Origin of the sequence: Mangrovicella endophytica, assembly GCF_002893625.1 — a bacterium.
In the GTDB taxonomy this organism is placed as follows: Bacteria; Pseudomonadota; Alphaproteobacteria; order Rhizobiales; family Rhizobiaceae; genus Mangrovicella; species Mangrovicella endophytica.
In genome coordinates, this window is record NZ_PKMZ01000001.1 from 56879 (window position 1) to 979624 (window position 922746).

A 922746-nucleotide genomic window follows, 5' to 3' on the forward strand; every position below is an offset into this window, starting at 1 on the left:
GACCCGGCAGGCCCAGTGGCTGAACCAGTATCCCAACTACTCGATCACCGTCGAGGGTCATGCTGACGAGCGCGGCACGCGCGAATACAACATCGCGCTCGGCGCTCGCCGCGCGGCGGCAACCCGCGACTACCTCGCGCAGCAGGGCGTTCCGAGCAACCGCATGCGCACGATCTCCTACGGCAAGGAGCGTCCGGTCGCCGTCTGCGACGACATCTCCTGCTGGTCGCAGAACCGTCGTGCCGTCACCGTGCTGAACGGCGCCGGCAGCTGATCCAGCCGAGATCTCCGGGTTTCGAAAAAGGGCGGTCCATCGGGCCGCCCTTTTGCTTTGCAGCTTCCGCCAAAAGCCGCATTTTGGCCGAACTCCCGCTTCCATGGTAAGAGGCGGTCCGCACGGCACGAGGCAGGGAGTCTCTCGCGCCGCGCCTTGCATCTCCGGCCGGCATGAGAGGGAACTGCGGCGAATGAAAAACAGATCGATGGCGCTTCTTGTCGCCGCGGCGGCGCTGATGGCTGCGCCGCAAAGCGCCGGGGCCCTGAATCTCGGCTTCGGCCTCGGGGAGCGCCACCCGGCCGCGCAGGCGGAGCGTCGCGAGGCGGAGCCGCCCGTTCTTCTGGCGCAGGGGGCTGACGCAACGGTTCGCATCAGCCAGCTCGAGGAAGAAATCCGTCGACTGACCGGCAAGGTCGAGGAGCTGTCGTTCCAGCTGCTGCAGATGCAGGAGCAGATCCGCAAGCAGCAGGAGGATTTCGAGTTCCGTTTCCAGGAACTTGAAGGATCCGGCAGCGGCGGCGCCGGCAGCGGCAAGCGGACCGACGCCGGCACCCCGTCGGCGCCCGCAACGGGTGGAGCTGCGTCTCCGGCCGGCGGTACCTCGGTCGCAAGCGCCCAGCCCCCGGCATCGGCGACGCCGCCGGCAGCGCCCGGCGGAGCCCCGGCAGAGGACGAGATCGGCGCGATCCTGGGTTCGGGCCTTGACACCAGCGGGCTCGGCAACGGCAATGCGCCGGCTGCACCGCCGGCCGCTGCAACGCCACCCGCCGCCTCCGGCACCGTCGCGTCGATCACGCCGGAAGGGCAGGGCGGCATGTACGACCTCGCCTATAACTATCTCCTCGCCGGCGACTACAAGCTGGCCGAGGATGCCTTCCGCCAGTATGCCCAGACCTATCCCGACGCGACCGACGTCCCTGACGCCAAATACTGGCTCGGCGAGAGCCTGTTCGCGCAGCAGAAATATACGGACGCGGCCGAGGTCTTCCTCAACGCCCAGAAGCAGCATCCGCAGAGCGCCAAGGCCCCGGAAATGATGCTGAAGCTCGGCATGTCGCTGGCCAAGCTCGACAACCGCGAGACGGCCTGTGTGACCTATGCGGAAGTCGCCAAGCGCTACCCCAAGATGTCCGCCAATGTGAAGAAGAAGCTGCAACAGGAGCGCACGTCCGCCAATTGCTGATGGCTGGCTCTGCCTGCCCTGGCCCCGGCCATCCGGCTGAGCTTTGCGCTCCAACAGACGATCTCGCGCGACGCCTGCGCGATGCGCTGAACCCCTTCATCGGCAGCCATGGCGCGACGGCCATCCTCGCCGTCTCCGGCGGTCCTGACTCCCTCGCGCTGATGATTGCCGCATCCCTCGCTGCATCCGCTGTGGGCGCTTCCGGTTTCCGCGTTCAGGTCGTCACCGTGGATCATCGGCTGCGGCCGGAATCGGCGGCCGAAGCGGCCCTCGTCGCCCGCTATGCCGCCGCCCTCGGCTTCTCCCATCGTACAGTGGCGTGGACAGGCGCCAAGCCGGCTTCCGGTATCCCTGCCGCCGCCCGCGCCGCCCGCTACCGCCTTTTGACCCAGGCGGCCGAAGAGACCGGCGCCGCGGTGGTCATTACCGCGCATCACCAGGACGACCAAGTTGAAACGCATCTTCTGGCCGCCGCGCGCGGCGCCGGCAGCATCGGGCTCGCCGGCATGCGGGAGAGGCGGGCGCTGACGCCCGGCGTGACCCTTCTGCGCCCGTTCCTCGACGTGCCGAAGGCGAGGTTGCGCGAAGCCGTCGCAGCCGCCAACCTGACGGCGATCGAGGACCCGTCGAACGCCGATCGCCGCTATGCCCGCGCCCGGCTGCGCCGCGATCTTGCCGAAGGGCGGCATGATCGGGCGGTGATCCTGCGGCAGATCGCCACTCATCAGGATCGCCGCCGGCAGCTGGAGGTCGGCCTCGCCGAGGCGATCGGCGCGCTACGCGGGCGTGGAAAGTTGAGCGTCGGCACTGACGGCGTCGTGCGGATCGATCGGGAGGCTTTCTCTGCGCTCGAGACCGACCTGCAGTTCTTGTTTCTGCGTCGCGCGGTGCAGGCGAGCGCCGGAGCCGATTACCCGCCGGACGCATCGTCGCTCGTGCGTCTAGCGGCGCGCCTGGCCGGACGTGCCGCCGTATCGGGGGCAAGCCTCGGCGGAGCCGTGATACGGGCAGGGAGTACGATTTGCTTCGCCCGCGAATATGGCCGCAGCGGCCTCGCAGCCATCGAGCTGCCGGCGGGCGCTCGCCGCGTCGTCTTCGACGGCCGCTTCGACATAGACTTGGCCGGCGGCGAGCCAGGACGCCTCATCGCCTTTGGTTTGCTCGGTCGCGGAAACCATCTGCAGCGCACCCTGCCGGTTGTCCTGAAGGGCGACGGCCACCTGTTGGCCGCTCATCCCAACCTGTTGGAAAAGTTGGGCGACCGCACCGCCGCGCTTCGTCTCCGCGAGCGGGTCAGCTGGCGACTCCAGGCCGATCTTCCGCCTGCCTGAATCGGCTAGAAATGCCCTAGCCGCAGCAGCGCCTTAGTCTGGGACCATCCTGCGCGTCGAAGCATTAACTCCCCGGCGTCGTAGTGAGCGGGAAAACGCCGGAAGCGGTTGGCAACCACCAGCCCGCACCCTATCTTCGGCAAAAGCGCCCGGTCGGTTCCCCGCGCGAATCCCAGGACTGATGATGAACCAGAACTTCCGCAATTTTGCACTTTGGGCGATCATCGCGCTGTTGCTCATCGCGCTGTTCCAGCTCTTCTCCAATGGTTCGCAGACCGCCGGCGCCCGCGAGATCCCCTATTCGCAGTTTCTGGCCGACGTCGATTCCGGTCGTGTTCGGTCGGTGACGATCCAGGGCCCGCGCATCAGCGGCAGCTACACGGATGCCGCGAGCCCCTTCCAGACCTACGCGCCGAACGATCCGGACCTCGTGAAGCGTCTGGAGGGCAAGAGCATCCAGATCAACGCCAGCGCGCCCAGCGACAACTCGAACCCGATCTGGTCGATGCTGCTGTCATTCGGTCCGATCCTCCTCATCCTGGGCGTCTGGATCTTCCTGATGCGCCAGATGCAGGGCGGGGCCGGCGGCAAGGCGATGGGATTCGGCAAGTCCAAGGCCAAGCTCCTGACCGAGGCGCACGGACGCGTCACCTTCCAGGACGTCGCCGGCGTCGACGAGGCCAAGCAGGACCTCGAAGAAATCGTCGAGTTTCTGCGCGAGCCGCAGAAGTTCCAGCGTCTCGGCGGCAAGATCCCCCGCGGCGTGCTTCTCGTTGGCCCTCCGGGCACCGGTAAGACGCTGCTCGCCCGCTCCGTCGCGGGTGAGGCCAACGTGCCGTTCTTCACCATTTCGGGCTCAGACTTCGTCGAGATGTTCGTCGGCGTCGGCGCGTCCCGCGTGCGCGACATGTTCGAGCAGGCCAAGAAGAACAGCCCCTGCATCATCTTCATCGACGAGATCGACGCGGTCGGCCGCCATCGCGGCGCCGGGCTTGGCGGCGGCAACGACGAGCGCGAGCAGACGCTGAACCAGCTTCTGGTCGAGATGGACGGCTTCGAGGCCAATGAGGGCATCATCCTCATCGCCGCGACCAACCGCCCCGACGTGCTCGATCCCGCGCTGCTGCGTCCGGGCCGCTTCGACCGCCAGGTGATGGTGCCGAACCCGGATGTCGGCGGCCGCGAGAAGATCCTGAAGGTGCATGTGCGCAATGTGCCGCTCGCGCCGAACGTCGATCTGAAGACGATCGCCCGCGGAACGCCCGGCTTCTCTGGCGCCGATCTCGCCAACCTCGTCAACGAGGCGGCGCTGATGGCGGCGCGCCGCGCTAAGCGGCTCGTCACCATGCTCGAATTCGAAGACGCCAAGGACAAGGTGATGATGGGTGCCGAGCGGCGCTCCATGGCCATGACCGAGGAAGAGAAGCGGCTGACCGCCTATCACGAGGCGGGACACGCTCTCGTCGGCATCCACGAGCCGTTCAACGACCCGCTGCACAAGGTGACGATCATTCCGCGCGGGCGTGCGCTCGGCGTGACCATGAACCTGCCGGAGCGTGACCGCTACGGCATGCGCAAGAACGAGATGGAGGCGCGGCTCGCCATGATCTTCGGTGGCCGCGCGGCCGAGGAGATCATCTACGGCCTTGACAACGTCACCACCGGCGCCTCCAACGATATCCAGCAGGCCACCAACATGGCCCGTGCGATGGTCATGGAATACGGCATGAGCGACAAGCTCGGCCGCCTGCGCTACCGGCAGAACCAGGAGGAGATCTTCCTCGGCCATTCCGTCGCGCAGCAGCAGAACATGTCGGAGGAGACGGCGCGGCTGATCGACTCCGAGGTGCGCGGCATCATCGAGACGGCCGAGAACAAGGCGCGGCGGATCCTCAACGAGCACATCGAGGAACTCCATGTCGTCGCCAAGGGTCTGCTCGAATACGAGACGCTGTCGGGCGATGAAGTCCGTGATCTGATCGCCGGCCGTCCGCTGTCGCGCGATATGGGCGACGACACGCCGCCGAGCCGTGGTTCGGCCGTGCCGAAGGCAGGACCCGCCAAGCCTCGCGACGACAAGTCGGAAGGCGGGCTGGAGCCCCAGCCCTCGGTTTGATCCGTCAGCGACGTCGTAAACTACAAAAGGCGGCCACACCGGGCCGCCTTTTTCATGCAGAGACTATGCCCGCGCTGTCTTTGATCACGTCGATGCCGATTCCCCGCAGCATCGTCGGCATCTAATCGCCTGCTGTGGCAAGGTGACACACTTTTTTACTTTCTTCAGTAACGTCCCGGCCGTACGCGTCCGCAGCCCCGACGAGGATCATCGATGAGCAGACAGTACTTCGGCACCGACGGCATCCGCGGTACGGCCAACCGGCATCCGATGACGGCGGAGGTGGCGATGAAGGTCGGCATGGCCGCCGGCATCGCGTTTCGGCGGGGCAACTACCGGCATCGTGTCGTCATCGGCAAGGATACGCGGCTATCGGGCTACATGATCGAGAACGCCATGGTGGCGGGCTTCACCGCGGCCGGCATGGATGTGTTCCTGCTCGGGCCGATGCCGACACCCGCCGTCGCGATGCTGACGCGCTCGCTGCGCGCCGATATCGGCGTGATGATCTCGGCCTCGCACAATCCCTTCGATGACAACGGCATCAAGCTCTTCGGCCCTGACGGCTACAAGCTGTCGGACGAATGGGAGCTGAAGATCGAGCAACTTCTCGATGAGGATCTGTCGGCCCGGCTCGCCAGCGGCGAGACGATCGGACGAGCCAAGCGCATCGACGGCGTCAACGAGCGCTATGTCGAGTTCGCCAAGCGCACGCTGCCGAAGGAGCTGTCGCTTGAGGGCGTCCGGGTGGCGATCGATTGCGCCAATGGCGCGGCCTACAAGGCGGCGCCGGCTGTCCTGTGGGAACTCGGTGCGGAGATCGTCAAGCTCGGTGTCGAGCCGGACGGCACCAACATCAATCGCGGCTGCGGCTCGACGCAGCCCGCAGCGCTGGTCGCGAAGGTGAGGGAGGTGCGCGCCGACATCGGCATCGCACTCGATGGTGACGCCGACCGGGTGCTGATCGTCGACGAGCACGGCGATATCGTCGATGGCGACCAGATCATGGCCGTGATCGCCGATGCCTGGGCCGATGACGGCCGCCTCGCCGCCGGCGGCGTCGTCGCGACCATCATGTCGAACCTCGGGCTGGAGCGTTATCTCGGCGCCCGCAACATCCAGCTGGCGCGCACCAAGGTCGGCGACCGCTACGTCGTCGAGCACATGCGCGAGCACGGCTACAATGTCGGCGGCGAGCAGTCCGGTCACATCGTTCTGTCGGACTTCGGCACCACCGGCGATGGGCTCGTATCAGCCCTCCAGGTGCTGTCGGTCGTCAAGAAGCAGGGCGGCACGGTTTCGGAGGTCTGCCGCCGCTTCGAACCGGTGCCGCAGGTTCTGAAGAACATCCGCTTCTCCGGCGGTGCGCCGCTCGAGAAGGAAAAGGTGCAGGATGCGATCAGCCACGGCCGACAGCGCCTCGGCAACAGCGGCCGCCTCGTGATCCGGCCCTCGGGGACGGAGCCGCTGATCCGCGTCATGGCCGAGGGAGACGACGCCGACCTGGTCACGACGGTTGTCGACGACATCATCGGAGCGCTGCGTCAGGTCGCGGCTTAGAACCTCATGGTCAATGGATATGGCAAATAAGTCGTTAGCGTAAACCATGCGTTAATCATTAATGTTCAGTATCTCCATCGTGGCGGGTCTAAAGCCGCGACTGCTTCCAACCCTGCTCTGGAGATATGGAAATGAACCGGCTTTTGATCCTGGCCGTACTTGGCACCACCGTTCTGACGCCGGCGGCCGGCTGGGCCGCTGACATCATCGAAGAGCCCATCGACATCGTCGAGCCGCTTCCGGAGAAGCCGGACTATTCCGGCTGGTACATCCGCGGCGACGTCGGCTACGTCTTCAAGTCCAAGACCTCGGGCGACTACAATTTCTGGAATCCGGGTCCGCTCGGCGGCAATCCGACTTACACGCAGGGCATCGACAACCGCGAGTTCTACGACTCCTTCGAACTGAAGAACACGGCGAGCTTCGGCGTGGGCGCCGGCTACCGCTTCAACGACTTCGTGCGCGCCGACCTGACGGTCGACTACTTCCGCACCGACGTGAAGGGCTCCAGCCAGTGCGGCTACCTGGTCGAAACCGGCTATCTGCTGGATCCGGTGGACAACGACTGCCGCTATGACGACAGCTCCAAGGCCACGGTCTGGACGACGATGGCAAACGCCTATGTCGACATCGGCCACTACGGCATCATCACGCCCTATGTCGGCGCCGGCGCCGGCTTTGCCTATGTGAAGTACGACGACCTGCACAACGTCATCTCGTGCAACGGCGAGCCCTGCGGCAACCAGACCGACATCTATATCGGCGAGCACGGCGGCGAGACGTCCTGGCGCTTCGCATCCTCGCTGATGGCGGGTGCGACCTTCGACCTGACGGACCAGCTGAAGCTCGATGCCGGCTACAAGTATACCCGCATCAACGAGGGCGATGCCTTCGGCTATGACGGACCGGACCGCGAGACCGGCGCCAGCGGCGTCCAGACGCGCGACCACGGCTTCGACATCCATGCGATCCGCGCCGGCCTGCGTTACGAGTTCTTCTGATAAAGCCTGCGGCGGGCCGTTCTCGCCGCACTGCCTTCTGCATTCAAAAGCCGTCGTGCCCTGCACGGCGGCTTTTCTGCGTCAGGGCATCCTCGGACCCGGCAGGCTGCAGCTTGCATGGAGCTGACCGCTGGAGCCGCGAGCTGAGGACGAGGTCGTGGTTAACGCTCGCTTAAGCCTTATCGTTAACAATGGCTGAAATCCGCCGCTGTTCATGCAAGCCGGCGCAACAGGATTTGAGGCCATGAAAGCGATTGCAGCGTCCCTCCTGATCTTGACGGCCTTCGGTACAGTTGCCGCACGAGCCGCCGACATCCTCGACGCACCGATGATCTATCAGGATGCGCCGGAGCTGCAGCCCGTCGAGATCGGCAATGGCTGGTACATCCGCGGCGACGTCTCCTACGACATGAAGTCCGATCTCGACACCAGCTACAGCGTCTTCGCTGACGACGGAACGACAGGTCCCATCGTGATCGGTGAAGGCGAGGATGGACTCGACCTAAAGGACGGCTTCGCATTCGGGGTCGGCTTCGGTTACCGTTTCACCGACTTCCTCCGCGGCGATCTCACGGCGAGCCGCTGGGAGAAGGACGTCGATGGCCTTGAGGGTGACGCGATCGGCCTGTCCTCCGAAGTGGAGGCCTGGGAACTCATGACGAACGTCTATGCCGACCTCGGCACCTTCGCGGGCTTCACGCCATATGTCGGCGCCGGCGCCGGCGCCGTGCACACCAAGTTCTCGGCCGAATGCGCATCCGGCACGATCGACTGCAACCTCCTGGACAATCAGGAGACGTCCTCCAACAGCGACTGGCGCTTTGCCTATGCCCTGATGGCGGGTGTCTCTTATGACCTGACCGCCGATCTCAAGCTCGACGCCGGCTATCGCTTCGTCAGCACTGAAGGTGGCAAGACGTTTTCCTATCAGGCGGATGTCGGCCCGGGTTCAGTCGGCGCCACGGTCGAGGACGATGGGTTCGACCGGCACACGGTTCAGGTCGGGCTGCGCTACTCCCTCTGGTAGGATCAGACGATCTCCTTTGGGGGCGGACAGATGAAGGCGGGGCAGGGCTCCGCCTTTTTTGTCAGGAAGGAGCGGGAGCCCAGCAAAGCCGCCGCCATGCGCAAGCTGGAGGACTGACATGGCGCGTGCGAGAACCATGATCCAGATCAAAGGCGGCCGGCAAGACATCTCTTAAGAGCAGGAGGCTGCATTTAGCGACCGGAGCTCGAATGAAGACGAACACCGCCATTTCCCATGTCCTTTACGGCCTGGTCAACGCCGTGCTCTTCGGCATCGGAGCGATCGCGATCCTCAGCTTCCCGAGCCTGCAGGAATCCTGGAAGATCGCGCTCCCTATCGTCGTGGTCCTCTCCTTCGTTCTGGCCTGGCCGATCGCGAAGTTCATCGCGCCTCGTCTGCGCTCGCGGCGCTGGCGCCGCGAGCACGACGCGGACTGACCCCGCCCGAGAGCCATCCGGCTGCAGCACCCTGGGCATCTGTGTCGGCATCAAGGATGCAAGCCTTCAGCATGCTGTGGGTCGAGATCTTCCCTTAGGTGACAAATGGTCATCTCCCCGATATGGCGGTTGAGCACTGCAGGCAAGGTCGCCTTCAGCGTGTGCGACTTCAGGGGGAGATGAAATGGATCACGATACGATGCGCCGGACGGTTGCCGAGTTCTTCGGAACCTTCTGGCTGACCTTTGGCGGCTGCGGTGCGGCCGTCCTGTCTGCGGCGTTCCCGGAGCTCGGGATCGGCTTCCTCGGCGTCTCGCTCGCCTTCGGCCTGACGGTACTGACGATGGCCTATGCCGTCGGCCATATCTCCGGCGGCCACTTCAATCCGGCCGTCACGCTGGGGCTCTGGTCGGCCGGCCGCTGCGCCGACAAGCATGTCCTTCCTTACATCGTTGCGCAGGTCGTCGGCGCCATCGTTGCCGCCGCTGCGCTCTACGCCATCGCGTCAGGTAAGGCGGATTGGGTCGCCGGCGGTTTTGCCTCGAACGGCTATGGCGAACTCAGCCCGAACAAGTTCGGCCTTGCGGCCTGCCTCGTCACCGAGTTCCTGACGACCTTCTTCTTCCTCTTCATCATCATCGGCACGACCTCCAAGGGCGCTGCCACCGGTTTTGCCGGCATCCCGATCGGCTTCGCCCTCGTCCTTATCCATCTGATCTCGATCCCGGTGACCAACACCTCGGTCAATCCAGCACGCAGCACCGGACCGGCGCTGTTCGCCGGTGGCGAGTATATCGGCCAGCTCTGGCTGTTCTGGCTGGCGCCGATCGCCGGTGCGATGGTCGCAGGCTTCTTTGCCCGCTGGCTCTACGAGCCCGTTGGCATCATCGACACGATCGTGGTGGAAGAGCGCGGCAGCCGCGCCTGAACGCCAATCACTCCCGGTGTCGCGACGCAGATTGCGGCACCACTGGCGAAGGCGAGGGGAGGTGGCCGCCGGCCGCCTCACGTCATCTGCATGTAGATCACGACGCCGACCATCAGGATGACGGCGACGAAGAACACGAAGCAGACGCCGGTCGAAGTGCGCTTGCGCTCCTTCGTGTAGAGATCGTTATCCGGCATCCGTCGTTCTCCGCTCGACCACTGGCCTCCAGCGAAGTCGGATGAGACGCCTTTTTGATGTCTGGATGCCTATGCCGGCTCGGTCTTCCCCGCGCCTGCGGACGGAACCGAAGTGGACGCCGAAGCTTCCTCGGTGACAGGCATGGAGGAAGACACGATGTCCGATATCGGCAAGACGACCAAGGACGGCACCGAGTACCGCAAGGACGGGTCGAAGGTCGCCACCGAGCACGACCCGTCCGGCGAGACCGAGACCGAAAAGACGCAGCGCGAGCAGAGCAAGCTTCCGGACGGTGGACTGTCGCCCGACTATCGCGAAGGCGAGGATGAAAGCGGCGGCATCGCAGCGCCATCACCCCGCACAGGAGCTTAGCATCCGGTTCAAGCGCGCTTAACTGCGATCGCAGTTGGATCTTAGATCTCGGCACGCCGGTGGTGGCGAGGCGGTCAGTCCGTTTCGACCGCTCCGGCTGCCACGTGCAGCGCGATCTCGATGATCGAAGGCTTGATGAACATCGCAGCGCTTGCGCCTATGCGCGCATTCCCGTATATGCCGCAGCGGGACACCTCTCCCCAACGAGAGGCTTACTATCTGTAAGGATAGCCAGCGATGATAATTCTCGCCAAGCCGGACGTGCGTCCGGCAAACCCCCAATTCTCGTCCGGCCCTTGTGCGAAGCGACCCGGCTGGTCGCTCGAGGCGCTGAAGGATGCGGCGCTCGGACGCTCGCACCGCGCCAAGCTCGGCAAGAGCAAGCTCGCCAAGGCGATCGACGACACCCGCGACATCCTCGGCGTTCCCGCCGACTACCGCATCGGCATCGTTCCCGCCTCCGACACGGGCGCGGTCGAGATGGCCATGTGGTCGCTGCTCGGGGAGCGCGGCGTCGACTGCCTCGCTTGGGAGTCCTTCGGCTCCGGCTGGGTGACGGACGCCGTCAAGCAGCTGAAGCTTCCCGACGTGCGCGCCCTTGAGGCACCTTATGGCGAGATCGTCGACTTTTCGGATGTCGATTTCGACCGCGACGTCGTCTTCACCTGGAACGGCACGACCTCCGGCGTGCGTGTGCCGAATGGCGATGCGATCCCGGCCGACCGCAAGGGTCTGACGATCTGCGACGCGACCTCGGCCGCCTTCGCGCAGGATCTGCCCTACGACAAGCTCGATGTCGTGACCTTCTCCTGGCAGAAGGTGCTTGGCGGTGAAGCCGCGCACGGCATGCTGATCCTCAGCCCTCGCGCCGTCGAACGGCTCCTGACCTACAAGCCCGCCTGGCCGCTGCCGAAGATCTTCCGCCTGACGAGCGGCGGCAAGCTGATCGAAGGCATCTTCAAGGGCGAGACGATCAACACGCCCTCGATGCTCTGCGTCGAGGATTATCTCGATGCGCTGAACTGGGCGAAAGAGATCGGTGGCCTCGTCGCGCTGAAGGCCCGTGCCGACCGCAACCTCGCCGTCATCGAGCGCTTCGTCGCCGAAAACAGCTGGATCGACTTCCTGGCCACGCGAGCCGAGACCCGCTCCAACACCTCCGTCTGCCTTGCCTTCACCGATCCCGCCATTGTCGCCCTCTCGGCCGATGCGCAGGCGGCGTTCGCCAAGGATGTAGCGGGTCTGCTTGAGAAGGAGGGCGTCGCCCTCGACTCGGGCGCCTATCGCGATGCCCCTCCGGGCCTGCGCATCTGGTGCGGCGCGACGGTGGAGACGAGCGATGTCGAGGCGCTGATGCCCTGGCTCGCCTACGCCTACGAGGCCGCCAAGACGACCCTGGCCAAGGCGGCCTGACGAGCGGGTCACCAGTGGCGGGGCGGGGGACGTGATGGGCCTGTCAGACAGGGTCCGCAGCTTCCTCGCCGACACGATCGCTCTCATCCTGTTCTTCACGGTGACCAGCGGCCTGAACGAGCGTTTCGTCGCAGGCATGGCCTGGAACGAGGTCCTGGTGTCGCGTTCCCTCGGCGCGCTGCTGATGGTCCTGACAGCCAGACCTTACGGCCTCTGGCGGAGCTGGTTCCTGGAGCGGCTGCATCCCTCGACTGGGTGGGGGACTCTCCTCTCGGACGGGCTGGCGCTGCTGCTGTTCCAGGTGCCGATCTACCTCGCGATCATCCTGGCCGGCGGCGCGGATCTGTCCGCCGCGCTGCGAGGTGCCGCAAGCTTCGCGGTTCTGATGCTGGTTCTCGGCCGTCCTTACGGCCTCTGGCTCCAATTCGTCCGTCGGCGCTTCGGCCTCGAAGGGCAGGGACAGAAGCCCATGTCGCTCGGCGGCTGATCGCCGGGGACCTCCATCCTTTCGTTCTCATCCCGGAGCCGAGCGCTCCGCCCGTTACAAGGAGGCCGTCATGGCACCCCGCGTTCTCGTATCCGACAAGCTGTCTCCGACCGCCGTGCAGATCTTCAAGGATCGCGGCGTCGAGGTCGACTACCTTCCCGATCTCGGCAAGGACAAGGACAAGCTCCTCGAGATCATCGGCCAGTATGACGGCCTCGCCATCCGCTCGGCGACCAAGGTTACGGAGAAGCTGATCGAGGCTGCGCCGCGGCTGAAGGTGATCGGCCGCGCCGGCATCGGCGTCGACAATGTCGACATCCCCGCCGCCTCGCGGCGCGGCGTGATCGTCATGAACACGCCCTTCGGCAATTCGATCACCACGGCCGAGCATGCGGTTGCGATGATGTTCGCCCTGGCGCGCCAGCTGCCGGCGGCCGACGAGTCCACGCGCGCCGGCAAATGGGAGAAGAACCGCTTCATGGGCGTCGAGATCACCGGCAAGGTGCTCGGCGTCATCGGCTGCGGCAATATCGGCTCGATCGTCGCCTCGCGCGGCGTCGGCCTGAAGATGAAGGTCATCGCCTTCGATCCGTTCCTGTCGGCGGAGCGCGCCGCGCAGCTGGGCGTCGAGAAGGTCGAGCTCGACGAACTCTTCAAGCGCTCTGACTTCATTACGCTGCACACGCCGCTGACCGACAAGACGCGCAACATCATCGATGCAGCGGCAATCGCCACGATGAAAGACGGCGTGCGCATCATCAACTGCGCGCGCGGCGGCCTGATCGTCGAGAAGGACCTTGTCGAGGCCCTGAAGTCGGGCAAGGTCGCCGGTGCCGGCATCGACGTCTTCGAGACCGAGCCGGCGACCGAGTCGCCGCTCTTCCATCTGGAGAACGTCGTCTGCACACCGCATCTCGGCGCCTCGACCACTGAGGCGCAGGAGAACGTGGCGCTGCAGGTCGCCGAGCAGATGGCGGACTACCTCGTCAACGGCGCCGTCTCGAACGCCATCAACATGCCCTCGATCACGGCCGAAGAAGCGCCGATCCTGACGCCTTACATCAAGCTCGCCGAGATCCTCGGCAGCTTCGCGGGCCAGGCGACGGAGGAGGCGATCTCCGAGGTCGAAATCCTCTTCGACGGCGCACCGGCGGGCATGAACACGCGGGCGCTGACCAGCGCGGCGCTGGCGGGCTTGCTGACGCCGCTGGTCTCCTCGGTCAACATGGTCTCGGCGCCGGTCATGGCCAAAGAGCGCGGCATGGTCGTTTCCGAGGTTCGGCGCGACAAGACCGGCGTCTTCGACGGCTATATTCGCCTGACGGTAAAGACCGCCAAGCAGACGCGTTCGGTCGCCGGTACCTGCTTTTCCGACGGCAAGCCGCGCTTCATCCAGATCAAGGGCATCAACATGGAGGCCGAGGTCGGCCGCCACATGCTCTACACCGCCAACAAGGACGTTCCGGGCGTCATCGGCCAGCTCGGCACCGCCTTCGGCAAGGCTGGCATCAACATCGCCAACTTCCATCTTGGCCGTGACGTCGAAGGCGGCAACGCCATCGCGTTGCTCTACCTCGACCAGCCGCTGTCCGAGGCGTTCCTGGACGAGATCCGCGGTCTCAATGCCATCGGCCAGGCCAAGCAGATGACGTTCGACGTCTGAGCTGATCGGCGAACCCTCGAGCCGGCGTCACCCGGCTCGCTTCTCCTGCGACGGCGCCTCGTTCACGCGAGGCGCCGTTTCTATTTTCACCTGCCGGCGCTCCGCCAACCAGATACCGACGAGGACGAGGCCGAGCGCCAGCACGTGGTAGAGGTAGAGCACCTCGCCGGCCGAAACCGCGAGGACGGCGCCGAACACCGGGATAAGATTGACGAAGATGTTGGCGCGGTTGGCGCCGATCGCCTCCACGCCGTAGATGTAGAAGCTCTGTGCGATGATGGAGGCGAAGACGGCGGTATAGACGACAACGGCAATGCCGAACCCGTCTGGCCAGCGCGACAGGCCCATCGCATGTTCCGCGAGTGCCATCGGAATGGCAGCGGCGAAGGCGCCGTAGCTGAGAGCGGCCGCCGCCGACAGCCAGTGGATCTTCGGCTTGTAGCGCAGACCGAGCGTATAGGCGGCATAAAGCACGACTGCGATCATCATGATCGCATCGCCGCGATTGAGGTCGAGCGCCACGAGCGAGGCAAGGTTGCCGTGCGAGGCGGTGATAGCGACGCCCAGCGCGGTGATGAGGAAGCCGGCGATCTGGAAGCCGCTCGCCCGCGCGCCGAAGAGCAGGAAGCTGCCGAGGAAGACGAAGAGCGGCATGCTGGCCTGTTCCAGCATCGAGTTGATCGCCGAGGTGTAGTGCAGGGCGACGTACATCACCCCGTTAAAGCCGCTGAAGCCGATCGCACCGAGAAGAAGCAGGACGGGAAGGCGGGGCCGGATCGCCGGCCAGTCGCGCTTGAGGTGCGGCCAGGCGAAGGGCGTCAGAAGCGCTGCGGCAAGCCCCCAGCGCAAGAGCGTCAGGATCATCGGCGAGATGTGCGGCACCGACAGCTTGCCCGCCACGGAGTTGCCGCCCCAGAACAGCGCGGTCAGGGCGAGGGCGACATAAGGGTGGGAAAAGGTGCGGCGCATCGGCTCTCCTGAGCGGGGCGAGAGCATGATGCTCATGGGAGATATGAGCCGCTGCTAGCAGAGCTTGGTCCGGCACGGGAAGGGCGAAGTGCCGCAGATGTCGATCACGATCGCTGGGCACCAACATTGCCGGGCTTGCATTCGATGCGGCTGTTGCCGAAAAGGCTGCGTTCCGCGACAAGCGCGCAGGAACGATCGCGGCCGGCGAATCGCGCGCAACAGCGCCGTCTTCTATAATCCGGTCGACTTGCGTCGAGATCAGGGCGGACGCCCGCAAGGAGACTGCATGGGCAACGTCGTCGTCATTGGCTCGCAGTGGGGAGACGAGGGTAAAGGCAAGATCGTCGACTGGCTGTCGGAACGCGCCGATGTCGTCGTGCGCTTTCAGGGCGGCCACAATGCCGGCCATACGCTGGTCGTCGACGGTGTCTCCTACAAGCTCTCGCTGATGCCCTCCGGCGTCGTGCGCCAGGGCAAGCTCTCTGTGATCGGCAACGGTGTCGTCTTCGATCCGCATGCCTTCGTCGCCGAGAAGGGCCGCCTTGCTGCGCAAGGTGTCGAGATCAGCCCGCAGTCGCTGCGAATCGCCGACAATGCCGCGCTGATCCTGTCGGTCCACCGCGAACTCGACGCGATCCGCGAGACGTCGAGCACCGGCACGAAGATCGGCACGACCGGCCGCGGCATCGGCCCGGCCTATGAGGACAAGGTCGGCCGCCGCGCCATCCGGGTCATGGACCTTGCCAATGTCGACGTGCTGCCGGAGCGCATCGAGCGCCTGCTGGCGCATCACAACCCGCTTCGCCGCGGCCTTGGCCAGGCGGAGATCGATCCTGCGGCCATTCTGGAGGAGCTGACTTCGGTCGCCGCCGAGATCACGCCATATATCGACCGTGTCTGGCGTCTGCTCGACGAGCGCCGCAAGGCCGGCGAGCGCATCCTCTTCGAGGGCGCGCAGGGCACGCTTCTCGATATCGACCATGGCACCTATCCCTTCGTCACCTCGTCCAACACGGTGGCGGGACAGGCGGCGGCCGGGTCCGGACTCGGTCCGTCCTCCATCGGCTTCGTGCTCGGCATTACCAAGGCCTACACGACCCGCGTCGGGGAGGGGCCGTTCCCGACCGAGCAGGACAACGAGGTTGGGCAGTTCCTCGGCGAAGCCGGCCACGAGTTCGGCACCGTCACGGGCCGCAAGCGCCGCTGCGGCTGGTTCGACGCCGTGCTGGTGCGCCAGGCGGTTGCGGTGAACGGCATCCACGGGCTTGCACTGACCAAGCTCGACGTTCTCGACGGTCTCGACGAGATCAAGGTCGGCGTCGGCTATCGGCTCGACGGCAAGGTCATCGACTATCTGCCGGCGAGCCTTGCCGATCAACGCCGCGCCGAGCCGGTTTACGAGACCTTTGAAGGCTGGCGCGAAACGACGCGCGGTGCCCGCCGTTGGAGCGACCTGCCGGCGCAGGCGATCAAATATGTCAGACACATAGAGGAGCTGGTCGGCGCCCCCGTCACGCTTCTGTCAACCTCGCCGGAGCGCGAAGACACGATACTTGTTCGCGATCCGTTTCAAGATTAGGTTCGTGCGCCAGCACTGAACGGCGCACTTCAATACAGGTGAATGGCTGCGATCCATGGCGGATTTGAGCGCCGTACTGCGTAAGACAATCGACGGGCTGCCGCGCGCGACACCACAGTTGCGCGCCAAGGTCTATGAGAAGGCGCGCGCCGCGATAACCCGCCAGATCGAGGCTGCCAATCCGCCGCTCTCGGATGCGGTTGTGGCGGCGCGCCGATCGGCGCTGGAGGATGCGATCGAGCGCACGGAGGATCACTACCTCTCGCTCGAAGAGGCCGCGCGTCAGGCCTCCATGCTGGAGGACGAGCCGGCAGCGCCTCCTCCGCCTCCGGCCCCTCCCGCGCCGGCACCGCGGCAGGCGGCAGAGCCGCCGAAGGTCTCTGCTCCATCCTGGCCCCCTGCGACACGGCCCGTCGAGACCCCGCGGGACCGACAGGCCGAGCCGCCCGTGCAGCCGGAGCCGATCGTTCCGCAGCGGCCTGCAGCGCCATCCGCGCCGCAGATGCGCACGCGCCCGCCCGAGCCCCAGCCTGCCGTGGACGAGCCACCCGCCCGTCCGTTCGAGCCGTCCGAAACACCGGAGTTCCCGGCACGCGCGGCTGAACCCGACGATGCGGCACGCCCGCAGATCGAGGCTCCGTTCGTGGTGCCGCGCGAGCATGACCATGCCGCGATTGAGGATCACGAGCGCGACGGGGGCCAAGATCAGGCGCCGGACGAAGGCTACTATGCCCCGGCCGGTGAGCGGCGGGACGAAGCCTCCAATCTCGGGCTGGACGGCATTCCGGAGGCCGATCTCGAAGGGCCGCGCTATGCGCCGCCGCGTCGTGCTGCCAAGAAGCGGCGCCTGGCGCCGATCCTCACGGGCATTGGGGCTGCGCTCCTGCTCGGTGGTGCGGCTGCGCTCGGCTGGACCTATCGCGACGTAATCCAGTCAACGCTGGTCGATCCAAGCAGCATCAATTCGCGCCAGACCGCGACCAACCAGCAGCCGGCAACGACGCCGACTTCGCAGGGCACCGGTGCAACGCAGGGAACGCCTGCGGCACAGCCGGATGACGAAGACGGCGAAAGCGAGGTTGCCGCTCTGCCGTCGCAGCCGTCGACCGGCACCGGCAATACGCCGGGCGCTGCCGCGCCCGACGGTGGCACGTCCACGCCGGGCGGGCAGACGCCGTCGACACGCCGCTTCACGCAGCGGCTGCTGCCGGACGGCACCGAGGTCGACGAGGGTCCGGGCGCGGGCAACGCCAATGCCTTCGAGGAAGGTACCAACATCGCCGCCGCCTCGCCGCCGGCCGAGCCACAGCCGGGCGCGAGCCCGGAAACCACGGTCGAGAGCCAGATCGGCCAGAACCCGACGACGGTCGGCGGCGAGACGCCGCCTGCTGACGCCGGGACACCGCCGCAGACGCCGACCGAGACGGCAACACCGCCTGCGTCCGGAACGGCACCGGCAACGTCGGCGACCGAGAATGCCGGCAATCTCGCCGTTGGCCAGAAGGCCGTCTTCTACGAGGAGCGATCCGACACCGAACCCGGTACGCAGCAGAGCGGCAACGTCGTGTGGAGCGTCGTCAACGAGCCGCCCGCCGACGGACAGCCGGCGGAGCCGGCAATCCGTGCCGTCGCGGACGTCCCGGAGGACAATCTGAAGATGACGATGACCATCCGGCGCAACGCGGATCCGACGCTGCCGGCGAGCCACGTCATCGAGCTGCAGTTCGAAGTGCCGCCCGGCTTCAGCGGCGGGCAGGTTGCGAATGTTCAGCGTCTGGCGCTGAAACCGACGGAGCAGGCAAGGGGTGAGCCGCTGATCGGCGTGGCCGGCAAGATCTCGGACGGCTTCTTCATCATCGCGCTCAACAATCTGGAGCAGGCGACGCAGAGCAATCTGGCGCTCCTGAGCAACGAGAAGTGGATCGATATCCCGGTCGCCTACGCGACGGGCCGCAGGGCCTTGATGTCCATCGAAAAGGGCATTCCGGGCGAGCGCGCCTTCAAGCAGGCCATGGACGCCTGGGCCGCGAAGACCTGATCATGGCACGCAGAGACCGGGCCGAGGACGATCCGGTAGCCGTGATGAACTGAAACGAAGAAGGCCCGGCTTGGTGAAGCCGGGCCTTCTTTGATTTCAGCGGTAGAGTTGCGCCGGATCTCAGGCCGGAAGGGCGTCGACCTTGCGCAGCTGCTGGCGGGCCGCCTCGGCCGTATCACGCACGGCCTTCTGCACCTTCTCGAAGGCGCGCACCTCGATCTGGCGCACGCGCTCGCGGCTGATGTCGAATTCGCCGGACAGAGCCTCGAGAGTGAGCGGATCCTCGGCGAGGCGACGCGCCTCGAAGATGCGGCGCTCGCGATCGTTGAGGACGCCCATGGCGTCGTTCAGCATGCCGCGGCGCTGCTCCAGCTCATCCTGCTCGACAAGCGTTTCTTCCTGGCTGCTGGACTGATCGACCAGCCAGTCCTGCCATTCGCCCGATTCGCCCTCGGTTGCGCGAATCGGCGCATTCAGCGAAGCGTCGCCGGAAAGGCGGCGGTTCATCGAGACGACATCTTCCTCGGTCACGCCGAGTTGGGTCGCGATATGCGTCACCTGATCCGGACGAAGATCGCCTTCGTCGAGAGCCTGGATGCGGCTCTTCATCTTGCGCAGATTGAAGAACAGCCGCTTCTGGTTCGCGGTCGTACCCATCTTCACGAGGCTCCAAGAGCGCAGGATGTACTCCTGGATCGAAGCCTTGATCCACCACATGGCATAGGTTGCCAGGCGGAAGCCCCGCTCGGCGTCGAAGCGCTTGACGGCCTGCATCAGGCCGACATTGCCTTCCGACACGACCTCGCCGATCGGCAGGCCGTAACCGCGGTAGCCCATCGCGATCTTGGCGACGAGGCGCAGATGGCTGGTGACGAGCTTATGCGCAGCGTCGCGGTCGTCATGTTCCGCGTAGCGCTTTGCCAGCATGTATTCTTCCTGCGGTTCCAGCATCGGGAACCGCCTGATTTCTTCGAGGTAGCGGTTGAGACCGCCTTCTCCGGATGTGATGCTCGGCAGATTGGCCTGAGCCATGATAAACCCTCCATGCCGGGGTCGCGCGAAGCGCCGACCCACTCACCCGCCGCTTGCAGCCGGCGGAGAGGTCTTCCTCATATGGGAATTGCATAGCCCTGTTTCACGACCAAAACGGGGCAAAGGGGCGAACAGTTCGTTCGCTATCCGTTCACGATCATCCGATCGCAGGCTCCGGCAGATCGAGATCCAGAGCATTGGCCAAACGCGCGAAATCCTCTGGTGGTTCCGTCTCGAAGGCCATGGTTTCGCCGCTGACCGGGTGCTCGAAGACGAGCCGGAAGGCATGGAGAGCTTGCCGCCGAAAGCCTTCGACGACGCTCCGCCGGTCGTCGGTCAGGGTCCGCGCCTTGGTGCAGAAGCCGCCGCCATAGACATCGTCGCCGAGAAGCGGATGGCCGAGATGGGCAAGATGCACCCTGATCTGGTGGGTGCGGCCGGTCTCCAGCTCGCATTCCACGAGCGCCGTGCTGCCATCGCTCGCCTGTGACTGCACCGCGTAATGCGTCACGGCATGCCGCGCATCCGTGCGCGTCGCCGGGGCGACGGCGCGCTTCAGCCGGTCGGCGGTGGAGCGGGCGAGATAAGTGTCGATGATGCCGGTGCGGCGGGCCGGCACGCCCCAGACGATGGCGAGATAGGCCCGTTCCATCCGCCCGTCGCGGCCATGCGCGGCGAACTGCTCGGAGAGGGCGCGATGCGCCGTGTCTGTCTTGGCGACGACCATCACGCCGCTCGTATCCTTGTCGAGCCGGTGGACGATGCCCGGCCGCCGTACACCGCCGATGCCGGACAGGCTGTCGCCGCAGTGGTGGAGCAGCGCGTTGACGAGCGTGCCGGTGCCGTTGCCGGCGCCGGGATGGACGACCAGCCCCGCCGGCTTATCCAGAACGATCAGCGCATCGTCCTCGTAGAGGATGTCGAGCGGGATCGCCTCCGGCTGCGGCTGGGCATCCTCAGGCTCAGGGATCACCATCTCGATGGTGTCGCCCGCCGCCAGCTTGGTGCGGCTTATGAGGACCGGGCGGCCGTTGACGGTGACTTCGCCGCTCTCGATCAGGGCCTGGACGCGGCTGCGCGACATCGCCTCGCCCAGTGCTTCGCTGAGGAACTGATCGAGACGGCGCTTGGCATCGGCGTCCTCGACCACGAAACGCCTTGCGTCGTCCTCGTCTTCGCCTGCGAGACGACCGCGGCTCCCCGTTTGGGCGAGGAGCCTTGCGTCGTCGTCGTCTTCGCCTGCGAGACGACCGCGGCTCCCCGTTTGGGCGAGGAGCCTTGCGTCGTCGTCGTCTTCGCTTGTAGGACCGGCTCCGATGACCCTGGCTCCGCTGGACTTGTGATGAACGAGCGCGACGATCGCGATGAGGAACGCCCGCTGGACCCAGCGACCGAGCGCCTGCGCCGCAAGATGGTGCGTCTTCTGGCGGTCTCGATCGGGGTGATGCTGGCCGGCGTTATGGCGGTCCTCGCTGCCGTTGTCTACAAGGCGACCGAGCGCTCGGACGATACGGTGCTGCCGCTCGTTGCAGGCGCGACCGCAACGATCCAGCTGCCAGCGGGCACGCGCGTGCTCGACAGCGATCTCGACGGCTCGCGAATCCTCCTGCGCGTCGCTGCCGGCAGTGGAGCGGAGCGCCTGATCGTTGCCGATGTGACGAGCGGATCGATCTTGTCCGAGGTCACGCTGCAGACGCAGTAGAGGCCATGTTCCGACGGATCGCACCGTCGTCCACAGGCGATCGGGGCAAGCGACAAAACGCCTTGCCTTCGCCGGCGCCTCCGATTATATCCACGCCACGAACTGAACGCGCCCATCGTCTAGCGGTTAGGACGGCGCCCTCTCACGGCGCAAACAGGGGTTCGATTCCCCTTGGGCGTACCAGTTCTTTCAGCCTTATCGGCAGTTTTTCTCAAAATCTTTGTATGTTTGCCGCGCCGTTTGGAGCGTCCTTTGGCGAGTGCATCATGCGCGCCGACACCCGCCGCATGGCAGAGCCTGCAGGGCGAAGATCCAGCATGACCCCGACCACGATCGATGATCCTGCCGATCCGCGGATCGAAACCTTTCGGGACATCCGGGAGCGCGACATCGTCGGCCGCGGCGGCTTCATCGCCGAGGGCGCGGTGGTTCTCGACCAGCTCCTCGACTCGCAGCGCTTTCGCCCGACGGCCTTGATGGTGCTGGAGAACCGACTGGCGGGGCTGCTGCCGCGGCTGGCGCGTTTGCCGGATGATATTCCGGTCTATGTCGCCTCGCGTTCGGTGTTCGACGCCATTGCCGGCTTTCCCGTCCATCGCGGCATTCTCGCCCATGCGGAAGCGGTCATTCCGACCGGCGGAGCAGGCGATGAGGCGGTGAACCTGGCTCGACTTGCGGCCCAGAAGGCGACCGTGGTCGTTGCCGCCGGCATCGCCAACCACGACAACATGGGTGCGATCTTCCGCAACGCGGCGGCCTTCGGCGCAGGGGCGGTACTGGTCGACGACGCGAGCTGCGACCCGCTCTATCGCAAGGCGATCCGCGTCTCCGTGGGCTCGGTCCTGACGGTGCCGTTCGCGCGGGCGGGACGTGCCGAGGCGATTCACGCTGATCTGCAATCGGCAGGCTTTCGCTGCCTGGCACTGTCGCCGAAGGGGCAGGTGGCGCTGCACGAGCTTCAGTGCGAAGGACCGGCGGCCCTCTTTCTCGGGGCGGAGGGGCCGGGGCTCCCGCAGTCCATCATGGATGAGATGGAAACCCTGCGGATCGCGATGGCGCCCGGCCTCGACAGCCTGAACGTCGCGACCTCAGCCGCGCTCGTTCTGCATCACCTTTACTCGGCCGCGTCCTCGGGCCGCTGATCGCGCCGCCCGGAATCATTGTCGGCGGCACTATCGCTCGCCATCAGCAGCCGCACGCGGTCGGCGAGGGTCGGCTGTGCAGCCGATTCCCCCTGACCTGCCGCCGGAGCATCGCCAAGCAGCTTGAGGATGGGCGAATCGGGCCCTTCCGCAATCGCTGACATGCGGATCACCCGCGCCGCAATGTCGCCGATGCGATCCCGAAGCTCGGCATCGTCGAGCGTTGCAAGATCGTCCGTCGCCGCCAGCGTCTCGGCGGCCGCGTGGCCGTTGACGCCGGCTGCCGGAGGCGCCGCCACTGCCGTTACGGCCGGCGCGACGGCCACGGCATCGAGCGGCTTTTCGGCAGCCACCGCTGCAGAGGTGCCACCGCCGAGACGGGTGAGCTCTTCCTCGCGATCGGCAAGATTGGCCGTCAGCCGCGTCACCTTCTCGTCGAGCGCTGCGGTGCGCGCCTTTTCGCGCTTCAAGGCGGCTTCGAGCGCGGTGATCTCGCTGCGCATGCGCTCGGCCTGCTCGTGCTGCTCGCGCTGGCGACGCTCGCCATGTCGCAGATCATCGGAGCTGCGATCGAGCTTCGCCTCCAGGGAGACGATCTGCACTTTGCGCTCCTCCGCAATGTCGGAGAGTTCGCGGAAGCGGAGCGCAAGCGCTTCGAGTTCTTCGCTTCTGAGGTCGAGGTCGTGCTGCGTGTCGTGCAGCGACGTCTCCAGCCGCGCGATCTCCGCCTCGCGGGCGGCGAGATCGGCCCGCAATTCGGCGATCTCGGCCGTCAGCCGCGCGGCCTTGTCCGTGGCGGCGCGCTCGCGCTGGCGAAGATCAGCATTGTGAACGGCGATGCGGCCTGCCTCGGCGCGCTCGGCCGCCGCCTTGTCGCGCATCTGCCGCGCCGCCAGGTCCTGGCGCCGCACCATCATGGCAGCCTCGGCCCGTGCCATGTCCTGGGCAGCGCGGATTTCGTTGGCAGTGGTCGGGATCGTCGCTTCGAAGTCGCGGCGTGCGAGCCGCTGTGCCTGACGCCAGACGAGAGGCATGACAAGAAGGGCGATGAAGATCGCCACGAGCATGCCGAGAAGGAAGATCAGACCGGTCGCGATCATGCTTGACCTATGGCAGACAAAGCGGGCGTCCGCCATTCACAACGCACAAGCGGCGAAAATATGCGGCAGCCCCGCGACATAGGCGACGGGGCTGCGAAATCATGGCTGTAGAAGCTAGTCTAGCGGACCTCTCGGCGGTCAGAACGGGTTCCAGGTCGGCATCGGGGTCAGCTTGAGATAGCCGAGATTGATGCCGAGCCGCGCGCCGACGCCCGTCTTCACCGGGACGAGCAGCACGTTGTCGCGCCGCAGCAGCGTCATGCCGACGCCGCCGACGAGATAGGCGCTGCCGCTGACGCCGCCGAAGCGGCCGTAGACACCTTCCACCGAAGGAAGATTGTAGACGAGCATCATCATGCGTGCGCCGTCACCGCCGACGTCGAAGCCGAGCGACGGGCCCTGCCAGAAGATGCGGTGCTCGCCGGCATTCTTGGTGAAGAGCGTTCCCTCGCCGAAACGCAGGCCGCCGAAGAAGGCGCCGGCGGCTTCCTCGCCGAGAATATAGCCGTTGGGCTGGCCATAGCTCTGGAACGCCCGCTCGAGCGCCTGGGCGAGGCTGCCCGATGTCGTTCCGAAGAAGCGATGGCCTTCCGAGACCACCTCTTCCGCCGAGTAGCTGCCATTCTGCTGCGCGGCCGCGGGCTCGGCGAGAAGAACGGCCGTGATCGCCATGGCGGCAAGGAAGAGGGAGCGGAGCGGGCGGATGAAATCTGTCATGATCGGAATCCTTCCGTCGATCTTGGACATCCAGCGAGCCACCTGTGCGGTGGCGACGGACGTCCTCCGACGGCATTCGATCAAAATATGCTTTTCATTTGCCTAACGACGGATACGAAGAATGCACCACGCTGACTAGCCCCGGTCAGACGGTCGTTTCGGTTGACGGATTCCGCCCTCCGACTCATTGTCGGCGCCAGGACGGCTGCCGATTCGAGACGCGGTCGACATTCCCCGCAAGGACGGTCAGACCCATGAATCTTCCCGAGATTTCGGCTCCGGACCTCGCCGCTCTGCTGGCGAGCCGCCTCTGCCATGACATTATCTCCCCCGTCGGGGCGGTGCAGAGCGGGCTTGAGCTTCTCGACGAGATGCCGGGCGACGAGGAGTCCATGGCGCTGGTGCGCAACTCGACCAAGAGCGCTGTGGCCAAGCTGCAATTCGCACGGCTCGCCTATGGCGCCTCGGGTTCGACGGCAGCGCAGATCGACCTCGGCGACGCGCGCACGGTAGCCGAGGGGCTGATGAGCTTCGAACGCGCCGAGCTCACCTGGAATGGCGCCCGCGCCTATGTACCCAAGAACATCGCCAAGCTGATCCTCAACCTCATCGTCATCGCTAACGCCTCCGTGCCGCGCGGCAAGACCGTGGCGGTGGATGTCGAAAGCCTGGAGCCGGCGGTGAGGGTGGTCATCACCGCAACCGGAACGCCGCTGCGGGTACCGGCCAAGTTCCGCGCGCTCTTGGCGGGCGAGGAACTGGCCGAGCCGATCGATGCCCACGGCGTGCAGCCCTATTATACGCTGCTCCTGGCAAAGGAGGCTGGCCTTTCGGTCGCGCTCGACATGGTGGACGACCGCGCCGTCTTCACGGTCGCCTCGATTTAACGGCTCGTCTTCATCGTTCCTTTGCCGTCTTCGGCAACGATGCATCAAGCGTGGGGCGCTAATCTTCCCCGACCGTCGCGATGCTCAAGAGCCGCGGCGGACGGGGGAACGACGATGCAGACCTGTCTCATCCTTGATGAATCGAGCGTCATCCGGAAGGTTGCTGGGCGGATCCTGTTCCAGCTCGGCTTCACCGTCTCCAACGCCGCCTCGTCCCAGGAAGCCATCGAGCTGATCGCCGCATCCGGCATGCCGGACGTCCTGATCGTCGCCGGCTGCATCGGCGATGGCTCCTGCGTCGACTTCATCCGCGAGGTGAGGGGGCTGGAGAATGGCTCCACGCCGGTGATCCTCGCCCTGCTCGTCGAGGCCAATCTCGGACAGATGACGCGGCTGAAGCGCGCCGGTGCGACCGGCTTCATCTACAAGCCCTTCGACCGGCAGGCACTGTCGGACTGGCTGCAACCCTATGTGAAGAACGCAGCCTGAGCGCCGGCTTTCAGCAAGCTCACTGAAACGAAAAGGCCCGCACGACCGATCGTGCGGGCCTTCCCTTTGAAGATCGAAATCTGTCGGGCGCGCGGCGCAGGCCTCAGGCCGCGCGCGCTTCCTCCGGCTCGCGCAGCACGTAGCCGCGGCCCCAGACCGTTTCGATGTAATTCTTGCCGTCGGTGGCGTTGGCCAGCTTCTTGCGGAGCTTGCAGATGAAGACGTCGATGATCTTCAGCTCCGGCTCGTCCATGCCACCATAGAGATGGTTGAGGAACATCTCCTTGGTCAGCGTCGTGCCTTTGCGGAGCGAGAGGAGCTCCAGCATGGCGTATTCCTTGCCGGTCAGATGCACGCGCTGGCCGTTCACCTCGACGGTCTTGGCGTCGAGATTGACGGTGAGGTCGCCGGTGTTGATGACCGACTGGGCGTGGCCCTTGGAACGGCGGACGATGGCGTGAATGCGGGCGACAAGCTCGTCCTTGTGGAAGGGCTTCGTCATGTAGTCGTCGGCGCCGAAGCCGAGGCCGCGAACCTTGTCCTCGATGCCGGCCATGCCGGACAGGATGAGGATCGGCGTCTTGACCTTGGACAGGCGCAGGGTGCGGAGCACCTCATAGCCTGACATGTCGGGAAGGTTGAGGTCGAGAAGAATGATGTCGTAGTCGTAGAGCTTGCCGAGATCGACGCCTTCCTCACCGAGATCGGTGGTGTAGACGTTGAAGCTCTCCGACTTCAGCATGAGTTCGATGCTCTGCGCGACGGCACTGTCATCCTCGATCAATAGAACGCGCATCACAAGTTCCTCTCGCCGATCTTGCCGCTGCCAGCGAGGGGCGCGGCTAGACTGAAGTTTGTCCTAAGTCCGGCCAAATCGTGGCACGGAGTGGTTAACAAAGTCTCTTCGGCCCTTCATAGACCATTGACCCAACTGAAGCTGGATCGATCCTCAGCTCGGTCTTCCGCGACCTCTTCGTGCTTGACGGCGGTTTCGCCGGCAATGCCGCGCATTCGGTGCGTTCGGTTTACCCTGCCTTAAATCCTCATCCCTATGATTAACGTTGCGCGTAAACAGAGGGTTAAGATCACTAGCCCGCCAGGCTTGCCCGAAGCCTTTACGCCGATCGGAAATGAAGTGCCGGCGACGGCACCTCGACGAAAGGGGACTGGGATGAAGCGGGACAATCTCGTGCGCCTGACGCGCTTCAAGGTGATGGAGAAGCGCCGCCAGCTCGAACAGCTCGAGCTCATGATGGGTGAATTCGAGCGGATGGCCGCGGATCTCGACGCGCAGATCGCCAGCGAGGAAAAGAAGGCAGGCATCACTGATGTCACGCATTTCGCCTACCCGACCTTCGCCAAGGCGGCGCGTGCACGTCGCGACAATCTGATGAATTCCGTCAAGGATCTTCGCGTGCAGATGAATGCGGCGCGGATCGCGGCGGAGGAGGCGGAAGCCGAACTCGTCAACGCCGAGAAGCTGGAGCAGCGCGACGGCGCCCGCGAGGAAATGGACGAGCGCCGCTCCGCCAGCGCGTGATCGACCGGCGGCGGCGCACTTCGCCGCCGCCTCACCGATAGGGTGGGCGGCCTCGCTCGCCCCCGCATAATTTGCATCCGCCTGGACTGCCGTTCACCGGCATTGCCGGATAAAGCCGTGCCGCCGATCGAGGCGGCGATCAGCCGCGGTCGTTCGACCCGCCGCAAGAAGGCAGATCCGTCGCGCCTGCGGCTCCAATTTGCGTCATTTACCGCAAGCCGCCGCGCTCGAGAGCGCCAAGCCTCAGCACGTTTCCTAGCCACTTCGTCACCTGCCTGCGGGATGCGGTCACCGCAAGATCATCGCGTCGCTCCTGCGCTTCGCCGGATGCGATCGGCGAGCTGTCCAGACCTGCCTGCTGGCGCGCTCTACAACGACGGCGACTGCATCGACCGGGTGATCAGACGACTCACAAATGCGGATGCCCGAAAACGAAAGAAGCCGGCTTGCGGCCGGCTTCGATCGACGTCGTGGTTGCTGATCTCAGTGGTGGAAGTCGTACTTCTTCCGGTACTCCTGGAGCTGCGTGGTGCGCAGCCCCGCGAGACCATGCTGGTCGATGGAAGCCTGCCACGACAGGAACTCCTCCACCGTCAGCGTGTAACGCGAACAGGCCTCGTCGAGGCTCAGCAGCCCGCCGCGAACGGCAGCAACAACCTCCGCCTTGCGGCGGATGACCCAACGACGCGTGTTCGACGGAGGAAGATCGGCAATCGTCAGCGGACTCCCGTCAGGTCCGATGACGTATTTCACTCTTGGTCTAACCTGATCGGTCATTGTACTCTCTACTACACTCAAAGACCTAATCGTCGACGACCTTAGCGCTGCGCTTTTAAAAATCCGTCAAGCGCCTTGTAACAATTCGTCAATAACGCGAACGATCAGGCGCCAAGCGCCTGTGCAAGCAGCCGGATTGGCTGAATTGGCGGCGAAGAAAACACCGCCGCGACGCACAGAATTTGGCAGGCGCGGCGGACGGGTCTAGAAGAACGGGCGGCCTGGCCGGCCGCAGAAGGATCGCCGTCATGCAGAACAGCCTCGACCTGCCGAAGCCGCCGGCAGAAACCCGAATCGTCGTGGCGATGTCGGGCGGGGTCGATTCGTCGGTCGTCGCGGCCCTCCTGAAGGAGGAGGGCTACGACGTCGTCGGCATCACGCTCCAGCTCTACGATGCCGGGGAGGGCGCCCGCCGCGTCGGCTCCTGCTGCGCTGGGCAGGACATTCACGACGCCCGCCGCGTCGCCGCCGCCCTTGGCATTCCCCATTACGTCCTCGACTATGAAGAGGTGTTCCGGCGCTCGGTGATCGAGCCCTTCGCCGACAGCTATCTCGCCGGCGAGACTCCCATCCCGTGCGTCGCCTGCAACCAGACGGTTAAGTTCCGTGATCTTCTGACGGTGGCCAAGGATCTCGGCGCCGACGCGCTGGCGACCGGCCACTATATCGACAGCCGCGCCGATGGCGCGCATCGCCGGTTGTTCCGGCCCGTCGATCTCGATCGCGACCAGAGCTATTTCCTGTATGCCACGACGCAGGAGCAGGTGGATTTCCTGCGTTTTCCGCTGGCTCGCATGACCAAGCCCGAGACGCGCGCTGTGGCGGAGCGCTTCGGTCTGACGGTCGCGGCCAAGCCCGACAGCCAGGACATCTGCTTCGTGTCGCGCGGGCGCTATAGCGACGTGATCGAGAAGCTGAGGCCGGGCGCTGGCCAGCCCGGCGAGATCGTTCATCTCGACGGACGGCGGCTCGGGCGCCACGACGGCATCCTGCACTATACGGTCGGCCAGCGACGGGGCATCGGCATTGCGCTCGGCGAGCCGCTTTATGTCGTGGCGCTGGATGCGCAGAACGCCCGGGTGATCGTCGGGCCGCGCGAGGCTCTGGCGACGCGGCGGCTGCGCCTGCGGGCGGTGAACTGGCTCGGACGCGAAAGCCTCGCGGAAGCCGCCGCCGCCGACGCGCCGCTGTTCGTGAAGGTCCGCTCCGCGCGGCCTCCCATGCCGGCCCGGCTGCATGTCGATGCGGACGGCGTCGTCGCGGTGGAGCTTCTCGCCGGTGAGGACGGCGTTTCCGCCGGGCAGGCCTGCGTCTTCTATGACGGGGAGGGTGCCGGGGCGGCCGTGTTGGGCGGCGGCATCATCGCGCGCACCGAATCGAGCCTGCCGCATCTCGACAGCCTGCCGCTCGCCGCGGCGGAATAGGAAGCAGACGGTCGGGCGCGGCCGCTAAGCCGGTGAGGCTGCGGCGGCAGCGTGCTTGCGCGGGCGTAAGAAACGCGCCGCCTAGGCCAGCGGCGAGGCGATCGACAGGATGCGCACCGTCTCGGCGGCCTCGTCCGGTCCGGTTTCCGGCTGCTGCCGTGTCTCGACACAATGGATGAAGTGGCGCAGCTCGTGATCGAGCGGCAGGCCGGGTTCGGTCTCGATGAACTCGGCCGGCGCGTTGTTGAAGCCGAACACGCGTCCTTCAGGCCAGACGCGGTGGCGGTAAAGCGCCAGCTTCTGGCCCTCGGGCGCGAGATCGTCGAAGCACAGCATGCCGCCCGTGCCGATCGCCGAGAACCGGCGGTCGCGATAGGGCGAGACGCGCGAGACGTGGATCTCGGCGCCGATCCCGTTGGGAAAGCCGAGAACGATATCGGCGATATCGGTCTCGTTGCTGAGAACGGTGCGGCGGGTCGCCTCGACGCGGCTGGGCGCGGTGCCGGCAAGATGCAGAACGAGCGAGAGGTCGTGCGGCGCGAGATCCCAGACAACGTCCATGCCGAGGAACCGCCCGAGCCCCATGCGGGTGGAGACCAGATGCTTCAGATCCCCGATGACTCCGGCGCCAACGAGGCTCGCGAGCCGGCGGAAGACCGGATGGAAGCGCAGCACGTGACCGACCATCATCAGCCGGCCGGTTTCGGCCGCCGTCCTGGCGGTCTCGGCCGCGTCCGCCGGATCAAGCGCGATCGGCTTTTCGATCAGGACGTCCTTGCCGGCGCGCATCGCCGCCCGCGCCGTCGACCCGTGCAGGGTGGCGGGGAGGGCGAGCACCAGCGCGTCGAGATTGGGTGAAGCAACCGCGTCCTGCGGGCGATAGGCGGTAACACCATAGCGCTCCGCGAAGGCGGTGGCCTTTCCGGTATCGGCGTCGGCCACCCCGGCGAGGACGCCGAGCGCGCTCAGCGTGCGCACATGGTTCTGGCCCCACTGGCCACAGCCGATCACGGCGATCCTTGGCTTCATTGCTGCCATCCCTTCATTCGCTCGCGGGTTAGCCGAGCGGCGGGCAAAGGGCAAATCGCAATGCGACTCTCGGCCTCTGATGATGAGATGATGAGCCGACATCAACAGTGGCTTTGGGGCTCTGGCTGCGGGCGCAAAGCGCATCCGCCGCCGGTCGATTGAGGCGCCGCCCGTCGCGCCGTGTTGAGGGCGCTGCATGGCAGGCTATCGGTCCGGTCGCCAATCCGCTGCAGCGCCCTGAAGGTGCGTGCGTGTGCGCACCGGCGATCATCCGCCAGTCGCACCTCCAGGAACCCAGCACCGAGGTCCCGGCGCGGAGGCGAGCACCCAGGAGTCTAGCTATTGCCGGGGCAGGCAGATTGGCCGAGGACATTCCCGCCTGTATCAGCGTCGATCCCCGCCGATTGGCGAAGGGGCACCAGTGCAGACAGCGTCGGCACTCGTATCTGCTGGTATGATGAGGCGATCTGCAGAAACGCTGGCAGTCACCGCTGCGGCGCGCGATGCCGCGACAATGGCGTGTTCGGGAGAGCCGATCTTCGGCCTTGCGGCATTGACAGCCCCATGCGCCGACTTCTATATCCCGCGCGGCTTCGGCGGGGAACGATCCCTGCTCGGTTGGGATATATCCCGGCCTCGGGGCGGAGTAGCTCAGTTGGTTAGAGCAGCGGAATCATAATCCGCGTGTCGGGGGTTCAAGTCCCTCCTCCGCTACCATCAATTTCTTAGTTGGTATCAGTGTTTTAGCTTGGTACGGGCCGAGGCTTTCGGCCCTGCGGATTTCGCATCATGTTGCGCTCCATTTCCTTCGCTTCACAGGGGTTTACCGATAGCCTCGGCAGCTCCGTGCAACATGCCGTGAAACATGGACAGCGAGAAATACATCGCCGACCACATCGAGATTACGGAACTGACGGTCTTCTCGATGGAGCGGATCGATGAGGACGGCACCGCGTCGCTCAACATCCTCTTGGCGCGCCGACAGGTGACGGTACCGTCATGACGCTGACGGTCGCGATCGGCGAGCCCCCTACCGACAGAGGATGACCTGCTTCCTGTGGCACGGCATTTTGCCGCCGGAGATCTCGCCAACGCGGCAAGCAATGCGGCGAAGCATGTTCTGAGCGACAATGAATTGTCGCGTTTGAGGGACGGCAAAGGCCAGCTGGCACCTTCGTTCTGCCCCCGGTGGAAAGCTACCGCCTCTCTCCACTCGGTCCTGATCCGAGCGCCAGCACGTCGCATGACGAAGTCGAAGACGGGCGATGATAGGGTACGCGGCACACACTTGCCGCGCCGCACTTCGCGCTCCAAGCCCGACACCGAGGGCTACAGAAGCGGGCTTTGGCCGACTTCGCCATGAAGTGCACGCTGCACCACCCGCAGTTGCCTTCGTGCACGGCAGCGGCCTTGCTGCTGCGATAGACATAGCCACAAGGATTGCGGCAGAACTTGCCCTGCGAAGATCTGCGCATCGGCTGGAACGCCTTACCGCATGGCAGGCACTCGCGAACGGTCGCCTTCGTCCGGCTGATCACGCGGAACGCGGCTGTCCGCACCACATCATTGCGAGCATAGCCTTCAGAGTCACGCTCGTGGATGAAGAAGTGCGCGCACGCGGCGGAGCAAAAGCGCCCCTTGGCTCGATCCTCGTCGAGTGGGCGCCTGCACCATCGGCAGCAATCGCTTGGCCCGGTGTATTCCGGCTGTCCTGTTCCCAACCCGGCCGCTTGGCGCCGAGACGCCAAACGCTCTCGGCGACGATCGTGCTCGCTTCATTCTGGCTGCGCCTTAGGCCATGGCGCCGTCGGCGCAGAACGCTTGCCGCAGTCCATGCGTGCATGGACGCTCATTCTCGAAGCTCGAAACGCTCCAGCGGCGCAGCACCTCGACTGCCTCGTCGACGATGCGCTCCCGCGCCTGAAATGGCCCTGGCGAGAACGGCACCGGTGGCGAGAACTGAGGATCGGACTGGGCCGAAAGCGGATGGGCGGGTCGGGGAGCCCACTTCAGTAACCTCCCGTCTCTTCACTGAGCTTCGGGCCTCCAAGCGGGTGGAGACAGACCAAGGCAACCACAGCATCGACACAACCATGTCAGTCGAAGACGATGCCGCCGTCAACGTTCAGCGTCTGGCCAGTGACAAAGCCGCTTTCGTCGGAGGCGAAGAAGGCGACGGGGCCGACCACGTCCTCCGGCATGCCGATGCGGCGCATGGCGGTGTTGGCAGTCCACTTCGCCTTGACGGCGGGGTCTTCGAGGTTCGTGCGTCCCATGTCGGTGAGGATGATGCCGGGGCAGACGCAGTTGGCGGTGATGCCAAGCGATCCGACCTCCTGGGCGAGAACGCGGGTGAAGCCCATGACCGCAGCTTTGGAGGCGGAATAATGGGCCTGTTCGGGCGCGCCCTGCTTGCCGCCGATGGAGGCAATGTTGACGATGCGCCCGTAGCCGCGCGCGCGCATATGCGGCAGAAGCGCCTGGATCACAAGGAAGGTGCCCTTGGCGTTGACGTCCATCACGGCGTCCCAGACGCCGTCATCCAGCGTCTCGACCGGGCTGGTGATGAGAATGCCGGCATTATTCACCACCGCGTCGATCACACCCGCGCGTTCGATGGCGCTGGCGGCCATCGCGGCCACCTGCGCCTTGTCGCTGACGTCGGCATGGAGGGCGAAGGCCCGGCGGCCCATCGCCTCGACATCAAAGACGAGGCTGTCGAGACGGTCAGCCTGCCGCTCGATGTCGTTCGCGACGATGTCAAAGCCGCGCTTGGCGAGGCCGAGCGCGATGGCGCGGCCGATGCCGCGGCTGGCGCCGGTGACGAGAGCGGTGCGGGTTTCGGTCATGTGGATCATGGATCGGGTCCTCAAAGGGCGGTGTAGCCACCGTCCACCGTCAGCACCGTACCGGTGATGAAGCTCGCGGCGTCGGAGGCGAGAAAGAGCACGGCGTTGGCGATCTCACGCGGCTCACCGAGGCGGCCCATGGGCGTCATCCGCATCCAGGTGCCGAACCACTCCGGGTTCGAGCGGCCGGCGAGCGTCAGCGCGGTCGCGGTGTAGCCGGGTGCGACGGCGTTCACCCGCAGGCCGTGTGGCGCCCATTCGACGGCAAGCGAGCGGGTCAGGAGGTTCACGCCGGCCTTGGCCGCGTTGTAGGCGACCTGCGGCTGCGGATGCACGATCACCTCGCCGCACATCGACGAGATGTTCACGATCGCGCCGCGGCTGGCCTCCAGCATCAGTCGGCCAAATCCTTGCGCGCAGTGGAAGACGCCGTTGAGGTTGACGTCGATCACGGCGCTCCAGTCCTCCGGCGCCATCTCGGCGGCGGGCGCGTTGCGCACGATGCCGGCATTGTTGACGAGGATGTCCGGCACGCCGAAGCGGCGCGCTACCTCCGCGACTGCCGTGGACACGCTCGCGCGGTCCGTCACATCAAGGAAGAGCGGCTGGGCCGAAAAGCCGGCCTCGACGATGGCGGCTGCGGTGCGGGCTGCCTCGGCCTCGTCGCGGTCGGCAACGACGGCGAGCGCGCCGGCCTCAGCCAGGCGGTGGGCGATGGCGGCGCCGATGCCGCGGGCGCCGCCGGTGACGACGGCCGTGCGGCCGGTGAGGTCGAAGTCGCCGCTCATGCGGGCACTGCGTTCGATGTCGCCGCGGCGGCAGCGGGCGTACCGGCCTGCGCTACGTCCTTCAGCGCGGGGTAGAGGGCACGGTAGCCGCGGTAAATCTCGTCGTAGCGGGCGCTCTCGCGGACCCGCGGCTCGATGCGGCGGCCGGGCCGGACCATGGCGGCGATACCCTCGTCGATACTGGCGAAGTGCCCGGCGCCATGAGCGGCGAGCACCGCCGCGCCGACGGAGGGTGCCGCGCTAGAGGCGGGCACGCAGACCGGTATCCCCGCCGTGTCGGCATGGATCTGCAGCCAGAGCTCGGAGGCCGTGGCGCCGCCGCCGACGGTCAGCTCGGCAGCGCGGAAGCCCGCCGCCGCCATCTCGTCGAGGATCGCCCGCGTGCCGAAGGAGATACCCTCGATCACGGCGCGGAAGACGTGCTCGGGCCCGTGTGCCAGCGTCAGGCCGACGATGGCGCCGCGCGACAACGGATCGACGTAAGGAGTGCGGTTTCCCTGGAAGTGGTCCTGCACGATGAGGCCATCGCAGCCCGGCTCCAGCCGCGCCGCGGCGATGTTCAGCGCATCGAGGTCCATCGTGCCGTTCATCAGTCGCTTCAGCCACTGCAGGATGGAGCCGGTCGACGTCTGGCCACCCTCGATGACGTGCCGGCCGGGATAGACCGCATCGGGGTAGGAGCCCCAGAGGCCGGGGTGGTGGACCGCCCGCTCCGAGACGCCGAACTGCAGGTGCGAGGAGCCGGTGATCAGCGCAAGCTGGCCCGGCTGGGCGACGCCGAGACCGATCATGCCGATCAGCGCATCCGCCCCGCCCTGGACAAGCGTCACGCCCGTATGGAGGCCGAGATGGTCGGCGGCGCGGCCGGTGAGGGTGCCGATGCACCCGCCGGGCGCCACCACCTCGGCCGGCCACTTGTCGAGCAGCGCCTCCATGTCGAGCGCACGCACCAACGAGGCGGCAAAGCCGCCGCGAGCGGTGGAATAGTGCCAGCGGATGGATGCGTTGTTCAGCGAGGCGACCCGCCGGCCGGTGAGGCGCAGCGTCATGAAGTCCTGGTACTCGCCGATCGTCGCGGCGCGATCGAAGACATGCGGCTCGTGGCGCTTCAGCCAGAGCGATTTCGGTATCATCCACTCGGCCGAGACCGGGCCACGGCCGGCGCCGTTGGCGGCCAGCGCGGGATCGCCCGTCGCCAGAACGTCGCGGGCTTCCTCGCCGGCGCGCACGTCCATCCAGATGATGGCGGGGCGCAGGGCGTTGCCCTCCTCGTCGAGCGCCACCACCGTGCAGGAGGTGGTGGTCAGGCAGATCGCCTCCACCGCGGCCGGATCGATGCCGGCTTTGGCAAGGGCGCCGCGGGTGGCGATCCCGAGAGCGCGCCACCAGTCCTCGGGGTTCTGCTCGGCCCGCGCGCCGGCCGAAAAGACCGTCTCGTAGGGATGCGTCGCCTGGCCGAGGCAGGCACCGGAGGGATCATAGATTCCGGCGCGCAGGCTTTCCGTTCCGCCGTCAACGGCGACCACATAGGCCATCGGTGTCTCCTCCCTGCCGGTAGCGCGCCTCCCGCGCGCCGGCTCATGCCAGTCGATGTCGTGTCAGCTTGTCGCGTCGAAGGTCTTCAGCGCCTTTGCCGCATAGACCATGGCCGGACCGCCGCCCATCTCGACGGCAATGCCGAGGAGTTCGACGAGATCCTCCCGTTCGGCGCCCTGCTTCTTCGCCGCGTCGAGGTGGTAGACGATGCAGTCCTCGCATCCCCGCACCACGCCGAAGGCGGCGGCGAGGAGCTCCTTCTGTGCGCCCGAAAAGCGCGAGCCCGCATGCGCACCCTTGGCGAGCTGGCGAAAGCCGCCGGCGACCTCCGGCAGCGCCTTGGCCAGCGCGCCGAGGCGCGCGTTGATGTCCTGGATCTCGCTCATCGTGCAGTTCCCACCCTGGTCGTTTCGAAGAGGGCCGCGACCTCGGCCGGCCTGTCCCAGTGCGGCATGTGCCCGGCCCCGGCGACGAGGTGGATCGCGACCGAAGAGGGCAGCGCCGCGACCTGGCGCCAGGGGATGATGCGGTCCTCCAGCCCGAACACCACCCGCACCTCGACGCTCTGGGCGAGACGCGTGAGCGGCGCGACGATGTCGACGCGCTGGCCGCCCGGTCCGAAGGCGTCAGCGGCAAGCGCCTCCAGCCGGCCCTCGCCGAGCGAGGCCGCAAGCGCCGCCACGGCGGCGTCGGAAAGAGCGGTCGGCTGCGCCGTCAGGCGGCGCAGGAGGTGGCGCAGCGCGCCCGGCGACGGCCGGGCCGCCATGCCGGAAACGAAGGCCTCGTCGATCTCCAGTCCGAGACCGGCGGGCGCCAGCAGCGTCAGCCGCTGGAGGCCGTGCAGGCGCTCGGCGAGCGCCACGGCGGCGAGGCTGCCGAGCGAATGCGCGACGATCTCGGTCGGCGCGAAACCTGCCGCCGAGAGGAGTGCGTCGAGCGGCGCGGCGAGGCCGGCGACGCTGTCCGCATCGGCGCGTGTATCGCCATGGCCCGGCAGGTCGGGCACGAGCACCTCGAAGCCGGTGCGGGCGAGCGCGGCCGACAGGCCGGCGAAGGTGGTACGGTCGCCGCCGAACCCGTGCAGGAGCAGCGCGCGGCCGTGCGCCTCGCCGCGTGCGGGAAGACGATCGAAGGCGATGGTGCTGACGCCGGAAGAGCGGGATAGCGTTGCGGTCGCCGCGCCTTCGACGTCGCGCATCTCGATGCGGCCGCGCCGGCCCGTTCCGGTGATCCCGGCGAGATCGAGGCCGCGCCGGGCCGCCAGGCGCCGGGCAATCGGCGTTGCGCGCACCGGTCCGGCGCCACGGCTGGCCGCGGCCGCAACCGTGGGTGCCGGCGCAAAGGCTGCGGGCTCAGGCGCTGGCACGACTTCTTCGGCGGCGTCCAGCCCGTCCGGCGCGTCGTCGACGAAACCCTCGAGCTTGGCACTGGCGGCGGCGACCTCGACGCGGGCGAGCGGCGCGCCGACGGCGAGCGTGGTGCCGGGCTCGACCAGCACCTCCACGAGGCGCCCGTCGAACAGCGCGGGGAATTCGGCGATGGTCTTGTCGGTCTCGATCTCCAGCAGTGCCTCGCCACGCCGGAAGCTGGCGCCTGTCTCGACCAGCCAGCCGACGATCTTGCCTTCGTCCATGGTCTCGCCGAGGCGGGGCATGGCGAGCGTGCGCACGACCGGCCCGCTGGTTTCCGTCTGGCCGGTCTTGACGGTTCCGGGGTGTTCAGGAGCTGCCTCGGCTGCGCCACCGGCGAGACGCGCAATGGGCGCGCCGACGGTCACCATGTCTCCGGGCGCGACCAACGTCTCTGCCAGGACGCCGTCGGCGAGCGCCGGCAGCTCGGCCACGGTCTTGTCGGTCTCGACCTCGAGGATGGGCTCGCCGCGTTTGAAGGACTGACCGGGCTTGATCAGCCAGCCGACGATGCGGCCTTCCTCCATGGTTTCGCCGAGCCGCGGCATGGTGAGGAGGGCGCTCATGCGACGAGCCGCCTCGCAAACTCGCCGATCAGGGCGGGCGAGGGCACGCTGCCGGATTCCAACGCCTGGCTCACGGAGATGGGGACGTCCTCGCCGGCGATGCGGATCACCGGTTCGTGGAGGAAGTCGAAGCATTCCTCGGTGATGCGCGCCGAGAGCTCCGCCGCGACGCCTGCCGTCAGCGGGCCCTCGGAGACGACGACGCAGCGCCCGACCTTCTCGACGTGCTCGCGCACCGTATCCATGTCGAGCGGGTTAAGGGTGCGCAGGTCGATGACGGTCGCCTCGACGCCGTCCTTCGCCATGGCCTCGGCGGCCTCCAGCGCGTAGTGGACTTGCCGCGAATAGGTGACGATCACGAGATCCTTGCCCTGGCGCCGTACCGCTGCCTTGCCCCAAGGCAGCTTCGGGGTGGAGAGGTCGGCCTCTTCCTTCCGTGTGTAGAGCGACTTGTGCTCGATGAAGACCACGGGGTCCGGCATGGTGAGGGCGTGGCGCAGAAGGTGATAGGCGTCCTCGGCCGTCGCCGGCATGGCGAGCCTGAGGCCTGGCATGTGCATGATCCAGGCTTCGAGGCTCTGCGAGTGCTGCGCGCCGGCCGAGCGGCCGGTACCGCCCTGTGTGCGCAGCACCATCGGCACGCCGATCTGGCCGCCGAACATGTAGCGGATTTTGGCGGCCTGGTTGGTCAGCTGGTCCATCGTCATGCCGAGGAAGTCGACATACATCAGCTCGGCGACCGGCCGCAGGCCCGTCATCGCCGCGCCGACCGCCGTGCCGACGATGGCGGGCTCGGAGATCGGCGTGTCGATCATCCGCTCCGGGCCAAAGGTCTTGATGAGGTCCTTGGTCACGCCGTAGGCGCCGCCGTAGCGGCCGACCTCCTCGCCGATAACGACGACGGTCTCGTCGGCCTGCATGGCGTCGATCAGCGCCTGGCGCAGCGCGTCGCGATAGGTGATCTGGACCATGGCTCAGGCGGCTCCCTTGGACAGGATGCGGTCGAGGCGGACGCGCAGGGGTTCGGGCTCCGGCTCGCCCACGGCATAGACGTCGCGGAACATGGAGGAGAGCGGCGGGGCGCTCGATGCGGCGGCGAAGTCGATCGTCGCGTCCATCTCGCCTGCGATCTCGGCGTCCATCGCGTCGAGTTCGGCCTCGGCCGCGCCGCCGCGCTCGATCAGCCGCAGGCGCGCCTTGAGTACAGGGTCGCGAAGGCGGCCGGCGGCCTCCTCCTCCTCGGCGCGGTAGGGGCTCTTGTCCATGCGGGCATGGCCGTAGAAGCGATAGCAGGAGACCGCGAGGAACCCGGGCCGTCCGGCCCGCGCCTCGTCCATCAGCTCCTGCGCGGTGGCCGCCACCTCTTCCACGTCGTCACCGTCGACCATCGCGCCGTTGAGGCCGAAGGCACGGGCGCGCTCGTCGAAGCGCGCGTTGCGCGTCGCCTGGTCGATCCGCGTCCCCATGCCGTACTGGTTGTTGATGCAGACGAAGAGCACCGGCAGGTCCCAGAGAGCCGCCATGTTCATGCTCTCGTAGAGGATGCCCTGGCCGGTCGCGCCGTCTCCGAAGAAGGCGACGGAGACGGAATCCTTCTTCAGGCGCTTCGCCGAAAGGCCGGCGCCGACGACGGCCGGGATGCCGCCGCCCACGATGGCGTTGGCGCCGAGATGCCCGAGTGCCATGTCGGCAATGTGCATCGAGCCGCCCTTGCCCGAGCAGTAGCCGCTGTCCTTGCCGGCGATCTCGGCCATCATGCGCGCCGGGTCGGCGCCGCGGGCGAGGAAGATGCCGTGGCCGCGATGATGGGTGGTGAAGGTGTCCTGCGGCGCCATGGCCTTCACGACGCCTGCCGCGGCCGACTCCTCGCCGATAGAGAGGTGCAGCATGGAGCCGGCCGACAGGCCGCGCACGAAGAGTTCGCCAACACGCTCCTCGAAGGAGCGGATGCGCCGCATGGTCCGGTAGAGCGGCAGAAGGCCGGAGTTGCCGCCGGGTATGCCAGCGGCGCTGCCGGGGGCGCCGGCCGCTCGGATGTCGGGTCGAAGTTCGGTCATGGGATCGTCCTGGTGTCGGGGCGAACGGGTGGAAAGCTAAGCGCCGTCAGATCAGCTTCAGCTTCGTAGTGCGGGACACGACCGCGACGGCGACGATGATGATGACGCCCTTCACGATGCTCTGGATGTAGGTGTCGAGGCCGACGAGGTTCAGGCCGTTGTTGATGACGCCGATGAACAGGGCGCCGAAGAAGGTGCCGGCGATCGTCGCCGTGCCGGGGCGGAACATCGTCATGCCGATGAACACGGTGGCGAGTCCGTCGAGGAGGTAGTCCTGCCCCGCATTCGGCTGACCGGAGCCGAGCCGCGCCGACAGAAGAAGTCCGGCAACGGCGGCAAACAGGCTGGAGATGACGAGCGCCGCCTGCCGGTAGCGCCGCCCCCGGATGCCGGACAGCTCGGCCGCCTTCAGGTTGCCGCCGACAGCGTAGACGTAGCGGCCGAAGATGGTCCGCTCCATCACGAACCAGGCGAGCGCGACCGCGCCCAGCATGATGAAGGCAACGACGGGAATGCCGAGGATGCGGCCCTGGCCGAGCACGAGGTAGCTGTCGGGCAGTCCGCCATAGATGGCGCGTCCGCCGGACAGGAGGAAGTTCACGCCGAACAAGATCGAGCCCATGGCGAGCGTGGCGATCAGAGACGGCACGCCGACGAGGGTGACGAGAAGGGCGTTGACGAGACCGACGGCGAGGCCGGCGCCGAGCCCGGCGAGGAGGGCGACCGGCATCGGCCAGCCCGCAACGAGGAGCAGCGGCGCGATGAGGCCCGCGAGCCCCGCCATGAAGCCGACCGACAGGTCCATCTCCCGTGCGGCGAAGCCGAAGGTCAGCCCGATCGCGACGATCGTCAGCATCGAGATCTGCTGCAGGATGTTGAGAAGGTTGGAGGTCGTCAGGAAGCGGTCAACGCCGATCGAGAAGCCGATGAACAGGAGCGCCAGGACGATCAGGGTGGAATAGCGCAGCAGGCCCTGCTTCAGGCGCCTGCGGCCAGCCGCGTCGTCGCGCGGGGCGGCGAGGGCCGCGCTCATGATCGCGCTCCCGCCATGGCCGCGATGAAGCTCTGTTCCGAGAAGTTGGGCCAATGGAGTTCTCCGATAGCGTGTCCACCCGCGAACGACACGACGCGGGTGGCGAGGTCGGCGATTTCGATGAGGTCGGACGAGGCGACGACGACGGCGCAGCCGGCGCGGGCGAGGTCCTTCATCAGCTGGTGGATTTCGCGCTTGGCCCCGATGTCGACGCCTTCCGTCGGCTCCACGAAGATCATCAGGCGGTACCGATCTTCGGCGCCGTAGAGCCACTTGCCGATGGAAATCTTCTGCTTGTTGCCGCCGGACAACTCGGTGACGATCTGCTCGGGCGACGACGCCTTGACGGCGAGGCGGCCCATGACGCGGCGTGCCTCGCGTCCTTCGCGGGCCGGGCGCAGGATGCCGAGGGCGGACAACGCCCCGGCCTCGGGGTGCACCATGGCGAGGTTCTCGCGCACGCTCCAGTCGGCGACGAGGGAGTGGATCATCCGATGGTCGGGCACGAATGCGACGCCGCGCCGGCGCATGGCCGCGGCGGACACGTCCGCTACCTCTTCTCCGGCAAAGCGCATCGCCCCGCCAATGCGGTCGGGAGCGTCGTAGAGAGAGCGGGCGAAGGCGAAGTGGCCGGAGCCGGTCAGGCCGATCAGCCCGACGATCTCGCCGGGCCGCACCGCGAAATGCCCGGCGGTCGCGTCCGCCGTCTGCCAATCCGAGACCTCGATCACCGGCGGCACGGCGGTGTCTACGGCGCCGCGCGGCGCGTCCACGGCGCCGCCAGTCTGGCCGCGCTGCAGCATCAGCCGCACCAGCCGCGCCTCGTCGGCGCCGGCGGCCGAGAAGGTCTCGACCAGACGCCCGTCGCGCAACACCGTGATGCGGTCGGATAGGGCGAGGATCTCCGACAGGAAATGGCTGATCAACACCACGCCGACGCCCTGCGTTGGCAGGCGGCGCACGATCGCCCACAGGCGTTCCTTCTCGCGGGCCGGAAGCGTGGCGGTCGGCTCGTCGAGGATCAGGATGCGCACGCTGCCGCGCAGGGCGCGCACGATCTCGACGATCTTCTGGTCGGCATAAGGCAAGCTCTCCACCGGCGCGTCGAGGTCGATCTCGACATCGGGAAACCAGCGGGTGAGAAGCTCGCGGGCCTGCCGCGACAGGGCCCGCCGGTCGACAATCGCGCCGAGGCGCCTTGGCTCCGCGCCGAGCAGGATGTTCTCGGCGGCGGTCAGGCCCGGAACGAGGCTGCCTTCCTGCGAGACATGGGCGATGCCGCGGGCAAGCGCGTCGCCGGCGTCCGTCAGGCGCACTTCCTCGCCGTCCAGCGTCATGCGCCCGGCCGTCGCGAGCCGGCTGCCGCCGAGGATCGACACGAGCGTCGTCTTGCCCGCGCCGTTCTCCCCGATGAGGCCGTGGACCTCGTCGTCGCGGAACTCGACGCCGACGCGGTCGAGCGCCCGCGTGCCCGGATAGTCCATGACGATGTCGCTGAGGATAATGGCCAATTGCCGCTGTCTCCGTGCTTGATCAGAGGGGAGGGTGTCCGGCCGGCGCCGCGCTGATGCGCGGTGCCGGCCGTGGCGGTCACTTCATGAAGTCCTTGCAGTTGGCCTTGGTGACGAGCGGTGCGTCGAGGTAGACGACCTTGGAGGGGATCACGGAGGCCGCGTCCTTCTTCTCCACGACGATCTCCTCGATCCACTCGCCGGTCTGCGCACCCATCTTCTCGAAAGGCTGGCTTACCGTCGCGATCATCTGGCTGCCATCCTTGCAGACCTCGGCGATCGCCTGCGGGTGGCCGTCGATGCCGATCACCTTGGCGTGGGTGTTGCCGGCTGCCTTGAGGGCGTTCAGCGCGGCTTGCGCCGGCTCGTCCCACGGCGCCCAGACGCCGTCGATCTCGTCGCCGAAGCGCGTCGCATAGTCCTGCATGGTGCGCGTCGTGTCTTCGAAGAAGGCGGTGTAGTCGATGTTGTGCTCGGCCAGCACCTCGATGTCTGGATACTCCTTCAGGATCGTCGCCATGACATCGCCGCGCTTGCGGGTGCCGTGGTGCTCCGCCATGCGCAGGAAGATGATCTTCGAGCCGGGCCCGACCTCGTTAAGGAAGTAGGGCGAGACGGTCGCGCCCATGGTCCAGTTGTTGGTGGTGACGTCGACCATCGTTCCCTTCACGTCGCCGCTGTCGGCGGTGAAGATCGGGATCTTGGCGTCGACGGCGGCCTGGATGGCGGCTGCCGAGGCGCGTAGATCCGCCATGGTGACGATGATGGCGTCGACGCCGCGCGAAGTCGCGTCCTGGATGTTGGCGGCGGTCTTCTCGCCGGATCCGCCGCTGTCGAGATAGCTGACGTTCCAGTCGGACTTGCCGGTTTCTTTCAGCCAGGCGTCGAAGCCGGCCTTGACGCGCTGCTCGGACTGCGCCGCCGCATTGGCATGAACCCAGGCGATGTCGATGGCGAGCGCCGGCGCGCTGACGGACACGCCGAGGACGGCCAGCGCCGCGAGGACACCATTCCTCATTGCACGAGTCTGCATTTTGAAGTTCCTCCCAAGCCGCGTTCCCTCGCGGCGTCCAAGCGCCTCTCCCAAGACGCGAAGTGGATGCTAGGGTCCGTCGGTGACAAACGTCAAGATGAAATACAAATGTAAGGAACAGAGATGATCGAGGATGACGAGACGCTCATGGTGAAGGCCGCCTGGCTCTATCATGTCGGCGGCCTCAACCAGGCTGAGACGGCCGAGCGGCTCGGCCTGACGCGGGCGCGCGTCAACCGGCTCCTCGCCGACGCGCTGGAGGAGGGCGTCGTCAGCATCACGGTGGATCGCCAGCTCGCCGGCATGCTGCCTGTGGAGGACGAGCTGCGCCGGCGCTACGGCCTGCGCTTCTGCCAGGCGACGCCGGCCCTCGACCTGGCGGCGGGCGGGGCCGAAGACGCCGACCGCGCGGGTCTTTCGGCGTCACAAAAGGTGGCGTTCCGCGCCGTCGGTCTTCTTGCCGCCAAGCACCTGCGCGCGCATTTGGCCCGCGATGAGCCGGCGACGGTCGGCCTCGGCTGGGGGCGAACGATCGAGCAGATGACGCTGCACCTCGCGGGTGTCAGCGCGCCGGGCGCCCGCTTTATCTCGCTGATGGGTTCCCTGACGGCGAACTCGGCCTTCAACCCCTTCGAGCTCGTGTACACGCTCGCCAAGCGCACCGGGGGCGAGGGTTACTTCCTGCCCGTCCCCTTCATCGCCGACACGGTGGAGGACCGGCAAGTCCTGCTCTCGCAGCGCACCGTGACGAAGGCGCTGGCGATCGCGGAGGAGGCGACGCTCTGCATGATTAGCGTCGGCGAGCTTGAGGAGGACTCGCTCCTCCGCCGCCAAGGCATGCTGTCGAAGGCGGATGTGGCGAGCCTGCGGGCTGCGGGCGCCGTGGGCGACACCAACGGCATCTTCTTCGACGCAGCCGGCCGTCCGGTCGACCACGAGCTGAACGGCCGCACCATCGCCGTGACCCTCGACACGCTAAGGCACCTGGACGTCGTACTCATGGTCGCTAGCCCTCGCAAGGCGCGAGCCGCCGCAGCGCTGATGTCGAGCGGCATCGTGAAGGGGCTCATCATCGACGGCGATGCCGCCCTTGAACTGTTGGCGAACGAAGAGGCCATCACGACGCGCCCGATGATGTAAGGGCCGATGGTACCTGTCTGCTCATGGGAAGGTAGAGGCAATAAGCTGCCGTTCCGGCTTCGGTCGATCGGCACCGCCCGTAGCGAACCGCGTCCGTCAGACACGCTCGCGATGGGTTCCGCCCGTCCCCGGCTTCGACCGGCCCGCCTTTGTCGCGGAATGAAAGTCGGCGGGCTTGTTGGCGACCCATTTCACGAAGCGTGCGATGCTTTCGGTGTCGGTCAGCGCTGTTCCGGCTTCCGCGTGACGGACAAGTTCGCTTGCCGAGAGATTGGCGTCGATGGTCTCTCGGCAAATAGGATGGACGGGTACGGTGTCGCGGCCTCCTCGGCTTTTAGGGATTGGGTGAAAGCGGTCCACGGTCTGTCCCAGCAGCCGTCCGCAGAGCCAGCACGGCTCCGCCGGCTTACCTTCCACAGCATCTCTCGTGAGCCAGTCCGCGTCTCGAACTTTGCGCGCCATCCTACAACTCCTGACCTACGGAACGAGGCGACGCATATGGTGGAGGCGCCATCATCCTTGCAGCGACTGATGGGGCGGACCGGGGCGCTCGGTCAAGCCGACGGTGGAGCAGAGTTGCTGCCTCGGCAAGCGTAACCGTTGAACGTTATGGCCGTTCAAAGACTACCCTTCGCGCCAATGAGCGGCCGAGAGCGGACCGGCGGCCGTCGGTCATCCGTGGCAAGCCGCTGTTCGGGTCTCGGCCCAACCGCGCCGTTCACACGCTGCGTATGATCTCCTTGAAGCAGAGCGTGTTGCACGATCGTAGAATTCAGCCCTTCGACGTTAGGCAAACTCCCGCAATGGTGACGGCGAGCCCCACGAACATCGCTGGGGTAAGCGGCTCGGAGAACAGCATCCAGGCCCAGAGCATGGTGATGGGCGGGCTGAGATAGATGGCGGCGCTGACCTTCGCGACGGGAAACAGTCGCAGCATGGTGTAGTAGACCGAGTAAGCGCCGAACGTGGCGATGAGCACGATCCATGCCATGCCGATCGCGAACTCCCGGGTGATCGGCGGTTCCAGCCCGCCTGCGGCCAATCCCCAGATGCCGAACAGCGCGGCGCCCGTCAGAGAGTGAATGCACAGACTTCGATGCACGGGCATGTTCAGGGACCCGCGTCTACTGCGGAGGACCGAGGCGAGGGCGAACACGATCATGGAGCCGATGGTCACCCCATACGCCCACAAGGGAGCGGTGCCGAAGCTGAGGCTGTCGAAAGACACGATCAGCACACCCGCAACTGCGACGGCGGTTCCCACCCATTGCTGACCCGTCAGGCGGTCGCCAAGGAGGGGTTGGGACATGGCTGCGATGACCAGCGGGACGAGATCGGACATCAGGGCGACCAGCCCGGTTGGGACGCGCTGCTCGATCGCCAGCGCGAACCCCCCGAGGTAGATGAACACGGCCATAACGCCAAACCCCATCTGAGAAATGGCGGCGCGCAGGTGCATCTTCGGTCCAAACGCAAGCGCGAACGGAAGGAGGATGATCCCCGACAGCAGGGTTCTCCAGAACAGCAGGACTGCAACGCTGGCTTCTTCGCTGGCGTAGCGGATCCCGACGAAGCCAGAGCTCCAACAGATGATTAGGAGGGCCGCCATTGCGGGGAACAGGAAGCGGTGCCGCGCCGTGTTCAATGGGTTGGGAAAAGATGTGGTCACGGGAAGCCCGGTTGCGGATATCCCTGTCTCGTAGCCAAGGCGCCGCCGCTGAGCACATGACAAGCATCGATGATCTCATGACAAATCTGCAAATTTGTCATCGAAGCTGGGCTTTAGTGCTGGATTAAGTCACAGTGCCTGCATCGGAGGGCTTGGAGCAGCGAGATGGAGATCACCAGCAGGCGGTTGGACATCGATGCCTTGCGTGCACTCCGAGCCATCAAGCTGCACGGAGGGGTGACGCGCGCGGCAGTCGCCCTCGGGCTCACTCAGTCAGCAGTGAGCCACAAGTTGAAGAGGCTGGAAGCCAGCCTGGGGTGCGAGCTACTGGACCGGAGGCCGGGCGGTGCAACGTTCACCGCCGACGGATGCTCCCTGCTGGACTACGCTGAGAAAATCCTGGGACTGCACGACGAGGCTCTCGCCAGCTTGGCGAAGTCCGAGCTGGAGGGCCGCATCATGCTGGGCCTGACGGAGGACACGACCTGCTCGGACCTGGCCCGCATCCTCGGACGCTTTCGCCGTCTTTACCCCAACGTGGCCGTGCGCACGAAGGTTCGGATGAGCTTGGTACTTCGATCCATGTTGGAACACGGCGAGTTGGACGTCGCCATCGTTCAGGTGTTCGCCCACGAGATCCGGCCGACTGACGTGGTGCTGTTTCGTGAGACCCTGCACTGGGTTAAGTCGCGTGGCCTGACGCTCGGTCCTACTGGACCGATCCCGTTCCTGTCATTCGGTTGCGACTGCTTCTATCGACACTGGGCGCTCGACGTCGGACAGGACGGCGATACGGATCTCGAGACCGTCTTTGAATGCACGAGCGCTGCCGGCATCGTCGCCGCGGTTGAAGCGGGCTTGGGGATTGCTCTCCTGAACGAACGCCATCTACGTCCGGATATGGAGATCGTTGACGTTCGCCTGCCCGAGCCGCCCCCGCTCGCCTATGTCGTGCGGCGCGCGAAGAAGGCCCGAAACCCGGCGTTGGACAGCCTGATCTTCAGCATGCAGGAAGAGATCAACCGGTACGGAAAGCTTGCATTGGCGGGCTAGGTTCGGATTGAAGACCTGGGCGGGCTCTGCGGTCAGCATTCTCGAACATAGGACTTTCAAGCCGCCGTTCTGCTTTCCACCCTAGGCAGCCATTAAAACAGCGCCAGCTGCCCGACGCTGCTCGACGTCGTTGCTTCCGCCGCCTGCGAGTTCAGCCAGACCGACTCCGTCCGCCTGTTCCGCCCACCGTTGTTCCCGTCCTATCCATCCGTGTCCAGCCGACCGGCGCGTCATCGTGGAGCGGGCACGCGTACCCCGACAGCACGACGTAGCCCCTCAGCGACCTCGGGACCTTCAGCAGATCGATGTGATCGGAATTGTCCAGCCGGATTGCCGCAAGCTCGACGATCGCGCCGCGCGGCGCCCTCGAGACTTATTCGAGTACGATCTGGGTGGTCTGTGACTTCCATCGCGACAGATCACGCGCTGCGGTGTGCAGGATCGCCTCCGACGCTTCGCGGGCGGCGGCTCCGTCGCGCATGCGCACGGCTTCGACCAGCCGGCCATGGACTTCTACCGTTTCCTGATGGGTTCGAACCGATCTGTTGGCGCGGTCGAGCGCGCGTGTCAGGGCGGCATCGATGACATCCGACAGCTGCGTGAAGACGGCGTTTCCACTGGCGCGCAAAAGGATGCGGTGGAATTCGGCGTCAGCCTGCGTGAAGGCAACGTCATCATCAGGCGCGGCGTCGCGCATCGCCTCCCAGGCAGCATGAAGCGCGGCCGCGTCGGCAAGGCTGGCGCGTTCGGCGGCAAGCTCGGCCGCAAAGGGCTCGACCGCGCGACGCGCTTCCAGGACGGCCGCGAGAAACTGCGCATCGATCACCACCTCGCCCATCCAGTCGAGGAGATCCGCATCCAGGATGTTCCACTCGCCGCGCGGGCGCACGAAGGTCCCGGCCCGCGATCGCGAGCGCACGACGCCCTTTGACTCCAGCCGCTTGAGCGCCTCGCGTACGACAGGCCGGCTCACCCCGAATTCGGTGCAGAGATCCTGTTCGCGCGGCAGCGTCGAACCCTCGCCGAAGCGGCCGTCAGCGATGCTGCGTGCAAGCATGGCCACGAAGACCCGTCCGACACGGGGCTTCGGTCTTGCCTGTTTCGATCGCTCGGTTGCCGGGACCACCATCGCACGCACCATTACCGCATTTCCCCCTCCGTTGTGCTGCATCGCGGCATGTCGGACAAGAGCGAGAATAAGTCAGACACTAATCTTGACGCTACCGCTCGAGCCGGCCTACCAATGATGAGCGACCGGGAGGCACGGGATCGCGTTCGGGAGGAAGATCATGGGACATTGGAAAAGAGCCATCCTCGCAGGTGCCGCGATGCTTCTGGCGGTCGGCGCGGCCGAGGCGGCGGATGTGAAGATCGGCTTCATCGTCAAGCAGCCGGAAGAGCCGTGGTTCCAGGATGAATGGAAGTTCGCTCAGGCCGCGGCCAAGGAGAAGGGCTTCACCCTGATCGAGATCGGTGCGGAAGATGGTGAGAAGGTCCAGTCTGCGATCGACAACCTCGGTGCGCAGGGCGCTCAGGGCTTCATCATCTGCACCCCGGACGTCAAGCTCGGACCCGGCATCGTTGCCAAGGCGGCAGCGAACGACCTCAAGCTGATGACGGTGGACGACCGGCTGGTGGATAATTCCGGCCAGCCGCTGGAAGACGTGCCGCATATGGGCATCTCCGCCACCAAGATCGGCGAGGCCGTGGGCCAGGCGATCGTCGACGAGATGAAGGTCCGCGGCTGGGAGATGAGCGAGGTCGGCGCGATCAAGGTCTCGTATGACCAGTTGCCGACGGCGGTCGACCGGGTGACCGGTGCGACCTCGGTGCTGGAGAAGGCAGGCTTCCCCGCCGCCAACATCTTCAACGCACCGCAGGCAAAGACCGACACGGAAGCCGCTTTAAACGCGGCAACGACGGTCATCAACGCGCACCCCGAGATCAAGCACTGGATTGCGGTCGGTCTCAACGACGAGGCGGTGCTCGGCGCGGTCCGTGCCACCGAAGGCGTCGGCATCCCCGCGTCCAACGTGATCGGCGTGGGGATCGGCGGCGCCGAGTCGGCGATCAACGAGTTCAAGAAGCCGGCCGAGACCGGGTTCTTCGGCACCGTGATCATCTCGCCGAAGCGCCACGGCTATGAGACCGCAGCCAATATGTATGACTGGATCGCGGACGGGAAAGAGCCGGAGAAGCTGATCCTGACCAGCGGCCAGCTTGCCAAGCGCAGCGACTACGAGGCGGTGCGCAAGGATCTCGGCATCAACTGACGGCGGGCGGCCGGCGGCGACAATCAGCCGCCGGGCCCTTCGTCCACCTGCCGACGACAAGAAGAGTCTCGATGTCGTTCCTTGAACTGTCTGGCCTGTCGAAGACTTATCCCGGCGTCACGGCACTTGCCGATATCGGCTTCTCCGTCGGCCGCGGCCGTGTTCACGGCCTGATGGGCGAGAACGGTGCCGGCAAGTCGACGCTGATCCGCATCCTGTCCGGTGATACCGTTGCCGATGCCGGCGAGATCCGCATCGACGGCGCGGTGCAACGCTACGGCTCAGCCCGCGACGCCTTCGGTGCGGGAGTCGTCGTCGTGCATCAGGAATTGCAGCTCGTCCCCGACCTCTCCGTCGCCGAAAATCTCCGCCTCGGCCGCTTCCCAGCGCGCGGCGGCATCGTCGACTTCAAGGCCCTGTTCGCCGAGGTCGGCAAGGCGCTGGACGAGATCGGCATCGCCGTCGATCCGCGGGCGAAGGTGGCGACCCTGTCGATCGGCGAGCGCCAGATGGTCGAGATCGCCAAGGCGGTGATGATCGACGCACGTGTCATCGCGCTGGACGAACCAACATCGTCCCTCTCGTCACGCGAAAGCGAGATCCTGTTCAGGCTGATCGGCCGGCTGCGGGATGCCGGCAAGGTCATCCTCTACGTATCGCATCGTCTGGAAGAGATTTTCCGCCTTTGCGATGGCTGTACCGTGCTGCGAGACGGCAAGCTTGCGGCCCATCACGAGACGATGGAGGGCGTGACGCGCGAGCGTATCGTCGCCGAGATGGTGGGGCGCGAGATCGCCGACATCTGGACTTGGCGGCCGCGGACGGCCGGCGCGACGCGGCTCTCGGTCGACGGACTGCAAGGCTCGCGCGTGCCGCAGCCGCAGAGCTTTACGGCACAAGCAGGCGAAATCCTCGGCTTCTTCGGCCTCGTCGGCGCGGGGCGAAGCGAGCTGATGCGGCTCGTTTTCGGCGCGGACCCTGCCAGCGGCGGCGCTGTGCGCATCGACGGGCAACCGCTCGAAGAGCTCAGCCCGCGGCAGGCGATCCGGGACGGCCTCGTCCTCTGCCCCGAAGATCGTAAGGCGGACGGGATCATCCAGGGCCGCTCCGTCGGCGACAACATCGCGATTGCCGCGCGGCGCCATCATTCCCCCTTCGGCATCCTTCAGCCACGGCGGGAGGCCACGACGGCGGACCGGTTCATCGAGACGCTGCGAATCCGCACGCCGTCACGCCGCCAGGACATCGTCAACCTGTCCGGTGGGAACCAGCAAAAGGTCATCCTGGCCCGCTGGCTGGCCGAGCCGGACGTGAAGGTGCTGATCGTCGACGAGCCGACGCGCGGCATCGACGTCGGCGCCAAGGCCGAGATCTACGAAATCCTCTACGCTCTCGCGGAGAAAGGTCTCGCGATTGTCGTCGTATCCAGCGAGCTGCCGGAGATCATGGGCATCTGCGACCGCATTCTGGTGATGTGCGAGCGTCGCATCGTCGCCGAGTTCGACCGCCCGTCCTTCTCCGAGGCTGCGCTGCTCGCCGCCGCCCTGCCTGATAGCGAGGCGCCGCTGACATCAATGGTATCCTGATCGATGACTGCAACCGTGAAACGCCTGCTTCTCGGCGAGCAGGGCCTCCTGATCCTCTTCGTGCTCGCCTTTGCCGTCGTGTCGGCCACGGTGCCGAACTTCCTGACCGAGCGGAACATGCTCGGCCTTCTGCAGTCGGTGGTCACGATCGGCATCGTTTCCTGCACGATGATGCTGTGTCTGGCATCGCGTGACTTCGACCTTTCCGTCGGCTCCATCGTCGCCTTCGCGGGCATGGTGGCGGTGATGGTGTCGAATAGCTCGGGCTCGATCCCGCTCGGCATCGGCGCGGCGCTGGCGGCCGGAGCTGCCGTCGGATTTGTCAACGGCGTCGTCATTGCGCGGCTTCACATCAATGCGCTGATCACCACGCTCGCCACGATGCAGATCGTCCGCGGCCTGGCCCTCATCGCCTCCGATGGGCGTGCCGTCGGCATCAATGATCCCGGCTTCTATGCGCTTTCACTGAGCCGCTTCCTCGGGATTCCTGCCCCGGTCTGGATCATGGCATTGCTATTCGCCCTTTTCGCCTTCGTGCTGAACCGGACGGTGTTCGGGCGCAACACGCTGGCGATCGGCGGCAATCCGGAGGCGTCACGCCTGTCCGGCGTCGACGTCGACTGGGGCCGAATCTGGATCTTCGCGCTTCAGGGCCTTGTCTGCGCCATCGCCGGCATCCTGCTCGCCTCGCGCATCACTTCCGGTCAGCCCAATGCAGCCACCGGGCTGGAACTCTCGGTCATTTCGGCCTGCGTTCTCGGCGGCGTTTCCCTGGCCGGCGGCCGAGCTACGATGAGCGGCGTGATCGTCGGCGTCCTGATCCTCGGCATCGCCGAAAACGTCATGAATCTCCTGAACATCCAGGCCTTCTACCAGTACGTCGTGCGGGGCCTCATCCTGCTGGCGGCAGTCCTGCTCGACACCGTGCGCTCGCGTGCAAGCGGCCGGCGCTAGCGATGACGCACCGCTCGTTCGCCAATGCCTGCTCTCGCCGTCCCAATTTCGGAACGATCGGCCAACCCCTGTCACTCACCTTGGAGGAGAAGATGAAGACACTCGGAACATCGCTGCTGGCACTCTGCAGCACATTTCTTGTCGGCAGTGCCCTGCCGGCAGCCGCCCAGCAGACCGACCTCAAGGTCGGCGCCATCTATATGGACGCCCAAGGCTTCTATGCCGGCGTGCGCAAGGGCATTCAGACGGGCGCCACCGAGGCCGGCCGCAAGCTCGAGATCATCGAGACCAACGCGCAGGGCGACGTCTCCAAGGAATCCTCCTTCATCGATTCGCTGATCTCGTCCGGCGTGCAGGCGATTATCGTCTCGCCTGTTTCCGCCGACGGCTCTTATCGCGCCATCCGCCGTGCGCACGACGCCGGGATCCCGGTGGTCTGCTACAACACCTGCCTCAACGACGAGGACATGAAGGCGTATGTCTCCGCTTATGCGGTGGGCGACCCTTACCAGTTCGGCCATAAGCTCGGCGAAGCCGCCGCGGATTACTTCACCAAGGCCGGTATTGCCGAGCCCAAGATCGCCGTCCTCAACTGCGAGTTCGTCGAGGTCTGCGTGACGCGTCGCAAGGGCTTCGAGGAAGCGTTGAAGGCCAAGGTGCCAGGCGCGAGCATCGTCGCCAACCAGGAGGGCGCGGTCCTCGACAAGGCGGTTTCCGTCGCCAACACCATCCTGTCCTCCAATCCTGACATCGACGCGTTCTTCGGCGAGGCAGGCGGAGCGACGCTCGGTGCCGCACGCGCCGTGCGCAGCCAGAACCGTGTCGGCAAGACCGTCGTATTCGGCGGCGACATGACTACCGAGATCGCGCAGGAGCTGGAAAAGGGCGACGTCATCAAGGCCGTCGTCGACATCTCCGGCCAGGGCCTCGGCAAGCTGGCTCTCGACCAGGCCGTGAAGTCGATCAACGGCAATGCGCCCGCAGAGATCAAGGTCGCCTACGATATCGACCTCTATGCGTCCAGCGAAGACGGCAAGGGCTGGCTCGAGGCTCATTCCGACGGCATCCCGTGAGCTCTCACGCCATGCCGATTGCCTCGCTGCGTAACTGTACCAAGCGCTATCCCGGCGTCGTGGCCCTTTCGGGGGCGAGCTTCGCCGTGGAGGCCGGCGAGGTCCGTGCGCTGCTCGGCAAGAACGGCGCGGGCAAGTCGACGCTGATCCGCATGCTCACCGGCGCCGAGGCGCCGGACGAGGGCGAGGTCCTGATCAATGGCGAGCCGCTCATGCAGAGCGGCTCCCTGCGGGCGGCGGAGAGCTTCGGCAGAGGCGTGCGCGTCGTCTACCAGGAGCTCAGCCTCGTGCCCGGCATGTCGATCGCCGAGAACCTCTTTCTCGGCCGCTGGCCCACCGGCGGCGGCGTGATCCGCTCCAAGGAGATGGAGGCGCAGACGCGGCGCGCTCTGGGGCTGCTGGGCCTCGACCTGGCTCCCTCGCGGCTGGTGGAGACACTCAGTTCCGCCGAGCGCCAGCTCGTCGAGATCGCCCGCGTCCTGCTGGGCGAGCCCAAGCTGGTGATCCTCGACGAACCGACGAGTTCGCTGGCCGCCGCGGAAGCGGACAAGGTGATCGAGGCTGTTCAGCGCATCGCCGAACGCGGCATCGGCGTGGTCTATGTCAGCCACCGTATGGACGAGATCCGCCGCATCGCGCGCTCGGCGACGATCGTGCGCGACGGGCGGATCATCGACACCGTGGATGTCGGCAGCGCCGACACGCGCGAAATCGTGCGGCTGATGCTCGGCACCGAGGCGGAAAATGCTGCCTCGCCAGTTTCAGTGGCTCGCGAGCGGACCGTCCTCGGCGTCGAGGGCCTGGCGCTCTCGCCCAAGCTGGAGAACGTGTCCTTCGATCTCCGCGAGGGCGAGGTGCTCGGCATCGCTGGCCTGCTCGGCTCGGGGCGCACCGAACTTCTGCAGGCGATCATGGGCATCCGGCACCCGGAGGCCGGCGTCATCCGCGTCGACGGCGTCGAGGTGGGACGGCCCGACTTCCGCGCGATGGTGCACAGGGGTTTCGGCTACACGCCGGAAAACCGCAAGGACGATGGCATTATCCCGCTGCTCGGGGTGGATGAGAACGCCGTCGCCAGCGATTTCGGCAAGGTCGAGAGTGCAGGCATCCTTTCTGCGCCGAAGATTCGCGCGGCGGCCGAGGCCGTGATCCAGCGCCTCCACGTCAAGACGCCCCGCTCCGACACGCCAATCGGCACCCTGTCCGGCGGCAATCAGCAGAAGGTGGTGATCGGCCGCTGGGTTCATGCCGACAGCCGGATCCTCCTTCTCGACGAGCCGACCCGCGGCGTCGACGTCGAGGCCAAGGCCCAGATCTACGCCATCATCCGCCAACTCGCGGCCGAAGGGCGAAGCATCATCTTCGTGTCGAGCGAAGTCGAGGAGCTGCCGCTGGTCTGCGACCGTGTGGCCGTTCTCCGCGACGGCCGACTCCGTGAGGAATTCCATACACCGAACATCGATCAGGACGCGCTGATGGCCGCCTGCATCGACGCCCATTGAGAGTACACACCATGCCCGTTGAAACTGGCGGAGTCGCCGCACCGGCAGCGAGCCGCAGCCGCCGCTTCTCCCAGCACATGAACGAGCTGAGCCTCTTTGCCGCGATCGTCGTGCTCTATGTCGTGTTCGGCTCGATGGCGGACGGCTTCCTGTCGTTCAACAACCAGATCAACATCCTGCGCGACGCGGCCACCATCGGCATTGCCGCCTGGGCGGCGACGCTGATCATCATCGCCGGGGAGATCGACGTCAGCGTCGGGCCAATGGTCGCCTTCATCTCGGTCGCCCTCGCCTACATGCTGCAGGGCGGCATTCCGACGCCGCTCGCCTTCGTCGCCGCGATCCTCGTCGGGGCGGCGCTCGGCTCCATCGCTGGCGTCCTGCGCGCCTATTTCGACGTGCCGTCCTTCGTCGCGACGCTCGGTCTGTGGAGCGCCCTGCGCGGCACGGCGCTGTTCGTCACCGACGCGCTGCCGGTGTCGATCGGCCGCAACGATATCGTCGACGCGCTGGACCGCTCCGTGTTTGGCATTCCACCGGCTGCAATCGTGATGCTGGTGCTCTTTGCGATCTTCGCCTTCGTGAGCCGCAAGACAGCGTTTGGCCGCTCGGTGTTCGCCATCGGCGGCAATGCCCAGGCCGCCTATCTCAGCGGCATTCCAGTGGCGCGGATCCGCGTCGCCCTGTTCGCAATTGGGGGCGCCATGGCGGCGGTGAGCGGCATTCTGCTTCTGTCCCGGCTCGGATCGGGCAATGCGACGGCAGCTTCCGGCCTGGAGTTCGATGTCATTGCCGCCGTTGTGGTCGGCGGCACAGCCCTGTCCGGCGGTCGCGGCTCGATGCTCGGCACGCTGCTCGGTGTCCTCGTCATCACCCTCATCGGTAACGGTCTGGTGCTGCTCGGAATCAACCCGTTCTTCCAGCAGGTGGTGCGCGGCGTCATCATCGTGGTGGCGGTGCTGGCAAATATCCAGGCGATCAAGCGGAGCCGGGCCTGACATGACGTTGATCAGCCTTGCCGGCGACGGCTTCGAAGCGCGCGTTTCCACAGAAGGGGGCATTCTGACACGCCTGCGCTGGAGCGGCGTGCCGCTCCTGCGCGACACGCCGGACGATGCCGATGCGCTGCACGCCGCCTGCTATCCTCTCGTTCCTTTCGGCAATCGGGTGCGCGGCAACCGCTTCAGCTTCAAGGGCGCCGAGTACCGCTTCGAGGCCAACACCGCCTGGGATCCGCACTATCTGCATGGCGAGGGTTGGCTCGGCGCCTGGACGGTCGAAAACGCCGATGCGAAGTCGGCCGAGCTTGTCTTTCGCCATGCCGGCTCGAACGGTACCCCCTACCGCTACGAGGCTCGCCAGACCTTTGCCGTCAGTGATGACGGCTTCGAGATGCAGCTTGCCGTCACCAACCGTGGAGAGCAGCCGCTGCCTTTCGGGATCGGCTTTCATCCTCACTTCCCGCTCACGCAGGAAACGACCCTTTTGGCAGAGGCCGAGAGGTTCTGGACCGAGGCCGAGGGCTGGCTGCCGGGCGAACGGGCGCAGACGCCGGAGGACCTGGATTTCAGGACGAAGCGGCGCCTGCCGGAACGCTGGGTGAACAACGGCTTCGAAAACTGGAGCGGCCACGCCGAGATCGAATGGCCGGAACGCGGGACAGGACTGGTCATCGAAGCCGGACCGCGTCTGCGCCATGCCTTCCTGTTCGTGTCCGACACCGATTTCGATCCGTCCTATCGGCGCGACTACTTCTGTTTCGAGCCGATGAGCCACCTGGCCGACGGCCACAACATGGACGATCTCGGCGGCCTCACCGTTCTCGCCCCAGGAGAAACAATCGCCGACTTCATGCGGCTTCGGCCGTCGCATCTCTGACGACAGATCTTCAAGCGGCGCAGCGCTGTGGAGCAAGCATGCCGAACGATACCACATTGGACTACATCATCGTCGGCGGGGGCAGCTCCGCCTGCGTCGTCGCAGCCAAGCTGGTGCGCGAGGGTCGCGCCCGCGTGCTGCTTCTGGAGCGGGGGCCGCGGCAGGCCAACCCGATCATGAGCATTCCCGCCGGCTACATGAAGTTCCTGGCGAAGGACACCTACCTCGCCATGCATAAGACCGAGCCGCAGCCGCAGCTCGACGGACGCGGGCCTGTGGTGCCGCAAGGCAAGGTGCTCGGCGGCGGCGGCACCGTCAACGCGATGGTCTATATGCGCGGCCAGGCGGCCGACTTCGACCGCTGGAACACAGCCGTGACGCCTCCCGGGGCTCAAGGTGACCGGTCCTGGTCCTATGAGGACATGCTGTCCTACTTCAAGGCGCAGGAGGACAACGACCATCTTGCCGGCGAGTATCACGGGGTCGGCGGACCACTGAAGGTCTCGCATCTCGGCCATACGAGCCCGATGACCAGGGCCTATGTGAAGACGATGCAGGGTCTCGGGATGCCCTACAACCCGGACTTCAACGGTGCCTCGCAGTTCGGCGTCGGCTTCATGCAGCATACGATCGACTGGGCGACGCGCCGCCGCTCCGCAGCGGTCGACGCCTTTCTGAAGCCGGTCATGGACGACCCGCTCCTGACGGTCGAAACGGAAGCGACCGTCACCGGCCTGCGCATGGAAGGTGTGCGCGTCGTCGGCGTCGATTACCTCGCAGGCGGTAGCCGCAAGTCAGCGACCGCTGGTGTGGAAGTGCTGCTTGCAGCCGGTGCCTATCAGACGCCGAAGCTCCTGATGCTCGCCGGCATCGGCCCGGAGACCGAGCTCGGCCGGCATGGCATAGACCTGCGCGTCTCGCTGCCGGGCGTCGGCGCCAACCTCCAGGACCATTACGAGGTGCCGGTCGTCGCCACTACGAAGGGCGCCTTCGGCTATTACGGCCAGGATCGCGGCCTGCCGATGCTGCTGGCAGGCCTGCAATATCTTCTGTTCCGGAGCGGCCCCGCCTCGACGACGGGGGTCGAAACCTGCGCCTTCCTCGACCCGGAGAACGGTGATCGCAATGCGCCGACCATCCAGATGTTCTGCGTGCCGACCGTCTATCTCGACCGCGACGTTCTGGGCACGGACCCTGGCCACGGCGTGACCATCAACTCGTTGCTGCTGCGGCCGAAGGCGCGCGGCCGCGTCACGCTGCGCTCCGCCGATCCTCTGGCCGATCCCGTCGTCGACACGGGCATCTTCGGCCATCCCGACGATCTGAAGACCACGATGGCGGGCTTCCGCTTTGCGCGCGGCGTCCTGGCTGCCTCGCCGATGAAGGAGCTGATCGACCGTGAGATCTTCCCCGGTCCGGACGTCGTGAGCGACGAGGATCTGGCGCGCCACTGCCGGCGAACCGTGAAGACCGGCTACCACCCCGTCGGTACGTGCCGCATGGGCCACGATGCGGACGAGGATGCCGTTCTGACGGCGGATCTGCGCGTGCGCGGCACGTCGGGCCTTCGGGTCATCGATGCTTCGCTGATGCCCAACATCGTCAGCGGCAACACCAATGCCGCCGTCATGGCCGCCGCCGCCAAAGCCGCCGACCTCATCCTTACGCAGTCAGTCTCATGAAGATCACCAAGCTCTCCACCTACATCGTTCCACCGCGCTGGATGTTCCTGAAGATCGAGACCGACGAAGGCGTCGTCGGCTGGGGCGAGCCGGTCGTCGAGGGGCGAGCGCACACCGTGGAAGCGCTCGTGCACGAGCTTGCCGACTATCTGATCGGGCGTGACCCCTTTCTGATCGAGGATCACTGGAACGTCCTCTACCGCGGCGGCTTCTATCGAGGCGGCGCGATCCACATGAGCGCGCTGGCCGGGATCGATCAGGCGCTGTGGGACATCAAGGGCAAGGCCTTGGGCGTGCCGGTCCACCAGCTGCTCGGCGGCCGCTGCCGCGACCGGATCAAGATCTATTCCTGGATTGGCGGCGACCGTCCGGACGATCTCGCCCGGCAGGCTAAGGACGCGGTGGCCCGCGGCTTCACCGCGCTGAAGATGAACGGCTGCGAGGAGATGCAGATCGTCGACACGCATGACAAGGTGGAGAAGGCCGTCGCCGCCATCGCGGCCGTGCGCGAGGCGGTCGGTCCCCATGTCGGCATCGGCGCAGACTTCCATGGCCGCGTGCACAAGCCCATGGCGAAGGTGCTTGCGCGGGAACTCGAACCTTACAAGTTGATGTTCATCGAGGAGCCGGTGCTGTCGGAGAATCGTGAGGCGCTGGCGGAGATCACCAAGCACTGCTCGGCGCCCATCGCACTCGGCGAGCGCCTGTATTCCCGCTGGGACTTCAAGGGCGTGCTGGCCGACGGTCTTGTCGACATCATCCAGCCGGATCTGTCGCATGCGGGCGGCATCACCGAGTGCCGCAAGATCGCGGCGATGGCCGAAGCCTACGATGTGGCCCTCGCGCCGCACTGCCCCCTCGGGCCGATCGCACTTGCGGCCTGCCTGCAGGTCGATGCCGTCAGCTACAATGCCTTCGTGCAGGAGCAGAGCCTTGGCATCCACTACAATGCCGGCAACGACCTCCTGGACTATCTGGTCGATCCCGGCGTGTTCACCTACGAGGGCGGCTTCGTCGCGATACCCGACGGTCCAGGCCTCGGCATCGAGATCGACGAGGCCGTGGTGATCGAGCGGGCGCGCCAGGGGCATCGCTGGCGCAACCCGGTCTGGCGTCACGCCGACGGCAGCGTGGCGGAGTGGTGAGCCGAATGGGTCGTCTTTCGGGCAAGCGCATCATGGTGACGGGCGCTGCGCAGGGCATCGGCGCAGCCATCGCCGAGGCTTTTCACCGTGAGGATGCGCATCTCCTGCTGCTCGACCGCGATGGCGAGCAGTTGAGCAACACGGCGGAACGTCTGCGCCAAACCGGCGCAAGGCTGGCCACCGCCACTGCCGACATCACCGACGCTGCGGCGATCGCCGCGGCGGTCGCGGACGGAGAGCGCGTGCTCGGGCCGATCAATGCCCTCGTCAACAATGCCGGCATCAACGTCTTCGCCGAGCCGCTCCAATCGAATGATGCCGAATGGGATCGCTGCTTCGACGTCAATCTCAAGGGCGCGTGGAACTGCTGCCGCTCGGTTCTGCCGGGCATGATCGAGGCGGGCGGCGGCGTGATCCTCAACATCGCCTCAACCCACGCCTTCACCATCATCCCGCACACCTTCCCCTATCCGCTGGCAAAGCACGCGCTGCTGGGTCTGACGAAGTCGCTCGGGCTCGAATATGCCTCAAAGGGTGTGCGTGTGAATGCGCTGGCGCCGGGCTACGTAGCGACGGCCAAAGTCCTCGACTGGTGGAACTCGTTCCCTGACGCGGAGGCTGCCAAGGCTGAGACGATGCGGCTGCATCCGGGGGGCCGCATCGCGACGCCGGAGGAGATCGCTCTCGCCGCCGTGTTCATGATTTCTGACGAATGCCCGTTCATGAACGCGACGTGCCTGACGGTCGACGGCGGCCTTAGCGTGCAGCAGCATCCCGCTTAAACGAGGCAACAAGTGATCACAGGCACCAGCCATCCTGCCGTGGCCTGCTGCGTTGGCTCGACCCGCTTCACTGGCACGTCGGCCTCCGCGTAGCCAGCAAGCCCACCATACATCGCTCGGATTGGCGGTACTCACGAAAGGGCATGCCAAGACGCCGCTCGCCCGCTTGTGACACCCGATACTCTCGCAGATGCCCGGATGCCTGAAGCTGCCGTATCTCAACGTTCGGCAAGCACTCCGTGGGGCTCCATTGCCATTCGAGGCGCAGAGTAGATCAGCAAGCAGGCTTTACCGACTTCCATAAGTCCGTTTATAAGGACTTTATGACCAATGCTGCGCTGTACGATCGAAGCCGTTCGCCGCTGTACATGCAGGCGGCAAGCCAGTTTCGTCTGAAAGTTCAGCGCGGCATCTGGGCACCCGGCTCGCAGATCCCAGTGCTCGAAGATCTCCAAGCCGAATTCGCACTGTCCAGGGCCACGATCCGTGAAGCACTCGACATGCTTGAGCGTGAGGGACTGATCGAACGATTCCGCGGCCGCGGCACCTTTGTACGAAGCAAGCTGCCGGAGCGTCAGTCTCACCGGCTTCCGACCTCATGGGATGGGCTCCTCGCCAGTTTGCGCAACGTCGAGCCGAAGCTCGTCCAGCCGATGCGCCGCGAAGGGGCGGGCGCCCTGCAGGGCATTCTCGCTGGCAAGGCCGATGGTGCCTATGTCTGGTTCCAGCGCGTTCATTCCCGCGCCGACGATCCCTATTGCCTGATCGACATTCGGCTCCGGGCAGACGTCTTCGACGCCGATGCCGAGCGGTTCGCCCGAACCCCTGTCATCCTCGTCCTGGCCGACCGCTATTGTGAGCAGATCGGATCGGCTTTCCAGCGCGTCACCTTTTCCAACGCGGATGAGGCTTCGGCAAGCGCTCTCGGGATCGCGCTCGGGGCGCCAGTCGTCGAGATCCTGAGAACGCTGGTGGATCCCGAAGGGAGGGTCCTAGTCCATACCTATGCGCGGTACCCAGGAGAGTACGTGCAGATCGATTTCGAATTCGCATTGGACGGCCATGCGCGGACGGCCGCCGGGAGGAATGTTTGCAACGCTTGATCGAATTTGGATGGCGGCTCCTGCCGTTTATGGCGGTCATCCTTCTCTGGTACGTCGTTCGCTGGAGCGGCGTCGTGGATCAGGGACTTCTGCCGCCGCCGCATCTCGTCTTTCTTGATATCTGGCAGCGCAGCGTCGAGGGTACTTTCCTTGCCGACGCGTGGATGTCGATCCGCCGAGTGCTTCTCGGTCTGTTCTTCGGCATGCTCCTGGCGGTGCCGGTGGGCTTCCTGATCGGCTGGAACCGCAGCATTCGCCGCTTCGTCGACCCGCTCGTCAACTTCTTTCGCGCACTGCCGCCGATCGCGCTGATCCCGCTGGCAATCGTTTATCTAGGGATCGGCGAGGTGGCGAAGGTCGCCATCCTCTTCTACGCGGCATTCTTTGCCGGCGTGATCGTGATGTACGAAGGTATGTCGCAGATCAATCCGCTGTATGTGCGGGTATCCCGGACGCTCGGCGCCACCGACTGGGAGGTCTTCTACAAGGTCATCGTGCCGCTCACGGTGCCGCATGTCCTGACGGCTGCGCGCGTTGCGCTCGGCGTGGCCTGGGCGACGCTTGTCGCCTCGGAACTTGTTGCGGCCCAGAACGGGCTCGGCGCCGTGATCCAGAACGCCAGCGCCTTTTTCCAGCTGACGACGATCTATGCTGGCATCGTTGCCATCGGGTTCTTCGCCCTCATCATGGATGCGCTTCTGCGGGCGGCCTCACGGCATTTTCTCGACTGGCAGGAGCGCGCGACGCAATGAGCGTTTCACAACGAAGCTCGGGCGTGGCTGAGGACGTCAAGCGGGTAGCCGCTGCCGAGACAAAGGTCCGCTTCCAGAACGTGTCCAAGTCCTATGGATCGATCGAGGTTGTCCGCGACGTCTCTTTCGACATCAACGAAGGCGACTTCATCGCTCTTGTCGGGCCGTCGGGCTGTGGCAAGACGACGATGATGAACATGCTGGCCGGGTTCACCAAGCCAGACAGTGGGGCGGTGCTCCTGGAGGGGCGACCGGTCGAAGGACCGGGGCCGGACCGCGGAGTCATGTTCCAGGACTATGGCGTCTTCCCGTGGCTCACCGTCGAGAAGAACATCCGTTTCGGCCTCGATCTCGCTGTCAAACGCGGCATGTCGAAGCCGGAAAAAACGGAGATCGTGGAGCGGTACATGGCGCAGATGCGCCTGACCGAGTTTCGAAAGGCGTGGCCGAAGAACCTCTCCGGCGGCATGAAGCAGCGCCTCGCTCTGGCGCGTGCCTATGCGGCCAATCCGCATTTCCTGCTGATGGACGAGCCGTTCGGGGCGCTGGACGCCCAGACCCGCAGCGACATGCACGACCTCCTGCTCGAAATGATGCAGGCAGAGCGCAAGACCGCTCTCCTGATCACCCATTCCGCCGAGGAGGCGATCTATCTCGCCAACCGGATCTTCGTCATCTCGGCCAGGCCTTCGCGCGTCGTCGAAGAGCTAACCATTCCCTTCGGTGAAAAGCGGGATCGCGATCTGCTCGACACACCCGAGTTCATCGAGCGGCGACGGCACCTGCGCGACATCGTCATGAAGCAATACGCCGATCAGCAGGCCCTTCGCTGACGGAACAACAAAGGGGAGGAAAGAATGAGCATCAACAGACGCAATCTCTTGAGGACCGCGGCGCTGGGCGGCATCGCGACCCTAGCCGCACCGTCCATCGTCCGGGCCGTTGGTTCGGCGGAATCGATCCGGGTCGGATATCTGCACACGCTGGCCGTGGACGGGCACATCTTCACCGCCGAGGCGAACGGCTTGTGGGAGGAGCAGGGTCTGAAGCCGGAACTGACCCGCTTCTATACAGGCCTCGAGCTGTTCCAAGCCATGGTCGGCAGTGCGCTGGACATGCTGGCCACGGGTGCTGTGCTCTCGAACTTCCCGGCGCGCGGGCAGGGGAAGGTTTTTCTCATCAACAATGTCGAGTTTGCCACCGCGCAGCTCTGGGTCAATCCGGAGATGGGCGTGTCCTCTTTTCAGGATCTGAAAGGCAAGCAGATCGCGACCTCGATCGGCACGACGGCGCATGTCTTCCTTGCTACCGCGCTGAAGGCTAACGGCATCGACCCGAAGTCAGACGTTTCGATCATCAATCAGCGCATGCCGGATGCGGTGACTGCCTTCATCTCGGGCGCGGTCCCGGCCGTCGCGCTGTGGGTTCCGTTCAATGTCCAACTGAAAGCGCGGGTGCCTGGCGCGCAGATGCTCGTCGATGCTTCGAAATATTATCCCGAGGCGGCGATCCTCGGCGGCTGGGCGGCTCGCAACGACTATTATGAAACCAAGAAAGATGTTCTGGAGCGTGTCATCAAGGCCTGGCTGCCGGCCAACAAGCGTCTCGTCGAGCAGCCGGACGAGACGCTGGCGGTGCTCCAGAAGACCCAGTATTCCGACGTCCCGCTGGACGAGTTGAAGGCGCAGTACGAGGCACAGAAGCTCTTCCCCGCAGCCGAATGGGCGAAGATGTACAAGGACGGCACCGTCACGTCCTGGCTCGACAGGGTCACCGATTTCTATGCCGAGGTTGGCGGCATGACCAATCCGGTGTCCGCCAAGGACTACTTCGATCCGAGCCTCTACCTGAAGGTCGCCGGGCAGGGCTGAGCGTCTCGCTCAACACATGACGGAGAGCCGCAGCCGGCCTTTGGCGGCCGGCCGCCAAGAGCGACATGGTCCAGGCGTTAGTCTCGTTGCCACCTCGTCATCGCCGTCGCGGCGTCTGCGTTCCCGACGCAGGCTGCGGGAACAGCATCGAAGGCGTTGTCGGATCGACGGTTCCGGGTGCCGCCGAAGAGGGAAGATCAGGTGCGCCGAACCGCCTGAACGTCCTCGATAAGATGACCGCCGGACGATGGTTGCTGTCTCCGGCGTCCCAACAGAAACAAAAGGCCCGCCATTCCTTCGTCCTTGTGAGGCGAAACGCGTGGTCCGCGGCCAGCAGGGTTGAACGGGCAGAACAGTATGCGTGCAACGATCCTCGTTCATCGTATCCCAGTCGAAACACCGGTTCAGACATCCTTCGGCGTCATGACCGATCGCCCCTCGGTGATCCTGCGTGTCGAAGACGAAGATGGCGCAATTGGCTTTGGCGAAGTCTGGTGCAACTGGCCGAGCGTCGGCGCGGAGTATCGTGCGCGGCTTCTCGAGGCGGTGATCCTGCCACTGGTCGCGGACCTCCGCCTTATCGACGATCCGGCGGCGCTGTGGGATAGACTTACCCTCCGGCTGCGGATTCTCGCGATCCAGTCCGGCGAGCCGGGGCCGATCGCCCATTGCCTGGCGGGCCTCGAATGCGCTTTGCAGGATCTGATGGCGCGTCGCGCGGGACTTCCGCTCGCCCGCTACCTTTCTGACAACGCGTCGCAGAGCATCGCCGTTTATGCCAGCGGCATCAATCCGACAGGTGCTCCGCAGACGGCTGAACGCGCCATCGCATCCGGTTACCGCGCCTGCAAGGTGAAGATCGGCTTCGACCCGGGCCGAGACCGCGAGAATCTTCTCGGCGCGCGCTCCCTCATCGGGGGCGGCAATCGCCTGATGGCCGATGCCAACCAGGCCTGGTCACTGCCTGTAGCGCTGCAGTTCGCGGAAACGGCTGAAGAGGCTGGCCTGTTCTGGCTCGAGGAACCGCTGGCGCACGATGCGCCGGACGAGGACTGGAGAGCGCTGGGTAAAGCATTGAGCACGCCGCTCGCCGCCGGCGAGAACTTCCTGGGCAAGCAGGATTTCGAATCCCTGCCAGCGGCACGAAGTTTGGGAGTGCTCCAGCCCGATCTCGGTCGCTGGGGCGGTATCGGGCAGATGATGGCGATCGGCCATGAAGCTCGGCGGAAGGGGTTGTTGTTCTGTCCGCATTGGCTCGGGGGCGGCGTCGGCCTGCTCACCTCTTGCCATGTCAAGGCGGCCCTCGACGACGCCGACGGCTTCGTGGAAGTCGACTTCAACGACAATCCGATGCGCAGCGAAATCGCCGCCGAGGTGTTCGGGACCCTCGATGAGGGCCGCGTCGTCCTGTCCAATAAGGCCGGGATCGGGATCGACGATGCCGCAGTCGATGCATTCGACGCGCATCTGGTGGTCTCCCGCGATGTCCGGCTCTAAGGGGAGGCTGCCATCGTGCGCCAGGAATACGATTTCATCGTCGTGGGATCCGGTTCGGCTGGCTCTGTTCTCGCCAACCGCCTTTCGGCGGATCCGTCAGTGCGCGTCCTCGTCATCGAGGCGGGCGGGCCGGACAGGAACTTCTGGCTCAAACTTCCCGTGGGCTATTTCCGGACGATCTACGATGCGCGCTTCTCCCGCATTTTCGAGACCGAGCCCGGCGAGGGCTCCGGCGGCCGCGCCATTCCCTGGCCGCGCGGACGCATCGTCGGCGGGTCGAGCTCCATCAACGGCTTGATCTTCATCCGCGGGCAGCACGAAGACTTCGACGACTGGGCGCAGCTCGGCGCCGTCGGCTGGTCCTACGAGGACGTTCTGCCGCACTTCAAACGGCTGGAGCGGTTCCAGGGCGGCGAGGACGCCTACCATGGGCGGGACGGCGATCTCCCGGTTTCGGCCCTTCGCAACCAGAACGAAGCCTGCCAAGCCTGGGTGCGAGCGGCGATGGAGTACGGGCTTCCGTTCAACCCGGACTTCAACGGCGAGACGACGAAGGGCGTCGGCACCTACCAGCTGTCGATCGGCCGCCGTTATCGCGCAAGCGCGGCTGCGGCCTTCCTGCGACCTGCCTTGAAACGCGACAATATCGACCTTCTGACTAAGGCTCATGTGACGCGGGTGGTGATCGAGAAGGGCCGGGCGGTTGGCGTGGCGGTCAGCGTCGGCGGCAGCGTCCGAACGATCCGTGCGGCGCGCGAGGTCATTCTTTCGGCCGGCGCCGTTCAATCACCGCAGATCCTCGAGCTCTCGGGGATCGGCGCGGCGGGGCGTCTGCGCGAGCTCGGTATCTCCTGCATCGTCGATGCGCCGGAGGTCGGCGAGAACCTGCAGGACCATTATCAGATGCGCCTGATCGTGCGGCTGAAGCGCAGGCTTTCGCTGAACGACGACGTGCGCAACCCGCTGAAGCTCGCACGCATGGGCCTCGACTGGCTGCTCGCCGGAAAGGGGCCTCTGACGGTTGGTGCGGGGCAGGTCGGCGGCGCGGCCGCGACATCGTACGCTTTCGGCAATCGGCCGGACGTGCAGTTCAATGTCATGCCCTTGTCCGTCGACAAGCCGGGAACGCCGCTCCATCGCTATTCCGGCTTCACCGCTTCGGTGTGGCAGTGCCACCCGGAGAGCCGTGGCTGCGTTCACGCGGTCAGCACCGACGCGTTCGCGTCGCCGCGCGTTGCCCCGCGCTACTTCGAGCGCGATATCGACAGAAAAACCATCGTCGAGGGCGTTCGCATCCTGCGCGAGATCAACAGGCAGCCGGCCTTTCGCGATCTTTGGGAGGAGGAGGTCGTGCCGGGCCCGTCTCGGTCGTCCGAGGCGGAGATATGGGACGCTGTCCGCTCGCTCGGCGGCACGGTGTTCCATGCCGTCGGCACCTGCCGGATGGGCGCCGATAGCGCATCGGTTGTCGATCCTGAACTGCGGGTGAGGGGTGTTGAGGCGCTTCGCGTGATTGATGCGTCTGTCATGCCGAAGATCACCTCCGCCAACACCAACGCCGCGACCCTCATGATCGCGGAAAAGGGTGCGACGATGATCACGAAAAGCACTGGGCCGAGCAGCGTGTCCGTCGATACAGACCGTCTCGAGCGGGCATAATTCGGCATCCCGGCACGGACCGCCGCCCGAGATGCTATCCTCTCGAACGGCACCACGTCTGTGAGGAACATTCAGATGAGCTGCTGATAATCTTGATATCGGCGTGTCGTGAAGACGGCGGCGTTGCGACTGCTGTCGGGTGGCGCTCGTCGCGGACGGATGGACTCACCACAACCTGAGGTAGCTTATTCTCTTCAATAGACGGTAGTACAACTTCCGAGATATAGTTGCCATGCCCGAAAGGTACGTTCTACTCTTAACCAACTGTGGTGATTTTAACTCAATCTACATCTCTTCGCGCTGCCCGGCTTGCGCAAATCCCGATGCGATGTGCTAACTCCACGCCAAGATGTTCACAGAGCGTCTGTCGCTGGGGGTTAGAGTCTTGAAAAAGCTGCAATTCGTACTGGCCGCCTGGGGCGCGGTGATGAGCTGGACTGCTCCAGCTGGGGCAGGCGACCTCGTTTATACCCCGGTGAACCCCTCCTTCGGCGGCAACCCGCTGAACTCCTCGCACCTGCTGGCGATCGCCAACGCCCAGCGGGATGCCACCGCGAGTGACGCAGATGACGGCGACGGTCTTTCATCCGGAGGCGGTTCGGGGGGTGGCGGTTCAAGCAACAGCCAGGCCGACCTCTTCGTAAGCCAGCTGCAGGGGCGTCTTCTTTCCGCGCTCGCCTCCCAGGTCACGGAGGCAATCTTCGGCGAGAATCCTCAGGATCAGGGTACGGTCAGGTTCGGTGACACGACAGTCACCTTCGATCGCACGCTCGACTCCATCCGGCTGACCATTGCGAATGGTCTCGACGGGACGGTCACCGAGATCGTCGTACCGCAGCTCGTCACTTCTTCCAGCCTGAACTGATCCGCATCGCGCTTCCGGAAAAGGGGATCCGGCAAGCGTAAGCGTTCCGAGGGGAAACATGCCGATGTCGATCTGGCCGCGACTGAGCTCGCGACTTGCCGTTATAACTGTGTCCGCCGCCCTCTTACCGATGGCCGGCTGCGTGACCAAGGAGGCCGCGATCGATGCCGCGCCCGTGGTCGCGCCCGTTTCCCAGCCCAATGACGATCTCCGGCGCATTCCGCCGCCGAGCGAGAAGACGGTTGTCGCCGTCTATGACTACGAAGATCTCACCGGGCAGTTCAAAGAGCGTGAGAACGTCCAGTCGCTGTCGCGTGCCGTGACCCAGGGCGGCGCGGCCATGCTGATCCAGGCCTTGCAGGATGCCGGCGAGCGCCGCTGGTTCACGGTGCTGGAGCGCAAGGAGCTCGACGATCTCCTGAAGGAGCGCCAGATCGTCACCGAGATGCGGCGTCTCTACCGCAACGAGACGCAGATCGACGCCTCGGTGATCCCGCCGCTGCTGCATGCCAACATCATTATCGAAGGCGGCATCATCGGCTACGACACCAACATCATGACGGGCGGCGCGGGTGCCGGCTTCCTCGGCATCACCGGCGACACCAAGTACATCCAGGATGTCGTCACCGTGACGCTGCGGGCCGTGTCCACCAAGACGGGCGAGGTCTTGAGCACGATCACGGTCCGCAAGGCGGTCGCCTCCTATTCGCTGCAGGGCGGCGCCTTCCGTTACGTGAAACTCAATCACCTGCTGCAGGCAGAGGTCGGCGTGACCTACAACGAGCCCAAGCAGATCGCCGTGCAGTCGGCGATCGAGAAGGCCGTGGAAGCCCTGATCGTCGAAGGGTCAGAGCTGGGGATCTGGAGCTTCCAGGATAAGCAGGCGGGCCAGGCCTATATCGATGCCTACCGCACCGAGGAATATGGCGACAGGCTCACCGCCGCGGCACAGAACGTACCGCCGCCGGCGACGCGGGATGCTGCCAGTACCGTGCAGACAGTGCCGGCCGCAGCACCGCAGGTGACGCAGCGCGTCATCCGCGGACCGGTCCGCCAGCCGGCGACGACGGGTGTGACGACGCAGCCGTCCAGACAGCAGAATCTGCGACAGTTGCCTGGCGTTCCGGGCAACGCGCCAATCCAGCGCCAGATCCAGGAGCAGGCACCGCGGCAGCTGCCGCCGGCGCCCGCGCCGAACGAAGGTGCCGTCGGCTCCAACGAGCCGCGCGAGAAGACGACCCGGGTGGCCGCCAGCGTCACCTGACCGGATCAAGCGCAATGAGGGGGAAGGGGTAGAGCGAAGGTCATGACCTTCGCTTAGGTGCGCGGCGTTCGCCCGCACGGCAGGGAGGATGGTCTCGCATGCCTGATCGCAAGGTGCCGATGCCGGTCAAGCTATTGGTCGCCGAGGGACATGCGCTGTTTCGGGCCGGCTTGCGTTTCCTGCTGCAGGAATTGGCAGTGGAAGTCGAGCTGCACGAGGCGGCCGACGCCGGCGAGCTGCGCAAGGCGCTCAGCGCCGCCCGCTTCGATCTCGTGCTTGTGGATCAGCTGATCGCAGGGCCTGACGCCATGCTGTCGATCCGCGACATCTGCGAGCGCGCCGAAGGCGCGCCCGTCGCGGTGCTCTCCGGCATCGATGATCCAAACTTGATCCGTGCCGCCCTGGACGACGGAGCGGCCGGATTTATTCCGAAGAACTCGTCGCCCCGCGTCATGATACAGGCCCTGCGCCTGATCCTCGCGGGCGGCATCTATTTGCCGCCGGTGATCCTGTCGCTGCTGCCGCGCACGATACGTGAGGAAAAGCTGGACGGGCGTCGCACCGCTCTAACCGCGCGCCAGCAGGAGGTCTGGAGCCACCTTGCACGCGGCGCTTCGAACAAGCAGATCGCGCGCGTCCTTGCCCTTTCGGAGGGTGCGGTGAAGGCTCATGTGGCGGGGCTTCTGCGTCTGCTCGGCGCCCGCAACCGGACGGAAGCGCTGGTGCGGGCCCAGGAGGCCGGCTGGAGCGATGCCGAGGCTGCTCAGCGCATTGAGGTTTCGGGCAACGGCCAGGCCGGCTTCACCCCTGCATCGAATCCGGTGTCGCTCCGGGAAGCCGAACCGAAAATGTCGAGCCCACGCCCGGAAACGAGCGGACGCTGATCGACAGGCCCGCGTGCCGCGCGACGGCGTTGGCGACGGCAAGACCGATGCCGAGGCCCTGAATTCCTAAGTCGATCGTCTCGTCGTCCCTGCTCAGCGGACGGAAACTCGTCGGCGCCCGCGCGGCCGGAAAGCCGGGCCCGCTATCGATAACCCTGAGGTCGAGATCGGCGCCGCAGCGGCGGCAGCCGACGAGAACACGCCTGCCTGGCGAAAAGCAGATCGCGTTGATGATCAAGTTGCGCAAGATGATCTCCAGCGCCAATGCATCCCCGACATAGGCCGCATCGGATGCGACCATCCGCAGGTCGACCTCCTGGTCGGCGGCAAGCGCCGCGACCTCGAGCGAGAGTCGCTGGAAGATGTCCCTGATGAGCGAGCGCCCCTGCAGATGTCTTGCCAGCACATGGTGAGCCCTGACGAGGTCGAGCAGGGACGCGACGCGGCGGCGCAGCTGCATCAACCCGGCGCGCGCCTCCGCCGCAATGGCCGCGGCGCTGTCCGGCGCACGTCCCGCAACGCCGACAAGCAAAGCAACGGCGTCGACGGGCTCATAGATTTGCCTGGCGATCGCATCGAGATTTTGCTGCGTCACCAATATGCCGTCAGACATTCTCTTGCTCGTGTCCGCCACGATTCTTTAGAACGGAGTTCGTGGGCTTCGTTAATCTAAACGCTATCATCGATCCTGCGGCGGACCAGCGAAACAAGGTCTGAAGCCAGAGCTTCATGGCGTGACCGACAGACCCTTCGATCTGACTTCCGGTCCAACGGCTAGGCCATTCGGCTGGAGCGTCGTCATAGTCCGCCTTTCGGACCTTCCTAGGACCGCCTCTCAACCCTGGCTGTAATCCGGCAAGAAGCTGATAAAGATAGGAAAAATCGTTATCTCTGAGCATCGGGAACGTCTTATCGCCTCTCCCTTGCTCCGAGCCTCCTCCGAGGCCGCACGGGGCTGGCTTAACGTTACCGAGCGGTCACTGAGCTGCGTCCGTGGCGGCCAATTGACCGTGCGATGGCCGATCTCCTATAGCTTAATAAGCCGTTAACGCCGCCGGGCTGGGAGGCCCGCTGCAAGTAACGGTGGGGGAGTAGGCAAGAACAAGGACAGTCCGGATTCGCGGTGTGGGCCGATGGGTCTGCGCACGATGGCGGCTTGTCTGGCGCTCGCCGAGGGGCGCTCCCGTCCTGTTTCGACCGCATTCTTCACGGGCGAAGGTGCGTCGTCTTCGAACGGAGCCGAGTGGTCGTCGGACGACCGGCCCGATTTCAGATCAACGAAACCGCGGCGCGAAGCTTTGCGGGGGCAAGGATTTTACGGATGATCAGCTTCAAGAAGATGCTTCTCGCGGCCACGGCTGTCGGCCTGGTTTCGGCATCAGGCGCCGCCTACGCCGGCAGCAACGACACCGATGTTCGCCAGAACGGCAACGAGAACCGCGCTCGCGTCGTGCAGAATGGCCAAAACAACCGCGCCGGCAGCAACAGCGTCGGACCGACCTACAACCACCGCGTCCAGCAGAACGGCGACCACAACGAGTTTACCGCGACACAGACGGGTGCCGCGAACAAGATCGCGACCGGTTCGCCGTTCAGTGGCCAGAGCGGTGTCGTTCAGCAGGGCGCCTACAACAAGATCACCATCGACCAGTCCTCGTCCGCCAACACCGCCGAGACGGTCAACGGCAACTACGTCTATACGGTGAAGCAGACCAGCGCCGCCACTGCGACGGCCGCCACGAACGAGCTGACCGTCAACCAGAGCGCCGGCACCTCGTCGCCGGCGAACTTCGTCCGGCACCGGATCGAGCGCGTCACGCAGACCCACACCGGCGGCACCAAAAACGCCATCACCGTGACGCAGCGCGGCGCGGACTCGGCTAACAATCAGTCCGGCAACAACATCAACGTATTGTCCCAGAATGGCGCCGGCAACACCGCCACGGTGACGCAGGATGGCAAACGCAACTTCGTCAGCGAATTGTCGCAGACCGGTTCGGACAACACGTCCAGCCTGTCCTTTACCGGCAACTCGAATGGCTCGGGCTCCCTCGCGGGCGTCGCCGCGGCGGCGGGCGCGGCGGCGAGCAAAGTTCTGCAGAACGGCTCCGGCAACATCGCCAACATCTCGGCGACGGGCGACAGCAACCAGTTCGGTGTGAACCAGAGCGGCACGACCAACACGGTCGGCACGCTCGTCATCACCGGCAGCCGCAACGAACTCGGTGTCAAGCAGAACGGGTCGACCAACGTCGCGACCCTCGGCGTCATCGCCGGCAGCGACAACCAGGTCGGCATCAACCAGAATGGCACTAATACTCTGTCGCTCGACCTCTACGCCTCGAGCGGCCTCAACGACGTGTCGGTTACGCAGGACGGCACCAACGATGCCGACATCGATGTCACCGGCAACTCGAATGCGGTAACGCTCGGACAGGGCCTGAACGGCGGCAGCGGCGGCTTCAACACGGCCGACCTCGATGTCGTCGGTGACAGCAACATCCTCAACGTCCAGCAGGCCGGCGGTCTGGTGGGCAGCAAGAACAGCGCGACCGTCTCGATCACCGGCAGCAACAACAACACGTCGGCCTTCAACACGGCCTTCTTCGGTACGACCTCGCTGACGCCCGGCAGCATCACGCAGACCGGCAACGGCAACAGCGTGAACCTGACGGTCGGCGGTGCGGCCAACGCGGACAACAACACGTTCGCGTTCAGCCAGACCGGCGGCAACAGCAACAGCATCACCGGCGCGGTGAACGGCAGCGGCAATCAGGCACTGGTGGTCCAGGTCGGTTCGTCGAACATCACCAACTTCTCGCAGACGGGCAGCCAGAACTTCGTCAGCGTCAACCAGTAACCGCCGAGCGAAGCTCCGACCGACCATTGAGGCCAGCGGTGGGTTTTCACCCGCCGCTGGCCTTTTTCGTTTTGCGCGCTACGGAGGCAACTTGTTGGAGAACATCCGCATGTAAAGCGGGTGGCTTGCGGCAAATCGTCTTGTCATGCGGAGCAGATATATTGGGTGGAAGCTCGTCGTAGCGGATTTTCAACCCGGAACCGATTCGCGGTATTCTTGTGGCCGAGCGATCCGGATTCCGAGTGCCATGCTTCATGGCATAACCGACTGGCCACCGTCAGATTGGTTTAGCCAGACGGCCTAGTCGTTCGGCCCGCCCCGCATCCATCAGCGTCTTTTGGACATAGCGGGCGCTGCAGCGGTTGCTCGGTAGATGTAAGGTAAGTAGCTGATCTATTAGGCACAAAATCCATATCGCGGACGCTCGAGGGCGGTGGTCTTGCGGGTTGATCCGAGGCCCGGGCCAGCCGAGGCAGACTGGACACTTAACGTTACCGGTGGGTCATCAAGCTCTGTGCGCCGCTGGCAATTGACCCTCCATCGGCCGGTCTTCTATAGCTTAATCAGCCGTTAACGCCGCTGGCCAGAAAAGCCGGCAGCAAGTAACGGTGAGGGTGAGGCAAGAACTGACAACGAGCCGACGTCGCAACGCAGAGCGTCCAGCCTGCGGCCGAAGGCGGCTTGCTCGATGTATCGCCGAGGGGCGCTCTCGTTCGCATCGATCCGTCCTTCGCGGGCGAAGGTGGATCACACGGAGCCGAGTGGTGACGGGACTACCGGTTCAACACGGACTTTAACGAGACCGCGGCGCGACGCCGGGCAGTTTTTAGAGGGTGCAACCAATGGCGCATTTCAAGACGATCCTCCTTGCGGCGACGGCCCTGACCGTGATCGCAGGTGCGGCTCACGCGGCCGATAACGATTCTGCCGGCAACAAGTCCTACATCTACCAGGGCACGTTCGACGGCTCGGTCTCGCGTGACAACACGGCGGCGATCGACCAGAGCGCCGGAACAGACAATGAGGCCGGCAACGCCGCGCAGAATCTCCTGCAGCACGGCCAGGAGAACAAGATCTCCGTCACGCAGTCCGGCAGCAGCAACGATGTGGGCCTGACCGGCGACGGCGTCGAGCAGTACGGCTACCGCAACACGCTGACGATCTCGCAAACCTCGAACTCCAATGTCGTCGGCGAGGTGATCCAGCGCGCCGGAAACCGTTCTGGCATCACGCCGAGGGCGCTGGCGATCGCGAACACCGACTCCAACGCCGTGCAGGTCACGCAGGGCGGCACGGGCGGCAACACCGTGGAGTCGGTGAAGCAGACCAAGGACCGTCCGGGCGACGCGAATGCGACGACGATCAACCAGACCGGCGGTAACAACCGCGTTGCCAAGGTCGAGCAGACAGGCGCGGGGAACAACGCCAACCTGACCTTTTCGGGTTCCAGCAACGGCCGCGGCCTGCTGACCGGCGTTGCCAGCGTCGGCGCCGCCAGCAGCTCGGTTTCCCAGTCCGGCACCGGCAACGCGGCCAGCCTGAACGTCACGGGGTCGCAGAACCAGTTCGGCATCTCGCAGACGGGCACCAGCAACACGGTCGGCCAGCTGACGATCACCGGCACCGCCAACGAACTCGGCATCCTGCAGAACGGTGACACCAACGTGGTTGCGCTTGGCACCGTGGATGGCAACGACAACCAGATCGGGCTCCAGCAGTACGGCACAAACACCGCGACGGTGAACGTGCGCGGCGCCCAGAGCAACAAGAACGACGTGTCGGTCTACCAGAACGGCACTAACACGGCTTCGCTCACGATCGGCTCCGTCGGCGGCGCTTCCGACAACGCCTTCACGCTATCGCAGACCGACTTCAACAGCGCGACGCTCGTCGTGAAGGCCGGCAACTCCAACCAGCTCAACGTCACCCAGTCGGGCAGCTCCGTCGGCAGTGAAAACTCGGCGACCGTCAACATCTGGGGCAGCTTCAACAACGCCGGCAGCTTCGGCGCCAATGATGCCGGCTCCATCGGCCTCACCGCCGGCAATCTGATCCAGTCGGGCTCGGGCAACAGCATCGCCATGACCGTCGGCCTCACGGACGCCTCGAACGGCAATCTGTTCGCTTTCAAGCAGAACGGCTCGAACAACTCGATCACCGGCTCGATCGACGGCAACAACGGCGCCGGCACCGGCCTCAGCACCGGCAACCAGGTTGCCGTGCTGCAGACCGGCAACGGCAACAGCACGACTTTCGCGCAGGTCGGCTCGGGCAACGTCATCGGCGTCCAGCAGTAAGGTCAGCCGAGAGCATCCAGACGAGCGGTCGGGCCAGTCGGCCCGACCGCACCGGCTTTTCGGCCCACGCAGCGGGCCCGAACTCATGAGGCACGGCGGATCATGAAGGTTGAGGCGTCGACGATCGCAGTCGGACTGGTGCTTCTGATCGGCGGCTCCGCTTCCGCCCAGACGGCCGGCGACAACTTCGTCTATATCGGCCAGACCGGTGATACGAATACGATCGCCATCTCCCAGGACGGCAACGCAAACACCATCGGTGGTCCTGCCGACGGTCTTCCGCTGTCGCAGGACGGGCGCTACAACACCATCACCATCGAGCAGACGGGCTCAGGCAACGCCGTCGCCACCAACAGGCGGCAGGGCGTGCGACCAAGCCTCGGCCTGGTCGCGACGGGCACCGGCCAGGTGGGTGACCGCAACATCATCGACATCGTCCAGGAAACGCCAATCGGCGGCCTTGCGACCAATGCGATCGAGGCGATCCAGCAGCAGACGGTTGCCGCCTTCGGCGCGGCAGCGCAGGCTGCAAACTCGCTGGTGCTGCGCCAGGTGTCGCTCGGCATCGCGCAGACGGTGGGCCAAGTCATCCAGAAGAACACTGCGACCGGCGTAGGTGAGGGCGTCACCAACCTCGTGACGATCAGCCAGTCCGGCGACAGCGCCGGCGCCGGCAATACGCTCGTCACCGCCTATCAGGAAGGTCAGGGTAACCGGGCCGATGTCACCCAGTCGCGCTCCGGCCAGCGGATCGAGACGGTAAACCAGAACGGCATCGGTAATGGTGCGGTTCTGGAGCAGTCGCGCGGCCTCGACAACAGCGTCCTCGCAGTGGAGCAGATCGGCCTCTTGAACGAGTTGCGGCTGCTGGAAAGCGGCTCGCGCAACATCGTCGCCAAGATCCTGCAGAACAACAGCGGCGTCGGCATCTCCGGCAACAAGGTCACGCTGACGCTTGCCGGCGACGACAATGGCGGCGACGGCTCCGGAGGGCTCGGTGCCTTTGCGCTGCTGCCGGCGAGCTGGAACATGTTCCAGGCGCTCGTCTCCCAGATCGGCGACGACAACAGCATCAGCTACGTGACCTCGGACGAGAGCGCCAAGAACCTCTACGGCTTTCTGCAGGAAGGCGATGGCAACGGCGCCACGGGCACAGTCAGCGGTGACGACAACGAGCTCGCCATTCGTCAGGTCGGCGACGACAACGGCATGACCTTCCGCCAAGCTGGCAATCGCAATGCCGCCGCAAGCGAATTGTGGGGCGAGCGCAACAGGCTGACGCTGACGCAGACGGGAGACGGCAACATGGCGCTGGCAACCGTCGGCTCGAAGTCTGCGGCGGGCAGCGACAACGTCCTCTCGCTGGTCCAGTCCGGCGGTGCCAATGTGGCGCAAGCCGCCGTCACCGGCGACCTCAACCGGATTCAGGTGAACCAGACTGGTTCCGGCAATCGTGTGACGACCTCTCTTGTCGGGATCAGCAACAACGCGCCTGAGGCGGCTGTGTTTTCGGGCGATCAACTCACGGCAAGCCTCGCCGCCGGTATGAAGTCGGGCGATATCCTGCAGACCGGAAACCTCAACAGTGTCGATCTCGCTTTGACCGGAGACCTCAACGTGTTCGCCTTCTCGCAGAAGGATCAGGACAACCGGATCTATGCCATCATCTCCGGGTCCGGGAACCAGGCGGTGGTGACGCAGGCGGGGATCGGCAACGTCGCGTCCTTTTCGCAGCGCGGAAAAGGCAACGGACTTTCCATCCAGCAGTAGGGTGGCGGGATCAACAACGGCAGGAAGCAGAAAAAGCAAGTTGCTTAAAATGCGAGAGATCGGCGGAAAATGACCTTAAGTCGCATGCGCCATAGTCCGGGCAAGACAAACCCGGAGCCGTTCGATGAACCGAGTGCGCGCATGTCTCGCCATTGGCGCGATGCTGATGTCCTTTCCGGCCGCGGCCGAGAACTCGCTGGTGATCCTCTCCGCGCCGAACCTTCTGAATGTCGCGGATCTGACGATCACCGGCAATGGCAACCAGTTGAGCCTTCTGCAGGAGACGAGCCTCGACGCGGCGGCGGCGAACACGATCCGCGTCAGCATCTCCGGCAATGGCAATGGCGGGCCGGCGGGCTCGGTCTTCAGCGGCGCGGCACTCAGCTCGGGCCTGATGCCCGGCAGCCTGACGCAGACCGGGCAGGGCAACCTTGCCAGCCTGGACGTGATCGGATCGCGCAATCTCTTTGCCATGCTGCAGCAGGGCAGCCACAACATGATCACCGGCTCGATCTCGGGTACGGGAAACCAGGCGGCGGTCCAGCAGTTCGGCGGCAACAACTTCGCCTCGTTTTCGCAGAGCGGAACGGGCAACAATATCAGCATCACGCAAAGGTCCCGCTAAGCCAGGGACCGTCCACTCGCAGAGGTTCCGGCATGCGTCTCGCCCTTTTCGGATTGGCCATCGCCGGTGCGGTTACCGGTGTCGGCGGTTCGGCGCATGCTGACGACAACAAGCTGACGATCCTGCAGAGCGGGATCGGCAACGAGCTTGCCCTCGATCAGACGCAGGCCACCGGCAGCGAGGTGCGCGGCCTCGAACTCGGCGACTTGAACGGAGCGGGACTGCAGATCACCCCGGCCGAAGCCGCGCAGCAGCTCGGGGGCAACAACGCCGCGGATGTGACCGTCACCGGCACTGGCGACGTCTATCTCTACCAGAACAACACGGCGGGCGGTTACCCGTCCGAAGCCTCCCGCAACACCGTTACGATCCGCGCCGAGAATGGCGGCACCGGTCTTGTGGCGCAGAACGGCTCCGGCAACACGGCCACCTTGACGGTCGGCGCCTTGAGCAGTGCCGCGGCGCTGACGGTCGGGGGACAGGCAATCGACGGCGCAATCATCCAGAACGGCAACGGGAACCGCGGCACCGTCGTGACCGGTCTGAACACGAGCGGCCTTCTCGTCCAGAACGGCAACGGCAACCAAACCGTACTTGACGTGTCAGGATCGGCGGCCGGAACGTCGGTGGTCTACACGCAGAACGGCAACAATCTGAACTCGGCCACGGCAGCGCAAGTATACACGAATGCGCTGAACGGCACGGTCTCGGTGACGCAGACCTCCTTCGGCAGCGTTTCCACGCAGGGCACCGTCACCGTCACGCAGACAGCTCGCTGAGGTGTGGCCGAGATGAAGTCCTTGTGGAGCAGAGCTCTTGCGCTCGCAGCCCTCTTCGGTGTGGTCATGACCGGCGCAGCCGCCCGTGCTGATGAAAGCGAGGCGGCGGTGGCGACGATCGCCGTGGAACCGTCGGAGTCTGGTATCCGCCTCACTGGCCGCGCTGTTGGGCTGGCCGCCGTCGAGGTCGACGCGCGCTTGACGATCGAGCGCGTTGGCGCAGGTGGGCGGACATCCACCACGCAGGGCGGAGTGTTCAAGCTGGTGAAGGGCCAGAGCGTCGATGTCGCGACAGTTGGTCTGTCGATGGCAGCGGGCGACCACCTGTCGGCGAGGCTCGTCCTCGCCGCCAACGGCCGTCCGGTCGCGTCGAGCACCGTCGAGACGGGCCTCCAGCAGGCACAGTGAACAGCGTGGCGTGAGCGGTCCGGCTCATCCCAAGCCAGTATCGACCAAAAGTCCGCTTCGCCGTGGGGATGGTGAAGCAAGAGGGATGGGAAAAGAATGCCTCGGCGAATGAAGATGATCGGGCTCACCTTCGCAGCCGTCATGGGTGCCATGACGGGCGCGAGCGCGCAGAGTGAAGGCGACTTCGTGGCGGCGTTTTCCGGCCACTGGCAGAGCCTTGATCCGGCTTTCTCCAATGGCGGCGCCTGCCGCATCTCGCTCGAGGGCAAGAAGACGGGCGCCACCTATGCGCTGTCGTCTGAGCATTGCGGCGGCGAGCTGTCGGGTGTGAGGGCTTGGGGAATCGTCAACAACCAGTTGGCGCTGCTCGGCGCCGGAGACACGGTGCTGGCGCGCATGGGCGGTAACCAGGTCCGCATGAGCGGTGATACGGCCGGCGGTAAGGCGCTCGTTTTCGAGCGCGTCCAGTCGAACGCTGCGGCGGCTGCGCCGGTCGAGGCGGCACCGGATGCGAAAGGTTGTGTGTATTACGGCTACACCGCCACCTGCGCCAAGCCGGCCGACTTCGCGGCACCCGCGCCGGCGGCCAACGGAGAGCTCGCGCGCGCTTCCGTGCTGATCCAGGTGAACGCTCGTGCGGAGGCTCGACCCGATGCACCCGTGGTCTCCACCATTCCCGCCGACACGTGCGTGGTGATCGACCAGTGCACTACCGCATCGGACGGGCTCTGGTGCCGGGCGAAGGTTGCGGACTATTCCGGTTGGATCCGCCAGAAGGCGCTTCGTCAGGGCCGTTGGCCGGTGCTGACCTTCACGAAGAGCTGCCCCAGCGCGAACTGAGCAAGCCGTATAGTGCGTCGGCGGCCCGCAGCCGCGTGCCGTCGGCACAGCATACTTTTTTGCATCAATGCCCACAGGCGGATGTTGCCGACGGCCTTGCCGCCACTTGCGCCGTCGCATGCGGGGATCTTGGATGCGGCCGGCCGTCAGACTTGGCTGCCGGCGACGTCTTCGATCCAGATGGAGCCGGTCTTCGCCGGCTGCGTCGGCAGGACGTGGTATTTACCGGCCAGGCGAGCTGCTGTGCGGATCCTGCTGGAGCGGCGTCGGCGTCAGAGGAGCAGCCTCGAGCGGGGCTGTGGATGAGGTCCTCGACGCGCCGGATGTCGGGTCGATTGGCGTCGGCGCCTCCGCCTGTTCGCCCTCATCAAGCGGCTCTGCTTCCGGCGGTGCCACGATCGTGCCGCAGGACGCTATCTGCTGACTGGGCTCGTCGGCCGCAGTCGTAGCCTCATCATCGGCCGCGGGCGGTGTGCAGGTCTCGACCCCATCTTGAAGTTGCTGCGCAGCAGCAGGCTGCAGATGCGCTCCTGGCGTCCAGATTGGAGCCGCAGCGATAATGGCAGCGCCCGCGAAAAGCAGGCCTATGTGTCTGAGCGTGGACATCATCTGACTTCCGTTCGCAGCGACGTCAGTGTCGACTTGCCGCTGACTGTCCATAACTGTCAGAGCACCTCAAGGTTCATCCTGAAGACGGAATGATGCCGTTCGACGCCGCCCGGGGTCAGGTCGTCTGATCCGATGTTGACGTCCCGACTGTGGCGAGATCCAAGAGATGCACGTCCAGCCGCTTCTGTCGGAGAACCGCGCCCGTGCCTCCGTGTTTCGCGCCCGGCGAAAGATGGGCTCGGGGCCGCCCGGTAATCCGTCCGGCCGATGGAAGAACCGGCCAGTCGCGTCAGCCGTCTACACATGTGTTAACGCGCCAACTTTTTTGTGAGCTATCCTTATGGCTGCGCCGACTGTCTCGGCGAACCGCGAAGGGCGCCAAGATGACACCTCCTCCCGCGAGTGCGCAGTCGCTCTTCCTCCGGCGACTGCAGCGCAACTCGATCCTCACGACTGACGAGCAGCAGGCGGTTCTCAAGCTCGATGGGGTCGTTCTCCAGGTCGGTGCCAACGAGGAGATCGTCGCGCCCGAAATAATGGCGGACCATGCGATCTTGGTCTCGGCCGGCTGCCTCGGCCGCACGGACTATACGAAGAACGGTCTGCGCCAGATCACGGCACTCTACATTCCCGGCGACATGGCCGACCTTCAAACGGTAATTTCGCCGCTGACCCAGTCGGGGATCGCGGCGATCAGCGCTTCGACCGTGATCTGCATTCCTCACAGGTCGCTGCGGAGCCTCGGCGCAGATCTGCCGAATGTCGGCTTGGCATTCTGGCGAGACACGACGGTCGACACCGCGATCCTTGCCAAATGGGTCGCCAATATAGGCCGCAAGCCAGCGCTTTCGCGCGTCGCGCATCTCCTGTGCGAGATGGGTCTGAGAATGGAGCGAGTCGGCCTCGGCGATCGGCAGAACTATCTTCTGCAGATCACGCAGGAGCAGCTTGGTGACGCGATGGGACTAACGTCGGTTCACGTCAACCGCATGTTGCAGCAGCTGCGCGCCAATGCGTTAATCACGACGCACGGGCACATGATCCTCATCCCGGATGGGACCGTCTCACCTCTCTTGCCGAGTTCACGCCGAGCTTCCTGTCGAGCAGCAAGCCAGAGGCTGAGGCTTACCCGCACTGATTTCGTAACCAGACCTCCAGCGCCTCATCCCGTCGTGCTGCCCCTCAGGAGAGCGGCGCGGCGCGACGGCTCCGAAGGGCTGCATGATCGGCTCGGCCGCCGCCTGTTTGGCATCCTTGCCTGATGCTGAGCTCCTCAAGCGCCGCCCGCAGACGTGACGGAGTTTCAGATGCGCAGCTAGGCCTCTGTCCACCGGCGGGCATGGAGGTCCTTTGCCACGACGAGGCGTGGCGAAGGCGCGGTGAAGGCTCGGTGCGGAGTGCCAGGGGGAGCCGCAGGGCAGCCCGAGCGGCTGCCAGACGTTATTGTCGGTGGCAGGATCATCGGTGCGGATGGTCAGCTCCAGCCGAGCTTGTCGGGCCGGCTGGGCTCCCATCGGATGCGAAGATGCCGAGGTCGGCACCTCCCGTGCCGGAGCGCCTGGAGGCGGCCCGCCACGGAAGAGTTCATGTCTCGCTCAGTCAGGCCGCCGCAGCGACGATCTTGGTGTCGTTCTGCCGGTAGCGGAACTTGACGTCGGTCAGGCCCGCCGCATCCGACAGGGTGGCCGCCAGGAGCTGCGGCGCGAAGATGTCGGCAAGGCCCTGCATGACCCGGTTCTCGAAGGCGGGCACCCGGATCACCGTCAACGTGTCTCCATCGGTGATCGCCGCATCCGAGGTCACCAGCAGAGACGGACAGCCGATCGCCTCCAGGTTGCGGGCGAGCTCGACCTCGCGTCCGCGGCCGAAGAGAACGACGCCGGTGGTCTCGTCCATCGATTCCATCGGCCCGTGGAGATAGTGCCGCGTTTCATAGGCCGAAGCGGGAATGCGCGCGGCCTCCCGGATGAGGAGCGAGGCGCCGTCGGCGGTGCCGAGCGCCGAGCCGGTACCGACGCAGTCGATGGCGCGGCGCTTGGCGAACAGCTTGTCGAGGCGGCCCATCTTCTCGCCCGCGGCGGCCAGCACCGAGCTGGCGAGGCCAGGCACGCCGGACCAGTCCTCCGACACGCCCGTGATCGCGTCGCAAACGAGGCCGGCAGCAAGGAGCGTCGCCGTGTATCCGGTGCTGGACGGCGTTGCGTCCGACCCGTTGGCGAGGCGAACGTGATGCGTCGCCGCTTCTGCCAGCGGGCTTGCCGGATCGTTGGTGATGGCGATGCTGCGCGCCTTCGGCAGGCGGCGAAGGGCCTCCACGGTCTCGACGCTGCGGCCACGGTGCGACAGGGCGACCACCGTGTCGGCGAGGTCGAGCCCGTCCATCATCTCGCCGGAGCGGATCGCGAAAGCCCGCTTGCCGCGCCGCTGAAGCTCGCCGGCCACGACAACGGCTGCCGCGAAGCTCGCCCCGATGCCGGTCACTGCGATCAGTCCATTGCCGAGAGCGGAAAGGTTCTGGCCGGCGATCTCATCCTGGGCGGCCTTCAGGCTGTCGGCCAGGGATTCAGTCTGACGGGCGATGGTGGATCTGTAGCTCATCCGTTTGCCTTTGCTGCCATGTCGATGAAGGCCGCAGGCGCCTTATGCCCCGCGAGCCCGAGAGCGGCCCGCCTGCGGGCCAGGAAGCAGGCGCCCTCGACGGGGGCGCCCGCGAAAAGTCGCGCGGCGACGCGGCCTTGGCAGGCTGCCTCCAGACCGCGAGAAAAGGCTTTCCAGAGGCTCGGTTGCGCGACGATCACGCTGCCGCCGGCGACCACCGTATCGGCGCGGACACCGCGTGCCTCTAAACTCGCCACGAGGTCGGCGAGCGCTCGTCCCCCGTCCTCGACGACCTTTGCCGCGAGCGCCGAGCCTTCGCGCTCGGCCTCGAAGACGAGCCGGGCATGGGCGCCGAGCGCTGCGGCCGAGCCGATCTGCGCGAGCCGGCTGCCGATACGGGCGGGAGAGGGAATCTCCAGCGCCGCAAAGAGGCGGCGGGCAAGCGGATCATCCTCCGAGCCGCCCCGGTCGAGGTGGTGTGCGACGGCTCGTGCTGCCTCGCGCACCAGGCTCGCGGCGCTTCCCTCGTCGCCGATGATCCAGCCCCATCCGCCCGCGACATGCATCTGCCCGGCGCTGTCCCGGCAGACGGCAATGGAGCCGGTGCCCGCCACGAGGCCTATGGCATGTTCCAGGCCGAGCGCTGCCGGCATGAGCTCGGCGTCGTTGACCACCTGAACCGGACAGGCGCTGACCGGCAGGAATGCCGCTTCGAAGGCCTCGCATTCGGCGCCGTCGTCGCAGCCATGCGCGCCCACCGCGATCGCGGCGACAGGGTCGCCGGCGGCAAGCTCGGTGACGAGGCCGATCAAAGCCGTCGCGTCGAACGCCCAGTCGCGCTTGCGCCAGTCCTGGCTCGGCAGGACGCGGTCACGCCGGCCCTCCGGCCCTTCCAACCGCAGATGCGTCTTGGTCCCGCCGATGTCGATGCCGACGATACGGGCCGGAAACACCGGTCCGGAAGCGGTCATGGCGTCCTCAATGCGCATGGGCCGACCGGATGCGGTGTCCCGAGGGATCGAAGAGGAGGAAACGACCGGGATCAAGCCGGGCACGGCAGGTCTTGCCGCCGCTGTAGCGCATGCCGTCGCTGCGCACGATCAGGCGCTCGCCACCGGGCATGTCGGCATGGATGTAGGTGACGTCGCCGAGCTCCTCCACGAAGGCGACGTCGGCGGAGATGTCGTTCGGCCCGGCCTCGTCCGTGGGGGCGAGGCGCACATGCTCCGGGCGGATGCCGATCTCCACTGAAGACACCGCGGGGTCGAAGCCGCGGAATGGAAGCTCGAGCGCGGTCGAAGTGCCGGCGATGTCGGAGAGGGTTACGCGCTCCGGGCGAACGTCACCGACGCGGGCCTTCAGGAAGTTCATCTTGGGGCTGCCGATGAAGCCGGCGACGAACCGGTTGTCGGGATCGTCGTAGAGATCGAGCGGACGTCCGAACTGCTGGACGATGCCGCCGTTCATCACGACCATCTTGTCGGCGAGCGTCATGGCCTCGACCTGGTCGTGGGTGACGTAGATCATCGTCGCGCCGAGCCGGCGATGGAGGTCGATCAGCTCGGCGCGCATCCGGACGCGCAACTCCGCATCGAGGTTGGACAGAGGCTCGTCGAAGAGGAAGACCTTCGGCTGGCGCACGATCGCGCGGCCGATGGCCACGCGCTGCTTCTGGCCGCCCGAAAGCTGTGAGGGACGACGTTCGAGGAGCGCATCCAGGCGCAGGATCGAGGCGGCCTTGGCCACCTTCTCGCGGATCGTCGGCTTGGTCTGCCGGGCCATCTTCAGGCTGAAGCCCATGTTCTCGGCAGCCGTCATATGCGGGTAGAGCGCATAGGACTGGAACACCATGGCGGTGCCGCGCTGGGCGGGATCCACATCGTTCATGATGGCGCCGTCGATCCGCAGCTGGCCGGACGTCATCGTCTCCAGACCGGAGATGATGCGCAGCAGCGTGGACTTGCCGCAGCCGGAGGGGCCGACGAAGACGACGAACTCACCGCTGTCGATGTGGAGATTGACGTCGCTGAGGACGCTCATGGGGCCGAAGGATTTGGCCAGGTTGGTGATGTCGAGTCGAGCCATCCGATGATCCTCGATTGTTCCGATCAGCCCTTGGTGCCGGACATGGCGATGCCTTCGACGATCTTGCGCTGGAAGATCAGGAAGAAGATCAGCGGGGGTACGGCAGCCAGGAGGTTCGCCGTCATCACGACGTCGACCGTATGGTGGGAGTAGGGTGCGTTGAACAAGCCGACGACCTGGCCGACCGTGTACATCTGCGCGTTCGGCGCGACGATCAGCGGCCACATGAAGTTGCCCCAGGTGCGCATGAAGGTGAGGATGGCCAGCGTCACGAGGGCGTTCTTCGCCAGCGGCATCACCACGTGCCAGTAGATCTGGAAGTGGCCGGCGCCATCGAGCCGCGCCGCCTCGATCATTTCGTGCGGGATCCCCTTCATGAACTGGACGAGGAGGAAGAGGCCGAAGGCCGAGGCCATGCCCGGCACGACGAGACCCTGCATGGTGTTGAGCCAGCCCATGTCGGCGACGAGGAGGTAGGTCGGCACGATCGTCACTGCTGTCGGCACCATCAGCGACAGCATCACGAGGCCGAAGAGCGGGCGCTTGCCGGGGAAGTCGAAGAGGGCAAATTCGAATGCCGCCATCGAGCCGACCGCCAGGACGCCGATGATGGTCAGCAGCGCATAGGCCACCGAGATGTAGTAGGCGCGCAGGTACTCAGTCTCGCGCAGGATCATCAGGATCTTCGACCAGCCGGCCTCCAGGGAGGTCGGCAGCAGCCGCGGATTGATCGAGACGGGCGTGCCCGGCTCGGCGAAGACGACGTTGATCATCCACCAGATCGGGAAGAGGATGACGACCGTCACCGAAAGGGCGATTACCCATTTCAGCACGTCCCAGTAGGTCACGGAGGCCATGCGCCGCCGGCGCGGTGTCGCGGCATCGAGGGCGAGGGTCATCGTTGCGCCTCCTTGCCGCGCAGCGCGAACATGACCGCCGTGAAGGCAACGATGATCGCTGTCAGGATGAAGCCGTAGGCGGCGGCCTGGCCGAAGCGCACGGCTCCGAAGGCGCGCCCCATCATGTCCATGACGGGGAAGAGGAGGGCGTTCTGGCGCCCGCCATACTGCGTGAAGGACGAGCCGGTCAGGAGCCAGGGGACATCGAAGACCTGCAGCGCCGAGATGAAGCCGTAGGTAGTCACGAAGAACAGCACCGGCGCCAGCATCGGGATGGTGACGTAGCGGATCTGCTGGAAGCGGCTCGCCCCATCGAGGCGCGCGGCCTCGTACAGATCGGTCGGGATGTTCTTCAGGCCGGCCAGCAGGATCACCATGTTGAAGCCCGCCGACACCCAGATATCGACCGCGATCAACGCGTAGAGCATCGTGCCGGTGTCGTTGAGGAAGTTGACGGAGGGGATGCCGAACCAGCCGAGCACCATGTTGATCAGGCCGAAGCTCGGCGCATACATCCAGCGCCAGATCGTGGCGGCGAGAAACGCCGGCAGCACGACAGGCAGAAAGAAGACGCTGCGGAAGACGTTCGACCAGAAGCCTGTGAAGCTGTCGACGAGGAGCGCAAGGCCGAGCGCGGTGAGGATGCCGAGCGGGACCGTGATCACGATATAGGTGGCCAGGTTCCACATGGCCCGCTCGAAATCGCGCGAGCCGAGGATGCGGGTGTAGTTGGCGAGGCCGACGAAGCGCGGGTCGCTCGCCGCGTTCCAGTCATGGAAGCTGTAGAAGAAGCCGCTCGCGATCGGGTACAGGAAGAAGACCGCAAAGAGCAGCATGAAGGGCAGCACCATCAGGTAGTGCGGCAGGTGTCTCGTAGGCATATGCCAGGACTCCGCAGGGAACGTCCGGCGACGAGGCCGCCGCCGGGTTCGCCTTTCGGTTGATCAGTTCGCGAGGCAGTCGTTCAGTTCTTCGACGAGGGCCTTGGCGCCTTCGTCCGGCGTCATGTCGCCGTCGGCAACGGCGGAGGCGTTGTCGGTGACGATCGAGCGATAGCAGTTCGGATAAGCGCCGACGAAGTAGGGCGGCATGACGTCGACGGCGTACTTCACCGCCTCGACCGAGGTCGCGACCAGCGGCAGCTTGGCGACGGCCGGCTCGGCCATGGCAGCGGCATTGGCATTATAACGCGACAGAAGTTCGGCCCAGCGCGCCATCTGGTTCTTCTCTGTGATGAAGGCGGCGAATTCGAAGGCGATGTCCTGGTTCGTGCCGGGCGCGACGCCGACGATCTCGTAGCTCTTGATGCCGCCATGGCGGCTCGCATCCATGGCCGGAACGAGCGTGAAGTCGTATTCGAGGCCGGAATCCGCCGCCGCCTGCTTGTAGGTCGGGTCCACCCAGGGACCGACGACGTGGAAGGCGAGCTGGTTGGTGATGAAGAGGTCCTTGGTGGCCTGGTCATTGCGGCTGGTGCCGCTGTTGAGCGGGGCCATGTCGACGAAGAGCTGGAGCACCTTGGCGTAAGTGGCGGGATCGATCCGCGTCTTCTTCGTCTCGAAGTCGACTCCCCAGCCCTTCACGTCGCCGACCACGGCATAGGTGCTGGCAACGGAATTGAAGACCTGGGTCTGGTCCGGCATGGCGTATTTCCCGGACTCCTTCACTTTCTGCATCTGCGCGTACCACTCCGCCCAGTCCTTCGGCGGCTGGGCCGTATCGATGCCGGCCTCGCGCAGGACCTTCAGGTTGCGGAACATGATCTCGCCGAAGCCGGTATAGGGCAGGCAGTAGAGCGTGTCCGGCTTCGGCATACAGCTTGCCAGCGCATCCTTGTCGAACTGGTCGCGGTACTCCTGCGGCATCTTCATCCACTGCGGATAGATGTTGGACAGGGCGCCGACCTCCACGAGCTGCGCGCCGACGGCAAGACCGTTCATGAAGACGTCCGGCAGGGTGCCGCTTGCCGCGCCTGCGACCTGGCCCGCGGTCAGATCGTCATCGCCGCGACCCGAAATGTTGATCGTGACATTGGGGTGCTTCTCGCGGAACTCGGAGATGAACTTCTGCTGGAGGGCGAGGGCCTCGCCCTGCGCGAAGTCGGAATAGACCCAGTATTCGAGCGTGACCGGCGCTTGCGCGGCGGCCGGCGTGGCGGCCCCGAGCGGGCCCGCGAGACACAGGAAAGCAAAGGCTGAAGTCAGGCTGGCTGCAGGACGCATAAAGGGCTCCATTGCTCGTCAACACGATCACCAAGCTTGTCCTCTCCCGGACCCGCTTATGTTAGGCATGTTAACAAACAAAATCAGGAGCGCAATATGTCAGTGCGAGGAATTCTCCGTTCTCGCGCCATCTGACATCAATCCCTCCATCGCCTGCTCCGCCGCTAGGCGCTCGATCCCGAGCACGGTCGCATCGGATCCGAGCGTGCTGCTACGGACGGTGACGGGATAGCTGAGCCGCGCGGCGAGTTCCGGAACCGTCGGCAGGAGGAGCGGGCTCGTGCCGACACCGCCGCCGAGAACGACGAGGCCCGGATCAACGACAGCCACGCAGGTGGCGACCAGGGCCCCGATATCCTCGGCGTGGCGGCGCACAGCGTCGAGTGCCTGCACATGGCCGGCCGCGGCGAGAGCGAAGAGCTCGCTCGCATCGGCCGGGGCAGCTCCGGCATCCTCGCTCCAGGCGCCGAGCACCCGCTCCATCAGCGCCTCGGTGCCGAGATAGGTCTCGATCTCTCCGGCGGCCGGTGAGAGGCCCGGCGCGAGCGGAAAGGCGATATGCCCGATCTCGCCAGCCGCCCCGTTGCGCCCGCGAACGAGACGCCCGCCCAGCATCAGGCCCATGCCAAGCTTCAGGCCGATCTGGATATAGGCGAAGTCCTCCTCGCCGCGCGCCACCCCGTAGAAGCGCTCGGCTACGGCGGCGCAGTTGACGTTGTTCTCCAGGATCAGCGGCAGGTCGGGTGGTGGCGTGAAATGGGTGAAGAGGCGATCCTGGCGGGTTGATGCCGTGTCGCCGCTGCCAGGCCGCACGACGCGGGCCGGCAGCGCGATGCCGATGGCCCTCAGCGGACCCCAGGCCGGCTCGCGCTCGGCATTCGCCGCCTCGAACTCTTCGGCGACGGCAAGGCTGATCTCCTCGTCCATGACCTTGTGGTTCGAGGGCAGCCGATAGGTGCGGCTGTGCAGCAGCCGCCGGTCGAGCGTGGACACGCGCAGCCGCACATGCGTCGAACCGGCGTCGACGGCAACGACATGGCCCGCTTCGTGACCGGCGCGATAGAGTGCCGCCTTGCGCCCGAGGCTCCCTTGCGACTCGCCGACCTTTTCGACGAAGCCGAGGCGCTCCAACTCGCCCATGGCGGCGGACATGGTGGGACGGGACAGGTCCAGCAGCGCGCCGATCTGCGGACGCGTCGCCGGGCCATCGGCAACAAGGGTTCGGAAGACCGCCTGCGCGCTTGCCGTCAGGCTCGGCCTGAGAGCCGGTGAGGGATGGTTCGACAACGCGGCTTTCATTTGTTCAGGTGTTTAACCAATATGGCGTTCGGCAGATTCGTTATCTACCACATAGGCCTTGCAGGACCGAAAGGACAGAAATGGACGCTCTCTCCTCTCTCGAGGTCGGCTACGACGTTCCCGCTGCGACAGGTGCCCGCCTCGAAGAGATCCAGACGCCGGCGCTTCTGATCGATCTCGACGCTTTCGAGCGCAACCTCGAGCGGATGCGTCGTGCCGCCGAGGCGATGGGAGTTCGGCTGCGTCCGCACGCCAAGACCCACAAGTCGGCCGACATCGCCCGCCTCCAGATCGAACGGGGAGGGGCCTGCGGCATCTCGTGCCAGAAGGTCTCCGAGGCAGAGGCACTGGTCCGCGGCGGTATCCGCGACGTCCTGGTGGCGAACGAGGTGCGTGATCCCGTGAAGCTCGACCGGCTGGCGCGGTTGGCGCTCCAGGCTCGCATCATCGTCTGCGTCGACGATGCCGGAGCTCTTCCCGACCTGTCCCGTGCCGCTTTGCAGCATGGCTCGACCATCGAGGTCCTGGTGGAGATCGACTGCGGCGCCGGGAGATGTGGGACTCAACCCGGTGAGCCGGCCCGCGATCTTGCCCTTCGCGTTGCCGCAACGCCCGGTCTCGTCTTCGCCGGCCTGCAAGCCTATCACGGTCCGGCCCAGCACATCGTCGATCCAGCCGAGCGGGCTGCTGCCATCGCGGGGGCCGTTACGCTGACGGAGCGCACGGTGGCGCTACTCGGCGAAGCGGGCCTTTCCTGTGGCATCGTCGGAGGTGCCGGCACGGGCAGTTTTCCGCTGGAAGGCCGTTCAGGCGTCTACAACGAACTGCAATGCGGCTCCTACGTCTTCATGGACGCCGATTACGAGCGCATCCGTGCCGCTGACGGCGGACGTCCCGGCGGGTTCGAGAATGCTCTTTTCGTCCTGACTTCGGTGATGAGCCGGCCGGCACCGGGCCGCGCCGTCTGCGACGCCGGCCTCAAATCGCTCTCGACCGACAGCGGTCTGCCCCGTGTCTTCGATCGCGAGGGCGTCGCCTATGTCGGGGTCTCGGACGAGCACGGAAACCTCTCGGATCCGGGCGACACCTTGCGCGTCAACGAGCGCGTCCGGCTGGTCCCCGGCCACTGCGACCCGACCTGCAACCTGCACGACTGGTACGTCTGCATCCGCGACGGCCGCGTGGAAACACTGTGGCCGGTCACCGCCAGAGGCAAGTCCTGGTAGGAGAGCGAAAGGCGGTCGAACGAGGCAGCGGTTGGCCGAAAGCGTTTGGGCGCTGCGACCTCAGCCGGAAGGCTCTAGGCGTCGGCCGTTGCTTCCTGGAAGCCGAGCAGTTTGTAGATGCGGTTGGTGTAGCCCGCGAAGGTCGTCGAAGACTTGATGCCGATGCTTCGGGGGCCGTCCAGCGCGATCGGGAAGCTGTCTGCCATGCGGGCCGGGCCGGCGGTCAGGACGGCGCAGCGCGTGCCTAGGAAAACGGCCTCCTGGATCGAGTGCGTCACGAAGACGATGGTCTTGCCGCTCTCGCCCCATATGCGCAGCATCTCGAGATTCATCTGCTCGCGCGTCAGGGCGTCCAGGGCGCCGAAGGGCTCGTCCATCAGGATCAGCTTCGGATCGTGAACGAGCGCCCTGGCGATCGCGGCGCGCTGCTGCATGCCGCCAGACAGCTGGTGCGGATACCTGTCGCCAAAACGCCCGATGCCGACCATCTCCAGAAGGTCGCGGGCGCGTTCACGCGCCGCCTTCATCGGGAGACCGATGATCTCCGCCGGCAGAAGCACGTTGTCGAGGATAGTCCGCCACTTCAGGAGCAGCGCCTGCTGGAACACCATGCCAACGTCGCGGCCAGGCTCGAAGGGGCTCACCGCCGAGCCGATCGTCACCGTGCCACCGTCGGCGGGGTGAAGGCCGGCCAGCATCTTGAGCACGGTCGTCTTGCCGCAGCCGGACGGGCCGACGAGGGAAACCATTTCGCCCTCGGCGATATCGAGCGTGACATCCGAGACGGCGAGGAACTCGCGGCCGCCCGTCCGGTAGACCTTGCGAACCCCCTGAAGGCGGATGAACGGATCCACGTTCATGCCAGCCACCGCGAGAGGTTCTGTGCGACGAAAGCGTCGTCGGACAGATCGGCGTGCTCGGCGAGGACCCGGTCGATCTCGGCCGCCTGGCCGGGGCCGAGCGTCTCGGCGGGATCAAGGCACCAGATACCGTTCAGAAGCCCCTGACGGCGCAGCACCTCGTGGCAGCCTGCGATGCAGCCTGCGAAGTCGTTGGCGACGTCGAAAAAGGCGGCGTTGCAGTCCGTCACTCGCGCGTCGAGAGCCAGGAGGTCCTCGTCGAGTGTACCTGCCCGAACGGCCGCCTGCACGCGCTCGAAGAGCGAGACGGCGCCCTTCGTCCAGACGGACCAGTGGCCAAGGAGCCCGCCCTTGAAGCGGATGCGGTGGGTGCGGCCTTCGTGGCGGATGTCGAAGGGCAGGGCGAGGTCGAGCAGGATGTGGTCGTCATTGCCCGTATAGAGTGCGATGCGCTCGGCCGCGCCGGCAGCCACGACGCCGCGCAACACGTCGAGCGTGCGGTAGCGGTTGAACGGCGCTGTCTTGATCGCCACGACGTTGTCGATCTCGGCAAAACGCTTCCAGAAGGAGGCGCCGAGCACCCGGCCGCCGACGGACGGCTGGAGATAGAAGCCGATCAGCGGAATTTCGGCCGCGAGCGCCCGGCAATGCTCGACGAGCTGGTCTTCGCTCGCATCGCGCAGCGCGGCGAGGCTGAGGAGACCGGCATGGTAGCCTAAGCGGACGGCGGCGCGCGCCTCCGCGACCGCTTGCTCTGTCGGCCCCGCGAGTCCGGCCACCATCACGAGCGGGCGTGTGGTCCACTCGGAGGCCGTCTCTGCGGCGAGCGACAGCACCGGTTCGTAGAGGCCGACGTCGCGGATCGCGAACTGGGTGGTGTGGACACCGACCGCAAGGCCGCCGGCTCCGGCGTCGAGGTAATATCGCGTCAGCGCGCGCTGTCGGCGTTCGTCGAGCTTGTATGTCGAGTCGAGAGCCAGCGGGTGTGCCGGGATCACGGTGCCTTCGGCAAGCATTCTGGCGACGGCGGGCGGCAACTCGGAACGATGCAGCGTCACTTGAGGTCTCCGACGTTGATCTCAACCATATTCCGGTCCGGCAGCGGCGAACGCGGTCTGCGCCCGGCCGGGGAGGAGGGCTCCGCCGAGCGTCATGCGGATGAAGGGCCGCTCTGCGACAAAGCCTGCGGCTTCGAACGCTCCGGTCAGGCCTGAATGGCGATCGAAAAGATCAACCAGAAGCGGCCCGTGTTCCTGCTTCAGGATCGTCGCGAGCAGCGCGCCAGCAGCGTTCTCGTCGTGCGCGCAGAACGGCCCCAGGTGGCGGGCGGTCCGGCCCGGCCGGACCAGCGCGGCCGCATCGTCCGAGTGGTAGAGGCGTGTGCCCTGACGTGCGATGAAGTCGGAGAGCAGTGCGAAGCGTTCGGCGCCGAACGCCTCCGCGTCGAGACGGCAAAGTCGTTCGAAAGCCTGGTCACCCGGTTCCGCATCGGCATGAAGCCCCGCCGGCGGGGCCTTGCGACGGAAGCGCGTCAGCCTGTCGACCGCGCGAAAGCCGAGCTGTTCATAGACTTTGGCGCCGTCCGGCGTCGCGTCGAGGCCGGCGAGCGCGCCGTGTAGCCTCGCGCGGTCCATGCAGCGTCGCATCAGGCGCGTCGCAAGACCGCGGCGGCGCATCGCCGGCGTGACGAGGACGAGACCGATCCAGGCGACCGAGCCATAGGTCATCAAGCCGCCGGTCGCGACAGCGCGGCCGTCGGCATCGCGTTCGCAGGCGACATAGCCGTTGGCCGTGAAATGACGCCAGTCCTCCGGCGTCTGGTTCCAGTGCGCCTCGCTCGAAAGCTCGACGCCCCGGCTGACCTCATCGGGCCCAAGCTCGTCAGCCTCCGTCTCAGTAGCGCCCATCGCGGACCTCGAACTTCGTCGGCTTGCCGAGGCTCGGCATGTCACGCGCCATCCAGTCGGCGGTCCACTGGATCATCCGCTCGATGTCGACGACGGGCTGCCCGAAGAGTGTCTGCGCGGCGCTCGTATCGACCAGCCAGGCGTTCGGCGCCTCGGTGCCTTCGATGATCGCTTCGCGGCCGAGCTTCTGGGCGAGCCTCATCGCAAGATCGCGCACGGCGAGAGTCTGGGGCCCGCTGACATTGATCGGCGTCGTCGGCGTCGTCGCATGCCGGAGAAGGCGGATCGCCTGCGATGCGGCGTCGCCCTGCCAGATGACGTTGACATGGCCCATGGTGACGTCGACCGGCTTGCCCGCAACGATCTTGGCGGCGATGTCGTGCAGCACGCCGTAGCGCATGTCGATCGCGTAGTTCAGGCGGAACAGCCGGCCAGGCGTCTTCAGGCGCCGCGAGAAATACTCGAACATGCGCTCGCGCCCGACGCAGGACTGCGCATATTCGCCCGGCGGGTTGATCGGGGTTTCCTCTGTCGCGCCGCCGCTCGTGACATCGACAAACGGATAGACGCAGCCGGTCGAGAAGGCGACGATGCGCGAAGCGGAAAAGGCCTGTGCGACCAGCGCCGGAACATGGGTGTTCATCGCCCATGTCAGGCTCTGGTCGCCCGAAGCGCCGAACTTCCGTCCGGCCATGAAAATGACGTTGGGCGATTTCGGAAGCGCCGCGATTGCCGCCTCGTCGAGAAGGTCGCAGGCGATCGTTTCGACGCCGATCGCCTCCAGCGCCTCTCGGCTGCCGGCTTCGGAGAAGCGAGCGACGCCGATGACGCGCCGTCCGGGAGCGGCGGCCTTTGCAAGGCCGGCCACCGTCGGGCCCATCTTCCCCGCGACGCCGAGAACCATGATGTCGCCTTCGACGGCGTCCAGATCATCCACGAGGGCTTGCGACGGCGTGCAGAGAAGGCGATCGAGATGCGCGACGTCATCGATACGATCGGGAAGCGCGGCGGGGTCCAGCGTTTGGGTGATGCTCATGAGATGCGTTCGTCCTGGACAACGACGAGGCGCTCCAGAAGCAAGACGAGCCCGTAGAGCACGACGCCGATCATGGTGAGAAGGATGACGGCCATCAGCATGGCCGCCGTGTCGAGTGAAGACTGCACCTGGATCATCAGGTAGCCGAGGCCTCGCTCGGAGGCGATGAACTCGCCCACCGTTGCTCCCGCGACAGCGAGGATCGCGCCGACCTTCATGCCGGAGAAGACGTAAGGCAGCGAGCCCGGGAGCTGGATCTTGCGGAAGAGCTGCCAGCGCGAGCCCCGCAACGACTTGACGAGGTTGAGGAGATCCGGCTCGACCTCGCGGAGGCCGCGCACCGTCGTCAGCAGGATCGGGAAGAAGCAGATCGAGAAGGCGATGACGATGTTGGGGATGATGCCGTAGCTGAACCAGACGATGAAGAGTGGCCCGAGGGCGACCTTCGGGATCATGTTCAGCGTTACGAACAACGGCATCAGGAGAACGGTGAGCAGCGGCGACCACGAGAACAGCACGGCCAGCGACACGCCGACGACGACGCCGAGCGCGTAGCCGCCGAAGATTTCGGCGGCCGTAACGAGCGAGTTCGACACCCACCCGTACTGCGCCGAGCCGAGCGTGGCGAAGGTCTCGACCGGCGAGGGAAGGATGTAGGTGGGAATGTCCAGAAACTGGCAGGCCAGCTGCCAGACGACGAGGAACCCCACGTGTATGGCGACCACGATGATCGCCTGCCGAATGCCACGCCGCCGCCGCTCGGCGGCTGCCTCGTCACGCGTTTCTTGGAAATCGATGGCCGTCATCCGGAGCCTCCGACACCCGCTGCCTCTCCTGGCAAGCGGGCCAGCAGGAGGAAGCTTGCGTCATAAGACCGGATCAGTCAACCGTTTGGTTGATAGATGCCGCGCCTAGGATGATTAGGGGCGGAGTGCATTCATGACGAGATCGACGACATGCGCCCGGCGATCCTTGATCGCCTTCGCCTGCGACAGGTCGGTATCGAAGATCGCCGACAGGGTCGGCGTATTGGAGAAGAAGAAGAAGGCCAGCCCCGCGATCGAGATGTAGAGTTGAAGCGGATCGATCCCTGCGCGAAACACGCCGGCCTCCTCGCCCTTGCGCAGCGTCTCGCGGATCAGTTCGACGAAGGGCGAGTGCATCGCCGTCAACCGGGTCGACCCCTTGATGTGCACGGCGCCGTGGCGGTTCTCGTCGGTGAGCAGGGCGACGAAATCCGGATGGTCGGCGAGGTGGTCGAACGAGGCTTCAGTGAGCTTGCGGATGGCTGCCTCGGGTGCCAGCCCCTCGAGCTCCAGCGCGTGTTCCCGAGTTCGTATCTCCTGATAGAGCCCTTCCAGAACGGTCAGGTAGAGGCCGGCCTTGTCGCCGAAATGGTGATAGACGAGCTGCTTGTTGACGCCCGCACGCGCGGCGATCTCATCCACCCGCCCGCCGGCGAGTCCCTTGGCCGCGAACTCCTGGCGCGCAGCCTCGAGAAGGGCGCGCCGCGTCGCCGAAGGATTGCGCTTCGGCCTCGACGATCCGGCCGGTCGCTCTCCTGCTTTCAAGCTCATGTACCAACCAACCAGTTGAATGGTTCTTGACGAGTTTTTCGCCTCGTTGTTAGTCTTTCATCGCCGGGTGGACAACTGAACGATACGGCCGGCCTCAGCGAGGAGGGTCGCATGCCTGCCAGGAAACATCTTCTAGCCATCGCAGCCGTCGCCGGTCTTGCTCTGCCGAGCGCAGCGGCCCATGCGCAGGAAGCGGTGACCCTCGTCCTGAACTGGACGCCGACCGCCGATCACGCCGCCTACTACTACGCGCTTCAACAAGGCTGGTACGAGAAGGCAGGTCTCAGCCTCTCGATCGAGGTCGGTCGCGGATCGGCGGTGTCCGCGCAGCAGGTCGGCGTCGGCGCCGCCCAATTCGGCGTCTCGGATCTGGCCACCGCCATGGTCGCGCGGGGCAAGGGCGCCGAGGTGACCGCCGTGATGAGTGTCTATGCCAACACGCCGCAAGGCTTCTACTGGCTGAAGAGCTCGGGCATAAACGGGCCGAAAGACTTTCCCGAGCATCGGATCGGCAATCCGCCGGGCGACGCCTCCCGCGTCATGTGGCCGGCCTTCGCTCAGGCCGCCGGCATCGAGCCGGATTCGGTCAGCTTCGTGAACGTTGCACCGCCGGCCAAGATGCCTTCGCTCAAGAGCGGCGCGGTCGAGATCATCAGCGACTTCTACAACGAACACGATCTGAAGCTGCGGGAGTTCGGCGACAACCTCGGCTATGTCGGCTGGGCCGAACTCGGGCTGAATCCCTACGGGAACTCCATCATCGTCAACAGCGACTTCCTTCAGGAGAACGAGAAGGCGGTCGCCGCATTCGTCCAAGTGAGCCAGCGCGCCTTCGCCGCCTGCGTCGAGGACGTCGAACCCTGCCTCGCAGCGCTGACGGCGGGCGCCTCCGGCCTCGACCTTCAGACGCAGCGCAATCAGTGGGAGCGCATCAAGTCCCTTATGACGGACGACTTCACGACAAAGGAGGCGCTCGGCTGGATCGATCGCCAGCGGCTCCAAGACGATTACAAGCTCGTCTCCACCTATATCGGCTTCGACAAGCCGTTCGAGATCGACACGATGTTCACCACGCGCTTCCTCGACAAGAAGGTGAAGATGGACGCCTCGAAGGTCAAGAAATAGCGCTGCCACTAGCGGCGCGCCCGAAGCAGCCGGCAAGCAGGATCCTTGCCGTAAAGCGGCATCTCCATTCGACCGCCGCGGTCCAGCGAACCCTTTGCTTTGCCAGGGCCTAGCCTGACGGTTCGCGTGAGGCGTGGCCTCTGCGCGATCGGTCTGGCCGCTGCGACTGGCGCTGCGAGGCGGCGCTAAGTCCGCAGGATCTTGTCCATCGCCCGACCTTTGGCGAGCTCGTCGATCAGCTTGTCGAGGATGCGGATCTCACGCATCGTCGGCTCCTCGATGGTCTCCACGCGCACGCCGCAGATCAGGCCGGTGACCAGCAGACGCGCCGGATTCATCGCGGGCGCATCTCGGAAGAACGCCTCGAACGTCGTCCCTCTATCCAACTGCTGGTCCAGGGTCTGCTGGCTGTGACCGGTGTGCCAGCAGATGATTTCATCAACCTCTTCCTTCGTGCGCCCCTTCTTCTGAGCCTTGGCGACGTAGTGCGGGTAGACGCTGGCGACGCTGACCGAACAGATACGATGCTTCGGCATGGCACCCTCAAGCGGAGCCAGGAATGGCTCGTTCCAGGCGAAACGGTATCACGGCCGCTGCGGAACTGAACGAGGCGTTGCGGTTCCTATATAGAAGGCAGAGCTGCGTGCCGGGATCGAGGCGCGAAAGGAGCACAGCATGAGCGTCGCGTTCGTGAAGGAGCCGAATGAAGATCAGGTGGAGGCCCTGCCGGAGCGCGACCTCGGCACTGATCCCAATTTCGTCACGGTGCGCGGTCTTGCCCTGCTGGACGCCGCGATCGAGACCTGCACGGTCCAACTGGAGGAGGCCCAGGCCGCCGGCAACAAGATCGCCGTGGCGATGATCCGACGCGACCTGCGCTACTGGCGCGCCCGACGCTCCACGGCGGAGGTGGTGGTGCCACGAGCCGACAGCGATGTCGTTCAGTTCGGCCATTCCGTCTCGATCCAGCGGCCGGATGGCCGCACCCAGGTCTACCGGATCGTCGGCATCGACGAGGCCGATCCGGCACAGGGCCAGATCTCGTATCTCTCTCCGCTGGCGCGCCAGCTTGTCGGCAGGGAAGAAGGCGACGTGATTCGTATGGGTGCAGGCGAGGCGGAGATCGTCTCGATTCTGGCGGACGGACGCGACTGAGACGCTGGCGATCGCCAGCTGATGTCGTGGCTTACACAATCGACCATCCGTCCACGATGGCAGGCGAGGGCCGCAGGGCCGATCCGCCCCGCGGCGTTCAGTTGATCGTGCAAGCTGCAGATCCGCGCGGGCGATGCTCTCGTCCGGCTGGCGCAACGGCCGTCGCCGGAACGTGGCGCAGTCCCGGTCGCAACATCTCTTAACAAGTCCAAATCTTCGGACGCTTCGGCGTCGCTAGAAATCACTCCGGCATCAACGAACCACGGCGGGATCACACCGCTTGGTCGACCCGGCCGGAGTTTTCATGTCCCTATCCCTTTCCAAGATCACCTGTCGCTACATCGTCGGGTTCGGATCTCTTCTCGGTGCGGCGGTACCGGCCGCAAAGCAGGTTCACGCAGCCGACGCCGCCATCGCCGAGACAGTCCCTGAGACGGTCTATGCAGCGCCCGAACCCTCCCGTTTCGGGCGGATCAGCCAGCGCCTTCACGAATGGGAGGTGATCGTCGGCGCCGGGGCGAAGATCGATCCGAAATACGAGGGCAGCGACGAATTCGAGGTGACGCCCGTACCCTACATCTCGGCGACCTTCGGCGATTGGCTGAGCATCGACCCCCGCGGCGTGACGGCGGAGGTTTACGAGACCGGTCCTTTCAGCTTCTCGGCGCAGCTCGGCTACGAAACCGGCCGTAGCGAAGATGATGCGGACGAGCTGGACGGCCTCGGCGACGTGGACTTCGGTGTCACGGTTGGCGGCAAGGCCGCCGCAAAGTTCGGCCCGGCGGAGGTCTTCGGGTCGGTGGAGAAGACGGTCGGCGGCAGTGACGGCCTGCTCGCCGTCGCCGGCGTCGAACTTACCCACGCCGTCACCCCTTCTCTCCTTCTCGGCGCCAAAGCCTCGGCGACCTTTGCCGACGACAAGCACATGCAAGCCTATTTCGGCATCGACGAGGGCCAGTCGGAACGCTCCGGCTATCAGAGGTTCGAGGCCGAAGCCGGCATCAAGCGTGTCGACTTCGCCGCAACGGCAACGGTGGGCGTGACCGAGAACTGGTTTGCGCGCGGGGAGGCCGGCGTCGGTCTGCTGCTCGGCGACGCCGCCGACAGTCCGGTCGTCAAGGAAGAGGTGCAGCCGTTCGGCATGGCCGTCGTCGGATACCGCTTCTGACACGGCCGCTCGTGTCGGGCGCGGCGCGTCCCCCTGCTGCGCCCGACATCGAACCCTCCAGCTCGAGGAAGTGCTCCGATGGTTTGCAGAGGACACAGGCGACGTTCACGGGCCGTCTGGCTGGCGGGCGCGGCAATTGTCTCGCTCGTTCTGTTCGCGCCGCTGCCGCCGGGCGCTGCGGCTGATGCGCCGGACGCTATCGTTCCGACGGTCAGCGTCATCCGGGCGCAGCAGGCGAGATCGCGCGAAGAATCCGCCTGACCGGCTCGCTGGTCGCCCGCCACGAGAGCCTCGTCACCGTAGACCTCGACCGAGCCGCTCGTATCAAGGAAGTGCTCGGCGAGGTCGGCGACGATGTCGCCGCGGGCGAGATACTGGCTCGCCTCGACGACGAGTCCATTCGCATCGAGCTCGATGTGAATGCGGCCAAGCTCGACCGGGCGCAGGCCGCCATCCTGCAGGCCAGAGCTCAGATTGCTGACGCCACGGTCGCACAAGAGGAGGCGATGTCCTCGCTCGCGCGAGGCCGCAAGCTGAGGGAAAAGGGCGTCGCCGCCGCCGATTCGCTGGAAAGGCTCACCTATGCCGCAAGCCGCGCGGCAACGACGCTCGACATCCAGCGGCAGAACCTCAGCCTGGCCGAAGCCGACCAGACGATCCTCTCGACCGAGCGGCGCGAGATCGAGAACCGGCGCATGCAGACCCTCGTTCGCGCCCCCGTAGCCGGCCGGATCCTGAGCCGGAGCGCAAAGGTCGGAGCTCTCGTCGAATCCGGCAGCACCGAACTGTTCTCCATCGCCGAGGCGGGCGAGATCGAGGTGGCGGCTGAGGTTCCCCAGATGGACTTCCTCAAGATTCCGGCGGGCGCCGCCGCCACCCTCGCGGTGCCGGGCCTTGAAACCCCGCTGCACGGGGTCGTTCGGCTGCTGGAGCCGGCCATGCAGGCGACCGGGCGGAACGGACGTTTGCGCCTTGCCATAACGACCGACGCCGGGAAACCCCTGCCGACCGGCGCCTTTGCCCGCGGCGAGGTCGAGGTGGAGCGCCATGGTGCCGTTCTGCTGCCGACATCGGCCGTCGAGACGAATGACGGACAGGCGGTGATCCAGATCGTGGAGAATGGCGTCGTCGCCTCCCGCGCCGCCACGATCGGCATGCGCTCGGGCGATCTCGTCGAGATCGTCTCCGGCGTTCGCGACGGGGAGACCATCGTCCTCAAGGCCGGAAACTTCCTTGCTGATGGCGACCGGATCCGCCCTGTGATGACAGCCAATGACAGCCGGACCTTGTCGGAGCCACCTCTGAAACTGGCGCTGGACGGACGGCCATGAACGCCAACATCTCAGCCTGGGCGATCCGCAATCCGGTCCCTTGCATCCTCCTCTTCGCCGTCCTGACCGGCCTCGGCCTCTTCAGCTTTCGGTCGCTGCCGATCACCTACTTCCCGACGATCAACGTGCCCGAGGTTACGATCTCGGTCGGCGACGCCGGTGTCGCGCCGTCGCAGATGGAAACCGAGGTCACTAAGCCCGTCGAGGACGCCGTCGCGGCCCTCGTCGGCGTCGAGGAGATCACCTCGTCCGTCAGCGAAGGTAAGTCCGAGACGAGCATCGAATTCGAGCTCGGAGTTCCTGTCGACCGGGCAGCGGCAGACGTCGAAAACGCCATTGCCGCCATCCGCTCCGATCTCCCCGCGACGATCGACGAGCCCGTCGTCGGACGCAAGACCGTGGAAGGCGAAGCCGTTGTCACCTACGCGGTCGCCGACCCGTCGATGACGATCGAAGAGCTGTCCTGGTTCATCGACGACGTCGTTGTCCGGCGGCTGAGCGGTCTCCGCGGCATGGGGCGGATCGATCGGGTCGGCGGCGTCGACCGGGAAATCCTCGTCAAGCTCGATCCCGACCGCCTCCAGGCCTTCGGCGCCACCGCCGCTGACGTGACCGAGGCGTTGAAGTCCAGCAACCTCGATGTGTCCGGTGGCACCAGCCGGGCCGATGGACGCGAGCGGGCGATCACCACGCTCGGGACGACCGGCTCGGTGCGCGATCTCGCCGAAATGCCGATTGCACTGGCGAATTCCTCCAGGCTGGTCCTCTCTGACCTTGGCGCGGTCACGGACGCCACGGCCGAGCCGACATCCTTCGCCACCTTGAACGGCGTCCCGGCCGTCAGCATCGCCATCTACAGCGCTCGCGGCGCCAGCGATGTGACCGTGGCGGACGAGGTAAAAGACGCTCTCCACGAGCTTGCTGCGGCAAACGGCAATCTCGCCTTCACGCTGGTCCATACCAGTGTCGACCACACGCTGGGCAATTACGACGCTGCCATGCACACGCTGGTCGAGGGCGCGGTCCTGACGATGATCGTGGTCTTCTTGTTCCTGAGGGACTGGCGGGCGACGCTGATTGCGGCGATCGCCCTGCCGCTGGCCGCGATACCGACCTTCTTCGTGATCGGCTATCTCGGCTTCTCGCTGAACATCCTCAGTCTTCTCGCCATCACGCTCGTCACCGGCATTCTCGTCGATGACGCCATTGTCGAGATCGAGAACATCGTCCGTCATGGCCAAATGGGAAAGCCGCCGTTCCGGGCAGCGCTGGACGCCTCCGACGAAATCGGCCTTGCCGTCATCGCCATCTCCGCCACGATCATCGCGGTCTTCCTGCCGGTCGGCTTCATGCCCGGCGTGGTCGGCCAGTACTTCCGGCAGTTTGGCCTCACCGTCGCGATTGCGGTGTTCTTCTCGCTGCTCGTCGCGCGGCTGATCACCCCGGTCCTTGCGGCCTACCTGATGCGCGAACCGGCCGGCACCCACGACGGCGGCGGGTGGCTCCAGCGGCCCTATATCTGGCTCCTCACGCAGACGCTGCGGGCACGCTGGCTGGTGGTCCTTGCCGCCTTCGCCCTCTTCGGTGTGTCGATCGCCGCCATGACGTCGCTGCCCAGCGGGTTCCTGCCCGACGAGGATGCCGGCAAGATTGTCGTCTCGATCGAACTGCCGGAAGGCTCGACGCTCGATGAGACGCGGCGCGCCGCTGCGCGCGTGTCCGAGCGTCTCGCAGTGGTGCCGGAGGTCAAAGCGACCTTCGTCCAGGGCGGCACGGATGCGTCTGGCCGGCGCGAGCTTCGCCGCATGGCGGTATCGCTCGACCTCGGGCGCGCGTCCGAGCGCCCCCGCAGCCTTTTCGAGATCAAGCCGCTGGTGACGGCAGCCCTCGCGGAGATTCCCGACATCCGCTTCGAGATCCTCAACAATCGCGGCGGTCGCGACGTATCGTTCTCGGTGCTCGGCCGTGATGGCGCGGCAGCCGGCAAAGCCGCCGAGCGGATCATCCGGGAGCTCGCCAGCAGCGGGCTGGCGAAAGACACCACGTCGAGCGGCAACACCAAGCGGCCCATCCTTGCCATGCGGGTGGATTCGGACCGCGCCGCCGATGCCGGCGTCTCCGCCAGGATCATCGCCGAGACCATCCGTGTCTCGACGGTCGGCGCCTCGACTAAGAACCTGCCGACCTTCATCGATGGCGTCCGCCGCATCCCGATCCGGCTGCAGCTGGCGGACGGGGCGCGCGATGATCTGACGACGCTGCGGGCGCTGTCGATCCCGACCCAGTCCGGCGGCATGGTGGCCTTGTCCCAGATCGCCGACCTCGGCTTCGCGACCGACGTTTCGATGATCGAGCGGCTTAACCGCGAGAGGCGCATCGACATCGGCTTCGACGTGCCGGCCGGCCTGTCGCCCGGCGAAGCCTTGGCCGGGGTGCAGTCGCTCGATGCGCTGACGTCGCTTCCGCCCGAGGTGCGTATTCTGGCGACCGGCGATTCCGACGATCAGGGCGAGGTGTTCGCCGCCTTCGGCATCGCCATGACCGCCGGCATCGCGCTGGTCCTCGTCGTGCTGATCCTTCTCTTCGGCAGCGCCCTGACGCCACTGACCATCCTCGTGACCCTGCCGCTCTCGATCTGCGGCGTCGTCGCGGCACTGCTCCTCACCGGCGACGCGCTGTCGCTGCCCGTGGTCATCGGCATTCTCATGCTGATGGGCATGGTGACAAAGAACGCGATCATGGTCGTCGACTTCGCGATCGAGCGCGAGGCAGACGGGTTGCCGAGGAAGGAGGCGATCATCGAGGCGGCCGGCCAGCGACTGCGGCCGATCCTGATGACGACGCTGGCGATGATCGCCGGAATGATCCCCGCTGCGATCGGAACCGGCGACGGTGGTGAGTTCCGCGAGCCGATGGCGGCGGTGGTGATTGGCGGTCTTGCCGTCTCGACCCTGCTCTCGCTGTTCGTCGTTCCCTCGCTCCATTGGCTGCTGGCCGATCTCGGGAGCGCCTGCAATCGCGTGCTGCGGCGCTTCTTCAATACGGCGGAAGCATCTCCCGTCGCTTTGCCGACGCAGGAGCACCAGACAAGCTAGTGTCACGACCGGAGAGATCGCAGCGTGGTATCGCAGATCCCGGGCAACAGCGCGCAAGGCAGGTGGGGACCGTGTTCAGGATTTTGATGCCGCGCAGCGTCTCCGGCCAGATCGCCATGATCGTCGTCGTGTCGGTGATCATCGTTGTGGTGGTCGGACGTGTCGGCGACATGATCCGCCACAGCCCGCTGCTGGGCCTCAACAGCTTCGACACCTTCTATGAACAGGCGGCGGCCATAGCGCCGCTGATGCGGCAAGTCGCGCAGGATCGGCAGGACGATCTCGCATCCGCCTTTGCGGGCACCGGTCTCGACCTCAGGGTGGTCGACCCTGTCGAGGCGGAGCGGCTGGCTGGTACGGCGACTGCTCCGAGCGCGCTGAGGCGGATCATCAACTGGATCTTTCCTCCGGACGACGAGCCGGACGGTAGCCGGGTGTTCGACACGCGCGAGGGGGCGATGCTCCTGATCCCCTTGAATGAGGCATCGACGCTCGTCGCATACGGTCCGCCGCAGCCGCTCGTCAGCAACGACGTCCTCGGCCCGCTGAGCTATTACGTGCTGGCATTCGCAACGCTGCTCATTCTCTTTGGCCTTTATTCGCGATGGGCGTTCCTGGCGCCGCTGGCCCGGATCTCCGATGAGGTGAAGCGGTCGAATGGGACGGAAGACGAGCGTCTGGTCAGCGAGCATGGCCCGCCGGAAGTCGTGGCGCTGACGGATGCGCTCAACCAGATGCGTGGCCGCGTGCGCGACCTCCTGGAAACGCGAGCTCGGATGCTGCGCGGCGTCAGCCATGATCTTCGCACCCCGCTGACACGGCTGCGCCAGCGGATTGAACGGCTCGACGACGAGCCCGTCCAGCAGAAGATGCTGTCGGATGTCGATCAGATCGACAGGCTGATCGAGGAAACGCTGGACTATCTGCGCATGGATGCCACCGGTGAGGAGCTCGAGCGTGTCGATGTCGCAAGCCTCCTGCAGACCATCGCCGCCGACTTCGCCGATCTCGGCTCGGCGATCCGCTATGAGGGTCCCGATCATCTGGCAGCGATGCTCAAACCCAACTCGATGCTCCGCGCCGTCACCAATCTCTGCGGCAACGGTCTGAAATTCGGAACCGAGGTCAGCATCATCTTGTCCCGGAACGAGAGCAGCGTCCGTATTGACGTGGTCGACGATGGCCCGGGTATTCCGGCGAACTTGCGCGACCGCGTTCTGGAGCCGTTCTTCAAGGCCGATCTGTCGCGCAGCGACGGTGACCGCAACCAAGGGTTCGGGCTCGGACTGTCGATCGTCGCCGAGATCGTTGCGGCCCATCGCGGCCGGTTGACCCTGCTCGACAACGAGCCCTCGGGGCTGGTTGCGCGGGTGGAGTTTCCACGGTGACCAACACCGCCCTCTCGCTCTGCAGCATGATGGTGAAGGCGGGTCCGTGCGGTCGACGCTGCCGGCTGAGAGGTCCTCAAGAGCGATGCACACGAAGGAAGTAGCTCATTGTCGTCTGACTTACCGGCGTCGCCGCGCATCCTGATCGTCGAGGACGATCCCGAGATCGGGCCGATGCTGCGCGATGCGCTTGCTGCGGGCGGGATGACGGCCGAGCTCGCGACCGACGGCCGCGACATGGACGAGCGTCTGCGTGGAAGCGCCTTCGACCTCGTCGTGCTCGACGTGATGCTTCCCGGCGAGGATGGCCTCAGCCTCTGCCGGCGTTTGCGTGCCGGGTCCAACGTCCCGATCCTCATGCTGACGGCGCTCGCAGAGGAGATCGACCGGATCATCGGCATCGAGATCGGCGCGGACGACTACATCACCAAGCCGTTCAGCACGCGCGAAGTTCTGGCACGCATCCGCGGCCTGCTCCGGCGCGCGTCCTACTCCAAGGTCGGAACGGAGCGCGTCCGGCCTCTGCGGTTCGATGGCTGGCGCATCGACCCTTTACGCCGGCAGCTTCACGATCCGCAGCACACAAGAATATCGCTGACGGCGGCGGAGTTCGACCTGCTGCTCGCCTTTTGCCGAAATCCGGGAAAGATCCTGACGCGCGAGGAGTTGCTGACGCTCACCCATGCCGGGCTGGCGGGGCCGGTCGAGCGGAGCATTGACGTGCATGTCAGCCGTCTGCGGCAGAAGATCGAGGCGGACCCGCGCGAGCCGACGCTCCTGAAGACGGTGCGGCTTGGGGGCTACATGTTCGCCGCGAATGTCGAGCCGGCTTGAGACGCTGCGTCAGGGCAGATGGATGAAGACCGGCAGGTGGCCGGTCTGGTGGGTGAGGACGACGAGCTGGATCACCGGCACCAGGGCCAGCCATGCCAGGCTGTCCAGCACCGTCCGGCGGTAGAGCTTCGGGTTGATCTCCAGCCGATCGACATCCGCCCATTGCCGAAGGCTGGGGACGAGCCGCGGAACCGCCAGATGATAGGTCCCGTATTCTTCGGGGAAAAGGCTCGCGAGCGCTTGCTCTTCGCGGTCGATAACGGGGCGGAAGATCAGCCAGCCGCCGACGAGGCACAGCAGCATCATCATGACGCTGCCGGTCTGGGCGCCGATCCCCGCCGTTGCGATGAAGGAAAAGAGATACAGCGGATTTCGGCTCAGGGAATACGGTCCGGAGCGCACCAGCCGCCGCGCCTTGTGTCCGCCGATATAGAGAGAGCACCAGGCGCGGCCCATCAATCCGAACACGATGAGCAGGAGACCGAAGGTCTCGACGAACTCGCGCAGGTAGTGGCCGTGATCCAGCCGCGCATCCGCAAAGAGGATCAGCGGCAGGACGATACCGGCCGCGATGCGGATGACGATCTTGCGGGTGCGCTGGGTTCGGCTGAGGGAGTAGCGGAGCGGATCGTTGAGCAATGGTGAGGTCCAGGGGCTTGCGACGCCGCTGGTGGCGCCGTTTGCCCGGACTTCTAGCGGTGCCGCCGCAGCCACGAGATTTGCTTTTGTTGCGAATGATGTCGGCGGCAAACGCCATGGGATAGCGCGTGCAGGATCTAGAGCATGACCGGCGAACACGGGACCGCTCTGCCGGAGGGGCATTCGGTTCGAGATCAAGGCGCCCGGGGGCGTAGCGGGCTGCGGCCGCAGGCCGGGCGGACGGGATCGGGCCTGATGCAGCCGGCCATCGCCGGAACTGCTCCAGGTCAGAGCGACGCATCGTCCTGTCCCTGAGGAGCGCCCCGCTTAGATAAGCGGCCAGGTCGTAGTCGGCATGCATGGAAGTTTCTGTCAGTGACGCGGTATTTCTTCAATCTCACCGATGGAACTCGCGATACCGACGACGTCGGCACTGATCTGGATGATGATCAATCCGCGCGCCTGATGGCCATTCAGTTCGCGGGTGAACTGATGCAAAACGAACCGCGGCTTCTCGATCACGGCCGGCTGTCGGTAGATGTGAGCGACCAGTCCGGCGCGACCGTCTTCATCGTGGAGATCAGCCTGACGGCGAAGTAGGAGCCGCGACGGCTCGTGACGGCGCCCGTCAGAAGGCGCCGGCGGTGGCAGTAAGATCGTCGGCATTTTGGCAGCTCGACCGCGATGGCTGCGGGTGGCGTCGTCGCAGCCCGTCCGCATGGAGAGGCGGTCACGTGAGCTTGCGCAGCAGGAACTCGTAGAAGCGCATGTCGTCGGCGCGCGAGATGTTGATCCGCATGCCGCGGGCGAGATCGCCATCCTTGTCGATGCAGAACACGCTGCCCGGCGCGATGAAGATGCCTTCGGCCGCCGCCGCCTTGGCCAGCTCGATGTCGTCGACGCCGCCGGGAAGGCGCAGATAGACATAGTAGCCGTCTGTGCGGCCCGAGACGACCTCGAGGCCCGCTTTGGCGAGGTTGGCGCGCACGCGCTCGGCGGCAGCTTCCGTGCGACGGGCAAGGCGCTTCAGATGCCGGTCGTAGTGGCCGTCGCCGATCAAACGGTCGATCAGCCGCTCGATATGGCCCGAGCTGTTGACGGTCGTCAGCATCTTCAACTCGGTCAGCTCGGCAATACGGTCCTCGCGCGCGGCTATGAAGCCCGAGCGCAGGCTCGCCGACAGCGTCTTCGAGAACGTGCCGATATGGACGACATTGTCCAGCTGGCCGAGCCGGGCAAGGCGGTTGTCGTCGACGATCGGCAGGTCCGCGAAGGGATCATCCTCGATGATCAGCACGCGCTGCCGGCTTGCGGCATTGAGGATCGCATGCGCCACCGGCAGCGTGACCGATCCGCCCGTCGGGTTGTGGCCAAGCGACTGCGTGAAGAACAGCCGGCCACGCTCGCTCTCGGTCTTGGCGATGAAGTCCTCGACGCTTGGCCCGTCCGGCGTCCTGCGAATACCGACCACGTTGGCGCGCGCGAGCCGCAGCTTGGCGAAGAGCGGGTAGTAGCCGGGATCGTCGACGAAGACCGTATCGCCCGGCGAGACCATCGCCCGGATCACGAGGTCAAGCGCATGGTTGGCGCCGAAGGTCAGGAGGATGTTGTCCTCGCCGGCGGCGATCTGCCGGCCCGTCAGCCGCTGGGCGATCTGCCGGCGCAGCGGCAGGAACCCGGCCGCCGAGCCATAGGCCTCGAGGTCCGCCGGCATGACCCGGCCATAGGAGCCGAGATGGCGCCGAAGCTCCGAGCCTTCCATCCAGGAGGAAGGCGGGCGCCCGTCGCCAACCCGGATGGCGAAGCTTTGATGCAGCTGGGCACCGAGCAGCGAGGCGATGTCGATCGCCTCCGCGACATGCTTCGGACGCCGCGGCTCGGCATGATCCTCCCCCGTTACCACAAAGCCGGAGCCCGCCCGCGAGACGGCGTGGCCGGACAGGACAAGCCTGTCATAGGCGTCGACTATCGTGTTCTTGGACACGCCGAATTCCACTGCTGCGCTGCGGATCGACGGCAGGCGGGCGCCGGAGGGCAGGGCGCCAGCCTCGATGCTGTCCCGGATGCGGCGGGCGACGGCGGCGGCGAGGCTTTCCCCGCGCCCTTCGGCTCTTGCGCCGCTCATCGAGACAGACGATGGGTACACTTCATGACGAATCGTTCCAACTGTACCTTTCTCTCAGGCTACATAACCGCTTTGCTTGTTCGCAAGTGAAGGCATGGCTTTGGGAGGAGCAGCCGATGGCTGGCTTGGATTCAGGCGTGGCGGGACCCGTCGTGAGCTCGCGGCTGGAGAGCCTGCGCAACCTGTCGCCGGCGGACCGGCTGCAGCGGATTGCCGACGCGGCCTTCCTCGAAGCGCCTGAGCGTGCCGCGCTCGGCGGCGGCGCCCTGCCGTTGACGCTCGCGAACGGCATGATCGAGAATGTCGTCGGCACCTTTGAGCTGCCGATGGGCGTTGCCACCAACTTCACCATCAACGGGCGTGACTTCCTGGTGCCGATGGCCGTGGAAGAGCCCTCGGTCGTCGCCGCGGCCTCCTACATGGCGCGCATCGCCCGCGGCTGCGGCGGTTTCCAGACCTCCAGCACCGGGCCGATCATGCGGGCGCAGGTGCAGGTCCTGGAGGTCGCCGATCCCCACGGGGCGCGGGCGAGGGTTCTGCGCGAGCGCGACGCGATCATTGCGGCCGCCAACGTCAAGGACAAGGTGCTGGTCTCCCTCGGCGGCGGCTGCCGCGATATCGAGGTGCACATCTTCGAGGAGACGCCGGTCGGCGCCATGCTGGCGGTGCATCTGCTCGTCGACGTGCGTGACGCGATGGGCGCCAACACCGTCAACACCATGGCCGAGACGGTGGCGCCGATGATCGAGCGCATCACCGGCGGCGTCGTGCGGCTGCGCATCCTGTCGAACTACGCCGATCTGCGGCTTGCCCGCGCGACGGTGTCGGTGACCCCGGAGGCGTTGGCGACCAGCGACTATTCCGGCGAGCGCATCGCCCGCGGCATCGTGGAGGCCTGCGCCTTTGCGATCGTCGATCCTTATCGGGCCGCGACGCACAACAAGGGCATCATGAACGGCATCGACCCGATCGTGGTGGCCACCGGCAACGACTGGCGGGCCATCGAGGCCGGCGCGCATGTCTGGGCGGCCCGCACCGGGCGCTACACCTCGCTCAGCCATTGGGAGATCGACGGGCGCGGCAATCTCGTCGGCACGCTGGAGATGCCGATGGCGCTCGGCCTCGTCGGCGGCGCGACCAAGACCCATCCGGCGGCCCGCGCCGCCCTGAAACTCCTCGGCGTGCGCTCCGCGCAGGAGCTGGCGGAAGTCACCGTCGCCGTCGGCCTTGCCCAGAACATGGCCGCACTAAGGGCGCTCGCGACCGAAGGTATCCAGAAGGGTCATATGGCGCTGCATGCGCGCAACATCGCCATCGTCGCCGGTGCTAGCGGCGACGAGATCGAGCGGGTGGCGGCGGAGCTTGCGGCAGCGCACGACGTGCGCGTCGATCGTGCCAAGGAGCTGCTCGAAGCGATGCGGGGCGGCGGGGCCTGATCCATGAGCACGTCCGCCGAGACCGATAGCGGCCGCCAGCGCATCCGGGCGGTCCTGCGCAGCCAGGAGGGCATCGTACTCCTGCTGGCCGCGGCGGCTTTCGTGCTGTTCTCGGTATTGCTGCCGAGCTTCCTCAGCCCCGGCAACCTTTTGGCGCTGGTGCGCAGCGTCTCCATTCTCGGCATCCTGGCGCTCGGCATGGCGCTGGTGGTGATCGCCCGCGGCATCGACGTTTCGATGATCGCCGTGATGGTGGTCTCGGTCTCCTGGGCCTTCGTCATCACGCGGGCCGGCTATCCGTTCGAGCTCGCTCTCCTGATCGGCGCCGGCTTCGCCCTGCTGGCGGGGATCGCCATCGGCGCGCTGATCGCATTTGGCGAAGTGCCGCCGATCTTTGCGACGCTTGCGGCTGGCTCGGTCATCTACGGCACGGGGCGGACCTTCTTCTTCACACTCGAGATGCAGAACGTGCCGCCGGACACCGACTGGTTCCGGCTGATCGGGCAGGGCAGCCTCTTCGGCATTCCGGTGACCATCGTCGCCTTCGCAATCCTCTGCGTGGTTGTGCAACTCGTGCTCAGCCGGACCCGCTTCGGCTGGACGATCTATGCCATGGGCAACAATCCGAATGCGGCGCGCATCACCGGTCTTCCCGTCCGGCCGATGATCGTCGCGCAATATGCGATCAGCGCCCTGATCGCCTATGGCGCCGGCCTGATCCTGGCGTCCTCGGCCTCGGCGATCAACGCGCGGCTGTTCAACTCCACCATGATCTACGACATCCTGCTGGTGGTGGTGCTCGGCGGCATCGGCCTCAATGGCGGCCATGGCAGCGTGCGCAACGTGGTGCTCGGCACCGTGTTCGTCGGCATTCTGCTCAACGGGATGACCATCCTCAACATCGACTACACGATCCAGAACCTCGTCAAAGGCGTCGTGCTGCTGCTGGCGATCGTGATCGATTCCATCGTGAACCCGCGCGACGAGCAGACGTCGCAGCAGGGGGATCTGTAACGTCCACCGCTTGATGAATCTGGGAGGAAACCATGAAAGGCGGACTATTCGGCAGGATCGCTCTGACAGCCGCTGCACTGGCAGCCGGCCTGTCTTTCGCCAGCGCGCAGAACAAGGGTCTGGAGAACCCGCGCAGCACGGCGTTCCAGGAGTCGCTCAAGGGCAAGAAGGTGGTCTTCGTTCCGCTATCCATGGGCTTCGACCTGACCGAGGGCTGGGCTGCGCAGATGCGCAAGCAGGCTGACCGCCTCGGCTACTCCTTCGAAATCCGCGATCCCGCCTGGAGCACGGATGCCGGCACCAAGGCGATCCAGTCACTGATCTCGGAGAAGCCGGACCTGATGGTGGTCCACAATCCGGACATCCAGTCCTATGCGCGGCTCCTGAAGCAGGCGCAGGCCGCCGGCATCAAGATCGTCCAGATCAACCTTGAGTCCAACACCACCACCGACTCCTATGTCGGCGCCGACTGGAGCGAGATCGGCCGCAAGGCCGCCGAGGCCGTTGCCGAGAAGTGCGACGCCGGCAAGGGCGTCTCCACCAAGGTCGCGATCGACACGGGCGTTCCGACGGCCGCCTCGGACGTCTTCCAGCTCGACGGCATCTACAAGGTGCTCGACCAGCATCCGGACATCCAGGTCGTCTCACAGCAGGCGACCGAGTACAATCCGGAAAAGGCGCGCTCGATCATGTCGACGGTGCTGCAGCAGCATCCGGACCTGTGCGGCGCCATCGGCATCTGGGACAACCAGGACACCGGCACCGCCTCCGCCATCAAGGAAGCCGGCAAGAGCGACCAGGTCTTCCTGGTGACGTCGGGCGGCGGCAACCAGGTTGGCTGCGAGAACGTCAAGAACGGGCTCTTCAACCTCTATATCAGCTACAACGTGCCTCTGCAGGGCGACTTGCTGAACCAGGAGATCGCACGCCTGCTGATGTCGGACGGCACGGCCGGCGAGGTGCAGACACTGTACTTCAACCCGCTGACGCTGATCACCAAGGACAACGTCAACCAGCGCAACTGCTGGACCCTCGACGACCTGAAGTAAGGCGTCTTCGACCATGGCTAGCAGCGATACGCTGACCCGCCTTCGCTACAGGTATCTCTCCGGCCGTTTGGTCGGAGAGATCCTGTCGAAGAGCTGGATCGACAGCGCGATCCCCGTCGCCGCACTTCTTGCGGTGCTGGTGGCTCTCGCGGCCCTCATTCCCGGCGTCTTCAATGCTGGCTATATCGCCGATCTCAGCCGCCAGCTGGCTGAGTTTGGGCTGGTGGCGCTCGCGCTCACCATCGTGATCCTCTCCGGCGGCATCGATCTGTCCGTCGGATCCACCTTCGCCCTCTGCGTCCTCGGGGCGCTCGTCGGCATGAACGTGCTCGACATCGGGATTGCCGCCTCGCTCGCCGTAACGCTTGGCGTCGGCATCGTCTGCGGCCTCGTGAACGGTGTCCTGATCGGCTATCTGCGCCTGCGCGCCTTCATCACCACGCTGGTCACGCTGGTGATCTACCGCGCGATCTACGACATCGTCTTTCCGCGGCTTGCCAGCGTCATCGTCGCCAGCACGCCGGATTCGCCGACCTGGGACTATCTCGGCTTCGGCGACTTCTACGGCGTGCCTGTCTCCTTCATCGTCTTCGCCGCCGTGGCGCTCGCGCTGCACATTACCCTGTCGCGCCTGCGGCCCGGCTGGCGGCTGCGCGCGGTCGGCGGCGCCCGCAAGTCCGCCTTCAATGCCGGCATCGACGTCAAGCGCACCGTGTGCCTGGCCTATGTCGCCTCCGGCCTGCTGACGGCCATGGCCGCCTTCCTGTTCTCCGCGCGCCTCGGCAGCACCGGCGCCGATACCGGCATCGGCATGGAGATCTCGGTGCTGACTGCCGTGGTGCTCGGCGGCGTTTCTCTCGGTGGTGGCCGCGGCTCCGTCGGCAATGCGATCGTCGGCGCCATCCTGGTCCTGGTTCTCACCAACGGTCTGATCCGGATGTCGACGCCGGGATCGGTGAACCAGCTGGTCCTCGGCGCCATCCTGATCCTCGCCGTCTTGTTCGACGCCAAGTGGGTCAAGAACCGCAGCAAGATCCTGAGCCGCGTCTATGTCTCGCCGACCTATCTCGCCCTGCCGGAGCGGTCGAAGGCGGCGGAGGCGGCCTTTGCGCTGAACGACCGCCTGGGCGCGGCGGAGCCGATCGGCCTCGGCATCGTCGAAGGGCCGGAGGACGTCGTGCTCGATGCCGATGACAATCTCTATACCGGCACGCGCCACGGTACGATCGTCCGCTTCCTGGCGCCCGACTACCAGCGCAGCGAGATCTTCGCGCGGATCGGCGGCCATCCGCTCGGGCTCGCCTTTGCCGAGAACGGGGATCTCCTCACCTGCGTCGGCGGCATGGGCGTCTACCGCGTCGATCGGGAGGGAGTCGTGAGCCGCGTCGCCGACGAGACCAACCGGAGCTGGCTGTCGGTCATCGACGATTCGCGGCTGCGCCTGCCGGACGATCTCGATGTCGCGCCGGACGGCCGCATCTTCTTCAGCGAGGCGACGATCCGCTACGAGATGGCGGACTGGGTGACCGATGCCCTGGAAGGGCGCGGCAACGGCCGGCTGATCTGCCACGATCCCAGGTCGGGCAAGACGCAGACGGTGCTGCGCGGGCTGGTCTTCCCGAATGGCATCACCATGTGCCGCGATGGCCAGTCGCTGCTCTTTGCCGAGACCTGGACCTGCCGCATCTCCCGCTACTGGTTCGATGGCCCGAACAAGGGCAAGCGCGAGGTCTTCACGGCCAACCTGCCGGGCTACCCAGACAACATCAACCGCGGCTCCAACGGCACCTTCTGGGTGGCGCTGCTTGGCCTGCGCACGCCGACCTTCGACCTCGCGATGCGCAAGCCCGCCTTCCGCCGTCGCATGGCCCGGCGGATCGCGACGGACGAATGGCTGTTCCCGAACGTCAACCGGGGATGCGTGGTGCACCTGTCCGAAACCGGCGAGATCCTGGATGTGCTGTGGGATCAGGCGGGCGAGAACCACCCGTCCGTGACCTCGACCTGCGAGCACAAGGGCTATCTTTATCTCGGCGGCGTCTCCAACAACCGGATCGGCCGCGTGCGTCTGCCGGATGCTGATCCCGAGTGGACGGCGCGCCGCGACACCTGGGGGCGCGGCTGATGGGCCTTCTTTCACGCATCGCCGACCTGTTCGGCCGTGGCGACGACGATGCCCTCAGCATCCCGCCGATGGACGGCGTCCTGAAGCCGAACGACCGGCTCGACCAAGCCGAGCGGATCGCTGACTTCGCGGAAGCTGACAATCTGGCGGTGCTGGACGGCCAGCTCGTCTGCAGCAGCGGCGACACGCTTTACCGCATCGACCCGGAGAGCCGGCAGGCCGAGCCGATCCGCCGCTTCGGGGGAGCGGTGACGATGACGGCGGCGTCCGCCGGCGGCCTGCTCGCCGTCGGCGTCGAGGGCGCTGGCATCGAGTTGCAGACAAGCGAGGGCTGGCGGCCGATCGATCTCGGCGACGCCAACCGCTGCATCACCGCCGCGGTCTTCCGCAGCGAGCACGAGATGATCGTCGCAGTTGGCTCCAGCCGGTTCGCATGCGCGGACTGGAAGCGTGACCTGATGAGCAAGGGCTCCAGCGGGCGCGTTCTCGCTGTCGATCTCGGGACAGGCGCGACCCGCGTCCTTGGCGAGGGCCTGGCCTTTCCGTACGGCGTTGCCATCGGCCAGAACGGCGCGGTGATCGTCGCCGAGAGCTGGCGGCACCGGCTCGTGGTGCTGGCGTCCCAACCAAGCGCGCGGCCTCAGGTGCTCCTCGACCGCCTGCCGGCCTATCCGGCACGGCTTCTCGCTGCGTCCGGCGGCGGGTTCTGGCTGGCCCTGTTCGCGCCGCGCCGGCAGCTGACCGAGCTGGTGCTTCTGGAGGACGGCTACCGCGCCGAAATGATGGCGACCATTCCGCCGGAAAGCTGGATCGGTCCGGACTTTTCGGACGCTGCCAATGGCGACCAGCCGCTGCAGGCAGGTTCGGTGCGCCAGATGGGCATCATGAAGCCCTGGGCGCCATCGCGCTCCTACGGGCTTGTCGTCCGGCTCGATGCGAGTTTCCAGCCTGTGGCGAGCTTCCATTCGCGCGCGCATGGCCAGATGCACGGCGTCGCCTCCGTTGCCGAGCTGGATGGCCGGCTCTACGCCGCGGCGCGTGGTGCCGGAGCCTTGTTGCGGCTGCAGCCGGAGGCGGTGTCATGAGCGAGACGATCGTCGAATTCAGAAACGCCACCAAGGCGTTCCGCGACGTTCCCGCCTTCCAGAACGTCAACTTCACGCTCCGTCGTGGCGAGGTGCATGCGCTGCTCGGCGAGAACGGCGCCGGCAAGTCGACGCTGACCAAGGTTCTGGCCGGGCTTTACCCTCTCACCTCCGGCGAGATGCTGGTGGAGGGCACGCCGCGCAGCTTTGGCTCGCCCGCCGAGGCGCTGTCGCACGGCGTCGCCATGGTGTTCCAGGAGACCAACCTCATCCCCTCCATGACGGTCGCGCAGAACCTGTTCCTGGGCGAGGAGAAGTTCTTCAACCGGCTGCGCGGGATCAACATCAAGGCGCAGCAGCAGCTGCAGCGGCTGAGCTTCCATGTCGAGCCGACAGCGCTGGTCTCCTCGCTGGGCGCGGCCAAGAAGCAGATGGTGGAGATCGCCCGCGCCGTGCAGCGCCAGGCGCGCATCTTCGTCTTCGACGAACCGACCGCGACGCTGACGCCGGAGGAGAAGCAGCACTTCTTTGCCCTCGTCGAGCGCCTGAAGCGCGAGGGCCATTCGATCATCTTCATCAGCCACGCGCTGGAGGAAGCCCTGGCGCTGGCCGACCGCATCAGCATCCTGCGGGACGGCGCGCTGGTGGTGACGGACGATGCCGCCAACTTCAGCCGTGACCGCATCATCCAGGCCATGGTCGGCCGCCAGCTGAAGGACGAGCTCTACGGCACGGCGGGCGCACGCAAGGGCCGGCCGGCCGGCGCCAAGGTGCTGGCGCTCGAGAACGTCTCGATGGGCAAGGCGGTGCGCAGCGCCACATTGTCGGTCTTCGCCGGACAGGTGACCGGCATGTTCGGCCTCGTCGGCGCCGGGCGCACGGAGATGATGAAGATCGCCGCCGGAGTCCTGAAGCGCAACATCTTCCATGGCGGGCGCATCCGGCTGCATGGCCGCAGCGTGCGATTCAGCGTGCCACGCGCGGCGGTGGGCCGCGGCATCGCCTACATCACCGAGGACCGCAAGCTCGACGGCATCTTCGACACCATGGGCATCGCCGAGAACATCTTCTTCGGCCGGCTCGCCAAGGGGGCCAATCCGGTTTCCGTCGTCACCATGGCGCAGGCCCGCCGCGACGCTGCGGACTGGATCGAGAAGCTCGCCATCCGCACGATCCGCCGCAACGCCAAGGTGGTGGAGCTGTCCGGCGGCAACCAGCAGAAGGTGGTGATCGCCAAGAGCCTCATCCAGGCGCCCGAGATCATCATCTTCGACGAGCCGACCCGCGGCGTCGACGTCGGCGCCATCGCCGAGATCCACGCGACGATCCAGCGCCTCGCCGATGCCGGTGCAGCGGTGGTGGTGATCTCGTCATACCTGCCAGAGATCCTCGCTATATCCGACCGTGTGCTGGTCGCCCGCCAGGGGCGCATCGTCGAGGAAATGGCGATCGAGGAAGCCAGCGAAGAGAAGATCATGTACGCGGCGGTGCACTGATGGAGGGAGACCGGACGGCGATCATCGTCGAGGTCGGGCCGCGCGACGGGCTGCAGAACGAGAAGGCGATCATCTCCACCGAGGACAAGCTGCAGCTGATCGCGATGCTGGCTGAGGCCGGCCTGTCCCGCATCGAGGCTACGGCCTTCGTCTCGCCGAAATGGGTGCCGCAGATGGCCGACCATGACGCGGTGATGCGGGGCGCGGCTCGAGGCCCGGGACTGCGCCTGTCCGCTCTGGTGCCGAACGAGAAGGGTGCCGTTTCGGCCATTGCCGCGGGTGCGCAGGAACTGGCCGTCTTCGCCAGCGCCTCCGAAAGCTTTGCACGCCACAACACCAACTGCACCATTGCCGAGAGTATCGCCCGCTTCGAGCCGGTGTTGAGGCTCGCCGAGGCGCACACCCTGCCGGTGCGCGGCTACATCTCCTGCGCCACCGACTGCCCCTATGAAGGCGAGATCGAGCCCTCGGCGGTGCGTGCCGTCGCCGAGCGGCTGCTCGATCTCGGCTGCGGCGAGATCGCCGTTGCCGACACGCTCGGCCGTGCGCGGCCGGAGCGGGTCGAGCGCATGCTGGATGCAGTGACGGCGGCCGTGCCGGCCGACCGGCTTGCCTGCCACTTCCACGACACGTCCGGCATGGCGCTCGCCAATATCGACGTCGCGCTCGGTTTCGGCATCCGCATCTTCGACGGCGCGGTCGGCGGGCTCGGCGGCTGCCCTTATGCGCCGGGCGCTGCGGGCAATCTCGACACGGCGCGGCTTGCGGCTCACCTCGCGAGCCGAGATTACGGAACCGGTGTCGACATCGATCGGCTCGCATCTGCCGAGCGCTTTATCCGGCGCATCGTGCCTCGCCAGCCGCTGGCCCGCGATTCCGCCGAAGCGAGAGCCTGATCCTGCCCGCCGGAGTGGCGTTGGACGTCAGTGCGATATGCAACTCGTGGCCGGCGCAATCACCGTATCTCGGTGGACAACAACCGCCGCCATGATGCCGCGGCCAGGCTGCGTTTGCAACGGCGCGCTGCTGACATCGTCGGCAGCGTGGACAGCCGGAGCCGAGGTGCAGTCTCCGCAATACGATTTCATCGCGCCAAATCGGAGGAATTTTTTACATCTGGACACAGCGTGAAAATTATCGACATTAGCCGGCATGATCGAGCGAGCACGACCTTCTGACGCCGACCAGATCGGCTGGCTAATGCGCCTGGCCTTCGGCATGACGGAGGAGCGAACCAGCGAATACGTCGCCAATCTCGGGACCGACGCCTTCTTCGTGATGCGCTGCGGCGGCGCGCTGTCCGCCTGCGCGGCGCTTCTCGACACCCGGCACCGCTTCGGTGGCGGATGGGTGCCCGCCGCCAATATCGCGCATATCGCCATCGCGCCGGAAGCGCGGGGCAGCGGCCTCGCCCGGCCGCTGGTGAACGGCCTCGCCGGCGCTGCGGCCGAACGCGGCGCCGCGATGGTGTCGCTCTTCGCCTCGGCTCGGCCCGTCTACCGCAAGTGCGGCTTCGAGCTCGCCGGAAGCGAGATCGTCTACGAGGCCGAGACGGCGGCCCTGCCGGCCAAGACGGAGCACTCATTCCGCTCCGTCGCTCTGGACGATCCGGCTCTGCGCGCCGCCTATGACGCAAAGACGCAGGCGGAAGCGGGGCTTCTCGACCGGGCGGAGGCGCATTGGCACGAGCTCCTGCGCGCCCCACGCCAGGGCCTTGCTGCCTTCGGGGCAGGCGAGGCTGAACTCTCGGCCTATGCGATCATCGACGCCTCGGACCCGAACGTCCTGATCGTGCGCGACTGGTTTGCGGCGACAGGTGCCGAGGCGACCAGCCTTCTCGCCTTCTTCGGCCGCTTCCGGTCCGTTTATCCGCTGGTGCGCTGGCATGGCGGCCCACATGACGACCTCGTCGCGGCCATGCCGGACAAGGGCTGGCGCCTCCTGCATCAGGAGGAATGGCTGGCGCGCATCCTCGACCCGAAGGCGGCGCTGGAGGCGAGAGGTTATGTCGTTCGCGACGCTACGCTCAACCTGTCCATCCGGGAAGACGGGGGAGGGCAGTCCGACCTCATCCTCGACATCGCCGGCGGTAGGGCGAGCGTCCGTGAGGGGGTTGAACCCGGCGCCCCCGGCGTCGCGGTGCGCTCGGCCTTCCTGTCCTCGCTCTTCACCGGCTTTAGGTCCGCCTCCCACCTCCAGCGGCAGGGACATCTCGCGGCGGATGCAGACGGCACGCGTCTGGCCGACCTCGTCTTCGCCGGTCCTCCTCCCTGGCTCGCCGAGCACGTGTAGAGTCTGGCAGGAACCGACGGGAGGAGCATGAGATGTCGCAGGCGCTGATCGCCAGACTGAGGTCGCTTGCAAGCGACATGACGCCCGCCCTGGCGCGCGTCGCGGACGCCGTGCTCGCCCAGCCCGACACGACGCTCTACCAGAGCATTACGGAACTGGCTGAATCCTCGAACTCCTCGGAAGCCAGTGTCATGCGCTTCTGCCGCGACCTTGGATTCTCCGGCTTCCAGGATTTCAAGTTGGCGCTCGCCAAGGAACTGGCGACCGACGGGCGGTCTGCGGGTGCGGGGTCGCCGGCGGACGATATCCAGCGACTCGTGGAAACGGCCGTCGTCGCCCTGCGCGAGACGGAGCAACTGATCGTGCGGGCCGACATCGAAACCGCGGCCGAGAAGCTCTTGTCGGCGACCTTCGTCGAGTGCTTCGGCGTCGCGGCATCGGCCATCACGGCCCAGTACCTCGCCTACAAGATGTCGCGGATCGGGCGCGTCTGCCGAGCCGCGAGCGACGCGCCGCTCGCCGTCATGGCGGCCCGGACCGCCACAAGCGGAGCCGTTCAGGTTGTGGTGTCCAGCTCGGGCTCGACGATCGACGCGGTTCGTGTGGCGGAGGTCGCGAAGGCAAACGGGACCTTCGTCATCGGCATCACCAACCGGGCCAAGAGCCCCCTGGTCGCGTCCTGCAATCTGTCGCTGGTCGCCTCCTGGCCGGAGACGCCTCTGACCGGCGGCGCCTTCCCCTCCAAGATCAGTCAATTGCTCATCGTCGACGCTTTGATCGGGGAGATGGGCCGCCAGGACCCGAACTGCCTCGTCACGGCCGAGAAGACAGCGGAAGTCGTCAGTGACCGAAGTTTCTAACAGTGCCGTGCGGTCCGTCGACATCGGCGGCACCAAGGTCGCTCTCGCAATGGTGGAGGGTACCCGCGTCACGGAACGACGCCAGTTCCCAACGCCGCGCACCGACCGCGGAAGCGACCTCGTCGCCGCCATTGCGAGCGCTCTCGGCGCCATGCCCGGAGACGGTCCGGTGGCGATCGCGACCACCGGCCTGGTGGACGAAGGTCGGCTGACGGCGCTCAACCCCGATACCCTGCCGATCGAGAACGGCTTCCCGCTCGTCGACGCGTTGCGCCAAGTGATCGGCTCTCCGCCGCTCCTCGTCAACGACGCTCAGGCAGCCGCCTGGGGCGAGTACCGCCACGGCGCCGGACGCGGATGCGCCAGTTTCGCCTTCATGACCGTGTCGACCGGCATTGGCGCCGGCATCGTCGTAGACGGACGATTGATCGTTGGGCGTCGCGGCCTTGCCGGCCATCTCGGTCATGTCGTGGCGGAGCCTGAGGGGACACGCTGCGGCTGCGGACGGCGCGGCTGCCTGGAGACGGTCGCTTCGGGCACCGCACTCGCGCGTCTCGCCACCGCCGCCTTCGGGCGGGCCGTCGCCGCTCCCGACTTGTTCGCCCTCGCGGCCGAAGGGGACACGATGGCCGAAGGCATGATCCGCAGTGCAGCCCGATCCATCGCCATCGCCCTCGGCAACCTTGCGGCGAGTTGCGACGTGGAGCGGATCGCGCTCGGCGGCGGGGTCGGTCTGGCGCCGGGCTTCCTGGAGCGGGTCGTCGAGGCGGCGGCGGAACTCCCCCCGACGTTTCACCGCGAGATCGTCAGGGCCGAGGCCGGACCGGATGCCGGGCTCATCGGCGTCGCGGCGCTGCTTGCAGAACGGTGATGAAGGAATTTTTCATCACCAAAGTAGAGTTGACGGATTAATTCATTTCGGATTAGCTCGCTTCAACATCCGTGGACCCGGTCCACTCAAGCGAAGCACTGAAGTCCGTGACCCTCTCACGCCTCACCGATCTCTCAGGCACCCTTGTCGTGTCGTGCCAGGCCGAACCGGGCCTGCCGCTCGATGCGCCGGAGCACATCGTCGCGCTTGCACGCTCTGCCGTGATAGGGGGCGCCGCAGGTCTGCGCATCCAGGGCGTCGACAACATCAGGGCAGTGCGCGCTGCCAGCGGCTTGCCTCTGATCGGCCTTTTGAAGGTCGTGCGCCTGGGCACTGACATCTACATCACGCCGTCAATCGCAGACATCGATGCAGTGGTGGATGCGGGGGCCGATATCATCGCCTTTGACGCAACGGACCGCCCGCGTCCCGACACGGTCCAGACGCTCTGCGAGAGGGTGCGGCGGGCCGGCCGCCTGTCCATGGCGGATATCAGCACGGTGGAAGAGGGGCAGCACGCCATCGACGCGGGGGCCGACATCGTCAGCACCACGATGTCGGGCTACACGCCCTATTCCCGTCAGCTTGCCGGACCGGACTTCGCGCTGATGTCCGAACTCGCTGCCGCCGGCGTTCCGTTCGCCGCCGAAGGCCGGATCTGGTCCGGCGAGGAGGCGCGCCGTGCCCTCGATCTCGGCGCCCGCTTCGTCGTCGTCGGAAGCGCCATCACCCGGCCCGACATGATCACGCGGCGCTTCGTCGACGAAGCCCTGCACAATCGTACCCAGAAGCTCAAAGGACATGCCGCGGAATGAGCGACACGAAACGCATTGCCGTCATCGGCGCCGGATTCATGGGCTCCATGCATGCGTCGATCTTCGCGCGCCTCAAGGGCTGCGAGCTCGTCGCCATCGTTGATCCGAATACGACCCTGGCGACGTCCGTTGCGGAAACGCTCGGCGGCTGCAAGGTCTACGCCTCGCATGAGGAACTCCTCGCGAGCGAGCAGCTCGACCTGATCAGCATCTGCACGCCCGACAATCTCCATCTGGCGCCCGCGCTGGCCGCTGCCGAGAAGGGCGTCCACCTCTTCATCGAGAAGCCCATCGCCTCTTCGCTCGACGAGGCGAAGCAGATCGTCGAGGCGTGCCGCAAGGCCGGGACCAAGCTCGGGATCGGCTATCTCCTGCGGTTCGATCCCCGCTACGCGCACGCCAAGGAGCTGATCGCGACCGGCCGCACCGGCGCGCCGATCCATCTCTATGCCCGGCGCAACAGCGCCCGGACAGAAGGGCCGAAGCGCTATGCCGGCAAGCTGCCGCTCGCCCTCCACGTGACGGTCCACGACGTCGACCTCGCCCTGTGGATGCTGGAGGGGCAGAAGCCGGTTTCGGTCTATGCGCAGGAGACCGACCGGCTCCTCGGGCCGATCGGAACGCAGGACACGATCGCAGCCATCGTGCGCTTCTCGGACGGCACGATCGTCAACTTCGAGAGCGCGTGGTCGCTGCCGTCGGGCGCGCGTCACATGATCGATGCACGCCTCGAATTCATCGGGACGGACGCCTCCTTCGAGATCCAGTGCGGCGACAGCGGCCTCTACTTCGCCGACAACGAGCGCTCGCAGGAGATCGACACCCAGCATTGGCCGACCGTCGGCGGCAAGGTCGAGGGCGACCTGAAGCGTGAGCTGGAGGGCGTGATCGACTGGCTCGACGGCGGCAACGCGCCCGTCGCGAGCGGAGAGGAGGCGATCGCCTCCCTTGAACTGACGCTCGCCATGATCCGGTCGGCGGAGACCGGCGACGTAATTCGCCTTTCGTAACAGCAGTCCAGCCAGCGGTGGCATTGCCGCGTTCAAGGGGAGATGAAGCATGATCAGCAGGCGTAACCTTCTGGCGGCCACTGCGGCGGTCGGTATTCTGGCGGCCTTCCCGGGCTCGTCTGTGGCACAGGACAAGCCGTTCGACGGTGTCCAGCTCTCCGTCCTGATGGAAGGGCATCCGACCACGGACGCCATCAGCAAGATGCTGCCCGCCTTCACCGAGGCGACCGGTATCGACGTTCAGCTCGAAGTCGTGCCCGAGCAGGATATCACCGCCAAGACGCTTCTGGAGTTCTCCTCGAAGTCCGGCCGGTACGACGTTGTCCAGAACAACATCATCTATGTGCCGGGCTTCGTCGCCTCCAACTACATCGTCCCGCTCGACGATACGCTCGCCAAATACGCGCAGTACTTCGACAAGGCCGATTTCGTCCCCGGCTACTTCAACACCAACGTCGTCGACGGCAAGACCTACGGCCTTCCGGTTTACGGCGAGAGCACCTTCCTGATGTACCGGAAGGACCTTTTCCAGGAATACGGCCTCTCCGAGCCGAAGAGCTTCGAAGACATCGAAGCGGCGGCCAAGACCGTGTCGGAGAAGACCAACAAGGAGATCGCCGGCATCACGATGCGCGGCCAGCAGGGCATCCAGGGCGTCTATGTCTGGGCGGCCTATCTCTGGGGTTTCGGGGGTTCGTTCCTCGATGAATCCGGCAAGTCGGCCCTCGCGACGCCCGAGGGCATCGCAGCCCTCGAAGCCTTCACCAAGGTGCTGCGCGAGTATGGTCCGGTCGGCGTTGCCAACTTCGGCTGGGAAGAGAACCGTCTCCTGTTCCAGCAGGGCAAGGCGGCGATGACGCTCGACGCCACGGTCAACGGCGCCTTCAACGAGGATCCCGCCGTCTCCACGGTTGCGGGCAAGGTTGGCTATGTCCCGGTTCCGATGAAGTCGGCCTCGCCGAAGGGAGGGTCGTCCTCCCTGGCGGTGCACAGCCTCTATGTCTCGGCGGACTCGCAGAACCAGGAGGCGGCGGCTGTCTTCGCGGCCTGGGCGACGGCCAAGGAGCAGCAGGTGAAGTCGCTCGAGACCGATCCGAACTCCGGCGTCACCTCGCTCACCGCGCTCAACGGCGAGGCTTTTGGCAAGCGTTACGGCGCTTTCAAAGACGCGATGCTGGCCGCGATCAACCAGGGCAACCCGCAGTATCTGCCGACGATCGACAAGGCCAACGAGGTCATCAACAACACGGGTATCGCCGTCTCGAAGGCTCTCGCCGGCGCGAGCAGCGCGGCCGACGCCCTGAAGGAGGCCGACACGGCCAACAACGCCGCGCTCGCCCGCTGATCCCGAGCCTGACGGCTGAACCGACGAAGGACCGGGGCTTCTGCCCCGGCTCCTCCCTGATCAACGGAGGCCTTCGCCCGTGACGACTCTCGCCGACCCGACCCGCTACTTCCATCGGCCGATCGTCGCGGCGCTCGGTGTCGTCTCGGTCATCCTGACGGCCTATGTCGTCTGGCTGACTCTGCGTGACGTCTCGCTGCTGCGCGCCGGCCAGGACGCCTTCGTGGGAGCGGACAACTACCTCCGCCTCTGGAACGACCCGCGTGCCATCTCGGCGCTCGTCCGCACGGCCCTCTTCACCGTGTTGGCCACGGGTATCGAGGTTGCGCTCGGCCTTGCGATCGTCCTGTTCCTCGATCGCGATTTTGCGCTGCGGCGCCTCGTGCGCGCCCTTCTTCTCGTCCCGATCATCATGACGCCCGTGGTCGTCGGCCTCACCTGGCGCTTCATCTTCGACCCCGCGACAGGCATGGCGAACTACGCCCTGTCGGTGCTCGGCATCGGCCCGGTCGACTGGCTCGGCAGCACCGAGGTCGCGATCTTCTCGGTGCTGATCGCCGATGTCTGGCAGTGGACGCCCTTCGTCGTCCTTCTGGTCATGGCGGGGCTGGAATCCGCCCCGACCGACCCGCTCGACGCCGCCCGCGTCGACGGCGCCCGCGAGTGGCAGGTGACCTGGTACATCCTCCTGCCGATGCTGCGGCGGGTGCTCGCCGTCGTCGCGCTGATCCGGGCGATCGACTCCATCAAGGCCTTCGACCTCTTCTACATCATGACTCGGGGCGGGCCGGCGCTGTCGACGGAGACGCTGAACTACTACGGTTACGTCGCCGCCTTCACCAACTTCGACATCTCCTACGCCCTGACCATCGCGCTGGTGCTGACGGTGTTCACGAACGTCGCGCTCCTGACGATGTACGGCGTCCTCTTCCCCAAGTCCGGAGAGCGCTGATGCTGAGGCGCATCCTCTTCTACCTGGCGCTGGCTCTTCTGATGGCGGCGGTGCTGTTCCCGCTCTATTGGGTCGTCGTGACGTCGTTCAAGACGACGCGAGACGCTTTCGCCATCCCGCCCGTCTGGTTCTTCGAGCCGACGATGGACAACTATCGCCGCATCCTGGCGAACCGGGGCTTCCTGGCGGCCTTCGCCAACAGCTTCGTGGTCTCGATCGTCTCCAGCGCGATCGCGGTGGCGATCGGCGCCGTCGCCGCCTACGGGCTCGCCTCGCAGGACGCTCCCTACCGGCGCAGCCAGGAGAAGTTCATCCTGACGCTGCGCATTGCGCCGGCGCTCCTGTTCGTCATCCCGGTCTATTTCCTGGCGACCCGGATCGGCGCCCTGAACACCCACTGGCTGCTGATCGCGGTCTACGCCTTCATCAACATCCCCTTTGCGATCTCGCTTCTTCTCACCTTCTTCAACGATGTTCCAAGGGAGCTGAGGGACGCGGCGCGCGTCGACGGTGCGCGCGAGTTCACGGTGTTCTCAAGGGTGTTCCTGCCGGCGGCCAAGGGCGGCATCGTCGCCACGATGATCCTCTGCGTCCTCTTCACCTGGAACGAGTTCTTCATCGCCCTGGTGCTGTCGGGCCGGAGCACCCAGACCCTTCCGGTCAGCATCACCTCCTTCCTCACATTCCAGGGCATTCAATGGGGTGCGCTGACCGCTGCCGGCAGCCTCATCATGCTTCCGATGATCATCCTGGGGCTTCTCGTCCAGGGACAGATCGTCCGCGGCCTGACCCTCGGCAGCGTCAAAGGTTGACGGATCCATCCATGGCCAAGCTCTCGATCCAGTCCGCCACGAAATCCTATGGCGCGCTCGCCGTGCTCGACAGGGTGTCGATCGATGTCGAGGAGGGCGCCTTCGTCGTCCTGCTCGGCCCCTCCGGCTGCGGAAAGTCGACGCTGCTCCACGCCATTGCGGGTCTCCACCCCATCGACTCCGGGCAGATCCTGATCGGGGACAGGGACGTCACGCAGCTCCCGGCGCGTGAGCGGGACGTGGCAATGGTGTTCCAGTCCTACGCCCTTTACCCAACGATGACCGTGGCGGAAAACATCGCCTTTCCCCTGAAGATGCGCGGGACCGACAAGGCCCGCACGCGTGCGCAGGTCGATGAGGTCGCCAAGCTCCTCCAGATCGAGCCGCTGCTGGCCCGCTATCCCCGCGAACTCTCGGGCGGCCAGCGACAGCGCGTCGCCATCGGCCGGGCTCTCGTGCGCGACCCCAAGCTGTTCCTGTTCGACGAGCCGCTGTCGAACCTCGACGCGGCGCTGCGCACGGACCTGCGCGCCGAGATCAAGCGCCTGCACCAGACGATCCGGCGCACCATGGTCTACGTCACCCACGACCAGATCGAGGCGATGACCCTCGCCACCAAGATCGTGATCATGAGCAAGGGCGTCGTCCAGCAGGCCGGCACGCCGAGCGAAATCTACCACGAGCCGGTGAACCTCTTCGTCGCCCGCTTCATCGGTTCGCCGGCGATCACGCTCCTCAAGGGGCGCGTCGAGCCGCTTGGCAGCGGCTACGGCTTCAGGGTCGGGAACGAGGGAGCCGGGACTGCTTCCGACGCGATCGAGCTGCCGAACGCCGCTGCGCTGGCGGAGCTTCGGGGACGTGACCTGCTCATCGGCGTGCGTCCCGAGAACGTCGATGTCGGCGCTGCCTCGGCCGGCGCGCTGCCGGCGGTGGTAGACCTCGTCGAGCCGACCGGTCCGGAAGACATCGTCACCTTGAGGGTCGGCGATCAGCCTTCGATCGTGCGGCGACCCGCCGGTACGCTCACCCAAGGCGAGACCGTCGGCATCAGATTCCCGCCGGCGAAGGTCATGCTGTTCGACCCTGCTTCGGGCGAGCGCCTGCTCTAGCCGAGCTGGCCATACCCATTCGGCAGAGGGCCGGCCCCGCGCGCGCCGCCACCGCCGGATCCAAGAACCGAGGAAGCTCCCATGCAGACGCCCACCCTGATGCAGCGCGAGATCGAGGAAACGCCGCAGGCCGTCGCGAGGCTGCTCGACCAGTCCGGCGACCAGTTGCGCGAGGCGGGGCGCCGCCTGCGTGAACTCGATCCAAGGGTCGTCGCCACGATCGCCCGCGGCTCGTCCGACCACGCGGCGACCTATTTCAAATACGCCACCGAGATCACCTCCGGCGTGCCCGTCGCCTCACTCGGCCCCTCGCTCGCCTCCGTCTACGGGACGGCGCTGCGCCTGGCGGGGAGCGCCGCGGTTGCGATCTCGCAATCCGGCCGCAGCCCCGATATCGTGGCGCTGCTTCAGGCCGCCGCAACGGGCGGTGCGCAGACGATTGCGCTCGTGAACGCGCCGGAGTCACCACTCGCACAAGCCGCGGACATCGAGATTCCTTTGCGCGCGGGCCCGGAACTCAGCGTCGCGGCGACCAAGAGCTTCGTCGCCTCCGCCGTCGCAGCGCTCGCGCTGCTGGCTCAATGGCGCGAGGATCGAGGTCTCCTCTCAGCAATCGCCTTGCTGCCCGACCAGCTGGCCGCCGCTCTCGAAACGGATTGGTCACCGGCCCTGGAGCCGTGCCGCACCGCCACATCGCTCTACACGAGCGGACGGGGCCCGGGCTTTGCGGTCGCGTCCGAGGCGGCGCTGAAGCTGAAGGAAACCTCGATCCTGCATGCGGAGTGCTTCTCCGGCGCTGAGATTGTGCACGGCCCGGTGTCGCTCGTGGAGGCCGGCTTTCCGGCCTTCGCCTTCCTGGTGGACGACGCCGCACGGCCCGGGATGCAGGAGCTCTGCCGCCGGCTCGACGGCGCCGGAGCAAGGCTCTTCGCGATCGGGGAAAGCCCGGTCGGCACCGTGCTGCCGCACGCGGCGACGGGCCACCCGCTCACCGAGCCGCTGTCGATGATCCTGTCCTTCTACCGCTTTGCCGAGGCGCTTTCGCGGGCCCGCGGCCACGATCCGGACAATCCGCGCGGACTGAAGAAGGTGACGGAAACAGTCTGATGGCAGCCTTTGCGCTTACCGGGGCCGCGGTATTCGACGGCGACACGACGCGCGAGGGCACGGCCGTCATCGTGTCGGACGGCCTCGTCGAGGCCGTTCGCCCCCAAGCTGAGTTGCCCGCGGGCATGCGCTGTACAGAGCTGGACGGCGGTCTGATTGCCCCCGGCTTCATCGATCTTCAGGTGAATGGCGGGGGCGGCGTTCTTCTCAACGAGAACCCGACCGTGGATGGGGTGCGGGCCATCTGCGCCGCACATCGGCGCTTCGGGTCCACCGCGCTCCTGCCGACCGTGATCACCGATCGGCCGGAGATCACCTTCGCTGCCATCGACGCGGTCGAGGCCGCGATGGCTGCCGGCGTGCCCGGGTGCCTCGGCATCCATGTCGAGGGCCCCTTCATCTCGCAGGCGCGCAAGGGTGCGCATGATCCGTCTCTCATCCGCGCGATGACCGACGCCGATGTCGAGCGTTTTCTGGCGACGCAGGTCAGACCTCTTCTCCTCACCGTCGCGCCTGAAAGCGTGTCGAACGCACGGATCGAACGCTTGGCGGCGGCCGGCATCCTGGTCTCGCTGGGCCACACCGACACAGACTTCGAGACCGCGATGTCGGCCTTCGCAGCGGGAGCCCGGTGCGGCACCCATCTGTTCAACGCGATGAGCCAGCTCGGCCATCGCGAGCCGGGCGTCGTCGGAGCGGCACTCGAGCGAGACGACGCCTGGTGCGGGATCATCGCGGACGGCCACCACGTGCACACCGCCGCGATCAGGATCGCGCTACGCGCCAAGCGAGGAGCTGGTCGCGTCTTCGCCGTCACCGACGCGATGGCGACAGTCGGCGTCGCGGACAACGTGTTCTGGCTGAACGGTCGCCGGGTCACGCGCCGCGACGGTCGGCTGACCCTGGACGATGGAACACTTGCGGGATCCGACCTGACGATGATCGGCGCGGTCCGCTATCTGCGCGACGTCGTGGGCGTGCCGTTCGAAGAGGCGCTCCGGATGGCTTCGCTCTACCCGGCCGAGTGCCTATGCGATCGCACCCGGGGACGACTGGCGCCGGGCCGGCGCGCCGATCTCGTTTGGTTGGATGGCGAGTCTCGCGTCGGCGCGACCTGGATCGACGGGCAGGTGGAGTGGGTCGCGGCCGCGTGATCCCGGGTATCTCGGGTGGATGGCGTCTGAACGTCGGCGCCGGGCGCCAGGCCGCCGGTTTACCTTCGGCACCTTTGCCGGCAGCTTACTCGACCAGTCCGAGCATGGGGCCATACCCGCCATGCCATGACATGTCGTTGCGCTGCTGCGCCGGCGCGTAGATCCCGGCGCCGTTCCCGCCATCCAGGAACAGCGCGTTGGGGCACGCCAGATGGTCGCGGAAGAGCCGTGCGAAATCGTGGAAGTTGACGTTGCCCTCGCTGATCGCGAAGCGGACGCGACCCTGTTCGCAGACACCGACGCCGCTGCGGCGGGTGCGGTCGGTGGAGCCGGGGATCAGCGCCGGATGCAACGCGCCGCCTATCACGAGCATCGGTCCGGACTGCGTGGCGAAACGGACGCTCGGCCGATCCCGCGTGAACGCGTCCGTCGTCAGGATGCCCGCGCCGGCCGCGCCAAGAAAGAAGACGCCGTTGGGCTTCTTGTAGAAGTTCGGCACGCCGCCGGCCGGCTTGTCGATCGTCGTCGTGTCGGCTGGCCGCAGTTCCTTGCCGTTCTGGACGAAAAGGCCAAGGGGCGAGAAGTCCGTCCGATACATGCCGCCGTTGATCGCGAAGCTCAGCGTCCGACCTTCCGTCTCGACAGCGTCGGCCAGCTTGGCAAAGTTGCGATAGGGCGCGCCCGCGCTGTCCTGCCAGAACAGGCGGAGGTCCGACGCGGCGGGGTCGATCGTGCAGACGATGTAATCCGCGCCTTCAAACCGGTCCTTGGTGCAGGGATCGGACAGCGCCGCCGGGGCGGCGAGAAGCGTCATCGCGAGGGCCAGCCACCCAGCTCGCCAGCTTCGTCGCATCGCCATTGTCTCTCACCGCCCTCGCAACGACCCATCTGCTTCCGCTCTTATAGGGCGGAAAGGGCCGACTGGCTTGCGCCTTGCCCTTTCCCGTTGCCCGAGCTTGCTAGCGAGCCTTGGTCTCGACGTGCTCGCTCACCCAAGTCACGAGGATGTCGGCGATCTTCAGGTTGTTCTTGTCCTGCATGAACATGTGGCTGTTGCCCTTCACGCCGATCGCCGGGAGCGAAATGAAGGTCATGTCGCCGCCTGCGGCCTTGATCTGCTCCATCTCCTTGACGCAAGGCGCCTCGGGATGCTCGCCGAGATAGTCACCGACCATCACCAGGATCGGAACGGTGGCGAGGATCTTCACCTGATCCTCGGTCAGATTGGCGAAGCAGCCCGTTTCGAGCTGGATGATGCCCCTGATGCCGCCCTTCTTCTTCAGAACCGCTTGCGTCGGGAACCCGGCTGACTGTGAATGGCCGACGAGAATGGCACCGCCGAGCTCCTGGGCGAGGCTGGCGACGTTCTCGACGCTCGCATTATTCGTCTCCGGGGAGGTCAACTCGTCGAGCAGGCTCGGCACCTGCGTCTCGAACATGTCCGGGATGATCTGCTTGTAGACCTCGTCGACATGGTCGGTCGGGAACTGCAGGCCGGGCCAGGTCTGACCTAGCTCCGGACCGAAGCGGAAGAGTTTCCAGGCCATGTTCGACGTTCCGAGGAAGACGGGCGGCTGTCGGCTGGGCGGCAGGCTCCCGTTGCGGACCTGGTTGAAGACCGTCCCGTTGAAGCCCGAGCGGGCCCGGCCGGACTGATCGGCCAAGTAGGTCGGGAAGCCCTGGCGGGTGAAGTATTCGTACCAGCCCATGCGCCCATCCGGCGTCGTCTCCCAGGCCTTCGAGGAGAGCAGGCCACCATGCACGAAGACGATCGGCGTATGCGACGGCTCAGGTGGCGTCTGGAACTGGACATACATCTGATCCACCAAGACCTTGCCGGCCTCGAATGACTCGCCGAACAGGTCCTTCATCCCGCTCCAACCGGCTGTCTTCGTCTCCACGGTTCTGCCGCCGACGAAGAAGCTTCCCTGGCTCTGAAGAACGAGAGGTTCCAGAGACGGCTTGAGATCGGAGAGCGCCTGCCCGCTCGCGCCTGCCGACGCGGTCATGAGCGTGGTGAGGACGGCGCTTCGCAGCAACGACAGCATATTCATGGTGACCTCTTTCAGTGACCTGCCAATCCGTTTCGGTGGAAGGCGCGGCGCCAGCGGTGCGCCATTGCACCTCCTCGGCTGATCGGCAACCTTTGAATCTGCGTGAAGCGGCAGTAAACTGGCGAGAGGCGCACAAGGATCGTGACGAAACGCACCATGGATCATTGGGATGAGATCCGCATGTTTCTGGCTGTCGCAGAAGGCGGCACTGTGCGTGCGGCCGCAGACATGCTCGCCGTCAATCACGCGACGATTATCCGCGGCATTGGACGCCTGGAAGAGAAGCTCAGCACCAAGCTCTTCGACAAGCTGCCATCCGGCTACAAGCTGACGGACGCCGGGGCCGACATCGTTGAACTGGCCGGGCAGATGTCGTCGGCGTCCGCTCAGATCGAGGCGAAAATCTTCGGGCGTGACCAGAGCATCTCAGGACCGTTGCGGCTCACGCTGCCGGTCTCCTTTGCGACCGATCTGTTGATGCCGACCCTGGCCGATTTCAGCGCCGCCTATCCCAATATCGCGCTGGAGATCATCGGTTCGGGATCGGTGGTCAATCTGAGCAACCGGGAAGCGGATGTCGCCCTGCGGGTCGTCATCGGCAATGGTGCGCCGCCCGACAATCTCTATGGTACGCGGCTCGGCGGATTTCATACCGGCTATTACGTGCGGCGTGATCTGCTGGAAGTCCGCTCGAAGCCTGTGGCCTGGCTGCTGGGCGCCAATGAGGCGGTGCCGTCGGATTGGCAGCCGGCAGGCGGGATCACGACCACGGCGACACCGATCCGATTTGCGGAGATGCGGTCCCAGTACGAGGCCGCCCGTGCGGGGATGGGGATCAGCATCCTGCCGTGCTTCCTGGGCGATGCCGATCCACTTCTGGCCCGCGTCCCCGGCGGCCCTGTCGCACGCGCCGGCGACATCTGGCTGCTGACCCATGCTGACACGCGGCGAACGAAGCGCGTGCGGCTCCTCTGCGATCAGATCCACGCCGCGATGCGCGGTTTTGCACCGCGGCTAGCCGGGCAAGTCGACGGTGGCGGTGCCGAGCTTGCGTGATGGCAGCGGTTCAGACGCCGCCATCGCCGGAGCGGCCCTAGTCGCCGGGCAGGCGCTCGAGAAGCTCGGCCGTCGTCAGCGTGCGGCAATAGCCGGAGAAGGCCTTGAGCGCCGCCTCGTGCCGCTCGGCCGTGTGGGTGGCGCAGGCGTCCGAGACGCAGACGGGATAGAAGCCCCGGTCGGCCGCGTCGCGCACCGTATGATCGACGCACTGGTCGGTGAGGAAGCCGGTGATGACCAGCGTATCGATCCCGATATTGCGCAGCACGTATTCGATATTGGTGGAGTTGAAGACGCCGGATGACGTCTTCGGGATGACGATCTCGTCCTCGCCGGGGGCCAGCGCGTCGAAGACCTTGGCGTCCCAGGAGCCTTTGGCGATGAAGAAGTTGGAGAGCTTGTAGTCGAGGCTGCGGTCGCGCCCGTCGCGGGTGAGGTTCTCCATCACCGTGTACATCACCTCGGCGCCGGCGTGGCGGAAGCCGGCGACCAGCGCCTGAAGGTTCGGCAGGACCGTGCTGCGCACCGTCTCGTCGAACCAGGGCAGGCGGGCCGCCACATCCGGGTTCCAGACGACGTTCTGCGTGTCGATGAGGAGGAGGCAGGTGCGCTTGGGCTCGAACGGGCGCTCGCGCGTCAGGCCCGCATCTTCAGGACGTTGCATGGATGTCTCCTCATCACACCATGATGTCGCCGCCGTTCGGATGGAACGTCGCGCCGACATAGAAGGCAGCGTCCTCACAGGCGAGGAGGAGCGCGGTCGGCGCCACTTCCTCGACCCGTCCCTGGCGGCCGATCACCAGCTGCGATTCCTTGTTGCTCACCCATTCCGGCGGCAGCTTCATGTCGGTGTCGAGGGGGCCGGGGCAGATCGCGTTGACGGCGATGTTGTGCCGCGTCACCTCATAGGCGAGCGAACGGGTGAAGCCGACGACGCCGGCCTTGGCGGCGGCATAGTGGGTCATGCCTTCGCCGCCCTTGTAGGCGAGCTGGCTGGCAATGTTGACGATGCGCCCGTAGCCGCGCGCCTTCAGGCCCGGCAGCACCGCACGCGTGCACAGGAAGACGCTTTTCAGGTCGATGCGGATCATCTCGTCGAACGTCTCGGTCGGCATTGTCTCCAGGAGCGAGACGGTGACGATGCCGGCGTTGTTGACGAGGATGTCGAGGGGCCCGAGTTCGGCCTCGACGCGCGCGAAGGCGGCGACGACTTGAGCTTCGTCGCCGACGTCGACGGTGACGGCGAGGCTGCGCCGCCCGAGTTCACGGATCCGCGCCGCGACGATCTCGGCGCCTTCGCCATTGCGGTCGAGGACGGCGACGTCGGCACACTCGGCGGCGTAGAGCAGGGCAATGGCGCGTCCGAGGCCCGTCGCGGCACCCGTGACGGCGGCGATCCGCCCGTTCAGCTTACCCATGGGTCTTTCCTCAATAAACGGCGGCATAGCGGTTGCAGAGCTCTTCCGGGCTCCACTCGCGGGTGAGGTCCAGCTCGGCCCGCTTGTTGGCGAGATACGCCTCCGTCAGCGCCGGCGTCAGGAAGCTGCCGGCGGCGGTATCTGCTTCCAGCGCCGCGAGTGCCTCGTCGGCGCTCGATGGCAGCCGACGGATGCCCCGGGCATTGCGCTCGGCCTCGTCCAGGGTCTCCGGATCGACGCCGCTCGTCGGCTGCGGCGTCGCAAGTCCATCGCGCAGGCCGCTCAGCCCGGCCTGGATGATCGTCGCGAGCTGCAGATACGGGTTGGCGGTAGCGTCGGCGGCGCGGTACTCGAAGTTGAACTGGCGGGCCGTCTTCTTGTGCGGGCCGAAGACCGGGCAGATGCGGATGCCGGCCTCGCGGTCGTGGTAGCCGAGATTGGACCAGACACCGGTCCAGGTCTTCGGCTTGAGGCGCAGATAGGAGATCGCCGTCGGTGCGGTGAAGGCGCAGAGGGCCGGCATGTGCCGGATGACGCCGGCAAGGAAGCTGCCCGCCTTGTCGCTGACGCCGAACGGGCGCTCCGGGTCGAAGCTGATCGGCTCGCCATCCTCGGTCCAGAGGCTGAAATGGATGTGGACACCGCTGCCGAGCCCGTCCGGCGTGACGCGCGGTGCGAAGGTGACGCGATGGCCGAGCCGGTGTGCCGTGGCGCGGGCGATCTCCTTCAGGATCACGGCCTGGTCGCAGGCGGCCAGGGCTTCGACGGGCGGCAGGGTGACCTCGAACTGGCCGGAGCCGAATTCCGGCAAGTAGGAATCGACTTCCAGTCCCGCTGCGTGCAGCGCGGCCAGGAACGTCTCGCCGAAGGCGCCGTGTCGGCGGATCGCGCCGAGCCCATACATGTCGCCCGGCCGCGTCTCTGCGCCGGAGTAGACGAATTCGTGCTCGAAGGTGGTGCGCAGCACGATGCCGGTCTCCCGGCGCAGATCCTCCACGGCCGTCTTCAGCGCGGTGCGCGGGCAGCAGTCCCAGGGGCTGCCGTCGGTCTGCGTGACGTCGCACAGGAAGAAGCGTTCGGCCGGCGCGCCGTCCTCGAAGTCGACCTCCACCTTGGTCGCGGGATCGGGCATCAGCGTCAGGTCGCCATGGGGTCCCCAGGGCGAGGGCGCGATGGTGCCGAGCGCGGTGAACATCAGATTGGTCGGCGTCCAGCCGATGCCGCTCTTCAGCCGCTTGTCGAGAAGGCGGGTCGGGAAGCCCTTGCCGCGGACCTGTCCGGACAGGTCCGCGTAGCAGAAGAGGGTCAGCGGCTCATGGATCATGGCGGTCAGCTTCCGAGATTGGTGGACTTGCGTACGTCTTCCAGCGCAGCGATCCGGTCGCGGGCCGCCGGTCCAAGCCGCTCGACGACGCCAGCTACCAGGAGCTCGACGATGGCGAGCCCCCCGACACCGCTGTCGAAGGCGGTCGGCAGCACGACGGAGCAGGGGATCACGGTGTCGGCATAGGCCGCGATGGGTGAGTGCCAGAGGTCGGTGATCAGGACGACCTCGGCGCCGAGTGCGCGCGCGCCGCGGGTGAAATCGAGGACATCGCGCTGGTAGCGGCGAAAGTCGAAGACGACGAGGACGTCGCCCGCCCGCATGTCGACGAGATCGTCGGCCCAGGCGGCCGTCATGTCGCGCACGACGCGCACGCCGGGCCGCAGCTCCCGCAGATACTGGAAGAGATAGGTGGCGATCAGCCACGAAAAGCGTCCGCCGAGGCAGAGGACGGAGCGGGCGGGATCGGCCAGCCGGTTGCAGACGGCGCCGAAATCCTGACGCTGCGTTCCGGCCGCGAGCTGCTCCATGTTGAGGCGGAGGGCGTGGGCAACGTCGCGGATGACGTCGCGTCCATCGGAGGTGGGCGGCGGCGCCGGGTAGCGGGCCAGCGGGCTTTGCAGCTGGATCTGCACCTCGGCGCGTAACGCGTCCTGGAATTCGGCGTAGCTGGAAAAGCCGATGCGCCCGATGAAGCGCAGAATCGTCGGTCCGCTGGTCGCCGCGCGCGCCGCAAATCGCGCCACCGTCTCCAGACCCGCCAAGGGGTACTCGGCAAGCAGCGCATGGGCAACGCGGTTCTCCGCCCGCGAGAGGTCCGGCAGGCTCGCGAGCGTGCGCTCCTTGACTGAACCGCCCGCGGCTGCGGAAGGCGTTTTGCCGTCGGCCACGGGCGCTTCGGCGTCCATCACCGAGGCAGCACGCCGGCGCGCTCAGCCGCCATGGGGAACAGGCGCGCGAGGAGCGCGGCCCATTCCCGCTGTCCGGCCGGCTCGCCGATCAGATCCTGGCGGATCTCGATCTCGGCATAGGCAAGGCCGCGACCCTCCGCATGGACCGGCACCGTATAGTCGGTCTGCGAGCTGACCGAGTAGGGCTGGTTGCGGCCGACCGTGAAGGAGGTCTCCTCCTCGAGCACCGCAATCAGCGCGTCGCCGAGACGCCAGTCCCTGTCTGCGAGGACGCCGATCTCCCACGGGCGCGCGAAGCCGTCCGAGCGCAGCATGTCCGTGCAGCTGTGCATGGCGAAGAAGATGGTCGGCCGGCCAGCCGCCGCGCGCCGGTCGAGAAGGCCCTTCAGCGTGGCATGATAGGGTTCGAGGATCTCGTTTTCGCGCGATCGCCGGTCGGCGCCGGAAAGATCGGCATTGGCCGGCACCGGCGTGGTGTCGCTGACGGGCGCGATCGACTGGAGATGGCCGGGCTGCCGGTTGCAGTCGATCACCAGCCGCGAATAGGGCTGGTAGACATAAGGCGCATCGAGGGCCTGCGCGAGCGCCTGCGTCACGCCATGGATGCCGATGTCCCAGCCGATATGGCGCGACAGCTCCGCCTCGGGCAGGCCGAGGTCGCCAAGCCGGCGCGGCACGGCGAGCCCGGCATGGTCGCATGCGAAGACGAAGGGCGACGATCCGCCCTCGTTCTCAAGGCCGAATGGGATCGGATCGCCCGGCTGCAGCAGTGTGGTCATGGCTCTTGTCGCAGTTTGTCCGTGGCAGCGGCCGGCGGGTCAGGCCACGCCGGCCGTCGCTCGGAGGTCAGCCTTTCGGCGTCACGGTGGTTTCGAAGTTCATCTTGCCGCCGCCGACCTTGATGATGGCGACCGGCTTGTTCGGAACGCGCTTGCCCTCCGGGAAGGCGACCGTTCCGGTCACGCCCTCGTAAGCCTTGGTTTCTGCCAGAGCCTTGGAGACGGCGGCCGGCTCGGTCGATCCGGCGCGGGTGATGGCGTCGGCGACGAGACCCATGGCATCGTAGCCGAGCGCGGCAAAGGCGTTCTCCGGCGCCGTGTTGTACTCCGCCTGATAGGCGGCGCGGAATTCCTGCGCCGGTCCGGTCTCGATGCCGGCATAGGCATGCGTGGTGAAGTAGACGTCCTTGGCAAGCGCCTCGCCGGGCACCGACAGGACGAGGTCGGTGTCGAAGCCGTCACCGGCTAGGATCGGCAGCGTGATGCCGGCCTCGCGGATCTGCTTGACGATGATGCCGGCCGTGTCCGGGCCGGAGGAGGCGAAGACGGCGTCGACGCCGGTGGTCGACTGCAGGCGCGAAACCAGTGCGGAGAAGTCCTGATCGGTCGTCATGTAGACGTCCTCCAGCGCCACCTTGCCGCCGAGCTGTGTGAAGCGCTCGGTGAAGTAGCGCGTCAGGCCCGTCGTGTAGTCCATGGCATTGTCGGTCCAGATGGCGACGTTGCGCAGGCCGAGCGTGTTGTAGGCGTATTCGGCCATGGCATGCGCCTGGACGTCGTCACCAAAAGGCACGAGGAACATCTGGTCGCCGACCATGTCCGGCAAGTCGGGCGAGGTCGCGCCGGAGGTGACGAACGGAATGCCCGCCGACTGGAACAGCGGCGCTGCGGCGAGGGCAAAGGTCGAGTCGCTCTGGCCGATGCCGGCGACGAGGCCCTTGATCGCGACGGCGCGCTGCGCCGCCGTCGCGGTCTCGCGCGTGTCGTTCTTGGTGTCGATCGCCGTGATCTCGATCTTGCGGCCGCCGAGGATGCCGCCGGCATCGTTGATCATCTTGGCCTTCAGCTTCATGCCGTTGAAGGACGGCGCATCCAGCGAGGAGAGGCCGCCGCTCGTCAGATTGTAGAGGGCAGCCACATTGATCGGCTCCTTGTCCTGCGCGGCGCCCGGCAGGATGAAGGCGGTCGAGAGAAGGCCTGCGGCGGCGACTGCCGCAAGGCCGGAGATCCAATTGCGCATGCTGCTTCTCCTCTTGGGTTCAGGGGGTGGATTGGGCATGGCGGCGCCGCCTGGCGAAGGCGCCGAAGACATTCGGCTCGGCCGTGCCGAACAGGCCGGACGGGCGGAAGATCAGGACGAGGATGACGCCGACGGCGACGATGATCTGGCTGGCGCCGAAGAGGCCCGCGGCCTCCTCGATCGGCCGCAGCCATTCGGTCGACAGCGTCAGCACGACGGCGGCGATCGCCGCGCCGGCGATGGAGCCGGTGCCGCCGAGCACCACCATGACAATGAGCTGGAAGCCGAGAAGAATGGAGAAGGAACCCGGCGCAATCAGCGTGACGAGATGCGCCCAGAGACCGCCCGCAACGCCGGCGAAGAAGGCGCCGAGGGCGAAGGAGAGGACACGGGTGCGCGCCACCTTCACTCCGAGGCTTGCGGCGGCGAGCTCGTTCTCGCGGATCGCCAGCATGGTGCGGCCAAGCGAGGAGTGCTTTACGCGCCAGCAGGTCAGAAGCGTCAGCACCAGGACGAGATAGACCCACCAGACATTGGTGACCGGCGGCAGGCCGGCGAGACCGAGGGCGCCGCGGGTGATGCCCGGCAGGTTCACGGCGAAGCTCTGGACGATGAAGATGAGGCCGAGGGTGGCCACCGCCAGATAATGTCCGCGCAGGCGGAGCACGGGAATGCCGACGATGACGGCAGCCAGCGCCGCCACGAGACCGCCGGCTGTCAGGGAGGCGGCAAACGGCCATTCATGGGCCGCGAGGATCGAGGGCAGATCGCGCAGCATCGCTGTCTTGCGCGTGGCCGGCATGGTCAGGATGGCCGTGACATAGCCGCCGATCGTCATGAAGGCGGGATGGCCGAGCGAAAACAGACCGGTGAAGCCGTTGGTGATGTTCAGGCTGACGGCGAGGATGACGTTGATGCCGACGAACTGGAGGATCGTCAGGCTGTAGGGATCGAGCGACAGGGTCGCGGCGTAGAGCAGCGCCGCACCGATGCCGACGGGGAGCGCGAAACGCAGGAGGAACGCGGCTGGGGCGCTCATGCGCGCGTCTCCGTCGACTTGCCGATGAGCCCGTTCGGCATGACCAGCAGCACCAGGATCAGCGCCGCGAAGACGAAGGCGTTACGGAAGGCGGAGAATTCCGACGGCAGCAGGCCGACGAAGAGCACCTCCGCAAGGCCGAGCACGAAGCCGCCGAGGACGGCGCCGGAGATCGAGCCGACACCCCCGATCACTGCTGCGACAAAGGCTTTAAGGCCCGGTACCGTACCCATCAGCGGGCTGATCTGCCCGTATTTGGCGCCCCACATGAGGCCGGCGACCGCCGCGAGCGCGCTGCCGATGGCAAAGGCAAGCGCGATCATCCGGTCGATGTTGATGCCCATCAGGCGGGCCACGCCGTAATTCTCGGCGGTGGCCCGCATCGCCATTCCGGTGCGGGTGAAGCGCACGAAGCCGACAAGCGCTGCCGTCAGGACGAGCGCCAGCACGATAATGGCGATGTCGACGACGCGCACCGAAATCGATCCGAGCGGCACGAGCGCGCCGAGCCATGCCGGGATGGCGAAGGTGCGCGGCTGTGCCGTGATGGTCATGACGGCCAGGTTTTCGAGGATGATCGCCACCGCCAGCGAGGCGATGAAGCCCGTGACCTGCGGTGCGCCGCGCATCGGGCGGAAGGCGGCTCGTTCGACGAGGAGCCCGACAAGCGCGCCGGCCAGGAGCACGACCAGCACGGCGAGGGGAAAGGGCAGGGCAGCGATCGCGATGCTGCCCAGCGCCGCAAAGGCGCCGACGGCAAAGATGTCGCCATGGGCGAAGTTGATGAGACGCACGATGCCGTAGATCATCGAGAAGCCGATGGCGATCAGCGCATACATGGCGCCGAGCACGAGGCCGTTGACGATCTGCGACAGGAGATAGGCGCCGGTCATCGAGCAGCTCCGGTCATTCAGGCGGCTCCGAGATAGGCGCGGCGCACGCTCGGATCTTCGGCGAGATCGCGGCCTGTGCCCTGGAGGACGATGGAGCCGGCTTCGAGCACGTAGGCGCGGTCGGCGATGTCGAGCGCCATGGCGGCGTTCTGCTCGACCAGGAGCACGGTCACCCCCTCGTCGCGGATGCGCTCGAGAATATCGAAAATCTGCTCCACGAGGCGCGGCGCAAGCCCGAGCGAGGGCTCGTCGAGGAGGAGGAGTTTCGGGCGGCTCATCAGCGCGCGGCCGATCGCGAGCATCATCTGCTCGCCACCCGACAGCCGATCGCCGGGAACGCCGGCGCGCTCCTTCAGGATGGGGAAGAGCCGGTGGATATCGGCGACGTCGCTGGCAATGCCCTCGCGGTCGCGCCGCAGGAATGCGCCAATGGCCAGATTCTCGGCCACCGACAGGTTCGCGAAGATCTGCCGTCCCTCGGGGCAGTGCGAAACGCCGGCGGCGACGATCGCCTCGGCCTTCATCGCCGACAGCTCGACGGGCGCCGCATCCGGTTCAGCGGCGAAGCGAACCGTGCCAGAGCGCGGACGCAGAAGCCCGGAGATGGTCGCGAGCGTCGTCGTCTTGCCGGCGCCGTTGGCTCCGATCAGTGCGACGATCTCGCCGCGCCGCACTTCGAGGCTCGCGCCGCGCAGGGCGTGCGTGCCGCCGCGCCGGACGTGGATGTCGTCAACCCACAGCATGGACATCCTCCGGCCCCCGCTGCCGACCGCCCTTGCGGCCATGGCCGAGATAAGCCTCGACGACCCGCTGATCGGCGCGAATCTCGGCCGGCGTACCCTGTGCCAGCATATTGCCCTGGTTGATCACGACGAGCCGCTGACAGATGCCCATCACCATCTTCATGTCGTGCTCGACGAGAAGGATGGTGATGCCAAGCTCGCGGTGGAGCCGCGCGATCGTGGCGCCGAGATCGGCGGTCTCATAGGGGTTCATGCCGGCGGTTGGCTCATCCAGCAGCAGGAGGCGCGGATCGCTGGCGAGCGCACGGGCAAACTCGACCTTGCGCTGGTCGCCGTAAGGCAGGCCACCGACGCGCTCTGCCGCCCGCCCGCTCAGGCCCAGAATGTCGAGAACCGCCATGGCGCGCTGCCGGATTTCGGCCTCGGCGCGCGCGGCGGCCCGTAGCCCCAGCACAGTCGCGAGGAAGCCCGGCCCCCGCTTGCGGTGCAGGCCGACCATGACGTTGTCGACCACAGGAAGGTCGTTGAAAAGGCGGATGTTCTGGAAGGTGCGCGCCATGCCGAGCGCGGCATTCGTCTCCGGGGCGTTGCCGGTGACGTCGGCGCCGCCGAAGGTAATGCGCCCTTCGCTCGGTTTCAGGATGCCGGTGACGATGTTGAAGGCGGTGGTCTTGCCTGAACCATTCGGGCCGATCAGGCCAACCAGATCGCCCTCGTTCAACGCGAAGTCGATACCGTTCAGCGCCCGCACGCCGCCGAAATTCTTGGCGAGCCGTTCAACCTTCAGGAGCGGAGCGGGCGAAATCTGCATCGACCTCGTAGCCGAAAGCCGCGCTCGGGCGGCATTGATTTTTCATCTGTTAGATCGCTACCATGCAGATACCATTTGTTACAAGGGCGCAAATGCCTTAAAAACGCACCTGCTCACGGATTGAGCGTTTGCAGGTCGAGGGGGGTCGTGCAATGACGCAGTCATGGAGCCGTGAGGTTCCGCTGGAGCCGCACCAGTCTGCGTTGCTCTTCATCGACGTCCAGAACTACGCAGTTCATCGCGATGGCGCCGAGTTCAAGGAAGGCGGCGGCTCGTCGTCGGAGCGCTTTCGCTACTATCTCGAACGGTTGGAAAGCCTCGCCCTGCCGAACATGACGCGGCTTCAGGCGGGTTTCCGGAGAGCCGGGATCGAGGTGCTCTACACCGTCATCGAGAACCTGACAGCCGATGGGCGCGACCGGAGCCTCGACTACAAGATCTCCGGCATCGACGTGCCGAAAGGCTCCTGGGACGGCCAAGTGCATGCGGCGATCGAGCCAGGCCCCGACGAGATCGTCATTCGCAAGACCTCGTCCTCCGTCTTCATCTCAACGAATATCGACTATGTCCTGCGCAATCTGGGCGTGCGGCAGCTGGTGATGTGCGGCGTCGTGTCGGACCAGTGCGTCGAATCGGCCGTGCGCGATGCCTGCGATCTCGGCTACCTCGTGACGCTCGTGCCCGATGCCTGCGCGACCTACTCGCCCGAGCGGCAGGAGGCGAGCGTGAAGGCGATCGCCGGCTATTGCCGCCAGCGCGACACCGACGCGCTGCTGGCGGAACTGGCTGATATCGGCCGATGAGCGACCAGCCGTCCCGTCCGCTCGGCCGCGTGCTTCTGACCGGCGCGCGCGGCTTCCTCGGCACCGCGGTGCGCGAACGCTTGCAGAGCGAGGGCGTCGATTTCGTCGCCGCTGACATCGGCGGAGGCGCGGCGGGAGACGCCGTCGTGCCGTGCGACCTGATGCGGCCCGAAGAGATCGCAGCTCTCTTTGTCGGCGCGCCCTTCGACACGGTGCTGCATTGCGGCGCTGTGTCGGGTCCGATGGTTCTCGCCGACCGCCCCGCGGACATCTGGCGCATCAATGCGCAAGCCACGGCAGAACTCCTCGAGGCCGCGCGGCAAAGCGGCGCCGGCCGTGTCGTGGTCTGCTCCTCCGTGGAGATCTATGGCGCGCGCCGCCGCGGCGTCCTGAACGAGGATTCGCCACCTGACCCGCCGGGCGTCTATGGGGCGAGCAAGCTGGGGGCTGAGGCGGCCGTGCTCGGCTATGCCCACGGGCAAGGCCTCGACACGCTGGCGATCCGCCTTGGCTGGATCTACGGCCCCGGACGAACGACGCCGACGATGCTCGATGCGCTGCTGCGGGCGGCAGTGGAGGGGCAGGCCTTCGAGATCACCGGCCATCCGGCCGATTCGACGCATTATCTTTACCTGGACGATGCGGTGTCCGGCCTTCTGGCCGCCGCATGTGCAGCCGCGCCGACGTCCCGCATCTTCAACATCGTCGGGCCGGAAGGCCAGACCCTCGGTGACGTGGTCGACGCCGTTCGGCGGCTGCGTCCGGAGAGCCGGATCGCCTTTGCCAATGCGGAGCGCTCGGCGGAGGGGCCGGACGGATACGCGTCGCGCCGCGCCGCCGAGGAGCTTCGTTTCCGGGCCAGTGTCAGCCTGGATGACGGGCTAGCTCGTACGATGCGAGCCCTTGCACCGCCTGCGACAACCTCTGATGGCTGATCTGCGTCGCCCGTCGACGCTGATCAGCGGGAGGCGCCGAAGTGCGCTCGGCTCATGCCGAGTCCCGCATCACCAGGCGGGCCGGGAGACGCAACTCCTCGCCTGAATGAGTTGTCGGATCCTGCAGGAGAGCCAGTAGAAGCTCGGTGCTGCGCTCGGCGATTGCCACCGTGTCCTGCGCCGCCGTGGTCAGCGGAGGGCATGCGTAGCGGCTCAGCGGATGATCGTCATGGCCGGCGATCCTGAGATCGCTGTCGCTGCCCCGGCCTACCCTCAGGCGATGTTGATAGGCAGCGGCCATGGCGCCGAAGGCCATCCGGTCATTGGCGCAGAGAAGGCAGCGGGTCTGCAGGCCGGGACCCTGGAGGAGGCGCTGTACCGTCCGGAAGCCGAGCTCTTCGAAGTTCCAGGTGGTCTCGTCGGCGCCGATAAGGATCGGCGCCAGCCCGAAGCGCTCCAGCGCCTCGACATAGGCGGCCTTCCGCTCCGCGGCATTGCCATTGACTGCCGGCATTTCGAGGAAGGCGGGGTGTTCTCCCGTTCGGCAGAGATATTCGGCGACGAGCGTCATGCTCTGCCTGTTGTCGGTGCCGACGAAGGGGGCACTGCCGTCGAGCCGCGAGTCGAAGAAGACCATCGGAATATCGCCGCGAAGGCTTTCCAGCGCTTCCGCGTCCGTCTGCGAGCCGAGCGGCGCCACCAGTGCCCCCGCAACCTTCAGCGACATGAGGGTCTCGACCGCGCGCGCCTCCAGATCCGCTGCGCCGTGCGAGGAGATGACGATCGGCCAGAAACCGGCCGCTACGCAGCGCAATTCCATCTGCCGCACGAGCTCGGCATAGAAGGGATCGGTGATGTGCGGCACGATGATGCCGATGGCGCGCGTCTGCTTCCGGTTGAGGTTGCGAGCAAAGAGGTTCGGACGATAGTCGAACCTCTTCAGCGCCGCCTCGATGCGGTGACGCGTCGTCTCCCGCACGCTGGCCGGATCGTCGAAATATTTGGAGAGGGTCGGACGGGAGATGCCGCTCGCTTGCGCGAACTCCTCCATGCTTCGGAACCGCTCGCGGCTCATCGATCGATCCGCCGCTGTGTCATCAACCGCATCGTACCTTGTTCGCCACTCCGCCTCGCGAAGCCGTAGCTGCTCACGCGAGCGTAAACCTGCCGAGCACCAGCCACAATGTTTACGCGCGTAAATTTCAGAATTGACGCGCTTTGGGTTCAGGGCCTACGTCTAAGGCTGAATAGGGTACGAGGCCCAGCAGGAACGCCGCCGTCGCTCTCAGCGCGGCTGCTTCAACGGAGAAGCAGCCGATGCGATTGAAAGCAGGCGATGAAGAATTGCGTCAGCATCCCGGCCGATGAAGGCATCCATGCGCAAGATTGTCACTGCCGGCGAGATCCTCGTGGAGATCATGGCGGCCGAGATCGACCAGAGCTTCATGACGCCCGGACCGCTGATCGGGCCGTTCCCCTCCGGCGCACCGGCGATCTTCATCGATCAGGCGGGCCGCCTCGGACAGCCGGCCGCTATCATCTCCAGCGTCGGCGCCGATGACTTCGGCCGGCTGAATATCCTGCGGCTGCAGGAGAGCGGTGTCGACACGTCCGCTATCGCCATCCACGAGGGTGCCGCCACGGGCAGCGCCTTCGTGCGCTACGGCCGCGACGGCGACCGGAACTTCGTCTTCAACATCCAGAACAGCGCCTGCGGTCTGATCAGGCTCGATCCGGCCGCCCGTGCGCTGATCGCCACGGCCGACCACTTCCACGTGACTGGCTCCTCGCTCTTTTCCGAACGGGTGATCGATATCGTCAAGTCCGGCATCGATGCCGTCAAGGCGAGGGGCGGCACGGTGTCCTTCGATCCCAATATCCGCAAGGAGATCCTGGACACGCCCGGCATGCGCGAAGCGCTCGACTTCGTGCTGGCCCGCGCCGACATCTTTCTGCCGAGTGGCGACGAGCTCTTCCTCTTTGCGCAGGCGCTGGACGAAGCGGGCGCCGCGGCGGAGATCCTTGCACGCGGCGTGGCCGCCGTGGTGGTGAAGAAGGGTGCCGCGGGCGCCGTCTGCTATGAGGCGCGGGGCGCGGTCGATGCACCGGCCTTCCCTGTCGAGGAAGTCGACCCGACCGGCGCCGGCGACTGCTTCAGCGCCGGCTTCGTCAGCTTCTGGCTGCGCGGCGAAGGCATCGAGCGCGCCCTCCGGCTGGCCAATGCCTGCGGCGCGCTGGCGGTGACGAAAAAGGGGCCGATGGCTGGCACGCCGACGCTCGTCGAAGTCGAGACCTTCATGGAGAGCCGAGCATGACCACTGCCACCGACCGCCTTCGCCAACTGCCGTCGCTCCACGCGAATGGGCAGCGCGCCGGCATCACCTCCGTCTGTTCGGCCCATCCGCTGGTCATCGAGGCCGCACTCCTGCACGGCATCGCTCGCGATGCCGATGTCCTCGTCGAGGCGACCTGCAACCAGGTGAACCAGGATGGCGGCTATACCGGCATGACGCCGATCGACTTCCGCCGCTTCGTGGAAGCCATTGCCGGCCGGGTGGCCTTCCCGCTGGAGCGGCTGATTCTTGGCGGCGACCATCTTGGACCCAATCCCTGGAAGGACCGACCCGCCGACGAGGCGATGGCGAAGGCCGAGGTGATGATCGCTGCCTATGCCGCGGCAGGCTTCACCAAGATCCATCTCGACACGAGCATGGGGTGCGCCGGCGAACCGGTCGCTCTGGATGACCGCACCACCGCGGAGCGAGCCGCGCGGCTGGCAGCGGTCTGCGAGGCTCATGTGGAGGGAACGAAGCCCGTCTATGTGATCGGCACGGAGGTGCCGGTTCCCGGCGGCGCGCTGGAGGAGCTCGATCATCTTGAGCTGACGACGCCCGAGGCGGCGCTGGCCACAATTGACGTGCATCGGTCGGCCTTTTCCGCTCGGGGGCTCGATGATGCCTTCTCCCGCGCCATCGCCGCGGTGGTGCAGCCGGGCGTCGAATTCGGCAATGCCGACGTCGTGGTCTATCGACCGGTGGCGGCGCAGGCGCTGTGGGCGGCATTGGCTGAGATGCCCGGCTTCGTATTCGAAGCCCATTCCACGGACTATCAGCCGCGCGAGGCTTTGAAGGCGCTGGTGGATGACGGCTTCTCGATCCTGAAGGTCGGGCCGGGTCTGACCTTCGCGCTGCGTGAGGCGCTTTACGGGCTCGACGCCATTGCGGCGATTCTCGTGCCCGACGGCCGTCGCCGACGTCTTCCCGATGCGATGGAAGCGGTGATGCTCGCTTCGCCGGGCAGCTGGCAGAAGTACTATCCCGGCGCGCCCGAGCAGCAGGCGATCGAGCGGCATTATTCGTTCAGCGATCGCATCCGCTACTACTGGCCCGAGCCGGGGGCTGCGCGGGCGGTGGACGAGCTCATGGCGGCGCTGGGAAGCCGCGCCATTCCGCAGACTCTGGTGAGCCAGTATCTCGGGCGCCTCTATGACAAGGTGGCCTCCGGACGGGTGGAGCCCACTGCGCGATCGCTGCTGATCGCCAGTGTCGCCAACGTCCTCGACGACTACGCCTACGCCACTGACCAGGGCTGATCCCGGCCTCGAACCGGTCCGCCATCAAAGAGCCAGTGTGCGGCAGGCGTCGCCACTGGCTTTTTGCTGTCCGGCTCCTGCCGAGGTGCCCCGACACCTGAGGCCCAAGCTCAGAAGGATCAAATCCGATCAGATTATTGATTGACTCTGATCGAGATGCACGGAATCCTGATCGCAGTTGAGGGAGCGCTTGAGCGGGAATGAAGGACGACCGGTTCTCGGCCATACGTCAGCTGCTTTATTCCGCGGGAAGCAGCTCGATCCAGGAGATCGCCGACGCGGTCGGTGCGTCTCCGGCCACGATCCGGCGCGACCTGCAGATCCTGGAAACCCGTGGTGCGATCACGCGGACCCGCGGCGGCGCCCGTATCGCCGACGATGCCGGCATCGAGGTCGCATTCCAGACCCGCGAGCAGCAGAATCTCTCCGCCAAGCGGGCGATCGCCGAAGCGGCCTTCGGCACGCTGGCACCGCATAGCGCGATCTTCCTCGACGCGGGAACGACGGTCCTGCAACTCGCCCGCTGCATTCGCCTCAATCCGATGCCGCTGTCGGTCTTCACCAACTGCATCGTTTCGGCTCAAGTCCTGATGGACGTGCCGGATGTGAAGGTGACGCTGCTCGGCGGGCTGCTGCGCAGCGAGAACGCCTCCATGGTGGGCGCGCTCGCCGAGACGATGCTCGAGCGCCTGTGGTTCGACCGGCTGTTCCTCGGTGCCGGCGCGCTCGCCGACGACTGCTGCATCTACAGCCTCGATGAATCCGAAGCCCGTCTCAACGAGAAGATGATCGCGCACGCCACCGGCACGATGCTGCTGATCGACTCCTCCAAGTTCGGCCGCCGGCTGACCTACCGCGTCGCCGCCGTCACCCCGAAGATCGAGATCGTCACGGATGACGGGCTCGCGTCCGACTGGCTTCGCCGGCTGGCCGAAGCCGATCTCACACCGCTGATCGTGGCGCCGTCGGTCGAACGGGAGGCGAGCCGTTGACGCTCCTGCTCGGCGTGGACAGCGGCGGAACCAAGACTCTCGCCGCCCTGGCGAGCCGCGACGGCGAGGTCGTCCAGCTGATCGAGGCGCCGAGCCTCGATCCCTCCGGCGGCGCCGACTGGCAGCTCGCCCTGCGCGACCTTCTCGGCGGACTGGCGGAGCTGCCCCAGGTTTCGGCCGCTGCGTTCGGTTTGCCCTTTCATGGCGAGATCGACGCCTATTCGGCCGAGCAGCTTCGCGTGGCGCGATCGCTGATGCCGATCGAGCCGGTGGTCGACAACGACGTTCGCATCGCCTTCGACGGTGCCTTTGCCGGGGGCGCGGGCGCGCTGATCCTGGCGGGTACGGGATCGATGGCCTGGGCGAGTCTTGCCGGCCCCTCCGATCCGCACATTCGCGTCGGCGGCTGGGGCGACGTCTTCGGCGACGAGGGCAGCGCCTTCTGGGTCGGGCGCGAAACCCTCTCTGCGATCTCGCGCGAGCTGGACGGGCGTTCGCAACAGACTGCTTTTTCCGATGCCGTCCTGCAGCGTCTGGGGCTCCGCGCGAACGAGCTGATCGCCTGGTGTTACGGACGCGAACAGCGCCGGCGCGACATCGCCTGGCTCGCCATCATCGTTTCACAGCTGGCGGATGACGGCCTGGAAGCGGCCCGACGCCTCCTGCAGCGGGCCGGCGACGAACTGGCCGACACGCTGCTGACCGCATGGCGGCGCGCCGCAGGGGACGCGCCGCTGCGCTGGAGCTTCGCAGGCGGCCTCACGGACAGCGCCATCGTCATGCAGCGCATCGAAGAACGTGCGGGTTGCGAGCCGCTGCCACGGCGGCTTCCTCCCGTCGGCGGCGCCTTATGCAGGGCCGCTATCCAAGCCGGATGGGACGTATCCCCGCAGTGGGTGGAGCGCGTGAACGCCTCCCTCCGGAGGTTCCCGGCACTCACCCCGATGACACAACAGGAGGCAAGAGCATGAAAAGGCGTACCTTTCTCTCGATTCTAGCGGCCGCACAGGCCGCATTCATGCTCCCGTCGCTGTCGGGAGCAAGTGCAGCCGAGACGCTGACCGTCCTGCTGCCGCCCTGGGGCACCATCCCCAAGGAGATGACGGACCGGTTCACCACGGACACCGGCATCACGCTCAACATCCAGACCATGGGCTGGGACGAGATCCGCACCAAGATCGTCACGTCCATGGTCGCACAGACGCCGCCGGCGCAGGCGACCGAGGTCGACTGGTCCTGGGTCGGCCAGTTTGGCGCCGCCGGCTGGTACGAGCCGCTGGATGGCAAGATCGCCGCCGAGACTGTTGCCGACATCCCGACGGCCGAGATCTTCAAATACGAGGGCAAGCTGCTGGCGCTGCCCTACAACAACGATTTCCGCATCCTGATCTACAACAAGGCGCATCTCGAGAAGGCGGGCATCAAGGAGCCGCCGAAGACGCCGCAGGATCTGATGGACGCCGCCAAGGCGATCAAGGCGGCCGGTGTCGCCCAGTATCCCATCGGCCTGCCGCTGTCGGCGACTGAAGGTACGGCGACGGCCTTCTACCTCCTGACCATGGCATTTGGCGGAGACCTGTTCGACAAGGACTTCAATCCGCTGTTCACCGACAAGGACTCCGGCGGCTACAAGGCGCTGCAGTTCGAGGCCGAAGCGCTGAAGGCCGGACTGATCGACCCCGCTGCGACGGGCCTCAAGGACGTCGAGGTGCAGCAGCTGTTCAAGAGCGGCAGCATCTCCTTCGACGTCGCCGGCTGGGCCGGCAACCTCGCGGTCTACAGCGATGCCGGGAAGTCGCAGGTCGCCAAGGACGTGGCGGCCGCCCTCATGCCCTCGACCACCGGCAAGTCGCGCACCTTCGGCCTGCCCGAGGCAGTCGGCATTCCGGCGCCGGCCGAGAACCACGAGGCGGCGGCCAAGTTCATCGAGTGGATCGCCAAGCCGGAGAATGAGATCGCGATCTACAATTCGCTCGGCGATCTGCCGCCGCGCGTCAGCGTCCTCGAACAGCTGAACAAGGAGGGCAAGCTGTTTGCGGGCGATGCTCTGCTGGCGCAGGCGAAGACTGTCGAGCCGCTGTTCAAGCAGGGCACGCCCGCCTGGTATCCGGAGTTCTCGAGCGCCGTGGCGAGCACCATCAACCAGGTGGCCAAGGGGCAGCTCTCGGTAGACGACGCGGTCGCGCAGCTCGCCGAGCGCGCCAAAGAAGCGCAGAGCCGCTAAGGGAGACGGCCGCATCATGGCGCAGACACGTTCCGTCGTGCGGCCGGCTTTCATCCGGGGCGAGGCCCTGCTGGGCTTGGCCTTCGTACTCCCGATCGTCGTGATCATGGGAAGCCTAGTCTTCCTGCCTCTGGTCACGACGGTCCTCGACAGCTTTTACCGCATTGATCCCATGCGGGCCGGCCAGCCCTTCATCGGGGTCAAGAACTATGTGGATCTGGCGGGCGATCAAAATGTCCGCATCTCCTGGGGCAATACGCTCGCCTATGTCGTCATGGCGGTGGTGCTGGAGACGCTTGGCGGCCTCGGCGCAGCGCTTCTTCTCAATAAGGTCCAGCGCGGCCGCCAATGGCTGCTTGCCGCAATGGTGGTGCCCTGGTGCCTGCCGCCAGTGGTCAACGCCATCGTCTGGCTGTGGATCTACAATCCGAGCTACGGCCTTCTGAACAACGTGCTGATGTCGCTCGGCCTCCTCGATGCGCCGAAGGTCTGGTTCAACGATCGCGGCACCGGGCTCTTCCTGATCACGCTGGTGCATGTCTGGCGCATGATGCCGCTCACCGGGATCATCCTGCTGGCGGCGCTGCAGAGCGTGCCGCGGGAGCTCTACGAAGCGGCCAAGCTCGACGGTGCAGGATCGGTGAAGGCGTTCCGGCTGGTCACGCTGCCGCTGATCTCCGGCGGCCTTGCCATCGCCATGAGCCAGTCGACCGTCTTCGCCTTCAATCTCTTCGACGAAGCCTGGATCATGGGCGGCTCCAGCCTCGATAGCCGTTCGATCATTGTGCAGGTCTATCTCTCGGCCTTTCAGAACCTGCGCTTCTCCTACGGCATGGCGCTGTCGCTGCTGGCCATGCTCGCCTCGCTGATCGTCTCGATGATCTACGTCCTGCGCGTCTATCGCGAGACGAGGATGGACTGATGGGAACTCGTGCTCGCAACAGCCTGCTGCCGACCTTCGGCAAGGCGCTCGCCGTCGTCCTTCTGCTCGTCTGGTCGCTCGGCCCGATCTACTGGGCGCTCGCCACCAGCTTCACGACGCCCGCCGACCTCGTGTCCAAGGTGCCGCATTTCTTTCCGCCTGAGGTCACCACGGAGCACTATGCGCGTCTTTTCGGGGGCTCCAGCGTCTCGCAGGGCAACACCGTCCAGTCGGTGTGGCCGGAATTCTCGGCGGCTCTCCTCAACAGCCTGCTCACGTCGCTGGCGGCCACCATCCTGACCGTCGCCGTCGCGGCATTTGGCGCCTATGCCTTCGTGCGCCTGCGCTTTCCCGGCCGCGACATCCTGTTCATCCTGGTCGTCGCGACCATGGCGATCCCCGCCTATACCGTGATGATCCCGCTATACCGGCTGATGATCTCCCTCGGCATGATCGACACCTATGTCGGCATCACGCTGATCTATGTCTCGGCCTTCCTGCCGCTGGCGCTCTGGCTGATGCGCACGGTCTACCAGACGCTGCCGATCTCGCTGGAGGAGGCGGCCTGGCTCGACGGCGCAGGGCGGATCTACACGCTTGTGCGCATCGTCCTGCCGCTGGCCGCCCCCGGCCTGATCGCCGCGGCGATCCTGACCTTCCTCAACGCATGGGGCCAGTTCATCGTGCCCCTGGTGTTCTCGCCCACGCTGGCGACCAAGCCGCTCACCGTCCTCATCCCGGAATTCGTCACCCGCAACTACGTCGATTACGGGCTGATGAACGCCGCCGGCATACTGGCGATCATCCCGCCGGTTCTCCTGGTGATCTTCCTCAACCGCTACCTCGTCAGCGGGCTGATGGCCGGCGCCCAGAAGTAAAATCCCTATCCAAGCAGGAGTCAGGTGATGAACATCACCCAGCGCGTCATCTACGAGCAGTTCCCGTTCTGGCGTGCCGCCATGGGGCTGGAGCTGCCCGCACTGTCGGACAAGACGATCGTCTTCGTCGGCTGCGGCACATCCTACTATCTCGCCCAGACGCTGGCGGCGGCGTTCAACCTCGCTGGCCGGACAGCCCTTGCCGTCGCCGGATCCGAATGGGGACAGCACCGGCGCGCCTATGTCGGCGATCGGGGCGATCTCTGCGTCGTCGGCCTGTCCCGCAGCGGCGAATCCACCGAGACGGTGGAGGCCGTGCGGATCAGCGCGGCGGCCGGCATGGAGACGCTGGCGATCACCTGCGCCGCCGGCACGGCCATCACCCGCGTCGCCGCCCGCAGCATCGTCGCCGAAACCCATGTGGACGAGGGGATCGTGATGACCTGCTCGGCGAGCCTGATGCTGCTCGTCGGGCTGCGGATGGCGGGCGTCCACATCGCCGACGCCACCGTCGATGCGGCCGAGGCGGCCCTCTTCACGATGGAAGAGAAGGGGCGGGACATCATCGCGGGCCGGACGCACTTCGTCTATCTTGGGGCCGGCCCCTTCTTCGGCCTTGCTGCCGAGGGCGCGCTGAAGCTGCAGGAGATGAGCCTCAGCTACTCGCAGTTCTTTCATCCGCTGGAATACCGCCACGGGCCGATCAGCCTCATCGACCGATCGAGCCTCGTCACCCTGCTCTACGACCCGGAAACGCAGGATGGCGAGGAGCGGGTCGCCCATGACGTTCAGGCAAAGGGCGCCGCGGTGATCGGCTTCGGCGGTGCCGGCGACCTCTCCATTGCGGTGGAGGAGAAGAGCCTGGCCCGCATGCTCGTGATGCTGCCGGCGCTGCAGATCCTCGGCGAGCAGGTCGCCCAGTCCAAGCAGCTCGACACCACCCGGCCGCGGCATCTGACCAAGGTCGTCACGCTCGGCTGAGGCGCCGGCGTCAAGAAGAAGGGAAGGTGCGGCTATGGCGACTCTGACGCTCGATCGCTTGCGCAAGAGCTACGGACCGATCGAGGTCATCCACGGTCTCGACCTAACGATCAACGACGGTGAGTTCATCTCGCTGATCGGCGCTTCCGGATGTGGGAAGTCGACGCTTCTCAGGATCATCGCCGGGCTTGAGGACATCACGGACGGTGAGATTTCGCTGAATGGCCGCGTCATCAACGATGTGGCGCCCAAGGACCGGGACATCGCCATGGTGTTCCAGAACTACGCCCTCTATCCGCATCTGACAGTGCGCGACAACATGGGCTTCAGCCTGCGGCTGCGCGACGTGCCGAAGGCCGAGATCGAGCCGGCGATCCGCCAGGTGGCGGCGCTGCTCGGCCTCGAGAACCATCTCGACCGCTATCCCCGGCAGCTGTCCGGCGGCCAACGCCAGCGGGTCGCGATGGGGCGGGCCATTGTCCGCAAGCCGCAGGTCTTCCTGTTCGACGAGCCGCTGTCCAACCTCGATGCCAAGCTGCGCGTGCAGATGCGCAGCGAGATCCGCTCGCTGCAGAAGCGGCTTGGCACCACATCGATCTACGTCACGCACGACCAGATCGAGGCAATGACGATGTCGGATCGCATCGTTGTCTTGAACGGCGGACGGATCGAGCAGGTCGGTGCACCGCTGGACCTCTATGATCGGCCGGCGAACCTCTTCGTCGCGACCTTCATCGGCTCGCCCGCGATGAACCTCTTCGACGCCAAGCTCGACCGGAGCGGATCGGCCCCGCAGCTGCGCCTCGGCGAACTGGCACTGGCCGTGGATGCCCCGGCTGCTCTGCCGAATGGCGCCGACATCGTGCTCGGCATCCGCCCCGAACATATCGCGATCACGCAGGCCGGCGCGCCGGGTGCGCTGCCCGTCCGCGTCGAAGCGATCGAGCCGACCGGCGCCGAGCTGCAGATCTATGGACGCTTCGGTGCAACGCCGGTGACCGCCACCCTGCGCGACCGCCCGATGCTGCGGGAGGGTGACACGATCGGACTGACTTTCGCGCCGGCAGCAGCGCATCTGTTCGACAAGTCTACGGGCCGACGGATCTAGAGCATTCGTCGCCTCCGGCCGCCGTCGACGCCGCCGGATGCCAGGACTACGTCAGGGCCTTCCCGCTGTCCGCGTCGAACCAGCGGAGCGACGCGGGGTCCATAGCGAAGGGAAGGGTCGCTCCCGGCTCGACCGCTGCATCCGGATCGAGGTTCGCGATGAAGGGCTGCGAGCCCACCTGGCCGACGGCGAGGATCTCGGCGCCTGTCAGCTCGACCACGTCGACCGTCATCGTGAGTTGCGCGGCTCCGGCCGTGGACGACAGCCCGACGCGCTCGGGCCTGATGCCCACGGTCAATGCCGTTCCCGGCCGGAGGCTATCCCGAAGCGCCGGCGGCAGCGGCAGGCGGCCCGATCCGTCCAGCGGCGCCCAGCTCAGGCTGTCGTCGGTGATCGAACCCTTCAGGACGTTCATCGGCGGCGAGCCCATGAAGCCCGCCACATAGAGATTGGCTGGGCGGTCGTAGATCTCGCGCGGCGTTCCGATCTGCTCGATCCGCCCGTCGCGCATCACCGCGATTCGGGTGGCGAGGGTCATCGCCTCCACCTGATCGTGGGTGACGTAGACGACCGTCGCCTTCAGCGCATGATGCAGGCGCTTCAGCTCCGTGCGCGTTTCAAGCCGAAGCTTGGCGTCGAGATTCGACAGCGGCTCGTCGAACAGGAAGACTTTCGGATCACGCACCAGAGCGCGACCGATGGCGACTCGCTGGCGCTGGCCGCCCGAGAGCTCCGAGGGACGCCGCTCGAGCAGCGGCTCGATCTGCAGGATTTCCGCCGCGCGCCGGACCGCTGCCGCGCGCTCGGCCGCCGGGACCTTTCGCATCTCCAGGCCGAAGCCGATGTTCCGCGCAACCGTCAGGTTCGGATAGAGCGCGTAAGACTGGAAGACCATGGCGATGTCGCGGTTCTTCGGGTGGACGCCGCGCATGGAACGCCCGGCGATCCGCACGTCGCCATCGGTCGGCTCGATCAGCCCGGCGATAATGTTGAGGAGGGTCGATTTTCCGCAGCCTGAGGCGCCGAGAAGCACGAGGAACTCTCCCGCCTCCAGCGAGAGATCGATCCCCTTCAGTGTCTCCATCGCACCATAACGCTTGGTGATGCCGGACAGCTCGAGCGTGTTCAACGGTCGTCTCCCAGGTCGTAGACACGCGGCAGCGTCGACACCGCACGCGAGGCGAGGCGTGTGCCGAGAACAAGCGCTTCCGTCAGACCGCGCCTTTCGGCAATGGCGAGAAGGAAACCGGCATTGAAAACGTCGCCGGCGCCGATCGTGTCGACGACCTCGACCGCCGGAGCGGGTGCTTGGTGTACCTCGCCGCCGGCCCCGAGCGCCCGCGCGCCGTCAGGCCCGAGCTTGGTGACGACGATGCCACCCTCGGCCATACGGGCGCGCAGGGCGACGCCTGCTTCGTCGCGATCCGAAATGCCGCTGAGACTGGCGGCCTCGATCTCGTTGAGCAGGAGAAAGCGGCAGCGTGGCAGCCAGGACAGCGCTTGCGCGCGTACGGCATCCGTCCAGCCCATAAGAGGCCAGCCGGTATCGAGCGCGACGTCGACGCCCTTGGCATCGGCCCAGTCGAAGAGCCGGGGATAGTCCTCGGTCAGGTGCCCCGTCAGGAAGGACCCGCAGATGAGCAGGATGCCGCCGGAGAGATCGACCGCCTCCAGCATCCGCTTGGCACTGGCGAAAGAAAAATCCGGCAGATGGCCGCGGCTGGTAAAGAAGGTGCGCTCGCCGCTGGGATGGGTGATGCCGACCGAAACGGTGGTCGCGGCGTCCTCGACGATCCAGCGTCGGGAACGATCGCCGAAGCCCTCGATCAGCCAGCGGCCGAAAGCGTCGGACCCGACCGTTGCGAAGATCTCGTGCGGCACGCCGAGCGCTGCCCAGGCGAGCGCCGTATTACCCGCAGCTCCGCCGATGCGCAGCTCATCGTGCTCCACGACGATCTCGGTCCCCGGCGCCGGCCAAGGTTCGGCAGGCCCCATGATCAGGTCGACATTGACATTGCCGATGACGGCGAGGCGGCGCATGGCGTCTATTCGATCCGGGTGATCTTGGTCGAGCGACGCGGCGTGCCGACGTCAGGCACGCGCGCTGCCGCATGGGCAACCATGAAGCGCTGCGCGAGCGGAAGAAGATGGAACAGAGCTCCAAGCCCCTCCGAGCGGGGCGCCGGGATGGTGATGGCACCGGTGACAGCCGTGCGTCCCGAGGCGTCGAAGACTACCGTCGGCGAGCCGGCCTCCACACAAGCCGCGGCAAGGCTCGAGACGAGGTCGCCGGCCGGCTCGTCCGCCCGGAAATGGATCGTGCCGACGGTGGGACCCAGCATCTCCATCGGGCCGTGCCGCAACTGCCCGCCTTCGAGCGCCATGGCGGGCTCGCGCGACAGCTCGGCAAGGCCCAGCGCGATCGCCTCGGCAAGGCCACGCAGCAGCCGGCCGGACGCGACCATCGTCGTGGCGCCGGCAAGCGCCTCGACGGCCTGTGTAACGTCTGCATCGGCAGGTGCGGCAAGCGCGGCCAGCGCCGGCTCCGGGTCGAGGCCCAGCGCTGCAAGGATCGCCAGATGCTGGGCAAAGGTGATCGTCAGGCTGCGCGTCGCGGCAAAGGCCAGCTCCGTTCCGCCGGCGCCGACAAGCGACGGCACGGCGCGGGCGAGCGACGAGCCGTCTTCAAGCGTCAGGCCGAAGACCGACGATGCCCCGCCGGCTTCGGCGAACCAGCGCAGCACCTCCGCGCTTTCGCCGGACTGCGAGGTGACGAGCACGGTGCGGCCATCCGTCGGCAGCGGCGAGACGAGCTGTTCGGAGAGGGGGGTGGCAAGGGCGTCGATCCCGAGCGCCCGGTAGAACGGCTCGACGGCCCGGCCGACGGCGTGCGAGCCGCCCATGCCAAGAAGCAGGAGGCGCCCCGATGCACGGATCGCGGCGGCGATATCGGCTGCCAGCGGGTGCGCGGCGTCGAAGGAGGCGCGGGCATCATCCGCCTGGCGCTCCATCTCCCGTTCGATTGCGACAAGGCCGGCCGGCCGCTCCTGCACTGCCTGCGTCATGCTCATCCCTTCACGCCGCCGCTGGTCAGGCCGGAAATCACGGCCCGCTGCATCAGGAGGCCGATCGCGACAGGCGGCAGCGCGGCGAGGATGCCGGCCGTGGCGATCAGCCCGTAATCGGAGACGCGCCCGCCTGCGAGGTCGGCGATCGCGACCGTCAGCGTCTTCGCCCGCTGGTCGGCGGTGAAGAGCAGGGCGTAGAAGAACTCGTCCCAGGCGAGCAGGAAGGCGAAGAGGGCGGCTGTCGCGACCATCGGTGCTGCAAGCGGCAGCGTGATGATGCGAAGTGTCTGGTCGAGGCGCGCGCCATCGATCATCGCCGCACTCTCGATCTCGCGGGGAATGGCGTCGAAGCCGCTTTTCAGCAGCCAAGTGGCGAAGGGCGCGAGGATGCTGAGATAAACCAGCGCCAGGCCGAAGACGGAATTGAGGAGGCCGAGGGCGGCGAGGCCCATGTACAGCGGCACGGCCAGACAGACCGGCGGCAGCATGTAGGTCGCAATCACCAGGAACAGCGGCCAGCGCACGCCCGGCGTGCGCGAGACGGCCCAGGCCGCCGGCACCGCCACGAGGAGCGCGCCGGCCGTTGCCATTCCCGCGACGAACAGGCTGTTGCGGAGGCTGGCGAGAAACGCCGCGCCGGCACTGTTGGCAACCGTGGAGAGCAGCATCCCGTAGCGCGACAGGTCCACGCTCTCCGGCCACCAGTGCAGCGGCCGCGCGCTGAGATCGGCAGCGGAGGAGATGCTCATCAGGAACAGCCAGATGAATGGCGCCAGGATCACCGCGGCGAGTGTGAGCGCCGCAAGGTGGATGAGGATCGAGACGAGGAGCGGGCGGCGTTCCATGGTGTCAGCTCCCCGCAGCGCTGCGCCGAAGGATGGCGATGTAGGACACGGCAAAGAGGGTGACGATCAGCGTGACGAGCAGCGCCATGGAGGCGCCCGACCCGGCCCGCTGGAAGGAGAAGGCTTCCTGGTAGACGAGGATGGAGAGCGTGCGCGTCGCATTGGCGGGGCCGCCGCGCGTCATCACCCAGATGATGTCGAAGACCTTGAAGGCCTCGATCGTGCGCAGCACCACAGCGATCGTCAGCGGACCGACCAGATAGGGCCAGGTAACGATCCGGAAGCGCGCGAAGGCACCCGCGCCATCGACGATTGCCGCCGCCTTGACGTCGCGCGGAACGGCCTGAAGCGCCGCGAGAGCAATCAGCGCGACCAGCGGGAAGTTCTTCCAGACGTCGGCCGCGACAATCGCCCAGAGGGCGGAGGTCGGCTCGCCCAGCCAGGAGCGATAGCCGGAAATCAGGCCCGTCTGGAGGAGCAGGCTGTTCAGCGCGCCATATTCGGGATTGTAGATCAGCCGCCAGAGCATGGCGTTGACGACGGTCGGCAGCGCCCAGGGCAGGATCATCAGCGCCCGGACGAGCGTGCGGCCGCGAAACTCCTGATCGAGAAGCAGGGCCGCCAGCACACCCGCAAGCACTTCCAACGCCACCGACAGGACAGCGAACAGCGTCGTGGTCTTCAGCGCTAATAAGAAGGGGCGGCCCGTCAGCAGCTTGGCGTAATTGTCAAAGCCGACATAGGCGCCGCCCGTGCCGACGAGCTTGGCGTCGGTGAAGGACAGGCGCACCGTCTCGGCCATCGGCCAGCTCACCACCGCCACCATCACGACGAGAAGCGGCAGCATGAGCAGCCAGGCGCGTGTGGTGATCCAGGCACTCGGCACGAAACGGGGCTCCGGCTTTCAGATGAGGAAGGCGGCGCTCGGCGGGCGCCGCCTGGATGCGTCAGAGGCCGCTATTCTCGGCGGCAGCCGCCAGCGCGTCCTCGGGAGTCGACTGGCCGAGGATGGACTCCTGCACCGCCTGCTGGAGCGCGACCGAAAGCTCCTGGTACTTCGGCGTCGTCGGTCGCGGGAACATCGCGGCAAGACCGGTCTTGGCCGCGGCGACGAGCTCCTCCTGGCCCTTCGTCACGGCCGGGTCCTCGTAGGAGGAGGCCCAGATCGGCAGGCTCAGCTTGGCATAGGCGTTCTGCACCGGCTGCGAGGTCATGTAGACGATGTAGTCCCAGGCCGCGTCCGGCGACTTCGACGTGCTGGTGATGCCAAGCCCCATCGAACCGTTGACGGCCGAAACCTCGCTGGTGCCCGCATGTCCGGGAGCCGGCACGACGCCGACCTTGCCGGCGACCTTCGAATCCTTCGGGTCGTTGGCGAGGTTGTACATGTAGGTCCAGTTGAGGGCGAAGGCCGCTTCACCGTTCTGGAAGACGCGGCGAACGTCCTCCTCGACATATTCCTTCGAGTTCGGGTTGGTGATGCCGCTCTCCATGGTCGAGGCCATGTATTTCAGCGCCTCGACACCGCCGCCGGTCTGGAAGGCCGGCTTGCCGTCCTTGTCGAGGAACTGCCCGCCGAAGGCGGACAGCAACGTCGTATAGTCGCAGATCGCGGCCTCGGCCTGCGTCCAGCTCCAGACGATCGGCGTCGCCAGCAGGCCCTTGTCCTTGATCGCCTTGGCCTGTTCGGCCAGCTCCTCCCAGGTCTTCGGCGGCGCGGCGATACCCGCCTTCTGGAGGATCTCCTTGTTGTAGAAGAGGTACTTGGTGTCGAGGATCCAGGGCATGCCGTAGCGCTTGCCGGCATATTCGACCGTCGACCACGCGCCGGGCAGAACGCCCTGGTTCATCTCCGGCGTGATCTTCGACGTCACGTCGAGAAGCACATTGTTGGTGGCGTATTCCGCCGGCCAGATGACGTCGAAGAGCACGACGTCGTAGCCGCCGCCCGAGCCTTGGGCGAGGACCGTCTTGTCGTGGAGTCCCTCATAGGGCGCGAATTCCAGCTCCACCTTTACGTCCGGATGGGCCTTCGTGAAGCCCTCCGTCATGGCCCGGACATCGGCCTCGCTATAGGCCGCCTGCGCCATGAAGAGCGCACGCAGCGTCGTCTCCGCGGCCGCAGGCGCGACGGAGCCGGCGAGAAGTGCCGCGCCGACAAGAGGCAGTGATAGAGAAAGGGAGAAGCGATGCGGCATTACGGGATCCTCCGTTGCTGAACCACCCCGGAGCGCCTCGGAGAGCCGCTGCCGCGGCCTCACTGTAGGGCTCCGGTTGAATTAACCCAATTCATTTGATTAATTCGTTGCGCAAGGCCGAGGCAATGTCAACACGTGACGGCGAAGTGACCACCGCGCACACGATCCGAGCCAAAAGGGGCGCCAACCTCACCGGCGCGAACGCCCATAACCGGCGCATCGTCATCGATGCCCTGCGCGTCAACGGCGCTCTTTCAAGGGCTGATCTCGCCCGGGCGACGGGTCTCTCGGGGCAGACGGTGTCGAACCTCGTCGGCGACCTCGAACGCCAGGGCCTGCTAGTGGCAGACCTCCCGCTGCGCGGAAAGGGGCGCGGACAGCCGGCGACGCCCTATCGGCTTCTGGCCGAGGGCGCCTATGCGATCGGTGTGCAGATCGACCGTCACGCCACGCGGGCGGTCGCCATCGACCTCATGGGAGTCGACCTCGTCCGGCTGGAGGCGTCGCTGCCGAAGGGCGGCCCCGAGGTCGGACTGCCCGTCGTGATCAAGCTCATCGAGGAGGTGCGGACCCGCCTCAAAGCCATTGCCCCGGCCGCCGATGGCCGCCTGGTCGGGCTGGGCGTCGCGATGCCAGGCCCGGTCGGGGTGATCTCGGCGGCCGACGATCCCTGGATGATGTCGGCGTGGCAGACGTTGCCGCTGGCGGACTATCTGAACGAGGCGACGGGATTGGATGTCGCCTTCCGTAACGACGCCTCGGCTGCAGCCATCGCGGAGAAGCTGTCGGGCGCAGCCCGCGGACTCGACGACTTCGTCTACCTCTATCTCGGCTACGGTCTCGGGGCCGGGCTGATGGTGCGGGGCGAAATCCACGCCGGGGCGGCCGGGAACGCCGGTGAGATCGGCATGGTGCTCTCCTCGCCCTTCGCGAGCGGCCGCCCGGTCGAACATGTCGCTTCGATCGCGGTGCTGTGCCGCGAGCTCGACATCGATCCGGCCGATCCCGCCTTGTTCAAGCGCCTGGATGATGCGGTGGGCGCAGGCCACGCTCGAGCTTGGATCAGCGAGGCCGCTCCCATGCTGCGCTGGGCCATCCATACGCTGGAGACGCTGCTCGACCCCGCTACCATCGTATTCGGCGGCTCGGTTCCGCCGAGCCTGCTCGCATCCCTTCACGACGCGATGCAGCCGTTGCTTCCCTCGCTCGCCGACAATACGCGCCGCATCTGGCCGCGCCTCGTGCTCGGCCGCGGCGATCCCTGGATGGTGGCAGTCGGTGCGGCGGCCGAACCGATCGCGCGCACCTTCGAGCCGCGCTTTTCCGCGGTTCAATCCGCAGATCCGGGCCTTGTTGCTGCCGTGGGGGCAGTCGGATGAGCCTTAATCTGCCGGTCCGGCGGTTCATCGCCGGCGGGATGTTCCGTGCGTAATAGGCCACTCGCCTAGGCCTGCCTCCAGCGGCCTGCGGTGAGGCTCAGCGCGCGGGACCTCAGCGCTCGCGTTGCGTTGGGCGACGCAGGAGCGCTTTCGCCAGTTCGCGGAGAGGCGGACGCGTCGGCGCCTCTCCGTGGCCGAAGAGCGATCGGTCAACCCCGGCGAGCGCTTTCTCCGCGGCTGAGGTTCTGAGCTCCGGACGTCGGCGCAGGAGCGAATAGGCGGCGCGGCGAGCGGCATGCGGATCACCCCTCAGCGCGGCCCAGCGGAGTGACAGGGCATCCCGGTCGGGCAGCATACGAGCGATGATGGCTTCGATCTCGTGGCGGCGGCGAAGACGCAGCCCCGGCAACAGCGCCGCCAGCGTCAGCATGAAGCCGCCCGCACCGGCGAAGAGGATCGCGTGCCGCTGCAGGAAGCCGGGTGCAGCCGCCTTCGCAGCAACGGGGAAGCCGGCATGGGCGATCGGCTGCGACTTCAGGACGATCTCCCGGAACTCGTGCGCCTTGGTGTCGTACCAAGGGATGGTAAAGGCTGGCAGCCGCCCGGGCTCGCCCGTCGTCGGCCGCATGCGCCAGCGCCAGACGACGGTGGACAGCGGCCCGTCGGGTGTCAGCTCCACCGAGCGTTCTTCAGGGGCCATAAAGGTGATCAGCCAGGCGGCCCGCATCTTTGGCGGCGGCGGCAGCAGATGGGGCGGCACGCCGAGCGCGTGGATCGTGACGGTGCGGGTCGCCAGTTCGCCGTTCGGCAGCGTCGCCGGATCCTTGTCCCAGACGTCGGAGTAGTCGACCGAGCGGGCGGGGAGCCACCAGTCACCGGCCGTCTTCGGATGCGGCAGGACTTCGACCGCGACGGGCTTGGACGCAACTTCGTGGATGAACCGCTCACCCTTCGGCGTCGTCAGCGTCAGGCGGTGCAGGAACGGCTCGATCGTCAGCCGGCCGGCCCGCTTCGGGAACAGCGCCAGCCGCCGCTCGAAGATGGTGATCTCGCGTCCCGCTACCATCTGGCGGGTCCAGCTGTCGCGCCCGAGCTGCATCCATCCGAAGCTCTGCATCTCCGGCTGCACCAGAGACTCAAGCGCGATGATGACGTTGTAGCGCCCCCGAATGGTGACGAGCACCATCTCGTCCACGAAGGGGCTGGCGCCCGTCGACTCGACCTCGACCTCCAGCTGCGCATCGCGCTCGGCAACCGGCGCGGCGGCGTCGGCATGTGCAGCGTGAAGGAGGCTGCCGGCCAGCAGCATGAGCAGGACGAGGAACCGCTTCACCATGCCGTATCCTCCGGCGGATGGAGCAGGCCAAGGGCTTTTCGCCGTTCGTGCTCCGCTGCGATGCGCTTCTTCAGATACAGCGCCGGCTCGTCGGTGAGCGTCGCGAGCCAGGCGGGGCTGGCGACCACCTGGCGCCCGACGCGGGGCGGCAGGACGCTGCGCTGCTCCGCCAATGTCTTGGACGTGTCGAGCTCGGCCCGTTCCGACGCCTTTGCATCGGGATTCGGCCCCGCGGCGACGGCGGGGATGCCGTCGATCGTGTTGGCTTCTCCGATCACCGGCTCGACCAGCCGTGCGACGAGATCGCGGTTGAAGCGTGCATCGGCGTCCCGCGGATCGGCAAACAGGACGGCATCGAAATAGTCGACCGCGAGCGGGTAATCGCCGAGGGCGGCCAGCGTCAGGGCGCGGTTGTAGGTGGCGCTGCGCCCAGTCGTGGCGAAGGCGGCATCCGCCTCGGTATAGCGGCCGGTGCGGTAGAGAGCGACGCCGCGTGCGGCAGGATCGTCGATCAGGCGCGCGGCCATGTCGGGCAGGCCGGCGAAGAGGGCGAGCTTCCCGAAGGCCGCAGGCCCGGCGAGGAGGGCGGCCACCACTGCAGCGACGCCGAGCAGAAGAGGGATCAGTCGGCGCATCTCAGGTCCCCCGCCGGAACAGGAGAACAGCCGGGATGAGACTGAAGGCGAGGAGAATGCGGCCGTAATCCTGAAAGAGCAGGGAAGCGAGAGGGCCTTCCGTCAACGCTGCTGCGTTGCCGCTCCCGATGATGACTCCGACGCCTGACGGATCGTCCGCTGTCGCGAAGGTCCCGCCGCCGGCGTCCGACAGCCGGCGCAAGGCGGCTTCGTCGCCGACAGGATGATCGCCTCCGGTGATGCGCGGCGCGACGAAGAGGGTCGAGAGCCGCGTTCCGGTCGCGGCGATCGCCTTGGCTTCAACCAGCGTGGCCGCCGCCGCAGCGCCGCCGCCGTCGCTGACGAGCACGATGTCGCCGGCAATCACCTTGGCCTCCGCCAGCGTTTCGCGGGCAAGCTCCAGTGCCCGGTCCGGACGGCTGCCGCTATCCGGGACGGTCGTGCCGTCGAGGGTGGCGATGGTGCGCTCGAGCGGGCCGGGATCGCGGCTGAGCGCGCTCGCGCTGTAGGCCTCGCCGGCATAGACGATAAGGCCGCTCGGGCGACTGCCGGCGCTCCGAAGCACGTGCTCCGCGGCGGCCTGGGCATTGTCGAAGCCACCACCCTCGGTCAGCGAGCGCGACAGATCCATCACGATGACGACGCCTTCAAGATTCTGGAACGACGGCAGGTCGCCGCTCCTCGTCGCCGGACCGGTCAGCGCCAGAGCGAGAAGGCCGGCTACGGCCGCAGGGGCGATCGCCGGACGGGTCACCCCGGGTACGACGCGCCCGAGGCGCTGCAGGGCGGCCAGAAGATGCGCATCGATCGCATTGCTCCAGCCGCCGAGCTGCGAGGCGTGGCGCGCTTTCAGCACCGTGATGGCGATCACCGGCAGAAGCGCCACGAACCACAGCGGGCGCAGGAGCGCAAAGGTGTCGAAGGTCACCATGCGAATCTGCGATCCATGACCATGATGGCGAGGGCGGTGAGGAAACCAAGGCCTGCAGGCCAGGGCCAGAACGATCGATAAACCTCCACGGGCGGACGCGCCGCCGGGCTGGTCTCGAGCTGGTCGATGGTTTCCGCGACTGCCTGGAGGTCGGCCATGCTGCGCACCCGGAAGGCGGTTCCGCCGCTTTCGCCCGAAATGCCGCGCAGCGTTGCCGAGTCCACCGCGTCGCGCGCCTTCGGATCGGTCTCAAGGTCCTGCGGCCCGAGTGCGATCGTATGGACGCGAATGCCGAGCGTCGAAGCCAGATGCGCAGCGTCGAGCGGCTGGACGCTGCCGGACGTATTCGCCCCGTCGGAGAGGAGAATGATGACGCGGCCCGGCGACTGGATCTCGCTGAGGCGTTTCAGCGCCAGGCCCATGCCTTCGCTGATCGCCGTGGAGCGGCCGGCAAGCCCGATGGTGGCGCTCTCGATCGCCTGGGCGACCGCTTCCACGTCGAAGGTCAGCGGTGCAGCGAAGAAGGCCGTCTCGGCGAAGATCACGACCCCGACGCGGTCTCCCACGCGGCCGCGCACGAAGGCCGCGCCGACCTTCTTCACCGCGTCGAGCCGCGAGATCGGTGCGCCATCGAGCGAGAAATCCTCCCGCTCCATGCTGCCGGAGAGATCAAGGGCGAGGACGATGTCGCGGCCAAGCTCGGGAATCGCATCCACCGTCTGGAGGCGCCGCGGATCGGCGAGAGCGACGATCAGGCAGAGCCACAGAAGCGAGGGCAGGAGCCGGCGTGCTCGGGCGCGCAAGGCCGACGGCTCGCCGGCTGCGAGCAGACGTCCGATGCTGCCGGGCACGATCAGCGCGCCGGCATCACCTTCTGCGGGCTTCAGGAACCGCATGGCGATGAGCGGGAGCGGCAGCAGCAACAAGGCATAGGGAAAACCGAGGCTCCACATGTCAGGCGCTTTCCCGGGCGCGCCGCAGGATCTCGGCATCGAAGGCGTCCAGATCGAAGGTGACGTCCTCACGGCGATAGAGCGCCGCCGACAGCCGACGGTCCCAATCGAGCTCGGGCGATGCACCATTGCCCGGCGCTGCCTGATCCCCGGCCTCCAAGCGAATGGTTGGGCTGTCCGACCTAAGGGCGCGGTAGATGCGCGCCTGACCGACGAGGCGCTCACTGGCCGGCAGCTGCTCGAGCGCCGTCAACTCGCGAGCGATCCGCGCCTGTGGCGCCTCTGGCCGCCCGGCGACCAGCTGGAGCAGCAGCCGCAGCAGCAGCGCCACGACGATGCCGAGCGCGAAGGCGGCCAGGAGATCATGCCAGTTGAATGCCTCGTAGCCCGCCGGCAGCCGGGCCGGACGAAGCTGCTCCAGCAGTTCATCCCGTGACATGGAGCCCTCCGACGGCCTCCGCCAGCCTCTCCGGCTCGGCGTCGGCATCGACGAATCGTGCCGCGATGCCGAGTCCCTGCAGGCGTTCGAGGCGAGGGTCCGGCACCGAGCCGCGCGCTGACGGCTGCAGGCGCGCCCATCGCGCCGGTCCGGACAGAAGCGCGAACGGATAGGAGCCGGTGGGCCGGTCGCGCTCGAAGGCGTCCCGGATGAGGAGCACGAGCAGGGTGAAGCGCTGCCTGATCGCAGCCAAGATGTCGTCGAAGTCGCTGCCCGGCGAATCGAGGCCGGTCGCCAGCACCAGCGTCGAGCCGGTTGGCGCAAGATCGAGTGCCTGTTCGAGGGCGCCCGTCAGCGGCGCATCAGCGAGAGCGCCAGCGGCGGCGGCGGCGAGCGCCTGGCGATGGGCCCTTGCCAGCCCGCCCGCGACGTCGGCCATGCCGCGATCCCGCGCCCGCGGCGCGACAAATACCGGCTCATCTGCTGAGATGGTGAGCAGTCCAGTGCGTCCGCCGGCCTCGCTGGCCTGCCAGCCTGCGAGCGCCAGCGCCTCGGCAGCCGCGACCGACCGCAAGCGCCGCCGCGTCCCCCACAGCATGGATGGGCGGAGGTCGGCCAGGAGGAGGGTCGTGCGCTCGCGCTCGTCGCGATAGGTCCGCACATGGGTCTTGCCGGTCCGCGCCGTCGTTGCCGCGTCGACGTGACGGATGTCGTCGCCTTCCGAGAACAGCCGCACGTCGACGATCTCGATGCCGTTGCCGCGGCGCCGGCCGGCAAAGCTGCCGGGCCGGGCACCGGTCGGCAGAGGTCCGGCATCGCGGCGGTGGAGGTAGTGCCGCAGCCGGAACAGGGCATCCGCATCGACGTCGATGCCTGCCGCGCTGGTGGATTGGGACATCGGCGTTACAGCGGCTGGACGACCGAGAGGAGCCGGCCGATCAGGCCGCGCGCCGTCTCGCCATCCGCTGCGGCCCGCCATGTCGGCACGAGACGGTGCGCCAGGACGTCCGGCGCCAGCTCGGCGACATCCTCCGGCGTCGCATAATCGCGCCCGTTGAGGTAGGCGCGGGCACGCGCCGCGGCAGCAAGGGAAAGCGTGCCGCGCGGCGAGACCGGATGCTCGATGGCGCGGCGGATGTCCGGTGCGGGCTGCTCCTCGCGCGTCGCCATGACGAGGCGCACGATGAAGTCTTTGAGGGCCGGCGCCAGATGGACGCGAGCGACCTCAGCACGCGCGGCAAGGATCGCGTCGGCCGACAGAGGATGCGGCATGTCGGTGGTTTCAGTCGCCTCGCGCTCAACGAGGTCGAGGATCGCCCGTTCGGAGGAGGCATCCGGAAAGTCGACGAGCACATGCATCAGGAAGCGGTCGAGCTGGGCTTCCGGCAGCGGAAAGGTACCCTCGTGCTCGATGGAATTCTGCGTGGCCGCCACCATGAAGGGCTCAGGCAGCCGGTAAGTAACGCCGCCCGCGGTAACCTGACCCTCCGCCATCGCCTCGAGCAGGGCGGACTGGACCTTGGGCGGTGCGCGGTTGATCTCGTCCACCAGCACCAGAGAGTTGAAGACCGGTCCTTCCACGAACTCGAAACGGCCCTGCTCGGGGCGGAAGACCTGTGTGCCCGTCAGATCCGCCGGCATGAGGTCCGGCGTGCACTGGATGCGCGAGAAGGTGCAGGACAGGCCGCTCGCAAGACGCTTGACCGCCCTCGTCTTGGCCAGGCCGGGGGCGCCTTCGATCAGGAGATGGCCGCCGACCAGCAGCGCGATCATCAGGCGTTCGACCATCGGCGTGCGGCCGATCAGGCCGGCCTGAACGCCTCGGGAGAGTTCGGCGATCGGGTGAGCGAGCGCGGCAGGGGCGGTACGGGTGGCGGCATCCAGCATGACGAATCAGTCCGTCCATCAACTCAGGTCCGAGCCGAGGGGCGGTGCCAGCTCCCCTCTGGTGCGGACACTATGTCGAGGCCGATGCAGGACGGGAAGGGCCAATCTGACAAAATCCAACTGTCACCTCATCCATGGCCACCCGCGGAACTTCGATGGTCCGCCAAGCGGTTGGCAGGCGCTTCGCGCGCCGCGGGCGACCGCGAGAGGCAGCGTTGCTGTGGCTGGCACCCGAGATTCTCGCGCGATGCTTCGAACGATCGCGGACTGCAGCGTTCTGGCTGCGGAACCAGCACAAGGCTGGCGAATTGCTAGGCTGACGAAGCAGACGCCGCGGTACAGGAGAGAATCATGGCCAAGAAGCAGGATGACGTGAAACCCGATACTGGCGCCAAGCCCGATGCCGTCCATAAACTGGTGCAGCCGTCCGAGCAGCTTGCTGCTGTCGTCGGTTCCAAGCCGCTGGCGCGCGGCGAAGTGATCAGCCGGATGTGGGACTACATCAAGAAGAACAAGCTGCAGGATCCGCAGGATGGCCGTGAGATCAATGCGGACGATAAGCTTCAGGCCATTTTCGGAAAGAAGAAGGCGACCATGTTCGAGATGAACAAGTACATCTCGAACCACCTGAGCTGAGCCGATAGAGACGGCTGCCACACCAGCCGTTTCGCCGTTGCTCAGCAATGGCGGAACGGTTCATCGGCGATGTAGAGGTTTGCATTCACCCGCTTGACCCCGGTGAGCGGATCAAGCTTCGGCACTTTGTGGCTCTGGCACCCGACGTGACGTAGAGGATCAAGCCGCCTTTAACGAACCTGTGCGACGATCGCGAGATCAAGTCTCATACCGATCGCCGTCGTGACCTCCCATCATCCTCATAACCTTCCGGCCTGGGCCGTTTCGCTCAGTCGTCATCTTCGTCGGCTCTGGCGTGACCGGAGCGGTGCGTCTGCGATCGAGTTCGCCATGCTCAGCATGGTGTTCTTCATGATGCTGCTGATGATGGTGCAGACGTCGCTCGTCTCGCTGCAGCAGCATCTCCTCGATAACGCGACGACGACGGCCATCCGCTCGATCGTGCTCGGCACCGTTCAATCGTCGAACACGCTGACCGCAAGCGATTTCAAGACCAAGTTCGTCTGCCCGAACCTGATGGGTCTGTTTGACTGCTCACGCGTCATCGTCGAGGCGCGCGTCACCGACGACGGTGCGAACTTCGATCCCGCAGCCTGGGCAAGTTCCACGCCGAGCGATGCCGGAACGATCCCCTACTGCGTCGGGGCCGCAGGCGAATACGCCTTTCTGCGCATCGCCTACCCGGCACCGCTGGTTGCCGCGGGCGTCATGCCGTCGTCGGTCTTCGACACCTACAAGGGCGATACGGTGGTGATGCTGCAGTCGTTCGGCGCGCTGCGCGTCGAGCCCGTTGGCGTCAAGCGAGTCGGAGCCTGCTGACATGATCCGGTACATGCGAGCGCGGCTGAGGCGCGCCACTGCGGCTGCCTGGCGATTTCGGAAGGACAGACGCGGCATCGCGGCGGTCGAATTTGCCGTGGTTGCCCCGGTGATGCTGTTCCTGTCGGTCGCGACCATCGAAGTCAGCAAATACTACCAGGCTGACAATCAGGTCGTGCAGGTCGCCAACATGATCGGGCAGATGGTCTCGCAGCTGCCGGATGAAGTGGATGCATCCGAAGTCCAGAAGATCTGGAAGGCCTCGCCGCTGATCGCGCCGGAGGCCTTCCGCACCGCCAAGCAGCTTTCACTGGCGGACTGGAACAGCGCGCTCGCCGTAACGATCACCAACGTGGCCTTCACCCAGAAGGTGCCGTCCTGCACCTCCGCATGCGAGTACGTCGCCAATGTCGCGTGGAGCATCGGAGACGACCCGATGGCTTGTGGGCAACTGATCAAGACATCAAATGCGACGCCGCCGACGCAGGGGCTGGTACCCGAGGTTCTCTTCATGCCCGGGAGCGCCATCTTCGTGACGGCGAAGCTCCGCTACAAGCCGCATCTCGGCACTGATTTCTTCACCAGCGACGCAATCAGCGAAGCGGCCTGGTTCCGCCCTCGCAACACCACGCTGATCAGGGTGACGCCTTCCATCATCGCAGCACCGACGGTGGTGCGCTGCACGGATTTCAACTGATGTCGCGCTTCCTCACCCGTATGGGTCTACTGGGTCGTTTCAAAAGCGATCGCGGGGCCAACTTCGCCACGCTCTTCGCCTTGACGCTGATGCCGCTTCTCGGCTTTGCCGGCATCGCCACGGATTTCGCGAAAGCGACACTCGTCAAGCGTCGGGTGGAACTCGCCGTCGACTCCGCCAATCTGGCTGCCATCAACAAGGCCGTCTCGCTGATCAACGACGGAACCGCATCCGCCCAGGCGAGAAGCACCGGCGAGGCAGAGGGTCAGCGCTATCTGCAGGCTCAGACGGGCTTTCTGCTCGACGCATCAATCGTCCTGCCGACCATCACGATCAAGCAGGACGGCTCGACCTTGACGAGCACCACGAGCTACACGGCTGACGTTCCGACCGTCTTCGCACGTCTGTTCGGCAAGGAAACCTATGAGATCAGCGGGACGTCGAGTGCAACGGCTTCGCTCGCGCCCTTCTACGACGTCTATATTCTCGTCGATGTCTCGTCCTCCATGGGCATCGGGGCCACTGCGGCGGATCAGGATCTTCTCTATGCCAAGACCGGATGTTCGCTCACCTGCCACGTCCTGCAGGGGAGCGAGACGGTGACGAGCTACACCAAAGGCAAGGCTGCGGGCGCGGTGATGCGGATCGACGTCGTGCGCACCGCCCTGCAGAAGGTGGCGGCCGCGCTGCTCAACACGTCGGACGATCACTATCGCATTCAGGTCGTGCCCTTCCACACCATGGCACAGCCACTCGGTAGCCTGAGCTCGAACCTGGCTACTCTGACCAGCACTATCAATGGCGTGCAACTGGCCGACGACTACGGCGGCACCAACATGCGCGTCGCGCTGGACACGATGGACAAGAAGATCCCGACGCCGGGAACGGGTTCGACGCAGGCAACTGCGAAAGCGATCCTCATCCTGATGACCGACGGGGTGGAGGACGATGAGATCCGCCGGAAGAAGGGCTCCGGAAACCCGCGTGATACGAACTACGTCCTCTACTCGCCCTATTCGGCCACAAGCGACTGCTGCGGGATCGTGCAGTCGCTGAACCCGGCCTATTGCACTGCGATGAAGGACCGCGGCATCCGGTTGATGGCCGTGAATACGAAGTATCTCGTCCCGAAGAAGGACGGCAGCAATTCCAAGTTCGTGTTCGTCAAGAACACGCTGAGCAAGTACATCGAAGCCAACATGAAGAAGTGCGTCACGGACCCGGCCGACTATTACGACGCATCGAGCCCCGCCGACATCGAGAAGGCGATGGCCGATATCGCCAGTGCGATCAAGAAGCCGATCGCTCTGACCCAGTAGAGACTGCGGCGATCGCCATCGCCGCAGCGGCGTCGTCTCGATCGCGGATGTGGGTCAAGCGATCAGCTCCGTGCCCTGGCGGTCCATCACCGATGCCTGACCGGATCGGAGGCTGGGGAGGCCTCAGCCGCCAAGTCAAGGACGGTGCCCCACGGCGAGGCCGGCGCGGTGATCTGACGATTGTTGCTCAGCTACTTAAAGCTCCGGGCCATGCCGGGACGGCCGGCTAAAATGGTCTACACGACGAGCGCCAATACTCTCCTAAGAGTGGCAGAAGCGGGTATAGTCTCCACTTCTAATCGTCGAATGCCTGGCTGGACCTGCAGCAGACTCCTTCGTTCCATAGCTTCGCGATAGGAACCTTTGGCCTGTTAACGCTACCATTAGGAACATGACGCAGGAGAAGCTATAGTATTTTTTCAGCAACGCGAGCGCGCCTTGACTCTTTATATCATCTAACGTTTAATTGATCAGACCGGGAGGTGGAGGGCCCGGAGAGTCAGGTTGCGTCGTGTGGAGAGGGATATGAAGGTTTGGCAAGCCGATATGGCTGTAGGCAGAGGACAACTCGCTGAAGCAGATGCTTACTTTCCGCCCTTCGAGCGGATCTGCGACGCGATCAGTGGAACAAAGAACATCGACGAGCAAGATGAAGTCGTCGTAAGTGGTCGCTTCCTGAAGTTCCTGCTGACCACGCTCGTCGCTGACATGCCGTTCGACGAAGCGTTCTATAAGGCGACATACCCTGACGTCGTCGCAGGGATCGCGAATGGCAGCGTTCGGTCGGCAAGGGAGCACTTCATCTCGCGCGGGTATTTCGAGGGGCGCAGAGCCTGCCGGTATGCCGTCGATCGTGCGTGGTATCTTGGCAATTATCCGGATCTTGCAGCAGCCTATGCTCGCGGCAAGCTGTCTGATCTCGATCGTCATTTCGACGAGACCGGGCAATACGAGGGACGAAGCCGGAGTGCCGATCAGCATGCCGCCCAAGTCCGCTGGGACGAGGAGCTTTCAGCATGCGCGGAGAAACGGGCCAGTGGGGTCAGGAAGAACAAGGCTGCATAGACGGTGCAGCCGCTAACGACCGCTGCCCATGCCGCATGCACGGCCATGTGGCATCCCGGGAAGGCCCGGGCCGCGGCAGGCGCTGCGACCTTTCGCTACGGCTGCCAGGCGCATCCATAAGGTGTGCAGCCCCGCTTTTCCGTTCCGCGCAAGATATCGCTGACTGGCAAACGGCTACCCGGTTACCCCTGCACCCGCAGCGGGTGTGCCGACTTGCGGTCGCGATGGAGACGTGATCGAAGCTTGCGCATAGAAGATCGGCCAGTCCCGGGAGCGCATGCCGATGGCATCCACCATCTATGTTCTGAACGGGCCGAACCTGAACCTTCTCGGCAAACGGCAGCCGGAGATCTACGGTCGCGTGACCCTGGCGGATGTGGAAGCGGATTGCCGCCGTCTAGGCGGCGAACTCGGCTTCGACGTGGTCTTCCACCAGAGCAATGCCGAGTTCCAGATCATCGACTGGATCCACGAAGCGCGAGACGGTGCCGCTGGTCTGATCATCAACCCAGCAGCCTTCACGCATACGTCGATCGCGATCCATGACGCGCTTCACACGCTGGAATGCCCGATCATCGAGGTCCACATCTCGAACATCCACAAGCGCGAGGCCTTCCGGCATCATTCGCATGTGTCTTCCGTCGCAACCGGCACGATCGTCGGCTGCGGCACGCATGGTTACCTGCTGGCATTGAGGCAGATCGCGCATCTGGTTGCCAGCGGCACCATCGGTCATTGACGCCCGCGGCACTGCAAGCGATGCGGCGGACTGGTCCTGGCCGTCGGCCGTCAGCCGCCGTTCCGCGCCCCTGAAGCGAGGCGATCAGCTGTCGGCTGAAGGCCGCCCTGCTGCGGCTCGGCGCCCGACGCCAGCGACACCGTCTTCACCTGGGCGAAGACCCCCATGCCCGGCTTCAGATCGAGGCGTCTGGCCGAACGACGGGTGATCCGCGCGACGAGGCGCAGATCGGCCCGTTCCCGCAGCGACAGGAAGCAAAGAGCTTCCGTTTCGCCCAGCGGCTCCACCGCGTCGATCCGCACGGCGAGGCTGTTGAGGATCGTCGAATTCTCCGGCTTGCCGGTGGAAAGGCTGACGTCGCCGGCGGCAATCCTGACGCGGCGCAGCGACCCAGCCGGATCGCCGATCGAGCCCGCCACCAGAAGCGGCTGACCACCGAGGTCGAGCTCGACGAGGCCGTCCTCCATGTGACAGCCCGAGATTATAGCCGTCAGGACCGAGGCAAATCCGGGCTGGCGTGCCAGCGGCAGGCGAGGGTCCGTTAGCGCCTCGTTCAGGGGCGCGCTGGCCAGGACCATTCCGCTCTCGATCAGAACGATGCGGTCGGCGAGCCGCTCGACCTCGGCCATGTCGTGGCTGACATAGAGGATCGGGATGGCGAGTGTCGCATGCAGTGTCTCGAGATAGGGCAGGATCTCGCCCTTGGCGGTGCGGTCGAGCGAGGACAGCGGCTCGTCCATCAGGAGGAGGCGCGGCAGCGAGAGCAGGGCGCGACCGAGCGAAACCCGCTGGCGCTCGCCGCCGGAGAGATGCGAGGGCATCCTGTCGAGCAGCGGTCCGAGCTTCAGGAAATCCGCGCACTCGTCGAACAGTCGGGCGGCGGCCGCATCTGTCGCTCGTCCGGATCGGGATGCGCCGTAGAGAAGGTTCTGGCGCACGCTCAAGTGCGGAAACAGGCTAGGCTCCTGGAAGACATAGCCGATGCGGCGGCGATGCACCGGCAGGAACGTGCCTGCGTCCTGCCAGACCTCGGCGCCGATCCTGACCAGCCCCTCCATCCGATGAAGCCCGGCGATGGCCCTGAGGAGGCTGGTCTTGCCCGATCCGGAGGGGCCAAAGATGGCGGTGACGCCGGACAGCGGCACCGTGAAGCTCATCGCCAGCCGGAACCGCCCCAGCGATCCCGTCAGATCGACGGCGATGCTGTTGTCATCACCTGCTGCCCCCGCCCGCGGAGGCATCAGCTCACGCGCCAGCGGCGGGAGCGTCGCTCGACCATTGTGGTGGCAAAGATGATCAGGAATGCGAAGACCAGCATGCCGCCGGCCAGGAGGTGCGCCTCCCGCCACTGCAGCGTCTCGACATAGTCGTAGATCGCCACCGACAGCACCTTGGTCTCGCCCTGAATATTGCCGCCGATCATCAGGACGACTCCGAACTCCCCGACCGTATGGGCAAAGCCGAGCACGGCGCCGCTGACGAAGCCGGGACGCGCGAGCGGCAGCGCGACGGTGAGAAAGCGATCGAAGGGCGATGCGCGGAGCGTCGCGGCGACTTCCAACGGACGGTCTCCCATCGCCTCGAAGGCGTTGCGGATCGGCTGGATGACGAAGGGCATGGAGTAGACCATCGACCCCACCACCAGCCCCTCGAAGGTGAAGGCGAAGGTGCGCAGGCCAAAGAGCGGCCCGAACAGGCCGCCGAGGCCGCTCGGTCCGAGCGCGATCAGCAGATAGAAGCCGAGAACCGTTGGCGGCAGCACCAGCGGCAGCGCGACGATTGTCCCGACCACTTCCTTCCAGCGGGCGCGCGAGCGCGCCAGCCACCAGGCGAGCGGTGTTCCCAAGAGGAGCAGGAGCAGCGTCGTGGTGGCTGCCAGCTCGAGCGTCAGGATGATCGGGGCGATGATCTCGCCGGACTGCAGCATGGGGGGAGGTTAGTCGATTATTCGGTCGCGGCGTAGCCATACCTGTCGATGATCGCCCTGGCCTCAGGTCCCTTCAGGAACTCCAGAAAGGCCCTCGCGGGTTTGCTGACCCTGGCGGCGGTGATCAGCACGGCATCCTGCCTGATCGGCTCGTAGAGATTCTGCGGCACGATCCAGCGTGACCCGCTGTCGGACTTGATGACCTGAGACAGCGCCACGAAGCCCAGCTGGGCATTGCCAGTTTCCACGAATTGGTAGGCCTGCGCGATGCTGCTGCCCTGCACGATCTTGGAGGCGAGGGTCTCGAAGACGCCGAGCGCCTTCATGGTCTCGATGGCAGCGGCGCCATAGGGAGCGGCCTTCGGATCGGCGATGGAGATCTTGTCGAAGTCGCCGCTCTTCAGCGTATCTTCGCCTTTCACTCCGGTGGCTTCCGAGCTGTAGAGAACGAGCTTGCCCACCGCATAGGTGAAGACGCTGCCGTCGACGCCGAACCCATCCTTCACCGCCCTGGCCGGCCGCTCGTCATCGGCGGCCAGCAGGACTTCGAACGGGGCGCCTTCGCTGATCTGGGTATAGAGCGTGCCCGTCGAGCCGAAGCTGAGATCGGCCGTGTCGCCGGTCTTGGCCTTGAATGCCTCGGCAATCTCCTTGGCGGCGTCGGTGAAGTTGGCCGCGACAGCGACGCGGGTCGTGTCCGCGAGAGCAGCCGCAGGCGACAGCAGCATAATGGCGACAGAGGCGCAGGCGGTGCAGCGGAGGAGATGCAACGTCATGGACGGCTCCGATATTCCCTATGGGCTATATCGAAGCTAGATGGCGTCGACATCTCCGGCAACCGTTATTTCCCGCTGGACATATCATCCTGGAGGTGAGAGCCGAGGGCCCGCAGATGATCGGCCGCGGCCTTGCGGGACGCGTCCTCGATCGCGCGATAGCGATGGAGGACGTCCTGTCCGACCTCGGTCAGGACCGCGCCACCCTTGTTGCGGCCGCCCCGCGAGGGCTCCACCAGGGGCGAGGGGAAAGACCGGTTGAGGGCTTCGACCAGCAGCCAAGCGCGCTTGTAGCTCATCTTCATGGATCGTCCGGCCGCAGCGATCGACCCGGTCGCGGCGATCGTCTCGAGCAGCTTGGCCTTGCCGGGGCCGATGGCGGCGCCGTTGGCGAGCGTGATCCTGAAATGGGTGAGTGCCGCGCCCGTCTCGTCTGTCATGGCGTTTCATTCCCTTGCGGCAAAGGGACAAGGCAGCCGCAGGTCCATGCGTCCCCATGCCGATGCCTGCTGCTCCCGCATAAGCGTTGGACCACGGACGCTGCTTCGGCAATGCTGTTCCGCACAACCCCTCACGTCGTTTTAATCGCGCGCAGATTCAACCTTCTGACCCGAAAGGCGTTGAGCCGTTGAGCAGCTGTGGGCACAGCCGGCATGGTCCCGCACGACCCGTCTCCTGATCCGACGCGAGGCATCGATCCTCGCATGTTACTTCACAGCGCGAATGGAGCCGGCCATTTTCGAGTTGAACAGCTACCACCTGCTGCTGACGATCGCGGGTTTTGGAACCATCCTCGCCTTCTGGCTGCCGCGCTTCATCTCGGGATGGGAGCCGGCCGCCTCGGCCCTCCTGGTGCTGACGGGCTTCGTAGCCTTCAGTTTCATTTCAGGCATGCCGGACGCGTTCGATCCCCTCGCTGCGCCAAGGCTCTGGGAGACCATTAGCGAAATCGCCGTGACGGTCGCCCTCTTCGGGACGGGCCTGAAGATCGACCGCGTCTACACCTTGCGCCACTGGCAGCCGACGATCGGACTTCTGATCGTCACCATGCCGCTGACGATCGGCGCGATCGCCTATCTTGGTGTAACGCTCGGCGGGATGACGCTCGCCGGTGCGGTTCTGCTCGGAGCCGCGTTGGCGCCGACGGACCCGGTGCTGGCAGGCAATGTCCAGGTGGGGCCGCCTCTGGAGGGCGGGGAGCATCCCGTCCGCTTCTCGCTGACCACAGAGGCTGGCTTGAACGACGGGCTCGCCTTTCCATTCGTTTACCTCGGCCTGATCCTGGCGGTGAAGACCTTCGTACCGTCCGATCTTCTCTTCGTCTGGCTTGTCGATGATGTGTTCTACAGGATCGGCGTCGGTGTGGCGCTTGGTGCCGGCATCGGCTGGATGCTCGGCAAGGTGCTGTTCACCTTTCCGCGTGACAACCCCATCGCCGCCACCGGCGCCGGGCTCATATCGCTTGCCGGCGTCCTCTTCTGCTACGGGGCAACGGAGCTCGCCGAGGGCTACGGCTTCATCTCGGTCTTCATTGCCGGCATGGTGCTCCGGCGCGCGGAGGTGAAGCATCCCTATCACCGGCAATTGCACGACTTCAGCGAGGCGGTCGAATACGCGATCAGCGCCGTCATCCTCGTGCTTCTCGGCGGGGCGCTTCCGGTGTTGCTGCCGTATCTCACATGGACCTACGCCTCGATCGGCCTTGCCCTGATCTTCGTGATCCGGCCGATCACCGCCTGGCTTGGCCTCATCGGAAGCGAACTCGTCGGCCGCGATCGCCTCGTCGTCGCCTTCTACGGCGTCCGCGGTGTCGGCTCGATCTACTATCTCGGCTTTGGCGCCAGCCATGTCGACTTCCTCGACAAGAACCAGCTCTGGGCAACCGTCGCCTTCACCATCGTCGTCTCGACTGTCGTGCACGGCCTGACGGCTGGCATGGTAATGCGGCGTTTTCCGCTGGAGCGGGAGGACGAGGAGCAGGAGGAGAGCGAAGAAACCGCGGAGAGATCCGGTAGGAGCGAGGCGACGGTGTCAGAGCGGAGCGTCAGCGACGCCGCGACCTGATCGCGCGACGGCCGTCCCAGCGCCCTGATGAGGGGGCTGCGCTCGTTCACCCGGCGTAGACAGTAGGTCACAGGCGCGACTGCTTCCGCCTAGAGGCCGATCTCACGACCTTCCAGACCATCAGCGTGCCGCCTCGTGGACGGCGGCAACAACGACGGAGACGGCCATGTCTGGACTGACGGGTATCCATCACCTGACGGCGGTGACGGCAAATGCGAAGGGCAACATCCGCTTCTATACCGAGGTGCTCGGGATGCGGCTGGTGAAGAAGACCGTCAATCAGGACGATACCAGCGCCTACCACCTGTTCTACGCCGACGGTGAGGCTCGGCCGGGCACCGATCTGACCTTCTTCGACTGGCCGGCTGCGCCGGCCAGTCGCGGCACCAACAGCATCACGCGCACCGGCCTGCGAGTCGCCGGACGCGAAAGCCTCCAGTACTGGCAGGAGAGGCTGAGCGCGCAGAAGGTCGTTGTCGGCAAGGTCGCCGCGATCGACGGGCGCTTGTCGCTGGACGTTGAGGATCCGGAGGGACAGCGCCTGCGCCTCGTCGATGACGGCGGCGCAGGCGACGCTGTGCCCTGGGATCGCAGCCCTGTTCCGCCCGAGCATCAGATCCGCGGCCTCGGCCCGATCACGATCAGCGTGTCGCGCCTGAGCCGGACAGAGCCGGTGCTGACCGAGCTAATGGGAATGCGCAAGGTGCGCGCCTATGAGGACGCCGGCGCCGTCGTGCACGTGTTCGAGATGGGCGAGGGCGGCCCCGCGGCGGAGCTGCACGTCGCCGAGGAGCCGGAGCTGCCGATGGCAAAGCTCGGCCGGGGCGGGGCACATCACGTCGCCTTCAGGGTCGCGGACGCAGCTGCGCTGGGGGAATGGGCCGAGCGCGTTTCGGAGCACCGCGTCGCCTCGAGCGGCGAAGTGGAGCGCTATTACTTCCGCTCGCTCTACTTTCGCGAGCCGAGCGGCATCCTGTTCGAGATCGCCACCGACGGCCCCGGCTTTGCCGTCGACGAGCCGCTGGGGGCCTTGGGCGAGCGGCTGTCGCTGCCGCCGTTCCTGGAGCCGCGGCGCGCGGCCATCGAGGCGGGGCTGAAGCCGCTCGACTGACCCTGTGACGATGGCGACCGGCTGCGGGACACCACGATCGCCCCTCAGCCTGTCACCGCGCTCCGTTCCGCCGGCGCCTTGTATCCGGCGGGCCTCCGTCAGAGAAGCGATCCCAGCGTGTCGAGGAAGTCGGCGGCGAGCTCCAGCCGCTCCTCGGCACTTTCCGTCGAGACGGCATAGACGAGCCGGTTGTCCTTCCAGCGCATCGCTTTGTCCGGCAGCGTCTCGTCCCGTTGCTGCAGGAGCGCGGCGCCGGCGCGAAAGCTCGCCGCCAGTCCCTGCGGCCCACCGTCGAGCTTGGAGATGCCGAGCCGGGCGCAGGCCAAGCGCAGGCGGGCGAGCGACAGCAGCGCCCTCACCGCGGCCGGCGGTTCGGCGAAGCGATCCGTCAACTCGGTTTCGAAGGCGCTGATCTCGGAGGGATCCTGAAGCCGATCGAGCCGGGCATAGAGGCCGATCCGAACGTCGGCGTCGGATACGTAGTCCGGCGGAATGCGTCCGACGCTGCCGAGCGAGACGACCGGCCGGGCTTCGTCTGTTTTCGCGTCGCCCTTCGCGACCGCGAGCGCCCGCGTCAGATACTGCCGGTAGAGCGAGGCGCCGAGTAGCTGCAGATGGCCGGCCTGATCCTCTCCGAGCAGATCGCCGGCGCCCCTGAGATCGAGATCGCGGGCGCTGATATCGAAGCCGCTGCCGATGCCGCTGAGCTCGCGCAACGTCGCCAGCCGACGCTCGGCCGAGGCGCCGATGGATTCGTCGGGGTCGGTGAGAAAGAAGGCAACACCGCGCCGCGACGAGCGTCCGACTCGGCCGCGCAGCTGATGGAGCTGCGACAGGCCAAAGCGATCCGGGCGCCAGACGATCAGCGTGTTCGCTCGCGGCAGATCGAGGCCGCTTTCGACGATGTTGGTCGAGACGAGGACGTCGCCCTTGCCGGCGGTGAAGTCGAGCATCGCCTGATCGATGTCCTCGGCGGGCATGCCGCCATGCGCGACCATCAGCCTGAGTTCCGGGACCAGAGCTGACAGCCGGGCGACCATCGGCTCGATGTCCTCGATACGCGGACAGACGACGAAGCTCTGGCCGCGGCGGCTGTGCTCGCGCCGAAGTGCGGCGGCGACGAGACCGTCGTCGAAGGCGCCGACCTCGGTTCGGACCGGAATGCGGATGGCCGGCGCGGTCGCGATGACGCTGAGGTCCTGCAGACCGACGAAGCTGGCCTCCAGCGTGCGGGGGATGGGCGTCGCCGTCAGCGTCAGCACGTGGCCTTCGGTGAGCTTGGCCCGGAGCTTGGCCTTTTCCTTCGCGCCGAACTTCTGCTCCTCGTCGATCACGAGGAGGCCGAGATCGGCGAAGTCGACGCCTTTGCCGGCGATTGCGCTGGTGCCGACGACGATGCGTATCGTGCCGTCGGCAAGGCCTGCTTTCACCTGCTTGGCCTCGGCCGTCGAGGTCATCCGCGACAATTCGGCAACCTCGATGCCGTAGGCTGCAAAACGGCGCCTCAGCGTGCGCAGGTGCTGGCGCACGAGCGGCACCGTCGGCGCAACGAGAGCGACCTGGCTGCCGGAGAGGGCAGCCGCCGCGATGGCACGGATCGCCACTTCGGTCTTGCCGAAGCCAACGTCGCCGCAGACCAGCCGATCCATCGGGCGTCCGGCTGCCAAGTCGGCGAGGACCGCTTCGACGGCATCGTCCTGTCCCGGCGTCAGCTCGTAGGCGAAAGCCTGACAGAAGCGCTCGTACTCAGCCGCGGGCGCACGAATCGTGCGGGCCTTTGCGGCCGAGCGCTGCCGCGCCAGTTCGATCAGACGCCCTGCGGTGTTCTGGATGTCCATGATCGTAGCGTTGCGGCGTTTCAGCCAGCTTTCGCCGTCGAGACGATCGAGCGTGACCGCTTCCTCCTCGCCGCCATAGCGCCAGATCAAGCCGATTTCCTCCACCGGCACCATGAGGCGTGCGCCATCGCGAAAGCGGAGCGACAGGACCTCGGAGTGGGCGCTATCGCCGAGATCGACCTCTTCGAGGCCGTCCAGAACGGCGGCGCCTCGCTCCAGATGTACGACGACGTCGCCGATCGAAAGCGTCTCGTCGGCAAAGATATCGAGATCGGCGGAGAAGGCGCGCCTTGGACGCGCCCGTGAGCCGAGAAGGTCGGCCGCCGCGATGACGGCAACGCCGTAGGACCGGCTGATGAAGCCTTCGCCGAGGGGCAGGACGACGGCCTGCGGCGTGCCGGGCTTGGCCTGCATGGCCGCCGCCCAGCTTCCGGCGTCTTCGATCTCCGTGCCGAGAGCGCGAGCGGCTCTCCTGCGAAGGTCGCGCAGAAGCGGCCGTGACGGCGCCGCCAGAATGAGGCGGAGCCGGTCTCTCTCGACGTCCTTGGCAAAGCGCGCGAAAGCCCGGTTCGGCTGCGGCTCGATGGCGAAGCGAGGGACGGGCAGGGCTGCATCTGCATCGCCTGCAACCACCTTCGCCACGATCTGCGGCTCGAGCGTCTCCTTCAGTTCGCGAGCCGACAGGAACAGGCGCTCCGGCGGCGGCGGGCGGTGCTCCGCGCCGACGGCCGTCTCGCTCAGCATCTCGAACGAATCCTTGATCTGCCGGTCGAAGACCGTGCCCTGCTTGACGGCATCCGCCTCGATGATGACGTCAGCATCGGGGAGATAGTCGAAGAGCGTTTCGAGTTCGCCATAGAAGGCACTGGCGGACATCTCGCCGGCCTCCGCCGCCGCCTCACCGCTGGCATTCTCGTCCTCGGGGTCTGCGCTGTCCTTGCCCTCGTCCATGGGCTGGACGATCTCGGACGCCGGGTCGACGATCAGCCGCCCGGTGCGCGACAGCGAGCGCTGCGTGCCGGCATCATAGACGGTGATGCCGGTGATCGCCGTTCCGTCGTGCTCGATGCGGCAGGGATGCGGCGCGGCGGCCGGGAAGATATCGATGACTTGGCCGTGGATCGCTGCCTCGCCAGGTTCGTCCACCCGCTGGTCGAAGACGTAACCGGTCCGCCGCAGCATCGTTTCGACGGCTTCGATGTCGAGCTCGTCGCCGACGCGCAGATCCAGATGACAGCCCTGCCAGATCGAGCGCGGCGGCACGCGCCGCATCAGGGCGGCCGGGACGCTGACGACGAGGCGCGGACGCTCGACCGGATCGGTCAGCCAGCGCAGGGTGCTCATCCGCTGGCCCATGACGCGGCGGGACGGGCGTATCGGCTCCAGCGGCGGCGCGTCCCAGGCGGGAAAGGCGGCGACGGTGCTGTCGCCTGCCATGGCGGCGACGAGTTCGGCAAGGAGAGCGGCTCGCCGCTGGTTCTCGGCGACATAGAGGATCGTCCGCTCACCGTCGGCGATCCTGGCCGCAAGCACTGCAGCGATGGCGCCCGGCGACTGGAGGCCCTCGATCGTCGCGGAGGCTGTGGCCAGGCTCGCGGCTGGCTTCGGCTTGGTGGCGGTTTTGGGCATAGCTCTCCCAGACGCAGGCACAGGCGGAGGCGGCGCGTGACATTCGGCGCATCGTTGCAACGACCTCGACGACAGCCGGTTGCCGAGGCCCTATGCCGCAGATGACGATCTGCGTCGTCGACGCCGCGCGCGCGGACCGCAGCCACTTGCCTGGGGACGCCTGTGGTTCCCCGCTAGCTCCGCTTTCCGTTCCGGCATATCCTCCGCGCCAAGGTGGGGAGTGCATCATGACGCGGCTGACCGGCAAGTTCCTGGCGATGGCAGTGCTCGTGGCGGCGATGCTGCCGGGCGGTGCAGCGACGATGTTCGGCGGCGAGGCCACCGCTGCGGAGCGCCGCATCATCCAGTCCAAGGATGCCGACATGTTCGGCAAGGACTACGATGTCCTGAAGGATGTCGACCTTAACCTGTGCGAGACCGCCTGCCTTTCCGACAACCGCTGTCAGGCCTACACGCTCAACACCAAGAGCAACTGGTGCTTCCTCAAAGAGGATGTCGGGGAGTTACGTGCGGCGAAGAACGCCATTTCCGGCAAGGTCGTGATCGCCGAAGAGATCGACGAGGCGGCCGCAGACACGCGTGCCGCGGAGCTTGGCTTCGTCGAAAGTTCCGCGGTGGAGGAAGCCAAGCGCCTGCGCCTGGCGATCGCCGACGAGGAAAAGGATTCAAGCTTCGACGCCTCCTCGCCGGAGGTGATCGCCGCGACGGCCACGGCGGCGCTGAGCTATCCCGACGCGCTGCGGATCTGGCGTGAGGCGCTGAAGCGCAATCCTCTTGACGCCAATGCCTGGCGCGGCACGGCCGAGGCAGCGCTGAACAACAATCCGGACGACTACGAGGAGAAGAGCCAGAACGATACGCTGCGCCTCAGCGCCTCGATCAACGCCTATGTGACGGCGGAGACCGAAGAAGACCGGGCGGCGGCGAGCCGGCTGATCGGCCGTGCCTTCGAGGCGGGCGAGAACTGGAAGCCCGCGATCAAGGCCTATCGCCAGAGCCTTGCCCTCGCCGATACCGGCGACACGCGCGCGCTGCTCGATGCGGCCGTTGCAGCACATGGCTTCCGCATCACCGAGAACACGGTCGACAACAACGCCGCCAATCCCCGCATCTGCCTGACCTTCTCCGATGCGCTGGCGCCCTCGCTGATCAACTCCGAGACAGCCGGCGACTTCATCGCGGTGGATGGCGGCGAGACGCTGCCCGTATCGGCTGCCGGCTCGCAGATCTGCGTCGACGGCGTCAAGCATGGCGAGCGCTACCGCATCGTGGCGCGCGCCGGCATCGCTTCGGCCGACGGGGAGAAGCTGACCAAGCCCGCCGACATCAGTGTCTATGTGCGCGACCGCGATCCCTCGGTGCGCTTCTCCACCAACGCCTATGTTCTGCCGGCCGGCGGCGAGGCGACGATCCCGGTGACGACGATCAACACCGCCAAGGTTGAAGCGCGCCTGCAGCGGATCGGCGATCGCGAACTCGCCCGCACGATCGGCGAAAGCCGCTTCCTGCGGCAGCTCTCCTCCTGGGAGGTCGACGCCGTCGCGGAATCGCAGGGGACCGACGTCTGGAGAGGCTCGGTCGAGGTCGCCGAGGAGACCAATGCCGAGGTGACGACCGCCGTGCCGGTCTCGGCCATGGTCAAGGACCTGCAGCCCGGCGTCTACCTTCTGTCAGCCAAGGCGGAGAACGCCAAGGCCGACAGCGAGAGCGTCGCGACGCAGTGGTTCATCGTCACCGATATTGGCCTGACGACCTTCGGCGCCGAGGACGGCTTCCATGTCTTCGCGCGTTCGCTCGGCGAGGCGCAGGAACTCGAAGGCGTCGAGCTGCAGCTGGTGGCGACCAACAACCAGATCCTGGCAACGGAGCGGACGGATGCCAGCGGCCATGCGCGCTTCCCGGCCGGCCTCTTGCGCGGCACCGGCGGCAACCGGCCGGCCGTGCTGACCGCCTCGGCCGCCGGGACAGGGAGCGACTTCGTCTTCCTCGACCTCACGGCGTCCGCCTTCGACCTGACCGACCGCGGCGTCGAGGGCCGCCCGCCCGCCGGTGCGCTGGACGTCTTCCTGACCAGCGAGCGCGGTATCTACCGCACCGGCGACACGGCCTATCTGACCGGCACCGTCCGCAATGCCCAAGGGCAGGCGGTGGAGGGGCTGACGCTGACCGGCATCGTCAAGCGGCCGGACGGCGTCGAATTCCAGCGTCGCCAGATCGCCGACGCCGGTGCCGGCGGCTTCGACTGGCCGGTGGACCTGCCGGCCAATGCCATGCGCGGGACGTGGACGGTGGCGCTGTTTACCGACCCCAAGCGCCCCGCGCTGGCGCAGACGACGATCCGGGTCGAGGACTTCGAGCCGGAAAAGATCGACTTCGACGTCGCGACGGACGCCACGAGCCTTGATCCGGCGGCGCCGCCGGCCGTGTCCGTCGATGCCCGCTACCTCTTCGGTGCACCGGCGACCGGTCTCGAAGCGAGCGGCGAGGTGGTGCTGACCTCCAGCGACGTAATCGAAGGATTCCCCGGCGTGCAGTTCGGCCTCGCGACGGACGAGGCGACGGCGACGCGGCTGCCCTTCACCGCCACGACGACGGACGAAGAGGGCAAGGCCAGCGTGACGCTCGATCCCTTCGAGCCGCCCGCAACGACGAAGCCGCTCCAGGCCGCGCTGCAGGTGCGGGTGGTGGATGCCGGCGGCCGGCCGGTCGAGCGCAGTCTCGACCTGCCGCTGAGCGGCGGCAGCGCCCGCCTCGGTATCAAGCCGCTCTTCGAGGGCGCGGTTGGCGAGCGCAGCAATGCCGGCTTCGACGTCGTCGCGATCGGCGCCGATCGCCAGCGCGTCGCGGTCAGCGGCGCGAGCTGGGTGCTGAACAAGATCGACACCCGTTTCCAGTGGTACTCGACCAGCGGCAGCTGGAACTACGAGCCGATCCGGACCAGCGCGCGCGTCGCCAGCGGCACGCTCGACATCGCCGCCGACAAGGCCGCGCCGCTGTCCTTGCCGGTGGACTGGGGCGAGTACGAGTTGGTGCTGAAGGATCCCGCGGGCGTTGCACTGCCGGCGAGCGTCTCCTTCGAGGCCGGCTGGTATGTCGCGACCAAGGCGCTGGACACGCCCGATGTCGCCAGGGTGTCGCTGGACAAGCCGCGCTACAAGATCGGCGAGACAGCGACCGTGCATATCGAGCCGCGTTTCGCCGGCCGCGCCGAGGTGCTGGTGATGGACGAGCGCGTCATTGCCACCAAGACGGCTGACATCCCCGCCGAGGGCGGCGACGTGACGCTGGAGGTAACGCGCGACTGGGGGCCGGGCGCCTATATTGCGGCGGTCGTCTACCGGCCGATGAGCATCGCCGACAAGCGCATGCCGGGTCGGGCCATCGGCCTGACGCATGCGAGCGTCGATCCCGGCGAGCGGGCACTGACCGTCTCGCTGACGGCGCCGGATAAGATCGAGCCGCGGCGCAAGGTCGACATCGGCATCGATATCGCCGGCATCACGGCCGGAGAGACCGCCTATGTGACGCTGGCCGCCGTCGATGTCGGCATCCTCAACATCACCAGCTTTGAGCCGCCGTCGCTCTCCGGCTTCTACTTCGGCAAGCGCAAGCTCGGCGTCGAGATTCGCGACCTCTATGGCCGGCTGATCGATCGCATGCAGGGGGCGGCGGGGACGGTGCGCTCGGGCGGCGATGCGGGCGCCAGCTATGACACGCCGCCGCCGATGGACGAGCTGGTGGCGCTGTATTCCGGCGTACTGACGGCCGATGCCGACGGCCATGTGACAGCGAGCTTCGACATCCCGGACTTCAACGGCACGCTGAAGCTGATGGCGCTCGCCTGGTCGAAGACCGGCGTTGGCGAGGCCAATGCGGAGATGACGGTACGCGACCCCGTGGTGATCGCCGTCAGCCGTCCGCGCTTCCTGGCGCCCGGCGACCGCTCGCGCATCGCCGTCGACATGACCCATGTCGATGGGCCGAGCGGGGCGGCGACGCTGTCGCTGAAGACCGAGGACGGATTTGCACGGATTGATGCCAACGCCGACGCCCCCGTCGAGCTGGCGGACAAGGGCCATAGCCGTGTGCTGATCCCGGTGACGGCGGAGGCCGTCGGCGACGCCCGCTTCGACCTTTCCTTCGAGATGGCCGGTGGCGAGACGCTGACGAAGTCCTTCACTGTGCCGGTGCGCTCGATCGCGCCGGAAACGGTGACGAAAAGCCGTCTGGAGATGGCCGCCAATGGCGGCACCCTGTCGCTCGGGCCGGACGTCTTCGCCGACTTCATGCCCGGCACCGGCTCGGCGACCCTCAGCGTCACCGGCGCGGCCGAGTTCGACATTGCCGGCGTCGTGCGCTCGCTCGACCGCTACCCCTATGGCTGTACGGAGCAGCTGACGAGCCGGGCCCTGCCGCTGGTCTATCTCGACCGCACGGTGGTGCAGGCCGGCCTTGGCCGCGACCAGGACGTGCGGGAGCGGGTCGACAAGGCGATCGCGGGCGTGCTCGCCAACCAGGCGTCCAACGGCAGCTTCGGCCTCTGGCAGCCGGAGAGCGGCGACCTCTGGCTGGACGCCTATGTCACAGACTTCCTGACCCGAGCGCGCGAGGCCGGCTACAAGGTGCCGGACGAGGGGCTTCAACTCGCCGTCGACAACCTGCGCAACACGCTGAGCTACCTGCCGGAGCAGCCGGACTGGGGGCCGGTCGCCTATGCCTATTACGTGCTGGCCCGCAACGGCCGGGCCGCGATCGGCGACCTGCGCTACTACGCCGACAACGAGCTGCCGAACTTCAAGACGCCGATCGCCAAGGCGCAGCTCGGCGCAGCGCTTGCCCTCTATGGCGACCGCATGCGGGCCGAGCAGGTGTTCCGCTCGGCCGTATCGGACGTGGAGAATGCCGGCCGCGTGCGGGAGGACCGCTCCGACTATGGCACGCAGCTGCGCGACAGCGCGGCGATCCTGACTCTCGGTCTTGAGACCAAGATCGACGGCGTGGGGCTGGATGGGCTGGTGCAGCAGGTGAACTTCGCCCGTGCCGCGCAGCCGCGCACCTCGACGCAGGAAGACGCCTGGTCGCTGCTGGCGGCCCACGCGCTGCTCGGCCGCAACCCGCCGAAGCTGACGGTGGACGGCCAGGACATCGACGGACCGTATTCGGCCGAATTTGACGAGGCGGCACTCGCGCAGACGGCCGCGATCGCCAATCGCGACAGCGTTCCGGTCACGGCTGCGGTGACGCTGCGGGGCGTGCCGAAGGTGGCGCCGCCGGCGAGTGCCAACGGCTACGAGATCACCCGCCGCTACTACACGCTGGAGGGCGAGGAGGCGGATGCCGCCAACATCGCGCAAGGCGACCGGCTGGTGACGGTGCTTGAGGTGACGCCGGTGGACGAGGGGGCAGCGCGCCTCATCCTCAACGATCCGCTCCCGGCGGGCCTGGAGATCGACAACCCGGCAATCCTACGCGGCGGCGATGTCGCGGCGCTGGACTGGCTGGAGCTGACTGGCGATGCGGCACACACCGAGTTCCGCGCCGAGCGCTTCATCGCGGCGATCGACAAGGCGCGCGGCGACACGGCTGTGCGCCGCTACGCCTATATCGTGCGCGCGGTTTCGCCCGGCAGCTTCGTGCATCCGGCGGCGGTGGTCGAGGACATGTACAATCCGGACCGCCGCGGCCAGACCGATGAGGGGCAGGTCAGCGTCGTCGGGCCGCTGCAGTGACACCGGAGAGGCAGCCGGTATCTGCGGCAGGCGATCGGGGCTGAGGCGATGTCGCGGCTGCGGATCCTCGGGCAGGCGGCCGCCATAACGCTGCCTCTTGCGCTGGCCAGCGGGTTGTGGGCGCACGCCGCCTTCGAGCGCGCCGTCTCTGCGCGTGTTGCCGCCTTTGCCGAGCCGCCGGTTGCAACCGAGGTGCTCGACCGCAACGGCTGGCTGCTGCGGGCCTTTGCCGGAGAGGACGGCCGCTGGCGGCTGGCCGCGAGCGCGAGCGACGTCGACCCGCGCTTCCTCAAGATGCTGGTCGCCTGGGAGGACCGGCGCTTCGCCAGCCACGGCGGCATCGACTTGGCTGCCTTCGCCCGGGCGGCGTGGCAGGGTGTCTCCAGCGGACGCATCGTCTCCGGCGGCTCGACGCTGACCATGCAGGTCGCGCGCATGCTGAAGGCGCTGCCGACGGGTAGCCTTGCCGCCAAGGGCGAGCAGATCCTCTCCGCCGTCGCGCTGGAGCGCTCGCATTCCAAGGCGGAGATCCTGTCGCTCTATCTGCGGCTGGCGCCCTACGGCGGCAATGTCGAGGGCATCCGCGCCGCAAGCCTCACCTGGCTCGGCAAGGAGCCGCGCCGGCTGACGGCGGCGGAGGCGGCGCTGCTGGTGGCCATTCCGCAGTCGCCGGAGCGCTATCGTCCCGACCGTTTTCCGCAGCGGGCCAAGGCAGCACGCGACCGCGTGCTGAAGCGCATGCAGAACCTTGGCATCATCGATGCCCGCGAGGCGGAGCGGGCGCTGCGCGAGGCGATGCCGGAGGGCCGGCGCGAGCTGCCGATGCTGGCGGCCCACACGGCCGCCCGGCTGCATCTTGCCGAGCCCGAACGCGCAACGGTGCGGCTGACGGTCGATGGCGGCCTGCAGGAGCAGCTGGAAAGCTATGCGCGCCAGCGCGCGGCGTCGCTGCCCAAGCCGGTGAGCCTCGCCATCCTCGTTGCCGATCATCACACCGGCGAAATCCTCGCCAGCGTCGGCTCGCCGGACCTTTTCGACACCTCGCGCCAAGGTCATGTCGATCTGACGCGGGCGCTGCGCTCGCCTGGCTCGACACTGAAGCCGCTGATCTATGGCCTCGCCTTCGAGCGCGGCGTGGCGCATCCCGAAAGCCTCGTCGACGACAGCCCCGCGGCCTTCGCGGGCTACACGCCGCAGAACTTCGACCACACCTTCGAGGGCATCATCACGGCGCGCCGCGCGCTGCAGCTGTCGCGCAACTTGCCGGCGGTGGAGCTCCTGAGCGCCGTCGGCCCGGCGCGCCTCGTTGGCCGGATGAAGCGGGCCGGCGCGCGGCCGGAACTGGGCGACCGTTCCATCCCGGGCCTCGCCATCGGCCTCGGGGGGCTTGGGCTGACGCTGGAGGACCTTGTCGCAATCTATGCCGGCATCGCCGATGGCGGCCTGGCGCGGCCATTGCGCATCGAGGCTGAACAGCCGCAGGAGATCGGCGGGCGGGTCTTGTCGGAGCAGGCCGCCTGGTACGTGACCTCCGTTCTGGCTGGAGCGACGGCGACCACCAAGGGTTCGCCCGGCACCATCGCCCACAAGACCGGCACCTCCTATGGCTACCGCGACGCCTGGTCGATCGGCTACGACGGCCACCATGTCGTCGGCATCTGGCTCGGCCGTCCCGACGCGGCGCCGGTGCCGGGCCTAGTCGGCCAGGATGCGGCCGTGCCGATCATGCACGACGTGTTCGCTCGCATCGGGCCGGTGGAACGCCTGCCCGGGCCGCCTCCCGGCATCCTCGCCGCGGCCGGCAACGGCCTGCCGCCGCCGATGCGCCGCGTCGGCCGCGCTGCCGCCAAGGCGCGGGACGGGCTGGGGCCGGAGATCGTCTTCCCGCCGAACGGCGCCAATGTGGAGGCCGGCTTTGCCGAGGTCGGCGCCGGCGCCGGCATGGCGGTGACCGACCTGCCGCTGAAGGTGCGCAATGGGCGGCCGCCCTTCACCTGGTATGTCGACGGTGCGCCGGTGGCGCAGTCGGTGCTGCAGCGGCAGGCGAGCTGGCAGCCCCATGAGGCGGGTTTCGTCGACATCTCCGTCGTGGATGCAGCGGGCGCCGCGGCGCGCGCGAGGGTGCTGGTGAAATAGAACGAGTCGCTCGCTCTTGCGGTGATGTCCCACAGCGGGTGAGCCTCTCTGCAAGGGCATGGCAGAGCGACGGCTTGGCCAAAGGAGGCTGACTTGGGAGCGGATGAACCCCATCGTGGTCGCCTGATCGACCACATCCACCTCGTCGTCGCCGATATCGAGGTCAGCCGCCGGTTCTATGCCGCCATTCTCGACGCATTGGAGGTGCCGATCGCCGGACACGGGCCGGATCATTTCTGGGCTGACGAGCTTTTCGTCAGCTCACCGCTGTCAGAGCATGCGCAGGGGCAGCTGACCGGGCGTCACCACATTGGTTTTCAGGCCAAGCACCGCGAGGCGGTCATCCGCTTCCATGAGCGTGGTCTGCGCAGCGGCGGCCGGGACAACGGAGCGCCCAGCTATCGGCCATACCATCCCGGATACTTCGCAGCCTTCCTGCTCGATCCCGATGGCAACAACATAGAAGCCGTCTACCACGACAAGGCCGGCTCAGCGCCGACGGAGTGACGATCCACCTCCCATTCGGGCACGGAGCGGACCAGCGTCTTCGAACAGGATTGGTGCAATGAGATCCCGCTCAGGCGACCTCGGCTTGCCGCTTGCGCAGCAATGACAGCGCAAGCCGGTCTGAGCGCTCGCGGTGCTGGCGGTGCCAGTGTTCCGCCGCCGCCTCGTCGCGGGCGCGGAAGGCCGCGACGATCGCGCGGTGCTCGCGATTGGACTCGAGCGGCAGCGGCCGCAGGTCCTGGATGGCGACGCGGGCGCGATACTGCTGGTCCCAATAGTCGCGTAGCGTGACGCGCAGGCGTGGATTGCCGCAGGCCTCGACGATGGCGGAGTGGAAGATGTCGTCGAGCCGCGACCAGGCTGCGATGTCACCCGTCTCGGTCGCAGCGTCCATGTCGTCCATGGCGCGGTCGAGTACGCTCAAGACAGGGGACGGAACGCCGTTGCGGGCGCAGAGCCGCCCCGCCACCACCTCCAGCGCCGAGAAGACGTCGTAGATGTCGCGCAGGTCCTCTGCGGCGGGGGCGGTCACCGTCATGCCATGCCGCGGCCGCACCTCAACCAAGCCGTCCTTGGCAAGCTGGATCAGCGCCTCGCGGATCGGCGTCCGACTCATCGACAGTAGGTCGGCGACCTCCGCCTCCAGCATTTTCGTGCCCGGGGGCAGGATGTTCTGCAGGATCCTGAACTTCAGCTCGGCATAGGCGCGCTCGCGCGCCGGCAGCGTCTCGGCATATCGGTTGGACGGACGCGCCCGCACGAAGGGCTCATAGCCTTCGAAGCTGGCTAGCTCATCAAGCTGTGGCCGTGGCTCGGCGGCATCGGCGACGTCACGCCTGCCGGAGAGACTGTCACCGGCGGCACGGCCGATCGGATCAAGGGCTGCGGCCGCGCCGGCATGAGCCGACGCGGCATGATCGTCGCTGCGCTCGGTCCGGGGCAGGGAGCGCGGCACGACCTTTCCGGCCTAGTGGTTGTCGCGGGGGATGCGCGGCATCGTGCCGTCGATGCCGCCCTGCGCCAGGCGCTGATAGGCGACCGCCGGCTCCAGGACGGCACCCGTCGCCATCTGACCGACAACGGAGCGCTGCAGCTCCTGCCACGGCGTCTGGTTGGCCGGGTATTTGTAGCCGCCGGCCGCCTCCAGCGCGCTGCGGCGCTCGGCGAGCTCCTCGTCGCTGATCAGGATGTCGGCTGTCCCCCGGCCGAGATCGACCCGCACGCGATCGCCAGTCTTCAGGAGGGCAAGACCGCCGCCGGCTGCCGCCTCAGGCGAGGCGTTCAGGATCGACGGGGAGCCGGACGTGCCGGACTGGCGGCCATCGCCGATGCAGGCGAGCGACGTGATGCCCTTCTCCAGCAGATAGCTCGGCGCCCGCATGTTCACGACCTCCGCCGCGCCGGGATAGCCGATCGGGCCGGCACCGCGCATGAAGAGCACGCAGTGCTCGTCAATGCCAAGCGACGGGTCGTCGATACGATGGTGGTAGTCTTCCGGGCCATCGAAGACGATGGCGCGACCCTCGAAGGCGTTCGGGTCGGAGTTGTTGGAGAGGTACCGCTCGCGGAACTCCGGCGAGATGACGCTGAGCTTCATGATGGCGGAATCGAACAGGTTGCCGCGCAGCACGCGGAAGCCGGCATGCGTCTTCAGCGGCCGATCGAAGGTGCGGATGACGTTCTCGTCCTCGATCCGGGCGCCGCGGCAGTTCTCGCCGATCGACTTGCCGTTGACGGTCAGCGCATCCTCATGGATGAGGCCCTGGCTCATCAGCTGGTTGACCACCGCGGGCACGCCACCGGCATGATAGTAGTCCTCGCCGAGATACTCGCCGGCCGGCTGCAGGTTGACCAGGAGCGGGATCTCCTCGCCATAGGTCTGCCAGTCGTCGATCGACAGCTCGACGCCGACATGCCGGGCAAGGCCGTTGAGGTGGATCGGCGCGTTGGTGGACCCGCCGATCGCTGAGTTGACGCGGATGGCGTTGATGAAGGCCTCGCGCGTCAGGATGTCCGTCGGCTTCAGGTCCTCGGCAACCATCTCCACGATGCGCTTGCCGGTGAGATAGGAGATCTCCTGACGATCGCGGTAGGGCGCCGGGATCGCCGCCGAACCCGGCAGCTGCATGCCAAGCGCCTCGGCGAGCGAGTTCATCGTCGTGGCGGTGCCCATCGTGTTGCAGTAGCCGGTGGACGGGGCGGAGGATGCGACGAGCTTGATGAAGCCCTGATAGTCTATCTCGCCCTTGGCCATCATCTCGCGGGCCTTCCAGACGATGGTGCCGGAGCCGGTGCGCTCGCCGCGGAACCAGCCGTTCAGCATCGGTCCGACCGAGAGGGCGATCGCCGGGATGTTCACCGTTGCCGCGGCCATCAGGCAGGCGGGCGTCGTCTTATCGCAGCCGATCGTCAGCACGACGCCATCGAGCGGATAGCCGTAGAGGACCTCGACAAGACCGAGATAGGCGAGGTTGCGGTCGAGGCCGGCCGTCGGGCGCTTGCCGGTCTCCTGGATCGGGTGGACGGGAAACTCGATGGCGATGCCGCCCGCCTCGCGGATGCCCTCACGGACACGCTTGGCGAGTTCGAGGTGATGGCGGTTGCAGGGTGACAGATCCGAGCCGGTCTGCGCGATGCCGATGATCGGCTTGCCCGACTGCAGCTCCTCCTGGCTGATGCCGAAGTTGAGGTAGCGCTCAAGATAGAGCGCGGTCATGTCAGGATTGTCGGGATTGTCGAACCACGCGCGGCTACGAAGCGTCCTGCCCTGTTCCACTGCCATTTCAGCGCCTTCCATGTCCAACGCCAGCAGGCGCCGCGACTCAATTTCGCAATAACGTATACATTACGGGCGCTGAGGTGCTGACGCAATCGCCGACTTCGGCTTGCCGTCGCGATGGGTTCGGCTCTGATTGAATCGATGCCAAGAGCGGCTGCGGAAGCGCTGGTTGAGAGCGTGGCCTGAGAGCCGCTGCTTCGTCTCGCGCGGCGCGGCTTCACCGTCGATCCAGCGCAGCGTGCGGGTGAGGGCGATATGCCTGTTGAGGTCATAGGCGGGATGGCCGGCACGGCCGAGCCGCGAAAGCCGGCGCACCTCCCGGAGCAGACGATCGCGGATATCCGGGACGGCCTGACGGAAGGCCGTCGGCGACTGTAGCGCTGCAGAATCGCCGACGGTGGAGGAGACGAACCGACGCAGGAGCGCAGCAAGTTCTGCTCGTCCGCCGGCTTCGGCGGCGCTAGCGCGGTGGGCCGCGAGGTAGCGGCCGACGGCCTCCTTCAGTGTCGCATCCAGCGGTGAGGCCGTGCTTTTCTCAGTCATTGCAGCATCCGGTTGAGTGATGCCGCGACTTTGCCAAGGTGCCTCCGGGTAGAGGAAAAGATTCTGTCTTGCCGATGTGAATCCGCGCACCGTCTCCGGCTTTGCAGTGCGTTCAGCTGGCACGGAGCGCCAGTATAATAAGAAAGATTTCCTATTAACGGTCTAGGCGGCTATGGATAGAGCACAGCCAGCAAGGGCATATTGGCAGAGGGAGTAAGCGTCGATGTCCGCCTGTGAAGCCGCAACAGCCTTTCCACCAATCCTGACCAATCTGCCGGGGACCAGCAGCGCTCCGGTCTCGCGCACCATCCAGAATCGTGTTCGCTGCCGTCTGACGCGAGAGATCGCCAGCGCGGTCTTTGACATCGCCGTGAGCGACATCGATCGGCAGAACCGCGCGCAGGCCCCGATCTGCCACGCACGACACGTCGCGATGTATCTGGCGCATGTCGTGCTGCAGATGCCGCTGACGGTGATCGCCGCCGAATTCGGCCGCGACCGGACCAGCGTCGCCCATGCGGTGCGTCGCATCGAGGATCAGCGCGACGATCCCGACTTCGATGCCTTGCTGACACGGCTGGAGAGGCTGGCCGGCGCGATCGACGAAGCGCTGGGTCAGCCCGAAGGCGCCGATGGTCGGGCGTAATGGCAGGTCCGTCGTTCAACGACGCCGAGTCGCCGCTGACACGACTGGCGACGCGCCGCACCAAGCAAGGTGTCCCCTTCCTGTCCGAGGCTGAAGTGATGGCCGGCGAGCGTCTGCGGGCGGACTTCACCCGCGCGGCGCTAACCCCGTCAATCACACAGCGCTGGGAGCGTGAGCCGCGCCGGAGCGGTGTCGCCAAGGGAGCGGCCGACCTCTCCGATACGGCGATCGATGCGCGTCAGCGTGTCGACCAGGCCGTGCGCGTCATCGGCCCGGAGCTCTCCGGCGTCTGCCTCGACGTCTGCTGCTTCCTGAAGGGGGTCGAACTGGTCGAACGGGAACGCCAGTGGCCGCCGCGCTCGGCCAAACTGCTGCTGAAGGCGGGGCTCGGCATTCTGGCGAGGCACTACGGCTTCGAACGGGAGGTGTCAGGCGGCCGGCGACGATCGCATCACTGGGGTGCCGACGACTACCGGCCGACCGTCGGTGGAAAGCCTAAGTGAGGTGTTCAGGCGGCCGCGGCGAGCGCCGCCTCGGCATCGGCCTTGATACGATTGACCATGGAGCGCAGGCCATTGGAGCGCTGCGGCGTCAGATGCTCTTGGAGGCCGAGGCGCGCAAATGCGGCTTCGGCGTCCGTGGCCATGATCTCCGGTGCGCTGCGGCCGGAGAAGAGCGCCAGCGCGATGGCGACGAGGCCGCGCACGATGTGGGCATCGGACTCGCCGCGGAACTGCAGGTGCGGCGGCCGGGCGTCGTCAGCCTCGCTCACCAGCCAAACCTGGCTGACGCAGCCGGGTACCTTGTTCGCATCGTTGACGGTGCCTTCGGGCATCGGCGCGAGGGCACGGCCGAGCTCGATGAGATAGCGGTAGCGGTCTTCCCAATCGTCAAGAAGCTCAAAGTCCGCGGTGATGTCGTCGATCGTCTGCATGGGGCATCCGGCAGGCGCAGTGTCGGGGCGGCTGCGCGCTGCGTCGGCATATAGGCAAACGGGCGGCGCTTGTCAGGCCCTCGGAGCGGGCGACGGGATCGGCAGGTGACGCACCATCGAGGTTTCGGCGACAGGCGTCTCATCGATCGCGGCCGTGTCAGCCGTGTCGCTAGCGGCGGAGCGGACCGGGGCGAGGTAAGGCTGCGGAGCGCGGATGAGAGTCTCGATCGTGCCGGTCTCGACCGGATCGGTCAGCGTCGGCTCGGCCGCGGCGAAAGCCGAGCCTGCTTCGGCGGCTGCGTCGGCGGAAGCATCGCCGAGCGCCGGGCGGCCCTCAGCCTGCTCACCGACGAGGCGGTAGGCGATGATCATGCCGTCGCCAATGCGCTCACCGGCAAAGGCGGCAAGTTCCCGGCCGGTCTCGCAGGCCTGGGGCGCCCGGCTGCAGAAGCCGGTGACATCCTGAAGCGCTTCTTCGGCTCCGGCGAGCGCCTGGAACATGGAGATGTTCGGACCTTCCTTGCCGCTGCCCGGAAGCATGAAGGCGAGGAGGCCGAGCCAGAAAGCCGATTTCAGGATGAAGCGCATGTCATTGCCCCGGTCGATCGCGGCGTCCGGTCTGCCCGGCTCGTCCGCTCGAAAGCCACAATGCGCCGGCCGCTCGAATGCTGCGTTGAAACGTCGAGGCAAGTTCGATTCAAATTGTATCTATTCTCGGCGGATCGGACCCGATGCTCGAGCAAGCCGCTGGAATCGCTGCAGCATTGACGGGCTTCGCGGCTCGTTAACCAAGCCTGCAGCAACCCGACGCTCAGGCGCCCGATCGGCGACAAAACAGGCCCATCGGAAGGTCGGCGATGCCCCCGCTTATGCCTTCCTTAAATGGTTAAGCCGATGATCCATCTCAGCCAATGCGATGGTTCCGTCTTCGGGTGGAACTGCGAGTAAAGCGTAAGACAGGCGGCAGATGACAGCAGAGTCCAGGATGCATGGCAGGAGCTCGGCGACACACGCCGATGAACTCCTGGCCAGCCTCGGCGGATGGCTTGCCGCTTTGGTCGCCTCGCAGGTCCGCGCGCCGAGCGAGCGTGCACGCCATGTGACCGCATTCGCCTGGCTGATCGGATCCGGACTCGCGGCCGCCGTCGCCTCGCCGCTGCTGATCGCGACAGGGGCGAGCGTACTTGTCAGCGCGGTGCCAACCATCGCGGCCGGGCTGCTGCTGGCGGCCGCGGGCCTCCTGGCGGCGACGGGACGGCTCGACCTCATCACGGCTGCTCTGAGCCTTGTCGCGGGACTCTGTGTGACAGCCGTCGCCGGTCTTACCGGAGGTGTGCAGTCGCCGCTTCTCCTCGTGCTGATGATCGCGCCCCTGGAATGCTGGCTGGGCGGCAGCCGCCGCCTGGCTGCGGCCTCGCTCGCGGGCATCGTCGCGGCGGCCGCGGCCGCCGCAGCGCTTCATGGCCTGACCCCAGAGCCGGCGATGAGCTTGTCCGTCACCGCGGCGATCACCTGTCTCACCCTCCTCGGCTATGCCGGCTCGCTGGTCGCGCGCCTTCGGCGGAGTGGCGGCAGCGCCGCGCTGCACGAGGATCAGGATGCGTGCGAAGCCGCAGCCGTCGAAGACGTGGCTGGTCTTGCGGTTCTCCGCTTCGACAGTGCCGGCAATCTGCGTGCGGCTTCACATCCCGCCAGAGCGATGCTCGGTCTTCGAACCGAGGTGAGCCTGCCGCGGTTCGTCGAGTTGGTCCACGTGACCGACCGCATCGCCTATCTCACCGCCATGAGCGAGCTCCGCTCCGATAAGGATGCGGCGACGCTGACACTGCGGGTGCGCGACGGCCTGGAAGCCGATGGTCGGATGCGCAACGTTGAGGCGCGCCTGCGCGCGGTGCGTGACGGCGAGGGGCGGCTGGCGGCGATCGTGCTGGTGCTGAATGACATCGGCGACCGGCTGCGCGAGGATACTGTGCTGGAAACGGCGCTGGAGGCGGCCAGCCGCGCATCCTTCGCCAAGAGCCAGTTCCTCGCGGCGGTAAGCCATGAGCTGCGCACCCCGCTGAACGCCATCATCGGCTTCTCCGACATCCTCGATCAGGAATTCTTCGGAGGATTCGAGAGTCCCAAGCAGAAGGAATATGTCGGGCTGATCCGGCAGTCCGGCGAGCACCTCCTGTCGGTCGTCAACGGCATTCTCGACATCTCCAAGATCGAGGCCGGCCGCTACGAGCTGCAGCCGGAAAGCTTCGACATGGCCGACGTCATGGAGGCGACAGCCGAGATGATGCGGGCGCAGGCGGAGACGAAGGGCCTGCGCCTGGACGTCCGGCCGTACCGCGGCAGCCAGCCGATCGTCGCGGATCGACGCGCCTGCCATCAGATGCTGCTCAATCTCCTCTCGAACGCGGTGAAGTTCACCGACCGTGGGATCGTGACGCTGGAAAGCCGTGTCGAAGGCTCCACCATGATCCTCTCCGTCAGCGATACCGGGATCGGCATTGCGGCCGAGGAGATCGGCAAGCTGGGGCAGCCCTTCACGCAGGTCTCCTCCGGCCTGGCGCGCCGCTACAACGGCACGGGTCTCGGTCTTTCGCTGGTCAAGGCCTTTGCCGAACTCCACCGCGGCTCCATGGCGATCGCCAGCGAGCCGAGGGTCGGGACCATGGTCACGGTGCGCCTGCCACTCGACTGCATGCAGGTCGCCGAGGACTCACCCAATCTCAAGGAAAACGTCGTAGCACTGACCGATGCCCGCACGAAAAAAAGCCCCGATTCGCCGCAGCTCGCAACGCGCCGCTCGGCCTAGCCTGCTGCGGCGCGCCGCTAGCGGCTGCGGACGCTTGGCGGCTGCCGGCGGCCGGGCAGCGATGCGCCGTCCACTGCTGTCGGGCGGCGTCGCCGCCTTCACTGCGCTGTTCGGCTGCCTGACCGTGAACGCGCTCTACGCGCAGCCGGGACGGCATCCAAGCCCGCTGCTCGCGACACGCCTGGATGCGAGCGGCTCCTTCGCCAGCCGGTGGCTCGCCTCCGGCGAGGACGCTGCGACGATGCCGGTGCCGCTGGTGCGCGAAGTCCAGGCCGCGCTGGCTGAGACCGGCCACTACGCCGCAGTCGTGGACGGGCGCCCCGGGCCCGCGACGACGGCAGCCATCAAGGCCTATCAATCCGAGATTGGCGTCCGGGCCGATGGACAGGTTTCGCCCGTCCTCCTGAGCCAGATCCGCGCGCGAGCTGGCGGGCAGGCCGGCGGAAAGCGCAGCTCGGAGACACAGCGCGTCGCGAGCCTCGATGAGCGGATGGGCAGCGACGAGACCGGCACGATCGCGCCCGCCCGGCGTGCGGCGGCTGTGCCGGCGCAGGCGAAAGGCTCGGCCGCCCTCAGCCAGCTGCCGAAGGAGGAACTGGTGCGCCGCATCCAGAGCGGCCTCACCTCGGCTCAGGTCGCGACGCTACAGGCCGACGGCATCGTCGGCGAGCAGACGCGCGCGGCGATCCGCACCTTCGAGGCGCTCGAAGGGCTCGATGTCACCGGCACGCCGCAGCCCCGCATCCTGCAGCGGCTGATCGACATCGGCGCGGTGAACTGAGCGAGCGCTTCAAAGCCGACGCTGGCCGAGCACCAGCGGCGGCGGCTCGCCATATGCGGAACTTGCCAGCAGCCTGACCGCTCACCCGGTAGACGGCCGCTCCTGCCACCCCAGATTCGGGCTCAGAGCTGCTGCCGGAGAGCGGTGGTCGGAACCCGCAACCGGGAGCAACTGCAGGTCCATGCGCATCACCAGCGAGATCTTTGTCGCGCAGCTCGTGCGCCGCGTCTTTTCCGCGGGCGGGTTCGCCGCCGTGGGACGGCGCGGGGCGGAGGCAGCCGGTGCGATCTTCGTCCTGGTGCGGCACCGTGGGGGCGCGATCGAACTCTATGGACCCGCCGTGCAGACGGAATCGGCCGAGGACGGCAGCCGCCGCTTCATGCGTGAGGACGTTGCCGACGAGGAAGCGCTGGAGCGGCGTTTCGAGCGCGAAGCCCGCTTCGATCCCGACTTCTGGGTCGTCGAAATTGAGGTCGACAAGGCCGAAACCTTCATCGACATCGTTCCGAGCTGAGGCCGCGGGGCAGGGCCTTCCATCTGAATGGAAAGCGAGCGCGAAGGCGGCTTGGTGTCAGCCGCGGCCCGATACCTTCGAACTCTCCGCCGGAGCGGTCTTGCGGCGGCCGAACTGCGGGCGAGCGGCCGGTCGCTGCAGGCCCTCGATGTCGACCGACAGCGGCTGCAGGCTCGGCGCGCGCTTCACGGGCTGCTTGACCGAAAGGCCCAGGGCGCGACGGCAGTCTGCCACCTCCAGCGCGTCGTAGACGTCCTTCATGGTGGCGAAAGCGCGCACGTCCAGACCGATCGACGGCACCATCATCATCAGAATCGTCATCGTGTCGGCCGAGCTGGCATTCAACGCCTTGAGCGCGGTCGCGAGACGTTCGCCGGTCGCATCGCTGCGGATGGTGGTGAGCTGCTCCGGCGCAAGCGTCAGGCTGGCGGCGAGCGCCTCGTAAAAGGCATCCTGCAGGCCATCGGTCGCAAGACCGATGAGCTCCCGGATCGACAGGACTTCACCAAAACTGGCGGCCGATGCCGATGCCGATGCCGGCGCAGGCCGGCGACCCGGACGGGCAAGGCGCAGCAGCGCCTCGCGGGCGGCTGCTGCGGTCTTCTCCATGATGCCTGCGCCGTTCGATGTAAGGCGCTCCTCGGCGATGGGCGGCGCGGCGATGACCGGCTTGGGGGCGGACCGCATCTGATGCGCGGGCTGCGGGGGCACCGGCACCGGTGCAGGCGAGGCACTCACCGTCTGCTTGCGCGACGGCAGCATGGTCTCGGTCCGCGCCGCGGCCGCATTGTCGCGGGCCGTCTTGTCCCGGAACGCCTGGAGCGAGGCGTCGGCGGAGTTGCGGCCGGACAGGATGCGGCGGATGCGCTCGTCGCCGGACGCGGCAAGCGAGGCAAGATCCGTGTCCGTGAGGACGGGGCTGGCGACGAGGAACGGTGCAGAGATTTCCACCGGTGCGGTGATCAGCTTCTCGACGACGGCGCGCGGGACCCGCGGGGAATGGGATAGGGCGGCAGCCAGCGTGCGCCGCGTGTCGGCGCTGATCTTGTCCCAGGCCGGGACCACCAGCTTGCCGAAGTCACGCGCCTGCGTCTCGCTCGGAGCGCGTAACGACCCGTAAGCTGCGACAGCCGCGGAGACGATCGTATCGAACGCTTCCGCGCCGGTCTGCGTCTCCAGTGAGCGGAAAATCCGCGGCGCGGCATTCTTCATCGACGGCACCAGGCAAGCTTCGCAAAGGGTTGCTCCGGCAAAGAGAATTACGCTGAAACTCTTAGCAAGCTGTTAACCTTGCTGCTGTTTGTTAACCAGTGCGAAGCGGGCGAAGACCCACTCCTGACGTGCGATCGACCTGGTGGACGGGGGAAGACATGGCAGTGGTATTGAGCATGGCCGAGCGAAGCTCGGCGCCTCGCGGCCTCCGCGACAAGACCGTGACGTCGCTGCCGACGTCGGCGGAGATCATCATTCTGCCGTGCATCAGGCGCGAGCGCCTCGAGACGCCGAGCCACGACGACGATCCCGTTCCGGCGGCTTGTCATGGCTGAGCGGCGGCCGACCTTTGCGCGGATCGGCGGGCGCCGTGACGCCCGGCTGACCGTCAGCCAGCCCGATCGGGTACGGTCGCAGCCGTCGCGGGCTCGACCGTCCGGCAGGTGATGCCGCGCATGAACGCGTCGACGAACGGGCGTTCGCTTTCTTCCGCTACCAGAGCCCGCAGCGTCAGATAGCCCTCGTCCATCTCGATCGAGACGGGAATGGCTGTCTCCTGAGGATCCGCCTCATTTGCCTTCGCGTCGATCAACTGCTCGGCCGTGCCGACGAGAAGATCGAATTGCCCGCCAACGGCCGAGCGGTCATTGATGCTGTAGAGGTTGTCACCCTCGCGATCATAGATCGATGCCGACCAGAAGGCCGTCTTGCCCGCGGCAACGAGGCGAACCGGCCCGTCCGCCAGGGAAAAGCGGCAGCTGCCGGTCAGGAATGCCGGGTCGACGAAGGCGAAGTCCTGCCGCTCCGATCCCGACGGCTGCGCCGCCGGACCGGCGCTTTCGCTGCGCAGGCTCTCCACCCGCACGAAGACACTCGGCTCGCCAAGGCGCGACAGCCGCCCCCAGGCGTTGTTCTCGGCCAGCATCGGGATCGCCAGGATCACCGCGATGTGGACGATCGCCGCGCCGACCAATCCGACGAGTGCGAAGAAGACGATCCTAGCCATTGGCGCAGCCGTTCCGCACGATCGTCGGCATGGTCAAGTCCGCAACGCCGCTCGATGAACTTGCCGGCGTGTCGTAGAGCGTCAGCGCGAGGACGAAGGGGCCGCTGCCGGTGGTCGCCAGCCAATTGCCGGCCGCGGCCAAAGGCCCCGTCACGACGTTGAAGCTGTTGTCGTCATGCCGCAGGAGATCGCCCGAGACGGCCCAGCCGGGACGCCCTTCTCCAGGCTGGATCAGCCGGCCGTCCAGCGTGAAGGCGGCAAGCGTCCAGACCCTGGCGGGCGGCGTCTGCCCGGCAACAGCATAGCTGCATTCGCGCCGCAGCGGCGCGCCGGCCTGGTCAGTCACGGCTCGGAACACGATGCCTTCTCCGCTGCCGAGCGTCAGGTTGCCGAGATGGGCAAGCTGGGCGCGCGTATAGGGATCGGCATCAGGCGAGCCAGCCTGTGGATCCGCCAGCCATGGCCCGACGGCCTCCGTGCCGAGCTCGGAGGTCTTGTCCAGCGCCCACTGGGCGGACCAGCCGCCAAGCCCGAGGGCAAGCGCCAGCGCGAGGAAGAGCAGGATGAGAGAACGCATTCGCCGGGAGGTTCGTCCGGAGCAGGGCCGATAGGGCTCTTCTATTGGCGACGTGCCGGCTTGTCATCAAGCGGCTGCGCCGATGCGACCTTTTCCGGATCGAGCGGCGGAGCGCCGGCCAGGATGTCGGCGATCGAGCCCAGCACCTTCTGCGTCGCCGAAGTGAGCGTCGCCGGGCGGACCGGCGTCGGCGGAGCGCCCTCTGCCGACGCAACCACAGGCTTCCGCTCTTCGGGGCGCGGATTGTCCATATAGGGAATGGGCTTCAGCTCGATGCCCTGATGGGCGGCTTCCATGAAGCGCTGCCAGGCCATGGCCGGCAGCGAGCCGCCGGTCATCTTGTTGGTCGGCTTGAAGCTGTCATTGCCGAACCAGACGGCGGCCGTGAAGTTGCCGGTGAAGCCGGCGAACCAGCCGTCGCGATAGCCCTGCGTGGTGCCGGTCTTGCCGGCGACGCGCGTCATCGAGAGGAGCGCCTTGCGCGCCGTGCCGTTCTCGGCGACGCCGACGAGCATCTCGTTCATCGAGCGGGCCGCCTGCTCCGACAGGATGCGGCGGCGCGGCGGCATGTCGCGGGTCGCATCCCATAGGATGTTGCCGCTGGTATCGGAGAGCTGCAGCACAGCGTGCCGGTGCGAATCCAGGCCGCCCGCCGCGAAGACGCCATAGCCTGTCGCCTGATCGAGGACCGTCACCTCAGAGGTGCCGAGCGGCATGGTCTTGTCGCCGCGCAACGGTGACTCGACGCCCATCTCCTTGGCGAGGGCCGCGACGTTCTGGTTGCCGACCTTCTGGCCGAGCTTGACCGCGGGCACATTGAGAGAGCGCGCCAAGGCCGAGGCAAGCGTGACCTTGCCCGAGAAGGAGCGGCCGTAATTCTGCGGCGACCACCGGCCGATGGTGATCGGGCCGTCGACAATCGTATCGCCGGGTTTCATGCCCGCCTGCATGGCGGCTGCGTAGACATAGGCCTTGAAAGAGGAGCCCGGCTGGCGCAGCGCCTTGGTCGCGCGGTTGAACTGCGACACGCCGTAGTCGCGACCGCCGACCATGGCACGCACACCGCCTTCATCGTCGAGCACCACCATCGCGCCTTCGCCGACATTGTAGGACTTGCCGAACTGGCGCAGGTGATACTCCATCGACTCGTCGGCGAGCTGCTGCAGGCCGGTGTCGATCGTGGTGCGCGCGATGAAGTTGCGATGCGTGATGCCGCTCGTCTCGGCGACGCGCTGCACCTCCGCGAAGGCGAAGTCGAGGAAGTAGTCCGGCGACGCGACGGCGGAACGATCGACGGCGGTCGCGGGCTGCCGGCGTGCGGCGACCACCTGGCCCTCCGTCATGAAGTTCGCCTGCACCATGTTGGTGAGGACTTCGTTGGCGCGGGCGCGCGCCGCCGGCAGGTTGATGTGGGGGGCGTATTTCGCCGGCGCCTTGAACAGACCCGCGAGCATCGCCGCCTCGGCCAGCGAGACCTCGCGGATGTTCTTGTCGAAATAGAACTCCGCCGCGCCCGCCGCGCCAAAGGTGCCGCCGCCCATATAGGCGCGGTCGAGATACATCGCGAGGATCTCGCGCTTGCTCAAGTGCGACTCGAGCCAGAGTGAGATGAAGGCTTCCTTGATCTTGCGATCGAGTGTGCGCTCGTTCGACAGGAAGAGGTTCTTGGCGAGCTGCTGGGTGAGCGTCGAGCCGCCCTGGACGACGCCGCCCGCCCGGGCATTCTCGTTGAGAGCGCGCGCCAGGCCGAAGAAGTCGATGCCCCAGTGCTCGAAGAAGCGCCGGTCCTCGGTGGCGAGCACCGCCTTGACGAACTGGTCCGGCATCTCGTCGATCGGGATGGCGTCGGAGCGCAGAATGCCGCGCCGGCCGATCTCGTTGCCGTGCCGGTCGAGGAACAGGACGGAGTAGTCCGTCTGCTGCGGCAGGCCGTTCGCCGTCACCTTCATCGCGGGCTGGGCAAGCGCGAGCAGCACCACGAAGCCGGCAAGGCCGAGCGTCAGCCCTTCGCAGGCGAGCTCGACCACGACCTTGTTGAAGCCGCGTGCCCGGAACCGTCGCGAAGCGATGGTGATGCTTTCCCAGACCTGCGAAAAACCGTGAAAGAAGCGCCACAGGCTGCTATCGATCCAGGCATCAACCTCGATCAGGCGCGAGGGCATCCGGCGCTTCGGCTTCTGGGTCAACGGATCACGCACGCTCAACAGCCATCCCCGCTGGCCGGCATCGCTGCCGACCACATCCATGCCCCTTCGGCCAGATAGTTGAGCCATCTCTAAGGCGACAACAAGAAAAAGTCCCTAAGCCATGCCAATTTTCCCCCATGCGTGACACGAGCAACACGGACTTCTGGCGGCACAAGCGGCTGGAGCAGATGACGCCGACCGAATGGGAGCAGGTCTGCGACGGCTGCGGGCGCTGCTGCCTCAACAAGCTGGAGGACTGGGACACCGGCGAGATCGCCTGGACGCGCGTGCGTTGCCGGCTGCTCAACGACCAGACCTGCCGCTGCTCCAACTATCCCGAGCGCCAGACCATCGTGCCGGAGTGCCTGCCGCTGGATGCGACTGCAGTGCATGAGCTGACCTGGCTGCCGCCGACCTGCGGTTACCGGCTGCTGGCGGAAGGGCGCGAGCTCTACTGGTGGCACCACCTTGTTTCCGGCGATCCCGACACGGTGCACCAGGCGGGCATCTCCGTGCGCGGCCGCACGGTCAGCGAGGAGGGGATGCCGCTGGAGGAGCTGGAGGATCACCTCGCGGACTGGCCGGGCGAGGACCCGCATAGGGACTGAAGGCGCGGTCCGCCGGCGGTCACGTCCGGCATTCGCCGAGCCGAATAGGAAAATAGTCCCAATATTATACTTCGCACACCAACCCGCTGAAGGTGTAGCGTCACGTCCACCCGCAACTGCGACTCAGTGTGGAGGTTATGGCGTGTCGGAAGCAGGGCCTATTGTTTTTCGAATTGATAGCGAGGACTCGGCATGGGAGGCATTAGATTGGCTGATCCGAAACCGTGCAGAAGCACGGCACGCACGCCTTGACCTATCTGATCTCAGTTGGACGCGAGTTCATCTTAATTTTAAGGGGAAGCCGTTCGAACAGACAGTAACATCTTCCATTATGAAGGGTGTTGTTGAATTTCAGAACGATTTATACCGATCGCTATCGCTCATCCTAAAGGATGACGAGCGAATTACGAGACTAACTGACGCTGAAAAGTCAAAATCGGAACTTATCTTTAAGGTTGATAAAGGGAGTTCCGACCTAGATGCGCAAGCTGGGGATCAACTCGGACTTCTACAAATTGCGGTTGAAAAAATGAGTGGAAGACAGGTCCTTATCGCTGTCCTAACACTATTGGTGTTGTATTTCGGCTATCACGGAGTGGACTCATATTTTGAGCATAAGGTCGAGGAAAAACGGGTAGAGGCTGAGGAGAAAGGGCGACAGTTCGATATACAGGAAAGAAAAGACCTATACGACTTTGTTCAGAAGATTATCAAATCGAACCCTGATCGCAACCGTATCATCAACAATGCGTTCCGCGCCTCGCCCACAGCCGCAACTATCGGCGAGCATAACCGCCACGGCTTCGATGAAGTGATACGCAATTCCGCAGCTGCCGAGCAACTGACTATTCAGGGTACTTCCCTGAGTTCAGGCGTTATCAGCGAGATAAGACGATCCAATAGAGCCACCTCCGAGGAGGTCGTTATAAAAGATCTCTTCAGGGTCGTTGGCGTCGATTCAGACAACCCAGAATCCTACACCGTCCACCTAGAGAATGAAGATGCGTCTCAAACCATCGTTGCACAGCTAGACGATCCGCTCATCCAGTCGCGGTATCAGAAAGCCATTCAACGATCAGAGTGGTCGGACAGTCTCGTGATGGTTCACCTAACAGCCAGACGGGTTGGCGGCATGATTAAGGATGCAAAGATCACCCGAGCCTACGCGCCTCGCAAGCCACGATCTAAGAGAGCTGTCCGCTAAGGGCCCTTCTTGTCCGCCTTCTCCTCTTTCGGTGGCGGAGCCTTAGCGATACGCTCTAAGGCTGCATCAAACCGCTCTTCGCTCTCGTCAGCTTCTAGCTGGCGAGCGGCTTCGCGGAACTTGTCGACTTGAGGCGTACGGTTTTCTGGCATGGCCAAATTCTACCTGTTTTCCGATGAAGCTGGGGACTTCGAATTTGCCGCCAAGCCGAACGTCAGCAAGTATTTGATAATCTGCACAGTTTGCACACCGTCGCTCGACGTTGGCGGCGCTCTTGTCGACTTACGACATGATTTGATCCGCAAACAACATGACTTAGGCGATTGCTTCCACGCAACGTCCGACAAGCAAGAAGTCCGCGATGCAGTCTATGACACTCTGACCGCACATGAATTCACCGTTCAGGCTCAGATTTGCGACAAGTCGAAAGCATATGATCGGGTAAAGGAAAGCCGCGAGCGCTTCTACAAGTACCCGTGGTACTATCTTCTCAAGCACGGCGTATCAAAGCATGTTCCCCAAGGCTCGCACCTATACGCGACAGCCGCCTCTATCGGAACTAAGAAGGAACGCCAGACCTACATAAACAACATCAAGGATGTTCTCTGGCAGAACGTCAGAGGCGCTACTTTCTCCGTTGATTTCCGGCCAGCCATGGCAGACCCTTGCCTTCAAGTAGCCGACTACTGTGCTTGGGCTATTCAACGGAAATGGGAACGTGGAGATCGGCGGTCTTACGACCTGATACGCAGCCGCATAACTTACGAATACAGTCTGTGGCGCTAGGGTGTGGCCCGCCATATCGGCAATCTTGGCTATCTTTGCGAAGCGCCCAGGGGCTCTTTTCACCAAGCAAGGACCACAGAGGTCAATATGCACTCGGTTTGCGCCATTTCAATGATTCTTTGGCGCACCCTTACGCGCAGCAGAGATCAGGCCCCTTATAGGTGAGACGCTTGCCCTTCACGCCCTCAAGCGCCCGCTGCGCCCTCTCACCGTCAGCGCAGCCAAGCCGCATCCGGTTGTTGTAACGGAAGTCAAACTCCGCGAGGTAGCGGTGCATGTGCTTCTCGCTGCAGTGCTGGTAGATGCCCTTCATGCCGCGCTTGAAGATCGAGAACACGTTCTCGACGGTGTTCGAATGGATTGCGACGCCTTCGGCATAACGGACGTACTCACCAGCCGAGTGCTTCGTCGTTTCGTGGCCTGCGAAGATCGCGCTAGCGTCGCCATAGAGGCGGCTTTCGTCAGTATGCAGCACAGCCTCACGGGCAATGTTCTGCGTCAAGATCGCGTTCACCGTCAGCTTGTCAGCGCGATCGACATGGAACGAACGGACGTTGCCGCCACGCTCGACTAGGGCGATGACCGCGCGCTTGTTCGCCGGGCCAGACTTACCGCCCTTCGTCGGCTGCGTGTACTTCTTACGGGTCGGCTGGTACGGCGCCTTGCGGTTGCCGAAGTAGGTTTCGTCCGCTTCCACAATGCCACCAGCGCCACCCATCGGGGCAAGATCGCCCGAGCGCATGGCCTCGCGGATGCGGTGCGACAGGAACCAAGCCGACTTAAGCGTGATCTCCAGAACGCGGTGCAGCTGGTTAGAGCTGATGCCCTTCTTGCTCGCCGTCATCAGGTGGATGGCCTGCAGCCACTTGTGCAGCGGGATATGCGAGGACTCAAAGATCGTGCCGACGCGGACGGTGAACTGCTTGCGGCAGGCACCGCACTTCTTGAGGCCGTGACGAACCTTGCCCGTCTTGCCGACGACGTTCTCCAGCCGATAGACGCGCTCGCTGTTCTGGCAGTGCGGGCATACCGGGCCATGCGGCCACAGCACCTTTTCGACGTGGTCGAAGGCGGCGGCTTCATCATGGAAGTAGGCACGGGACAGAACGGACATCGGCATAAACTCCTTGATCAGGAACCTAGTCCGTCAGATTGGGTGTGTCAACTATAATATTGGGAAAATAGTCCTTGACAGCGGTGCGGTGAGGGCGTAGGGTTCAGCTACAGTCGAGAAATTGCGGACGGCGGGTGCTTCGGAAGCATCCGCCGTTTGCGTTTGGCGGGGGTGCGGATGGTCAAGGCATCGCACGGTGCGCGTCGGCTCCTCGCGGATCGGCTGCTGGCCATGCTGAGGCATGAGATCGCGACGCTGGAACGGGCCGGCCGAACCGGACGCGCCGGCATCTCATCAGCTGGCGAGGTCGTCCGGAACCGCGCGGACGCTGCCGATGACCAGGTGAATGGCGCGAGCGGGACGGACACCGGCGCCAGCGGTGCGGGAGCAAAGCCCGGCCTCCGCGGCAGCCGGACATCCAAGGGCGGGAGCGGCGGAACTGCCATGTCCCGCAAGGTCGGCGACAAGGATCCGCATTCAGGTGCCAAGGAGCGGATCGAGGCGATCGGACAGCTGACACGCACGCTGGAGAAGCTCCTGGAGCTTCGGCGGCTGGAGGCGCTGGCGCAAGCCGGTGCGAACGAGGCGTCCGACGCCGAGACGGTGGCGCTGCGGCAGGAGATGCTGAAGCGGCTAAAGGCACTCGATGCGCGCCGCCGCGCTGGGCCAAGCTTGTTCGACCCCGATGGGACTGAATTCGCAGGCGGCCGCCCGGATCGGGACGCGCCGCTTGCGACTGACGTCCGCCCGGGGACGGGGCCGGCCACCAAGGTCGCAGCGAGCGAGGTGCCTTGACCGGAGCGATAGAGACGACCGCCACAGCCGAGACGAAGGCGTCGGAGGTCGGCGACGATCTGACGCCGGCGTCGGCGGATGACACTCCCCTGACGGAGCCGCAGTTCTGGGGCGGGATGGCCACCGCTATCGAGCGAGAGTCGGCGCCGGTCCTCCGGTCCGGCATGCCCGAATGGCATAAGATCGCGCGTCTGGCGCAGCTGCCGCCGCCCGGCGCCTGGCGGCAATGGCTGATGATGGGCGGGCGCGGGTCAGGCAAGACCTTTGCCGGTGCGCAATGGCTGCGCGCTATGGCGCTCGGCGAGCCGCCCATCGCGACGGGGCCGCACGGCCGGCTGGCGCTGGTCGCGGAGACGCTCGGCGATGCACGCGAGGTGATGATCGACGGCGAGAGCGGCATCCATGCGACCTGTGTCGGCGCGCGGCCGGTGTTCGAGGCAAGCCGTAGGCGGCTCGTCTTCGCCAATGGCGCCGTGGCACAGATCTTCTCCTCCGAGGACCCGGAGGCGCTGCGTGGCTATCAGTTCGATGCCGCATGGGGCGACGAGCTTGCCAAGTGGCGCTATCCCGAGGCCTGCTTCGACAATCTGCAGCTGGGTTTGAGGCTCGGCCTGCGGCCGCGCGTGCTGTTCACCACGACGCCGCGACCGATCCCTTTGCTGAAGCGGCTGCTCGACGAGGCCGGCACGGCCGTGACGCGCATGCGCACGGCCGAAAAAACCGAGAACCTCGCTGCCGGCTTTCTGGCCGCCATGCGCGATCGCTATGGCGGTTCGCGCATCGGCCGGCAGGAGTTGGACGGCGAGTTGCTGGAGGCCCGTGACGATGCGCTGTTCGACCGCGCGGCGATCGACCGGCTGCGGGTGCGGGCGGCGCCAACCCTGCGGCGCATCGTCGTGGCCGTCGACCCGCCTGCATCGAGCAGTGCCGGTGCGGATGCCTGCGGCATCGTGGCGGCAGGCTCGGCCGACGACGGGACGATCTATGTCATTGCCGATGCCAGCCGCCAGGGCGCGAGCCCGACCGAGTGGGCGCGGGCGGCGGTGGCGCTCTACGAGCGGCTGGAGGCGGACCGCATCGTCGCCGAGGTCAACCAGGGCGGCGAGATGGTGGAGGCGGTGATCCGCACCGTCGCGCCGGACGTGCCGGTGAAGACGGTTCGCGCCAGCCGCGGCAAGTGGATCAGGGCGGAGCCGGTGGCGGCGCTCTACGAGCAGGGGCGGGTACGCCATGTCGGCAGCCTGCCGGCACTTGAGGACGAGATGGCCGACTTCGGGCCTGACGGCCTGTCGAGCGGGCGCTCGCCGGACCGGCTGGATGCCCTGGTCTGGGCCGTGACGGCTCTGGCCGCACCGACACGCGAGCCGCGCATCCGCGGCCTCTAGAGCGTTTCCGGCCGATATTGAGCCGCTCTGTTTGGCGGCTCGCCGAGGCGGTCCACGCGAAGGCTCGCGAAGGTCGTAGCGGGGCTAAGGCCGAGACGAGCCGGCGAAGTGGGCGCCCGGCGACCGCAAACCCGAAGGGCTGGGTGTATTCGGCCCGATCTCGTCGGCCCCGGTCTGCGGCCGTAGCCCCGCTACGACCTTGCCCGGCGTCTTGATCTCGAACCGAATGCCCTCCGGCAGAGCGGTTCAATACCGGCCGGAAATGCTCTGGCGCGGCCTCCAGGCGCATTACGCAAGCAAGGAGATGATGATGGGTTTGCGATCGACGCTCGCCGCGTGGCTGGGCGCGGGCGAGCTTCTGCGCGCGCCGGAGATGGCGGCGCCGGCCGAGCGGGATGCGAAATCCATCGGGCTGGCCGGCGGCAGCCTCGTCTTCACCGGTGCGGGCGAGGGCGCGGAGTGGAGCGAGCGCTCCTTTGGGGCGCTGGCGCGCGCAGGGTTTCTGCAGAATCCGATCGTTTATTGTTGCGTGCGGCTGATCGCCGAGAATGCCGCGGCCGTGCCGCTGCTCCTCTATGACGGCAGCCGGGAGGTCGAGGATCATCCGCTGCTGGATCTCCTGCGCCGGCCGAATGCGACCGAGGACGGCGCCGCGCTGCGGGAGGTGCTGTTCGGCCATCTGCTCCTGTCCGGCAACGCCTATCTGGAAGCGACGCTGCTCGGCGGCGAGGTGCGGGCGCTGCACACGCTGCGGCCGGATCGCGTCCGCATCGTCACCGGCAGCGATGGCTGGCCAGAAGCCTACGAATATCGCGTCGGATCGCGGGTGCGGCGGATCGCGGCGGAAAGCCGCGACGGGCGCGGCACGTTGCTGCACATCCGCCTGTTCCACCCGCTCGACGATGCCGAAGGGTTTTCGCCGCTCGCTGCGGCGCAGACGGCGCTCGACCTGCACAATGCGGCGGCACGCTGGAACAAGGCGCTGCTCGACAACTCGGCGCGGCCTTCCGGCGCGCTCGTCTATCAGCCGGGCGACGGCGGCGCGCTGACGCCGGACCAGTTCGACCGGCTGAAGGCGGAGCTCGAAACCGGCTATGCGGGCGCAGCGCGAGCCGGACGGCCGATGCTGCTGGAGGGCGGGCTCGACTGGAAGGCAATGGCGCTCTCGCCCAAGGACATGGACTTCATCGAGGCGCGCAATGGGGCGGCGCGCGATATCGCGCTCGCCTTCGGCGTGCCGCCGATGCTGCTCGGCATACCTGGCGACAACACCTATGCGAACTACCAGGAGGCCAACCGCGCCTTCATCCGCCTGACGGTCTTACCGCTGCTCGGGCGGCTGACCGCCTCCGTCGGCGACTGGCTCGCGGCTCAATGGCGTGAACCGCGGCTGCGGCTCGCCTTCGACCCGGACCGCATCGAGGGTCTCAGCGCCGAGCGCGAAGCCCTGTGGGCGCGGATCGGCGACGCCGACTTCCTGACCGATGCGGAGAAGCGCGAGGCGGTGGGCTACGGCCCGCGCGCCGGCGCCTGAAAGCCGATGGCTTCCGACAGGGGCGGCGGCGGCATGAGCATGTCCATCCAGACGAGGACGAATGAGTGACCAGCGAACCGATTTCCACGGCAGCGCTGTGGGCCGCCCGCATCCTGGGCGCTACAGCGGGGGCAGCGATCTCCGTCGCATACCTTCTTCCCAAGGGACGACGCGAGGCAGCCGTCCGCTTCCTCACCGGGCTCGTCACCGGCATCACCTTCGGACCGCCGGCAGGGCTGATGCTGGCGAGCCGGCTGCAGCTGGAGACGACGCTCTCGTCCGTGGAAGTGGCGGTGATGGGATCGGCTGCGGCGAGCCTTTGCGCCTGGTGGGCGCTCGGCGTGCTTTCGCGGTTCGCCGAAAGCCTGTTCCGCAAGGCCGACGGCGCGCCGAAGCAGGATGGTGAGGCGTGAGTGTGCGATCGGGACCGCTGCCGCGGCTGGGGGCCGATGGATCGGACGAGCGCGCGGTGATCCGCGGCTATGCCGCGATCTTCAATGAGCCCGACCTTTCGGGCGACCGGATCGAGCGCGGTGCCTTTTTTAGCTCGGTCGCTGCGCGCGGCGCGGCGGGAATCCGCATGCTCTGGCAGCACGATTCAGCGCGGCCGATCGGGACCTGGGTGATCGTCCGGGAAGATCGCACCGGCCTCTTTGCCGAGGGACGCATCGCCCTCGACAGCCAGCACGGGCGCGAAGCCGTCGCGCTGATCCGGGCCGGCGCGGTGGATGGCCTGTCGATCGGCTTCAAGGCCAAGCGCGCGCGCCGCGATGCCGACCGGAACCGCCGGCTGGTGGAGATCGACCTTTGGGAGATCTCCGTCGTCACCTTCCCGATGCAGGAGCAGGCCCGGATCACCGGCATCGGCGGTGAGCCGCTGCCGCCGCTGGCACTGCGGCTGGGCGATTGCGCCCGGCGCCTTGCCGCGATCGGAGGCTGATTTCGCCACCACCCACCTCAACCACGACGGAGACGACATGAGCGACACCATTCATGGAGCGCCGGAGACGAAGGCGCAGACGGGCGAGATCAGCCTGGCCTTCGATCAGTTCATGGAGGCCTTCGAAGGCTTCCGCCAGGCCAATGACGAGCGCCTGGCCGACATCGAGAAGCGAATGAGCGCCGACGTCCTGACCGAGGAAAAGGTCGATCGCATCGGCCGTGCCCTCGACGAACAGGAGAAGCGCGTCGAGCGGCTGCTCCTGAAGGAGATGCGTCCGGCTCTCGATGGCGGCGGCCAGGCCCGGGCGGCGGCGCCGAGCGAACATAAGCAGGCCTTCGAGCGCTATGTCCGCGGGGGTGACGAGCAGTCACTGCGCCGGCTGGAGGAAAAGGCGATGTCAGGCCTCGTTGGCGCCGATGGCGGCTTCCTCGTGCCGGCGGAGACGGAAACGGAGATCGGCCGGCGCCTGGCAGCCATCTCACCGATCCGCTTGATCGCCAGCGTGCGCACGGTCTCCTCGCCCGTGCTGAAGAAGCCGTTCGCGGTCAGCGGTGCGCAGACCGGCTGGGTCGGCGAGACCGACGCACGGCCGGAGACGGCGGCGCCGCAGCTTGCGGAGCTGAGCTTCCCGACCATGGAGCTTTACGCCATGCCGGCGGCGACCAACGCGCTCCTCGACGATGCGGCGGTGGACATCGACCAGTGGATCGGCGACGAGGTGGAGCAGGCCTTTGCCGCCCAGGAGAGCGCCGCCTTCGTCAACGGCAACGGCGTCTCCAAGCCAAAGGGCTTCATGACCTATCCGACCGTCGCTGAATCCGCCTGGGTCTGGGGCTCGGTCGGTTCGGTCTCGACCGGCGTCAACGGCGCGTTTGCAGCGGAGGATGCGAGCGACGCGCTGATCGACCTCGTCTATGCACTGAAGGCCGGCTACCGGCAGAACGCGACCTTCGTGATGAACCGGCGCACCCAGGCAGCGGTGCGCAAGCTGAAGGACGCCGACGGCAACTACCTCTGGCAGGCGCCGGCGAGCGCGGGTGCCAAGGCGACGCTGATGGGCTTTCCGATGGTGGAGGCCGAGGACATGCCGGACATCGCGGCGGGATCGAAGGCCATCGCCTTCGGCGACTTCGCCCGCTTCTACCTCATCGTCGACCGGCAGGGCGTCAGGGTGCTGCGCGACCCGTATTCGGCCAAGCCATACGTTCTCTTCTACACGACCAAGCGGGTCGGCGGCGGCGTCCAGGATTTCGACGCCGCGAAGTTCCTGCGCTTCGCCGCCTGAACTGCGGCAGCCGTCATGAGCACGCGCCGGGCGACGTGCCCGGCGTTCCACCTGATCTGCCGATTCGCCGGAGAGACCATGACGCTGATCGACCTCGGAGGCGATGGCGGCGAGCCGCTTGACCTCGCCGATCTCAAGAGCTGGTGCCGGATCGAGCGCAGTGACGAGGACACGCTGCTGACGGAGCTGATCCGTAGCGCGCGCGAGACGGTGGAGGCGGAGACGGGGCTCGTCCTGATGCCGCGCAGCTTCCGCGTCTCGCTCGATGCTGCGCCATTCGACGGCTGGTGCAGGTTGCCGCGCCGTCCGCTCCGCAGCGTCACCTCGGTCATCGCCTATGATGCCGGCGGGAACGCCCGGCTCTTCGGCACGGCGGACTATAGGCTGACGCGCAACGGCGATGCCGCGGCGATCCGAATGGGGCGGAGCGTCCTGGCCGCCGCTTCCAACGGGCTCGAGATCGAGTTCGAGGCGGGTTTTGCGGAGGGCGCGGCTCCGGCATCGCTGATCCTGGCGATGAAGCGGATCGCAGCAACTGCCTACGAACTGCGCTCGGCGGTGGCGCCCGAGCAGCAGCCTGCGGTGATCCCGGCGGCGGCACGCGAGCTGCTGGCGCCCTTCCGGCCGGTGCGGCTCTGATGGGACGGCTCTTCCTCGATCCCGGGCTCCTGCGTTGGCAGGCCTCGCTGCAGACGGCCGATCTCCTGCCTGATGCGAGCGGCGGTGCGGTGATCAGCTGGCGGGAGGTGGCCCTCATCTCCGTTCATCTGGAGCCCGTGTCCGCCAAGGCGCAGGAGCGGTTCGGCCAACGGGAGGCAACGGTCACGCACCGCGTCATCTGCCGGCACAGGTCTGGCCTGGATCGGGGCATGGCCTTCGTCATCAACGGCAGGCGGCTGATCATCCGGACCGTCCACGATCCCGACGAGGGTGGGCGGTTCCTGCTCTGCCGCTGCGAGGAGGAGGGATGAGCGACCTGATGCCGGGGCTCCGCCGCCTGCGCGCGGCGATCGTCGCGCGGACGCTGGCCGAGGCATCGAGACGGGAGAGCCGCACGACCGACGCTGCGGAGGCGCCGGAGGCGATCCGACCGCGCGACCTGCCGAAAAGCTCGACGCTGCGACGTCTGCTGACCAGCGGCAGTCAAGCAAGATTACGCTTTGTTAACGCCCGGGAACATGAAGAGCCTTCGGACATTTCCCGGACTTAAGTGTCGCTTCATTCCGCTCGGTCAGGATGGCGCAGGCCACTGACTGACCTGCGGCTTCAGGATGAGGGAACTCGGACATGGCGCATCCGAGCGTCGAACTGCAAACAACGATCTTCCAGGCCCTCAGCAGCGATCCGGGCGTGACCAGTCTGCTCGGCGGACCGAAGATCTTCGACCATGTGCCGGAGCGCGCGGCCTTTCCGTATCTGACGCTGGGGCGGACCGCCGTGGTCGATTGGTCGACCGGTACCGAAGACGGCGCCGAGCACATATTGACGCTGCATGTCTGGGCGCGGGGCGGCGGCAAGCGCGAGACCTACGAGATCATGGACAAGGTCACGAGCAAGCTGCACGACGCGCATCTGCCGCTGCAGGGCCACGCGCTGGTGAACCTGCAGCTGCAGTTCGCCGAGGCGCGTCAGGAACCGGACTCGCCGACCTATCACGGCATCCTGCGCTTCCGCGCGGTGACGGAGCCGCTGGCCTGATGCGAGGCGTGCATGCCGCCGAAACCGGCAGGCTGAACGGCTGAGACGGCCTCAGGCGGCGAAACCTCAGAGATGACGAACATGAGGCGGTCTTCGGGCCGCCTTTTTCTTTGCCGGTCTTGGCATGAGCGAAAGGGCAAATGATGGTCGCGCAGCGGGGCAAGGATCTGCTTCTCAAGGTCGACCCGGCCGGGGGATCGGACTTCCAGACGATTGCGGAGCTGAGGGCCCGCCGTATCGCCTTCAACGCCGAGCCGGTGGATGTGACCGATGCCGAGAGCACCGGACGCTGGCGCGAACTGCTCGGCGGCGCCGGCATCCAGCGTGCGGCGCTGTCCGGCTCCGGTATCTTCAAGGATGCGGCGTCGGATGCGGTGGTGCGTCAACTCTTCTTCAACAGCACCATCGGGCGCTTTCAGGCGGTGATCCCGGACTTCGGCACGGTGACTGGTCCTTTCCAGGTGACGGCGCTGGAATATGGCGGCGAGCACAATGGCGAGGTGACCTTCGAGCTGACGCTGGAATCGGCCGGCGCGCTCCAGTTCGCGGCGCTCTGACGATGGCGGCCAATCGGCGCCGCGGCGAGGTGGAGGCGGTGATCGATGGCCGTTCCATGACGCTCTGCCTGACGCTCGGCGCCCTGGCGGAACTGGAGGATGCCTTCGCCGCCGAAGATGTCGGCGCGCTGGCAGCACGGTTCGGCTCGGGCCGGCTGTCGGCGCGCGACCTGACGCGCATCATCGCGGCGGGCCTGCGCGGCGGCGGGACGAGCGTTCGCGACGATGATGTCGCCGCCATGCGCATCGATGGCGGGCTCGCCGGTGCGGCAGCGATTGCGGCCGAGCTTCTGGCCGCCGCCTTTGGCGAAGCGGAGCCGGCGCCGGGAGCCGCCAGCGCAAACCCTTGAGAGCCGCAGCAGGACAGAGCGGTGCTGCCGCTGCGGCTTTTCCCTGGGACGACGTGTTGGCCTTCGCCTTCAGCGTTCTCCACCTCGCGAGCCGCGAGGTGTGGGCGCTGACTCCCCGCGAGATCGCAGCCGCCACGAGGGCCTTTGCCGGTGAGCCGGCACGCCCGCCGAACCGCCAGGTGCTGGACGGCCTGATGCAGCAGTTTCCTGATGGACTCCCGAGGTGATCGATGGATGCCGACGAAACCTTCAACGTCGCGATCGCGGCCGATACGACGGCGCTTGACCGTTCGCTGACGTCGCTTGCCCAGAAGGCGAACGCCTTCGGCTCGGCGATGTCGGGTGCGCTGAAGGGCGCCGTCAGCGGCGGTCGCTCGCTGGACGCGGTGCTGAGCCAGCTGGCGCAGCGCATCGCCGCGATCGCGCTGGACGCCGCACTGAAGCCGCTGGGGCAACTCGCCGGCGGCTTGGCTGGCCAGCTGCTCTCCGGCCTCGGCTCAGCATTTGGCGCGCCGACCAGCGGCGGCATCGTGCCCTTCGCCAAGGGCGGCATCGTCGCCGCGCCGAGCTTCTTTCCCGCCGGCAACCGGACGGGGCTCATGGGCGAGGCGGGTGCCGAGGCGATCCTGCCGCTGCGCCGCGGCAGCGACGGCTCGCTCGGCATCGCGGCCGAAGGCGGCGGTGGCCGCGCGCCGACGATCGTCTTCAACGTGACGACGGCGGATGCGCAGAGCTTCAAGCGCTCCGAGGCGCAGATCCAGGCGATGCTGGCGCGGGCCGCGCAGCGCGGCCGCCGCGGGCTCTGAGGCGGCCATGGCGATCGCCTCCTTCAGCGAAGAGCGCTTCCCACTCCGCGTCGCCTTCGGATCAAGCGGCGGACCGGAGCGGCGGACGGATGTCGTGCGGCTGTCGACCGGCTTCGAGTCGCGCAACCAGCGGCACAGGCATTCGGTGCGCCGCTACGATGCAGGGTCCGGCGTGCGCAGCGTCGACGATCTTCTCGAGGTGCTCGACTTCTTCGAGGCGCGGCGCGGCAAGTTGGTCGGCTTCCGCTTCCGGGACCATCTCGACTGGCAGTCCTGCCGCCGGGGCGGTGCGATCACCGCTCTCGACCAGACACTCGGAACCGGCGACGGCGAGACGCGGCGCTTCGCGCTCATGAAGACGTATGGCTCCGGCGAGGCCTCCTATCAGCGGCCCATCGCCAAGCCGGTGGCCGGCTCGGTTCATGTCGCCGTCGGCGGCGTGGCGCTGGCTGGAGCTAGCTACTCGGTCGACGCCATCGCGGGGATCGTTGAGCTTGCCGCCGCACCTGCGGCCGGCATGGCGATCACCGCCGGCTTTGCCTTCGACGTGCCGGTGCGCTTCGACATCGACCAGCTCTCGGTCAACCTCGCGGCCTTCGAGGCAGGCGATATCCCGACCATCCCCCTGGTGGAAATCCGGCCATGAGAGCGATCCCGGCAGCGCTCCAGGCGCATCTGCGCGTCCAGGCGACAACGCTTAGCCATTGCTGGCGGCTGACGCGAAAGGATGGCGCCGTCCTCGGCTTCACCGATCACGACGAGCCGCTCACCTTCGCGGGGACGCGCTTCGAGGCCGCGACCGGCTTCGAGGCCGGTGAGGCAGAGGCGATGATCGGCCTCGCCGCCGGCACGCAGGAGGTGGAGGGCGCGCTGTCCTCCGCCGCGATCGATGAGGCCGATGTCAGCGCCGGACGCTACGACGGCGCCACCGTCGAGATCTTCATCGCGGACTGGCAGAATCCGCAGGATGCGCATCTCCTGCTCGACGTCGCCGATCTCGGCGAGGTGAAGCGCAGCGGCCCCGCTTTTGCCGCGGAGCTGCGCGGCATCGCCAGCCGCCTCGACCGGGTGCGCGGCCGCATCTACCGGCGGCGCTGTGATGCCGCGCTCGGCGACGAGCGCTGCCGCGCCGACCTCAGCATCCTCGGGCGGACGGTGCTTACCACTGTCTCCGGGGGAGACAGCGAAACGCTGCAGATCGCGACCCAGCCGCTCGGCCGCCCGCTCTCCCACTTCATTGGCGGAAGCATCACCGTGACGGCCGGTGCGGCCTCCGGACTGAGTGGCGAAATCGCCAGCATCGCGCCGTCGAGCGACGGAACGGCGATCGTGATCGTGCCGGTGGAGGCGCTGCGGGCGCTGATCGCGGCCGGCGACGGCGTCCGGCTGACGGTCGGCTGCGACAAGAGCTTCGCCACCTGCCGCGGCCGCTTCGACAACGGCCTCAACTTCCGCGGCTTCCCACATCTGCCGGGGTCAGACGCGGCGCTCGGCTTCGCCAAGGCGGACGGGCTGCACGACGGCGGACCGGTGGTGCCATGAGCGCCGGAGTCCGAGCATCGGTGCTTGCGATCGCCCGCAGCTTCATCGGCACGCCCTATCGCCATCAGGGCAGCCGGCGCGGCGTCGGCTGCGACTGCCTCGGCCTGATCCGCGGCGTCTGGCGCGAGCTCTATGGGAGCGAGCCGGAGGACCCCGGCCCGTACACGCCGGACTGGGCCGAAAGCTCCGGCGAGGACCGGCTGATGGCGGCTGCCCTGCGGCATCTTCGGCCGGTCGCGGTGACCGAGGTGCAGCCTGGCGACGTCCTCCTGTTCCGCTGGTCGGCTGCCGCGGTCAGCAAGCACTGCGGGATCGTCGACGAAGGACAGCGGCTGATCCACGCCTATGAGGGCTCGGCCGTCGTTTCCTCAACGCTCGCTTCCGCCTGGATGCGGCGCATCTCCAGCGCCTTTGCCTTTCCGGAGTAGCCGATGGCAACGATTATTCTCCAGGCAGCAGGCGGCCTGCTGGGGGGCCTGATCGGCGGCCCGTTCGGAGCGGTTCTCGGACGGGCGCTCGGCGGCCTCGGCGGCTATGCGATCGACAGCGCTCTGTTCGGCCAGAGCCGGAGCGTGGAGGGTGCGCGGCTGGGAGCCTCGCGCATTCTGGAAGCCGACGAAGGCGGCGGTATTGCGCGCGTTTACGGGACCGCCCGCGTCGCCGGCCAGATCATCTGGACGACGCGATTCGAGGAGAGCCGCGAGACCGAGCGGCAGGGCGGCAAGGGCAGTGCCGGCGAGACCGAGGTCACCACCTACAGCTACTTCGGCAATGTCGCGATCGGCCTCTGCGAGGGTGTCATTGCCGGCGTGCGGCGCATCTGGGCCGATGGCGAGGAACTGGACCTTGAGGAGATCGAGTTCCGCGTGCATGCCGGCGGTGAGGACCAGCAGCCCGATCCACTGATCGAGCTGAAGCAGGGCGAGGGGAATGCACCCGCCTATCGCGGCCTTGCCTATGTCGTATTCGAGCGGCTGCCGCTGGAGCGCTGGGGCAATCGCATCCCGCAGATCTCCTGCGAGGTGATCCGGCCGATCGGCCAGCTGGAACGGCAGATCCGCGCCGTCACCATCATCCCCGGCGCAACGGAGCACGGGCTCGATCCCAAGCCGGTGCGCGAGCGCGTGGATGACGGGGAGGACCGGACGCTCAACCGCAACGTCCTTTATGGCCGGAGCGACTTCACAGCCTCGCTGGACGAGCTACAGAGGCTCTGCCCAAAGCTGGAGCGCGCGGCGCTGGTGGTCTCCTGGTTCGGCGACGATCTGCGGGCCGGACATTGCACCATCCGCCCTGGTGTCGAGGTCGCAGCACGGGACGAGACGACGGAGTGGCGGGTCGGCGGCATCGGACGAGCAGGCGCACGTCTGATCAGCCGCTATGCCGGTGGACCGGCCTTCGGCGGCACGCCGAGCGACGGAGGCGTTGCCCGGGCGATCGCTGATCTGACCGCGCGCGGACTGAAGGTCACCTTCTACCCCTTCGTGATGATCGACATCGCGCAGGGCAACGCACTGCCGGACCCCTATGGCGGCGTCGAGCAGGCGCCGTTCCCCTGGCGGGGTCGCATCACGCTCGACGTTGCAACCGGCCGCGCCGGATCGCCGGACGGCACGGCGGCGGCAGGGGCGGCGGTGACCGCGTTCCTCGGGGCGGCAGCGGCCGATGACTTCGACGTCGAGGGTCCGGGCGAGGTCGCGTATCGCGGCCCTGTCGAATGGAGCTATCGACGCATGGTGCTGCACCAGGCGCATCTCTGCGCCAGCGCCGGCGGTGTCGCTGCCTTCGTCATCGGCTCGGAGCTGCGGGGCCTGACGCGCATCCGCGACGCGGCAGGCCGCTTCCCCTTCGTCGAAGGCCTCATGGCGCTCGCTGGCGACGTGAAGGCGATCCTGCCGGACGCGACGATCACCTATGCTGCCGACTGGAGCGAGTATTTCGGCTACCATCCGGACGATGGCTCGGGCGACGTCTTCTTCAACCTCGATCCGCTGTGGGCGAACCCCGCGATCGGCGCCGTCGGCATCGACAACTATCTGCCGCTGACTGACTGGCGGACGGAGGATTGGGACGGCGGCGGTGATGCCTCCAGCCCCTACGATTCCGCCGCGCTTGCCGCCGGCATCGCCGGCGGCGAATACTTCGACTGGTACTATGCCGACGAGGGCGAACGTGCGCAGCGGCTGCGCCGACCGATCAGCGATGGCGCGGCCGGCAAGCCCTGGGTGTTCCGCCCGAAGGATCTCGTCGGCTGGTGGAGCAGCCGGCATTTCGACCGCCGCGGCGGGATCGAGGTCGCGCAGCCATCGGCCTGGGACCCGAAGTCGAAGCCGATCTGGTTCACCGAGCTCGGTTGCCCTGCCATCGACAAGGGCGCCAACCAGCCGAACGTCTTCGTCGATCCGAAGTCATCAGAGGATGCGCTGCCGCATCGCTCCGCGGGTGCGCGCGACGACCTGATGCAGCGCAGCTTCCTGGAAGCGCATCTGCGGCGGTGGGATGAGGGTGATCCAAGCTTCGAAGAGGCCAGAAATCCTGTGTCGCCGCTGTACGGCGGGCGCATGGTGGATGCTGCAGCGATCCACCTGTGGACGTGGGATGCCAGGCCCTATCCCGCCTTTCCGGTGCGGTCAGACGTCTGGAGCGACGGCGCCAACTGGAAACGAGGACACTGGCTGACGGGCCGGCTCGGCAATGCGCCTGTCGATGCGTTGATCGCCACGCTGCTGGCCGACCACGGCCTTACTGTCGTCGATGCCTCAGATGTGGCGGCCTGCGTCGGCGGTTATGTCATCGGCGAGCCCGGCACGGCGCGCGAACAGCTGGAGGGGCTGCTTCGGCTGACGGGGACGAGCGTCTTCGCCTCGGCCGGTGGTCTCGTCTTCCGCTCGCAACGGCACGGCCGTGTGCCGCAGCTTCTGGACAGCCTCGTCGACGAAGACGATGTGCCGCTGCTCGAGCTTCGGCGAAGCCAGGCCGAGGAAACGCCGGAGGAGGTCCTCATTGGCTATCAGGATCCGGCACGATCCTACCAGCCGGCCGCCGCGGAAGCCGGTATCGGAGCCACAACGGTGCGGCGGCAGGACCGCATCGTCCTGCCGGTTACGCTGAGCGAGGAGGAGGCCCGGCGGTTCGCGCGAGGGGCGCTGGCCGATGGCCTCGCGTCACGCGACACGGCGCGTTTGCAGCTCTCGCCGGCGCTGGTCGGGATCGAGCCGGGCGAGGTGGTCTGGCTGGAGCAGACGCCCGGCCGATGGCAGGTCACCCGGATTGAATCAGGGTTGGCACGCCGCCTGGAACTGCGGCGCCTGCCGGGGCAGCAAGCGGAAACGGTGGATGAAGAGCCAACCGGTGGACTGACGCTGCTGCGCCCGACGATCCCCTCGCGCCCGCTGGTACATTATCTCGACCTGCCGATGCCGGAGGGCGGCGCGCCGACCGATGGTGCGCGCATCGCGGTTCACTCCCGACCGTGGTCGCCCTGGAGCGTCTCGGCATCGGTGGAGGAGATGGGCTTCAGTCGACGCGGGACCGTCAGCGATCCGGCCACGGTCGGTCGCTCGACGACGGCGTTACCGCCCGGCCCGGAAGCGGCTCTTGACCGCATGAATGTCATCGAGGTCGAGCTCTCCCGCGGCGCGCTGTTCAGCATCTCGCGAGATCGCCTGGACGCCGGCGGCAATCTCTGCGCCGTCGCCTGCGGGAACGGCGGTTGGGAGGTGCTGCAGTTCGAGACGGCCGATGAGGTCGCGCCGCGTCGCTTCCGCCTGGCAGGACTGGTTCGGGCGCTAGGTGGCACCGAGGATGCGATGAACGCCGGCGCCGCGGTCGGTGCGGCCTTCGTGCTGCTCGATGGTGCGACGCCCGCGATCGGCATCACCGCTGCCGAGATCGGCCGTCGCCTGTTCTGGCAGGTGTCGCCGGCCGGATATCGGCTGGGCAACATCGCTGCGGAGACGCGCGCCGTTGCGCTCGGCCGCCGTGCCGTCCTGCCGCTGTCGCCGGTGCATCTTCGCGGTGTCTTCCGCCCCTCCGGTGCGCTTGAGCTCAGCTGGATCCGCCGCACGCGCACCGGTGGAAACGGCTGGGACGGCATCGACGTGCCGCTCGGCGAGGAGATCGAGCGCTACCGCGTCACGGTGTCGGCCGAAGCCGGTCAGGTTGTGCGAGACACCGAAACCGCAGCCCTGAACCTGACGGCGGCCGAACAGGTCGATGGCTTCGGCGGTCTGCCGGCTGGCCTCACGGTCACGGTCGCGCAACTCAGCCTCACCCATGGACCGGGCACAGGCCGAACGCAGCGCTTCGAGCGCCCACTCTGAACTCGCAACTCACGAAAGGAGAGCCGCGATGGAAGACACGAAATCCTGGTACCAGTCGAAGACGATCTGGGGGAGCCTCGTCTCGCTCGGTGTCGCTCTGGCAAGCTTCTTCGGCGTCGACATCGAGGGATCGACGAGCGATGCGCTGATCCTCGCGCTCGGCAATGCCGCGACTGCAGTGGGCGCTGTGGTCGCGATCATCGGCCGCATCAGGGCCGAAAAGAGCATTCGCTGATCGCGAACTTGCCGGATGCTCGAAGCGTACGCGGAAGGACTTGCATCCCGACGCTATTCATTCGGCATTCAGCGACTATGATCTAGGAGGAGAGACGATCCGATCAGGCAGGTCATGACCCGATTTCTCCCCTTCTTCTACCGTCTCGCCGTCGCTTCGGCCGCCTGTCTCATCGCAGCGGCATCGGCTTCGTCGGCGCCGCGGATGCATGACATGCTGACTGACCCCATGGGCTCGTTCAACAGAGCACTGGAGGAACCGGAAGGCGGCCGGAAGACCTTCCGCGTCGCCGCCGCGGATTGCTCGAGTGCGGCTGCGGAAGCGGCTGCCCAGACCGGCGGCCAGGTGCTTTCGGTTTCCAGTCGCACCCAAAATGGACGGACCGTCTGCGTCGTGACTGTGCTGGTGCCCGGCGCGGATGGGGAGCGGCCCCGCAAGACCACCGTCACGATCCGGCAGTAGTCGCGGCGACCAGCAAGGACCGGAAGGGGCAGCATGCGCATTCTCGTCGTGGAGGACGACCGCAATCTCAATCGCCAGCTCCAGGAGGTGCTGACCGGCGCCGGCTATGTCTGCGACAAGGCCTACGATGGAGAGGAGGGGCACTTCCTCGGCGACACCGAGACCTATGACGCCGTCATCCTCGACATCGGCCTTCCCGCCATGGACGGCATCAGCGTGCTCGAACGCTGGCGCCGCGACGGCCGCGCCATGCCCGTCCTGATCCTCACCGCGCGTGATCGCTGGAGCGACAAGGTCGCGGGCATCGACGCCGGGGCCGACGATTACGTGACGAAGCCCTTCCATGTGGAGGAAGTGCTGGCGCGGGTTCGGGCGCTGATCCGCCGGGCAGCCGGCCATGCCTCGTCGGAGATCCATTGCGGGCCGCTGCGCCTCGATACGAAGGCATCGCGCGTGACGCTGAACGGCAGCCCATTGAAGCTCACCTCCCACGAGTACCGGCTGCTCGACTACCTGATGCATCACAAGGGCCAGATCGTCTCGCGCAGCGAGCTGATCGAGCACCTTTACGACCAGGACTTCGACCGTGATTCGAACACGGTGGAGGTCTTCGTCGGACGCCTGCGCAAGAAGATCGGCAACGACCTGATCGAGACGGTGCGCGGGCTCGGCTACAGGATGCAGGATGCTGAAGCGAGCCATTGATTCGCTCGCTGTCCGCGTCATCGTTCTGTCCAGCCTCTGGGCGGTGGCGGCGCTGGTCGCGGCCGGCGGCCTGATCTCCACCCTCTACCAGCAGACGGCCTCGCGCGGCTTCGAGGACCTCCTCATCGCGCAGCTCTACAACATCGTGAACAGCGTCTCGGCCAACGCGCTCGGGCGACTCGAGGGCTCCCCCGACCTCGGCGACCTGCGCTATTCGCAGCCGCTGTCCGGCTGGTACTGGGAGGTCGTGCCGGCCAATGCCGAGACGTCCGGCCGGCTGTCGTCGGTGTCGCTCGGCGCCTCCGAAATCCAGGCGCCGCCCATCCAGCTGGTCCCTTTCGACTTCAACTACCGCCGCGACTATCTCGCCGAAGGCCTCGATGGCGAGCAGGTGCAGGTCGTGGAGACCGAGGTCGTGCTGGACGGCGCCAACCACACCGCGCGGTTCCGCGTCATGGGCAATGCCAGCGTCGTGACCGCGGACGTCCGTCAGTTCAACAACATGATCGCGCTTTATCTCGGCTTCGTGGGCATCGGCTCGGTGCTCGTGAATGCCGTGGCGATCCTTCTCGGCCTGCGGCCGCTGGCGCGCGTGCGCAAGTCGCTCGGCGATGTTCGCAATGGCCGGGCCGATCGCCTGCGCGGCACCTTTCCGGCGGAGATCCGGCCGCTGACGGTGGAGATGAACGCCCTCATCGACAACAACCGCCGGCTGGTGGAGCGCGCCCGCACGCAGGTGGGCAATCTCGCCCACTCACTGAAGACCCCGATCGCCGTCATGATGAACGAGGCGAAAGCGATCGGCGGCGAGCGCGGCCAGATCGTTGCCGACCAGAGCGAGGTGATGCGCGTACAGGTGCAGCACTATCTCGACCGTGCGCGGGTTGCGGCGCAATCGGAAGGCGCGGTGTTTCGTACGCCGGTCAAGCCGGCGCTGGAGCGGTTGGTGCGCGTGATTGCCAAGCTGAACCCGCAGTTGACGATCGAGCTGGCGCCGATGGGCGAGGATCTCGTCTTTGCGGGCGAGCGCCAGGACTACGAGGAAATCGTCGGAAACCTCCTCGAAAATGCTTCCAAATGGACGAGGTCGAAGGTACGGGTGACAGCGCGGCCGGCGGTAAGCGGCAGCGTGTCGACGCTCGTCGAGGACGACGGGCCGGGCTTGAGCCAAGCCGAGATCGCCGAAGCGCTGAAGCGCGGCCGGCGGCTGGATGAAGCGCGACCCGGCAGCGGGCTTGGCCTCTCGATCGTCGCCGACACGGTGCGCGAATATCGTGGATCGCTGGAACTGTCGCGGTCCGAGCTCGGCGGCCTGAAGGCCGAGATCGTGCTGCCGCGTGCCCTCGGCGATGAGATTGCTTCATAGATGACGTCCGCCCGCACCCCGGCCCGAACTCTCCGGCACCGGTTTCCGGCCAAGCCTCGATCGCTGGGGCGGCTTGCCATTGTGGCGGTGCTGCTGCCTCTCGCGGGCTGCGTCACCGGTGGGCGCGAGGCGCTGGTGCCCACGTCCGAAGGAGTCACGGCGCTTGGCGACGGCCTGCTCGGCAGCGCCGGCGTGAAGCTGACGGGCGAAGCGCGCGCCAAGTCGCTGGAAGCCGAGTATCAGGCACTGCAGTTTGGTCCGGTCGGCCAGCCCGTGCCGTGGGATGAAGGCGGCTACCATGGCGAAGTGGTGCCGACGCAGCTCTACCGTGTCGGTACGCAAGACTGCCGCGGCTATTCGCACACGCTGACGCGGAGCGGCAAGACGGTGAAGAACAGCGGCACCGCCTGCAAGACGGGCGACGGCGTCTGGATGCCGATCACCTGAACGGCGCCGATTGGCGAGGCAGTTCACCAGTTCCCGCGAGCGGCGAATGCATGTGTCCTATGCGGCAGTCCGGAGTCATTCCAGACTTCCCGAGGCGGTCCGCAATGCCGTATAGGGTGGCCCATGTTCTTCTGGGTCATTGCGGCCGCGCTGACCGCGCTCGCCACCATCGCTGCGCTGTTGCCGCTGCTGCGTTCGGCAGCGCCTGCTCGACCCGCCGCTGCCGCTCATGACGCGGAGGTGTATCGCGCCCAGCTCGGCGAGCTGAATGATGACATCGCCCGCGGCACCATCGCAGCGTTCGAGGCTGAAACAGCCCGTGCCGAGATCGGACGTCGGCTTCTCCGCGCATCGGGCAAAGCTGCAGCCGAGGGGGCCTCACACGGCGCCAGCCGCTCGACGCTGATCGGGGCGACTCTGGCCGTGGTTGTGCTACTGCCGCTGTCCTCGATCGGTCTCTATGCCTATCTCGGCTCGGCGGGCTTGCCGGATCTGCCGCTGGCTGAACGCGCCGCCCCGAGCGGAGGCCGCGATGTTGCATCGCTGGTGGCACAGGCCGAGGAGCGGCTGCGGACCAATCCGAACGATGGTCAGGGCTGGGCCGTGCTCGCGCCGATCTATCTGCGCATGGAACGGCCGATGGATGCCGAGCGCGCCTTCCGAAACGCAACACGGCTCCTCGGCGCGACCGCCGATCGCGAGGCCGGCTTGGGCGAAGCGCTCACGCAGATCGCCGGCGGCGAGGTGACCGACGATGCGCGCGCCGCCTTTGAGCGGGCGCTGGCGCTGAACGCCTCCTATCTGCCCGCCCGGTTCTTCCTTGCGCTGGACCTGTCGCAGGAGAACCGTCTCGACGCAGCGCTGGTGGCCTGGCAGGACCTGATCGACAAGAGCCCGGCCGAGGCGCCCTGGCTGCCGATCGCCAATGCGGCGATCGCCGATGCACGCCAGAAGCGTGCCGCGGCAGGCAACGGCGCGCCGGCCCAGCCGCCGGCCTCCATCGCTCAGGAAGCGCCAGCCCCGGGCTCGACAGCGGCGGCGCGCGGGCCGACGGGCGAGGACATCGCCGCGGCCGCCGACCTGTCGGCGGGCGACCGCCGCGCGATGATCGAAGGCATGGTCGCGCAGCTCGCCAGCCGCCTGAAAACCGCCCCGAACGATGTCGAAGGATGGAAGCGGCTGATCCGCTCCTACACGGTTCTCGGTGAGGGCGAGAAGGCAGCGACAGCCTTTGGCGAGGCAAAAGCCTCGTTCCCGGCATCGTCTGCCGAGGCGCAGGCACTGGCCGAATTCGGGCGCGAGCTCGGTCTTTCATCACCGACGGGAACAGCTACACAATGACCCGGAAGCAGAAGCGGCTCGCCTCGATTGGCGGTGTGATGCTGGTGATCGCCGTTGCGGCGGGACTGGTCCTGACCGCGCTGTCGGACAGCGTCGCCTATTTCCGCTCCCCGAGCGACATCGCCGCCGAGGCGCCCGGCCCGTCACAGCGTGTCCGGCTCGGCGGGCTGGTGCAGGAGGGCACGGTTCAGCGCGGCGGTTCCGATACGGTGCGCTTCAGCGTCACCGATACGGTGGAGAGCGTGCCGGTCGTCTATCGCGGCCTGCTTCCCGATCTCTTCCGCGAGGGGCAGGGCGTGGTGGCGGAAGGGACGCTCGGCCCGGATCATGTCTTCGTCGCCGACACCGTGCTCGCCAAGCATGACGAGAACTACATGCCCAAGGAAGTCGTCGACGACCTGAAGGCCCGCGGCCTCTGGGAAGAGGGCAAAGGGATGGTCAAGGCATCGGGCGGCGAGGATGCCGCGCCGGCGCCCGTCGCCGCCGGCAGTGTGGAGGCGTCCGGCTCATGATCGTCGAAACTGGTCATTATGCGCTGATCCTAGCCCTGTCGCTGGCGCTGATCCAGTCCGTCCTGCCGCTCGTCGGCGCCCGCATCGGCGACGCCCGCATGATGGAAACCGGACGAAGCACCGCCGTCGGCGGCTTCCTGCTGCTGGCCCTGTCCTTCACGGCGCTTGTCGTCGCCTATGGCACGTCCGACTTCTCGGTCCTCAATGTCTTCGCGAACTCGCATTCGCAGCAGCCGCTCATCTACAAGCTGACAGCGACTTGGGGAAACCACGAGGGCTCGATGCTCCTCTGGGTGCTGATCCTCGGCTTCTTCGGCGCGCTGGTCGCAGCCTTCGGCCGCGACCTGCCGGAGAGCCTGCGGGCCAACGTCCTGTCGGTGCAGGCGTGGATCACCTCCGCCTTCCTTCTTTTCATCCTGACGACGTCGAACCCCTTCACCCGGCTGGTGCCGACTCCGCCCGAGGGGCAGGATCTCAACCCGATCCTGCAGGATATCGGCCTCGCCATTCACCCGCCGCTTCTCTATCTCGGCTATGTCGGCTTCTCGATCGCCTTCTCCTTCGCCGTCGCGGCTCTGATCGACGGCCGCGTCGATGCGGCTTGGGCGCGGTGGGTGCGGCCGTGGACGCTGGCGGCCTGGATTTTCCTGACCTGCGGCATCGCCGTCGGCTCCTACTGGGCCTATTACGAGCTCGGATGGGGCGGCTGGTGGTTCTGGGACCCTGTCGAGAATGCCTCCTTCATGCCATGGCTGTCGGGCACGGCGCTGCTCCACTCGGCGCTGGTCATGGAGAAGCGCTCGGCGCTGAAGATCTGGACGATCCTGCTCGCGATCCTGACCTTTTCGCTGTCGCTGCTCGGCACCTTCCTGGTCCGCTCGGGCGTGCTGACCTCCGTACACGCCTTCGCGACCGATCCCGCGCGCGGCGTCTTCATCCTCGCCATCCTCTGCCTCTTCATCGGCGGTTCGCTGGCACTGTTTGCTCTGCGTGCCTCGTCGCTGGAGACCGGCGGGCTGTTCGCGCCGATCAGCCGCGAGGGTTCGCTCGTCCTGAACAACCTCTTCCTGACGACCGCTGCCGCGACCGTGCTGATCGGCACGCTCTACCCGCTGTTTCTCGACGTCCTCGGCGGCGCGAAGATCTCGGTCGGCGCTCCGTTCTTCAACCTGACCTTCGGTCCGCTGATGGTGCCGCTGCTCTTCGCGGTGCCCTTCGGCCCATTGCTGGCGTGGAAGCGGGGCGATCTGCTTGGCGCCGCGCAGCGCCTCTATGCCGCCGCGGGCGCAGCGCTGCTCGCCGTCATTCTCGTGATCGCCTTCACGCGCGGCGTGGCGGTGCTGGCGGCGCTGGGCATCGGCCTCTCGGCCTGGCTCATGGTGGGCAGCTTCGTCGATCTTTGGGAGCGCGCCAACTTCAGGCGTGCCGGGTTCAGGATCGGGCTATCGCGGCTGGCCGGTCTGCCGCGCTCGGCCTTCGGCACGGCGATCGCGCATTTCGGGCTCGGCGCCACGCTGCTCGGCATCGTCGGCGCCAGTGCTTTCGGCACCGAGGTCATCACGACGATGAAGCCGGGCGACACCGTTGCCGCCGGCGGCTACGAGATCCGCTTCGAAGGCCTGTCCCAGCGCACCGGTCCGAACTTCACCGCCGAGGTCGGCACGTTCCGGCTGATGCGCGGTAACGCGGAGTCGGGCACGCTCGAAAGCAGCCGGCGCCTCTACACCGCCCGGCAGATGCCGACCACCGAAGCCGGGATCCGGACGCGGCTGTTCTCGCAGCTCTACCTGTCGCTTGGCGATGCTGATGCGAATGGCGGCGCAACGGTGGTGCGCATCTGGCACAAGCCGCTGGTGACGCTGATCTGGCTCGGCGCGCTGGTGATGGCCGGCGGCGGTATCGTCTCGCTCGCCGACCGGCGCCTGCGAATCGGCGCACCGGCCCGCCGCCGTCACGGCAAGGCGAAACCGGCTGGAGCGACGGCTTGATGCTGCCGAGCTCCGGAAGGCTCAGACGATCGCCGAATGGGCGCGCGTCCCGCGTTCGTCGCTGCCTCGCCATGATCGGCGTGGGGCTGCTGCTCGCCTCCGGCGCTGCGGCCCCGGTCGGGATGCTGGCGCCGCAGGCCGCCTTCGCGGTGAATCCGGATGAGGTGCTTGCCGATCCCGCGCTGGAAGCGCGTGCCCGCGCCCTGTCGGCGGGGCTGCGTTGCCTCGTCTGTCAGAATCAATCGATCGACGACAGCAATGCCGATCTCGCCCGCGACCTGCGCCTGCTGGTGCGCCAGCGCCTGGCCGCGGGGGATACGGACGAGCAGGTCATCGCCTATCTCGTTGACCGATACGGCGATTTCGTTCTGCTTCGTCCGCCGCTGCAGTGGGATACGATGCTGCTCTGGGCGGCGCCCGCTGCGATCCTCCTCGCCGGTGTGGCCGCTGCATGGCTTGCAACGCGGCGGAGCGGCCGGCGTGAGGTCGAGCGGCTCGATGCGGCCGAGGAGGCTGCCCTGGCGAAGGCGGTCGACGGGGAGCTTCGTTAGGCAGCGAAGCCCGTTCGCGAGCCGACTGGCCTCATCGGCGTTGCGCCTCGTCCAGCCTCGGTCGTTGGACTCGGCCGAGCCGCAAGCGTGATTGGCTCGGCTCGGTCGCTGCGGCAGGCGCTTAGCCAACCTTACGAAGATTTCACTTCGCCGCAAAGGTCCCGTAATCCCGTGCTCCCTATCTAACGACCCAGATGGTGGCCAGTCGCCCACGGCAACTGCTCCACCCGCGGCTTCGATGGATGCAAGAGGATCACAGATGCGCAACGCTTCCAGCACCAAGACCAACCGTAACCGCCTTCTCGCTGGCGTCCTCGCCGCAGGCGTCGCGGGCCTCGCCTTTTCAGGCGGCGTGATGACCAATGTCGTCCCGAGTTTCGCCGAGGCGGTGAAGGTCGACGCGCCGGCGCAGAACTTCGGCTTCGCCGATGTTGTGCAGAAGGTATCGCCGGCCGTCGTCTCCGTCCGCGTCAAGGAAAAGGCAGCGGATGTCTCCGACACGTCCGACATGGGTTCGCCCTTCGACAGCCTTCCGGACGGCCACCCGCTCAAGCGCTTCTTCGAGTTTGGGAACCCGAACGGACAGAACGGTCCGCGTGGTCAGGCGCCGCGCCGGCAGCAGCCGCGTGCCGCCATGGCGCAGGGCTCGGGCTTCTTTGTCTCCGAGGACGGTTACCTCGTCACCAACAATCACGTCGTCGAGGACGGTACTGAGTTCACAGTCGTGCTCGATGACACGACGGAGCTCTCCGCCAAGCTCGTCGGCACCGACAAGCGCACCGACCTCGCGCTGCTGAAGGTCGATGGCAAAGATCGTAAATTCACCTATGTCGACTTCGCCGACGACTCCAAGATTCGGGTCGGCGACTGGGTCGTGGCCGTCGGCAATCCGTTCGGCCTCGGCGGATCGGTGACGGCCGGCATCATTTCGGCGCGCGGCCGTGACATCGGCGCCGGCCCGTATGACGACTTCATCCAGATCGACGCGGCGGTGAACCGCGGCAACTCGGGCGGTCCGGCCTTCGACCTTGAGGGCCATGTGATCGGCGTCAACACCGCGATCTTCTCGCCGTCGGGCGGCAATGTCGGCATCGCCTTCGCGATCCCCGCCTCGACTGCCAAGAGCGTGGTGCAGTCGCTGCGCGACAAGGGCAACGTCCAGCGCGGCTGGCTCGGCGTCCAGATTGGACCTGTCAGCGAGGATATCGCAGAGGCCGTCGGCCTGAACGGCGAGGACGGTGCGATCGTCACGCTGCCGGACAACGAGACGCCGGCTTCCAAGGCGGGCATCCAGACCGGCGACGTCATCACGGCCGTGAACGGCAAGGCAGTGAAGGGCCCGCGTGAGCTGTCCCGCACCATCGCCGGCTTCAGCCCGAACACCAAGGTCGACATCACCGTCTGGCGCGACAACGCCTCCAAGACGGTATCGGTGACGCTCGGCAACCTGTCGGCGCTCGACGACACGGCCGTTGCCGACAATTCGGGCAGCGGCGCGCCCGTCGATCCGTCGGCGCTCTCCGGTTACGGCCTGACGCTGACCCCGTCCGAGGACGGTGAGGGCGTGGTCGTGACGGACGTCGATCCGGACTCTTCGGCTTCCGAGCGCGGTGTGCAGGCCGGCGATGTCATCGTCTCCATCAACGGCAAGGAGGTGAAGTCGCAGCGTGAGGTCGAGACCGCTCTCAGCGATGCCTCGAAGTCCGGGCGCAAGGCGGCTCTCTTCCAGCTGAAGAACGGCGACCAGAACCGCTTCGTCGCGCTGCCGCTCGCCAAGAGCTGACCCGCCGCGCCCCATTCGGTCGCTCCGAATGGAATGACGATCGAAGTTGCGGCGGCGGATCGGTGAGGTCCGCCGCCGCAGTCGTTTCAACGCTGGAGACGAAGATTGATGGCAGCTCCCGCAGCTTCCGCTACATCGGAGCCGATGCGAATCCTGATCATCGAAGACGACCGCGAGGCCGCCGCCTATCTCGTCCGCGCCCTGCGGGAGGCGGGCCACGTGGTGGAGCACGCCGCCGACGGCGCGGAGGGCTTTCATCTGGCCGATACGCGTGACTTCGATGTCCTGGTGGTCGATCGCATGCTGCCGGAGCGTGACGGCCTCTCCGTCATCTCCGGCCTGCGGCAGAAGGGTGATCCGACGCCGGCGCTGATCCTGTCGGCGCTGGGACAGGTGGACGACCGCGTCACCGGGCTTCGCGCCGGCGGCGACGACTACCTGACGAAGCCCTATGCCATTTCGGAGCTTCTGGCGCGGGTGGAGGTGCTTGGGCGCCGTCGCCTCGGTGCCAAGGAGGTCGAGACGGTGTACCGGGTCGGCGATCTGGAGCTCGACAGGCTGTCCCACGAGGTCAAGCGAGCCGGCAAGACCATCGTGCTGCAGCCGCGCGAGTTCCGCCTGCTCGAATATCTCATGAAGAACGCCGGGCAGGTGGTCACCCGGACCATGCTTCTCGAGAACGTCTGGGACTACCATTTCGACCCGCAGACCAACGTCATCGACGTTCACATCTCGCGGCTGCGCTCGAAGATCGAGCGCGAGGCCGGCCCGCCCTTGCTGCATACGGTGCGCGGCTCCGGCTACATCATGCGCGCGGGCGCCTGATCCGTGCAGCGTCTGCGGGCGTTGATGCGCATGACGGCCGTCCGGCTGTCTGCGATCTATCTCGGCCTTTTTGCTGTCTTTGCCGCGGTGCTGGTCTTCTATGTCACCGCGACGACTGCCGATATCCTGCACACGCAGAGCCGTCAGGCCATTGCCGACGAGATCGAGGATCTCGCCAGCGTCTATCGCAGCACGGGGCTCGTCGGCCTCGTGCGCACCATCGACCTGCGCTCGCGTCAGCCGGGTGCCTCGCTCTACCTCGTCACGGATGCGACGGGCAGGATCCTGGCCGGCAACGTCCAGAGCCTCGATGCCGGCGTTCTCGACGATGCCGGCTTCAGCGAGGGTGCCTTCGGCTACGAGCGCTTCGCCGACGGCAGCGACGGGGAGGGCGCCGATGCCGCGCGGGGCGATCGCTATCACCTTGCAATCGCGGAGGTGGTCGCCTTGCCGAACGGGATGCGCGTCCTTGTCGGGCGCGACCAGACCGAGCAGGAGCGCTTCCGGGTCATCGTCCGCGGCGCTCTGATCCTGGCACTGGCGCTGATGGGCGTCGGCGCTCTGTTCGCCTGGTTCCTGGTCGGCCGCCAGGCGCTGCAGCGGCTGAACCGGATGTCGGCTTCGACGGCCCGGATCCTTGGCGGCGATCTCGACGAGCGTCTTCCCGTCACGGGAACGGAGGACGAGTTCGATCGCCTCTCGGCCAATCTCAACCTTCTTCTCGGCCGTATCGCTCAGTTGCAGAAGGGGCTCCGGCAGGTCTCCGACAACATCGCGCACGACCTGAAGACGCCGCTGACGCGTCTTCGCAACCGCGCCGAGACGGCACTGGCTGATGCCTCGGAACCGCAGGATGCGCGGAGTGCGTTGGAGGGCGTGATCGGCGAAGCCGATCAGATGATCCGGACCTTCGATGCTCTGTTGATGATCTCGCGCGTCGAGGCAGGGTCGCATCCGGTGGAGAAGGCGGAGACTGATCTTGCCGGTATCGTCGCCGATGTCGCCGAACTCTACGAGCCGGTGGCGGAAGCGGCGGGCGGCACGCTGAGCGTGCGGGCGGAGGGGCCGGTCATCGCCTCCGTCAGCCGCGAGCTGATCGCCCAGGCGCTTGCGAACCTCGTGGACAACGCCTTGAAGTATGGCGGAACGGAAGAGCGCCCGCCGGTCGTCACCGTCGAGCTGGCCGCGGAGGGCGATCGCTGCCGCCTCTCCGTTACTGATAACGGGCCGGGCATACCGGAAGACCGGAGGGAGAGGGTGCTGGAGCGTTTCTACCGCCTCGACGAAAGCCGGAACAAGCCGGGCTCGGGTCTTGGCCTGTCGCTGGTAAAGGCCATCGCCTCCATCCATGGCGGCACGCTGCGGCTGGACGATGCCGCTCCGGGGCTGAAGGTCACGATCGACCTGCCGCTCGGCACCGCGGTGGTGCCCGCAGATGGCTGAGGCGGCGCGTTTGCGCATCGGCGGCGAGCGAGTGCTCCGGCCCCTGGATGCGAATGCAGCCGCCGGCTGGCTGGCCGACCTCCGTCGTGTCGCGACCGACGCCGGTTGCCAGCGTCTTGCCGCATTAGCCGATGGGTCGACGGACGCAGCTCGCCTCGCTGCCGTGCTCGACCTGTCGCCCTATCTGCGCAGCGTCTGCCTCGCTCATCCCGATTGGCTCGAGCGACTCTTCGACGAGGAGGCTGCCGAGCGGATCGGCGCTATCGTCGCGGCTCTCGGTGCGCTTCCCGGAGACGGCGCGACGGAGGCGCTGCTGATGACGGCCTTGCGCCGGGCCAAGCTCGAGGCGTCGCTGCTGATCGCCTTGCGCGACCTGTTCGGCGCGGCCGATCCCGCGCGGACAACCGCCGATCTCTCCCGCCTGGCAGAGGCAGCCGTCCGTGCCGCCCTGCGCTTCTGCCTGCGCGATGCTCATGCCCGCGGCAAGCTGCGACTGCGCGACGAGGGCGATCCCGAAGCCGGATGCGGCCTCTTCGTGCTCGGCATGGGTAAGCTTGGCGCCGGTGAGCTGAACTACTCCAGCGACATCGACCTCATCGTCCTGTTCGATCCGGACGCGGGTATCGCGGTCGATGCCGACGAGGGCGTGGAGCTCTTCTCGCGCATCGTGAGGCGCCTGATCAAGATGATCGGCGACCGCACCGCGGACGGCTACGTCTTCCGCACCGACCTGAGGCTGCGCCCGGACCCGGGCGCGACACCCCTCGCGATCCCCGTCGACGCGGCGCTCGCCTATTACGAGAGCAGCGGCCGCAATTGGGAGCGCGCCGCAATGATCAAGGCGCGCCCGATCGCCGGCGACCGGCCGGCCGGCGAGGCCTTCCTGCGCGAGCTGACGCCGTTCGTCTGGCGCAAGTACCTGGATTTCGCCGCCATCGCCGACATCCAGGCGATGAAGGACCGCATCGACCGCCATCGCGGCTTCAGCGAGGTAGGGGTCGCCGGGCACAATGTGAAGCTCGGGCACGGCGGCATCCGCGAGATCGAGTTCTTCGCGCAGACGCAGCAGCTCATCGCCGGGGGACGTGCGCCGGAGCTGCGCCTGCGGCGCACCGACGAAGCGTTGGCAGCTCTCGCCTCAGGCGGCTGGATCGCTGCGGAAACGGCCACCGAGCTGACCGACTGCTACTGGCTCCTGCGCCGAGTCGAGCATGCCGTGCAGATGGTGGCCGACGAGCAGTCGCACACCCTGCCCGATACCGAGGAGGGACTGAGCCGTCTGGCTGCGCTTCTCGGCTTTGCCACGCTCGCCGACTTCTCCGACACGCTGCTGGCGACACTGGGACAGGTCGAGCGGCGCTTCTCCGCGCTCTTCGCCGGCAGTCCCGGGCGCGGGGCCGCGTCGCGAGGGTTGAGCTCGCTGCCGGGCCTCCTTGTTCGAGAAAGCGATGCCGGTGCCGCTGCAGCCGTGCTGGCCGAGATGGGCTATCGTCGCCCAGAGGACGTGGCGCGGATCGCCCGTGGCTGGAGCGAGGGGCGCTATCGCGCCACCCGGGCCGCGGCGGCTCGCGAGCACCTTGCCCGCGTCTTGCCGTCGCTGCTCGAAGCCTTGGCAGCGGCACCCGATCCTGATGGGGCGGTTGCCGCGTTCGACCGGTTCCTCTCCGGCCTGCCGGCAGGCCTGCAGTTCTTCTCGCTGATCGCCTCGAACCCGAAGATACTCGACCTTCTTGCGCTGATCATCACGGCGGCGCCTCACCTCGCCGAGACGATCGCACAGCGCCCGCACGTCTTCGATGCGCTGCTCGACCCAGCCTTCTACGGTGACATACCGGCGCGTTCGCTGATGAAGCGGCAGCTCGACACCTTCCTGCAGGACGCAACGCATGTCGAAGACCGGCTCGCCCGCCTTCGCATCGTCTCCTCCGAGCAGCGCTTCCTGCTCGGCGCACGCCTTCTGGGTGGGGCGATGGACGGCGAGGAGGCCGGCCGCGCCTTTTCCGACGTGGCCGATCTCGTCATCGCCGCGAGCTTCGAGGCGGTGGAGGCCGCGTTCGTAGAGCGCCATGGCAAGGTTGCGGGCGGCCGCGTCGCCGTACTCGGCATGGGGCGCCTCGGCAGCCGCGAGCTGACTGCAGGCTCCGACGTCGACCTGATCCTTCTCTATGACCACGACGAGGACGCCGAGGCATCGGACGGCGCACAGCCGCTGCCGGCCTCGACCTACTTCGCCCGGCTGACGCAGCGGCTGATAGCGGCGCTCACCGCGCCAATGCGCGAAGGCATCCTCTACGAGGTCGATTTCCGGCTGCGCCCATCCGGCAACAAGGGGCCGCTCGCCACCCACATCGATGCCTTCCGCCGTTATCAGGCGACCGAGGCCTGGACGTGGGAGCGCATGGCGCTGACGCGCTCACGGCCGATCGCGGGCGAGGCGAGCCTGATGGCTGAGGCGGAAGCGGCCATCACCTCCATCGTTGGCGAACGGCGTGACGCGGCGACGCTGGCACATGACGTCGCGTCCATGCGGCTGCGGCTCGATCGGGAGAAGCCACCGAGTGGTCCGCTCGATTTGAAGCAGGCCCCGGGGGGAACCGTCGATCTCGAGTTCATCGCGCAGTGGGCGATCCTCGCCGGTGTCGTGCCGCTGGACAGCATCGGGTTACCCACGGAGGAGGTGCTCCGGCGCTTTGACGAGCTTCGAACGGAGCATGGCTCGCCGGAGAGCGAGCTGCTTGCGCCGACGATGCAGGCTTTCACGCGGGTGCTGCAGCTGCTGCGGCTCGGACCAAGCGGCGCGACGCGGGTGGAGGCGCTGCCGCAGCGGCTGGCGGCGCGGATTGCCGCTAGCCTCGGCGCCGGGAGCATTGCGGAGATCGATCCGACGCTGCAGGCCATGACCGAGGCGGTTCGGCGGCAGTTTCGCCACCTGCTGCCGCTCGATACGGTCGAGGCGGAGGAGCGGGAGGTCTAGAGCCTCGCCGACCGGCCGGGTTGATCAATCGGTCAGCCCGCGCGTCGGCTCTGCTGTTCTCTCAAGCGGCCTGCCGAATGAGGCCTGCGGCTGCCGCGTCGGTGAGCGCGTGAAGCGGCAGACGAAGCGTCACGACCGTGCCGACACCGACGCTTGATGCGATCCGCATCCGCCCGCCATGCAGCTCGACCAGCGAGCGGGCAATGGCGAGGCCGAGGCCGGTGCCCTTATTGGTGCGCGTCAGCTCGTTCTCGACCTGCTCGAAGGGTCGGCCGAGGCTTTTGAGAGCCTGGCGCGGGATGCCGATGCCGGAATCGGCGATGCTGATCACGGCATGACCGTCGACCGTGCGGGCCCGCAGTCGCACGGCGCCACCGGGGTCGGTGAACTTCACCGCATTGGCGAGCAGGTTGAGAAGGATCTGCTTGGTGGCGCGGCGGTCGCCGTCCATCGCCAGAGGCCCGGACACGTCGGCCGAGAGCGACAGCGACTTCTGGCCGGCCTGCAGTTCCACGAACTTGAACGCTTCGCCGATGGTCTCCGCCAGATCGATCGGCTCCGGCGACAGCACGAGGCGGCCGGCTTCGATCTTCGACATGTCGAGGATGTCGTTGATCAGCCGCAGCAGGTAATGGCCGGAGTGGTGGATGTCGCTGGCATATTCGACATATTTCTGACAGCCCATCGGGCCGAAGCTGCCCTCCAGCATGATCTCGGAGAAGCCGATGATGGCATTCAGCGGCGTGCGCAGCTCATGGCTCATATTGGCAAGGAAGGTGGTCTTCGCCTGGTTCGCGCTTTCCGCGCGTTCCTTCTCGGCGGCGTAGCTGGCGTTAAGCTCGGTCAGCTGGCGCGCCTTCGCCTCTATGTCGCGTCGCGAGATGGAGAGGTCGTTGATGACGGCCATCAGCCGGCGCTCGGAGTCGGCGAGGCGCTCCTGATGCACCTTCAGCTGCGTGACGTCGGTGCCGATGGAGACGAAGCCGCCGTCGCTCGTGCGGCGCTCGGAGATCAGCAGCCAGCGCCCGTCGGCGATCAGCGCCTCGGCGGCGCGCTCGCCGGCAACGAATGCCGGGCTCGTGATCGCGCGTCCCTCGATCGGCTTGCGGGCCCGGCTCATCACGTCGGCGAAAGGCGTGCCCGGCGCGATGTCGGCATCGGAAAGGCCGAAGACCTCCTGATATTTCGAATTGCAGAGGACGAGCCGGTTGTTGGCATCCCACAGCACGAAGCTCTCGGAGATGTTCTCCACGGCGTTCTGCAGCCGCGTGTTCGCTTCCTCCGAGCGGCGGGCGAGGGCCTGCTGCTCGCTGATGTCGATGGCGACGCCGATCAGATGAATCTCGTTGCCGGCGCTGCGGACCACCTCGGCCCGCCCGCGCAACCAGACATAGCTGCCGTCGCTGCGCCGCATGCGGAAGCTGCGATCGAGATTGCGGATCTTGCCGGAGGCGATACAGCGGGCAACCTCGAACAGGCTGCCATCGTCCGGGTGCATCAGCGGCGCGACGTCGCCGAAGGAGATGACGCTGTCCTTCGGCTCCATGCCGAGGATCTCATACATGGATCGCGACCAGTAGATGCGGCCGCGGGCGAGATCCCAGTCCCAGAGGCCGCAATGGCCGCGCGATAGCGCCGTGTCGACGCGCTGGTGCGTCTCGAGATAAAGCGCGTCGGCGTCGCGGGCGCGCATAGACTGACGGAAGTAGGCATAGAGGATCACCAGCATGATGCCGCTGGTCAGCGCGAAGAAGGAGACATTGAGCGACACCTGCTGCCGCCAAGTCGTCAGGAGGTCGACCTCCGTCTGGACGAAGACCACCGAGCCGATCTCGCCCGCCAGGGCAGCGGCGGCCACAAAGGCGGGTTCATCGGCGAAATCGGTGGACTGGATGCCGGCCCGCTCGCCGAAGGTGATCAGCGGCTGCGCGCCCGACAGCATGTCGTTGAGGTCGCGCCCGACATAGTTCTCGTAGCCGGCCATGGCCGCAGTGATGATGCCGTTGCCGTCGGCGATGATGGCGAAGCGCCCATCCTTGACGAGGTCGGCTGGAACGCCACTGGTCAACAATGCGCCGGCATCCACGCTGCCGTCCGAACCGGCCATCGCGGCGCTTTCGGCGCGCAGCAATGCGGCGGCGATCTTCAGCTCGCGTGCCGCCTGCTCCTCGATCGCCTGGCGGCTTTCCACCAGCGAGATGCAGCGTGCCAGCGCCAGCATGGACAGGAAGATGACGATCAGGATGGGGATGGCGCGACGCAGCGCCGGCTCGGCCTGCAGCAGCTTCTGATAGGCTGGAGCGGCAACGATCTTGGCGTAGCCAGAGATCTCCGATCGTGCTTTCAGCAGGGCCTCGATTCGGGACAAACGTCCCCCCGCCGGCACGCTCGACGCGTCCGCCCTCATCCGACCACCCCTCGTATAGTGCCGCAGATTCGGTACGCCGCCTTGTCCGAATCAACGCCAATCAAGCAGAGGCGAATCACCTTGTCCAGAGATGGTTAAGCTTTTCTTTAAAGTTGAATCGAATGAGTCAATCAGCGTAGCGAACGGTCCACAATATCCCGGAGGTCAACCGACAAGGCTTTGTCTTCAGACAGCTTCGCCAGCGTCTCGCGTGCCGACTCGCGGCGGGCCGGCTCCAGGCTGCGCCAGGAACGGAAGCTGGTGGCGATGCGGGCGGCGATCTGCGGATTGATCGCGTCGAGCTCCAGGAGTCGATCGGCCACGAAGCGGTGGCCGGCCCCATCGGCGCGGTGGAACGCCACCTGGTTCGCCGCGGCGAAGGCTCCGATCAGCGTGCGAGCCCGGTTCGGGTTCTTCAGCGTGAATGCCGGGTGCGACATGAGCACGTTGACCGTCTCGACGGTCTCGCCGTGCGGCGCGGTCGCCTGGATGGTGAACCACTTGTCGAGGACGAGCTCGTCCGTGCTGTAGCGCTCGAAGAAGTCGCTGACGGCGACACGCGCTTCCGGTTCATGACCGAAGCGGTGGACCAGGATGCTGAAGGCGGCCATCCGGTCCGTCATGTTGCGGGCGCCGGCATATTGCCGTGACGCTGCCGCCGGCCCGTCCACGGTGGACAGGAAGTCGAGCGCGACGTTCGAGATCGCGCGACGTCCGGCACTCTCCGCATCCGGCGAGAAAGCGCCGCCCGTCGCAAACTCCTGCCGCAGCCGCTCGAAGACCGTCCGGCCCTTCTCGCCGATCGTCCGGTCGAGCAACGTGCGCGCGGTATGGACCGCGTCCGGATCGACATTCTCGCCGAGCATGCGCGCGATCTCGCTCTCGCCTGGCAGCGACAGGATCTGCGCGCGGAACGAAGGATCGAACCCGTCGTCCGCCGCTGCCGCAATGACCGCATCCGTGATCAGAGGGTCGAAGCGGATCTGGCCGCCGGACTGGGCGTTGCGGCTCGCCTCCTGCAGAGCGCCGCCGATGAGGTCCGTCAGGACGCGCCACCGGTTGAAGGCGTTCGGATCGAGACGGGCGAGGGCGAGGCGGTCGGCTTCGCTCTGATCCATCTTCAGCGTCACCGGCGCGGAGAAGTCGCGCAGCATCGAGACGAGAGGCCGCTCGGCCAAGCCCCCGAAGACCACCGTCTCCTCGGGCTCGCGCAGATGGATGACGTCGCCTTCGACCTCCGCGCCAGCCTCGGCCGTGGCGTCCATGTCCTCGCCATTGGAGCCGACGAGGCCGAAGCGCAGCGGTATGTGCATCGGTGCCGTGCCGGTGCCGGCGGCCCCGGCAGCAAGCTCCTGGCGCAGGCTGAGCGTCAGGCGGCGGGTGTCCGGATCATAGCTTTCGGATACGCTCACCGTCGGCGTGCCGGCCTGATGGTACCACAGCGCGAACTGCGTGAGGTCAACGCCGCCCGCCTCCTCGAAGCAGAGGATGAAGTCCTCGATCGTGGCGGCCTCGCCGTCGTGCCGATCGAAATAGAGGTCCATGCCCCGCCGGAACGCGTCGCGTCCGAGTACGGTGGCGATCATCCGCACGACCTCGGCGCCCTTGTCGTAGACGGTCGCCGTGTAGAAATTGTTGATCTCCCGGTACTGCGACGGGCGCACGGGATGCTGCAGCGGCCCCTGGTCCTCCGGGAACTGCAGGGCCTTCAGCGTGCGTACCGAGCTGATGCGCTTGACCGTGGGCGAGCGCTCGTCGGCGCTGAACTCCTGGTCGCGATAAACCGTGAGACCTTCCTTCAGGCACAGCTGGAACCAGTTGCGGCAGGTGATGCGGTTGCCGGTCCAGTTGTGGAAGTATTCGTGCGCGATCACCGTTTCGACCCCGGCATAGTCGCCGTCGGTCGCCACGTCCGGGTCGAGCAGCACGTATTTGTGGTTGAAGATGTTGAGGCCCTTGTTCTCCATGGCCCCCATGTTGAAGTCGGAGATCGCCACGATGGAGAAGACGTCGAGGTCGTATTCGCGGCCGAAGCGGCGCTCGTCCCAGCGCATGGAGCGCTTCAGCGCGTCCATGGCGTAGGTGGCGCGGCTTGCCATGCCGCGCTCGGTATAGACGGCCAGCTCGACCTCTCGCCCGCTCATCGTCTCGAAGGGCTCCTTCAGGACGTCGAGAGCGCCGGCGACGAGCGCGAACAGGTAGGACGGCTTCGGGAAGGGGTCGTTCCACACGGCGAAGTGCCGGCCGTTGCCGAGGTCTCCGGTCTCGCCCGGATTGCCGTTGGACAGGAGGATCGGCGCGGCGCGGCGGTCGGCCTCCAGCCGCACACGGTAGGTCGCGAGGACGTCCGGCCGGTCGAGGAAATAGGTGATGCGGCGAAAGCCTTCGGCCTCGCACTGCGTGCACCAGATGCCGTTGGAGCGGTACAGCCCCATCAGCTTGGTGTTGTTTTCGGGAACGATCGCGGTGCCGATCGAGAGCGTGAAGTGACCGCTCTCCGGCAGGCCGCTGACGGTGAGGTGATCCGGCGAGGCTTCATAGCAGTCGGCTGCCACCGGGGTGCCGTCCAGCTCCAGCCGCTCCAGCGTCAGCTCGTCGCCGTCGAGCACGAGCGGCGCGTCCGGCGCCGTTCCGGTGCGGCGCTCGAGCGTTAGCCGCGTCTCGATTTCGGCCCGTCCCTCGAAGAGGCGGACCGTCATGTCGACGAGGTGAATGAGGAAATCGGTCGGCCGGTAATCGTCCAGCCTGACGGTCTGACCTTGATCCGTGTCGAGCATGCCGTGTTCCCTCTGCCGTCAAGGTCAACTATTCGCAGCGATCGCGTTTGCCAATGCCGCCGCGACCTTTCGCGCCCGACCTTCAAGCTTTTCCTCGACGTGGTGCACCTTGCGCCATAGAAACCCTCAGGCCGGAGGGAGAGCCGGCCGAGCGTCGCATGTCCGCATGGGAGGCCGAAAGCAGAACCGATCGGACGTGCATCATGGCAGAGCCAGCAGCGGCATATGGGGCGCCGAACCCGATGCTGGGCATTTCCCTGAAGATCGTCTCGGTCGTGGTGTTCGTCGGCATGCACACCTCCCTGAAGGCCTCAGGGCCGGATATCCCGGCCGGCCAGCTGGTGTTCTGCCGCTCCTTCTTCGCGCTGATCCCGGTCGTGGCATATCTCGCCTGGCTCGGTGATCTCCGTACCGCGCTGAAGACCGACGACTTTGCGGGGCACGTCCTGCGCGGCGTCATCGGCGTCTCGTCGATGAGCCTCGGCTTCTTCGCGCTGTCGCGGCTCCCCTATCCCGAATGGATCTCGATCTCCTATGCCGCGCCGCTGCTGACGGTGGTTTTCGCCGCCGTCTTCCTGCGCGAGACCGTACGCGCCTATCGCTGGAGCGCGGTGGTCATCGGGCTGCTCGGCGTGCTCGTGGTGACGACGCCGAACATGGGGATCATGGGGAGCGTTCCGGATGCGAGAACAACCATCGGCATCACGGCATCGCTCGTCAGCGCCGCCTTCTCGGCGGTAGCGATGATCCAGATCCGGCGTCTGGTGCGGCATGAAAAGACCGCGACGATCGTCGTCTACTTCTCGCTGACCTCGACCGGCTTGTCGCTGCTGACGATCGTCTTCGGGTGGGTCTGGCCGACGCCCGAGCAGGCCGCGCTTCTAGTGGCTGCTGGCCTCTGCGGCGGTGTCGGGCAACTGCTGCTCACGGCCTGCTACCGCTATGCTGATGCCTCGACCATCGCGCCGTTCGAATACACCTCACTGATCCTCGCCATCGGCATTGGCTACGCCCTGTTCGGCGAAGCCATCGGCGCCTCGACGCTGATTGGCTCCACCATCGTCGTCGCGGCCGGGATCTTCATCATCTGGCGCGAGAGCCGGCTCGGCCTGCCACGACGCGAAAGTCGCCGTGTGACGCCGCCGCAGGGCTAGGCGGCGCCAGCGCTCGTCAATCGTAGCGGCGGAGACCTGCTGGCGCGCTGTCCTGTCGAACAAGTGATGTGATCCTGCTCATCTTGTCTGCAAGGATGAAGCTGAAGTGTATTTCGAGGTTGGTGCGTGGAACTGTACGTACATGTGGGGCCTCACAAGACGGCCACGACAACCCTGCAGCACTTCTTTTTCCGACAGAGGCAGTCCCTCGCCGCCAAAGGCCTTTCCTATCCCGTCATACGCCCTGGCCACCCCAATCAGATCGCGCACAACGATCTTGCCTTGGCGATGAAGAACGGAGACGACGATCTTCTCGGGATGTATCTTCGTTCTATCCTGCGACAGGCGATAGGAGCAGAACGCGTTCTCATTTCCGCTGAGGAATTCAGCGACTATCTGAGCAACGGCATGGCAAGAGGTCTCGGTCGGATGACGGCGATGCTGGGTCAGCCCCGATATATCTTTGTCGACAGGAGTGACCCAGGCCGCTTCACGTCTGCGATACTGCACAACCTCGCCATCGGCTTCGAAGACGTCACGTCGCGAGAATCGCTCCAACACTATGTCGACGAACTTGCCGCCTTCTCGAGAGAGCAGCGGGCATTCTTTGCAGAGCGGGGAGCGACGTTCATCGATTTCGACACGATCGCATCATCCAACATCGGATATCCGTTTCTTCAGGAGGCGATCGGGATAGATCACGACATCACCGCCGAATCGAAGAACTCGCGTGAGAATTACACATCGCGCATCACCGCGATGTCGCATGAAGCGGGCGTTCGGCTGGCAAGCTTCCTTGGTCGGGATGATGTGGCGGAGCTTGTCGGCTTCACTCAGGATCCGCTGAAAGGTCAGATGCTCTCCTCGATCGTCAGGCAAGAGGTCGAGCGGAGTTTGTGCCGCGCAATCCGTTGATCGTCGACTTCGTTACTCCGCCGCAGCACCGCGCTCCGCGAGCTCGGCGCGCGGATCGAGCGCAATTGCGCCTTGCGTCTGTGTCTTTGCCAGCGGCACCGAATAGAACTCCGGCCGCTCGTTGACCGCCGGTGCGTTGCGCCGGAAGCGGCGATAAAGCGCGTAGGAGCCAAAGGCGGCATGGGCAAGCCCGGTGGCCGCAAACAGGCCGTCCGCCCCGAAGCGTGCCATCAGCCAGGCGGCGAAGAGGGGCCCGGCCATCGTTCCGAAGCCGTAGAGGATGAGGAGCCCGCTCGAGACCTTCACGAAGTCCGCCGCTGCGGCGAAATCATTGGCATGGGCGACGGTCAGTGAATAGGCGGGATAGATCACCCCGCCGAGCACGAAGGCGATGGCAAATAGCGTCCATGGCTCGCGGCTGCCGAGCATGAGCGCCACCGCTGCGGCGCCGACCCCGATCAGCCCGGCGACGGCCATCACGTAGCGGCGGTCGATCCGGTCCGATGCGCGTCCCAACGGGTATTGGAACACGATGCCGCCCGCCATGGTCGCGACGAGCAGAGTGGCGATGTCCGTGGTCGAGAAGCCGATCCGGTTGCCAAAGACCGGCGCCATGTTCACCCAGGCGGAGGACATGATGCCGGACAGAAAGACGCCGACTGCGGCCGCCGGCGAGTTGCGGTAGATCATCGCGAGGTCGAGCTTCACCTCGGTGAGCGGCGCCGGCGACTTCGCGGTTGAAAGCGTCGTCGGGATCACAGCCATCGCGAACAAGATGGCGCAGATCATGAAGGGCGTATCGAGCTCGGGCCGCGTCAGCGGCATGATGTACTGGCCGCCCATCATCGCAGCCATGGTGACGATCATGTAAAGCGAGAAGATCGTGCCGCGCGTCTCGTTGGTCACCCGCTCGTTCAGCCAGCTTTCGACGATCATGTAGGCGCCGGCCAGCGCGAAGCCGGAAACGCCGCGGATCAGCACCCAGGCAGTCGGATGCGGGACGAGGCCATTCAGGAGAACGGCGATGGCGAGCAGGGCGGCGAGACTGGCGAAGACCCGGACGTGGCCGACCCGCTTGACGATACGCGGGATCACGAGACAGCCGGCGGTGAAGGCAATGGCATAGCCTGTGCCGATCCAGCCGATCTCGTAGGTCGACCAGCCCTCGATGGAGCCTCGCACCGGCAGAAGAATGCCCTGCAGTCCCGCGCCGACCATCAGGAAGAAGGTGGAGGAGAGCAGCGCGGCGATGGGAATGATCTGCAGGGACATGCTGGCTCATGCCTAAGGGGGCGCCATGCCGCCGGCATGCTCTCGCCGGCCGCACTGCGTGGATGAAGGACCCAGGCTCTGGCGCCTCTGTCCGGTCTAGAGCGGCGTCTATGGCCGCTCGAATGGCCACTATTATGGCTTGCGCCAATGACAGCCGTTCGTCGCCAGGCGGCGCCTCGTCAGCCGGATCGACAACAGGATCGTCGATCCGGATCCTGACGTGGCCAGCTGATCTGAACTATGCCGTAGATCCCGCCCCAGGGCAGGTGGGACTGCGACTGCCGCCGTCGCTTTCGCGTGATGCCCTCTCAGGCACGAGGCGGCAGGCCGTCCAGCCGTTGCTTCAGGCTCTGCAGGTCGCGCCAGGCCAGCCGCTTCTGGCTCGGCTGGCGCAACAGATAGGCCGGATGCAGCATCGCCAGCGTCGGGATCGCCTGGCCCTCGTCAAGCCCCATGACATAGGAGCGCCACTGGCCGCGCAGGCGCATGATCCCTTCCTGGGCGCCGAGGATGGCCTTGGCCGCCGGTGAGCCAAGGCAGACCAGGATATCCGGCTTCACCAGCTCGATCTGCCGCTCGATGAAGGGCCGGCAGATTTCCGTTTCCATCGGCGTCGGCGGGCGATTGCCCGGCGGGCGCCAGGGCACGGTATTGGTGACGCGCACGCTGTCGCGCTCGATGCCGATCGCGCCGAGCATGCGGTTGAGCAGCTGGCCGGAACGGCCGACAAAGGGATGCCCGGCAATGTCCTCCTCGCGGCCGGGGGCCTCGCCGATGAGCATCAGCCGGGCCCGCGGATCGCCATCGCCGAAGACGAGAGACCGGGCGGTGAGGCGCAGATTGCAGCCTTCGAAGCGCGCCAGCGCCGCCTCCAGCTCTTCGAGGCTTTGCGCAGAGCGAGCCCGCTCGCGCGCATCGGCCACGGCAACCTCATCCGGGACGGTGACACGGGGGCTGCCGAGACCGCTTCCGGGCGAGTCGTCGCGCGTCGTCGCCGCCGATGGCATTGACGATAGGGATGGCGCGCTGCTGCGCTGCGCCGGCGGCATGGCGCTGTCGGCCGTGGCGTTGGCAGGCCCGGCACTACCGTCGCGGCGTGCGGCCATGGGCGACGACGCCGGAGCGCCGCGTCGCGTCGCCTCAGTGGCGGTTTCGGCGAAGCGGTCGCGTGGGATGTCGGACACGACGACATCGATCCCCGCCTCCCGATACCATTCGAGAAGCGCCGCTGCCGTCTCGTTGAAGCCGCCATCCATGCTCATGCTGCCACTATAGTGGGGCAGGGCCCGCGAGGCGACACCGCTTCGGCGCCTTGCTGATCGGCGGGGGCGATGAAGGAGGCAGCGCAGCTGCGACTTTCGCCGTCGCTGCAATGGCTTGTGCCTTGCAAAGCCGAACCTAGAGTGCTTCTGGTTTGCGACTGCCGGGCGATCCTTTACTCGTGCGGTTCCGCACCGCGCGCCGGCCTTTTCGACCGGTTCGCCCAATGACGACGGTCATGCCGCCGCCTCTTCCCATGGCGGTCGGCGACCGTCACGAGGAGTGACGATGAGCCAGGCCGAGATGCTTCCCGAGCGCGAAAGTATGGAGTTCGACGTAGTGATCGTCGGTGCGGGGCCCGCGGGCCTTGCCGCCGCGATCCGCGTGAAGCAGCTCGACCCTGAGCTCTCCGTCGTCGTGGTCGAGAAGGGGCCGGAGGTCGGCGCCCATGTCCTCTCCGGCAACGTCCTCGACCCTGCCGCACTTGACGCCCTGCTGCCGGAATGGCGCAGCGAAGAAACGCCGATCAAGACGCGGGTGACGGAGGACAAGTTCTTCTTCTACGGGCCTCAGGCGGCGGTCCGGCTGCCCAATGCGCTGATGCCCAAGCTGATGAGCAATCACGGCAATTTCGTCGTTTCGCTCGGGCTCGTCGCCAAGTGGATGGCCGAAAAGGCAGAAGCGCTCGGCGTCGAGATCTATCCGGGCTTTGCCGCAACGGAGGTGCTCTACGACGAGGCCAATGCGGTGATCGGCGTCGCCACGGGCGACATGGGGATCACGCGGACCGGCGAGCCGGGCCCGATGCACCAGCGTGGCATGGCGCTGCTCGGCAAGTACGTGCTGATCGGGGAGGGCGCGCGCGGCTCACTGGCCAAGCAGCTCATCCGCACCTATGGGCTCGACGAGGGACGCGAACCGCCGAAGTTCGGCATCGGCATCAAGGAACTCTGGGAGATCGCGCCGGAGAAGTCGAAGCCGGGTCTGATCCAGCATTCCTTCGGCTGGCCGCTCGACTTCAAGACAGGTGGTGGCTCGTTTCTGTATCACCTCGAAAACAACCAGGTCTTCGTCGGCTTCGTCGTCCATCTGAACTACAAGAACCCGTATCTGTCGCCCTTCGGCGAGTTCCAGCGCTTCAAGACGCATCCGGATGTCGCGGCGCTGCTCGAAGGCGGCAAGCGGATTTCCTATGGTGCGCGGGCGATCACCGAGGGCGGCTGGCAGTCGGTCCCGAAGCTGGTCTTCCCCGGCGGGGCGCTGATCGGCTGCTCGGCCGGCTTCGTCAACGTGCCGCGCATCAAGGGCGCCCACAACGCCATGTGGTCGGGCATGCTGGCGGCGGAGAAGGCGGTCGCGGCGATCCGCGAGGGCCGCGCCCATGACCGTCTGCGTGACTATGAGGACGAGTGGCGGGATTCGCCCATCGGCCGCGACCTGAAGCTGGTGCGCAACGTCAAGCCGCTCTGGTCGAAGTTCGGCACGATCCTCGGCATCGGGCTCGGCGGGCTCGACATGTGGACGAACTCGGTCTTCGGCTTCTCCTTCTTCGGCACGATGAAGCACGGCAAGCCGGATCATCTGTCCCTGGAGCCGGCGGCGCAGCATACGCCGATCGACTACCCCAAGCCCGACGGCGTCCTCACCTTCGACAAGGTCTCTTCGGTCTATCTCTCCAACACCAATCACGAGGAGGACCAGCCGGTCCATCTTCAGGTGAAGGATCCGCAGTTGCAGCACACGTCGGAATACGGCGTCTATGCGGGCCCCTCGCAGCGCTACTGCCCGGCCGGCGTCTATGAGTGGGTCGTCCAGGACGGCCGTGAGACCTACGTCATCAACGGCCAGAACTGTGTCCACTGCAAGACCTGCGACATTAAGGACCCGAACCAGAACATCAACTGGGTCCCGCCGCAGGGTGGCGAAGGGCCGGTCTACCAGACGATGTGAGGCTGGGGGCGCCGTGAAACGCACCGACCTTCAGATCATTGCGCAAGCCAAGCTCGATGATGCCATGCTCCTCATCGAGCATGGACGCTTTTCAAGCGCCTACTATCTCTGCGGATACGCTGTGGAGATTGGTCTAAAGGCCTGCATTGCCGGCCGCTTTCGAGCCGAGGAGATACCCGACAGGAGGTTCGTCAATAGCATCTTCGAGCACGATCTGGAGAAGCTGGTTGTGGTCGCCGGCCTCGGTCCTAGTCTCAGCACCCGGCTGGTGAAACCTGCGTTCAGCGCCGCTTGGTCGATCGTGATAGAGTGGCATCCGGAGGTCCGGTACAGAAGCGTCGACGCCGAAACGGCGCGCCTCATGGTAGCGGCGACCGCAGACAAGCCGGATGGGGTGATGGAATGGATCAGAGCCATTGGTGAAAAATGGGCAGCGTCTTCTGGATCTGCTCGATCGCACACCTCTGAAGCCCCGAGCGGCTCTCTGGTACCACGATCTGGACATGGACCGGTGGCGCCTCTGGGTCGTTCCAGGAGGCCAGCTCGGCTTGCGCTCGTTGTACGAAGCACTGGCCAACGTCTTCGCGACGCCCGAAGCGCGCGATCTGCAGATATCGTCTTCTGCCGTTCAGTTCATCGAGGCAAATCACCCGGTGATCGAGGCTCTTGCCACCGACTCGCGCGTCCGGAACGGGGTGCCGCTGTTCCTCGACAGCAACTTGATGAATGGCTTCTTCGTGCCTGAGGCCTTCGTGCTGCGTGCCGAAGCTCAGCCTCAAGAAGCAGCAGCCTGAGGCTCAGCGAACGCCGCTCAATTTCACTTCGGCTCCGCTGGCGGAAGAGCCGGCACGGTAAACGTCACCAGCACCGGCAGGTGGTCCGAACCGGTGGCCGGCAGGCGCTCCACCGCCACGACCCGCACCTCCTGCGAGGCGAGCACGTTGTCGATGGGGAGGCCAATCCAGCCACGCAGCGCCGAGGGCAGCATCGCCGTCAGCCAGGTCGGGCCGATGCCGCCGATGATCTGCGTGCCGCTTCTAGCGGCATAGCTCCGCATCGCGGCGCTCCAGGGCGTCGCATTGAAGTCGCCGGCGATCAGCCTCGCTCCGGCCAGCGCGCCAAGCGTCTCCGTCAGCTCGTCCAGCTGGCGCCACTGGCGGCCGGGCCAGGGCCAGCGCAGGTGCTGCGCGCCGATCGTCACGGGACGGCCATCGAAGTCGACCACCCTCCCGGCAAAGTTGCCGGAGAGATTGCAGGCGCCGCTATCGCCCGCCATGAACGGCCGGCGCGACAGGATCAGCGCGTCGCGCCATGGGCTCTCCTCGCAGGCGAATTGGTGGGGATAGCGATCCTTCAATGCCTCGATCGTCGCGTCCCACTCGACTGAGGCCTCCTGCAGCGTGATGACATCCGGCGCCGTTTCCTCGATCAGCCGCACCGCGGCGGCCTGGTCCGGCGAGTCGAAGCGCAGGTTCATCTGCAGCAGCCGGTAGTGCGCTTCGCCCGTTCCGGCCGCTGACGCCTGCGGTGGCACTGCGAAGGGCCAGATGCTGCTGATGCTGACGGCTGCGACAAAGGCCGTGACGAGCGCCAGACGGTTGAGCCGCCAGACGGCGAGAAGCGCCACGGCAGCCAGGCACAGGAGCGTCAGATGGGCACGAAAATGCGCCAGCGTGTCGAACAGGGGCACGACGTCGCCGAAGAAGGTGCAGGCGACGGCAAGATTCAGCGCCCGGATGCCGGTGACGACAAACCGCTTCGCCCGTCCCAGCGGTGCCGGATGCCGCGTCTGCGGCGCTGCGTCCTGCCTCGCCACGTCTACTGGAAGGCCGTCTCGAAGAAGGAGCGCAGCTTGCGAGAATGCAGCCGCTCGTTCGGCATCTCCGACAACATCTCCATCGCGCGGATGCCGATCCGCAGGTGCTGCGAGACCTGGCGCTTGTAGAAGTCGGTCGCCATGCCCGGCAGCTTCAATTCCCCATGCAGCGGCTTGTCGGACACGCAGAGGAGTGTGCCATAGGGCACGCGGAAGCGGAAGCCGTTGGCGGCGATCGTCGCCGATTCCATGTCGAGCGCGATGGCCCGCGACTGCGACAGCCGCTGCACCGGCTCGCGCTGGTCGCGCAGCTCCCAGTTCCGGTTGTCGATCGTCGCGACGGTGCCGGTGCGCATGATGCGCTTCAGGTCATAGCCGGAAAGGCCGGTGATCTCCGCGACGGCCGTTTCCAGCGCCACCTGCACCTCGGCGAGCGGGGGGATCGGCACCCAGACGGGCAGATCGGCATCGAGCACGTGGTCTTCGCGTACATAGGCGTGGGCGAGGACGTAGTCTCCGAGCTCCTGCGTGTTGCGCAGGCCCGCACAGTGGCCGAGCATCAGCCAGGCATGCGGCCGCAGGACCGCCACATGGTCGGTGATCGTCTTGGCGTTGGACGGTCCAACGCCGATGTTGATCATGGTTATGCCGTGCCCGTCCGCCCGCTTCAGGTGATAGGTGGGCATCTGCGGCATGCGCAGCGGCGCCATGCCGTGCTCCGGCTCGCGCTGCCCGGCATGCGTGACGAGGTTGCCCGGTTCGACAAAGGCGGAGTAGCCCCCGCCGCCGCCAGCCATGAACTCGCGCGCCATCATGCAGAACTCGTCGACATAGAACTGGTAGTTCGTGAAGAGGACGAAGTTCTGGAAGTGGCTCGGGCTCGTCGCGGTGTAATGCGACAGCCGGTGCAGCGAGTAGTCCACGCGCTGCGCGGTGAAGGGCGCCAGCGGCATCGGCTCGCCGGCCGGCGGCTCGAAGGTGCCGTTGGCGATGCGGTCGTCGGTTGCGGCGAGATCCGGCACGTCGAAGATGTCGCGTAAGGGCTTGTCCAGCCGCTCCGCCATCGTGCCGTCGATATAGGAGCCTTCCGGAAAGGCGAAATGCAGCGGGACCGGCGTCGCGGAATCGCCGACGGCGACGGGCTGGCCGTGATTGCGGATCAAGAGGCCGATCTGCTCGCGCAGATACCGGTCGAACAGGTCCGGGCGCGTGATCGTGGTCGCATAGCGTCCAGGGCCGGCTACATGGCCGAAGGCAAGGCGCGAGTCGATGCGGGCGTGGCTGCCGGTGACAAGCGAGACTTCCGGGTAGAAGGCCCGGTACCGCCGGCTGGTGTCGCCGCTGGCGAGCATGGCCTCGAACCGGTCGAGCAGGAAGGCGACGGAGCGCTCGTAGAGCCGGGTGATCTCGGCGACCGCCGCGTCGGCATCATCGAACAGCCGGGCGGGCCTCGCCGGCTCGGGCATCTCGAAGACCGGTTCGGCCGAAGTCGAAAGACGTGTGGTCATTCTCTCGTTCTAGAGCCGTCGACCTCGGGGAGGAAGCTCCGCCGCCTGAAAGGTTCAGAACAAGTTGGAGCTCGTCTTGACGGGGCAGACGAGGTTCTGGTCGGTCCGGCAGCCGCCGGTGTCGATCGCCCAGGCCTGCCGGTTACCCTGTGTCGCCAGGAAGGCGAAGGAAAGGGCGAAGACGAAGAAGAGCATGGCCACCATGGTCATCCTGATCAGCATGCCGCATCCTTTCGACTCGAACGTTCAACGACATCCACGATGCCGATCTAGCAGGCCGAAGCTGAACCGGAGCTGAGCGGGATCGAATGCTCGCGCACGCTACAGGCCAAGGCCGCCGCCGATTGCATCGCCGCGGTGCCGCGCTAGCTTGCCGTGCGGCCGCGCCAGAAGAAGCGGCAGAATGGGAGCATTTCATGGCGGACCAGGTAAAGCCGATCGAACTGCACTACTGGCCGACGCCGAACGGCTGGAAGATCTCGATCATGCTGGAGGAGCTCGGCGTCCCCTACGAGGTTCACTACGTCAATATCGGTGCCGGTGAGCAGTTCAGGCCGGAGTTCCTGGCGATCGCGCCGAACAATCGCATGCCGGCGATCGTCGATCCTGAGGGTCCCGGCGGAGCGCCGATCTCCGTCTTCGAATCGGGCGCGATCCTGCAATATCTCGGCCGCAAGTTCGGCCGCTTCTATCCGGCCGACGAGCGGCAGCGTGTGGCGGTGGACGAATGGCTGTTCTGGCAGGTCGGTGGTCTCGGGCCGATGGCGGGGCAGGCTCACCACTTCCGCAACTACGCGCCGGAGAAGATCCCCTACGGTATCGACCGCTACACCAACGAGGTGCACCGCCTCTACGGCGTCATGAACAAACGCCTGGCCGAGAACGCCTTCCTCGGCGGTGCCGATTACTCGATCGCCGATATGGCCTGTGTCGGCTGGGTGAAGCCGTACAAGAACCAGGGGCAGGAGATTACGGACTTTCCGCATCTGCAGCGCTGGTTCGAGATGCTCAACGAGCGGCCGGCGGTTCAGCGCGGGCTTGCCGTCGGCGCCGAACGCCGCTCCGATCTCAGCCAGGACAAGGCGGCGCAGGCGGTGCTGTTCGGCCAGCGCGCTCGGGACTGAGCGGCGCGATCGCGGCACGACGGCCGCGAGACAGTCGCGGCCGTTTTTTTTGAACCTGTTTTAGCCACGAGGCATAGGCACGAGCCGCTCAGCCTTCGCCGGCATGACCGGCTTCGGGGTTAACGCTCAGCGTGTCGCCATTCTAGGGGCGGATGCTCAGACTCGGACCCAAGTCTGCGTCTTGCAGAAGATCTTCAGCGCGCAGCCCTTCAGGCTCATCCGGTCGCCATCGATGCTGGCGCTGCCGCTATAGGTCTTGTCGTCGCGCGGATCGATGACCGTGCCGCTGTATTCGCCGTTTGCGCCCTGCATCTCGCCGGCAGCCTTGCCCTTGTGCTTGCCGCTGATGACGGTGGCGCAGTAGCCGCCGCCGCAGGTCTCGACCTGAACAATCCCGCCGCCGGGGGCCCGCCACTTGCCGAGGATCGGATCGGCCGCCGCTGCGCTGCCGATCGTTCCGAGGAGAAGAGTACCGGCAATCGCCAGCGTCGTCATTGTTGTTCTTGGCATTACGCTGTCCTTTGATGAGCCGCGTCCTCGATGCGGCGGCGCCAGACCTTCAGCCGCTACCACTCGGCTGGCCGTCCGAGATCGTCGGGCCGGTCCGGCTTTTGCTCTGCAACGCACGAGGACGCGATCGGTCGCGCATCGCGCGGTCACGATTGCCGTGAAGCCTGCAACAAGGTCCTGCGTCAGAGCCGGGTCAGCGACTGCGAGCGGCAGATCAGCCCACCGAGGACGCAGCCCGAGACGGACAGCGTGCCGCCGTCGATCTTGCCCTTGCCCGAATATTCCTTGCCGCCCTTGGTGTAGTCGGTGACGGTGCCCTTATAGGCATTGTCGCCGGTCCTCTGCATCTTGCCGAACTGCTTGCCGGCAAATGGCCCGCTCGTATAGGTGAGGCAGTAGCCGCCACTGCAGGGCGCGATCTTCGCCGCGTAGCCGGACGGCATCTTCCAGTTGCCCTCGATCGGGTCGGCCAGCGCGGCACCGAGCGGCATCAGCATCAGGGCGATGGCCGCCGCCGCGCCTCGAACAGTATTCGTCATGTCTAGTCCTCCCAGCGCCGACCGGCCGGTTGGCTCGATACTGCGCGAGGACAAGGGTTAGAGCGCAGGCTCACCCCGCACCAGTGGAATCTTCTTGTGGGCTGCAGTGCCGGCGCATCGCCCTGGGTGGCCTGCTCCGCGATGATGAGCGGCTGCGACGGGGGTGGCTGCAGTCCTTCCTGATCTTCAAGCTTCCTTAGTCGTATCCGCCTCGAACGCAGTCGAACCAGGCAGACGACGCTCCGTTAATTCGAATTAGCTTCGAATTTTAGCGATCTCTTCAAACCGCAGCGGCATCCTCGCACCACAAACGCAGCAAGCCGAACATCGTCCTTGAGGAACTACTGCAATGTCGCTCTTCGAACGCATCGATACCGCAGCCGCCGCCACCGCTCCCGCCGGCCTGATTGCCGCCGACGTCCTGTTCGAGATGGGCATGCGCCTGGCCGCCGGCCGCGATGGCGCCGTCGATCTCGTCGCCGCCCACATGTACTTCAATCTCGCCGACCAGAAGGGCGCCGAGCGCGCGGCCTTCTACCGGCAGGAAATGGCGGACCAGATGAGCAAGAGCGAGATCGCCAAGGCGCTGCGCGCCGCCCGCGAGTGGCTGACGCTGCACTGACATCCGCTGACCACCGCGGTTGCCATCGTCAGCCGCGCGGCGGGCCGACCTCCGTCAGAGCATCCGTCAGCACCGTCTCGAACAGGTCGAGATCTGCGTCGCGCCCGACCGTGACTCGGATCAACCGGTCGAGCGGCGCAACGCCCGGCATGCGGATGAAGACGCCGCGCCGGATCACCGCGTCGAGCAGGCCCCTGGCGTAAGCGCCGTCGCCGCCACAGCCGATCGCGACGAAATTCGTGGCGGAGGGGAGCGGCCTCAGGCCCGCTGCCGCTGCGATCGCCGCCAGCCGCTCACGGCCACGGGTGACGCGCGCCACCGTCTCCTGCAGGTAGGATTGGTCAGCGAGCGCCGCCAGCGCTCCGGCCTGTGCCATGCGCGATAGGCCGAAATGATTGCGCACCTTGTCGAACTGCACGATCGCGTCGGGCTCGCCGATGGCGTAGCCGACGCGCACGCCCGCCATGCCATAGGCCTTGGAGAACGTCCGGAAGCGCAGGAGATTGGGGCGCAGCAGCGTCACTGACGGCAGCGCCGAAGCGGGAGCGAAGTCGCTATAGGCTTCGTCGAGGACGAGGATCGTCTCCGGCGGCGTCGCCTCGATCAGCCGCTCGACCTCGCTAGCCTCGTGCCACGACCCCGTCGGATTATCGGGATTGGCGAAGTAGAGGAGCTTCGGCCGCACGTCTCGAGCCCGTTCGATCAGCGCGTCGATGTCCTCGCGGTCGTCGCGGTAGGGCACCGTGTCGAGAAGACCCCCATGGCCGGCGACGTGGAACGCAAAGGTCGGATACGCGCCCTTCGACGTAACCACCGTGTCGCCCGGCTCCACCGTCAGGCGGACGAGCAGCCCGAGCAGCCCGTCGATCCCTTCGCCGACCATGATGTTCGAGGGATCGAGGCCGTGGAAGGCGGCGATCGCCGCCCGCAACTCATGCACTTCCGGATCGCCATAGGCCCAGCTCTGCGCCGCCGCCTCGGCCATGGCCGCTATGACACGCGGCGAGGGGCCGAAGACGCTTTCATTGGCGCCGAGCCGGGCTTTAAAGGTGACGCCCGTTCGACGTTCGATCGCCTCCGGCCCGACGAAGGGCACAGTGGCGGGCAACGAGCGGGCGAGGGCGGTGAAGAGGGGCTGCATGATCGTCCCGGGCAAGCGTGGGCGACCGTTCTACGAATTTCGCCGGCGACCCGCCAGTTCCTGCGATAAAGGATGCGGGGATGATCAACCCCAACGAGGATCCTGCCGTCCCGCATAAAGAATGCGGAGGATGACCACCTCATTCTGTTCGACCACAAAGGCGATGCTGACGCGGCGCTCGAAGCCGACGATGCGGAGGCCCGGGCTGATGTCATCACGCGCCGTACCCCGCGCTGGAAATGTCTCGAAGCGCGCCAGGAACTCCTCGATTCGCGCTAAATAGTCCTTCGCCATTACCGGTGAACGCGATCCGTGCCGCACCAGCCGATAGATGCTGAGCAGATCAGCTTCAGCTTCAGCTTCGGCGGTCAGGCGGACGGTGTAGCGCGTCACTCAAACTCGTTCCGCTCAATGTCGTCGATCGCAGTGTTGAGGCGCTGACGTGCTGCCGCAAGTGTTTCGGCCCGCTGCGGGTCTGATCGATGAGCGTCGAGCGTCGGCAGGACGTCATGGCGCAGCCACTGCTCGATCTCTTCGTCGCGCTCCTGCAGGGCGAGCAGGCCCTCGCGGATCGCCTCGGTCTCCGACATCGATTGGCCGCTCTCGACACGCTCGCGCAGCATGTCGGCGACGTCTGCCGGTACGGTAACGGTGAGTGGCTGCTGGGATCGCATTCTGATGTCCTCTGCGCCCTACCATACTATGATCGGAGCAGGCCGTCCGGTTCAAGCGTCGATATCAGCCCCCACCGCCTTCAGTGCGGCCTTGGTCAACCCCTGCGAGATCGAGCCGTAATCAGCCCATGGATCAGGCTCATCCAACCGCGCCAGCACCGTATCCAGCGTGAAGCCGTTGGCGCGGTCGAGCCCCTCCAGCTCCTCCCAGCTCACCGGAGTCGCCACCGGCGCCCCGGTGCGCGAGCGTGTGGAATAGGGTGCGATGGCCGTCGAGCCGCGTTCGTTGCGCAGCCAGTCGACAAAGATCAGGCCCTTGCGCTTGGCCTTCGACATCGTCGCGATGAAGCGCTTTGGCTCGGCCTCTGCCAGCCGATAGGCGAAGCCGCGGGCAAACGCCTTCACCGCCGGCCATGCCTGCCGCCGGTTCAGCGGCACCACGACATGAACGCCCTTGCCGCCGGTTACCATCGGCAGGCTGTCGAGCTTCAGTTCCTTCAGGAGCCCCCGCAGATCGCGCGCCGCAGCCTTGACGTCCTCGAAGTTCAGGCCCTCGTCCGGATCGAGATCGAAGATCAGCCGGTCCGGGTTCTCGATCCGGTCGTTGCGCGAGCCCCAGATGTGGAACTCCATCGTGTTCATCTGCACGGCGGCAACGAGGCCGGCCGCATCCTCGACATAGAGGTAGTCCTCCGTCGAGCCGTCCTTCTCGGTGATCGGGATCTTCCGGATGGCGGCGGGAAAGCCGCCGGAGTCGTGCTTCTGGAAGAAGCAGTGGCGTGCGCCACCCTGCGGACACCGCACCAGCGACAGCGGCCGTCGCCCGGCATGCGCCAGCATGCGTTCGGAGACTGCCTCGTAATAACGCGCGAGGTCGAGCTTGGTGACGCCCTGGCTCTCGAAAACGACCCGCTCGGGATGGGTCAGCTTGATCCCGGCCACGGTGTCGCCTCCGGCAGCCGCCTTGTCTTTCGGCTGGGTGGCAGGCGCAGCCTTCTTGGTGGCGGCCTTCGTGCCCGAAGGTGCGGAGGCACGCCGCTTGGGCTGTTGGGCCTTTGCTGCTGCCGGCTCGTTGCTCTCGGCCTCGCCGACCGTTCCAACATCGGCAGCGGTCTCGTCGACGACGTCTTCCGCCGGCTTGTCCTCGCGCAGACCCATGAATACGCCGTGCCTGATGCTGCCATCGGCTGTCATCTCGGCATATTCGATCTCGGCGACCAGCACCGGCTCCACGAAGCGGGACGTGCGCGCGATCGGGCGCGGCAACTCGGCAAAGGGCGACGTCTTGCGGGCGATCTCAGTGAAGCGCCGCTTCAGCTCCAGCATGATGTCCTGGCCGAAGCCCGATCCCACCTTGCCCCGATAGCGGAACTGGCCGCCTTCGTGGACGCCGAGCAGGATCGAGGAAAAGGGCCGCGACGTCTTGTCGGACGGCGCATAGCCACCGATGACGAATTCCTGCCGGCGCTTGCACTTCACCTTCAGCCAGGACTTGGTCCGTCCTGGGGAGTAGGGCGCGTCGGCGCGTTTGGCGACGATGCCCTCATGATTGGCCGAGCAGATCGACTTGAAGACCGCCGCCCCGCTGCCGGTGATATGCTCGCTGTAGAGGAGAGCCGGTTGCTCCGCCGCGGCGATGAGCGCTTCGAGTTTGCGCTTGCGCTCACGCAAGGGGAGCGTCGTCAGGTCCTCGCCGTCGAGTTCGAGGAGGTCGAAGCAGAAGCAGGCGAGGTCGCCGCCTTCCGACAGGCGCATCTGCAGCGTCGAGAAGTCGGTGCGGCCGTCGGGGTCGAAGGCCACCACCTCGCCGTCGATCAAGGCACTGCGGCAGGGCAGCGCCAGGACCGCCGGCAGCAGCGGCGCGAAGCGGTCGGTCCAGTCGTTCTCGTTGCGGGTATAGAGGACCGCCTTCTCGCCGGCGACTGCGATCAGCACGCGATAGCCGTCATACTTCATCTCGTGCAGCCAGCCATCGCCCTCTGGCGGTGCGTCGACGAGGGTCGCGAGCTGCACCGGCCGGAAGGCCGGCAAGGGCAGCGCCTTGCCTTTCGGCTTGGCGGTGCTTCGGCCGGCTGGCGCGGCGCCGCTCGTCCCGGATTTTACGCTCGTCTCGGCGTCCGCCGTATCGCGGCCACCCTTGCTCGAAGCCGTGGCGCCCCTGGCGGCACGATCGGAGCTCTTGCCCTTCTTCGCCGAAGGCGAAGCCGTAGCCTCATGCGCGCCGCGCGACGATTGCCATACCGCGTCGTGCCCCGCAGCGATGGCATCCAGATCCCGCCCCGTTTTCACGCTGTCCGGCTTTTCCGTAACGATGTCGCGGGTCGGGTCGGCAGCCTCGTCCTTCTCCTTGATGAGCAGCCAGTTCTCGCGTTTCTCGCCGGGTCGCGGCTTCATCCGCACCAGCGCCCAGTGGCCGGAGAGCTTCTCGCCCTTCAGCAGCATCTTCACAGAGCCGTCGCGCAAACCCTCCTCGGGGTCGTTCTGCGGTTCCCAGGTGCCTGTGTCCCAGAGCATCACGGTGCCGCCGCCATACTGGCCCTTCGGGATGATTCCCTCGAAGTCGCCATACTCGAGTGGGTGATCCTCGGTGCGCACCGCGAGGCGCTTGTCCTTCGGGTCGTAACTCGGCCCCTTCGTCACGGCCCAGCTCTTCAGGACGCCGTGCCATTCGATGCGGAAGTCGTAGTGGAGCCGCGTCGCATCGTGCTTCTGCACGCAGAAGGTCAGGCCCTCTGCGCCGGCGCGCTCGGCTGCGCCGGACGGCTCGGCCGTCTTGCTGAAGTCGCGCTTGTCCCGGTAGGCCTTGAGAAGCGTGTCCGCCTTTGTCGCCATGTCGCGTGGCTCTGAGCCGTTCAGGCCGTCTTGCGCCGGCGCGCAGCTGGTGCTGCTGCGGCCTTGGCGCCGGCAGGCTTGGCGGCGCCCTTGTCAGCGGCGGCCTTGGCCGGCGCACGGCGCTTGGCTGGCTCGGGCTTTGCCGGCTCTGCCTTCTCGGGCGCCTTGGCCTCCGCCGCGGCGGCCTTCTTTTTGGCTCCGCCGCTCTTTGCAGCGGGTTCAGCCGTCCCCTTCGCCTCCTCCTTCTTTCCAGCTGCGCCGGAATTGGCCTCCAGGCTCTTCTTCAGGCTCGCCATGAGGTCGATGACGTTGCTCTTGGTGCGGACCGGCGCCTCGTCCGCGTCCTCCTCGATGGTGATCTGCGAACTGCCGCCCTTCTTGCGCTTCTCCGCGATCAGAGCTTTCAGCGAGGTGATGTAGTGGTCGGTGAAGGCCTTCGCGTTGAAGGGTCCCGTCTTGCGCTTGATCAGCTCCGTCGCGACAGCCAGCAGCTCCTCGTCGGCGGTCTCGCTGGAAATCTCGGAGAAGACCGAGTCGGACTTCCGCACCTCGTCCTCGTAATGCAGCGTCTCCAGCAGCAACCCGGTGCCGCAGGGGCGGACCGCCACCAGATACTCCTTGCCGCGCAGGGCCAGCTGACCGATGCCGGTCTTCTGCGACTGGCGCAGCGCGTCGCGCACCACCCGGAAGGCGTCCTCCGCCAGTTCGTCCTGCGGCACGATGTAATAAGGCTTGTCATAATAGAGGGGCGGGATGTCGCAGCTGTCGACGAACTGCACCAGCTCCAGCGTCTTCTTGGTCTCGAGCTTGACCTCGTCGATCTCCTCGTCGGTGATCAGGACGTACTCGTCCTTGGCGTATTCGTAGCCTTTCACGATATCCTTGGCGTCGATCGGGCCGACGCCCGGCACCACCTTCTCATAGTGGATGCGCTTGCCGCTGTTGCGGTCGATCTGCCGAAAGCTGATGGCAGAGCCCGACGTCGTCGCCGAGTACATCTCGACCGGGATCGACACGAGCGAAAGGCGGATCTGACCCTTCCAGATGGGGCGCGGCGCCATCGAACACTCCAACGCAAGACTTCGAACTGAAGGCTGTGACTCAACGTGACTCCGCTCGCAGACGTTCCGCGCCCGAATCGATTGATTCGGGTACGAAACGTCGCAGATGAGGAAAGTGGTTGATGATCATCATCTTGCGCGCGACAGAGCTTGCGCCGGACGTCCGGCGACACCAGCCTTTGGGGCTGATCCGTCCCGACGATCGATGATCCACCGCTTCAAGACGACTGACCGCCCGTGATCCGCATCCTCCACACTGCCGACTGGCAGATCGGCAAGCCCTTCGGCGGCTACGACCTCGATCGCCGCGGCGAACTACGCGCGGCCCGCTTCGGCGCGGTCGAACGAATCGCGGCACTGGCGAAGCAGCGCGGCTGCGACGCGGTGCTGGTCGCAGGCGACGCCTTTGACGACAACACGGTGTCGGATCGCGAGTTGCGCCGGACCCTTGATGCGATGCGGGGATTTGCGGGTCCCTGGGTGCTGCTGCCGGGCAATCACGATGCGGCCTTGAGCGTTTCGGTCTGGACGCGCCTGCGTTCGATGATCGAAGCGGCGAACGTCGTCATCGCCGACGCGCCGGAGCCAATCACGCTCTGCGACGGTCGGCTCGCCATCCTGCCGGCGCCGCTGACGCGGCGGCACGAAGGCGCCGACCTCACCGCCTGGTTCGACACAGCCGAGACGCCGCGCGGTGCGGTTCGGGTCGGCCTGGCGCATGGCTCGGTCGCCAACCGCCTGCCGGAGGCAGCCGAGAGTGGCAACCCCATCGCCGACGACCGGGCAGAGCGGGCGCGGCTCGCTTATCTCGCCCTTGGCGACTGGCATGGCTTCATCGAGATCGCCCCGCGCACTTACTATAGCGGCACGCCGGAACCGGATCGCTATCCCGCCAACCAGCCGGGCCACGTTGCGCTTGTCGAGATCGACGCGCCTGGTGCGCCGCCTCGCGTGGAGCGCGTTGAGGTTGCGCGTTTCCGCTGGGCGGAGGTGAGCGTGCATCTGCTCGGTGATGCCGGCGAGCTTGATGCGGCGCTTGCAGCTTTCGACCGTCCCGGCGAGACGCTGGTCCAGCTGCGGCTCGAGGGCCGCCTGCCGCTCCGCGAACGCGTCAGCCTGGAGAAACGCCTGGCCGACTGGAGCGCGCGCTTCTTCGACCTGCGTGTCGATGATGGTGGCCTCGTCGACGAGCCGGACGGCGATGACCTCGACGCGATCGATGTTGCCGGCTTCGTGCGCGTGGCGATCGAGCGCCTGCGCGCCAAGGCGGCCGATCCTGCCGACCCGGAGCGGGAGGCGGCAGCTCTGGCCCTGCGCATTGCCTATGTCGAGCATGCGCGGCTCGGCGTGGCGGGAGAGCGCCGATGATCCTGAGCGGCCTGACGATCCGTGACTTCGCCGGGGTTCAGACTGTCGAACTCACCGGTCTCCACCCCGGGCTGAATGTCATCGTCGGCGACAACGAGGCCGGCAAGTCCACGCTCCTGATGGCGCTGCGTGCGGCCCTGTTCCAGAAGCATCGCGCAGGCGGCGAGGCGGCCCGCAACCTTTCACCCTACAATCGCCAGGTCCGTCCCGAGATCGCGCTGGACTTCTCGATCGGCGACACGGCTTATGCGCTGCGCAAGGCGTTTATCCAGCGGCCGGATGCCCAGCTCGAATGGAGTGGCGGGAAATTGTCGGGCGATGCGGTCGAGGAGAAGCTCGCCGAACTTTTCCGCTTCTCGCATCCGGGCCGCGGCGAATCGAAGCTCGACGCCAATCAGGGAGCCTTCGGGCTCCTTTGGGTGGAGCAGGGGCGCTCGGTGGGCGGCATCGATCTCGGTGCCGGCAAGGACGCAGTCACGGCGTCACTCGAAGGCGAGATCGGCCAGATCCTCGGCGGCGAGCGCGGCCGTCTTCTCCTGACGGCTGCGAAGGTGCGGCAGGACCAGTTCTTCACGGAAACCGGCCGGCCGAAGACCGGCAGCGCCTTGAAGATCATCGAGGAGGAACTCGCGGCGTTGGCGGGCGAGCTGCAGCGGCGCGAGGCCGAACAGCGAGACTACGAGGACAAGCTCGACCGGTTGCGCAATCTGCGCCACACGCTCTCGGGCTATCAGGCTGATGCCGCTCTCCAGCGGGCGGAGGATGAGGATGACGCAGCCCGCCGCAGCGCGGCCGACATCGAGGCCTTGCTGCGGGACAGGGACGGCGCGGCCCGTGATCTCGCTCATGCCGAGGCGCGCCGCCAGCATGCCGGCGAGCGGCTGCGGGACCGGGAGCTGTCGCAGGCGAGCCGGGCCGAAGCCGAGGACAAGGCGGCAAAGGCGGCGGACAAGCTTGCGACCTGCCGTGACGACTTCGCGGCGGCCGACACGCGGTATGAGACGGCGCGTCAGGCAGCCGATGTGGCGCGCCAGACCCTGGACAATGCGGAGCGCCGCCTAGCCAGCGTCGAGCGGCGCGAAGAGGCGGAGGAGCTCGTCCGCCGACGGAGCCTTGCCGGGGAGCGGCTGACGGCGGTCGAGGCGATCGAGGCCAAGTTGGCGGAGCTGCGCGGTCAGCCGGCCGTGGTCGACGACTCCGTGGTGGCCGCGATCGAAGCCGCCGAGCGCGAGTCGCAGGAAGCGGCCATCCGCCGTTCGGCCGCCGCCGCACTGGTCCGGTTCGAGCCGGCATCGGGCCAGGCGGTCGGGACAAGAACGGGGCAGGTGGGCTCCGACATCCCGGTCAAGGTGGAGAGTGAAACCATCTTCGACCTGCAGGGCTTTGGGCGGATCGTCGTCACGCCTGGCGGACAGGCCGGTGACCTGGCGCGTATCGCGGAGGATGCCGAGCGTCGGCTGGCAACGCTGCTCGCCCGCCATGGCCTCGCCTCAGTGGATCACGCCCGGCGCGAGCGGCGCGCCGCCGAGGAGCGGCGGCTGGCGGAGCGCGCCCTGCAGGCGGAGCTGAAGGCGCTGGCACCCCAGGGGTCCGCATCGCTCCGCGAGGAGGCTGCCGTGCTTGACCGGCGACTCGCTGAGGCGAACGCGGCGGACGATCGGTCGCTGGCGGGAACGCTTCCGACGCGGGCGGAGGCGCGACAGGCGCTCGCCGATGCCCGCGATGCCGCGAAGGCGGCCGAGGCGACGCTGGCCGTCTCCCGCGCCGAGCGGGACGCTCGCAGTGCTTCGCTGGTTCGCGCCGAAGCCGACGCCGAGCACGCCGCGGCCCATCTCAAGCGCTTGGCAGCCGACATCGCGAATGCCGAGGCAGCGCTCCCCTTGGAGACGCTGCGGAACGAACTCGCCGCGGCCGAGCTCGATCGCAGTGCCAAGGCGGCCGTGTCCGAGCAGAAGCGCGCGGCCTTCGAGGCCGCCGATCCGGAGGCGATCCGGCTGGAGCTGAAGCGGGCATCCGGAGCGCTGGAGGTGCTGCGCCGGACGCTGGCGGATCTCGAACGGCAAAGCGTCTCGCTCGAAGCGGAGATCCGCACCCTCGGCCTCAATGGTCTGGGCGAGGATATCGCTCGGCTGGAGGGCGAGATCGACGTAGCCCGGCGCCGGCGCGACAAGCTGGCCTTGGAGGCTGATGCGTCGCGGCTCCTCTATGGCACCCTCATCGAGGCGCAGCGGGATGCACGCGACAGCTGGCTCGGGCCGATCAAGACGCAGGTCGGACCCTACCTGCGGCTCATCCATCCTGGCAGCGAGGTCGAACTCGACGAAGAGACGCTGGAGATCAAGAGCCTGCACCGGCGCGGCGTCCAGGAGCGCTTCGAGCGTCTCTCCGCCGGCGCGCGCGAGCAGGTCGCCGTGGTGACACGGTTGGCGCTGGCGCAGGTCCTCAAGAAGGGCGGCCATCCCGCGGCGGTGATTCTGGACGATGCGCTCGTCAATACGGACGAGAAGCGGCTCTCTCAGATGCACCTCGTGCTGCAGAAGGCGGCGGAGGATCTGCAGATTATCGTCTTGACCTGCCGGGAGCGCGACTTCCATCGGCTGGGTGCGCCGATCTTCCGTCTATAGCCTCCGATCAGCCGAATCCTGCCGCAGAACAGGCTCCGCGCGAAGCTGTGTCGAAGCTTGCGGACTGTGAAGAAACGCCGTGAAACGGCTTGCGTGTTACCATTTCGTTAATCTTCGTTGACCGGTCGTTTACGAAAAAGTGGCTTCCGCGCAACAGGGGTGTGTCCAAAGGGCCCCAGGACACGGTTGCAGTCATTTCACAGATTGCATCCGGCGGGCGTCTGAATAATGTCGCCTCAGGAAGAGCGAGGGGGACATCGCTTCGGTCTTTCGCAAGGGGATGGGGCGGGTTAGGCCGTCCTTTCGAATACGGCCCAATCTGAACCATAATAATTGACTGGAGGTCAGGACATGAACATCAAGAGCCTTCTTCTCGGCTCCGCTGCGGCCCTCGTCGCAGTTTCCGGCGCTCGCGCAGCTGACGCGGTCGTCATGGCTGAGCCTGAGCCCGTTGACTACGTTCGCGTTTGCGACGTCTACGGCGCCGGCTTCTACTACATCCCGGGCACCGAGACCTGCTTGCAGATCTCCGGCTACGTCCGCTTCAAGATCGCTGCCGCCAGCGACGTCGACAACGAAGAGGGCGACGACTACCAGGCCGGCTCGAACGTCCGCGTCCGTCTGAACTTCGACGCTCGCGAAGAGACCGAGCTCGGCACCCTGCGCGCCTTCGCTCGCGTCCAGTCCACGAACTCCTTCCAGCAGGGCGGCACGGACACCGACGACACCTACGAGATGGATATGGGTTATATCCAGCTCGGCGGCCTGACCATGGGTTACCTCGACACGCTGTGGACCGAGGGTGACGGCTTCCAGACCGACACGGACCTCCCGGTCGGCGACTTCGAGACCAACCGCGTCTCCTACACCTTCGCTGTCGCCGGCTTCACCGCCGCGATCTCGGCGGAAGAGGACGGCACGGGCGACGCGATCCCGGACGTCGTGGCTCGCCTCGGCTACGAGGGTGGCTGGGGTGGCTTCTACATCGCCGGTTCGTATGACGAGACCGTCGTGCTCGGCGATGACGAAGATGGCTTCCCGGTTTTCGCAACCGGTACCAACTTCGGCCTCTTCCCGTATGATCTCGTCGACGACAGCGAGGACGATGGTGCCTTCGCTATCAAGGGCGCCGTGTCCCTCAAGGACCTGCTCGTCGCCAACTCCGAGCTGAAGTTCGAGGGTAGCTACGCCTTCGATCCGTCGCGTTACTCCACGCTGCAGATCTTCGACAACGTCAACACGGTCGGCGACGACGTCAACAACTTCGGCGGCACGATCCCGGTCGAGTGGCAGGTCGGTGCTGGCTACTCCCAGTCCTTCGGCAAGCTCGGCGTTGCCGTGGCTGGCGTCTACGGCCAGACCTTCGATCTGGGCGCCTTCGGCACCCTGGACGATGGCACGGTCGGAATCGTCAACGTCGGTGACGCGGAGTACTACCGCCTGGTCGCCAACGTCGGCTACGAGATCACCAAGAACTTCTCGGTTCTCGGCGAGCTCTCCTACGCCAACCTCGACCTCAGCGACAGCGATGCCGCCTTCGCCGGTGGCGACGACGAGATCGACCAGACGACCGGCTTCGTCCAGTTCGTCCGCTCCTTCTAATCGATCACTCGATTGGAATTCGGAAAGGCCCGGCGCTAGCGCCGGGCCTTTTCGTTTTGCCCGTCATTTTGCGTTGGCGATAAGTCCGTGGTCGTTCGCATCCGCCGGCAGTCTCGTTAGGCACTAACGGTCGATGTTATCGGCGTGAAACAATTCTCCTGCACGGTCCCGAAGCATCGCCGGCTGACGCGCTGGCGAAGGACGGTGGCAAGGAGAACGGCCATGAAACTGTCAGTCGCCGGGTGCGTGGCAGCACTCGCGCTCGTGGCATCGGTCGCGCCGGCTGCGGCGCTCGACCCCTCCGTCGGCGACCGCGTGACAACGCTGACGCGCGGAACCAAGTGGAAGCCCGTCCGCCAGACGGCGATCGATTTCCCAACCTTCCACCCGCAGGGCATGGTGAAGATTGGTGACGATCTCTTCGTCTCGTCCGTCGAGATCACCAAGCCGACGACGCGCTACGATACGCCCCGTGATGGTCTTGATCGCGATGCCGGAGAAGGGCAGGGGCACCTGTTCCAGATCGGTCCGGACGGCCAGCTGAAGAACGACCTCAGGCTCGGCGAAGGTTCGATCTATCATCCCGGCGGCATCGATTATGACGGCCGCTATCTCTGGGTGCCGGTGGCCGAGTACCGGCCGAACAGCCGCTCGATCATCTACCGTGTCGATCCAAAGACGATGCAGGCGGAGGAAATGTTCCGTTTTGCCGATCATGTCGGCGGCCTCGTCCATGACACGGACGCGAAGACGCTGCATGGCGTCTCATGGGGATCGCGGCGCTTCTACGCCTGGCCGCTCGACGAAAATGAGCGTCCGGCCAATCCCGATGCCGATCCGTCAAAGCTGCGGGTGATGAACCCGTCGCAATATATCGATTATCAGGACTGCAAATATGCCGGTTCGAGCCGCATGCTCTGCGCCGGGCTGAACGCCTACAAGACTGCGCCCGACGCGGCGCCGTTCCGGCTTGGCGGAATGGAACTGGTGGATCTGAAGGAGAGCCGCCCCGTCTGGCAGGTGCCGGTCGAGCTCTGGGCGCCATCGGGATTGCCGATGACGCAGAACCCCTTCTTTGTCGAGGCGACGGAGAAGGGGCTGCGCGCCTACTTTATGCCCGATGACGATCGCTCGACGCTGTTCGTCTTTGAGACCGAGGCTCCCTGAGCGGAGCGTTCCCGAACGGCGACCTGAGGCGGTCGCCGCCTTATTGGGTGCCGTGCCTCAGCCCTGCCGGCCGTAGCGCAGATCCTGCTCCACATCCACGGGAGCGCCGAGCCGCATCTTGTAGACCTGATAGTTCTCCATCACCCGCTGCACGTAGTTGCGCGTCTCGGTGAAGGGGATACGCTCGATCCAGTCGACCACCTGATCGATCGACTGGCCGCGCGGATCGCCGAAGCGGCCGATCCACTCGCGGGCCCGGCGCGGACCGGCATTGTAGGCCGCGAAGGTCAGGACGTAGGATCCGTCGAAATTGTCGATCTGCTCGCCGAGGAAGCGGCTGCCGAGCGTGGCATTGTAGCCGGGGTCGCTGATCAGCCGGTCGGCGGAGTAGGACATGCCGGCCTTCTTCGCCACGGTCTTCGCGGTACCTGGCATCAGCTGCAGCAGGCCGAGGGCGCCGGCGCCCGACTTGGCGCTGGGATTGAAGGCGCTTTCCTGGCGCGCGATGGCATAGGCGAGGGCCTTGCCGGAGGCCGAGATGTTGGCGCTGGCCGGGATGACGCCGATCGGGAAGGCGAGGGCTGGTGCATCGACGCCACGCCAGTAGGCCTGCTTGCCGACCTGCAGCACGAGGTGATGGTCGCCCCGACGCTCCGCCATGACCGAGAGGAGCGCCAACTCGCCCGGGCTGTCGAGCTCGTCGGCAAGGTTGTTGTAGAGGATGTTGGCGCGCCGCTCGAAGCCGATCTGCTCCAGGCGGCGGATGGCGCGCACGGCCTCGCGCGATTCGAAGCGCCGCCGCTCGGCATCGGATGCCTTCGGGAAGACGACTGGCTGCGGGCGATGGCCCAGGCGCGCCGCGGCGAGCTGGCCGTAGAAGGTGGCGCCGTAATGGGCCGCCTTGCTGTAGTAGCCGCCGGCGCTGCCCGAGCCGCCAGCCTCGGCGGCGCGGCCGAGCCAGTAATAGCTGCGCGAGCGCGACAGCGGCTTGGCCGAGAGCTCGGCGATGCGGGCGAAGTGCTTGGAGGCGGTCGAGGGATCGTTGAGGAAGCGCAGCGCGATCCAGCCGGCATGGAACTCGGCTTCCACCGCCTCGGTGGAGTTCTCCGCCGAATGGGCGGCTGCGATCCGGTAGGCGTCCCGCGTACGTCCGAGATCGAGGAGATCGCGAGCGATGATCCGGCGCTCGTTCCACCAGGCATCGGGATCGACGAGCGTGTCGCGGTCGCGCGGCGCCTTGAGGAGCACCCGCGCGGCGTCCTCGACCTTGTCGGCCTTGCGGAGCAGTTCGACCTGCGCCAGCAGATAGCCGGGATCGCCGCGCTGCGAGGAGGGCACGGCCTTCATCAGGGCCGCAGCCTTGCTATCGCCTCGAATCACGGCCGCGCGGGCGGCATATAGCTCGCGCGCACCCGCCATGCCGGCGACGCGACCGGCGTCGGTCACCCGCTCCGAATAGAGCAGCTTGTCCATACGGTACTTGTGGTCGCCGCGGGTCAGGAGGCTGCCGAACTGGTCGAGGATCTTCTTCTCGGTCCCGGCATCCAGCTTCTCGTTGCGCCAGACGCCGGCGATCAGCGCCTTCGCCTTGCCGGCCTGACCGAACTCCAGATAAGCGCGGGCGAGTGCCATCGCGCCTTCCGGGGTCTCGGGCCGCGTGGAGGAGAAGGCAGCAACGACATCGCGTGCCGGCGGCTGCTCGCGATACAGCGCCTTCTCGCTGTTGGCGCGCAGCGTCTTCATGCCCGGCCAGCCGTCGAGCTCAGACGCGGCGCGGGCAATCTCCACAGCCGGCACGTCCTTGCCACCCTGCAGAGCGATGGCCCAGGCGAGGATGTGGCGGTCGAGTGAGCCCGGCATCATGCCTTCGCGGATCGACCGCGCCTTGCGCACGTCGTAGCTGGCCAGCGCCTGCAGACCGTCGCGCAGTTCGCCGGCGACCGGCCGCAGATCGCTCGGCCGTGCGGACATCGAGCTGATGGATGCCGTGAAGGCGCTCGAGGCGCCAGGCATCGGCGCCGGGGCGGGAGCGCGCATGGCCGGGATCGGGTTTGCCGCACGCACGGCCGGCGCCGAACCGAAACGCGACGGATCGAAGGCGATGCCGGAATCCGTTGCCATCGGCTTGGCGGACGGGACCGGACCGAGCAGCGGCAGGCCCCATTCCTGCGCCGGCGCTGCACTGACCATCATCGTTGCGGCGACCGCCGACAGCACGATCCGCTTTGGTGCGCTCTTGGCAGTCATGACAACCTCTCGACGCGGGTGCAGTGCCGGGCGCACGATGAGGCCGCCGGCGGGATGGTTTGCAAACCTCTCACAATCGGGGTGAAGACATCGTAAAGCACGGATTTCCTGCGGCCAGTCGCCTCTCTGCCATGCTTGTCTCAGCCATTGGGCTTAACTATGGTGCCGCGGCCAAAGGCGTAAAGCCGTTGTCCTCATGACCATCGTCCGGGATGCTGTTCACGACGCTGCCGGAAGGTCTCGAAACAAGCGCGATCTTTGCCGGGCGAAACGCCGTATGCCGGCCGCAAGGCCGCAGGGAGTGATGTGAAATGTTCAAGGGCTCGATGACCGCGCTGGTCACCCCGTTCACGGAAGGCGGCGCCGTCGACGAGGCCGCGTTTCGCCGCTTCGTCGAGTGGCAGATCAGCGAAGGGACGCACGGCCTCGTCCCGGTCGGTACGACCGGCGAGACCCCGACACTCACGCATGACGAACACAAGCGCGTGGTCGAACTCTGCATCGAGGTCGCCGGTGGCCGCGTTCCGGTGATTGCCGGTGCCGGCTCCAACAACACCGCTGAGGCAATCGATCTTGCGCGCTTCGCGGAGAAGGCCGGCGCCGACGGCGTCCTGGTGGTCACGCCCTATTACAACAAGCCGAGCCAGCGCGGCCTCTATGCTCACTATGCCGCGATCGCCAAGGCCGTCTCGCTGCCGATCATCATCTATAACATCCCGCCGCGCTCGATCATCGACATGCTGCCGGAGACGATGGGGCGGCTTGCCGCCGACTTCTCCAACATTGTCGGCGTGAAGGATGCGACGGCCAAGCTCGACCGGGTCTCGGAACAGCGCATCACCTGCGGCAAGGACTTCATCCAGCTGTCTGGCGAGGATGCCACGGCACTTGGTTTCGCCGCCCAGGGCGGCCATGGCTGCATTTCCGTGACATCCAACGTCGCGCCGCGGCTGTGCTCTGAGTTTCAGACGGCGCTGATGGCCGGCGACTACAAGGCAGCGCTCGACATTCAGGACCGGCTGATGCCGCTGCACAAGGCGCTCTTCGCCGAGCCCAACCCGTCTGGCCCGAAATATGCGCTCTCGCGCCTCGGCCAGATCGGCAACAATCTGCGCTCGCCCATGGTGCCGGTGGAGGCTGCGACGGGAGCGCTGATCGACGATGCGCTGCGTCACGCCGGGCTGCTCAATTGACCTTGCCGTCGCTGATACGCATCTGACGGGATCACGACGACGACGGACGCCCGCACCGGGCGTCCGCAACAGGTGCACGCGCCATGGCCAAGAAGAAACAGCCCACCTCCAACATCGCGGCGGAAAACCGCAAGGCGCGCTTTCACTACGAGATCATCGACACGCTGGAGGCGGGGCTTGCTTTGACCGGCACCGAGATCAAGTCGCTACGCCAAGGCAAGGCGTCGATCGCCGAGTCCTATGCGACGGAAGAGGGGGGCGAGCTCTGGCTGATCAATTCCAACTTGCCGGAATACTTACAGGCCAACCGCTTCAATCATGAGCCGAAGCGTCGCCGCAAGCTGCTGGTCCACAAGACGCAGCTGAACAAGCTGGCCGGCGCCGTACAGCGCGACGGCATGACGCTGGTGCCGCTGAAGATCTACTTCAACGATCGCGGCCGGGCAAAGCTGGAGCTGGCGCTCGCCCGCGGCAAGAACGCCCCGGACAAGCGCGAGGCGCAGAAGGAGCGCGACTGGAACCGCCAGAAGCAGCGCCTGCTGAAGGACCGCGGCTGAGGCTGGCAAGCTCCAAAGGCTGGACAGAGGGGCCGCCAATCCTGCCTGCAGAGCCGCTGGCTGACGCCGCGCTCGGAGACCACGCGGCGCGAACCTCTGGACAGCTTTGACCGCTGACGGCCAGCATTCCTTCTGCAGCACCGACGGGATCGAAGCTGCCGAGATCGACGAGCGGTGTTGCCGCCGCAATACACATGTCACTTTTCTGCATGTTCAGTCGACCGTTCGGTCGACTACGCTTTTCTTTGCTTGAGATCAAGATCAGGATGCCGTGGTTTCGAGTCACGTGCAGGATATCCAATCAGATCACTTAACGGCATGGGGAAAAAGGTATGTGCAGATTTGCATCGTTTACAGCAGCGTTGGCAGGCAGTGTCCTTTGTTCCATCGGGGCGATGGCAGCGGATATGCCAGAGGAAACCGTCGATGCTATGCCATTGGCTCCGGTAACGTCGACATGGGCTGGAGGATATGTTGGCCTGTTTGCCGGCTATGGCTGGAGCGAAGTGGATGTGTCAGAGCCATATTCGGATGATGCTGGCTTCTTCTTCAACGATCCCTACACTGACGACTTTTCACTAGATGCAGATGGGTTCTTTGGCGGCGTCACGGCCGGCTACAACTGGCAGGCCGGCAACATCGTCTTCGGCGTCGAGGGCGAGATCGGCTATCTCGACCTCGATGAGTCCGATGTCGATCCCAACTCGACGGAGATCTACGGCGGGGACACGGTCGCCAGCTTCGACAGCGATCTCTATGGCGCGGTGACGGCGCGCCTCGGCTTTGGAACCGACCGGATCCTCATCTATGGCAAGGGCGGCGTAGCGTTCCTCAACGCCGAGGGATCCATCGTCGACGATTGCGACACCGGAGCGTGCGGTCTCGGGCTGATTGATATGCACGAGGATGAGACACTGACCGGCTGGACCATCGGTGGCGGCCTCGAGGTCCTAGTCTCGGATGCCTGGAGCATCAAGGGCGAGTACATGTACATGGACTTCGGCAACCTCGATCTCGATGGCACCGACAGCTTCGGCAATACCTACGACTCGTCCATGGATGTCGATGTTCATACGGTGAAGCTGGGTCTGAACTACCGGTTCTGATCCTACAGCGCACTGCGGAAGATGTGAGGTTAGCGGGCTCGGACGCGTTCCGGTCCCGCTTTGAGGCCGTAGAGAATCATGGGGAAGGGCTTTCGGATAGATATCCGGCAACGCTCGAGAAGACGTCGACGAACATCGCTTCCGTCAGGCGTCCGGTGTTCGTGTTGTAGCGCGAGCAGTGATAGCTCGAGAACACGCGGAGATCGCCGACGTCGCTGGCGCCGCCATGGCTGAACGGCGCCGCGGACAGCCTGCCGCCCAACGCACGCACCGTGGTCTCATGCGCGATGCGGCCGAGCGTCACGATCGCAGCCAGTTTCGGGAACTGCGCGATCGTCGGCGTGAGGAACTGGCGGCAGGTGTTGATCTCCGCGCCGGTCGGCTTGTTCTCCGGCGGCACGCAGCGAACGCCGTTGGTGACGGCCGTCTCGATCAGTTCCAGCCCGTCATCGGGGCGCGCCGCGAACCGGCCATTGGCAAAGCCGAAGCGGGTGAGCGTGGAATAAAGGAGGTCTCCGGCAAAGTCGCCGGTGAAGGGACGCCCCGTCCGGTTGGCGCCGCGCACGCCGGGGGCGAGGCCGACGACGAGCAGACGCACGGCGTCCGCGCCCTCGGGCGGCAGGAAGCTCGGAACCGGCGCGTTGTGCCAGTCGGGCTCCCGCAGCCGCCATTCCTCACGGAAGGCAACGAGGCGCGGGCACAGCGGACAGTCACCGGAGGGCTCCGCCGCATGGACGGCGGTTACAAGATCGGGCTGCATCGTCGTGGCGGTCGGGACGATCAGTCCTCGTCCTCGTCAGCCGTCTCCTCCACCTCGACGCGTCGCTGCAGGCGTGCCTCGCGCTCGGCGGGATTGCGGCCGATCTCGGCGCGCAGGCTGGCGAGATCGATGAAGTTGTCGGCCTGTCGCCGCAGGTCGTCGGAGATCATCGGCGGCTGGGTCTGCAGCGTCGACACGACCGAGACCTTGCGGCCCTTGCGCTGCAGCGCCTCCACCAGCGAGCGGAAATCGCCGTCGCCGGAAAACAGCACGAAATGGTCGACCGTGTCGGACAGCTCCATGGCATCGATGGCGAGTTCGATGTCCATGTTGCCCTTCACCTTGCGACGGCCGGTCTGGTCGGTGAACTCCTTGGCCGGCTTGGTGACGACCCGGTAGCCGTTGTAGTCGAGCCAATCGATCAGCGGCCGGATGGAGGAATATTCCTGATCCTCGATTAGCGCCGTGTAGTAGTGGGCGCGCAAGAGATAGCCGCGCTTCTGGAAGGCCAGGAGCATCTTCTTGTAGTCGATGTCGAAGCCAAGGCCCCGCGACGTGGCGTAGAGATTGGCTCCATCGATGAAGAGGGCGATCTTTTCGCGCGAATCGAACATCAAAGTCTTTCGTGTCAGGCAAAGTGGATAAGGACGGAGCGCTGAAGCCCCGGAACGATCGTGGCCCTGTGCATGATGCGCTGCACCGCTTAATGGCGGTGGCCTGAATTTAGTCTGTGAGCTGCGCCTTGCCAACTGCCGATGCGCTGCGATGACGCGGGCGAGCATCGGCCGGTCCGCCTTTGCCGGCGGGACGTAAGAGGCCTCGCTGTCTGATCGTGCGAATGCGTCGAAAAGGCTTGACAGAACCCAAGCCCGCCCTTGTGCTGCCGTCGCGGAACCGCTAAGGGAGCGGCTTATCTCTTCGAATTCATGTGTTTGGGAGACAGGCCATGGCCCGCGTCACCGTGGAAGATTGCGTCGATAAGGTCGAGAACCGCTTCGAGCTGGTTCTGCTCGCCAGCCATCGCGCCCGCCAGATCTCGCAGGGACAGCCCATCACCGTTGATCGCGACAACGACAAGAATCCGGTCGTCGCCCTGCGCGAGATCGCCGATGAGACGCTGTCGCCGGGCGATCTGAAGGAAGATCTGATCCACTCGCTGCAGAAGCATGTCGAAGTTGACGAGCCGGAGCCGCAGGCACCCTCCGTTCCCGCGGTGGCTGCAGGCGAGGCGGGGGCGATCGCGTCCGATGCGGACGAGGCCGACGACAACATCGCCTTCGACCGTATGTCGGAAGACGATCTCCTCGCCGGCATCGAAGGACTTATCCCACCGGAAAAGAACGACGATTTTTGATTGTATGGCCCGTCTGCCCTATCGGCGGACGGCGCGGACGACCTATATCGGGAGGGTGCTTCGCGTCAGCGAGGCACCCTTTTTCATTGCGGGTGATCGTATCGATCCATGATGCGGCAGTATGAACTCGTCGAGCGGGTAGCGGCCTACAAGCCCGATCTCGACGAAGGCCTCCTGAATCGCGCCTATGTCTACGCCATGCAGAAGCATGGCTCGCAGATGCGCGCCTCCGGCGATCCGTACTTCTCGCACCCGCTCGAGGTCGCGGCGATCCTCACCGAAATGCATCTCGACGAGGCGACGATTGCCGTCGCGCTGCTGCACGACACGATCGAGGACACCGACGCGACGCGCAAGGAGATCGACCAGATCTTCGGCAGCAAGATCGGCCAGCTCGTCGAAGGCCTGACCAAGCTGAAGCGGCTCGACCTCGTCTCGAAGAAGGCCGAGCAGGCGGAGAACCTGCGCAAGCTCCTCTTGGCGGTCGCCGACGACATCCGCGTTCTCCTCGTCAAGCTCGCCGACCGGCTGCACAACATGCGCACGCTCGGCCACATGCGCGAGGACAAGCGCGCCCGGATCGCGCACGAGACGATGGACATCTATGCGCCGCTCGCCGGGCGCATGGGCATGCAGGGCATGCGTGAGGAGCTGGAGAACCTCGCCTTCCGCCACATCAACCGCGAAGCCTACGACACCATCACCGAGCGTCTCGCCGAGCTGCGCGAGCGCCATGCCGAGACGATCGAGACGATCGAGCGCGATCTCACCGAACGTCTCCACGCCAACGGCATCGAAGCCAAGGTCACCGGCCGGCAGAAGAAACCCTATTCGGTCTTCTCCAAGATGCAGCGCAAGGCGCTGTCGCTGGAGCAGCTTTCCGACATTTTCGGCTTCCGCGTCATCGTCGGCGACGAGGATGCCTGCTACCGGACCCTCGGCATCATCCACCGCACCTGGCCGACGGTGCCAGGGCGCTTCAAGGACTACATCTCGACCCCGAAGCAGAACGATTACCGCTCGATCCACACCACCATCGTCGGCCCGTCGCGCCAGCGTGTCGAGCTGCAGATCCGCACGCAGCAGATGCATGAGATCGCCGACTACGGCATCGCCGCGCACGCCGTCTACAAGGATGGCGGGTTCGATCAGAACAAGCCCGTGGTCCTCTCCAAGGACTCCAACGCCTATGGGTGGCTGCGGCGCACGATCGAACTGCTCGCCGAAGCCGATAACCCGCAGGAGTTCCTGGAGCACACCAAGCTCGAGCTCTTCCAAGATCAGGTCTTCTGCTTCACGCCGAAGGGACGCCTGATCGCGTTGCCGCGCGGCGCGACGCCGATCGACTTCGCCTATGCCGTCCACACCGACATCGGCGATACCTGCGTCGGCTGCAAGGTGAACGGCCGGACCATGCCGCTCGTCACCGAACTGCGCAACGGCGACGAGGTGGAGATCATCCGCGCCAAGGGCGCGACGCCGCCGCAGGCCTGGGAGAGCGTCGCCATCACCGGCAAGGCCCGTTCGGCGATCCGACGCGCCGCGCGTATTTCCATCCGCCGGCAATATTCCGGTCTCGGCCAGCAGATTCTGGAGCGCACCTTCGCGCGGTCCGGCAAGAGCTTCTCGCGCGACGCGCTGAAGCCTCTGATCGGCAAGGTCGGCCACCGCGACATCGAGGACGCTCTGGCGGCGGTCGGGCGCGGCGAACTCTCCTCGCAGGACGTGCTGCGCGCCGTTCATCCGGACTATCAGGATTCTCGGGCGAAACGGGTGCCTGGCCCTGGCGGCGAGAAGGGCTGGTTCAACATCGACACGGCCGCCGGCATGATCTTCCGCGTGCCCGGGCTGGCCACCAACGGCTCGGGCGAGCCGGGCACCGACGCGATCCCGATCCGCGGCGTCGGTGACGATCTGCCGGTGAGGTTCGGGCCGGACGGCGCCGTGCCGGGCGATCGCATCGTCGGCATCCTGGAGCCGGGGAAGGGTATCACCATCTATCCCATCCAGTCGCCCGCGCTGATCGCCTTCGACGACGAGCCGGAGAACTGGGTCGACGTGCGCTGGGATATCGATGCCGGGATGAACACGCGCTTCCCCGCCCGCATCGCGCTTGCCGTGATCAACGAACCGGGAACCCTGGCGGAGGTCGCCGAGACCATCGCGGCCAACGACGTCAACATCCACAACCTGTCGATGACGGCGATGGCGGAAGACTTCACCCGCATGATCGTCGACCTCGAAGTGTGGGATCTCCAGCATCTCAACCGCACGCTCAGCCAGCTGCGCGCCAAGCCCTGCGTATCGGAAGTTTCGCGCATGAACGGCTGAGGGGAGCGAGAGCGGCCGCTGTCGCCAAGCTGAGCCTTCCACCTCTTGAGGAAAGGTTCTAAGGCTCGCCCACCGCATCCGCAGCAGGGCTTTCCATGACCAGCGACGACGTCCTCGCCATCTTCCGCAAGGCCGGAGCCTATCTGGAAGGTCACTTCATCCTCACCTCGGGCCTGCGCAGCCCTGTCTTCCTGCAGAAGGCGCGCGTCTTCATGCATGCGGACCTGACGGAGGAGCTGTGCCGGGCGCTGGCGAAGCGGATCGAGGACGCGCTCGGCACGCGGCCGGATTATGTCGTCGGCCCGGCCGTCGGCGGCCTCATTCCGGCTTACGAGACCTCGCGCCACCTGAAGGTGCCGGCGATCTGGGTCGAGCGCGAAGCGGGCGTCTTCCGCCTCCGCCGCTTCGAGATCGAGCCCGGCGCCAAGATCGTCATCGTCGAGGATATCGTCACCACGGGCCTCTCCATCCGCGAGACGATCGAATGCATGCGCGGTCTCGGCGCCGAAGTGCTGGCGGCCGCCTGCATCATCGACCGTTCGGCCGGAAAAGCCGATGTCGGCGTGCCGCTGATCGCGCTTGCCGAATACGAGGTGCCGGCCTATCCCGCCGACGCTCTGCCGCCGGAGCTCGCCGCCATCCCGCCGGTCAAGCCGGGCAGCCGCTCACTCTGAGGACAGCTGGTTGAAGCCGACCGCGGCGGCGGCGACAAGGATGGCTCGCCAACTAATCCATTGATCGCTCTAGGAGCGCGGGGGCCTGCGGCCCATATCTCGTGCTCCATTGCTTCGCGCCTTCGCGGCGGAGCCAAGCTCAGGGAGACGTGTCGCCGATGTTGTTCAGGCGGCGGGAAAAGCAGGGCTTCGGCGCCCGGATGCGGACGTGGCTCTGGCCGCGCCGCTCCTTTGGCCGGTCCGCGCTGTATCTGAAGAAGCGGGTGCTGCGGCTGCATGCGACGCCGCATGCGATCGCGGCCGGCATGGCTGCGGGCATTTTTTCGTCCTTCACGCCCTTTGTCGGCTTCCACTTCGTCATCGCCTTCGCGATCGCCTTCTGCATCTCGGGCAACATGGCTGCCGCCGCGCTCGGGACGATGATCGGCAACCCCGCGACGTTTCCGCTGATCTGGGCCGCGACCTACGAGGTCGGGCATCTCATCCTGAATGCGCGCCCGGTCGCGGGCGAGACGTCGATCAACCTCGCGGCCGCACTGGCGTCGATGGATTTCTGGGCGGTCTGGACGCCGCTCCTGAAACCGATGCTGGTCGGTGCCCTGCCGATCGGCGGCGCGGCGGCGCTCCTCGTCTACGGCCTCGTCTTCTGGGCTGCGCGGAGCTTCCAGCGCCATCGCTCGCAGCGACTGCTCGCTGACATGCAGCAGCGCCCCCGGACGATCAGAGGCGGATCCATCCCAGAGGAGCACCTGTCATGATCATCGGGCTCGGCAGCGATCTCATCGACATCCGCCGCATCGCCAGGACGCTGGAGCGGCACGGCGACCGCTTCACGAACCGCGTCTTCACGGAAGTGGAGCAGGCAAAATCCGACCGCCGCGCCAATCGCGCCGCGTCCTATGCCAAGCGTTTCGCAGCCAAGGAGGCCTGCTCCAAGGCGCTCGGCACCGGTCTGTCCCAAGGCGTGTTCTGGCGCGACATGGGCGTCGTCAACCTGCCGAGCGGCGCGCCGACCATGCGTCTGACAGGCGGCGCGCTGCGTCGCCTGGAGCAGATCATGCCGGCAGGAATGCAGCCGCGCATCCATGTCACATTGACGGATGATGATCCCTTGGCGCAGGCCTTTGTTATCATCGAGGCGCTGCCGGCCTGAGTTCGGCAGGCGCCACTCTGGCCGCTCGCATTGATCGAGCCCCTCCGAACCGTTAACAAGGCGCCAGCGTCTGCGGCGATCAACGCGCCGAACGCCATTTTACGAGGACATGGCATGGTCGATCAGGCCGAACGCAAGGAAGCCGGCGGCGTCGGCGAGACGATCAAGGTCATCGTCCAGGCGCTTCTGCTGGCGCTGGTGATCCGCACCTTCCTGTTCCAGCCCTTCTCGATTCCGTCGGGATCGATGATGCCGACGCTGCTTGTCGGCGACTACCTCTTCGTCTCCAAGTGGAGCTACGGCTTCAGCAAGTATTCGCTGCCGTTGTCGCCGGACCTCTTCGATGGCCGCATCCTCGGCTCCGAGCCGACGCGCGGAGACGTCGTGGTGTTCCGCAAGCCTGGGCAGGAGGATACCGACTATATCAAGCGGCTGATCGGCCTGCCGGGCGACCGGGTGCAGGTGCAGGACGGCGTCCTCTTCATCAACGGCAAGGCGGTTCCGCGCGAGGCGGCCGGTGAGTTCACCGCCGAGGACGGCACCAAGGTGCCGCAGTTCCGCGAGACGCTGCCGAACGGCGTCAGCTACATCACGCTCGACCTCAACCCCAATTCCACCGGCGACAACACCCGCGAGTTCGTGGTGCCGGACGGGCACTATTTCATGATGGGCGACAACCGCGACAACTCGCTCGATAGCCGCTTCGACGTCGGCTATGTCCCGGCCGAGAACCTCGTCGGCAAGGCGCGGGTGATCTTCTTCTCCATCGAGAACGACACCTCACCGCTGGAAATCTGGCAGTGGCCGAGCGAGATGCGGCCGAGTCGTATCCTGACATGGCTCGGTTGAAGGCCGAGAAGCCGCTCGACGAACTGGCCGAGCGGATCGGCATCGCCATCGCGGAACGCGACCGCGCCCGTTTCGAGCGGGCGCTGACGCATGCGAGCCTAAAGCCCGCGAACGGCGCGTCGACGAGCTATGAGCGCCTGGAGTTTCTCGGCGATCGCGTGCTCGGCCTCGTTGTTGCTGAGAAGCTCTTCGAGATGTTCCCGAAGGCCGACGAGGGTGAATTGTCGCTACGGCTGAATTCACTCGTCAGCGCCGAGACCTGCTCGGAGGTCGCCGACGAGATTGGTCTCCACGCCTATATCCGTCATGGCGGCGACCTGAAGAAGCTGCGCGGCGAGCACACCCGCAACATCCGCGCCGACGTCGTGGAATCGCTGATCGCGGCGATCTATCTCGCCGAGGGGCTGGAGGCGGCGCGTCGATTCGTGCTTCGCTTCTGGAGCGATCGGCTGACGGCGGCCGTGAAGGCGCGGCGCGATCCGAAGACTGCGTTGCAGGAATGGGCGCATTCCCAGTCCAAGACGACGCCGCATTACGAAGTGCTCGACCGCAGCGGCCCGGATCACGATCCGGTCTTCACCGTTCAGGCGGTGGTGGCGGATGTCGAGCCGGCCGAGGGGCGAGGCCGCTCCAAGCGGCTCGCCGAGCAGGAGGCGGCCATGGTGATCCTCGCCCGCGAGGGCGTGTGGAAGGACGAGAGTTGAGCGACGAGACCAATGAAGCGCCGGTGACGGCATCTGTGGCGAAGACCGATGCAGTGGCGCCGGAGAGCGGCGGAACGCGCTCGGGATTCGTCGCCATGCTCGGCGCGCCAAATGCCGGTAAGTCGACGCTCGTCAATCAGCTCGTCGGCACCAAGGTGTCGATCGTCACCCACAAGGTGCAGACGACGCGCGCGCTGGTGCGCGGCATCGCCATCCGCGACAGGACGCAGATCGTCTTCGTCGATACGCCAGGCGTTTTCCAGCCGAAGCGCCGGCTCGATCGCGCCATGGTGCGCACCGCCTGGAGCGGCGCCAAGGACGCCGATCTGGTGCTGGCGATCATCGATGCCGACCGCGGTATTTCCGAGGAGGTCGAGACGATCCTGGAGCGGCTGAAGGAGGTGCGCCAGCCGAAAGTGCTGCTCCTCAACAAGGTCGACCGGATGAAGCGCGAGCGCCTGCTCGGCTTGGCGCAGGAGATCTCCGGGCGCGCCGAGTTCGAGCGGGTGTTCATGATCTCGGCGCTGACCGGCTCCGGCTGCGACGACCTCATGGACTTTCTCGCCGGGCGCCTGCCGGAGGGACCCTGGTACTATCCCGAGGATCAGATCTCCGACCTGCCGCTGCGCCAGCTTTCCGCTGAGATCACCCGCGAGAAGCTGTATCTGCGCCTGCATCAGGAGCTCCCTTACGCCTCCACGGTCGAGACCGAGTTGTGGGAAGCGCGCAAGGACGGCTCGGTGCGCATCGAGCAGACCATCTATGTCGAGCGCGAGAGCCAGAAGCGTATCGTGCTGGGCCACAAGGGCGAGACGATCAAGGCTATCGGGCAGGCGGCGCGCAAGGAGATCGCCGAGGCCGCCGAGCAGCCTGTTCACCTGTTCCTGTTCGTGAAGGTCCGCGAGAACTGGGGCGATGATCCCGAGCGCTATCGCGAGATGGGCCTCGACTTCTCCAAGTAGAGCGCATGGCGTCCGGAGTGTCCGGCGCCGCGCAGTCGCTCTGATCGTAGGCGGGTGCCATCATGGAATGGCGTGAGGAGGCGATTGTCCTCGGTGTGCGCCGGCATGGCGAGACCAGCGTCATCGCCGAGCTGATGACGCGCGATCGCGGCCGTCATCTCGGCCTCGTTCGGGGTGGCCGCTCCCGCAAGCAGCAGCCCGTCCTGCAGCCCGGCAACCAAGTCGACGCGCTCTGGCGCGCCCGTCTCGACGAGCACATGGGAACGCTGGTGCTGGAGCCGGTGGAGCTGCGCGCCGCCCGCCTGATGGAAAGCGGCGTCGGCCTGCACGGCGTCCAGCTTCTCGCCGCGCATCTGCGTCTGCTGCCCGAGCGCGACCCGCATCCGCGGCTCTACGACGGCCTGCGGCTGATCCTCGACCATCTGGAAGACGCGAGCGATGCCGGCGAGCTGATCCTGCGCTTCGAGGTGCTGCTGCTGGAGGAGCTCGGCTTCGGGCTCGATCTCGACCGCTGCGCGGCGACGGGCACGCGCGAGGACCTCGTCTATGTCTCGCCGAAAAGCGGGCGGGCGGTCAGCCGGGACGCTGGCGCGCCGTGGCATGACAAGCTGCTGGCGCTGCCGGCCTTCCTGAGAGCCTCCGACCAGCGGGCGGCGGGATCCGAGCTGGAGGAGGGGTTCGCTCTCACCGGCTTCTTTCTGCGCCGCCATGTCTATGAGCCGCGCGGCCTGGAGGAATCCTCATCCCGCAATGCGATCCTGACGGCGATCCGCAGGCTTGCCGCGCTGCCAGCCGTCGAGGAGCCCTGAGGCTTCCCGCCAATGGCGGCAACGGCCGGCGACTTCAGGCCGGCTGCGGTACGCGCGCGACCGGACGCTCGGCGATCGGCAGGTGCAGCAGCGCCGCCGCGATGCCGAGGACGACGCCGAGCCACCAGACGGGATCGTAGGAGCCCATCGTTTCGTAGAGATATCCGCCGAGCCAGACGCCGAGGAACGAGCCGATCTGGTGCGACAGGAAGACGAGGCCGCCGAGAAGGCCGAGATGGCGCGTTCCGAACATGACCGCGACCAGCGCGTTGGTCGGCGGCACGGTGGATAGCCAGAGGAGCCCCATCACGGCGGAAAAGATCACGATCGTCGCGGGCGAAGCCGGAACGAGCATGAAGATCGTCACCACGATCGAGCGGCCGAGATAGATCAGGGCGAGGAAGTAGGGCTTGGAATAGCGCTGGCCGATCGCGCCGGCACCGAGCGAGCCGATGATGTTGAAGAAGCCGATCAGCGCCAGCGCCGCCACGGCCCAGACCGGCGCGATGCCGAGATCGGCGATATAGGCGGGGAAGTGCGCGGTGATGAAGGCGACCTGGAAACCGCAGACGAAGAAGCCCGAGGTCAGGAGCACGTAGCCGCGGGTCGCAAGAGCCTCGCGGATGGCATCCCCGACGCTCTGCCGGATCTCCGCCCGCATGGCGGCCTCGGCATTCCTCTGGCCGCGCAGAAACAGCGCCAGCAGCGGGATCGCGAGCATCATCAGCGACAGGATCATGAGCGAGTCGGACCAGCCGAAGCGGGCGATCAACCCTTGGCTCAGCGGCGCGAACAGGAACATGCCGGCCGAGCCCGCCGCAGTGCCGAGCCCGAAGACGAAGGAGCGCTGCTCCGCCGGAACGTGCCGCGCGAAGGCCGCGAGCACGATGCCGAAGGAGCCGGCGGCAACGGCAAGGCCAACAAGGACGCCGGCGCCGATGGTGAGCCAGAGAGGCGAGGGTGCGACCGCCGTCAGGGCGAGGCCGACGGCATAGAGAAGGCCGCTGATGACAAGGACGCGCGCCGTGCCGAAGCGATCGGCAATGGCACCGAAGACCGGCTGCCCGACGCCCCAGAAGAGGTTCTGGACGGCGATGGCGAGCGCGAACTCCTCGCGGCTCCAGCCGCGGTCGGCCAGCATCGGCAGCTGGAAGAAGCCGATCGCGGAGCGCGGCCCGAAGGTCATCATCGCGATGACGCAGCCGGACAGGATCATGGTCCAGGGTATCGAATGCCGTGCAGTCGCAGTCATGTGGGGGATCCCTGCGTGTCAGCTTCGTCTATACGCCGTGCTCGGCGGGGGAGGAACCGCGCCGCGCTGATGGGTTGATGACAAGTTTGAATGGATGCGGCGCGCAGACATCCAGCACACACGCCAGCCGCAGCATGAGCGACGATGGGCTGTCGACGGTGCACCGCGGACGGTCTGCTTGGGCGGCGCGGCAGCCCGGCCGCGATGACGTCGCTGAATCTCGGTTGAACGAGAGTGGTTGCGCTGCATGCGAGTCGCACGACCCTGCAGGTTTGTCCCCGCATGGCGAAGATCGCTCCACTGCGCACGACCTGGAGGAGGCATCGCTGTGGCTGACGAACCGCTCAAGGGGCCGGCGTCCTATTTCCCCTCGATCGAGAAGACGTACGGCAAGCCTATCGCCGAGTGGCAGGCGCTGGTACGCCGGCATCTCCCAGCCAAGCACATGGAACTGGTGGCCATGCTGAAGAACGAGCATGGCATGGGGCACGGCCACGCGAACGCGGTGGTGGCGCACACGCTGGCGGCCGACAAAGGCTAGCCGGATTCGTTAGACCAGCGTACGCGCCCAGGCGGAGCCGCCTCTCATATGACAATGTGATGACGGCTACCGACTTGCGCCAGGCAACGCATCGGCATATCTGTGCGGACGAGCGGACGGATGGTCCGCATTTCTTCGGCCCCTGTTTTGCTCATTTTGAGCATAAGTATGGGGAGGGAGGGTGAAGATGAGTGAAGTGTCCGCCACAGCCGCCGCGCTGCCGATCTCCAATCCGGCCGGCACCCGGGCCGTCACGGGCGATGTCGCCCCCCGCCCGGTACCGACCGCTTGCGAGCGCTACGGCATCCTGCCGTCGCCAACGCTTGTCTATGACGAAGCCGTGGCGCGAGAGACCGATCATCTCTACGAGCGCGTCTCGCGCCACATCCCGCGCATCGAGTGGCCGGTCTACGCGCCCTATATCGCGGCCATCAACCGGCTGAAGCGCGAGCGCAACGCCGTGATCCTGGCGCACAACTACCAGACGCCGGAGATCTTCCACTGCGTTGCCGACATCGTCGGCGACTCGCTGCAGCTCGCCCGCGAGGCGACGAAGGTCGATGCCGAGGTCATCGTCCAGTGCGGCGTGCACTTCATGGCGGAGACGTCCAAGCTCCTGAACCCCGACAAGACCGTGCTGATCCCAGACGCCAAGGCCGGCTGCTCGCTCGCCGAATCGATTACCGGCGCGGATGTGCGCCTGCTGCGCCAGCGCTATCCGGGCGTGCCGATCGTCACTTATGTCAACACCTCGGCCGAGGTGAAGGCGGAGTCGGACATCTGCTGCACCTCGTCCAACGCGGTGCAGATCGTCGAGAGCCTCGGCGTCGACACCGTGCTGATGATCCCGGACGAGTATCTCGCCCAGAACGTCGCCAAGCAGACCAAGGTCAAGGTGCTGACCTGGAAGGGCCATTGCGAGGTGCATGAGCGCTTCACGGCGGCCGAGCTTCAGGCCTATCGCGACGCCGACCCCGAGATCCAGATCATCGCCCATCCGGAATGCCCGCCGGAGGTGGTCGCCATCGCCGACTACACCGGCTCGACCAAAGGCATGATCGACTACGCCGTGGGCCGCAAGCCCGGCGCCAAGGTGCTCCTCGTCACGGAATGCTCGATGGCATCCAACATCGAGGCCGAAGCGCCGGGCGTGCAGTTCATCAAGCCCTGCAATCTCTGCCCGCACATGAAGCGCATCACGCTGCCGAAGATCCTCGACAGCCTGCTGACCATGCGTGAGGAGGTCACCGTCGACCCCGCGCTCGCCGCAAGAGCGCGCGAGGCGGTCGAGCGGATGATCAACCTGCGCAACTGACCGGCAGCGGAGAGGGCAGCCATGGCCAAGGAGCCTCGCGGAGGCGCCGCTGCGGCGGCGTCGAGCGATGACATCGTCATCATCGGCGGGGGTCTCGCCGGCCTCTTCTGCGCGCTGAAGCTCAGCCCGCGGCCGGTGACCGTGCTCGCCGCAGCGCCGATCGGCCACGGGGCCTCCTCGGCCTGGGCGCAGGGCGGCATCGCCGCCGCCATGGCCGAGGGCGACACCTTCGAGAAGCATCTCGCCGATACGCTCGCCGCCGGGGCCGGTATCGTCGACGAGGAGATCACGCGCGGCGTCGTCTCCGAGGCGCCGGCCCGCATCCACGACCTCTTGTCCTTCGGCGTGCCGTTCGACCGGGACCTCGAAGGCCATCTGCAGCTCTCCCGTGAGGCCGCGCATTCGGAGCGGCGCATCGTGCGCGTGCGCGGCGACATGGCCGGCAAGGCGATCATGGAGGCGCTGATCGCCGTCGTCCGCCGCACCCCGTCGATCCATGTCGTCGAGAATGCCGTCGCCGAGGAGATCGTCACCGCCGACGGCGCAGTCTCGGGCGTGCGCATCCGCGCCGAGGCTGGGCGGGCGGCACGCCAGCTCTTCGTGCCGGCCAAGGCCGTCGTGCTGGCCTCCGGCGGCATCGGCCATCTCTATGCCGTCACCACCAACCCGGCAGAGGCGCGGGGCGGCGGGCTCGGCATGGCTGCCCGCGCCGGCGCGGTGATCGCAGATCCGGAATTCGTCCAGTTCCACCCGACGGCGATCGATGTTGGCCGCGATCCGGCGCCACTCGCCACTGAGGCGCTGCGCGGCGACGGCTCGATCCTCGTCAATCGCGCCGGTCACCGCTTCATGCTGGACATCCATCCCGACGGCGAGCTGGCGCCGCGCGACATCGTCGCCCGCGGCATCTTCGCGGAGGTGGTGGCCGGCCGTGGCGCCTTCCTCGATACGCGGATCGCGATCGGCGCTGCGTTCCCGGAGCGCTTTCCGACCGTTTACGGCTATTGCGTCGAGGCCGGCATCGATCCCGTGACCCACCCGATCCCGGTCGTGCCGGCGGTGCACTATCACATGGGCGGCGTCCTCACCGACGCGAAGGGCCGCACCTCGCTGGCGGGGCTCTGGGCCTGTGGCGAGGTTGCCTCGACCGGCGTCCACGGCGCCAATCGCCTCGCATCGAACTCGCTGCTGGAAGCTGTGGTCTTCGCCGCCCGCATTGCCGAAGATCTCGCCGGCCGCTTCCCCGATAAGGCCGGGGGCGCGGCCGTGCCGGTCGAGGAGGCGGGCGCCGTCGAGGATGCGGCGCCGGATAGCGCCGCCATGCGCAAGCTGCGGGCGCTGATGAGCCACGATGTCGGCGTCGTGCGTAATGCGGATGGGCTCGCCCATGCCGTGCGCGAGATCGAGACGATGACGCGGCGCAACAGGTCGCTCGCCTTCCGCAACCAGCTCGCCGCCGCGCAGCTGATCGCGGTCGCCGCCCTGAAGCGCGAGGAGAGCCGCGGCGGCCACTACCGGTCCGACTTCCCCGATCCCGTCGACGCCTGGCAGCATCGCACCACCATCACGCTGACCGAAGCGGAGGCTGCGGCCGGCGCCGTCGCGGGGCAGGAGGCGGCATGAGCACGCTTCAGCCCTTTCTGCCGCAGCTGCCGCGCCCGCTGGTCGAGGAGGCGGTGCGCGCTGCTCTCATCGAAGATCTCGGCCGCGCCGGCGACGTCACGACCTATGCGACCATTCCGGCCGGTGCGACGGCGCGCGCCGTCCTCGCCGCACGGGACCCCGGCATTCTCTGCGGCCTGCCGCTGGCGCTGTCGGCCTTCCGCCAGATGGATGACCGCGTCCTGGTGCGTCCGCTCATCGAGGATGGAGCGCAGCTCACCGCCGGCGCCGTCATCGCCGAGATCGAGGGCCCCGCGGCGGCGATCCTGTCGGCCGAGCGCGTCGCGCTGAACTACCTGATGCATCTGTCCGGCATCGCCACGGAGACCGCCCGCTACGCCGAGCGCATCGTCCATACCAGGGCGCGGGTCACCTGCACGCGTAAGACGGTGCCGGGCCTCCGGGCTCTGGCGAAATACGCCGTACGCTGCGGCGGCGGCGCCAATCACCGCTTCGGGCTCGACGATGCCATCCTGATCAAGGACAATCACATTGCCGTCGCCGGCGGTGTCGCCAAGGCGGTCCGCGCCGCCCGCGCCTATGCCGGCCACCTCGTCGCGGTGGAGGTCGAGGTCGATACGCTGGAGCAGCTGGACGAGGCGCTGGCGGAGCGGCCGGATGCCGTGCTGCTCGACAATATGAATCTCGAGCAGCTCGAGCGCGGCGTCGCAGCCGTCGCGGGCCGGGCGAAGGTCGAGGCCTCCGGCAACGTCCGCCTCGATACGATTGCCTGGATCGCGGAGACCGGCGTCGACTACATCTCGACGTCGAAGATCACCATGGCGGCCCCGACGCTCGACCTCGGCCTCGACATCCGCATCGGCTGACGCTCGGCGACAGCAGCGGCCCGCAGCTCAGGCGCGGCCAATCCGGATGCCCGGCGACGGGCGCTCGCTCAACACCTCCTTGCGGAAGCGGAACAGCGCCGCCGGACGCCCGCCGGTTCGGGCGCTGCTGCCGCCGGTCGCCTCCACAAGGGCGGTGTTCTCGACGAAGCGGCGGAAGTTCTGGGTGTGGAGATGCCGCCCGGCGATCGCCTCCACCACGCGCTGCAGCTCGCTCAAGGTGAAGGTCGCCGGCATCAGCTCGAAGATCACCGGGCGATATTTCAGCTTCGAACGCAGCCGGGCGATCGCCGTCGCGAGGATGCGGCGGTGGTCGAACTGCATCGAGCGGCCGAGCGGCAGCTCCGAACGGACGGCGGGCAGCCGGCCGTCGCGCACCGCCTCCTCGATCAGCCCGGCCTCGTAGAGCAGCTCGTAGCGCTCCAGCACCCGCTCCTCGTCCCAGGGCAGGCCGCTGGCACCGAAGGCAAGCCGCAGTCGTTCGGTCCGTGCTGCCGACGATCCGGTGCCGGCGGCCCAATCGCCGAGCTTCGGAAGGATGGTTGCGTCGATCATCTCCGGCTTGCCCGCGCGCCAGTCTTCCCAGGGGAAGTAGCGGTAGAAGGACTGCCAGGCGGCGTCTGTGGTTTCGCGCGGCTCGCCGTCGCTGTCTTCGATGCGTGTCAGCGCCAGATATCCGACCGAGACGATATGCGCCTCTTCATCGCCCGGCGCTGCGAGCCGGCCGCGGTCGCCGAAGGTGTAGAGCTGCTCGACATACCCAAGGGCGTGGCTGGTCTGCTCGCCCACAAGCGAGCGCAGGCCGCTTTCGAAGGTGCGGTGGAGCAGCGGATCGAAGGCGCCGAAGGGCAGGCCCTCGGCGCCGTCGGCAACGCCATCCTCCGCCGGCGTCACGAGAACGAGCGGCGTACCATCTGCGACGGCAACGATGGCCGCGTTCAGCCCGACCTCGACGGTGCGTGGCGCCAAGGAACCTGAAGGCGCGGGCCCCTTGATGCTCACAGCTCGAGCGGCAGCACGAAGGGCGTGCCGGCAAAGGCGTCTGCGCCGCGACCAATCGAACGGATCGCCTGCACCATGCGGCCGCCCCGCTCCAGCCGCGCATCGGCGAGCGCGACAAGCCGCGGATTGGGTGTCGCCGACGGCGCGCGGCGGCGCAACTCGTCCGCCAGCTCCATCTCGTCGAGCGCGGGGTTGATCGCGATGGCCAGGATATAGGCGGCCGCCGTCGAGCGGCTGATGCCGGCCCAGCAGTGGATCGCCAGCGGCTTCCGCCGGTCCCAGCGCCGGCCAAAGTCGAGCAACTGGTCGAGATGATCCTCGCCGGGCGGCGTGAGGCCTTCCACCGGCTCGGCAATGTCGTTGAAGCCGAGGAAGAGATGCCGCGTCGCCTCGATCGTCTCCGGCCGCGCCACCGGCGTCTCGGCATTGATCAGCGTCACGAGGTCGAGGGCGCCATGCTCGGCGACGGTGGCGGGGAGGGCGGAGAGGGGGCAGACGACGAGGTAGGACATCGGTGTTCTCAGGATACGGCGCGCTGCGGGCGCGGCTGGCTGCCATGCAGCAGCTGGTCGAGCTCGGCGAAGCGTGCGAGGTAGTCGGGTCCGACCACCGTCGGCGGCACCGGAACGAAGGCGCCGAGGTCGACCGCGGCATCCGTCGGCGCGCCGAAATAGGTCACCGCCTCCGCCTTGGAGAAGCCGGCCAGCAGCGTCGCCTCGTGGAAGGCCGAGAGACGGTCGGCGCTCTTGATCAGCTTCTCCACCGCCGCGGGCAGTTCGGCCGGAAGGCCGAAGCGCAGATGGATCGCCGTCTGCAAGCGCTTCTCCACCGCCTTGTAGTCGCCGCCCATCACGCCCTTGAACGGCGAGATCATGTCGCCGATCACGTATTCCGGGCCGTCATGCAGCAGAGCCGCCAGCCGCCAGCGCGGATCGGGCTCCACGTTTGCGACGATCGCCTCCACCACCAGGCTGTGCTGGGCGACGCTGAAGGCGTGGTCGCCGCGCGTCTGGCCGTTCCACCGGGCAACCCGCGCCAGGCCATGCGCGATGTCCTCGATCTCGATATCGAGCGGCGAAGGATCGAGCAGGTCGAGCCGACGGCCGGACAGCATGCGCTGCCAGGCCCGCACCGGGCGCTGGCGCAGCCGGCTCATGCGCCCTCCGCCGGAGCGGCCTCGGCATCGCCGGGCATGGGCAGCGTATAGCCCGCCCAGGGCGGCACCGTGACGGTGAGCGGCACGCCGTCGGCACTCAGCGTCGCGTCTCCGGCAAGCGCATCCGCGACTCGGTCGATCCGGACGAGTCCGATGCCCTCCGTGCCGGACGCCGTCAGCACCGTGCCGATCACCTTCGATCCAGCCTCGATATTGGCGCCGGGCGTCAGATGCCGCTCCGCCTCGATCAGCATCAGGCGACGTCGCGCCGTACCGCGATGCTGCATGCGCGACACCACCTCCTGGCCGACATAGCAGCCCTTGGCGAAGGAGACGCCGCCATTCTGGTCGAGCAGCACGTCGTGCGGGAAGACGTCTGAGGCCGGAAAGTCGCGTTCTGCCTCGGCGACACCGGTCTGGACGCGCAGCCGCACGAAGGCGGTTGGCTCAGCCTCGGTCATCCCCGCCGGCGGCATACCGTAGAGGCGGTAGACGGGCTGGTCGGCGAAGCGCATGTCGCGCAAAGCGCCTTGCGGCGCGGTCTCCTCGTCGAAGATGGCGACGACGCCGACGTCCTCGGGCTCGATCGCGATCTTGGTGCGCAGCCGGTACAGCGTCAGACGCTTGATGAGATCGCCGCGCGCGCCGGCGGCGCAGTCGACCCGGACGCCGTCGTCGATGCGGCTGAGCAGGAAGTCGAACAGAATCTTGCCCTGCGGTGTCAGCAGCGCCGAAGGGCGTGCTTCGCCTGTTTGGAGGCGCGAAACGTCACTGGTGACGAGGTTCTGCAGAAAGCCTTCCGCTGCCTCGCCGCGGAGGGCGATCGTGGCGCGGTCGGTCAGGGGGGCAAAGGGCATGGCAATCTCGCTTCGCGCGAGATCCTTTGTTAGACCCGCGCGTAAACCAGTACCTAAGCTGCCACCCCCGCAGCGACAAGCAAGGACATCCCATGCCGACGACCTACGACCGCGTTCTCAAGAACGGCATCGTCGTCAATCAGGACGGCATTGGTGCCCGCGACGTCGGCATCCGCGACGGCGTCATCGCTGGCATCGGCACGATCGATGCGGCGAGCGCCGGCGAGGTCGTCGACTGCAGCGGCCTCCACATCCTGCCGGGCGTCATCGACAGCCAGGTGCATTTCCGCGAACCGGGTGCCGAGCACAAGGAGGATCTGGAGACCGGATCGCGCGCCGCCGTCCTCGGCGGCGTCACCTGCGTCTTCGAGATGCCGAATACCAGCCCGCTGACGACGAGCGAGGCGGCGCTCGCCGACAAGGTCGCGCGCGGCCGGCACCGGATGCACTGCGACTTCGCCTTCTGGGTCGGCGGCACGCGTGAGAATGCCGCCGATGTCGCGGAACTGGAGCGGCTGCCGGGCGCGGCCGGCATCAAGGTCTTCATGGGCTCCTCCACCGGTTCGCTGCTGGTCGAGGACGACGAGGGCGTACGGGAGATCCTGAAGCGCACCCGGCGGCGCGCGGCCTTCCATTCCGAGGACGAGTTCCGGCTGCGCGAGCGCCTCGGCTTCAGGGCCGAGAACGATCCGTCCTCGCACCCGGTCTGGCGCGACGAGGTCGCCGCGCTGCAATGCACGGAGCGCCTGGTCGCCATTGCCGAGGCGACGGGCGCGCAGATCCACGTCCTCCACATCTCGACGGCCGAGGAGATCGCCTTCCTTGCCGCTCACAAGCGCAACGCCACCTGCGAGGCGACACCACACCATCTGACGATGAGCGCGGATGATTATGCCCGCCTCGGGACGCTCCTGCAGATGAACCCGCCGGTGCGCGACGCGCGTCACCGCGAGGGCATCTGGCAGGGCATCGGCCAGGGCATCGTCGACGTCCTCGGCTCCGACCATGCGCCGCATACGCTGGAGGAGAAGGCCAAGCCCTATCCGCAGTCACCGTCGGGCATGACCGGCGTGCAGACCCTGGTGCCCATCATGCTCGACCATGTCGCCAAGGGGCGGCTGTCGCTGCAGCGCTTCGTCGACCTCACCTCGGCCGGCCCGCAGCGCATCTTCGGCCTCGCCGGCAAGGGCCGCATCGCGGTCGGCTACGATGCCGACCTCACGGTCGTCGACCTGAAGCGCAGCCGCACCATCGAGAATGGCTGGATCGGCTCGCGTTCGCAGTGGACGCCCTATGACGGTGTCACCGTCATCGGCTGGCCGGCGGGGACCATCGTGCGCGGCCGCAAGGTCATGTGGGAAGGCGAGATCGTCGAGGCGTCCGTCGGCGAGCCCGCGAAATTCGTCGCAGCCTTGCCGACGGTCTGATCGGACCAATCTCCTTGCAGCCGCAGCGAAGGGTTCCGCGGCTGCAAAGGAGGACGCCATGCCTGACATCAACCCCGTCGTCGATCCGGCATCCCTCGATCTCGATCACTGGCGGCAGGGCACGCTCTACGAGGCGCGCGACAGCTCCTTCGCCAAGCGGCTGGGGCTGACGGACCTCGGGATCCGCTACGTGGAGGTGCCGCCCGGCAAGTCTGCCTGTCCGTTCCACAACCACCATGTCGAGGACGAGCTGTTCATCATCCTGGAGGGCGAGGGGACGTATCGCTACGGCAACGAACGCCATGCCGTGAAGGCTGGCGACATCCTGGGTGCACCGGCCGGAGGACCGGAAACCGCGCACAACCTCATCAACACGGGAACTGCGCCACTGCGCTATCTCGCCGTGTCCTCCGTCGGCGTCGCCGACATTTGCCAATATCCGGATTCCGGCAAGATCCTGGTGTCGTCGAGTCCGCGGCGGACGATGCCCGACGGGTTCGAGCTCATGCATCGCCATACGCCCGGCGTCCCATACTGGACCGACGAGCCGGGGGCCGGCGAGGAGAAGAGTGACGGCAGCGAGGGCTGAGCCAGGCCGGGAAGCCCTAGCGAGCGATCAGTCGCCGGCGACGAAGAACTGCAGCTTGCCGTCGGGCGAGATGCCGACCCGATAGAAGTTGTAGGCGCCGAAGGTCTTCATCTCTTCGTAGTCGCCGGCGGTCACCAGCTCGAACAGCTCGACCATCTGCGGCTTGGTCAGCTTGGTCATCGCCACGCGCGTGAAATACGGCCAGACGAAGATCTCCTCGTCACTGCCGGGATCGTTCTGGACGTGCCCGGCCTGCAGGATTTCGAGCAGGATCGCGAGGATCTCGACGCCTTCGCCGTCCCCGGACGCCGATTTCAGGAAGGTGATGGGATCCTCGACCGAGTCGCCGAATGAGAGGACGGTGCCGTCCTGACCGGGCTCGATGAACGGGCGCAGCTTCTCGATGTCGCCGGACTTGGCGATCTCGATCAGCTTGGCGCGCAGCGTCTTGACCGCCTCGGGCAGACCGTCGTCCGCATAACGGATGTCGACGGGCGCTGCCGCAGCCGCCGCGTCCTCCTCGTTCGGCGAGCCGTCCTCGCCCTCGTCGGTGGTCGAGTCGTCGGGGACGTCCGGCGTCTCCGCGCCGGTTGGCGGTGTGGCGCTCTCCTCGGCGCCTGCCGGTGCGCCAGCAGCCGGTACGGCCGGGGTGCCAGCGCCGTTCGAGCCTGATGGGGCGGGCGCAAGAGGCTGTGCTGTGGACGGAGTTGCGTCTGTCGCGGGTGCAGCCTGGCCGGTCGGCGTCGTGCCAGTGGCCGGCGAGCCCGGTGCCGGCGCTGCGGGAGCGCCTTGGCCGGTCGTCGCCGGTGCATTGCCGGACTGGCTGCGCTCGTCCGGCGACTTGGCACCACCGGCATCCGGCGCCTCGTCGACGCTGTCGCTTTCCTGCCCCGGCAGTGGAGGCAGCGGCACCGACAGGATGCCGTCGCGGGCCGGCGGAGCCGCGCCATTGCTGTTCTCGAAGCGCGAGAACCCGGCGGCCGGCTGTGCTACGGCGGCCGTGAGGCTGATCAGTGCAACGAGCGCCGTCGCGTGCGGCCACCGGCGCGAGACCATGGCTAATCCTTTTATGTCGGGTGCGGCGTCTCCCCCCGAAGGCGGCCGCAGAAAGCTACTGCAGGTTCCGGTCGAGGCGGAACTCGCCGAATTCGATGCGCTGACGCAGCGCGTCCAGCATGGTCAGGACCTCATCCTCGCCGTGCAGGCGCACGAGCTCGGTCAAGGCCGTGGAGATGGCGGTCTCGGCAAGGATCTCGGCTTCGATGCCGTCGGAGATGCCGTCCGCCCAAGCCTCGTTGTGATACTCGAAAGCGACCTGCTTCTTTTCGGCAGCGATCATCTCTTCGAGGTCGGCGTTCTGCATATCGATCATCCCGATTTCCTCAAATCGAGCCTTGCGGCTTCACGTCCTGTTAAGGTCCCTAGCACGATCCGCTTCGGCGCTGTCCGGCGCTTTGTGCGGAGCGTTAAGACGAGGTTAATTCCCGTATCTTGCGCTGATCTCGCGTGACAGCGTCGCGCCTTCCGAAAGGTAACGGTCGACGGCAACGCGGGCGGCCGGCGTGCAGCGCCGGTAGGTCGATTCGAAGGCACGGTAACCATCGTTGAAGCTGGCGATGAGGCGACGCTTGTCGACCTCGTTGAAGGGCTGTGCCGCCAGGAGCTCGCCCATCTTTGTCCGGTAGGTCTCGGCATTCGTGTCGCCGCAGAGGCGCCGCAGGAAATGCACGGATCCGAGGATCGACGACAGCCGGCCGAGCGGCTTCATGAACGGCGCGTTCGATGGCTGCACGGGCGCCTGCACCGCTGCCGGTGCGGGCTCAGTCGGCTCCTGCGCCCGCGCGCTCGCCGACGCAAGGCTGGTGTAGACCGCGGCGACAAGCAGCGGCGGCAACACGGCAGCACGGATCAGGCGAGAGGACATGTTCAAGCTTTCGCGTTCCGTTAACGGATTTGCAAGCTGTGCCGGCACTGGCGATCGCATTGCATCAAGGGGTGCGTCTGTACCGCAACAATCCGGCGCTGCTCGGCGTCCTGATCAGCGCTGGTATGCCGCAAGGCCGGCGGCCGCGATATCAGCCAAGCCGTCGGTGAGACGTCCCTCTGCCTCCAGTGCCGGCAGGTCGGTCAACGGCACGAAGAGGACCCGGGCCGCGTCGTCACCTGCGGCCGGAATTGCAGCATCACCGATGCTGCTGCGCAAAACATGCACGGCGATGACGGCGTGGACGCCGGCCCCCGCGTCGATCGCCTCATGCATCTGGAGGAAGCTGAGGTCGCCGACCGTCAGCCCGGTCTCCTCGCGCACTTCCCGTGCCGCCGCCTCGGACAGCCTTTCGCCGAATTCGACGCGACCGCCCGGCAGGCTGAGGAGACCGGCGAAAGGGGGCTTTGCCCGCTCCACCAGGAGAATCGCCCCGCCACGGAAGAGGCACGTCGAGACGCCGAGGATGATGGAGGGCTTCGTCATGCTGCGGTCCTCGTTGCCGCGCCGGCGCCGGCGCTTGACAGTCTTGCCAAGCGCCGCTCCAACGGGCGCATGTGCGGTCGTTTCACTCTGATAAGCCCGGCGTCGAAGATCGGCGAGCTTCTATCGCTTGCCGAGATCGGCGCCTTTCCGCCGCGCTACAACATCGCTCCGACGCAGCCGATCCTCGTCGCGATGGCCGATGGCGAGCGGCACGGCGGCAACGAATCGGGTCGCCGTGCCCTGCTGGCGCGCTGGGGCCTCATCCCGGCCTGGGCAAAGGATCCGCGCGAGCTGCCGCTCCTGTTCAATGCCCGTTCGGAGACCGCTGCCGAAAAGGCGGCCTTCCGCGGTGCCATGCGCTATCGCCGCTGCCTCGTTCCCGCAGACGGCTTTTATGAATGGCAGGTGCAGGGCAAGCGTCGCCAGCCCTTCCTGCTGCGGCCGAGATCGCGGGAGCCGTTCTGCTTTGCCGGCCTGATGGAGACCTATCTCGCCGCCGACGGCAGCGAGATCGACACCGCGGCAATCCTCACCACGGCCGCCAACGAGACGCTCCTGCCGATCCATCAGCGCATGCCGGTGGTGGTGCCGCAGGGCGCCTATCAGCGCTGGCTCGACTGCCGGGGATACGCACCCGCTGAGGTGGCCGACCTGATGGCGAGCGCACCAGAGGACTTCTTCGAGGCGATCCCGATCTCCGACAAGGTCAACAGCGTCGCCAATGTCAGCCCGGATCTGCAGGATCCGGTGCCGCTGGCGCCGCAGGCGGCCAATACCGCCCCGGCACCGTCGCAGCTCGACCTGTTCTGATGCCGCGGACACGTTGAACGATGCCGCCTCGTGATCCTCCGCAGCTAGGGGCATAAACGTGAGCGATGCGTATTTGCGCGGCTTTGCGCTCGGGCTCAGCCTGATCGTTGCCATCGGCGCCCAGAATGCCTTCGTGCTGGAGAAGGGGCTGGCCCGCACGCATGTGCTGCCGCTGGTGCTGATCTGCGCCGTGTCGGACGCGCTGCTGATCGCTGCCGGCGTCGGCGGCCTTGGCCGGATGATCTCCGCCCATCCGGGCCTCATCCGCTGGGTCACGATCGCCGGGGCGTTCTTCCTGTTCGCCTATGCGATCATGGCAGCGCGACGGGCATTTGCGCCAAGCGCCATGGCAACGCGGGAAAGCCGGCAGACGCCGCTGACGGCGACGGTCGCGACAGCGCTGGCGCTGACCTTCCTCAACCCGCACGTCTACCTGGACACGGTGGTTCTGCTCGGCAGCCTGTCGGCCCGATACACGGATCAGGCGGAGCGGGGCGCTTACGCCGTCGGCGCGGCCACCGCATCCTTCATGTGGTTCTTCGGCCTTGGCTACGGCGCCCGCTGGCTGGCGCCGCTCTTTGCCAGTCCGCTGGCATGGCGCATCCTCGATGCGCTTATCGCGGTCACCATGACGGTGCTCGCTGCCAGCCTCTTGCTGAGTCTAGACTAGCCGTTCAGTCGGCGTGAACCAGCCGCGCGTCGTCATTGGCCTGACGCGCCTTGAGCTTTTCCGTGCGGCAGGCTGAGCTTGCCGCCGCGATCGCGGCGATACCGATCTCGCCATAGTTGCGCTCGAGCTTGACCTCGGTCTCACGCTCGTTCTTCGATCGGAATTGCATGCTGTTGGTGTTCATGGCCTCTGCTCGCCGCTTGACTACGAGATCCGTTACGCCGCTCGATTGAGTCACTTTAGGGGCGGCTCCTAAGTCTTTGCCCGACACGAAGTTTGTAATCCTGTCATGTTCCGTCAGAGTGGCGATATGACAACAGCATGGCGGTCGAAGATGAGAAGGCCATTCCCGCGGATGCTGCGGCTGCGAGGCAAAGCCGGCAGTCCGTCGCTGCTCTTCGGCGCTGCAAATGAAAGACGGGCGGTTTTGCCGCCGGTCATGATGCGGTAAGCCGCTGCTGCGCCGCGCCGTCGCGGCCGCGATGGGACGCAGGAGAACGGATATGGACGACGGCTTCCGCGGTGTGACGCTCACCAATACGATGACGCGGCGCAAGGAGCGCTTCCTGCCGCTCGACTGGCGCGGTGGCGCGGCCGAGGCGGACCGGCAGGTGCGCATGTATGTCTGCGGCCCGACCGTCTACGACTTCGCCCATATCGGCAATGCGCGGCCGGTGATCGTCTTCGACGTTCTGTTCCGGCTGCTGCGCCACCTCTATGGCGCCGACCGCGTCACCTATGTCCGCAACATCACGGACGTCGACGACAAGATCAACGCACGCGCGGCGCGCGATCATCCGGGCCTGCCGCTGAACGAGGCGATCGCCCGCGTCACCGAAGGAACGGCGGCGCAATTTCACCGGGACGTTGCGGCGCTCGGCGCTCTCGAGCCGACGGTTGAGCCGCGGGCCACGGCCTTCGTGACCTCACGCGGCGACGGCAAGCCGGATATGGTTGCGATGATCGGAACGCTGATCCAGCGCGGCCATGCCTATGTTGCGGCTGGCGAGGTGCTGTTCGACGTCACCTCCATGCCGGACTACGGCGCGCTGTCGCACCGCCGCCTCGACGAGCAGCAGGCTGGCGCGCGCGTCGCGGTCGAGGCGCACAAGCGCAACGCCGCCGACTTCGTGCTCTGGAAGCTGTCCGATGCGGACGAGCCGGGCTGGGACTCGCCCTGGGGCCGTGGCCGTCCCGGCTGGCACATCGAATGCTCGGTGATGAGCGCGGCCTATCTCGGCAACACCTTCGACATCCATGGCGGCGGGCTCGACCTGATCTTCCCCCACCACGAGAACGAGATCGCCCAGTCGCGCTGCGCCCATGGCACGGCATCGATGGCGGAGGTCTGGATGCATAACGGCTTCGTCCAGGTCGAAGGCCGCAAGATGTCGAAGTCGGAGGGCAACTTCGTCACCATCCACGACCTTCTGGAGACGGAAGCCTTCGGGGGCCGGCGCTGGCCGGGGGAGGTGCTGCGCCTCGCCATGCTGATGACGCACTATCGCGAGCCGATCGACTTCTCGATCCGCCGGCTGGAGGAGGCGGAGCGCACGCTGACCCGGTGGGCGGGCGAGCTGACCGGCGAGGTCGCGCCCGCATCCATCCCCGAACCGGTGCTGAAGGCGGTGTCGGACGATCTGGCGACGCCGCTCGCCATCGCGGCGATCCATGCGGCGGACGGTGCGGCGGAGCGGGTTGCGGCGCTCAGCCTGCTCGGCATCGACCTCGTTGCCTATGCGGGGCGGATGACGGCTGCGGCAGAGGCGAAGGCGGACAGCGTCGACGTGGAGGCGCGCATCGCCGAGCGGCTGGAGCGCCTGCAGGCGCGCGACTTCGCCGCCGCCGACCGGATCCGGGCCGAGCTTCTGGAAGCGGGCATCCAGCTGAAGGACGGCAAGGACCCGGCGACGGGCGAGCGCGTGACCACCTGGGAGCTGAAGGCGTGAGCGAAGGGCTGCGCAAGCCCTATCCGCCGATCGAACCCTACCGCACCGGCCGCCTCGACGTCGGGGATGGCCACGAACTCGCCTACGAGCTCTGCGGCAATCCGGAGGGCCGCACCGTCGTGTTCCTGCATGGCGGGCCGGGGAGCGGTTACAGCACCCACCACCGCCGCCTGTTCGATCCCGCGCGATACCGCATCTGCCTGTTCGACCAGCGCGGCTGCGGGCGCTCGACGCCGCTCGGGCTCCTGGAGGCGAACACCACCTGGCATCTCATCGCCGATCTGGAGCGTCTCCGCCAAGAGATCGGCGCCGAGACCTGGCTCCTTTTCGGCGGCTCCTGGGGTGCGACGCTGGCGCTCGCTTACGCTGAGACGCATCCGGAGCGCGTGTTAGCCATGGTGCTGCGCGGCGTCTTCTCCGGCCGCCGTTCGGAGCTGCGCTGGTTCTACGAGGAGGGCGCCGATCGCCTGTTCCCGGACGAGTGGGAGCGCTTTGCCGGCGCCATCCCGCACGCTGAGCGCGGTGATCTGATCGCTGCCTATCATCGCCGTCTCACCGATCCCGACCGCGCCGTGCGGGCGGCGGCGGCCTGGTCCTGGGCCGCCTGGGAGGCCGCGACGGTGATGATGCGCAGCGTCGCTCCATCGGCGCTCGCGACGGCGTCTGCGCCCTCGCATGTCGCCGACGGCACGATCGCCTTCGCCCGGATCGAGAACCACTATTTCATCCACGACCTCTGGCTGGAGGAGGGGCAGCTCATCCGCGACGCCGGCCGGCTCGCCGGCATTCCCGGCGTCATCGTGCAGGGCCGCTACGACGTCGTCACACCTGCGATCACCAGCTGGCAGCTGCATAAGGCATGGCCGGGATCGGAATACCGGATGGTGGAAGGCGCCGGCCATGCCTTCGCCGAACCCGGCATTCTCCATGCCCTCCTGGAGGCGACGGACCGCTTCGCCGACTGACGGACTGCTTGCGCGGCAAGCCGTTGCAGTCGTCGCGGCATCAGCGCGCCTGATCGCCGCTATAACCGATCTCGATTTCCCTCTTTCTGCGGCCTCCATTAGACACGAGGCTCGCCGGGCGAGGCAGGCGCGATCCGGCAGGAGAAGCAATGATGAAGCCTCGCGATATCGGTCTTGCCCTCTTTGTCGCGGCGATCTGGGGCGTCAATTTCGTCGTCATCCGCGTCGGCCTCGGCAGCTTTCCGCCGCTGCTTCTGGCGGCACTCCGCTTCGTTGTGGCAGCGCTGCCCGCCGTCCTTCTGCCGCGCCCGAAGGTGCCGCTGGGCCGCTTCCTCCTGATCGGCGGAACGTTGTTCATCGCCCAGTTCGCCTTTCTCTTCATCGGCATGGCCAAGGGCATGCCGCCGGGCCTCGCCTCCGTGGTGCTGCAGTCGCAGGCCTTCATGACCATGCTGGTCGCCGCTGCTGTTCTGCGTGAGCGGCCGACCCCGCGGCAGATGCTCGGCACGCTGACGGCCTTTGCGGGCCTTGCCGTGATCGCTTCGACGGCCGGCAGCGTCGACGTCACCATGATCGGTCTCGTGCTGTGCCTCGCGGCGGCCCTCTGCTGGGCCGTCGGCAATGTCGCGCTGCGCAGCGCCGGGCCGGTGGACATGCTGGCGATGATGGTCTGGCTGAGCCTCGTTCCACCGCTGCCGCTCTTTGCGCTGGCGCTCGTCGTCGACGGCCCGGATGCCGTCGGCCGGGCCCTGATCGCCATGGATCTGCCCGGCATCGGTGCGGTGCTCTACATCGCGCTGCTCTCGACGCTGGTCGGCTTCGCGATCTGGGGCGACCTTCTGAAGCGCTACACGACCGCCACGGTCGCGCCCTTCTCCTTGCTGGTGCCGATATTCGGCGCCGGCTCGGCCTCGCTGCTGCTGGGCGAGCGCTTCGGCGAAGCACGCCTTATCGGTATGGCGCTGGTGCTGGCCGGCCTCGCCATCGTCGTGCTGCCGGTGCAGCGCTGGATCGGCGGTCTCGTTCCGAGGCGCAGCTGATGCCAAGCGACGGCTCCGCAAAAGCTCCGCATCCCGCCTCGTCAGAGATCATCGGCCTCTATGAACGGCATTCGGCACGCTTCGATAGCCTGCGGGGCCGCAGCCTGTTCGAGCGCGGCTGGCTCGACCGTTTCCGCCAGGTGGCAGGCGAGGGCGCTGCGATCCTCGATCTCGGCTGCGGCAGCGGCGAACCGATCGGCCGCTACTTGATCGAGGCCGGGCATCCTCTCACCGGCATCGACAGTGCACCGTCCATGATCGCGCTCTGCCGGCAGCGCTTCCCGGCTGAACGCTGGCTCGTCGCCGACATGCGCCGCGTGCGACTGAATGAGCGCTTCGGCGGTCTCATAGCGTGGGACAGCTTCTTCCATCTGACGCCGGATGATCAGCGCGCCATGTTCGGCGTCTTTGCCGCGCATGCCGCAAGGGGCGCGGCGCTGATGTTCACTAGCGGACCGGGCGCCGTCGAGGCGATCGGCAGCTTCGAGGGCGAGACGCTCTACCATGCCAGCCTCGACTCGGCCGAGTACCGGGCGCTTCTCTCGATGCATGGCTTCGACGTCATCGCCCATCGCGCCGAGGAGCCGGATTGCGGCGGCCGCACCGTCTGGTTGGCGTGCCGAACTGGGGAGACGCGTGTCCGCGCGCAGACGGATGCCCTAGATACCGGCTGCGCCTTGCAGCCCAATGGAGTGCGATCATGACGCTCGACAACAAGCCCGTTCACACCGGTGGCTGTCAGTGCGGCGCCGTCCGCTTCCGCATCGAGGGCGCGCTGGGTCAAGCCTCGATCTGCCATTGCCGCATGTGCCAGAAGGCCTTCGGCAACTTCTATGCCCCGCTGGTTTCGGTGAACGACGAGCTGACCTGGACGCGGGCCGAGCCCAAGCGTTTCCAGTCGTCAAACCATGTCCGCCGCGGCTTCTGCCCGGACTGCGGCACGCCGCTGACCTACGAGGCGCCCGACGGGCTGGCGCTGGCGATCGGCGCCTTTGACGATCCCTCCGCCATCGCGCCGGAGATCCAGTTCGGCGTTGAGGCGAAGATTGCCTATGTCGACCGCCTTCACGAGCTGCCGGTGCGACGCTCGGAGGAAGATCCCGCATCCGCCGAGTTCGTGCGCACGATGGTGTCCTACCAGCATCCGGATTATGAGACGGAGCGGCCCGGCAGGGCCTGACGCGCCACCCCGCACCCCATCACCTCATTCTCATTCTGCGGCAGCGCAGTTTTCGCTGCCCCCTGCGGCCACTTCGAGGGGCGCCGCCATCGACCGAAAGCACCACTCCATGCAGACGCAGGGCAACGACACGCTGCGCGGCACCGGCCTTGCCGTCGCCGCCTACGGCATCTGGGGCATCTTCCCGCTCTACATGAAGCTGCTCTCGCACGTGCCGGCCGTCGAGATCGTTGCGCACCGCATCGTCTGGGCCTTGCCCTTCGCAGCCCTTCTCCTCTGGTGGCAGGGCGCGACGGACCGGCTCTGGCCGGTGCTCCGATCGCCGCGGGCGCTCGGCATGGCGGCGGTCACCGCAACGCTGATCTCGGTCAACTGGGGCGTCTATGTCTACGCCATCGTCTCCAACCAGGCCTTGGACGCGGCGCTCGGCTATTACATCAACCCGCTGGTGAACGTGATGCTTGGCGCCATCTTCCTGAAGGAGCGGCCAACGCGCCTGCAGGGCTTTGCCATTGCACTGGCCGCGCTCGCCGTCCTGGTCCTCGCGACCAATGCCGGCGGCTTGCCGTGGATCTCGCTCGTTCTGGCGCTGTCCTTCGCCACCTATGGTCTCCTGCGCAAGACCGTTCCCGTCGGCGCGACGGAGGGTTTCATGCTGGAGGTGCTGCTGCTGGTCGGGCCGAGCCTCGCCTGGCTCGTCTGGCTCGCAGCGCACGGGGAGAGCCACTTCCTCGCCGACGGGGAGACGGCGCTCTTGCTGATCGTCTCTGGACCGATCACTGCCGTGCCGCTGATCCTGTTTGCCGCGGCGGCGCGGCTGCTCAGCTTCTCGACCATCGGCCTGCTGCAGTACATGGTGCCGACGCTGCTGTTCCTGTTCGCCGTCTTCCTGTTCGGCGAGCCTTTCTCAGCCTGGCAACTCGTCGCCTTCGCGCTGATCTGGACGGCGCTGGCGATCTACAGCGTCTCGCTCTTTCGGACGGCCGGGGAGCGAAAGCGTGCCGCGACGGCGGTCGCAGCCGAAAGCGAGGGAACCGTCATCGAAGACGTCGACGCGAACGGACGGCGAGCCTGAGGGGGACCGTCGTCACTGCCGCTCAGGACACGCTGATCGACTGGAGGCACTCTCAGTCGATGTCGGCAGCTATCAGTCAGACGCTGCCGATCGGCCTCAGAGGCGCTCGATGATCTCGACGCGTCCGTCCGCAGCGGTCGAGGCGGGCTTGCCGGTCAGGCGCGGGATGACCTCCTCGATCCGGTCGATCACCAGCGGCCGTACCTGATGCGCCGTGTGGATGAAGCCCTCCGCCGCCATATGGTCGAGAAGGCTTGAGAGCGGCTTCCAGAAGCCGCCGACATTGGCGATGGCGATCGGCTTCTCGTGCCGGCCAAGCTGGCGCCAGGTCAGGATTTCGACCAGCTCCTCCAGCGTCCCGATGCCGCCGGGCAGGGCGATAAAGGCGTCGGAGCGCTCGAACATGATGTGCTTGCGCTCATGCATGTTCTCCGTGACGATCAGCTCGTCGAGTTCGCGCAGCTCGCTCTCCGTCGCCTCCATGTCGATCAGGAAGCGCGGGATGATGCCGGTGACGCTGCCGCCGGCATCGCGCACGGCTTCCGCCACCGCGCCCATGATGCCGCGCCGGCCGCCGCCGTAGACGAGCCGGATGCCGGCGCGTCCGATCATCTCGCCGAGGACCTTGGCCGCATCGATGTAAAGGGGATCGCGCCCGACGGACGAGCCGCAATAGACGCAGACGGATCGAATCGAATTCATGAGGTGCAAAGTCGGTCGCGACGGCTCAATAATCAAGCCGCAGCGGCCATCTGGCGCGACGAAGGCTTCGGCAGTAGGCTGATCCTGTCCGCATCCGGGGTCTATCCGATGGCGCTTACTCTGCCGCAAGGCCGACTGCTGCCGCATCGGCTGGCTGATGTGAGTTTCGGTCACGTCGTCGCCGCGACGCTGCTGCTTCTTGGGCTGCTTCTCGGCATCGGCCTCGCCACGCGCCAGCCACCGGCGGAGACGCCCTATCTGAAGATCGCCGGCGCCGGCTTCATGTTCAACTACCGCATCGCCGACGCCTATTACGGCTTTACCGTCTATGTGATGAAGCCGGTGAAGACGGCCTCCGTCATCGAGGCGACCTTCGAGGACCCGGGCGGCGGCGCCCCGATCGTGGTGCGGGAGGAGCTGTCGCCGCGCGCGCGGCAATATGGCCTGCGCACACCGCCGCTGCACGGCATCCGCAAGGACCGGCCCTACCAGGTGCGCGTGCGGCTGCTGCAATGGGGCGACGGCGCTGTGCTGCACGACGAGCGCTTCACCGTCGCCTCGCAGATCGACGATGCCGTGATGCCGAAGGCGCCGCTGACGATCGGCCCCGGCTATATGCGCAATCCGGCGGTGCTGCCGGACGGCAGCCTTCGCGAAGCGCCCGCCCGCCCGGCCGAGCCTCAGAGCACGCCGGGATAGGCGGCATCGAGCGCTTCGATCCTCGCCTGCCGCCAGACGAGATCGCGCTCTGCCTGGGGCCGGTCAAGATCGACGATGCCGCGCACCCGGCCGGGCCGCGGCGTCAGGAAAACGATCCGGTCCGACAGCTCCACCGCCTCGCGCAGATTGTGGGTGACCATCAGCGCCGTCGTCGGCCGCGCCGACCAGACCGCCAGCAGCAGGCGCCGCAGCCGGCCGGCCGTGTCCTCGTCGAGCGAGACGAAGGGCTCGTCGAGAAGCAGCAGCGACGGCTCGATGGCGAAGGCGCGCGCCAGCGCGACGCGGCGTGCGAGCCCGAGCGACAGCTCCGCCGGATAGCGCTGGCGCATCTCGCCAAGGCCGAGCGTCTGGAGGAGCGGCTCGAGGTCAGTGCCGGCGAGCTCGGCCGGCAGCGCCAGCCGGATGTTGTCCTCGACACTGCGCCAGGGCAGGAGGCGGGGCTCCTGGAAGACCGCGGCGGTGCGCCCGCTGCCGCCGGGCAACTGCACATGCCCTTCGAAATCCCGGTCGAGGCCGAGCACGATGCGCAGCGTTGTCGTCTTGCCGCAGCCGGACGGGCCAATCAGCGTCGTGAAGCTGCCCGCCTCGGCCGAAAAGGCGATCTCCGAAATGGCGTTCAGCGTGTTCCCGTCCGCGCCGCGAAAGCTCTTGTCGCGGATGAGGACGTCAAGCCGGTCGGCTGCGCCAGCGGGTGGAGTGGGCTTCGAAGGGTTGGACAAGCAGGAACTCGATCAGCAGCATCACGGCGACGAAGGCGAGTGTGTAGGCCAGGATCGCTGCGACGTCGAAGAGCTGGAAGTAGAGGTTGATCTGGAAGCCGACGCCGTTGGACCGGCCGAGCAGTTCGACCACGAGGGCGATCTTCCAGATCAGCGAGATGCCGGAGCGCGACGCCGCAGCGAAATAGGGCTGCAGCTGCGGCAGGATGACGTGCCGCAGCGTCCGCCAGCGGCCGAAGCGGTAGACGGCCGCCATCTCCGACAGCTGCCGGTCGATCGAGCGCGCGCCTTCGCGGATTGTCACGATGACGTTGGGGATCTTGTTCAGGGCGATTGCGCCGATCGCCGCCGCCTCGTTCAGCCCGAACCAGATATAGGCAAGCACGATGATCACCAGTGCCGGTATGTTCAGGAAGAGGATCACCCACGGATCGAACAGCCGGTTGGCGCGCGGCTTCAGCCCCAGCGCGATGCCGATCGCCGAGCCGATGGCCATGGCGAGGACGAAGGCGGCAAAGACCCGCATCAGCGTCATGGCGAGGTGGAAGGGCATCTCGCCGGTTTCGAGGTCCCGCCAGCCGGCGGCGAGGACGGCAGCTGGCGTCGGCAGCACGCGCGATGCCGCAAGGTCGGCGGCGATCCACCAGACGGCGAGCAGGATCGCCAGCGACAGCGCCGTCAGCCCGGCCGGCTGATCGGTCCAGCGGGACCGGGCAGCTGGTCTCCGTCCGCTCCGTTCAGGAGCCATCCCGCGTGCCGCTCCAGAAGGTGCCGGGCGCCAGCGTCTCGCCCTTGCCGACGAGCTTCTCGCCGCCGATGTCGCGCAAGAGCCCGTACAGCGTGCGCGCATCCGCCTCTTCCTCGGCGAGCGGACGTGCGGGGATGCCCTCGCGGTAGCGGTCGCGCATGACGAGAAGCGTCTTCTCGTCCTCCGGCCGCACCAGCGGCGACAGCGCCGCCCACTCCTCGTCCGACGTCTTCAGCAGCTGCTTGGTCTCGCGCGAGGCCTTCAGGAAACCGTCGACCGCCTGCGGATGCGTCTCGGCGAAGGCCTCGTCGAAGACGTAGCCGATCGAGGCCACCGGCCCCGTCGCGCCGAACGCCTTGGCCGCCTGCTCGCCGGAAACCAGCGTGCGGAAACCCGCCGCCTCGAGGCGTGCCGCGTAGTTCCAGAAGCAGAGCACGGCATCGAGCTCGCCCGACTTCGCCTTCTCCGCGAGAAGCGGCGGCGCGCCGTAGACGATGTCGTTGGACGCGGCGAGATCGACCTTGGCGTCGCGGCGGGCCAGCGCCTGGATCAGCAGCCAGTTCTTGTCGAGCGGTCCGCCGGCAACGCCGATCCGCTTGTTCTTCAGATCGCCCAGGGATTTCAGGGGGCTATCGGCAGGCACCATCATGGAGCCGACCGAACTCGAATAGGGCGCAAAGGTGAGCCGCTTGCCGTCGGTCCTGAGGCGCGACACCCACAGCCAGTCGGACACGATCATGTCGACACTGCCGGCCTGCAAGGCCACGTCCGTTGCATCCTCGCCGGCAAAGGGGATGATCTCGACCTCGACACCGTGCTTGGTGTCGAGCCCGTGCCGCTTCATGGCGTCCAGTTCCCAGTTCACCGTGCCGAACTTCAGGACGCCGACCCGCACGACCTCGGCAGCCTCCGCGCCGGCCATGCCGACGAGAGCCGCCACTGCCGCAGCCAGCGCCGCAAGCAGAATCCGCCTCATCACGATCCTCCCAGATACGCAGTCGGCGCCACCCGAGAACAGCATAGCATGGCTTGCGCACCCGTCACGCGCGCATCGGGTGCTCCAGACGAGTATCCTCAGCTTCGTGCGTCGATCGCCTCGGCCACCTCGTCGGCGGTCTTCAAAAGCCGCACCAGCACCGGCACGGCGAGGGCAACGATGCTGCGGTCGCGCCCGCGCGCCGCCTGCGCCTCGCGCACTTCCTCGACCACCTGGCCGAGCACCGGGATGAAACGCAGCGTGAGCGCGATGGCGAGGCTGAGGCGCTCGGGGCTCAGCCCCGTCCAGGCCAGGCGGCGGAATAAAGCTTCAAGCGCCTCGATCAGCGCGGTTGCGCGCGTCGTCATCGTCAGCAGCGTCGCGGCGAGGATGAGCGCAAGGAAGCGCAGTGCCGCGCCGGCCGCCGCGGCGACATCCGTGAACCAGAGCTGCACCAGGAACAGCACCGCGATCACGGCGATGGCCGGCCGGAGCTGCTTTGCGGCTCGCCTCGGCGGGACACCGGAAACGGGGAGCAGCGCCAGCACGATGGCGAGCCCCACTGCTGCCACCGGCCAGCCGGGCAGGGCGAAGAGGAGGGCGGCGAGAACCGGGATCGCCGCCAGCTTCAAGCCGGCGGGCAAGCGGTGCAGCGGACTGTCCGCGGCAATGTAGAGCGCGTCGATCATCGGCAGAGCGCCCGGTAGGCATGGACGGCCGGGCCGGAGCGATCATCCACGACGACATGGCCGGCCTCGAAGACGATCACCCGGTCGAAGCTCTCGACGAGATCGAGGTCATGGGTGACGAGGATCACCTGGCCGGGGAAATCGGCAACCGCCGCGGCGATGCGGCGGCGATTGCGCAGATCGAGCAGCGTCGTCGGCTCATCGAGCACCAGATGCGCCGGCTCCATGACCAGCACACCGGCGAGCGCGACGAGCTGCCGCTCGCCGCCCGACAGTTCATGGATCAGACGCTCCTCCGACCCCGCTAGGCCGACCCGCGCCAGGATGGCCGACACGGCGGCAGCGACCGCCGGCTTTGGCAGGCGCCGCGGCTTCAGTCCGAAGGCGATGTCCTCCGCGACCGTCGGGTGGACGATCTGGTTGTCGGGGTTCTGGAACAGAAAGCCTACCCGGCGGCGCGCCGCCTTGACGTCGTCTCGCGTGTCGATCCCGTCGACGGTGACATGCCCGCTGGTCGGCAGCAGCAGGCCGTTCAGCAGACGAGCGAAGCTGCTCTTGCCGGAGCCATTGGCGCCGAGGATGCCGATCCGCGGCTCAGCAAGGCTCAGCGACAGGCCATCGAGAACACGCCGCTCTCCCCGATGGAGAGTGACGTTGCGGAGTTCGATCAATCTCCTGCCTCAGGAGCGGCGGGAGGCAAGGCCCGCCGGTACCGCGGGATAGGATTTCCGCAGCGCCACGACGACGGCGGCGCCAACCCCGGCCTTGATCAGGTCTCCCGGGATGAAGGCAGCGGCCGAGCCGATAAAGGCGGCGCCGAGATCCATGCCGGACATCGCGGAGTACCAGGGCACGCCCACGGCATAGACGACGCCGATGCCGCCCGCGACCATGGTGAGGAAGGCAGTGACGAAGTTCAGGCGCGGCCACAGCCGCTCGGCCGCAAAGCCCACGACGAGCGTCGCCGCCACCCAGCCATAGATGAAGCCGGACCACGGCCCGACGAAGACGCCGAGGCCCCCGCGCCCGCCGGAGAGGAGCGGCAGGCCGACCGCGACGAGAAGGAGGAACAAGAGCATCGACAGAAGGCCTCGTCTGGCGCCGAGGATGCCGCCGATCAGCATCGGCCCCATCGATTGTGCGGTGATCGGGATGCCGAGCGCCGGGATCATCAGCGGCGGAAAGGCGCCGAGCACGGCCATCAATGCGGCAAAGAGTGCGATATAGACGATGTCGCGCGTGGCCATGGAAGATCCGCCTCATTCTCTGCCGCTGCGGAAAAGCCCGGCTGCCGGCGGCCGCAGAAAAGTCGGTCTGGCCGGCCGCGTCAACCGGCGACCGCCGCAAGCTGGCTGCCCGCCTCAGCCGGCCTGCGCCCGCACCGCCGTCTTCGCGACGGTCTCCAGCAATGGCTCGGCGGGTGGTTCATCCCCGGCGCCGCCGACCGCGCCGCCAGGCTGAGGCACATTGCCATGCGTCGCCGGCGTCACCATGGCCGCCACGATCTGCCGCAGGCTGATGCGCCCGATCCGCCGCCCGTCGGCATCGACGACGTCGATCGCGTCGGCATCGCCCCGGTTGATCGCTTCGGCCGCCGCCTCCAGCGTCGTGTCCGCCGGGATGGCATCGCTCGCAAGCGGGCCTTCCGCCAAGGGCGTCATCACGCTCCGCACCTCGATCACGCGGCCGCGGTTCACCTCCTTCACGAAATTGGCGATATAGGCGTCGGCCGGGCGCAGCAGGATGTCCTGCGGCGTTCCCTGCTGGATCACCTCGCCGTCGCGCAGGATGGCGATGCGGTCGCCGAGCCGCAGCGCCTCGTCCAGATCGTGGGTGATGAAGACGATGGTCTTGCGGATCTCCTTCTGGATGTCGAGCAGCACCGTCTGCATATCGGTGCGGATCAACGGATCGAGCGCCGAATAGGCCTCGTCCATCAGGAGAATGGGCGCATCATTGGCAAGCGCCCGGGCGAGGCCGACGCGCTGCTGCATGCCGCCGGAGAGCTGGTTCGGGTAACGAGCTTCGAACCCCTTCAGCCCCACACGCTCGATCCAGCGCATCGCCGCGTCGACTTGTTTTGCGCGCGGCAGGCCCTGCACCTCAAGGCCGTAGACGGTGTTGTCGAGGACGGTGCGGTGCGGCAGCAGGGCGAACTTCTGGAACACCATCGCGGTCTGGTGGCGGCGAAATTCGCGCAAGGCCCGATCGGACATCCTCACGACGTCGGTCCCGCCGACGATGACCTCGCCGGCCGTCGGTTCGATCAGGCGGTTGATGTGCCGGATCAGCGTCGACTTGCCCGAGCCCGAGAGGCCCATGATCACCTGAATCCCGGCGGCCGGCATGGAGATATTGATGTCGCGCAGGCCGAGCACGTGACCGGTGCGGGCCAGGAGCTCGGCCTTGGTCATGCCAGCCCTGACATCCTCGACATGCGCCTTGGCGCGCCCGCCGAAGATCTTGAAGAGGTGCCGGATCTCGATGCCGAGTCCGGCGGTGTGGCCCATGTCAGCCATGAGCGGCCTCGCGGTACTTCTGCAGGCGGCGGCCATAGGCCTGGCTCACCCGGTCGAAGATGATGGCGATGCCGACGATGGCGAGGCCGTTGAAAACGCCGAGCGTGAAATACTGGTTTGCGATCGCCTTCAGCACCGGTTGGCCGAGCCCCTGCACGCCAATCATCGAGGCGATCACCACCATGGCCAGCGCCATCATGATCGTCTGGTTGATGCCGGCCATGATCGTCGGCAGCGCCAGTGGCAGCTGCACCTTCCACAGCTTCTGCCAGTTCGAGGAGCCGAAGGCATCGGCAGCCTCCAGCGTGTCGCGGTCGACGAGGCGGATGCCGAGGTCGGTGAGGCGGATCATCGGCGGAATGGCGTAGATGACGACCGCGATGACGCCGGGCACACGGCCGATGCCGAGCAGCATGACGACGGGGATGAGATAGACGAAGCTCGGCATCGTCTGCATGACGTCGAGGATCGGGTTCACGGAGGCGCGCAGCCGGTCCGAGCGTGCCATCAGGATGCCGAGCGGGATGCCGACGACGATGGCTATCACGGTGCAGACGAAGATCATCGAGACCGTCCGCATCGTGTCGGTCCACATGTCGAAATAGCCGATCAGCAGGAGCGTCAGCACGGTGCCGGCGGTGATCTTCCAGCTGCGGCTGGCGAGCCAGGCGATCGCGGCGAAGGCGATGAGGACGACCGGCCAGGGCGTCTGGGTGAGCAGCCGCTCCGCCCAGATGAGAAAGCTCTGCAGCGGCGAGAAGAGAGCCTCGATGCTGTCGCCATAGGCGCGGGTGAAGCTGCGGAAGCCGTCGTCGATCGACTTCTTCACGACCCGCAGCGTGTCGTCAGGCATGTGGGGAAAGGAAAACAGCCAGTCCAAGGATTTCCTTTCTCCAATGTTCAGCCGTCCACGCTACGCGCCGTTCCGGCTTGGCGCGAGGCTTGGCGGATCGCCAGCCCGCCGGCCGCCGATAGCAAGACGGCGGGCGTCTTTTGCCCGCCGCTTGCGTGTCTCGCCTAGAGCGAGGCCTTGACCTTCTCCGCCACCTCCGGCGTGACCCACTGCGTCCAGACGTCCTCGTTGTTCTTCAGGAAGTACTTGGCGCCATCCTCGCCGGACGCCTGGTTGTCGGTCATGTAGGCGAGCAGCTTGTTGACCGTGGCGTTCCCCCAGGACCGCTTCTTCAGATAATCGAGGGCGGGACCGGCGCGGTCGGCGAAGGCCTTGGTGACGAGCGTCTGTACCTTGTCCTTCGGCCAGACGTTCTTCTTCGGATCAGGGCAGTCTGCATTGGTGTTGCAGCTCTTCCAGGCCGCCGCATCGGCTTCGGCGCCGAAGTCAAGCTTCACCATTTCATACTTGCCGAGGAGGGCGGTCGGCGCCCAGTAGTAGCCCATCCAGCCCTCTTTCCGCTCATAGGCCTTGGCGACGGAGCCATCGAGGCCGGCGGCGGAGCCGGTGTCCACCAGCGTGAACTTCTTGTCGGCCGCGCCATAGGCCTTGAACAGCTGGCCGGTGACGACGGTGCCGCCCCAGCCCTGCGGGCCGTTGTAGACGGCGCCCATGGACGAGTCCTCAGGGGCGGGGAACAGCTCGGGATGGCCGAGCGCATCGTCGATCGTCTTGATGTCGGGATGGGCGTCCGCGACGTATTTAGGAATCCACCAGCCCTGCTCGCCGCCGTCGGCGAGGGCGTCGCCGGCAACCACGATCTTGTTCTCGGCGATGCCGTTGCTGATGACCTCAGGCACGTTGTCGACCCAGCCCTCAGGCGCGAGATCGGGCTGGCCCTTCTCGACCATCGAGGTGATCGTCGGAACGGTGTCGCCGACCACCAGCTCGGCATTGCAGCCATAGCCTTCGGTCAGGATGATCTTGTCGATATTGGCGAGCACTTCGGCCGACTGCCAGTTCATGTTGGCGATGGTGACATCGCCGCACTCGGCGGCCGAGGCAGAGGCGCCGGTGCCGAGGAGGCACAGAGCGACAGCAGTGGATGCGAGCAGCGTCTTCATGATGCGTCCTTCCAGCCTTCTTCCAAAACGGCAGACCTTGGTCGTGCCAGCGTTGTCCCGAAGCAAAGGTCCGTTGTCGCCTTCCTTTTTATTGTTCTAATTGCGGTGTACCCGTGCCGCAATCGGGTGATTTGCACAAACGGGCCGCGCCGCATCGCAGCGCAAGCTTTTTGTGCAGTTGCAGCATGGCCAGAGTCGCGGCCGCCGTTCCAGAAAACTCAGAGCGTCCCGCCGCGCGGATCATAGTCCACGCGCCGACACACGGGCTTGCGGCGGCAGCACGGGATGCGCCGCAAGGATCAACCGTCGCGCGGGGGAAAGCGTCCAGCCTGACGCAGCCCTCGTCAGATCGCGGTCTTCTCGCTTTCCGCGATGTAGATCTGCCGCAGCCGCTTAGCGATCGGGCCTGGCTTCCCGTCGCCGATCGGATGGAGATCGATCTCCACCACCGGCAGCACGAAGGAAGAGGCTGAGGTGATGAAGGCTTCCGCGGCCGATTTGGCCTCGTCCAGCGTGAAGTTGCGCTCCTCCACCGGGATATTCTCTTCCGCAGCCAAGCGCAGCACCGCCGCGCGGGTGATGCCGTGCAGGATCGAGTGGGACAGGTCGCGCGTCACGAGGACGCCGTCGGCCGTGACGATATGCGCGTTGTTGGACGACCCCTCGGTGACGACACCGTCCTCCACCAGCCAGGCATCGTCCGCTCCGCGCCGCTTGGCGTCCATCTTCGCCATGGAGGGATAGAGCAGCTGCACCGTCTTGATGTCGCGGCGACCCCAGCGCAGATCGGGCACGGAGGCAATGCGCAGGCCCGTCTCGGCTGAAGGCTTGTCGCGCAGCGCGACAGCTTGCGTGAACAGCACCAGCGACGGACGGGTGCCCTTGGGCGGGAACAGGAAGTCGCGATCGGCGGCGCCGCGCGTCACCTGCATGTAGATGAGGCCTTCATCGAGGCCGTTCTCGGAAACGAGGCGGCGGTGGATGGCCAGCAGCTCGTCGTCCTCGGCCGGCGAGGGCAGCTCCAGCTCTGCCAGCGAACGCCGCAGCCGCTTCATGTGCCCGGCAAAATCGAGAAGCTTGCCGCCGAGCACCGAGACGACCTCGTAGACGCCGTCGGCAAACAGGAAGCCTCGGTCGAAGATCGAGATCTTCGCGTCAGTCTCGGACAGATATTCGCCGTTCACATAGACGGTGCGGGTCATTGCGGCATGTCTCGTTGCTGCTTCGCTGAGGCGTCCTGATAGAGCCTGATACGCGGCTTGAACAGCGACTCCGCGCCAGCCTATGCCCGAAGGACGGGCGGCGGCAGCCGAGGGTCGAGCGCGAAGCGGCTCTGCTGGCGCACCGCGTAATCTCCGCGAGCCCGCTCCGCTACGAAGATGAGGTTCCAGCTCCCCGGCGACACCGACGAGGGAATAACAACGAAGCGATGCTGCTCCAGTAGCGCATCGCCGTAGGCCTGCTGGTTCGGGCTGGGAAAGCTCGGGCGGATCCAGTTCGGATTGGGGATGGCATCAGGATCGACGACATGGACGCCGGACGGCTCAATGCCGATCTCCGTCATGACGTGGGGAACGGTGTCGAGGATCTTGAAAGTCGCGTGCACGGCGACTTCGACAATCGTCGTCGCGGGGTCAAGCGCCGCATAGACGGCTCTGACACCTGGCGAGTTCCAGCGTCCGCCGTGGCGATAGGCGCCTTCGCCGGAATCCCAGCTGCCGCCGAACCGCTCGCGGTCGAGGCGCCATGCCACCAGTTCTGAGCCGCCGAGCGCGCCGGGCAGGGGCGCCATGCGCATGTCAGAGCAGTTCCGGCGAGCAGAGTGATCCGATGATCACCCGATATGCTCTACGTGTAGACGCCGTGCTCGATACGCGACAGTACCGTCCTGACCATGTCGAGGCCGGTTGGCGTATCCAGGAGGTCGATCGGCTTCGCCCCGTCGAAGGCGACGGCCGGACTTTCCAGCCACCGTTCGGCCTCCTCTTGCGTTCCAAACACCTCGGTCGCCTGCGCGAGCACCTGGGCGAATGACCAGGTGCGGCCGCTGACTTCGGTCGAAACGGTCTTGGCCGGGGCCGACTTCAGGCGCTGGACGGTGCGCACCGACATTCCGAGCGCCCGTGCGACCTTGTCCGGCGCATGGGCGACTTTCAGCGAACCGATCAGATGCTCGACGGAGCGGCCGGGAAGGCCCTCCTTCAGGAGCCGGTGCGTGTCCATCGAGGATCGCAGTTCGGCCTTGATCACACGATCGCCGCCGAGGAGCTGGACGATCCGGCTGATCGTCTCGGACTTCGCATCCGTTGGTGCAAAGGCTCTAACAGCTTCGCTCATCATCGCTTCCGCCATCTGTCGCATTGAATATGACAACTGGCGGCGTTGCTGACAAGGCCGGTATGGTTGCGGATGCGCTGTGCAGGGCAAGGTGCTCATCGCGCCTCGCTCACCAGCGCAACCCGGGACGGACCCACAGCTGCGCCCGCGCACCAACAAAAAAGCCCCGGCGCGTGGCACCGGGGCTTCGATAGTCATGAACGGAGGGCGGCCGCTCTGTGGCAGCTGCCTCGTGGTATCAGCCGCCGTTCTGGACGTAGTCGTACTTGCCGGCCTTCCACTCGTAGACGACATAGCCCGGCAGGGTGACGTCGCCCTTGTCGTCGAACTTCAGGTCGCCGATGACAGTGGAGAAGTTGCCCTCGTTCAGCGCCTTGATCACCGGCTCGGCATCGGTCGAGCCGGCCTTGGTGACGGCATCTGCCCAAGCCTGGATCGCGGCATAGGTGTAGAGCACGTAGCCCTCGGCGGTCTGACCCTTGTCGGTCAGCGCCTTCACGACGGGCGCGGCGGCCTCGTTCTTGCGCGGATCCGGCGAGAAGGTCATCAGCGTGCCTTCGCCGGCGTCGCCCGTGATCGCCCAGTACTCGTCGGTGACGATGGCGTCGCCCGACATGATCAGGGTCTTCATGCCCTGCTCTTTCATCTGGCGAGCCATCAGGCCGGCTTCCGTGTGGTAGCCGCCGACATAGAGCAGGCTGATATCGGCCTGCTTCAGCTTGGTGACGAGAGCGGTGTAGTCCTTCTCGCCGGCCGTGTAGGACTCGACGAGATCGGGCTTCTTGCCGGTCGCTTCGAGAGCCTTCTGGGTTTCGTCGGCGAGACCTTTGCCATAGGCGGTCTTGTCGTTGATGATCGCGACCTTGGCATCCTTGAAGTTCTTGGCAATGTAGTCCGCGGCGACCTGGCCCTGCTGGTCGTCACGGCCGCAGACGCGGTAGATGCCGTCGCCCGGGCGCTCGTCGGTGTATTTCGGGTTGGTCGAAGCCGGCGAAATCTCGACGATGCCCTCGTCGGCATAGACCTGGCTGGCCGGGATCGAGGAGCCCGAGCAGAAGTGGCCGGCCACGAACTTGATGCCCTGCGAGGCGAACTGGTTGGCGACGGCCACGGCCTGCTTCGGATCGCAGGCGTCGTCACCGACCGACAGGACCAGCTTCTCGCCGTTGACGCCACCCTTGGCGTTGATGTCGGCGACGGCCTGCTCGGCACCGATCTTGAGCTGCTCGCCGAAGGTCGCGTACTGGCCGGTCATCGGGCCGGCAACGCCAATGGTGATGTCCGCGAACGCGGCGCCCGCGAAGATCAGGTTGAGCGCTGCGCCGGCCAGAAGAGCTTTTTTCATGACGACTTCCCCTGTTGAGAGCTGTTGTGCGGTCATTGCCGCGAGCAGGATTTGAACGACCCCTACCTGCTGGGATTAAAGACCAGGTTCGGCTTGGGTGGAATAGCGCCGGACCTCGAATTTAACTGTGATCTCGGAGATTTCTAAGGCTCAGCGGCTGCGGCCGACGAAGCCATACTGCCGCGCCATCTGGCTCGACCGGACCTTCATGCGTCCAGCGGCGGCGATGGCCGCAAGCACGATGAAGTCGACGATGGCGTAGTGCAGCGCCGTGAGGAACGTCGCCGGCGGCAGCAGAAAGGAACCGTTGAAGAGGCTGAAGTGGATGAAGCGGACGGCGATCGTCAGCAGCGCCACATAGAACAGCATCACCGCCCAGCCGCTCCAGGTCAGCGCCGTGGAGCGGCCGATCATCCAGGCGGCGCCGCCGCCCAGGATCACGGTGACGAACAGGAACTCGGTGATCGAGACTTCCCAGAGCAACGACATTTCCGGCTGCATCAGTGCGCCCCGCCTTCCAGATAGGCGCTGCGCACCTCCTCGCGTGCCAAGAGCTCGCGGCCGGTTCCGGACATGGTGATGGCTCCATTGACCATGACATAGCCCCTGTGGGCGAGGCGCAGCGCATGGAAGGCGTTCTGCTCGACGAGGAACACGGTCAGCCCCTCGTTGCGGTTGAGTTCGCGGATCACGTCGAAGATCTGCTTCACGATCAACGGCGCCAGGCCGAGTGAAGGCTCGTCGAGAAGCAGGAGCTTCGGGCGGCTCATCAGCGCGCGGCCGATCGCCAGCATCTGCTGCTCGCCGCCCGATAGCGTGCCGCCGCGCTGCGTCGCCCGCTCCTTCAGGCGCGGGAACAGGGTGAAGACCCGGCGAAGGTCGTCGTCGAAGTGCCTCTCGTCCTGCAGGGTCGCGCCCATCTGCAGGTTCTCGAGCACCGTCATGCGGCCGAAGATCCGCCGCCCCTCCGGCGACTGCGCGATGGATTTGGCCATGATCGTATGCGTCGGCAGGTCGGTGATGTCCTCGCCGGCATAGATGACGCGGCCTTCGCGGGCGCGCGGATTGCCGCAGATCGTCATCATCAGCGTCGACTTGCCGGCGCCGTTGGCGCCGATCAGCGTGACGATCTCGCCGGCATGGACGTCGACATCGACGCCGCGCAGGGCCTGGATCTTGCCGTAGAACGTGTGGACACCGCGCACCTGGAGCAGAGGCTCGGCAGTGGAAGGGGCGAGGGCGGCGTTGCTCACGAGCGGCTCTCCTGCGCCTGCGTGGTCGTCGAAGGCGAGGTCGCGTGCGGCAGGCCGGCCGCCAGGTCTTCCTCCACGGCGTCGACTTCCTCGTCATCGACGCCGAGATAGGCGGCGATCACCTTCGGATCGTTGCGCACCTCGGCTGCCGTCCCGTCCGAGATCTTCTTGCCGTAGTCGAGCACGATGATGTGGTCGGAGATCTCCATCACCACGCCCATGTCGTGCTCGATCAGCAGCACGGAAACGTCATGCTCGTCGCGGATGTAGCGTAGCAGGGTGTTGAGCTCGGCCGACTCACGCGGATTAAGGCCGGCGGCCGGCTCGTCGAGGCAGAGCAGCGCGGGGCCGGTGCACATGGCGCGGGCGATCTCCAGTCGCCGCTGCGCGCCATAGGGCAGGTCCGCCGCCGGATCGTCGGCGCGGTCGAGAAGGTTAGTGTGCTTCAGCCAGGTGATGGCGTTGTCCTTGGCGGCCTCGGCGGCGCGGCGATAGCCGGGCAGGCCGAGCAGGCCGGCAAAGGTGAAGCCGGACGCCCTCATCAGCCGGTTGTGCTGCGCGACCAGAAGATTCTCCAGCACCGTCATGCCGCCGAACAGGCGGATGTTCTGGAACGTGCGCGCAACGCCGGCGACCTCGGTGATCTTGAAGTCGGGCATGCGCTCCAGAAGGTAGACCGAGCCATTGGCGACGTTGCCGAACTGCTGGCCGCTCTTCGTCAGCTCTTCCACCGCGGCATCGTCGATACCCCGGCCGCGGCGCAGCGAGATGCGCCCCTCGGTCGGCTTGTAGAAGCCGGTGACGCAGTTGAACACGGTGGTCTTGCCGGCACCGTTCGGTCCGATCAGCGCCGTGATGTGGCCGCGCCCGACCTCGAAGGAGAGGTTGTCGATGGCGGTGAGGCCGCCGAAGCGCATCGTCAGGTGCTCGACCTTCAGAACCGGGTCGAGCATCCAGGCAGACGTGGTGGCGGACATCAGTGACCCTCGCCCTGGGCGACGAGATCGGCGCCGATCTTCTTCTTTTCCTTGTAGATCGCCGAAGGCGAGCGCGACGACACGAGGCCGCGTGGCTTCCAGACCATGATGGCGATCATGGCGAGGCCGAAGATCAGCATGCGGTATTCCGTTGGATCGAAGCCGAGCGCGTGTAGGAAGCCGAGATTGCGCAGGAGCTCGATGCCGCCGATCATCACCACCGAGGCGATGACGACGCCGACCTGCGACCCGAGGCCGCCCAGCACGACGATGGCGAGGATGATGGCCGATTCGATGAAGGTGAAGCTTTCCGGCGAGATGAAGCCCTGCCGGGTCGCGAAGAACGAGCCCGCAAAACCGCCGAACATCGCACCCGTCGCAAAGGCCGAGAGCTTGACGTTGGTGGTGTTGATGCCAAGCGAGCGGCAGGCGATCTCGTCCTCCCGGAGCGCTTCCCACGCCCGGCCGATCGGCAGCTTGCGCAGGCGCAGCGTGATGAAGTTGGTCAGGAGCGCAAGCGCCAGGATGATGTAATAGAGGAAGATGAAGCGCTGGATCGGCGAGTAGGGAATACCGGTGGCTTCGGCGAAGGAGCCGGCGCCGCTCTTGAATTCCAGGCCGAACAGCGTCGGCTTGGGGATGCCGAGAAGGCCGTTTGGGCCGCCCGTGAAGTCGGTCCAGTTCAGCAGCACGACGCGAATGATCTCGCCGAAGGCAAGCGTCACGATGGCGAGATAGTCGCCGCGCAGGCGCAACACCGGGAAGCCCAGCACGATGCCCCACATCGCCGCGAAGAAGCCGGCCATCGGCAGGCAGACCCAGAAGCCGAGCTCGAAATTCTGTGCCAGGAGCGCGAAGGAATAGGCGCCGACGGCATAGAAGGCGACGTAGCCGAGATCGAGGAGGCCGGCGAGGCCGACCACGATGTTGAGGCCCCAGCCGAGCATGACATAGGTCAGGATCAGGATGGCGAGGTCGAGCAGGTAGCGGTTATGGCTCGGCAGCAGCGTGTTCAAGATGAACGGCAGAGCCAGTGCCGCGAGCAGCATCACGATGCCGAAGATCTTACCCGCCGAGAACCGCTTCGCCGGACGCACCGAGGTGCTTTTGCTCACCCCAGCGACCGCACGTTCGGGCGCACGGAACAGGAAGTAGGAGATCAGGAAGCGGCCGGCGAAGGCGATCGCCACCCAGCTCAGCCACAGCGGCCAGCGGAAGGTGAGATTGAGGCCGCCGACGGCGATATCGGTCCGGAAGGCGAAGAAGAAGACGGTCAGCACGGCGACGACCGCCGCAGTCATGGCCGCGTCCTTCAGCGAAGCCGCCAGGCGGCTGTCGGCGCTTGGAGCCGGCGTATAGGGCGGCTCGCCACGTGCGGCGTCGCGCTGGTTCTCGAGCTCGCGCTCGGCGCCTTCGGGCGTCTGGGAAATGCCGGAGGTGATGGCGGACATCGGCTCAGACCTTCTCGACTTCCGGACGGCCGAGCAGGCCGGAGGGCATGAAGATCAGCACGATCACCAGGATGGAGAAGGCCGCGACGTCCTTGTATTCCACCGAGAAATAGCCGGACCAGAAGGTCTCGATCAGGCCGATGGCAAGGCCGCCCAGCATGGCGCCCGGCAGCGATCCGATGCCGCCGAGAACGGCTGCGGTGAAGGCTTTCACGCCGGCCAGGAAGCCGATGTAGAAGTCGATGACGCCGTAATAGAGAAGGTACATCAGCCCCGCGACCGCCGCGAGGCAGGCGCCCATGACGAAGGTCAGCGAGATCGTCCGGTCGACATTGACCCCGAGCAGCGAGGCCATCTTCTGGTCCTGCTCGCAGGCGCGCTGCTGGCGGCCGAGCGAGGTCCGCGAGATGAGGAAGGAGAAGCCGATCATCAGCACGGTGGTCGTCGCGATGATGATGAGCTGCATGTAGGAGATCTGCACGACCGTCCCGCCCTGGTCGATCAGCGTTATGCCGCCGGTGACCTGCGGCGGCAGCGGCTTGACGCGGGCGCCCTGCGTGACCTGCACGAAGTTCTGCAGGAAGATCGACATGCCGATGGCGGTGATCAGCGGCGCCAGGCGGAAGGAGCCCCGCAGCGGCCGGTAGGCGACGCGCTCGATCGACCAGCCCCACAGCGCGGTGAACACCATCGCGACGATGAGGATGATCAGAAGCACCAGTGGCAGGAAGGTGATGCCGAGTGCGGCGAGCGCCAGGAAGGCGGTCAACGCGATGAAGGAACCGATCATGAAGATTTCGCCATGGGCGAAGTTGATCATGCCGATGATGCCGTAAACCATCGTATATCCGATGGCGATGAGGCCGTAGATCGAGCCGAGCGTGATGCCGTTGATCAACTGCTGCAGGAAATATTCCATGAACCGTCCGTGCTGGTGCCCTGCCGAGCGGCTCTAGCGCCGGAGGGCGCGAGCCATTCAAACAGGCATGATGCTTTCCATAGCAGCCGCGCTTATGCAAGCCATCACTATGTCTTATACCAGGGGAGAAACGCGCGCGGCGATGTCATTCGCTGCGCCGCGACGACCCGAGCTGCGTGGGCATCATCTTATGGTCACCACCGGGCGAGGCATCGTGCCGCAGCAGGCGACGCATCAAGGCCGGCTTGTATCGCTCCTCGGAGCTTTCGCCTTGGAATCAGGCGGTCGGCAGAATCAGGCGGGCTGCTTGGGCGCCGCCTTCGAGCCCGCCTCCTGCCGCGGCAGCAGCTTGGACAGCCAGCGGCCGAGGACGCGTTCCAGGTCGTCGACGACGGTGTAGACGGCCGGCACGTAGACGAGGCTGAGGACGGTCGAGGAGACGAGCCCGCCGATCACCGCGAGCGCCATCGGCGCCCGCGTCTCCGCATCGGCGCCGATGCCGAGCGCGATCGGCGCCATACCGGCCGCCATGGCGATCGAGGTCATCACGATCGGCCGGGCGCGCTTGCGGGCCGCGTCGAGGAGGGCGGTGGTCCGCTCAGTGCCATTCCGTCGTGCCACGATGGCATATTCGACGAGGAGGATCGAGTTCTTCGCCGCGATGCCCATCAGCAAGAGCACGCCGATCAGCACCGAAATCGCCACGGAAGCACCCGTGACATACAGGAAGCCGAAGGCGCCGCCGATCGACAGCGGCAGGGCGGTCAGGATGGTGACCGGCTGCAGGAAGCTGTTGAAGAGCAGCGCCAGCGTCGCGAACATCAGGAGGACGCCGGTCGCCATCGCCACGGCAAAGCCGTTGAACATCTCGTTCATGCGCTTGGCGTCGCCCTGCGCCCGCTCGCCGATGCCGGCCGGCAGCGACTTCATCACCGGCAGGGCAGCGACAGCGGCACGGGCCTCGCCAAGCGTGATGCCGGACAGCTCCGCCTCGACGCTGACGGTGCGCTCGTTGTCGTAGTGCGTGATGCTGGTGGGGCCGGCGCCGAATTCGAAGCTCGCGATCGCGTCGAGCGGCACCATCGCGACCGTGCCCTTTACCTTCAGCGTCCGGATGCGGTCGAGGTCGCCGCGCGCCTCGTCGGTGAGCGTCGGGATCACATAGACCTGCCGGTCGCCGAGGCTGTATTTGGCAAGCGCGCTGTCGGCGTCGCCGAGCGTCGAGACGCTGAGCAGTTGCGCGACCTGCGCCGAGGTGACGCCGATGCTCGCCATCCGCTCCTTATCCGGCTTGACGATGAGTTCGGGCTTGGCGGCGGCGGCGTCCGACAGCGGGTTGAGCAGTCCCGGCACGCCGCGCATCTCGCTCACCAGCCGGTTCGCCGTGTCGGCCAGCTTCTCGCTGTCGGCCCCGGCGAGCGTCACAGTGATCTTCGAGCCCGACTGCCCGTCGGCGCCGAACTGGATGCGGGCGCCCGGGATGTCGTCGAAGAGCGTCGAGACGCGCTTCTCGAATTCCTGTTGGCTGGCCTCTCGCTCGCCGCGCGGCTTGAGGTTGGCCGTGACGGTCGCGGAGGTGACCGCGACGGTGCGCGAGCGCTGCGGGCCGTTGCCGCCGCCCTCGGTGCTGTCGCCGATGGATGCGAAGACGCTGGCGACCTCGGTCTCAGCCTGCAGGCGCTGGCTGACGGCCTTCACCACGGCGTCGGTCTCGGCCAGCGTCGAGCCCGGCTGCAGCTCGACCGTGGCGATGGCGCGCCCGCGATCCGACGCGGTCATGAACTCGGTCGGCAGCTGCAAAGCGAGGTAGATGGAGGCGACGAAGAAGACGATGCCGGCGATCACCGTGATCCAGCGGAAGCGCAGGGCCTGGCGCAACAGCGCGAGATAGGGCCCGACCCAGCGCGGCGTATCCTCTGCGTGGTCGGTGCCGCCGGCCTTGACGAAGAAAGCCCCCATCAGCGGCGTCAGCGTGCGCGCGACCAGCAGCGAGAACAGCACGGAAACGCAGACCGCGACGGCGAAGCTGACGAAGAACTTCCCCGGTATGCCCGGCATGAAGGCGACCGGCACGAAGACGGCGACGATCGTGGCGGTAGTCGCGACAACGGCAAGGCCGATTTCATCAGCGGCTTCCATCGCGGCATCGTAGGCGCTCTTGCCGCTCACCCGCATGTGCCGGACGATGTTCTCGATCTCGACAATGGCGTCATCGACGAGGATGCCGACGACGAGCGACAGCGCCAGCAGGGTGATGTTGTTCAGCGACATGTCCAGCCACGCCATGACGGCGAAGGTCGGGATCAGCGACATCGGCAGCGCGGTGGCCGCCACGAGCGTCGCCCTGATGTCGCGCAGGAACAGAAACACCACGACCACGGCGAGCAGGGCGCCGAGCCAGAGCGCCTCGATCGCCGCGTCATAGCTCTCCTGCACGAAGGTGGAGGAGGAATCGACCTCGGTGAAGGAGGCTTGCGGCGCGGCCTTGTCCAGCGATGCGACGGTGTCCCGGACGGCATCCGTCACGGCGATCTGGCTCGAACCCTTGGCGCTGAAGACGGAGAAAGCGACCACCTCTTCGCCGTTCAGCCTGGCGCGATTGCGCGGCTCCTCCCAGCCGTCGACAATCGTGCCGAAATCGTCGAGGCGCATCATCCGGCCGGAGCCGACGGGTATCGGCGTCGCGCTGAGTTCGGCGATGCTGTTGACGCGCCCAAGGGTGCGTACGGACTGCTCGCTGGAGCCGAGCACCGTGCGCCCGCCCGACTGGTTGACGTTCTGCGCGGCGAGTGCCCTGCTGATGTCGGCGACGGTGACCCCAAGGGCGTTCAGCCGGTCCGGATCGAGCTTGACGAGGATGGCGCGGCTGACGCCGCCGGAGCGGGTGATCTTCGAAACGCCGTCGACGGCGAGCAGCCGCTTGGAGACGTCGTTGTCGATGTACCAGGAAAGCTCATCCGGGCTCATCGACGGGGCATCCACGACATAGGTCAGGATGGAGAAGTCGCCGGAATTGACGCGGGCGATGATCGGCGTGTCCGCCGCTTCCGGCAGCTCGCTCTCGACGCCGGAGACAGCGTTGCGCACGTCGTCGGTTGCTTCCATCAGGTCGGTGTCGAGCTGGAACTCGATCGAGGTGACCGAGGAGCCTTCGCTTATCGTCGAGCGGACGCTTTCGACCCCGGACAGCGTGGAGACCGCATTCTCGATGATGTCGGTGACTTGCGTCTCGATCTCGGTCGGCGCCGCGCCGGTCTGCGGCACGATGACCGTCACCATCGGGAAGTCGATGTCCGGCATGTTGTTGACGCGCAGCTGGTTGAAGCCCCAGGCACCGGCAAAGGCGAGCGTCAGGAAGAGAACGATCGTCGGCAGCGGGTGGCGGATCGACCAGGCCGAGATGTTGTTCATCGGTCGCTCGCGGCGGACACCGCGTCCCGCGTGACGACCCGCACCGTATTGCCGTCGCTCAAGAAGCCGGCGCCGCTGGTGACGACGCGCTCACCCTCGGCAACATCGCCGGCGATGGCCACCCGGCCCTCCTGCCGCAACCCCGCTTCGACGGGCTTCAGCGCGACGCGGTCGCCGGTCGATACGGTGAAGACCGCTGTGCGGCCATCGCGCCAGGTCAACGCCTCCTGCGCCACGGTCAGCTGCTCGGTGCCGCCGGCCGCGATCGCGGCTCGCACGAACATCCCGGCCTTCAGCGCGGTGCCGGCAGGGATGGCAAGGTCGACCGTCCCGAGGTGGGTCGTGCTGTCGACCGTCTCGGGCAGGCCGCTGACCTCGGCTGTGAAGGTTTGCCCGCCCGGGCCGGTGATCGTCGCCTGATCCCCGATGCCGATCTTCGACAGGTGCTGCTCGGCGATCTCGACCTGCGCTTCCAGCGCGCCGTTCTCCTGAAGGCGCAGGATCTCGCCGCCGGTCTGAACGATCGTGCCGGGCACGGCCGGACGCGACGAGACGATGCCGGCAAAAGGCGCCTTGATGATGGTCCGGTCGAGCTGGACGCGCAGCGTCTCGCGGCCGGCCTGCGCCTGGGCCAGGGCGGCGCGCGCCGTCTTGACGGCGGTCTCGCGCTCTTCAGCGGTTTCCTTGGACAGCGAGCCGCTGCCGGCGAGGCGCTGGCCGCGCTGATTGGCGGAGATGGCTGAGGCGAGCGTCGCCTCGGCGCTGGCGATCGTCGCATCCTGCTGGGCGATCTGCGCCTCGAGCAGCGAACCGTCGAGGCGCGCGATGACCTGACCGGCGGACACGCGCTCACCTTCCCGCACCGACACCTCGGTGAGGAGAAGCCCGCCGGACTGCGAACTCACGGTAACCTCCCGCTGCGCCTGGACAAGGCCGGTTCCACCGACGCTCGTCGTCACCGTCTCGCGGCGAACCGGGTCCGTCGTCACGGTGAGGCTGGGCCTGGACGGCGCGGCGGCAGCTGCGGGCGTGGCTTGCGCCCATGCGTGGTCGGCCCCGGCCGCCAGGCAGAGGGGCAGGGCGGCGGCGGCGAAGAGGAGGAAAGATCGGAGTGGGTGTGTCATCGACGTTGAATATAGTGAGTGCCGGGGCGCCAGTCGGGGGACAGCACGGGCGCCCCGGCCATCATTCACTGCGCGGAGGCGGGTGCCGGGTCGCGCGGTGAATTGACGTTCGAACCACCATCGCGGCGGAAATCGGGCCGAGGCTCCCAGCGCTTGTCGTCGCCGCGCCAGTTGCCGCGGTCGCGTCCATGGTGCCAACCATGCCAGCCGCCGCGCGGGCCGCCGTGCCGCCAGCCGCGATGCGGCCGCAGCTCCTTCAGAAGCCGATCGGCGATCGCCACCTGCTCAGGCGTCAGGACGCCGGACAGAGTGTTGACGGCCGTGCGCAGCCGCGTCGCCGCTTCGGCCTGGTCGAGCTTGCGGTCGATCATCCGGTTGAGCATGCGGACGCCGCGCAGGTCCTCGAGGGTGCGGGCATCGTCGGAGCGGGCGGCATCCCGCTCGTCGTCCCGCAGATCATCGGCATCGTCCGCCGCACGATCGTCCTGCCCATCGGAAGCGGAGGCCTCGTCGTCGGCCGGATCGGCAGCCGCCGCCTCGTCGTCCGCCCGCGCCGCATCGTCTCCGGCCGGAGCCGGCGGTGTCAGGGTGCCGTCGAAGCCGGGTCGGCCCGCTTCGGCAAAGGCGATGAAGGCCGAGGTGAAGCCGCGCCAGGCATCCTTCTGCTGGTCGGTGATGCCGAGCGCCACTTCCGCTGCCGCCAGCTTGCCGGCCATGTCCCAGAGACGGCCCGGACCGCGGTCGCGGCCATGCTTGCCGACCCAGCGGTGATCGCCCCAGCGCGGGCCGCCATGGCCTCCGGGACCGCGTTCGGCGTCGGCCGGCCCATTGTCGCGTGCCGCCGGCGGCGGGGGAGGCGGCGTGTCGCGGCCGGGTGTTCCCTGTGCGATGGCGATGGCGGGCAGGCTGATGCCGATCGCGAGAGCCGTTGCTAGAGCTTTGCTGACAAGACGCATGATGTTCTCCTTCGCATTGCGATGGGGCGAACATACGCATCGGATGTGCGGGAACTATGGGCCCGCAATGTCGATATGTTTCGAAACGTAACTGGCCCGCGGCAAGCGGCTGTCGGCCCAGCCATTTGCAGATGCGGGGCGCAACGCTTCGCAACAAAATTGCCGTCTGCCGCGGCCTCGCGGCGGTCTACAACGGTTCGGACAGCGTAACAGGTGACGGTGATGGAACGACGGACCAGAGTTCTCGTGGTGGACGACGATCTCGAGATCCGGCGCCTTCTCGGCAAGTATCTCGAGGGCCAGGGCTTCCAGACGGTGCTGGCCGGCAGCCGCCGCGAATGCGAGCAGCGCGTTGGGGACGCCGAGGTGGATCTCGTGGTGCTCGACGTGATGCTGCCGGACGGGTCCGGACTCGATCTTTGCCGCGATCTGAAGGACCGGCGGCCGGATCTCGCGATCATCCTCCTCACCGCCCTGAAGGAGGACGTCGATCGCATCATTGGGCTGGAGCTCGGCGCCGACGACTACCTCGGCAAGCCCTTCAATCCTCGCGAGTTGGCGGCGCGCATCCGCGCGGTGCTGCGGCGCGGCGGCGGCGATCGCCCGGCCGAGGCCGGACCGGTCCCGGCAGCGAGCTACCGCTTCGACGGCTTCTCCGCCGATGCCGTGGCCCGGCGCGTGACGAAGCCGGATGGCGGCGAGCTGGACCTCACCGGAGCCGAGTTCGATCTCCTGCAGATCTTTCTCGACCGGCCGGGGCGGGTTTTGTCGCGCGACGTGCTGCTCGACCTCCTGCACGGCCGCACCGCCGACCCGTTCGACCGCACCATCGACGTCACCATGAGCCGGCTGCGCCGCAAGTTTGGCGACAGTGGCGTGTTCCGCCTGTTCAAGACGGTGCGCAACGGCGGCTACCAGTTCGCCGCCCGCGTCGAGCGGATTGCGCCATGACCTCGTTGCGCAACCGCTTCGCGCTGCTGCTGGTCAGCGCCATCGTCGGCGTGGTGGTGATTGCCTCCTTCATCACCTTCCAGCTCTCCGACCGGCGGCGCGACGGCAGCTTCGAGCGCTCCTTCGCCCAGCAGGTCTCCGTGATCTCGCGCCTGCTTGGCGGCTCGGTTGAGGCGGCGCGTGCAGCAGGGCTCACCGTCGGCGAAAAGCCGCAGGACAGCCAAGTGCTCGAGGGACCTTCGCGCCGCCTCAACCGCGAGCTCGCCGGCCTCGGCTCGCCGACGGCCGGCCTCGTTGTCTCCGACACCGGCGGCCGGACGCGGCAGCTCGCCTTCCAGCTGGCCGATGGGCGCTGGGCCTATCTGTCCTTCCCGAGCGAGCCGCCATCGCCGCTGCCGGCGCTGCTGCGCTACCTCTTCTTCGTCATCCTGGGCGCCGTCGCGGTATCGCTGTTTGCGGCAGCCAAGATCGCCCGTCCGCTGCGGATGCTGGAGGATGCGGTGGGCGCGGTCCGCCCGGATGGCACTCTGGAGCCGCTGAGCGAAACGGGTCCGGCCGAAGTGCGTGTGACGGCCCGCGCCCTGAACGCGTTGTCGGTGCGCCTGAAGAGCGCGACGGAGAGCCGTATGCGCCTGGTCGCCGCGGCCGGTCACGACCTGCGCACGCCGATGACCCGCATGCGGCTGCGCGCCGAATTCCTGCCCGACGACGAGCGGGAAATCTGGCTGAACGACCTCCAGGAGCTCGACGAGATCGCCGACAGCGCCATTCGGCTGGTGCGCGAGGAGGTGGATGCGGCCCAGCGCGAGCCCGTGCGCCTGAAGGAGATCGTCACGGCCGTGGCGCGGGAGCTGCGCGAAACCGATCAGGCGATCGAGCTCGGCGCAGTCGATGACGTCGAGGTCTTCGTGCAGCCGCTGGCGATCAAGCGCGCTTTGCGTAACCTGGCGGAAAACGCCGCGCGGCACGGCGGCGGCGGCAGGATCACCGTGAAGCGGGACGGGGAGGAGGCGCTGCTGGCGCTCGATGATGACGGTCCCGGCATCCCGGCGGAGCTGATCGGCCGCGTGTTCGAGCCGTTCTTCCGGGTCGATCCCGCCCGCCGCAAGTCGATGCCGGGCGCCGGGCTCGGCCTTGCCATCGCCCGCGAGATCATCGAGCGCAACGGCGGCAGCATCCACATCGCGAACCGGCCAACCGGCGGCCTGAGGCAGGAGGTGCGCCTGCCGCTGCACTGAGACCGCCGCCGCCGGACGAATCATCGGCGCGCCGATGGTCCGATGCCGTCGAGCTGCGTCGAGCTGCCGCAGCTACGGCTCGATGGCAGGAGAACGTTTCGAGATCAGCGGCTTACGGCGTTCAAGACCCCGGAGGTCAAAATATACCGTTTTGCGGGATCGCCAGCCTGGGTTAGTGCGCGCTGCCGGACGCATCGGACAAATGCTCGAGGCGTCTTCAGGCAAGCATGATCTAGGACTTTCAGCATGACCCATCCCATCCGCCAAATGGTGCGCACCGCCGTTGAAGAGGCTCGGAGCCGCCGTGCCGTTGTCGCCGTCAACCAGCTCGCCCGCCAGATCGCCGGCGCGCACCAGGACCGCGCCGGCAGTGTCGAGCCGATGATCGAGCGGCTGATCGTAGCGGCCTGTTCCGAGCTCGGGGTGATGATGGAGTTTGCGGAAAGCGAAACCGATACGCCGCTGCAGCCCGCCGACGAGGACCTTCAGGCGCAGGTGGCGCCTGCTTCCACAATCCCCTGACGGCAGGCCACGCGGCTTCCGGCCGTCACCTCGTCATACCAGTTGACGAGCAGATGACTCCATGCAATTCGTTCGCATCCGCCGGGAGGGCGGAGGTGGGACGTCGACGAGCGCCAGGAGTGCTTCTCGAGCCGGCGCGGCGGTAAGGCCGCGCCGATGGTCTCGCGATCAAATTGCTCGGGAGGCAATCCGAATGCTGAAGAAACTGATGCTGACGACGGTTGCGGCCGCCGTCTTCTCGCTTGGATCCATGGCAGCGGCCACTGCGGCCGACCTGATCGCCATCATCACGCCGAGCCACGACAACCCGTTCTTCAAGGCCGAAGCCGAAGGCGCAGCAGCCAAGGCGAAGGAGCTCGGCTTCGAGACCCTCGTGCTCGTCCATGACGACGACGCCAACAAGCAGAGCCAGCTCTTCGATACCGCGATCGCTCGCGGCGCCAAGGCGATCATCCTCGACAATGCCGGTGCTGCTGCCACGACGGCCGCCGTGCAGAAGGCCAAGGACGCCAAGATCCCGTCCTTCCTGATCGACCGCGAGATCAATGAGACCGGCGTCGCTGTCTCGCAGATCGTGTCGAACAATTATCAGGGCGCTCAGCTGGGTGCCGAGGAGTTCGTCAAGCTGATGGGCGAGAAGGGGCCGTATGCCGAGCTCGTCGGCCGCGAGGCGGACACCAATGCCGGCATCCGCTCCGGCGGCTACCATGACGTGATCGACCAGTATCCGGACCTGAAGCTGGTGGCCAAGCAGTCGGCCAACTGGAGCCAGACCGAAGCCTTCGAGAAGATGCAGACGATCCTGCAGGCCAATCCCGAGATCAAGGGCGTCATCTCCGGCAACGACACCATGGCGATGGGCGCCTGGGCGGCGCTCGAGGCGGCCGGCCGCACCGACGTCATCGTCGTCGGCTTCGACGGCTCGAACGACGTGCGCGACTCCATCAAGAAGGGCGGCATCAAGGCCACCGTCCTGCAGCCGGCCTATCGTCAGGCGCAGCTCGCGGTCGAGCAGGCCAAGCAGTATCTCGACACTGGCAAGACCGGCGTCGAGGAGAAGCAGCTGATGGACTGCGTCCTCATCAATGCGGACAATGCCGACAAGCTCGAGACCTTCGCACTGAAGGACTGAGGCGTCCGGGCGGCGCCTCGCGCCGCTCGCCACTCTCGCGGCGCCCACAGAGGCGGGCGCCGCATCTCTCTCGATCGTAGCGGAGGGCCGGCATGACGCGGGTCGCGCTTATCCCATGCCTTTTCGCCGCCCTTCTGGCGGGCGTCGCGGGCTGCAAGATCATCAAGACGCAAGAGCTGGCGGCGCGCGCCGAGGCTGACGCCAAGCCCACGGCGGCCGCCAATGCGGCGGGCCTCTGGGACGGCAAGGTCGTCCCTTATGTCGAGGAAAAGGCAGCGCCCTTCGCGGATGTCGCTGCCGCCGCCAAGGCGAACCTCAACGAGGCCGGCGCGAAATACGGCTACCGCGAGGCCGGCGAGGGCGCGCCCTGGAACTTCGTCACCCGCCTGTCCGGTACGGTGACGGCCGCCAACACCCAGTCGCGCGCCGCGACCGCCGATGTCGACATCGATGGCGACGGCAAGCCCGATGTCACGGTCCAGCTCGGCCCCGTCATCAAGGGCACCTCCATCCGGGACGCGCTGCCCTTCGTGTCCTTCACGCAGGTGAAGAACCAGATCGAATTCGCCGATGTCGCCAAGAGCTTCAACACGGCCACCTACGAGAAGGTGCTGAAGAACCTGCCGCGCGACGCTCTCGTCGGCCGCAGGATCGAGGCGGCCGGCGTCTTCACGCTCCGCTCGGCCAGCGAAAAGCTCCTGTTCACGCCGGTCACGCTGCGCGTCGAGGCGCCGCAGTCGTGAGCGGGCACGAGATCGTCCTCTCCGTCCGCGGCGCGACCAAGGTCTATCCGGGCACGCAGGCTTTGAAGGGCGTCGACTTCGACGTGCGAGCCGGCGCCGTCAACGTCCTCGTCGGCGAGAATGGCGCCGGCAAGTCGACGCTGATGAAGATCATCGCCGGCGTCGAGCAGCCGACCGAGGGGCAGGTCCTCCTGCGCGGCGAGCCGGTGACGCTGTCCGGCACCGCCGAGGCGGCGCGGCACGGCATCGGCATCGTCTTCCAGGAACTCAACCTGTTCCCGAACATGACGATCGCCGAGAATATCTTCATCGGCCGCGAGAAGACCCGCCTCGGCGTCGACATCGATGCGGGTGCCCAGAACGAGGCCGCCCGCCGCCTGATGGAGCGGCTGGAGCACGACAATCCGCCGGATGCCAAGGTCGGCGACCTCAGGATCGGCGAGCAGCAGATCGTCGAGATCGCCAAGGTCCTGTCGCAGGATGCCCGCATTCTGATCATGGACGAGCCGACCTCCGCATTGTCCGCTGCCGAGGTCGATATCCTCTTTCGCGTCATCGGCGAATTGAAGAGCCAGGGCGTCGCGATCGTCTACATCTCGCACCGGCTCGAGGAGCTGGTGCGCATCGGCGACTACATCACCGTCCTGCGCGATGGCCGCATCACCGGCTCGCAGGAGATGGCGCAGGTCGACGTGCCGTGGATCGTGCGCGCGATGATCGGCTCGGCCTCCAAGGATTTCGCCAAGACCATCCATCACGAGTTCGGCCGCGAGATCCTGTCGGTCGCCGACATGACGCTGCCGCGCAAGGGCGGCGGCTTTGCCGTCGACCACGTCTCGCTGTCGCTCAGGGCCGGCGAGATCGTCGGCATCTACGGACTGATGGGAGCAGGGCGCTCGGAGCTCTTCGACTGCATCATGGGGCGCCAGCCGGGTGCCAAGGGTCGCGTGACGCTTGACGGCGCGGAGCTGGCCGAGCGCTCCATCCACGGCCGCATCAAGCGCGGCATCGCGCTGATCCCGGAGGACCGCAAGGCGGAAGGCCTCGTCCAGATCCTCTCGGTCACCGAGAACATGGCGATGTCGAGCCTTACCGCCTTCACCCGCGCCAAGGTGCATCTCGACGTCAACCGCGAGCGCGAGACGGTAGCGTCCTACGTCAAGCGCCTGGCGGTCAAGGTCGCCGGCCTCGACAACCCCGTCTCTTCGCTCTCCGGCGGCAACCAGCAGAAGATCGTCATCGGCAAGGCGCTGATGACCGGCCCGAAGGTACTCCTGATGGACGAGCCGAGCCGTGGTATCGACATCGGCGCCAAGGCCGAGGTCTTCCGCGTCATGCGCCAGCTCGCCGCCGAGGGGCTCGGCATCCTCTTCGTCACCTCCGACCTCGACGAGGTCATGGAGCTGTCGGATCGCATCATCGTCATGGCCAATGGCCGCATCACCGGCGAGATGGAGCGCAAGGACGCCACCGAAGAGCGGGTGGTCGCGCTCTCCGCCCCGGACGGCAGCGGCCGCCACCGCGCCGCCACCGAACAGAACAAGGAGCTCGTCCTATGACGGCGAACGCCATCAGCGACCGCGCTCCGGCGCGCGACCTGTCCATCCCGCTTCTCATCCTAAAGGCCCGCACCTTCATCGCGCTGATCGCGGTGGTGCTGTTCTTCTCGGCCGCAGCTCCGAACTTCCTGTCGACGGCCAACCTGATCATCATGTCGGAGCACGTCGCGCTGAACGCCTTCCTGGCGATCGGCATGACCTTCGTCATCATCACCGGCGGCATCGATCTGTCCGTCGGCTCGATCGTCGGCCTCTGCGGCATGGTCGCCGGCTATCTCGTGCTGAACGGCGTCGCGATCGACCTTGTCGGCTACACTGTCTTCTTCAACACGGCCGAGATCGTCCTCATCACGCTTCTCGTCGGCATCGCGGTCGGCTTCGTCAACGGCATCCTGATCACCCGTCTCAACGTCGCGCCCTTCATCGCGACGCTCGGCACGCTCTACGTCGCCCGCGGCATGGCGCTGCTCTCGTCAGACGGCGCGACCTTCCCGAACCTGCGCGGCAGCGCCGAATGGGGAACCGCGAGCTTCCCGCTGATCGGCGCGGGCTCGTTCCTCGGCGTGCCCGTCTCGATCTGGACGCTGATCGTCGTCGGCCTCGGCGCCGCCTATCTGGCCAGCCGCACCCCGCTCGGCCGCTACATCTATGCGGTCGGTGGCAACGAGCGCGCCGCGGCGCTGTCCGGCATCAAGGTCAACCGGACCAAGATGTTCGTCTACATGTTCTCCGGCTTCTGCGCGGCGATCGTCGGGCTGATCATCGCCTCGCAGCTCGTCGCCTCCCATCCCGCCACCGGCGAGACCTTCGAGCTGAACGCCATCGCCGCGGCGGTGCTCGGCGGCACCTCCATGTCCGGCGGGCGCGGCAAGATCGGCGGCACCATCGTCGGCGCCTTCGTCATCGGCATCCTGTCCGACGGCCTCGTGATGATGGGCGTTTCCTCCTTCTGGCAGACGGTGATCAAGGGGCTCGTGATCATCGCGGCCGTCGTCGTCGACCAGTTCCAACAGCGTCTGCAGCAGAAGATCGCGCTGCAGCGCCAGGCTGCCCTCGGCCGCTGAGCCGGGGTGCCTGTCCACTCAGCATGAAAGGAAGGCTGCCATGACGGCTGTCGCATTGTTCGGTGCCGGCGGAAAGATGGGCTACCGTCTCGCCAGCAACTTCAGGGGCTCGCGCTTCGACGTGCGCCATGTCGAGCTGAGCCAGACCGGCCGCGACCGGCTGAAAGAGGGGCTCGGCTTCGACTGCGTGTCCGAGGACGAGGCGCTGGATGGTGCCGAAGTTGTGGTTCTCGCCGTGCCCGATACCGCCATCCGCAAGGTCGCGGCCAGCATCGAGCCGAAGCTGAAGGCGGGCACCATCGTCGTGATCCTCGACGCGGCGGCGCCCTTTGCCGGTCACCTGCCGGATCGTCCAGACCTGACCTACTTCGTCACCCATCCCTGCCATCCGCCGATCTTCAACGACGAGACCGACCCGAAGGCCAAGCGCGACTTCTTCGGCGGCATCGCCGCCAAGCAGCACATCACCTCGGCCCTGATGCAGGGCCCGGACGAGCACTACGCGCTGGGCGAAGAGGTCGCCAAGGTGATCTGGGCGCCGGTGATGCGTTCGCACCGCGTCACCGTCGAGCAGATGGCGCTCTTGGAGCCCGGCCTGTCCGAAACCGTCTGCGCCAGCCTCCTCGTCGTCATGCGCGAGGCGATGGACGAGGTGGTGCGCCGCGGCGTTCCCAAGGAGGCCGCGCGCGACTTCCTGCTCGGCCACATGAACGTCCTCGGCTCGGTCATTTTCGAGGAGACGCCGGGCGTCTTCTCCGACGCCTGCAACAAGGCGATCGAGTTCGGCAAGCCGATGCTGATGCGCGACGACTGGAAGCGCGTCTTCGAGCCGGACGAACTCGCCGCCTCGATCCAGCGCATCACCTGAGACAAGATCTGCGCGGCCGGGCAGGGCGGTTCACGTCCTGTCCCGCGCACTGGCATGGAGGGGATGGGGCATGGCTGAACTCCGGGGCGCGCTGATCGGCTGCGGCTTCTTCGCGGTCAACCAGATGCATGGCTGGCGGGATGCGGAGGGCGTGACGATCGCCGCGATCTGCGATCTCGACCCGGCGCGGCTGGACGCCGTCGGCGACTCGTTCGGGATCGAGGCGCGCTACGGCGACGCCGAACGCATGCTGGCCGAGATCAAGCCGGACTTCGTCGATATCGCGACGACGGTTCGCAGCCATCGTCCGCTGGTCGAGCTGGCGCTGCGCCACCGCATTCCGGTGATCTGCCAGAAGCCGTTTGCGGAAAACCTCGCAGACGCCCGCGCGATGGTCGACGGCGCGAAGACCGCCGGCGTGCCGCTGATGGTGCATGAGAACTTCCGCTGGCAGACGCCGATCCAGGCGGTGAAGGCGGTGCTCGACAGCGGCGAGATCGGCACGCCCTTCTTCGGCCGTGTGTCGTTTCGCTCGGCTTACGACGTCTATGCCGGCCAGCCTTACCTCGCCGAGGGCGAACGCTTCATCATCGAGGATCTCGGCATCCACGCGCTGGACATCGCCCGCTTCCTCTTCGGCGACGCCTCGGCGATCACCGCGCGCACGACCCGCGTCAATCCGCGCATTCGCGGCGAGGACGTCGCGACCATGCTGCTCGACCATGCGGACGGCCTCGCCAGCATCGTCGACTGCTCCTATGCGACGCGCCTGGAGGAGGAGCTGTTCCCCCAGACGCTGGTCGAGATCGATGGCAGCGAGGGGTCCCTGCGCCTCGGCGCCGGCTACCGCCTGGTGGTGACGACAGGCGAGGGCACGCGCCACGAGGACGTTTCGCCCACGCTGCTGCCCTGGGCCGAGCGGCCCTGGCACAACATCCAGGAAAGCGTCGCGGCGATCCAGAAGCACTGGGCGGCATGCCTGCGCGAAGGCTGCGAGCCGCAGACCTCCGGCGCCGACAACCTGAAGACGCTAGCGCTGGTGGAGGGTGCCTATCAGAGCGCCGCGACGGGGCAGACCGTGCCGCTGGAGAGCCTCTGACATGGACGACCGCGTCCGCCTTTACGGGACCGATGAGCCTCCCGCGGCCGGGCGGCGCCTGAAAGCGGGCGCGCTGACCTGCAATCTGATCGCCGGCAATCTTCGCTCCATCCGCTATGCCGGCACGGAGGTAATCCGCGCGGTCGGCTACATCGTGCGCGACCGCGACTGGGGCACCTACGATCCCGATATTGCCGATCTCTCTGTCGACGAGAGCGATGACGGCTTCACCGTGCGCTATCGCGCATCCTGCGTGTCGCCGGGCGGCGTGCGGCTGGGCTATGCGGCGACCATCAAGGGCGAAGCATCAGGCCGGCTCGTCTTCGATGTCGCGGCGATGCCCGAAGGCGGCGACTTCGAGACCAACCGCTGCGGCTTCTGCATCCTGCACCCGATCGAGGGCGTCGCCGGCCGGCCGGTCTCGGTGGAGCACGGCGACGGTACGGTGGAGCAGACCGTCTTCCCCGATCTGATCGAACCCTGGCAGCCCTTCAAGGACATCGCCGCGCTCGGCCACGAGGCAGCGCCGGGCATCGTCGCGCTCTGCCGCATGGATGGCGACGTCTTCGAGATGGAGGACCAGCGCGCCTGGTCGGACGCCTCCTACAAGACTTATGTGCGCCCGCTCGCGCGCCCTTGGCCTTACAGCCTGCCGGGCGGCGAGACGAACCGGCAGACGGTGACGCTGGAACTTCAGGGCAGCGGCACGGCCGCACCGGTCTCTGCACCGGCCGCCACATCAGGTCGAAGCGACGCAGCGGTCGAGATCGGCCTCGGCGCGGCGGCGGGCACGATGCCCGACTTCGGCGTTCTGGTCGCGCCGGAGGATGCGGCCGCGATCCTTAAGCATCCGCAGCCGCTGCAGCGTTTGGCGCCGCGGCATCTGCTCTTCCACTACGATCCGCTTGCCGGCCACGGTGCGGCGGAGCTGAAGGCTTTCGCTGCCATTCAGGCGCTCTTGCCGGGCGTGCGGACGATGCTGGAATGTGTCGTCCCGGGCCTCGGTGATCCCGACGAGGAGCTGGCGGCAGCTGCGGCCGCAGTGCGCTCGGCCGGCCTGCGTCTCGATGCGGTGACGGTCGGACCCTCCGTCGATCGCCAGTCGACGCCACCCGGCAGCCAATGGCCGGCCTGTCCGCCGCTGGAGACGGTCTATGCGGCCGCCCGCGCGGCCTTTCCGGGTGTCGAGCTTGGCGGCGGCATGTTCAGCTACTTCACCGAGCTGAACCGCAAGCGTCCGCCGCTGGAGCCGCTCGGCTACGTCACCCACGCGACCTGCCCGATCGTCCATGCGGCGGATGATCAAAGCGTCATGCAGACGCTGGAAGCGATTCCCTTCATCACCCGCTCGGCGCGGGCGATCATCGGCGACAAGCCCTATCATCTCGGCCCGACCACGGTCGGCATGCGGCAGAACCCCTATGGTTCGCGCACCATGCCGAACCCGGACGGGCGTCGCATCGCCATGGCCGACGACGATCCGCGCCAACGCGGCCTTTTCGCCGCCGCCTGGCTCGTCGGTTACGCGGCGCGGCTCGAGCCGGACGGCCCGCAGTCGTGGACGGGCGCGGCGATGGCGGGACCGCGGGGGCTCTACGCGGGGGAGGCAGCCGTCGTTCCGGCCTATCATGTCGCCCGCGCCCTCGCGGCGGCGTCCGGAGCGAACCGGACGAGCGTCACGTCGAGCGACCGACGCCGCATCGACGGCTTCGCCTTTGCACGGGCGAATGGAGCGACGGAGCTCTGGCTCGCCAACCTGACGGCGGCGCCGGTTGGACTGCGGCTGCCGGACGGCGCCTGGGCGATGAGCCGCCTCGATGTCTCGACCTTCGACGCGGCGTCAGCCGGTGACATGCCGGCTGCCGATCCAATTGGCTCGAGGCTGGAGCTGCCGGCTTACGCCGTCGCGCGGATGGAGCAGGCGGGCTGATGTCTGCCGGCGGCTTTGATGCTCTAGCCGGCCTGGTGCACGTAGAGCGCGGCGGAGCGGGCGAGATGCCGTTCCATCGCCTGCTCGGCCGCCACCGGATCGCCGCTCTCGATTGCCCCGACGATCTCGCCATGCTCGGCAAGGGTCAGCTTCTCCTTGCCGCTCCAGATCAGGAGGTCGGTATGGTACTGCTTCAGCCAGCCGAGCATCGCTTCGGACACGGCCTCGAAGATCGGGTTGCCGGAAATCGCGGCGATGCGGGTGTGGAAGCGCATGTCGGCAGCGATGAAGGCCTCGGCATTGCCGAGCGCCTCGCGCTGCAGGGCGACGAGATCCCACAGAGCTTGGAGGTCGGCGGCCGTCGCGCGTTCGGCGGCCTGGCGGATGATGCCGCGTTCGAAGAAGGCGCGGGCGTCCTTGAGGTGGCTGAGCGCGTCGGGGGAGGTCGAGAGCATGATCTCGGCGACCGTATCGACCTGGCCGATCAGCGAGCGCGGCGACAGCTGCAACACCTTGGCACGCTCGCCATGGGTGATGGTCAAGAGCCCGATGTTGCTGAGCGCCTGCATCGCCTCTCGGATAGCCGGGCGGCCGACGCCAAACTGCTCCATCAGCTCGCGCTCGGACGGCATCTGGTCGCCCGGCTTCAGCTCGCCGAGGGTGATCATCGCCTTCAGCCGGTCGAAGACTTCGGTGGACAATTTGCGTCGGATGATGGGCTGGGACGGCAGCGGCACGGGCGATCTCACAAGCAAGCAGGCGGCACGATAGAGCCGGCTGCCGCCGTTGTCATCACAGTTCACCACGTATACTGATTATACCAGTTGGGAGGCGGGACTGCTTCCAGAGCGGACGTCACCATGGCCGAAAGCATCATCGTTACATATCGGCTTGAGACAGCCGGCGATCCCGAAAAGGTTGCCGTGAAGATCGCCAGCGACCAGTCCACAGGGACCTTCGTCGCGCTCCCCGGCGAGACGCCCGAGCTGAAGGCGCGCGTGGCCGCGCAGGTCCTGGCGGTGCGTCCGCTCCCCTCCGTCGACGAGCCCGGCTTCGGCCGCTCGCATCCCGGATTAGCAGAGATCTCCACCTTCCGCCGCGCCGAAGCGGATATCGCCTTTCCCGTCGAGGCGGTCGGCACCGATCTCGCCGCACTGATGACGATCGCCATCGGCGGCGTCTACTCGATCAAGGAGTTCAGCGGTATCCGCGTCACCCGCTTGAAGCTCCCGGCCTCCTTCGCCGGCGCCCATCCGGGCCCGCAGTTCGGCATCGAGGGCTCGCGCCGCCTTTCTGGCGTTTACGACCGACCGATCATCGGCACCATCGTCAAGCCGGCGCTCGGCCTGCGCCCGCATGAGACCGCCGCCATGGTCAAGGAACTGGTGGAGGCCGGCGTCGACTTCATCAAGGACGACGAAAAGCTGATGAGCCCGGCCTATTCGAGCCTGGAGGACCGGGTGAGGGCGATCATGCCGATCATCCTCGATGCCGAGCAGCGGACGGGTCGCAAGGTGATGTACGCCTTCGGCATCTCCGCGGCCGATCCGGACACGATGCTGCGCAACCACGACATCGTGGCCGATGCCGGCGGCAATGCCGCTGTCATCAACATCAATTCCGTCGGCATGGGCGGACTCGCCTTTCTGCGCAAGCGCTCGCGCCTGGCGCTCCATGCCCATCGCAACGGCTGGGACATCCTCACCCGCAACGCCGCGCTTGGGATGGACTTTTCCGTCTACGAGATGTTCTGGCGCCTGCTCGGCATCGACCAGTTCCAGATCAACGGCATCCGCGCCAAATACTGGGAGCCGGACGAGTCCTTCGTCCGCTCCTTCCATGCGCTGCAAAGGCCGATCTTTTCGGACAGCGACCGGCCGCTGCCGGTGGTCTGCTCCGGCCAATGGGGCGGGCAGGCGCCCGACACCTATGCAGCGACCGGCGGCTCGATCGACCACCTCTATCTCTGCGGCGGCGGCGTCGTCAGCCATCCGGATGGCCCGGCCGCCGGGGTGAGGGCGGTGCGCCAGGCTTGGGACGCGGCGGTCGCCGGTATCGCGCTCGACGACTATGCCCGCGACCACCCCGAGCTTGCCCGCTCCATCGAGACGTTCGGCGGCGGCGAAGGCGCATGAACGCCGAACGTCGCCCGGGCACTGGATCAGACAGAGACCTTAGATGAGCGACACCCTTCTCCTCGCCTACTACGGCGACGATCTCACCGGCTCGACCGACGTCATGGAAGCGCTGTCGCTGCGCGGCGTGCCGACCGTCCTGTTCACGCAGGTGCCGACGCTTCAGCAGCGCGACCGCTTCCGCGGCATGCGCGCGATCGGCATCGCGGGCACCAGCCGCAGCGAGACGCCAGCTTGGATGGAGACGGAACTGGCGCCGGTCTTCGCCTGGCTGGCGGCCCAGGAGGCCGCGTTCTGCCACTACAAGGTCTGCTCGACCTTCGATTCCAGTGCAACCGTCGGTTCCATTGGCAAGGCCATGGAGCTCGGCCGCGCCGCCTTCGGTGATGCGCCGGTGCCGATCGTCGTCGGCGCCCCGCAGCTGAAGCGCTATACGCTGTGCGGTAACCTCTTCGCCGCCTTCCGCGGCGAGACCTTCCGCATCGATCGTCATCCCGTGATGAGCCGCCACCCGGTGACGCCGATGCACGAAGCGGACCTGCGCCTGCATCTGGCCGAGCAGACCGATCTTCCGATCGCGCTGGTCGACCTGCCGTCCCTGCAGGGGCAGGATCCGGACGCTGCGGTGGATGTGGCTCTCGCCACGGGCGCCGGCGGTATCCTGATCGACGTCGCCGACCTCGCCAGCCAGGCTGAGGCCGGGCGCCAGCTGCAGCGGCTGCGGGCGAAAGGAAGCCGCTTCGTCGTCGGCTCCTCCGGCGTCGAATACGCGCTGGCCGAGACCCGGGGGCTGGAGCCCGCGACGTTCCAGCCGGTGCAGGCGGAGGATCGCATTGCCGTCGTTTCCGGCAGCTGCTCGCCGACCACCGAGCGGCAGATCCGCTTCGCCACCGCGAACGGCTTCACCGCCATTCCGCTCGATCCACGCATTCTCGTCGACGGCGACGAGGCGGCGGTCGAGACCGTGCTGCGGCGCGCGGAAAGCGAACTCGCCGATGGACGCAGCGTCATCCTCCACACCGCCATGGGACCGGAGACCGATCTCGGGGCCGAGCTCGACGACAAGCCCGGCGCGCGCCACGCCATCGGGCGCGGTCTCGGCCGCCTGCAGGCGCGGATGGTGCGGCAGGCGAGTCTGAAGCGTGCGGTGGTCGCCGGGGGCGATACGTCCAGCCACGCTCTGCGCGAGCTCGGCATCTATGCGCTGACGATCCGCCAGCCCTTCAGCCAGACGCCGGGCTCGCCGCTGGCGCTTGCCCATAGCGACGATCCGGCTTTCGACGGGCTGGAGATCGCCTTCAAGGGCGGGCAGGTCGGCAACGAGGACTATTTCCTGCGCATTCGCGACCCGCAGGGCTGAGCCCGTCCGGATCGGGCGGTCAGGCGCGCCGGCGCCTCACCACTCGGCGCCGAAATGCTGGCGCAAATCCTCGATCTGCGGCTCGTCCAGCGTGCGGCAGGCATGGCCTTTAAGGTCGAGGAACAGCCGCGCCGTCGCCTCCAGCTCCTCCACGGCGTAAACGGCGGCTTCCAGCGAGTCGCCGGAGACGACAGGCCCGTGATTGGCGAGCAGCACCGCCGCATGCGTCGTGGCAAGGTCGCTGATCGCGGCAGCAACGCGCGGATCGCCCGGCCGGAAATAGGGCACCAGAGGCAGCCGCCCGACGCGCATCACCGAATAGGGGGTGATCGGCGGGAGCACGCTGGCCGGATCGACATCGCGCAGCACCGATACCGCTACCGAATAGTGCGAATGAAGGTGGACGATCGCCCGCGCCTGCCCGCGCACCTCGTAGATCGCCCGGTGCAGCGGGATTTCCTTGGTCGGCTTGTCGCCGGAGACGAGCGTCCCGTCCGCAGCCAGCCGCGAGATCCGCGCCGGATCGAGCCGGCCGAGCGAGGCGTTGGTCGGCGTCATCAGCCAGCCGCCGTCGGATAGCGCCACGCTGATATTGCCGCTGGAGCCGGCCGTCAGCCCGCGGTCGAACAGCGAGCGCCCGAGCGCCGTGATCTCCTCGCGCAGGCGCGATTCCTCGCTCAGCGCCATCTCAGGCGACCCCGGCGATGCGCAGTGCCTTGTCGAAGAAGTCCGGCGCGCCGAAGTTGCCGGACTTCAGTGCCAGCGCGACGGTGCTGCCGTCGGCCGCCGGCGCGGTCGTCCAGGGCACACCCGGATCGATCGGTGCGCCGATCCTGAGGCTGGAGACGCCGAGCGCCGAGACGACCGCGCCGGACGTCTCGCCGCCCGCGACAACGAAGTTGCGCACGCCCTTGTCGAGGAGCCGCTGGGCGATCGTGGCGAGCGCCTTTTCAACCAGCGCGCCGCTTTGCTCCTGTCCGAGCTGTGCCTGGGCGTTCGCTACGCCCTCCGGCGTGTCGGTGGCGTAGATGAGAACGGGCTGCGAGGCGCCGTCGAAGCAGGCAAGCGCCTCCTCCACGACCGGGGCGCCGGAGGCCAGCGCCTGCGGCTCCAGACGGTAGGCCGGGCGGCCGGCACCGAGCCAGCGCGCCACCTGGCCGTTTGTCGCCTGCGAGCAGCTTCCGGAGAGAACGACACCGATGCCGCCGGGGAAGGCGAGCGCCGCCGCATCGTCGCGGTTGGCGAGAAGGCCGGCGTCGCGATAGGCGGCGGGCAGGCCGAGCGCCAGGCCGGAGCCGCCGGTGAGGAGAGGGCGATCGCTCAAGGCAGTGCCGAGCGTGCGCAGGTCCGCATCATCGGTCGCGTCGGCGATGGCGAAGGCCGTGCCGGCGGCTTCCAGCGCCGCAGCGCGGCTGCGGACGGCGTCCGCGCCGGCGCGCACGCTGCGATAGTCGATGAGGCCGACGCCGCGGCTGGTCTGGCGGGACAGGACGCGGACGAGATCGGGATCGTGCATCGGCGTCACCGGATGGTGGCGCATGCCGGATTCGCTGAGCAGCCGGTCGCCGACGAAGAGGTGACCGAAGAAGACGGTGCGGCCGTTCTCCGGAAAGGCCGGGCAGGCGATGGTGAAGCGTGTTCCAAGCGCGTCCATCAGCGCTTCGGCCACGGGTCCGATATTGCCCTTGTCGGTGGAATCGAAGGTCGAGCAGTATTTGAAGAAGAAGCGCTGGCAGCCCGCGGCGCGCAGCGCCTCCAGCGCGGCGAGCGACTGCGCGACGGCGTCATCGACCGGATTGCTGCGGCTCTTCAGCGCTACCACCACCGCATCGGCATCGGGCGCGATCGTGCCGTTCGGCACGCCGATCACCTGCTGTGTGCGCATGCCCCCGGCAACGAGAGTGGAGGCGAGGTCGGTCGCTCCGGTGAAATCGTCGGCGATGCATCCGAGAAGTGGCACTGCGCTTGTCCTTTTGTCACGGCCGGCCGGTCATGCCGGTGCGTCCGTTTAGCATCGAAAGGACGTCTGTCAGAGATTTTTGCGACGCGGCGCCTGATGAGCTCCACGGCGCCGTCGGCCCCGACATTCGGGGCCGTATGGTCGGCAGCCGGACTACGCCGGCGATCGGGCATGCCATTCGAATGGCCTTACCCTGCCACCGCATCGGCAGAAAAGGATCAGGGCTTGCGCCTCGCAGTTCAGGGGATAGCGGACAGGCCGGAGCCGCAGCCGGGCGTGAGCCTATGGAACGGAGGTCGAGGACGCGCCCGCACCCTGGCCGCGGCGCTGGATCTCCGTCAGCGTCGCCGGGTCGGGATCGCCGTCATAATAGCGGTCGAGCGCGGTGCGGAACACCGTGCCGTCCGCGCCGGCGGCTTCGGAAAACAGCGTCATGCTGGAGCGGAATTTGAGATCGTCCGGCGAGCCGAAGATGTCGAGCGCCGAGCGGCCGCCGACAGCATTGACGAGCTCGGTGGCCTCGCGAAGCCTCGGGCCGAGGACTGGATGGGCGAGATAAGCCCGCGCCTCCGCCAGCGATTCGATCGCGAAGTGGCGCGATGTCGGGCTGCGGCCGAGCCCGACGAATTGCGGGAAGACGAACCACATCCAGTGGCTGGCCTTGCGGCCGCGCCGCAGCTCGGCGAGCACCGATGCGAAGACTGGCTCCTGCGCCTCCACGAAACGGCGGAGGTTGAAGGGATCGTCCATGATGTCGGCTCCGTGGCTGAGGGGCGGCTCGAACGCGAAGTGGAAGTCATCGCACGCCTCCTTCCAACGCGGCGGTCGCGGCGAAGTTCGCTGCTGCAGAGCTATCGAGTTGATGATGATGAGCGACTTCGCAGCGCCGAACGCTGCTCGAGTCGCCATTCTTGGCGCCTCAGCCTCGTCACGGAGGCTGCCGGAGGCGGATCGTCGCTGATCCTGCTGCGGTAGGAATGCCCGCCTGCTGATGCCTGTGACGCGTCTCTCACCCATGCCGTAGTTACGGCTGCGGATCGGGGCGACGGTCTGATGTCTCGATTATGTCGGGAGATCAAAGATTCGGTGGCGGAGAGGATGGGATTCGAACCCACGATACGCTTTTGACGTATACTCCCTTAGCAGGGGAGCGCCTTCGACCACTCGGCCACCTCTCCGGTGCGCCTCTCGTACCAGATGATCCCCATATTTCAAGGCCATTTGCACGGGCGCAGTGCCGTAGGCACGCTTCGTACAAGCTGATGTGAGAAGCCGCGTCGAGGCACGGCCGGCGAGATGTATCCGATTGCGCGGCCGATAGGAGTCGTGCTCGACCGGCCGCCTTCGGCGGACTTGGGCCGCCGTCAGCGGGCCAGCTGAGCACGCAGTTCACGCCGGAACGTAGGTCAGCCGGATGACGTCCGTGCCGAAGCGTTCGCTGGCGGTAAGGCGGAGCGGCGGCCGCGCGCCGGCAAAGAACGGCGTGCCGCCGCCGAGCACGACGGGATGAAGATAGAGGCGATACTCGTCGATGAGGCCAAGTTTGGTCAGGCCGTGGGCAAGGTCCGGTCCCGCCACGGACATCCCACCCGTTTGCTCGTCCTTCAGCCTGCGCACGGCTGCATCGACATCACCGGCAATGAGCGTCGCATTCGGCCCGACCGCCTGTAGCGAGCGTGACACGACCCATTTCGGCAGGCGGCGCCACGCTGCGGCGAAGGCGCGCCGATCGCCGTCCCAGGCAGGATCGTCGTCGTCCCAGTAGCGCATGATCTCGTACATGCGGCGGCCATAGAGGCTGCCGGCGAGGCCCTCGACATGCGCGATCCAGTGGCGGAAGAGCACGGCATCCGGCGCGAAGGCGTCGTGGTCGACATAGCCGTCGAGCGACACGTTCATTCCGAAGATGAGCTTCGCCATGCCTGCATCCTCTGCCGCCGTGCCGAGGATAAAGGGAGATGACGGGTCGCGTAAGGTGGTCGGCGCGCGTGCACATCCAAGCGGTGCCGACGGCCCTGGACCGGTCTATCGCTTCACCGCCTGCGGCAGCCGTGACATTGCTGCCGGCTCTGCGCCAAGTTGGGTTCGGCTTCTCGAACCCTTGATCTTCATGAGCGTGTTCAAGGACTTGGTCCGGGCGGGGATCGGTGCGCCCTCAGCGTTAACCATTCGTTAACCATACGCGCCCAGCCTGTCTCCTATCCGAAACGGCGACAGGAGACGGCATGTCGGAGCAACGCGTGGAGAAGACGATCTCGCCTGTGTTGATGCTGCCGCGGCTCGGCAGCGTGGCAATGGACTTGGTCGCTCCGGTGGCTGTCTGCGTGGTCTTCACCTTTCTCGGCGGCTGCGTTCTTCTGCTGTAGAAGAGTGAACTTGGCCTGAGCAAATGTCTGCGGGAGCCCCCCGTGCTGGAGCGGGGTCGCCGCGTTCGTAAGCCTCAACGGCACTGCCTCCGCGATCGGAGGGGAACGCAGCACCTGACGCTCCGGCCGGTGACCCTCGGCCCGCGCGCCTCCCGAGGATCCACCGCTCGGCGCCGGGCCCCAGTCTGTCTGCCGGCACCGGGCAACTTATTCCGGCTCGAGCGCCATCATGAGAAACTCCTTCCGCCGTGCCGTGCTGCGGCGCGGTAGCTTGCCTCGTGACGGCGTCCGGCGGCGGCTAGTGTGCGGCCACCATCGACAAGGACGCATCTCATGAAGACCCTCCTGGCGCTCGGCCTCGCCCTTACGGCCGCCATCGCTGTGCCCGCGGCGCCGGCTGCGGCCGCCGAGCCGACGACCATCCTGAACGCGTCCTACGACATCTCGCGCGAGCTCTTCGCCACGATCGACAAGGCCTTCGTCGCCAAGGTGAAGGCCGACAAGGGAACCGACGTTACCGTCGACCAGTCGCATGCCGGCTCGTCCAAGCAGGCGCGCGCGATCCTCGAAGGCCTGGAAGCCGACGTCGTCACCTTCAACCAGGTCACCGACGTCGAGGCGCTGGTGAAGGGCGGCTTCGTCGCGGCCGACTGGCAGGGGAAGTTCCCGGACAACGCCTCGCCCTACTACTCGCTGCCCGCCTTTCTTGTTCGCGCCGGCAACCCGAAGAACATCCGCAACTGGGACGATCTCGTCCGCGACGACGTGAAGGTCGTCTTCCCCAATCCGAAGACGTCCGGCAACGCCCGCTACACCTATCTCGCCGCCACGGCCTTCGCCCGCGAGGCCTATGGCAATGACGAGGCGAAGGTGAAGGAGTTCGTCAAGAAGCTGTTCGACAACGTGCCGGTGTTCGACACGGGCGGCCGCGGCGCCACCACGACCTTCGTCGAGCGTGAGATCGGTGACGTCCTCATCACCTTCGAGGCGGAGACGCGCGGGATCGCCAAGGAGTTCGGCGAGGACAAGTTCCAGACGGTGGTGCCGCCGGTCAGCCTGCTGGCCGAATTCCCGGTCGCCATCGTCGACCGCGTCGCTGACAAGCGCGGCTCGCGACCGCTGGCACAGTCCTATCTCGACTTCCTGTATTCGCCGGAAGGCCAGACGCTGATCGCCGGGAACGGCAACCGCGTCCGGGACAAGGATGTCGTGGCGAAGTTCGCATCGAGCTTCCCGAAGGTCCGCCTGCTGAAGGTTGAGGACGTCTTCGGCGGCTGGCAGAAGATCCAGGCCGAGCACTTTGCCTCCGGCGGCACTCTCGACGAACTCTACGGCGATCGCTAAGGCCGAACCCAACTGCATCTAGGTGAGGGCCGGCGCGAGCCGGCCTTTCCTTATTTAAGAAAGATCGCTCGTCACGTGTCCCGCCGCGTCCTTCCCGGCCTGCCGCTCACGCTGGGGCTCACGCTCCTCTACGTCGCCGTGATCATCGCGCTGCCGCTGGCGGCCCTCGTCTTCAAGGCGGCGAGCCTCGGCCCTGCCGACTACTGGCGCATCGTCTCCTCGACGCGCGCGGTGGCAAGCTATCGCGTCACCGTCCTGTCGGCGCTCGGCGCCACCGCCTTCAACCTCGTCTTCGGCCTGATGCTGGCTTTCGTGCTGACGCGCTACCGCTTTCCCGGCCGGCGCATCCTCGATGCCGTGGTGGATCTGCCCTTCGCCCTGCCGACGGCGGTCGCGGGCATCGCGCTGACGACCCTCTTCGCCTCCAACGGCTGGTTCGGCGCGCCCCTGGCGGCGCTCGGCGTCAAGGTGGCCTACACCCCGCTCGGCATTACCGTCGCGATGATCTTCACCAGCCTTCCTTTCGTGGTGCGCACGGTGCAGCCGGTGCTGGAGGATCTCGATCCCGCGCTGGAAGAGGCGGCGCTGTCGCTCGGCGTTGGCGAATGGCGCATCTTCACCCGCGTGCTCCTGCCACTTCTGACGCCGGCGCTGCTCGCCGGCGTGTCGCTCGCCTTCGCCCGCAGCCTCGGCGAGTTTGGCGCCATCATCTTCATCGCCGGCAATCAGCCGCTGTCGACGGAGATCACCGCACTCCTCGCCTTCATCCGGCTGGAGGAATATGATTATCCCGCCACGGCTGCGATCGCCTCGGTGATGCTGTTCGCCGCCTTCGTGATGCTGGCCGTCACCGGCATCCTGCAGGGCAGGGCGCTGCGCTACATGGAGCGCAGCTGACCATGGCCACGCGATCCGGCCCCCGCATCGGCGAGCGCCCGGCGGTTCGCCGCAGCCTTCTCGCCATCGTCCTCGTGCTCGCAGCGCTGATCCTCGTCGCGCCGCTGGTGGTCATTTTCGTGCAGGCCTTCTCGGCCGGCTTTGGCGCCTTCGCACGCACGATTGGCGAGCCGGACACGCTGCACGCAGCCGGCTTGACGGTACTGACGGCGCTGATCGCCGTGCCCGTCAACACCGCTTTCGGCATTGCGGCGGCCTGGGCGGTGACGAAGTTCGACTTTCCGCTGAAGCGCCTCCTGATCATCGTGATCGAGATCCCGTTCTCGGTCTCGCCGATCGTCGCCGGCGTCGCCTATCTGTTCGTCTACGGGCTGCAGGGCCTGTTCGGCGACGCGTTGCAGAGCGCTGACCTGAAGATCCTCTTCGCGCTGCCCGGCATCGTGCTCGCCTCCATGTTCGTCACCGCGCCCTTTGTCGCCCGCGAGCTGATCCCGCTGATGCAGGCGCAGGGGCGCGATCTGGAGGAGGCCGCGGCCTCGCTCGGCGCCGGTGGCCTGCGGACGTTCCTGCGCGTGACGCTGCCGAACATCCGCTGGGCGCTGCTCTACGGCGTCGTTCTCTGCAACGCCCGCGTGATGGGCGAGTTCGGCGCCGTGTCGGTCGTCTCCGGCAATGTGCGCGGCCAGACCAACACGCTGCCGCTCCATATCGAGCTGCTCTACCACGACTACGATACGGCGGGCGCCTTCGCAGCCGCAACGATCCTGACCGTGCTCGCCCTGGTGACACTGGTCCTGAAGGTCTGGCTGGAACGGCGCGGTGCCGGGCGCCGGACCAGACGCCCCGCCGCGCCTGCGGCCGGTGAAGTCGCCGTCCCGTCTCTACCCGCATCAGGACTTGCGCGATGAAGATCAGCCTCGACGCCGTCTCCAAGGCCTTCGACGGATTTCGCGCCGTCAACGACGTCTCCCTCGAGGTCGGCAGCGGCCGCCTCGTCGCTCTGCTCGGTCCCTCTGGCTCCGGCAAGACGACGATCCTCCGGATGGTCGCTGGCCTGGAGTTTCCGACCACCGGCATCATCCGCTTTGGCGAGGAGGATGCGACGAATATCCCGATCGCCAAGCGCGGCGTCGGCTTCGTCTTCCAGCACTACGCACTGTTCCCGCATATGAGCGTTGCCGACAACATCGCCTTCGGCATGGAGGCGCGCAAGCCGAAGCGCTCGCGCGATGCGATCGGCGCACGCGTCGCCGAGCTGCTGCGCCTCGTCCAGCTTGACGGGCTGGCCGACCGCTACCCCTCGCAGATCTCCGGCGGCCAGCGCCAGCGTGTCGCGCTCGCGCGGGCCCTTGCCGTCGAGCCGCGGGTTCTCCTACTCGACGAGCCCTTCGGCGCGCTGGATGCAGCGGTGCGACGTGATCTCCGCCGCTGGCTGCGCGAGATCCATGACGAACTCGGCATCACAACGCTGTTCGTCACCCACGATCAGGAGGAGGCGCTCGATCTCGCCGACGAGGTGGTGATTCTGAAGGACGGCCGCATCGTCCAGTCCGGCACGCCGGAACAGGTGACGCGCCAGCCGGCCTCGGCCTTCGTCATGGACTTCCTCGGCGATACCAACCGCTTTGCCGCAACCGTCTCCGGCGGGCGCGCGAGCCTTGGCGCGCTGCAGCTCGACGCCGCCGGGGTGCCGGACGGTGCCGGCACCGTCTACGCGCGGCCGCGCGACCTCGCCTGGTCCGGGTTGTCCAGCAGGACGGGTGTGCCTGCCACTGTCCTGCGCGTGCTGGACCGGCCGGACAGCCGCCGGATCGTGGCGCAGACGGCGGCCGGCGAGCCGGTCGAACTCGATGCCGCGGCCGATGCGCCCGTTGCGGCCGGGGACGTCGGCATCATCGAACTGAGACGCTGGCGGGTCTTCGCAGACAACCCGGCCTGAGCTGCAGAAGCGCTCCAAGCCCTGGCCCTGCCATCTGCTTCGTTGCCGGCCATCCCATCTTCCGTTTGCGGGTGCTCCTGCATCGGGTAAGCCGGTGGGTGGGATGATTCTGCAGCGGAGGCCAAGATGCTGGGGTGGTTCAGGGCCTTGATGCCCCGCGAGGATCGATTTTTCGACCTCTTCGCCGCGCATTCGCAGGTTGTCGTCGGCGGCGCCGAGGCGCTGCACAAGCTGCTCGCCGGGGGCGAGGCGGTGGAGCGCCACTGCCGCGAGATCGTCGAGCTCGAGCATCAGGCCGACGCCATCACCCGCGACGTCCTGCTCGCCGTGCGCAAGAGCTTCATCACGCCGTTCGATCGGGGCGACATCAAGGACCTCATCCAGTCCATGGATGACGCCATCGACATGATGCAGAAGACGGTGAAGACGATCACCCTCTTCGAGCAGAAAAGCTTCGATCCGCTGATGCAGGAGATGGGCGGCGTGATCGTCCAGGCCGCCCATCTCGTCGCCGAGGCGATCCCGCTGCTCGACAAGGTCGGCACCCATGCAACGAGGCTCGGCGCGCTGGCGGAGGAGGTGATGCGGGTCGAGGGCAGGGCGGACGAGCTGCATGATGAGGGGCTGAAGGACCTCTTCCGCCGCCACGGCCAGACCAATCCGATGGCCTATCTCATCGGCAGCGAGATCTATGGCCAGCTGGAGAAGGTCGTCGACCGGTTCGAGGATGTCGCCAACGAGATCAGCGGCATCGTCATCGAGAATGTCTGACGCTGTGTTCGACCAGGGCGCTGTCAGACAGCGGCTGGCGGAATTCGGCCAGGAACGCCGCTGATGGACGCCGCGCTCGCCCTTCCAGTGCTGTTCGGCCTCATCGGCGTCGCACTGTTCTTCGACTTCCTGAACGGGCTGCACGATGCCGCCAATTCCATCGCCACCATCGTCTCGACGCGGGTGCTGCGGCCGCAATTTGCCGTACTCTGGGCCGCCTTCTTCAACTTCATCGCCTTTCTGTTCTTCGGCCTGCATGTGGCCGAGACGCTCGGCACGGGCATCATCGATGCCGAGATCGTCGATGCGGCCGTGATCTTCGCGGCGCTTGGCGGCGCCATCGTCTGGAACATCGTGACCTGGCTGCTCGGCATCCCGTCGTCGAGCTCGCATGCGCTGGTTGGCGGCCTCGTCGGCGCCGGCCTGTCGAAGGTCGGCACCGGCGCCATCGTCTGGTCGGGTCTCCTGAAGACCGCCAGTGCGATCGTCCTGTCGCCGCTTGTCGGTTTCCTTCTGGCGCTAGTCCTGATCCTGGTCGTCTCGTGGCTGTTCGTGCGACAGACGCCTTTTGCCGTGGACCGGACGTTCCGGGTGATGCAGTTCGTCTCCGCCTCGCTCTATTCGCTGGGCCACGGCGGCAACGATGCCCAGAAGACGATGGGCATCATTGCGGTGCTGCTCTATTCACAGGGCATGCTCGGCGAGAGCTTCTACGTGCCGCTCTGGGTGGTGATCTCGTGCCAGGCGGCGATGGCGCTCGGCACGCTGTTCGGCGGCTGGCGCATCGTCCATACGATGGGTTCGAAGATCACCCGCCTCAACCCGATGCAGGGCTTCTGCGCCGAAACCGGCGGCGCGCTGACGCTCTTTGCGGCAACGTGGCTCGGCATTCCCGTCTCTACGACCCACACCATCACCGGTGCCATCGTCGGCGTCGGCGCGGCACGCCGCGTCTCGGCCGTGCGCTGGGGGATCGCCAGCAACATCGTGGTCGCCTGGGTCGTGACAATGCCGGTGTCGGCGGGGATCGCCGCCCTGTTCTATGGCGCTGTCCGCTTGGTGGCGGGATGAGCGATGGGATCGAAGCTCGCAGCCGCCTATCGCAGGATCTGGAGCGTCCGCCGCAGCGTTCAGGCCGCGTTTTCAATGCCGAAGGGTAAGGCTGTCCGGACCCGCAAGCAGGTCGCCGCCCTGCCGCTGCGCCTCGACGCCGATGGCCGGCTGGAGGTGCTCCTCGTCACCTCTCGCGAGACCAAGCGCTGGATTGTCCCGAAGGGCTGGCCGATGAAGGGCCGCAAGGACCATCGTGCGGCGGCCGTCGAGGCCTGGGAAGAGGCCGGCATGCTGGGCCGTATGCTGCGCCGCTCGGTGGGCAGCTATTCCTATTGGAAGCGCGGCGACACCCATTTCGAGCTGTGCCGCGTCGCCGTCTACGCCATGGCCGCCGAGAAACAGGCCGCCAGCTGGAAGGAAAAGGGTCAGCGCGAGGTCTGCTGGTTCGGTGCCTTCGAGGCGGCTGACCGGGTGCTGGAGCCCGAGCTCAGCACCATCATCGTCAACCTGCCCTCCGATGAAGAGGTGATGACCTTCCTGCGCAAGTCAAAGCGCTGGACTGCCCATAGCGGCTGATACCGTGCGCAGGCGAGACTGATGGCGCGCCGTCCATAGCGTGGCGGGACGATTAGCCGTCAAGCGACTCCCGCGCGCGATATCGGAACAAGGCGGAATCGATCCCGTTGGCCTTCCTCATGCAACTGAGGATCAGGCAATGACGAGCAAGGCTCCCCCGATTCCGAGCGAGAACCAAAGCCCCAAGGGCACCGGCGGCGCGAATACGGCGCCTGTCGACCAGACGCAGCACGGTCAGACCGCCAAGCCCTATTCCGAAGAGCAAGGGCGTCACGGCAACATCAAAGAGAACACGACCCATCAGGGCTATCAGCAGGACCGCTGAGGGAGGACTGATCATGTCGACATCCACCAAGACGCCGAACAGCATCCGCCAAGGTGGGCCGGGCGCCTCGCACGAGAACGCCAAGGCGCCGCTCGAGATCGACAAGCCGCCGGCCGATGACGATCGCCGCCCCCGCAGCGCCGTATCGAGCGGCGGCGGAGAGCCGGACAGCCACCACACGCATGACGCCAAGAGCAAGGGCGGCAAGACGGACAAGGAGGCCTGACCCGATGTCCAAGCATCCCAAGACATCGACGCCAAACGACAAGGATCTGATCCAGAATCCGGGTATCGGCGCGAGCAAGGGCGCCACTATGGCCGGCGCGACGCCTGAAGATATCGCCGACGTGCAGGGCGAGAACACGATCGAGGGCGATCTTGCGAACGACACCAATCCGCAAGGCGGGATCGACAAGGCGGAGGCACTGAACGCGGAAGGCCAACTGCGGCGCTGAAGCCGGGGGCCGGCCTCTGCAACATGGGAGATGAGTGATGCAGGCGAAGAAGACGCATGAGCAGATGCTCCGCACGCTGGAGCGCAAGGACGATCTTCCCGACGAACGCCGCCTCGACGCCGAGGCTCATGCTATCGGGCAAGACGACGCGGTGCATCATCCAAAGCCCGGCGTGCGCGAGAGCGAATTTCCGGTCAGCCGCGGCGGCATGAACCAGGAAAGCCGGCACAACAAGCACAACGACGGCGGTAGCGGCGGCAAGGCCTGACTAGAGGCGCCGCGACCACGACAATCAAAGCCAGTGCGCCGGGCGCTTGAGGGCGTCCGACGACGGGAGCTCGGACCGCGTTTACCGACTTTCCGCGATGCCGGACCCATCTGCTTGTGACGCCGTTGACGGTTCGTTAATGGTCGAGAGGAAGGCACGTCTTTTGCAAGACGTGCTGCAAGCTTCGATTGGTTCTGGTTATGAAGCGCAAGGCCCTCGGCATCCTGATCATCTGCGGTCTGCTTCTGGTGGCAATCGTCGCCGGCTACTGGGACATGCTGAGTTCGGAGCGCATGCGCATCAGCCGCGATGAGCCGGGCGCCGAAACCAAGCCCGTGACGCAGGGGCAGCCGCCTGCCGCAACAACGCCCGCACCCGGCTCGCCCGCCGCGGGGACGCCCGGAACGCCGGCTTCTGCGCCGAGCGCTGCTCCCGCCGACCCTGCGTCACCAAACCAGGCGGCCCCCCAGACGGGTGAGAATGCCGGTGCGGGCGGTACCGCGACGGCGGCCGGCACTACGGACGGCGCTACAGCTGGTGCCGCTTTGCCTGGAACCGCTTCGTCTAGCATCCCGACCACGAGCGACAGCGCCGCCGCACCAGCCGCACCAGCCGCACCAGCCGCACCAGTCGCACCAGTCGCACCAGTCGCACCAGCCGATGTCGCTGCAACAGAACCGGGTGATGGCGCTACGGCAAATGCGGGCAGTGCGGAGTCGACTGCGCAGCCCGCCTCCGAACAGTCGGCTGCAGGACAGACGACGGCCCTGCCGGACAGCGCTGCGCAAACGGCGCCCTCAGCCACGGCCGCGGATGAACCGGCGACGGCCCCGAGCGATGGGCAGGCCGCCGCGCCTGCTGCCTCGGCCGCCGCGTCCGCCGCTCCGGGCGAGGTTCCGAGCTTCGACGTCCTGCGCGTCGAGCCGAATGGTTCGACGGTTCTGGCCGGGCAGGCGCCGGCGCATGCGGATGTCGCGCTGGTTGACGGCGCCAAGACGCTGGGCAGTGCCAAGGCAGGTCCCGACGGTGCCTTTGCCATCGTGCTGGACGAGCCGCTCGCCAAGGGCGACCACCAGATGCGCCTCGTCGCCAAGGCGGCCGACGGCAAGGCGGTCACCTCGAAGGAGACTGCCGTCGTCAGCGTGCCCGAAAGCGGCCGCGAGAGCGAGCTGCTGGCGATGGTGGATGCGCCGGATGCACCGGCCCGGCTGATCAACCGGCCGGCTGCGGAAATGCCTGGCGAGGGAGATCCGGCAGCCGCGACCGCAACGGCAACTTCGGACAAGGCGGCTGATGCCGAGGCACCTGCGGAGGGCGCCTCCGACGCTGCAATGGCGCCGAACGGCGCAACGGCGGCCGCTTCGAACGCAGCGGACGTGGCAACGGTAAACGGCACCCCGGCCACCACAGCGGCAGACACGGCGTCACCGGAAGGACCGGCGGGGTCATCGCAGCCCGTGGAAACGGCGGCCGCTGCCGACACCACTGCCGCTGCTGCAGGCGAGGGCGCCGCTGGCGCTGCCGGCGAAAGCACGGCGCCGGCTGCTACCGCTTCCAATCCCGGCGGCATCGTCGCCGTCGAGGCCGTGGAGGTCGAGAACGGCCGCGTCTATGTCGCCGGTGCAGGCGGGACGGCCGCGTCGGTGCGGATCTATCTCGACAACAAGCTGCTCGGCGAAGCCCCGGTCAAGGACGGCCGCTTCCTGATCACCGCGACGAGCGATGTCGCGAAAGGCGAGCATCTCGTGCGCGCCGACGCGGTCGGTGCCGACGGCGCGGTGCGCTCGCGCGCCGAAGTGCCCTTCTTCCGGCCCGAAGGCGAAGCCGTGGCGGCCGTTGCGCCGCCGCAGGGCGCAGATGCTGCCGTGGCTGCAGCGCCGGTCGAGACCGCTACGGAGGCGGGTGGCGGCTCGGCGGCCGATGCCCCCAACAAGGCCGACACTCAGCCGGCGGCCGCTGCTTCGGCGGACAGCCAGTCCGGCAAGGACGCCTCGCAGGGTGCGTCCGAGAGCGTAGCGGCATCAGCCGCGCCGACCGCGCCGCAGGCGTCGAGCACAAACAGTGCTGCTGAAACCGCGACGCCTGACGCCACGCCTTCACAGGGCGCGATCACGGCAGACACGTCCTTGCCGCCGGCGGTCGCAGCACCGCAGGACCATCAAACCGCAAGGGGCACATCCACGCCAACCGGCACTTCGGCGACCGGCGCTGCAGGGTCCAACGCGGCCGCGGGAGACAGCACGGCGCCGGCCGAGGTGGCGGCTGCGGACAAACCGGCCGACGCCGGCTCATCCGCCGCGACTGTCTCGCAGACACCCACCGCAGCGGCCGAGACAGCGGCGGGATCGTCCAGCACGGAAGCAACGGCCGCTCCCGACGCAGCCGCAAAGGATGCCATTCCGGTCAACCGGCAGGCGGCGCTGCAGGACGTCGATGCCCGCGTCATCATCCGCAAGGGGGATTCACTGTGGCGCATCTCGCGGCAAAGTTACGGCCGTGGTATCCGCTACACCGTGATTTATCTCGCCAATGGCGACCAAATCCGCGATCCGAACCTTATCTATCCGGGACAGGTATTCCGCGTGCCGCAGGACAAGGAGGGTTCGTCCCCGTCGCCCTCGGCCGCCAAGCCCGGATAATCGTCGGCACAGGGCCGGCCCAACCAGATCAGCATGAATGAAGACGCGGCGGAGCCTTCCGCCGCGTCTTCGCGTCATTGGATAGACCCGTTGTCCCAAATCAGAACCGTCTCGGGTGACCGGGGCTCCACCCTTTCCACGCTGCGCAACCTCTGGCCCTATATGTGGCCGAGCGAGCGTCCGGACCTGCGCGCGCGGGTCCTGTGGGCATCGTTCTACCTCGTGCTCGCCAAGATCCTGACGGTGCTCATCCCCTACTTCTTCAAGTGGGCGACGGATGCGCTGGATGGGGCGAACAGCGCGCGCGAATGGCTGCCGCTGGTTCTCACCGGCGCGATCACGCTGGTGGTCGCCTATAACGTCGCCCGCATCGTCTCGGTGGCCCTCAATCAGTTGCGGGACGCGCTTTTCGCCAGCGTCGGCCAATATGCGGTGCGCCAGCTCGCCTATCGCACCTTCGTGCATCTGCACGCGCTGTCGCTGCGCTTCCACCTGGAGCGGCGAACCGGCGGCCTGTCGCGCATCATTGAGCGCGGCACCAAGGGGATCGAAGCGATCGTCCGCTTCACCATCCTCAACAGCATCCCGACGGTGCTGGAATTCGCGCTGACGGCCGGCATCTTCGCCTTTGCCTACGGCGTCTCGTACCTGCTCGTCGTGGTGCTGACGGTGATCGCCTATTGCTGGTTCACCGTCGTTGCCAGCGACTGGCGGATCAACATCCGCCGCGACATGAACGAGTCCGACACTGACGCCAACAGCAAGGCGATCGACAGCCTCCTCAACTTCGAGACGGTAAAGTACTTCGGCAACGAGGCGATGGAGGCGGAGCGCTTCGACCGCTCGATGGCGCGCTACGAGGTCGCCGCCACCAAGATCTGGACCTCGCTCGGCTGGCTGAACTTCGGCCAGGGCGTGATCTTCGCCATCGGTATGGCGGCCGCCATGGTGATGTCGGCGCTGGAGGTGAGGGCGGGCACCCAGACGCTCGGCGACTTCGTCTTCATCAACGCGCTCCTGATGCAGCTCTCGATCCCGCTGAACTTCATCGGCTTCGTGTATCGCGAGATCCGTCAGGGTCTGACCGACATCGAGGCGATGTTCGAGCTCCTCGACGTCGCGCCGGAGGTGCAGGATGCGCCGAATGCCACGCCGCTCGTCGTCAGCGAAGGCCGCATCCGTTTCGAGAATGTGCGGTTCGGCTACGATCCGGCGCGCGAAATCCTCAAGGGCATCAGCTTCGAGGTGCCGCCGGGCAAGTCCGTCGCCATCGTCGGCCCGTCCGGTGCCGGCAAGTCGACGATCTCGCGGCTGCTCTTCCGCTTCTACGACGTCTCGTCCGGCCGCATCACCATCGATGGTCAGGACCTCGCCTCCGTCTCGCAGGAGAGCGTGCGCGCCGCCATCGGCATCGTCCCGCAGGACACGGTGCTGTTCAACGACACGATCCTCTACAACATCCGCTACGGACGCCCCTCGGCGAGCGAGGCGGAGGTGCACCGCGCCGCCGAGCTGGCGCAGATCGAGGGCTTCATCCGGCAGCTGCCGGAGGGGTTCTCCTCCATGGTCGGCGAACGCGGTTTGAAGCTGTCCGGCGGCGAGAAGCAGCGCGTCGCCATTGCCCGCACGATCCTGAAGGCGCCGCCGATCCTCGTTCTCGACGAGGCGACCTCGGCGCTCGACACGCATACGGAGCAGGAGATCCAGTCGGCGCTGGACCTCGTCTCCCGGGAGCGCACGACGCTGACCATCGCGCACCGCCTGTCGACCATTGTCGACGCCGACGAGATCATCGTCCTGAAGGCGGGTGAGATCGTCGAGCGCGGTTCGCATCGCAGCCTCCTTGCAGCCGGCGGCCTCTATGCCGAAATGTGGACGATGCAGCGCGAGGCGACGGAGGCCGAGGAAGTCCTGCGGCGGGCGAAGGAAGCTGATGCGCTGGGCGTTCTGGATCGCCGGCGCCCGGCCGAGATCGTTTGACGGCCCGGTCTGCCGCAATGGCGGCAGGGGTGGCATGACCCGGCAAGACTTGCCTCGCCGTCCCCGGATCGCCTATGCCCTTGCACCAGTCGTCGCCGGCTGCAGGGCCGCACCCGTGCCTGAAAGGCGCGTCTCAAGACGCGCCGCCATCGGAGAAGCTGACGCTTGAACATCATCGACTCGATCCGCAACGCCCTCGTGCCGATCCATCGCGCCGGCTATCCATTCATCGCAGGCTTCTTCATCGCGTCGGTCGTGCTCGGCTTCCTGTGGCAGCCGCTGTTCTGGATCGGGCTGATGCTGACGCTGTGGTGCGCCTACTTCTTCCGCGACCCGGAGCGCGTCACGCCCATCGCCGATCATCTCGCCGTCAGCCCGGCGGATGGGCGCGTCTCGCTCGTCGGCCACGCCGCGCCGCCGGCTGAGCTCGGGCTCGGCACCGAGCCGATGCTGCGCATCTCGGTGTTCATGAACGTCTTCGATTGCCACGTGAACCGCGCGCCGATGCGCGGCAAGATCGCCCGCATCGCTTATCGCGAGGGCGAGTTCCGCAATGCCGAGCTCGACAAGGCGAGCGACGTCAACGAGCGCAATTCGCTGGTGATCGACACGCCACAGGGCGAGATCGGCGTTGTCCAGATCGCTGGCCTGGTGGCGCGGCGGATCATCTGCTTCTCCGCATCCGGCGACCGTCTGGAGGCGGGCGAGCGCTTCGGCCTCATCCGCTTCGGCTCGCGTCTCGACATCTATTTCCCCGACGGCGCGCAGCCGCGCGTCGCGGAAGGCCAGCGCGCTTATGCCGGTGAGACGGTGATCGCCGAGTTCGGCGATGGTCTTCGCCGCTGGGCGTCGCGGCGGGACTGACGGCGATGGAGTCGCCGTTCCCGCCCTTTGGTCCGGACGACGAAGACGTCGAGGCACCGCCGCCACGCCGGCGCATCCCGATCCGCCACATCGTGCCGAACGTCATCACCCTGCTCGCCATCTGCGCGGGGATGACCGGCATCCGCCTCGCCTTCGAGGGACGCTTCACGCTGGCCGTCGGCATGGTGCTCGGCGCCGCCTTCCTGGATGGCATCGACGGTCGCATCGCGCGGATGCTGAAGGGCCAGAGCCGCTTCGGCGCCGAGATGGATTCGCTCGCCGACATCGTCAATTTCGGCGTCGCGCCGGCGCTCGTCCTCTACGCCTACACGATGCACGATGCCGGCTCGTTCGGCTGGATCGCCGGGCTACTCTACACCACAGCCTGTGCGCTGCGCCTCGCCCGCTTCAACACCATGCTGGACGAGCCGCAGCGGCCGAAATGGCAGACTGCCTTCTTCGTCGGCGTGCCGGCGCCGGCCGGTGCGGGACTGGCGCTCTTCCCCGTCTATATCAGCCTCAGCGGCTTCGATCTCGGCTATGACGAACTCGCGGCATCGGCATCGGCCGTCTACCTGCTTCTCATCGGCTTCCTGATGGCGAGCCGGCTGCCGACCTGGTCCGGCAAGACGATCGGCATGCGCGTGCGCCGCGATCTGGTGATGCCGGTTATCCTGGCCTTCGTGCTCTATGTCGCGCTGCTGCTGAGCTTCTTCTGGGAAACGCTGACGCTGACGGCGGTCGCCTATTTCGTCTCGATCATCTTCTCGGTGAGGGCCTACAACCGGCGTGCCGCGCGGGGGCCGGAGACGATCGACGACTGACCGCCGGCTGCCGCACTGTGGCGCTGCATCATCGACTGTCGGACGTTCGTCGATGATCCGGAAAAAGCTGCCTCAGGCCGGATCGCGATAGTCGAGAAAGCGGTTCTGGCGGACATCGAAGAGCTTGCCCGTCTCCGTGACGTCAGGAAAGGCGAGGGGCACGATTCTGGCAGCCACCTCGCGGGCCGTCGGCAGCGTCTTCGGATCCTCGCCCGGCATCGCTTGCGCGCGCATGGCGGTGCGGGTCGCACCGGGATTGACCGAGTTGACGCGCAGAGCTGAGTTCATCGTCTCGTTGGCCCAGGAGCGCACCAGTGCCTCGTCCGCCGCCTTGGTGGCGGCATAGAGCGCCCAGAAGGCCTTGGCGGAATGTGCCGCGCCCGAAGACATGACGATGGCGCGGCCGGCATCGGACTTGCGCAGCAGCGGGTCGAGCGAGCGGATCAGCCGCCATGTCGCGGTGATGTTCACCGTGACCGTCTTCTCGAAGGTCTTCGCCTCGATATGGCCGATTGGGGCAAGCACGCCGAGCAGGCCGGCATTGGCGACGAAGACGTCGAGCTTGCCCCACCGATCGGCGATGGCGCCGCCGAGCCGGTCGATGCCACCCATGTCGGTCAGATCCAGCGGCACCAGCGTCGTGCTCCCGCCGGCCGACTTGATCTCGTCGTCGAGTTCCTCGAGCCCGCCGACGGTGCGCGCGACGGCGATCACATGCGCGCCCTCGGCGGCAAGGCCCTTGGCGATCTGGTAGCCGATCCCGCGCGAGGCGCCGGTCACGACGGCGAGCCGCCCCGAAAGACGCCCCGCCATCAGCCGGCTCCGCCCAGCAGCGACAGCTGCCGCACATTGTCGGCGCCTTCGAGGTCGGTCAGCGAGGTCGGATAGTCGCCGGTGAAGCAAGCGTCGCAGAACTGCGGCGCATGCGCGTTGCGCGACGGCTCATTGACGGCGCGGTAAAGGCCGTCGATCGACAGGAAGGCCAGCGAATCGACCTTGATGAAGTCTGCCATCTCCTCGACGGTCATGCGCGAGGCCAGCAGCTTGCCGGTCTCCGGCGTGTCGACGCCGTAGAAGCAGCTCGCCCGCGTCGGCGGGCTGGCGATGCGCATATGCACCTCGGCAGCGCCGGCGTCGCGCACCATCTGCACGATCTTCTGCGAGGTGGTACCGCGGACGATCGAATCGTCAACGAGGACGATGCGTTTGCCCTCGATCATGCTGCGGTTGGCGTTGTGCTTCAGCTTCACGCCCATGTGCCGGATCGAATCGGTCGGCTGGATGAATGTGCGGCCGACATAGTGGTTGCGGATGATGCCAAGCTCGAAGGGCAGGCCCGCTTCCTGCGCGTAGCCGATCGCCGCGGGTACGCCGGAGTCAGGCACAGGCACGACAATATCGGCTGCGTCCTTGCTCTCGCGTGCGAGCTCCGCGCCGATCCGCTTGCGGATATCGTAGACGTTGCGGCCCTCGATGTTCGAATCGGGCCGCGCGAAATAGACATATTCGAAGATGCAGAAGCGCGGACGGCGCGCCTGGAAGGGGAACAGGCTCTCAATGCCGTTCTCCGTCACGATCACCATCTCGCCGGGCGAGACGTCGCGCACGAAGTCGGCGCCGATGATGTCGAGCGCGCAGGTCTCGGAGGCCAGGACCGGCGAGCCCTCGAAGTCGCCGAGCACCAGCGGACGGATGCCGAGCGGATCACGCACGCCGACCATCTTGCCCGGCACCAGGCCGACCAGCGAGAAGGCACCCTCCAGCCGCGACAGCGCGTCGATCAGCTTGTCGACGAAGAGGCGGGCGCCGCTGGTGGCGACGAGGTGGAGGATCGTCTCGGTATCGGAGGTCGAGGAGAAGATCGAGCCGCGCCGCTGCAACTCGCGCTGCACCGTCATGGCGTTGGTGATGTTGCCGTTGTGGGCGACCGCGAAGCCGCCGGCCGACAGCTCGGCAAAGAAGGGCTGCACGTTGCGCAGGCCGCCACCGCCGGTCGTGGAATAGCGCGTATGGCCGATGGCGCTTTCGCCGGGCAGGCGCTCCAGCACCGACTGGCGGGTGAAGGTGTCGCCGATCAGGCCGGAATGGCGTTCGACATGGAACTGTGTGCCGTCGAAGGTGACGATGCCGGCCGCTTCCTGCCCGCGATGCTGCAGGGCGTGCAGACCCAGAGTCACCAGCGCAGCCGCATCCGGCCGCTGGAAAATGCCGAAGACCCCGCATTCCTCATGCAGGGTATCATCATCGAACGGCGTCTCGCCCATGGAAACGTTCCATTGCTGCAGCCAGGCGGTGCCCGGCAGCTTCGCATTCAGCCCGCGATCTCTCGCAGCCGCGAAGGAAGGTCGAAGGACTTCAAATGGTCGAAGCGCAAGCGAAAGTCCAGTCGCTTGAAAGGATTCCAGTTTTCACAGGGTGAACGGACCGGCGCCGTGAGCGGACTCAGCGGATGAGCCGGGCACGTTTGCCCGCCCCGACCGTGGCCGTTTCGCCGGTGGAGAAGCGTACGGCTCCGCCGGTCGAGACACGATCATCGTCGAGGGGTGCGCTGAAGGAAACGGCCCGGCCGTCGGAGCAGAAGACCTCCGGCGCATGCACCACATAGCGCTCGTCGGTCGTGTACTTGCCCGAGCAGTTTACGCCCCGGTCCGATGTGAGCGTGACACGGCCGGCATAGGGCACGCCCCGCGCCATACCCGTGAAAAGCTCGCCGCGGCTGGTCTTCACCGCGACCGGAATGCGCATGCGTCCCGGATCCGCCAGGCGGCCTGTCGGCACGCAGCCCGACAGGGCTAACGAAGCAGCGGCAGCGAGAACGAGAGCGCCGGCGCTGCTACCCGCGGGAAGGCGCACTGCCGGGATCTGCAGCGCCATCGGGACGGGTCAGTTGGCGGGAGCGTCGTCGGCGGGGCCTTCATCGGCCGGAGCCGCGCCGATGGCGCCTTCGATCGTCGTCGGCTCGGAGGAGTCCTGCGCCGGCTCGCCCTGGTCCGGTGCCGGATCGGTTCCGGCAGCGCCGGGCTCGGCCGGAGTCTCGCCGCCCTGCTGGTTGCGGAACTTGTCGAGGATCGTCTCTTCCGGGTTCTCGGGGAGCGCGGCGACGAGGCGCTGCCCGAGATCGTCGAGGAAGGGCTTGGACTTTGCCTCGGCCACCCAGGCCGGCTGGTTCTGCGGCGCCAGCCAGTTGAAGAAGAGCATGGCGACGACGACGAGGAGCAGGCCGCGCACAGCACCGAATGCAAAGCCCAGCGCCCGGTCGAGCGCGCCGATGCGGCTGTCGATGATGAAGTCGGCGATCCTCAGCGTGATGAAGGAGACGATGATCAGCGTGATGATGAAGATGCCGGCGGCGGACGCCGCCATCGCCACCTTGTCGCTGTTGATATACTCGCGCGCATAGGGCGTCAGCGGCTCGTAGAACATGTAGGCGGCGATGGCTGCCACCACCCAGGAGACGATCGACAGCACCTCGCGCGAGAAGCCGCGCACCATGGCCAGCAGCGCCGAGACGAGCATGATGCCGATCAGGATCGCGTCGAGAAGTGTCACGGTCATCGTTGCTCAGCCCTATCGCTGGTTCATCACGTCGGGGAAGATCGATAGTCCGATGCGCACCGCCGCCGCAAGAGCGGCAGACGTCCCCTCGGTTCGTGCTAGTGGGATGTCACGGCAGAAGCGGGGCGGGGGTCCGTCTTGTCGGCTTCACTCGTCGTGGCTCGCCCGCCCGCCGGCGACGATGGCGACGAGGTCCGGCAGTGCCTCCACCTCGCGGGTGCGCATCTCGCGGCTGCGCGGAACGTCGGGCGAGATGCCCGGCAATACCGCCTGATGGAAGCCGAGCTTCTCAGCCTCCTTCAGCCGCTGCGCGGCGTGTGCCACCGGTCGCACCGCGCCGGAAAGGCTGATCTCGCCGAAATAGACGCTGTCGCCGGGCAGCGCGGAGCCCGAGAGGGACGAGACCAGCGCTGCCGCAACCGCCAGGTCCGCCGCCGGCTCGCCGATGCGGAAACCGCCGGCGACGTTGAGATAGACGTCGTGCTGTCCGAGCCTGACGCCGCAATGGGCCTCCAGCACAGCCAGCACCATGGCGAGACGCGGCTGGTCCCAGCCGACCACGGCGCGGCGGGGCGTGCCGAGGGCGGACGGCGCCACCAGAGCCTGAATCTCCACCAGCACCGGGCGCGTGCCCTCCATGCCGGCAAAGACCGCGGCGCCGGGCGCCGAGGCGTTGCGTTCGCCGAGAAACAGCTCGGAAGGGTTTGACACTTCGCGCAGGCCGATGTCGCTCATCTCGAAGACGCCGATCTCGTCGGTCGGCCCGAAGCGGTTCTTCACCGTTCGCAGGATGCGGAAATGATGGCCGCCTTCGCCCTCGAAGTAGAGGACGCCGTCAACCATGTGCTCGACGACGCGGGGGCCGGCGATCTGCCCTTCCTTGGTGACGTGGCCGACGAGGATCACCGCCGCGCCGCTCGCCTTGGCGTAGCGGATCATCGCCTGCGCCCCGGCGCGCACCTGCGTCACCGTGCCTGGCGAGGAGTCGGCGAGATCGCTCCACAGCGTCTGGATCGAATCAACAATAACGAGGTCCGGCCGCCGCTCCTCGGCGAGCGTCGCCAGGATGTCTTCGACGTTTGTTTCGGCGAGCAGCTGAACGTCGGTGTCGGCAGCGAGCAGCCGCTGCGCCCGCAGCCGGATCTGCGCCACCGCCTCCTCGCCGGAGACATAGACGACACGGTGCCCCCGCCGCGCCAGCGCGGCGGCTGCCTGCATCAGCAGCGTCGACTTGCCGATGCCGGGATCGCCGCCAACAAGAAGCGCCGAGCCGCGCACGATGCCGCCGCCCGTCGCCCGATCGAGCTCGCCTATGCCGGAGACGATGCGCGGCGCTTCCTCAATCTCACCGGACAGCGGGAGAAGGGCGGCCGGCCGGCCCTTGCGGGCGGCGCCGCGCTGCGGCCCACCGCCGATGCCGCCGGAGGTGTTCTCCTCGACGATGGTATTCCACTCGCCGCAGGCATCGCACTTGCCCTGCCAGCGCGAATAAACCGACCCGCAGTTCTGGCAGATGAAGGTTGTCTTGGTCTTGGCCATTTCAGTTTTCAGTACCGCCTGCGCAGCACGCGCGGCCCGAGCCCGGTGAGCAGCTCGTAGGAGATCGTCCCGGCGGCTGCGGCCACCTCGTCGATGGGCACGTTGCGGCCGAACAGCTCGACCGTATCGCCGGGCTTCACGGCGCCTTCGCGAAGATCGGTGACGTCGACCAGCGTCATGTCCATCGAGACGCGGCCGAGCACCGGCGCCCTCTGGCCGGCCACGAAGACGGACGGTCCCGGCACTTGCCTGCGCACCGGCACGCCGGCGCCCGAGGCCGAGCGCAGGTAGCCGTCGGCATAGCCGATCCCGACCGTGGCGATGCGCGTCGGCCGCGTCAGAAGCGCGTCGGCTCCGTAGCCGGCGGTCTCGCCGGCGCGTGCGGTGCGCAGCTGCAGGACGGTGGCGGTCAGCGTCGCGACCGGCTGGATCAGCCCGGCCGACAAGGGGCCGGCCGACCCGCCATAGAGCGCGATGCCCGGACGTGTGAGGTCGAGATGGTAGGCGGTATCGAGGAAGATGCCGGCGGAGTTGGCGAGCGATAGCGGCACGCCGGGAAACAGCTTCGCTGCCTCCAGCAGCCGCTGGCGCTGCAGCGCGCTCAAGGGCGAGGCCGGATCGTCGGCCGTGGCGAGATGGCTCATCACCAGCGTCACCGTGAGTCGGTTGTCGCGCACATGATCGGCGGCGTTCGCGAGGGCCGGACCTTCGAGACCGAGGCGGTTCATGCCGGTCTCGATCTGGATCGCCGCCGGCTGCCCGCCGCCGCCCGAAATCCAGGCCGATACCTCCTCCGGCGCCGATAGGACCGGTATCAAAGCATATTCGCGGCAGAGGCGCGCTGCTGCCGCGTCGATCCCCTGCAGCACGAAGATCCGGGCGTCCAATACTCCCAGAGCCTCGCGCAGGCCTGCCCCTTCGTCCGCCCAGGCAACGAAGAAGTCGCGGCACCCGGCTTCGAAAAGCGTCCGCGCGACGTCGGCCGCGCCGAGGCCATAGGCATCCGCCTTCACGGCAGCCCCGGTGCGGGCGGTTCCGGTGCGGGCGTCCAGCATCCGCCAGTTGGCGGCAAGCGCCGCGTGGTCGATCCGGACCTCAGGCATGGGCGCGCTGCGGACAGTGGCGGGCATTGGGGTCATGGCAGTCACGGCTGGATCAATCGAACCGTTCCGGCAGATAGGCATCGTCGGCAAGGTCGGTGAAGCGGGTGTATTCCGCCTGGAAGGCGAGGCGGATGGTCCCGGTCGGTCCGTGACGCTGCTTGGCGACGATGACCTCCGCCTTGCCGCGGGCCTCGTTCATCTCCGCTTCCCACTTCAGGTGATCGTCGGTGCCGGGCTTGGGCTCCTTGCCCTTGAGGTAATACTCGTCGCGGTAGACGAACATCACAACGTCGGCGTCCTGCTCGATCGAGCCGGACTCTCTAAGGTCGGCGAGCTGCGGGCGCTTGTCGTCGCGCGCCTCTACCTGGCGCGACAGCTGCGATAGCGCGATGATCGGAACGTTCAGCTCCTTGGCGAGGGCCTTTAGGCCGGTGGTGATCTCGGTGATCTCCTGCACGCGGTTCTGCGCCGAGGCCTTGGACGAGCCCTGCATCAGCTGGACGTAATCGATCACCATCACGTCGAGGCCGCGCTGGCGCTTCAGGCGGCGGGCGCGGGCGGCGAGCTGGGCGATCGAGATGCCGCCGGTCTGGTCGATATAGAGCGGCACCCGCTGCATCATCTCGGTGCAGGCGACGAGCTTGGCGAATTCCGTGTCGTTGATGTTGCCGCGGCGGATCTTCGAGGAGGAGACCTCGCTCTGCTCGGAGATGATGCGGGTGGCGAGCTGCTCGGCCGACATTTCCAGGCTGAAGAAGGCGACGACGCCGCCGTTCTTGGCCTTGAAGGTGCCGTCCGACTGGTCCGCCGGCTCGTAGGCGGCGGCGATGTTGAAGGCGATGTTGGTGGCGAGCGACGTCTTGCCCATGGCGGGGCGGCCGGCCAGGATGATCAGGTCGGAGGGCTGCAGGCCGCCCATCTGCCGGTCGATGCCCATGATGCCGCTGGAGACGCCGGACAGGCCGCCGTCACGATCCTTGGCGGCGCCCGCCATCTCGATCGCCAGCGACAGCGCGTCCTGGAAGGACTGGAACCCGCCGTCGTAGCGGCCGGTCTCCGCAAGCTCGAACAGACGCCGTTCGGCATCCTCGATCTGGCTCTTCGGCTCCATGTCGAGCGGAGCGTCGAAGGCGATGTTGACCATGTCCTCGCCGATGCGGATCAGCGAGCGGCGCAGCGCCAGATCGTAGATGGCGCGGCCGTAGTCGGCCGTGTTGATGATGGTCGTCGCGGCCGCGGCGAGGCGGCCGAGATACTGCGCGACGGTGATGTCGCCGACCCGGTCCGTGGCGTTGAGGAAGGTCTTGATCGTGACGGGCGTCGCGACCTTGCCCATGCGGATCATCTCGGAGGTCTTGGAGAAGATCTCGCGATGCAGCGGCTCGAAGAAGTGGTCGCCCTTCAGGAAGTCGTGGACGAGGTAGTAGGCATCGTTGTTGACGAGGATCGCGCCGAGCAGCGCCTGCTCGGCCTCGATGTTGTTCGGCGCCTCACGATAAAGGGCAGCCTCTTCCTCGTATTTGCGCGCTGCATCCGCCATGCCGCGTGCTCCTCCGTGTCGAATGGGTCTGGACCCCACTCTCTACAGGACCGTGACGAGAACAGACAGCGAAACCTTAACGCATCGACGTGATCGGGCCCGCTCGCCGTGGCTGCCCACAGGCCGACCGCCGCTCCTGTGCGTGACGGTGCCGAAGCTGTTGAAAGCAGCCGAAGGTTGCTTGCTATTCCGCCGCCTCGCGCGGTCGCCAGGCTGGCGTCGGCGCGCCGCTCGCCTCCTGCTCCCGCAGCGCTGCCTCGGTCCTGCCGATATAGTCGCGCGTCAGCGGCAGCACGGTGCGGTCCTTCACCAGCTGGATCTGGAAGACCACGAGGTCCTGCCAGCGGAAGGCGCATTCGGAGGAGGCGAGATAGAACTCCCACATTCGGCAGAAGCGCTCGTCATAGATCGCCTTCGCCTCCTCCCGCCGGGCCATGAAGCGCTCCCGCCAGTGCCGCAGCGTCTCGGCATAATGCAGGCGCAGCACCTCGACATCGGAGATGATGAGGCCGGAGCGCTCGACCACTTCGGTAATCTGCGACAGCGCCGGCAGGTAGCCGCCCGGAAAGATGTAGCGCGAGATGAAGGCGTTGGTGTTCGCCGGCGCCTCGAAGCGGCCGATCGTGTGCAGCAGCATCACGCCGTCCTGTCTCATCAGTCGGGCGCACTGCCGGAAGTAGTCGGCGTAGAAATCGACGCCCACATGCTCGAACATGCCGACGGAGACGATGCGGTCGAACGGGCCTTCGGCCTTGCGGTAATCCGTCAGCTTGAATTTGGCGCGATCGGCGAGGCCGGCCTCGGCGGCGCGCGCATTGGCGACCTTGAACTGCTCGTCGGAGAGCGTGACGCCAGTGACGTCGGCCTGGCAATGGCGGGCGAGGTAAAGCCCGAGGCCACCCCAGCCGCAACCGATGTCGAGCGTCGTCAGGCCCGGCCGATCCATGAAGAGCTTGGCCGCGATATGCCGCTTCTTGGCGAGCTGCGCCTCCTCCAGCGAGGCCTCCGGCGTCTCGAAATATGCGCAGGAATATTGCCGGTCCGAGTCCAGGAACAGCGAATAGAGCGCGTCCGAGAGATCGTAGTGATGCTGGACATTGGCCCGCGCCCGCCGCGGCGTGTTGTTCTGGATGTAGCGGCGATAGACGAGGCGGATCCGCTCGATCGCCTTCATCCACGGCTCCATCGTGGCATCGGAGCCGCCATTCTCGAAGATCAGCTTCAGGACGTCGAACATGGTGCCTTCGACGACGTCGATCTCGCCATCCATGTAGCATTCGCCGAACTTCAGCGCCGGGTTCAACGCGACCATGCGCTCGGCCGACGCCGTGTTGAAGCGCACATGCAGCCGGGGCCCGCTGCCGTCGCCGTGCAGCGACGTCTGCCCGGCGGAGTCGGTGATGGCGAGATTGCCGAACTTGAAGAGGTGGCGGAGATAGAACGACAGGACTGGGTTCATGACAGGCCTTCAACCGACACGAAACAGCAGGCTTACTTATGAATAGGCTATAGGACAGTCTCAAAACGAAAAGGGGCCCGGCGACCGCCGAGCCCCTTTCTGACATATTTTTATCTTGCGCCGCAAAACCACCCACGGCGAACAGTGCGTTGCGAAGATCAGGCCTCCGCCTGCTCCTCGGCGACGTCGCCGTCCTCGTCCGTGGTCTCGTCGCCCTCGTCGAAGCCCTCGTCCTCGTCCTCGTCGGTGCCGTAGATCGCCGCAGCGGAGGTCAGGTCCTCGCCGCGCGCCTGGCGTTCGGCCTCATCCGGCGAGCGGGCGATGTTGACCTTGATCTCGACCTCGACCTCGGCATGCAGCGCGATGGTGATGGTGTGCAGGCCGATCGTCTTGATCGGCTGGTTGAGCTCGACCTCGTTGCGGGCGACCTTGTAGCCCTCGGCCTTCAGGAGGTCGGAGATGTCGCGGGTGGACACCGAGCCGTAGAGCTGGCCGGTCTCGCCGGCGGAGCGCACCACGACGAAGGTCTTGCCGTTCAGCGTCTCGGCGACCGACTGCGCCTCGTTGCGGCGCTCTTCGTTGCGCGCGATGAGCTGCGACTTCTGCGACTCGAAGCGGGCGCGGTTGGCCTCGTTGGCGCGCAGCGCACGCCCGGTGGGCAGGAGGTAGTTGCGGGCAAAGCCGTCGCGCACGCGCACGGTGTCGCCCATCTGGCCGAGCTTGCCGATGCGCTCGAGAAGAATGACGTCCATGGGTCTTGGTCCTTTTGGTCTTGGTGTGTTGCTAGCGGCGCGAGGCCGGTGCGGACCGGCTCGCGGTTTCGAACATTCCGAGCGCGGCGATCGCCACGAGCGGAAAGGAGAGAAGCAGAATGGCGGCGTAGTTGGTGAACAGCAGCAGGCCGCGGGCGCTGCGCCCGCGCGTGCGGCGGTGGATGGCGGCCAGGCCGACCAGCGCGAAGGCCGCGGCAAACGCGCCCGTCAGCACCGATGCGGCCGAGCCGATCAGGCCGTCGAGGAAGCAGCCGGCAATGCCGAGCGCAAACAGGCCGAGGGAGAGGCGCGGCAGGCCGGCGGCGGTCGGGATGTCGTCCTTCGGCCGCGGCAGCCGGCCCGAGATGCGGGCGATCGCGGCGGCGAGATAGAGGCAGATGACCAGCGTCGTCACCAGCATGGCCGGCTGCACGAAGGGCACCAGCCGGACGACGAAGCGCGACAGCTCGGCGATCTGCTCAGGGCTGCCAGCGGCCTGGGCCGAGAGCGCCGCGGCGACGGCCGGCGCGATCTGTTCGGGGTCGAAGCCGACCAGCCAGCCGACGAACAGGCAGGCTGCGACCACCATGAGGGTGAGGATGAGAAGGACGCGGTCGAGCGGATACCATTCGAGCGCCGGCGCACGGCCGTAAGGCACCGCCGCGTCCTCGTCGGCCGGGCGGGCGAGACCGGCGAAATGGCCGACGACGGCCGCAGGCAGCGCCATGGTCGCGAACAGGATCACGCCGCTGGCGGGTGAGCCGGTGAAGAGGGAGAGGAGGATCGCGCCGGACACGGCTGCGATGGCGCCGGCGGCACTGCCCCAGCCGAAACTTGCGATGAAGATCGGCAGCGAGGCGGCGAGCGACAGGCCGATGGCCGTTGCCGACTGCAGCACCAGGCCGGCAAAGAGCAGGGCGCTCGCAAGGCCGCTCGCAATGCCGATGAGGAGGGTGGATGGCTTCATCGTCTCGTTCGCTGTCCTGCGGGATCGCAGTTAGGGGCGGTTGCCCCAGCTAGGCGGATGGTCCGGTCCCTGCCGGTCGCCTCCGGCGGCAGGGCGGCGGCGGGCTGGCCCGCCGCCGGATGTCGTTTTACGCGGGAGCCCGCGTCTTACTTGATGACGTAGGGCAGGAGGCCCAGGAAGCGCGCGCGCTTGATGGCGCGGGCGAGCTCACGCTGGTTCTTCTGCGACACGGCGGTGATGCGCGACGGCACGATCTTGCCACGCTCGGAGATGTAGCGCTGCAGGAGGCGGACGTCCTTGTAGTCGATCTTCGGCGAATCGGTGCCGGCGAACGGATCGGACTTGCGACGACGGTGGAACGGCCGGCGGGTCGGAAGCTGGGCGATGTCGACCATGGTGGCTTACTCCGAATCGATGTTGCGGCTGCGGCGCGGACGATCGTCGTCGTCGCGGCGCGGACGGTCGTCGTCGCGGTCGCGGCGCGGGCCACGCGGACGGTCGTCGTCGCGGCCACCGCGGCGCGGGCGGTCGTCGCGCTTCTGCATCATCACCGACTGGGCATCCTCGTGCTCGTCGACGCGGATGGTGAGGGTGCGCAGGATGTCCTCGTTGAAGCGCATCTGGCGCTCCATCTCCTCGACGGCAGCCGAGGGGGCATCGATGTTCATGAGGGTGTAGTAGGCCTTCCGGTTCTTCTTGATCCGGTAGGAGAGGGTCTTCAGACCCCAGTTCTCGACTTTGCCGACCTTGCCGCCATTGGCCTCGATCACGCCGCGGAACTGCTCGACGAGCTGATCCACCTGCTGACCGCTGATGTCCTGGCGTGCGAGGAATACGTGCTCATAGAGAGCCATATGTTCGCCTTTCCAATGTTTCGCGTTGATGCCCGGACCAGCGGCTAAGCCTCTGCGACTTCCCTCGAAGGAACCGGCAAGCGGACCCAAAAGATTGGAAAGACGCGTCTGGAACGGTCGAGAGCGGAGACACGGGAAGCCGATGCTTTGATGCACCCTGGTGCCGGCGAGCCGGCAGCCTTCCGTTCAGCCCCCAGCTGGCGGCCGGGCATTGACGAGGCGCTGCTTAACGGGTGCGAGGGGGAAAGGCAAGGGTGGGTGGACGATCGTAGGTCCGCTCCCGACCCCTCGCGGTCGTAGATGCGCGACCCAGCGAATGTCCGCTTCGAATCCAAAGTTCATTATGCTGCACTAAGCGCAAAAGGTAGCGATGCGTAGAAGATGACCCGGGGAACATCATCGCAACACATCGATTTCCTTTCTCGCTGCAAGTATTCTTTTGAATTCTATTTCTGCCTCTCGTCCAATCTTGATGCTTTCCAGCAGCCATTCGACTCGTTCACTTGCAAGACTAGTGAACGCCGCGTCCTTTAAGTCCTCCCACAGGAGGTAAAGGTAAGAGTTGCCAAAACCGGCCATCGCGGGTGCAACGGAGGGAGGTGCAGGCCTTTTCAAATCGGCATCACTTCTCAAGTATGGGAAGTTCCACGAATAAATCACGTCCTCTAAGTTTTCTCCGATCACGCCCAATGGACCTTTCGGTGTGTTCATAGATCGAATTTGATGCTCTGGGCGTTGCGCGATGACATTGCGGTAGGGCTGCCCGTAGAATTCTGTCAAGCTGTCATCTGGGAAGTCCTCGCCGACGATCCAGTCTAAGCCGATCGTCCTTCGACGGAGTTCAAAAGCAATCTGATCAAATTTGAATAGATCGTCTTTGCTGTTGCTGTAGGAAAGAAGCCCGTAGCGACCATCGGGATGTCCCATTTGGTTGACTCTAGCAATAAATCCCGCGAGAGGGCGATCAGTCCAAAGCTGTTCGGCAAGTTTTTCTGGCCTCGTTAGGTTGGTAACTGCCAAGTCTCCAAAAACCTCTTTGTGTTTAATCCATAGTTTTTCGATATCGTGGTTGTATCCGTTCTTTACGGACACCCCGTTGAGGATAAGTCCAGCCTTAAGAAGCTTTTCGATTGTTTGAAGCGCTTGCCACCAAAATTCTTCATTTATTCCGTAGGTTTTCGCAAACCTCGCAAGAAAGTAATTCCGGTCAGACGGAGCGACAAAAAACCTGTGTGCGAAGACTGACTTGAAGTGATTTAGAGGGACATCGAACATCGGTGCTCCTTATCAGTGATTTTCCAAATAAGTAATCGGAAACATTTTTGAGGGTAGCTTTAATGTTGATCGTTGTGATGTGGCTATCGTAGCTGTGAACGCGAATCTCGGCTTCACTCCGAACGGTCAGTAAATGCGGTTTTGCGGTTATTGAGGCAAATCGGGTGCACGGCAGCTAAGTCCCGCATAGCTGCCATTTGTCGGTAGACTCGCGATGGCCCGCTTTCCACCCATTGCGGACACTTGTCGAACAAGAGCCGACCTCGCGCGGAGCTAGAGTCAACTAGCAGCAAGCTTTCGTCTCTAGCTGCCGAGTATCACCGTCCGGCATACGGCTGGCGCCCCTTCGCCTTGACACGCCGCACCCTTCCTCACATCTGCTGCGGCCAAACGGCACGAGGAGCGTTGTATGGCCATCGCGTTGGTCTTTCCGGGACAGGGCAGCCAGACCGTCGGCATGGGCAAGGCGCTCGCCGACACCTTTCCTGAGGCCCGCGCGGTCTTTGAGGAAGTGGACGCAGCGCTCGGCGAAAAGCTTTCGACGCTGATCTTCGAAGGCCCCGAGGACCAGCTGACGCTCACCGCCAATGCCCAGCCGGCGCTGATGGCGGTCTCCGTCGCTGCCTGGCGTGCGCTCCAGTCCCGCGGCTTCGACTTCGGCTCGGTGGATTTCGTCGCCGGCCACTCGCTCGGCGAATATTCGGCGCTGGCAGCTGCGGGCAGCCTCACCGTCACCGAGACGGCCAAGCTCCTGCGCATCCGCGGCAACGCCATGCAGTCGGCCGTGCCGGCGGGCGAGGGCGGCATGGCCGCGATCATCGGCCTCGACCAGCAGGCCGTCGAGGCGCTCTGCCGCGACGTGGCGGAGGGCGAGGTCTGCGAGCCCGCCAACGACAATGGCGGCGGCCAGATCGTCATCTCCGGCAGCGCCAGCGCGATCGCGCGGGCCGTAGCGTTGGCGGGCGAGCGGGGCGCCAAGCGCGCCATTCCGCTGACGGTCTCCGCGCCCTTCCATTGCAGCCTGATGCAGCCCGCCGCCGAAGCGATGCGCGCGGCACTTGCCGAGGCGACGATCGTCGCCCCCGCCGTGCCGCTCGTCGCAAATGTCCTGGCGAGCGCCATCAGCGATCCCGACGAGATCCGCGAGCGGCTGGTGGAGCAGGTGACCGGCCAGGTGCGCTGGCGCGAAAGCGTCGAGTACCTCGCCGCCGGCGGCGTCGACACGCTGATCGAGATCGGCAGCGGCAAGGTGCTGTCGGGCCTTGCCAAGCGCATCGACCGCAACCTGAAGACGCTGGCGGTCGGCGCGCCGGACGACATTGACGCGGCGCTGGCCGCAGCGCGAGGCGGCGCCGAGGCTTGAGGGCAGGCGCTCCCGGAGGCTAGACAGGCGGCCACAACGGGGGCGTTGGGGCTCGTCGGCCTCCCGCCGGACGACCATGGAGAAGACTGCAATGTTCGATCTGACCGGGCGCAAGGCCCTCGTGACCGGCGCCAGCGGCGGTATCGGCGAAGCCATCGCCCGTGCGCTGCACGGCGCCGGCGCGACTGTCGGCTTGCACGGCACGCGGCAGGAGAAGCTGGAGGAGCTGGCGGCAACGCTCGGCGAGCGGACCGCGGTGCTGCCGGCGGACCTCGGCAAGCGCGAGGAACAGAAGAGCCTTGCCGAAGCCGCCGACAAGGCGCTGGATGGCGTCGACATCCTCGTCAACAATGCCGGCATCACCAAGGACGGCCTGTTCGTGCGCATGTCCGACGAGGACTGGGACCGCGTCATCGAGGTCGACCTCACCGCCACCTTCCGGCTGACGCGGGGCCTGACGCACCAGATGATGCGCCGACGCTATGGCCGCATCATCAACATCACCTCGATCGTCGGCGTCACCGGCAATCCGGGCCAGGCGAACTACTGCGCCGCCAAGGCGGGCATGATCGGCTTCTCCAAGTCGCTGGCGCAGGAGATCGCCTCGCGCAACGTGACGGTGAACTGCATCGCGCCCGGCTTCATCCAGAGCGCCATGACCGACAAGCTGAACGACAAGCAGCGCGACGGCATCATGGGCGCCATCCCGATGAAACGCATGGGCGAGTCGGCCGAGATCGCCTCGGCGGCGGTGTTCCTCGCCTCGGACGAGGCCGGCTACATCACGGGACAGACCATCCACGTCAACGGCGGCATGGCGATGATCTGACGCCCGAGCGTATTGGAAAGACGCCGCTTTCGCGGCTGGGGATGATCGCCGGGCTCGTTCTTTGGCGGCAATGCAATAGCTTGATTAACAGCCGCCCCGCGTCTAACGAAAGCGGCGAAGCAATCGCAATAGAGGACTGAATATGAGCGATACCGCTGAACGGGTGAAGAAGATCGTCGTCGAGCATCTTGGCGTCGAGCAGGAGAAGGTCACCGACAATGCGAGCTTCATCGACGACCTCGGCGCCGACAGCCTCGACACCGTCGAGCTCGTGATGGCCTTCGAGGAAGAGTTCGGCGTCGAGATCCCGGACGATGCGGCCGAGACGATCCTGACGGTCGGCGACGCCGTCAAGTTCATCGAGAAGAATCAGTCCTGACGCGAAGGCGCTAGTCCGCCGACGCAAAAGAGCACCGTATGAGACGAGTTGTCATCACCGGCATCGGCATGGTCAGCCCGCTTGGCGCCACTGCCGACGCCACCTGGAAACGCTTGCTCAACGGCGACAGTGGCGTTCGGGTCGTCGAATCCTTTCAGGTCGACGACCTGCCGTGCAAGATCGCCGGCCAGATTCCGCGTGGTGACGGCTCCGACGGCACCTTCAATCCCGATCTGTGCATGGAGCCGAAGGAGCAGCGCAAGGTCGACGACTTCATCGTCTACGCCGTCGCCGCTGCGACGGAGGCGCTGAACGACGCCGACTGGCATCCAGAATCCTACGAGGATCGGATCGCGAGCGGCGTTCTCATCGGCTCGGGCATCGGTGGACTGCAGGGCATCGAGCGCACCTCGCTCATCATGGCCGAGAAGGGGCCGCGCCGCGTCAGCCCCTTCTTCATTCCGGGCAGCCTGATCAACCTGGCGTCCGGTCATGTGTCGATCCGCAACGGGCTGATGGGGCCGAACCACTCGGTGGTGACCGCCTGCTCGACCGGCTCCCACGCCATCGGCGATGCCTCGCGCCTCATCGCGCTCGGCGATGCCGACGTGATGGTGGCGGGCGGCGCGGAATCGCCTGTCTGCCGGCTTTCGCTCGCCGGCTTTGCCGCCTGCAAGGCGCTGTCGACGCACTACAACGACGATCCGGCCCGGGCCTCGCGGCCCTATGACCGCGACCGCGACGGCTTCGTCATGGGCGAGGGCGCCGGCATCGTGGTGCTGGAGGAGCTCGAGCACGCCAGGGCGCGCGGCGCCAAGATCTATGCCGAGGTGATCGGCTACGGCCTTTCGGGCGACGCCTATCACATCACCGCGCCGCGCGAGGATGGCGATGGTGCGTATCGCTGCATGGCTGCCGCGCTAAAGCGCGCCGGCATCACGCCGGGCGAGATCGACTACATCAACGCGCACGGGACCTCGACGCCGCTCGGCGACGAGATCGAGCTGCGGGCCATCGAGCGCATCCTTGGCGACGCGGCGGAGGGCACGCTGATGTCGTCCACCAAGTCGGCGATCGGGCACCTGCTCGGCGCGGCCGGTGCGGTGGAGGCGATCTTCTCGGCACTGGCGATCCGCGACAATGTCGCGCCGCCGACCCTCAATCTCGACAATCCGAGCGTCGAGACCAAGATCGACCTCGTGCCGCATGCCAAGCGCGAGAAGCAGATCGATGTCGCGCTGTCGAACTCCTTCGGCTTCGGCGGCACCAACGCCTCGCTGGTGCTGCGCCGGCTCGACGCCTGACAACGTGCCGGCGGTCTGAACGCCGGCACCCATCCTGACAGACCATCTCCGACCGTCGGCCTCCCGGCTTTCGCCACATTAGAATGCTGCTTCGGCGCGGGGTCGATCAACGCTGAGGGATGATTTCGTGACCGACGACGAAACCGGCCATGGCGGCCGCATCGTGCCGAGATCGGCTTCGGAAGCTCTGCGTCCGTCCCCGGGTCCCGTTCCGCCCCGCCGTTCGCGCCATGCCCGCAACCGGCTGGTCGTCTTCCTAAACTTCATGCTGAGCATCGCCGTGCTCGCCGTCATCGGCGGCGCGGCCGTCGCCTATTGGGGCAAGCTGGAATTCGAGGGGCCGGGTCCGCTGAAGCAGGAGGCGACCTACCTCGTTCAGCCGAAGTCCGGCGTCGGCGGCATCGCGGCGGGCCTCGAGCGCGAAGGCATCATCAGCGATGCCACGATCTTCGAATATGGCGTGCGCCTGTCTGGCGTCGGCGGCGAGCTGAAGGCGGGCGAATACGGGTTTCAGCCCGGAGCGTCGATGCGCGACGTGATGGACCGGATCCGCAGCGGCCAGTCGATCCTCCACGCGGTGACGATCCCCGAGGGCTGGACGGTCAAGCAGATCTACGCCCGAGTCGCCAACGAGCCGGCGCTGGCCGGCGACATGCCGCCGGAGGCGCCGGAAGGCACGCTCCGTCCGGATACCTACAAGTTCACCCGCGGCCGCACCCGCACGCAGATGATCGACGAGATGCGACAGGCGCAGGACAAGCTCGTCAAGCAGCTGTGGGCGGATCGCGACCCCTCCGTGCCGGTCAAGGACATCGGCCAGTTCGTTACTCTCGCCTCGATCGTGGAGAAGGAGACCGGCATTGCGGCGGAGCGCCCGCGCGTTGCCTCCGTCTTCATCAACCGGTTGAACAAGGGCATGCGCCTCCAGTCCGACCCGACCATCATCTATGGCGTCTGGGGCGGGGCCGGCAAACCTTCGGACGAACCGATCCGCCAGTCGCACATCAAGGATGACAATCCCTACAACACCTATGTCATCAAGGGGCTGCCGCCGGGCCCGATCGCCAATCCGGGGAAGGCTGCGCTGGAGGCCGTGGCGCGTCCGCTGAAGACCGACGACATCTACTTCGTGGCCGACGGCACCGGGGGCCATGTTTTTGCCGATACGCTTGACAAGCACAATGAGAATGTCAGGCGCTACCGCGAACTGGAGCGCCAGCAGAAGGCCGACGCCGCGGCGACCGTGGCGCAATGAGGGTGGCCGCTGAGGCACGGCTGTCGCAGGAGATGGATTAGGCATGCCCGTCCAGAGCATGACGGGCTTTGCCCGGGCCGAAGGTGCCGGCGGGCTGGCGTTCGAGCTGCGATCCGTCAACGGCAAAGGGCTGGATCTGCGCCTGCGCCTGCCGCAGGGTTTCGAGATCATCGAGCCGGAGCTGCGCAAGCTCGCCAGCGCGCGTCTGTCACGCGGCAACCTGCAGATCGCCCTGCAGCAACGCACGGGCGAGGACGCCACCGCCTTCGTCATCAACCAGGCGTTTCTTCGCGAGGTGCTGGCCGTCACCGCCAGCCTCGTCGCCGACGGACATGCGACGCTGCCGAGCGCGGACGGCATCCTCTCGATCCGCGGAGTCGTCGAGACGGGTGAGGCGACGCGGCCGACGCCAGAAGAGGACGCCGCGCGGCGCGCGGAAGCCTTGCGGCTCTTCGGCCAGGCTCTGGACGCGCTGACGGCTGATCGCCGCCGGGAGGGCGAGGCGCTGGAGCGGGTGCTGCGCCAGCGGCTGGACGAAATCGAGAGTCTCGTCGGCCGCGCAGAGGCAGATCCGGCACGCTCGCCGGAGACGATCCGCGAGCGCCTGGCAGGGCAGGTGCGTGAGTTGCGCGCGGCGGACGAGCGGCTCGACGAGGCACGGCTGCACCAGGAGGTCAGTCTTCTCGCCACCCGCGCCGATATCCGCGAGGAGCTCGACCGCCTGCGCGCGCATGTGGAGGCGGCGCGGGCGCTTCTATCCGAGGGCGGACCGATCGGACGGCGCCTCGACTTTTTATCACAGGAATTAAACCGCGAATCGAATACGATCTGTTCCAAGTCGAATGCGACCTCACTGACCGCCATCGGTCTCGATCTGAAGGTCGTCGTCGACCAGTTCAGGGAACAGGTACAGAATCTGGAATGACGTCGATCTTCGATACCGAGTCCTCGGTCCCGATCGCCCGGCGCGGGCTGATGCTGGTGATCTCCTCGCCCTCCGGCGCGGGCAAGTCGACGATTGCGCGCAGCCTGCTCGAATCGGATCAGCGCTTCTCGCTGTCGGTGAGCGTCACCACGCGCCGGAAGCGGCCGAGCGAGATCGACGGCGTTCACTACCGCTTTATCGACCGCGAGGAGTTCGAGCGGCTGCGCAGCGGGGACGCTCTGCTCGAATGGGCAGAGGTGCACGGCAACTTCTACGGCACGCCGCGTGCGGCGGCCGCGAAGGCGATGCTCGAAGGCCGTGACATGCTGTTCGACATCGACTGGCAAGGCGCTCGGCAGCTGCAGGAGCAGGCGAAGTCTGACATCGTCTCGATCTTCATCCTGCCGCCCTCCATGCGGGAGCTGAAGACACGGCTGCTGCGGCGAGCCGAGGACTCCGGCGAGACGATTGCCATGCGACTGAAGAACGCCCGCGTCGAGATCGAGCGCTGGCGCGACTACGACTATGTCGTCGTCAATGACGACCTCGACCGGGCCTTCTCGGCCGTGCGCTCCATCATCAATGCCGAGCGGCTGCGGCGCGACCGCCGACCCGGCCTCTTCGACTTCACCGCCGCCCTACTGGCGGAGGATGTCAGCTAGACGGGTGATCGTTTAGCAGGGCCGCCGCTGCCAGGCTCTCAGATCAGCGAGGCCAGGCGGCAGAATTCCTCAACGCTGAGGGTCTCGGCACGGCGCTGCGGATCGATCTCGGCCCGCGCCAGCAGCGCCTCGCCGCCAAGCGATTTGAGGCTCTGGCGCAGCATCTTGCGCCGCTGGCCGAAGGCGGCAGCCGTCACCTTTTCCAGCGCCTCGAGCGGCACCTGGATAGGGGCGGGCCGCGGCCGCAGCTGCACGATCGCCGAGGTAACCTTCGGCGGTGGCGTAAAAGCCTGCGGCGACACCTCGAAGAGGATATGCGCCTCGGTGCGCCATCCCGCGAGCACACCGAGACGGCCGTAATGATCGCTATCGGGCGCAGCGACGATACGCTGTGCAACCTCCTTCTGGAACATCAGCGTCAGCGCCGACCACACGGGCGGCCAGAGGGGCGTTGTGATCCAGTCGAGAAGAAGCTGCGTCCCTACATTGTAGGGGAGGTTGGCGACGACCTGCAGCTGTTGCCCATTCGCCAGGGAGGCGAGGTCGATCGTCAGCGCGTCGCCCTCGATGACGCTCAGACGCCCCGGATAGTGCTGTGCGATCGCCTCGAGCGCCGGCAGGCAGCGCCGGTCCTTCTCGATGGCAACGACGTGCTGCGCGCCTTCCGACAGGAGCGCACGCGTCAGCCCGCCCGGACCAGGGCCGACTTCCACCACCACACCCGGGTCCAGCGGCGCTGCCTGCCGGGCAATGCGGCCGGTCAGGTTGAGGTCGAGGAGGAAATTCTGGCCGAGCGCCTTCTTCGGGTCGAGGCCATGCGCCGCCAGCACCTCGCGCAGCGGCGGCAGGCCGTCCGCGGCGGTCAAGCGCGCGCCGTCGGTGCGTGAGCGGCGGTGATCGTCTGCGCGCCCGCCATGCGCGCCGCCATCCGCAGCGCTGCGATGAAGCTGTCCGGCCGGGCCCGACCGGTACCGGCGATGTCGGCTGCGGTGCCGTGGTCGGGTGAGGTGCGCACGATCGGCAGGCCGAGCGTGACGTTCACAGTCTCGTCGAAAGCAAGCGTCTTAGCCGGGATCAGGGCCTGATCGTGATACATGCAGATGGCGACGTCGTAGCGCGCCCGGGCTTCCGGGTGGAACATCGTATCCGCCGGCAGGGGGCCGACAACGGCCATCCCCTCCAAAGCCAGCTTGGCGACCGCAGGCGCGATAATGTCCTCGTCCTCGCTTCCGATCGCGCCGCGCTCGCCCGCATGCGGGTTGAGGCCGGAGACCGCCAGGCGCGGCCTGGCATAGCCGAGGCGCGAGACGAGGTCCTCATGGACGATGCGGCAGGTGGTCTCGATCAACACCTGCGTCAGCCGCTCCGGCACTCTGGCGATGGGAATGTGGATAGTGACGGGAACGCAGGACAGCTCCGGCCCCGCCAGCAGCATCACCGGCGTATAGGGCTGGCCGAACAGGCTTGCGCATCGGTCGGCCAGATATTCGGTATGGCCGGGATGCTGAAAGCCGGCGTCGTAAAGCGCCTTCTTGTCGATAGGGTTGGTGACGACGGCCCCGGCGTCTCCGGCAACCGCAAAGGCGATGGCACGGTCGATCGCCTCGATCGTCGCCGCCGCGTTGGCGGGATCGAGCCGGCCCGGTGTCTCGATCTGCCGATTGATCAGGGGCATAATCGGAAGAGCGCCGTTCTGCCAGACGCCTGCTGTCTGCTCCGGCCGCTCGATCGCTTCGGACGCAAGTGGAACGCCGAGCCGCTCCGCACGCGCGGCGACCATGTCGGGATCGCCCAGGAGGAAGAAAGGCGGCAGCGCCAGCTTCTGCCGCCGGGTGAAGGCGGCTAGCGTCACGTCAATGCCGATGCCTGACGGCTCGCCGGCGGTAACGGCGAGCGGTGCGCTCTGCGGGCTCACTTGCGGGTGATCTGAGCCTTGTCTTTCAGCTTCTTCAGAAGCGCGACATCCGGCTCTTCCTTGCCGAGCTTCTCCAGATCCTGCTCCTGGAACACCATGGCCGCTGCAACGTCGTCGGACACGGTCTTGGCATCGCAGATGCCGATGAACTCGACCCCGCGCTCGGTTTCCTGCGGCGGCGTCGCGCGACCCGCGCTACCGGCCTCGATGTCCTTCTTCCAGCGCGGCGGCAGCTCAGGCTGCGTCACGCGGCCGAGCTCGCGCACCGTCACGTCGCGCAGGCCCTTGGCGATGTCGTAGGTGCTCTCGCAGGAGCGGAAGCGGGAGCGCAGAGCGTTCGCCTCCTTCATCCGCTGGCTCTTCAGCGCCTCGCGCTTGGCGGCCGGGATGACGAAGACGACCTGCTGCAGGGTATATTCCGTGGTCTTCGGCTTGTTGCCGCCTTCGGCGAGCATGCGCTGAACGACATCCTGCTCGCTCAGCTTCTTCTCGCGTCGCATATTGGCCTGAACGGCCTGACCCCAGCCCATCTGGACCCGTATGTAGTCCTTGAAGGATTTGGTCGAGAAGCCGGCGCGCGACAGGACCTCGCCGAGCTGCGCTTCGGTCAGCTTGTTCTGCTTGGCGAAATTGCCGTAGGCCTGATCCACCATCGCATCGGAGATGTTGATGTTGCGACGGCGGATCTCCTGCTTCTTCAGGGTCTCGTCGATCAGTTCGTCGGTCGCCTTGGCCTGGATGTCGCCAGTCGTGCGCCGCAGCTTCAGGAAGGCGGCGCGCTGCTGGATCGCGTAGCTCGTCACCGGCTCCTTGTTCACGACGACGCGGACCTCGGACGCGGCCTGAGCAGGTCCGGTTGCGGCGGTCGGCAGTGCGACAACTGCCAGCATCAGCGCCAGGATCGGTCCAGCGGTGCGGTCCATCATGTCTTTCGTTCACTCCCGGTCGTTCTTGCCAGATCGCCGATGGGGCGGGCGATCCGGGAAAGGGCCTGTCGTCCCCGTTTGTCACGCTCAAGGCGCGTGGGCCTGATCATGTCCGTAGGACGGCCCCTTGGCCAAATCATGATCGACTGGAACTCAACCGTCGTCGTCGTCGCCACCGAGATCATAGGAGAAGTCGGTGTCCGCGATGGTCCTGAGGCCGACCCTGAACAGCAGCGTCGTCTCCGACGGATCCTCCTGATAGCGGTCGGTCGTGCTCTTGTAGGCGGCGATCAGGCTGAAGCACTCGTCGGCATAGCCGATGCCGAAGCTCCGCTCGATGACGGCGCTGTTCTCGACATCGTAACCAAGCGCGCCGAAAGCCGTCCACTCTTTGCTCAGCTTGTAGGAGGCTGTCGTGCGCACCTGACTGCGATCGTCCGGGAAGCCGCTGATCGGCTGCGCCGCGATCTCGGAATAGGTCAGGCCGGCGGTGAGGGCGCCGGTGGTCAGCGTCGCAAAGACGTCCGAGCGCTTCAGCTCGAAATCTTCCTCGTCGAAGCGGTTCTGCAGTCCAAGGCCGAGGCCGAATGGCGTCGCGAGCGACAGGGAACTCACATAGTCCGAGCGATCGGTTTCGAGGCCCGACTCGTAGCCAATCAACGCGAGGTCGTCCTGCGCAAACGGGTTCTCGCCGCCGAGGTGGTAGGACTGGCCGACCATCGCATCGATCGAGTAGCCCGTCTCCAGCGTGCCGACATAGCGCAGGCCGACATTGGCGCGCGTGCCGCCCTCGATGCGGTCATAGCCGGAGAACTTGTCCTCCTGGAAGAGGTTGCCGGTGTTGAAGACCAGTTCCTGCGCGTCCTCGTTCGGCAGGATGCCAGACTTCGCCTCGTCCGGCCGGATGATGATCTGGCCGATCGGCTCGATCACATGCGACATCGTTCCGGTCTGGATCAGGTAGGGGTAGCGCGCCATCAGCGACGCCGTGGTCATGCCGCGGGCGCCGGATTCGTCGACGTCGATACCTGTCTCGTAGACGCCGATGTCTTCGAGCGACATATCTGCGGTGTAGAGATCACCTCGCGCCGAAAGCCTCGGCGTTAGCACCAAGCCTCCCGAGGTTATGATCTCGTTGCGCCAAGACAGCTGTGTCGTGGCACGGCTGTAGTCGCCCTCCAAGGCGGTGCGACGGAAGAAATCCCTCGAGTAGAGATCCGGGAAAGCCACCGTTCTGTCGCAGACGCCGTCCTCGTTCAGTGCAGTGCACACCAAAGCAGACGAAGGATCTCCGTTGTCGCGGTTCAGGCTGGTCACGTTGACGTCGAGCTGGACCTCGCCGCCGATACCCGGAGTCTCCTCAATGCGCTGATAGTCGAAGGTCGGCAGCACATCCGGCTGGATTTCGTTCTGCAGCGGGTTCTCGGACTGGACGTCGAAGCGCTGCGTCCGCAGGTCGAAGAAGCTGCGATCGCCGAGGCCCGTCAGGTAGATCTCGGAGATGTGCCGGGTGCTGGAGAAGTTCTGGATGTCGTAGGTCGCGGAGAAGTCGTCGTCGCTCTGCAGCAGCCAGTCCCAGCCGAAGGTCCAGCGGTCGCTGAGCGCGAAGCGGCCGGTCGTGCCGATCATGCCGCGATCAGTGGTGTAGTCCGGCGACTGCTCTACGATGAAGGGGTTCGGATTGTAGAACTCGTCGGGATCGCGCTGCGAGATGCCGGCGGCCTGCAGGGTGAAATAGCCATTGCCGAAGGCCTGGCGGTACTCCGCCTCAGCGAGGAAGCCCTGCTTGCTGTAATAGGTGCCGGCGACCGTCAGGTCCTTGTCGTCCGAGATTGCCCAGAAGTAGGGGATCTTCACGCCGTAGCCGAGCTCTTCCTTCTGCTCGAAGGACGGCGTCAGGAAGCCGGACTTGCGCTTCACCGTCGGGTCCGGCGACTGGAAGTAGGGGAGATAGGCGATCGGCGCGCCGAACAGCTCGAACTTGGCGCCGTAGTAGCGCACCACTTTCTCGCGCTGGTTCCAGACGATTTTCTTCGCCTTCACCTGCCAGAGCGGCGCGCGCTCGGGATGCTCGCGACACGGCTCGCACGCCGTGTAGACGCCCTGCTGGAAGGTCGTGACCTCGCCATTCTGGCGGATCGCCTCCGCCGCAGCGAAGCGCGTATTGTCCGGCGTCTCGATACGCAGGGCCTTGATGAAGCCCTGGCCAAAATCATCGGTAATGTCGGCGCTGTCGGCAAAGACACGATTGCCGTCCGGCTGTTGCAGTTCGACATCGCCAGAGGCGATCAAACGACGGGTTTTCTGGTTGTAGACGACCTTGCGGGCGACGAGCTTGTAGCCGCCGTAGTCGATCCGCACGCTGCCGTCCGCCGTCACGACGGCGGTGTCGCTGTCATAGGTAACGGTGTCCGATTCCAGGAAGAGCTGCGAGCCCTCCGGCACGCTCACGGCGGCGCCCAGCCCGGCAGGACCGGACTGTGCGAGCGCCTCGGCGGAGAACGTCACAAGCGCGGCAAAAGCCGTGCCGGCAAGGAGTGCGGCCCGAATTTGACGCTGCAGCGCGCCCGCGCGCCCGCGTCCGATCCCCCTCACATCCATTCTAACCATCCTCTTGATGGAGCAGGATCGTTACCCCAAACAATCCTGCCGCCACGACCGGGAACCAAGCTGCGACGACCGGAGGAACAACGGCGTTGCTCCCGAGGGCCTGCGCAAGAAAGGTGACCACATAGAGCACGAAGCCGGCCGCGATGCCACCTGCCAAGCTCCTAGCAGACTGACCGGTTCTGGCAAACCTCACCGCGACGGTCGCGGCAAGAAGGGTCATCGCGATGAAGAGCGCCGGTCGTGCGACGAGCGTGTTGTAGCGCATAGCAAACGCGCCCACATTGCCGCCGACGCTGCGGGCCATCTCGATCTTCGAGCGGAGATCCCAGATCGGCAGCGACTCCGGATCCGCGAGCTGCTGCTGGACATATTCCGGCTTCAGCGACGTCGGCAGCCGCAGCGTGTGGCGCTGCTCGGGCTTGTCGCCGATCCGCACCACCAGCGGGTTCTCCAGCAGCCAGGCATTATCTTCGAGGCGGGCGCTCGGCGCATCGATGCGCTGCGCGACGGCGCCGTCATCGCCGAACACGAAAGCCGTGACGCCGCCGAGCGTCAGCCCACCATTGGTCACCACCTTCGCGCCGATGATCGATTCGACGCCCTCGCCACTCTGCCGCAGCCAGGGAACCTGCTCGGTCTTGCTGGTCTTGGCACCCTTGCCTGAGGCGATCATCTCGATCTCGGCGGACCTGGCCTTCGCGGCGGCAGAGATCGGATTGTACAGGAAGACCGCGGCGGCCCCGAGCAGCAGCGACCCGAAGATGAACGGCGCCAGAATTTGCCAAACCGAGATGCCGGCAGCCCGTGCGACCACCAGCTCGAGTTTCCGGTTGAGCGACAGAAGGGTGAAGATCGAGGAGAACAGGATGATGAACGGGAAGGCCTGTTCGATGAAGGAGGGCACCCGCAGCGCCGATATGGCGGCGATCAATTCGAAGCCGAGATCGGCGTACTGGCTGCGCCGGCCGACCTCGATCAGGTCGATCAGATAGACCAGTGCAAAGACCGAAACGAAGGTCGACAGGAAGCTGACGACGTAGAGCCGGAAGAAGTAGCGGTTGAGCGTCCAGCTTCTCATCGGCGTGACCCGCCGCCTGCGACAGTCGCTCGCGGGACGAGCCGGGTCAGTGCCGCACCGATCCGGCCGAAGACGTCCGGCACGGCCTGGACAAGCCGCGAATCGACGACGTTGGCGTTCATCAGCAGAAGGAGGATGTTCAGGGCGATCGCCGAGAGCGGCAGTGCATAGGAAACGAAGCGGTACTCGATGCCGATGTCGATCAGCGAGACGCCGACGAAACCGAGCGCCTTCAGGACCAGCGCGCCGGTAAGCCCGAGCGTCATAGCCGCTCCGGAGCCCTGCCGGTTCGTCCGGGGCTGGCTGGCGACGACCAATGCCCAAAAGGCGAAGGCGATCGGATAGAGCCAGTCCGTCATGCGCTGGGTGAACTCCTCGGCGAACTTGCCGGGTCGGGTCTGGTAGAGCTTGTCGTTCGGGTCCGGCGAGAGGAGGCTCAGGGTCGAACGCTCCGAGGCGCGGACCCAGTCCGAGCTGGCGGAGGGCCGGAGGTCCGCGAGATCGAAAGCATAGGTCTGGAACTGCACGATCGAGACCGCGCCGTCGGTGGTGGAACGGCGATGCAGCTGGCCATCATAGAGGATGAGATAGGAGAGACCGTCCTGGTCGACGATCTGACCCTCCTTGGCGAAGTAGGTGAGATCGGTGCCGCTTTCGCGCGAATCGGCGATGAACAGGCCCCTGATCGATGAACCATTCACGCTGCTGATGCCGACGACCAGCCCGTCCTGAACCTCGTCGAAGCGGCCCGGCTGCAGGAAGAGGGTGATGGCGTCGGCGTTGATCGAGCGCAAGCCTTGATAGAAGTTGCTCTGCGCGACCGGCCCGAGAATATGGGAGTTGAACAGCACCAGTGCGGCGCCGACGATGCCGAGGAACAGAATCGGCTTGATCACCACCGAGCGCGGCGCGCCCGATGCGGCGATCACCGCACGCTCTGAATCGGCGTTCAGCCCGTTCAGTGCCTGGATCGCACCGATCAGCACCGCGAAGGGCAGGACGCCCGCCGCGAGATTGGGCATGAGCATCAGCGCGATCCACAAGAGGTTGCCTGCGGTCGAGACGCTGGTCCGCACGATATCCACACGCTGCAGCGCCTGGACGATCCAGACGATGAGCACGAGCGAGGCCATCGCCGTCAGCGACAGGAGGAAGGCGCGCCTGAAGATGTAGCGTTCGAGAAGGATCATCAGACTGTCGTGGTCAACCTTCTCTCGTGTTCGACACGCATTGTCGCACTGGTGCCGGCACCGTCGCGCCGATCCGCGTGGTTTCCATACAGTGGAGCAGCTTGGCTAAAGAAGGGCGAATAAGCATGGTTAACGCTTTGCCCCGGCCGGCACCGCTTGCCAAGGTCCAACGGGACGCTTCATATCCGCCTTCATTCCTGCCGGCTCCACACTGCCGGCACGGCCTCATCATCGATCAGCCGAAAAAGCCGAGGACAGACCATGGCGAGCCGAAACACGATCTCCTTTACCTCCGTGGATGCGCAGCCGAGCGGCGTTCTCGTCCTGATTGCCGGGGAGGGTGGTGCCGTCACGAACGGTCTTCCGCAGGATCTGAAGTCGCTGGTCGAGCGCGCGGCAAGCGTCGCTAAGTTCAAGGGCAAGGCGCTGTCATCCTTCGAGCTTCTGGCGCCGGCCGGCTCCGCTCTGGATCGTGTGCTGGTCGTCGGCGGCAAGGCTGATACGGGCAGCGGCGAGGAGCATTGGCTCAAACTCGGCGGCTCGATCGCCGCCAAGACAAAGGGCGCCGACGTCGTCACCATCGCCGCCGGCACGCTGGCGCCCGCTGAGGCCGCGTCAATCGCCGCTGGAATTCTGCTGCGTGGCTACGAATTCGACCGCTACAAGACGAAGAAGAAGGCCAATGGCGACGATGAGGAGGCGCGCGACGCCGCGCGCGAGTTCCGCCTGAGCGTTGCCGATGCCGATGCGGCGAAAGACGCCTTCGCAGGGATTCAGCCCGTGGTGGACGGCGTCGTGCTGGCGCGCGACCTCGTCAACGAGCCAGCCAACGTCCTTGGACCCGTCGAATATGTCGCCGAGATCGAGAAGCTCTCGCAGGTCGGCGTCGAGGTCGAGATCCTCGACGAAGCCGCGATGCGCGACCTTGGCATGCATGCGCTGCTCGGCGTCGCGCAGGGGTCGCCGCGCCCGCCGCGCCTCGCCATCATGCGCTGGAACGGCGGTGGCGACGAGGCGCCGGTGGCCTTCGTCGGCAAGGGCGTCGTCTTCGACACCGGCGGCATCTCGATCAAGCCGGCCGCCGGCATGGAGGACATGAAGGGCGACATGGGCGGCTCAGCCGCCGTGGTCGGCCTGATGCGCGCCCTGGCTGGCCGCAAGGCGAAAGCGAATGTCGTCGGCATCGTCGGGCTCGTCGAGAACGCGGTCGACGGGATGGCGCAGCGCCCGGGCGACATCGTCAAGGCGATGTCCGGCACGACAATCGAGGTCCTGAACACCGATGCGGAAGGCCGCCTCGTCCTCGCCGACGCGCTCTGGTACTGCCAGGACCGCTTCAAGCCCAAGTTCATGGTGAACCTCGCGACACTGACCGGCGCCATCATCGTTGCTCTCGGCAATCACCATGCCGGCCTTTTCTCCAACAATGACGAACTGTCGGAACGGCTGACGCAGGCCGGCAAGGCGACGGGCGAAAAGGTCTGGCGCATGCCGCTCGGCCCCGAATACGACAAGCAGATCGAGGGCAAGTTCGCGGACATCAAGAACATCGGCAACGGCCGCGCCGCCGGCTCGATCACGGCCGCGCAGTTCCTGCAGCGCTTCGTCAACGACGTGCCCTGGGCGCATCTCGACATCGCCGGCACCGCGATGGGCTCGCCGGCCAACGAGTACAACCAGTCCTGGGCGTCGGGCTATGGCGTGCGCCTGCTCAATCGCCTCGTCGAGGATCACTACGAGACGAAGTGAGGGGGATGGCGGAGGTTCTCTTCTACCATCTGACCGAAAGCCGGCTCGAGGAGGCCCTGCCGGACCTTCTCGAGCGCAGTCTCGCCCGCGGCTGGCGTGTGGTCGTGCAAACTGTGACGGAGGAGCGCCGCGACGCGCTGGACCAGCATCTGTGGACCTATCGCGACGAGTCCTTCCTGCCGCACGGCACCGATGCCGACAGCAGCGGCGCCTTGCAGCCCATCCTCCTGACGACATCCGCAGAGCAGAACGCGAACGATCCGCAGGTCCGCTTCCTCGTCGAGGGCGCCGTGCCGGCATCGCTCGACCGCTATGTGCGCGCCGTCTACCTCTTCGACGGGCATGACGAGGCGCAGCTCGGCACCGCGCGCCAGCGCTGGACGGTGGAGAAGTCAGCCGGCCACGACGTGACCTACTGGCAGCAGACCGAGGAGCGCCGCTGGATCAAGAAGGCCTAATGGCACGGCGCCGTAGCGAGCTGGGCTGCGAGAGGCGTCTCAGGCCCTCTCCCCGCGCTGCGGATCAAACAAGCCGGGCCACAGGTTGAGGGCAAATGAGAAGAGCAAGAGGTTGATGTAAGCGGCGAGCTCCAGCATCTCCTCGGTCGTCAGGAAGTGGAGCTGCTCCGCGGTCTCTCCCGTCACGAGGAACAGGAACGAGGCGAGCGCCGGCCATACCCAGAACAGCCGCAGCTCCTCCACCCGGTCCGGCCAGTCGATGCGCTTGACGATCAGGAGCGCGATCAGCCCAAGCGTCCACAGCACCGCAGTGATCACCTTCCAGGGTTCGTTGAGGCAGACGCCGCCGTCATAGAAGCGGCTGGTACATTGCGGCGTTTCACGGATCAGCAGGAAGAGCGTGAAAAAGCCCGCGGTGACGGCGACGGCGTAAAGCTCCGATCGGAAGCGGGCGGCCGCAACGCCAAGAACGACGATGGCTACGAGAAGAACAACCGACTGCAAGCCCTCCAGCCAGCCGCTTTCGGGATAGGCGCCATTCACGGTTTCGAACTGTGTCAGCTGCGCGATGACATAGGCCAAGACGAGGCTCGCGGCGGCAATGCCCAGAAACAGGACTGCCTGCCGCACTGTCACCCTGCGCAGGGCCGTGAGAGCGGCGCGAAAGGGAAGTGTCGCAAGCGATGCCAGACTGATCTGAGACATGGAACAAACTTTCATCGCGCAAGAGTCTGCGGTCGCGCTGTGCGTCATCGTGTAGAGAGGCGAGGGATGACACGCTCGTCAGCGTCCCGCGCGAGGACGCAACAGTGCATCCGCGCTGCGTTCACTCCGCCGCCATCGCCGAGTCATGCTCCTCCGTCAGCGCCAGCCAGTCTTCCTCGCATCCGGCCAACGTTTTGGCCGCATCCGAGCGCTGCTTGGCGAGCGCGGCCGCCCTGGCCGGATCCTTGGTATAGAGCTTCGGGTCCGACAGGCTCGCGTCGAAGTCGGCAATGGTCTTCTGCAGCCGCGAGATCTGGATCTCCAGCTGGCTGATCTTCTTCTTCAGTGGTTTCAGCTGCTCGCGCTTTTCCGCGGCGACCCGGCGCTGATCGAGCTTGGATGCGGCAGGCGGAGCATCGACCACAGCCACGGCCTCGCCCTGGTTGCCGCCGCCGGCGCGTGCGCCTGAAAGGATCAGCTTCTTATAGTCCTCGAGATCCCCGTCATAGCGCGACACTGTGCCGTCGCCGACGATCCACAGCCGGTCCATGGTGGCCTCGACCATGTGCCGATCGTGGCTGATCAGGATGACCGCGCCAGGGAAATCGTTCAGCGCCCGCACCAGGCTCTCGCGCGCTTCGATGTCGAGATGGTTGGTCGGCTCGTCGAGGATCAGCAGGTTCGGTGCGTCGATGGTCGCCAGGCCCATCAGGAGGCGCGCCTTCTCGCCGCCCGACAGACTGTCGGCGACGGTGTCCATCTTCTGCGTCGGCAGGCCCATCTGCGCGACGCGCGCCCGCACCTTGGCCTCTGGTGCGTCCGGCATGAAGCGGCGCACATGCTGCACGGCCGTCTCGTTCGGCCTCAGATCATCGATCTGGTGCTGCGCGAACATCGAGATCTTCAAGCCAGGCGCGCGCGTGACGGTGCCGGCCTGCTCCTTCAGCCGCTCGGCCAGCAGCTTGGCGAAGGTCGACTTGCCGTTGCCGTTGGCGCCGAGCAGCGCGATGCGGTCATCCGCATCGATGCGAAGGTTCAGCCCGCGAAGGATCGAGCGCTCCGGCGTGTAGCCGACGGAGACGTTCTCCATGCGGATGATCGGCGAGGCCAGCACCTTCTCCGGCTTCGGAAAGACGAAGGGCGTGACATGCTCCTCGACGATCGCCGTCAGCGGTTGCATGCGTTCGAGCGCCTTCAGGCGCGACTGTGCCTGCCGGGCCTTCGAGGCTTTGGCGCGGAAGCGCTCGACGAAGGCCTCCATATGTTTGCGCTCGGCGGTCTGCTTGGCGACCGCTTTCTGCAGGAGCTCCATCTTCTCGGCGCGCTGGCGCTCGAAGCTGTCGTAGTCGCCGCGATAGAAGACGAGCTTCTTTTGGTCGAGATGGATGATGGCATTGACGGCGTTGTTGAGGACGTCGCGGTCGTGGCTGATGATCAGCACGGTGTAGGGGTAGCGCGCGACGAAGTTCTCGAGCCAGAGCGTGCCTTCCAGATCGAGATAGTTGGTCGGCTCGTCGAGAAGCAGGAGATCCGGACGGGAGAACAGGACGGCGGCGAGCGCGACGCGCATCCGCCAGCCGCCGGAGAAGGACGAGACAGGCCGGGCCTGCGCGGCCGCATCGAAGCCGAGGCCGTCGAGGATCGCCGCCGCGCGCGCTTCGGCCGAATGGCTCTCGATATCGGCAAGCCGAATGTGGATGTCGGAGATGCGGTTCGGGTCGGTCGCCGTCTCGGCTTCCGCCAAGAGTGCGACGCGCTCCTCGTCGGCCGCGAGCACGATCTCCAGCAGCGAGTCCTCCGTGCCCGGCGCTTCCTGCGCCACCTGACCAATCCGCGTGTTGCGCGGCACGGAGACGCCGCCGGATTCCGGCGAGAGATCGCCGGTGATCACCCGGAACAGCGTCGACTTGCCGGCGCCGTTGCGGCCGACGAGGCCGGCCTTGGTGCCGGTCGGCAGCGTCAGGCTGGCGTGATCGATGAGCAGGCGCCCCGCGACGCGCGCGGACAGGTCTGAGATCTGGAGCATGGCGCGCTTTTGCCACGCTTCGCTGCGGCGCGGAAGAGTGGAGTGGCCGCACACCTGCCGGATCGGACTTGGCCGGCATAAACCTGGCGGCGGTGATGGGTGTGGTTATTGAAGAGGTGCGCCAAGCCACCCCTAACAGCTGCTTCAACCCGCGTGAGATCGACGAGATGCCGCAGCGTAGGATAGAAGACATACAGTGAATACGGTGCTCGCGGCGTCTGTTCTAACGTAGGAGCAAGCAGCCTATGGATGGATGTTGCGGATGATCTTGTTCGACTGCAATATGTCGTCGGACAGGGAGGGCAGTGGCACATGGGCAAGGAATTTGATCTGCGGAAGCTGACTAACGAATTCTACGAGCGCCGCAACAGGAACGACGTCCGGGGCATGATCGACTGCTTCGCGCCGGATGGATGCTTCAGGATGATGGGCACGGACCGGCTCGGTGCCGTGACGCAGATGCACCAGGGCACAGATGCCCTCTTGGCGGTGGGAGCAGCGCTCACCGAGAACTGGGACCTCTCGGGGCTGCGCAACGTTGCCACATTCGTCGAGGGCGACACGACCCTGACCCATCGAAGCGGGAGCGTGCGCTATGTTCCGACGGGCGGCGAATACCACACGGAGCTGATCGACAAGATGACCTTTCGCGATGGTCTCATCGTCGAATACCTGCAGTTTGTCGACACGCTTTTCATCGCGGAAATCACGGGCGTCGCAAGTCTTCAGTAGCCTGCCTGCGCCGGAGCGGACCAGCCGCAGCTGCTGACCTCAGGCGAGGCCGATGCCGCTCTCGCGCTGGAAGCCGATGAGGTCGAAGGAGGGCGCCGCACGGCCGAAACCGGTGAGAACGGCGTGCGCCTGGCCGCGATGATGCGTCTGGTGGTTGAAGAGGTGTGCCAGTGCCGGCCACAGCGGCTGCGTGACGCTGCGCGGGTTCGTGACCGTCATATAGGTGAAGGTCGATCCAAGCCGTTCCGCCGTCAGCCCGTCCACCCAGCGGATGATGCGCGCATCCTCGGCGCGGCGCGCCTCCGCCAGCTCCGGCAGCTGCTCGAACAGCACCGCGTCGAGCCGGACCGGCGCCGTACCTTCGCCGGTGAAGCGCTGCATCCAGATGCGGTCGGTGACGAGGAGATGGTTGAGCGTTCCCATCAGCGAGCGGAAGAAGACGCCGCGGTCCCCCCAGGCCTCCTCAGGTGTCAGCTCGGCTGCCGCTGCGTAGAGCCGTTCGTTGCACCACGCGTTGTAGGCGGCGAACATGCGGGCGGACTGGGCAAGGGGCATAAGCACTCCGGTATGGCTTGACAGTCGGGCGTGGCAGATGCCCTGCCGAGCGACATCGCCACACCGCACGACCGCGATCAACCGGAACCCTGATCCTGATGAGCATTGTCCTCTACGAACTCGCCGGTGCCGATTCGCACCGCCCCTTCTCCCCGCATTGCTGGAAGGCGCGCATGGCGCTGAAGCACAAGGGGCTCGTCTTCGATACCGTGTCGGTCGCGTTCACCGAAGTCCCGACAATCGAGAACGGTGCTACACGCGCCGTGCCACTGATCCGTGATGGCGGCACGCTCGTCTCGGACTCGTTCCGGATCGCCGAATATCTGGAGGAGGCTTATCCGGACCTCCCGTCGCTGTTCGGCGGGCAGGGCGGCCGGGACCTGACCCGCTTCGTCGAAAGCTGGACGCAGCTGACGCTCCATCCCGCCATCACCGGGCTAGCGATCACCGACATCCACGCCATGCTGGCGGAGCCTGATCAGGTCTATTTCCGTGCCGATCGCGAGCGCAAGCTCGGCCGCAGCCTCGAAGCGGTGGCGAGCGGGCGCGAGGATCGCATCGAGCCGTTGCTGAAGTCGATGGAGCCGCTGCGATCGTTGTTGCGCGGCCGCCCCTTCATCGGCGGCAACGCGCCGCTCTTTGCCGACTACATCGTCTTCGGCGCGCTCCAGTGGCTGCGCATAACCTGCCCGCTCGCCGTCGTTCCGACGGAAGATCCGGTCGCACTCTGGTTCGGCCGCTGCCTCGACCTCTTCGATGGCCACGGCCGAACGGTGAGCGCGGCCTCGGCATAGGCTTCAGCGAGCGCGCGCCTTGCCGCCCTGCAGGTCGGACGGTATAGAGCGCGCCATCTCTTCTCCCTGACACGAGGACACACAATGGCGGTCGAACGCACATTCTCCATGATCAAGCCGGACGCGACGCGCCGCAACCTGACGGGCGCGATCACCAAGATGATCGAGGAGTCCGGGCTGACCGTCGTCGCCTCCAAGCGCGTGTGGATGAGCCGCCGTCAGGCTGAGGGCTTCTATGCCGTCCACAAGGAGCGGCCGTTCTTCGGCGAGCTCGTCGAGTCGATGTCGGCCGGCCCGACGATCGTCCAGGTGCTGCAGGGCGAGAACGCCATCTCGAAGAACCGCGAGATCATGGGCGCCACCAACCCGAAGGACGCCGCCGAGGGCACGATCCGCAAGGCCTTCGCCCTGTCGATCGGCGAGAACTCCGTGCACGGCTCCGACGCCCCCGAGACGGCCGCTCAGGAGATCGCCTACTGGTTCTCCGAGACCGAGATCGTCGGCTGAAGCCTCAGCCTTCATCGTGATGACGAACGCCGGCCTTAGCGCCGGCGTTTTTGTTTGCGCGCCTCATGCATCTGAGGCTGCAGCGCTCTGCCACTGAGCTTCGACGATTGCGGAGCCGTCGCCGGTTTCCCGTCGGTCATGCGAACGGTGGTCATTCCTCAGCGTAAGTTGGATGTTGGTTGTCCAAATATACTGAACAAGAGAGCCGCGTATTGCAAATTTGCAACAGAAAGAGGGTGTCGAATCAGTATATAATTGTACATCGGAGTAAGGGGACTCCTGAGGGGATCATGATGCTGCGCCATATTGCAATGAGCATTGCTCTGGCTGCGGTTGCCTCTGCGGCAAGCGCGGCCGATATGATCGAGACGGCCCCGGCGCCGTCCTACGACTGGTCCGGCTTCTATGTGGGCGTGAACGGCGGCTATGCCTGGGGCGATGCCGACTTCGCGTTTGCCTCGGCGGGTTCGGAATCGAACACCGACCTCACCGGCGGCTTTATCGGCGGCACGATCGGCTACAACTACCAGATCCAGTCGTTCCTGATCGGCATCGAGGGCGACTTCGACTGGTACGGCTTGGACGGCTCCGATTCCTGCCCCAACGACTTCTTCGACTGCGATGTCGACGTCGACTGGCTCGGCACCGTGCGGGCCCGCGCCGGCTACGCCTTCGACAATCTCCTCGTCTTCGCAACGGGCGGTCTGGCGGTCGCCAATGTCGATGCCGACACGCCGCCCTTTGCCGAGGGCGAAGACTTCGACGACACCTATGTCGGCTACACCGTCGGCGGAGGCCTCGAGATCGGCATCACGCAGGATTGGTCGATCAAGGCGGAATATGCCTATGTCGATCTCGGCAGCGAGACCGCCGATGCCGGCGAACTCGATCCGGGCGAAACCGATGTCGACATCGATTTCCACACGGTCAAGTTCGGCGTGAACTACCGCTTCTGACCGGTTCGACTACGTCGGACGGCGCTTGGCAGGACCCTGCCAGGCCGGCGGCGGGGCGCAGGCTCCCGCGCCATTCGGCTAAGCTGCTGCATCCTGCAGCGGCCAGCCAGTGGCAGGGGCCTCGCGTGGTCGTGTCCGTCTAGAGCCTGTGCCACTTGTCGGCGGCGAGGTCGTCGGTGTCCTTGTGCTCGACCCAGCCGCCGGTCGAGCCATCCTTCAGATGCTCGCGCTTCCAGAACGGCGCGCGCGTCTTCAGGAAGTCCATCAGGAAGGATGCCGCCTCGAAGGCGGCGTGGCGATGCTCGGCTGCGCAACCGACGAAGACGATCTCCTCGCCGGGCAGGATGCGCCCCGTGCGGTGCACCGCGCGGCAGGCGAGCAGCGGCCAGCGCTCCAGCGCCTGCCAGGCGATGCCAGCGATCTCGCGCTCCGCCATCCCGGGATAGTGCTCGAGCTCCAGCGCCGACAGCCGGCCGCCTTCGTCCCGGCAATAGCCGGAAAAGGTGACGAGGCCGCCGATCGCGCCGCCGCCGCCCATGGAGGCGATCTCGGCCGCGATGTCGATCCGGCCAGTTTCGATCCTCACCTCCGGCTCGATCTGGAGCCCCGGCTGGCGACCGGTATTCGCGTCCGCGGTCACGGATCAGCCTCCCGTCATCGGCGGAAAGATCGCGATCTCGCTGGCGCCGGCAATGGGGTCGGAGTGATCCGCATGCTCCTTGTCCAGCGCGACGCGGATGATCTCTGGCGCCTGCAGCGCCGCCTCATAGTTCGCGCCGCGGCCCTTCAGCCAGTGCAGAAGGTCGAAGACGGTGATGATGCCGGCGGGGAGCTCCACCTGTTCCTCAGCCACACCGATGCGCTCCTTCACCCAGGCGAAATAAACGAGCTTCATCGTCAGATCTCTTGTTCTTGCGCGGCGCGTCTTGGCGCTGCCGCGCTTTTCCTGCCCAACCAGAGGAGATGGTTCAGGCGGGCTGCCTGTCCAGCGGACGCGCCGAGACAAGCCGGCGAAGGCGCGGCTCAGTCCTCGATGTGGCGCAGGCCCGCGCGGAAATAGTCGTAGCCGGTATAAAGCGTGACGATACCTGACAGCCACAGCAGCGCGATGCCGGTGGAGGTGGTGTGGTCGACGATCCTGTCCGCCGCAGGACCAGCCAGCAGGAAGCCGATCGCCACCATCTGGATCGCCGTCTTCCACTTGGCGAGCCGCGTCACGGGAACGCTGACCTTCAGCTCCGCCAGATATTCGCGCAGGCCGGAAACCAGAATCTCGCGGCAGAGGATCACGATGGCCGCCCAGAGGCTCCAGCCGGCGATCGTGCCGTCGGCGGCGAGCAGCAGCAGCGAGGCGGCAACGAGCAGCTTGTCGGCGATCGGGTCGAGCATGCGGCCGATGGTGGAGGTCTGCTGCCAGGCGCGCGCGAGATAGCCGTCGAAGAAATCGGTGACGCTGGCCGCGATGAAGATGAACAGCGCCGTCCAGCGGGCGAAGTCGGTGCCGCGGAACTGCCCCTCGATGAAGAAGCACAGCACGACCAGCGGCACCGCGATGATGCGCGCATAGGTCAGGATGTTGGGGAGGCTGTAGGCCCTGGACGACGACATCAGTGATTCCGGTTGGCTGCTGCACGCGGCGCAGTGTCTTCAACCGCGCCGTGGTGGCTCCGTCAACCGTCCCTCTGTTGCAGAGCGTATCCGATGCAAGTCGGACACGGCTCATCCCTCAGCTGCGCTCGTGAAAGTGGTCGTAGATGATCTTGGCGGTCGCTTCCGAGATGCCCTCCACCCGGGTGAGGTCGGACAATGCCGCGCGCGAGACGGCCTTGGCGGTTCCGAAATGGTGGAGGAGGGCGCGCTTTCGCGTCGGTCCAATACCGGCAATCTCGTCGAGCGGGTTCTTCACCAGCTCCTTCTTGCGGCGCGCGCGGTGCGAGCCGATGGCAAAGCGGTGCGCTTCGTCCCGCAGCCGCTGCACGAAGTAGAGCACCGGATCGCGCGGCGGCAGCGAGAAGGGCTCGCGCCCATCGGTGACGAAGCGCTCGCGGCCAGCATCGCGGTCGACGCCCTTGGCAACGCCGATTGTGGTGACCCTGTCGGCGATCCCGAGCTCGTTGAGGATCGCACGCACGGCCGAGATCTGGCCCTTGCCGCCGTCGATGAGGACGAGGTCCGGCCAGTCCGGCATCGTGTCGTCGATCTCAGCTTCCGTGTCGTCGGCCGGGACGGCCGCAGCGGGTGAGGGCGCGGCGTCACCATGCTCCTTCAGGAGGCGCGAGAAGCGCCGCGTCATCACCTCGCGCATCATGCCGAAGTCGTCGCCCGGCGTGATGTCGGCGCCGCGTATGTTGAACTTGCGGTACTGGTTCTTGGCAAACCCCGTCGTGCCCGCGACGATCATCGCGCCGACGGCGTTGGTGCCCATGATGTGCGAGTTGTCGTAGACCTCGATGCGGCGCGGCGGCCGGGGGAGGCTGAAGGTCTCGGCCAGGCCCTTCAGGAGCCGCGCCTGCGAGGAGGTCTCGGCAAGCCGCCGGCCGAGCGCCTCGCGCGCATTGGCGACCGCGTGGTCGACGAGGTCCTTCTTCTGGCCGCGCGCGGGCACGCTGATCTGTACCCTGCGGCCGCTGCGCACGCTCAAGGCCTCGGCGAGGAGATCGCAGTCCTCGATGTCGGCCGAGAGCAGCACCAGCGATGGCACCGGCTTGTCGTCGTAGAACTGTGCCAGGAAGGCGCCGAGCACCTCCTGCGGCTCGATCGAGGGATCGGCCTTGGGGAAATAGGCGCGGTTGCCCCAGTTCTGCCCGGTGCGGAAGAAGAACACCTGGATGCAGGTGAGGCCGCCTTCGTAATGGATGGCGAAGACGTCGGCCTCCTCGATCCCAGCCGGGTTGATGCCCTGGTGGCTCTGCACGTGCGAGAGCGCGGACAGACGGTCGCGGTAGATCGCGGCGCGCTCGAAGTCGAGATCGTCCGATGCCGCCTGCATCGCCGCGGACATCGACTGCTTCACCTGGCTGGACCGGCCGGAGAGGAAGCCCTCCGCCTCGCGCACGAGGCCGCGATAGTCCTCGATCGAGATCTCCCGCGTGCAGGGGCCGGAGCATCGCTTGATCTGGTAGAGAAGGCAGGGCCGCGTGCGCGTCTCGTAGACGCTGTCGGTGCAGGTGCGCAGCAGAAAGGCGCGCTGCAGCGCCGAGACGGTGCGTCCCACCGCGCCCGCCGAGGCGAAGGGGCCGAAGTAGCTGCCCTTTCGCGAGCGTGCCCCGCGGTGCTTCATGATCGCGGGCGCCTCGTGGTCGTCGCTGACGAGGATGTAGGGAAACGACTTGTCGTCCCGCATCAGCACGTTGAAGCGGGGCCGCAGCCGCTTGATGAGATTTGCCTCGAGCAGCAGCGCCTCGGTCTCCGTGCGCGTCGTCACGAATTCCATGTGCACCGTCTCGCGGATCATCCGCGCGATCCGGTTGGTGTGGCCGCCGAGGCGCGTATAGCTCGTCACCCGCTTCTTCAGCGAGCGCGCCTTGCCGACATAGAGGACGTCCTCGTCCTTGCCGAACATGCGGTAGACGCCGGGCGCGTTCGGCAGTCGCTTGACGAACGCGGCGATCAGCTCGGCGCCCTTCAGTTCGTGGCTGGCACCCGCATCGTTCCAGTCGATCGTGGCAACGGCAGACGTCGCGTCGGCCGGCACATCCTCGATGATGTCGTCCTCGTCGTCCGCTTCGTCGTCGATGGCGTGGTCGATGTCGCTGGTCATGCTCATGTCGTCTGGAAGCCGCGGCATCAACGCGCGGCCGGAGTGTCGAGAGAAGCGCTGCGGCCTGATCGGCCCATTCGGATGTCCGCTGCCTTGCCCTGCGCAAGCAGCGGCCTGTTCCCCTTATATGATTCTCGACTTGGACGATTGCAGGGTCGGGCGAGGCGGAACGGACCGCAGGTGCGACACTGCGCCCATTTCTGCCGCAAGTGAGGTGGAGGATCACCCCTACGGCCGCTGTGGCGCATTCGTCACAAGCGGCAGCGAAGTGAGCGGGGCCGTGAACCCTTACCAAGCTTTCACTGTTTCGGTGGCACCTCAGCCCCCATGTGAAGGCGTGGCAGGACGTCAGGCTCGCGGAAGGGCGATGTCTCTGCCGAACAGTGAAAGGAACGGGCATGAACACGATCAGGATGAGCCTTCTGGCATCAGCTTTTCTCGTTTTCGCTGCTCCTGCCTTCGCCGCGGACGTGGTGATGGAGGAGCCGCCGGTTCCGCAGGCCGTCGTCGCGAGCCCGGTCTATGTCTGGTCCGGCCCATATGCCGGCGCCTTCGTCGGCTACAACGTCTCGAACTTCGATCAGACCGGCGGCGCGGACTATGACGGCGAAGGCATCGTTGGCGGCGTCTATGGCGGATACAACTTCCAGTCCGGCCAGTTCGTCTACGGTATCGAAGGCGATGTCGGCTATTCCGGTCTCGATGCCGGCGGCGCCAATTTCGACGTGGGTGCGCCGGTCGAGGCTGACTCGAACGCCTTCGGCTCGCTGCGCGGCCGCGTCGGCGTTGCGCTCGATCCGTTCATGGTCTTCGCGACCGGCGGTGTCGCGGTCGACAGCAAGCAGTTGTCGGCCAGTGGCGAGAAGGACACGCAGACCAATGTCGGCTACACCGTCGGCGGCGGCATCGAGGCGAAGGTGACGGACAACATCACGTCGCGTCTCGAGTACCGCTATTCGGATTTCGGCAGCGAGACCTATGATCTCGGCGAGACCAGCGTCTCGACCGGCTATGACGAGCACTCGATCCGCGCCGGCGTTGCGCTGAAGTTCTGAAGGGGCGGCAGGCGACACGTCTGTCAATGGGCGCCGGCAGCAATGCCGGCGCAGTCGTATCTGATGATCGAAGAAGGGCTGCGCGTCGGCCGCGCAGCCGGATGATCAGACCTTCGGCATAAGGTCGGCGAAGCGGGGGTAGCGCTCCGGAAACGCCTTGATCCAGGCCGCGAGCTTCGGGTGCTCGACTTCCCACTGTCCGGCAAAGCGCAAGCTCAGCCAGCCGAGGAAGCCGGCCACCGCGAAGTGGCCGATGTCCAGCGTCTCCGGGAAGCGACCGACCTCACTCTCAAGAGCGTCGAGCGCGCGAATCGCCTTGCCCCATTGGCGATCCGTCCACGGCTTATGGTGGATCTCCTCGGGCCGGAACCGCTTCTCGTAGACGACGAGGATGGCGCCATCGACGCCACCGTCCGACGTTGCCTCGACCTTGCGGGCGCGCAGCCACTCGGCGTCACCCTGCGGGATCAACAGATTGCCGCTGATGCGATCGAAATATTCGCAGATCACCCGGCTGTCGTAGACGGGGGTGCCGTCATTCAAAAGCAGCGTCGGCACCTTGCCGAGCGGATTGGCGGTCAGAAGTTCGGCCGGTTCGGATACGGTGTCGACGCTGACGCAATCGAGATCGATGTCGCAATGGCGAGCGGCCATCCGCACCTTCGCGGCGAAGGGCGAGGTCGGCGAGTAGAAAAGACGCATCAGAAAATCAGCAACCTGTGTGGATCAGAAGCGGCGAAGCGACTGGCAGTTCGCGCCGTAGACCTGCCACTCGTCAAGGCCGAGCACGCAGCCCTCGGCACGCCAGCCGATCGAGGCGAAGCCCATCGGATATTCCACGACGTAGTAGAGCGTGTGCCGCTCGCCAGTGGAAATCTGCACTTCGCCCTGGCAGTAGCGGCGCTCGATCGGGCGCTCCTCGTTGGCGGCGAAATAGGCTTTTTCGAAGAGATCGCTGAACTCGGTGATCGCGAGATCGCTTTTCAGCATCTGCGGCGCGCCATATTCGAACTGGTCCTCGACCTGCGCCAGCACCTTCGGGTTCTCGCAGAAGGGGAGCGTCGCGGACGGCACCGGCTGATGCGTCGTGCGCATCATCATGAGATCGGCAGCCGAGGCCGGCACCGCGAAGGGGGCGACGAGAGCTGCCGTGAGAACGGCGGCGGAGATGATGCGCATGATGAACCTTCCGCGGAATCGGAGGCAGGGAAATCCACAGGGAAGATAACGCAGTTCTCCCTTACGGTTAATCCTCGCGCCGCGTTGCTAGAGCGAAACCACCCGCGACGTTGCAGCCGGGCCATAGTCGAGCGCCACCGCGAGCACCTTCATCGCAGCCGCAGCCTCCTCGGCGAAGGTGTAGGGCGCATTGACCACGGCAAGGCCCGTACCGACCAGTCGCTCGTCGCTCGTGAACGGCTCGCGGAAGAACTCGGCGAGGATGATGTCCTCGATACCGGTGTCGCGCAGTGTCGCCACTAATGCCTCGCGCGCCGCCGGGCGCTTCAGCGGGTACCAGATGGCATAGATGCCGCCTGGCCAGCGGCGGTATGCCTTCGCCAGGCCTTCACCGATGCGGCGGATCTCGTCCGCCTGTTCGAAGGGTGGGTCGATCAGCACGAGGCCGCGCTTCTCCTTTGGCGGCAGATGCGCGCCGAGCGCCAGCCAGCCGTCGAGCTGGATCGCCTTGACCTGGTGATCGCCGGCAAAGAGCCGTCCGAGCGCGGCTGCATCGGTTGGATGCAGCTCATAGGCCGACAGCCGGTCCTGCGGCCGCAACAGCCGCCGCACGATCAGGGGCGAGCCGGGATAGGCGGTGATGCGGGTGCCGTCGCGCTCCGGCGCAAGGGTCTGGAGGTAGGACGCCAGCAGCGGCTCGCCGTCCGGAGAAGGCGTGGCGCGCAGCAGCCGCGCAATGCCGTCGAGATACTCGCCGGTCCGTAGCGCCTCCTCGCTGCCGAGCTCGTAGCGTCCGCGCCCCGCATGGGTGTCGATCACCCGGAACGGCTTCTCCTTGCGCTGGAGATAGGCGACGATCAGCGTCAGCAGCACGTGCTTGACGACGTCGGCGAAGTTGCCGGCATGGAAGGCGTGGCGATAATTCACGAGCTGCCCAATTTTTCCTGCCGCAGAAACACACCGTTCAGGGGAGCGGATGCGTCGGCTGTGCCTATATTGCGGCGCAGCGACTCCACAGACATCGCCGCTGCAATGACGAAAGGAAGTTCCTTGAGCAAGTCCAAGCTGTTTGAAGAGGTCGATTTCGGCCCGATCCGCCTCTCCAACCGTATCGTCATGGCGCCGCTGACGCGCAGCCGCGCGACCTCCGACGGCGTGCCGAAAGCGATGCATGTCGAGTACTACCGCCAGCGCGCCAGCGCCGGGCTCATCATCTCCGAGGCGACCAACATCAGCGTCGAAGGGCGCGGCTATGCCTGGACGCCCGGCATCTACTCGGACGAGCAGGTGGCCGCCTGGAAGAAGGTGACGGATGCCGTTCATGCCGAAGGCGGGCGGATCTTCCTGCAGCTCTGGCATGTCGGCCGCATCTCGCACCCCGACCTGCAGCCGAACGGCGCCGCGCCCGTGTCCGCCTCTGCGGTCAAGCCGTCCGGCAAAGCCTTCACCGAGGAAGGCTTCAAGGATCACGAGACGCCGCGCGCCCTTGAGGAAGCCGAGCTGCCCCGCGTCACCGAAGACTATGTCAAGGCGACGAAGAACGCCCGCGCCGCCGGCTTCGACGGCGTCGAGGTCCATTCGGCGAATGGCTACCTGCTCGACCAGTTCCTGCGCGATGGCACCAATCTGCGCACCGACCGCTACGGCGGCTCGATCGAGAACCGCATGCGCTTCCCGCTGGAGGTGCTGGATGCCGTGATCGCCACCTGGGACAAGGAGCATGTCGGCATCCGCATCTCGCCGGTGACGGTGATGGGCGGATCGAGCGAGAGCGATCAGCAGCGCCTCTTCAACGCCTATGTCGAGGAGATCGCCAAGCGCCAGCCGATTTACCTCCATGTCATCGAAGGCCAGACCGGCGGCGACCGCGGCAAGGACGGCTTCGACTACGACGCGCTCCGCCAGCGCTTCGACGGGCTCTACATGGGCAACAACAACTACGATCTCGATCTGGCGGTGAAGCAGCTCGATGCCGGCGAGGTCGACCTCGTCTGCTTCGGCAAGCCGTTCATCTCCAATCCGGATCTGGTCGCGCGCCTGCAGCTCGGCGCCCCGCTGAACGCCTGGGACCAGGCGACCTTCTATGGCGGCGACGAGAAGGGCTTGACCGACTACCCCGCGCTGACGCCGGAGGAGCGGGCCCGTTACGCCGCATGACCTCACGCAGGGGTCCTCTGGACCAGGCGTTCTTCCACGCAGCGGGCCGGACATCACGTCCGGCCCGTTTTCGTTTGATGACGGTGATCGCCAGAATGAATGGGCTGCCGGCGTCTGGAATGGCTATAAAGGGCCATGAACAAGCCCTTCGCCCTCGCGGTCGGTCATACGGCCTGCCCGCATGACTGCCCGTCCACCTGCGCGCTCGATGTCGATCTCATCGACACCCGCACGATCGGTCGCGTGCGGGGCGCAGAAGGCAACAGCTACACGGCCGGCGTCATCTGCGCGAAGGTCGCGCGCTATGCCGAACGCACCCATCACCCCGACCGGCTGAAGCACCCGCTGCAGCGCGTCGGGGGCAAGGGCGAGGGGCGCTGGCGCGAGATCGGCTGGGACGATGCGCTCGACCTCGTCGCCGACGCCTTCGTGAAGGCCGAGCAGCGGTATGGCTCGGAAAGCGTCTGGCCCTATCACTATGCCGGCACGATGGGACTGGTGCAGCGCGACGGCATCTACCGGCTGCGGCACGCCAAGCGCTACTCCAACCAGTTCGATTCGATCTGTACCAACATGGCCTGGACCGGCTGGTTCGCCGGCGCCGGGCGGATGACCGGCGCGGATCCCCGCGAGATGGCCGTGTCCGACTGCGTGGTGATCTGGGGCACCAATGCGGTGGCGACGCAGGTCAACGTGATGACGCACGCGATCCGCGCCCGCAAGGAGCGTGGAGCGACGATCGTCGCCATCGACATCTACGACAATGCTACGATGAAGCAGGCCGATCTCGCCCTGTGCCTGAAACCCGGCACCGATGCGGCGCTCGCCTGCGCGCTGATGCATGTCGCCTTCCGGGACGGTACGGCCGACCGCGACTATCTCGCCCGCTACACCGACGATCCGGCCGGGCTGGAGCAGCACCTTGCCCCGCGTGACCCGGAATGGGCGGCCGCCATCACCGGCCTGTCGGTCGAGGCGATCGAGGCCTTCGCAGCGATCATCGGCCGTACGCCGCGCACCTTCTTCCGCCTCGGCTACGGCTTTACGCGCCAGCGCAACGGTGCGGTCGCGATGCATGCCGCGATGTCCGTGCCCGCCGTCTACGGCCACTGGCAGCACGAAGGCGGCGGGGCCTTCCACACCAACTCGGACATATTCGGCCTCGACAAAAGCGAGATCATGGGCGTCGCGGCGCGCGACGCTTCAGTGCGCTCGCTTGACCAGAGCCGGATCGGCGCGGTGCTCTGCAATGACGCCGGGGCGCTGAACGGCGGCCCGCCCGTCACGGCGATGCTGATCCAGAACACCAACCCGGCCAATGTCTGCCCGGAGCAGCGGCTGGTGCGCCGCGGCTTCCTGCGCGAGGACCTCTTCACCTGCGTCCACGAACAGTTCATGACGGACACGGCCAAGCTCGCCGATCTCGTCCTGCCGGCGACGACCTTCCTCGAACATGACGACATCTATCGCGGCGGCGGCCAGAACCACATCGTCCTCGGACCCAAGCTGGTGGAGCCGCCGGTGGGGGTGCGCTCGAACCACTTCGTCATCGAAGAGCTCGGCAAGCGGCTCGGCCTGTCCGGTCAGCCCGGTTTCGGCCGCACCGAGCGGGAACTGATCGATGCGATGCTGCAGCGAAGCCGGCGCGGCACGCTGGCCGAGCTGGAGGCCGGCCGCTGGATTGACTGTCAGCCGCCCTTCAGCCGCGCGCATTTCCTCGACGGCTTCGCCTGGCCGGACAAGCGCTTCCGCTTCCGCCCCGATTGGGCCGGGAGCCGCGCGCCGAACCGCCCGCCCGAGGCGATGGGGCTGCAGGGACCGCATCACCGCCTGCCGGAGTGGCCCGACCACGTCGAGCTGACGGAGAGTGCGGACGCGGCCCACCCGTTCCGCCTGGCGACCTCGCCGGCGCGGCAGTTCCTGAACTCGACCTTCGCCGAGACCAAAGGCTCGCGTGGCCGCGAAGGGCAGCCGAACCTTGCCATCCATCCGGACGATGCCGCCGCTGCGGGCATTGCCGAGGGAAGCGTCGTGCGGATCGGCAATCGCCGCGGCTCGCTGCGTCTGGTCGCCCGCCTGTCCGATGCCGCGCGACCCGGCGTGCTGATCCATGAAGGCCTCTGGCCAAACGGCGATTTCCTCGACGGCGAGGGGATCAACATCCTCGTCGGAGCCGATCCCGTCGCGCCCTTCGGCGGTGCGGCCTTCCACGATATCCATGTCTGGCTCGAGCCGGACGGGCCAGGCGAGGCCACGAGCACAGCAGCAGCGTAACCTGCCTGTGTTTTGACACGGGTCTGTGTTAAGAGCCCGTTAACGATTGTGGATCCGCGTGCGAGCCGTTACTGGCTGGGGTTCGATCTCGTCTTCAGGAATGGGCGGTTCATGGCGGCACGACGGCGGTGGCAGGAGCGGAGCATGAGGCTGAACGCCTCGGTGCGCTTCATGCTGTTTGCGCTGCTGCTCGCGCCGATGCTGCTGCTTCCCGGTGCTGCATCGACACGGCTGGCTGCGGCGTTTCTGCCGGGTGGCGCGGTCGATGCCGGCGGGCGCAGCGGCGATGCCGGCTCGTCCCGTCGCGGCACCCAGGTGGGCGCACGGTCATCGGAATCCAACCAGGCGTCCGGCATGCTGCTGGAGCGTCCGGACCAGAAGGGACGGCCGCTTCTGGCCGGTGGCGACCCGGCGCTGCTTCCGCAATCCGGCGGTCTCGTGCTGCCGGCGCGCGCCTCAGCCGCAGCGGTATCCAGCGATACCAGCAGCGACACGAGCCATGGTCCGGCGGGCTTTCGTTCGCGCGCGCCTCCGATCGCGTCCTGACGCCACGCCACCCGACGCTTGAACCTCAAGGCCGCGGCTCCTCGAAGGACGCCGGCGCCGCCGATCCTGGATCACCTCACCATGCGCACCTCCAAATGGGTGCTTGCGACCTATGCCGTCATCATCATTCTCGGCATCTTCGCAGCGCTCCCGAACGTCTTCACCCAGCAGCAGCTGGCGTCCTTCCCGTCCTGGCTGCCCAAGCATCAGGTCAATCTCGGCCTCGACCTCAGCGGCGGCTCGCATCTCGTGCTCGAGATCGACGCTTCGGCGCTGCGCAAGGAGCGGCTGCAGTCGATCCTGCAGGGCTCGCGCGACACGCTGCGTCAGGCCAATGTCCGCTACCAATCGATCCGCGCCGACGACAATGCGGTGACGGTCGCGATCAACGATCCGGCGATGCGCGAGAAGGCGCTGCCGCTGCTGCGGGCCCTGGCGGAGCCGACCGCAACTGCGGTCTTCGGAACTGCATCGAGTGATATCGAGGTCGCGTCCACCGACACCGGCATCCGCATGGCCCTGACGGAGGCGGGGATCGCCGACCGTACCAATGCAGCGATCCAGCAGAGCCTGGAGATCGTCCGCCAGCGCATCGATCAGGTCGGCGTCTCCGAGCCGACGATCCAGCGCGTCGGCTCGGACCGCATCCTCGTCCAGCTGCCGGGCGTGCAGGACCCCCGCCGCATCCGCGAGCTTCTCGGCTCGACGGCGCAGATGAGCTTTCACATGCTCGCGCCCGACGGCGACACGACGACGCGCCGCCCGGGCGTAACGATCATGCCGGATTCGAAGACTGATCAGAAATACGCGATCGAGGATCGCGTCGCCATCAGCGGCGAGCGCCTCAGCGACGCCAGAGCCGGCTTCGACCCGCAGACGAGCGAGCCGATCGTCTCCTTCCGCTTTGATTCGCTCGGCGCACGGCAGTTCGGCGACATCACCCGGCAGAATGTCGGGCGGCCCTTCGCCATCGTCCTCGACGGCAAGGTCCTGAGTGCACCGGTGATCCGCGAGCCCATCACCGGCGGTTCCGGCCAGATCAGCGGCAACTTCACCGTCGAGGATTCGACCGTGCTCTCGGCGCTCCTGCGCGCCGGCGCGCTGCCGGCGCCGCTGACGGTGATCGAGGAACGCACCGTCGGTGCCGATCTGGGCGCCGACGCCATCGAGCGTGGCATCCTGTCCGGCCTCGTCGGGTTCGGCCTCGTCTTCATCTTCATGTTCGTGCTTTATGGCCGCTGGGGCCTGCTCGCGAATTTCGCGCTGCTGCTGAACGTCATCCTGACCTTCGGTGCCCTGAGCCTGCTAGGTGCGACGCTGACGCTGCCCGGCATCGCCGGCATCGTGCTTGGCATCGGCCTTGCCGTCGACGCCAACGTTCTCATCAACGAGCGCATCCGCGAGGAGACGCGCAAGGGGCTCGGCGCCTTCCCGGCGCTCGACGCCGGCTTCAACCGCGCCTATTCCACCATCATCGACTCCAACGTCACCGCGCTGATCGCGACCGCGCTGCTCTTCTACTTCGGCTCCGGTCCGGTGCGCGGCTTTGCCATCACCATGTTCCTCGGCATCGCCATCTCCATGTTCACGGCCGTTTCGATCGTGCGCGTGGTGATGACCTTCATCGTCCGTCGCTGGCGCATGAAGACGCTGCGGATCGAGCCGCTGTTCGGATTCAAGCTGATCCCGGACGGCACCAACATCCGCTTCATGAAGGGGCGCTTCGTCGGCATCGGCGTCTCGGCCGTGCTCTCGCTCGCCTCGATTGCCCTCTTCATCTATCCCGGCCTCAACTACGGCGTGGATTTCCGCGGCGGCATCCAGATGGAAGTTCGCACCTCTGGCCCCGCCGATCTCGCGGCGATGCGCAGCGGTCTCGAAGGATTGGGTCTCGGCGAGATCAATCTGCAGGAGTTCGGCGGCGAGCAGAATGTGCTCGTGCGCGCCGAGCGCCAGCCGGGCGGCGAGGAGGCACAGAATCAGGCGGTCGCCAAGATCCGCGACGAGGTCACCCGTCTCGATCCGGGTTCCTCGATAGAGCGGACGGAGGTGGTCGGTCCGAAGGTTTCGGGCGAGCTCGCCTATGCCGGCGTGATCTCCGTCGTCCTCGCGAGCTTGGCCATGATGTTCTACATCTGGTTCCGCTTCGAGTGGCCCTTCGCCGTCGGCGCCATCGCGACGCTGATCCTCGACGTCACGAAGACGGTGGGCTTCTTCGCGCTGACCGGCATCGACTTCAACCTCACCGCCATCGCGGCGCTGCTGACGCTGATCGGCTACTCCGTGAACGACAAGGTCGTCGTCTATGACCGCATGCGCGAGAACATGCGGCTCTACAAGTCGATGTCGATGCGCGACATGATCGACAAGTCGATCAACGAGACGCTGGCGCGAAGCCTGTACACCTCGATCACCGCCTTCCTCGCCATGCTGCCCATGGCGATCTGGGGCGGCAGCGCGGTGGAAAGCTTCGCCGTGCCGATGGTGTTCGGCATCGTTGTTGCCGCCAGCTCCTCGGTGTTCATCGCGGCGCCGATCCTGCTCTTCCTCGGCGACTGGCGCACGCGTCGGCGAAAGGCAGCGGCGGCGACCCCGGTGGTGGCGCAGGCCTCCTGATCGACTTCGGCGGCGGGGCTCGTCCCCGCTGATCCCGCTGCAAACGAGAAAGGCGGTGGCTCGACGAGCCGCCGCCTTTTTCTATCTGCGGCTTCCAAGCGGAAGGACCGGAACGATGGATAAAGATGCAAAGACCTGGCTCGAAGGCTGGGTTGCCGAGAACCTTCGAGGGTCGCAGAAGGACGCGACCGGCCACATCTCGAGCCAGCTGATCAAGCTGACGGCGGACGCTGAAGCGGCGGGCTTCTCGGAAGATGAGGTGCGCCGCGTTACCGGCGGCGATCTGGAGAGCTACCTGCGCGGTCGCCAGCCGGAGCGATGAGTCGGACCGACCTTAGGCGCTAGTTGCCGGAGCGATCAGCATCTCGCACGACGCTGGAGCGGCTGTCTGCGTCGACGCCTCGGTGGGCACAAGGCCGCCGTCGATCGTCACCCGCCCGTCGAGCACCAGCCGCAGCGCATGCGGGTAGAGCCGGTGCTCGGCGCCGAGCACCCGGCGCGACAGCGTCTCGGCCGTATCGCCGGCTTCGATGCGCACGGCCGCCTGCGCGATGATCGGACCCTCGTCCATGACTTCGGTCACGAAGTGGACGGTGCACCCGTGCAGGCGCATGCCGGCGCCGAGAGCGCGCGCATGCGTGTCGAGGCCGGGGAAGAGCGGCAGCAGCGAGGGGTGGATGTTGATCATGCGGCCGCGATAGCGCTGGGTGAAGTCGGCCGAAAGGATGCGCATGTAGCCGGCGAGGCAGACGACGTCCGGCTGGACGCGATCCAGCGCCTCCATCACGGCAGCCTCGTGCGCGGCGCGGCTGGCAAAGGCCTTGTGATCGACGGCAACTGCCGCGATGCCGTGCATGGCCGCGGTTTCCAGCCCGCGCGCGTCCGGCCGGTTCGACAGGACGGCGACGATCTCGCCCGGAAAATCGGGCGCGGCCGCAGCTGCGATCAGCGCCTCCATGTTGGAGCCGCGGCCCGAGATCAGCACCGCGATGCGTTTGCGCGGCTTGGCGGCCGCGCTCATGCGAGGGCGAGCGAACCGTTGAAGGTGACGGCGTCCGCGTCGCGGCGCAGCACGCGGCCGAGCGGCACGACGCTCTCGCCGGCGCTCTGTAGTAGTGCGCTAACGACGGCCGCCTCCGCCTCGGACACGACGACGATCATGCCGATACCGCAGTTGAAAGTGCGCAGCATCTCCGGCTCGGCGACACCGCCGACCTTGGCGAGCCAACCGAAGACCGGCGGCACGGGAACGGCCGGCAGGTCGATGTCGGCGCGCAGCGTCTCCGGCAAGACGCGCGGGATGTTCTCGGTGAACCCGCCGCCGGTGATGTGGGCGAGCGCCTTGATGCCGCGCGACTGGGCGAAGACTTCCAGCAGCGGCTTCACATAGATGCGCGTCGGCTCGATCAGCGCCTGGCCGAGCGTCCGGGTGGCGTCGAAGGGCGCAGGGGCATCGTAGGACAGGCCCGATAGCTGGACGATGCGCCGGATCAGCGAATAGCCGTTGGAGTGCGGGCCGGAGGAGGCGAGGCCGAGGATGACGTCGCCGGTCTCGATGTCCGCCGCGGGCAGCAGACGGTCGCGCTCGGCTGCGCCGACGGCAAAGCCCGCGAGATCGTAGTCCTTCTCGGCATACAGCCCCGGCATCTCGGCTGTCTCGCCGCCGATCAGCGCGCAGCCGGCCTGGCGGCAACCATCGGCAATGCCCTTGACGATCGCCTCGCCCTCGGCGGGATCGAGCTTGCCGGTCGCGAAATAGTCGAGGAAGAACAGCGGCTCGGCGCCCTGCACCACGAGATCGTTGACGCACATGGCGACGAGATCGATGCCGATCGTGTCGTGGATGCCGGTCTCGATGGCGATCCTGAGCTTGGTGCCGACGCCGTCATTGGCGGCGACCAGCACCGGATCGGTGAAGCCGGCGGCCTTCAGGTCGAACAGGCCGCCGAAGCCGCCGATCTCGCCATCGGCGCCGCGGCGCGCGGTCGAGCGCACATGCGGCTTGATGCGCCGGACCATCTCGTTGCCGGCATCGATATCGACGCCCGCGTCGCGGTAGGTGAGGGTGTTCGTGGTCGTGTCGGTCATCGCTCAGCCTTCTTCGGCGCCGAGTTGACACGATCGGCGAGGCTGAGCAAGACCTGCCATGACGCCTCAGCTGTGCTGAGCAGGGGCATCTGCGTGAGGGGGCAAGAGAGGAGGGGCGCAGCACAGCGCATCGGGTGGCGTGACGGTACCGAACTTCATCTCCATCGCCCGCCTTCTCGGCGTGCCCGCTCTGGTCTGGGCATTGATCACCGGGGAATGGCAGATCGCCTTCGCGGTCTTCGTGCTCTGCGGCGTCTCCGACGCGCTGGACGGCGCCATCGCCCGCCACTTCAACCAGCAATCGATGCTCGGCCGCTACCTCGATCCGATGGCGGACAAGGCGTTGCTCGTCGCCGTCTATCTCTGCCTCTGCATCCTTGGGCATCTTCCGGTCTGGCTCGCGACGCTGGTCGTCTCGCGCGACGTCCTGATCGTGGCGGCGGTGCTTCTGTCCTTCGTCATGGATCATCCCGTCACTGTTCGGCCGCTGCTCGTCTCGAAATTGACGACGGCGGCGCAGATCCTGCTGGCGGGAACGACCCTCGCCGAGCCCGCGCTTCACCTCGACATTCCCGTGCTGATCTCGACCTTGATCGGGGCGGTGACGATCTTGACCGTGCTGTCGGCGGGCGCCTATCTCATCGACTGGCTCCGCCACATGGCGGCCGATGAAGGCAGGGAAGGCCATCGATGACACGCGACCCGGCCCTTCTGTTCCGCCGTCAGCTCCTGTTCTGGAGCCTCACCGGCGTCGTCCTGGTTCTCCTGCTCTGGCTGTTCAGCGACATCCTGCTGCCCTTCCTGCTCGGCATGGCGATCGCCTACTTCCTCGATCCGGTCGCCGACTGGCTAGAGCGCCGCGGCCTATCGCGCGTCGCCGCCACGCTGGTGATCCTGATCCTCTTCATCATCGGCTTCGCCGCGGTGATCCTGATCGTCGTGCCGCTGGTGGCCGATCAGGTCAGCAGCGTCGTCTCCAGCTTGCCGAGCTATATCGAGCGGGTGAAGGCACTGGTCGCCTCGGCCAAGAGCAGCCGCTTCGGCTGGCTGTTCTCGGCCAATGAGGCCGATATCCAGAAGAACCTCAGCGACATCGTCAGCCAGGGCACGAGCGTCGTGACGACGCTGCTCTCGTCGCTGTGGACGTCCTCGCTCGCCGTCGTCAACTTCCTGTCGCTGTTCGTGGTGACGCCCGTCGTCGCCTTCTACCTGCTCGTCGACTGGGACCGCATGGTGGAGAAGGTCGACAGCTGGATTCCGCGCCAGCACCTGTCCACCGTGCGGCGGCTGGCGCGCGAGATCGACCTCGCCGTCGCCGGCTTCGTGCGCGGGCAGGGGAGCCTCTGCCTCATCCTCGGCACCTACTATGCCGCCGGCCTGACGCTGATCGGCCTGAACTTCGGGCTGTTGATCGGCCTCTTCGCCGGCCTGATCTCCTTCATCCCCTATATCGGCTCGACGCTCGGCCTCGTTCTCGCTGTTGGCGTCGCCCTGGTGCAGTTCTCGCCCGATTGGATCTGGGTGGTCGCCACCGCGGCGATCTTCTTCAGCGGCCAGTTCTTCGAGGGCAACATCCTGCAGCCGAAGCTCGTCGGCAGCTCGGTCGGCCTGCATCCGGTCTGGCTGATGTTCGCGCTCTTTGCCTTCGGCGCGCTGTTCGGCTTCGTCGGCCTCCTCATCGCCGTGCCGGCCGCGGCCGCCGTCGGCGTGCTGGTGCGCTTTGCCATCACCAAGTATCTGCAGAGCGAAATGTATTTCGGCCGCGCGGTGACGCGTCCGGAACTCTCGGCGGAGAGCCTCGATCAGCAGCCGCTGAAAGCTGCGATCGACGCCGATTTCGCGCCTGCGGGGAGCTTGCCGCAATTGGGACCGGAACGCCCGCCCGCCGGCTGAAGCCTGGCGGCACGATCGTCCTGAAGGTGGCGGGAGACTGAGCGGGCGGCATTAATCCCCGCTCTTTCGTGCCTGTGGGCTCATCTTGGCACAGCGGTACAGGCCCGCGCCGAAATCGGTTACAAGGGTGGCGATGCCCGCCCAGCTTCCCCTCGATCTGCCGCACCGCCCATCGCTCGCCCGGGACGACCTGATCGTCACCGCCTCGAACGCGCTGGCCATGCGCGCGGTGGACGACTGGCCGCAATGGCCGCACCCCGTGCTTCTCGTGATCGGGCCGCCGGGTTCCGGCAAGACGCATCTCGCCAGCGCCTGGGCTGAGATAGCTGACGCCGAGCCGCTGCGGCCGGGCATGGCTGCGGCGATCCTGGCCCGTCCGGACTTCACTTGCGTCATCGACGACGTCGACCGCTGCGGCATCGCCGAGGGCGAGCTCTTCGCCATCGTCAATGCCGCGCGGCTCGGAGCCGGCCAGGTGCTGGCGACCGGGTCCGTCCGCCCGGCGCTGATGCGCTTCGAGACGAACGATCTGCGCTCGCGCCTGGCGGCTGCGACGACGGTGGACATCGATGCGCCGGACGACGCGCTACTGGCCGGTGTCCTCGCCAAGCTGTTCGCCGACCGGCAGCTGGAGGTGGACGGACGGGTCATCGACTATATCGTTGCACGCATGGAGCGCTCGCTGGACGCTGCCCGCCGCCTGGTCGCCGCGATCGACCGCGAAGCGCTGGCCGGCAAGGAGAAGATCGGGCGCTCTCTGGCGCGGCGGGTGATCGGCGAGATGGCCGGCGCGACGCCGTCCGACTGTCATCCAACCGTCGCACACGGCGACTATCCGGGCATGGTCGAGGAGTAGACCCTTGCAGAAGACGAAGTCCCGCGCCCGCCGTCCCAGCCGCTCCCGCCGTGCTGAACGCGCCGAGGCGCCGACCCCGGTGCCAGTTCAGCCCATGACCACACAGCCTGTGAACACGCCCGCACTGACCGAAGCGGATATCGATCTGCCGGCGCCCTCGGCCGACGTCGAGTCCATCGTGCATGCGCTGAAGGCCGAGATCATCGAGCCGGTGGCCGAGCCGGAGCCTCAGCCGGTCGTCTCCGATGAGCTGCCGGCGGACCGGTTCGTCAATCGCGAGATCTCCTGGCTGCAATTCAACCGGCGTGTGCTCGAAGAGGCGCAGAACCCGAACCACCCGTTGCTGGAGCGCGTCCGCTTCCTGTCGATCTCGGCGGGCAATCTCGACGAGTTCTTCATGGTTCGCGTCGCCGGGCTGGCCGGTCAGGTGCGTGAGAGCATCTCGGTGCGCAGCGATGACGGTCTCACGCCGCAGGAGCAGCTCGACCGCATCCTCGAAGAGGTCGGGCGGCTTCAGGAAGAGCAGCAGGCCTCGCTGGCCGAGCTCGTGAAGGAGCTGCGCACCGCCGGCATCCTGATCGTCGGCGCCGGCGACCTGAAGAGCGACAAGGCCTGGCTCGAGAAGCATTTCGACGAGACGATCTTCCCGGTGCTGACGCCGCTGTCGATCGACCCGGCGCATCCGTTCCCGTTCATTCCCAATCTCGGCTTCTCCATGGCGCTGTCGCTGATGCGCGAGCGCGATTCGCAGAAGATGAACGCGCTGCTGCGCCTGCCGGTCGCACTGCCGCGCTTCATCGAGATGCCGCTCAACGACGCCGGGCAGACCCGCTTCGTGCCGCTGGAGAGCGTCGTCGCACTCTTCATCTCGCGCCTGTTCCCCGGCTACCGCGTGCGCGGCTCCGGCACCTTCCGGATCATCCGCGACTCCGACATCGAGGTGGAGGAGGAGGCCGAGGATCTCGTTCGGCTGTTCGAATCGGCACTGAAGCGGCGCCGCCGCGGCAAGGTGATCCGCATCGAGTTCGATTCGGTGATGCCGGAGTCGCTGCGCAACTTCGTCGCCGCCGAGCTCGGCGTGCCGGAGAACCGCATCTCGGTGATGGACGGCATGCTGGCGCTGGAATCGGTGTCGCAGCTCTGCCGCCTGCCGCGCGAGGAGCTGAAGTTCGCGCCCTACATCCCGCGCTTCCCCGAACGCATCCGCGAGCACAATGGCGACTGCTTCGCAGCGATCCGGGAGAAGGACATCGTCGTCCATCACCCCTACGAATCCTTCGACGTGGTGGTGCAGTTCCTGCGCCAGGCGGCGCTCGACCCGAACGTCATCGCCATCAAGCAGACGCTCTACCGCACCTCGAACGACTCCCCGATCGTGCGCGCGCTGGTCGACGCGGCCGAGGCCGGCAAGTCGGTGACGGCTCTCGTCGAGCTGAAGGCGCGCTTCGACGAGGAGGCCAACATCCGTTGGGCGCGCGACCTGGAGCGCGCCGGCGTGCAGGTCGTCTTCGGGTTCATCGAGAAGAAGACACACGCCAAGCTGTCGCTGGTGGTGCGGCGCGAGGAGGGGCGGCTCGTCAACTTCTGCCACATCGGCACCGGCAACTATCACCCGATCACCGCCCGGATCTATACCGACCTCTCCTACTTCACGGCCGATCCGGACATCGCCCACGACGTCTCGCTCGTCTTCAACTACATCACCGGCTACGCCGAGCCGGTGGAGATGCGAAAGCTCGCCGTCTCGCCCTTCAGCCTGCGCCGCCGCATCATCCGGCACATCATGGATGAGATCGAGCATGTGAAGGAGGGCAAGCCCGGCCAGATCTGGATGAAGATGAACTCGCTGGTCGATGCGGAGATCATCGATGCGCTCTATCGCGCCAGCCGCGCTGGCGTCGAGATCGACCTCGTGGTGCGCGGCATCTGCTGCCTGCGGCCGCGCGTGCCGGGTCTCTCCGACAACATCCGGGTAAAATCGATCGTCGGCCGCTTCCTGGAGCACAGCCGCATCTTCTGCTTCGGCAACGGCGCGGGACTCCCATCCGAGCAGGCGCTCGTCTATATCGGCTCCGCCGACATGATGCCCCGCAATCTCGATCGGCGTGTTGAGACGATGGTCCGGCTGACCAATCCGACCGTCCACAGCCAGGTCCTGTCGCAGATCATGCTCGGCAACATCTTGGACAACCAGCAGAGCTGGTCGGTGGCCTCCGACGGCACGTCGCGCCGGATGCTGCCGTCCGAAGGAGAGCAACCATTCAACGCCCAACGCTATTTCATGACCAATCCCAGCCTTTCGGGGCGCGGCAAGGCGTTGAAGACGGATGCTCCACGACTTATCGCACGACAGCGCGCGGAGCATTCGCGCCTTGATTGAAGCGAATGCGCAGGGGCGGCTGCGGGGCCATGTGCCCGTAGCCGTCGTCGATATCGGCTCGAACTCGGTTCGCCTCGTCGTCTACGAGGGAAACGGCCGCGCGCTGACGGTGCTGTTCAACGAGAAGGTGCTGAGCGGGCTCGGCAACGGCCTCGCCAAGACCAACCGGCTCAATGACGAGGCGGTGGAAAGCGCACTGGCTGCCCTTCGCCGCTTCCGCATCCTTGCCGAGCAGAGCGGCGTCGAGGCGGTGCATCCGATCGCCACCGCCGCTGCCCGAGAGGCGGAGAACGGCCCGGACTTCATCGCCCGGGCGGAAGAAGCGATCGGCCAGCCGATCCGCATCCTGTCCGGCGAGGACGAGGCGCATTTCGCCGCAGAAGGGGTCGCGGCCGGCTTCTACAAGCCGGACGGCATTGCCGGCGATCTCGGCGGCGGCAGTCTCGAGTTGATCGACGTGGCCGATGGCCGTTTCGATGGCGGCGTGACCATGCCGCTCGGCGGCCTGCGTCTGCGCGACATGTCGGGCAACAGCCTGGCCAAGGCACGGGCCATCGCGGACGAGCATCTGTCCGCCTCGCCCTTCGCCAATCGAGGCGTCGGGCGCGCCTTCTATGCGGTCGGCGGCACCTGGCGCAACCTTGCCAAGTTGCACATGGAGCAGGCGAACTACCCGCTGCATGTGATGCATGGCTACGAGATGCCGGCCGAAGGACTGACGGACTTCCTGGCGGCTGTCGCCAAGAGCGATCCGGACAAACTTCCCGGCATCACCGCCGTATCCAAATCCCGCCGCGCGCTGCTCGCCTATGGCGCGGTCACCCTGCAGAGCGTCATCCGCTATGTGAAGCCGGCGCGCATTGTCGTCTCGGCGCTCGGTCTGCGCGAGGGCTACCTTCATTCGCTCCTCAGCGAGGAGGAGAAGGCCAAGGATGCGCTGATCGAGTCGGCGCGTGAGATGGCGATGCTGCGCTCGCGCTCGCCGGCCCATGCCGACGAACTCGTCGACTGGAGCAGCCGGACCTTCGCGGCGCTCGGTATCGACGAGACTCCAGAGGAGGCACGTCTGCGCCAAGCCGCCTGTCTCCTCGCCGACATCGGCTGGCGCGCCCATCCGGACTATCGTGGCAAGCAGGCGCTGTCGATCATCGCCCATGCGGCGTTTCCGGCGGTCGACCATGCCGGCCGCGCCTATCTCGGCCTGACGAACTACTATCGGCACGAAGGCAGCACCAATCAGGCGCTCCTGCCGGAGATCGAGCGGCTGGTGGATGCGCGGCTTCTGGAGCGGGCGCGAACCCTGGCCGGGCTGTTCCGCGTCTCCTATCTCCTGACCGCGGCGATGCCCGGCGTTCTCGGACGCCTCGGCTGGGACCGCGACGCTTCGGGGCTGGCGCTGCTGGTGCCGCGCGAGCTCGGCGGCCTCGTCGGCGAGCGCCCGGAGGGGCGCCTGCAGGCCTTTGCCAAGATCGTCGGCCGGCCGATGCGCTACGAGCTGCGGTAGAGCCTTGCGGGCGGGCGCTGAATGCCCGCCCATGCTGCCCCAGTTCAGCTCAGCTCGACGATCTCGACCTTGCGGCTGCGATAGACGAGGGCGGCCTTGCCCTCCAGTAGCTCCAGGGCGCGATCGCCGAAGATGGCGCGGCGCCAGCCGCTCATCGCGGGGATGTCGGCCTCGGCACCTTTCCAGGCGAGCTTTTCGAGATCGTCGCCGGAGGCGATCATCTTGGCCGCCACGCCCTTTTCGTCGACGACGATCTTCAGCAGCACCTTGAGGAACTCGACGGCGGCCGAGGTGCCTTCCGGCATCTGCGGCGCGCGCGGGATCGGCGGCAGTTCGGCCTTCGGGATCGCCAGGGCGCGGGCGACGGCGGCGAGAATCTGAGCCCCGATCTGGGAGCGCTCGAAGCCCTTCGGAATGGTGCGCAGGCGCCCGAGCGCCTCCTCGGTCTTCGGCTGCTGCTGGGCAATTTCGTAAAGGGCGTCGTCCTTGAGGATGCGGCCGCGCGGCTGGTCGCGCTGACGCGCTTCGCGCTCGCGCCAGGCGGCGAGCTCCTTCAGGATGGCGAGCTCGATCGGCTTCTTCACCCTCAGCTTCAGCCGCTTCCAGGCGTCGTCCGGATGGAGATCGTAGGTCTCAGGCGCCGCGAGCACGGCCATCTCGTCGTCCAGCCAGTGGGCGCGGTCGTCCCTGTCGATGCGTGCCTTCAGGAAGCGGTAGGCGTCGCGCAGATAGGTCACGTCCGCCAGCGCATATTCCAGCTGCTCGTCGGTCAACGGCCGACGCCGCCAGTCTGTGAAGCGCGAGGTCTTGTCGATGTGGCCTTTGGTGGTCTTCGCGACCAGCTGGTCATAGGCGATCGATTCGCCGAAGCCGCAGACCATCGCCGCGACCTGCGTGTCGAAGAGCGGTGAGGGCACGAAGCCGCCGAGCTTGTAGACGATCTCGACGTCCTGCCGGGCGGCGTGGAAAACCTTCAGGACGCCGGGGTCGCGCATCAGCGCGAAGAAGGGCGCAAGATCGATGCCAGGAGCAAGCGGATCGACCAAGACGGCCAGATCGTCCGAGGCCATCTGGATCAGGCACAGCTCCGGCCAGAAGGTGGTCTCGCGGATGAACTCCGTATCGACGGTGACGAATTCGGCGCGGGCAAGCGTCTGGCAAGCGTCGGCGAGGGCATCGGTAGTGGTGATCGGCTCCATGAACCCTCTTTAGACGAACTCGAGCGCGAGGCGAAACCGGGCCGTGCGCTTCGGTCGCAAATCTTGACATGCCAAGGGTGTCGTGCGCTTGTCCGCGGCGATTCTGAAGACACTCCCGAGCTTTGCGTCGCTGTCGCACGAGACTGGCACGGCGCGGCCCGATCGAACGCCGAGAGTAGACGCCATGCATCGCTATCGCAGCCACACCTGCGCCGCCCTGCGCAAGGACGATGTCGGCGAGACGGTCCGCCTGTCGGGCTGGGCGCATCGCATCCGCGACCATGGCGGCTTGCTGTTCATCGACCTGCGCGACCACTATGGCCTGACCCAGATCGTTGTCGATCCGGACTCGCCCGCCTTCAAGGTGGCCGAGACGGTGCGCGGCGAGTGGGTGATCCGTGTCGACGGCGAGGTGAAGGCCCGATCCGCCGAGACGGTAAACGGCAAGCTCGCCACCGGCGAGATCGAGGTGTTCGCGCGCGAGATCGAGATCCTCTCGGCGGCGAGCGAGCTGCCGCTGCCCGTTTTCGGCGAGCCGGACTATCCGGAAGACGTGCGGCTGCGTTACCGCTTCCTCGATCTGCGGCGCGAAACGCTGCACCGGAACATCATGCGGCGCACCGAGATCATCACTGCCATGCGCCGCCGCATGGGCGAGGCAGGCTTCACCGAGTTCCAGACGCCGATCCTGACGGCGTCTTCCCCTGAGGGCGCGCGCGACTTCCTGGTGCCCTCGCGCCTCCACCAGGGCAAGTTCTATGCGCTGCCCCAGGCGCCGCAGCAGTACAAGCAGCTGATCATGATGTCCGGCTTCGACCGGTATTTCCAGATCGCGCCCTGCTTCCGCGACGAGGATCCGCGCGCCGACCGCTTCTACGGCGAGTTCTATCAGCTCGACGTCGAAATGAGCTTCGTCACGCAGGAGGACGTCTTCCAGACGATGGAGCCGGTGATCCGGGGCATCTTCGAGGAGTTCGCCGACGGCAAGCCGGTGTCGCAGACCTTCCGCCGCATTCCGTATGCCGATTCGATCCGCACCTACGGCTCCGACAAGCCGGACCTGCGCAACCCGATCGAGATGCAGGCGGTGACCGAGCACTTCGCCGGCTCCGGCTTCAAGGTCTTCGCCAACATGATCGCGGCCGACCCGAAGGTCGAGGTCTGGGCCATTCCGGCCAAGACCGGCGGCTCGCGCGCCTTCTGCGACCGCATGAATTCGTGGGCGCAAGGGGAGGGGCAGCCGGGCCTCGGCTATATCTTCTGGCGCGATGAGAACGGCGCGCTGTCGGGTGCCGGACCGCTCGCCAAGAACATTGGCGAGGAGCGCACCGAAGCCATCCGAACGCAGCTCGGTCTGGAAGCAGGCGACGCCTGCTTCTTCGTCGCCGGCCGGCCGGAGAAGTTCTACCCGTTTGCCGGGCTTGCGCGCACCCGCGTCGGCGAGGATCTGAACCTCGTCGATCGCGACCGCTACGAGCTCGCCTGGATCATCGACTTCCCCTTCTACGAGTGGCACGAGGAGGAGAAGAAGATCGACTTCGCGCACAACCCCTTCTCCATGCCGCAGGGCGGCATCGAGGCGCTGACGAACGAAGAGCCCTTGTCGATCAAGGCCTTCCAGTACGACATCGTGTGCAACGGCTTCGAGATCGCCTCCGGCGGCATCCGCAACCAGCTGCCGGACACGATGGTGAAGGCCTTTGAGATCGCCGGCTATACGCGGGCCGATGTCGAGGAGCGCTTCGGCGGCCTCTACCGCGCCTTCCACTACGGCGCGCCCCCGCATGGCGGCATGGCGGCCGGCGTCGACCGCATCGTCATGCTGCTCTGCGGCGCCAAGAACCTGCGCGAGATCGCCATGTTCCCGATGAACCAGCAGGCCTTCGACCTCCTGATGGGCGCACCGAACGAGGCATCCACGGCGCAGCTGCGCGACCTCGGCATCCGCGTGGCCCCGACGCCGAAGGGCTGAGCCGAGAGGCGCCGCTTCACGCGCGGAGCAGCCGGCATGTAGACAAGACAAAGCCGCCGCGGCCAGGCCGCGGCGGCTTCTTCATGTCAGCGATATGACCTAGTTGGCGTCGCCGCCATCGTCCTCGTCCGCCTCGGCATCATTCGACGTCACGGAGAGCGACAGCACCGCAGGAAGCGTCTGCGGGGCGCCCATCGCGGCGCCGATCAGCTGCGCCGCCGGCACCGGGTTCTGCGGCGCGATGGAAATCGTCAGCGACTGCGGATCGGCGAGATAGGCGGTGACGGCGTCGGTCACTTCCTTCTGGAACTCCGGATTCTGCAGGTAACCGAGCACCGCCGGCAGCATGGCGGTGAGGTTCTGGGTCAGCTGCTCCCGCGACTGGCCGTTCTTCTTGGCATAGTAGTCGAGTAGCTTACCCGTCAGCGAATCGTCCGCGAAGCTGAGCTCGGCCGACTTCAGGTAGAGCTGCGAGATCAGCCCCATCACCGCCATGCCGGAGGCCTGGCTGTTCTGCGGGTTGGCCGTCATCTGCTGCTGCAGCTGCTTCAGCGACTGGATGAAGCTCGGCGTGTAGCCGGTGATGGAATAGGAGAAGTTCAGCTCGCCCGCGTCTTCGGCCGCGATCGTGAAGGGCTCCAGCTTCAGCTCGCCGCTGGTCGGATCCCAGGCCGCCATGCCGCTGGCCGAGCCCGACAGCTTCTCGTAGCCGATCTCGCGCATGACAGCCTGCGTCTCGTTCGGCTTGCCGACGGAAAAGTCGGCATTGAAGTCACCGAGGTTGAACTCGCTGGAGATCGCGCCGTTCTCGCCGACCGTGTTGGTCACCTCGCTGCCGTCCACCGTCAGGCCCGGCTTGCCGTCCTCGGTGACGGTGACATTGCCGACAGCGGCGTGCTTGAAGAAGATCTCCGACGCCGCCTTGGATGCTGCATCGCCGGCCGTGCCGACGATCTCGATCTCCTCGACGGCGATGTTGGTGACGCTGACCTTGGTCGCGCCTTCCGTCTTCTCGATGTCCTTGATCGGGATGCTGGCGATCTTCCAGCCCTCCTCGGTCGAGCCGGTCACGCCGGCGAAGGTGACATCGCCGATGTCGGTGCCGGCCTCGCCGGGAGCGCCGACCTTCATGGCGCGCAGGACGACATCGCTGCCGGCCTCGTCGGCAGATGCGTAAGTGAGCGACAGCCCTTGCGCGCTCAACACCGACTTCAGCCGCTCGCCGAAGGCACCGGCATCGACCGCAAAGGCCGAGCTGGATCCAAGAAGCGTGAAGGCCAGCGTGGCGACGGCCCAGCGCGGTGTGTTGTGAAGCATCGGTTCCCTCTTGCGGAAAGAGCCGGCCCGCGTTCCGCGAGGCCGGCAAGAATTTGCCCTTCGGTGTGGCGCCCAATGTAGAGCGCAGTATGGCTGCGACAAAGAGGTGGAACGTTTTGGCGTAAAAGCTTTGGAAAAGTCCGTTCCCGTCTTGTTCTGTCGCGTCCCGTGCTCTAACCCCGGTTCATGGGCAAGCCACTCGATCCGCCGGGCGATGGCGGCGACATCGAACCGATCGACCTGAAGGCGGCGCTCGAGGAGCGCTACCTCGCCTATGCCTTATCCACCATCATGGGCCGGGCGCTGCCCGACGTGCGCGACGGCCTGAAGCCGGTGCATCGCCGCATCGTCCATGCCATGCGCGTGCTGCGGCTGGATCCGGGGCAGGGCTACAAGAAGTGCGCCCGCATCGTCGGCGACGTCATGGGCAAGTTCCACCCGCATGGCGATGCGTCGATCTACGACGCGCTGGTGCGGCTCAGCCAGGATTTCTCCGTCCGCTATCCCCTCGTCGACGGGCAGGGCAACTTCGGCAATATCGACGGCGATAGCGCGGCGGCGATGCGCTACACCGAAGCGCGGATGACCGACGTCGCCGTCCTGATGCTGCGCGGGATCGACGAGGACGCGGTCGATTTCCGCCCGACCTACAATGAAGAGGATCAGGAGCCGGTTGTCCTGCCGGGCGCCTTCCCGAACCTCCTCGCCAACGGCTCGTCCGGCATTGCAGTCGGCATGGCGACCAACATCCCGCCGCACAACGCCGCCGAGCTTTGCGATGCGGCGCTGAAGCTGATCGAGAGCCCCGAGGCCGACACCGACACGCTGCTGCGCTTCGTGCAGGGTCCCGATTTCCCGACCGGCGGCGTCGTGGTCGACAGCCGGGCGCAGATTCGTGAGGCCTACGACACCGGCCGCGGCTCGTTCCGTGTTCGCGCCCGCTGGGAAAAGGAAGAGCAAGGGCGCGGCGGCTATGTCGTCGTCGTCACGGAGATCCCGTATCAGGTCCAGAAGTCGAAGCTGATCGAGAAGATCGCCGACCTGCTGCAGGCCCGCAAGCTGCCGCTGCTGGCCGACATCCGGGACGAGTCGGCCGAGGACGTCCGTGTCGTTCTGGAGCCGAAGAGCCGGACGGTGGATGCCGAGCTCCTGATGGAGTCGCTGTTCCGGCTAACCGATCTGGAAACGCGCTTCCCGCTCAACATGAACGTCCTCTCCGGCGGCAAGGTGCCGAAGGTCCTCTCGCTGAAGGAGGCGCTGACGGAGTGGCTGGCGCATCTTCGCGACGTCCTCGTCCGCCGCACCAATCACCGCCTCGGGCAGATCGAGCGGCGGCTTGAGGTGCTGTCCGGCTACATCATCGCCTTCCTCAACCTCGACGAGGTGATCCGCATCATCCGTGAGGAGGATGAGCCGAAGCAGGAGCTGATGCGGACCTTCGAACTGACGGATGTTCAGGCCGAGGCGATCCTCAACATGCGGCTGCGCTCGCTGCGCAAGCTCGAGGAGTTCGAGCTCAAGCGCGAGCACGACGCGCTGAGCGCGGAGAAAGCGGAGAAGGAGGCGCTGCTCGGATCGACCGAGCGCCAGTGGGCCGCCATCGCCGGCGAAATCCGCGAGGTGCGCGAGACCTTTTCCAAGAAGACCAAGCTCGGCAAGCGCCGGACGCTCTTTGCCGATGCACCAAGCCGCGCGCTCGACGACATCGCGGTTGCGATGATCGAGAAGGAGCCGGTGACGGTCGTCCTGTCGCAGAAGGGCTTCCTACGCGCCATGCGCGGCCATGTCGCCGATCCCGCGACGCTGACCTTCCGCGAGGGCGATTCGCTGAAATTCGCAATCCCGGCGATGACGACGGACAAGCTGGTCTTCCTGTCGACCGGCGGTCGCGCCTTCACGCTCGGCGCCGACAAGCTGCCGAGCGGCCGCGGACTGGGCGAGCCGCTGCGTCTGGCCATCGACATGGACGATGATCAGGACATTGTCCTCGGCTTCGTCGTCGATCCCGCCGGCAAGCGGCTGGTTGCCTCCAGCGACGGCAGCGGCTTCGTGGTGTCCGAGAACGAGATGCTGTCCGGCACGCGCAAGGGCAAGCAGATCATGAACGTCGCCGGCCAGGTACGCCTGATGCTGGCCGTTCCCATCACCGGCGACAGCGTCGCCGTGGTGGGGGAGAACCGGAAGATGCTGGTCTTCCCGCTGATCCAGGTGCCGGAGATGACGCGCGGCAAGGGCGTTCGCCTGCAGCGCTTCAAGGATGGCGGCCTGTCGGACGTGCGCATCTTCCGCATGGCGGAGGGGCTGTCCTGGCACGACACCGCGGGACGGCTGTTCACGCGCTCGGAGGCCGAGCTCCTGGAGTGGCGCGGCGACCGCGCACAGGCCGGCCGCATGGTGCCAAAGGGCTTCCCGAAAAGCGGCCGCTTCGGCTGAGTCGCCGGAAACTCTGACGCCTGACAGGCCAGTGACGTGGGATCGCGGCGGCAATGTCTGCCCGCGATGTCGTGCCTATATAAATCGATCTCTGCCTACTGCGGCACGCGTCGTGACGACGAGGCGCTGGAGGAGTGCGGCGCAACCGCACCTGCCGGCCTCGGTCAACACGCGGTCAGAGAGCCCTTCGCTATCGTCATCCCCTAAAAACGAAAATCGCGGGACGCCATGGGCATCCCGCGATTGCAAGCTCGTCAATGGTGCTTAGCCGACGTCTCAGAAGGGTGTATCGGCGTAGGCGTAGGGGTTCTTCTGGCCGGCGGAATAGGCGGTGGCCTGCAGGTCGTTCATGGCGAGCTGCTCCTCGCCGTCGCGATGGTAGATGTCGTCGCGGAACTGCACCACGCTCGGATCGGTCGCCCAGGCGCTGATATAGGTGAAGTAGACCGGCACGGGCTGAACCAGGTTGATGTCCTGGCGCTTGCGCGTGGCGATCACCTTCTCGATCGACTGGCGATCCCAGCCCGGCTCGTCACGGGCGAGCCAGACGATCAGGTCGCGCACGTTCTGCACGCGCACGCAGCCGGAGGACTCAAAGCGCATCAGCTTGGAGAACAGGCTCTGCTGCGGCGTGTCGTGCATGTAGACGGCATAGGGGTTCGGGAAGTTGATCTTCACCGAGGACATCGCGTTGTTCTTGCCCGGCTCCTGGCGGAACAGGTACTTCACCGCGTCGTTCGAATGCCAGTTGATCGACTCCGGCGGGATCTCGCTGCCGTCGGGCGCGAAGATGTGGATGTCGTTCTTGGCGAGGTAATCCGGGCTCTTCTGCATCAGCGGGATGATGTCCTTCTGGACGATCGACGCCGGCGCATGCCAGTACGGATTGAGGTTGAGGTTGGTGATCTTCGAGTTGAGCAGCGGGGTCTGCCGGTCGATCTTGCCGACGACGGCGGTGTGACGCTGCGCGATGCGGCCGTTCTCGACGGCCTCGATCGCCGCTGCCGGCACGTTGACCATGACGAAGCGCTGGCCGGGATCGGTCTGCAGCTGCGTCTGCAGGCGCGCGAGGTTCGTCTGCAGCTGGCGCAGCCGCATGTCGGCCGGCACGTTCAGCGCCTTGTAGGTATAGGTCGAGACGACACCGTCAGCCGGCAGGCCGTGGCGCGACTGGAAGCGCTTCACCGCACCGTCGACATAGGTGTCGAAGGCGGAGGAGTTTCCGGCCGACGAGGGAAGGTCGCCGGAAACCATCAGGCGCTGGCGCAGCGCCTGAACAGCGCCGGACTGCACGCCGAGCTGCAGCTTGCCTTCTTCCGGCACCATCGGCCAGCCGCCCGCCGAGACGATCTGGCTGTAATTGTTGATTGCCATGCCGAGCGACTGCACGGTGTTCGCCGAGAAGACCGGCGCGTTGGTCGAGACGCTGCGGACGCTGGCGCCGCGCGTGTCGAACTGGTCGTCCCAGTTGCCGCGGCTCGGGGCGGCCAGGAGGTCGCTGAGTGCGTTCTGCGCGAATGCCGAACCGGAAGCCATGGCGGCGCCGGCCGTCGCCGCGCCGAGAACGAACGCCCGACGCGACAGCATCGACGTTCCGAACCGCTTCGTGCTCTGCATGTTTGCCCCTCGCTTGCTCATCCGTAACGGCGCGCACTATGGCGCTGACGTGGTAAACGGAATGGAAACGCGGCGCTTGCCAAAGGCTGCAATTTGGATGCCGCGTGAAGCGTCTGCTTAGTCATGACAATATGGCCAAAGCATGAAGTACGGCAGGCGCCGGGGAGCGTCTGGTCAGCCTGGCGTCGTTCAACGCCATCGGCGCCGCGACCGATGATCGGCCCGGCGCGCGAGGCAGGTGTCTCTAGAAGCCGGCCGGTTCGCCGGCCCTTCCTCAGAGGCGGTAGAGGATCTGGTCGTTCCAGAAGCGGTCGAGGCGCTGCAGCGACCGGTTCATCTTCTGGAACTCCTGTTCGTCCAGACCGCCGACCTTGTCGATCGAGCCGATGTGGCGGTCATAGAGCTCGGCAACCTTGCTGGCGACTTCCAGGCCCGACTTCGTCAGCGAGACGCGGACGGCGCGGCGGTCGACACGCGACTTCTGGTGGTTGATGAAGCCGAGGTCGACCAGCTTCTTCAGATTGTAGGAGACGTTCGAGCCGAGGTAGAAGCCGCGCGAGCGCAGCTCGCCGGCCGTCAGCGTGGCGTCGCCGATGTTGAAGAGGAGCAGCGCCTGCACGGCGTTGATGTCCGTCCGCCCGCTGCGGTCGAACTCGTCCTTGATCACGTCGAGCAGGCGGCGGTGAAGCCGTTCGACGAGCTGCAGGGTTTCGAGATAGAGGCCCTTGAGCTCGGTCTTCTCTTCGGTCTGGCTGGCGGCTTCGCGCTTGGTCTGGGTGTTCATAGTATCGGCTCCGCTGTTGCTTGTGATGGATGTTCTTGGATGACCCCATCTTGTCTTCAACAGTACGGCCCGCCTCTAAAATTCGAATTAAACCCCAGGCTTAACAGCGCCTTACATCATCGCGTCCAATTGTGTGCTTAACATCCGGTACATTCGGCCGCCGGCGTTTGCATCTCATCCACCATGACGCCGGCGATGTTTGCGGCGTCGCTCTAACCATCGGACGAGGCGCAACATCACCAGGAGCGAGATGCCGAAGCCGTGCAGGCTGAGCGCGATCGTCCCCGGTCCGTAGAGATGCGGGAAGCCGAGATGCATCACCGCCTCGATCGCCGCGGTGATCACCCAGACCGCGGCGCCCCAGCCGACCAGCATCCAGAGCCCGACGCCGGCGACAGGGTAGAGCACGGCAAGGGCAGGCGCCGCGATCTGCCACCAGTAGGGCATCAGGTCAAAGCGGCGCAGCGGCCCTTCCTCAACGCCGACGAGCCGCGTCCAGTAGAAGATGCCTACCGCGAAGAAGGCGAGGGAGGCGATCCGGAAGAGCCAGACCGTCAAGAGGCGGTTGAGGGTTTCACCGGCGTCCTGCTGCGGTAGTCCGATCGTCATAAGCCTCGGTGTCCTGTCATGCGGTCCCTCGTTATGTCGGCCGTCACATGCCAAAGGCGACAGCCGTGCCGTGACCTTATCCGAGATCGGCGACCATGCCCGTTCCCATCCGCGGCGAAGGGCGATCGGCCGCGACCTTCGGCTTGCGGGCATGGCTTTAAGAGCTTACCGAGGCGCAAAGCCAATCGAAAGCGCCGGCGTTCCGCCGTTCCGACGGATCATGCCGACCCGGGCGAACCGAGACGAACTGAAGAGATACGCATGCAGCAGCGAGTGGAAGCCGCGGCTCCGGCAGTCACGGAACGCATCGACAATGCCACCGGCCGTCTCCGGATGCGGCGGCTGCGCCAGAATGACTGGACGCGCAGGCTGGTCCGCGAGACCTGCATTGGCGCCGACGACCTGATCTGGCCGATCTTCGTGCGGGAAGGCGGCGGCGAGCCGCAGCCGGTGTCATCGATGCCCGGCGTGATGCGCTATTCGGTGGAGGGCTGCGCGGACGCCGCGCGCCGGGCGGCGGATCTCGGCATCCCCGTGATCGCCCTGTTCCCCTATACCGACGCGACCAAGCGCGACGCCTTCGGAACCGAGGGGCTCAATCCTGACAACCTCGTCTGCCGCGCGACACGCGCGATCAAGGCGGCCGTGCCGGAGATCGGCATCCTCTGCGATGTTGCCCTCGATCCCTATACGAGCCATGGCCATGACGGCGTCATGATCGGCGAGCGGATCGACAATGATGCGACGATCGAGCGGCTCTGCCAGCAGGCTCTGGTGCAGGCCGAAGCCGGCTGCGACATCGTCGGCCCCTCCGACATGATGGACGGCCGGGTGGCCGCGATCCGCTATGCGCTGGACGAAGCGGGTCTGCGGGACACCATGATCATGTCCTATGCCGCGAAATACGCGTCGGCCTTCTACGGCCCGTTCCGCGATGCCGTCGGCTCGACCCTGAAGGGCGACAAGCGCACCTATCAGATGGACTACGGCAACAGCGACGAGGCGATCCGCGAGGCGGCGCAGGACATCGCCGAAGGCGCCGACATGATCATGGTCAAGCCGGGCATGCCCTATCTCGACATCGTCTCGCGGCTGTCCCGGGAGTTCGGCGTGCCGACCTTCGCCTACCAGACCTCCGGCGAATACGCGATGATCATGGCCGCCGCCCAGAACGGCTGGATCGACGGCGACCGCGCGATGATGGAGAGCCTGGCAGCGTTCAAGCGCGCCGGGGCGGCGGGGGTCCTCAGCTATTTCTCGCCGCGCGTGGCGGAGTCGCTGCGCCGCGGCTGAGCCGCGGCACGGCATTGCGTATTGCAGCCGTCGGGCGCACCCACCATGTCTTTCGTGGCAGGACATGCTGCCGAGCCTCGGAGGCCATGATGACGGACCACGCGACGACGACGCTCTACGGACGCAACGCCAGCGATCTCGATTCGCCGCGCGCCTATGAGGGCGTGCGCAGCCGGCGGATGCTGTCCTTCGTCGTCGACTATTCGCTGGTGATCCTGCTGGCGATCCCTGTGGCGATCGTGATCTTCCTCCTCGGCATCCTTTCCTTGGGTCTTGCCTGGGGGCTCTACGCAATCCTGCTGCCGCTGGTGGCCATCCCCTACGTCGCCTTCACGATGGGCGGCCGGCACCAGGCGACGCCCGGGATGCGCATGGCGGGTATCCGCGTCGAGCGGCTCGATGGCGGACGCGTCGATCCGGTGCTCGCGGTTCTGCACGGCGTGATCTTCTGGGCATCGAATGCCGTGCTGACGCCGTTCATCCTGCTGGTCGGCCTGTTCACCCGTCGCAAGCAGCTGCTGCACGATCTTCTGCTCGGCACGGTTGTGATTCGCGACCGCTGAGCTGCGCCGCGGCGGGGCGATTGGCCGCAGCGGACCGCAGAGCCATCAGCGTCTATCTCAGGTGGATAAGACGAGGCGACACCGCTGCGTGCGGCGATCGCCTCTTTGCAGTCAGCCGCCGCTAGGCCTACTCTCGGCCAGGCTGGCGGCCGGCTGTCAGTGATCGAGGAGTGACGCCGACAATGACGGTGCATCCGCAGACGCCTCAGTTTTTCCTGACCTCGCCGTCGGTCTGCCCGTATCTGCCGAGCCAGTTCGAGCGCAAGGTGTTTACCCATCTGATCGGGGATCGTGCGCCTGAGCTTCTCGATCTCCTGTCGCAGGGCGGCTTTCGCCGCAGCCAGAACATTGCCTACCGCCCGGCTTGCGAGCGCTGCCGCGCCTGCATCTCAGTCCGCATCCTCGTCGACGAATTCGAGCCGACCCGCTCGATGCGGCGAGTTCTCGCCCGCAATCGCGATCTGATTGGCCGCATGGCGCCGGCCGAGCCGTCGACCGAGCAATATGCGTTGTTCCGCAGGTATCTCGATCATCGTCATCGCAATGGCGGCATGTCGGAAATGTCGGTGCTCGACTATTCCATGATGGTGGAGGACAGCCAGGTCGACACGCGCGTCGTCCAGTATCGCCGCAAGGGACCGGACTCCGGTTTCACCCAGCGTTCCGACAAGGAGCTCCATGCCGTCGCACTGACCGATGTGATGAGCGACGGCATGTCGATGGTCTACTCCTTCTTCGATCCCGACGAGCCGGACCGCAGCCTCGGCACCTATATGATTCTCGATCATATCCGGCGCACGCGGGAGCTCGGACTGCCCTATCTCTATCTCGGCTACTGGGTCGAGGGCTCGCCGAAGATGGACTACAAGATCCGCTTCCAGCCGCAGGAGCATCTGCGACCGAAGGGCTGGGAGCGCTTCCGGCCGGAGTGACCACCCGCGCCACCCGGCTCCGCGCGGTGCCGTGACCGCAAGCTCGTCATCCTCAGAGCCCAGCGGATATGTGGTTGAAGGTGGCAGGACCGCGTGTGGCCCAGGGCGCCTGAGCGGCGCCGGTCTTGGCGCAGTTCATGTCGAGCTGTCGGCGCTTTCGATAGAGCGACCTTCGAGGTCGCGCCCTTCGTGGCATCGCCGAAAGGCCTGTGCTATGCCCCGCCGAATTCAGAGCGGCAGGGGCCGGACTGGCGCCGCCGATCGTCCATGAGGGGAAGAGTGCCATGAGCGAGGCGCAGCGCATCCAGCCGTCCAACGATTTCTCGGACTTCTTCTCGGGTACGATCGCCGGATCCGATCCGGAGCTGTTCGCCGCGATGAAGAACGAGCTGCATCGCCAGCAGCATGAGATCGAGCTGATCGCTTCGGAGAACATCGTCTCGCGCGCCGTCCTCGAGGCGCAGGGCTCCGTCCTCACCAACAAATACGCCGAGGGCTATCCGGGCCGCCGTTACTATGGCGGCTGCGAGTTCGTCGACGTCGCCGAGACGCTGGCGATCGAGCGCGCCAAGCAGCTCTTCGGCTGTGGCTACGCCAATGTGCAGCCGAATTCCGGCAGCCAGGCGAACCAGGCGGTTCTCTTCGCGCTGTCGGCGCCGGGCGACACCATTCTCGGCATGAGCCTCGACGCGGGTGGTCACCTGACGCACGGTGCCAAGCCGAACCTCTCCGGCCGCTGGTTCAATGCCATCCAGTACGGCCTCGACATCGAGACCGGTCTGATCGACCACGACCAGGTGGAGCGCCTCGCCAAGGAGCACCGGCCGAAGATCATCGTCGCCGGGGGCTCGGCCTATTCGCGGCGGATCGATTTCGCGCGGTTCCGCGCCATCGCCGACGAGGTCGGTGCGATCCTCTGGGTCGACATGGCGCACTTTGCCGGCCTCGTCGCCGGTGGCCAGCATCCGAGCCCGTTCCCGCACGCCCATGTCGTGACCTCGACGACGCACAAGACGCTGCGCGGGCCGCGCGGGGGCCTCGTCCTCACCAATGACGAGGACATCGCCAAGAAGATCAACTCGGCCGTCTTCCCGGGCCTGCAGGGCGGCCCGCTGATGCACGTCATCGCCGGCAAGGCCGTGGCCTTCGGCGAGGCGCTGAAGCCCGCCTACAAGTCCTACGTCAAGGCGGTGGTCGACAACGCCAAGGCGCTGGCCGAGACGCTGCGTGAGGGCGGGCTCGACATCGTTTCCGGCGGCACTGACACGCATCTGATGCTGGTCGATCTCCGCCCGAAGAACCTGACCGGCAAGGATTCGGAGAAGGCGCTCGGCCGCGCGGCGATCACCTGCAACAAGAACGGCGTGCCCAACGATCCGCAGAAGCCGACGATCACCTCCGGCGTGCGTCTCGGCACGCCCGCGGCAACGACGCGCGGCTTCGGCACAGCTGAGTTCCGCGAGGTCGGCCGCCTGATCGTCGAAGTGCTGGACGGCCTTCGCATGGCGAACTCCGACGAAGGCAACGCCAGCGTCGAGGCGCGGGTGAAGGAGAAGGTGACCGCGCTGACGGACCATTTCCCGATCTATCCCGCCCTTGGCTGAGGCGTGATGCGCTGCCCTTACTGCGGTTCGCAGGACAGTCAGGTGAAGGATTCGCGCCCCGCCGAGGACGGTGGGGCGATCCGGCGCCGGCGCGTCTGCCCCGACTGCGGCGGCCGCTTCACGACCTTCGAGCGCGTGCAACTGCGCGAGCTCACCGTCACCAAGAAGTCCGGTAAGCGGGTCCCCTTCGATCGTGACAAGCTGGCTCGCTCGGTCGAGACGGCACTGCGCAAGCGGCCCGTCGAGGCAGAGCGGGTGGAGCGGCTGATCAACGGCATCGTCCGCCGGCTGGAGCAATCCGGCGAGGCGGAAATTCCGTCCGAGGAGATCGGCTCGATGGTCATGGAGGCTCTGAAGGGTCTCGACGACGTCGCCTATGTGCGCTTCGCCTCGGTCTATCGCGACTTTCGCGAGGCCCGCGACTTCGAAACCGTCATCGGCGAGCTATCGCGTCCGGCGCGATCCGCGCCGGATGACGGCGCCTGACGGCATCGGCGGCAGCGTGTCCGAACCGTCAGCACAGTCGAAGGGAGGCGCGGTCGTGTCGGATCTCGACCGCCGCTTCATGGCCGCGGCGATCCGCCTGTCGGAGCGGCATGTCGGACTGACCGCGACCAACCCGTCAGTCGCCACGCTGATCGTGCGCCACGATGGCAATGGACCCGTGATCGTTGGCCGCGGCATCACCGCTCTCGGCGGCCGGCCGCATGCCGAGACGATCGCACTTGCCGAGGCCGGGAAGCTTGCCCGTGGCGCCACCGCCTATGTCACGCTGGAGCCCTGCGCCCATCACGGCCGAACGCCGCCCTGTGCCGAGGCGCTGGTGGCCGCCGGCGTGGCGCGCGTCGTCTCCGCCGCGTCCGATCCCGACGCGCGCGTCGACGGTAAGGGGCACGCGATCCTGACGGCGGCGGGTATCGAGGTCCTGCCGAAGGTGATGGCCGCGGAGGCCGGCAAGCCGATGTCCGGCTACCTGCTGCGCCACGCCCGCCACCGCCCGGAGGTGGTGCTGAAGCTTGCCCTCTCGTCCGACGGCCGGATCGGCCATCGCGGCCGCGGCCAGGTCGCCATCACCGGGGCCGTTGCGAACCGGCAGACGCATCTCCTGCGCGCGCGGGCCGATGCGGTGATCGTCGGCACAGGCACTGTCATCGAGGATGATCCGCTGCTGACCTGCCGCCTGCCGGGACTGCAAGACCGCTCGCCGCGTCGCATCGTCCTGGATCCGCGCCTGTCGATCTCCCCCACCGCGCGCATCGTCCGGACTGCCCGCGACGTGCCAACGGCCCTGGCCGTGCTGCCGCAGGTGACCGCGGCGATGCGCCAGCCCTTCATCGATGCCGGCTGCGAATTCCTGGCCGCCGAAGCCGATCCTGCCACCGGCATGATCGCGCTGCCCGAGCTTCTCGACGATCTGGTCTCCTCCGGTGTCTCCAGCGTCCTGGTCGAGGCCGGCGCGCGGGGCGCTGCAGCCTTTCTCGACCAGGATCTCGTCGATCGTCTGATCCTCATCGAGAGTCCCCGGGAGATCGGCAGGGATGGCATTCAGTCCCCGATCGACCGCTCAGACGCGTTGAGGCGTTACCGGCCGACGCGGCGTGAGCGCTTGGGCGAGGATGAGTGGCTCGAATTCGAAAGGAAGACCGCCTGATGTTCACCGGGATCGTCACCGACATCGGTCGGATCGACAGCGTCGAGGCGCTCGCGGGCGGCAGCCGCTTTCGCATCGCCACCGCCTATGACCCGGCCTCGATCGAGATCGGTGCCTCCATCGCCTGCTCCGGCATCTGCCTGACCGTGACGAGCCTTCCAACCGAAGGGTCGAACGAGCGCTGGTTCACCGTCGAGGCCTGGGAGGAGGCGATGCGCCTCACCACGGCCGGAACATGGCGCGAGGGCACCGCGATAAACCTCGAACGATCGCTTCGGATCGGCGACGAGATCGGCGGCCACCTCGTCTCCGGCCATGTCGATGGGCAGGCGGAGATCGTCGCCCGCGAGGAGGAGGGCGAGGCCGTGCGCTTCCGCATCCGCGCGGCACCGGAGGACAAGCGCTTCATCGCGAAGAAGGGCTCGGTCTGCCTCGACGGCACCTCGTTGACCGTGAATTCGGTGGATGACGATGTGTTCGACGTCCTGCTGATCCGTCACTCGCTGGAGGTCACGACCTGGGGCGAGCGCGCCGTTGGGGACCACGTCAACCTTGAGGTCGACCAGATTGCGCGCTATGCGGAGCGCCTGTTCGCACCGGGTGCCGCACGTTCCTGACACGTCCTCTCCTCTGGAGTGGGACGGCGGCGGCCGTCGCGCGTTGGATTCAGATGGCGGCGTGACACGCTCCGGCAGCTCTTGAGGAATACATTCGATGGCCGAAACGCCGCACATCCTGATCGTCGAAGCGCGCTTCTACGACCACATCGCCGACCATCTTCTCGCCGGCGCCAAGGCGCGGCTGGAGAAGGCGGGCGCGACCTACGACGTCGTCACCGTGCCGGGCGCACTGGAGATCCCTGCCGCGATCGGCTTTGCCGTGGCAGGTGCCGATCTCGGCGGCACCGACTATGACGGGTTCGTCGCGCTCGGCTGCGTCATCCGCGGCGAGACCTACCACTTCGACATCGTGGCGAACGAGTCCTGCCGCGCCATCATGGACATGACGGTGGCCGAGGGCCTTGCCATCGGCAATGGCATCCTCACCGTCGAGAACGAGGAGCAGGCTCTGGTGCGCGCCGAGCCGACCCGTAAGGACAAGGGCGGCGATGCCGCCTCGGCCGCGCTGACGATGATCGCCCTCCGCGATCGCTTCGGGAGCTGACGCCATGGCCGAGCCGGCACCCCGTCCGATCAAGCCCGCGAACAAACGTGGCGCCGCGCGCCTGGCGGCGGTTCAGGCCCTCTATCAGATGGATGTCGGCGGCACCGGCCTTCTTGAGACCGTCGCTGAATACGAGGCCTACCGCCTCGGCCGCGAGATCGACGGCGACACCTATCGCGATGCCGATGCGGCCTGGTTCCGCGACATCGTTTCCGGCGTCGTGCGCGGCCAGACGGCACTTGACCCGCTGATCCATTCCTCGCTGCCGCAGGACTGGCCGCTGTCGCGGCTCGACACGACGCTGCGCGCGATCTTGCGGGCCGGCGCCTATGAGGTGATGAGCCGCAAGGACGTGCCCGTCGCTGTGATCATCAACGAATATCTCGACGTCACACGCGCCTTCTACGAGGAGGACGAGCCGCGCCTCGTCAACGGCGTCCTCGATCGCATCTCGCGGCGCATCCGCGGGGAGGGTAGGGGCGGCAGTGGCGGTGGGGGCTCCGGCGAGGCGCGGGGCGCCTCCTGATGGTGGCATCCGCCGCTGAGGCGGGGCTGCACAACGCACCGGCGCGGCGCAACGCCTATGTTCTTGCGGTTGCGCAGGCGATCGTCGGCTCCGCATCGCCGATCTCGATCGCGACAGGCGGTCTTGCCGGCTTCTGGCTGCTCGGCGGCGCCAAGAGCCTGGCGACACTGCCCGTGACCAGCTTCAATATCGGCGTCGCGCTCGGTGCTTTGCCGGCCGCCGCGCTGATGCGCCATCTCGGGCGCCGCCTGGGCTTGAGCTGCGGCACCGTCATCACCGGCCTCGGTGGCCTCGCCGCTGCGGCTGCGCTGTTTGCCTCCAGCTTTGCCGCCTTCGCACTTGCCTTGCTGCTGGTCGGCATGGGTGCGGCCTTCGTGCAGCAGTATCGCTTTGCCGCGCTCGACGGCGTGGCACCGGCCTTGCGTGCCCGCGCCGTGTCGATCGTCCTCACCGGCGGGCTGTTCTCCGCGGTCATCGGGCCGCAGCTGGTACGCTTCACCCGCGACGCCTTTCCGACGACGCCCTTCGCCGGACCCTTCATCGGCATCGTCGTCCTGGCCGTGCTGGGGACGCTCGTGCTCTCGCTCCTGCGTTTGCCACCGAGGGTCGACACCGACCATGAGGCGGACAACGGTCCGGCGCGCCCGCTGCCGGAGATCCTGCGCCAGCCGAAGTTCCTCACCGGGCTTCTGTGCGGCGTCGTCAGCTACGCCATCATGAGCTTCGTCATGACGGGCGCACCGCTTGCCATCGTCGGCTGCGGCCTGCCGGAGGATGTCGGCTTCCTCGGCATCCAGTGGCATGTGCTCGCCATGTTCGCGCCGAGCTTCGTCACGGGACGGCTGATCCAGCGCTTCGGCAAGCACGCCATCATCGGCGCCGGCCTCGCGCTCCTGCTCGCCAGCGCGACGGTCTCGCTGCTCGGCATCGAGATCTGGAACTTCTGGGTGGGCCTTATCCTGCTCGGGCTCGGCTGGAACTTCGGCTTCATCGGCTCCACCGCGCTCGTGGCGGAGACCTACCGCCCCTCCGAGAGAAGCAAGACGCAGGGACTGCATGACTTCATCCTCTTCGGCTCGGTCGCGCTGTCGTCCTTCCTCTCGGGCCGGGTCCTCGATGCTGCGGGCTGGTATTGGATGAACGTCGCCGTCTTTCCGATCGTCGGTCTCTGCCTCCTCGTGCTCCTGGGCCAGAGCGTGTTCGCTTCAAGACGCAGGCGCTTGGCCACATAGCTCGGCTTGACGAGCCTAAGCCCTGAGATAACCTCCTGCCCGGCTGGACCGCCGCATCCGACAAAGGGCGGCGCGGACCGGCGAATTGGCCGGCAGAGAACCGGCGAGGAGGAAGGGGCCGTCATGACAACAGTGTTGTCCGCAGTCATCGTCTGCGGAGTGCTCTCGATCGTCTATGCCGTCTGGGCGACGCGATCGGTCCTGGCGAGCGACCAGGGATCGCCACGCATGCAGGAGATCGCCGGCGCCATCCGCGAGGGCGCGCGCGCCTACCTGATGCGCCAGTACACGACGATCGCGATCGTCGGCGTCGTCGTCTTCATCCTGACCGCACTGCTCCTGTCGCTCTATGCCGGCATCGGCTTCCTGATCGGCGCGATCCTCTCGGGCGCCGCCGGCTTCATCGGCATGAACGTCTCCGTGCGCGCCAATGTGCGAACCGCGCAGGCCGCCTCCCGTTCGCTCAGCGCCGGTCTCGACATCGCCTTCAAGTCCGGTGCGATCACCGGTCTCCTCGTCGCCGGCCTCGCGCTGCTCGGCGTCACCGTCTATTTCTTCGTCCTCACCGGCTCGCTCGGGCTGGCGCCGTCTGACCGCACCGTCATCGACGCGCTCGTCTCGCTCGGCTTCGGCGCCTCGCTCATTTCCATCTTCGCGCGTCTGGGCGGCGGCATCTTCACCAAGGGTGCGGATGTCGGCGGCGATCTCGTCGGCAAGGTGGAAGCCGGTATACCGGAGGATGATCCGCGCAATCCGGCCACGATCGCCGACAATGTCGGTGACAATGTCGGCGACTGCGCCGGCATGGCCGCGGACCTGTTCGAGACCTATGCGGTGACCGTAGTCGCCACCATGGTGCTGGGTGCGATCTTCTTTGCCGGCAACGCGGCGATCGGCACGGTGATGATCTACCCGCTTGCCATCTGCGGCGCCTGCATCCTCACCTCGATCGTCGGCACCTTCTTCGTCCGGCTCGGCCGCAACGGCTCGATCATGGGCGCGCTCTACAAGGGTCTGTGGGCGACGACGCTGCTGTCGATCCTCGGCATTGCCGCAGCGACAGCTGCCACGATCGGCTTCGGCGACCTCGGCGAATCGACGGCCGGCTTCCCGATCAGCGGTCTCAATCTCTTCATCTGCGGCATCGTCGGCCTGGCGGTCACCGGGCTCATCGTCTGGATCACCGAATACTACACCGGCATCGGCTTCCGCCCGGTGCGCTCGATCAGCCAGGCCTCCGTCACCGGGCATGGTACCAATGTCATCCAGGGTCTCGCCGTCTCGCTGGAAGCGACGGCACTGCCGACGCTGGTGATCGTCGCCGGCATCGTTGCGACCTATCAGCTGGCCGGCCTCTACGGCACCGGCATCGCGGTGACCTCGATGCTGGGTGTCGCCGGCATGATCGTCGCGCTCGACGCCTTCGGTCCCGTCACCGACAATGCTGGCGGCATTGCCGAGATGGCTGGGCTGCCGAGCGACGTGCGCCGCTCGACCGACGCGCTGGATGCCGTCGGCAACACCACCAAGGCCGTCACCAAGGGCTATGCGATCGGCTCTGCGGGCCTGGGCGCGCTGGTGCTCTTCGCGGCCTACAACTATGACCTGCGCTACTTCGTGGCGCAGGCCGAGGCGGGGCAGGGCTTTGCCTATTTCCAGGGCGTCGCGCCGGACTTCTCGCTGACCAACCCGTTCGTCGTGGTCGGCCTGCTGCTCGGCGGCCTCATCCCGTACCTCTTCGGCGGCATGGCGATGACGGCGGTCGGACGCGCCGGCAGCGCCGTGGTGGAAGAGGTGCGCCGCCAGTTCCGCGAGAAGCCGGGCATCATGGCGGGCACGGAGCGGCCGGACTATGCGCGGGCCGTCGACCTCCTGACGAGGGCGGCGATCAAGGAGATGATCCTGCCCTCGCTCCTGCCGGTCCTGGCGCCGATCGTCGTCTATTTCGGCGTTCTTCTGATCGCCGGCAAGAGCCAGGCCTTCTCGGCGGTCGGCGCGATGCTGCTCGGCGTCATCGTCACCGGCCTCTTTGTGGCGATCTCCATGACGTCCGGCGGCGGCGCCTGGGACAACGCCAAGAAGTCCTTCGAGGACGGCTTCGTCGATACCGCCGGCACGCGTCACCTGAAGGGTTCCGAAGCGCACAAGGCGTCGGTGACGGGTGACACGGTCGGCGATCCCTATAAGGACACTGCAGGCCCTGCCGTGAACCCGGCGATCAAGATCACCAACATCGTGGCGCTTCTGCTCCTCGCGGTGCTGTCGCACAGCTGAGCGGCTTGGCGACCGCTTCGCCGTCGCGCCTGAAACAAGAAAAAGCCCCGCGGTTCGCGCCGCGGGGCTTTTCTTGTGAGGTCTGAGTGCCGGCTTTGCACGGCACGGCTGCCAGCTTAGGGCATCCAGGCCGGCATTGCCGGCCCGGGCACGATCGGGTGAGTTACCGTCCCGGGACCTTGCTGCCGCCGATGGCCGGCGGGGCATTGGACGAGAAGATCTGGCCGATGAAGTTGGCGTCCTGACCGCCGGTCGGCGTGGTACGCGAGATGAAGTCGAAGACGACGCCGTTCTGCAGGCCGTAGTTGGCGAGCCGCTCGACCGTCCCTTCCTTGTTGAAATAGACGGCCAGAACCTTCTGATCGACCAGCGTCGGGTTCATGAAGGCGACCCGGCGCACGCGCTTCTGCGAGATGTAGTAGAACACCTCGTTGTCGAAGGTCGCCTTGGTGGATGGTGACCCGAGCGCCAGCAGCACCTGCTCGCGGCTCGATCCGACGGGCACCAGCTCCAGCGTCTGCTCGTCGATGACATAGCCCTGGTTGAGCACCTCGCTTGTGTTGCAGCCGGTGAGGGCCGCCATGCCTGCGAGGCTGGCGATGAGCAGAGCGGGGCGGAGAGCCCGGACATTGCGGATCACTGTCGATGTCTCCCATAGGCCGCGTACGGCCCGGTTAGTTGCGATCTGCAGCTGAATTGCGGCGACGAGGAGGCTGGAGAGCCCCAGCCCCAAGCCATATGGACGGAAGCGCTTCGTAAAGCACCTTCGGGATCGTTGCAATCAAGCCGATCCTGTGCAAGTCCGGCCCGGCAGCGAGACTGCGGTCTGCGAAGGTTCATCCATGTTCGAAGGCTTTCGGGCGCGCCGGCGCAACCGTGCCGTCGTCGACGGGCTTTACGAGGCGGTGCTGGAACGCGCCCGCGCGCCGAAGCTCTTCATCGACCTCGCCGTGCCCGATACGGTGATGGGGCGGTTCGAAGCACTGGCACTGCACGTCTTCCTGGTGCTGGAGCGGTGCCGCCGTGAGCCGGCGCTGGCGCCGCTCGCCCAGGATCTCGTCGACCGCTTCATGGTGGATCTCGACGCGTCGATTCGCGAGCTCGGCATCGGCGACCAGTCAGTCCCCAAGCGCATGCGTAAGCTCGCTGGGCACTTCTACGAGCGTGTCGCCGCCTATGATGCCGCGCTCGCCGCCGGCGGAATCGAGTCGCTCGCCTCGGCACTTGATGGCCGGATCGTCGAGGGCGGGGATGCAGCGGAGCGTCTGGCAAACTACATGGAGGCGCAGAGAGCCGATCTCGCCCATCTGTCCACGCAGGATCTGCTCGCCGGGCGCCTGCGGCACGAGGCCTGACATGACACCGAACCCGCAATCTGCTGCCGCCATCAACCTGATGATATCAGCCATCAAGTTGCCGCGCGACGGAATGCCGATCGCCTTCAAGGCGGATGAGCGGGAGCGCAAGGCTCTGGCGGAGCAGCTCAACATTCCGGCCGTTGAAAGGCTGAAGGCCACCTTGCGCGTCGCGCCGTGGCGCGGCGATGGCGTGAAGGTCACCGGCAGCCTGACGGCCGATGTGGTGCAGAGCTGCGTCGTCACGCTGGAGCCGGTCCGCCAGCGGGTGGAGGAGCCGGTCGAGCTCGTCTTCGTGCCGGAGCGCTCGAAGCTCGCCCGAATCGTTCCGCCGCAGGAGAACGAGCTCTTCATCGATCCAGAAGGCGCCGACATTCCGGATGTCTTCAGCGGCGACCGCATCGATCTGGGCTCGGCGCTTGCCGAGATCGTAGCGCTCGGCCTCGATCCCTATCCTCGCGCGGCGGGGGTGGGCTACGCCGAGGTCGACACCGACCCCGCCCCGGAGGCGACGGTCTCACCTTTCGCTGCCTTAGGCGCACTGCGGAAGGAAAAGCCGGACGACCACTCGTGATGGAGCTCCCGCAGTTGTCAGCGGCCGGCAAATGGCTATGGTCGCGCCGCTTCCGGCGCTCTGCCGGTCAACAGTGAGCCGCGCTTTGGAACGACCGACCGGCATTACGATATCGCTCGACGCCATGGGCGGCGATCATGGTCCGGCCGTGATTCTGCCGGGCGCCGATCTGTCGCTCGAACGTCATCCGGACATGCGCTTCGTCCTCTATGGGGAGGAGCGCGAGGTGATGCCGGTGCTGGATGGGCTGCCGCGCCTGAAGGCTGCATCCACCTTCTACCATTGCGACGTCTCCGTGCGGATGGACGACAAGCCGTCGCAGGCGCTGCGCCAGGGGCGTTACCGCTCCTCGATGTGGCGCACGATCGAGGCCGTGAAGACCGGCGAGGCGGACGTCGCCGTGTCGGCCGGCAACACCGGCGCGCTGATGGCGATGGCGAAGTTCTGCCTGCGCACCATGGCCAATATCGAACGTCCCGCGATCGCCGCGATCTGGCCTACCCTCAAGGGCGAAAGCGTCGTTCTGGATGTCGGCGCGACGATCGGCGCCGACGCCCAGCAGCTGATCGATTTTTCCATGATGGGCGGCGCGATGGCGCGGGCCCTCTTCGGTCTCGACCGCCCGACCGTCGGGCTCCTCAACATCGGCGTCGAGGAGGTGAAGGGACAGGACGAGATTCGCGAGGCGGGCCGGCTCCTGAAGGAGTCCGACATTCCCGGCATCGACTATCGTGGCTTCGTCGAGGGCGACGACCTTGGCAAAGGCACCGTGGACGTCGTGGTGACCGAAGGCTTCACCGGCAACATCGCGCTCAAGACCGCCGAGGGGACCGCAAAGCAGATCGCCGCCTATCTTCGCGCCGCCATGTCGCGCACCTGGCTGGCGCGCCTCGGCTACATCCTTGCGAAGGGCGCCTTCGACCGGCTGCGCGACAAGATGGATCCCCGCAAGGTCAATGGCGGGGTCTTCCTCGGCCTCAACGGCATCGTCATCAAGAGCCATGGCGGCACCGATGCGGAAGGGACCGCCGCCGCGATCGACCTCGCTTATTCGATGGCGGCCAACCGCCTCTTCACCAAGGTCGAGAAGGACCTGCAGACTTTTCACCTGCGCATGTCCGGCGATGCCGCCGGGGCACTGCCCGAAAGCAGCTCGTAATGTCTCAGACACTCCGTTCCGTCGTTCGCGGCACCGGCTCGGCCCTGCCGGCGCGCGTGATGTCCAATCAGGACTTCGAAGGCGTCGTCGAAACGTCTGACGAGTGGATCCGCCAGCGGACTGGCATCGCGCGCCGCCACATCGCGGCGCCCGAGGAAACCACGGTATCGCTGGCCGAAGTGGCGGCTCGCCGGGCGCTGGAGATGGCCGGCTTCGAGCCGGCCGATATCGACCTCGTCATCCTGGCGACGGCAACGCCCAACAACACCTTTCCGGCTTCCTCGGTTCAGGTGCAGGACCGGCTCGGCATCCGGCGCGGCTTCGCCTTTGATCTTCAGGCCGTCTGCTCGGGCTTCGTCTATGCACTGTCGACGGCCGACCTCTACCTGAAGGCCGGCATGGCGACGCGGGCGCTGGTGATCGGCGCCGAGACCTTCTCGCGCATTGTCGACTGGACCGACCGCGGCACCTGCGTCCTCTTCGGCGACGGCGCCGGTGCGGTGGTGCTGGAGGCGATGCCGGGCGAGGGGAGCAATGCCGACCGCGGTGTCCTGACGTCACAGCTGCGCGCCGACGGCATCCATGGCGACAAGCTGTATGTCGACGGCGGCCCGTCGACCACGGGAACGGTCGGCAAGCTGCGCATGGAGGGCCGGGAGGTCTTCAAACATGCCGTCGGCATGATCACCGACGTGATCGAGGCCTCCTTCACGGCGCTGGATATCGGACCGGACGACATCGACTGGTTCGTGCCGCATCAAGCCAATCGCCGCATCATCGATGCCTCGGCCAAGAAGCTCGGCATTCCTCCCGAGAAAGTTGTGATCACTGTCGAGGATCACGGCAATACGTCGGCGGCCTCTATACCGCTGGCGATCGACCGGGCCGTGCGCGACGGGCGCATCCAGCAAGAGCAGCTCGTGCTCCTCGAAGCGATGGGCGGCGGCTTCACCTGGGGCGCGGTGGTACTGCGCTGGTAAGCAGCTGCGGTCTTGATTTCGCTGGCGGTTTCGGTAACCTTTACGCGACTAGCGGCCTGCGTGACTTGTGGGGACTGCGCGCGCGCCTGCACGAAGGGGACGATCAATGGGAGAGAAGACCCTCACGCGAGCGGATCTCGCCGAGGCCGTGTTCCGGCGCATCGGTCTGTCCCGCACGGAATCTGCTGGGCTGGTTGAAATGGTTCTGGAGGAGATCTGCTCCACCATCGCGCGCGGCGAGTCGGTGAAGATTTCGTCCTTCGGCTCCTTCCTCGTCCGCAGCAAGAACGAGCGTGTTGGCCGCAATCCGAAGACGGGGCAGGAAGTGCCGATCCTGCCGCGCCGCGTTGCCGTGTTCAAGCCGTCGAACGTGATGAAGGACCGCATCCTCGAAGCCCACCTTCAGCGGGAAGGCGGCCATGGGGCGGGCACCACCCAACAGCTGAGCGCGGCAGAATAGGCGCGCCTGGCGCGCCTTTGCCGGATCATCGATGAGCGAGAAGAGTATCGACGCATTTCGCACGATCAGCGAGGTAGCCGAGGATCTCGACCTGCCGCAGCACGTGCTGCGGTTCTGGGAGACCCGGTTCCCGCAGATCAAGCCGATGAAACGCGGCGGCGGCCGTCGCTTCTACCGGCCGGACGACGTCGAGCTTCTGAAGGGCGTCCGCTACCTCCTCTACGTCAAGGGCTACACGATCAAGGGTGTCCAGCGCATCCTGAAGGAAAGCGGCAACCGCTTTGTCATGGCGATCGGATCCGGCGACCTGTCGGTACTGGATTCCATGCCGGCGGCGCGCCGGGCGGCAGCTGACGACGAGCTTCAATCCGAGACCGAGGCCGACGTCGAGATCGCGCCTCAGGAGCCGCATGTGGACGACATCGACCTGATCGCCATCGAGGCGGCCGCGACGCAGAAGTCGAAGGGCTTTGCCTCGGTGTTCCGGCGCGAGCCGCGGGCCGCCGGCAATGCGGCCGGAGCGTCGACTCTGCCGGGCGAGAGCGTCGAGAAGCTGCAGTCGGTGATCCTCGACCTTCTCGAGTGCAAGCGTCTGCTCGATCAGGTGCGCTGAGGAACAACCTTTCCATCCTGATTGGACCCTGACATTTGCGCGACGATGGGACCGTCGCGCAGATGATGTATTGTCGGTGCCGGAAGTGCTCCAGGAGGCTGGCGACCGGCGATGGCAGATGTCTTGCTTCATGTTGGCGTCGGCAAGACGGGTTCGTCTGCAATCCAGCACTACCTCTCGTGGAACGCAGAAGGCCCCGTTGCTGGAACGAACTACGTCTACGCGGCTCTCATGAGTGACGGCTCGATCGTGACGGGATCCGCATTGAGGCAGCGCGCTGCCCGCTCGATGAATGGCTATGTGTCGTCGACCATGACACAGCCATACGACTTGGCAGGCCTTTCTCGAGCTATTGAGATGCATCGAGCGGCAGGTCAGCGGTTGATTTTCTCACAGGAGGACTGGGGCCGGAAGAACAGCTGGGTTCCCGATGCATTGGTGCGTCTCGGCGAGAAGGTCGACGTCGTCGCCTATATTCGTCCGCAGATCGACTACCTGAATGCCGGCTGGTGGCAATGGTGGGCGTGGGACGACAGATTCGCGACCCTTCAGCAGTTTTACGACTGGTTCGACCGCAGCGCCGGCAACTGGTGCAGACATCTGTCGGCTTGGACAGGATCAGCGGCGGTCAACGAGTTCCGTATCCGCCTTCACTCCTCCGACGTCGTACAGGACTTCATCGCGCAAATTGGGGGCTCGCCCGACGCGCCGGCGGATCATCAGAAAAATACCAGCTTGGATCCCCTCATTATCAAGCTCTACACCTCCTTACCGGGCATCCGCACGCCGAGGAATTCGGCATTGGACGACGTTCTCCGTCCTTTGCTTGGAGGAACTGGACGCGCGCCCTGGGTGATCGATCGCAACTTCGCGGATCTCATCATCGCTTCGGCTCGAGACGATAACCGTCTCATGCTGGGCCTGCTGGATGACGAGCAACGAAGCCGAATGGAGGACGACCCGCGCTGGTGGACCAGCGACGCCTACACCGCCCGGTTCGAGCAGCTCTCAACGGGCCAATATCAACTCAGCAGGGAAGAGGCCTTGCAGGTCATCGAGAAGCTCGTGGCTGCAGCCCACCGGGCTGGGATGGAGAAAGCAGCCGGCAACTGACGAGGGCGCTGTTCGGCCGGCAGATCGTCGGCCCTTGTCGAAGCTGAGAACACCACGCAGAGACCCGAGGGGATGTTCCATGGCACTTTGGTTCCGCCCATTGCCACGGGGCGCCGTTTGTTCCAGTTCGCTTGCTTCCGCCCGCACAACGCTCTTGCGCCAAAAGCCCGTCTTCTCTAGGAGTTTCGCTCGTCGGAGCGTAGCGCAGCCTGGTAGCGCACCTGAATGGGGTTCAGGGGGTCGGAGGTTCGAATCCTCTCGCTCCGACCATCTTCAAGCTGTCTGATGTAGAGACATGGGTAGCGGAACGTACCTGTGTCTCAGGTACGATCGCTTGACGCAGAGGTTGTTGCTGATCCCGCCGTACCATTGTCTTCGAACGTCTTGAGGAGAGGCCGGCGTTCGATCCGGTTCGCTCGTGCCCGGCGACGCTGGCGAGCCTGCCGCAACTCCTAAGCCGCGCCCTGAGGGCAAAAACCTTCCTGAAGTCGAGGCGTCCGAGGCGCTGTCCACGCTCGCAGAAGCCCTGGTGCGCGAGCCCGATACCGAAGACTTCGCATCGAAGGAGGTCGACCTCTTCAATGCGCGTCCAGCCGATCAGCGCGGCAGATGGCGATCGTCGCAGGTGATCTCGGCCGTCTGCGAGGGCTACGGTATGCAGGCAAGGGAGGCAGACTCTCGCACCCTGCGCATGCAGTGGCTCGACGATCCGAATTATCGGCAGCAACTGTTGGCCCCGGAGGTCAGCGACCTCGGCTTCGCGTTGCAGGCGAACGGGCGTGGTTGCAAGGTCGCAGTTGCGGTGCTGGGAACCCGACGCTGAAAAAGGGCCTTTCCCTTCTGGCTCGTCCAGAATGAGGAGGATTGTTGCCATGAGATCGCTCGCACTCGCACTTGTACTCTGCGCCGTCTCCTCGGGGAGCCTTCGCGCACAGGAGGCGACATCGTCGTGCGGTGAGGCGGTACCGGTGAAGCGAGGCGACACGCTGAGCACGATCGCCGCGCGCTGCAACCTGTCCGAGGCTGCGATCCTGCGGGCGAACCCGGCGATCGAAGGCTCCGCCGACCTGCAGGCAGGTCAGCAACTTCGATTGCGCGCTGATGGCGAGACTCTCGACAGGCTTGGCGAGAGTGTCGCCGGCGCCGCGGAGAAGACCGGCAACGTCCTCAGTGGCATCGCTCAGGGCATCAACACCCAGGTTCAGGAAGCGCTCAACGACAACCCCGACGTTAAGCGTCATCTCGAGAGTTTCGGCAATCGCATCGGTCTCAGCGACCGTGAACCGCCCAAGACCGTGTCCGTAGTGCCGCTGAGCGATGCATCCCAGTCGGCGGTGACGGTATCCGCCAGTGGCTTGCCGTCGAGCCGCGCCGTTGCGATCGGCGCCGGCACGCCTGGCTCAGCCTTCGAGATCATCAAACGGGTCGAGACGACGGGGGACGGCGAAGTGCGGGCGGATGTCGAGCTTCCGGACTGGCTACGGACGCAGGACAAGGCAGTCTTCGTCATTACAGACACCGACGGCAGCGTCATTGGACGCTCTCAACCGGTCAGCGTCGCCCCATAGTGGCGCGGCTGCGTTCGCGCTGCTGATCGTAATGACGTCAGCGATGCGGCGCTGAACGCAGGCCGCTCATTCTGAGCGGCGCGCTGTCAAAGATTCGGGCAGCCGAGCGGCTTGCGACACCCGGAAGAGACCGGCTGGCCCCGCGTCCGCTCTCCATGCGAGCTTTGTCGGAAGCAACGGAAACGCAGCGGCAATCAGGTATCAGCGTGACCGCGACGCAAGCTGCTTCGTGATAATCCCCTCATCCGGCATGCGTTGAGAAAAGGATTGCAGCATCACCGTCGTCATCGGCATGTCGGCCGAGCGGGCGAAGTGGTAGCCTTGGCCAAGCACGCAGTCGAGTTCGCGCAGCCGGTCGGCCTGTTCGAGCGTCTCGATGCCCTCCGCGACGATGCGCATGTCGAGCTTGCGGGCAATGTCGATCAGCGCCTCGACGATGGCGTTGCTGTAGCGGTCCGTCAGGAGACGGTCGACGAAGGACTTGTCGATCTTGATGATGTCGACGGGGTAGCTGAGAAGGTGCGTCAGCGACGCATACCCCGTGCCGAAGTCGTCGAGCGCCACCTTCACGCCCTTCGCGCGCAGGCGCCGCAGCACGTCGGCAATGCCGGCATCGACCCCGTCCATCATCACCGTTTCCGTGACTTCGAGCACGATGTGGTGCAGTGGCACGCCGGCCGCTCCGAAGGTCTCTTCCAGACGTTGTTCCAGGTCCCTCTGCGCGAAGTCCGCGAATGAGAGGTTGATCCCGACATGCTGGAAAGGAATGCCCATGCCGAGCCACATCTTCAGATCGGCCGCAACCTGCCTCAACATGCTGCAGGTCAGTCGATAGGCGATATTGGGATCTGAGATGGCGGCCTGAAAGGCGCCGGCCGACACAATCGTCCCGTCCGGACGCCGCATGCGCGCCAGCGCCTCGAGCCCGATGATCTCGGCCGTGTCGAGCCTCACCAGCGGCTGGTAGTGCGCGATGATGCGGTTATCCGACAGTGCCTGGCTGACCTCGCGAATCGAACTGATGCGCTGCGTGATCGTCGTCCGCAGGCTCTGGTCGAAGGGTACATACGAGCCGCGATTGATCTCCTTGCCGTGATAGAGGGCGAAGTCGGCATTCTGTTGGAGGCTGTCGGCGTCGATGCCGTCGATACCGCAGACCGCACCGCCGATCGTCACCTGAGGCACCGCCACCATGTCGCCGTGCTGGAACGGAAAGGCGATGAGATCGACCAGCCGTCCGGCGAGCGCCCTCAGCTCATCGTGGTCACAGTTGCAATCGGTGATCAACGCGAACTCGTCGCCCCCGATCCGGAAGGCCATGGCGGCGAAGCCCGAGTGGCGCAGCCGAGCGGCGACCTCCTGGATCAGCCGGTCTCCGACGGCGTGCCCCATCGTGTCGTTGACCGCCTTCAGGTAGTCGATATCGACCAGAAGCAGACCAAAGCGCGGGTCAGGCTCGGCGAGGCGCTCCGCCATGGTCTCATCGAAGCGGCGGCGATTCGGCAGTTGCGTCAGCTGGTCGAACTGGGCCAGTTCATCGTTGCGCCGGCGCGTCTGCTCGGCGACCATCGCGATGGCGCAGAGGTTGGTGCAGGTCTTGACGATGGCCCGCTCGATAGCGCCGGGGCCACGCGGCTCCTTGTAGTAGAAGGCGAAGGTCCCGATGACCTTCCCGTCCCCATCCTTCACCGGCGTCGACCAGCAGGCCGCAAGGCCGAGAGTCACAGCGAGGCCGGCAAACGGCGCCCAGCGTGGATCATTAGCAATATCGGTGACCTCGACCGATTGGCCGAAATAGGCAGCGCTGCCGCATGAGCCGACGCCCGGTCCGATGAGAAGGCCATCCAGAGCCGTGGAATAGTGCTCCGGCAGGCTGGGCGCCGCGACCGGACGCAGCCGGTCACAGCGGTCGACAGACAGGATGGAGCAGGTGACACCCGGCGCAAGCTGTTCGGCGCGGCGGCAGAGAAGCTCGGCCGTATCGGCCAGGGACATGCCGGTTGCGATCGCCTCGAGTACGTCGCTCTGCAGGCGCTGTAGCTTGGTCGGGTTCCGGTTCGGCATGATGGCAACTCACGATTCCAGTCAACCGAGAGTAGGGGAAGCGGTGTTACTAGACCTTTGAAGGGTAACGTGGATTAGCCGCAGAGAACGTCGGTGGCAGTGCAAACCGCCACTTCGGTTTCCAAAACCTTTTAGATCAGGACTCTATCGCAGCGCAGAAGGGATCTGGCGGATCTCAAACGGCGACGAGCGCGCCGTGGTGGCGGATCACCTGTCCAGCGAGCCTGTTGCCACGGCGGACAGCATCGTCCGGATGGCAGCCTTCAAGCAGCCCTGCAAGGAAGCCCGCGTTGAACGAGTCGCCGGCCCCTGTCGTGTCGACGGCATCGCTGACGAGCTCGGGCTGGATGACACGTGATGAGCCGTCATCGAGGATCAAGGTTCCGGCCGCCCCGTTCTTCATGACCACCATGCCGCCGCTCCACCGCCTGTATCGCTCGGCAGCGGCCTCCGGCGAGACATCGCCGAAGGCGGCCGTCTCGTCGTCGAAGCTCGGCAGGCAGATCGTCGCTGCGCCTGCGGCCGCTTCGATCGTCGTCCTCATCACGGCCGCGTCCGGCCACAGCCGAAGGCGGATATTGGGATCGAACGCCACTATGGCGCCCCTGTTCTTCGCGTCGGCGAGCGCGCTTACGAGGCGCGCACGATGGGCAGCCGGCAGGATCGCCAAGCTGATGCCTGAGACATAAAGAACGTCCGCTGCGGCGATCGCCGTACCGAGCGCTTCCTCGTCGTCGGCAAGCGAGCGGGCGGCGCTGCTGTCGCGCCAGTAGGTGAAGCTGCGCTCGGCCCCTTTCAGGGTGATCAGGTAAAGCCCGGGCGTGCGGCCGGGGAGACGCCTGATATAGCGCGTGTCGATCCCGGACGCCTGGAAGAAGTCCAGCATCTCCCCCGACAGTGCGTCGTCTCCGGTCGCCGTGAAGTAGGCGACGGTCCAATCTTCGCCGAGGATACGCCGCGCATGCCAGGCGGTGTTGAACGTGTCGCCGGCAAAGCCCTTGCGCAGCAGTCCGCCCGGCGCGGCCGAGAGTTCGACCATGCATTCGCCGATGCTGAGGAAGAGCTTGCCGGGCATGCCAGATCCTTTGCCGATGTCGGAGCGCAGCAGCTATAGCTTCCGCCCGCACCCTCGCCAACGGGGAGGCACCGGTGGCTCAGGCGAGAACACCGATTACCGAGACGAGGGTGGTTCCCAGAGCGCCGGCGGGGCCGCCCTCCCGCACAAAGATCAGGTTGGAGTCCGAGACGGGCGAGGCGTTCGTGCAGGGCATCGTCACTATACCATTGTTCAACGCGCCACTTTCAAGGCTGTTGGTGAGGGCGAAGGAGCCTGCCTCGGCGGTCGGCGACAGCGAAAGGCTGACAAGAGCCGTCCCGGCGGAGCCGATCTTCACGACCAGACCGGCCTGACGGAATGCCGTGCCGAGTCGCGCCGTCAGCATAGGCGAGATGTCGAGAGCGAACCCGCCCGCGGGCGCATAGGCGACCGGATCCCCGATCTGGATGGTCTCGCCGGCCGCCCACCCGGCGACGTCCGCCGCGTTGTGCACCTGAAGCTGGTTGGTGGCCGGGTTGGACTTGATCCAGGCGGGTTGCTCGGGCGATTTCGAGACGTTCCAGACGCGCACCATCGAGACGTTGCGCATTATGGTGCTGAAGAACAGCGGTGCGGCATTCGTCGTCATCGTCAGGAGATCGCCGGCGCGGCTCGCGAGCACCGCCTGGCGGGGCGATGGCGAACGCGCGACATCGTTGCGGTAGATCGAGATCTGGCCGTCGCCACCGGGTGTAAAGATCAGCCCCGCCACCGGCTTGGCCGTCGCCGCATGTTGCAGTCCAGCTGGCAGGCGGACGGCGCCGCTGAGCCGGTCGACGACCAGCGCATCCTTCCACGCCGCACCGTCCGGACTGACCTTGACGCGCAGGTCGTCGCTTGCCGCTGTGCCGATCTCCGCGCGCCCGCCATAGCCGGTCTGGAAGAGGAGGCTTGCGGTGTCGGCTGCGGCAGCCTTGTTCAGCTTCAGGCGGTGGCTGCCGCCCTGATGATCGAAAAGGACGGCTTCGCTCTTTACAGCGAGGCGATTGTGCTCATCGGCGAGCGTGTTGACGCCGACGAGCGGCGCCGGGTTCAGCGACGTCTCGGCCACCCATTCGGCGCCATCGAAGCGCAGGAAAGCGCCTTCATCCGCGACAAAGCTGCGCCAGCCGAGCGCCGGGCGTAAAAAGGTCCAGGCGCCTTCCTGCCAGGCCGCTATGTGCTGCGCCTGGCCGGCCCAATCATCGGTTGCGCCCGCGGCAACGATGTAGCGCCCTCCGTCCGGCGGCTCGGCAGGGGGCGAAGCGAGCGACCGCGTGACGACGGACAGCTGCACGGCCGCGTCCAGCCGCTGCAGCGCTTCGTTGACGGTCAGGTGCTTCTGCGCCTGCGCCGGGAACAGGTAGGGAAGGGCGAGATGCGGGGTCGTATCCATGGCGGGCCTCGTTGCTCGCCGTGACGATAGCGTTGCCTCAGATGCCGGGGATAACCCGCCGGCGATCTGTCACCGGCCGAGAAGTGCGGCGACGCAGCGCCGCGTCCCGTCCTGCCAGTCCGGCAGCGAATGACCGAAGGTCGAGCGGAAGCGGGCGTTTGACAAACGCGAATTCGCCGGCCGCCGCGCCGGCGTCGGATATTCTGCCGTAGTGATCGGCTGGACGACCGCAGAAGGCCCGCCAAGCCCCCGCGACGCCGCGAAGATCGCTTCAGCAAAGCCGGCCCAGCTCGTCTCGCCGCTCCCGGTCATGTGGAACACGCCGCGCCAGGACGAGCCCTGCGGATCGGCTGCGATCTGCTGCAGCACGATTGCGATCGCCGCGGCGATATCGCCCGCATGGGTCGGCGTACCCTGCTGGTCGGCGACGACACGCACGGTGTCGCGATCGGCGGCAAGCCTCAGCATCGTCTTCACGAAGTTCGCGCCATACGGGCTGTAAACCCAGGCGGTGCGCAGGATCACATGTGCAGGGTTGGCGGCGGCAACGGCTTGTTCGCCCGCAAGCTTCGAGCGTCCGTAGACGCTCGTCGGCCCGACGATGTCGGCCTCCTGATAAGGCTCGGTCTTGTCACCGGGGAAGACGTAGTCGGTCGACAGATGCACGATGGGAATACCGCCCGCCGCCGCTGCGGCGGCAACGGCGCCAGCACCGTCGCGGTTGACTGCGAAGGCTGCGGTCTCGTCGCTCTCGGCCTTGTCGACGGCTGTGTAAGCCGCTGCATTGACCACGGCGTGCGGCTGCACGTCCTCGATCGCAGCGGCCACGGAGGCAGGATCTGCAAGGTCGAGCCTCGGCCGTCCGACGGCGACGATCTCGATCTCGGGAGATGACAGGGCCTGCAGGGACTGTGAGACCTGCCCGGCCGTGCCGGTGACGAGAACGCGCATCGCCTCAGCGCGCCGTCGAGCCGAGTCGCTCGCCGGAATAGCGCGACTGCCGGATCGGTCCCCACCAGCTCTCGTTCTCGATGAACCAGCGGACGGTCTTTTCGAGGCCGGTTTCGAAGGTCTCCTCGGCTCGCCAGCCGAGCTCCTGCTCGATGCGCGTGGCGTCGATAGCGTAGCGCATGTCATGACCCGGGCGATCGGTCACGAAGCGGATCAGCTCCCGGCGCGAGCCGCCGCCGGCTTGCGGCGCCAGACGATCGAGCGTGTCGCAGATCGCTTCCACGACGCTCAGATTGCTGCGCTCGTTGCGGCCGCCGATATTGTAGGACCGGCCGGGCTGCCCGCTGGTTGCGACGAGCGCCAGCGCCCGCGCGTGATCGTCGACATAGAGCCAGTCGCGCACGTTTTCGCCGCGGCCGTAGACGGGCAGGGGCTTGCCCTCCAGCCCGTTCAGGATCGTCAGCGGGATCAGCTTTTCCGGAAAGTGGTACGGCCCGTAATTGTTGGAGCAGTTCGAGAGCACGACCGGCAGATGATAGGTGTGGTGCCAGGCCATCGCGAGATGATCGGACGCCGCCTTCGACGCCGAATAGGGTGAGGAGGGCGCATAGGGCGTCTCCTCGGTAAAGAGCCCGCCATCCAGCGGCAGCTGGCCATAAACCTCGTCGGTCGAGATGTGATGGAAGCGGAACCGGCTCTGCCGGTCTGCCGGCAGCGACATCCAATATTCCCGCGCGGCCTCGAGGAGCTGGAACGTGCCGACGATGTTGGTCTGGATGAAGGCGGCCGGCCCGTCGATCGAGCGGTCGACATGGCTCTCGGCCGCCAGATGCATGACGATGTCGATCGCCTCGCTCCGCAGCAGCTCCGCTACCGTCGCACGGTCCGCGATATCGGCCTGGACGAAGCGGTAGCGCGGACTGTCCGCGACCGGATCGAGGGAGGAGAGGCTGGCGGCGTAGGTCAGCTTGTCGAGATTGACGACGCGGTGCTCGGTGTTGCGAACGAGATGCCGACACACCGCCGATCCGATGAAGCCGGCGCCGCCGGTGACAAGGATGTTCACGCGCGTTTCTCTTGATCGAAGGTGAAGACCAGGGTCGTCTCTGCCAGCGGCTTGGCCGCGGCGTCCTTGGCCGACAGGGTGGGTTCACGTCCCGCGAGCCGCCAGTCGATGCCGATGGCCGGATCGCTCCACAGGATGGAGCGGTCATGCGCTGCCGAATAGGGCGCCGATACCTTGTAGAAGACCTCCGTATCCGGCTCCAGTGTGACGAAGCCGTGGGCAAAGCCGGCGGGAACGAGGATCTGGTTGAAGGCTGCGGCCGAGACCTCCAGTGACACCCAGCGACCGAAGGTCGGTGAACCCTCGCGGATGTCCACGGCGACGTCGAGGATGCTGCCCTTGAGCACGCGCACCAGCTTGGCCTGCGCGAAGGGCGGTTCCTGATAGTGCAGCCCGCGCAGCGTGCCGACAGCGGCCGAAAACGACTGGTTGTCCTGAACCCAGTCCGCCGCGATGCCCGCCTCGTCGAAGCGCTGGCGGCTGAAGGTCTCGGAGAAGAAGCCGCGGTCGTCGCCGAATTTCATCGGCACGATCTCGACGACCTCGGGCAAGGCGAGCGGATTGATCTGCAACATGAGCCTTCCTGGCGAGGGTCCGGTCTGTCGCAATCGCTTGTGCGTGATCTTGTTCAGGCACGCAATGGGCCGGCTGAAGTCGATGCTGGCGCAAGGACGCGGTTGGCGCGCGCGGTACTGGAATATCGGTGGCGAAGGCGTTACCAACCGGCTGACGGAAGCGGTCGTTGTCCAAGGAGCTGCACGTGAAGGGCATCATTCTGGCAGGCGGAAGCGGCACGCGGCTGCATCCCATGACGCTGACGACCTCGAAGCAGCTTCTGCCCGTCTACGACAAGCCGATGATCTATTATCCACTGTCGACTTTGATGCTGGCGGGCATCCGCGACATCCTTGTCATCTCGACGCCGCATGATCTGCCGCGCTTCCGTGCGCTGCTTGGCTCCGGCGACCGCTGGGGCATGCGCTTCACCTATGAGGAACAGCCCAGCCCGGACGGTCTGGCGCAGGCCTACATGATCGGCGAGGAGTTCGTCGGCGGTGAGCCTTCGGCGCTGGTGCTGGGCGACAACCTCTTTTACGGCCACGGCCTGCCGGATCTGCTCGGTCGCGCCGCCACCCGAAGTGAAGGCGCCAGCGTCTTCGCCTATCATGTCGCCGATCCCGAACGCTACGGCGTCGTCTGCTTCGACGACGAGCGTCGCGCTATCTCCATCGAGGAGAAGCCACAGAACCCGGCCTCGAACTGGGCCGTGACCGGCCTCTATTTCTATGATGGCCGAGCGTCGGAGATCGCCCGCGGGCTGAAGCCATCGGCGCGCGGCGAATACGAGATTACCGACCTCAACAAGGTCTATCTGGAAGAAGGCAAGCTGTCGGTCGAGACGATGGGCCGAGGGTTCGCTTGGCTCGACACGGGCACGCCGGATTCGCTGCTGGAGGCGGCGGAGTTCGTGCGCACGTTGGAGCATCGGCAGGGCTTCAAGATCGCCTGTCCGGAGGAGGTGGCGTTCCACCAGGGCTTCATCGACGCCGATGCGCTGCGGGCGCTTGGCCGCGAACTCGGCAAGAGCGCTTATGGACGTTATCTCACCCGCCTGGCCGATGACGGCCTCTAATCGCGTCCCGGCATCGACGGCCTAGAGCCGGCGGCCGTAAAAGGGACGCAAGCTGCTGCGATCTGCGGGGCGAATCGAGAGCGGTTTCCATCCCTTGAACGTCCAACATCTGCCGCAGCGGAACGACGCGGACCTGCCCATCGCCGTCTTCGTCCATGTTCATTATCCCGACGTCTGGGCGCAGATGGCGGAGTTGCTCTCTGCGCGGCTCGACACGCCATTTCGGCTCGTATTGACCTCGCCGCATGAGCCGCAGAGCCTGACGGCGCCTCGCACGCCGCATCTCCGTGACCTGACGATGCTGCCGACGGACAATCACGGACGCGACATGCGCCCGTTCCTGCAGGCCTTCCGTGTCACGCAGGGCTACGAGATCGGGCTCAAGCTCCACACCAAGCGCTCGCCGCATCGGTCCGACGGCAGTGCCTGGCGGGACGCGATGCTGGAGACGCTGCTGCCGCCTGAGGGCGCCGACATCATTGTCGCCGCCATGGGCCGCCGGCCGCCCGTTGGCCTCGTCGCACCGACGGGGCTGCTGCTGCCGTTGTCTGGCTGGATGGGACGCAACGGGAGAGGCGTGGCGTGTGCCGCCACGGCACTGGGTGTGCCGCTCCGCGACGCAGCTATCAAGGACGCCGTCTTTCCCGCCGGCTCGATGTTCTGGTTCCGCCGCGAGGCCATTGCGCCATTCGCGGCGCCGCAACTGGCCGATATGTTCGAGCCGGAGCGGCGCCAGTATGACGGCACCTTCGCCCACGCGCTGGAGCGTCTCTTTGCGATCGTCGCCGAGCAGCGTGGCTACGCCGCCGTAACCGCCGGGGCGCTTCTCGCCGCGGGCGATGCCGCCGACGTCGAAGATGTGGTCAGGCGCTCCCGGAGTGAGAGGGCCGATGCGTTGCTGCGGTCCCGCTCGCCGCTGGTGCGACTGGTCGAGGAGAGGATGCCATCGCTTCTGCGCGCCTACTGGCATCTGCCGGACGGCGTGAAGCTGATGATCCGGCGCCGGCTGCTCGGCGGCTGACCGTCGCTGGAGCCTTGGCGGTGGCACGGCGCGCCCGAGCCGTGGCAATCGCGAGCCGGCGGCTTGTCTCAGTAGGCGTTCTCCGTCGCCATCAGCTTCAGCGGCGTCATGACGAGGATGTAGAGGTCGAGGAGCAGCGACCAGTTCTCGATGTAGTAGAGGTCGTGCTCGAAGCGCTTCTTCAGCTTTTCCGGCTGGTCGATCTCGCCGCGCCAGCCCTTGATCTGCGCCCATCCGGTGATGCCGGGCTTCACTTTGTGACGCCCGAAATAGCCGTCGACGATCTCCACGAAGGTCTCGTTCATACTAGACTTGGCATGCACTGCATGCGGTCGCGGGCCGACCAGCGAGAGCTCGCCGCGCAGGACGTTGATGAGCTGCGGCAACTCGTCGATCGACGTCTTGCGGATGAAGCGGCCGACGCGCGTCACGCGCTTGTCGCCCTTCGTGACGATCGTGCGGGCCAGAGGGTCCGACATCGCATGATCGAGCGAGCGGAACTTGAAGACGTCGATGATCTGGTTGTTGAAGCCGTGCCGCTTCTGCCGGAAGAACACCGGTCCCTTGCTGTCGAGCTTGATGGCGATGGCGGTCGCCAGGAACACCGGCGACAGCAGCACGAGCGCGACCGAGGCGATGACGAGGTCGAAGATGCGCTTGGCGATCCAGTCCCAGTCGGCCAACGGCCGGTCGAAGACGTCGAGCAGCGGGATGTCGCCGACATAGGAGTAGGAGCGCGGCCGGAATTTCAGCGCCGCCGAGTGCGCCGACAGGCGGATGTCGAGGGGCAGCACCCACAAGTCTTTCAGAAGAGAGAGGACGCGCTGCTCGGCTGAGAGCGGCAGCGTCACGATCAGCATCTCGATGCGGGCGAGGCGGGCGAACTCGACGAGCTCGCGGATGGTGCCGAGCTTCGGATAGCCGGCGACGATTGGCGGTGAGCGGCGGTCGTCGCGGTCGTCGAAGATGCCGCAGATGCGGATATCGCTGTCCGGCTGCATTTCGAGGCCGCGGATCAGCGTCTCCGCCGCCTTGCCGCCGCCGACGATCACCGCGCGGCGTTCCATGATGCCGTTGCGCGCCCAGCGCCGGATTTTCAATCCCAGCACCAGCCGCGCGATCGACAACACGGCGAGGCCGCTGACGAACCAGCCGCCGAGCCAGACGCGCGAGAAATCATCCTGCGATTTCAGGAAGAAGAGGGTGAGGGCGGTCAGGGCCAACGCGGCGCCCCAGCCGAGCGCGAGCCGCCAAAGCTGCACGAAGCCTGCGCGCAGCACAGGGATCTGATAGCCCTCGGCGATCTCGATCGATACGACGCCGGCTGCCGCGCTGATGACGGATACGATGATGTAGCGCGTGCTCTGCGGGCCCCAGCCGACATAGCGGCTGAAGATCAGGATGCCGATCAGGGCGAGAAGCGTGAACTCCACGATCCGCCAGATGCCGCTCAGCATCCGCGGGGTGATGAAGCTGTCGGTGAACTGCCGCGCGACCCGTGCCGCATGCGGATTGAGCTCGACCGGAGCGGTAGCATCCCCCTCCTTGCGGAAGTTGCGCACCGCTTCCGGAGAGAAGGGAAGGCCGCCGCCGATCTCTGCCATGCCGCCTCGCGCTCCGGCCGCCACGTTCGCAACGGCTCATCGCCCCTTGCTGGTGCCTGATCGAGCCGCAAGCGGCTTACGCATCCTGCGCAGGCTCGCCCGGAAAAACCTTACGGAAGATCTCCTAAGTTTCCCTTGAACCTGCGGAGGAAATCGTCCGCAGCAGCGGCGCGCGGAACAGCCGGCAGGATGCTCTGGGGCAGGGCGCTCTAGAAGAGCCTCTCGCGAACATAGACCGTGTCGCCCGGGAGGATCGGATCGGATGCAAGCACCCGGCCAGTCAGCACCTTGCCGCCGACCTGACGCGTAACGTCCACGGACTTCTGCTCGGCGCGCGGCGAGAAGCCGCCGGCGACCGCGATGGCGTTCTGCACGGTCATGCCGGGTACATAGGTGTACTGCCCGCCGGTGGTGACTTCGCCCATGATGAAGAAGGGGCGGTACTGATCGATCTCCACCGCGAGATCGGGATCGCGCAGATAGCCGTTGCGCAGCTTGTCGCCGATCTCCGCCTGAAGCTGCTCCGTCGTGCGGCCACGCGCCGGGACCGAGCCGACTAGCGGCATGGCGATGTAACCGGCCTTGTTCACCGCATACGTATTGGTTAGCCCATCCTGCTCGAAGACGGTCACCCTGACACGGTCTCCGGCGTCGAGATGATAGGGCTCGTTCAATGCCTTGTTGAAGGCGGGCGCGACCGGCTTGTAGCTCGCGCAGCCGGGGAGCAGCGCCGCCGAAGCCAGCATGATCGCCAGAACTCTCCCGCCCATCTTCGCCCGCTCCGTCCTCGGCGCAGCACCGGTCGTGGCGGTCCGCGCAGGCCGTTTGTAGCTTTGTTAAGGTTAATCCTTGGTAAAGCTTGAAGAAGAGCGCCCGCCGTCATGATCTCTGCCAGAAGTGCTGGGAGGAGATGAATGGGAATGGCGCCTGCCGCCGACGGGGAGGATCCGCGGTGACTGTGATGGGGATGGGAAGGCAGAAGCCCGCTGGAAGGCTGACCCACGCGCTGCGTGACGAGCACTTTGCCGTCGGCTTCGCGGCCTTTACGGCAGCCGCAGCGGCGGGACTGGCCGGTGCCATCGTCGACCCCGAGGCAGGGCTGCTGTCGGCCGGCCGGATGGCGAGTATCGGCGGCCTGTGCGGCCTGGTGATCGCGGTGCTGTGCCGGTTATTCGCGGCGCTCATCATCCGACTCGTGTCACCGGGCGCCAAACGCGACTCGACCGCTGCCGCGCCCGTGTCCGGCCGCCTGTCACAGGCTACCGGTGTCGAAGCTGCTCGTCCGTCGACAGCGGGTGCTCCGGATCTGGAGGCGCTGACGCCGGCGGCTCTGGTGCGTGCCCTGCCGGCCAGCGCCGTGCGGCGGCTGATCGTCCTGACCGATGGTTCGTCGGCTGGCGGCGAGGGCGCCGTGACGCTGGCGCGCGGTCTCGCGGCGATACAGAGCTCGACGATCCTCATCGACCTGACGGAGAGTGCGGGCGCTTCCCGTTCGATGGGCGTCGGATCCACCACGCCGACGCTGATCGATCTCGTGGAACGCCGGTCGAACGCCACTGCCGTTATCCGCCGCGATCGTTGTGGCGATGGTGATGTCGTGCGTGGCCCGTCCGGCGGTGCGTCTGAGGGCACGCAGAGCCCCGGCATGGCGGCCGTGCTCGACCTCTTCGGCGACGCCTATGCCTGCACCCTGATCACCATCGATGCCGCCTCCGTCAGGCGCGGCCGCGCCGGCCGCGATCTCGTGGCGAGCGATCCTGAAACGGCGATTCTCGTCGAATATGGGCCGGGCGGCGAGCGCGCCGCCGTCGCGACGGCCGCACGGCTGCGCCGCCTCGGGATGGGCGAAACGCTGTTCCTCAGACGCGACTAGGCGTTGGTCTCTCGGGCAGGCGTCTGCTGAGACGCGTCCCTCAGACCTCGTGCGACTTTCTGTTGTAGACGTCGTCGCTGCGTACGATGTCGTCCTCGCCGAGATAGCTGCCGATCTGCACCTCGATCAGCTCCAGCGGCACCTTGCCGGGATTTTCGAGACGGTGCCACTCGGTCGCGGAGATGTAGAGGCTCTCGTTCTCGCGCACGAGGCGGGTGTCCGAGCCGACAGTGACCTTTGCCGTTCCCTGCACGACGATCCAGTGTTCGGAGCGATGATGATGCATCTGCATCGAGAGCTGTCGGCCGGGCGAGACGTGCAGGAGCTTCACCTGGAAGCGGCTCGCCAGCGACAGCGTTTCGAAGAAGCCCCAGGGCCGGTAGTTGCGCAGGTGCTGCTCGCTCTCGCTGCGCTTCTCGCGGCGTAGCCGCTCGACCAGCGGACCGACGTCCTGCGCGGCAGTCTTGTCGGCGACCAGCAGCGCGTCCGGCGTTTCGACGATGACGAGGTTGTCGACGCCGATCGTGGCGACGAGGGCTTTTTCGCTGTGGATGTAGCTATTGGTGGTGCGCTCGGTGACGGCACGCCCATGGACGACATTGGCTCCGCCGTCCTTGGCCGAGCTGTCCCAGAGCGAGGTCCAAGATCCCATGTCGTTCCAGTCGACGGGGAGGGGGATCACTACAGCCTTGTCGGTGCGCTCCATCACGGCATGGTCGACGGAGATCGACGGCGCCTTCTTCAGGCTTTCGCCATCCAGCCGGTCGAATTCGAGGTCGTGCTGGCTGCTGGCGAGCGCAGCCTTGGCCGCAGCCAGGACCGCCGGCTCGAAGCGCTCCAGCTCGCGCAGGAACGTGTCGGCCCGGAACACGAAGATGCCGCTGTTCCAGAGGAAGTCGCCGGCGTCGAGATAGCTCTGCGCGGTGGCAGCGTCCGGCTTCTCCTTGAAGCTGTCGACGGCGAAGGCCTCGCTTCCGCCGACCGACTGCCCGAGCTTGATGTAGCCGTATCCCGTGTGCGGCGAGGTCGGGCGGATGCCGAACAGGACGATCTTCCCGTCGCGGGCAAACACCGCAGCGGTCTTCACGGTGGCGGCGAAGGCGGTGGGGTCGCTGATCGTGTGATCGGACGGCATGACGCAGAGGATGGCATCGGGATCGCCGGCAAGGTCGAGCGCCGCGCAGGCGATCGCCGGCGCCGTGTTGCGGGCGACCGTCTCCAGCAGGATCTTGCGCGCCGGCGTCTCAGTCTGCTCGCATTCGGCCCGGACCAGGAAGCGGTGATCGTCGTTGCAGATGATCGTCGGCGGCGCAAAGCCCTCCGCTGCGGGCAGGCGCGTCAGTGTGGCGCCGAGCAGCGTGTCCTTCTCCTCACCGAAGAAGCGGATGAACTGCTTGGGGTACTTGCCGCGCGACAGCGGCCAGAGGCGGGTCCCGCGGCCGCCGGAAAGGATCACCGGATAGATGGTCATCTGCGCCTCCGCGTCGATGGCAGCGGCGTCTCGATGGCGCGCTGCCGACCTGATGATGGCCCGTTCTCAGGCTGCGGACGCTAGGGCAGCAAAGCTTTACAAATGAGGTGGGAGATCAACCACAGGCTGTGTTATGGTAAATGAAAGGTTGAAATTTCTTGCCGGGGGCGGCGTCGGCGGAGCGGGGAGGTCATGGGCATCCTTGTCACGGGCGGCGCCGGCTACGTCGGCAGCCACACGGTGCTGGCTCTCTGCGGCGCGGGCGAGCCGGTGGTGGTTCTCGACGATCTCTCCACTGGCTGTGCTTCGGCCGTCCCTGCGCATGTGCCCCTCTGCGTCGAGGACGTCGGCAATCCGCGGGCTGTCGCGACGATCCTGCGTCAGTACCGAATCGACACGGTCCTGCACTTCGCCGGGTCGGCCGTGGTCGCGGACTCGGTGGCGGATCCGATCCGCTACTACCACAACAACACGGTCGCCTCGCTGAAGCTGATCGAGACGGCGATCGGCTGCGGCGTCCGCTTCTTCCTCTTCTCCTCAAGCGCCGCCGTCTACGCCGGCGGCTCGGCCTCACCGCTGCCGGAGACGGCCCCAACGGGGCCAGACACGCCCTACGGTGCCTCCAAGCTGATGACCGAGACGATGCTGCGCGACGCCTGCCGCCGCGCGCCGATGCGCTATGCGATCCTGCGCTACTTCAACGTCGCGGGCGCAGATCCGGCGGGCCGCTGCGGCCAGTCCTCCAGAGCCGCGACGCATCTCGTCAAAGTCGCCTGCGAAGTGGCTGTGGGGCGGCGGAACGGCGTCTCCATCTTCGGTACCGACTATCCGACGCCCGACGGCACCTGCATCCGCGACTACATCCATGTCAGCGATCTCGCCGAGGCGCACTGGCTCGCGCTGCGGCGGCTGCGTGCCGGCGACGACAGCCTGACGATCAATTGCGGCTATGGGCGGGGTGTCTCGGTGCGTCAGGTGCTGCGCACCGTGGAGCGTGTCAGCGGCCGGCAAATAGCGGTCCGCGAGGCGCCGCGCCGAGCCGGCGATATGGCCATCAGCATTGCCGATCCGACGCTCGCGCGGACGCTGCTCGGCTGGCATCCCCGGCACGAGGACCTCGATCGCATCGTTGCCGATGCACTGGCCTGGGAGCGAAAGTCGCTGGAGCGTGTGTTGGGTGTTCAGTCCGCAGCCGTCGCCGGGATCAACGCCGAGACGAGCGGGGCGGCGTCAGCATCCACTTGATCACGAACATGGCCGGCACCACCCAGAGCATGCCGGTGAAGAAGAAATAGGCGAGGTGCACCCACCCGCTCGACTGGCCGAGATACAGCGTGGCAAAGGCCGTGGCGAAGATCGCATAGATGCTCACCAGCAGGATCAGGATCACCGTCCCGATCAGCTTCTTCACCCTGACATTCATCGTGCCGCCTCATAGTGCTGGCAAGCTGCCCGCCGATCCAAGTGGCCTCTATGACGCCTGCGGGCGGCAAATGCCAGCACCGCTGCGGCACCAAACCGCTTGAACTGGCGGCGGTTCGGGGCCAGAGCTTGCCACCATGCTTCAGATGACGCGCCGAAGGTCTCAGCCATGACGACCGCTTCCTATCCGCTCGACGAGCGCAGCCCCGTCGTCCTGACGCCGGACACCTCCGCGCGCCGCGCGATCCGCATCTGGCTCTACGCCGTTGCCCTCCTGATCGTCGCGCTCGTCCTCGTGGGCGGGGCGACGCGCCTCACCGATTCCGGGCTGTCCATCACCGAGTGGAAGCCGGTTCACGGCATTATCCCGCCGCTCTCCGCTGCCGAGTGGCAGGAGGAGTTCGACCTCTACAAGCGCATTCCGGAATACCAAGAAATCAACCAGGGCATGAGCCTCGATGCCTTCAAGTCGATCTACTGGTGGGAGTGGACGCATCGCTTCCTGGCGCGCGCCGTCGGCTTCGTCTTTGCCCTGCCGCTCGCCTTCTTCTGGCTCACACGGCGGATCGAGCCGGCGCTGAAGCCGCGCCTCGTCGGGATACTCGCACTCGGCGGCCTGCAGGGTGCGATCGGCTGGTGGATGGTGGCCTCCGGTCTCAGCGTGCGGACCGACGTCAGCCAGTACCGGCTCGCTATTCACCTGACCACCGCCTGCCTGATCTTCGCTTCGACGATCTGGGTCGCGCGCGGCCTGGCGCCGCAGCGCCTGGAGGCGCCGCCGTCGCGTGGCTCGTCGGCGGTAGGCGTCTTCATCGTGCTTCTCGCCTTCGCGCAGATCTATCTCGGCGGACTGGTGGCAGGCCTCGATGCAGGCTTCACCTTCAACACCTGGCCGCTGATGGACGGACAGCTCATCCCAGACGGTCTCTTCGTCATGAGCCCGGCCTGGCGCAATCTCTTCGAGAACGTCATGACGGTGCAGTTCGTCCACCGCTGCGGCGCCTATCTACTGCTGGCCGTGACGCTGATCCATGCCATCGCCGCAGCCGCGCAGGCACCTGGCACCGGTCATGCGCGCCGCGCACAGATCCTGTTTCTCCTGGTGCTGGCCCAGGCCGCGATCGGCATCGCCACGCTCCTGATGGCGGTGCCGATCGAGCTCGGGCTCCTCCATCAGGCCGGTGCGGTGATCGTCCTCGGCTTTGCCGTCGCCCATGCGCGCGGCCTCGCTGGGCCTTATCCCATTCCTGCCGGCGAGCGCCGCTGAACGAGAGCAGGCCGCGGAAGCCCTCGCTGCGCTTACGAATTTGACTCAGCAGCGGGCACTGAGGTGGCCGCTGCATTTGCGAGTGTGGATGCTCAGGGGAACAGCGGCAGCTGCTCGATGCCGGTCGTTTCCTCGATGTCATAGGCGACGTTGAAGTTCTGGATCGCCTGGCCCGCCGAGCCCTTCACCAGATTGTCGAGCGTCGAGATGACGATGGCTCGGCCCGGAATGCGGTCCGGCACGACGTTGACGACGACGTAGTTCGAGCCGCGCACCATCTGCGTCTGCGGCAGCACACCTTGGTCGGCAATGGTGACGAAGGGCTCATCCTTGTAAGTTTCCACCAGCGCGTGCCGCAGGTCCTGTGCCGTGTGGCCCGGGGCCAGCCGCACATAGCTGGTGCACAGCTCGCCGCGGCTCATCGGGATGAGATGCGGCGTGAAGTTCACCCGAAGGCCCGACTGGCCGACCGAGAGGCCGATCTCCTGCTCGATCTCCGCCATGTGGCGATGGCTGCCGACGGAGTAAGGCGACAGGCCTTCGCCCGCCTCGCAGAAAAGGGTGTTCTCCTTCAGGCCACGCCCGGCGCCCGAAACGCCGGACTTGGCGTCGATGACGATATCGTTCGGGTCGATCAGCGCGTGCGTCGTCAGCGGCAGCAGCGACAGGAGCACGGCCGTGGGGTAGCAGCCGGGGCAGGCAATCAGCCGCGACGCCGCGATCTGGTGCCGATAGCGCTCGGTAAGGCCATAGACGGCCTCCGGCTGGATCTCCGTGGCGGCATGATCCAGGCCGTACCACTCCTTGTAAGCGGCAGGATCGCGCAGACGGAAGTCGGCCGACATGTCGATGATCTTGATCGCCGGATAGCTCTCGAAGATCTCCTTGGTGATCGCCTGCGTGGTGCCGTGCGGCAGGCCGCAGAACACCGCGTCGACCGATCCCCAGTTGGCATCCTCGACCTTCACGAGGTCGGGCAGCTCGACATGCGAGAAGTGCCGGAAGACGGCCTTCATCGGCTTGCCGGCATGGCTGTTTGCCGTCAGCACCGCGATCTCGATGTTGGGGTGGCGAAGCGCAAGACGCACGAGATCCGCGCCCGTATAACCGCTGGCGCCGAGAACGCCGATCCTGATCCTGTCCGCCATCCCTGAAGCTCCTGCGATGTCAGTTATTTGCACCGCACCTCGGAATCAGATCCGCAGCGAGGTGATCCAGTTTGTGAAGTCGGCGCGCCGCCGGGCAGCTGCCGTGGCCCTCCCTTACAACGCGTCGTGTCGCACCGCCATGACACCGCGTCATTTCGCGGGATGGCGGTGTCGGTGCCGCTCGATCGACCTTCTCACCCCCTGGCTGACTCAAGATGGCAGCGCATTGAATCAGTTTCTGAGGATGATGAATCAGGCCGCGAGGAGCCGGCCGCAAGTGTCAGAAACGACTCCGGTCTTTCTGCTGCTCGGCTAGGATGCCGATGACATACATCGCCACCGTCGCGCCGGCGACGGCTGTCATATCGGCATGATCGTAAGGCGGCGAGACCTCAACGAGGTCGGCGCCAATGATGGACAGCGCCTTGAGCTGATGGAGGACGGCAAGCATCTTGGCGCTCGACGGCCCTCCCGCGACGGGCGTTCCGGTGCCCGGCGCGAATGCCACGTCGAGGCAATCGATGTCGAAGGTGAGGTAGACCGGCTTGCCCGCTGTGCGCTGGATGATCCGCTCGGCGATGCCACGGCTCGTCAGGTCCTCGACCTCGTTGCAATGGATGATCTCGAGCCCAAGATCGCGCGGCGCATGCGTCCGGATACCGATCTGGATCGACGATGCGGCATCGATCAGGCCAGCCTCGATCGCTGCGGTGACGAAGGACCCGTGATCGACGCGGGGCGTCTCGCCGGGCGCGCTGGCAAGGTCCCATGTGTCCTGATGCGCATCGAAGTGGACGAGCGACAGTGTACCGTGGCGGGCGGTATGGGCCTGCAGGAGCGGCCAGGTGATCGAGTGGTCGCCGCCGAGCGTCAGCAGAAAGCCGGTCTGCGTCAGCAGTGCCTCAGCCTCTGCCAGCATGGCGGCGTGGGCCTCTTCCGGCCGGCGGTAGTCGAGCAGGCAGTCGCCGTAATCGACGACCGACAGCGTCTCGAAAAGATCGGCGTGGAAGGGATATTGCGGGTCGTTGTCGAAGATCATCGACGCCCGCCGCAACGCCGCGGGGCCGAAACGGGCGCCCGGCCGGTTCGAGACGGACGCGTCGAACGGGATGCCCCAGACCGTGACGTCCGACCCGCTTGGCTGCTTGCTGAAGCGTCGGCGCATGAAGGAGGGCGTGCCGGCGTAGGTCGGATCGGTCGCCGACCCGAGGAAGGACGAGGCCGTGAAGGCGTGGTCGATCGATTTCGGCGGCATTGGCACTCCGGTCGGCTGCTGCGGCGGGTTTGATCCTTGCGCTGCCGCCTAGGTAGCGCGGCACCGCGGCCGTTGCACCCCCGAGCGTGAGCCCGACGGCTTTCGCTGAGACCTCAGGCCATCGACGCTGCCACGGCAACGCCGGTCCTTTGAATGATGTCCTTCCCGTTCAGCTTCTGGCTACCGGATGCTGCTAGGCTTTTCCCTTGCGCCACTTTGTCGGGCGGCTGGGCAGATGCGGGGAGCAGCCATGGACACGACGATGCGCGCCGACCCGGGCCATGCCGGCGCCGAGCCGCCGACGCCGTTCGGCGGCGGGCGCTTCGAGGTGCTGGACGGCTGGCGCGGCGTCTGCGCGGCCATGGTCGTCCTGTTCCACATCCCGGCACTGGGCGGGCTGCCGGAGCTGCCGCTGATCCGCGGCGGCTATCTCTTCGTCGACTTCTTCTTTGTGCTCTCCGGCTTCGTCATCACGCACGCCTATTACGCGCGACTAAGGGGTGCGGCCGATGCACGGCGTTTCGTCGTCTCGAGGCTGAAACGGACCTATCCGCTGCATCTGGCGATGCTGCTCGCCTTTTTAGCCTTCGAACTGCTCGTCCTGAAGACCAAGGGCAGCGCCGAGGCGTTCCAGGGCGGCAATTCTGTCTATGCCTTGGTGATGAACCTCCTGCAGCTCCACGCCTTCGGCACGGTCGACCAGCTCGGCTGGAACTATCCGAGTTGGAGCATCTCGGCGGAGTTCGGCGCCTACGTGCTGTTTGCCGCCGGCATGCTCCTCCTCGGCCGCCGTGTCCCATGGCTCTTCGCCGGGGTTGTTCTCTTCGCTACGCCCTTCCTGCTCTGGCGTGTCGGCGAGCTGGATACGACCGTCGACTTCGGATGGCTGCGCTGTCTTCTCGGCTTTTCCTGCGGCGCGCTGCTGCGCATCTTCGCCTGGCCACCGCGCGAGGCTAGTGCCCCTCGCTGCCGCGTCAGCTGGACGGCGGCCGAAGTCGCAATGCTCGCGGCCGTCGGCACCTTCGTCGTTGCGGCCGGTCACACGCCGCTTTCGATCGCCGCGCCCTTCGTCTTCACCTTCGCGGTCTACGTCTTCGCCCACGAGGCCGGCTCGGTCAGCGCCATCCTGCGCTGGCGGCTCTTCGCCTTTCTCGGCCTGATCTCCTATTCCATCTATCTCACCCACGCCTTCGTCATCTCGCGGGTGATCAATGTCGCGACGGTCGTGGAAGGCCGGCTCGGCCTGGCGTTGATGATGGAGCGGGCCGACGGCTCGAAGGCTTTCGGCCCGTCGCCGCTGGTGGAGAATGGCGCCGCCGTGGTGATCCTCGTCGCGACCATCATCGTCAGCGCAGTGACATGGCGCTTGGTCGAGCGGCCGTTCCAGAAGCTGTCGCTGTCGAAGCTGGGTCGGCGAAACCGGCCCGACGCATCACAGCCGTCAGCCACTCCCTCCGCCGCCTGAGTGGCGTCACGGCCTCAGGGCGTGAACCAGTAGCGGGTGATGTGAAAGAGCAGCGGCGCTGCGAAAGTGATGGAATCGATGCGGTCCAGCACGCCGCCATGGCCCTCGATCAGCGTGCCCCAGTCCTTCGCCGCGAGATCGCGCTTCACCGCCGAGAGCACGAAGCCGCCGAAGAAGCCCGCGATCACGATCGCCGTCGCAACGCCGGCCGCCTGCAGCGGCGAGAACGGCGTCAGCGGGTGGAGCAGGGTGCCGATCGCGATGGCCGAGAGGCCGCCGCCGGCGAGCCCCTCGATCGTTTTGGACGGGCTGATATTGGGCGAGAAACGGTGCCGGCCGAATAGCTTGCCGAAGACATATTGCAGCACATCGCTGAGTTGCACTACGATGATGAGGTAGAGGAACAGCAGCGTCGGATCGGTGTCGATGTCGAGGATCAGCAGCGCCGGAGCGTGGCTGACGGCGTAGACGCACAGCATCAGCCCCCACTGTACCTTGGCGCTGCGGCCGAGGAAGTCGGACGTCTCGCCCGCGAGCGTCGCGATCGCCGCAAGACCCAGGAAGGCATAGACCGGGATCAGGATCGAGAAGAGGCCGTACCAGGCTGTGCCGAGCAGCAGATACTGCAGCGGCAACAGCACGAAGAAGGACAGGAAGAGCGGCCGGTGATCCCCGGGCCGCGACGGCGTCAGCGTCCAGAACTCACGCAAGGCGACGAAGGACAGGAAGGCGAACAGGATCACCGTTGCCGTCGGGCCGATGATGACGGCGGCGCCGACCACGAAGGCCATGATCCACCAGGATCGCGTCCGGGCGTTGAGGTTGGCGATCGTCGCCCGTGACTCGGGTGTCGCCGCGCGGCGGGCGAGGATCGTGCCGGCGATGGAAGCGATGGTCAGGACGGCGAGGATGCCGGCGATGACGACGAGAAGCGTCCCGTTCATCGTGCCACCCTCCGGGTGTCGAGATCGACGACCGCCTGGCGGGCACGGGCGAGGAACGCCTCCTTCGGCTCGTCCGCGATCCGCTCCAGTGGCGCGCCGAAGCGGGCGGTGCAGGTGATCGGCACGACGAGGAAGCTGCCTTTCGGCATGATACGCGCGAGATTGTCGAGGTGCACGGGCACCAACTCGGCCTTGGGCACCTGACGTGCCAGATGGAACAGCCCACTCTTGAAGCTGCCGATCGCGTCACCCTGACCCCGTGTCCCTTCGGGGAAGATCAGGACGGAATCGCCGCTGGCCAGCGCCGCCAGCACCGGGCCGAGCGGATCCTCTGCGCTTTCGCGGCGGCGGTCGATCAAGACGGAGCGCAGGCAATCCTCGGCGATGAAGCGGTGGAAGCGAGTCCTGGCCCAGTAATCGCGCGCTGCGACGGGATGGGTACGCCGCCGCAGCGCCGGCGGCAGGCAGGCGAGCACCGCCAGCGTGTCGAAGTGGCTGGCGTGATTGGCAAAATAGATGCGCTGCCGCTCCACGGGCCGGGCGCCTGCCCATTCCGCGCGGGCGCCGATGAGGAGGCGGATGCCGGCGATCAGGAGGTAGCGGACGAGGTCGATCATGCCGCGCGCTCCAGTTGGCGCGCGATTGTGACTGTGCGGGTGATGCAGGTGACGAGGCTTCCGGCGGTGATGATCGCCAGCGCTGCCGTCAGGGCATAGCGGCTGCCCAGCGTCCACGCCTCAATGGCGGCAGCCACGAGGCCGAGCGTCAGCAGGGCCATGCGGCGCTGCTTGGCCATGATGCCGCTGAAATCCTGAAGGAGGCCGAGCGAGCCGCCGAGGACGCGGACGTAGGCCGTCAGCGCCGCGAGGAGCGCGGCGGCCCAGCCGAGCCACGGCAGGCCGACGGCATAGCCCGGCGCGACCAGGAGAAGGCTGTCGGCGACCCGGTCGGGGAACTCGTTGTAGATCGCGCCGACGGCCGACTTCTTGCCGCCCTCGATTGCCACCATGCCATCGAGGAGGTTGCAGAGGAGCCGGAGCTGCACACAGAGGGCCGCAGCGAGCCACCATAAAGGAGTGCCGGGCAGGATCGTCGCGGCCGCACCGAGCGCAGCGAAGACGACGGAAAGCACCGAGATCTGGTTCGGCGTGACGGCGCCTCGCGCCAACGTCGCGGCGAGGCGGATCATCAGGGGTGACGAGCGGCTCGCCAGCGGCCTGCGGGCCGGCTCGGTGGTGCCCGGGCCGTGTGGATGGGAGACGTCGCCTGTCATGCCTGCTGCCGTGTTCTCATGCGGCATGATCCAAGCATCTTTAGCCGGCGCGCGACAGGCGCCGAGGCTGCCGCTGCGGCAGCACCGTGCCGCTGTCCACAGGCGATGGCGACGCGCCAAGGCTACGCGCCAAAAAAGAAGGCCGCGGACAATGCCGCGGCCTGCAGTAGCTTGAAGATCGACGCCCGAAGGCGCGGCGATCAGCGCTTGGAGAACTGGAAGGACCGACGGGCCTTCGCCTTGCCGTACTTCTTGCGCTCGACGACGCGCGGATCGCGGGTCAGGAAGCCGCCCTTCTTCAGAACCGCGCGAAGCGCCGGCTCGTAATAGGTGAGGGCGCGCGAAATGCCGTGGCGCACCGCGCCGGCCTGGCCGGAGAGGCCGCCGCCGGTGACGGTCGCGACGATGTCGTACTGGCCGTCACGGGCCGCTGCAACGATCGGCTGGCGCAGCACCATCTGGAGAACCGGCCGCGCGAAGTAGGCGGAGAAGTCCTTCTCGTTGACGATGATCTTGCCGGTGCCGGGCTTCACCCAAACACGGGCGACGGCGTCCTTGCGCTTGCCGGTGGCATAGGCGCGGCCGCTGGCGTCGAGCTTCTGCACATGGACCGGAGCCTCGGCCTCGCCGGAGGCAGCGCCGGTGTTGAGAGCCTGGAGCGACGAAAGCTGAGACATTATGCGGCCCTCGCATTCTTGGAGTTCATCGCGCGGACGTCGAGCGTCTCGGGGGTCTGCGCCTGGTGCGGATGCTCGGCGCCGGCATAGACGCGCAGGTTCTTGAGCTGGCGACGGCCGAGCGGGCCGCGCGGCAGCATGCGCTCCACGGCCTTCTCGACGACGCGCTCGGGGAAGCGGCCCTCGAGGATCTCGCGCGCCTTGCGCTCCTTGACGCCGCCGGGATGGCCGGTGTGCCAGTAGTAGGTCTTGTCGGTGTACTTCTTGCCCGTCAGCACGACCTTGTCGGCGTTGACGATGATGACGTTGTCGCCGTCGTCGATATGCGGGGTGAAGGTCGGCTTATGCTTGCCGCGGAGACGCAGCGCGACGAGGGAGGCGAGGCGGCCGACGACAAGCCCTTCGGCGTCGATCAGAATCCACTTCTTCTCCACCGTCTCGTTCTTTTGCGAGAAGGTCTTCATGGTCGAACCCTTGGGTAATGGCTGCGGCTCAGCACCGCTATACGAAAAGGGCGGCCCGGAGGCCGCTCTCAAGGTGGTGCTGTTAAAGCTTGGATGACGTGCCGTCAAGCGCATTGTGACGGTTGCTTCAGGCCATAGGCCATAGAAAACAATACCTTAGCTATAGAGGTATTGTGATACCACAGAAATCGTACGCTCACCCCCGTTGCGGCTGGAGTGTCATGATGCGCCTCAGCCCATTCTGGAGCTTCTGTCGCGAAGCACCGAACCGCGCCTCGATGGCCTCCTTGTGCGCGATAAACTCGGCCGCGGGGACCGGACGGCTGAAGTAGTAGCCCTGGATCAGCCGGCATCCCGCCTTCCGGAGAAAGGCGAGCTCGCGCCGCGTCTCGACGCCTTCGGCCTGCACTTCGAGGCCGAGCCGCTCGCCCAGTTGGATGAGCGAAGAGCAGATGGCCTGCAACTTGCCCTGCCGATCGACGCCGGCGACGAAGTCGCAGTCGAGCTTCAGCTTGTCGAAGGGCAGCTCCTTCAGGCAGGACATGCTGGCAAAGCCCTGGCCGAAATCGTCGAGGGCGAGGCGGACGCCGCTCTCCTTCAGGGACGAGAGGAGGGCGGCAATGGCCGGAAGATCCTCGATCTCGGCGGTTTCCGTCAGCTCGATTTCGATGCGAGAGGGATCGACGGCGTGGCGAGCAAGATGCTCTCTTGTCGTCGCGCAGAAATCCGGCTGCACCAACTGCTTGGCCGACACATTGATCGACAGCGACAGGTCATCGAGCCCCGCTTTGGACCAGCGTGTCAGCTGTTCCAGGGCCGTCGCGATCACCCAGTCGCCGAGCGGCTGGATCAGCCCCACCCGCTCCGCCAGCGGCACGAACCGGCAGGGCGGAACCATGCCGAGACGTGGATGCCGCCAGCGCACCAGGGCCTCGGCGCCTGTGACCTTGCCGCGCGAGAGATCGATTACCGGCTGATAGTGAAGGGTGAGGCTGCCATTCGCGATGGCCTCCGCCAGGTCTTCGGCGAGTTCGATGTCCTCATCCGTCGTGGATCGCTCCCCGGAGCGGTGAAGAACAACAGGCTTGCGGGTCCGCGAACCGGCTTCGGCTTTCCGCAGTATCAGCGTCGAGCCCACCAGGCTGACCATACCGACAAGAACGGAAAGGACGATCGCCGATTGCCCGTTCGCCGCCTGGTTAGTCGCGACGATCGTCGAAAGACCGATCAAGACGAAGACAGGACGCAGTGGTTTTGAGGTGAACCACAGCGGCCGCCGCCGCTGCAATGCTGTCGATGATGCGTAGTTCGGCTGCTCCGACATCAGAACCTCGATCGATCCCCCGAGCGGCGGCAGGCGCGAGGCGCTCTGCGGCCGTTGCAAAGCTTGCCGGCGGATGATCATGGCGCAGCTCCGCAAAGGCGGGGCCTTCGCTTGGCATACGCCACGGTGAGGCCGCTTCGCACCCACGCCTGCCAGGCGGTGCGGATCGACCCTGCACGCTATCCCGCAAGCTTCGATAGCTGACCAACAGACTCTCGGGCCGGGAAGTTCCGCAGGGTTAGTACCCGCTGCGGTTATGGTAACCGCATCATTAACGGATGCTGCAGACGCAGAGCGTCATCGGCTTTCGGTCGAGTTTGGCGACTTCGCGTCTTTCCGGTAGCGTCCGCGCCTTCACGCTTACCGCGCGGTAATGGGCGGTCCGCGGGATCTTGGACAGCAGGGCAGGAGACGGGGACGGAAATGGCCGACATATTGGAGATGGGGATCACCGCACGGCATCCCGTCGACATCCAGCGGGCCGACGGAATCATCCGGATCGTCCTGTCGAGCCCGCCATCGAACGCGCTTTCGGTGGCGATGCTGGACGCGCTGATTGTCGCGCTCGATGAGGCATCGGCCGCCCCGAGCTGCCGCGTCGTCATCATCGCCGCGGTCGGCCCAGTCTTCTCGGCCGGGCATGACCTCAAGGAGCTGACGGCGCACCGGAGCGACGATGACGCAGGACGGGCCTTCTTCACCGCCACGATGGCGCGATCGGCCGAGCTGATGCAGGCCATCTCGCGTCACCGCTGTCCTGTGATCGCCGAGGTGAACGGCCTCGCGACCGCGGCAGGCTGCCAACTCGTCGCCAGCTGTGATCTGGCCATCGCGTCGGAAGAGGCGACTTTCTGCACGCCCGGCGTCAATATCGGCCTCTTCTGCTCGGCGCCGGCCGTGGCGCTCTCGCGCAACCTGTCGCGCAAGCATGCGATGGAGATGCTCCTCACCGGTGAGACCATCGACGCGCGCTCGGCGCGCGACTTCGGCCTCGTCAACCGTGTCGTGCCGCCCGAATATCTCGGTACCGTGGTGGGGAAATACGCGACCATGATCGCGTCGAAGTCGGCAGCTGCCATTCAATCCGGCAAGGCGGCGTTCCACCGGCAGGCCGACATGGATCTTGGCGACGCCTATGCTGACGCATCTGCCGCCATGGTCGACGGTCTGCTGACGCCGGACGCGGAGGAGGGGATCGCCGCCTTCGTCGAAAAGCGCCAGCCGGTCTGGCCGCACGACTGAGCTCTGGCGGAACTAGTTCCCGCATAACCAGCCTGATCGGGTCAAAGACCCTATGATGCCATGCAAGAAGAGGCAGGCTTCGCTTTGACGCCTGCCGCTCGAATGACGAGAATGATCCATCGGCCGATGCCGGTGCAGAGGAGGAACCCGACATGAGCAACTCACCGAGCTTCGAGACACTGGCGGTTCATGCCGGAGCGCAGCCGGACCCGGCGACGGGCGCGCGCGCGACGCCGATCTACCAGACGACCTCCTTCGTCTTCGACGATGTCGATCATGCCGCGGCTCTCTTCGGCCTCCAGCAGTTCGGCAACATCTATACCCGCATCATGAACCCGACGCAGGCGGTGCTGGAGGAGCGCGTCGCCGCGCTCGAAGGCGGCACGGCGGCGCTCGCCGTCGCCTCGGGACATGCCGCGCAGCTGATCGCCTTCCACGCGCTGATGCAGCCGGGCGACGAGTTCATCGCATCAAAGAAGCTCTATGGCGGCTCGATCAACCAGTTCGGCCAGTCCTTCAAGTCCTTTGACTGGCGGGTGAAGTGGGCCGATCCGGACGACCTCTCCAGCTTCGAGACCGCGATCACGGAGCGGACGCGTGCGATCTTCATCGAATCGATCGCCAATCCCGGCGGCGTCGTCGTCGACATCCAGGCAATCGCCGACATCGCGCATCGCCACGGCCTGCCGCTGATCGTCGACAACACGCTGGCAACGCCCTATCTCTGCCGGCCGATCGAGCACGGCGCCGACATCGTCATCCATTCGCTGACGAAGTTCATGGGCGGCCACGGCAATTCGATGGGTGGCGTCATCGTCGACGGCGGCACCTTCGACTGGTCGGCCTCCGGCCACTATCCCGTCCTGTCGCAGCCGCGGCCCGAGTATAACGGCCTCGTGCTGCATGAGACATTCGGCAACTTCGCCTTTGCCATCGCCTGCCGTGTCCTCGGCCTGCGCGATCTCGGCCCCGCGATCTCGCCCTTCAACGCCTTCATGATCCTGACCGGCATCGAGACTCTGCCGTTGCGCATGCAGCGCCACAGCGACAATGCCAAAGCCGTCGCGGAGTACCTGGCATCGCACGATAAGGTCGGCTGGGTGTCCTATGCCGGGCTCGAAAGCGATCCTTACCATGCGTTGATGCAGAGATATGCGCCGAAGGGCGCGGGCGCGGTGCTTACCTTCGGCCTGAAGGGCGGCTACGATGCCGGCGTCGGCTTCGTGCAGGCGCTGGAGCTGTTCTCGCATCTTGCCAATATCGGCGATACGCGCTCACTGGTCATCCATCCGGCCTCAACCACGCATCGGCAGCTCGCCGACGAGCAGAAGAAGAGCGCCGGCGCCGGACCGGACGTGGTTCGTCTGTCCGTCGGCATCGAAAGCGTTGCCGACATCATCGCCGATCTCGATCAGGCCCTCGCCAAGATCTGAACACACGATCCTTGGTGTCGACCCGTCGCGCAGGCGGCGGGATCACGCGGCTCGACGAACCCACAGAGGCAGCATGATGGCGCCACTCCTCCTGAAGATCGATCCGGCCTCCGTTCTGATGGAGACCGGCAGTCCGTTACAGGAGCGGGTGATCGCCGGTGCACCGGTTCATCGCACCTGGAACATCGAGGACACCGGCGACGGGCTCTATGCCGGCATCTGGGAGTCGACCCCCGGCGAGTGGCGGGTGGAGTATACCGAGTGGGAATACTTCCACGTCCTCAGCGGCATCTCGGTGCTGACGGAAGACGGCGGAGATGCCGTCACGCTCGGTGCCGGCGACAGCTTCGTCATTCGCCCTGGCTTCAAGGGCAGCTGGCGTGTCGAGGAGACGACCCGCAAGCACTACGTCATCAGAACCTGAGAAGGCCCGCCAAGGTTGTAGAGGAAGGGGCGGACGCTACCGTCCGCCCGCCTTCCTCAGTCCTTGGGATCCATCTTGCGGAAAGCCTCTAGCGTATCCTCGTCGGGTTCGCGCTTGGCGTCCGCCTGATCTTGGCGTTGGTTGTGCACCCGGTTCTGATCATTGCCTTGCAGCTTGTTGTCGCCCATCACGTCCGAAGCGATATCCGTCTGGCTAAGGATGCTGGGGTCGATCGTTCCCGAGGGCTTGTCGCCGCCCTTCGGTGCCGTGGTGTCGTTGTTCTTGTCGTCAGCCATGCCGATCTCCTTCGTTGGTGCTGATTACCGCTCGACCTCGATCAGGATCTCGTTGCGGCGCATGAAGCCCGGCGTCCAGGGCGGGTTGTAGAAGGCGTATTGCGGGTCGCCCTTCTGCACCAGGTTCTGGTCCGACAGGTAGTTGTAGAGGGCCATCAGCTTCTTGCTGGCCAGCGAGGCGTTGAACGTGCCGGAGAAGCGGATCGCCACGACGCGCTTGGCCGGCATCTCCTTCAGCTCGACGTCGGAGCTCGCGGGCTGCGGCAGGCTGGTCGTGGTGTACTTCTTCGGCATGACGAAGCGCACGGCCCAGCCCTTGGTGCGTCCATCGCTTTCGGCGAGCTGCTGCAGCACTGGCACCGTCATCGGGATCTTCTTGCCCGAGCGGTTTCGCGCCGACACGTAGTCGTAGAGCGTCTCGAAGCCGCTGCGGCGCGCCTTCTCATGGTAGCCGCTCTTCACCGTCTCCGCGACGATCATGGCGTCGTAGTCGCGCACCTGGATCTCGCCATCGTCGCGCACGACGTCATAGTCGGGCTCCTCGCTATGATCGGCGATCTTCTTGGTGACATAGAAGGCGGTGCCGACGGCGATCACCGCGCCGCCGACGATCAGTGCGCCCGTCAGGTTCGGCCGTTCCCGCAGGAAGTCGAGGCCGCGCTGCGCCTCACGGCCGCGGCGGAAGCTTGCCAGACGCGGCAGCCGGAGATCCGGCAGGTAGGATGTCGCATCGTCGGCGCTGTCGCGAGCATAGGAGGCGCCACGCCGTGCGTACTGCCGCAGAGCGCGCAGCGAGTCGCGCGCATCGTCGGCGCTGGGCAGCGTCAGACCGGTCAGGAATTCGGGAAGATAACGCGACGCCGTGGAGCGCGACGAGCCCGGCATGGACGGAAGGTGGTCGACCAACGCGCGGCGAGCCCGTTCCAGGCCACTCGGCCGTGGATTGAAGCGGTCGACGACCTGGGTCTCGAGATCCGAGATCCGGTCGCTGATGTCGCTCATGGCCTGTGCGAGACGGTCATAGGCCGAGGGATTGTCGCGGAACATCCGGTTACTCCTGCAGGTTTCGCGCGGCCGGACGACGAGCGGCGGTAAGGATGTCTCCGCCACCTGTGCTCTCTGGACCGGCTTTGCTCATCAACGCCCGCTGCGGTGCTTGGTTGCACCTCGCTACCAATTCCGCCGAACTTGGGCCCGCCGCATGGTGAATGGATCGCGAGCAAAGCGCGAGGCCGCCAACCGCGTGGCGATACGCAACCTTCTCGGAGGATGCGGATTAAGGAAGCATCGGGTTTTCCATGACCTGATACTCCAGCAATTTCGGGCGGCCTCGGGCCGCCCATTTTTTTGGGCCGCTCCCTCTCCTCGAGGACGTCGGGGCCTGTGCACCCTGACGCGACGCGCTACCCTCCGCTCGGGCGCCGTCTGGGAGGATAAGCGAATGACCAAGGCATTGGGGATGTCGGCGCTCGTCGTCGGCTTGGCACTGGGGGCATCGCCGGCGCTGGCGCTGGATGTGAGCCGCAGCATCGACGTCGATGCCGCGCCGGAAAAGGTCTGGGCGGTGATCGGCGGCTTCTGCGGAATCGCCTCGTGGCATCCCGTCGTCAAAGGCTGCCAGGAATCGAACGAGGGCGGAAAAGACGTACGTCTGCTGACGCTCGACGGTGGCGGCCTCCTGAAGGAACAGCTCGTCAGCCGTGACGAGGCCGGCATGGGATATACCTACACCATCCTTGAAGGGCCGCTGCCGGTACAGAACTACCAGTCGACGATCGCCGTGAAGCCCGGTGGCGCCGGCTCCACGATCGTCTGGCAGGGCAGCTTCGATGCCAAGGGCGCGCCGGATGCCGAGGCGACGTCGGTCATCGCCGGCATCTACGACGCCGGACTGAAGACCATCGCCAAAGAGGCGAAGCGCTAGGCGCAGCCGTCCCGCCTCGACCACATGGCGGCAGGCTCCGCAACCGCAATGCTGCGGAGCCTGCGATGGACTCGATCGCTGATCTCTCCGGTTGATCTGCCGCCTTGCGACAGCACCGGAGACGCGGATCGGCCCTGAAGCAACCTGATGCTCGCTCAGGCAGACCGAGGCAGGGCGAGGGCGCCAATTGTGCCGTTGCGTCGTGACGCCAGCATCTGGTTCATAAAGGCGAACGTTTGGGGTTATAATCTTAAGCAAAGCGCAAACAATTTCAGTGAGCCTAAGCAACGGGATGGAGCCGAGCTTCTTCGGCATGAGGGGAAATACCCGTGAGGCTCTTCAAGTCGACCAACGACCGCTCCGTGCATCCGCTCGAACGAGCCTACGCCGTGGGTGGCGTTGCTCTCGGATACGGGCTGTGGGCGTTTGGCTTCCTCACCGACATGCAGGTGCGGGACTGGCGCGGCCTCGACGGCTCTGTGAGTGGAACGTTCTCCTCCACCCTGATGCACGCAATGCTGCTGATCCTGCCATTGCTGCTCGGGCGGATCTTCCTTGGCATCGGCCGGCGGGAACGGGAGATGCGCGATCGCGTGGCGCAGATGAGCCAGGCCGAGGAGATCATGCGCCTGCGGGCCGATCGTGACCCGCTGACCGACCTCTTCAACCGCGGCTATCTCACGCGCAGGCTCGAGGAGGGGATCGCGACCGGCCAGTGGCAGCGACGCGGCGTGCTCATCTACATGCTCGATCTCGACGACTTCAAGCACATCAACGACACCTTCGGGCACCGCGCCGGGGACATCGTGCTCATCGAGATCGCCAAGCGGCTGAAGCAACTGTGCCGCGGCGACGACTTCGCAGCCCGTCTCGGCGGCGACGAGTTCCTGGTGATGCACTTCCCCCTCGAGGGGGAGGACCCCGGCGGGTTCGGCACGCGCATCATCGAGGCCGTCTCGCGCGATGTCCTTTACGAGGACATTCGCATCATTGCCGGCACCAGCATCGGCATCGCTCGCGTCGGCGATGACGGCCGGACCTGGTCCGACGTCATCCGCTCGGCCGACGTCGCCCTCTACCATGCCAAGGCGGAGCCGCTCAGCGCCTACCGCATCTTCGCGCCGGAGATGAAGCGTCAGAAGGACGAGCAGGCCATCCTCGAAGCGGAGATGCGCACCGGCCTCGATCGCGGCGAGTTCGAACTTTACTACCAGCCGATCTACGGCGCCGCGAGCGGCGCGATCCGAAGCTTCGAGGCGCTGGTGCGCTGGAACCACCCGGACCGTGGTCTGGTGCCGCCGATGGATTTCATCCCGGCCGCCGAGAGTTGCGGCCTCATCGTGCGCATGGGCCGGATGATCCTTCTCGATGCCTGCCGCACCGCGGCGGGCTGGCCGAAGCCGGTTGGCATCTGCGTCAACCTCTCGCCGGTGCAGTTCAAGGACACCAATCTGGTGGAGACTGTCCGGCAGGCGCTTGCCGTCAGCGGCCTCGCACCGGGGCGGCTCGATCTCGAGATCACCGAGTCGCTCTTGCTGGAGCCGAGTCCGCGCATCCTGAAGACGGTGGATGCCCTGCGCGAGATGGGCGTGCGCATCACCATGGACGACTTCGGCACCGGCTTCTCCAGCATCAACAATCTCAGGCGCTTCCGCTTCGACCGCCTGAAGATCGACCGCTCCTTCACCCGCGACGTGACGACCACCGGTGCCGATGATGCCGAGATCGTTCGCACGATCGTGCGGCTGTCGCGCACGCTGCGGATGGAGACGATCCTGGAAGGCGTCGAGACGGAGGATCAACTGGCGTTCGCGCGGAGCGAAGGGCTGACCGAGGTGCAGGGCTACTATTGCGCCAGACCCATGCGCGCGCCGGACGTCGCAAGGTTGCTCGCCGAACGAAATCAGGCGGGCAACGGCACCGACACGGCGGACGCCGAGGCATCGGCGGCCTGATCAGGGCCGTCGCAGCTTTCTGCGCCGGCTGCGCCCTGTCGCAACCGTCGCGGTCGTGAGCGGCCGGTGATCGTGCTGTCGGTCAATACGACCAGGTCCGCGCCTTCGAGATCAGGAAGTCTCGGAAGACCTTGAGCTTGGCGGCGCTGCGAAGCTGCTCCGGATAGCAGAAGTAGGTGTCGAAGGCAGGTGTCTCGACCTCCGGTAGAAGCTGGACGAGCTTCGCCCGCTTGTCGATCATGTAGTCCGGGAGGAGGCCGATGCCGATGCCGCTCTCGATCGCCGAGCGGATCGACATGAGGTTGTTGATCTGCAGCACCGGCGAGCGCGTATGGCCTTCCGGAAGTCCGACGGTCTCGAGCGCGTTGAGATTGCGCAGATAGGTCGGCGCGGGCTCGCCGAAGGTGATGAGCCGGTGATTGTCGAGATCCTCGATCGTCTTCGGCTGCCCGAAGCGCTCGATGTAGATCGGGGCGGCATAGACATGCATATGCACGGTGAACAGCCGGCGCTGGATCAGCTCCGGCTGCTGCGGCTGGCGCAGGCGGATGGCCGCGTCCGCCTTGCGCATGGTGAGGTCGATTTCCTCATTGTCGAAAACGAGCTGCAGCTCGACATCGGGATAAAGCTCCAGGAACTCCTTGGCGCGTTCGGTCAACCAGCCCGAGCCAAGCCCGACCGTCGTCGTCACCCGCAGCTTGCCGCTCGGCTTCTCCCGCGTCTCGGTCAACTGCATGCGGACCATTTCGAGCCGCTTCAGCACGTCGCCGGCCGTCTGGAACAGGAGCTCGCCCTGCTCGGAGAGCACGAGGCCGCGGGCATGGCGGTGGAAGAGGGGAGCGCCGATCTCCTGCTCCAGCGCGGCGACCTGCCGGCTGATCGCGGACTGGCTGAGATTCAGCGAATCCGCGGCATGCGTGAACGAGCCGGCTTCGGCTGCTGCATGGAAGATGCGCAGCTTGTCCCAGTCCAACGCCATCTGACCTCGTCCCCCCTTGGCCGGAGCGAACCGCCCGTCGGGCGGTTGCGCCGTTATTCCGCGGCTTGTCGCTCTTCGTCCAGGTGGAGCGCTGCCAGCCACTTCTCCGCCTCGAGTGCGGCCATGCATCCGAGGCCGGCTGCCGTCACGGCCTGGCGGTACACATCGTCTGCGACGTCGCCAGCGGCAAAGACGCCCGGAATGGAGGTTCGCGTGCTGCCGGGCTCGACCCAGAGATAGCCGGACGGCTTCTGCTTCAGCTGCCCTACGAACAGCTCCACGGCCGGGGCATGGCCGATGGCGACGAAGACGCCGTCCGTCGGCTTTTCCGTCACCTCACCGGTGACGGTGTCGCGCAGGCGGATACCGGTGACAGACTTCAGCGGCTTGGTGCGGCCGACGATCTCCTCGACCTCGGCGTTCCAGATGACGTCGATATTGGCGCTGGCATGCAGGCGGCTCTGCAGGATCCGCTCGGCGCGCAGCGAGTCGCGGCGGTGTACCAGCGTCACATGCCGGGCGATATTGGAGAGGTAGAGCGCTTCCTCGACGGCCGTGTTGCCGCCACCGACCACGACGACGTCGCGACCCTTGTAGAAGAAGCCGTCGCAGGTGGCACAGGCCGAGACGCCGAAGCCCTGGAAGGTGTTCTCGCTATCGAGGCCGAGCCACTTCGCCTGCGCCCCAGTCGCGATGATCAGCGCGTCGCAGGTGTAGCGCGTGCCGGAATCGCCCTTCAGGCGGAACGGCCGCTGCGACAGGTCCGCCTCGACGACGAGGTCGCTCGCGATCTCGGTGCCGACATGCAGCGCCTGCGCTTTCATCTGCTCCATCAGCCACGGACCCTGGATCGGGTCTGCGAAGCCTGGATAGTTCTCGACGTCGGAGGTGATGGTCAGCTGACCGCCCTCCTGCAGGCCGGCGACCAGCAGGGGCTTCATCATGGCGCGGGCGGCATAGATCGCCGCTGTATAGCCGGCAGGCCCGGAGCCAAGGACGATGATCTCGGCGTGGCGTTCGGACATGGTACGAGTCTCGCGTGATGGCGTGCGGCAGATGGCGACGGGATCGACTGCGATCAATAGACGAGGGGTGGCGGCGCCGCAACATTCCGGCCCATCTGCCGGATTGCTGGAGGGTGAACGAGTCTTTAAGAGCCCCGTAGAAGTGCAACTGCCGTTCTTCGTCCGGAGGCTTCCATTCGTATCGCTGCGCCAGCATCGACCGCCGGTACTCCGTCGACGGCAGAGCGGCGCACCTCGTCTGGCGTTGCGGCGGCGGGTCGCGGCGTCGCTGCGGGCGATGCGTCGGGCGGTTCGATCGAGATCGCCATCATCAATCTCGATCGTGCCGTGGACCGCCGGACTTTCATGGAGCGTCAGGCGGAGCTTCTCGGCTTTCCGCTGACACGCCTGCGCGCCGTCGAGGCGGGGGACATCACCGTTGCCGATTACCGTCGGCTGTCGCGGCAGTGGGAGCGGCCGATGACCCGCAACGAGTTGGCCGCCTTCCTGTCGCACCGAGCGCTCTGGGAACGCGCGGCGGGCTCGACTGGCGGCATGGTGATCATGGAGGACGACGCGGTGCTGTCGCCGCGCTTCATCAGCGTCATCGAGCGGCTGCCGGACGGCTTCGACCTCATCAATCTCGAAACCGTGGGGCGGCGCAAGTTCCTGGGCCGCAAGCCTGCTGCATCATTCGACGACTTCAGACTGACGCCGGTGGTCCGCGAGAAGTCGGGTGCCGGGGCCTATTTCCTTTCGCCGGTCGGTGCGCGCAAGCTGCTGGCGCTCGCCGGAACACGGGTGGCGCCGGCCGACGCCTTCATGTTCGGCGTGGCGCGGCTGAAGATCGCGCAGATCGAGCCGGCCTTGACGATGCAGGTGCACCTTCTCGCTGAGCGCGGCATCGACGCCGGCATGGTCACGCAGACCTCGATCCATCAGCCGCGCCAGAAGCTGCCTCTGACCCTGAGCAATCTGCCGTTCCACTGGCGCCGCAGCCTGACCCAGGTGGCGCTGCTGGGCGTCCAGGTCCGCCGGCTCATCGACGCCGACTTCCGCGCGCCGGCCTTCAACGAGCACGAATTCCGTTCGTTCCTGCCGATCGCTATGGGCTGAACCGGCGGCTTCGCGCCCGTCGTTTGCCGACGACAACTGGCCGCCGCTCGCCGTCCTCAGCCTTCGTGCCAGAGCCGCTCATAGACGGCGCGGATCTCCGCCGCCTCCCGCGCCAGCGGGAAATGCTCGCGCACATGCTGGAGCCCCCGCTCGGCGGTCTCGGCTCGCAGATCATCGTCTGCGAGGTAGGGCTCGATCGCCGCAGCGAGTGCATCGGCATCGTCGATGGGCACGACACGCCCAGTGACGCCATCGACGATCAGCTCGGAAAAGGCGCCGGCGTCGCTCGCCACCACCGGCGTGCGCGAGGCCATGGCCTCCAGCGGCGTCAGACCGAAGCCTTCGTTGCGCGGCGGCGCGACATAGAGGTCGAAGCGGCGGAACCAGACAGCGACATCGTCGACCTCGCCGAGAAAGAGGATGCGCCCCTCGAGCCCGGCCCTCGCGATGGCGGCGCGCAGTTCGGCCTCGTAGCCGGCATGCTCGGCCGTGGTGCGGCCGGTGATCACCGCCGTCCAGTCGGGATGGCGTGGCAGCAGCGCGATCATCGCGGCGACGAAAAGGTCCGTGCCCTTCTGATGGCGGATGCGGCCTGAGCAGCCGACCACCTTGCGCCCTTGGATCGTAGCGGCAGCCGGCCCGGAGGGCAGGGGACCGTCCGGCGAAAAGCGGCCGAGATCGATGCCGTGCATCACGATCGTGGCCGGCAGGTCCAGGAAGGCCGCGCTCTTGGCGCTCGTTGCGATGATCGCATCCATGCGGTTGAGCAGCCGGCGCGTATAGCCGGTATGGCGGCGCTGGGCGGCCGAGGTGAAGACGAGCTTGAGCGGCATGCGCAGTAGATCGCGCAAGACGACCCCGGCCAGCATCTCGACGTTCCGCCGCGCATGCCAGATGCGGAAGGAGCGAGCGGTCGGCCTTCGCCAGAGCTGCGGCAGCTCGCGCCAGCTCAAATGGGGCAGCGAGGCAGGCAGGCCGGGACCGAGCGCTGCGACCGGCAGCGTCTTCAACTGCTCGGGGATGAGCTGGACGATGGTGGAGGTGACGCCGGACAGCCGCCGCTTGAAGTTCGGCGCGATGACCTCGATCTCGCGCGGCGTCACGCCCGACGCGCGCCGTCCTGCGCGGCCGCGTCCACCATGGCGAGCGCTTCCGTATAGCGCGCCATGCGCGTCTGCGTATCGTCCGAGACGTTCTGCAGGCGGGTTTTGTCGAGATTGTCGAGGAGGTCCGCACGCTTGACGATGCGGGCCAGGGGATTGGCGATGGCGCGACGGACGAACTCGAAATAGTCCTCGCCCGGCCGGCGCGTCATCGCATCGACGCCAGCGACGATGCGATCGGAAAAGCCTTCCGCCTTCAGGCGGGAGAGCGGCCAGTCCTCGCAATCCTCCACGACGTCGTGAAGGATCGCGACGATCTTCTCGTCGGCGCCGTGGCAGGCGGCCGCGACGCGCTGGACATGGGCGATGTAGGGCGCGCCGGCCTTGTCGATCTGGCCGGCATGCGCCTCGGTCGCGATCTCAAGCGCGCGCTTGAAGTCCGTCATGATGCGTCAGTGCCAGCGCACTTCCAGCACTTCATAGGAGCGGGCACCGCCGGGCGCGGACACTTCGACCGTGTCGCCTTCGCCCTTGCCGATCAGCGCACGGGCGATCGGCGAGGAGATGGAGATGCGGCCAGCTTTCACGTCGGCCTCCTGGTCGCCGACGATCTGGTAGACCTTCTCGTCGTCGGTATCCTCGTCGACCAGCTTCACCGTGGCGCCGAACTTGATGCGGTCGCCGGACAGCTTGCTGACGTCGATTACCTCGGCGCGCGCGGTCAGGTCCTCGAGTTCGGAGATGCGGCCTTCGTTCAGGCTCTGCGACTCCTTGGCGGCATGGTACTCGGCGTTCTCCGAAAGATCGCCATGGGCGCGTGCCTCCGCGATCGCCTGGATGATGCGCGGACGCTCCTCTTGCTGGCGGCGTCGCAGCTCTTCCTTCAGCGTCTCGAAGCCCCGGCTCGTCATGGGGACCTTTTCCATGGTCTCACACCTTTCCGGGCCCCCGCTGCTTGTAACGGCGACCCTCTACGATCAAGGCCGACCTCTTCGGCCGGCAACACACAACAGCCTGGATGGGCCGCAGACGGCCGCGCTCAGACTGCGGACTGGAGGGATGCGGGGACAGGCGGTCCGACGACTGCCCCGCCGATCAAGCGGCCGTGAAGTAGGATTGGAGCGACCTGACTTCAAGGGTGCCCGACCGCAGCGCCGCGATCGCCTCAGCTGCCGCCACCATGCCAGCCAGCGTCGTGTAATACGGCACCTTGTGGATCAGCGCGGCGCGCCTGAGGGAGCGCGAATCGGACAGGGCCTTGGCGCCTTCCGTGGTGTTGAAGACGAGCTGGACCTGCCGATTGCGGATAGCATCCTCGATATGCGGCCGCCCTTCAAGGACCTTGTTGACCTTCTCCGCAGCGACGCCGTTATCGAAGAGGAAGCGTTGCGTCCCGCCTGTCGCGAGCACCCGGAAGCCCAGTGCGAACAGCTGACGGATCGGCTCCAGCACACGCTCCTTGTCGGCATCACGGACGGACACGAACACGGCGCCTTCGCGCGGCAGGTCAACGCCGGCGCCGAGCTGCGACTTGCCGAAGGCGAGCGCGTAGTCGGAGGCAAGGCCCATGACTTCGCCGGTCGAGCGCATCTCGGGTCCGAGCAGCGTGTCGACGCCGGGGAAGCGCGCGAAGGGGAACACCGCCTCCTTCACCGCGATATGGGTGAGGCTGCGCAGATCGCGCGGCCTGGTATAGGCGTTCATCGCCGCGTCGAGCGTCTCGCCGGCCATGACACGGGCGGCGATCTTGGCGATCGGTGCCCCAACCGTCTTGGCGACGAATGGGACGGTGCGCGAGGCCCGCGGATTGACCTCGAGGACGAAGATCGTGTCGTCCTTGATGGCGTACTGGACGTTCATCAGCCCGCCGACATTGAGGGCGAGGGCAAGTTCGCGCGTCTGGCGCTCCAACTCGTCGACGATCGCCGGCGACAGCGAATGCACGGGCAGCGAGCAGGCCGAGTCGCCCGAGTGGATGCCGGCTTCCTCGATATGCTCCATGATGCCGACGACCGACACGTCCTTGCCGTCGCAGAGCGCGTCGACGTCCACCTCGATGGCGTTGCTGAGATAGCTGTCGAACAGGAGCGGGTTCTTGCCGAGCAGCGTGTTGATCTGGCCGGTCTTATCGTTGGGATAGCGCTGCTTGATGTTTTCCGGAACCAGTTCCGGCACCGTGTCGAGCAGGTAGCTCTGCAGCATCGCCTCGGAGCGGATGATCTGCATGGCGCGGCCGCCGAGCACATAGGACGGTCGGACCACCAGCGGGAAGCCGATCTGGTCGGCGACGAGCCGCGCCTGCTCGACCGAATAGGCGATGCCGTTGTTCGGCTGGTTGAGATCGAGGCGGATCAGGAGCTTCTGGAAACGGTCGCGATCCTCGGCGAGGTCGATCATGTCCGGCGCGGTGCCGAGGATCGGGATGCCGTTCTTCTCCAGCGCTTCGGCGAGCTTTAGCGGGGTCTGGCCGCCGAACTGCACGATGACGCCGACGAGCTCGCCCTTTTCCTGCTCCGCGTGGAGGATCTCGATTACGTCCTCGGCGGTCAGCGGCTCGAAGTACAGGCGATCGGAGGTGTCATAGTCGGTCGACACCGTCTCTGGGTTGCAGTTGATCATGATCGCTTCGAAGCCGGCATCCTTCAGCGCGAAGGCGGCGTGGCAGCAGCAGTAGTCGAACTCGATGCCCTGGCCGATCCGGTTCGGACCGCCGCCGAGGATGACGACCTTGCGCGCCGCCGAAACCTCCGCCTCCGAGCGCAGCTGCCCGACGAAGGGCCGCTCATAGGTCGAGTACATGTAGGCCGTCGGCGAGGCGAACTCGGCCGCGCAGGTGTCGATGCGCTTGAAGACGGGCTTGACGTCGAGGCGGTTGCGCAGCTCGGCGACCTCTTTCGGACGGCTGCCGGTGAGGCTGGCGAGCCGCGCATCCGAGAAGCCCATGGCTTTCAGCATGCGCAGGTTGTCGGCATCCTCTGGCAGGCCGTGCTCGCGTATGCGCGCCTCCATGTCGACGATCGCCTTGATCTTGGCGATGAACCAGGGATCGATCTTGCAGGACTGGTAGACCTGATCCTCGGAGGTGCCCATGCGCAGCGCCTGCGCGACCATGCGCAGCCGGTCCGGCGTCGGCGTGCCGAGCGCGGCGCGGATGGCGTTCTTGTCGTCGCCTTCTCCGATCCCGGGAATGGCGATCTCATCGAGGCCGGTCAGCCCGGTCTCGAGGCCGCGCAGCGCCTTCTGCAGCGACTCCTCGAAGGTGCGGCCGATGGCCATGACCTCGCCGACGGACTTCATCGCCGTCGTCAGCGTCGGCTCGGCGCCGGGGAACTTCTCGAAGGCAAAGCGCGGGATCTTGGTGACGACGTAGTCGATCGACGGCTCGAACGAGGCCGGCGTCGCACCGCCCGTGATGTCGTTGTCGAGCTCGTCCAGCGTGTAGCCGACGGCGAGCTTCGCGGCGACCTTGGCGATCGGGAAGCCAGTCGCTTTCGACGCGAGCGCCGAGGAGCGCGACACGCGGGGGTTCATCTCGATGACGACGAGGCGGCCGTTCTCGGGATTGACGGCGAACTGCACGTTCGAGCCGCCGGTCTCGACGCCGATCTCGCGCAGGACCGCGATCGAGGCGTTGCGCATCACCTGGTATTCCTTGTCCGTCAGCGTCAAAGCCGGCGCGACGGTGATGGAGTCGCCGGTGTGAACGCCCATCGGATCAACATTCTCGATGGAGCAGATGATGATGCAGTTGTCCGCGCGGTCGCGGACCACCTCCATCTCGTATTCCTTCCAGCCGAGGACGCTTTCCTCGATCAGCACCTCGGTCGTCGGCGAGGCGTCGAGGCCGCCTTCGACGATCTCGAAGAACTCGGAGCGGTTGTAGGCGATGCCGCCGCCGGTGCCGCCGAGCGTGAAGGACGGACGGATGATGGCCGGCAGCCCGACCTCCTCCAGCGCGACGCCGGCGGCGGTCAGGGCGCGGGTCATGTAGCGCTGCTTGCGGTCGTTCTCGCCCAGCTGCCATTCGCGTTCATGCGCAGCGAGTGCGGCGTCGCGGCTCGGACCTTCCTCCGTGGTGCGGATGATCTCGGCGCGGCCCTCCTCGTGCGCGCGACGGTCCGCGGCCTTCGCCTCCGTGGCGTTAGCGAGAAGCGAGCGCGGCGTCTCCAGCCCGATCTTCGCCATCGCCTCGCGGAAGAGGGCGCGGTCCTCCGCCTTGTCGATCGCGGTCGCGTCGGCGCCGATCATCTCGACCCCGAACTTGTCGAGGACACCCATGCGCTTCAGCGACAGCGCGGTGTTCAGCGCCGTCTGACCGCCCATCGTCGGCAGGATCGCGTCGGGGCGCTCCTTCTCGATGATCTTGGCAACGACCTCGGGCGTGATCGGTTCGATATAGGTGGCGTCGGCGAGGTCCGGATCGGTCATGATCGTCGCCGGATTGGAGTTGACGAGGACGATCCGGTAGCCCTCGCCGCGCAGGGCCTTGCAGGCCTGCGTGCCGGAATAGTCGAACTCGCAGGCCTGGCCGATGATGATCGGGCCGGCACCGATGATGAGGATCGTCTTGATGTCGGTGCGTTTGGGCATCGGGCTATCCAGAATGCAGGCGCCCGCTGCCCGATCCGGCGAGAGGCCGGAGGGCGCGAACGATCGATGGGTAATTTCAGGCTAAGGCCGGCTTATAGGAGAAGAGTTGGACGAGCGAAACCCTCGATCCGCAGCATGGCCGAGGAATCTGGGCGCATGTGCGAAGAGGGTGTGGAAGGCCGGGGAAAGCTGCCGGCACGATTCGTCATCGTCGTAGCCGGCGGGAAGGGCATCCCGGCAGAGGCCTTGCCGGGATCGCGGAGCGGCACCACCGTGCCGCCGCAAACGGAGGCTGATCAGGCCGCCTGCGGCCGGTTCTCGTCGATCATCCGGAAGAAGCGCTGGAACAGGTAATGCGAATCCTGCGGGCCGGGCGAGGCCTCCGGATGGTGCTGCACGGAGAAGACCGGCCGGTCCTTGAGGCGCAGGCCACAATTGGTGCCGTCGAAGAGCGAGACATGGGTCTCCTCGACGCCCTCCGGCAGCGAATGCGCCGCAACGGCGAAGCCGTGATTCATGGACACGATCTCGACCTTGCCGGTGGTAAAATCCTTCACCGGATGGTTCGCGCCGTGATGGCCCTGGTGCATCTTCTCGGTCTTGCCGCCGAGAGCGAGCGCCATCATCTGGTGACCGAGGCAGATGCCGAACATCGGCACGCCCGTGTCCATCAGCGCCTTGATCGTCGGCACGGCATATTCGCCCGTCGCAGCCGGATCGCCGGGACCGTTGGACAGGAAGACGCCATCCGGCTTGTGAGCCATGATCTCGTCCGGCGTCGCCGTCGGCGGCACCACGACGACACGCGCGCCTTCGGCGGCCATCAGGCGCAGGATGTTGCGCTTGGTGCCGTAGTCGATCGCGACGATCGTGTAGCGCGGATCGGACGGCGCGCCGTAGCCGGCATTCCAGACCCAGGGCTTTTCTTCCCAGATCACCTCGGCGCCTGTCGCGGCATCCTTGGCAAGGTCGAGCCCGACAAGGCCGGACCACGCTTTGGCGCGGGCCTTCAGGGCCTCGACGTCGAAATTACCCTCGGGGTCATGGGCGATCACCGCATTCGGCATGCCGTTTTCGCGGATGTGGACGGTGAGAGCCCGCGTGTCGATGCCGGAGAGGGCGATGATGCCGCGCTGCTTCAGCCAGGCATCGAGATGGCCGGCCGAGCGGTAGTTCGATGGTCCGGACACTTCGGCGCGGAAGATCGCGCCGACGGCGCCAGCCTGTCCCTCGGCCCGCAGATGCTCGACGTCTTCGTCGTTCGCTCCGACATTGCCGATATGCGGGAAGGTGAAGGTGACGATCTGCTTGGCATAGGACGGGTCCGTCAGGATCTCCTGATAGCCCGTCAGCGCCGTGTTGAAGCAGACTTCGCCCTCAACGGCGCCTGTGGCGCCGAGGCCGTCGCCTTCGACCACCGTACCGTCGGCGAGGACGAGGAGGGCGGTCGGTTTCTTCGTGGTCCAGCCTTCGCTCATGCGTCGTCCCTCGCTCGCTCGTCGCCGCCAGTATCGGATATGTTGTGCTGTCCCCCGCATATCGCCGCAGCCGGCCGCAAGTGCAAGAGGCAGACGGTTACGCGCGGCCCCGATCGTCGCGGTCATAGCGATCGTGATCGCACCTGATCGTTTTGGGGCCTTCGGTTACGCGAGGCTCTGCCTCAGCCGAAGACGAGGTGCCAGACGATCGGCAGCAGGATTGCCGTCGCCAGCGCATTGAGGCCCATGGCAAGGCCGGAGAAGGCGCCGGCCGCTTCGCTTTCCTGCAGCGCGCGCGCCGTGCCGATCCCGTGCGAGGCGGTGCCGAGCCCGAGCCCGCGCGCGGCCGGATCGCGCACGCCGGCGAGATCGAGGAGAAAGGGGCCGAACACCGAGCCGAGAATACCGGTGGTGATCACGAACACGGCCGTCAGCGAGGGCAGACCGCCGAGCTTCTCCGAAATGCCCATCGCGACCGGCGCCGTCGCCGATTTCGGTGCTAGCGAGACGAGGCTGACGGCATCGACGCGCATGGCGAGGCCGAGGACGATGACGCTGGCGATCGCCGTCAGCGATCCCGCCAGGAGGCTTGCGGCGATCGCGACCGCACTCCGCCGCACCCGATCGAACTGGCGGTAGAGCGGAATGGCAAGCGCGACCGTCGCCGGGCCCAGCAGGAAGTGCACGAATTGCGCGCCGTCGAAATAGGTCTCGTAGCGTGTCCCCGTCACGGTCAGGACCGCCACGATGGCGACGACGCTAACCAGCACCGGGTTGAGCAAGGCCGGACGTCCGGCCCGTTCGTAGAGGGCGGTTGCCAACTGGTAGGCGACGAGCGTCAGGGTCAGTGACAGCAGCGGGCTGGCGGCGAGATAGGCCCAGATGTCGCCGATCGACCGGCTCATCGCCGCGGCTCCCCGGCATTGTCCTGTTCGGCGACGCGCTGCCCAGGCGAGAAGCGGCTCATCGTCCAGCCGGTGACGAGGATCGTCGCCAGCGTACTCGCGATCAGCACGATGCCAAGCGGCAGCACTTCGCCTTCGAGGCGCGAAAGATGCAGCATGATGCCGGCGCCGGCCGGCACGAACAGAAGCGAAAGATGCGCGAGCAGCCCGTTGCCGACCCGCGCCAGCGAGGACGGAACGCTGCCGCGGATCGCGAGGATGGCGAAGAGCAGCGCCATGCCGATGACCGGGCCGGGCAGCGGCAGCCCGGTCGCCGCGCTGATGGCCTCGCCCGCGAGCTGGCACAGGAAGATGGCTGTGATCGCATTCAGCATGGCGGCAGATCCTCGTCCAGCCGCTGTCCTACCGCCATCATCGGCTGCGCGCGACCGTCGATTTTCCCGTGGCCGACGACTAGGTTAGGAGCACCGCCGAACCAGAGCTGATCCCGCATGCGCTTTTCTCCCTCGTTCCTCGACGACATCCGCGACCGCGTCCCCATCTCGGACGTGATCGGCCGGCGCGTCACCTGGGACCGGCGTAAGTCGCAGCCCGGCAAAGGCGATTATTGGGCCTGCTGCCCCTTCCACAGCGAGAAGTCGCCGTCCTTCCACTGCGAGGATCAGAAAGGGCGCTACCACTGCTTTGGCTGCGGCGTTTCCGGCGATCACTTCCGCTTCCTCGTCGAAGTCGAGGGCTTGTCCTTCCCAGAGGCCGTCGAGCGCCTGGCGGGCGATGCCGGTCTGCCGATGCCGGCGCGCGATGCTCAGGCGGAGAAGCGGGAGGAGGCGAGGGCGACCATCATCGATGCCCTGAAGCTTGCCGCAGCCTTCTTCCAGGCGACGCTGCATGATTCGCCGGGCGCCAAGGCGCGCGCCTATCTGCGCGATCGCGGCATGAATCCGGCGACGCAGAAGCTCTTCGGCATCGGCTATGCGCCGGACAGCCGCAACCGCCTGAAGGAGCACCTCGCTTCCAAGGGCGTCGGCAAGGGCGAGATCGAGGCCGCTGGGCTCGTCGTCCATGGCGATGGCATTGCCGTCTCCTACGACCGGTTCCGCGACCGCGTGATGTTTCCGATCAATGACCTGCACGAGCGCATCATCGCCTTTGGCGGCCGCGCTTTGTCGGCGGACGTCCCGGCGAAATACCTGAACTCGCCGGAGACCGAGGTCTTCCACAAGGGTGAGATCCTCTTCAACCTGGCGCGGGCGCGCCGCGCCGCGAAGACGGCCGGAACGCTGCTCGTCGTCGAGGGCTACATGGACGCGATCATGCTCCATCAGGCCGGCTTCGAGAACGCTGTCGCGCCGCTCGGCACAGCTCTGACGGAGCGCCAGCTCGATCTTCTCTGGCGCAATGCGGCCGAGCCGGTGCTCTGCTTCGACGGCGACGCGGCAGGTCTGAAGGCCGCGCACCGCGCCGCCGAGCTGGCACTGCCGCAGCTCAAGCCCGGCCGCTCGCTGCGCTTCGCGCTGCTGCCAGAGGGCAAGGATCCCGACGACCTCGTGCGGGGCGATGGCCCCGGCGCCTTCCGCGACGTCCTGTCTTCGGCAAGGCCACTCGCCGACCTTCTCTGGATGCGCGAGACTGCCGGGGGCGTCTTCGACACGCCGGAGCGGCGCGCCGATCTGGAGAAACGGTTGAAGGCGCTGACCCGCCAGATTGGCGATGAGAGCGTCCGTCGCCACTACCTGCAGGACGCGGACGAGAGGCTGCGCGCCTTCTTCGGCCCGCCCGCCAGCGCCGGCGGCAACAGGAACAGGCATGGCGGCGGCAATGCGGAGCGGGGGGGCGGGCCGCGGCGTCCTGGTGCCGGGCAGCGTCGCTCGGTCGTCTCCGACCGGCTGACCCGCTCACCCCTCATGAAGGGCGCCAATGCTGCCGCGCCGACGCTGCGCGAACTCTCCATCGTGGTCGGCTTCATCAACCATCCGATGCTGCTCCACGAAGCCTTCGACTATTTCGCCGAACTGGAGCTGCCGGACGGCGATCTGCAGCGCCTGCGCTCGGCCGTGCTCGACATCTATGCCGACGAGGCGCCGGCCGATCGCGACACGTTGCTGCGCGGTCTCGCGGATCACGGCGTGCTCGACTTGTTCGAGCAGTTCGAGACGAAGGTGAGGATCGTGCGCCTCTGGCCGTTTCTCGCCGAGGCCGCGCCGGAAGACGCAAGGGAAGCCGTGCGTCAGGCGCTTCACTTGCAGCATCGATTCCGGTCCCTAAATAAGGAGCTGCAGATGGCGGAAGAGTCGCTCGGCCAGGAGCCGAACGAAGCCGCCTATATGCAGATCTTCGAAATCAAACGGGAAATCGACGGGCTTGGTGGCCTGGACGCGCTGATCGACGGCTTCGGATTACTGTCCGGACGTACGTCGAGAGGCTACTGACCGCGTCATTGAGCGACGATGGTCATGCGACGCAGCGGCAACCAAGTGTGGCCGATGGTCGTCTTTTTGTCTGATAACGCCTGCAAGCTATTGACTTGACAAGCAAGAATGGGAATCACGGGATCGCATCGCGTTCCCGATCTTGAAATATCGCAAGGCTGCCCCTTCTCACAGTCATCGTCAAGCGTCCGTGGCTCCTGCAACTGAGCCGCGTCCTTAAGGTTAAGGAGACGTTTACGGTCTGTGCCTCATAGCGGGGGCCTCCGTGATCGTGGTGCCTTGGGCGCTGCGCAGCGGGCGAACTGGAGAGACTATCGCATGGCGACCAAGGCCAAAGACAGCGAAGTGGCAGTCGAAGAGCGTCCGGAGACGCCGGACAGCCCTCTGCTCGACCTGTCCGACGATGCGGTCAAGAAGATGATCAAAACCGCCAAAAAGCGCGGTTTTGTCACTATGGACAAGCTGAACTCGGTGCTGAATGCGGAGGATGTCACCTCCGAGCAGATCGAGGACACGATGGCCATGTTGAACGACATGGGCATCAACGTCGTCGAGGAAGAGGAAGGCGAGGACTCCGAAGAGAGCGCCGACAGCTCCGATTCGACCGAGCTCGCCGAGCAGGGGCCGACGCAGGTCGCCACCACGCAGAAGCGCGAGGCCGGCGACCGCACGGACGATCCGGTCCGCATGTATCTTCGCGAGATGGGCTCCGTTGAGCTCCTGTCACGCGAGGGCGAGATCGCCATCGCCAAGCGCATCGAAGCCGGCCGCGAGACGATGATCGCCGGTCTTTGCGAGAGCCCGCTCACCTTCCAGGCCATCATCATCTGGCGTGACGAGCTGAATGAAGGCAACATCATGCTGCGCGAGATCGTCGATCTCGAGGCGACCTATGCCGGACCCGAGGCGACTGCCCCGGCGCCGACCGGCGAGGGCGTGATCGCGGCTGAGAACGGCGCGCCGCGGGGCGGTGAAGAGGGCATGCCGCGTCCGGGCGAGGACGAGGAGGACGACGAGGACGATCTCGAGAACAACCTGTCGCTCGCCGCGATGGAGGCCGAGATCAAGCCGCAGGTCATGGCGACCTTCGACGTCATCGCCGACACCTACCGCCGGCTGCGCAAGCTGCAGGACCAGCAGGTCGAGGCCCGCCTGTCCGCGCAGGGTGCTCTCTCGTCGAGCCAGGAGCGCTCCTACCGCAAGTTCAAGGAAGAGCTGGTCACGGCGGTCAAGAGCCTGTCGCTGAACCAGAACCGCATCGATTCGCTGGTTGCGCAGCTCTACGACATCAACAAGCGCCTGGTGGGCAACGAGGGCAAGCTCTTGCGCCTCGCCGAAAGCTATGGCGTCAAGCGCGACGAGTTCCTGAAGAGCTATCAGGGATCCGAGCTCGATCCGAACTGGACGCGGCATATCGCGAACCTGTCCGGCAAGGGCTGGCTGAAATTCGTCCAGAGCGAGAAGGACGGGATCAAGAATCTCCGCCAGGAGATCCAGAACCTCGCTACCGAGACCGGCCTGGAGATCACCGAGTTCCGCCGCATCGTGCACATGGTGCAGAAGGGCGAGCGCGAGGCGCGTCAGGCCAAGAAGGAGATGGTCGAGGCGAACCTGCGTCTGGTTATCTCGATCGCCAAGAAGTACACGAACCGCGGCCTGCAGTTCCTTGATCTCATTCAGGAAGGCAACATCGGCCTGATGAAGGCGGTGGACAAGTTCGAGTATCGCCGCGGCTACAAGTTCTCGACCTATGCGACCTGGTGGATCCGGCAGGCGATCACCCGCTCGATCGCCGATCAGGCCCGCACCATCCGCATCCCAGTGCACATGATCGAGACGATCAACAAGATCGTCCGAACCTCGCGTCAGATGCTGCACGAGATCGGCCGCGAGCCGACACCGGAGGAACTGGCCGAGAAGTTGGCCATGCCGCTGGAGAAGGTGCGCAAGGTCCTCAAGATCGCCAAGGAGCCGATCTCTCTCGAAACGCCGGTTGGCGACGAGGAGGATTCGCATCTCGGCGACTTCATCGAGGACAAGAACGCCATCCTGCCGATCGACGCGGCGATCCAGGCCAACCTGCGCGAGACCACGACCCGCGTGCTGGCGTCGCTGACGCCGCGCGAGGAACGCGTCCTGCGCATGCGCTTCGGCATCGGCATGAACACCGACCACACGCTGGAAGAGGTCGGCCAGCAGTTCTCGGTGACGCGCGAGCGTATCCGGCAGATCGAGGCGAAGGCGCTGAGGAAGCTCAAGCATCCCAGCCGCTCCCGCAAGCTGCGCTCGTTCCTCGACAGCTGAGCCGCGCGACCAACCCATAGGATCATAGAGGCCCGGCCATTGTGCCGGGCCTTTTGTTGTTGGCATGACCGATGTCGCCGGGATCCGCGGCTCTGGCCGCTCAGCGCTCGAAAACCCGCTGAGGGTCGCTGGACCGCGGTCGGCATACTCTTGTCCGGCCGCCGCGGCTGAACCGCAAATGAACGGCGGGTGCGGTCGCCATTCAGGCAGCCTCCTCTACGTTGACGATCACGGCCGTTCGGCCAGACATCAAACGGAGAGTCCCCATGTTCCAGCCCTTCGCTCGCAGCGGCCTGCGTTGCCGCTGCCCTCGCCGCCGGTGCGCTCGGCCTCGTCCCCGCCGAAGCTGCAGCGGCACCTGTTGCCCGTGTCACCATCACGTCGCCGGCCGTTCAGGTCGAGCAGGTCCAGTATCGCCACGACCGGCGCGACCGTTACGACCGCCGCGGCGGTGCCTGCTCCATCCGTCGGGCCCTCGGCAAGGCCGAGCGCATGGGTATCCGTCGCGCACGCGTCGTCCGTGAGACGCGCCGCACCGTGACCGTCGCCGGCCGCTCCTTCCGCGGTGGCCGCACCTTCGTCACCTTCGGCAACCGCGGCGGCTGCCCGGTCCTCGACGTCAACCGCTGATAGGCAAAGGGCGCCGGAGACATCTCCGGCGCCCTTCACTTGTTCAGGATTATCCGGCAGCGGCTGTCCCCCAGGGCGGCCGCTGCCGTTTTTGTCTGTCAGTCGGCAATCTCGAAGACGACGCGGACCCGCGCATTGATCGTGCTCTCGCCGGCCTCGACCGGAACGGCATCCGCCATCTGCGCCTCCATCTTCATCGACCGCGCCGCCATGGGCACCGGCATCGGCATATCGGCCTCGTCGTTGATCTCGATGATCTTGCCGAGCTTGACGCCGGCGGCCTCGGCCAGAATACGCGCCGTCTCCTTGGCGTCAGTGACGGCCGCCGTGCGGGCCTTGCTGCGGAGTGCGGCCGGATCGTCGATGTCGAAGCTGATGTCACCGCCCTGGTTGACGCCGAGCGTCACCGCCTTGTCGAGCACGGCGCCGATGTCGCCGATCTTGCGAACGCGCAAGGCCAGCGTATTGCGCACTTCGTAGCCGACGATCTCAGGCGGATTCTGCACGCCGTTCTTGGGCTCTTCATAGCGATATTGCGGGCTGATGGTGAAGCCGGAGGTCTGCAGGTCGCGTGCCTCGATGCCGAGATCCTTCATGGCCGCTGTCACCTCGGCCATCGCGGCATTGGCTGCATCCAGAGCCTCACGAGCCGTCTTGGCAGTGCGCAGCACGGTGAACTGCGTCAGCGCCAGATCCGGCGCGGCATTCGCCTCGCCGGTGCCGGTCACGGTGATGCGAGGCGGCTCGGCCGCCGTAGGGGCGACGGGCGATTGAGCGAAGGCCGGCACGGCGGCGGCGAGCGTAAAGACCGCGGCGGCAACGAGAGGGGAACGGTATGACTGCATGTGAGGCTCCAGACTCAGAGAGGCGCCTTCTCCTCGCACCCGATTATGGCTGAAGCCAGATTGTCGCACCCCGGATACAGCACGAGCGCGAGGCCTGTGCGCCGAACTCGAGGCCGCGGGCGATCGCCGCGAACGCTTGCGAGAGCGTCTGGTGGGCCCGGCAGGACTCGAACCTGCAACCAAGCGGTTATGAGCCGCCGGCTCTAACCATTGAGCTACAGGCCCCACGGCCCCTGCCGTATCTGAAAGCGTCCGGGCTCTCAAGGCCGTTCGGGACGGGTCGTCATACAGCCGACCTCAGAGGCCCCGCCGTCGGGTGATTGGTCTCGCCGTTTCGGCTCCTCGAGCTGGTAACGCTCTTGGCAGCGGCAGCCTGATTGCCGTTGTGAGCCGGCGGACTAGTTCACGAATTCTTGCGCTCCCGCCCCGAGGACTTCCATGGCCAGACTAGACGACGCACCGCCGCCGGCGCCGGTCATCGCGCCGGCCTCGGTTCCCGGCATCGCCTCGATCCTGGCGCTGCAGGTCGGCGTCGTCGTCATCGCCGCGCTTTATCTCGGCCGCGACGTCCTCGTCCCGATCACCGTCGCGGTGATCCTGTCCTTCATCCTGACGCCACTGGTGAACCTGCTGCGGCGATTGCGTATCGGAAAGACGGCGTCGGTCCTGCTGGCGGCGCTCGCCGCTCTGCTCGTCCTCATGCTGCTCGGCGCGATCATCGGCACGCAGCTGGCGGAGCTCGCCACGAGCCTTCCCGACTACATCTCCACCGTGCAGGGCAAGGTGGAGGCCATCCGCGCCTACGGCCTGCAGCACTTCTCCGGCATCTTGCGGCGCTTCGGCGTCGGTGCCGCCGATGTGGCGAATGGCGGCGGCTCTGCAGCCAGTTCCGCCGCACCATCGGCCGCGCAGAACGAAGCGGGCGAGGGCGGCCTGCAGCTGGGAATGCTGACGACCTATCTCTCGCCGGTCCTCTCTCCCTTCGCGACGGCCGGCATCATCTTCATGGTGTCGATCTTCGTGCTCCTGCAGAAGGAGGATCTGCGCGACCGCATGATCCGCCTGTTCGGCTCGACCGACCTGCACCGCACCACCGTCGCCATGGACGACGGCGCGCGGCGTCTCAGCCGTTACTTTCTCACGCTGCTCGCCATCAATGTCGGCTTCGGCGTCGTGATCGGCTCCGGCCTCTGGTTGATCGGCGTACCGAACCCGATCCTCTGGGGCATCATGGGGATGACGCTGCGCTTCGTCCCCTATGTCGGTCCGATCATCGCCGCGACGCTCCCGATCTCTCTTGCCGCCGCCGTCGATCCCGGCTGGTCAATGGTGGTCTGGACGGTTGGCCTCTTCATCGCAACCGAGCTCGTCTTCAACCAGGTGATCGAACCGCTGGCCTATGGCCGCGGCACCGGCCTTTCCACCTTCGCAGTCATTGTCTCCGCGATCTTCTGGGGCTGGCTGTGGGGCCCGGTGGGCCTGATCCTGTCGATGCCGCTGACGCTCTGCCTTGTCGTTCTCGGCCGCCATGTCGAGCGCCTGGAGTTTCTCGACGTGCTGCTCGGCGACCGGCCGCCCCTGACGCCGGTGGAGAGCTTCTACCAGCGCGTCCTCGCGGGCGACGCGGACGAAGCGCAGGACCATGCCGAGCTGCTGCTCCAGCAGCGCTCGCTCTCCTCCTACTATGACGAGGTCGCGCTGAAGGGCCTTCAGCTTGCCGCGGACGATGCCGAGCGCGGCGCCCTGAAAGGCGAGCAGCTCGAGCGCATCCGCAACACGGTGAACGGGCTGATCATGGAGCTCGGCGGCTATGACGACGAGGAGCCTGACGGCGACGAGGCCGACAAGAAGGACCCGGCCGGGACGCCGCGGGACGAGAAGGCTCTCGGTTCCGCACCGCCGCCGGACAGCGTCAACGAAGCGGTGCTGCCGGACGCCTGGCGCAGCGACGGCGCGGTTCTCTGCCTCGCCGGCAAGGGCCCGCTCGACGAGGCGGCGGCGGCCATGCTCGCCCAGCTCCTCGGCAAGCACGGCCTCGGCGCGCGCGTTGCCGCCTATCGCGCGGCATCCCGCCAGGACATCACCAATCTGGACATCTCCGGCGTGGTGATGGTCTGCGTCTCCTATCTCGACATTGGCGGCAGCCCGTCGCATCTGCGCTACCTCCTGCGCAGACTGAAGCGCCGCCTGCCGGGTCGGCCGATTCTTGTCGGCCTGTGGCCGTCAGACGATGCGACGCTGAAGGACAAGGCAGCGCAGGCCTTCATCGGCGCCGACCGCTACGTGATTTCGCTCGCGCAGGCGGTCCAGGCCTGCGTGGAAACAGCTCACGCCGACGGTGCCGCGGTGACTCAGGCAGAGGCGAAGCCTGCACTCGCGGCGGAACCGGTCCTGCTTGCGGGGAGTGCCTCTCCAGCGCTGGCCTGACAGGGAGCAAATTGGCGGCTCGCGGCACAGGATGCCGCCTGCTCGATCCGCCGCCTGCACGCGCAAAAGGTGTCAGGATCGCATCGTGCGACCGAGAGCCTGCCGCTCCTGTCGATGACGCCCCCTCTCGGTTGCGGCGAGACGACAAGTATGGAGCTGAGAAGCTGCCGATATCGCCGCTGAGGCCGGTGATGGGCTGAATCGTCGCAGCATAATGCGGCGCAGGACGATCCGTGCTCAGCGCCTCGGGATGCGGCGATGTGCGGCGATGCGGGGCGGTGTGTCAGGCGGCCCTGACACTGCGTCGCAGTTACCGCGCCGGCGCGGTGATCGCCGCCGAGGATTTCCGACACTCGTCGGCTGACGCGGCGATCGCTCTTCTCCGCACAGAGGCAGAGACACGAGGACAAGCCTCGCTCTGCCGAGGCAACAGAATTCGAGCGCATCTCGACAATTGTCAAACCGATGGCTAGAACAGCGCTCTGGCGGGTGGGGAAGGCACGTTGTGCGAACCGGCCGGACGAGGGTGAAGTGCCGCGGCGCGGCACGATCGCTCCAAGCAATATCGGGTCAGCCGTCCGAGCGGTCTTCACCGCCGTAACGTCGCTGTCCGTGCCGGGAGGACTGCGCAGCATGAAAGGCGCTTTGGCTGATCGTCAGCTGAGCTTTCTTGCCTTGACCAATGTGGCGGTGCTGCTGGCTGCGGTGCTGCTGACCGGTTCGGGCTTCATCGACCTCTACAATCTGCAGTCGATGGCGTCGCAGGTGCCGGAGCTCGGGCTGCTTGCGCTCGGCGTCATGCTGGCGATGCTGTCCGGAAATGGCGGCATCGACCTGTCGGGCATCGCGCTCGCAAACCTATCCGGTGTCGTCGCCTACCTCGTTCTCCGCGACACCGTCTCGGCCGACGACGCGCCGCTGGTCTTCACCTGGTCCTTCGCCGGCATTGCGCTGGCCGTCGGCCTCGCCGGCGGGGTGCTGAACGGCATCCTCGTCTCGCATGCCGGTCTGACGCCGATCATCGCGACGCTTGGTACGCAGCTCTTTTTCACCGGCATTGCCGTGGCGCTGACCAATGGCTCGGCGCAGACGCTCGGCTATGTCGAGCCGCTCGACGACTTCGGCAACACGCCGGTCCTCGGCGTTCCGCAGTGCTTCGCGTTGTTCATCCTCATCGCGCTCCTGCTCGGGATCGTGCTCCGCTTCAGCGGCTTCGGCATCCGCCTGCGCCTTCTCGGCAGCAACCCGAAGGCGGCGCACTATGCCGGTATCCCGCGGCGGCGCATGCTGTTCCTGACCTATACGGCCTGCGGTGTTCTCGCCTCGGTCGCGGGGATCGTCATCGCGGCCCGCACCTCAAGCGTGAAGTGGGACTACGGCTCGTCCTATGTCCTCATCGCCATCCTGATCGCGGTGATGGCCGGGGTGCGCCCCGAAGGTGGCTACGGCCGCGTTATCTGCGTCATCCTTTCGGCGACGGCGCTGCAGATGCTCTCAAGCCTCTTCAACTTCATGGATATCTCGAACTTCTTCCGCGACTTCGCTTGGGGCGTGTTGCTGCTCCTCTTCCTGGCGGCGTCGCAGATCGATCTTCGCGCGTGGATCGCACCGCGGCACTGAGCATCCCGCTATGGCGCCACGACCCGGGCGCCGAGGCTGGCAAGCATTGCAGGGTCTGGGAGGAAATCCGATGTCGATCAAAACCAAACTCGTCACCTGCGCCGCAGCCGTTGCGCTCGTCGGCGCTGCTGCCAGTGCGATGGCGCAGGACAAGCCGGCCATCGTCACGGTGGTGAAGGTCACCGGTGAGAACTGGTTCACCCGCATGAACGAAGGCGTCGACGCCTATGGCAAGGACCATGCCGACGTCGCGACGAGCCAGGTCGGCCCGGCCAAGGCCGATGCGGCGCAGCAGGGCCGCCTGATCGAGGATCTCGTCGCCAAGAAGGTTGCGGCCATCGCCATCGTGCCGATGGATCCCTCGGCGCTGGAGGGCGTCCTGAAGCGCGCCGCCAACCGCGGCATCAAGGTCGTCACCCACGAGGCCGACAACCTGAAGAACACGCTCGTCGACATCGAGGCCTTCGACAACAAGGAGTTCGGCGCCCGCTTCAACGAGAAGCTCGCCGCGTGCATGGGCAAGTCCGGCAAGTGGACCTCCTTCGTCGGCTCGCTCGGCAGCCTGACCCACGTGCAGTGGGCCGATGGCGGCGCCGAGAACGCCAAGAAGTATCCGGAGATGGAGCTCGTCTCGGAGAAGAACGAGTCCTTCAACGACGCTAACCGCGCCTATGAGAAGGCCCGCGAGATCCTGCGCAAGTACCCGGACATCAAGGGCTTCCAGGGTGGTTCGGCGATCGACGTCATCGGCATCGGCCGTGCCGTCGAGGAAGCCGGCCTGCAGGACAAGACCTGCGTCTTCGGCCTCGGGCTGCCGAAGGACACCGGCCCGTATCTGGAGTCCGGCGCCGTCGACGGCATCAGCTTCTGGGATCCGAAGGATGCCGGCTATGTCATGAACAGGGTCGCCGACATGGTCCTGAAGGGCGAGGAGATCAAGGACGGCATGGATCTCGGCGTCGCGGGCTATGAGAAGGTCTCGGTCAAGAAGGGGCCGGGCGAGGGCTCCATCCTCGTTGGCCAGGCCTGGGTCGACGTCGACAAGTCGAACTACGGCAAGTACCCGTTCTGACCGCACGATCGCATCAGGCCGGGCTCCTCTGTGAGCCCGGCCTTCCACTCCGGGCCGTGCCCGTTCCTTCTTTCCAGGCGCCGGACCTGTGCCATGCAGCATGACACCGTTGCAGCCACGCCAGCTCGCGGCGACGCGATACCGGCGGCGGCCGTGCCCTTCATCGAGATCCGCGACGTTCACAAGAGCTTCGGCGGCGTCCGGGCGCTGAAGGGCGTCAGCTTCGCCATCGAGCCCGGCCAGATCTACCACCTGATGGGCGAGAATGGCTGCGGCAAGAGTACTCTCATCAAGATCCTGTCCGGCGCCCAGCCGGCCGACAGCGGCGATATCCTCGTCAACGGCCGCCCTTCCAATGGATTCTCGCCGGTAGAGGCGCTCGCGGCCGGTATCGAGACGGTCTACCAGGACCTCTCGCTGCTGCCGAACCTCACGGTTGCCGAGAACATCGGCCTGACGCAGCAGCTCGTCGCATCCTCCGGCCACCTGTTCCGCCGGCTCGATCGCTCCCGCATGCGAGGGACCGCCGAGGCGGCGCTGGCGACCGTCGGCCTGCCGACGACATCCGGCTTTCTGGCCACCCGCATCGACGAGCTGCCGATCGCCAGCCGCCAGCTGGTGGCGATCGCCCGCGCCATCGCGTCCGACGCCCGCCTGGTGATCATGGACGAGCCGACCACGGCGCTGACGAAGCGCGAGGTCGACAACCTCATCGCGGTGGTGAACCGGCTGCGAGCCGGCGGCGTCGCCGTGCTGTTCGTCACCCACAAGCTCGACGAGTGCAAGTCGATCGGGGGCAGGGCGGTGATCATGCGCGACGGCCAGAAGGTCGCCGAGGTCGATGTCGCCGATCACTCCAAGGCCGAGCTCGGCTTCTGGATGACGGGCAAGATGCTGGACGAGGCGCGTTACCGCCAGGCGCCGAAGACCGGCGACACGCTGATCGCCGTGGAGAAGCTCGGCCGTCGCGCCGCCTTCTCCGATGTGTCGTTCTCGGTCCGCAAGGGCGAGATCGTCGGGATCACCGGGCTTCTCGACTCCGGCCGCAACGAGCTGGCGCTGGCGCTCGCCGGCGTGCGTCCGGCCGATGCCGGTACGATCCAGCTGGACGGGGCGGCGGTGACGCTCAAAGATCCCGGCGACGCCATCGCGGCGGGGATCGGCTATGTGCCGGAAGACCGCCTGTCCGAAGGGCTCTTCCTCGAAAAGTCGATCGAGGACAATGTCGTTATGGCCGTGCTGGACAGGCTGCGCGGCGCGCTCGGCCTCGTCAGTGCCCGCCGAAGCCGCGCTCTGGCCGAGGCGACGATCGCCGATCTTCAGGTGGCGACGCCGGACGTGACGCGGCCGGTGCAGTCGCTCTCCGGCGGCAACCAGCAGCGCGTCCTGATCGGCCGCTGGCTGACCATTCATCCCAAGCTCCTGATCCTGCACGGACCGACCGTCGGCGTCGATGTCGGCTCCAAAGATACGATCTTTCGCATCATCCAGCGCCTCGCCGATGAGGGCATGGGCGTCGTGATCATCAGCGACGACCTGCCGGAGCTGCTGCAGAACTGCGACCGCATCCTCGTCATGCGAAAGGGACGGCTGGCCGAGAGCTTCGAAGCCGAGGGGCTGGCGGAGGAGACGCTCTACGGCGCCCTGGTGGATGAAGCGCGTGCAGGAGCCGCCCGATGACCGACATCGCGACCACGCAACCCGTGCCGTCCACCGAGCGGAGCGCCTTCCTGCGTGCTTCCTACTGGCTGCTGCGCCATCCGCCGGTGTTCACGCTGATCCTGATCGTCCTGGTCTGCCTCGTCGTCGGAAGCATCAATCCGGACTTCTGGCAGGTGTCCAACCTGTTCGACATCCTGCGCGCCTCGGTGGTGCGCGGGCTGTTCGCACTCGGCGTCCTCGTGGTGCTCGCCTCCGGCGGTCTGGACGTGTCCTTCACCGCCATTGCCGCGCTGGTGATGTATTCGGTGACGATGCTGGCCACCAACTGGATGCCCGGCATGCCGATTGCGGTGATCCTGGCGCTGGCGACCTTCGGCGGCGCGGCGTTGGGCGCGATGAACGGCATCCTGGTCGACCGCCTGCGGGCGCCATCGCTGATCGTTACCATTGGCACGCAGTACGTCATCCGGGGTTTTCTGCTGACCTTCGTCGGCACGGCCCTGTTCATGAACATCCCGGGTTCGATGGAGGCGTTCGGCAAGCTCGCCCTCATCCGCTACGTCGAGCCGAACGGGGCGATCTCCACCCTGCCGGCCTTCGTCCTCGTTCTTGCCGTCGCGGCGGCAGTGACCTGGTGGATGCTGGAACGCACGCTGATCGGCCGCGCCATCTATGCCGTCGGCGGCAGCCCTTCGGTCGCCGAGCGGCTCGGCTTCAGCCTGCGAACGGTCCATGTCTTCGTCTTCGCCTATGCCGGCCTGCTCGCTGGGATCGCCGGCATCATGCACGTCGCCAGCAACCGGCTCGCCAATCCCTTCGACCTCGCGGGGACGGAGCTCGACGTCATTGCGGCGGTGATCCTCGGCGGCGCGCGGATCACCGGCGGTTCGGGCTCGGTCGGCGGCACGCTGCTCGGCGTCGTCCTGATCACGCTGGTGAACAACGTGCTGATCCTCGTCGGCATTCCGACGACGTTGCAGCTTGCCATCATCGGCGGCTTCATCGTGCTGGCCGGCGCCGCGTTCTCGATCCGCCGGCGGCCGTAACCGGGAAAGCGCAGGTCTGCTGAGCCATCGGCGAGGCAGGGGCCTGCTGCTTCCGCAGACGCGACGCGAGCGTCGCGTCGGACAGTCGCGGACGCACTGTTCCAGCAGCCCAGCCTACCCGTTGATGGTCCCGTCGCATATGCCGGCAGTCGCGGACACGGAGAGCCGATAAGCGGATCCGTGCCGCGGGTATCGGGAAACGTGATGATTTCGCCGCCGGACCAAGACGACAGCTATCGAAGCCAGCCTGTGCGGGGCGTCCGCTGGATCTACACCGCGCTCGGCCTCGTTCTGACGGGCATCGGCATTGTCGGCGCTTTCGTGCCGCTGCTGCCGACCACGATCTTCCTGATCCTTGCGGCTTCCTGTTTCGCCCGGTCTTCACCGCGGCTGGAGAGGTGGCTGCTGGACCATCCGCGCTTCGGGCCGGGGTTGCGGGCGTGGCGCAACGAGGGGGCCGTGTCGCGGCGTGCGAAGATCATGGCCTGCATCGGCATGTCCGTGGGCTATGGCCTCTTCGCGCTCGGCAGCCGGCCCGGACCGCTGCTTGCGGCGGCCGTCGCGGTGTTCATGCTGGGCTCGGCGGCCTATGTCGTGTCGCGGCCGGAGCCCCGCCCGAAGCCAGACGTGTAGAGGGTCCTTCGCTGCGTCGCATGTCGACTGCGGCACCGACCAGACGGTCGACAACCCACGGCGCTGCCGAGCAGGGAGAACCGAGCACAGCAGTATGAGGCTCTGCTGTGCTCGGTGGCCTCATCAACACCGATGAGGCCCGTCGTCTCACCTCTGAAAGCTTGGTCGGAGCCTCAGATGAGCCCGCGCTTGGCGAGGTTGCGCATCAGCGCGCCGGCGCCCGTCCGCCAGCCTTCCACCTGATCCGTCGGCCGCACGCGGTTGACCAGCGCGCCGAGCGCCGGCGTCGCGATGGAGACGACGTCGCCGGTCTTGTGGGTGAAGCCGCGACCGAGCTCGTCGCGATCCTCCACCGGCGCGAACATGGTACCGAGATAGAGCACCAGGCCGTCCGGATAGGCGTGATGGGCGTTCACCGCCTGGGACACGAGGTCGGCCGGATCGCGGCTGATCTCCCGCATCGAGGAACGCCCGGTCAGGCGATAGCCTTCCTCGCCCTCGACCGTCAGGGTCAGTTCCAGCGCGCGCACCTCGTCGAGCCCGAACGCGTCGTCGAAGAGGCGCAGGAGCGGCCCGACCGCGGCGGCGGCATTGTTGTCCTTGGCCTTGCCGAGAAGGAGGGCCGAGCGGCCCTCCACGTCGCGCAGGTTGACGTCGTTGCCGAGGGTCGCGCCGACGATCCGCCCCGTGGAGGCGGAAACCAGCACCACCTCCGGCTCCGGATTGTTCCAGGTGGAGGCAGGGTGGACGCCGATATCGGCGCCGCTGCCGACGGCCGAGAGCGGCTGGCCCTTGGTGAAGATCTCGGCGTCCTTGCCGATGCCGACCTCGAGATACTGGCTCCAGGCGCCGGCCTTGATCAGCGCTTCCTTCAACCGCTCGGCCTCCGTGGAGCCGGGCTTCAGCGCGCGGATGTCGGAGCCGATGAGATCGAGGATCTCGCCTCGCACGCTGGCCGCTGCGTCGGCATTGCCGCGGATTCGCTCCTCGATGACGCGCTCCAGCATCGAGACGACGAAGGTCACGCCGGCGGCCTTGATCGCCTGCAGGTCGATCGGGGCGATGAGATGCGGGCGCCTCGGATCGCGCTTGTCTGGATCAGCGTTGGCGAGAAGATCGGCGACGCTGCCGAGATCATCGCCCGCCGGCGCCTGGTGCAACGCGGACGCGGGATCGGCGGTCTCGCAAAGATCGCGCATCGTCGGGAAGGTCGCGGAGACGTCGATCGCGCGACCGGCGTCGACGCGGATCACGGCAGGTCCATCGACGTCCGGTCGGAAGGCGCGTCCCGCCAGCGTCGCGTTGCTCTCGCACAGCGACAGGGTCGCGGCATGGTGGTCCCGTGTAATCATGAGGGGTCTTCCAGTCCGTTCGGATTTCAGTGGCCGGTGAAGGCGAGCTCTACCATACGCGCCTCGCTCATCGAGCCTCGATCGAGCATGTCAACGAGCCGGCCCTTCGACATCACCGCGACGCGGTCACAGAGCGTCAGGATCTCCTCCGTCTCGGAGGAGGCGACGAGGATGCCACGGCCGGATCGGGCCTCGGCGCGAATGATCTCGTAGATGTCGGACTTCGCGCCGATATCGACGCCGTGCGTCGGCTCGTCGAGCAGCAGCAGCCTCGGCCCGGTGGCGAGCGCTCGGCCGATCAGCACCTTCTGCTGGTTGCCGCCGGACAGTGCGGTGATCGCCTGGCGCGGCCCGGTCATGCGGATGCCGAGCGCCTGGCGGTAGCGGTCCGCCGCCGCACGCTCGCGCCGTGACGAGACGAAGCCGAAGCGGCCGAAGGCACCCAGATTGGCGATCGCCACGTTCCGCGCGATGTCGTGCTGGGGGAGGATGCCTTGGACCTTGCGGCCCTCCGGCACCAGCGCCAGACCGCGCCGCACGGCATCCGCGGGTGAGGCGAAGCGAGCCGGGCGGCCGCCGATCTCGATGCGGCCGGTCCGTAGCCTTCGCGCGCCGAAGATCAGCTCCAGGAGCTCCGTGCGACCGGCGCCCACAAGCCCGAACAAGCCGACCACCTCGCCGGAGCGCAGATCGAGATCGATGCCGGCGAGATCGCTGCCGTCGCCGGCCGCTTCGACTTCCAGCAGACGCTCCCCCGGCGCATCCGCATGCGGCTGGTAGGTGAAGAGCGATGCCCGGCCCGTCATGTCGGCGATCAGCGTCTGGCGATCGGTACCCTCCGCCGGCCGATCGGCGACGAGTGCGCCATTGCGCAGGACAACGAGGCGATGGCAGAGCGACAGCGCCTCCTCGAGGCGGTGGGTGATGAAGATGATCGCGGTGCCCTGCGCCGCGAGACGGCGGACGAAGGCGAAGAAGCCGTCCACCTCATGTGCGGTCAGGGACGATGTCGGCTCGTCCATGATCAGGAGCCGAGGCTGGTGGGAGACAGCGCGCGCGATCTCGACCAGCTGCTGCTCGCCGAGACGCAAGGAGCCGGCCAGCCGTTTCGGATCGATGCCCATCGCGCCGATCGTGTCGAGCGCCGCCCGTGCGTTCCGGCGCATCCGCCCGCGGTCGACCAGACCAAGCCGGCCGCGCGGCAGCCGCCCGACCGATATGTTTTCAGCGACGGTGAGTGAGGGCAGGAGCGACAGCTCCTGATGGATGAAGCGGATGCCAAGCGCCTGGCCCGCCGCAGCCGAGCCGAGCGAAGCCTCCCGTCCGGCGATCGCGATCGTGCCCCGGTCCGGCTGCAGATTGCCGGAGAGGATGTTCATCAGCGTCGACTTGCCAGCGCCGTTCTCGCCGAGCAGGCCGACGATCTCACCGGCGCGCACGGAGAAGTCGATGCCGCGCAGCACAGGATTGCCGCCGAAGCCTTTCTCGATCCCGCGCGCCTCCAGAAGGCTCAAGCTCGCATCTCCGTCCTGGCTGCCGAGGGTGGGGGCGAAGACCGCTTCGCCCGCCGTCGGTACTTACTTGGCGTCGGCCGGCGTCAGCAGCTTGCCTTCGACGGGGATCACCGCAGCGGAGGGCTGCTGGTCGGCGACGAGGAGGTTGAACATCATGACGCTGGCGTCCAGCGCCTGCTGGCGCGGCGCCTGGTCGAGCAGGCCGACCATCTCGCCACTCTTCAGGTAGCCCATGTTCTCCGGCGTGTGGTCGAAGCCGACGACACCGACTTTGCCGGTGAGGCCGAGATCCTTCACCGCCTTGGCCGCCCCGAACGGGCCGCCGGCCGTGACATAGACCATGGAGAGGTCAGGATTGGCGGTCTGCATGTCCTGAACGATGGAGTAGGCGCTCTCGGCCTTGTCCTTGTTCTCGAAAGGCCCGAGGATCTTGATGTCCGGCGCATTGGCCTTGATGAAGTCGAGCGCGCCGTTCATGCGCTCGTTGTGCTGGGTCGCGCCGAAATAGCCGGTGATGACGCCGAGCGTGCCCTTGCCGCCCATCTTGTCGACGAGGAAGCGGCCGATCTGCTCGCCAGCGGCGCGCGCATTCTGGCCGATGAAGGTGACACGCTTCGACGGCGCGGCGCCCTCGGCGACGATGCTGATCACCGGGACGCCGGAATCGACGGCTTCGTTGATGATGCGGGCCGTGCCGTCGAAGATCGGCACCACGACGATGCCGTCATATTGCTTGGCGAGAGCGCCTTCGATGCCGGAGACGACAGCCTCCGCCGAGAGCTCGTTGCCGAGATCGACGAAGTCGACAGTGCCGCCGAGCGGCTTCAGATAGTCATTGGCGGCCTTGGCGCCTTCGGTCACCGGCATCCAGAACGGGTTGTTCTGGAAGGACAGAAAGGCAATGCGCACCTCCTTCTTGTCCGGATTGGCGACGGCGGCGACCGTTCCGCCCTCCGGCGCGGCCGTCTGGGCGTGGGCCGGCTTCAAGCCCGCCGGCAAGGCGGCGGCGAGTCCGAGAGCGGCGAGACCGGCGAGAACGCGGCGGCGGTTGGCTGCAAGGATGCGGATCATGCGTTCAGTCCTCCCATGGAAGCGGCTCTAATCGTCCGCCGATTTGTCGCGCCGGATGCTGTCGAGGCCGACGGCGAGGATGATCACCACGCCCTTGGTGACGACCTGCCAGTAGGCGGAGATGCCGAGCAGCACGAAGGCGTTGTTGAGAAGCGCCATCAGCACCGCGCCGAGGATGACGCCGGGAATCGAGCCGCGGCCGCCGGACAGGCTGGTGCCGCCGAGGATCACTGCGGCAATGACGTCGAGCTCGTAGCCCAGGCCGAGATTGGGATCGGCGCTGGCGAGGTTGCCGGCAAGGATGATGCCGCCGAAGCCAGCGAGCATGCCCGAGATGGCGAAGACCCGGAGACGCACCCAGTCGAGCGGAATGCCGGCGAGACGCGAGGCCTTCGGGTTGTCGCCGATGGCGAAGACCTCGCGGCCGAAGCGGGTGGAGCCGGCGATGACGACGAAGACGGCGGCCAGAACCAGCATGATGATGAGCGACACTGGAATGCCGCCGAGCCGTCCGGCGCCAAGGAACTCCGCTGGTCCCGCCAAGGGCACCGGCAGGCCGCCGGTCAGGAGGAGGGCGATGCCGCGCGCGATGGACAGCGTGCCAAGCGTCGCGATGAAGGGATTGATGCGCAGCTTGGTGTAGAGGAGGCCGTTGAAGAGGCCGCAGGCGAGGCCGACGATCGCAGCCACCGGCAGCGACAAGCCGTCGATGCCGGTCTCGCGGGCGACGATGGCACCGGCGACGGCCGAAAGGCCGATGACGGAGCCGACCGAAAGGTCGATGCCGCGGGCGATGATGACGAGCGCCTGGCCGAGCGCCACCATGCCGACCACCGAGGCCTGCCGGCCCACATTCAGAAGGTTGCGGGGTGCCAGGAAGTAGTCGCTGGCAAAGGAGAGATAGACCGCAACGGCAACGAGCATCAGCGCCACCGACGCCTCGCGCACGTCCAGAAAGCGGAGGTGAGCCCTACGCATGCCGCTTGGCTCCGTCCTGTCTGCCACTCATCCGCCCGGAGGATGCCTCGACCATGGCGCGCCTCAGCCCATCCACCAGCCGCCGTCGACATTCAGCATCTGGCCGGTGATGAAGCCGGCCTCGTCGGAGGCGAAGAAGAGCAGGGCGGCGGCGATATCCTGCGGCGTGCCGCGGCGCTTCACAGCCTGACGGTCGAGCACGTAGCGCTGGTAGCCTTCCGGATCAGGATGGATCTTCTCGGCATCGGTCGGGAAGGCGCCGGGCGCCAGCGCATTGACCGTGATGCCGTGCTCGCCGAACTCCCGCGCCCAGGCGCGCGTCAGGCCAAGCAGGGCGCCTTTCGATTGGACGTAAGGTGCCAGGAGCGCCCAGCCGCCGGACAGGGTGACGCTGGCAATATTGAGGATGCGGCCCCAGCCTTGCCCGCGCATATGCGGCAGGGCGGCCTGAACGCAGACGATGCCGGCATCGACGTTGATGCGCTGCACCCGCTGCATCTCCTCGATCGTATAGTCCTCGAAGGGCTTCGACGGGTAGATCGCCGCATTGTTGATGACGACATCGAAGCCGCCGGCTTCGGTCGAGAGCCGCGCCAGCCGAGTCTGCAGCGTCGCGAGATCGGAGAGGTCGAGCGAGGCAAGCACCAGGCGGTCCAACGCGCCGGCCGCGTGAGCGGCCGCGTCCAGCGCGCCGAGCTTGTTCGGATCATTGTCGATGGCAACGACGCGCGCACCCGCCGCAAGAAAGGCGAGGGTGGTCGGCAGGCCGAGGCCGCCGGCAGCGCCGGTATAGAGGACGCAGCGGCCGTCCAGCCGTCCGCGCGGCGTCATGGTGCCGGCCGCGCTCATGCTGCGCCCCAGAGCGGGCGGTGGTTGTTGCTCGGCATCGGGAAGTCCTCGTCGGGCTGCACCGCCGCCTGCCGGATGCGGGCCTCGCAGGAGCCGATCTCGGCTTGCCCATCGAGCACGCGGAACAGCGTCTCGTACTGCCGCTCCTCGCCATGGCCGAGCACGATCAGCTCGCCGCGCTCGCGCGCCGCCAGATTGCCGAGGACGTGGTTGGTGGACGGCTCGATGCCGAGCGCGTACTGGCCGGACTGGAGGTTCTGCCACTCGTACAGGCAGGGGAACTGGTCCTTGCGCGTGACCACCTCGAAGCCGAGGCCGGCCGCATCGTTGACGAGCGCGACCGAGCACGTCCCGTCGGCCGACGGCGCCAGTTCATGCTGCCAGACCTGCTCGTGAAAACCCTGCTGTGGTGCCGGCATGTGGCGGTAGCCGACGCCTTGGCGCCGGTAGCCGTCGCCGGCATGCGCCGCCCAGACGACGTCGCTGATCGGAGCGAGATAGCGCGAGCCTTCCGCCAGCACGGGATGGCCGACATTGATGTGGTAGCAGTACATGTGCGGCGTCTCGTAGAAGCCGTGGTTCACGACGCGGTCGAAGAGCCGGATCTCGTTGGTGCCGACACGCGCCTCGATGCGTCGGATCAGGTGGAGGTCCTCGCCGAAAACGGCGGACTGCTGGACGAGACCCTCAGCCCAGAGGATGCACTCGTCGCCGTCCCAGCGCTCGCCATAGCCGGTGAGCCGGGCTGGAATGGCGCTGACGCGCCCGTGCAGCGAATGGCTGACGGTGCGGCGCGGGCCGTAGACATAGGAGTCCGCCGGCACCTCGTTCATGAAAAGCGTATGGTCGAGGCCGCAGGTGACGAGGAGGCCGGAGAAGGAGCGAAGCCAGCCAAGGCCGCCTTCGCCCTCATAGTCGTGGAGCCCCGGGTGGCGGAAACCAGCCGGCGAATGCCAGCCGATCGCCTGTCCTTTGTATTCGCAGTCGGCGATGTCCAACGCTCGGTCGACGAGGACGGTGAAGCGCAGTCCGGTTCCGGTGCGGAACTCCAGCATGCGGATGCCGCGCTCCAGCCCGTCGCCGAGCGTCATCAGACGCACCCCCGCGAACTGTGAGAGCGACCCCGCAAGAGCCGAGACGTCGCGGCGCGAGAGCTCGCACCCGTTGAGCTTCACCATGTCATGCCATCTCCGAGGAGGACTGCCCGCGTCAGACGCCGAGCGCCCGCAGCTTGCCGTCGAGGAAGCGCTTGGCGCGCGGCACGTCATCCTCCGACAGATGCTCGATGATCATCGGGATGTTCGGGTGCTTCTCGGACAGCCGCTTCAGGTAGAGGTCGTAGTTGAGGGAGCCGAGGCCCGGGGCCGGCAGCTCGATCTCGCCGACCCCGCGGAAGGTGTGGCTCTCCAGCGCCTCCTCGTCGCCGATGTCGGCATGCTTCTCGGACTTGTCCTCGCCCGAGCGCTTGACGTCCTTGGCGTGGCCGATGCGGATCTTGTCGGACAGCGTGTCGAAGACCTGGTTCAGGATCTTGTCCATCTGATCGATATTGTGGGTCTCGAAGTAGTTGGTCGGGTCCATCAGCAGGCCGAGGCCCGGATGGTCGACCGCGGCGAACATGCGCACTGTCTCCTCGACCGAGCCGACGACGTTGTTGACGTAGGTCTCCAGCAGGAACACCGCGCCATGGTCGTAGGCGGTCTGGGCGAGATCGCGGATGACCGCGGCGCAGGTCTCGAAGCCTTCCTCGGTCTTGTTCTTCGGATCGTGCACCCAGTCGGACTCGGTGTTGTAGGTGCCGGTCTCCGAGATGACGTACGGGGTCCCGAGGCTCCGCGCGTTGCGGATGATCTCCTTGAGGTAGCCGACACGCTTTTCGCGCTCGCCGAGGTCCGGATGGATGATGTTGGTGTAGCCGGAGATGCAGGAGATCGGCAGGTCGTGATCGCGGAAGGTCTCGCGGATGCGCGTGCACTTCTCCTTGGTGATCTGCCCGGCGGAGAGGTCCATGTCCTTGAAGTGCAGGTCGAGCTGCACCGTGTTGAAGCCCAGGGCGCGGATCTTCTCCGCCGTCTCCTTGAGGGCGTAGGGGAAGTAGCCGCTGAAGATTCCGGTCTGCATCATGTTGGTCGTCCCTCCCAGAACGTGTGGTTCAGATGGCGATTTCGGACAGGGGAATGGCGCGCTTTTCTCCGATCGAGCGGTAACCCGCCTCCACCAGCGCCATTGTCTTGACGTTGTCGGCGACCGACAGCGCCGGCGGCTCGCCGGAGGCGAGGGCATATTGCAACTGCTCCATCACGCCGACAAAGGCATGCGGGAACCAGTGCGTCTCCCAGGTCGGCGTGACCCACTGGCCGTTCGTCGTGCGCTTCGAGGCGTAGGTGAGCGTGGAGGGCTGCCCGTTCGGCCAGCCGATCGTGCCCTGCGCGACGCCCTCGGTGCCTTCGACGCGCCACTTGATGTAGATGTCGGACTCGAAGCCCTCCTCGCGCGGGCCGGACCAGACGTCCTCCATCGACAGCGCAATGACGCCCGTCGGAAAGCGCAGCGTCGAGATGACGATGCCGTCCTGGTGGTCGAACGTCGTGCGCGGATCCTGACGCGCGGCGGTGAAGATGTCGTCGGGATCCCCGAACAGGAAGCGCAGGACGTCGAGATGGTGGACGCTCATATTGGACAGCGTCAGCCGGTCGTAGTCCTCCAGGAAGCCCTGCCAGTGCGGGATGGCACGCATCTCGATCGTGGCGATGACGGGAGCGCCGAGCTCGCCGCGGTCGAGGATCTCCTTCAGGACGCGCATCGACTGGTCGTAGCGCATGTTCTGGTTGACGGAGAGAATCTTGCCGGCGGCCGCCGCCTCGTCGCGCAGTGCCTTGGCTTCGGCAAGCGAGAGCGCCAGCGGCTTCTGGGCGAGAATGGCGCGGATATGCGGCTGGCGCAGCGCGTGGCGGATCAGCGCCGGCTGCTGGTCCGGCGGGTAGGCGAGGTCGACGATCGCGATCGAACCATCCTCGATCAATGCTTCCGGTGTCTCGTGCACCACCGGGATGGACCAGCGCTCCGCCACCGCCGCAGCATTCGCCTTCGTGCGCGAAGCAATGGCGCCGACGGTGAAGCCGGCGAGCTGATAAGCGGCGAGATGGCACTCGGCCATGATCATCCCGGCGCCGACGCATCCGATCGTGAAGCTACGCTCGCGCACGGTGACATCGGGCGAAAAGCCCTTCGCATCGGCCATGGCCGAATCTCCTCCCTGCTCCGCGGCGCCTCCCAGCACCCTCAGCGGATTGATGTGAAATGATGCGATGATGATCATCAAGTCAAGACGGAACTTCACGGCGCAATAGCCGGTAGAATAGGGGGAGCAAGGGATGCCGAAAGGCAACGTTGCGGGCTGCGTAGATGAGCTGTGGAGCCGACAGCTGTTGAGACGACAGCCAAAACTGCCTCTTGCGTGATGTAAAATGATGGGTTCTGATGTGATGGCGCGATGGCTTACGCCAGCGGCTTCGCCTTCACGGATGCCCGGGGAAGCGCTAGGCAACCCCCATCTCTTTCGCTCAGGCGTCAGCTCGGTCCCTATGTCCACCATCCTGCGACGCATGCCCGCAACACTGTCCGAGATCGCCCGCGAGGCCGGCGTCTCGGCGGCGACGGTCGACCGCGTCCTCAACGAGAGGCAGGGGGTCAAGGCACGCACGCGCGACCATGTTCTCGGCGTGGCGCGCCGGCTCGGCTATGTCTCGGACACCGAAGGGGGCGAGGCCGGTGGTGGGCGCCCGGCTGCCAAGTCCGTGCGCCTCGACATCGTGCTGCCGAGCGGCACCAACACCTTCATCGCCAATCTCGCGAACTCGATCACGCAGCTCGCGGCGGAGCGTCCCGAGGCGGATCTCCGGCTGCACCTGATGGAAGGCTTCGACCCGCTGGCGCTGGCAAGCCATCTGGAGAGTCTTGCTGCCGACAGCCGCGGCGTCGGTCTCGTCGGTCTCGACCATCCGGCGGTGCGCGAGGCCGTGCGTGCGCTCGAAGCGGCCGGCGTGCCGGTGGTGACCCTCGTCTCCGACATCAGCCACGCGCCGCGCGCTGGCTATGTCGGCATCGACAATCGCGCGGCGGGTCGTCTCGCCGGCTATCTCCTCGGCCGCCTGCATGGCCGTCGCCCGGCCAAGGTCGCGCTCTTCGCCGGCTCCTTTGCCTATCGAGGCCATGAGGAGCGGGAGATGGGGTTCCGGCATATCCTCGCGGAGGAGTTTCCGGAGTTCGAGATCGTCGCCCATACCGAAAGCCGCGACGACTGGGAGCGCACCTATACGGAGGCGACACGCATCCTCAGCGAGACGCCGGACTTGGCCGGTATCTACAATATCGGTGCCGGCAATCGCGGAATCGCCCGGGCGCTGGAGGAGGCGGGTCGCGCCCGCTCCGTCCTCTTCGTCGGCCACGAGGTGACGGAGTTCTCGCGCCGCTTCCTGCTCTCGGGAACGATGGATGTGGCCATCGACCAGAATCCCCGCGTCGAGGCGCGCGAGGCGATCGACCGGTTGCTGGGGGCCGCAAAGGGTCAGCGGCAGTTCACCAGCTTCCTGGTGCGCATGCAGGCGGTGTTCAAGGAGAACATCCCGGAGTGGTGAGCCGCACGACCTGATCGCTGGCCAAGCTACGGCCTGGCTGCTGCCCAGAGCATGGGCAGATGCGGGGCCTCGCCTTGATCCACCTGATCAATAATGCGTCGCCGCTACGGCGCCGGCCGGCTGCGCGGCGGTGTCTGGGCCTCACCGGATCAAGCCTCGTCGACTGGCATGCGGCTTGCTGCGATCCTCACCAGGCGATGGTGAGCCTTGGATCCAACTCCAAAGGACGACGCAGACGCATGGACATCGGTGTCTTCATTCCGATCGGCAACAATGGCTGGCTCCTGTCGGAGAACGCTCCGCAGTACAAGCCGACCTTCGAGCTGAATAAGGAGATCACGCTCAAGGCCGAGAAATACGGCCTCGACTTCGTGCTTTCGATGATCAAGCTGCGCGGTTTCGGCGGCAAGACCGAGTTCTGGGACCACAACCTCGAATCCTTCACGCTGATGGCCGGGCTCGCAGCCGTGACGACGCGCATCAAGCTGTTCGCGACATCAGCGACGCTGGTCGTGCCGCCGGCAATCGCCGCGCGCATGGCGTCAACGATCGATTCCATCTCCAACGGACGCTTCGGCCTCAACCTCGTCACCGGCTGGCAGCGGCCGGAGTACTCGCAGATGGGCCTCTGGCCGGGCGACGAGTATTTCGGCCGCCGCTACGACTATCTCGCGGAATACGCGACCGTGCTGCGCGAGCTCTGGGAGACCGGCCACAGCGACTTCAAGGGCGAGTTCTTCCAGATGGAGGACTGCCGCCTGTCGCCGCGCCCGCGAGCCGACATGAAGATCATCTGCGCCGGCTCGTCGAATGCCGGCATGGCCTTCTCGGCCAAATTCGCCGACTACAACTTCTGCTTTGGCGTCGGCGTCAACACGCCGACCGCCTTCGCGCCGACCGCCGAGCGGCTGCAGGCGGCCACCGCCGCGACGGGCCGCGACGTCTCATCCTTCGTTCTCTTCATGGTCATCGCCGACGAAACAGATGAGGCGGCGCGGGCCAAGTGGGAGCACTACAAGGCCGGCGCCGACGAGGAGGCGATCGCCTGGCTCGGAGCACAGGGCGCCGCCGACACCAAGTCGGGCAGCGACACCAATGTCCGCCAGATGGTCGATCCCGTCTCGGCCGTGAACATCAACATGGGGACGCTGGTCGGCTCCTACGAGACGGTCGCACGCCTGCTCGACGAGGTGGAGACGGTACCAGGCACCGGCGGGGTGCTTCTGACCTTTGACGACTTCGTCGCGGGTGTCGAAGCGTTCGGCACGCGCATCCAGCCGCTGATGGCGAGCCGCCGGCACGTCGCACCGCTCCTCGAGGCTGCCGAATAATGACGCCCGTGGAGGCCGCACCCGCCGCGCGCGGGAACCTGCGCGGCAGCGTCACGCTGCCGGCGCGGCCGGAGCCAATCCGGCTGAAACCGAGCGAGACGGCCGTTGTCGTCGTCGACATGCAGAATGCCTATTCGACGGAAGGCGGCTATGTCGATCTCGCCGGCTTCGACATTTCCGGCGCGCGCGGTACCATCGCGGCCATCGGCAAGACGCTGGACGCGGCACGCGCCAACGGCGTGCTCGTCGTCTATTTCCAGAACGGCTGGGACAGCGACTATGTGGAGGCGGGCGGTCCCGGCTCGCCCAACTGGCACAAGTCCAACGCGCTGAAAACCATGCGACGTCGCCCCGAACTGCAGGGGCAGCTCCTCGCCAAAGGCGGCTGGGACTATGCCATCGTTGACGAGCTGACGCCGCAGCCGGGCGATATCGTCGTGCCGAAGAGCCGCTACAGCGGCTTCTTCAACTCCTCGATGGACAGCGTCCTCAGGGCGCGGGGCATCCGCAACCTCGTCTTCGTCGGCATTGCCACCAATGTCTGCGTCGAGAGCTCGCTCCGCGACGCGTTTCACCTCGAATATTTCGGCATCATGCTGGAGGACGCGACCCATCACCTCGGGCCGGACTTCATCCAGAAGGCGAGCGTCTACAACATTGAGACCTTCTTCGGCTGGGTGTCGACGGTGAACGACTTCTGCGGGGCCATCGGCCAGGCCGCACCTGCAAAGGATGGTGGCGCCGCCGCCGCCGAATAGATCAACCTCTCGAGGATTTCCGGATGCCGAAGACGACCATCGTCCCCGCGGGAACGCAGAAGCCCATCGCGCCCTTTTCGCCGGGAACGCTCGCCGACGGCATCGTCTATGTCTCGGGTACGCTGCCCTTCGATCGCAACAACGATGTCGTCCATGTCGGCGATGCGGGGGCCCAGACGCGTCACGTGCTGGAGCTGATCAAATCGGTGATCGAGACGGCCGGCGGGACGATGGAAGATGTCACGATGAACCACATCTTCATCACGGACTGGACGAATTACGGCGCCGTGAACGCCGTCTATGCCGAATACTTTCCGGGCGACAAGCCGGCGCGCTACTGCGTCCTCTGCGGCCTCGTGAAGCCCGACGCGCTGGTGGAGATCGCGACCGTCGCCCACATCGGCAAAGCCTGAGTCGCCGCTTGCATTACGAGGTCCACGGCCGCAGCGATGCGGCGGCACCGACACTGCTCCTCTCCTCGGGCCTCGGCGGCTCGGCATCCTACTGGGCGCCGCAGATCGAAGCGCTGCAGCCTTTCTGCCGCATCGTCGCCTATGATCATCGCGGCACCGGACGCAGCGGCGGCAAGGTGCCCGCCGACGGCGGCATCGCGGCCATGGCCAACGACGTCCTGGAGATCGTGGAAACGCTGAAGCTCGAGCGTTTCCACTTCGCCGGCCACGCGCTCGGCGGGCTGATCGGCCTGCAACTGGCGCTGCAGCGTCCCGATCTGGTCCAGAGCCTCGTCCTGATCAATGCCTGGGCGAGGGCAGATCCGCATTCCGGCCGCTGCTTCGATATCCGGATCGAGCTTCTGGAAAAGGCGGGCGTCGCCGCCTTCGTGAAGGCGCAGCCGCTGTTCCTCTACCCCGCCGTCTGGATGGCGGAGCACGCCGAGCGGCTGACGGTGGAGGAGGCGCACGCGATCCGTCACTTCCAGGGCCGCGAGACGATCCTGCGGCGCATCGCCGCGCTGCGCAGCTTCGATGTCGAGGATCGCATCGGCAACGTCATGGCGCCGGCCCTGGTGATCGCCGCCCGTGACGATCTGCTGGTGCCCTATACGCGCTCGCTCCGTCTTGCCGAGGCGCTGCCGCATTCCGAGCTGCTGCTGCTCGACCACGGTGCGCATGCCGTCAACGTGACCGAACCGGCGAGCGTCAACGCAGCGATGCTCCATTTCCTGCAGGGGCAGGGCGGCTAGCCGCGCCAACCTTCCGCAGTCGCAGCGATCGAACCGCCGCATACACGAGGTTATTGTCTATACTATATCCCGCGCGGTACGAGTTGGGGTACCGCAGAGGAGGCAGCGACCGGCGTGGCGATCGAGATCCTTCATCCTTCCGACTATCGGCGCATGCCTTGGGCGAACGGGCAAGGCACTACCACCGAACTGCTGCGGCGCGAGACCGCGGATGGGCAACTTCTGCTGCGGCTCTCCATCGCCGACGTCATCGCGCCCGGGCCGTTTTCACGTCTGCCCGGCATCGATCGCCAGCTGACCCTGATCGAAGGTGAGGGATTCGACCTCCTAGTCGACGGGGTGGTGGTTCCGGTGCGGCCCTTCGAGAGCGTCTCCTTCTCCGGTGATGTCGCGGTGGAGGCGATCGACCTGCGCGGCGCCTCCAGAGACTTCAACGTCATGACTCGACGGGGCGCGGCAAGCTCGGTGGTGGCCGTCCACCTCGGCGGGACGACGCTGCAGACAGCTGACATCAGCTGCGCCTATGCCGTGGCCGGAGCCTTTGCCGCAGGCGAGAGGACGCTGGAATCCGGCGGCATGGTGATGATCGAGGGACAGCCGGGCAAAGCCTTGAAGGTGACCGGCAAGGGCGTCTTGATCACCATCGACGTAACGATGCAGGCCGCCCCCCTGAGCTGACTTGACGGCTGCGCCGTCTTCAAGCTCCGAGCCATGCGACGGTGGACGGCTCGAGAGCCCGTCGGGTCGAATCCCACAGCAGCTTGGCGTCGTCTTTTTGCGCTGCAGCGCGGACGCTTCGCGCCGCCGCGAGCAATTCTGATTTACGTACCTCAGAGACTGCGCTACCACTCCGAACCGGGAGGAGATCGGGGTGAGACCAACCGTTCACGACGTGGCGGAGGCTGCGGGCGTCAGCCTTGCGACGGTTGATCGCGTGCTGAACCGCCGGGCCGGCGTTCGCAGCGAGACGATCGAGCGCGTCGAGACGGCGATCGCACGGCTCGGCTATGTCCGCGACGTTGCCGCTGCCAATCTCGCCAAGAGCCGCGTCTACCGCTTCGCCTTCATCGTCCCTGAAGGGCCGAACAGCTTCATGCGTGGGCTGGAGCGCGAGATCGAGCTGTCAGGCCTGCGCTCGCGGCTGGAGCGCACCGATATCCGCATCATCAAGGTTCCGCCCTTCGACGGCGCTGCCCTTGCCGCCGCGCTGAATGGTCTGGAAACGGCCGATCTGTCGGGCGTCGCGCTGGTGGCCGCAGGATCGCCCGCCGTCATCGCCGCGCTGGAGCGGCTGCATCGTCGGGGTGTCGAGATCGTCACCCTGGTATCGGACATCGAGGTGGTCTCGCGCAGCCATTATGTCGGCATCGACAATGTCGCCGCAGGCCGCACCGCGGCCGGACTGCTCGGCCGCTTCGTCGGTGGGCGTGCCGGCACGATCGCGCTCGTCGTCGGCTCGATGGCCGTGCGCGACCATGTGGAGCGCTGCGACGGCTTTCGTGCCGTCATCGCCGCCGAATATCCGGGGCTGGACGTGCTGCCGCCGTTGGAGGGGCGCGACGACGCCCGCACGGCCGGGCGCCTCCTGCGCGATACGTTGGCCGCGCGAGACGACATCGTCGGCCTCTATAGTGTGGGTGCCGGCAATCGCGGCGTCATCGAAGCGCTCCGCGACCGTTCGGCGTCGTTGCCTCACATCGCTGTGGTCGCCCATGAACTGACCGATCATGCCCGCCAGGCGCTCGCCGACGGCACCTTCGACGCAGTGATCAACCAGGATGCCGGGCACGAAGTGCGCAGCGCCATCCGGGTTCTGAAGGCCAAGGTCGACGGCCTGCCCGTCATCGACGCGCAGGAGACGATCCGGATCGAGATCTACCTTCGGGACAACGTCCCATGAGCGTCAATGGCGTGGCCAATCGTGCCGCGCCATCAATGCCGACTGCCGCCCCGGCGGGTGGTGATCGGCTCCCATGCAATCGATAGAGATGGACGGCATCACTATGAACAGCGGCTTCTTCGGCGACATCAAGCCGGCCCGGTACGAGGGTCCGGACTCCACCAATCCGCTCGCCTACCGGCATTACAATCCGGACGAGATCGTGCTCGGCAAGCGCATGGAGGACCACCTGCGCTTCTCCGTCGCCTACTGGCACTCCTTCGCCTGGGAGGGTGGCGACCCGTTCGGCGGCCGCACCTTCGAGCGGCCCTGGTATGGTGACGCCATGGCGGACGCCAAGCTGAAGGCAGATGTCGCCTTCGAGCTCTTCACCCTGCTCGGCGTGCCCTTCTACTGCTTCCACGATCACGACGTGCGTCCGGAGGGCGATACGCTCGCCGAAAGCATTGCCCGGCTAGACGAGATCGCCGACTACTTCGGGCAGAAGCAGGCGGAGACGGGTGTGAACCTCCTGTGGGGTACCGCCAACCTCTTCACCAACCGCCGCTACATGTCGGGCGCTGCGACCAATCCGGACCCGGATGTCTTCGCCTATTCCGCAGCGACAGTGAAAAGCTGCCTCGATGTCACCAAGCGTCTTGGCGGTGCGAACTACGTTTTGTGGGGCGGGCGCGAAGGTTACGAGACGCTGCTCAACACCGACCTGAAGCGCGAGCTCGACCAGATGGGCCGCTTCCTCAACCTCGTCGTCGACTACAAGCACAAGATCGGCTTCGACGGCACCATCCTGATCGAGCCGAAGCCCCAGGAGCCGACCAAGCACCAGTACGATTACGATGTCGCGACCGTCTACGGCTTCCTGAAGACCTACGGGCTGGAGAACGAGGTCAAGGTCAATATCGAGCAGGGCCACGCGATCCTGGCCGGCCACTCCTTCGAGCACGAACTGGCGCTCGCCAATGCGCTCGGCATCTTCGGCTCCATCGACATGAACCGTAACGACTACCAGTCCGGCTGGGACACCGACCAGTTCCCCAACAACGTGCCGGAGATGGCGCTGGCCTTCTACCAGGTGCTGAAGGGCGGGGGCTTCACCACCGGCGGCACCAACTTCGACGCCAAGCTGCGCCGTCAGTCGCTGGATCCGGAAGACCTGCTGATCGGCCATATCGGCGGCATCGATTGCTGCGCGCGGGGCCTGAAGGCGGCGGCACGCATGATCGAGGACGAGGCGCTCTCCGGGCCGCTGGAAGAGCGCTATGCGGGCTGGACGGCGCCTGAGGCTCAGGCCATGCTGAACGGCGAGCGGACGCTGGAGGAGATCGCCGCGCGGGTAGCAACGGATGGCATCCAGCCGCAGCCGCGCTCGGGCCGACAGGAGTATCTGGAGAACGTCGTCAACCGCTACGTCTGAGCGGGAACGATCCTGATCCGCCGGGAGGGTGGATCAGGATCTTCATTGAATTGCAGAAGTCTCGGGAGGAGACCTCATGAAGACCATCAAGGGGCCGGCGATCTTTCTCGCCCAGTTCGCGGGCGATGCGGCGCCGTTCAACTCGTTCGACGCCATCTGCGGCTGGGCCGCCTCGCTCGGCTACAAGGGCGTGCAGATCCCGACATGGGACGCGCGCCTGTTCGACCTGACGAAGGCGTCCGACTCCAAGGATTATTGCGACGAGATCGCCGGGGTCGCCGCCAGCCATGGGCTCGCCGTCACCGAGCTGTCGACGCATCTGCAGGGACAGCTCGTTGCCGTCCATCCTGCCTACGATACGGCCTTCGATGGCTTTGCCGCGCCGGACGTCCGCGGCAACCCGGCGGCCCGCACCGAATGGGCGGTCGATCAGGTGAAGCGGGCGCTGCGCGCATCGAGGCATCTCGGCCTCAACGCCCACGCCACGTTTTCGGGCGCGCTGGCCTGGCCCTATGTCTATCCATGGCCGCAGCGGCCAGCCGGCCTCGTCGAGGCGGCTTTTGACGAGCTGGCGCGCCGCTGGCGACCGCTGCTCGACTATGCCGACGAGAATGGCGTCGACCTCGCCTACGAAATCCATCCGGGCGAAGATCTGCACGACGGCATCTCCTATGAGATGTTCCTGGAGCGGGTGGGCAATCACGCCCGCGCCAATCTCCTCTACGACCCGTCGCACTTCGTGCTGCAGCAGCTCGATTATCTCGACTACATCGACATTTATCACGAGCGCATCAAAGCCTTCCACGTGAAGGACGCCGAGTTCAATCCGACGGGACGGCAGGGCGTCTATGGCGGCTTCCAGAGCTGGGTGAACCGGGCCGGCCGATTCCGCTCGCTTGGCGACGGGCAGGTCGACTTCGGCGCCATCTTCTCCAAGCTCACCGCCTATGACTATGCGAGCTGGGCGGTGCTCGAATGGGAATGCGCGCTGAAGCATCCCGAGGACGGCGCGCGTGAGGGCGCCGAATACATCGCCGCGCACATCATCCGCGTCACCGAGCATGCCTTCGACGACTTCGCCGGTGCCGGCACGGACGACGCGGCGAACCGCAAGATGCTCGGCCTTTCGTCCGGAGGCGATCGATGACCATCGAAGCAGGTCGGCAGGACGGCACGACCCGGCGTATCCGCCTCGGCATGGTCGGCGGCGGGCAGGGCGCCTTCATCGGTGCCGTGCACCGCATCGCCGCGCGCATTGATGACCAGTTCGCGCTGGTCGCTGGCGCACTCTCCTCGACGCCGGAGAAGTCGAAAGCCTCGGCGCGCGAGATCGGCATTGCCGATGATCGCGCCTATGGCTCCTTCGAGGAGATGGCGAGGGCGGAAGCGGCACGGCCGGACGGCATCGAGGCGGTGGCGATCGTCACGCCCAACCACATGCATGCGCCGGCGGCCCGCGCCTTCCTCAACGCCGGAATCCACGTCATCTGCGACAAGCCGCTAACGACGACGGTGGAGGAGGCCGAGGAACTGGTCCATCTCGTCGAGCGCTCCGGCAAGCTCTTCGTCCTTACCCACAACTACACCGGCTACCCGATGATCCGGCAAGCCCGGGCGATGGTGGAGGCCGGCGAGCTCGGTCGCATCCGTCTCGTCCAGGCAGAGTATCCGCAGGACTGGCTGACCGAGCGGGCGGAGCTCGCCGGCTCCAAGCAGGCGGAGTGGCGGACGGACCCGGCGCGGTCCGGCGCCGGCGGCTGTATCGGGGATATCGGCACCCATGCCTACAACCTCGCGGCCTTCGTCACCGGGCTCGAGGCGAGCGAGCTGCTGGCGCAACTGTCCACGTTCGTGGAGGGCCGTGCGCTCGATGACGACGTGCAGATCCTGCTGCGCTATGCGGGCGGCGCCAAGGGCATGCTGTGGGCGAGCCAGGTAGCGGTCGGCCACGAAAACGGACTGAAGCTGCGCGTCTATGGCGCGAAGGCCGGGCTGGAATGGACCCAGGCCGACCCGAACTATCTCTGGTTCACCCGGTTCGGCGAGCCCAAGCAGCTTTTAACACGCGCCGGTGCCGGCGCATGGCCGCAGGCCGCGCGGGTCAGCCGCATCCCGAGCGGCCATCCGGAGGGTTATCTCGAGGGCTTCGCCACGATCTATGCGGAGGCGGCTCGGGCGATCCGCGCGGCCGAGAGCGGCCAGCCGGCCGATCCGGACGTCATCTATCCCACGGTGCAGGACGGTCTCGCGGGGATGAAATTCATCGCGGCCGCGGTGAAGTCCTCTACCGCCGGCAACGTTTGGACGCCGATCGGATGAGCGTCGCCGTACCACGCGCTTCGACCATACCGGCGACGGCCGCGCCGCTGATGGAGGTGCGCGGCCTCGCCAAGGCGTTCGGCATGGTCGAGGTGCTGAAGGACATCGACCTCACCATCGCGAGCGGCGAGGTGCATGCCATCATCGGCGAGAACGGTGCCGGCAAGTCGACGCTGATGAAGCTTCTCGCCGGCCACCTGCAGCCGACCCGCGGGACGCTCTCGATCGATGGTGATCCCGTGGCGTTCGCGGGACCGGTGGATGCCGAGCATCGCGGCATCGTGCTCGTGCATCAGGAGATCCTGCTGGCGCCGGACCTGACCGTCGCGCAGAACATCTATCTCGGCCGCGAGCTGCGGCGCGGTTTCACGGTCGATGACCGCGCCATGAACGAGGGCGCCGCCGCCGCGGTGCGCAGCCTCGGCGCCGATATAGACCCAAGCGTTGTGGTCGGGCGCCTGTCGATCGCGCAGCGTCAGCTCGTGCAGATCGCGCGCGCGCTCCTGGTGCCGCACCGGCTGGTGATCTTCGACGAGCCGACGGCGTCGCTGACGCCGACCGAGACGGAGGCGCTGCTCGCCGTCATCGACACGATCCGCCGCAAGGGTGTTGCCGTCCTTTACATCTCCCACCGATTGCCGGAAGTGAAGGCGATCGCCGACCGCGTCACCGTGCTGCGCGACGGCCGCCGGGTGACGAGCGAGCTGGCCGACCGGTTGGAGACGGCCGACATGGCCCGGCTGATGGTCGGGCGCGATGTCTCCAAGCTTTATCCCGATCACCGTGCCGCCGCCGGCGATGAGGCGGTGCTGGAGGTCGAGGGCCTCGATGTGCCGGGTTACGCCAAGGGCGCGACGTTCCGGCTGAAGCGCGGCGAGATCCTCGGCTTTGCCGGGCTGATCGGCGCCGGACGCACGGAGCTGATGGAGGGCCTCGTCGGGCTTCGGACGGCACACGGCGCGGTGCGGCTCGACGGGCGGCCGAAGCGCTTCTCCGATGTCCGCGACAGCATGCGCGCCGGCATCGTCTATCTCAGCGAGGACCGGAAGGGCAAAGGCCTGCTGCTGGCCGAAAGTCTCAGGATCAACCTGACGCTCGCCGCGCTCGGTCGTTTCGTGCGCGGCTTCCTGATCGACAAGGGTCGCGAGCGGACCGCGCTCGATGGCGCGATCGAAGAATTCGACATCCGCACCCGCCGCAAGGACCTGCTGGCGGGCCAGCTGTCCGGCGGCAACCAGCAGAAGCTGCTGATCGCCAAGATGATGCTGCTCGACCCCTCGATCATCATCATCGACGAGCCGACGCGCGGCATCGACATCGGCACCAAGGAACAGATCTACCGCTTCATCGCCTCTCTCGCGGAGGCCGGCAAGTCGGTGATCGTCGTGTCCTCCGAGATGCCCGAGCTGATCGGCATCTGCGACCGCATCCTCGTGATGCGGGAGGGGCGCATCGTCGCCGAGGTGAGCGGCGAGCACATGAACGAAAACGAGATCGTCGTGCATGCGACGGGAGCCACAGCCGAGGAGGCCGCCCTCGTGGCGGAACGCGCATGACCGATCTTGCCGCCACCGGAAAGCCGGTGCGACGATCCTGGAAGGATGTCGACCTGCGCGCCGTCGCGCCTTTTGTGGCGCTGGCCGTGCTGCTCGTCTTCGGCACCATCGTCAATCCGACCTTCATCGGCATCGACAATCTCTTGAACGTCGCCACGCGCAGCGCCTTCATCGCCATCATCGCGGTCGGTGCCACCTTCGTCATTTCGGCCGGCGGGCTCGACCTGTCGGTCGGGGCGATGTCGGCCTTCGTTGCCGGCGTGATGATCCTGTTCATGAACGCCGCGCCGCTTGACGGGAACCTGCCGATGCTGGCGGCGGCAATGCTGCTGGCTGTCGGGGTCGGCGCCGCCTGCGGTCTCGCCAACGGGTTGATCACGACGGTTGGCCGCATCGAGCCCTTCATCGTCACGCTCGGCACCATGGGCATCTTCCGGGCGCTGACGATCTATCTCGCCGAGGGCGGCTCGATCGCGATGAAGTCGCAGGAGCTACGGGCGACCTATCGACCGGTCTATTTCGGCGACGTCTTCGGTGTGCCGGTGCCGATCATCGTCGTGGCCGTGGTGGCGATCATCGGTGCCTTCATCCTCTACCGCACCTCGTTCGGCCGGCATGTCATCGCGGTGGGCTCCAATGACGACGTGGCGCGCTATTCCGGCATCCCGGTCAATCGCGTGCGTACCGTCACCTACATCATCCAGGGCATCTGCGTGGCCATCGCCGTGCTCGTCTACGTGCCGCGCCTCGGCGCCGCAACGCCGACGACCGGCCTCCTCTGGGAGCTGCAGGCGATCACCGCGGTCGTCATCGGCGGCACGGCGCTGAGGGGCGGCGTCGGCCGCATCTGGGGCACCGTCTGCGGCGCGCTGATCCTCGAAGTCGTCGGCAACATCATGGTCCTGTCGGACCTTGTCAGCGAATATCTGATCGGCGCGGTGCAGGGCGCCATCATCATCATCGCCATGCTGGTGCAGCGCTCGCTGTCGCGACGCTAGGGACGCGCAAGAATTGGACTGCGGGGCCGCTTTGTCGGTGGCGCAGTCCGGGAGGAGCAGACGGAGGTGGGCCGCCCGTCGCTCGGCATCCGGCCTCAACTTTGGGAGTGAAACCACATGAAGAAGACTTTTGCAGGCCTTGCCTTCGCGCTGGCGTCGGCGGCCAGCCTCGGCGGCGCCGCCTATGCTCAGGAGAACAAGGAGGTCACCATCGCCGTCTCGATCCCGGCGGCCGACCATGGCTGGACCGGCGGCGTCGTCTATCACGCCGAGCGCGCCAAGGCGGCGCTGGAGAAGGCCCATCCGGGCCTGAAGATCATCGTCAAGACCTCGCCGGACGGCGCCACGCAGGCGAACGCGCTGGAGGACCTGACGACGCAGGGCGTCGACGCGCTGGTCACGCTGCCGCATAACTCGGATGAGCTGACCGATCCGATCCGCCAGGTGAAGGACAAGGGCATCTTCATCACGGTCGTCGACCGCGCGCTCTCCGACCCGTCGATCCAGGACCTCTACGTCGCCGGCAACAATCCGGAGCTCGGCCGGGTCGCCGGCGAGTACATGAAGGAGAAGCTCGGGACGGCTGACGTCGTCGTCATCCGGGGCCTGCCGATCGTCATCGACGAGGAGCGGCAGAAGGGTTTTGACGACGCGATCGCCGGCAGCGGCATCAAGGTGCTCGACAAGCAGTTCGGCAACTGGTCGCGCGACGATGCCTTCAAGGTCATGCAGGACTTCCTGACCAAGTACCAGAAGATCGATGCCGTCTGGTGCCAGGACGACGACATGGCCGTTGGCGTGCTCGAGGCGATCCAGCAGGCCGGCCGCTCCGACATCAAGATGGTGATCGGCGGCGCCGGCATGAAGGACATGATCAAGAAGGTGCAGGACGGCGACCCGATGATGCCGGTCGACGTGCTCTACCCGCCGGCAATGGTGGCGACGGCCATGGAGCTGACGGTTGCCAACTTCTACGACCAGGTGCCGGTGCGTGGCCGCTACATCCTCGACGCGACGCTCGTCACAAAGGACAATGCCGCCGAGTTCTACTTCCCGGATTCGCCGTTCTGATCGGCTGACGGATCACCTGACATGCGAAGGGGCGCTGCGGCGCCCCTTCTTGTATAAAGCGCCCGTCCGCGCAGCGGGTGAGGGCCGCAGGCTACTTCGCCAGCTCGATCTGCATCTTCACCTGGCCGGCCGGTGCGCTCGCCGCCAGGTCGAAGGCCTCGACGCTGTCCTCGAAGGCAAAGGTCCGGGTGATCAGCGGCGAGACGTCGATGGCGCCGGAGGCGAGCATCGCGACGCAGCGGTCGAAGACATGGGCATAGCGGAAGATGTGCTCGACGCGGGCCTCCCGCAGCATCGCGGCCACGACGTCATAGGTGACCGGCTTCAGCGGCATGCCGATGAGGACCACTGTGCCGCCGGGGCAGAGCGGCTCGAAGATGCCGGCGATGGCGCGCTCCGACCCCGAGCACTCGTAGATGACGTCGGCGCCCCAGCCTTCGGTCTCCGCCTTTACGACGGCCGCGAGGTCTTCGCGGGTGACGTTCACCGGACGGACGGGACCGAGCGTCTTCGCCAGCTCCAGCTTGGTGTCGTCGATGTCGCTGACGAACACCTTGGCGCAGCCGGCCGCAACCGCCGCAAGCACCGTGACGAGGCCGATCGGACCAGCGCCAACGACGATGGCTATGTTGCCGGGCTTGGCGGCGGCCTTGGTGACGGCGTGAACGCCGACGGCCAGGGGCTCGACCATCGCACCGGCGGCAAAGGAGACGTTGTCCGGCAGCTTGAAGGTGAGCGATGCCGGATGCACGACGCTGGAGCGCAGCACGCCGTGGATCGGGGGCGTCGCCCAGAAGCGCACCGCCGGATCGAGATTGTAGAGGCCAAGGCGGCTGGAGCGGCTGATCGGGTCCGGTATGCCGGGCTCCATGCAGACGCGGTCGCCGACCTTCAGCGTGGTGACGGCGCTGCCGACCTCGCTGACGACGCCGGCCGCCTCATGACCGAGGATCATCGGTTCGTTGACGACAAAGGAGCCGATGGCGCCATGCGTGTAGTAGTGGACGTCCGAGCCGCAGATGCCGACCGTCTTGATGGCGATGCGCACATCGTGCGGCCCGACGCTTTCCTCGATCGGGAAGGGGCGCAGCGACAATTCGCCCTTGCGCTCGAGAACAAGGCAGCGCGGGTCGTTGCCCGCTTGTGTTTCAAGCTTCTCGGCGGCGCTCATCGGCCCATCCTTTGCGGTTCGCTCATCGGCGACCTCATCGGACTGGATGGCAGTCTCGTCAAGTGGGTGGAAGGACGCGGCGACCTGGCGCTCCGCCACGTCTGCCTTCCATTGCTCGACGTTCCGGGTGAGCCGCCTTGCTGCCTGTGATCCCGCGCTATGTCTCGGCGTGTTGCGAGTGGAAGGATGATGATGCAGGACGACGATCACGCACCGCGGCGCCTGGCCGGCCTCAATATGGAAAGCCGCCTCGGCAAGGCAGACTACGAGGAGAGGCTGGCGGGGCTGCAGACGCGCCTGCAGCGCATCCAGCAGGCCTATCTCGACACGGGCGACAGCGCCGTCGTCGTGTTCGAGGGATGGGATGCTGCCGGCAAGGGCGGCACCATCCGGCTGATGTCGGCGGTTCTCGATCCCCGTAGCTTCCGTGTCTGGCCGATCGCCGCGCCCAGGGAGCACGATCTGGAGCGCCACTATCTCGCGCGCTTCTGGGAGCGGCTGCCGGCGAAGCGCGAGATCGCCGTTTTCGATCGCTCCTGGTATGGCCGCGTCCTCGTGGAGCGGGTGGAGGGCTTTGCCACAGCCGGCGAGTGGAAGCGCGCCTACCGGGAGATTACCGATTTCGAGCGGCTCTTGACCGATGCCGGCACGCGCATCGCCAAGATATTCCTCTACATCACACCCGACGAGCAGCTCGGTCGCTTCGAAAAGCGGATGAGCGACCCCCTGAAGCGCTGGAAGCTGAGCTACGAGGATTTTCGCAACCGCGAGAAGTGGGAGGCCTATGAAGCGGCGGCGGACGAGATGCTTGAACGCACCGACACGGCCAACGCCCCCTGGACCGTGATTCCGGCCAATGACAAGCGTTTCGCCCGGATCGCGGCCCTTGAGGTCATCGCCGACCGGCTGTCGGATGGGATCGACCTCGCGCCGCGCGAGCTCGACGACAAGGTGGAGAAGGCTTTCCGCCGTCTGATGAAGGCTGGCAAGTCCGACGGCGGCAAGACGTGAGGTAGCAAGGCATCAGCCGCACCCTCCTGCAAGTCTGAGATCTCACACCCGCACGCAGCCGTTAAGCCTCAAGCTGTTAACATCGTATCATTGCGGCCGGAGGGCGCTCTGGCCTCTTGCGTACGACTGTGACTTCGGCAATGGTACGACCATTGACGCCGGAGGGAGCCGGTGTGGGAGAGTGCAATTGCTTCAGCGGGCGACATCCGTCGCAGAGTCCGCGCGATCGAACCGGACCATGATGCTGGCAGCCGAATATGGTCGCCGCATCGCGTCAGGTGAGATCGCGCCCGGCACGGTCCTGCCGACCGAAAAGGAGATCCAACTGCATCACGGCGTCTCGCGAACCGTCGTGCGTGAGGCGATGCGCCACCTTTCGGCAAAGGGGCTCGTCACCGTCGGACCGAAGGTGGGAACACGCGTCAGCGAGCCGATCCAGTGGAACATGCTCGATGCCGACGTGATGGGCTGGCACCTCTTCGCCGGCATCAGCCGCCCCTTCGTCGAGGCACTCTATGAGATGCGGCTGATCAACGAGCCGGCAGCGGCGCATGCGGCTGCCGAGCGGATCAGCCAGGAGCAGATCGTACGGCTCGAAGCGGCGCTCGACGGAATGGCGGAGAATCCGCGCGGCTCCAGCGAGCAGATCGCGGCGGACCTTGCCTTCCATCGCATCATTCTGGAGGCGACGGCCAATCCGATCCTGGTTTCGCTTGGAACCATGATCGAGCGCAGCCTGTCGATCTCCTTCTCGCTGAGCTGGCGCCAGATCACCCAGCGCGACAGTGTGCAGCAGCACCGGCGCGTTCTGGAGGCGATCAGGGATCGTGACGGCGAGGCGGCGGCCCTTTACATGCGGCGCCTGATCGAGAGCGCCTTCGACGACGTCACGCGTCAGCTCTACCCGGAGGGGGAGGGCGGCGGGAAAGCAGATGCCGGCGCGGCGGGAGCGATGTGCTCGCGCCACGACGGCGGGCACCAGGGCGCGGCCGAAGGGCTGCGTTGATTTTCAACCTGGCGGTGCGAGTGCGCATCGCGGTGTGAGAAGGCGGCGCACAGTGTGCTGCCGGCACCAAGGGAGGACTACACATGAAGCTTCTGACCACGCTGGCTGCCGGCTTCGCGGCCGCCATCGCGTTCGTGGCCGTGCCTTCGATGGCACAGGACAAGGGCTTGGTCGGCATCGCCATGCCGACCAAGTCGTCGCTGCGCTGGATTTCGGACGGCAACGAGCTGAAGAGCGCACTCGAGCAGAAGGGCTACACCGTCGACCTGCAGTATGCCGAGGACGACATTCCGAACCAGCTCTCCCAGGTCGAGAACATGGTCACCAAGGGCGCGAAGGCGCTCGTGATCGCCTCGATCGACGGCACGACCCTTTCGGCCGTGCTGCAGCAGGCTGCCGACGCCAACATTCCGGTGGTTGCCTATGATCGCCTGATCCGCGACAGCCCGAACGTCGCCTATTACACGACCTTCGACAACTTCAAGGTCGGCGTTCTCCAGGCTGAGTCGCTCGTGGCCGGGCTGAAGGAGCGCTTCCCCGACCAGAAGCCCTGGAATGTCGAGCTCTTCGGCGGTTCGCCGGACGACAACAACGCCTTCTTCTTCTACGATGGCGCCATGAGCGTGCTGCAGCCGATGATCGACAGCGGCGACATCGTCATCAAGTCCGGCCAGATGGGCATGCAGACCGTCGGCACCCTGCGCTGGGATGCTGCGGTGGCGCAGGCCCGCATGGACAACATCCTGTCCGCCAACTACTCCGACGGCAGCCGGGTCCATGGCGTTCTCGCGCCGTATGACGGCCTGTCGCGCGGCATCATCTCCTCGCTGCGTGGCGTCGGCTACGGCACCGACAGCCAGCCCTGGCCGATCATCACGGGCCAGGATGCCGAGGTCCCGTCCGTCAAGGCGATCATCACCGGTGAGCAGTACTCGACCGTGTACAAGGATACGCGCCAGCTGGCCCAGGTCACGGCGCAGCTCGTCGACGACGTCCTCTCCGGCAAGGAGCCGCAGATCAACGACACCAAGACCTACAACAACGGTGTGAAGGTTATCGCGTCCAACCTGCTCGTGCCGGTCTCGGTCGATAAGTCGAACTATCAGCAGGTCGTGGTCGACAGCGGCTACATCAAGGCTGAGGACCTGAAGTAACACTGCATCTGCCGGGGAGCCCAAGGGAGCTTGTTGGCTCCCCGGCAGCGCCGCTTGATCATCAAAGGGAGGTAGAGAGTTGAATTTCAACAGACGTTTCGTTCTGGCCGCCAGTGCGGCGGCGCTGTCCATGCTGGCCCATCCGGTTCTGGCTCAGGACAAGGGCCTCATCGGCATCTCCATGCCGGAAAAGACCACGCTTCGCTGGATTCAGGACGGCGATCAGCTGAAGTCCGCGCTGGAGGCGAAGGGCTACACGGTCGACATGCAGTATGCGGGCGACGACATCCCGAACCAGCTCGCTCAGATCGAGAACATGGTCACCAAGGATGCCAAGGCACTGGTGATCGCGGCCCTCGACGGGACGACGCTGTCCACCGTGCTGCAGCAGGCGGCCGATAAGGGCGTCAAGGTCTTCGCCTATGACCGCCTGATCCGCGAAAGCCCCAACGTCGACTATTACACCACCTTCGACAACTTCAAGGTCGGCGTCCTGCAGGCGGAGTCGATCCTGAAGGGCCTCGGCTATCCGGAGAAGCAGGGTCCGTTCAACATCGAGCTCTTCGGCGGCTCGCCCGACGACAACAACGCCTTCTTCTTCTACGACGGCGCCATGAGCGTGCTGCAGCCGCTGATCGACAAGGGCGTTCTCGTCGTCAAGTCCGGCCAGACGGGCATGGAGAAGGTCGGTACGCTGAAGTGGGACGGCGCGACGGCGCAGGCCCGCATGGATAACCTGCTTTCGGCCAACTACTCTGACGGCAGCCGCGTCGACGCGGTTCTCGCCCCCAACGACAACCTCGCCCGCGGGATCGTCTCCTCGCTGCGCGGCGTCGGCTACGGGTCCTCGGATCTCGCCTGGCCGGTCATCTCCGGTCAGGACGCCGAAGTCCCGTCTCTGAAGGCCATCATCGCCGGCGAGCAGTATTCGACCGTCTACAAGGACACGCGCGAACTCGCCAAGGTGACAGCCGACATGGTTGATCAGGTGCTCAGCGGCAAGACGCCGGAGGGCCTGGACACCAAGACCTACAACAACGGCGTCGAGGTCGTTCCCTCGGTTCTCCTGACGCCGGTCGCGGTGGACAAGTCGAACTACGAGGATGTCCTGGTGAAGTCCGGCTACGTCAAGGCCGAAGACCTGCAGTAGGGCACAGCCACATCGCGCGCCGCTGCCTCCAAGGCAGCGGTGCGCCGACACGTTGCCGGAGGGAAGCCCTGCTTCCTTCCGGCGCAAGCAGTTGAGAAATCCTCAGGGATCCTCCGGTCCCTGCACGTCGGGCGACCGGCCGGGAGCAGCAGCATGAGCGACGACTACATTCTCGAGATGCGCGGCATCACCAAGACGTTTCCGGGCGTGAAGGCGCTGGAGAACGTCAACCTGCAGGTGCGGCGCGGCGACATCCATGCGATCTGCGGCGAGAACGGCGCCGGCAAGTCGACCCTCATGAAGGTGCTATCGGGCGTTTACCCCTTTGGAACCTATGAGGGCGAGATCGTCTATGAGGGGCGGCCGATGCGCTTTGCCGGGATCAACGATTCCGAGCACGAAGGCATCGTCATCATTCACCAGGAGCTCGCCCTGGTGCCGATGCTCTCTATCGGCGAGAACATGTTTCTCGGTAACGAGCAGGCATCCGGCGGCATCATCAATTGGAACCAGGTGCGCCGACGCTCATCTGAGCTCCTCCGCAAGGTCGGCCTGCGGGAGGATCCCGATACGCTGGTCACCAATATCGGCACCGGCAAGCAGCAACTGGTCGAGATCGCCAAGGCGCTGGCCAAGGACGTCAAGCTGCTGATCCTCGACGAGCCGACGGCGAGCCTGTCGGAAAAGGACAGCCAGGCGCTTCTGGATCTGCTTCTGGAGTTCAAGGCGCAGGGGCTGACCTCGATCATGATCAGTCACAAGCTGAACGAGATCAAGCGCGTCGCCGACCGCATTACCATCATCCGCGACGGCCAGACGATCGAAACCATGGAAAAGGCCGACGTGACGGAAGACCGCATCGTCGCCTCTATGGTCGGACGAACGCTGGAGAACCGCTATCCCAGCCGCACGCCCAATATCGGTGAGCCGATCTTCGAAGTCCGCAACTGGTCCGTCTACCATCCGGTGCACCCGGAGCGGCAGATCATCAAGAACATCAACCTCAACGTCCGCAAGGGGGAGGTGGTCGGCATCGCGGGGCTGATGGGAGCCGGGCGCACCGAGTTCGCCATGAGCGTCTTCGGACGCAGCTACGGCACCAAGATCACCGGCGAGGTCTATCTGCACGGTAAGCAGGCCGACACGTCGACAGTGGGTCGGGCGGTGAATGCCGGGCTGGCTTACGCGACAGAGGACCGCAAGACCTACGGCCTCAACCTGATCGACCACATCAAGCACAATGTCACGATCGCCAATCTGCCGGGGGTCGCGAGGTCCGGCGTGATCGACGACATGGGCGAGCTGAAGGTCGCCAACGAGTACCGCCGGAAGACCAACATCCGGTCATCCTCGGTCTACCAGATCACCGGCAACCTCTCCGGCGGCAACCAGCAGAAGGTGGTGCTGTCGAAGTGGCTGTTCTCCGACCCCGACGTGCTGATCCTTGACGAGCCGACGCGCGGCATCGACGTGGGGGCCAAGTACGAGATCTACACCATCATCAACAAGCTGGCCGACGAAGGTAAGGGCATCCTGGTGATCTCCTCGGAGATGCCCGAGCTGCTCGGCATCTGCGACCGGATCTATGTCCTGAACGAAGGCCGGATCGTCGGCGAGCTCGACGGCCGCGAAGCCTCCCAGGAAAAGATCATGCGTGCGATCGTCCGCGGGGAAACCAGCCAAGATATGATTGAAAGGGCTGCATCATGAGCACGGAAGTCGCTGCTCCCACGACCAATGCGGGGCGGGCCAGCGCTCGCGATGCGCTGAAGGAGAACCTGCGCGAATACGGCCTGGTGATCGCCTTGATCGCGATCATGGGCTTCTTCTGGTTCACCACGAACGGCGTGCTGTTCTATTCGGTGAACCTCACCAACATCGTGCTGCAGAACAGCTACATCATCGTGATGGCGCTCGGCATGCTGCTCGTGATCGTGGCCGGCCACATCGACCTTTCGGTCGGCTCCGTATCCGGCTTCATCGGAGCCGTCGGCGCGGTGCTGATGGTGGACTACGGCATGAACCCGCTGCTTGCAGCGGCCATCAGCATCGCCATCGGCGCAGTGATCGGCGGCGCGCAGGGCTACTTCATCGCCTATATGAAGATCCCGAGTTTCATCGTGACGCTCGCGGGTCTCCTCGTCTTTAAGGGGCTCGTCCTCTTCATGCTGGGCGGCCGCTCCGTCGGTCCGTTCCCGACCGAGTTCCAGCTGCTCTCCTCCGGCTTCATCCCGGACCTGATCGGCCCGATCACGCTGATGGCGCCGAGCCTTAACGCCGCTGGCGCGCCAATCCCCAACAGCGGCATCATCCTGCATTCCACGACGCTTCTCGTCGGCCTTCTCCTCGTCGGCCTGATGCTGTTCCTGGAGATCCGCAGCCGGCGCGAGCGCGAGAGCCATGGGTACGAGGGCGAACCCTTCGTGTTCTTCGTCCTGAAGAACCTCGTGATCTCGGCCATCCTCCTGTTCCTGATCTACAAGTTCGCGTCCTATCGCGGCCTTCCGAACGTCCTGATGGTCATGGCGGTCCTCATCGCCGCGTTCATGTTCATGACCAAGCGCATGACGTTCGGCCGGCGCATCTACGCCATGGGTGGCAACGAGAAGGCGGCCAAGCTTTCGGGCATCAACACAGAGCGCCTGACCTTCTTCGTCTTCACGATCATGGGCATGCTCGCCGCGCTCGCAGGTCTGATCTATGCGGCCCGCCTCAACATGGCGACGCCCAAGGCAGGGCAGGGGCTGGAACTCGACGTCATCGCGGCGGTGTTCGTCGGCGGCGCCTCGGCGCTCGGCGGCGTCGGTCAGGTGACCGGAGCCGTGATTGGCGCCTTTATCATGGGCGTCATGAACAACGGCATGGGCATCATGGGCATCAACATCGATTGGCAGCAGATGATCAAAGGCATCGTGCTGCTGGGTGCCGTGGCCTTCGACCTCTACAACAAGAAGAAGGCCTGACCCTCAGGCCTTTCGACACAACCCACATGACGTGACGCGGAGGCGCGCCGATGAGGCCGCCCCGCGCAGCATGGAGCATGTCCTATGGATATCACCGGCGACATCCTGATCGGCGATGAGGACCGCCGCGGCGGCGAAACCTTCCGCGCCGTCGATCCTGCCGCCGACCGGGAGCTGGAGCCCGCCTTCTCAGTGGCGGGTCCAGCCGAGGTGGATGCGGCCTGTTCACTGGCCGAGGCGGCCTTCGACAGCTACCGGGAAACCGATCTCGAAACGCGCGCCCGTTTCCTGGAGGCGATCGCCAGCCGTATCGAGGCGCTGCGCCCGGCCTTTGTCGAGCGGACGACCGCGGAAAGCGGTCTGCCGCCGGCGCGTATCGAGGGCGAAACGGCGCGCACCGCCGGTCAGCTGCGCCTCTTCGCCGACGTCGTGCGCCAGGGAAACTTTCTCGACCTGCGCGTCGATCCGGCGATGCCGGACCGCAAGCCGCTGCCGCGACCGGACCTGCGCCAGCGCCATATCCCGCTCGGGCCCGTCGCCGTCTTCGGCGCCAGCAACTTCCCGCTCGCCTTCTCGGTCGCCGGCGGCGACACGGCCTCGGCTCTCGCCGCCGGCTGCCCGGTGGTCGTGAAAGGCCATCCGGCTCATCCCGGCACCAGCGAGCTCGTCGGCCGCGCCATTCGAGAGGCCGCGCGGGAATGCGGCCTGCCGGCGGGGGTCTTCTCGCTGCTGCAGGGCACCTCCAACGAGCTTGGCGGGGCGCTCGTCCGCGATCCCCGCATCAAGGCCGTCGGCTTCACCGGCTCGCGCGGGGGTGGCCTGGCGCTGGTGCGCATCGCGCAGGAGCGGCCGGAGCCGATCCCGGTCTATGCCGAGATGTCGAGCATCAATCCGGTTTTCCTGCTGCCGGGCGCTCTGGAGGAGCAGGCCGAGGCGCTGGGCGCGGCCTTTGTCGGCTCGCTCATTATGGGCGCCGGCCAGTTCTGCACAAATCCCGGCATCGGCCTGGCAAAGCCGGGTGCGGCGCTCGACCGCTTCATCGCCGCGGCGACGGCCGCGCTGAAGGGCGGTGCGGCCGCGCCGATGCTGACGCGCGGCATCGGTGCCGCCTATCGCCGAAGCGTCGAGGCGATGGCCGCAAGCAGCCGCGTCGAAGAGCTTGCCCGGGGCCTCGCCGGCGAGAGCGCGAATGCCTGCCAGGCGGCCCTGTTCGCAGCGGACGCCTCGGCCTTCCTGGCCGACGAGCGGCTGCGCGACGAGATCTTCGGCGCCTCGTCGCTGATCGTGCGCTGCGACAGCGATGACGACATGGTGCGGGTCGCCGCGGCCTTGGAAGGTCAGCTCACCGCGACGCTGCACCTCACGGCGGCAGACTATCCGCAGGCGCGCCGGCTGATCCCGATCCTCGAGAAGCGGGCGGGTCGCATCCTTGTCGGCGGCTGGCCGACGGGTGTCGAGGTCGGCCACGCCATGGTGCATGGCGGGCCATTCCCGGCGACCTCGGACGGGCGCAGCACCTCGGTCGGCTCGCTGGCGATCCGGCGGTTCCTCCGCCCGGTCTGTTACCAGGCGCTGCCCGACGAACTGCTGCCGGAAGCGCTGCGCGAAGCCAATGCCGGCGAACTGCCGCGGCGCGTCGACGGCCGCTTTGCCTGAGGCCTCTGCGCCACTCTGAACACGGCCGGCGCGATCCGGCTCGGAAAGACGATCAAGGAAGGATGCGCGATGGCGCTACGACTGATGCAGCTGAAGGACAGCGACGGCACGCGCCGGGTGGCCGGGCTCGATGACGATGGCGCGGCGCGCCTGATCGAGGGTTTCGTCTCTGTTTATGATCTCGCCTGGCAGGCGGCAACGTCCGGCGCGACCCTTGCGCAGACGGCGGAGGCCGAAGGCTATGGCGCGACCGTCGATATCGAGGCCGCCATCGCGGAAGGGCGTCTGCTCGCGCCGATCGACCATCCGGATCCGGCACATCTTTATCTCACCGGCACGGGGCTCACGCATCTCGGCTCTGCCGAAGGGCGTGACAAGATGCACAAGCAGGCGGCCGCCGCGGACAAGCCGACCGACTCCATGCGCATGTTCCTGATGGGTGTCGAGGGCGGCAAGCCGTCAGCCGGCAGCACAGGTGTCCAGCCGGAATGGTTCTACAAGGGAGACGGCGGTGTTCTCGCAGCGCCCGGTGCGCCGCTCCGCTCGCCATCCTTCGCCCTTGACGGAGGCGAGGAGCCGGAGATCGCCGGCATCTATCTGATCGGACCGGATGGCACACCGCTGCGCCTCGGCTTTGCGCTCGGCAATGAATTCTCCGATCACGTCACCGAGCGGCAGAACTATCTCTATCTTGCCCATTCTAAGCTGCGGCCAGCCTCGATCGGCCCGGAACTCCTGACGGGCGAACTCCCCGCGGATGTCCGCGGCACCTCGCGCATCCGGCGCGGCAGCCAAACCGTCTGGGAGAAGCCCTTCCTGTCGGGCGAGGCGAACATGTCGCATTCGCTGGCCAATCTCGAGCACCATCACTTCAAGTATCAGCTGTTCCGGCGGCCGGGCGACGTGCATGTCCACTTCTTCGGCACCGCGACCTTGTCCTTCTCCGACGGGTTCAAGACCGAGGAGGGCGACGTCTTCGAGGTGGAGGCCGCGCCCTTCCGCTACAGGCTGGCGAACCCGCTGGCCGTCGAGCATGAAACGGCGGACACTGCCGTGAGGGCGCTCTGATGGCGCCGATCCGTCTCGGCATCGTCGGCGTCGGCAAGATCGCCCGCGATCAGCACCTGCCGTCGATCGCGCGCAATGCTGACTTCGAGCTCGTCGGTGCAGCCAGCCGCAGCGCCAGCGTCGAAGGCGTCGCGAACTTTCCCGATCTTGCCGCGATGCTGGACGCGGTGCCGGATCTCGACGCCGTGGCCCTTTGCGTGCCACCGCAGGTTCGCCATGCGCTGGCTCATCTTGCCCTGACGCGCGGCAAGCACGTGCTTCTGGAGAAGCCGCCCGGCGCGACGGTGGCCGAGGTGCTGGACCTCCAGAGCCTTGCCGCCGAGCGCAAGCTGTCGCTCTTCGCCACCTGGCACTCACGCTTCGCGCCGGCGGTCGAGGCGGCGCGCGCCTGGCTGGCTGACGCCCGCATCGATACGGTGGCCGTCACCTGGAAGGAAGACGTGCGCCGCTGGCATCCCGGCCAGGACTGGATCTGGGAGCCGGGCGGTCTCGGCGTCTTCGATCCCGGCATCAATGCGCTCTCGATCGTCACGCGCATCCTGCCGCGCGCGATTTTCCTGACCGGCTCGACGCTGGCCTTCCCGGAAAACAAGGCGGCGCCGATCGCCGCCGACCTCATCTTCTCGGACGCGCTCGGCACCTCGATCACGGCGGCCTTCGACTGGCGGCAGACGGGGCCTCAGAGCTGGGACATCGAGATCGCGACAGACAAGGGGCGCCTGGCGCTCTCCGGCGGTGGCAGCCGCATGGCGATCGACGGCAGCCTCGTCTCGGACGCGCCGGAAGCCGAATATGACGGCATCTACCGCCGCTTCGCTGAGCTGGTGCAGAATGGCGCGTCCGATGTCGACGTATCGCCGCTGGTCCATGTCGCCGATGCGTTCATGCTGGGACGGCGCTCGGTCGTCGAAGCGTTCCACGATGACGCGGCGGCAGGACACTGATGGGTGCGATCGAACGCTCACACTTCGGCACGCTGTCTGACGGGCAGCGTGTCGAGGCCATCGATCTCCGCGGCGAGGGGATCGAGCTGCGGGTGATCACCTATGGCGCGGCGATCCAGGCACTGCGGGTGCCTGACCGCAGCGGTGCGATGGGCGACGTCGTCCTCGGCTATCCCGACCTCGACCTCTATGAGACCAAGCCGCAATATTTCGGCGGCACCATCGGGCGCTACGCCAACCGTATCGCCGCAGGGCGTTTCGAGCTCGACGGCCGCCTCTACCAGGTGGAGCCGAACGACGGTCCGAACGCGCTGCACGGTGGTGCAAAAGGCTTCGACAAGCAGGTCTGGACCGTTGCCGAGACGGGTGAGGGGGACAGGCCCTTCGTCGTCCTCGAGCGGACGAGCCCGGATGGCGAGGAAGGCTTTCCCGGCGAGCTGAAGGCGCGCGTGCGCTTCACCCTGTCGGCTCCAGGCGAGCTGACGATCGGCTATGAGGCGACGACCGATCGCCCGACCCTCTGCAACCTGACGAACCACAGCTACTTCAATCTGGGCGGCGTCGAGCAGCTTGGGACGGCGCTCAACCATCGTCTGCAGGTGATGGCGGATCGCTTCCTGCCCATCGATGCCACGGCCATCCCGAACGACGGTCTCGCCCCGGTGGAGGGCACACCCTTCGACTTCCGCCAGCTCCGGCGGATCAACGATGGTCTGCGTAATGGAGCATCGCGGCAGATCGTCTTGGGGCGTGGTTACGACCATAGCTTCGTCCTGTCGGACGGGATGCGTGACAAGCCGGCTCTCGCAGCCCGTGTCGAGGACGAGATCTCCGGCCGCGCGATGGAGCTCTGGACGACCGAGCCGGGTCTGCAGGTCTATTCCGGCAACTTCCTCGATGCGACGACAGTCGGCAAGTTCGACCAGCTGATGCGGCAGGGTGATGCCTTCTGCCTGGAACCGCAGCATCACCCCGATACGCCGAGCCGTAGCGATGTCCCCAGCGCTCGATTGGATCCGGGTAAACTTTACCGTTCAACCTCGATCTATCGCTTCGCCAATCGTGTAATTCGATAAATTCACTTTTCTCGGCGTGCTCCGTGAGCATGTCTTGAAACGTCTCGAACCGGTTCAAATTAGTAAGCCTGCCTGTTGCAACGGCTGTCTGAAGGATCATAAAACTTTAGCGAGTGTTGGACTCGCGCACCGAAAGCGTCCTGTTGATGCAGAAGTCTTTGGAGGCTACATCCGGTCTTATCCGTTCTCTCGAGCGCTGCATGTCTCCAAGCGAGATCAGCGCCGAGATCAGGAGAAGCACAGCTGACTTCGGCGTCGAGCATCTTTTTGCCGGCACCATGCCACGGCCCGGCGCCTTGCCTTCGGAACAGTCCAAACACGTGCTTCTGGCCGATCTGCCGCCGGATTGGGTCGAGGAGTATTTCCGCGGCGGCTGGCTCGACCGCGACCCGACGATCCAGCGCGTTCGCTCGCTGGCTCCGTCCTTCCTGTGGTCCGAGCTGGAGAGTGGTGACGACCGGCTCATGGGCATGGCAGCCGAACATGGCCTGAAGGCCGGGCTGACCTGCTCACTGCTGACGCTCGACAACAGCTGTGCCGGCTTCTCCTTCACCGGTGCGTATATGGATACCTCGCCGGAGACGCGGCGTATCCTTCATCTGGTTTCGATCTTCGCAATCGCCCGCGCCTTGTCGTTGCGCAACGCCGCCCCGTCGCCCGATGTCGGCCGCCTCAGCCTGCGCGAAATGGAAACGCTGCGCTGGATCGCCGAGGGCAAGACCGACTGGGAAACGTCGATGATCCTCGGCGTATCAGAGAAGTCGATCGAGAAGTTCGTCAGCAACGCGCGCCGGAAACTCGGCGCGATCAATCGTGCTCATGCGCTGTCGATCGCGTTTCGAAGCGGCATCATTCAATGATCGCTGCTTCTGCGGGCAGTACGAGGACGATCAACTCGGACCCGCGCTGCGCCGGCCGAAGGGCAGGCAAATCTTTTGTCGGAGGTACTGACCGTCATCTGAAGGTAGGGAAAACCCTACTATTTGCCGCGACCGGATTTTGCTTCGTTCGCCGTCATTCCGGGACAGGATTTGACGGCATGATCACCTTCATAGACGCATCCAATATTCATCTTCCGAGCAGCCAGGCCTTGATGGAGCAGGCCTACCGGCTGCGTCACCGCGTCTTTGTCGATGAGTCCGGGTGGGAAGATCTGAGGCGTGACGACGGCCTCGAGATCGACCAGTTCGACGATGGTCGCGCCATCCACATGCTCTTTCTCGAGGAAGGCCAGGTCGTCGGCTATCAGCGCATGCTGCCGACCACGGCTCCGCATCTTCTCTCCGAAGTCCTGCCTGAGTTGTGCGAAGGCGAGCGGCCTTGCGGTCCCCACGTCTGGGAGTGGACGCGTTACTGCGTCGAAAAGAGCCACCGCGAACGCGGCCGCAAGCTCAGCTACACGGCCAATGTGCTCTTGTCGGCGATCGTCGAGTGGGGCTTGGAGAGCGGCGTCAGCGAGATCGTCATCGAGATGGACACGCTGTGGCTGCTCAGGCTCGTGCAACTGCATTTCCGGGTTACGCCGCTCGGCTTTCCGAAGGAGATCGAGGGTCGAGATACAATCGCGGTCACGGCCGCCTTCGACGGCCGCACTTTGAAGCGGCTGCGCGAGATGCGGGGCGACAACGCGCGTGTGACGGCGAAACAGTCCAGTCAGGCCGCGGGAGGGCTACTTTCGTGAGGGTACTCGAAAATGTGAATGGGGCCGCGATAGCGCAGCCGGAGGATGTCGAAGCACTGCGCAGCCTGGTCATGATGCTGCAGTACGCAGAGCGAGAATGTGAACGATTCTCGGGGCCTGCTGCGTTTCACATCGCTGCGGCAGTGGCTAAGTTAAGCCATGTCGGGCAGCTTGATGACGCAAATTTGCCCGGTAAATTGAACAGCTAATCGCATTTACAACAACCCGGTGGCATCATAATCCACGCACCAGTTCAGTTGGAGCGTTCGACGATGTTTGATGACAACCAGGTTGACCGGCACGTAGGGCAACGCCTTCGCGCGCTGAGGATCTCCCGGGGGATTAGTCAGACAGCGCTCGGCGAGGCGATCGGCGTCACGTTCCAGCAGGTGCAGAAGTACGAGTCCGGTTCGAACCGGATCTCGGCTTCCAAGCTTCATCGTGTCTGCACCCACTTCAAGGTGCCGGTCTCCTACTTCTTCGACGAAATCCCGCCTTCGGAGGAAGAGGCCGCGCTTGCCGACCTTCCGACCCTCGCCGGGCGGGAGATCGAGTCGCTGCAGCTGATCCTGCAGCTCGACCCCCAGGTGAAGCGGGCCATCTACAGTCTCGCCAAGAGCCTGCGCGAGACCACCCCGAACTGAGCGCAGCTAGCGTTCGAGATCATTGACGGCATGCAACGCGGGACGGGTGCGATCGCATCCGTCCCGCGGTCGTTTGGCATGCGCGGCTCTCGGTCGAGAATGGGCTTGCAGCGACGGTTGGTCCGACAAGCGAGCAGCTGTCCCGACGTTCTGGCCTGCATGGGCCTGGCGGTGCGCGAACCACGTTGCGGACCGGCCGCATTGCGCCTAGACACGCGACGACTGTGATTTGTCCTGGAACGATCTATGCCGAGTGAATCTGCGTCTCTATCGTCGATCCTGTCTTCCGACTTCGAGAAGATACTGGCCTCCTGGCTGAAGGCGCAGGCTCGCGAGGGCGTCAAGCGAACCGACCTCGTCTCCGCTAAGGAGACGGAGAAGCAGAGCCGCGATTTTCTGATCGCCTTCGGTCGCGCGACGCGCGATGCGCCAACGGACGACAAGTTCGATTTCGCCAATCCATCCTGGGATCCGGTGCGCGAGGCTCTCGAGGAGATCACCGAGAGCCGCACGCAGCGCGGCGTGTCCCCGACCGAGATGGGCTGGTTCATCGCTTCGATCAAACTGCCGCTGTTCGAGCAGATGCGCGTGGCTTTCGCCGAGAACAACGCCCGGCTGCTGGAGAACGTCTGGAACACGACACGCGTCGTCGATCAGCTGGCGCTGCACGCGGTGGAGTCTCTCGTGCAGAAGCGTGAGGCGATCATCGAGCGTCAGCGTGCCGAGATGACCGAAGTCTCAGCGCCCGTCGTGAAGATCTGGGATCGGATCGTCACCGTGCCCCTGATCGGCACGCTCGACTCGTTCCGCGCCCAGACCGTGATGGAAAACCTTCTGGACGCCATCGTCCAGTGGGAGGCCGAGATCGCCATCATCGACATCACCGGCGTCTCGACGGTGGACACGCTGGTTGCGCAGCATCTGCTGAAGACGGCCGCGGCCGTGAAGCTGATGGGCGCGGAATGCGTCATCTGCGGCATCAGCCCGAAGATCGCCCAGACGATCGTCAACCTCGGCGTCGATCTGCCGAATGTCACGACACGTATCGACCTGCAGAGCGGTCTCGCCTACGCCTTCGAGCGCCTCGGCGTGACGACGAAGGGATAACCGGCGCTTGGACCAGATGTCCACATCGGGCTCGTCGCCCATCGTCACCATCATGGGATGCGTGATCGTCGCGATCCGCGATGATCTCGACGACCGTGAGGTCCTCATGTTGCAGGATCAACTCGTCGAGGAGGTCGCGCGGGTCAAAGCCCGCGGCGTCATCATCGACATCGCCAGTCTGGAGATCGTCGATACCTTTGCCGGCCGCATGCTCGGCTCGATGGCGCAAATGGCTCATATGATGAATGCCCGTACGATCGTCGTCGGCATGCGTCCGGCCGTCGCCATGACGCTGGTTGAACTCGGTATGACGCTTGACGGTGTGGAAACGGCGCTGAATGCCGACCGCGCGATGAGCCTCATTCTCGGCAGGCGGATCAAGCCTTCTTGACTGACGAAAGCTGGACCGTCGCGCTCGTGCGCCAGAGCGATGTCGCATTCGCGCGCCAGGTCGCGATGAAGGCGATGACGGCGATCGGTGCCAGCGCGATCAAAAAGACCAAGTTCGTGACCGCGGTGTCGGAGATCGCCCGCAACGCCGTGATCTATGGCCATGGCGGCGCCATTACCTTTCGCGTTGTCGGAATTGGTTTGCATCGCAGCGTCGTCGGCGAATGCACCGATCGCGGGCCCGGGATTGCCGATATGCAGCTCGCACTGAAGGACGGTTACACCACCGGCTCGGGTCTTGGCCTTGGCCTCAGTGGTGCTCGCCGCCTGGTCGACCGCTTCGACATCATTTCCTCGGCCGAGTCCGGCACCACCGTGACGTTGGAGAGTGCGGCACGATGATCTCGCTGCCGGTGACAGAGGCAAGCCAGGTGGGAGCAGCCCGGCGCCGCGCGGTGCAGGAGGGCGCCGCCGTCGGTCTGTCGCAGGATGCCTGCGACAGGCTGGCCCTGATCGTCACCGAGGCCGGCACCAATCTCGTGCGCCATGCCCGCGAGGGCGAGATCATCCTGGCCCGTCATGAGGAGGGGCAGGGCAGGGGCATCGACGTGATCGCCGTGGATTCCGGCCCTGGCGTCGGCGATGTCGCCGCGGCGCTGACCGACGGCTATACGACGGCCGTCGCCGGGGAGCGCGGCATCGGCGGCGGTCTCGGCGCCATCCGGCGGCTGTCGGATGTGTTCGATCTCCATTCCGATGCCAAGGGCACCACCGTTCTGGCCGCGGTTGCGGAAGGTCCGTCACCGATCGCGCAGCCGACCGAAGCCGCAGGACTCATCGTCTGCAAGCCCGGCTTCGAGCAGGGCGGTGACGCGCATGCCATGCGTAGCGAAGATGACGCCACGCTGCTGCTTTTGATGGATGTTCTGGGACATGGGCCGGCGGCTGCGTCCGAGGCGGTCCGGGGTATCACCGCCTTCCGCAAGGCGGCCGGCCGCTCTCTGGAGGAAACTGAGGCTCTCGTCTCCGTCGGCCTCGAAGGCGGACGCGGTGCCGCGACGCTTCTGATCGAGCTGCCACACGGTCCCGGGCGGCTGCGAGCTGTCGGTCTCGGGAATGTGAAGGGCGAGATCGTTCGGGCCAATGGCGAGCGCTTCGGCATACCTTCGACGCCGGGTATTGCTGGCAATACGACCCGCCGGCCCCGGCCGACGGAGCATGATTGGCCGGCAGGCGCGACGTTGATCCTGTCGACGGACGGACTGCGCAGCGCTGGACGTGATCCCGACCCGGCCGCGCTGTTCTCGCGTCTGCCCTTGACCGTGGCGGCAACGCTCTACAAACGCAGGCGGAGAGGCACCGACGATAGCGGTGTTCTGGTCGCGCGGGGACCGCTGTGAAGACGATCGTCACCTCGGTCCGCATCGAGCGGGACACCGATGTCGCCCATACGCGGCGTACCGCACGGCTGACGGCCAAAGCAGCCGGCGCCGCCGTACGGGACCAGATCCGCTTTGCGACGGCCGTATCGGAAATCGCCCGCAACGCCCTGCAATATGCCGGCGGCGGTGTTGCAGAATTCGCCTTCGATGACGATGGCAAGGTGACCGCGCTGGTGGTGCGGGTGCAGGACAAAGGCCCCGGCATACCCAATGTCGAGAACATCCTGCGCAGCCGCCACCAGTCGCATACCGGTCTCGGCCTCGGCCTGTCCGGCTCTCGCAAGCTGGTCGACGCCTTTGACCTGACGACCGGTGCAGGCGGCACCGTCGCGACGCTGTCGCTATTCCTCGATGCGCCTGCGGACCCGACGACGCTGGCGCGGGCGTCGGCCGATACGCTCGTCGAAGCCGCCCAGGGCAATCCCCTGGAAGAATTGGCCGAGCAGAACCGCGCGCTGCGTGACTCCCTGGCCGAGCAGGAGTTCCTGCTGCGCGAGCTGCATCACCGCACCAAGAACAATCTCGCTATCATCCAGTCGCTGGCGATGATGCAGGCGCGGCAGGTGAAGTCGCCCGAGGCGGCGGATGCTCTGGCGGCTCTGACCGGCCGGATCCAGGCCTTCGCCAATGCCCACAACTACCTTCATCGCGCCGCCGACGTCAGCAGCATCGACCTCGTCCAGCATCTGTCCGGCCTGGTCGAGCGGCTGACCGCTGCCTTCGGCACCGATCAGATCGAGATCAGAAGTACGGTCGAACCGGGTTCAGTCGATTTTGAGTCGGCGACCGAAATTGGCCTCATCGTCAACGAACTCGTCACCAATGCCGTGAAGCACGCCTTTGAACGTGGCGCCCGGCGCGGCTGTATCGAGATCAGGGGGCATCGCAGCAACGCCGGGCTGATGATCCAGGTGTCCGATGATGGACCCGGCCTGGAAAATGCCGAGACGGTGCTGCGCCAGTCCCGCTCGCTCGGCTGGCGGATTGTCGAGGGCAGTGCGCGCAAGCTGAATGCCACACTGGAAGCCGATGGCTCGGACGGCCTGACCGTGACGCTGACGATCCCGACCTAGCGCGGTTCCGTGTTCGCCGTGAATGCTCTAAGGCCACTAGCTACGTAGACGCTAGACCGCGCCGGACGACAGTTCCGCCCGGCGCAGGCTGGTATGATCAGCGCACGACGTAGACCACCTGGCGGGTCGCCGGCTCGACCAGCACGGGCTGACCGTTCACATAGACATAGTCATAGTCGTAATCCGGGATCGTCTGGAGCTCGACGGTGTCGGGCAGGCGCGATCCGACCACCGCTTCGCCTTCCAGGTAGACCGGTTCCACCGCATTGCCGCGGACATAGGTCACGACGGTGTCCGACGGCACCACGGCGGCGCCGGCCGTTCCGCGGACGATCGTGCCGGCGACAGGTCGCTCGACGACGACCGTACCGCCTGCAGGCGCCTCCTCGTAGACGACCGCTGGCGTCTCGAAACCCGCACCGCCCTCTGCGATCACGACCCGGGAGCCGGAGACGTCGGCGGTCAGATAGTCGCCGTAGGCCCAGCCGGAGATGCCGCCGGCATCGACCTCGCACCATTTGCTGCCCTGGATGCAGCCGCGCAGCGTGGCCGCTCCGTCGGCGGCGATCACTGCGACAACCGGATAGGACGGTCCGGGTCCTGAGCGCACATTGAGGTCGGTGGTGGCGGCGACGACCGTCTGGGCCGATGCGGCTCCGCTCACGAGGCCGAGCAGGGCGGCGCCGGCCGCGGCAGTCAGCAAGCTCTTCATGTCTGCAACTCCTGTGCATGACCCTTCGAGCGTCAGAATGGCAGTGAGGCGGCTTGCGTTCCCCACAGCACCACGCTGGAGCGCAGAGTATGGAGCGTCGAACCGGTGATGGAAAGCGCGGCGCGCACCTCCGCTCCCGATCGTCCCGCCATGGTAACCATTTGAGCTAAAACTTGCGGGGATGCTGTTTTGGAAGGGCGGAACCGGATGGGGTTTTCGGCGATTAGTCGGGCAACGAACCGCCACGATCGCAATCGAACCCAACGAGCACTCCCATGTCCGTCAGGCTCCTCGTCGCCGCTGCGTCCCTGTCCGCCGTCATTGCCGGCGCCGCCTATGCCAGCAGTGACACGTCCGCTACCCAGGCCTCGGCGCAGGCCGCTACCGTCCAGACGATCAACACTGAACCGGCTTCACCCGTGGCATCGGATCGCATTCTGCCGATCCAGACCGCGTCGACGGCAACGGCCGCCTCGGCGGATCCAGAGGGCGAACCCGCGATCCGGCATGTCCGCCAGGTTGGCCCGTCCTTCTTTCCGGATCACTGAACCTCGGCAGGGCGACGCCGAGCGCCTATATCTGTGGCAAAGCCCGGGCTGCCGGATGTCAGAGGAGAGTTGCCATGGACGTGAAGACCTATCCCGTCAGTCACACGGAAGAGGAATGGCGCAGCATCCTGACGCCGGAGCAGTACCAGGTGATGCGCGCCCACGGGACCGAACGGCCGGGAAGTTGCGCGCTGCTGCATGAAAAGCGCGCCGGCACCTTTACATGTGCGGCCTGCGATCAGCCGCTGTTCCAGGGTGGCAAGAAGTTCGAGAGCGGCACGGGCTGGCCGAGCTTCAACACGCCTGTCGAAGGCTCCGTCGGCACGACGGTCGACCGCAGCTACGGCATGGTGCGCACCGAGGTTCACTGCAACCGCTGCGGCAGCCATCTCGGACATGTCTTCGATGACGGGCCGCCGCCCACCTATCTGCGCTACTGCATCAATGGGGTCGCGCTGAACTTCCAGCCCGAAGCCGCCTGAGCGCGGCTACGCCGTGGATCGAAGGGAAGGGCCGGTGCCGCACCGGCCCTTTCTGCCTTTTAGATCGAACGGATCCTCCGCTCGATCGCCTTTGCTTCCGCCTCGTCGACCTCGACGGCCTGGCTGCTGTCGTCCGGCAGGCCGGGTCCGGTCTGGCTGATCGTCTCGTTCCGGGGCCGCGCATTCGGACCTGTCGAGATCGAGGCGGGCCCGCTCTGCCCCGTCGGCTTGTCGTCGCTGCTGTTGCTCATTGTCGTGCTCTCCCTTCTGGAGCGAAGGAAACGCTTCGAGTGGCGGTTTGGCTTCGTAGCTCTTAGTCTCTCAACCGGTGCGCTGCGGAGAAGGCGCCTACGAACTGCGGTGCGGCCTCCGCCACGGCGGCCAGCGAGTAGCCACCCTCCTGCACGATCACTGTCGGGCGCCCAAGCGCTCCCAGCACTGTGCCGATCCGCGCGAAGGCATCCGTCGTCACCGCGAGCTTCGACAGCGGATCGTCGCGATGCGCATCCCAGCCGGCGGAAAGCACGATGGCCTCGGCGTCGAAGCGGTCCGCGGCTTCGGCGAGCGTCCTCACCGCCTCGACGAAGGCAGCGTCGTCGCTTCCGGGCGCGAGCGGCAGATTGAGGTTGCACCCTTCGCCATCCCCGATCCCACGCTCCTCGGCATAACCAGCGAAATGGGGATAGTAGTTGGCGGGATCGGTATGGGTGGAGCCGAAGAAGACGTCTCCCCGTGCATAGAAGATCGCCTGCGTGCCGTCGCCGTGATGTGTGTCGAAGTCGAGGATCGCGACACGACCAAACCGGCTGCGCAGGCGCTCGGCGGCAATGGCCGCATTGTTAAGAAAACAGAAACCGGACGCGCGATCGACATAGGCGTGGTGGCCGGGTGGTCGGCACAGCGCGAAGCTCGATGCTGCGCCGGACAGCACGGCATCCGCCGCCGCGATGGCGGACTGCGCCGAGGCGTAAGCGGCGGCAAACGTCTGCGCCGTCATGGCACAGGACATGTCGCCGATATACCAGCCGGCCTGGCCGAGGATGCCGTTGGTCCGCGGCGCCCCGCGCGCGGAAAATCCGGACGCGTGCGAGGCATAGGGGTGCACGTTCGGCAGGACCTCCGGCCCGCCATTCGGCAGGGCCTGGAAGCGCTCGTGGGCAGAGGCAAGGAAATCCAGATAATGCGACGCATGGACGGCAGCGATCGCGTCTAAGCCGGCATCGCCCGGCTCCTCGGCATCAAGGCCGAGGCCGCCGAGCGCCTTGATCAGCGTCTCGCCGCGGTTGGCATTCTCCAGCGGGGAAACGATCCGCCCATGCACGAGATACTGCGTCGGCTGGTGCAACAGCTGGTTCGGCGAGAAGAACAGGCGCATGGGAAGATCACCATTGAGCGAAGCAAGCGACGGTGTTGTAGACGTGCGAGCGGAAGCCTGACGAGAGGAAATCGCGCTCCCCTCGCCGCGCTGCTTCAGGCGGAGCGAGCCGCGCCGAGGCGCCTTACTTCGACTGCTGCTGGTCCGGCAGAGCCTGCGGCGGGATGACCGGTGTCGTGCCCGGATTGGGATCGGGCGCCGGTGCCTGGATGTCAGTATCGCTGGATGGCGGCGGCGTCAGCACACCGTTGCAGTCCGACAGCTGGCCGGACAAGCTCTGATCGGCCGCCTGACCCTCCGGCCGAGCGGCACAAGGGTCGCTCGGGTTGCCGGTCGTCCCTGTATCAGGCGCCGGCACCTCCGGAACGGGGCTCGGAACCGGCGTCGGCTGTGCCTCCTGCGCGAACGCGGAGCCGCTCGAAACGAGCAGCGCCAGTCCGACCGCAGCCGGCAGCATTCGGATCGTGACCATGTCAGCTCCTCCTCAAGGTCGCTCTGGTCCTAACGTCCGTGCGCCGCCTTCGCTCCGTCGAGCAGGAGCCTGTTACGTATGTGACTGCCGATCGCTCGGCAGCCACCGATCGGGCGATCCGTCGCCGGAGGGCTTCGCCGACCTGTGATGACAGCGGCGTCAGGCCGGCTGCCAGGCGACAGCCAGTTCCTCGCGGAAGGCGAAGCGCTCGAGATGGCGGACCACCACCTCCTGGAGCCGGTCCATCTCCTCGCTTCCCGGCGCATCGAGGGTGAGTGTAAGCCGTGCGTCGTCCGCGGCCAGCCGGCAGCTGCCGAACGGAAAGTCGATCGAGCCGGCTGCCGGATCGAAACTTACTGGCAGCTTGTGAGCGAAATGCTTGCAGAGCTGCTGCAGGTAGCGGCTGGCCTGCGCCGTCTCGACCACGGCGGTGCTGCGGAGGGGTACTGCGGTGGTCTCGGTCATCGGCTGCGCTCCACGGCCTGTGCGGCCGCGTCGAGCGCCGCGGCGATCGCTTCCGCTGCGGCCGGTTCGAGGTTGCCCTCGCGCAGCCGCAGACGCAGGGCGAGCTTCAGGTTCTCCATGGCGCGTAGCACCGGTGCCGGCACGCCGTGCCGACCATGCCGCGGCCCGTCCTCATCTCCGGCTCCGCGTGCCAGCAGCTCGTCCGCCGCGGCCCGGTTGGCGGCCAGGAAGGCCTTGCCCTCCTCGGTGACGACGTAGCGTTTGCGGTTGCCGGGTTCGGGCTCGACGGAGGCGTAGCCCATGTCCTCCAGCCAGGAGAGGGTCGGATACACAACGCCCGGGCTCGGGCTGTAGCTGCCGGCGAAGCGCTCCTCGATCGCCTTGATCAGCTCGTAGCCGTGGCAGGGCTGCTCCTCCAGCATGGCGAGGAGCAGAAGGCGCAGATCGCCATAGTCGAACAGGCGTCCGCCGCGGCCGCGGCCACGCCGCTCGTCGTGTGAGCCATGACCGGGTCCATCGCCGCCCGGGCGGTGGTGCGGTCCCCGGAAGCCGCGTCCGGCGCCGCGCATGCGCGGGTCGTCACGATGGTCATGTGTTTCGGGAAGGGTGAAGGCGCGGCCCCAGCCGCCATCAAATCGGTGTCTCATGAGCAACGATATAGATCAAGATATATCGTAAATCAAGATGTATCGAGATATAGCTCGCGACGGCCCGTTCGGCACGACAAGCGCGAAGGCGCATAGGTCGCATTGGTGGTGATGCGTCAGGCTGCTGCAGGACCGCCACCGATCTCGGGAGAGGCGTTCGGAGGCCGTCTCGCGAAGGAAGGGAGCCGGTCACACGTGCGCGCATGGCTTCATCGGCCGCGGCTTTGTCATCCAAAATTCATCTGGAGATCAGGAAATATCAACGACGGCCGGCGAGCATGCCCACGAACTGGCTGGCCAAGGCGCATGCGTACATCCCTGATGAAGCTCGAGAACGTCGCGTCCTTCTACGCGACCCTGTCGATACTGGCCGCGACGGCGGTTCTGTCGGTTATGCAGATGCTTCAGGATGGCGGGCATCACGCGCTGATCTCCTCCAGCCTGGTCATCCTGAGCGCAGCCGGCGCCGCGATCCTGGTGCGGGCGCGTCTCGTGCTGGCTGCCCGCATCCAGTCCGGCGAGCGCGCCGAACAGGAGCGCCTGCGCCTCCTCGACAGCGATGCGTTGACCGGTTCGCTGTCGCGGCGCGCCTTCATCGCACGGCTGCGCACTGCCGCCGCGCCCGAAACCGGCGGTCGAGCCTTGCTGATGCTGTTCGACATCGACCACTTCAAGGCGGTGAATGACGGCTTCGGCCATGCCGTCGGCGATCAGGTGCTGGTGCACACGATCGACGTGGCACGGCGGTGCTTTCCGGGAGGGGAGATCGGCCGCCTGGGCGGCGACGAGTTCGCGATCCTCCTGACGAGCTGCGACCGCGACGAAGGTCTGGAGCTGGCGGCTCGATTTCTGGCGGAGCTGCGGCACCCCAGAGCGATCGGCGGCCGCCAGCTGAGTGTCGGCTGCTCCATCGGACTGGCCGTCGCGCCGGATGATGCCGCGTTCGTTGACGACCTCATCGTCTGCGCCGATCTCGCCCTGTACGAGAGCAAGCGGCGGGGGCGGGGCTGCGCGACTGCTTTCGACGCATCCATGCTGAAGGACCAGAAGCAGCGCCGCTTCATCGAACGCGAGTTGCGCGCGGCGATCCTGATGGACGAGCTGGAGCTGCATTATCAGCCGCTGACCAACGCGAAGGGCGACATCCTGGGCGTCGAGGCGCTGCTGCGCTGGCGCCATCCCTTGCGCGGCATGATCCCGCCCGGCGAGTTCATCGGTATCGCCGAGCAGTCCACGCTGATCGATATGCTGGGCGAATGGGTGATGCGGCGCGCCGTCCGGGATGCGCCGTGGCTGCCGGCCGGCTCGATCGCGATCAACATCTCTGGCGCGCAGCTGAAGCGCGACGAGATCGTCGCCATGGTGACCGACGTTCTGGCCGAGGCGCGGTGCCCGGCTGAGCGCTTCACCTTCGAGATCACCGAAAGCGTTGCGGTCGCGGTGACGTCGCAGGTCTTCGCCCGCCTTCAAGCCTTGCGGAACCTCGGCCTGCGCATGGCGCTCGATGATTTCGGCACCGGCAATTGCGGCTTCACATCCCTGCGCTCGCTCCCCGTCGATGCGATCAAGATCGACCGCAGCTACATCCAGTGGATCGACTGCGATGCCGTCGCGTCGGTGGTCGTCTCGTCACTCGCCTCCATCGGCCGGCTGCAGGGGCTGGAGATCGTCGCGGAAGGGATCGAAACGGAAGAGCATCTGATGCTGGCGAAAGCGGCGGGATGCACGGTCTTCCAGGGCTTTCTGCTCGGCCGCCCGGCGCCGCTATCCCATTACATACGCCGGGCAACAGAGACGCCCGTGCACAGGCTTGCCGGCTGAGGCGGCGCGTTCCTCGCCATACCGCCACGCGCTCACAAATCGAGCTGGCCGAAAAATAATTCGGCACCTCATGGATGGATCTGCCGGCCTCGTCCGTACATGAGGCATGAGCACGCAAAAGCGCGACATCGACGTCATCGGGCTGCTGGGGCCGCTGCGCCGCTATGCTCTGTCGCTGACGCGTGATCCGGCCGAAGCCGAGGACCTCGTCCACGACGCGCTGCTGCGCGCGCTGGAAGGGCGTAGCCGCTTCCGCCAGGGCCAGAGCCTCCGGCCGTGGCTGATGTCGATCCTCCACAACAGCTTCATCGACCGGCTGCGCACCCGCCGCGCCGAGGCCGTCCGCAATGCCGAGATCAGCCTGCGCGTCGAGCCGGCCATCGATGCCGGCCAGGACAACGCCATGCGGCTCGCCGATGTGCGCCGCGCCTTCATGGCGCTGCCGGACGAGCAGCGCGCCGCGCTCCACCTCGTCACCGTCGAAGGCCTCTCCTACGAGGAGGCCGCCGTCTCGCTTGGCATACCCGTCGGAACGGTCGTCTCCCGGATCTCGCGCGCCAGGACGCTGCTGCGCGAGATGGAGGAGGGAACCGTGCCCAACAACGTCGTCCGCCTGCCGGGAAAGGAAAGCCGCGATGCAAGCTGATCCGATCACCGATGCCGACCTGACCGCCTATGTCGATGGGCAGCTGGAGCTGGCCCGCCGCGTCGAAGTCGAGGCGTATCTCTCCACCCATGCCGGCGAGGCGATGCAGGTGATGGCCGATCTTCGCCTTCGCAACGAATTGCGTGCGGCGCTGCTCGCCGCGCCGCTGCCGATCAGCGTACGCACGGGCGAGGCGGCGAGCCGCCTGGAGCGAAGCCTGAAGCGGCGTGTGGTGGTGCGGCGCGTTGCCCGCGCAGCGGTGCTCGTCCTTCTGCTCGGCGCGGGATGGTTTGCCCATGACGAGTTCAACGCGCTCAGCGTGCGCTCGAGCGTCGCGGCCGCGCCGCCGCCCGCCTTCGTCGCCGATGCCATCCGCTCGCATCGCACGAGCGAGATCCGGGCCGACATGTCGTCGCAAGTGGAGAGCGCGGCCTATGATCCGGCGGAAATCCTGTCGGCGACGGCGATCCGCATCCCCGCGCTGCCGAAGGACTGGAAGGTTCGGGACGTGCAGGTTTTCCCCTCGACCTTCGGACCGAGCCTGGAAGTCTCGATCGCTGCGCCCGATGCTGCAGACCTCTCCCTCTTCGCCGTCCGTCCGGGATCGTTCGACGTCCTGCGCGCGGCGACGGCGAGCGACGGCGATACGACCGCCGCTTACTGGCAGGTCGGCGAGGTCGCCTATGCGCTTGTCGGGCGCAACGTCGCCGCCTCGACGCTGCGGCAGGATGCCGTGCGCATCGAGGAAAGCCTCCACTGAACGCCGGCATCGTCGGCAGCCGTGACGATGCCCTACCATTTCCATCTTCCTCCAAGGAGACGAAACAGATGAACACGCCCTTCCGCGGCTTCGGCGTAGAGGCCGCTCCCGCACGCTCACAGGCCCTTTTCGACGAAGGCCTGCGCCAGCACATGCTGCGCGTCTACAACTACATGGGCATCGGCCTTGCCATTACCGGCATCGTCGCCTTTGCCGTGGCAAGCACGCCGGCCCTGTACGTGCCGATCTTCACGACCCCGCTGAAGTGGGTGGTTATGCTGGCGCCGCTCGCTTTCGTGATGTTCCTGTCGATCCGGATCGAACGCGTGTCCTTCGGCACGGCGCAGATGCTGTTCTGGGCCTTCTGCGCCATCATGGGCCTGTCGATGGCCTCGATCTTCCTGGTCTTCACCGGCGACAGCATCGCGCGCACCTTCTTCATCACCGCGAGCGTCTTCGGCGTCATGAGCCTCTACGGCTACACGACCAAGCGCGACCTGTCAGCGATGGGCTCGTTCCTGATCATGGGCCTCATCGGCGTCGTGCTGGCGAGCCTCGTGAACCTGTTCCTGCAGTCGAGCGCCCTGCAGTTCGCGGTTTCGGTCGTCGGCGTCCTCGTCTTCACCGGCCTGACCGCCTGGGACACGCAGCGCATCAAGGAGGAGTACTCCGAGCATTATGATGCCGAGTCGGCTGGAAAGATCGCCGTCATGAGCGCGTTGTCGCTCTACCTGAACTTCATCAACCTCTTTCAGCTGCTGCTGAACCTGACCGGCCAGCGCGAAGAGTAAGGGGGTCGGCAGCGGCGCCGGGCTCGCATTGTGAGGATTTCGACATGAACCATGACGAACAGAACCTGATCCGCGATCTTTTCGGCAAACTCAGCGAGGCCGAGCGCAGCGCTCCGCCGCGCGACGCCGAGGCCGATCGGTTCATCCAGGAGAGCGTCGCCCGCCAGCCAGGCGCGCCCTACTACATGGCGCAGACGATCATCATCCAGGAACAGGCGCTGGAGGCGGCGCAGGCTCGTATCCAGGAGCTGGAGTCGCAGGCGAGCCGCGGCTCGGGCGGCGGTATCTTCGGCTCGCTCTTCGGTGGCGGCGCCCAGGCGGCGAGGACCCCTCAGCGTCGGCCCGCTCCCGGCGGCTATGGCCAGTCGGCCGGCTATGGCGAGCCGCAGCGCTCCGGCCCGTGGAGCAACGCCGCGCCGGGTGCCTATGGCCAAGGCGGCTATGGCCAGGGCGGCTTTGGACGGCAGGGCGGCGGCTTTCTCGCCGGCGCGGCGCAGACAGCCATGGGCGTCGCAGGCGGCGTGATGCTCGGCTCGATGCTGTCGAACCTGTTCACCGGCGATGAAACTGCGGCCGGTGAAACGGCGGGGGCGACCGAGACCGCGGCGGCTGAGACCGATCAGGCCGCGCAGGCCGAGCCGGCCAGCTTCGAGGATGACGGCGGCGCTGACTTCGGCGGTGATTTCGAGGACATCTGAGCCTTGAGCCGCAGGTCGTCACCCGGGCTTGTTTGACGCCGGCCGCCTCGTCTGCGCTTCAGCAGGAACAGACTCTCGGACGGCCCGCCAGCAGTCAGATGCTGGCGGGCCGTTCTTTGTTTTATGCGGGTTTCGCCGGGCGGCCGTGACCGTCGTCCAGCCTGGGCAGGAACCAGGCCAGCAGGCCGGCCAGCGGCAGGAACGAACACAGACGGTAGACCATCTCGATGCCGTAGCTGTCGGCCAGGCTGCCGAGGATCGCCGCGGCGATCCCGCCGAGGCCGAAGTTGAGGCCATAGAACAGGCCGCCGATCAGGCCGATGCGGTTCGGCAGCAGTTCCATGGCGTAGATCAGGATCGACGCGAAGGCGCTCGCCATGATCAGGTTGATCGTGACCGTCAGGACGCCGGTCCAGAACAGATCGGCATAGGGGAGGATCAGCGTCAGCGGCAGCGGCCCGAGCACCGAGATCCAGATCACCCGGTAGCGCCCGATGCGGTCGCCGACGATGCCGCCGACGAGCGCGCCGACGGCCGACGCGAGCAGGAAGATGAACAGCATCATCTGCGAGGCCGGGATCGTCAGGCCGAAGCGGTCGATGAGATAGAAGGTATAGAAGGAGCGGAAGCTCTCGATATAGGCGTTCTTGGAGAACATCAGCAGCGTCAGTACGATAAGACCGACGGCGATGGTCATGGCCCCGTGCCGGCGCAGGTCGGCGTCCTGCGCGGCTTTCGACGCCCTGACGGCCGAGAAGTGCCGACTCATCTCCGCCTGCTGCCGGCCGATCCAGGCCAGGAGGATCATCGCCGTGAGCGCCAGGGCCGTGAACCAGGCGAGGCTCGGCTGCCCCATCGGGACGATCACCGCCGCCGCGCAGATCGGGCCGAGCGCCCCGCCGGCCTGGCCGCCGACCTGGAAGATGCCCTGTGCCAAGCCCTGACGGCCGCCCGCGGCATAGCGCGCCATGCGCGTCGCCTCCGGATGGAAGATCGAAGACCCGATGCCGATCAGGGCGACGGCGCAAAGAATGAACGCGTAACTCGATGCGAAGGCGAGAGCGAGAAGTCCGGAGAAGGTGAATACCATCCCCGCAACGGGCGAATAGGGCGCCGGCCGCCGGTCGGTGTAGGAGCCGACAAGCGGCTGCAGCAGCGATCCCGCGATCTGGAAGGTCAGCGTGATCAGACCGATCTGCTTGAAGTCGAGATCGTAGCTGCGCTGGATGATCGGATAGATCGCCGGGATCAGCGATTGCATCAGGTCGTTCAGAAGGTGTGCGGTGCCAAGAATGACTAGAACGCTTAAGTAGGTCTTGGGCCTGGCATGCAGAGCTGCGGCAGTGTTCATGCTTTCACATCCATTCCGCCGACATGCGCATCGTGAGCCGACCCCCTGAGGGGCCCGCTCTTCCGGAGCGGTCCGGATGTGATCCCGCCAGCTTGGCGAGAGGCCATTTCACGGAACCGGCGCGACATCAAGCGGCGCCTGGCCACTACAGGTCATCGCAGCAACTACCGCTGCGCCAGCCTGAATACCGCAACGGCTCGAAAGGGGCCGAGAGGATCAGGCGTTCAGCTGCGTTGAGGGTCGCGAGGGGCATAGCCGCGGCGCGGGCGAAGCTGACCTCTCCGGCACGATCGTCGCGGCGAGGCGGCAGCGCTATGCCTTTCTCATCGGAGACTTGACTCCCCGCCGCCTGCCGGTCTGCCTTACTCGCATCGGCGCCTTCGTCGTCAGGCCACATCAAGACGGTCGAGGCGTCGTTGCCGCCCTCGGAGCAGGCCCGCATGCACATCAACGATATCCGACAGCGCTTCCAGGTGTTGTGGCACGGCGTGGCCGATGGTGCGGATGCCGAGGCTGTGTGGCAGGCGCTGGACGCCGGCTATGGCAGCGCCGGCCGCCACTACCACGACTGGAGGCATGTCGCGGCGCTCCTCAGCGGGCATGCGGCCGTGCGGACGCATCCGGATTTCGCGAGGCTGCCGGCTGATGCCATCGACCTCGCGATCGTCTTCCACGATGCGGTCTACGATCCGGCGCGCTCCGACAACGAGGCGCTGAGCGCAGCCATGCTGAGCGACTGCGCGGGCGCCTCACGCGACTGCGATACCGTCCGTGCAGCGTCAGCGATGATCCTTGCCACGGCGACGCACGCTGCGAGCGGCGACCCGTCGACGCAACTGCTCCTCGACCTCGATCTCGCCATTCTCGGCGCGCCGCGCGGCGACTACATCGCCTACGCCGCTGCGATCCGTCAGGAATATGCCGCCGTCCCAGAGGACGCTTGGCGGATCGGTCGCAGCGCGGTGCTCGAGCGCTTCCTGGCACGGCCGCGCCTCTATCAGACCAGGCACTTCGGAGCTTTGCTGGAGGCGGCCGCGCGCGCCAATCTCGCGGCTGAGCTATCGCAGCTGAGGGCCGGCTGATGGCGTCGTCGCGATCTCCCGCGACGCAGCTGGCAAGGAAGAAGCCGATGCGCCGCATTGACCGCCGGAGCATGGTCCGGCTTCTCACCGTTGCGGCCAGCCTTGCTGCCGCACCGACCGCGCCTGCTTTGGCCGCACAGACGCTGGCGGGTGAATGGTGGGTGGTGCTCGGCACGTCACCCGCTCCCGATGCGACCGGAATGGAGTTTCCGGATGCCTTGCGCGCCAGCGAAGCGGCCGAGCGCTGCGGACTGTCCACGATGGGCGACTTCACGGCGAAGTTCGAGGGCTTTGCGCCGGACCTCTACGTCTCCGTGGCAGGCGGCTGGGACAGCCGGGCTGAGGCTCTGGAGGCGCTCGCCCGGGTGCAGCCCTGCGTTCCCCGCGCCTATGTGAAGCGCGGCCTCTACATCGGCGGTGATTGACGTGCCGTTCGGTTGATCCGCCGTGGCAGCGTCCCTGCGGACCTAACGCTGCTGAACGATGCTTTCGAGCGGCAGTGTCGGAGACGGCTCCTCCGCCGTTGTGATCGTCCCGGTGCCGAGAAGGATCGCGAACAGCGCCATCGGCACTGCCCAGAGCTGCATCGGAATGCCCCAGAGCGAGTGGGCGCGCGCCGATGTATCGAAGGTCCCCCCGCGATTGAAGCGAAGGCCGAGGACGATCGTCGTGATCGCGGCGATCGTCATCGCTATGGCAACGCCGCGATCGATCTCCGGTCCGTCGACCTGCCGCAGGACGATCATCGGCAGGAACATGGCGAGAGCCGTGATCCAGGTGACCCACCAGCCCCGGCCGCTCCAGGCAATCAGCATCCGACACCCCTCCCGTCGTCTGACTATGACTTAGCGGCACCCGGCGAGCCAGATCAACCGGAGCGGGTGCCGATATGGGCATCACCCCTCTGCTGCGGCCGTTTAGCCCGCGCCTAAGGGCTAGTCGCTCCGCGCACCCTTGCGCCAATAGGCGACGACGTGATGACGGTCGGCCTTGAGGCCGAGCGCCTTGCGGCAATGCCGTCGAATGGCCTGGAAGTCGGCGAACTCGCAGCCGGCCCAGACATAGCCGTCATCGCCTAGCATCTCAGCCGTCAGCTTAGCGGCGGCATCGGCAAGGCTCGTCTTCGCCCTGTCGCGATGCAGCCAGTCGACCCGCAGGGCGGCGTCGCTGCGCAGCACTTGCTCTTCGCTGGGGTTCGCTACCTCGATCACGGCGTGGACCTGCGTCTCGGCCGGCAAACGGCGCAGGATGCGGTCGATGGCCGGGATGGCGGTCTCGTCGCCGAAGAAGAAGAACTTCTTCCGAAATGCGGGATGCGCGTCGCCGAGCGGCCCCGCCATGCCGACGGCGTCGCCCCCCTTGGCATTGACGGCAAAGAAGGAGCCCGCCGTCGTGTCGCCGTCGTGGCGCAGGATATCGATCGCAACTTGCGCTTTTGCCGCATCGACCTCACGGATGGTGTAGACGCGCGGCGTCAGTTTGTCTTCGCCCTCCGGCCAGACGGGGCAGCCGTCCTCGCCCAGCACCGGCCCGCGGAGCGGCCGCCTCTTCGGCGGAAAAAACAGGCGTACATGCAGGCTGCCATCCGCGAGTTCCGCAATGCGCGGACCGGTCAGGACGACGCGCCGCATCGACGGCGTGATGTCGAAGCTTTCCACCACCTGCATCTCGCGCCAGAAGGAGGGCGTACCGCCAGCCTGTCCATCGCCCAGCCAGCGCACCGGCGGCGCCTTGTCGCCCATGAACTCGCGCAGGTGATGGACGACGCCCATCTTCACATAGGTCAGCCCGTCCTGATGCGGCGACTTGGCCCGGACGGAGAGCCTTTCACCGGCCGCATGCAGCGCGAAGCGCCCGTAGGAGATGGTCACGTGACCCGCGGCGGCGCCGCGACGGCGCACCATCCCATACTCGGAATAATGCTCGCAGAAGAGCGTCAGAAGCTTTTCCGGCTCCGGCACGGCAAGATCGCATTGGGCTTTGAGCATATTGATATCGGCTCCTGAGCCAGGTCTGGATGTGGGACGAGCCGCACTTCCGTCGGTCAGATCGGCACCGCTACGCCGGCGGGATGGGTGGAATGAGGCAGGATCTGCATCTCGAGGCCATAGACGGCCCGCAGGCATTCGGGCGTCATGAAGCGGTGCACGTCCTCGCTGGCGACGAGGCGCCCGCCGCGTAGCGCCAGCACCCGGTCGCAGAAGCGCGAGGCCATGTTCACGTCGTGCAGCACGATGACAACAGAGCGCCCGCCCTCGTGCGCTAGCCGGCGGACGAGCGACAGGACCTCGAGTTGGTGGGCGACGTCGAGCGCCGAGGTCGGCTCGTCGAGCAGCAGGCAGCGCGCATCCTGCGCCACCAGCATGGCGAGCCAGACCCGCTGGCGCTCGCCGCCCGACAGTGTGTCAATGTTGCGCTCGGCGAGTTGGCCCGTGCCGGTCACGACCATGGCTTCGGTTGTCCGCGCGGCATCGTCGGGCGTGAAGCGCCCGAACGGCCCGTGCCAGGGATAGCGGCCGAGCGCCACGACCTCGCGCGCGGACAGCCCGATGCCGGTCTGCGGATGCTGCGGCAGATAGGCGATCTGCCGGGCGAGATCGCGGGCACCCCAATCGGCGAGCGCACGTCCGCCGAAGCTGAGATTGCCGCCGCTCGGGCTCGTCTGCCGGGCGAGGAGACGCAGGAGCGTCGACTTGCCGGAGCCGTTAGGGCCGACAAGGCCCAGCACTTGGCCGCCACCGATCGCAGCTGACAGCGGATGCAGGATCGGCGTCCCGTCGACCTCGAAGCGCACGTTGTCGAGGACAAAGCCGCGGTCGGCTGTTGCCGCCGGTGCGATGGTTCGCGGGCTCATGCGGCGCGCCTTTGCAGAAGCCAGAGAAGGATGGGCGCACCGATCAGCGAGGCGACGAGGCCGGTCGGCAGCTGGAAGGGAAAGGCGATCGTGCGCGCCAGCCAGTCCGCCGCAACCAGGAGGGCCGCCCCGGCAAACCCGCTCGCGAACAGCCCGGCGCCGGATCGCCGCACGCCGAGCAGCCGCACCAGATGCGGCGCGATGAACCCGGCGAAGGTGAGCGGCCCGACCAGCGGCGTCGCGATGGCCGTGCCCGCCGCCACGAGCGCCAGCAGCAGCACCCGCGCCAAGCCAAGCGGCACGCCAAGCGCCTGCGCGGCGGTCTGTCCCAGCTGGAACAGGTCGAGCCAGCGCATAAGGCAGAGGCCGAGAACAAGCGCAGTGCCGGCGAGGATCAGCGAGGCGAGCGCGGAGACCGGCTCGGCCGAGAAGCCGGCACCGGTGAGCCACGAGAGGAGCTGGAAGGCGCGCGGGTCGCCTGCGGCGGAGAGAACGCCGATCACCGCATCCAGAAGCGCCGACAGGGCGATGCCGGCCAGCAGCATGCGCTCCGGCTGGAAGCCGCTGCGCCGCGACAGGAGCAGGATCAGGCCGAGCACCAGCACCGCCCCCGCCGCAGCCGCGCCGGTCAGTGCCGCCGGCGAGGGCAGACCGCCGACAAAGAAGGCGATCGCCATGGCGAAGGTGGCACCGGCGCTGACGCCGAGGATTTCCGGGCTCGCCATCTCGTTGCCGGTGAGGCGTTGCAGCAGAAAGCCGGCAGAGCCGAGCAGGAGGCCGGCCGCCGCTGCGGCCAGCATGCGCGGCCAGCGATAGGGCAGAATGTCGGCCATGTCAGCGGCCGCCAAAAGCCGCCAGCTGCCGTCAGGCGCGCGCTCGATCAGGAGCGCGCAGGCCGCGAGCGCCAGAAGGAGCACACCGAGCACCACGATGGGGGTGGCGGGCGAGTGCCGGCCGCCTGAGCGGCGCGAGGGCGCAGGATCGGCCGCCGCATCCTTGCGCAGCCGCGTCGTGAGACGCGGCAGGAGCCACAGGAGGACGGGCGAGCCGACAAGCGCGGTGACGGCGCCCGTCGGCAGGAAGTCGGCGGATGCTCCGGCGGCCAGCTGTACGGCAAGATCGGCCAGGAGCAGAAGCAGCGCGCCGATGGCGGTGGCAGCGCCGAGACTTGTCGAAAAACCCCGTGCGCCCGCCAGCCGGGCGAGGATCGGCGCAACCAGCCCGATAAAGCCGATCACACCAACGGCGCTGGTGGTGAAGGCAGCGAGCAGCACCGCCAGAGCAAGCGCACCGATGCGCAGTGCCGAGACATTCAGGCCGAGCGAGCGTGCGGCATCCTCGCCGAGGTCGAGCAGGCCGAGCGGACGCACCAGCAGTGTGACCGGCAGCACGACAACGGCGAGGCGGAGTGCAAGGTCGGCGCTGGGCTGCCAACCCTGCTGGCTGAGCGAGCCCGAGCCCCAGACGAAGAGGCTGGCGAGATAGCGGCTTTCGACCAGCGTCAGCGCGGCGGCGAGCGCGCCGCAATAGAGGGTGACGAGTAGGCCGGACAGGATCAGCGAAACGGGCGAGAAATCCTGCCGCCGGCTCAGCGCGAACACCAGGGCGGCGGCGATGGCCGATCCACCGAGGGCGACGATGTCGCGCCCCCAGCCGAGCAGAACCGGGTAGAACAGCGTCGCGACGCCAAGCGCCAGCCGGGCACCGGCATCGATACCGAGCGTCGTCGGCGAGGCCAGCGGATTGCGCAGCGCCTGCTGCAGCAGTGCGCCTGACGCGCCGAGGGCCGCGCCGCAGAGCACCGCCATCGCCAGTCGGGGCAGCGTCGAATAGATCAGCACCATTCGATCGGGATCGTAGCTCGAGGCATGCGGCTGGCTCAGAAGCGGCAGTTTCGGTCCGAGCAGCACCGCGCCGAGCGCCAGCGCCAGCAGCGTCATCCCCAGCAGCAGCGGGGCCGGGCCGCCTTGCCGCGGCGATGCAGTTATCGCCGTCACCGGAGCCTTGCCTCCAGCGCGTCGAGTATGAGCGAGGCCAGACGCCGTGCCGCGGGAACGCCGCCAAACGCGGCAACAGGCGGCATCACCCGGACGGGGCCGTTGCCGCGCCGCACCGGCAGCGACAGCCATAGCGGGCTTCGCTCAAGCACCGCTTTGACATCCGGAGGCATGTAGTCGGCAAGGATCACGGCCTTTTCGATCCCTGCGAGGCGCTCGATGCCAGCAGTCGCAAAGCCCCAGTAGAGGCCTTCGCTCTGCCAGGCATTGCGAAGGCCGAGGCGGTCCAGCACGTCCTGCTGCATGCCCGGCCGCGCATAGATGCGGATGTGGCGCGGATCGATGAAGGAGAGGAGCAGCACCGGCGTGTCGCGGAACGGCTTCGCGCGCTCTGCGCAGGCCGCAAAGAAGCGCTCGGTCTCCGCGATATAGGCCTCGGCGCGCTCCTCGCGTCCGAGCAGGGTTCCGAGCTGCCGCAGCGCCGCGATCGCCTTGGGCAGCGGCGAGCCACCCTCGGAATACATGGTCATGTTTGCAATGGGCGCGACGCGGCGCACCTGCGCCTCGGTCATCGCGGTGAAGTCGGTGCTGAGAACGAGATCCGGACGCAGGGCCGCGAGCAGCTCGATGTTCGGGGCGAAGGCCGTGCCGAGATCGACCGTTGCGGCGGGAAGGGCGGGTTCGCCCACCCACTTGTCCCACTCACGGGCATCGGTGAGCGCGATCGGCGGCACGCCGAGGACGATCAGGTGCTGGGCAAGGCCGAAGTCGAGGGAGGCGATGCGGCTCGGCTGCGCGAAAGCCGGCGCCGAGCGCAGCATGAAGGGCGTGGCGATAAGGCCGCCGAGCACGGCACGACGGTGCAATGCGGCGGGTGACATCGCTCCACTCGCGGCCGCTCCGGCCTTGAGGCGGGACGCGATCTGACCGGTCTCGCCGAACACTGGTCCGGCGCAATTGCGCGGATCGTGAGGGTGCCGCAGCCGGGGCGCCATCGCCCCGGCCGCCTTACGGCTCGTCACCAGCGGATGCTCGCTTTGGCGGTGACACGGCGGCCTTCGGCATAGAAGCACTGCGCGCTGTCGTTGCCGCAAGACGCGACATATTCCTTGTCAAAGAGGTTCGTGGCGTTCAGCCCGATCTCGTAGTTGTCTTTCGTATAGGTGAGCGCCGCATCAAACACGGTCGCGCTCGGCACCTTGTAGGTGTTGGCGTCGTCGCCGAAGGTCGAGCCGGTATAACGGACGCCGAGACCGACACCCAGGCCGTCGAAGATCGACGCGTTGCGGATCGTATAGTCGGCCCAGGCCGCAACGGTGTTGCGCGGGACCGTCGTCGGCATCTTGCCCTCGTTGCCGCCGTCCGGATCCTCGGTGATCTCGACATCGAGATAGGTATAGGCCAGCCGCATGTTCAGGTTGTCGGTAATGCTGGCAACGCCTTCCAGCTCGAAGCCGCGCGACTCGATCTGACCGGTCTGGCGCGCCTGGAACGTCCCGCCGACGGCGTCGAAGCGGATGGCATTATCGCGGACAATATCGAAGATCGACGCGGTGATCGTCGCGTCCATGCCAGGGACCTCGTACTTCACGCCGGCCTCATACTGGCTGGCTTCTTCCGGCTCGAAGAGACCGTTGGCAGGGCTGACATCGAGCGGCGGCAGGAAGGATTCGGAGTAGCTGACATAGGGCGCAAAGCCGTTGTCGAAGTTGTAGATCAGGCCGACGCGTCCGGTGAACGCTTCCGAGTCCTTCGCGGCATCGACGGCAGTCAGGAAGTCGCTGTCGGGCCGTTGAAGCTCGGTCGTTGCCCAGTCGTAGCGGCCGCTGAGCACGATCGACAGCCGGTCGATCCTGATCTGGTCCTGCAGATAGAGGCCGGTCTGATCCTGTTCGACATGGTTGTCGTAGTAGGTGCCAAAGAAGTCGACCGGAGCGCCATAGACTGGATCGTACAGGTCGAGAGGCGCGGTCGTGTAGATGTCGACGAGGTCGTCATAGGACGTGCGGCGATAGTCGAGGCCGCCGAGGACCGTGTGGCTGAACAGTCCCGTATCGAACTCGGCCTGCACCTGGTTGTCGATGGAGAAGCTGCCGAGATCGGTGTCGCTCGCACCTGCGCCGCGATTCAGAAGCCCTGCGGTCTCATCCGCGTAGCCTGCGCCGTACACGCTCGCTTCATCATGCTTCAGGAAGGAGTAGCGCGCGTTCTGGCGGACGGTGAAGACCTCGTCGAACCGGTGCTCGAACTGGTAGCCGACGGAGCCGAGATCGGTGTCGTAGTCGTTGAAGTCGGGTTCGCCGATGAAGCGGTTTACCGGGATGCGCCGTCCACGAACGTCGTCGAAGACGGTTCCGGCGGCGGGCAGGAACTGGAGGCTGAAGCCGGCGCGGTCGCGCTGATAGTTGGCGAGGATCGTCAGCGAGGTGTCGGCGTCCGGCTCCCACTTGAGGACCGGCGCGATGAAGAAGCGGTCGTCGTCGACATGGTCGACCTGGTTCTCCGACTGACGCACGACACCGGTCAGGCGGAAGCTGAAGGGCGTGTCGGTCACCTGATCGGAGACGTCGAAGCGGCCTTCCAGCAGGCCGAAGCTGCCGCCATTGATCTCGAACTCCCGCAGCGGCGCGTCGGTCGGTCGCTTGGAGACGTAGTTGATGAGGCCGCCCGGCCCATTCTGCCCATAAAGGACCGAGGAGGGACCTTTGAGGATCTCGATGCGCTCGGCCCCATAAGGGTCGAGACCGAGGAAGTTGATCACCGAACTCGACGGAAGCCGCGGCCCGTCCTGGAAGGTGGCATTGGCGGTGGAGTCAAAGCCGCGGATGGCAAAGCCGCCGAAGCGGGTGTCGGAGCCGCCCGTATATTCCGGCGTGACGCCCGACGTGTAGCGCGTCGCGGCGCGGATCGAGCGAAGCTCCTGCTTCTCGATCTGGTCGCTCGTGACGACGGAAACGTTCTGGGGCGTCTCGATCAGCGGCGTGTTGGTCTTGGTGGCACCACCGCTGCGTTTGGCAACGAAGCCCTTCTGCTCGTTAGTCTCGCCTTCGCCGGTACCTTGGCCGTTTGCCGCACCGCCTTCCACCACCACGGTATCCAGTTCGATCACGTCCTGCGCACGGGCAGCGGCCGAGCCGAACAGCAGGCCGCTCACCGACGCGAGAAGCAGAAGCTGGACAGCGCGTGCCGAATGGCGGTGGCGCGACGGGACAACGGTCATGGGGAAGCCTCGAAGGCGGTCGAAAACATGACCATCTTCCTCAGCTTTTATGCCAGTTCAATGGTTCAATCCAATATCAACCGGCTGCGAGCACGCCGTGTTGCCGAACGGACACGGTGGCCTTTGAAGCCGGATCAAGGCGAGCGTCAGTTCAGCTACGGCAAACGGCCCTTGGTCGGCATCGCAGAATTCGCCGAAATCGCCCGCTCACCCTGCTGCCGCCGGGATGGAAGAGCGGTTCCGCTCTCGCTCGGACGTGAAGCTTTGTGCGTGCGAGGCGTTCGCCTAAGGCTCCCCATGCCTCCTTTGTCTCAGGATGTCGCGCTCGCGAAATCGCTATGCGTACGGCGAACGGCATCGCTCCAGAGCGCCAGGCGCCGGTCGCGCTCCGCTGGCGCCATCTTGGGCTCGAACCGGCGTTCGAGATGCCAGCGCGCGGCAAAGCCCTCCGCATCCGGCCAGACTCCGGCCTTGTGTCCCGCGATCCAGGCCGCCCCGAGCGCGGTCGTCTCCAGTACCACCGGGCGATCGACGGGAGCATCGAGGAGATCGGAGAGGCGCTGCATGGTCCAGTCCGATGCCACCATGCCACCGTCGACGCGCAGCACCGTGTCGGAACTATCCGGCCAGTCCTTCTGCATGGCGGAGAGGAGGTCATAGGTCTGGAAGCATGTCGCTTCCAGCGCCGCGCGGGCGAACTCCTTGGGGCCGGAGCGCCTCGTCAGCCCGTAGATGGCGCCACGTGCCTCGGCGTCCCACCACGGCGCGCCGAGGCCGGTGAAGGCCGGCACCATGACGACGTCCTGCGCCTCGTCCGCCTCCGCCGCCATCGGGCCGGTTTCCTGCGCCCGGCCGATGAGGCCGAGCCCGTCGCGCAGCCATTGCACCGCTGCGCCGGCAATGAAGATTGACCCTTCGAGGGCATAGCTCGTCCGGCCCGACAGGCGGTAGGCGATCGTCGTCAGGAGACGGTTGCGCGAAGGCACGCGGGTCGCCCCGGTGTTTAAGACCGCGAAGCAGCCGGTGCCATAGGTCGACTTGACCATGCCGGGCTCGAAACAGGCCTGACCGATGGTCGCGGCATGCTGGTCGCCGGCGATGCCGCAGATCGGGATGGCGACGCCGAAAAGCGAAGTGTCGGTCACGCCGAAATGGGCGTCGCAGTCCTGCACCTCGGGCAGGATGGCGCGGGGAATCTCGAGCAGCCGCAGAAGGTCGTCGTCCCAGGCGTTTGCCTCGATGTCGAACAGCATGGTGCGGCAGGCATTCGTCGCGTCGGTCGCATGAACCGTGCCGCCCGTCAGCCGCCAGAGCAGAAAGGAATCGATCGTGCCGAAGGCGAGGGCGCCGCGTTCCGCGCGCTGCCTCGCCCCCTCCACATTGTCGAGGATCCAGGCGATCTTGGTGCCGGCGAAGTAGGGATCAACGAGGAGCCCGGTCTTGGCGGTGATCGCGGGCTCATGTCCCTCGCTGACGAGGCGGCGGCAGACATCCGCCGTCCGCCGATCCTGCCAGACAATGGCATTGTAGATCGGCTTGCCGGTTTCCCGGTCCCAGATGACGGTGGTCTCGCGCTGGTTGGTGATGCCGATTGCGGCGATGTCCGAAGCCGAGATCGACGCGGCCGCAAGAGCGCGCCGCATGGTGCCGAGCGCCGTGCGCCAGATGTCCTCCGGGTCGTGCTCGACCCATCCGGAGCGCGGAAAGTGCTGCGGAAACTCCTCCTGCCCGACGCCCTGGATATGGAAGCTGTCGTCGAAGACGATCGCCCGGCTCGACGTCGTTCCCTGATCGATGGCGAGGACGTAGCCGGACATGCTGGTTTCCTTGAGGTTCGGACGCGGCAATGGTGAAGCCGGGGTTCGCACCCCGGCTTCGCTTTGGTCGGAAGGGAAGGATCAGTTCGCCGGCTGGGCCGAGGCCGGGGTGGCCGTCGTGCTCTCGGCCGCGCCGCCTGCCGGCATCGCTGCCTCGGAGTCCTGCCAGCTCTTCACCAGCTCGTCATAGTTGACGGTGATGGGCTTCTCCTTTTCGTTCTCCTTCTTGGGCTGAGGCGCCAGCGTGCCGTTGGCCTTGGCCTGCTCGACCCAGTAGTCCATGTCGTGCTCTTCGTTGAGCTTCGGGCCCTTCTCGCCCTGGACGCCGGCGCGCTCCAGGCGCGCCATCACCTTCTCCTGCTCGGCGCACAGGGAGTCCATCGCCTCCTGCGGCGTCTTGTTGCCGGCCGCCGCATCGCCGATCGCCTGCCACCAGAGCTGGGCGAGCTTCGGGTAGTCCGGCACGTTGGTGCCGGTCGGCGACCACTGCTTGCGGGCCGGCGAACGGTAGAACTCGACGAGACCGCCGAGGTCCTTGGCGCGCTCGGTGAAGCTCTCGTCGCGGATGGTCGACTCGCGCACGAAGGTCAGGCCGTAATGGCTCTTCTTCACGTCGACCGTCTTCGACGAGACGAACTGCGCGTAGAGCCAGGCGGCCTTGGCGCGGTCCACCGGCGTCGACTGCATCAGCGTCCACGAGCCGACGTCCTGGTAGCCGAGCTTCATGCCCTCGACCCAGTAGACGCCGTGCGGCGAGGGAGCCATGCGCCACTTCGGCGTGCCGTCCTCGTTGACCACCGGCAGGCCCGGCTTGACCGCATCGGCGGTGAAGGCCGTGTACCAGAAGATCTGCTGAGCGACCTCGCCCTGCGCCGGCACCGGACCGGATTCGGAGAAGTTCATGCCCTGCGCAGCCGGCGGGGCATAGGCCTTCATCCAGTCGAGATACTTCTGGATCGAGTAGACCGCGGCCGGGCCGTTGGTGTCGCCGCCGCGCGCCACGCACGAGCCGACCGGCTGCGACTGCTCGTTGACGCGGATGCCCCACTCATCGACCGGCAGGCCGTTCGGAAGGCCCTTGTCGCCGTTGCCGGCCATCGACAGCCAAGCATCGGTGAAGCGCCAGCCGAGCGAGGGGTCCTTCTTGCCATAGTCCATATGGCCGTAGACTTTCTTGCCGTCGATCTCGCGGCCGGTGAAGAACTCGGCGATGTCCTCATAGGCGGACCAGTTCACGGGAACGCCGAGGTCGTAGCCGTACTTGGCCTTGAAGTCGGCCTTGTTCTTCTCGTCGTTGAACCAGTCGTAGCGGAACCAGTAGAGGTTTGCGAACTGCTGGTCGGGCAGCTGGTAGAGCTTCTTGTCGGGCGCCGTGGTGAAGCTCGTGCCGATATAGTCGTCGAGATCCAGCGTCGGGCTCGTCACGTCCTTGCCGTCGCCCGACATCCAGTCGGTGAGGTTGCGGACCTGGTTGTAGCGCCAGTGCGTGCCGATGAGGTCGGAATCGTTGACATAGGCGTCGTAGATGTTCTCGCCGGACTGCATCTGCGTCTGCAGCTTCTCGACGACATCGCCTTCGCCGATGAGGTCGTGCGTCACCTTGATGCCGGTGATCGCGGTGAAGGCGGGCGCGAGCACCTTCGATTCGTATTCATGCGTGGTGATGGTCTCCGACACGACCTTGATGTCCATGCCCTGGAAGGGCTTGGCCGCGTCGATGTACCACTGCATCTCCTTTTCCTGATCGGCGCGCGACAGCGACGACAGGTCTTTGATCTCGGCGTCCAGAAACTTCTTGGCCGCGTCCATGTCCGCGAAGGCAGGGCCGGCGCCGAGCGTGATCGCCAGGCCGGCTGCGGACAGCAGCAATCTCTTCTTCATCGTCTTCCTCCAACCGGCTTCATGACCTCCTCCAGCGCGGCCGGCAGCGCGCCAAGGTCACACACGTCCGCCTCACACGAAGCGGAACACCAGGCCCGCATAGACGAGGCACACGCCGAGAGCCCACCAGAGGGCCATTTCGGTCAGACCAAGCCATGCAAGGCAAATGAAGGCCGAGCCGAGCAGCGACACGAAGAGCCGGTCGCCGCGCGTCGTCTCGAAGCGCAAGACGCCGACGCGCGGGCTGCCGCCGGGCGAGGCATATTCCCACACGCCCATCAGGGCGATCAGCGCAAAGATCGCCAGGAAGAACGCGGCTGTCGGCCAGGTCCAGGCCATCCAGGAGAAGTCCATCACACCCTCCCCAGGGCAAAGCCCTTGGCGATGTAGTTGCGCACGAACCAGATCACGATCGCGCCGGGAATGATGGTGAGGACACCGGCGGCGGCGAGCACGCCCCAGTCCATGCCGGAGGCCGAGACCGTGCGCGTCATGATGGCCGAGATCGGCTTGGCGTCCGTCACCGTGAGCGTGCGCGCGATCAGGAGCTCCACCCAGGAGAACATGAAGCAGAAGAAGGCCGCGACGCCGACGCCGCTCGCGATCAGCGGCATGAAGATCTTGAAGAAGAACCGCGGGAAGGAATAGCCGTCAATATAGGCCGTCTCGTCGATCTCCTTCGGCACGCCCGACATGAAGCCTTCGAGAATCCACACCGCCAGCGGCACGTTGAAGAGGCAATGCGCCAGCGCGACGGCGATGTGCGTGTCGATCAGGCCGAAGGCCGAATAGAGCTGGAAGAAGGGCAGGGCGAAGACCGCCGGCGGCGCCATGCGGTTCGTCAGCAGCCAGAAGAACAGGTGCTTGTCGCCGAGGAAGCGGTAGCGCGAGAAGGCATAGGCAGCCGGAAGCGCCACGGCGACCGAAATCACCATGTTCAAAACAACATAGATGATCGAGTTGATGTAGCCGTTGTACCAGGACGGATCGGTGAAGATCACGGCATAGTTGCGCAAAGTCGGGTTGGCCGGCCAGAGCGTGAAGGCGTTGGTGATCTCGACATTCGTCTTGAAGCTCATGTTGACGAGCCAGTAGATCGGCAACAGCAGGAACAGGATGTAGACGATCGGGATCAGCGCCTTCGGCCTGAAGGATCCCGACCTGCGACTGGCGCGTGCCTTCAGCGCGACTTCCGAATGAGCCGAGCCCGGTATGCCGTCGGCCGCGGCGCGCGATGTAGCGATGGTTGGAACGCTCACTCCGCGGTCTCCTTCACGGCCCGATCCCGCCCGGCATTCTCCATCACGGTGTAGAACACCCAGGAAAGAAGCAGGATGATCAGGAAGTAGACGAGGCTCATCGCCGCCGCCGGTCCGAGATCGAACTGGCCGACTGCCATCTTGACGAGGTCGATCGACAGGAACGTCGTCGAATTGCCGGGCCCGCCACCTGTAACAACAAAGGGTTCGGTGTAGATCATGAACGAGTCCATGAAGCGCAGCAGCACGGCGATCAAAAGCACCCGGCCCATCTTCGGCAGCTGGATGTAGCGGAACACCGCCCAGCGCGAGGCACCGTCGATCTTGGCCGCCTGGTAGTAGGCGTCGGGGATGGAGACGAGACCGGCATAGCAAAGCAGGACGACCAGGCTGGTCCAGTGCCAGACATCCATGACGATGACCGTCACCCAGGCGTCGATCGGGTCCTGGACGTAGTTGTAGTCGATGCCGAGGGCCCGCATGGAATAACCGAGGAGGCCGATATCGGTGCGCCCGAAGACCTGCCAGATCGTGCCGACGACGTTCCACGGGATCAGCAGCGGCAGCGCCATCAGCACCAGGCAGACCGACACCCAGATGCCCTTCTTCGGCATGGCGAGCGCGACCAGAATGCCGAGCGGCACCTCAATGGCAAGGATGATGGCGGAGAAGACGAGGTTGCGGATCAGCGCGTCATGGAAGCGGGCCGAGCCGAGCAACTCGGTGAACCAGTCGGTGCCGGCCCAAAAGAACTCGTTGTTCCCGAACGTGTCCTGCACCGAGTAGTTGACCACCGTCATCAGCGGGATCACCGCCGAGAAGGCGACGAGCAGGAGGACGGGAAGGACGAAGAACCACGCCTTGTTGTTCCAGGTCTTCTCCATCAGGCGCGCCCTCCCGTTCGCTCCACGAGCCGCGAGTCGGCATAGAGGTTGAGGGCGCCGGGCTCGAAGGCGAGCGCAGCATCCGCCGGCAGAGGCTGGCCTTCGGCGACGATCGCGCTGACCGGCAGGCCGCCGAGCCGCGCACGCACTATGCGCTCGGAGCCGACATCCTCCACCTTCTCGATCTCTGCCGGCAATCCACCACCGCGCTCGACGACGCGCACGAATTCCGGACGGATGCCGAGCTCGATCCGCGCGCCTGAGGCAGTGTTTGCCCGTCCACCGGCCAGGGCGAGACGGTGGCCCGCAACGACGACGGCATCACCGTCCATCTCGCAGGGCAGGACATTCATGCCGGGCGAGCCGATGAAATAGCCGACGAAGGTGTGCTTGGGGCGCTCGAACAGCTCTTCCGGGGTGCCGATCTGCACGACCTCGCCGTCATACATGACGACGACCTTGTCGGCGAAGGTCAGCGCTTCGGTCTGGTCATGCGTGACGTAGATCATCGTCATCGCGAACTCGCGGTGGAGTTCCTTCAGCTCCGAGCGCAGCTGCCACTTCATATGCGGGTCGATGACCGTCAGCGGCTCGTCGAAGAGGATGGCGTTGACGTCGGATCGGACGAGGCCGCGGCCGAGGGAGATCTTCTGCTTCTCGTCCGCCGTCAGGCCGCGGGCCTTGCGGTCGGCGCGCGTCTCGAGCCGCAGCCGCTTCAGCATGTCGTCGACGCGCCGCGCGATCTCGGCCTGCGGCACCTTCCGGTTGCGCAGCGGGAAGGCGAGGTTCTCGCGCACCGTCATCGTGTCGTAGATCACCGGAAACTGGAACACCTGCGCGATGTTGCGCGCTTCCGGCGACAGCGTCGTGACGTCGCGGTCGTCAAAGCGCACCTGGCCCTCGGACGGCGTCAGCAGGCCGGAGATGATGTTGAGCAGCGTCGTCTTCCCGCAGCCCGACGGGCCGAGAAGCGCGTAGGCGCCACCATCCTCGAAGGCGTGATCGACCTCGCGCAGCGCGTAGTTGCCGGCCTTCGCCAGCTCCGGCGAATAGGCGTGGCGGATGTGATCGAGCCTGATGCGGGCCATCGTCTATCCTCTCACGCTGCCAGCGCCACGGGCGCGTTCACCGCCGCGCCATCGCCGGCGAAGACGAGAACATGGCTGGGGTCGAAGCCAAGCCGCACCCGGTCGCCCGCCGCCATGCGGCGCACGCCGTGGATCAGCGCGATGATCCGGTCCGACCCGAAATCGGCATGGACGAAGGTCTCCGAACCCGTCACCTCCGTCAGCGTCACGACCGCCTCGAAGCTGGCGCCGCTCTCGCCGTCGCCGAGGCTCAGCCGGTGCGGGCGAATGGCGATCCTGTAATCGTCGTCGGCAAGTCCCGCATGGGCCGGCGCGGCATCGAAGGCGAGGGCGCCCGGCCCGGTGAAGCGTGAACCCCGCTTCTGGACGGCGATGACGTTGAGCGGCGGATCGGAGAAGGTGCGCGCGGTGACGAGGTCGTGCGGCCGCCGGTAGACATCCGGCGTCGGGCCGAACTGGGTCACCCGGCCTTCGGAGAGCGTTGCGGTGTTGCCACCGAGAAGCAGCGCCTCGTGCGGCTCCGTGGTGGCGTAGACGAAGATCGCGCCGGTGGCGGCAAAGATCTTCGGCAGCTCCTCGCGCAGCTCTTCGCGCAGCTTGTAGTCGAGATTGGCCAAGGGTTCGTCGAGAAGCACGAGGTCGGCGTTCTTGACCAGCGCGCGTGCCAGCGCCGTGCGCTGCTGCTGACCGCCGGATAGGTTCAGCGGCGTCCTGTCGAGGAACGGCGTCAGCTTCATCAGCGCGGCGGCGCGACGCACCTTCGCGTCGATCTCGGCGGATGGCTGCTTCTGGATGCGCAGCGGCGAGGCGATGTTCTCGTAGACCGTGAGGGCGGGGTAGTTGATGAACTGCTGATAGACCATCGCGACGTTGCGCTGGCGGACCGGCACACCCGTCACGTCTTTCCCGTCCATCAGGATCTGACCGCCGGTCGGCTGATCGAGGCCGGCCATCAGCCGCATCAGGCTGGTCTTGCCGGCAAGCGTCGGCCCGAGAAGCACGTTCAGGCTTCCGCGCTCCAGGCGCAGCGAGACGTCATCGATATGGACGTCACGCCCGACCTTCCAGACCAGATTTTTCAGTTCGAGCAAGCCGTCCTCCCAAACAGTGCCCTGATGATTCGACCCGCCTATTCGGCAGCCAAGCGCGATGCCGTGACCTGCCGCATGTAATCATCCAGCTCTTTGGCTTCCTGCGGAGCGAAGCGTAGCCCGAGTTTCGTGCGCCGCCAAAGTACATCTTCGCTTGTGCGTGCCCATTCCTTGGCGATGAGCCACTTCACCTCGCATTCGAACAGGCCATGACCGAAGTCGCGCCCGAGCGCGCCCCCGGTCATGATTCCGCTCGCCAGCGTACCGTAGGAGCGGACAAGCCGCCGGATCGTCCGCGCATCGAGAGCAGGAACTGCCTGCCCGAGGCTCGCCTCCAAAGCACCGACGCCATCAACGGCGAAGTCGCCGCCGGGCAGTGCGGCGCCGGCCGTCCAGGACGACCCGCGACCGCCGAGATGCTCGGCGATCTTCTCCACGACCTCTTCGGACAGGACGCGATAGGTAGTGATCTTGCCGCCGAAGCAGTTGAGGACGGGCGCGTGGCCGAGCTCGCCGGCCTCTACCGTCAGCACGTAGTCGCGCGTGGCTTCCTGCGCCTTCGACGCGCCGTCGTCATAGAGCGGACGCACGCCGGAATAGCTCCAGACCACCTCGTCGCGCGTCACCGGTTCGGCGAAATACTCGCTGGCCGCGGCAAGGAGATAGGAAATCTCCTCCTCGGTGATCACCGCACCACCCGGGTCGCCATCATAATCCCGATCGGTCGTGCCGATCAGCGTATAGTCGTCCTCGTAGGGGATCGCGAAGATGATCCGCCCGTCGGCATTCTGGAAAATATAGGCCCGGTCATGCTCGTAGAGCTTGCGCGTGACGATGTGCGAGCCCTGCACGAGCCGGACGTGCCGCCGCTCCCGGCGGTTCATCACGTCATGAACCACCTGGTCGACCCATGGCCCGGCGACGTTGACGAGGTATCTGGCGCGCACCTCGGACCGGGCGCCGGTCGCCATGTCCTGCAGCGTGATCGTCCACGCGTCGTCGATGCGCTGCGCGGCGACCACCTTGGTTCGCACCATGATGTCGGCGCCGCGTGCCTCCGCGTCCCGCGCATTGAGGATCACCAGACGCGCATCGTCGACACGCGCATCCGAATATTCGAAGCCCTTCTTGAAGACCGGCTTCAGCGGTGCTCCGAGCGGGCCGTCGGCCAGCGATACCGCCGTCGTCTTCTTCAGCGTCCTGCGGCCGCCGATATGGTCGTAGAGGAAAAGGCCGAGCCGCAGGAGCCAGGCCGGGCGCAGGCCGGCATGATGCGGCAGCACGAAGCGCAAGGGTCGGATGATGTGCGGCGCGATCGCCCACAGCCGCTCACGTTCGCCAAGCGCGTGGCGCACCAGCGAAAACTCATAATGTTCGAGGTAGCGCAGCCCGCCATGGATCAGCTTGGTCGACCACGAGGACGTGCCGGAGGCGAGATCGTTCATCTCGGCGAGGCCGACCCGATAGCCGCGACCGGCCGCGTCGCGGGCGATCCCGCAACCGTTGATACCGCCGCCGATGACGAACACGTCGTAATCGCGCATGGCCGCTCTGCATCCTCCCCTTTCGCATTGCAGCATAATGGATGCTCATGCGAATGAAGGGAAAGCTACAGCGAAAGAAAAACGAAAATCAAACGAAATCCACGACTGCGCTGACCGGCTCCTGTTTTTCCTCCGTTTCCGCTGTGAGATCGCCGCCGGCTGTCTCCAGAAGCTGCACGCCATGCGCTTCGCAGACCGCCTGGATGGCTGGTGGCGCGCGATCGGTGACGAAGGTGCTGACCTGCGACAGATGGCCGATTCGAACGGGCGCGCTGCGGTCGAACTTGGAGCTGTCGGAAGCGAGAATGACGTGGCGCGCGTTGGAGATGATCGCCTGCGCCACCCGCACCTCGCGATAGTCATAGTCCAGCAGCGATCCGTCCGGATCGATCGCCGAGACGCCGATCACGGCGAAGTCGACCTTGAACTGGCGGATGAAGTCGACGGCGGCCTCGCCGACGATGCCGCCGTCCGAGCGCCGTACGACTCCGCCCGCGATCACGATTTCGATCTCGGGATAGGGCCGCATCAGCGATGCGACATTGATGTTGTTGGTGATGACCATGAGACCCGACTTGCGCAGGAGCGCCTGGGCGACAGCCTCGGTGGTCGTGCCGATATTGATGAAGAGAGAGGCGCGGTCGGGGATGAGCTCGGCCACCGCGCGTCCGATCGCCGCCTTCTCGTCGGCGGCGATGGCGCGGCGGGCGTCGTAGCCGACATTCTCCACGCTGGAGGAAAGGATCGCGCCGCCGTGGATGCGGGCGAGGAGCCGGGCGCCGCAGAGATCGTTGAGGTCCTTGCGGATCGTCTGCAGCGACACCCTGAAGTCGGCTGCCAAGTCCTCAACGGTGACCTTGCCGGAGCGTTTTGCACGCTCCAGGATCTGCGACTGGCGTTCCGTCAGCATCGGCGCTCCCCTGATCGAGGGGAAGATGCCGAAGCTGGAGGACGGCCACAACCCCAGCTGAACGCCTGCGTTGAAGAGCTTGCGCATGCAGCCGCCCAATCAAGCTGGCGATGCTATTGCGCATGGAATGGCGTATGACGGTTCGATGTCGAACGCCTTGAGAGTTGCCAAAGGGAAATTCGGACGTGTCGCGCTGCTCGACATGGATCGTCCGCTCGTGCGCCATGCCCATCCGCATTGTCACGTGCTTCTCAAGGTGGAAGGCGCCGATACGCAATTCTCAGTGCGCGACGACCTCGTCCCGCTGACGGGCGACAGCGCCGTCCTCATCAATGCCTGGGAACCGCACGCCTATGCGCATGACGCGATGCGTCCGCGCACCATTATCCTGGCCCTCTACATCGAGCCGAGCTGGCTCGGCGCCTTTCGCCCGAACTGGTCCGCGAGTGGCCGGCCGGATTTCTTCGCCGCATCGGTCGGTGCGATCACGCCGCGCATCCGGGCACTGACGGACGAGCTGGCCCGCGCCATGGTCGCCGAGCCGGCAGCGCAGGCGCTCCATGAGACGCTGCTGTCGCAGCTCATGATCGCGGTCATCGAACGCTTCACCTCGTGGCGCGAGGCGACGCCGTCGCTGCGCGAGCTGGCGCGGTGGCAGGGGATCGACCGGCGCATCCGTGCTGCCGGCGTGCGCATCGACACCGATCCCGGTTCGATCCGCGAGATTGACGAGCTGGTCGGCGAGAGCGGCGTATCCCGCGCCCAGTTCTTCCGGCTGTTCGAGGCGTCATTCGGCGTCTCGCCGCGCGTCTACCTCAATGTCGCGCGGCTGGAGAGGGCGGTGAAGGCCGTGTCGGAGAGCGACATGAGCTTCGCCACCATCGGCGAAACGCTCGGCTTCACCGTTCCGGCGCATTTCTCCCGCTTCTTCCACGATCACGCGGGTTCCTCGCCCTCCGGCTTTCGGGCCGTCACCCGGATGACGGACGATTTTGAGACTTCTCGGTAAGCGACGAGACATGGCGGGATCGCCCTCAAGGCCGCCCGCTTCCTAAGCTCCTCTGAACATGGCGCTCTCCTCGGGAGTGGACGCGCTCTGGGAGGAGTTTCATCATGACCGCCAACCCGCCCGCGAGCGGCTGGACGGGACGTTCGGTAGCGCGTGTCGAGGACGCGGCGCTGCTGACGGGACGCGGCCGTTACATGGACGATCTGCCGATCGCGGCGGGAACGCTGCACGCGGCGATCCTGCGCTCGCCGCACGCCCACGCCATCATCCGCCGCATTGACACGGCGAAGGCGCTCGCCTTGCCGGGTGTCACCTGCGTCCTCACCGCCGAGGACGTCTGCCGCCTGTCGCGGGCGATGACGGTCGGCGTGAAGGCCGATGTCGAGGCCTGGCCGATCGCTGTCGAGCGCGTGCGCTATGTCGGCGAGCCGGTCGCGGTGATCGTCGCCATCGACCGCTATGTCGCCGAGGACGCAGCCGACCTGATCGAAGTCGACTATGAGACGCTGCCGGCGGTGGTTGATCCGCGCGCCGCCGCGGAAGCCGGCGCACCGGTCCTGCACCCGTCGCTCGGCGGCAATGTCATCAACGAGCGGCTGTTCCGCTATGGCGATCCGGAAGCCGCCTTCGCGGCGGCGCCGCGGCGCGTTGCGGTGACGATCGACTATCCCCGCAATTCCGGCACGCCGATCGAGACCTATGGCGTCGTTGCGGCCTACGACCCGAGTGACGACAGCTACGACGTCACGGCCAATTTCCAGGGCCCGTTCTCGATCCATGCGGTTGTCGCCCGCGCCCTCAACGTGCCGGGCAATCGCATGCGGCTGCGCACGCCCCTCGATTCCGGCGGCTCCTTCGGCATCAAGCAGGGCGTCTTCCCCTATATGATCCTCCTGGCGCTGGCGGCGCGCGTCGCCAACCGTCCGGTGAAGTGGATCGAGGACAGGCTTGAACATCTCGCGGCCTCCGTCTCTGCCACCAACCGGGTCACGACGCTGGCCGCCGCAGTCGAAGCCGACGGGCGGATCACCGCGCTCGATTGGGATCAGCTCGAGGACTGCGGCGCGCACTTGCGGGCGCCCGAGCCGGCGACGCTCTACCGCATGCACGGCAACATGACCGGCGCCTACGCGATCCGCAATGTCGCCATCCGCAACAGGGTCGTCCTCACCAACAAGACGCCGACGGGGCTCAACCGCGGCTTCGGTGGGCCCCAGATGTACTTCGCGCTGGAACGGCTGATGCAGCGCATCGCGATCGAGCTGGGTCTTGACCCGCTCGACGTCATCCGCCGCAATCTCGTGCCCGCCGGCTCCTTTCCCTATCGCACTGCGACCGGAGCGCTGCTTGATAGCGGCGACTATCAGGCGGCGATGGCTCGCGCGGTCCTGGATGGCGGGCTGGCCGACCTGCTTGAGCGGCAGCGGAAGGCACGCGCCGAGGGGCGCCTCTACGGCATCGGCTACACGGCCGCCGTGGAGCCCAGCGTCTCCAACATGGGCTACATCACCGCCGTTCTCTCGCCTGCGGCGCGTCGCAAGGCCGGTCCAAAGAACGGCGCCCAGGCAACTGCGACGATCGGGATCGACCCGCTCGGCGCCGTCACGGTCAAGGTCGCGTCGGTGCCGCAGGGGCAGGGGCACCGCACCGTGCTCGCTCAGGTCGTCGCCGACGTGCTCGGCCTGAAGCTCGATGCGGTCCGCGTCATTGCCGACGTGGACACGGGGCGCGATGCCTGGTCGATCGCCTCCGGCAACTATTCAAGCCGTTTCGCACCGGCCGTTGCGGGCGCTGCCAAACTCGCCGCCGATCGCATCGCCGAAAAGCTGAAGCGCGTCGCGGCCGGGCAGCTCAACGTGCCGGCGGAAGAGGTGGAACTCGCCGACGGCAGGGCGCGCGCCCGCGCCAACCCGGACAACGCCGTCTCCTTCGCGCGCGTCGCTGCGGCGGCGCACTGGGCGCCGGGCACGCTGCCCGACGACGTCGACCAGACGATCCGCGAAACCGTGTTCTGGACGCCGGAGCAGCTGATCGCGCCGGACGACGAGGATGCCGTCAACTCCTCGCTCTGCCACGGCTTCATCTTCGACTATTGCGGCGTCGAGGTGGACCGGGTGACCGGCGCGGTGCGCATCGACAGATACGTCACCATGCATGACTGCGGCCGCATCCTGCATCCCGGCATGGTGGAGGGTCAGGTCACCGGCGGCTTCGCCCATGCCGTCGGCGCCGCGCTGCTGGAGGAATACGCCTATGGCCCGGACGGCAGCTTCCTGTCGGGCACGCTCGCCGACTACCTGATCCCGACCGTCATGGAGGTGCCGGAGCCGGTGATCCTCCATTACGAGAGCCCGTCGCCCTTCACGCCGCTCGGCGCCAAGGGCGTCGGCGAAGGCAACTGCATGTCCACCCCCGTCTGCCTCGCCAATGCCGTGGCGGATGCCTGCGGCTTTGACGAGGTGACGCTGCCGCTCGTCCCGGCCCGTATCGCCGATCGGCTGGCGGGCGAGGAGAGGCCCTCGCGCGAAGCGCCGGCCAAGGCGGCCGGTGCCGAGGCGCGGCCCGGCGAGCGCAAGCTGACGGGGGAGGGCTCGGCGGTGGTCGCCGCGTCCCGGCAGGCCGTCTGGGACATGCTGCTCGACCCGAAGACGCTGGAAGCGGTGATCCCGGGCGCGCATGGCGTGCGCAAGATCTCCCCGACGCACTTTCTCGCCGACGTCACCCTCGGCGTCGGCCCGGTGAAGGGCCGCTACCGCGCCGAGATCGAGCTGTCGGACTTGCAGGAGCCGGAGGCTGTGACGCTGTCGGGCGGCACCGACGGCGCGCTCGGCTTCGGTCGGGGCTCCGGGCGCATCACACTGACCGAAGAGGCGCCGGGCCAGACCACGGTACGCTATGTCTATGAGGCGGCGATCGGCGGCAAGGTGGCCTCGGTCGGTGGGCGGCTGCTCGATGGCGCGGCCCGCGTCGTCATCGGCCAGTTCTTCAAGTCGTTGGCCGCGCATGCCGGCGGCAAGCCGGCCTCCGCCGGCCTCCTCGCGCGCCTGCGCACCCTTCTGGCGAGGCGCCAATGAAGCCCGCGCCCTTCGACTTTCTGCGCGCCGAGACGCTGCCCGAAGCGCTGGATTCGCTGGCCGAAGCGGGCGACGAGGGCCGCGTCATCGCCGGCGGGCAGTCCTTCGTGCCGATGCTGGCCATGCGCCTCGCCCGCCCGGCCGTGCTGGTCGACATCATGGGCATAGCCGAGCTGCGTGGCCTCGACCGTGGGCGCGGTGCGCTGCGGGTCGGCGCCGGCGTCCGGCAGGCTGAGCTGGCAAGCTGGCCCGATCTTGCCGAGACGCTCCCGCTCGTTGCGGCCGCACTCCCCTATGTCGGGCACGTCCAGACCCGCTCGCGCGGCACGGTCTGCGGCTCGCTCGCGCATGCCGACCCGAGCGCCGAGCTGCCGCTCTGCCTGATTGCGCTCGGCGGCGAGGTTCATCTGCGCTCGCGGAAAGGGCGTCGGAGCATTTCTGCGCAGGACTTCTTCCTCGGCATGATGGCCACTGCCGTCGCGCCGGGCGAGATGATCGAGGCGGTGTCCTTTCCATTGAAGAAGAAGGGCGAGGGGTACGCCTTCCGCGAGATCGCGCGCCGGCACGGCGACTATGCCGTCGTCGCCTGTGCCGCCGTCGCCACGACGACGGGCGTGCGCCTCGCCGTCGGCGGCGTCGCGGACACCCCGCAGATGCGGCCGATGCCGCTGCCCGGCTCCGTCGATCTCGACGATGCGCTCAACGACTTCGCCTGGGCGCTGAACTCCCGCGAAGACCTTCACGCCACCGCCCGCTACCGCCGCGAACTGGTGCGCCAGCTCGGCCGCGCAACCATCGAGGAGGCCGTGCGATGCCGCGACTGACCAGGGACCGGCGCCATGGCGTCCGCTTCTCGCTCAACGGCCACCCCGTCAGCGTCGAGGCGGAGGCCCGGTTGAGCCTGTCGGATCTTCTGCGCCACGTCGTCGGCGCGACGGGAACGCATGTCGGCTGCGAGCACGGCGTCTGCGGCGCCTGCACGGTGGAGATCGACGGTGCGCCGGCGCGCGCCTGTCTGGTGCTCGCCGGGCAGGTCGAAGGCATGAGCATCCGCACCGTCGAAGGGCTGGAGCCCGAGCCTGGGCGTCTGTCGGTGTTGCAGGAGGCCTTCCGCGCCCATCACGGGTTGCAGTGCGGCTTCTGTACGCCCGGCATCCTGATGACGCTCGACAGCCTGTTCCGCCGCCGTCCGGACGCCGGCGAGGACGAGATTCGCGACCATCTTTCGGGGCATCTGTGCCGCTGTACCGGCTACGCCCCGATCATGCGGGCAGCGCTGGCCGCCCGCGATGTCCTGATGCGGGAGGAACGCCATGCTTGATCTGGGGACCAGCTTTCTTGCGAGCGTCGAGCGCGACCCGAATGCGCTTGCGCTCGTCGATGGCGAGCTTCGGCTGACCTATGCGCAATGGCTGCCGCGCATCGGCGCACTCGCTGCGCGGCTGCGGGATAGCGGCCTGAAGCCGGGCGACCACGTGCTGACGCTGCTGCAGAACCGCTGGGAGAACGCCACACTGCACTGGGCCTGCCAGTTCGCTGGGCTGATCGTCACGCCGCTGAACTGGCGCGCCAAGGGCGACGAGATCGACTACGCCATCGAGGACGCCGAGGCGCGGTTGATCGTCTACGAGGCCGTTTCAGCGCCGAACGTGGCGGAGGCTAAGCGAGCCGCCGCGCTGCCGCGCCTTGTCGCCGGAGCGGCCGAGGATGGCGCGCTGTCCCTGAACGAGGGGCTCGACACGGCGATCGGTGAGCCAATGTCGACCGCCTCGGCCGAGGATTGGTCGCTGATGCTCTACACCTCCGGCACGACCTCGCGGCCAAAGGGCGTGCCGCGGCGCCATCGGGCCGAGCGCGCCGGCGCCGTCGCGCATGTGGCTCAGAACCTCTATCGGCACGGCGAACGGACCCTCGGCGTCATGCCGCTCTACCACACGATGGGTGTGCGCTCGCTGCTCGCCTCATCGCTGATCGGCGGCACCTTCGTCTGCCTGCCGCGCTTCGACGTCGCTGCGGCGCTGACGGCGATTGAGACACATGGCGTCACCAACCTCTACCTGGTGCCGACGCTCTACCACGACATCGTCCATCATCCGGCATTCTCGGCCGAGCGCGTGCGCTCGGTACGCAAGCTCGGCTTTGCCGGCGCATCCATGACCGACGGGCTGATGAAGAAGCTGACGGAGGCCTTCGCGCCCGAGCTCTTCGTCAACCACTACGGCTCGTCGGAGGTCTATACCTTCACCATCGACCAGGATGCGCCACGCAAGCCCGGCTCGGCGGGACGCGCCGGCATCAACCAGATGGTGCGTGTGGTGAAGCTGGGCGAGCGTGACGCCGCCCGGCGCGCGGCGCCGCGCGAGGAGGGGGAGATCGCTGTTCTCCTGAAGGGCGACGAGAGCTTCGAAGGCTACTGGAAGCGGCCCGAGGCGGACGAGAAGGCGATCCGCGACGGCTGGTACTTCACCGGCGACACCGGCTTCCTCGATGAGGAGGGGGATCTCTTCGTCACCGGACGCACTGACGACATGATCATCACCGGCGGCGAGAACGTGTCGCCGGTCGAGATCGAGAGCTGCCTGTCGCTCCACCCGGCGGTGGACGAGGTGGCAGTGGTCGGCCTGCCAGACGAGCGCTGGGGCAAGGTCGTCACCGCCTTCGTCAAGCGCAAGGCGGCGGTGAGCGAGGCCGAGCTCGACGAGCACTGCAAGCGCTCCGGCCTCGCCAACTTCCGGCGCCCGCGGTCCTACGTCTTCGTCGACGCCATTCCGAAGTCGCCGGTCGGCAAGCTGCTGCGGCGCCTGCTCGTGGCCGGCGAATATGAAGCCGAATCCGGCACGCCGAAGCGCGCCGCCTCCTGATCCATCTAGTTCCAGGGACCCATCCGATGGCCGAAACCTATCGCTTCGACGACAAGCGCCTCGCGAGCCTCGACGGCTTCCGTGTCACGATCGACGCGACCGCTGAGCGGGCCGACATCGTGCTCGACCGCCCGCCCTACAACGTCGTGTCCATGGCGGCGCGCGACCAGCTCCGCGTGGTCTTCGAGGTGCTGGACGAGGACGCCCGCGTGCGCGTCATCGTCCTGTCCGGCGCCGGCGAGCACTTCTCGTCCGGTGGCGACATCAAGGGCTTCCTGGAAGCCGGCCCCGAACACGTCTCCAAGCTCGCCTGGAATGTCGCCGCGCCGGCGCGCTGCGAGAAGCCGGTGATCGCGATGAACCGCGGCTACACCTTCGGCGTCGGCTTCGAATTGTCGCTCGCCTGCGACTTCCGGCTTGCCTCCGAGACCACGCTTTACGCGCTGCCGGAGCAGAAGCTGGGGCAGATCCCCGGCTCCGGCGGCTCGGCGCGCCTGCAGAAGATCGTCGGCGTGACCCGGACCAAGGACATCGTCATGCGCTCCAAGCGCATTTCGGGACGCCAGGCGCTCGACTGGGGCATCGCCACCGAATGCCATCCCGATGCCGAGCTGGAGGCGGCCGTCTCGGCGCTGGTCGATGAGCTGCGAACCTTCTCGCCGCTTGCCCAGCGCACCGCCAAGAAGCTGCTCAACGACAGCGACGATGCGCTGCTCACCACAGCGATCGAGCTGGAAGGGCTGAACTACTCGCGCCTGCGCATGTCCGACGACTTCCGCGAGGGCGTCGAGGCCTTCCACGGCAAGCGCAAGCCGGTGTTCCGCGGCGTCTGAACGAGCAACGCGCGGAGGCCGGCTTAGCGCCGGCCTGACATGACGCATGGACGAACTTCAACCCGGCCGCCCGTTGGCCGGGCCGCCGAAGGCATGCCCGAACCCCCATAACGCCGGCATCCAAGACCGGCGTCGAACCCTGCAAGGAGGATACACAGTGACGACGTTTGACCGATCCGATCCATCCGCATTGGCGCAACCGACGCGCCGCCAGACAATCACGGCGGCTTCGGCCTCCCTGTTCGGCTGGGGCCTCGACCTCTTCGACCTCTTCATCCTCCTGTATGTCGCGCCGGTGGTGGGACGCCTGTTCTTCCCGTCCGAGCAGCCGATGCTGTCGCTGGCCGGCGCCTATGCTTCCTTCGCCGTGACGCTTCTCGTGCGCCCGCTCGGCTCGGCCATCTTCGGATCCTATGCCGACCGCTTCGGGCGCAAGCGCGCGCTGATGGTGGCGGTGACCGGCGTCGGCATCTCCACCGCGATCTTCGGCCTGTTGCCCACCGTCGGCCAGATCGGCTGGCTGGCGACGGCGCTGTTCCTGTTCTTCCGCCTCGTGCAGGGCGTCTTCGTCGGCGGCGTCGTGGCGTCCTCGCATACGATCGGCACCGAAACCGTGCCGGAGCGCTGGCGCGGCTTCATGTCGGGCGCCGTCGGCGGCGGCGGTTCGGCGATCGGCGGCCTGCTGGCCTCGCTGGTCTTCTTTGTGGTCTCGCTGCTCTATCCGGGTGACGCTTTCGCCGAGACTGGGTGGCGCATGATGTTCTTCTCGGGCCTCCTGACCTCCGTCGTCGGGCTGATCATCTTCCGCAATCTGGAGGAGTCGCCGCTCTTCCAGCAGCTGCAGGCCAAGAAGGCGGCCCGCAGCGCGACCGCGCAGAAGGATGCCTCGCCGGTCAAGACGCTGTTCTCGCGCCCGCACCTCAACGGCTTCCTGCTGACGCTGCTGCTCTCCTTCGGCGGCGGTGCGGCCTACTACCTGACCTCCGGCTACCTACCGACCTTCTACAACGTCGTGAACGGCGTGCCGGGATCGTCGGCCTCGATCATGCTGATCCTCGCCAATGTCGGTGCCGCGCTCGGCGCCTGCGGCGGCGGCGAGCTCAGCCAGCGCATCGGACGCAAGCCCGCTTTCATCATCATGGGCATCGCGCGTCTGATCGCCTTCCCGCTGTTCTTCCTCGCCATGGGAAGCGCGACCGATCACTGGACGATCGCCTTCTACGGCTTCGCCCTGTCGTTCCTGGCCAATGCCAGCTACGGCCCGCTGCTGATCTTCCTGAACGAGCGCTTTCCGACCGCCATCCGCGCGACCGGCACGGGGCTATCCTGGAATGTCGGCTTCGCGCTCGGCGGCATCCTGCCGACCTTCGTCTCGATCGCGGCGGGCGGACCCGCCGGCATTCCGATGACGCTGGCGATCTTTACCTCTGCGGTTACCGTGGTCTACCTGATCGGTGCGCTGCTGACACAGGAGACGCGCGGAAACCTGGAGCGGATGTAGCTTCGGGGCTATCAGGGGGCGCGTCGTCCTCCCCGACGTTCCTCCCGTGCCGCCCGGCCCTCCGGGCGGCACATCTTTGCAAGCGGGATCATGCAGGCCGACATGGAACCGAGCGAATTCCTTACCGTCGGCGGCGTGCGCCTGGAGATGCGTCGGATCGAAGGCTCCGGCACGCCGATCCTGCTCCTCCACGAGGCGCTCGGCTCGGTCTCGCTCTGGGGCAGCTACCCCGAACGTCTCGCGGCGGCCGTCGGTCGTCCCGTGGTCGCCTGGTCACGGCAGGGCTTTGGGCGATCCGACCCGCTGCCCGAACCGTCCGGGCCTGATTTCCTCGACCGGGCGGCAGACCAGACGCTCGCCCTTCTGGCAACGCTGGGGATCGACGAGGTCCATCTCTACGGACACAGCGATGGGACCGCGATCGCGCTTCTCGTCGCCGCCAGAGCACCCGCATGTGTCCGGAGCCTCGTCCTGGAAGCGCCGCATGTCAGCGCGGAGCCCGGTGCGCTCGACGCGATCCGGCAGATGCGCACCCGGTTCGAGACGGGCGACCTTCGGGAGCGGCTCGCGCGCCATCACAACGATCCTGATACGGTCTTCGAAAACTGGGCGGGCATCTGGCTCGACCCGCGTTTCGCCGACTGGTCCATCGAGGATCAGCTCGTCCGCGTCCGCGCTCCCACGCTCCTGATCCATGGGCAGGACGACAGCTACTTCAGCACCGACCAGCTGAGGCGCATTGATGCGATCATTCCGGCGACTGGCGTTCTGATCCTGCCGGACTGCGGCCACTCACCCTTCAGGGAGCAGGCCGAAGGCGTGGCAAAAGCGGCTGCACAGCATATCCTCGCCTCCGAGGCGGCAGCATCGGACGTGCCGCCGGACCTTTGAGCTGAGACAGGCGGGCATGACGTCAACGCAGTATTGCATCATCGGCGGCGGAATCGTCGGCCTCGCCACCGCCCTGGAATTGACCGAGCGCGACTCCGGCGCGCGCATCGTCCTCATGGAGAAGGAGGGCGACTATGGTCTGCACCAGACCGGCCACAACAGCGGCGTCATCCATGCCGGCATCTACTATCAGCCGGGCTCGCTGAAAGCGCGGCTTTGCCGCGAGGGGGCGGAGGCGACGAAGCGCTTCTGCACCGAGAGCGGCATTCCATTCGAGACCTGCGGCAAGCTGCTCGTGGCGACGAGCGCTACCGAGATGGAGCGCATGGAAGCGTTGGTAGGGCGGGCCGAGGCGAACGACATCGCCTTCGAGCGCATCTCGGCCGAACGCCTTCGCGACATCGAGCCGGCGATCTCCGGCCTCGGCGCGCTGCTGATCCGCGCCACGGGCATCGTCGACTATCGCCGCATCTGCCTGGCGATGGCCGAGCGGCTGCAGGCGCGCGGCGTCGTCCTGATGCGCAACACCCGGGCGAGCGCCATCCGCGAGGACGAGACCGGGGTGACGGTGACCACCGATGGCGGCGAGACGATCCGCGCGGCACGCCTCGTCGCCTGCGCCGGTCTCCAATCCGACAGGGTGGCGCGGCTCGCCGGCCTCGATGCAACCCATCAGATCGTGCCGTTCCGGGGCGAGTACTACACGCTGCCGCCGGAGAGGTCGGCGATCGTCAAGCACCTGATCTATCCCATCCCGGATCCGGACCTGCCGTTTCTCGGCATCCATCTGACGCGCACGATCAACGGCCGCGTCACCGTCGGACCGAACGCAGTTCTCGGCTTTTCGCGAGAGGGCTATGCCAAGGGCAGCGTCAGCCCGGCTGATGTCGCGTCGATGGCCGGCTTCGGCGGCTTCTGGACGATGGCGCGGCGCAACATGCGCTCCGGTCTCAGTGAGTTCCGCAACTCGATCTCGCGGCGCCGCTACCTCGAAGAGTGCCGCAAATACTGTCCGAGCCTGACGCTGGACGACCTGCGCGAACCCGGTGCCGGCATCCGCGCACAGGCGATCCTGGCAGACGGCACGCTGGTGCACGACTTCCTGTTCCTCGACTCGCCGCGCATGCTGCATGTCTGCAATGCGCCGTCGCCCGCCGCGACATCCGCCATGCCCATCGCGCGCATGATCGTCGACAAGGTAGCCGCGGTGGCCTGAGGACAGGCTGGTCTATTCGCGCTTCTAGGGGAGGCAATCCGATGATGGCCTCAACTGGTTCGGGCGGGGCTTGGTGAAGATCGAGGCGGCGCGCAGAAGAGCGCTCATCCCTGCAGAGACAGCTCCTCCGTCTCCGGTTCAGCCGTGTGCCTTCCCTCCGTCAACGCGTCCTCGATGAGGACGAGAAGGGCATCGGCGGCGCGGCTGCGATAGCGCTCCTTGTGCCTGAGGCCGTAGAAGGGCCGGGGCGGCAGCTCGAAGGGCAGCCTGTGCAGCGCGCCCGTCGCGATCGAGGCGGCCACGACCGACTCTGAGAGGGCAGCAACGCCAGCGCCGGCCTCCACGGCGGCGCGGACCGCTTCATTGGAGGGCAGCACCAGGCTCGTCTGCAATGCGGTGGCGTCGACGCCGAGCGCTTGCAGGGCCGCCTCCAGGGTCGAGCGGGTGCCGGATCCGGGCTCGCGCTGCACCCACGCGGCCCCACGAAGCCACGCAACGTCGATCGGCCCCGGCGCCGCATGGTCGCCCACCAGCAGCATCCGGTCCTCGTCGACCGGCCAGTGCGCCAGTGCCGGATCGTCGACGACGCCCTCGCAGAAGCCGAGCTCCGCTTCCCCGTCATGAACCGCCCGCGCCACCTCGCCGGTGTTGCCGATGGCAAGATCGACGGAGATCAGCGGGTGGCGAAGCCGGAAGGCAGCGAGATGGCGCGGCAGCCAGTAGCCCGCGACGGTCTGGCTGGCGACGACGCGCAGGCGGCCGCGGCTGAGACCGCCGATTTCGGCCAGCGCCTGCTCGGCGGTCGCCGCACGCGCCAGTACCCCCCGGGCCTCGTCCAGAAAGATACGGCCGGCTTCGGTCAGCTGGATGCCACGACCGACACGGTGGAACAGGCGAACATCGTGCCGTGCCTCCAGGGCGGCGATGCCCGCAGAGACGGCGGACTGCGTTAGGTTCAGGCTTCGCGCCGCCCGCGTCATATGCTCGTCCTGCGCCACGGCCACGAAGATGCGCAGCTGCTCCAGCGTCATCTACGCTCGCCCGACATTCGGTCCATTTTCTGCCCTCCCGGCTGATTCCGAATAAAACAATCGCTGAAGCCGATTGGTTTGAGAAGAAAATTCCGTTGGATTGCTGAATGGGAGCAGCGCATCTCCTTCATCAGGAGGAGAATGCGATGGCGAACGGCAAAGCGGGCATGATCACGGCAGGACCGGCGCCCATGGTGCAGGCGGCGAGCTCGCAGTCTGCCTTCTATGGCCGCGTCACCGCGCTGCTGCCAGGTCTTGCCCTCTGCCTGGTCGTCGCCGCCGCTGCGCATGGTCTGGAATCGCTGGAACGCTTCATGTTCGGTCGTGCCTGGCTGGAGATGCTGGTGCTGGCCATCATCGTCGGGGCTCTCATCAGGACGCTGGCTGCGCCCAATCCGGCCTCGCTTCCCGGCATCAGCTGGACCGCGAAGATCCCGCTGGAGATTGCGGTCGTTCTTCTCGGCGCGGCCGTGAATGCACAGACTATCCGCAGCGCCGGGCCAGTACTCATCGTCAGCGTTCTTGCCATCGTGCCGATCGCCATCGCCGTCAGCTACATGATCGGGCGGCGGCTCGGCCTGCCGCAGCGCATGGCGCTGCTCGTCGCCTGCGGCAACGCCATCTGCGGTAACTCCGCCATCGCCGCCGTCGCGCCGGTGATCGGCGCCAGCGGGCGGGACGTCGGGGCTTCGATCGCCTTCACCGCCGTCTTCGGCGTCGTCATGGTTCTCGCGCTGCCGCTGCTCGGCATTGTCGCCGGGCTCGATGCGCTCGGCTACGGCGCGCTCGCCGGCCTCACCGTCTATGCGGTGCCGCAGGTCATCGCCGCGGCCGCGCCCTTCGGGCCTGCTGCGATCCAGTTCGGCACGCTGGTGAAGCTTCTGCGCGTCCTGATGCTGGGGCCTGTCTGCCTGGTCCTGTCCTTGATCGCGCCGCGCCTGAAGGTGGAAGACGGGGAAGAGACCGAGGCGGCTCGGTCATCTGCAGACGCAAAGGGTCGGGCCACCCGCGGCGCCCGTCCGCCGCTGCACCGTCTCGTTCCCTGGTTCGTCCTCGGCTTCATCGCACTGGCGGCCCTGCGCTCGCTCGGCGCGTTGCCGGAGGATCTGGTCGCTCCCCTCGGCAGTATCGCGACCTTCCTCACGATCCTGTCGATGGCGGCGCTCGGGCTCCAGACGGACCTCTCCAGCCTGCGGCGTGCCGGTGGACGCGTCAGCGCTGCCGCGGTCCTCTCGCTTCTTGCGCTGACGGCGCTTGCCCTCGCGATTGTGCTCGGGCTCCATATCGCCTGATCCCGCCGGTCCACCGTTCTCATTGAGGCGGTGGACCCCGAACGACCTGGGATATCGGCTCGAAGCGAACGCTTATCCCCGTCTCTCACCCGTTCAGTTGATGTCTCCTGCAGCCTCATCGTTGTTCAGGTCACGCATCTTCCAATAGTTGCCGCAAAAGCAACTACTCTATATGCAGGGGTGATCGCGAGTCCGGACGGAGGCATCGATGACGAACCTGCAGCAGCCGCGGCGCAGCGCGCTCTACATGCCCGCGTCGAACGAGCGGGCTATCGCCAAGTCCCGCAGCCTCGACTGCGACGTCGTCATCCTGGACTTGGAGGATGCGGTTGCACCCGATGCCAAGGCTGGCGCGCGCGCCAATGCTGTGCAGGCCGTCGCAGAAGGCGGTTTTGGATCGCGCGAAGTGGTGGTGCGCGTCAACGCAGCGGATACCCCTTACTGGGCCGAGGATGTCGCCGCGCTGGCGGGATCGAGCGGAGCGGTCCTCATCCCGAAGGTCGGACATCCGGACCAGATCGCGGCGGCGGCCGCTGTCCTGCCGGGCCGGCCCATCTGGGCGATGATCGAGACCTGTGAGGGGGTCCTGAACCTCTCCGCGATCGCGGCCTCGGCGAAGACGCTGCCGCTCGCTGTCCTGGTGATCGGCGCCAATGACCTCGCCAAGGAGATGGGCTGCCGGCTCGGCGCCTCGCGCCGGCCGCTTTGGGGCGCGCTCGGCACGGCGGTCATTGCGGCCCGTGCGCATGGGCTAGGCATCCTCGATGCGGTCTATAACGACATCGCCGACGAGGCCGGCTTCGAGGCCGAGTGCCGGGAAGGGGCCGACTTCGGCTTCGACGGCAAGACGCTGATCCATCCCAAGCAGATCGAGATCTGCAACCGCGCCTTCTCGCCGTCGCCAGACGAGATCGCCTGGGCGCGCCTGGTCGTCGAGACATTCGATCGCCCTGAAAACGCGTCCGTCAACGCGCTGCGGATCGAAGGCCGAATGGTGGAACGCCTCCACCTGGAGCCGGCCAAGCGCGCTCTTTCAAGAGCTTGAAGTCAGCGGCTGCAATACTGCTTCACGGCTGAAGCGCCTCTGCGCTATCACCCTTGCCGTGCATCCCTGAGAGTAGTAGCAATAGCAGCAACGAAATAGCAGCTGACGATCCGGGAGAGGGCATGACCGTTCGAAGGGTAACGCTGAAGCGCCTGGAGTTGCCGCTCGTGCGGCCCTACCGGTTGTCTTACCGGACGTTCGAGACCTTCGAGCCCTTCATGGTGGAGGTTGAGGACGGCGACGGACAGGTCGCCGTGTCGGATGCCCACATCTCGCCCGGGTCGAGCGCCGAGACGCGCGCGGGCGGCTGGCGCTTCCTCGAAGAGCGGATCCCCCGCATCATCGGTCAGTCAGCCGCAGACGCTCAGGCGATCATCTTGGCAGACTTCGAGACGAGCAAGGTCGCGACCACCGCTCTGGTGACCGCGCTGGAACTCCTCGATCGCACGCCCTTCGTCACCATCCGCGAGCCGGCGCGGCTGCCACTCCTGACGCCCGTCAATGCGCTGGAGCCCGATGCCATTGCCGCCGAGATCGAGGGCTGGCTGGCGAAGGGCTTCCGCACCTTCAAGGTCAAGGTCGGCAAGGACGTGGAGGCCGACTTGGCGCGCGTGGCAGCGATCCGCTCGGCTGTCGGCGCTCAAGGAACGCTGCGGCTCGATGCCAATCGCGCCTTCAGCCGTGACGACGCGCTCCGCTTCGTCGAAGGCCTCGATCCCGCGGGCATCGAACTGTTCGAGCAGCCCTGCGATGCCGACGACTGGGACGCCAATGCCGCCGTAGCCTCGCGCTCGCCGGTGCCGCTGATGCTGGACGAGCCGATCTGCACGCTGGCCGATATCCGCCGCGCCGGGACACTCGGCAATGTCGGCTTCTGCAAGCTGAAGCTGAAGCGGTTCGGCAGCCTCGCACGCCTCGCCGAGGGCCTCGAGGCGGTGCGCGAGAACGGCATGGAGCCGGTGCTCGGCGACGGCCTCGGCAGCGAGTTGCACAACTGGCTGGAAGCGTGCGTCGCCAAGGATCTGATCCGCAATGCCGGCGAGTTCAACGGCTTCCTGAAGCCCCGCGAGCGCCTGTTCGCGAACCCAATGCCGTTCGAGGCGGGCGCGATCGTGCTGCCCGCCGGCTACGCGCCGAAGCTCGATCCGCAGACGATCGAGGCGGCCACCCGCGAGACGCGGACCTTTCAAGCCTGATACCGGGAGGACACCATGGCCCATGCAGCCCTGATGGAGGCGCTCGACCAGCGGCGGCAGAAGGCTGCCGCCATGGGCGGCGAGGCCAAGCTCGCCAAGCGCCGCGAGCGCGGTCAGCTCAATGCGCAGGAGCGCCTCGATGCGCTCGTCGATCCCGACAGCTTCTTCGAGGTCGGCCTGCTCGGCGCTTCGGGCGTCTTCGAGGCCGATGTGGATGCAACGCCGCGTGACGGCAAGCTGACCGGCTTCGCTCGTATCGAGGGGCGGGACGTCGGCGTGGTGGTCAACGAGTTCACCACCAAAGGCGCCTCGACCAGCGCCACCAACTCCAAGAAGATGGGCTACATCCGCAAGACCTGCACCGAGCGCGGTCTGCCCTTCGTTCATATCGGCGAATCCACTGGCGCACGGTTGCCCGATGCCATGGGCTCCAAGGGCATGGGCCAGCTGCTCGGCAACGACGTCACGCAGTTCAAGCGCATGCGCGACACGCCTTGGGTCGCGGCGGCGCTCGACACCTCCTTCGGCTCCTCTGCCTGGCTCTGCTGCTGCTCCGATTTCACGGTGATGCGCAAGGGCTCGATCATGTCGGTGTCGAGCCCGCGCCTTGTCTCCATGGCGATCGGCGAGAAGGTGGATCTGGAGGAGCTCGGCGGCTGGCGCATCCATGCCGAGCAGACCGGTCTGATCGACCAGTTCGTCGATACCGACGAGGAGGCGATGGCCGCCATCCGCACCTTCCTCTCCTACATGCCCTCGCATAATGGCGAACTGCCGCCGGAGGCGCCGGTCAGCGAAGGTTCGGGCGAGAACCAGGAGGCGATCCTCGACATCGTCCCGGAGAAGCGCACGCAGGTCTACAACATGAAGAAGATCATCGAGCTGATCTTCGATCGCGGCAGCTACTTCGAGATGAAGCCGCGCTTCGGCAAATCGGCGACGGTCGGCCTGGCGCGGCTGGAGGGCAAGGTCGTCGGCGTCATCGCCAACAACCCGCAGGTCGGCGGCGGCGCGCTGTCGGCGGAGGCCTGCCGCAAGATCATCGAATTCACCGTCCTCTGCGACTCCTTCAACGTGCCGATCATCCGGCTGATGGACACGCCGGGCTTCGTGGTCGGCACGGACGCCGAACGCCGCGGTGCCCCCGGCCACATCATGAACTTCATGAACGCCACCTGCATGACCACGGTCCCGCAGGTCACGGTGATCTGCCGCAAGGCCTATGGCCGCGCCTATGTCGCCATGGGCGGCGGCGCGCACAACGACGCCATGATCGCCTGGCCGATGGCCGAGGTCTCCTTCATGGATCCGGTCTTCGCGACCTCGATCGTCCACAACAAGACCCCTGGCGACGAAGGCTTCGAGGATGCGCTGGCGCACATCCAGAAGAACCTCGAGGTCTGGGACATGGCGCGGATCTTCTCCGCGCAGGACGTGATCAAGCCGCAGGAAACCCGCGCCTATCTGGTTCGCATGCTCGACATCCAGCGGCGCCGGCGCACCGGCGGCGTCGGCCAGCATCTGATGCGCACCTGGCCGACGAGCTACTGAGGAGAGCGGCAATGAACGTCCATGACATGAAGCTGCCGGCTCAGCTGATCGCCAAGGCGCGTGCCGAGGGGCGCAGCGCGCTGCCCGAGGGCGACGGCAAGGCGCTGCTCTCCCATTTCGGCATCCGCACGCCGCAGTCCGTAGTCGTGCGCGACGCTGCGGAGGCGAGGGTCCGCGCGGCCGCGATGACGGGGCCGTTCGTTGCCAAGGTGGTCTCGCCCGACATTCTCCACAAGTCGGATGCCGGCGGCGTCAGCCTCCATCTGGCCGACGGTGATGCCGTCGCGGCCGCGATAGAGCGAATGGCGGGGTTGCCGAAGATCGCCTCCGCCCGGATCGACGGCTGGCTGGTGGAGGAGATGATACCAGCCGGCCAGGAGATGGTGATCGGCGCGCTGCGCGATCCGCAGTTCGGCCCGATGGTGATGGTGGGGCTCGGCGGCATCTTTGTCGAAGTGCTGCGCGACGTCGCCTTCCGCATCTGTCCCGTCACGCAAGCCGAGGCACGCGACACGCTGGCGGAGCTGAAGGGCGCGGCCCTCCTGCGCGGCGCCCGCGGTCATGCGGCCGTGGACGAAGCCGCCTTGGTCGATGCGATCCTGAAGATCGGCGGCGAAGATGGTCTGCTGATGACCTTGTCGGACGAGATCGCGGAGGTCGACATCAACCCGTTGATCGTGTCGGGATCCGGCGCGGTCGCGGCGGATGCGCGCTTCATCCTGACCCCGGCGGTCGAGCCAGGAACAGACGCAGACGCGGACGTATCCCGCCGCTCCGCGCTGGACGAGTTTCGCCCGCTGTTCGAGCCGCAAACCGTCGCGGTGCTCGGCGCCTCCACCAAGGATGTCGCCATCGCCAACACCTTCATCCGGCGGATGAAGAGTTTTGGCTATGCCGGCGAAATCTATCCGATCCACCCGCAGGCCGACGAGATCGAGGGCTTCAAGGCCTATCCCTCGCTGGCCGAGACGCCGCGGCCGGTCGACTACGCCTATGTCGCCATCGGCGCCCAGCGCATCCCCGATGCGCTGCTGGCGGCGGATGGCCGCTGCCGCATTGCGCAGGTCATTTCCTCCGGCTTCGGCGAGGTGGAGGAGGGGCGCGAGCTCGAACGGGAGCTGATCCAGAAGGCGCGGCAGGCGAAGGTGCGTGTGCTCGGGCCGAACTGCCTCGGCACCTACTCGCCGCGTGGCGGCCTGACCTTCCCCTCCGATGCACCGACGGAGGTCGGGCGCATCGGCGTCGTGTCGCAGTCCGGCGGCCTATCCACTGACATCGTCAAGCGCGGCCAGTGGCGGGGCCTGCGCTTCAGCGGTCTCGTGACGATCGGCAACAGCGCCGACGTCAAGCCGCACGAGCTGGTCGAATACTATCTCGACGATCCCCAGACGGACGCCATTGGCATCTACATGGAGGACGTGAAGGAAGGGCGTGCCTTCTTCGATCTCCTGCGTTCGGCCAAGGCAACCAAGCCGGTGGTGATCCTGAAGGGTGGCCGCTCCGCGCAGGGGCGGCTTGCGGCGGCCTCCCACACCGGCGCGCTTGCCGGCAGCGACAGCGCCTGGACGGCGCTGGAACAGCAGGCGCCCGTCCTGCTCGTCTCCACCGTCGATGCCTTCATCGACACGCTTCTGATGCTGCAGCATGCGACGCTGCGGCCCGAGCGCCCGACCAAGGCCGTGACGCTGTTCGGCAATGGCGGCGGCTCCAGCGTCCTTGGCACCGACATCTTTGCCGAGGTCGGCCTGGACGTTTCGCCCTACGGGGACGCGGCACGCTTGCCGCTGGAAGCCATGAAGCTGCCGCCCGGCACCAGCGTCGCCAATCCGATCGACACACCCGTCCGCACTCTGCAGGAGAAGGATGGCTGGGTCGCCGGCGAGATCCTCGACATCGTCTATGACAAGGCGCAGCCGGATGCGATCGCGATGCATCTCAATCTGGCGGCCTTTGTCGGCCGGGGCAGCGTCGATCCGATCGACAATCTCTTTGCCGTCGTGGAGGAAACCCAAGCCAAGTGGCCCGGCCGGGCCCATTTCGCCCTGGCGCTGCGGACCGATGGCTCGCCGGAGCTCGACGAGCGCCGGCGCCGCTACCGGGAAAAGGCGCGGGCGGTGAACGTCGCCGTCTTCGACGAAATTCCGGCCATGGCGCGTGCGCTCGCCGGCGTCGGGCATCTGGAGCGGCGGCTTGCCGCCCGGAAGGATCCCTAGGCCGCAGTCTCGGCCGGTGAAGGGGGCTCGACCGCGTCGAGCCCCGTCCGCTGCATGAAGGACCGCTGCTGTTCCGGCGAGAAGTAGGCGAGGCGCAGGTCGCGCAGATAGGGGCCGAACTCGGCATCGATCTGCGGCCCGAAGCGCGCGAAGATCTCTGCCATGTAGTAGTCGTGCCGGATCAGCGAGCCGGCCATGGTAACCACCGGGCGGCTGCGCGTCGTGGCGGCCGTCACTTCCTTGTCGAAGGCCGCCGTCAGCATCTCCTCGTGATCCACCGCCAGTGTGAACAGGTTGTCGGCCGTGCCCATGCGCACGCCGTTGCCCTCATGAATGTAGACCCGACAGTTCTCGGTGAAGCGGAATTCATCGGCATCGAAGCCGAACAGGACGATCAGCGTCTCGACGCCACGTTCGGCGGCGGCGCGGATCGCCTCCTTGTGCCGGCGCAGCACATCGTCCGCCGCCTTGATCCAGAGCGTACGACGGCAATCGTTGATCAGCGCGGCGATGCGGTCATGCACGGCCTCGTCGCCCTGCAGAGTCCACACATACTGGTCGTCGCGCGCCGGTGTCAGGCTCGACAGGCGGTCGGCCAGCGTCGAGCAGAGCGAGCGGGTCTGGCGCGAGATCGTCTCGAGAAGCTCCTGCGGATCGGCCGGCACGTATCGCACCGGGTTCTCGTTGACCGGCAGCACCGCACCGCGCTGCGCCAGGGCGTCGAGCGCATGGTAGGTGTTCGGCCGCGGAACGTTGGAACTCTTGGAGATCTCGTAGGCGGTTGCGGGGCTCTGGCGCAGCAGCTGCACATAGACGCGCGCTTCGTACTCGGTGAAGCCGAGCCGCTTCAGGTCGACCACCAGATCGCTGCTGGCTGTCTGCGTGACCGCGAGTTTGCCTGCCATGCCCGTCTCCTTCACTGCTTCCCGATGTAGCAGCTTCGCCGGGCGCAACCAACGTCCGGCGATGGAGGGCGTCGCGGATGCGACGGCTTCAGGCTGCCAGGAGCCGCGCCTTTTCCGCTTCGATGAAGCCGGTATGGACGTCGCCGGCGGCAAAATCCGGATCGGCGAGGCAGGCGAGGAGGAAGTCGCGATTGGTGCGGATGCCCTCCACTTCGACCGCGCGCATCGCAGCGATCGCACGCTGGCGGGCAGCGTCGCGGCTCTCGCCCCAGACGATGATCTTGGCGATCATCGGATCATAGAACGGAGTGACCGTATCGCCCTCGCGATAGCCGCTGTCGATCCTGAGATCGGCGGCGGCGGCCGGCAGAGCGAAGCGCGTCAGCGGGCCGGGCGAGGGCATGAACATCTTGGCCGGGTTCTCGGCATAGAGACGGCACTCGATGGCGTGCCCCTTGGTGCGGATCGCGTCCTGATCGACCGGTGCGAGCTGGCCGCGGGCAAGATCGATCTGCCAGGCGACGAGATCGACTGAGGTCACCATCTCGGTCACGGGGTGCTCGACCTGAATGCGCGTGTTCATCTCCAGGAAGAAGAACTCGAAGCTCTCGGCATCGACGATAAACTCGACCGTTCCGGCGCCGGAGTAGCGGGTGGCGCGGCAAAGGTCGACGGCGGCCTTCGCCATCGCCTGGCGCACGTCCTGCGGCAGACCCGGGGCAGGGCTCTCCTCGATCACCTTCTGGAAGCGGCGCTGCAGCGAGCAGTCCCGCTCGAACAGGTGCACGGCCTTGCCATTGCCGAAGCCGAAGACCTGGATCTCGATGTGGCGGGCCTTCGGCACGAAGCGCTCCAGGAACACGGCGCCGTTGTTGAAGCTCTTCTCGGCCATCGACTGCGTCGCCGCGACGGTCTCGACGAGCTTTTCGGCGGTGTCGACGCGGCGCATGCCGATGCCGCCGCCGCCGCCGGCCGCCTTCACGAGCAGCGGGTAGCCGACTGTCTCGGCAGCTTCGAGAAGACCGTCGGTGTCGCCGGTTTCGAAGCGGCGCGATCCCGGCACGACGGGCACGCCAGCTGCCTGCGCGAGCATGCGCGCCTGCTGCTTGTCGCCCATCGCCCGGATGGTCTCCGGAGCCGGTCCGATCCAGGCGAGCCCCGCGTCGATCACCGCCTGGGCGAAGGCCGCGTTCTCGGACAGGAAGCCGTAGCCGGGATGGATGGCATCGGCGCCGCTGTCGCGCGCTGCGGCGAGAACGGCGTCAACCTTGAGATAGCTTTCCCGGGCCGGCGCCGGCCCCACGAGCACGGCTTCACCTGCCGCCTTCACATGCGCGGCGTCCCGATCGGCTTCCGAATAGATCCCGACGCTGGCGATGCCGAGCCGCTCGCAGCTGCGCATCACCCGCAGCGCGATCTCGCCGCGATTGGCAACGAGAACCTTGCTGATCTCCGGCATCCGTCTCAGGCCTCGATCCTGGCGACGACGGTGCCTTCGGTCACCGTATCACCCTCTGCCACCAGGATCTCGACGAGACGCCCATCTTCAGGGGCAGCCACCGGAATCTCCATCTTCATCGATTCCAGGATCAGGATCGCACCATCCTCCTCGATCGAGTCGCCGACGCCCACGACGATCTTCCAGACATTTCCGGTGATTTCGGTCTTCACGTCGACGATGGCCATGCCGATGCTTCTCCCTGTGTCATCTCGTGTTCGCGACTTTGCGTCTTGACGTGCAGCATAATCCGCCATGATAGTAGCTGCAATAGCAACAACTAAAATGCCGATGGGAGGAACGACCGTGCCGAGCTACGAGGAGTGGAAGGGCAAGACGCTCGAGCTGGAGGAGCGCTGCGACGCCTGGCCGCTTCGTGCGCTGCAGGCCCTTCTTGATCGCAGCAGCGAGGTTGAAGAGGGCGCTCCGATCCTGCCGCTCGCCCACTGGGTCTACTTTCCGCCGCTGGCGCCGCAGTCGCGGATCGGCTCCGATGGTCATCCGCAGCGCGGCGACTTCCTGCCCCCTCTGCCGCAGCCGCGCCGCATGTGGGCGGCCAGCGACATCAGCTTCCTCGCCCCGATGCGCATCGGCCAGCGTCTGAAGAAGATCGCTCGGATCGACGACATCGCGGAGAAGTCGGGAAAGTCCGGCACGCTGGTCTTCGTCACGGTGAGCAACCGCTACGAGGCGAACGGGCAGGGGCTTCTGGAGGAGCGGCAGACGCTGGTCTACCGCGACGACCCGGCACCCGGCGAAGCACCGCCGCCGCCAAAGCCGGCGCCCACGAACGCCGCCTGGAGCCAGGAGGTCGAACCCGACCCAGTGCTGCTGTTCCGCTACTCCGCGGCGACCTTCAACGGCCACCGCATCCATTACGACGCGCCCTATGCCAGTTCGGTCGAGGGCTATCCGGCGCCGGTGGTGCACGGGCAGCTCACGGCGACGCTGATGCTGCTCGCCTGTCTCGACGCCAATCCGGGTCTCCAGCCGCGGCGCTTCTCCTTTCGGGCGGTCCGGCCGATCTTCTCCGGTGACCGCTATTTCGTGGAGGGGGCGCCGGCGGAGGAGTCGGGCACCTTCAAGCTATGGGCGCGTGATGCCGACGGAGCGCTGGCCATGACGGCCGACCTGGAGGCAACGTCGTGAGCGGGGCTCGTCCGCTGGCCGGCCGCCGCGCGCTCGTCACGGGTGCCTCGCGCAATATCGGACGTGCCATCGCGATCGCCTTCGCGCATGCAGGTGCCGACGTCGCGGTGGGAGCCCGCACATCCAACGCCGATCTTGCCGAGACTGTCAGCCTCGCGGCCGCCGAAGGCGTGCATGCCGTGGCGGTCGCCGGCGATCTCTCGACCTCGGCGGGAGCAGGTGAGGTGGTCCAGAGCGCTGCCGCAGCGCTCGGCGGGCTCGACATCCTCGTCAACAACGCCGCTTTGCGCGCGGATGCGCCGATCGAGGAGATCGACGACGAGAGCTGGGCTCGGATCCGCTCGAGCATCCTCGATGCGAGCTTCTTTTCCATCCGCGCGGCCTTGCCCTTCCTGCGCCAGAGCGCGTCCGGCGCCATCATCAATATCGGCGGTGTCGCAGCCCATGCCGGCGTCGCCGAGCGCGCCCATGTCGCGGCGGCGAAAGCCGGCGTCGCCGGGCTGACGCGCGCCGTCGCCGCAGAGCTGGCGGCTGACGGGATCACCGTCAACTGCGTCTCGCCGGGGCGGATCGAGACCGCGCGCCAAGGCCATGTTCCCAAGCACTTCATCGAGCGGCCGACACCGCTCGGCCGCGGCGGCGAACCGGCCGAGGTCGCGGCACTCGTTGCCTTCCTCGCCGGCCCTGATGCGCGTTATCTGACCGGCCAGACCGTCCACCTCAATGGCGGCTGGTACATGGGCTGAACTGAGCTTTGCGACGTAAGGGAATTTAGTTGCATCAATAGCAACTACAGTTCAGTATCGTCACGTGAAGGAGTGGTACCGTCTGGCGGACCGATCCGACCGATCATCCGCCCGGCAGGCCGACAGCGCTCATCAAGAGGCGCGGGCATCTCAAGGGAGGACTGACAATGCGACATCTATTAAAGCGGGCGGCGCTGTGCGCAGCCATCGCGCTGATGCCGTTCGCTGCGCGAGCGGAATACCCGGAGCAGCCGGTTCGCTACATCCTGCACGTTTCGCCCGGTGGAGCGACAGACGTGATGGCGCGGCGACTCGCCGTCGAGCTGGAAAAGCAGCTCGGGCAGCCCTTCGTTGTCGAGAACAAGCCGGGCGGCCGCGGCGCCGCGCAGCTGGCCGAGATCACCAAGGCGGCTCCGGATGGCTACACGATCGCTTCCGTCACGTCGACGCATATCGGGGCGCTGAACCAGACCCTGAAGCAGTACAAGATCGACAGCTTCGACTGGATCGCACGTCTCGCCAATGAGCCCTACCTCGTCGTGGTACCGGGCAGCAGCGACATCAAGACCATGAAGGACCTCGTCGCCAAGGCGAAAGCCGCGCCCGGCAGCATCCGCATGGCCGGTTTCGTGCGCGGGTCCGGCGGGCACTTCGCCTGGGAACTGATGGCCAAGTCCGCCGATCTTGACTCCAAGTCGGTGCGCTGGGTGCCCTATGACAGCGTCGGCGATGCCGTGACGGCAACGCTCGGCGAGCATGCCGACGCGGCGATCGCCTATGTCGACCTCGTCAAGAACTATGTCGCCGCGGGTCAGATGCGGGTGATCGGCATCATGGCCGATCAGCGCGTGCCGCAGCTGCCCGACGTTCCGACGCTGAAGGAGCAGGGCTTTGCGGCCGACACCTCCTGGCAGCAGATGCGCGGCATCATCGGTCCGAAGGGTATGCCGGACGACATCAAGGCCGAGCTCGCAGACGCGGTGCAGAAGTCGCTGCAGGCGCCGGAGATGCAGGAATACTTCAAGGAGTCGTCGCTGCAGAACGCCTTCCTCGGGCCCAAAGAGTTCCCGGCCGAGGCGCAGCATGAGGACGAGGTCACCAAGGCGATGATGCGCGATCTCGGAATCGCACAATGAACGCGGCTTCGCAGCCGCTCACCCTTCCGGGGGAGCCGGATGCGGAGGAGGGCGCCAGCACGCTGGCGCCCGCACCGACGCTGATCTTCCGCCGCGACTGGGGCGACCTTCTGGTCGGCGCCGCCATCCTGGCGGTTGCCGCCTGGTTCTTCGTGAGTGCGGGCAGTCTTGAGGATTATTCCGGCGAGGGCATCGGCGCGGCCGACTTCCCGCGCGGCATCGCGGCTCTGCTGGCCCTCGGCATCGCCGTAATCGGGGTCGGCGCGCTGCGGCGCCTGGCAGCCGGCACGGCGCATCACCTTGTGGAGATCCGCCGCTACGGCCATGTCGCCATCGGGATGCTGCTGCTGCTGGTCTTCCCATGGCTGATGACGGCCTTCGGCTACTACGTCGCCATGGGTGTGTGGCTTGCCGCCTTCCTCGTCCTCTGCGGCATCCGTCACCCGCTCCACGTCGCTGCCTACGTCGCGGGCTTTCTCCTCTTCACCAAGCTCGTCTTCGAGATGATCCTGGGGACGCCGCTGCCGTGAGGATGTCATGCTGAACGGATTTCTCGTCGGACTGCAGTCCTTCACCTCCTTCGCCGTGCTTGCCGGCCTGTTCGGGGGCGTCATCGTCGGCTATCTCGTCGGCGCCCTGCCGGGCCTGTCCGCCGGCGTCGGAATGGCGCTCCTGATCCCCTTCACCTTCGGCCTCGACCCGGTGGTGTCGATCGTGATGCTCGTCACGCTCTACATGGCCTCGGAATATTCCGGTGCGATCCCGGCGATCCTCGTCAACACGCCGGGCGAGCCGTCGTCGGCGGTGACCGCGCTCGACGGCTATCCGATGCGCATGCGCGGCGAGGCCGGCCAGGCCCTGACTTTGTCGATCCTCGGCTCGGCCGTCGGCTCCGTGCTGTCGACCATCCTGCTCGTCCTCACCGTCAACTGGATGACGGGCGTCGCACTGGCCTTCGGCCCGGCGGAGTATTTCGCCCTGGCGGTGCTGGGCCTCAGCCTCGTTTCGACGCTCTCGGGACATTCCGTCATCCGAGGCCTCGTTGCCCTTCTTTTCGGCCTGTTGCTGACGACGATCGGAACGGACCCTGTGGATGGCATTCCCCGCTTCGTCTTCAACGAAGGGCTACTCGGCGGCATTCCCTTCATCTCGGCGCTGATCGGCCTGTTTGCCCTCTCCGAAGTGCTGGAGATGCTTGAGACGACGGACGAAAAGCCGATGCCGCTAAAGGCGATGAGCGGTGTGCTCGGCCAGTTCAGCCTGTTGAAGCCGCATGTCGGCAACATGGTCCGCTCGACCTTCATCGGCTACATACTCGGCGTCATCCCGGGCGCCGGCGCGACGATCGCATCGCTGACGGCCTATGCTGTGCAGCGCCGCGTGTCGAAGACGCCCGAGACCTTCGGCAAGGGCAATCCCGAGGGTCTGGTCGCGGCCGAGACCGCCAACAATGCCTGCATGCCGGGCGCGCTGGCGCCGATGCTGGCGCTGGGCATTCCCGGCAAGGCGTCGACCGCCGTGCTCGTCGGCGCGCTCGCCATCCATGGCGTCCAGCCGGGACCGCTGATCTTCGCGCAGCATCCGGAAATCCCGTACTCGGTCTATATCGCGCTGCTTGTCGGCATGCCGTTTATGGTGGCCCTCGGCCTCTTCGGCTCGCGTCTCTGGGTGAAGCTGACGCTGATCCCGCGCGGCGTCGTTGCGGCGATCGTCTGCGCGACCTGCCTGCTCGGGACCTTTTCGGAGGCGAACGACATCTTCTCGATCTGGGTGGCGGCCGTCTTTGGCATCGTTGGCTATGTGCTGCGCAAGCTGGACATCGAGCCCGCACCGATCGTGCTGGCCTTGGTGCTCGGCTACATGATGGAGTCGAACTTCCGCCGCGCGCTGGTCGGATCAGGTGATGACTATGCCGTCTTTGCCACCAGCCCGATCGCGGCGGTGTGCCTCGTTCTCGCGCTGATCGTCTTCGTGCTGCCTCTCACCGGCGCGATGCTCTTCAAGCGGCGGCTGGCAGATACCCTGCCGACGGCATGAACGACCATCGGATAGGTGGCCGGACCCGGCTGCCTATCCGGTGGTGAACGGTAAGATGCCTGTCTACTCGATGCTGAACGGGAAGTACTTCGCGTTGATCATGTCGTAGGTTCCGGCGGCCTTGATGTCGGCGAGCGCTGTGTTCAGCCGCTGCCGCAGATCATCGTCGCCCGGGCGCAGCGCAATGCCGGCCCCGGCCCCGAAATAGGTGGTGTCTAGCAGGTCGGCGCCACGGAATTCGCAGCACTGACCGGCTTTGGTGTTGGTCAGCCAGTCGTAGATCGCCAGCTTGTCTTCCAGGATGATGTCGACGCTGCCGTCAGCCAAGCCCTTGTAGAGATCCGGCGATTCTGGGAAGACCGTCACCTCCGAGCCGGCTTTATAGAATTTGTCGACGAAGGCGGCCTGAGCCGTCGCTTTGGTGACGCCGATACTGACGCCTTTCAAGGTCTCGGGGTTGACCTCACTGATGCCGGAGCCCTTGCGCGCGATGAATATTGACGGGCTGTTGTAGTAGACGTCGGTGAATGCCACCTGCTTGCGACGTTCTTCGCTCATCGACATCGACGATACGATCACGTCGTAGCGCTTGGCCAGAAGCCCGGGGATCATGTCCTCCCACTTCTGGATCACGAACTCACAGGTCAGGTGGGCGCTTTCACACAGTGCATTGGCGATGTCGACGTCGAAGCCCTGCAGCTTCTGCTGTGCGTCAAGATAGTTGAAGGGTGGAAACGCACCTTCCACCGCAACCTTGACTGCGAGGTCGCCCTCGGCCGCCGCAGCGGGCAAGGCTGCGGTCAGGAGGCAGGTGCAGGTCGAAAGGAGTCTCAGCCAATTTCGCATCGCTTTGCCAGCAAGGTGCATCGGGGTCGCCTTCGTGATCGGGTGCGGACTGACGCAAGAGAAGGTCGTCTAAGTTGATGATAAAATAATGAGGACGTAGAATTAAATTCAGGTAAAACTTATGAAAAACCATTGCTGTCCGACAAGCTGATCAAAGTTCGATCATCGCAATTATTCTTCAATGGTTCATCGTCGATGATCGAGGCCGTCGGAGGAACCACCACTTGCTCGCCACTCCGTTGGCCAGTCTCTTCACTCGTCGGAAGGCTCGGACATCGTCCAGCCGGCTGCTGTTCCTGATTGCCCTGAGTGGCCTTGGGACGCTGGGGCTCGTGGTGCTCTCAGCATTGTGGGCCGGTGCGGAGAGCGACGCGGCCGCTCTGGAGCGGCAACGGCAGTTGATGAACGCCCGGCTGCGAGAGCAGGTCGAACAGGCCGCTCAAGCCGTCAGCCAGATCGGCATCGGCTACATGGCACTTGCGCAGGCGCATCTGGACGGCGGCACGACCTCGCGTCAGGCCGCAGCAGCGGACCCTGTGGGTGCCGTCGCAGCCACCGCCATGACGCGCATCGCGACATCCGTCTTTGGCTACGATCAGGCCTTCATCATCAACGGTGCGGGTCAGCTCGCGATGCAGGCGGATGCCGGAATGGCCAAGCGGTATCGCTGGATTCGTCCGCTCCTGCAGCCACTTCTCCAGAAGCTGCAGTACGAACAGCTCCGCGCGTCAACGGCTGATAAGTCGCGTCCCGCCGCGGCCGCAGCCACGTCCGGCCTCGGTGATCCCGCTCTCGGCTCGGTCGCCGAGCTGATGCGCCTGGAGGGACGGCCGACCATCGTCGGTCTTGTTGCCGTCGGCGCCTCGGAGCGCCAGGAGCCCGGGTCCGCCGAAGCCTCCGCGCCAGCCGATACGCGCTACCTCGTCGGCATCCATTTTCTGGATGGGGACGCGCTCGATGACCTCAGCCGCGAACAGGGTCTGAACGGCGCTCGCTACGCGCGCGCCGCCGATCCCGGCAAGGATGAGGTCGCCTTCCAGATCGACGCGACCGCAACGGGCGAGCCGATCGGTTTCATCATCTGGAGCCCGGATCTGCCGGGATCGCGGGTCGTCGGGCGGCTGATGCCGGCCTTGTCTCTCGCCGCTTTGGTGATCGCCGTCCTGTTTTCGGCGCTTCTCGTAAGGCTGCGGCGGAGCCTGATCGAACTGAAATCGAGTGAACATCAGGCGCGGCATCTGGCTTTCCATGACGTTCTGACCAAGCTGCCGAACCGCGCCCTCTTCGCCGAGCGGCTTGAGGCGAGCGTCGCGACGGCGGCTGGCGGCGCGCATCGCATGGCGGTCGCCTTGATCGACCTCGACCGATTCAAGGCGGTCAACGACACCTTCGGCCATGCGGCCGGTGACGAATTGATCCGCCTCGCGACGGGCCGGATGTCCACTCTGTTGCGCCCGAGCGATACGCTGGCGCGGCTGGGCGGCGACGAATTCGCGCTGCTGCTGCCTGGCTTGGACGAAGCCGGAGCCACGATCGCCACAGTGTGCAGCCAACTGGTCGACCTGCTCGGCCAACCCTTCACGCTGGGCGAGGGCGGTGCCATTGTGCATGTGGGTGTGTCGATCGGCGTTGCGATCGCCCCTGACGCCGGGCAGAGCGCCGACGAGGTCATGCGCTACGCCGACATCGCCCTTTATGAGGCCAAGGCGACCGGCCGAGGACGATGGATCCTGTTCACGCCGTCGATGGACAAGGGACGCAGCGCCCGGGAGATCCTGAAGAACGAACTTCGCACGGTCATCGCCGCCGCGGCTGATGAGGCCAACGGGGGGCCAGTCGCCGGCACCGCTGCCGACATCGGTTCGCTGGAAGTCCACTTCCAGACGATCCACCGCGCCACCGATGGCTACCGGGTGTCCGGCGCCGAAGCCCTGGTGCGTTGGCGTCATCACGAGCACGGGCTACTGTTTCCGAACAGCTTCATTCCGCTCGCCGAGGAAAGCGGCCTCATCGGCGAGCTCGGCCAGTGGGTCCTGCGGGAAGCCTGCCGGGTCGCCTGCTCATGGGAGCCGGACACCTTCGTTGCAGTCAATGTGTCAGCCTGTCAGCTGCGCAAGCCGGGCTTTGCCGATGATGTACTGGCAACGCTGCGGGAGATCGGCTTCGCGCCGTCGCGCCTCGAACTGGAACTGACCGAGTCGGCCCTGATCGACGACAATCAGGACACCGCAACCACCCTGGCGCGTCTGCGGGCCGAGGGGATCCAGATCTCGCTCGACGACTTCGGCACCGGCTTCTCGTCCCTCAGCCATCTGATCCGTATCGGCATAGACCGGATCAAGATCGATCGTTCCTTCGTGGCGCTTCTCGGCACCAAGGCCAACGGCGCCGCGATCGTCGCGGCCCTGATCAGCCTCGGCCGCAACCTCGGCATCGCGACGACGGCCGAGGGCGTCGAGACCGAGACCCAGCGCGACTTCCTCGTGGCGCTCGGCTGCAGCGAGTTGCAGGGCTACCTCTTCTCCAATCCGGCTCCCGCGCCGGAACTGGCGCGATTTGCCCCGTTGCGGCAGCACGGCGTCGCGAGCCGGCGCCGTGCTGCGGCAGGACCTCTGCATCGCCTGTAGCGGCCCCTGAGGGGTGGAGTGTCGGGCACACCTCTCATCCAGTTGCGGCATTCGAGACCGGCCGCATCGCAGGCTGGCCTCATCCGGCGTCGCGGGCCGCCTGGATGGTGGCGACGTCGATCTTGCCCATAGTCATCATCGCCGCGAAGGCGCGCTTGGCTTCCTCGCCGCCTGCCGCGAGAGCTTCGATCAATATGCGTGGCTGGATCTGCCAGGAGATGCCCCAGCGGTCCCGGCACCAGCCGCATTGGCTTTCCTGTCCGCCGTTCTCGACGATGGCGTTCCAGTAGCGGTCGGTCTCCTCCTGGTCCTCCGTGATGATCTGGAAGGAAAAGGCCTCGGTGTGACGAAAGGCCGGACCGCCGTTGAGGCCGACGCAGGCGATGCCTGCAACCGTGAAGTCGACGGTCAGCACGTCGCCGGCTTTGCCGGAAGGGTAATCGGCGGGCGCGTGGTGGACCGCCGTGATGCGGCTGTCGGGAAAGACCTCGGCATAGAAGCGCGCGGCGGCCTCGGCATCATGATCATACCAGATGCAGATCGTGCCTTTCGAAGTCATGCAGCCCTCCTCCTTCTCAAGAAGCGGACAGCATTCCCGCCCGCGGCCGTTGATGCAATGGGTGAGGGGCATTGAGTTCAGCGGCCACGTCCGTCGCCAGGATCGCGTACGGCTCCGGGCGAGCGGCCTCAACGAGAAGAGGCTTAGAGATTTGCCGCGTGGGGTGGTTCCGCGATGCATCGATCGCGCCATCTATGTTGAGCCGGCGCCCTGTCTGCGCCGACGGCAGGCAAAGCCCGGGAGCGCAAAGCGGGATCGTGCACAAGCAATCAGCTGTCGAGAACCCGCTGCGCTCCTAACAGTCAGGAGAGTTTCTATTTCCCCGCTGTCGCATGGGTCTGCCTCTTTCTCCTCGAGTCCTCGGTTGTTAATTCCATGAACAAGGGTGAGCAGCGGCGGGTCGTCGGGGGACCGACGCGGCGTTTGGAGACTAAGCGGCGAAAATGAGTTCGGACGACGCGCGATCAGGCAAAGTGTGGCCGGGTTTTCGACCCGATGGGGAGATGGCAGCATTGGTCCGCGCGCGGGACTGGTCGGCAACCCCGCTGGGCTCGATCGACGCCTGGCCGCAGCGCCTCAGGGCAGCCGTCGATCTCATGCTCAGCTCCCGCCAGCCGGTCTATATCGCCTGGGGTCCGGAACTCACCTCGCTGTACAACGACGGATACGTCCCGATTGTCGGCGCCAAGCATCCCAAAGGCTTGGGCGAGCCGTTCTATGAACTCTGGTCAGAGATCAGCGACGAGTACCGCCCGCTTGTCGAGGCGGTGATGGCCGGCGAGGCCCAGCACTTCGTCGACCGACCCGCAGCGTTGGCCGGGCGTGAAGGCGTGGAGATCGGCTATTTCACCTTCTCCTGGACACCGCTGCGCGACGAGGCGGGCGTGATCCGCGGCTTCATCTGCAACGGCCTGGAGACGACCGAGAGGGTCAAGGCCGGTCGCGCTTTCCGTCGGATGTTCGACGCGTCGCCGACGCCCTTCCTGGTCCTTGCGCCGGACGCGCCGCGGTTCACCATCGTTGAAGTGAACGATGCCTACCTGGACGCGGTAATGCGGACGCGGGAAGAACTCCTCGGATGCGGCGTGTTCGAGGCGATGCCGGACAATCCCGCCGACCCAGGTGCCACAGGCGTCACCAACCTCCGGGCCTCGCTTGAGCGCGCGATCGCGACCAGACGGGCGGACGCAATGCCCCGTCAGAGGTACGACATCGCGCATCCACGCGGTGGCTTCGAGGAACGCTGGTGGGACCCCGTCAACTCGCCACTGCTCGGCGAGCATGGCGAGGTCGAGGCGCTCATCCACCACGTTGTCGACGTGACAGAACAGCACTGGACCCAGGAGCGCTTGCGCGACAGCGAGGCAAAGCTGCGCGCCGTCATCGAAGAGGCGCCACTTGCAATGGTGCTGACCGGTGCGTCTGGCGAGATCCTGTTCCGTAACCCGCGGTTCGACAAGTTGTGGGGGCGTCCGCCGCACACCACCACGGCGCGGACCTACAGTGAAGTATACGAGGGCTACCACCTTGATGGCCGACCGATCGCATCGGAAGAATGGCCGGGCGCTCGCGCGCTCTTGCAGGGCCAGGTCGTCGAGAATGACGTCTACGAGATCGTCCAGGCGGACGGGCACCGGATAACGTGCTGGTTTGGTGCTGCGCCGGTCCGCGACGCGTCCGGTGAGATCGCGGGCGCGGTCGTGGTGTTCCGCGACGTGACTGAAGAACGGCGAACCGAGGCAAGGCTACGTGAGCTCAACGAAACGCTCGAGAGCCAAGTCGCCGACCGCACTGCCGAGCTCCGACGCTACCACGACATCGTCGAGGCGACCGCCGCACCGATCTGCGCCTTCGACGCCGAGTACCGACTCATCGCCTTCAACAAGGCTCACAACGACGAATTTCGGCGGGTGAATGGCTTCGACACGAAGATCGGCGATGTCTTTCCGGACCTCTTCATCCCCGGGCAGGCGAGCGCTATGCGCGCTCTGATGGCCCGCGCCTTGTCAGGGGAAAGCTTCACGGTCGTGGAGGAGTTCGGCAGGCCCGAGCTTGCAACCCCTTGCTGGGAGATCACCTACACGCCGCTCAGGGATGAAGACGGCCGCGTTGTTGGGGCATTCCACCATGCCGTCGACATCTCGGACCGGCTGCGCGCTGAGGCCGAGCTCGCCTCCGCCCAGGAGGCGCTGCGACAAAGCCAGAAGCTCGAGAGCATGGGCCAACTGACTGGCGGCGTTGCCCATGACTTCAATAATCTCCTCACTCCGATCATCGGTGCCCTCGACATGCTGCAGCGGCGTGGGATCGGTGGCGAGCGCGAGCAGCGATTCATCGCGGGTGCAGCGCAGTCGGCCGAGCGCGCGAAGACGCTCGTTCAGCGGCTTCTCGCATTTGCGCGTCGCCAGCCGCTACAGCCAGTCCCCGTCGATCTCGACAAGCTCGTGGCGGGAATGGCGGAACTCGTCGCGAGCACGTTGGGTCCGCGTGTGAGGGTCGAGCTCGACGTCGCACCGGACGTGCCGGTTGTGACGGCCGACCCGAACCAGATCGAGATGGCGATCCTGAACCTTGCGGTGAACGCGCGGGATGCGATGCCGGACGGTGGCACGCTTACCATTGCGGCGAGAAGCGAGACCGTCGCTTTAAGCCACCGCTCAGGTCTTGCGCCCGGCCGCTACGTACGCCTGTCGGTGTCGGACACCGGTGTCGGCATGGACGCAGAGACTGCACGGCGCGCGATCGAGCCGTTCTTCTCCACCAAAGGGGTCGGCAAGGGCACGGGACTCGGCTTGAGCATGGTGCACGGCCTTGCCGCGCAGCTCGGGGGCGCGATGACCATCCAGACCCGGCGCGGCATCGGCACGACCGTCGAGCTGTGGCTCCCAATTGCAAGTTCAAGCGCTTCCACATCCGAGATTGCGCAGCGCATGACGGAGGTCTCAGCGTCGGGGGTCGCGCTCCTGGTGGACGATGAGGAACTCGTGCGCGCCTCAATCGCCGACATGCTCTCCGACCTTGGCTACACGGTCATAGAGGCGGCCTCGGCCGAGGAGGCGTTGCGTCTGATGAATGACGGGCTGGCGCCGGATATCGTCGTCACGGATCACCTGATGCCCGGGATGACGGGCACCGACCTTGCCTATGCGTTGAAGGAGCGGTCACCCGCTCCGAAGGTGCTCATCATCTCAGGCTACGCCGAGGACGACGGCATAATCTCTGACCTGCCGCGGCTCACCAAGCCGTTCCGGCAGGCCGATCTCGCTTCAAGCTTCGTCGGGCTTGTGCGGAGCGGAAGCTGACGAATCCTGGCTGATGCGAACGCACACCGCAGCGTCATAGGAGAGGCGGGCAACCGTCCGCGCCAGGTCCAGGCAATACGAGAGCCAGCCTTCGACTTGCGGCCCGGCGCGATCGCGAACTTCCCCACCCGTGCCTTTCTCTCCAGAGCCGTCCCGGCTCCAGGAGAAGACCAATGGACATTTTCAGTCCAGATCTTGGTGTCGATATCGAGGGAACCGACGCTTGCTGAGCGCGCGCAAGTGTAAGATCGGGCGCACCCGGGATTGAGTCCGGAACGGCCGCTTCGGAGAGGACGTCGCGGCCGTTCCAGTCGATCGAACGAGTGAATGCCTGCCCGCCCGTTGCAGAACGGGAGGGGCAGAAGCTGAGGTTGCAGGCTCCGGCTACGCCCCTGGTTTGCTGACACTCTGCCAGTGACGGTGAAGGGCCGGGATATCGCCGCTCGTCAGGGTGGGCATGGCATGTTTGAGATCCTCATCGCTCCAGTCCCACCAGCGAAGTTCGAGGAGCTTCGCAATGTCTGCCTCGCTGAACCGCTTCCGGATGGTCTTCGCAGGGTTGCCGCCGACAATGGCATAGGGCTCTACGTCCCTTGTCACCAAAGCTCTGGAGCCGACCACCGCTCCATCCCCGATGGTGATGCCCGGCATGACGATGGCCTCCGTCCCGATCCAGACATCGTTGCCGATCACCGTGTCGCCGGCCGGCAGATAGCCGTTCTGCGCGCCCGTGAAGGCGTCGACCTCCGACATCCAGTAGAAGGGGAAGGTGCTGATCCAGTCGCTCCGGTGTCCCTGGTTGCCGGCCATGATGAAGGCCGCGCCGGAGTCGATCGAACAGAACGAGCCGATGACGAGCTTGTCGCTGCCGTCGTCCGGCAGGAGAAAGCGAGCGCAGTCATCGAAGCCGTGGCCGTGATAGTAGCCGGAATAGTAGCTGTAGCGTCCGACCCGAATGTTGGGGTTGGTGACGAGGCGATCGAGCGTGATGCCCTTGAAGGGGCTCTCGAAGACGTTTTGCATGATGAGTACCGATGGTTTGCAAGCCGCGCATGCGGCGACGGTTCGCCCGAACTGTTGCGGGTGAACGCCAGCCGACGATCTTGACGATCGCCTGCTTCAGCTTCTCGCGTCAGGAACGCGGAAGCGCGATGCGGGTGGTACTCGGAGAGGCTTTCATCGGGGATGATCATGGCTCATTCCATGCGCGATGCCAAGGCCGGCATGGCTCGTTGCAGCCGTCGCGGCGCTGTGCTGAAGGGGCGCAAACGCGCGTTGGCAGTCCCGGGAGGGCGGCGCGCCGGGATGTCGGCTCGCCGAAGGTTGACGCGCTTTACTCCGGAGCGGATTCCGCACGTCAGGCAGGAGAACAAAAATGATCCTCGGCGGCAGATTGGAAGGCGAGCGCATCGCGGTCAGGCCCTTCGAGGGCGATGACGCCGACGCTCTCGTGGCGCTTCTCGGCGACCCCGCGGTCCATCGCTTCGTCGGAGAAGGCACGCCTTTGTCTCCCGAAGACGCGTCGCTCTGGGTCTCACGGTCACGGCAGAACCTCGCGCGCTTCGGCTATGGTACGGGCGCCGTCGAACTTCGCGACGGAGGAGGACTCATCGGATGGGCGGGCTTCGCGCGGCCCGGCGATGGGAGCGAAGAACTGATCTATGGGTTCGCGCGCCAGCACTGGCGTCAGGGCTATGGGCGCGAACTGCTCGCTCTCCTCATCGGCTTTGCCTCCGCGCGCAGGATCGATCCCCTGCGGGCAACGGTCCATCCTGATAACGTGGCATCGATCGGCCTGCTCAAGCAGACTGGCTTCCACCTCTCTGCCAAGAACCAAGGGGGCGCGGAAGACTCTCACCTCTATGTCAGGACTGCATCTCCCACCCCCGGACCGCCCATAAGTCGCGAGGAATGAAGGAAATCCATAAATCTGGAGAGGCGGTGCCGATCCGCACGGCCACCGGTAAAGCGGCGTCTCCTTGACGCTCGCCACCCGCATGGCCGACGCTACGCGTCGCCCGTGGCCTGGCGGACGTCAGGCGGGGCGTTGCCTCCTGACGGTCAACGGTCGAGTGTGATTTCGCCGAAGAGACGGTAGTTGATGGCCCTTGGTGCTTTGGCTTCTTCAGGCGCTGCCGGCACGAAGGACGAAAGGCCGCCGGCGAGGTCGGCAGGCAGCAGCATGACGCGCACGAAGACGTTCTCGCCGCCGCTGATGTTCTCGCCGATGACCCACTCCGACCCGCTCTCGAACCAGGCTCGTCCGGCGTCGAACCGCTCGACTCTCTCGCCGATCGCGGCGCGGATGGCGCCTCGCAGAAGACGTCGGATCCCAGCCCCACGGTGACCGTGACGTGGTGTTCGAGACCCGGGATCGGACGCAACCCGGTCCGCCCGCAGAATGGCGGGGCCTTCGAAGGCCGGGTCGAGCGGGTGGGACAGGACGATGTCAGTACCGTCGGCGAGGGACGGAGCCTGATTGACAGGCGCGAGCTCGAACACCCACGCCTTGCTTCTCGTGACGGCGAACTGGCCGCTGACGAAGCGCCCCTCGTCCGGCGCGATCGCGGAGTCTCCGTCGGCATCGCGGATCGCGACGAGCCCATCCGGCGCGTAGACGAAGTAGGTGGCATTGTCTCCGCGAAACTCTGCGGAACGAGCGGCACTGGTGTCGTAGACGGTGAGGCGGAGCGCAGAAGGGTTCATCGGCCGAGGCTCGCCTGAACAAGCGCCCTGCCGATCGGCGCGTCGGGCTGCAGGAAATCGTCGAGAATGTCGAAATGGCCATAGGCGGGCAGCACGTGCACCTCTGGCCGCAACCCCTCGCGGTGGAGGTGATGCGCATAGCGGTAGGTCTGGTCAATCCAATGCCACGGCTCCAGCCCGCCGACGAAGAGCGACACGGGACAGCGGGCGTGCACAGGTCGGGTCTCGACGTTCCGCCGCGCGATCAGGTCGTCATCGAGCCGCAACTCGGCGTTAACGCTGGTCAGCCGAGCGGGTGCGGGGTCGAAGATACCGCTGACGGGCACGGCGCCCACGATGAAGGCGGGGTCGATCCCGATGGCCGGCCAATCGGCCGCCAAAGCTTCGGCGACCAGATGCGCTCCCGCCGAGTGACCGGATAGGCTGATCCGCATCGGGTCGCCGCCATGATCGGCGACGTTCCGGTGCAGCCATTCGACGCCGGCGAGCGCGGAGTCCGCAACACCGTCGAGGCTCGAGCCGGGGCAGAGCTCGTAGTTCATGATCGCGACCGTCACGCCGCGTTCCACCAGCATCGGTGCGATGCAGGCGAAGTTCGCCTTGTCCTGTGCTCGCCAGTATCCGCCGTGGAAGAAGGCGTGGACCGGGTGCGGGCCAGCGCCCGCGGCGCGGTAGAGATCGAGGCGATGCAGCGGATGTTCGCCGAACGCGATGTCCGCGACGCGGTCGAGCTCCGCCAGGGCTCGCGTGTTGACCGGTTCGCGATTGAGACGCGAACTCGCGAAGTCAGGAAACGCCTTCTGCGGATTGTACTGAAACTCGTGCTCGTCGTGGCTCAAATTGGTCCATATCGCATCGCGTCCCGTCATCATGCACTGGCCTCCGCCATCCCCGCTGAATCGGGACTATATTCGCGCCGACTGGCAAATTGAAACTAGCCTCTTGCTCCGGACGCAAGAAATGGTTCACATATAGTCCATAATTGATCCGGTTTTGGATCAGGGCGTCTCGGGTGCTGCCCGGGCTATTCCAAGGGACTCGTCGCCATGCGGATCAGCGCGGTCGACTTCGTGGCGCTCAGCGTCCCGCTTGGCAGCGGCAAGGCCTACGGCATGTCGAAGTCGCTTTCGACGGGCCGGCAGTCCACGCTCGTGCGCGTGACCCTGGACAACGGCGTCGTCGGCTACGGCGAGGCCTGGGGCATTCCGGCCGTCAACAAGGCGTTCGCACCGCTCCTGTCCGGCTATCTCGTCGGAGCGGACGTCTTTGCAGTCGAGCACGTCTTCGAGCGCATCCTCGCGCGGCACTATCACTTCGGCCTGCAGGGCGGGCTGATGTGGGCAATCAGCGGTCTCGACATCGCGGCGAAGGACGCGATGGGGAAGGTCGCGGGTGTTTCGGTCGCCGACCTGATCGGCGGGCGTCGGACCTCGCAGGTTCCGACCTACATGTCGGGCGGCTACATGACCGAGACGCCTGAGGCGGATTATCGTCCGCAGATCGAGGCAATGGCGGAAGCGGGCTATCGCACGGTCAAGATCAAGGTCGGCCTGAACCCTGCGAGTGACGAGGCGCGCGTGTCGCTGGCGAGGGAGCTGCTCGGGGCGGACGCCGAAATCCTCGTCGACATCAACGCCAACTATACGCTGGATCTCGCGCTGGAGACGTTGCGGCGCTTGGAGCCTTACCGCATCGGCTGGTTGGAGGAGCCGCTCGCTCCGCAGGACGTAGAAGGCTACGCCGCCTTACGGAAGCGGGCCTCTGTCCCGATCGCGGCCGGCGAGGCGCTCTACACCGTCTTCGATTTCAAGCGCCTCGTCGACGCAGGCGGGGTCGACATCCTGCAACCCGATCTCTCGCTGTGCGGCGGATTCTGGCAGGGGCGCAAGATCGCGGCTTTTGCCCACGCTGCGCATCTGCGCGTCTCACCCCATGTCTGGGGTGGCGCTGTCGGGCTTGCCGCGGGGCTGCAGTTCATCGCGTCGCTGGGCGTCCAGCCGCATGCCGACAATATCCCAAAGCCGGTGCTCCTTGAATACGACCTCGGCGCAAACCCGCTGCGCACGGAGCTTCTGAAGACACCGATCGAAGTGAAGGACGGCTTTGCCACCGTTCCGGACGGGCCGGGCCTCGGTATCGAGATCAACGAAGAAGCGGTGGCACGCTATGCCATCTGACACGCAGGCACTCGGACATACGCACGGATCGCCGCCTGTTCTTGCGGTTCGCGATCTGAGAACGCACTTCCACACGGAAGCCGGGATCATCAGGGCCGTCAACGGCGTCGATCTGACTGTCCGTGAAGGCGAGACGCTTGCCGTCGTCGGCGAGTCCGGCTCGGGCAAGTCGGTGACGGGGCTCACCGTCATGCGTCTTCTCGGCCGCACCAGCGCCCGGGTCGAGGGTGGCACGATCCGCTTCTCGCGCAAGAGCGGCGAGGAGCTCGACCTTCTCGCGCTCCCCGAGCGGGAGATGCAGAAGGTGCGCGGCCGCGACGTCGCGATGATCTTCCAGGATCCGATGTCGAGCCTCAATCCGGTCTTCACGGTGGGCGACCAGATCGCCGAACCGATCCGCATACACGAAGGTCTCGGCCGGCGAGAGGCGCGGGAACGCGCATTGGACCTGCTGCGCCAGGTCGGCATCTCTGATCCGGACGGACGCATCGATGCCTATCCGCATCAGCTATCGGGCGGTATGCGACAGCGCGTGATGATCGCCGTCGCACTCGCCTGTGACCCGCGCCTCTTGATCGCCGACGAGCCGACGACGGCGCTCGACGTCACCATCCAATCCCAGATCGTCACCCTCCTGAAGCGCCTGCAGACCGAGCGGCGCATGGCGATGATCTTTGTCACCCATGATCTGAAGCTCGTCGGCGAGATCGCGGACCGGGTCGCGGTGATGTATGCCAGCCAGGTCGTGGAAGAAGGACCGGTCGCAGAGGTCCTGGCATCGCCGAAGCACCCGTACACGCGTGCGCTTCTCGACTGCATTCCGAGCAGGCGGGATGCGGCAGGGAACCGCCGGCAGCTCCGTCCGATCCCCGGGGTCCTGCCGAACCCGCTGTCGCCGCCTGAGGGTTGCCACTTCCATCCCCGCTGTGTTCATGCGCAACCAAGATGCGCCGGGACCGAGCCCGTGCTGGAGCGGGTGAGCGACGAACGCCAGACGCGGTGCCTGCCGTGGCGGGAGATCGCGGCATGAGCGCCGTGTCCGAGCGCGCCTCCGAGGCCGCTGCAACGGCGAGCGACCCCTTGATCGTCGTGCGCGGACTGACGAAGCATTTCGAGACCGGCGGCAGCCTTTTCTCGAAGGCGCGGCGGCCCATTCGCGCTGTCGAGGCGGTCGATCTGGAGCTTGCGCCGGGAGAGGTACTCGGCCTCGTCGGCGAATCCGGTTCCGGCAAATCGACGCTCGGGCGCCTCGTGCTGCGCCTCATCGAGCCGACGGCGGGACGTGTCGACTTTCGCGGACGCGAACTCGGTGAGTTGGGTGCGGCCGAACTGCGCCGCTTTCGCCGGCACATGCAGATGATCTTCCAGGACCCGTTCGCGAGCCTCAATTCGCGGATGACCGTCGGCGCCGCTCTTCTTGAGCCGCTCGCTCTCCATCGCGGTCTGAAGGGCGGCAAGGCGCGGGAAGCGGCCGTCGACCTCCTGGAGCAGGTCGGGCTCTCGGGCGATCACATGGCTCGGTATCCCCGCATGTTCTCGGGCGGGCAGCGCCAGCGGATCGCAATCGCACGCGCTCTTGCGGCCGGCCCTGACTTCATCGTTGCCGACGAGCCGGTGTCCGCACTCGACGTGTCGATCCAGACCGAGATCATCAATCTCCTTCAGGATCTTCAAGCTCGGCTCGGGCTGACCCTGATGTTCATCAGCCACGACCTCTCGGTGGTCGAGGTGATCTCCGACCGGGTGATGGTGCTCTATCTCGGCCGCGTCATGGAGGTTGCTCCGACTGAGGCGCTCTACGCCGCGCCGGCCCACCCGTACACGGCGGCGTTGCTCAACGCGGCGCCCGGCATGGGGTCTAACCGGCGCCACATCCTCAAGGGTGAAATTCCAAGTCCGGCCAACCCGCCCTCCGGCTGCGTCTTCCGCACCCGTTGCCCCTTCGCGATCGACGATTGCGCAAGAATTGTCCCCGAACTGCGCGTCGTCGGCGCCGGCCATTCGAAAGCTTGTATCCGTGACGACCTCGCGCTCTGAGTTCTTCGATCCGGCACGCCCGGTTCTCGTCATTGGCGGGCGCGGCTTCGTCGGCGCTGAGATCGCACGCGTCCTCCTCGACGCCGGCCTCTCCGTCCACCTCTTCGGTCCGCCGATGGAGGGCGATCGTCTCGCAGGTCTTGAGGGCCGCTTCACAGAGACGATCGGTTCGGTTGAGGACCTCGCCGCGATCGAGGCCGCACTCGAGGCATCGGGTGCAGGCGCCGTTGTGACCACTGCGGCCTTCTCTGCGGGCAACACGGGGTTGATGCGCGGTGGCGACGCAGATGCCGGCCGGGCGATGGCGATCAATGTCGAAGGCATGCGGTTGACGTTCGAGGCGGCGCGTCGCCACGGTATCGCGCGCGTCGTCTGGGCAGGCTCGACCGTCGTCTACGGCAGCGCCGATCTCTACGGCAGCAAGCCGGTGAGCGAGACCGACCAGCGCCGTCCGACGACCTTCTACGGTCTGACGAAGGTGCTCGGTGAGGACATCGCGCAATACTACCGCGACCGCTACGGCATGGACGTCGTCGGCCTGCGGATGTCGCTGCTGCTCGGCCCCGGCCTCTGGTACCAGGGCGCCGCAAGCGCGATCGCCGGCGTGATCCGCAACGCCGCCGCCGGCCGCACCCACAAGGTGGCTTTCGGCAACCAGCGGATCGACCTGATGCATGTCGCTGACGTTGCACGCGCGACTCTTCTCGCCCTGCAGCACCCCCGACGGCTCGATGCGACCTACAACATCAACGGGTTTACCGCGTCCATGGACGATATCATCGAGCGCGTGACAGCCGCCGTTCCCGGCTATGTCGTGGAACGCGAACATATCGCTTCGGAGCTCACCTTTCCGCTGATCAGCGATGCCAGGTTTCGGCCGAGACCGGCTTTGCGCCGTCATTCGGCCTCGACGCGGTGATCGCGGAGCTTTCCGGAACGGGAGACCGGCCATGATCGAGCAACGCCTCACAAAGCTCGGCATCGTGCTGCCGCAGGCCGCCGACCCGTCCTTCAACTATGTCCCGGTCAGCCTTCACAACGGCGTCGCCTATGTCAGCGGGCAGATGCCCAAGGTCGACGGCGAGGTCCGCATCTTCGGCAAGGTCGGTGCCGAAGTTGATCTCGAGACCGCCCGCGGAGAAGCCCGGATCTGCATTCTGCAAGGCCTCGCCTGCCTGAAGGCCGAACTCGGCGATCTCGATCGCGTCACGCGCATTCTCAAGATCAACGGCTACGTCGCCTCGGCTCCCGGCTTCAACGGCCAGCCCAAGGTGCTCGATGCGGCGTCCGATCTCCTGGGGGAGATTTTCGGCGAGAAAGGTCGGCATGCGAGGGCTGCGGTCGGCGTTGCCGAGCTGCCGCGCAACGCCGCGGTCGAGATCGAGATGACGGTCGCGTTCGCCTGACGCGGGCCGAATGAGGGGCGCTCGCGGGCGCATCCTTCCATGGACGATCCGGAGGCCTGTTCCGGAACGCATGTGCGACAGCACGCGTGAATGACAGGTGGGAAGAAAGGGGTTCAGTCGATGTTCTACAGACCTATGCTCCACCGCGGCAAAGCCATGCGGGCCACTCTTGCCGCAGCGAGCGCGCTCGCCTTCGTCTACGCCGCACCGGCATTCGGCAAGGATGTCGGCCTCTACGGCCCCGTTGCCGAAAACCCGGTCATGGGCGGGCGTCTCAACATGGGTCTTCTCGTCGAGCCGCCCGGCCTCGACCCATTCCATCAGGCCGCGGACGCCCGCATCCGTGTCACCGTCCTCATGTATCAGGGCCTCTTCTACGAATCGCCGGAGGGCCGGGCTGAACCCTTGCTCGCCGAGAGCTACGAGGTCTCCGACGACGGGCTGACATACACGATCAAGCTGCGTCAGGGCGTCGTCTTCCACACCGGCAAGGAGATGACGGCCGAGGACGTCGCCTACAGCTACAACTACATCCGCGACCCTAAGAACGGCTCGCCTGGCGCCGGCGATTTCGCCACCGTCAAGAGCGTCGAAGTCGTCGACCCCTCGACGGTGCGCTTCTCGCTCAGCGTGCCGAATGCGGCGCTGCCGATGGCCCTCGGCAACAAGTACGGCGCGGTCGTGCCAGCTGGTACGTTCGACGACGAGAACGCCCGCAATCTGATGAACGTGCAGAGCTTCGGCACCGGCCCGTTCAAGCTCGTGGAGTTCACGCCGAACTCTCACATCGTCCTCGACAAGAACGAGGACTATTGGGACAAGGGCATGCCGTATCTCGACGGCATCGACTTCGCGATTTTGCCCAACAGCGCGTCGATGCTGGTCGCATTGCAGAACCAGCGGATCGATCTCGTCGCGCTCGCGCGGCCGCAGGACGTCAAGCAGGTCGAGGGCGTCGCAGGGCTCTCGATCGAGCGCTGGCCTTCGCTCGGACAGGCATCGATCGATCTCGGGGCAGAGACCAAGCCGCTGGATGACGTCAGAGTTCGTCAGGCGATCTCGCTGGCTGTCGATAAGAAGCAGATCATGCAGGCCTCGGTCGGCGACTACGGCACCGTGCTCGGCACGGTTCCCGCCGGCTTGCAGGAGCATTGGGGCCTGGCGCTCGACAAGGTGCCGATGCAGGGTCCGAATATCGAAAAGGCCAAGGCGCTGCTCGCGGAGGCCGGCCATCCCGACGGCTTCACGCTGAAGCTGACCACCATCAACGGCTACGACTGGATGGATCCGGCGGCGGTGACGCTGCGCCAGCAGCTCGGCGCGATCGGCATCACACTCGACATCCAGAAGGTCGATCTCGGGGTCTGGATCAACAGTTTCAGGTCAAGCCAGATGGGCTTCACCTTCAACGACTGGGCAACCCAGCCCGATCCCAACCTTCTCTTTTATCGCCACTTCCACAGGAAGCCCGACGGCGCTGACTTCCGGAACTGGGCGAACGACGAGGCGAGCGCGTTGCTGGACTCAGGGCGTGCGGAGGCGGATCCGGCCAAGCGGCGTGAAATCTACGACAAGTTCCAGACGATCCTCGCCGATACGGCGCCGACGATCATGCTGTTCTCGCCCGACCACATCACGGTTCGGGGCGAGAAGGTGCAGAACTACGTCCAGCATCCGACCGGCTGGTACTACGGACTCGCCCGCACGTATCTGAGCGAGTGACCGCCTAAGCTCTCCGAGCGCATAACGCGTCGGGCGGCCGGTGGCCGGCCGTCCCGACGCTTCCGATCCTCCGAGGAAGCCGCTTATGGGCGCATATCTGATCAAGAGACTGGGCGTCTCGTTGCTGACGGCTCTCGTCGCCTCCATGCTCGTGTTCATGCTCATGCGCCTCGTGCCCGGCGACGTCGTGGCGCAGATGATGGGACAGGCAGGCGGCGAGCAGGCCGCGGGCACGATGCGGCAGTTCTTCGGGCTCGATCAGCCGGCCTACCTGCAATACGCGTCCTGGCTCGGCCGCGTGGTGCAGGGGGACCTCGGCAACAGTTGGACACGCGGACTGCCGGTGACCATGCTGATCTGGCAGGCGTTTCTGGTCACGCTCGAGGTCGCGCTGCTGACGCTGTTCGTCGCAACCGTCATCGGCGTGCCGCTCGGCATCCTCGCAGGCATCTTCGAGAACCGCTGGATCGACAATGTCGTGCAGGGCTTCAACGTGCTCGGCCTTTCGGCACCGGTGTTCTGGGTCGGGCTGATGCTTCTCGTCGGCATCTCCTCGCTATTTGCTTGGTCGCCGCCGCTGCGCTACGTCGCCCCGTCGCGCTCGCTCGCCGACAATCTCTCGATCCTGGCGCTCCCGGTTGCCAGCCTGGCGCTTCTCCAGGTCGCCGCCTACTCGCAGTTCGTCCGCCAGAACGTCGTCTCGGCGCTGCATCAGGAATACGTGCGCACCGCGGTCGCCAAGGGCGTCCCGGTGCGCACCATTTTCTTCAAGCACATCCTGCGCAACGTCCTCATCCCCATCATCACCTTCATGGGGCTGATCCTCATCCAGATTCTCGGCGGCGTGGTGATCATCGAGTCGCTGTTTGCTCTGCCCGGATTGGGGCGGCTTTTACTCACCGCGATCGAGACCCGCGACTATCCGGTGGTGCAAGGCGCGCTCCTCGTCGTCGTTGCGGCGGCGATGGTGGTCAACCTCGTCGTCGACCTGGCCTACCGGCTGATCGATCCGCGCGTGCGCGTTTCGTGAGAAGGATGTCGCGATGAGCGCAGTGTCCCACCCCGCCCAGCCGAAACGTACCGCCGCTGTCGGTCGCATGTTGCGCAGGGAGCCGGGGCTTTTCATCGGCTCGCTGCTCCTGGGCGCGATCGTCCTCGTTGCCCTGTTCCCAAGCGTATTCTCCAGCGCTTCGCCGTTCACGGTCGACACAGCGGCGTCGACTCAAGGGCCCTCGGCGGCGCACTGGTTCGGCACCGATGACGTGGGGCGCGATCTCTTTGCCCGCGTCGTTCATGGTACACGCATCACGCTCTCGATCTGCGCCGGCTCGTTGCTGATCTCTGCCTTCGTCGGTGGCGCGCTCGGACTTCTCTCCGGCTTCTTCGGGGGTTGGGGCGATCAGGCGCTCGGCCGGCTGATCGACGTCCTCCTGTCGTTTCCCCCGATCATTCTCGGCGTCATCATCACGGGAGTTCTCGGGCCGGCGACAGGCAATCTCATCCTGGCGCTGTCGGTGGTCTATATTCCGGTATTCTTCCGCATTGCGCGGGCGGGGGCGCTCGGCGAGAAGGAGAAGACCTATGTCGAGGCGGCGCGCTCAACCGGCCTGACCGAATGGGCGGTTCTGTCGCGGCATGTCACGCGCAACGTCATGCCGCTGATTCTGACGCAGTACATGATCCTATTTCCGCTGATCCTGCAGATCCAGGCAGGCCTCGGTTTCCTCGGTCTGGGCGTTCAGCCGCCGACGCCGGACTGGGGCTCGATTCTCGAGCAGGGCAAGGACTACATCCTCTTCGCCCCGTGGATGTCTGTTTTCCCGGGGCTCGCAGTCCTCCTGACCTCGCTTGCGCTCATCCTCGTAGGACGTGGACTTCAACGCCGGATCGACCAGCGATGAGAGCGGCGCGCTCAGCCGCTGCTGGCGTTCGACAGCGTTCGCAGCAGGTAATCGCGGATCGCCGCACGAGCGGCCGGAGCATCCTTCGCCTTCAAGGCCAGTACGATGCCGAGGTTGTCGCGATAGGCCGTTTCCCGCACCGCCGAGACGGGCGACGGATGGCCGCCCGGCCGGCCCCAGTTGGCGCGGCGCCGCGACTGGAGGATCTGCTCGAAGATCGAGATGATGAAGCGGTTTCGCGACCCGCGGGCGATGGCGAGGTGAAGGCCGTACTTCGCCTCCTTGAAGGCGTTCCAGGTCGCCGCGTTCCGCATGGCCTCGAGCGCAGCCTCCATGTCGGCGATGTGCTCGGGCAGCGCCCGCTCGATCACGAGGTCGGGGAGGCTCGGCTCGAAAAGAAGCCGGGCCTCGAGGAGTTCCGTGAGACTGAACTCCTCGCTGGGAGCGACTGGTGCGGCAGCGGCCGGAAGCGTCTCGGACACGAAGGTGCCGCGGCCGACATGGCGCACGATCAGTCCTTCGTCGACGAGCTGGTTCATGGTCTTGCGCACCGTGTTGCGCGCTGCGTTGAACTGGCTGGACAGCGTGCGCTCGGTGGGGAGGCGGCTTCCGGCCTGAAAGCTCCCGGCCAGGATCGCAGACTTCAGGTCGCCGTAGATTCTCTGTGCGTTTCGTTCCGAGTTGGCGCGGACGCCCGAAGGGAATGCATCGACCTGACTATGTTCGTCGAGCATGATCGTGGCTCTTTGGCTGGAAGTGAAACGTTTTTGGGCGAGACGGTATGTCTTGATCAATACACGGCATTTCCCGCCGCCACAAACCCGAATGGGCCGTTTCCCTTCGTGTCTGCACCCGCTTGCAGACGATTGGACGCAATTGATTTGGAATTGGCCTAGGGGCCGAACAGGACGGATCGGCGTCAGCTCGGGTAAGCGGGCCGTCCCGACGAGGAGAGATCGATGGACAGTGCGAACACCAGCCGCCGCGGCGCCGACATTCTGGTTTCCTGCCTTCTCAAGCAGGGTGTCGACCGCATCTTCTGTGTGCCGGGTGAAAGCTACCTGCCTGTTCTCGATGCTCTGCACGACGTGCGCGACGAGATCGATCTTGTTGTCTGCCGCCAGGAGGGTGGGGCTGCGAACATGGCGGACGCCTATGGCAAGCTCACAGGCAGGCCTGGCATCTGCTTCGTCACCCGCGGACCGGGCGCCACCAACGCGTCGATCGGCATCCACACGGCGTTCCAGGATTCGACGCCGCTGGTGATGTTCGTGGGGCAGGTGGGGCGCGGCATGAAGGATCGCGAGGGCTTTCAGGAGGTCGACTTTGCAGCGATGTTCGCGCCGCTTGCAAAGTGGGCCGCGGAGGTCAACGACCCCAACCGTCTACCGGAATACATCCACCGTGCGTTCCAGACCGCGCTCGCCGGCCGGCCGGGTCCCGTCGTCCTGTCACTGCCGGAGGATATCCTGTCCGAGATCGTCGGACCCGAGATCGAGTTGGGCGTCCCGGCTGCACGCCTTGAATCGGCCCCCACGCCCGCACAGACCGAGCGTCTGTCGCAGCTTCTCGAAGCGTCCCAGAAGCCGCTGATGATCGTCGGCGGGGGCGGCTGGAGCGCTGAGGCCGGCCGCCACGTTGTCGCTTTCGCCGAGCGGCATGGCATCCCGGTCGCGACGTCGCTGCGCTGCCAGGACTACGTGCCGAACACGCATCCGAACCATTGCGGCCATCTCGGTATCGGCGCCGATCCCGCGCTGGTCGCCCGCGTCAAGGAAGCCGATCTCCTGATCGTCCTCGGCGCCCGGCTCGGCGAGATGACCACGGCAGGCTACGAGATGCTGCGCCCGCCGCGGCTGACGCAGACGCTGGTCCACATCCACGCGGATCCTGAAGAGCTCGGGCGCGTCTATCAGGCAGACCTGCCCATGGCGGCAACCGCGGGAGCGGCGGCCGCGGCGCTCGCGGCGCTTCCCGGAGAGGGCGCGGATGCCCGCGCCTCTTGGGTCGCTGCCTGTCATGCCGACTACAAGCGAACACTGGAGCGACCGAAGAGCAGCGCCAAGCTCGACCTCGCGGACGCCGTATCGCGCCTGAAAGCCCGCCTGCCGGCCGACACGATCGTCACCAATGGCGCCGGCAACTACGCCGGCTGGGTGCACCGCTACTGGCCGTTCGAGACCTACCGCTCGCAGCTCGCCCCGACGTCGGGGGCAATGGGCTACGGCGTACCAGCGGCGGTCGCCGCCAAGTTGACCTTCCCGAACCGCGAAGTCGTCGCGTTCGCGGGCGACGGCTGCTTCCTGATGAATGGGCAGGAGCTCGCCACCGCCGCTCAGTACGATGCGAAGATCCTGTTCGTCGTCGCCAACAACGGCATGTACGGCACAATTCGCATGCACCAGGAGCGCGAGTTTCCCCGCCGGGTCTACGGTACGGACCTGAAGAATCCCGACTTCGCAGCGTTGGCCAGGGCTTACGGACTGCACGGCGAACGGGTCGAGGACATCGCCGAATTCGACGCGGCCCTCGAACGGTCGCTTGCTGCTCCGGGCGCTGCGCTCCTCGAGCTCGTCACCGATCCCGACGTGATCTCCGTACGCACCACGATCGCTGCGCTTCGCCAACGGGCCCTGGCGTAACGAGATCGCTCAGCGCCGTACGGGGGTCAGGCGGCTCGACGAGGCGGACCTCCTCAAAGGTCGGGAGCCGCGCGCCGTTGGCGATGTTGTACGGCTCCTGCACCGTCATCCACCCGCGCCTGTGCCCTTCGTATGCGCAGCACATCGGCGACGAAGTTGCGCGATAGGCTGTGGTAGAGGGCCTGGCTTGAGACGAGGCGCGCGGTGCCAAAGCCCAGCACCGCGGCCAGCATCAGCGGGATGACGTTGCGGTGATCTCCGGTCATCTCGAGGATGATGACGAACGCTGTCATCGGCGCTTGGACAACGCCAGCGAAGTAGCCGGCCATGCCGAGCATGGCCGCGAGGCCCGAGCCGGTGCCGAGAAGGAGCCCGATCGTTGAGCCGAGGCCGGCCCCGACGGCGAGGGACGGCGCGAAGATGCCCCCGGGGATCCCCGAAACCATCGAGACGAGGCTGGCGGCGAACTTCTCGGCAAAGAACAGCGGCGGCAGCGGCGTTCCCTCGATGGCACTCCGGGCCTGCTCATAGCCGGTGCCATATGTGGCGCCCCCGGAGAGGAGCCCGATCAGCGCGACGATCAGGCCGCAGGCCGCCGCCGCGCCCACCGCCCGACGACGAGGCGCGCTCGCCGCCCATCGCTTGATCCGTCGCATTGATCGAAGTGCGGCGGCGCTGAAGACGGCGCCGAGCGTGCCGCCCACGATCCCGCAGGCGATGACGAGAACCCAGTCCCTCGCGGATGAAACGACGGCATCGCTCTCGCCGAAATAAGTGTAGTTCCCGGTGAGGCCGAGCGAGGCAAGGCCCGCCAGCACCACGGCCGAGAGGACGAGGCCGTTGGTGCGTGCCTCGTAGGCACGTCCCATCTCCTCGATGGCAAAGACGATGCCCGCGAGCGGCGTGTTGAAGGCCGCCGCAATGCCGGCTGCCGATCCGGCCAAGATCAGTCCGCGTGCCTGGGCCATGCCGCCGAAGCGCCCGGCTGCCAGCATGATGGAAGCCCCCACCTGCACCGTCGGACCTTCGCGGCCGATGGAGGCGCCGGACAGCAGGCCTAGGAGTGTCAGGACGATCTTGCCGGCCGCGATCCGGAGCGACAGGAGGATGCTGCGATCGGCATCGTCATCGAGATGCCGCGCGGCGATCGCCTGCGGGATGCCGCTGCCTTGGGAATTGGGGAAGTAGGTGAGGGCGAGCCAAGCCGAAAGAGCAAACCCGGCGGGCGGCAGGAGAAGCATAGCCGCCAGACCCATGTGTTCCGGAGACCGCAGCGTGGCGAAGGCGTTCTGCGCAGCGTCGGCGAGGGATGCGAAGGCCACGCTGACGAGGCCGATGGCGAGCGCTCCTGCCCACAGCACCAGGCGCGGCCGCCAGACCTTGCGGGAGACCCAAACCCGTCGTGATCGCCGCAACATGGGCGCATTGCGGATCCGGACGCGTGTTGCGGATCGGTTGGGCTGGGGCATGTGTCGGCTCGCATACTATCGGCGCGGGCGACCTTGGAGAAGGCAGGCCGCCGTGTCGACGGATTTGACAGGCGATCTGCATGTTATCTGCATGGTCGCGCTTTCGAGCAGATGGGCGCTGGAGGCACCTGGTCGATGTTGAGGTCGGGCGCCCAGGGAGGAGGGACGACGATGCCGTCGAGCCGCCGTGCCACCCAGACGGTCTGCTAGCGCCCATGATCCGCTATCGAGCGCATTGATCCTCAACGTCCGGACTGGGCCAAACGCAGGACGGTGCCTTGCGCCGCTGACGCCCTCAAGCTGACCCTCCCGGTCCGGCCCGAAGCGGCCCGACAATTGCTCCAATGATCCGCCGACAAGAAGGCAAGGGTAAGCCCGGCCTGGTGACTGTGTGCGTCCATCACGTTGACTACCATGGTAGCACGGTATAGCAGTGGCGCAGGGAGGATCTGATGCGGGTTGCACTTGTTACTGGCGCCGCCAAGGGCATTGGCGCAGCCGTCGCCACACGCCTCGCCGGCGACTTCGACGCGCTGGTGCTGATGGACATCGACGGAGCTGCCCTGCGTGATCATGCCGCGACGCTGCAGGGCCGCGTCGAGGTCGTCGCCGGCTCAGTCGCAAGCGCTTCCGACTGTGCCCGAGCGGTCGCGGCGGCACAGACGCTCGGCGGCCTCGACGCCCTGTCGCATAACGCCGGGATCCAGCGCTATGGCACCGTCGAGACCACGCCGGAGACGCTGTGGGACGAGGTGTTCGCGGTCAATCTGAAGGGTGCCTTCCTGATCTCGCAGGCGGCCATGCCGCTGCTGCGCCAAACCAGGGGCGCCATCGTGCACATGGCGTCGGTACAGGGCTTCGCGGCTCAGGCGGGCGTCGTCGCCTATGCATCCGCAAAGCACGGTATGGTCGGTCTAGTGCGCGCGATGGCCGTCGATGCCGCCCCCTATGCCGTGCGCGTCAACGGCGTTGCGCCTGGCTCGGTCGACACGCCGATGCTGCGCAATGCCGTGGCGCTCGCCGACGAGCCCGCCGCCGTCTGGGGCGCGATCGATGCGATGCATCCGTTGGGGCGTCCCGCGCAGGCGGCTGAGGTCGCGGAAGTCGTCGCCTTCCTGCTTTCGCCTGCAGCGTCCTTCGTCACCGGCGAGGTGGTGAAGGTCGACGGCGGCATGATGGCGCGCCTCGGCGGCTCACCCAAGAAGGAGTAAGCGTTTGACCATCGCCGACATTCGCGCAACGACCGTAACGGTGCCGCTGGAGGCACCGCTCAGGCACTCCATGGGTGCGCATTGGGGCCGCTTCGTGCGGACCATCGTCGAGATCGTCGACGATGAGGGCCGCTCCGGCTGGGGCGAGCTCGGCGGTGGCGGCGAATCCGCCGAAAACGCCGTGCGGTCGCTGCTGCCTTACCTCAAGGGTCATGATCCTCTGCAGCTTGAGCAGCTGCGCTGGAAGATCATGAATCCGACCGCCAGCCTCTACAACAACCGCACGCAGCTCCATGCGGCCATCGAGATGGCCTGCATGGATCTCGCCGGCAAGCGGCTGGGCGTGCGCGCCTGCGACCTCCTCGGCGGCGCCGTTCGCGAGCGCATTCCCTTCGCCGCCTACATCTTTTACCGCTACGGCGACGAGGCCACGGGGGCCGGAGGCGAGACCGCGCCGGACGAGATCGTCGCCCATGCGCAGGACCTCAAGCGGCGCTACGGCTTCACCACGCACAAGCTGAAAGGAGGGCATTTCGCCCCCGATCACGACGTGGAAGTCATGCGGGCGCTGGCGCAGGCCTTTCCCGACGACCTGCTGCGCCTCGACCCGAATGGGGCGTGGAGCGTCGAGCAGGCGATCCGCGTCGGCCACGCGATCGAGGGTCTAAAGAACGAGTATTTCGAGGATCCGACCTGGGGTCTGGAGGGCATGCGGCGGGTGCGCCAGTTCGTGCGCATCCCCACCGCGACCAACACCGTTGTGGTCAATTTCGAGCAGCTGGCGCAATCCATCCGCCACGATCTGGTCGACGTCGTGCTGCTCGACACGACTTTCTGGGGCGGCCTGCGCCAGGCGCATAAGGCCGGGACGGTGCTGGAGACGTTTCAGTATGGCGCCTCCGTCCACTCGTCGGGCGAGCTCGGCATCCAGCTGGCCTCGATGCTGCATCTTGGTGCCGCTCTGCCCAATCTCGGCTCCGCCGCGGATGCCCATTACCATCACCTGACCGACGACATCATCGTTGGCGGCAAGATGGCCTATCGCGACGGCATGATCGACCTGCCGAAGGGTCCAGGCCTCGGGGTGGAGGTCGACCGTGCCAAGCTGGCCGAGTATGCAGAGCTCTACAAGGCGGTCGGCGGCTATGCCTATGACCGCGATCCGGGTCGCCCGGGCTGGTTCTCCACCATTCCCGAGATGCACTATGCCGATCCGGCGCTGAAGACCGCCCATGTCGGCAGCAGGCGCTGACCATGGCGACGGTGGCACTTCGGGATCTCGTCAAGCTCTATGGCCGCCATCCAGCGGTGCGCGGCATCGACCTCGAGATCGCCGATCGCGAATTCGTCGTCTTCGTCGGTCCGTCGGGCTGCGGCAAGTCGACAACGCTGCGCATGATCGCCGGACTGGAGACGATTTCGCATGGCGAGCTCCTGATCGACGGGCGCGTCGTCAATGACGAGCCGTCGCGCGAGCGCGGCGTCGCGATGGTCTTCCAGACCTATGCGCTCTATCCGCATATGACGGTCCGCCAGAACATGTCGTTTGGCTTGAAGCTGGCCGGCTTGCCGAAGGCGGAGATCGAAAGTCGCGTCGCCAGGGCGGTCGAGGTGCTGGAACTCGGGCCTTACCTCGATCGGCGCCCGTCCCAGCTCTCCGGTGGCCAGCGCCAGCGCGTCGCCATGGGGCGCGCCATCGTGCGCGAGCCCAGGGTCTTCCTCTTCGACGAGCCGCTGTCCAATCTCGACGCCAAGCTGCGCAACCAGATGCGCATCGAGATCAAGCGCCTGCAGAAGGCCCTCAACGTCACCACGATCTACGTGACCCACGACCAGGTCGAGGCGATGACCCTGGCCGACCGCATCGTCGTGATGAAGGACGGGCATATCGCCCAGGTCGGCTCGCCGACGGAGCTCTACGACAATCCCGCCGACCAGTTCGTTGCAGGCTTCATCGGCGCTCCCGCCATGAATTTCTTTCCCGGCGAGATCGAGCGGGACGCGACCGGCGGCTTGCGCATGCGCACCGCGGCGTTCTCGGCGCCGCTCGCCGAGGGCCGCTTCGTGCCGCTCGAGCCGGGCAGGCGGATCACCGCCGGGCTGCGTCCTGACGACCTCGTGCCGGTGGGTCACGGCATGCCGCCGCGCCGACCTCTCGAGCTGGAAGGCAGCGTCGTGCTTTCGGAGATGTTGGGCGGTGAAAGCCTTGTGATGGTGCGCCTCGGCGATCAGGAGGCCATCGCCAGGATGGCACAGCCGCGCCCCGTCGTCACGGACGAGCGCCTGCCGCTGATGCTCGACACCGAGAGGCTTCACCTCTTCGATGCCGCGACCGGCCAGAGCTTACGGCTCGGCTCCGCGGCTCGCTGACAAAGCAGGGCAACGACACAACGGGAGGAGAGAATGAGTTTCGCAATTTGGATGAAGTCGATAGCCGCCGGCGCGGCGCTAACGCTCGCGTCGGCCGCCTGGGCGGAGGATGTGCCGCTCTATCACGACAAGGGCTTCTGGTCGCAGCAGTTCCAGGCGGTCGGCGATGCTGCCAAGGAGAAGACCGGCGTGCGCATCGTCCAGACATCCTATGCACCGCCGGAGCAGTACAAGGCCTTCGTGCAGTCGTCGATCGCCTCGGGCAATCCGCCGGACCTCTTCACCTGGTGGACGGGTGCGAGCTTCAAGGAGCTGATCGCCACCGGCAAGATCGCCGTCCTCGACGACGTCTGGGACGAGATGGTCAAGTCCGGCCAGTACGAGGAAAGCACGAGAGACCTGTTCAAGGTCGACGGCAAGACCTACGCCGTCCCGTTCTCGATGTCGCGCTGGGTGGTCCTCTACAACAAGAAGATGTTCGCCGACAACGGCCTGTCTGAGCCCAAGAGCTGGGGTGACATGATGGCGGCGGCCGACAAGCTGAAGGCTGCAGGGATCACGCCGTTCAACGCGAGCGTGCAGGAAGGCTGGCGCGGATTCATCTGGTTCGAGGAGCTGATGATCCGCACCAATCCCGCCGCCTACAAGGGTCTGCACGACGGCACCGTCGGCTATGACGACCCGGCTGTGCGCAAGGCATTCCAGATCTGGTCGGACATGTACGCCAAGGGCTACTTCACCGACCCGCGCTCCAACGAGGAAGCGCAGGATTTCGCGCGCGGCAAGGCCGCTATGTACCTCATCGGCGAGTGGGCCGAAGGGCTGGTCGATACCGCCGGGCTGAAGCCCGACACCGGCTTCGGCGCCTTCATCATGCCGAACGTCGATGCCGGGTTGCCATCCTCCGTGATCGTCGAGGCCGGCCCGATCGTCGTGTCGACCGCTGGGAAGGAGAAGAAGGACGTCATGACCGCGGTCAACTTCTGGACCTCGGTCGACGGCGCCAATGTCTGGGCCAAGTCGTCCGGAAACTTCGAAGGCAACGTCAAGGCCGACGCCCCCAACCCGACAGTCGCCAAGATCACGGCCGACATGATGGCCGACAAGGCCGTCCTGATGGAGCGCTGGTGGGAAGCGGTGCCGCCCGATCTGCAGGGCGAGCTGGTCGCCGAGCTGAACGGTTTTATGGTCGATCCGACCATGCAAAATGCCGAGGCCGTGATGGGCCGCATGCAGGCTCTCAACGCCGACTACTGGGAATCCAGGAAGTAAGACGGTCATGGACCCGGAACGGTGATGCCGTTCCGGGTCCATCCTGCACGCCCGTTTGAAGGCGGCCGGACCCGGCAGGATCAGGAATGTGAGCACGCCATGAGCATGAACCAGACATCGATCGAAGCGGATCGGACGCTGCTTGCGCGCATCGGCGTTGACCAGGTCGCAGCGCGCGAGCGCAGGGGCAGGCGGCGCAACTTCTGGACGGCGTTCGCCTTCATGGCGCCGGCGCTCGCCCTGGTCGGCGGGCTGCTGCTCTACCCGGTCGCGTTCAACATCTACCTGTCGTTCACGGACTGGCGAAAGTTCAGCGGGCTGGATACGTTCGCGGGATTCAAGAATTACGAGCGGCTGTTCGGTCAGGTCTATTTCATGGATGCTGCCGTCAACACGCTGATCTGGGTCGTCGCATCCTTGATCTTTCCGGTCGGTCTCGGCCTCGCCATGGCCATCCTGCTGCGGGGCATCCGGTTCGAGGGCGTATTCAAGAACCTGATCTTCCTGCCGCGTGTTCTGGCGCCCACCGCCGTCGGCGTGATCTGGTACTATGTCTACGCCCCGGGCGGCCTGATCAACCACCTCCTTTCCGTCGTTAGCGGCCATCCCGTCACGATCGGCTGGCTGTATCAGTCCGACACCGTGACCCCGGCCATCATCGCCACCCATGTCTGGCAGACGGTCGGCATCGTCATGGTCCTTCTTCTGCTCGGCCTTTCGGCGATCCCGAAGGATCCCGTCGAGGCGGCGCAGATGGACGGCGCCAAGCCTTGGCAGACCTATCGGCACGTGATCCTTCCGATGCTGACGCCGACGCTCGTGGTGGTCAGCATCATCTCGGTGCTGGCCGGCTTCACCGCGTTCGACCTCCTCTGGGTCATGGGCGCGGGCTATTCCGGGCAGCGCACGCTCTCGCTGGTCGTCTACATGTATTTCGAGGCCTTCCAGAAGGGCGGCTGGGCCTTCGGAGGTGCCATTGCCGTAGTGATCGGTGCTCTCGTGCTGCTGGTGACCTGGATCCAGGCCGCGCTGCAGGCGAAGGCCGAGCGGATGGTGCGCTGATGGCGACCGCGCTCGACCACCTTGACTACGACGCCATCGAACGGCGCGAGCGCCGGCGCGTCCGAGGCGGCTGGGGCGCGGTGACGCTCGCCGCGCTCGTCAGCCTGATCTGGCTGGCGCCGTTCTATTACCTGCTGGTCTCGGTCTTCAAATCGAGTGCCGAATACGGCAGCGGCAATCCGCTCGCGCTGCCTCATGGCTTCGCGCCGATCCTCGACAACGCTGCCCGCGTCTGGGTGGACGCCCAGCTCGGCGTCGCGCTGTTCAACTCCGCGACCTATGGCCTGATCGGCGCGAGCGTGGCGGTTCTCGTCGCAGCCATGGCCGCATTTGGTCTGACCCGGATCGACTTTCCCAGGCGGACAGGGTGGTTCATGCTGATCTTCGCCGGCACGGTCTTTCCGTTCCAGATGTATCTGATCCCGCTGTTCTTCACCTACCAGCAGATCGGCATCCTCAACACGCGCTTCGGGATGATCCTGTTCTATTGCGCGATCTGCGTGCCGTTCCCCGTGCTAGTGCTGCGCAACTTCATGGGGCAGCTCAATCGCGAGATGGACGAGGCGGCGCGGATGGATGGGGCAAGCGACTGGCGGGTCTTCGTCTCGATCGTCCTCCCCAACTGCAAGAGCCCGATGCTGGCGCTGTTCCTCCTGCAGTTCACATGGATCTGGAACGATCTCCTCTTTTCCACCGTGCTCGGCAATTCGCCGCAGATCCGTTCCGTGATGAATGCGCTGCAGGTTTTCCAGGGCGCCTATGCCTCTGTCGGTCCCAACATCTCTCTGACGGGCGCTCTCATCGCCTCGCTGCCGACGGTCGCGCTGTTTCTCCTGCTGCGTCGCCACTTCATGGCCGGGCTCGGCGTGTCGGCATGAGCAGGACGCAGCGCGCTCCAAGCACTGGCGGCAGTGCCTGGCCGGACCCTCTTTCGCCCGACGCCCTGCCGACTCGCAGCGGCGTCGCCGCGACACAGCGTGTGTTCGCCATCCTGCTGCAGCGCATCCTGACCTTTGATCTGAAGCCCTTCGACGAGATCTCGGAGGGCGGACTGGCCGAGCAGATGGGGGTCAGCCGCACACCCGTGCGCGAAGCCTTGGCGCGTTTGGCCAAGCTGCAGCTCGTGGATATCTTTCCCCAGCGCGGGACTGTCGTCGCACCGCTGCGGGTGCGGGATTTGAAGCGTTCCCAGTTCCTGCGCGAGAGCCTCGAATGGGGCCTGTTGCGCCGCGCTCTGCGCGCGCCGATGCGCCTTGCGCTGGTCCATGCGCTGAACGACGAGATCGCCGTGCAGCGAACGCTGGCCGGCATCGGCGACGAGGCGCGCTTCTATGCGTCGGACGAGCTCTTTCACCGCCGTATCGCCAGCGCGGCGGGCCTGCCCGACATCTGGCCCGACATATCGGACGCCAAGCTTCATATGGACCGCTTCCGCCACCTGATGCTGGCCTCCGTGGAGACCCTTCCGGTCATCGTCGAGCAGCATGAGTGTATCGTTGCCGCACTGGAAGCTGCCGACCGAGACGCGGCAGAATCCGCGCTGAAGACGCATCTGCGCCGCATCTTCGCGTTCCTGGGACCTGCTTACGAAGCCCATCCCGACTACTTCCAGAAGGCTGAGTTCGAACTGGTCGGGCCAGCATGGTTCGATGATTGAGCGCCGCTCTGCGCATGAACCGGGAGGGGCGACCTTGCTTCCGAACTGGCAACCGTGCCGGGCCCCGGGATCGCAGTGGGTGAGGACGGCCTCACAGGCGGCAGCAGGCTCGTCTGCGCTGGTCGGCCGCCGCACGACCTATGTCTTAGCAGACGCAGACGAACGGTCTGGAGGCTGCCGGATCAGAACGGCTGAACAGAGGGCACGTGGAAGCCGAAATCATACAGCCTTCAGACGATATCCGACCGTTGACCCACTGGAGTTCAACCCTTACTGGTTGAATCGGCAAGGCATATACGTGTCTTCAGAAGGGTCGCTCTGCCAAGAGGTCGGGCTCGGTTGGGACAGAGAGACCTGTGCGTCGCAGCTCGTGAGGCGCTTATAGGCGTAGCATCTGAAGTCGTGTGATCGACGCATGAACTTGGCCTTGGTTCTGCTTTCCAGCTTCAGCCTCGTTCAGGCCGTCGACATAGCAGGCAGTGCCGCCGCACAGACACAGGCGACGCAGGAACAGCGAGAGGGCGCGTTAACGCCGCCGCGTGGCGAAGATGCCGCGGCCTATCGGAAAACGGCTTCTGGCGCAGGTCTGCAGGACGACCTCATCTATCTTCCACCCGGCACTCCGCTGGATGCTGAGGTCGATGAGGAGCCGGAAACTCCGGATATGTCCGACTTCGCTGGTGAGACGCCCGTCGCGATGCAGGCCGCGGCATGGGCGATCCTCGCCGCCATTCTGGCGCTGCTGCTGTTCCTGGCCATCCGCTACCGGCGCCTGCTCGTCGAACTCTTCAGCGGCGGCAACGATCGGCGCATCGGGACTGCGGTCGATAGCCTCGAGGTCGAAGACGGGGGAACCCGCGAGATCGACCACGACCTCCTCGCGCGGCTGCGCGCCGAGCCCGATCCGCGCGTCGGCGTCCGCATCCTGCTGAAGCGCTTCCTTGCCCTGGCGGCGCGCGAGAACGACATTGTGCTCCGTCGCAGCCTGACGACCCGGGAGCTCATGCGCCTGCTGCCGGGCGGCTGGCGCCATCGCAGCGATCTGGAACAACTGGCCAGCCGGGTCGAGCTCACCGTCTTCGGCGGGCGGGAGATGAGCCGGCAAGCCTATCAGGAATGCCTCGACCTCGCTGCGCCGCTGCTGTTTCGGGTCGAGCCTGCATGAGCCAGACGTCACGCCCCGGGCGGTCCGGTCCGATCCTCGCGCTCTTCGGCGCACTCCTGCTGGTTGGCACGCTCTTCTTCCTGTTCAGCCGCTCGTATCCGCTGGAGCGCAGCGCCATCGGCTTCGAGGGTCTGGGCACCTGGCTCTCGCGCAGCGGCTTCGACGTGAAGCGCTTCCCACCGGCGACGGACGATCCGAACGCCTGGAACACGCTGCGCATTCTGCCCCTCTACGACAATGACATGAGCGATACGCTCGAGCCCGCTGCGGACGAGGACGAGACCCGCAGCCGGCTCGGGGCGCTGTCGCCGCGCGAGATGAGCGAGGCCGCCTTCGAGGAGCGCGTGGCGGCGGGGATGACGCTTGTCATCCTGCCGAAATGGCGAGGTGGGATCGTCGATCGCGGACGTGCCCATCCCGACCTCCTCGTGCCGCTCGATGCCATCAAGCTTTTCGGACTGTCCAATGTCCTCGTGCGACCGGATGGCGACCCCTTCCGGACATCGACCATCAAGGACCTTGCCGGCGATGCCCGGCCCGGCAGCGTCACGCTTTACGCACCGCAGGCGCTGGGGCCCGACTTCGACGCGTACTGCGAACCGACCTGGCAGGCGGAGGGCATCGGGACGCTCCTCGCCTGGTGCGATTCGCCGTCCGGCCAGGACAACAGTTTCTTCGTCCTGTCCGATCCGGACATTCTCGACAATCATGGGCTCACGCTGGGGAGCAACGCGAAAGTCGCGCTGGCCATGGTGCGCCTCATCGCGCCGGGCTCACCCATCTATGTCGATCCTGGCGGCAACACGGTACCGGGATCGGCGGGCGATCTCCTGGCGGAAAACGAGGAGAGCTTCGCCGATCCATCCCGCTTTTTCCGCTATCCTTTTTCCCTCGTCTGGCTTGGCGTCGCTGCGATGCTGCTGCTGGCTCTCTGGCGCGGCAATGTCCGCTTCGGGGTCGCCCGGCGGCCACGTCTCTTCAGCGGCTTCCAGTCGAAGCGGGACACGATCCGTGCGTCCGGCCGCCTGATGCGCCTGGCCGGCGACGATGCCGAGCTGGTCCGCGCCTATGCCGTCGCCCGCATGGAAGCCCTCTCGGACATGCTGCTCGGCCGGCAGGCGCGCAACGCCGCTGCGGGCGATCCGGCCAGCGCGGTGCTGCGCTTCCTGCGCCACCGCGCGCCCGAGCTTGGGGCGCGGATCGACCGCGCTTATCACGACCTGACCATCGGAGCGGCAGAGAAGCGGCAGTATTTCGCCGCACTCGCTCCGTTCGAAGCCGTTCTTCAGGAGATACTCAATGAATTTGGACGAGCTCCGCACCCTTCACGACGCGATCGCCGCTGAGATCGAAAAGGCCGTGCAGGGGCAGGAGGAGATCGTGGAGCTTCTCCTCGTCTCGCTCTTCGCCAGGGGCCACTGCCTGATCGAAGGCCCTCCGGGAACCGCCAAGACGCTGCTGGCCCAGAGCCTGTCTGCGACCCTGCCGCTGCGCTTCAACCGCATCCAGTTCACGCCCGATCTGATGCCGGGCGATGTGATCGGCTCCAACATCTTCAACTTCCAGACCCACGCGTTCGAGCTGGTGAAGGGGCCGATCTTCTGCGACGTGCTGCTCGCCGACGAGATCAACCGCGCCCCGCCGAAGACGCAGGCTGCGCTGCTGCAGGTGATGAACGAGCACCGCGTCACCATCGACGGCACCGATCACGCCGTCGGTGACGTCTTCTTCGTGGTCGCGACGCAGAACCCGATCGAACAGCAGGGCACCTATCCATTGCCCGAAGCGCAGCTCGACCGCTTCCTGTTCAAGCTCGTCGTCGATTTCCCCGACGCCGACGCCGAGTTCTCGATCCTCCAGCGCCATGCCGGTCAGCCGCTCGACCACGATGCACGCAAGGCTGCGATCCAGCCGGTGGCGGGGTTGGAGGAGTTGCGGGCCGGCCAGCGTCTCGTCGACAGCATCCGGCTGGATGACAGCATCCTGCGCTATGTCCTGGATGCCGCGCGCGCCACGCGCAGCCATGTCGACATCGCCTTCGGCGTCTCCACCCGCGCCGCCGATGCCCTCTGTGGCGCGGTGCGTGCGCTGGCCGCCTTGTCCGGCCGCGACTACGCCATTCCGGACGACGTGAAGCGCCTGTTCGTCCCGACCTTCCGGCACCGCATCATTCTCAGCCCCTCGGCCGAGATCGAGGGCCGCGAGGCGGTCTCTGTGCTCGAGGGTCTCCTCGCAACGATAGAAGCGCCGCGCTGATGATACGGCCCTCGCGGCGGCTTCTTCTGGTGGCGGCTCTCGTCACCGCGGCTTCGGTTGCCGTGGTCGTGACGCCGTACCTGCCGCCGCAGACCTTGTTCCTGCCTTGGGGCATGCTTCTGGCCGCGATGGTCCTCGACTGGTCGATCTCGCCCGGCAGCCGCCGCTTGCAGCTGGGCGAGCCCGGCTCGCGCGAGATCTTCGCCGGCGAGAGCGCGCACCTGACCTTCGCGCTGTCGAGGGCCGATGGCGCACGGGCACGAAGCGCCGAAGCTCGCATCGGCTGGCCGGAGGGGATCGAAGGACCGGACGCCTTCAGCTTCCGTCCCGACCCGGTCGCAGGCCCGAAGGCTGGCGCGGCGACGGCCGAGATCACCGTTCGAGCGGTTCGACGCGGCCTGCATCCCTTGAGCGAGATCGCGATCCTGCGGCCGAGCCGCCTCGGACTTCTCGATCTCCTGTCGAGCCACACGTTGGAAAGCATCGTGCGCGTGGTGCCGAACATGCGCGCCATAACCTCCGGTGAGGTGGATCTTCATATCGCCGCGGCGACCTTCGGCTCCAAGACGGCGGCGACCCGAGGGGAGGGCGCCGAGTTCCACCAGCTTCGCGACTTCGTTTCGGGCATGGATGCGCGCGCGATCGACTACAAGCGCTCGGCGCGCCATGGCGCGCTCCTCGTGCGCGAGATGCGGGCCGAGCAGAACCACAGCATCGTGCTCGCGCTCGACAACGGTCACCTCATGCGTGAGGAGATCGACGGCCTTCCGAAGATCGACCACATGCTGGCGGCCGCGCTCGCCCTCGGCTGGGCGGCGCTCGGCGGCGGCGATCTCGTCGGGCTCTATGCCTTCGACGCCCGGCCGCGCCTGTTCCTGCCGCCGGACCGCGGCCGGCGCACCTTTGCGCAGCTCCGCTCCCGTACCGCCGAACTGGAATACCGCTCGGTCGAGTCGAACCCGACACTGGCCTTGTCGCATCTCCAGACGCAGCTGCGCCGGCGCAGCCTCGTCGTCCTCTTCGCCGACTTCGTCGACACGACCACCGCCGAGCTCCTGGTGGAGAATGTCGCGGTGATCCGGCGCCACCACCTCGTCGTGTTCGTCAGCATCGCTGATCCGCTGCTCGGCACCTATCTCGCCCGTCCGTCGCAACGCCTCGGCGACGTCGCCGAAACTGTGGTTGCGGCGGATCTCCAGGCCGAGCGGCGGCACGTCCTCGACCGGCTGCGGCGCCTCGGCGTCCATGTTGTGGAGGCGGCGCCCGGTCAGCTCGTGGCACCATTGCTCACGACCTATCTCGCGGTAAAGGCGCGCGGACTGCTATGAGCACCGCGCCGAACCTGCTGCGGTCCAGCCGCTTCCGCGCCGAGCGCGAGGCCGATTGGCGGCGACTCGAAGAGCTGATCGTCGCCGCCGAGAAGCGCGGTGTCGGCTCGCTCGGCTTCCGTCAGGCACAGGAGCTGGTGGCGCTCTATCGCCAGGCCGCCGCAGCGCTCTCGGTGGCGCGCGAGATCTCGCTGGATGTTGGCCCCGTCGCCTATCTGGAGAGCCTCAGCGCCCGCGCCTACCTCATCGTCTACGCGCCGCGCGTCAGCCTTGGCGGCGTCCTGTCGCGCTTCTTCGCCCAGGGCGCTCCACAGGCGATGCGGCGCTCGGGCCTCGCAGTCGCAGTCGCGTTCATCGGGCTGATCTTTGGGGGTCTCCTTGCCTTTGCGGCCGTCTCGGCCGACCCCACCTGGTACCATTCGCTCGTGCCGGCGGAACTCGCCGGCGGCCGCGGCCCGGAGGCCGCTGCCGAGACCTTGCGGCGGGCCCTTTATGACGAGGATCCCGGTTCGCTCGGCACGCTCGGCGCCTTTGCCACCTCGCTCTTCTCGCACAACACGCAAGTCGCCCTGTTTTCCTTCGCACTCGGAGTCGTGGTCTGCGTGCCCACCATGCTGCTGTCGGTCTACAACGGTGCGGTCATGGGTGCCTTCTTCGCGATCCATGCGCAGAAGGGTCTCGCCTTCGACCTTTTCGCATGGCTGTCGATCCATGGCGTGACGGAGCTTTCGGCCATTGCCATCGCGATGGCCGGCGGGTTGAAGCTCGGCCATGCGGTGCTGTTTCCGGGCTTCGAAACGCGCGGTGAGGCACTGCGTCATGCAGCGCGAGACGCGACCAAGCTCGCCGTCGTTGCAGCCCTGATGCTGTTCGCCGCGGGGGTGCTGGAGGGCTTCGGCCGCCAGCTGGTAACGAACCCCTATGCCCGCCTTGCGGTCGGCTGGGGCGTCGGCCTTCTCTGGCTGTCGTGGTTCGTCCTTGCCGGGCGCGGCGAAGCGGAGGGTGATCGCGATGGACCGGGTGAGGCGCCATGAGCATCACGGCGCCAGAGCCCGTTGCGCCACCTCGCCGCCCGGGGCGCCGCATGAGCCGCGCAGCCCAGCGCAGTCGTTCGCTCGTTCTCGTGCCGCCGGAAGGCGTGCCGCTGCACCTTTCGATCCCGACGCTCGGCGCGCGCATCGGCGCCCAGATCATTGATCTCATCATCACCGGGCTTCTGACCGCAGCTCTCGTCTACGCCCTGGTTTTCGTCGAGGTCATTCCGGGCGAGGCGGTGGTGGCGCTGACATCGCTCGTCTCGCTGCTGGCGGGAACGCCGCTCTACATCCTGTTCGAGCTCCTGATGAACGGGCGCACGCCCGGCAAGCGCCTGCTTGGCATCCGCGTCGTCTCACTGGATGGAACCGGCCTCACCACGCATCAGGTGGTGGTGCGCAACCTCCTGAAGGAGGTGGAGGTGCTCGTCCCGATCCAGGTGCTGCCGGCGGTCTTTGTCGGCTCGCCGCTCGCCTTCGTGGTCCTCGCCTGGACGATTGCGGTCGTGGTCGTCGTCTGGCGCAGCCGCGCTCATCAGCGCATCGGCGACTTCGCGGCCAATACGGTCGTCGTGGAGCAGCCCTCGGCCGAGCTGCAGCCCGATCTCGCAATGGTCAGCGAGACTGCCGCGGAGGAAGCCGTCGTGGAAACGGCGGAGCGGTACGTCTTCACCACCGGCCAGCTCGACCTCTACGGCGCCTACGAACTGCAGGTCCTGGAAAAGCTGCTGCGCACTAAGACACCCGCGCCGGGTGAGCCGCCTTCGCAGGCGCTTCTCGACGTCACCGCCAGCATTCGCCGCAAGATCGAGTATCCCGATCCGGTGCCGGACGCAGAGGCGGCGGATTTCCTGCTCGCCTTCTACCGCGCCCAGCGCGCCTTCCTTGAGCAGAAGAAGCTCTTCGGCGAAGCGCGCGACGACAAGTTCCACCGGGATGCAGCGGCTGGAGAAGCAGCCGGCGCCCCGATCCGTCCGGGTGCTGCGACCGATCCCGTCATATCAAACGCAGATAAGGAAAGGCAGAGATGACGATCGTTGATACCGCCGCGCCTCTCGACGCGCGGCCGCGTCCGCCCCTCGGCGTGCGGGTCCTCATGGAGCGGACGTTCCAGCTCCTGAAGGCCGCCTTCCTTCCACTGGTCGGCACGTGTCTGGTCTACTTCGTGCTGGTGCAGATCGGCACCATCTTCGTGACGCCGCAACTACTCGGTCTGGGCATCCAGCCGATGCCCGTGGATGACGCAATCAGTACCGGCGCGACTCCCATTCAGATTGTGATCGGCGCAGCAGGCTTCCTGGTCGCCTTCCTCGTCTTCTCCGTCTTCTACGGCGCAATGCTGGACATCGCGCTGAAACGTGACGCCGGCGAGCCCGCCAATTTCGGATCCGCCGTGGGCAAGGGCTTTCGCTTCACGGTTCCGATGTTTCTCGCGTTCATCGTCCTCGCCATTCTGATCGCTCTTGGCCTTATGGCATTTGTCGTGCCGGGCATCTGGCTCATCGGCGTCTACGGTCTCGTTCCCGTCGTGATGATCGCCGAGAACCGCGCGCGGGGCGTGCTCGGCCGTACTCGCAAGCTGACCAAGGACTATCGCTGGCCGCTCATTGGCTTCTTCGCGCTGCTCTATGTGGCGCTCTTCGTCATCAGCTTTCTCGTCGGTGTGATCGCGGCGCTCATCACTCCCAATCTGACCAACATGACGCAGATCATTATTCGCAGCCTCCTGATCGATGCGCCGGTCGGCGCCATCACGACGGCCCTCCTCATTGCAGGCTTCGCTGTAGCCTATCGCCGCATGATCGAGATCAAGGAAGGCGACGGGACCGACGCGCTCCGCACGGTGTTCGAGTGACCGGGACTGCCAGAGGAGAGGGTGCGACATGACGATCGCCGATACATCGCTGCCTGGCGCCCGCGTGCGCTTCGGCGTCTTCGCCCGGCTCAGAGAGGTCTTCGCCCTCGTTTTCAGGCGCCGCCCGGGCATCTTTATCGGATTCAGCCTGCTCCTGTTCCTCGGCCTTCCCATGGCTCTCGGCGCGGCGGCCATCGGTGTGCTGGAATTCTCCGACCCGGAGCAGGCACTGTCCAACACGAACACCGAAGGGACGATCGCCGCGATCGGCGGCTTTCTGGCGCTGGTCATCTGGCTTGTCGGCGCGGGCGTCCTGACGCTCGCCGGCTGCGACGAGATGGCGGGCCAGAGGCGCAGTCTCGGGACCTATTTCCGCCAGACCATCAGGCGGCTGCACGTCATCTTCATCCTCGGTCTGCTCGCCTCGTTGGCGGTGATGGCCGGCTTCTTCCTGATCGGCTTCGTCGGCCTGTGGGCTGCGGCGGTCTACAGCGTTTTCATGCCGGCACTTCTTTGGGAGGGGGCCGGCTGGGGCGCCCTTGGCCGCAGCCGCCGGCTGACGAAGGAATACCGATGGCCGATCATGGGCCTGATCTTCCTGATCTATCTCGCCTTCATCGCGCTCTTTGTGCTCGTTTCGCTCACCATCGGCACGGTGCCGGAAGAGAACGAGACCGCCTTCATCATCGCCAGCCTTATTCCGATCGTGCTGCAGGTCCTGTTCATCCCGATCTTCTGCGCCCTGCCGCCGGTCGTGCATGCACGGCTGAGGAGCCTCAAGGAGGGTGACTCCAGCGCTGAGCTCCGGTCGGTGTTCGAGTAGAGCCTTGACCCCTTAGCGGCGGCTGCTCCGGGTCGTCGCTCAAGGTCGTCGTGCTTCTGGCGGGCGTATCGGCGTGGTGCGGCGGTCAACGAGTGGACCAGCTAAAAGCCCTAAGCCCAGGCATCCGCCCCGAGCGGGAGGGCGGATGCTTGCCGATCCGATCTCTTGATATGGTGGCGCTCTCACTGCGTTCCGCGGATCGTTCCCGCGACGATGACGTCGACGAAATCACCGATCTCGACAGCAAGCCTTTCTCCCGAAACGCCGACGAAGCGTTCCTCGACCGAGGTCGAGACGATCCCGTGGATCGCGCCGAACATGGTGCGAGCGCGAAGCGCGAGCATCTCCTCCGGCCAGTCGGGCCTGAGCGCACGCAAGGGCTCGACAATATGCAGCAGGAGTTCCCCCTGCTCGGCGAGATGCCAATCCGGCATCGGGCGTCCCGACGCGTATCGGTATTCGAACAGGGCCGACCATAGCGAGCGATTGGCCTGCGCGAAGGCGAGGTATGTTAAGGCGAGCGCCCTCAGGGCCCGTCCCGGTTCGCGCTCGCCCGCCACACCCTCACTGAGTTCGGCGCGCAGACGCGCCAGCGTGCGCGAGTTGACGTGGACCACCACGTCGTCGAGGTCGCTAAAGACGTTGTAAAGGCCGCCGAGCGCGGCTCCGGCATCGGCCATGACGTCCCGTGCCCGCAGCGTCGCCGCGCCGCCCGCGACGATGCGCGCCTCGGCGGCCGCGAGGATACGATCCTTAAGCGCTTGGCGCCGGTCAACTGGGTTCACCATCCGTACCTCACGAATGAACGACGTTCATTTTCGCCTTGAACCATGTTCATGCCTGTGCTCTAGATGTTGAACAACGTTCATAGCGAGGTAAGTCGCATGTGGAAACAGTTCATCGCCCTGGCTCGAGGGCAGCGATACGAGGCGGCCACTGCCGTTCTCGACTCGAGCGCGCATGTAATCCTGCGCCAGCAGATCCGCGATGTCGCGGCGACGCTGGAGCGCGCCCGTCTCGCCGTCGCTGTCGTGGTGGCGCAGGAGCGGGAGGAGGAGCGGCGCTCCGCGGCGCTCACCTCTCGGATCGCGGATCTCGAGGAGCGGGCGGTCGCGGCCCTCGACGGAGGGCAGGCCGCTCTCGCGCGCGAAGCGGCCGAAGCGATCGCCCGGCTCGAAACGGAGCGAGCGTCGGCCGACGAGGCTAGGACGGCGCACGCGGGCGAGATCGCCCGGCTGCGCCTGCTGGTCGCGGATGCCGAAGGGCGTCTCCTGGCCCTGCGCCGTGGCCAGCGCCTCGCGGAAGCGACGGGGCGCGTCGGACGTCTGCGCCATACCGAGACCGGCGAGGTGACGGCCAGCCTTCGCGACGCGGAGGCCACGCTGCGGCGGCTGCGCGAGCGGCAGGGCGAGGCCGAGGCGATCGATCGCGCGTTGGACGAGATGGCCGCCGAGGCCGATCCGGCCGCGCTCTCGCGCAGGCTTGCCGAGGCCGGCTGCGGCGCTCCGCTCCCCCATAGCACTGACGCCGTGCTGAAGCGCCTCGACGAGCGCCGTCGCTCGACCGGCGCCTGATCGCCCCATCCCGATAGACCCAAACAGAACCCGGAGTAACAAGGCCATGAGTGAGACCTATACCCCTAAGCAGTCATCCGCCTGGAAGAGCTTCACCATCGTCAGCTTCATCGTTGCCGCCACGATGATGGCGGGCGGTATCTGGTCGCTGGAAGCGAGCTTCGCCGCCAAGGGCTTCTACGCCATGGCGTCGCTGATGCTCGTCCACACTGCCATCTCCGTCACCAAGATGATGCGCGACGAGGAAGAAGCGTCCCGCTTCCATAACCGCCTGGAGGAAGCGCGCACCGAACGGCTGCTGATGGGCGTGGAGCGCCGCGCCGATTGACGCGACGAACGCCAACCCCGCGTCCACGGGTCGGCGTCCGGCCACAGGCGTCAGCTTTTCCCGGTCACATCATGCGAAAGGGGTTTGGGATGAACTCCCCCCTCATGCTTTCCGCGCGCTTCGCGCCCCTGTTCTGGACGCAATTCCTGACGGCGTTCAACGACAACCTCCTGAAGAACGCGTTGGTCTTCCTGATCCTCTCGCGGGTCTCGACGGAGGGGGCGGCCTCTCTCGTGGCCCTCTCTGGCGCCGTCTTCATCCTGCCCTTCCTTCTCCTGTCGGGACTCGGCGGCGAACTGGCGGACCGCTACGACAAGGCGCTCGTGGCGCGGCGCCTGAAGCTGGCGGAGATCGCGGTCGCCTTACTCGGCGCCGTTGCGCTCACACTGGGTTCGATCCCGCTGATGATGGCCGCGCTGGCCGGCTTCGGCGTCGGTTCGGCGCTGTTCGGCCCGGTCAAGTACGGCATCCTGCCCGACCATCTGTCCGTTGCCGAACTGCCAGCCGCAAACGCCTGGGCGGAAGGGGCGACCTTCGCCGCTATCCTCGGCGGCACGTTGCTGGCGGGGCTTATGGCCGGCGGCTCGCCGCTCGTTCCAGGTCTTGCCATGCTTGCCCTGGCGCTGGCCGGCTGGCTCGCCGCGCGCCGCATTCCCGCCACCGACCCGGCCGCTCCCGCGCTGCGCATCGAGCGCAACGTCCTGCGCTCCACGATCGGGCTGGTCTCGACGCTTCGCGGCGATGCCCGCTTGATGCGCGCCGCGCTGATGGTGTCGTGGTTCTGGGCCGTGGGCGCCGTCCTCCTGTCCCTCCTGCCGCTGATCGTGACGAGCGAGCTCGGCGGCAGCGAGCGCACCGTGTCCTTCGCGCTGGCCCTCTTTGCCGTCGCCGTGGCGCTCGGATCGGCGATTGCCGCCTGGCTCTGCCGCGGCCGCATCGTACTTCTGCCTGCGCCCGTCGCGACGCTGGCGATTGCCGCCTTCTCGTTCGACCTTGCCTTCGCCCTCCGCGGCGAGCCCAACGACGTCCGGGCCTTCGCCGATCTTGTCGCCATCGCCTTCTCCAGCGCTTTTCTGGTGGTGCCGACCTTCGCAGCGATCCAGGCGTGGGCGCCTGAGGAGGGCCGTGCGCGCACGGTCGCCGGCGTCAACGCCTTGAGCGCCGGCTTCATGGCGGCAGCCGGCATCGCGCTGGCGGCGGTCCAGGCCGCGGGCGCCTCGCTCGGCCTCGTTCTGGGCATGCTCGCCGCCCTCAACCTCGCCGCCGCGATCCTGATGGCGCGCGGGCTGCCGACGAATCCGCGGCGCGATCTCGTGTCGATCGTCTTCCGCGTCTTCCATCGGCTGGAGGTCGAGGGTCTGGAGAACCTGGAAAGGGCCGGTCCGACGCCGATCCTCGCACTGAACCACGTCAGCCTGCTCGACGCACCGCTGGTGCTCGCGCTGACCGATCGCGATCCGGTCTTCGCGGTGGACCACACGATCGCGGCCCGTGCCTGGATGAAGCCCTTCCTGCACTTCGTGCGGGCCATGCCGCTCGATCCCGCGCGCCCGATCTCGACGCGCACGCTGATCAAGGCGGTAGAGGGCGGCGAGCCGCTCGTGATCTTCCCGGAAGGGCGTCTCACCGTGACGGGGCGCCTGATGAAGATCTATGACGGCGCCGCCATGGTGGCCGCACGCACTGGCGCCCCTGTGGTGCCGATCCGCATCGACGGGCTGGAGCGCTCGTTCTTCTCGCGCCTCGGCGACCGGCAGGTGCGGCGCACGCTGTTTCCCAAGGTGCGCGTCACGATCTTGCCGCCCAAACGTATCGCAGCCGAGGAGGGGGGCACCGCCCGCCAGCGCCGCGCTCGCGCCGGCGCCAGGCTCTATGGCATCATGTCTGACCTCATGCTGCGCACCGAGCGCACGGACGCGACTGTCCTGGAGACGATCATCCGAAACGCCCGGCGCGACGGCCTGAAGCGCCTCGCCCTGGAAGATCCGGTGTCGGGCGCAATGAGCTTTGGCACCTTGCTGACGGCCGCCCGAGTTCTGGGCGAGCGCTTCGCGTCGATGTTCCCGGATGAGCGCCATCTCGGCCTCATGCTGCCGAACAGCAACGGCACCGCGGCAACCTTTCTCGGCCTCGTCTCGGCCGGCAAGGTGCCCGCGATGATCAACTTCACCGCCGGCGCCGGCAACATCCGCGCGGCCTGCCACGCGGCGGAAGCGCGCACGATCCTCTGCTCGCGCGCCTTCGTGGAGCGGGCGAAGCTCCAGCCGCTCGTGGACGACCTGTCGCGCGACATCGCCTTCGTCTGGCTGGAGGACGTGCGCGCGGGGCTTACAAGCCGCGCAAAGCTGCGCGGCCTCCTGAACCGGACCCGCCCGGTCGTGCGGCGCGACGCGGACGATCCGGCTGCGATCCTGTTCACATCGGGCTCGGAGGGCACGCCCAAGGGCGTCGTGCTCAGCCACCGCAACATTCTCGTCAACATCGCTCAGATCGGTGCGCGGATCGACTTCAACGGCCGTGACAAGGTTTTCAACGTTCTGCCGATGTTCCACTCGTTCGGCTTAAGCGCGGCGACGCTCCTGCCGCTCGTATCCGGCGTGCCGGTCTATCTCTACCCGTCGCCGCTGCACTACCGGATCGTGCCGGAGCTGATCTATGGCTCGAACGCCACGATCCTGTTCGGCACCGACACGTTCCTGGCGGGCTACGCCCGCACGGCGCATGCCTACGACTTCCGTTCGCTGCGCTACGTCTTCGCGGGCGCCGAGCCGGTCAGGGCCGCGACGCGCCAAACCTGGCAGGACCGCTTCGGCGTCAGGCTGTTCGAAGGCTATGGCGTCACCGAGGCGGCGCCGGTGCTGGCGCTCAACACCGCCATGCACAACCGGCCGGGCACGGTCGGGCGCCTTCTGCCCGGCATCGAGCATCGGCTGGAGCCGGTGAACGGCGTCTCACAGGGCGGGCGGCTCTTCGTGCGCGGCGGCAATGTCATGCTCGGCTATCTTAGGGCCGAGCGGCCAGGCGTCGTCGAGCCGCTGGCCGGCGGGTGGCACGATACGGGCGACATCGTCTCGATCGACGCGGACGGCTTCATGCGCATCGAGGGCCGTGCCAAGCGCTTTGCCAAGATCGGCGGCGAAATGATCTCGCTGGCCGCCGTCGAGGCGCTGGCCGCCGAACTGTGGCCGGACGCGCCGTCCGCGGTTCTGTCCGTGCCGGACGCCCGCAAGGGGGAGCGCCTCGTCCTCCTGACGCAAGAAGCGCAGGCCTCGCGCCTCGATTTTGCGCGCTTTGCCCGGTCACGCGGCGCGAGCGATCTGTCCGTGCCGGCAGAGGTCGTCACCGTCGAGCGCCTGCCGCTGCTGGGAACGGGAAAGTTGGACTATGCCGCACTGCCGGCGCTGTTGGCGCGGCTTGAACCGCTTCGCGGAGAGAAGGCGCTGGCTTGACGGGTGTCCCCGTTCGGCGGCACCCCCAAAGAGGGCGGCATGCGCCGATTACCTTTGAAGGCGCGTTGCGCGATGAGCTTCTGGCAAGCGTTGGACCGCGCGAACTTTGGACGGTCACCCCCGATGCGGGCTCAGGGTCAGGCCCCATCGGATGGCAGCGCCGCGCAGGGCGAACCCGGCAACCGCCCCGGAAGCAGCCGGCCAGGGCGCGGCGATGCCGATGCTGGAGAGGGCGACGAAGAGCCCCGCCGCCAGCACCGCGGCGGTGATGTAGAGCTCGGGCCTGAGGATGATCGAGGGAACCCCGGCGGCAATGTCGCGGAACACACCACCCGCGCAGGCCGTCACGACGCCCATCGTCGCCGCCGGCAGTGGAGAAATCCCGAGATGAAGCGCCTTCGCGGCCCCGAACACCGCATAAGCCGCCAGCCCGCCGGCATCGAGCCATTCCAGGGCTCGTTCTGGCCACCATCGTTTCGGCACCACCCAGGAGGCGAACGCCACGGCCAGGCACAGGATGATAGGCGTGGGGTCGCGCATCCAGAAGACCGGTGCGCCGATGAGAAGGTCGCGCAGGGTTCCGCCGCCGACCGCCGTCACCAAGGCGAAGAAGCAGATGCCGATGAGGTCGAGGCGCATGCGGACTCCCGCCAGTGCCCCGGAGGCCGCAAACACGGTCAGCCCGATGACGTCCAGCCATGGCGAGAGGATGGGTGAGGGGAACGGCAGGACCTGGTCTCGCGGTTCAGGGCGCCGCGGCGCCGTATAGCCTGCTGTAGGGCGTTTTCCCGGCATGGTCCACGACCGCGTTCCGCGGGTCGCAAGGCTGGCGGTCTGATCGCGTCGGTTGGCGGCTCCGGTCCTTTCGTCGAAGCCGATCGCAGGCGCCGGCACCGCTGACGCTAAAGGCAGACGCGCGGACGGATCATGAGCCGCCGGGCATCCAGGTTGTCTTGCTCGTTCAGGCTGAAAGCCGGTGGATCCTCGGCTTCGAGAGCCGGCGAACAGACCTCGACGGATTGCGGTCAGGGCCACGGTGACGTGATCGTTCCTCCCGTTGATCCTCGCTGGAGAGGCAGCCGAAGCTCGCGAGGCGCGACTGCCTTTGCCGAACCTCAAGCCTCGAGGAAGAGATCGTCCTCCGCCGCTAGGCGACGGTTCAGTTCCACCAGGGCTCCCGAACGGATGGCGGCATAGATCAGCGTCTGGTCCCCAGGGACGGCGCAGACGAGATCGCGCGGATCCTCCGCTCGCCTGAAGCGCCCGAGCGCTGGCATCAGGTCGGCGGGCGGATACTTCCAGAGATAGTCGCAGCTCACATCCTGGCTTCGGCCATCGACCGAAAAGGTGATCGACGCCCTTCCTTGCTTGCCCTCCGGCGGCAGCGTCACCACGACATCGTGCGGTTGCACTGCATGGCCAAGCGCGGCGAGCGCGGAGGCTGTGATCTCGGCAAGGAGCGGGGCGTCGTATTCGGTGTGAGCTGGCACGAATGTCAGGCGCCCAATGCGGCGATATTCCTCGTCGTGAAGCGCCGCAAACGAAGCGAGGGCCTCGTGAGCGCCGATGGGCTGGCCGGGATCGGCTCGCTGAGCCGCCCTCCAGAGCGACCGTGCATCGACCTCTCCGGTTTCCAGGCTGCCGACGGCCTCGAGCGCGGCGATGGTGGTCTCGAGGATGCGGAGTTCGTCCGGCGACGGATCGACGGTGGGGGCGTCCTCCTCCGCCTCGTGCTCGATTGTCTGCTCGTGCTCGATTGTCTGATGCAGCTCAGGTGTCGCGGAACCGTCGACTTCCCGCCGCGGCGCCCGAATGTCCGGCTTCACGATGCCGATGCACGCGAGGACCACGAAGGCGACACAGGCGGCGAGGCACGCCCAACCAATGAAGTCGAAGGGTCGGCGGAAGATGACGAGTGCGATTGCGGCCAGAGCGAAGAACGCCATGCCCGCCCAAAGCTCACGGTTCGAGGGCATGGAGGCCTTTATGCGTTGGCAATCCGGTCAAGCCCTGCGCAGGTCGTTCCAGGGCGCCGGCAGCTTCGGCGCGAGATTGGCCGCCGAGACGCCCGGCGTCAACGGCAGGCGCGTCGTCGGCAGCAGCTTGGCCGACCTCGTCCCATTGCCACACCAGCGGCGGGGGCTGACCGATGGTCAAGCGCTGAATTCGCATTTTGGTCGTCATCCGGCTGCACTACTTTCGCCAGTCAAACGAAGGAGACGCCGATGACGCTGCACCTCCTGTCACGCCAGAGTCGGGTCGCACGACGCGTGGCGGCTCTGCTGCTCGTCGCGTCGGGAGCGTTGATCCCGGCAAATGCCGTGGCCGAGACCATGACGATCGGCTCGATGAGCTTCGATGTTCCGCACGCAAGCTCCGGATGGAAGCCCCAAAAGCTCAAGGACGGCCTCATCTTCCAGAAGGAGTTCCCGAAGACGGAGGACAATCGCCGCAAGGGCGCCGCGATGATCCAGGTGATCGGCCCCTTTGCCGGCACCTCCGGCTCCTTCGACAGGGGCTTCGATACGGTGGTGGGCCTCATCAAGGGCATGCCGTCGGAGGACGTCACCACCAGGTCGGAGGGTACGACGGTCAACGGCCACAGGATTCGGCACGAGTACCGCTGCTGCGGCCGCCTGAACGAGCTGTCGGCGGGACAGCGCGTCGTCGGTGTGGCTTCCCAGGGCAAGCAGGCCTTCTTCGCGCTGCTCGACCTCCAGCTTCGCGGCGACGCGCAGGATAGCGCCGAGGCCGACTTCGCCGCGCTCGTTCGCTCGGTGAAGCTGGAGGAGGGTGACCGCGCCTTCGAACTCGTCCCGAAAGGCGGCGATGGTGGCCTCGACGGCGTCTATACCCACCTCGACACCGGTGTGCGGCCCAACGCCTTCGGCGGGATGGACTTCTACTCCGATAGCGAGATCACCGTGTTCGACCCGTCCGGCCTCTATGCGACGGAATTGCCCGCAGACGGCGACATCTCCGGGCATTGCCGGAAGGAGCCGCGGGACTGCGGTATCTACGCGCTCAAGGTCGGCGGGCTGTTCTCCGGCGGGGACAAGATCGAGATGCGGTCGGTGGACGACGACTTCGGAACGCTCGCGGCCGAGACGAGACCCTTCAAGCGGAGCGATGATGGGCTGACGATCGCTGACGCCAGCTACAACCGCGTGCCGCCGTTTCCCGAAGGCACGTCCTTCGAGGGGCAGTGGCGCTACTTCTTCGCGTCTTCCGGCATGACCGCGACCAGCTCTGCTGGGGTGAGTTCGGAGCGGTTCCTGACGCTGAGCCGGGACGGAACGTTTCATCGGACAGGCTCGAGCGGCGCGATGTCGAGCAACGAGACGGGTGGATCGAGCGTCGGCGTTGCCTCCAGCGGGGAACGGCCGGCGGAAAGCGGCCGCTACCGGGTCGAGGGCTACACGCTGGAGCTCGTCGGCGACGACGGGAAGACCGAGCGCCACTCGATCTTCGCACCCGACAAAGGTTCCGACAGCCTGCTTGTGATCGACGGGTCGAACTACCTGAAGCAGGACTGAGGTGGCACTCAGCGCTTGGCCGCGCTGCGCCTCCCCAGCGCCGTCTTGGCGGCGGATGCGTCCCACGGATCGTCGCTGTCCAATCTGCCGACTTCGTCCTCGCGCAGCGGCGTCGCCTCGATCAGGCTCACCGGCCCGAACGGCAGCCCCTCGATCGACCGAGAGTCCATGTGGAGGGCCATCCACGTCATCGGCAGGCAGGCCTCATCGAGCCGGCAGAACAGGATCGCGCCATTGGTCTGAACGTCCCGCAGGACGCGATAGCCATCCGCAACCAGATCGCCCACTCCGATCAGGACGCGTGCCCAGAGAGCGATCGTCCTTTCGTCCGCGGCGAGCGGGTTGCCGACGCCGCCGAGGCGCATGAAGACCTCGCACTCGACCCCGTTCTCCCGCGTCGTCACGCCTGCCCAAGGGGTCGACAAGCCATCGGTTGCCAGCAGCACCTGATCGTTGGTTCGGACCTGCAGGATCCGGCGATGGGGCTGGAACCACTTCGTCTGGCCGTGGATGTTCGCCTCGGCGCGCTCGCTGGCGAAATCCGGGTCGACTGCGCCGACGGTGTTCCAGAAGCTTCGCCGTGCCTCTGCCACGATATCGTAGACGGGATCATCAGGCCCGCGCGGCACGAGTGCAGGCTCGAATGCCGTCGTCACATCGACCTTGCCGCGTTGCCAGGGAAGCTTTGCCTTGGTCCACCGGATCGTCACGGTGTTGAAGGGTGTCGCAGCGCTTGCGGCAAGCCGGTCGACCACCTCCTCGATGATGTCGAGCCTCGACTCGTCCCCGGATGTCATCGCGCCGCTGCGGTCATAGTAGCTGCCGGTGCGGCTGGCGTGGCCCGCTTGCATGGTGGTCGCCGTCCATTCAGCTCGGACGGCGCCGGCGGGTGCCTTGTCCAATACGGCGCCCAGATCGCGTTGGGCATCATCGACCGAATAGCTCGCCACCGCCTTCTCCTTCCTTTGCCGTGCCTGCCCGGCCGCGGTTTCGATGCACTTCACGGTGCAGCGTCGGCTGCGGGTAGTGAGCGGACGGTCCGCTTCTGCGTCAGATTAGATAAGCGTCCCAACAAGAGATGTGTTGAACGACGGCTTCGGGGGACGCGCAAGAGGCGACGGAACGGCAATGAAGGGGCGAAAGGTGACTGTCCGGCTAGAGCTTTGTCGTTCAGAAGCGGCCGCCGGCGTTTGGTATTCCTCGACGAGGCTGCGGCGGGCTTCGCCCGGCAGGCTTCCGGTCGCGCCCGCGGCAAGATCATCGTTCGCGTATAAGACGTTATAGTGAACACCGAATGCTCTGCTGTAAGCTATCCAGTTGAGATGACGGCGGACATCGAACGGAGCGCTGCGCGGTGCGGACATTCGGACGGGCGGCTGCCCACTGCGCTCGCGAGCAGCCGGGTAGCCGCCGAGGCCAGTCGTCAGTCTCTCGCCGTTTGCAGTGTAGGATCGAGACGATCGCGCAGCCAGTCGCCGAGAAGGCTCACCGAGAGCGTCGTCAGGAAGATGGCGATGCCGGCCGGGATCGCCATCCACCATGCGGTCGCGATGTAGTTGCGGCCTTCGCCCAGCATCAGGCCGAGGCTCGTCTGCGGTGGCTGAACGCCAAGGCCAAGGAAGCTCAGCGAGGTCTCCAGCAGGATGATCTCGGGGAAGTTGAGCGTCACCTGTACGACGAGGACGCTCAAGATGTTCGGCAGAACGTGGCGGATGTAGATCCGAACGGGATGGACGCCGAGGGTCCGGATGGCGAAGGCATAGCCTTGCGCGTTAGCCTGCAGCACGAGGCCGCGGGTCAGGCGTGCATAGACCTCCCAGCCGTAGAAGCCGACGACGACCAGGAACAGCTCAAAGCTGTTGCCGAAGAAGGCGAGGATCGCCAGCGCGATGATCAGGAACGGCATCGAGGCCTGAAAATCGACCAGCAGCATGATGGCCTCTTCCACCCAGCCACGGAAATGCGCGGCCAGAAACCCGAGCAGCGTGCCAATCACCGAGCCTATCAACGTGCCGCAGAATGCAATGAGAATGCTGGCCCGCACGGCGTAGATCAGCCGCGACAGGACGTCCCGGCCAAGCCCGTCCGTGCCCAACAGGAAGGCCGGGTCGCCTCCGAGGAGGGCGGGCGGCTTGAGGCGCTGGAGAAGGCTCTGCTCGGCATAGCCGTAGGGTGCGATCAGGTCGGCGCCGAGCGCGAGAAGCAGGACGAGGACGAGCCAGGCGACGCACAGGCCGATCACCAGAGGCAAGCGCCGCCGGCGAGGCCGGGCAGGCATGTCGGTTCCCACTGTGACTGGACAGGTGATCACGCTCATGCGGAGACCTCCCTTCGAGCGGAGCCGATACGCGGATCGAGCCAGCCATAGAGGATGTCGACCAGGAAGTTCACGGCGACCATGGTGAAAGCGATCAGCAGAACGACCGTCTGCACGACTGCGAGATCCCGGAACGCGACCGCATTGACCAGGAGTTGACCGACGCCCGGCCAGGCGAAGACCGACTCGACCACCACGGCGCCGCCAATAAGAGCGCCGATGCGAAGGCCGATCACGGTGACGATCGGGATCCCCGCGTTCGGCAGGGCATGGCTCATGAGTCTGCGGCGGAAGGGCACGCCCTTGGCGCGGGCGGTGCGCATGAAGGGCTGGTGCAGCACTTCCAGAAGCGAGGAGCGGGTGAAGCGGGCCACCGTCGCGGCGTAACTGGTGCCGAGCGTCACGGCGGGCATGATCAGGTGCTTGACGCTTCCGGTCCCGGAACTCGGCAGGACCCGCCAGGTCATGGCAAAGAGCAGGATTAGCAGGATTCCGAGGAAGAAGTTGGGCATGGAGTGACCGAGGATGGTGAAGGCCATCGTCACATGATCCGTGCCCGACCCACGCTTGAGGGCGGCGAGAGTGCCTGCACCAAGGCCGAGGGCAAGTGTAAGGAGGAGCGCCGTCAGGCCGAGTTCGAGCGTCAGCGGTACGCGCTCCAGCACTACGTCCAGAGCCGGTCGGTCGTCGCGGAACGAGAAGCCGAGATTGCCGCTGAGGATCCCTGAGACATAGCGCAGGTACTGTTCCGGGAGCGGGCGGTCGAGGCCCCACATCTCGCGGTACTGCGTGATCACGGCAGCCGGCACGTCGTCCGGCAGCATCTGCGCGACCGGGTCGCCGGACATCCTGAGAACGACGAAAACGAAGGTGACGGCCAGGAAGAGCGTCAGGATGGCGCGAAACAGCTTCGTCAGGACGAATTGTGGGCTCATGTCGGAAGCACTCCTCCGCTCGACCAGCCGAAGTCGGTGATCGCGCGCCCTTCGACGATCCATTGCTCGACGCCCTGCCGATGGCCGCCGATCGCCGCCGTCAGGGTGCGGCGCTCCACGCGCGGCGTGGCGGCCTCTCCGTCAGACAGCGCCTCGCGCAAGGTCCGGCCGCTGGTGCCCTCGGTCGGAAGACCGAGGACCGTCAGGATCGTCGGTGCGATGTCCGGGAGCCAGCATGGCGTCTCGGACCGCTTGCCGCGGCAGAATGCCGGCCCTGACGCGGCGAGGACGGTGGAGAGTTCGCCTCGTGTCAGGCCGCCATGCATGCCGCCGCCGGCTGCGATGCCGCCAACGAACAGGCAGGACTCCGTCGAACCGGGTCCGGGCTCGCCACCGGCGCGAAGCGTGAAGGAGACCGGCGCCGAACGAGCATGGCCGCCGCCCAGGGCAGCGGCCGGGATCGCGCCGGCGACGCTCTCCTCCGGAGCGTCAGGCAGATTGACGAAGACGAGCCCGCACCAGGGCTCCTTCGTCAGCCGTTCCACGGCAGCGGCGACGGTTTCGCGCGTCGGGTCCGGCAGATGGACGCCGGAGAAGTAGCCCGGCGCAAGATGATCGGCGAAGTCCGGCAGCGCTGTCTTCAGATCGATCTGGCGGCTGCCGGTGATCTGGCCATGGTCGGACATGACGATGATGTTGTCCGGCCCGTCGCCTGCCTCGGACCAGTCGAGAATGCGGCCGAAGGCGTCGTCGCAGCCGCGCTGGGCGGCGATCGTCTCCGGCGCATCGATGCCGAAGCCATGCGAGGTGATGTCCGGGTCCGACATCCAGAGGATCGCAAGATCCGGACGATGCCGCGGATAGACGAGGTCGGTCAGGACCCGAGCGGCGTAGTCGATCTGCGCCGTATTCGGCCTGGCAGCGGCCGGCACCGGACCCAGCCGCTCGGCGGCTTCAGCCATCAGAGCCGGAGAGCCGACGCCCTCGTGAACCGAGAAGACGGGCTGCTCGTGCCGGGCCGCACCATAGCTCATCATGAAGGTCGCACCGGGCGTCGCAGTGCTGACGATGGCAAACCGCCGGCCTGCGCGGCCAAGCCGCTGTCCAAGGCTCTCGCGATCGATGAGGAGGCCTTGAGCATCGGCGCGCAGCAGGTTCTCGCGCTTGGCCGTGTTGAAGAGGCCGTCCGGCAGCACGTCCCGGTTGAAGAACTGGTTGGCGACCAGCCCGTGCTCACCCGGCCAGCAGCCGGTGACGGTGCTCGTCGTGGCAACGCGGGTTTCGCTCGGGAAGACGCTCCGGCTGTTGATCATGTCGACGCCTCCGGCCATGAAGCGCGAAAGGTTCGGCATGCGGTCGGGCGTGACGCGGTCGCGTCTCAGCCCATCGAAGCAGACCAGAAGGATCGAACCCGTCCTCATGCGGCGCTGTCCGACGGCACGTTCGACAGCGTGTCCCGCGCGGCGACCGGATCGTTGACCAGAAAGCCACTGACGCCGTGTGCGGCCATGCGGCGCAAAGACAACGGGTCGAAGTCTCCGACACGACGGTCGGTACCGTGATGCCCGACGGTCGCCCAGACCGGCCGTTGCCGCCGACGGAGAGTGCCGAGCCGCTCGGCCGTTGCGTCGACCTCCCATAGCCTCAGGATGTCGCCGCCGGCGGCAAAGAAGGGTTCTGCGTCGTCGGCATCCCGGAGAAGCCCGAGGATGCGGGCATCCGTGCGCGTCCGCACATGCCGGACCGACGCGATGTCGTGCAGGCCATAGGTGACATCGGCACGGCCAGATGCCTGTGCGGCAGTAACGAGGAGGTCGAGCACCTGCGGCCGCTCGTCCTTGACGTCGAAGAGGATCGCCTGCGTTTCGGGCAGGACGCTGAACAGGAGCGACAGGGGCGGGGCCGCGGCGGCACCGTCGACGACGATGGCGGCGAGCTCCTGCGCGTCCATGGCTGCGATCGCCTCCGGCCGCTCCGCCAGGCGCATGAGATCGCCGTCGTGGCAGCACACGAGCGTGCCGTCTCGGGTCATGCGGATGTCGACCTCGACGAGATCGGCGCCGGCTTCAGTCGCTGCCAGCCAGGCGGCGGGCGAGTTTTCGCGGCATCGAGCCGAAAAGCCACGATGCGCGATGATCGACGGCGGGGTGTTCTGAACCAAGACTACTCTTTCCTAGGCTGCCTGACGGGCCGCATCGCGGGCCCGTCTTGCGGCGGGCGTCGCCGCCGGAAGGGCCGCGATGAGCGAACGCGTGTAGGGATCCTGCGGCCGTGCGAAGACCTCGCTTGCGGGCCCCGTCTCGACGATCCGACCGCGCTGCATCACGGCGATGCGGTGGCTGACATGCCGCACGACACCGAGATCGTGCGAGATGAACAGGTAGGCGACACCGAGTTCAGCCTGCAGATCCTTGAGAAGGTTCAGGATCTGAGCCTGGACCGAAACGTCGAGCGCGCTGACCGCTTCATCGCAGACGATCACTTCCGGAGACAGGACGAGCGCCCGCGCGATCACCGCGCGCTGCAACTGACCGCCCGAGAGCTGATGCGGAAAACGCGTGCCGAGTCCGGTCAGGCCGACGCGGGAGAGGATCGCTTCGGTGCGATCGACACCGCGCTCGAGCGCCTCTATGCCGTGGGCTGCCAGTACACCGCGAATCTGCGCAGCGATCGTCAGACGCGGATCGAGCGCCTGCGAGGGGTTCTGGAAGACGACTTGTACCCGCCTGCGCTGGCGCCGCCACGCGGCCGTATCGATCGGCGCGTAGCGCTGCCCTTGGAAAGTGACCATGCCACTGCTCGGCGCTTCGATTCCTGCCGCGATGCGCCCGAGGGTCGACTTGCCGCTGCCGCTTTCGCCGACGATCCCGAGGACTTCCCCCGCCGCCAGCGTCAGATCGACGCCGTCGACGGCGCGGATCGCAGCCCCGCGACCGAGCCACTGGCGCTTGCCGCCGTAGTGGCGGGTCACGTCGCGAAGCTCCAGCACCGCCGCGGTCACTGAGCCCGTCCAGGGAAATGGCACGCGACCCGCTGCGAACTCCCAATAGGCCGCAGGTCCGGCGTGATCGCGCACCGTTGCGAGGCCCTTGGGCACCGCGTGCGGAAGGCGCAGCCCAGAGGCCGGGCCGATGGCCTCGGTACCGTTCCACCGATAGCCGCGAGCCGCCCGTCCGTCGCCGAAAGGGCATGCAAGCGGCAGTCCATGAGCCCTTGCGTGTAAGGATGCGACGGATGATCGAAGATGTCGTCGACGGATCCGGTCTCGACGATCCGGCCCGAATACATGACCGCGACGCGGTCGGCGATTTCCGCGACCACGGAAAGGTCGTGCGTGACGAAGATCATCGCCGTGCCGGTTTCCTCCTGCAGGCGCCGCATCAGCGTCAGGATCTGCGCTTGCGTCGTCACGTCTAGCGCCGTTGTCGCTTCATCGGACACGATCAGCCGCGGCCGGCAGGCGAGCGCCATGGCGATCATCACCCGCTGGCACATGCCGCCGGACAACTGGTGTGGAAAGGCGCCGGCGCGGGCTTCCGGATCCGCGATGCCGACCTTGTCGACGAGTTCGACCGCGCGGCGTGCGGCCACCTTGGACGACAGACCCTCATGGATGACGAGCGCCTCGGCGACCTGCCAGCCGACACGCTGGACCGGGTTCAGCGAAGCCACCGGGTCCTGGAAGATCATCGTCATGTCGCGGCCGCGCATCTGGCGCAGGTCCCGCTCGTCCAGTTCGCCGAGGTCCCTTCCTAGAAAGCGGATGCGTCCGGCCTTGCGGCGGACCGGTTCCGCCAGCAGTCCCATCGCGGCGAGGCAGGTCAGGCTCTTGCCGCAGCCGCTTTCGCCGACGAGGCAGAGCGTCTCGCCGGGGGCGACGGTGAGCGAGGCGTCGATCACGAGATCGACCGCGTCGGAGCCGACGGTCAGGCCTTCGAGCGAAAGCACCGGAGGCATCGCATCGGCGGCCCTGTCGGCGCCAAAGGGCAGAACGGTTGAGGCGCCGGCAGAGCCGGCGCCACTCGTTGGGACGAAGGACGGCATCACGAGCCGTGCGCCTCGTCCTTCAGGTTATCGGGGCGCAGATCCATGTAGTAGAAGGTATAGGGCTGCCACTTCAGGGACTTGCGTGCGCCATAGGTTTCCAGGGGCTGATAGAGGATCGTGCCGGGAGCGTCGTCCTCCCACAGATCCATCAGCTCGACGGCCAGCTTGTAGCGTGCGCCGTGATCCAGCGTCGTTTCCAGCTTCTGGCCAACCTCGTTGAACGCCGTCGGCGCCCAGCTCTCCCACGTCTTCTGAGCGGAGCCGTAAGGGCCCCAAGTGTTCCAGAGACCGCCGACCGGATCAGGATAGCGGGTCGAATTCGACCAGTTGCGGACCATCAGCTGGTCGTTGGGCAGCGAGTCGAGATCCTCGACCACGTTGAGGGTGGCGTTGATGCCGACCGCCTTCCACATCTCCAGGATCGCCTGCGCCGCGGGGAGGGCATTCAGGTAGTAGTTCGGCTCGGTCGAATAGATGATCGGCTCACCCTTGTAGCCGGCCTCCTGCAGGAGCTGCTTGGCCTTCTCCGGGTCATAACCGAGGGCGGGGCGGTCCGCCTGATACATGTCGCCGTATTCGGGGTACTGATGGCCGTTCGGCACGACCGCCTTGCCCTCCCAGAGTGCGTCAACCAGAAGCTTGCGGTCGATGGCGAGGTTCATCGCCTGGCGGATCCGCTTGTCCTGCAGCACGGGGTTGTGGGTGTTGTAGACAAGGACATGCGCGTTCGCGAGCACGACGCTGCGGGTCTCGACATCGTCATAGGCGTCGATCTGGGCGATCTGGTCCGGCGCGACATTGGTGATGATGTCGAACTCGCCGCTGACGAGACCGGCGATGCGGGCAGCCGGCTCCGGGACCTTCCGGAAGGTGACGGTCGCCGCCGTGGGCTTGCCGCCCCAGTAGCCGTCGAAAGCCTTCAGCTTGACGTACTGGTCGGCCCGGTAATCGTCGAGCATGTAGGGTCCGGTGCCCACCGGGAACTGAGCGAAGCCCTTGTCCTTGGCCTTCGCCTGCCAATCGTCCTTGTCGACGATCCATGACGCCCAGGAGGCGAGGCGCTGCTCAAGCAGCGGATCCGGCGCCTTGGTGATGAAGCGGACGGTAAAGTCGTCCACCTTCTCGACGCGGTCGAGCACGCCGAAATAGGCGCGGCCCTGCGGCAGCGGCGAGTCCTTGCCGATCAGACGTTCCGGCGAGAAGGTGAAGATCACGTCATCGGCGTTGAAGGCGGCGCCGTTCTGGAATGTCACGCCCTGACGCAGCTGCAGTTCGAGCGTCGTGTCGTCAACCCGCTTCCAGCTTGTCGCGAGCGAGGGGACGAGTTCTGAACCGCTGCCGCCTTCTGCCGACAGGAAGTTCCGGCGGATCAGCGTGTCGAAGACGGAGTAGGTGATGCGCGTACCGACGTTCGAGAGCTCCTTGGCGGGTTCGAGCGTCGGCGGGTTGTCGGCGACGGCCACAATGAGGTCAGGCCTGTCGGCTGCGCCTGCGGGCGCTGCGGCAAGGCTGCCAAGGACTGCGGCCCCTGCGACGATGATGGTTTTCGTGGTCCAGTCGAACATGTCGGCTCCGCACCCATATTGAGATGAGGAGGGGCCTAACGCGCCAGCAAGACGCCCCGGTTACAGCTCTGCGACATCTCCATGACCATCGATTCACAATGGCCGACGGCGACTCCACCCTTTACGAGTCCGCCACGAGTAACCTCTACGTCGCCGAAAATCGGGGAGTGATCTGGCCGGCATTCTCCCAGACCGCGAGGACAAAGATCCCGCTCAATAAGTCCCTGAGCTCATCGGCTGGCAGCAGCGGCGGTTGGAAATGGGGCCTGGCTGGGCCGAGACGAAGCCGACATCGGTCAGTATCGACCGACGGGCCGACATTAACTGCACGGGGGCCCCAACGACTCCTTCGCGCCTGTCGGGCGCAGTGGAAGTTTCAATCATGGGCCGCCGAAAGGACAGACCTGGTGCCGACGCTGCCCGCGGAGCAAGTGGGTCGCCAAGGCTCCGGCGCCTGGCTACGGCGTGCTCTCAAAGCCGCGGATCGATGATGGCGATCCCGTCGGGAGCGCGTTCTCCCATCGCGACGAGGGCCGGGACGGCATCCGAGAGCGTGAGCGTCTCGCCGACGAGACGGTCCGGACGCAGCGCGCCCGCGAGGATCATCTCCAGCATCGCGTCGTACCGCCAAGCCTGCATGCCGTGGCTGCCATAGATTTCGAGCTCGTGCGCAATGACCTGAGCCATCGGGATTTCGGCCCGCGCGTGATCGGCAAGCATCAGCCCGACCTGCACGTGGCGGCCGCGCCGCCGCAGGTTGGAAACCGAGTTGAAGCAGGTCTCGGGGTGGCCGAGAGCGTCGATCGACAGGTGCGCGCCGCCGCCGGTGATCTCGCGCACCGCCTCCACCACGGAGACGGCCTCGCGCGCGTTGACGGTGGCGCAGGCGCCCATGGCACGGGCCAGCGCAAGCTTCGGCTCGGCCACGTCCACGGCGATTACGCGCGCACCCTGAGCGGCGGCAATCATGACCGCCGACAGGCCGACCCCGCCCGCTCCGTGCACTGCCACCCATTCGCCGCCTCGCACCCGGCCTTGGTCGACCACCGCCCGGAAGGAGGTCGCGAAGCGGCAGCCCAGACTGGCCGCGGTCGCGAAGTCCATGCTCTCGGGCAGTCGGATGAGGTTGTGGTCGGCCCTGTTGATGGCGACGAACTCGGCGAATGATCCCCAGTGGGTGAAGCCGGGCTGGAACTGCGCCTCGCAGACCTGCTGGTGGCCTGCATGGCATTCGCGGCATTGTCCGCAGGCGGCGATGAAAGGCACCGTCACCCGCTCTCCTACCCGGAAGCGCCGCACCTCGGATCCGACAGCGGCCACGACGCCCGCGAATTCATGTCCGGGGACATGAGGCAGTTGGATGTCCGTGTCATGTCCCATCCAGCCGTGCCAGTCGCTGCGGCACAGCCCCGTTGCCATGACCTCGATCACGACGCCGTCCTGGGATGGCGCAGGATCCGGAACGTCGCGGATCCCGGGTGTCTGGCCGAAGGCCTCGAAGAGCATGGCTTTCATCTGCGTCGTCCGGGTTTCGTGTCCGCAGGGGTCGCCGCCCGAGCGGTGAGCGCGACCAATTGCTGTTTCGAGCAGGCGAGCCGTAAGGAAGCCGGATCTTGACCGAGAGGTTCGCGGTCGGTCCTCCGCCGATCCCGCTCGAGCCGATCGCTCGAACTACTCGAACTTCGGCGTCAGGAACAGGATTAGCTAGAGCACGATGTCCATGGGCTACGGCGTTCTCGTCTCGACAAGGCCGATGAGGAGCGCCTATGCCCGCTCCAGCCGCTGGGCCGAAGGAGTTTCGCCGCCTTCTTCGTGAGCAGCCGCCAACAAGCTGGTTGGGGACCGGCACCGGACATCCGTTCGAGTCGTACGGCGGCTGCAGCGAGTTATCTCGCCATCTTCCTGGGTGGTCTGAAGGCGCGTTGAGGAGGGGTTCGTCCCGACCTTTTGTCCACAGGCGTCCGGAGCGTCTCAGAGACTGGAAGTCGCCATCTTTCCTTCGAGGGAGACTGCGACGACAGGCTACTTTTTCGGCGCGGACGCCGACCGTCTTCGAGAGGAAAGAGCCGACGTCCAAGCCCGGTTCGACGACGGCTTCTGAGCGTCCGCCGCAGTTCAGACAGCAGTATCGCATGCCATAGGCATCTGGGCTCTCCTTAGAGATTCACGAAATGTTCCCCTCAGAGTTTCCGACCGCCCCGTGAGAGGCGGTCGGAGGGTTTGGCTGTCGTCTGATAGCCTCAGTTAGTTGAGGCACCGAGACGGCGGCATTGAGTGCGAACTACAAGCGCCCGAGTGCATTCTTCGGGGCCGTGACAACAAGTCTTTGTCGGAGTCACCAAAGTTGTGAAACTCCCGCCTCGCAAGCCGCCGACATCGCTGGCCTTTTCCGGCACCTCAGAGATTTGAAACCAAAGTCGTGCGAAGCCCGAAACCAAAGTTGTGAGCGCCATGTTGCGCACTGAAGGAAAACTTTCCTCGTGAAGCGGTTCATACTTAAGGTGCGGGGTTGCCTGATGGCATCCCGTAGCTGCAAAACGCTGAACAAGTAAGGGGAGAACCGCTGAGGACGGTTCGTGATGATGCGTCCGCTCAGAGGCGGGTGACCTCGGCTGGCGACTACCCCTGTAGCTGACCGATCGTCGCCGTCGTGTCGCTGAAGAGGGGGCTGGCGCAGCGGCCGGCGGCTGGCTCCGGATCGGCTACATGCCGTCGGCCCGAAGGGTCGCTCGGGGTGCTGGACCCAGAAACTAGAAGGGCCTCCCGAAGGAGGCCCCTGGGCGCTAACCGCATCGCTGCGGTCACGCTGTATGGAAGATGATTACGACGGCGCGTTTCCGGCGTCAAGCGGCCTTCTCTTAGGCAGCGCCGCCCAGAGGCGGTCAAGGACGCGATCGAGATCAGCCTGCGAAATCTTCGGCGTCCGGAGTTCCTTGGTGACGTTGTCCTTAAAGCGTTGGAGACGCCAATGCGACACGGCGTACAGGTGGTCGGCGATGACCCAGGAATCGTCGTCGGAGTTGGGGTTCGGATTCTTCGACAGCTTCACTGCGGCGGTCCTGCCTGCGTTTTCCGCCGCCGTCGTTATCGGCAGCACTAGCGAATGCGTCCCAAGCCGATTCTTGCGCGAGACGACGAGCACGGGCCGCAGTTTGCCGAACTCGGGGTACACCGCGTCCGTGAACCTGCACCAGAACACGTCCATGATGCGCGGTTCGCGTATGGCGAGCTTCTGACCTTCACGGACGGCGAAGGATCCGAATTCATCGTAGCACCCATCTACATTCAGCAGCGATCCAATCGATCCTGCCTGGTATTGGGCGGTTCCGGTGCGCGGTGCCGTCTGCAACTCGCTGACGGCCGCGGCGACGCGTTCCGCCCCTGCCTCGGCAAGCTTGGGTTTCAGGGACAGGATCGGTCGGTCGTTCATCGATGCGTTCCACGTTCGTTGTTAGGCGGTCTATCCACCCGGGCGGTACCGGAGGCGATGGTCCGACCTTGGAGTGCGGATAGCACGCTCGCGCTCTCATGTTGCATGGCATGCGGCTCATGCACCGAATGACAGTGACCCTTCATCGGCCAGGGGCAGGGACGCAGACCGTGGCACGATGGGTCGGGAAGCCATCGCCTCCGGACATGCCGCAAACCTGGACCTCACGTCCCTTTAGACTACCGTCCTCTCCTTCCCGACCACCTACTTGCGGCTTCGTCAGTCTATGGGGCCGTCCCTAGGCTTTCGTCCATGCCGCCGCCCTGTCCACCTGCTGGCGATCGTACGCGAAGCACTTGTGCGTCTGAGGTGTCATCTCCTCGGGTACACCGTCCTCCCGCAACCGCTTGCGGACCTGTTTGTGATGCAGGCCCGTACGCTGGCACAGCTCGCCAAGCGTCACGTAGCGTCGCAGGAACCGCTCCGCGCTCTCACGGGTGATGACCGGCACCATGCGCCGGGCTTCGGGACTGAACTGCATCTCCAGCTCGAGCAGGCCCGACGCCAGCAGCGCCTTCGGGCTGTCGCGCCCGATGCCTGGCAGGAAGTCGAGGATGTCGAGCAAGTTGATGCCGTTCCCGCGTTCCTCGTTCCGGACGAGGGGCAGGAACTCGGCGACGTCGACGAGGAGGGCATCGAGGCCCACGGCCCCAGCGAGGCGTCCCTTCCACCGGAGTGTCCCGCCGAACACGGGCTCCAAGATCTTGGACATCGTCGCGCCGGTCCGGTGCCTCGCCTTCAGGACGTTCACCCGGTCGTCGGTCTCGGTGTCCACGGCTTCCGCCCCGGCGAACATCCGCTCCAGCATCTCGTCGACCGCCTGACGCGTGAACCTGTGCTTGGCGAACTCGCGGTCGTTCGATCCGGTCACGGTCGGCAGGTGCCCGTCCGCGATGATGGCCCTCAGCCAGATGAGCGGGAAGCCGGTCAGCTTCTGGACCTTCGGCGTGGACAGTGCACCCTTCAGCTCGCGCACCGTCGCCTCGATCCTCTCCGCGTCGACGGTGACGCGGTGGTCCATGAGGCCGGCGGCGAGGGCGTCCGCGCCGAGGTTCTCGCGCTCGAAAAGGCGGCGCACGGTGAGGGCATGAGCGCCCGACGCACGGGCCGCGGTCCTGATCGTGTGGACCGCCTGCCGCTCGACGACGCGCCCGAGGACCTTGGTGCCGGCCTCCAGCGGCATCTCGCGCATCGCGAAGTCCACGACGACGTCGCGGACCGGATCCCAGGCGGGGTCCCCCGGGTCGCGTTCGAGTACGACGTAGCCGTAGCCGAACGTATCGCGCGGGGCCCAGACACCTCTCGTCCCGGTCTGCGCTGCGTTCAAGCGGGCGAGCAGCCTCTCCACAGCCGCCGGCCCGCCGGACGCGTGGGCGAAGCCCTCATCGGCCGCCGCCGCCCAGTCGGTCTCCGTCAGCGTGCTCGCCTTGACCTTCGGCGGGTGCAGGGCCGAGACCCCCAGGCCCTCGCAGGCGCCGATCGCGACGTAGAGCTCGAGGCCGTCGAGCCAGTTCGAGGCGTCGCGCTCTCCGCGGAGGCGGTTCAGGAGCCAGCGCTGGAACGGCGAGGACGGGACGGTTGGGCATCCCGCGCGGATTCCGTCGAGGCGCCCGAGGTCCTCCGCCATGGTCCCGTTGAAGTCCGGGGCCTCGAAGCGCCTGCGCTCGGGCGACGCGTTCGCGAGGAGGATGCCGTGCCGGTCGCAGGAGCGCACGTGCGAGACGATCCATTCCGTTCTGAGCCATGGCCTTGCGACGACAGGACCCTCGAAAGCCGCGACGTCCTCGGCCACGCAAGCGGGACAGTAGCGGAAGTAGGTCCGGTGGACGGACAGCCGGCGCAGGCGTTCGCCGCAGAGGTCGGTGAAGGCCGCGTCCGGGGAGCGGACGGGCGTGGCGCGGACGAGGTCGTCGGCATTCGCTCCTGCGATCTCGGCGAGGCGCCGCACGGCTGGGGACCGGCCACGATCGATGTCGTTCGGGTAGATCCCCATCTCGCGGAGGAAGTTGGGCATCGGGCGGCCGTTGAGCGCGGCGACGCGGGACGCGAAGCTGGCCGCGCCCTGCATGGGTTCGGGCGGGTGGGACCAGGCGAGGCGCTGAGTGGGGGAGGAGAGGGCAACCATCATTCGGACTCCGCGATGAACGAGCCCGGCTCGAGGCGAGCCCAGTCGTGTGCGAGGAACGGGTTCATTTCGTCGAACCCCCTGGCATGCGAGTGCTCGATGTACGCGGTGGCGAAGTGCTCTCTGGTCAGTTCCGCAGCCTCCTCCACGAGGGCCGCGTGAATGCCCGCGAGGACGACCTGTGCGATTCGCGCGTAACGGTAGGCGGCGGCGTGCGCAATGCGTTCGGGGATATCGGACGCGACGACCCGCGCGACGTCCAAGTCGACCGCCGATGCCATCTCCCTCAGGATGCGGAGCACGAGACCGCGCTCCTCCGGCAAGGTCACGTCGACGAGGGGGAACTGGAAGCCGCGTCGCTCGATCTGCTCGTCGAGGCGGGCGAGATCGGTGGTGTTGGGCATTCCGGTGAGGAGGAAGCTGACCGGCCAAGTCGGGTTGTTCATGACGCCCTTGAACGCCTTGGCGACCTTCTTGCGCTCCTTGCCCGTCGGGGTCTCCGTGAGGAGGTGCTGGGGTTCGTCGATGTGAATGAGCATCACCTTGCGCAGGTGGAGCTGCTCGGGAAGCATGTCCCACACCTTGTTCTCCTCGAGGTCCTGGACGAGCGGATAGCCGGTCCCCCGAAGAATGTTGTGCCCGAGGGTCTTCATGATGACGGGACCCTTGAGGGTGACGGAGACGACGGGGCAGGTCGTTCCCCACGGCCGGACCTGGGGCTGAAGCTTCGGGTACTGGGCTAGGAGGTGGCGCGCGAGGGCGGTCTTCCCGGCGCCGCTCTCGCCGGTGAGGAAGAAGCAGCGGCCGTCGTCGCGGTTGCCGTTCCTGCGTGCCGAGACGAGGTGCAGGAACTTGTCGAACTTCTCCTTCAGCAGCTTGTCGCGGCCGCAGGCCACGTAGACGGCCTTCACCCGCTCGAGGGACCCCACGATCCGGACGGCGTCCTCGCCGAGGCCGGCCACGAAGTCGTCGAGGAATTCGTCGTCTTCCGACGCAGGGCCGGCAACGTCCGCGCCGTCGCTGAAAAGCGCGTCGTCCGCCCCCGACGGGTCGTTGTCCGGAACTTGCCGGGGCGACGGATGCTCATGACGCTGGCAGCTCATTCGTCCTCTCCGTAGGTGTTCATCGAGCCGCCGAACGGCTTCCCCTTGCCCTTGCCGCCGCCGTCCTTGTCGCGCTTCGATGGTCGGGTCCGCGGGTTTTGGTGGACGACGGTGCCGAAGGAGGCCTCGTCGACGGGCTTGGGCCGGGACGCGCGGACGACCGGCTCCGTCGCCGCCAGCGACTTGCGCTCGGCGTGGTCGACCATGGCGTTGAACTGCTTCTCCGTGTAGCCGTAGACGGGGATGCCGCAGCGGCGCATCGCCTCGAAGCCGGCCTCGTAGAAGTGGCGGTCCGCCTCGAGACGGATCTCGCGGCCGAGCTCGGCCTCGGCGCGGACGAACTTGAGCACCTCTCTGTTCCCCATGAGGAGCTTGTCGAGCGAGGTCTCGACCTCGTCCGGGAACGTGCCCTCGGGCGCGCGGACTTGGATGTAGTCGGTGCCGTCGGGACACCACTCGCACCCCTTCACCTTCTCGGGCAGCTCGATCAGGAGCGACTTGACGTCGGCCGGGTCGACGACGATGCCGACCTCGGACCGGCCGACGGCCCTGAAAAGTTCCAGGAGGCCGTCGCCCCGGACGAACGGCACGTTCATGAACTCGACGCCGGACGGCGAGAGCTTGCGTGTCCGGCGGAAGCCGAAGGCGAGCTTGACCTGCTCCTCGGTCAGGTCGGGAGCCAGGCCCACCCGGGACAGCGAGTTCCATGCCGCCATGGGCGTGCGCCCCTCGAGCCCCTTGTGGGGACGGTTGTGGTAGCTGTCGACGATGAAGCGCACGAGCAGGGCGTGGAACTCGGCGACGGTCAGCGACGCCATCTCCTGCGCGGGGTAGTCTCCCTGTTCGACGACGTTGGAGAAGGCGTACCCCGCAAAGCGCCGGCAAAGACGCTTCAGGGTGCGGAAGAACGCCTCGATCGTCCCGCGCATGCGCGGGTCCTGGTCGGGAACGCTCGTTCCCGCGCGGCACCGCTGGACGGTCGCCTGGAACTCCTCGCCGAAGGCGGGACCGCCGTCGAAGGCGAAGAACTCGCCGCGCCCGTACATGTGCCAGGTGCTGCGGCACCCGACGGCGGCGGCGAGGGCGGACTTATCGACGAGGGTGCTGCGCAGGGCCGTGCGCGCCGTCGCCGTGGACGGGGCGCCGGTGAAGAGGTGCAGTCCTACGACGCACCGCGTCGCGACGTCGATGGCCACGGTCACGGTGCACCTGACCCGGGGCATGCGCTCGCGCGCCGCGGGCGTCATCTTCTTCCAGACCGACGACCCCTCGGCCAGCTTGTGGAGGTCGATGTCCCAGTCATCCATCTCGATGCGCTGCATCGGGCGCGTGACCATGGTGCCGACCGCGGAGAGCGCGTAGCGGCGCATGGCCCGGTCGAGGCCCTCGCGACCGGCATCGGCGAGGAATGGGTCGATCTCCCCGATGCGCTTGCGCACAGTCGCCGCGCTGACGCGGAGCCGATCCTCGGGAAGGCGACTCTTGTTGAAGGGTTCGAGCTCTCCCTCGATGAACTCGCAGATGTCGCTGATCTTCGGTTTCAGCGGCGTGCACCAATGCTCGACCGCGCGTTCCATCGCCTGCCGCACGCGCGGGTCGAGTTGGTCGCGGTTCCCGCACTTGGCGTAGTTGGGGAGGAAGGAGTCCTCGCGCTCCCTTTTGTCGCGGTAAATCTTCAGCCATTTGTATAGGCCGCTAGCGCTGGGCCAGTCGAAGGCCTTGCGTTCCCGGTCCGCGAAGACGCGACCGGGCTTGCGGCGCTCGCCGTATTTGTCGAGGTACCAGCGGTCCATCGAGTCCCGCTCCTCCGCGACGAATGCGGCAAGCTTGTCCGCGCCGACGCCGATCCTCGGCTTGGAGAGATCACGCCTCCGGCGGTGGTAGCGCTGCACCCATTCCAGCTTCCACGCGGCGTCGCGGCCGTCCTCCTTCGAGCAGCGCGACATGTCGGACGTGTCGTTGCGCACGCGCAGCATCGAGAGGTGCTTCGTCCAGTGCCCCTCGTCGATGCGCATGCGGGGCGACGGACCGCGCAGCAGTTCCGTGATCTCGTCATCGTCGACCGGGACGTAGTGGTCCTCGAAGACGTAGCCCGTCATGAGCTGGAGGACGTGCCTTCCCTTGTCGGATTCGACGCAGCGGTGGTGTGCCCCGTCGATGACGATGCGGTCGTGTCGCCCGAACTTGTACGCGCGCCTGGGCATGTCCCGTGTTCCTCCTTGATTCGGGGCGTCGCCAGCGTGGGCGACGAGTCCTTGAGCCATCGTCAAGACGCCACCGGACGCCCGACCCGCGCGCGGGCGTCGGGCGAGACCGCCACGCCGGGCGCCAGCGACAGGGCGCCGGACTGGAGCAGCGCGACCGCCGCGCGGTAGCCGCGAAAGCCAAGGCCGGATGCGTCCGCCACGTCGCCGAGCGCGAATCCCTCAGGCATGCCGGGCAGGGCGCGCCGCACCGCTTCGAGGCCCTCGGGGTCGTCGTCGAGGGCGCAGGCGACGATCGCCCGCGCGTTGGCGATCGTGATGTCGTCGAGGTCGAACTGCGTGACGACGCGGTAGTCGTCCGTGGTGCCCAGGACGGCGTTGCGGCCGATCCCGCCGATCTTCGCGGGAACCGCCTTGCGCTCCGAGTCCTCGTCGTACTTGCACTCGATGGTCGAAACGACGCCGCTCCACCAGTCGACTTGGTAGTCGGAGTGGTACTCCGGCGTCCCGCTGTTCGGACATCGGTAGCGGATCAACTGCTGTTCGCGGACCGCCCGAACGTCGGGGCTGGCGACCAGCGAGAAGAGGACGTCCTCCTCGAGTCCGCTCTCGAACCGGATCACCACCCAGCGGAACGGGTCGACGATCGACCCCGTGCGCGAGCCCCTCTTCTTTGGCCGCGGGATCCGGTGCGCCACGCTCGGCTCGATCCGCCGCAACGGCTTCCCGGCCCGTCCGTCAGCTCGAAGGTCGGTATGTGCCAGTTCCTCCGGGTGGCATGGCCGCCCACCTCCGCGACGCGCGAGGCAACGGAGCTGGGGCATCGGCCGGGCTGGGCCGCCGACAAGAAGGAACGCAGGAGGGGTTGGTGCGTGGACATGGAAGGGCTCCCGGCCTCCGCCGCCGAAATGGCGACGGGGATCGACACGGCCCTAGGGCGGGCCACCGTCTGCACGCGTCGGTCCGCGGAAGGGGCGACGCGTCAGGCGGCTATGGAGCCGTGGTGCTTGGCTGGATGGGATCCGGACGGGGAGGGCATGCAGACGTATAGTTTCATCTCGATGCCTCCCTCTCGTTGCTGCGGCGCCGCCGCCTTCGTTTCCCGATCCGCCTCCCGTCGAACCCGTCGGGGGAAGCGTCCCCGTCGAATCCCGGCGGGGCGGCGGAAACTAGCCGAACCGCGGATCCGCGCCAGGCGAATCCGGTCCGCCGCGGCCGGAGATTTCCGACGCCGTTAAGGAACAGTTGACGCGGCCATCGGGCAGGGGGCGCCGCGGGCGGTTACGCCGACGCGTCGCGCCCTCCGTCTGCTTGGCCGTTCGGACGGGGCGGGGTCCAGCGCCGCGGCCCAGGATCCGGTCGAGGGATCGAAGACGTCGAGCGACGGACGGCACCGGCCGATCTGCGCGAAGGCCCTCCGGTCCAGCGTGGCCACCGCCGCGCCGATCGACAGGGCGGCGGCTGCGATCGCGAGGCGCTCGCTTGGTTGGGGACGGCGGGACCAGAGGTTTGGCAAGGCGAGGTGGCGGAGGTCGGGGTCGGCCGCGAGCGCCGCCCGGATCCTTGCGGTCTGCCCATCGACGGGAAGGATCCGGTAGCGCCGGTTACGGAGCAGGACGTCGAGGCGGCGCTCGAAGTCCGCCGCCCTCGTGTTGCCGTTGCGGCGTGCCAGCTCGACGCCGAGCTGGAGCTCGTAGACGGCGCCCGCGGGCAAACAGAGGGTTCTTGGCGGCGCGGCGTCCAGCCAGGCGGTGACGGCGGGGTCGGGGCGCGTCGCTGTGAGTTGGGACGCAACCGTGGTGTCGAGGACGAACAGTCGGGGCAGGGCGCTCATGCGGCCAGTCCCCTGACCACGCGAACGGCTCCGGCGGCCGACGGCATGGGTCCCACGCGGGGTACCGGCATGGTCGTGCGGGTGCGTCGGAACCTCGCCGGCGGGAGGCACGGCGACCATGAGGACGGCCACACGACGAGCCGTGTCTCGGGATCGACGCGCACGCCGCGCAGCACGACCCGGAGGATGCCCGTGAGGCTTTCCCTCGCGATCCAGTCCCCGTCGACCTCGCGCAGGTCGACGCAGCCCATGCGCGTTGCGAGGTTACGCAGGACTCTGGGCCAGGTCCCCGCCGACCCAGCTGGGGCGAGCGCATGGCCTGCACGCTGTTCCGCGTCGGCCGCCTCCAGGACGGCGCGGCGGCGCAAGGCCGGCCGGAGATCCGTGTCGGTCCAGACCTCGTAACTTGCCCGCCTCGCGAGGCACTCGGCCTCGATGCGCGGCCGAGTGCCACATAGGTACGGATCGCGGAGAAGGACGTCCTTGGGCATCGCGTCGACGTAGGTGCGCGAGCCGCAGGGCCAGTGGACGAGGCACAGGGGGATGTGCATCAGCTCGCAGCCGTCGAGGCCGTCGGTCCACTCGAACGCGTCGGGGCGGAAGTCCACCGAGACGGCGCCGAGCCGCCGGACCAGAAGATGCGCAAGTCCTTGGGCCGCGCCGGCACCGAAGGACGCGGCCTTCGCCCAGGCGGGAAGGGGCCTGCGCAATGGGCGCCGGGAGCCGTCGGAGTTGAGGTGACGCGGAACGCGCCTGACGCGCTGCGGATGGTTGGAAAGCATGCGGAACTCCCTGAGATAGACGCGAGGGGGCAATGCGTCGACGGTGGCGCCGACGGCGGGCTAGTTTCGGGAATGAGGCGGTACGCGATGGTGGCGGGGCGTGACGCCGCCGTTTCCTAGGTGCAGTATGCTCGGGCACGTTCTCCGGAAGCGTACCAAAGCTTGGTGGAAGCGGGTGCTGGAACTGCTGCTGGAACGTCTGCGATGCGGGTGAGCGCTGCGGTCGACCGCGGGAATCGACCGCGTATCGTTGTTCGCGACGGCTTCTTCTTGTGGAAATCTTCTCGTGCCGTTGACGAAAGGAAACAGACTGTCTGGTTTTGAGTCAACAGCGAATAGTTCCGGAACCGCCGAGAATCGTGCGTCCCCGGGGTGGCCCGGGGCGGCCGTCCGGGGGGCAGGATTCACCGGGACGGCCTGCCGCGGGGCCCGCGCCATGCTCGAGATCTCGCAAGTCGAGTTGTGCGCGCGTGCGTCGGTCGGTCGGAACCTTCTGAACGATTTCGAGACGGGCGCGCGCGTTCCTAGAGCGTCCAACTTGGCCCGCATCCGCGCCGCTCTCGAGGCCGCTGGCGCCCGTTTCGAGGACTGCGACGACGGGTCGATCTGCGTTCGCGTCGTCCCGCCGGCACCGGGCGTAGCCCAGGGCTGAGCGACCGGCGCTAAGCGAGACGGCGACGGATCGCGGTCACGAGTTGCGCGGACAGCGAAGCGCGCACCGCTAGTTCTCGTACTAGCTTTCGGGGCCTGCCGTGGGCTGGATAGCTGCTTTTCGATAGCCGATGATGGCGAAGCTCTCGCTCTGGACGCATTTGATCTTCAGCCAATCGCCTTGTCGCCCGGAACGGTAGGGACGGTCCCGGTACTTGGAGATGATCCCTTCGAGCCCGTGCTCGCAGGCGCTGCGCAGTAGAGCCTTGCCGTCAGCGGCGATCTCTTCAGACGGGCGGATTACGCCCTTGCTGCCGACGACGTCCCCAGGATATGCCGCCGCTCCTCGAGCGACATCCGGCTGGAATCGAGCCCATCGAGGTAGAGGATGCCGAAGGCGTAGAGGATTGCTGCTCCGGCGGACTTCCTGCCGCCGCGGCCGCCAAGGGCCTTTTGAAGCGCACTGGAGTCGGAGCGGCCGAGATCGTCCAAGAGGACGGCTTCACCATCAAGGACGATGGACGAGGTATCCAACTCGCGCGCCGCTGCTGCGATTGCAGGAAAGCGTTCAGTCCAGTCGTGACCGCCGCGAGTGAGGATCCGCACTGTTCCGCGATCGACATGGATGGCGAGACGGTACCCATCCCACTTGATCTCGAAAGCCCACTCACGCCCGACCGCAGGGACTGAGGCGAGGAGAGCCAGGCACGGCTCGACGCGATTAGGCATCGGGTCGAGCGGAAGGTGCGGCTGCCTGCGATCGCGCGGTGTGATCTCGCCGCCTCGCAGCGCTGGCGTCGGCTCCGTCTGCAGGTTACTGGAACGCCGGTTCTTTGCAGGAGGGTTGGCTACGCGACCATTGAGCGCCTAAGCCGCTTAAGATGCGGTCACTGCTGTCCGCCTGTTGTACGGAAGATGGTGCCTTGCTCGCTCGGTGCGCCGCTGTCACTCTGGTGTATGTGCAATCTGGGTCAGGGGGTTTCTGCGATCGTGCTGATACCGAAGGATCCTGTCCAACGATTCCTAGTCGCCTGGCTCGTCGCCTGCGCTTTGATCGGAGTGTTCGTCAAGCTTGCGACCTTGTCAGCAGTACCGGTGCTCATTGTAATGATGCCTGGAGTAGGTTTGGCGCGAGCTTTTCTATTCGTCGTGGACCGGATCGGGTACACGGAAACGCTCCTTTCGGCAGCCGAAGCTGACCTTCGCTCCGTTTATGCCGCCTCCGCTGTTATGGCGGGTATTGGCTTCTGGTGGATCTTGGCCTTCGTCGGAATGACGATGATCTACCGTCGTCGCAGGTGAAGCAGGAGCACCTGCTTAGCTGCGGCCCGACGAACCGATGGTCTGGCGCCAGGAAACCGCGAGTTCGACGCCCATTGTATTTCGTGTTCTCCTGCCTGCATGTGCAATCTCTACTCCGTCACCAAAGGCCAAGCGGCGCTTCTCGCCTTCACGCGGGCGGCTTTCGATCGCACCGGCAACCTGCCGCCGATGCCCGGCATCTTCCCCGACTATCCGGCACCGGTGGTCCGCAATGGCGAGGGCGGCCGCGAGCTGACGCTGATGCGCTGGGGCATGCCGTCCCCGCAATTCGCGCTGAAGGGCCGCACCACCGATCCGGGTGTGACGAACATCCGCAACGTCGCCAGCCCGCACTGGCGGCGCTGGACGGGCCTGGAGCATCGCTGCCTCGTACCGCTGACGAGCTTCAGCGAGTACGACACCATCGACGGCAAGAAGGTGCCGGTGTGGTTCGCCCTGGACGAGGATCGGCCGCTGGCGGTCTTCGCGGGAATATGGACGAACTGGACGTCGGTGCGAAAGAAGTCAGAGGGCGAGGTGACGGCGGACCTTTACGGCTTCCTCACGACGGAGCCGAACGCCGAGGTTGGAGCCGTGCATCCGAAGGCGATGCCGGTGATCCTGACCACAGCCGAAGAGATGGACGTCTGGATGCGCGCGGACTGGAACGAGGCGAAGGCGCTGCAGCGGCCGTTGCCGGACGGCGCGCTGCGGGTGGTAGCTAAGGGTGCGAGGCAGGACGGTGGAGCCGCTTGATGGGTGACATATTCATGCACCTCAGCCTCTCGATCGCTCTGATAGCCAGCGGGGTCGGCTACTACTTCGACCTCTACAGGCGATCGACTCCCTATTGGGAACTGAACCCTAACGAGAAACAGAAGAAAGCGTACTGGATCGTTCTCGCGCTATGGGTGCTCGAGTGCCTCCTGATCGCGCTGAACTGGGTACTCCTGTGAGCTGCCGGCTCGTCGATCGGGCATCGGAACGATGGGCGGCGGCGAGTGGGGGATGCTGATCGCCGCCTCACTCATCTTCGGCATCTTCACGGAGCTCTGGCCGATCCCCCTGCTCGCCGGCCTCGTCGGCGAGGTCGCGTACTACGCGTCGTCATCGACTTACCGATGGCAGCTTAGATCGGCGCCTGGCGCCTGGAGGACGGCGATCGTCTCGGCCGTGATGCTGTCGGCGATCTGCGAAGTTGCGTTTTGGGCCGGATCGGGACTACGTCAGATCGCCGAACGGCTCTACTGACCGGCGGCGCAGCCCCTGGCGAAATCGGCGACAGCCTCACCTGGCACCGTGCTCTGCATGAAGACGGCGGTCTCGTTGATGCCGACAATGCTTACATAAGTCGGCGGAACACTGCCGAACCACGCGGCAAGGTCATTCACCCTCGCTGTGCCGAGCTCCGACGAAGCCAGCGTGTCGGGACTGTCGGTGCCGACTAGATGCTCGAGAATGGAATGAGGATCGCGTCCGGCAGCGACGATGTCCAGGAAATCCAGTTTGAAGCTCTTGAGAGGGCCTCGTCAGCCTCGACTTCGCCTGGAGCGGTGGCGGGCACTCCGGCCTCGTGGTCGCGGCCGGAAACGTCCTGGCGCTCCTCGTCCTCGGCGCCGCCGCATCGATTGCGGGAGGCGACGTCGTGACGTCACCCGAACTGGATCGCCGCGAGGCCCCCGTGCCTCGAAGCGCTGCAACGGACGTCGACCGCGTGATCGCTGCCTCGGTAGAGGACCTGATGCAGAACGGGGAGATATACCGGACGTCGACCTGAACCTCGACAGGATTGCCCGCCGGCTTCGCCGTCCAGCCCGTGATGTCTCTGGTGCCATCAACCGCACGCGGGGCATGAGCGTGTCGCAGTATGTGAACGGCTATCGGGTGGAGCGCGCCTGCCGGCTGCTCCTGGACACGGCGGACCCGATCACGCGGATCATGCTGGACGCCGGATTCGGTACGAAGTCGAATTTCAACCGCGAGTTCCAGAGGGTCACAGGCATGACGCCGAGCGCCTATCGGCGCGCCAAGGGTAGACCCTCCGGTGTCTCGACGGGAGATGAACCCGACGGCGCCACATAATCGCATCGGGAGCCCTCTTTCCTCGTGATGCGGCACGTCCAGGAGCGTGTTCCAGTGGCGCCTTTCCGTTCGACCCGTCGCCGCTACTCCGGTCCTGTCGGAGGCTCCGATGGCGCCCGGATCGGAAAGCTGTCATTCCTGCGATCGTCGATGCTGACCACATCTGGATCGGAGCAACCCGCTGGCATGCGCCCATCTCAGTATTCAGCCATGCTCGCCCTCGGGTTCGTCGTCGCAACGCCGGCGCTCGCCAACGACTCCACCGCATCCTTTGCGACAGGAGGCTTGGTGCTGACCAAGACGGACGCCATCGCCATGAGGTCCGAGGACCTGTCGGTATCGACGGACGCGATCCGGGTCGCCTACGTCTTCCACAACACGAGCGAGAAGCCCGTCACGACCACCGTCGCGTTCCCCGTGCCGAATGTCACGGCCTCGCCCTATATCGACATCTCCATTCCTAACGACGACCCGTCGAACCCGCTCGGTTTTGAGACACGCGTCGAGGGCAAGGCGGTCAGGATGGCGCTGGAGGAGAAGGCGACGCTCGACGGTCGCGACGTGACGGCGCTGCTGAAAGGGCTGGGCGTTCCGCTGGCGCCGCAGGACGAGAAAGCGGGCGAGGCGCTCGACGCCCTGCCGCGGGCGAAGCAGGATGAGCTGATCAAAGCCGGCCTCGTCGAGCCGGGCGATCCCGAAGCCGCCGACAGCGGCGAGCGCAACCTCCAGGCGCTCTGGAGCTGGAGCGGCACCTACCACTGGGAGCAGACCTTCGCGCCTGGCCGCGATGTCAAGGTCGAGCACAGTTACACGCCCTCCGTTGGCAGCAGCGTGGCGACTGTTCTCGACATGGAGCCCGACTATCCCGACGATGTGAAGGCGATGCGCGAGCGCTACTGCATCGACGACGCCTTCATGCGGGCGATGAAGAAGCGCAGCGCCGAGTGGCAAAAGCGGTTTCCGGACCAGGGCTACGCCTTTTCCGAACAGAGCTTCGAATATGTGCTGACGACGGGGGCGAACTGGGCGGAGCCGATCGGCGACTTCAGGCTCACGGTGGACAAGGGCGCGCCGGAGAACCTCGTCTCCTTTTGCGCCGATGGCGTGAAGAAGACCTCGTCGACCACCTTCGAGGTGCGGCACCAAGCCTTCGTCCCGAAGCGTGACCTTGCGGTCCTCATCCTTCTGCCGGTGAGTCCGCCACTGCCCTGAGCGGTTCGGGCCACACGACAATTCAGGGGTACGTCGTCTTCGGCGACCTCTCGCTCTCGATTTCCTCCCGGAGGTTCTATTCCGAAGATCGGGACGACCGGCAGGTTTCACTGCCATGACTCCTGGACTCGCGGCATACAGACGGGGGAGGGAAGGCATGCGGCGGCGGCTCCGGCGGTTCTCGATCAGTCCTTCGGCCTCGGCGGAATACGCGCGACGGGACCGTTCGACGGCAAATGGAGGAGGAGCACTCAGGCATGCTGCGCGGTGGACGCTGAGCCTGACGTCGTCGCGGGCACCCAGGGCACGACGCGAAAACTTTTCCGAACCTTCATCGAGGCCGCTGTCGACCTGCAGCTTAGCGGGAGCTTCCTGTAAGCTGCTGTGCCTCCACCGAAATCGCGGCGGAGGGACACTGCGTGAGCCGACGGGATAGTCAAAGCGGCTAGGGACGTTGATGCTGGGGCGAGCACAACGTGCAGAGAGCCTGCGATGAAAGCGGAACCACCTAATCTCACCATCAAGCAGATGCGCGCGGTCCAGGCCGTCGCCCGCTACTCCAGCTTCGTTGCAGCCTCTGTCGACATGCGGATGTCGCAGCCCGGCATTTCGCGGCTGATCCGGTCGACCGAGGCGGAGCTCGGCGTCGAGCTCTTCCATCGCAGCACTCGACAGGTGGTGCTGACCTCGGCCGGCCTGCAGTTCCTGCCTGTTATCGACCGGATGCTGGCCGAGTTCGATCTGGCCGCCGGCAGCTTGGCCTCGCTGCAGCAGCACCATCAGGGGCATGTCATCCTCGCATGCCCCGTCTCCATCGCGAGCAAGATGCTCGCTGAGATCGTGCTGCGGTATCGAGCCGACCACTCCGATGTGACGATCGAGATCCGGGAAGCTCTACGGGAGGAGGTCGTCAACCAGATTCGGTTCGGAGTCGCCGATTTCGGTCTCGCATCGTTCATGGAGCCCGATGAAGACCTTGCCGTCGAGGCCCTCTGCGAGGTCGCCTATTACGTCATCGTGCCACGCAACCACCGTTTTGCCGAACGAGAGTCCGTCAGCCTGGTGGAATTGAGGGGCGAGCCGATGGTTTCGCTGCCTCCCACCTCGATCATTCGGCGGACGTTTGACGCGGCCGCGGCCCGTGGCGGCTTCGGCCTTAGCCATACGATCACAGTCAACTCGCCGGTCTCGGTGTTCAGCCTGGTGGAAGCAGGGGCCGGGATCGCCATCCAAAACGGGGCGAACGTGCGCTCGCACCTGAATGAGCACGTCGCTGCGCTCCCGCTGGATTCGCCTCGCATAACCTCGTCGATCGCCACCTTTCGACTGCGCTCACGCATGATGAGCCCTGTCGCAGCATCGTTCATGCGAGTCGTCGAAGCGTTTTTCCGGACCCATCCCTGCACCTGAGCAGAGGGACTGCCCTGGGTCGCTGCAGAACGCGCTACCGCGCGCCTATACATGCAGCAAGCTGCTCAGATTCAGCTCTGATAACAATCGCGCATCAGTCGCCGTTATCCAAAACACTTTGACAGGAGTGGCCGTCCTGCGCTCGCTTGTTGTCGAGCAAAGTTGACGAACACCTTCGAGCCTGCCCGTCACCGGGTGGGGCGGGACAGTATTGGGTAACGAGATGGCCTCATATCTTGATCAGGACAGCGTCCGCCAAGGGCACCTGGACGAACTTATCGAATTCCTGCGTCTCCCGACGATCTCGGCCCGCAACGACATGTCGGTGATGGAGCAGGCGGCCGACTGGCTGATGCGGCGGCTGCAGGGTCTTGGGGCTGAGACGCGCCTCCTGGACAGTCCCGGCTTTCCCGTCGTTTACGCCGAGATCAAGGGCGACAGCGACCGGACGATTCTCTTCTACAATCACTACGACGTGCAGCCGCCCGAACCGCTAGAGGCTTGGACCTCGGATCCCTTCGAGCCCGCCGTGCGCGACGGCCGCCTCTATGCCCGGGGCAGCGACGACAACAAGGGCGCGCTGATGTCGCGCATCCACGCTGTCGAGGCGCTCCTCAAGGAGCGTGGCAGTCTGCCGCTGACGGTGAAGTTCCTGATCGAGGGCGAGGAGGAGTCCGGCTCGCCCAGCCTGCCAGTCGTGGTGGAACGGCACCGCGATCTCCTGAAGGCCGACGCCTGCATTTGGGAGAACGCCCGCCGCGACGACGCGGGGAGCCCGACCATGACGCTCGGCAACAAGGGCATGTACTCATTCGAGCTGCGGGCGCGCACGGCCAGCGCGGACTCCCATTCCGGCAAGGCGAACATCTATCCGAACGCAATCTGGCGCCTCGTCTCGGCACTGGCGAGCATGCGAGATCCGAACGGGCGCGTGCTGATCAAAGGCTTCTACGAATCCGTAACGCCGCTCAGCGCCTCCGACGAGGAGATCTGCCGCTCCACGCCAGCCAACGGCGCGGCGCAGGCCAGGAAGCTCGGGCTGGAGACACTGGTGCCCGGCAACGACGACTATGCCGTCAACCGGGCGCTGTTCTACACGCCGTCGCTCAACATCCAGGGCATTACCGGCGGCTACACCGGACCGGGCCACAAGACGGTCAACCCCGCGACGGCCATGGCGAGGCTGGAGTGCCGCCTCGTCAAGGGGCAGGATCCCGACGCTGTCGCGGAGATGATCTCAAGCCATCTCGTCAGCCACGGCTATCCCGACATTGAACTCGTCAGCAAGAAAGCGGGAGCCTGGCCGAGCTACACGGCGACCGACCATCCCTTCGTCCAGATCGTCCAGGCCGCAGGCGCCGAGGTCTACGGCCGGCCCGTGGTGATCCTGCCGAGCTCGCCCGGCACCGGTCCGCGCTTCGTCTTCAAGCACGTGCCGGAGATGCCGATTGTGGCGCTTGGCGTCGGGCATGCCGACAGCCGGGCCCACGCGCCGGACGAGAACATCGCGGTGGAGGATCAGTTCCTGACCACCAAGCAGGTCGCCCGGATCATGGAGCTTTACGCCAGCGCCGGTTGAGCCGGCGAACGGCTCCGCGTGTCTTCAACAAGAGGGTAGTGAGATGAGCATCAGACAGATGTTACGAGCCGGCCTCGTCGCCGGCTGCGCGGCGATGGCGCTCGCGTTTGCCGGGCCCGCATACGCGCAAGAGCGCGAACTCGTCATCGCGCAGGGGATCGACACCTCGGGCTTCGATCCCCATGCCCACACCACCGCGGCAATCGAGGCGATCCACGTCAACATCTTCGACTACCTCCTCATGCGTGACGGCAAGGGCGAACTGCAGCCCGCGCTTGCCACCGAGTGGGAGCAGGTCTCAGACACGGCCATGCGCTTCCGCCTGCGCGAGGGCGTTCTCTTCCATGACGGTACGCCCCTGACCGCGGCGGACGTGAAGTTCTCGTTGGAGCGTCCGGCGCTCGACGAGAGCGTGATCCAGCATTCCTTCTACGACACGATCCGCGAGGTGGAGGTCGTCAACGACCACGAGGTCATCATCCATACCGATGGACCGGACCCGATCCTCCTCAACCGTGTCAGCCGCATCGGCTCCGGCATCGTGCCGAAGGCCTATGTGGACAAGGTCGGCTGGGACGGCTTCGCCCAGAAGCCGATCGGCACCGGCCCGTTCCGCATGGTCGAGTGGCGCCGCGACGACCGCATCATAATGGAAGCCTTCAAGGAGCACTGGCGCGGCGCACCAGCCTGGGACCGGCTCATCCACCGCACCATCCCCGAGGATTCCACGCGCGTCGGCGAGCTGGTCAGCGGCGGCGTCGACATCGCTACCAACATTCCGAGCCAGGACATCGAACGCGTGAAGGCATCGGGCATCGCGACCACAGCACCCTGGCCGAGCTTTCGTGTCATGACGCTCTTCGTCAACACCAAGGAAGGCTCCCCGTTGGCCGATCCGAAGGTCCGCGAGGCCGTTGACCTCGCGATCGACAACAAGGCGCTGATCGACACCGTCTTCAACGGCCTCGGCACCCCGGTGCGCGCCGCCGTGACCCCCGGCCTCTCCGCGGTGCCGATGGAGTACCACAACACCTTCCTCTACGATCCCGAGCGTGCGGTCGCGCTGCTCAAGGAGGCTGGCTACGGCCCGAACGAGCTGACGCTCAAGCTGCAGGGCCCGAGCGGGCGCTACCCGCTGGATGTCGAGATGCTGGAGATCATCTCGGTGATGCTGAACGCGGTCGGCATCAACACCGAGATCGAGGCGCTGGAATGGAGCTCCTACAACAGCCGCATCTGGGAGCCGAACAAGATCGAGCATCTGGCACTAATCGGCCATGCCAACTCCCTTCAGGACGGCTATCACGCGGTGCAGCGGGCGCGTTGCGGACTGGAGTTCAGCAACAAGACCGGATGGTGCGACAAGCGTTTCGACGAAGTCGTTGGCCAGTCCGCCGTCACCGTCGACCCTGAGAAACGGTCGGCGCTCCTCGCCGAGGCCTTCAAGCTCCTGACCGACTCCCGCTCCATCATCTTCCTCATGCAGCTGGAAAACACCATCGGCATCGGCAAGGACGTCGACTGGAGGCCGAGCCCTGACGAACAGCTCTGGATGTATGCCGCCAAGCCGAAAGGCTGACGCCGGCTCGACGACGCAGAAGCAGAGAACGGAGATTGTCTAAATGATCGGATACGTCGTTCGGCGCGTTCTGCAGATGATCCCCGTCCTCTTCGGCATCACGCTGGTCGTCTTCGTGCTGCTGCGCGCCTCGGGCGACCCGGTCAGCCTTATGCTGGGCGAGGAAGCCTCCGAGGCGCAGATCGCCCAGCTTCGCGAGGCCTACGGGCTCGACCGTCCGCTCTACGAGCAGTACGCGGTCTACATGGGCGATCTCCTGACCGGGGATTTCGGCCGCTCCATCCGCTACAACAACCAGCCTGCGCTGGAGGTCGTGCTGGAGCGCCTGCCGGCGACGGCGAGCCTTGCCGCGATGGCGCTTGTCTACGCCATCCTCATCTCACTTCCGGCCGGGATCATCGCGGCACTGTATCGCCGCCGCATCCCCGACCAGATCGCTTCCTTCCTGTCAGTGCTCGGGCAGGCAATGCCGAATTTCTGGCTCGGAATCATGCTGATCCTCGTCTTCGCGATCTGGTTCGGCTGGTTCCCGGTCTCCGGGCGCGAGGACGCCTATGCGGTCGTGCTGCCGGGCCTCGCGCTCGGCGCGAGCCTGGCCGCCGTGCTCACTCGACTGCTCCGCTCGTCCATGATCGAGGTACTGAGCCAGGACTACATCCGCACCGCCCGCGCTAAGGGCATTGGTCCTACGGCCGTGATGCTGCGCCATGCCATACGCAATGCGCTTCTGTCTTACTTGACGGTGATCGGCCTCGAGGCGTCATCGCTGATGGCCGGCGCGGTGGTTACCGAGCAGGTCTTCGCCTGGCCCGGCATCGGCCTCTTGGCGATCCAGGCGATCAACTCGCGCGACATGGCCGTGGTGCAGACCATCGTCATCCTCGCCGCGCTGATCGTGATGCTGGTCAACCTCCTGGTGGACGTCCTCTACTCCCTCATCGATCCAAGGATCCAGCATGTCTGACCTTGAGCTCGCCCCGTCGGCAGGCTGGCGCCTCCGGCCGTTCGCCGCGCTCGACCTGCGCCTTTCGCCGCTCGCAGCAGTCGGGATCGTGATCCTCCTGGCTTTCGTCGCGATGGCGCTCTTCGCCCCGCTGCTCGCGCCTTTCGATCCGGCGATCCCCAGCCTGCGCGCCCGCCTCGCGCCGCCCTCATGGCTGGAGGGCGGTGTCGCCCAGCATGTGCTCGGCACCGATCATCTTGGCCGGGACATGCTGTCACGGCTGATCTTCGGCAGCCGCATCGCCCTTCTGGTCGGCTTCCTCGGCGTTGCGGTGGCGCTGATGATCGGCGTCTGCGTCGGCCTCGTCTCGGGCTACTTCGGCGGCAAGCTCGACGCCGCGCTGATGGGCGCAGTTAACACGCTGCTCGCCATTCCCAATACGCTCCTCTACCTGACGGTGCTCGCCGTCTTCGGCCAGAGCCTGCTGCTCCTCATCCTCATCATCGGCTGCATCAACTGGACCACCTTCGCGCGGGTCGTGCGAGGCGAGGTCCTGACGATCAAGCGGCGCGAATTTATAGAGGCCAGCCGCACCATCGGGCAGCGGCCGGTCGTGACGATGTTCAAGCATGTCCTGCCGAACGTCCTCGGTTCGATCATCGTCATCGCCACGATGAACGTCGCCATGCTCATCATCCTCGAGGCCTCGCTCTCTTTTCTCGGCTTCGGCGTGCAGCCGCCGACCGTCACCTGGGGCAGGATGCTTGCAGATGGACGCGGCTATGTGGCAACGGCCTGGTGGCTCGCGGCCTTTCCGGGTCTCATGATCACGCTGCTGACACTGTCGCTTATTTTCATCGGCGACTGGCTGCGCGATCGCTTCGACCCGAGGAGCGACTCGTGACCGCCTCGACCGCCGACCGCGACTTGTCCAACCTTCTGGCGCTGCTGCGCATCCCGAGCCACGCCGGCAATGCCGATGCCAAACGCGCGGCCGCCGAACTCTGCGGATCGCTCCTGCGCGAGGCCGGTTTCAAGGTTATATTCGCCGGGCCCGCAGAGGCGCCGGCGGTGATCGCCACCCTCGCAGGCGGAGGGCCGGGACGTCTCCTCTTCTACAACCACTACGACGTCGTTCCGCCGGGCGAGCGTTCGGCCTGGGCGCACGATCCGTTCGAGCCGCTGATCGAAGGCGACCGCCTGATGGCGCGCGGCGCCTCCGACCACAAGGCGAGCTTCATCTCGCGCCTCGCGGCAGTGCGCCGCCTCCAGGCAGCGGGCGGGGCGCCGGTGGGCATCACCTTTCTCGTCGACGGCGAGGAGGAGATCGGCAGCCCCTCGTTGGAGCGGATCATCCTCTCGGAACGCGAACGGCTACAGGCCAATGGCGGACTGTACTCGGGAGGTGCCCGCGCCGAGGACGGCAGCATGGCAATCCGCGCTGGTTGCAAGGGGCGCTGCGGCTTGCGTCTGACCGCAGGGGCAGGGCGGCAGGACAACCATTCAAAATGGGCAGCCGTGCTGCCGAGCGCCGCCTGGCGCCTCGTCGCGGCTCTCGCGGCCATGCGCGACGAGGCGAGCGGCAAGGTCCTCGTCGAAGGGTTCGAAGACGGCATCCTCGGCCCGGATGCGGCGGACGAGGCCGCAATGGCCGCACTGGAGTTCGACCGCAGCGCTTTTCTTGACGCGGTCGGCCATGACGCGCTCCGGCCCGAGGCGGAGCCGGATCCGATGCGCGCCTCGATGTTCGCGCCGACCTTCAACATTGCCTGGCTCGGCAGCGGCCCGGGCGGCGGCACGGTGTTGCCGGGCTCTGCCAGCGCCTTGCTCGACATCCGGCTCGTTCCCGGGCAGACGGCGGCAGCCATGGAGGAGCGCGTGCGCGCCCATCTCTCGCGGCACGGTTTCACCGACATCGAGATCAAGGCGGAAGGCGGAAGCGATCCTGACAAGTGCGACCTCTTCGATCCCGTGATGGTCGCGCTCGATGCCGCCTGCCGCCGGAGCGGTACCCCCTATCACGTCCATCCCATGGGTGCCGGCTCCGGCCCCCGCCACCTCTTCCGGCGTCATCTGGGCTACAGCCTTGTCCAGGACCCGGGTTGCTCCTGGCAGGGCTCCAACGATCATGCCGCCAACGAGAACATCATGATCCCGCACTTTCATCTGAACCGCGAGATCATCGCCGATTTCCTCCGGCTCTACCGCGCGGCCGGCGCGAGGGCAGGACGGTGAGCGCACCTGCAAAGGATTTGGTCGAGACGCCGGTTCTCGCCGTCGAGGGCCTGTCGACGGCCTTCCGGCAGCAGGACGGTTCGCTCCGCACCGTCGTCGAAGACGTCTCGTTCACCATCGGTCCGCGGCGCACGCTGGCGGTCGTCGGCGAGTCCGGCTCCGGCAAGAGCGTGACGGCGCTCTCGATCATGCGCCTCCTGCCGGGTCGCAAGAGTCGGATCGGCGGCAGCGTGCGGCTCAATGGCGAGGAACTGACCACGCTTCCCATGGATGCGATGCGCCGGATCCGCGGCAACGACGTCGCGATGATCTTCCAGGAGCCGATGACGAGCCTCAATCCGCTTCTCACCATAGGCTACCAGATTGCGGAGGTTCTGATCCGGCATCGCGGCATGTCCTTCGCAGCGGCTCGCGCCGAGACGGTGCGACTCCTGGAGAAGGTCCGCATCCCGGAGGCGCGCTCGCGCTTCGACGAGTATCCGCACCGCTTCTCCGGCGGCATGCGCCAGCGGGTCATGATCGCCATGGCGCTCGCGTGCCGGCCGAAGCTGTTGATTGCCGACGAGCCGACCACCGCGCTGGACGTGACGATCCAGGCTCAGACGCTGGACCTCATCAAGTCTCTCCAGGACGAGGAGGGCATGTCGGTTCTGTTCATCACGCACGACATGGGGGTCGTCGCCGAGGTCGCCGACGAGACGGTGGTGATGTACCAGGGCAAGACGGTTGAGATGGGAGCGACGGCGGACATCTTCGCCAATCCGCGCCATCCCTATACCCGCGCGCTCCTCTCGGCAGTTCCAAAGCTGGGTTCGATGAAGGGAACGTCGGCCCCGTCGCGTTTCCCGCTGATCGATCCCGCCACCGGCCGTCAGCGCGAGAACCAGTCGCCGGTCCCGGCCGACTCAGAGATGCGTCCGAGGGCGCAGCCGGTGCTGGAGGTGAAGAACCTCACGACGCGCTTTCCGATCCGCAAGGGCCTGTTCGGCGGTCTGCGTGGCCGCGTCCATGCGGTCGAGTCGGTCAGCTTTTCCGTTCAACCCGGCGAGACCCTCTCGCTGGTCGGTGAATCCGGCTGCGGAAAATCGACCACGGGCCGTTCGATCCTGCGCCTCGTCGATCCGACCGCAGGATCCGTCACCGTCGACGGCAAGGACATCCGGGCGATGAAGCCGGCCGAATTGCGCCGGGCCCGGCGCGGCATGCAGATGATCTTCCAGGACCCGTTCGCCAGCCTCGACCCGCGCGCGACGGTTGGGTCAGCGATTGCCGAACCCATGCTGACGCATGGAGCGGCTTCCCGGAGCGGGGTCCGCCAGCGGGTCGTAGAGCTTTTGCACCGGGTGGGGCTCTCGGCGGAGACGGCTCAGCGATTTCCGCACGAGTTCTCTGGCGGGCAGCGCCAGCGCATCTGCATTGCCCGTGCATTGGCCCTGGAGCCCAAGATCATCATCGCGGATGAGGCGGTGTCGGCACTGGACGTGTCCATCAAGGCCCAGATCGTGAACTTGATGTTGGATCTCCAGCAGAGCCTCGGCATCGCCTATGTCTTCATCTCGCATGACATGGCGGTGGTGGAGCGGATCAGCCACCGCGTCGCCGTCATGTATCTCGGCAGGATCGTGGAGATTGGGCCCCGCGCTGCCGTTTTCGAAAATCCGCAGCACCCCTACACGCGCAAGCTCCTGGCGGCCGTGCCCGCCGCCGATCCGTCTCGCCGTACGATGCGACGCGCATCCGGCACGGAGGCGGACATCCCGAGCGCTATCCGTCCGGTCGACTACCGCGTGCCGGAGCTCGCCTTTCGCGAGGTCGGTGAGGGGCACCTCGTTCTCCAGGGGTGAGCGCCGCGAGCTTCAACCGTAAGAAGAGATTGCGTCGTGGCGTAGATCAACGGGAGGACCACTGTCGAAAGACCATCATCTCGATCTCCGCGACGGCCACGGTGACAGTGCCGCTATCACGCACCAGCCTGCCACAGCTCGCGCAGGCGGCTCTACGCGCGTCCGGCATGTTCCCTCCGCGCGCTGATCATCCTGTGTCTTCATCTACCATGCAGGTCCCCGTGCACTTGGCGCGGAGGGCGGTCATCCGGGAACTGCGCGACAAAACCGTCATCGTCACCGGAGCAAGCAGCGGAGGGCAACGTCAAACATGGGGAATATGTTCGCAGACTAGCGCCTCTATTCGGCTGAGGAAGGGGCTAACACCTGCGGTGTAGCCATTGTCTGAGGTGATCCGTCATTTCCGCTGACCCTGCCTTTGCAGAAAATATCAGATAATATATTCCACACACTGAGGCGAACGACACGATGGCGTAGGCGCAGAAGCATGGCTCGACTGGACGGCAAGGTGGTGATCGTAGTAGGGGCCGGCGCGAGCGGCGCGGGCATGAGCAATGGCCGGGCGGCCGCGCTCGCTTATGCGCGCGAAGGGGCCAAGGTCCTTGCCATCGATGCCGACGCAGCATCGTTGGAGGTTACACGGACGCAAGTGGCGGCAGAAGGCGGCGACTGCGCCGCCTTCACTGCCGATGTTACCTCGTCAGCCAGCGTGAGGGCGGCCGTGGAGTTCGCACAGGACTCCTTCGGCGGTGCGATCGACGTCTTGCACAATAACGTCGGCGTCATCCGCAGCGGCGGTCCCGTCGAGCTCGACGAGGCGGATTGGGACTGGGCGGTGTCCACTAATCTGAAGTCGATGTTCCTGACCTGCAAATACGTGATCCCCGTCATGGAATCTCAGCGCCGGGGCGTCATCACCAACATCGGCTCGATCGCGGGCCTTCGCTACACCGGCGCTCCGATGCTGGCATATTCCACCACGAAAGGCGCAATTCCAGCCTTCACCCGGAGCGTGGCGCTGCAATACGCCGCCACCGGCATCCGGGCCAACTGCCTCCACCCTGGCGCCATCGACACGCCGATGCAGGAAGGCGCTGCACGCAGCACGTATGGCAAGGCGTTTGGCGAAAGCGATCTGGCGTTGCTGAGGGCGCGCCGGGAAGCGGCAATCCCGATGGGCCGGCTCGGCACCCCGTTCGAGGTTGCGTCGGTCGCGGTTTTTCTGGCCTCGGACGAAGCCAGCTACATCACCGGCGCCGAAATCATGGTGGATGGCGGCTACGTGCAGCTCGCCGGCTGAACCGGAGCCAAGTACCGGACGACCCGCCGTCTGATCGGGTCATGTCGCATGGGATGAGCGCGCGTTTGCACGGCGCGGCGGCACCTACAGGCTGGCGACCTTGAACTTTTCGACCACTGCGATCAGTGCGTCCTCGCCGCGCAGGCGCTGGGCGAAATGGGCATCCGCAACGGTCTGGCTGTTGCGCGTCAGGATCGCGATGATCAGCTCGGCGTGGTTGGCGGTCGAGCGCTGCCGGTACTCGTCCGTCTGCAGCCGGAGCGCCACCATATGCGCCCGCAGCACGAAATCGCGCATCTGGCAGCCGACCTCGTAGAGCTTGCGGTTGCCGGACAAGCGCAGCAGCTCGCGGTGGAAGGTCTCGTCGGCCTTGCCCCAGCCGTTGACATCCTGCCGGGCGAGCGCCTCCTCCATCTCGCGTGTCGCCCGGAACAGCGGCTCGACCTCTTCGCTGGATGGCCGCTTGCGGGCGAGGAGCGATACGGCCACGACCTCGAGGCCCGAGATCACCTGGTAGATCTCACGCATGTCGGCACTCGACAGCGGCAGGACGCGAATGCCCTTGCCGCGGGCGATCTCGATGAAGCCTTCGGACTGCAGACGCAGCAGTGCCTCGCGCACTGGCGTCCGGGACGTCTCCAGCTTCCGAGCAGTCTCGTTCTCGTCGATCAGCCCGCCCGGCGGGATCTCGCCTTCCTGGATCCAGTGTTTGATCGTGCGATAGGCTGTATCGTAGGCACGCGCCACGCGCTCATTCCCCTGCTGCCGAGTGCCGGACGTATAGCAGATTGCAGGCGGTGCCGAGACATGCTCGCGGCAGGTGTCGATCGCTCATGCTGCTTTATTCTTCCTTCTCGACGAAGGCAGCGTCCCGTTTTCGCAGAACCGCCGGCATCGTGAAGATTGCCAGGATGATGACGGCGAGCGCCAGAAGCACGGCCGACAGCGGTTCGGTGACGAAGACGGTGAAGTCGCCATCGGCGATCAGCATGGCCCGGCGGAAATATTCCTCCATCCAGGGACCGAGCACAAAGCCGAGCAGCAGCGGCGCCGGCTCGCAGCCGAGCACGGCCAGGAGGTAGCCGGCGAGGCCGAAAGCGGCCAGAAGCAGGATGCCGAAGGTACTGTTGTTGACGCTGTAGACGCCGATGCAGGCGACCACCACGATGGCGGGGAAGAGCAGCCGGTACGGCGCGCTGAGCAGCTTGATCCAGATCCGGATCAACGGAAGGTTCAGCACCAGGAGGACCAGGTTGCCGAACCACATGGAGACGATCAGGCCCCAGAAGAGCCGTGGGTTGGTCGTCGCGACCTCAGGGCCCGGCGTGATGTTGTGCATCATCATCGCGCCGATCATCAGTGCCATCACCGCATTGCCCGGGATGCCGAGCGTCAGCATCGGGATGAAGGAGGTCTGCGAGGCGGCGTTGTTGGCAGCCTCCGGCGCGGCGACGCCTTCGATTGCCCCCTTGCCGAAGGCGCCGGGCGTCCGGGAGATCTTCTTCTCCACGGCATAGGCGGTGAAGGACGAGAGCGTTGCCCCGCCGCCCGGCAGCAGGCCGAGGAATGAGCCGAGCGCGGTGCCGCGCAAGATCGCCGGCGCCATTCGCCCCAGCTGCTGCCGATCGGGGAAGAGGCCGTGCAGCTTGCTGGTCAGAACGTTCCTGTCGGTCGATGCGCCGGCATTGGTGATGACCTCGGTGATGCCGAAGAGGCCCATCGACACGGCGACGAAGTCGATGCCGTCGAAGAGCTCCGACAGACCGAACGTGTAGCGCTGGCCGCCTGATGTGACGTCCGTCCCGACGAGCCCGAGCAGCAGCCCGAGGAGGATCATGCCAAGCGCCTTGATCATCGAGCCGTGGGCGAGCGCGATCGCGCCGATCAGGCCGAGGACCATCAGCGAAAAGTATTCGGCCGGTCCGAACTGGAAGGCGACGGTCGCCAGCACCGGGGCGAAGCCGGCGATGAGGAAGGTGGAGACGGTGCCGGCGAAGAAGGAGCCGATCGCGGCGGTGGCGAGTGCTGTGCCGGCCTGGCCTTGCTTGGCCATCTGATGGCCGTCGAGGCAAGTGACGACGGACGCGGATTCGCCCGGGATGTTCACGAGGATCGACGTCGTCGAGCCGCCATACTGCGAGCCGTAGAAGATGCCGGCCAGCATGATCAGGGCGAGTTCCGGCTGCAGCCCATAGGTCAGCGGCAGCAGCATGGCGATGGTGGCGACCGGGCCGAGCCCCGGAAGCACGCCGATCGCGGTCCCCAGTAGCGTTCCGATCAGCGCGTAGAACATGCCCTCCAGGCTGATCGCCGTCTGGAAGCCGAGCGATAGATTGGCAAAGATGTCCATCTCGTTCGCTCCCGTTAGCTCAGGAGGGCCGGGAACGCCTGGATCGGCAGTCCCAGAGCCACCACGAACAGGAGGTAGGCGATGATCGCCAGTCCGGCTCCGGCGGCGACAATCTGCGTCAGCGGCGTCTCGGGATCGGCCTTCGCGGCGATGACGAAGGTGATGAAGGTCGACAGCGGCAGGCCGAGGATCGGAAGCAGGACATAGAAGGCCAGCAGCGAGGCGAGGATCAGAAGTACGGCGCGCAGTCTCAGATTGACGCTCTCGGCTCCGATATCCGAGCGAAGCGCTTGAGCGATCACGAAGACGCCGAGAACCGCCAGGAGAATGCCGATGCAAAGCGGGAAATAGCCCGTTCCCATCTCGGAGGCGCTGCCGATGTCGTAGCCCGAGGCGGTGACGGCGAAGGCCGCTCCGGCGGCGACGAAGACGCCGCCGCTGACGAGATCCCGGTTCAGTCTGATATTCACCTCTGGCGTCCTCGGCTGGAAAGGCAGGAGGGCCGGCCGACGCGAACGCCGGCCGGCCTGGCGCATCTCGGCGCCTTACCTCGCCTTGATCCCGGCCTTGGCGATCAGCGCGCCGAAGCGGTCATATTCCTTCTGGTTGAAGGCGGTGAAGGCGTCGACGTCCATGGTCTCGATGGTGCCGCCGAACTCGGCGAGCCGCTTCTTCACCGGCGCGTGGGCCAGCACCTTGTTGAGGCTGCCATTGATCTGGTCGACGACTTCGCGCGGCGTGCCGCCGGTCGTATAGAGCGCGTACATCACCTGGATCGCTACGTCCGGATAGCCGGCCTCCGCGATCGTCGGCACGTCCGGCATCTCCGGCAGACGCTGCGGGCTGGTGACCGCGAGCGGCTTCAGATTGCCGGCCTTGATCTGCTCGAGCGCGGCCGGAACCGTGTCGAAGGTCATCTGGATCTTGCCGGCGATGATGTCGATCTGGGTCTGGCTGGCGCCCTTGTAGGGGATGTGCACCGACTTCACGCCCGCCGAGAGGTTGAACTGCTCGGCCAGGATGACATGCGTCGAGCCGAAGCCGGACGAGCCGTATTTCACCTTGCCCGGATTGGCCTTCATGTAGTCGACCAGTTCGGCGACGCTGTTGATGCCCATGTCCTTGTTGATGACGAGGACATTGGGCACGAGCGCGATCAGGCCGACCGGCTGCAGGTCCTTGAGCGTATCGTAGCCGAGCTTGATCAGGTGCGGCGCGATCGACACCGACGTGCTGGCGGCAACAAGCAGCGCATAGCCGTCCTTCTCGGCCTTCGCCGTGACGTCGGCCGCGATCGTGTTCGAGGCGCCCGGCCGGTTCTCGATGACGAAGGGCTGGCCGGTTTGCTCGGTGAAAGCCTGGCCGAGAAGCCGGGCGAGCGTGTCACTGCCGCCGCCCGGATTGGCGCCGACCAGAATGCGGACGGATTTGCTCGGCCACTCCTGCGCCTGAGCCGGCAAGGCGCCGGTCGCGACGGAGGCGGCTGCGATACAAGCGACCGCGGCGAACTGCACGAGTCTGCGCGTGAACATGGGTCCTGCTCCCTTGGCACTGTTGTCGTTGAAGATGTCCCATGCCGGCATGGGCTGGCTGTGGCACTCCGATCGGGGGAGCCGACCGGAGGCTGAGGCAAGACCCGGATGAAGCCGGGCGTGATGCGTGGGGGAGGGCGCTACATGCCGTGCATGGTGAACTGCGGGACGTAGCTCATCAGCAGAAGCACGATGATGCCGACGGCATAGAAGGGCAGCAACTCCTTCACCGTCTGGCCGATCGAGGCCTTTGACAGCATGCTGCCGATGAACAGCGTGGTGCCGACGGGCGGCGTGTAGAGGCCGATCGCCAGGTTCACCACCATCATGATGCCGAGCTGGACGAGATCGATGCCGTAGGCGTTGGCCATCGGCACGAAGAGGGGCGCCAAGAGCAGCACGGCGGCCGGAAGGTCGATGAACATCCCGGCGACGAACATCATCACGTTCATCAAGAGGATGACCGACCACTTCGCCTCGAAGTTGCTCTGGGCCCAGTTGAGGAAGCGCTCCGGGATCTGCTCGATCGTCAGGATGAAGCCGACCGATGTGGACGCCATGATCAAGAGCAGCACAACGCCCGTGGCGACACCTGCGGTGTAGACGCTCTCCTTCAGCCGCTCCCAAGTCAGGTCGCGATAGAACAGGCCGGAAACGAGCATGGCATACACGACCGCCGCGGTACTGATCTCGGTTGGCGTCAGCACGCCGAAGCGCAGCGACAGGAGCACCAGGACGGGCATCAGCAAGGCGGGTGCTGCATAGACGGCGCGGCTGGCCATCTGGCTCCACTGCACCGGCGTGCGGTCGTAGGGAAAGCCGCGCAGACGGGCGCTGATGTTGCAGACAGCCATGAAGCCGACTGCCAGCATGACGCCGGGCAGAAGACCTGCGAAGAACAGCGCGCCGATCGAAGCGCCCGACACCAGCGAGTAGAGGATGAGAGGGATAGAGGGGGGGATCAGGATGTCAATCGTTGAGGCAGCCGCGATTGTCGCGCCGCAGAACGCCCTGGGATAACCCATGCGCACCTGCCAGGGGATGAGCATACCGCCCAGTGCGGTGGCGTCCGCAACCGCCGAGCCGGAAACGCCGCCGAACAGGGTGGACCCCAGCACCGAGACCTGCGCATGGCCGCCGCGGAACCGCCCGACGAGATCGGTGGCGAAGTCGATCAGGTGACGTCCCAGCTTGCCGCTCATCATCAGGGTCGCGGCCATGACGAAGAAGGGGATCGCTACCAGCGGGAAGCTCTGCGTGGGCAGGAACAGCTGCTGGATGATCGCGAAAGGCGACATGAAGTCCGACGTCAGCACGCCCACCGTAGCGCCGATGATCAGGGCGTGCGCCACAGGGAAGGAGAGTGCGAGGAGAAGCGCGAAGATGAGACCGGCGATAATGCTCATGTAACGGCCGCTCCCGGGTCGGCGAGATCAACTACGACACGCTCGTGTCCGACGATGAGACGCACGATTGCCGTGAGGCTGCAGACCGCGACGAGGGCAAGGCCTGCCGTCAGCGCGCCATAGCCGACGCTCATCGGGATTTGCAGCACCGGACTGGTCTGGTCATTGGCGATAACCGCGTTCTGATAAGCGTACCAGGCGAGCAGCAGGTAGGTTGCGGCCGTGACGACATGGATGATGATGGATAGGACGCGACGACCTGCCGGGGGCAGCAGGCTCAGGAGCATCTGCGTGGCGACATGGACGCCCATGCGCGCCGCCTGGACGATGCCGGCGACCACGAAAAAGGCGAAAAGCACCTCCGTCAGGTCGGGCGCGGCGTTCAGGCCGCTCTCCAAGAGGTAGCGCATGGCGGCGACGAGGGTGAGCAGGGCCAGCATCGCCAGCCCCGTCACCAGCATCACCGCGTTGCATAGCCACTCTATCCCGCGCTCGACGGTGCGAGCGAGGACGAGCGGCATCGGCGCAGAGGCCATGGGGAGTCTCCCGATGATGAGGCTGCGCGATTAAGCGCGCGCAGCCCTGAGCTTCTTGACGAAATCGCCGAAGGGCTTCTTCTCCCATTCGTCCCAGACGACTTCCGTCGCCTTGACGAAGGGTGCCGTGTCGACGTCGTTGACGGTGATGCCCTCCATCGAGCCGAATTCCTTGGCGAGCTGCTCTTCCTGCTCGGCCATGGTCTGGCGCTGGTAGTCGCGCGCCTCGGTTGCGGCCTGCCGGACGAGCTCGCGGTCGGCCTCGGGCACGCGGGCCATGGCCGTCTTGCTGGCGAGCAGCGTTGTCACCTCGTATTTGTGCTTGGTGAGGCTCAGGAACTTCTGGACCTCGTAGAACTTGGCCGCCTTGATATTGGCGAGCGGGTTCTCCTGCCCGTCGACGACGCCGCTCTGCAGCGCGAGATAGACCTCGCCATAGGAGATCTGCTGCGGGTTTGCGCCCATGGCCGAGAACATCTCGACCGTAGTCGGATCAAGCGGCGTGCGGATCTTCAGATGCCGCAGATCCTCGGGCGTGGTGATCGCACGCTTGCTGTTGGTGGTCTGGCGGATGCCGTTGCACCACCAGCCGAGATGCACCAGGCCCTTCTCCTCGATCTTGGCGACGAGCTCCTGTCCGGCCGGGCCGTCCATCGCAGCCCAGGCGGTCTGAAGGGTCGAGAACAGGAAGGGCAGGCCGATCGCGGCGACCTCCGGCACGATAGAGAGCAGAGCACCCTGGCCGAGCGCCCCGAAGTCGAGCGTGCTGGTCCGCAAGCCCGCCATGTTGCTGTTCTCGTTGCCGAGCTGCTCGGACGGCGCCACGTTGACCGTCACGCGGCCTTCCGTCTTGGCCTTCACCAGCTCGGCGAACTTCTTGGCGCCGAGGCCCTTCGGGCTGCTCTCCGGCGAGTTGTGCGCCAGCGTCAGCCGGACCGAGGACTGCGCCTGCGCGCGTCCGATGACGGCCGGCATCCACAGAGCGGCGGCACCGGTGACGCCGAGGCCGAGCACCAGCTTCCTTCGTACTGTATCCATCTGCTTCTCCTCCCCATGAATCGGTTGACGTTCCCGCAACCGTGAAACTGCGCCCTGCTCCCCTCCCGGAGTCAGTGCGTCAGGCGATAGACACGGCGTGCCGTGCCGGCGAAGAGCGCGGCGCGCTCCTCGGCATTCATCTCGGCGGTGATGCGCTTGAAGGCGTTCCAGAGAACGGCGTAGCTGCAGGTGCCCTTGTCGACCGGAAAGTTGGAACCGAACATGCACCGCTCGGCGCCGAAGAGCGCGATGCAGGTCTCGACATACGGCGCCCAGGCATTGGCGAGATCCCGCGACGAGGGCGGCTGCGGCCGATCAACAAAGCCGAAGCCGAACAGGCGCATGCCGAGCCCGGTCAGCTTGACGCGGACGTTGGGACAGCCGGCGAGCCTGCGCATCCCGGCATGCCAGTCGGTGAAGACGGTGTCGCGCTTGGACCTGTAGGGGCCGATGCCGATGGGCCCGCCGATATGATCCACGACGAAGGTGAGGTCCGGATTGGCTTGCACGAGATCGAGCAACTGGCCGAGCTGCGTGTGGTAGACAAAGACGTCGAGCGAGAGCCCCCGCGCCGCAAGGACGCGCAGGCCCTTGTGGAATCGCGCGTCCGACAGGAGATCGGGCGGCGGCGACGCCAATGATGCGCGTGCGGCCGGGTCGGCGTGCCATGCCGCGATCTGCCGGACACCGCGCAGACGACCCTGCGCCGCAGCCTGCTCCGCGGCGATGACCGCCTCCGCCTCAGGCGACGTCAGATCGACATGGCCGACGATGGCCGCGCTGACTGAGGTCGCAACCTGCGCGTCGATACCTCCGGCCACACCGGCGGCGAACGCGACCTCGCCGACCGGCCGGAATTCGACTGGGCCGTCACTGCGGTAATGCGTGCCGCATTCGATGAAGACGCTGGAAACGATCCGGTGTCCGGCAGCCGCGTCGTTCAGGAAGTCGGCCGCGCCATACGGGTTCTCCGGCCTGTCCCACAGGTGATGATGGGAATCGACGATCTCCAAGCCAGGATCGAGGGCCACCTCGCTGTGCTGCGACAGCCAGGCAGGTCGAACCGGGTGATGCGGCGAGAGGGTGCCGGCTTGCAGGCTCACGTGGCGATCCCGTTCAGTCCGTGAATGCGTCGGCGCGGACGCTGGCTGCGTAACGAAGATCGCTGGTTGCGGCGGGGTTCACGACAGGCTTCCTACCTCGCGTCAAATATATTTAGACATTATCTGTTATCCCGCCGGACGCAAGACCCTTGCACGGCTATGCTATTCGAAAATCTACGAACAAAGAATTTTTCGAGGGATTTTAGTAACATAGGAGTGTCGCATCCTCTGTCGCCCAGAATCAGGTGGTCAACCCGTCCTCAAAAAATATCTCTTGATATATTCAAAGTGCGTGTTTAGGGCTGAGGTTGGCGTCTTGGAGCGGACGCGACCGACATTCCCGACTGCATTGTAAGGGCGGAGCGATATGAAGAAGTACGATGTCGTTGTTGTGCATGGTGACGGTATTGGTCGCGAGGTCTGCCAGGCGGCTCTCGACGTGATCCAGGCCATTCCTGACGTCTCGTCCGCCTTCAACTTCCGGGATCTTCCGGCTGGCGCCGGCGAGTACCTGAAGTCCGGCAGCGTCTTCCCCGACGAGACCTTCGAAGCTTGCAAGGCGTCGGATGCCGTCCTGCATGGTGCGACCGGCATCCCGGAGGTCACCTATGCTGACGGTACCGAGGTCGGCATCGAGTTCGGCCTGCAGATGCGCTTCCGGCTCGACCTCTACGCCAACATCCGTCCGATCAAGCTGCGTCCCGGCATCACCTCGCGCCTGCGAGATCGTAAGCCCGGCGACATCGACTACGTCATCGTGCGCGAGAACACCGAAGGCCTTTATGCCGCGCGCGGCAACGGCGTGATCCTGCGCGACGAGCTGGCAGTCGATACGCTGACGATGACCCGCAAGGGCATCGAGCGCATCTGCCGTAGCGCTTTCGAGCTGGCTCGCAGCCGTAACGGAGCGCCGTCCGACGGCAAGCGCCGCGTGACCTGCTGCGACAAGGCCAACGTCCTTCGGTCCTACGCCTTCTTCCGCAAGGTCTTCAACGAGGTCGGTGAGGAGTATCCCGATATCGAGAAGGACTACGCCTATGCCGACGCGATGACCTGCCATCTGATCGAGCGGCCGGGATTCTACGACGTCATCGTCACCGAGAACATGTTCGGCGACATCATCTCCGATCTCGCGGCGGTCACCGTCGGCAGCATGGGTATGTCGCCCTCTGCCGAACTTGGCGAGCGCAACGGCTTCTTCCAGGCCGCGCACGGCTCGGCGCCGACGATCGCCGGCCAGAACATCGCCAATCCCTACGGCTCGATCCTGTCGGCGGCCTCAATGCTCGAATGGCTCGGGCAACGCCATAGAGACGAGCGCCTGGGACGTGCGGCTGCCCAGATCGACCGCGCCGTCAACGCTGCCATGGGCTCGCCCAAAGGCCTGACGCGCGACCTCGGCGGCAATGCCTCGACGAGCGGGATCGCGGAACTGGTGATCCAGAACCTGCCGGCCGCGCTGGACGAAGCCGCCGCTTAATCGCTGCGGGTCGGCGGTGGCGGGCGCCCTGCGTCCGTCACACCGCTAATTCGCAAGGGAGGGATCAGGGATGGCAAAGAGAAAAGCAGCGATCATCGGCTCGGGCAATATCGGCACCGACCTGATGATCAAGATCGCCCGCAAGGCCAGGCACATCGAGATGGCGGCCATGGTCGGCGTCGATCCCGCCTCGGAAGGCCTCGCCCGGGCGAAGCGGCTCGGCTACTTCGCCACGCATGAGGGTCTCGACGGTCTACGCCGCAGCGAGATCTATGCCGAGATCGACATCGTCTTCGACGCGACATCGGCGAAGGCGCATGTTCGCCATGCCGAGCAGCTGGCGAAGGACGGCAAGAAGGTCATCGACCTTACGCCGGCGGCGATCGGCCCCTATGTCATTCCGCCGGTCAATCTCGACGCCAATGTCGGCAGCGACAACATCAACATGGTCACCTGCGGCGGCCAGGCCACGATCCCGATCGTCGCGGCGGTCTCGCGTGTCGGCAAGGTCGACTATGCCGAGATCGTTGCCTCGATCGCCTCGAAGTCCGCCGGTCCCGGCACGCGCGCCAATATCGACGAATTCACCGAAACGACCTCGAAGGCGATCGAGACAGTGGGCGGCGCCGAGCGGGGGAAGGCGATCATTGTCCTCAATCCGGCAGAGCCGCCGATGATCATGCGCGACACGGTCTACTGCCTGACGCAGTCGACGGACAAGGAGGCCATCCGCGCCTCGGTCGCGGCCATGGTCGAGACGGTCAAGGCATATGTTCCGGGCTACCGGCTGAAGCAGGAGCTGCAGTTCGAGACGATCAGTCACAACGAGCCGCTGCAGATCCCGGGGCTAGGGCCGCGCTCCGGCCTGAAGGTCACGGCCTTCCTCGAGGTGGAGGGGGCCGGCCACTACCTGCCGGCCTATGCCGGCAACCTCGACATCATGACCTCGGCCGCGCTCGCGGCGGCGGAGCGGATGGTCGAGCGGCACATGGGAGAGACCGAGTGATGGCGGACAAGCTCTACATCCAGGACGTCACCTTGCGCGACGGCATGCATGCCATCCGCCATCAGTACGATCTGGAGACGGCAGCGGCGATCGCAAAGGCGCTGGATGATGCCAAGGTCGACGCCATCGAGGTTGCCCATGGCGACGGGCTGGCGGGATCGAGCTTCAACTACGGCTTCGGGCGCCATTCCGATCTCGAATGGATCGAAGCGGTGGCCGCGTCCCTCAAGCACGCCAAGCTCACGACGCTGCTCCTACCGGGCATCGGCACCGTCCATGACCTGAAGGCGGCCAAGGATGCCGGCGTGCGCTCGGTGCGCGTGGCCACCCACTGCACCGAGGCCGATGTCGCGGCCCAGCACATCGCCTATGCCCGCTCGATCGACCTCGACGTCTCTGGCTTCCTGATGATGGCCCATATGCAGGAGCCGGCCGGTCTCGCCGAGCAGGCGTTGCTGATGGAGAGCTATGGCGCACACTGCGTCTACTGCACCGATTCCGCCGGTGCCCTGACTCAGAAGGGCGTCGCCGAGCGCGTCGATGCCCTGCGCCAGGCCCTGAAGCCTGAGACGCAGGTCGGCATCCATGCCCATCACAACCTGTCGCTGGGCGTTGCCAACTCCGTGACGGCGGTGGAGCATGGCGCCACTCGCGTCGACGCCTCGCTCGCCGGCATGGGGGCAGGGGCCGGCAATGCGCCGCTGGAGGTGTTCATCGCCGTCGCCGATCGTCTGGGGCTGAACCACGGCACCGATCTCTTCAAGCTGATGGATGCCGCCGACGATCTGGTGCGCCCGCTGCAGGACCGCCCGGTCCGTGTCGACCGTGAGACGCTCTCGATCGGCTATGCCGGCGTCTACTCGTCCTTCCTGCGCCATTCCGAGAAGGCCTCGTCGGTCTACGGCGTCGACGTGCGCGACATCCTGATCGAGCTCGGGCAGCGCCGCATGGTCGGCGGCCAGGAGGACATGATCGTCGACGTTGCGCTCGACCTGCTCGGGCAGCGCAAGAGCGCCTGATCGCTCCGGGTCCGGCCGTCACCACGCGGCCGGCCTTTCTCGCCTACGGTTGGAGGAGGACCGCCCGTTGGAAACGTCTGCACAAATCGCCATCGTCACGGGAGCCGGTTCGGGCATCGGCCGGCGAGCGGCGCTCGCCCTCGTCGAGGCCAGTTTTCACGTCGTCCTGGCCGGCCGGCGGGCAGAAGCGCTCGAGGAAACCGGCCGGATGGCCGCCAGCGCCGGCGAAGGTGCCGGCCGCACCCTGGCTGTCCCAACCGACGTCACCGATCCTACTGGTGTCGATCACCTGTTCCAGACGGCGGTCGAGACCTTCGGGCGCGTCGACCTCGTCTTCAACAATGCCGGCACCTTTGCCGGCGCGGGGGCTATCGACGCGATCGCCTATGACACCTGGCTGAACTCGATCGGCGTCAACCTGAACGGTGCCTTCCTGGTCGCCCAGGCCGCCTTCCGCACTATGAAGGCCCAAGCGCCGCAGGGCGGGCGCATCATCAACAACGGCTCGATCTCGGCGCATGTGCCGCGCCCGAATGCGATCGCCTACACCGCGGCGAAACACGCCATCACCGGCATGACCAAGTCGCTGGCCATCGAGGGCCGACCCTTCTCCATCGCGTGCGGGCAGATCGACATCGGCAACGCTGCGACCGACATGACGGTCGAGATGGGCAAGGGCATGCTGCAGGCAGACGGGCGCCTCCTCCCGGAGGCGACCTTTGACGCCGCCCATGTCGCCCAGACGATCGTCCACATGGCCAGGCTGCCGCTGAACGCGAACATCCCCTTCGTCACCGTGATGGCGACGACAATGCCCTATCTCGGCCGCGGCTGACGGAAGACATGAGCATGACGACCAAGCCGACCGAAACGCCGTCTGACAACCGCGAGAAGCGCCGCTTTCGCTCGCAGGACTGGTTCGACAACCGGGACCATATCGACATGACGGCGCTCTATCTCGAGCGCTTCATGAACTACGGCACGACGCCGGAGGAGCTGCGCTCGGGCAAGCCGATCGTCGGCATCGCCCAGAGCGGCAGTGACCTGACGCCGTGCAACCGCGTCCATGTCGACCTGGTGAAGCGCATCCGCGACGGCATCCGCGATTCCGGCGGTATCCCGATCGAGTTCCCGACCCATCCGATCTTCGAGAACTGCAAGCGCCCGACCGCAGCGCTCGATCGTAACCTCGCCTATCTCGGCCTCGTCGAGATTCTCTACGGCTACCCCTTCGACGCCGTGGTGCTGACGACGGGCTGCGACAAGACCACGCCCTCCGCGCTGATGGCGGCGGCCACCGTCGACATCCCTGCCATCGTCCTTTCCGGCGGGCCGATGCTCGACGGCTGGCACGAGGCGCAGCTTGCCGGCTCCGGCATGGTCATCTGGCAGGCCCGCCGCAAGCTCGCCAAGGGCGAGATCGACGAGGACGAGTTCCTCGACATGGCGATGGATTCGGCGCCCTCGCTTGGCCACTGCAACACGATGGGCACCGCCTCCACCATGAACGGCATGGCCGAGGCGCTCGGCATGTCGCTGACCGGCTGCGCGGCGATCCCGGCGCCGTACCGCGCACGCGGTCAAATGGCCTATCGTACCGGAAGGCGCATCGTCGACATGGCCTATGAGGACTTGCGCCCGTCGAAGATCCTGACGCGCGCCGCCTTCATCAACGCGATCCGCACCAACACGGCGATCGGCGGCTCGACCAATGCGCCGCCGCACCTCATCGCAATGGCGCGCCATGCCGGCGTCGAGCTGACGATGGACGACTTCCAGGCCGAGGGCTACGACATCCCGCTGCTCGCCAATGTGCAGCCAGCCGGCGCCTATCTCGGTGAGCGCTTCCACCGCGCCGGCGGCATCCCGGCGGTGATGTACGAACTGCTGCAGCAGGGGCTGCTCGACGGCGACTGCCTGACGGTCAGCGGCCGGACCATGACCGAGAACCTCGCCGGCCGCGAGAGCCGCGATCGCGAGGTCATCCTGCCCTTCGGTCGGCCGATGATGCAGAACGCCGGCTTCTTCTCGCTGTCCGGCAATCTCTTCGACAGCGCCATCCTGAAGACCAGCGTCATCAATGCCGAGTTCGAGGCGCGCTACCTCGCCGATCCGGAGCATCCCAGGGTTTTCCAAGCGCGCGCCATCGTCTTCGACGGCTCGGAGGACTACCACGCCCGCATCAACGATCCGGCGCTCGACATCGACGAGCGCTGCATCCTCGTCGTGCGCGGCGCCGGCCCGCTCGGCTGGCCGGGCGCGGCGGAGGTCGTCAACATGCAGCCGCCGGACGCGCTGCTCCAGCGCGGCATCAACAGCCTGCCGACGCTCGGCGACGGCCGCATCTCCGGCACCTCCGACAGCCCGTCGATCGTCAACGCCTCGCCGGAATCGGCGGCCGGCGGCGGCCTCGCCTGGCTGCGGACCGGCGACACCATCCGCATCGACCTGAACGCCCGGCGCTGCGACATGCTGGTGGACGAGGCCGAGATCGAGCGCCGCCGAGCCGACGGCACGCCGCCCGTGCCGGCGAGCGCGACGCCCTGGCAGGCGCTTTACCGCCAGACGGTCGGCCAACTCGACACCGGCGCCTGCCTCGAAGAAGCGCTGGAGTTCCAGCAGATCGCCAGGACGCTGCCGCGCCACAACCACTGACGAGGTCTACCGATGCCGCTGAAGCCCCTGCGCCAACGCCTGCGCGACAGCGAGCCGCTGCTCGCGACCTTCTCCATCCTGCGCTCGGCCGAGAGCGTCGAGATCGTCGCGCTGGCGGGCTTCGACGCCATCATCCTCGATCTTGAGCATGGGCCGTACGGGGTCGAGACGCTAGGGCCGCTCATCCTGGCGGCGCACGCGCGCGGCATCCACGCCATTGCACGCGTCCTTAAGAACGATGCCGCGATGATCGGCGCCGTGCTGGACGCCGGCGCGGACGGCGTGCTGGTGCCGCAGGTCTCGACGCCGACGGAGGCGCAGGCCGTCGTTGCGGCCGCACGCTTCGCACCAGAGGGCGCACGCGGCGCCAATTCCTGGGTGCGCGCCGCCGGTTTCAACGGGACGCCGGAATGGTTCGCGCGCGCGAATGCCGAGGTCGCGGTGATCGTGATGATCGAGGGGCGGACCGGAGCCGATAATGCCGAAGCGATCATGGCGACGCCTTCGCTCGACGGCGTCTTCCTCGGTCCCGTCGACCTGTCGCACGCGCTCGGCGTGCCCGGCCAGATCGATCACCCTCTTGTGCTGGACAAGATGACTGGAGTGATCGACGAAGCGAAGCGACATTCTCTCGCCACCGCAGTCTTCGCGCCGACTCCGCAAGGCGCTCGGCGCTGGATGGAGCTTGGCGTCCGGCTGGTCGCATGCGGTGTCGACACAGGCCACCTGTTCCAAGCACTGAGGAGCGCTGCCGCGGCAGTTCGATAGAAGTCCTCTTTCGGCCAGCCGTGTCAGCACCAACTTCATGGCGTCCCTCCGCAATGCGCCGACTTGAGCGGCCGACCACTTCACGCCTTGAAACGGTCGCAGGCGGTAAGCCGCACCGTATGTGCCTCCATGGAGCCGCCGTAGATCTCCTGGCGGAGGAAGGCGTCCTCCTCGTCGTAGGCATCCTCTTCGACCTCCCGCCACCAGCACTTCGGCCGGCCGTCGGAACCGTCCGACCAGCGGTACCCCCGCTGCTTCAGGACGTCCTTCGTGTGGAACGGGGAGCCGATGGCGTAGATGCGGAGGCGGGCACGTTCGACGGAACCGAGCAACTGGGCGAACGGGGCCTGGACGCCGTCGACACGGGAGGTACCCGCGAGCACTTCCAGCAGAGCATGGCAGTCGTCGACGGCCCGATGTCCGTTGTGGAAGTGACCCGCTTGTCCGACGAGGTAGCCGAGCTTGGTTCCCTCGAAGCCGAGGGATGTCCAGTCGACTCCCGAGACGGAACAGGCCCACGGTTTCACGTCGAACCCGCGCGCGAGCTTTTCGCAGAAGGGACGGTCGAAGCGCGCGTTGTGCGCGATCACGAGATCGGCTGGCTCGACGAAGCGCTCGACGGCGTCGAGGTCGATGGACTGTCCGCGCACCATGTCGTCGTTGATGCCGGTGATCCGGGTGATCTCGGCAGCGATCGGCTGGTTCGGCTCACGCAGCCCCGAATACACTCCGACGACGTCACGGATCCCGACATCGTCATATGTGAACGCGACCATGCCGAGCTCGATGACTTCATGCGCGGCATGGTCCAGCCCCGTCGTCTCCGTGTCGAGGACGACGCCGAGCTTCAGCCCGCCCGGCCAGGGGGAGGGCATCGGCGCCGCCGGCCGGCGCACCAGTTGCCGAAGCACGCGGTAGCGGCCGGTCTCCTCCAGGCGGCGGGCCATCTCCTCGTCGGAAAGCGGCGTCGGGAGCGAGAGGAAACCGATCCGGGAACGACGCGCCGAGGCATACGTGTCCCGCACGGGCAGGACGTCGTCGTTGGCCGCGGCGTCGGCGAAGAGGTCGCCCTGCCTGTCGGCGGTCGCGGTCAGCCGGGCCATCAGGGTTTCTCCGGGAGACGCGGCCCTGTCGGGCCGTGCGAGAAGAGGCGTGAACGGTTGGGCGCCATGGTGGCGGCACCATGGCCGAGAGGGGCGCTCCGCGCAATGCGCTGACCGCGCACTGCCCCGATGTTCCGTTGCCAATCGGCGGTTGCCTCAAGGATCGGCTAAGCCGTCGTGCAGGGCCGAGACCGAGGAGACCGGGCGCGAGGAATGCCCATAAGCGGCCACGTTGCCTCCATCGGCCCCGCGAACTTGCCTTTCAGGCATAACGCGACACCGTGAGGAGCGGTAGCCCGTCCAGCCTGACGAGACGTCTGACGGATTTTGGCGTGACGACGCTTCAATGGGAGCGGCTGCTTCACCGCAGCCTGCGGACCGACGCAGCGGTGATCCGGCCGTTGTGAAGAACCGCAGCCTCGATCGGGTCCTCATTCCCCGGCCGCTCCAAGCTCCTCGGATCCTGATGGCGTGTACGTTCTGCTCTCTGCTGCGACGTATCTTCGCAGCCCTTGTGAGCCGCAGTGGACGAACGGCAAGCGCCGTTGACTCCAAATCTAGACCTGGAACAGAACAGGAACATATTGTCTGCCCGAGTCTCCTGTAGGAATCCGGTCCGCAACGAGCCATGTCCAGCATGCCCGACCACTCCGTACTTGCCGACCTGCGAGAGCGTGTCCAGCGCCTCGAAGGCAAGGACATGCGAGCTAGGCAGGTGCTGCAGTTTGGCGTCCCGGAGATCGATGGCCGCCTTCCGGGCGGCGGGCTCGCGCTCGGCGCCTTGCACGAGGTGGCGGGCGGCGGGAACGGCGCCGTCGACGGAGCGGCGGCCGCCCTCTTCGCAGCCGGAATCGCCGCGAGGACGAAGGGGAAGATCCTGTGGTGCGTCACGCGGCAGGATCTGTTCGCTCCGGCCATCGCCCAAGCGGGATTGGCGCCGGGGCGGGTGATCTTCGTCGAAGCGGGCGATGAGAAGACGCTCCTCGCCTGCTTCGAGGACGGGCTTCGGTACGGCGGCCTTGGGGCCGTAGTCGCCGAGGTCGCCAAGCTTTCGATGACGGTGTCCCGGCGCCTCCAACTCGCTGCCGAGGGATCGGGCACGCTTGCGCTCGCGGTCCGGCGCTGGCGCCGCCAGACGGAAGCCGCCGACTTCGGCCAGCCGACTGCGTCCGTCACCCGCTGGAGGGTTTCGGTGCTCCCGTCGCGCCCGCTCCCGGTTCCCGGCGTCGGCCGGGCACGATGGCTTCTCGAACTAATCCGGTCCCGCGCCGGGGAATGCGCCGACTTCGAAGTGGAGGCCTGTGATGGCAAGGGTCGTCTCGCTCTACCTGCCGCGGTGGCCGACCGATCGGCTGCGCCGCAAGTCGCCCGGAAGCGCGCCACCCGCTGACGTTCCGCTCGTCCTCGTCGGCCATGACGGGAGCCGCCGCGTTGTCGTTGCCGCCGACCGACTGGCGGAGTCCGCTGGCCTGACCGTCGGCATGCCCGCGACAAAGGCACAGGCGCTGGTTCCGGGCCTCGCCTTGCTGGACGCCGATCCCGCCGGCGACGCGGACGCCCTGGACCGCCTCGCCGTCTGGGCATTGCGGTTCTCGCCCTTGGTCGCTGCCGACCAGCCCGACGGGATCGTTGTGGACACGACTGGCGCCGACCACCTGCACGGCGGCGAGGAAGCCATGCTTCGAGCGATCGTCGACCGCTTCGCCGCGGCGAACCTGGAGGTGCGGGTGGCAGTCGCCGACACCTGGGGCGCCGCGCACGCGGCCGCGCGGCATGCCGGTGCCGCGATGGTACTTGTCGAGCCGGGCAGGACGGAGCACGCGCTGGCGCGTCTGCCCCTGGCTGCCCTGCGTCTGCCCGGGCGCATGCGCCATGACCTCCACGTCCTGGGTTTCTCGACGGTCGGCGACCTCGCCGCGCAGCCGCGGGCGCCCCTGGTCCAGCGCTTCGGCCCGCAGCTTGTCCGGCGTCTCGACCAGGCGTTCGGCGCCGTCTCCGAGCCGATCGAGCCCGTCCGGTCGGCCGATCTCGTCGAGGTGCGTCGCGTCTTCGGAGAGCCCATCGCGGCGCCCGAGACGCTCCGGCGCTACGTAGGCAAGCTCGCCGCCGAACTCGTCGCCGAACTCGAGCGGCGGGCGATGGGCGCCCGTCGCCTCGACCTCCTGTTTAGCCGCGTCGACAACCGATGGGAGGCGATCCGCATCGGCACCGCAAAGCCGGAACGGGACCTGAGGCGCCTGACGCGCCTCCTGTCCGACCGGATCGAGACGATCGATCCCGGCTTTGGGGTCGAGGTCATGACGCTCGCAGCGACGCATGCGCAGCCGCTCGGCGCATCGCAGGTCGTGTCCTCGCTCGTCGAGGAGCCGGAGGCGGACGTGTCCGACCTGGTCGATCTCTTGGCGAACCGCATCGGCGAGCGGCGCGTGTACCGCTTCGCGCCGGTTGCGAGCGACGTGCCCGAGCGGTCCGTGAGCCGTGTTGAACCGATGTCGCTCGACGACGGCGCGTCCTGGGACGACCATTGGCCTCGACCCTCGCGCCTCCTAGCGCGCCCGGAACGCGTCGAGACCATGGCGCTCCTTCCCGACCATCCTCCGGTCTGGTTCACCTGGCGCGGGCAGCGTCGCCGCGTGCGGCGTGCCGACGGTCCGGAGCGGGTCTTCGGCGAGTGGTGGAAGCGCGAGGCCGAGGCGACGACTGTGCGCGACTACTTCCGCGTCGAGGACGACGCCGGCGAGAGGTTCTGGATTTTCCGGGCCGGCGACGGCGAGCACCCGGAGACGGGTTCCCACAAGTGGTACCTCCACGGCGTCTTCGGATGAGCGGCGGCCCACGCTATGTCGAGCTCCAGGTCACCTCGCACTTCTCGTTCCTGCGCGGCGCCTCGTCCTGCGAGGAGCTGTTCGCCACGGCTGCCCTGATGGGGATGGAGGCACTCGCCGTCGTCGACCGGAACTCCGTGGCCGGGATCGTGCGGGCGCACGAGGCGGCGAAGACGACGGGCGTCCGGGCGATCGTGGGATGTCGGCTCGACCTCGTCGATGCCCTGCCGGTCCTCGTCTATCCGACTGACCGTCCAGCCTACGCCCGGCTCTGCCGCCTCCTGTCGCTCGGCAAGGCGAGGGGCGGGAAGGGGAAGTGCATCCTTCGTTGGGACGACGTGGTCGCGCACGGCGAGGGCATGCTCGCCGTCCTCCTCCCCGACGAGGCGGACGAAGATCTCGCGCGCGAACTCCGTCGTCTGCAGGACGCGTTCGGCAACCGGGCGTACATGGCTCTGACCCTTCGTCGCCGGCCGAACGACCAGCTTCGCCTCCACGACCTCGCAGCGGCCGCCGCGACGGCGCGCGTTCCGGCGGTGGTGACGAACGACGTCCTGTTCCATGAGCCTGACCGCCGAGTCCTCCAAGACGTCGTCACCTGCATCCGGCACGGCGTCACCATCGACGCCGCAGGCTTCCGGCGCGAACGGCATGCCGACCGCTACCTCAAACCCGCGGCCGAAATGCACCGCCTGTTCTCCCGCCACCCCGAGGCGCTCGCCCGCACCGTCGAGATCGCCGAGCGATGCCGCTTCTCCCTCTCCGAACTCGCGTACCAGTACCCGGAGGAGAGGCAGTTTCCCGACCTGACGCCGCAGGAGGCGTTGGCGAAGCTGACCTGGGAAGGCGCGACCGAGCGCTATCCGGAGGGGCTGCCGGACAGCGTGCGACGAAACCTCGAGCACGAACTCCGGCTGATCGAGCGCCTTGAGTACGCGCCGTACTTCCTGACAGTGAACAGCATCGTGCGGTTCGCCCGTTCGAGAGGAATCCTTTGCCAAGGCCGCGGCTCGGCGGCGAACTCGGCCGTCTGCTTCGTGCTCGGCGTCACCTCGATCGATCCTGACCGCAACGACCTGCTGTTCGAGCGCTTCGTCTCCGAGGAACGCCGCGAGCCGCCCGACATCGACGTCGACTTCGAGCACGAGAGACGGGAGGAGGTCATCCAGTGGGTCTACGAGACCTACGGACGCGACCGGGCCGCCCTGTGCTCCACTGTCATCCGCTACAGGGCGAAGGGAGCGTTGCGCGACGTCGGAAAGGCGCTGGGCCTGCCCGAGGACCTGACGAAGACGCTGTCGTCCCAGGTCTGGGGCTGGTCAGAGGACATCGACGAGAAACACGCGGCGAGCATCAACCTGAACCTTGAGGATCGGCGCCTCAGATTGGCGCTTGATCTCGCGGGGCAGCTCGTCGGCTTCCCGCGGCACCTGTCCCAGCATCCGGGCGGCTTCGTCCTGACGCGCGACCGCCTCGACGAGCTGGTGCCGATCGAGCCAGCGGCCATGGTCGACCGCCAGGTCATCGAGTGGGACAAAGACGACATCGACGCCCTGAAGTTCATGAAGGTCGACGTGCTCGCACTCGGCATGCTGTCCGCCATGCGGCGCGGGTTCGATCTCCTCCGGGAGCACAAGGGGATCGACCTCGACCTCGCTTCTATCCCCGCCGAGGATCCGCGCACTTACGCCATGATCCGGCGGGCCGACACGCTCGGCACCTTCCAGATCGAGTCCCGCGCCCAGATGGCGATGCTGCCGCGGATGAAGCCACGGACCTTCTACGATCTCGTCATCGAGGTAGCGATCGTGCGTCCCGGACCGATCCAGGGTGACATGGTGCATCCATATCTGCGCCGCCGAGAGGGTAGGGAGAAGGTCATTTTCCCGAAGCCGGAACTTGAGCGGGTCCTCGGCAAGACGCTCGGCGTGCCCCTGTTCCAGGAGCAAGCGATGCGTGTGGCAATCGAATGCGCCGGGTTCACGCCCGGCGAGGCAGACCAGCTCCGCCGCGCCATGGCGACCTTCAAGTTCACGGGCGGCGTCTCGCACTTTCGTGACAAGCTGGTCGAGGGGATGGTGGCGAACGGCTACGAGCGCGAGTTCGCCGAGCGTACCTTCCGCCAGCTCGAGGGTTTCGGATCCTACGGCTTCCCGGAGAGCCATGCGGCGAGCTTCGCCCTCATCGCCTACGCATCGAGCTGGCTGAAGTGCTGGCACCCGGACGTTTTCTGCGCGGCGCTCCTGAACGCCCAGCCTATGGGCTTCTATGCTCCGGCGCAGATCGTCCGGGACGCCCAGGAGCACGGGATCGAGGTCCGGCCGGTCTGCGTCAACGCCAGCCGCTGGGACTGCACGCTGGAGCCGCGGGCAGCGGAAAAGTTTTCCGATGCCGACGACGGACGGTTCGCCGTCCGCCTTGGCTTGGGGATGGTGCGCGGGCTCGGCAACGCGGATGCCGCCCGTCTCGTCGCTGCAAGGCAGGACACGCCGTTCGTCTCCGTCGACGATCTATGGCGCCGCGCGCGGGTCCCGCATGCGGCCCTGACGGAACTTGCCGAAGCCGACAGCTTCCGTTCGTCGATCGGCCTCTCGCGTCGGGAAGCACTATGGGCGATCAAGGCGCTACGCGACGAGCCGCTCCCGCTGTTCGCCGCTGCCGCCGACCGGGAGGCGACCACCGTCAGGGAGCAGGTCGAACCCGTCGTCAGGCTGCGCCCCATGCCGGAGGGTGGCGAGGTCGTTGAGGACTATGGCCATGTCGGGCTGACGCTTCGCCAGCATCCCGTCTCGTTCCTCCGGGCTGAGCTCGTTCGGCGTCGTCACATCACATGTGCGGAGGCCATGAGCTCGCGCGACCGCCGATGGGTGGAAGTGGCAGGGCTCGTGCTCGTCCGGCAGCGCCCGGGCTCGGCCAAGGGCGTCATGTTCATCACGATCGAGGACGAGACGGGCGTCGCGAACCTCGTGGTCTGGACGAAGGTCTTCGAGGCGAACCGCAGGACCGTCCTGGGCGCAGGCATGATGGGAGTGCGAGGTCGCATCCAGCGGGAGGGGGAGGTGGTGCACCTGGTGGCACATTCGCTGACTGACCTCAGCTCCGAGTTCGCCAGCGTCGGGCGTCAGGGGAGCAGGGGCGACGATGCCGTCGAACCGGAGGTTCACTCAGCTTTGGGGGCGCCGCGGATGCCGCCCGCCAAGGTGATGGCGGATCCCTACGGGCACGTCGTCGACGATATCCGGGTGAAGCCGAGGGACTTCCGCTGAGGGTGGGAAACGGACCGTCCGCTTCTCACTCGGTTACGACTGCGGGCACGTGGACGCGCCGGTCATCTTCCAGGAGCTGTGACGTTCGGGATGCCGCCGTGCCGCTTCGCGGCCGCGCTTGGTTCCGGTGCCAGGAACTGGACGTGGGGCCGCGAGTAATGTGGGGACATCTCCACTCGGGCGTCGACCGCGAAGACCTCGCGCAGGAGGTCCTGAGTCAGCGTTTCTTCCGGTGCGCCGTCGGCCACGATCCGGCCCCGATCGAGAACGACCAGCCGATCACAGAACATGGCCGCATGGTTGAGGTCGTGCAGCGAGACGATGCAGGTGACCGACAGGCCGGAAACCAGTTGCAGCAAGCTGAGCTGGTGGTGGATGTCGAGGTGGTTGGTCGGCTCGTCCAGGATGAGTTCCTTCGGCGCCTGAGCCAGGGCTCGAGCGATGTGGACGCGCTGTCGCTCGCCTCCCGACAGGCTCTGCCACCGCTGTTCACGCTTCTCGATCATGTCAGCGCGCTCGAGCGCTTCGTTGACCGCAGCCTCGTCGGCGGCGCTCCAGCCCGAGAAGGGCGAGCGGTGGGGAAAGCGGCCGAGCTTGACGACGTCGATGACGCGGAGGTCGACGTTCGTCGCGGCGTGCTGCTCGACGAAAGCGACGCGCTGAGCGAGCGCCCTGCGTCCGAGCGAGCGGATGTTCCTGCCGTCGATGCGCACGTGCCCTTCGTTTGGCGGCCGAAGGCCGGCCAGGATGCGCAGCAGGGAGGTCTTGCCGGATCCGTTCGGACCGAGCAGACCGAGGACCCGCCCGGGCTCCGCTCCCAGCGAGACGTGGTCGAGAATGGTCTTTCGGCCGACCCGCCAGGTGATGTCCTCGGCGACGATGCTCATGAGGCGCGTCCGAAGCGGAACAGGATGACGGAGAAGAATGGCACGCCGACGAGGGCCGTGACGACGCCGATGGGGAGGACCTGCTGCGGGATTAGGACGCGCGAGGCGATGTCGGCGAGTACCACGAAGATCGCGCCGGCCACAGCGCAGGCCGGCAGAAGGCGGCTGTGAAGCGAGCCGACGACGAAGCGCGCGGCGTGGGGCACCACGAGGCCGACGAAGCCGATCGAGCCGGCCATGCTGACGATGGTGGCGGTCATTACGGCGATCAGCGAGAACAGCGCGAGACGCGCGCGCCCGACGTCAACGCCGAGCGATGCCGCCGCTTCGTCGCCGAAGGCAAAGGCGTCGAGGAGCCGGGCCGAGACGAGGCAGAGAACCAGCCCGGCGCCGACCACCACGGACACGAGCACGAAATCCGGCCAGCGCACGCCGCCGAAGCTCCCGAGGAGCCAGAACATGACGTCGCGAGCCTGCTGGGCGTTTCCCGAGGTGGTGACGACGTAGGAGGTGGCGGCATTGAAGAGCTGCGAGGCGGCGACGCCTGCCAGGATCGTGCGGTCGGTCCCGCCGCGCGTGCCGCTCGACAGGAGCGCGACGAACAGGAAGGCCGCGAAGGCGCCGACGAAGGCGCCCGCCGAAAGGGAGACGGCGCCCGCGCCGATGCCCAGGATCGCGATCGCGACGGCTCCCGTCGAGGCGCCGGCGGAGATCCCGAGGACGTAGGGTTCGGCGAGGGGGTTGCGCAGAAGCGCCTGCATGATCGCGCCCGATAACGCCAGCCCCGCGCCGCAGAAGGCGGCGACCAGCGCACGGCTCAGCCGATAGTCCCAGATCACCGTCTCGTGGATGCGGTTCAGCTCCATCGCCGTCCAGCCGAGACGGTTGGTTACCGCGAACCAGGTCGTCGACAGCGGGATCGGCAGGTCGCCGATCCCGACGCTTGCGCCCACGACAAGCGCGATCGTCAGCAAGGAGGCGAGAAGGAGCCCCGTAAGAAAGGCTCCCTGCCGAAGCGAGCTGCCTGCGGGTGTCACTTGCGCAGACCGAGCGCCTTGAGCTGCTGCGCCACCTGCTCGGCGCCGTAGATGGTGCGCACCGTCGGGTTCATGGCCTGCCCATCCATGATCACCATCGCCTTGTTGACGACCGCCTTCATCTGGCTGGTGGCCGGGTCCGAGGTCAGAAAGGCGATCTTGGCTTCCGGCTTGTCCAGCTCCCAGCGGTTGCGGTCAACCTTGGCGACGACGATGACGTCCGGCTCTGTCGCGATGATGCTTTCCCAGTTCATCGCAGGGCTTTCAGCGTCGGTCTGGATAGCGTTGGTGCCACCGAGGATATCCGCGATGAATCCCGAGGCGCTGTTGCGGCCGGCAAGATAGGCATCGGCCGTTGGCGAGGGACTGGAGAACCAGAACACATAGGACAGCTTCTGCGCGCCCTTGGCGAACTCCGCGCGCAGCTTCGCCTCGCGCGCCTTGAGATCGGCGATCAGCGCCTTGCCGCGGTCCTGGACGTCGAAGATGCGGGCGAGCTCGTCGATCTCCTCGAATAGGATGTCTTGGCTCCAGAGCTTGTCGCGCGCGCCGTAGGCGTCGGTGCCTTCCTTGCGGGCGAGACAGGTGCCGGGCGAGAGGTAGGAGGGTACGCCGACCTTGGTGAAGTCCTCGCGCTTGGCGACCTTGCTGTCGGGACCTAGCAGCGTCGGCAGGGCTGCGGCCACGAAGTCCGGTTCCTTCGCGAGCACGGCCTCGAAGCTCGGGAACTCGACGGTGATGACCGGCACCTTCTCGTTGGCTTCGGCGACCTGCGGCAGAACCTTGTTCGGCCAGAAGGCGGTGCCGACCATCTTGCTCTCGAGACCGAGCAGCAGCAGGATCTCGGCGCTGTTCTGCCCGAGCGCCACCGCTCGTTCAGGTGCCTTCTCGAAGATGACCTCGGCTCCGCAGTTCTCGATCGTCAGGGGGTACTGGGTCGAGGCCGCCGACGCGGGCTGAGCGGCCATGCACAGGGTCGCGATGACGCTCGACAGCGCGGCCAAGGGTCTTACCGGGATCATCGTCTCGTTCCTCGAGGCTTGGGTGGAGGCGAACGGTCCCTAGTCCATCACCGCAACCTGAACAAGACAGCACCAGTCATGTTTTGCGCCGCGCGGCGATGTAGGATCGACACGTTGCTCCGGGAGTGCCCATAGAGAACGTTCCACTGGTCCTGCGGGAACGCGCAAGCGGCTCGCAGGATCTCTGGCACGACGGCCTTCCGCGTGCTGGCGAGATCAGGTTCCTACTCAGTGATGGTTGTCAGGACCAGGATGATCCACCTGTTGTGTCCGGGCGGGAGGACCATCAATCCTGCCGCCCGGACACAACCTTTAGGGACCGAGCCGACCTTCATCTTCGAATTGGCTGGGGTTAGAGCCGGCGGAGATCACCGTCATGGCTCTGGCATTGCGCTAATGGGGTGCTGTATCCGGCGAGATCAGGACGACTGCGCGAAAAGACATGAAGCAGATGAGCACGCCGCGAGAGGAACTGGTCAACGAGGTCGCGAGCGAGAGCCTCGGCATCCTCCTACGCATCAGTTCCACGCTCGCCTTCGCGGCGATGGGGGTCTGCATCAAGGCACTTGGCGATGGCGTGCCGCTGGGCCAAGTGGTCTTCTTCCGCTCGGCGATGGCACTCGTGCCGCTCGTCCTGTTCCTCGCCTGGTCAGGCGACTTCCCCGAGGGCCTAGCGACCCGCCGGCCATTCGGCCACGTCGCCCGCTCAGCAATGGGCGCCTGCGCTATGTTCACCTCGTTCGAAACGATCCGCCTGCTTCCCCTCGCGGAAGCGACGCTCCTGTCCTACCTCGCGCCGGTAATGCTGACCGTTCTCGGGTGGACGCTCTTGGGCGAAGCTCTGAACCGGCGGCGGATCAGCGGCATAGCCATGGGGCTCGTCGGCGGTGCCGCCTTCTGCCTGCCGGCGCTCTCCGGCACCTTCGCCGAGGGCGCGCTTCTCGGGCTCGTCCTGGGGCTTGCGACGGCATTCCTGACGGCCGGCGCCCTGATCCAGGTCCGCCGGCTGACGCTGGCCGGCGAAAGGGCAGGCGCCATCGCCTTCTGGTTCGCGGTCGTGTCCGCCATCGGTGGCCTCGCGACGCTGCCCGCGGGCTGGGTCGTGCCGGATCCAGAGCAGGCGGCGCTGCTGGTTGGCGCAGGGCTTGCCGGAGGCGTCGCCCATATCCTGATGACGCTCTCCTTCCGCCACGCCGAAACCGCGGCGCTCGCGCCCTTCGAATACCTCTCGATCCTTTGGGCGGCCCTCGCCGGCGTCGTGTTCTTTGCTGAAGTTCCAAACTGGGCCTTCCTCCTGGCCGCCCCGTTGATCCTATTCGGTTCCGTAGTCGCTCTTCCCAAACGCGCGAAGAGCTGTGCTTGAGGTCGGCTGGGCCGAGCCATTCGAGAAGATGCTTGATCGGAGGAGCCGTCGTAACGCGTGCTCGACGTCTACTTTCAGAGGAGCCGCTTAGCCACCTTGAACAACGACTTTAGGTCGAGACCGGACGGCGGCTTTCGGCACGGGATGACCGGAAGCCGCCGGTCTGCTTTCGGCCCATCTCTGCATCGGAAATCATTTTTCATAAGGGTGGAAAGCTGCCAGTCCGCTTCCGCGTTCGATCCGGCGAAAGCCGACATCGGTCTGCGCGCTACCGGCACCTTCAGTCGGCCCAAATTGCCCGTTCGCCAACTAGCTTCTTCAGCTTCTGACGCTGCACCCAATCCCAAAGCACGTCCGAAAAGAACACGCCGCTCTCCGGGCGCAGCGCGTCGCGCCATAGATGCAGCGAGCCCGCCACATCGCGCCGCAGGACCATGTGTAAGTTGACGCCTCTGGCGGGCTCGAAGATGCGCTTGCCGTTGGGTCTGCGCGGTTCGATCCAGTCGCCGTGGGTCAACTCCGTGTCCATCGCCTGCACGATGGTCATGACATTGAGGATCGAGTAGTGGGCGCCCTCGATCGGCACGCCCTTCGGGTCGAGAAGGGTGACCGGGAAGAACTGGTGGACGCCCGGCTCCAGCTCCTCGACCTTGTCGCGGAAGGCATCCGTCACGCCCCAGGCCGACGCCAGATGAATGAAGTCGGGCAGGGTCTTGAAGCGGGTGCGAAGTTGGGCGTGGGTGGGCAACTCCTCGGGTGCCAGCCGCACCCCCTGCTTGAGGCGCCAGACCGCGTCATTGTCCGGCTTGGACACCCATTCGAACATAGGCGCATAGCGCGGCGTACGGGACTGGTTGCACAAGTAGGGCATGGGTACCGGACCTCTCCGCTGGCAACTGCGCCAAGTCATCATCGCCAGGACCGGTTGGGGAAGGGTGAACTACCGTCTTTTCCGCTTACGGGAGGGCTATGGACAGATTGGAACGGCAAACCTGGGTGTGAAGGAGATAGTCCGCTTTTGGCAGACAAAGGCATGAAAGCGGCCACTCGTGGCGAGGAACTGTCCGTAGAAATAGACGTCATGCTTCGCGAGTGCTTCGGGGTTCAAACGGTATCCAACCCCGTCCACGCAGCGGATACTTGCCACAGGCTTTCGGCCGCGTCTGGGTCGCATGCCCACGGGCTGACGCCCTTCCTTCCTACGCTCGGCTCGTTGACGACCGCGACGTCGCAGTCCTCACAGTAGACCCCACCCATGCCGTTGAGCTGCGGGCTCGTGGCGCACCAGACGGTCGTGGCGGCCCCTTGCTCCACCATCTTCATCCCGCGCTCGGGATCGACGATCGGGCGACCCGCTTCGTCGAGTGCGTCGAACGAGGCGATCTCCTCCGCGCTGAGGTGCCGGGCGAGATCGGTGAGGATCTGGCCTGGATGAAGCGAGAAGGCCCTGATGCCGTGCTCTTGTCCTCGGTGGTCGAGTGCCATCGCAAAGAGCGCGTTGGCCGTCTTCGACTGACCGTAGGCGAGCCACTTGTCGTAACGGCGAACCCTGAAGTCGATGTCCTCGAAGTCGACCCCGGCGATCTGATGGCCGCGCGACGAAACGCTAACGACCCGTGCGCCCCGCGCCGCGACGAGAGCCGGCCAGAGGCCGAGCGTGAGCCGAAAGTGGCCGAGGTGGTTCGTCGCGAACTGCGCCTCGTGTCCGTCAGCGTCCCGGGTCTCGGGCGTCGCCATGATGCCCGCACTGCTGACGAGGATCGACACTGGACGGCCGACGGACACGACCCGACCAGCGAAGGCGGCTACGGAATGCGGATCGGCGAGATCCATGTGCTCGACCGTGGCGCCGACGAGCTCGCGCAAGGCGGTGCTTGCTCGCTCGGGATTGCGCGCCGGCACGATCACCTCGGCCCCCGCATGAACAAGAGCGCGCGTCGTCTCGAGGCCGAGCCCCGAGGCTCCTCCGGTCACAACGGCAAGCTTCCCCGAGAGATCGATCCCGGAAACCACCTCCATTGCCGTGCTGGCAGCACCGAAGCCGGAGCCGATGGGCGTTTGCTGGGTCATGCTGATGTCCTGCGTGAGTTGGCGCGCCCTGCGGGAGCATGGAGCGCTCTGAGAGGCTGGATGTCAGGCCGAGGCGACCCCATAGTCGCCCGCTGCCCGATTACTGTGTCCGCAAGGTCGGGTCCGGCTCCGCCGCGAGAGCTTGCGCGACGTGGCGAAGCTTGTCGGGATTGCGCGTGATGTAGATCGCGGTGATCCGGCCGTCCTCGATGGCGAGCGCCGTCGTCTGGAGGACGTCGCCGCGCTCGCGGCTGACATAGCCGGGCAGCCCGTCGATCCAGACGGGCTCGAGCATCTGCGCCCAGCCTTCCCCCCACTTGCGCTGCACGGTCTCGTACAACCGTAGGAGGCGGTCCAGTCCTGTGATCGGGTTGATGAATGCCAGGACCTTGCCGCCGCCATCCGAGCGCAGGACGGCGTTCTCGGCAAGGAGCATGCGCAGCGTTGCAGTGTCGCCGCTGGTCGAAGCCGCGAAGAAGGCACGCGCGATCCGCTCGCCCTCCTCGCGCGCGACCGGGAAACGTGGCCGGGCGGCCTGAACGTTCCGCCGCGCCCGGACAGCGAGCTGGCGCACGGCCGCGGCTTCCCGGTCGAGCGTGTCCGCCACCTCGCCGAGCGGCACGCCGAAGACGTCGTGGAGCAGGAAGGCCGCCCGCTCGAGCGGCGACAGGCGCTCCAATGCCATCATCAGCGTGAGTGTCAGGTCGTCCTCGTCCACGCCGTCCTCCTCGGCTTCCACCAGCGGCTCGGGCAGCCAGGCGCCGACATAGGTCTCCCGGCGGGCACGGGCCGACTTCATCTCGTCGAGGCAGAGACGGGTGACGATGCGTGCGAGGAAGGGATAGGGGGCGACGATCCCGTTCCGGTCGGCGCCGATCCAACGCAGCCACGCGTTCTGCACGATGTCCTCGGCCTCGCTGCGCGAGCCCAGCATGCGATAGGCGATGCGCAGGAGCCGCGCCCGATGCGTCTCGAAGATCACCGTGGCGTCGTCTGCCTGCCGCATGCGCGTTTCCTCGGGGATGGTTTCGGGTGCTTCAGCAATGATGGCCAATGATGTGCCTCGCTGCCCAGAATACATGGGTTCCCTACGGACGGTCCGGCGTCGTCAGCTTGGTGTCGTCCGTATCCACGACGAAGACGGCGAGGAGCTTGGAGGGTTCGTCGTCACTCGCGTTGGCGCTGACGCCGTGGTGGTCGCCTGGCATCTCGACGAAGCTCTCGCCGACGCGGAAGACCTTTTCCGGCCCGTCGTTGATCCGGCTGCGCACCGCGCCCTCGATCACGGTTGCTGTGATGAAGGCGGAGGCGGCGTGGGTATGGGATGGCGAGGAGCCACCCGGACCATACTCCACGAGAACACCGCGCAGGCTCTTGCCGGGAACAGAGGGCAGCGGATGGTCGAAGATCGTCGTGACGCGGGCTTCGCCCCTCGCGACATCCGCCGCCATGGCGGGGACGGCATACACGACGGAGACGGCGAGGAGGGCTCTCACCAGGAAGGGTCTGAACATGGATGGGGCTTTCTTCGTGGGCGAGAGAAGTGCATCGGGCTCAGGCGGCGGAGAGCCAACTCTCAAACCGCGTCGGCCCGAGCCGCACTGCTTCCGCATGCGCAGGAACAAGCGAACCCGTTTCGAGCGCAGCGCCGAAGTAGCGCGCTGCTCTGTCGGCCTGCACCTCCCGATGGTCTCCATTGGCGGCGATGCGGCGGGCGACGAAGTCCCGGAACGGCTGGCGGTCCGGTCCGGCGACCTCAATCGTCGCATTGCGCGCCGAACCAAGCGCGACATCGGCGAGCGCTGCGGCGACGTCGATAGCGGCGATGGGCTGGAAGTCTGCATCGGGAACGACAAGGCGGTCGCCGTCGACTGAGCTTTCCGCGATGGCGGCTACGAACTCGAAGAACTGGGTCGCGCGCACGATGGTGAAGGGGATGCCGGAGCCTTTGACGATCTGCTCCTGGGCGACCTTGGCCCGGAAGTAGCCGTTCCCTTCAAGGCGGTCCGTGCCGACGATGGACAAGGCAACGTGGTGCTTCACACCCGCCTCGCGCTCGGCGGCGAGGAGGTTGCGGCCAGAGCGTTCGAAGAAGTCGAGCACCGCCGCATCCTCGAAGGAGGGCGAGTTCGAAACGTCGACGACAGCGTCGGCTCCGGCAAGGACCTCGGCCAAGCCTTCGCCCGTCAGCGCGTTCACGCCGCTGCTAGGCGATGCCGCGATGGCCTCGTGCCCTTGCCGCGAGAGTTCGGTCGTCAGGTGCTGACCGATGAGTCCGCTACCGCCAATCACCACGATCCTCATTGTACCCGTCTCCTCGTTCAAGAACGGACGGGGCGGCTCCACGCCGCGCTCTCGCGTCCGTCGAACAAAGGACGAGAGGGGCTGGTCCGGATGTGACATGCCCCGAAGAAAATCAGCGAAGCGAGACACAGAATTGTCGGTCAGGGATCGATCAACGTCGGCGGGCGGGACGGCATTGGCGCCGTCCCTGATGAAACGGTAGAACGGGCTAGGCCTTCGCCTGGACCGGGAGGCGGAAGGGCGCGCCGAGACGGTTGAACGCGTTCATCGCAGCGATCGTGATCGTCAGGTCGACGAGGTCCTTGGGCGCGAAGGCAGCGCTTGCGGCTGCGTAGGCTTCGTCGGAGGCGTGTGTCTCGCTGACCCGTGTAACCTCCTCCGCCCAGGCAAGCGCGGCGCGGTACTGGTTGGAGAACAGGTGGGGCACTTCAGCCCAGACCGGAACCAGGACCACCTTATCGAGCGGCATCGTCTTCAGCAGGTCCCGGGTGTGCAGGTCGATGCAGTGGGCGCAGCCGTTGATCTGCGATACCCGTAGGAAGACAAGGTGGATCAGCTCGTGCGGCAGATCGGTGCCCGTCGTGATGTAGTGGTGGATGCCATAGAGCGCCTTGGCACCCTGCGGCGCCACTTCGTTCCAGACCAGTCGCTTGTTGTCGCTCATGTCCCGTCCTTGTACTCGGAGCGCCGGAGATCGACGTTCGGAGGCAGGACGAGCCGAGCGAGCCGGATGTGACATGCCGGCAGGATTTCCACACAAAGAGCTCGTATTTCAGCCGAACGCATCTACGTCCGCTTCCGATCAGGTTGAGCAGGTCGATGGCCGACCGATTTGGGTCGGAACCGGATGGTTCCGCTTCCGGACATCCGCTTCCCAGGCGTCGATTGGCACGACCGGGTGGAATGCGGTCGTTTGCCGATGAAGCGACGAACAGCAGCTATGGCTGTGAACTTGCCGATGATGGCCAGGGGACCGTATCCTGCCTCCCAAAGCAGGCCTATGTTGAACGTGGAGATCCTTCTCGCCTGCGTTCCTTTGTCCTGCTTCATGTCGAGCTCCTGCCTGCGGTCATGTCCGGCTATCCCCATGAACTGACTCGCGGGGGCGCCGTTTTTGCGCCTGTTCAAGCCCGCGCCTGATCGCGTCCCTCCAATCCGTCTGTCATCGACAGTCTGCGCCGTTCGCTCGAGATCACCCGATCATCGCCAGTTGGCGATAGCGCCCGTTCGCGGCGACGAGCTGATCGTGATTTCCCTGTTCGACGATCCGGCCTGCCTCGAGCACCACGATCCGGTCCGCATGGCGCACCGTCGACAGACGATGCGCAATCGAGATCACCGTTCGATCGCGACGCGCGGCAAGCGCCGCCGAAAGGGCCTTCTCGGTCTGCGTGTCGAGCGCGCTAGTCGCCTCGTCGAGCAGGAGTACCTTGGGATCGCGCAGGATGGTCCGGGCAAGCGCAAGACGTTGCCGCTCGCCGCCGGAGAACTGGTATCCGCGCTCCCCGACCTTGGTTTGCAGACCTCTTGGCAGCTCGGCAACTTTTCCCGTCAGTTGCGCCAGTTCGAGCGCCCGATCGATCTCTGACGAGGAGGCGTCCGGTTTGGCCAAGCGTAGGTTCTCCTCGATGCTGGCATTGAGGAGGAAAGGGTCTTGGGTCACGACACCCAGGACGTGAGAGAGCGTTTCGAAGCTCAGATCCCTGAGGTCGACACCATCCAGCGTCACCCGCCCATTGTCAGGGTCGTAGAGGCGCGCGAGCAGATGGCCGAGCGTGCTCTTCCCCGAGCCGGTGGTGCCGACGATTGCCGTGTGCTTGCCGGCTTCAATGCGCAGGTCGATGCGCTCCAGAGTCCGGCGGTCGGAGGCGGGATAGGAGAAGGAGACGCTTTCAAAGGCGATCTCGCCGCGGACAGTGCTCGCATCGACGTCGACGGGATGCGTGGGCTCGACGAGCGTCGGTTCGGTATCGAGGTAGCCGAACACGCGCGTCAACAGGGCTCGGGCCTTGCGCAACTCGACCCGTGCCTCGAACAGCTCGAGCGTGGGCCAGAGGAACTGCTCCTGCAAGGCGATGAGCGCGACGAGGGTGCCGATCGAGACGCCGAAACCCTGGGCGAGCATCAGCCCGCCGATCAGGAAGGTCAGCGCCGGCAGGATGTCGAGGGCGAACATGATGATGGCGACTTCCCACTGCCCGGCCGTGTGGGATCGCAGCTCGAGACGAGCGACGTCGGACGAGGTCTGACGGAAGAGTCGCACGAGATGGTGCGCTCGCCCCATGGTCCGTCCGAGAATGAAGCCTCCGGCCGACAGGGACTCGGTGACTGTCGCCGACATGTCGGCGATCCGCTCCTGCTGCTGGAAGGTGATGCGCTCGCGCAGGGCCGCCACACGATTGTTGAGCCAGAACAGGATCGGCATGAAGGCGAGCGAGGCAAGCGCCAGGCGCCAGTCGAGCAGGGCCATGGCGACGACGGTGGTCGCCACGACGCTCAGGTTGCGGGCGACGTCGGTTGCCGTGTTGGTGAAGAGCGATTGCAGGCCGGCGATGTCGCTCGACATGCGCGACTGAACCTCGCCGGTGCGCGCCGTGGCGAAGAAGGCGAGCGAGAGCGACTGCAAGTGCTCGTAAAGCGTCACCCTCAGCTCGTGCATGATGTGCTGGCCGATCTGGGTCGAGACGTAGGCTTGCAGTACGCCGGCGACGGCCGACAGGACAGCGACGCCGATGAGCCCGGCGCAGAGCCAGACCAGAAGCGTGGCATCCCTGGCCGGCAGCGCGTCGTCTATGATCGCGCGCATCATGAACGGCGTCGTCGCTCCCGCTATGCCGGCGACGACTATCAGCCCCAGAACGATCAGCAGAGCCCTTAAGTGCGGCCGAAACAGTGTGAGCACGCGCCTCCGGGGAGTGTGCTGCTGGGCCCAGGCTTCATAGTCGGTGAAGCCAGCGTCGGTGTCATGCATGGTCGGATCTCGCGGGTTCGGACGCGGCGGTTCAGGACGGTCCTGCGGACCTCGGGCCGTGCTTCACTGATCAGGCTGCGTGCACGAAGCGTCGAGCGATGGTGGAGATCGAGTGGAGGCTCGGGACATCGGGATGCACCGCCGGCATCTCAGAAGCGCTTCTCGAAGCGGAACATGCCGTCGTCACCGGGCAGGTGCGGCTCGTCCGGACGGTGCGGATCCGGCTGGCCGGCGTGGTGGCACGCGGTGATGTGGAAGCCGCAGACGTTGACGTAGAAGTGGATGTTGCGCTTCTCGAAGTAGGGCGTGTGGGTCGTCCAGACCTTCGTGTCTGAATAGGCGGCCTCGATCGCCGCCCAGGCTTTGCGGCCGATGCCGCGGCCGATCTCGGCGGCGCGCACGTAGAAGAGGTCGAGCGAATTGTGTCGCGTTTCGGCGTCGATCGAGAGGACGGCGCCGCCCACCCATCGGCCGTCCTCGAGGATGCGGTGAACCACCGCGTTCGGGGCCTTGAGCGACGCGGCCACGTCCTCGTCTGGCGGAATCGGCCGCTTGCCGATCGAACCGAACGTTTCCACCACCGCGATCCCGAAGGAGTCCTGAAGATCCTCGCGGAAGCGGGGCAGGTCGCTCTCGGACGCGATGTCGAGAGTGACGAGGCCGGGGGCGGGCCAAGGGGTCATGGAGTCTCCGGGGTCTAGGGTGGACGGCAGGAGGCATCACGCTCCCGGCCTTTGCCGGGGGCGTGACGGGTGCCAGGTCAGAGCCCGGCGGGCGCCGGGCTTGTTTCGGCCGTAGCCGTCGATGGGCCCTCCGCGAGCCGCATGACGAGGACGAAGAACACCGGCACGAAGAGGACGGCGAGGACGGTGGCCGAGATCATGCCGCCGAACAGACCAGTGCCGAGCGCGTTCTGCGTTTCCGAGCTCGGGCCGCGGGCGATCACGAGCGGCACGATGCCCAGCGCGAAGGCGAGCGAGGTCATCACGATCGGCCGCAGGCGCAGCCGCGCCGCCTCCCTGGCCGCCTCCACGAGCCCGAGGCCCTCGCTGCGGAGATGGCGGGCGAACTCGACGATCAGCACGGCGTTCTTGGCCGACAGGCCGATCAGAGTGATGAGCCCGACCTTGAAGAACACGTCGTTCTCCAGCCCCCGGAGATGGACCGCCGCGACCGCACCGACGACGCCGAGCGGCACGACCAGCATCACCGCCAGTGGGATGGCCCAGCTCTCGTAGAGAGCGGCGAGCACCAGGAAGACGACCACGAAGGAGACGCCGAGCAGGATCGGCGCCTGGGAGCCCGACTGCCGTTCCTGAAGCGACTGGCCGACCCATTCCACGCCGAACCCTCCGGGCAACTCAGCGGCAAGCCGTTCCATCTCGCTCATCGCAGTTCCGCTCGACACGCCGGGCGCGGCGTCCCCGGAGATGCTGAGCGAGGGATAGCCGTTGGTGCGGTTAAGCTGGAGTGGCGCGACCGACCACTGCGGCGTTACGACCTCGTAGAGGGGGACCATACCGCCCTTGTCGTTGCGCACGTTGAGCTTGAGGACGTCTTCGACCTGCATCCGGTCCTCAGCCCGCGCCTGGACGACGACCTGCTGGAGACGCCCGGCGCGGGGGAAGTCGTTGACATAGGTCGAGCCCATGGCCGCACTGAGCCCGTCGGTGATGGCGGAGAAGGACAGGCCCAGCGCTCCGGCTTTCTCGCGGTCGATGTCGAGCCGCACGGTCGGGCCGCCAGGGAGGCCGTCGACACGCACTTCGCGAAGCATCGGGTTCCTCGCGGCCTGCGCCACCAGCGTCTCGGACGCCGTGCGCAGCGCCGCTGCGTCTCGGCCTGCGCGGTCGACGAGCCGCAGCGCGAAGCCCCCCGTCGTGCCGAGTTCCTCGATGGCCGGCGGCTTCATGACAAGGACCTCGCCTTCGGTGGCTTGGCGCATCGCTTCCGTCGCGGCCGCGACCTCGGCGTCGGTGCTGCCGGTGCGCTTCTCGAAATCCTTGAGGCTCGTGAAGGACATGGCGGCGTTCGGTCCCGAGCCGGTGAAGCCGAAGCCCATTATCGACAGGTTGCCCGCGATGTCGGGGCGCGCCATGGCGTGGGCGTCGTAGCGTTTCACGAGCTTTTGCGTGCGCTCCGCCGTGGCGTCCGCCGGGAGGCTGAAGGAGGTCATGAACGTGCCCTGGTCCTCGTCCGGCACGAAGGCGGTCGGCAGGGGGGCGAAGCCGTAGGCGAGCGCCGCGACGATCGCACCGTAGACCAGCATGACGCGCACGCCGCGCTTCACCAACCAGCCGACCCATCCGACGTAACGCCCCGTCAGCGCGTCAAGGCCGCGGTTGAACCAGGCGAAGAAACCCTTGCGTTGGTGGTGGGCAGAGACGGGCTTCAGGATCGTGGCGCAGAGCGCGGGCGTCAGGCTGAGGGCCAGAAAGGCTGAGAACAGGATCGAGACGGCGAGCGATACGGTGAACTGTCGATAGATCGCGCCGACCGAGCCGGTGGCGAAGCCCATTGGCAGGAACACCGCCACGAGGACGAGGGTGATGCCGATGACGGCGCCGGTGATCTCGCGCATGGCGCGGCGCGTCGCATCGCGCGGGGACAGGCCTTCGGTCGCCATCAGCCGCTCGACGTTCTCGACCACCACGATCGCGTCGTCGACGATGATGCCGATGGCCAGCACCATGCCGAACATGGTGAGGACGTTCACGGAGTAGCCGATCACCCACATTATCGCGAAGGTGCCGAGGAGCGCGATGGGGGCGACGATCGTCGGGATCAGCGTGTAGCGCACGTTCTGGAGGAACAGGAGCATGATCAGGAAGACGAGCACCATCGCCTCTAGGAGCGTGTGGGCGACCTTGGTGATCGAGAGCTTCACGAAGGGCGCGGTGTCGTAGGAAACGGCGTAGGAGATGCCGTCCGGCATTGAGGGGGCGAGTTCGGCGAGGCGCGTGCGCACGCCCTCCGAGGTCGCGACGGCGTTGGCGCCGGGGGCGAGCTGGATGGCGGCGGCGGTCGCCGGCTTGCCGTCGTCGAAGATCGAGAAGCCCATGGTCTGCGGGCCGACCGCCACGTCGGCGACGTCGCCAAGCGTCAGCTTCGAGCCGTCCGGATTGGAGCGCAGGACAATGGCCTGGAAGGCGTCCGGCGTCTCTAACTGGCCGCTGAGGGTCAGGGGCACGCTGACCGCCTGTCCAGGGACGGTGGGCGCCTCGCCGAGCCGGCCCGGCGCAACTTGCACGTTCTGAGTCTGGATCGCCTGCACGATTTCTGCCATTGAGACCGAGTAGGAGACGAGGCGCGCCGGATCGACCCAGACGCGCATCGCCGCCTCCGAGCCGAAGGACTGGACGCGGCCGACACCGGCCACCCGCTTCAGTTCGGGGGACAGGCTGCGCGCGAGATAGTCGTCGAGCGCGAGCGTCGAGACCTTTCCGCCCTCGGAGCGCAGGGTCACGATCATCAGGAAACCGGACGAGGCGGACTCGACGGAAAGGCCCGCCCGGCGGACAGGCTCCGGCAGGCGCGGCTCGACGGCCTTCAGCCGGTTCTGGACATCGATCTGCGCGAGTTCCGGATCCGTGCCGCTCTTGAAGGTCGCGGTAATGCTGGCATTGCCCGTCGCGTCCGCGGAGGACTCGAAGTAGAGGAGGTCCTTGACCGCCGTCAGCTCGCGCTCGATCGGCGCAACCACGCTGTCGGCGACCGTCTGCGGGCTGGCGCCCGTGTAGCTGGCGTTGATGCCGACGCTCGGCGGCGCGATCTCCGGGAAACGCGAGACGGGAAGCTGCGGGATGGCGGCAACGCCCGCCAGCGTGATGAAGATCGCGACGACCCAGGCGAAGACCGGCCGGTCGATGAAGAATTGTGGCATGGGCGGACTCAGCCTTCGCTTGGGGACGGGGCGGACTGGTACTCGGCGGACTGGTAGGGGACGGGCGAAAGCGGACGGCCGGGTTCGGCACGGTCCTGACCCTCCACCACGACGGTCTCCCCGGCGGACAGGCCCGACAGGATCACGTACTGCCGCTCGACCAGCGGCCCGAGTTCGACCGCGCGGGTCGCGGCCGTGTTGTCGGACGAAAGGACGGTCAGTTGCGGCTTGCCGGCCGCGTCGCGTCCGACCGCCTGTTGCGGCACCGTCAGGGCGGCGGAATAGACGGCGCTTGGCACCCTGGCACGCATGTACATGCCCGGCAGGAGCTGGCGATGGGGATTGGGCACCTCGACCCGGAGGGTGAGGCTGCCAGTTCCCGGATCGACTGTCGTGTCGGAGAACAGGACCTTGCCCGGGAACTCGTAGGGCTTGCCGGCGATCGTCAGGATGTCGACGACCGGCGTATCGGCCTCTTCGCTGCGCCCGCTTGCCACCATGTCCTCCAAGGCCTCGCGGCGGACCGAGGGCTGGCGCACGTCGAGATAGACGCGGTCGAGCTGCTGGACGACGGCGAGCGGCGTCGTGCCGCCGACCGAGGCGAGTCCGCCCTCGGTGGTCAGCGCCTGGCCGATTCGCCCGGGAACGGGACTCCGCACTGTCGCGTGTGCGAGCTCCAGCTTACGGCGCGTCAGGGTGGCCGTGGCCTCGGCGACGCTGGCCTTGGCCTGCGCAAGCGCGGCCGTCGCGTCGCCGAGCGCCGCGGCACTTGCCGTCCGCGCGTCGGACAGCGCCTGGATGCGTTCGTGCTTGAGGCCAGCGTTCAGAAGATCGGCTTGCGCGCGTGCCAGCACCGCCTCTGCCGCCTCGGCGTCTGCCGCGAGCGGGGCTGGATCGATCTGGAACAACGGCTGGTCGGCCGTCACCTCCGAGCCCTCGATGAACAGGACCTTTTGGACGATGCCGGAGACCTGCGGGCGGATCTCGGCCGTGCGCAGCGCCGAGACGCGTCCGGGCAGCTCGTCTGTGACCACCACGCGGCGCGGCTCGACGGTGATCACTGCGACGCGCGGCGGATCGGCAGCCTGATCAGCATTCGCCGTGCCGCTCTCGCCCTTTGTGCAGGCGCCGAGCAGCAGCGCGGCAGCAGTGAGGACGGCGGGGATCGAGTGGTGGCGCAGGGCGGGCATCACGCAGTTCCAGAGCATCGAGTACGTCGCGTCTGGGCGACGCCGCTCTCATCAATCCAATCCGTCGCGCCCGCGTGGAGCCCGTGTTGCGGTTGTGTGGAGACGGCTCCGGGGCGCTCGACGTCTGCCCCAGCCGATGGCATCCATCGACGCCAAGGAGAACGCACGCCATGACAGCCCTGGTCCTGATCGCCGAGGACGACGACGAGATCGCAGCGATTCTCGACGCCTACCTGACCCGCGAGGGGTTCCGAACCGTGCAGGCACGCGACGGCCGCACCGCGCTCGACCTCCACCTCGCGCTGAAGCCGGACCTTGTGCTTCTCGACGTCACCATGCCGCGCCTCGACGGATGGGAGGTGTTGGCCGAACTGCGTCGCCGGGGCCAGACGCCCGCGATCATGATCACCGCGCTCGACAAGGACATCGACCGGCTCCAGGGCCTGCGCATCGGCGCGGACGACTACGTGGTGAAGCCGTTCAACCCGATCGAGGTCGTGGCGCGGGCCAAGGCCGTGCTGCGCCGGTCGGGCCTTGCTAGCGCCGCCGGCGTGCTCCGGGTGGGGGACCTGTCGATCGACCTCGACGCGTATCAGGCGAGCCTGGGCGACACGCAGCTCGCACTGACGTTGACCGAGTTCCGCATTCTGGCGCACATGGCGCGCAGCCCGACGAAGGTGTTCACGCGGAGCGAGCTGGTCGATGCCTGCCTGCCGGGCTCCGACGCGCTTGACCGCACCGTTGACAGCCATCTCAGCAAGTTGCGCAAGAAGCTCGAGCAGGCAGGAGCCGAAGGGTTGCTGGCCGGGGTGCGCGGCGTCGGTTATCGGCTGACGGCTTGAAGCCATGAAGCTTCCCGCCGGCCTCGGTCGTCAGATCCTCCTCGCTATGTCCGCGATCACCGTGGTCGCCGGCCTGATCGTCTTCTTCGGCACCTACCTCGCCTACACGGTGATGATCGCCCTCTACCCGCGGCTGGAGACGGACAGTGGTTGGCTGACGCTGACGGACCTCGCCATCCTCGGCATCGCCATCCTCCTGACGCTGCCGATCGCCGTCTTCGTCGCCTTGCGCCTCGCGCGCCGCATCCTTCAGCCGCTGGAAACGCTGGCCCTGAGCGCCCGTCGCATCGCCGACGGCGACCTGTCGGCGCGCGCCCAGCCCGGCGACCGCTCGCTTGGCGAAACGGCGGAACTCGTCGACGACTTCAACACCATGGCCCAGCGCCTTCAGGACATGGCTGCCGACATGGCGCTCTGGAACGCCACGATCGCGCACGAGCTGCGCACCCCTCTGACGATCCTCAAGGGCCGACTCCAAGGCATGATCGACGGCGTGTTCGAGCCAGACGAGCGGTCGCTGCGTGGGCTGGTCCTTCAGGTCGACAGCCTCGCACGGTTGGTGGAGGACCTGCGCACCGTGACGCTGGCAGACAGCGGGCATCTCGACCTGCGCCTCGAGAACGTGAACCTCGCTCAAGTCGTGACCGAACTAGCCGAGTTCGCCGGGCCGGACTTGGCCGCTGCCGGGTTCCCGCTTCGGCTCGACCTCGACGACGTCGCGGTCCGGGTCGATGCGACGCGTATCCGCCAAGCTCTTCTCGCGCTCGTCACCAATGCGCGGCGACACGGTGCGCGAGGAGCGATCACGATCTCGCTCAGTGTGTCGGAGCGCGTGGCTCGCCTCCGTGTCGCCGACGAGGGCCCAGGCTTGTCTCCCGAGATGGCGACCCGCGTCTTCGACCCCTTCGTGCGGGGAGACCCCGTGCGTGCGCGGGAGGTCGGGGGCAACGGTCTTGGCCTGTCCGTTGTGCGCGCCATAGCCGAGGCCCACGGGGGAAGCGTGCGCTACCGCGCGGCGCCGGGAGGCGGTGCCTTGTTCGAAATGATCCTGGCGACGGCTGGCCCGCCCGATCGCCAGGCTCGCCGGGACGCAGCGTCCCCAATCATCATCGTCTAACTCCGACCCGATGACCGCTTCGAGCGACCCGACACCGTCCCGGTGTGCGCTCCGGTCCGCTTCCCGAAAGCCCGCTCCATGACCGAGACCCTTGCCGGCAGCCGATGGCTGGTACTGGCGATCCTGTCCAGCGCCCTTCTTCTGATCACCGTGGATGTGACCGTCCTCTACGCCGCCCTGCCGCGGCTGACGGCGGACCTGTCGGCGAGCGCGACCGAGAAGCTTTGGATCGTCAACGCCTATCCGCTTGTCATGGCCGGGCTCCTGCCCGGGCTCGGCACGCTCGGGGACCGCCACGGACACAAGCGGCTGTTCCTTTCCGGCCTGGCGGTCTTCGGTCTTGCGTCCCTGCTCGCGGCCTTCGCGCCGACGCCGGTGGTTCTGATCGGCGCCCGTGCGCTCCTCGCCATCGGAGCGGCCGCGATGATGCCCGCGACGCTCTCGATCATCCGCCTCACCTTCGAGGACGAACGAGAGCGCTCCTTCGCGATCGGCGTCTGGGCGGCGGTCGCGTCCGGCGGCGCTGCGCTGGGGCCCGTCGTCGGTGGCCTCCTGCTCGAGCGCTTCTGGTGGGGGTCGGTGTTCCTGATCAACGTTCCGGTGGCCGTGCTCGCGTTCGCATTCGGCGCTTGGCTCATGCCCGCCCGACCCGGCAAATCCACGCGCCCATGGGATCTTCTGGGGTCCGTCCAGATCCTGGTGGGTCTCGTTGCAATCGCCTATGCGGTGAAGGAGGCAGCTCGACGCGACGCGTCGCTTGTCCATGCCCTCGTGGCGGTCGTCGTCGGCGTGGCTGCCTTCCTCCTCTTCAAGCGACGCCAGGATCGCGCCCAGCACAAGTTGATCGACTTCTCCCTGTTCTGGGACCGCAACTTCGCCGCAGGCGTCGCCACGGCTCTCGTCGCGACGTTCGCGCTGATCGGCTTCATGCTCGTCCTCTCCCAGCGCCTTCAACTCGTGCTGGGCTTGAGCCCGCTGGATGCAGGCCTCTTCACGCTGCCGATCCCATTGGCGGCCTTCGTGACGGGGCCGATCGCAGGCGCCGCGGTGCCGCGCCTGGGCGCGACGAACATTCTCTGGGGCGGCTTGCTTCTTGCCGGCTTCGGCCTTGCGCTGTCGGGACTGACCTACGACGCGCCCCTGGCCTGGCAGGTGCCGGGCTTCGTGCTAGCGGGAGCGGGGCTCGGCGCGACAATGACCGCAGCGTCCGGCGTCATCATGTCGAGCGCGCCCATCGACCGGGCCGGCATGGCGGCCTCGATCGAGGAGCTGTCCTTTGAACTTGGCGGTGCGATCGGCATCGCCATTCTCGGCAGCATCCTGACCGCCGTATACGGGGGATCCTTGACCGTGCCTGCGGGACTGGCGGTTGCGCCATCGGCCTTCGACAGCCTCGACGAGGCGCTCGTCGCGGCCGCGGCATTGCCAGATGGACTGTCCGATGGTTTGCGGGAGGCCGCCTTCGCCGCATTCGACCGGGCTGTTATGGCCGTCATTGTTGTGGCGAGCGTCGCAACGTTCGCTGCCGGAATGGGCGTGGGCTGGATGACGCGAACTCCCGTGCCCGGAGCACGTCGATAAGGCCACCCCCGCATCCCTGGCGGCAGCGCCCCGTGGCCCTGGGCGCGGCGCTGGCAGCGTTAGGTGGAGCGCTGCTGTCGGTAGGCCGCGGGTCATCTCGTCTCCTGCCCATCGGCGACCGCGATGCCGCGACCCTGCGACCGTTCCCCATCCTGACGGCGCTCATCGTGGTGGTCGGGGGCGTGCTGACGGATCTTACCGGCATCGTCGGCTTGAGCCCGATCGCCAGCACCGTTGCCAACCTTGTTTTCGCGCTTCTTGCGTTCGGTCTCGTGGTCCTCTTTCTGGTCGCGATGGGAAGGCTTCGGCTCCTGCGCGACCGTGAAGCGGGCGGCGTTACCAGCCGGCATCCTGTGGCGAGCATCCTGATGCTCGCCGGCTGGATCGTCGTCGCGCTCTGCACGGTGCTCCTGGCTCGTGGCAACCTCACCCTCGTCGGGATGATTTGCGCCCAGATCATCTGGACTGCCGTCGTCGTGTCGGCCGCGTATCTTGCGGCAGCGGCGCTGGACGACCTCGCCACTGGTGCGCTGTCGCGCGGGGGCCATGTCGGCAAGCTCTTGGGCCGCGGGTTCAACATCCACGAGCGGGCACTGAGACAGGGCGGTCTCCTTGCGTCGGCGGTCTCGCGTGTCGCGGTCGGGTGCGTTGCGGTTCGCCTCGTACTGGCTCCGCTGGGGCAAGCCGCCATCCCGTCATTCATGAACTTGCCCGACCTCGTCGCCGACGCATGGAGGAGCATACTTCCCGAATTCGGCGCAGGCCTGCGCAGCCTCCTTGTGCTCGTCATCGGACTCGCCTCGCTGCGCCTCATCACCCGTTGGCTCGACACCACCTTCCTACCGGCCACGCACATCGACGTGGGGGACGCGCAGCTCGATCACCACCATCGTCCGTTACGCTGGGGTGGCGGCCGTGCTCGTCTGGACGGCCTCGACGCTGGGCGTTGGCCTGGAGCGCATCAGCGTTCTCGCCAGCGCGCTCTCGGTCAGCATCGGTTTCGGTCTTCAGGCCATCACCCAGAACTTCATCTCCGGGCTCATCCTGCTCGCCGAGCGTCCGGTGAAGGTCGGCGACACGATCCGTGTAGGGGAGGAAGAGGGGGCCGTCCGGCGCATCAGCGTGCGCTCGACGGAAATCCGGATCGCGGACCATTCCACGCTGATCATCCCGAACTCGGAACTGATCACCAAAAGCGTGCGCAACATGTCGCTCGGCGAACCGCTGGGCCGTATCCGCATCGACTTCACGACGCCCGCGAGAGAGAACGCCGACGAGGTCATCGCCCTCGCGCGAAAGCTGGTCACCGCCCATCCCGGCGTCCTGGACGAGCCCGGTGCGAGCGTGATGCTCGACTCGATTGCCGACGAGAAGATCCGCTACGTCGCCACGGCCTTCGTGTCCTCGCCGCGCTCCGCTTCCGGCGTGCGCAGCGAGATCCTGGTGCAGTTGGCCCGGGCCTTGAGACTGCGAGCGACGCCATCGCTATCGCCGAGCGTCCGGCTTCTGCGGACGTAACGTCCGACCGCCCCGTCCGTAACGGTCGGAGGCGCCGGGCTTCAAGTGCAGAGGTCGCGCCCTGCGCTCTCGTTGAATTTTGTGAGGCCGAAGACACCCGACAGGTCACGCCGTTGCGAGCGAGAACCGCTGGAGCGCCGGGGCTGTCCGACCGCGGTGGGAGCTCGAATTCAGAAATAACGATCCGCCTGCGCTACCGATGGCGGATCGGATTGGCTCGGGTCGCAGGCGGCCGATCGGGCTGGCATGGCCGTACCGTCGAAGGACGCGTCCTCCGAGTTCAGCGCCGTGGTTGGCATATCGGTGGTGGATTGAGGGTTAACGCCGTTCTACAGCGCGAACCTGGTAGGTTCGGTCGGTTCGCCGGTGCGGCCGATGTCCATCGACCGTCTCGATGGGATGTCGGCCGCGGCAGTGGTCCGGTGGCCCCGGCAGGCGGCGAGTTCGATCACGCGTTCGTCCCGATCATTGTCCAGTCGTCACGGGATCCCTGCGATGATGTCCGGTATCGGGATCACCGGACAGCAGGATCTGACAAGAACCCGCATGTGGCAGCGGCGCTTCGTCGGCCGGGCCGCACCCCGTGACCGGACCGACGAGGTGCGTGAGGCACGCGATGGAAGACTGTCAACGGAAGAGGCTCGCACCTCGCGGGATGTGCGTTATCGATGACCTGCGACAGGCGGAGTGCTGCCGCAGGACGATGCGTTCTCGTCAAACGCCTATCGCGGCTCCGGCCTCATTCCAGCCAGAACGGCTCGTCGAACCGGGAGATGCCGACATGCGTCTGCTGGTAGTTGACGAGGCGGGAAAACAGGACGGCGAACACGCCGCAGATAATGCAGAGGATGAAGAAATTCCGGACGATCATGGGCAGCCTCCAGTTCTCCATTGGGCTACCGCGCACGGGTTGGCGACGGGTGCAGGGACGGTTGAGGTTGCGTGGAGAGGACCCATCGCAGGGTTTCGGGCAGCCCAGAAGGGCCCGGATGTCCTGGATCGATTACGAGAAGGGGGTGCGCACCGCCCCGTGCGATAAGTGAAGCTGAGCGACAGCAGAAGGGAGCCCCATGCTCCCATCCCTCTACGACTGGACGATGCGCCTGTCCGCCAACCCGAGAGCTGCCTACGCGCTGGGTGCCGTGTCGTTCGCCGAGAGCTCGTTCTTCCCGATCCCGCCCGACGCGCTTCTGATACCGATGGTTATAGCTGAACGACGCCGAGCGTGGTCGCTTGTCCTCATCTGCACTGCGACGTCCGTCCTCGGGTCCGTCATCGGAGCCTTCCTGTTCGAGGATCTCGCCGAGCCGCTTCTCGCCTTCTACGGCTACGGAGCCAAGTTCGCGGAGACCTACAACGAGTGGTGCGCGTGGATCGTCCTCGTGGCCGGCCTGACGCCGTTCCCATTCAAGGTGGTGACGGTGGCGAGCGGTGCGACGGAGCTCGATCCAGTGGTCTTCATCCTATCGAGCGATGGCTCGAAGCCATGTTCAATCGAGCTGTCGTTCGACCCGCCAACTGGATGATCCGAGGCGTGGCTGACGTCTTGGCTGAGCCTCCACGCTTTGCCAGCTTGTATGCCGCTGAATGCTGGGTATGTCCGCTTTCCGGATCGAAGCGATAATCACCAGTGTCCGAGAAGGGTCGAAAGCGGTTGGTCGGCTTCCCGCTTCCGCTTCCCCGGCGCCGTTCGGCTCAAAACTGGCCAGTCTGCCTTTCCGCGAGGATTGGTGATCGCTGCGAATCAGCGAAGCAGTGCCTCTCGCTCCCGCCGCGATCCGGCCGAACGTGCTTTAGCCGCCTCGACCACTGCGCCCGGGGCCGTCGAAGGCGAGCCTGCGTCGAACGGGGGAGCAGGCGCATATTCGAGCGAAAGCTGTATCGTCTCGGCCTCCTCGCGGCCGAGGAGTTCGGCGATTACCTTCAGGCCGAAGTCGATACCCGAGATGACGCCGCCGGCGGTGATGAGGGATCCGTGCTGCGCGACGCGTTCCTGGACCGGGTCGCTCCGAAAAGCGGCAGGAAGTCCATCGCGTTCCACGGCGTGGCAGCGCGCTTGCCGGTCAGAAGCCCCGCCTTGCCCAGAACCAGCGCGCCGGTGCAGACCGAAGTAACGAACTGCTCTTGCTGCCTTGTCGCGGATGAAGGCGAGCGCTGTCTGGTCGGTCAGAAGTGCGTTCACACCGCCGCCGCCGGGGATACACAGGACATCGACGTTCGGGGCGTCTGCAAAGGTCGTGTCGAGCGTCGCACCAGGCCCGGCGCCGAGCGGGCCGGCTGAAGGTCCTTTCAGATAAGGTGGACGATCGCGCCCGTGGCAGAGGCGAAGACCTCGTAGGGGCCGGTGAGATCGAGCTGCTGGACGCCGGGAAAGCAGAGAAGGCCGAAGTGAGGGGGCATGGGTCCGTTCCTGTTCTCGACGGAGCCGGCCTGGCCCAGACCAGTCGGCCACTGCGCCGATCATCGCCCGCTTCAGGCCAAAAACGTGTCCTGTTTCTCGCACCGGATCGAGATCGTCGCTTTCACCCGTGCCCGGATCTCCGACGTGACAGGACCCGCGCCGATTTCGCCACCGCCCAACCGCCCCATCGCGAATGGACCCTATCCCCGTGCTGCGGCAACACGGGCCGCTTCCGAGGTGCGGCCAGCGGTCAGCATGAGCGCGGCGCCGAGGGCCACCGCCGCCGCGGCATAGACGATCACCCCGCGTGGGCCGACGCCATCGATCAGCAATCCACCGATTACCGCGCCGCTCGCGATCGCGACCTGAAACGACGAGGACAGGAGCGCGCCCGCGCTTTCGGCGAGGTCCGGAGCAGCGCGGGCGTTCCAAATCGAGATGGCGACCGGGAAGCCGCCGAAGGCGAAGCCCCAGAGCGCGGTGGCCGCAAACGCCACGTCGGCCGAGTCACCCCACATTGCAAGGGCGATCGCTGCGGCGCCGATGAGGAGCGCGGCGATGCCCACGCCCCATGCCGGGCTGCGCGCGGCGGCCACCCCTGCCGCGATATTGCCGATGAAGCCGCCGATGCCGAATGCAAGCAGCGCCATCGAGATCGACGACACCGACAGGCGTGGCACCTGCTCCAGGAAGGGGCGGATGAAGGTGAAACCGGCGAAGTGACCCGATACCACGATCACGATGGTCAGAAGGCCGATTGCGACAGCCCGGCGCCGTAGGGCGGTTCCGAACGAGGCTAAGCTCGGCGCCTTGCTCGACGGCAGTGCTGGCAGAACCACCATCTGCACGAGAAGCGAGACGAGACCAAGCCCGGCCGACGCCAGGAAGGTCGCACGCCAGCCCCAGAGCTCGCCGAGCGCCGCTCCCAGCGGCGCTGCCACCACAGTCGCGACCGACACGCCCATCACGATCGTCGACATGGCGCGCGGCACGTCGCGCGAGGGCACGAGCCGCAGCGCGAGCGCCGTCATCATTGCCCAGAAGCCGCCGAGCGCGAAGCCGAGCAGCGCCCGCGCCAGGAGCAGCATGGGGACACTCGTCGCCACGGCGACCAGCACGCTCGAGACAACCAGCATCGCCATCAGCACCCAGACGATCAATCGCCGGTCAAGCCTGCCCGACGCCAGGACCACAAGCGGACCCGCAATCGCCGCCATCACGGCGGTCGCGGTGATGGCCTGGCCCACCACGCCGTTCGTGACACCGAGCTCGGTGGCCATCGGCGTGAGCAGGCTGACGGGCAAGAACTCCGCCGTCACGAGGCCGAAGGCACCGACGGAAAGGGAGACCACCGCCGGCCAGGCCGCGCGGGGCTCGTCGGCGACGGGAGCGGGCGAAGGGGCGGGAGCGGAAACGGCAAAGTCGGACATGGAGACGCTCCGGGGGGATGCTGCAATGCGGCAATCCTCTAGGCTCCTTATCCTGGCTTTTCCATGCTAGAAAAATCAGCATGCTTGACCGATCGTCCAAACCTTCGTTCGTCTCCGATAGCGACCCGCTCACCGACCTGCTGCGCGGTCTGCGCCTCGACGGGGTGGAATACGCTCGCTGCTGCATGGTGGGCGACTGGAGCTTCCGCTACCCCGCGCAGGCCCATGCCCATTTCCATTTCGTGGCGGGCAACGGGTGCTGGATGGAGGATCCGGACGGCACGTGGAGCGAGCTGGCACCCGGCGACGCCGTTCTCGTGCCGCGCGGTGCCGCCCACACGCTGGCGAGCGGTCCGGGCATTGCGCCGCGCCCTTTCCCGCGCTGCGACTGCCAGGCAATCTGCGAGGACGTCTACGACTACCAGCAGACCGGCATGACGCCGGCGGAAGGGAGGTGCGTCCTGTTCTGCGGGACGATGCGCTTCAACCTGGACGGTCTCCACCCGCTTCTGCGCATGATGCCCGACGTCATGCGCGCCAAGGAGCTGATGACCGCCGAGCCGACCATTCCGCTGCTTCTCAACGCCATGGTCTCCGAGTGCGCAATGAACCGCGTCGGCGCGAGCGGCATCCTGGCGCGGCTCGCCGACGTCATGGCCGCGCAGATCATTCGCTCCTGGGTGGAGCACGGTTGCGGCGACGCGGTCGGCTGGCTCACGGCGGTGCGCGATCCGCAGGTCGGCCGGGTGATCGCCGCCATCCATGCCGAGCCCGAGCGGGACTGGACGGTCGCGGATCTTGCCGATCTCATGGGCGTATCGCGCTCCGGCTTCGCGGCCAAGTTCGCCGCCACCGTCGGCGCGACGCCGGCCCGCTACGTGACCGAGGTTCGCATGCGCCAGGCCCGGCAATGGATCGAGCGCGACCGCATGCGCGTGGCGGAGGCCGCTCATCGCCTCGGCTACGATTCGGAGGCTTCGTTCAGCCGCGCCTTCAAGCGCGTCGTCGGCACCGCCCCCGGCCGGGTTCGCGGCATCGCGCGAGCCGCAGCCGTCGAGGCCTGAGCGACCCCCCGCGCGGCGTTCGCCAAGGGGCGCCGCCCTTCGTGCTTTCGTTGGCAGACGACCGGGAGCTGAAACGCCCGAGGGTGTCGCGACCCGCGAACAAAGAGAGTGCTCTTGCAGGCTTGACGAAATCCCGTATCGCTGAAGGTCTGGTGCCGCAGTTATCGGTCGAGGGCGTAACGGCGAGAAGCGGGCGGAAGCGGCTCGGCCGCCTACACCTTTCCCGCCGCCGGGAGCGGACAAGCCGCTTACAGCCTGAACAGCTCGGTCTTGGAACAGCAATCGTGGGTTCAAACCCGACTGTCTGCTTCCGCGCTCAGGTCCGCGGAAGCAGACAGGAACGTACTGGTAGTGGTCCTCAAGCCGCAAGGCGTCGAGCGATCCTTCGAACGCCCCGTTGACATCCGCGCTGCTCGCTCTGTCTCCTTCCTATCGATCGCGCGTAGTTTCTTTGGGCATTCGCTCAGGCTTTGCGCGGCCGTATGGTTTGCTGCTGTTCGCCGAGACCCGTGATGCCGAGCCGCATCGTGTCGTCCGCCTTCATGAAGACAGGAGGCTTGCGGCCGAGACCGACGCCGGGCGGCGTGCCCGTCGTGATGATGTCGCCGGGTTCCAGCTTCATGAAGCGGCTCGCATAGGCGACGATGTGGGCGCAGGTGAAGATCATGCGCGTGGTCGTGCCTGTCTGCTCGCGGCGTCCGTTCAGGTCAAGCCAGAGGTCGAGCTGCTGCGGATCGCCCAACTCGTCGCCCGTCACCAGCCAGGGGCCGCAGGGCGCGAAGGTCGGATAGCTCTTGCCCTTCGACCACTGGCCTTCCCATTCGAGCTGATACTCGCGCTCCGAGAGATCGTTGAGGATGGTGTAGCCCGCCACGTAGGAGAGGGCTTCCGCCTCGTCCACGTGCCAGGCGGTGCGACCCATCACGAGAGCGAGTTCGACTTCCCAGTCGAGCTTGACGGAGCCCGGCGGCAGGATGACGTCGTCGTAGGGGCCGCTCAGGGCGCCCGTGTGCTTGTTGAAGATGATGGGCTGAGAGGGGATCGGAGCGTTCGTCTCCTCGGCGTGGTCGGTGTAGTTCAGGCCGATGCAGACAAGGTTGCCGACCCGCGCGACCGGTACGCCGAGGCGCACGCCTTCCTCGACGAGCGGCAGGGTGGCGGGGTCGATCGCGCGCAGGCGGTCGAGGCTTTCCGGCGACAGCGTCTCGCCGTCGATGTCGCGGATCGTGCCGGACAGGTCTCGCACGCGCCCGTCCGCATCCACGATGCCCGGCTTCTCGGACCCGGCGGCCCCAAAGCGAACCAGTTTCATGTCGTCTCCCTACTTTGTCTGAGCTGTGGTTCGGCTCTCGCTCGGCCCGATGCCGAGGAATTCGACGATCGCCTCCGTCTGGGCGGCGACCATGGCAGCACCGCCCGCTGCCCGGCATCCCGAGCGTCGCGCCGCCTCCAGAAGGGCGGTGGCCGGCCGCGTCACGATATCCACGACCGCAAGGCGCGCGTGCAGACCGGACAGATCGACGGGTGAACCGTCGTCCGGACCCATGCCGACGGGTGAGGCGTTGATGAGAAGGTCGAGCTGCGCAAGGTCGAGAGCCGCTAAGGTCTCGGCGGGGGTGCCCGCCTGCGCGACGCGCGCGGTGAGGCTCGCGGCCCGATCGGGCTCCCGGTCCGTCACGCTCAGCGAGCGGATGCCGCGGTCGGCGAGCGCGAAGGCGATGGCACTCCCGGCGCCGCCGGCGCCGACCAGCCCGACCCGCAGACCCGTCGGTTCGAGACCGATCGAGCGGACCGCTCCGACGAGACCGACGCCGTCGAAGATGCCGCCCTCCCAGGTGCCGTCCGGCCTGCGGCGGGCGGCATTCACCGCGCCGACGCGCCGGGCAGCCTCGTCCACGTGGTCCAGCATCGGGATGATACGGGCCTTGAAGGGCATGGTGACGACGACGCCATCAAGATTGGCGAGGCGCATGAGCGCCGGCATGTCCGCCTCGAACCGGTCGCTTTCGACCTCGATGGGCACCATGACCGCGTCGATGCCGCGCCGCGCGAAGAGCGGGTTGAAGTTCTCGGGCGACTTCGCCTGTCGGATCGGGTTGCCGACCATTCCGACGAGGCGCGTCGCGCCGGTCAACGGCAAGGCGGGGGCGGGGGCGGGGAAGGACATGTCGGGTTCAGCCTTCGGGTTGGGCATGGAAAGGCGAAGCGGCTGCGCCAGGCGGCGGTCCAGAGGACGCGCGCAGCACGATCTCGGCCTCGCTTTCGAGCGGGTAGTCGGGCTCGCGGCCCATCAAGAGGTCGAGGATCAGGCGCGCGGCCCGGACGCCGATCTCTTCGCCGGGCACGCGCACCGTCGTGACGGGCACGGGCAGGTGATTCATGATCTCGATGTCGTCGTAGCCGACGATCGAGACGTCCTCGGGCACACGGACACCTCGAGCGGTTGCCTCGAGGATGGCGCCGATGGCGAGGGGAGCGTTGCCGCAGACGATGGCGGTCGGGCGCGGATCGGTGTCCATGACCTGCGCGAAGAGCTTGCGTCCCTCCTCGATCGTCCAGGTGCCGATCGCCAGGTGCTGGGGGCGCACTGCCAGGCCCCGCATGGCCAGGGCGTCGCGGATGCCGGCCAGGCGCGCGCTCGCGCGGTCGTTGTTTTCGGTCTCCTGCGCGATCACGGCGAAACGGACGTGGCCTAAGTCGGCAAGATAGTCCGTCATGCGGACCAGCGCCTTGTGGTTGTCCGGGCCGACGCACCGGCCATGATGCGCGGGGTCGTAGACGAAGGAGCTGATGAAGGGCAGCTTGCGCTGCTCGAGGAAGGGGATGAGCTCGGGGTGGTGCGCAAGGCCCACCAGGATGACGCCGTCGACGCCGCGCTCGGCGAACTTGCGGACTTGCCGGAACTCCTGCTCCGGATCGTACTCGGAGCAGGCGAGGAGCAGCGTGTAATCCTGCAGCAAGAGGTGGCGCTGGATGGCGTTGGCGGCGCGGGGGAAATCCCCGAGCCCCAGTGTCGGAAACACGGCTCCGATGGTCTGCGAGCGGCCGGTGGTCAGCGCACGGGCCGCGCCGTCCGGGATCCAGCCGAGTTCGGCGATCGCGGCAGCGATGCGCTCGCGCAGTTCCGCGGAGACGACCTCAGGGCGGTTGATCGCCCGCGAAACGGTGGCTGTCGAGACGCCGACGGCCTGGGCGACGTCGCGCAGGCCGACGCCTGGCACCGCCATGCCGCTCCGCCCGGCGCCGCGCCGCGCGGCGCCGCTCGCTCTCTCACCCGGGCTCTTCATAGTGCTCCGTCCTTGAAACGTTCCCTCGGGAATCGTCCGATGCTAGTCCCTCGCGCCCAATTGGTCGCGCGCGAGTCCGTACTGAAGGCGATAGAGCCCGCGTTCTCGCTCGGGACAGGATAGCGCGAGCGCCTCGCAGACTTCCTCCACCCCCTCGTCCAGGAACGATTCGAGTGCGGCCGCCTCGACCCCTTCCACGAGCAGAACCCAGGATGCCGTGCTGTCCGGCGCGTCGCGCAGTGCCTTCTCGGCCGTCGCCTGCCCGCCGGCCGCCTCGTCGCCGCGCAGGAGATGGACGCCGACGATGCCGTCCCGGCGGCCGAGCGGCGCGAGCGCCCGCGCCAGCGTCTCGGTGTCCCGGCCGTCTCCCTCCATGCGCAGCGTCGCAATGAAGGCACCATCACCGAGCCCTGAGGAGACGGCGACCGAGCAGACGGTGCGGGACGTGTCGCGGAAGTGGCGTACGACCCGCTTCGTCCAGTCCGACGGACGGTCCAGCCGCGCCAGATAGTCGGGTGCGGACAGGTCGGCGGGCGACGTCGTCTCGTAGAAGTTGAAGTAGCGGGGCGCGCCACGCAGCGCGACGTAACGCCTTCCCCGGAGGAAGCCCGGAACCGCCACGCGCTCCGGGATGTGCTCGCGCACGTGCCAGGAAAGGAAGTCGGCCTCCGCTTCCTCCGCGATGCCGTTCCAGATCGCCAGCACGCCGCGTCCCGCGAGAGCCATTTCTTCCTCCATGCAATCGCTAGACAATGAGCGTTCCTGCGCTTCGCTTCTGGTAATTCTGGGGAAGCGCAGGACTTCGACACCGGTAGCTTGGTGGACGTCATGCCTTGACACGAACAATGCCACGCCGTTATGCAATCGGTTACAAGAGCGAGTACGCCGTTGTCAACGGGATGGGCGCGGCGAGGGAGGCGACATGCGGATCATCACGGCAGCCGAGGCCGCCAGCATCATCCAGCCGGGCGACAGCGTCCTGGTGAGCGGCTCTGGCGGCGGGCATTGCGTTCCCGAGAAGGTGCTGGAGGCGATCGAGGCGCGGTATCTGGAGGAGGGTGCGCCGCGGGACCTGACGCTGATTCACGCGGTCGGCATCGGCGACCGGCAGCTCAAGGGTGCCGCGCGCTTCCGTCATCCCGGGATGCTGAAGCGCTCGCTGACGAGCGCCCTGGTCGACTCGCCGCCCCTCATCCCAATGGCGCTGCGGGAGGACTTCGAGTCCTACACCATCCCGCAGGGCGTGATCTCGCAGTTGATCCGCGAGATTGCGGCCGGGCGTCCCGGTCTGATCACGCGCACGGGCCTTCACACCTTCGTCGATCCGCGGCAGCTCGGCGGTCGCCAGAACAAGGCGGCGCGCGACGAGATCGTCGAGCTCCTGCAAATCGACGGCGAAGACTGGCTGCGGTTCAAGCCCTTCGCGCTCGACGTTGTGATCCTTCGCGGGACGACCGCCGACGAGGAGGGAAACGTGTCGATGGAGGAAGAGGCGATCCCCGGCGAGATGCTGTCCTGCGCCCAGGCCGCCCGGCGTCTCGGCGCGGCAGTGATCGTCCAGGTCAAGCGCGTCGCTCGTCGCGGCACGTTGCCCCAGCGCTCGGTGCGCATTCCCGGCATTCTCGTCGACTACGTCGTTGTGGACCCCGAACAGCGCCAGACCTACGCCAGCCTCTACGAGCCGAGCTATGCGGGCGAGATGCGCGTGCCGACCGAGGGCATGCGGCGTCTTCCGTTCACGGAGCGCAAGATCATTGCCCGTCGCGCGGCGATGGAGATCGTCCCGGGAGCGGTCTGCAATCTAGGGGCCGGCATCTCGACTGGTGTCTCGGCCGTGGCGGCGGAGGAGGGCATCCTCGACGCCATCACGCTCAGCAACGAGCAGGGCTTCATCGGCGGCGCGCCGCTGACCGGGCCGGACTCGGGCGGCGCGCAGAACTTCGACGCCATGGTCGACCAGCCCTACCAGTTCGACTTCTACGACGGCGGCGGCCTCGACGTGGCCTTCCTGTCCTTCGCCGAGATCGACGCAGCGGGCAACGTCAACGTCAGCCGCTTCGCCGACACGATCGTGGGCATCGGCGGCTTCATCAACATCAGCCAGAACGCCCGCAAGGTGGTCTTCAGTGGCACCTTCACGGCGGGCGGTCTCAAGGTCGAGTGCCGCAACGGGGAGCTTACGGTCCTCGAGGAAGGCCGGCATTCCAAGTTCGTCGAGGCGGTGCGCCAGATCTGCTACAACGGCGCGTTCGCGCGCCAGGAAGGGCGCGAGGCCCTGTTCGTGACGGAGCGCGCCGTGTTCAAGGTCGGCGCCGATGGGCTCGAACTCGTCGAGATCGCACCGGGCGTCGATCTCGAGCGCGACGTCCTGTCTCGGATGGCGTTTCGACCTACGGTCTCGCAGAAGCTTCGCCCGATGGATGCGCGGCTCTTCCGGCCCGAGCCGATGGGACTTCTCGACGAATTCAGGCGCCATGCGCGGTCGGCGCGCTCGCCGCGTCGTGCGCTTCCGCTGGACGAACAGCAGACCAAGCGGCGCGTCGCGGCGTGAGACTGAAGTGCGTTCCGGTTCGGCACGCCTCTTGAGGCAGTGTTACGACCAAATACGCTGTTAATGTAAGCGGATACATCGTCTCGACGCGAAAGCATCGGGCGAGCGGCGGACCGGGGGGAGCCGGTTTGCCTGGAGAGGAGGAGGCAGGGCGGTCGATCCCGCGCCATGCCGAACTCGGGAGGAAGGTCGATGATCACGAGCAACCTGACCGGCGGAGCCGCGCTTGGCCCATCTGCGGCGAAGGCCCAGCCGGTGCCCCAGCGCGCGTCCTCGCGCTTCATGCGCCGCATCCGGCTGATCGCTTGGAACGCGCTGCCACCTCTGACCTTCGTGGCGATCGTCGCCATCTGGTCGCTGTCGGTGAAGGCGTTCCAGATCCCGGCCTATCTGCTGCCGGCGCCCGGCGCCGTGTTCTCGCGCTTGGTGTCGGATGCACCGATGCTCTGGTCCAACGCGCTGGTGACGCTGACCGAGATCGTCCTCGGCTTCGCATTGACCATCGTGAGCGCGATCCCACTCGGGCTGCTGATCGCCCTGTCGCCGCTCGCGCGCCAGGTCCTGTATCCGCCGATCATGCTGCTCCAGCTCGTCCCGAAGATCGCGGTCGCTCCGCTGTTCCTCGTCTGGCTCGGCTTCGGGATGGAGTCCAAGGTCCTCCTGACCGTCCTGATGACGTTCTTCCCGCTTCTGATCGCCAGCATCAGCGGGTTCCAGATACTGGACCAGCGACTGCTCCACCTGACCCGCTCGATGGGCGCGTCGACCTGGCAGACCTTCCGGTACCTTCGCGTGCCGGCCGCGCTTCCCGTGATCTTCTCGGGCGTCAAGACGTCCGCGACCATCGCCGCCACCGCCGCCATCGTCGCCGAGTTCGTCGGCGCCAACCAGGGACTGGGCTACGTCCTCCTGCGCGGCACGAGCACGATGGACATCGAGCTGACCTTCGCCGTCCTCGTCGTCCTGACCATCATCGGCATCGTGATCAATTACGTGGTCGAGCTCAGCGAATGGCTGATGACGCCGTGGCAGCGGACAGGCGAGGACTGACCCTTCGGCCCGCTCGGGAGTGCGGGCCTTATTGAGCATCGTTTTTAACAGGGAGGAACCATCATGATGCATGCACTCAAGGTCGCCGCGGCGACCGGCTTCCTTGCGGCCGTCGGATTGCACGGCGCCGCGCACGCGCAGACGGCCGTTACGTTCCAGCTCAACTGGACCGCGGGCGGCCCCAATGCTGGCTTTGCGGCGGCGCTCCAGGAGGGCTTCTACAAGGAGGCAGGCCTCGACGTGACGATCGTCCAGGGCAACGGCTCGGGCAATACGGCGCAGCTCGTTGCCAGTGGCCAGGCGCAGCTCGCCTATGCCGACGCGGTGGCCGTCAGCCAGCTCGTCGCGAAGGGGGCGCCGATGCGCGTCGTCGCGACGGTCTACCAGTCGAACCCCAACGAGCTGATCGCCTTGAAGGAGACGGGCGTCAAATCCTTCGCCGATCTCAAGGGCAAGACGGTCGGCGTGCCGGCCGGCTCCTCGCAGACCACGATGCTGCCTTTGCTCCTGAAGGCCAACGGTCTCACCGAGCAGGACATGCAGCTCGTCAACATGCCGATGCCGTCGATGGTGCCGAGCCTCCTGACTGGGCAGGTCCAGGCGATCCTCGGTTCGCTCGACTCCTACGCGATCCAGATCCGGGCGCAGGGCGCCGAAATCGACGAGTTCCCGTTCGCTGACTACGGCGTGCCCACGGTCTCGACCTCGATCTTCGCCGCCAACGACTTCATCGAGAAGAACCCGGAGGTGCTGCGCAACTTCGTCAAGGCAAGCCTGAAGGGCTGGAGCTTCGCCCTCGACAACCCTGAGAAGGCGGTCGCAGACGTGAAGGCGCTGTTCCCGGATGCCAATGCCGATCTCGTGGCCAAGGAGCTTGCCGCGATCACACCGCTCTTCTGTAGCGCGGGTGCCAAGTTCATCGGGCGCGCCGAGCCCGAGCACTGGGTCAACACCCAGAACCTGCTCTCGCAGGTTGGTCTACTGCCGCAGGGGCAGGACCCCACAAGCTACTACACCAACGACTACCTGCCCCCTGAGGGCGAGATGCGCGCCTGCCGTTGAGCGGCGCGAGACCCGCGGTCCGGCATCCGCTCGGGCCGCAGGCAGCCCTCCCTCCCGCCATTAGGAATGGATCGATGAGCTATCGTTTCGAGGACCTGCACGTCGGCATGCGCTTCCGCAGCCCCGGCCGTACGGTGGGCGAGGCCGACGTGATGGCCTTCGCGGGCCTGACCGGAGACTTCTCCGAACTGCACACGAGCGACGTCTACGCTGCCAGCAGCCAGTTCGGACGGCGCGTCGCGCACGGCATGCTCGGGCTGTCCTACGCGCATGGTCTCATGTGGGCCCGAACGGGGGAGCTTCGGGAGATCGCGATTGCCTTCCTCGGGATCGGTGACTGGCGTTTCGTCGGACCGATCTTCATCGGCGACACGATCTTCGTGAACTACGTGATCGCGGAGATCCGTGACTCCCGGTCTAAGCCCAACCAGGCGATTGCGACATTCGACGTGGAGGTCGTCAACCAGTCGGGCGACATCCTGCAAAAGGGCCGAAAGTCCCTTCTCCTGTCCAAGACCCCGCTCGCCGCCGTCGCGGCCTCCGCCGCCTGATCCGCTCGAGGTACCACAATGACCACCGATACGGGCTCTGCCGGCCGGTCCGGCGTACCGATCTCCATCCGCAACGTGTCCAAGGTTTTCGGGGAAGACACCGAGAAGCCCTTCCGCGCGCTCGCGCCGGTCGACATCGAGATCCCCGCGGGACAGTTCATCTCGATCGTTGGCGCCTCCGGCTGCGGCAAGAGCACGCTCATGCTGATGGTGGCGGGCCTTCTCAAGCGCTCGACAGGCGAGATCCTGTGCGACGGGAACCGCGTTGACCAGCCGATCACCAATGTCGGCATCGCCTTCCAGGACCACCTCCTTCTCGACTTCCGCACCGCGTTCGAGAACGTGATGCTGCATGCCGACATCCGCGGACTCGACCGCGAGACGATCGCGTCCCGGGCGCGCGAGCTTTTCGCGCAACTCCGCCTCGAGCATGCGATGAACAAGTACCCCCGCCAGCTCTCCGGCGGCATGCGCCAGCGCGTGTCGCTGATCCGCACGTTGGTCCACGAGCCCGACGTGATCCTGATGGACGAGCCCTTTGGCGCTCTCGACGCGCTCACGCGGCTCCAGGTGCGCACCGATCTGGAGCAGCTCTGGCTGCGCCGGCGCCCGACCGTCATCTTTATCACACACAGCGTCGAGGAGGCGGTGGGCCTTTCCGACCGCATCATCGTCATGAGCCCGAGCCCGGGAGAGATAGTCGACGACATCACGGTCAACCTGCCGCGCCCACGTCCCATCGTGCTGGGCGACGCGCCCGAGTTCGCCTCCTATGTCGATCGCATCCATCATCATTTCGAACGCATGGGCGTCCTCCATGGCGTGACACCGCAGACCAGAATGGCGAGCTGATCCCGTGGGAACCGAGCCTGAGGCGGGAGGGGCGGGGGTCTCGCTGCGCATCGAGAGAGCATGCGCCGAGATCGGGCTCCGTGCGGGCCGCCTGAACCTCGTGACCCGCGCGCTGCTTCGCGACCTCCTCGACGCGCTCCGGCGGATCGAGGCCGCGCCGGACATTCGCTGCGTCATTCTGCACGGCAACCCCAAGGCCTTCTGCGCCGGGAGCGACATTGGCGAGTTCGCTTCGCTCGGCGCCGACGCCAGCGAGCGCAAGATCCTGTTCGAGGACCACGTGCTTCGCTGCCTCGCGGCGCTGCCGATGCCGACGATCGCCGCGATCGACGGCGTGGCCCTCGGCGGCGGCTTCGAACTGGCGCTGGCCTGCGACATCCGCGTGGCCGGGCCGGAAGCCAGGATCGGCCTACCCGAGAGCCGGCTCGGCGGACTGGCTTCGAGCGGTGCGGTGCGGCTCGCCAGGCTGGTCGGTCCGGCCCGTGCCAAGGAGATGCTGTTCACCGGGAGCATCGTCGACGCGCGGCTGGCGCTCGACTGGGGCCTCGTGAACCGGCTGGGTGAGGAAGCCGTGGGGGAGGCGCGGCGGATGGCCGACGAGATCGCACAGCGCGGCCCGCTTTCGAACCGCCTTGCCAAGAGCCTCGTGGATGCCGCCCTCGACCAGCCGTTGAACGCGGCCCTCTCGCTCGCCAACGTAGCCCAACAGCGCATCTTCGACGGACCCGATCTTCGCGAAGGGGCAGACGCCTTCTTCGCCAAGCGCGAACCCGTCTTCGCATCCCGTTCCCCCGACATGGAAGGCCGTCCAACGTGAAGATCCTGATCCTCGGCGCCGGCGGCATGATCGGCCGCAAGCTGACCGCCGCCCTGCTGCGCAAGGGCGAGCTGTCGGGCCGTATCATTCAGGCAATGACGCTCGCCGACGTCGTGAAGACCGACATACCCGCGTCGTCGGTCGCCCTTCGGGCGGTCGCCGCCGACCTTTCCGCTCCCGGCGTCGCCTCGGAGCTGATTGCCGAGCGCCCGGACGTCGTCTTCCATCTCGCCGCCATCGTCTCGGGCGAGGCGGAGGCCGATTTCGAGAAGGGCTATCGCATCAATCTCGACGGCACGCGCGAACTCTTCGAGGCCGTGCGGCGGGCGCACGTCGCCGACGGCTATCACCCGCGGCTCGTCTTCACCTCTTCGGTCGCGGTGTTCGGCCAGCCACTGCCGCCGGTCGTGCCGGAGACCCAGGTGCTTGCGCCGCTGTCGAGCTACGGCACGCAAAAGGCGATCGGCGAGCTTCTGCTGGCTGACTACTCGCGCCGCGGCTTCATGGATGGCATCGGGATCCGCCTACCGACCATCGTGATCCGGCCGGGCAAGCCGAACAAGGCGGCCTCCGGCTTCTTCTCGGGCATACTGCGTGAGCCGCTGGCCGGGCTGCCCGCGACGCTGCCGGTCGGCGACGAGGTGCGCCACTGGTTCGCGAGCCCCCGTCGCGCCGTCGACTTCGTCCTCAAGGCGGCGGAGGTCGACACCTCCGGTCTCGGCGTCCGACGCACGCTCGACATGCCGGGCCTGTCGGCGACGGTCGGCGAGGCGATCGAGGCGCTACGGGGCGCGGCCGGCGATGAGGCCGTGGCGCTCATCAGGCGGGAGCCCGACGAGGCCGTCAAGCGGATCATCGAAAGTTGGCCCGAGGCCTTCGACCCGCAGCGCGCGCTCGCACTGGGCTTCGAGGCCGACGCCTCGTTCGACGAGATCATCCGTCGCCACCTCGAGGACGAGGTGCCGAGCCACGGCGGGCAGGCGTAACGAACCAAGCTTCTGGGCATCATCGGGGACGACTTCACCGGATCGTCTGATGCGGCGAACGCGCTGGCCAAGGAAGGCCTGCGGGTCGTGCAGTACTCGGGCGTGCCCGACGGACCGGCGGAACTGGGCGTCGAGGCGGGCGTCGTGGCGTTGAAGTCGCGCACGATCCCCTGTCGGCCACTCTCGGCTTCCTGTGGACCGAGCTTTCGATTCCAGACGCGATCCAAAGCGCCCAGGCTGCAGCTTTGCGTCGGTCGAGTGTCATTGGCCGAGACTGGCCTTCCCATATTGTCGCTGAACACGCGGCGCGGTCGGCCCGGCGAGAACTGTGAATGGACGTGGAATAAGATACTTGCGCGCCGAATAACAGCTTTACGAGCCACGCATCTCGTAGCCGATTAGCCGGTGGCAACGATTAAACCTCGGCTTCTACGTCCATGAGTGGAGAAGATCGGCAGGCTGCCTGCTTCGGGCCTGAAGGCTGCGTACAATGCGCCGGCTGACACGAACAACTTAACTTCCGAATCCCCAGAATGGGAGGCGCAGCCTCGGTGCCGGGCGGCCCCGACCCCAAGGCTGCGCGCCGTCAGGCAAGCCTGATCTCCGTCACGTCCGCCAAGCGGCTCGCGGTTGCCTCGACGTCCTTCCGCCGCTTCGCAACGATTGCCTTTGCCTCCGTGAAGCACCAGTCCAGCACCTGCTCGACCCGCTCCCTCGAACGGCCGCCGTCCAGCGGCAGCGTCGCCTTGACGAGCGCGGCTGTCGGTACGGCATGCAGGCCTTCGCCCAGACCCAGGGCGAACTCTAAATCCGTCGCGAGCCGGGTGGCGCGAACCAGGTCGGCGTCGACAGTGCCGCCCGAGAGGTTGCCGCGCGAGGCGAGGATGACCTCCTCAGCCGCAAGTCCTGCCAGCATGACGACGATCTGGGCCCGAATGCCCTCCCGTGTCTGGTCAGCGCCCTCGACAATTTCGAAGCCGGTCTGGTTGTCTCCTGCGCCCCGCAAGCGGCGCCTCACGGTAGCCATTGTCGGAACCAGGCCGGAGATCGGAGCCAATTCCAAACCCACTACGACGTGCCCAGCTTCATGGACGCACATCCGGCGAAAGGCGGCCTCCGTCAGGAGCACGCCCGGCGGCAACGCGGTTCGAAGGTCAGCCTCCGCCAACGGGCGCCGTTCCCTTCGGGCGACGCTTCGAGCCTCGCGGACGAGTTGTGCCAGCGCCGCGCCGGAGACTGCGCCGAACTCGTCAGCAACGCTTGCAAGGTCCGCGTCCGGGAGGTCGCCGCGGAGGTGGTGCCTCAGGATAGCGACCCGTCCCCGGAGATCCGGAAGCCGCACCTCGATGTGGCGGCCGAGACGGCCCGGTCGAAGCACCGCCTTGTCGATCGCTTCCGGCTTGTTGGTCGCGCCGACGACGACCACCCCGTCGCGCTGCGCGGCGCCGTCCAGGCACTCCAGGAGACCGTTGACGACCTGCCGTTGGTAGGAGGCGTGATCGCCCAGGGGCTCGTCGCGGCTTCCGACGGAGTCGAGTTCGTCGAGGAAGAGGATGCAGGGGGTAGACCCGTTGGCCTCGGCGAACGCGGCGCGCATGGCTTTCAGCAGGTCACCAAGATGCCCCTTCGCCTGCCACGCCGCGACGGAATGCACGTGCAGCGCCACGCCGCAGGAGCCGGCCAAGGCCCTCGCGAACAAGGTCTTTCCGGTGCCCGGCGGACCGTGGACGAGGACGCCGTTCTCGATATCCGACCACTGGAGAGAGCCGGCCTTGTACTCGGCAATATCAGCGGCGAGCGCCAAGCCCCAACGTTGCGCCTCGCCCATGCCGGGAAGGTCCTCAAGGCGCTCCGGCCCGACCTGTGCGCTGCCGGCGTCTGGTGCGGCGGACGGCGTCCGGGCCGTCCTGTTCCCGGAAGAAGAGGAACGGCGTTCCCGCTTCTCGTCGGCAAGGTGTCTCCTCAGGAGACCGGCGATCTTCCACATCCGGTCGGAGGTCATCCCGGGGCGGATTGCGAGGTTCAGGTACGATAGCGGCAGGCGCTCGAGACAGGACGCGAGCTTGTCGTCCGGACGGAAGCGCGCGACATCGAGGACGACGTCGGCGATCGCCGCGCAACGGTCCGCGATCGGGATGACTGCGTCGGCGACCGCTGCGACGATGCCCGGAACCTCGGTCCGCCTGTGGCAGAGGACGACGATGGGGCGCGTCGACAGGCTGGCCTCGGTAAGCAGGCGCTCGACATGACCGGATCGCTGGCGGAGCGGATCGGTCCAGTCCCGTACCGCAGCGTTGATCTGCACGACGAGCTTTGCGGTGCCGCCGACCAGATCCACGACCGCCATCCCGAGGACGGCACCGTCGACGGGCGCGATGCCATGGACCACGACAAGATGCGGCCCACCGCCGAGCAGGCGGCTGGCTCCACCGTCGGCAAGCGTTCTGCGCAGGAGCGCGTCGGCGATGCGCGCGGAGGGCGTCAGCCGTCCGGCAAGCGACGTGGGCATGTCGTCGAAATCGGGCCAGTCACTCATCGGCCTGCCCCGCGGCAGGAGTTCCGAGCAACCAAAAGCGGCTTTCGGTGCGCACGTACCCGCCGTCGAGCGAGACGACGCGCAGGGGCGACGTGACGGCGTCCCTGCCGTTGCGGATGACGGGATGACCGGCCGTCCGGCCGCGCAGGCACGGAACCAGGCGCAGCGACGACGACCAGTCCGTCAGGACCGGTGCACCCGCCAACATGGCGCCGGACGGCGCGCGGTGGTCGCGCAAATAACGGAGGTCGCGCAGGAGGGCGGCTGCCGTCTCGATCTCGCGATCGAGCGCACTCGCCCCCGCGGACGAGGTGAGGAAGACGTACATGGGGGTGGCCTTCGCATGGCCGCGTCTTGGGCGGCACGTGACTGACGGGTGAGGGCGGTGTCAGTCGGGCCGGCGTATCACCCGTGTGCGGGAACCGAGGGGCGCGTCGAGCTCGAGGTCCACGACGCGGGCGAGGGCCAGCGAGGCGACCGCCGCGATGGGGCGGGACGTGTTCCGCAAGATCGAGAGGCACTCGCCGAGCGTGACGCTGCCCTCCTCGTCGACGACTGCCAGCAAGCGGATCCGGTCGTCGAGCGAGACCCGCCACCGCGCGTAGGGGAGGATCAGCTTGGCGTTCTCCAGCCGGACGGGATCGATGTCCCGCCGTCCCATGACCCGGACGGGTACGTCGTCGGGATCGCATTCGCGTACGACGTTGGTCGCCCCGTCCTCAAGGAGGCGGATCTGTTCATGGCCGCTCGCACGGACGACGTCGAAGACGACACCCGGCAGAGGCGCGCCCAACGGCTCGACGCGGCGGGATGCCCACCGCTCGACGTCGCCGTCAGTGTCAAGGATACGGGCGACGTCGACCGCCAGCGGCGTCGGAAGAATCGCATCGCCGATGCACCGCAATGGACGATGGCCAGCGATGCCGTCGACGCCGGGGCGCGTGACGGAGGAAGCGAGTAGGGAAGGGATAACGACTGACATGCGCATGCCTCCAAGCGGACGGCATCAATGTGCGTCCGCGAACCGCGACACGGGTTCTGAGGTCAGCGTATGGGGAAGCGGGTGCCCGGAGTGCGAGCGAACGCGTGCCCGGAAGGGGCCATCGTTGCCGGGATCTGGGCGCGCCGTTCGATCATGACGGCAGCGTAGGACGCGTTTCTCCGGAGAGTCAACAGGGGGCTTGTTGCGTGGTTGGAGGCGGCGCCCGGGGTGGTTGATGCACAGGCAGCCGTTAGGGCAAAGTTCCACCGCAGCGAACGGCCGTCTCGCCTGGTCGGATGCCGAGGTTGACGGTCAATCCTCCTGCATTTGGAAGCGATTGAGACCCTTCAGGATCAAGGGCACGACCTGAGCGAGGGCAGCGATGCCGAGCACCGTTGCCGAACCCGGATTCTCGAGAAGGATCATCGGTTCGCTGAGGCTCATCTGCAGCCGGCGCCGAAGCTGGGCGTCTGCCGTCGGGCCGGGGATCAGGCCTACGACAGCCGGTGCGACGGGATAGCCGTTTCCGCGCATGAAGAAGCCGATGAAGCCGAACGCTACGAGGATGGCGAGCTCCACCGCTGAATGATTGGCAGCGACAGTGCCCATCGCGGCTAAGACGAGGATCCCGGCGTAGAGCGTGGGCATCGGGATCGCGAGGAGGCGAATCCTGACGCCGATCAGCGGCAGGTTCAGGACCACCAGCATCATGTCGGCGATGAAGAGGCTGGCGATCAGACCCCAGACGAGGTCAGGTGCCTGCGCGAACAGGAGCGGGCCAGGCTGAAGGCCATACTGCTAAAGCACGCCAGCATGATGGCCGCTGGCGCCGATGTCGGAAGTCCGAGCGTCAGGAGCGGAACCAAGGTGCCGGCGGCCGAGGCGCTGTTGGCCGCCTCCGGCTCTGCCACGCCTTTGATGGCGCCGCGTCCGAACTCCTCCGGAATGCTTTGTCAGCTTCCGCTCGGTGGCATAGGAGAGAAAGGTCGGGATCTCGGCGCCGCCGCCCGGAACGGCCTCGATGGGAGGCCGAAGGCAGCGCCGCGCAGCCACGGCCTCCAGGACAGCAGCCAGGCCTCCCGCGTCATCCGGAGCGACGCCTTCGTGGGAAAGAGCCGGCCTAGTGCAATGCTGGTGGTAGAGATGTGCGACCTCGCAGCGTCACAGAGGACGCGCGTAGGATCTGCCCGTCTTCATCCGTAATGAGCGTCAGCCGGGTGTTGGCATAAAAGAACGTCAGCCGCCATGTGTGCGCATCGGCCGCCTCGCCGCGGTCGAGCCGGCTGGTGATCCTGCCCTGCCGCATGAGATGAGGGATGTCCGCGGCTGACAGCCTGAAAAGCTCGGCAAGCAAGTCGGCGTCGACGTCGAAGCCGCGGGGAGCGCGGGTGATCGTCTTCACCAAAGCTCCTCTAGCGCGGCCACGGTGCTGGCCGCATCTGGCCGAGCGGGGCTGCCGTCGTTTGGTTTCGCCGCTTCTATCGCAGCCATGAAGGCGTCCAACGCGAGGCCATGCTCCCGGCAGGCATCGCGAACGGAATGGAAGCGCGCCAGCGGGCAGCCGATGCAATGCATGCGGTGCCGGATGAACACCGGGATGAGCACGGTGTGGCAGGTGAGCAGCTCATCGACCGTCATCTCGGCCGTTATCGGTAGCCCAGGCATCGTCCTCTATCGTCGCATCCACGGCGTCAGCCTAGCCATATGAGAGGCGTTGCTTCGAGTCTTTGCTGCGGAACAAGCTGTCGAGACATCGGCCGAACCGGCCGAGCACACTTAATCGCTGAGCCGGATGATCCGTCGCTCCGATGAGGCGATGGGTGAGCCGGTTCTATCGGGGCGGATGAGGGCAACTGCCGGCTTCTTTGCGCAGGATCAAAGTCGCGCGAGCGCTGCATGTCTAAGGAGGGCCATTCGGCTCTAACCGAGCCACGCAGCATTGGAATGCAGGCAGTGAACTGTTCAAAGGTACCAAGCCGCAGCAGCGCGGCAATAGGATGCTCAACAGCATTCTGCGCGCTGGCGCTGTGGGTTCTCGCCTTCCTGCTGCTGCCGCAGACAGCCCAAGCCGCACCGCTGCTGGCGACTTTCCTGGAGAAAGCCGCGCCCGCCGAACTCGTGCCCGGCGCCGACAGTTTTGGTCCGCAGCGGGAAGACGTTCCAGTTGTGCCGGCCCTCGCCAAAGGCGAGACGGTCGGCTGGGTGTTCCTGACCTCCGACTTCGTGCCGACCACGGGATATTCCGGCAAGCCGATTCACATCCTCGCCGGGGTCAGCAAGGACGCGCTAATCACCGGCGTACGGCTGGTGAAGCACTCCGAGCCGATCGTTCTGGTCGGTATCCCGGAGGCCAAGATCAAGGCGGTGACGGAGAAGTATGCCGGCCTTGACCTGAAGAAGCTGGCCGCCGGGGACGAGGGAAGCCACGACCTCGACATAGTGTCGGGCGCCACCGTCACCATCATGGTGATCGACGATTCAATCGTGCGCGCCGGCATCAAGGTCGCCAAGGCGCTCTCGCTCGGCGGATTTAGCCCTGATGCAGCGGCCGGTGGCCACGCCGTCGAGCTCGACCGCAGCGTCGATGCCACACAGGGCTGGGAAAGCCTTGCCGGCGACGGATCGCTACGCCGCTTCGTGCTCGACGTGGACACCATCAACCGCGACTTTGCCAACCTAGGGGATCTACGCAGCGCCAGTCACGTCGAGCCGGCACCCGGCGCCGACGCCTACATGGATGTCTGGGTCGGCCTCGCCAGCCAGCCATCTATTGGTCGTAGCCTGCTCGGTGATGCGGAATACGCCAACCTGAAAGCAATGCTGAAGCCGGGAGACGAAGCAATCTTCGTCGGCGGCAGCGGCCGTTGGTCCTTCAAGGGCTCAGGTTACGTCCGTGGCGGCATTTTCGACCGCATCCAGGTGGTGCAGGGCGACGTTTCCCACCGCTTCCGCGACCGGGAGCACCGCCGGGTCATTCATGTTGCCGCTGCCGGTGCGCCGGACCTGACGGAGATGGATCTCTTCGTCATCCCGGCCTCGACCGGCTTCGACCCGGCAGCGCCATGGCGCCTGCAGATGTTGGTGCAGCGCCCGGTGGGTGCGCTGGAGAAGCTCTTTCTCAGCTACGAGCTCGGCTACGACCTGCCGAAGCGTTACACCAAGACGGTCCCACAGCCGGTTGCCGCGGCCGAAGCCGGTCAGGCCAGCTCCTCGAGCCCCGCCGACACCAGCGAGGCGACGGGCGCCGCCACGGCGATCCGCGACGCACTCTGGCAGAAGATCTGGGAAGCCAAGCGCAGTCAGATCATCGTCATCGGCGCAGCCCTCGTCTTCCTCAGCGGGATCTTCTTCTTCCAGAGCTTCGCGACGAAGAACGAGCGCATCTTCGACATCGTGCGCACCGCCTTCCTCATCTTCACCCTGGTGTTCGTCGGCTGGTACGCCAACGCGCAGCTCTCCGTCGTCAACATACTCGCCGTGACGTCGGCGCTGTTCAGCGATTTCCGTTGGGAAACCTTCCTGATGGACCCGCTGATCTTCCTCCTGTGGTTCGCGGTGGCAGCCGCCCTCTTGTTCTGGGCGAGAGGCGCCTATTGCGGCTGGCTATGCCCCTTCGGCGCCTTGCAGGAGCTTTCCAACAAGATCGCTCGCGCTCTCAAAGTGCCGCAGGCGACCCTGCCTTGGGGGCTGCACGAGCGGCTCTGGCCGATCAAGTACGTGATCTTCCTCGGCCTCTTTGGACTGTCGCTCTATTCGCTGGAACTGGCCGAGCATTATGCCGAGGTCGAGCCCTTCAAGACCGCCATCATCCTGAAGTTCGATCGCAGTTGGCCCTATGTGCTCTTCGCGCTCGCAGTGCTGACGCCGGGCCTGTTCATTGAGCGCTTCTACTGCCGCTACATGTGCCCGCTCGGCGGCGCCCTCGCGATCCCGGCCCGCCTGCACATGTTCCGATGGCTCAAGCGCTACAAGGAATGCGGCAACCCTTGTCAGACATGTGCGCATGAATGCCCGGTCCAGGCGATCCACCCGACGGGGGAGATCAATCCCAACGAGTGCATCTCCTGCCTGCACTGCCAGGTGCTCTACCAGAGCGCCGACCGCTGCCCGGTGGTGATCGGCAAGATCAAGAAACGCGCCCGCTTCGAGAAGCAGATCGGCCTTGCCACGTCCGGAGCGGGGCAGCCGGCCGTCACACATGGCGCAGCCAAAACCATCCCAGTGCAAACAGTCTGAGAAGGGGGATAATCCATGTCAGACAACAGCAGAACCAAACTATCCAGGCGCGACCTGTTCGGGGGAGCAGCGGGCGGCGCCGTCGTCGCCGGCGCCATGTTCGCGGGCGGGGCGGGCAGCCTCATGGGCGGAGCCTCGCCGGCCCTCGCGGCGGCGCAGGACGGCGTCGAGGTCAAGCCTGGCCAGCTCGATGAGTATTACGGCTTCTGGTCATCCGGACAGACGGGCGAGCTGCGCATTCTCGGCGTGCCGTCGATGCGCGAGATGATGCGCATTCCCGTCTTCAACCGCTGTTCGGCAACGGGGTGGGGCCTCACCAACGAGAGCCTGAAGATCCTGACCGACGGCCTGCTGCCGGAAACGAAGGCCTATCTCGCCAAGCACGGCAAGAAGACCTACGACAACGGCGATCTGCATCACCCGCACATGTCGTTCACCGACGGCACCTATGACGGGCGCTACATCTTCATGAACGACAAGGCCAATACGCGCATTGCGCGCGTGCGCTGCGACGTCATGAAATGCGACAAGATCATCGAGATCCCGAACGCGCAGGATATCCACGGCCTTCGGCTGCAGAAGTATCCGCGCACCGGCTACATCTTCGCCAATGGCGAGCACGAGACCCCACTCGTCAACGACGGCAAGATCCTCGACGATCCCAAGCAGTACGTGAACATCTTCACCGCCGTCGACGGCGACAAGATGGAGGTCGCCTGGCAGGTCATCGTCTCGGGCAACCTCGACAACACCAATACCGACTACAAGGGTCTCTACGCCTTCTCGACATCCTACAACTCGGAGAAGGGCACCAACCTTGCCGAGATGACCGCCTCGGAGATGGACCACGTCGTCATCTTCAACATCAAGGCGATCGAGGAGGGGATTGCGGCCGGCGACTTCCAGGAGCTGAACGGCGTCAAGGTTCTCGACGGGCGCAAGGACGCCAAGTCGAAATACACCCGCTACATTCCGATCGCCAACAGCCCGCACGGCGTCAACGCCTCGCCGGACGGCAAGTACATCATGATCAACGGCAAGCTTTCGCCGACCGTCTCGATCATCGAGGTGGACAAGGTCGCCGCGCTGTTCGACGCTGACGCCGAGCCGCGCTCCTGCATCGTCGGCGAGCCGCAGCTAGGTCTTGGACCGCTTCATACGGCCTTTGACAACCGCGGCAACGCCTACACGACGCTGTTCCTCGACAGCCAGGTGGTGAAGTGGAATATCGATAAGGCCATTCGCGCCTTTGCCGGCGAGAAGGTGGACCCGATCCATTCCAAGATCGACGTCCAGTACCAGCCGGGCCACAACTCGACCTCCATGGGCGAAACCAAGGAGGCCGACGGTAAGTGGCTGGTCTCGATGAACAAGTTCTCAAAGGACCGCTATCTCAATGTCGGGCCGCTGAAGCCGGAGAACGAGCAGCTTATCGACATCTCGGGCGACGACATGAAGCTCGTGCACGACAGCCCGACCTTCGCGGAACCGCACGACTCCATCCTCGTGCGCGCCGACAAGGTGAACCCGAAGTCCGTCTGGACCCGCGACGATGCCATGTGGGAGGACGCGCGCCAGCAGGCGAAGGCCGACGGCGTCGATCTCGACTGGGGCGCCGACGTCATCCGCGACGGGAACAAGGTGCGCGTCTACATGCACTCCGTGGCGCCGGCCTTCAGCCTTGAGAAGTTCGAGGTCAATGAGGGCGACGAGGTCACGATCTACGTCACCAACATGGACGAGATCGACGATCTGACTCACGGCTTCACACTGTCGAACCACAACGTGGCCTTCGAGATCGGACCCCAGGCGACGGCGTCCGTCACCTTCACAGCCGACCGTCCGGGCGTGCACTGGTACTACTGCCAGTGGTTCTGCCATGCCATGCACATGGAGATGCGCGGCCGCATGCTCGTCAAGCCGAAGACGGTCTGAGGAATGGCGATGCGTCCGGCATTCGTCGTCCTGGCAGCCGCAGCCCTCCTTGCCGACGCGTCCTGCGCGGACGCGAAGGAATTGGCTGTGCCGGCAGGGCAGGGGACGCTGGCCGGCGCAATCGCAAGTGCCGAGCCGGGGGATGTCCTCCGGCTCGGCCCCGGCGACTACAACGGCAGCGTCTTGGTCGACAAGACGATCTCGGTCGTCGGTGACGGTTCGGCCCGTGTCGTCGGCCCGGGAAGCGGCACCGTCATCTCCATCACCGCTGGCGGAGCACGCATCGAGGGCCTCGTCGTCACCGGCTCCGGCAACCGGCTGGACGAGCTGGATTCCGGCATCGCCATCGCCAAGGGCGCCGACGGCGTGCAGGTGATTTCGAACCGTGTCGAGGGCAATCTCATCGGCGTCGACGTCCAGGGCGGGAAGGACGCGCTGGTGCGCGGCAATCAGATCGCCAACCGTGTCGACATCCATCCCAGCGAACGGGGCTCCGGCCTCTATGTCTGGAACGCGCCGGGCCTTGTGGCCGAAGACAATACGGTGCGCGGCGGCCGGGACGGCATCTTCGTCTCCTCGTCGCACCGCGCCGTCTACCGGAACAACCGGTTCTACGATCTGCGCTTCGCCTTCCACTCGATGTACGCCAACAACATCGAGGTGACCGGGAACGTGTCCGAGGGCAACGAACTCGGCTTTGCCTTCATGTATTCTAATGTGGTGATTGCGCGGGACAACCTGTCTCGAGGCGATCAGACGCACGGCCTCTTTCTCAACTCCGTCAACAAGGCAGTCGTTGAGCGCAACGCCGTGCGCGACGGCGGCGAGAAGTGCCTCTTCATCTACAACGCCAATCGCAACCGCATCGCCGACAACGTCTTCGAGGGCTGCGAACTCGGCGTCCACTTCACCGCCGGCAGCGAAGGCAATGTCCTCACCGGCAATGCCTTCATCGGCAACCAGACGCAGGTGAAGAACGTCGGCACGCGCTGGTTCGAGTGGAGCGACAAGGGACGCGGCAACTACTGGTCCGACCACGTCGCCTTCGACATCGACGGCGACGGCATCGCCGATGCCCCGTACCGCCCGAACGACACCATCGATCTCGTCACCTGGCGCCAGCCTATGGCCAAACTCCTCCTCGGCTCGCCCGCCGTGCAGTTGATCCGCTGGTCACAGTCGCGCTTCCCCGGCCTTTTGCCAGGGGGCGTGATCGACAGCCACCCGCTGACGCATCCGGGCGACGCCGGGCCGCGCTTATCCCGAGAGGCGTCCCTGCCATGAGCCATGATCCCGTTCTCGACATCGCCGGGTTGAGCGTTGCCTTCGGCAGCTTGAAGGCGCTGAGCGACGTTTCGCTGTCGGTCGCCGCCGGCGAGCGCCTGGCGCTGCTCGGCCACAACGGCGCCGGCAAGTCGACCCTGTTCAAGGCGGTGCTCGGCTTCCTCAAGCCGGAGGCCGGCCGCATCAGCGTTGCCGGTGCGGCGCCTGGCACCGCCGCAGCCCGCCGCACCGTCAGCTACCTGCCGGAAGCCATCGCCTTTCCGCGGGCGCTGACCGGCGCCGAGGTGATCACCTATTTCGCCAAGCTGAAAGGCGAGCCTCCGGCGAAAGCGAAGGCGCTGCTGCAGACGGTCGGCATCGCCGATGCCGCGCATCGCCGCGTCGGCACCTATTCCAAAGGAATGCGCCAGCGGCTCGGCCTTGCCCAGGCGCTGATCGGCAGGCCTTCGCTGCTGCTTCTCGACGAGCCGACAAGCGGGCTCGACCCGATCTCGAGAGGCGAGTTCTACGGGCTGATCGACACGATTGCGGCCGAGGGCGCGGCCGTTCTCCTTTCCTCCCATTCGCTCACCGAGGTCGAGGCACGCACGGACCGCATCGCCATCCTGGTCAAGGGTCGCCGCGTCGCCGAAGGGCGGCTCGCCGATCTCGCGAGCGCGGCCGCGCTGCCGACAGTCGTGCGGGTCAAGGCCAAGGCGATCGACGGGGCTACCCTGCAGGCACGTCTCGGCGGCCGGCGGCTGAACGGTCGCTCTGTCGAGTTCGACTGCACGCCGGGCGACAAGCTGGCGCTGCTGGCCCGCATTGCGTCGCATTCCGACATCGTCGCCGATGTCGAGGTCAGCCCGCCGCATCTCGACGACGTCTACCGGTATTACAGCGGCCTCGGCGCCGCGGGAGAGGCTGCATGAACGGGCTATCGCGCATCGCCGCCATTGCGGCAATCGAGTTCCGCCTGTCGGCACGCAACCGCTGGGTTCTGCTCGCGACGCTGATCCTCGTCCTGTTCGCGCTGGCGCTTGCCTTTCTCGGCTCAGGTCCGGCGGGCGAACGGGGCGTCGACGCGCTGACGCTGACGGCGGCGAGCCTTGCGACGCTGTCGGTCTATCTCGTACCGCTGATTGCGCTGCTTCTCTCCTACGACACGATCGCCGGCGAGATCGAGCGCGGCACGCTGGCCCTGGTGCTCGCGACCCCTGCGGCGCGGGGCGAGGTGCTCTTCGGCAAGTTCCTCGGCCATCTCGCCGTGCTCACCCTCGCGATCGCCATCGGCTATGGCGTCGCCGGCGGCGCTCTCGTCGCCGTCCACGGCTATGATCCGGCCGGCGCTCTCGCCTGGGCTCGGCTGATGGCCACCGCGCTCTTCCTCGGCGCCGTCTTCATCGCCATCGGCATCACCGTTTCGGCGATGACGGGCCGCGTCGGCACCGCCGCGGCGCTTCTCGTCGGTGTCTGGCTCGTGCTCGTCGTGCTCTACGACCTCGCGCTGCTCGCCGGCCTCGTCCTCGATGACGGCGGCATTTTCACCACCCACGTCTTCCCGATCCTCGTCCTTGCCAATCCGGGTGATGCCTTCCGCCTGTTTAACCTGGCAGCGCTGGAGGCGGCCGCGCCGGTGGCCGGCATCGACGGTCTGGCGCGCACGCTGCCGTTCCCGGCCGCGACTGCGCTCGCCAGCCTTGTCATCTGGCTGCTACTTGCGGGATGCGCCGGGATGCTGCGCTTCAGGAGCCTTCACCCATGAGACGCCCGTTCCGCATTCTGTGCCTGACGCTTCTGCTGGCGCTGCCGCTGGCCGGCTGCACGGCCGAAGAGGAAGCCGGCAAGCCGCCCGCTGTAACGATGACCGCGGAAGCCGTCGGCCATTACTGCCAGATGTATGTTCTGGAGCATCCCGGTCCGAAGGCGCAGATCCATCTCGCCGGCATCAAGGAGCCGCTCTGGTTCAGCCAAGTCAGCGACGCCGTGGCTTATCTGCACGATCCCGAACGCGAAGCCGACATCACGGCCGTCTATGTCAGCGACATGGGCAAGGCCGCGTCCTGGGGTGAGCCCGGCACCGACAACTGGACGGATGCCGACACCGCTTCCTTCGTGATCGAAAGCCGGCAGATCGGCGGCATGGGAACGCCTGAGGCGATCTCTTTCGGCACGCGAGAGGCCGCCGACGCCTTCGTCAAGGACAAGGGCGGTCGCGTCGTCGCGCTGAAGGAGGTGCCGGACGCCTATGTTCGCGCGGCGCAGCAGAGCATGGCGGAGGACGATGTGCCGCCGTCAGGCACGCACGATCATGCACAGTGAGGTTCTGATGCGCACGTCTTTTCGGATCGACCGCCGGCGCCTCCTGTCGATCGGTGCGGTTTTCGCCGGCAGCGCGCTTGTCGGCGCGTCTCCGCTGGCTGCAACGCAGGCCGATGCGCGCTGGAGCGGGCAGGCGCTCGGCGCCCATGCAACGATCCGGCTGGTCGGTGCGCCTGACGATGTGGCGCGCGGCGCCTTTGCGTCGGTCGAGCGGGAGATCGACCGGCTGGAGAGGATCTTCAGCCTCTACCGCCCCGACACCGCGCTGTCGCGGCTGAACCGCGAGGGCGCGGTCGCCGAGCCCGATCCCGAGCTCCTGGCGGTGCTGAGCCTTGCGGCCTCGGCCCACCGACTGACGGGGGGCCTGTTCGATCCGACGGTGCAGCCGGTCTTCGTGGCGCTCGCGGAGCATTTTTCTGCCGCTGGCGCCAATCCGGCGGGACCGTCGCCGGCGACGCTCGAGCGGGCGCTGGCCGCCGTTGGCTTCGACGGCGTGCGCTTCGATGCCGATCGCATCGCGTTCGAGCGGGCGGGCATGGCGGTGACCCTCAACGGTATCGCGCAGGGATACATCACCGACAGGATCGCCGCGCTGCTGCGGGCGCGCGGCTTTGCAGACATGCTGCTCGATATCGGCGAGATCGCCGCCGTGGGCCGCGGGCCGGACCGGCAGGGCTGGAGAGTCGGCCTCGCGCAGGATCCCGCGGGCACCGGCGTTGCCGAGACGCTCACCTTGAGCAATCGCGCGGTCGCGACCTCGATGGTGACGGGCACGACGCTCGATCGGGATGGACGCGTCGGGCACATCATCCACCCTATGCGCGGACCGGTCACGCCGACTTACATGCGTGTGACCGTGATCGACGACAGCGCCGCCAGGGCCGACGCGCTGTCGACAGGCGCAGCGCTGATGGATGCCGCGGGTATCGCCGGGCTTCGCCGCGCCGGGATCGAGATCCACGTCTGACGCCGGTGCGAGCGGTTCCCGGAGCGGCCCACAAATGAAAACGCCGGAGGATCTTGGATCCTCCGGCGTTTTCATGTCGACTTGGAGCCCGAAGTCCAGGCCTTACTTGGCCGCGGCGAACAGCTCTTCGAAGCGCGCCTTCACCTTCGGCGGGTTCTTGACCTGCGCGGCGGCGTCGAGATTGGTCGGCTGGCCGATCACGATCAGCGCGACCATGCCCATCCCGAAATGCGGCGTGCACTTGATGCCGTAGAGGCCTTCCTTGTCGAGCGTCACCGAAAACTCCTGGCTCGGCTTGCTCTTGAAGGCCTCGGCGCCATCCGGGATCATGCCCTTGATCGTCTCGGCGTTGTGCCCGGCGTCGACCGGAACGAACTTGATCGTGTCGCCGGGCGCCGCCTTGACGAGATCGGGCTCGAAGACCATCGCGCCCTTCTCGCCCTTGTTCAGCATCTTGACCTCGAACTCGGCCGCGCTCGCGCCGTGCACCCCCGCCGCTGCTGTCAGCAGCAATGCCGAGACGGCCAGAATGGCATGCTTCATGGTCTTTCCTTTTCCGTCGGTGCTCGGCTCTCCGGCCGCCGACGCTCCTCTTAAGGGGCATAGTGGAAGAGGACTTTGATCATGCGCAAACTGGACGCCATCGCAGGATCGGCATTTTGGCTGGCGTGACGCTGCCGACATCCAGTGCGGTAGAGACAGATGCCCGTCATCGCCAGAGATGCCCCGCCGACCCTCGGCGCGCCAAACATCGCCACCCCTGCTTGATGAGCTGTCCCAGCATCGGCCGACGTAGCGAAGATGCCGCAGGGGCAAGCCGACGAGGCGGCGTTGCCGGCCGTCATGCTCGCTCGGATCGCCGCGTCGCCGAACTTTGCCAGGCGGCAGAGGGCTCACGCGGACCATTGCCTTGGGCGTATCCAGCGGCGCGAAACTACTGCAACGAAGCGGTTCCCTCGGCGACCAGCAGCAGCTTATGAGGATCGCGCAGGAGCAGGCGCTGGCGTCCGCCCTCCACCAAGCCAGCCGCGTCCCAAGCGCTCATGATGCGGCTCACCGTATGCAGGGTGGTGCCGGTCATCTCCGCCAGATCTTGTCGGGTGACTGGAAAGTCGATCAGCACGCCGTCCTCGACCTTCCGGCCGGCCTGCCGCGCAAGCCGCAGCACCGCATGGGCGACGCGGCGCTGCACCTCCTCCGTCGAAATCTCGCGGATCCGCGCATGGGCATCCTGGAGGCGCTGGCCGACGGTGTGCATGGTATTTACGGCGAGCGCCGGCGCCAGCTCGCACAGAGCCGGCCAACGCGCCGAGTTCCAGACCAGCGCCAGGCTGTCGGCTACGGCCATGGCGGTCGCAGGGTAGTCCGGCCGTCCGATGGCGACGGCGACGCCGCAAACCTCGCCAGGCACCACGAAGCGGATCAGCACCTGCTCGCCATCGGGAGTGACCTGCACGACCTTCAGCCGCCCGTCGAGCACGACGAAGAACTCACGCGCATCCGCACCATGCTCGAACATGGCCGTGCCCTTGGCGATGCGACGCGTCACCGCCTCGGCCAGGATGGCGCGCAGGGTGTCGTCGTCCAGGCAGCGAAACACCGGAAAGGATCGGATCAGCGAAGGATCAAGGCGCGACATGAACTCACCCGGACTCGTTGGCCCGGCAGGCGAAGCATAGCTGCCCGCGCACTTCAAGCTGCGGCAGACACGAAGACACGCTTCCCGGTGACCGCTCTTCCCTGACGATCCGCGCCTGACCTTGCTGCAGCACAACGCCATCATGCGCACCGCAGCTACAAGGGTCGGGATGCGGCTGCGGGCACATCTCCGTACCCGTACGAGCGAAGGGGCAGTAGCACGACCGTCGCCATGCCCTCAGCCGACCCGCCGCCACCGATGCGGCTCTTTCAACACCGGGAGAGGAGCACGCCATGACCACGGACGCACCAACCGATATCCACAGCCGAGAACAAGCCGCTGACCGCTCGGAGCCCAGGCGCCGGCGGCGCGCTGGCGACGCCTCTGTCGACGGGCGCGGTCGCGATCTGTCGGCTGCACCCATCCTCAGCTACGGCTTTCGGCCCTTCTTCTTCCTCGCCGCTCTTTATGCGGGTCTCGCCGTTCCCTTCTGGGTTTGGTCGCATCAATCCGGCTTTCAGCTATACGGCCCTTTCGGCGGACAGCTCTGGCACGCGCATGAGATGATCTTCGGCTTCCTGGGTGCGGTCATTGCCGGCTTCATCCTGACGGCCGTGCCGAACTGGACCGGCCAACTGCCCCTCAGCGGCAGACCGCTGGCACTTCTCGTCGCATTGTGGATGCTCGGCCGCATCGCGACAGCGGTGGTGGTCAGCCCGCCAGCGGCACTGGCGCTCGACATGCTGTTCCCGCTCGCGCTAGCCGCCTCCGTCTGGCGCGAGGTGATCGCGGGCAAGAACCTGCGCAATATTCCGGTGGCGTTCCTTCTCACCCTCTTTGCGGCCGCGAACGCCCTGCATCATGCCGAAGGCATGGGCCTGACCGCCGATGGGATTGCGGTCCGCCTCGCCCTCGGCGTTGCGACGTTGATGATCTCGCTGATCGGCGGCAGGATCGTCCCGAGCTTCACCCGCAACTGGCTGGTGAAGAGAAGCAGCCGGCGCTTGCCCGCCTCGTTCGGACCGGTCGACCGGGCAGCGTTGGCGATCACCTTGCTGGCCATCCTGGCCTGGATCGTCGCGCCCCTCGAGCCGCTTGCCGGCTGGCTTCTGGTTCTCGCCGGCCTCGTCTCGGCCGCCCGTCTGGCCCGGTGGCGCGGATGGGCGAGCTGGCGCGAGCCGATCGTGCTCGTGCTCCATCTCGGCTTCGGCTGGCTGGCAGCCGGATTGGCGATGCTGGGGCTTGCGATCCTGACGCCCGACGCCCTTTCCGCCGACGCGGCGATCCATACGCTGACCACCGGCGCAGTCGGAACCATGACACTGGCGGTGATGACGCGGGCGAGCCTCGGCCATACCGGCAGGGCAATCCGCAGCGATCTTAGCACAACGGCGATCTACGCCACCGCGTCGCTCGGCGCGCTTCTGCGTGTATTGGCATCGTCTCTTCCGAGCCTCTACCCAGAGCTGCTGGTCGCCGGCGGCGGGCTCTGGAGCCTCGCCTTCATCCTGTTCGCGCTGTGCTACGGCCCGATCCTCTGGTCCCGCAAGCCGGTGGCGACCTAACGCCTTCGAGAGAGCAGCCAGCCGACCGAGAGCGCATCCGGTTTAATCCGTCGATGGCCGGGGCAGCGAAGTTAGTTGCGCACTCGTCGGGCTCTAGGAGCGGTGCGGAGACTGCCAGACGGTAGCCAAAGATGGAGATGCGCGGATGACCTGTAGAGGCATATAACCGAAGCCTCGCTTCCGTGGCAGTCGACTTCATTCCGGTGGCGCTCATGCTGGCAGGTTGACCCATTTCAATGGGAGCTTTCGACAGCCAGAAGCAGGAAAGCATCCATCAAGAAGGGATCGTTGCGGCATTAGGTAGCAAAGACCACCACGCGGGACCTAACGCCCTGTATTGGTTCGGGTATTGCCTTCACCGCTACGTCCAGGTGAGCATGTACTACCTACAGTACGGATGACGGCAAACGATGAGTACGACTGCCAACGCGGTGTGGCGGACATCCCCGCCGGCATGAATGTCAATCTCGGCTGGACCGGGTTCGTTCTGGATCGTGGCAGGGCACATGGCTTGGGGTACAAGCTTGCAGATGCCTTCCTGGAGGAGGGCGACGGAAGCACCCCGGCGATTTTCCCGGCCCGCCGTGGTCGGGAATGGGTAGGGGTTACCCGAAGAAGGTGAGCCTGGCGTTGGTCTCCAGAGGGTTCGACCAGATCGTGAGGAGCCAAGGCTCGAACTCCGAAGTGGTTTCATGTTCGCCTGCGAGACAGGGCATCCGAGGGTCCTCTAGCTTGAAATCCGCGGCCGTGCGCGTATGTTTTCTTGCAGATCGCTGGTGATTGGGCGTGAGATAGCCAGTGCCACTGGGCCGCAAGCCTGGTCCCTGCGGATGCGGGGAAGGGAGAAATCCACAGAGCTTCGCCCCGAGACCTTCTAGGTCGGACGGTCCCGAAAGGGGCCGTTTTTCGTTTCTAGGCGCCCCGACCCCCCGTCGCGCGCCGTCACCGTTCGTCACCAGAGCCAACTTCAGTCGGAGCCCGAGCATGATCCCGTCTTTTCGACGACGGCACCTGACGCACGCGGTCAGCTTGGCCAAAGCGCTGAGCGTGGCCGACACGTGGCTGGAGAAGTACCCGGAAACGGGCACCCGATCTGGTGGCTTTTGCTACCTAATGCCGTATCGTTGCAGGGTGTAGACAGCCTGTCTCAACGGCAGCCAAGTGGCTCCACGCCCAGGAGCAGCCGTGGATCTTCGGACGAATGAGATGGCTCCGCTCTCCCATAGGAGAGCCGGTCAGCCCGGATGCCCCGCGTGTTCTTCCAAATCTGAACTCGCACGAAGCGTCGCGAGCGGAATAGAGATCGCCTTCCGCACCCGGACGGGCGCTGCAACCTCGCGGACCTCCGCAGCCGCGGCCTTCCTCTGTCGGTGGGCCACGTGGTTCCAGCGCATCGCTTCGTGGACGTGCTGCCTGACGGGATCGAATTTCTCGCCCGTCAGCGCCGAAGCGATGGCGCAGCCCAGGTGCATGGCGACCGTCGCCGGGAACGCGTTCGCGATCTGACGAAATACGCTCTTCTTGGATCCCTTGAACGGCCAGTCGAACGGAAAGTCCTGGAGCGACGCCAGCATCGCGTTCGTCGCTTCCACGGGGCCGTGGTGATCGGCTTCGGGCGGCGCGTTGCCGATCCTCGTCTGCACGAACCCCATATCGCCCCAGACGCGCGCCGACTTGCGCTGGCCAAAGTCCATGCCCTGCTTCTTGTCGCTGCCCCCAGTCACCGTCGGTGACGCACGGTCCATGGCCGCCATGAACTCCTCGGTCAGCACCCAGCCCTTTGAGGTCAGTTGTCCCTCTAGGGCTGCGATCGCGGTCCTGGGCACCTCGTCATGTCCGAAGATGGGCGTCGGCCAGGTGAAGCGTGCCATCGCCTTGGGGTCATCGAACGCCACTAGGACGGCGCGGAGCCGCTTCTGCGGTACGCCGAAGTGCGTCGCGTCGACCTTGCCCCACTCCGCGGAGTACCCCAGCTCCCTGAGCCGATGGAGGATGCGGAACCGGTGCATGTCGTTGTCTGGCGCGAAGACGCCCATGACGTTCTCCAGCATGACCGCCCTGGGCCTGAGGCGCTCCACGAGGCGCAAAGCCTCTGGGAAAAGGTCGCGCTCGTCGTCAGCTCCCTTGCGCTTCCCAGACTGGGAGTAGGGCTGGCACGGCACGCCGCCTGCGAGCAGGTCGACAGGGCCGACATTTCCAGGTTCGAAGCCGACGAGATCGGCCTCCACGACGTGCTCGGGACCGAAGGCGGCGCGCAAGGTATCGCAGGCAGACGGATCGCGTTCCACGAGGGCGACGTGCCGGAACCCTGCCTTGGCGAGGCCTGCCGCCTGGCCGCCTCCGCCCGCGCAGATCTCTAATGCGGTGAGGCCGTGGCGGAAGGTGGATGACAGCGACCGCATGGTGACGGGCGACGCGGCAGCAGGGGACGGCGGGGCGGCGGGGCTCGTCTCCTCTGCCTGCAGCTTCGAGGTGGCGACCTTGGAGAGGCGCCGCGCGGCCTCGTGCAGCATGTGCCCGTCGGCGGCTGCGAGGTCCGCGACCGCGAGCGACAGGGCGTCAGGTTCAAGCGGCGTGCCACCGACCGGGCGGATGGCGAGCGCTTTCACGACGGGCGCGATGGCGCGTGCGCGCACCGCGAGTTCGACGAGCCGCGTGTCGTCCGTGGGATCGACGTCCGCAGCGAGGGATACGATGCGCTCAACTTCCTCGACAAAGGTGGCGGCCAGGCTGCGCATCCTCTGTCGCAGCATATCCATCGGCAACGGCGTCCGTCGCGCCGACGATAGGGGCGTGCGGACGATCGCCTTCGCCTCGGCCACGGACAGTGCGCGGCCGGATGCGATCGCGGCGAGCGCACGTTCGCGCCCCTCTGGCTTGGCACAGGCGATCGTCACGGCGACGCTGGGCGACACGTTTCGCTCCGCCAGCAGATCTTGGTGCTTCCCGAGCATGCGAAAAGTTTTCCGGTACCCGAGTGCGGTCCGGGGCTCGATGCCGCACTCGGCCCTCACCCAGGCGGAGAAGATGCCGTCGAGAAGCGTCGCCGCTTCCTCCAGCGTCTCGCCGGCCGTGAAAACGTCGGCCAATCCGCGCTTGCCCAAGGAACGAAGCCTGCCCTTGAGGGCTCTCAGGCGGTCGGCCTTCAGGCGGTCCTCGGTGGGCTCTCGTACGGTGCGAGGCTTGGTCATCGCGGCTCCTTCGGTGTCTCTCGGCACCATCCTGGATTGCGGGACGTCAAGTTCCCCCGAACCGCATCGTTAGAATTGCAGAAGATCTCGCGAAAATTGTCCTGAGTGCGGACGTTCCATCGGCTCTCCTTACCAGCAGGGCCAGGGTGGCGGTGGCCCCGCCCGGGGGCACCCTCTCAATGTCCTGGCCAGGATGGGTCGCAGAATGGCGCTTACCTTTGGGGAATTAGCGCCCTAGAACAAGGAAGCGTTGGATACGGCGAGGTCGAACGTCATCGCCGGAGCGGCGGCCGGAACATCCGGGAGCAGAGCTGACCTCCGTTCCCCGACGGAGGCACGGGGCCTCCGAAGCTGCGGTGGATGAAGCCTCTGAAGGGCAAGCGCTTAGGTTGAAGTTAAGATTTCATTAGGTTCTAGTCGGCACCTCAAAACCTGAAGGTCGCCGATGTCCGAAGCCGAAGCGTCCATCTACCAGAGCAGCCTGCCCATTGGGGAGAAGCTGGAGCGAGCGCGCACCGAGCTTCTGGACCTTTCGGCCCGCAACCGTCTCCTGAACGTCCCTCGTCTATCGAAGGCAGCGAAGACCGTCGATATCGTCGACGAGCGCTCCGCAGAGGTCTACCGCCTGCTGGTCAAGGAGGCGAAGGCCTTCACCTTTGTGGCGGGCAGGCCGGACCGCGTCGGCGGCGAGGGCGTTCCCGAGGAGGACGAGGAACTCTCCGCGGTAGAGCTCGCGCAACCGGATGAGGCGGACGACGAGGTGGACGAACACGGACGCGCCAAGCGCCACCTCGACACCAAGCTCCAGACGCGGATGACGCCGAAGGGGCTCCAGAAGCGGCTGCTCGATCTCTATCACGATGCCCGGACGCTGGAGGAAGAGCAGGGCGTCAACGTCCTGTTCCTCGCGCTCGGCATGCTGCGCTGGGTGGACCCGAACAACAAGGAGAACGTCCGTCACGCCCCGCTCGTGCTCGTGCCGGCCAAGCTCGAACGCGGGACAGCGGGTGAGCGTTTCCGGCTGCGGGTCCGCCCTGAGGACCAGACATCGAACCTGTCGCTGGAAGCGTACCTCGACCGCGTACACGCCCTTCGCCTGCCGTCCTTCGAGGGCGGCGACGAGTTCGATCCGGACGCGTACTTCAGGGAGGTCGCCGACGCCGTCTCCACCAAGTCTGATTGGTCGGTCCTGCCGGACGACATCGTGCTTGGGTTCTTCTCGTTCTCCAAGTTCCTGATGTACCGGGACCTCGACCCCGAGAACTGGCCCGCCGACGGTCGCATCACGGACCAGACGACCATCCGGTCGCTCCTGTCCGACGGTTTCGACGCGGGCGAGCCACTCCTGTCGGAGGACGAGAGGATCGACCGTCACATCGATCCCAAGGACATGCTGCACATCGTCGATAGCGACGGGTCGCAGACGCTCGCCGTCCACGACGCTCGCCGCGGCCGGGACCTGGTCATCCAGGGCCCGCCGGGAACGGGCAAGTCCCAGACCATCGCCAACGTCATCGCGTCCGCCGTCGCCGATGGCAAGACGGTCCTGTTCGTCGCCGAGAAGATGGCGGCCCTGGAGGTCGTGAAGCGCCGCCTCGATAACGCCGGGGTGGGAGATGCCTGTCTCGAGCTTCACAGCAACAAGGCCAACAAGCGAGGCCTTCTCGAGGAACTGCGCAGGACCTGGGAGCTCGGCTCGCCGCGCGGCGAGTTCCCGTCGAGCCTGGCGGGCAAGCTTCGCGAGGCGCGCGACGTCCTGAACCGCCATGCGGAACGCATGCACGTGCCGCACGCCGCGTCGGGCCTAACGCCTTACCAGGTGTTCGGCGCCCTGACGAAGCTGCGGCAGGAGGGACAGCGACCCGTCGACCTTCCTCTGCACGGCGCAACCCTCTGGTCGCCCGACGACCTGTCGTCGCGACGGCGCCTTCTCGCCGAGCTGATACAGCGGATCGACGAGATAGGGCTGCCCGTCTTCCATCCTTGGCATGGCGTCGGCCTTGACCTCGTCCTTCCCAACTCGCTTGAGCGGCTGCTTCCGCGCATCGAGGCCATCAGGTCGGCCGTGTCCGAGCTGGAGGCCGAGTACGAGGTGCTGGCGCAGTCGCTGGAGGTGGAGCCGAAGCCTGTCACATTCGATGAAGCGACCACGCTGCACGAGCGCGCGCAAATCCTCGCCCGTGCGCCGGACCTCTCTCCGGAGGCTCTCCGGGCGGCAGCCTGGGACGACGAGCGCGAGGCCGTCGCCGCGCTGGCAGGCGCCGGTGCGGACTTCCGGCGCCGGTCCCAATCCTTGGCAGGCGCCGTCCACCCCTCGGCGCTCATCACGTCGATCGAGGGACTCGAGGCGCAACTGGCGTGGTTGCCGCGCGGGTTCCCGGCCGCCGCGTTCGGGAGGGCCGGCGAGCTCGCAGACCTTCTTCCGCGCCTTCGTGTCGACGCGGACCGACTCGCCGCCGAGCTCGGCGTCCCGGGGCCTGTCGACACGCTTGCCGCCGTCTCCCGATTGGTGACGACCGGCGAGCGAGTGGCCGCCGCCCCCGACGCAAGCCCGGAGGCCTTCGCCGCCACCGTCTGGGACCAGGGCGTGGAACAGGCGGGGGACCTCGCCGAAGCCGTCGAGACGCTTGAGCGGGCGCGCGCGGCGGTGGGGGACCGGATCCTCGACGTCGCGTGGACGACAGAGGTCTCAGCCGCCCGCCAGGCACTGGCGACGAACACCGGGTTCCTGAAGGTCCTCAACGGGGACTACCGGAAGGCAAAGGCCCTGGTGCGTTCGATACTGCGCGACCCCGACAGGCCGACGCAGGAGGTCGTTGCCCTTCTCGACACGCTGATGAAGGGGCAGGTCGCAGCGAAGCGCATCCGGGACGACGACGCATTCGGAAGCTCGGCCTTCGGCGCGGACTGGCGCGGGGAGCGCTCGGCCTCCGCGCCGCTCCTGGCGCTTGTGGCCTGGATGCGTACCCTTCGGGGTCTGGGTGCCGAGCCGCGTCTCATCGCCGGAAGGCTTGCCGAGCGTGGCATTGTCGGCAAGCACGCCGCACTGGTCGTGCGGCAGGTCGATGCCGCCAAGCAACTGCTCGAGTCCCTTTGGTCCGACCTCGGCGCTTCGGCCAGCCTCGCCTTCAACAACGCGGTGTCCGCCGACCGCGCGAACCTCGACCTCGTCGAGGCGCGTGCACAGAACCTCGTCTGGGCCGACGGGGTCTGCCGCTCGATCATGCGCTCCGTGCCCGACGCCCTCTCCGAGCGCCTTGAACTCGTCTCTCGTGTCGCAGAGTGGCAGGCAGCCGCAAGGTCGATCGACGAGCGGACGGAGTTGGGTGCGGCTGCGTTCGGCGACGCGTGGAACGGCAAGGACTCCGACTGGGACGCGCTCGCCGCGGCCGTCGAGTGGATCCGCGCGCATGGCGAGCTCCGCCATCTCGCCGCCGTCCTTCCGGACCGCCGCGGGCTCGCCGAGCGGGCCCGCCGTGCCGTCGATGCGTCCGCCGAGGCACAGCGCTCGCTCGCCGACGTCGCGTCCTCCCTCATGGCCGACGCCCAGAGCCTGTTCGGCGTCGGCGCTTACAGCGACGTCACCCTCAAGCGTTGCCGCGAGCGGATGGAGACCTGGCTCGCCAACGACGAGCAGCTCTCGAAGTGGGTTTCCTACCGTGAGCGGGCCGACCGTGCCCGGGCGGACGGCATGTCCGTGTTCGTCGACCATCTTGAGGACGGGCGCCTTCCGACGCCCGCCGCCGTCCCTTCCTTCGAGATGGCTTATCACGAGGCGATACTCGCGGAGTTGATACGGGCCGACCCAGACCTCGGCCGCTTCGACGGCAACCTCCACGGCCGACAGGTGCGCGAGTTCGCCAACCTCGACCGCGAGCGCATCAAGGCGGCGAGCCTTGAGGTGGTGCGCGCGCACCACCGGCGCATCCCGCCCCGCGACGGCGGCGTAGGTCCGGTCGGCATCCTGCGCGGCGAGATGGCAAAGCGGAGCCGCCATATGCCGATCCGCCAGCTCATGCAGAAGGCCGGACCCGCAATTCAGGCGCTGAAGCCTGTGATGATGATGAGTCCGCTCTCCGTTGCGCAGTTCCTCACGCCCGGCCGGATGACGTTCGACCTCCTCGTCATGGACGAGGCGTCGCAGATCCAGCCGGTCGACGCGCTTGGCGCCATCGCCCGCGCCCGTCAGGTCGTCGTGGTGGGCGACGAGCGGCAGCTCCCGCCGACCAAGTTCTTCTCCAAGATGACCGGCGGTGCCGACGAGGACGACGACGAGGACGGTGCGCGCGTCGGGGACATCGAGAGCATCCTCGGCCTGTTCACCGCACGTGGCCTTCCGCAGCGCATGCTCCGTTGGCATTACCGCAGCCGCCACCAGTCGCTGATCGCGGTCTCCAACACGCAGTTCTACCAGAACAAGCTCTTCATCGTTCCGAGCCCCTACACGGCCGAAGCGGGGATGGGGCTGCGGTTCCACCACGTTCCCGACGGCGTGTTCGACTCGGGCGGGACGTCAGTAAATGCGGTCGAGGCCCGCACGGTCGCCGAGGCAGTCATCCGGCACGCCAAGACGAACCCCGAGCAATCACTCGGCGTCGCGACCTTCTCAGTGTCCCAGCGCCGCGCGATCCAGGATGAGATCGAACTGCTGCGCCGGCTGAACCCCGACACCGAGGAGTTCTTCCACGCGCACCCGTCGGAACCGTTCTTCGTCAAGAACCTCGAGAACGTTCAGGGCGACGAGCGCGACGTCGTCATGATCTCGGTCGGCTACGCCAAGAACGCGCAAGGGTACATGGCGATGCGGTTCGGCCCACTCGGCGCGCAGGGCGGCGAGCGGCGCCTCAACGTCCTCATCAGCCGCGCCAAGCGGCGCTGCGAAGTGTACGCCTCGATCACCGACGAGGACATCGACCTCGAGCGTGGCAAGGGTGCGGGCATCATCGCCTTCAAGCTCTTCCTTCACTACGCGCGGACGGGTCGGCTCTCCATTGCGCAGGCGACCGGCCGCGACATGGACAGCATCTTCGAGGAGCAGGTCGCGACGGCGCTCCAGGCCAAGGGCTACCAAGTCCATCCGCAGGTGGGCATCGCAGGGTTTTTCATCGACCTCGCCGTGTCCGATCCCGAACGCCCGGGGCGCTACCTCATCGGCATCGAGTGCGACGGGGCGTCGTACCACTCATCGAGGTCGGCCCGCGACCGCGACCGCTTGCGCCAAGCGGTGCTCGAGGACCACGGCTGGATCATTCACCGCATCTGGAGCACCGACTGGTTCCAGCGACCGCAGGAGCAGCTCGAGCGCACGGTCGCGGCGATCGAGGCGGCGAAGGCGGAGCTGGACGAGCGCGCGGAGCGTGGCCTCGCCGCCCACCGCGCCGTGCCGATCGAGATCGTGACGATCGACCGCGGCGAGGTGACCGAGATCGGGCTCGGCGACGCCGTCCCTGAGGACCGGACGTCGGTCCCGGCCTACGTCGAGGCGACGCTGACCCGCCCGGGATCGTATGAGCTGCACGAGACGCCGGTCGGCCGGATGGCCGACCTTGTGGCACAGGTCGTCCAGGTCGAGTCACCCGTCCACGTCGACGAGGTCGTCGCCCGCGTCCGCGACGCCTTCGGGCTCCAGCGCGCCGGGGCACGTATCCAGGCAGCCGTCGAGCAGGGTGTCGAGCGGGCAGTCGCGCACCGGGGTGTCGTAAGGGACGGGGACTTCCTGTCCCTCGCGGACGCAGAGGCGATCGTTCGCGATCGGCGGAACGCGCTATCGGCCGGCCTTCGGAAACCCGAAGCGTTGCCGCCTGCCGAGCTTAGGGTCGGGATCCTGCGCATCGTCACCGACAACTTCGGCGCTACGGACGATGAGGTGACCGGCGCGCTTTCGCGTCAGCTCGGCTTCAAGGCGACCAGTGCTCAGCTCAGGGCGGTCATCTCGGCCGTGATTTCGGACTTGGTCGAGCGAGGTTGGCTCGCCAAGGAAGGCGGCATGCTTGTTGTCAACCCCGTACCGAACGAAGGAGTGTCCCCTGTCACGGTCAGCGCCGAAGCCAAGTCCGTGGATGCGTCGGAAGCGGATGAGGGTTCCGCAAAGGTTGCGGCATCAGGTTTGCGTTCCGACATGGGCGGTCCAATGCACGCGGAGGCCGTAGGGATTGACCGTTGAGCGACGCCAGTGTCTGGCTTCAGTGGGGACTACGCATCGCCAGCTCTCCGGCAAAAAAGCGGCTCCGTCGAGTGAGCCGGTCGGGTGTCGACGGCCGCTGGTTTTCTCCGTCGGGGCGTCATGCGAACCGCTGCGTCGCCTGGTGCCCCGAGCTCAAGGTTCTGAGCCAGCGGGTCTTGCTGGGCCTGGACGTGCGCCATCAGGCTGCCGCGCATTGACCAACGAGAAGCACCGGTGACACTGAGGGATGCCATCGAGCGGCGCTATCCCCTGAACGCGGGGCCGCAACCGGCCATGCGCGAGCGATTGATCGACGTCTGCGATCAATACCTGAGGAACGGTCACGGTGACGCGAATGCCGAGCAACGGCTGCGCTCGCCGGATCCCCATGCCTACTGGCAGCAGCTCTCGGAAGTCCTGCTCGCCCATCAACTCACAGCGGTCGGCATCACCTTCTCGCACCGACGCGCTGGTCCAGACTTCAGGATCGACGACGGCGGGCGGCGGATATGGATCGAGGTCATCACGCCGACGCCTGCGAACGTGCCTGAGGCATGGCTCCGGGCGGAAATCAACGGCGTCCGCAACTTCCCGCATCAGGAAATCCTCCTGCGCTGGACGGCCGCGATTAAGGCCAAGGCCGAGGTGCTACTTGGCAACTCCGACGGTGCCGGTTACTTGGCCAGCGGCATCGTGGCGCCGGAAGACGCCTACGTCGTCGCGGTCAACGGACGGCTCCTGCGGAGCTATGACGGTATGTTCGGTGCGCTGGAGGGGATCAGCCAGTTCCCGTTTGCGGTCGAGGCGACCATGGCTGTCGGCCCGCTCCAGGTGCGCATCGACCGCGAGACGCTTCAGGCCTCGACACCGGAGCACCAACAGCGTCACCTGATTCACAAGCCGCGGGGAATGCCCGTTCCGGCGGACACCTTCCTCGACGGGCGGTTCTCGCCGATCAGCGCGATCTGGGCCACCGACATCGACGAGTTTTCCCTATTGAACCGCCCGGCGGATATGGTCGCTGTCCACAATCCCCAGGCGCGGAACCCGATCCCGGTCGGGCTGCTCCCGGCCCACGAGGAGTTCGTCGCACGCATACTCGACCAGGATACGTACCAGCTCGAGCGAATCCCGGGCCGGACGGCGGCGCCCGAAGAGGTCAGCGTCCTTGTCGACGGACCTCTGTGACGCCTCGGCGTCTTCGGAGCTTGGCCCGGAGGCCCTGACGGGGTGCCTCACCGCCAACAGGTGGGGGCATCGGCGGCGCCTGACAGCTTGTCATGCGGTCGCGGGGCCGGTGCCAGGATTCGCTCCTCACGCAGCGAGCGGATCCTTGGCCGGGGGCATGTGCCACGTTGGTGAACGCGCTTCCGGGCGGACCCGAAGATCCCGCTGAAGCCGTTCGATACTGCGTTCCGGTCATGGGTTGACGACGGTTCCGCGCCGCTCCCGTTGAACCGAAACCAGCGCAACTTCCACTCGGCCGCTCCCGTAGGCTTGGCGACCGGTTCTACCCGGTCAACCGGCGTCGTATAGGACCCCAACAATCTGGCGTACCCTCACCATCAATGGAACATCAAATCTTTCGGCGACTGCCTCCGTTGCAACGACCAGCGACCCACCGAGCCCGCCGATCGTTTCGAAAATCCGGAGATAGGACAGAGAGCCCGGCAGTCGGGACCCGACGCGCTTGAAGATGCTCTGCCCGTCGTCCAAGGTCACCGCGACGAATTTCCCCTCCCATCCGTCGAGGTCAGCCGCGGAAAGGTCGTCTCCACCAAGTACCGTCTGCCCCGGCAGCACCAGCGGCACGGCGCTGTCCTCTTTCACGCGATAGGCAGTCTGCACGCGGCGGAGTTCGGGCACATCGTCGACCGGGGCCGCCTCGTTCCGCGCGCCCTCGGGCGGCGGCATGTCGGTAAACACCGCTCCGACGACCCGGTGCAGCCGGACCTTGCTATCGTCGAACGTCATGGTCGCGCGGCTCCTGCGTGGATCCGGCATCTGCGCCGACAGAGATACGCCGGTGGCGCCGGCCGCCTTCACCATGCGCCGCGCCATCAACTGCCCCTTGGCCTTCGCCACCACGAGGTTCTGGTCCCTTCCGGGGTACGGTTCGGCCTCCACGATCACGACGGATCCAGACGGCACGGCAAAGCCCAGGGAGTCGCCGCGAACGTAGAATAGCGCCTTGCCCTCGAACCAACTGCCGTCCACCGTCTCCGTCGGGACGTCTTGCGAGCCCTCCGGGCCGAAGCTTCCGGAGAAGGCAGCGAGGTCTGGACATAGGGGCACGGAGAAAGCCGGCCGCGGCATGGCAGGCAACGGATGAACCGCCCCGGTGCCGCCCTCGGCTGGATCCAGGGGCTCTCGCCACCTGTATAGGCGGAACTGCTCGTGCACCTTCTCCACCTCGGTCCGGAGGCGGTGGAAGTCGCTGCGCACTGACAAGACGTCGGCATAGCCGATGGAAGCCTTGTCGTGGTGGGACTGGTTGAGGATCCGGCGCGGAGCTGCGCCTTCAGCGAGGGCGGGATCCTCCGCGAACCGGCGTACGACGGGATGGGTAAACAACTCGTCGTTTCCCGACGCGACGAGAGTGCGCAAACGATCCACAAGCGTGACGAGAGTCGGCGCCCTCGTCGGCCCCGCGTGCGCGGGATGGACCGCGTTGTCAAACAGATCGCCGAGCCGAGCCTCGATAAATACCCGCAGGTCGGAGGCGTAGTCTTGGGCGTCGCGGGCGGAATCCGGATTGGTGTCGAACGCCTGCCGCCTGCGGTCGACCTCTTCCATTGCAGGCGACAGGGTGACGGTGAGCCTGTTGGCGTTCACCGGGTGGACGGACAGGTGCTTGATGCGATCTTCGCTCCGGCACTCGGCGACCAGCGAGCGGGCGAACTTGCGGTCGTGCGTCGTCACGAGGATCTGCACGCCGACCGCGGCCAGTGAGGACAGGCCTCGGGCCAGGCGTTCCTTGTTGTCGTTGTCGAGCAGCTCCTGCGGGTCATCGAGGCAGAGGAGCGCCAGGCCGCCGCGCGTCGCCAGCACGTGTTCCCGGAAGGCCATAAAGAACCCGAGGATGGAGGCGCGGAGCGAGGATGCGTTGGAGACGTGCTGAGCCGGCGCGGTGACGCCCAGGCGGCCCGCCTGCAACGCCAAAATCCCGCGGGCGTCCATCCGCGTGTCCGCGAGGAAGGGCGAGAACGTCGTCGGGTCCATAAAGAACATACGGCGCCAGTGGTCCGCGCGCCCGTGCAGGCGCTCGCGCAGGAGGTCGACTTGTGCCTGCGCGAGCGCGCCGAGAGGCACGAGTTCGGCGAGCGCGGCAGCGGTGCGTTCGCAGAGCACGATCCTGTTCCTTTTGGCTTCGTGAGTTGCCTGTATCTTCGCCAGCCGACCGACTACGTCGATCGCGGAGTTGAGCGGGGCGGCGTCCCGCACCATCTCACGGAGCGCGGCCAGTCGCCGACCAATGGCTCTCGACGGCTCATCCGGGCCCTCGGTTCCGCCCCGTACGGCGATGCAGGCGGAGCGCACGGCGGTCGTGTAGGTCTGGCGCCAGTCCGCGAAGGCCAGCGCGCGCACGACCGCGTCGACGGTCCGCTGCAACGTTGCGGCTTGGCTCGCCACCGCCGCCGGCAGCAGGCGGCGCGCAGGCTCAACGAATGGAGGAAGCGCCGCCAAGCATTCATCTACGAGGCCAGCGGTTTCTGCCCGGAGCGGTGAAAGGACACCCCGGAATCCCTCGGTCGCGAACAGCTCGTCGACGAAGCCCATGCGCAGGAGTTCTGCGGGCGAGGCGGGGAGGGACTTCCTTGACTCCGACGCGAGCACTTCCGGCAGCCTGTCCGCAAGGGCGCCCCGCCAGTGGGTGACCCAGTCAGCCACGGCATGCGCGAGGAACTCACGTTCCGCCTCCGCGAGATGGGATCCGACCGCAACGCCGCTCTCGGGATCGGTGACGCCGTCGAGCGACCGGATGCAGACGGGGCAGGTGTCGCCGACGTGCCCGTGCTCGCGCATCCACGAGGAGACGCGGGCATAGAGCTGGGCCCTGCGTGCGCGGTCGGGGCTCGCCGCCATCTCGTCGATGGCCCTCGCTTGACTCTCCAGTTCCGAGAGGAGGGCCAGCGTGTCCTCCCGTGCCGTCTCGTTGACCTTGAGCGACGACAACCGGTTGATGGAAGGCAGGTCCGCGAACTTGGCAACCTGATCGGCGGCCGGGCCCACGTCTTCCTCAAGCCCGTCCCGATCCGCCTTGCGCTCGGGATCGAATCCTTCGCCGAGGACGCTGCGGGCGTTCTCGAAGGCGGCCGCCTTCAGGGAGCTGAAGAATTCGCCAGCCGCCGCGAGACGGTCGCGGGCGTCGGCGTCGGCCGCCAAGGACAGGCCTCCCCACTGCCGCATCGCGGGCGACCCCTCCACGATCTTGTCGAGGTCGCCCGCGGCCTCGGCATAGCGCCGGGCGATCTCCACCAGCTCGTCGGACAGCTCCTTGACCATCCGCTTGCCGGCGCGTTCGGCGGCCTTTCCTGCATGCCTGGAGAGGTCGACGAGTGCGGCGAGGCCCGTGAGGTGAGCGACGGCCTCGCCGAGTTCCGATGCGCCGCCGACCGCCAGGTGCGGTATGAGGGCGGGCATCACCGTCGGAATGCGCCAAGCCACGGGGTCGAGGCCGACCCCTTCGAGGTCGGGTTCCTCCTCTACGAGCTTGCCGCGCGCGTTACGCGTCTGCGTCCTCCGCAGTGGCGGGAGGAGCTCGCCATCCTCGTCTTCGAACGTCACCTCGACCCAGGTGTCCGCGGGCAGCGGCGTGCCGTCGGCTGGCAGGGTATCGGTGGCCCTGGGCATCGGGGTGACCGAGGAGCTATCGTGCTTCGTGGTCGTCCCGCCGCGGTCGACCTCGCAGGGATATTCCGCCGTCCCGGGGCCCGGCTGTCTCTGGGACCGGATCAGTTGCCCCGTAAGGCACCACATGACCGCGTTCGCGATCGAGGTCTTGCCCGAACCGTTTACGCCCTCGAGAAGTGTGACTGGCTTGCCAGGCTCAAACACGAAGTGGGTCCCGTGATCCGAGCAGCCGAACGCGTGGAGCCCCGCGAATCGATGCGCGCGCACCCTCGCGAGCCGAAGTACCCGTGGCGGGCGGACAGCCGCTACGATCCGCTCTGAACGCGCCGGGGGCGGCGCGGCGCCCACAGCGTCGACGATGGCCTCCGCGTCGTCGGCTCGCAGGTTACCCGACCACCTGTCCCGGTTGCGGCGATACCATTCAAGTGCCGAGCGGGGGCCGTCGTTGAGCGACAGCGTCCGTCCGTCTTCCAACGCCACTGTCCGGCCACCAATAAGGTCGTCCAGCAACGTCTCGATAGTGAGGAGGTGGAGGCCGCCTCTCGGTCGCTGGACGTCGTTCATGCTAATCACCCTTCGGTGTGAACTCGGCCCGCCGCTCTGATCCGCGGCGTGCATGCTTTGTTCCTTTTAGCATTCCTGCGCACCGGGTGGCGCGCAGGTTCTGGCTTGGCTCACCCCATCTTGGGTGAGCGAACTTCATGCGAGCACGAGCGAACCTTTGCGCCGTTGAGCGAGATCCGGTGACGCATCAGGGGTGCAGGTGGGACTAGGTTTTGGTTCCTATTCTCTCTACAGCGCTCACAACTTTGCTTCCGATTCCACAACTTTGGTGTTTCTGACAGTCTTCTCCGCGGTCTTAGCTGCAGCCGCTGGTCGAGCCGCAGGTGTCGCACTTCAGGCAGGTGCCGTTGCGCACCATGGTGAAGTTCGAGCACTCGGCGCAGCTGTCGCCGGTGTAGCCCTTCATCAGCGCCTCGGCGCGACGCTCGGCATTGGTCGAGAGCGAGTACCGCGCGTCCTCGTTGACCTTCGCCACCTCGCGCTCATTGGCCTGGTAGGCAAGCGGCTGGTCGAACAGCCCCTGCGCCGGCGAGATGTCGGCGATCGGGGCGGGATCGCTGACAGGCGCCGACTCGTAGTCGCGCTTGAAGGCCGTGGCCGCCGCCGTGCCCGAGCCGGCCGTCGCCCGCGATCCGCCGACCGCGACCGGGGCAGGGCCGGAGCGCGTCGTCACCGCAGCGGCAGCCGCGATGGCCGTCACCTTGGCGGTCGTGCCGGCCGTTGCCGGCACCGCGCCCTTGCCGCCGGCGCCGGAGAGGGCCGAACCCTGCGGCTCGGTGGAGGAGATCAGCCGGAACTTCGCCGTCTGGCCGCGCACCATGCCATGCGAGACCGGGAGCGGTGCCGGCTTGTCGCCTTCGACGCCGCGGCCGACCGTCGAGGCCGTGATGTCCTCCGGCTGGACATGGGCGAGGTCGTGCCGGCCGAGATAGGAGACAGCCAGCTCGCGGAAGACGTAGTCGAGGATCGAGGTCGCGTTCTTGATCGCCTCGTTGCCCTGTACGATGCCCGCCGGCTCGAATCTCGTGAAGGTGAAGGCCTCCACATACTCTTCCAGAGGCACGCCGAACTGCAGACCGAGCGAGATGGCGATGGCGAAGTTGTTCATCATGGCGCGGAAGGCGGCGCCTTCCTTGTGCATGTCGATGAAGATCTCGCCGAGGCGTCCATCATCGAACTCGCCGGTGCGCAGATACACCTTGTGCCCGCCGACGATGGCCTTCTGGGTGTAGCCCTTGCGGCGGTTCGGCAGCTTCTCGCGGTCGCGCACCACCTTCTCGACGATGCGCTCGACAATGCGCTCGGCGACTTCCACCGCCTGGGCCGTGGCCGGCGCCGCGATGATGGCGGCGGCCGTCTCCTCGACGAGATCGTCCTCGTCCTCGTCGTCCGAGATCAGTGAGGCGTTCAGCGGCTGGGAAAGCTTTGAGCCGTCGCGGTAGAGCGCGTTGGCCTTCAGCGCCAGCTTCCAGGACAGCATGTAGGCGGCGTTGCAGTCCTCGACGCTCGCCTCGTTCGGCATGTTGATCGTCTTGGAGATGGCGCCCGAGATAAAGGGCTGCGCTGCCGCCATCATGCGGATGTGGCTGTCGACGGAGAGATAGCGCTTGCCGATGCGGCCGCACGGATTGGCGCAGTCGAACACCGGGTAGTGCTCAGGTCGAAGGAAAGGCGCGCCTTCAAGCGTCATCGCGCCGCAGACATGGATATTGGCGGCCTCGATGTCCTTCCGGGAGAAGCCGAGGAAGGGCAGCATCTCGAAGGAGAAATCGTTCAGCTGCTCGTCGGTCAGCCCCAGCGCGTCGCGGCAGAAGGCTTCGCCGAGCGTGTACTTGTTGAACACGAACTTGATGTCGAAAGCCTGCGCCAGCGCGGCGTTGACGGCCTCGATCTGTTCGTCGCCGAAGCCTTTCGCCCGCAGCGAGCCCGGATTGATCGCCGGCGCCTGGTTGAGGTTGCCGTGGCCGACGGCATAGGCTTCGATCTCGGCGATCTCAGCTTCGGAATAGCCGAGGGTGCGCAGCGCCTCCGGCACGGCGCGGTTGATGATCTTGAAGTAGCCGCCGCCGGCAAGCTTCTTGAACTTCACCAGGGCGAAGTCCGGCTCGATGCCGGTGGTATCGCAATCCATGATCAGGCCGATCGTGCCGGTCGGCGCGATCACCGAGACCTGGGCGTTGCGATAGCCGTTCTGGACGCCGAGCTCGACAGCCTCCGTCCACACCGCCTTGGCGCGGCCGGACAGGCGCTTGTCCTTCAGCGCCGCATGGTCGAGCGGCACCGGATCGACCGACAGGCCCTCATAGCCGTTGGCGATACCCTGCGCGGCGCGGGCATGGTTGCGCATCACCCGCAGCATCGAGTCGGCATTGCGCTCGTAGTCGGGGAAGGCGCCGAGCAGACCGGCCATCTCCGCCGAGGTGCGGTAGGCGACGCCCGTCATCAGCGCCGAGATGGCGCCGCAGATCGCCCGTGCCTCCTTGGAGTCATAGGGAATGCCGGCGGTCATCAGGAGGCCGCCGATATTGGCGAAGCCAAGGCCGAGCGTGCGGTAGTCGTAGGAAAGGCGGGCGATCTCCTTGGACGGGAACTGCGCCATCAGGACGGAGATCTCGAGCACGATCGTCCACAGCCGCGTCGCATGCTCGAAGGCTTCGGTGTCGAAGCGCTTGGCGGCGTCGCGGAACTGCAAGAGGTTCAGCGAGGCGAGATTGCAGGCCGTGTCGTCGAGGAACATGTATTCCGAGCAGGGATTGGAGGCGCGGATCTCGCCGGCCGCCGGGCAGGTGTGCCAGTCATTGATGGTGGTGTGGAACTGGATGCCGGGATCGGCCGAGGCCCAGGCGGCGTAGCCGATGCGCTCCCACAGTTCGCGCGCCTTCAGCGTCTTCGTCACCTTGCCGGTGATGCGGGCGGTCAGGTTCCAGTCCCCGTCCTCTTCCACCGAGCGCAGGAATTCGTCGGTGACGCGCACCGAGTTGTTGGAGTTCTGGCCGGCGACGGTGAGATACGCCTCGCTGTCCCAGTCGGTGTTGTAGACGGGGAAATCGATGTCCGTGTAGCCCTGCTGCGCGAACTGGATGACGCGCTTGACGTAGTTCTCCGGCACCTGCGCGCGCTTGGCGTCCTTGACGGCCCGCTTCAGCGCCGGGTTCTGCATCGGGTCGAAGCGCTCGGCGCCGTCGCCATCGACGCAGGCGGCAAGGATCGCCTTCAGGTGCTTCGACACCGTCTTGGAGCCGGTGACGAGCGCTGCGACCTTCTCCTCCTCACGCACCTTCCAGGAGATGTAGGCCTCGATGTCGGGATGATCGATGTCGACCACCACCATCTTGGCGGCCCGGCGCGTAGTGCCGCCGGACTTGATGGCACCGGCGGCGCGGTCGCCGATCTTCAGGAAGCTCATCAGGCCGGAGGACTTTCCGCCGCCCGACAGCTTCTCGCCCTCGCCACGCAGCGAGGAGAAGTTCGAGCCGGTGCCCGAGCCGTATTTGAACAGGCGCGCTTCGCGCACCCACAGATCCATGATGCCGCCATCCTGCACCAGATCGTCCGAGACCGACTGGATGAAGCAGGCATGCGGCTGCGGATGCTCATAGGCCGAGGTCGAGCGGGTCAGCTCGCCGGTGCGATAGTCGACATAGAAATGGCCCTGGCCGGGGCCATCGATGCCGTAGGCCCAATGCAGGCCGGTGTTGAACCACTGCGGCGAGTTCGGCGCGACCTTCTGCGTCGCGAGCATATAGGCGAGCTCGTCGCGGAAGGCGCGGGCGTCATCTTCCGAGGCGAAGTAGCCGCCCTTCCAACCCCAATAGGTCCAGGTGCCGGCGAGGCGATCGAAGACCTGCCGGGCGTCCATCTCCGAGCCGGTGCGCTGGTCCTCGGGCAGCTCGGCGAGCGCGGCCTCGTCGGCGACGGAACGCCAGAGGAAGGAGGGAACGTCGTTCTCCTCGATCCGCTTCAGGCGGGCCGGGACGCCGGCCTTGCGGAAATACTTCTGCGCCAGGATGTCGGACGCCACCTGGCTGAACTGCGCCGGCACGTCGATGTCGGCGAGGCGGAACACCACCGAGCCATCGGGATTGCGGATCTCGCTGGTGGCCTTGCGGAACTCGATCTGCGCATATGCGCTCTCGCCGGCCCTGGTGTAGCGGCGCTCGACCTTCATGCCCATCTTGCCCGTCCTCGTGCTGTGGCGGTTACGGCCCGCCCGGCCTGCGGCTGCTCCGCCGCCGTCGGAGGGTTGCAGCCATTATCTTGTGTGACGCTGTCTGCATACCACTACATATAGTGCGGCGCTGCCGTTAATGCATCATTACCCACAGCTTCGATGCGGTCTGTGGAGGGCGCTGGAAAACGCTTGCCGGCAAGCTTTTCAGGTGCTTGCGAAGGGCATCTGAAGCGTCGCCTTCGCAGCCCCATTAGAGCATGATCAGCACATACGGACCGACGCTAAGGCGAGTCCGAAGAGGTGGTCAAGGCGACTCAGCTGCCGCTGACGGGGTCAACGCGTGAGTCGCGAATCGGCCATGTGGATAGCGGGGTTCGCTGTTGATGGCGGCGGCGGGCGAGGTGCTCCGCAGCGCACCCTCAGCCGCAGCGCGGGTCAGAACTGTTTCACCAGCCTCAGATCGATGCCGTGGCTCGTGAAATCGTCGAAGGCGACAGTCGAGACATTGCGCGTGAAGCTGTAGGTCAGCTGGGGCGCCAATCCGTGAAAGGTGAAGTCGCGTTTCGTCACCGTCGCCAGCCCCTCGTAGCGGGTGTCTTCCTGAAGATCGAGGAAGGGCTGCGGCTCCTCATAGGTGCGGCGGGCGACGGTCCCTTGCGCGTAGAGCGTGATGCCGAACGGCAGTTCGGTGTTGTAGCCAAGCCCGCCCGAATACTCGTCGAAGGAATAGAAATCCTGATCGGTACGCTCACCGGCAAGGCCGCCGATGAAGCGGACGAAGCGCGTCGAATCGATGAAATAGTCGTAGAAGCCGGAGACCTCGCCACGCCACCCGTCGCGATCGGCGAAGTCGATGTAATCCTGCTTGGCGACTTCGAGGCGCCCATAGACGCGCCCCTTCGTGCCGACGAAGCGGCTGCCTTCGAGCCGAAGACCGTATTCGCCCACCGTGTCTTCCAGATCGTTCAGGGTGCGTCCGGCGATCAGCGAGAAGGCGAGGCTGCCCCTGGCGAAGCGGCGCTCCAGCCCGACAGCGCCGTCGAGATCAAGGTCGGCACGTTCGATGGCGGGATAATACCGGCCGGTCGCAGCGAGCGAACCGATCACGGAGAGTTTCGGGGACAGAGGGTGGCGGAACAGCACCTCGCCGCCGACAAGCGTGCCGACCCCGGACTTGCGCTTCGATTCCTCGCCGACCTCGGCGCAGACGACCTCGCCGCCGGGCAGCGGGATCGGAACGCATTGGCGGTCCGTGCCGCTGTTGATGTTGCTGCTCGGCAGCAGCGACGCATAGGCGCGGAAGCGCACCGGGCGGCGGTCGTCGATCGCGCCGACCAGCGACTTCAGACCACCACCGACGCGGTCGTCGACGCCGGACGCGATCAGGAGTTCGGCCTGGTATTTCGCGGCGTCATCCTGCTTGGCGATGTACAGCGTCTGGGTCAGGTCGAGCCGGACGAAGGTGAAATCCGGCCGATCCGCAAGGATCGAGCGGAAGGTGGCAATGGCCGCCTCGTACTGGCCCTGCTGACGCTGGATCAGCCCTTCGACAAAGGCGACGCGATGGCGGTAGGTCGCATCGCCCGGGCCCCAGTCGGCGATCATCCTGCGAGCCGTCGCGTAATCCCCGGCCTTGATCAGGCTCCGGACGAGGATCATCAGCTGCTGCGCGTTCGTTACCACGACGCGCGGACCGCGTGCGTCGTCCGTCGCCGCCGAAATCGGCGCGGTGGCGGTGTGACCGCCGGGCTTCGCCTCACTTGTTTGGTGCGGCTGGGCAAGCGCACCCGACGGCACGGCCGTGATGGCGCAGCCGAACCCCATCACCACTGCCGCAAGAAGAGCCGGCTGGCGCCACATCATGCAGAATACTCGAAGGTTACCGAACACGCGGCCGCGGAGCGCAGGGACGTCTCCGCCAGTCCTGCATGGGCGCTATGGCCTGCGGAACCGGCGAAGATGCCCGCCTGGAAGTGTCAGCGGCGTGTCGCCGTCGCTGTCGCTGCGCTGCCGGAGAACGAGCCGATGATGTTCACGCGCTCGCCAGTTGCGCCGTCAGGGACGACAGTCCGTCCGCTGCCGGCGAAGACGCCGATCACCCCTTCCGCATCGCGGCCGAAGAACGAGCCGACGCCGGCGCCGATGCTGTCGGCATTGGGATCGATGGTCGCGACTTCACTGCCGCCATTGTGCAGACGGATATTGGTGATGTCGAAGTCCGAGGTTCCGGCTTCCGAGAGTTCGCCATTGAAGGTCATCTCGTCCGCAGCCAGGCCGGTGCGTCCGGACGTGTCCACGATGTTGCCGTCGATCGCGCTGCCGCTGCCGGCGAAGTTCACATCCATGCCCATCCGCCCGAAAATGCTGACCTCCTGAGAGCCCATCGCGCCGGTGACCTGGCCCGAGCCGACATAGGTCGCGGTGTGATTGTTCGCCTTCAGGCGCGCCATGGTGTCGTCGGTCGAGCGCGTGCCGGCATAGGAGTAGGCAAACTCCGTCTGCTGCTCATTGGTCGGATTGTATTCGGAATAGACGAGGAAAGTGTCGTCGACGCCGTCAGCAACATTCACGCGACTGACCAAGGCGCGTCCGCCATTCGGCAGCGCGTAGAAGCGACCTTCGCTGGAGCCGTCATTGGTGCCGGTGAACGAGGAGACGAGACCCGGCGACGTGAGAGACAGCTCGGTACGATCCGCGTTCTCGGTAATCGTCGTATCGGCAACGCCGCTCAGGACGGCAGGGTCCGACAGGTCGCCATCGCCGCTGCCGGAGTCCCGCGTGACCAAATAGGCTGTCCGTGCGTTTGTCGGATTGCTATCGTCGAAGCCCTGGACGCCGCCTGATGGACAGCCGGCAAGCGGCAGCAGCCCCGCAGTGAGCAGAGCGGCACGGCCAAGTATACTGATGCGCATGGTCATACGTGTGCGAGCCCCCCAGCTCCATTGGGCACTGGCGGACATCGCTAGCACCTGATCTTCGGCCTCTTGTTCAGGCCGTGCGATCATTGAGCGTAAGGTGCCGCAGGGGCGAGTCAACTATTCATGGAGCAGTTCTAATCAAGGCGATCATGCTGTGGCCATGACGCAACGGAATCAAAGTACGTCGGCGGCGCTGACTTTGACTTAGGTCAGCGCCGCGTGTTGGCGGCTGCCGTTCACACCACACCGATGCGGACATTCAGGCCATGCCGGGTGGCGTGCGAGTAGGGACAGACGACATGAGCTGCGGCGATGAGATCATCGACCGTTTCACGGTCGAGATCGGGGACGTGAGCGGCCAGCGCGACGTCAAGCCCGAACCCCTCGCCATCGTCGCGCGGGCCGATGCCGACTGTGGCAGTCACCGTTGCGTCATCGGGGATGCGGATCTTCCGCTTGCCGGCGACGAACTTCAGGGCACCGAGGAAGCAGGCGGCGTAGCCTGCCGCAAACAGCTGTTCGGGGTTGTTGCCCGGGCCGCCCGGTCCGCCAAGTTCCTTAGGGGTCGTGAGATCCACCCCGAAGGTTCCGTCCTTCGTGGCTGCGATACCCGTGCGTCCGCCCGTAGCGACCGCTTCGGTGCTGTAGAGAATTTTCATCGTCAACTCCTACATCTAAAAGGTATGCCGCGATATCGTTTATCGCGATAACCGTCCCTAACGGGAAAGCTGACTGATGTCGAGAAAGTTTTCGCGCGATCGATTGTTGTGATAGGGAGTTGGTGAATGTCGCCTCTAAGGACCATAGGCTATGGCAAGTACGGCCAAGCAGCTGCGCCTCGATGATCAGCTCTGCTACGGCATTTATTCGCTGTCGCTGGCGATCAACCGCGCCTACAAGCCGCTGCTCGACCGCCTCGGCATCACCTATCCCCAATATCTGGTGCTGATGGCGCTGTGGGAGACGGATAGTCAGACGGTCGGAGCCATCGGCGAGCGCCTGATGCTGGAGTCCAGCACGCTGACGCCGCTCCTGAAGCGGTTGGAAGCCGCGGGTCTTGTCGAGCGGCGGCGCAACCCGGCTGACGAGCGCCAGGTCATTGTTGCCCTGACGTCATCGGGACGGGCGCTCGAAGCGGAAGCCGATTGTCTGCCGAAGGCTCTTCTTGCCGCGTCCGGCAAGGCCATCCCGACCCTTATGGACCTCAATCGCGAGGTGCGGCTGCTGCGCGATGCGATCGTCGCCGCAGAGCCGGAGGCCTGAAAAAGAGCGCGACGATGTCGCTGGCCGGGCGGGGGGAATCGCGCCGGTGTAACGGCTGCCTCAGCCCTGCGTGCCCTTGGCGATCGGCGCCTGGAAGGTCAGGCCGAGATCCCAGGGGAAGAAGATCCAGGTGTCCTGCGACACTTCGGTGATGAAGGTGTCGACCAGCGGACGGCCCTTCGGCTTGGCATAGACGGTCGCGAAATGCGCCCTCGGCAGCATCGCCCGCACGAGGCCAGCGGTCTTGCCGGTGTCGGTGAGATCGTCGACGATGAGGATGCCATCGCCTTCACCTTCCAGAAGGCTCGGCGTCACCTCCTTCAGCACCTGCAGTTCACCCTGCTCGTTGTATTCGTGATAGGAGGCGATGCAGACGGTTTCGATCATCCGCGTGCCGAGCTCGCGGGCGATGATGGCCGCCGGAACGAGGCCGCCGCGGGTGATGCAGACGATGGCCTTCCAATCCGGGCGGATACCGGCCAGGCGCCAGGCAAGCGCCCGCGCGTCCCGGTGGAACTGGTCCCATGACACCGGAAAGGATTTTTCGACCATCGACATCGTCGGCTCTCCCGCTTCTTCTATCAGAGCGGTCTGGTAGACCGCAGCCCTTCCGGGAGCAAGCGCGAGCAGCTCCGAGCGACGGCGATGTCGGCAGCGTCCGGGCTGGTTCGTGTGACGATGACGTAACTGGGGTGGTGAACACTGCGTAGCACTGGGGCCAACCCTTCACGGTGGCGGCCAGGGTGAATGGTTGCTACTCCAAACCGTCGATCATCATAAGGACCATCCTCGATGCAGCTCAACACCTGGCAGCCGCGCGTGCTTTCCGTGCTGCGCATCGTCAGCGCGCTTCTCTTCCTGCAGCATGGCACGCAGAAGATCCTTGGTTTTCCAGCGTCCGAGAGGGGGATGCCGGAGCTGATGTCGCTGGCAGGGGCTGCGGGGCTGATCGAGTTGATCGGTGGCGCGCTCCTGCTCATCGGCCTGTTCTCGCGTCCGGCCGCCTTCATCATGTCCGGCCAGATGGCGGTCGCCTACTGGATGGCGCATGCGCCGAGCAGCCCGTTCCCGATCATCAACCAGGGGGACTCGGCCATCCTCTACTGCTTCGTTTTCCTCTACATCGTTTTCGCAGGCCCCGGCCCGTGGAGCGTCGATGCCGCGCGCGGTCGAGCCTGATCGCTCCAGCGGTCAGACCTGAGTCTATCGGCGGCGGCTTAGCCCGCCGCCGCTACGAACGCGCAGCGAGCGCTGCAAGCATCGCCTCGACATCCCGAGCTGCGGCGGCCAAGGCTGCCTCGTCGCGTGAACGCAGCACCAGTTCGGTGGAATAGCGCTCGCGCTGGAAGCTCGGATAGGAGCCGATCGACACCGCCGGATGTCGGGACTGGATCGCGGCCAGCGGGTCACCGATGTCGCCTTCGCCGAACGGGCAGGGGATGCTGACGCTGGAGATCGCCTGTCCCGCCGGCAGATCCGGCAGCACGTTCTGCAGCATCGCCTGGAAGATCGCCGGCACGCCGGCCATGACGAAGACGTTGTCGATCCGGAAGCCCGGCGCGACGGATACCGGATTGTCGATGAGGCTGGCGCCTTGCGGAGTTCGTGTCATCCGCCGGCGCGCCGGCGTGAACTCCAGACCGCGCTGTTCGTAATGCGCCGACAGCAGCGCCACGGCTTGCGGATGCTCGGAGATGGGCAGGCCGAACGCCGCCGCGACGGCATCGGCGGTGATGTCGTCATGGGTCGGCCCGATCCCACCCGATGTGAAGACGAGATCGTAGCTGCGGCGCAGCGTGTTGAGCGTATCGGCGATCATCTGCGGCTCGTCGCCGACGATCCGCACCTCCTTCAGATCGATGCCGCAGGCGGTCAGCGTCTCCGCCAGGACCCCGATGTTCTTGTCCTTGGTGCGGCCGGAGAGAAGCTCGTCACCGATGGCCAGCATCGCGGCGGTTGCGGAAGGGGCAGCGGACATGACGTCACCAACTTGATTCGATCTGACAAGGAAAGGCGGCAGCACGCGGCAAAAGCAAGCGTTCTCCCCGCATGGACAGTGCGTCGCACCGCCACGATCAGGCGTTGAGCCGCTGACTGGGCTATGTCAGCTCTGAGGTTCGCCGAAGGGGCGGATGATCGCAAACAAGGAGATGATCGCGATGGCAAAGGTCCTGGTGCTCTATTATTCCAGCTACGGCCATATCGAGACGATGGCGAAGGCGGTAGCGGAAGGTGCGACGAGCGCTGGCGCCAGCGTCGACATCAAGCGCGTGCCCGAAACGGCGCCGGCCGAGGTGGTCGCTGCGGCACACTTCAAGACCGATCACGACTTCCCGGAGGCCCAGCCGGACGATCTCGCCGATTATGATGCGATCATCGTCGGCGTGCCGACCCGCTACGGCAACATGTCCTCGCAGATGCAGTCCTTCTGGGATCGCACCGGCCCGCTGTGGGCGCGCGGCGCGCTGGTGGGTAAGGTCGGCGGTGCCTTCGCGTCCTCGGCGACGCAGCACGGCGGCAACGAGGCGACGTTGTTCTCGGTGCACAAGGTGCTGATGCACCACGGCCTGATGGTTGTCGGGCTGCCTTATGCCTTCCAGGGCCAGATGCGGAACGACGAGATCGTCGGTGGTTCGCCCTATGGTGCGACGACGATCGCCGGCGGCGACGGCTCGCGCATGCCGAGCGCGACGGAGCTCGATGGCGCGCGCTTCCAGGGCCGCCACATCGCCGAAATCGCGGCAAAGCTCACGGCCTGATTGCCCAAGGGACGTCCTGGCAGTGCGGCTCGAAGGCCGCGCTGTCAGCGTTACGGTGACTTCAGGTGGCGTGGCGGTGAGGACGGGTCAGACAGCCACGAGACGGACGTTGCCGGCCGCCATCTGCGGACCGTCCAACTCCAGATCATGGTCGAGCGCGAGCCGCATCGCTTCGAGCGCAGCGTTCTGCTTCTTCAAGCGCGAGATCAGGCCAAGCGGGCTTGGCGCATCGGCGAACTCGATGAGAACGCCCTCAATCGGGGCCTGATCGTCACGGAAATCATCGGTGCACGGGCGCATCAGCGTTCTTCCTCGCAAGAACAAAGGCCGCTAAGGAATTGTTTAGCATTTCGTGACCGCGGAGACCATACGCTCTCGCTTCCGCGGCGCTCTTTATTCACGTCGTGAGACCGGATTCGCGTTCACTCACAAGTAGATGAAGTCCTTTGCACTATCGATCGCTTAGCCTGAACGCAGCCTGAACGGCCTCGTCCGGATTGCGCGACTCGGGGCGGTGCTGGCAAGATCAGACAGGCGCTTGAGACAGGCGCAGGCTTTGCGGGCGTGGCGAAATGGTAGACGCAAGGGACTTAAAATCCCTCGGGCCTCGTCCCGTGCGGGTTCGAGTCCCGCCGCCCGCACCAATCGTCATCCCGGCAGCCGATATCGGCGACCGTCGCGGTCCCGGAGCCGGGTCACGCGTGGCATGAGAGGATCCGCCTGAGCATGCCGGTTAAGCCTGTCGAACGCTTCGAGGATGTCGCGCCGCAGCTGGTCGACGTCGCCATGGGCAGGGCGCCCGCGGACCTCGTCATCCGCAATGCGCGCTGGGTGAACGTCCATTCCGGAGAGATCGTCCCGGCAACAGACATCGCTGTCGCGGCGGGGCGTTTCGCCTATTGCGGCGCTGATGCCAGCCACGCCATCGGTCCGGCAACCGAGATCGTCGATGCCGCCGGCCGCTACGTCGTGCCGGGGCTCTGCGACGCTCACATGCATGTCGAGAGCGGCATGGTAACGGTGACGGAGTTCTGCCGGGCCGTGATCCCGCACGGCACGACGTCGATGTTCATCGATCCGCACGAGATCGCCAACGTTCTCGGTCTCGACGGCGTCAAGCTGATGCATGACGAAGCGTTGGCGCAGCCGGTCAATGTCTGGGTGCAGATGCCCTCCTGTGTTCCCTCTGCGCCGGGGCTGGAGGAGGGCGGCGCCGTTCTGGGACCGGCCGAGGTTGCGCAAGCGATGGGTTGGCCGGGCATCATCGGGCTTGGCGAAGTCATGAACTTCCCGGGCGTCGTGGCCAATGATCCGACCATGGTCGGCGAGATCGCCGCGACGCGCCGTGCCGGCAAGACGATCGGCGGCCACTATGCCTCGCGCGACCTCGGCCGCGCCTTCCACGCCTATGTCGCGGGCGGACCGGAAGACGATCACGAAGGCACCCGCATGGAGGATGCGGTCGCGCGGGTGCGCCAGGGCATGAAGGCCATGCTGCGCCTCGGCTCCGCCTGGTACGATGTCGCCGAGCAGGTCAAGGCGATCACCGAGGCGGGGCTCGACTCGCGCCACTTCATCCTCTGCACCGATGACTGCCACTCCGGCACACTGGTGCGCGACGGCCATATGGATCGCGTCGTGCGGCATGCGATCAGCCTGGGACTGAAGCCGATCACGGCGATCCAGATGGCGACGATCAACACCGCCGAACATTTCAAGCTGGAGCGCGAGATCGGATCGGTCACGCCGGGACGCCGGGCCGACTTCCTCCTCGTCTCGGACCTGCCGACGCTCATTATCGACGCCGTCTATGCGCGCGGCATGCGGCTCGCAGAGGGTGGGCAACTGACGGCCGATCTGCCGGCCTATCCTTATCCCGACACGGCCAAGCAGACCGTGCGGCTCGGCCATAGGCTTTCGGCGACGGACTTCGCCGTCCGGGCGCCGGGCGATGCCGGCGCGACGGTCACGGCCCGCGTGATCGGCGTCGTCGAGAACCAGGCGCCGACGCGGTCGCTGACGGCCGACTTGCCCGTCCTTGACGGGCTGGTCGGGATCGACATGGAGGCGGATGTCTGCCGCATCGCCCTCGTCGAGCGTCATCGCGCCAGCGGCGCCATCGTCAACGGCTTTGTCTCCGGCTTCGGTTACCGGGGCGCCTGCGCCATGGCGTCGACGGTGGCGCATGATTCGCACCACATGATCGTCGTCGGCACCAGCGAGGCCGAGATGGCGCAGGCGGCCAACCGGCTCGGCGAGATCGGCGGCGGCGTGATCTTCATCCAGGATGGCGCGGAGCGGGCTCTGATCGAGATGCCGATCGCCGGCCTTATGTCAGACGAGCGGGCGGAGATCGTCGCAGCGAAGGCCGACCGCCTCATCGAGGCGATGCGCGAGGCCGGCTGCCGGCTCAACAACGCCTATATGCAGCACTCGCTGCTGGCCCTCGTGGTGATCCCGAGTCTCAGGATATCCGACAAGGGCATCGTCGACGTCGAGCGCTTCGAACTGGTCGATCTGCTCGTCTGAGGCAAGCGGGACTGAGGAGGATGCCGGGGTCGATAATCTCGGCCGCTCGTTCCGCTTTACAATCAACGGCAGATGGACAATGGCTGTCCTTAACGACAACCGGTGAAGAGAAGGGGGCGTGCGATGGCAGTCAAGGCATCGATCGGCGGAGCCACGTCCCTGATTATCGGCGCCGGCGCGCTCTAGCCGCCGCTGCCCCCAAAGCAGCCGCCAAGCTCTGGCGCGTCCGGCAGGCCGTCTCCCGCATTCGCGGGCCGCGGCACTCGCCTTGAGCCGGCATCACGGCTCCGCATCTTCCGGGACGACGCCGAGGCGCGTCCAAATCGCAAGACATCATCCATGACATCAGACACGTTCCACACCCGCGTCGCATACGCGGAAAACGCGCTGCGCCAGCTCTTCGACGCAACGCCGCTGCAGCTCAACGAGCACCTGTCGGCGCGCTACGGCGCCCGCATCTTCCTGAAGCGCGAAGACCTGACGCCGGTGCGCTCATACAAGATCCGCGGCGCCTTCAACTTCATGCGCAAACGCATCGAGGAAGGCGCGGCGACGCGCGAATTCGTCTGCGCCTCTGCCGGCAATCATGCGCAAGGCTTTGCCTTCGCCTGCCGGCATTTCGGCCTCAAGGGCCGCGTCTTCATGCCGGTGACGACACCGCAGCAGAAGATCGACAAGACGCGGATCTTCGGGGGCAGCGCGGTGGAGATCGAGCTGACCGGGGACTTCTTCGACGACTGCTATGCCGCCGCCAAGGCCTACGCCCAGTCCAGCGGCGCGGCCATGGTGCCGCCCTTCGATCATGAGGACATCATCGAGGGGCAGGCGAGCGTCGCACGCGAAATCGTAGCGCAGCTCGGCGGCAGCGCGCCGGACATGGTGGTGATGCCGGTCGGCGGCGGCGGCTTGTCCTCCGGCATAGCACGCTTCTTCGGCGGAGGCGATGATGCGCCTACACTTCGGTTCGTCGAGCCGGCAGGAGCACCGAGCCTGCACACCAGCCTCACCGCCGGCCAGCTGGTTCGCCTGCCGCAGCTCGACGGATTCGTGGACGGCGCGGCGGTGGCCGAGATCGGCGCGATCCCCTTCGAGACTCTGCGCCGGTTCCGCCCGAACGATGTCGTCCTGGTTCCCGAGGGCCGGCTGTGCCAGACCATGCTGGAAATGCTGAACATCGAGGGCATTGTCGTGGAGCCGGCGGGCGCGCTGGCCCTCGACGCGTTGAAGGACATCCAAGACGAGATCGCCGGCAAGACGGTGGTCTGCGTCGTCTCCGGCGGCAACTTCGACTTTGAACGCCTGCCGGACGTGAAGGAGCGGGCCCTGCGTGCCGAGGGGCTGAAGAAGTACTTCATCCTACGCCTGCCGCAGCGCCCGGGCGCCCTTCGTGACTTTCTCCATCTGCTGGGGCCGGACGACGACGTCGCTCGCTTCGAATATCTGAAGAAGTCCGCACGCGACTTCGGCTCGATCCTGCTCGGCCTCGAAACAAAACATCCCGAAGCGTTCCCGGCACTCTACGAGCGTCTCGACGCCGCCGGCTTTGTGTATCAGGACATCACCGACAACCGCATCATGGCCGATCTGTTGATCTGAGGCAGGATCTGCCGGCCGCCTTTCGAAAATCGAAGCGCGCCCGTGAGAGGGGTCGGCCATGCCGCCCGCTCGCCGGAGACCTACCTGGACGGGCAGGGCGTTCAATCCTCTTCAGGGCGTACCGGCAGCCGGCAGTGTCTTGACCCAGGCGACGATTCGCTCGGCGACGGCGTCGGTGGTGGCGGGCGAGAGGATGTCGCCGGCCAGGATGTGCTTGGAGGGGTCGCCGCTCCCGGTGATCGCCTCCGCCTCATGCGCCGCCGGCCAGCGCTCGATGAAGGCGCGCGTGGCCGCGGGATCGACCAGCTGGTCGTCCGGTGAGTACAGGAACAGCGCGGGCAGCCTGATCTGAGACAGGTCAGCCTCACGGGTCGCCCGCATCAGCCGCGCCAGCGGCACGGTGGCGGCGGTCGGGAAGCGCAGCGTCCACACCGCTTCGGCCGTGGCGCCCGAGGATTGGAACGCCGACTGCGGCTGCCACCAGGCGACGATCTTGCGCGCCTCCGGCAGGTCGAGGAGCGCCGACCGCCAGTCCGCGAGCCGCAGGGCCGGGGACAGCGCGACGAGGCCCACCGTGCCGTCGGTGACGCCCGGGATCGTCGCCCCATAGGCCGACAACGTCGCGCCCATTGAGGAGCCGATGATGATGACGTTGGTGCCGATCGCGCGGCCGATCGCGACCGCCTCCGCCAGATCGTTGATCCAGTCGTTGACGAAAGCCTGCTCCAGCGCGGCACCATCGCGGCCATGGCCTTCCAGGCGCGTATAGAAGAGGTTGGCGCCGAGCGCGGCGGCGACCTTGTCGGCGAGTGGCCGCATCTCGCCCTTGGAAGCTGCAAAGCCGTGGATGTAGACGATCGCCAGCGGCGTCTTGGCACGCGATTTCGGATAGGCCCAGACGATCTCCTTGGCAGCCTCCGGCCGCAGGTTCGGCACGTTCGCCTCCTGCCGGGCGAGATAGAGGTCCGGATCGCCGCCGATCGCCGACGGATCGAAGCGCATCGTCCGGTCCAGCGGCTCGCGCGGCGCGGCGATGAAGGCGACGGCCAACATCACGGCGACGAAGGCGACGATCGCCGCAAGGACGTTGAGGATGCGCATCTCAGCCGCTCACCTCAACGACGCGCTTGATCAGCGCACCGGTCATGAGGTCGAGATGGGCGCCGCCGCCATTCTTGAAGACGGTGATCGTCTGCGCGTCGCTCCGTCCCGCACCGCCGTTGCAGAGATCGTAGAGGTCGCCCCGTACGTGGCCAGCGGTGATGATGCCCCGCGCGATCGGATCCTTCAGCTCCCCGATATGCTCGAGCGTCGTCTCGCGCGAGTCGACGAAGAGTTCCGCACCGGCGATCAGGGCGTCGTCGGCTTCGCGCATATCCGGGCGATAGGCGCCGATGAGGTCGATATGTGTGCCCGGCCGAACCCATTCGCCGCGCAGGAACGGCTCCGTCGCCATGGTGGCGCAGGCGACGATGTCGGCCTCGGCAACGGCCGCTGCCAGGTCGGACGTCGCAACGACGCTGAGATCGAGGCTCTCGCACTCCGTCGCCAAAGCCTCAGCCCGCGCCAGCGTGCGGTTCCAGAGAGTGATCCGCGCAAGGTCCGGCATCACCGCGCGGTAGGCGTCGATGAGTGAACGCGCCAGCGTGCCGGCGCCGCAGATCACCAGGTGCCGCGAATCCGGTCGCGCCAGCAGGCGGGCGCCGAGCGCGGAGTCGCCGGCGGTCTTCCATTTGGTGACGAGGATACCGTCGATCACCGCCTCCAGCGCGCCCGTTCGGGGATCGAAGAGCAGCATCGCGCCCTGCACAGAAGGTAGCGGTGGCTCTTGGCTGGCATTGGCAGGGAAGATCGTCACAGACTTCAGCGCCACGCCCAGACCCTCGATCCAGGCGCCGCGGCTGAGCAGCGAGTCCTGCTCGTGCCGCATCAAGAGGTCGCCGATCTTCGCCTTCGGCAGCCGGTGGCCGGCTTCGATCGCATCGACGACACTCTGCCAGTCGAGCAGCGGATCGGCGTCCTCGAAGCGGATGGTTCTCATGCAGGCGGAATCCTTCAGTTGCACCGGCTCAGGACGGATCGCCGATCGCCGGCGTCAGCACGGTGCGCGTTCCGACAGGCTGGAAGCCGCGGCTGCGGTAGAGTGGCAGTGCCGCCGGGTGATCCAGTGTATTGGTTTCCAGCACCACGGTCGTGCAGTCGCTGGCGAGTGCCGCTGCGATCGCCTGGTCGATCAGGAATGTCCCGTAGCCGTGGCCGCGGAACGCCGGCAGGACCGCAAAGTGGACGATGCGGGTCTGGCCCGGCGCATGCGCCGTGTCGAGCTCGAACCAGCCAGCCGGCTCTCCGTCGGCGGTCATGACATAGATCTGCACGCCCGCCGCGTGGATCTCCTCCTTCAGGCGCCAGTCCGGCAGATGCCGGGAGGTCCAATGATGCGACCGCCCGACGGCATCGTAGAGGTAGCGATAGCGCTCCAGCGGAATGTCCGGCTCACGCTGCACCTCGACGCCCGCCGGCGGCACGGCTGCGGACGCACTGGGCTGCGCCGCGGCGCGGGCAAGCTGGAGATAGGTGACGGAGGTCTTCAGGAGCCGGGGCGGCATCATCGCGCTCAATTGTGGCCCGTGGCGACGGGCGTGTCGGGGGCCGAGCCCCATTCGGTCCAGGAGCCGTCATAGAGTCGCGAACGACGATTCTGCAGCGTTTCCAGCGCAAGATTGATAATCGCCGCCGTTACGCCGGAACCGCAACTGGTGACGACGGGCTCGTCGGGGTCGATGCCGACTTGCGTGAAGGCGCGGCGCAGTCCCTCGGCGTCCTTCAGCCGTCCGTCCTCGATCAGCGTGCCAAAGGGCAGGGACGTCGCGCCCGGCATGTGGCCGGAGCGCACGCCCGGCCGCGGCTCGGGGGTCTCGCCGGCAAAACGCTCAGTCGGGCGGGCGTCGGCGATCTGCACCCCACCGGCGGCGACCAGCGCCTTCATCGCATCGAAGGAGACGACGGCGTCTGCATCGAAGCTCGGCGTGAAGCTGGCAGCGGCGCGCGGCTTGGCTGTGCCGCTCTCGACCGGCAGTCCAGCCGCCTGCCAGGCAGGGAAGCCGCCATCGAGAATGCGCACGTCGCGGGCGCCGAAGGTGCGGAACATCCACCAAACGCGCGGTGCGCTGAAGAGGCCGATCCCGTCATAGACAACGATCGTGTCGCTCTCCGTGACGCCGAGCGCTCCGACCCCCGCCGCGAACTCTTGCGGTGAGGGCAGCGTATGCGGCAGCGGCGAGCCCGCAGCGACGATCGCATCCTGGTCGAAGAAGACGGCACCGGGAATATGTGCGGCCTCGAACTCGGGCTTGGCAAAGCGGCGCTGTGCCGGCAGGTACCACGACGCGTCGACGACCGAGAGGCCGTCGCGACCGCGCCACGGGGCCAGTTCCTCGGAGCTGATCAGGAATGGGTTCGTGCTCATGGGACCCTCGCGCGGCTCAGGCCGCGGGCAGCGGGCCGAAGCGCAGCCGAAACCGCCGGTTGCTTCGCCCCTTCTTCTCGATCTTGGCGACATGGATGTCGCCGATTTCCTGGGTTTCCTGCACATGCGTGCCGCCGCAGGGCTGCGTATCGACGGTGCCGTCCTCGCCGATGCAGACGAGGCGGATACGGCCGCTGCCCCGGGGCGGACGCACATTCGCCGACTTCACCAATCCCGGATTGGCATCGAGTTCCGCGTCGGTGATCCAGCGCGTGAAGATCGGATGGTTGGCGCAAACCAGCGCCATCAGCTGCTCGCTGACCTCGGCCCTGTCGAGCCCGGCATCGGGAATGTCGAAGTCGACCCGGCTTTCCTCTTCGCCGACGGCGGCGCCCGTGATCGGGAAGGGGCAGACGACGGTAAGGAGGTGACAGGCCGCGTGCATGCGCATCAGGCGGTAGCGGCGCTGCCAGTCGATGTGAAGCGCCAGTGTCTCGCCGGGCTCCGGCAGAGTGGCGCCCTCTTCGGCCACCATGACGATTTCGCTGCGGTCCGCGCTGTAGACGGTATCGGCAATGCGGATCTGCCGGCCGCCGGACAGTTCCACGAAGCCGGTGTCACCGGGCTGTCCGCCGCCGGTGGCAAAGAAGTTGGTGCGATCGAAGACGAGGCCGCGTTCGCCCTCGATTCGCTGAAGCCTCGCCTCCATCGTTGAGAGATAGGCGTCATCCTGCGAGACCGAGACGGTCATAATCGCTTCACCCAGCCGCTGCGAAGGGGATGTCGAAGGCGGGCTCCCGCTCCAGCCAGGTCGGCTGCGGCAGGTTCTTTGAGCGCAAAAAGGCGGGGTTGAAGAGCTTCGACTGATAGCGATTGCCGTAGTCGCAGAGCACCGTCACGATCGTATGGCCAGGTCCCATCTCCTTGGCCATGCGTATGGCGCCTGCGATGTTGACGCCCGAGGAGCCGCCGAGGCAGAGGCCTTCCTCGCCGATCAGGTCGAACAGGATCGGCAGCGCCTCCTCATCGGGGATCTGGTAGGCGAAGTCCGGCTGGAAGCCCTCAAGGTTTGCGGTGATGCGGCCCTGTCCGATTCCCTCGGTGATGGAGGAGCCCTCGGAGCGCAGTTCGCCGTCGCGATAGTAGTGGTAGAGCGCCGCGCCCATCGGGTCGGCAAGACCGATCTTGATATGGCCGGAGTGGCGCTTCAGCCCCATGGCCGTGCCGGCTAGCGTGCCGCCGGTGCCCACCGCGCAGATGAAGCCGTCGACCGCGCCGCCGGTCTGCGACCAGATCTCCTCGGCGCTCGTCACCACATGGCCGTCGCGATTGGCGACGTTGTCGAACTGGTTCGCCCAGATCGCCCCGGCCGGGTGGCTCTTGGCGATCGATTCGGCGAGCCGTCCCGACAGCTTCACGTAGTTGTTCGGGTCGCGATATGGCACGGCGGGAACTTCGATCAGCTCGGCGCCCATCAGCCGCAAGGCGTCCTTCTTCTCCTGGCTCTGCGTGTCCGGGATGACGATGACCGTACGGTAGCCGAGAACGTTGGCGACCAGCGAAAGGCCGATACCCGTGTTGCCGGCCGTGCCCTCGACAATGATGCCGCCGGGCTCGATCAGCCCCTTCTCCTCGGCGTCGCGGATGATGAACAGCCCCGCCCGGTCCTTCACCGACTGCCCCGGATTGAGGAACTCCGCCTTGCCATAGATCTCGCAGCCGGTCTCCTCCGAGGCGCGGGCGAGACGGATCAGCGGCGTGTTGCCGATGGCGTCGAGAACGTTGTTGAACCTGGCCATGCGTGGGACTCGGGGGCTGCGGACGTGATCCGGCGAACCTATGACCCGGCCCCCGGCAAGGCAAGGATCAGAGCCGGAAGGTCGGTCCGTTCCGCCGGGCGACCGGACGCGATTCCTGTCATGCCCCGGTGCTGTCTGGGCAATGGATGCGCGTGCGCGAAGTCGTCGGAGAAGACACGGCCAGGATGCTGCCGTTCGAAAGAACCAATCGCTGGATCGCTGACGATGCGTGCGGAGGGCTCAGAGGCGGTAGAACTGAGCTTGGATGAGTGGCTCCCCGGGCCGGATTCGAACCAGCGACCTGTCGATTAACAGTCGAATGCTCTACCGCTGAGCTACCGGGGAACGGCACATGTCGTGCTGGCGGCCGTATAGCAAAGCCTGATTGGATTTGCCAAGCAGGCACGTCAGAAAAAAGTAGATGCGTGATCAAGTTCGGCCCGGTCTTCCTTGCTGCGCCCGGGCCTCCCATCTGACGTTTCGATGAACAGCTACCACGACGATCCCGCGAGGGATGAGGCCGGTGAGGCCGCACGCCGCTCGCCCGAGGGCACGAAACGGCCGGAAGCGGCGGCGAACGGAAGAGCGCCGGCATTCGGTTTGTCCGGCAACCGCGTAACACTCTTCGGCCGCAGCCTGCCGCTGCCCGCCAGTCGCGGCGGACGCGTGGCGCTCGGCACAGCGCTGGTCGGCGGCGGCATTTTCGGTTTTCTGCCGGTTCTCGGCTTCTGGATGATCCCGCTCGGCCTGCTGATTCTGTCGGTCGACCTGATCTTCGTACGACGCTGGCGGCGGCGCACACAGGTACGCTGGAGCCGCTGGCGGCGGGGCCGACGTCCACCCGGGATGCGTGGTCGGACGGCGCCGCCGCCCGACGCCTGAGGTGCGATGCCGTGCCGGCGGGCCCTTGCTGCCGGGAACACTGGATGCGAGGCGCGCGTTGACCTCCCGCAAATCAGGAGGCGTTCATGCTCAGACTTCTCGGCATCATCATCGCGATCATTTTCATCATCGGTCTTCTCGTCGTGATGGGCGTCTTCAAGCTGATCTTCTGAGGCCATAGCCGCCGACGCGATCGCGGCCGGGCGAGCCCCTGCAGGGTCGCTGGCGATCGCATACTCGGAAGGGATGAGTTCCTAAGCGCCACGCTCAGGAGGGATGCAGCGGCACGAGCCCCGCTGGACACGTCGGGGCGGTATCTCTACGGCGTTCGTCGAAAGCGGCCCGCCGCCGACATCTTCCGTGGGGCATGATGGAAACGCTGCAACCTTCGCGCGCCGCGGTGGAGCGCGACGACCTGCGCTGGTTTGCTCAGGTCCGCGCGACCCTGGCACTGGGCCTGCCGCTCGTCGGGTCACAGCTGGCGCAGATGTCGATCAATGTCACCGACACCGTCATGGTTGGGTGGCTCGGGGCGACGCAGCTTGCAGCGGGCGTGCTGGCCGCACAGACCTTCTTCCTGGTCTGGATGTTCGGAGCCGGCTTTGCCCATGCCATCATGCCGCTCGCGGCTGCTGCGCAGGGGCAGGGCGATCATCGGGCTGTCCGCAGGTCCGTGCGCATGGGTCTCTGGATCCTCACCGGATACAGCCTGCTGGTTATGCTGCCGCTCTGGCACACGGAAGCCATTCTCGTACTTCTTCGGCAGGATCCGCAGGTTGCGGCCATGGCGGGCCGTTTCATGCGCATATTGCAGTGGAGCATGCTGCCGGCTCTGCTCCTGATGGGGCTGCGCTCCTATCTCAGCGCTCTGTCCCGGGCGGATATCGTCCTATGGGCGACCCTCGTCGGCGCCGTCGTCAATGGCTTTCTCGATTACGCACTGATCTTCGGTCACTTCGGTGCACCGCACCTCGGCATGACCGGAGCTGCGCTTGCCTCGGTCGCCACCAATCTCATCATCCTCTCTGTTCTGTTCCTGTACTGCTTCGGCCACCCTGACCTCAGGCGCCACGAGATCTTCGCCCGTATCTGGCGGCCGGACTGGCACGACTTCTTCGTGATCCTGCGCCTTGGCTGGCCGATCGGGGCGACGATCGTCGCCGAAGTCGGGTTGTTCACGGCAACATCGATCATGATGGGCTGGATCGGAACGCTGGAGCTTGCGGCTCATGGCATTGCACTTCAGCTGACGGGCATCGCCTTCATGGTGCCGCTGGGCCTGTCCCAGGCCGCAACGGTCCGTGTCGGCCTCGCACACGGCCGGGGAGATCCGCACGGTCTCGCCCGTGCCGGGATCGCCGCCATCGGCGTCACAATGGCTTTCTCGCTGATTGGCGCCTTTGTTTTCTGGACGCTCCCGGGAGCCTTGATCGGTCTGTATCTTGATGACACCAAGCCGAATGCCGCTGAGGTCCTCGCCGTGGCTGTGCCGTTGCTGGCGGTGGCTGCGGCCTTTCAGATCGTTGACGGGCTGCAGGCGATCGGTACCGGTCTCTTGCGGGGACTGAAGGACACGCGCACCCCGATGCTGATCGCCATCTTCAGCTATTGGCTCGTCGGCTTACCGGTCGCCTATGTTCTCGGCTTCGTGCTCGGCTGGGGCGGCGTCGGGATCTGGTGGGGTCTGGCGGTCGGACTTGCCGGCGCGGCCGTGCTGATGAACTGGCGCTTCTACCACCGCGAAAAGCTCGGGCTGATCAGAAGCTCTTGAGGCCCGGCTCCGACGAGGCCCGGCGTAGCGCCTCAGGTCGTGCCGCCGACGCCTGCGGTCAGGCTCGGTCACAAGGGCTCTGTCCTGTTGCTGATTCCTGATCGCAGCCGGCGAGAACAGGTTACGTTGGATTGGACATGACAGAGCCGCTCGCCCCTGCGTTCTTCCGCCGCGATGCCGTCAGCCTCGCGACAGACCTTCTCGGCTGTGTGCTCCTGGTCGATGGTGTCGGCGGTGTCATCACCGAGACGGAAGCCTATGACCATGAAGATCCGGCTTCGCACTCCTTCCGCGGCCGCACGCCACGCAATGCGGCCATGTTCGGCCCGCCGGGACAGGCCTATGTCTACCGCTCCTACGGCATCCACTGGTGCTTCAATATCGTCTGCGGCGAGACGTCGACCGGCAGCGCCGTCCTCATTCGCGCGCTCGAGCCGGTGTCGGCTCTGGCACTGATGCGCCAGCGTCGCCGGACGGCGGACGTCAAGAAGCTCTGCGCCGGGCCGGGGCGGCTGACCGAGGCGCTCGGCATCACCGGCGCGCATGACTCGTTGCCGTTGGATGCCGCCCCTTTCCACCTGGAGGAGGGTGTCAGGCCCGAGACCATCCTCGTCGGGCCGCGTATCGGCATCTCTCGCGCCGTCGAGAAGCCGTGGCGCTTCGGCATTCATGGCTCGCGCTTCCTCAGCCGGCCGTTTCGGTAGGAAGCCGGTGCAGGTCGGACGGCTCCTGCAACGAAGCTGCGCCGATTGAACATCGGCATCGACCGGCGCTCACTGGAACGAACGCATCCGAGCCATTCCCACAATCAAGTTGATGCCGGTTTTTCAGAATGGCCGGGCAGGGGACTTGCAGAACCCCAGACGCCTCAGTAGGTAGGGCGCCGTTGAGGCCTCGTGGCGGAGTGGTTACGCAGAGGACTGCAAATCCTTGCACGCCGGTTCGATTCCGGCCGAGGCCTCCAAACTCCCGCTATCTAAATGATCGAGCCGTTGACCGCCGCCGCGATAGAGCGAGGGCGCAGGCGATGTCGAGCGCGGTGATGGCAAGGACATTGGCGAAGGCCGCCGCGGCAGCACCTCGCCGCGGATTGTCGCGCTCCAGTCCCGGTATCAGGCTGGCGAGATCGAGCGCATCGCCGGCAACGCGGGCCCACACCCATGGCGCCGGATCCCTGGATGCGAGAATGCCAATGCCGGCACCGATCTCCCGCAAACCATAGGCGCGCGTCAGCGTCTGGTGGTTGCCGAGACCGAGCAGGCGGTCGAGGCTGCGCGGCGCCACGAGTTCGATGAGCCCGAGGCCGATGCTGAACCAGCCGAGACCGCTGGCGACACGATCGACGGTCTCGTCGCTCAACGCGTCGATCTGCCGGGCTGCGGGTCCGTAGAGTGAGCTCATGATTCGACTTCCCTTGATGCGGTGGGGAAGGAAGACGCCGGACGCCCGCTCGTTCCCGAGCCAAAGCTTGGTCGGACAGGCATGTCCGGTGGCGGGCGCGCCGTCACGCCGCCTTGCACCTGTTACACGCCGCGACTATGGGAAACACACCTTCTGACAACAGAGCCGGATCGCGATCATGGACTTCCAGGCGGCGCGCACGCGGATGGTGGACAACCAGGTCCGCACCACCGACGTGACGGACTACGAGATCCTCAAGGCAATGCTCAGCGTGCCGCGCGAGGAGTTCGTGCCGGCGAACCGGCGTGAGCTCGCCTATATCGACGAGGACATCCCGGTTGCGCCGGGGCGCTACCTCATGGAGCCGTCGCCCTTCGCCAAGCTCCTGCAACTTGCCGACATCCGCCCGCAGGATCACGTTCTCGACGTCGGCTGCGCGACCGGCTACTCGACGGCCGTAATCGGGCGCATGGCGCGCAGCGTCGTCGGGCTCGAAAGCGACCCTGCGCTTGCCGCCGCCGCGGCGTCGACGCTCGACCGGCTTGGCATCGGCAACTGCACGGTTGTCGAGGGGCCGCTAGTGGACGGCTGCGCCCAACACGCGCCCTACGACGTGATCTTCATCGAAGGCGCGGTGCAGCGCCTGCCGGACGCCTTCTTCGAGCAGATCAAGATCGGCGGCCGCATCGTCGTGGTGGAAGGAGTCGGTAACGCTGCCCTCGCTCGGCTCTTCCTCAAGGAGGCTCATGGCGTCGTCTCAGACCGCATCGCCTTCAATTGCTGCGTCAAGGCTTTGCCTGGCTTCGGGCGTGAACAGAGCTTCGTCTTCTAAGAAGGACTGCGCCGCAAGCTTCGTGAAAGCTCTAAAGGATAGCAATTATCCCGCTCTCTACAGCTGGATCACGATTAACGATTTGAAGAAGAGTGAGGTTGAACCGCGCCTGCGGTGAAGCTTGCTTGAAGCCGAATTCTGTGGTCGGTTAGATCCTATCTTTGCAGGTAGGTGTAATACTGTTGCGCCTACGCGTCATCTGTGTCGCTGGAAAGCCACAGGTGCAGTGGAACCGCTCGCGACCTTCCCAAGGGGAAGCTAGCGCCGCGATGAATTTGCCTTCACATTCCGCTAACGATTCCGCCGGCCGACAGAGCCGGGTGTTGCTACGCATGCGCGCAGCCGCGTCCGTGGAATCGCTAGTAGGCATGGAGTGGTGAATTGCGCGCCAAGTTCTGGATCGTTGCGGCTCTGTCCGCAGGTACCGCGCTGTCCGTTTTCGGTGCTGCTCAAGCCGAGACGCTATCGGAAGCGTTGGCGAAGGCTTACCGCAACAATCAATCACTGAACGCCGCGCGCGCCCAGCTGCGTGCGACGGATGAAAACGTGCCGCAGGCAAAATCCGGCCTCCGACCCTTCGTCAGCGCCGTCGGAAGTGCCAATGCGACGCGCTCGCGCACGACGTTCGGCGACGACATCTCCAACGAGAACGCCCGTTCGCTGTCCGCCGGCTTCGGGGTGCAGGTGAATCAGACCCTATTCGACGGCTTCCAGACGCCGAACAACGTCGCGGCGGCTGAAGCGCAGGTCCGCGCCTCGCAGCAGAACCTCGCCAACACGGTCCAGAACACGCTCTTCGACGCCGCGTCCGCCTATATGGACGTTCTGCGCGACCGGCAGATCGCGTCGCTGCGGCGCCAGAACCTCGCCTTCCTGCAGGAGCAGGTTCGCGCCGCGCGGGCCCGCTTCGACGTCGGCGAGGGAACGCGCACGGACGTGGCGCAGGCCGAATCGCAGCAGGCTCTGGCGACGGCGCTGCTGAACTCGGCGCTGGCGCAGGTCGCGACGAGCGAGGCCAGCTACTTCCAGATTATCGGTGATGCGCCAAACGGCCTGACGCCCGGCAAGCAGCTCAAGGGTGCCTCGCTGCCAAGCTCGGTGGCGCAGGCCGTGTCGATCTCGCAGCGCGAGCATCCCGCGATCCTTGCCACGCTCTCGGCGGTCGACGCGGCCGCCTTTCAGGTCAAGTCGGCCGAGGGTCAGCTTCTCCCGACGCTGAGCGTCACCGGCCAGCTCCAGGACCAGTATGGCCTGAGCTCGTCTCGCGGCGGTGACCTGCCGGGCTTGCCGGGCGTCAGCGCTGGAGGGCCGGACGTCCTCACCCAGAACGCCGTCACTGCAACCGTCGGCGCCCAGCTGACCATCCCCATCTACCAGGGCGGCCTCGTGTCCTCGCAGATCCGGCAGTCCAAGGAAGTGCTCGGACAGCGCCGGATCGAGGTGGACAGCGCCCGCGATCAGGTGCGTGCGGCCGTGGCTTCGGCCTGGGCGCAGCTTCAGGCGGCACGGGCCAATGTCACCGGCTACAATGCGCAGGTTCAGGCGGCCCGACTGGCCCTGAACGGCGTCATCGAGGAGCGCAACGTCGGCCAGCGCACGACCCTCGACGTCCTGAACGCTCAGGCCGACGTCATCACCGCCCAGATCCTCCTCGTCGGCGCGCAGCGGGACGACGTCGTCGCCGGCTACGCGCTTCTGTCGGCCGTCGGCCGGCTGTCGCCGGAGCGGCTGTCGCTCAATGTGCGCAGCTACAAGCCGGAGGAGCACTACAAGGCTGTGAAAGACAAGTGGTACGGCCTTCGCACCCCGGACGGGCGCTGAGGCCTCGCAACATCCACCGACGCATCTTCGCTTGAGGTTTGCCAAGGGAACTGCGGCAGACCTCAAGAGCATGGTGCGACCTGTGCCGTGTGCCGTTGCCGCTCGTTCTGTGCCGCGACGATGCCAAGTCGTCCGGCCGATTTGATCTCCGGGCGCACGCTTCTCTGCAAGACGACCTGCAAACGTCTTCGCGCCGCTTGGCAAAAGACCTGTCAATTTCTGCGTCAACGCTTTGGCAGGGATTCATTCGCCGCCTCTTTCAGTTTAGGCTGAGTGCATGATTCGAAAGGCGGATTCGTCCGCCGGCAGAGAGATGCGGAGCCTGATCTCATGAGCAATGCCAGCCCGGCGCGTGAACCGTCCATGGACGAGATCCTTGCCTCCATTCGCAGGATCATCGAGAGCGGCGACGACCGCTCGCCCAACACGTCCGCTCGCCGTGCCGCGGCGTCGCATCTAAAGAGCGTCGAGGATCTTTCGCCGGCGCCGCGTGCGGCCGCCGAAGCGCCTCAGAGCGCCGCTCCCGCGCGCGCTGAGCCGTCATTGTCGTCTGCATCGCTGCGTGGCTCGCAGCCGGGCGGCGTCGAAGGTCGCGAGCCTCCGTCGCAGCGCTCCGAAGCACGCGATGCGGCGCCGTCCCATCATGCCGGCGATCGGGCGCAGGAGCGCTCGACCTCGGCTTCGCTGGATGCTCGCTCCGCCCGATCCGAGAGCCCCGAGACGGCCTCTCGGGAGGACGCCGATCATGTCGAGCGGGACCATGCGACCGGCTTCGGTCAGCGCGATATCGGACGCTTCAGCACTGCGGCCGATGCATCGCCGGACGACACCGTGACGACCTCCGTTTTCAGCGCCGACTTCGACGAGGACGAATTCGCGGCCGAGCTTCTCGGCGAGGCTGATGCGCGCCACAATTTCGATGCCGAAACGCGCTCGCCCGCCGAGACGCGATCGTCGGCCGAGACGCGCTCGTCTGCCGTGATGCGCGAGGTTGCCTTCGCCGCGCTCGCCGATACCACCAGCGGCGTTCCGGACGCTGCAGTGGAAGATGGCGCTGATGATTTCGCCACGGCGTCCAGTTGGGGTGCTGCGCCGGAGGATCGCGACCCGCCGGCGAATGACCGCGTGTCATCCTTCGTTCGTGACATGCCGCTTCTGTCGAATGCGCCCGGCCGCCAGGTTGCGGAAGCCTTCGACGAGCTGGCGGAACTGATCCGCGAGAACCATATCCGCTCCATGGAAGACATGGCCCGCGACATGCTGAGGCCGATGCTGCAGGAGTGGCTGGACGATAATCTGCCGCGCCTGGTTGAGAAGCTGGTGCGCGAAGAAATCGAGCGCGTGTCCCGCGGCAACGGGCGCCGCTAACGGGCGACTGATCAAGCATCTGCTTCGGCCGCCGCCCATCGGCGGCCGATTGCGTTTTAGCCAGGGGGTGCCCGGCTGCTGCTGCCGGTCCGCCGCCGCCCTGTGCTGATGATGGGGCAGGGGCTATGGCCCGCCACCGCCAATTGCCGCGATCTTGCGTCTCCCGTGCGTGCCCGCTTCGCACCGCTTCGTTGACGCCACCCCGTGCTTCCGGCTAACCGCACCGGCAACAGACCGACCGATCGGATCCGAGATGATCGAAAAGACCTACGACGCCGCGGCCATCGAGCCGCGCATCGCTGCGCGCTGGGAGAGTGTCAGTGCCTTCGCGGCTGGTGCCGGCGCAAAGGCAGGCGCCGATCCGTATTCGATGGTGATTCCGCCGCCGAACGTCACCGGCTCGCTGCATATGGGCCACGCGCTCAACAACACGCTGCAGGACATTCTCATTCGCTTCGAGCGCATGCGCGGCAAGAACGTCCTGTGGCAGCCCGGTCTCGATCACGCGGGCATTGCCACGCAGATGGTCGTCGAGCGCCGGCTCGCTGCCAACGGCGAGCCCGGTCGGCGCGAACTCGGGCGCGAGACCTTCATCGACAAGGTCTGGGAGTGGAAGGCCGAGTCGGGCGGCTCGATCCTTGGTCAGCTCCGCCGCCTCGGCGCCTCCTGCGACTGGTCGCGCGAGCGCTTCACCATGGACGAGGGCCTCTCCAAGGCCGTCCTCCACGTCTTCGTCGAGCTGTACCGCAAGGGGCTGATCTACAAGGACAAGCGGCTCGTCAACTGGGATCCGAAGTTCGAGACGGCGATCTCCGACCTCGAGGTCGAGAACCGCGAGACGCCCGGCCATATGTGGCACTTCAAATATCCGCTGGCCGGCGGCGAAACCTATGAATATGTCGAGCGGGACGCCGACGGTAACATCACGCTGCGGGAGACCCGCGACTACATCTCCATCGCGACCACGCGCCCTGAGACGATGCTCGGAGACGGCGCGGTTGCCGTTCACCCCGACGACGAGCGTTACCGCCCGATCATCGGCAAGCTCTGCGAGATTCCGGTCGGGCCGAAGGAGCACCGCCGCCTGATCCCGATCATCACCGACGAGTATCCGGACATGGCGTTCGGCTCGGGTGCGGTGAAGATCACCGGTGCTCATGACTTCAACGACTATCAGGTCGCCCGGCGCAACGGCATCCCGATGTACCGGCTGATGGACACGCGCGGTGCCATGCGCGCCGATTCGGCCCCTTACGCCGACGAAGCGCGGCGGGCGGCCGAGATCGTCGCATCCGGCGCGGTCCCGGATGCTGCTGCCGTCGACGAGATCAACCTGGTGCCCGACGAGTATCGCGGCCTCGACCGCCTCGAGGCCCGCGAGAAGGTGATCGCCGCGATCGACGCGGAAGGTCTGATGATCATTGTCGAGGACAAGCCGATCATGCAGCCTTTCGGTGACCGCTCCGGCGTCGTCATCGAGCCGATGCTGACGGACCAGTGGTTTGCCGACGCCAAGACCCTTGCAGAGCCTGCGATTGCCTCGGTGCGCGAGGGGCGGACGGTCTTTGTCCCGGAGAGTTGGACCAAGACCTATTATCAGTGGATGGAGAACATCGAGCCCTGGTGCATCTCGCGCCAACTCTGGTGGGGCCACCGCATTCCCGCCTGGTATGGGCCGGATGGCTCGATCTTCGTGGAGAAGAGCGAGGAGGAGGCGGTCGCCGCGGCCCTCTCGCACTATGTCGTCAACGGCACCCTCACCGACGAGGAGGCCCGCGCCATGGCGGCCGACCCGCAGCGGCGGGATGGTTTCCTGAAGCGCGACGAGGACGTGCTCGACACCTGGTTCTCTTCGGCGCTGTGGCCGTTCTCGACGCTGGGCTGGCCGGACGAGACGCCGGAGCTTGCGACCTATTATCCGACGAGCGTGCTCGTCACCGGCTTCGACATCATCTTCTTCTGGGTCGCCCGGATGATGATGATGGGGCTTGAATTTACCGGCACCGAGCCCTTCCACACGATCTACATGCATGCGCTCGTTCGCGACAAGAACGGCGCCAAGATGTCGAAGTCCAAGGGCAACGTCATCGACCCGCTCGATCTCATCGACGAGTACGGCGCGGACGCGCTGCGCTTCACCCTCGCGATCATGGCGGCGCAGGGCCGCGACGTGAAGCTCGATCCGCAGCGCATCGCCGGCTACCGCAACTTCGGCACCAAGCTCTGGAACGCCTCGCGCTTCGCCGAGATGAACGGTGCGATCCATGGTGTTGCGCTCGATCCCGAGACGCTGACGCTGCCGCTGAACCGCTGGCTCCTGACCGAACTCGCTCGGGCCTCGGCGGAGGCCGGAGCCGCCATCGAGGGCTTCCGCTTCAACGATGCGGCCGGAACGCTCTACCGCTTCGTCTGGAATTTGTTCTGCGATTGGTATCTGGAGCTGTCGAAGCCGGTGATGACCGGCGAGGACGAGGCGGCGAAGGCGGAAACGCGCCAGGTCACAGGCTATGTTCTCGACCGAATCTACGCGCTGCTGCACCCATTCATGCCCTTCCTGACGGAGGAGCTGTGGCAGGTGACGGAGCCGGCGACGGCGAAGCGGGACGCGCTGCTCTGCCATACGGCCTGGCCCGTCATCGACTTTGCCGACGCTGCAGCGGCCGACGACATCAACTGGCTGATCGAACTCGTCAGCCAGATTCGCTCAGTCCGTGCCGAGATGAACGTGCCCGCTGGTGCCGAAGCGCGCTTCGTGGCCATCTCGCCCGATGCGGCGACGTCCGAACGGCTTCGGCGCCATGATGGCGCGCTTCGGCGGCTCGCGCGCCTCGCCTCCATCGAGACCGCAGGTGAGGCACCAGGGCAGTCGGCGCAGATCGTCGCCCTTGGCGGCACGTTCGCCTTGCCGCTGGAGGGCATGATCGATATCGCCGCCGAGCGGGTGCGTCTGACCAAGGCTCGCGAGAAGGCGCAGGCCGAGGTCGCGCGAATCGACAAGAAGCTTGGCAACGAGCGATTCGTGGCCAATGCCCCGGCCGAACTGGTCGAGCAGGAGCGCGAAAAGCGCGATGCTTACCTGGCCGAGGTGGCGACGCTGAGCGCTGCGCTCTCGCGGCTTGGCTGACGTAGCAAAAGCGAGATGGCGCAGTCGCTGCTGCGCCATCGCTGTGGCAGCGGTGCTTCTCCCACTGTAGCGCGACCGCAACAGTTCTGTGGCGAAACACGGGGCCACAAGCGCCGTCGCCCTCTCGGCTGTAACGTCTTCAGCACCTGCGACGTCTTCGGCGGTAGTAGTGGTAGCAGCAACATCAACGTGTTGTCGCTGATCGTTGAGAAACGCGTTGGATTGCGGCACGCCTTCGGCGACTCCGTATCCCGCTGCGGTCGTATTTGCACCCGCAGTGTTCCCTCCTAGGCTCGCCTCAACAGCCGAGCCTGCGCAAGCTTCGGCTGGTAGCCACGAAGAGCGCAAGGGGGAACGGGCACATGGTTGCGTTGAAGAGATTACTGGCAGGCAGCCTCGCGACGACGGTGCTGACGTCGTCCGCTTTTGCGGGCGGCTTCCAGAGGGGCACGGCCGACACCGATATCCTGTACGAGCGCGGCGGCTTCAGCATGCGCACGGGCATCACCTATGTTGACCCGCAGCGCGGCTTCGACAGCGTAAACGGGGTCTCCGGCGACTTCGGCGACTATACCGGGGATTACATTATCCCGTCCTATGCCTTCGGCTTCGGCAATGACCTCCTGGGCTGCGCCGGCACCTATACGATCTCCTTCGCCGCCGACGGCGACTATGCGAGTTTGCCGGGTGGCGCTGTGCCGGCCCCAGCCGACGGATCATCGTTCACGCGCACACGCACGCTCGAATTCGATTCGAACGAGTTCGGCCTGACCTGCCGCCTCAGCTACGAGATGGAGAACGGTCACCGCCTGAGCGTTCTTGGCGGCGCCTTTGCCGAGGACTTCAACTTCAACGCCACGGCACTGTCGACCACGGTGCAGCCCGGGCCGCTTCCCGGAAGCGCCGTCCTGCTCTCGACCGCGATCGACGCGGAGGCCGATCAGAGCTTCCAGGGCGGCTATCGCGTCGGTCTCGCCTATGAGGTTCCGGATATCGCACTTCGGGTGCAGGCCCTCTACAGGTCCGAGGTCCGTCACGACGACATCACCGGCACCGGCACGGTGACAACCGGATCGGCCAGCCTGGCTCTGCCGGGCGGCGGCACGATCCCGCTCGATCCGACGACTCCCGGCCTGCCGCCCGTCGGCACCGTCATCCCTGCGGCCGTCAGCCTCAATGAGGCAACCAGCCCGCAGAGCCTGTATCTCAATGCCCAGACCGGCATTGCCGCAGGCACGCTGCTCCTGGCCTCGTTCCGCTGGACAGACTGGAGCAGCAACCGCGACGTGGTCGTGACGCTTGATACGCCGCTCGGCTCCAGCCAGAGCGTCATGCCCTATCGCTGGCGCGACGGCTACACGGGCTCGCTCGGGATCGGGCGCGCCTTCACCGACACGGTGTCAGGCGTCGTGGCTGTCGGCTATGACCGTGGCGTCTCCACAGGGGCTGAGACGACCTATACCGATCTCTATACGCTCTCCGCCGGCATGTCGTTCAAGCCGGAGAAGTGGGCGGAGGTCCGCATCGGTGGCCTCGTCGGCTACTGGACGGACGGCGAGCAGTCGGTCGAAGACGGCGCGAATTTCGACGGCACCGTCGGCGACGACTTCGTCTACGCGCTCAGCGCCTCGATGAAGTTCACCTTCTGACGTCACACGCGCCGACGATCTGCGGCATTTCGCCCGGCATCGGCGTCCGTTCGAAAAACACCGCGTCGCCAGCGGTCGCGGCTGCTGGCGCGTGTCTCGCAAGGTGGAAGCTGTCGCCCTGTGGGATCGTAGCAACACTATTGCAACGATGCATCGGATATACAGGGAGCGGGGACAGGATGCCCCGTTGCGGCCACAAAACGCGCCCATCCAGACTTCGTGGGATGCGGGCGTCAAGGCGGTGCCGGATGCATCCGAAGGGACATGCGAGGGGACGATGGGTCTACCATCGATCGGGAAGGGCACGCGCGCTCGTACTGCCGGTCAGCTGCTGAACGCAGCTGAATCGATCCAGTTCCATTCGGGTGCGATTGCTATCCCGGAAAACGCTGATGCCCTGCCAGCGAAGGCTGGACCGACTTCGTTCATCGGCCGCGCTATCGCGGCCGCTCGTGGCTCTGCCGGGTTTGGCGTCAAGCATCCTCATGCGTCTTTCTAAGCTCGTCCTTCTTGCGCTGCTGACCGGTAGCGCCACGGCTGTGAGTGCGACCTCGACCGTCGCGCTCGATCCGAACCTTTCGGTCTCCCCCGACGCCGGCCCGATGGAGCTCTTCAGCTTCGGCTTCAAGCTCTACAAGCAGGGCGAGAAGCTGGAAGCCTTCGAGGCGCTGCGTTACGCCGCGGAGAAGGGGCATCCGGGTGCTCGCTGGAAGCTGGGACAGATGTATGCCCAGGGCGACGGCGTTCCGGAGAACGATTACGAGGCGTTCAAGCTCTTCGAATCGATCGTGCGCGAGCAGGAGGATGACACCACCGGCTCGCCGAATGCGGCCTACGTGTCCAGCGCCGTCGTGGCGCTTGCCGACTATCTGCGCAAGGGCATCCCGAACAGCCCTGTGGAGGTCGACCTGCCGCAGGCACGGCAGCTCTATTTCCACGCAGCGTCCTTCTTTGGTGATCCGAAGGCGCAGTTCGAGCTCGGCCGCATGCTGCTGAACGGCGAGGGTGGCAAGTCCAACCCGCGCCAGGCGGCGCGGTGGCTGAAGCTGGCGGCCCATAAGGGCAGTGCCAGCGCACAGGCGCTGCTCGGCTATCTCCTCTTCGACGGCGTGAAGATCGCGCTCAGGGCCGAGCCGGTGCGCGGTCTCGCCATGCTGACGATGGCGTTGCAGCAGGCTTCGCCCTCCGAGCAAAAGTGGATCCGTCCGCTGCAGGAAGAGGTGTTCTCGCTGGCCAGCGAGGGAGACCGCCGCACGGCGCTCGCCTATGCCCAGGAACAGCAGGGCGTCAGCAAGAACTGATACTTAGCGACGCTCGCTCGAGGCGTCGCTGAGCTTAGGAGTCCGACCTCAGAGCATGAGGTCGATCACGACGGGAACGTGATCCGAGGGCTTCTCCCAGCCGCGCACATGCTTATCGATGCCGACCGAGCCGAGCCGTGACGCGGCTTCAGGCGAGAGCAGCAGGTGATCGATGCGGATGCCGTTGTTCTTCTGCCAGGCGCCGGCCTGATAGTCCCAGAAGGTGTATACCTCGCCGGCTGCGGTTGTCGCGCGGACGGCGTCGAGAAGCCCGAGGTTCAGAAGCCGCCGGTATGCGGCACGGCTCTCGGGCTGGTAGAGCGCGTCGCCGAGCCACGCAGCCGGATTGCGGCAGTCCTCCGGCTCCGGGATGACGTTGTAGTCGCCGGCGAGAATCAGTGCGTCCTCGTCGCTGAGGCGCGCGATCGCGTGGGCTTCCAGCCGCTGCATCCAGCTGAGCTTGTAGGTGAACTTCTCCGTTCCCAACGGATTGCCATTCGGCAGATACAGCGAGGCGACACGCACGCGCTGTCCATTGACCGTCCAGCACGCCTCGATGAAGCGCGACTGCTCGTCGCTTTCATCACCTGGCAGCCCGCGCGAGACGCTGCCGTTGTCGGGCGCCACCTTCGACAGAAGGGCGACGCCGTTGAAGCCTTTCTGGCCATGCGTCTCCACATGGTAGCCGAGCGCCTCCACCGCCTGGCGCGGGAAGCCGTCGTCGAGACTCTTGATCTCCTGCAGGCAGACGATGTCGGGGGAGCGCTCGGTGAGCCAGGCGGTGAGCGCGTCGATGCGCGCACGCACGCCGTTGATGTTCCAGGTGGCGATCAGCATCCGGCGGAATCAGACGGAGAAGCTGGTGCCGCAGCCGCAGGACGCGACGGCATTCGGATTGCGGATCTGAAAGGACTGACCCATGAGATCGTCGACGAAGTCGACTACGGCGCCCTCCATATAAACCAGCGAGGTCGGGTCGATCAGCACGCGCGCGCCGGACCGCTCAATGACGAGATCGTCCGATTCGCTGCCGTGGGTAAGATCGTATTTGTAGGAGAAGCCCGAGCAGCCGCCGCCTTCCACCGAGATGCGCAGGGCATCGGCGTCGCCGCTGTTTGCCAGGATCTTGGCGATCCGCTTCACCGCCGCGTCGGAAACAGTCACGGGAAGGGCTAGGGTCTCGCTCATCGCTTCGCCGGACGGGCCGCTTCGGTCCGCCGCTCCTTGTTGATGTGCCTGCCCCTAAGTATGAAGCCGAGCGAAACCGGTCAATCGCAACGCAACGTATCGAACCGCCGATGGCAGACGAGATCATGGCAGGCATCGGCCTCGGCAGCGGCGAGCATGCTCCCTTCGCCGTGAATGCGGCTGCATCGCGCGGCCGCCTGGTGCCCGAGCCTGCGAGCCGCACCCGCACGCCGTTCCAGCGCGACCGCGACCGCATCGTCCACTCCACAGCCTTCCGCCGGCTGAAGCACAAGACGCAGGTCTTCGTCGCCTATGAGGGCGACCACTTCCGCACTCGGCTGACCCACACGATCGAGGTCTCCCAGATCGCACGGGCCTTCGCCCGCGCACTGCGGCTGGACGAGGATCTGACGGAAGCGATCGCGCTCGTCCATGATTTCGGCCATACGCCCTTCGGCCATGCCGGCGAGCGGGCGCTCGATCGCCGCATGCGCGCCTTCGGCGGCTTCGATCACAATGCGCAGGCGCTGCGAATCGTCACGGCCCTGGAGCGCCGCTATGCCGATTTTGACGGGCTGAACCTCTCGTGGGAGACGCTGGAGGGCCTGGTGAAGCACAATGGCCCGTTGCTCGGACCGGCGGCTGGTAACGCCACGGTGCCGCGACCGATCCTCGATTTCGACGCGGTATTCCCGCTCGACCTCGCGCTTCATGCCAGCCTCGAGGCGCAGGCCGCGGCGATCGCAGACGATATCGCCTATGACACGCATGACCTGGACGATGGTTTGCGCGCCGGTCTCCTCGTCGTCGACGATCTCGAAGAGTTGGACCTCGCCGGGTCGATCCTGCGCGAGGTGAGGGCGGCCTATCCCGGCCTCGATCAGGGCCGGCTGATCAACGAGATCATGCGCCGCCACATCACCCGGATGGTGGAAGACGTCATCGCGACGACGATGCGCAACCTCGCCGATGCGGACGTTGCCAGTGCCGAGGACGTACGGCAAGCCGGCCGAACCCTCGTGACCTTCTCGCGAGGCATGCGCGACTGCGAGCAGCAGACCAAGCGGTTCCTGTTCGGCCGCGTCTACCGCAATCCCGCCGTCAGCCGGGTGATGGCCGAGGCGGAGGCGGTCGTCGAGGCGCTGTTCGACCGATATGTCGCGGAGCCCCGCAGCATGCCGGACGGGTGGGGCGAGGGCACTGACGGCCTTGACGACGCACGCCTTGCCCGCCGCGTCGCCGATTACCTCTCCGGAATGACCGACAGCTACGCTCTCGGCGAGCATCGCCGCCTCTTCGGCCGCGCGCCGGATTTGCGTTGACGGGCAGAACCCACTTAAAGCGGCGTCTGAAGAAGTGGCCAGCAGCTGACAAGCCGGCCTCAAGAGTGATCGAGACCTCCGATGAACATTTTCGCCGACTTCGAGAACAGGGTGAAGTCAGCCGTGGAAGCGATTCTGGCGACTCGCGAAAACAGCGGTCTCGACCTGTCGCGGATCACGGTAGAGCCGCCGAGAGATGCCAGCCACGGTGATCTCGCCACCAATGCGGCGATGGTGCTGGCAAAGCCGCTGCAGGCAAAGCCTCGTGAGCTCGCCGAGGCGATCGCCGAAGCGCTGCGCGCCGACACCGATGTCGAGACGGTGGAGATCGCCGGCCCCGGCTTCATCAATCTGCGGCTGAAGCCCGCCTTCTGGACCGAGCATCTCGCCGACTTGCTGCGTCAGGGAAGCGACTATGGGCGCGGTGCTTCGACGGGCCGCAAGATCAACGTCGAATATGTCTCCGCCAATCCGACCGGTCCGATGCATGTCGGCCACTGCCGTGGCGCCGTCGTCGGCGACAGCATTGCCAACATCCTCGGCTTTGCCGGCAACGCCGTGACGAAGGAGTACTACGTCAACGATGCCGGCGAGCAGGTGACGGTGCTCGCGAGATCCGCCTATCTGCGTTACCGCGAGGCGATGGGCGAGACGATCGGCGAAATTCCCGCCGGTCTCTACCCCGGCGATTACCTGAAGCCGGTCGGCCATGCGTTGGCCTTCCGCTACGGTGACACGCTGATGCAGGCCGACGAGGCGGAGTGGCTGCCGCCTGTGCGCGACTTCGCCATCGAGGCCATGATGATGATGATCCGGGACGACCTTGCGCGTCTCGGCATCACGCATGAGGTCTTCTTCTCCGAGCGCGTCCTGCACGGCAATGGCGGTGGGCGTATCGCTGCCGCCATCGACGACCTTCGCGCGCGTGGCTTCGTCTACAACGGCACGCTGCCGCCGCCGAAGGGCCAGCTGCCGGAGGACTGGGAGGACCGGGAGCAGGTGCTGCTGCGCTCCACCGATGTCGGCGACGACATGGACCGGCCGCTGGTGAAGTCCGACGGCCGCTTCACCTACTTCGCCGCCGACGTCGCCTATTTCCGCGACAAGTTCGAGCGCGGCTTCGACGAGATGGTCTACGTGCTCGGCGCCGACCACGGCGGCTACGTGAAGCGACTGGAGGCCGTCGCTAAGGCGGTGTCCGGCGGCCGCGCGACGCTCGACGTCGTGCTCTGCCAGCTGGTGAAGCTGTTCCGCGACGGCGAGCCGGTGCGCATGTCGAAGCGCTCCGGCGACTTCGTCACGCTGGCCGAAGTGGTGGAGGAGGTGGGTCGCGACCCCGTCCGCTTCATGATGCTGTTCCGCAAGAGCGATGCGCCGCTCGACTTCGACTTCGCCAAGGTGACGGAGCAGTCGAAGGACAATCCCGTCTTCTACGTGCAGTATGCCCATGCGCGGGCTGCGGCCGTGAAGCGGCAAGCGGTGGAGGCGGGGCTGGAGCTGCCTCAGCCCGGCTCCCTCGACGACGCGGCTCTCGATGGGCTGACCGACGTCGGAGAGCTGGCGCTCATCCGCAAGCTCGCCGAGTTCCCGCGCCTCATCCAGGCCGCGGCGGAAAGCAAGGAGCCGCATCGGCTCGCCTTCTACCTCTACGATCTCGCCTCAGCCTTCCACGGCCAGTACAATCGCGGCAAGGACCTGCCGGACTTACGCTTTGTTAACCCTGACAACCCGATAATGACCGCAGCGAGACTAGGATTGGTTGAAGCTGTCGCCGTCGTCATCCGGTCCGGACTGACGCTGATCGGCGCCGCCGCCCCGGAAGAAATGCGCTGACGAACCACCGTTTGGTCAACTTCGTTAGCTAGCGACTCGGACGGGTTGGCAAGGCTCTCTGCCAGCAGGGGATGAAGCGGAGTTCACGTGATGGCTGACGGCAAGGGCTCTGCTCGCGATGGCGGCTTCCACGTTGATGAACTGGATGGCGACCCGTTCGCCGAGCTGGCGCGCCTCGTCGATGAGCCATGGACCGGAGAGCCGCTGGCGCCGGCCCGGGACTCGAAGCGTATGCCGTCGCAGGACATTGCCAGCGCCCCGTCGATCTTCGACGAGCGCTGGGCCAATGGGAACGATGGCGACGCCGTCTGGCAGGCCGGATCGCACGATACGCGCCGCCATGATGAGCCGGAACTTGGAGCCGGCTTTGAGGATGCGCTCGCCGAGATGATCGACGCCGAACTCGCCGACGAGGCGGGGGAGGCACATTCGCACGGCGCAGCTCCCTCGACCCGCCCGGCTGCTGCGGCTCCTGCGGCTGCTTCGTCTTACGCAAGCTGGGTGGAGCCCCGCGCTGCCGCCGGACAGCCGCAGCCCAAGCCTTATGAAGCGCCGGCGCCGGTCGAGAGCGCCGAAGATCCGCTCGAAAGCGAGTTGGAGACTGCGCTTCGCAGCCTCAGCACGCCGGCCAATCCGCGCGAAACGCCGATCCATCGTGCTCAGTCCTTTGCGCCTGAGCGGATCGAGATGGAGGTCCCGGCGGATCTCTCCGGCCCGTCGGTTGACGACTTCGATGAGCTGATCGCCAGCGAGCTGGCGGTGATGCGCCAGCCCGTCCAGGCGGCTCCCCGGCACGTCATCTCCGAGCAGGACGTGCTCGGCTACAACGGCTATCAGAGCGGTCATGGCGCCCCCGTCTATGTCGCCCGCGAAGAGGACGATGAGGGCGCCTACGCTGCCGACCGTCGCCGGGGCCCGGTGCTGCGCAAGGTGCTGATGGCTGGCGGCAGTGTCGCGGCGCTTCTCGTCGTCGGCGTGCTCGGCGTCTCGCTTTGGCAGGGTACCGGCGGGGTGGTCGTCGGTGGCGGCAGCGACGAGCCGCTGCTGGTCAAGGCCGACACCGATCCGGTGAAGATCGTCCCGAAGGATCCGGGCGGGCGGTCCATCCCCAATCAGAACAAGGCGGTCTACGAGCGGGTGCAGAGCGTCGACGCTCCGACTTCGCCGACGCAGCAGGCTCTCCTCGACGTCAAGGAAGAGCCTGTCGACATTCCGCCGGAGGACGAGGAAGGTCCGGCTCCGAGCGACCTCCCGGGCGTCGAGCTCGGTTCGCAGGACGCCGTGCCGCAGGACGACGGCGCCGCTGCCTCGCAGGGCGAGGTTCAGGTCGCCGATGCCAGCCAGACGGCCGACGATGGCGCTCCGATTCCGGTGCTGCAGCCGCGGCGCGTTCGCACGCTGACGGTGCGTCCGGACGGAACGCTGGCGGCCGAAGAAGTGGTCGTGCCGGCGACCTCGCCGGCGGAGGCGGTTGCCAGCGAAGCGGCTGCAGCCGCACCGACGACGCTGGGCGGGATCGCGACGGCTTCGGCAAGCGGCAGCGCGCCGTCGGTCGAGGCGACCGGAAGTGTCGACGCAGCTGCTCCGGTTGCCGCGTCCCCGGCGCCCAATCCGATGTTGATCCCGACCTCGGCGCCTGCCGCACAGGCTGAGGCGCAGCCGGCAGAAGAGGCCCCCGCTGCTTCGGTTGAGGTCGCCAGCGCCGAGCCGCAGCCTGCGCCGGCAACGCCGGCTCCGGCGCTGCCGAGCGGCGGCTACTACGTGCAGATATCCTCGCACCCGTCGCAGGCGCTCGCCGATCAGTCGCGCCAGACGCTCAGCAGCCGCTATGCCGGCGTCCTGTCCGGTCATGACCTGGTCATCCAGTCGGCCGACATCCCGGGCAAGGGCACCTATTACCGCGTCCGCGTTGCGGCCGCGTCGAAGGTCGAGGCGTCCGAGATTTGCGGCAAGCTGAAATCCGCCGGCGGCAGCTGCTTCATTTCGCGTTGACGGCCGCGGCTGGCCTCGCGCTCGGCCGCTCGTCAGGGCATAACCCTCTGTCAGAAACAACGACCTCGGACGGGGCGGGTGCAGGAACGCACCCGTCCCGCCGTGCTGTGGAGAATGCGATGAGCGGATCGAAAGCCTGGATCGCCGCGCCGAGCGGCCGGAGCCTCACCGCCGAGGAAGTTTCGTTCTTCTCCGGCGAGCAGCCTTGGGCCTACATCGTCTTCGGACGGAACATCTCCGAAGCCGCGCAGCTCAGCGACCTCGTGGCGCATCTGAAGGACATCGGCGGACGCGAGACGACGCCGGTCTTCATCGACCAGGAAGGGGGGCGCATCCAGCGGCTGCGTCCGCCGCTGGCGCCGAACTATCCGGCAGCGGACCGGCTCGGCCGTCTCCACGCCGCCGACCCCGCCAGCGGAGAGCGGGCCGCCTGGATCCACGGCCGCCTGCTGGCGCTCGATCTGGCGGCCTACGGGATCAATGCCGACTGCATTCCCTGCATCGACGTGCCGGTCGCCGGCGCCCACTCGGTGATTGGCGATCGCGCCTATTCCTTCGATCCGGACGTCGTGGCGACGCTCGGCCGCGCGGCGGCCGATGGATTGAAGGCGGGCGGGGCGATGCCGGTGATGAAGCACATCCCGGGCCATGGTCGCGGCAATGCCGACAGCCATCTGGAACTCCCCGTCGTGGCGACCGGCCGCGACGAGCTGACCCGGACCGATTTCGCCCCGTTCCGCGCGCTGCACACGCTGCCGGCCGCAATGACGGCGCATCTCCTGTATTCGGACATCGACCCGGTCCGCCCCGCGACCCTGTCGCCGACGGTGATCCACGATATCATTCGCCAGGAGATCGGCTTCGAGGGCCTTCTGATGAGCGATGACATCTCGATGAAGGCGCTGAAGGGCGACATCAGCGAACTTAGCCGCGCGGCCCTTGCGGCCGGCTGCGACGTCGTTCTCCACTGCAACGGCGACATGACCGAGATGCGCGCAGTGGCCTCGGCCGCCCGCCCGCTGGACGGCGAAGTCGCACGACGTGCTGTCGCTGCCGAGTCGGTGATCGGCGCCGGGGCGCAAGATGCGCAGGAAGACGATCTGCGTGCCGAATACGAGGAGCTGCTGGGCGCCGTCGCCTGAGTCGCCATCGACGGTTCGCGTTCTGCCGGCAGCGTGGCGCTTGCGCGGCGATCGCTCCCTGATCGGAAGAGGCTTGCCGCCGCTCGCGGCCTTGCGTCGCACACTTGCCATCATCGAATGGCAGGTGTGGCTGGCGGCATCATGCAGAGACCGTGATCGCGCTCCGGCTGACGGGCGCTATCGAGATGCAGCGTCGTCTGCGTGGTTGGCCCGTGACGAGGGAGTCTCGGCTGGCATTGGTGCCGATCCATCCCCACATGCCGTTCTCGTTGCTCTTGTCGCCATTATCGTGCTTGAAAGACATCCAACGGGTTCTGGTCTTCGTGGCCGCTCTGCGACTTAAGGAGAATTAGTATGGGTAGCTTCAGCATCTGGCACTGGCTCATCGTCCTCGCCGTCGTGCTGCTCCTGTTCGGCCGTGGCAAGATCCCGGAGCTGATGGGCGACGTTGCCAAGGGCATCAAGAACTTCAAGAAGGGCATGTCCGACGAGGACACCGAGACGGTGCAGGAGCGGCGCTCGCTCGATCACCGCGAAGGCGACGTCGTCATTCGCGAGCCGAAGACCGAAAAGACCACCATCTGAGCCACGGCTCGTCATGTCCGGCAGGGGCGCGATGCGCACCTGCCCGGTTTGCTCGCGTTTAGCGTAAGGCGGGTTCGATGTTCGAAATCGGCTGGATGGAGCTGCTCGTCATTGCGGTCGTGCTGATCGTGGTGGTCGGGCCCAAGGATCTGCCGCGCATGCTGCGGACCTTCGGGCGTGCGACGAGCCAGATCCGCTCGATGGCCGGCGACTTCCGCCGCCAGTTCGACGACGCGCTCCGGGAAGCCGAGCTGGACGAGGTCCGCAACACCGTGCGCGATCTCAATCCGGCCGGCGACATCCGAAAGGCGCTGAACCCGATGAAGGCGGTGGGCGACGAGATCCGCTCCTCGCTCGCCGCGGCAACGCGGGCGCCGGCGCCTAAGGTGCCGAGCGCCACCGCCGAAGCCGAGCCGTTTCCGACCGAGAAGCTCGGCTCGGTTGGCACGAGCGCTGTGGACGAATCGCAGACCCCTCATCCGGCAGCCGTGCCGGATGCGGCCATTCCGACGCCGAGCGTGCCAGTGGCTGCGGCCGCTGAGCGTACCGGCAGCTCCGAGCCGAACCCGGCTGCGGCAGCGCCGGAAAGGCGCACGGCGACGGAGGACGCAGCGTGAGCCGGGCAGGATCCGACGAGATCGAGGCTTCCTCGGCGCCGCTGATCGAGCATCTGATCGAGCTCCGCCGCCGGCTGATCTGGAGTATCGCCGGCTTCATGGTCGCGTTCATCATCTGCTTCTTCTTCGCCAAGGAGCTCTTCAACCTCCTCGTCATCCCGTATCAGACGGCGACGGACTGGGCCGGTCTCAACGGTCGGCAGGTGGAGCTGATCTATACCGCGCCGCAGGAGTTCTTCTTCACGCAGGTGAAGATCGCTGCTTTCGGGGGCTTCTTCCTCGCCTTCCCGATCATCGCGATGCAGGTCTACAAGTTCGTCGCGCCCGGCCTCTACCGCGAGGAGCGCGCCGCCTTTCTGCCGTTCCTGGTCGCGACGCCGCTCCTGTTCCTCGCCGGCGCGGCGCTCGTCTACTTCTTCTTTTGCCCGATGGTGATGTGGTTCTTCCTCTCCATGGAGCAGTCGGCGACCGGCGGCCACGCGGCGATCCAGCTCCTGCCGAAGGTGTCGGAGTACCTGTCGCTGATCATGACCCTGATCTTCGCCTTTGGCATGGTGTTCCAGCTGCCGGTGGTCACGACGCTGCTCGTGCGGGCAGGGCTCGCCACCGCGGACGGCCTCGTCTCCAAGCGCAAATATGCGATCGTGCTCGCCTTCATCGTCGCCGCGGTGCTGACGCCGCCGGACCCGATGTCCCAGATCGGCCTTGCGGTCCCGACTATCATTCTCTACGAGATTTCCATCTTCACGGCGCGGATCATCGAAAGAAAACGGGCCGAGCAGCTGGACAAGGGCGAAGCGCGGATCGAGGTCTAGAGCATCGGACGACACGTCGGACGCGCTCTGCCGCAGCCGGCATGCGGGATCACTCCGCGTCGCTGATGTAAGCCTCCTCCCGCCTCCTGTGACCGCTGGTCGGGAACGGGAGAACAATGCTCGACATCAAATGGATACGCGATAATCCGCAGGTGCTGGATGAAGCGCTGCGCAGCCGCGGTGCAAAACCCGCCGCCGCCGACCTCATCAAGCTCGACGAGGCGCGCCGCGAGCATCTGAAGACATTGCAGGAGCTGCAGGGGCGCCGCAATGACGCGTCCAAGGAGATCGGCAAGGCCAAGGCCTCCGGCGACGCGGCCCGAGCCGACGCGCTGATCCGCGAGATCGCCGACCTGAAGTCGGCCATCCAGGACGGCGAGGAGACCGAGCGGCGCATCGATTCCTCGCTCGAAGATGCTCTCGCACGCATTCCGAACATCCCGCTCGCCGACGTACCGCAGGGCGCGGACGAGCATGCCAATGTCGAGATCCGCCGGCATGGCGAGAAGCCGAGCTTCGATTTCCAGCCCCGGGAGCACTTCGAGCTCGGCGAGGCGCTCGGCCTCATGGACTTCGACCAGGCGGCGAAGATCTCCGGCGCCCGCTTCACCATCCTGAAAGGGCGCCTGGCGCGGCTGGAGCGCGCGCTCGGCCAATTCATGCTGGACCTCCATACGGAGGAGCACGGCTATCAGGAGGTGGTCGCGCCGCTGCTGGTGCGCGACGAGGCGCTGTTTGGCACCGGTCAGCTGCCGAAGTTCACCGAGGATCTCTTCCACACGACGGAAGGCCGCTGGCTCATCCCGACGTCCGAGGTGCCGCTGACCAATCTCGTGCGCGAGCGCATCGTCGATGAGGCGGAGCTGCCGATGCGCTATACCGCGCTGACACCCTGCTTCCGCTCCGAAGCGGGCTCGGCCGGGCGCGACACGCGCGGCATGCTGCGCCAGCACCAGTTCTACAAGGTCGAGCTTGTCTCCATCACGACGCCGGAGACGGCCATCGCCGAGCACGAGCGCATGACGACAGCGGCCGAGGAAGTGCTGAAGCGCCTTGGCCTGCATCACCGCGTCGTCGCGCTCTGCACCGGCGACATGGGCTTCTCGGCGCAGAAGACCTATGACATCGAGGTGTGGCTGCCGGGGCAGAATGCCTTCCGCGAAATCTCCAGCTGCTCCGTCTGTGGTGACTTCCAGGCGCGGCGCATGAGCGCACGCTACCGCACTGCGGGTGAGCGGCAGCCGCGCTACGTTCACACGCTGAACGGCTCCGGCGTTGCCGCCGGGCGGGCGCTGATCGCCGTGATGGAGAACTATCAGGAGGCGGATGGCAGCATTCGCATTCCTGAAGCGTTGCGCCCTTACATGGGCGGCATCGATCGCCTCGCGAAGGATGCCTGACCCGATGCGCCTCCTCCTCACCAATGACGACGGCATTCACGCCGAAGGGCTGCAGGTTCTCGAGCGGATCGCCCGTGAGCTCACCGACGATGTCTGGATCGTCGCGCCGGAGACTGACCAGAGCGGCCTGTCGCATTCGCTGACGCTGTCGTCGCCGCTGCGCCTGCGGCGCATTGCCGAGAAGAAGTTCGCGGTATCGGGCACGCCGACGGACTGCGTCATCATGGCCGTCAAGCGCCTGATGCCGGAGCCGCCGGATCTCGTCCTGTCGGGCGTCAACGCCGGGCAGAACATCTGCGATGACGTTACCTATTCCGGCACCGTCGCCGGCGCGATCGAAGGCACCATGCTGGGGCTGCGCTCCGTTGCACTCAGCCAAGCTTTTCGACCGGGCAGCGACCGTGAGGCGATCTGGCAGACGGCGGAAACCTATGCGCCGGAAATCCTGCGCAAGCTCGCCACTCGCGACATGCCGGAAGGCACGCTCATCAACATCAACTTCCCGCCTGTCGATCCTGACGCCGTGACCGGCGTCGAAGTGACCCGGCAGGGCAAGCTCGACTACAGCCTTGGCATCGAGGAGCGTCGCGACGGTCGCGGCTTCCCTTACTTCTGGCTGACCTTCGGACGCCAGGCTGGCCGCGAGATCGAGCAGTCCGATATCGGCGCGCTCAGCGCTGGCCGGGTCTCCGTGACGCCGTTGATGCTGGACCTCACCGCGCACACCCTGCGCGATGAGCTCCGATCGCTCTTTGCATGAACGCGCCGGGCCGCGACCGCGAAGATCTCGCGGCCTTTGTTCTCCGGCTGCGGTCGGAACGAATCGCCGACACGCGTCTCATCGAGGCTGTCGAGGCCGTGCCGCGCCGCCTGTTCGTGCCGAAGGACGTACCCAACGCCTATGGCGATCACAGCCTGCCGATCGACTGCGGCGAGACCATGCCGAGCGCGCTGAAGGCGGTGCGTCTGGTCGACGCGCTGCGGCTGGAGGCCGGCCATCGCGTTCTGGAGGTCGGGACGGGAAGCGGCTACGTGACGGCGCTTCTATCGCGCCTGGCGCGTAAGGTCGTCTCGATGGAGCGCTACAGGCGGCTGATCGAGGCAGCCGAGTCCCGCCTAAAGCTCGCCGGCGGCCCGGCGGCGACGATCGTGCGCGAGGACGGGCGCGAAGGCTATCCGCAGATGGCGCCCTTCGACCGGATCATCGTGCATGCCGCCTACGAGGCGGTGCCGCGGCGCTTCCTCGAGCAGCTGGTGCCCCACGGCATCGCCATCTGCGCGGTCGGTCCGGGCGATGGGGCGCAGAACCTTGTACGTCTGACCAAAGTCGGCAGCCGCTTCGAGCGCGAGGATATCGGCACTGTTCGATACCAGCCGCTCGCCTTCGGCACGGCCGCAATGCTGTGAACACGAAAGCGAAGAAATCCGTTCGGCCGCAGCGGCATCGACAACAAATTCCTGCTGAATCGTCACAGACTTAACTCAAGAGTAAGATTAACACGCTTCAATACGTCCCAAGGCTCTCGTACGTGCGCAAGGGACAGCAATGCGGAACAATGTGCTGAAACTCGGTCGGCTGCGTCTCGTCCGTTCAGCGGCGATCCTGTCCTTGACCGGTATCGTCGCTGGCTGCAGCTCGGATGTGGCGCGCTTCGACGATGGATTTTACACCGGAGCGGTGCCGAAGGCGCCGATCCAGTCGGTCTCGAACCAGCCCTATCCGGGCGACGTCGACCAGGTGAACACCGGATCGGTCCGCAGCGGCGGCTTCGGCATGCCGGGCGTCAATGCCGGGCAGGGCGGCGCGATGCGCCAGCAGCCGGCCTATGGCAGCCAGCAGCCTTACGGTAACCAGCAGTCCTATGGCGGCTACGGCGCGAGCGATAGCTACCCGGTGAGCGGACAGGCGCCTTCGGGCAACGTCCAGCGGTCAATGCTGCCGCCGCCGCCGCCGGCCAACGGCGCGCGCACGGCCTATGCCGAGCCTTCGCGGCCGATGATGACGGCGCAGGCGAGCGTGCCGAGCTATGGCAGCGACATTGCCCCTGCGGCTGCGAGCCATACGGCCAAGTCTTACGGTGAGCCGGGCACGCCGCAGACGCGGGGCGCTCCGCCGTCGTCGCTGCAGGAGCAGGCCTCCCGCCTGCCGAAGCCCTCGGCATCGCCGCGCCCGACGCGTGTCGCATCCATCGACCGCAAGCCTGCGATGCCGGCTCCCGTCGCCACGACCGCACCTGCCGTTGCTCAGGCCCCGGCCGCCGCAGCGCCTGGCGCTGCTGCAACGCCGCCCGTTGCCGCCGCCGCGGCGCCGGCCCAGCCCAAGCCGTACGAGCCGCCGCACAAGGAGGAGGTGAAGGAACCGACGAAGGTCGCCTCCATCGCTCCGTCCGCGCCGGCCACCACGATCGGCAAGGTCGACAGCGACGAAGAGGCCGATGCCCCTGCCGGCACCGGTATCTCGCAGTTCCGCTGGCCGGTGAAGGGCCGCGTCGTCAAGCGCTTCGGTGACAAGGCCGGCACGCGCCGCAACGAAGGCCTGAACATCTCCGTGCCGCGTGGCACGCCGGTGAAGGCCGCCGAAAACGGCGTCGTGATCTATGCCGGCGACGGCCTCAAGGAGTTCGGCAACACCGTTCTCGTCAAGCACGACAACGGCCTCGTCACCGTCTACGGCCATGCCGACGCGATCAACGTGAAGCGCGGCGCGACCGTGAAGCGCGGCCAGGAGATCGCAACGGCCGGCATGTCTGGCGACACGGACGTCCCCATTGTCCACTTCGAAGTTCGTAAGAACTCCGCCCCCGTGGACCCGATGACCTACCTCCAGTAGGCCCGACGGCTTCTTCGGAAGCTTGTGAAGACCCGGCTTCCCCGAGCCGGGTCTTTGCTTTTCTGGCAGTCCTGACGGCTGGCGCTCCGGCGCCTCACATCCCGCTCGGCAGCCGCTGGCCGATCCGTCCGGCGAGATCCTGGACGAACTGGAAGGCCACGCGACCGGAGCGATTGCCGCGAGTCGTCGCCCATTCCAGCGCCTCGGCCCGCAGCCGATCCGGATCGTAGCTGAGGCCATAGGCCCTGACATAGCCGTCGATCATTGCGAGATAGTCGTCCTGGCTGCAGCGATGGAAGCCGATCCAGAGGCCGAAGCGGTCGGACAGGGAGACCTTCTCCTCCACCGCTTCCCCCGGATTGATGGCGGTCGAGCGCTCGTTCTCGATCATGTCGCGCGGCAGGAGGTGGCGCCGGTTCGAGGTGGCATAGAACAGGACGTTCTCCGGCCGCCCTTCGACGCCGCCCTCCAGGGCCGCTTTCAGCGACTTGTAGGACGCATCGTCCGAATCGAAGGAGAGGTCGTCGCAGAAGACGAGAAACGGGTAGGGCGCCTGCCGCACCATGCCCATCAGCGCCGGCAGATGGGCGATGTCCTCGCGGTGGATCTCGACCAGCTTCAGCCGCGGCCGTACCCGGTCCAGCCTCGCATTGACGGCGGCATGAGCAGACTTCACCAGCGACGACTTGCCCATGCCCCGCGCGCCCCAGAGGAGAACGTTGTTCGCCGGCAGGCCATCGGCAAATCGCTGGGTATTGTCGAGGAGGATGTCGCGCGAGCGGTCGATCCCCTTCAGAAGGTCGATGGCGACGCGGTTCACCTGGGCAACGGGCTGGAGCGCCGCCGGCGGCTCGAAGACGAAGCAGTCGGCGGCAGCAAAATCCGGTGCCGCAGAGGCCGGCGGCGCCAACCGCTCGAGGCTGGCGGCGATCCGCTCCAGCACCGCCTTCAGCTCGATCGTTTCGCTTGCGTCCATCGTCCGACTCCGCTTTCGGGCCGCCGAATGGGGCGGCTCCGTGTTGCAATCGCGGCGACCGTTCGTATATTCCGCGCACTGCGTAAAGGCCTGGCTCAGGCCGTGTTTTCCAAGGGGTTCTTCATGTTCGTGTCCGAGGCCTTCGCACAGACCGCGGCACCGGCTGCCGGCAGCACGGATATGCTGATCAGCATCGCGCCCTTCGTGGTCGTCTTCGCGATCATGTATTTCCTGATCATCCGGCCGCAGCGCCGGCAGCTGAAGAGCCGCGAAGACATGCTGAAGAACATCCGCCGCGGCGACACGGTCGTCACCGGCGGCGGCATCATCGCGCGTGTAACAAAGGTGATGGACAACGGCGAACTCGAGGTCCAGATCTCCGAGCAGGTCCGTGTCCGCGTGCTCCAGTCGATGGTGACGGAAGTTCGCGTCAAGGGCGAGCCGGCTGCGGCGAACGCCAAGTAGTCGGCACCATCGGACGACGCCGCAGGGCGACGTGGTCGCCCGCGGCGGTGCAGTCGAACCCGAGTGCATCGACGGCCGCAGACACTCTCAGGAGACGTGACGTGGCCACAGGAATCGAGATTCGCCAGGCGCACTTTCCGGGTCGTGCGCCGATCGAGGCCTACGGCAATGGCGGCTTCCGCTTCGCCGGCATGTCCCACCGCGGCTCGATCCTCTGCCTTCCTTCCGGCATCTATGGCTGGGATGCCACCGAGGCGCAGCCATTCGCCGGCGACCGTCTCCAGAAGATCGTCGAGGAAGCCGATCAGCTGAAATTCGTCCTGTTCGGCACGGGCCGCGACATCCGCCGCCTGCCGCCGGCCCTGGCGGACCGGTTCCGCCGCGCCGGCCTCTCGGTCGACCCGATGTCGACCGGCGCCGCCGTGCGTACCTTCAACGTCATGCTGTCGGAAAGCCGCCCGGTCGCCGCCGCGCTCGTGGCGGTCGACTGACCCGCCGCCGCAATGCCTGATAAAGCCGAAGACCGCGCCTACGTGGAGGCCGCCGCCGAGTGCGAGAGGCTGGTGCGCGAGGGCGACCCTGACCGCGCCGTCACGCTGGCCTTCGTGCCCGCCGAGCACAGGCCCTACCTAGCCGCGCTCTACGCCTTCAATATCGAGACGGCTCGGGTCCGCGCCGCGGTCAGCCAGCCCCTGCCGGGCGAGATTCGTCTGCAGTGGTGGCGTGACCGGCTTGCCGGCACCGAAGCTGCGGTCGAAGGATCGACCGGCAACCCGGTGGCGGATCTCCTCGATGTCGCCATCCGCCGCTTCGACCTGCCACGTGATGCCTTCGACCGTTTTATCGAAGCGCGCATCTTCGATCTCTATGACGATCCCATGCCGGATCGCGGCGCCTTTGAAGCCTATGCGGGTTCGACGGCATCGGCCTTGATCGTGCTTGCCGCGATGATTCTGGATCGTAAGCTGGCGCCGCAAGTCGTTGATGCTGCTGGGCACGCCGGCGTCGCACAGGCGGCGGTTGGCGCGATAAGGCTGCTCCCGATCCATCGCCGGCTCGGGCATGTCCTGATCCCGGCCGACATCCTGGCGGTATCAGGCAGCACGCCAGAGACGCTGCTGGCGGGAGAGGCCGAGGCCAGTACCAGAGCGATCGCGGCCATGACTGCCTTCGCGCGGGAGCATTTCGAGGCTTATCGCGTCCGGCGTGCGTCGATCCCGGCGTCGCTCAGAGCCGCCTTCCTGCCGGCGGCGCTGACGGGTGCTTATCTCGATCGCATCGAGCGGGCAGGGGCGACGAACCTCGAACAGCCGGCACCGCTCGGGCCGCTGCGGCGCGCGGCTGTTCTGTGGCGGGCGATGCGTCGTTGAGCTCCGGCAGCACGTCTCGCGGCGCGAAGGTATCGACCCGAACTTGCGGAGGTCGGCCATGACCGTCCTATCCCGCATGGCTGGCCATGGCGGCCGGTTTGCGCGATCGCTGGCGCGCGGCGCCGGTGCGGCCAGTGCCCGCTTTCCCCTCTCGGCCGTGCTGATCGTCGCGGTCGCTATCCTTTCGAACCTCGCGGCCGAAGACGTCTACCTCACGAGCGAGGAGACGACGCTTCGCCTGGTCGCCGCCCTCTATGGTGCGGCAGCCGCGGCCGTCGTGGCACGACTCGCCATGGAGGGGTGGAGCGCCACCGGCTGGCCGAGAGCCGTCATCCCACCGATGGGCGGCGTCATCATCGGCGCCGCCGTTTGGGTCGCGAACGCTCTTGGCGTCTTTGCACCCGCGCTTGTCGCGGCCTTGACACTGGCGGTGCCGCTGGCGCCGTTCGCCTTTGGGGGCACTGATCGTCGGTTTTGGGCCTTTACCCTCTGGACCTTTGTCGGCGTGACACTCGCCTTCCTGTCGGTGCTGCTCTTCACGCTCGGCATCTCAGCGATTCTGGAGATGATCCGCTTCCTCTTCGAGGTCGGTCCGTCCAGCCGCGCCTATGCACATATCTACATCACCGCCCTCAGCCTCGTCGGTCCGCTCTTTGCTCTCGGCCGCATCCCGCATGGCAGCGACGACACGCTGGAGCCGCCTTCTGACGACCGTCTCGTCGCCGGCATACGCCTCCTGATCGACTTCGTCAGCGTCCCGCTGGCGCTCGCCGCCGGGCTCGTCCTGCATCTCTATGCCGTGAAGATCCTCGCGACCGGGGAGGTGCCGAAGAACGAAATCGGCTGGATCGTGACGAGCTATGCCGTTCTCGTTCTGATGCTGAGGGTGGTGGCCGAGCCCTTCCTGGCGACAGGCGCCGCGACGACGCGGTTCTTCGCGAGGGTCTGGAGCTTCGGCTTGGTCGTGCCGCTCGGCCTCCTTGCCTACGCCGCGACCTTACGGATTGGCGCCGAGGGGTTTACGCTCGAGCGCTACTATCTCGTGCTCGGCGGCATCGCTGCGGTGATGATCATCCTTCTGCAGGTGCCGGGCCGCACCCGCGGCGATATCCGCCTGATGACGTCCGTGCCGCTGGCGCTGCTGGCGCTCTCCTCGATCGGTCCCTGGGGCGTGACATGTACCGTCACGCGGAGCCAGGTGGCGCGGCTGCAGCCCCTCATCGGGGACGGCCAGAACGCCGGAGCCACGCAGCCGCCGTCTCGCATCTGGGAGATACGCTCGCGCCTCGGCGCGCTGGACGACGTGAACGCCGTCGCTGCCGTGCTGCCGATCCTGAATGACGAACAGCGGCGCGCGGTCGGGGCAGCCGTGGCCGCACAGCCGGCGGATGAAGCCGAAGCCGCTTTGGTGGCACTCGGTTTCGCCGAGGCGGCGCCACTGCAGCGAGAGGTGAGAAGCCTGTCGGCACGATCCCTGCAGGCTGTCCAGACAAACGGCTTCGACATAGCCGTCGGCAGCCTCTTCGTCGCCGAGGACGCGACACAACGGATCCCGAGCGACGCCGGCGAGATCGCGGTCTCGCTGTCCGGTCCGGATCTCGTCATCGACATTGCGGGTGCGAGCGACCGGTTTGACGTGGGCGGGGCCGTCGCGGCGCTACCGCCGGCTTCATTCGGCGCAGCGCCCGAACGCGTGCCGCAGCCGGTCGTTGATCTCCAAAGCGCCTCGGGCCGGCGCATCCGGATCGCTATCCAGAGTGTGACGGTCTATGCCGACGACTCAGGTGTGCAGTCGATCGGCGGAACGCTGCTGCTGCTGCGTCGCGAGGACTGGCCGAGCCAGCCCTGAGCAGTCATGGGCGCGACGGGGCGTCCACGACGGAAGCCCGACCTACTCCGCAGCGATCGCGCGGCTTGTTCCGAGCCACGCCGCGCAGTCGGCGAGCGCACGCTGCGCCATTACCTTCCGCTTGGCCATCGTCTTCTCCTTACCGCGCAGCCGCTTGCCCTCTTCGCGCGGCATCTCCACCGGCGGGAACAGGCCGAAATTCACGTTCATCGGCTGGAACGAGCGCGGCCCGCTCGCCTCGTCGGATTCCAGATGCCCCCCCGTGATGTGGGCAAGGAGCGCGCCCATCGCCGTCGTTGCCGGCGGCGTGACGGGCGTAGCGCCGCGGGCTTCGGCGGCAGCGAAGCGCCCGGCCATCAAACCGACGGCCGCCGATTCGACATAGCCCTCGCATCCGGTGATCTGCCCGGCGAAGCGTAGATGCTGGCGCGCCTTGAGCCGCAGCGTGCCGTCGAGCACCCGCGGCGAATCGAGGTAGGTGTTGCGGTGGAGACCGCCGAGCCGCGCGAACTCTGCTGATTGCAGACCCGGAATCATGCGGAAGATGTCGGCCTGCGCGCCGTAACGCAGCTTCGTCTGGAAGCCCACCATGTTGTAGAGCGTGCCGAGCGCGTTGTCCTGGCGCAGCTGTACGACCGCGTAGGCCTTCGTCGCGGGGTCATGGGCGTTGGTCAGCCCCATCGGCTTCATCGGTCCGTGCCGGAGCGTCTCCGGCCCACGCTCGGCCATCACCTCGATCGGCAGGCAGCCATCGAAATAGGGCGTGCCCTCCCACTCCTTAAACTCCGTCGTGTCGCCGGCGATCAGCGCCGCGACGAAGCGCTCGTAAGTCTCCTTGTCGAGCGGACAGTTGATGTAGTCCTTGCCGGTGCCGCCGGGCCCGACCTTGTCGTAGCGTGACTGGAACCAGGCCGTGTTCATGTCGATCGAATCGAAGTGAACGATTGGCGCAATGGCATCGAAGAAGGCGAGCGCATCGCTGCCGCTGGCTTCGCGGATCGCCTCTGCCAGCGAGGGCGAGGTCAGCGGGCCGGTCGCGATGATGGCCGAACCCCAGTCCTGCGGCGGCAGCACGTCCATCTCCTCGCGCCGGATCTCGATCAGCGGATGAGACGCGATCGTAGCGCTGACGGCCGCGGCGAATCCCTCGCGATCGACGGCAAGCGCGCTGCCCGCCGGCACCTGATGAGCATCGGCACACCGCATGATCAGCGAGCCCGCGAGGCGCATCTCCGCGTGGAGGACGCCGACCGCGTTTGCCTCGGCATCGTCGGAGCGGAAGGAGTTGGAGCAGACGAGCTCGGCGAGCTGGTCGCTCTTATGCGCCTCCGTGCCACGAACGGGACGCATCTCGTGCAGGATGACTGGAATGCCGGCCTCGGCCAGCTGCCAGGATGCTTCGCAGCCGGCAAGCCCGCCGCCGACGACGTGGACAGGGTTCTGAGACATGGCAGGCCTATAAATCATCCTGGCCTGCATGGGAAAGGGTCGACGGTCGGCTGCCCGGGACGGCTGAGGCTCGACCGGAAACGACGGCGACAGGCGCGATGCCGATCCGCATCCGACCACCGCCGGCGGAACGTCCGCAAAGGAGTGCCGGAGAGGCCGTGTGAGGGACCTCGAAACGACAACGCCCGCCGGGGGAGGACCGGCGGGCGTCGCGTTCAAGCCTGCGATGGGAGGAGGATTCGCAGGCTGCTATCCGCTTGGGCCTGGGAGGAAATGGCCCTTGCGAAACTACCGAATTTGTGGCGCCCGTCGGAGGGAGGATCCAACGGGCGCCGTCTGAAGTCCCGCGCTGGGAGGAGGATGCGCGGGCCTCTATCCGCGTCGACCCGGGAGGAGGTGGGCCGTTGCGAAACTCGTCGAAATTGGGATGTCCGCCGGAGGGAGGATCCGGCGGACACCGGTCGGAAACCTGCGCTGGGAGGAGGATGCGCAGGCCTCTATCCGCTTCGGCCCGGGAGGAGGTGGGCCGTTGCGAAACTGTTAGACGATCGCCTTGCGAGCGACCGACGGGATCTCGTTACGCTGGATGCCGAGGTCAGAGAGTTCACGCTGCGAGAGCCGGTTCAGCTCGTTGCAGGTCTCGCGATAACGCCGCCAGCTGCTGTAGGAACGAAGGATGTTCATGTTCCACCTGGATATTTAAATCGATTGAAGCGCTTTGCAAGGGCTGCCTGCCGCTTCGATGACTAGAAACTACTCATTCGCTCTCGCTGGCGCTATTGGGGCAGGCGCATGGCTGCAATGCAGATTGTGCATCGCAGCATAACCTGGAGACATCAATGGCTTAGTCGGGTTCCGGTCGCATCTGCAGCCCAGAGTCCGCTCTCTTCATCGGTGCTTAACCATTTCGCGCCGCCGAAGTTCATCCACCTGCCACATGTATCGCAGGGTCCCCTCGAAGGGTGATCCAGCTTCGTCGAAAGCCTCGGCTTTTGCCCTTCCAACGCCGGAATCGCTTTGATATAGAGACGCGCGCCTCGCGAGGCCGCTTAGCAAGGGCGCGCATGCGGGTGTGGTGAAATTGGTAGACACGCAGGATTTAGGTTCCTGTGGCGCAAGCCGTGGGGGTTCAAGTCCCTCCACCCGCACCAGTTCGCCGGCTCCATGGAATTTTCGCGCCGATCATCGTGCTCCGACGGATGGAGCCTCGGTCGCCAGATCAAAGGTAGAAGAATGCAGGTTACGGAAACCAAGGCCGAGGGCCTCAAGCGCGAGATTCAGGTTGTCGTGCCGGCCTCCGACCTCGAGGCGCGTCTCCAGACCCGGCTCCATGAAGCCAAGGATCAGGTGAAGCTGAAGGGTTTCCGTCCGGGCAAGGTGCCGATGGCGCATCTGCGCAAGATGTACGGCAAGTCGCTGATGGCCGAGATCGTCAATCAGATCGTCTCGGAGACGCCGCGCTCGATCATCGCCGATCGCAAGGAGCGTTCGGCCATGCAGCCCGAGATCGCCATGACCGAGGACGAGGCGGAAGCCGAGAAGGTCCTGCGTGGCGAGACCGACTTCACCTTCACTCTCAGCTACGAGACGCTGCCGGCCTTCGAGCTGAAGGAAACCTCCGGCATCAAGATCGAGCGTCCGGTCGTCGAGATCTCCGATGAAGAGGTCGAGGAGCAGGTCAAGCGCATCGCCGAGAGCAACCGCACCTTCCAGCCGAAGGACAGCGCCGCGGAGGAGGGCGATCGCGTCACCATGGACTTCGTCGGCAAGATCGACGGCGAGGCCTTCGAGGGCGGTTCGGCGACGGACAGTGACCTCGTGCTCGGCTCGGGCCAGTTCATTCCGGGCTTCGAGGATCAGCTGAAGGGCGTCTCCGCCGGCGACAAGAAGACGGTCACCGTCACCTTCCCGGCCGACTACGGCGCGGAGCACCTCGCCGGCAAGGAAGCCGAGTTCGAGGTTGAGGTGAAGGCCGTCGCCAAGCCTGACGAGTTCACCCTCGACGACGAGTTCGCCAAGAAGCTTGGCATCGAATCGATCGAGCGCCTGCGCACGGTCGTGCGTGAGCAGATCGAGAGCCAGTACGGCATGGCGACCCGCCAGAAGGTCAAGCGCCAGCTCCTCGACGCCCTCGACAAGGACTACGACTTCGAGCTGCCGCAGAAGCTGGTCGACGCCGAGTTCAACAACATCTGGACGCAGATCACCGGCGAGCTCCAGCAGAGCGGCAAGACCTTCGAGGACGAAGACACCACGGAGGAGAAGGCGCGCGAGGATTATCGCAAGCTCGCCGAGCGCCGCGTTCGCCTGGGCCTCGTGCTCTCCGAGATCGGCGAGAAGGCCAATGTGCAGATCTCCGATGACGAGATGCAGCGGGCCGTTTTCGAGCAGGTTCGCCGCTATCCGGGCCAGGAGCAGCAGATCTACGACTATTTCCGCCAGAACCCGGAAGCGGTCGCCAGCCTGCGCGCGCCGATCTACGAGGAGAAGGTCGTCGACCACCTGCTCGGCTCCGTCGACGTCACCGACAAGACGGTGACCAAGGAAGAGCTGATGCGCGAGGAGGAGGACGAGACCGCTCTCGCCTCCTGATCCGCATCGAACCATCACTTTCTGTCGAAGGCCGGCCCCAGCGCCGGCCTTCTGCATTCCGGCCTACCGCTTTTTTCCGCGGCGCCGTCAAAGTCTCGCCAAAGCGATCGGGGAAGGGATCGCCTTCCCCCTTGCGCGTTAGGCTCCTGCTGACATTCCGTATGTCTGAGCCAGCCGACATTTTCCCGAACCTGACGAGCGCCGAATGTCGTTGAACCGTTTGTTCCAGGTCCTTCTTGCATGGGCCATGCTGGTGCTCGCCGCAGCACCCGCGGCGGCACAGCTGCCGGGCCTGCCGTCCACGAAATCGGCCGAGCCGACGACGACTGCAGAGCCCGCCGTTCAGCCGTCGCTCGACGACCTCATCCGGATCCTTGAGAACGACGATACGCGCGCCAAGCTCGTCCAGTCCCTGAAGGCGGCCGCCTACACGGCGCCGAAGCCTGGCGCCGAAGATGCCGCCGTCGCCGACGAGGAGGTGACGGCCGGTTCGCTGCCGGCGGAACTGGCGGTCTATACACGCGCGGTGATCGGCGGCCTGATCATGTCATGGAACCATGTGTCCGGCGCCTTCAGCGATGCGCGCGAGCTTCTGTCGGGCACTGCCGCCATCGATCTGCCGCGGGTCGGGCGTGCCATCCTGCCGGTCTGTCTCGTCATCGCCGTCGTGTTCACGACCTTGATGGGCAGCAGGCTTCTCAAGGCGCCGCTGCTCCGCCGAATCGGCGCTCATGCGGTCGGCGCCGGGCCGATCTTCAAGCTCTCGCTCCTCTTCCTCTCCACCATCGTCGACCTCGCCGCCGTGCTGGCCAGCTGGGCTGCGGGTTACGCGGCCGCCGTGGCAGCTTTCGGCGACAGGCCGAGCCTCAATCAGGCGCTGTTTCTGAATGCGTTCCTGCTGATCGAGGTGATCAAGGTCGGCCTGACCGCCTTTGTCTCGCCGCATCAGCCAAAGCTGCGTCTGACGCCGTTCGGCGACAGCCATGCCCGCTACTGGCATGCGTGGATCGCCCGGCTGATCTCGCTCGTCGGCTACACGTTCCTGTTCGTCGCACCGGTGGTGCAGCGTAACTCCAGCCTGTCGGCCGCCAACGCAGTGCGCTTCATCGTCGCCTTCGCTGCCTTGTTGCTGGTCTTCTGGCTGATCCTGAAAAACCGGCAGGTCGTTGCGGCGCGGCTCAAGCGTGCCCGTCAGCGCGGCGACACCGGCATCGCGGCGCGTATCAACGCTCTTCTCGGTGACATCTGGTGGGTTCTGGCCATCGGCTTCAGCCTTGCGGTGTTCTCCACCTGGCTGAGCAGCCCCGAGGACGGACTTGCGTTCTTGGCGGAAGCTTCGCTCCGCTCGGTGGCGGCGATGGCGATCGGTGGTTTGATCGTCTCGGTGCTGACCCGCCTGATCGTGCGGGGCATCCCGATCCCGGCGGCAACGCGCGAGAAACTGCCGATGCTGGCGCCGCGTGTGAACTCCTTCATACCGAACGCGCTCACCGTCATTCGCGTGCTCGTTATCATCGCCGTCCTTGGCGTCATTCTCGACGCCTGGAGCATCCTCGAGGTCCGGGAATGGGCGCGCAGCAGCATGGGCCAGCGGGTGATCGGCGGAATCATCGGTGCCGGCATCGTGATCATCACGGGCTTCGCATTCTTCCTCGCCGTCTCGTCCTGGGTCGAGTACCGGCTCAACCCGAACTTTGGTACCGTCCCGACTGCGCGCGAGCGCACACTGCTCGCCCTGTTCCGCAACGGCTTCACCATCACGCTCGTGGTGATCGTGGTGATGCTGGTGCTGAGCCAGCTCGGCATCGACATCGGACCTCTGCTCGCCGGTGCGGGCGTTGTCGGCCTTGCGGTCGGCTTCGGCGCGCAGAAGTTGGTGCAGGACATCATCACCGGCGCCTTCATCCAGATCGAGAATGCGCTGAACGAGGGCGACGTGGTGCAGGTCGCAGGCGTGTCCGGGGTCGTCGAGCGGTTGACGATCCGTTCGCTGGCGCTGCGGGCGCTCGATGGTACCTACCATCTGATCCCGTTTTCATCGGTCGATCAGGTCGCGAACATGACCAAGGACTTCTCGCAGTTCGTTGTCGATCTCGGGGTCGGCTATCGCGAGGATACCGCCGAAGTGAAGGTGGCGATGAGCGATGCATTCGAGGAGTTGCGGCAGGGGGAACACGGGCCGGAGATCATCGCCGACTTCGAGATGTTCGGCGTCAACGAACTCGGCTCCTCGTCCGTGATCGTTCGCGGCCGCATCAAGACGCTGCCAGGCAAGCAGTGGGGCGCGGGCAGGGCCTACAACGAGATCGTGAAGCGCATCTGCGACGAGCGCGGCATCGAGATCGCGTTCCCGAACATGACCCTCTGGTTCGGCGAGGACAAACGCGGCACCGCACCGGCTCTGCGCCTTGCGTCCGAGAAGCAGGCAGCGCTCGCTGACAAGGTTGCCGCACCCGTCGAGGATGTGTCGCGCCACGGCTCGGTGAACCCGGATGGAACGCCGATCCCGCCGGACATCGACGACCTCCATGATGATACAGACCGCTGAGATCGGCTGGCGACCCGGCGGGCGTCGCGCTTCTTGCATCCCGCCGCTGTGACGCCCTATCTACGCAGAACAGTGCAGGACACTGATTCCTTTCGGCGGCAGCCCTGCCGTCCCACTCCGAGCATCGGAAGCCACGTTATGAAGCACCCCGTCGAAACCGCGATGAACCTCGTCCCGATGGTCGTGGAGCAGACCAACCGCGGCGAGCGCGCCTACGACATTTTCTCGCGCCTCCTGAAGGAGCGGGTGATCTTCATCACCGGTCCGGTCGAGGACTCGATGGCGACGCTCGTCTGCGCGCAGCTGCTCTTCCTCGAGGCCGAGAACCCGAAGAAGGAGATTGCGCTCTACATCAACTCGCCGGGCGGCGTGGTGACATCAGGCATGGCGATCTACGATACGATGCAGTTCATCAAGCCGGCCGTTTCGACGCTGTGCATCGGCCAGGCCGCCTCGATGGGCTCGCTGCTGCTGTGCGCCGGCCATCCCGACATGCGCTTTGCAACGCCCAACGCCCGTATCATGGTCCACCAGCCTTCCGGCGGCTTCTCGGGTCAGGCATCCGACATCGAACGTCATGCGCAGGACATCATCAAGCTGAAGCGCCGCTTGAATGAAGTCTACGTGAAGCACACCGGTCAGGACTACGAGACCATTGAACGCACACTCGATCGTGACCACTTCCTGACGGCGGATGAAGCCAAGGAATTCGGCCTCATCGACAAGGTCTATTCGTCTCGCGAAGCGCTGGAGGCAGCCGTCTCCAGCTGAGACGGCCTTGATCCTGCCTTGACGCACCCATAGTTTTGACGAAACGGCAAGGCTGTCGGAATGCCGACAAGCGTTGCTCAAGCTTGGCGTCGTTAAATCAGCGCTTATGCAATAGTGTCATAGTGACGTCTGCGAATCAGGCGTCGACGCTTCGGCCACCGCAGGGCCGAGTGCGCGCTCGGGGCGACAGACGCCAGTGAACGGCCTCCGGTGGAGGCCGGATCGGAAGGAAGAACGCATGAGCAAAGTGAGCGGCGGCGATTCGAAGAACACGCTCTACTGTTCTTTCTGCGGAAAGAGCCAGCACGAGGTCCGCAAGCTGATCGCCGGTCCGACGGTCTTCATCTGCGACGAGTGCGTCGAGCTGTGCATGGACATCATCCGGGAGGAGAACAAGTCCTCCATGGTGAAGTCGCGCGAGGGCGTGCCGACTCCGCAGGAGATCATCGGCGTTCTCGACGACTATGTGATCGGTCAGTCCTTCGCCAAGAAGGTGCTCTCCGTCGCGGTGCACAACCACTACAAGCGCCTTGCGCACGCGGCGAAGAACAACGACGTCGAATTGGCCAAGTCGAACATTTTGCTGATCGGCCCGACCGGATGCGGCAAGACGCTGCTCGCGCAGACACTCGCCCGCATCCTCGACGTGCCCTTCACGATGGCCGATGCGACGACGCTGACCGAAGCCGGCTATGTCGGCGAGGACGTCGAGAACATCATCCTGAAGCTGCTACAGTCGGCCGACTATAATGTCGAACGTGCGCAGCGGGGCATCGTCTATATCGACGAGATCGACAAGATCAGCCGCAAGTCGGACAATCCCTCGATCACCCGCGACGTCTCGGGCGAGGGCGTCCAGCAGGCGCTTCTGAAGATCATGGAAGGCACGGTCGCGTCCGTGCCGCCGCAGGGTGGTCGCAAGCATCCCCAGCAGGAGTTCCTGCAGGTCGATACGGCGAACATCCTGTTCATCTGCGGCGGCGCCTTCGCCGGCCTCGACCGGATCATCTCCGACCGCGGCCGCAAGACCTCGATCGGCTTTGCCGCCAACGTGGCCGGGCCGGACGATCGCCGCACCGGCGAGCTGTTCCGCCAGGTCGAGCCTGAGGATCTCCTGAAGTTCGGCCTCATCCCCGAGTTCGTCGGCCGTCTTCCGGTTCTCGCGACGCTCGAGGACCTCGACGAGGAAGCACTGGTGCAGATCCTGGTCCAGCCGAAGAACGCGCTGGTCAAGCAGTACCAGCGGCTCTTCGAGATGGAGAATGTCGATCTGTCCTTCCACGAGGACGCGCTGAAGGCGATTGCCCGCAAGGCGATCGAGCGCCGCACCGGTGCCCGCGGCCTGCGCTCCATCATGGAGGCCATGCTGCTCGACACGATGTTCGACCTGCCGACGCTGGAAGGCGTTCAGGAGGTCGTCATCTCCGAAGACGTGATCGAGGGTCGCGCGCGGCCGCTCTACATCTATGCCGAGCGCAAGGACGAGAAGGAAAACGTCAGCGCCTGACGATCTCGGTTCCTGCCGGTGAGCGACGGATAAGACGAGCCCGTCCCGGCCTTGGCTGGGGCGGGCTTTTTTCTTCGAACCGGACGATGCATCCGGTTCATCAGCTGGCGGCCCACGATCGCGTGTCAGGCGTCGTGGACCGTTGAAGAAGCGGGCCTTCGGGCCCACATGACGCTGGCATGACAAGGCGTGCGCGGCAGTGCTTCAGAGGCTCCGCGTTGCGGCCTTCGAGCGGCGGTTCGCCGCAGAAAGGAATACCCATGCCCAATACGACATCTGCGCAGGGTTCAGGCGAGGCAGCGATCTATCCGGTGCTGCCGCTCCGGGACATCGTCGTCTTCCCCCATATGATCGTGCCGCTCTTCGTCGGCCGCGAGAAGTCGATCAAGGCTCTCGAGGAGGTGATGGGCGCCGACAAGCAGATCCTGCTGGCGACCCAGAAGAATGCCAGCGACGAGGATCCGGCGCCGGACGCCATCTACGAGGTTGGCACCGTCGCCAACGTGCTGCAGCTCCTGAAGCTGCCCGACGGCACCGTGAAGGTGCTGGTGGAAGGCATGTCGCGCGCCCAGATCGGCAGCTTCACGCCGCGCACGGAGTGGCACGAGGCCTCTGCGACGATCATCGAGCAGGTCGAAGAAGACCAGGTCGAGATCGAGGCACTGGCGCGTTCGGTCGTCTCCGAGTTCGAGAACTACGTCAAGCTGAACAAGAAGATCTCGCCGGAAGTCGTTGGTGCGGCTGGGCAGATCGACGACTATTCCAAGCTTGCCGACACTGTCGCTTCGCATCTGGCGATCAAGATCCCGGAGAAGCAGGAGATGCTGGGTCTTACCAGCGTCCGCGACCGCCTGGAGAAGGCGCTCTCCTTTATGGAGTCGGAGATTTCCGTCCTGCAGGTGGAGAAGCGCATCCGCTCGCGCGTCAAGCGCCAGATGGAGAAGACGCAGCGCGAATATTACCTCAACGAGCAGATGAAGGCGATCCAGAAGGAACTCGGCGACGGCGAGGAAGGCCGCGACGAGGTTGCCGAGCTCGAGGAGCGCGTTAAGAAGACCAAGCTCTCCAAGGAGGCCCGCGAGAAGGCCACTGCCGAGATCAAGAAGCTGAAGCAGATGTCGCCGATGTCTGCCGAGGCGACGGTCGTGCGCAACTATCTCGACTGGCTGCTGGGCCTGCCCTGGGGCATCCGCTCCAAGGTCAAGATCGACCTGAAGCGGGCCGAGGAGATCCTCGATCAGGACCATTTCGGTCTCGACAAGGTCAAGGAGCGAATCGTCGAGTATCTGGCGGTCCAGAGCCGGCAGATGAAGATGAAGGGTCCGATCCTTTGCCTCGTCGGCCCTCCGGGCGTCGGCAAGACCTCGCTCGCCCGATCGATCGCCAAGGCGACGGGCCGGGAATATGTCCGCATGGCGCTCGGCGGCGTGCGTGACGAGGCCGAGATCCGCGGTCACCGCCGCACCTACATCGGCTCGATGCCCGGCAAGGTCATCCAGTCGATGAAGAAGGCGAAGAAGACCAATCCGCTCTTCCTGCTCGACGAGATCGACAAGATGGGCATGGACTTCCGCGGCGATCCGTCCTCGGCGCTTCTCGAAGTGCTGGATCCCGAGCAGAATGCGTCCTTCATGGACCACTATCTCGAGGTCGAGTACGACCTGTCGTCGACGATGTTCGTCACCACCGCGAACACGTTGAACATCCCCGCGCCGCTGATGGACCGGATGGAGATCATCCGCATCGCCGGCTACACCGAGGATGAGAAGGTCGAGATCGCCAAGCGGCATCTTCTGCCGAAGGCCGTGCGTGATCATGCGCTGAAGCCCGAGGAGTTCTCGGTCGGCGACGACGCCTTGCGCGAGATCGCCCGCCGCTACACCCGTGAGGCCGGGGTTCGCTCCTTCGAGCGCGAGCTGATGACGCTCGCCCGCAAGGCGGTGACGCGCATCCTCAAGGGCGACACCTCGAAGGTCGAGGTGACGGCCGAGAACCTGTCCGACTTCCTCGGCGTGCCCCGCTACCGCTATGGCGAGGCGGAGCTCGACGATCAGGTCGGCGTGGTCACCGGCCTTGCCTGGACCGAGGTCGGCGGCGAACTTCTGACGATCGAAGGCGTCATGATGCCCGGCAAGGGCAAGATGACGGTGACGGGCAATCTGAAGGACGTGATGAAGGAGTCGATTTCGGCGGCGGCCTCCTATGTCCGCTCGCGGGCGATCGACTACGGCATCAAGCCGCCGCTGTTCGACAAGCGCGACATCCACGTGCACGTGCCGGAAGGTGCGACGCCAAAGGATGGACCCTCCGCCGGCGTCGCCATGGCAACGGCGATCATTTCGGTGATGACCGGTATTCCGGTGCGCCGCGATATCGCCATGACGGGCGAGATCACGCTGCGGGGCAGGGTGCTGCCAATTGGCGGCCTGAAGGAGAAGCTGCTCGCCGCGCTGCGCGGCGGCATCAAGAAGGTGCTGATCCCCGAGGACAATGCCAAGGATTTGGCGGACATCCCGGACAACGTGAAGAACAGCCTGGAGATCGTGCCCGTGTCCCGCATGGGCGAGGTTCTCCAGCACGCCCTCGTCGAGCTGCCGACACCGGTCGAGTGGTCGGAAGCCGAGGAGCCCCTCACGGGTCAGGCGCAACCAGAGGATGGTGCAACCGTCATCGCCCACTGACGGAAAGCGCGACATCGGGAAAATGCCGCCCTTCCGGGCGGCATTTTTTTATGGACTCGCGGCATTTCCGGCCTTTTGACGGCTCGCGGCCTTGATTGATCGGCCCGACTTCCGCATCGTTCGCGCGAGTCGCAATGACTTTTGGTTAATCAGGAGGATGTCTGATGAACAAGAACGAGCTGGTCGCCGCCGTCGCGGAAAAGGCTGAACTGTCGAAGCAGCAGGCGACTGCGGCTGTCGACGCCGTCTTCGATGCGATGCAGAGCGCAATGGCGGACGGTGGCGACATCCGTCTCGTCGGCTTCGGCACCTTCTCGGTCTCGCATCGGGCGGCCTCGAAGGGCCGTAACCCGTCCACCGGCGCCGAGGTCGACATCCCGGCCCGCAACGTGCCGAAGTTCACGCCCGGCAAGGGCCTGAAGGACGCGGTCAACAAGTAAGCGACTTGAGATCCGGGTGGAGTGTTCTTCGCCCGGATCTCCTTGGTACCTGGCTCGCCTTGATGGCCGCGCGCGGGGCCGGGCTTCCGTCAGCAGATGGCGGGAGCGTTACTCGCCCAGACCTGGAGCGCTGTTCCACTGGAGCCAGCCTTCGGACAATCTATGCGTCAAAAGGAGCGGGGGATCGGAGCCAGATCGCGGCCGATCCAGATGATCATCATGGCAATGCCTGCCGCCAGACGCGCCGGGAACGCTGGCGCACCCCGATAACGGCACTGCGCCATCACCCCGCTTGATCACGCAAGCCGAAAGACGCTGCCGTGTTTCGGGGGATATGGTGGGCGATGACAGGCTCGAACTGCCGACATCCTCGGTGTAAACGAGGCGCTCTACCAACTGAGCTAATCGCCCGACCGCCCTCGTCTAAGCGCTCGCTCGTTGGAGTGCAAGCGCCAGTGTCCTGTCCTGCGTCGTGGCTTCTTGGGCGCCCAGGCGTTACCTCCACAGAGAAGCGGCATCGCGCATAGCGGCCGGGGCCTGCGGTAAGCGCCCGTGGCCGCTCCCTGGATAAGAGCCTACAGACCGTAATCCGTCGCAGCCGCTCCAAAACTGCCTAAGGCAGCCAAGCCGCTACCCCGGGGGATGCATCCGGCGACAATGTTCCCACTCGCCCGGGACGATCAGCGCCGCAGCCGGCGAGCGTCCACCAGAGCCTTACCGACCGCAGCAGACGGTTTCAGCCTCATGGTCGATCGCGCAGCCTTGGCGGCCATCGGACGTGCGCGGCGGAATAACATGAGCGCCCCCCGCGTCCGCATATTGGAAAGACCGCGATCTCCCAGACCCGCGCCGCTGCCGATTCGAGTGCGAGGTGCTGCGAGCGGCATTGTTCGAATCGATAACAGTTCGTGGAAGGTGCTGATTTCGGCCCGAAATCGGCGGTTTGCGACAGCTTTGTGCATTGCGATCGCAAGCGGAGCGCTTCCGCTTGACAGCGGTGCTCACCCCCCGTAAATGAGCCCCCACGAGCCGCGGTGAGCGGCCGAGCGCGGGTGTAGCTCAGTCGGTTAGAGTGCCGGCCTGTCACGCCGGAGGTCGCGGGTTCGAGCCCCGTCACTCGCGCCATTTCTTCTTAATGATCGGTGATTGGCAGCTGACAGCGGTATACCGCTGTACTGCCGTGTCCGTGTCGCAGCGTGCACGGGCTCAATGCCGGCGGCGGACCTTTGCCAGCACGCGCACTCGCGGGGCACCCTGATAGCAGGGCGGCATGACTCTCCGGCAGGACCACATGCGCTTCGGCGATGGAATCATGCATCCATCCGCCGCGACCGACGTTTCCATGTCACAGCAACAGGAGACGCATCATGGCTGACGCAAGCGGCATTAAGGAACATATGGACGTCATCGGCGCCGACGGCGTTCATGTCGGTACCGTCGACAGGGTCGAGGGCGACCGCATCAAGCTGACCAAGAACGATAGCGGTGAGGGGCATCATCGCGGCCATCACCATTTCATTCCGCTCGGCCTCGTTGCCGAGGTGGAAGGAGATGCCGTTCGTTTATCGGCCAATGCCGACGTTGCCGTCAGCCTGGAGGAAGAGGCCGACCACAAGGCGGTCTGAGCCGCGCACAGGCCTTATCCGAAGCATTGCACCTGATCGGCGACAGCAGCTGGACAATGATCAGGTGCTAAGGTGCTCAAGCCGCTGCGGCCGCCAGGCCCGTATCAGAGAAAATGGCACCGGGCGCATCCTCCGAGGAGGTTGCGCGGCGAACGCGCCATAACGCACGGCTCTTGAAACTGCCGCTGACGCCGCGAGCATCTGCCTCTGGCTTCCGGGTCACGGCATCTTGGGACGCAGCAGCGAGCTCCCTGATGGCGGGGGAGGCTATGCAGCCTCCCGGCCATCTTGCTGTCGGGACTGTGCCGAGTTGGCGCAGCCCCGATTAGAACCGGTACAAACCCTTGCCTCCGGCCGGAGAAGCTATTACGTCTCGCCGCGCTGCAGCAGGTCATCCAGCGAGCCGTTTCGGCCCGACGCCTGACAGGCGCCATCCAGCGCTACAGCACGCGTGGGGCATTGTCTGCCTATCCGTGCCACGATCAAGGGATTGCGGCGATGCCGGAACTTCTCGCTTCCTATCTGCCGATCGTCATCTTCGTCGGCGTCGCGCTGATCATCGGCCTGGCGCTGCTGGTCTCGCCGTTCCTGCTCGCCTTCAAGGCGCCGGACGACGAGAAGCTGTCGGCCTACGAGTGCGGCTTCGACGCCTTCGACGATTCGCGCATGAAGTTCGACGTGCGCTTCTACCTCGTCTCGATCCTCTTCATCATCTTCGACCTCGAGGTCGCGTTCCTGTTTCCCTGGGCGGCGACCTTCGGGACCCTCGGTTGGTTCGGCTTCTGGTCGATGATGGTGTTTCTCGGCGTCCTGACTGTGGGCTTCATCTACGAATGGAAGAAAGGCGCCCTGGAATGGGACTGAACGACGCTTCGACGACGCTCGTCGCGCCGCCGCCGGCCAGCGTATCGCATCGCCCGGCCGGTGCCGCGGCCGACCCGTTCATCACCGACATCAACAACGAGCTGGCCGACAAGGGCTTCCTCGTCACCTCGACAGCCGACCTCATTCACTGGGCGCGCACGGGCTCGCTGATGTGGATGACCTTCGGCCTGGCATGCTGCGCCGTCGAGATGATGCAGGCCTCGATGCCGCGCTATGACGTCGAGCGCTTCGGCTTTGCGCCGCGTGCCTCACCGCGCCAGTCGGATGTGATGATCGTCGCGGGCACGCTGACCAACAAGATGGCGCCGGCGCTGCGCAAGGTCTACGACCAGATGCCGGAGCCGCGCTACGTCATCTCCATGGGCTCCTGCGCCAACGGCGGCGGCTACTATCATTATTCCTACTCGGTGGTGCGCGGCTGCGACCGCGTCGTGCCGGTGGATATCTATGTGCCGGGCTGCCCGCCGACTGCGGAGGCGCTGCTCTACGGCATCCTGCTTCTGCAGAAGAAGATCCGCCGCGTCGGCACGATCGAGCGCTGAGAGTAGCTGCCATGCAGGACCTTTCCGACCAGCTGGGCGAGCGTCTCGGCGACAGAATAGCGGAGCGGGCGGTGCGCTTCGGCGAGCTGACGCTGATCGTGGCGCCGGAGCATATCGTGGAGACGCTGACGCTGCTCCGCGACGACTTCCGCTTCGTCAACCTCACCGACATCTGCGGCGTCGATTATCCGGCGCGGCCGCAGCGCTTCGAGGTCGTCTATCATCTGCTGTCGCCGTTCCGGAACGAGCGCGTTCGGATCAAGGTCCGCACGGCCGAGGACGATCCGATCCCGTCGGTCTTCGGGGTCTTCCCCGGAGCCGACTGGTTCGAGCGCGAGGCCTACGATCTCTACGGCATTCTCTTCACCGGTCATCCGGATCTGCGCCGCATCCTGACCGACTACGGCTTCGAGGGGCATCCGCTCCGCAAGGATTTCCCGCTGACCGGCTTCGTCGAGGTCCACTATGACGAAGCGCTCAAGCAGGTGATCTACGAGCCCGTGCAGCTGCGGCAGGAATTCCGCAACTTCGACTTCCTCTCGCCCTGGGAGGGGACGGATTACGTCCTGCCGGGCGACGAGAAGGCCAAGGCGAACTAGTCGGTACCCGACCGCAGCAGGAACTGGCATGGCCGAGATCAACGTCCGCAACTTCAACATCAACTTCGGCCCGCAGCATCCTGCGGCGCACGGCGTGCTGCGCCTCGTGCTCGAACTCGACGGCGAGATCGTCGAGCGGGTCGATCCGCATATCGGCCTCCTGCACCGCGGCACGGAGAAGCTGATCGAGAACAAGACCTATCTGCAGGCGCTGCCCTATTTCGATCGTCTCGACTATGTCGCGCCGATGAACCAGGAGCATGCCTACTGCCTCGCCATCGAGAAGCTCGCGGGCGTCACGGTTCCCAAGCGCGGCCAGCTGATCCGCATCCTCTACTCCGAGATCAGCCGTATCCTCTCCCATCTCCTGAACGTCACCACACAGGCCATGGACGTCGGCGCGCTGACGCCGCCGCTCTGGGGCTTCGAGGAGCGCGAGAAGCTGATGGTCTTCTACGAGCGCGCCTCCGGCTCGCGCATGCATGCGGCCTATTTCCGTCCCGGCGGCGTTCACGTGGACCTGCCGCACCAGCTCGTCGACGACATCGGCGAGTGGTGCGACCCGTTCCTGAAGACGCTGACGGATATCGACGACCTCCTCACCGGAAACCGCATCTTCAAGCAGCGCAACGTCGACATTGGCGTCGTCGATCTGGATGACGCCTGGGCGCTCGGCTTCTCCGGCGTGATGGTTCGGGGCTCGGGCGCCGCCTGGGACCTGCGCAAGTCGCAGCCCTATGATGGCTACGACGAGATGGAATTCGACATCCCGATCGGGAAGAACGGCGACTGCTTCGACCGTTATCTCATCCGGATGGAAGAGATGCGTCAGTCGGTCCGCATCATGAAGCAGTGTGTGGAGCGCCTGCAGGGAACGGAGCGGACGGGGCCGGCCTCGTCCACCGACGGCAAGATGGTGCCGCCGAGCCGCTCGCAGATGAAGCGGTCGATGGAGTCGCTGATCCACCACTTCAAGCTCTACACCGAAGGCTTCCACGTGCCGGAGGGCGAGGTCTATGCCGCCGTCGAGGCGCCGAAGGGCGAATTCGGCGTCTATCTCGTCTCCGACGGCACCAACAAGCCGCATCGCTGCAAGATCAAGGCACCCGGCTTTGCGCATCTGCAGGCGATGGATGCGATCTGCCGCGGCCATATGCTCGCGGACGTGTCGGCGATCCTCGGCTCGCTGGACATCGTCTTCGGCGAGGTCGACCGCTAGCCGCAGCGCACGGACTTGTTAGGATCGGCGGCGTGAACGCCGATCCCGCTCTGAACCAGACGATGACGGCCGAGGAGTTCTTCGCCTGGGCGGAGAGCTGGCAGGACGGGGAACGCTACGAGCTCGTCCAGGGCAGGCCGGTCCGCTTGCAGGCCGAGCGAGTAAGTCACGCCGAGCGAAAGGCATCAGCTTGGCTCGCAATGCGGACGGCGATCCGGGGTGCAGGACTGGATCGCTGCCGGTCTTTCCCTGACGGTGTCAGCATCTGGGTAAGCGACAAGGCGGTCCGGCGACCGGACGTCGTGGTCCACTATGGCCCTTATGACGGCGATAAGGTCTTTGCGCCTAATCCCATCGTCGCCGTCGAGATCATTTCGCCGTCCAGCGTGCGCACCGATGTCGACCGCAAGCTGATCGACTATTTCGCCGTGCCATCCATTCTCCACTACCTCATCGTCTATGGCGACGAGGCCAAGGTGGTGCATCACCGCCGTTTGGTTGCAGACGGCCCCATCACGACGTCGATCCTCGGGCGTTCCGATGTGATCGATCTCTCGCCGCCCGGCTTCTCCGTCACCGTCGAGGCTCTGCTGGAGAGCTGAGTCGGCGATTGGCCGACACGGTGTGGCATGTCGCAACCGGCGTTCGGATCAAGCTAACCTATGTCGTATTGCCGCGCCCTGCCGTAACTGGATGGGCGAGGCTATGGCGCTGCCATGCAACTGGCGCAGATGGTGCATTCACAACGGGATACGACGCGTCGCTACCACTGGCCTTTTGCGATTGCTGTGATAGAACGCGCCGCAACATAGAAGTTATAACCATTCTGAAGTCGAGTTCCGATGTCGGTCAGACGTCTCGCCGAAGACGCGGTTCAGCCGCAGGGCTTTGCCTTTTCAGAGGAAAATGCAGCCTGGGCTGAACGCGTGATCAGCCGCTATCCCGATGGGCGCCAGCAGTCGGCGGTGATTCCGCTGCTGATGCGCGCGCAGGACCAGGACGGCTGGGTCACGCGCGCCGCCATCGAGCATGTCGCCGACCGGCTGAAAATGCCGCTGATCCGCGTGCTTGAAGTCGCAACCTTTTATACACAGTTCCAGCTGAAGCCGGTCGGCACGCGCGCCCACGTCCAGGTCTGCGGGACGACGCCTTGCATGCTGCGCGGCTCGGATGATCTGAAGGCGGTCTGCCGCTCGAAGATCCATCCCGAGCAGTTTCATCTGAACGATGACGGCACCTTGTCCTGGGAAGAGGTCGAGTGCCTCGGCGCCTGCGTCAATGCGCCGATGGTGATGATCTTCAAGGACACCTATGAGGATCTGACGCCGCAGCGGTTGGAGGAGATCATCGATCTCTTTGCGGAGGGGCGTGGGGGCGAGGTCCAGCCTGGTCCGCAGATCGACCGGCACGGCTCCGAGCCCTTCGGTGGCTTGACGTCGCTCAACTCCGACGCTGCCGACAAGGGCGCCGAGGGCGGCGCGACAGGCGGGCCGGCGCAGACGGGTGCATCCGAGCAGGCTGCGGGCGCGGGAGGTGCTGCTGCGACGCCGCCGTCCCAGGCCGGCCGTCCGGATACGCATGCGGCCGAGACGGATCCGACGATTGCCTCGCCGGGCCGCAGCGTGGGCGCTGCGGCCGACCAACGTGCCGAGAACGGCGCCAGCACCAATCCTTCGGCCGGGGCGCATCGTCCGGGTTCCGGCCAGACGGGCGGCCAACGCCAGGGTCCGACCGGCGCCGCCGACAAGGAGCGGCCAGAGATCACCACCGCCAACGCGCGTGGCGACGCGGGCCGCACCGATGGCTCGTTGCCGAGCCAGGAGCGCCGGGCCGAGGAGAGTCTGATCCCGGCCAAGTCGCGCCCGGGCGAGCCGAGCGGCTCGTCGGTCTCCGCGCATGGTCCATTGCTCAGTGAAGGCGATCGCGGCGAGCAGGGCACCGAAGCTGGTCGGCTGACGGAAGATACGTTGCCCGGGCCGATGGCGAGCGATCACTTCGCAAGCAAGGCGGAGGGCGCTGCCGAGGATGAAGCCGGCACGCTGGAGACGCGGCCGCACCATTCGATCGGGCAGAAGCCGGGCAACCTTCTGAAGGCGCCCGATGGTGCGAAGGACGACCTGAAGCAGATCCGTGGCGTCGGACCTGTGCTCGAGCAGAAGCTCAACGAGTTGGGCGTCTTCCACGTCCGGCAGATCGCCGCCTGGAATAGCGAGGAGCTGTTCTGGATTGACGATCATCTCAACTTCCGCGGCCGCGCCGTGCGTGACCGCTGGATCGATCAGGCCAAGGCGCTGGCGGGACAGTCCAGCAGCTCCACGGTCGGGTGATGCGGAGACGATAGATGCTTGACGATAAGGACCGCATCTTCACCAACATCTACGGCCTGAAGGACAAGAGCCTGAAGGGCGCGATGGGGCGCGGCCACTTCGACGGCACCGCCGACATCATCGGCAAGGGCCGCGACTGGATCATCAACGAAATGAAGGCCTCTGGCCTGCGCGGCCGTGGCGGCGCCGGCTTTCCGACCGGCCTGAAATGGTCGTTCATGCCGAAGGAGTCGGATGGACGTCCGCACTACCTCGTCGTCAACGCCGACGAATCCGAACCCGGGACCTGCAAGGACCGGGAGATCATGCGCAATGATCCGTTCACGCTGATCGAGGGCTGCATCATCGCCGGCTTCGCGATGGGTGCGCATACGGCCTATATCTACGTGCGCGGCGAGTATGTGCGTGAGCGCGAGGCGCTGCAGCGCGCCATTGACGAGGCTTACGACTTCGGGCTGCTCGGCCGCGACAACAAGTGCGGCTGGGACTTCGACATCACCGTCCATCACGGCGCCGGCGCCTATATTTGCGGCGAGGAGACGGCGCTGCTGGAGAGCCTAGAGGGCAAGAAGGGTCAGCCGCGGCTGAAGCCTCCATTCCCGGCCAATATGGGCCTCTATGGCTGCCCGACGACCGTCAACAACGTCGAGTCGATCGCGGTGGCGCCGACCATCCTGCGCCGCGGCGGCGCCTGGTTCGCCGGCATCGGCCGTCCGAACAATGTCGGCACCAAGCTCTTCATGATCTCGGGCCATGTCGAGCGGCCCTGCACGGTGGAAGAGGCGATGTCGATTCCCTTCCGCGAGCTGATCGAGAAGCATTGCGGCGGCATCCGTGGCGGCTGGGACAATCTCCTCGCCGTCATCCCGGGTGGCGCGTCGTGCCCGATCGTTCCGGCGGCGGACATCATCGACTGTCCGATGGACTTCGACGGCCTGCGCGCTGTGAAGTCGTCCTTCGGCACCGCCGCCTCGATCGTCATGGACAAGTCGACGGACGTCGTGCGCGCGATCGCGCGGCTGTCCTACTTCTTCAAGCATGAGAGTTGCGGCCAGTGCACGCCGTGCCGCGAAGGCACCGGCTGGATGTGGCGCGTGATGGAGCGGATGGTCGTCGGCAACGCGCACAAGCGCGAGATCGACATGCTGCTCGACGTCACCAAGCAGATCGAGGGGCACACGATCTGCGCGCTCGGCGATGCCGCGGCTTGGCCCGTTCAAGGCCTCGTGCGACACTTCCGCGCCGAGATCGAGCGCCGCATCGACGAGTTCTCGCGTAACTCCGACAAGGACCGGCCGATGCTGGTCGCGGCGGAGTAGGGGATGACGGACGAGCCGGACAATCTGGTCCTCATGCTGCTTCGGCGCATCGACGCGAAGATCGACCGGCTGTCAGCCGATACGCACGACGTGAAGGTCCGACTCACCGGAGTCGAGGAAAATCTTGCCGGCGTTCATCGCCGTATCGATCGCCTGGAAGAACGTGTCGAGCGCATCGAGCGCCGGCTCGATCTGACCGAAGCGCGACACTGAGAAGAAGATCATGGCCAAGCTCAAAGTCGACGGCACAGAGATCGAGGTTCCCGACCACTACACGCTGCTCCAGGCGGCGGAGGAGGCGGGTGCCGAAATCCCGCGCTTCTGTTTCCACGAACGTCTGTCCGTCGCCGGTAACTGCCGCATGTGCCTCGTCGAGGTGAAGGGCGGACCGCCGAAGCCGGCGGCCTCCTGCGCCATGGGCGTGCGCGACCTGCGTCCGGGCCCGAATGGCGAGACGCCGGAGATCTTCACCAACACGCCGATGGTGAAGAAGGCCCGCGAGGGCGTCATGGAATTCCTGCTGATCAACCATCCGCTCGACTGCCCGATCTGCGATCAGGGCGGCGAGTGCGACCTGCAGGACCAGGCGATGGCCTTCGGCGTCGATTCTTCGCGCTACCGCGAGAACAAGCGCGCCGTCGAGGACAAGTATATCGGTCCGCTGGTCAAGACGATCATGACGCGTTGCATTCACTGCACGCGCTGCGTCCGCTTCACCACGGAAGTCGCCGGCATTTCCGAGCTCGGCCTGATCGGCCGCGGCGAGGACGCCGAGATCACGACTTTTCTCGAGCAGGCGATGACCTCGGAGCTGCAGGGCAACGTCATCGATCTCTGCCCGGTCGGTGCGCTCACCTCGCGCCCCTATGCCTTCCAGGCACGGCCCTGGGAGCTGACCAAGACCGAGACGGTCGACGTCATGGACGCCGTCGGCTCCTCGATCCGCGTCGACACGCGCGGCCGCGAGGTCATGCGCATCCTGCCGCGCCTCAACGAGTCGATCAACGAGGAGTGGATCTCCGACAAGACCCGCTTCGTCTGGGACGGCCTGCGCACGCAGCGCCTTGACCGCCCCTATATCCGCCGCGACGGTCGCCTGCAGCCGGCGACATGGCCTGAGGCTTTTGCCGCCATTAAGGCGCGCGTCGATGCGGCGGCACCGGGATCAATGGGCGCCGTCGCCGGCGATCTTGCCGCTGTCGAGGAGATGTGGGCGCTGAAGCGCCTCGTCGCCTCGCTGGGCTCGACCAGCGTCGACTGCCGACAGGACGGTGCCAAGCTGGACCCGGCCGACGGCCGCGCCTCCTACCTCTTCAACACCACCATCGCCGGCATCGAGGATGCCGACGCGCTGCTCATCATCGGCGCCAATCCGCGCTTTGAGGCGTCCGTTCTCAACGCGCGCATCCGCAAGCGCTGGCGCATGGACAACTTCCCGATCGGCGTCATCGGCGAGCGTTCGGACCTGCGCTACGACTACACCTATCTCGGTGCCGGTCCGGATACGCTGTCCGACATCGAAGGCGCCAGCCGCGGCTTCTTCGATGCGTTGAAGAACGCGGCCAAGCCGATGATTATCGTCGGGCAGGGGGCCATCTCGGGCGCCAACGGTGCCGACGTGCTCGCCTCGATCGCCGCGCTGGCGCGCGAGATCGGTGCGGTGACCGAGGGTTGGAACGGCTTCAACGTTCTCCACTCCGCGGCCTCGCGCGTTGGCGGCCTCGACATCGGCTTCGTGCCGGGCGAGGGCGGCAAGGACTTCGCGGCCATGGCCGCTGGCGGCGTCGACCTCCTGTTCAACCTCAGCGCTGACGAGGTCGACATCGCACCCGGACCGTTCGTCGTCTATATCGGCACGCATGGCGACCGCGGCGCCCATCGCGCCGACGTCATCCTGCCGGGGGCGGCCTATACGGAGAAATCCGGCACCTGGGTGAATGTCGAGGGTCGCGCACAGACGGGCAGCCGCGCCTCTTTCCCCCCGGGCGACGCCCGTGAGGATTGGGCGGTGCTGCGCGCGCTGTCGGCGGTGCTCGGCCGCGCGCTCCCCTTCGATTCGTTGGCGGCGTTGCGGCGCGAGCTCTACGAGGCGCATCCGCATCTGCGTTCCGATGCTGTGGTTGCGGCCGATCCGGCGGCGATCACAACGCTCGCCGACCGTGCCGGTACGCTCAGCGGCCCGGCCTTCGTCAGCGGCTTCGGCGACTTCTACCTGTCCAACCCGATCGCCCGCGCCTCCAAGGTGATGGCGGAATGCTCCAAGCTGGCGCAGGACCAGCATCTGGAAGCGGCGGAATAAGGAAGGCCGACAAGTGGCGGATTTCTTTTCACTTTACTTCTGGCCGGGCCTGATCATTCTGGGTCAGAGCCTGCTGTTCCTCGTCGTCCTCCTGGTGCTGATCGCCTATATCCTGCTGGCGGACCGCAAGATCTGGGCGGCGGTGCAGATGCGCCGCGGCCCGAACGTCGTCGGCCCCTGGGGTCTGTTCCAGTCCTTCGCCGATCTCCTCAAGTTCGTGCTGAAGGAGCCGACGATCCCGGCCAGCGCCAACAAGGGCGTCTTCCTGCTGGCGCCGCTTGTCGCGGTGACGCTGGCGCTGGCGACCTTCGCCGTGGTGCCGGTCGCCGACGGCTGGGTGATCGCCAACGTCAACATTGGCATTCTCTACGTCTTCGCCATCTCCTCGCTCGAGGTCTACGGCGTGATCATGGGCGGCTGGGCGTCGAACTCGAAATACGCGTTCCTCGGCGCGCTGCGCTCCGCCGCGCAGATGGTGTCTTACGAGGTTTCGATCGGCTTCGTGATCGTCTCGGTGCTGCTCTGCGTCGGGTCGTTGAATCTGACGGATATCGTGCTGGCGCAGACCAACGGCGTTGGAACGATGGTCGGCCTGCCGAACACCTTCCTCGACTGGCACTGGCTGGCGCTGTTCCCGATGTTCGTAGTCTTCTTCATCTCGGCGCTCGCCGAGACGAACCGGCCGCCCTTCGACCTGCCGGAGGCCGAATCGGAGCTCGTCGCCGGCTTCATGGTGGAATACGGCTCGACGCCTTACATGATGTTCATGCTGGGCGAGTACGCGGCCATCACCCTGATGTGCTGCCTCACCACCATCCTCTTCCTCGGCGGCTGGCTGCCGCCTTTCAACTTCGTCCCCTTCACCTGGATACCGGGCGTCATCTGGTTCCTCCTGAAGGTCGCCCTTGTCTTCTTCATGTTCGCCATGGTGAAGGCATTCGTGCCGCGCTACCGCTATGATCAGCTCATGCGCCTCGGCTGGAAGGTCTTCCTGCCGCTGTCGCTGGCCATGGTCGTGATCGTCGCCTTCGTGCTGCAGATCACCGGATGGGCCGCGGTATGAGCGCCTCTTTCACCTGGCACGCTATTGAGATCGGAAAGGTCCTCGCCCGATGAGCGCGCTGGCCCAGAACATCAAGTCGCTGTTTCTCCTGGAATTCGTGAAGGCCTTCGGCCTTTCGATGCGCTACTTCTTCGCGCCCAAAGCGACGATCAACTACCCCTATGAGAAGAACCCGGTCAGCCCCCGCTTCCGGGGCGAACATGCGCTGCGCCGCTATCCCAACGGGGAAGAGCGCTGCATCGCCTGCAAGCTGTGCGAAGCGATCTGCCCGGCGCAGGCCATCACCATCGAGGCCGGCCCGCGCCGCAATGACGGCACCCGCCGCACCGTGCGCTACGACATCGACATGGTGAAGTGCATCTATTGCGGCTTCTGCCAGGAAGCCTGCCCGGTCGATGCCATCGTCGAGGGACCGAACTTCGAGTTCTCCACGGAAACCCGTGAGGAGCTCTACTATGACAAGGAGAAGCTTCTGGCGAACGGCGATCGCTGGGAGCGGGAGATCGCGCGCAACATTGCGCTCGACGCGCCCTATCGCTAAGCGGGCAGGGCAGGGGATGGCGCCTGGGCGTCGTGCCTCTGCTTCCTCGCAACTGTCTTGAGTTCATGTCGGACGCGCGGCTTCCCGCCGCGGCCGTCTTCAGGGGAGCCCGGCTATGCTCGGCCTTCAGGCACTGTTCTTCTACCTGTTCGCGCTGGTGACCGTCGGCTCGGCCGTCTCGGTCGTCGTTGCGCGCAACCCGGTGCATGCGGTGCTCTTCCTGATCCTGACCTTCGTCAGTGCCGCCGGGCTCTTTCTGCTCACCGGGGCCGAGTTCCTCGCGCTGATCCTGATCGTCGTCTATGTCGGCGCGGTCGCGATCCTGTTCCTCTTCGTCGTGATGATGCTTGACCTCGATCTTGGCGACATCAAGAGGGGCGCGCTCGACTACGCGCCGATCGGCGCGATCATCGGCGTCATCCTCCTTGCCGAGCTGATCATCGTCGTCACCGGCAACTACTTCGACCCGCAGCTCAGTGTCGCCACCGCCATGCCGACGCCGCCGCTCGCCGAAGTCTCCAATATCCGCGCGCTCGGGTCGGTGCTCTATACGCGCTACGTCTTCTTCTTCCAGCTCGCCGGGCTGATCCTGTTCGTGGCGATGATCGGCGCGATCGTGCTGACGCTCCGCCACAAGGAAGGCATCAAGCGCCAGTCGATCCCGCGTCAGGTCGCCCGCACGCCGGAGACGGCGATCGAGATCCGCAAGGTCCAGAGCGGCAAGGGCCTCTGAGGCCCGCAGCAAAGAGAACAGCCATGGAAGTCGGTCTCGGACATTTCCTCACCGTCGGCGCCATCCTTTTCGTGACGGGCGTCTTCGGCATCTTCCTGAACCGGAAGAACATCATCACCATCCTGATGTCGGTCGAGCTCATCCTGCTCGCCGTCAACATCAACATGGTGGCCTTCTCGGCCTTCCTGAATGACCTCGTCGGGCAGGTCTTCGCGCTGTTCATCCTGACCGTTGCCGCCGCAGAAGCGGCTATCGGCCTTGCGATCCTCGTCGTCTTCTTCCGCAACCGCGGCTCCATCGCCGTGGAAGACGTCAACTCGATGAAAGGCTGATCGGACGATGTATCAGGCGATCGTTCTCCTTCCTCTCGTCGGCTTCCTCATCGCAGGCCTGTTTGGCCGCTCGATCGGCGCCAAGGCCTCCGAATACGTCACCTCGTCGCTCCTGATCGTGGCGGCGGTGCTGTCCTGGATCGCTTTCATCTCCTTCGGCTTCGGCGAGGGTGAGACGCTGCGTGTCACCATGCTGCGCTGGATGCAGGTCGGCAGCCTCGACATCGACTGGTCGCTGCGCATCGACCGCCTGACCCTGGTCATGCTGGTTGTCGTCAACACCGTGTCGGCGCTCGTGCACGTCTACTCGATCGGCTACATGCACCACGATCCGCATCGGCCGCGCTTCTTCGCGTACCTCTCGCTGTTCACCTTCGCCATGCTGATGCTGGTGACGTCGAACAACCTCGTGCAGATGTTCTTCGGCTGGGAGGGAGTAGGTCTCGCCTCCTATCTGCTGATCGGCTTCTGGTACAAGAAGCCCTCGGCCAGCGCCGCCGCGATGAAGGCCTTCATCGTCAACCGGGTCGGCGACTTCGGCTTCGCGCTCGGCATCTTCGGGCTGTTCGTGCTGTTCGGGTCGGTCAACTTCGACACCATCTTCGCCGGCGCGGCGGACGTCGCGGGCCGCATGGCAGGCGGCGAGGGCGAGGCGGCCACAGCAGGCGCTCCGGTGCTGGTCTTCGCCGGCTACTCGCTGTCCATGGCAGGCGCGCTGACGGTGATCTGCCTGCTGCTCTTCATGGGCGCCATGGGCAAGTCGGCCCAGCTTGGCCTCCACACCTGGCTGCCGGACGCCATGGAAGGCCCGACGCCGGTCTCCGCGCTGATCCACGCGGCTACCATGGTCACCGCCGGCGTCTTCATGTTGGCGCGCATGTCGCCGGTCTTCGAGCTGTCGCACGAGGCCCTGACGGTGGTCACCTTCGTCGGTGCGACGACGGCCTTCTTCGCCGCGACCGTTGGCTTGGTGCAGAACGACATCAAGCGCGTCATCGCCTATTCCACCTGCTCGCAGCTCGGCTACATGTTCGTCGCGCTCGGCGTCGGCGCCTATGGCGCGGCGATCTTCCACCTCTTCACGCACGCCTTCTTCAAGGCGCTGCTGTTCCTCGGCGCCGGCTCGGTCATCCATGCCGTTTCGGACGAGCAGGACATGCGCAACATGGGTGGTCTGCGGAAGCACATCCCGATCACCTACTGGATGATGGTGATCGGCACGCTGGCGCTGACGGGCTTCCCCTTCACCGCGGGCTACTTCTCCAAGGACGCCATCATCGAAAGCGCCTACGCCGGGCACAACAGCTTCGCGGCTTATGGCTTCGGCATGACGGTGATCGCGGCGCTGCTGACGAGCTTCTACTCCTGGCGCCTGATCTTCATGACCTTCCACGGCAAGCCGCGTGCGAGCCACGAGGTGATGCACCACGTGCACGAATCGCCGATGGTCATGCTGGTGCCACTCTTCGTGCTGGCCGCCGGCGCGCTCCTCGCTGGCCTCCTATTCGAGCCGTACTTCCTCGGCGAAGGCTATGAGGAGTTCTGGGTGTCGGCGCTCTATTCGGGTGCGGAGAACCACGTCCTCCACGATATGCATGCGACGCCCTTCCTGATCGGGCTACTGCCAACGATCATGATGGTGATCGGCCTGGTGCTGGCCTGGCTCTTCTACATCCGCTCGCCGCAGACGCCGGCCAGGATCGCGGAGCGTCACAGCGGCCTCTACAAGTTCCTCCTGAACAAGTGGTACTTCGACGAGCTCTACGACGTCCTGTTCGTCCGCTCGGCAAAGGCGCTCGGCCGCTTCCTCTGGAAGAAGGGCGATGTCGGAACGATCGATCGGCTTGGGCCCGACGGCATCTCGGCACGCGTTCTGGACGTGACTGACCGCGTCGTGCGGCTGCAGACCGGCTATCTCTATCACTATGCCTTCGCGATGCTGATCGGCGTCGCGGCGCTGGTCACCTGGATGATGTTCGGGGGAGCACGATGATGACCGACTGGCCGATCCTCTCGACCGTCACCTACCTGCCGCTGGTCGGCGCGGCGCTGATCCTCCTCATCCGCGACGACAACGAGGCGGCACGGCGCAACATCCGCAACATCGCGCTGTTCGCCTCGATCGCGACCTTCATCGTCTCGCTGTTCATCTGGATCGGCTTCGATCCGGCCAATGCCGGCTTCCAGATGGTCGAGCAGTCGGCCTGGCTCGGCACCGGCATCACCTATCATATGGGCGTCGACGGCATCTCGATGCTGTTCGTCATCCTGACGACCTTCCTGATCCCGATCTGCATCCTCGCCAGCTTCGAGTCCGTTGAGAAGCGGGTGAAGGAGTACATGGTCGCCTTCCTCGTCCTGGAGACGCTGGTGGTCGGCGTCTTCTGCGCCCTCGACATCGTGCTCTTCTACGTCTTCTTCGAAGGCAGCCTGATCCCGATGTTCCTGATCATCGGCGTCTGGGGCGGCAAACGGCGCGTCTACGCCAGCTACAAATTCTTCCTCTATACCTTCCTCGGCTCGGTGCTGATGCTGGTCGCGATCATGGCGATGTATTGGACCGCCGGCACGACGTCGATTCCGGAACTCCTGCAGTTCCAGTTCCCGGTCGCGATCCAGCCTTGGCTGTGGTTCGCCTTCTTCGCCTCCTTCGCGGTGAAGATGCCGATGTGGCCGGTGCATACCTGGCTGCCGGACGCGCACGTCGAAGCGCCGACGGCGGGCTCGGTGATCCTCGCCGGCATCCTCCTGAAGCTCGGCGGCTACGGCTTCCTGCGCTTCTCGCTGCCGATGTTCCCGGTGGCTTCGGCCGACTTCGCGCCGCTGGTCTATACGCTATCGGTGGTTGCCATCATCTACACCTCGCTGGTGGCGCTGATGCAGGAGGACATCAAGAAGCTGATCGCCTACTCCTCCGTTGCCCATATGGGCTTCGTGACGATGGGCATCTTCGCCGTCAACGAGCAGGGCGTGCAGGGCGCGATCTTTCAGATGCTGAGCCACGGTCTCGTCTCCGGCGCGCTCTTCCTCTGCGTCGGCGTCGTCTACGACCGCATGCACACCCGCGAGATCACCGCCTATGGCGGTCTCGTGAACCGCATGCCGGCCTATGCAACCGCCTTCCTGATCCTCACCATGGCCAATGTCGGTCTGCCCGGCACCAGCGGCTTCGTCGGTGAGTTCCTGACGCTGCTCGGCGTCTTCCGGGCGAACACCTGGGTCGCGATCTTCGCTACGACGGGCGTGATCTGGTCGGCGGCCTACGCGCTCTGGCTCTACCGCCGCGTCATCTTCGGCGCGCTGGAGAAGGAAAACCTGCGCTCCATCCTCGACCTCTCGGGTCGTGAGAAGGTGCTGCTGTATCCGCTGGTCGCGCTGACGATCTTCTTCGGCGTTTATCCTTCGCCGGTGTTCGACGTCACCACAGCCTCCGTCGAGAAGCTGCTCTCGAGCTATTCCGCTGCCCTTCAGGCGGCCCAATCCGTCGCGCTGGCGCAGTAGGAGCGGGATCCGATGCTTTCCCCAATGATCGCCGACAGCCTGTCCATCGTCGGACCCGAACTGATCACCGGCATCGGCGCCATGATCCTCCTGATGGTCGGCGTCTTCGTCGGCGAGCGGAGCGGGCGCCTTGTCACGAGCCTCGCCGTCGCTCTCCTGCTCGCGGCCGCTGCCTGGCTGGTGCTGGCAACGCCGACGGGCGTCGCCTTCGGCGGCTCCTTCGTGCTCGACCCGTTCGCGCGCTTCCTCAAAGTTCTGGTGCTCATCGGATCGGCCGCGGCCGTGCTGATGTCGGTGGGTTTTGCCAATCGCGAGCGCTTCGACCGTTTCGAGTTCCCGGTGCTGATCGTCCTTTCCACCACCGGCATGATGGTGATGGTCTCGGCGGGCGACATGATCGCCCTCTATCTAGGCCTCGAGTTGCAGTCGCTCGCCATCTACGTGCTGGCGGCGATCAACCGCGACAGCGTCCGCTCCAGCGAAGCGGGCCTGAAGTACTTCGTGCTCGGCGCGCTGTCCTCGGGCATGCTGCTCTACGGCGCCTCGATGGTCTACGGCTTCTCCGGTCACATCGAGTTCCGGGCGATCGCCGCCGCCGCGACGGCGGAAACCCGGTCAGTCGGTCTGCTCGTCGGCCTCGTCTTCGTGCTGGCGGGTCTCGCCTTCAAGATCTCCGCCGTGCCCTTCCACATGTGGACGCCTGACGTCTACGAAGGCGCTCCGACGCCGATCACCGCCTTCATGGCGGGCGCGCCGAAGGTCGCGGCGATCGGCCTCCTCACGCGCTTCACCGTGCAGGGTTTCGGCTCCATGGCGGTGGATTGGCAGCAGGTGATCGTCTTCATCTCGATCGCCTCCATGGCGTTCGGCGCCTTTGCCGCGATCGGACAGCGCAATCTCAAGCGCCTGATGGCCTACTCGTCGATCAGCCACATGGGCTATGCACTGGTGGGCCTTGCCGCGGCCAATGTCTCCGGCGTGCGCGGCGTCCTTCTCTACATGGCCGTCTATCTCGCCATGACGCTCGGCACCTTCGCGGTGATCCTCGCCATGCGTCGGCGCGATGGCCTTGTAGAGCAGATCACCGATCTGTCCGGCCTGTCGCGCACCAAGCCCGTGCTGGCGCTGCTCCTGACCATCCTGATGCTCTCGCTGGGCGGCCTGCCGCCCTTCGCCGGCTTCTTCGCCAAGTACTTCGTCTTCATGGCGGCGGTCGAGGCGCACCTCTACTGGCTGGCGGTGCTCGGCGTCCTCTCCAGCGTCGTCGGCCTTTATTACTACCTGCGCATCGTCAAGGTGATGTGGTTCGATGAGCCGGCCGAGACGTTCGAGCCGATGAGCCTCGAGCTGCGTGTCGTGCTCGGTGCCTCGGCGCTGTTCATCTTCCCGCTCTATCTCCTGGTCGGCGGCTCCATCTTCGCCGCGGCGGAAGCGGCGGCGCGGACGTTTTTCTAAGGGTGGCGAGAACGCCTCTGCGGCGTCGGCTGTCCTTCGACGAGGTCGGCTCGACCAATACGCTGGCGCTCGAAGCTGCGCGGTCCGGCGATCCTGGGCCGCTCTGGGTCACTGCCCGGCACCAGACCGCCGGGCGTGGCCGCCGCGGCCGGACCTGGGTGTCGCGCGACGGCAATCTCTATGCGAGCCTCCTTCTGGTCGATCCGGCGCCGCTGGAACGGCTGGCGACGCTGCCGCTCGTTGCGGCCCTCGGCGTGCGCAACGGCATCGCCGCCTTGCCGCGGGCGGAACCGACTTCGGTCAGAATCAAATGGCCGAACGACATCCTGATCGGTGGCCGTAAGATGGTCGGCATCCTCGTCGAGAGCGAGCGCTTGTCCGACGGTCGGATCGCGGCCGTGGTCGGCTGCGGCGTCAATGTCGCCGACATGCCGAGCGGCACGCCCTATGGCGTGACCAGCCTCAGGGCGGAGCGCATCGACGCCGATTTCGAGACGACCTTCGCCGCCGTCGCGACCGCTGTCGAGAGCACCGTCAGAACCTGGAACAGGGGCGAGGGCTTCGCGCCGATCCGGCGAGATTGGCTCGCTCATGCCATCGGCATCGGTGATGCGTGCCGCGTGAACCTGCCGGCTTCGGCACTGGAGGGCGAGTTCCAGGCCCTCGATGATGGTGGCCGGCTGATCCTTGGCCTCGCCGACGGCACGACGAGAGCCATCTCTGCCGGTGAGCTGTTCTTCCCGCACCTCGAACCCTCGGGCGCCGGTGCTTAGATGAGACGCAGCAAGGCCGCGGCGACGCGGTCGAACGAAGACGCGGCAGCCGCATCCGGCTTGAATCGCGCAGCAAAGAAGAGCGGATAACGCCTTGGATCAACTGGTTTTCGTGCCGCTGGGCGGCATCGGCGAGATCGGCATGAATCTCGCCCTCTACGGCTATGGTCCGGAAGATGATCGCGAATGGATCGCCATCGACTGCGGCGTCTCCTTTGCCGGCCCCGAATTTCCGGGCGTCGACCTCGTCTTCCCGGACATCCGCTTCCTGATCCAGGAGCGGCATTCGCTCAAAGCGATCATCATCACGCACGCCCATGAGGACCACTACGGTGCACTCCTCGATCTCTGGCCGAAGCTGAAAGTGCCGGTCTATGCGACGGCCTTCACCGCCGGGCTGCTGCAGGCCAAGCGCGAGGGTGAACCCGGCGCGCCGAAGATCCCGGTGACGCTCTACAAGGCGGGCGACACCTTCCAGGTCGGGCCGTTCTCGATTGAGGCGATCAACGTCACCCACTCGATCCCGGAACCGGTGGCGCTGGCGATCCGCACCAAGTTCGGCACCGTGGTCCACACCGGCGACTGGAAGATCGATCCGACGCCGGCTCTAGGCGCCCCGACGGACGAGGCGCGCCTGCGCGCCATCGGCAACGAGGGCGTGCTGGCACTCGTCTGCGACTCGACCAACGCACTGAGCGAAGGCGAGTCGCCGAGCGAGCAGGCGGTGTCCGCCTCGCTGCGCGAGATCATTGGCAAGTCGAAGGGCAGGGTGGCCATCACCACCTTCTCCTCCAATATCGGGCGCATCCGATCCGTGGCGCAGGCCGCCCATGATGTCGGACGGCAGGTCCTCCTGATGGGCCGGTCGATGAAGCGCGTCGCGGACGTCGCGGCGGAGCTCGAATATCTCGATGGCCTTCCGCCCTTCGTCGACGAGCAGGACTTCGGCTACATCCCGCGCGACAAGGCGGTGATCATCCTGACCGGCAGCCAGGGTGAGCCGCGCGCCGCGCTGGCACGTCTTGCCCGCGACGAGCATCCGGCGGTGGCGCTGTCGAAGGGCGACATGGTCATCTTCTCCTCGCGCTCGATCCCGGGCAACGAGAAAGGGATCATCGACATCAAGAATGCGCTGATCGACCGCGGGGTCGAAGTGGTCGAGGACGGACGACAGCTCGTCCATGTCTCCGGCCATCCGCGCCGGGGCGAGCTGCGCCAGATGTATGACTGGATTCGTCCGAAGATCGCCGTCCCGGCCCATGGCGAGGCGGCGCACCTCGTCGCCCATGCCGGCCTTGCCCGCGAACAGGGAGTCAAGGAGGTCGTGTCGCTGCGCAACGGCAAGATGGTGCGGCTGGCGCCGGGTCCTGCCGAGATTATCGACGAGGTGCCGGTCGGACGTCTCTACAAGGACGGCACGCTGATCGGCACGGCAGAGGAGATGGCGATCAGCGAGCGGCGCAAGCTCGCCTTCGCCGGTCACATCGCGGTGCATGTCGAACTGACGGAGAAGCTGGAGCTGCGCCACGATCCGGATGTCGTCACCCTCGGCGTGCCGCGCGAGGATTTCGACGGCGAGGATTTCGGCGAACTCCTGGTCGAGGCGGCGGCTGGAGCCGTGGAGAGCATCCCGCGCAACCGCCGCAAGGATTTCGAGACGGTGCGGGAGGCAGCACGCCGGGCGGTCAGGGCGGCAGCCGCCGACGCCTGGGGCAAGAAGCCGATCGTGACCGTCTTCGTCTCACGCGGGTGACCGTGATGCCGGTTGGAAGCAGCTCAGCGGGGACGCTGATCCTCAGCTGCGGAAAGGCTGGCGCCGAGCCGGTGCGAGCCGGCAATCGGCCGGCACGCGCCGGAGCCCCTGTCGAAGAGGGTCGTGTTTCCGCCGCAGCCGAGGAGGGACGGCCGTGACGTGGATCACCGGTCTTGCCATCTACTTCATCATCTGGTGGACGGTGCTGTTCGCCATCCTGCCGATCGGCATGCGTTCACAGGCCGACGAGGAGGACGTCGTGCTCGGCACCACTCACAGTGCTCCGGCCGACTTCAAGATCCTGCGCAAGGTGGTGCAGACCACGCTTGTTTCGATCGCCGTCTTCATCGTCTACTATGTCGTGACGCAGGTTTACGGCTTTGGTCCTGAAGATCTGCCGCATCTTATCCCGGGCACCTGATCCGGGATCAGGCGATCCGCGATCGCCATCGCAAGAAGACCGGCGTGGAGCGACGAAGAAGACAAAAAAAATGCAAGGCTTTCGCCTTGCATTTATGAGGTGCAGGTCTGGATTTCGCTCCGGTCTGTGGCGCCGGGGCTGCAGCCTTACGCTGCGCCGGAAATCACGTCCTCCCAAGACTAGACCGCTAGTCGCCAGCATCTTCCGGCGGACGACTTATGCAGGTCGCACGTTATGTTCCTGACAAAATTTTGTCACGTTGAATCTGGCGGTTCTGCGACTTTTTTTCGCCACACCGCTTAAAGCTTGGGCAAGCCGTTGCTTGCATGGGCAAATGCTCGCCGGGATCGGTTGAGCGACGCTCCTTTCCAAGCTCTTTGTGAGCGTCTATGACCCGGACGCGGCCCCGCCGCCGAAGCATAACTTGGAGTGCGATCCATCATGCGCCTGTCGCGTTATTTCCTGCCGATCCTGAAGGAAACGCCCAAGGAAGCCGAGATCGTCTCGCACCGGCTGATGCTGCGCGCCGGCATGATCCGCCAGCAGGCCGCCGGCCTCTACTCCTTCCTGCCGCTCGGCAAGCGCGTGCTGGACAAGGTCTGCGCCATCATCCGGGAAGAACAGAACCGTTCCGGCGCCATCGAACTGCTGATGCCGACCATCCAGTCGGCCGACCTCTGGCGCGAAAGCGGCCGCTACGATGCCTATGGCAAGGAGATGCTGCGCATCCAAGATCGGCACGAGCGGGAACTGCTCTTCGGCCCGACCAACGAGGAAATGGTGACGGAGATCTTCCGCTCCTATGTCCGCTCCTACAAGGATCTGCCGCTCAACCTCTACCATATCCAGTGGAAGTTCCGGGACGAGGTGCGGCCGCGCTTCGGCGTGATGCGCTCTCGTGAGTTCCTGATGAAGGACGCTTACTCCTTCGACATCGACTTCGAGCGCTCGAAGACGGCGTATGACCGCATGTTCGTAGCGTATCTGCGAACCTTCTCGCGGCTCGGCCTGCAGGCGATCCCGATGCGGGCGGACACGGGCCCGATCGGCGGCAACCTGTCCCACGAGTTCATCATCCTTGCCTCCACCGGCGAGAGCGAGGTCTTCTGCCACAAGGATTATCTGTCCCTCGACGTGCCCGGCGAGGATGTCGACTTCGATGACGCGGCGAGCCTTGCCGCTATCGTCGACACCTGGACGACGCCCTATGCGGCGACGGACGAGATGCACGATGAAGCGGCCTGGGGCGCCGTGCCGGAAAGCGACAAGCTGGCGGCGCGCGGCATCGAGGTCGGCCATATTTTCCACTTCGGCACCAAGTACTCCGAGCCGATGAACGCCTTCGTCACCGGACCCGACGGCAAGGATGTGCCTGTGCAGATGGGCTCCTACGGCATCGGACCGAGTCGCCTGCTCGCCGCCATCATCGAAGCCTCGCATGACGAAGCCGGGATCATCTGGCCGAAGTCGGTGGCGCCCTTCGATGTCGGCCTCATCAATATGAAGCCGGGCGATGCCGACTGCGACGCAGCCTGCGAGCGGCTCTATCGCGACCTCGGCGCCACGGGGCTCGACGTCCTCTACGACGACCAGGACACGCGCGCCGGCGCCAAGTTCGCATCGATGGACCTGATCGGCTTGCCGGTACAGGTGATCGTCGGGCCGCGCGGCGCCAAGGCAGGCGAGGCGGAGATCAAGATCCGCGCGACCGGCGAGCGCGAGACGATCAGCCTCGACGCCGTGACCGCCCGCGTGAGCGCATGACGACTGAGGCGGCGAGCGCGCCCGTCGAGGGTGCCGGATCGGCCCCGGCGACGAAGCCGTTTTCGCGCTTCGAATGGATGATCGCGGGCCGCTATCTGCGCGCCCGCCGCCGCGATGCCGGCGTGTCGGTGATCGCCGGCTTCTCCTTCATCGGCATCATGCTCGGGGTGGCAGCCCTCATCATCGTCATGTCGGTGATGAACGGCTTCCGCACCGAGCTCCTCAGCCGCATCCTCGGCGTGAACGGCCACGTGATCCTGCAGCCGATGGACACGCCGATGGTCGACTATGCCGACATCGCGTCCCGCCTTGCAAAGCTGCAGGGCATCACCGCAGCGATGCCTCTGGTGCAGGGGCAGGTGCTCGCCTCCGGTCCCGGAACGGGGAGCACCGGCGCGCTGGTGAAGGGCGTGCGCGGCGAGGATCTTCAGAAGCTGACGCCGGTTTCACAGCACGTCCAACTCGGCACGCTGGATGGCTTCGATAGCAGCGGCGGCGTTGCCATCGGCAGCCGGCTTGCCCAGTCACTCGGCCTAAGGCTCGGCGACCTCATCACGCTCGTGGCGCCCGAAGGCGACGTCACGCCGCTCGGCACCACGCCGCGTATCAAGGCTTATCCGGTCCAGGCGATCTTCGAGATCGGCATGTCGGAATATGACGCGGCCTATATCTACATGCCGCTCTCCGAGGCGCAGCTCTACTTCAACCAGGAGAACCAGGCGCAGTCGATCGAGATCTTCGTCGACCATCCCGACGACGTGACGGCGCTGCAGGGCCCCATCGAGCAGGCGGCGAACCGCCCGAGCTACACCTCCACCTGGCAGCAGCAGAACCAGTCCTTCTTCTCCGCCCTCGAGGTCGAGCGGAACGTCATGTTCATCATTCTGACGCTGATCGTCCTCGTCGCGGCGCTGAACATCATCTCCGGCCTGTTCATGCTGGTGAAGGACAAGGGCAGGGACATCGCCATCCTGCGCACCATGGGCGCCACCCGCGGCTCCGTGATGCGCATCTTCCTGATCACCGGCGCCTCGATCGGCGTCGCCGGCACGCTGGCGGGCCTCGTGCTTGGCGTTCTCTTCTGCCTCAACATCGAGGCGATCCGACAGTTTTTCTCCTGGATCTCCGGCACCGCCATCTTCAATCCGGAATTCTACTTCCTCAGCCAGCTGCCGGCCGAGATCGAGTTCGGCGAGGTCGTGCTGGTGGTGATCATGGCGGTCGGCCTGTCCTTCCTGGCAACGATCCTGCCCTCCTGGCAGGCGTCCAAGCTCGATCCCGTCGAGGCGCTGCGGTACGAATGATGAGCGGCAAAGCGGCACTGCACCTCGACAAGATCGAGCGGCATTTCGACCAGGGCGAGCAGAGGCTGACCATCCTCGAAGGGGCGGAGGTCGAAATCGGCGCCGGCGAGATGGTGGCGCTCGTCGCCCCATCCGGCGCGGGCAAGTCGACGCTGCTCCACATCGCCGGCCTGCTGGAGCGGCCTGACGGCGGCGAGGTCTATGTCAATGGCGAGCCCTGCTCGGCGCTCGGCGACGACGCCCGCACAGCCATGCGCCGCAACACCATTGGCTTCGTCTATCAGTTCCACCACCTTCTGCCCGAGTTCTCCGCGCTGGAGAACGTGATGATCCCGCAGATGGTGCGGGGTCTCTCCCGCAGCGAGGCGGCGGAGCGGGCAGGGCAGCTTCTCGACTACATGCGCATCGGCGCACGCGCGACTCACCGTCCGGCGGAGCTGTCTGGCGGCGAGCAGCAGCGCGTCGCGATCGCACGCGCCGTCGCCAACAGCCCCTATGTTCTCCTCGCCGACGAGCCCACCGGCAATCTCGACCCGACGACCTCGAGCTATGTCTTCGACGCACTGACGGCCCTTGTCCGTCAGTCCGGCGTCGCGGCGCTGATCGCCACGCACAATCACGAGTTGGCCGCGCGTATGGACCGCGCTATTACGCTCGACGCCGGCAAGATCGTTCCGATCACCCTCTGACGCGCCGGGGCACTTCGGCCGTCGGCGGGATCTCGGCCGGCGCCGCGTCGGCATAGCCCTGGCTTATGACCGAGAAGACCGGTCGTGCTCGGCCGGGCAGGACGGCCCCGCTTTTCAGCAATCCTTAATCATCAGCCGCGTCGCGCGGGCCGCTGCCGCTTGACTCCGTCACCACGATAGGAACAGATAGAGAACATAGAACAAAAGGAGATCAGCGATGATCATTGCTGTGTTCAAGGATCTGCTCTCGCTCGCCGCCCTGTCGGCCTTCATCGCCAGCTTCGCCCTTCTCATCCACGCGGTGTGACGACGTTCCTGTTGAGACCAGCAGACGGCGCTTCGAAGCGCCGCGGTCCGGTGGTAAGGCTTTGATCATTCGACGGACCGAGCGAAACGAGAGAGCCTGCACTGGCAGGGCGATGCTCGTGGATGGGCCGGCGCGATGACGAGCAGGCGAGGATAGGCGATGGCTGAACAGGCGGGGACAGGCGGAACGGCATCTCTGCCGGCCTTCATCCACTTGAGGGTGCACAGCGCCTATTCGCTTCTCGAAGGGGCGCTGCGCGTCGAGCAGATCGTCAAGCACGCCAAGACCGATGGTGCTCCGGCCATCGGCATCTGCGACACCAACAACCTCTTCGGCGCACTCGAATTTTCGGAAAAGGCGGCGAAGTCCGGCATCCAGCCGATCGTGGGATGTCAGCTCGAGGTCGACTTCGGCGACGAGACGACGGAGGGCAGCCGCGGCGAAAAGGTGCCGGCCGGCACGCCGCCACTGGTGTTCATCGCCATGGACGATGTCGGCTATGCCAACCTCGTCGAGATCGTCTCGCTCGCCTATCTCGGCCACGACCGCAGCGAGCGGCCGCACGTCCTGGCCGAATGGCTGGACGGCCGCAGCGACGGCATCATTGCGCTGACCGGCGGCCCGCTCGGACCCATCGGCACCCTTCTGGCGGCTGGGCGCGAGCCGCTGGCTCGCACGCGGCTGGAGCGCCTGGCGGCGCTTTATCCGGACCGTCTCTATGTCGAACTGCAGCGCCAGGAGGGCGGCAGCCGCAGCGTCGAAGCCAAGACGCTGTCGCTCGCTTATGAGCTCGAGCTGCCGTTGGTCGCGACCAACGAACCATACTTCTCCTGCCCTGACGATTTCGACGCCCATGACGCGCTGCTGGCTGTGGCGAGCAACCGCCTCGTCAGCAATGAGGATCGCCGCCGGCTCTCGCGCGACCATTGCCTGAAGTCGCAGAAAGAGATGGCGGCACTGTTCGCCGACCTGCCGGAGGCGCTGGCCAATACGGTGGAGATCGCGCAGCGCTGCTCCTTCCGCCCGCGGACGCGCAAGCCGATCCTGCCCCGCTTCGCCGGCGCGGACGCGGATGCGGCCGAGGCTGAGCGCGCGGAGGCGGCCGAGCTCCGCCGCCAGGCGATCGAAGGGTTGGAGGCCCGCCTCAGGACGCATGGCACGGCGCCCGGCCACGACGCAGCGGTCTATCGCGAACGCCTCGATTTCGAGCTCTCGATCATCGAGCGGATGAAGTTTCCGGGCTACTTCCTGATCGTCTCGGACTTCATCAAATGGGCGAAGAACCAGGGCATCCCGGTCGGGCCAGGCCGCGGTTCGGGTGCCGGCTCGCTGGTCGCCTATTCGCTGACGATCACCGACCTCGATCCCTTGCGGTTCTCGCTGCTCTTCGAGCGCTTCCTCAATCCTGAGCGCGTGTCGATGCCGGACTTCGACATCGACTTCTGCCAGGATCGCCGCGGCGAGGTGATCCGCTACGTCCAGGAGAAGTACGGGCGCGAGCAGGTCGGGCAGATCATCACCTTCGGAACGCTGCAGGCGCGCGCCGTGCTGCGCGACGTCGGCCGCGTCCTCGAAATGTCCTACGGCCATGTCGACAAGCTGTCGAAGCTGGTGCCGCAGAACCCGGCCAACCCGGTGACGCTCGCCAAGGCGCTGGAGGAGGAGCCGCGGCTGCAGGAGGCGCGCGAGAAGGAGGAGGTCGTCGACCGGCTCATCTCCATCGCGCTGAAGCTGGAAGGCCTCTACCGCCACGCCTCGACCCACGCAGCCGGCATCGTCATCGGCGACCGGCCGCTGTCGAAGCTGGTGCCGATGTACCGCGATCCGCGCTCCGACATGCCGGTGACGCAGTACAACATGAAGTGGGTCGAGCAGGCGGGGCTGGTGAAGTTCGACTTCCTCGGCCTGAAGACGCTGACGACGCTGCAGACCGCTGTGTCGCTGATCGCCCGCAAGGGCGTCGACATCGACCTGTCGGCACTGCCGCTCGACGACGCGACGACCTATCAGATGCTCACCCGTGGCGAGACGGTCGGCGTCTTCCAGGTGGAATCGGTCGGCATGCGCAAGGCGCTGATCGGCATGCGGCCGGACCAGTTCGAGGACATCATCGCCCTCGTCGCGCTGTATCGCCCGGGTCCGATGGAGAACATCCCGACCTACAATGCGCGCAAGCACGGCGAGGAAGAGCCGGACTACCTGCACGAGAAGATCGCGCCGATCCTGAAGGAGACCCAAGGGGTCATCATCTACCAGGAACAGGTGATGCAGATCGCCCAGGTCCTGTCCGGCTATTCGCTGGGCGAGGCGGACCTCTTGCGCCGCGCCATGGGCAAGAAGATCCGTGCTGAGATGGACCAGCAGCGGGTCCGCTTCGTCGACGGCGCCATCAAGAACGGGCTCGAAAAGGCGCAGGCGAACCTGATCTTCGATCTGCTCGCCAAGTTCGCCGACTACGGCTTCAACAAGAGCCATGCGGCGGCCTATGCGCTGGTCGCCTACCAGACGGCCTATCTGAAGGCCAACCACCCCGTCGAGTTCCTGGCCGCGTCGATGACGCTCGACACCGGCAATACCGAGAAGCTGAACGACTTCCGCATGGACGCGATGCGCCTCGGCATTCAGATCGTGGCGCCCTCGGTGCAGACCTCGTTCAAGCCCTTCGAAGTGGATGGCAATCGCATCTTCTACTCGCTGGCGGCGATCAAGGGTGTCGGCGAACAGGCGGTTGAGCACATCATCGAAAAACGGGACGGCAAGCCCTTCCGCAGCCTCGAGGACTTCTGCACCCGTATCGATCCGAAGGTGGTCAACAAGCGCACGCTGGAGAACCTGATCGCCGCGGGCGCTCTTGATTGCTTCGGCCATGATCGCGCCAGGCTTATCGCCAATCTCGAGCGCATCGCGGCCTACAGCTCGAGGGTTCATGAGGGCCGGGCCAGCGGACAGTCGGACATGTTCGGCTCGGCTGGCGGTGAGCCGGAACCGCTGCGTCTCGCCGAGGCGCAGCTCTGGACCTCGTCCGAGCGGCTGATGCGCGAGTTCCAGGCGATCGGCTTCTACCTCTCGGCGCATCCGCTCGACGAGTACAAGGCGACGCTGAAGCGGCTGAATATCCGCCCGCATGCGGAGCTGGTGACGACCGTCAAGCGCGGTGCCACCGCCGGGAAGCTCGCGGGCACGGTGACGTCAAGGCAGGAGAGGCGCACCCGGACGGGGGGCAAGATCGGCATCGTTCAGCTCTCCGATTCCAGCGGCCAGTACGAGGTGGTGCTGTTCACCGAGACGCTGTCCGCGTTCCGCGACCAGCTGGACCCCGGCGCCTCCGTCATCCTGACCGTGTCGGCGCAGGAGCGGCCCGAAGGCATCTCCTTCCAGGTGCAGAGCGTCCAGTCGCTGGAGAATGAGGCCGTGCGCATGCAGCAGGCGCTGCGCATCTTCCTGCGTGACGCCAAGCCGCTGAACGCCTTCCGCTCGCAGCTGAGGCCGGGCGGCGACAGCGAGGTCTCGCTCGTGCTGGTGCGCGACGATGGCGAGCGCGAGGTCGAGATCGCGCTACCCGGCCGCTACCGGGTCTCGCCGCAGATGGCGAGTGCGGTGAAGGCGGCAACCGGTGTCCTTGACGTCCAGCTGGTGTAGCCGCCTGGCGCCTTCAGCCGGCAAAAGCGACCTCGCTCCTGCGCCGATCGCGGCGGCTGGTGGAAACGGCTCGGCGGCAGGCGGACATCGATCGTCGAGCGCGCCGACCAGCAATGAAGGTCGCCAGCGCCCGGCTCAGGCGATGGATCAGGATCGTGAATCGACGTCTCAGCGCCGGCGCGCAACCGACTCGTTCGACTGGGGATCTTGCCTCGCAGCCGACTGAAGATCTCGCCGCGCAGCGTCTTCGGCCGGCGCCTGCGGCTTGAACGTATATCCGGTCTCGATCGACTTGACGCCGAACCGGTCCCGCAGCGCGTCGAGCGCTGCCTCGGCCTTTGCCTTCTTGCCCGCGCGCGGATCGACGAGGTCGCTCGGGTCGGCACGGGTAGCGGGCGAGAAGTCGGCGCAGCCGATGCCGATCAGGCGGAACGGCGTGCCGTCGATCTCCTTCTCCATCAGCGCCCGTCCGGTTTCGAAGATGCGGTCGGCAAGGCGCGTCGGGTCGGCGAGCTTGCGGTTGCGCGTACGGATGCGGAAGTCGGCGCTCTTCATCTTCAACACGATGGTCGAGGCGGAAAGGTCGGTCGCCTTTAGCCGCCGTGCGACCTTCTCGGAGAGCTGGCGCAGCACCGGGATCAGTTCGGCAGCGGTCGCCATGTCGTCGTTGAACGTTGTCTCGGCGGAGATGCTCTTGGCCTCGCCGCGCGGGCTGACCGACCGCGTGTCGATGCCGCGCGCGAGCCGGGATAGCCGCTGCCCCGTCGAGCCGTAGCGGCGCATCAGCTCCATCTCCTCCATCTGCTGAAGCTGGCCGATGGTGCGCAGCCCATCGCGCTGCAGCACGCTGTCCATCGCCTGGCCGATGCCCCAGATGGCCGTGATCGGCTTCTCGGCCAGGAACCGCAGGGTCTCGGCCTTGCCGATGACGGAGAAGCCGCGCGGCTTCTGCAGGTCGCTCGCGATCTTGGCGAGGAACTTGTTGTGCGATAGGCCAATCGAGACGGTGATGCCGAGTTCGGCCTGGATCGAGCGCGCGAGCCTGGCGAGTGTGATGGCAGGTGGGCTGCCATGCAGCCTCTCGGTACCCGAGAGATCAAGAAAGGCCTCGTCGATCGATAGCGGCTCGACCAGCGGCGTCACGCTGCGCATGCGCTCGCGCACGGCACGGCCCACCTCGGCATATTTCTGCATGTCCGGCTTCAGCACCACCGCTTCCGGGCAGAGCTTCAGCGCCTTGAACATCGGCATGGCCGACTTCACGCCGTGGATGCGGGCGATATAGCAGGCCGTCGAGACAACGCCGCGCCGTCCGCCGCCGATGATCACCGGCCGGTCTGCGAGCTCAGGTCTGTCGCGCTTTTCCACCGCGGCAAAGAAGGCGTCGCAGTCGATATGGGCGATAGCGAGCGCGAACAGCTCTTCATGCGCGACGACGCGCGGGCTGCCGCACGCGGTGCAGCGGCGCGCCGACGCTGCCTGCAGCTGCAGGCAGTCGCGGCAGAAGCTCTGTGACGTCTCGCTCGGCATGATGGATCCTCGGCGCAACACCGAGTTTCGGTCCTCTCCGGCCTCGGTCGCAAGCCCGAAGCGGCGCTTGCACAGATTATCCCGTGAGATCAGTCTGCGGCAGCGCGCAGGATCGTCCTGATCGCGGCCTCTGCCTCCGGCCAGCTTCGCGCCTCGAACGCGCCCGCCGGCAGCGGCGGCAGGTGGGAGCGGAACACGGCGCTCGCCATCAGGTGAACGAGATGGGTGGAGGGGGCGCTCCTGCGCACACCCTCGAGGTTCGGCGGCAGGTCATCCGCAAAGATCACCGGTCCGTTCCAGCGCTCCGTCAGCTCGGCGACGACGGCGCCCTTCGATCGCTCCGTCGCGATCATCGGGTAGGGCAGCCCGACCGCATCCAGCAGACAGCGGCGGCGCTCGTAGTAGGAGGGCGTCATCGCCGTCAGGAACACGATGTCGGCCTCGGCTGACAGCCGCTCCAGCGCTTCGCGTACGCCGGCGACAGGTGGCTGGCGCGTCTCCTGCTCGTCGTAGAGGAGCGTCATGATGCGGTTGAGCTCGCCGCCGCCGACCGCGGCGCCGGTCGAGATCGAGCGGACATTGCCGGTCAGCCGGAAGCTTTCCGCATGCAGCCGGGCGCCATGCTCCTCCAGGAGGCGGGCGAAGGGGTCGATGAACTCAAGCACCACCTCGTCGATATCAAGCACGATGAGGGCGTCGCGGCTGCGAGGCAGGTCCGCGACGGCGGGCCCGGCCGAGACGGGCGCGCGCTTCACTGCGGCGTCTCGCCATAGCTGCCCGCCAGCGCCCGCCGGGCCTCGGCGACCTGTTCAGGCCGGACATTCGCGGCCGCCGCGAAGGCGATCAGAGTCGGCTCGTGCGCGAGGATGAAGTCGAGCAGCCCGGCGAAGAAGGCCGGCTGGGTCGCAGCCTGCCGAAGCTGCCCCGGTTCCAGCCCGCTCATGGCGAGAAAGCGGCCCAGCAACGCCGGCTCCTCGGCCAGGTACTCCAAGGCTCGGATGCCGAGCGCCTCGGCCCAGCCCTCGTCTTTTTCGTGTCCGTTGCGGTCGCTCTTAAGCAAGTCTTCATCCTTAACGGTTTCACACCGGCGGATTCCCAATTCTTAAATGAAATTCCGCTAAGCCTAGTCGCACGGATAGCGAATAATGGCCTCCAGAGCGAGGTCGGCCCATGGGAGTATCGCGGATGCCCAAGACCGTGATGATCGTTGAGGACAACGAACTCAACATGAAGCTCTTCCGCGACCTCATCGAGGCGCATGGCTACCGCACGGTTCAAACCCGCAGCGGACTGACCGCCGTGGATCTGGCGCGCGAGAATCGGCCGGACCTCATCCTCATGGATATCCAGCTGCCGGAAATTTCCGGCCTCGATGTCACGCGGCGGCTGAAGGAGGATCACGACCTCCACACCATCCCGATCATCGCGGTCACCGCCTTCGCCATGAAGGGCGACGAGGAGCGCATCCGCCAGGGCGGCTGCGAGGCCTACATCTCGAAGCCCATTTCCGTCACCAAGTTCATCGAGACCATCAAGTCCTTCCTCGGCGACGCGTGAGGGTACCATGACGGCGAGGGTCCTCATCGTCGACGACAACGAGATCAACCTCAGGCTGATGAAGGCGAGGCTGCAGGCCGAGTATTTCGAGGTCCTGACGGCTGAGAGCGGCGCGGAGGCGATCGGGATCTGCGCCAGCCAGTCCGTCGACCTGGTGCTGCTCGACGTCATGATGCCGGACATGGACGGCTATGAGGTCTGCCGCCGCCTCAAGCGCGATCCCCGCACGCTGCATATCCCGGTGGTGCTGGTGACGGCGCTCGATCAGCCGTCCGATCGCGTGGAGGGCCTCGAGGCGGGTGCCGACGATTTCCTCACCAAGCCCGTCCGCGATCTGCAGCTGTTTTCCCGCGTGCGCAGTCTGGTCCGCCTGAAGCTCCTGACCGACGAATTGCGCGGCCGTGCCGAGACGACGGTCGATCTGGTCGCCCGCAGCAGCATCATGGCGCCGCTCGGCGAGATGGGGGACCGGGGCCGGCTTCTGATCCATGCGCAGAGCGAAGCGGCCGCAGCGCGCATCGCCGCACCGCTTCGGAGCCTGCATGATGTCGAGGTCCTTCATGATCATGAGGCGGTACGCGCCGCGGCAATGACGGGCACCGCGGACCTCATCCTCATCGATCTTCAGGCCGGCGAAGGCGATCCACTGCGGCTGTGCTCGCAGCTGCGATCGGGTGAGGCGACGCGGCGAATCCCGATTCTCGTCGTCGCCGACGCGGCCGACGAGGCCCGCACCGCGCGTGCGCTCGAGATCGGCGCGACGGACTACATCCTGCGGCCGATCGATCGCAACGAGCTGGCCGCCCGCATCCGAACCCAGATCCGCCGGCGCCGGTACGAGGAGGGACTGCGCCGCTCGGTCGAGGCAACGATCGAACTCGCCATTCGCGATCCGCTGACCGGCCTGCACAACCGCCGTTTTCTGGAACTCCATCTGGCCAGCGCCATTGGCCGCGCCGACACCGACCGGCGGGCGCTGTCGCTGCTCGTCGCCGACATCGATCACTTCAAGCGCATCAATGACGGCTGGGGCCACGATGCCGGCGATGCGGCGCTTCGCCAGTTCGCGGACCGGCTGCGCAACGCTTTGCGCATCAGCGATCTGGCCTGCCGCTACGGCGGGGAGGAGTTCGTCGTGCTGATGCCGGATACCGCCGAAGCAACGGCGGTTGCGATCGCCGAGCGCCTGCGAGCCACGGTCGCCGGTTCGATCTTCGAGATCGCCGGCGAACCCCTGGTGGTCACCGTCAGCGTCGGCGTCGCGACATTCAGGGGGCCGACGGACGATGCGGCGGGCCTTCTCAAACGCGCCGACCAGGCGCTCTACGAGGCCAAGCGCTCGGGGCGCAACCGCGTCATGACGCTGGCGGCCTGAAGGCGGCCGTGCACGAGCTGCCGCTGCGAGAGGGTTCGCCCCTCTAAAAGCAACCGACAAGCGTCGGGGGCGCCCAATCTTAACCATTCCTTAAAGGATTGGCTCTGAACGTCGTCTTTTCATTGCATTTACAGCGTGTTTGGGCGAGGTTCTACGCGTCAGGCAAGATCGGTCCGCCGCCAAGCGGACCATCCGACCCCCATGGAATGCTCAGGTCCGCCGCATCTCCTGGGTCCCGTGGGGCGGCCGGTCGGCATCCGGAACTCAGCGGTTTCCTCGTACCGCATGCCCGGACTTGCCGGCCGGCCACTTGGCCCTGCCGGCATCGGCCCTTACAGTCGAACTCTGAACACAACGGACAACTGCTGGCAGGCTGTGCGTATCGGCCGGCAGGCTGCCGCACCGCCTGCAGCCTCAAGGCACGGGCGGCATGCGGACGCGATCCGCCGCAAAGGCCGCTGCCGCAGGTTCGGCAGCGAAGATGTGATGCTCTACCTTTTTCAAACCGTCGTCGCATCTGCGCTACCCGCCGCAGATGGTTGGCGCACGACCAGGTGAGCGTCCCGCTATAGAGCGGGTGAGGCCGCTACCGCAACCTTCCGATACACCTGCAGGAACGCCTCCTGGCGACCGACCCCAGGCGACTGCGTCAGAGTGGAGGTGCCACGGAAGGTCCGCACGAACTGCAGCCCCTTTCCGTCGACGATGGTCTGCGGAAGATCGTCCCCGACGATCCAGTCCTTTGGAGCGAAGAAGTCGTTCGGCGGCGTCTTGACGTAGGTGAAGACGAGGCCGTCCACCTGAGCGTTGTTGCCTGCCATAAACTGCTCGTGCGTCGGCATGAGAACGATGTTGTGGATCTTGGACAGGCCCGTCGGCAGGGAGTGATTGATCAGAACGACGTCGTCTTGGCGGAAGGTCGACGCAAGCGCCGCTTCTGCCCCGTCGAAGTCGAGATAGGCGGCCTGATTGGCGATGACCGCGGGCTTCAGGCGCTCGTATGGCAGGGTGTAGGTCGAGAACCATAGGGCCGTGGTGACGACTGCCAAGACGATCTGGATGATCTGTGCGGCACGCGGGCGATCGAGAGCGACTGCCATGCGCTGCGTGCTGACGAAGATGAACAGCACGAGCAGGGGCACCGCAGGCATGAAGTAACGTGGCTGCGCATTGACATTGCGATCGATGCCGTAGGTCAGGATCGGCAGCAGCAGCAGGATGCCGGCCCCGACCGCCAGCTTCCGCTCGACACCCCGCGTGGAGAACGGTGCCAGCAACAGCAGGCCCATGCCGAGGATCGACATCTGGTTCTTGTCGAACAGCGCGAGGAACTGGACGACCAGCTTCGTTGCGATGCGTGCGCCATCCAATAGGCCGAGGCCCGTCTTGGCGAAATACTGGATGTAGAAGTCGACAGGACTGCCGCCGCCTACGGCATGGCCGAGCAGGTTGAATGCAGCGCCCAAGGCGAAATACGTCACGACGAAGCCCGCGAAAAGCGGGAGGGTCGGATGAAGGAAGATGCTTCGCCCCTGCCGTGAGTAGAATAGCGGAAGAACGAAGATCGCGGAGACGAGCTGCCCGCGCGAGTGGGCCAGAACACCGGCTGTCGCACCAAGGACGAGCGGGCGCAGGCCGCAGCAGAAGAGCAGCCAGAGAAGGATCACGAAGCAGGTGTAGCCGATCCCGTCCGAGCCGGGATTGATGCGCAGGCGCATCACCGGAAGAAAGTTGACGATGACGAACATCAGGACGGCCAGCCAGCTGTTCAGGAAGCGCCGTCCCAGCAGATAAAGGAGCACATTCCCGATGAGGAAGCAGCCGAACGAGATCCACTGCATGTACTCAAGACGCATCCGGCCCGTGATGGTGCAGATGATGCCGTAGATCAGCGACAGCAGCTTGGACGGATAGTTCGTGCGCACGTCGAAGACGATCGAGCCGAACTGTAGTGCCTGGTAGGTCGGGACGGTTCCTCCGCCTGACAGCGCACCGTAAGGGTAGGTGAGGAACTTGTGATCCCTCACCAGACTGACGCCGGAGATTGCGTAGTGCGTGGCGTCGTGCAGCGCCATCGGATGGAAGTAGAGGAGGAAATAGAGAACGGAAAAGAGGATGACGAACGCGAGAGGGATGAGGTCCCATCGCGTGTGTCCCTCAGCCCGATCGAAGGCAGGCGTCATCGCTCGCATCCCGTCCACTGCACAAACGGCTGATCAGCTGCGCTTGCGGTAAGCGACGAGTTCCTGGGTCAAGCCAATTGCCCAGTTAAGCTTTCGGAACAGCAGGATGCCGTGCTTGGCACACTCGCCGTTCACTTCATCGAAGAAGAGCGGCCGCTCGTCCGGGAAGCGCCAGATGCCCAGCATCTCGGCGGCACCGCGGATCGTCCGATACAGTGTCGTCGGCGTCGGGTAGGTGATGACGACGAGTGCACCCGGCTTAGCTGCCGCGAAGTGGGCGCGGATGATCCGCGCCGTCTGGTCGGGATCGAAATGCTCGATGAGGCCGATGCTGTAAACGAGGTCGGATGCGGGTAGGCTCGGCTCGGCCAGAAGATCAGCCTCGAGCGCATCGACGTTGTCGGTCCCGTACTTCTGCTGGAACTTCGCAACACCCTCGTGGCTCTTGTCGACGATCGTGTAGCGCACGCTCGGATAGGTGCGGCGGAACGCCGGATAGAAGCAGCTGTCGCCCCCCCCGAACTCCATGATCTCGCCGAGGGCTTGGGGCTTGAACCTGTTCACGACGCCGAGAAGAAGCCTCTGCGTGATCTTGCGCGTCGGACTGCCGGAGCTCTTCCGCTGCGCGTAGTAGGTATTCCAATCGGTTTCAACCAACTCGCTGCCCTTTGCCCCCGACGAAAACGAACAACCTTTGAGCAGCAAAGCTCACGACGAAGATGAAGCTTTCGACGACGATCTTCGCGATGTACGGCGTCAGCCCCTCCGCCGTCAGGAAGCTGATGGCACCATAGGAGAGAAGCATCAAGCCCAGGACGAGACACACGTAGCGCAGCGTCTCGCTGAACATGTTGCCATGTGACTTGAACACGTAGGCCCGCCCGACGAAGAAGTTAAACAGGCCGGCGACCAGACGGCCCATCACCATGGACGTCAGCAGCGAGGTGCCAAACGACAGCGCGATCGCGAACACGACGTAGTCGATGAACGCCGTGACTATGGCATTCCCAATATGACGCACAAGCACGAAATAGATCGCAGCCGAATCAGCTAGAGGTCTGAAGTGTGAAGAGGCGTTATCGTCGATATAGACGGTCGATATCGGCACTTCCTGCAGGGTGTACCCCTGCGTCTTGCTGACGATCAGCATGTCGAGTTCGAAGTCGTAACCGCGGGTCGAGAGCCGCAGAAGACGCGGCACCATCGTCATCGGGATCCCGCGCAACCCCGTCTGCGTGTCGCTCGTGCGAATTCCGGTAAAGATACGCAGCACATACCGGGTCATGATGTTCCCGAACCGGCTGCGAAGCGGAACATCGGCTCGGAAGGTGCGGGTTCCCAAGATGAGTGCATGGTCTGACGCCGAGAGCGCGCGTCCAACTGCCACGATATCGGCAGAGACGTGCTGACCATCGGCATCAGCGGTCACGATGCCAACGGCGTCGGGAAGACGCGTACCGATGGCGTTGAAGCCCGTCTTGAGGGCGGCACCCTTGCCGAGATTGACGACATGCCGGACGACGATGACGCCGCGTTCGGTCAGAGCCGCGAACAGAGGATCATAAGCCTCACCGCTGCCATCGTTGACGCAGAAGACCGCCTGAAAGGCGTCGGACGCAATGATGTCTTCAGCCACGGCGATGATGGCATCCGTCGGCTTGTAGGCGGGGATCAATAATACTGGGCGAACGTCAGATTGCATGGATGAGAAACCTTGGGCCGACCGGCGCACTTCTACATCCATCCCGATCACCGTCAATGACAGGCCGTGCACGAAAGCACTCAATCACCGCTTCAGCACCCAGGCAGTCGAATCAGCGACACGGGTCTTTTCGGCGGGTGGTGTGATCTTGGCGCCCCACAAACGAAAACGCCGCCCAATGGGCGGCGCGATCGGGGACGAGACGGAACGCTTACTTGATCTTCGTCTCGCGGAACTCGACGTGCTTGCGCACGATCGGGTCGTACTTCGTCTTCGTCATCTTTTCCGTCATCGTCCGGCTGTTCTTCTTCGCCGTGTAGAAGAAGCCGGTGTCGGCGGTGCTCAGCAGCTTGATCTTGATCGTGGTCGCTTTGGCCATGTCGGTCGTCCATCCGCACAGTGTTGATCGGCAGGAGCGTCAGACCATCCCAATGGTCCGTCAGGCCTGCGCGAGTTCAGGATCGATGCAGGGACGACTCGCTCAGGAGCGATACACCCATGCGTTATTGCGCCCATTCCGAGCGCAGCTTGGCGCGGACATTATTCATGCCGGGCGCCAAGTCAAGACCGCTCGGGGCTGATGAAGAGGCGTACCACCACGAGGACGAGGTAGACGGCAAAGAAGGCGGCGATGGACCAGGCAAAGCCGCCGGTGCCGAAGACGTCGAGCGAGCCGCCGATCACCTGCGGGCCGACCAGCATGCCGGCGGAATAACAGAACACAAAGGCGGCATTGGCCGAGGCGAGTTCGGCTCCGGAGAGGTGTGAGCCGAGATGGGCGAGCCCGACCGTGTAGAGACCTGCGACCGCACCGCCCCAGACGAACAGCACCGCCGCCATCAGCCACCAGTTCTGGACGAGCAACGGCAGGAACAGCGTGCCGACGAAGCCGATCGCGGCGCAGATCAGGAGCAGGATGCGACGATCGCGCAGATGGTCGGAGAGGAGGCCGATCGGAATCTGTAGAAGGACGTTGCCAAGGCCGATGGCGGAGAGGAGCTGCGCCGCGGACGCTTCGTCGAAGCCGACCCGCGAGCCGTAGACGGGGAACAGTGCGAAGCCGCCGGCCTCCACGGCGCCGAAGATCAGAACTGCCGCTGTCGCGGTCGGAACGGCTGTCAGATAGCGCCAGAAGGATCCGGGCCGGCGCTCGCCGATCACCGGCTCGCGGCCGCGCGATGCGACCAGCGGTATGCCGGCGAGAAAGATCACCAAAGCCGCAACGGCGAATGGCGCGACACCCTCCGAACCGATCTGGGAGAACAGCCATGGTCCGAGAGCAAAACCGAGCGACAGGCAACTGGCATAGATGCCAAGAACGACGCCGCGCTTGCCCGGCGGCGCGGCCGCGTTGATCCAGAACTCGGAGAGCACGAACAGCGCCGTGATCGCGAAGTGGAAGACCAGCCGCAGCGGGAACCATGTCCAGAAGGCGGTGAGATAATAGAAGGCGAGGGCGGAGGCGCCGGCGAACGCCACCGCTATCAGCATCGTCACCCGCACGCCGATCCGCCGTGCGATCAGCGTGATGATCGGAGCGCAGATGAGCGATGCGATGCCGGCGACGGCCGTGTTGGCGCCGATCATCGTTGCGGATATGCCGCGCCGCTCCAGGATTACGCTGAGAAGAGGCAGACCCAGCCCGAGAGCGATGCCGACTGCGCTGATCGACGCGATGGCAGCACCTGCCGCGATCCAGTCGACGGATTCAACCTCCCGCTCGACTTCGGACAGGATGCTCTCGTCGGTCTCGTCGGTCATGCGGACGGTCTCAGATCATTGGCCGGATGGTCGTTGAGGAAGGTAGGCGAAGGCTGCGGCGCCGGGCGAAGCCGGGGATGCACCGGCGATCAGCCTCGGCGGGGCATCATCCGGCGACGGCCGAGCCACCGGTCTCGGCAACGTTCAGGACGGATGATCTTCGTCCGATTCGCCACCGAAGCCGCCCATTCGGAGCGCCCACTGCAGGCCGATCGTGGCGCCTTTCATGGGTCGGAGCAGCCCGAGCGTCATCAGCAGCGTCACGGGCGTCCAGATCGCCAGATGCGTCCAGGTCGACCAGGTCGTCGCTTCCTCCACGGCCATGAAGAGGGCGACCACGATGTGGCCGACGATGAAGACCGTCAGATAGGGCGGCAGGTCGTCGGCACGATGGTGGTACATTGCCTCGTCGCAGACGGCACAGCGATCGACGCTCCGCAGATAGCCGGTAAAAAGGCGACCTTCGCCGCAGTTCGGGCAGCGGCAGCGAAGGCCCCGAAGAACCGAGCGGACCAGCGGGCGTGCTTCCTGCGTTTCCGGGGCGGCCTCGGTGATGGCAACCTGCTGGATCATCGTTTTCTCCTTACCTTCGCCCCGACGTTTTTGGGACGGCCGGGACGACCAGGTCGACGCATACGCGACTTGTGATGCGAACCGGTGAATGCCGGCAGCTGCCGCGGCTCGCTGAGCATCTCGAAGCGCATCGAACCGGCCAACGGTATCGCCTCGACGAGCCGAACCTCTACCTGATCGCCGAGCCTGTAGCCACGTCCGCTCCGCTCGCCGATCAGGCTGTGGCCGACTTCGTCATAGTGGAAGTACTCGGCGCCAAGGCTTGAGATAGGAACGAAACCGTCTGCTCCGAAGGCTGGAAGAGCGACGAAAAGCCCCGCCTTGGTCACGCCGGCAACCCGGCCATCGAAGCTGTCGCCGATCCGGTCGGCGAGATGATGGGCGATCAGCCGGTCCACCGTCTCGCGCTCGGCCGCCATCGCGCGGCGCTCGGCGCGGGAGATTTCCTCCGCCGTGACCTCCAGGCTTTCCTCGTCGGCGCGGCTGAGACCGCCCTCGCCGAGAGATAAGGCCGTGATCAGGGCACGGTGAACGATGAGATCGGCATAGCGGCGGATTGGCGAGGTGAAATGCGCATAGCGCAGGAGATTGAGGCCGAAGTGCCCGATGTTCTCGGCGGAGTAGTTCGCCTGGCTCTGGGAACGCAGCACCACCTCGTTGACGAGGCTCTCGTGCTCGCTGGCCTTCACCTGCCGCAGGATCCCGTTGAAGTGGGACGGCCGCACGGAACCGGAGCGCTCCAACGAGATGTCCAGCGTGCGCAGGAAATCGCGCAGCGATTCCAGCTTGGCGAGCGACGGCGCATCATGAGCGCGGTAGATCAGCGCCTGGCGCTTCGCCTCCAGCGTCTCGGCCGCGGCGACGTTCGCCTGGATCATGAATTCCTCGATCAGCCTGTGCGCATCGAGGCGCTCCGGCACGATCACCTTCTCGACGCGTCCGGTGACGTCGAGCTTGATCTTCTTTTCCGGCAGGTCGAGGTCCAGCGGCTGGCGGCGGTCGCGTGCCGCGGCAAGCAGGCCATACGCCTTCCAGAGCGGCCGCAGCACTTCTTCGAGGATCTGCGGCTCGACACGGCCCGGGACGCCGTCAATGGCGCCTTGCGCGTCCTCGTAAGAGAGGCGGGCATGGCTGCGCATCATGATGCGATGGAAGTCGTGGCGGCGCTTTTCACCGTTCGCGGCGAAGACCATCCGCACGGCGAGGGCGGGGCGGTCGACACCGTTCCGCAGCGAGCAGAGATCGTTGGAGATGCGCTCGGGGAGCATCGGCACGACGCGGTCCGGGAAATAGACCGAGTTGCCGCGCAGTCGGGCCTCGGCATCGAGCTTCGAACCGGGGCGGACATAGAGTGCGACGTCGGCGATCGCGACGGTGACGACGACCCCGCCGGGATTGGCCGGATCCTCGTCGGGCCGCGCATGCACCGCGTCGTCGTGGTCCTTGGCGTCGGCCGGATCGATGGTGACGAGCGGCAGATCGCGCCAGTCCTCACGGTCGGCCATCGTAGCAGCGGCGGCCTCTTCAGCTTCCAGCAGCACGCCTTCGGGGAAGATGTGCGGAATGCCGTGGGCATGCAGCGCGATCGTCGAGATCGCTTTCTCGCCCTTGATCGACCCGAGAACGGTGACGACGCGGCCGATCGGCAGGCCGGCACGCGAGCGTGGCGCCGCCTCGACCTCGACGAGATCGCCGTCGCGCGCGTCCTTGTCATCGCCCGGGCGAATCATGAATTCCAGCTGGCGGCGCTCCACCGGCTCGACGCGCCCGCCGCCGCCCGGCATGGCCCTGAAGACGCCAAGCTCGAAGCTCTTGCGCTGCTCGAGAACACGGATCACCCGCGCGAAGCGCGTGCCGCTCGCCTCGTCGTCCTCGATGCGGGCCAGGATTCGATCGCCGATGCCTGCGACGGAGCCGCGGTCCTGCCGAACCGGCAGCCGGGGGCGCTCGCCGCGCTCGGCCTCGTCCCAGCCGACGGGGAGAGCCAGCAGGCCGCCATCCTCGTCACGCGAGCGGATTTCCAGAACGAGCACGTCGGGCAGGGCGCCCGGGCGGTTGAAGCGCTTGCGGCCGCCCTCGATGACACCCTCGGCCTGCAGATCGGCCAGGATGTCCTTCAGGAGCAGCCGGTCCTCGCTCTTGACGTCAAAGGCCTTGGCGATGTCGCGCTTGCTGGAGCGCGACGGGTTTTCCGCGATGAAGCGGAGCACCAGCTCGCGGGTGAGGCCGGGCCGGTCCCGATCCGGTCTGCCGCGCCGGGCCATGCCTCAGCCCGCCACGGTCGTTTTGGATCGCGCCGGCGCCTTGGCCTTGGCGGCGGCTGTCTTGCCGGCCGCAGCCTTGGTGGCACGGGGCTTCGCCGGCGCCTTGGCATCGGCAGGCGCCTTCTTGGCTGCAGCCGTCTTGGTCTTGGCGGCAGCCTTCGGCTTCGGCGCCTTGCCGGTTTTCTCCGCACGCTCGTTGAGGAGGCGGATCGCATCCTCCAGCGTCACGGATGCCGGGTCGGTGGTCTTCGGCAGCGTGGCGTTGATCTTGCCGACGTTGACATAGGGCCCGAAGCGGCCCTCGCGCACGGTGATCGGACCGCCGAAATCCGGATGCTCGCCGAGCGTTGCGATCGCAGCCGGCGTCCCGCGCCCGCGGCCGCCTTTTTCCTTCTTCTCGGCGATCACCGTGACGGCGCGGTTGAGCCCGATGGTGAAGACGTCCTCGATCGTCTCCAGATTGGCATAGGCGCCGTCATGCTGGAGGAAGGGTCCGTAGCGGCCGAGCCCCGCCAGGATCGGCTTACCGGTTTCCGGATGCACGCCGACCTCGCGCGGCAGCGCCAGCAGCTGCATCGCCTTCTCGAAGTCGATCTCCGAGGCCACCCAGCCCTTCGGCAACGAGGAGCGCTTGGCCTCCTTACCGTCGCCGCGCTGGATATAGGGGCCGAAGCGCCCGCTGCGCAGCGTCACCGCCTCGCCGGTCGACGGATCGCGGCCGAGCTCGCGCGGCTCGTCCGAACCCGCGCCGTCCCCGGCGGCATCCGCCGACAGGCTGGTTCCGAGCTGGCGGGTGTAATTGCACTCCGGATAGTTCGAGCAGCCGACGAAGGCGCCGAACTTGCCGAGCTTCAGACTAAGCTGGCCGGCATTGCAGCGCGGACACAGGCGCGGATCGCTGCCATCACCCTTTGACGGGAAGACGAGCGGACCGAGTTCCTCATTCAGCGCGTCGAGGACTTCGGAGACACGCAGCTCCTTGGTGCCGTCGATCTGATTGGAGAAGTCGCGCCAGAACTCCCGCAGGACGTCCTTCCACGCAAGCTCGCCCGCGGAGATGCGGTCGAGCTGCTCCTCCAGCGCGGCCGTGAAGTCGTACTCGACATACTTCTCGAAGAAGTTGTGCAGGAACGCGGTGACGAGGCGCCCCTTCGCCTCCGGCAGAAGCTTGCGCTTCTCCTGAACGATGTAATCGCGGTCCTGCAGCGTCTGCAGCGTCGCAGCATAGGTGGAGGGGCGCCCGATGCCGAGCTCCTCCATCTTCTTGATGAGCGATGCCTCGGAATAGCGAGGCGGCGGCTCGGTGAAGTGCTGGCTCGCCTCGACGGCGCGCTTGGCGAGATCCTCGCGAGCGCGGATCTCCGGCAGGCGCTCGGACTCATCGTCCTCCTGGCCATCCTGAACGGCAGGCGCACTGTCGTCGCGATGCTCCTGATAGGCCCCGATGAAGCCATCGAACTTGATCACCGAGCCGGTAGCACGCAGCGCCGCCGTCTTGCCGCCACCCGCAGCTTCGATCTCCGCAGTGGTGCGCTCGATCTCGGCGGAGGCCATCTGGCTGGCGATGCTGCGCTTCCAGATGAGGTCGTAGAGACGCAACTGATCACGGTCGAGGAAGCGTTCGACGTCCTTCGGCGTGCGGGCGAAGCTGGTCGGGCGGATCGCCTCGTGGGCTTCCTGCGCGTTCTTGGCCTTGGCAGAGTAGAAGCGCGGCTTCTCCGGGACGTAGCGCTCGCCGAAGCTGCTCGCGATGGCCGTGCGCGCCTCGCTGATCGCCTCCGGCGCCATCTGAACGCCGTCGGTTCGCATATAGGTGATGAGGCCGACCGTCTCGCCACCGAGGTCGAGGCCCTCATAGAGCCGCTGTGCCACCTGCATGGTGCGCGAGGCCGAGAAGCCGAGCTTGGCGGAGGCCGCCTGCTGCAGGGTCGACGTCGTGAAGGGCGGTCCGGGGTTGCGCTTGGTGGGCTTGGCCTCGACGCTGGTGACGCGATAGGCGGCACCCTCCAGCATCGCCCGGATGGAGCCCGCACGCTCGCCGTTGTTGATCGACAGGCGCTGCAGGCGTTCGCCGTCAAATGCGGTCAGCCGCGCCATGAAGTCGGCGCCGCGCGGCGTCTCGAGCTGCACCGCGACCTGCCAGTATTCTTCCGCCTTGAAGCGCTCGATCTCGGCTTCGCGATCGCAGACGAGCCGCAGCGCCACAGACTGGACGCGGCCGGCCGAGCGGGCGCCCGGCAGCTTGCGCCAGAGCACCGGAGACAGGGTGAAGCCGACGAGATAGTCGAGTGCGCGACGGGCGAGATAGGCGTCAACCAGCGGCGCGTCGATCTCACGCGGATTGGCCATCGCGTCCAGCACCGCCTTCTTGGTGATCGCGTTGAAGACGACGCGCGACACCGGCTTCTGGCCGATCGCCCGCTTCTGTCGCAGCACTTCCAAGACGTGCCAGGAAATCGCCTCGCCCTCGCGATCCGGGTCGGTGGCCAGGAACAGTCGGTCGGCGCCCTTGGCAGCCTGGGCGATCTCGTTCAGGCGCTTCTGCGCCGGCTTGTCGACCTCCCAGTCCATTTCGAAGTCGTTGTCGGGACGAACGGAGCCGTCCTTGGCCGGCAGATCGCGGACATGGCCATAGGAAGCCAGAACCTTGTAGTTCTGGCCGAGATACTTGTTGATCGTCTTCGCTTTAGCCGGCGACTCGACGATGACGAGGTCCATGAGGCAACTGTCCTGCGTTGGCGGGCTGCGGTCTTCAAAGGCTGCTGATTCGACAAGCGCCAAGCCGAAGACCGTCCGCTCACATGGACAGCGCGATGCAGCGGGTCAACCCCGACGGTTTTTAGCTACGGACGTATTGCAACTTTTTCGTGCGTTGATACAGATTAGATCAACCACCAGACGTGGCGGTGGCGGAAGTTCTGATCATCGGCCGGCATTGGCCCTGCGGTTCGGAGAGGTCTGCGTCATGCGCGCTGAGCTGGAGCTGAGTCGTGCCGACAAGCTGCAATATGTCTGTGACATGCTGGACCAGCTGAAGGCGATGTCCGGCGCCGCCAAAGGCTCGATCCTCATCACCCTCATGGACATGGCGAAGCTGCAGGCGGAAAGCGAGCTGGTCGCCGAGCGTGGCGCACGACTACAGCACGATCGAGACGCGGCCATCTGAGTGCCGCTCCAGGCGGCCGGCGAGATCGAGTTCCAGCAGGACGAGTTGCAGCGCTCCGACCGACGCACTCGTATGCGCAAGCAGGTCGTCGATCGATACCGGCGTGGTGCCGAGCGCCTCGACGATGCGCTCGCGCTCGCCTTCGGCGGGTTCCTCTGCGGGCATGATCGCCTCCGGTTCGTCCATGTCGTCGCCGCTGCGTCCTATCCGGTCATCGAGCGGACGAAGCGCGATGATAATGTCGGCAGCTTCGGTGACGAGGAGGCTGCCGGTCTTCAGGAGCTGATTGGTGCCGGCGGCCCTCGGATCGAGAGGCGAGCCCGGCACGGCGAAGACAAGCCGCCCGAGCTCGGCCGCCAGCCGCGCGCTGATCAGCGATCCCGAGCGTGAGGCCGCTTCGACGACCAGCAGGCCGAGCGACAGAGCGGCGACCACTCGGTTGCGGCGTGGAAAATCGATCGCGCGCGGCTCCCAGCCGAACGGCATTTCCGAGATTACGCAGCCGCGCCCATCAACCATGCGCCGCATCAGCGGCCGGTTCTCCTTGGGATAAGGGCGGTCGAGTCCGCCGGCGAAGACGCCCACCGTGCCATGCGGTAGGGCAGCCTCATGCGCCGCGGCGTCGATGCCGCGGGCAAGGCCCGAGACGATGACATAGCCGGCGGCGCCGAGCTCGTCGGCGATCCGGTGCGTCAGCTTGATGCCCGCAAGTGAGGCATTGCGGGCGCCGACAATGGCGACGGCGGGGCGATTCAGCTGCGCGACGTCGCCCATCACGGCAAGGACCGGCGGGGCCTGATCGACACCGCGCATGATGGCGGGATAGTCGGGCTCGCCGCGGCAGATGAACTGCGCGCCCAGACGCTCGGCGGTCGCAAGCTCGGCCTCGGCGGCATCGATGCTGGTGATCCGGATAGGGCGTCCGCCGCCGCGCCTGGCAAGGTCAGGAATGGCGTCAAGCGCTGCCTCGGCGCCGCCGAAGCGGTTGATCAGGTTGCGGAACGTCGCCGGTCCGACATTTTCGCTGCGGATCAGGCGCAGCCATGCCAATCGTTGCTCCCGCGACAGCCGAACGCCCCGTTTCGGCTGGGCGGGATCGCTCATCCCTTGGCGCCGATCCGGCCTTCGGTGCCGGCCAGGAGCCGCCGGATATTGGCGCGGTGGGTGATGTAGACGAGGAGTGTCAGCAGGGCCGTCAGCGCAGCCGCCGGACGGTCGCCAAGCGCGAGATAGAAGAGCGGCACGACCAGCGTGGCGGTGAGGGCGGCGAGTGAGGAATACTTGAACAGCTTCGCCATGCCGAGCCACACGGCAGCGAAGACGAGCACGCCCCAGGGGGCAAAGCCGAGGATGACGCCGATATAGGTCGCCACGCCCTTGCCGCCCTTGAAGCCGAGCCACACCGGGAAGAGGTGCCCGAGGAAGGCGGCAAGGCCTGCCACGGCAGCCGGGGCAGCACCCCAGCGCCAGGCGATGACGACGGGGATCGTCCCCTTCAGAATGTCGCCAAGCAGCGTCAGGAAGGCGAGCAGCTTGTTGCCGGTGCGCAGCGCATTGGTGGCGCCGATATTGCCCGAACCGATCTTGCGGATGTCGCCGGCGCCGAAGGCCTTGGCAAAGATGAGGCCGTAGGGGATCGAGCCGCTGAGATAGCCGCCGACGGCTGCTGCCAGAACGAGGCTGCTCGTCTCTTCACCAAACAGGATCATGCTGCCTCGGGCTCTGCCGAGAACACTGTGCGGCCGCCGACGAACGTGCGCAAGACCTGCCCCTGGAAGCGGGCGTTCTCGAAGGGCGTGTTCTTCGAGCGCGAGCGAATGCGGTCCTTGCTGAACAGGAAGGGCGCGTCCGGATCGACGATGACGATGTCGGCAGCCCGACCCGGCTGCAGCGTGCCGCGATCGATCTTCAAGAGCGCCGCCGGGCCCGATGTCATCGCGGCGACGAGGCGGGGCAGGGGCACAGCGCCGGAGTGGTGCAGCCGCAGCGCCGCGGGCAGCAGCGTCTCGAGGCCGATCGCCCCGCTCTCGGCCTCGGCGAAGGGCCGGCGCTTGCCGTCTGCATCCTGCGGATCGTGCGAGGAGACGATGATGTCGAGCGTGCCGTCGGCGAGCGCCTCGACCATGGCAAGCCGATCCTCCTCGGCCCGCAGCGGCGGCGAGAGACGGAAGAAGGTGCGATATTCCCCGATGTCGTTCTCGTTGAGCGACAGGTTGTTGATCGACACGCCGCCGGTGACGGCATGGCCCTTCGCCTTGGCGCGCTTCAGCACCGCAGCCGAATCGGCCGTCGACAGCTCGGCGGCGTGGTAGCGGCAGCCGGTGAGCGCGGCGAGGCGCAGATCCCGCTCCAGCGGAATCACCTCCGCTTCGCGCGGGATGCCGGCGAGCCCCAGCCAGGACGCAAACAGGCCCTCATTCATCACGCCGGAGCCGGTGAGGCCGGCATCCTGCGTCGCATGCATGATCAGCGCGTCGAAGTCGCGGCCATAGGTCATGATCCGGCGCAGCAGCGCCGCATCGGACAGTGTGTGCCGCCCTTCGGTGAAGGCGACGACGCCGGCGGCGGAGAGGAGGCCGATCTCGGTGATCTCTGAGCCCCGCAGCCCCTTGGTCATCGCCGCCGCCGGGAAGATGTTGACGCGCGCGGTCTCGCGCGCCGTGCGCATCACGAATTCGGCAAGCGCCACGTCGTCGATCACCGGGTCCGTGTCGGGCATGGTGAGGATCGAAGTCACGCCGCCGGCGGCCGCAGCGGCCGAAGCGGAGGCGATCGTCTCGCGATGCTCGCCGCCGGGCTCGCCGATGAAGACGCGGGCATCGACGAGGCCGGGCAGGACGAGGCTGCCACGTGCGTCGATCAGCTCGGCACCCTCGGGCCGGCCCTGGCCTGCGGCGGCTCGGCCGGCTTCGCGGATCACGCCGGCCTCGACGACGACGCTGCCGGTCTCGTCCAGATCGCGTGACGGATCGATGATGCGGGCGTTCTCGATGACGAGCGGGCGGGTCTCGGTCGTCATGCCGCGTCTCCCGTTCCTTCGAGCAGGGCCTGCATCACCGCCATGCGCACGGCAACGCCCATCTCGACCTGCTCCTCGATGACGCTCTGCGGCCCATCGGCAATTTCGGAAGCGATCTCTACGCCCCGGTTCATCGGCCCCGGATGCATTACCAGCGCATCCGGCTTGGCGCGCGCCAGCTTCTCGCGATCAAGACCGAAATAGCGGAAATATTCGCGAACCGACGGCACGAAGGCACCCGCCATTCTCTCGCGCTGCAGACGCAGCATCATCACGACGTCGGCGCCTTCGAGGCCATCCTCCATGCGGCGGAACACCTCGGCGCCCATCTGCTCGATGCCGCTCGGCAGCAGCGTCGAGGGAGCGATCACCCGCACCCGCGCGCCGAGCGCATTGAGGAGGAGGATGTTTGAGCGCGCGACCCGGCTGTGCAGCACGTCGCCGCAGATCGCCACCGTCATGCGCGCAATCTTACCCTTGTGCCGGCGGATGGTGAGGGCGTCGAGCAGGGCCTGCGTCGGATGCTCATGCGCGCCGTCGCCCGCATTGACGACGGAGCAGCCGACCTTCTGGGCCAGCAGCGCCACCGCCCCGGCGGCGTGGTGGCGCACCACGAGGATGTCGGGCTGCATGGCATTCAGCGTCATTGCGGTGTCGATGAGCGTTTCGCCCTTCTTCACCGAAGAGTTGCCGACGGCCATGTTCATGACATCGGCACCCAGTCGCTTGCCGGCGAGCTCGAAGGAGGCCTGCGTCCGCGTCGAGGCCTCGAAGAAGAGGTTGATCTGGGTCCGCCCCTTCAGCACCGACTTCTTCTTGTCGACCCGCCGACTGACGGCGATCTCCGCCTCGGAGCGGTCGAGAAGATCCTCGATCTCGTGCGGCTGCAGACGGGCGATGCCGAGGAGGTGGCGTCGCGGGCGAGGCGTGTCGAAGGGCGCTGTCATGGCGAAGGCGGGCTATAGGAGATCGGGGAAGGGCCGGCAAGGATCGGGCCCCGTTATGCCACGCTTTATGTTCGACCCGCTCGCGCCGAGGAGGGCGGATGTGACGCAGCCCGCATCCCACACCGCCCCGCCATTAACCTTAACAAATGGTTTAGATTGCAGCGATCGAACCGGGCGGTGAGATTGTCGTTCATGAAGATGAACATGCACGGCGAAAGGGCGACCTGATGAAGAGGGTGGCATCGACATTTGCCCTATCGGTCGCCGTCGGCCTTGCTGCGACGAGCGCGGCGATGCTGGCTGCCGCGGCATTCGCACCTCACTCGATCGTCTCGATCGCAGAAGCCGATCTCTCGCTCGACCCGCGGCCGATGCTCTCGCTGTTCGCCTCGCTCTATGGCGGAGAGGCGATCACGACGGCAGCCGTTCTGTGCGCCTTCTCGATTGCCACGGCGGTTGCCATCGGCTTCCTGAACTCGGGGCGGCGTCTGCGCCGTTCGCAGGGCGAGCATCTCGCCGCAGCGGCGCTGACTGGTATCGCCACCTTCTACGGCGCGGCTGTCGTCGCCGGGTCACCCGTCGCCAGCATCTTCGGCGATGGGCCGGCTTTCCTGTTCTCGCTGGCCTTCTGCTTTGCCGTTCTCCTGTTCGACCACTGCGTCAGCGTCGAGGAAGACCCGGCCGCCGAGGCCGCTTTCCGGGCCGCCATGGCCGCACTGACCGACGAGATCAGGCGCAAGGAACGCGCGGACGGGTCCGAGAGCGAGCGGCGCCGGAGACACAATCGATGATCCGGGCGCTGCTGCTCTTCTGGCTGCTGCCGCTCGGCTTCTTCTGGTCCTGGTACTTTCTGTCGCTGAACGACATCAATTTCGGGACGCTGTTCTTCTCGCGCCCGCTGCATGACCACGTCTTTGCGATCTATGGCAGCCTGCTCGGCGTCGAGCCGGAGCTCCTGCCAGCGATGATCGCCAAGGCCCTGTTCGTCGACAGCTCGATCGTTGCAGCGGTCATCGCCTTCCGGCAGCGGCGGCGCATCGCGGCCTGGCTCGGCCAAGCACCGGTTGTTGCCGGCGTGCCTCAGGAGCCGTTCGCCCGCAGCGATGACAGCCGGTCCAGCGCGCCCTGAAGGATGAAGGCGGCGGCGGCGGAATCGATCCGCTCCGCCCGCTTGCGCCGCGACGTATCCATCTCCAGAAGGCCTCGTTCGGCCGCGACCGTCGACAGCCGCTCGTCCCAGAAGGCGATCGGCCGCTCGTCGAGCCGGCTGTAATTGCGCACGAAAGCGCGCGTGGCCTGCGAGCGCGGTCCCTCGCTGCCGTCCATGTTGAGCGGCAGGCCGATGACGATCGCCGCGACTTTCTCATTGTCGAGCATCTGGCGCAGGATCTCCGCATCCTTGCCGAATTTGACGCGCCGGATCACCGGGCGCGGAACCGCCAGACTCCAGCCGAGATCCGACATGGCGACGCCGATCGTCTTGGTGCCGAGATCGAGGCCCGCGACGATCTGGCCCGGCGGCAGCAATTCCAGTTCGGCGATGTCGACGATGGCCATCTCGACTCCTTGACCCATTCGGTTGGACATGCAGGTAGAGCATCGTCTCCGGCGGCGGAACCGCGCCGGCGATCATCCGGCGCATTTGACGTGTGACGCCTCACCTGCAACCGCTTCGCTGACCGGTGGAGAGACGACGATGAAGATCACCTATTTCGGCCATTCCGCCTTCCGCATCGAGACCGGCAATTCCGTGATCCTGGTCGACCCCTTCCTATCCGGCAATCCGCACTACAAGGGCACGGTGGAGGAGGCGTCCGCCGGCGTGACGCATATCGCGCTCAGCCACGGCCATTCCGATCACGTCGGCGATTCCATCGACATTGCCCGGCGCACCGGGGCGAGGGTGATCGGCAATTTCGAACTGGTGAGCTGGATCGCCAAGCAGGGAATCGGCTCCATCGAGCCCGCGAACACGGGCGGGACAGCGCGTTTCACCGACTTCTCGGTGACGTTGACGCAGGCCTTCCACAGCTCCGGCAACATCGAGGAGGACGGCACCGTCACCTATCTCGGCATGCCGAACGGCCTCGTCTTCCATTTCACCGACGGCCCGACGATCTACCATATGGGCGATACCGACATCTTCTCGGACATGGCGATCATCGAGGAACTGCACAGCCCGAAGATCGGCATGGTTCCGGTGGGCGACCGGCTGACCATGGGCGCGGCCGTCGCGGCGCTCGCCTGCCGCCGCTACTTCAACTTCGAAAGGATCATCCCGATGCACTGGGGCACCATTCCGCTGCTCGACCAGGACACGCACCGCTTCTCAGAAGCGATGGAGGGGCAGGGGGACCGCGTCTTCAACCCGACCGTCGGCGTGCCCTTCGACGTCTGATGAGACGGGACGAAGCGGCCGCCGTGATGCCCGTCCGGCGTTGCCTCGCCAAAAACCCGCCGCTATAGCTCAGCCATCATCCCTGCATAGCCGAAGAAGCGCGATGTCCGTCGATACGAACACTGTCCGCCGCGTTGCGCGCCTCGCGCGCATTGCCGTCTCCGATGCGGAGGTGGAGGCCATGCAGGGCGAGCTGAACGCAATCCTCGGCTTCGTCGAGCAGCTGAGCGAAGTCGACGTCGACGGCGTCGAGCCGATGACCTCTGTCACCCCGATGGAGATGAAGAAGCGCCGCGACATCGTGAACGACGGCGGCAAGGCCGACGACATCGTCGCCAACGCACCGGTTCAGGACGAGCATTTCTTCGTCGTTCCGAAGGTGGTCGAGTAACGGCGATGGCACTGGCGATCGGTATCGAGACGCCACTGCAGGACGACGTTCGCGCAATGGTGGCGGCGCTCAACGACTATCTCATTCCGTTGACGCCGCGGGAGTTCCAGTTCCAGCTGACCGTCGAGCAGATGTCCGATCCGTCCGTGACGGTGCTGGTCGCTCGCAGCGAGTCTGGCCGGCCTGTCGGCATGGCCTCGCTGAAGGTGCACGAGCGCGGAACCGGCGAGGTGAAGCGCATGTTCACGCTGCCGGAGGTGCGCGGGCAGCGCGTCGGATCGCAGCTGCTGACGCAGGTGGAGCAGCTTGCCCGCGAGCGAGGTCTGACCCGCCTCGTTCTCGAAACCGGCGAGGCGCCCGGCTTCGAACCGGCCTGGCGCGTCTATGAGCGTGGTGGGTTCAGCGCCTGCAGCGCAGTGCTCGACTACCCGGATTCCGGCTATTCGCGATTTTACGAAAAGAACCTTGTCTGATGACCGATCTGACCGCCCTGACCATCGCCGAAGCCCGTGACCGGCTGATCGCCAAGGACGTGAGCGCGAGCGAACTGACCGAGGCCTACATCAAGGCGATCGATGCAGCCAACGAGACCCTCAACACCTATGTCGCAGTGACGCCGGAGAAGGCGCGCGACATGGCAAAAGCCTCCGACGCGCGGATCGCCAAAGGCGAGGCCGGCGCGCTGGAAGGCATTCCGCTCGGCATCAAGGACCTCTTCGCGACAGAAGGCGTCCATACCCAGGCCTGCAGCCACATCCTCGACAAGTTCAAGCCGCGCTACGAATCGACCGTCACCGCCAATCTCTGGGCTGACGGCGCGGTGATGCTCGGCAAGCTCAACATGGATGAGTTCGCCATGGGCTCCTCCAATGAGACGAGCTACTACGGCCCGGTGAAGAACCCCTGGCGCCGCAAGGGCTCCAACATGGATCTGGTGCCCGGCGGTTCGTCCGGCGGCTCGGCCGCTGCCGTTGCCGCGCATCTGTGCGCCGGCGCGACGGCGACGGACACGGGCGGCTCCATCCGTCAGCCCGCGGCGCTGACCGGCACGGTCGGCATCAAGCCGACCTATGGGCGCTGCTCGCGCTGGGGCACGGTGGCCTTCGCGTCCTCGCTGGACCAGGCCGGGCCGATCGCCCGAGACGTGCGCGATGCCGCCATCATGCTGAAGTCGATGGCCTCCGTCGATCCGAAGGACACGACCTCGGTCGATCGCACGGTCCCTGACTACGAGGCGTCCGTCGGGCGGTCGGTGAAGGGCCTCAGGATCGGCGTGCCGCGGGAATATCGCGTCGACGGCATGCCGGAAGAGATCGAGGCGCTCTGGCAGCAGGGTATCGCCTGGCTGAAGGACGCCGGCGCCGAGATCGTCGACGTGTCGCTGCCGCATACGCGCTACGCGCTGCCCGCCTATTACATCGTGGCGCCCGCCGAAGCCTCGTCCAACCTCGCGCGCTATGACGGCGTGCGCTACGGCCTGCGCATGCCCGGCCGCGACGTCATCGACATGTATGAGCAGACCCGGGCGACGGGCTTCGGCCGCGAGGTCAAGCGTCGCATCATGATCGGCACCTACGTGCTGTCGGCCGGCTATTACGACGCCTACTACCTGCGCGCCCAGAAGGTGCGCACGCTGATCAAGCGCGACTTCGAGAATGTCTATGCCGACGGCATCGATGCGCTGCTGACACCCGCGACGCCGTCGGCCGCCTTCGGTATCGCCGACGAGGACATGGCTTCGGACCCCGTGAAGATGTACCTCAACGACATCTTCACCGTGACGGTGAACATGGCGGGTCTTCCGGGCATCGCCGTGCCGGCAGGCTTGTCCGCGGAAGGCACGCCGCTCGGCCTGCAGCTGATCGGCCGCCCCTTCGACGAGGAGACGCTGTTCGCGACCGCTTCGGTGATCGAGAAGGCGGCGGGCCGCTATACGCCGGCGAAGTGGTGGTGAGCGGGACGCCGCACACAGCGGCCGTTCCTCAGCGCCTACCGTCAACGGAGAGGTCTTCGGTGGAAAAGCCGATCGAACGCGTGATCTTTCTAAGCCGCTGGCTGATGGCGCCGTTCTACCTCGGGCTCCTCATTGCCGCGGCGGTGCTGCTCCTCCACTTCGGCGTCGAGCTCGTCCATTTCGTTGCCGACAGCTTCAGCGCCTCGGAGTCCGACATTATCCTCGGCATCCTGACGCTGGTGGACCTGACGCTGACGGCGAGCCTCGTCCTGATCGTCGTCTTCTCCGGCTATGAGAACTTCGTCTCGCGCATCGATCCCCTGGAGCATCCCGGCTGGCCGGAATGGATGTCGAAGATCGATTTTGTAGGACTGAAGCAGAAGCTGATGGGCTCGATCGTCGCGATCTCGGCCGTGCAGCTGCTGAAGGCCTTCATGAACCTCAATGCCTCATCCGACTGGACGCAGCTTGCGTGGCTGGTCGGCATCCACCTCGTCTTCGTGGTCTCGGCCGTGTTGCTCGCCGTCACCGATCGCGTCTCGGGTGACCACTGATGTCGAACAGCCGTCGCCCTCCAGCAGAATGCCGCTCCATGACCGAGCTGCGCGCCGAGATCGACGCTGTCGACACAGCGCTCTTCGACCTTTTCGCCGAGCGCATGCGCTACATTCATCGCGCTGCCGAGTTGAAGCGGGGCACTGACATTCCGGCCGAAGTGCCTGAGCGCGTTGAGGAAGTCGTCAACAACGCGCGGGCGCGGGCCGAGGCGCACGGTCTCGATCCGGAGCTCTACGGCCGCTTCTGGCGCGAGCTCGTGGCGGCCGCCATCGCCGAGGAAGAGGTGCGTCTCGGCAGCTGAACGGCGGATGCGGCATCACCCCTGCCAGGCCGTGTCAGCCACGACTTGCCGCTCACGCTTGAATGCCCTCCTTTGTTGCTCTAGCCGGTAGCATTCGCCGACAAGAGCCTTTTCGGAAAAGCCCATGAGCATCGTCGACACCCGCACGCCCGACCCCAAGAAGCTGATCGCCGGCGCGACCGGCGACTGGGAGATCGTGATCGGCATGGAGGTCCATGCGCAGGTCCTGTCGGAAGCCAAGCTGTTTTCCGGTGCCTCAACCGAGTTCGGCGGGGCCCCGAACGATCATGTCAGCCTCGTCGATGCGGCGATGCCGGGCATGCTGCCGGTGATCAACGAGGAGTGCGTCCGCCAGGCCGTGCGCACCGGCCTCGGGCTGAAGGCGGAGATCAACAAGCGCTCGATCTTCGATCGCAAGAACTACTTCTATCCCGACCTGCCGCAGGGCTATCAGATCTCGCAGTTCAAGAGCCCGATCGTCGGCGAGGGCAAGGTCGTCGTCGCGGTCGGCCCCGACTCCAAGGGTGAGTTCGAGGACATCGAAGTCGGCATCGAGCGCCTGCACCTCGAGCAGGATGCGGGCAAGTCGATGCACGACCAGCATCCGACCATGTCCTATGTCGATCTGAACCGCTCGGGCGTCGCACTGATGGAGATCGTCTCCAAACCCGATATGCGCTCGGCCGACGAGGCGCGCGCCTATCTCACCAAGCTGCGCACGATCCTGCGCTATCTCGGCACCTGCGACGGCAACATGGACGAAGGCTCGCTGCGCGCCGACGTCAACGTCTCGGTCCGCCGCCCGGGTGGCGAGTTCGGAACGCGCTGCGAGATCAAGAACGTCAACTCGATCCGCTTCGTCGGACAGGCGATCGAGTCGGAGGCACGGCGCCAGATCGCGGTGATCGAGGACGGCGGCACGATCGATCAGGAGACGCGCCTGTTCGATCCGGTCAAGGGCGAGACGCGCGCCATGCGCTCCAAGGAAGAGGCGCACGACTACCGCTACTTCCCCGATCCGGACCTGCTGCCGCTGGAGTTCGACCAGGCCTATATCGACGCGCTGCTGGAGCATCTGCCGGAGCTGCCGGACGACAAGCGGGCGCGCCTCATCCGCGACAGCGGACTGTCGCCCTACGATGCCTCGATCCTCGTGTCGGACAAGGCGATCGCCGATTACTTCGAAGCCGTTGCCGCAGGGCGCGACGCCAAGCAGGCGGCGAATTGGGTGATCAACGATCTTCTCGGCGCTTTGAACAAGAGCGGCAAGAGCATCGAGGAGACACCTGTGTCCGCCGATCAGCTCGGCGCCATCCTGGATCTCATTCGGGACGGCACGATCTCCGGCAAGATCGCCAAGGACCTGTTCGAGATCGTCTGGATCGAGGGCGGCGACCCTGCCTCAATCGTCGAGCTGCGCGGCATGAAGCAGGTCACTGACACCGGCGCGATCGAGAAGGCTGTCGACGACATCATCGCCGCCAACCCGGACAAGGTCGAGCAGGCCAAGGCCAAGCCGACGCTCGCCGGCTGGTTCGTCGGTCAGGTGATGCGCGCCATGGGCGGCAAGGCCAATCCGCAGGCGGTGAACGACCTCGTCAAGCAGAAGCTCGGGCTGGAATGAGCGTATCGATCCGCCCGGCGACCGACGACGATCTGGAGGCTCTGCGGGTTCTGCTGCGCGAGACCTGGCACCAGACCTACGATTCGCTCTATGGCGAGACGGAGGTGCAGAGCATCGCTGCCGACTGGTTCTCCATCGAGGCAATGGAGGAACGGCTGGTGCGTCCCGATGCGACTTTCCTCGTGGCGGACGGCAAGCCGGAGATCGCCGGCATGGTGTTTGCCGTCCTGCGCGACGACGAGGTCGTAGCGGTGGAGCAGCTCTATGTCGCACCTAGCCGCCAGTCGCAGGGCGTCGGGAAGGCGCTGCTGGACGCGGCGCTGAGCTCGTTCGGCACAAGCCGGTCGGCCGAGGTCGAGCTGCCCGCGGCCAATCGGCGGGCGGTGGCGTTCTTCTCGCGCGAGGGCTTCGAGACGCTCGGCCTTGATCCGGACGCCGCAGCGCGCGCTACGGTCGTCATGGAGCGCAACCCACGCTGACAGCAGTGGCGGCGCCAAGCGCCTCCGGGTGGACATTTCAGGGCATCGGCATCATAACCGGACCCGCAAAACAGCAGGCGACGGCAATGAAGAACTGGCTGCTTCAGATCTTTACCTGGTGGAACGGCCAGACGATCGGCACGCGCTTCCACACTTGGCGGTTCGGCCAGAAGGTCGGGGCCGACGAGTTCGGCAACGTCTACTATCAGAGTGCCGACGGCAAGCGTCGCTGGGTCATCTACAATGGTCCCGCCGAGGCGAGCGCCATTCCCCCCGGCTGGCACGGCTGGATGCATCATCGCGTCGCCACGCCGCCGTCGGACGAGAGCTATATGCCGCGCGACTGGCAGAAGCCGCATCGGCCGAACCGCACCGGCACGCCGGAGGCTTATCGGCCGAAGGGATCGCTGCTGAACGCCAGCGAGCGGCCGCGCGTCACCGGCGACTACGACGCCTGGGTGCCGTGAGGCGAGGGCGATCGCCTCATTTTCATACTCTTCGCGGCTTAGCGAATTGCCGGAACGGGTGCCTTGGGGCGGATCTGCCGCGCCGACGCATCCCCGGCCAAGAGGACTGCGCATGAAGCGGATCATCGGAGCGGCCGCGCTGACGGCGCTCGCACTAGCCCCGTCCGCGGCATCCGCAGAGCGCATCCGCAACCAGGTCGCGATCTTCTCCGGCATCGACAAGATCACCGGCCGCATCACCACATTCGACGTCTATGTCGATGAGACCGTGCAGTTCGGCGCGCTGCAGGTGACGCCGCGCGTCTGCTATACCAGTTCCAAGGACGAGGCACCCAAAACGGACTCCTTCGTCGAGGTCGACGAAATCACGCTGACCCGCGAGATCCGGCGCATCTTCACCGGCTGGATGTTCGCCGATTCGCCCGGTCTCAACGCGGTGGAGCATCCCGTCTATGACGTCTGGCTGAAGGGGTGCAAGTCGCAGTCGGACGTGCCGCCGCCGACCGATCAGAACGCCGCGCCGCCAGCTGATGGAGCGAGCGCCGCCCCATCGGCCGGGTAGTCCTTAGAATAGAAGTCTGCGGTCGCCTCGACCGCGGCCGCTAGCATCTTCTGGTATTCGCGCCGCCCGATCTCGACCGCACCGAAGCGGGCGAGGTGGCTGGTGATGAACTGCGTGTCGAGCAGGCGATAGCCCCCGCGCCGCAGCCGCTCGCAGAGATGAACAAGGCAGACCTTCGAGGCGTCGGTTTCGCGCGAGAACATGCTCTCGCCGAAGAAGGCGGCGCCCAGGCTGACGCCGTAAAGGCCGCCGACGAGCCGATCCTCCCGCCATGCCTCGACGCTGTGGGCAAAGCCGGCGCGGTGAAGGCCCAGATAGAGCTCCCGGATGCGGCCGTTGATCCAGGTCTGCGGGCGGTCGGGCGCCGGCTCGGCGCAGCCGTCGAGCACGGCCGGGAAGGCGGTATCGACGCGGATTTGGAAGCGGCCCTGCCGGATCGTCTTGCGCAGGCTGCGCGGCACGTGGACGGCGTCGAGGGGCATGATGCCCCGCTCGGTCGGATCGATCCAGAAGATGTCTGGATCGTCCGCCGAATCGGCCATCGGGAAGATGCCGCAGGCATAGGCCCGCAGCAGGATCGATGGGGTGATCTCGAACGCCTCGTCACCGCGCGAGGCCATGCTCAGCCCGCCGCAGTCTCGCCGGCGAGGTAGTGCTCCAGCCAGTGGATGTCGTAGTCGCCGCGGATGATGTCGTCATTGCCGACGAGGTCGCGGAACAACGGCAGCGTCGTCTTGATGCCGTCGACGACGATCTCGTCCAGCGTGCGCCGCAGCCGCATCAGGCACTCGGCCCGGTCGCGGCCGGAGACGATCAGCTTGCCGATCAGGCTGTCGTAGAAGGGCGGGATCGAATAGCCCTGATAGACTGCCGAATCGATACGAACGCCAAGGCCGCCCGGCGTATGGTAGTGAGTGATCTTGCCGGGCGAGGGCGCGAAGGTACGCGGATCCTCGGCATTGATGCGGCACTCGATCGCGTGGCCGGAGAACTTCACCTCCGACTGCTTCAGCGACAGGCCAAGTCCGGCCGCGACGCGGATCTGCTCGTGCACGAGGTCGAGACCGGTGATCGCCTCCGTCACCGGATGCTCCACCTGCAGGCGGGTGTTCATCTCGATGAAGTAGAACTCGCCGTTCTCGTACAGAAACTCGATTGTGCCGGCGCCGCGATAGGAGAGTTTGCGCATCGCGTTGGCGACGATGCTGCCGATCTTCTCGCGCTGCTCAGGCGTCAGGGCCGGGGAATTGGCTTCTTCCCAGACCTTCTGATGGCGGCGCTGCAGTGAGCAATCGCGCTCGCCGAGGTGGATCGCCTCGCCGGCGCCATCGCCGAAGACCTGCACCTCGATATGGCGCGGCTTTTCCAGATACTTCTCGATATAGACGGCGTCATCGCCGAAGGCCGAGCCGGCTTCGGAGCGTGCGGTCGCCAGTGCCAGCGGCAGGTCAGCCTCGGTCTGTGCCACCTTCATGCCACGGCCGCCGCCGCCGGCGGACGCCTTCACGAGGACAGGGAAGCCGATCTCGCGGGCGATGCGCAGAGCGTCCGTGTCGGTCTCCACCGCACCGTCGGAGCCAGGCACAACGGGGATGCCGAGACGCTTGGCGGTGCGCTTGGCCTCGATCTTGTCGCCCATCGTGCGGATGTGCTGCGCCGTCGGTCCGATGAAGGTGACGTTGTGCGCGTCGAGGATGTCGGCAAATCGCGCGTTTTCCGACAGAAACCCGTAGCCCGGATGAACGGCGTCCGCGCCGGTGATCTCGCAGGCCGCGAGGATCTGCGGGATGTTGAGGTAGCTGTCGCGCGAGGGCGGCGGGCCGATGCAGACGCTCTCATCCGCAAGACGCACATGCATGGCGGCATTATCGGCGGTGGAATGTACCGCGACGGTGGAGATGCCGAGTTCCTTGCAGGCGCGCAGGACGCGCAGCGCGATCTCGCCGCGGTTGGCGATCAGGACCTTCTTGAACATCGGAGCGCTCTCAGCCGATGACGACGAGCGACTCGCCGTATTCCACCGGTTGCGAATTCTCGACGCAGATCTTGAGGATCTTGCCGCTGCGCGGTGCCGGGATCTGGTTCATCGTCTTCATCGCCTCGATGATCAGCAGCGTCTCGCCCTCGGCGACCTGCTGGCCGACCTCGATGAACGGACGCGCGCCGGGTGCGGAGGCGAGATAGACCGTGCCGACCATAGGCGAGGGGACGGTGCCCGGCTCGGGACCGGTGGAAGCCGCAAGCGGCGTCGGCAGCGAACCCGTGTCCGCCACCGGCGACGGCATCGAGGGAACCGGTGTCGGATAGGCCATCTGCGGGATCTGGAAGGATTGGAAGGCGCCGTTCGGCTGTTCCTTCTGGCGGGAGATGCGGATCCGGAGGGAGCCCTGCTCGACCTCGATCTCGGTCAGATCCGTATCATTGAGGATCTCGGCCAGCTCGCGCACGAGCTTGGGATCCATGCTTGCGTCTGTGCCCGCCATCTTTTCCTTATGATCGGCCGTTGCCGCTTGGTCTTCGCTGGAGAGGCTCACGATGAACTGTCCCTGCCGTTCTATCCGCCGGCTCCGTCCGGAGCGGCTCTAACGCGCGGTCTGCCGTAGCAAAATCCGCATCACGACTGAAGATGCCCTGCACCGGCCCGTCTCGCGCAGAGCGAGGGAAGGAGATTCCGGTGCAGGCGATCGGCCGCCAAGCGGCCGTCGATGTTCCTTTGGAGCGGCGGTATAGCCTTGCCCAGCCTCGGACGGAAGCCGGTTTCGGCAACGGAGGCCGCCGAGGCTGGTCGGGACGCCGCCGCGCCAGCCCCGCTTTCGTCCGCCGGACGGTTCAGCACGATGCGCTTGCGCAGGCCCGCACGTTCTTGATCTTGTCCTTCAAGACGTCCAGGCCAGCCGCCCCCGGCACCACTTCGTCGGCAATGACGTAGCTCGGCGTCCCCGAAATCTGCAGCATTGTGGCAAGGCGGCTGTCCTCGGCAATGGAGGCAGCGACCGCCGGATCGTCCATGGCCTTGCGGAGAGCCGCCTCGTCGATACCGAGATCGGCCGCAACCCCGATCGCCTTGTCCGCATCCGCGACGCCCGGTGCCGATAGCAGCGTGCGGTGGAATTCGGCGTAGCGCTGCGGCGCGATCGTTCGCAGAGCAAGGCTGACCTTCGAGGCTTCGACCGACTGCGGTCCGAGAACGGGAATTTCCTTCAGGACGAAGCGCACCTTCGGATCGCTCTTCAGAAGCGCATCCATGTCGCCGAGCGCCCGCTTGCAGTAGCCGCAGTTGTAGTCGAAGAACTCGACGACGGTGACGTCGCCATCCGGATTGCCGAGGACGGTGCCCTGCGGCGTCGAGGTCAGCGCCGGGCCTGCTTCCGAGATGGCCGAGACCTGAGCCGCTTGCGTCGCCGCGTTGCGCTTGGCCTCCAGCGCATCCATCGCTTCCAGCAATACTTCGGGGTTCCGCAGGAGGTAATCCCGAACGATCGTCTCGATATCGCCGGTCTGCTCCTTGGAGAAACCGGCGGCGACTGCCGGTGCCGCAAGGCTCGTTGTAAACAGGAGCGCAGCGGCGATGAGCTTTCGGGTCAACAGGGAGTTCCTCAATCTTTCGGTCGCCTGAAGGTCAGGATGTCCTGGGCTTGGCGCCACCCCGGCGTGCCCGGCTTCAGCTTCTGCTGTGCGCGTGCGGCAAAGACCTGCGACTGCTTCAGGGCGCCAGCATGCCAATAGCCCTCAGCCGTCGCAAGCTCGGCATTACCGACATCGCCGACCTGGTTATACGCCATTGCCAGGAAACGATAGGCGGTGGAGTTGTCGGGATCGGCGATGAGACCCCTGCGGATCTGCTGGATCGCTTTCGGCATCTCCTCGGCCTTGCCGCTGGTCACCAGCGCCTGGCCGATCGAAGCCTGCAGGAGACCCGACTTCGACGTGTCCAGCGCCGCCGCCCGTGCAAAGGCTGCGGCCGCTTCCTCGGACCTGCGGCTCTGCATCAGGATCTCGCCGCGCACCTCATGGAACCAGGGCACCTTCGGGTCGCGCTTGATCAGCGCGTCGATCTTGGCGAGAGCGTCCGCCGGTGCGCCATTCAGCTCGGTCGCGATGGCATCGCCATAGGCCGCCGCTTCCGAGCGGGGGTCCTTCAGGAAGGTCGAGCGGACCGCGGAGGCGCCGCCGGCATAGGCCGCGATCTTCGCCCGCGCCATGTCGTGTCGCTTCAAGAGCTCCAGGCTGTCGGCCTCATCATAGTACGGGCTCTGCTTGGCGGTCGTCTCCAGATTGGCGATGCGCTCGCGCGGCGCCGGATGGCTGGACAGATAGCCGCTCGAACGGCTGGTCGAGAACAGGTCGTTGCGCGCCAGCGTGTCGAAGGTCTCCAGGAGGCCGCGCGGCGACTGATGGATCTTCTCCAGATAGACGAGAGCCGAACGGTCGGCGGTCGCCTCCTCGGAGCGCTGATAGCTGAAGAGGTTCCGCATCGCGATGGTCCCGCCGCCGGCCATGATGCCGCCGCCGGCCTGCGCCAGGCCACGCGTACCTGTGGCGGCGCCAGCCGCCATCACGCCGGCGCCGAGAAGGCTCGCAACCACCGAGATCGTCTTTGCCCGCTCGATCTGCTCACGCAGCCGACTCTGATGACCGCCGGCGAGATGGCCGATCTCATGGGCAAGGACGCCGATCACCTGGTTCGGCGTTGCCGAGCCGAGGATGGTGCCGGTATTGATGAAGATCCGGCGACCGGCCACGAAGGCATTGAAGGCGGGATCGTTGACGAGCACGATCTCGATGCCGGACCGGGACAGGCCCGCCGCCTTCAAGACCGGACGCGCATAGTCGAGCACGAGGGATTCGATCTCCGCATCGCGGACGACCGGCAGGCGCGCCTTCTCGTTGTCTGCCGCGGTGGCGGCGACGGGCATCGCGGCGACGGCAGCGGCCGTGACGAGGCTGACCAGCGCTGTCTTGAAGCGGCCACCCTGAAACGTCATGCTATTTCCTCTTCCATCACGGCGAAGCGGACGGGATGTGGCTAAGACGAGCTGCAGAACGAGCCGCATTGCCCATTTCAATCCGGCGAATCTGAGGCGCCGAAGGAGCCTGACCCCATGTCCGAATCATCCGGCATCAGAGCATCGCTGCGCTCCGAGATCGACCCATTCCGCGCCATGGACGTGCTGGCGGAGGCGAACCGCATGATCGCGTCCGGCACACCCATCATCTCGCTGGCGGTGGGGCAGCCCGCAGCGCCGGCGCCGGCCGCCGCACGCGATGCGGCCCGCCGGATGCTGGATGCCGGCCGCATCGCCTATACCGACGCGCTCGGCCGAATGGACCTGCGGGAGCGGATCGTGCGTCATTACCGCGAGCATTACGGGCGGTCGGTCGAGGTCGAGCGCGTGATGATCACCACCGGCTCCTCCGCCGGCTTCAACCTGGCCTTCCTCACGGCCTTCGATCCTGGCGACCGCATCGCCATCGCTGCGCCCGGCTATCCCGCCTACCGCAATATCCTGCGCGCGCTGGGCCTCGTGCCCGTCGAGATCGAGGTGGGCAGCGCGACCGGCTATGTTCTGACCGCCGCGATGCTGGCGGAGGCGCATGAGGGCAACCCCGTGCAGGGCGTCCTCGTCGCGAGCCCCGCCAATCCGACGGGCACGGTGACCCGGCGTAACGAACTCGGCCGTCTCGTCGAGTTCTGCGACCGCCATGACATCCGCTTCATCTCCGACGAGATCTATCATGGCCTCGTCTATGGCGAGCCCGCCGCAACCGCGCTCGACTTTTCGGATCGGCCGATCGTCGTCAACTCCTTCTCCAAGTTCTACTGCATGACGGGGTGGCGGATCGGCTGGCTGGTGCTGCCGCCGAGCCTCGTCAGGCCCGCCGAGCGTATCGGCCAGAGCCTCTATATCTCGGCGCCGGAACTCTCTCAGGTCGCTGCGCTGGCGGCGCTCGACTCCGAGCCAGAGCTCCTGGCCATCCGCGCCGGCTACGAACGCAACCGCAGCCTCCTGATGAAGCGGCTGCCGGAATTGGGCTTTCGCGATATCGCGCCGATCGACGGCGCCTTTTACGCCTATGCAGGTATCCCGGACGGGGAGAGCGGATCCACGGACTTCTGCCGCCGCGTGCTTGCCGAGCGCCATGTCGCGATCACGCCGGGCACCGACTTCGACACGCGGCGCGGCGAGCGGTTCGTGCGCATCTCCTATGCCTGCAGCTACGACCAGCTGAGCGAGGCGCTCGATCGGCTCGGCCGTTGAGCCGGTCCTTTCGAGGCGTCAGACTCCTGCTGGTTTGTCCTGGTGCGGATTGATTGACGGGCGCTCAGCGCCTGCCTGAGCGTGCTGAGACGGGTACGTCCAGGCGGGGCGGGCAGGGCATGCTCCGACATCGACGGTACGAGGTGCCGGGCAGCTGGAAATGCAACGGGCCCTCATGGGGCCCGTTGCACGTCACGTGATGTGAAAGTTCGGCGGTTGCCGAATGCCTCAGCTCAGAAGAAGCTGCGGCGCGCCCACCAGCCGGTGCGCTTCGGCTTGTCCGGATCCTCGTCGGCCTGTTCGCCATTGGAGGTGATCTGCGGCGTCGCCGGTGCCTTCGGCGTCGGAGCTTCCTCAGGCACAGTCTCGTCCGTCGCGCCCGTAGCTTGCGGCTCCTGCGACCCTGTATCCGCAGTCACCTCCGCCTGAACCTCGCCGCCGTCCTCTTCGAGCAGCCGCGCATCGGCCAAGGCGCGCTCTTCGGCGCTCGGCGCGCTGCCGCTCTCGTCCGAAGACTCCGCGGCGGGAGCGCTCTCCGAAGCCGGCTCGTCGCCCTCGGGGGCCGTTGCAGTCACACCGTCATCCGACGCCGTCTCGAAAGCAGCATCCACGGGCTGAACGACGAAAGCGGAGGAGTCTTCCTCCACCATGGCTGCGGCGGCCTCCGCAACGGCGCCGTCGCCGAACTCAGTGGCCTCGCCGCTCTCGGCCGTCGCGTCCTCGCGGTTGCGCCGACCGCCGCGGCGTCCGCGGCGACGACGCTTGCGATCGCGGCCGCCCTCGTCCTCGCCCTCATCGGCTTCGCTGCTGGCGCCGTTCTGCGTATCGTCGCCGCCGGCATCCTCGTCGCTGCCTTCGGCATCCGCAGCAACGGCCTCGTCGCTCTCGTCCACCGATCCAGCCTCGCCGGCATCACCCGCCTCGCCGTTGTCGTCGCCGCGCCGACGCCGACGCCGACGCTTGCGCCGGCGGTTGCCGTCGCGCTCTTCGCCATTGTCCGACGGTGCCGTGGTTTCCGCCTCGTCGCCCTCGCTCTCGTCGGCGACGGCATCCTCCTCATCGGCCGCATCTTCGACGATGTCGGCCGCCGCGACGGTCTCGGGATGAACGAATTCGGGCTTCGGCTCGCGCCGGACGGCCTCGGCGCCGTGCTCGATCTTGATGCCCTGGTGACCGTTGCTTTCGTCGGCCTCGATCAGGATGCGAAGGCCGTGCAGGCGCTCGAGATCGTTGATCGTGCCGCGCTTCTCGTTCAGCACGTAGATCGCGGTCGCGGTCGGCACCTTGACGATCAGGTCGTGCGAATTGTGCTTCTGCAGATGTTCCTCGATCGAGCGCAGCACATGCAGCGCCAGCGAAGACTCGGAGCGAATGTGGCCCGTGCCGCCGCAGGTCGGGCAGGTCTGCATGGTGGATTCCAGCACGCTGGCGCGGATGCGCTGGCGGCTCATCTCCATCAGGCCGAAATGCGAGATGCGGCCGAGCTGGATGCGCGCACGGTCGTTCTTCAGGCAGTCCTTCAGTCGCTTCTCGACGGCGCGGTTGTTCCGCTTCTCCTCCATGTCGATGAAGTCGATGACGATGAGGCCTGCCAGATCGCGCAGACGCAGCTGGCGCGCGACCTCTTCGGCGGCCTCAAGATTTGTCTGATACGCGGTGTCCTCGACCGAGTGCTCTCTGGTCGAGCGGCCTGAGTTCACGTCAATGGCGACCAGCGCCTCGGTCTGGTTGATGATGATGTAGCCGCCCGACTTCAGCGTCACATGCGGCTGCAGCATCCGGTCGAGCTGCGCCTCGATGCCCTGGCGCACGAAGATCGGCGTTGGATCGCGGTAGGGCTGCACGACCTTCGCCTGGCTCGGCATCAGCATCCGCATGAAGTCCTTGGCTTCGCGGTAGCCGCTTTCGCCGGCGACGAGGATCTGGTCGATGTCCTTGTTGTAGAGGTCGCGGATCGACCGCTTGATCAGGCTGCCTTCCTCATAGACGAGGGCAGGCGCCGAGGAGGAGAGCGTCAGGCTGCGGACATTCTCCCAGAGGCGCATCAGATATTCGTAGTCGCGCTTCACCTCCGCCTTGGTGCGATTGGCACCTGCGGTGCGCAGGATGATGCCCATGCCGCGCGGCACTTCGAGGTCGCGCGCGACCTCCTTCAGTCGCTTGCGGTCGGCTGCGTTGGTGATCTTGCGGGAGATGCCGCCGCCGCGCGCCGTGTTCGGCATCAGCACGGAATAGCGGCCGGCGAGCGAGAGATAGGTCGAGAGGGCCGCGCCTTTGTTGCCGCGCTCTTCCTTGACGACCTGCACCAGCAGGATCTGCCGGCGCTTGATCACTTCCTGAATCTTGTACTGCCGGCGCGGGCGGCTCTGGCGGACCGCGACTTCCTCCATCGCGTCTTCGGCGCCGATCTCGTCGACCTCTTCTTCCTCGCCGTGCTCCTCGTCGTCGCTGTCGGCCTTCTCAGCCACTGCGTCGCCGGGCTGGGCGAACAATGCGTCGGTGGCAGACGCCTCCGACGGCGCATTGTCGGATTCGGCAGACGAACTGTCGGCCGAGGCGACGCTTTCGCCCTCGGACGCATCCGACGCCTCAGCCGGAACGACGTCCTCATGAGTCGCCTCGGAGGACGACGCCTCGCTACCGTTCTGGTCCGGCAGCGCCTCGGCAACGGCGTCGTCGCCATTGCCTTCGGTGCGGGCTGCAGCAGGCTTGCCGCCGCGACGCGAACGGCTCTTCGGCTTGGTGGCCTTGCGCTCTTCGTGCTCCTCGTCCTCACGGTCGCGGGCGAGCTCTTCCTCGATCAGCGCCTGACGGTCGGCAACCGGGATCTGGTAGTAGTCGGGATGGATCTCGCTGAAGGCAAGGAAGCCGTGGCGGTTGCCCCCGTATTCGACGAAGGCGGCCTGCAGCGACGGCTCGACCCGCGTCACCTTCGCCAGATAGATATTTCCCTTGAGCTGCTTCTTGTGCTCCGACTCGAAGTCGAATTCCTCGATCCGGCTACCGCGGACGACGACGACGCGGGTCTCTTCTGGATGAGACGCGTCGATCAGCATTTTGTTGGCCATGGTGGATGAACTCCCCGGCACCCGCTCCTGTGCGCGATGCGTCGGCGAGAGCCGCGGATCGATCGGAAGGAGGCGGGTCCGTAACGGTCGCGGTACCGCCAGCCCTCAGGAACGGCACCGCTACGAGGCGGTATGATCCACCTTCGTGCGGCTGCGTTCTCGATAAGGCTTCAGACACGTATGCGACCTGTATGAACGGATGGCCGTCGATGAACGGCCGATGAAAAGGGCGGCTGGTCTTGATAGGTCGACCGGACCGCATGGGTGCATTCGGTCGGAGCCTTGCTCCGATCGAAGGAAATCTTGCGAAGCCTGAAGAATGGGAGCCTCGTCCACGTGACCGCGACGCTTGCGCATCGATGGATCGGGACGGCCGGTCCTTCGAACCCGGCACTTGGCGGACGGTCCGCTTCCATTGTGAGTCTTCGGGAGCCTCACTTGCGCTTTTAAGATGCGTCAGTTCAAGACACAAGGGCAGGGCACGTAAGGGCATGTGCAAGCTCGTGCGCCAGCCCGGCACAAGTAGGCCGCGTTACGGCGCTATCTACGTGTCAGTTTCGACCGGTGTACGGAACGGTATGAGCGACAAGTATTCCAGCACCGCCAAGCGGCTCCGCCTCATCGTCATCATGGCGTCGACCGCTGCCGCCATCGCGTTCGGATCTTCGACGGCGACGGCCGGGGCCGAAGAGGACGGGGCCGGCATCATCACCGCGCTTCGCCAGGAGACCGACGGCGCCGGCTTCACGGCCTCGATCGAGCTGCAAGGCAATCCCGATACGCGTCTGGTCTATCTGCATAATCCCGAGCGCATCGCCTTAGATATGATGCGTACGGTTCCGGCGGTAGACCTGCCCGCGATCAAGCGCAACAAGCTGGTGACCGACCTGCGCCACGGTCTCGTCGCCCGCGACCGCTACCGGCTGATCTTCTCCGTCGCCGAGCCCGTCCAAGCCTCTACGGAGGTGTCGAAGGAGGGCGACGACACGGTGCTGACGCTGCGCCTGAAGCCGGGCGGCGAGACGGTCGGTTCGATCGCGACGGCGCCTGTGCCGGCATCCGCGGAGACGAAGGCAGACGAAATCGCCGGCGACGGCAAGCTGGTCGTGGTGGTCGACCCCGGCCACGGGGGCATCGACACCGGAGCCATCAGCAAGGACAAGACGCTCGAGAAGAACGTCAATCTCGACTTCGCCCTGGCTCTGCGCGACGCTCTGGTGAAGCGCGGCGGCATTGACGTCGTCCTCACCCGCGCGAACGACACATTCATTCCGCTGGCCGAACGCTCCGCGATCGCCCGGCGCGCACGCGCAGACCTCTTCATCTCCATGCATGCCGATTCGATCCGCTACGGCACGCTTCGGGGCGCCACGGTTTATACGCTGTCGGAGCGCGCCTCCGACGCGCTGTCCCGCGAGATCGCCGATTCGGAAAACTCGGCCGACCGCTTCGCCGACCCGGAGTGGCGGCAGGATCAGCCGGAGGTCTTCGACATCCTTCTGGATCTGACGCGGCGCGAAACTGTCAGCTTTTCCGAGCACTTCGCCACAGATCTTGTCGGCACGCTCGAAGATCATGACATCGGCCTGATCAAGAACCCGAAGCGATCTGCCGGCTTTCGCGTCCTGAAGGCGCCCGACGTGCCCTCAGTGCTCCTGGAGATCGGCTACCTCTCCAACAGCGACGACGAAAAGCTGCTGCTGTCGCCGGAGTGGCGCGGACGTGCGACCGAGGCCGTCGCAGCGGCGATCGAGAGCTTCCTCAAGCGCCGGTCGCCAGTCGCCGTAAATCCAGACTGATCGGCATGGTCGAGCAGCGTTTCCCGCCGGCTCGTCCTGTGCTATTTGCGCAACAACGATCCTGCACCGGCCCCATTGGCCACACGGGACCTTGGCGACGCCGCATTTACGCAGCATTTCGAGGCAGGTGCGGGCGAATGATGAGAGATCGTTCGATCTTCGCCCTCGATGTTTGCGGCAAGGGCGAAGGCGCTGCCGACGGCACGAATGGCGGCATCGCGGCACTGGCGGGCGGAGCCAGCGCGACGGAGTTCAGATGATCAGACTGCTCGGCTATTTCTTCGGCATCGGCGCGGTGGTGTTCCTGCTCGTGGCAGGTGGCGTCGCTCTGTATGTCGAGCGGGTCGCCAAGGACCTTCCGGATTATCAGGTGCTCGCAAAATACGAGCCGCCGGTGACGACGCGCATCCACGCCTCGGATGGATCGCTGATGGCGGAATATGCTCGTCAGCGCCGGCTCTTCCTGCCGATCCAGGCAATTCCCGACCGGGTCAAGCAGGCCTTCCTCTCCGCTGAGGACAAGAACTTCTACGAGCATCCTGGCATCGACATCTACGGCCTCGGCCGTGCGATCATGATGAATGCCAAGAATTTCGGCTCCGACCGCCGCATGGTCGGCGCCTCCACGATCACGCAGCAGGTCGCCAAGAACTTCCTCCTGACCTCCGATCAGACGATCGACCGCAAGATCAAGGAAGCCATCCTGTCGCTGCGCATCGAGCAGGCCTATTCCAAGGATCGCATCTTCGAGCTCTACCTCAACGAGATCTTCCTCGGCCTCGGCTCCTACGGCATCGCCTCCGCCTCGCTGTCCTATTTCGACAAGTCGGTGAACGAGCTGAGCATCGAGGAAGCCGCCTACCTCGCAGCACTGCCCAAGGCGCCGAACAACTACAACCCGTTCAAGTACGCCGACCGCGCGATCGAGCGCCGCAACTGGGTCATCGATCAGATGGCCGAGAATCGCTTCATCACCCGCGAGGAGGCCGCGACGGCGCGTGCCAAGCCGCTCGGCATCAACCCGCGCCCGACCGGCACCTATCTCGCCGCGTCCGAATATTTCACCGAGGAGGTGCGCCGCGACATTATCGCCCGCTACGGCAACGACGCACTCTACGATGGCGGTTTGTCCGTCCGCACGACACTGGATCCGACTCTGCAGGTCGAGGCCCGCAAGGCGCTGCAGCACGGCTTGTTGCGATACGACGAGGCGCGCGGCTTCCGCGGTCCGGTGAAGACGATCGAAATCGGCGGGGACTGGGGCGTGCCGCTCGGCGAAGTCTCGGCCTTTGCGGATGTGCCGGAATGGCGGCTCGCCGTGGTGCTTGCCGCCGACAAGTCGAGCGTCAGCATAGGCCTGCAGCCCAAGCGCGAGGTATCCGGCGCCCTTGGCGGCGATCGCGACGTCTCGACGATCGCGCTTGCCGACATGAAGTGGGCGCTGCGGCTGAACCAGGAAGGCAAGCGCGGCAGCGTCAAGTCGGCCGATCAGGTGCTCTCGCGCGGCGACGTCGTCTTCGTCGAGAAGACGGAGGAGGGCGACGGCTATCGCCTGCGCCAGCCGCCGAAGGTGCAGGGCGCCCTGGTGTCGATGGACCCCCATACCGGCCGCGTGCTGGCCATGGTCGGCGGCTTCTCCTTCTCCCAGTCGGAGTTCAACCGCGCGACGCAGGCGCAGCGTCAGCCGGGCTCGTCCTTCAAGCCCTTCGTCTATGCCGCGGCGCTCGACAACGGCTACACGCCGGCATCGGTGATCATGGACGCGCCGATCTCCATTCCGAACGGAACCGGCGGCTTCTGGGAGCCGAAGAACTACGGCAGCGATGGCGGCGGCGGTCCGTCGACGCTGCGCCGCGGCATCGAGCAGAGCCGCAACCTGATGACCGTGCGCCTGGCGCAGGACATGGGCATGAAGCTTGTCGCCGAATACGCCAAGCGCTTCGGCATCTACGACAATCTGGCGCCTTACCTGCCGATGTCGCTGGGCGCCGGCGAGACGACCGTGCTGCGCCTCGTCACGGCCTATTCGGTGATCGCCAATGGCGGCCAGTCGATTGACGCGTCGCTGATCGATCGCATCCAGGATCGCTACGGGCGCACGATCTACAAGCACGACAACCGCCAGTGCGAGGGCTGCAACGCGAGTGGCTGGAGCGATCAGGCCGAGCCTGAGCTCGTCGACGATCGCGAGCAGGTGCTCGATCCCATGACGGCCTACCAGATCACCGCCATGATGGAAGGCGTCGTGCAGCGTGGCACCGGCACCGCCGCAAAGGCACTCGGCGTTCCCGTCGCCGGCAAGAGCGGCACCACCAACGACGAGAAGGACGCCTGGTTCGTCGGCTTTACGCCGAATCTGGTGACCGGCGTCTTCATCGGCTACGACAATCCGACCCCGATGGGCCATGGCTCGACCGGCGGCGGCCTGTCGGCGCCTGTCTTCGTGGAATACATGAAGGACGCGCTGAAGGACGCGCCGGTGGCCGACTTCCGCGTGCCTGCCGGCATGACGATGATCGCGGTCAACCGCCGCACCGGCATGGCCGCCAACGAGGGCGACCCCGACACGATCGTCGAAGCCTTCAAGCCTGGCACGGGCCCGGCCGACGTCTATGCCGTCATCGGTGACGACACATCGGGACCGCCTGCGGTGATCTCGCCGGAGGCCGAGCAGGCGATCGTCGGCGGTGCCGGCGGCCTGTTCTGAGCGGGTAGACGCGGCCGCCTTTCGACAAGCGGAACAGTGTAATTCAGCCCCGCAGTGTCCGCCCGTCGTGTCGAGCCTCGCTTTACAGGGATGGCGGACCTACCTAAGACCGGCGCCGGATAGAGCATTATCTCGACCCGGCATTCCCACTGGCATGACCTGCCTGTGGGTGAACCGACCTTTCCATGTTCAAGCAGCGAGGATGACGGCGTGCGAGCCGAAATCGAAACGATTGTCGACGAGACCAAGCAGGCCATAAGCCTGCTGAGGAGGCATCTTTGACTGGGATCGCTCCCTCAGACGCCTTCAGGAACTGAACGCCAAGGCCGAAGACGCCTCGATCTGGAACAATCCGGACGAGGCCCAGAAGCTGATGCGCGAGCGTCAGCAGCTCGATGATGCCATATCGGCGATCAATCGGCTGGAACAGGGCTTGGCCGACAACATCGAACTCATCGCCATGGGCGAGGAGGAGAAGGACCAAGGCATCATCTCTGATGCCGAGGACGCCATCCGCGGCATGCGGGCGGACGTCGCCAAGCGCCAGATCGAGACGCTCCTGTCCGGCGAGGCCGACAGCAACGACACCTATGTCGAGGTTCACTCGGGTGCCGGCGGCACCGAGAGCCAGGACTGGGCGCAGATGCTGCTGCGCATGTATATGCGCTGGGCGGAGCGCTCGAAGATGAAGGTCGAGCTTCTAGAGGAGCACTCCGGCGAAGAGGCCGGCATCAAGTCGGCGACGCTGCTGCTCAAGGGCCACAATGCCTATGGGTGGATGAAGACCGAATCGGGCGTGCACCGCCTGGTGCGTATCTCGCCCTACGACAGCCAGGCGCGGCGGCACACCTCCTTCGCTTCGGTGTGGGTCTACCCGGTGGTTGATGACACGATCAACATCGTCATCAACGAATCCGATTGCCGGATCGACACATACCGGTCATCGGGCGCGGGCGGCCAGCACGTCAACACCACGGACTCCGCAGTCCGCATCACGCACATCCCGACCGGCATTGCAGTCGCCTGCCAGCAGGGGCGCTCTCAGCACCAGAACCGGGCGATCGCTTGGGACATGCTGCGAGCGCGTCTTTACGAAGCGGAGCTGCAGAAGCGTGAGGAGGCGGCCAACGCCGAAGCCGCATCGAAGACCGATATCGGCTGGGGCCACCAGATCCGCTCCTACGTGCTGCAGCCCTATCAGCTGGTGAAGGATCTGCGCACCGGCGTCGAAAGCACATCCCCGCAGGACGTGCTGGACGGCGAGATCGGCGAGTTCATGGAAGCGGCGCTGTCGCAGCGCATCCACGGCAGCGCCGACAAGGTGATCGAGGACGTCGAATAGACTCTCCTGCGGGCGCGGCGATGTTGCGCCCGCAGTCCTTCGATCAGCGCCGCCTCAGCCGAGCGCGCTGATCTTGTGCCCCGCCTTCAGAAAGCTGGCCGGATCGATGGCCTCGCCGTTGCGTCGGACCTCGTAATGGAGATGCGGTCCGGTGCTCCGTCCCGTCGAACCGGTATAGCCGATCGTATCGCCGGCCTTCACCGTCTCGCCGACGGTAACTGCAATGCCGGAGAGGTGCCCGTAGCGGGTCGTGAAGCCGTTGCCATGGTCGATTTCGACCATGTTGCCGTAGCCGCCGGACCGTCCGGCCGAGATGACCGTGCCGGCCGCCGTGGCGGTAGCGGAGGTGCCATTGCCGGCGACGAAGTCGATGCCCGCATGGAAGGCGCTGCGGCCGAGAAACGGGTCGGAGCGCACGCCGAACGAGCTGCTAACCACTTCGGTCTTGAGCGGCGCCTGCAGCGGCAGGCTTTGGGCCGTCGCCTTGACACTCTGCAGCTGGTCGAGCGCCTGATCGAGCATCGCGTAGCTCGCCTCAAAGTCATAGCCCTGCGGCACCGGCTCGTAGGGACCGCCCGTGCCGCTGTCGGAATCAACCGACGACAGCCGGATGCCCGCCGAGCGAAGTGTCGTGGTGATCTCGTCGGCGCTGCTGCGGGCGTGCTCGGCCAGCGCGTTGAGGTGAACGATCTGCTGCAGCTCGGCTACGTCAATGGAGCGACCGATGTCGCGGATCATCGATTCGGAGACGCGTTTGGCCGGCGTATTGCCCGACGTTGCCGAAGAGTTCGGGTTCAGTTCGGTTGGTCGAGTGCCGTGACCGGGGTCGACGAGATCGAAGCGCCGCAGCGCCGACCGGTCCGCCGCAGGCGCGAATCCGAGCGCTTCAACGCCGGTGTCGGCACCACCCGACCGCATCGTGCTGCCGGCATCCTCCGGCTTCTGCTGCGGCACGGGCACGGCCGCCGGCAGCAGGCCGGCCGAACGGACGCGATCGAGGAGAGGGCGCAGCTTGTCGTATCGCGCGGACAGCTCTTCCTGCTGGTCGAGCAGAACGTCAACCTTGGTCTCGACGAGCTGCTGGTCGATCAGCTGCCGGCTGGTGAGCCGGTCAAGCTGCGAGCGCAGCGAGGCAATCCGCTGTTCATAGGCGAGGCGCACCTCGGTTGGCGCGCTGCCCACGACGACTGTGCTGCCGCTGAAGGTTCCGATGGCAGCCACGATGCCGCCGCCGACGCCGAGTGTCAGCATCGCGGAGGCGGCAATGAGCGCGAAGGTGCTGACGGTGAAGTGCCGGACCTTCTCGCCGCGCGCGATGATGACGGTATGCGGAACGGTCCGCTTACCGAACGTGCGATCGTGCTGCGAAGGGCCCATTATCCGTCCCGCTGCCTTTGACAGACTCCCAGAACATCTGTCAGCGGCTGGATTAGAACCGGTTAAGGTTAACAAATCGCTCCGGCGGTTAACCTGCTCTTCCTTGCTTTGAGCTCAGCTCGAGAGTGACGAGAGTGCCCTGTAGAATGTTGGCGTCAGGCCGGCTTCCGACCGGGCGCGGTCGTTGAAGGGCGCCTTGACCTCACCGCGGAAGCAGCGGCGCACAAGCTCCTGAAATCGTTCTGCGGGCGCGCGGTTTTCGCGGGCGCAGAGGAAGCGGAACCACTTCGCACCGATGGCGACATGGCCCTTTTCGTCCTCGTAGATGATCTCCAGGATCGCAGCCGTCTCCTCGTCACCGACGCCGCGCAGCTTTTCCAGGAGCGAGGGAGTGACGTCGAGGCCGCGCGCCTCCAGGATCAGCGGCACGATGGCGAGGCGGGCGCCAAGGTCGTCGGCGGTTGCCTCCACCGCCTGCCAGAGCCCGTCATGGGCAGGCAGGGCGCCGTAATGCGAGGAGAGGCTTTCGAGCCGGCGGGACAGGAGACCGAAATGCTTGGCCTCCTCCAGGGCGACCGTCATCCAGCCGTCGAAGAAGGAGCGCGGCACCGGCTGGGTCGCGAATCGCGCGACGATGTCGAGCGCAAGATCGATGGCGTTCAGCTCGATATGGGCGAGCGCGTGGATCAGGGCGATTCGTCCTTCCACCGTGTGGACGGAGCGCCGCTTGACCGTTCGCGGCGAGACGAGCAGCGGGCGCTCGGGGCGTCCTGGCCGCATCGGTAGGGCGGCATCGCGCGGGGAGTGGAGGCCGATGGTGCGGCCGAACCAGCGGCGGCCGGCCTCCTGCGTCAG

General features: G+C 66.4%; 833 protein-coding genes, 11 tRNA genes and 3 pseudogenes (2 of these 847 only partly in view). 497 read left to right on the forward strand and 350 right to left on the reverse strand.

Annotated elements, in window-relative coordinates:
• From pal to serA, 13 genes are all read left to right on the forward strand, one after another.
• Positions 1-274 carry the 3' portion of a peptidoglycan-associated lipoprotein Pal gene (pal, locus tag C0R46_RS00260; RefSeq protein ID WP_102957591.1) on the forward strand. It extends 266 nt beyond the left edge of the window, so the window shows 274 of its 540 coding nt (coding positions 267-540); its start codon lies off the left edge, out of view; the stop codon is at positions 272-274.
• Between the two features lie 193 nt (positions 275-467).
• Positions 468-1460, forward strand: coding sequence for a tol-pal system protein YbgF (ybgF, locus tag C0R46_RS00265; RefSeq protein ID WP_157944502.1), 993 nt, complete (start codon positions 468-470; stop codon positions 1458-1460).
• Complete coding sequence (gene tilS, locus C0R46_RS00270) at positions 1460-2791, forward strand: tRNA lysidine(34) synthetase TilS (RefSeq protein ID WP_102957593.1); 1332 nt, start codon at positions 1460-1462, stop codon at positions 2789-2791. The genes ybgF and tilS overlap by 1 nt, the downstream gene beginning before the upstream one ends.
• Before the next feature lie 184 nt (positions 2792-2975).
• Positions 2976-4907 (forward strand): ATP-dependent zinc metalloprotease FtsH, encoded by a 1932-nt coding sequence (gene ftsH / locus C0R46_RS00275; protein WP_102958533.1) that lies wholly within the window; start codon positions 2976-2978, stop codon positions 4905-4907.
• Positions 4908-5120: 213 nt separating this feature from the next.
• Positions 5121-6467, forward strand: a complete 1347-nt coding sequence (glmM, locus tag C0R46_RS00280; protein WP_102957594.1) for a phosphoglucosamine mutase — start codon at positions 5121-5123, stop codon at positions 6465-6467.
• Between the two features lie 131 nt (positions 6468-6598).
• Entirely contained in the window at positions 6599-7468 is an 870-nt protein-coding gene (locus tag C0R46_RS00285) for an outer membrane protein (protein WP_102957595.1), read from the forward strand.
• A 244-nt stretch (positions 7469-7712) separates the two neighbouring features.
• Positions 7713-8495 (forward strand): outer membrane protein, encoded by a 783-nt coding sequence (locus tag C0R46_RS00290; protein ID WP_102957596.1) that lies wholly within the window; start codon positions 7713-7715, stop codon positions 8493-8495.
• Positions 8496-8704: 209 nt separating this feature from the next.
• Positions 8705-8932 carry a hypothetical protein gene (locus C0R46_RS00295; RefSeq protein WP_102957597.1) on the forward strand — a complete coding sequence of 76 codons (228 nt, stop codon included), beginning with the start codon at positions 8705-8707 and terminating at the stop codon, positions 8930-8932.
• A gap of 184 nt (positions 8933-9116) precedes the next feature.
• Entirely contained in the window at positions 9117-9860 is a 744-nt protein-coding gene (gene aqpZ / locus C0R46_RS00300) for an aquaporin Z (RefSeq protein WP_102957598.1), read from the forward strand.
• 309 nt (positions 9861-10169) lie between these two features.
• Positions 10170-10430, forward strand: a complete 261-nt coding sequence (locus C0R46_RS00305; protein WP_102957599.1) for a hypothetical protein — start codon at positions 10170-10172, stop codon at positions 10428-10430.
• Positions 10431-10667: 237 nt separating this feature from the next.
• Entirely contained in the window at positions 10668-11843 is a 1176-nt protein-coding gene (locus C0R46_RS00310) for a phosphoserine transaminase (RefSeq protein ID WP_102957600.1), read from the forward strand.
• 34 nt (positions 11844-11877) lie between these two features.
• Positions 11878-12330, forward strand: coding sequence for an L-alanine exporter AlaE (gene alaE, locus C0R46_RS00315; protein WP_102957601.1), 453 nt, complete (start codon positions 11878-11880; stop codon positions 12328-12330).
• 70 nt (positions 12331-12400) lie between these two features.
• The gene (serA, locus tag C0R46_RS00320) at positions 12401-13993 is read left to right on the forward strand and encodes a phosphoglycerate dehydrogenase (RefSeq protein ID WP_102957602.1); all 1593 of its coding nucleotides are present in this window, start codon (positions 12401-12403) and stop codon (positions 13991-13993) included.
• A gap of 27 nt (positions 13994-14020) precedes the next feature.
• Here serA and C0R46_RS00325 read toward each other — a convergent pair whose 3' ends face one another.
• Positions 14021-14962 (reverse strand): DMT family transporter, encoded by a 942-nt coding sequence (locus C0R46_RS00325; protein WP_102957603.1) that lies wholly within the window; start codon positions 14960-14962, stop codon positions 14021-14023.
• Positions 14963-15248: 286 nt separating this feature from the next.
• Between C0R46_RS00325 and C0R46_RS00330 the strand changes: the two genes are divergently transcribed.
• Both C0R46_RS00330 and C0R46_RS00335 read left to right on the forward strand, forming a co-directional pair.
• Positions 15249-16541 carry an adenylosuccinate synthase gene (locus tag C0R46_RS00330; protein WP_102957604.1) on the forward strand — a complete coding sequence of 431 codons (1293 nt, stop codon included), beginning with the start codon at positions 15249-15251 and terminating at the stop codon, positions 16539-16541.
• A gap of 55 nt (positions 16542-16596) precedes the next feature.
• The gene (locus C0R46_RS00335) at positions 16597-18579 is read left to right on the forward strand and encodes a hypothetical protein (RefSeq protein WP_157944503.1); all 1983 of its coding nucleotides are present in this window, start codon (positions 16597-16599) and stop codon (positions 18577-18579) included.
• Between the two features lie 120 nt (positions 18580-18699).
• On the opposite strand, the gene rpoH is transcribed toward C0R46_RS00335, so the two are convergent.
• Together rpoH and C0R46_RS00345 are read right to left on the reverse strand one after the other, a co-directional pair.
• A complete protein-coding gene (gene rpoH, locus C0R46_RS00340) occupies positions 18700-19611 on the reverse strand; it encodes an RNA polymerase sigma factor RpoH (protein WP_102957606.1) in 912 nt (303 codons plus the stop codon).
• 157 nt (positions 19612-19768) lie between these two features.
• Positions 19769-20761, reverse strand: a complete 993-nt coding sequence (locus tag C0R46_RS00345; protein ID WP_102957607.1) for an RluA family pseudouridine synthase — start codon at positions 20759-20761, stop codon at positions 19769-19771.
• A 192-nt stretch (positions 20762-20953) separates the two neighbouring features.
• On the opposite strand from C0R46_RS00345, the gene C0R46_RS20895 reads away from it, so the two are divergent.
• From C0R46_RS20895 to C0R46_RS00360, 3 genes are all read left to right on the forward strand, one after another.
• Complete coding sequence (locus C0R46_RS20895; RefSeq protein ID WP_198598203.1) at positions 20954-21313, forward strand: hypothetical protein; 360 nt, start codon at positions 20954-20956, stop codon at positions 21311-21313.
• Positions 21314-21421: 108 nt separating this feature from the next.
• Positions 21422-21496 (forward strand) — tRNA-Glu (locus tag C0R46_RS00355).
• Positions 21497-21630: 134 nt separating this feature from the next.
• Positions 21631-22455 (forward strand): TrmH family RNA methyltransferase, encoded by an 825-nt coding sequence (locus C0R46_RS00360; RefSeq protein WP_102957608.1) that lies wholly within the window; start codon positions 21631-21633, stop codon positions 22453-22455.
• Here the strand turns inward: C0R46_RS00360 and C0R46_RS00365 are convergent.
• Together C0R46_RS00365 and C0R46_RS00370 are read right to left on the reverse strand one after the other, a co-directional pair.
• Complete coding sequence (locus C0R46_RS00365; protein ID WP_102957609.1) at positions 22428-23555, reverse strand: coiled-coil domain-containing protein; 1128 nt, start codon at positions 23553-23555, stop codon at positions 22428-22430. The genes C0R46_RS00360 and C0R46_RS00365 overlap by 28 nt on opposite strands.
• 138 nt (positions 23556-23693) lie before the next feature.
• Positions 23694-24227, reverse strand: a complete 534-nt coding sequence (locus C0R46_RS00370) for a DUF1134 domain-containing protein (protein WP_425349852.1) — start codon at positions 24225-24227, stop codon at positions 23694-23696.
• 299 nt (positions 24228-24526) lie between these two features.
• Between C0R46_RS00370 and chpT the strand changes: the two genes are divergently transcribed.
• Positions 24527-25159 (forward strand): histidine phosphotransferase ChpT, encoded by a 633-nt coding sequence (gene chpT / locus C0R46_RS00375; RefSeq protein WP_102957610.1) that lies wholly within the window; start codon positions 24527-24529, stop codon positions 25157-25159.
• Positions 25160-25273: 114 nt separating this feature from the next.
• Positions 25274-25648, forward strand: a complete 375-nt coding sequence (locus C0R46_RS00380; protein ID WP_157944504.1) for a response regulator — start codon at positions 25274-25276, stop codon at positions 25646-25648.
• 103 nt (positions 25649-25751) lie between these two features.
• Here C0R46_RS00380 and ctrA read toward each other — a convergent pair whose 3' ends face one another.
• Complete coding sequence (gene ctrA / locus C0R46_RS00385) at positions 25752-26444, reverse strand: response regulator transcription factor CtrA (protein ID WP_102957612.1); 693 nt, start codon at positions 26442-26444, stop codon at positions 25752-25754.
• A gap of 375 nt (positions 26445-26819) precedes the next feature.
• On the opposite strand from ctrA, the gene C0R46_RS00390 reads away from it, so the two are divergent.
• Entirely contained in the window at positions 26820-27188 is a 369-nt protein-coding gene (locus tag C0R46_RS00390; RefSeq protein WP_102957613.1) for a flagellar export protein FliJ, read from the forward strand.
• 483 nt (positions 27189-27671) lie between these two features.
• Here C0R46_RS00390 and sciP read toward each other — a convergent pair whose 3' ends face one another.
• Entirely contained in the window at positions 27672-27965 is a 294-nt protein-coding gene (gene sciP / locus C0R46_RS00395) for a CtrA inhibitor SciP (protein WP_102957614.1), read from the reverse strand.
• A gap of 248 nt (positions 27966-28213) precedes the next feature.
• On the opposite strand from sciP, the gene mnmA reads away from it, so the two are divergent.
• Positions 28214-29389, forward strand: coding sequence for a tRNA 2-thiouridine(34) synthase MnmA (gene mnmA / locus C0R46_RS00400; RefSeq protein ID WP_102957615.1), 1176 nt, complete (start codon positions 28214-28216; stop codon positions 29387-29389).
• Positions 29390-29470: 81 nt separating this feature from the next.
• On the opposite strand, the gene C0R46_RS00405 is transcribed toward mnmA, so the two are convergent.
• Complete coding sequence (locus C0R46_RS00405; protein ID WP_102957616.1) at positions 29471-30418, reverse strand: Gfo/Idh/MocA family protein; 948 nt, start codon at positions 30416-30418, stop codon at positions 29471-29473.
• Between the two features lie 640 nt (positions 30419-31058).
• On the opposite strand from C0R46_RS00405, the gene C0R46_RS00410 reads away from it, so the two are divergent.
• Both C0R46_RS00410 and C0R46_RS20670 read left to right on the forward strand, forming a co-directional pair.
• Positions 31059-31135, forward strand: a tRNA-Met gene (locus tag C0R46_RS00410).
• A gap of 148 nt (positions 31136-31283) precedes the next feature.
• Positions 31284-31421, forward strand: a complete 138-nt coding sequence (locus C0R46_RS20670; protein ID WP_157944505.1) for a hypothetical protein — start codon at positions 31284-31286, stop codon at positions 31419-31421.
• 1093 nt (positions 31422-32514) lie between these two features.
• Here C0R46_RS20670 and C0R46_RS00415 read toward each other — a convergent pair.
• From C0R46_RS00415 to C0R46_RS00455, 10 genes are all read right to left on the reverse strand, one after another.
• Positions 32515-33267 carry an SDR family NAD(P)-dependent oxidoreductase gene (locus C0R46_RS00415; protein ID WP_102958535.1) on the reverse strand — a complete coding sequence of 251 codons (753 nt, stop codon included), beginning with the start codon at positions 33265-33267 and terminating at the stop codon, positions 32515-32517.
• Between the two features lie 20 nt (positions 33268-33287).
• Complete coding sequence (locus C0R46_RS00420; RefSeq protein ID WP_102957617.1) at positions 33288-34055, reverse strand: SDR family NAD(P)-dependent oxidoreductase; 768 nt, start codon at positions 34053-34055, stop codon at positions 33288-33290.
• Positions 34052-35590: an FGGY-family carbohydrate kinase gene (locus C0R46_RS00425; protein ID WP_102957618.1), complete on the reverse strand. Its 1539-nt coding sequence runs from the start codon at positions 35588-35590 to the stop codon at positions 34052-34054. The genes C0R46_RS00420 and C0R46_RS00425 overlap by 4 nt, the downstream gene beginning before the upstream one ends.
• A 63-nt stretch (positions 35591-35653) precedes the next feature.
• Entirely contained in the window at positions 35654-35977 is a 324-nt protein-coding gene (locus C0R46_RS00430) for a carboxymuconolactone decarboxylase family protein (protein ID WP_102957619.1), read from the reverse strand.
• Positions 35974-37566, reverse strand: coding sequence for an acetoin dehydrogenase dihydrolipoyllysine-residue acetyltransferase subunit (locus tag C0R46_RS00435; RefSeq protein ID WP_102957620.1), 1593 nt, complete (start codon positions 37564-37566; stop codon positions 35974-35976). The genes C0R46_RS00430 and C0R46_RS00435 overlap by 4 nt, the downstream gene beginning before the upstream one ends.
• A complete protein-coding gene (locus tag C0R46_RS20900) occupies positions 37563-38537 on the reverse strand; it encodes an alpha-ketoacid dehydrogenase subunit beta (protein ID WP_198598204.1) in 975 nt (324 codons plus the stop codon). The genes C0R46_RS00435 and C0R46_RS20900 overlap by 4 nt, the downstream gene beginning before the upstream one ends.
• A 3-nt stretch (positions 38538-38540) precedes the next feature.
• Entirely contained in the window at positions 38541-39623 is a 1083-nt protein-coding gene (locus tag C0R46_RS20905) for a thiamine pyrophosphate-dependent dehydrogenase E1 component subunit alpha (protein WP_245413357.1), read from the reverse strand.
• Positions 39624-39669: 46 nt separating this feature from the next.
• Complete coding sequence (locus C0R46_RS00445; RefSeq protein ID WP_102957621.1) at positions 39670-40656, reverse strand: ABC transporter permease; 987 nt, start codon at positions 40654-40656, stop codon at positions 39670-39672.
• Positions 40653-42167, reverse strand: coding sequence for a sugar ABC transporter ATP-binding protein (locus C0R46_RS00450; RefSeq protein ID WP_102957622.1), 1515 nt, complete (start codon positions 42165-42167; stop codon positions 40653-40655). Before C0R46_RS00450 ends, C0R46_RS00445 begins: the two co-directional genes overlap by 4 nt.
• A 79-nt stretch (positions 42168-42246) precedes the next feature.
• A complete protein-coding gene (locus tag C0R46_RS00455) occupies positions 42247-43200 on the reverse strand; it encodes a sugar ABC transporter substrate-binding protein (RefSeq protein ID WP_245413358.1) in 954 nt (317 codons plus the stop codon).
• Positions 43201-43323: 123 nt separating this feature from the next.
• Between C0R46_RS00455 and C0R46_RS00460 the strand changes: the two genes are divergently transcribed.
• Complete coding sequence (locus C0R46_RS00460; RefSeq protein WP_102957624.1) at positions 43324-44340, forward strand: sugar-binding transcriptional regulator; 1017 nt, start codon at positions 43324-43326, stop codon at positions 44338-44340.
• A 96-nt stretch (positions 44341-44436) separates the two neighbouring features.
• On the opposite strand, the gene C0R46_RS00465 is transcribed toward C0R46_RS00460, so the two are convergent.
• Complete coding sequence (locus C0R46_RS00465) at positions 44437-44802, reverse strand: hypothetical protein (protein WP_102957625.1); 366 nt, start codon at positions 44800-44802, stop codon at positions 44437-44439.
• Positions 44803-45112: 310 nt separating this feature from the next.
• The gene (locus C0R46_RS00470; RefSeq protein ID WP_102957626.1) at positions 45113-45949 is read right to left on the reverse strand and encodes a DMT family transporter; all 837 of its coding nucleotides are present in this window, start codon (positions 45947-45949) and stop codon (positions 45113-45115) included.
• Positions 45950-46174: 225 nt separating this feature from the next.
• On the opposite strand from C0R46_RS00470, the gene C0R46_RS00475 reads away from it, so the two are divergent.
• Positions 46175-47062: a LysR family transcriptional regulator gene (locus C0R46_RS00475; protein ID WP_102957627.1), complete on the forward strand. Its 888-nt coding sequence runs from the start codon at positions 46175-46177 to the stop codon at positions 47060-47062.
• 373 nt (positions 47063-47435) lie between these two features.
• On the opposite strand, the gene C0R46_RS00480 is transcribed toward C0R46_RS00475, so the two are convergent.
• The gene (locus tag C0R46_RS00480; protein ID WP_245413414.1) at positions 47436-48119 is read right to left on the reverse strand and encodes a FadR/GntR family transcriptional regulator; all 684 of its coding nucleotides are present in this window, start codon (positions 48117-48119) and stop codon (positions 47436-47438) included.
• Between the two features lie 232 nt (positions 48120-48351).
• Here C0R46_RS00480 and C0R46_RS00485 point away from each other — a divergent pair, with 232 nt between their 5' ends.
• The 19 genes from C0R46_RS00485 (at position 48352) to C0R46_RS00575 (ending at position 69832) form a co-directional block, all read left to right on the forward strand.
• Positions 48352-49335: an arabinose ABC transporter substrate-binding protein gene (locus C0R46_RS00485; RefSeq protein ID WP_102957628.1), complete on the forward strand. Its 984-nt coding sequence runs from the start codon at positions 48352-48354 to the stop codon at positions 49333-49335.
• 71 nt (positions 49336-49406) lie between these two features.
• Complete coding sequence (araG, locus tag C0R46_RS00490; protein ID WP_102957629.1) at positions 49407-50921, forward strand: L-arabinose ABC transporter ATP-binding protein AraG; 1515 nt, start codon at positions 49407-49409, stop codon at positions 50919-50921.
• 3 nt (positions 50922-50924) lie between these two features.
• Positions 50925-51875, forward strand: a complete 951-nt coding sequence (araH, locus tag C0R46_RS00495) for an L-arabinose ABC transporter permease AraH (protein ID WP_102957630.1) — start codon at positions 50925-50927, stop codon at positions 51873-51875.
• 92 nt (positions 51876-51967) lie between these two features.
• Positions 51968-52948 (forward strand): substrate-binding domain-containing protein, encoded by a 981-nt coding sequence (locus tag C0R46_RS00500; protein ID WP_102958537.1) that lies wholly within the window; start codon positions 51968-51970, stop codon positions 52946-52948.
• Positions 52949-52959: 11 nt separating this feature from the next.
• Positions 52960-54450 (forward strand): sugar ABC transporter ATP-binding protein, encoded by a 1491-nt coding sequence (locus C0R46_RS00505; RefSeq protein ID WP_102957631.1) that lies wholly within the window; start codon positions 52960-52962, stop codon positions 54448-54450.
• 11 nt (positions 54451-54461) lie between these two features.
• On the forward strand, positions 54462-55448 hold the full coding sequence (locus tag C0R46_RS00510; protein ID WP_102957632.1) for an ABC transporter permease: 987 nt from the start codon (positions 54462-54464) through the stop codon (positions 55446-55448).
• A 1-nt stretch (position 55449) separates the two neighbouring features.
• Positions 55450-56328 carry an aldose 1-epimerase gene (locus C0R46_RS00515; protein ID WP_102957633.1) on the forward strand — a complete coding sequence of 293 codons (879 nt, stop codon included), beginning with the start codon at positions 55450-55452 and terminating at the stop codon, positions 56326-56328.
• Between the two features lie 38 nt (positions 56329-56366).
• A complete protein-coding gene (locus tag C0R46_RS00520; protein WP_102957634.1) occupies positions 56367-58010 on the forward strand; it encodes a GMC family oxidoreductase in 1644 nt (547 codons plus the stop codon).
• Positions 58007-59155, forward strand: coding sequence for a galactonate dehydratase (gene dgoD, locus C0R46_RS00525; protein WP_102957635.1), 1149 nt, complete (start codon positions 58007-58009; stop codon positions 59153-59155). Before C0R46_RS00520 ends, dgoD begins: the two co-directional genes overlap by 4 nt.
• Positions 59156-59160: 5 nt before the next feature.
• Entirely contained in the window at positions 59161-59937 is a 777-nt protein-coding gene (locus C0R46_RS00530) for an SDR family oxidoreductase (protein ID WP_102957636.1), read from the forward strand.
• Between the two features lie 323 nt (positions 59938-60260).
• Complete coding sequence (locus C0R46_RS00535; protein ID WP_102957637.1) at positions 60261-61040, forward strand: GntR family transcriptional regulator; 780 nt, start codon at positions 60261-60263, stop codon at positions 61038-61040.
• A gap of 29 nt (positions 61041-61069) precedes the next feature.
• A complete protein-coding gene (locus C0R46_RS00540) occupies positions 61070-61792 on the forward strand; it encodes an ABC transporter permease (RefSeq protein WP_102958538.1) in 723 nt (240 codons plus the stop codon).
• A 23-nt stretch (positions 61793-61815) separates the two neighbouring features.
• Positions 61816-62625 (forward strand): ABC transporter ATP-binding protein, encoded by an 810-nt coding sequence (locus C0R46_RS00545; protein WP_245413359.1) that lies wholly within the window; start codon positions 61816-61818, stop codon positions 62623-62625.
• A gap of 24 nt (positions 62626-62649) precedes the next feature.
• Positions 62650-63663: an ABC transporter substrate-binding protein gene (locus C0R46_RS00550; RefSeq protein ID WP_102957639.1), complete on the forward strand. Its 1014-nt coding sequence runs from the start codon at positions 62650-62652 to the stop codon at positions 63661-63663.
• A 357-nt stretch (positions 63664-64020) separates the two neighbouring features.
• Positions 64021-65160, forward strand: a complete 1140-nt coding sequence (locus C0R46_RS00555; RefSeq protein ID WP_102957640.1) for a mandelate racemase/muconate lactonizing enzyme family protein — start codon at positions 64021-64023, stop codon at positions 65158-65160.
• A 12-nt stretch (positions 65161-65172) separates the two neighbouring features.
• Positions 65173-66819, forward strand: a complete 1647-nt coding sequence (locus C0R46_RS00560; RefSeq protein ID WP_102957641.1) for a GMC family oxidoreductase — start codon at positions 65173-65175, stop codon at positions 66817-66819.
• Between the two features lie 385 nt (positions 66820-67204).
• A complete protein-coding gene (locus tag C0R46_RS00565) occupies positions 67205-67684 on the forward strand; it encodes a curli assembly protein CsgF (RefSeq protein ID WP_198598206.1) in 480 nt (159 codons plus the stop codon).
• Positions 67685-67826: 142 nt separating this feature from the next.
• Positions 67827-68948 carry a CsgG/HfaB family protein gene (locus C0R46_RS00570; protein WP_157944506.1) on the forward strand — a complete coding sequence of 374 codons (1122 nt, stop codon included), beginning with the start codon at positions 67827-67829 and terminating at the stop codon, positions 68946-68948.
• A gap of 98 nt (positions 68949-69046) precedes the next feature.
• Positions 69047-69832 (forward strand): response regulator, encoded by a 786-nt coding sequence (locus tag C0R46_RS00575; RefSeq protein ID WP_102957643.1) that lies wholly within the window; start codon positions 69047-69049, stop codon positions 69830-69832.
• Here the strand turns inward: C0R46_RS00575 and C0R46_RS00580 are convergent.
• Positions 69750-70445, reverse strand: a complete 696-nt coding sequence (locus C0R46_RS00580) for a sensor histidine kinase (protein WP_102957644.1) — start codon at positions 70443-70445, stop codon at positions 69750-69752. The two genes, C0R46_RS00575 and C0R46_RS00580, sit on opposite strands and share 83 nt — an antisense overlap.
• Before the next feature lie 708 nt (positions 70446-71153).
• Between C0R46_RS00580 and C0R46_RS00585 the strand changes: the two genes are divergently transcribed.
• From C0R46_RS00585 to C0R46_RS00625, 8 genes are all read left to right on the forward strand, one after another.
• Entirely contained in the window at positions 71154-72692 is a 1539-nt protein-coding gene (locus C0R46_RS00585) for a beta strand repeat-containing protein (RefSeq protein ID WP_102957645.1), read from the forward strand.
• Positions 72693-73534: 842 nt separating this feature from the next.
• Positions 73535-74989: a beta strand repeat-containing protein gene (locus C0R46_RS00590; RefSeq protein WP_102957646.1), complete on the forward strand. Its 1455-nt coding sequence runs from the start codon at positions 73535-73537 to the stop codon at positions 74987-74989.
• A 102-nt stretch (positions 74990-75091) separates the two neighbouring features.
• Positions 75092-76759, forward strand: a complete 1668-nt coding sequence (locus C0R46_RS00595; RefSeq protein WP_102957647.1) for a hypothetical protein — start codon at positions 75092-75094, stop codon at positions 76757-76759.
• Positions 76760-76883: 124 nt separating this feature from the next.
• Complete coding sequence (locus C0R46_RS00600) at positions 76884-77384, forward strand: hypothetical protein (RefSeq protein ID WP_102957648.1); 501 nt, start codon at positions 76884-76886, stop codon at positions 77382-77384.
• Positions 77385-77416: 32 nt separating this feature from the next.
• Entirely contained in the window at positions 77417-78163 is a 747-nt protein-coding gene (locus C0R46_RS00605; RefSeq protein ID WP_102957649.1) for a hypothetical protein, read from the forward strand.
• 66 nt (positions 78164-78229) lie between these two features.
• Positions 78230-78571, forward strand: coding sequence for a curli-like amyloid fiber formation chaperone CsgH (csgH, locus tag C0R46_RS00610; RefSeq protein WP_157944507.1), 342 nt, complete (start codon positions 78230-78232; stop codon positions 78569-78571).
• Positions 78572-78667: 96 nt separating this feature from the next.
• Positions 78668-79411 carry an SH3 domain-containing protein gene (locus C0R46_RS00615; protein ID WP_114348360.1) on the forward strand — a complete coding sequence of 248 codons (744 nt, stop codon included), beginning with the start codon at positions 78668-78670 and terminating at the stop codon, positions 79409-79411.
• Positions 79412-80403: 992 nt separating this feature from the next.
• The gene (locus C0R46_RS00625) at positions 80404-81282 is read left to right on the forward strand and encodes a Crp/Fnr family transcriptional regulator (RefSeq protein ID WP_102957653.1); all 879 of its coding nucleotides are present in this window, start codon (positions 80404-80406) and stop codon (positions 81280-81282) included.
• 337 nt (positions 81283-81619) lie between these two features.
• On the opposite strand, the gene C0R46_RS00630 is transcribed toward C0R46_RS00625, so the two are convergent.
• The 7 genes from C0R46_RS00630 to C0R46_RS00660 form a co-directional block, all read right to left on the reverse strand.
• Positions 81620-82618 (reverse strand): SIS domain-containing protein, encoded by a 999-nt coding sequence (locus C0R46_RS00630; protein ID WP_102957654.1) that lies wholly within the window; start codon positions 82616-82618, stop codon positions 81620-81622.
• Positions 82615-83589, reverse strand: a complete 975-nt coding sequence (locus C0R46_RS00635) for an N-acetylglucosamine kinase (RefSeq protein WP_102957655.1) — start codon at positions 83587-83589, stop codon at positions 82615-82617. Before C0R46_RS00635 ends, C0R46_RS00630 begins: the two co-directional genes overlap by 4 nt.
• A gap of 7 nt (positions 83590-83596) precedes the next feature.
• Positions 83597-84703, reverse strand: a complete 1107-nt coding sequence (locus tag C0R46_RS00640; RefSeq protein ID WP_102957656.1) for an ABC transporter ATP-binding protein — start codon at positions 84701-84703, stop codon at positions 83597-83599.
• 23 nt (positions 84704-84726) lie between these two features.
• Positions 84727-85602 (reverse strand): carbohydrate ABC transporter permease, encoded by an 876-nt coding sequence (locus C0R46_RS00645; RefSeq protein WP_198598207.1) that lies wholly within the window; start codon positions 85600-85602, stop codon positions 84727-84729.
• Positions 85599-86483 carry a carbohydrate ABC transporter permease gene (locus C0R46_RS00650; RefSeq protein WP_102957657.1) on the reverse strand — a complete coding sequence of 295 codons (885 nt, stop codon included), beginning with the start codon at positions 86481-86483 and terminating at the stop codon, positions 85599-85601. The genes C0R46_RS00645 and C0R46_RS00650 overlap by 4 nt, the downstream gene beginning before the upstream one ends.
• 63 nt (positions 86484-86546) lie before the next feature.
• Positions 86547-87824 carry an ABC transporter substrate-binding protein gene (locus C0R46_RS00655; RefSeq protein WP_102957658.1) on the reverse strand — a complete coding sequence of 426 codons (1278 nt, stop codon included), beginning with the start codon at positions 87822-87824 and terminating at the stop codon, positions 86547-86549.
• A gap of 99 nt (positions 87825-87923) precedes the next feature.
• Complete coding sequence (locus C0R46_RS00660; RefSeq protein ID WP_245413361.1) at positions 87924-89111, reverse strand: ROK family transcriptional regulator; 1188 nt, start codon at positions 89109-89111, stop codon at positions 87924-87926.
• A gap of 92 nt (positions 89112-89203) precedes the next feature.
• On the opposite strand from C0R46_RS00660, the gene C0R46_RS00665 reads away from it, so the two are divergent.
• A complete protein-coding gene (locus C0R46_RS00665) occupies positions 89204-90349 on the forward strand; it encodes a DSD1 family PLP-dependent enzyme (RefSeq protein WP_102957660.1) in 1146 nt (381 codons plus the stop codon).
• 74 nt (positions 90350-90423) lie between these two features.
• On the opposite strand, the gene C0R46_RS00670 is transcribed toward C0R46_RS00665, so the two are convergent.
• From C0R46_RS00670 to C0R46_RS00695, 6 genes are all read right to left on the reverse strand, one after another.
• A complete protein-coding gene (locus C0R46_RS00670) occupies positions 90424-91209 on the reverse strand; it encodes an ABC transporter ATP-binding protein (protein WP_198598208.1) in 786 nt (261 codons plus the stop codon).
• Positions 91206-92225, reverse strand: coding sequence for a dihydrodipicolinate synthase family protein (locus tag C0R46_RS00675; RefSeq protein WP_102958541.1), 1020 nt, complete (start codon positions 92223-92225; stop codon positions 91206-91208). The genes C0R46_RS00670 and C0R46_RS00675 overlap by 4 nt, the downstream gene beginning before the upstream one ends.
• Before the next feature lie 63 nt (positions 92226-92288).
• The gene (locus C0R46_RS00680) at positions 92289-93116 is read right to left on the reverse strand and encodes a GNAT family N-acetyltransferase (RefSeq protein WP_102957662.1); all 828 of its coding nucleotides are present in this window, start codon (positions 93114-93116) and stop codon (positions 92289-92291) included.
• Positions 93103-94152, reverse strand: a complete 1050-nt coding sequence (locus tag C0R46_RS00685) for an NAD-dependent epimerase/dehydratase family protein (protein ID WP_102957663.1) — start codon at positions 94150-94152, stop codon at positions 93103-93105. The genes C0R46_RS00680 and C0R46_RS00685 overlap by 14 nt, the downstream gene beginning before the upstream one ends.
• Positions 94149-94958 carry an ABC transporter permease gene (locus C0R46_RS00690; protein WP_102957664.1) on the reverse strand — a complete coding sequence of 270 codons (810 nt, stop codon included), beginning with the start codon at positions 94956-94958 and terminating at the stop codon, positions 94149-94151. Before C0R46_RS00690 ends, C0R46_RS00685 begins: the two co-directional genes overlap by 4 nt.
• 114 nt (positions 94959-95072) lie before the next feature.
• A complete protein-coding gene (locus C0R46_RS00695; protein ID WP_102957665.1) occupies positions 95073-95729 on the reverse strand; it encodes a TetR/AcrR family transcriptional regulator in 657 nt (218 codons plus the stop codon).
• A 111-nt stretch (positions 95730-95840) separates the two neighbouring features.
• On the opposite strand from C0R46_RS00695, the gene C0R46_RS00700 reads away from it, so the two are divergent.
• The gene (locus C0R46_RS00700) at positions 95841-96854 is read left to right on the forward strand and encodes an ABC transporter substrate-binding protein (RefSeq protein WP_102957666.1); all 1014 of its coding nucleotides are present in this window, start codon (positions 95841-95843) and stop codon (positions 96852-96854) included.
• Positions 96855-97039: 185 nt separating this feature from the next.
• Here C0R46_RS00700 and C0R46_RS00705 read toward each other — a convergent pair whose 3' ends face one another.
• Positions 97040-97390 (reverse strand): DUF2200 domain-containing protein, encoded by a 351-nt coding sequence (locus C0R46_RS00705; protein ID WP_102957667.1) that lies wholly within the window; start codon positions 97388-97390, stop codon positions 97040-97042.
• Between the two features lie 139 nt (positions 97391-97529).
• Between C0R46_RS00705 and C0R46_RS00710 the strand changes: the two genes are divergently transcribed.
• From C0R46_RS00710 to C0R46_RS00740, 6 genes are all read left to right on the forward strand, one after another.
• The gene (locus C0R46_RS00710) at positions 97530-98009 is read left to right on the forward strand and encodes a GreA/GreB family elongation factor (RefSeq protein ID WP_102957668.1); all 480 of its coding nucleotides are present in this window, start codon (positions 97530-97532) and stop codon (positions 98007-98009) included.
• A gap of 304 nt (positions 98010-98313) precedes the next feature.
• Positions 98314-99177 carry a MipA/OmpV family protein gene (locus C0R46_RS00715; RefSeq protein WP_102957669.1) on the forward strand — a complete coding sequence of 288 codons (864 nt, stop codon included), beginning with the start codon at positions 98314-98316 and terminating at the stop codon, positions 99175-99177.
• Between the two features lie 332 nt (positions 99178-99509).
• Positions 99510-100508, forward strand: a complete 999-nt coding sequence (locus C0R46_RS00725) for an efflux RND transporter periplasmic adaptor subunit (RefSeq protein WP_157944508.1) — start codon at positions 99510-99512, stop codon at positions 100506-100508.
• Positions 100505-103603 carry an efflux RND transporter permease subunit gene (locus C0R46_RS00730; RefSeq protein ID WP_102957672.1) on the forward strand — a complete coding sequence of 1033 codons (3099 nt, stop codon included), beginning with the start codon at positions 100505-100507 and terminating at the stop codon, positions 103601-103603. The genes C0R46_RS00725 and C0R46_RS00730 overlap by 4 nt, the downstream gene beginning before the upstream one ends.
• Positions 103604-103689: 86 nt before the next feature.
• Positions 103690-104991, forward strand: a complete 1302-nt coding sequence (locus tag C0R46_RS00735; RefSeq protein WP_102957673.1) for a sensor histidine kinase — start codon at positions 103690-103692, stop codon at positions 104989-104991.
• A gap of 108 nt (positions 104992-105099) precedes the next feature.
• A complete protein-coding gene (locus C0R46_RS00740) occupies positions 105100-105825 on the forward strand; it encodes a response regulator transcription factor (protein ID WP_102957674.1) in 726 nt (241 codons plus the stop codon).
• A 9-nt stretch (positions 105826-105834) separates the two neighbouring features.
• On the opposite strand, the gene C0R46_RS00745 is transcribed toward C0R46_RS00740, so the two are convergent.
• Positions 105835-106464 (reverse strand): methyltransferase family protein, encoded by a 630-nt coding sequence (locus tag C0R46_RS00745; protein ID WP_157944509.1) that lies wholly within the window; start codon positions 106462-106464, stop codon positions 105835-105837.
• A gap of 375 nt (positions 106465-106839) precedes the next feature.
• Between C0R46_RS00745 and C0R46_RS00750 the strand changes: the two genes are divergently transcribed.
• Entirely contained in the window at positions 106840-107064 is a 225-nt protein-coding gene (locus C0R46_RS00750; RefSeq protein ID WP_102957676.1) for a DUF6894 family protein, read from the forward strand.
• 130 nt (positions 107065-107194) lie between these two features.
• On the opposite strand, the gene C0R46_RS00755 is transcribed toward C0R46_RS00750, so the two are convergent.
• Positions 107195-108589 (reverse strand): aminotransferase-like domain-containing protein, encoded by a 1395-nt coding sequence (locus C0R46_RS00755; protein ID WP_102957677.1) that lies wholly within the window; start codon positions 108587-108589, stop codon positions 107195-107197.
• Positions 108590-108705: 116 nt separating this feature from the next.
• On the opposite strand from C0R46_RS00755, the gene C0R46_RS00760 reads away from it, so the two are divergent.
• From C0R46_RS00760 to nagA, 18 genes are all read left to right on the forward strand, one after another.
• Complete coding sequence (locus tag C0R46_RS00760) at positions 108706-110025, forward strand: hydroxymethylglutaryl-CoA reductase, degradative (protein WP_102957678.1); 1320 nt, start codon at positions 108706-108708, stop codon at positions 110023-110025.
• A gap of 3 nt (positions 110026-110028) precedes the next feature.
• Positions 110029-111039, forward strand: coding sequence for an ABC transporter permease (locus C0R46_RS00765; protein WP_102957679.1), 1011 nt, complete (start codon positions 110029-110031; stop codon positions 111037-111039).
• Between the two features lie 32 nt (positions 111040-111071).
• The gene (locus tag C0R46_RS00770) at positions 111072-112088 is read left to right on the forward strand and encodes a sugar ABC transporter substrate-binding protein (protein WP_102957680.1); all 1017 of its coding nucleotides are present in this window, start codon (positions 111072-111074) and stop codon (positions 112086-112088) included.
• 13 nt (positions 112089-112101) lie between these two features.
• The gene (locus C0R46_RS00775) at positions 112102-114213 is read left to right on the forward strand and encodes an ABC transporter permease (protein ID WP_102957681.1); all 2112 of its coding nucleotides are present in this window, start codon (positions 112102-112104) and stop codon (positions 114211-114213) included.
• Positions 114213-115298: a hypothetical protein gene (locus C0R46_RS00780; protein ID WP_157944510.1), complete on the forward strand. Its 1086-nt coding sequence runs from the start codon at positions 114213-114215 to the stop codon at positions 115296-115298. Before C0R46_RS00775 ends, C0R46_RS00780 begins: the two co-directional genes overlap by 1 nt.
• Positions 115295-116794 (forward strand): sugar ABC transporter ATP-binding protein, encoded by a 1500-nt coding sequence (locus C0R46_RS00785; protein ID WP_102957683.1) that lies wholly within the window; start codon positions 115295-115297, stop codon positions 116792-116794. Before C0R46_RS00780 ends, C0R46_RS00785 begins: the two co-directional genes overlap by 4 nt.
• Positions 116794-117690 (forward strand): hydroxymethylglutaryl-CoA lyase, encoded by an 897-nt coding sequence (locus C0R46_RS00790; protein ID WP_102957684.1) that lies wholly within the window; start codon positions 116794-116796, stop codon positions 117688-117690. The genes C0R46_RS00785 and C0R46_RS00790 overlap by 1 nt, the downstream gene beginning before the upstream one ends.
• A 256-nt stretch (positions 117691-117946) precedes the next feature.
• Complete coding sequence (locus tag C0R46_RS00795) at positions 117947-119086, forward strand: GNAT family N-acetyltransferase (protein WP_102957685.1); 1140 nt, start codon at positions 117947-117949, stop codon at positions 119084-119086.
• Positions 119087-119118: 32 nt separating this feature from the next.
• The gene (locus tag C0R46_RS00800; protein ID WP_102957686.1) at positions 119119-119946 is read left to right on the forward strand and encodes a MurR/RpiR family transcriptional regulator; all 828 of its coding nucleotides are present in this window, start codon (positions 119119-119121) and stop codon (positions 119944-119946) included.
• Positions 119930-120817, forward strand: a complete 888-nt coding sequence (locus C0R46_RS00805; protein ID WP_102957687.1) for an N-acetylmannosamine kinase — start codon at positions 119930-119932, stop codon at positions 120815-120817. Before C0R46_RS00800 ends, C0R46_RS00805 begins: the two co-directional genes overlap by 17 nt.
• 107 nt (positions 120818-120924) lie before the next feature.
• Positions 120925-121632: an N-acetylmannosamine-6-phosphate 2-epimerase gene (locus C0R46_RS00810; protein ID WP_102958542.1), complete on the forward strand. Its 708-nt coding sequence runs from the start codon at positions 120925-120927 to the stop codon at positions 121630-121632.
• Positions 121629-122642 carry a Gfo/Idh/MocA family protein gene (locus C0R46_RS00815; RefSeq protein WP_102957688.1) on the forward strand — a complete coding sequence of 338 codons (1014 nt, stop codon included), beginning with the start codon at positions 121629-121631 and terminating at the stop codon, positions 122640-122642. The genes C0R46_RS00810 and C0R46_RS00815 overlap by 4 nt, the downstream gene beginning before the upstream one ends.
• Before the next feature lie 49 nt (positions 122643-122691).
• Complete coding sequence (locus C0R46_RS00820; protein ID WP_102957689.1) at positions 122692-123987, forward strand: ABC transporter substrate-binding protein; 1296 nt, start codon at positions 122692-122694, stop codon at positions 123985-123987.
• Positions 123988-124066: 79 nt separating this feature from the next.
• Positions 124067-124939: a carbohydrate ABC transporter permease gene (locus tag C0R46_RS00825; protein WP_102957690.1), complete on the forward strand. Its 873-nt coding sequence runs from the start codon at positions 124067-124069 to the stop codon at positions 124937-124939.
• Positions 124939-125751 carry a carbohydrate ABC transporter permease gene (locus tag C0R46_RS00830; RefSeq protein ID WP_102957691.1) on the forward strand — a complete coding sequence of 271 codons (813 nt, stop codon included), beginning with the start codon at positions 124939-124941 and terminating at the stop codon, positions 125749-125751. Before C0R46_RS00825 ends, C0R46_RS00830 begins: the two co-directional genes overlap by 1 nt.
• Positions 125752-125762: 11 nt before the next feature.
• Positions 125763-126860, forward strand: coding sequence for an ABC transporter ATP-binding protein (locus tag C0R46_RS00835; RefSeq protein WP_102957692.1), 1098 nt, complete (start codon positions 125763-125765; stop codon positions 126858-126860).
• Between the two features lie 81 nt (positions 126861-126941).
• Positions 126942-127967 (forward strand): SIS domain-containing protein, encoded by a 1026-nt coding sequence (locus C0R46_RS00840; protein WP_102957693.1) that lies wholly within the window; start codon positions 126942-126944, stop codon positions 127965-127967.
• The gene (gene nagA / locus C0R46_RS00845) at positions 127967-129121 is read left to right on the forward strand and encodes an N-acetylglucosamine-6-phosphate deacetylase (RefSeq protein WP_102957694.1); all 1155 of its coding nucleotides are present in this window, start codon (positions 127967-127969) and stop codon (positions 129119-129121) included. The genes C0R46_RS00840 and nagA overlap by 1 nt, the downstream gene beginning before the upstream one ends.
• 85 nt (positions 129122-129206) lie before the next feature.
• On the opposite strand, the gene C0R46_RS00850 is transcribed toward nagA, so the two are convergent.
• Positions 129207-129935 carry a phosphodiester glycosidase family protein gene (locus C0R46_RS00850; protein ID WP_245413363.1) on the reverse strand — a complete coding sequence of 243 codons (729 nt, stop codon included), beginning with the start codon at positions 129933-129935 and terminating at the stop codon, positions 129207-129209.
• A gap of 145 nt (positions 129936-130080) precedes the next feature.
• Positions 130081-131175 carry an alpha/beta hydrolase family protein gene (locus C0R46_RS00855; protein WP_102957696.1) on the reverse strand — a complete coding sequence of 365 codons (1095 nt, stop codon included), beginning with the start codon at positions 131173-131175 and terminating at the stop codon, positions 130081-130083.
• A gap of 156 nt (positions 131176-131331) precedes the next feature.
• Between C0R46_RS00855 and C0R46_RS00860 the strand changes: the two genes are divergently transcribed.
• Positions 131332-132231: a LysR family transcriptional regulator gene (locus C0R46_RS00860; RefSeq protein ID WP_102957697.1), complete on the forward strand. Its 900-nt coding sequence runs from the start codon at positions 131332-131334 to the stop codon at positions 132229-132231.
• Between the two features lie 37 nt (positions 132232-132268).
• Here C0R46_RS00860 and C0R46_RS00865 read toward each other — a convergent pair whose 3' ends face one another.
• From C0R46_RS00865 to C0R46_RS00910, 10 genes are all read right to left on the reverse strand, one after another.
• Positions 132269-132895 (reverse strand): cysteine hydrolase family protein, encoded by a 627-nt coding sequence (locus C0R46_RS00865; protein ID WP_102957698.1) that lies wholly within the window; start codon positions 132893-132895, stop codon positions 132269-132271.
• A 13-nt stretch (positions 132896-132908) separates the two neighbouring features.
• On the reverse strand, positions 132909-133649 hold the full coding sequence (locus C0R46_RS00870) for an SDR family NAD(P)-dependent oxidoreductase (RefSeq protein ID WP_102957699.1): 741 nt from the start codon (positions 133647-133649) through the stop codon (positions 132909-132911).
• A gap of 10 nt (positions 133650-133659) precedes the next feature.
• A complete protein-coding gene (locus C0R46_RS00875) occupies positions 133660-134973 on the reverse strand; it encodes a glutamine synthetase family protein (RefSeq protein WP_102957700.1) in 1314 nt (437 codons plus the stop codon).
• 5 nt (positions 134974-134978) lie between these two features.
• Complete coding sequence (locus C0R46_RS00880) at positions 134979-135863, reverse strand: MurR/RpiR family transcriptional regulator (RefSeq protein WP_157944511.1); 885 nt, start codon at positions 135861-135863, stop codon at positions 134979-134981.
• A 17-nt stretch (positions 135864-135880) separates the two neighbouring features.
• A complete protein-coding gene (locus C0R46_RS00885; protein WP_102957702.1) occupies positions 135881-136663 on the reverse strand; it encodes an N-formylglutamate amidohydrolase in 783 nt (260 codons plus the stop codon).
• A 67-nt stretch (positions 136664-136730) separates the two neighbouring features.
• Positions 136731-137903 (reverse strand): ABC transporter substrate-binding protein, encoded by a 1173-nt coding sequence (locus C0R46_RS00890; protein WP_157944512.1) that lies wholly within the window; start codon positions 137901-137903, stop codon positions 136731-136733.
• 19 nt (positions 137904-137922) lie between these two features.
• The gene (locus C0R46_RS00895) at positions 137923-138942 is read right to left on the reverse strand and encodes a branched-chain amino acid ABC transporter permease (protein WP_102957704.1); all 1020 of its coding nucleotides are present in this window, start codon (positions 138940-138942) and stop codon (positions 137923-137925) included.
• Complete coding sequence (locus C0R46_RS00900) at positions 138939-139835, reverse strand: branched-chain amino acid ABC transporter permease (RefSeq protein ID WP_102957705.1); 897 nt, start codon at positions 139833-139835, stop codon at positions 138939-138941. The genes C0R46_RS00895 and C0R46_RS00900 overlap by 4 nt, the downstream gene beginning before the upstream one ends.
• A gap of 17 nt (positions 139836-139852) precedes the next feature.
• Positions 139853-140578 carry an ABC transporter ATP-binding protein gene (locus tag C0R46_RS00905; RefSeq protein ID WP_102957706.1) on the reverse strand — a complete coding sequence of 242 codons (726 nt, stop codon included), beginning with the start codon at positions 140576-140578 and terminating at the stop codon, positions 139853-139855.
• On the reverse strand, positions 140565-141389 hold the full coding sequence (locus C0R46_RS00910) for an ABC transporter ATP-binding protein (protein WP_102957707.1): 825 nt from the start codon (positions 141387-141389) through the stop codon (positions 140565-140567). The genes C0R46_RS00905 and C0R46_RS00910 overlap by 14 nt, the downstream gene beginning before the upstream one ends.
• Before the next feature lie 152 nt (positions 141390-141541).
• On the opposite strand from C0R46_RS00910, the gene C0R46_RS00915 reads away from it, so the two are divergent.
• The gene (locus C0R46_RS00915) at positions 141542-142192 is read left to right on the forward strand and encodes a cysteine hydrolase family protein (protein ID WP_102957708.1); all 651 of its coding nucleotides are present in this window, start codon (positions 141542-141544) and stop codon (positions 142190-142192) included.
• Complete coding sequence (locus tag C0R46_RS00920) at positions 142189-143127, forward strand: NAD-dependent epimerase/dehydratase family protein (RefSeq protein WP_102957709.1); 939 nt, start codon at positions 142189-142191, stop codon at positions 143125-143127. The genes C0R46_RS00915 and C0R46_RS00920 overlap by 4 nt, the downstream gene beginning before the upstream one ends.
• Before the next feature lie 52 nt (positions 143128-143179).
• Here C0R46_RS00920 and C0R46_RS00925 read toward each other — a convergent pair whose 3' ends face one another.
• On the reverse strand, positions 143180-144202 hold the full coding sequence (locus tag C0R46_RS00925) for a LacI family DNA-binding transcriptional regulator (protein WP_102957710.1): 1023 nt from the start codon (positions 144200-144202) through the stop codon (positions 143180-143182).
• 301 nt (positions 144203-144503) lie between these two features.
• Here C0R46_RS00925 and C0R46_RS00930 point away from each other — a divergent pair, with 301 nt between their 5' ends.
• From C0R46_RS00930 to C0R46_RS00970, 9 genes are all read left to right on the forward strand, one after another.
• Positions 144504-145442, forward strand: a complete 939-nt coding sequence (locus C0R46_RS00930; protein ID WP_102958543.1) for a sugar kinase — start codon at positions 144504-144506, stop codon at positions 145440-145442.
• Positions 145439-146719, forward strand: a complete 1281-nt coding sequence (locus C0R46_RS00935) for a D-tagatose-bisphosphate aldolase, class II, non-catalytic subunit (protein WP_102957711.1) — start codon at positions 145439-145441, stop codon at positions 146717-146719. Before C0R46_RS00930 ends, C0R46_RS00935 begins: the two co-directional genes overlap by 4 nt.
• 200 nt (positions 146720-146919) lie before the next feature.
• On the forward strand, positions 146920-147711 hold the full coding sequence (locus tag C0R46_RS00940) for a DeoR/GlpR family DNA-binding transcription regulator (protein ID WP_102957712.1): 792 nt from the start codon (positions 146920-146922) through the stop codon (positions 147709-147711).
• Entirely contained in the window at positions 147708-148682 is a 975-nt protein-coding gene (locus C0R46_RS00945; RefSeq protein ID WP_157944513.1) for an N-acetylglucosamine kinase, read from the forward strand. The genes C0R46_RS00940 and C0R46_RS00945 overlap by 4 nt, the downstream gene beginning before the upstream one ends.
• On the forward strand, positions 148679-149935 hold the full coding sequence (locus C0R46_RS00950) for an ABC transporter substrate-binding protein (RefSeq protein ID WP_102957714.1): 1257 nt from the start codon (positions 148679-148681) through the stop codon (positions 149933-149935). Before C0R46_RS00945 ends, C0R46_RS00950 begins: the two co-directional genes overlap by 4 nt.
• Before the next feature lie 16 nt (positions 149936-149951).
• Positions 149952-150857 carry a carbohydrate ABC transporter permease gene (locus C0R46_RS00955; protein ID WP_102957715.1) on the forward strand — a complete coding sequence of 302 codons (906 nt, stop codon included), beginning with the start codon at positions 149952-149954 and terminating at the stop codon, positions 150855-150857.
• Positions 150857-151735: a carbohydrate ABC transporter permease gene (locus tag C0R46_RS00960; RefSeq protein WP_102957716.1), complete on the forward strand. Its 879-nt coding sequence runs from the start codon at positions 150857-150859 to the stop codon at positions 151733-151735. Before C0R46_RS00955 ends, C0R46_RS00960 begins: the two co-directional genes overlap by 1 nt.
• Before the next feature lie 27 nt (positions 151736-151762).
• Positions 151763-152716: an SIS domain-containing protein gene (locus tag C0R46_RS00965; protein WP_102957717.1), complete on the forward strand. Its 954-nt coding sequence runs from the start codon at positions 151763-151765 to the stop codon at positions 152714-152716.
• A gap of 34 nt (positions 152717-152750) precedes the next feature.
• The gene (locus C0R46_RS00970; protein ID WP_102957718.1) at positions 152751-153824 is read left to right on the forward strand and encodes an ABC transporter ATP-binding protein; all 1074 of its coding nucleotides are present in this window, start codon (positions 152751-152753) and stop codon (positions 153822-153824) included.
• Positions 153825-153870: 46 nt separating this feature from the next.
• Here C0R46_RS00970 and C0R46_RS00975 read toward each other — a convergent pair whose 3' ends face one another.
• The 6 genes from C0R46_RS00975 to C0R46_RS01000 form a co-directional block, all read right to left on the reverse strand.
• On the reverse strand, positions 153871-154953 hold the full coding sequence (locus C0R46_RS00975) for an ABC transporter ATP-binding protein (RefSeq protein WP_102957719.1): 1083 nt from the start codon (positions 154951-154953) through the stop codon (positions 153871-153873).
• Positions 154950-155864 (reverse strand): carbohydrate kinase family protein, encoded by a 915-nt coding sequence (locus C0R46_RS00980; RefSeq protein WP_102957720.1) that lies wholly within the window; start codon positions 155862-155864, stop codon positions 154950-154952. The genes C0R46_RS00975 and C0R46_RS00980 overlap by 4 nt, the downstream gene beginning before the upstream one ends.
• Positions 155865-155869: 5 nt before the next feature.
• Complete coding sequence (locus C0R46_RS00985) at positions 155870-156895, reverse strand: SIS domain-containing protein (RefSeq protein WP_102957721.1); 1026 nt, start codon at positions 156893-156895, stop codon at positions 155870-155872.
• Positions 156892-157737 carry a carbohydrate ABC transporter permease gene (locus C0R46_RS00990; RefSeq protein WP_102957722.1) on the reverse strand — a complete coding sequence of 282 codons (846 nt, stop codon included), beginning with the start codon at positions 157735-157737 and terminating at the stop codon, positions 156892-156894. Before C0R46_RS00990 ends, C0R46_RS00985 begins: the two co-directional genes overlap by 4 nt.
• A gap of 4 nt (positions 157738-157741) precedes the next feature.
• The gene (locus C0R46_RS00995; protein WP_102957723.1) at positions 157742-158623 is read right to left on the reverse strand and encodes a carbohydrate ABC transporter permease; all 882 of its coding nucleotides are present in this window, start codon (positions 158621-158623) and stop codon (positions 157742-157744) included.
• Positions 158624-158684: 61 nt separating this feature from the next.
• Positions 158685-159935: an extracellular solute-binding protein gene (locus C0R46_RS01000; protein WP_102957724.1), complete on the reverse strand. Its 1251-nt coding sequence runs from the start codon at positions 159933-159935 to the stop codon at positions 158685-158687.
• Between the two features lie 125 nt (positions 159936-160060).
• Here C0R46_RS01000 and C0R46_RS01005 point away from each other — a divergent pair, with 125 nt between their 5' ends.
• Positions 160061-161314, forward strand: coding sequence for an ROK family transcriptional regulator (locus tag C0R46_RS01005; protein WP_102958544.1), 1254 nt, complete (start codon positions 160061-160063; stop codon positions 161312-161314).
• Positions 161315-161426: 112 nt separating this feature from the next.
• Here the strand turns inward: C0R46_RS01005 and C0R46_RS01010 are convergent, their stop codons facing one another.
• The 7 genes from C0R46_RS01010 to C0R46_RS01040 are packed head-to-tail and all read right to left on the reverse strand — an operon-like array spanning position 161427 to position 167495.
• A complete protein-coding gene (locus C0R46_RS01010; RefSeq protein ID WP_102957725.1) occupies positions 161427-162650 on the reverse strand; it encodes a BatD family protein in 1224 nt (407 codons plus the stop codon).
• The gene (locus tag C0R46_RS01015; protein WP_102957726.1) at positions 162644-163285 is read right to left on the reverse strand and encodes a tetratricopeptide repeat protein; all 642 of its coding nucleotides are present in this window, start codon (positions 163283-163285) and stop codon (positions 162644-162646) included. The genes C0R46_RS01010 and C0R46_RS01015 overlap by 7 nt, the downstream gene beginning before the upstream one ends.
• A 1-nt stretch (position 163286) precedes the next feature.
• Positions 163287-164216: a VWA domain-containing protein gene (locus C0R46_RS01020; RefSeq protein WP_102957727.1), complete on the reverse strand. Its 930-nt coding sequence runs from the start codon at positions 164214-164216 to the stop codon at positions 163287-163289.
• A complete protein-coding gene (locus C0R46_RS01025; protein WP_102957728.1) occupies positions 164210-165169 on the reverse strand; it encodes a VWA domain-containing protein in 960 nt (319 codons plus the stop codon). The genes C0R46_RS01020 and C0R46_RS01025 overlap by 7 nt, the downstream gene beginning before the upstream one ends.
• A gap of 1 nt (position 165170) precedes the next feature.
• A complete protein-coding gene (locus C0R46_RS01030) occupies positions 165171-165608 on the reverse strand; it encodes a hypothetical protein (RefSeq protein WP_102957729.1) in 438 nt (145 codons plus the stop codon).
• The gene (locus C0R46_RS01035) at positions 165595-166506 is read right to left on the reverse strand and encodes a DUF58 domain-containing protein (protein WP_102957730.1); all 912 of its coding nucleotides are present in this window, start codon (positions 166504-166506) and stop codon (positions 165595-165597) included. The genes C0R46_RS01030 and C0R46_RS01035 overlap by 14 nt, the downstream gene beginning before the upstream one ends.
• A gap of 5 nt (positions 166507-166511) precedes the next feature.
• Positions 166512-167495, reverse strand: coding sequence for an AAA family ATPase (locus C0R46_RS01040; RefSeq protein WP_102957731.1), 984 nt, complete (start codon positions 167493-167495; stop codon positions 166512-166514).
• Between the two features lie 351 nt (positions 167496-167846).
• Here C0R46_RS01040 and C0R46_RS01045 point away from each other — a divergent pair, with 351 nt between their 5' ends.
• The 6 genes from C0R46_RS01045 to aroQ all read left to right on the forward strand — a co-directional run bounded on the left by C0R46_RS01045 (position 167847) and on the right by aroQ (position 172770).
• Positions 167847-168131, forward strand: a complete 285-nt coding sequence (locus C0R46_RS01045) for an SWIB/MDM2 domain-containing protein (protein ID WP_102957732.1) — start codon at positions 167847-167849, stop codon at positions 168129-168131.
• Positions 168132-168353: 222 nt separating this feature from the next.
• Positions 168354-168950, forward strand: coding sequence for a TadE/TadG family type IV pilus assembly protein (locus C0R46_RS01050; protein WP_280952983.1), 597 nt, complete (start codon positions 168354-168356; stop codon positions 168948-168950).
• Position 168951: 1 nt separating this feature from the next.
• Positions 168952-169647, forward strand: a complete 696-nt coding sequence (locus tag C0R46_RS01055) for a TadE/TadG family type IV pilus assembly protein (RefSeq protein ID WP_102957734.1) — start codon at positions 168952-168954, stop codon at positions 169645-169647.
• Positions 169647-170966, forward strand: coding sequence for a TadE/TadG family type IV pilus assembly protein (locus tag C0R46_RS01060; RefSeq protein ID WP_102957735.1), 1320 nt, complete (start codon positions 169647-169649; stop codon positions 170964-170966). The genes C0R46_RS01055 and C0R46_RS01060 overlap by 1 nt, the downstream gene beginning before the upstream one ends.
• Positions 170967-171491: 525 nt before the next feature.
• Positions 171492-172031, forward strand: coding sequence for a hypothetical protein (locus tag C0R46_RS01065; RefSeq protein ID WP_102957736.1), 540 nt, complete (start codon positions 171492-171494; stop codon positions 172029-172031).
• Between the two features lie 283 nt (positions 172032-172314).
• The gene (gene aroQ, locus C0R46_RS01070) at positions 172315-172770 is read left to right on the forward strand and encodes a type II 3-dehydroquinate dehydratase (protein ID WP_102958545.1); all 456 of its coding nucleotides are present in this window, start codon (positions 172315-172317) and stop codon (positions 172768-172770) included.
• A gap of 50 nt (positions 172771-172820) precedes the next feature.
• Here the strand turns inward: aroQ and modC are convergent, their stop codons facing one another.
• The 4 genes from modC to C0R46_RS01090 form a co-directional block, all read right to left on the reverse strand.
• Positions 172821-174011, reverse strand: coding sequence for a molybdenum ABC transporter ATP-binding protein (gene modC, locus C0R46_RS01075; RefSeq protein WP_102957737.1), 1191 nt, complete (start codon positions 174009-174011; stop codon positions 172821-172823).
• Entirely contained in the window at positions 174011-174697 is a 687-nt protein-coding gene (gene modB / locus C0R46_RS01080; RefSeq protein ID WP_102957738.1) for a molybdate ABC transporter permease subunit, read from the reverse strand. The genes modC and modB overlap by 1 nt, the downstream gene beginning before the upstream one ends.
• Positions 174698-174714: 17 nt before the next feature.
• A complete protein-coding gene (modA, locus tag C0R46_RS01085) occupies positions 174715-175473 on the reverse strand; it encodes a molybdate ABC transporter substrate-binding protein (RefSeq protein ID WP_102957739.1) in 759 nt (252 codons plus the stop codon).
• Between the two features lie 65 nt (positions 175474-175538).
• Positions 175539-175913, reverse strand: coding sequence for a winged helix-turn-helix domain-containing protein (locus C0R46_RS01090; RefSeq protein ID WP_102957740.1), 375 nt, complete (start codon positions 175911-175913; stop codon positions 175539-175541).
• Positions 175914-176217: 304 nt separating this feature from the next.
• On the opposite strand from C0R46_RS01090, the gene C0R46_RS01095 reads away from it, so the two are divergent.
• Together C0R46_RS01095 and C0R46_RS01100 are read left to right on the forward strand one after the other, a co-directional pair.
• A complete protein-coding gene (locus C0R46_RS01095; protein ID WP_198598209.1) occupies positions 176218-177537 on the forward strand; it encodes a cation:proton antiporter in 1320 nt (439 codons plus the stop codon).
• Positions 177538-177703: 166 nt separating this feature from the next.
• Positions 177704-178648: a ring-cleaving dioxygenase gene (locus C0R46_RS01100; RefSeq protein WP_102957742.1), complete on the forward strand. Its 945-nt coding sequence runs from the start codon at positions 177704-177706 to the stop codon at positions 178646-178648.
• Positions 178649-178746: 98 nt separating this feature from the next.
• Here C0R46_RS01100 and C0R46_RS01105 read toward each other — a convergent pair whose 3' ends face one another.
• Positions 178747-182115 (reverse strand): helicase-related protein, encoded by a 3369-nt coding sequence (locus tag C0R46_RS01105; protein ID WP_102957743.1) that lies wholly within the window; start codon positions 182113-182115, stop codon positions 178747-178749.
• Positions 182116-182342: 227 nt separating this feature from the next.
• Between C0R46_RS01105 and C0R46_RS01110 the strand changes: the two genes are divergently transcribed.
• The 3 genes from C0R46_RS01110 (at position 182343) to C0R46_RS01120 (ending at position 190487) form a co-directional block, all read left to right on the forward strand.
• A complete protein-coding gene (locus C0R46_RS01110) occupies positions 182343-187844 on the forward strand; it encodes an alpha-2-macroglobulin family protein (protein WP_245413364.1) in 5502 nt (1833 codons plus the stop codon).
• A gap of 48 nt (positions 187845-187892) precedes the next feature.
• Positions 187893-189980: a penicillin-binding protein 1C gene (gene pbpC, locus C0R46_RS01115; protein WP_102957744.1), complete on the forward strand. Its 2088-nt coding sequence runs from the start codon at positions 187893-187895 to the stop codon at positions 189978-189980.
• A gap of 93 nt (positions 189981-190073) precedes the next feature.
• Positions 190074-190487, forward strand: coding sequence for a VOC family protein (locus C0R46_RS01120; protein WP_102957745.1), 414 nt, complete (start codon positions 190074-190076; stop codon positions 190485-190487).
• Between the two features lie 70 nt (positions 190488-190557).
• Here C0R46_RS01120 and C0R46_RS01125 read toward each other — a convergent pair whose 3' ends face one another.
• The 3 genes from C0R46_RS01125 to C0R46_RS01135 all read right to left on the reverse strand — a co-directional run bounded on the left by C0R46_RS01125 (position 190558) and on the right by C0R46_RS01135 (position 193809).
• Complete coding sequence (locus tag C0R46_RS01125; protein WP_245413365.1) at positions 190558-191442, reverse strand: GntR family transcriptional regulator; 885 nt, start codon at positions 191440-191442, stop codon at positions 190558-190560.
• A 12-nt stretch (positions 191443-191454) separates the two neighbouring features.
• Positions 191455-193269: an IlvD/Edd family dehydratase gene (locus C0R46_RS01130; RefSeq protein WP_198598242.1), complete on the reverse strand. Its 1815-nt coding sequence runs from the start codon at positions 193267-193269 to the stop codon at positions 191455-191457.
• A gap of 63 nt (positions 193270-193332) precedes the next feature.
• Positions 193333-193809, reverse strand: coding sequence for a hypothetical protein (locus C0R46_RS01135; protein WP_102957747.1), 477 nt, complete (start codon positions 193807-193809; stop codon positions 193333-193335).
• Positions 193810-194032: 223 nt separating this feature from the next.
• Between C0R46_RS01135 and C0R46_RS01140 the strand changes: the two genes are divergently transcribed.
• Complete coding sequence (locus C0R46_RS01140; RefSeq protein ID WP_102957748.1) at positions 194033-194455, forward strand: helix-turn-helix domain-containing protein; 423 nt, start codon at positions 194033-194035, stop codon at positions 194453-194455.
• Entirely contained in the window at positions 194455-194958 is a 504-nt protein-coding gene (locus C0R46_RS01145; RefSeq protein ID WP_102957749.1) for a DUF6456 domain-containing protein, read from the forward strand. Before C0R46_RS01140 ends, C0R46_RS01145 begins: the two co-directional genes overlap by 1 nt.
• Positions 194959-194963: 5 nt before the next feature.
• On the opposite strand, the gene C0R46_RS01150 is transcribed toward C0R46_RS01145, so the two are convergent.
• Together C0R46_RS01150 and C0R46_RS01155 are read right to left on the reverse strand one after the other, a co-directional pair.
• Positions 194964-195389 (reverse strand): SufE family protein, encoded by a 426-nt coding sequence (locus tag C0R46_RS01150; protein WP_102957750.1) that lies wholly within the window; start codon positions 195387-195389, stop codon positions 194964-194966.
• 72 nt (positions 195390-195461) lie between these two features.
• Positions 195462-195977, reverse strand: a complete 516-nt coding sequence (locus C0R46_RS01155) for a DUF5330 domain-containing protein (protein ID WP_102957751.1) — start codon at positions 195975-195977, stop codon at positions 195462-195464.
• 397 nt (positions 195978-196374) lie between these two features.
• On the opposite strand from C0R46_RS01155, the gene C0R46_RS01160 reads away from it, so the two are divergent.
• The 3 genes from C0R46_RS01160 to C0R46_RS01170 all read left to right on the forward strand — a co-directional run bounded on the left by C0R46_RS01160 (position 196375) and on the right by C0R46_RS01170 (position 199490).
• Positions 196375-198195, forward strand: coding sequence for a sensor histidine kinase (locus tag C0R46_RS01160; protein ID WP_198598210.1), 1821 nt, complete (start codon positions 196375-196377; stop codon positions 198193-198195).
• Positions 198196-198256: 61 nt separating this feature from the next.
• Positions 198257-198976 carry a peptidoglycan-binding domain-containing protein gene (locus C0R46_RS01165; RefSeq protein ID WP_198598211.1) on the forward strand — a complete coding sequence of 240 codons (720 nt, stop codon included), beginning with the start codon at positions 198257-198259 and terminating at the stop codon, positions 198974-198976.
• A 181-nt stretch (positions 198977-199157) separates the two neighbouring features.
• Entirely contained in the window at positions 199158-199490 is a 333-nt protein-coding gene (locus tag C0R46_RS01170) for a DUF1491 family protein (RefSeq protein WP_102957754.1), read from the forward strand.
• Positions 199491-199547: 57 nt separating this feature from the next.
• On the opposite strand, the gene C0R46_RS01175 is transcribed toward C0R46_RS01170, so the two are convergent.
• Positions 199548-200702 carry a hypothetical protein gene (locus C0R46_RS01175; RefSeq protein WP_102957755.1) on the reverse strand — a complete coding sequence of 385 codons (1155 nt, stop codon included), beginning with the start codon at positions 200700-200702 and terminating at the stop codon, positions 199548-199550.
• Positions 200703-200860: 158 nt separating this feature from the next.
• On the opposite strand from C0R46_RS01175, the gene C0R46_RS20675 reads away from it, so the two are divergent.
• Positions 200861-201037 carry a hypothetical protein gene (locus tag C0R46_RS20675; protein ID WP_157944514.1) on the forward strand — a complete coding sequence of 59 codons (177 nt, stop codon included), beginning with the start codon at positions 200861-200863 and terminating at the stop codon, positions 201035-201037.
• 53 nt (positions 201038-201090) lie between these two features.
• Here the strand turns inward: C0R46_RS20675 and C0R46_RS01180 are convergent, their stop codons facing one another.
• Genes C0R46_RS01180 through C0R46_RS01190 form a run of 3 tightly spaced genes read right to left on the reverse strand, consistent with a single transcriptional unit; the run spans position 201091 to position 204531 of the window.
• On the reverse strand, positions 201091-201708 hold the full coding sequence (locus C0R46_RS01180) for a DUF1254 domain-containing protein (protein WP_102957756.1): 618 nt from the start codon (positions 201706-201708) through the stop codon (positions 201091-201093).
• The gene (locus tag C0R46_RS01185; RefSeq protein WP_102957757.1) at positions 201701-202285 is read right to left on the reverse strand and encodes a DUF1214 domain-containing protein; all 585 of its coding nucleotides are present in this window, start codon (positions 202283-202285) and stop codon (positions 201701-201703) included. Before C0R46_RS01185 ends, C0R46_RS01180 begins: the two co-directional genes overlap by 8 nt.
• Before the next feature lie 41 nt (positions 202286-202326).
• Positions 202327-204531, reverse strand: coding sequence for a transglycosylase domain-containing protein (locus C0R46_RS01190; RefSeq protein WP_102957758.1), 2205 nt, complete (start codon positions 204529-204531; stop codon positions 202327-202329).
• Between the two features lie 77 nt (positions 204532-204608).
• Between C0R46_RS01190 and C0R46_RS01195 the strand changes: the two genes are divergently transcribed.
• The 3 genes from C0R46_RS01195 (at position 204609) to C0R46_RS01200 (ending at position 207069) form a co-directional block, all read left to right on the forward strand.
• Positions 204609-205079, forward strand: a complete 471-nt coding sequence (locus C0R46_RS01195) for a YcgN family cysteine cluster protein (RefSeq protein ID WP_102957759.1) — start codon at positions 204609-204611, stop codon at positions 205077-205079.
• A gap of 142 nt (positions 205080-205221) precedes the next feature.
• Positions 205222-206283 carry a hypothetical protein gene (locus C0R46_RS20680; protein ID WP_157944515.1) on the forward strand — a complete coding sequence of 354 codons (1062 nt, stop codon included), beginning with the start codon at positions 205222-205224 and terminating at the stop codon, positions 206281-206283.
• Between the two features lie 150 nt (positions 206284-206433).
• The gene (locus tag C0R46_RS01200) at positions 206434-207069 is read left to right on the forward strand and encodes a DUF3800 domain-containing protein (protein ID WP_102957760.1); all 636 of its coding nucleotides are present in this window, start codon (positions 206434-206436) and stop codon (positions 207067-207069) included.
• A 130-nt stretch (positions 207070-207199) separates the two neighbouring features.
• On the opposite strand, the gene C0R46_RS01205 is transcribed toward C0R46_RS01200, so the two are convergent.
• Positions 207200-208183 (reverse strand): IS1595 family transposase, encoded by a 984-nt coding sequence (locus C0R46_RS01205; protein ID WP_102958547.1) that lies wholly within the window; start codon positions 208181-208183, stop codon positions 207200-207202.
• 444 nt (positions 208184-208627) lie between these two features.
• Here C0R46_RS01205 and C0R46_RS20685 point away from each other — a divergent pair, with 444 nt between their 5' ends.
• The 31 genes from C0R46_RS20685 (at position 208628) to C0R46_RS01360 (ending at position 238032) form a co-directional block, all read left to right on the forward strand.
• Positions 208628-208978, forward strand: coding sequence for a hypothetical protein (locus C0R46_RS20685; protein WP_157944516.1), 351 nt, complete (start codon positions 208628-208630; stop codon positions 208976-208978).
• Positions 208979-209094: 116 nt separating this feature from the next.
• Positions 209095-210363, forward strand: a complete 1269-nt coding sequence (locus tag C0R46_RS01215; RefSeq protein WP_102958548.1) for a DNA-packaging protein — start codon at positions 209095-209097, stop codon at positions 210361-210363.
• Positions 210364-210736: 373 nt separating this feature from the next.
• Positions 210737-211897, forward strand: a complete 1161-nt coding sequence (locus tag C0R46_RS01220) for a phage portal protein (protein WP_102958549.1) — start codon at positions 210737-210739, stop codon at positions 211895-211897.
• A gap of 65 nt (positions 211898-211962) precedes the next feature.
• On the forward strand, positions 211963-212310 hold the full coding sequence (locus tag C0R46_RS01225; protein WP_102957762.1) for a DUF6107 family protein: 348 nt from the start codon (positions 211963-211965) through the stop codon (positions 212308-212310).
• Positions 212307-212837 carry an HK97 family phage prohead protease gene (locus tag C0R46_RS01230; RefSeq protein ID WP_245413367.1) on the forward strand — a complete coding sequence of 177 codons (531 nt, stop codon included), beginning with the start codon at positions 212307-212309 and terminating at the stop codon, positions 212835-212837. The genes C0R46_RS01225 and C0R46_RS01230 overlap by 4 nt, the downstream gene beginning before the upstream one ends.
• A 37-nt stretch (positions 212838-212874) precedes the next feature.
• The gene (locus C0R46_RS01235) at positions 212875-214125 is read left to right on the forward strand and encodes a phage major capsid protein (RefSeq protein ID WP_102957763.1); all 1251 of its coding nucleotides are present in this window, start codon (positions 212875-212877) and stop codon (positions 214123-214125) included.
• A gap of 78 nt (positions 214126-214203) precedes the next feature.
• Complete coding sequence (locus C0R46_RS01240) at positions 214204-214764, forward strand: head-tail connector protein (RefSeq protein ID WP_157944517.1); 561 nt, start codon at positions 214204-214206, stop codon at positions 214762-214764.
• Positions 214764-215096 (forward strand): phage head closure protein, encoded by a 333-nt coding sequence (locus C0R46_RS01245; RefSeq protein WP_102957765.1) that lies wholly within the window; start codon positions 214764-214766, stop codon positions 215094-215096. Before C0R46_RS01240 ends, C0R46_RS01245 begins: the two co-directional genes overlap by 1 nt.
• The gene (locus C0R46_RS01250) at positions 215093-215335 is read left to right on the forward strand and encodes a hypothetical protein (protein WP_102957766.1); all 243 of its coding nucleotides are present in this window, start codon (positions 215093-215095) and stop codon (positions 215333-215335) included. The genes C0R46_RS01245 and C0R46_RS01250 overlap by 4 nt, the downstream gene beginning before the upstream one ends.
• 77 nt (positions 215336-215412) lie before the next feature.
• Positions 215413-215823 carry a DUF3168 domain-containing protein gene (locus tag C0R46_RS01255; RefSeq protein ID WP_102957767.1) on the forward strand — a complete coding sequence of 137 codons (411 nt, stop codon included), beginning with the start codon at positions 215413-215415 and terminating at the stop codon, positions 215821-215823.
• Positions 215824-215966: 143 nt separating this feature from the next.
• Positions 215967-216380, forward strand: coding sequence for a phage major tail protein, TP901-1 family (locus tag C0R46_RS01260; protein WP_102958551.1), 414 nt, complete (start codon positions 215967-215969; stop codon positions 216378-216380).
• Between the two features lie 2 nt (positions 216381-216382).
• Positions 216383-216730: a gene transfer agent family protein gene (locus tag C0R46_RS01265; RefSeq protein WP_102957768.1), complete on the forward strand. Its 348-nt coding sequence runs from the start codon at positions 216383-216385 to the stop codon at positions 216728-216730.
• Positions 216731-216828: 98 nt separating this feature from the next.
• Positions 216829-216957, forward strand: a complete 129-nt coding sequence (locus C0R46_RS21025; RefSeq protein ID WP_245413419.1) for a phage tail assembly chaperone — start codon at positions 216829-216831, stop codon at positions 216955-216957.
• Positions 216958-216960: 3 nt separating this feature from the next.
• A complete protein-coding gene (locus C0R46_RS01275) occupies positions 216961-217536 on the forward strand; it encodes a phage tail tape measure protein (RefSeq protein ID WP_102957770.1) in 576 nt (191 codons plus the stop codon).
• 7 nt (positions 217537-217543) lie between these two features.
• Positions 217544-218182 (forward strand): DUF2460 domain-containing protein, encoded by a 639-nt coding sequence (locus C0R46_RS01280; protein WP_102957771.1) that lies wholly within the window; start codon positions 217544-217546, stop codon positions 218180-218182.
• Positions 218179-219078: a DUF2163 domain-containing protein gene (locus C0R46_RS01285; protein ID WP_102957772.1), complete on the forward strand. Its 900-nt coding sequence runs from the start codon at positions 218179-218181 to the stop codon at positions 219076-219078. The genes C0R46_RS01280 and C0R46_RS01285 overlap by 4 nt, the downstream gene beginning before the upstream one ends.
• Positions 219075-219506, forward strand: a complete 432-nt coding sequence (locus C0R46_RS01290) for an NlpC/P60 family protein (protein ID WP_102957773.1) — start codon at positions 219075-219077, stop codon at positions 219504-219506. The genes C0R46_RS01285 and C0R46_RS01290 overlap by 4 nt, the downstream gene beginning before the upstream one ends.
• Before the next feature lie 3 nt (positions 219507-219509).
• On the forward strand, positions 219510-223400 hold the full coding sequence (locus C0R46_RS01295; RefSeq protein WP_102957774.1) for a baseplate multidomain protein megatron: 3891 nt from the start codon (positions 219510-219512) through the stop codon (positions 223398-223400).
• A 28-nt stretch (positions 223401-223428) separates the two neighbouring features.
• Positions 223429-223635, forward strand: coding sequence for a hypothetical protein (locus C0R46_RS01300; RefSeq protein ID WP_102957775.1), 207 nt, complete (start codon positions 223429-223431; stop codon positions 223633-223635).
• A 213-nt stretch (positions 223636-223848) separates the two neighbouring features.
• Positions 223849-224097 (forward strand): hypothetical protein, encoded by a 249-nt coding sequence (locus C0R46_RS01305; protein ID WP_280952984.1) that lies wholly within the window; start codon positions 223849-223851, stop codon positions 224095-224097.
• Positions 224098-224130: 33 nt separating this feature from the next.
• Positions 224131-224802 carry a response regulator transcription factor gene (locus tag C0R46_RS01310; protein ID WP_102957776.1) on the forward strand — a complete coding sequence of 224 codons (672 nt, stop codon included), beginning with the start codon at positions 224131-224133 and terminating at the stop codon, positions 224800-224802.
• Positions 224783-226168, forward strand: coding sequence for an ATP-binding protein (locus C0R46_RS01315; protein ID WP_102957777.1), 1386 nt, complete (start codon positions 224783-224785; stop codon positions 226166-226168). Before C0R46_RS01310 ends, C0R46_RS01315 begins: the two co-directional genes overlap by 20 nt.
• Positions 226169-226615 carry a hypothetical protein gene (locus C0R46_RS01320; RefSeq protein WP_157944518.1) on the forward strand — a complete coding sequence of 149 codons (447 nt, stop codon included), beginning with the start codon at positions 226169-226171 and terminating at the stop codon, positions 226613-226615.
• Positions 226616-226738: 123 nt separating this feature from the next.
• Positions 226739-227956: a c-type cytochrome biogenesis protein CcmI gene (gene ccmI / locus C0R46_RS01325; RefSeq protein ID WP_102957779.1), complete on the forward strand. Its 1218-nt coding sequence runs from the start codon at positions 226739-226741 to the stop codon at positions 227954-227956.
• Positions 227953-228468 (forward strand): cytochrome c maturation protein CcmE, encoded by a 516-nt coding sequence (gene ccmE / locus C0R46_RS01330; RefSeq protein WP_102957780.1) that lies wholly within the window; start codon positions 227953-227955, stop codon positions 228466-228468. The genes ccmI and ccmE overlap by 4 nt, the downstream gene beginning before the upstream one ends.
• Entirely contained in the window at positions 228465-230456 is a 1992-nt protein-coding gene (locus tag C0R46_RS01335; RefSeq protein WP_102957781.1) for a heme lyase CcmF/NrfE family subunit, read from the forward strand. Before ccmE ends, C0R46_RS01335 begins: the two co-directional genes overlap by 4 nt.
• Positions 230457-230527: 71 nt before the next feature.
• On the forward strand, positions 230528-231007 hold the full coding sequence (locus tag C0R46_RS01340; protein ID WP_102957782.1) for a cytochrome c-type biogenesis protein: 480 nt from the start codon (positions 230528-230530) through the stop codon (positions 231005-231007).
• Positions 231008-231266: 259 nt separating this feature from the next.
• Positions 231267-232790 (forward strand): Do family serine endopeptidase, encoded by a 1524-nt coding sequence (locus C0R46_RS01345; RefSeq protein ID WP_102957783.1) that lies wholly within the window; start codon positions 231267-231269, stop codon positions 232788-232790.
• A gap of 144 nt (positions 232791-232934) precedes the next feature.
• On the forward strand, positions 232935-233615 hold the full coding sequence (locus C0R46_RS01350; RefSeq protein ID WP_198598212.1) for a response regulator transcription factor: 681 nt from the start codon (positions 232935-232937) through the stop codon (positions 233613-233615).
• A gap of 30 nt (positions 233616-233645) precedes the next feature.
• Positions 233646-235058 carry a sensor histidine kinase gene (locus C0R46_RS01355; protein ID WP_245413368.1) on the forward strand — a complete coding sequence of 471 codons (1413 nt, stop codon included), beginning with the start codon at positions 233646-233648 and terminating at the stop codon, positions 235056-235058.
• A complete protein-coding gene (locus C0R46_RS01360) occupies positions 235051-238032 on the forward strand; it encodes a bifunctional [glutamine synthetase] adenylyltransferase/[glutamine synthetase]-adenylyl-L-tyrosine phosphorylase (RefSeq protein WP_102957786.1) in 2982 nt (993 codons plus the stop codon). The genes C0R46_RS01355 and C0R46_RS01360 overlap by 8 nt, the downstream gene beginning before the upstream one ends.
• Positions 238033-238093: 61 nt before the next feature.
• Here C0R46_RS01360 and C0R46_RS01365 read toward each other — a convergent pair whose 3' ends face one another.
• Both C0R46_RS01365 and pepN read right to left on the reverse strand, forming a co-directional pair.
• Positions 238094-240400, reverse strand: a complete 2307-nt coding sequence (locus tag C0R46_RS01365) for a PAS domain-containing sensor histidine kinase (RefSeq protein WP_342586483.1) — start codon at positions 240398-240400, stop codon at positions 238094-238096.
• Positions 240401-240570: 170 nt separating this feature from the next.
• Positions 240571-243216, reverse strand: coding sequence for an aminopeptidase N (gene pepN, locus C0R46_RS01370; protein WP_102957788.1), 2646 nt, complete (start codon positions 243214-243216; stop codon positions 240571-240573).
• 203 nt (positions 243217-243419) lie between these two features.
• On the opposite strand from pepN, the gene C0R46_RS01375 reads away from it, so the two are divergent.
• Positions 243420-244370 (forward strand): DMT family transporter, encoded by a 951-nt coding sequence (locus C0R46_RS01375; protein WP_245413369.1) that lies wholly within the window; start codon positions 243420-243422, stop codon positions 244368-244370.
• A 126-nt stretch (positions 244371-244496) separates the two neighbouring features.
• A complete protein-coding gene (locus tag C0R46_RS01380) occupies positions 244497-245285 on the forward strand; it encodes a hypothetical protein (protein WP_102957790.1) in 789 nt (262 codons plus the stop codon).
• Positions 245286-245297: 12 nt separating this feature from the next.
• Here C0R46_RS01380 and C0R46_RS01385 read toward each other — a convergent pair whose 3' ends face one another.
• Positions 245298-246557 carry an MFS transporter gene (locus tag C0R46_RS01385; protein WP_102957791.1) on the reverse strand — a complete coding sequence of 420 codons (1260 nt, stop codon included), beginning with the start codon at positions 246555-246557 and terminating at the stop codon, positions 245298-245300.
• Positions 246558-246865: 308 nt separating this feature from the next.
• Positions 246866-247819 carry a uracil-DNA glycosylase gene (locus C0R46_RS01390; protein ID WP_102957792.1) on the reverse strand — a complete coding sequence of 318 codons (954 nt, stop codon included), beginning with the start codon at positions 247817-247819 and terminating at the stop codon, positions 246866-246868.
• A gap of 286 nt (positions 247820-248105) precedes the next feature.
• Between C0R46_RS01390 and C0R46_RS01395 the strand changes: the two genes are divergently transcribed.
• Together C0R46_RS01395 and C0R46_RS21030 are read left to right on the forward strand one after the other, a co-directional pair.
• Positions 248106-249767 carry an electron transfer flavoprotein-ubiquinone oxidoreductase gene (locus C0R46_RS01395; RefSeq protein WP_102957793.1) on the forward strand — a complete coding sequence of 554 codons (1662 nt, stop codon included), beginning with the start codon at positions 248106-248108 and terminating at the stop codon, positions 249765-249767.
• A gap of 416 nt (positions 249768-250183) precedes the next feature.
• Complete coding sequence (locus C0R46_RS21030) at positions 250184-250561, forward strand: hypothetical protein (RefSeq protein WP_245413370.1); 378 nt, start codon at positions 250184-250186, stop codon at positions 250559-250561.
• Positions 250562-250584: 23 nt separating this feature from the next.
• On the opposite strand, the gene C0R46_RS01405 is transcribed toward C0R46_RS21030, so the two are convergent.
• From C0R46_RS01405 to C0R46_RS20690, 3 genes are all read right to left on the reverse strand, one after another.
• Positions 250585-251583, reverse strand: coding sequence for an endonuclease/exonuclease/phosphatase family protein (locus C0R46_RS01405; protein ID WP_102957795.1), 999 nt, complete (start codon positions 251581-251583; stop codon positions 250585-250587).
• 2 nt (positions 251584-251585) lie between these two features.
• Entirely contained in the window at positions 251586-253049 is a 1464-nt protein-coding gene (locus tag C0R46_RS01410) for an AMP nucleosidase (protein WP_245413420.1), read from the reverse strand.
• Positions 253050-253145: 96 nt separating this feature from the next.
• Positions 253146-253313 (reverse strand): hypothetical protein, encoded by a 168-nt coding sequence (locus C0R46_RS20690; RefSeq protein ID WP_157944519.1) that lies wholly within the window; start codon positions 253311-253313, stop codon positions 253146-253148.
• Positions 253314-253507: 194 nt separating this feature from the next.
• Between C0R46_RS20690 and C0R46_RS01415 the strand changes: the two genes are divergently transcribed.
• Positions 253508-254215, forward strand: coding sequence for a glutathione S-transferase N-terminal domain-containing protein (locus tag C0R46_RS01415; RefSeq protein WP_102957797.1), 708 nt, complete (start codon positions 253508-253510; stop codon positions 254213-254215).
• Positions 254216-254371: 156 nt separating this feature from the next.
• On the opposite strand, the gene C0R46_RS01420 is transcribed toward C0R46_RS01415, so the two are convergent.
• Positions 254372-254725, reverse strand: coding sequence for a DUF2147 domain-containing protein (locus C0R46_RS01420; protein ID WP_102957798.1), 354 nt, complete (start codon positions 254723-254725; stop codon positions 254372-254374).
• 182 nt (positions 254726-254907) lie between these two features.
• Positions 254908-255264, reverse strand: coding sequence for a DUF2147 domain-containing protein (locus tag C0R46_RS01425; RefSeq protein ID WP_102957799.1), 357 nt, complete (start codon positions 255262-255264; stop codon positions 254908-254910).
• A 349-nt stretch (positions 255265-255613) separates the two neighbouring features.
• Between C0R46_RS01425 and C0R46_RS01430 the strand changes: the two genes are divergently transcribed.
• On the forward strand, positions 255614-255886 hold the full coding sequence (locus C0R46_RS01430) for a sel1 repeat family protein (protein ID WP_245413371.1): 273 nt from the start codon (positions 255614-255616) through the stop codon (positions 255884-255886).
• Between the two features lie 28 nt (positions 255887-255914).
• Here C0R46_RS01430 and C0R46_RS01435 read toward each other — a convergent pair whose 3' ends face one another.
• From C0R46_RS01435 to ku, 5 genes are all read right to left on the reverse strand, one after another.
• On the reverse strand, positions 255915-257030 hold the full coding sequence (locus C0R46_RS01435) for a pyridoxal phosphate-dependent aminotransferase (RefSeq protein ID WP_425349853.1): 1116 nt from the start codon (positions 257028-257030) through the stop codon (positions 255915-255917).
• 81 nt (positions 257031-257111) lie between these two features.
• A complete protein-coding gene (locus tag C0R46_RS01440) occupies positions 257112-257420 on the reverse strand; it encodes a type II toxin-antitoxin system RelE/ParE family toxin (RefSeq protein ID WP_102957801.1) in 309 nt (102 codons plus the stop codon).
• Positions 257417-257701 carry a ribbon-helix-helix domain-containing protein gene (locus tag C0R46_RS01445; RefSeq protein WP_102957802.1) on the reverse strand — a complete coding sequence of 95 codons (285 nt, stop codon included), beginning with the start codon at positions 257699-257701 and terminating at the stop codon, positions 257417-257419. Before C0R46_RS01445 ends, C0R46_RS01440 begins: the two co-directional genes overlap by 4 nt.
• 51 nt (positions 257702-257752) lie before the next feature.
• Complete coding sequence (gene ligD, locus C0R46_RS01450; protein WP_102957803.1) at positions 257753-260533, reverse strand: DNA ligase D; 2781 nt, start codon at positions 260531-260533, stop codon at positions 257753-257755.
• 20 nt (positions 260534-260553) lie between these two features.
• Positions 260554-261594: a non-homologous end joining protein Ku gene (ku, locus tag C0R46_RS01455; RefSeq protein WP_102957804.1), complete on the reverse strand. Its 1041-nt coding sequence runs from the start codon at positions 261592-261594 to the stop codon at positions 260554-260556.
• 237 nt (positions 261595-261831) lie between these two features.
• Between ku and C0R46_RS01460 the strand changes: the two genes are divergently transcribed.
• From C0R46_RS01460 to C0R46_RS01475, 4 genes are all read left to right on the forward strand, one after another.
• Positions 261832-262962, forward strand: coding sequence for a metallophosphoesterase family protein (locus C0R46_RS01460; protein ID WP_102957805.1), 1131 nt, complete (start codon positions 261832-261834; stop codon positions 262960-262962).
• Entirely contained in the window at positions 262959-265586 is a 2628-nt protein-coding gene (locus C0R46_RS01465; RefSeq protein ID WP_102957806.1) for an AAA family ATPase, read from the forward strand. The genes C0R46_RS01460 and C0R46_RS01465 overlap by 4 nt, the downstream gene beginning before the upstream one ends.
• 351 nt (positions 265587-265937) lie before the next feature.
• Entirely contained in the window at positions 265938-267188 is a 1251-nt protein-coding gene (locus C0R46_RS01470; RefSeq protein WP_102957807.1) for a porin, read from the forward strand.
• A 222-nt stretch (positions 267189-267410) separates the two neighbouring features.
• Entirely contained in the window at positions 267411-268355 is a 945-nt protein-coding gene (locus C0R46_RS01475; protein ID WP_102957808.1) for a DUF6454 family protein, read from the forward strand.
• A gap of 57 nt (positions 268356-268412) precedes the next feature.
• Here C0R46_RS01475 and C0R46_RS01480 read toward each other — a convergent pair whose 3' ends face one another.
• Positions 268413-270545, reverse strand: a complete 2133-nt coding sequence (locus C0R46_RS01480; protein ID WP_425349854.1) for a lytic transglycosylase domain-containing protein — start codon at positions 270543-270545, stop codon at positions 268413-268415.
• Between the two features lie 368 nt (positions 270546-270913).
• On the opposite strand from C0R46_RS01480, the gene dapA reads away from it, so the two are divergent.
• The 3 genes from dapA to C0R46_RS01495 all read left to right on the forward strand — a co-directional run bounded on the left by dapA (position 270914) and on the right by C0R46_RS01495 (position 273458).
• On the forward strand, positions 270914-271795 hold the full coding sequence (gene dapA, locus C0R46_RS01485) for a 4-hydroxy-tetrahydrodipicolinate synthase (RefSeq protein WP_102957809.1): 882 nt from the start codon (positions 270914-270916) through the stop codon (positions 271793-271795).
• A gap of 83 nt (positions 271796-271878) precedes the next feature.
• Positions 271879-272352, forward strand: a complete 474-nt coding sequence (gene smpB, locus C0R46_RS01490; RefSeq protein WP_102957810.1) for an SsrA-binding protein SmpB — start codon at positions 271879-271881, stop codon at positions 272350-272352.
• 431 nt (positions 272353-272783) lie between these two features.
• Positions 272784-273458, forward strand: coding sequence for an outer membrane protein (locus tag C0R46_RS01495; RefSeq protein ID WP_245413421.1), 675 nt, complete (start codon positions 272784-272786; stop codon positions 273456-273458).
• 76 nt (positions 273459-273534) lie between these two features.
• Here the strand turns inward: C0R46_RS01495 and C0R46_RS01500 are convergent, their stop codons facing one another.
• Together C0R46_RS01500 and C0R46_RS01505 are read right to left on the reverse strand one after the other, a co-directional pair.
• Positions 273535-274218: a uracil-DNA glycosylase gene (locus C0R46_RS01500; RefSeq protein ID WP_102957812.1), complete on the reverse strand. Its 684-nt coding sequence runs from the start codon at positions 274216-274218 to the stop codon at positions 273535-273537.
• Between the two features lie 20 nt (positions 274219-274238).
• Positions 274239-274832 carry a LabA-like NYN domain-containing protein gene (locus tag C0R46_RS01505; protein ID WP_102957813.1) on the reverse strand — a complete coding sequence of 198 codons (594 nt, stop codon included), beginning with the start codon at positions 274830-274832 and terminating at the stop codon, positions 274239-274241.
• A 332-nt stretch (positions 274833-275164) separates the two neighbouring features.
• Here C0R46_RS01505 and rpoZ point away from each other — a divergent pair, with 332 nt between their 5' ends.
• The 9 genes from rpoZ to recO all read left to right on the forward strand — a co-directional run bounded on the left by rpoZ (position 275165) and on the right by recO (position 283054).
• Positions 275165-275572, forward strand: a complete 408-nt coding sequence (gene rpoZ / locus C0R46_RS01510) for a DNA-directed RNA polymerase subunit omega (RefSeq protein ID WP_102957814.1) — start codon at positions 275165-275167, stop codon at positions 275570-275572.
• Between the two features lie 108 nt (positions 275573-275680).
• Entirely contained in the window at positions 275681-277903 is a 2223-nt protein-coding gene (locus tag C0R46_RS01515; protein ID WP_102957815.1) for a RelA/SpoT family protein, read from the forward strand.
• A 95-nt stretch (positions 277904-277998) separates the two neighbouring features.
• The gene (pyrE, locus tag C0R46_RS01520; RefSeq protein ID WP_102957816.1) at positions 277999-278577 is read left to right on the forward strand and encodes an orotate phosphoribosyltransferase; all 579 of its coding nucleotides are present in this window, start codon (positions 277999-278001) and stop codon (positions 278575-278577) included.
• Positions 278578-278735: 158 nt separating this feature from the next.
• Positions 278736-279335: a DUF2062 domain-containing protein gene (locus C0R46_RS01525; protein ID WP_102957817.1), complete on the forward strand. Its 600-nt coding sequence runs from the start codon at positions 278736-278738 to the stop codon at positions 279333-279335.
• Positions 279332-279730 carry a holo-ACP synthase gene (gene acpS / locus C0R46_RS01530; protein ID WP_102957818.1) on the forward strand — a complete coding sequence of 133 codons (399 nt, stop codon included), beginning with the start codon at positions 279332-279334 and terminating at the stop codon, positions 279728-279730. Before C0R46_RS01525 ends, acpS begins: the two co-directional genes overlap by 4 nt.
• Positions 279731-279844: 114 nt before the next feature.
• Complete coding sequence (lepB, locus tag C0R46_RS01535) at positions 279845-280579, forward strand: signal peptidase I (RefSeq protein WP_102957819.1); 735 nt, start codon at positions 279845-279847, stop codon at positions 280577-280579.
• Positions 280567-281283: a ribonuclease III gene (gene rnc / locus C0R46_RS01540; RefSeq protein ID WP_102957820.1), complete on the forward strand. Its 717-nt coding sequence runs from the start codon at positions 280567-280569 to the stop codon at positions 281281-281283. The genes lepB and rnc overlap by 13 nt, the downstream gene beginning before the upstream one ends.
• Positions 281284-281318: 35 nt before the next feature.
• Entirely contained in the window at positions 281319-282245 is a 927-nt protein-coding gene (gene era / locus C0R46_RS01545; RefSeq protein ID WP_280953001.1) for a GTPase Era, read from the forward strand.
• A gap of 62 nt (positions 282246-282307) precedes the next feature.
• Positions 282308-283054 (forward strand): DNA repair protein RecO, encoded by a 747-nt coding sequence (gene recO / locus C0R46_RS01550; RefSeq protein ID WP_102957821.1) that lies wholly within the window; start codon positions 282308-282310, stop codon positions 283052-283054.
• A 34-nt stretch (positions 283055-283088) separates the two neighbouring features.
• Here recO and C0R46_RS01555 read toward each other — a convergent pair whose 3' ends face one another.
• Entirely contained in the window at positions 283089-284306 is a 1218-nt protein-coding gene (locus C0R46_RS01555; RefSeq protein WP_102957822.1) for an MFS transporter, read from the reverse strand.
• Positions 284307-284634: 328 nt separating this feature from the next.
• On the opposite strand from C0R46_RS01555, the gene C0R46_RS01560 reads away from it, so the two are divergent.
• From C0R46_RS01560 to nadC, 4 genes are all read left to right on the forward strand, one after another.
• Positions 284635-284847: a DUF4287 domain-containing protein gene (locus C0R46_RS01560; protein ID WP_102957823.1), complete on the forward strand. Its 213-nt coding sequence runs from the start codon at positions 284635-284637 to the stop codon at positions 284845-284847.
• A gap of 196 nt (positions 284848-285043) precedes the next feature.
• Positions 285044-286162: a quinolinate synthase NadA gene (gene nadA, locus C0R46_RS01565; RefSeq protein WP_425349856.1), complete on the forward strand. Its 1119-nt coding sequence runs from the start codon at positions 285044-285046 to the stop codon at positions 286160-286162.
• Between the two features lie 21 nt (positions 286163-286183).
• On the forward strand, positions 286184-287785 hold the full coding sequence (locus tag C0R46_RS01570; RefSeq protein WP_102957825.1) for an L-aspartate oxidase: 1602 nt from the start codon (positions 286184-286186) through the stop codon (positions 287783-287785).
• A complete protein-coding gene (nadC, locus tag C0R46_RS01575) occupies positions 287782-288651 on the forward strand; it encodes a carboxylating nicotinate-nucleotide diphosphorylase (protein WP_102957826.1) in 870 nt (289 codons plus the stop codon). The genes C0R46_RS01570 and nadC overlap by 4 nt, the downstream gene beginning before the upstream one ends.
• A gap of 27 nt (positions 288652-288678) precedes the next feature.
• On the opposite strand, the gene C0R46_RS01580 is transcribed toward nadC, so the two are convergent.
• From C0R46_RS01580 to ygfZ, 4 genes are read right to left on the reverse strand one after another with little or no spacing between them, the layout of a single operon-like run.
• Positions 288679-289638, reverse strand: coding sequence for an NUDIX hydrolase (locus C0R46_RS01580; protein ID WP_245413373.1), 960 nt, complete (start codon positions 289636-289638; stop codon positions 288679-288681).
• Positions 289639-289667: 29 nt separating this feature from the next.
• Positions 289668-290183, reverse strand: coding sequence for a tyrosine phosphatase family protein (locus tag C0R46_RS01585; RefSeq protein ID WP_102957827.1), 516 nt, complete (start codon positions 290181-290183; stop codon positions 289668-289670).
• A gap of 8 nt (positions 290184-290191) precedes the next feature.
• Entirely contained in the window at positions 290192-290827 is a 636-nt protein-coding gene (locus C0R46_RS01590) for an HD domain-containing protein (protein WP_102957828.1), read from the reverse strand.
• A complete protein-coding gene (gene ygfZ / locus C0R46_RS01595) occupies positions 290824-291684 on the reverse strand; it encodes a CAF17-like 4Fe-4S cluster assembly/insertion protein YgfZ (protein WP_102957829.1) in 861 nt (286 codons plus the stop codon). Before ygfZ ends, C0R46_RS01590 begins: the two co-directional genes overlap by 4 nt.
• Positions 291685-291776: 92 nt before the next feature.
• On the opposite strand from ygfZ, the gene C0R46_RS01600 reads away from it, so the two are divergent.
• A complete protein-coding gene (locus C0R46_RS01600) occupies positions 291777-293111 on the forward strand; it encodes a dihydroorotase (RefSeq protein ID WP_102957830.1) in 1335 nt (444 codons plus the stop codon).
• Between the two features lie 58 nt (positions 293112-293169).
• On the forward strand, positions 293170-293700 hold the full coding sequence (locus tag C0R46_RS01605; RefSeq protein ID WP_102957831.1) for a cupin domain-containing protein: 531 nt from the start codon (positions 293170-293172) through the stop codon (positions 293698-293700).
• 27 nt (positions 293701-293727) lie between these two features.
• Here C0R46_RS01605 and C0R46_RS01610 read toward each other — a convergent pair whose 3' ends face one another.
• From C0R46_RS01610 to C0R46_RS01625, 4 genes are all read right to left on the reverse strand, one after another.
• Entirely contained in the window at positions 293728-294756 is a 1029-nt protein-coding gene (locus C0R46_RS01610) for a hypothetical protein (protein ID WP_102957832.1), read from the reverse strand.
• 55 nt (positions 294757-294811) lie between these two features.
• Entirely contained in the window at positions 294812-295072 is a 261-nt protein-coding gene (locus tag C0R46_RS01615) for a hypothetical protein (protein WP_102957833.1), read from the reverse strand.
• A 105-nt stretch (positions 295073-295177) separates the two neighbouring features.
• Positions 295178-295624 (reverse strand): TIGR02301 family protein, encoded by a 447-nt coding sequence (locus C0R46_RS01620; RefSeq protein WP_245413422.1) that lies wholly within the window; start codon positions 295622-295624, stop codon positions 295178-295180.
• Between the two features lie 114 nt (positions 295625-295738).
• Positions 295739-296170 carry an NUDIX hydrolase gene (locus tag C0R46_RS01625; protein WP_102957834.1) on the reverse strand — a complete coding sequence of 144 codons (432 nt, stop codon included), beginning with the start codon at positions 296168-296170 and terminating at the stop codon, positions 295739-295741.
• 69 nt (positions 296171-296239) lie between these two features.
• On the opposite strand from C0R46_RS01625, the gene C0R46_RS01630 reads away from it, so the two are divergent.
• The gene (locus C0R46_RS01630) at positions 296240-296980 is read left to right on the forward strand and encodes an SOS response-associated peptidase (protein ID WP_102957835.1); all 741 of its coding nucleotides are present in this window, start codon (positions 296240-296242) and stop codon (positions 296978-296980) included.
• Positions 296981-297038: 58 nt separating this feature from the next.
• Positions 297039-297650 carry a LysE/ArgO family amino acid transporter gene (locus tag C0R46_RS01635; RefSeq protein ID WP_102957836.1) on the forward strand — a complete coding sequence of 204 codons (612 nt, stop codon included), beginning with the start codon at positions 297039-297041 and terminating at the stop codon, positions 297648-297650.
• A 4-nt stretch (positions 297651-297654) separates the two neighbouring features.
• On the opposite strand, the gene C0R46_RS01640 is transcribed toward C0R46_RS01635, so the two are convergent.
• A complete protein-coding gene (locus tag C0R46_RS01640; protein WP_157944520.1) occupies positions 297655-297921 on the reverse strand; it encodes a hypothetical protein in 267 nt (88 codons plus the stop codon).
• 232 nt (positions 297922-298153) lie between these two features.
• On the opposite strand from C0R46_RS01640, the gene cysS reads away from it, so the two are divergent.
• From cysS to rarD, 6 genes are all read left to right on the forward strand, one after another.
• The gene (gene cysS / locus C0R46_RS01645) at positions 298154-299599 is read left to right on the forward strand and encodes a cysteine--tRNA ligase (protein WP_102957838.1); all 1446 of its coding nucleotides are present in this window, start codon (positions 298154-298156) and stop codon (positions 299597-299599) included.
• The gene (gene pip, locus C0R46_RS01650; RefSeq protein WP_198598214.1) at positions 299596-300564 is read left to right on the forward strand and encodes a prolyl aminopeptidase; all 969 of its coding nucleotides are present in this window, start codon (positions 299596-299598) and stop codon (positions 300562-300564) included. The genes cysS and pip overlap by 4 nt, the downstream gene beginning before the upstream one ends.
• Positions 300565-300713: 149 nt before the next feature.
• The gene (locus C0R46_RS01655; RefSeq protein WP_245413374.1) at positions 300714-301604 is read left to right on the forward strand and encodes an EamA family transporter; all 891 of its coding nucleotides are present in this window, start codon (positions 300714-300716) and stop codon (positions 301602-301604) included.
• On the forward strand, positions 301604-302308 hold the full coding sequence (locus C0R46_RS01660) for a class I SAM-dependent DNA methyltransferase (protein WP_102957839.1): 705 nt from the start codon (positions 301604-301606) through the stop codon (positions 302306-302308). The genes C0R46_RS01655 and C0R46_RS01660 overlap by 1 nt, the downstream gene beginning before the upstream one ends.
• Positions 302305-302784 (forward strand): GFA family protein, encoded by a 480-nt coding sequence (locus C0R46_RS01665; protein WP_102957840.1) that lies wholly within the window; start codon positions 302305-302307, stop codon positions 302782-302784. The genes C0R46_RS01660 and C0R46_RS01665 overlap by 4 nt, the downstream gene beginning before the upstream one ends.
• A gap of 109 nt (positions 302785-302893) precedes the next feature.
• Positions 302894-303859 carry an EamA family transporter RarD gene (rarD, locus tag C0R46_RS01670; protein WP_102957841.1) on the forward strand — a complete coding sequence of 322 codons (966 nt, stop codon included), beginning with the start codon at positions 302894-302896 and terminating at the stop codon, positions 303857-303859.
• 96 nt (positions 303860-303955) lie between these two features.
• On the opposite strand, the gene C0R46_RS01675 is transcribed toward rarD, so the two are convergent.
• Positions 303956-304561 (reverse strand): LOG family protein, encoded by a 606-nt coding sequence (locus C0R46_RS01675; protein ID WP_102957842.1) that lies wholly within the window; start codon positions 304559-304561, stop codon positions 303956-303958.
• A 108-nt stretch (positions 304562-304669) separates the two neighbouring features.
• On the opposite strand from C0R46_RS01675, the gene C0R46_RS01680 reads away from it, so the two are divergent.
• Positions 304670-305260 carry a hypothetical protein gene (locus C0R46_RS01680; RefSeq protein ID WP_245413375.1) on the forward strand — a complete coding sequence of 197 codons (591 nt, stop codon included), beginning with the start codon at positions 304670-304672 and terminating at the stop codon, positions 305258-305260.
• On the opposite strand, the gene C0R46_RS01685 is transcribed toward C0R46_RS01680, so the two are convergent.
• From C0R46_RS01685 to C0R46_RS01785, 21 genes are all read right to left on the reverse strand, one after another.
• Positions 305242-306000 (reverse strand): ABC transporter ATP-binding protein, encoded by a 759-nt coding sequence (locus C0R46_RS01685; protein ID WP_102957843.1) that lies wholly within the window; start codon positions 305998-306000, stop codon positions 305242-305244. The two genes, C0R46_RS01680 and C0R46_RS01685, sit on opposite strands and share 19 nt — an antisense overlap.
• Complete coding sequence (locus C0R46_RS01690) at positions 305948-306748, reverse strand: ABC transporter permease (RefSeq protein ID WP_102957844.1); 801 nt, start codon at positions 306746-306748, stop codon at positions 305948-305950. The genes C0R46_RS01685 and C0R46_RS01690 overlap by 53 nt, the downstream gene beginning before the upstream one ends.
• On the reverse strand, positions 306738-307724 hold the full coding sequence (locus tag C0R46_RS01695) for an ABC transporter substrate-binding protein (RefSeq protein ID WP_102957845.1): 987 nt from the start codon (positions 307722-307724) through the stop codon (positions 306738-306740). The genes C0R46_RS01690 and C0R46_RS01695 overlap by 11 nt, the downstream gene beginning before the upstream one ends.
• Before the next feature lie 98 nt (positions 307725-307822).
• Positions 307823-308413: an energy-coupling factor transporter transmembrane component T family protein gene (locus C0R46_RS01700; RefSeq protein WP_102957846.1), complete on the reverse strand. Its 591-nt coding sequence runs from the start codon at positions 308411-308413 to the stop codon at positions 307823-307825.
• Positions 308410-309084 (reverse strand): energy-coupling factor ABC transporter ATP-binding protein, encoded by a 675-nt coding sequence (locus C0R46_RS01705; RefSeq protein WP_102957847.1) that lies wholly within the window; start codon positions 309082-309084, stop codon positions 308410-308412. Before C0R46_RS01705 ends, C0R46_RS01700 begins: the two co-directional genes overlap by 4 nt.
• A 9-nt stretch (positions 309085-309093) precedes the next feature.
• Positions 309094-309660: a biotin transporter BioY gene (locus tag C0R46_RS01710; protein WP_102957848.1), complete on the reverse strand. Its 567-nt coding sequence runs from the start codon at positions 309658-309660 to the stop codon at positions 309094-309096.
• Positions 309661-309774: 114 nt separating this feature from the next.
• Positions 309775-310932 (reverse strand): quaternary amine ABC transporter ATP-binding protein, encoded by a 1158-nt coding sequence (locus tag C0R46_RS01715; protein ID WP_102957849.1) that lies wholly within the window; start codon positions 310930-310932, stop codon positions 309775-309777.
• On the reverse strand, positions 310925-311812 hold the full coding sequence (locus C0R46_RS01720; protein WP_102957850.1) for an ABC transporter permease: 888 nt from the start codon (positions 311810-311812) through the stop codon (positions 310925-310927). Before C0R46_RS01720 ends, C0R46_RS01715 begins: the two co-directional genes overlap by 8 nt.
• A gap of 137 nt (positions 311813-311949) precedes the next feature.
• Entirely contained in the window at positions 311950-312948 is a 999-nt protein-coding gene (locus C0R46_RS01725) for an ABC transporter substrate-binding protein (RefSeq protein WP_102957851.1), read from the reverse strand.
• A gap of 344 nt (positions 312949-313292) precedes the next feature.
• Positions 313293-314150, reverse strand: coding sequence for a D-amino-acid transaminase (locus C0R46_RS01730; RefSeq protein WP_102957852.1), 858 nt, complete (start codon positions 314148-314150; stop codon positions 313293-313295).
• 80 nt (positions 314151-314230) lie between these two features.
• Complete coding sequence (locus C0R46_RS01735) at positions 314231-314740, reverse strand: RES family NAD+ phosphorylase (RefSeq protein ID WP_102958561.1); 510 nt, start codon at positions 314738-314740, stop codon at positions 314231-314233.
• Positions 314741-314796: 56 nt separating this feature from the next.
• Positions 314797-315285: a type II RES/Xre toxin-antitoxin system antitoxin gene (gene parS, locus C0R46_RS01740; RefSeq protein ID WP_102958562.1), complete on the reverse strand. Its 489-nt coding sequence runs from the start codon at positions 315283-315285 to the stop codon at positions 314797-314799.
• 238 nt (positions 315286-315523) lie between these two features.
• Positions 315524-316630, reverse strand: coding sequence for a branched-chain amino acid ABC transporter substrate-binding protein (locus C0R46_RS01745; protein WP_102957853.1), 1107 nt, complete (start codon positions 316628-316630; stop codon positions 315524-315526).
• A 150-nt stretch (positions 316631-316780) separates the two neighbouring features.
• Positions 316781-317119 carry a DUF6867 family protein gene (locus C0R46_RS01750; protein ID WP_245413376.1) on the reverse strand — a complete coding sequence of 113 codons (339 nt, stop codon included), beginning with the start codon at positions 317117-317119 and terminating at the stop codon, positions 316781-316783.
• A gap of 11 nt (positions 317120-317130) precedes the next feature.
• Positions 317131-317883 (reverse strand): ABC transporter ATP-binding protein, encoded by a 753-nt coding sequence (locus C0R46_RS01755; RefSeq protein ID WP_102957855.1) that lies wholly within the window; start codon positions 317881-317883, stop codon positions 317131-317133.
• Positions 317880-318860, reverse strand: a complete 981-nt coding sequence (locus tag C0R46_RS01760; RefSeq protein WP_102957856.1) for an ABC transporter ATP-binding protein — start codon at positions 318858-318860, stop codon at positions 317880-317882. The genes C0R46_RS01755 and C0R46_RS01760 overlap by 4 nt, the downstream gene beginning before the upstream one ends.
• Positions 318860-320311 carry a high-affinity branched-chain amino acid ABC transporter permease LivM gene (gene livM, locus C0R46_RS01765; protein ID WP_102957857.1) on the reverse strand — a complete coding sequence of 484 codons (1452 nt, stop codon included), beginning with the start codon at positions 320309-320311 and terminating at the stop codon, positions 318860-318862. The genes C0R46_RS01760 and livM overlap by 1 nt, the downstream gene beginning before the upstream one ends.
• A 4-nt stretch (positions 320312-320315) precedes the next feature.
• A complete protein-coding gene (locus C0R46_RS01770; protein ID WP_102957858.1) occupies positions 320316-321230 on the reverse strand; it encodes an ABC transporter permease subunit in 915 nt (304 codons plus the stop codon).
• Between the two features lie 294 nt (positions 321231-321524).
• The gene (locus tag C0R46_RS01775; RefSeq protein WP_102957859.1) at positions 321525-324641 is read right to left on the reverse strand and encodes an efflux RND transporter permease subunit; all 3117 of its coding nucleotides are present in this window, start codon (positions 324639-324641) and stop codon (positions 321525-321527) included.
• The gene (locus tag C0R46_RS01780; RefSeq protein WP_102957860.1) at positions 324638-325765 is read right to left on the reverse strand and encodes an efflux RND transporter periplasmic adaptor subunit; all 1128 of its coding nucleotides are present in this window, start codon (positions 325763-325765) and stop codon (positions 324638-324640) included. Before C0R46_RS01780 ends, C0R46_RS01775 begins: the two co-directional genes overlap by 4 nt.
• Before the next feature lie 65 nt (positions 325766-325830).
• A complete protein-coding gene (locus C0R46_RS01785) occupies positions 325831-326721 on the reverse strand; it encodes a hypothetical protein (RefSeq protein ID WP_102957861.1) in 891 nt (296 codons plus the stop codon).
• Between the two features lie 222 nt (positions 326722-326943).
• On the opposite strand from C0R46_RS01785, the gene C0R46_RS01790 reads away from it, so the two are divergent.
• From C0R46_RS01790 to apnL, 10 genes are all read left to right on the forward strand, one after another.
• Positions 326944-327672 carry a response regulator transcription factor gene (locus C0R46_RS01790; RefSeq protein ID WP_102957862.1) on the forward strand — a complete coding sequence of 243 codons (729 nt, stop codon included), beginning with the start codon at positions 326944-326946 and terminating at the stop codon, positions 327670-327672.
• Positions 327669-328910 carry an ATP-binding protein gene (locus C0R46_RS01795; RefSeq protein ID WP_102957863.1) on the forward strand — a complete coding sequence of 414 codons (1242 nt, stop codon included), beginning with the start codon at positions 327669-327671 and terminating at the stop codon, positions 328908-328910. Before C0R46_RS01790 ends, C0R46_RS01795 begins: the two co-directional genes overlap by 4 nt.
• Before the next feature lie 246 nt (positions 328911-329156).
• The gene (locus C0R46_RS01800) at positions 329157-329432 is read left to right on the forward strand and encodes a hypothetical protein (RefSeq protein ID WP_102957864.1); all 276 of its coding nucleotides are present in this window, start codon (positions 329157-329159) and stop codon (positions 329430-329432) included.
• 208 nt (positions 329433-329640) lie between these two features.
• Entirely contained in the window at positions 329641-330564 is a 924-nt protein-coding gene (locus C0R46_RS01805) for a D-ribose ABC transporter substrate-binding protein (protein ID WP_245413423.1), read from the forward strand.
• A gap of 92 nt (positions 330565-330656) precedes the next feature.
• Positions 330657-331307, forward strand: coding sequence for a DUF2291 family protein (locus C0R46_RS01810; protein WP_102957866.1), 651 nt, complete (start codon positions 330657-330659; stop codon positions 331305-331307).
• Positions 331304-332866 carry a sugar ABC transporter ATP-binding protein gene (locus C0R46_RS01815; RefSeq protein WP_102957867.1) on the forward strand — a complete coding sequence of 521 codons (1563 nt, stop codon included), beginning with the start codon at positions 331304-331306 and terminating at the stop codon, positions 332864-332866. Before C0R46_RS01810 ends, C0R46_RS01815 begins: the two co-directional genes overlap by 4 nt.
• The gene (locus tag C0R46_RS01820; protein WP_102957868.1) at positions 332863-333930 is read left to right on the forward strand and encodes an ABC transporter permease; all 1068 of its coding nucleotides are present in this window, start codon (positions 332863-332865) and stop codon (positions 333928-333930) included. The genes C0R46_RS01815 and C0R46_RS01820 overlap by 4 nt, the downstream gene beginning before the upstream one ends.
• Before the next feature lie 40 nt (positions 333931-333970).
• Entirely contained in the window at positions 333971-334798 is an 828-nt protein-coding gene (locus C0R46_RS01825; RefSeq protein WP_102957869.1) for a phosphogluconate dehydrogenase C-terminal domain-containing protein, read from the forward strand.
• Positions 334799-334868: 70 nt separating this feature from the next.
• Positions 334869-335897 (forward strand): Gfo/Idh/MocA family protein, encoded by a 1029-nt coding sequence (locus C0R46_RS01830; protein ID WP_102957870.1) that lies wholly within the window; start codon positions 334869-334871, stop codon positions 335895-335897.
• A 1-nt stretch (position 335898) separates the two neighbouring features.
• Positions 335899-337827 carry a D-apionate lactonase gene (apnL, locus tag C0R46_RS01835; RefSeq protein WP_102957871.1) on the forward strand — a complete coding sequence of 643 codons (1929 nt, stop codon included), beginning with the start codon at positions 335899-335901 and terminating at the stop codon, positions 337825-337827.
• A 23-nt stretch (positions 337828-337850) separates the two neighbouring features.
• Here the strand turns inward: apnL and C0R46_RS01840 are convergent, their stop codons facing one another.
• Complete coding sequence (locus tag C0R46_RS01840; protein ID WP_245413424.1) at positions 337851-338495, reverse strand: transcriptional regulator NanR; 645 nt, start codon at positions 338493-338495, stop codon at positions 337851-337853.
• Between the two features lie 192 nt (positions 338496-338687).
• Between C0R46_RS01840 and oiaX the strand changes: the two genes are divergently transcribed.
• Positions 338688-339962 carry a 3-oxo-isoapionate-4-phosphate decarboxylase OiaX gene (gene oiaX, locus C0R46_RS01845; protein ID WP_102957872.1) on the forward strand — a complete coding sequence of 425 codons (1275 nt, stop codon included), beginning with the start codon at positions 338688-338690 and terminating at the stop codon, positions 339960-339962.
• A 43-nt stretch (positions 339963-340005) separates the two neighbouring features.
• Positions 340006-341322 (forward strand): four-carbon acid sugar kinase family protein, encoded by a 1317-nt coding sequence (locus tag C0R46_RS01850; protein WP_102957873.1) that lies wholly within the window; start codon positions 340006-340008, stop codon positions 341320-341322.
• A 36-nt stretch (positions 341323-341358) separates the two neighbouring features.
• Here the strand turns inward: C0R46_RS01850 and otnC are convergent, their stop codons facing one another.
• From otnC to C0R46_RS01875, 5 genes are all read right to left on the reverse strand, one after another.
• Positions 341359-342009, reverse strand: coding sequence for a 3-oxo-tetronate 4-phosphate decarboxylase (gene otnC, locus C0R46_RS01855; protein ID WP_102957874.1), 651 nt, complete (start codon positions 342007-342009; stop codon positions 341359-341361).
• A 1-nt stretch (position 342010) separates the two neighbouring features.
• Positions 342011-343282: a 3-oxo-tetronate kinase gene (otnK, locus tag C0R46_RS01860; RefSeq protein WP_102957875.1), complete on the reverse strand. Its 1272-nt coding sequence runs from the start codon at positions 343280-343282 to the stop codon at positions 342011-342013.
• A gap of 282 nt (positions 343283-343564) precedes the next feature.
• A complete protein-coding gene (locus C0R46_RS01865; protein WP_102958564.1) occupies positions 343565-344032 on the reverse strand; it encodes a DUF1810 domain-containing protein in 468 nt (155 codons plus the stop codon).
• 337 nt (positions 344033-344369) lie between these two features.
• Positions 344370-344460: transfer RNA gene (locus C0R46_RS01870), tRNA-Ser, on the reverse strand.
• Between the two features lie 211 nt (positions 344461-344671).
• Positions 344672-345202, reverse strand: coding sequence for a dihydrofolate reductase family protein (locus C0R46_RS01875; protein ID WP_102957876.1), 531 nt, complete (start codon positions 345200-345202; stop codon positions 344672-344674).
• A gap of 305 nt (positions 345203-345507) precedes the next feature.
• Between C0R46_RS01875 and C0R46_RS20695 the strand changes: the two genes are divergently transcribed.
• The 16 genes from C0R46_RS20695 to C0R46_RS01950 all read left to right on the forward strand — a co-directional run bounded on the left by C0R46_RS20695 (position 345508) and on the right by C0R46_RS01950 (position 359583).
• Positions 345508-345648, forward strand: a complete 141-nt coding sequence (locus C0R46_RS20695) for a hypothetical protein (protein ID WP_157944521.1) — start codon at positions 345508-345510, stop codon at positions 345646-345648.
• A 333-nt stretch (positions 345649-345981) separates the two neighbouring features.
• Positions 345982-346992 carry a sulfate ABC transporter substrate-binding protein gene (locus C0R46_RS01880; RefSeq protein ID WP_102957877.1) on the forward strand — a complete coding sequence of 337 codons (1011 nt, stop codon included), beginning with the start codon at positions 345982-345984 and terminating at the stop codon, positions 346990-346992.
• Between the two features lie 75 nt (positions 346993-347067).
• Positions 347068-347889, forward strand: a complete 822-nt coding sequence (gene cysT, locus C0R46_RS01885) for a sulfate ABC transporter permease subunit CysT (RefSeq protein WP_102957878.1) — start codon at positions 347068-347070, stop codon at positions 347887-347889.
• Between the two features lie 2 nt (positions 347890-347891).
• Complete coding sequence (cysW, locus tag C0R46_RS01890) at positions 347892-348797, forward strand: sulfate ABC transporter permease subunit CysW (protein ID WP_102957879.1); 906 nt, start codon at positions 347892-347894, stop codon at positions 348795-348797.
• Positions 348794-349828, forward strand: coding sequence for a sulfate/molybdate ABC transporter ATP-binding protein (locus C0R46_RS01895; RefSeq protein WP_102957880.1), 1035 nt, complete (start codon positions 348794-348796; stop codon positions 349826-349828). The genes cysW and C0R46_RS01895 overlap by 4 nt, the downstream gene beginning before the upstream one ends.
• A 126-nt stretch (positions 349829-349954) precedes the next feature.
• Positions 349955-350599, forward strand: coding sequence for a DUF47 domain-containing protein (locus C0R46_RS01900; RefSeq protein WP_102957881.1), 645 nt, complete (start codon positions 349955-349957; stop codon positions 350597-350599).
• Between the two features lie 63 nt (positions 350600-350662).
• A complete protein-coding gene (locus tag C0R46_RS01905) occupies positions 350663-351670 on the forward strand; it encodes an inorganic phosphate transporter (RefSeq protein ID WP_102957882.1) in 1008 nt (335 codons plus the stop codon).
• 3 nt (positions 351671-351673) lie between these two features.
• Complete coding sequence (locus tag C0R46_RS01910; protein ID WP_245413377.1) at positions 351674-352228, forward strand: NUDIX hydrolase; 555 nt, start codon at positions 351674-351676, stop codon at positions 352226-352228.
• Between the two features lie 139 nt (positions 352229-352367).
• Positions 352368-352553, forward strand: a complete 186-nt coding sequence (locus C0R46_RS01915; protein WP_102957883.1) for a hypothetical protein — start codon at positions 352368-352370, stop codon at positions 352551-352553.
• A gap of 13 nt (positions 352554-352566) precedes the next feature.
• Positions 352567-352779, forward strand: coding sequence for a hypothetical protein (locus C0R46_RS01920; RefSeq protein WP_102957884.1), 213 nt, complete (start codon positions 352567-352569; stop codon positions 352777-352779).
• 4 nt (positions 352780-352783) lie between these two features.
• Positions 352784-353008 (forward strand): hypothetical protein, encoded by a 225-nt coding sequence (locus tag C0R46_RS01925; RefSeq protein WP_102957885.1) that lies wholly within the window; start codon positions 352784-352786, stop codon positions 353006-353008.
• 37 nt (positions 353009-353045) lie between these two features.
• Entirely contained in the window at positions 353046-353276 is a 231-nt protein-coding gene (locus tag C0R46_RS01930; RefSeq protein ID WP_102957886.1) for a hypothetical protein, read from the forward strand.
• A 200-nt stretch (positions 353277-353476) separates the two neighbouring features.
• The gene (locus C0R46_RS20700; RefSeq protein WP_157944522.1) at positions 353477-355915 is read left to right on the forward strand and encodes a LysM peptidoglycan-binding domain-containing protein; all 2439 of its coding nucleotides are present in this window, start codon (positions 353477-353479) and stop codon (positions 355913-355915) included.
• A 90-nt stretch (positions 355916-356005) separates the two neighbouring features.
• Positions 356006-357895, forward strand: coding sequence for an ABCB family ABC transporter ATP-binding protein/permease (locus C0R46_RS01940; RefSeq protein ID WP_102957888.1), 1890 nt, complete (start codon positions 356006-356008; stop codon positions 357893-357895).
• 165 nt (positions 357896-358060) lie between these two features.
• Positions 358061-358759 (forward strand): phosphatidylserine decarboxylase, encoded by a 699-nt coding sequence (locus C0R46_RS01945; RefSeq protein WP_102957889.1) that lies wholly within the window; start codon positions 358061-358063, stop codon positions 358757-358759.
• 5 nt (positions 358760-358764) lie between these two features.
• Positions 358765-359583, forward strand: a complete 819-nt coding sequence (locus tag C0R46_RS01950) for a CDP-alcohol phosphatidyltransferase family protein (RefSeq protein WP_102957890.1) — start codon at positions 358765-358767, stop codon at positions 359581-359583.
• Positions 359584-359655: 72 nt separating this feature from the next.
• On the opposite strand, the gene C0R46_RS01955 is transcribed toward C0R46_RS01950, so the two are convergent.
• The 13 genes from C0R46_RS01955 to C0R46_RS02015 all read right to left on the reverse strand — a co-directional run bounded on the left by C0R46_RS01955 (position 359656) and on the right by C0R46_RS02015 (position 372627).
• Positions 359656-360396, reverse strand: coding sequence for an SDR family NAD(P)-dependent oxidoreductase (locus tag C0R46_RS01955; protein WP_102957891.1), 741 nt, complete (start codon positions 360394-360396; stop codon positions 359656-359658).
• Complete coding sequence (gene purF, locus C0R46_RS01960) at positions 360396-361847, reverse strand: amidophosphoribosyltransferase (RefSeq protein ID WP_102957892.1); 1452 nt, start codon at positions 361845-361847, stop codon at positions 360396-360398. The genes C0R46_RS01955 and purF overlap by 1 nt, the downstream gene beginning before the upstream one ends.
• Positions 361848-362025: 178 nt before the next feature.
• A complete protein-coding gene (locus C0R46_RS01965) occupies positions 362026-362457 on the reverse strand; it encodes a hypothetical protein (RefSeq protein ID WP_157944523.1) in 432 nt (143 codons plus the stop codon).
• Between the two features lie 9 nt (positions 362458-362466).
• Positions 362467-363138, reverse strand: a complete 672-nt coding sequence (locus tag C0R46_RS01970; protein ID WP_102957894.1) for a CvpA family protein — start codon at positions 363136-363138, stop codon at positions 362467-362469.
• Positions 363139-363285: 147 nt separating this feature from the next.
• A complete protein-coding gene (gene radA, locus C0R46_RS01975) occupies positions 363286-364677 on the reverse strand; it encodes a DNA repair protein RadA (RefSeq protein WP_102957895.1) in 1392 nt (463 codons plus the stop codon).
• Positions 364678-364685: 8 nt separating this feature from the next.
• Positions 364686-365780, reverse strand: coding sequence for an alanine racemase (gene alr, locus C0R46_RS01980; protein ID WP_245413378.1), 1095 nt, complete (start codon positions 365778-365780; stop codon positions 364686-364688).
• Positions 365781-365832: 52 nt separating this feature from the next.
• Complete coding sequence (locus C0R46_RS01985) at positions 365833-367320, reverse strand: replicative DNA helicase (protein WP_102957897.1); 1488 nt, start codon at positions 367318-367320, stop codon at positions 365833-365835.
• Between the two features lie 184 nt (positions 367321-367504).
• Entirely contained in the window at positions 367505-368779 is a 1275-nt protein-coding gene (locus C0R46_RS01990; RefSeq protein WP_102957898.1) for a cyclopropane fatty acid synthase, read from the reverse strand.
• A gap of 158 nt (positions 368780-368937) precedes the next feature.
• Positions 368938-369531, reverse strand: a complete 594-nt coding sequence (gene rplI / locus C0R46_RS01995) for a 50S ribosomal protein L9 (protein ID WP_102957899.1) — start codon at positions 369529-369531, stop codon at positions 368938-368940.
• A 31-nt stretch (positions 369532-369562) separates the two neighbouring features.
• Positions 369563-370498 (reverse strand): hypothetical protein, encoded by a 936-nt coding sequence (locus tag C0R46_RS02000; protein WP_102957900.1) that lies wholly within the window; start codon positions 370496-370498, stop codon positions 369563-369565.
• Positions 370499-370644: 146 nt separating this feature from the next.
• On the reverse strand, positions 370645-370893 hold the full coding sequence (gene rpsR / locus C0R46_RS02005; RefSeq protein ID WP_102957901.1) for a 30S ribosomal protein S18: 249 nt from the start codon (positions 370891-370893) through the stop codon (positions 370645-370647).
• A gap of 6 nt (positions 370894-370899) precedes the next feature.
• Positions 370900-371352: a 30S ribosomal protein S6 gene (gene rpsF, locus C0R46_RS02010; RefSeq protein ID WP_102957902.1), complete on the reverse strand. Its 453-nt coding sequence runs from the start codon at positions 371350-371352 to the stop codon at positions 370900-370902.
• Between the two features lie 396 nt (positions 371353-371748).
• A complete protein-coding gene (locus tag C0R46_RS02015; RefSeq protein ID WP_102957903.1) occupies positions 371749-372627 on the reverse strand; it encodes a hypothetical protein in 879 nt (292 codons plus the stop codon).
• Between the two features lie 409 nt (positions 372628-373036).
• On the opposite strand from C0R46_RS02015, the gene fabD reads away from it, so the two are divergent.
• From fabD to gmk, 7 genes are all read left to right on the forward strand, one after another.
• Positions 373037-373990, forward strand: a complete 954-nt coding sequence (gene fabD / locus C0R46_RS02020) for an ACP S-malonyltransferase (protein ID WP_102957904.1) — start codon at positions 373037-373039, stop codon at positions 373988-373990.
• Positions 373991-374081: 91 nt separating this feature from the next.
• Positions 374082-374819: a 3-oxoacyl-[acyl-carrier-protein] reductase gene (fabG, locus tag C0R46_RS02025; RefSeq protein WP_102957905.1), complete on the forward strand. Its 738-nt coding sequence runs from the start codon at positions 374082-374084 to the stop codon at positions 374817-374819.
• A 142-nt stretch (positions 374820-374961) separates the two neighbouring features.
• Positions 374962-375198, forward strand: a complete 237-nt coding sequence (locus C0R46_RS02030; protein ID WP_102957906.1) for an acyl carrier protein — start codon at positions 374962-374964, stop codon at positions 375196-375198.
• Between the two features lie 38 nt (positions 375199-375236).
• Positions 375237-376502, forward strand: coding sequence for a beta-ketoacyl-ACP synthase II (fabF, locus tag C0R46_RS02035; protein WP_102957907.1), 1266 nt, complete (start codon positions 375237-375239; stop codon positions 376500-376502).
• A 127-nt stretch (positions 376503-376629) separates the two neighbouring features.
• Positions 376630-377757, forward strand: coding sequence for an endolytic transglycosylase MltG (gene mltG / locus C0R46_RS02040; RefSeq protein ID WP_245413379.1), 1128 nt, complete (start codon positions 376630-376632; stop codon positions 377755-377757).
• 43 nt (positions 377758-377800) lie between these two features.
• A complete protein-coding gene (locus tag C0R46_RS02045) occupies positions 377801-378682 on the forward strand; it encodes a YicC/YloC family endoribonuclease (RefSeq protein WP_102957909.1) in 882 nt (293 codons plus the stop codon).
• Complete coding sequence (gene gmk, locus C0R46_RS02050) at positions 378679-379344, forward strand: guanylate kinase (RefSeq protein ID WP_102957910.1); 666 nt, start codon at positions 378679-378681, stop codon at positions 379342-379344. The genes C0R46_RS02045 and gmk overlap by 4 nt, the downstream gene beginning before the upstream one ends.
• Before the next feature lie 38 nt (positions 379345-379382).
• Here the strand turns inward: gmk and rsmA are convergent, their stop codons facing one another.
• The 6 genes from rsmA to C0R46_RS02080 all read right to left on the reverse strand — a co-directional run bounded on the left by rsmA (position 379383) and on the right by C0R46_RS02080 (position 387063).
• Positions 379383-380210, reverse strand: coding sequence for a 16S rRNA (adenine(1518)-N(6)/adenine(1519)-N(6))-dimethyltransferase RsmA (gene rsmA, locus C0R46_RS02055; protein ID WP_102957911.1), 828 nt, complete (start codon positions 380208-380210; stop codon positions 379383-379385).
• Positions 380207-381259: a 4-hydroxythreonine-4-phosphate dehydrogenase PdxA gene (gene pdxA, locus C0R46_RS02060; protein WP_102957912.1), complete on the reverse strand. Its 1053-nt coding sequence runs from the start codon at positions 381257-381259 to the stop codon at positions 380207-380209. Before pdxA ends, rsmA begins: the two co-directional genes overlap by 4 nt.
• On the reverse strand, positions 381256-382185 hold the full coding sequence (locus C0R46_RS02065; RefSeq protein ID WP_102957913.1) for a SurA N-terminal domain-containing protein: 930 nt from the start codon (positions 382183-382185) through the stop codon (positions 381256-381258). Before C0R46_RS02065 ends, pdxA begins: the two co-directional genes overlap by 4 nt.
• A gap of 153 nt (positions 382186-382338) precedes the next feature.
• The gene (locus tag C0R46_RS02070) at positions 382339-384786 is read right to left on the reverse strand and encodes an LPS-assembly protein LptD (RefSeq protein WP_102957914.1); all 2448 of its coding nucleotides are present in this window, start codon (positions 384784-384786) and stop codon (positions 382339-382341) included.
• Between the two features lies 1 nt (position 384787).
• On the reverse strand, positions 384788-385873 hold the full coding sequence (lptG, locus tag C0R46_RS02075; protein ID WP_102957915.1) for an LPS export ABC transporter permease LptG: 1086 nt from the start codon (positions 385871-385873) through the stop codon (positions 384788-384790).
• Complete coding sequence (locus tag C0R46_RS02080; protein WP_102957916.1) at positions 385870-387063, reverse strand: LptF/LptG family permease; 1194 nt, start codon at positions 387061-387063, stop codon at positions 385870-385872. The genes lptG and C0R46_RS02080 overlap by 4 nt, the downstream gene beginning before the upstream one ends.
• A gap of 261 nt (positions 387064-387324) precedes the next feature.
• Here C0R46_RS02080 and C0R46_RS02085 point away from each other — a divergent pair, with 261 nt between their 5' ends.
• Both C0R46_RS02085 and C0R46_RS02090 read left to right on the forward strand, forming a co-directional pair.
• Entirely contained in the window at positions 387325-388812 is a 1488-nt protein-coding gene (locus tag C0R46_RS02085; RefSeq protein WP_102957917.1) for a leucyl aminopeptidase, read from the forward strand.
• A 5-nt stretch (positions 388813-388817) separates the two neighbouring features.
• Positions 388818-389270 (forward strand): DNA polymerase III subunit chi, encoded by a 453-nt coding sequence (locus C0R46_RS02090; RefSeq protein ID WP_102957918.1) that lies wholly within the window; start codon positions 388818-388820, stop codon positions 389268-389270.
• 39 nt (positions 389271-389309) lie between these two features.
• On the opposite strand, the gene C0R46_RS02095 is transcribed toward C0R46_RS02090, so the two are convergent.
• Both C0R46_RS02095 and C0R46_RS02100 read right to left on the reverse strand, forming a co-directional pair.
• A complete protein-coding gene (locus C0R46_RS02095) occupies positions 389310-389975 on the reverse strand; it encodes a hypothetical protein (RefSeq protein WP_102957919.1) in 666 nt (221 codons plus the stop codon).
• A 121-nt stretch (positions 389976-390096) separates the two neighbouring features.
• Positions 390097-392001, reverse strand: a complete 1905-nt coding sequence (locus C0R46_RS02100; protein ID WP_102957920.1) for an ABC-F family ATP-binding cassette domain-containing protein — start codon at positions 391999-392001, stop codon at positions 390097-390099.
• A 312-nt stretch (positions 392002-392313) separates the two neighbouring features.
• On the opposite strand from C0R46_RS02100, the gene C0R46_RS02105 reads away from it, so the two are divergent.
• Entirely contained in the window at positions 392314-392733 is a 420-nt protein-coding gene (locus C0R46_RS02105) for a nuclear transport factor 2 family protein (RefSeq protein ID WP_157944524.1), read from the forward strand.
• Between the two features lie 39 nt (positions 392734-392772).
• Here C0R46_RS02105 and C0R46_RS02110 read toward each other — a convergent pair whose 3' ends face one another.
• Positions 392773-393288 carry a DinB family protein gene (locus C0R46_RS02110; protein WP_198598215.1) on the reverse strand — a complete coding sequence of 172 codons (516 nt, stop codon included), beginning with the start codon at positions 393286-393288 and terminating at the stop codon, positions 392773-392775.
• Between the two features lie 98 nt (positions 393289-393386).
• Between C0R46_RS02110 and C0R46_RS02115 the strand changes: the two genes are divergently transcribed.
• The 3 genes from C0R46_RS02115 to C0R46_RS02125 all read left to right on the forward strand — a co-directional run bounded on the left by C0R46_RS02115 (position 393387) and on the right by C0R46_RS02125 (position 395545).
• The gene (locus tag C0R46_RS02115; RefSeq protein WP_102957922.1) at positions 393387-394082 is read left to right on the forward strand and encodes a glutathione S-transferase family protein; all 696 of its coding nucleotides are present in this window, start codon (positions 393387-393389) and stop codon (positions 394080-394082) included.
• Positions 394083-394166: 84 nt separating this feature from the next.
• On the forward strand, positions 394167-394589 hold the full coding sequence (ndk, locus tag C0R46_RS02120) for a nucleoside-diphosphate kinase (RefSeq protein WP_102957923.1): 423 nt from the start codon (positions 394167-394169) through the stop codon (positions 394587-394589).
• Between the two features lie 311 nt (positions 394590-394900).
• Positions 394901-395545: an outer membrane protein gene (locus tag C0R46_RS02125; RefSeq protein ID WP_280953003.1), complete on the forward strand. Its 645-nt coding sequence runs from the start codon at positions 394901-394903 to the stop codon at positions 395543-395545.
• A 139-nt stretch (positions 395546-395684) separates the two neighbouring features.
• Here C0R46_RS02125 and C0R46_RS02130 read toward each other — a convergent pair whose 3' ends face one another.
• From C0R46_RS02130 to uvrC, 4 genes are all read right to left on the reverse strand, one after another.
• Positions 395685-396185 carry a molybdenum cofactor biosynthesis protein MoaE gene (locus C0R46_RS02130; protein WP_102957925.1) on the reverse strand — a complete coding sequence of 167 codons (501 nt, stop codon included), beginning with the start codon at positions 396183-396185 and terminating at the stop codon, positions 395685-395687.
• Positions 396186-396188: 3 nt separating this feature from the next.
• Entirely contained in the window at positions 396189-396440 is a 252-nt protein-coding gene (moaD, locus tag C0R46_RS02135; RefSeq protein WP_102957926.1) for a molybdopterin converting factor subunit 1, read from the reverse strand.
• 128 nt (positions 396441-396568) lie between these two features.
• On the reverse strand, positions 396569-397153 hold the full coding sequence (gene pgsA, locus C0R46_RS02140; protein ID WP_102957927.1) for a CDP-diacylglycerol--glycerol-3-phosphate 3-phosphatidyltransferase: 585 nt from the start codon (positions 397151-397153) through the stop codon (positions 396569-396571).
• A 118-nt stretch (positions 397154-397271) separates the two neighbouring features.
• Positions 397272-399332, reverse strand: a complete 2061-nt coding sequence (gene uvrC / locus C0R46_RS02145; protein WP_102957928.1) for an excinuclease ABC subunit UvrC — start codon at positions 399330-399332, stop codon at positions 397272-397274.
• Positions 399333-399703: 371 nt separating this feature from the next.
• Between uvrC and C0R46_RS02150 the strand changes: the two genes are divergently transcribed.
• Positions 399704-400360 (forward strand): outer membrane protein, encoded by a 657-nt coding sequence (locus C0R46_RS02150; RefSeq protein WP_102957929.1) that lies wholly within the window; start codon positions 399704-399706, stop codon positions 400358-400360.
• 105 nt (positions 400361-400465) lie between these two features.
• Here the strand turns inward: C0R46_RS02150 and C0R46_RS02155 are convergent, their stop codons facing one another.
• From C0R46_RS02155 to C0R46_RS02165, 3 genes are all read right to left on the reverse strand, one after another.
• Positions 400466-401065, reverse strand: a complete 600-nt coding sequence (locus tag C0R46_RS02155; protein WP_102957930.1) for a glutathione S-transferase N-terminal domain-containing protein — start codon at positions 401063-401065, stop codon at positions 400466-400468.
• A gap of 21 nt (positions 401066-401086) precedes the next feature.
• Positions 401087-401539, reverse strand: coding sequence for a hypothetical protein (locus C0R46_RS02160; RefSeq protein ID WP_102957931.1), 453 nt, complete (start codon positions 401537-401539; stop codon positions 401087-401089).
• A gap of 87 nt (positions 401540-401626) precedes the next feature.
• Positions 401627-402466: a 23S rRNA (adenine(2030)-N(6))-methyltransferase RlmJ gene (locus C0R46_RS02165; protein WP_102957932.1), complete on the reverse strand. Its 840-nt coding sequence runs from the start codon at positions 402464-402466 to the stop codon at positions 401627-401629.
• A gap of 123 nt (positions 402467-402589) precedes the next feature.
• Between C0R46_RS02165 and C0R46_RS02170 the strand changes: the two genes are divergently transcribed.
• The 5 genes from C0R46_RS02170 to C0R46_RS02190 all read left to right on the forward strand — a co-directional run bounded on the left by C0R46_RS02170 (position 402590) and on the right by C0R46_RS02190 (position 409454).
• A complete protein-coding gene (locus tag C0R46_RS02170) occupies positions 402590-403696 on the forward strand; it encodes an alkene reductase (RefSeq protein ID WP_102957933.1) in 1107 nt (368 codons plus the stop codon).
• A gap of 135 nt (positions 403697-403831) precedes the next feature.
• Positions 403832-405970 carry a molybdopterin-containing oxidoreductase family protein gene (locus C0R46_RS02175; protein WP_102957934.1) on the forward strand — a complete coding sequence of 713 codons (2139 nt, stop codon included), beginning with the start codon at positions 403832-403834 and terminating at the stop codon, positions 405968-405970.
• 144 nt (positions 405971-406114) lie between these two features.
• The gene (locus C0R46_RS02180) at positions 406115-406516 is read left to right on the forward strand and encodes a hypothetical protein (protein WP_102957935.1); all 402 of its coding nucleotides are present in this window, start codon (positions 406115-406117) and stop codon (positions 406514-406516) included.
• An 81-nt stretch (positions 406517-406597) separates the two neighbouring features.
• Positions 406598-409132, forward strand: a complete 2535-nt coding sequence (secD, locus tag C0R46_RS02185) for a protein translocase subunit SecD (RefSeq protein ID WP_102957936.1) — start codon at positions 406598-406600, stop codon at positions 409130-409132.
• Positions 409133-409247: 115 nt separating this feature from the next.
• A complete protein-coding gene (locus tag C0R46_RS02190; RefSeq protein ID WP_102957937.1) occupies positions 409248-409454 on the forward strand; it encodes a DUF768 domain-containing protein in 207 nt (68 codons plus the stop codon).
• 12 nt (positions 409455-409466) lie between these two features.
• Here C0R46_RS02190 and purN read toward each other — a convergent pair whose 3' ends face one another.
• Positions 409467-410153 carry a phosphoribosylglycinamide formyltransferase gene (gene purN / locus C0R46_RS02195; protein ID WP_102957938.1) on the reverse strand — a complete coding sequence of 229 codons (687 nt, stop codon included), beginning with the start codon at positions 410151-410153 and terminating at the stop codon, positions 409467-409469.
• Entirely contained in the window at positions 410150-411220 is a 1071-nt protein-coding gene (gene purM / locus C0R46_RS02200; protein WP_102957939.1) for a phosphoribosylformylglycinamidine cyclo-ligase, read from the reverse strand. Before purM ends, purN begins: the two co-directional genes overlap by 4 nt.
• A gap of 139 nt (positions 411221-411359) precedes the next feature.
• Between purM and C0R46_RS02205 the strand changes: the two genes are divergently transcribed.
• From C0R46_RS02205 to ppx, 5 genes are all read left to right on the forward strand, one after another.
• Positions 411360-411914: a CDP-alcohol phosphatidyltransferase family protein gene (locus C0R46_RS02205; protein WP_102957940.1), complete on the forward strand. Its 555-nt coding sequence runs from the start codon at positions 411360-411362 to the stop codon at positions 411912-411914.
• Positions 411911-413113, forward strand: coding sequence for an AI-2E family transporter (locus C0R46_RS02210; RefSeq protein ID WP_102957941.1), 1203 nt, complete (start codon positions 411911-411913; stop codon positions 413111-413113). The genes C0R46_RS02205 and C0R46_RS02210 overlap by 4 nt, the downstream gene beginning before the upstream one ends.
• A 133-nt stretch (positions 413114-413246) precedes the next feature.
• The gene (locus C0R46_RS02215; protein ID WP_102957942.1) at positions 413247-413969 is read left to right on the forward strand and encodes a P-loop NTPase family protein; all 723 of its coding nucleotides are present in this window, start codon (positions 413247-413249) and stop codon (positions 413967-413969) included.
• 94 nt (positions 413970-414063) lie between these two features.
• Entirely contained in the window at positions 414064-416349 is a 2286-nt protein-coding gene (locus C0R46_RS02220; RefSeq protein WP_102957943.1) for an RNA degradosome polyphosphate kinase, read from the forward strand.
• Positions 416342-417853: an exopolyphosphatase gene (gene ppx, locus C0R46_RS02225; RefSeq protein ID WP_198598217.1), complete on the forward strand. Its 1512-nt coding sequence runs from the start codon at positions 416342-416344 to the stop codon at positions 417851-417853. Before C0R46_RS02220 ends, ppx begins: the two co-directional genes overlap by 8 nt.
• A 44-nt stretch (positions 417854-417897) precedes the next feature.
• Here the strand turns inward: ppx and rnd are convergent, their stop codons facing one another.
• Entirely contained in the window at positions 417898-419052 is a 1155-nt protein-coding gene (gene rnd / locus C0R46_RS02230; protein ID WP_102957945.1) for a ribonuclease D, read from the reverse strand.
• Between the two features lie 184 nt (positions 419053-419236).
• Between rnd and aspS the strand changes: the two genes are divergently transcribed.
• The gene (aspS, locus tag C0R46_RS02235) at positions 419237-421024 is read left to right on the forward strand and encodes an aspartate--tRNA ligase (protein ID WP_102957946.1); all 1788 of its coding nucleotides are present in this window, start codon (positions 419237-419239) and stop codon (positions 421022-421024) included.
• Between the two features lie 99 nt (positions 421025-421123).
• On the opposite strand, the gene C0R46_RS02240 is transcribed toward aspS, so the two are convergent.
• Complete coding sequence (locus tag C0R46_RS02240) at positions 421124-422341, reverse strand: hypothetical protein (protein WP_102957947.1); 1218 nt, start codon at positions 422339-422341, stop codon at positions 421124-421126.
• A 186-nt stretch (positions 422342-422527) separates the two neighbouring features.
• On the opposite strand from C0R46_RS02240, the gene parC reads away from it, so the two are divergent.
• The gene (gene parC, locus C0R46_RS02245; RefSeq protein WP_102957948.1) at positions 422528-424774 is read left to right on the forward strand and encodes a DNA topoisomerase IV subunit A; all 2247 of its coding nucleotides are present in this window, start codon (positions 422528-422530) and stop codon (positions 424772-424774) included.
• Positions 424775-425050: 276 nt separating this feature from the next.
• Here parC and C0R46_RS02250 read toward each other — a convergent pair whose 3' ends face one another.
• The 3 genes from C0R46_RS02250 to C0R46_RS02260 form a co-directional block, all read right to left on the reverse strand.
• Positions 425051-426391 carry a L,D-transpeptidase family protein gene (locus C0R46_RS02250; protein WP_102957949.1) on the reverse strand — a complete coding sequence of 447 codons (1341 nt, stop codon included), beginning with the start codon at positions 426389-426391 and terminating at the stop codon, positions 425051-425053.
• A 274-nt stretch (positions 426392-426665) separates the two neighbouring features.
• Positions 426666-427175: a transcriptional regulator LdtR gene (gene ldtR, locus C0R46_RS02255; protein WP_102957950.1), complete on the reverse strand. Its 510-nt coding sequence runs from the start codon at positions 427173-427175 to the stop codon at positions 426666-426668.
• A 174-nt stretch (positions 427176-427349) separates the two neighbouring features.
• Positions 427350-427784 (reverse strand): DUF6163 family protein, encoded by a 435-nt coding sequence (locus tag C0R46_RS02260; RefSeq protein ID WP_102957951.1) that lies wholly within the window; start codon positions 427782-427784, stop codon positions 427350-427352.
• Between the two features lie 261 nt (positions 427785-428045).
• On the opposite strand from C0R46_RS02260, the gene hemB reads away from it, so the two are divergent.
• The 11 genes from hemB (at position 428046) to C0R46_RS02315 (ending at position 439023) form a co-directional block, all read left to right on the forward strand.
• Entirely contained in the window at positions 428046-429077 is a 1032-nt protein-coding gene (gene hemB, locus C0R46_RS02265) for a porphobilinogen synthase (protein WP_102957952.1), read from the forward strand.
• A gap of 89 nt (positions 429078-429166) precedes the next feature.
• On the forward strand, positions 429167-429640 hold the full coding sequence (locus C0R46_RS02270; RefSeq protein ID WP_102958567.1) for an RDD family protein: 474 nt from the start codon (positions 429167-429169) through the stop codon (positions 429638-429640).
• Between the two features lie 182 nt (positions 429641-429822).
• Positions 429823-430572, forward strand: coding sequence for an arginyltransferase (locus C0R46_RS02275; RefSeq protein WP_102957953.1), 750 nt, complete (start codon positions 429823-429825; stop codon positions 430570-430572).
• A gap of 284 nt (positions 430573-430856) precedes the next feature.
• Positions 430857-432176, forward strand: coding sequence for a serine hydroxymethyltransferase (glyA, locus tag C0R46_RS02280; protein ID WP_102957954.1), 1320 nt, complete (start codon positions 430857-430859; stop codon positions 432174-432176).
• Between the two features lie 6 nt (positions 432177-432182).
• Positions 432183-432662, forward strand: a complete 480-nt coding sequence (gene nrdR / locus C0R46_RS02285) for a transcriptional regulator NrdR (protein ID WP_102957955.1) — start codon at positions 432183-432185, stop codon at positions 432660-432662.
• Complete coding sequence (gene ribD, locus C0R46_RS02290; protein WP_102957956.1) at positions 432649-433827, forward strand: bifunctional diaminohydroxyphosphoribosylaminopyrimidine deaminase/5-amino-6-(5-phosphoribosylamino)uracil reductase RibD; 1179 nt, start codon at positions 432649-432651, stop codon at positions 433825-433827. Before nrdR ends, ribD begins: the two co-directional genes overlap by 14 nt.
• Positions 433827-434444, forward strand: coding sequence for a riboflavin synthase (locus C0R46_RS02295; protein WP_102957957.1), 618 nt, complete (start codon positions 433827-433829; stop codon positions 434442-434444). The genes ribD and C0R46_RS02295 overlap by 1 nt, the downstream gene beginning before the upstream one ends.
• A gap of 97 nt (positions 434445-434541) precedes the next feature.
• Complete coding sequence (locus tag C0R46_RS02300; protein WP_102957958.1) at positions 434542-434991, forward strand: 6,7-dimethyl-8-ribityllumazine synthase; 450 nt, start codon at positions 434542-434544, stop codon at positions 434989-434991.
• Positions 434992-434995: 4 nt separating this feature from the next.
• Positions 434996-435517, forward strand: coding sequence for a transcription antitermination factor NusB (gene nusB / locus C0R46_RS02305; protein ID WP_102957959.1), 522 nt, complete (start codon positions 434996-434998; stop codon positions 435515-435517).
• Complete coding sequence (locus C0R46_RS02310) at positions 435517-436749, forward strand: MFS transporter (protein WP_102957960.1); 1233 nt, start codon at positions 435517-435519, stop codon at positions 436747-436749. The genes nusB and C0R46_RS02310 overlap by 1 nt, the downstream gene beginning before the upstream one ends.
• 123 nt (positions 436750-436872) lie before the next feature.
• Entirely contained in the window at positions 436873-439023 is a 2151-nt protein-coding gene (locus C0R46_RS02315; protein ID WP_102957961.1) for a sodium-translocating pyrophosphatase, read from the forward strand.
• Between the two features lie 163 nt (positions 439024-439186).
• Here C0R46_RS02315 and C0R46_RS02320 read toward each other — a convergent pair whose 3' ends face one another.
• A complete protein-coding gene (locus C0R46_RS02320) occupies positions 439187-439606 on the reverse strand; it encodes an outer membrane protein assembly factor BamE (protein ID WP_102958568.1) in 420 nt (139 codons plus the stop codon).
• A 259-nt stretch (positions 439607-439865) separates the two neighbouring features.
• On the opposite strand from C0R46_RS02320, the gene C0R46_RS02325 reads away from it, so the two are divergent.
• From C0R46_RS02325 to C0R46_RS02370, 10 genes are all read left to right on the forward strand, one after another.
• Positions 439866-440378 (forward strand): ubiquinol-cytochrome C chaperone family protein, encoded by a 513-nt coding sequence (locus C0R46_RS02325; RefSeq protein WP_102957962.1) that lies wholly within the window; start codon positions 439866-439868, stop codon positions 440376-440378.
• Position 440379: 1 nt separating this feature from the next.
• A complete protein-coding gene (locus C0R46_RS02330; protein ID WP_245413383.1) occupies positions 440380-440952 on the forward strand; it encodes a YceD family protein in 573 nt (190 codons plus the stop codon).
• A gap of 85 nt (positions 440953-441037) precedes the next feature.
• The gene (gene plsX, locus C0R46_RS02335; RefSeq protein WP_280952987.1) at positions 441038-442111 is read left to right on the forward strand and encodes a phosphate acyltransferase PlsX; all 1074 of its coding nucleotides are present in this window, start codon (positions 441038-441040) and stop codon (positions 442109-442111) included.
• Positions 442111-443091, forward strand: coding sequence for a beta-ketoacyl-ACP synthase III (locus C0R46_RS02340; RefSeq protein ID WP_102957965.1), 981 nt, complete (start codon positions 442111-442113; stop codon positions 443089-443091). Before plsX ends, C0R46_RS02340 begins: the two co-directional genes overlap by 1 nt.
• A gap of 106 nt (positions 443092-443197) precedes the next feature.
• Entirely contained in the window at positions 443198-443551 is a 354-nt protein-coding gene (locus tag C0R46_RS02345; protein WP_102957966.1) for an integration host factor subunit alpha, read from the forward strand.
• A 31-nt stretch (positions 443552-443582) separates the two neighbouring features.
• Positions 443583-444164, forward strand: a complete 582-nt coding sequence (locus C0R46_RS02350) for a MerR family transcriptional regulator (protein WP_102957967.1) — start codon at positions 443583-443585, stop codon at positions 444162-444164.
• 111 nt (positions 444165-444275) lie between these two features.
• Positions 444276-445277: a hypothetical protein gene (locus tag C0R46_RS02355; protein WP_102957968.1), complete on the forward strand. Its 1002-nt coding sequence runs from the start codon at positions 444276-444278 to the stop codon at positions 445275-445277.
• Between the two features lie 193 nt (positions 445278-445470).
• Positions 445471-445547, forward strand: a tRNA-Pro gene (locus C0R46_RS02360).
• Between the two features lie 148 nt (positions 445548-445695).
• Complete coding sequence (locus tag C0R46_RS02365; protein WP_102957969.1) at positions 445696-446100, forward strand: hypothetical protein; 405 nt, start codon at positions 445696-445698, stop codon at positions 446098-446100.
• A gap of 145 nt (positions 446101-446245) precedes the next feature.
• On the forward strand, positions 446246-446845 hold the full coding sequence (locus C0R46_RS02370) for a LysM peptidoglycan-binding domain-containing protein (RefSeq protein WP_157944525.1): 600 nt from the start codon (positions 446246-446248) through the stop codon (positions 446843-446845).
• Between the two features lie 201 nt (positions 446846-447046).
• Here the strand turns inward: C0R46_RS02370 and C0R46_RS02375 are convergent, their stop codons facing one another.
• From C0R46_RS02375 to rfbC, 6 genes are all read right to left on the reverse strand, one after another.
• Complete coding sequence (locus C0R46_RS02375; protein WP_102957971.1) at positions 447047-448909, reverse strand: bifunctional diguanylate cyclase/phosphodiesterase; 1863 nt, start codon at positions 448907-448909, stop codon at positions 447047-447049.
• Positions 448910-449084: 175 nt separating this feature from the next.
• On the reverse strand, positions 449085-449984 hold the full coding sequence (locus C0R46_RS02380) for a sugar kinase (RefSeq protein ID WP_102957972.1): 900 nt from the start codon (positions 449982-449984) through the stop codon (positions 449085-449087).
• Between the two features lie 79 nt (positions 449985-450063).
• On the reverse strand, positions 450064-451380 hold the full coding sequence (locus C0R46_RS02385) for a DUF2793 domain-containing protein (protein WP_102957973.1): 1317 nt from the start codon (positions 451378-451380) through the stop codon (positions 450064-450066).
• A gap of 69 nt (positions 451381-451449) precedes the next feature.
• A complete protein-coding gene (gene rfbD, locus C0R46_RS02390; RefSeq protein ID WP_102957974.1) occupies positions 451450-452331 on the reverse strand; it encodes a dTDP-4-dehydrorhamnose reductase in 882 nt (293 codons plus the stop codon).
• Between the two features lie 4 nt (positions 452332-452335).
• A complete protein-coding gene (gene rfbB, locus C0R46_RS02395; RefSeq protein WP_102957975.1) occupies positions 452336-453397 on the reverse strand; it encodes a dTDP-glucose 4,6-dehydratase in 1062 nt (353 codons plus the stop codon).
• Positions 453394-453972, reverse strand: a complete 579-nt coding sequence (rfbC, locus tag C0R46_RS02400) for a dTDP-4-dehydrorhamnose 3,5-epimerase (protein ID WP_102957976.1) — start codon at positions 453970-453972, stop codon at positions 453394-453396. Before rfbC ends, rfbB begins: the two co-directional genes overlap by 4 nt.
• A gap of 185 nt (positions 453973-454157) precedes the next feature.
• Here rfbC and rfbA point away from each other — a divergent pair, with 185 nt between their 5' ends.
• Entirely contained in the window at positions 454158-455030 is an 873-nt protein-coding gene (gene rfbA / locus C0R46_RS02405) for a glucose-1-phosphate thymidylyltransferase RfbA (protein ID WP_102958569.1), read from the forward strand.
• A 94-nt stretch (positions 455031-455124) separates the two neighbouring features.
• Positions 455125-456051 carry a rhamnan synthesis F family protein gene (locus C0R46_RS02410; RefSeq protein ID WP_157944526.1) on the forward strand — a complete coding sequence of 309 codons (927 nt, stop codon included), beginning with the start codon at positions 455125-455127 and terminating at the stop codon, positions 456049-456051.
• A 68-nt stretch (positions 456052-456119) separates the two neighbouring features.
• On the opposite strand, the gene C0R46_RS02415 is transcribed toward C0R46_RS02410, so the two are convergent.
• Positions 456120-457655, reverse strand: coding sequence for an undecaprenyl-phosphate glucose phosphotransferase (locus C0R46_RS02415; protein ID WP_102957978.1), 1536 nt, complete (start codon positions 457653-457655; stop codon positions 456120-456122).
• A 209-nt stretch (positions 457656-457864) separates the two neighbouring features.
• Positions 457865-458425: a polysaccharide biosynthesis/export family protein gene (locus tag C0R46_RS02420; RefSeq protein WP_102957979.1), complete on the reverse strand. Its 561-nt coding sequence runs from the start codon at positions 458423-458425 to the stop codon at positions 457865-457867.
• A 197-nt stretch (positions 458426-458622) separates the two neighbouring features.
• Between C0R46_RS02420 and C0R46_RS02425 the strand changes: the two genes are divergently transcribed.
• Positions 458623-459528 carry a hypothetical protein gene (locus C0R46_RS02425; RefSeq protein ID WP_102957980.1) on the forward strand — a complete coding sequence of 302 codons (906 nt, stop codon included), beginning with the start codon at positions 458623-458625 and terminating at the stop codon, positions 459526-459528.
• Between the two features lie 40 nt (positions 459529-459568).
• On the opposite strand, the gene C0R46_RS02430 is transcribed toward C0R46_RS02425, so the two are convergent.
• Positions 459569-460999, reverse strand: coding sequence for a mannose-1-phosphate guanylyltransferase/mannose-6-phosphate isomerase (locus C0R46_RS02430; RefSeq protein ID WP_102957981.1), 1431 nt, complete (start codon positions 460997-460999; stop codon positions 459569-459571).
• 192 nt (positions 461000-461191) lie between these two features.
• On the opposite strand from C0R46_RS02430, the gene galE reads away from it, so the two are divergent.
• Positions 461192-462244, forward strand: coding sequence for a UDP-glucose 4-epimerase GalE (galE, locus tag C0R46_RS02435; RefSeq protein ID WP_102957982.1), 1053 nt, complete (start codon positions 461192-461194; stop codon positions 462242-462244).
• Here galE and C0R46_RS02440 read toward each other — a convergent pair.
• Positions 462204-462422, reverse strand: a complete 219-nt coding sequence (locus C0R46_RS02440; protein ID WP_102957983.1) for a DUF2842 domain-containing protein — start codon at positions 462420-462422, stop codon at positions 462204-462206. The genes galE and C0R46_RS02440 overlap by 41 nt on opposite strands.
• 168 nt (positions 462423-462590) lie before the next feature.
• Between C0R46_RS02440 and C0R46_RS02445 the strand changes: the two genes are divergently transcribed.
• Positions 462591-463688, forward strand: coding sequence for a COX15/CtaA family protein (locus C0R46_RS02445; protein ID WP_102957984.1), 1098 nt, complete (start codon positions 462591-462593; stop codon positions 463686-463688).
• A gap of 92 nt (positions 463689-463780) precedes the next feature.
• Here C0R46_RS02445 and argC read toward each other — a convergent pair whose 3' ends face one another.
• Positions 463781-464836 carry an N-acetyl-gamma-glutamyl-phosphate reductase gene (gene argC / locus C0R46_RS02450; protein ID WP_102957985.1) on the reverse strand — a complete coding sequence of 352 codons (1056 nt, stop codon included), beginning with the start codon at positions 464834-464836 and terminating at the stop codon, positions 463781-463783.
• Between the two features lie 280 nt (positions 464837-465116).
• Positions 465117-466091, reverse strand: a complete 975-nt coding sequence (gene speB / locus C0R46_RS02455) for an agmatinase (RefSeq protein ID WP_102957986.1) — start codon at positions 466089-466091, stop codon at positions 465117-465119.
• Positions 466092-466341: 250 nt separating this feature from the next.
• Here speB and C0R46_RS02460 point away from each other — a divergent pair, with 250 nt between their 5' ends.
• Complete coding sequence (locus C0R46_RS02460; protein ID WP_157944528.1) at positions 466342-467556, forward strand: acyltransferase family protein; 1215 nt, start codon at positions 466342-466344, stop codon at positions 467554-467556.
• A 14-nt stretch (positions 467557-467570) separates the two neighbouring features.
• Here the strand turns inward: C0R46_RS02460 and C0R46_RS02465 are convergent, their stop codons facing one another.
• The 6 genes from C0R46_RS02465 to C0R46_RS02490 form a co-directional block, all read right to left on the reverse strand.
• Positions 467571-468500 (reverse strand): phosphatidate cytidylyltransferase, encoded by a 930-nt coding sequence (locus C0R46_RS02465; RefSeq protein WP_102957988.1) that lies wholly within the window; start codon positions 468498-468500, stop codon positions 467571-467573.
• Positions 468497-469117, reverse strand: a complete 621-nt coding sequence (locus tag C0R46_RS02470; RefSeq protein ID WP_102957989.1) for a lysophospholipid acyltransferase family protein — start codon at positions 469115-469117, stop codon at positions 468497-468499. The genes C0R46_RS02465 and C0R46_RS02470 overlap by 4 nt, the downstream gene beginning before the upstream one ends.
• Positions 469114-469773, reverse strand: a complete 660-nt coding sequence (locus C0R46_RS02475; protein WP_102958570.1) for a CDP-alcohol phosphatidyltransferase family protein — start codon at positions 469771-469773, stop codon at positions 469114-469116. Before C0R46_RS02475 ends, C0R46_RS02470 begins: the two co-directional genes overlap by 4 nt.
• 200 nt (positions 469774-469973) lie before the next feature.
• Positions 469974-470450, reverse strand: a complete 477-nt coding sequence (gene rpsI / locus C0R46_RS02480) for a 30S ribosomal protein S9 (RefSeq protein WP_102957990.1) — start codon at positions 470448-470450, stop codon at positions 469974-469976.
• Complete coding sequence (gene rplM / locus C0R46_RS02485; protein ID WP_102957991.1) at positions 470450-470914, reverse strand: 50S ribosomal protein L13; 465 nt, start codon at positions 470912-470914, stop codon at positions 470450-470452. The genes rpsI and rplM overlap by 1 nt, the downstream gene beginning before the upstream one ends.
• Positions 470915-471110: 196 nt before the next feature.
• Complete coding sequence (locus C0R46_RS02490; protein WP_102957992.1) at positions 471111-472319, reverse strand: putative bifunctional diguanylate cyclase/phosphodiesterase; 1209 nt, start codon at positions 472317-472319, stop codon at positions 471111-471113.
• Between the two features lie 342 nt (positions 472320-472661).
• Between C0R46_RS02490 and C0R46_RS02495 the strand changes: the two genes are divergently transcribed.
• From C0R46_RS02495 to C0R46_RS02505, 3 genes are all read left to right on the forward strand, one after another.
• A complete protein-coding gene (locus C0R46_RS02495; RefSeq protein WP_102957993.1) occupies positions 472662-473480 on the forward strand; it encodes an enoyl-CoA hydratase in 819 nt (272 codons plus the stop codon).
• Positions 473481-473632: 152 nt separating this feature from the next.
• Entirely contained in the window at positions 473633-474913 is a 1281-nt protein-coding gene (locus C0R46_RS02500; RefSeq protein ID WP_102957994.1) for an O-acetylhomoserine aminocarboxypropyltransferase, read from the forward strand.
• A gap of 73 nt (positions 474914-474986) precedes the next feature.
• Positions 474987-475337 carry a cupin domain-containing protein gene (locus C0R46_RS02505; protein ID WP_245413384.1) on the forward strand — a complete coding sequence of 117 codons (351 nt, stop codon included), beginning with the start codon at positions 474987-474989 and terminating at the stop codon, positions 475335-475337.
• Between the two features lie 56 nt (positions 475338-475393).
• Here C0R46_RS02505 and C0R46_RS02510 read toward each other — a convergent pair whose 3' ends face one another.
• Positions 475394-475633, reverse strand: coding sequence for a hypothetical protein (locus C0R46_RS02510; protein ID WP_102957995.1), 240 nt, complete (start codon positions 475631-475633; stop codon positions 475394-475396).
• Between the two features lie 24 nt (positions 475634-475657).
• Complete coding sequence (locus tag C0R46_RS02515; protein ID WP_102957996.1) at positions 475658-476680, reverse strand: SOUL family heme-binding protein; 1023 nt, start codon at positions 476678-476680, stop codon at positions 475658-475660.
• A 394-nt stretch (positions 476681-477074) separates the two neighbouring features.
• On the opposite strand from C0R46_RS02515, the gene C0R46_RS02520 reads away from it, so the two are divergent.
• Positions 477075-477557 (forward strand): SRPBCC family protein, encoded by a 483-nt coding sequence (locus tag C0R46_RS02520; RefSeq protein WP_102957997.1) that lies wholly within the window; start codon positions 477075-477077, stop codon positions 477555-477557.
• A 329-nt stretch (positions 477558-477886) separates the two neighbouring features.
• Entirely contained in the window at positions 477887-479512 is a 1626-nt protein-coding gene (locus tag C0R46_RS02525; protein ID WP_102957998.1) for a putative bifunctional diguanylate cyclase/phosphodiesterase, read from the forward strand.
• A gap of 82 nt (positions 479513-479594) precedes the next feature.
• Here the strand turns inward: C0R46_RS02525 and C0R46_RS02530 are convergent, their stop codons facing one another.
• On the reverse strand, positions 479595-480491 hold the full coding sequence (locus C0R46_RS02530) for a LysR family transcriptional regulator (protein WP_102957999.1): 897 nt from the start codon (positions 480489-480491) through the stop codon (positions 479595-479597).
• 53 nt (positions 480492-480544) lie between these two features.
• Positions 480545-481516 (reverse strand): thioredoxin-disulfide reductase, encoded by a 972-nt coding sequence (gene trxB / locus C0R46_RS02535; protein WP_102958000.1) that lies wholly within the window; start codon positions 481514-481516, stop codon positions 480545-480547.
• Positions 481517-481825: 309 nt separating this feature from the next.
• Here trxB and C0R46_RS20910 point away from each other — a divergent pair, with 309 nt between their 5' ends.
• Positions 481826-482611, forward strand: a complete 786-nt coding sequence (locus C0R46_RS20910; protein ID WP_280953004.1) for a glycosyltransferase family 25 protein — start codon at positions 481826-481828, stop codon at positions 482609-482611.
• A gap of 56 nt (positions 482612-482667) precedes the next feature.
• Here the strand turns inward: C0R46_RS20910 and C0R46_RS02545 are convergent, their stop codons facing one another.
• From C0R46_RS02545 to C0R46_RS02575, 7 genes are all read right to left on the reverse strand, one after another.
• Positions 482668-483714: a glycosyltransferase family 4 protein gene (locus C0R46_RS02545; RefSeq protein WP_102958002.1), complete on the reverse strand. Its 1047-nt coding sequence runs from the start codon at positions 483712-483714 to the stop codon at positions 482668-482670.
• The gene (locus tag C0R46_RS02550) at positions 483711-484160 is read right to left on the reverse strand and encodes an HD domain-containing protein (RefSeq protein WP_102958003.1); all 450 of its coding nucleotides are present in this window, start codon (positions 484158-484160) and stop codon (positions 483711-483713) included. The genes C0R46_RS02545 and C0R46_RS02550 overlap by 4 nt, the downstream gene beginning before the upstream one ends.
• Before the next feature lie 6 nt (positions 484161-484166).
• The gene (gene greA, locus C0R46_RS02555) at positions 484167-484640 is read right to left on the reverse strand and encodes a transcription elongation factor GreA (RefSeq protein ID WP_102958004.1); all 474 of its coding nucleotides are present in this window, start codon (positions 484638-484640) and stop codon (positions 484167-484169) included.
• A gap of 169 nt (positions 484641-484809) precedes the next feature.
• Positions 484810-488304, reverse strand: coding sequence for a carbamoyl-phosphate synthase large subunit (gene carB, locus C0R46_RS02560; RefSeq protein WP_102958005.1), 3495 nt, complete (start codon positions 488302-488304; stop codon positions 484810-484812).
• A 296-nt stretch (positions 488305-488600) separates the two neighbouring features.
• Positions 488601-489782 (reverse strand): glutamine-hydrolyzing carbamoyl-phosphate synthase small subunit, encoded by a 1182-nt coding sequence (gene carA / locus C0R46_RS02565; protein WP_102958006.1) that lies wholly within the window; start codon positions 489780-489782, stop codon positions 488601-488603.
• A gap of 182 nt (positions 489783-489964) precedes the next feature.
• On the reverse strand, positions 489965-490687 hold the full coding sequence (locus tag C0R46_RS02570; RefSeq protein WP_102958007.1) for an LrgB family protein: 723 nt from the start codon (positions 490685-490687) through the stop codon (positions 489965-489967).
• Positions 490684-491061 (reverse strand): CidA/LrgA family protein, encoded by a 378-nt coding sequence (locus tag C0R46_RS02575; protein WP_102958008.1) that lies wholly within the window; start codon positions 491059-491061, stop codon positions 490684-490686. The genes C0R46_RS02570 and C0R46_RS02575 overlap by 4 nt, the downstream gene beginning before the upstream one ends.
• 117 nt (positions 491062-491178) lie before the next feature.
• On the opposite strand from C0R46_RS02575, the gene dnaG reads away from it, so the two are divergent.
• The 3 genes from dnaG (at position 491179) to C0R46_RS20710 (ending at position 496050) form a co-directional block, all read left to right on the forward strand.
• The gene (gene dnaG / locus C0R46_RS02580; protein WP_102958009.1) at positions 491179-493116 is read left to right on the forward strand and encodes a DNA primase; all 1938 of its coding nucleotides are present in this window, start codon (positions 491179-491181) and stop codon (positions 493114-493116) included.
• Positions 493117-493434: 318 nt separating this feature from the next.
• Positions 493435-495420, forward strand: coding sequence for an RNA polymerase sigma factor RpoD (gene rpoD, locus C0R46_RS02585; protein ID WP_102958010.1), 1986 nt, complete (start codon positions 493435-493437; stop codon positions 495418-495420).
• A 492-nt stretch (positions 495421-495912) separates the two neighbouring features.
• Positions 495913-496050 carry a hypothetical protein gene (locus C0R46_RS20710; protein WP_157944529.1) on the forward strand — a complete coding sequence of 46 codons (138 nt, stop codon included), beginning with the start codon at positions 495913-495915 and terminating at the stop codon, positions 496048-496050.
• A gap of 98 nt (positions 496051-496148) precedes the next feature.
• Here C0R46_RS20710 and C0R46_RS02590 read toward each other — a convergent pair whose 3' ends face one another.
• Entirely contained in the window at positions 496149-496895 is a 747-nt protein-coding gene (locus C0R46_RS02590; RefSeq protein ID WP_102958011.1) for an SIMPL domain-containing protein, read from the reverse strand.
• Between the two features lie 149 nt (positions 496896-497044).
• Positions 497045-497120 (reverse strand) — tRNA-Ile (locus C0R46_RS02595).
• A 213-nt stretch (positions 497121-497333) separates the two neighbouring features.
• Here C0R46_RS02595 and C0R46_RS02600 point away from each other — a divergent pair.
• The 6 genes from C0R46_RS02600 to C0R46_RS02625 all read left to right on the forward strand — a co-directional run bounded on the left by C0R46_RS02600 (position 497334) and on the right by C0R46_RS02625 (position 505355).
• On the forward strand, positions 497334-499322 hold the full coding sequence (locus C0R46_RS02600) for an AI-2E family transporter (protein ID WP_102958012.1): 1989 nt from the start codon (positions 497334-497336) through the stop codon (positions 499320-499322).
• Positions 499323-499955: 633 nt separating this feature from the next.
• Positions 499956-500942 (forward strand): ABC transporter permease, encoded by a 987-nt coding sequence (locus C0R46_RS02605; protein ID WP_102958572.1) that lies wholly within the window; start codon positions 499956-499958, stop codon positions 500940-500942.
• Between the two features lie 70 nt (positions 500943-501012).
• Positions 501013-502014, forward strand: coding sequence for an autoinducer 2 ABC transporter substrate-binding protein (locus C0R46_RS02610; protein WP_102958013.1), 1002 nt, complete (start codon positions 501013-501015; stop codon positions 502012-502014).
• Positions 502015-502107: 93 nt separating this feature from the next.
• On the forward strand, positions 502108-503694 hold the full coding sequence (locus C0R46_RS02615) for a sugar ABC transporter ATP-binding protein (RefSeq protein ID WP_102958014.1): 1587 nt from the start codon (positions 502108-502110) through the stop codon (positions 503692-503694).
• Positions 503691-504722 carry an ABC transporter permease gene (locus C0R46_RS02620; protein WP_102958015.1) on the forward strand — a complete coding sequence of 344 codons (1032 nt, stop codon included), beginning with the start codon at positions 503691-503693 and terminating at the stop codon, positions 504720-504722. The genes C0R46_RS02615 and C0R46_RS02620 overlap by 4 nt, the downstream gene beginning before the upstream one ends.
• Positions 504723-504926: 204 nt before the next feature.
• Positions 504927-505355, forward strand: a complete 429-nt coding sequence (locus C0R46_RS02625) for a YbaN family protein (protein ID WP_102958016.1) — start codon at positions 504927-504929, stop codon at positions 505353-505355.
• A gap of 173 nt (positions 505356-505528) precedes the next feature.
• Here C0R46_RS02625 and C0R46_RS02630 read toward each other — a convergent pair whose 3' ends face one another.
• From C0R46_RS02630 to C0R46_RS02665, 8 genes are all read right to left on the reverse strand, one after another.
• A complete protein-coding gene (locus C0R46_RS02630) occupies positions 505529-506707 on the reverse strand; it encodes a fumarylacetoacetate hydrolase family protein (RefSeq protein ID WP_102958017.1) in 1179 nt (392 codons plus the stop codon).
• A 26-nt stretch (positions 506708-506733) separates the two neighbouring features.
• Positions 506734-508221 carry a sugar ABC transporter ATP-binding protein gene (locus C0R46_RS02635; protein WP_245413385.1) on the reverse strand — a complete coding sequence of 496 codons (1488 nt, stop codon included), beginning with the start codon at positions 508219-508221 and terminating at the stop codon, positions 506734-506736.
• Between the two features lie 63 nt (positions 508222-508284).
• A complete protein-coding gene (locus C0R46_RS02640; RefSeq protein WP_102958018.1) occupies positions 508285-509292 on the reverse strand; it encodes a sugar ABC transporter substrate-binding protein in 1008 nt (335 codons plus the stop codon).
• Positions 509293-509319: 27 nt separating this feature from the next.
• Positions 509320-510270 (reverse strand): ABC transporter permease, encoded by a 951-nt coding sequence (locus tag C0R46_RS02645; protein WP_102958019.1) that lies wholly within the window; start codon positions 510268-510270, stop codon positions 509320-509322.
• Positions 510271-510333: 63 nt separating this feature from the next.
• The gene (locus C0R46_RS02650; RefSeq protein WP_245413386.1) at positions 510334-511119 is read right to left on the reverse strand and encodes an SDR family NAD(P)-dependent oxidoreductase; all 786 of its coding nucleotides are present in this window, start codon (positions 511117-511119) and stop codon (positions 510334-510336) included.
• Complete coding sequence (locus C0R46_RS02655; RefSeq protein ID WP_102958020.1) at positions 511116-512297, reverse strand: aldose 1-epimerase family protein; 1182 nt, start codon at positions 512295-512297, stop codon at positions 511116-511118. Before C0R46_RS02655 ends, C0R46_RS02650 begins: the two co-directional genes overlap by 4 nt.
• Positions 512298-512328: 31 nt before the next feature.
• The gene (locus C0R46_RS02660) at positions 512329-513243 is read right to left on the reverse strand and encodes a sugar phosphate isomerase/epimerase family protein (protein ID WP_102958021.1); all 915 of its coding nucleotides are present in this window, start codon (positions 513241-513243) and stop codon (positions 512329-512331) included.
• A 28-nt stretch (positions 513244-513271) separates the two neighbouring features.
• Complete coding sequence (locus C0R46_RS02665; protein ID WP_102958022.1) at positions 513272-514360, reverse strand: Gfo/Idh/MocA family protein; 1089 nt, start codon at positions 514358-514360, stop codon at positions 513272-513274.
• Between the two features lie 364 nt (positions 514361-514724).
• Between C0R46_RS02665 and C0R46_RS02670 the strand changes: the two genes are divergently transcribed.
• The 13 genes from C0R46_RS02670 (at position 514725) to C0R46_RS02730 (ending at position 528307) form a co-directional block, all read left to right on the forward strand.
• A complete protein-coding gene (locus C0R46_RS02670; RefSeq protein ID WP_102958575.1) occupies positions 514725-515756 on the forward strand; it encodes a LacI family DNA-binding transcriptional regulator in 1032 nt (343 codons plus the stop codon).
• Between the two features lie 239 nt (positions 515757-515995).
• Positions 515996-517087, forward strand: coding sequence for a pyrimidine utilization protein A (gene rutA, locus C0R46_RS02675; protein ID WP_102958023.1), 1092 nt, complete (start codon positions 515996-515998; stop codon positions 517085-517087).
• Positions 517087-517845, forward strand: coding sequence for a pyrimidine utilization protein B (rutB, locus tag C0R46_RS02680; protein WP_102958024.1), 759 nt, complete (start codon positions 517087-517089; stop codon positions 517843-517845). Before rutA ends, rutB begins: the two co-directional genes overlap by 1 nt.
• 23 nt (positions 517846-517868) lie before the next feature.
• Complete coding sequence (gene rutC / locus C0R46_RS02685; protein ID WP_102958025.1) at positions 517869-518258, forward strand: pyrimidine utilization protein C; 390 nt, start codon at positions 517869-517871, stop codon at positions 518256-518258.
• An 8-nt stretch (positions 518259-518266) separates the two neighbouring features.
• Complete coding sequence (rutD, locus tag C0R46_RS02690) at positions 518267-519049, forward strand: pyrimidine utilization protein D (RefSeq protein ID WP_102958026.1); 783 nt, start codon at positions 518267-518269, stop codon at positions 519047-519049.
• Between the two features lie 114 nt (positions 519050-519163).
• A complete protein-coding gene (locus tag C0R46_RS02695; protein WP_102958027.1) occupies positions 519164-519727 on the forward strand; it encodes a HutD/Ves family protein in 564 nt (187 codons plus the stop codon).
• A 193-nt stretch (positions 519728-519920) separates the two neighbouring features.
• Positions 519921-520949 (forward strand): LacI family DNA-binding transcriptional regulator, encoded by a 1029-nt coding sequence (locus C0R46_RS02700; protein ID WP_102958028.1) that lies wholly within the window; start codon positions 519921-519923, stop codon positions 520947-520949.
• A gap of 103 nt (positions 520950-521052) precedes the next feature.
• Positions 521053-522363 (forward strand): xylose isomerase, encoded by a 1311-nt coding sequence (gene xylA / locus C0R46_RS02705; protein WP_102958576.1) that lies wholly within the window; start codon positions 521053-521055, stop codon positions 522361-522363.
• A 76-nt stretch (positions 522364-522439) separates the two neighbouring features.
• Positions 522440-523510 carry a sugar phosphate isomerase/epimerase family protein gene (locus C0R46_RS02710; protein ID WP_102958029.1) on the forward strand — a complete coding sequence of 357 codons (1071 nt, stop codon included), beginning with the start codon at positions 522440-522442 and terminating at the stop codon, positions 523508-523510.
• Positions 523507-524682, forward strand: coding sequence for a Gfo/Idh/MocA family protein (locus C0R46_RS02715; protein WP_102958030.1), 1176 nt, complete (start codon positions 523507-523509; stop codon positions 524680-524682). The genes C0R46_RS02710 and C0R46_RS02715 overlap by 4 nt, the downstream gene beginning before the upstream one ends.
• Positions 524679-526238, forward strand: a complete 1560-nt coding sequence (locus C0R46_RS02720; RefSeq protein ID WP_102958031.1) for a sugar ABC transporter ATP-binding protein — start codon at positions 524679-524681, stop codon at positions 526236-526238. Before C0R46_RS02715 ends, C0R46_RS02720 begins: the two co-directional genes overlap by 4 nt.
• Positions 526235-527236 (forward strand): ABC transporter permease, encoded by a 1002-nt coding sequence (locus tag C0R46_RS02725; protein WP_102958032.1) that lies wholly within the window; start codon positions 526235-526237, stop codon positions 527234-527236. The genes C0R46_RS02720 and C0R46_RS02725 overlap by 4 nt, the downstream gene beginning before the upstream one ends.
• 117 nt (positions 527237-527353) lie before the next feature.
• Positions 527354-528307 carry a substrate-binding domain-containing protein gene (locus tag C0R46_RS02730; protein WP_102958033.1) on the forward strand — a complete coding sequence of 318 codons (954 nt, stop codon included), beginning with the start codon at positions 527354-527356 and terminating at the stop codon, positions 528305-528307.
• 91 nt (positions 528308-528398) lie between these two features.
• Here the strand turns inward: C0R46_RS02730 and C0R46_RS02735 are convergent, their stop codons facing one another.
• Complete coding sequence (locus tag C0R46_RS02735; protein ID WP_102958577.1) at positions 528399-529478, reverse strand: NAD(P)-dependent alcohol dehydrogenase; 1080 nt, start codon at positions 529476-529478, stop codon at positions 528399-528401.
• Positions 529479-529664: 186 nt separating this feature from the next.
• Between C0R46_RS02735 and C0R46_RS02740 the strand changes: the two genes are divergently transcribed.
• The 18 genes from C0R46_RS02740 to C0R46_RS02825 all read left to right on the forward strand — a co-directional run bounded on the left by C0R46_RS02740 (position 529665) and on the right by C0R46_RS02825 (position 547843).
• Entirely contained in the window at positions 529665-530489 is an 825-nt protein-coding gene (locus C0R46_RS02740) for a polyphosphate kinase 2 family protein (protein ID WP_102958034.1), read from the forward strand.
• 238 nt (positions 530490-530727) lie between these two features.
• On the forward strand, positions 530728-531495 hold the full coding sequence (locus C0R46_RS02745; protein WP_102958035.1) for a FadR/GntR family transcriptional regulator: 768 nt from the start codon (positions 530728-530730) through the stop codon (positions 531493-531495).
• Positions 531496-531578: 83 nt separating this feature from the next.
• On the forward strand, positions 531579-532649 hold the full coding sequence (gene chvE, locus C0R46_RS02750; RefSeq protein WP_102958036.1) for a multiple monosaccharide ABC transporter substrate-binding protein: 1071 nt from the start codon (positions 531579-531581) through the stop codon (positions 532647-532649).
• Positions 532650-532779: 130 nt separating this feature from the next.
• A complete protein-coding gene (chvE, locus tag C0R46_RS02755) occupies positions 532780-533799 on the forward strand; it encodes a multiple monosaccharide ABC transporter substrate-binding protein (protein WP_102958578.1) in 1020 nt (339 codons plus the stop codon).
• Positions 533800-533952: 153 nt separating this feature from the next.
• A complete protein-coding gene (mmsA, locus tag C0R46_RS02760; RefSeq protein ID WP_102958037.1) occupies positions 533953-535509 on the forward strand; it encodes a multiple monosaccharide ABC transporter ATP-binding protein in 1557 nt (518 codons plus the stop codon).
• The gene (mmsB, locus tag C0R46_RS02765; RefSeq protein ID WP_102958038.1) at positions 535506-536762 is read left to right on the forward strand and encodes a multiple monosaccharide ABC transporter permease; all 1257 of its coding nucleotides are present in this window, start codon (positions 535506-535508) and stop codon (positions 536760-536762) included. The genes mmsA and mmsB overlap by 4 nt, the downstream gene beginning before the upstream one ends.
• Before the next feature lie 84 nt (positions 536763-536846).
• Positions 536847-538418 carry an aldehyde dehydrogenase (NADP(+)) gene (locus C0R46_RS02770; protein WP_102958039.1) on the forward strand — a complete coding sequence of 524 codons (1572 nt, stop codon included), beginning with the start codon at positions 536847-536849 and terminating at the stop codon, positions 538416-538418.
• Between the two features lie 69 nt (positions 538419-538487).
• A complete protein-coding gene (araD1, locus tag C0R46_RS02775; protein WP_102958040.1) occupies positions 538488-539486 on the forward strand; it encodes an AraD1 family protein in 999 nt (332 codons plus the stop codon).
• On the forward strand, positions 539486-540430 hold the full coding sequence (locus C0R46_RS02780) for a Gfo/Idh/MocA family protein (protein ID WP_102958041.1): 945 nt from the start codon (positions 539486-539488) through the stop codon (positions 540428-540430). The genes araD1 and C0R46_RS02780 overlap by 1 nt, the downstream gene beginning before the upstream one ends.
• Positions 540430-541506 (forward strand): aldose epimerase family protein, encoded by a 1077-nt coding sequence (locus C0R46_RS02785; RefSeq protein WP_102958042.1) that lies wholly within the window; start codon positions 540430-540432, stop codon positions 541504-541506. The genes C0R46_RS02780 and C0R46_RS02785 overlap by 1 nt, the downstream gene beginning before the upstream one ends.
• Before the next feature lie 200 nt (positions 541507-541706).
• On the forward strand, positions 541707-542366 hold the full coding sequence (locus C0R46_RS02790; RefSeq protein WP_198598218.1) for a helix-turn-helix transcriptional regulator: 660 nt from the start codon (positions 541707-541709) through the stop codon (positions 542364-542366).
• A complete protein-coding gene (locus C0R46_RS02795; RefSeq protein WP_425349841.1) occupies positions 542363-543187 on the forward strand; it encodes an acyl-homoserine-lactone synthase in 825 nt (274 codons plus the stop codon). Before C0R46_RS02790 ends, C0R46_RS02795 begins: the two co-directional genes overlap by 4 nt.
• A gap of 272 nt (positions 543188-543459) precedes the next feature.
• Positions 543460-543831, forward strand: coding sequence for a helix-turn-helix domain-containing protein (locus C0R46_RS02800; protein ID WP_102958045.1), 372 nt, complete (start codon positions 543460-543462; stop codon positions 543829-543831).
• Between the two features lie 246 nt (positions 543832-544077).
• Entirely contained in the window at positions 544078-544938 is an 861-nt protein-coding gene (locus C0R46_RS02805; protein ID WP_102958046.1) for an STAS domain-containing protein, read from the forward strand.
• A gap of 16 nt (positions 544939-544954) precedes the next feature.
• Complete coding sequence (locus C0R46_RS02810) at positions 544955-545329, forward strand: STAS domain-containing protein (protein WP_102958579.1); 375 nt, start codon at positions 544955-544957, stop codon at positions 545327-545329.
• A 26-nt stretch (positions 545330-545355) separates the two neighbouring features.
• Entirely contained in the window at positions 545356-545730 is a 375-nt protein-coding gene (locus C0R46_RS02815; RefSeq protein ID WP_198598219.1) for an ATP-binding protein, read from the forward strand.
• Positions 545727-546728: an ATP-binding protein gene (locus tag C0R46_RS02820; RefSeq protein ID WP_102958047.1), complete on the forward strand. Its 1002-nt coding sequence runs from the start codon at positions 545727-545729 to the stop codon at positions 546726-546728. The genes C0R46_RS02815 and C0R46_RS02820 overlap by 4 nt, the downstream gene beginning before the upstream one ends.
• Positions 546725-547843: a sensor histidine kinase gene (locus tag C0R46_RS02825; RefSeq protein ID WP_102958048.1), complete on the forward strand. Its 1119-nt coding sequence runs from the start codon at positions 546725-546727 to the stop codon at positions 547841-547843. Before C0R46_RS02820 ends, C0R46_RS02825 begins: the two co-directional genes overlap by 4 nt.
• Before the next feature lie 97 nt (positions 547844-547940).
• Here C0R46_RS02825 and C0R46_RS02830 read toward each other — a convergent pair whose 3' ends face one another.
• Positions 547941-548555, reverse strand: coding sequence for a DUF1236 domain-containing protein (locus tag C0R46_RS02830; protein WP_102958049.1), 615 nt, complete (start codon positions 548553-548555; stop codon positions 547941-547943).
• 275 nt (positions 548556-548830) lie between these two features.
• Here C0R46_RS02830 and C0R46_RS02835 point away from each other — a divergent pair, with 275 nt between their 5' ends.
• Both C0R46_RS02835 and msrB read left to right on the forward strand, forming a co-directional pair.
• Positions 548831-549103 carry a hypothetical protein gene (locus C0R46_RS02835; RefSeq protein ID WP_102958050.1) on the forward strand — a complete coding sequence of 91 codons (273 nt, stop codon included), beginning with the start codon at positions 548831-548833 and terminating at the stop codon, positions 549101-549103.
• A gap of 74 nt (positions 549104-549177) precedes the next feature.
• Positions 549178-549585, forward strand: coding sequence for a peptide-methionine (R)-S-oxide reductase MsrB (gene msrB / locus C0R46_RS02840; protein WP_102958051.1), 408 nt, complete (start codon positions 549178-549180; stop codon positions 549583-549585).
• 59 nt (positions 549586-549644) lie between these two features.
• On the opposite strand, the gene C0R46_RS02845 is transcribed toward msrB, so the two are convergent.
• The 5 genes from C0R46_RS02845 to C0R46_RS02865 all read right to left on the reverse strand — a co-directional run bounded on the left by C0R46_RS02845 (position 549645) and on the right by C0R46_RS02865 (position 552544).
• Complete coding sequence (locus C0R46_RS02845) at positions 549645-549836, reverse strand: hypothetical protein (protein ID WP_102958052.1); 192 nt, start codon at positions 549834-549836, stop codon at positions 549645-549647.
• A 62-nt stretch (positions 549837-549898) separates the two neighbouring features.
• Positions 549899-550960, reverse strand: coding sequence for a histone deacetylase family protein (locus C0R46_RS02850; RefSeq protein WP_102958053.1), 1062 nt, complete (start codon positions 550958-550960; stop codon positions 549899-549901).
• A gap of 124 nt (positions 550961-551084) precedes the next feature.
• Positions 551085-551432, reverse strand: coding sequence for a hypothetical protein (locus tag C0R46_RS02855; protein WP_102958054.1), 348 nt, complete (start codon positions 551430-551432; stop codon positions 551085-551087).
• 159 nt (positions 551433-551591) lie between these two features.
• On the reverse strand, positions 551592-551897 hold the full coding sequence (locus C0R46_RS02860) for a DUF2218 domain-containing protein (RefSeq protein WP_102958055.1): 306 nt from the start codon (positions 551895-551897) through the stop codon (positions 551592-551594).
• A complete protein-coding gene (locus tag C0R46_RS02865) occupies positions 551894-552544 on the reverse strand; it encodes a PadR family transcriptional regulator (RefSeq protein ID WP_245413387.1) in 651 nt (216 codons plus the stop codon). The genes C0R46_RS02860 and C0R46_RS02865 overlap by 4 nt, the downstream gene beginning before the upstream one ends.
• Before the next feature lie 306 nt (positions 552545-552850).
• Here C0R46_RS02865 and C0R46_RS02870 point away from each other — a divergent pair, with 306 nt between their 5' ends.
• The 5 genes from C0R46_RS02870 to C0R46_RS02890 all read left to right on the forward strand — a co-directional run bounded on the left by C0R46_RS02870 (position 552851) and on the right by C0R46_RS02890 (position 557260).
• A complete protein-coding gene (locus tag C0R46_RS02870) occupies positions 552851-554365 on the forward strand; it encodes a putative bifunctional diguanylate cyclase/phosphodiesterase (RefSeq protein WP_198598220.1) in 1515 nt (504 codons plus the stop codon).
• Positions 554366-554471: 106 nt separating this feature from the next.
• Positions 554472-555011 carry a sigma-70 family RNA polymerase sigma factor gene (locus tag C0R46_RS02875; RefSeq protein ID WP_102958058.1) on the forward strand — a complete coding sequence of 180 codons (540 nt, stop codon included), beginning with the start codon at positions 554472-554474 and terminating at the stop codon, positions 555009-555011.
• Complete coding sequence (locus tag C0R46_RS02880) at positions 555001-555771, forward strand: anti-sigma factor family protein (RefSeq protein WP_102958059.1); 771 nt, start codon at positions 555001-555003, stop codon at positions 555769-555771. Before C0R46_RS02875 ends, C0R46_RS02880 begins: the two co-directional genes overlap by 11 nt.
• A 68-nt stretch (positions 555772-555839) precedes the next feature.
• Positions 555840-556562: a Bax inhibitor-1/YccA family protein gene (locus C0R46_RS02885; RefSeq protein ID WP_102958060.1), complete on the forward strand. Its 723-nt coding sequence runs from the start codon at positions 555840-555842 to the stop codon at positions 556560-556562.
• 44 nt (positions 556563-556606) lie between these two features.
• Complete coding sequence (locus C0R46_RS02890; RefSeq protein ID WP_102958061.1) at positions 556607-557260, forward strand: DUF2076 domain-containing protein; 654 nt, start codon at positions 556607-556609, stop codon at positions 557258-557260.
• Between the two features lie 121 nt (positions 557261-557381).
• Here C0R46_RS02890 and C0R46_RS02895 read toward each other — a convergent pair whose 3' ends face one another.
• Positions 557382-558611 (reverse strand): MFS transporter, encoded by a 1230-nt coding sequence (locus C0R46_RS02895; RefSeq protein WP_102958062.1) that lies wholly within the window; start codon positions 558609-558611, stop codon positions 557382-557384.
• 440 nt (positions 558612-559051) lie between these two features.
• Between C0R46_RS02895 and C0R46_RS02905 the strand changes: the two genes are divergently transcribed.
• Both C0R46_RS02905 and C0R46_RS02910 read left to right on the forward strand, forming a co-directional pair.
• Positions 559052-559693 carry an HD domain-containing protein gene (locus C0R46_RS02905; RefSeq protein ID WP_157944531.1) on the forward strand — a complete coding sequence of 214 codons (642 nt, stop codon included), beginning with the start codon at positions 559052-559054 and terminating at the stop codon, positions 559691-559693.
• A 47-nt stretch (positions 559694-559740) separates the two neighbouring features.
• A complete protein-coding gene (locus C0R46_RS02910) occupies positions 559741-560118 on the forward strand; it encodes an SPOR domain-containing protein (RefSeq protein ID WP_102958065.1) in 378 nt (125 codons plus the stop codon).
• 42 nt (positions 560119-560160) lie between these two features.
• On the opposite strand, the gene C0R46_RS02915 is transcribed toward C0R46_RS02910, so the two are convergent.
• The 15 genes from C0R46_RS02915 to C0R46_RS02985 all read right to left on the reverse strand — a co-directional run bounded on the left by C0R46_RS02915 (position 560161) and on the right by C0R46_RS02985 (position 578238).
• Positions 560161-560508, reverse strand: coding sequence for a hypothetical protein (locus C0R46_RS02915; protein ID WP_102958066.1), 348 nt, complete (start codon positions 560506-560508; stop codon positions 560161-560163).
• A 120-nt stretch (positions 560509-560628) separates the two neighbouring features.
• Entirely contained in the window at positions 560629-561681 is a 1053-nt protein-coding gene (locus C0R46_RS02920; protein WP_198598221.1) for a siderophore-interacting protein, read from the reverse strand.
• A gap of 56 nt (positions 561682-561737) precedes the next feature.
• A complete protein-coding gene (locus tag C0R46_RS02925; RefSeq protein ID WP_102958068.1) occupies positions 561738-562547 on the reverse strand; it encodes an ABC transporter ATP-binding protein in 810 nt (269 codons plus the stop codon).
• A complete protein-coding gene (gene fhuB, locus C0R46_RS02930) occupies positions 562544-564544 on the reverse strand; it encodes a Fe(3+)-hydroxamate ABC transporter permease FhuB (protein WP_342586486.1) in 2001 nt (666 codons plus the stop codon). Before fhuB ends, C0R46_RS02925 begins: the two co-directional genes overlap by 4 nt.
• The gene (locus tag C0R46_RS02935) at positions 564541-565566 is read right to left on the reverse strand and encodes an ABC transporter substrate-binding protein (RefSeq protein ID WP_157944532.1); all 1026 of its coding nucleotides are present in this window, start codon (positions 565564-565566) and stop codon (positions 564541-564543) included. Before C0R46_RS02935 ends, fhuB begins: the two co-directional genes overlap by 4 nt.
• Entirely contained in the window at positions 565563-567764 is a 2202-nt protein-coding gene (locus tag C0R46_RS02940) for a TonB-dependent siderophore receptor (protein WP_102958071.1), read from the reverse strand. The genes C0R46_RS02935 and C0R46_RS02940 overlap by 4 nt, the downstream gene beginning before the upstream one ends.
• A gap of 311 nt (positions 567765-568075) precedes the next feature.
• The gene (gene glpK, locus C0R46_RS02945) at positions 568076-569581 is read right to left on the reverse strand and encodes a glycerol kinase GlpK (protein ID WP_102958072.1); all 1506 of its coding nucleotides are present in this window, start codon (positions 569579-569581) and stop codon (positions 568076-568078) included.
• A gap of 81 nt (positions 569582-569662) precedes the next feature.
• Positions 569663-571462, reverse strand: a complete 1800-nt coding sequence (locus C0R46_RS02950) for an ABC transporter substrate-binding protein (RefSeq protein WP_245413388.1) — start codon at positions 571460-571462, stop codon at positions 569663-569665.
• A 72-nt stretch (positions 571463-571534) separates the two neighbouring features.
• The gene (locus C0R46_RS02955) at positions 571535-571816 is read right to left on the reverse strand and encodes a DUF2160 domain-containing protein (protein ID WP_102958073.1); all 282 of its coding nucleotides are present in this window, start codon (positions 571814-571816) and stop codon (positions 571535-571537) included.
• Complete coding sequence (locus tag C0R46_RS02960; protein ID WP_245413431.1) at positions 571816-572646, reverse strand: carbohydrate ABC transporter permease; 831 nt, start codon at positions 572644-572646, stop codon at positions 571816-571818. Before C0R46_RS02960 ends, C0R46_RS02955 begins: the two co-directional genes overlap by 1 nt.
• Before the next feature lie 71 nt (positions 572647-572717).
• Positions 572718-573605, reverse strand: coding sequence for a carbohydrate ABC transporter permease (locus C0R46_RS02965; RefSeq protein WP_102958074.1), 888 nt, complete (start codon positions 573603-573605; stop codon positions 572718-572720).
• Positions 573605-574693 carry an ABC transporter ATP-binding protein gene (locus C0R46_RS02970; RefSeq protein ID WP_102958075.1) on the reverse strand — a complete coding sequence of 363 codons (1089 nt, stop codon included), beginning with the start codon at positions 574691-574693 and terminating at the stop codon, positions 573605-573607. The genes C0R46_RS02965 and C0R46_RS02970 overlap by 1 nt, the downstream gene beginning before the upstream one ends.
• An 11-nt stretch (positions 574694-574704) precedes the next feature.
• A complete protein-coding gene (locus C0R46_RS02975; protein WP_102958076.1) occupies positions 574705-575784 on the reverse strand; it encodes an ABC transporter ATP-binding protein in 1080 nt (359 codons plus the stop codon).
• A 38-nt stretch (positions 575785-575822) separates the two neighbouring features.
• A complete protein-coding gene (gene glpD, locus C0R46_RS02980) occupies positions 575823-577328 on the reverse strand; it encodes a glycerol-3-phosphate dehydrogenase (protein WP_102958077.1) in 1506 nt (501 codons plus the stop codon).
• Positions 577329-577416: 88 nt separating this feature from the next.
• A complete protein-coding gene (locus C0R46_RS02985) occupies positions 577417-578238 on the reverse strand; it encodes a DeoR/GlpR family DNA-binding transcription regulator (protein WP_102958582.1) in 822 nt (273 codons plus the stop codon).
• A 145-nt stretch (positions 578239-578383) separates the two neighbouring features.
• Between C0R46_RS02985 and C0R46_RS02990 the strand changes: the two genes are divergently transcribed.
• The 9 genes from C0R46_RS02990 to lhgO all read left to right on the forward strand — a co-directional run bounded on the left by C0R46_RS02990 (position 578384) and on the right by lhgO (position 589623).
• On the forward strand, positions 578384-579247 hold the full coding sequence (locus C0R46_RS02990) for a helix-turn-helix transcriptional regulator (protein WP_102958078.1): 864 nt from the start codon (positions 578384-578386) through the stop codon (positions 579245-579247).
• A gap of 104 nt (positions 579248-579351) precedes the next feature.
• Positions 579352-582321 (forward strand): xanthine dehydrogenase family protein molybdopterin-binding subunit, encoded by a 2970-nt coding sequence (locus C0R46_RS02995; protein ID WP_102958079.1) that lies wholly within the window; start codon positions 579352-579354, stop codon positions 582319-582321.
• On the forward strand, positions 582318-583145 hold the full coding sequence (locus tag C0R46_RS03000; protein WP_102958080.1) for an FAD binding domain-containing protein: 828 nt from the start codon (positions 582318-582320) through the stop codon (positions 583143-583145). The genes C0R46_RS02995 and C0R46_RS03000 overlap by 4 nt, the downstream gene beginning before the upstream one ends.
• Positions 583133-583642, forward strand: coding sequence for a (2Fe-2S)-binding protein (locus C0R46_RS03005; RefSeq protein ID WP_102958081.1), 510 nt, complete (start codon positions 583133-583135; stop codon positions 583640-583642). The genes C0R46_RS03000 and C0R46_RS03005 overlap by 13 nt, the downstream gene beginning before the upstream one ends.
• The gene (locus C0R46_RS03010; RefSeq protein ID WP_102958082.1) at positions 583635-585182 is read left to right on the forward strand and encodes an AMP-binding protein; all 1548 of its coding nucleotides are present in this window, start codon (positions 583635-583637) and stop codon (positions 585180-585182) included. Before C0R46_RS03005 ends, C0R46_RS03010 begins: the two co-directional genes overlap by 8 nt.
• A 26-nt stretch (positions 585183-585208) precedes the next feature.
• Positions 585209-586015 carry an enoyl-CoA hydratase/isomerase family protein gene (locus tag C0R46_RS03015; protein ID WP_102958083.1) on the forward strand — a complete coding sequence of 269 codons (807 nt, stop codon included), beginning with the start codon at positions 585209-585211 and terminating at the stop codon, positions 586013-586015.
• 157 nt (positions 586016-586172) lie between these two features.
• Positions 586173-587516: an MFS transporter gene (locus tag C0R46_RS03020; protein WP_245413389.1), complete on the forward strand. Its 1344-nt coding sequence runs from the start codon at positions 586173-586175 to the stop codon at positions 587514-587516.
• A 102-nt stretch (positions 587517-587618) separates the two neighbouring features.
• On the forward strand, positions 587619-588407 hold the full coding sequence (locus C0R46_RS03025; RefSeq protein ID WP_157944533.1) for an alpha/beta fold hydrolase: 789 nt from the start codon (positions 587619-587621) through the stop codon (positions 588405-588407).
• 16 nt (positions 588408-588423) lie between these two features.
• Entirely contained in the window at positions 588424-589623 is a 1200-nt protein-coding gene (gene lhgO / locus C0R46_RS03030; protein WP_102958086.1) for an L-2-hydroxyglutarate oxidase, read from the forward strand.
• 104 nt (positions 589624-589727) lie between these two features.
• On the opposite strand, the gene C0R46_RS03035 is transcribed toward lhgO, so the two are convergent.
• A complete protein-coding gene (locus C0R46_RS03035) occupies positions 589728-590654 on the reverse strand; it encodes a LysR family transcriptional regulator (protein ID WP_102958087.1) in 927 nt (308 codons plus the stop codon).
• A 146-nt stretch (positions 590655-590800) separates the two neighbouring features.
• On the opposite strand from C0R46_RS03035, the gene C0R46_RS03040 reads away from it, so the two are divergent.
• The 5 genes from C0R46_RS03040 (at position 590801) to C0R46_RS03060 (ending at position 597951) form a co-directional block, all read left to right on the forward strand.
• Entirely contained in the window at positions 590801-591946 is a 1146-nt protein-coding gene (locus C0R46_RS03040) for a YeiH family protein (protein ID WP_342586487.1), read from the forward strand.
• A gap of 208 nt (positions 591947-592154) precedes the next feature.
• Positions 592155-592991: an HpcH/HpaI aldolase/citrate lyase family protein gene (locus tag C0R46_RS03045; RefSeq protein ID WP_102958088.1), complete on the forward strand. Its 837-nt coding sequence runs from the start codon at positions 592155-592157 to the stop codon at positions 592989-592991.
• Between the two features lie 122 nt (positions 592992-593113).
• Complete coding sequence (locus C0R46_RS03050) at positions 593114-594187, forward strand: mandelate racemase/muconate lactonizing enzyme family protein (RefSeq protein WP_102958089.1); 1074 nt, start codon at positions 593114-593116, stop codon at positions 594185-594187.
• Between the two features lie 15 nt (positions 594188-594202).
• Entirely contained in the window at positions 594203-595738 is a 1536-nt protein-coding gene (locus C0R46_RS03055; protein WP_102958090.1) for an acyl-CoA carboxylase subunit beta, read from the forward strand.
• A gap of 11 nt (positions 595739-595749) precedes the next feature.
• A complete protein-coding gene (locus C0R46_RS03060) occupies positions 595750-597951 on the forward strand; it encodes an acetate--CoA ligase family protein (protein WP_102958091.1) in 2202 nt (733 codons plus the stop codon).
• On the opposite strand, the gene C0R46_RS03065 is transcribed toward C0R46_RS03060, so the two are convergent.
• The 3 genes from C0R46_RS03065 to C0R46_RS03075 all read right to left on the reverse strand — a co-directional run bounded on the left by C0R46_RS03065 (position 597948) and on the right by C0R46_RS03075 (position 600542).
• Positions 597948-598856, reverse strand: coding sequence for a TrmB family transcriptional regulator (locus tag C0R46_RS03065; RefSeq protein ID WP_102958092.1), 909 nt, complete (start codon positions 598854-598856; stop codon positions 597948-597950). The two genes, C0R46_RS03060 and C0R46_RS03065, sit on opposite strands and share 4 nt — an antisense overlap.
• 88 nt (positions 598857-598944) lie before the next feature.
• The gene (locus C0R46_RS03070) at positions 598945-600315 is read right to left on the reverse strand and encodes an acetyl-CoA carboxylase biotin carboxylase subunit (RefSeq protein WP_198598222.1); all 1371 of its coding nucleotides are present in this window, start codon (positions 600313-600315) and stop codon (positions 598945-598947) included.
• Positions 600316-600320: 5 nt separating this feature from the next.
• Positions 600321-600542, reverse strand: a complete 222-nt coding sequence (locus C0R46_RS03075; protein WP_102958093.1) for an acyl-CoA carboxylase biotin carboxyl carrier protein subunit — start codon at positions 600540-600542, stop codon at positions 600321-600323.
• 118 nt (positions 600543-600660) lie between these two features.
• Here C0R46_RS03075 and C0R46_RS03080 point away from each other — a divergent pair, with 118 nt between their 5' ends.
• From C0R46_RS03080 to C0R46_RS03100, 5 genes are all read left to right on the forward strand, one after another.
• Positions 600661-601503: an HTD2 family dehydratase gene (locus C0R46_RS03080; protein ID WP_102958585.1), complete on the forward strand. Its 843-nt coding sequence runs from the start codon at positions 600661-600663 to the stop codon at positions 601501-601503.
• Positions 601500-602249: an SDR family NAD(P)-dependent oxidoreductase gene (locus C0R46_RS03085; RefSeq protein ID WP_102958094.1), complete on the forward strand. Its 750-nt coding sequence runs from the start codon at positions 601500-601502 to the stop codon at positions 602247-602249. The genes C0R46_RS03080 and C0R46_RS03085 overlap by 4 nt, the downstream gene beginning before the upstream one ends.
• A gap of 167 nt (positions 602250-602416) precedes the next feature.
• On the forward strand, positions 602417-603385 hold the full coding sequence (locus C0R46_RS03090; protein ID WP_102958095.1) for a Bug family tripartite tricarboxylate transporter substrate binding protein: 969 nt from the start codon (positions 602417-602419) through the stop codon (positions 603383-603385).
• On the forward strand, positions 603382-603915 hold the full coding sequence (locus tag C0R46_RS03095; RefSeq protein ID WP_102958096.1) for a tripartite tricarboxylate transporter TctB family protein: 534 nt from the start codon (positions 603382-603384) through the stop codon (positions 603913-603915). Before C0R46_RS03090 ends, C0R46_RS03095 begins: the two co-directional genes overlap by 4 nt.
• 7 nt (positions 603916-603922) lie before the next feature.
• Positions 603923-605422, forward strand: a complete 1500-nt coding sequence (locus tag C0R46_RS03100; RefSeq protein WP_102958097.1) for a tripartite tricarboxylate transporter permease — start codon at positions 603923-603925, stop codon at positions 605420-605422.
• A 63-nt stretch (positions 605423-605485) separates the two neighbouring features.
• Here the strand turns inward: C0R46_RS03100 and C0R46_RS03105 are convergent, their stop codons facing one another.
• Complete coding sequence (locus C0R46_RS03105) at positions 605486-606268, reverse strand: ABC transporter substrate-binding protein (protein ID WP_425349857.1); 783 nt, start codon at positions 606266-606268, stop codon at positions 605486-605488.
• 224 nt (positions 606269-606492) lie between these two features.
• Between C0R46_RS03105 and C0R46_RS03110 the strand changes: the two genes are divergently transcribed.
• Positions 606493-608895: an EAL domain-containing protein gene (locus C0R46_RS03110; protein ID WP_102958099.1), complete on the forward strand. Its 2403-nt coding sequence runs from the start codon at positions 606493-606495 to the stop codon at positions 608893-608895.
• Between the two features lie 79 nt (positions 608896-608974).
• On the opposite strand, the gene C0R46_RS03115 is transcribed toward C0R46_RS03110, so the two are convergent.
• Positions 608975-609454 (reverse strand): VOC family protein, encoded by a 480-nt coding sequence (locus C0R46_RS03115; protein ID WP_102958100.1) that lies wholly within the window; start codon positions 609452-609454, stop codon positions 608975-608977.
• 503 nt (positions 609455-609957) lie between these two features.
• On the opposite strand from C0R46_RS03115, the gene C0R46_RS03125 reads away from it, so the two are divergent.
• Positions 609958-612756: a PAS domain-containing protein gene (locus C0R46_RS03125; RefSeq protein ID WP_198598223.1), complete on the forward strand. Its 2799-nt coding sequence runs from the start codon at positions 609958-609960 to the stop codon at positions 612754-612756.
• A 384-nt stretch (positions 612757-613140) separates the two neighbouring features.
• On the opposite strand, the gene catB is transcribed toward C0R46_RS03125, so the two are convergent.
• Entirely contained in the window at positions 613141-613779 is a 639-nt protein-coding gene (gene catB / locus C0R46_RS03130) for a type B chloramphenicol O-acetyltransferase (RefSeq protein ID WP_102958103.1), read from the reverse strand.
• Between the two features lie 352 nt (positions 613780-614131).
• Here catB and C0R46_RS03135 point away from each other — a divergent pair, with 352 nt between their 5' ends.
• Positions 614132-614671, forward strand: coding sequence for a GNAT family N-acetyltransferase (locus C0R46_RS03135; protein WP_102958104.1), 540 nt, complete (start codon positions 614132-614134; stop codon positions 614669-614671).
• Between the two features lie 146 nt (positions 614672-614817).
• Here C0R46_RS03135 and C0R46_RS03140 read toward each other — a convergent pair whose 3' ends face one another.
• Positions 614818-615462: a cupin domain-containing protein gene (locus C0R46_RS03140; protein ID WP_102958105.1), complete on the reverse strand. Its 645-nt coding sequence runs from the start codon at positions 615460-615462 to the stop codon at positions 614818-614820.
• Positions 615459-616334 (reverse strand): alpha/beta hydrolase, encoded by an 876-nt coding sequence (locus C0R46_RS03145; RefSeq protein ID WP_102958106.1) that lies wholly within the window; start codon positions 616332-616334, stop codon positions 615459-615461. The genes C0R46_RS03140 and C0R46_RS03145 overlap by 4 nt, the downstream gene beginning before the upstream one ends.
• A 174-nt stretch (positions 616335-616508) precedes the next feature.
• Here C0R46_RS03145 and C0R46_RS03150 point away from each other — a divergent pair, with 174 nt between their 5' ends.
• The 8 genes from C0R46_RS03150 to C0R46_RS03185 all read left to right on the forward strand — a co-directional run bounded on the left by C0R46_RS03150 (position 616509) and on the right by C0R46_RS03185 (position 624705).
• Complete coding sequence (locus tag C0R46_RS03150) at positions 616509-617639, forward strand: mandelate racemase/muconate lactonizing enzyme family protein (protein ID WP_102958107.1); 1131 nt, start codon at positions 616509-616511, stop codon at positions 617637-617639.
• On the forward strand, positions 617629-618669 hold the full coding sequence (locus C0R46_RS03155; protein WP_102958108.1) for an ABC transporter ATP-binding protein: 1041 nt from the start codon (positions 617629-617631) through the stop codon (positions 618667-618669). Before C0R46_RS03150 ends, C0R46_RS03155 begins: the two co-directional genes overlap by 11 nt.
• Positions 618666-619676, forward strand: coding sequence for an ABC transporter ATP-binding protein (locus tag C0R46_RS03160; protein WP_102958109.1), 1011 nt, complete (start codon positions 618666-618668; stop codon positions 619674-619676). The genes C0R46_RS03155 and C0R46_RS03160 overlap by 4 nt, the downstream gene beginning before the upstream one ends.
• Positions 619657-620595, forward strand: a complete 939-nt coding sequence (locus C0R46_RS03165; protein ID WP_157944534.1) for an NAD-dependent epimerase/dehydratase family protein — start codon at positions 619657-619659, stop codon at positions 620593-620595. Before C0R46_RS03160 ends, C0R46_RS03165 begins: the two co-directional genes overlap by 20 nt.
• A 31-nt stretch (positions 620596-620626) precedes the next feature.
• Positions 620627-621082, forward strand: coding sequence for a RidA family protein (locus C0R46_RS03170; RefSeq protein ID WP_102958111.1), 456 nt, complete (start codon positions 620627-620629; stop codon positions 621080-621082).
• 120 nt (positions 621083-621202) lie between these two features.
• Positions 621203-622804, forward strand: a complete 1602-nt coding sequence (locus C0R46_RS03175; RefSeq protein WP_102958112.1) for an ABC transporter substrate-binding protein — start codon at positions 621203-621205, stop codon at positions 622802-622804.
• An 85-nt stretch (positions 622805-622889) separates the two neighbouring features.
• Positions 622890-623834 carry an ABC transporter permease gene (locus C0R46_RS03180; protein WP_102958113.1) on the forward strand — a complete coding sequence of 315 codons (945 nt, stop codon included), beginning with the start codon at positions 622890-622892 and terminating at the stop codon, positions 623832-623834.
• Positions 623835-623847: 13 nt separating this feature from the next.
• Positions 623848-624705 (forward strand): ABC transporter permease, encoded by an 858-nt coding sequence (locus C0R46_RS03185; protein WP_102958114.1) that lies wholly within the window; start codon positions 623848-623850, stop codon positions 624703-624705.
• An 11-nt stretch (positions 624706-624716) separates the two neighbouring features.
• Here C0R46_RS03185 and C0R46_RS03190 read toward each other — a convergent pair whose 3' ends face one another.
• Positions 624717-625439 carry a FadR/GntR family transcriptional regulator gene (locus tag C0R46_RS03190; protein ID WP_102958115.1) on the reverse strand — a complete coding sequence of 241 codons (723 nt, stop codon included), beginning with the start codon at positions 625437-625439 and terminating at the stop codon, positions 624717-624719.
• Between the two features lie 225 nt (positions 625440-625664).
• Here C0R46_RS03190 and C0R46_RS03195 point away from each other — a divergent pair, with 225 nt between their 5' ends.
• Positions 625665-627347 carry a thiamine pyrophosphate-binding protein gene (locus tag C0R46_RS03195; RefSeq protein WP_102958116.1) on the forward strand — a complete coding sequence of 561 codons (1683 nt, stop codon included), beginning with the start codon at positions 625665-625667 and terminating at the stop codon, positions 627345-627347.
• A 53-nt stretch (positions 627348-627400) separates the two neighbouring features.
• Here the strand turns inward: C0R46_RS03195 and C0R46_RS03200 are convergent, their stop codons facing one another.
• On the reverse strand, positions 627401-628816 hold the full coding sequence (locus C0R46_RS03200; RefSeq protein WP_102958117.1) for a chloride channel protein: 1416 nt from the start codon (positions 628814-628816) through the stop codon (positions 627401-627403).
• Between the two features lie 452 nt (positions 628817-629268).
• On the opposite strand from C0R46_RS03200, the gene C0R46_RS03205 reads away from it, so the two are divergent.
• The 15 genes from C0R46_RS03205 to C0R46_RS03275 all read left to right on the forward strand — a co-directional run bounded on the left by C0R46_RS03205 (position 629269) and on the right by C0R46_RS03275 (position 644849).
• Positions 629269-630027: an SDR family NAD(P)-dependent oxidoreductase gene (locus C0R46_RS03205; protein WP_102958118.1), complete on the forward strand. Its 759-nt coding sequence runs from the start codon at positions 629269-629271 to the stop codon at positions 630025-630027.
• Between the two features lie 4 nt (positions 630028-630031).
• Positions 630032-631279: an enolase C-terminal domain-like protein gene (locus tag C0R46_RS03210; RefSeq protein ID WP_245413390.1), complete on the forward strand. Its 1248-nt coding sequence runs from the start codon at positions 630032-630034 to the stop codon at positions 631277-631279.
• 2 nt (positions 631280-631281) lie between these two features.
• The gene (locus tag C0R46_RS03215) at positions 631282-632397 is read left to right on the forward strand and encodes an ABC transporter ATP-binding protein (protein ID WP_102958119.1); all 1116 of its coding nucleotides are present in this window, start codon (positions 631282-631284) and stop codon (positions 632395-632397) included.
• A 33-nt stretch (positions 632398-632430) separates the two neighbouring features.
• The gene (locus tag C0R46_RS03220) at positions 632431-633669 is read left to right on the forward strand and encodes an ABC transporter substrate-binding protein (protein WP_102958120.1); all 1239 of its coding nucleotides are present in this window, start codon (positions 632431-632433) and stop codon (positions 633667-633669) included.
• A 99-nt stretch (positions 633670-633768) separates the two neighbouring features.
• Positions 633769-634731, forward strand: a complete 963-nt coding sequence (locus tag C0R46_RS03225; RefSeq protein WP_157944535.1) for a carbohydrate ABC transporter permease — start codon at positions 633769-633771, stop codon at positions 634729-634731.
• Positions 634731-635609, forward strand: a complete 879-nt coding sequence (locus C0R46_RS03230; RefSeq protein ID WP_102958122.1) for a carbohydrate ABC transporter permease — start codon at positions 634731-634733, stop codon at positions 635607-635609. The genes C0R46_RS03225 and C0R46_RS03230 overlap by 1 nt, the downstream gene beginning before the upstream one ends.
• The gene (locus C0R46_RS03235) at positions 635606-636388 is read left to right on the forward strand and encodes a GntR family transcriptional regulator (RefSeq protein WP_102958123.1); all 783 of its coding nucleotides are present in this window, start codon (positions 635606-635608) and stop codon (positions 636386-636388) included. The genes C0R46_RS03230 and C0R46_RS03235 overlap by 4 nt, the downstream gene beginning before the upstream one ends.
• A gap of 421 nt (positions 636389-636809) precedes the next feature.
• The gene (locus tag C0R46_RS03240) at positions 636810-637553 is read left to right on the forward strand and encodes a DUF4129 domain-containing protein (RefSeq protein WP_157944536.1); all 744 of its coding nucleotides are present in this window, start codon (positions 636810-636812) and stop codon (positions 637551-637553) included.
• Complete coding sequence (locus C0R46_RS03245) at positions 637550-638899, forward strand: hypothetical protein (RefSeq protein WP_102958125.1); 1350 nt, start codon at positions 637550-637552, stop codon at positions 638897-638899. Before C0R46_RS03240 ends, C0R46_RS03245 begins: the two co-directional genes overlap by 4 nt.
• Positions 638853-639809 carry an AAA family ATPase gene (locus C0R46_RS03250; RefSeq protein ID WP_102958126.1) on the forward strand — a complete coding sequence of 319 codons (957 nt, stop codon included), beginning with the start codon at positions 638853-638855 and terminating at the stop codon, positions 639807-639809. The genes C0R46_RS03245 and C0R46_RS03250 overlap by 47 nt, the downstream gene beginning before the upstream one ends.
• Complete coding sequence (locus C0R46_RS03255) at positions 639809-641137, forward strand: DUF58 domain-containing protein (RefSeq protein WP_102958127.1); 1329 nt, start codon at positions 639809-639811, stop codon at positions 641135-641137. Before C0R46_RS03250 ends, C0R46_RS03255 begins: the two co-directional genes overlap by 1 nt.
• Positions 641134-642171 carry a stage II sporulation protein M gene (locus C0R46_RS03260; RefSeq protein ID WP_102958128.1) on the forward strand — a complete coding sequence of 346 codons (1038 nt, stop codon included), beginning with the start codon at positions 641134-641136 and terminating at the stop codon, positions 642169-642171. Before C0R46_RS03255 ends, C0R46_RS03260 begins: the two co-directional genes overlap by 4 nt.
• A 50-nt stretch (positions 642172-642221) precedes the next feature.
• A complete protein-coding gene (locus tag C0R46_RS03265) occupies positions 642222-643202 on the forward strand; it encodes an RDD family protein (protein ID WP_157944537.1) in 981 nt (326 codons plus the stop codon).
• On the forward strand, positions 643199-644026 hold the full coding sequence (locus C0R46_RS03270; RefSeq protein WP_102958130.1) for a hypothetical protein: 828 nt from the start codon (positions 643199-643201) through the stop codon (positions 644024-644026). Before C0R46_RS03265 ends, C0R46_RS03270 begins: the two co-directional genes overlap by 4 nt.
• Positions 644027-644054: 28 nt before the next feature.
• Positions 644055-644849, forward strand: coding sequence for a hypothetical protein (locus tag C0R46_RS03275; RefSeq protein ID WP_102958131.1), 795 nt, complete (start codon positions 644055-644057; stop codon positions 644847-644849).
• Positions 644850-645031: 182 nt separating this feature from the next.
• Here the strand turns inward: C0R46_RS03275 and C0R46_RS03280 are convergent, their stop codons facing one another.
• Positions 645032-645637, reverse strand: a complete 606-nt coding sequence (locus C0R46_RS03280) for a TetR/AcrR family transcriptional regulator (RefSeq protein ID WP_102958132.1) — start codon at positions 645635-645637, stop codon at positions 645032-645034.
• Positions 645638-645733: 96 nt separating this feature from the next.
• Here C0R46_RS03280 and C0R46_RS03285 point away from each other — a divergent pair, with 96 nt between their 5' ends.
• The 3 genes from C0R46_RS03285 (at position 645734) to C0R46_RS03295 (ending at position 650200) form a co-directional block, all read left to right on the forward strand.
• Positions 645734-646423, forward strand: coding sequence for a PspA/IM30 family protein (locus C0R46_RS03285; protein WP_102958133.1), 690 nt, complete (start codon positions 645734-645736; stop codon positions 646421-646423).
• Positions 646424-646469: 46 nt separating this feature from the next.
• The gene (locus tag C0R46_RS03290) at positions 646470-646751 is read left to right on the forward strand and encodes a YiaA/YiaB family inner membrane protein (protein ID WP_102958134.1); all 282 of its coding nucleotides are present in this window, start codon (positions 646470-646472) and stop codon (positions 646749-646751) included.
• A gap of 89 nt (positions 646752-646840) precedes the next feature.
• Entirely contained in the window at positions 646841-650200 is a 3360-nt protein-coding gene (locus C0R46_RS03295) for an acyl-[ACP]--phospholipid O-acyltransferase (protein ID WP_102958135.1), read from the forward strand.
• 114 nt (positions 650201-650314) lie between these two features.
• Here C0R46_RS03295 and C0R46_RS03300 read toward each other — a convergent pair whose 3' ends face one another.
• Both C0R46_RS03300 and C0R46_RS03305 read right to left on the reverse strand, forming a co-directional pair.
• Positions 650315-650929: a trimeric intracellular cation channel family protein gene (locus C0R46_RS03300; RefSeq protein ID WP_280953006.1), complete on the reverse strand. Its 615-nt coding sequence runs from the start codon at positions 650927-650929 to the stop codon at positions 650315-650317.
• A 386-nt stretch (positions 650930-651315) separates the two neighbouring features.
• The gene (locus C0R46_RS03305) at positions 651316-652176 is read right to left on the reverse strand and encodes a hypothetical protein (RefSeq protein ID WP_102958136.1); all 861 of its coding nucleotides are present in this window, start codon (positions 652174-652176) and stop codon (positions 651316-651318) included.
• Positions 652177-652425: 249 nt separating this feature from the next.
• On the opposite strand from C0R46_RS03305, the gene C0R46_RS03310 reads away from it, so the two are divergent.
• Positions 652426-653736 (forward strand): hypothetical protein, encoded by a 1311-nt coding sequence (locus C0R46_RS03310; protein ID WP_245413392.1) that lies wholly within the window; start codon positions 652426-652428, stop codon positions 653734-653736.
• An 8-nt stretch (positions 653737-653744) separates the two neighbouring features.
• Here the strand turns inward: C0R46_RS03310 and C0R46_RS03315 are convergent, their stop codons facing one another.
• The 17 genes from C0R46_RS03315 to C0R46_RS21330 all read right to left on the reverse strand — a co-directional run bounded on the left by C0R46_RS03315 (position 653745) and on the right by C0R46_RS21330 (position 675518).
• On the reverse strand, positions 653745-654686 hold the full coding sequence (locus C0R46_RS03315) for a hypothetical protein (RefSeq protein WP_102958137.1): 942 nt from the start codon (positions 654684-654686) through the stop codon (positions 653745-653747).
• 473 nt (positions 654687-655159) lie between these two features.
• The gene (locus tag C0R46_RS03320) at positions 655160-656014 is read right to left on the reverse strand and encodes an ABC transporter permease (protein ID WP_102958138.1); all 855 of its coding nucleotides are present in this window, start codon (positions 656012-656014) and stop codon (positions 655160-655162) included.
• Between the two features lie 35 nt (positions 656015-656049).
• A complete protein-coding gene (locus C0R46_RS03325; RefSeq protein ID WP_102958139.1) occupies positions 656050-656988 on the reverse strand; it encodes an ABC transporter permease in 939 nt (312 codons plus the stop codon).
• On the reverse strand, positions 656985-658409 hold the full coding sequence (locus C0R46_RS03330; protein ID WP_102958140.1) for an alkaline phosphatase family protein: 1425 nt from the start codon (positions 658407-658409) through the stop codon (positions 656985-656987). The genes C0R46_RS03325 and C0R46_RS03330 overlap by 4 nt, the downstream gene beginning before the upstream one ends.
• Positions 658406-659149, reverse strand: a complete 744-nt coding sequence (locus tag C0R46_RS03335) for a glycerophosphodiester phosphodiesterase (protein WP_102958141.1) — start codon at positions 659147-659149, stop codon at positions 658406-658408. Before C0R46_RS03335 ends, C0R46_RS03330 begins: the two co-directional genes overlap by 4 nt.
• Positions 659150-659161: 12 nt before the next feature.
• Complete coding sequence (locus C0R46_RS03340; protein ID WP_102958142.1) at positions 659162-659989, reverse strand: ATP-binding cassette domain-containing protein; 828 nt, start codon at positions 659987-659989, stop codon at positions 659162-659164.
• The gene (locus tag C0R46_RS03345) at positions 659986-660945 is read right to left on the reverse strand and encodes an ABC transporter ATP-binding protein (RefSeq protein ID WP_102958589.1); all 960 of its coding nucleotides are present in this window, start codon (positions 660943-660945) and stop codon (positions 659986-659988) included. Before C0R46_RS03345 ends, C0R46_RS03340 begins: the two co-directional genes overlap by 4 nt.
• Positions 660946-661031: 86 nt before the next feature.
• Positions 661032-662600, reverse strand: coding sequence for an ABC transporter substrate-binding protein (locus tag C0R46_RS03350; protein ID WP_102958143.1), 1569 nt, complete (start codon positions 662598-662600; stop codon positions 661032-661034).
• Positions 662601-663071: 471 nt separating this feature from the next.
• Positions 663072-664115 (reverse strand): zinc-dependent alcohol dehydrogenase family protein, encoded by a 1044-nt coding sequence (locus C0R46_RS03355; RefSeq protein ID WP_102958144.1) that lies wholly within the window; start codon positions 664113-664115, stop codon positions 663072-663074.
• A gap of 1306 nt (positions 664116-665421) precedes the next feature.
• Positions 665422-666030, reverse strand: coding sequence for a type II toxin-antitoxin system PemK/MazF family toxin (locus C0R46_RS03360; RefSeq protein WP_102958145.1), 609 nt, complete (start codon positions 666028-666030; stop codon positions 665422-665424).
• Between the two features lie 298 nt (positions 666031-666328).
• The gene (locus C0R46_RS03365; RefSeq protein ID WP_102958146.1) at positions 666329-668218 is read right to left on the reverse strand and encodes a TniQ family protein; all 1890 of its coding nucleotides are present in this window, start codon (positions 668216-668218) and stop codon (positions 666329-666331) included.
• A complete protein-coding gene (locus tag C0R46_RS20715; protein WP_157944538.1) occupies positions 668215-669318 on the reverse strand; it encodes an ATP-binding protein in 1104 nt (367 codons plus the stop codon). Before C0R46_RS20715 ends, C0R46_RS03365 begins: the two co-directional genes overlap by 4 nt.
• Positions 669315-671522, reverse strand: coding sequence for a hypothetical protein (locus C0R46_RS20720; RefSeq protein ID WP_157944539.1), 2208 nt, complete (start codon positions 671520-671522; stop codon positions 669315-669317). Before C0R46_RS20720 ends, C0R46_RS20715 begins: the two co-directional genes overlap by 4 nt.
• Before the next feature lie 62 nt (positions 671523-671584).
• On the reverse strand, positions 671585-672220 hold the full coding sequence (locus tag C0R46_RS03375) for a hypothetical protein (RefSeq protein ID WP_157944540.1): 636 nt from the start codon (positions 672218-672220) through the stop codon (positions 671585-671587).
• 536 nt (positions 672221-672756) lie between these two features.
• Positions 672757-673356: a PIN domain-containing protein gene (locus tag C0R46_RS03380; RefSeq protein WP_102958148.1), complete on the reverse strand. Its 600-nt coding sequence runs from the start codon at positions 673354-673356 to the stop codon at positions 672757-672759.
• Positions 673353-674138 (reverse strand): hypothetical protein, encoded by a 786-nt coding sequence (locus tag C0R46_RS03385; protein WP_102958149.1) that lies wholly within the window; start codon positions 674136-674138, stop codon positions 673353-673355. Before C0R46_RS03385 ends, C0R46_RS03380 begins: the two co-directional genes overlap by 4 nt.
• Before the next feature lie 951 nt (positions 674139-675089).
• The gene (locus C0R46_RS21330; protein WP_425349843.1) at positions 675090-675518 is read right to left on the reverse strand and encodes an ATP-dependent DNA ligase; all 429 of its coding nucleotides are present in this window, start codon (positions 675516-675518) and stop codon (positions 675090-675092) included.
• A 672-nt stretch (positions 675519-676190) separates the two neighbouring features.
• On the opposite strand from C0R46_RS21330, the gene C0R46_RS03405 reads away from it, so the two are divergent.
• The 13 genes from C0R46_RS03405 (at position 676191) to C0R46_RS03465 (ending at position 690275) form a co-directional block, all read left to right on the forward strand.
• Complete coding sequence (locus C0R46_RS03405) at positions 676191-676847, forward strand: SOS response-associated peptidase (RefSeq protein ID WP_102958152.1); 657 nt, start codon at positions 676191-676193, stop codon at positions 676845-676847.
• Entirely contained in the window at positions 676847-677047 is a 201-nt protein-coding gene (locus tag C0R46_RS03410) for a hypothetical protein (RefSeq protein ID WP_102958153.1), read from the forward strand. The genes C0R46_RS03405 and C0R46_RS03410 overlap by 1 nt, the downstream gene beginning before the upstream one ends.
• A 52-nt stretch (positions 677048-677099) precedes the next feature.
• On the forward strand, positions 677100-677342 hold the full coding sequence (locus C0R46_RS03415) for a hypothetical protein (protein ID WP_102958154.1): 243 nt from the start codon (positions 677100-677102) through the stop codon (positions 677340-677342).
• A 237-nt stretch (positions 677343-677579) separates the two neighbouring features.
• Positions 677580-678173, forward strand: a complete 594-nt coding sequence (locus C0R46_RS21035) for a helix-turn-helix domain-containing protein (protein ID WP_245413393.1) — start codon at positions 677580-677582, stop codon at positions 678171-678173.
• A gap of 186 nt (positions 678174-678359) precedes the next feature.
• A complete protein-coding gene (locus tag C0R46_RS03425) occupies positions 678360-679385 on the forward strand; it encodes a DUF4424 domain-containing protein (protein ID WP_157944541.1) in 1026 nt (341 codons plus the stop codon).
• Positions 679386-679913: 528 nt separating this feature from the next.
• A complete protein-coding gene (locus C0R46_RS03430) occupies positions 679914-680795 on the forward strand; it encodes a LysR family transcriptional regulator (RefSeq protein WP_245413432.1) in 882 nt (293 codons plus the stop codon).
• 223 nt (positions 680796-681018) lie between these two features.
• Complete coding sequence (locus tag C0R46_RS03435; protein WP_102958157.1) at positions 681019-682374, forward strand: M20/M25/M40 family metallo-hydrolase; 1356 nt, start codon at positions 681019-681021, stop codon at positions 682372-682374.
• A 43-nt stretch (positions 682375-682417) separates the two neighbouring features.
• The gene (locus C0R46_RS03440; protein WP_102958158.1) at positions 682418-683953 is read left to right on the forward strand and encodes an ABC transporter substrate-binding protein; all 1536 of its coding nucleotides are present in this window, start codon (positions 682418-682420) and stop codon (positions 683951-683953) included.
• A 43-nt stretch (positions 683954-683996) separates the two neighbouring features.
• On the forward strand, positions 683997-684917 hold the full coding sequence (locus tag C0R46_RS03445) for an ABC transporter permease (RefSeq protein ID WP_102958159.1): 921 nt from the start codon (positions 683997-683999) through the stop codon (positions 684915-684917).
• Positions 684910-685800: an ABC transporter permease gene (locus C0R46_RS03450; RefSeq protein WP_102958160.1), complete on the forward strand. Its 891-nt coding sequence runs from the start codon at positions 684910-684912 to the stop codon at positions 685798-685800. The genes C0R46_RS03445 and C0R46_RS03450 overlap by 8 nt, the downstream gene beginning before the upstream one ends.
• Entirely contained in the window at positions 685797-687131 is a 1335-nt protein-coding gene (locus C0R46_RS03455) for a M20/M25/M40 family metallo-hydrolase (RefSeq protein ID WP_157944542.1), read from the forward strand. Before C0R46_RS03450 ends, C0R46_RS03455 begins: the two co-directional genes overlap by 4 nt.
• On the forward strand, positions 687128-688975 hold the full coding sequence (locus C0R46_RS03460; protein WP_198598224.1) for an ABC transporter ATP-binding protein: 1848 nt from the start codon (positions 687128-687130) through the stop codon (positions 688973-688975). Before C0R46_RS03455 ends, C0R46_RS03460 begins: the two co-directional genes overlap by 4 nt.
• Positions 688976-689462: 487 nt before the next feature.
• Positions 689463-690275: an SDR family NAD(P)-dependent oxidoreductase gene (locus tag C0R46_RS03465; RefSeq protein ID WP_102958163.1), complete on the forward strand. Its 813-nt coding sequence runs from the start codon at positions 689463-689465 to the stop codon at positions 690273-690275.
• An 84-nt stretch (positions 690276-690359) separates the two neighbouring features.
• On the opposite strand, the gene C0R46_RS03470 is transcribed toward C0R46_RS03465, so the two are convergent.
• The 8 genes from C0R46_RS03470 to C0R46_RS03505 all read right to left on the reverse strand — a co-directional run bounded on the left by C0R46_RS03470 (position 690360) and on the right by C0R46_RS03505 (position 698240).
• Entirely contained in the window at positions 690360-691022 is a 663-nt protein-coding gene (locus tag C0R46_RS03470; RefSeq protein WP_102958164.1) for a GntR family transcriptional regulator, read from the reverse strand.
• A 94-nt stretch (positions 691023-691116) separates the two neighbouring features.
• The gene (locus C0R46_RS03475; protein ID WP_102958165.1) at positions 691117-692625 is read right to left on the reverse strand and encodes a tripartite tricarboxylate transporter permease; all 1509 of its coding nucleotides are present in this window, start codon (positions 692623-692625) and stop codon (positions 691117-691119) included.
• A gap of 14 nt (positions 692626-692639) precedes the next feature.
• A complete protein-coding gene (locus C0R46_RS03480) occupies positions 692640-693095 on the reverse strand; it encodes a tripartite tricarboxylate transporter TctB family protein (RefSeq protein ID WP_157944543.1) in 456 nt (151 codons plus the stop codon).
• A 75-nt stretch (positions 693096-693170) separates the two neighbouring features.
• Positions 693171-694157 (reverse strand): Bug family tripartite tricarboxylate transporter substrate binding protein, encoded by a 987-nt coding sequence (locus tag C0R46_RS03485; RefSeq protein WP_102958591.1) that lies wholly within the window; start codon positions 694155-694157, stop codon positions 693171-693173.
• Between the two features lie 140 nt (positions 694158-694297).
• Complete coding sequence (locus C0R46_RS03490; RefSeq protein WP_102958167.1) at positions 694298-695563, reverse strand: TRAP transporter large permease; 1266 nt, start codon at positions 695561-695563, stop codon at positions 694298-694300.
• Positions 695560-696099: a TRAP transporter small permease gene (locus C0R46_RS03495; RefSeq protein WP_102958168.1), complete on the reverse strand. Its 540-nt coding sequence runs from the start codon at positions 696097-696099 to the stop codon at positions 695560-695562. The genes C0R46_RS03490 and C0R46_RS03495 overlap by 4 nt, the downstream gene beginning before the upstream one ends.
• Before the next feature lie 30 nt (positions 696100-696129).
• On the reverse strand, positions 696130-697137 hold the full coding sequence (locus C0R46_RS03500) for a TRAP transporter substrate-binding protein (protein WP_102958169.1): 1008 nt from the start codon (positions 697135-697137) through the stop codon (positions 696130-696132).
• Between the two features lie 71 nt (positions 697138-697208).
• Entirely contained in the window at positions 697209-698240 is a 1032-nt protein-coding gene (locus C0R46_RS03505; RefSeq protein ID WP_198598225.1) for an amidohydrolase family protein, read from the reverse strand.
• Between the two features lie 367 nt (positions 698241-698607).
• On the opposite strand from C0R46_RS03505, the gene C0R46_RS03510 reads away from it, so the two are divergent.
• The 6 genes from C0R46_RS03510 (at position 698608) to C0R46_RS03535 (ending at position 705168) form a co-directional block, all read left to right on the forward strand.
• Positions 698608-699720, forward strand: a complete 1113-nt coding sequence (locus tag C0R46_RS03510) for an isocitrate/isopropylmalate dehydrogenase family protein (protein WP_102958170.1) — start codon at positions 698608-698610, stop codon at positions 699718-699720.
• Between the two features lie 70 nt (positions 699721-699790).
• Positions 699791-700726 (forward strand): acetaldehyde dehydrogenase (acetylating), encoded by a 936-nt coding sequence (locus C0R46_RS03515; RefSeq protein ID WP_102958171.1) that lies wholly within the window; start codon positions 699791-699793, stop codon positions 700724-700726.
• Entirely contained in the window at positions 700726-701745 is a 1020-nt protein-coding gene (gene dmpG / locus C0R46_RS03520) for a 4-hydroxy-2-oxovalerate aldolase (RefSeq protein ID WP_102958172.1), read from the forward strand. Before C0R46_RS03515 ends, dmpG begins: the two co-directional genes overlap by 1 nt.
• Positions 701746-701812: 67 nt before the next feature.
• The gene (locus C0R46_RS03525) at positions 701813-702580 is read left to right on the forward strand and encodes an SDR family oxidoreductase (RefSeq protein ID WP_198598226.1); all 768 of its coding nucleotides are present in this window, start codon (positions 701813-701815) and stop codon (positions 702578-702580) included.
• A 14-nt stretch (positions 702581-702594) separates the two neighbouring features.
• Positions 702595-704400 carry an IlvD/Edd family dehydratase gene (locus C0R46_RS03530; protein WP_102958594.1) on the forward strand — a complete coding sequence of 602 codons (1806 nt, stop codon included), beginning with the start codon at positions 702595-702597 and terminating at the stop codon, positions 704398-704400.
• A 12-nt stretch (positions 704401-704412) separates the two neighbouring features.
• The gene (locus tag C0R46_RS03535; RefSeq protein ID WP_102958173.1) at positions 704413-705168 is read left to right on the forward strand and encodes an HpcH/HpaI aldolase family protein; all 756 of its coding nucleotides are present in this window, start codon (positions 704413-704415) and stop codon (positions 705166-705168) included.
• A gap of 80 nt (positions 705169-705248) precedes the next feature.
• Here C0R46_RS03535 and C0R46_RS03540 read toward each other — a convergent pair whose 3' ends face one another.
• A complete protein-coding gene (locus C0R46_RS03540; protein WP_425349858.1) occupies positions 705249-706262 on the reverse strand; it encodes a 3'-5' exonuclease in 1014 nt (337 codons plus the stop codon).
• Positions 706263-706899: 637 nt separating this feature from the next.
• Between C0R46_RS03540 and C0R46_RS03545 the strand changes: the two genes are divergently transcribed.
• Genes C0R46_RS03545 through C0R46_RS03555 form a run of 3 tightly spaced genes read left to right on the forward strand, consistent with a single transcriptional unit; the run spans position 706900 to position 712362 of the window.
• Positions 706900-707661: an ImuA family protein gene (locus tag C0R46_RS03545; protein WP_102958175.1), complete on the forward strand. Its 762-nt coding sequence runs from the start codon at positions 706900-706902 to the stop codon at positions 707659-707661.
• On the forward strand, positions 707576-709096 hold the full coding sequence (locus C0R46_RS03550; RefSeq protein WP_102958176.1) for a Y-family DNA polymerase: 1521 nt from the start codon (positions 707576-707578) through the stop codon (positions 709094-709096). The genes C0R46_RS03545 and C0R46_RS03550 overlap by 86 nt, the downstream gene beginning before the upstream one ends.
• The gene (locus tag C0R46_RS03555; protein WP_102958177.1) at positions 709093-712362 is read left to right on the forward strand and encodes an error-prone DNA polymerase; all 3270 of its coding nucleotides are present in this window, start codon (positions 709093-709095) and stop codon (positions 712360-712362) included. Before C0R46_RS03550 ends, C0R46_RS03555 begins: the two co-directional genes overlap by 4 nt.
• A 62-nt stretch (positions 712363-712424) precedes the next feature.
• Here C0R46_RS03555 and C0R46_RS03560 read toward each other — a convergent pair whose 3' ends face one another.
• Genes C0R46_RS03560 through C0R46_RS03570 form a run of 3 tightly spaced genes read right to left on the reverse strand, consistent with a single transcriptional unit; the run spans position 712425 to position 715254 of the window.
• Positions 712425-713249: an ABC transporter ATP-binding protein gene (locus tag C0R46_RS03560; RefSeq protein ID WP_102958178.1), complete on the reverse strand. Its 825-nt coding sequence runs from the start codon at positions 713247-713249 to the stop codon at positions 712425-712427.
• A complete protein-coding gene (locus tag C0R46_RS03565; protein ID WP_102958179.1) occupies positions 713246-714286 on the reverse strand; it encodes a FecCD family ABC transporter permease in 1041 nt (346 codons plus the stop codon). Before C0R46_RS03565 ends, C0R46_RS03560 begins: the two co-directional genes overlap by 4 nt.
• The gene (locus tag C0R46_RS03570; RefSeq protein WP_425349859.1) at positions 714283-715254 is read right to left on the reverse strand and encodes an ABC transporter substrate-binding protein; all 972 of its coding nucleotides are present in this window, start codon (positions 715252-715254) and stop codon (positions 714283-714285) included. Before C0R46_RS03570 ends, C0R46_RS03565 begins: the two co-directional genes overlap by 4 nt.
• A gap of 505 nt (positions 715255-715759) precedes the next feature.
• Between C0R46_RS03570 and C0R46_RS03575 the strand changes: the two genes are divergently transcribed.
• Positions 715760-716671 carry a DMT family transporter gene (locus C0R46_RS03575; RefSeq protein ID WP_198598227.1) on the forward strand — a complete coding sequence of 304 codons (912 nt, stop codon included), beginning with the start codon at positions 715760-715762 and terminating at the stop codon, positions 716669-716671.
• Between the two features lie 280 nt (positions 716672-716951).
• Here the strand turns inward: C0R46_RS03575 and C0R46_RS03580 are convergent, their stop codons facing one another.
• From C0R46_RS03580 to C0R46_RS03625, 10 genes are all read right to left on the reverse strand, one after another.
• Complete coding sequence (locus C0R46_RS03580) at positions 716952-717542, reverse strand: imm11 family protein (RefSeq protein ID WP_102958182.1); 591 nt, start codon at positions 717540-717542, stop codon at positions 716952-716954.
• Positions 717543-717775: 233 nt separating this feature from the next.
• On the reverse strand, positions 717776-718741 hold the full coding sequence (locus tag C0R46_RS03585; RefSeq protein ID WP_102958183.1) for an oxidoreductase: 966 nt from the start codon (positions 718739-718741) through the stop codon (positions 717776-717778).
• A 100-nt stretch (positions 718742-718841) separates the two neighbouring features.
• Positions 718842-719747 carry a sigma-70 family RNA polymerase sigma factor gene (locus C0R46_RS03590; protein ID WP_102958184.1) on the reverse strand — a complete coding sequence of 302 codons (906 nt, stop codon included), beginning with the start codon at positions 719745-719747 and terminating at the stop codon, positions 718842-718844.
• Positions 719748-719829: 82 nt separating this feature from the next.
• Entirely contained in the window at positions 719830-720255 is a 426-nt protein-coding gene (locus C0R46_RS03595; protein ID WP_102958185.1) for a cupin domain-containing protein, read from the reverse strand.
• A 40-nt stretch (positions 720256-720295) separates the two neighbouring features.
• Positions 720296-721045 (reverse strand): SDR family oxidoreductase, encoded by a 750-nt coding sequence (locus C0R46_RS03600; RefSeq protein WP_102958186.1) that lies wholly within the window; start codon positions 721043-721045, stop codon positions 720296-720298.
• 208 nt (positions 721046-721253) lie between these two features.
• A complete protein-coding gene (locus C0R46_RS03605) occupies positions 721254-721709 on the reverse strand; it encodes a carboxymuconolactone decarboxylase family protein (RefSeq protein ID WP_102958187.1) in 456 nt (151 codons plus the stop codon).
• A gap of 528 nt (positions 721710-722237) precedes the next feature.
• Positions 722238-723947, reverse strand: a complete 1710-nt coding sequence (locus C0R46_RS03610; RefSeq protein WP_245413394.1) for an ABC transporter ATP-binding protein — start codon at positions 723945-723947, stop codon at positions 722238-722240.
• Between the two features lie 218 nt (positions 723948-724165).
• Positions 724166-724699: a GNAT family N-acetyltransferase gene (locus C0R46_RS03615; RefSeq protein ID WP_102958189.1), complete on the reverse strand. Its 534-nt coding sequence runs from the start codon at positions 724697-724699 to the stop codon at positions 724166-724168.
• A gap of 77 nt (positions 724700-724776) precedes the next feature.
• The gene (locus C0R46_RS03620; protein WP_102958190.1) at positions 724777-727899 is read right to left on the reverse strand and encodes a multidrug efflux RND transporter permease subunit; all 3123 of its coding nucleotides are present in this window, start codon (positions 727897-727899) and stop codon (positions 724777-724779) included.
• Between the two features lie 8 nt (positions 727900-727907).
• The gene (locus C0R46_RS03625; RefSeq protein WP_102958595.1) at positions 727908-729089 is read right to left on the reverse strand and encodes an efflux RND transporter periplasmic adaptor subunit; all 1182 of its coding nucleotides are present in this window, start codon (positions 729087-729089) and stop codon (positions 727908-727910) included.
• 170 nt (positions 729090-729259) lie between these two features.
• Between C0R46_RS03625 and C0R46_RS03630 the strand changes: the two genes are divergently transcribed.
• The 3 genes from C0R46_RS03630 (at position 729260) to C0R46_RS03640 (ending at position 732629) form a co-directional block, all read left to right on the forward strand.
• Positions 729260-729931 (forward strand): response regulator, encoded by a 672-nt coding sequence (locus C0R46_RS03630; RefSeq protein WP_102958191.1) that lies wholly within the window; start codon positions 729260-729262, stop codon positions 729929-729931.
• A 4-nt stretch (positions 729932-729935) separates the two neighbouring features.
• A complete protein-coding gene (locus tag C0R46_RS03635) occupies positions 729936-731048 on the forward strand; it encodes an ATP-binding protein (protein ID WP_102958192.1) in 1113 nt (370 codons plus the stop codon).
• 78 nt (positions 731049-731126) lie between these two features.
• Complete coding sequence (locus C0R46_RS03640; protein WP_102958193.1) at positions 731127-732629, forward strand: MFS transporter; 1503 nt, start codon at positions 731127-731129, stop codon at positions 732627-732629.
• Positions 732630-732721: 92 nt separating this feature from the next.
• Here the strand turns inward: C0R46_RS03640 and C0R46_RS03645 are convergent, their stop codons facing one another.
• Positions 732722-733312 carry a hypothetical protein gene (locus C0R46_RS03645; protein WP_157944544.1) on the reverse strand — a complete coding sequence of 197 codons (591 nt, stop codon included), beginning with the start codon at positions 733310-733312 and terminating at the stop codon, positions 732722-732724.
• 232 nt (positions 733313-733544) lie between these two features.
• Here C0R46_RS03645 and C0R46_RS03650 point away from each other — a divergent pair, with 232 nt between their 5' ends.
• Entirely contained in the window at positions 733545-734147 is a 603-nt protein-coding gene (locus C0R46_RS03650; RefSeq protein WP_157944545.1) for a mechanosensitive ion channel domain-containing protein, read from the forward strand.
• A 739-nt stretch (positions 734148-734886) separates the two neighbouring features.
• Here the strand turns inward: C0R46_RS03650 and C0R46_RS21240 are convergent.
• Positions 734887-735018 (reverse strand): hypothetical protein, encoded by a 132-nt coding sequence (locus C0R46_RS21240; RefSeq protein ID WP_280952988.1) that lies wholly within the window; start codon positions 735016-735018, stop codon positions 734887-734889.
• Between the two features lie 199 nt (positions 735019-735217).
• Between C0R46_RS21240 and C0R46_RS03655 the strand changes: the two genes are divergently transcribed.
• Positions 735218-735673 (forward strand): YqaA family protein, encoded by a 456-nt coding sequence (locus C0R46_RS03655; protein WP_102958196.1) that lies wholly within the window; start codon positions 735218-735220, stop codon positions 735671-735673.
• A 218-nt stretch (positions 735674-735891) separates the two neighbouring features.
• Here the strand turns inward: C0R46_RS03655 and C0R46_RS03660 are convergent.
• Positions 735892-736547 (reverse strand): annotated as a pseudogene (locus C0R46_RS03660) (DJ-1/PfpI family protein).
• Between the two features lie 201 nt (positions 736548-736748).
• Positions 736749-737978 carry an MFS transporter gene (locus C0R46_RS03665; RefSeq protein WP_102958197.1) on the reverse strand — a complete coding sequence of 410 codons (1230 nt, stop codon included), beginning with the start codon at positions 737976-737978 and terminating at the stop codon, positions 736749-736751.
• Between the two features lie 80 nt (positions 737979-738058).
• On the opposite strand from C0R46_RS03665, the gene C0R46_RS03670 reads away from it, so the two are divergent.
• The gene (locus C0R46_RS03670; RefSeq protein WP_102958198.1) at positions 738059-739042 is read left to right on the forward strand and encodes an AraC family transcriptional regulator; all 984 of its coding nucleotides are present in this window, start codon (positions 738059-738061) and stop codon (positions 739040-739042) included.
• A 463-nt stretch (positions 739043-739505) separates the two neighbouring features.
• On the opposite strand, the gene C0R46_RS03675 is transcribed toward C0R46_RS03670, so the two are convergent.
• From C0R46_RS03675 to C0R46_RS03690, 4 genes are read right to left on the reverse strand one after another with little or no spacing between them, the layout of a single operon-like run.
• Positions 739506-740354: a fumarylacetoacetate hydrolase family protein gene (locus C0R46_RS03675; RefSeq protein WP_102958199.1), complete on the reverse strand. Its 849-nt coding sequence runs from the start codon at positions 740352-740354 to the stop codon at positions 739506-739508.
• 9 nt (positions 740355-740363) lie between these two features.
• On the reverse strand, positions 740364-741209 hold the full coding sequence (locus tag C0R46_RS03680) for a shikimate dehydrogenase family protein (RefSeq protein WP_198598228.1): 846 nt from the start codon (positions 741207-741209) through the stop codon (positions 740364-740366).
• Positions 741210-741216: 7 nt separating this feature from the next.
• Entirely contained in the window at positions 741217-742329 is a 1113-nt protein-coding gene (locus C0R46_RS03685; protein WP_245413395.1) for a LacI family DNA-binding transcriptional regulator, read from the reverse strand.
• Between the two features lie 42 nt (positions 742330-742371).
• Positions 742372-743055 carry a DUF4286 family protein gene (locus tag C0R46_RS03690; RefSeq protein WP_102958597.1) on the reverse strand — a complete coding sequence of 228 codons (684 nt, stop codon included), beginning with the start codon at positions 743053-743055 and terminating at the stop codon, positions 742372-742374.
• Positions 743056-743251: 196 nt separating this feature from the next.
• Between C0R46_RS03690 and C0R46_RS03695 the strand changes: the two genes are divergently transcribed.
• The 8 genes and pseudogenes from C0R46_RS03695 to C0R46_RS21040 all read left to right on the forward strand — a co-directional run.
• On the forward strand, positions 743252-744880 hold the full coding sequence (locus C0R46_RS03695) for an acyl CoA:acetate/3-ketoacid CoA transferase (protein ID WP_102958201.1): 1629 nt from the start codon (positions 743252-743254) through the stop codon (positions 744878-744880).
• Between the two features lie 192 nt (positions 744881-745072).
• A complete protein-coding gene (locus tag C0R46_RS03700; RefSeq protein WP_102958202.1) occupies positions 745073-745930 on the forward strand; it encodes an ABC transporter permease in 858 nt (285 codons plus the stop codon).
• A 63-nt stretch (positions 745931-745993) separates the two neighbouring features.
• Positions 745994-746992: an ABC transporter substrate-binding protein gene (locus tag C0R46_RS03705; RefSeq protein ID WP_102958203.1), complete on the forward strand. Its 999-nt coding sequence runs from the start codon at positions 745994-745996 to the stop codon at positions 746990-746992.
• 74 nt (positions 746993-747066) lie between these two features.
• On the forward strand, positions 747067-747543 hold the full coding sequence (locus tag C0R46_RS03710) for a MaoC/PaaZ C-terminal domain-containing protein (RefSeq protein ID WP_102958204.1): 477 nt from the start codon (positions 747067-747069) through the stop codon (positions 747541-747543).
• 18 nt (positions 747544-747561) lie between these two features.
• The gene (locus C0R46_RS03715) at positions 747562-748395 is read left to right on the forward strand and encodes an ABC transporter ATP-binding protein (RefSeq protein ID WP_102958205.1); all 834 of its coding nucleotides are present in this window, start codon (positions 747562-747564) and stop codon (positions 748393-748395) included.
• A gap of 4 nt (positions 748396-748399) precedes the next feature.
• The gene (locus C0R46_RS03720; protein WP_102958206.1) at positions 748400-749212 is read left to right on the forward strand and encodes an enoyl-CoA hydratase/isomerase family protein; all 813 of its coding nucleotides are present in this window, start codon (positions 748400-748402) and stop codon (positions 749210-749212) included.
• Positions 749209-750198, forward strand: coding sequence for a D-erythronate dehydrogenase (denD, locus tag C0R46_RS03725; RefSeq protein WP_102958207.1), 990 nt, complete (start codon positions 749209-749211; stop codon positions 750196-750198). Before C0R46_RS03720 ends, denD begins: the two co-directional genes overlap by 4 nt.
• 12 nt (positions 750199-750210) lie before the next feature.
• Positions 750211-750369 (forward strand): annotated as a pseudogene (locus C0R46_RS21040) (four-carbon acid sugar kinase family protein); the annotation flags it as partial.
• A gap of 415 nt (positions 750370-750784) precedes the next feature.
• Here the strand turns inward: C0R46_RS21040 and C0R46_RS03735 are convergent.
• The 6 genes and pseudogenes from C0R46_RS03735 to C0R46_RS03760 form a co-directional block, all read right to left on the reverse strand.
• Complete coding sequence (locus tag C0R46_RS03735; RefSeq protein ID WP_102958209.1) at positions 750785-752734, reverse strand: AAA family ATPase; 1950 nt, start codon at positions 752732-752734, stop codon at positions 750785-750787.
• Positions 752727-753062, reverse strand: a complete 336-nt coding sequence (locus tag C0R46_RS03740; protein ID WP_102958210.1) for a hypothetical protein — start codon at positions 753060-753062, stop codon at positions 752727-752729. The genes C0R46_RS03735 and C0R46_RS03740 overlap by 8 nt, the downstream gene beginning before the upstream one ends.
• A 60-nt stretch (positions 753063-753122) precedes the next feature.
• Positions 753123-753716, reverse strand: a complete 594-nt coding sequence (locus tag C0R46_RS03745) for a hypothetical protein (protein ID WP_157944546.1) — start codon at positions 753714-753716, stop codon at positions 753123-753125.
• 312 nt (positions 753717-754028) lie between these two features.
• Positions 754029-754819, reverse strand: a pseudogene (locus C0R46_RS03750) (tripartite tricarboxylate transporter permease); the annotation flags it as partial.
• 17 nt (positions 754820-754836) lie between these two features.
• The gene (locus tag C0R46_RS03755; protein WP_102958212.1) at positions 754837-755118 is read right to left on the reverse strand and encodes a DUF6522 family protein; all 282 of its coding nucleotides are present in this window, start codon (positions 755116-755118) and stop codon (positions 754837-754839) included.
• A complete protein-coding gene (locus tag C0R46_RS03760) occupies positions 755115-755354 on the reverse strand; it encodes a DUF1858 domain-containing protein (RefSeq protein ID WP_102958598.1) in 240 nt (79 codons plus the stop codon). The genes C0R46_RS03755 and C0R46_RS03760 overlap by 4 nt, the downstream gene beginning before the upstream one ends.
• 315 nt (positions 755355-755669) lie before the next feature.
• Here C0R46_RS03760 and C0R46_RS03765 point away from each other — a divergent pair, with 315 nt between their 5' ends.
• The 7 genes from C0R46_RS03765 to C0R46_RS03795 are packed head-to-tail and all read left to right on the forward strand — an operon-like array spanning position 755670 to position 764439.
• Positions 755670-757952: a NosR/NirI family protein gene (locus C0R46_RS03765; RefSeq protein ID WP_245413396.1), complete on the forward strand. Its 2283-nt coding sequence runs from the start codon at positions 755670-755672 to the stop codon at positions 757950-757952.
• A 15-nt stretch (positions 757953-757967) separates the two neighbouring features.
• Positions 757968-759887, forward strand: a complete 1920-nt coding sequence (nosZ, locus tag C0R46_RS03770; RefSeq protein WP_102958214.1) for a TAT-dependent nitrous-oxide reductase — start codon at positions 757968-757970, stop codon at positions 759885-759887.
• Between the two features lie 3 nt (positions 759888-759890).
• Complete coding sequence (locus tag C0R46_RS03775) at positions 759891-761171, forward strand: nitrous oxide reductase family maturation protein NosD (protein WP_425349844.1); 1281 nt, start codon at positions 759891-759893, stop codon at positions 761169-761171.
• Positions 761168-762082, forward strand: coding sequence for an ABC transporter ATP-binding protein (locus C0R46_RS03780; RefSeq protein ID WP_102958216.1), 915 nt, complete (start codon positions 761168-761170; stop codon positions 762080-762082). The genes C0R46_RS03775 and C0R46_RS03780 overlap by 4 nt, the downstream gene beginning before the upstream one ends.
• Positions 762079-762915, forward strand: a complete 837-nt coding sequence (locus C0R46_RS03785; protein WP_102958217.1) for an ABC transporter permease — start codon at positions 762079-762081, stop codon at positions 762913-762915. The genes C0R46_RS03780 and C0R46_RS03785 overlap by 4 nt, the downstream gene beginning before the upstream one ends.
• Positions 762912-763472, forward strand: a complete 561-nt coding sequence (locus tag C0R46_RS03790; protein WP_102958218.1) for a nitrous oxide reductase accessory protein NosL — start codon at positions 762912-762914, stop codon at positions 763470-763472. The genes C0R46_RS03785 and C0R46_RS03790 overlap by 4 nt, the downstream gene beginning before the upstream one ends.
• Before the next feature lie 7 nt (positions 763473-763479).
• Entirely contained in the window at positions 763480-764439 is a 960-nt protein-coding gene (locus C0R46_RS03795; RefSeq protein WP_157944547.1) for an FAD:protein FMN transferase, read from the forward strand.
• A gap of 102 nt (positions 764440-764541) precedes the next feature.
• Here the strand turns inward: C0R46_RS03795 and C0R46_RS03800 are convergent, their stop codons facing one another.
• Positions 764542-764982 carry a pseudoazurin gene (locus C0R46_RS03800; RefSeq protein WP_102958220.1) on the reverse strand — a complete coding sequence of 147 codons (441 nt, stop codon included), beginning with the start codon at positions 764980-764982 and terminating at the stop codon, positions 764542-764544.
• Between the two features lie 391 nt (positions 764983-765373).
• Positions 765374-766078 carry a Crp/Fnr family transcriptional regulator gene (locus C0R46_RS03805; protein WP_102958221.1) on the reverse strand — a complete coding sequence of 235 codons (705 nt, stop codon included), beginning with the start codon at positions 766076-766078 and terminating at the stop codon, positions 765374-765376.
• A gap of 293 nt (positions 766079-766371) precedes the next feature.
• On the opposite strand from C0R46_RS03805, the gene C0R46_RS03810 reads away from it, so the two are divergent.
• The gene (locus C0R46_RS03810) at positions 766372-767643 is read left to right on the forward strand and encodes an NnrS family protein (RefSeq protein ID WP_102958222.1); all 1272 of its coding nucleotides are present in this window, start codon (positions 766372-766374) and stop codon (positions 767641-767643) included.
• Between the two features lie 1235 nt (positions 767644-768878).
• Here the strand turns inward: C0R46_RS03810 and C0R46_RS03815 are convergent.
• Positions 768879-770834 (reverse strand): DNA cytosine methyltransferase, encoded by a 1956-nt coding sequence (locus C0R46_RS03815; protein ID WP_157944548.1) that lies wholly within the window; start codon positions 770832-770834, stop codon positions 768879-768881.
• Positions 770835-771279: 445 nt separating this feature from the next.
• Here C0R46_RS03815 and C0R46_RS03820 point away from each other — a divergent pair, with 445 nt between their 5' ends.
• Positions 771280-776997, forward strand: coding sequence for a DUF3320 domain-containing protein (locus tag C0R46_RS03820; RefSeq protein WP_102958224.1), 5718 nt, complete (start codon positions 771280-771282; stop codon positions 776995-776997).
• 234 nt (positions 776998-777231) lie between these two features.
• A complete protein-coding gene (locus C0R46_RS03825; RefSeq protein WP_102958225.1) occupies positions 777232-778185 on the forward strand; it encodes a hypothetical protein in 954 nt (317 codons plus the stop codon).
• Between the two features lie 330 nt (positions 778186-778515).
• Here the strand turns inward: C0R46_RS03825 and C0R46_RS03830 are convergent, their stop codons facing one another.
• The 5 genes from C0R46_RS03830 to C0R46_RS03850 form a co-directional block, all read right to left on the reverse strand.
• Complete coding sequence (locus C0R46_RS03830) at positions 778516-782415, reverse strand: ATP-binding protein (RefSeq protein ID WP_102958599.1); 3900 nt, start codon at positions 782413-782415, stop codon at positions 778516-778518.
• A gap of 295 nt (positions 782416-782710) precedes the next feature.
• A complete protein-coding gene (locus tag C0R46_RS03835; protein ID WP_102958600.1) occupies positions 782711-786583 on the reverse strand; it encodes a vitamin B12-dependent ribonucleotide reductase in 3873 nt (1290 codons plus the stop codon).
• A gap of 438 nt (positions 786584-787021) precedes the next feature.
• Positions 787022-788449: a surface lipoprotein assembly modifier gene (locus C0R46_RS03840; protein ID WP_102958226.1), complete on the reverse strand. Its 1428-nt coding sequence runs from the start codon at positions 788447-788449 to the stop codon at positions 787022-787024.
• A 113-nt stretch (positions 788450-788562) separates the two neighbouring features.
• Positions 788563-789372: a hypothetical protein gene (locus C0R46_RS03845; RefSeq protein ID WP_157944549.1), complete on the reverse strand. Its 810-nt coding sequence runs from the start codon at positions 789370-789372 to the stop codon at positions 788563-788565.
• Between the two features lie 368 nt (positions 789373-789740).
• Complete coding sequence (locus tag C0R46_RS03850; RefSeq protein WP_102958228.1) at positions 789741-790163, reverse strand: organic hydroperoxide resistance protein; 423 nt, start codon at positions 790161-790163, stop codon at positions 789741-789743.
• A gap of 151 nt (positions 790164-790314) precedes the next feature.
• Here C0R46_RS03850 and C0R46_RS03855 point away from each other — a divergent pair, with 151 nt between their 5' ends.
• Positions 790315-790767: a MarR family winged helix-turn-helix transcriptional regulator gene (locus tag C0R46_RS03855; RefSeq protein ID WP_102958229.1), complete on the forward strand. Its 453-nt coding sequence runs from the start codon at positions 790315-790317 to the stop codon at positions 790765-790767.
• A 60-nt stretch (positions 790768-790827) separates the two neighbouring features.
• On the opposite strand, the gene gpt is transcribed toward C0R46_RS03855, so the two are convergent.
• On the reverse strand, positions 790828-791325 hold the full coding sequence (gene gpt, locus C0R46_RS03860) for a xanthine phosphoribosyltransferase (RefSeq protein WP_102958230.1): 498 nt from the start codon (positions 791323-791325) through the stop codon (positions 790828-790830).
• Positions 791326-791559: 234 nt separating this feature from the next.
• Here gpt and C0R46_RS03865 point away from each other — a divergent pair, with 234 nt between their 5' ends.
• Complete coding sequence (locus C0R46_RS03865) at positions 791560-791946, forward strand: DoxX family protein (protein ID WP_102958231.1); 387 nt, start codon at positions 791560-791562, stop codon at positions 791944-791946.
• Between the two features lie 52 nt (positions 791947-791998).
• Here the strand turns inward: C0R46_RS03865 and C0R46_RS03870 are convergent, their stop codons facing one another.
• Positions 791999-792745, reverse strand: a complete 747-nt coding sequence (locus tag C0R46_RS03870; protein WP_245413397.1) for a competence/damage-inducible protein A — start codon at positions 792743-792745, stop codon at positions 791999-792001.
• 181 nt (positions 792746-792926) lie between these two features.
• On the opposite strand from C0R46_RS03870, the gene wrbA reads away from it, so the two are divergent.
• Positions 792927-793526 carry an NAD(P)H:quinone oxidoreductase gene (wrbA, locus tag C0R46_RS03875; protein WP_102958602.1) on the forward strand — a complete coding sequence of 200 codons (600 nt, stop codon included), beginning with the start codon at positions 792927-792929 and terminating at the stop codon, positions 793524-793526.
• A gap of 87 nt (positions 793527-793613) precedes the next feature.
• Here wrbA and C0R46_RS03880 read toward each other — a convergent pair whose 3' ends face one another.
• Positions 793614-793826 carry a hypothetical protein gene (locus tag C0R46_RS03880; RefSeq protein WP_102958232.1) on the reverse strand — a complete coding sequence of 71 codons (213 nt, stop codon included), beginning with the start codon at positions 793824-793826 and terminating at the stop codon, positions 793614-793616.
• 258 nt (positions 793827-794084) lie between these two features.
• On the opposite strand from C0R46_RS03880, the gene C0R46_RS03885 reads away from it, so the two are divergent.
• The 3 genes from C0R46_RS03885 to ilvA all read left to right on the forward strand — a co-directional run bounded on the left by C0R46_RS03885 (position 794085) and on the right by ilvA (position 797651).
• Positions 794085-794170, forward strand: a tRNA-Leu gene (locus tag C0R46_RS03885).
• An 82-nt stretch (positions 794171-794252) separates the two neighbouring features.
• The gene (gene ade / locus C0R46_RS03890; RefSeq protein ID WP_102958233.1) at positions 794253-796055 is read left to right on the forward strand and encodes an adenine deaminase; all 1803 of its coding nucleotides are present in this window, start codon (positions 794253-794255) and stop codon (positions 796053-796055) included.
• Positions 796056-796394: 339 nt separating this feature from the next.
• Positions 796395-797651, forward strand: coding sequence for a threonine ammonia-lyase IlvA (ilvA, locus tag C0R46_RS03895; protein ID WP_102958234.1), 1257 nt, complete (start codon positions 796395-796397; stop codon positions 797649-797651).
• Between the two features lie 111 nt (positions 797652-797762).
• Here ilvA and C0R46_RS03900 read toward each other — a convergent pair whose 3' ends face one another.
• The 7 genes from C0R46_RS03900 to C0R46_RS03930 form a co-directional block, all read right to left on the reverse strand.
• The gene (locus tag C0R46_RS03900; RefSeq protein WP_102958235.1) at positions 797763-798752 is read right to left on the reverse strand and encodes an alpha/beta hydrolase; all 990 of its coding nucleotides are present in this window, start codon (positions 798750-798752) and stop codon (positions 797763-797765) included.
• Position 798753: 1 nt separating this feature from the next.
• On the reverse strand, positions 798754-799692 hold the full coding sequence (locus C0R46_RS03905) for an ornithine cyclodeaminase family protein (RefSeq protein ID WP_102958236.1): 939 nt from the start codon (positions 799690-799692) through the stop codon (positions 798754-798756).
• A gap of 28 nt (positions 799693-799720) precedes the next feature.
• Positions 799721-800260 carry a GNAT family N-acetyltransferase gene (locus tag C0R46_RS03910; protein ID WP_245413398.1) on the reverse strand — a complete coding sequence of 180 codons (540 nt, stop codon included), beginning with the start codon at positions 800258-800260 and terminating at the stop codon, positions 799721-799723.
• Between the two features lie 5 nt (positions 800261-800265).
• A complete protein-coding gene (sseA, locus tag C0R46_RS03915) occupies positions 800266-801117 on the reverse strand; it encodes a 3-mercaptopyruvate sulfurtransferase (RefSeq protein WP_102958237.1) in 852 nt (283 codons plus the stop codon).
• A gap of 16 nt (positions 801118-801133) precedes the next feature.
• Positions 801134-801868, reverse strand: coding sequence for an alanyl-tRNA editing protein (locus tag C0R46_RS03920; protein ID WP_102958238.1), 735 nt, complete (start codon positions 801866-801868; stop codon positions 801134-801136).
• A 7-nt stretch (positions 801869-801875) separates the two neighbouring features.
• Positions 801876-802916, reverse strand: a complete 1041-nt coding sequence (locus C0R46_RS03925; RefSeq protein WP_102958239.1) for a cysteine synthase A — start codon at positions 802914-802916, stop codon at positions 801876-801878.
• A 270-nt stretch (positions 802917-803186) separates the two neighbouring features.
• Positions 803187-803261, reverse strand: a tRNA-Asn gene (locus C0R46_RS03930).
• A 138-nt stretch (positions 803262-803399) separates the two neighbouring features.
• On the opposite strand from C0R46_RS03930, the gene C0R46_RS03935 reads away from it, so the two are divergent.
• The 5 genes from C0R46_RS03935 (at position 803400) to C0R46_RS03950 (ending at position 806533) form a co-directional block, all read left to right on the forward strand.
• Positions 803400-803798 carry a hypothetical protein gene (locus tag C0R46_RS03935; protein ID WP_425349846.1) on the forward strand — a complete coding sequence of 133 codons (399 nt, stop codon included), beginning with the start codon at positions 803400-803402 and terminating at the stop codon, positions 803796-803798.
• 86 nt (positions 803799-803884) lie between these two features.
• The gene (locus tag C0R46_RS21395; protein WP_483428504.1) at positions 803885-803971 is read left to right on the forward strand and encodes a small membrane protein YohP; all 87 of its coding nucleotides are present in this window, start codon (positions 803885-803887) and stop codon (positions 803969-803971) included.
• Positions 803972-804165: 194 nt separating this feature from the next.
• Positions 804166-805569: an MATE family efflux transporter gene (locus C0R46_RS03940; protein WP_342586490.1), complete on the forward strand. Its 1404-nt coding sequence runs from the start codon at positions 804166-804168 to the stop codon at positions 805567-805569.
• 137 nt (positions 805570-805706) lie between these two features.
• A complete protein-coding gene (locus C0R46_RS03945) occupies positions 805707-806273 on the forward strand; it encodes a DNA-3-methyladenine glycosylase (protein WP_102958240.1) in 567 nt (188 codons plus the stop codon).
• A gap of 186 nt (positions 806274-806459) precedes the next feature.
• Positions 806460-806533: transfer RNA gene (locus C0R46_RS03950), tRNA-Cys, on the forward strand.
• An 8-nt stretch (positions 806534-806541) separates the two neighbouring features.
• On the opposite strand, the gene C0R46_RS03955 is transcribed toward C0R46_RS03950, so the two are convergent.
• The gene (locus tag C0R46_RS03955; protein WP_102958241.1) at positions 806542-806970 is read right to left on the reverse strand and encodes a hypothetical protein; all 429 of its coding nucleotides are present in this window, start codon (positions 806968-806970) and stop codon (positions 806542-806544) included.
• Positions 806971-807148: 178 nt separating this feature from the next.
• Between C0R46_RS03955 and C0R46_RS03960 the strand changes: the two genes are divergently transcribed.
• The 6 genes from C0R46_RS03960 to C0R46_RS03985 all read left to right on the forward strand — a co-directional run bounded on the left by C0R46_RS03960 (position 807149) and on the right by C0R46_RS03985 (position 817065).
• Positions 807149-807802: a protein-L-isoaspartate O-methyltransferase family protein gene (locus C0R46_RS03960; protein ID WP_102958242.1), complete on the forward strand. Its 654-nt coding sequence runs from the start codon at positions 807149-807151 to the stop codon at positions 807800-807802.
• Positions 807803-808183: 381 nt separating this feature from the next.
• A complete protein-coding gene (locus C0R46_RS03965) occupies positions 808184-809623 on the forward strand; it encodes a TolC family outer membrane protein (RefSeq protein WP_102958243.1) in 1440 nt (479 codons plus the stop codon).
• A gap of 330 nt (positions 809624-809953) precedes the next feature.
• The gene (locus C0R46_RS21245) at positions 809954-810991 is read left to right on the forward strand and encodes a PopZ family protein (RefSeq protein ID WP_280952990.1); all 1038 of its coding nucleotides are present in this window, start codon (positions 809954-809956) and stop codon (positions 810989-810991) included.
• 253 nt (positions 810992-811244) lie between these two features.
• Positions 811245-814115 (forward strand): valine--tRNA ligase, encoded by a 2871-nt coding sequence (locus tag C0R46_RS03975; RefSeq protein ID WP_102958244.1) that lies wholly within the window; start codon positions 811245-811247, stop codon positions 814113-814115.
• A gap of 362 nt (positions 814116-814477) precedes the next feature.
• Complete coding sequence (locus C0R46_RS03980) at positions 814478-815764, forward strand: outer membrane protein transport protein (RefSeq protein ID WP_102958245.1); 1287 nt, start codon at positions 814478-814480, stop codon at positions 815762-815764.
• A gap of 485 nt (positions 815765-816249) precedes the next feature.
• Positions 816250-817065 (forward strand): tetratricopeptide repeat protein, encoded by an 816-nt coding sequence (locus C0R46_RS03985; RefSeq protein WP_102958246.1) that lies wholly within the window; start codon positions 816250-816252, stop codon positions 817063-817065.
• A 48-nt stretch (positions 817066-817113) separates the two neighbouring features.
• Here the strand turns inward: C0R46_RS03985 and xth are convergent, their stop codons facing one another.
• Positions 817114-817902, reverse strand: coding sequence for an exodeoxyribonuclease III (gene xth, locus C0R46_RS03990; protein WP_102958247.1), 789 nt, complete (start codon positions 817900-817902; stop codon positions 817114-817116).
• Between the two features lie 9 nt (positions 817903-817911).
• On the reverse strand, positions 817912-818253 hold the full coding sequence (gene erpA, locus C0R46_RS03995; protein ID WP_102958248.1) for an iron-sulfur cluster insertion protein ErpA: 342 nt from the start codon (positions 818251-818253) through the stop codon (positions 817912-817914).
• A 110-nt stretch (positions 818254-818363) separates the two neighbouring features.
• On the opposite strand from erpA, the gene C0R46_RS04000 reads away from it, so the two are divergent.
• The 11 genes from C0R46_RS04000 to C0R46_RS20725 all read left to right on the forward strand — a co-directional run bounded on the left by C0R46_RS04000 (position 818364) and on the right by C0R46_RS20725 (position 830789).
• Complete coding sequence (locus C0R46_RS04000; protein ID WP_102958249.1) at positions 818364-819575, forward strand: deoxyguanosinetriphosphate triphosphohydrolase; 1212 nt, start codon at positions 818364-818366, stop codon at positions 819573-819575.
• An 81-nt stretch (positions 819576-819656) separates the two neighbouring features.
• Entirely contained in the window at positions 819657-821408 is a 1752-nt protein-coding gene (gene argS / locus C0R46_RS04005) for an arginine--tRNA ligase (RefSeq protein WP_102958250.1), read from the forward strand.
• A 90-nt stretch (positions 821409-821498) separates the two neighbouring features.
• Complete coding sequence (locus C0R46_RS04010; RefSeq protein WP_102958251.1) at positions 821499-823400, forward strand: SPOR domain-containing protein; 1902 nt, start codon at positions 821499-821501, stop codon at positions 823398-823400.
• A gap of 119 nt (positions 823401-823519) precedes the next feature.
• Positions 823520-824542, forward strand: a complete 1023-nt coding sequence (gene nagZ, locus C0R46_RS04015; protein WP_102958252.1) for a beta-N-acetylhexosaminidase — start codon at positions 823520-823522, stop codon at positions 824540-824542.
• A 354-nt stretch (positions 824543-824896) separates the two neighbouring features.
• Complete coding sequence (locus C0R46_RS04025) at positions 824897-825127, forward strand: twin-arginine translocase TatA/TatE family subunit (protein ID WP_102958254.1); 231 nt, start codon at positions 824897-824899, stop codon at positions 825125-825127.
• Between the two features lie 77 nt (positions 825128-825204).
• Positions 825205-825744, forward strand: coding sequence for a Sec-independent protein translocase protein TatB (gene tatB, locus C0R46_RS04030; RefSeq protein ID WP_102958255.1), 540 nt, complete (start codon positions 825205-825207; stop codon positions 825742-825744).
• Positions 825741-826559 (forward strand): twin-arginine translocase subunit TatC, encoded by an 819-nt coding sequence (gene tatC, locus C0R46_RS04035; protein ID WP_102958256.1) that lies wholly within the window; start codon positions 825741-825743, stop codon positions 826557-826559. The genes tatB and tatC overlap by 4 nt, the downstream gene beginning before the upstream one ends.
• A gap of 116 nt (positions 826560-826675) precedes the next feature.
• Positions 826676-827959, forward strand: coding sequence for a serine--tRNA ligase (serS, locus tag C0R46_RS04040; protein ID WP_102958257.1), 1284 nt, complete (start codon positions 826676-826678; stop codon positions 827957-827959).
• A gap of 4 nt (positions 827960-827963) precedes the next feature.
• Positions 827964-828719 (forward strand): 5'/3'-nucleotidase SurE, encoded by a 756-nt coding sequence (gene surE / locus C0R46_RS04045; protein WP_102958258.1) that lies wholly within the window; start codon positions 827964-827966, stop codon positions 828717-828719.
• Positions 828716-829366 (forward strand): protein-L-isoaspartate(D-aspartate) O-methyltransferase, encoded by a 651-nt coding sequence (locus C0R46_RS04050; RefSeq protein ID WP_102958259.1) that lies wholly within the window; start codon positions 828716-828718, stop codon positions 829364-829366. The genes surE and C0R46_RS04050 overlap by 4 nt, the downstream gene beginning before the upstream one ends.
• 139 nt (positions 829367-829505) lie before the next feature.
• Positions 829506-830789, forward strand: coding sequence for a M23 family metallopeptidase (locus C0R46_RS20725; protein WP_157944550.1), 1284 nt, complete (start codon positions 829506-829508; stop codon positions 830787-830789).
• 94 nt (positions 830790-830883) lie between these two features.
• Here C0R46_RS20725 and C0R46_RS04065 read toward each other — a convergent pair whose 3' ends face one another.
• Entirely contained in the window at positions 830884-831765 is an 882-nt protein-coding gene (locus C0R46_RS04065) for an ATP-binding protein (protein WP_102958261.1), read from the reverse strand.
• A 123-nt stretch (positions 831766-831888) separates the two neighbouring features.
• Between C0R46_RS04065 and yajC the strand changes: the two genes are divergently transcribed.
• The 4 genes from yajC to C0R46_RS04085 all read left to right on the forward strand — a co-directional run bounded on the left by yajC (position 831889) and on the right by C0R46_RS04085 (position 835449).
• The gene (yajC, locus tag C0R46_RS04070) at positions 831889-832230 is read left to right on the forward strand and encodes a preprotein translocase subunit YajC (protein WP_102958607.1); all 342 of its coding nucleotides are present in this window, start codon (positions 831889-831891) and stop codon (positions 832228-832230) included.
• Positions 832231-832331: 101 nt separating this feature from the next.
• Positions 832332-832721: an Mth938-like domain-containing protein gene (locus tag C0R46_RS04075; protein WP_102958262.1), complete on the forward strand. Its 390-nt coding sequence runs from the start codon at positions 832332-832334 to the stop codon at positions 832719-832721.
• A gap of 12 nt (positions 832722-832733) precedes the next feature.
• Positions 832734-833600, forward strand: coding sequence for a phytoene/squalene synthase family protein (locus C0R46_RS04080; RefSeq protein ID WP_102958263.1), 867 nt, complete (start codon positions 832734-832736; stop codon positions 833598-833600).
• A 58-nt stretch (positions 833601-833658) separates the two neighbouring features.
• A complete protein-coding gene (locus C0R46_RS04085; protein ID WP_102958264.1) occupies positions 833659-835449 on the forward strand; it encodes a DUF4153 domain-containing protein in 1791 nt (596 codons plus the stop codon).
• 42 nt (positions 835450-835491) lie between these two features.
• Here the strand turns inward: C0R46_RS04085 and trmFO are convergent, their stop codons facing one another.
• Together trmFO and C0R46_RS04095 are read right to left on the reverse strand one after the other, a co-directional pair.
• Positions 835492-836898, reverse strand: coding sequence for a methylenetetrahydrofolate--tRNA-(uracil(54)-C(5))-methyltransferase (FADH(2)-oxidizing) TrmFO (gene trmFO / locus C0R46_RS04090; protein ID WP_102958265.1), 1407 nt, complete (start codon positions 836896-836898; stop codon positions 835492-835494).
• Between the two features lie 540 nt (positions 836899-837438).
• Positions 837439-837582 (reverse strand): DUF1127 domain-containing protein, encoded by a 144-nt coding sequence (locus C0R46_RS04095; RefSeq protein WP_102958266.1) that lies wholly within the window; start codon positions 837580-837582, stop codon positions 837439-837441.
• Positions 837583-837964: 382 nt separating this feature from the next.
• Between C0R46_RS04095 and C0R46_RS04100 the strand changes: the two genes are divergently transcribed.
• From C0R46_RS04100 to hupB, 7 genes are all read left to right on the forward strand, one after another.
• Positions 837965-838049: transfer RNA gene (locus tag C0R46_RS04100), tRNA-Leu, on the forward strand.
• 82 nt (positions 838050-838131) lie between these two features.
• The gene (gene tig / locus C0R46_RS04105; RefSeq protein WP_102958267.1) at positions 838132-839490 is read left to right on the forward strand and encodes a trigger factor; all 1359 of its coding nucleotides are present in this window, start codon (positions 838132-838134) and stop codon (positions 839488-839490) included.
• A 205-nt stretch (positions 839491-839695) separates the two neighbouring features.
• Entirely contained in the window at positions 839696-842038 is a 2343-nt protein-coding gene (locus C0R46_RS04110) for a mechanosensitive ion channel domain-containing protein (protein WP_102958268.1), read from the forward strand.
• 138 nt (positions 842039-842176) lie between these two features.
• Positions 842177-842809 (forward strand): ATP-dependent Clp protease proteolytic subunit, encoded by a 633-nt coding sequence (locus C0R46_RS04115; protein ID WP_102958269.1) that lies wholly within the window; start codon positions 842177-842179, stop codon positions 842807-842809.
• Between the two features lie 238 nt (positions 842810-843047).
• A complete protein-coding gene (clpX, locus tag C0R46_RS04120) occupies positions 843048-844316 on the forward strand; it encodes an ATP-dependent Clp protease ATP-binding subunit ClpX (RefSeq protein WP_102958270.1) in 1269 nt (422 codons plus the stop codon).
• A 260-nt stretch (positions 844317-844576) separates the two neighbouring features.
• A complete protein-coding gene (gene lon / locus C0R46_RS04125; protein WP_102958271.1) occupies positions 844577-846997 on the forward strand; it encodes an endopeptidase La in 2421 nt (806 codons plus the stop codon).
• A gap of 164 nt (positions 846998-847161) precedes the next feature.
• On the forward strand, positions 847162-847437 hold the full coding sequence (gene hupB / locus C0R46_RS04130) for a DNA-binding protein HupB (RefSeq protein ID WP_102958272.1): 276 nt from the start codon (positions 847162-847164) through the stop codon (positions 847435-847437).
• A 335-nt stretch (positions 847438-847772) separates the two neighbouring features.
• On the opposite strand, the gene C0R46_RS04135 is transcribed toward hupB, so the two are convergent.
• A tRNA-Val gene (locus C0R46_RS04135) sits at positions 847773-847848 on the reverse strand.
• A 637-nt stretch (positions 847849-848485) separates the two neighbouring features.
• Between C0R46_RS04135 and C0R46_RS04140 the strand changes: the two genes are divergently transcribed.
• The 9 genes from C0R46_RS04140 (at position 848486) to nuoF (ending at position 855953) form a co-directional block, all read left to right on the forward strand.
• Positions 848486-848562 (forward strand) — tRNA-Asp (locus tag C0R46_RS04140).
• A 242-nt stretch (positions 848563-848804) separates the two neighbouring features.
• Positions 848805-849062, forward strand: a complete 258-nt coding sequence (locus C0R46_RS04145; protein WP_102958273.1) for a DUF2171 domain-containing protein — start codon at positions 848805-848807, stop codon at positions 849060-849062.
• Positions 849063-849560: 498 nt separating this feature from the next.
• Entirely contained in the window at positions 849561-849926 is a 366-nt protein-coding gene (locus tag C0R46_RS04150) for an NADH-quinone oxidoreductase subunit A (RefSeq protein ID WP_102958274.1), read from the forward strand.
• On the forward strand, positions 849917-850489 hold the full coding sequence (locus tag C0R46_RS04155) for a NuoB/complex I 20 kDa subunit family protein (protein ID WP_102958275.1): 573 nt from the start codon (positions 849917-849919) through the stop codon (positions 850487-850489). The genes C0R46_RS04150 and C0R46_RS04155 overlap by 10 nt, the downstream gene beginning before the upstream one ends.
• A gap of 11 nt (positions 850490-850500) precedes the next feature.
• The gene (locus C0R46_RS04160; protein ID WP_102958276.1) at positions 850501-851088 is read left to right on the forward strand and encodes an NADH-quinone oxidoreductase subunit C; all 588 of its coding nucleotides are present in this window, start codon (positions 850501-850503) and stop codon (positions 851086-851088) included.
• Between the two features lie 28 nt (positions 851089-851116).
• Entirely contained in the window at positions 851117-852307 is a 1191-nt protein-coding gene (locus tag C0R46_RS04165) for an NADH-quinone oxidoreductase subunit D (RefSeq protein ID WP_102958277.1), read from the forward strand.
• A 32-nt stretch (positions 852308-852339) separates the two neighbouring features.
• Positions 852340-852909: a Uma2 family endonuclease gene (locus C0R46_RS04170; RefSeq protein WP_102958278.1), complete on the forward strand. Its 570-nt coding sequence runs from the start codon at positions 852340-852342 to the stop codon at positions 852907-852909.
• Between the two features lie 240 nt (positions 852910-853149).
• Complete coding sequence (gene nuoE / locus C0R46_RS04175) at positions 853150-854634, forward strand: NADH-quinone oxidoreductase subunit NuoE (RefSeq protein ID WP_102958279.1); 1485 nt, start codon at positions 853150-853152, stop codon at positions 854632-854634.
• A gap of 14 nt (positions 854635-854648) precedes the next feature.
• Entirely contained in the window at positions 854649-855953 is a 1305-nt protein-coding gene (gene nuoF, locus C0R46_RS04180) for an NADH-quinone oxidoreductase subunit NuoF (protein ID WP_102958280.1), read from the forward strand.
• A 72-nt stretch (positions 855954-856025) separates the two neighbouring features.
• On the opposite strand, the gene C0R46_RS21305 is transcribed toward nuoF, so the two are convergent.
• Entirely contained in the window at positions 856026-856178 is a 153-nt protein-coding gene (locus C0R46_RS21305; protein ID WP_157944551.1) for a hypothetical protein, read from the reverse strand.
• Here C0R46_RS21305 and nuoG point away from each other — a divergent pair.
• The 15 genes from nuoG (at position 856177) to dnaE (ending at position 876527) form a co-directional block, all read left to right on the forward strand.
• Positions 856177-858252, forward strand: coding sequence for an NADH-quinone oxidoreductase subunit NuoG (nuoG, locus tag C0R46_RS04190; protein WP_102958282.1), 2076 nt, complete (start codon positions 856177-856179; stop codon positions 858250-858252). The genes C0R46_RS21305 and nuoG overlap by 2 nt on opposite strands.
• Positions 858253-858265: 13 nt before the next feature.
• Positions 858266-859315, forward strand: a complete 1050-nt coding sequence (gene nuoH / locus C0R46_RS04195) for an NADH-quinone oxidoreductase subunit NuoH (RefSeq protein WP_102958283.1) — start codon at positions 858266-858268, stop codon at positions 859313-859315.
• Positions 859316-859364: 49 nt separating this feature from the next.
• The gene (nuoI, locus tag C0R46_RS04200) at positions 859365-859856 is read left to right on the forward strand and encodes an NADH-quinone oxidoreductase subunit NuoI (protein WP_102958284.1); all 492 of its coding nucleotides are present in this window, start codon (positions 859365-859367) and stop codon (positions 859854-859856) included.
• A 115-nt stretch (positions 859857-859971) separates the two neighbouring features.
• Positions 859972-860589 (forward strand): NADH-quinone oxidoreductase subunit J, encoded by a 618-nt coding sequence (locus C0R46_RS04205; protein ID WP_102958285.1) that lies wholly within the window; start codon positions 859972-859974, stop codon positions 860587-860589.
• Positions 860590-860612: 23 nt separating this feature from the next.
• A complete protein-coding gene (gene nuoK, locus C0R46_RS04210; protein ID WP_102958286.1) occupies positions 860613-860921 on the forward strand; it encodes an NADH-quinone oxidoreductase subunit NuoK in 309 nt (102 codons plus the stop codon).
• Positions 860922-860928: 7 nt separating this feature from the next.
• Positions 860929-862914: an NADH-quinone oxidoreductase subunit L gene (gene nuoL, locus C0R46_RS04215; RefSeq protein WP_102958287.1), complete on the forward strand. Its 1986-nt coding sequence runs from the start codon at positions 860929-860931 to the stop codon at positions 862912-862914.
• A complete protein-coding gene (locus tag C0R46_RS04220; protein WP_102958608.1) occupies positions 862914-864422 on the forward strand; it encodes an NADH-quinone oxidoreductase subunit M in 1509 nt (502 codons plus the stop codon). Before nuoL ends, C0R46_RS04220 begins: the two co-directional genes overlap by 1 nt.
• A gap of 12 nt (positions 864423-864434) precedes the next feature.
• Positions 864435-865877, forward strand: a complete 1443-nt coding sequence (gene nuoN, locus C0R46_RS04225) for an NADH-quinone oxidoreductase subunit NuoN (RefSeq protein WP_102958288.1) — start codon at positions 864435-864437, stop codon at positions 865875-865877.
• 2 nt (positions 865878-865879) lie between these two features.
• Positions 865880-866650: a biotin--[acetyl-CoA-carboxylase] ligase gene (locus C0R46_RS04230; protein WP_102958289.1), complete on the forward strand. Its 771-nt coding sequence runs from the start codon at positions 865880-865882 to the stop codon at positions 866648-866650.
• 142 nt (positions 866651-866792) lie between these two features.
• On the forward strand, positions 866793-868403 hold the full coding sequence (locus tag C0R46_RS04235) for a ribonuclease J (protein ID WP_102958609.1): 1611 nt from the start codon (positions 866793-866795) through the stop codon (positions 868401-868403).
• Positions 868404-868557: 154 nt separating this feature from the next.
• Positions 868558-868824, forward strand: coding sequence for a DUF1467 family protein (locus tag C0R46_RS04240; RefSeq protein ID WP_102958290.1), 267 nt, complete (start codon positions 868558-868560; stop codon positions 868822-868824).
• 441 nt (positions 868825-869265) lie between these two features.
• On the forward strand, positions 869266-870588 hold the full coding sequence (proS, locus tag C0R46_RS04245) for a proline--tRNA ligase (RefSeq protein WP_102958291.1): 1323 nt from the start codon (positions 869266-869268) through the stop codon (positions 870586-870588).
• Positions 870585-871892 carry a lipoprotein-releasing ABC transporter permease subunit gene (locus C0R46_RS04250; protein WP_102958292.1) on the forward strand — a complete coding sequence of 436 codons (1308 nt, stop codon included), beginning with the start codon at positions 870585-870587 and terminating at the stop codon, positions 871890-871892. Before proS ends, C0R46_RS04250 begins: the two co-directional genes overlap by 4 nt.
• Positions 871892-872581, forward strand: coding sequence for an ABC transporter ATP-binding protein (locus C0R46_RS04255; RefSeq protein ID WP_102958610.1), 690 nt, complete (start codon positions 871892-871894; stop codon positions 872579-872581). Before C0R46_RS04250 ends, C0R46_RS04255 begins: the two co-directional genes overlap by 1 nt.
• Positions 872582-873047: 466 nt before the next feature.
• Complete coding sequence (dnaE, locus tag C0R46_RS04260) at positions 873048-876527, forward strand: DNA polymerase III subunit alpha (RefSeq protein ID WP_102958293.1); 3480 nt, start codon at positions 873048-873050, stop codon at positions 876525-876527.
• Positions 876528-876695: 168 nt separating this feature from the next.
• Here the strand turns inward: dnaE and C0R46_RS04265 are convergent, their stop codons facing one another.
• The 3 genes from C0R46_RS04265 to C0R46_RS04275 form a co-directional block, all read right to left on the reverse strand.
• A complete protein-coding gene (locus C0R46_RS04265; protein ID WP_198598229.1) occupies positions 876696-878057 on the reverse strand; it encodes a DNA polymerase IV in 1362 nt (453 codons plus the stop codon).
• A gap of 89 nt (positions 878058-878146) precedes the next feature.
• Positions 878147-878812: a hypothetical protein gene (locus C0R46_RS04270; protein WP_102958294.1), complete on the reverse strand. Its 666-nt coding sequence runs from the start codon at positions 878810-878812 to the stop codon at positions 878147-878149.
• Positions 878809-879156, reverse strand: coding sequence for a DUF3572 domain-containing protein (locus C0R46_RS04275; RefSeq protein WP_245413399.1), 348 nt, complete (start codon positions 879154-879156; stop codon positions 878809-878811). Before C0R46_RS04275 ends, C0R46_RS04270 begins: the two co-directional genes overlap by 4 nt.
• A gap of 86 nt (positions 879157-879242) precedes the next feature.
• On the opposite strand from C0R46_RS04275, the gene C0R46_RS04280 reads away from it, so the two are divergent.
• Entirely contained in the window at positions 879243-879614 is a 372-nt protein-coding gene (locus tag C0R46_RS04280; protein WP_102958296.1) for a response regulator, read from the forward strand.
• A gap of 7 nt (positions 879615-879621) precedes the next feature.
• Positions 879622-880989: a PleD family two-component system response regulator gene (locus C0R46_RS04285; protein ID WP_102958297.1), complete on the forward strand. Its 1368-nt coding sequence runs from the start codon at positions 879622-879624 to the stop codon at positions 880987-880989.
• Between the two features lie 566 nt (positions 880990-881555).
• Here the strand turns inward: C0R46_RS04285 and C0R46_RS04290 are convergent.
• The 8 genes from C0R46_RS04290 to topA form a co-directional block, all read right to left on the reverse strand.
• On the reverse strand, positions 881556-883172 hold the full coding sequence (locus C0R46_RS04290) for a hypothetical protein (protein WP_102958298.1): 1617 nt from the start codon (positions 883170-883172) through the stop codon (positions 881556-881558).
• Between the two features lie 33 nt (positions 883173-883205).
• Positions 883206-883829, reverse strand: coding sequence for a class I SAM-dependent methyltransferase (locus C0R46_RS04295; RefSeq protein WP_102958299.1), 624 nt, complete (start codon positions 883827-883829; stop codon positions 883206-883208).
• Positions 883822-884958: a bifunctional glycosyltransferase family 2/GtrA family protein gene (locus C0R46_RS04300; RefSeq protein ID WP_157944553.1), complete on the reverse strand. Its 1137-nt coding sequence runs from the start codon at positions 884956-884958 to the stop codon at positions 883822-883824. The genes C0R46_RS04295 and C0R46_RS04300 overlap by 8 nt, the downstream gene beginning before the upstream one ends.
• A 127-nt stretch (positions 884959-885085) precedes the next feature.
• On the reverse strand, positions 885086-885253 hold the full coding sequence (gene rpmG, locus C0R46_RS04305; RefSeq protein ID WP_102958301.1) for a 50S ribosomal protein L33: 168 nt from the start codon (positions 885251-885253) through the stop codon (positions 885086-885088).
• A gap of 182 nt (positions 885254-885435) precedes the next feature.
• Entirely contained in the window at positions 885436-886635 is a 1200-nt protein-coding gene (locus C0R46_RS04310; protein WP_102958302.1) for an MFS transporter, read from the reverse strand.
• A gap of 144 nt (positions 886636-886779) precedes the next feature.
• Positions 886780-887208: a DUF983 domain-containing protein gene (locus tag C0R46_RS04315; protein ID WP_102958303.1), complete on the reverse strand. Its 429-nt coding sequence runs from the start codon at positions 887206-887208 to the stop codon at positions 886780-886782.
• Positions 887205-889472, reverse strand: coding sequence for a ribonuclease R (gene rnr / locus C0R46_RS04320; protein ID WP_102958304.1), 2268 nt, complete (start codon positions 889470-889472; stop codon positions 887205-887207). The genes C0R46_RS04315 and rnr overlap by 4 nt, the downstream gene beginning before the upstream one ends.
• A 3-nt stretch (positions 889473-889475) precedes the next feature.
• A complete protein-coding gene (topA, locus tag C0R46_RS04325) occupies positions 889476-892190 on the reverse strand; it encodes a type I DNA topoisomerase (RefSeq protein WP_102958305.1) in 2715 nt (904 codons plus the stop codon).
• Between the two features lie 247 nt (positions 892191-892437).
• On the opposite strand from topA, the gene C0R46_RS04330 reads away from it, so the two are divergent.
• Complete coding sequence (locus C0R46_RS04330; RefSeq protein ID WP_157944554.1) at positions 892438-892638, forward strand: hypothetical protein; 201 nt, start codon at positions 892438-892440, stop codon at positions 892636-892638.
• On the opposite strand, the gene dprA is transcribed toward C0R46_RS04330, so the two are convergent.
• The 4 genes from dprA to C0R46_RS04350 are packed head-to-tail and all read right to left on the reverse strand — an operon-like array spanning position 892609 to position 896604.
• Positions 892609-893742, reverse strand: a complete 1134-nt coding sequence (gene dprA, locus C0R46_RS04335; protein WP_102958307.1) for a DNA-processing protein DprA — start codon at positions 893740-893742, stop codon at positions 892609-892611. The genes C0R46_RS04330 and dprA overlap by 30 nt on opposite strands.
• Positions 893739-894347, reverse strand: coding sequence for a glycerol-3-phosphate 1-O-acyltransferase PlsY (gene plsY, locus C0R46_RS04340; protein WP_102958308.1), 609 nt, complete (start codon positions 894345-894347; stop codon positions 893739-893741). Before plsY ends, dprA begins: the two co-directional genes overlap by 4 nt.
• Complete coding sequence (locus C0R46_RS04345; RefSeq protein WP_102958309.1) at positions 894344-895657, reverse strand: dihydroorotase; 1314 nt, start codon at positions 895655-895657, stop codon at positions 894344-894346. The genes plsY and C0R46_RS04345 overlap by 4 nt, the downstream gene beginning before the upstream one ends.
• Entirely contained in the window at positions 895654-896604 is a 951-nt protein-coding gene (locus C0R46_RS04350; RefSeq protein WP_102958310.1) for an aspartate carbamoyltransferase catalytic subunit, read from the reverse strand. The genes C0R46_RS04345 and C0R46_RS04350 overlap by 4 nt, the downstream gene beginning before the upstream one ends.
• A gap of 227 nt (positions 896605-896831) precedes the next feature.
• On the opposite strand from C0R46_RS04350, the gene C0R46_RS04355 reads away from it, so the two are divergent.
• Both C0R46_RS04355 and C0R46_RS04360 read left to right on the forward strand, forming a co-directional pair.
• On the forward strand, positions 896832-897395 hold the full coding sequence (locus tag C0R46_RS04355; protein WP_102958311.1) for a hypothetical protein: 564 nt from the start codon (positions 896832-896834) through the stop codon (positions 897393-897395).
• Positions 897392-897733, forward strand: a complete 342-nt coding sequence (locus C0R46_RS04360) for a DUF6105 family protein (RefSeq protein ID WP_198598230.1) — start codon at positions 897392-897394, stop codon at positions 897731-897733. Before C0R46_RS04355 ends, C0R46_RS04360 begins: the two co-directional genes overlap by 4 nt.
• Here the strand turns inward: C0R46_RS04360 and ruvX are convergent.
• Positions 897685-898161 carry a Holliday junction resolvase RuvX gene (gene ruvX, locus C0R46_RS04365; RefSeq protein ID WP_102958312.1) on the reverse strand — a complete coding sequence of 159 codons (477 nt, stop codon included), beginning with the start codon at positions 898159-898161 and terminating at the stop codon, positions 897685-897687. The two genes, C0R46_RS04360 and ruvX, sit on opposite strands and share 49 nt — an antisense overlap.
• A 139-nt stretch (positions 898162-898300) precedes the next feature.
• On the opposite strand from ruvX, the gene C0R46_RS04370 reads away from it, so the two are divergent.
• From C0R46_RS04370 to C0R46_RS04415, 10 genes are all read left to right on the forward strand, one after another.
• Positions 898301-899002, forward strand: coding sequence for a metal-dependent hydrolase (locus C0R46_RS04370; protein ID WP_102958313.1), 702 nt, complete (start codon positions 898301-898303; stop codon positions 899000-899002).
• A 103-nt stretch (positions 899003-899105) separates the two neighbouring features.
• A complete protein-coding gene (gatC, locus tag C0R46_RS04375; RefSeq protein ID WP_102958314.1) occupies positions 899106-899393 on the forward strand; it encodes an Asp-tRNA(Asn)/Glu-tRNA(Gln) amidotransferase subunit GatC in 288 nt (95 codons plus the stop codon).
• 5 nt (positions 899394-899398) lie between these two features.
• On the forward strand, positions 899399-899866 hold the full coding sequence (locus tag C0R46_RS04380; protein WP_102958315.1) for a GNAT family N-acetyltransferase: 468 nt from the start codon (positions 899399-899401) through the stop codon (positions 899864-899866).
• Entirely contained in the window at positions 899866-901347 is a 1482-nt protein-coding gene (gene gatA / locus C0R46_RS04385; protein WP_102958316.1) for an Asp-tRNA(Asn)/Glu-tRNA(Gln) amidotransferase subunit GatA, read from the forward strand. Before C0R46_RS04380 ends, gatA begins: the two co-directional genes overlap by 1 nt.
• A gap of 59 nt (positions 901348-901406) precedes the next feature.
• Positions 901407-901901 carry a TIGR00645 family protein gene (locus tag C0R46_RS04390; protein ID WP_102958317.1) on the forward strand — a complete coding sequence of 165 codons (495 nt, stop codon included), beginning with the start codon at positions 901407-901409 and terminating at the stop codon, positions 901899-901901.
• A gap of 38 nt (positions 901902-901939) precedes the next feature.
• Positions 901940-902206 (forward strand): chorismate mutase, encoded by a 267-nt coding sequence (locus tag C0R46_RS04395; protein WP_102958318.1) that lies wholly within the window; start codon positions 901940-901942, stop codon positions 902204-902206.
• A gap of 124 nt (positions 902207-902330) precedes the next feature.
• Positions 902331-903830, forward strand: a complete 1500-nt coding sequence (gene gatB, locus C0R46_RS04400) for an Asp-tRNA(Asn)/Glu-tRNA(Gln) amidotransferase subunit GatB (RefSeq protein WP_102958319.1) — start codon at positions 902331-902333, stop codon at positions 903828-903830.
• Positions 903827-904309 carry a GNAT family N-acetyltransferase gene (locus C0R46_RS04405; RefSeq protein WP_102958320.1) on the forward strand — a complete coding sequence of 161 codons (483 nt, stop codon included), beginning with the start codon at positions 903827-903829 and terminating at the stop codon, positions 904307-904309. Before gatB ends, C0R46_RS04405 begins: the two co-directional genes overlap by 4 nt.
• Before the next feature lie 86 nt (positions 904310-904395).
• Positions 904396-904776, forward strand: a complete 381-nt coding sequence (locus C0R46_RS04410; RefSeq protein WP_102958321.1) for an NADH:ubiquinone oxidoreductase subunit NDUFA12 — start codon at positions 904396-904398, stop codon at positions 904774-904776.
• A gap of 112 nt (positions 904777-904888) precedes the next feature.
• On the forward strand, positions 904889-905338 hold the full coding sequence (locus C0R46_RS04415) for a DUF2155 domain-containing protein (protein WP_102958322.1): 450 nt from the start codon (positions 904889-904891) through the stop codon (positions 905336-905338).
• Here C0R46_RS04415 and aat read toward each other — a convergent pair.
• The 5 genes from aat to C0R46_RS04440 form a co-directional block, all read right to left on the reverse strand.
• Positions 905284-905958 carry a leucyl/phenylalanyl-tRNA--protein transferase gene (aat, locus tag C0R46_RS04420; protein WP_102958323.1) on the reverse strand — a complete coding sequence of 225 codons (675 nt, stop codon included), beginning with the start codon at positions 905956-905958 and terminating at the stop codon, positions 905284-905286. The two genes, C0R46_RS04415 and aat, sit on opposite strands and share 55 nt — an antisense overlap.
• A gap of 2 nt (positions 905959-905960) precedes the next feature.
• On the reverse strand, positions 905961-907313 hold the full coding sequence (gene accC, locus C0R46_RS04425) for an acetyl-CoA carboxylase biotin carboxylase subunit (RefSeq protein ID WP_102958324.1): 1353 nt from the start codon (positions 907311-907313) through the stop codon (positions 905961-905963).
• 10 nt (positions 907314-907323) lie between these two features.
• Positions 907324-907800: an acetyl-CoA carboxylase biotin carboxyl carrier protein gene (accB, locus tag C0R46_RS04430; RefSeq protein WP_245413400.1), complete on the reverse strand. Its 477-nt coding sequence runs from the start codon at positions 907798-907800 to the stop codon at positions 907324-907326.
• Between the two features lie 367 nt (positions 907801-908167).
• Positions 908168-908923, reverse strand: coding sequence for a DsbA family protein (locus tag C0R46_RS04435; protein ID WP_245413401.1), 756 nt, complete (start codon positions 908921-908923; stop codon positions 908168-908170).
• A gap of 11 nt (positions 908924-908934) precedes the next feature.
• Positions 908935-910323, reverse strand: coding sequence for a M48 family metalloprotease (locus C0R46_RS04440; protein ID WP_102958326.1), 1389 nt, complete (start codon positions 910321-910323; stop codon positions 908935-908937).
• Positions 910324-910440: 117 nt separating this feature from the next.
• Between C0R46_RS04440 and C0R46_RS04445 the strand changes: the two genes are divergently transcribed.
• On the forward strand, positions 910441-911598 hold the full coding sequence (locus C0R46_RS04445; RefSeq protein ID WP_102958327.1) for a pyridoxal phosphate-dependent aminotransferase: 1158 nt from the start codon (positions 910441-910443) through the stop codon (positions 911596-911598).
• A gap of 233 nt (positions 911599-911831) precedes the next feature.
• Here the strand turns inward: C0R46_RS04445 and C0R46_RS04450 are convergent, their stop codons facing one another.
• The gene (locus C0R46_RS04450; RefSeq protein ID WP_102958328.1) at positions 911832-914666 is read right to left on the reverse strand and encodes a ribonuclease E/G; all 2835 of its coding nucleotides are present in this window, start codon (positions 914664-914666) and stop codon (positions 911832-911834) included.
• 578 nt (positions 914667-915244) lie between these two features.
• Here C0R46_RS04450 and C0R46_RS04455 point away from each other — a divergent pair.
• The 4 genes from C0R46_RS04455 (at position 915245) to prfB (ending at position 920514) form a co-directional block, all read left to right on the forward strand.
• A complete protein-coding gene (locus C0R46_RS04455) occupies positions 915245-916465 on the forward strand; it encodes an N-acetylmuramoyl-L-alanine amidase family protein (protein WP_157944556.1) in 1221 nt (406 codons plus the stop codon).
• Between the two features lie 137 nt (positions 916466-916602).
• Complete coding sequence (locus tag C0R46_RS21250; RefSeq protein WP_280952993.1) at positions 916603-916725, forward strand: hypothetical protein; 123 nt, start codon at positions 916603-916605, stop codon at positions 916723-916725.
• Positions 916722-919172, forward strand: coding sequence for a penicillin-binding protein 1A (locus C0R46_RS04460; RefSeq protein WP_102958330.1), 2451 nt, complete (start codon positions 916722-916724; stop codon positions 919170-919172). Before C0R46_RS21250 ends, C0R46_RS04460 begins: the two co-directional genes overlap by 4 nt.
• A gap of 210 nt (positions 919173-919382) precedes the next feature.
• Positions 919383-920514, forward strand: a protein-coding gene (prfB, locus tag C0R46_RS04465) for a peptide chain release factor 2 (RefSeq protein WP_102958331.1) whose coding sequence is annotated in 2 segments (ribosomal slippage) — positions 919383-919451 and positions 919453-920514 — 1131 coding nt in all. Because the reading frame shifts where the segments join, the coding sequence is not laid out codon by codon here.
• A 54-nt stretch (positions 920515-920568) separates the two neighbouring features.
• Here the strand turns inward: prfB and C0R46_RS04470 are convergent.
• Both C0R46_RS04470 and C0R46_RS04475 read right to left on the reverse strand, forming a co-directional pair.
• Positions 920569-921891, reverse strand: a complete 1323-nt coding sequence (locus C0R46_RS04470; RefSeq protein WP_102958332.1) for a M23 family metallopeptidase — start codon at positions 921889-921891, stop codon at positions 920569-920571.
• 114 nt (positions 921892-922005) lie between these two features.
• Positions 922006-922746 carry the 3' portion of a ferritin-like domain-containing protein gene (locus C0R46_RS04475; protein WP_102958333.1) on the reverse strand. The gene runs 114 nt beyond the window's last position, so the window shows 741 of its 855 coding nt (coding positions 115-855); the start codon falls outside the window, past its right edge — the gene reads right to left on this strand; its stop codon occupies positions 922006-922008.

Bases quoted from the DNA above. Each gene is read 5' to 3' on its own strand.
- C0R46_RS01710 (WP_102957848.1), bottom strand. From the start codon at position 309,660: ATGGCCACGCGCGACATCGTCTATATCGCACTCTTTGCCGCATTGATG.
- sciP (WP_102957614.1), bottom strand. From the start codon at position 27,965: ATGACCGATCAGGTTAGACCAAGAGTGAAATACGTCATCGGACCTGAC.
- rpmG (WP_102958301.1), bottom strand. From the start codon at position 885,253: ATGGCCAAAGCGACCACGATCAAGATCAAGCTGCTGAGCACCGCCGAC.
- dmpG (WP_102958172.1), top strand. From the start codon at position 700,726: ATGGCGGACAAGCTCTACATCCAGGACGTCACCTTGCGCGACGGCATG.
- C0R46_RS03700 (WP_102958202.1), top strand. From the start codon at position 745,073: ATGATCACGAGCAACCTGACCGGCGGAGCCGCGCTTGGCCCATCTGCG.
- plsY (WP_102958308.1), bottom strand. From the start codon at position 894,347: ATGATCCTGTTTGGTGAAGAGACGAGCAGCCTCGTTCTGGCAGCAGCC.
- hemB (WP_102957952.1), top strand. From the start codon at position 428,046: ATGCAGCAGCGAGTGGAAGCCGCGGCTCCGGCAGTCACGGAACGCATC.
- C0R46_RS02070 (WP_102957914.1), bottom strand. From the start codon at position 384,786: ATGGATGTGAGGGGGATCGGACGCGGGCGCGCGGGCGCGCTGCAGCGT.
- ligD (WP_102957803.1), bottom strand. From the start codon at position 260,533: ATGGCGACAAAGGCGGACACGCTTCTCAAGGCCTACCGGGACAAGCGC.
- C0R46_RS02550 (WP_102958003.1), bottom strand. From the start codon at position 484,160: ATGACGGACTTCAAGCGCGCGCTTGAGATCGCGACCGAGGCGCATGCC.
- galE (WP_102957982.1), top strand. From the start codon at position 461,192: ATGGGCATCCTTGTCACGGGCGGCGCCGGCTACGTCGGCAGCCACACG.
- C0R46_RS00605 (WP_102957649.1), top strand. From the start codon at position 77,417: ATGCGTCTCGCCCTTTTCGGATTGGCCATCGCCGGTGCGGTTACCGGT.
- C0R46_RS03865 (WP_102958231.1), top strand. From the start codon at position 791,560: ATGCAGCTCAACACCTGGCAGCCGCGCGTGCTTTCCGTGCTGCGCATC.
- C0R46_RS02380 (WP_102957972.1), bottom strand. From the start codon at position 449,984: ATGCCCGGCAAGCTCTTCCTCAGCATCGGCGAATGCATGGTCGAACTC.
- serA (WP_102957602.1), top strand. From the start codon at position 12,401: ATGGCACCCCGCGTTCTCGTATCCGACAAGCTGTCTCCGACCGCCGTG.
- C0R46_RS03190 (WP_102958115.1), bottom strand. From the start codon at position 625,439: ATGCTCGACGAACATAGTCAGGTCGATGCATTCCCTTCGGGCGTCCGC.
- C0R46_RS02095 (WP_102957919.1), bottom strand. From the start codon at position 389,975: ATGTCTCAGATCAGTCTGGCATCGCTTGCGACACTTCCCTTTCGCGCC.
- radA (WP_102957895.1), bottom strand. From the start codon at position 364,677: ATGGCCAAGACCAAGACAACCTTCATCTGCCAGAACTGCGGGTCGGTT.
- C0R46_RS01760 (WP_102957856.1), bottom strand. From the start codon at position 318,860: ATGTCCGCCACCACGTCTGCCTGGATGCTCGACCCGGTTCTGAAGGTC.
- fabF (WP_102957907.1), top strand. From the start codon at position 375,237: ATGAGACGAGTTGTCATCACCGGCATCGGCATGGTCAGCCCGCTTGGC.
- C0R46_RS03590 (WP_102958184.1), bottom strand. From the start codon at position 719,747: ATGCGGCAGGCAGACGACGCCACGGTGATCTTCGAGACGCATCGGGCG.
- C0R46_RS01795 (WP_102957863.1), top strand. From the start codon at position 327,669: ATGACCTCGTTGCGCAACCGCTTCGCGCTGCTGCTGGTCAGCGCCATC.
- C0R46_RS03810 (WP_102958222.1), top strand. From the start codon at position 766,372: ATGACCACGGACGCACCAACCGATATCCACAGCCGAGAACAAGCCGCT.
- C0R46_RS01100 (WP_102957742.1), top strand. From the start codon at position 177,704: ATGTCTGGACTGACGGGTATCCATCACCTGACGGCGGTGACGGCAAAT.
- C0R46_RS00815 (WP_102957688.1), top strand. From the start codon at position 121,629: ATGAGCGACACGAAACGCATTGCCGTCATCGGCGCCGGATTCATGGGC.
- C0R46_RS02160 (WP_102957931.1), bottom strand. From the start codon at position 401,539: ATGCGCATCATCTCCGCCGCCGTTCTCACGGCAGCTCTCGTCGCCCCC.
- rutA (WP_102958023.1), top strand. From the start codon at position 515,996: ATGGACATCGGTGTCTTCATTCCGATCGGCAACAATGGCTGGCTCCTG.
- C0R46_RS04290 (WP_102958298.1), bottom strand. From the start codon at position 883,172: ATGACGCCTGCCTTCGATCGGGCTGAGGGACACACGCGATGGGACCTC.
- C0R46_RS04010 (WP_102958251.1), top strand. From the start codon at position 821,499: ATGGCTGACGGCAAGGGCTCTGCTCGCGATGGCGGCTTCCACGTTGAT.
- C0R46_RS20690 (WP_157944519.1), bottom strand. From the start codon at position 253,313: ATGCTGATCAGGATGACCATGGTGGCCATGCTCTTCTTCGTCTTCGCC.
- modB (WP_102957738.1), bottom strand. From the start codon at position 174,697: ATGCTGCAGTCCGGCGAGATCATCGCCCCGATCATCCTGACGCTCGAG.
- C0R46_RS03985 (WP_102958246.1), top strand. From the start codon at position 816,250: ATGCGTCTTTCTAAGCTCGTCCTTCTTGCGCTGCTGACCGGTAGCGCC.
- C0R46_RS04085 (WP_102958264.1), top strand. From the start codon at position 833,659: ATGACCGTCCTATCCCGCATGGCTGGCCATGGCGGCCGGTTTGCGCGA.
- C0R46_RS01260 (WP_102958551.1), top strand. From the start codon at position 215,967: ATGGTCGCGCAGCGGGGCAAGGATCTGCTTCTCAAGGTCGACCCGGCC.
- C0R46_RS21330 (WP_425349843.1), bottom strand. From the start codon at position 675,518: ATGCCTAATCGCGTCGAGCCGTGCCTGGCTCTCCTCGCCTCAGTCCCT.
- C0R46_RS04410 (WP_102958321.1), top strand. From the start codon at position 904,396: ATGAAGAACTGGCTGCTTCAGATCTTTACCTGGTGGAACGGCCAGACG.
- C0R46_RS01390 (WP_102957792.1), bottom strand. From the start codon at position 247,819: ATGAGCATGGATGGCGGCTTCAACGAGACGGCAGCGGCGCTTCTCGAA.
- C0R46_RS21305 (WP_157944551.1), bottom strand. From the start codon at position 856,178: ATGATCTTCTTCTCAGTGTCGCGCTTCGGTCAGATCGAGCCGGCGCTC.
- C0R46_RS00980 (WP_102957720.1), bottom strand. From the start codon at position 155,864: ATGCGCCGCCTCGCCGTCATCGGCAATGTCAATGTCGACCTGATCATG.
- C0R46_RS04355 (WP_102958311.1), top strand. From the start codon at position 896,832: ATGAAGAGGGTGGCATCGACATTTGCCCTATCGGTCGCCGTCGGCCTT.
- C0R46_RS02105 (WP_157944524.1), top strand. From the start codon at position 392,314: ATGGGCAAGGAATTTGATCTGCGGAAGCTGACTAACGAATTCTACGAG.
- C0R46_RS01255 (WP_102957767.1), top strand. From the start codon at position 215,413: ATGGCGCATCCGAGCGTCGAACTGCAAACAACGATCTTCCAGGCCCTC.
- C0R46_RS00985 (WP_102957721.1), bottom strand. From the start codon at position 156,895: ATGAGCATGACGCAGGCAGTGCAGGAGCGGCCGGCCGGCCTTGTCGCA.
- C0R46_RS00290 (WP_102957596.1), top strand. From the start codon at position 7,713: ATGAAAGCGATTGCAGCGTCCCTCCTGATCTTGACGGCCTTCGGTACA.
- C0R46_RS00365 (WP_102957609.1), bottom strand. From the start codon at position 23,555: ATGATCGCGACCGGTCTGATCTTCCTTCTCGGCATGCTCGTGGCGATC.
- C0R46_RS01745 (WP_102957853.1), bottom strand. From the start codon at position 316,630: ATGAAAAAAGCTCTTCTGGCCGGCGCAGCGCTCAACCTGATCTTCGCG.
- C0R46_RS03575 (WP_198598227.1), top strand. From the start codon at position 715,760: ATGAGCACGCCGCGAGAGGAACTGGTCAACGAGGTCGCGAGCGAGAGC.
- C0R46_RS01305 (WP_280952984.1), top strand. From the start codon at position 223,849: ATGCTGACTGACCCCATGGGCTCGTTCAACAGAGCACTGGAGGAACCG.
- C0R46_RS03045 (WP_102958088.1), top strand. From the start codon at position 592,155: ATGACGAACCTGCAGCAGCCGCGGCGCAGCGCGCTCTACATGCCCGCG.
- C0R46_RS03820 (WP_102958224.1), top strand. From the start codon at position 771,280: ATGTCCGAAGCCGAAGCGTCCATCTACCAGAGCAGCCTGCCCATTGGG.
- C0R46_RS02710 (WP_102958029.1), top strand. From the start codon at position 522,440: ATGAAGACCATCAAGGGGCCGGCGATCTTTCTCGCCCAGTTCGCGGGC.
- C0R46_RS03185 (WP_102958114.1), top strand. From the start codon at position 623,848: ATGAGCGCAGTGTCCCACCCCGCCCAGCCGAAACGTACCGCCGCTGTC.
- C0R46_RS01395 (WP_102957793.1), top strand. From the start codon at position 248,106: ATGAGCCAGGCCGAGATGCTTCCCGAGCGCGAAAGTATGGAGTTCGAC.
- C0R46_RS02220 (WP_102957943.1), top strand. From the start codon at position 414,064: ATGACCACACAGCCTGTGAACACGCCCGCACTGACCGAAGCGGATATC.
- C0R46_RS02500 (WP_102957994.1), top strand. From the start codon at position 473,633: ATGAGCAACTCACCGAGCTTCGAGACACTGGCGGTTCATGCCGGAGCG.
- C0R46_RS02870 (WP_198598220.1), top strand. From the start codon at position 552,851: ATGCGTACATCCCTGATGAAGCTCGAGAACGTCGCGTCCTTCTACGCG.
- trmFO (WP_102958265.1), bottom strand. From the start codon at position 836,898: ATGTCTCAGAACCCTGTCCACGTCGTCGGCGGCGGGCTTGCCGGCTGC.
- C0R46_RS02315 (WP_102957961.1), top strand. From the start codon at position 436,873: ATGACAACAGTGTTGTCCGCAGTCATCGTCTGCGGAGTGCTCTCGATC.
- C0R46_RS02350 (WP_102957967.1), top strand. From the start codon at position 443,583: ATGAGCGAGAAGAGTATCGACGCATTTCGCACGATCAGCGAGGTAGCC.
- C0R46_RS04460 (WP_102958330.1), top strand. From the start codon at position 916,722: ATGATCAGACTGCTCGGCTATTTCTTCGGCATCGGCGCGGTGGTGTTC.
- C0R46_RS02965 (WP_102958074.1), bottom strand. From the start codon at position 573,605: ATGGAGAAGACCTGGAACAACAAGGCGTGGTTCTTCGTCCTTCCCGTC.
- C0R46_RS00935 (WP_102957711.1), top strand. From the start codon at position 145,439: ATGACCACTGCCACCGACCGCCTTCGCCAACTGCCGTCGCTCCACGCG.
- C0R46_RS03365 (WP_102958146.1), bottom strand. From the start codon at position 668,218: ATGATGGTTGCCCTCTCCTCCCCCACTCAGCGCCTCGCCTGGTCCCAC.
- C0R46_RS01205 (WP_102958547.1), bottom strand. From the start codon at position 208,183: ATGTCCGTTCTGTCCCGTGCCTACTTCCATGATGAAGCCGCCGCCTTC.
- C0R46_RS02065 (WP_102957913.1), bottom strand. From the start codon at position 382,185: ATGATGGACCGCACCGCTGGACCGATCCTGGCGCTGATGCTGGCAGTT.
- C0R46_RS03415 (WP_102958154.1), top strand. From the start codon at position 677,100: ATGCTGATCGCCGCCTCACTCATCTTCGGCATCTTCACGGAGCTCTGG.
- C0R46_RS03945 (WP_102958240.1), top strand. From the start codon at position 805,707: ATGACAGAGCCGCTCGCCCCTGCGTTCTTCCGCCGCGATGCCGTCAGC.
- C0R46_RS00990 (WP_102957722.1), bottom strand. From the start codon at position 157,737: ATGGAACGCCGCCCGCTCCTCGTCTCGATCCTCATCCACCTTGCGGCG.
- purM (WP_102957939.1), bottom strand. From the start codon at position 411,220: ATGACCGACACGACCACGAACACCCTCACCTACCGCGACGCGGGCGTC.
- C0R46_RS03640 (WP_102958193.1), top strand. From the start codon at position 731,127: ATGACCGAGACCCTTGCCGGCAGCCGATGGCTGGTACTGGCGATCCTG.
- dapA (WP_102957809.1), top strand. From the start codon at position 270,914: ATGTTCAAGGGCTCGATGACCGCGCTGGTCACCCCGTTCACGGAAGGC.
- pepN (WP_102957788.1), bottom strand. From the start codon at position 243,216: ATGCTCGACACGGATCAAGGTCAGACCGTCAGGCTGGACGATTACCGG.
- ybgF (WP_157944502.1), top strand. From the start codon at position 468: ATGAAAAACAGATCGATGGCGCTTCTTGTCGCCGCGGCGGCGCTGATG.
- C0R46_RS03560 (WP_102958178.1), bottom strand. From the start codon at position 713,249: ATGAGCATCGTCGCCGAGGACATCACCTGGCGGGTCGGCCGAAAGACC.
- C0R46_RS00905 (WP_102957706.1), bottom strand. From the start codon at position 140,578: ATGCTGTGGGTTGACGACATCCACGTCCGGCGCGGCGGCACGCACGCC.
- C0R46_RS00830 (WP_102957691.1), top strand. From the start codon at position 124,939: ATGCTGAGGCGCATCCTCTTCTACCTGGCGCTGGCTCTTCTGATGGCG.
- C0R46_RS01590 (WP_102957828.1), bottom strand. From the start codon at position 290,827: ATGAGCCGGCTGCGCCAGCGCCCGGTGCGGGCCTGGCAGCGCATGCTG.
- C0R46_RS02275 (WP_102957953.1), top strand. From the start codon at position 429,823: ATGACGGTGCATCCGCAGACGCCTCAGTTTTTCCTGACCTCGCCGTCG.
- C0R46_RS02490 (WP_102957992.1), bottom strand. From the start codon at position 472,319: ATGATCATCCGCCGGCAAGCTTTGCAACGGCCGCAGAGCGCCTCGCGC.
- C0R46_RS01750 (WP_245413376.1), bottom strand. From the start codon at position 317,119: ATGTCGTTGCTCTGGGAAGTCTCGATCACCGAGTTCCTGTTCGTCACC.
- C0R46_RS01220 (WP_102958549.1), top strand. From the start codon at position 210,737: ATGGCGGCGCCGGCCGAGCGGGATGCGAAATCCATCGGGCTGGCCGGC.
- C0R46_RS02415 (WP_102957978.1), bottom strand. From the start codon at position 457,655: ATGGCAGAGATCGGCGGCGGCCTTCCCTTCTCTCCGGAAGCGGTGCGC.
- catB (WP_102958103.1), bottom strand. From the start codon at position 613,779: ATGCAAAACGTCTTCGAGAGCCCCTTCAAGGGCATCACGCTCGATCGC.
- C0R46_RS02650 (WP_245413386.1), bottom strand. From the start codon at position 511,119: ATGAGCGCGGCCGGCACCATGACGCCGCGCGGACGGCTGGACGGCCGC.
- apnL (WP_102957871.1), top strand. From the start codon at position 335,899: ATGGACGACCGCGTCCGCCTTTACGGGACCGATGAGCCTCCCGCGGCC.
- otnC (WP_102957874.1), bottom strand. From the start codon at position 342,009: ATGGCGCTGAGCGAGGAATCGCGCCTGCGCGAGGAGATCACGGCGCTC.
- C0R46_RS00840 (WP_102957693.1), top strand. From the start codon at position 126,942: ATGCAGACGCCCACCCTGATGCAGCGCGAGATCGAGGAAACGCCGCAG.
- C0R46_RS03495 (WP_102958168.1), bottom strand. From the start codon at position 696,099: ATGGCCTCTGCGCCGATGCCGCTCGTCCTCGCTCGCACCGTCGAGCGC.
- C0R46_RS02100 (WP_102957920.1), bottom strand. From the start codon at position 392,001: ATGCTCCAGATCTCAGACCTGTCCGCGCGCGTCGCGGGGCGCCTGCTC.
- C0R46_RS03855 (WP_102958229.1), top strand. From the start codon at position 790,315: ATGGCAAGTACGGCCAAGCAGCTGCGCCTCGATGATCAGCTCTGCTAC.
- C0R46_RS01190 (WP_102957758.1), bottom strand. From the start codon at position 204,531: ATGGATGTGGTCGGCAGCGATGCCGGCCAGCGGGGATGGCTGTTGAGC.
- C0R46_RS02345 (WP_102957966.1), top strand. From the start codon at position 443,198: ATGGGAGAGAAGACCCTCACGCGAGCGGATCTCGCCGAGGCCGTGTTC.
- tig (WP_102958267.1), top strand. From the start codon at position 838,132: ATGCAGGTTACGGAAACCAAGGCCGAGGGCCTCAAGCGCGAGATTCAG.
- C0R46_RS20715 (WP_157944538.1), bottom strand. From the start codon at position 669,318: ATGAGCTGCCAGCGTCATGAGCATCCGTCGCCCCGGCAAGTTCCGGAC.
- C0R46_RS01160 (WP_198598210.1), top strand. From the start codon at position 196,375: ATGCATGGCAGGAGCTCGGCGACACACGCCGATGAACTCCTGGCCAGC.
- C0R46_RS00960 (WP_102957716.1), top strand. From the start codon at position 150,857: ATGGGAACTCGTGCTCGCAACAGCCTGCTGCCGACCTTCGGCAAGGCG.
- aroQ (WP_102958545.1), top strand. From the start codon at position 172,315: ATGGCATCCACCATCTATGTTCTGAACGGGCCGAACCTGAACCTTCTC.
- lon (WP_102958271.1), top strand. From the start codon at position 844,577: ATGCCCAATACGACATCTGCGCAGGGTTCAGGCGAGGCAGCGATCTAT.
- smpB (WP_102957810.1), top strand. From the start codon at position 271,879: ATGGCCAAGAAGAAACAGCCCACCTCCAACATCGCGGCGGAAAACCGC.
- C0R46_RS20670 (WP_157944505.1), top strand. From the start codon at position 31,284: ATGGACAGCGAGAAATACATCGCCGACCACATCGAGATTACGGAACTG.
- C0R46_RS03980 (WP_102958245.1), top strand. From the start codon at position 814,478: ATGGTTGCGTTGAAGAGATTACTGGCAGGCAGCCTCGCGACGACGGTG.
- C0R46_RS00705 (WP_102957667.1), bottom strand. From the start codon at position 97,390: ATGCCGAAGCATCGTATCTGTTCGGTCAGCGTCGCCAGCGTCTACCCG.
- C0R46_RS01005 (WP_102958544.1), top strand. From the start codon at position 160,061: ATGTCAACACGTGACGGCGAAGTGACCACCGCGCACACGATCCGAGCC.
- nusB (WP_102957959.1), top strand. From the start codon at position 434,996: ATGGCCGAGCCGGCACCCCGTCCGATCAAGCCCGCGAACAAACGTGGC.
- C0R46_RS00735 (WP_102957673.1), top strand. From the start codon at position 103,690: ATGCCGCGCAGCGTCTCCGGCCAGATCGCCATGATCGTCGTCGTGTCG.
- C0R46_RS03880 (WP_102958232.1), bottom strand. From the start codon at position 793,826: ATGCGCCCGTGCACCGATGATTTCCGTGACGATCAGGCCCCGATTGAG.
- greA (WP_102958004.1), bottom strand. From the start codon at position 484,640: ATGGAAAAGGTCCCCATGACGAGCCGGGGCTTCGAGACGCTGAAGGAA.
- C0R46_RS03200 (WP_102958117.1), bottom strand. From the start codon at position 628,816: ATGCCCCAGCCCAACCGATCCGCAACACGCGTCCGGATCCGCAATGCG.
- C0R46_RS02110 (WP_198598215.1), bottom strand. From the start codon at position 393,288: ATGCCCCTTGCCCAGTCCGCCCGCATGTTCGCCGCCTACAACGCGTGG.
- C0R46_RS03105 (WP_425349857.1), bottom strand. From the start codon at position 606,268: ATGCGAAATTGGCTGAGACTCCTTTCGACCTGCACCTGCCTCCTGACC.
- C0R46_RS02865 (WP_245413387.1), bottom strand. From the start codon at position 552,544: ATGAGACACCGATTTGATGGCGGCTGGGGCCGCGCCTTCACCCTTCCC.
- C0R46_RS02260 (WP_102957951.1), bottom strand. From the start codon at position 427,784: ATGACGATCGGACTACCGCAGCAGGACGCCGGTGAAACCCTCAACCGC.
- C0R46_RS01470 (WP_102957807.1), top strand. From the start codon at position 265,938: ATGAACATCAAGAGCCTTCTTCTCGGCTCCGCTGCGGCCCTCGTCGCA.
- glpK (WP_102958072.1), bottom strand. From the start codon at position 569,581: ATGTCCGGCTACGTCCTCGCCATCGATCAGGGAACGACGTCGAGCCGG.
- C0R46_RS00640 (WP_102957656.1), bottom strand. From the start codon at position 84,703: ATGGCTCGACTCGACATCACCAACCTGGCCAAATCCTTCGGCCCCATG.
- dgoD (WP_102957635.1), top strand. From the start codon at position 58,007: ATGAAGATCACCAAGCTCTCCACCTACATCGTTCCACCGCGCTGGATG.
- C0R46_RS03580 (WP_102958182.1), bottom strand. From the start codon at position 717,542: ATGCCCTACTTGTGCAACCAGTCCCGTACGCCGCGCTATGCGCCTATG.
- ruvX (WP_102958312.1), bottom strand. From the start codon at position 898,161: ATGGCCATCGTCGACATCGCCGAACTGGAATTGCTGCCGCCGGGCCAG.
- C0R46_RS01905 (WP_102957882.1), top strand. From the start codon at position 350,663: ATGGACGCCGCGCTCGCCCTTCCAGTGCTGTTCGGCCTCATCGGCGTC.
- C0R46_RS00775 (WP_102957681.1), top strand. From the start codon at position 112,102: ATGGCTAGCAGCGATACGCTGACCCGCCTTCGCTACAGGTATCTCTCC.
- C0R46_RS03780 (WP_102958216.1), top strand. From the start codon at position 761,168: ATGAGCCATGATCCCGTTCTCGACATCGCCGGGTTGAGCGTTGCCTTC.
- C0R46_RS03465 (WP_102958163.1), top strand. From the start codon at position 689,463: ATGGCTCGACTGGACGGCAAGGTGGTGATCGTAGTAGGGGCCGGCGCG.
- C0R46_RS01375 (WP_245413369.1), top strand. From the start codon at position 243,420: ATGGCAGAGCCAGCAGCGGCATATGGGGCGCCGAACCCGATGCTGGGC.
- C0R46_RS01105 (WP_102957743.1), bottom strand. From the start codon at position 182,115: ATGCCCAAAACCGCCACCAAGCCGAAGCCAGCCGCGAGCCTGGCCACA.
- C0R46_RS02030 (WP_102957906.1), top strand. From the start codon at position 374,962: ATGAGCGATACCGCTGAACGGGTGAAGAAGATCGTCGTCGAGCATCTT.
- C0R46_RS03055 (WP_102958090.1), top strand. From the start codon at position 594,203: ATGGCCCATGCAGCCCTGATGGAGGCGCTCGACCAGCGGCGGCAGAAG.
- C0R46_RS03670 (WP_102958198.1), top strand. From the start codon at position 738,059: ATGCTTGACCGATCGTCCAAACCTTCGTTCGTCTCCGATAGCGACCCG.
- C0R46_RS02820 (WP_102958047.1), top strand. From the start codon at position 545,727: ATGATCTCGCTGCCGGTGACAGAGGCAAGCCAGGTGGGAGCAGCCCGG.
- dnaE (WP_102958293.1), top strand. From the start codon at position 873,048: ATGGCTGAACAGGCGGGGACAGGCGGAACGGCATCTCTGCCGGCCTTC.
- C0R46_RS00800 (WP_102957686.1), top strand. From the start codon at position 119,119: ATGTCGCAGGCGCTGATCGCCAGACTGAGGTCGCTTGCAAGCGACATG.
- glmM (WP_102957594.1), top strand. From the start codon at position 5,121: ATGAGCAGACAGTACTTCGGCACCGACGGCATCCGCGGTACGGCCAAC.
- C0R46_RS03380 (WP_102958148.1), bottom strand. From the start codon at position 673,356: ATGAGCGCCCTGCCCCGACTGTTCGTCCTCGACACCACGGTTGCGTCC.
- gatB (WP_102958319.1), top strand. From the start codon at position 902,331: ATGAGCATCGTCGACACCCGCACGCCCGACCCCAAGAAGCTGATCGCC.
- C0R46_RS02125 (WP_280953003.1), top strand. From the start codon at position 394,901: ATGAGCATTGCTCTGGCTGCGGTTGCCTCTGCGGCAAGCGCGGCCGAT.
- speB (WP_102957986.1), bottom strand. From the start codon at position 466,091: ATGCCGCCGAAATCGATCGACCACGCCTTCACGGCCTCGTCCTTCCTC.
- glyA (WP_102957954.1), top strand. From the start codon at position 430,857: ATGAGCGAGGCGCAGCGCATCCAGCCGTCCAACGATTTCTCGGACTTC.
- lptG (WP_102957915.1), bottom strand. From the start codon at position 385,873: ATGAGAAGCTGGACGCTCAACCGCTACTTCTTCCGGCTCTACGTCGTC.
- C0R46_RS01425 (WP_102957799.1), bottom strand. From the start codon at position 255,264: ATGACGAATACTGTTCGAGGCGCGGCGGCGGCCATCGCCCTGATGCTG.
- C0R46_RS01475 (WP_102957808.1), top strand. From the start codon at position 267,411: ATGAAACTGTCAGTCGCCGGGTGCGTGGCAGCACTCGCGCTCGTGGCA.
- C0R46_RS03005 (WP_102958081.1), top strand. From the start codon at position 583,133: ATGCCGCGACTGACCAGGGACCGGCGCCATGGCGTCCGCTTCTCGCTC.
- C0R46_RS01620 (WP_245413422.1), bottom strand. From the start codon at position 295,624: ATGTCCTCTCGCCTGATCCGTGCTGCCGTGTTGCCGCCGCTGCTTGTC.
- C0R46_RS00445 (WP_102957621.1), bottom strand. From the start codon at position 40,656: ATGAGCGCGGCCCTCGCCGCCCCGCGCGACGACGCGGCTGGCCGCAGG.
- C0R46_RS03215 (WP_102958119.1), top strand. From the start codon at position 631,282: ATGGCGACGGTGGCACTTCGGGATCTCGTCAAGCTCTATGGCCGCCAT.
- C0R46_RS04025 (WP_102958254.1), top strand. From the start codon at position 824,897: ATGGGTAGCTTCAGCATCTGGCACTGGCTCATCGTCCTCGCCGTCGTG.
- C0R46_RS01065 (WP_102957736.1), top strand. From the start codon at position 171,492: ATGAAGGTTTGGCAAGCCGATATGGCTGTAGGCAGAGGACAACTCGCT.
- C0R46_RS03655 (WP_102958196.1), top strand. From the start codon at position 735,218: ATGCTCCCATCCCTCTACGACTGGACGATGCGCCTGTCCGCCAACCCG.
- C0R46_RS03330 (WP_102958140.1), bottom strand. From the start codon at position 658,409: ATGAGGACGGGTTCGATCCTTCTGGTCTGCTTCGATGGGCTGAGACGC.
- C0R46_RS00875 (WP_102957700.1), bottom strand. From the start codon at position 134,973: ATGATCCATGAGCCGCTGACCCTCTTCTGCTACGCGGACCTGTCCGGA.
- C0R46_RS02460 (WP_157944528.1), top strand. From the start codon at position 466,342: ATGGACACGACGATGCGCGCCGACCCGGGCCATGCCGGCGCCGAGCCG.
- C0R46_RS02515 (WP_102957996.1), bottom strand. From the start codon at position 476,680: ATGTTCCGCGACAATCCCTCGGCCTATGACCGTCTCGCACAGGCCATG.
- C0R46_RS00855 (WP_102957696.1), bottom strand. From the start codon at position 131,175: ATGAATATGCTGTCGTTGCTGCGAAGCGCCGTCCTCACCACGCTCATG.
- C0R46_RS01775 (WP_102957859.1), bottom strand. From the start codon at position 324,641: ATGAACAACATCTCGGCCTGGTCGATCCGCCACCCGCTGCCGACGATC.
- C0R46_RS03615 (WP_102958189.1), bottom strand. From the start codon at position 724,699: ATGACCCCTTGGCCCGCCCCCGGCCTCGTCACTCTCGACATCGCGTCC.
- C0R46_RS01030 (WP_102957729.1), bottom strand. From the start codon at position 165,608: ATGTCACGGGATGAACTGCTGGAGCAGCTTCGTCCGGCCCGGCTGCCG.
- C0R46_RS03665 (WP_102958197.1), bottom strand. From the start codon at position 737,978: ATGTCCGACTTTGCCGTTTCCGCTCCCGCCCCTTCGCCCGCTCCCGTC.
- C0R46_RS01850 (WP_102957873.1), top strand. From the start codon at position 340,006: ATGAGCGACACCCTTCTCCTCGCCTACTACGGCGACGATCTCACCGGC.
- C0R46_RS02425 (WP_102957980.1), top strand. From the start codon at position 458,623: ATGGGAAGGCAGAAGCCCGCTGGAAGGCTGACCCACGCGCTGCGTGAC.
- C0R46_RS03555 (WP_102958177.1), top strand. From the start codon at position 709,093: ATGAGCGGCGGCCCACGCTATGTCGAGCTCCAGGTCACCTCGCACTTC.
- C0R46_RS02605 (WP_102958572.1), top strand. From the start codon at position 499,956: ATGAAAGGCGCTTTGGCTGATCGTCAGCTGAGCTTTCTTGCCTTGACC.
- C0R46_RS00925 (WP_102957710.1), bottom strand. From the start codon at position 144,202: ATGAGCCGCGAGCGGTTCCGAAGCATGGAGGAGTTCGCGCAAGCGAGC.
- argS (WP_102958250.1), top strand. From the start codon at position 819,657: ATGAACATTTTCGCCGACTTCGAGAACAGGGTGAAGTCAGCCGTGGAA.
- C0R46_RS03690 (WP_102958597.1), bottom strand. From the start codon at position 743,055: ATGGCTCTCGCGGGACGCGGCGTGCTGGCGATCTGGAACGGCATCGCG.
- C0R46_RS00730 (WP_102957672.1), top strand. From the start codon at position 100,505: ATGAACGCCAACATCTCAGCCTGGGCGATCCGCAATCCGGTCCCTTGC.
- C0R46_RS03320 (WP_102958138.1), bottom strand. From the start codon at position 656,014: ATGCCTGCCCGGCCTCGCCGGCGGCGCTTGCCTCTGGTGATCGGCCTG.
- C0R46_RS01155 (WP_102957751.1), bottom strand. From the start codon at position 195,977: ATGCGCTTCATCCTGAAATCGGCTTTCTGGCTCGGCCTCCTCGCCTTC.
- C0R46_RS00650 (WP_102957657.1), bottom strand. From the start codon at position 86,483: ATGCCTACGAGACACCTGCCGCACTACCTGATGGTGCTGCCCTTCATG.
- C0R46_RS02740 (WP_102958034.1), top strand. From the start codon at position 529,665: ATGATGATGCAGGACGACGATCACGCACCGCGGCGCCTGGCCGGCCTC.
- C0R46_RS02590 (WP_102958011.1), bottom strand. From the start codon at position 496,895: ATGCAGTCATACCGTTCCCCTCTCGTTGCCGCCGCGGTCTTTACGCTC.
- rutB (WP_102958024.1), top strand. From the start codon at position 517,087: ATGACGCCCGTGGAGGCCGCACCCGCCGCGCGCGGGAACCTGCGCGGC.
- C0R46_RS04350 (WP_102958310.1), bottom strand. From the start codon at position 896,604: ATGACAGCGCCCTTCGACACGCCTCGCCCGCGACGCCACCTCCTCGGC.
- C0R46_RS01585 (WP_102957827.1), bottom strand. From the start codon at position 290,183: ATGTCCTACCTCGTCGTCTGCCCCCTCTCCGCCCTCCCCGCCACCGTC.
- C0R46_RS01895 (WP_102957880.1), top strand. From the start codon at position 348,794: ATGAAGATCAGCCTCGACGCCGTCTCCAAGGCCTTCGACGGATTTCGC.
- livM (WP_102957857.1), bottom strand. From the start codon at position 320,311: ATGTCCGCCATCACCTCCGGCATTTCCCAGACGCCCGAAGGCGCCGAG.
- C0R46_RS04280 (WP_102958296.1), top strand. From the start codon at position 879,243: ATGCCCAAGACCGTGATGATCGTTGAGGACAACGAACTCAACATGAAG.
- C0R46_RS03245 (WP_102958125.1), top strand. From the start codon at position 637,550: ATGAGCCAGACGTCACGCCCCGGGCGGTCCGGTCCGATCCTCGCGCTC.
- rnd (WP_102957945.1), bottom strand. From the start codon at position 419,052: ATGGAGCCGATCACCACTACCGATGCCCTCGCCGACGCTTGCCAGACG.
- C0R46_RS02670 (WP_102958575.1), top strand. From the start codon at position 514,725: ATGCCCGCAACACTGTCCGAGATCGCCCGCGAGGCCGGCGTCTCGGCG.
- C0R46_RS03135 (WP_102958104.1), top strand. From the start codon at position 614,132: ATGATCCTCGGCGGCAGATTGGAAGGCGAGCGCATCGCGGTCAGGCCC.
- C0R46_RS02645 (WP_102958019.1), bottom strand. From the start codon at position 510,270: ATGCGTAGGGCTCACCTCCGCTTTCTGGACGTGCGCGAGGCGTCGGTG.
- C0R46_RS03025 (WP_157944533.1), top strand. From the start codon at position 587,619: ATGGAACCGAGCGAATTCCTTACCGTCGGCGGCGTGCGCCTGGAGATG.
- C0R46_RS00760 (WP_102957678.1), top strand. From the start codon at position 108,706: ATGGCTGGCTTGGATTCAGGCGTGGCGGGACCCGTCGTGAGCTCGCGG.
- C0R46_RS03925 (WP_102958239.1), bottom strand. From the start codon at position 802,916: ATGGCCAGGTTCAACAACGTTCTCGACGCCATCGGCAACACGCCGCTG.
- C0R46_RS01715 (WP_102957849.1), bottom strand. From the start codon at position 310,932: ATGGCTGACATGGGCCACACCGCCGGACTCGGCATCGAGATCCGGCAC.
- C0R46_RS03285 (WP_102958133.1), top strand. From the start codon at position 645,734: ATGTGGAAACAGTTCATCGCCCTGGCTCGAGGGCAGCGATACGAGGCG.
- C0R46_RS03160 (WP_102958109.1), top strand. From the start codon at position 618,666: ATGAGCGCCGTGTCCGAGCGCGCCTCCGAGGCCGCTGCAACGGCGAGC.
- nadC (WP_102957826.1), top strand. From the start codon at position 287,782: ATGAGCACGCTTCAGCCCTTTCTGCCGCAGCTGCCGCGCCCGCTGGTC.
- alaE (WP_102957601.1), top strand. From the start codon at position 11,878: ATGGGCCTGTCAGACAGGGTCCGCAGCTTCCTCGCCGACACGATCGCT.
- C0R46_RS00950 (WP_102957714.1), top strand. From the start codon at position 148,679: ATGAAAAGGCGTACCTTTCTCTCGATTCTAGCGGCCGCACAGGCCGCA.
- cysS (WP_102957838.1), top strand. From the start codon at position 298,154: ATGGACGACGGCTTCCGCGGTGTGACGCTCACCAATACGATGACGCGG.
- C0R46_RS01555 (WP_102957822.1), bottom strand. From the start codon at position 284,306: ATGACTGCGACTGCACGGCATTCGATACCCTGGACCATGATCCTGTCC.
- C0R46_RS01195 (WP_102957759.1), top strand. From the start codon at position 204,609: ATGCGTGACACGAGCAACACGGACTTCTGGCGGCACAAGCGGCTGGAG.
- C0R46_RS03250 (WP_102958126.1), top strand. From the start codon at position 638,853: ATGAATTTGGACGAGCTCCGCACCCTTCACGACGCGATCGCCGCTGAG.
- C0R46_RS04395 (WP_102958318.1), top strand. From the start codon at position 901,940: ATGACCGAGCTGCGCGCCGAGATCGACGCTGTCGACACAGCGCTCTTC.
- ku (WP_102957804.1), bottom strand. From the start codon at position 261,594: ATGGCGCCGCGCCCCATCTGGAAGGGTCAGATCCGCCTTTCGCTCGTG.
- C0R46_RS01480 (WP_425349854.1), bottom strand. From the start codon at position 270,545: ATGGTCAGTGCAGCGCCGGCGCAGGAATGGGGCCTGCCGCTGCTCGGT.
- C0R46_RS03010 (WP_102958082.1), top strand. From the start codon at position 583,635: ATGCTTGATCTGGGGACCAGCTTTCTTGCGAGCGTCGAGCGCGACCCG.
- C0R46_RS03310 (WP_245413392.1), top strand. From the start codon at position 652,426: ATGACGCTGCACCTCCTGTCACGCCAGAGTCGGGTCGCACGACGCGTG.
- C0R46_RS00595 (WP_102957647.1), top strand. From the start codon at position 75,092: ATGAAGGTTGAGGCGTCGACGATCGCAGTCGGACTGGTGCTTCTGATC.
- ade (WP_102958233.1), top strand. From the start codon at position 794,253: ATGCCGGTTAAGCCTGTCGAACGCTTCGAGGATGTCGCGCCGCAGCTG.
- rplI (WP_102957899.1), bottom strand. From the start codon at position 369,531: ATGGACGTCATTCTTCTCGAGCGCATCGGCAAGCTCGGCCAGATGGGC.
- C0R46_RS01925 (WP_102957885.1), top strand. From the start codon at position 352,784: ATGTCCAAGCATCCCAAGACATCGACGCCAAACGACAAGGATCTGATC.
- C0R46_RS01185 (WP_102957757.1), bottom strand. From the start codon at position 202,285: ATGCGTTCTCTCATCCTGCTCTTCCTCGCGCTGGCGCTTGCCCTCGGG.
- C0R46_RS01965 (WP_157944523.1), bottom strand. From the start codon at position 362,457: ATGGCGCTGCAGATCCCGGCAGTGCGCCTTCCCGCGGGTAGCAGCGCC.
- rfbD (WP_102957974.1), bottom strand. From the start codon at position 452,331: ATGCGCGTTCTCGTCACCGGCACGGCCGGGCAGGTCTCACAGTCCCTG.
- C0R46_RS04155 (WP_102958275.1), top strand. From the start codon at position 849,917: ATGGGACTGAACGACGCTTCGACGACGCTCGTCGCGCCGCCGCCGGCC.
- C0R46_RS01060 (WP_102957735.1), top strand. From the start codon at position 169,647: ATGTCGCGCTTCCTCACCCGTATGGGTCTACTGGGTCGTTTCAAAAGC.
- aqpZ (WP_102957598.1), top strand. From the start codon at position 9,117: ATGGATCACGATACGATGCGCCGGACGGTTGCCGAGTTCTTCGGAACC.
- C0R46_RS21250 (WP_280952993.1), top strand. From the start codon at position 916,603: ATGATGAGAGATCGTTCGATCTTCGCCCTCGATGTTTGCGGCAAGGGC.
- C0R46_RS00630 (WP_102957654.1), bottom strand. From the start codon at position 82,618: ATGAGCTACAGATCCACCATCGCCCGTCAGACTGAATCCCTGGCCGAC.
- C0R46_RS00820 (WP_102957689.1), top strand. From the start codon at position 122,692: ATGATCAGCAGGCGTAACCTTCTGGCGGCCACTGCGGCGGTCGGTATT.
- C0R46_RS04220 (WP_102958608.1), top strand. From the start codon at position 862,914: ATGACCGACTGGCCGATCCTCTCGACCGTCACCTACCTGCCGCTGGTC.
- rpoZ (WP_102957814.1), top strand. From the start codon at position 275,165: ATGGCCCGCGTCACCGTGGAAGATTGCGTCGATAAGGTCGAGAACCGC.
- C0R46_RS01840 (WP_245413424.1), bottom strand. From the start codon at position 338,495: ATGATCACCCTCGGCGAGCTGAAGCCGGGCGACCAGATGCCGTCCGAG.
- C0R46_RS02770 (WP_102958039.1), top strand. From the start codon at position 536,847: ATGGATATCACCGGCGACATCCTGATCGGCGATGAGGACCGCCGCGGC.
- C0R46_RS03255 (WP_102958127.1), top strand. From the start codon at position 639,809: ATGATACGGCCCTCGCGGCGGCTTCTTCTGGTGGCGGCTCTCGTCACC.
- hupB (WP_102958272.1), top strand. From the start codon at position 847,162: ATGAACAAGAACGAGCTGGTCGCCGCCGTCGCGGAAAAGGCTGAACTG.
- C0R46_RS03705 (WP_102958203.1), top strand. From the start codon at position 745,994: ATGATGCATGCACTCAAGGTCGCCGCGGCGACCGGCTTCCTTGCGGCC.
- topA (WP_102958305.1), bottom strand. From the start codon at position 892,190: ATGGACCTCGTCATCGTCGAGTCGCCGGCTAAAGCGAAGACGATCAAC.
- C0R46_RS02905 (WP_157944531.1), top strand. From the start codon at position 559,052: ATGCACATCAACGATATCCGACAGCGCTTCCAGGTGTTGTGGCACGGC.
- C0R46_RS03775 (WP_425349844.1), top strand. From the start codon at position 759,891: ATGGCGATGCGTCCGGCATTCGTCGTCCTGGCAGCCGCAGCCCTCCTT.
- C0R46_RS01515 (WP_102957815.1), top strand. From the start codon at position 275,681: ATGATGCGGCAGTATGAACTCGTCGAGCGGGTAGCGGCCTACAAGCCC.
- C0R46_RS03405 (WP_102958152.1), top strand. From the start codon at position 676,191: ATGTGCAATCTCTACTCCGTCACCAAAGGCCAAGCGGCGCTTCTCGCC.
- C0R46_RS00965 (WP_102957717.1), top strand. From the start codon at position 151,763: ATGAACATCACCCAGCGCGTCATCTACGAGCAGTTCCCGTTCTGGCGT.
- C0R46_RS01290 (WP_102957773.1), top strand. From the start codon at position 219,075: ATGAGCGCCGGAGTCCGAGCATCGGTGCTTGCGATCGCCCGCAGCTTC.
- C0R46_RS01175 (WP_102957755.1), bottom strand. From the start codon at position 200,702: ATGAAGAATGCCGCGCCGCGGATTTTCCGCTCACTGGAGACGCAGACC.
- C0R46_RS03805 (WP_102958221.1), bottom strand. From the start codon at position 766,078: ATGTCGCGCCTTGATCCTTCGCTGATCCGATCCTTTCCGGTGTTTCGC.
- C0R46_RS20725 (WP_157944550.1), top strand. From the start codon at position 829,506: ATGCGGAACAATGTGCTGAAACTCGGTCGGCTGCGTCTCGTCCGTTCA.
- araD1 (WP_102958040.1), top strand. From the start codon at position 538,488: ATGGCGCTACGACTGATGCAGCTGAAGGACAGCGACGGCACGCGCCGG.
- C0R46_RS02630 (WP_102958017.1), bottom strand. From the start codon at position 506,707: ATGATTACACGGGACCACCATGCCGCGACCCTGTCGCTGTGCGAGAGC.
- rpsF (WP_102957902.1), bottom strand. From the start codon at position 371,352: ATGGCTCTCTATGAGCACGTATTCCTCGCACGCCAGGACATCAGCGGT.
- C0R46_RS03220 (WP_102958120.1), top strand. From the start codon at position 632,431: ATGAGTTTCGCAATTTGGATGAAGTCGATAGCCGCCGGCGCGGCGCTA.
- C0R46_RS02950 (WP_245413388.1), bottom strand. From the start codon at position 571,462: ATGAAGAAGAGATTGCTGCTGTCCGCAGCCGGCCTGGCGATCACGCTC.
- C0R46_RS03450 (WP_102958160.1), top strand. From the start codon at position 684,910: ATGTCTGACCTTGAGCTCGCCCCGTCGGCAGGCTGGCGCCTCCGGCCG.
- mmsB (WP_102958038.1), top strand. From the start codon at position 535,506: ATGAGCACGGAAGTCGCTGCTCCCACGACCAATGCGGGGCGGGCCAGC.
- C0R46_RS03800 (WP_102958220.1), bottom strand. From the start codon at position 764,982: ATGAAGCATGCCATTCTGGCCGTCTCGGCATTGCTGCTGACAGCAGCG.
- acpS (WP_102957818.1), top strand. From the start codon at position 279,332: ATGATCATCGGGCTCGGCAGCGATCTCATCGACATCCGCCGCATCGCC.
- C0R46_RS00330 (WP_102957604.1), top strand. From the start codon at position 15,249: ATGGGCAACGTCGTCGTCATTGGCTCGCAGTGGGGAGACGAGGGTAAA.
- C0R46_RS03445 (WP_102958159.1), top strand. From the start codon at position 683,997: ATGATCGGATACGTCGTTCGGCGCGTTCTGCAGATGATCCCCGTCCTC.
- C0R46_RS00865 (WP_102957698.1), bottom strand. From the start codon at position 132,895: ATGCAACGTCCTGAAGATGCGGGCCTGACGCGCGAGCGCCCGTTCGAG.
- ribD (WP_102957956.1), top strand. From the start codon at position 432,649: ATGACGGCGCCTGACGGCATCGGCGGCAGCGTGTCCGAACCGTCAGCA.
- nuoK (WP_102958286.1), top strand. From the start codon at position 860,613: ATGGAAGTCGGTCTCGGACATTTCCTCACCGTCGGCGCCATCCTTTTC.
- C0R46_RS01285 (WP_102957772.1), top strand. From the start codon at position 218,179: ATGAGAGCGATCCCGGCAGCGCTCCAGGCGCATCTGCGCGTCCAGGCG.
- C0R46_RS00955 (WP_102957715.1), top strand. From the start codon at position 149,952: ATGGCGCAGACACGTTCCGTCGTGCGGCCGGCTTTCATCCGGGGCGAG.
- C0R46_RS01735 (WP_102958561.1), bottom strand. From the start codon at position 314,740: ATGGCGCCCCTGCCCGGCGCGCTCGGCGGCTCAGAACTGGTGGCATGG.
- C0R46_RS01025 (WP_102957728.1), bottom strand. From the start codon at position 165,169: ATGTGGAGCCTCGGTTTTCCCTATGCCTTGTTGCTGCTGCCGCTCCCG.
- C0R46_RS00635 (WP_102957655.1), bottom strand. From the start codon at position 83,589: ATGACCGCTTCCGGACCGGTGTTTCCGGCCCGTATCGTCGGCATCGAC.
- C0R46_RS03600 (WP_102958186.1), bottom strand. From the start codon at position 721,045: ATGAGGATCGTGGTGATTGGCGGTAGCGGACTCATCGGTCAGCACCTG.
- C0R46_RS02895 (WP_102958062.1), bottom strand. From the start codon at position 558,611: ATGAACACTGCCGCAGCTCTGCATGCCAGGCCCAAGACCTACTTAAGC.
- rpoD (WP_102958010.1), top strand. From the start codon at position 493,435: ATGGCGACCAAGGCCAAAGACAGCGAAGTGGCAGTCGAAGAGCGTCCG.
- C0R46_RS03180 (WP_102958113.1), top strand. From the start codon at position 622,890: ATGGGCGCATATCTGATCAAGAGACTGGGCGTCTCGTTGCTGACGGCT.
- C0R46_RS03125 (WP_198598223.1), top strand. From the start codon at position 609,958: ATGGCAGCATTGGTCCGCGCGCGGGACTGGTCGGCAACCCCGCTGGGC.
- C0R46_RS00795 (WP_102957685.1), top strand. From the start codon at position 117,947: ATGATCGAGCGAGCACGACCTTCTGACGCCGACCAGATCGGCTGGCTA.
- serS (WP_102958257.1), top strand. From the start codon at position 826,676: ATGCTCGACATCAAATGGATACGCGATAATCCGCAGGTGCTGGATGAA.
- ygfZ (WP_102957829.1), bottom strand. From the start codon at position 291,684: ATGCCCTTTGCCCCCCTGACCGACCGCGCCACGATCGCCCTCCGCGGC.
- C0R46_RS03735 (WP_102958209.1), bottom strand. From the start codon at position 752,734: ATGAGTGACTGGCCCGATTTCGACGACATGCCCACGTCGCTTGCCGGA.
- gmk (WP_102957910.1), top strand. From the start codon at position 378,679: ATGACGTCGATCTTCGATACCGAGTCCTCGGTCCCGATCGCCCGGCGC.
- C0R46_RS04115 (WP_102958269.1), top strand. From the start codon at position 842,177: ATGAAGCACCCCGTCGAAACCGCGATGAACCTCGTCCCGATGGTCGTG.
- C0R46_RS00480 (WP_245413414.1), bottom strand. From the start codon at position 48,119: ATGCTTGCACGCAGCATCGCTGACGGCCGCTTCGGCGAGGGTTCGACG.
- C0R46_RS03905 (WP_102958236.1), bottom strand. From the start codon at position 799,692: ATGAGAACCATCCGCTTCGAGGACGCCGATCCGCTGCTCGACTGGCAG.
- C0R46_RS03960 (WP_102958242.1), top strand. From the start codon at position 807,149: ATGGACTTCCAGGCGGCGCGCACGCGGATGGTGGACAACCAGGTCCGC.
- C0R46_RS02955 (WP_102958073.1), bottom strand. From the start codon at position 571,816: ATGGACTTCTCCTGGATGGCCTGGACCTGGCCGACAGCCGCGTTCTTC.
- C0R46_RS00625 (WP_102957653.1), top strand. From the start codon at position 80,404: ATGACACCTCCTCCCGCGAGTGCGCAGTCGCTCTTCCTCCGGCGACTG.
- C0R46_RS01240 (WP_157944517.1), top strand. From the start codon at position 214,204: ATGACGCTGATCGACCTCGGAGGCGATGGCGGCGAGCCGCTTGACCTC.
- C0R46_RS00550 (WP_102957639.1), top strand. From the start codon at position 62,650: ATGAGCATCAACAGACGCAATCTCTTGAGGACCGCGGCGCTGGGCGGC.
- C0R46_RS02845 (WP_102958052.1), bottom strand. From the start codon at position 549,836: ATGAGCAACAGCAGCGACGACAAGCCGACGGGGCAGAGCGGGCCCGCC.
- C0R46_RS04150 (WP_102958274.1), top strand. From the start codon at position 849,561: ATGCCGGAACTTCTCGCTTCCTATCTGCCGATCGTCATCTTCGTCGGC.
- C0R46_RS00435 (WP_102957620.1), bottom strand. From the start codon at position 37,566: ATGAGCGCCCTCCTCACCATGCCGCGGCTCGGCGAAACCATGGAGGAA.
- purN (WP_102957938.1), bottom strand. From the start codon at position 410,153: ATGAGCGCGGCCGCCAAGCCGCGCAAACGCATCGCGGTGCTGATCTCG.
- C0R46_RS00765 (WP_102957679.1), top strand. From the start codon at position 110,029: ATGAGCACGTCCGCCGAGACCGATAGCGGCCGCCAGCGCATCCGGGCG.
- C0R46_RS00420 (WP_102957617.1), bottom strand. From the start codon at position 34,055: ATGAGCGGCGACTTCGACCTCACCGGCCGCACGGCCGTCGTCACCGGC.
- C0R46_RS00390 (WP_102957613.1), top strand. From the start codon at position 26,820: ATGAAGCGGGACAATCTCGTGCGCCTGACGCGCTTCAAGGTGATGGAG.
- nosZ (WP_102958214.1), top strand. From the start codon at position 757,968: ATGTCAGACAACAGCAGAACCAAACTATCCAGGCGCGACCTGTTCGGG.
- C0R46_RS03545 (WP_102958175.1), top strand. From the start codon at position 706,900: ATGTCCAGCATGCCCGACCACTCCGTACTTGCCGACCTGCGAGAGCGT.
- C0R46_RS03715 (WP_102958205.1), top strand. From the start codon at position 747,562: ATGACCACCGATACGGGCTCTGCCGGCCGGTCCGGCGTACCGATCTCC.
- C0R46_RS01000 (WP_102957724.1), bottom strand. From the start codon at position 159,935: ATGCCGCATCGCTTCTCCCTTTCTCTATCACTGCCTCTTGTCGGCGCG.
- C0R46_RS03695 (WP_102958201.1), top strand. From the start codon at position 743,252: ATGCGGATCATCACGGCAGCCGAGGCCGCCAGCATCATCCAGCCGGGC.
- C0R46_RS02090 (WP_102957918.1), top strand. From the start codon at position 388,818: ATGGCGGAGGTTCTCTTCTACCATCTGACCGAAAGCCGGCTCGAGGAG.
- accB (WP_245413400.1), bottom strand. From the start codon at position 907,800: ATGGATCCCAAGCTCGTGCGCGAGCTGGCCGAGATCCTCAATGATACG.
- C0R46_RS02795 (WP_425349841.1), top strand. From the start codon at position 542,363: ATGATCGCTGCTTCTGCGGGCAGTACGAGGACGATCAACTCGGACCCG.
- modC (WP_102957737.1), bottom strand. From the start codon at position 174,011: ATGCCTCCGCGGGCGGGGGCAGCAGGTGATGACAACAGCATCGCCGTC.
- C0R46_RS00555 (WP_102957640.1), top strand. From the start codon at position 64,021: ATGCGTGCAACGATCCTCGTTCATCGTATCCCAGTCGAAACACCGGTT.
- C0R46_RS00510 (WP_102957632.1), top strand. From the start codon at position 54,462: ATGCCCGTTGAAACTGGCGGAGTCGCCGCACCGGCAGCGAGCCGCAGC.
- C0R46_RS01675 (WP_102957842.1), bottom strand. From the start codon at position 304,561: ATGAATTCGATTCGATCCGTCTGCGTCTATTGCGGCTCGTCCGTCGGG.
- argC (WP_102957985.1), bottom strand. From the start codon at position 464,836: ATGGCGGACAGGATCAGGATCGGCGTTCTCGGCGCCAGCGGTTATACG.
- C0R46_RS03870 (WP_245413397.1), bottom strand. From the start codon at position 792,745: ATGTCCGCTGCCCCTTCCGCAACCGCCGCGATGCTGGCCATCGGTGAC.
- C0R46_RS01790 (WP_102957862.1), top strand. From the start codon at position 326,944: ATGGAACGACGGACCAGAGTTCTCGTGGTGGACGACGATCTCGAGATC.
- C0R46_RS02735 (WP_102958577.1), bottom strand. From the start codon at position 529,478: ATGAGCGCCGCCGAGAAGCTTGAAACACAAGCGGGCAACGACCCGCGC.
- C0R46_RS02570 (WP_102958007.1), bottom strand. From the start codon at position 490,687: ATGAGCCGGTCGATCGGCGACATCTGGGCCTATCTCGCCGCCAGCCCG.
- C0R46_RS03145 (WP_102958106.1), bottom strand. From the start codon at position 616,334: ATGATGACGGGACGCGATGCGATATGGACCAATTTGAGCCACGACGAG.
- C0R46_RS04265 (WP_198598229.1), bottom strand. From the start codon at position 878,057: ATGCCGAGCGAGACGTCACAGAGCTTCTGCCGCGACTGCCTGCAGCTG.
- C0R46_RS01015 (WP_102957726.1), bottom strand. From the start codon at position 163,285: ATGCGCCGACTGATCCCTCTTCTGCTCGGCGTCGCTGCAGTGGTGGCC.
- C0R46_RS01865 (WP_102958564.1), bottom strand. From the start codon at position 344,032: ATGGACGATCCCTTCAACCTCCGCCGTTTCGTGGAGGCGCAGGAGCCA.
- nrdR (WP_102957955.1), top strand. From the start codon at position 432,183: ATGCGCTGCCCTTACTGCGGTTCGCAGGACAGTCAGGTGAAGGATTCG.
- ilvA (WP_102958234.1), top strand. From the start codon at position 796,395: ATGACATCAGACACGTTCCACACCCGCGTCGCATACGCGGAAAACGCG.
- C0R46_RS00600 (WP_102957648.1), top strand. From the start codon at position 76,884: ATGAACCGAGTGCGCGCATGTCTCGCCATTGGCGCGATGCTGATGTCC.
- C0R46_RS02080 (WP_102957916.1), bottom strand. From the start codon at position 387,063: ATGATCCTTCTCGAACGCTACATCTTCAGGCGCGCCTTCCTCCTGTCG.
- C0R46_RS03910 (WP_245413398.1), bottom strand. From the start codon at position 800,260: ATGATGCCGCCCCGGCTCCTGAAGACCTCCGTCACCTATCTCCAGCTT.
- C0R46_RS01695 (WP_102957845.1), bottom strand. From the start codon at position 307,724: ATGAGGCGGATTCTGCTTGCGGCGCTGGCTGCGGCAGTGGCGGCTCTC.
- C0R46_RS02300 (WP_102957958.1), top strand. From the start codon at position 434,542: ATGGCCGAAACGCCGCACATCCTGATCGTCGAAGCGCGCTTCTACGAC.
- C0R46_RS02810 (WP_102958579.1), top strand. From the start codon at position 544,955: ATGTCCACATCGGGCTCGTCGCCCATCGTCACCATCATGGGATGCGTG.
- C0R46_RS03740 (WP_102958210.1), bottom strand. From the start codon at position 753,062: ATGTACGTCTTCCTCACCTCGTCCGCGGGGGCGAGTGCGCTCGATCGC.
- C0R46_RS02325 (WP_102957962.1), top strand. From the start codon at position 439,866: ATGTTCGAAGGCTTTCGGGCGCGCCGGCGCAACCGTGCCGTCGTCGAC.
- mmsA (WP_102958037.1), top strand. From the start codon at position 533,953: ATGAGCGACGACTACATTCTCGAGATGCGCGGCATCACCAAGACGTTT.
- C0R46_RS02520 (WP_102957997.1), top strand. From the start codon at position 477,075: ATGACCAAGGCATTGGGGATGTCGGCGCTCGTCGTCGGCTTGGCACTG.
- C0R46_RS02330 (WP_245413383.1), top strand. From the start codon at position 440,380: ATGACACCGAACCCGCAATCTGCTGCCGCCATCAACCTGATGATATCA.
- C0R46_RS03815 (WP_157944548.1), bottom strand. From the start codon at position 770,834: ATGACCAAGCCTCGCACCGTACGAGAGCCCACCGAGGACCGCCTGAAG.
- lhgO (WP_102958086.1), top strand. From the start codon at position 588,424: ATGACGTCAACGCAGTATTGCATCATCGGCGGCGGAATCGTCGGCCTC.
- C0R46_RS03975 (WP_102958244.1), top strand. From the start codon at position 811,245: ATGATCGAAAAGACCTACGACGCCGCGGCCATCGAGCCGCGCATCGCT.
- C0R46_RS03840 (WP_102958226.1), bottom strand. From the start codon at position 788,449: ATGATGTGGCGCCAGCCGGCTCTTCTTGCGGCAGTGGTGATGGGGTTC.
- rnr (WP_102958304.1), bottom strand. From the start codon at position 889,472: ATGGCCCGGCGCGGCAGACCGGATCGGGACCGGCCCGGCCTCACCCGC.
- C0R46_RS02835 (WP_102958050.1), top strand. From the start codon at position 548,831: ATGTCCGTCAGGCTCCTCGTCGCCGCTGCGTCCCTGTCCGCCGTCATT.
- C0R46_RS03090 (WP_102958095.1), top strand. From the start codon at position 602,417: ATGCGACATCTATTAAAGCGGGCGGCGCTGTGCGCAGCCATCGCGCTG.
- C0R46_RS03605 (WP_102958187.1), bottom strand. From the start codon at position 721,709: ATGAGCGACAACAAGCGACTGGTCTGGAACGAAGTGGCGCCGCAGGGT.
- C0R46_RS01445 (WP_102957802.1), bottom strand. From the start codon at position 257,701: ATGCGATCCCAGCAGCCACTCACCGTTACCGTACCGGCAGACGTCGCC.
- C0R46_RS01970 (WP_102957894.1), bottom strand. From the start codon at position 363,138: ATGACCGTGACACTTCTCGACGCGATCCTGATCGGCATCATGCTCGTC.
- C0R46_RS00900 (WP_102957705.1), bottom strand. From the start codon at position 139,835: ATGACCGGCGCCTATCTCCTGTCGCAGATCGTCAACGGCCTCGTGCTC.
- C0R46_RS03940 (WP_342586490.1), top strand. From the start codon at position 804,166: ATGATGGAAACGCTGCAACCTTCGCGCGCCGCGGTGGAGCGCGACGAC.
- C0R46_RS21240 (WP_280952988.1), bottom strand. From the start codon at position 735,018: ATGATCGTCCGGAATTTCTTCATCCTCTGCATTATCTGCGGCGTGTTC.
- nagZ (WP_102958252.1), top strand. From the start codon at position 823,520: ATGAGCGGATCGAAAGCCTGGATCGCCGCGCCGAGCGGCCGGAGCCTC.
- C0R46_RS00585 (WP_102957645.1), top strand. From the start codon at position 71,154: ATGATCAGCTTCAAGAAGATGCTTCTCGCGGCCACGGCTGTCGGCCTG.
- C0R46_RS01955 (WP_102957891.1), bottom strand. From the start codon at position 360,396: ATGGCGGGGCGTCTTTCGGGGCGGCTCGCCGTCGTGACCGGCGCCTCG.
- C0R46_RS01770 (WP_102957858.1), bottom strand. From the start codon at position 321,230: ATGGAATATTTCCTGCAGCAGTTGATCAACGGCATCACGCTCGGCTCG.
- C0R46_RS03685 (WP_245413395.1), bottom strand. From the start codon at position 742,329: ATGAAGAGCCCGGGTGAGAGAGCGAGCGGCGCCGCGCGGCGCGGCGCC.
- C0R46_RS02250 (WP_102957949.1), bottom strand. From the start codon at position 426,391: ATGCAGAGCACGAAGCGGTTCGGAACGTCGATGCTGTCGCGTCGGGCG.
- C0R46_RS01010 (WP_102957725.1), bottom strand. From the start codon at position 162,650: ATGGTGAAGCGGTTCCTCGTCCTGCTCATGCTGCTGGCCGGCAGCCTC.
- C0R46_RS01300 (WP_102957775.1), top strand. From the start codon at position 223,429: ATGGAAGACACGAAATCCTGGTACCAGTCGAAGACGATCTGGGGGAGC.
- C0R46_RS01600 (WP_102957830.1), top strand. From the start codon at position 291,777: ATGCCGACGACCTACGACCGCGTTCTCAAGAACGGCATCGTCGTCAAT.
- ctrA (WP_102957612.1), bottom strand. From the start codon at position 26,444: ATGCGCGTTCTATTGATCGAGGATGACAGTGCCGTCGCGCAGAGCATC.
- C0R46_RS00475 (WP_102957627.1), top strand. From the start codon at position 46,175: ATGGAGATCACCAGCAGGCGGTTGGACATCGATGCCTTGCGTGCACTC.
- C0R46_RS04310 (WP_102958302.1), bottom strand. From the start codon at position 886,635: ATGACCGACGAGACCGACGAGAGCATCCTGTCCGAAGTCGAGCGGGAG.
- C0R46_RS01805 (WP_245413423.1), top strand. From the start codon at position 329,641: ATGCTGACGACGGTTGCGGCCGCCGTCTTCTCGCTTGGATCCATGGCA.
- C0R46_RS02640 (WP_102958018.1), bottom strand. From the start codon at position 509,292: ATGATCCGCATCCTTGCAGCCAACCGCCGCCGCGTTCTCGCCGGTCTC.
- C0R46_RS00835 (WP_102957692.1), top strand. From the start codon at position 125,763: ATGGCCAAGCTCTCGATCCAGTCCGCCACGAAATCCTATGGCGCGCTC.
- C0R46_RS01200 (WP_102957760.1), top strand. From the start codon at position 206,434: ATGGCCAAATTCTACCTGTTTTCCGATGAAGCTGGGGACTTCGAATTT.
- C0R46_RS03475 (WP_102958165.1), bottom strand. From the start codon at position 692,625: ATGGACATCTTTGCCAATCTATCGCTCGGCTTCCAGACGGCGATCAGC.
- C0R46_RS02660 (WP_102958021.1), bottom strand. From the start codon at position 513,243: ATGATGCAGACCGGAATCTTCAGCGGCTACTTCCCCTACGCCCTCAAG.
- C0R46_RS03790 (WP_102958218.1), top strand. From the start codon at position 762,912: ATGAGACGCCCGTTCCGCATTCTGTGCCTGACGCTTCTGCTGGCGCTG.
- C0R46_RS01250 (WP_102957766.1), top strand. From the start codon at position 215,093: ATGAGCGACCTGATGCCGGGGCTCCGCCGCCTGCGCGCGGCGATCGTC.
- C0R46_RS00535 (WP_102957637.1), top strand. From the start codon at position 60,261: ATGACCAATGCTGCGCTGTACGATCGAAGCCGTTCGCCGCTGTACATG.
- C0R46_RS03550 (WP_102958176.1), top strand. From the start codon at position 707,576: ATGGCAAGGGTCGTCTCGCTCTACCTGCCGCGGTGGCCGACCGATCGG.
- C0R46_RS00870 (WP_102957699.1), bottom strand. From the start codon at position 133,649: ATGGGTAAGCTGAACGGGCGGATCGCCGCCGTCACGGGTGCCGCGACG.
- C0R46_RS02600 (WP_102958012.1), top strand. From the start codon at position 497,334: ATGGCCAGACTAGACGACGCACCGCCGCCGGCGCCGGTCATCGCGCCG.
- C0R46_RS04470 (WP_102958332.1), bottom strand. From the start codon at position 921,891: ATGGGCCCTTCGCAGCACGATCGCACGTTCGGTAAGCGGACCGTTCCG.
- C0R46_RS04235 (WP_102958609.1), top strand. From the start codon at position 866,793: ATGAATCTCGCCCTCTACGGCTATGGTCCGGAAGATGATCGCGAATGG.
- ccmI (WP_102957779.1), top strand. From the start codon at position 226,739: ATGTTCTTCTGGGTCATTGCGGCCGCGCTGACCGCGCTCGCCACCATC.
- gatA (WP_102958316.1), top strand. From the start codon at position 899,866: ATGACCGATCTGACCGCCCTGACCATCGCCGAAGCCCGTGACCGGCTG.
- C0R46_RS03000 (WP_102958080.1), top strand. From the start codon at position 582,318: ATGAAGCCCGCGCCCTTCGACTTTCTGCGCGCCGAGACGCTGCCCGAA.
- cysW (WP_102957879.1), top strand. From the start codon at position 347,892: ATGGCCACGCGATCCGGCCCCCGCATCGGCGAGCGCCCGGCGGTTCGC.
- recO (WP_102957821.1), top strand. From the start codon at position 282,308: ATGGAATGGCGTGAGGAGGCGATTGTCCTCGGTGTGCGCCGGCATGGC.
- C0R46_RS02715 (WP_102958030.1), top strand. From the start codon at position 523,507: ATGACCATCGAAGCAGGTCGGCAGGACGGCACGACCCGGCGTATCCGC.
- C0R46_RS00930 (WP_102958543.1), top strand. From the start codon at position 144,504: ATGCGCAAGATTGTCACTGCCGGCGAGATCCTCGTGGAGATCATGGCG.
- C0R46_RS02470 (WP_102957989.1), bottom strand. From the start codon at position 469,117: ATGATCGACCTCGTCCGCTACCTCCTGATCGCCGGCATCCGCCTCCTC.
- C0R46_RS02790 (WP_198598218.1), top strand. From the start codon at position 541,707: ATGTCTCCAAGCGAGATCAGCGCCGAGATCAGGAGAAGCACAGCTGAC.
- C0R46_RS00370 (WP_425349852.1), bottom strand. From the start codon at position 24,227: ATGGCGATCACGGCCGTTCTTCTCGCCGAGCCCGCGGCCGCGCAGCAG.
- C0R46_RS03100 (WP_102958097.1), top strand. From the start codon at position 603,923: ATGCTGAACGGATTTCTCGTCGGACTGCAGTCCTTCACCTCCTTCGCC.
- C0R46_RS01610 (WP_102957832.1), bottom strand. From the start codon at position 294,756: ATGGTCTCGCGCCGGTGGCCGCACGCGACGGCGCTCGTTGCACTGATC.
- C0R46_RS01570 (WP_102957825.1), top strand. From the start codon at position 286,184: ATGGCCAAGGAGCCTCGCGGAGGCGCCGCTGCGGCGGCGTCGAGCGAT.
- nuoL (WP_102958287.1), top strand. From the start codon at position 860,929: ATGTATCAGGCGATCGTTCTCCTTCCTCTCGTCGGCTTCCTCATCGCA.
- csgH (WP_157944507.1), top strand. From the start codon at position 78,230: ATGACCGGCGCAGCCGCCCGTGCTGATGAAAGCGAGGCGGCGGTGGCG.
- C0R46_RS03050 (WP_102958089.1), top strand. From the start codon at position 593,114: ATGACCGTTCGAAGGGTAACGCTGAAGCGCCTGGAGTTGCCGCTCGTG.
- C0R46_RS03490 (WP_102958167.1), bottom strand. From the start codon at position 695,563: ATGAGCATTATCGCCGGTCTCATCTTCGCGCTTCTCCTCGCACTCTCC.
- C0R46_RS01090 (WP_102957740.1), bottom strand. From the start codon at position 175,913: ATGACAGACGAGACGGGCGCGGCACTCACCCATTTCAGGATCACGCTC.
- C0R46_RS00920 (WP_102957709.1), top strand. From the start codon at position 142,189: ATGAGCGACCAGCCGTCCCGTCCGCTCGGCCGCGTGCTTCTGACCGGC.
- C0R46_RS03230 (WP_102958122.1), top strand. From the start codon at position 634,731: ATGGCGACCGCGCTCGACCACCTTGACTACGACGCCATCGAACGGCGC.
- C0R46_RS03205 (WP_102958118.1), top strand. From the start codon at position 629,269: ATGCGGGTTGCACTTGTTACTGGCGCCGCCAAGGGCATTGGCGCAGCC.
- C0R46_RS02575 (WP_102958008.1), bottom strand. From the start codon at position 491,061: ATGCTGAATGCGATCACAGCCATCTTCCTGTGCCAGCTCGCGGGCGAG.
- C0R46_RS01875 (WP_102957876.1), bottom strand. From the start codon at position 345,202: ATGGCGAAGCTCATCTTCGGAATGAACGTGTCGCTCGACGGCTATGTC.
- C0R46_RS01040 (WP_102957731.1), bottom strand. From the start codon at position 167,495: ATGCTGGATGCCGCCACCCGTACCGCCCCTGCCGCGCTCGCTCACCCG.
- C0R46_RS02915 (WP_102958066.1), bottom strand. From the start codon at position 560,508: ATGCTGATTGCCTGGAGCGGCCGGGGCTGGTGGGTCACCTGGATCACG.
- C0R46_RS01785 (WP_102957861.1), bottom strand. From the start codon at position 326,721: ATGCGTCTTGTCAGCAAAGCTCTAGCAACGGCTCTCGCGATCGGCATC.
- C0R46_RS03935 (WP_425349846.1), top strand. From the start codon at position 803,400: ATGAACAGCTACCACGACGATCCCGCGAGGGATGAGGCCGGTGAGGCC.
- rarD (WP_102957841.1), top strand. From the start codon at position 302,894: ATGCAGACGCAGGGCAACGACACGCTGCGCGGCACCGGCCTTGCCGTC.
- aat (WP_102958323.1), bottom strand. From the start codon at position 905,958: ATGGCCTCGCGCGGTGACGAGGCGTTCGAGATCACCCCATCGATCCTG.
- C0R46_RS01660 (WP_102957839.1), top strand. From the start codon at position 301,604: ATGCCAAGCGACGGCTCCGCAAAAGCTCCGCATCCCGCCTCGTCAGAG.
- C0R46_RS03745 (WP_157944546.1), bottom strand. From the start codon at position 753,716: ATGTCAGTCGTTATCCCTTCCCTACTCGCTTCCTCCGTCACGCGCCCC.
- C0R46_RS01355 (WP_245413368.1), top strand. From the start codon at position 233,646: ATGACGGCCGTCCGGCTGTCTGCGATCTATCTCGGCCTTTTTGCTGTC.
- C0R46_RS03350 (WP_102958143.1), bottom strand. From the start codon at position 662,600: ATGTTCGACTGGACCACGAAAACCATCATCGTCGCAGGGGCCGCAGTC.
- C0R46_RS03635 (WP_102958192.1), top strand. From the start codon at position 729,936: ATGAAGCTTCCCGCCGGCCTCGGTCGTCAGATCCTCCTCGCTATGTCC.
- C0R46_RS03900 (WP_102958235.1), bottom strand. From the start codon at position 798,752: ATGCGCATCCTCAACGTCCTTGCGGCGATCGTCGCCTTCGTCGCCGTG.
- fabD (WP_102957904.1), top strand. From the start codon at position 373,037: ATGGCCATCGCGTTGGTCTTTCCGGGACAGGGCAGCCAGACCGTCGGC.
- C0R46_RS02720 (WP_102958031.1), top strand. From the start codon at position 524,679: ATGAGCGTCGCCGTACCACGCGCTTCGACCATACCGGCGACGGCCGCG.
- C0R46_RS00575 (WP_102957643.1), top strand. From the start codon at position 69,047: ATGCCTGATCGCAAGGTGCCGATGCCGGTCAAGCTATTGGTCGCCGAG.
- C0R46_RS03385 (WP_102958149.1), bottom strand. From the start codon at position 674,138: ATGCTTTCCAACCATCCGCAGCGCGTCAGGCGCGTTCCGCGTCACCTC.
- C0R46_RS01165 (WP_198598211.1), top strand. From the start codon at position 198,257: ATGCGCCGTCCACTGCTGTCGGGCGGCGTCGCCGCCTTCACTGCGCTG.
- C0R46_RS21035 (WP_245413393.1), top strand. From the start codon at position 677,580: ATGTCCAGGAAATCCAGTTTGAAGCTCTTGAGAGGGCCTCGTCAGCCT.
- C0R46_RS04330 (WP_157944554.1), top strand. From the start codon at position 892,438: ATGCGCGCTGAGCTGGAGCTGAGTCGTGCCGACAAGCTGCAATATGTC.
- C0R46_RS04405 (WP_102958320.1), top strand. From the start codon at position 903,827: ATGAGCGTATCGATCCGCCCGGCGACCGACGACGATCTGGAGGCTCTG.
- C0R46_RS04455 (WP_157944556.1), top strand. From the start codon at position 915,245: ATGAGCGACAAGTATTCCAGCACCGCCAAGCGGCTCCGCCTCATCGTC.
- C0R46_RS00850 (WP_245413363.1), bottom strand. From the start codon at position 129,935: ATGACGCTTCTCGCCGCCCCGGCGGCGCTGTCCGATCCCTGCACCAAG.
- C0R46_RS02725 (WP_102958032.1), top strand. From the start codon at position 526,235: ATGACCGATCTTGCCGCCACCGGAAAGCCGGTGCGACGATCCTGGAAG.
- C0R46_RS01820 (WP_102957868.1), top strand. From the start codon at position 332,863: ATGACGGCGAACGCCATCAGCGACCGCGCTCCGGCGCGCGACCTGTCC.
- C0R46_RS01665 (WP_102957840.1), top strand. From the start codon at position 302,305: ATGACGCTCGACAACAAGCCCGTTCACACCGGTGGCTGTCAGTGCGGC.
- C0R46_RS03595 (WP_102958185.1), bottom strand. From the start codon at position 720,255: ATGTTCAGACCCTTCCTGGTGAGAGCCCTCCTCGCCGTCTCCGTCGTG.
- C0R46_RS02445 (WP_102957984.1), top strand. From the start codon at position 462,591: ATGACGACCGCTTCCTATCCGCTCGACGAGCGCAGCCCCGTCGTCCTG.
- C0R46_RS01145 (WP_102957749.1), top strand. From the start codon at position 194,455: ATGGCAGGTCCGTCGTTCAACGACGCCGAGTCGCCGCTGACACGACTG.
- C0R46_RS01655 (WP_245413374.1), top strand. From the start codon at position 300,714: ATGATGAAGCCTCGCGATATCGGTCTTGCCCTCTTTGTCGCGGCGATC.
- C0R46_RS01900 (WP_102957881.1), top strand. From the start codon at position 349,955: ATGCTGGGGTGGTTCAGGGCCTTGATGCCCCGCGAGGATCGATTTTTC.
- C0R46_RS02085 (WP_102957917.1), top strand. From the start codon at position 387,325: ATGGCGAGCCGAAACACGATCTCCTTTACCTCCGTGGATGCGCAGCCG.
- oiaX (WP_102957872.1), top strand. From the start codon at position 338,688: ATGGCCGAAAGCATCATCGTTACATATCGGCTTGAGACAGCCGGCGAT.
- C0R46_RS00645 (WP_198598207.1), bottom strand. From the start codon at position 85,602: ATGACCCTCGCCCTCGATGCCGCGACACCGCGCCGGCGGCGCATGGCC.
- C0R46_RS01235 (WP_102957763.1), top strand. From the start codon at position 212,875: ATGAGCGACACCATTCATGGAGCGCCGGAGACGAAGGCGCAGACGGGC.
- C0R46_RS02780 (WP_102958041.1), top strand. From the start codon at position 539,486: ATGGCGCCGATCCGTCTCGGCATCGTCGGCGTCGGCAAGATCGCCCGC.
- C0R46_RS04145 (WP_102958273.1), top strand. From the start codon at position 848,805: ATGGCTGACGCAAGCGGCATTAAGGAACATATGGACGTCATCGGCGCC.
- C0R46_RS03710 (WP_102958204.1), top strand. From the start codon at position 747,067: ATGAGCTATCGTTTCGAGGACCTGCACGTCGGCATGCGCTTCCGCAGC.
- C0R46_RS02880 (WP_102958059.1), top strand. From the start codon at position 555,001: ATGCAAGCTGATCCGATCACCGATGCCGACCTGACCGCCTATGTCGAT.
- C0R46_RS00895 (WP_102957704.1), bottom strand. From the start codon at position 138,942: ATGAGCGCCCCAGCCGCGTTCCTCCTGCGTTTCGCGCTCCCCGTCGGC.
- C0R46_RS01280 (WP_102957771.1), top strand. From the start codon at position 217,544: ATGGCGATCGCCTCCTTCAGCGAAGAGCGCTTCCCACTCCGCGTCGCC.
- C0R46_RS03140 (WP_102958105.1), bottom strand. From the start codon at position 615,462: ATGAACCCTTCTGCGCTCCGCCTCACCGTCTACGACACCAGTGCCGCT.
- C0R46_RS02625 (WP_102958016.1), top strand. From the start codon at position 504,927: ATGATTTCGCCGCCGGACCAAGACGACAGCTATCGAAGCCAGCCTGTG.
- C0R46_RS02215 (WP_102957942.1), top strand. From the start codon at position 413,247: ATGCCCGCCCAGCTTCCCCTCGATCTGCCGCACCGCCCATCGCTCGCC.
- C0R46_RS04000 (WP_102958249.1), top strand. From the start codon at position 818,364: ATGGCAGACGAGATCATGGCAGGCATCGGCCTCGGCAGCGGCGAGCAT.
- C0R46_RS00790 (WP_102957684.1), top strand. From the start codon at position 116,794: ATGGAGGGAGACCGGACGGCGATCATCGTCGAGGTCGGGCCGCGCGAC.
- C0R46_RS00500 (WP_102958537.1), top strand. From the start codon at position 51,968: ATGAAGACACTCGGAACATCGCTGCTGGCACTCTGCAGCACATTTCTT.
- C0R46_RS00780 (WP_157944510.1), top strand. From the start codon at position 114,213: ATGGGCCTTCTTTCACGCATCGCCGACCTGTTCGGCCGTGGCGACGAC.
- C0R46_RS20675 (WP_157944514.1), top strand. From the start codon at position 200,861: ATGGCAGTGGTATTGAGCATGGCCGAGCGAAGCTCGGCGCCTCGCGGC.
- C0R46_RS20700 (WP_157944522.1), top strand. From the start codon at position 353,477: ATGAAGCGCAAGGCCCTCGGCATCCTGATCATCTGCGGTCTGCTTCTG.
- C0R46_RS00890 (WP_157944512.1), bottom strand. From the start codon at position 137,903: ATGCGCAATTGGATCTCCGGCCTTGCGGCAGTCGCCGCCGCAGGCCTT.
- C0R46_RS00665 (WP_102957660.1), top strand. From the start codon at position 89,204: ATGGACGCTCTCTCCTCTCTCGAGGTCGGCTACGACGTTCCCGCTGCG.
- C0R46_RS03760 (WP_102958598.1), bottom strand. From the start codon at position 755,354: ATGACGGTCGATGAGCTGCTCACCTGCCACACCGTGCTCATCCCGGTG.
- uvrC (WP_102957928.1), bottom strand. From the start codon at position 399,332: ATGCCGCGGCTTCCAGACGACATGAGCATGACCAGCGACATCGACCAC.
- C0R46_RS02440 (WP_102957983.1), bottom strand. From the start codon at position 462,422: ATGAATGTCAGGGTGAAGAAGCTGATCGGGACGGTGATCCTGATCCTG.
- rpoH (WP_102957606.1), bottom strand. From the start codon at position 19,611: ATGGCTCAGGCCAATCTGCCGAGCATCACATCCGGAGAAGGCGGTCTC.
- C0R46_RS02620 (WP_102958015.1), top strand. From the start codon at position 503,691: ATGACCGACATCGCGACCACGCAACCCGTGCCGTCCACCGAGCGGAGC.
- C0R46_RS02320 (WP_102958568.1), bottom strand. From the start codon at position 439,606: ATGGCGGCCCTCACCGGCTGCAACACAAGCGAGGTGCTCAACCAGGGC.
- C0R46_RS00655 (WP_102957658.1), bottom strand. From the start codon at position 87,824: ATGCGTCCTGCAGCCAGCCTGACTTCAGCCTTTGCTTTCCTGTGTCTC.
- C0R46_RS00310 (WP_102957600.1), top strand. From the start codon at position 10,668: ATGATAATTCTCGCCAAGCCGGACGTGCGTCCGGCAAACCCCCAATTC.
- C0R46_RS00460 (WP_102957624.1), top strand. From the start codon at position 43,324: ATGATCGAGGATGACGAGACGCTCATGGTGAAGGCCGCCTGGCTCTAT.
- C0R46_RS01020 (WP_102957727.1), bottom strand. From the start codon at position 164,216: ATGGTGACCTTCGACACCTTTGCGCTCCTGCGCCCGCTGTGGTTCGTG.
- C0R46_RS04095 (WP_102958266.1), bottom strand. From the start codon at position 837,582: ATGAACATCCTTCGTTCCTACAGCAGCTGGCGGCGTTATCGCGAGACC.
- C0R46_RS01320 (WP_157944518.1), top strand. From the start codon at position 226,169: ATGACGTCCGCCCGCACCCCGGCCCGAACTCTCCGGCACCGGTTTCCG.
- C0R46_RS03035 (WP_102958087.1), bottom strand. From the start codon at position 590,654: ATGACGCTGGAGCAGCTGCGCATCTTCGTGGCCGTGGCGCAGGACGAG.
- C0R46_RS01420 (WP_102957798.1), bottom strand. From the start codon at position 254,725: ATGCCAAGAACAACAATGACGACGCTGGCGATTGCCGGTACTCTTCTC.
- nuoI (WP_102958284.1), top strand. From the start codon at position 859,365: ATGAGCGCGCTGGCCCAGAACATCAAGTCGCTGTTTCTCCTGGAATTC.
- C0R46_RS00695 (WP_102957665.1), bottom strand. From the start codon at position 95,729: ATGAGCTTGAAAGCAGGAGAGCGACCGGCCGGATCGTCGAGGCCGAAG.
- C0R46_RS04440 (WP_102958326.1), bottom strand. From the start codon at position 910,323: ATGACGTTTCAGGGTGGCCGCTTCAAGACAGCGCTGGTCAGCCTCGTC.
- C0R46_RS03095 (WP_102958096.1), top strand. From the start codon at position 603,382: ATGAACGCGGCTTCGCAGCCGCTCACCCTTCCGGGGGAGCCGGATGCG.
- C0R46_RS01055 (WP_102957734.1), top strand. From the start codon at position 168,952: ATGATCCGGTACATGCGAGCGCGGCTGAGGCGCGCCACTGCGGCTGCC.
- C0R46_RS01880 (WP_102957877.1), top strand. From the start codon at position 345,982: ATGAAGACCCTCCTGGCGCTCGGCCTCGCCCTTACGGCCGCCATCGCT.
- C0R46_RS03535 (WP_102958173.1), top strand. From the start codon at position 704,413: ATGCCGCTGAAGCCCCTGCGCCAACGCCTGCGCGACAGCGAGCCGCTG.
- C0R46_RS03680 (WP_198598228.1), bottom strand. From the start codon at position 741,209: ATGTCCTTCCCCGCCCCCGCCCCCGCCTTGCCGTTGACCGGCGCGACG.
- secD (WP_102957936.1), top strand. From the start codon at position 406,598: ATGCGCACCTCCAAATGGGTGCTTGCGACCTATGCCGTCATCATCATT.
- C0R46_RS01800 (WP_102957864.1), top strand. From the start codon at position 329,157: ATGACCCATCCCATCCGCCAAATGGTGCGCACCGCCGTTGAAGAGGCT.
- aspS (WP_102957946.1), top strand. From the start codon at position 419,237: ATGCATCGCTATCGCAGCCACACCTGCGCCGCCCTGCGCAAGGACGAT.
- C0R46_RS02745 (WP_102958035.1), top strand. From the start codon at position 530,728: ATGATGCTGGCAGCCGAATATGGTCGCCGCATCGCGTCAGGTGAGATC.
- C0R46_RS00415 (WP_102958535.1), bottom strand. From the start codon at position 33,267: ATGACCGAAACCCGCACCGCTCTCGTCACCGGCGCCAGCCGCGGCATC.
- C0R46_RS01830 (WP_102957870.1), top strand. From the start codon at position 334,869: ATGGCTGAACTCCGGGGCGCGCTGATCGGCTGCGGCTTCTTCGCGGTC.
- purF (WP_102957892.1), bottom strand. From the start codon at position 361,847: ATGGGCGAGACGCCGTTCGATGATGATACCCTGCATGAGGAATGCGGG.
- C0R46_RS00700 (WP_102957666.1), top strand. From the start codon at position 95,841: ATGCCTGCCAGGAAACATCTTCTAGCCATCGCAGCCGTCGCCGGTCTT.
- C0R46_RS02805 (WP_102958046.1), top strand. From the start codon at position 544,078: ATGCCGAGTGAATCTGCGTCTCTATCGTCGATCCTGTCTTCCGACTTC.
- C0R46_RS01315 (WP_102957777.1), top strand. From the start codon at position 224,783: ATGCTGAAGCGAGCCATTGATTCGCTCGCTGTCCGCGTCATCGTTCTG.
- gatC (WP_102958314.1), top strand. From the start codon at position 899,106: ATGTCCGTCGATACGAACACTGTCCGCCGCGTTGCGCGCCTCGCGCGC.
- chvE (WP_102958578.1), top strand. From the start codon at position 532,780: ATGCTGGCCCATCCGGTTCTGGCTCAGGACAAGGGCCTCATCGGCATC.
- C0R46_RS00710 (WP_102957668.1), top strand. From the start codon at position 97,530: ATGAGCGTCGCGTTCGTGAAGGAGCCGAATGAAGATCAGGTGGAGGCC.
- C0R46_RS03360 (WP_102958145.1), bottom strand. From the start codon at position 666,030: ATGAACGACCGACCGATCCTGTCCCTGAAACCCAAGCTTGCCGAGGCA.
- surE (WP_102958258.1), top strand. From the start codon at position 827,964: ATGCGCCTCCTCCTCACCAATGACGACGGCATTCACGCCGAAGGGCTG.
- C0R46_RS02655 (WP_102958020.1), bottom strand. From the start codon at position 512,297: ATGGTGAAGCTCAACGGGTGCGAGCTCTCGCGCCGCGACGTCTCGGCT.
- C0R46_RS01605 (WP_102957831.1), top strand. From the start codon at position 293,170: ATGCCTGACATCAACCCCGTCGTCGATCCGGCATCCCTCGATCTCGAT.
- C0R46_RS03675 (WP_102958199.1), bottom strand. From the start codon at position 740,354: ATGAAACTGGTTCGCTTTGGGGCCGCCGGGTCCGAGAAGCCGGGCATC.
- accC (WP_102958324.1), bottom strand. From the start codon at position 907,313: ATGTTCAAGAAGGTCCTGATCGCCAACCGCGGCGAGATCGCGCTGCGC.
- C0R46_RS02925 (WP_102958068.1), bottom strand. From the start codon at position 562,547: ATGAGCCCGCGAACCATCGCACCGGCGGCAACAGCCGACCGCGGCTTT.
- C0R46_RS03425 (WP_157944541.1), top strand. From the start codon at position 678,360: ATGCGCCCATCTCAGTATTCAGCCATGCTCGCCCTCGGGTTCGTCGTC.
- C0R46_RS01465 (WP_102957806.1), top strand. From the start codon at position 262,959: ATGATCCTGAGCGGCCTGACGATCCGTGACTTCGCCGGGGTTCAGACT.
- C0R46_RS03175 (WP_102958112.1), top strand. From the start codon at position 621,203: ATGTTCTACAGACCTATGCTCCACCGCGGCAAAGCCATGCGGGCCACT.
- C0R46_RS02885 (WP_102958060.1), top strand. From the start codon at position 555,840: ATGAACACGCCCTTCCGCGGCTTCGGCGTAGAGGCCGCTCCCGCACGC.
- C0R46_RS03225 (WP_157944535.1), top strand. From the start codon at position 633,769: ATGAGCATGAACCAGACATCGATCGAAGCGGATCGGACGCTGCTTGCG.
- C0R46_RS02860 (WP_102958055.1), bottom strand. From the start codon at position 551,897: ATGACCGAGACCACCGCAGTACCCCTCCGCAGCACCGCCGTGGTCGAG.
- C0R46_RS00285 (WP_102957595.1), top strand. From the start codon at position 6,599: ATGAACCGGCTTTTGATCCTGGCCGTACTTGGCACCACCGTTCTGACG.
- C0R46_RS03435 (WP_102958157.1), top strand. From the start codon at position 681,019: ATGGCCTCATATCTTGATCAGGACAGCGTCCGCCAAGGGCACCTGGAC.
- C0R46_RS03570 (WP_425349859.1), bottom strand. From the start codon at position 715,254: ATGGCCGCTCAGCCCGCGTCGGCGGCCTCGACCCAGTACCCCCTGACG.
- C0R46_RS02475 (WP_102958570.1), bottom strand. From the start codon at position 469,773: ATGACAGGCGACGTCTCCCATCCACACGGCCCGGGCACCACCGAGCCG.
- C0R46_RS03585 (WP_102958183.1), bottom strand. From the start codon at position 718,741: ATGACCCAGCAAACGCCCATCGGCTCCGGCTTCGGTGCTGCCAGCACG.
- sseA (WP_102958237.1), bottom strand. From the start codon at position 801,117: ATGAGCACGAACCCATTCCTGATCAGCTCCGAGGAACTGGCCCCGTGG.
- C0R46_RS01275 (WP_102957770.1), top strand. From the start codon at position 216,961: ATGGATGCCGACGAAACCTTCAACGTCGCGATCGCGGCCGATACGACG.
- C0R46_RS02240 (WP_102957947.1), bottom strand. From the start codon at position 422,341: ATGCTTCACAACACACCGCGCTGGGCCGTCGCCACGCTGGCCTTCACG.
- C0R46_RS03115 (WP_102958100.1), bottom strand. From the start codon at position 609,454: ATGACTTCGAAAGGCACGATCTGCATCTGGTATGATCATGATGCCGAG.
- C0R46_RS01910 (WP_245413377.1), top strand. From the start codon at position 351,674: ATGGGATCGAAGCTCGCAGCCGCCTATCGCAGGATCTGGAGCGTCCGC.
- C0R46_RS03510 (WP_102958170.1), top strand. From the start codon at position 698,608: ATGAAGAAGTACGATGTCGTTGTTGTGCATGGTGACGGTATTGGTCGC.
- C0R46_RS00505 (WP_102957631.1), top strand. From the start codon at position 52,960: ATGCCGATTGCCTCGCTGCGTAACTGTACCAAGCGCTATCCCGGCGTC.
- C0R46_RS00690 (WP_102957664.1), bottom strand. From the start codon at position 94,958: ATGACGGCCATCGATTTCCAAGAAACGCGTGACGAGGCAGCCGCCGAG.
- C0R46_RS04255 (WP_102958610.1), top strand. From the start codon at position 871,892: ATGAGCGGCAAAGCGGCACTGCACCTCGACAAGATCGAGCGGCATTTC.
- C0R46_RS00380 (WP_157944504.1), top strand. From the start codon at position 25,274: ATGCAGACCTGTCTCATCCTTGATGAATCGAGCGTCATCCGGAAGGTT.
- C0R46_RS00520 (WP_102957634.1), top strand. From the start codon at position 56,367: ATGCCGAACGATACCACATTGGACTACATCATCGTCGGCGGGGGCAGC.
- C0R46_RS02015 (WP_102957903.1), bottom strand. From the start codon at position 372,627: ATGTTCGATGTCCCTCTAAATCACTTCAAGTCAGTCTTCGCACACAGG.
- xth (WP_102958247.1), bottom strand. From the start codon at position 817,902: ATGCTGATCGCCACCTGGAACATCAACGGCGTGCGTGCGCGCATCGAC.
- C0R46_RS03155 (WP_102958108.1), top strand. From the start codon at position 617,629: ATGCCATCTGACACGCAGGCACTCGGACATACGCACGGATCGCCGCCT.
- C0R46_RS02505 (WP_245413384.1), top strand. From the start codon at position 474,987: ATGATGGCGCCACTCCTCCTGAAGATCGATCCGGCCTCCGTTCTGATG.
- C0R46_RS02355 (WP_102957968.1), top strand. From the start codon at position 444,276: ATGGCAGATGTCTTGCTTCATGTTGGCGTCGGCAAGACGGGTTCGTCT.
- araH (WP_102957630.1), top strand. From the start codon at position 50,925: ATGACTGCAACCGTGAAACGCCTGCTTCTCGGCGAGCAGGGCCTCCTG.
- C0R46_RS02990 (WP_102958078.1), top strand. From the start codon at position 578,384: ATGTCGAACGCCTTGAGAGTTGCCAAAGGGAAATTCGGACGTGTCGCG.
- araG (WP_102957629.1), top strand. From the start codon at position 49,407: ATGTCGTTCCTTGAACTGTCTGGCCTGTCGAAGACTTATCCCGGCGTC.
- C0R46_RS01150 (WP_102957750.1), bottom strand. From the start codon at position 195,389: ATGCAGACGATCGACGACATCACCGCGGACTTTGAGCTTCTTGACGAT.
- C0R46_RS03795 (WP_157944547.1), top strand. From the start codon at position 763,480: ATGCGCACGTCTTTTCGGATCGACCGCCGGCGCCTCCTGTCGATCGGT.
- C0R46_RS00940 (WP_102957712.1), top strand. From the start codon at position 146,920: ATGAAGGACGACCGGTTCTCGGCCATACGTCAGCTGCTTTATTCCGCG.
- C0R46_RS01215 (WP_102958548.1), top strand. From the start codon at position 209,095: ATGGCCACCGCTATCGAGCGAGAGTCGGCGCCGGTCCTCCGGTCCGGC.
- nuoF (WP_102958280.1), top strand. From the start codon at position 854,649: ATGCTTGACGATAAGGACCGCATCTTCACCAACATCTACGGCCTGAAG.
- C0R46_RS00970 (WP_102957718.1), top strand. From the start codon at position 152,751: ATGGCGACTCTGACGCTCGATCGCTTGCGCAAGAGCTACGGACCGATC.
- C0R46_RS01730 (WP_102957852.1), bottom strand. From the start codon at position 314,150: ATGACCCGCACCGTCTATGTGAACGGCGAATATCTGTCCGAGACTGAC.
- C0R46_RS03280 (WP_102958132.1), bottom strand. From the start codon at position 645,637: ATGGTGAACCCAGTTGACCGGCGCCAAGCGCTTAAGGATCGTATCCTC.
- C0R46_RS03040 (WP_342586487.1), top strand. From the start codon at position 590,801: ATGGCGAACGGCAAAGCGGGCATGATCACGGCAGGACCGGCGCCCATG.
- C0R46_RS03070 (WP_198598222.1), bottom strand. From the start codon at position 600,315: ATGCCGGAGATCAGCAAGGTTCTCGTTGCCAATCGCGGCGAGATCGCG.
- C0R46_RS00910 (WP_102957707.1), bottom strand. From the start codon at position 141,389: ATGCAGATTTCGCCCGCTCCGCTCCTGAAGGTTGAACGGCTCGCCAAG.
- C0R46_RS01130 (WP_198598242.1), bottom strand. From the start codon at position 193,269: ATGGCAGTGGAACAGGGCAGGACGCTTCGTAGCCGCGCGTGGTTCGAC.
- C0R46_RS03265 (WP_157944537.1), top strand. From the start codon at position 642,222: ATGAGCCGCGCAGCCCAGCGCAGTCGTTCGCTCGTTCTCGTGCCGCCG.
- C0R46_RS03850 (WP_102958228.1), bottom strand. From the start codon at position 790,163: ATGAAAATTCTCTACAGCACCGAAGCGGTCGCTACGGGCGGACGCACG.
- C0R46_RS02995 (WP_102958079.1), top strand. From the start codon at position 579,352: ATGACCGCCAACCCGCCCGCGAGCGGCTGGACGGGACGTTCGGTAGCG.
- C0R46_RS00465 (WP_102957625.1), bottom strand. From the start codon at position 44,802: ATGGCGCGCAAAGTTCGAGACGCGGACTGGCTCACGAGAGATGCTGTG.
- C0R46_RS00685 (WP_102957663.1), bottom strand. From the start codon at position 94,152: ATGAGCATCACCCAAACGCTGGACCCCGCCGCGCTTCCCGATCGTATC.
- C0R46_RS01265 (WP_102957768.1), top strand. From the start codon at position 216,383: ATGGCGGCCAATCGGCGCCGCGGCGAGGTGGAGGCGGTGATCGATGGC.
- pbpC (WP_102957744.1), top strand. From the start codon at position 187,893: ATGTCGCGGCTGCGGATCCTCGGGCAGGCGGCCGCCATAACGCTGCCT.
- C0R46_RS00860 (WP_102957697.1), top strand. From the start codon at position 131,332: ATGGATCATTGGGATGAGATCCGCATGTTTCTGGCTGTCGCAGAAGGC.
- C0R46_RS00580 (WP_102957644.1), bottom strand. From the start codon at position 70,445: ATGTCTGACGGCATATTGGTGACGCAGCAAAATCTCGATGCGATCGCC.
- C0R46_RS01525 (WP_102957817.1), top strand. From the start codon at position 278,736: ATGTTGTTCAGGCGGCGGGAAAAGCAGGGCTTCGGCGCCCGGATGCGG.
- C0R46_RS01135 (WP_102957747.1), bottom strand. From the start codon at position 193,809: ATGACTGAGAAAAGCACGGCCTCACCGCTGGATGCGACACTGAAGGAG.
- C0R46_RS03625 (WP_102958595.1), bottom strand. From the start codon at position 729,089: ATGCCCGCCCTGCGCCACCACTCGATCCCCGCCGTCCTCACTGCTGCC.
- chpT (WP_102957610.1), top strand. From the start codon at position 24,527: ATGAATCTTCCCGAGATTTCGGCTCCGGACCTCGCCGCTCTGCTGGCG.
- trxB (WP_102958000.1), bottom strand. From the start codon at position 481,516: ATGTCCGAACGCCACGCCGAGATCATCGTCCTTGGCTCCGGGCCTGCC.
- rnc (WP_102957820.1), top strand. From the start codon at position 280,567: ATGGCTCGGTTGAAGGCCGAGAAGCCGCTCGACGAACTGGCCGAGCGG.
- C0R46_RS20695 (WP_157944521.1), top strand. From the start codon at position 345,508: ATGTCGGAGCAACGCGTGGAGAAGACGATCTCGCCTGTGTTGATGCTG.
- C0R46_RS02385 (WP_102957973.1), bottom strand. From the start codon at position 451,380: ATGGATACGACCCCGCATCTCGCCCTTCCCTACCTGTTCCCGGCGCAG.
- C0R46_RS04380 (WP_102958315.1), top strand. From the start codon at position 899,399: ATGGCACTGGCGATCGGTATCGAGACGCCACTGCAGGACGACGTTCGC.
- C0R46_RS03830 (WP_102958599.1), bottom strand. From the start codon at position 782,415: ATGAACGACGTCCAGCGACCGAGAGGCGGCCTCCACCTCCTCACTATC.
- dprA (WP_102958307.1), bottom strand. From the start codon at position 893,742: ATGAGCGATCCCGCCCAGCCGAAACGGGGCGTTCGGCTGTCGCGGGAG.
- C0R46_RS04285 (WP_102958297.1), top strand. From the start codon at position 879,622: ATGACGGCGAGGGTCCTCATCGTCGACGACAACGAGATCAACCTCAGG.
- lepB (WP_102957819.1), top strand. From the start codon at position 279,845: ATGGTCGATCAGGCCGAACGCAAGGAAGCCGGCGGCGTCGGCGAGACG.
- C0R46_RS03235 (WP_102958123.1), top strand. From the start codon at position 635,606: ATGAGCAGGACGCAGCGCGCTCCAAGCACTGGCGGCAGTGCCTGGCCG.
- C0R46_RS01310 (WP_102957776.1), top strand. From the start codon at position 224,131: ATGCGCATTCTCGTCGTGGAGGACGACCGCAATCTCAATCGCCAGCTC.
- C0R46_RS02890 (WP_102958061.1), top strand. From the start codon at position 556,607: ATGAACCATGACGAACAGAACCTGATCCGCGATCTTTTCGGCAAACTC.
- C0R46_RS00670 (WP_198598208.1), bottom strand. From the start codon at position 91,209: ATGAACGTGGATCCGTTCATCCGCCTTCAGGGGGTTCGCAAGGTCTAC.
- C0R46_RS01985 (WP_102957897.1), bottom strand. From the start codon at position 367,320: ATGGCGGATGCAGCGCGCAAATACGAGGAAGAGGCTGCCCTTTATCGT.
- C0R46_RS01415 (WP_102957797.1), top strand. From the start codon at position 253,508: ATGGCGGACCAGGTAAAGCCGATCGAACTGCACTACTGGCCGACGCCG.
- nuoE (WP_102958279.1), top strand. From the start codon at position 853,150: ATGTCGGTCAGACGTCTCGCCGAAGACGCGGTTCAGCCGCAGGGCTTT.
- C0R46_RS01360 (WP_102957786.1), top strand. From the start codon at position 235,051: ATGGCTGAGGCGGCGCGTTTGCGCATCGGCGGCGAGCGAGTGCTCCGG.
- C0R46_RS03785 (WP_102958217.1), top strand. From the start codon at position 762,079: ATGAACGGGCTATCGCGCATCGCCGCCATTGCGGCAATCGAGTTCCGC.
- C0R46_RS03410 (WP_102958153.1), top strand. From the start codon at position 676,847: ATGGGTGACATATTCATGCACCTCAGCCTCTCGATCGCTCTGATAGCC.
- C0R46_RS00715 (WP_102957669.1), top strand. From the start codon at position 98,314: ATGTCCCTATCCCTTTCCAAGATCACCTGTCGCTACATCGTCGGGTTC.
- C0R46_RS01505 (WP_102957813.1), bottom strand. From the start codon at position 274,832: ATGTTCGATTCGCGCGAAAAGATCGCCCTCTTCATCGATGGAGCCAAT.
- C0R46_RS01825 (WP_102957869.1), top strand. From the start codon at position 333,971: ATGACGGCTGTCGCATTGTTCGGTGCCGGCGGAAAGATGGGCTACCGT.
- C0R46_RS02665 (WP_102958022.1), bottom strand. From the start codon at position 514,360: ATGGCCGATGCGAAGGGCTTTTCGCCCGATGTCACCGTGCGCGAGCGT.
- C0R46_RS20895 (WP_198598203.1), top strand. From the start codon at position 20,954: ATGAACGAGCGCGACGATCGCGATGAGGAACGCCCGCTGGACCCAGCG.
- C0R46_RS00425 (WP_102957618.1), bottom strand. From the start codon at position 35,590: ATGGCCTATGTGGTCGCCGTTGACGGCGGAACGGAAAGCCTGCGCGCC.
- xylA (WP_102958576.1), top strand. From the start codon at position 521,053: ATGAACAGCGGCTTCTTCGGCGACATCAAGCCGGCCCGGTACGAGGGT.
- C0R46_RS01700 (WP_102957846.1), bottom strand. From the start codon at position 308,413: ATGATCGACGCGCTCTACATTGCCGCGGACAGTCCGCTGCACCGCTTG.
- C0R46_RS01340 (WP_102957782.1), top strand. From the start codon at position 230,528: ATGATCGGCGTGGGGCTGCTGCTCGCCTCCGGCGCTGCGGCCCCGGTC.
- rfbC (WP_102957976.1), bottom strand. From the start codon at position 453,972: ATGTTGCAGATCAATCCGCTCGCCTTGCCCGAGGTCGTCGAGATCGTG.
- C0R46_RS00540 (WP_102958538.1), top strand. From the start codon at position 61,070: ATGGCGGTCATCCTTCTCTGGTACGTCGTTCGCTGGAGCGGCGTCGTG.
- C0R46_RS02180 (WP_102957935.1), top strand. From the start codon at position 406,115: ATGAGGCTGAACGCCTCGGTGCGCTTCATGCTGTTTGCGCTGCTGCTC.
- C0R46_RS00755 (WP_102957677.1), bottom strand. From the start codon at position 108,589: ATGAGCGGCGCAAGAGCCGAAGGGCGCGGGGAAAGCCTCGCCGCCGCC.
- C0R46_RS03515 (WP_102958171.1), top strand. From the start codon at position 699,791: ATGGCAAAGAGAAAAGCAGCGATCATCGGCTCGGGCAATATCGGCACC.
- C0R46_RS04360 (WP_198598230.1), top strand. From the start codon at position 897,392: ATGATCCGGGCGCTGCTGCTCTTCTGGCTGCTGCCGCTCGGCTTCTTC.
- carB (WP_102958005.1), bottom strand. From the start codon at position 488,304: ATGCCCAAACGCACCGACATCAAGACGATCCTCATCATCGGTGCCGGC.
- C0R46_RS01930 (WP_102957886.1), top strand. From the start codon at position 353,046: ATGCAGGCGAAGAAGACGCATGAGCAGATGCTCCGCACGCTGGAGCGC.
- tilS (WP_102957593.1), top strand. From the start codon at position 1,460: ATGGCTGGCTCTGCCTGCCCTGGCCCCGGCCATCCGGCTGAGCTTTGC.
- C0R46_RS02855 (WP_102958054.1), bottom strand. From the start codon at position 551,432: ATGGTCACGATCCGAATGCTGCCGGCTGCGGTCGGACTGGCGCTGCTC.
- C0R46_RS02270 (WP_102958567.1), top strand. From the start codon at position 429,167: ATGACGGACCACGCGACGACGACGCTCTACGGACGCAACGCCAGCGAT.
- C0R46_RS00615 (WP_114348360.1), top strand. From the start codon at position 78,668: ATGCCTCGGCGAATGAAGATGATCGGGCTCACCTTCGCAGCCGTCATG.
- C0R46_RS01625 (WP_102957834.1), bottom strand. From the start codon at position 296,170: ATGACGAAGCCCTCCATCATCCTCGGCGTCTCGACGTGCCTCTTCCGT.
- proS (WP_102958291.1), top strand. From the start codon at position 869,266: ATGCGCCTGTCGCGTTATTTCCTGCCGATCCTGAAGGAAACGCCCAAG.
- C0R46_RS00295 (WP_102957597.1), top strand. From the start codon at position 8,705: ATGAAGACGAACACCGCCATTTCCCATGTCCTTTACGGCCTGGTCAAC.
- rplM (WP_102957991.1), bottom strand. From the start codon at position 470,914: ATGAAGACCTTCTCGCAAAAGAACGAGACGGTGGAGAAGAAGTGGATT.
- C0R46_RS04415 (WP_102958322.1), top strand. From the start codon at position 904,889: ATGAAGCGGATCATCGGAGCGGCCGCGCTGACGGCGCTCGCACTAGCC.
- C0R46_RS00785 (WP_102957683.1), top strand. From the start codon at position 115,295: ATGAGCGAGACGATCGTCGAATTCAGAAACGCCACCAAGGCGTTCCGC.
- C0R46_RS02175 (WP_102957934.1), top strand. From the start codon at position 403,832: ATGAACAAGCCCTTCGCCCTCGCGGTCGGTCATACGGCCTGCCCGCAT.
- C0R46_RS02340 (WP_102957965.1), top strand. From the start codon at position 442,111: ATGTCTCAGACACTCCGTTCCGTCGTTCGCGGCACCGGCTCGGCCCTG.
- C0R46_RS01615 (WP_102957833.1), bottom strand. From the start codon at position 295,072: ATGATCGATATGCAGAACGCCGACCTCGAAGAGATGATCGCTGCCGAA.
- parS (WP_102958562.1), bottom strand. From the start codon at position 315,285: ATGAGCGAAGCTGTTAGAGCCTTTGCACCAACGGATGCGAAGTCCGAG.
- C0R46_RS03485 (WP_102958591.1), bottom strand. From the start codon at position 694,157: ATGTTCACGCGCAGACTCGTGCAGTTCGCCGCGGTCGCTTGTATCGCA.
- C0R46_RS02610 (WP_102958013.1), top strand. From the start codon at position 501,013: ATGTCGATCAAAACCAAACTCGTCACCTGCGCCGCAGCCGTTGCGCTC.
- C0R46_RS02465 (WP_102957988.1), bottom strand. From the start codon at position 468,500: ATGAACGGGACGCTTCTCGTCGTCATCGCCGGCATCCTCGCCGTCCTG.
- C0R46_RS03500 (WP_102958169.1), bottom strand. From the start codon at position 697,137: ATGGATACAGTACGAAGGAAGCTGGTGCTCGGCCTCGGCGTCACCGGT.
- C0R46_RS02785 (WP_102958042.1), top strand. From the start codon at position 540,430: ATGGGTGCGATCGAACGCTCACACTTCGGCACGCTGTCTGACGGGCAG.
- C0R46_RS01180 (WP_102957756.1), bottom strand. From the start codon at position 201,708: ATGGCTAGGATCGTCTTCTTCGCACTCGTCGGATTGGTCGGCGCGGCG.
- C0R46_RS00455 (WP_245413358.1), bottom strand. From the start codon at position 43,200: ATGCAGACTCGTGCAATGAGGAATGGTGTCCTCGCGGCGCTGGCCGTC.
- C0R46_RS02310 (WP_102957960.1), top strand. From the start codon at position 435,517: ATGGTGGCATCCGCCGCTGAGGCGGGGCTGCACAACGCACCGGCGCGG.
- C0R46_RS02210 (WP_102957941.1), top strand. From the start codon at position 411,911: ATGACACGCGACCCGGCCCTTCTGTTCCGCCGTCAGCTCCTGTTCTGG.
- C0R46_RS04445 (WP_102958327.1), top strand. From the start codon at position 910,441: ATGTCCGAATCATCCGGCATCAGAGCATCGCTGCGCTCCGAGATCGAC.
- C0R46_RS01495 (WP_245413421.1), top strand. From the start codon at position 272,784: ATGCCATTGGCTCCGGTAACGTCGACATGGGCTGGAGGATATGTTGGC.
- C0R46_RS04160 (WP_102958276.1), top strand. From the start codon at position 850,501: ATGCAGGACCTTTCCGACCAGCTGGGCGAGCGTCTCGGCGACAGAATA.
- C0R46_RS01410 (WP_245413420.1), bottom strand. From the start codon at position 253,049: ATGCCCGAGCCGGCGAGGCCCGCCCGGCTGTTCGATGATGCCGACGCG.
- C0R46_RS00430 (WP_102957619.1), bottom strand. From the start codon at position 35,977: ATGAGCGAGATCCAGGACATCAACGCGCGCCTCGGCGCGCTGGCCAAG.
- C0R46_RS02420 (WP_102957979.1), bottom strand. From the start codon at position 458,425: ATGGGCGGGAGAGTTCTGGCGATCATGCTGGCTTCGGCGGCGCTGCTC.
- C0R46_RS04315 (WP_102958303.1), bottom strand. From the start codon at position 887,208: ATGATCCAGCAGGTTGCCATCACCGAGGCCGCCCCGGAAACGCAGGAA.
- C0R46_RS02190 (WP_102957937.1), top strand. From the start codon at position 409,248: ATGGATAAAGATGCAAAGACCTGGCTCGAAGGCTGGGTTGCCGAGAAC.
- gpt (WP_102958230.1), bottom strand. From the start codon at position 791,325: ATGTCGATGGTCGAAAAATCCTTTCCGGTGTCATGGGACCAGTTCCAC.
- C0R46_RS01385 (WP_102957791.1), bottom strand. From the start codon at position 246,557: ATGTCCCTGCAGATCATTCCCATCGCCGCGCTGCTCTCCTCCACCTTC.
- C0R46_RS03835 (WP_102958600.1), bottom strand. From the start codon at position 786,583: ATGAAGGTCGAGCGCCGCTACACCAGGGCCGGCGAGAGCGCATATGCG.
- C0R46_RS02510 (WP_102957995.1), bottom strand. From the start codon at position 475,633: ATGGCTGACGACAAGAACAACGACACCACGGCACCGAAGGGCGGCGAC.
- C0R46_RS02850 (WP_102958053.1), bottom strand. From the start codon at position 550,960: ATGCGCCTGTTCTTCTCGCCGAACCAGCTGTTGCACCAGCCGACGCAG.
- C0R46_RS00885 (WP_102957702.1), bottom strand. From the start codon at position 136,663: ATGACCACACTGCTGCAGCCGGGCGATCCGATCCCATTCGGCCTTGAG.
- C0R46_RS02875 (WP_102958058.1), top strand. From the start codon at position 554,472: ATGAGCACGCAAAAGCGCGACATCGACGTCATCGGGCTGCTGGGGCCG.
- C0R46_RS01335 (WP_102957781.1), top strand. From the start codon at position 228,465: ATGATCGTCGAAACTGGTCATTATGCGCTGATCCTAGCCCTGTCGCTG.
- C0R46_RS03530 (WP_102958594.1), top strand. From the start codon at position 702,595: ATGACGACCAAGCCGACCGAAACGCCGTCTGACAACCGCGAGAAGCGC.
- C0R46_RS01690 (WP_102957844.1), bottom strand. From the start codon at position 306,748: ATGGCTCCTGAACGGAGCGGACGGAGACCAGCTGCCCGGTCCCGCTGG.
- C0R46_RS00590 (WP_102957646.1), top strand. From the start codon at position 73,535: ATGGCGCATTTCAAGACGATCCTCCTTGCGGCGACGGCCCTGACCGTG.
- C0R46_RS02940 (WP_102958071.1), bottom strand. From the start codon at position 567,764: ATGACCGTTGTCCCGTCGCGCCACCGCCATTCGGCACGCGCTGTCCAG.
- C0R46_RS01990 (WP_102957898.1), bottom strand. From the start codon at position 368,779: ATGAACCCAGTCCTGTCGTTCTATCTCCGCCACCTCTTCAAGTTCGGC.
- C0R46_RS03630 (WP_102958191.1), top strand. From the start codon at position 729,260: ATGACAGCCCTGGTCCTGATCGCCGAGGACGACGACGAGATCGCAGCG.
- C0R46_RS01110 (WP_245413364.1), top strand. From the start codon at position 182,343: ATGACGCGGCTGACCGGCAAGTTCCTGGCGATGGCAGTGCTCGTGGCG.
- modA (WP_102957739.1), bottom strand. From the start codon at position 175,473: ATGACGTTGCATCTCCTCCGCTGCACCGCCTGCGCCTCTGTCGCCATT.
- C0R46_RS03275 (WP_102958131.1), top strand. From the start codon at position 644,055: ATGACGATCGCCGATACATCGCTGCCTGGCGCCCGCGTGCGCTTCGGC.
- C0R46_RS00915 (WP_102957708.1), top strand. From the start codon at position 141,542: ATGACGCAGTCATGGAGCCGTGAGGTTCCGCTGGAGCCGCACCAGTCT.
- carA (WP_102958006.1), bottom strand. From the start codon at position 489,782: ATGAGCGAAGGCTGGACCACGAAGAAACCGACCGCCCTCCTCGTCCTC.
- C0R46_RS00675 (WP_102958541.1), bottom strand. From the start codon at position 92,225: ATGCTTGCCGAAGGCACCGTGATCCCGGCACACCCGCTGGCTCTCGAC.
- C0R46_RS02430 (WP_102957981.1), bottom strand. From the start codon at position 460,999: ATGACCATCTATCCGGTGATCCTTTCCGGCGGCCGCGGGACCCGCCTC.
- C0R46_RS04370 (WP_102958313.1), top strand. From the start codon at position 898,301: ATGAAGATCACCTATTTCGGCCATTCCGCCTTCCGCATCGAGACCGGC.
- nuoG (WP_102958282.1), top strand. From the start codon at position 856,177: ATGGCCAAGCTCAAAGTCGACGGCACAGAGATCGAGGTTCCCGACCAC.
- C0R46_RS01630 (WP_102957835.1), top strand. From the start codon at position 296,240: ATGTGCGGTCGTTTCACTCTGATAAGCCCGGCGTCGAAGATCGGCGAG.
- C0R46_RS02000 (WP_102957900.1), bottom strand. From the start codon at position 370,498: ATGAAGCCATCCACCCTCCTCATCGGCATTGCGAGCGGCCTTGCGAGC.
- C0R46_RS03170 (WP_102958111.1), top strand. From the start codon at position 620,627: ATGATCGAGCAACGCCTCACAAAGCTCGGCATCGTGCTGCCGCAGGCC.
- C0R46_RS01170 (WP_102957754.1), top strand. From the start codon at position 199,158: ATGCGCATCACCAGCGAGATCTTTGTCGCGCAGCTCGTGCGCCGCGTC.
- ldtR (WP_102957950.1), bottom strand. From the start codon at position 427,175: ATGAACACCCAGACCAAGCGCGAAGCCGCCAGCCAGACCGAAGAGAAG.
- C0R46_RS01920 (WP_102957884.1), top strand. From the start codon at position 352,567: ATGTCGACATCCACCAAGACGCCGAACAGCATCCGCCAAGGTGGGCCG.
- C0R46_RS02910 (WP_102958065.1), top strand. From the start codon at position 559,741: ATGCGCCGCATTGACCGCCGGAGCATGGTCCGGCTTCTCACCGTTGCG.
- ccmE (WP_102957780.1), top strand. From the start codon at position 227,953: ATGACCCGGAAGCAGAAGCGGCTCGCCTCGATTGGCGGTGTGATGCTG.
- C0R46_RS02800 (WP_102958045.1), top strand. From the start codon at position 543,460: ATGTTTGATGACAACCAGGTTGACCGGCACGTAGGGCAACGCCTTCGC.
- yajC (WP_102958607.1), top strand. From the start codon at position 831,889: ATGTTCGTGTCCGAGGCCTTCGCACAGACCGCGGCACCGGCTGCCGGC.
- C0R46_RS21395 (WP_483428504.1), top strand. From the start codon at position 803,885: ATGCTCAGACTTCTCGGCATCATCATCGCGATCATTTTCATCATCGGT.
- C0R46_RS02375 (WP_102957971.1), bottom strand. From the start codon at position 448,909: ATGCCGAACCGGAACCCGACCAAGCTACAGCGCCTGCAGAGCGACGTA.
- C0R46_RS00485 (WP_102957628.1), top strand. From the start codon at position 48,352: ATGGGACATTGGAAAAGAGCCATCCTCGCAGGTGCCGCGATGCTTCTG.
- C0R46_RS03345 (WP_102958589.1), bottom strand. From the start codon at position 660,945: ATGCCTCCGGTGCTTTCGCTCGAAGGCCTGACCGTCGGCTCCGACGCG.
- erpA (WP_102958248.1), bottom strand. From the start codon at position 818,253: ATGAGCGAGACCCTAGCCCTTCCCGTGACTGTTTCCGACGCGGCGGTG.
- C0R46_RS21245 (WP_280952990.1), top strand. From the start codon at position 809,954: ATGAGCAATGCCAGCCCGGCGCGTGAACCGTCCATGGACGAGATCCTT.
- rpsR (WP_102957901.1), bottom strand. From the start codon at position 370,893: ATGGTCGACATCGCCCAGCTTCCGACCCGCCGGCCGTTCCACCGTCGT.
- dnaG (WP_102958009.1), top strand. From the start codon at position 491,179: ATGCGCTTTTCTCCCTCGTTCCTCGACGACATCCGCGACCGCGTCCCC.
- C0R46_RS04450 (WP_102958328.1), bottom strand. From the start codon at position 914,666: ATGGCCAACAAAATGCTGATCGACGCGTCTCATCCAGAAGAGACCCGC.
- C0R46_RS04250 (WP_102958292.1), top strand. From the start codon at position 870,585: ATGACGACTGAGGCGGCGAGCGCGCCCGTCGAGGGTGCCGGATCGGCC.
- C0R46_RS02920 (WP_198598221.1), bottom strand. From the start codon at position 561,681: ATGCTCAAAGCCCAATGCGATCTTGCCGTGCCGGAGCCGGAAAAGCTT.
- C0R46_RS00325 (WP_102957603.1), bottom strand. From the start codon at position 14,962: ATGCGCCGCACCTTTTCCCACCCTTATGTCGCCCTCGCCCTGACCGCG.
- C0R46_RS03920 (WP_102958238.1), bottom strand. From the start codon at position 801,868: ATGACCGTCTCGGTCTCGCAGGATGACGCCTATCTCTCAACGATGGAG.
- tatB (WP_102958255.1), top strand. From the start codon at position 825,205: ATGTTCGAAATCGGCTGGATGGAGCTGCTCGTCATTGCGGTCGTGCTG.
- pgsA (WP_102957927.1), bottom strand. From the start codon at position 397,153: ATGTCGTCGTCCAGGGCCTACAGCCTCCCCAACATCCTGACCTATGCG.
- C0R46_RS04065 (WP_102958261.1), bottom strand. From the start codon at position 831,765: ATGGACGCAAGCGAAACGATCGAGCTGAAGGCGGTGCTGGAGCGGATC.
- C0R46_RS00360 (WP_102957608.1), top strand. From the start codon at position 21,631: ATGACCCCGACCACGATCGATGATCCTGCCGATCCGCGGATCGAAACC.
- C0R46_RS03150 (WP_102958107.1), top strand. From the start codon at position 616,509: ATGCGGATCAGCGCGGTCGACTTCGTGGCGCTCAGCGTCCCGCTTGGC.
- C0R46_RS04165 (WP_102958277.1), top strand. From the start codon at position 851,117: ATGGCCGAGATCAACGTCCGCAACTTCAACATCAACTTCGGCCCGCAG.
- C0R46_RS00335 (WP_157944503.1), top strand. From the start codon at position 16,597: ATGGCGGATTTGAGCGCCGTACTGCGTAAGACAATCGACGGGCTGCCG.
- C0R46_RS02115 (WP_102957922.1), top strand. From the start codon at position 393,387: ATGAGCATTGTCCTCTACGAACTCGCCGGTGCCGATTCGCACCGCCCC.
- C0R46_RS03955 (WP_102958241.1), bottom strand. From the start codon at position 806,970: ATGAGCTCACTCTACGGACCCGCAGCCCGGCAGATCGACGCGTTGAGC.
- C0R46_RS01295 (WP_102957774.1), top strand. From the start codon at position 219,510: ATGGCAACGATTATTCTCCAGGCAGCAGGCGGCCTGCTGGGGGGCCTG.
- clpX (WP_102958270.1), top strand. From the start codon at position 843,048: ATGAGCAAAGTGAGCGGCGGCGATTCGAAGAACACGCTCTACTGTTCT.
- C0R46_RS04345 (WP_102958309.1), bottom strand. From the start codon at position 895,657: ATGACGACCGAGACCCGCCCGCTCGTCATCGAGAACGCCCGCATCATC.
- C0R46_RS02730 (WP_102958033.1), top strand. From the start codon at position 527,354: ATGAAGAAGACTTTTGCAGGCCTTGCCTTCGCGCTGGCGTCGGCGGCC.
- C0R46_RS01680 (WP_245413375.1), top strand. From the start codon at position 304,670: ATGGCGCTTACTCTGCCGCAAGGCCGACTGCTGCCGCATCGGCTGGCT.
- C0R46_RS03355 (WP_102958144.1), bottom strand. From the start codon at position 664,115: ATGAAAGCCATGCTCTTCGAGGCCTTCGGCCAGACACCCGGGATCCGC.
- ndk (WP_102957923.1), top strand. From the start codon at position 394,167: ATGGCGGTCGAACGCACATTCTCCATGATCAAGCCGGACGCGACGCGC.
- C0R46_RS03290 (WP_102958134.1), top strand. From the start codon at position 646,470: ATGAGTGAGACCTATACCCCTAAGCAGTCATCCGCCTGGAAGAGCTTC.
- C0R46_RS01245 (WP_102957765.1), top strand. From the start codon at position 214,764: ATGGGACGGCTCTTCCTCGATCCCGGGCTCCTGCGTTGGCAGGCCTCG.
- C0R46_RS04205 (WP_102958285.1), top strand. From the start codon at position 859,972: ATGCTCGGCCTTCAGGCACTGTTCTTCTACCTGTTCGCGCTGGTGACC.
- C0R46_RS02985 (WP_102958582.1), bottom strand. From the start codon at position 578,238: ATGCTGACGGAACGCCAGTCGCAGATCCTGGAGCGTGCAAAACGCTCC.
- C0R46_RS03260 (WP_102958128.1), top strand. From the start codon at position 641,134: ATGAGCACCGCGCCGAACCTGCTGCGGTCCAGCCGCTTCCGCGCCGAG.
- ftsH (WP_102958533.1), top strand. From the start codon at position 2,976: ATGAACCAGAACTTCCGCAATTTTGCACTTTGGGCGATCATCGCGCTG.
- C0R46_RS03065 (WP_102958092.1), bottom strand. From the start codon at position 598,856: ATGGCAGGCAAACTCGCGGTCACGCAGACAGCCAGCAGCGATCTGGTG.
- C0R46_RS00530 (WP_102957636.1), top strand. From the start codon at position 59,161: ATGGGTCGTCTTTCGGGCAAGCGCATCATGGTGACGGGCGCTGCGCAG.
- C0R46_RS00470 (WP_102957626.1), bottom strand. From the start codon at position 45,949: ATGGCGGCCCTCCTAATCATCTGTTGGAGCTCTGGCTTCGTCGGGATC.
- C0R46_RS03440 (WP_102958158.1), top strand. From the start codon at position 682,418: ATGAGCATCAGACAGATGTTACGAGCCGGCCTCGTCGCCGGCTGCGCG.
- C0R46_RS02495 (WP_102957993.1), top strand. From the start codon at position 472,662: ATGGCCGACATATTGGAGATGGGGATCACCGCACGGCATCCCGTCGAC.
- fabG (WP_102957905.1), top strand. From the start codon at position 374,082: ATGTTCGATCTGACCGGGCGCAAGGCCCTCGTGACCGGCGCCAGCGGC.
- C0R46_RS03195 (WP_102958116.1), top strand. From the start codon at position 625,665: ATGGACAGTGCGAACACCAGCCGCCGCGGCGCCGACATTCTGGTTTCC.
- rutC (WP_102958025.1), top strand. From the start codon at position 517,869: ATGCCGAAGACGACCATCGTCCCCGCGGGAACGCAGAAGCCCATCGCG.
- C0R46_RS03060 (WP_102958091.1), top strand. From the start codon at position 595,750: ATGAACGTCCATGACATGAAGCTGCCGGCTCAGCTGATCGCCAAGGCG.
- C0R46_RS02970 (WP_102958075.1), bottom strand. From the start codon at position 574,693: ATGGCCCGCATCAGGCTCGATCACATCCGCCACGCCTATTCGCCGGAG.
- C0R46_RS03295 (WP_102958135.1), top strand. From the start codon at position 646,841: ATGAACTCCCCCCTCATGCTTTCCGCGCGCTTCGCGCCCCTGTTCTGG.
- C0R46_RS20905 (WP_245413357.1), bottom strand. From the start codon at position 39,623: ATGACCGAACTTCGACCCGACATCCGAGCGGCCGGCGCCCCCGGCAGC.
- wrbA (WP_102958602.1), top strand. From the start codon at position 792,927: ATGGCAAAGGTCCTGGTGCTCTATTATTCCAGCTACGGCCATATCGAG.
- C0R46_RS03620 (WP_102958190.1), bottom strand. From the start codon at position 727,899: ATGCCACAATTCTTCATCGACCGGCCGGTCTTCGCCTGGGTCGTCGCG.
- glpD (WP_102958077.1), bottom strand. From the start codon at position 577,328: ATGCGCGATTACGACGTGTTCGTCATCGGCGGCGGTATCAACGGTTGC.
- C0R46_RS03430 (WP_245413432.1), top strand. From the start codon at position 679,914: ATGCGCGCGGTCCAGGCCGTCGCCCGCTACTCCAGCTTCGTTGCAGCC.
- C0R46_RS00515 (WP_102957633.1), top strand. From the start codon at position 55,450: ATGACGTTGATCAGCCTTGCCGGCGACGGCTTCGAAGCGCGCGTTTCC.
- C0R46_RS20720 (WP_157944539.1), bottom strand. From the start codon at position 671,522: ATGCCCAGGCGCGCGTACAAGTTCGGGCGACACGACCGCATCGTCATC.
- C0R46_RS00770 (WP_102957680.1), top strand. From the start codon at position 111,072: ATGAAAGGCGGACTATTCGGCAGGATCGCTCTGACAGCCGCTGCACTG.
- C0R46_RS20900 (WP_198598204.1), bottom strand. From the start codon at position 38,537: ATGGTCCAGATCACCTATCGCGACGCGCTGCGCCAGGCGCTGATCGAC.
- C0R46_RS03075 (WP_102958093.1), bottom strand. From the start codon at position 600,542: ATGGCCATCGTCGACGTGAAGACCGAAATCACCGGAAATGTCTGGAAG.
- C0R46_RS20710 (WP_157944529.1), top strand. From the start codon at position 495,913: ATGGGTATCCGTCGCGCACGCGTCGTCCGTGAGACGCGCCGCACCGTG.
- C0R46_RS03305 (WP_102958136.1), bottom strand. From the start codon at position 652,176: ATGCCCTCGAACCGTGAGCTTTGGGCGGGCATGGCGTTCTTCGCTCTG.
- C0R46_RS01780 (WP_102957860.1), bottom strand. From the start codon at position 325,765: ATGACACACCCACTCCGATCTTTCCTCCTCTTCGCCGCCGCCGCCCTG.
- C0R46_RS01430 (WP_245413371.1), top strand. From the start codon at position 255,614: ATGTCGCTCTTCGAACGCATCGATACCGCAGCCGCCGCCACCGCTCCC.
- parC (WP_102957948.1), top strand. From the start codon at position 422,528: ATGGGCAAGCCACTCGATCCGCCGGGCGATGGCGGCGACATCGAACCG.
- C0R46_RS01350 (WP_198598212.1), top strand. From the start codon at position 232,935: ATGCGAATCCTGATCATCGAAGACGACCGCGAGGCCGCCGCCTATCTC.
- nagA (WP_102957694.1), top strand. From the start codon at position 127,967: ATGGCAGCCTTTGCGCTTACCGGGGCCGCGGTATTCGACGGCGACACG.
- pyrE (WP_102957816.1), top strand. From the start codon at position 277,999: ATGACCAGCGACGACGTCCTCGCCATCTTCCGCAAGGCCGGAGCCTAT.
- nuoN (WP_102958288.1), top strand. From the start codon at position 864,435: ATGCTTTCCCCAATGATCGCCGACAGCCTGTCCATCGTCGGACCCGAA.
- C0R46_RS20685 (WP_157944516.1), top strand. From the start codon at position 208,628: ATGTCCCGCAAGGTCGGCGACAAGGATCCGCATTCAGGTGCCAAGGAG.
- C0R46_RS03270 (WP_102958130.1), top strand. From the start codon at position 643,199: ATGACGATCGTTGATACCGCCGCGCCTCTCGACGCGCGGCCGCGTCCG.
- C0R46_RS04080 (WP_102958263.1), top strand. From the start codon at position 832,734: ATGCCTGATAAAGCCGAAGACCGCGCCTACGTGGAGGCCGCCGCCGAG.
- C0R46_RS02830 (WP_102958049.1), bottom strand. From the start codon at position 548,555: ATGAAGAGCTTGCTGACTGCCGCGGCCGGCGCCGCCCTGCTCGGCCTC.
- C0R46_RS04050 (WP_102958259.1), top strand. From the start codon at position 828,716: ATGAACGCGCCGGGCCGCGACCGCGAAGATCTCGCGGCCTTTGTTCTC.
- C0R46_RS04110 (WP_102958268.1), top strand. From the start codon at position 839,696: ATGTCGTTGAACCGTTTGTTCCAGGTCCTTCTTGCATGGGCCATGCTG.
- C0R46_RS01810 (WP_102957866.1), top strand. From the start codon at position 330,657: ATGACGCGGGTCGCGCTTATCCCATGCCTTTTCGCCGCCCTTCTGGCG.
- C0R46_RS03015 (WP_102958083.1), top strand. From the start codon at position 585,209: ATGGCCGAAACCTATCGCTTCGACGACAAGCGCCTCGCGAGCCTCGAC.
- C0R46_RS01500 (WP_102957812.1), bottom strand. From the start codon at position 274,218: ATGCAGCCCGATCTTGTAACCGCCGTCCATGCGGCGGAGCCCTCCGGT.
- C0R46_RS00680 (WP_102957662.1), bottom strand. From the start codon at position 93,116: ATGGGCGCTACTGAGACGGAGGCTGACGAGCTTGGGCCCGATGAGGTC.
- C0R46_RS01915 (WP_102957883.1), top strand. From the start codon at position 352,368: ATGACGAGCAAGGCTCCCCCGATTCCGAGCGAGAACCAAAGCCCCAAG.
- C0R46_RS01035 (WP_102957730.1), bottom strand. From the start codon at position 166,506: ATGTCCCAATCCACCAGCGCGGCAGGCATCGACGTCGATGCGGATGCC.
- moaD (WP_102957926.1), bottom strand. From the start codon at position 396,440: ATGAAGCTCGTTTATTTCGCCTGGGTGAAGGAGCGCATCGGTGTGGCT.
- C0R46_RS00405 (WP_102957616.1), bottom strand. From the start codon at position 30,418: ATGAAGCCAAGGATCGCCGTGATCGGCTGTGGCCAGTGGGGCCAGAAC.
- C0R46_RS01950 (WP_102957890.1), top strand. From the start codon at position 358,765: ATGGAGTCGCCGTTCCCGCCCTTTGGTCCGGACGACGAAGACGTCGAG.
- C0R46_RS01140 (WP_102957748.1), top strand. From the start codon at position 194,033: ATGTCCGCCTGTGAAGCCGCAACAGCCTTTCCACCAATCCTGACCAAT.
- C0R46_RS02615 (WP_102958014.1), top strand. From the start codon at position 502,108: ATGCAGCATGACACCGTTGCAGCCACGCCAGCTCGCGGCGACGCGATA.
- C0R46_RS03325 (WP_102958139.1), bottom strand. From the start codon at position 656,988: ATGAGCCCACAATTCGTCCTGACGAAGCTGTTTCGCGCCATCCTGACG.
- alr (WP_245413378.1), bottom strand. From the start codon at position 365,780: ATGCCTGAGGTCCGGATCGACCACGCGGCGCTTGCCGCCAACTGGCGG.
- C0R46_RS02530 (WP_102957999.1), bottom strand. From the start codon at position 480,491: ATGGCGTTGGACTGGGACAAGCTGCGCATCTTCCATGCAGCAGCCGAA.
- msrB (WP_102958051.1), top strand. From the start codon at position 549,178: ATGGACGTGAAGACCTATCCCGTCAGTCACACGGAAGAGGAATGGCGC.
- mnmA (WP_102957615.1), top strand. From the start codon at position 28,214: ATGCAGAACAGCCTCGACCTGCCGAAGCCGCCGGCAGAAACCCGAATC.
- C0R46_RS02045 (WP_102957909.1), top strand. From the start codon at position 377,801: ATGCCCGTCCAGAGCATGACGGGCTTTGCCCGGGCCGAAGGTGCCGGC.
- C0R46_RS02295 (WP_102957957.1), top strand. From the start codon at position 433,827: ATGTTCACCGGGATCGTCACCGACATCGGTCGGATCGACAGCGTCGAG.
- rpsI (WP_102957990.1), bottom strand. From the start codon at position 470,450: ATGTCTCAGCTTTCGTCGCTCCAGGCTCTCAACACCGGCGCTGCCTCC.
- C0R46_RS01345 (WP_102957783.1), top strand. From the start codon at position 231,267: ATGCGCAACGCTTCCAGCACCAAGACCAACCGTAACCGCCTTCTCGCT.
- C0R46_RS01045 (WP_102957732.1), top strand. From the start codon at position 167,847: ATGGCCAAGAAGCAGGATGACGTGAAACCCGATACTGGCGCCAAGCCC.
- C0R46_RS01725 (WP_102957851.1), bottom strand. From the start codon at position 312,948: ATGAAGACGCTGCTCGCATCCACTGCTGTCGCTCTGTGCCTCCTCGGC.
- C0R46_RS02150 (WP_102957929.1), top strand. From the start codon at position 399,704: ATGAACACGATCAGGATGAGCCTTCTGGCATCAGCTTTTCTCGTTTTC.
- chvE (WP_102958036.1), top strand. From the start codon at position 531,579: ATGAAGCTTCTGACCACGCTGGCTGCCGGCTTCGCGGCCGCCATCGCG.